Genomic DNA, 922,746 nt, shown 5'->3' on the forward strand with positions numbered 1-922,746 from the left:
TTCACGGGCGCGGGACGAGATGTTCAAGCACACCGATACCGATCGGGCGCCGTGGATGGTGGCCGACTCCAATGACAAACGTCGCGCACGGCTGAACATCATTACCGATCTGCTCAGTCGCATCCCTTATGAAGAGGTGGAGCGTGACAAGGTCGAATTGCCGAAACGGCAGAAGCCGGGCAAGTACCGGGAGCCGGATTATCCGTATAAGCGGGTGGCTGAGCGGTTTTGACATTTGCCGGTTTTTTTGGGGGGGGCTTGGCGGCCTTTGGGCCGACCATGCGCTGGGGTTTTGGGGGGATATCCGTTTTTTTTGGTGCTGCGGCTGGCGGTTTCGCCCTTACGGCGAGTCACCTTTTCCAGACGCCGAAAAGGTAACCGAAAAGGCTTGCTCCTGCGTTCGGCCCTCGCAGGCTCGGGTTCCTTCGCTACGGGATCGATCTTGGCGCAGCGGCTCCGGCTTGCTTCGCTGCACCTACACTCGCTGTGTCCGACTGCGTCGTACGGTCGCTTCGCTCCCACGCCCGGATCAATCCCTCCGCTCAGCCTTCCGACGTCGCCCGTAGATCAAAGGCACTCGAGCTTGCGCTCATTGTTGAGTGGTGCGGCTTCGCCGCGGGCAGCTGCGCTGCTTTGCTTTTCTGTGGGAGCGAGGCTGCTCGCGATGGCGGCCTGACAGCCGACCTGCTTTTGGAGGGAGTACGCGATCCAACCGTAGGAGCTGCCGAAGGCTGCGATCTTTTGATCTTGATCTTGATCTTGATCTTGATCTTGATCTTGATCTTGATCTTGATCTTGATTTTGCTTTTCTGTCGGAGTGAGCCTGCTCGCGATGACGGAGGCACATTCACATTCAATCTGGCAGATCTACCGCTATCGCGAGCAGGCTCATTCCTACAAGGTTTTGTGCATTAACTTCCATCCGTCGTCTGCCCTGAACCTCCTTCTCGCTGTTTTTTCTACCGGGTAAGTCCCTCAGGAGATACCCGTATGTTCGATCAGCAGAAAAAGGCATCACTGGCGGCCTGGCGCAAGATGGCGGAGCAGGCAGAAGCCGCTCTGGATCCGGAGCAGCAATATGACGAGTTGCTCAAGGCCGCCGACGAGATGGAGGAGCAAGGCCTGATTACCAGCGCCGAATGGCGCCAATTGGTGCGCGATGCCGGTAACGTGTTTACCCATAACCAGGAAGAAACGCACGGCTGAAAACTGCCATCGGAGGACTTCCCATGCTCAGTTATCTGTTTATCGGCGCCAACGATGTCGAGCGTTCGGCGGCTTTTTACAAGGCGATCCTGACGCCGCTTGGCTACCGGCATGATCGCGAAGAGCATTACTGTTTCTACCTGCATGATTGCGTCGACAAGTCCAACGGCCCCGGCAGCGTACACATTTCAAAACCTTTCAATGGCGAGCGAGCAACGCCGGGCAACGGCATGATGCCGGCGTTTCGCGCCGACTCCCGGCAAAAGGTCGATCAGGTGCACAGGGTGGGGGTGGACAGCGGCGGCACCGACGAAGGCCCACCGGGCACTCGCGAGGCCTACACGCCGGACTTTTATGTGGCCTATTTGCGCGACCCCGAAGGCAACAAGCTTGCTGTGTTCTACAGCGGCTGATGAATGGAGCCTGTCGATTCGGCCCTGATGGCGGCCCGCGCCCAGTTCGCGATCACGATCAGTTTCCATATCGTGCTGGCGGCGTTCAGCATCGGTCTGGCGAATTTCCTCATGGTGCTGGAAGCGTTGTGGTTAAGGACCGGGCGCCAGGCTTATCTGGATGTTTATCGCTATTGGCTCAAGGTGTTTGCGCTCAACGTAGCGGTGGGCACGGCGTCAGGATTGATTCTGGAATATCAGTTCGGCCTCAATTGGTCTCGGCTGTCAGTGCAGGCTGGCGATGTCCTTGGCCCGCTGATGTTCTACGAGGTGATGGCGGCGTTTTTCATTGAAGCGGGATTTCTCGGCATCATGTTGTTCGGCCTGAAGAAGGTCGGTCCGCGTCTGCACTTTTTCGCCACCTGCGCGGTGGCGCTGGGCTCGCTGATCAGCGCGTTCTGGATCCTTTCTGCCAATTCCTGGATGCACACCCCCGCCGGCTATGCGATGGGCGCCGACGGGCGTTTCCTCGCCGAGGATTGGTGGGCGATCATTTTCAATCCGTCGTTTCCGTATCGTCTGGTGCACATGCTGCTCGCGGTGTTCATCGGCAGTGCAACGCTGATTGCCGGCATCAGCGGCTGGCAGTTGCGCAAAGCATCAGAGAATCCGCGCGCTCGGCTGCAATTCTCCATGGCGCTGTGGGTGATTGCCGTGCTGATGCCGGTGCAGCTTGTCGTCGGTGATCTGCACGGTCGGCACAGTCTCCACGCTCAGCCGCAGAAAGTGGCGGCCATCGAAGGCTCGTGGACGCGGCCGGCGCCGGGGGCAGGGGAGCCGCTGCGGCTGTTCGCCTGGCCGGATATGGACGAGCGGCGTAATCATTGGGAAGTCGCCATTCCACGCATCGGCTCCCTGTATTTGCATCACGATTTGACTAGCACTATCGCCGCGCTTGATGAATTCCCGGCTGAGGACATCCCGCCCGTCGCGCCAGTGTTTTTTGCGTTTCGGCTGATGGTCGGCCTGGGGCTGCTGATGCTCGGTCAGGGCATGGTCAGCCTGATCCTGCGTCGGCGCAATCGCCTGTACACCGCGCGCGGCTGGCTGGGTGCTTGCGTGCTATTGGCGCCGGCCGGGTTTCTGGCGATGCTCAGTGGCTGGGTGGTTACTGAAGTGGGGCGACAGCCGTTTACGGTCTATGGGCTGATGCGTACGGCTGACAGTCTGTCGTCAGTGTCCAGGGCGCAAGTCGTCGGCTCGACCTGGTTGATTCTGCTGTTTTATCTGCTGGTCTTCGGTATCGGCCTGTGGGTGTTGCTGCGCCTGTTGCGTGAGCCGCCGCAGCCGGATCAACCGGGGCCGCAGCCAACCCTTGCCGACGAAACCGGGCACTGAGGAGGCGCACACATGGACACGGACTGGCTGACACTGTTGTGCGCCGCCGCGCTGGCATTTTCGGTAATGAACTACGTATTGCTCGACGGCACCGATCTGGGCGTCGGCATGCTGATGGGCCTCACAAGTTGCAGCCAGCAGCGGCGGGCCATGGCGGTGACGATTCTGCCGGTATGGGACGCCAACGAGACCTGGCTGGTGCTCGGCGGCGGTGGGCTGCTGGCGTTGTTTCCGCTGGCGTACGCGATTTTGCTGCCGGCGCTGTATGTGCCTTTTATCGTGATGTTTCTCGCCTTGATTGCACGCGCCATGGCGTTGGAGTTCCGCGACTACGCAGCGAACGAACAGCGCAAAAGAATCGTCGACGGCGTACTGGCGCTGGCTTCGTTGCTGACCGGATTTGTTCAGGGCATGGTGCTTGGCACCCTCGTGCAGGGCGTTGCGCATCAGGGCGGTCAGTACATCGGCGATGGCCGCGACTGGCTGAACCCGTTCCCGGTGTTTTGCGGTCTGGTGCTGGTGCTGGGTTATCTCTGCCTGGGGACATGCTGGTTGTACTGGCGCACCGAGGACGAATTGCAACGACGCTCGGCGCGTCAGGCCCGCGTCCTGGGGCTGGTCGTCGTGGCGTTACTGATGGTGCTGATCGGTTGGACGGCAACGTTACAGCCGCAATACGCCCGGCGGCTTGCCAGTATCTGGCTGTGGCTGCCAGCGGGGATGGTCATCAGCGCTTTAGCGATGGTGTTCATCAATGGTTTGCGCAGCCGCTTCGATTGCGTGCCGCTGTTCGCCGCACTGGGCGTCTTCATCCTGGCCTTCGCAGTGATGCTGGTCGCGCTGTATCCCTTCATCGTTCCGCCGAATCTGACCTTGAGCGAAGCGGCTTCCAGCCCGACCAGCCAGATCTTCATGCTGGTCGGTTTCGCCGTGCTGATCCCGATCACTCTGGCCTACAACACCTTCGGGTTTCGCGTATTCAGCGGCAAGGTTCGAGTTGCCGAGCACAGTTGAGACTCAGGTCACCCGGCCTTTTTTGCTGACTGGCGACAATCTCGAAGCGCGTAACAGATCAGCAAACGCCGCTTTGTCGATCGGCCGACTCATGAAATAACCCTGCACCTCGTTGCATTGATCCTTGCCGAGAATCGCCAGTTGCTCCTCGGTCTCGACGCCTTCGGCAGTCACCGTCAAACCCATGGCCTTGCCCAGGCCAATGATCGCCTGCACCACGGCGCGATCATTGGTGCCGCTGCTGATCGAGGCGATGAAACGTTTGTCGATCTTGATCCCGTCGAATGGATAGGCGCGCAGGTAACCGAGGGACGAATAGCCAGTGCCGAAGTCGTCCATGTTCAGGCGTACACCGAGTTCTTTGAGCTGGTTCATGGTGGTAAGCGCGCCATCGGTGTCGTTGAGCATAACGTTCTCGGTGATCTCCAGCTCCAGGCGACTGGCGGGGAAGCGCGTGTCGACCAACACTTCGCGAACGTCCTCGACCACATCGCTAAGGGCAAATTGCGCAGGCGAAAGGTTGACCGAAAGGAGAATGTCATGGGGCCAGTCCAGCGCGGTTTCGCAGGCTTCGCGCAGGACCCAGCGGCCCAGCGGCACGATCAGGTCGGTCTGCTCGGCCAGCGGAATGAACACGTCCGGCCCGAGCAAACCTTGGGTCGGATGCTGCCAGCGCACCAGCGCTTCGACCGAAACAATCTGTTTGCCATCGACTTTGTAACGCGGCTGATAGTGCAGGACGAACTCGTTGTGCTTGAGCGCATGGCGCAGGTCATCTTCCATTTGCCGGCGCGTCTGGATCTGGTCGCTCATGTGCGCTTCGAAATAGCACCAAGTGTTCTTGCCGTCGGACTTGGCCTGATACAGCGCAATGTCGGCATAGCGAATCAGGTCGCTGGCGACGAAGCCGTGACGACGGCTCAGAGCGATGCCGATACTGGCGCCGATATGCAGCGGATGCTGCTCGTAATTGATCGGCTGATGCAGGCTGCCGATCAGCCGTGTGCAGAACTTGTCGATCTCGTGATGGCTGTCCATGCCGTTGAGCACCACGACAAATTCGTCGCCGCCGAGGCGCGCGACGATGTCGTTTTCGCGAGTGCATTCGCGCAGACGCGTGGCGACTTCCTGCAATACCGCATCACCGGCCGGATGGCCGAGGGAGTCGTTGATCGGCTTGAAGTTGTCCAGATCGATCATCAGCAGCGACAGGGCTGGCGCGTGTTCTTTCAATATCAGCACTTCATCCAGATACCGCGCCAGTTTGTTGCGGTTGGGCAGACCGGTGAGGGCGTCGTGCATCGACAGGTGCTGGATCTGCGCGTGGGCGGCGACCTCGTCGGTGATGTCGCTGGCGGTACCGCGATAGCCGACGACGCTGTCCTTGTCGAAAATCGGCCGAGCGGAGAGCCGGCAGTGACGCGGTTGCCCGGAGTGGTCGCGGTAGGTGCAGCGCAAATCCCCCGCGCTGTTTTCTTCGCTGAGTTTGCGCAGCCACAGTTCCAGCGGCGTGGTATCGCACGTCAGCAACTCACCAATGTCTTGCCCCAGCCAGAAGGCCTGTGGGTAGCCGGTCACCTCGCTGAACCGCGCCGACAGGTACGTCAGCGCCAGTTGACCATCGACTTCCCAGATCCAGTCCGAGGCCGCTTCGGCAACCGCACGAAAGCGTTCCTCACTGGCTTCGAGCGCATGATTGGCCGTCTCCAGTGCCTGATTCGACGCCTGCATGGCATGAATGCTGTTGTCGACGTATTGCGATGAGCGCAAGGCATGGCGGAAGAAATAGGCGGTGAGCAGCATCAACACCAGAAACGTCGCGCCGAGCGGTGGCACCAGCGACCACAACAATTGCTGGCCGGGTCGTTGCAGGTCGGCGACCAGGCTGTAGCCGGTGCTGTCGAGTGGCACACGCGGCTGACCGGATTCAATCGTTTCGTCCGGGGCAAGGGTCAGATTGGTCAGGCCATAACCGCTGCCGATCTTGCGCAGTTTGGTTGGGGTCAGCTTGTCGACGAACACCAGTACCGAGGTATTTCTCAGTTCATCCAGCGGGCGTTCATCGTTGGGGATGATTGCGGCAGCGGTGATCAGCGCCGGCCAGCCTTCGAACAGCGAATAGCTGCTGACCGGTTTGGTCAGGTCGGGCTGCCCCAGCACTTGCTCGACCAGCGCCGGGGCGGAGGCTTGCAGCACCGTGGACACGTCGGTCTCGACCATCTGCCCTCGAATCACTGCGTACTTGGTGCGCTTGCGATCAAGGACGAACACGCCGTCATAGCCATCGGTGGTGAACAGGGTCTTGCCCATGTTCTGTTCGGTGTACGCCCATTCGGTGTCGACCGGCCCGCTCAACGCCTCAAAGGCGCGGGTCCAGTAGGCGTAGCTGGTGATGTAGTTTTTCGACGCGGTGATGCGGTTTTCCACCGCGCGCACGGAATAGAACTGATTCTGTTCCAGGTCCTTGCCATCGAGGGTTTTGGCGATGCCCAGCAAGGTGCTGATGGCGGCTATGACACCGGCAACGAACAGCGCGCCGACGGCGATGGCCAGGCGTCGGGTCACGGCGCGTTGCGGGGTGGGGATTGGCTGCGCAGCGAGAGTTACGGCCATGTGCTCGTCCTTGATCCGGTATCTTGGGAATCTAGAACAATGGCGCGGGCACAATGTTCAGATTGTTGTTCTATGACATCGCCTGATTTGTTCAAAGTGTAGCGAATCCCACGGGATTTCCAGCATCGCCGGCCAGCGGCGAATCCCGAAAGGGCGAGACTTCCCGCACAAAAACCGGATAATGGCCGCCATTCGTTTAGCCGTATTCTGGTAATCCCGCATGGAAATCAAGGTCAACTTTCTCGACAACCTTCGACTTGAAGCCAAGTTCGACGACTTCACGGTGATCGCCGATCAGCCCATCCGCTACAAGGGCGATGGCTCGGCACCGGGGCCGTTCGACTACTTCCTGGCGTCGTCGGCCTTGTGCGCGGCTTACTTCGTCAAGCTGTACTGCGACACGCGCAACATCCCGACAGAGAACATTCGCCTGTCGCAGAACAACATCGTCGACCCGGAAAACCGCTACAACCAGATCTTCAAGATTCAGGTGGAATTGCCCGCAGACATCTCCGACAAGGATCGCCAGGGCATCCTTCGTTCCATCGACCGCTGCACCGTAAAGAAAGTGGTGCAGACCGGCCCCGAGTTCATCATCGAAGAAGTCGACAACCTCGACGCCGATGCCCAGGCCTTGTTGATGCCGCAGTCCGATTCCCAAGCGGGCACCTACATTGCCGGCAAGGACCTGCCGCTGGAACAGACCATCGCCAACATGTCGAAGATCCTTGCCGACCTCGGCATGAAGATCGAAATTGCCTCTTGGCGCAACATCGTGCCGAACGTCTGGTCGCTGCATATTCGCGACGCACATTCGCCGATGTGCTTCACCAACGGCAAGGGCGCGACCAAGGAAGGCGCACTGGCTTCGGCGCTGGGCGAGTTCATCGAGCGCCTGAACTGCAACTTCTTCTACAACGACCAGTTCTGGGGCGAAGACATCGCCAATGCCGAGTTTGTGCATTACCCGGACGAGAAATGGTTCAAGCCCGGCCCGAAAGACGAGCTGCCCAGCGAGATTCTCGACGACTACACCCTCGGCATTTACAACCGCGACGGTGAGTTGCGCGGGTCGCACCTGTACGACACCAACTCCGGCAACACCCAGCGTGGCATCTGCTCGCTGCCGTTCGTGCGCCAGTCGGACGGCGAAGTGGTGTACTTCCCGTCCAACCTGATTGAAAACCTCTACCTGAGCAACGGCATGAGCGCCGGCAACACCCTGGCCGAGGCGCAGGTGCAGTGCCTGTCGGAGATCTTCGAGCGCGCGGTCAAGCGCGAAATCCTCGAAGGCGAAATGGCCCTGCCGGATGTGCCGCAGGAAGTGCTGGAGAAATACCCGAGCATCCTCGCCGGCATCAAAGGCCTGGAAGAGCAGGGCTTCCCGGTGCTGGTCAAGGACGCCTCGCTGGGCGGTGAATTCCCGGTGATGTGCGTGACCCTGATGAACCCGCGCACCGGCGGTGTTTTCGCCTCATTCGGCGCGCACCCGAGCCTGGAAGTCGCGCTGGAACGCAGCCTGACCGAACTGTTGCAGGGCCGCAGTTTCGAAGGCCTCAACGACTTGCCGCAGCCGACATTCTCCGGGCAGGCGGTCACCGAGCCGAACAACTTCGTCGAGCACTTCATCGACTCAAGCGGTGTGGTGTCGTGGCGCTTCTTCAGTGCCAAACCAGACTTCGAATTCGTCGAGTGGGACTTCTCCGGCCAGGGCGAAAACTCCAACGCCGAAGAAGCCGCGACCCTGTTCGGCATCCTCGAAGACATGGGCAAGGAAGTCTACATGGCGGTCTACGAGCACATCGGCGCCAAGGCCTGCCGCATCCTCGTGCCGGATTATTCGGAGATCTACCCGATCGAAGACCTGATCTGGGACAACACCAACAAAGCCCTGCAATTCCGCGCCGACATCCTCAATTTGCACAACCTCAGCAAGGTCGGCCTGCGTAATCTGGTCCAGGGCCTGGAACGCAGCGAGCAGGACGACTACACCGATATCACTACGCTGATCGGCATCGAGTTCGACGACAACACGCCGTGGGGCAAGCTGACGATCCTGGAACTGCGCTTGCTGATCTACCTCGCGTTGCAAAAGTTTGACGAGGCCAAGGATCTGGTGGAGGCGTTCCTGCAGTACAACGACAACACCGTTGAGCGCGGCTTGTTCTATCAGGCGGTCAACGTGGTGCTGGAGATGGAGCTGGATGAAGATCTGGCGCTGGAAGATTACGAGGCCAATTTCCGCCGGATGTTCGGTGACGAGCGCATGGATGCGGCGATTGGATCGGTGAATGGCAGCGTGCGCTTTTACGGTTTGACGGCGACGAGCATGAAGCTGGAAGGGCTGGATCGGCATTTGCGCTTGATCGAGAGCTATAAAAAGCTGCATGCGGCGCGGGCGGGTGTGGCGGCTTTGTCGCGTTGAAGAGCTGGCTCAGAACATTTCGCTTTCGGCTTGAGTATGGCTGCGTGGCTTGAACCGCAGCCCCTCACCCCAGCCCTCTCCCGAGGGAGAGGGAGCCGATTTTCAAGCTTTTCAGAATTTGAGTTCGACTCGGTTTCCCAGGTCGGCGTATTTCCACAAGACACCTCGGTCAGTTCCCTCTCCCTTTGGGAGAGGGCTAGGGTGAGGGGCTTTGGCTTTAGCGGCCATGCGCCGCATCCGCCAACTGCCCCGTATCCACCCGCACAAACACTGAATCGCCCACCGCCGTCAGCACTTCCCCTGCATACACCTCGCAAATCACCCGGGTCTTGCGCCCGACCTCACCTTCGACCCGCGCGCGCAAGAGCAGCGGTACGCCCATCGGTGTGGGCTTGATGAACTTGATCCCGAGGTTGCCCGTGACGCAGTCGATGCGCGGCAGGCTGCCGGCTTCGCGGTTTTCCGCGCGGTAGTGCCAGGCCATCGCGGTCCAGTTCGAGTGACAGTCGACCAGCATGGCGATCAGTCCGCCGTAAACCAGATCCGGCCAGCCGCAGTATTGGGCTTCAGGCAGGTGTTCGGCGATCACATGGCGGCCGTCCTTGTCCCAGCGGCTTTTGACGTGCAGGCCGTGCGGGTTGCGGCCGCCGCAGCCGTAGCAAACGCCTTCGGGGGCGGCGAGGTCTTGCAGTGGGGTGTGGTGGCTGGACATGGCGGGGATCATCCTGGGGTGGCAAGGCCGGACAGGCGCAAGCGATTGCGGCCACCGCGTTTGGACTCGTAGAGCGCGGCATCGCCAAGTTCGATCAGCGCATCCAGACTGGCCGGTGGTCTGTCGAACAGGGTAGCGCCGATGCTCAGGGTCACCGCAGCAGACGTGGGATAGGTGTGCGACGCCAAGGCCAGAAACTGTTCGCGCAAGGCATTGCCCAGTTCAAGAATAGCTTCGGCTGAAGCGTTGTTGAGCAGCATCAGGAATTCATCGCCGCCCAGGCGCGCGGTCAGCGCATGGGCCGGCAGCCGGGCGCGGATCATTTCGCTCAAGGCGATCAGCAAGCGGTCGCCGGCGATGTGCCCGTACTGATCGTTGACCAGTTTGAAGTTGTCGATATCGATCAACAACAGCGCACCCGGGCGTTGCGCGCAAACCCCGGCCAGCAGGCGTGGCGTGCGTTTTTCCAGGGCGCGGCGGTTGTAGAGGGCGGTGAGCGGATCGCGCTCGGCGAGGCGGGCGATCTGCTTTTCCCGGCGATAACGTTCGGTGCCGGTCATCGACAGGGCGATCAGCATGATCGCCATGGCGCCTTCGACCAGCGAGATCTGAATGATCTCGCCGCGAAACGCCGCCAGATCGATCAGCGTGCCGGGGATCGCTACGGTCAGGGCCTTGGCGACATAAAAGATGCCGTGGCCGAGCAGCACATAACGCAGTTGCACCGCGCCGACGCTCAATGATTTGCCATGCGGACGCAGCAGCGAACTGGCCTTGAGTGTGGGAATCGCCACCAGCAGCGAGTTGGCCACCAGCATGGCTTTGGACCACAGCGGTCCGTCCGGCAATAACAGCATGATCAGCCACGTCGCGAAAATCAGGTACCACGCCGGCGACAGTCGGGCCTGGGTGAAGCGTGCCACGCCAAGCAGGAAAAAGAAGTGTGCGGTCACCAGCAGGCCATTGGCGAACCAGATGCCCAGCAGCAGAAAACCACTGCTGCGCAGCAGGGCGAGGGTGGAACCGATAGTGATGGTGGCGAAACCGGCGCTCCAGAACAGTAGCGAAGGCTCACGGATACTGCGCCACTCGACCGCCAGGTACAGCGCGGCAGCGGCTGCGAGGGCGATCGTGATGGTCAGCATCGTTGGCGGGTCGAGCGGCATTTCCGGGCAGGCCTGTCTGTATGGCAATAGGCCTGCGATTGTAAGCGTTTGGTCAGGTTTTTCGCAGGGGAAGCTTTGCCGGGCAGACCACTGGCGCTCCAGCATTCACTCTTGCGGGCGTAGCCAGGTGTCGACAACACGGCGATCGAGCTCTTCCCAGTAGGCCATGCCCAGCACCCGCGTGGTATTGAGCCCGCGCAGGTAACCGCGCAGTTGGTGAGCGGTGTCGCGGATCAATTGCGCATCGTCGGTATTTTTGTCCAGCAGCACGGTTTCGTACTGGACCAGGTATTCCGCCACCCGCTCGCGATATTCGGGCAGCACGGCGTCACGGATCAGATCAAACGTTCTCAAGGCGAGACCCTCATCATTTTTTTGGTAGGTCCAGTGTGCATCAGTCTGCGTGGCACGCAACTATTGCTGGAAGTAATAGTGACCATCAAGAAACGCAAGTTCTGCTTTGCCCGCGATCGGCGGAAAATCGCCTCCATCGAAGACGCAGCTCAAGGAAATTGCGCGATGAACGTTCTGACTCGACTGGCAATGATCGCCCTGCTGATGGGCGGGTTGGTGACCGCACCGGCTTACGCAGACGACGCCCGGTCGTGTCACCTGCAACCCATCGCCGCCAGCACCTCGGCGTTGCAGCACACGCAGACCGTGGGTGTATTGCTCAGCGAAAACACGCTGCAGAACCTGCAATACCTGGAGCGCTACCACGACATGGCGCTGAACGGCGCGAAAGACGCGCTGGACTCGCGAATCCGCGACGCCTTTGTCGGCAGCTCCGATCCGGAACTGGCGCTCGACTGGCTGGTGAGTTCGCTGCAACAGCAGTTCGTCTCGGTGACTGTTTACGACAATCTCGATGCGCTGGTGCAGGCCCATCCGGATGTGGTGGTCAAGCTCGACACCTTCAATCGCTTGCTGACCCAGCGCAACAGTCTGGTCGAGGCGCGCTTTTCCGCGCGGTTCTACGACGCTGATCTGCAATACATCGGCAAGGCCGAAGGCTCGATCGAGCGAGAGCTGCCTTCGGTCTGGGTGCACAACCAGGCGGCGCCGCAAGTCGCTGCACAGATCAATCAGCAGCGTGACCTGCAACTCGACGCGCTGAAGCAATTCGATGTATCGCTCAAGGCCCTGGTGGCGTCGAGCTGATTCTCAAAAAAAATTGAATGGCAGCGGCGATGCCGTGAAGTCGAACCGTTGCCGGTTGAACCGAACCTTTATTTTCAGGATTACCCCCGATGCGTGCTTTATTCGTGCCTGCCATGGCTTTGGCTTCCCTGTTGCTCGCTGGTTGTGCTTCGGCGCCGAACGATCCGACCCTGACGTTGCAGACCAGCAAGACGCCTGCGCAATACGCTGAGTGTGTGGTGCCGAAGTTGCAGGGCAGTGCGTTGAATCCGACGGTTTCGCAGAGTCAGCGCAGTTATCGGATTGTGGTGCCGAGCAAGGTGTCGGCGGATAACGTGCTGGAGGCCTACAAGGCCGGGAAGGGTGGCAAGGTGTTCATTTATGAGCGGCATTTGCTGGCGTCGAATTTGTTGCCGTCGAGTTTTGAGCGGGCGGCTCAGGATTGCATTTGATCTGAGCGCTTGGGTGGTTTTTTACAGAGCTCCTTTGGTTGGCCGCAACCAACCAATTTTTTGGCCCCACACTGGTTTTCCGGTTGTGGGGTTTTTTTTGGGGGCTTGGCGGCCTTTGGGCCGACCATGCTTTGGGGGGGTTGGGTGTATATCCGTTTTTTTGGGTTTTGCTTCTGGCGGTTCCGCTCTTACAGCGGGTCACTTTGGCAGACGCCCCAAAGTAACCAAAGGTCTGTGCCCTGACGTTCGGCCCGCTCGCTTAGGCTCGGGGTTCCTTCGCTGCGGGATCGATCCTGGCGCAGCGGCTCCGGTTTGCTTCGCTGCACCTACACTCGCTGTGTCCGACTGCGTCGTACGGTCGCTTCGCTCCCACGCCCGGATCAATCCCTCCGCTCAGCCTGCCGACGGGCTCCAGGATCAAAAGCGGAACTCGAGCTTGCGCTCATTGTTTGTAGGAGCTGCCGAAGGCTGCGATCTTTTGATTTTCTGTAGGAGTGAGCCTGCTCGCGAAGGCGGCCTGGTAGCCGACCTGTTTTTGAGTGGAGCGCGATCCAATTGTAGGAGCTGCCGAAGGCTGCGATCTTTTGATCTGGCCTTTGCTTTTGCTTTTCTGTGGAGAGCAAGCCTGCATTGGACGTTGGGTGTTGGCCGCTTCCTGTCCACGCCACAAAAACCTGTGGGAGCTGGCTTTCCAGCGAAGGCGGCCTGACAGACGCCCCATTTCTCACTGAATGTGCGCAATCAAACCTGTGGGAGCGAGCCTGCTCGCGAAGGCGGTGTGTGCCGCGATCACGAACAGCGCTCCGGAACCCGTTCACCCAGTCACACACCCAGCCGGCACTTTTCCCGCAAACGTATCTACCAGACTCGCCACCACCATTTCCCCCATCCGCGTACGCGTCTGCAATGTTGCACTCGCCCTATGCGGTTGCAGCACCACCTGTTCTTTGCCAAACAAAACTTCTGGCACATTCGGCTCATCGACGAACACATCCAGCCCAGCCCCGGCAATCTCGCCAGCCGCAAGGGCGGCAACCAGATCCGTTTCGTTCACCAGTTTGCCCCGGGCGACGTTGACCAGGTAACCGTCCTTGCCCAGCGCTTGCAGCACTTGCGCGTCGATAATCGCTTCGCCCTTGTCCGCCGCGGCGGCGAGGATCAGGGCGTCGCTGTCGCGGGCCAGTTGTTTGAGGTCGGCGACGAAGGTGTGGGGGACGTCGCTCATGGGGTGCAGATCGGTGTAGCTGATCGGGCAGCCGAAGGCGGCGGCGCGGGTGGCGATGGCGCGGCCGACGCGGCCCATGCCGACGATGCCGATGCGCATGCCGGAGACTTGTCGGGCCAGGGGCAGGGGCGCGAGGGGGGTTGGGCTTTGCGGCCATTGGCCGGAGCGCACGTAGCGGTCGCTGGTGCACAGGCCGCGGCAGACCGAGATGAGCAGGCCGATGGCGAGGTCGGCGACGTCTTCGGTGAGGGCGCCGATGGTGGCGGTGACGCGGATGCCGCGGTCGCGGGCGTAGGCAAGGTCGACGGCGTCGGTGCCAACGCCGTTGACCGCGACCACTTCCAGGTTTGGCAGTTGCGCCATCAGCGCCTGGCTGATGCCGGTGTGGCCGCCGGTGATGACGCCGCGGATGTTGGCGCCGTGTTCCTCTATATAAGCGGGCTTGTCTGTCTGCTGGAAGTAGCGGCGTACGGTGAACAGTTCTTCCAGGCGCGCGTTGATTTGCGGGATCAGGATCGGGCTCAGTTGCAGGATTTCTGGCTTCATGGCTACCTCGTTACGCAATAAAAAGGCCGGCTCAACCGCGGCCGGCAAACGGCATGGCGCTGGCCATGACGGTCATGTTCAGGACGTTGGCCGACAGCGGCAGGCCGGCGATGTAGCGCACCGCGTCGGCGACGTGTTTGACGTCGACCATCGGCTCGACGGCGATGCTGCCGTTGGCCTGGCGCACGCCTTTGGTCATGCGCACCGACATTTCCGTCAGGGCATTGCCGATGTCGATCTGGCTGCAGGCGATGTTGAATTCGCGGCCGTCCAGTGCCAGGGATTTGGTCAGGCCGAGCACGGCGTGTTTGCTCGCGGTGTAGGCGCTGCTGAACGGGCGCGGTGTGTGTGCGGAAATCGAACCGTTGTTGATGATCCGACCGCCCTGCGGCTGTTGTTTGCGCATCAGCCCGAACGCGCCGCGGGCGCAGAGGAAGACGCCGTTGAGGTTGGTGTCGATCACGTTACGCCATTGCTCGAACGTCAGTTCATCCAGCGGCACGGCGGGGGCATTGACCCCGGCGTTGTTGAAGACCACGTCGAGGCGGCCGTAGACCTCGGCAATCGTCGCGAACAGCACGTCGACACTGGCCGCATCACGCACGTCAGTGGGTACCGCGAGTGCTTGATGACCTTGGCTCTGCGCCAATTCGACCAGTGCTTGCAACGGCTCGGGTCGGCGACCGGCGAGCACGAGAGTGAATCCATCGGCCATCAGGCCCAGCGCCACTGCGCGGCCGATGCCACTGCCGGCGCCGGTGACCAGTGCGACTTTCAAAGGGGTGGTCATATTGTTGTTCTCCTTGTCTCAGAATTCGCCGGATCAGGGCCGTGGGCCGACGCGCATTTGCAATTGACCGATGCCGTCGATGCCAGCGCTGATCACGTCGCCCGGTTGCAGGCTGTCGACGCCGGAGGGGCTGCCGGTCATGATCAGGTCGCCGGCGCGCAGGGCCACGGATTGCGAGATGCGGCTGATCATTTCGCTGACCGACCAGATCTGGCTGTCGAGGTTGTCGCGCTGGCGTTCTTCGCCGTTGACGTTCAGCCACAACTCGCCCTCGGGATGGCCGGAGCGGCTCACCGGGACGACGGCGGTCATCGGCGCGGCGCCGTCGAACACCTTGGCGCCTTCCCACGGCAAGCCGTTGCTCTTGGCCGCGCGTTGCAAGTCGCGGCGAGTCAGGTCGAGGCCGGCGGCGTAGCCCCAGACGTAGGCCAGAGCCTGATCTTCAGGAATGTTGGCGCCCCCTTCACCGATAGCGACGACCAGTTCGATTTCGTGAACAAAGTCCTCGCACACCGAGGGGAAGGCCACGTCGCCGACGGCATCAACCACGCAACTTGCCGGTTTCATGAAGAACACCGGTGGCTGGCGCGACTGGCCTTGAGTGTCCGGCCACGGGTAGTTGCGGCCGACACAGAACACCCGGCCAACCGGGAAGCGTTGCTCGCTGCCGAGTACCGGCAGGGTTACGGGCAGATCCGGGGTAAAGACGTATTCGGTCATGTTCATCCTGCGGGTCATCCTGTTTGAAAGGGCAGCGTACGGCGGCTGGCGTCGGCGAAGTTGGACGAAAGCCGCCTGCGTTTGGACAAATCCGGGTTTTTCCGCTCAGCGCACCTTCAGTTCGATGCGATACAGGCGTCCGAGCAACAACGAGTAGGAGAGCGTGCCGATCAGCGCCACGCCGCCGATGAACCAGAAGGCATAGGCGAAGGTGCCGGTGGCGTGGACGATGGCGCCGATCACGATCGGCGTGACGATGCCGCCGATGTTCGCCGCCAGGCTGGTGATGCCGCCGGTGAGGCCGATCAGCTCTTTCGGCGCCACTTCCGAGACCGCCGCCCAGGACGATGACGCGATGCCTTGGGCGAAGAAAGCGATGGTCAGCACGGCGATGCAGATCAGGTTGGAGTCGGTGAAATTCACCAGCACGATCGACATGCCCAGCATCGAACCGACCACCAGCGGCAGCTTGCGCGCAAACGACATCGAGTAGCCGCGACGGATCAGCAGGTCGGAAACGATGCCGGCCAGCAGAATCCCCACCGTCGCACCGACGAAGGGCAGTACGGCGAAGATCCCGGCCTTGATCATGGTCAATTTGCGTTCTTCGATCAGGTAGGTCGGGAACCAGGTGAGGAAGAAATACAGCGCCGAGGTGCTGGCGAATTTGCCGATGCAGATCGCCCAGATCTGCCGATAACTGAACAGCTCGGCAATCTGCCGCCAGTTGAAACGGGTGCGTTCCTGACTGCTCTTGACCAGACCGCCGCCGGTTTCGATGTACTTCAACTCCTCCTGGCTGACTTTCTTGCAGTTCAGCGGATCGCGATACAGGTACAGCCACAGCACACCGAAGACAATGCCGAGTGCGCCGGTGCTGTAGAACACGTGGCGCCAGTCGAAGGTGGTCGCCAGCCACAGCAGCGCGCCGGTGAACAGCGCCGTGCCGAGGTACTGGCCGCACACGTAGATGCTGCTGGCCAGCCCGCGTTCTCGCGCCGGAAACCACACCGTTACGGCACGGCTGTTGGCCGGGAAGGCCGGGGCTTCCATGGCGCCGACCGCCAGACGCAGGCCGAACAGCGAAGCGAAACCGCTGGCGAAGCCTTGGCAAACGGTGACGGTCGACCAACTGATCAGCGACACGCCGTAGGTGAAGCGCGAGCCAAACCGGTCGGCGATGAACCCGGCCGGCACCAGTGCCAAGGCATAGGTCCAGGCGAAGGCGGAAAAGATCAGGCCCATTTCGATCTTGTCCAGGCCCAGGTCCTTGGCCATGAACGGCGCGGCAATCGAGATGTTCACCCGGTCGATGTAATTGATGATCGTCGCAATCAGCAGCAGCGAAAGCATGAACCAGCGCCGCCGGGTGGGCAGGCGCTGCGACGAGACGGCATCGCGTGCGCCGGCAATCACCGGCGGCACCGTGGCACTGGAAGAATGGGAGTTGGACATGCGGAGACCTCGTTATTGTTAGAAGAGTCGAGATTTTTCGAGCAGCCGACGCCGTTGCCCGCAACGTGTGGGGCAAGGCGATCGAACGGCTTGCAGCGCGGGTTTCAGATGTTCAGGAACGTCTTTGTGAGATTGACTTGAAGGGAAGGTCGGGCGGGGCGGCGAGGGGGAATAGCAGGATCATGACGTGCGCACCTTTGATTGTTTTTGAAAGAGGTTGGGCTGCGTTGTCATTACAGTGGTCGTACAACGGTTCTAAATCAACCGGCGGGTTAGAACGTTTTTTCTACAAAAATGGGGATTGGGCGAACCTGTCCAAAAAGATAAATACGATTTGTCTTGATAAAAAGGATCACATATCTATCTTAAGCGACTGACTAATAACGGTTATGAGAATTTCGATAGCAATTCAGTTTTTGGACAGGCGCGTCGCGAGGCTTCTCTCAAAAAAGTCATTGTCATCGTATGACTCATTGCCGCACACCGCTCAACCCTGCAAGATGACAGGCGCCACCTCACTGCCCGGAGGACCTCACGCCCATGTCTTCACCCAACCGTATTCCGACCTACGTCATGCAGCAGCGCAGCGAATTGACCGATTTCTACATTCGCGACAAAAAGGGTCGGCGCGCCGAAACCGCGCCTCACCGGCATGAGTATTTTCAGATCCAGATCAACCTCGGTGGCGACACCGTGCAGCACATCGGCAGCGTGCAGCGGCCGTTCCCGCGCAACACCCTGGCGTTCATCCTGCCCCATCGCGTGCATGTGATTCCGCATCCCGAGGACAGCAATTTCATCGTCATCAACTTTTCCCAGACGTTCCTCTTGCCGCATCTGCAATGCGACCCGATGGATCTGGAAGAAGTGTCGATCCTGCTGGCGCCGGAGCTGTCGCCGTTCCGCTTTCAGGAGCATCTGGATTTCATTCTGGGCGATGAGGATTTCGCTCAGGTCTGCGGCTTGATCGAGCAGATGCGTGCACTCGATGAGAACCGTCAGTTCGGCACGCGGGAAATGCTCAAGGGGCTGTTGCTGCAGATGATTGGCAGCGTGTGTTTTCTCTATGCCGAACCGCTCAAGCGTCTGGCGGAAGAAAATGCCGCCGAGAACAGCCGTCGCGACGCCCTGAGCCGGATGTTCGAATACTTGCGGAAGAACATCGCCGATCCTGATCTCAACCTGATTAAAGTCGCCGCTGCGACCTATCTGTCACCGACCTACCTGACGCACTGGCTGCGCAAGGAGATCGGCAAGACGTTCACCGAGCTGGTGCTGGAGCGGCGCATGCACGCGGCGCGCAATTTTTTGCTCAACAGCACGCGCTCGGTGGGCGAGGTGGCGCGGTTGTGCGGGTTTGCTGATGAGGCCTATTTCTCCCGACGTTTTCGCCAGATTCATGGCCAGCCGCCGGGGCAGTTCCGTCGGCGCCAGCTCAACCCGGACACGCCGCAGACGCCGTTGAACACCTGAGCGGCGCTCAGACCCACTTGAAGCGCGCAGGGAAGCGCGCGACGAAACAGGTGCCTGCTTTGCTGTCGGAGGTGACGCTCAAAGTGCCGTTGTGCGCATTGGCAATTTGCCCGGCAATGTACAAGCCCAGCCCCAGCCCTTCGTTGCGCTGACCCGCTTCGGAACGCGAGAACGGTTCGAACAGCAGCGGCATCAGCGCCGGCGGAATCGGCGCGCCCTGGTTGGTCAGGGAAATGACCATCTCGTCGCCCTCGGCAAACGCCTTGAGCACAATCGGCTCGGCCGTCGAGCCATGGGTCACGGCGTTGCCCAGCAGGTTCGACAACAGCTGGCTGATGCGCAGCGGGTCGCAATAGACCCCGGTCGGCACTTCAAGCGAATCAATGAACTGCGCCTGCGGGTACGCCACCTGGATCTCGTTCAGGGTCTGGCGCAGCGTTTGCTGCAAGTCATCGACCAGTTTGCGCTGCACCGGAATTCCGCTGCCGAGCCGGCCCCGAGCGAAGTCGAGAATGTTTTCGATCAACACGCCCATGCGTACCGAGCTGGTGCGGATCGCCGACAGCAGCGTGCGCGAGCGCTTGTCCTCGGCCTTGCTTTCGAGCAGGTCGGCACTCATGCGAATGGCGCTCAGCGGCGTACGCAAGTCGTGGCCCAGCACCGCAATGAATTGCTCGCGCAGACGGCCCATTTCGTTGGCATCGGCCAGGGCGGTTCTGGTTGCGTGCAGATGACCTTGGGTATCCAGGCTCATGGCGATCAGTTGGGCGAAGAGGGTGAGAGTCTTTTCGATGGCCGGGTCGTCGAGGTTCGCCGGAACCGAATCAATGGCGCACAGCGTGCCAAAAAACTCGCCATTGGCCTTGATGATCGGAATCGAAATGTAGCTTTCCAGACCATAGGTTTTCGGCGTGTGGTGCGTGGAGAAAACCGGGTGCTGGCTGGCATGGCCGAAGATCACCGGCTGATGGTGCTGACGGATCTCATGACAAATCGTCGATTCCAGTACCAGTTCGCCGCCGGGCAACAGGCCGAAGTCTATCGAGTCATCCACGGCGCAAGCGATCCACTTGCTCTCGGTGACCCGCGCTACAGCGGCGAAGCGCATGCCGGTCGTATGCTTGACCATGCTCAGGATCACCGGCACAGCGTCAATGCTGCCGATGGCTTGGAGGTCGGAGGAGAAATCTGTCTGGGGCATGGCCGGCGCTTCGCGAAAGTGTCGCCAGAGACTATCGGTTATTGCCGGCCATGCCTAATGAACGTGCAAAAAAAGGGCGCCGGGAAAACTCCCGGCGCCTGTCGGCTGCGTGCTGAGCCTGTCGACTCAGAACTTGTACTTGGCCGTCATCATGTAGCTGCGCGGCGTGCCGTAGTTGTCGGTCGAGCCCCACGTCACGTCAGTACCGATGGACGAGTAGTACTTGCGATCGAAGATGTTGTTGGCGTTGACCTGCAGGTCGAGGTGTTTGTTGACCTCGTAGCCGGCCATCAGATCGGTGACCGCGTAGCCACCCTGTTCCAGGCGATAGCTGCTGCCGTTGGCCAGGGCGATGTCGTTGTACATGCGGCTCTGCCAGTAGACGTTGCCGCCCACCCGCAGTTTTTCCAGCGGGCCTTTGAAGCGGTACACGGTGGAGACCTTGAACAGGTGCTCGGGCATGTCGGTGTCGAACTTCTGGTTGTTGTTCGCCGGGTTTTCGTCCTTGATGTAGTGGGCGCGGGTATAGGTGTAGCCGGCGCCGACTTGCCATTGCTCGGTCAGCGCACCTTGCAGTTCCATGTCCACGCCCTGGGCGCGAACCTTGCCGGAGGTTTCGTAGCAGGTCAGTTCCGGGCAGCCGAGCTGGGTCGCCGCCTGGGTGGCGCGGTTGGTCTGGTCCATCTGGAACACCGCCACGCTGCCGTTCAGGGCACCGTCGAAATATTCGCCCTTGATGCCGACTTCGTAGTTTTCACCGACGATCGGCTCAAGCACTTTGCCGCCGAGGTCTTTCTGGGTTTGCGGGGTGAAGATGTCGGTGTAGCTGGCGTAGACCGAGTGATGGTCGTCGAGCTTGTAGATCAGGCCCGCATAACGGGTCAGGTTGCGGGTGACCTTGAAGTCGCCATCGGCAGTGCGATCGTCGTAGTCATACCAGTCCAGACGACTGCCGAGGATCAGCGTCAGCGGATCGGCCAGGCTCAAGCGTGTGGTCAGGTAAACCGCGTCCTGGGTGGTGACGTTGCGCGACTTGCCGCTGCGCACGAAGTCAGGCTTGGGCGCGCCGATCGGCAGGCCTGTGTCGTAGGGCGAGTATTCCTTGGTGGTCGCGTCGTATACGCGATTGCTCGCGCCGACCACTAACTCATGTGTACGGCCGAACGCTTCGAACGGGCCGCTGGCAAAACCGTCGAACGCGCGTTGCTTGTCGGTGTGGTGCGATTGGTAGGCGGTGGTTTCCAGCGGGCCGTCGTAGCGCGACAGGTATGTGCCGGAGAATTCTCCCTCGAGCGTTGAAGTCGAACCGCCGAGGTGCAGTTTCCAGTCGTTGTCGAACCGGTGCTCGACTTCACCGAACACGGTGTCGACCTGCAGCTTGCGGTTTTCCCAATCGGTGCCCGGGTAAGTGGAGCGGGGCAAGTCGAGGTGATGACCGTTTTCACCGATCGGCAGGCCACCCCAGAAATAGTTGGTCTGGTCGTTCTGCCGCGAGAAGCCGAGGGTCGCGGTGGTGCTGTCGCTCAGGTCCGCTTCACCGATGGCATAGAACAGGCCGTGATCGTTTTCTTCCTTGTCGCGGAAGCTGTCGGCGCCCTGATACGACGTCACCACACGGCCACGCAGCGTGCCGCTTTCGTTCAGCGGGCTGGAGGCATCGACTTCGCCACGGTAGTCATCCCAGCTGCCTGCGGCACCAGTGAGGGTCACGCGCTGATCGGCGGTTGGACGCTTGCGCACCATGTTGATCGCCGCCGACGGGTTGCCGGCACCGGTGACCAGACCGGTTGCGCCACGGACGATTTCCACCCGGTCGAACATCGCCAGGTTCGGCTGCACCGCCAGGGTGAACGGCGAATACGAGCTGGGCAGGCCGTCGTACATGATGTTGTCGATGTCGAAACCGCGCGCCTTGTAAGTCTGCCGACCCGGGCCGCTGGCCTCGCTGAGGAACAGCCCCGGCGTGCCCCGCACCACGTCGTTGACGCTGGTCATGTTCTGGTCGTCCATGCGCTGTCGCGTGATCACCGTCACCGCCTGCGGCGTTTCGCGCATGGTCAGCGACAGCTTGGTCGCGGTCTGCATCGGGCCGGTGGTGTAGGACTGCGTGTCTTCGGTGGTGCTGCTCATCTGCGTAGCGCCGATTTCGGTCGCTTGCAGTTCCAGCGGGCCATTGGCTGGCGCGGTGGGGGCGGTTTCTTCGGCGAGGGCAGGTGCGATGCTGACCATGCCCATGGCGATTGCGAGGAGGTTAGGTGAAAGGTTCGAACGGCGGTGGATGGTGTGAAACGACATCTATCTGCTTCCCCAAGATGACCCAAACGAAACTGATGCGAGTGCATGTAAGAATTATTCGCATTAGTATGTAGGAAGTTTCCTGAGGAATAAACCCGTACGGTTCAGTTAGTTAATGATTTTTTCACAATTGGATTTGATCGCTTCCGCAAACAAATGTGGGAGCGAGCCTGCTCGCGAAGGCGGTGTATCAATCAACAGATGCGTTGTCTGACACTCCGCTTTCGCGAGCAGGCTCGCTCCCACAGGGTTATGCAGTTTTTCGGAATCAGTCCAGATCCTGCGCACCGTGCCGCTCCGGCACCTGACTGTCTTCATCACCCCAGGTGCGGTTCACCCGTTGTCCACGTACGACCGCCGGGCGCTTGGCGATGTCTTCCGCCCAGCGCTGTACATGGGTGTACTCATGGGCCGCGAGGAACTCCGCCGCCGAGTAGACGTTGTTGCGCACCAGTTGCCCGTACCACGGCCATACGGCGATGTCGGCGATGGTGTAGTCGTCACCGGCCAGATAGGCGTTGTCGGCGAGACGGCGGTTGAGCACATCCAGCTGCCGTTTGGCTTCCATGGTGAAGCGATTGATCGGGTATTCGAGCTTCTCTGGCGCGTAAGCGTAGAAATGCCCAAAGCCACCGCCCAGATACGGCGCCGAGCCCATTTGCCAGAACAGCCAGTTGAGGGTTTCGGTACGACCGGCCGGATCCTTGGGCAGGAAGGCGCCGAACTTTTCCGCGAGATACAGCAGGATCGAGCCGGACTCGAACACCCGGATCGGCGGCTCGACACTGCGATCCAGCAGCGCCGGAATCTTCGAGTTCGGGTTGATTTCGACAAAACCGCTGGAGAACTGATCGCCTTCGCCAATGCGGATCAGCCACGCGTCGTACTCGGCCTCGCTGTGCCCGAGCGCCAGCAACTCTTCGAGCAGGATGGTGACCTTGACACCGTTGGGCGTGGCCAGCGAATACAGCTGCAAAGGATGCTTGCCGACAGGCAGCTCTTTGTCATGAGTCGGCCCGGCGATCGGGCGGTTGATGCTGGCGAAGTGGCCGCCGGAAGGCGCTTCTTGTTTCCAGACCTTGGGCGGAACGTAAGACGCATTGCTCATGAAACGGACCTCGTCGATGCTGGGAGAGAACAGGTAGACACCGTAGGGAAAATTTCCGGCGGGTGCCAGCCCCCACAGATTTATCTGCCAACCCAAATCCCCTGTAGGAGTGAGCCTGCTCGCGATAGCGGTGTATCAGGTAGAGAAGTAATGACTGACACACCGCATCGCGAGCAGGCTCACTCCTACAGGGTTATGTGGTGAATCATCAAATCCAATACTGTCCAACCGCACCCCCGACCCCCTGCACCGGATCTGTCTCAGGAAACGCCAGCCCCTCGATCCGCGCCAACTGCGCATCACTCGGCGCGGCCCGGCAAATATCCGCCTGCTGCCCCGGCGGATACGCGCCCACCACCAGAAAATCCTCACTCGAACCCAGATTGCAGTGGCCAGTCCCGGCCGGCAGCAACAACACATCCCCGGCGCTGACGTCGACGACCTGCCCATTCGGCCCGCCCAGCATCAACCGCGCCTGACCGGCCGCCACGCCAAGCACTTCGTGGCCTTCGGTGTGGTAGTGGTGATAGTCATAAATCCCGTAGCGCCACTGCGCTGGCCAGCCGTTGGCGCCGAACATCTGCTCGAAACGCGCTGCGGGATCGTTGCCCTCGATGGCGATCGCGTGGCGATAGATCAGCACCGGCAGACGCGGATTGTTCGGCACCCAGTCATTGCGTTCGAGCAGCAGGGTTTGTACTTCAGTCATGGCGAATCCTCCTTCGATCATTTTTCAATCGACCGCAGGGCAGGGTGCTCGCCTCAAAAAATCGTTGCTACGTAAACACGGGGCCAAAGTCCATGCCCGGACAATCCAGCGAAACTTCACCGCGAAGCGGGCTGTCCAGACCCTTACATGTCCATGCAGCAGCAAATGGCGAGGGTCAAGATGACGATGACAGTAGGTGATTTTCTGGTGGAACGGCTCAGCGAATGGGGCGTGACGCGAATTTTTGGCTATCCGGGCGATGGCATCAACGGCGTGTTCGGCGCCATGAGCCGGGCCAAAGGCAAGATCGAATTCGTCCAGGCACGGCACGAGGAAATGGCTGCGTTCATGGCCTCGGCCCATGCCAAGTTCACCGGCGAGCTGGGCGTGTGTATCGCCACGTCCGGCCCCGGCGCTTCGCACCTGATCACCGGCCTCTACGATGCGCGCATGGACCACATGCCAGTGCTGGCCATCGTCGGGCAGCAGGCGCGCACGGCGCTGGGCAGTCATTACCAGCAGGAACTGGACCTGGTGTCGATGTTCAAGGATGTCGCCGGCGCATTCGTGCAGCAGGCCTCGGCGCCGTCGCAGGTGCGCCATCTGCTCGATCGTGCGGTGCGAACTGCCGTCGGCGAGCGCCGCGTCACCGCGCTGATCCTGCCCAATGACTTGCAGGATCTGCCTTACGAACAACCGGCGCGCGCCCATGGCACAGCGCATTCCGGCGTCGGTTACAGCAAGCCGAAAGTCGTGCCTTATGAAAGCGATCTGCAACGCGCCGCCGAAGTGCTCAACAGTGGCGAGAAAGTTGCGATTCTGGTCGGTGCCGGCGCGCTGGAGGCGGCTGATCAAGTGATCGCCGTGGCGGAAAAACTCGGCGCCGGTGTGGCCAAAGCGCTGCTGGGCAAAGCGGCGTTGCCCGACGAATTGCAGTGGGTGACCGGCAGCATCGGCCTGCTCGGCACCGAGCCCAGCTACAAGCTGATGAGTGAGTGCGACACCTTGTTGATGATCGGTTCGGGTTTCCCGTATTCCGAATTTCTGCCCAAGGAAGGCCAGGCGCGCGGCGTGCAGATCGATTTGCAACCGGACATGCTCAGCCTGCGTTATCCGATGGAGGTCAATCTGGTCGGTGATTCAGCGGAAACCCTCGCTGCGTTGCTGCCGCTGCTGGAACAGAAAACCTCGAACAAATGGCGCAAGAAGATCGAAGGCTGGCGCGGCAGTTGGGAGAAAACCCTGGAGAGACGCGCCATGGCCAAGGCCGATCCGGTCAACCCGCAACGGGTGGTCTACGAGCTGTCACCGCGCTTGCCTGAGCAGGCAATCATCACCAGCGATTCCGGCTCCTGCGCCAACTGGTACGCCCGCGACCTGAAAATCCGCCGGGGCATGAAATGCTCGTTGTCCGGTGGCCTGGCCTCGATGGGGGCTGCGGTGCCGTATGCGATCGCGGCGAAATTCGCTTTTCCCGAGCGCCCGGTGATTGCCCTGGTCGGCGACGGCGCGATGCAGATGAACAACATGGCCGAGCTGATCACCGTCGCCAAATACTGGCGGCAGTGGCAGAGCCCGAAATGGATCTGCGCGGTGTTCAACAACGAAGACCTCAATCAGGTCACTTGGGAGCAGCGAGTGATGGAGGGCGATCCCAAGTTCGAAGCGTCGCAGAGCATTCCCGACGTGCCGTATCACTTGTTCGCGATTTCCATTGGCCTCAAGGGCATCTTCGTTGATCGCGAAGAAGACGTGGCGGCTGCGTGGGAGCAGGCGCTCGCCTCGGAAGTGCCGGTGCTGATCGAGTTCAAGACGGACCCGAACGTGCCGCCGCTGCCACCGCACATCAAGCTTGAGCAAGCGAAGAAATTCGCCACGACCCTGCTCAAGGGTGATCCGGACGAGGCCGGGGTGATCATTCAAACCGCCAAGCAGGTGCTTGGTTCCGTGTTGCCCGGCAAAAAATGACGGTGGGCGCTTGAACGAGCCTTTAATGTTCATCGGTTGTGCCGGCTGGAGCCTCGGTCGCGAGCACTGGCCGGCATTTCCTGCCGAGGGCACGCACTTGCAACGCTACGCCGCGCGCTTCAAGTGTGTGGAGATCAACAGCTCGTTCTACCGCCCGCATCGACGCCAGACCTACGAGCGCTGGGCCGACTCGGTGCCACCGGACTTTCGCTTCGCCGTCAAAGTGCCGAAGCTCATCACCCATGAGCAACGGCTGGCGGACACCGCGGGGCCGCTCGATGAGTTTCTCGGCCAGTGCGAAGGCTTGGGTGATCGCCTTGGCTGCCTGCTGGTGCAACTGCCACCGAAACTGGCGTTCGATGCGCCGGTAGCCAAGGCTTTCTTCGGCGCCTTGCGCGAGCGTTTTCAAGGCAGCGTGGTGCTGGAACCGCGACACGAATCGTGGACTGACGCTGGGGCACTGCTGGTGGAGCTGCAGATTGCCCAGGCAGCGGTCGACCCCTCGCGTATCAGCACCGATACTGCGCCGGGCGGCTGGCAGGGCCTGCAGTATTGGCGCTTGCATGGCTCGCCGCGGATTTATCACAGCGCTTATGACGCGGCTTGTCTGCGGCAGCTTGCTCAGACCCTGCAGAGCGCGAAAGCCGAAGGCAGGGACATCTGGTGCATCTTCGACAACACCGCCAGCGGCGCGGCCACGGCAGATGCGCTGGCTTTGAAGGCGTTGATCGAAGGCCGTTCACGCTGAAACAGCCACGCTTTCGCCACCCACACAAACCATCCGGCTACAGGTAAACTCCGCGCACTTTTTCAAGGAGTTCACATGAGTTACTACCAGCCGGGCATTCTCGCCACCCCTGTTCCTGCGCAAGCACGTCATCTGTTTTTCGCTCTGGCGTCGGTGGAAGCCTTGCCGCAAGCGATCGACAACCTGCTGATGCTGGTGGATGGCAAGTCGGCAGTGGTGGGCTTTGGTGAGTCGTTGACCAAGGCGCTGAACGTTGAGATCGCTGGCCTGCGCAGCTTCCCGGCCCTGACCGGCGTCGGCGTGGACAACCCGTCGACCCAGCATGCGTTGTGGGTCTGGTTGCACGGTGTCGACCGGGGTGAATTGCTCAATCGCAGCAATGCCATCGAAGCCGCGCTGGCCCCGGCCTTGCGCCTGGTGCAGATGCAGGAAGCCTTCCGCCACATGGAGGGCCACGACCTCACCGGTTACGAAGACGGCACGGAAAACCCCCATGACGACGCCGCTGTCGCCGCCGCGTTGCTGAGCACCGGCGCTGATGGGCTGGTCGGAGGCAGTTTCGCCGCGATCCAGCAGTGGCAGCACGATCTCAAGGGCTTTCATCGCCTCACTGCTGGCGCCAAGGACGACATCATGGGGCGTCGCCTGAGCGATAACGAAGAAATCGACGACGCGCCGATCTCGGCCCACGTCAAACGCACCGCCCAGGAAAGCTTCGCCCCGGAAGCTTTCCTGGTGCGCCGCTCGATGCCATGGATCGAAGGCGACCGCGCTGGTTTGATGTTCCTCGCTTTCGGCTTTTCCCTCGATGCCTTCGAAGCACAACTGCGGCGCATGAGCGGTCTGGAAGACGGTATCGCCGATGGTCTGTACCAGATCAGCCGACCGATCACCGGCGGCTACTACTGGTGCCCGCCGCTCGTGGACGGACGCCTTGATCTGCGTGCGCTGCGCATCGGCTGAGGATTGAGCAAAAGGGTAACGTCAAAAGATCGCAGCCTTCGGCAGTTCCTACAGGGCAATCGCATTCAATCTGTAGGCGCTGCCGAAGGCTGCGATCTTTTGCATCTCAAGGGCGAATCTAAGGTTATGCCCAAACAATATTTCTCAAGCTTGTCATAACGTCTCTAAGATCACGTCATAACTCGTTATGACAAGTGATTCCGTGATGACCGACAACGTTCTCTCCCTCAGTAGCGTTCCGCTGCACACCCAGTTGCGCGATGTCCTGCGTGCGCGAATTCTCGATGGCGAATACCCGCAAGACAGTCAGATGCCTTCTGAAAGCGAGCTCGGTGCACTGTTCAAAGTCAGCCGCATCACCGTGCGCCAGGCCCTGGGCGATCTGCAAAAGGAAGGGCTGATCTTCAAGATCCATGGCAAGGGCACCTTCGTCGCCAAGCCGAAAACCTTTCAAAACGTCAGCAGCCTGCAAGGCCTTGCCGAGTCGATGACCGGGCGCGGCTACGAGGTGATCAACCGCCTGCGCAGCTTCAAATTCATCGCCGCTGACAAACGAGTCGCCGAGCGTCTGCAGGTGGCCGAAGGCGAGATCGTCGCGCAGATCAAGCGCGTACGGCTGATCAACCGCGAGCCGATCTCGCTGGAAATCACCTACCTGCCCAAAGCACTCGGCGAGCGCCTGGAGAAGGCGGATCTGGTCACTCGCGACATCTTTCTGATCCTGGAAAACGACTGTGGCATCGCCCTCGGCCACGCCGATCTGGCTATCGACGCGGTGCTGGCCGATAGCGACCTGACCCAGGCACTCAACGTTGAAGCCGGCTCGCCGATCATGCGCATCGAGCGTTTGACCCACGACGCCCAGGGCCAGCCGCTGGACTTCGAACACCTTTATTACCGTGGCGATGCGTTCCAGTACCGCCTGCGGATCGACCGGCAGAAAGGGGAGCAGGCATGACCCGCAACGTTCTAGAACAGGAATACGACATCGTCGTGATTGGCGGTGGTACGGCCGGGCCGATGGCGGCGATCAAGGCCAAAGAGAAGAACCGCGATTTGCGCGTGTTGCTGGTCGACAAGGCCAACGTCAAACGCAGCGGCGCGATCAGCATGGGCATGGACGGCCTGAACAACGCGATCATCCCGGGGCATTCGACGCCCGAGCAGTACACCAAGGAAATCACCATCGCCAATGACGGCATCGTCAATCAGGCGGCGGTTCACGCCTACGCCACCCACAGTTTCGAAACCATCGAGCAGCTCGACCGGTGGGGGGTGAAGTTCGAGAAGGACGAAACCGGTGATTACGCGGTGAAAAAGGTCCACCACATGGGCGCCTATGTGTTGCCGATGCCGGAAGGGCACGACATCAAAAAAGTTCTATATCGGCAGTTGAAACGCGCACGGGTGAGCATCACCAATCGCCTGGTCTGTACGCGTTTGCTGACTGACGAGGAGGGCGCGGTCAACGGTGTCATGGGCTTCGACTGCCGCACCGCCGATTTCCATGTGATCAAGGCCAAAGCGGTGATTCTTGCCTGCGGCGCGGCCGGACGCCTCGGTCTGCCTTCGTCGGGCTACCTGATGGGCACTTACGAAAACCCGACCAATGCGGGTGACGGCTACGCGATGGCCTATCACGCCGGCGCCGAACTGGCGAACCTCGAGTGCTTCCAGATCAACCCGCTGATCAAGGATTACAACGGCCCGGCCTGCGCCTACGTCACCGGCCCGCTGGGTGGCTACACCGCCAACAACAAGGGCGAACGCTTCATCGAGTGCGACTACTGGAGCGGGCAGATGATGTGGGAATTCCATCAGGAACTGGAAAGCGGCAACGGCCCGGTGTTCCTCAAGCTCGATCACCTGGCCGAGGAAACCATCCAGAACATCGAGGAAATCCTGCACAGCAACGAGCGCCCGAGCCGTGGCCAGTTCCACGCCAATCGCGGCACCGATTACCGCACGCAGATGGTCGAAATGCACATTTCGGAGATCGGTTTCTGCAGCGGTCACTCGGCGTCCGGCGTGTGGGTCAACGAGCGTGCCGAGACGTCGGTGAAGGGCTTGTACTCGGCCGGCGACATGGCTGCGGTGCCGCACAACTACATGCTTGGCGCGTTCACTTACGGCTGGTTCGCCGGGCACAACGCCGCGGAGTTTGTCGCCGACCGCGAGTTTTCCGCACTGGACGCCGAGCAGATCGCCAGGGAAAAAGCCCGGGTCTACGCGCCGCTCGATCGCGCAGAAGGCCTGCCGCCGGCGCAGGTCGAGTACAAGCTGCGGCGCTTCGTCAACGACTACCTGCAACCGCCGAAAGTGACCAGGAAGATGCAGATTGGTCTGCAACGTTTCAGCGACATCGAACGCGATCTCGAGCAGATGAAAGCCAACAACGCTCATGAATTGATGCGCGCGATGGAAACCAGCGTGATCCGCGACTGCGCCGAAATGGCCGCCCGCGCGTCGTTGTTCCGCGCCGAAAGCCGCTGGGGCCTGTACCACTATCGCGTCGACCATCCGCAACGCAACGATGCCGAATGGTTCTGCCATTGCCATCTGAAGAAGGGCGAGGACGGCCGCATGCGCAGTTTCAAGAAAGCTGTCGAGCCTTACATCATCCCGCTCGACGCCGAGGAAATGCAGGCCTATGACCGCCTGCGGGTCGGCGCTTTCGCCGCTTGAAGCATCATTTTTCAGAGAGTCCGAACCATGGCTTATCAAGCTCAGGAAATCTTTTTCCGCTCCAACGCCCCGGTCACCGTGGACGAGGACAAATGCATCGCCGAAAAGGGCTGCACCGTGTGTGTCGACGTCTGCCCGATGGACCTGCTGGCGATCAACCCGGCCACGCAAAAGGCCTACATGGCCTTCGATGAATGCTGGTACTGCATGCCGTGCGAGAAGGATTGCCCGACGGGGGCCGTCAAAGTCGAAATCCCCTATCTCCTGCGTTGAAACGCTTTCCCCTGTAGGAGTGAGCCTGCTCGCGATAGCGGTGGGTCAGATGTAGATGTGTTAGCTGACACACCGCTATCGCGAGCAGGCTCACTCCTACATTTGGAAATGTGACAAACCAAAGCCATCCGGAAACCCCGGACGCTCGATTCACCGAAAACCCCTCGTTTCCCACCGCGCCCTGATCGCGGCGGAGACGAATTTCAAACCAATGATTCGAGGGGAAACACTCATGTTGCGTGCAGCACTTGCCGGTCTGGTACTGGCTTCGTTGACCTTGTCGGCCTCGGCCGAAACCATCCGCATCGCCATCGGCACTCAGGACACCACCATCAACTGCGCCGCCGGCGGGCTGTTGATCCGTGAACTCGGTCTGCTGGAAAAATACCTGCCCCACGACGGCGCCTACAAAGACGCGAAGTACGACGTGCAATGGAAGAATTTCACCAGTGGCGCGCCGCTGACCAACGAGATGGTCGCGGGCAAACTCGACTTCGGCGCCATGGCTGATTTCCCCGGTGCGTTCAATGGTGTGGCGTTCGAAACGGCGGGCAAGCACAGCCTGTTCATCAGCGTGCTGTCGGGCAGCATCAAGGGCAGCGGCAACGGCATCGTCGTACCGAGCGCCTCGGCCGTGCAGAGCTTGAGTGAACTCAAGGGCAAGACCATTTCGGTGCCATTCGCCTCGACGGCCCACGGCATGTTGCTGCGCGCCGTGGCAGAGCAGGGCTGGGACCCGCTCAAGGATGTCAACATCATCGCCCAGCCGCCGGAAGTCGCCGGCTCCGCCCTGCAAGCCGGGAAGATCGATGCCCACGCCGATTTCGTGCCGTTCGCCGAACTGTTCCCGAGCCGTGGTTTCGCCCGCAAGATCTACGACGGCGCCCAGGCCAACGCGCCGACCTTCCACGGCGCGCTGGTGGATCAGGCCTATGCGAAGAAGTACCCGGAAATTGTCGTCGCCTACCTGCGCGCCAGCATCGAAGCCAACCAACTGCTCGCCGCCGAGCCGGAGAAGTACAGCGAGCTGATCGCCAAAGTCACCGGCGTCGATGCCGAGGTCAACTACCTGTTCCACGGCCCGCTGGGCGTGCAGACCCGCGACCTGAGCTGGAAACCTGAATATCGTCAGGCCGTCGGCACCGCCATCGATACGTTGAAATTGCTGAAGAAAGCCGATCGCGGGCTTGATCTGAATACTTTCATCGACGACCAGTACATCCGCGCCGCTTTCAAGGCCTCGAACCTCGATTACACCGCGCAACTGGCCAACTACGCACAGACGCCATTGCCGGGTGTGGATGCAGCGACGGGCAAGGCCATCGCCGACGTTAGCCATGTCGCTGAGATCTGGGTGCGCGGTGAGGAAAAAGTCCGCCGTTATGGCTCGGCTGAATCGGCGTTCACCGCCCTGGCTGCGCTCAAGCAGGAGGGCAAGAACATTCGTGCGGTGTATGCGCAGGCCAGTGACAGCGGGATCAAGTTGCTCGCTGAACAAGCCTGGTTTGCCAGCGATGCCAAGGGCCGCCTCAGCGCATTTCTGCTCAAGGGCCAGGCCCAGCAATACGCCACGGCGCAGGGCGGCAAGGTGTTCGATTTCAGCGATGCCACTGCGCAAGCCGTTGCCGCGCGCTGAAGCTCAAAAGCCCCTCACCCTGGCCCTCTCCCGGAGGGAGAGGGGACTGACCGAGTTGTTTGTGGAAGATATGCCGACGTGAAATATCGGGTCGAACTCAGGTTTTGAAAAGCACGCAGGTCGGCTCCCTTTCCCCCTCGCCCCCTTGGGGGCGGTCCGACGTTTCGGGAGGGCTGGGGTGAGGGGGTAGATCTCAGCCATCACACAGAACACGAACTGGAAACCCGCTCCATGAAAACACCGTTGCGCTGGACATCGAGAGCTGCCTCCCTGCTGCTCTGCCTGCTCTTCTGGCAACTCGCCGCCAGCCATCACTGGAACCTCGGCCTGGTGACCTTTGCCAACGTGCCGACGCCACTGGCGGTGATCGAAGCCGCGCTGGGACTGGGCGACTCCGGCAAACTCTGGCAGCACTTGAGCAGCAGTCTCGGTCGGGTCTTTGCCGGCTACCTCGCCGCATTGCTGATCGGCATCGCTCTGGGTCTGGCCATCGGCCGTTCGAAATGGGCCGAAGACATCCTGCTGCCACCACTGGAAGTCATCCGCCCGATCCCCGCCGTGGCCTGGATTCCGCTGGCGATCCTGATGTTTCCGTCCTCGGAGTTGTCGATGGTCTTCATCACTTTCACCGGCGCGCTGTTCCCGATCCTGCTCAACACCGTGCACGGCGTAGAAGGCGTCGATCCACGTCTGATTGCTTCGGCGAAGAGCCTAGGAGCAGGGCGCGGGGCGATTCTGCTGGAAGTGATCCTGCCGGGCGCTGCGCCGAGCATCATCACTGGCCTGGCGATCGGCATGGGCACTTCGTGGTTCTGTCTGGTGACGGCGGAAATGATCTCCGGGCAGTTCGGTATCGGTTATTACACCTGGGAGTCCTACACCATTCAGAACTACGCCGACATTGTCGTCGGCATGCTCCTGATCGGCGTGTTGGGCATGGGCAGCAGTTGGCTGATCAAACGCCTGGGCGGCTTGTTCACGCCCTGGCATCGACCGCGAGGCAAAGCCTGATGAGCGTGATGCAAACCCCGGAAGGGCGGATCGACATCCGCCAGTTGTCCATCGTCCTCGGCCAGGGCCGCGAAGCCTTCGAAGCAGTGCAGGGCCTCGATTGCCAGATCGAACCCGGTCAGTTCGTCTGCATCCTCGGCCCGTCCGGTTGCGGCAAGTCGACCTTGCTCGGCGCCCTGGCGGGCCACTTGAATGCCAGGGCCGGCAGGCTGAAAGTCGACGGGAGTGAAGTGGCCGGCCCGTCACCGCAGCGCGGCATGGTGTTCCAGCATCACACGCTGTTCCCGTGGCGCACGGTGCGCGACAACGTCGCCTTCGGCCTGAAGATGGGCGGCGTCGGCAAGGCTGAGCGGCATCGCGCCGCTGACGACATGCTCAAGCTGGTTGGGCTCGAAGACTTTGCCGAACGCTGGCCGGATCAGCTCTCTGGTGGCATGCAGCAACGGGTCGAGATCGCCCGGGTGCTGGTCAATCGCCCGCGTCTGTTGCTGATGGACGAGCCGTTCGGTGCGCTGGATGCGCTGACCCGCTTGAACATGCAGGAATTGCTGCTGGACATCTGGACGCGCATCCGCACCACCGTGGTCTTCGTTACCCACGACATCGACGAGGCGCTGTTTCTTGCCGATCGCTTGCTGGTGATGAGCGCGCGACCGGGGCGGATCATCGAAGACTTGCGTCTGGACTTTGCACGCCCGCGCACCAGTGAACTGGTGACCAGTCCCGAGTTCGCCCGCCTCAAACGCCACTGCCTCGACTTGCTGCGCCACGACAACGACCGACCGCTGCCGCGCCTCAATCCGCTCGGTCTGCCTCCTGAAAACCCTTTGCCGCGATTTGCCCTATGACCTCTATTTTTGCTGTGACCGATAACGAAGACATCCTCGCCCTGCAACCGCGCCTGACGGCGGAAGACGCCGGCGTGCGGCGCATTGCCCTGATTGATCTGGCCGATCTCGAAGAACCGGATGGCTTGCTCTGGCTGGTCGATCGACTACGCCAGGATCCCGCTGAGGATGTTCGGGCTGAAGCTGCGCGATTGCTTGAAGCGTGGGAAGACGAAGCGGTCGTGCAAGCCTTGTGCGAAGCGCTGACGGATCCGTCGCCCGCCGTACAGTCGGCGGCCGCGCAGAGTCTGAGCCTGCTCAAGACTGCAGCGGCAGGGCGGGTGATTCTGCCGTGGAGCGCCCATGCCGACGTCCGTGTGCGTATCGCTGCATTTCGAGCGTTGCGAGAATTGCGTTTCGCCGAGGCCGCGCCGGCTGCCCTCGCAGCGTTGGGTGATGCCGATGCCAATGTCCGTCGCGAAGCGGTCGGCGTACTCGGCTGGCTCAAACAGCTCGACGCACTGCCAGCCTTGGCCCGCCTGGCCAGCGCCGATCCGGACACCGAAGTGCGCCGCGCCGCCACCGGTGCGCTCGGTCTGGCCAGCGGCGCCGAAGTGCTGCCGGCGCTGCGCCAGGCCTTGCACGATCATGCCTGGCAAGTGCGCGAAGAAGCCGCGACCACGTTGGGCAAGGTCGGCCACAGCGACGCCGGCCCGGCTTTGGTCGAAGCGCTGAGCGATGACTATTGGCAAGTGCGGCTGCGCGCCACCCGCAGCCTCGGTCGACTGCGCTTCGTCCCGGCGCTGGATGCGCTGATTGATACTCTCGGCCACCGCATCAGCAACCTGCGCAAAGAGGCCGCGCTGGCTCTTGGAGAGTTAAACGATCGCGGCGCCGTGGCCGCGTTGCAGGCAGCGCAGGACGACGGCGACCCGGAAGTGCGCAAAGCCGTGCGCATCGCATTGAGTCAGTTGCAATGAACCCGTTGTCGGTGGGCAACTCGCAGAGTGCGCGCACGTTGCGGCTGAGTTGGCCGGACGGGCGTGAATCGCTGCTCAAGCACGCCGATCTGCGCCGGCAATGCCCGTGCTCGCAATGCCGCGCGTTTCGCCTGCGCGGCGTCACGCCGCTGGTTGATGATCGCGTACGCCTGATCGAACTCAACCCGCAGGGGTATGGCGTGCAACTGGTGTTCAGCGATGGGCATCAACGCGGGATCTATCCGTGGGAGTATCTGGCGCAGCTTGATTCTTCGCCTCCCCGCATTCTTACAGAGACATGAGGATTCTGTAGGAGCTGACGAGTGAAACGAGGCTGCGATCTTTTGACTTTGACTTTGACTTTTAAAAGCAAGATCAAAAGATCGCAGCCTTCGGCAGCGCCTACGCCGACTGGCGGTTCTTGTCATAAAATTCCCGGAGGAGTACAAATGTACTCCATGACAAACCTGACTCCCCGCCGTACCGCCATTCTGACCTTTATCCGCGATCGCATCGCCGAGCACGGTCAGCCCCCAAGCCTCGCTGAAATCAGCGAGGCGTTTGGTTTTGCCTCGCGCAGCGTGGCGCGCAAGCATGTGCTGGCGCTATCCGAAGCCGGTTTCATCGAGGTCAATCCGCATCAGGCCCGCGGCATTCGCCTGCTGGGGCAACCGCCGCGTCCGGAGCTGCTGGAGATCCCCGTGCTCGGTCGCGTGGCCGCCGGTGCGCCGATTGGCGCCGATGCCGACATCCATAACCGTTTGCTGCTCGACCCGGCACTGTTCTCCCGGACCCCGGATTACATGCTGCGGGTGCAGGGCGACTCGATGATCGAAGACGGCATCCTCGACGGTGATCTGGTCGGGGTGCGGCGCAATCCCGAAGCGCTCAACGGCCAGATCGTCGTTGCGCGTCTGGACGGTGAAGTCACCATCAAACGCTTCGAACGGGTCGGTGATGAAGTGCGCCTGTTGCCGCGCAACCCGGCCTATCAGCCGATCGTTGTGCGTGATGATCAGGATCTGGCCATCGAAGGCGTGTTCTGTGGCCTGGTGAGGCAAGGCTGATGGGCGCCGTCGTTGCACTGGATACGCTGTTCAATGGCGGCCAGGTCTGGCGCGGCCGGCCTGCGCCACCGGCGGCGAGCCCGCAGCCGACCGGGCATGCTGCTCTGGACGCGGCCCTGCCCAGCGGCGGCTGGCCGGAAGCGGCGCTGAGCGAAATCCTCCTCGCCGGCCCCGGTGTCGGTGAACTGCAACTGGTCTGGCCGACCCTGGCGCGATTGTCGGCGGCGGGTGAACGCATCGTGCTGGTGGCACCGCCATTTGTGCCGTACCCGCAGGCCTGGGCCAATGCCGGGGTTGATCTGCGCCAGTTGTCGGTGATTCAGGCCAGCGAACGCGATGCCTTGTGGGCGGCGGAGCAGTGCTTGCGCTCGGGCAGTTGCGGTGCAGTGCTGTGCTGGCCGAACAAGGCCGATGACCGTGCGCTGCGGCGTTTGCAGGTGGCGGCGGAAACCGGCCAGACCCTGGCCTTTGCCTGGCGCCCGTTGAGCGAAGCGGTCAACCCCTCACCGGCAGCGTTACGGATTGCCATCGATGCCAGACCGGCCCAGCTACGGGTGCTCAAGTGCCGTGGCGGGCTGGCGCGTGCGGCGCCGATTGCCTTTGCCGTGGGGCACTGATCGTCATGCGCTGGGTATGTATTCTGTTTCCGCAATTGGCCCTCGACGCCGTGCTGCGTCAGCGGCCCGATCCTGATGAGCCGTTGGTGCTGCTCAGCGGCCCGGCCCAGCGCAGGGTGCTGCAAGCAGTGAATCCGGCGGCGCGTAAACTCGGCCTGCGCCCCGGCATGTCGATGACTGCCGCGCAAGCCATGAGCAAAGGCTTTGCCACCGCTGATTACGAGGTGGCCGAGGTCGAACACTGGCAGCAGTTTCTTGCTGCGTGGGCCTATCGCTTCAGCGCGCAGGTCAGCGTGCATTACCCTCGCACCGTGGTGTTCGAGATTGAATCGAGCCTGGGCCTGTTCGGCACCTGGCCGCAATTCGAAGCTCGCCTGCGCCAAGAGTTGCAAGACCTCGGCTTTCGGCACCGTATCGTCGCGGCGCCGAACCCGGTGGCCGCGCGGGTGCTGGCCAATGCTTACGATGGCCTGGTGGTGCCGGACGGCGAAGCCTTGCAGCATCACCTCGGGCAATTGCCTGTCGACCGTGTCGGCCTGGAACCCAATGTCGCTACGGCGTTGTCGCGCATGGGCCTGCGCAATCTCAGTCAGGTACAAAGCCTGCCACGTCAGGCACTGGCCCGACGTTTCGAGGCGCAGATGCTCAAACACCTCGACACGCTGTTCGGCGCACGCCCTCTGGCGCTGGCGTTCTATCTGCCGCCAGACCGTTTCGATATTCGCATCGAACTGAATTTCGACGTGCAATCCCATCAGGCCTTGCTGTTTCCGTTACGACGCCTGACCGGCGATCTGTCGGCATTCCTTTGCGGGCGCGACAGTGGCGTGCAGCGTTTCGATTTGCATCTGGAACACGCAGGGCTGCCGGACACGGTGATCAAGGTCGGTCTGCTCAGTGCCGAACGTGATGCGGCAATGCTCTTCGAGTTGGCCCGTGGGCGACTCGAACACGTGCAGGTCGAGGCGCCGGTACGGGGTTTTCGCTTGCGCGCCGAAGACCTGCCGAGTTTCGTGCCGCAGTATCAGCAGCTGTTCGACGACCGCCCGCAGCAGACTTTGCCCTGGGAACAATTGCGCGAACGCCTGCGCGCACGGCTGGGTGATGATGCCGTGCAGGGGTTGCGCTTTCAGGCCGATCATCGCCCCGAGTGCGCATGGCAGAACGCCGTCGATAAACAGCCTTGCACAGGTTTGCCCAGCGTCCAGCGTCCCGGCTGGCTGCTCAATGAACTGCAAAGCGTGCCGGAAGGTTCGGCGCGGATTCTCATGGGGCCGGAACGCATCGAATCCGGTTGGTGGGACGGTGGCGACGTGCGGCGTGATTATTACCTGATCCAGAACCGCGCCGGTCAACAAGGCTGGGCCTGGCGCGCCGTGGGTGAGGGCGGTCCGCTGTGGCTGCAGGGCTGGTTCGCATGAACACCGGATATGCCGAACTGCATTGCCTGTCGAACTTCAGTTTCCAGCGTGGTGCCTCGAGTGCACTGGAGCTGTTTCAACGGGCGAAAAAGCAGGGTTATCAGGCGCTGGCGATCACCGATGAATGCACCCTGGCCGGGATCGTCCGCGCATGGCAAGCGGCAAAGTCCGTCGAATTGCCGCTGATTATCGGCAGCGAGATGCGCATCGACAACGGACCGAAACTGGTGCTGTTGGTGGAGAACCTTGCCGGTTATCAGGCCCTCTGCGGTTTGATCACCCGCGCCCGGCGACGTACGCAGAAAGGCCAGTATCAGGTACTGCGTGAAGACTTCGACCAAGCGCTGCCGGGGTTGCTGGTGGTGTGGGTGCCGGATTCGGCGGATGACCGGGAAGAGGGCCGCTGGCTGAAACAGACTTTCGGCGACCGCCTGTGGCTCACGGTGCAACTGCATCGCGGGCAGAATGATCAGCAGCGCTTGGCGGCATTGTTGGCTCTGGCGACTGAACTGCAGATTCCAGCGCTGGCCAGCGGCGATGTGCACATGCACGCCCGGGGCCGCCGTGCCTTGCAGGACACCATGACCGCGATTCGTCATCACGTCCCGGTGGCCGAGGCGGGTCTGCGTCTGCACCCCAATGGCGAGCGGCATCTGCGCTGTCTCGATGTGCTGCGCGAGTTGTATCCGCCGGCCTTGCTCGAGGAATCGGTGAATCTGGCCCGACGCTGCACCTTCGATCTGAGCGAACTGCGCTATCAATATCCGAAAGAGCTGGTGCCCGAGGGCCACTGTGCCAGTTCCTGGTTGCGGCAACTGACCGAGGAAGGCATCGCCTGGCGCTGGCCGGAAGGGCCTCAGGCCACGGTACTCAAGCAGATTGACGACGAACTGCAACTGATCGCCGAACTCGGCTACGAAAGCTACTTCCTCACCGTGCACGACGTAGTGCGCTTTGCCCGCACGCAGAAAATCCTCTGCCAGGGCCGCGGTTCGGCAGCCAATTCGGCGGTGTGTTTTGCCCTGGGCATCACCGAGATCGATCCGGATCGCACCACGCTGCTGTTCGAGCGCTTCATGTCCAGGGAGCGCAACGAGCCGCCGGATATCGACGTCGATTTCGAGCACGAGCGCCGCGAAGAAGTCCTGCAATACGTGTTCAACCGTTACGGTCGGCGGCGCGCTGCGCTGACGGCGGTGGTCAGCACCTACCATGCCACCGGCGCCGTGCGCGATGTGGCCAAAGCTCTGGGGCTGCCGCCGGATCAGATCAATGCGCTGGCTGATTGCTGCGGCCGCTGGAGTGATGAAACGCCGCCGCTGGAGCGCTTGCGCGAGGGTGGCTTCGACCCGGACAGTCCGGTGCTGCGCCGGGTGTTGAGCCTGACCGGGCAACTGATCGGCTTCCCCCGGCACCTGTCGCAGCACCCTGGCGGTTTCGTGATTTCCGAGCAGCCGCTGGACACCCTGGTGCCGGTCGAAAACGCAGCCATGGCCGATCGCACCATCATTCAATGGGACAAGGACGACCTCGATGCGGTCGGCCTGCTCAAGGTGGATATCCTCGCCTTGGGCATGCTCAGTGCGATCCGTCGTTGTTTCGACCTGCTGCGCCGGCATCGCGAACTGGATCTGACGCTCGCGACGATCCCGCCCGAAGACAAACCGACCTACGCAATGATCAGCCGCGCCGATACCGTCGGCGTGTTCCAGATCGAGTCGCGCGCGCAGATGTCGATGCTGCCGCGCCTGAAACCGCAGACGTTCTACGATCTGGTGATCGAAGTGGCGATCGTCCGGCCGGGGCCGATTCAGGGCGGCATGGTGCATCCGTATCTGCGCCGGCGTAATAACGAAGAGGCGGAAACCTATCCGTCGCCGGCGCTCGAAGTCGTGCTGAAAAGAACCCTGGGCGTGCCGCTGTTTCAGGAGCAGGTCATGCAGATCGCCATCGTCGCTGCCGACTACAGCCCCGGCGAGGCTGATGAGCTGCGTCGTTCCATGGCTGCGTGGAAGCGCCATGGCGGACTGGAACCGCACAAGGAACGTCTGGCCGCCGGCATGCAAAAAAACGGCTACACCCCGGAATTCGCCGCGCAGATCTTCGAGCAGATCAAAGGCTTCGGCAGTTACGGCTTCCCCGAATCCCACGCCGCCAGTTTCGCCTTGCTGACCTATGCCAGTTGCTGGCTCAAATGCCACGAGCCGGCGGCGTTTGCCTGTGCGTTGATCAACAGTTGGCCGATGGGCTTTTACAGCCCTGATCAGATTCTGCAGGACGCGCGCCGACACCAATTGCAGATCCGCCCGGTGGATGTGCGGGCCAGCGATTGGGATTGCAGCCTCGAGCCGCTGAGTGCCGGGCAACCGGCGATTCGTATGGGCCTGCGCATGATCAAAGGCTTTCGCGAAGAGGACGCCCGGCGCATTGAAAGCGCGCGCCGCCACGGAGCCTTTGCCGATGTCGCGGATCTGGGCGAACGCGCCGCCCTCGACAGTCGCGCGCAGGCCTTGCTGGCGGACTCCGGCGCCTTGCGCGGTCTGGCCGGGCACCGCCATCGTGCGCGCTGGGAGGTGGCCGGGGTGCAGAAGCAACTCGGCCTGTTCGCCGGACTGCCCAACGAAGAAGAAGACAAAATCGTCCTGCCCAAACCCAGCGTTGGCGAAGACCTGCATGCCGATTACGCCACGGTGGGCACCACACTGGGGCCGCATCCGCTGGCGTTATTGCGTGGCGAGTTGCAGGCGCGGCGCTGCCGCAGCTCGCGGGAATTGCTGGATATAGAACATGGCCGGCCGGTGAGCGTGGCCGGGCTGGTCACCGGCCGGCAGCGCCCCGGCACGGCCAGCGGTGTGACGTTCGTAACCCTGGAAGACGAGTTCGGCAACGTCAATGTGGTGGTCTGGCGTGATCTGGCCGAGCGTCAGCGACAGGTGCTGGTCGGTTCGCAATTGCTCAAGGTCGATGGCCGCTGGGAACGCGAAGGCGATGTGCGCCACTTGATCGCCGGGCGCATGAGCGACCTCAGCCCACTGCTCAACGGCATTCACGTGCAGAGCCGGGATTTTCACTGATTCCAGGCACCCAAGCCAAACCTCAACCCCCTGCAGGCTCGCTCCCACAGTGGAACTGCATACGGCCGGTCCAGCCATTTCATTGGCGCCAAAAAAAACCTGTTCTCAATGATGGCACTTTGTCATAATTCCGCGCCTTTTCAGCTCCCGAGCGCATTGCCGTGCCGGGACTTCTGCGTTTTTCGAAGGAATATTCAATGAGAATGATCTCCCGGATGCTGGTTTCAAGCGTCGCCATCGCGGTGCTGGGCACCCTCGCCACGACATTGGCCGGCTGCGCCACGGAAAGCTCCCGCGCGCTGCCGGTGGCGAAGGTTGAAAGTGCATCCCAAGTCTGGACCGGGGTTCGCGTGCCAATGGCCGTGGGCAAGTTCGACAACCGCTCCAGCTATATGCGCGGGATCTTCTCCGATGGTGTCGATCGTCTCGGCGGTCAAGCCAAGACCATTCTGATCACCCACTTGCAGCAGACCAACCGCTTCTCTGTGCTGGATCGCGACAACATGGGCGAAATCCAGCAGGAAGCAACCATCAAGGGTCAGGCCCAGCGTCTCAAAGGCGCCGATTACGTGGTAACCGGTGATGTCACCGAGTTTGGCCGCAAAGAGACCGGCGATCATCAGTTGTTCGGCATTCTCGGCCGTGGCAAGACCCAGGTCGCCTACGCGAAGGTCAACCTCAACATCGTCAACATCAGCACCTCGGAAGTGGTCTATTCGACCCAGGGCGCCGGTGAGTACGCCTTGTCCAATCGCGAAATCATCGGTTTCGGCGGCACCGCTGCCTACGACTCGACACTCAACGGCAAAGTCCTTGATCTGGCCATGCGCGAGGCGATCAATCGTCTGGTCGATGGCATGAATGCTGGCGCCTGGAAACCGGGCAACTGATCATCGCCCACTGCAAGGAGCACTACCCATGAACCCGTTTTTTTCGCGCGCGCTGATGGCGCTGACTCTGGCTGCCAGCACTGTGCTGGCCGGTTGTGCGGCCCCGAAAACCCTCTATCAATGGGAGGGCTACGAGCCTCAGGTCTACGAATATTTCAAAGGCGAAGAGCCTAAGGAAGCCCAGGCCGAAGCACTCGAACGTGATCTGCAGAAGATTCGTTCCACCGGCAAGGCCGTGCCGCCGGGTTACCACGCGCACCTTGGTCTGCTCTATCTGAGCATGGGCAAGGACGACCAGATGGTGCAGCAGTTCAACACCGAGAAAACGCTGTTTCCCGAGTCCGGCACCTATATGGATTTTCTGCTTAAAAACGCCAAGGCCGGAGCCGTGCAATGATCTCGCGTACCTTGAAACTGTTCGCCGGCGTACTGGCCCTGACCGTGCTGGGCGGCTGTGTCGCGCCCAAGACCGTTGATTACGCTGCCTACAAACAGGCGCGGCCCAAGACCATCCTGGTGCTGCCACCGCTGAACACTTCGCCGGATGTGAAGGCGTCGTACAGCCTGTTGTCGCAGGTGACTTTTCCACTCGCCGAAGCCGGTTACTACGTATTGCCGATCACGCTGGTCGACGAAACGTTCCGCCAGAACGGCCTGACCACCCCGGATGACATTCACCAGGCGCCGCCTGCCAAGCTCAAGGAAATCTTCGGCGCGGACGCGGCCTTGTACATCACCGTGACCGAGTACGGTACGCGTTACATGGTGATCAGCAGCGAAACCGCAGTAACGGCGACGGCGAAACTGGTCGACCTGAAAAGTGGTACCACGCTCTGGACCGGAGCGGCGCGGGCATCGAGTGAAGAGGGTGGCAACAACGGTGGCGGTGGGTTGATCGGCATGCTCATCACTGCTGCGGTGAAGCAGATCATCAATAGCTCCACCGATGCCGGTTACCCGATTGCCGGTGTGGCGAGCAATCGTCTGCTGTCGGCCGGACACCCGGCGGGTCTGCTGTATGGACCGCGTTCGCCGAAGTACGGCACCGACTGAGATAACTCCATAAATCCCTGTGGGAGCGAGCAAGCTCGCTCCCACAAGGTAATGGGTTGTCTGTCGGTTTATTTGGCGCAAAGCCAAATCCGTTCGCTACTGCCCACGCTCGCAACGAGTGGTCGGCAGATAATCCATCACCTCGCCAAAACGACCTCCCGCGATTGGCCGATGTTCAGCACCCTCATCCGCCGCTGTGCAATATATGAATGCAATTTAGCCATGCGCGGATTAATCTGCGTCTGCCGCTCTTTTTCCATGGCCAGCCATCGCCAAGGGCTGGCTGTCCGATGCCAAAGGAGTGTTCGAATGACCGAAAAGAAACTGGAAACCACGGTCGACCGCGTCTACCAAGGGGTTTACGCGGCGATCAGCAAGCGTTCGTTGCGCCCCGGCATGAAGCTGGGCGAGGCCTCACTGGCCGAACTGTTCAATGTCAGTCGCACCTCGGTGCGCGCTGCGCTCAAACAACTGGAAGCCGACGGCCTGGTCACCACCGAGCCCAACAAAGGCGCGTCGGTGTCGTTGCCCAGTGACGAGGAGATCCGTTCGCTGTTCGAAACCCGGCGGCTGATCGAAATCGGCATCGTCACTGAACTGTGCCGGCGCAAGGACGCCGTGGCGATGCAGGATCTGCGTGCGCACCTGTTGCTGGAAGATGCCGCGCACGCCGCCGGCGACCACGAACGGCTGATTCACCTGCTGGGCGAGTTCCACATCAAACTGGCGCGCAGTCTGAACAACCCGGTGTTGCTCGACTGGTTCCAGAAGCTGATCTCGCGCGCCTCGCTGTACGCCGCCGCGCTCGACGACGACAGCCATCAGGCATGCCGCGACGATGAACATCTGCGTTTGCTCGAGTACATCGAGGCCGGCAATCAGAGCGCTGCGATCGAGCTGACCTGCACCCACCTCAACGGAATCGAGAAGGCGATTCTCGACGTTGCGGCGAAAATGAAAACCGGCTATCACCCACTCAAACACTTGATTGGCGTCTGAATGGCTCGGCGTCGCAAATCGGCTATACCTGCAATGAAACCAATGCGCTTTCAAAGCCTCGAAACACACGGGCGTCGCGTCGTTGAAGCGTTGCGATAGATCGGAAAACCGCAAAAAAGGACACTGAGTCAGGCGATGCAGTTTTTATCCGAAAGCCACGGCTGTGAGGGCTGGAAAGGCGAAATGGCCGGACGCATACGTGCGTTCGACTGGAGCCATACCGAACTGGGTCCGCTCGCCGACTGGCCGGCCAGCCTGTGCAACACCGTGCAACTGATGCTGGCCTCGCCGCTGCCGATGGTGATGCTTTGGGGCCACGCCGGCTACATGATCTATAACGACGCCTATTCCGAATTCGCCGGCGGCCGCCATCCCTACCTGCTCGGCGTGCCAGTCGAACTGGGCTGGCCGGAGGTTGCCGAATTCAATCGTCACGTCGTCGACACCTGCCTGGCCGGCGGCACCTTGTCCTATCGCAACAAAGAACTGGTATTGCTGCGCGACGGCGTCCCGGAAGACGTCTGGATGGATTTGTATTACAGCCCGGTCGCCAACGACGAAGGCGTGCCTGGCGGCGTCATGGCGATGGTGGTCGAGACCACCGAGCTGGTGCATTCCGAGCGCCTGCGCCAGGCAGCGGAAGATGCCTACCGGGCCGACAATGAGCGCGTGCGCCTGGCCTTGAATGCCGGCGCACTGCTGGGCTCGTTTGTCTGGGACATCAAGAACAATCGCTTGTCCGCCGATGAACGTTTCGCCCGCACCTTCTCCTATCCCGCTGACCAGGACCTGAGCGATCTGCAACAAGACATCGCCGAATCGCGCATCCATCCTGACGACCATCCCTGGGTGCAGGACCGCGTTGCCCATTGCGTACGCACTGGCGAGCCGTACAACGCCGAATACCGTGTGCAGCGCGCCGATGGTCAGTACCTGTGGGTGTTGGCCAGCGGCGCCTGTGAGTTCGATGAGCAGGGCAGGCCGTTTCGTTTCCCCGGCGTGCTGATCGATATTCATGAGCGCAAGAACGCCGAAGAATCACTGCTCAAATTCACCCGCAACCTCGAACAGCGCGTGGCCGCCGAAGTCGATGCGCGACTGGCCGCGGAAGAACAACTGCGGCAGTCGCAGAAACTCGAAGCCATCGGCGGCCTCACCGGTGGTGTCGCCCACGACTTCAACAACCTGCTGCAAGTGATCGCCGGCAATCTGCATTTGCTCGCGCGGCATGAGCCGAACAATGCCAACGTACAACGCCGGGTCGGGGCTTCGCTGGCAGCGGTCGAACGCGGTGCCAAATTGTCTTCGCAACTGCTGGCGTTTGCCCGGCGCCAACCGCTTTCGCCCGCCGTGTGCAATCCACAACAGATTTTCGAAGGCGTCGGCGAATTGCTGCAACGCGCATTGGGCGAAACCATTCAGATCGACGTGCAGCTGCCGCCGCAGCCATGGCACATCAACGTCGACCGCAACCAGTTGGAAAACGCCATTCTCAATCTGGCGATCAACGCCCGCGACGCGATGAAGGGCGAGGGGGTTATCGGCCTCAGCGCTGCCAATGTGCGTCTCGACAACGAGTTCTGTGCCGGCAAAGGCATTTCGGCTGGCGAGTATGTGCGCGTGGCGGTCAGGGACAATGGTGTGGGTATTGCCCCACAGATGCTCGAGCAGGTCTTCGAACCGTTCTTCACCACCAAGGCCGACGGACAGGGCACCGGGCTGGGTTTGAGCATGGTGTTCGGCTTCGTCAAACAGAGCGGCGGCCACGTCGAGATCGACAGCCAGCTCGGCGAAGGTACGCGAGTGCAGCTGTATTTCCCCCGCAGTCTGCGTCCGGTTCGCGAAGAGACAGCCAGCGTCGGCGAACGCAAGGGCGGTGGTCACGAGACGATTCTGGTGGTGGAAGACAACGACGCGGTACGCGCTTCGGCCGTGGAGTTGCTGCGGGAAGAAGGCTATCGGGTGATGACGGCGGGCAATGGCGACGTCGCCATGCAGATGTTGCTGGAAGGCATCGAAATCGATCTGATCTTCACCGATGTGGTCATGCCCGGCCTGATCAAGAGCTCCGATCTTGCAGCGTGGGCCAAGGTGCAGATGCCACCCGTACCGGTGCTGTTCACCTCCGGCCACACCCGCGACATCATTTCCCGCGACCACCAGCTCAGTCCCGATACGCATCTGCTCGGCAAACCTTACAGCCCGCAAGCTTTACTGCAGATGATTTGCGAGGTGCTCGGCACCTGAGGCCGAGCGCTGCCCCGGTTTTCAACACAAGGCACGCCGATGATTTCCAAGCGCAACTCCAAAGCACCCGCCGGCATGGTTCGCGTGCGCGGCGCCCGCGAACACAATCTGAAGAACGTGGATGTCGATATTCCCCGCGATGCGCTGGTGGTGTTCACCGGCGTCTCGGGTTCGGGCAAGTCGTCGCTGGCGTTTTCCACGCTGTATGCCGAGGCCCAGCGGCGTTATTTCGAGTCGGTGGCGCCGTATGCGCGGCGGTTGATTGATCAGGTCGGCGTGCCGGATGTCGATTCCATCGAAGGTCTGCCGCCCGCCGTGGCTCTGCAACAGCAGCGCGGCACGCCGAGCGCGCGTTCCTCGGTGGGCAGCGTGACGACATTGTCGAGCCTGATCCGCATGCTTTATTCCCGCGCCGGCAGCTATCCGCCGGGGCAGCCGATGTTGTATGCCGAAGATTTTTCGCCGAACACGCCGCAGGGTGCCTGCCCGGAGTGTCACGGGCTTGGCCGCGTCTACGAAGTGACCGAAGCGCTGATGGTGCCGGACCCGAACCTGACCATCCGCCAGCGCGCCGTGGCGTCCTGGCCTTTGGCCTGGCAGGGCCAGAACCTACGCGACATCCTCGTGACCATGGGCATCGACGTCGACATTCCCTGGAAAAAACTGCCGAAAAAGCAGCGCGACTGGATTCTCTTCACCGAAGAAACGCCGACCGTGCCGGTGTACGCCGGGCTGACCCCGGAAGAAACCCGCGTCGCCCTCAAGCGCAAGATGGAACCGAGTTATCAGGGCACCTTCACCGGCGCCCGGCGCTATGTCCTGCACACTTTTACCCACTCGCAAAGTGCGCTGATGAAGAAGCGCGTTTCGCAGTTCATGCGCGGCAGCCCGTGCCCGTTGTGCGAGGGCAAGCGGCTCAAGCGCGAGGCGTTGTCGGTGACTTTTGCGGGTTACGACATCGGCGAACTGTCGCAAATGCCGTTGCTGCAAGTGGCCGAAGTGCTGCGGCCGGTGGCAGCGACCAGTTACCTGGAACAGGCGGAGGAGAGCGGCGACACCCTCAGCCATGTGCAGACGCGCGAGGCTCGCAAACAGCGGGTCGCCCATGGCGCCAGTGGTCACGCCAGCGCGCCGGACGTGCGCCACACGCCGAATCTGTCGCTGGAGAAACGCCTTGCGGCGCAGCGCATTGCTGAAGATCTGCTGGAGCGCGTCAGCACCTTGACCGATCTCGGCCTGGGTTATCTGGCGCTGGAACGCAGTACGCCGACCTTGTCGTCGGGCGAGCTGCAGCGTTTGCGCCTGGCCACGCAGTTGGGTTCGCAGCTGTTCGGGGTGATTTATGTGCTGGACGAGCCATCGGCCGGTCTGCATCCGGCTGATGGCGAGGCGCTGTTCGAGGCGTTGCAACGGCTGAAGGCTGACGGCAACACATTGTTCGTGGTCGAGCATGATGTCGAAACCATGCGCCGTGCCGACTGGCTGATCGACGTCGGTCCGGCAGCGGGCGAGAAGGGTGGGCGGGTGTTGTACAGCGGTCCGCCCGATGGATTGTCGACCGTCGAGGATTCTCAGACCCGGGCTTATCTGTTCGCCGAAAATCAGCGCCCCGAGCGCACCGCGCGCAAACCGAGCGGGTGGCTGAAGCTGGAGGGTGTCACGCGCAACAACCTGAATAATCTCAGCGCTGAATTTCCCTTGGGCTGTTTCACCTCGGTGACAGGGGTGTCTGGCTCCGGTAAATCCAGTCTGGTCAGTCAGGCATTGCTGGAACTGGTCGGCGCGCAATTGGGCCGGCCGATAGCCGAGGTCGAGTCGGAAGAACCGAGCCTGGAAGACGACACGCCAACCCCCAGCACTGGTCAGATCACCACCGGCCTGGAGTCGATCAAGCGACTGGTACAGGTTGATCAGAAACCGATCGGACGCACACCGCGTTCCAATCTGGCGACCTACACCGGGTTGTTCGACAACGTGCGCAAACTGTTCGCCGCGACGCCCGAGGCGCAAGCGGCAGGCTATGACGCCGGGCAGTTTTCCTTCAACGTCGCCAAGGGCCGTTGCGCCACCTGCGAGGGTGAGGGTTTCGTCAGCGTCGAATTGCTGTTCATGCCCAGCGTGTATGCACCGTGCCCGACCTGCCATGGCGCGCGGTACAACCCTGAGACACTGGCGATTCTCTGGCAGGGCTTGAGCATCGCCCAGGTGCTGCAATTGACCGTCGATGAAGCGGTGGCAGTGTTTGCCGAGCAGGCGGGGATCCGGCGTTCGCTGGAGGTGCTGCGCGATATCGGCCTGGGTTATCTGCGCCTGGGGCAACCGGCCACGGAATTGTCCGGCGGCGAGGCGCAGCGGATCAAACTGGCAACCGAGTTGCAGCGCAGTCAGCGTGGCGCGACCCTGTATGTGCTGGATGAGCCGACCACGGGATTGCACCCCAGAGATGTCGATCGGTTGCTGGAGCAACTCGACACGCTGGTAACGGCGGGGCACACGGTCATCGTGGTCGAGCACGAAATGCGTGTGGTCGCGCAGAGCGACTGGGTGATCGACATCGGCCCCGGCGCCGGCGATCAGGGCGGCAGGATCGTCGCCGCCGGCACACCGCAGAAAGTCGCCGCCAGCAAGAAGAGCAAGACCGCGCCGTTTCTTGCCCGTGCTTTAAGCCGCTGATTGTGGCGCCCTGCCGGACGCCTTCGCGAGCAAGCTCGCTCCCACAGGTTTGCAAGGTGTACCCAGAAAGTTGGTCACACCCGGATCCCTTGTAGGAGTGAGCCTGCTCGCGAAAGCGGAGTGTCAGTAACATGTGAGTTCACTGACCGGGCGCTATCGCGAGCAGGCTCACTCCTACAGGTTTGCGAGGTGTACCCAGAAAGGTGATCACACCCCGGATCCCTTGTAGGAGTGAGCCTGCTCGCGAAAGCGGAGTATCGGCAACAGATGAGGTCACTGGACGGACGCCTTCGCGAGCAGGCTCGCTCCCACAGTCTTGCAAGGTGTACCCAGAAAGGTGGTCACACCCCGGATCCCTTGTAGGAGTGAGCCTGCTCGCGATAGCGGAATGTCAGTAACAGATGAGTTGACTGAACGGGCGCTATCGCGAGCAGGCTCACTCCTACAGTTTTGCAATGTATACCCAGAAAGGTGATCACACCCCGGATCCCTTGTAGGAGCGAGCCTGCTCGCGAAAGCGGAGTGTCAGTAACAGATGAGTTGACTGAACGGGCGCTATCGCGAGCAGGCTCACTCCTACAGTTTTGCAAAGTCTACCCAGAAAGGTGGTCACACCCCGGATCCCTTGTAGGAGTGAGCCTGCTCGCGAAAGCGGAGTATCGGCAACAGATGAGGTCACTGGACGGACGCCTTCGCGAGCAGGCTCGCTCCCACAGGTTTGATTGGGTTAACAGATAAGTGGTAACACAGCAGATCCTTGTAGGAGCGAGCCTGCTCGCGAAAGCGGAGTGTCAGTAACAAATGAGTTGACTGACCGGACGCTATCGCGAGCAGGCTCGCTCCCACAGTTTTTGCGAGGTGTACCCAGAAAGTTGGTCACACCCGGATCCCTTGTAGGTGTGAGCCTGCTCGCTAAAGCGGAGTGTCAGTCGCAGACGAATTGACTGGTCGGACGCCTTCGCGAGCAGGCTCGCTCCCACAGGTTTGATTGGGTTAACCAGATAAGTGGTAACACAGCAGATCCTTGTGGGAGCGAGCCTGCTCGCGAAAGCGGAGTGTCAGTAACAGATGAGTTCACTTACCGGACGCTATCGCGAGCAGGCTCACTCCTACAGTTTTGCGAGGTGTACCCAGAAAGTTGGTCACGCCCCGGATCCCTTGTAGGAGTGAGCCTGCTCGCGAAAGCGGAATGTCAGTAACAGATGAGTTGACTGAACGGGCGCTATCGCGAGCAGGCTCACTCCTACAGTTTTGCAAGGTGTACCCAGAAAGTTGGTCACGCCCCGGATCCCTTGTAGGAGTGAGCCTGCTCGCGATAGCGGAGTATCGGCAACAGATGAGGTCACTGGCCGGACGCCTTCGCGAGCAGGCTCGCTCCTACAGTTTTGCGAGGTGTACCCAGAAAGTTGGTCACGCCCGGATCCCTTGTAGGAGTGAGCCTGCTCGCGAAAGCGGAGTGTCAGTAACATGTGAGTTCACTGACCGGGCGCTATCGCGAGCAGGCTCACTCCTACAGGTTTGCGAGGTGTACCCAGAAAGGTGATCACACCCCGGATCCCTTGTAGGAGTGAGCCTGCTCGCGAAAGCGGAATGTCAGTAACAGATGAGTTCACTGACCGGGCCCCTTCGCGAGCAGGCTCGCTCCTACAGGGGGATGTGCTTTGATTCAGGCGCCATCGAGCGTGCGGCGGACCTTGTCGAGCAGTTCGCTGATCTGGAACGGTTTGACCAGCATTTCCATCCCTGTGCCGAGGAAGACCTGGCGGTTGATCGCGGTTTCGGCGTAGCCGGTCATGAACAGGATCGGCAGCCCTGCGTTCCAGCCGCGGGCGACATCCGCCAGTTCGCGGCCGCTCATGCGCGGCAGGCCGACGTCGGTCAGCAGCAGGTCGATTGACGGGTCATTCTGCAAGCGCTCCAGCGCCGACTCGATATCCGCCGCCTGCGTGCAGCGATAGCCGGCATCTTCCAGCACTTCGTTGACGAACAAGCGAACAGTGGCCATGTCTTCGACGATCAGCACATGTTCGCCACTGCCTTTGGCATCAGGCACCGGCACAGGCACGTCGGCGCCGGTCGGGTCGTTGGTGCCGGGCAGCATGATCGTCACTTCGGTGCCACGCCGGGCAACACTGCGGATGTGCGCGTCGCCGCCAGACTGACGGGCAAAACCGTAAATCGTCGACAGGCCGAGCCCGGTGCCCTGGCCCAACGGTTTGGTGGTGAAGAACGGTTCGAACACCTTGTCGATCACGTTGTGTTCAATGCCGGTGCCGTCGTCGCGTACCGACAGCGCCACGTAAGCGCCATCGGCCAGATTCGGATCGCCGTGGGAATAAGCGGCGTAGGTGTTGACCCAGATATTGCCGCCGGAGGGCAGGGCATCGCGGGCGTTGATCACCAGGTTGAGCACCGCGCTTTCCAGCTGCACCGGATCCACCAGCGCAATCGCCGATTTGTTGGTCAGTTCCAGCTTCAGGGTGATGCGCTCACCGATGGTGCGCACCAGCAATTCTTCCAGCGAGCGAACGTGCTCGTTGATATCCACCGGCCGGGTGTCGAGCGGCTGCTGACGGGCGAACGCGAGCAGACGATGGGTCAGCGAGGCCGCGCTCATCGCCGAGTTCAGCGCTGCTTCGGTATAGAACTGCACCTTGTCCAGGCGCTCATCGGCCACGCGTTTCTGAATCAGTTCCAGACTGGTGATGATCCCGGTCAGCAGGTTGTTGAAGTCGTGGGCGATACCGCCGGTGAGCTTGCCCAGTGCATCCATTTTCTGCACTTGCAGCAATTGCGCTTCGGCGTGCACCCGTTCGGCAACTTCCTTAGCCAATTGTGTGGTGGTGTCATCCAGCCGCGCCAGATGCGAGCGCTCGCGGTGGCGGTGTTCGGTGACGTCTTCGACGAATACCAAGCTCAATTCCGGGGTGCGGTACGGCGAAATCTGCCACTGCGTTTCGCGAATCTCGCCTTGCACGCTCATGTTCAGCGTGCCTTTCCAGCGCTCGCCGTCGACCAGACGCAGACGCAGTTCATCGAGGATCGAGCATTGATCTTCGGCGAAACATTCACGCAGCGCCTGCGGGTCGCGGTTGTCGACGATCAACTGGGCAAAGGCATGGTTGCATTCATGCACTTTCAGATTGGCATCGAGCACCGCAATCGGCGCCGAGACGTTGGCGAAAATCTCGCGAAAACGTGCCTCGCTTTCGCGCAGGGCGTTTTCCGTGTCGCGCACCCGCAGCAAGGTGCGCAGCGTTGCCAGCAGTACGTCGGGGTCGACCGGGTGAATCAGGTAGGCATCGGCGCCGGCGTTCAGACCGGTGATGATGTCGCCGGTCTGGATCGAGGCTGCTGACACATGGATCACCGGCAGCAGCGCGGTGCGCGGGTCGGCGCGCAGCAGGCGGACGATATCGAAACCGCTCATGTCCGGCAGGTTGACGTCGAGGATCAACGCATCGAGGGCTTCGCTCTCGATCAGGGCCAGACCGTCACTGCCGGTGCCGGCTTCGAGCACCGCGTAGCCGTGGCGCTCCAGACGCCGGCGCAAGGCGTAACGGGTGGCGACGTTGTCATCGACAATCAGCAGGCGGATGTCACGATTCATCGACGTTCTCCAGAGCGATTGCCAGCGGGATGATGACAAAGAACGTCGAGCCGACGCCCGGGGTACTTTCAACCCCGACTTCACCGCCCAGCAGCGCGGCGAAACGCTTGCACAGTGACAGACCCAGACCGGTGCCGCGCAAGCGTTTCTGCAACGGCGAATCGACCTGGGAGAAGTCCTCGAACAGCGTGTCATGCAGTTCTGGCGCAATGCCGATGCCGGTATCGCTGACGGCGAAGCGCACTTTGTCTTCGCCTTCCATGCGCGTCGAGACGCGCACTTCGCCACGGGTGGTGAACTTCAGCGAGTTGGAAATGAAGTTGCGCAGGATCTGCCCGAGCTTCTTGTCGTCGGTATACAGGCGCGGCAGGCCGAGCGGCTCTTCGAAGATCAGATCCACCGCTGTCGCATCGACGATCGGCCGAAACATGCCGCGCAAGGCGGAAAACAGATCGAACATGTCGAACCAGGCCGGAGAAATGCTGATGCGCCCGGCTTCGATCTTCGCCAGATCGAGCAGGTCATCGACCATGTCGCTGAGTTCCCGGGCAGCAGTGCTGACGAACGCTACCTGCTTGTGTTGCTCGGGACTGAGCGGGCCGTCGAGTTCGTCGGCGAGAAGGCTGTTGATGCTCAGGATCGAGCCCAGTGGCGTGCGGAATTCATGGCTCATGTACGACAGGAACCGGCTCTTCAGATCCGAGGCCTGACGCAGTTCCTCGGCCTGATTGTCGAGCTCGGCGTACAGCGCAAGCACGCCCTGATTGGTTTCATCGAGCTCTTCGCGCAGGGCAGTGGTTTCACGCTGCAACTGGGCGATGAGCGCCGCCTGCTCGGCAGGGCTCAGGGTTGTCGATTCAGCCATGGGCGGCCTCCAGAGCAACGACCAGTACCGTCACGTCATCGCGGCCGCGACAGAAGTCGCGGTGCAGGACGCTGGCTATCACGGCGGGATGGCGATGCACCAGGCCGGGGTAGTCTGCAAGGTTCCAACGGGACTGTAAGCCGTCGCTGTACATGATCAATAAATGTCCGTTCACGTGAGCATAGTCAAAGGGTTTGGCTTTACGGTACTGGCCGCCAACGATACCGGGGTGCGAGGCCAGACCGCGGGATTTGCCAGGCTCCAGCAGACTGGCGCCGATGTTACCGACACCGGCGAACGTCAGGCCGTCGCGCTGGCTGTCGAACTGGGCGAACGCCACGGCGCCGCCGCGGGTGCCGAGCATTTCCTGATGCAGGTCTTCCATCAATACCACAGGATCGGCGAACGGTGCCCGGGCGAATGCTTGGGCCCCGGCCAGGCCTGCGCGCTCGGCGTCTTCGCCATGGCCGAGGCCATCGACCACCAGTGCGCTGATCCGCGAACCTTCATACTTCAGGTGCCAGACATCGCCGCAGGCTGGATCGGCATGCAACGAATGCTGGCTGACCCCGAAGCGGATATCGGCCTGCCGATCGCTGCGGGCAAAGATCCGCGCCAGCAGCACGGCGCCGCGGTGGTCGGCGTAAACATCGAACACGTCAGTCTGACGCGACACCGCGCCGAGACCGATGCCCTGCGTACCGCCGGTGGAAAAGCCATCCGCCAGACACGCATCCAGGTCAAAGCCCTGCGCGCGATCCACGGTCTGCATCTCGATGGCGAAACCGTTGCCCGGTCGTGGCAGTACGCGCAGGTGAAATTCGCCGCGTCGGGCATGCTTGAGCACGTTACTGGCCAGTTCGGTTGCCACCAGCGCCACGCGCCCGGCGTCGTTTTCATCGAAGCCATGCTGCTCGGCGAGTTTCTGCGCAGTGCGCCGTGCGTGACCGATCTGGCTGCTGTCCTCGATCGGCAGGACCTGGGTCAACGACCCGGTGATATTCATGTCCATCGTGTGATCGTAATGCGCGTGCCTTTACCGGGCTCAGTGTCGAGTTCGAATTCATTGACCAGGCGTTTGGCGCCGGTCAGGCCCAGGCCCAGACCGCTGCCGGAGGTCCAGCCGTCGGTCATCGCCAGTTTGATGTCAGGGATGCCCGGGCCTTCGTCGCGAAAGGTCAGACGCAGACCGACCCGGCCGTTTTCCTCGAGGACCTGCCAGTCCATGTCGCCACCACCGCCATAGACCATGGTGTTACGCGCCAGCTCGCTGACAGCGGTCACCAGTTTGGTCAGGTCGATCAGGCGCATGCCGCACTCGGTGGCGAGCTTGCGCGTGGTCTGGCGGGCCAGCACCACGTCCTGTTCAATGAGAATGGGTTGAGTACCGCTGCTGCGCACGGTCATTGTGCAAGTACTCGTTCCCGCAGCAGTTTCATCCCGCGTTCGACGTTCAGTGCGGTACTGACACCCGGCAATGTCATGCCCAGCTCAACCAGGGTGATCGCCACCGCCGGCTGCATGCCGACCAGCACGGTTTCGGCGTCCATGATTTTCGACAGCCCGGAAATCGTGCCGATCATGCGCCCGATGAACGAATCGACCATGTCCAGCGCCGAAATGTCGATCAACACACCGCGCGCCGAGGTCCGGCTGATGCGCTCGGACAGATCGTCCTGCAGGGTCATCGCGAGTTGGTCGTGCATGTCGACCTGAATGGTCACCAGCAGGAATTCGCCCATTTGAAGAATCGGAATACGTTCCATGGTCAAGCCGTCTTGACGAGGCTGACACCCAAGCGGGTCAGGGCCAGTTTCAATGCGTCGGCCAGGTTGGCCTTGGTCACTACGCCTTGCAGATCCAGACCGAGGTGGACGATGGTTTGAGCAATCTGCGGACGCACGCCGCTGATGATGCAATCGGCGCCCATCAGGCGGATCGCGGTCACGGTTTTCAGCAGGTGCTGGGCAACCAGTGTGTCGACGGTCGGCACGCCGGTGATGTCGATGATGGCGATTTCCGAACCGGTGTCGACGATGCGTTGCAGCAGCGATTCCATCACCACTTGGGTGCGCTGCGAATCAAGGGTGCCGATCATTGGCAGGGCGAGGACGCCGTCCCACAGCTTGACGACCGGGGTCGACAGTTCCAGCAATTCTTCCTGCTGGCGCTTGATCACCGCCTCGCGGGATTTCTGGAAGGTGCCGATGGTGTGCATGCCGACGGTGTCGAGCAGTTCGGACACTTCCAGCAATTGCTCGGCGAGCAGTGCCGGCTGGTCCTGATAATGGTTTTGCAGCAGGGCGAACAACGGACCCTTCAGAGCGAAGATGAAGTTGGCAGTTTGCTGGGAATCCTGGCCGAGCAGGGCGCGGCTTTGCGACAGCTTTTCAAGGAACTGGCGGGTATCTTCCCAGCCTGCGGCGGCAATCTTGCTGCCATTGCCGTTTTCCAGGCCGGTCAGCAGCAGGCTCAGCAAATCGCGGGTCTGTTGCGCGAGGTCATGTTCCTTGAGGTTGCGCGTGGCGCCGCTGGCTTCGAGGCGTTTGGTCCATTCGCTCAGCAGTTGCGTCTGGTTGTTCTTGATTGCTTCGACTGTGCTGTTCTGCATTGCTGCCATGTGCGTGTCGCTCCGATACGTATTGGGGGCCGGCGCAGCGAAATGGCCGGCGCGAATTGACTGACATTTGCCGCTTGAAATAGTTGTTCATCCAGCGCTGAATTTTTCTGCCTGCCGCGTCGAACACCCCGGTAACTCTAGTCGGCGTGGCAGCAGGCAACGATCTTTTGAACGAATCTACGGCGTCAGGCTTCGAATCTGCATGCCCGACGTTTTCCAGTCGTGCTGGAAGAGGGAGGCAGGACTATGAATGAGGTGGATATGAACGAGCAAGCGCCGCAACAGCAAAATCAGTCCTCTGAGTCGATTAACCGCAACGATCCGGCGATCGACCCGCAAACACCGGGGCAAACCAAGCCTGCACCGGCCGAAAAAGGGCAGGCCGACAGTGCGGCCAGCGAAGTTGATCAGAAACAGCATCACGACGACAACAACAACGAATTCAGCCCCGGCTTCAAGCCTGACCCGGACCGCCCCGCACCGGGCGAAAGCACCGACGCCGACATCGACACCGATGGCGGTTGATCGGTAGAACGCAAAAAGGCCGCATCGATGGATGCGGCCTTTTTTATTGCCCGGGCGTTTATTTGCTCGGGTGTTTGGCTTGCAGCTCTTTGGCGTGGGCCAGATGTTTTTCCAGCGCCGGCAGCATTTTCTGCGCGAACGCTTTCAGTTCAGTAGCGCCTTTGGCCTTGTCATCGGTCACGGTATTCGCCTGCTTCTTGAACAGCTCGATCGTCTCTTCGTGAGCCTTGACCTGGTTATTGGCGTAGGCCGCATCGAAGGATTCATCGCGCATGTCGAGAATCTTTTCCTTGGCCTGCTTGACCAGGGTGGTGGTGTCCGGGACTTCGATGTCGTTGGCTTTGGCAATCGCCGCCAGTTCATCGTTGGCCTTGCTGTGATCAGTGATCATCTGGTTGGCAAAGGCTTTGATGTCGGCGGACTGGCTTTTTTCCAGGGCCAGGCGGCTGGTTTCGATTTCAGCGATGCCACCAGCAGCGGCGTTATCGACAAAGTCGTTGTCAGTCGCGGCAAAGGCGCTGCCCATGCCGGCAGACAGTGCAACAGCCAGGGCGAGATGACGCAGGTTGAATCCGTCCATTGGGTATCTCCACGCAGGTTTTTGTGAGCGTTATCCAATGGAGCGGGAGGACACGGCAAAGGTTTTATCGCATTTACGACAGGGCGACGAACGGCAACCGCTGGTCTGACAGGGAGTCGACAGAAGCCATTGCCCAAGGCCATGCTGATAATGAGTCAGCGCATCGGTCGCGCTGGTCGTCGATCAAATTGATGGAGGTGTTTCATGCCGGTTTCACATGATCTGTATCAGGACCTGGGCTGCAAGAAGGAAGAGATCGAGCAAAAACGCTCCGAGGATCCGAAGCTGGATTCGTTGCTTAACAAGTATTTTGATGTCGATAAAGCGGTCGTCGAGGCCGAGAACGCCAAGTCAGACGCCCCCACTGACGATGACCTGAAAAAGCTCAAAGAGAAGCGTGTAATCGTCAAGGAGCAGATCGTCGCCCAACTGGCGGGGCAGCCGCTGACGGGCCAGTAATCGCCCGACCCGTGGTCATTTTCCCAAGGGAACGGCTACGGCATACGGCACCTCCAATGTGCAGAGTCTGCAAACCATCGACTCGTTGCGAGGTGCCACATGAACGACCCCAGATTCCCCAGTGAAGAGCAGGGCGGTTTCGACCCGATTCCCACCCGTCCCGAACCGAACAGCCCGGCGCATACCACTGCGCATCCTGAAGAACCGGTCGAGGACCTTCCCGAAGACGACGATCCTGACAAGTTCGATAGATCCAGCAACTGACAGACCGCTATCGCGAGCAGGCTCACTCCTACAATTTGAAATGCGTACCCCTGTAGGAGTGAGCCTGCTCGCGATAGCGCAATTCAATTGCGCGCAAATCCCGCTGACTCACTTCAGCGCCGAATCCAACCCTATCCGCCCCATATGCCCCGCCTTCAACGAGCCGAAATACAACCACTGCCCATACTCGCGCACCGTGGTAATCGGCGAATAATTGCCATCGCTCGCATCCTGCAGATTGGCGATCACCTTGCCGTCCAGATCCAGACCGAGGACAAACCCACGCTTCTCCACAGGCTTGGGCAAGACCGTCAACGCCCGCACGATCATCTTGCGCAAAAACGGATGTTCAGCCGTACCGTCGAGCAAGGCATTGCGCGGCGCATACAGGGCTACCCAGAAACGATCGCTGCCATTGAACGAGAGGTTGTCGGGCAGCCCTGGCAAGTTGTCGATAAACACGTCGTGGGTGCCAGCCTTCGGCCCGCTCAGCCAATAGCGGCTGATGCGGTAGGCGCCGGTTTCGTTGACCAGCACATAGGCCTCGTCCGGGCCAAGAGTCACGCCGTTGGCGAATTGCAGTTTGTCGAGCAGCACGCTGGTCTTGCCGGTCTGAAAGTCGTAGCGCAGCAAGCGTCCGTCGGCGCCGTGCTCGATGATGGCTTCGCCGTCCTGGCCGTAGCCCCAACGGCTGGAGGCATCACTGAAGTAGGCGTAGTGGCCTGACTTGTCGACCGCTACATCATCAGTGAATCCAAATGGCACACCGTTGGCCTCGGTGGTCAAGGGAATCATTTGTCCCTGCGCATCCAGCGACAGCAAACCCTTGACCGCATCGGCAATCACCAGCATGCCGTTCGGATGCCGGGCCAGGCCCAACGGGCGGCCACCGGTGTCGGCCAGTACCTTGCGCTGCGTGCCGTCGAGGCTGCTGCGAATCAGCCTGCCGTCATGTAATCCGGTGATGAGGAAATCGTCCTCCAGCAACAAGGCTTCGGGGCCTTCGATGTCGCTCGGCCCGACCTTCGCCACACCTTTGAGGCGCTTGTTGTCCGCGTAGATACCGTCTTTCAGCGAGGGCGCCGGTGGCGGTGTCCAGGCCACCGGTTCGACTTTGGTTGGCAGCAAAAGCAAGAAGGCGATGACGAGAACGATCAGCAGGCCCGGCAGATGACGTAATTTCACGCGCTGGCCCTCGCCGCGCCGATGAACTGTGCGGCCGTGTCGCGCAGGGCGAGCATGGACGCCGCAGACTCGCGTTCGATGCGCCGCTTGAGCAACAGGCGATTGGCGAGGCGCATGAGCAAGCCGTCAAAGCGATATTCCAGCGTACGCACGAAGCGCGTGCCGCCAGCCTCCGCCGAGCACTCGTAAGTCAGCCGCAAGGACAAGCCCTGATCGCTTTGCGCGCGGGCGCACCAGCGCCGTCCCGGCAGATATTCCGTCACTTCCCAGCGCAAATGGCCGGCACGTCCGCCGGCATGAATGTCCTCTTCGAAGCGCGCACCGGCATGCAGCGGACCTTGCGGACCGTCAATCTTCAATGAGGAGGGATGCCAGTCCGGCCAGTGACTGACGCTGGCGGCATAGGCCAGCACGGCGACCGGTTCGCCGGCGATGTCGATCTCGTGCTGCATGCGCGTCATGGGCATTTTCGAATATCTCAAAGGGGCGGGTTCCGGCTCGCGATACAGCGTGCCGAACAGGTAGTCCATCAAGGGCAGAACGATGTTGAAATTGCGTTCCTGCATGCGCTCGCGGCGATGATGCAATTCATGCAGACGGCGCATCTGGCGGATCCACGGCAAACGGCTCAACGGATTTTGCGGCGGCAGATGTTCGCAGGCATGGAACACTTCGTAGAGCAGATATCCAAGCACCATGCACCCGGCGAACAGCCCGGCGACATTGGCGTTGACCTGCGCGAGCAGCCACCACAGGGGCAGGGTGATCAGCAGCGTATGAATAACGATCAGCCAGGCCGGAAACAGAATCACCCGCCAGTCTCGCGCACTGTCGTAGGTCATATGGCCGGGGGTGAAAAAGCTGTGATGGTCGCCGGCATGCCGGGCGTAGAACATCTTTGCGAACGCTTTTTTCTGATGACCGAGATGGCGATGGACCATGTACACGCCGAAATTGAACAGCAGCAGGGTCAACGGCACGGTCAGCCATTCCAGCCAGCTCACCGAATGCACCGTGCGCCAGAACGCAGTGATCGCGAGAGTGCCGAACAGCAGCACGAACATGCCGTGCAGCCATGGGTTGTACAAAGGGTGAATGGCCGCACGGTAGCGGCTGCGAAATGTCTCGGTGGTCTGCCTCAACGCTTTCACCTGCGGGTATTGTCGTTATACCCGGCAGAGTAGCCGATCCGCTGATGTCTGCAGGGCCAACCTTGAGGTCACAAGCGCCATGCTCCGGACTGCGCCTGCGGTGTCAGCTCAGAGGGTTCCAGCGCTGCGACCAGTCGTCATCGGTGCGGATCACTTCGCGGAGCAGATCGAAGGCCTGCTGCAGCACGGCCGAGTCGCGATCGCGCGAATACACCAGGTAGGTCGGGTAGCCGAATTCCGGCGCTTTGGTGACGGCTTCCAGCGCACCGGTTTCCAGATACGTGCGCACGACCCGGGTGCGGAAATAGCCGCTGCCGCCATGTTCGAGGATGTATTGCAGGGCCAGCGGGCCGAGGTTGAAGCTCAGCGCCGCTTTGGCTTTTTCCGGCAGCGCGGCGTCATGTTGACGGCGGAAGTCAGGGCCCCAGTCGATGTAGACGTAAGGATCAGGGCGCTCGGGCGCGCGCACCAGAATCAGCTTTTCTTCCAGCACTTGTTCGACCTGTAGCCCGGGCCAGTATTCCGGCTGATAAACCAGCGCGGCATCGAGCACGCCGAGTTCGAGTTGACGCAGCAGGTTTTCGCCATCGCGGATTTCCATGCGCAACGCATGTCCGGGGATTTTTTCGCGCAGTTCCGCCGCCCAGCTGAGCATCAGCGGATTGCACAGGCTGACCTCGCCACCAATGTGCAGAACGTTGTGATAACCCTCGGGCAGCGGCAAGTCGCGGCGCGCGGCTTCCCAGGTCTGCACCAGTTGATTGGCGTAGATCACGAACGCTTCGCCATTGGCCGTCAACTTCGCCCCGGCGCGATTGCGCACGAACAGCGTACTGCCCAACTGGCTTTCGAGTTTCTGCACCCGTGCGGTAATCGCGGTTTGCGTGACGAACAGCTTCTGCGCGGCGGCGGCGAGACTGCCGTGACGAACGATTTCGAGGAAAGTGCGGGCGAGGTCGATGTCCATGGGGCGGGCCGGTGTCTGGGGTGGGGCGCATTGTAAGTCAAAAGCCCCTCACCCTGGCCCTCACCCTGGGGGAGGGCCAGGGTGAGGGGAAAGCAGACACCACAAGATCAACTGGCCAACTCGGTGCGCTCAAGCAAGCCCACTCGCGCCCAATCCTCTATGAGGCGCGCCGGCGTGCCACACACCCTGCGCTTGTAGACGAAGTGGCTGCACTTTTCGGCAAAGCGATTGCGGTCATGCAGCATGTCCTCCTGCATTTGCTCCAGCTCCGCGTCTCGGCATCGACGGATCAGTGCCTGATCGATCCGCAACTTGCGTTCGCGCACCGCCGCATAAGCGGGATCACTCAATACGCTATTCGCTCGTTGCAGCAGCCACAGGGAAAACTCGTCCGGACAGCGCGGGCCGATCTCCTGAACCATGCCCAGTTGCCAGGCTTGCACCGCACTGATCGGCAGGCAGGCCTGGGTCAATTGCTCGGCGATCGTCGGGCCGACGGCGCGGGGCAGGCTGTAGGTCCAGTATTCCGAGCCATACAGACCCATGCTTTTGTAGTGCGGATTGAGCACGATATCGGCGCGGGCAAACACGATGTTCGCCGCCAGCGCCAGCATCACGCCGCCCGCGCCGGCGTTGCCGGTCACGCCGCTGACCACCAGTTGCCGCGCGCTGAGCAGTTCGGCGCAGACATCGTCGATTGCCTGAATGTTGGCCCAGGCTTCGGCGCCGGGATCCTGCGCGCCTTGAATCACGTTCAGGTGCACGCCGTTGGAAAAACTGCCCCGGCCGCCCCTGATCAGCAGCACTTGCGTATCCCGGGCCTTGGCCCAACGCAGTGCCGCGACCAGGCGCTGGCATTGCTCGGTGCTCATCGCGCCGTTGTAGAACTCGAACGTCAGTTCCCCGACATGCCCGGACTCACGGTAACGAATCGGCTGATACGCTTCGTCGCTGAACGGCTGTGTGGCGATCGACCAGCCCAGCACTGGCACATGGTTGAGTTGTCCGGCCAGCACATGCCGGGCCGGTTGCTTGAAGGTTTCCTCGCTGGGTTGAGGTTTGCGTCGCAGCGCGCCGATCCACAGGCTCTGGTCGCCGGCAGCGATCAACACCGCGTCGTCATGTACCGCAAGAATCTCGCCGGGCGTGCCTCTTCGCGAGTCAAGGTGAGCGTCATACAGGTAATACTGCCCGCCAGCCAGACTTGCCAGCACGCCCGGTTGCCCGTCTGCTGCGTCGATACAGCGCTTGATGAAGCGCGCGCAATCGTGCCAGCTGAAGCTGCGATCAGCCTGTTTCATGTTCGGTTGCAGGCGCCCGCGCACGCTGGGATCGGCGTAATCCAGTTCGACCGGCCGCAACCCTTCGACGAATTTTTCCACCACCTCGCGGATGCACACCAGCGCCGCATCGCTGACGCGGCCGTTGTACAACTCGGATTTGCGCATGCCCGCAGGCAGGTTGAATTCGCAGGTGGCCCACACCGGCCCGGCGTCCATTTCTTCGACCGCCTGCAGCGCGGTGACACCCCAGGTCGGCAGTTCGTTGCTGATCGCCCAATCCAGTGCGCTGGCGCCGCGGTCGCCAACGATGCCGGGATGAATGATCACCACCGGACGCCGGGCATCGGCCCAAAGTGCCTGTGGCACACGGTCCTTGAGAAACGGGCAGATCACCAGGTCGGCGCCGCTGTGCTCGACCTGTTCACACACCGAAGCCGGGTCGGTAAACAGCACCACGCTGGGCAAGTGCCCAGCGTGACGCAGTTCCAGCCAGGCCCGTTGCGTCAGGCCGTTGAACGCTGACGCCAGCAGAATGATCTTGAGCGATTGCATGGGATTCTTCCTTGAGTGAGTCGGCCGCAGGCTCCCGGTGAGCCTTCCCTGGCTTTCGATGGAGCGGGAAGCGTACGCAGTGCTTGCACGTCCACAGGTGACCGAGGTCAACGTTGTGTCAGGCAAGGCGAGAATTCACGCGCTGAAATTTCCGTTCAGGTCCTACGGAAACAGGAGTGTTTCGATCAGATACGTGGATATTTCTGACGACTTTTTCAGGTTGGTCGTCGGACGCTGGGGCTATAGCATCAGTCCTGACATTGAAGTCATCGAGCGCACAGATCGCTCCGGACCCGGACAAAGGATGGAACATGCGAATCCCACTGATTGAAAGCCATACGCCTGCTTATTCCCCTCGCCATTACTGGCGCGACGATCGCGCCAGATGCCCCTCGGAGGACGTCGCCATGCCGACTGCCAAAGCGCCCCGGCTCACCGGCTTGAAGAAGCTCGAGGGCAAGCCTCTGGAGTTGCTGCTGCGTGGACAGGACACCGGCGACGACCCGATGCTCGTCCTGCGCTGCACAAGCGAAGGATTCGAGCTGCTCGATGTGGTCAACATGATTGCCTCCTCCGAGCTGTACCAGCAGGGCGAGATGGTCAAACGCATCACCGGCAGATCCGTGAGAACTGTGCGACGTCTGCTCAAGGAAGGCGCGCCGGTGCGTCTGGACACGCCGCAGAGCATCCTCGCTTATCAATATGCCGCGGCACTGGAACTGGCCACCGAAGTGTTCGGGCGTCAGGCCAAGGCTGAATCCTGGCTGAAGCAACGCGCAACCTACTTCTACGGCTATGTGCCACTCGATCTGGTGGGACACGCGTTGGGGTTCAGGATGGTGGAGGAGTATCTGAACCAGATCAAATACGGGGTTTATCAATGAATCCCTTGCCCTGGGATGATCGCTGGTACGCCTGGCGGCTGGATCGCGCGGTGTACAGCGAAACCTGGGACAGCGGTCTGGGTTCGAAACGGGACGGCGGCCGCTGGAATACGCCTGGACGGCGAGTCGTGTACGCGTCAGTCGATCCATCCACAGCGATTCTTGAGGTGGCCGCCCATGGCAGTTTCGACGCGCTTGATCAGGAACCCTATGTGTTGACCTGTTTTGAAATCGTTCACCAAGCCAGCGTGAGAATCGTGCAGCCGGAGGATGTGCCCAATCCGCACTGGCTCACCCCGATGAAAACCTCGCCCAACCAGCGAAAGTTTGCCGATGCACTGTTGGCTGAACACCCTTTTGTATTGGTGCCTTCGGTGGCAACGAGGCACTCGTGGAATTTGCTGGTGAGTTGCGATCTGGCGGAGGGTCAGTTCAGGATGGTTTCGCAAGAGCGGTTCGGGCTGGATACGCGGTTGTTGCAGGAGGTTTGATCGTATCTCCGCGAGCGGAGGACGAAGCCGAGCCCTGCGCTGATTCCCCTTGCATGAACGACAAATCCCGCCACAAGGGCGGGATTTGTTTGAACCCAGCAGCTTCTTACGAAGGGAACAGCTCGGACAGTTTCATCGACAGCATCATGTCGCCTTCAACGCGCAGCTTGCCGCCCATGAACGCCTGCATGCCGTCGGTTTCGCCGCTGACGATACCTTTCAGGGTTTCGCTGTCCAGCACCAGCGTGCAGTTGGCGTCCGGGTTTTCACCTTCCTGGATGTCGCAGGTGCCGTCTTTGACGATCAGTGCGTATTGCTTGTCTTCGTCGGTGATGTTGAAACCGAAGACCAGGTCCAGACCGGCAGCGGCTGCTGGGTTGAACTTGGCTTGCATTGCTTTTACGGCATCAGCTACGGAGGTCATGGTTCGATCCTTTCTTGGTCATGGGAGCTGGGTGGTTACAGCCAGGGTCACAGTAAGCCGGACTCAGCGAAAAGTGATGAGTTCCGGGGCCTTCAGCAGTTGCAGGTGTGCGTGACTGTTGAAGGAAGCCAGAGCCACCTCGCGACCGCGAAACTTCAGTTGGTTGAGCGAGGTGTTGACGATTTGCCAGTTCAGTTCAAAGGCCTGTCTGGCAGGCATTTGCGTAATCAGGTGGAGCAGGGCGGTGATGGTGCCGCCGGAAGTGAACACGGCGATTTTCTGGTTTTTTTCCGCCACATCGAGAATACGGTGCAGACCGGCCTGAACGCGCTCGACGAAACCCAGCCAGCTTTCCAGCCCCGGGGTGTCATAAGTGCCCGCGAGCCAGCGTTCGACGATCAAAGCAAAGATGCGCTGGAACTCACCGCGGTTCTGCGCGGCATTGCGCAGGATGTCGAGAGCTTCCGGCTCTTCCGGCAGCATCGCCGGGAGCAGGGCGCGGATGACCGCATCGGCATCGAATTCGTTGAAGGCGGAATCGGTTTCAAGAACGGGAACCGGCAGGCCTCTGGCACTGAATTGTTCCAGTGCACTGGTGGCGGTGTGCTGTTGACGACGCAGGTCACCGGCAAGGCAACGATCGAAGTTGATGCCCAGATCGGCAAGGTGCTGGCCGAGGATTTCTGCCTGACGAACGCCGGTTGGTGACAGAACGTCATAATCGTCTGCACCAAAGGAGGCCTGGCCATGTCGTATCAAGTAGATGCTGCCCACGTCCGCGTCATCCCGGTACGTTGAAGGTCAGGCGAGGTTATGAGGATGACGTAGAGCTGTCAATGAAAAAACATACGCTTGTTTGAAATGCCCGTTACAGGCGTGTTGCCAGAGGTTTCACGGCTGGCCGACGAGCCGGCGCATGGGTATGCTGGAGCCATTCCGCGTGTGTTACATGTTCACGCATTGCTTTGAGGAGTCTCTGTGGATTTTTTCACCGAATACGCCAGCTTCCTGGCCAAGACTGTCACCCTGGTGGTCGCCATTCTGGTGGTGCTCGCCAGTTTCGCCGCGTTGCGCAGCAAGGGACGGCGCAAATCGGCGGGCCAGTTGCAAGTCAGCAAGCTCAACGATTTCTACAAAGGCCTGCGTGAGCGCCTGGAGCAGACCCTGCTCGACAAGGATCAGCTCAAGGCATTGCGCAAGGGCCAAGCGAAAACCGAAAAAAGCGCGAAGAAGCAGAAGACCCAGCCAGAGCCGAAGTCCCGGGTATTCGTGCTCGACTTCGACGGCGATATCAAGGCTTCGGCCACCGAGAGCCTGCGTCACGAGATCACCGCGCTGTTGACCCTGGCCACGCCGAAGGACGAAGTGGTTCTGCGCCTGGAAAGCGGCGGCGGCATGGTGCACAGCTACGGTCTGGCGTCGTCACAACTGGCCCGAATCCGCGATGCGGGCGTGCCATTGACCGTTTGCATCGACAAGGTCGCGGCCAGCGGCGGCTACATGATGGCGTGCATCGGCGACAAGATCATCAGCGCTCCATTCGCGATACTCGGTTCCATCGGTGTGGTCGCGCAGTTGCCTAACGTCAACCGCCTGCTGAAGAAGCATGACATCGATTTTGAAGTGCTGACTGCCGGTGAATACAAGCGCACCCTGACGGTGTTTGGCGAAAACACCGAAAAGGGCCGTGAGAAATTTCAGGAAGACCTCGACATTACCCATCAGCTGTTCAAGAACTTCGTCGCCCGTTATCGCCCGCAACTGGCAATCGATGAAGTGGCCACCGGCGAAATCTGGCTGGGGATCGCTGCCCTGGAAAACCAGCTGGTGGACGAACTGAAGACCAGCGATGAATATCTGGCGCAGAAAGCCAGACAGGCCGAGGTTTACCATCTGCACTACGCCGAGCGCAAAAGCCTGCAGGAACGCATCGGCATGGCTGCCAGCGGTTCGGTGGATCGTGTGCTGTTGAGCTGGTGGAGCCGCCTCACCCAGCAACGCTTCTGGTAAACAAGCAGGCATAAAAAAACGCCGGTCAATGACCGGCGTTTTTGTGTCCGCAGTAAACCCGCAGGCTTAGCGCCGACGAAACAACGGCAGCGGCTCGTCGCTGGCGGCCTGGTAGGTCACCGAGAAATCCTTGAGACCTTCCAGTGCTTCGTACGGGTCTTTATCGGCGCGGATGGCGAAGGCGTCGAAACCGCAGCGATGCATGTAGAACAATTGGTCCCGCAGAACATCGCCAATCGCCCGTAGCTCGCCTTTGAAACCGTAACGGTCGCGCAGCAGACGGGCATTGGAGTAACTGCGGCCATCGGTGAACGCCGGGAAGTTCAGCGCGATCACTTGAAACTCACTGACGTCTTCACCGATTTCTTCGGCTTCCTCGTCGGCATCCAGCCACACGCCCAGACCGCCATCACGGGCCTTGAGCATGCGGCTGTGCTCGCGCCACAACTGCAGAGGAACAATCAGATCGTCGCAGTTGCTGATCTCGTCGATGTTGAAATCCTTGGGCAGCAAGTGCCAGGTTTCGTCGACGACTTCGTTGTTCTTAATGATTCGCTGCATAGACGCGTTCCTTGAAGAGGTCGATGCCAATACGCTGGTAGGTGTCGATGAAGCGCTCGTCTTCGGTGCGTTGCTCAACGTACACGTCGATCAGCTTCGAGATCACGTCCGGCATGGCTTCCTGAGCGAAGGACGGGCCGAGGATCTTGCCCAGGCTCGCATCCCGGCTGGCGCTGCCGCCGAGGGAGACCTGATAGAACTCTTCGCCTTTCTTGTCCACGCCGAGGATGCCGATGTGGCCCACGTGGTGGTGACCGCAGGCGTTCATGCAGCCGGAGATGTTCAGGTCCAGCTCACCGATATCGAAAAGGTAGTCCAGATCGTCGAAGCGACGCTGGATCGATTCGGCAATCGGGATCGACTTGGCGTTGGCCAGCGAGCAGAAGTCGCCGCCCGGGCAGCAGATGATGTCGGTCAGCAGGCCGATGTTCGGTGTGGCGAAACCGCCTTCACGCAACTCGCCCCACAGGGTGAACAACTGACTCTGCTCGACGTCGGCAAGAATGATGTTCTGCTCATGAGAGGTGCGCAGCTGACCGAAGCTGTAGCGGTCGGCCAGATCGGCGACGGCGTCGAGCTGTTTGTCGGTGATGTCGCCGGGGGCAACACCGGTCGGCTTCAGCGACAGCGTCACAGCGACATAGCCAGGCTTCTTGTGCGCCAGGGTGTTGCGGCTGCGCCAGCGGGCGAAACCCGGATGCTCTTTGTCCAGATCGGCCAATCGCACGGTCTGGTTTTCGAGGGTCTTGTAGTCCGGATCGACGAAGTGCTTCGCAACGCGATGCAGTTCGGCTTCGGTCAGCGTGGTCTGGCCACCGCGCAGGTGCTCCATTTCCGCATCGACTTTCTGCGCGAACACTTCCGGAGTCAGCGCTTTGACGAGGATTTTGATCCGCGCCTTGTATTTGTTGTCACGACGGCCATAGCGGTTGTACACACGCAGAATGGCGTCGAGGTAGCTCAACAGGTCCTGCCATGGCAGGAATTCGTTGATGAATGCGCCTACCACCGGCGTACGACCGAGGCCACCGCCAACCAGCACGCGGAAGCCCAACTCGCCAGCAGCGTTATGGACAGGTTCCAGACCGATGTCGTGGACTTCGATGGCGGCACGGTCACTGGTCGAACCGTTGACGGCGATCTTGAACTTGCGCGGCAGGTAGGCGAATTCCGGGTGGAACGTGGTCCACTGACGGACGATCTCGCACCATGGGCGTGGATCGATCACTTCATCGGCGGCGACGCCGGCAAACTGATCGGTGGTGACGTTGCGCAGGCAGTTGCCGCTGGTCTGAATAGCGTGCATCTGCACGGTCGCGAGTTCGGCGAGAATGTCCGGGATGTCTTCCACGGCCGGCCAGTTGAACTGCACGTTCTGCCGCGTACTGATGTGGGCGTAGCCCTTGTCGTAGTCGCGGGCAATCCTGGCCATCATGCGCACCTGGCGCGAAGTCAGTTGGCCGTAAGGCACCGCCACCCTCAACATCGGAGCGAAGCGCTGGATGTACAGGCCATTCTGCAGGCGCAGGGGGCGGAATTCTTCTTCGCTCAGCTCACCTGCCAGATAGCGTCGGGTCTGATCACGGAACTGCTTGACGCGGTCCTCGATGATCCGCTGATCGTACTCGTCGTATACGTACATATAAGTCCTGTTCTCAGGCTTGGGCTACTCGGAAAACGCTGCGTTTTCGCTTGCTGGAGTCCGATGATGCCTCTGCAATTCTGCGCGCACGGCCGCGCACTCCTGACGGAGCCGGGGCAATATACCCGTTTGCAGTTATGCGCAAAAGTGATGTTTGAGTATATGGAAAGAACCAAATCGCCTAACACGCATCACTGTCAACTAATCCACATTTGTAGTGCGGACAATCATCGTCTTAACTGTGATCGAGTCTTTGTGCAATCACCGATAAAACCGACAAGAGGCGATGCAATGAGCAACCCGACCAAAGCCAGAAAAAGCGACAGCAGTGTCGACGCATGGGCCATTCTGTTCCTGATCATTCTCGTAGTAGGGACAGCGGTCTTCTGGGTCAGCCACCAGTAAGCCAGGTTCCGGGCCTTTTCCTGGGCCCGGCCCCCTGCGCATCCGCATGAAGCCATGTAGCCAACACCTCAGCGTGCCGGTTCACACCCCGGCCAGATGCAGCACCAGTTTGACGATGGCAAACAGCGTCAACCCGAACAGCGCCGTGAACAGAATGCCCAACATCACGAAATGACTGGGTTTGCCATGGGTAAAGTCTCGTTCCCTGTTTTTGCCGCTTTGTACGCCGAACGCCGCTGCCATGACGCTTTGCAACATTTGCCAAAGGGTCGGCGGTTTCTTGTCGACTGGATCGTCCATAAATCCCTCCGCTGAAAGTTGTGCCTCTCAAGCATAGTCAAATAGCGCTCGGCTGTTCGCAGACACGTCGTTACAACTGCCGCCTCTGCCTATAACCCTGTACCGCTGAAGCCACCCATACAAGTGATGTGCTGTCGCTCCATTTACAGGAGCGATGTATGTCCCCCGATTTCCTTATTCCTCAAGCCACGGACAAGCCTGCACCACCGCCTGCTACCGAGAGCCTGCACGGGCCTTTTCTGGAGGCTGCGGTGCCGCGATGGCTGATCGATGCTTCTGCTCTGAGAAAGGCCGAGTTCAAACAGGCCAGGGCCGTCCTGCCGAACTGGTACAGCACCGTGGCACCGGCACACCGTCGTGTTTTGCATGAAAGCTACGGCCACAGTTTCAGCACGCAGACGCGCTTGGACCAGACCATGGCAGCGTTCAAGGACATTGATGCGTTCGCCCGGCCCATCCTGATGCAGGCGCTGAAAAGCCGTTTTCAGGTCGAGGTTGATGTCGACAAAACCCTGTTATGCCTCCGGCGCCCCATACGCGCCGGTCTCCTCGGCGAGGAAATCGGAACTTACGAATCCTTGACGCTCCCTTTGCTGCAGGCGGCGCTGCACAACTTCGAAAGTGACGAATGTCGGTACGGGGCGTTTCACCGCAGCTCCGGGTTCGCAATCCAGAACCCTGCCACGGAGGTCTACACGGCTGTGCCAGTAAATGTGTCGGTCAGAAACTTTCTCGGCCTGTGCCGTGAACTGGATATCGGTGCGAAGTATCAGGCCTATCTCGATTCGTTTTTCCATCCTGAAAACCCCAAGGCCGAGACGAGGTTGCGCCGGCGGTTCATTGCCAGCCAGAAAACAGCCATGCGCGCGGCGGCTGATCGGGCTTTGTTGACCAAGGACATTCTGCCGGAAGACCACGCGATGATCATTTCGGTCATCAGAGGCGAGCGACATCCCAGGCTCGGTCGCAATCAGGTCTGGTTTCAGGACCTGAGCCTGATGAGGCACAGGTTGGTGGGCTGTGTTGCGTTCAAGATCGCCGAAAGGAATCGCCCCACCGAGGCAGTGATTCTTTATGTGCCGAATGATCCGGTACATCCGCTGAAGCGCTATACCGGCACGCAAATGCAGAGCACCTTCAAGCGGCTGCTTACCGCTCGTGTTCCAGGGCAGTCGGCAGACATCGAACCGACGCCTTACCAGCGGTTTCTGAGCCAGTTCTTGCCCTACGAAAAACGTCCTTACTATTTCAACCAGTTCGTGAAGGTTGCCGACTCTGCGTCCGACTGGCTGACGTCGCCCTGGCGCAAAATACTGGAAGCCACACTGACCGCAATCGAGATATGGAAAACCTCGCCCAAATACGCGAAGAGAGTGCCGGAGCCCGATCCCTACATTGCCGCCGCGTTGATGCCCCACGTGCAGGCTTTTCCCTGGGCTGCCAATTCCGACCTCTGGGCTTACCTCTATGAAAAGCACCGCGAGAAGGTCTTCGCTGATGCCCGCTGCCACGCGGTTCCGACTGCCGACGTGGACGCCAGTGCACGAAACGCCAAGCTGTCAGGCCTGCTGCAATTCGGCCTGCTGGCGCTGAATGTGGCGTCGATGTTTGTGCCGGTGCTGGGCGAGATCATGCTGGTGGTGATGGCCGGCCAGTTGTTGTTCGAAACCATCGAGGGCGTGGTCGAATGGAGCGAGGGTGACAGGCACGCCGCCAAGGCGCACTTCGTGGATGTGGCGGAGAACCTCGCGCAGATTGCAGTCATGGCGGCAGTCGGCGCGGGTTTCAAACGGCTGACGGCGGTAAAGCCGGAGCCGCTGATCGAGCAACTGCATCCCGTGACTCTGCCCACTGGCGAAACCCGTCTGTGGAAGTCCGACTTCAGTGGCTATGAACAGCACCTCACGTTGAGTGAATCAGTGCGGCCGAATGCACAGGGGCAGTACCGGATCGACGGCAAAATCTGTTTCCGCCATGGCGGCAGGTTTTACGAACAGACACTCGATGAGTCAACCGCTCAATGGCGTCTCAAACATCCCAGCGATGCCGACGCTTATCAGCCAGTCCTGAGTCATAACGGTCAGGGCGCCTGGCGGCTGGCGCTGGAGCAGCCGATGGACTGGGAGCGACTGACCCTGCTGCGGCGCATGGGGCACATCACCGACGACTTCAGCGATGAATCCCTGTTGATGCTCGCCGATATCAGCGCCGTCAGTGACAACGCCTTGCGCAAAATGCACATGGATCATCTACCGCCACCTCCTGAATTGCACGACGCGATGCGCCTGTTTCGCGCCGATAGGGGAGCCAGGCAAATGATCGAGCAACTACGCGGAGCGAGGCCCATTGATGAGGGGTATCTGTACGCACTGCCTCTGGTCACCGAAATGCCGCACTGGCCGGCTGATCGGATACTGAAGTTTTTCCTCGGTGCCGAGGGCGAAGGATCATCGATTCGGTACGGTGCGCAGACGTCACTGCCCGGGTTTGATCGCAAACCGGTCATCCGTATCAGCCGTGCGCAGGTATTGAACGGAGAAATGCCTGCACGAATTCTGGCAGCGCTGCAGGAAAACGAAGTACGCCAGCTCCTGGGCCCGGCCGACGCGCAGTTTCGTCCAGCGAGGCCAGACGCATTCAGTCGCCGGCTCGCCGATTATGCCCATACACGACAGTCGGCCATTTTCGACAGCCTTTACCGAGGCAGCGAACCGCTGGGCATACGTGGGCGCATGCTGCAGCGTGAATGTCCCGGACTCAGCGATGCGGCCGCAGAGGATGTGCTCGATCATGCAACAGCGGCGGAACTGGCTCGAATGGACGCTGCCGGACGCTCCCCGTTGAAAATGCTTGAAGAGGCTCGCTGGCATGCTCGCCAGGGACGCCAGGTTCGTGCATTCGCCGGTTTGCACAGCGAGAACCTGGCTTCGGCAGACAGCCGAAGGCTGGCACTGTTTGCGCTGGAACAGTTGCCAGGATGGCCGCAGACATTGCGCCTGGAAATTCGCGAGGGCAGCACAACCGGTGCGCTTCTCGACAGCATCGGTGAGCCCGCGGCGCCGATGAAACGCTATCTGGTCAAGAACGGGCCTGCTTACCAGGCCTTCGGTGATCACGCAGAAGCGCTCAACAAGTTATCGAATGCAGAGGGCAGCTTCTATCATTCGCTCCTGCACGCGCTGCCCGATGACATACGCTTGGCCATTGACTTGCCGGAAGGAAGCCCTGGCAGCGAACTGCAACATAAAATCATCGGCTCGGCCCATGCGCATCGACGCCAAGCTGCGCACGTTCTGGCGCCGCAAGCCAAAGCGTTCAAACCACCGGTGCGGGTGAGCGCGAGGCTCAAGGGCTATTACGCCAGTGGCCGTGGACCAAACATTGCGCCATCCCTGGAGTCACGGGTGGCGCATCTCTATCCGCAGGCGCGGCAGGCCGAGGCGTTCCTCACCCAGCAACGCGGCAGAAGTAATGCGCAGATCTTCAGCGAACTGGAATCCCGGCGGGAAGACTGGGAAAGACTCGATACCACCCTGGAGCAATGGCAGGCAGGCCCGACCGGGAGCCAGGCCGCGCTGCACCGGGCGCAAGTTGCTCAGGCACTCAGGAATGCCTGGCGCAATGGCCCGCTGGCCGGGCAAGAGGCCGAAGCCGGGCGCCTGTCGTTGGTGTGCGATACGCCGTTGCCTGCGCTCTCCACACGCTTTGCTCATATCAATGAACTGTCAGTGACGGGGCAGGGCATAACGGATGCCAACGCGGACAGTTTTCTGGCGGCCTTCCCGAATGTCACGGATTTGTCGATCGGCGAACTGGGGCAACAGGCCGTTGGCCCCATGTCTGGGACCGGCGCGCTGACGACGCTGCCGGAGGCGGTCGGCCGAATGCCCGGACTCAACCGTCTGCGTTTTTCCACCGATGCCCCGTTACTGGCGCCGAGCTTTTCTCAACGGCTCAGCTCGCTTGCCAGGCTGGAAACGCTGCGTATCGATTACTCAGGAGTCGACTCAACCACTCTGCATGAACTTGACATGACGCCATTGACCCGCCTGCGCAGCCTGCGCATTGACGCGCCCCGTGCCTTGTGGCGATGGCCCGCGTACGTTGAGCGCCTTGCGCATCTTGAGCGTCTGGATCTGACGCATACGTTGATAGAGACGCTGCCCGAATCGCTGTATCACGATCAAGAGCAGCTTTGGGCCGGGCTGGCGCTCGACTGGTCGAGGGTGACCCCGGCGACCTTCCGGCGCGCTTACGAATACGTCAGCCAATATTCCGGCCCACTGGGCCACCTGCTCGATCTGCATCAGATGGTCGGCGAGTTCTGCCGCGCCGAGCTCGACACCATGGCGCCAATGCCGAATTTCACTGACCCGTTATCCGCAGCGTTCAACGCGGCCTGGGGGACACCGCAGGCCAGAGTTACCGCCATCGAACAGCTTCGGGCGGAGCATGAAGCCATTTTCGCGGCGTTCTACACACCCTCCCTGCGGCATGGAACACGCTATGCGACCCTCCGGCGCCAGTGGTCCATGGGGCCTAACGCCGACGTCGTCAGCGCGCTCAAAACCAACTGGTATGGCACGGTTCGCCAACGGTACGGCCTGACCGCCAACGTGGCGACATTTGACCTGCCGGTGACCCGATCAGGCCACGCCATATCGCCGGCTACAGACTTGATCACCGAGTTGCCGCCACTGCCGGCAGGCAGTTTTTCCCACGTGCGTACAGTGCGCCTGGGAAGGCTGGACGTCCCCATTGAACAGGCTCGGCACTTTCTCCGCGCGTTCAGTCATGTCGAATCACTTGAATTCAGCGGTAATACCTTCACCGAGCTGCCCTTTGCGCCGGATGAGCTGTCAGCGCTGACGCATCTGGATGCAGCGGGCAACAGGATCGAGGTTACGCCTGTCGTGCAGCGGCAGATCGACGGGTTGCAGCGTCTCAGAAGGTTGAATTTGAGTAACAACCCGCTGGGCAACATCGATGTCAGCCTGTTGAGCCGATTGCGTGCCCTGAGCCTGAGATCGACGCAGTTGCGAACCTGGCCCGCCAGTGCCGAAAACCTGCCTCGGTTGACCTGGCTCGACCTGCGAGACAACCGGGTCTCGTCACTGCCACCGTCGGTGTTGACCCATCCCGACGCGCTGATGAGAGCCAACCTGACCGGTAACGTATTCAGTCCTGAGGGTGAAGCAAGCCTGCACGCGGCGCTACGGCGTATCGAGCAGGGACGGTGGCTGGGGCAGGGCACGCTGGCGCGATTCGCTGCAGAACCGGTGCCGGAGGCTTTCCCTCCTGCGGAAACAGGCTGGTCGTTTATCGAGCTGATGCTCTCGCTTCCGGAAGCCGCGACGGTGCTTCAAGGGCAAACGGGGCCGTCGACGCAGTTGCAACGACTGACTCGCCTCATGCCGGTCGAGCAAGCGCGGCTTCACTTGCAGAATCTGTGGGCGTCGGGGGCGAGCGATGCGCAGATCGAAGCACGGATCACCGAATGGCAGCACCTTGGCGAGGCATTGGTCCGTCGGGCGAATGACTGGCTCTATACCCGCGAAGTGCGCACGGACACCTACAGGACCAATGCGCGAGACCGATCGGTCGCGGCGAGGCGCCTCTTCGAAGCCTGGCTCGACGGGCTCACAGAGCCTGTCGACAGGGCCCGGCTGGATCTGGATTTTCAAGGCCTGCAAACCGGTGATTTGCCGGAACTGGCAGTGCCGATTCCTGCAGTCAGAACGCTGGATCTGAGCCGCGTGGGCATGACCACGCGGGGTTCGGACGGGTTTCTCGGGGCTTTTCCCCACGTCGAAACCTTGTACATCAGTGGCAATCCCTTGGGGTCGGTGCCTGCGCCGATACTGCGAATGCAGCATCTGCAACATCTGGAGATGCAGTATTGCGATCTCGCGGACGCGACGGACCTTTACCCGTTGCTGGCCCGTGCGCGCCTTCGCAGGCTGGATGTCGGCTACAACGAACTTCGTGTCTTCAACCCGCCCGACTTTGGCGCTGTCCAGACCCTGGACCTGCGTTACAACCACCTGACTGCATGGCCTGGCCGTGTATTCGAAGCGCCGCAGTTGCACAGCTTGAACCTGAGCGGCAACGAGCTCACACGCATTCCCGGGGAATTGTTCAGCGGCGAGCACGAGCGTCTGATCCGGGGGACTGACCTCTCCGAGAATCGACGCTTGTCCCTTTCTGCTTTGCAGGACATGCGCCGCTATGCGCGTGAGCAGTCGGCGTCGCACGTGCTGGGAATGTCACGCCGAAACATTGAAACGATGATCGACACACACCTTTTCGGCGATCTGTTCGGTGGCGCAGAACCGGCCGGCATTCCCGAAGACGACGTCGGCAATGTGGACCTGGACGATCCTGAGGCCGCTGTGCTGCCTGTCGAAGAGATCCTGGATCCGCTCAACGATGTGGCTCCGAGATCAAGAGATCCGTGGCTCCAGCGCAGCGACGTGACGCTCGCGGCTCGCAGAGCGGAGATCTGGGCGCAACTGGCGCAAGAGCCCGATCACCAGCGTTTTTTTCAGTTGCTGCGTTTGTTGCGCGACACGGACGACTTCCGGCTGGTACCGGCCGACCTGACGCGCAGAATGTGGGATGTCATGCAAGCAGCCACCGAGAGCAGCGAACTGCGCCAGTTGCTGTTTCTCGGCGCTGAAAGCCATGGCACGTGCCCGGACGGGCGGATTCTGACATTCAGCGACATGGAAGTGCGGGTGTCGGTGTATCGGGCACTGCACGACATCCCGGTGCATCGGATGGCGCTAAAGGGCCGGGCGTTATTGCGTCTGTCCCGACAATTGTTTCGTCTGGACAGGATCGAGACGCTGGCTGACGCCGCAGGGCGGGGCAGGGATCGTGCCGAGGTGCGCCTGAAATATCGTATCGGTCTGACCGGTGGCTGGGGCGATGGGGTGGATCTGCCCGGGCAGCCGGCCTACATGCTCTATGACGAACCCCTCAGCGGTGAACTGCTGACTCAGACCCGGGCCTCGATCCTCGAGGCGGAGCGGACCGATGCACTGCCATTGAGCATGATCGCCCGCGATTACTGGATCACCTATCTGGAGGAGCGCCTTCCTCTGGAGATGCAGGCGATTGACTCCGCAGTTGATCAGCAACGCCAGGAACGCTGGAGTGCGTTGGATGATCGGCTCTCCCGGGGTGAAATCGATGCGCGAGAGTACGATCGGGAACTGGTCGAGCTAGCCAAGGCCATGGAACGGCTGCTCACCCAGAAACGTCTCGAGCTGACACGTCGGGAGATTGTCGATCTGCAGAGCTTTGCCGATGAGGCCGAAGAGGGTGATCGAGTCACGCCGACACCGGGACCTTCGAGCCGCCCTTGACGGGCGCGGGCTGGCGTTGAAGATTGCGCCGTGAGTGATACATATCAGGTTACTCACGGCCGCACCGGCAATACCCGGATACCGCAGATCCGCTGACGGGACATGGTCTGCTGATCGCTCCATCAAACCAGGAGTGATCATGGTCACTATCCCATCCAACCCAGAGACGCCGCACGCTGCGCCGCTCGCACGAGTTGTCGCTGTCAGCCAGCCGACAAAGCTCAATACAACGCAAAGCCTGCACCGGGATTTTCTCGAAAAGTCCATCCCGCCGTGGCTGTCCAGCGCTTCGTCGCAACGGCGCGAAGCGCTCAAGAACCTTCCGACTGCGCTGCCAGCGTGGTACCTCGACGCGACGCCGGAACAACGCAAGACGCTGGCCGACAGCATGAAGGCCAGTGTTGTCGCCCAGAACGATCTAGATAGAACCATGGCGACCCTTCAGGACGTCGAGACATTTGCCAGGCCATTGCTGCTCAAAGCGCTCAAGGATCGGCATCAATTACAAACCGATGTCGACAAGACGTTCCTGTGCCTGCGGCGTCCCGTCGAACTGGGCATTGAAAAGATCGAGCTGGCGTCCTTCGAGGTCCTCAAACTGTCGATGCTGGAAGCCGCGCTGCACAACTTCGAAGCTGACGAATGCAAGCAGGGCGCTTATCACCCGACATCGGGTTTCGTGGTAGCCACCTCCACCCCAGATACATTCGAGCACGTGAGCATCGGCCTGACGGTGACGCAGTTCCTGACGCTTTGCCGAGAGCTGGATGTCGGCAAGCAGTATCAGAGCTATTTGACGACATTCTTCCACCCGGCCGATGCGGTGGCAGAGGCGGTGCTCAGCGAGCGCTTCATTGCCAGCCAGAAGGCGACGATGCGCGCCGCAGCCGATCAGGCGCTGTTGCAAAAAGACATTGAGCCGGCGGATCACGCAATGATTGTGTCGGTAATCAACGGCAACATGCACCCGTGGATGGGCGATAAACAGGTCTGGTTCAGTGACCTGGGCGTGATGAAAAAAAGGCTCACCGGGTGCGTGGTGTTTGTCATTTGCCAGAAGTACCGCTACAGCGACGAGTTGATCCTTTACATCCCTCACGATCCGGACCACCCGCTCAAGCGCTACACCGTCCAGCAGATGCGCGACGAATTCAAGCGCTTGCTTACCGCCCGCGATCCCGTCCAAGAGCCCGGCGCAGAACCGACCGCGTACCAGCGCTTTCTCAGCGAGTTTCTGCCGTATGACCAGCGTGCCTATTATTTCAGCCAGTTCAGACAAAAGGCGGCCGGTTCCCCGAGCGATGCCTGGGCAATATGGCGCTCGCCATGGCTGGCTGTGGCGCAGGTACTGGCGGGCGGTTCGGTGTTCACCCGGATCCGTGAGCTGCCACCCGAGCGTGAGATCAGGTGGGATCCTGTGCCGGATCCCTACATTGCGCCATCGACGTTCGGTCGCAGCGGACGGGGCATTTGGGCGCCCAATGAGGATCTCTGGCAATACCTTTACACCCAGAGCCGCGCCAAGGTATTGGCCGACGCACGCAGCCATGCCGTGCCATCGGCGGATGTCGATGCGAAGGCCCGGGACGCCAAGCTCGCTCATCTGCTGCAGATCGGCATGCTCGGCCTGAACCTGGTCTCGATGTTCGTGCCGGTGCTGGGCGAGGTCATGATGGTGGTGATGGCCGGGCAATTGCTGAATGAAACCCTGGAAGGCGCGATTGAATGGAGTGAGGGCGATCGTCGGGCGGCGAAGGATCACCTGATCGATGTCGCGGAGAATCTGGCGCAGATTGCGTTGATGGCGGGGGTGGGCGCCGGGGTGCAGAAAATCTCCAGTGCCAGAGCCGTGCCGGTCATCGAGCGGCTGCAGCCGGTAACACTGCCCGACGGCGAAGCTCGCCTGTGGAGAGCCGACCTTAGAGCCTACGAGTCCGCTGTCACGCTGCCAGACAGCCCCGGCCCGAATCCTGCCGGCCAGCATGTGCTGGAAGGTCAGACTTTCATCCGCCAGAGCGGTAAGGTCTACGAGCAGTTTTACGATGAGTCGATCAGCAAATGGCGCATCAAGCACCCGACCGATGCCCGCGCCTGGCAGCCAGTGCTCGAGAGCAACGGACGCGGTGCCTGGCGGCATACGCTGGAGCGGCCGCGGGACTGGGATCGTCTGACCCTGCTGCGGCGCATCGGCCACGAAACCGAAGCCTTCACCGACGCGCAGTTGATCAAGGCTGCCGATATCAGCGGTGTCAGCGACGCCGCTCTGCGCAAGATGCACGTCGACTCTGCGCTGCCACCACCGGAGCTGACCCAGGCCATGCGCGTGATGCAGGCGGATAGCAACGCGGCACTGGTAGTCGAACAGTTACGCGGGACAAAACCGATCGACGAACTGTATCTCTATGCGTTGCCGCTGATCACCGAAATGCCGCGCTGGCCGGCGAACCGGGTGCTGGAAGTATTCGACGGCGAGCAACTGTCCGGCATGTCGGTCAGGTACGGTTTCGCACGGCGCTTTCGCGACGTCGGCGTCAAGGCACCGATTCAGATATCGCGGGCCGATATTCTCAGCGGTGGCCTGCCAGCACATATCCTCGCGGCGCTGGACGAGTCGGAAGTCACCCGGCTCCTGGGCGAGCAAGGCGCACGCGTGCGCGATGCCCGGCCGGCAGAGTTCGGTAAGCAGATCGCCGGCTACGCCGACACTCGTCAGCCGGCGATCTACGACAGCCTCTACAAGGGAACCGACCCCATCGATTCGCGGATTGCGCGTTTGCAGAAGGCCTGCCCTGGACTCAGCGAACCCGCGGCACAAACGGTGCTGGCCCATGGACGCCCCGATGATCTCGAGCGACTGGACTCAGGCCATCGAGTGCCGCTACGCCTGCTGGAAGAGGCACGCTGGTACGCCCGTCAAAGCCGACAAGTAGCGGCCTATGCCGGCCTGCGCAGTGAAAACGTCGCTTCGGCGGACAGCCGGCGCTTGGCGTTGCACACCCTGGAGCAGTTGCCGGGTTGGACCGACAGCGTTCGCATTGAAGTTCGCGAGGGCAATGACGCCGGCCTGCTGCTCGACAGCATCGGCAGTGAAACAGCCAGCGAGAAGAAATACCTGATCAAGAAAGGCGCTCAGTTTCAGGCGTTCGACGAACTCGGTCTTGCACTCAACAGCCTGCCGCGCAACGGCGACAACTTTTACTCATCGATCATGCACGCCCTGCCTGATGACGTACGCCGCAGCCTCGGTGTGCCCGAGGTGGGGCAGTCGGCCCGGTTACAGCAAAAGATCATCGATCATGCCGATCGGCATCAGGCAGATGCGCCTGCGCTGCTCGCGCCACAGGTCAGATGGATCAAGCCGCCCGTGCGTGTGAACACTACGTTGATCGGTTACCCCGCAAGCGGACGCGGCGCCGGGTTGCAAATGAACCTGACCGATCATGTGTGCGATGTCTATCCGCAGCTTACCTACGAACAGGCTAACGGTTTCATTCTCGAGCAGTACCGGACGGGTAAAGACGACAATGCGATTTTCCAGCTGTTGCAATCACGCCGCGAAGAATGGCAGCAGTTGAACAGGACGCTGGATGAATGGGCAGGCACATCCACGGCGGCGCCTTGGGAACGTTCCGCAACGGATCACAAGTTTCGCGCCGCGCAAGCGTTGAAAACCTGCTGGCGCAACGCCTTGTCCACCGGAGTTTCAGGTGCCGATGAACTTTCGATACTCACTTATGACCCGCTGCCAGAGCTGACGGCAGACTTCGCCCATGTGCGTAAACTTTCGATTGGCGGCAATGGCATCACCGACGCCAATGCGGACGCCTTTCTGGCGCGATTTGCCAACGTGCAAAAGCTGTCGCTGGGGGAGCGTGGCAGTCTGTTTGGCGCCTACATGGCGCATGAGCAGGCACTGACAACCTTGCCTCTGACTGTGACCCGGATGTCTGCACTGAGGAAACTCAAATTCAGAACGGCAGCCACGGTGATGGCCTCCGACCTGTCGAGCAGACTGAGTACGCTGACGGCCCTTGAGGAGCTTCATCTTGCTTTTCTCGACGGTGGGAGCCATGCCGCTGGCCTGGATCTGACGCCCCTCAAACGGCTGAAGAAACTCCGGATCGAAGCGTCGGGCCTGACGCAATGGCCGGCCTATGTGCAGCAACTGCCTGAACTGGAACGACTGGACCTGACGCAGACCGCCATCGCTTCCATTCCCCAATCGCTCTATGTCGGACACGAAAGACTCTGGGCAGGTTTGTCGCTGGACTGGTCCATGTTCTCCCATGAAGCGTTCAAACCCGCTTACGACTATGTGAAAAACTACATGGGGCAGTGGCGACATCTGGTCGATCTGGACTTGATGGTTCGTCGCTATTGCGCCGGAGAACTGCAGTTCCTCACGGGCGAAGCCGGCCGCCTCAACCCGTTGCCTCAGCGCATCATGACCCTCTGGAATACCCCGGAAACCCGGCTCAAGGCTGTGGAGATTCTGCGTGTAGAGCACACCGCGATTTTCCGCCAGTTCTACGAAGCCAGCGCGTCTGATGGATTGCGCACTGCAATTCCCGCCGCCCGCTGGCAAGCGCAGCCCAATGCACGGGTGGTACTTGCTCTGGAAAAGAACTGGCGTGCAGCCATCCGCCGGCGCTATCGCTTGAACGACGACGTTCGCCCTTTCAATGGGACGAACTGGGCAGCCAGTATCGATCTCGACGATGCCGGTGTGTTTGAACTGGTGGACACTGCATGGGTACAGGGCGAGGAGTCGGTCAGTGAGCTGCCGCGATTGCCAACCGGTGCGTTTGCTCACGTGCAGAGCGTTCGGCTGGACCGGTTGAATGTGCCGATCGACCAGATTCGCGATTTTCTCCAGGCATTCAGTGGCACCACCAGCCTGGAAGTCACCGCCTGCGGATTGACGGAACTGCCGGTCCGGCCCGCCGATGCAAGCCACCTGACGCAACTGGACGTGTCTCTCAACCTTATCGGCGTTACCCCTGAGGTGCAGAGCCAGTTCAATACCCTGAACAAACTGGAGCATCTCAATGCGCGGCTCAATCGCCTGGACACACTGGACGTTTCTCGCCTGACCGGGCTCAAGACGTTGAACCTCAGCTCCAATGGCTTCAATCAATGGCCGACCGGGGCGGAAAGCCTGCCGCACTTGCGGACATTGGATTTACGACATAACACCATTGGGTCGCTCCCCGATCAGGTGCTTGCCAACGACGCTGTGCTGCTGAAGACCCGTCTGCAGAACAACCGCTTCAGTACTCAAGGCGAGGCGGACATGCGGGCGGCGCAGCGCCGGATTGAAATGTCCGTTGGTTTGCCGGAAGGCGCCTTGCAACGGTTCGACGCGCAAACGGCGTCATTGCCGGCCAATCCAAGCGCGACCCCGCCGGAAAGTGCGCTGGAGCGCGCCGGCCAGCTGTTAGCGCTTCCGCCCGTTGCTGCAACTGGCGCCAGTTCCGACATGAGTGCCCGTGTGCTGGAGATATTTCCCTCGCTGACCCTTGAACAAGCGCAAGCCAGCGTTGCCCGATTGCGCGTTGAAGGCCTGTCCCCGGAGCAAATGGCGGACAGGCTGACCCAGTGGCGAGCGAGTGACGAGACGCTGACGCGTGAGTTGAACGGCTGGATTTTCGGCGCGGCGCCAGGACCTGGTGAAAGCGTGTCATCGTCCACTAGGTTCTTCAACGCGACGAGGATCCGCAATTGCTGGCGGGACGGTCTGACAGGGCTTTCCGAGTCTGCCGGACCAACGCTGAGCCTTTCAGCGGGGGTCATGAGCGATCTGCCCGCGCTGTCAAACGTGTTTGCCCATGTGCGGACACTGGATCTGACCGGGGTCAAGTTTTCAGTCGATAGCTTCAACCTCTTTTGCCCGGCGTTCCCTGAGTTGACCACCCTGAAACTCAACGGCAATGCACTGGAGCGGCTGCCCGAAGCTGTCGGTCGTCTGACCCGCCTGGAACGTCTGGAGTTGAGCGGTAATCGGCTGGCCGTGGCACAAACCGTGTATCAGCACGCGGGTGGGTCGCAGTTGCGCTGGCTCGACCTCAGCCACAATCAGCTGGAGGAGTTCAGCGCCACCAACTTCCCCCGTCTGGAAACCCTCGATCTCAGCCAGAACGGCCTGGGATTCTGGCCTGATGACGTGCTCGATCTGGCGCATTTGCAACGGCTGGACCTGTCGGGCAACAACATCATGGTCTTTCCGGATCGGCTGTTGGATGGCAACCATGAAGCGCTGGTGGACGGCACCGACCTGTCCGAAAACTCGCTGTCGCTCAATGGCCTGCAGCAACTGCGCGAATACAGTGCGGCCAACGCAGACCGTGATGTCATGGGTTATTCCCAGACTTTTCTACAGGGTGAAATTGCCGAACGCGAATTGGAGACCGATAGCGATTCGGATACTGGCTCCGGTCAGGGATCGGATTCGGACTCCGACTCCGACAGCGATGGCCCAAGTGGGGGTGGCGGTGCCAGGCCCGTTGATACCCGCGCCGTCGTGCAGGCAGCGGAGTTCATTGCCTATCCGGCGCGAGATACGGCAGCGCCAGCGATGGCCGCCTGGATGACGTACACCCATGTAGATGCGCAAGCCGCGCGGCAGGCGTTATGGCTGCAATTGGCTGATCAGGACAACCATGAGCCGTTCTTTCATTTGCTCTCGACCCTGCCCGATACCCTCGAATTCAGTTTGTCAGGTGCCGATCTGACCCATCGGGTCTGGCAAGTCATCGAGGCGGCCACGGAAAATGCCCAACTGCGCAACCTGTTGTTTCTCAACGCCGAAACCCACGGCACCTGCCCTGATGGGCGAATCCTGTCGTTCAGCGAGCTGGAAACCCGCGTCTATGAATACATCGCCCTGCGCGATATTCCACGACACCGCCCGGAGCAGCGCGGCAGGGCCTTGCTTGATCTGAGTCGACGTCTGTTCCGCCTGGAAAGGGTTGACCGACTGGCCGAAGCTGCCGCCAGGTACAAGGACCGCGCGGAAGTCCGCCTGCAATACCGCATCGGCATGACTCGCGGCTGGCCGGACGGCCTGGAATTGCCGGCGCAACCAGAGCACATGCTGTACGCCACACCGATTCGCGGGCAGCGGTTGATTGATGCGCGTGCAGCCGTTCTCGCCGATGAAGCGTCGGACAGGTTTCTGGAGGATCTGATCGGTCGCGATTACTGGATCCGCTATTTGCGCGAGCGCAACCCCGAGGTATTCGAGACACTCGAAAGCAACGCGAGCCGGCGTCAGGAGGAGGTCGAGGACCTCTACCCGGACAAAGACGATAGCGAGGCGACTCGTAACCGCTACCTGGAGGCGATGGCCGCACTGGAGATCGAACTGGCGGAAGCGCGCATTGAAAAGTTGAAAGAACTGTCTCGCGTGCAAATGCAGAGTCTGGCACTGGCGGGCGAAGGCACGGCACAACCTGATCCTTCTTCACCGCAGCCCGGCCCATCATGGCGCCCGTGAGCGGATGAATGATGAGGCCCGGGAGCAAGGTGCTGTCGGGCCTCATGCATCTCAGCTGTCGTAACCCAGATTCGGCGCCAGCCAGCGCTCGGTCACGCTCAGGTCCTGGCCTTTGCGCGCGGTATAGCTCTGCACCTGGTCCTTGTCGATCTTGCCCACGGCAAAGTACTGCGCCTGCGGATGGGCGAAGTACCAGCCACTGACTGCAGCAGCGGGAAACATCGCGTAGTGCTCGGTGAGGAACACGCCGCTGCGCCCAGCACGCATTTCGGCCGCTTCCGGGTCCAGCAGGGTGAACAGCGCGGCTTTCTCGGTGTGATCCGGGCAGGCCGGGTAGCCGGGAGCGGGGCGGATGCCACGGTATTGCTCTTTGATCAGCGCATCGTTATCGAGGGTTTCGTCCTTGGCATAACCCCAGTGCTCTTTGCGCACTTGCTGGTGCAGCCATTCCGCGCAGGCCTCGGCCAAGCGGTCGGCGAGGGCCTTGACCATGATCGAGTTGTAGTCATCGCCAGCGTCCTGATAGGCCTTGGCCACTTCTTCGGCGCCGATACCAGCGGTGGTGATGAAACCGCCGACGTAATCGGTGACTTCGCTGTCCTTCGGCGCAACGAAGTCGGCGAGGCAGAAGTTCGGTTTGCCGTCGGTCTTGATGATCTGCTGACGCAGGTGATGCAGCCTGGCCAACGGCTTGCCGTTATCGTCGTACAGCTCGATATCGTCTTCGTTGACCTGATTGGCCGGCCAGAAACCGAATACCGCGCGGGCGCTGACCAGCTTTTCGTCGATCAGCTTGGTGAGCATTTCCCGGGCGTCCTTGTACAGCGCGGTGGCGGCTTCACCGACCACTTCGTCCTCGAGGATGCGCGGGAATTTGCCGGCCAGGTCCCAGGAGATGAAAAACGGCGTCCAGTCGATGTATTCAGCCAGCACCTTCAAATCGATATTGTCGAGCACCTTGCTGCCGGTGAAGGTCGGTTTCACTGGCTGATAACCGGCCCAGTCAAATTGTGGCTTCTTGGCGATCGCGGCGGCATAGCTCAGGCGTTCGGTGCGGGCGCTGCGATTGGACGTGCGCTCGCGCACGTCGATGTATTCCAGACGGGTTTTCTCGACGAAACCGGCTTTCAATTCCTTGGACAGCAACTGCGTCGCCACACCCACGGCGCGTGAGGCGTCGGTCACATAGACCACGGCATCGTTGCTGTACTTCGGCTCGATCTTCACCGCCGTGTGCGCCTTGGAGGTGGTCGCGCCACCGATCATCAGCGGCAGATGGAAATCCTGGCGCTGCATTTCGCGGGCAACGTGAACCATTTCATCCAGCGACGGGGTGATCAGGCCGGAGAGGCCGATGATGTCGCATTTCTGTTCCTTGGCGACCTGCAGGATCTTCTCGGCCGGGACCATCACGCCGAGGTCGACGATGTCATAGCCGTTGCAGCCGAGCACCACGCCAACGATGTTCTTGCCGATGTCGTGCACATCGCCTTTCACCGTGGCCATGAGGATCTTGCCCTTGGCTTCCGGCTTGTCGCCTTTTTCCAGTTCGATGAACGGGATCAAGTGCGCCACGGCCTGCTTCATGACGCGGGCGGATTTGACCACTTGCGGGAGGAACATTTTGCCGGCGCCGAACAGGTCGCCGACGATGTTCATGCCGGACATCAGCGGGCCTTCGATCACTTCGATCGGCCGCGCAAACGACTGTCGGGACTCTTCGGTGTCTTCGACGATGTGCGTGGTGATGCCCTTGACCAGCGCGTGTTCCAGACGCTTGTTGACGTCCCAGTTGCGCCACTCTTCGGTCTCGGCTTCCTTGACGCTGCCGTCGCCCTTGTACTTGTCGGCGATGGCGAGGAGGGCGTCGGTGCCGTCCGGGGTGCGGTTGAGGATCACATCTTCAACGGCGTCGCGCAGCTCCACCGGGATCTGATCGTAGATCTCCAGCTGACCGGCGTTGACGATGCCCATGGTCAGGCCGGCGCGGATTGCGTAGAGCAGGAACACCGAGTGAATCGCCTCACGCACCGGGTTGTTGCCACGGAACGAGAACGACACGTTGGACACACCGCCGGAGCTCAGCGCATACGGCAGCTCGTCGCGGATGTAGGCGCAGGCATTGATGAAGTCGACGGCGTAGTTGTTGTGCTCTTCGATGCCGGTGGCGACGGCGAAGATGTTCGGGTCGAAGATGATGTCTTCCGGCGGGAAGCCGACTTCATTGACCAGAATGTCGTAGGAGCGTTTGCAGATCTCTTTCTTGCGCGCTTCGGTGTCGGCCTGACCGGCTTCGTCGAACGCCATCACCACCACTGCAGCACCGTAGCGCTTGCACAGTCGGGCGTGATGGATGAACTGCTCGACGCCTTCTTTCATGCTGATCGAGTTGACGATGCCCTTGCCCTGAATGCACTTGAGGCCGGCTTCGATGACTTCCCATTTCGACGAGTCGATCATGATCGGCACGCGCGAGATGTCCGGTTCGCCGGCGATCAGATTGAGGAAGGTGACCATGGCCTTCTTCGAATCGAGCATGCCCTCGTCCATGTTGATGTCGATGATCTGCGCGCCGGCCTCGACCTGCTGCAGAGCGACTTCGAGGGCTTCGGTGTAGTTGTCTTCACGAATCAGCCGGGCGAACTTTGCCGAACCGGTAATGTTGGTGCGCTCGCCGACGTTGACGAACAGCGAGCTGCGATCGATGGTGAACGGCTCGAGGCCCGAGAGGCGGCAGGCTTTGGGAATGTCCGGAATCTGTCGCGGTGCATAACCGGCCACGGCGTTCGCGATGGCTTCGATGTGCCCCGGCGTGGTGCCGCAGCAGCCGCCGACGATGTTGAGGAAACCGCTCTGGGCGAACTCTTCGATGACTTTCGCGGTTTGCGATGGCAGTTCGTCGTACTCGCCGAATTCATTCGGCAGGCCGGCGTTCGGGTGCGCGGAAACGTGGGTGCTGGCCTTGTTCGACAGCTCTTCCAGGTACGGGCGCAGTTCGCTGGCACCAAGGGCGCAGTTCAGGCCCACGGAAATCGGCTTGGCGTGGGCCACCGAGTTCCAGAACGCTTCGGTGGTCTGGCCGGACAGGGTTCGGCCGGAGGCGTCGGTGATGGTCCCGGAAATCATGATCGGCAATTCGAGGTGCAGCTCTTCGAAAACACCTTGCACGGCAAAGATCGCCGCTTTGGCGTTGAGGGTGTCGAAAATGGTTTCGATCAGAATCAGATCGGCGCCGCCCTCGATCAGGCCTTTGGTGGCTTCGGTGTAGTTTTCCACCAGCTCATCGAAGGTCACGTTGCGGTAGCCGGGGTTGTTGACGTCGGGCGACAGCGAGCAGGTGCGGCTGGTCGGGCCGAGCACACCGGCGACGAAGCGCGGCTTGGCCGGGTTTTCGGCGGTCTTGGCGTCGGCAATCTTGCGCGCCAGACGTGCGCCTTCTACGTTTAACTCGTACGCCAGCTCTTCCATGCCGTAATCGGCCATGGAAATGCGCGTGGCGTTGAAGGTGTTGGTTTCGAGAATGTCGGCGCCGGCGTCCAGATAGGCTTTTTCGATGCCGCCGATCACGTCCGGACGAGTGATCACCAGCAAGTCGTTGTTGCCCTTGACGTCACTCGGCCAGTCGGCGAAGCGCTTGCCGCGATAATCCTGCTCTTCGAGCTTGTAGCTCTGGATCATCGTGCCCATCCCGCCGTCGAGAATCAGGATGCGCTCTTTGAGGGCTTGCTTGAGAGCTTGAAGGCGGACGCTGCGATCGGACATGTGGACTACTCGAAAAGACCATTACGAAGGAGCGGGATCATAGCAAACCTGTGCGCTTTTAGAGCACGTGCGGCTTTTGCATGAATATCGCTCATGTTGGTACGAGCGTCATAACGGTAGAATCGCAGCCTTTTTTTACCATCGGGATCAGCAGCATGCCGTACCGCGTCATCAGTTTATTGTTGCTGGTCCTGAGCGGGAGCGTCGCGGCGCAAGATCCCGCGATGCCGCCTTCGATTTCCTACAGCAGGGACATCCAACCGATCTTCACCGAGAAGTGCGTGGCCTGCCATGCCTGTTACGACTCGGCGTGCCAGCTCAATCTGGGCAGTGGCGAAGGCGCCGCCCGCGGCGCGAGCAAGATGCCGGTGTACGACGGCGAACGCACCCAGGCCGCACCGACAACGCGACTGTTCTATGACGCCTTCGGCAAGCGCGCCTGGCAGCAGAAAGACTTCTATTCGGTGCTCGACGCCCAGGGCAGCCAGGCCGCGCTGATGGCGCGCATGCTCGAACTCGGCCACAAGACGCCACTGACGCCGAACGCCAGGCTGCCCGAGGACATCGTCCTGGGGCTCAACCGCAACAATCTCTGCGCGATGCCTGGCGAATTTGACGCTTATGCCGGGGCGCACCCGAAAGAGGGCATGCCGCTGGCCGTCACCGGCCTGACCGATCAGCAGTACCAGACCTTGCAGCGCTGGCTGGCGTCTGGCGCACCGATCGACGAGCAGAGTCTGGCGCCGAGCGCGAAAGAAGCGATGCAGATCGCCCAATGGGAAAACCTGCTTAACGCCCCCGGTGCCCGGCAAAGTCTGGTCGGGCGCTGGCTGTTCGAGCACTGGTACCTGGCGCACATTTATTTCAAGGACGGCGAGCCGGGGCATTATTTCCAGTGGGTGCGTTCGCGCACGCCGAGTGGGCAGCCGATCGACCTGATCGCCACTCGCCGCCCCAACGACGACCCGGGCACGCGGGTGTATTACCGCTTGTGGCCGGTGCAGGGGGTGATCGTGCACAAGACGCACATCACGTATCCGCTGAGCGCGGCGAAAATGGCCCGCATCAAAAGCCTGTTCTACAACGGTAACTGGCAGGTCAACGCGCTGCCGGGCTACGGGCCACAGAGCCGCGCCAATCCGTTCGCCACGTTCGAAGCGATTCCAGCCCAGGCGCGCTATCAGTTCATGCTCGATAACGCCGAGTACTTCGTCCGTACTTTCATTCGCGGGCCGGTGTGCCGCGGGCAGATCGCGACCGATGTGATCCGCGACAACTTCTGGGCGCTGTTCCAGGCGCCGGAACATGACCTCTATATCACCGACCCGAACTACCGTGGCCAGGCCACGCCGCTGCTGGCGATGCCGGGGCAGAACGACGACGTCGGCAGCGTGCTGAGCCTGTGGCGCGACTACCGCGACAAGCGCAACGAATACGAAGCCCTGCGCCGCGACAGCTACGCCGATCTGCCGGCGCCGAGCTGGTCGACGCTGTGGGCCGGCAACGACAATGCCCTGTTGAGCATCTTCCGCCACTTTGACAGCGCCTCGGTAACCAAGGGTTTGATCGGCGAGGTGCCGCAGACGATGTGGCTGTTCGACTATCCGCTGCTGGAGCGCACCTATTACCAGCTCGCGGTCAATTTCGACGTGTTCGGCAACGTCTCCCATCAAGCGCAGACCCGCCTGTATTTCGACCTGATCCGCAACGGTGCCGAGCAGAATTTTCTGCGCCTGATGCCCGCCGACTCTCGCGAGGACTTTCTCAATGATTGGTACCAGGATGGCGGCCAGTTCAAGATGTGGCTCGATTATGAGGCGATCGACGACGACAAACCGACTGCGCTGAAACTCGACGAAAAAGATCCGAAACGTGATTTCGCCTTGCAGTTGCTGACGCGCTACGGCGATCTGAATGCGCGGCCGGATCCGATCAACCGCTGCGACGGTGCTTATTGCTCACGGCCAAATATCGATCCGGCGTTGCAGAACGCAGAGCAGGCCTTGAGCCGTCTGGCCTCGCGCCCGGCAGCCGGGCTGAAAGTCATCGATCAGTTGCCCGAAGCGACCATGCTGCGTGTTGAGACGGCCAGCGGCAAGCGCGAGGTCTACAGCCTGCTGCGCAACCGGGCGCACAGCAACGTGGCGTTTTTGCTCGGTGAGTCGCGGCGCTATCAGCCAGGGCTCGACACCCTGACGATCTATCCCGGCGTACTCACCAGTTACCCGAACTTCATGTTCAATGTGCCGGCCGCGCAGGTTCCGGCGTTTGTCGATGCCATGGAAAACGCCAGGGACGCGAACCGGTTCGAGAAAATCGTCGAGCGCTGGGGCATTCGCCGCAGTCATCCGCAGTTCTGGGAGTATTTCCACGATTTGAGCCAGTACATCCACGAAACCGACCCGGTGGAAGAGGGTGTACTGGACATGAACCGCTACGAAAATCTTTGATCGGCCGTGGGCAGGTGCCGTGTGAGCAGCGTTCATCTGTCTTCTGTCGGTGGTGCACGTATTCCTCTGTGCACCACCGAAGCGGCTGAAAACCCGATAAGGCGGGGCGGTCAAGGTTTCAGATGTTTCCAGTAACTGGCGCCGTAATCGAGAAACAGCTCGCCACCCGCCGGGATTTTTTCCCACGCGACAAAGAACACCATGTACTTGCCGACGCAGATCGAACCGACGTTCTCCACGCCGATATTGGTCTGGCCGGGTACGTTGATGGCGTTGATCAGGCTCAGCACGTTGCTGTTGCCGTGCCCGCTCAGGGTGGCGTTCTTCGTTGCCGTTTCGTACAGATAGGTACTGACTTTCTCTGTGGATTTTTCAAGTATCTCCGCGCGCAGGGATTTGCCGGTGCGGTGCAGTTTGCCGATGTAAGGGCCAAGCACTTCATAAGGTTCGATATCGACCCTGGCGAACACCGATAAACCGCGCTCGGGACCTTCGGTCGGCCTCCTGATCTCGAAAAGTTGAGTCAGCCTCGCATGGTGCCGACCTTCGTCGGCGATCCACTCGTGGATATCCTCGGTGATGCGCCGGGTCATCTCCTTGAGTCTGGCACCCTGGAAGTGCGCAAAGAGCCGGTTGGCCTCAGTGATCGCGATATGTTCGATATCGCCTTCCAGCTTGCGCGTCAGGCTTGTTCGCACATCCGTCGGATCCTGCAGAATGGGCGCGTTGTTGTTGATCTGGTGCCCGAGCGAAGGTGTCAGGTCCTGTGGCAGGGTGGCGGCAACGTCCAGTCGAGGACGCTTGGAAGGGCCTGCCGTGGGTGGCGAGGATGGCCCGTCGCTGTGCGCAGTCGAGGGTTCGGGTGAATGCCTGACAGCCGATTTTTTCGCGGTGCCCGGGGGCAGTGATTTACGCGCGAGCAAGACCTCCGAATCCGTCGCTGCGAGCCTTTGCAAGGTTTCCGCTACGGCACTTCTCAGTTGCCCGGCGTCGTTGACGAAGGTTGCCCAGAGCACGGGGTTCAAATTGTTCTCAGCGACAAACGCGTTCATCGTGCTGGCCGACCGTGTCACGTCGTAGCGCGCCCGCCATTGCTGAAGATGCTCTGGGGTCAGCGGGGTGAAGGCCTGATGGTTTGCATAGGTTGCCAACACGGTGCCCGGCGCCCTGAAGCTGCCATCCATGTTGACATGGGCGAGGAAATCCTGCGGGTCCAGGTTGTGCTCGGCAGCGAATCCTTCGCGGGTCAGGCGGTTGCGACTGTCCTGCGACAGCGTCCGCCATTGCTCAAGATTGTCGAAGGAAATGGCCGTGCGAGCCGTGCCGGCCTGGTCCAGCAGTTGTTGGCCAAGGGGTTTCAACTGGCCCTGGGTGTGGACGAACTGCTGAAACGCCGCCCGATCCAGACCGTGCTTCTTCGCAAAAGCTTTTATGGCGATGTCCAGCATCACTTCGCTGAACTGCGACCACTTTTCCAGGTGCAAGGCTGTTACCGCGTTCGGCTGATCGGGCGCGCCACCAGCCACCCTGATTTCCTTTGTGTACCAATGCCCGGGTTTCACCGACGACAGGTTGATCGACAGGTCGCGGTTGGTTTTCGGGTTGACCAACACCACAGAAAAGCTGTTTTCCCCGGTCTGCGCTGTTTCTGCGATAAACCCGTAGGAGTTGTCCCTGACCTGGTAGACGGCAATGGTGCCGCGCTCGTCGATGTTGCAGATGAACTTCTGGTTATAGTCCGCACGAAAGAATATGCCGCGCGAGTCCGCTTTCAGCCCTTGAATCCAGTGCGGTTCTACCGCGTATCGACGTATCAGGGGGTTGCTGTTGCTGATCACCGTGACGGGTGGCCGGTAGCGCGGGCCGAACGCTTGATGGGAGACAAGGTCGATCAGGCGAAAGTCGGGCGCTGCGGCGGTGCCGACATTGCGCATGGGAATATCGGCGATGCCTTCCACGGTGCACAATTGGTCGCCGGCTCGATGGGGCACCCAGGTCGCAGGATCGACCGGACTGAGATGGCGCGCAGCAATGGTGCCGTCGCGCAGGTGTGCGATGCCCATCCGCACGTGTCGCAAGGTCGCGCTACTCAGTTTGCCGAGAGCAAAGCGACCCAGTCTGAGCAGGGCAATAACGCTCTCCAGAGGATTGAGCTCCCGCAGCGTAGAAACAAGCAACGTTCGTGTCAGGGTGGAGAGCCTTGGCAACGCGAGGCGCAGACCGATTCTGCCAGCGCCGCTCAACAGACGGGTACAGCCCGCAATGTACTTGCCGACGGGCAAGCCGAAAGACACCACATCGGTAAACAGGCCCAGGCCACCGGACTCGATGCGTCGAGGATCACCCGATGTCAGGTCGTCGATGGCCCCCCAGAACGGCACGAACATTTTTCCCCAGAAGGTCATGTCCTCGATAAAGTCCCGACCGATGTCCATGCTGCGCGTCGCTTTACGGGTCTGTTCCAGTAACGCTGACTCATCCTTGAAGAACAGTTCTCTGGCGATCATCGCGGCCAGTTTTTCAGCTCGCGCCGACGTCAGGTTGTTCGCGGCAAAGGGCAGCGTCCGCGCCGCAACGTCCGGGGTTCGCTGTTCGATTGCAACAGCCTCGAACGTCTCGCCGAACTGTTCCACGATCAATACCGCTTGCTGGTTTTCCCTGGGTTTCGAGCCATCGCGGTAGGCTTCCCAGTCGAAGGGCAATTCAGTGCCTTTTCTGAAGGCGCCTCGGCTGGTCCGGCTGCTTGACCCGACCTTCTCGACGACAATCTCACCGCCCACTTGCAGCGACTTCATCTCTTTGCGCAGGCGCACAACGCCTGCGAACGGGAAAACTTCAATGTAACGTGGGTCGGTCGGGTAGGCAGGGTTGAGCGTGCGCAAAATAAACCCCGAGCGCGCACGAACGGCGTCGGTGTTCGTCCGGTTCTCATGCTCCACCTGGGTGTCATGCAGTGGCAGCCTTAACGAGTAAACGACCACTTCGTCGCGCTCAAGATCGGTGCCGCACGCCGGCAGGTACTGGCTCAGCAATGCTCTGATGAGCGTCGCGTAGGCGGCTCGCGGAGTATCCAGCCAGTTGCGGAAGGCCTCGTCGAATGCCGCGTCGGTGTCGTAACGAAAGCGGCTCGGGGGCCTGGACGCGAGATTTTGCATTGCACTGACCATGTCGCGTTCGTGCTGCTCGAGTGTCTGCACTGCCAGCTCGACTTCACTCAGCGAGTACGGCGCATGACGAATTCCCAGCAGTCCCGTTTCCACTGCCCAATCCAGCGCAGAACGCGCTTTGGCTGCCGTTACCAGCCGCTGCTGCTCAACATCGTCGGCATGCGCCTGATGATGCTCGGCTGGCAGGTTGAGCAGTTGTTCGAACGTCATATGCCGGGATGACCCGGGGGCGATGGTTTCGGCCAGAATAAAGCCGCTCTTGAAATTGGCCCAGGTGCTGGAAGTGCCGTAGGGAAGCTCCTCGGGAATGTCCTCGACCCAGGCTTCGCTGGCGATATTGCTTTTGAAAATCGCGACTGCCAGTAAGGCGGTGGTTTGGTTGACGCCAAGCGTTCGTTGGAAATGCTCGACCAGCGATTGCCGTATGCAAGCGTAGCGGCTGCCGGTTTCGATAAAGATCTGCAACTCGTTTCGATGATTACTGTGGGCGTCGGGTTTTACCGTTAACCAGAGCGCTCGCCACAACAGTTTTTTCAACACGCCAGGGGGGCACTGCTGGTTGTCGCCTGCACCGTACCAGTCCAGTTCGTTGGCAATGCGTTGAGCCAGTTGCAGGTTCTTTGCAGAACCCAGAGCGGTTTCCAGGAGAGCGACGGGGGTGGTGTTGGCCAACTTCTCCAGTTTGTCATTGAGTTTTTCCGGCAGCAGGTTTGCCAACAGCGAGCGGGATTTTTCCACTTCAATCTGGCGAACAATGCGCATGATCGCTTGATCACCCGCAGCGCCCAACAGGTGCTCAATGTCACTGACGTGCCCGTCATGTCCAAGCAGCCACAGTGCGCGATGGTCAACCAGATTGTGCAGAAGGCGCTGCCAGTCGGCGCTGGTGGCGGGCCGCTGCGGTTGCAGCGAGTAGTAGGCAAGCACCAGATCGAGCCTGACCGAGCCGTCGCTTTTGACGCCGTTGCCGACTTTACGGTGAATATCCAGCAAGACATCGACGTCGATAGACCAGTAGACCGGGACCTCTCTGAGAATCACTGAGTGACCGGCTATGCTGAAAACTTCCGGGGGGGAGGGCGCTGGCGTCTTGGCTGAGCTCAAGTGGAACGATACAAGGTCGTATAGGAAGTCATTGCCTAGAGGCGATTTATCGACGCCGACCGGCGTTGAAATATGCCTGATAAAGTCTTCATCCTCTTCCAGCTTGTTCAAAACCCGAAATGCTTCCCGGCATTCGCGCCCCAGCGCAGAACTGGCAGGAGGGTGATAGTAAAGGTCGCGTGGGTCACTGTTGAAATGCTCACCAACGAGGGTGTGCAGGTAGCTGATCAGGTGGTTGAGATCCTGCAGTCTGCGCGGCGGCGTTCGGCTATAGAACCCTGATAACGATGTATTCATTGAGCGCCTTTGAAATAAGTGCAATGGAACTTGCAAGTAAACGAAGGCGGTGAATATATAGGCCGAAAAAATCCCCGAGGCATACATATATATGCCTTGTGCCTGTTTCAGTATCCATTTGTTTACGTGGCCGCCCGCGCGCGCAAGCGGGCCTGACGATGCCACGAGGCGCTGGGCGGAGTCGCGAATCCGGCGTTTTCCGACAAAAATACTAGGACTTTGTCAGCCGCGTCATTTGGCGTAAACTGCGCCCAAGCCTGCGAGGAGTTTTTATGACCGCTATTACCATTACCGACGCCGCCCATGATTATCTGGCCGATCTGCTCTCCAAGCAGAACATCCCGGGCATCGGCATCCGCGTTTTCATCACCCAGCCTGGCACTCAGTACGCCGAAACCTGCATTGCCTACTGCAAGCCGGGCGAAGAGAAGCCTGAAGATACGGCGCTGGGGCTGAAAAGCTTCACCGCGTACATCGATTCCTTCAGCGAAGCGTTTCTTGACGACGCGGTCGTCGATTACGCGACCGACCGCATGGGCGGCCAGCTGACCATCAAGGCGCCGAACGCCAAGGTACCGATGGTCAACGCCGACAGCCCGGTCAACGAGCGCATCAACTATTACCTGCAAACCGAGATCAACCCGGGGCTGGCCAGCCACGGCGGTCAGGTCAGCCTGATCGATGTGGTCGAGGACGGCATCGCCGTGTTGCAGTTCGGTGGCGGCTGCCAGGGCTGCGGCCAGGCTGACGTAACCCTGAAGGAAGGCATCGAGCGCACTTTGCTCGAGCGCATCCCGGAACTCAAAGGTGTACGTGACGTGACCGACCATACGCAGAAAGAAAACGCCTACTATTAAGGCGTTCGCTGTGTACTGAAACGGCACTGAGGCGAGGGAGCTTGCTCCCGCTTGACTGCGTAGCAGTCACAACTCAGGCGACGCATTTACCCGTGATGAATGGGGCGTCTGAGGCTGGGATCGCTCCGCGATCCAGCGGGAGCAAGCGCCCTCGCCACACTTGTTTTCAGGGTCTGTACAGATGCGCATGCCCGGCGCGATACAACGAAGACTCGCTGAACACCTCACTGCCCAACACTCGCCCGACCAGAATAAGCGCCGTACGCCGAAACCCCTTGGCCTCGACCTTCCCGGCAATGTCCGCCAGCGTGCCAACCACCCAGTCCTGATCCGGCCACGTCGCCCGATGAATCACTGCAATCGGACAATCCGTGCCGTAATGCGGCAGCAGTTCGACCAGTATCTTCTCCAGATGATTGACCCCCAAATGAATCGCCATGGTCGCACCATGCTGCGCCAGGCTCGCCAGTTCTTCGCCGGCCGGCATCGCCGTCTTGTCGGCATAGCGAGTGAGGATCACGCTTTGCGAGATGTCCGGCAGGGTCAACTCGGCGCCCAGCAGCGCTGCGCAGGCCGCTGTGGCCGTCACGCCGGGAATGATCTCGAAAGGAATGCCCAGCTCACGCAAATAGCGAATCTGCTCGCCAATCGCCCCATACAGACTCGGATCTCCCGAATGCACACGCGCGACATCCTGACCTTTGGCATGGGCGGCCCTGATCAAATCGATGATCTGTTCCAGATGCAGTTCTGCGCTGTTGACCACGGTTTCGGCCTGGTGGCCTTCCAGCACTGCCGTGGGCACCAGTGAACCGGCGTAGATGATCACCGGGCAGTTGCGAATCAGGCGCTGGCCTTTGACGGTGATGAGTTCCGGGTCGCCGGGGCCGGCGCCGATGAAGTAGACGGTCATCGTTGAATCCTTGAGGAGAAGCGCAGCCGCACTTCAAATGAAGTGTGCTCATGATCGATGGCGGGAATTATCCGGATTTTACCCCGCACCGGCCAATGCCAGCGTGGCCTGGGCATATTTCTGCCGGGAGATCAGCAGTTTTGCCGGCGCCTGAATCAGCTGCTCGGCCAGGGCCAGCGCAGCGCTTTCGGCGACGCCGTAGCAACCGGTGCGCTCGAAAGCGATCTGCGAATGATGGCTGAGACGCGGCTGGTAAACGGCCAGCTCGGCACTGCTGAAATACTGCAATGGCAGATTCAACTGGGTGGCCAGCTCCAGCAGACCCGGTTCGTCGCGCTTCAGATCGATACTGGCCAACGCCCTGATGGCTCGCAGTTCAATGCGATGCGCCTGCAACGCCTGATCGAGCAGCGCGCGCATCGTACTGGCCGGGCAGCCGCGCTGGCAGCCAAAACCGACAACCAGCGGCTGCGCGGCGCGGTCATCGGTCATCGGTCATGCCTGATAATGGCCTGCGCTTTTGCGGCGGAACAACCACGCACTGATCAGGCCCAGAGCCAGCCAGAACGCTATGTTGGTCAGCTGCGAAGCGATTTTGAACTGGGTTTCCAGTGCTTCGGGCGCGAGCATGGCATGCACCTGCGGTTGCGGCGCGCCGATCACATGGGGTACGGCAAGGATCGCCACACCGAGGATCTTCATCAGCCAATGGCGGCTGAAGGCGAGCAGAGCCAGACCGACCGCGGTCGAACCGGCAGTGCCGATCCACCAGATCTGCCGCGACGCCAGATCGGCAGCTGCGGTACCCGGCAACTCCGGTGGCAGGCCCAGGGTCGGTGCGAGAACGAACGTGGCGTAACCGGCCAGACCCCAGAGCAGACCTTGCGAAGTCCTGGTCGGCGCGCGCAGGGTGTACAGGCCGGCGAGCATCAGGGCGAAACCCACCGCCACCACCAGATTACCGCCAGTGGTCGAGACCACGCGTTGCCAGCCGTTTTCCGGTTCCCAGGCTTCGGCATCATGGCTGTGGGCAGCGGTGCCGGCGGCGTGCTCGTGGACTTCGGCGACCGGTTCGGATTTCTCGAAGGTTTCGGCCTGAAGAATCAATGGCGATACCCAGAAACTCTGCAGCAGGGTCAGCAGCAGGGCGGCCAGCAAGCCGGTGAAGCCTGCGGTTTGCGCGATACGCTTGATCATCTCGGCAGGCCTCAGTGGCACGGGAACGCGGCGCTGTGGCGGGTATCGTGAGCGGCGTTGTGCACCGCTTCGATGTGCGAGAAACCGGCGAACCAGACCAGGCTGGCACCGAGGATCGAGGCGAAGAGGGCGGCAGCCACGCGTTGGCCCAAAGTGGCTGTGCTAGAGATGTGGTCAGTGTGGCTGACGGTATTGCTGATGATCGACATAGCGCTTCCCTCTGAAATGTCAGCGGGTGAATCGAGCGCATGAAAATCCCTGCAAGCCGGGCACGCGGGGATTTCGAACAGCGCCCGCCCACCGCGGGTTTGTTTGTGGTCAGCGGCACGGGTGCGCGCTGGGTGTTGCGGGCCGGTCTCCGGGCTCACGAGGGGTTGGCACCAGGCCGACCTGCAAGCATCACCTTCCCATGCCGGGGCACAGTGGATCTGACGCTTCGCTCGCTTACCGTTGCGGGGGCAGCACCGGACTGACATGGGCTTTGAGTAAAGCACATGATTCACCGGTTTCCCGTTTCACCCTGTGAAGGGCACCCGTAACAAGGTGTGTAGGAGAGCATGGGCGGCGATGGCCGTCAATCGACCGCTAGCGCATTGCGAGCAGCACGTATAACGCCAAAGCGATCAGAAACGCATAGTAGGACTTGATTCGCGTCAGGCTCAGCAACCAGGCCAGCGCCACTGGCGCCACCCACGGCATGTTCTCCGCGTGCTGTCTGACCAGGGGATCAAGCGATCCGGCCAGCAGACTCACCAGCATCGCCACCGAAGTGTATTTGCCCAATCGATCGATAAAGGTGCGGGCGCCGCCCGACAGTCGTTCGACATTGACTGCCAGGGGCAGCAAGCGGCAGATCGCCGACACCAGTGCGCAGATCGCCACGTACAGCCAGAACGTACTAGGGTCGGTCATAGGCATAACTCGTCAGGACCGTCACCGCGAGCACCAGCAACAGGCTGATCTCGCCCAGCCACAACAGGCTCGCGGCGCTGGCCAGTCCGGCAATCCATTGCCCATGGAAGCTCTGACGGTCGCGGGCCATCTTGCCCAGCGAAGCACTGAGGAAGATCGCGATCACCACGCTGGCGTGATCCATCAAGGCATTGTCGGCCAGGCTGGCGAAGCAATAGCCGGCCACGGTGCCAAGCAGAGCGGCGGCATACAGTAAAAAACACACGGTGTTGGCGTAGCGGCGGCTGAGCGGTTGCTGCTCCTTGCGAATCGACATCAGCGTAAAGGCTGCATTGGCCATCACCGCCAGCGCCGGGATGAACGCTTTGACCGGGCCATCAAGGCTGGATTTCAAGCTCAAGGTGAATACCAGAAAACGCAAATTGATACTCAGCGCCGAGACCAGCACGCCAAAGGCATTGAGCAGATGCGCGGGCGTCTCCAGCAGCGTCAGTTGCAACGGCGAGGCCATCACCGTGCCGCTGAACACCACCATGGCCGGCAACTCCAGGCCATGACGACGCCCGAGCATGCCGATCAGGGTGAAGGTCAGCAAGAGCGAGAACACGAAAGGCAGCGCGTCGCGGATGCCGGTCGCTATCTCGCTGTGTACCGCAGGCTTCGCCAGACTCGATTCAGCCGGCATGGGTGTTCTGTCGCGCGTCGGCAAGTAGGGTCTCTACGCCCTGTTTGTAGGCCAGGGCCTTCTCCAGGTAATACTCGGTGGAAAAGCGCGGGATGAATTCCTCCACCACCGCCACGCCCCGATAACCATTGACCGCGAAACGATTGAGCACGTCGCTCAGACGCAGATCGCCTTCGCCGATCGGCAGGTGCTGATGATGCGTGCCATTGAGGTCAGCGATGTGCAGGTGGCGGGTAACCGGCGCCAGTGCGGCGATGGCTGCGAACAAATCGTCGCCGTAGGGCATCAGCGAACAGAGGTGTGTTACGTCGATGGTCACGAAGCAACCCGTTTCGCGATGGAACCGCAGGTGTTCCTCGACCGTGAATACCGGGAACTTCGGACGCTGGCCACCCATGTTTTCCAGGCACAGAGCGATGCCGGTGGTATTGCAACGGGCCTTGACCTGATTGATCGCGGCGATCAGGTTGTCCAGCAGTTCACCATTGTCCAGTTGGTCCTTGTAGCCAGGATGGAACGTCACGCTGGTAGCGCCGGCGGTACGGGAGAACTCCACGGCCGCGCTGAGACAATCCACGGCCTGTGCACGCTCAGCCTGATCCGCAGAACACAGGTTGTACTGACGCCCCCACCACCCGGCATGCACCGTAAGCGTGATGCCGTGTCGATGGGTAAAGTCGCGGATCTGGCCTGCCAGCTCGGCACGTTGACCGGTGTCCAGCGACCAGAACACCTGTTCGGCATCCTCGCCGATTTCGAACTCCACCGCATTGAAGTACCGGGCCAGATCGGTGATCGAACCAAGAATGTCGGCCGGGTTGTCGTATACGTTGGTGGAAAACGAGATCAGCGGAAAGTCGCGGCTGATCGGTCCATCGATGTAGTACAGCGTCTGGTCTTTGGTCATTGCACCTGTCCTTGGATAGTGAAGGGAGGGTTGGAAATCGCGGCATTGAAAAGCGCCGGGTCATCCGCGTCACTGCAGGCCAGCAACACGTAACCGTGGCGATCGGCGGAGCGGCGGATCGGACGGCCGAACCTGTCCTGATTGAGACTCGCGCGCAGTGCGAACGGCTGTTGCAGGAGACGGGCCTTGAGTGGCTGCGGATCGGTTGCAGGGTCTGCTTCGATGTAGCGGATGGCCATTTTCACGAACTGTTTTGCAGGCGCCGGCAGCGCAATACCGGTCATGCCGGCGATAGTGCTGGCGGCGAGGTGCACGCCTGTGGTTTTCCAGACCATTTCCCAGATCTGGTCACCGCCGAAGCGAGTCTGCGTTTCGATGAAATGCAGGCGTGAACCGTCGAGTTTGATCTCGGTATGCGCCGGCCCCCAACGATTGCCCATGCGTTCGAGCAGCCACAGCACTGCGTCTTCGATCCGGGCGCGACTGGCGCTGTCGAGTGCGGCGGGAAAATCATGCCCGGTTTCGACGTAACCCGGCGCGCCACTGGTGTGTTTGCGGGTGATGCCGAGAATCTGATGGCGTCCGTCCAGGCTCAGGGACTCGACGCTGTATTCGTCACCCCGGGCGAACGCTTCGATCAGATTACGACCTGCGAGCGCCAGGCCTTCGGCATCTTCCGCCGTGTCGATGGCGTAGACGCCCAGGCTGCCTGAGCCATCGACGGGTTTGACAATGGCCGGGCCGTGGCGAAGCACGAAGGCGCGAACGTCCTCGACACTGTTGACCGCGCCAGCCGGCAACTCGTAGCGGCTGCCCTGGAGCAACTGGCGGAAGCGCAACTTGTCGCGGCTGACTTCGACGCTGCGCAGGCTGTTGTGGCTGATACCCAGTTGTTCACCCAGTTGCGAGGCGGGCAACAAACCCAGTTCCGAGAACGATACGACGGCGTCGAAGGGGCGTTGCTGGTGCAGCCGCTCGATCGTTTCGCGGTAGGCCGACAGGTCGGCGATATCCGCCGTCAGCACCAGCGTTGCCTGCTGACGCTGGTAATCCGTGACATCAGCTGGCTGTTGCACGAGGGTAAAGCGCAGCTGTCGCGCCATGTCCCAATCCAGTCCCGAATCGCGCCCGCCGATCACCAGAACATGTCTGGTATCCGCTGCCCTGGCGTTTTCGCCATAGACATCGATGTCCGCGACCGCCAGCAGTGACTGGCGCAGGCTTGCGGTGTCGGGCTGCCTGAATTCGAGGTAAAGATAGTTTTGAAACCCGTTGCTGACCGGGCCGATGGCCTCTCCCGGATTCACGTAGGCGTACCAGCGCTGAAAACCCGGCACCGCGCTAATGCGTTCGGCGTGGTGCAGGCCGTCAAAGAGACGGTCGGAACGGGCAAAGGGTGTGGCGATGCCGAACGGTGTTGGCGTCTGACTGGCCGAAGGCAGCGGTTGTGCGCTGAGCGCCCGGTGGTAGCAGACATCCAGTGCCAGGTCCCAGGCTTGGCGGATGACGTGAATCCGGCTGCCGCCCGGGCGTGCGCCGACTTCGAGGATTCGCGGGCCGTTGGCGGTGAGAATGAATTCGACATGGGCAAAGGTGCCCTTGAGCTCAAGGGCTTTGACCGCATCGTGGGCCAGGCGCTGGCAGCGCTCGTGCAGATGCGCATCGGCTGCAAGTGTCGAAGGCGTGTAACGGGCGAAGTGGTGGAAGTCACCGCGACCGATATCGATACCGGCGATGACATCGACAATGGCAAAACTGTGGATCGTGCCGTCCGGTTCAATCGCGCAATCAATGGAGTGGTTGGACCCCTGAAGGAATTCCTCCAGCAGCAACTGATCGCTCTCGCGGGTTTTGCCGGCGACATACCGCTGCAGCATTGGCCATTCATGGGTCGCGTAATCGAGCAGCTCCTGCCGGTCATGGATGCAGCGCACGAACAGACTGCTGTAGAGGCTGGCCGGTTTGAGAATGAACGGGTAGGGCAGTTCAGCCGGGCGTGCCAGCAGATCGTCGATGCGCACTTCACGTGACACCACGTGCAGATCAGGGTTGTCCGATCGCAGGAAACGTTGCCGCTGCAGCACCTTGTCGAGGGTGTTTTCGACGTTGCGGTGCAGATGAGCCAGTGCCGGAATTGCCGCGCACAGCTGCGCCGAGATGGCGACGTAGCTCTCACGGAAGTTCAGCACGCTGGTGAAACGGTGCTGGTTGAGCAACTGTTGCGTCAGTTCGATCAGTTCGGCCGTCAGTCCTTTGGAAAAGTCGTACAGCGCGACCGGCGAAATCCGCTTCGCGTCGGCGATCTTGCTGGTTTTGCGGCTGTCGGCAATCAGCAGGGGCGTGATGCCCTCGGCCAGCAGGCCCTCGTATTCGCCATCGCGGACGTTGCCAAGAATCAGGCAGGCTGACGCGCTCATTGGCATGTCTCCTGATCGAAGCTGTAGTGAACCTGGTTCAGGCGCTGGCAAATATGCGCCAAACGGATCCGGTCGACGCCGTTTGCACCGCCATTGAGGACGTTACGGATAATCTGCGCCAACGCCTCTAGATCCTCTGTGGTGATGCCCAGGCGGGTGATTTCCTGAAGTCCGAAGCGCAGGCAATCCCGACCGTTCACTTGTTTGTTGTTGACCCGGATGCCCAGCTCGTTGAGCTGCTGCGCCGCGCGCCTCGCCTGTTCGCCTTCCAGCAGCAGCAAGTGCGTGTCGGTGGGGTGCAGTTTCCAGCCTGGAATGTCGACCAGCGCGTCGTGCAGTTGCTGGCTATTGGCGCACATGCGTCGAGCGTAGGCCTGGCCGAAACACTCGGTTTCCATGAGGGTGACGAACAGTTGCAGCAAACCGGGCAGATTGGGCGACGACACCAGGCCGCCGCTGAGCGTCTGCTCGATCGACCGGGCCAGGTCGGCGCGGCGGGTGACGATCAGCGCCCGGTGCGGACCGGCCATGGATTTGTGGGTGTTGCCTTGCAGGATGTCGGCACCGTCGTCGAGCGGATTCGGGAATGCCTGACCTGCGATCAGTCCCAAAGTGTGCGAGGCGTCATAGAGAATCAGGGTTCGCTCGAGGCCGCAGTGGTCGAGCAATGCGCGCAACGGTCTGATGGCGATGGCGCGGATGGTCAGGCCATGATCGATCAGCACCGCCGAGGGGGGCGCAGCGAGTGACTGAACGACCTGCTGGAAATGCTCGAGATCGATTTGTCCGTCTGTTGTCAGCCTGCAATAAACGCTGTGTCTGCCGATTCGTCGTACCAGTGGTCCAGTGGCAAAATGGCCGCCGCTCTCGGGCGCCAGCGACACAATGGTATTCCCCGGTTCGGTCAGGGCGGCCAATACGCTCAGGGTGCAATGGACGCCGGAGAGTACGCGATATTCAACAAATGGCGCGTTGAACATCGCCTGCACAGCTTGCGTCGCCAATGCCTTCAATGTCTCGACTTCAGGAAAGTGTTCGATCTGCATACCGTTGAATTCGGCGGCGTAGCGCTGCCCGTCAATGGCCTTGGCGTTGAACAGATAGCGCTCGTAGTGCCGGTTTTGCCCGAGCGTGCGCGCAGTGTCTGACAGGATGTTTTCATTGGCCGTCAACGACAGTGTGGAAGTTCGCCGCGAACAGGCTTGCTGGAACTGCTTCAGAATAAAATCATGGGTGCCAGGCAGGGCGATGGGAAGTGCATGATTTGAATGATTCATTAGTAGTCCGCCAGGTCGAAGTCAATGATCAACATGTCGCGGCTGCCGCGATCGGAATTAATGCCTGATGTTTGCAATGGAGAAACATCGTGCATAAGTATCCGGTCATTCAACACGATAGTTTCCAGATAATCCGTAAGCGTTGCGCTGAACACACAGCCGCTATCGTCATGGAATATCCGGCTCTCGCCGCCAATGACATGCTGGCGATTGATCAGGTGTTGAAAAACAAAATCATGCCCATCACGATGCCGGCCCTCGGGCGTGGCGTGCCCGCTATGGCCTGGATCGCACAGGATGCGGAACTGATGGCAGGTCACTAGCCAGTCACGCCGGCCGACCGTCAACTCCATCAGCGCCAGGTCGGCGGCCAGCAACGAGCGCAATACTGCGGACTCGATAAACGTCGCTTCGCTGCGCTGATAAGTGCGCTGGACGCCGCCCAGCAGCGGATTGTGCGCTTCGGTCTGAAAAAAGTGGCAGTCGGGCAACGGCGTCCACTGGCCTTCGCGGTGGCGATATTCGAACTTGCAGATGCGCCGCTCGCGGCTACCGTTCTCCGAGCTTAAGTACGCATCGGCGCACAAACGCTCCCAGGTCGCATTGAAGTCGCGGAACGCGTCCTGACCGAGCGATGCAAGTTCTGCCAATGGATAATCGTAACTGTGCGCGTAGTGGCAATTACCCAGTAATTCGGAAAGTTGTTTTAATACGGCTTGGCCTGATTGCCGTAATGCATTGCCAGCGCTCACGTTGCTGACTCGCTTACAGTCTGGTTATGAAAAAACAGGATTGAACGCTGACGAAAATCAGGCATGCAGAAAATCCTTTTAGGTGTGATTCATAGTCCGTATGAATATTTATAGTTCATATCCTGTTTCAAATTATCAATTTGGTTTTTGTAAAGAAATGTAATGCGGTTGTTTAATGGCTCTAATTCACGCTCTAGCGCGAGTTGGGTTTTAATGCGTGCATCCATATATGTAGGAAATAACTTACAGACAAATTTTTAAATGAGAACTGATCGCGGCTTATATATGAAAGATTCATGTTCATATAGCGGCGACGTTGCAGCTGTTGACCCGCCTCCCGGGCATGCGTAGCCTTGCGCTTTCGAGGTTCTTCGGCACTTGCCGAAGCTAAGAAGGGAACGCGGTCGAAGCCGCGGCTGCCCCCGCAACTGTGAACGGTGATGTTCGTTGCCACGCCACTGCAGGCTCAAGCCAGCGGGAAGGCGCAACGAATGCCAGGCCCGGCGCCTGAACACCGTCAGCCAGGAGACCTGCCTCGTCACAGATTCTCACTACAACCGGGCGGGGTGATCCGGTGGCGAATGCTTCCGACGCGCACGCGCGCTGCCGGTTCTCGTCCCGTATGCCCGCCGCTTGCCAAAGGGCATACCGATGAAAACACTGGCCAAACTTCCCGTCACCATCGTCACCGGTTTCCTCGGTTCGGGCAAAACCACGCTGCTGCGCCATATGCTCGACAACGCTCAGGGCCGGCGCATCGCGGTGATCGTCAATGAGTTTGGCGAGCTGGGCATCGACGGGGAAATCCTCAAGCAATGCACCATCGGCTGCACCGAAGAAGAGGCCAGCGGCCGGGTGTACGAATTGGCCAATGGCTGCCTGTGCTGCACGGTGCAGGAAGAGTTCTTCCCGGTAATGCGTGAACTGGTTGCCCGCCGAGGTGACCTCGATCACATCCTCATCGAAACCTCCGGCCTGGCCCTGCCCAAGCCGTTGGTGCAAGCCTTCCAGTGGCCGGAAATCCGCAGCGCCTGCACCGTCGACGCGGTGATCACCGTGGTCGACAGCCCGGCCGTGGCCGCTGGCACCTTTGCCGCGTTCCCGGATCAGGTCGACGCCCAGCGCAAGCTCGATCCGAATCTCGACCATGAATCGCCGCTGCACGAGCTGTTCGCCGATCAACTGGCCAGCGCCGATCTGGTCATCCTCAACAAGGTCGATCAGACCAGCCCGGAAGATCTGGCTCGGGTACGCGCTGAAGTCGCCGAAGAACTGCCGCCAGCAGTAAAAATCATCGAAGCCAGCAACGGTCGCCTGCCACTCGACGTGCTGATCGGCCTCGGTGCCGGTTCCGAGGAGCACATCGACAGCCGCCATAGCCACCACGATCACCACCACGACGGTGATGACGACGACCACGATCATGACGCCTTCGATTCGATCTCCATCGAACTGCCGCAAGCTGATGAGAGCCTGCTGCTCGATGCGTTGACGCAACTGGTGGTGCAACACGGCATCCTGCGCGTGAAAGGTTTCGCGGCAATTCCGAACAAGCCGATGCGCCTGTTGATCCAGGGCGTAGGCACGCGTTTCGACAAGCATTTCGACCGCCAGTGGGGCGCCGAAGAAGCCCGCGTCACGCGCCTGGTGCTGATCGGTCAGGAACTCGATGCTGCGCAGCTCGAAGCGCAATTGCGCGCTGCGCTCAGCGTTTAACTCATGCACCTGCTCAGGACCCAGCCCGGCGGATTCGTCTCGGATGACAACATTGCCGACCTCGGACAAACCCCGGCCGAGCTGGTAATCCTGTGCAGCGGCGATTCCAGCCTGGCGCTGCTCGCCGAAGCTGCGCAGCAATTGCCGGAGGATTATCCGAGCCTGCGTCTGGCCAACCCGATGCAGGTGCAGAATCACGCGTCGGTCGATCTGTACGTGGACGAAGTGCTGCGCCACGCCAAGGTCATTCTGATCTCGCTGCACGGCGGCATCGCCTATTGGCGCTATGGTGTCGAGCGGCTGATCGAACTGTCCGAGCGCGGCGTGCAACTGATTCTGGTGCCCGGCGACGACCGCCCGGACCCCGAGCTCAGCGACTTGAGCACGGTCAGCGCCGAAGCACGGGATCGCCTCTGGCAATTCCTGCGTCAGGGCGGCCTGGGCAATGCGCTGGATTTCTTCCGGTGCCTGGGCAATCAATGGTTCGCCCGCGATTACCCGTGGAGCGAACCGCAGACCCTGCCGCGAACGGCGATTTATCACCCACAGAAAAACAACGCTGCCCTGAGCGACTGGCAAGCCGAGTGGCTGCCTGCTCAACCAGTGGCGGCGCTGTTGTTTTATCGCTCGCACTTGCAAGCGGCGAACACCGCGTTCATCGATGTGTTCTGTCAGCGTTTGCAGGCGGCCGGGCTCAATCCGCTGCCGATCGCGGTGGCCAGTCTGAAAGAACCGGGCTGCCTGTCGGTGGTCGAGGAGTGGCTGGATGAGGTCGAGGCCGGGGTGATTCTCAACACCACCGGTTTTGCCCAATCCAGCCCCGAAGCGCCGCATCTGCGCCCGTTTCGCCGCAACATTCCGGTGATCCAGGCAATCTGCGCCCAGGACAACGAGCCCGGCTGGCGCGACAGCGAACAGGGCCTCGGGCCGCGCGATCTGGCGATGCACATTGCCTTGCCGGAGCTCGACGGGCGCATCATCAGTCGGCCGATCAGCTTCAAGGATCTGGCCTGGCGCAGCGAGCGCAGTCAGTCCGATGTGGTCTGCTACCGCGCCCAGCCCGAGCGCATGGATTTCGTCGCCGAACTGGCGCGGCGCTGGATCGATCTGGCGCGCGTGCCCAACGGCGAGAAACGCATCGCGCTGATCCTCGCCAACTACCCGACCCGCGACGGCCGCATCGGCAACGGTGTCGGCCTCGATACGCCGGCAGCGGCGCTGAACATCCTGCGCGCACTGCGCGAACACGGTTATCCGGTCACTGCCGAGTTGCCCGACAGCGGCACCGAGCTGATTCAGCAACTGCTCGGCGGGGTCAGCAATGACCTCGACAGCCTTGACCTGCGCCCATGCCAGCAAAGCCTGGCGATGGACGATTACCTGGCGATGTTCAACGCGCTGCCGGAAGCGAATCGCGCTGCGGTGCTCGAGCGGTGGGGATCGCCACACAACGATCCGATGTGCCGCGACGGGCGCCTGATGATCGCCGGCCTGCGGTTCGCTCTGACCTTCGTCGGCATTCAACCGGCGCGCGGGTATCAGGTCGATCCGAGCGCGGTGTATCACGACCCGGACCTGGTGCCGCCGCACGGCTATCTGGCGTTCTATTTCTGGTTGCGCAACACCTACGGCGCTCACGGCGTAATCCATGTCGGCAAGCACGGCAACCTTGAATGGCTGCCGGGCAAAGGCGTCGGTCTATCAGAGAATTGCTGGCCGGACGCACTGCTCGGGCCGTTGCCGAATATCTATCCGTTTATCGTCAACGACCCGGGCGAGGGCGCCCAGGCCAAACGGCGCACGCAAGCGGTGATCATCGACCATTTGATGCCGCCGCTGACCCGCGCCGAAACCTATGGGCCGCTGCGCAATCTGGAGTTGCTCGCCGACGAATATTACGAGGCGCAACTGCTCGATCCGCGCCGCGCCCGTGAGCTTCAGCGCGACATTCTGCAACTGGTGCGTGACACGCAAATCGACCGCGAATTGCAGCTGGATGCTGCGCTCGACAGCGATGCCGATGCGGCGATCTGGCTGCCACGTCTGGACACTTATCTGTGCGATTTGAAGGAATCGCAGATTCGCGATGGCTTGCACATCTTCGGTGAGTCGCCGAGCGGTCGCTTGCGCATTGACACGTTACTGGCGTTGCTGCGGATTCCGCGCGGTGACGGCAAGGGCGCGCAGTCGAGCCTGTTGCGGGCCTTGGCCAAGGCGTTTGAATTGGGCCTCGATCCGCTGGATTGCACATTGGCCGATCCGTGGAACGGCCCGCGACCGAGCGAGTTGCAGGCCGTCAGCGATGAACTGTGGCGCACCGCCGGCGACACCCGCGAACGCCTCGAACTGTTTGCCACCGACCTGATCTCCCAGACACTGCAATCCCCCTGTAGGAGTGAGCCTGCTCGCGATGGCGGCGGATCAGGCAATTCAGTGTTGAATGACACACCGCTATCGCGAGCAGGCTCGCTCCTACAGGGATCGGGGTGGTCTGATGTAAATGCAATCATCCAGTCCCTGCGCGAAGTCGTCGCCCCGCGCCTCGACGCTTGCGGCCCGGCGGAAATGCGCGGTCTGCTCGACGCCCTCAGCGGTCGTTTCGTCCCGGCCGGCCCCAGCGGTGCACCCAGCCGTGGCCGCCTCGACGTGCTGCCCACCGGGCGCAACTTCTACTCGGTGGACGTGCGAAATCTGCCGACGACCACCGCGTGGCGCATCGGCTTCCAATCCGCCACGCTGATTCTCGAACGGCATCTGCAGGATCACGGCGATCATTTGCGCCAGCTCGGCCTGTCCGTCTGGGGCACCGCGACCATGCGCACCGGCGGCGATGACATTGCTCAGGCCATGGCGCTGATGGGCGTGCGTCCGGTCTGGGCCACGGGCAGCCAGCGCGTGGATGATTTCGAGATTCTGCCGCTGAGTCTGCTTGATCGTCCGCGAGTCGACGTGACGCTGCGGGTCTCGGGCTTTTTCCGTGATGCGTTCGCCAATCTGATCCGCCTGTTCGACGCCGCCGTGCAAGCGGTGGCCGCGCTAGACGAACCGGACGACTTGAATCCACTGGCCGCCAAAGTGCGTGCCGAGCGCCAGGTTCTGTTGGAATCGGGCGTCGATGAAGACACCGCGCGGCGTCAGGCCGGCTGGCGGATCTTCGGCGCCAAGCCGGGGGCTTATGGCGCCGGTGTGCAAGGCGCGATCGACGGGCGGCTGTGGCAGACCCGCGAAGACCTCGCCGAGGTTTACCTGAACTGGGGCGCCTATGCTTACGGCGGCGCGGACGAGGGCACGGCCGCACGTGCGCAATTCAGTCAGCGCCTGAGCCAGGTGCAGGCAGTCCTGCAAAACCAGGACAACCGCGAGCATGACCTGCTCGATTCCAACGATTATTACCAGTTTCAGGGCGGCATGCTCGCTGCCGTGGAAAGCCTGCGCGGCGAGGCGGCGGCCAGCTATCACGGCGATCACAGTCAGCCGGATCTGCCGAAGATCCGTACCTTGAAGGAAGAGCTGAACCGCGTAGTGCGCTCGCGGGCAGCGAATCCGAAGTGGATCGACGGGGTCAAGCGTCACGGCTATAAAGGCGCGTTCGAACTCGCTGCGACCGTTGATAATCTGTTCGCCTTCGATGCGACCACGCAGTTGATTGATGATCATCAATACGCGTTGCTGGCGGATGCGTATTTGCTCGATCCGGCGACGCGGGATTTTGTCCGTGAGCATAATCCCCACGCGCTGCGCGACATGACCGAGCGCATGCTCGAGGCGCAGCAGCGGGGGATGTGGCAGGAGCCGGGGGCTTATAAAGAAGCGTTAGAGAATTTGCTCTTGGATATAGAGGAAGACATGTAACCGCTCAGAGCTACCCTCACCCCAGCCCTCTCCCGCAGGGAGAGGGAGCCGATATTTAGCGCTGTCGAAATGTGTGTCGCACCGATGCATCAGGTCGACGGAACTCGAAAGACCAACACGGCCTTTCGAGTTCCCTCTCCCTCTGGGAGAGGGCTAGGGTGAGGGCAACAACTGCCACACCTCAATTTCAAGACCACTCACGACCACGAAAGAGAAAACCTGATGACCGACACCCCGCATTTCCCGCTCTCCGCCGTGGTCGGCGCCGATGACCTGAAACTCGCCCTGTGCCTGACGGCCATCGACCCGAAAATCGGTGGCGTGCTGATCGAAGGTCCGCGTGGCATGGCCAAGTCGACACTGGCCCGGGGCTTGGCGGATCTGCTCGCCAGCGGCCAATTCGTCACCTTGCCGCTGGGTGCTACCGAAGAGCGTCTGGTCGGCACGCTTGATCTTGACGCCGCCCTGAGCGACGGTCGCGCGCAGTTTTCCCCGGGGGTGCTGGCCAAGGCCGACGGTGGCGTGCTGTACGTCGATGAAGTCAATCTGCTGCCCGATCACCTGGTGGACCTGCTGCTCGATGTCGCCGCCAGTGGCACCAACCTGATCGAGCGCGACGGCATTTCCCATCGACATTCGGCGAAATTCGTCCTGATCGGCACCATGAACCCGGAAGAGGGCGAGTTGCGCCCGCAATTGCTCGATCGGTTCGGCTTGAATGTCGCCCTCAGCGGCCATACCGCGCCGACCGAGCGCGGGCAGATCATTCGCCGACGGCTGGATTTCGACAGCGATCCGCAGGCGTTCTGCGCGCAGTGGGAAACCGAGCAACACGCCTTGCGTTCGCGCTGTGAAAGCGCCCGGAAGCTGTTGGTGGAAATCCCTCTGGACGATGCAGCATTGGCGCTGATTACCGAGCGTTCTTTCGCTGCAGGCGTCGATGGCTTGCGCGCCGATCTGGTGTGGTTGCGCGCGGCCCGCGCCCATGCCGCGTGGCGTGGCGCGGATGCGATTGCCGAGCAGGACATCGATGCCGTGGCCGAATTTGCCTTGCGCCATCGCCGTCGCGAACAACCTTCGGCCAACGCTGAGTCGCCTGCGGCACCGCCGTCAGGTGCAGAGAGCAAACCCGGCGAAGGGCAGGGCCAATGGGGCGAAATGCCGGCCACCGCGCAACTTGCCGGCGCCCGTCGCGAAGTCCCGAGCTGGCCGCCGCAGGCAAAAAAGCCCTAGGCATTCGCCCCCGATCCGACGCGGGGGCGAATGCCAGACCCCGCGCCGGACGACTTGCCAATGGTCGCCAGGGCCAACGGCAGAGCGCCAGCAGCGGTTCGGTGAACTGGCCGGGCACGCTGCTCAATGGCCGCCCTCGGAACCGCGCTGATCTGCTGTTTCAGCAGCGTACCCGTTCACCCCACGAAGTCTGGTTGGTGATCGTCGATGCGTCGGCCTCGACGCGTCGCCATCAGGCCTTGAGCGACGCCAAAGGCCTGCTCGCGCAATTGTTCGACGATGCCTACCGCCAGCGGGCGCGGCTGGCCTTGCTGACGGCCAGTGGTGCCGCGCCGAAGTGGCAGGTGCAAGGTTTGAAGGCATCCAGTGGCCTGCGTCTCTGGCTCGACGGTTTGGGCGCTGGTGGCGGCACGCCGCTGCTTGCGGCACTGGAGCAGGCGCAGCAATGGCTGACGGTGCGGCGCAAGCGCTTTCCCACTGAAATGCAGCGCTGTCTGATCCTGACCGATGGTCGGGTGAAAGACCTGTCGGCGCTGCCAGCGTTGGCGTGTCCGGCACTGCTGATCGACATCGAGCGCGGGCCGATTCGACTGGGCCGGGCGAAGGAACTGGCGACAGCGCTGCAAGCGCAGTATCGGCATATCGATGAGCCGGTTTCCCTCTGAAACTTTCCGTGTTTGCTCGGGCCTCATCGCGAGCAGGCTCACTCCTACATTTGGAATGCGTTCCCCTGTAGGCGTGAGCCGGCTCGCGATGGGGCCAACACAGTCAACCCATCTCTCCAGGCTGTACAGATTTTGAAATGATTTGCCGCTGTGGAGCGGACCCTTCGACCCTGTACGCTCCAAGGCCATTTTTCATTCAGGATTTACATGAACACCCTCTCGGAGCCTCCCAGTCAGCACTCTCCAGCACGCCTTCGTGCGGTCTTGATCCATTCGCAGCATCCCGTCTTCCGACTCCCGACTATGGTTGTTAACGCGGCTCTTGAGCCTTCGCGTTGCACTTCGCCGTGTCCGGCAGCCTGAATTCACTGAAGAGAGATCGAGACGTTTTATGGAATGGTTAGCGGATCCCACGGCCTGGTTAGGCCTGTTGACTCTGATCGTGCTGGAACTGGTGCTGGGTATCGACAACCTGGTGTTCATCGCAATCCTGGCCGACAAACTGCCGCCGCATCAGCGTGATCGCGCGCGCATCATCGGCCTGTCGCTGGCGCTGATCATGCGCCTGGGCCTGTTGGCGAGTATTTCCTGGCTGGTCACGCTGACGCAGCCGTTGTTCGAGGTGTTCGACAAGAGCTTCTCCGGGCGTGACCTGATCATGCTGTTCGGTGGTGTGTTCCTGTTGTTCAAGGCCACCATGGAGTTGCACGAACGCCTCGAAGGCCACGTCGGCGAGCGCTCGACCAACACCGCCTATGCGCTGTTCTGGCCGATCGTGGCGCAAATCGTGGTGCTCGACGCGGTGTTCTCGCTCGACGCGGTGATTACCGCCGTGGGCATGGTCGATGAACTGGCGGTGATGATGATCGCGGTGATCATCTCCATCGGCCTGATGATCGTCGCCAGCAAACCGCTGACCCGTTTCGTCAACGCGCACCCGACCGTGATCATGCTGTGTCTGGGCTTCCTGATGATGATCGGTTTTGCACTGACTGCAGAAGGTCTGGGTTTCCACATCCCGAAAGGTTATCTGTATGCGGCGATCGGGTTCTCGATCCTCATCGAAGTGTTCAACCAGATCGCCCGGGCACGCCGCAAACGCTCAATGCAGGGCTTGCGTCCGCTGCGCGAGCGCACTGCGCATGCGGTAATGCGCTTGCTCGGCGGGCGCAAACTCGCAGTGGAGGAGGTCGGTGAGGAGATTTCCGATTTGCTCGACAACGGTGAAGCGCCGGTTGCCGAGCTGTTCGACCGCCGTGAGCGGGTGATGATCAGCGGCGTACTGCAACTGGCGGAACGGCCGATTCGCCAGCTGATGACGGTGCGCGCCGATGTCGACCTGATCGACCTGGCCGATGATGCCGAGACCATTCGTACGAAGTTGATGCATTCGTCCTACTCGCGCTTGCCGTTGATTCGCGATGGCGCCGTGGATGAGCCGTTGGGCTTCGTACACAAGAAGGAACTGCTCAAGGAGTATCTGGCCGGCAACGAGCCGAACCTTGAGCATCTGGCCCGCAAGACCCTCAATCTGCTCGAAAGTTATTCGATCCTCAATGCGCTGGAGCAAATGCGCGCGGCCTCGACGCACATTGCTTTCGTGGTCAACGAGTTCGGTGATTTTGTCGGCGTGCTGACCATGACCGATATCCTCGAGTCGATCGCCGGCGAGTTACCCGATGCCAGCGAAATCGAAGGCCCGGACGTGGTCGAAGAGCGTGGTGGATTCCTCGTCAGTGGTGCGCTGCCCTTGGCACGAGTGCGCCAGCGCACCGGCTTCGGCGCTGAGCCCACCGAGGACTATCAGACCATGGCGGGGTTGGTCATGAGTCTTCTGGATCGCTTGCCGATGATGGGCGACCGACTGGAATACGAAGGCTGGCAACTGACCGTCAAAGCGGTTGAGGAACGGCGGGTGACGCGGGTGTTGCTGGAGAGAGCTGCCGCGTAATACTCGCGCTTTTTTTACCAGCTGTGCCGGCCTTTTCGCGAGCAGGCTCGCTCCCACATTGCAACGCGGTTCGATGTGGGAGCGAGCCTGCTCGCGAAGGCGATTTGGCATGCACTTCACATCTCTGGTGAGGCTCGTTCAGAACATCCGGCGCAGGCGAGCAAGTGGGACTGTACGCAAAGTACGGAGTGTTCGGCGTAACCAAGCCAGATCATGCGTTCGTTTGCGCGCGGCAACGGGCGCTTTGGTCTTGCCGATATGCACGGCAAAATCCCGCGCGAGAGTTTCTTCCGTCCCAATGCCTTTGAGCTTTTTGAGCAACCTGCCGTTTTTGTAGAACAGCACTGTAGGCGTGCCGGTCACGTTCGGATGGCGAGGCGATTGGCTGGTGTTGAGCATATAGATGTTGGCGCGCAGCCGGTAAGGCTCGGCAATCTGCCGAAAGATCGGCCCTGCCCATTCGCAGGCGGGGCAGTGTTCATTGGCGAAATAAAGAATGACCGGGCGCCAGGTTTTCAGGGCTTCGCGGTACGTATCTGGCAGGACTGCCATCGGTGCTCTGGAACTCATCGAATGATCCTTTTTTCGAGTGAAACGGTTACGTGCTCGTGGAAAAAACGAGTTGCCCCTGATGACTGGCAACTCTTTTTTACAACTATGCGTCAGAGCAGCTTGGAAAGAGTTACGTCACCGAAGTAGGAACCATATTCACCGTTAGTCCCGTCATTGGATTCCAGTTTGACAGTGAACTTCAAAGTCGAAATCTGCGTCGTGAATTTTTCGGATTTGACTGTCCAGTCCTGACCACCTGCGACGTTGAGGTAAACCGGCTCGCCAGTCGGAACAGGCTGCACGGTAATGCGACCCGCAAATCCGGCCAGCGTTTTCATCCTTGCCGATAACATAAATGTCCCTCCGCCGCCTTCCCCAGTCAGGACCTCCTGACTAATGGAATGCGGAGTTTCAACGATGCAGTGACCGGTCACGAACTTGACGTCAGATGGATTGGACACCCAATGCGTGCCCTGTTGAGAGAAGTCGCCGTTCTTGATCAGATTAGCCATGTCAATAGTCCTGTTGAGTGAGAGTCATAAGTGCCGCTGCCGCCCTCGTAAGGGCTGATCCAGTAAGCCTGCCGAGTTCATCGCGCACAACTGTCAACTCTGACAGGTAGACAGCTAAATCAGATAAACGGTATCCGCGCAAATTGATCTCAATTGGCGTTTGCGCTCGCCTCATAAACGCTCACAACGTGCTCCCAAATGTGACGTCACTTCCCTCTACTGGGTAGTTATGGGACGCGGGTTTTCGGGGCAGCCCCTTTGCGGGCATGCGCTCTGTCCGTTAACGCACTGAATCATTTCAAGTTTCACGGCTGTCGCATTTTACGCTGAGGCTGTGGCACACTTTCTGCTGTCTATTCCGTAGTAACAAACCGTGTTCCGGTATAGCGGAATAAACACAATTCTGGAGTGCTTGCCATGCATCGCCGTCCTTCGTTATTCAAAGCGTGTGTTTTTGTTCTTGCAGCTTCTTCTTCGCTCGTCGGCCTGGTCCAAGCGGCTGACAGCAAGCTCGACAGTGTTCTTGCCCGTGGCAAGTTGATCGTAGGCACCGGCAGCACCAATGCGCCGTGGCACTTTCAAGGCGCGGACGGCAAGTTGCAGGGTTTTGATATCGACATCGCCAGGATGGTGGCCAAGGGGTTGTTCAATGACCCGAGCAAAGTCGAGTTCGTGGTGCAGTCGTCCGATGCGCGGATTCCCAATCTGCTGACCGACAAGGTCGACATGAGCTGCCAGTTCATCACCGTCACCGCCAGCCGTGCGCAGCAAGTGGCGTTCACCCTGCCGTATTACCGCGAAGGTGTCGGCCTGCTGTTGCCGAACAACAGCAAGTACAAGGAAATCGAAGACCTGCAAGCGGCAGGCGATGACGTCACCGTGGCGGTGCTGCAGAACGTGTACGCCGAAGAATTGGTGCATCAGGCGCTGCCCAAGGCCAAGGTCGATCAGTACGACAGCGTTGACCTGATGTATCAGGCGGTGAACTCCGGCCGTGCCGATGCCGCCGCCACCGATCAGTCTTCGGTCAAATACCTGATGGTGCAGAACCCTGGCCGTTACCGCAGCCCGAGCTATGCCTGGAGCCCGCAGACTTACGCCTGTGCGGTCAAGCGCGGCGATCAGGACTGGCTGAACTTCGTCAACACCGCGCTGCATGAAGCCATGACCGGCGTTGAATTCCCGACCTACGCGGCATCATTCAAGCAATGGTTCGGCGTGGACCTGCCATCTCCAGCCATCGGTTTCCCAGTCGAATTCAAATGATCCCGTGAGAGTGGGGCGGTTACCGTCGCCCCGCTCAAGGTACTGCTGACCATGAACTATCAGTTGAACTTTGCCGCCGTGTGGCGCGATTTCGACACCTTGCTGGCGGGGCTCGGTCTGGGCTTGCAGTTGGCGCTGGTGTCGATCGCCATCGGCTGCGTGATCGGCCTGCTGATGGCGTTTGCCTTGCTGTCGAAGCATCGCGCCTTGCGGGTGCTGGCCTCGGTGTACGTCACGGTGGTGCGTAATACGCCGATCCTGGTGTTGATTCTGTTGATCTACTTTGCACTGCCGAGCCTCGGGATTCGTCTGGACAAGATTCCCTCGTTCATCATCACGCTCTCGTTGTATGCCGGTGCATACCTGACCGAAGTGTTCCGTGGCGGCTTGCTGAGCATCCCCAAAGGGCAGCGCGAAGCTGGCCTGGCGATCGGCCTCGGCGAGTGGCAAGTGAAGGCCTACGTCACCGTTCCGGTGATGCTGCGCAACGTCTTGCCGGCGCTCTCGAACAACTTCATTTCGCTGTTCAAGGACACTTCGCTGGCCGCTGCGATAGCAGTGCCGGAGCTGACCTATTACGCGCGCAAGATCAACGTCGAAAGCTACCGGGTAATCGAAACCTGGCTGGTGACCACGGCGTTGTATGTCGCGGCCTGTTACCTCATTGCCATGCTGCTGCGTTACCTCGAGCAGCGTCTGGCGATCCGTCGATAGGAGGCTGCGATGTACCAATCTCCCAGTTGGTTGCATGAATTGTGGCTCGCCCGCGAGCCGTTGTGGCAGGGCTTTCTGACCAGTGTGCAAGTCTCGGCGCTGGCCATCGTCCTGGGCACTTTGCTCGGTGTGGTTGCCGGTCTGGTGCTGACTTATGGCAAGTTCTGGATGCGCGCACCGTTCCGCGTTTACGTCGATCTGATTCGCGGTACGCCAGTGTTCGTGCTGGTGCTGGCCTGCTTCTATATGGCGCCGGCGCTCGGTGGGCAGATCAGCGCGTTTCAGGCCGGTGCCCTGGGCCTGACGCTGTTCTGCGGCTCCCACGTCGCCGAAATCGTGCGCGGCGCGCTGCAAGCCTTACCGCGCGGGCAGATGGAGGCGGGCAAAGCCATCGGCCTGACGTTCTACCAATCCCTTGGCTACGTATTGTTGCCTCAGGCATTGCGGCAGATCCTGCCGACCTGGGTCAACTCGTCCACCGAAATCGTCAAAGCCTCGACTTTGCTTTCGGTGATCGGCGTCGCCGAACTGCTGCTCAGCACGCAACAGATCATCGCCCGGAATTTCATGACCCTGGAGTTCTACCTGTTCGCCGGTTTTCTGTTCTTCGTCATCAACTACGGCATCGAATTACTCGGCCGGCACATTGAAAAGCGGGTGGCCCTGCCATGACTCAAGCTCAAGTTGCTTCACAGGATCAGGCGCTGCTGGACATTCGCGGCCTGCACAAACAGTACGGCGCGGTGGAAGTGCTCAAGGGTGTCGACCTGAGCATGCAGCGCGGCAACGTCGTCACCCTGATCGGCTCCAGCGGTTCGGGCAAGACCACGCTGCTGCGTTGCGTGAACATGCTCGAGGAATTCCAGGGCGGGCAGATCCTGCTCGACGGCGAGTCCATCGGTTACGACGAGGTCAACGGCAAACGCGTGCGTCATCCTGAAAAAGTCATTGCTCGCCATCGCGCGATGACCGGCATGGCCTTCCAGCAGTTCAACCTGTTTCCGCACCTGACCGCGTTGCAGAACGTCACGTTGGGCCTGCTCAAGGTGAAGAAGATGCACAAGGATGAAGCCGTGGTGCTCGCCGAAAAATGGCTGGAGCGTGTCGGCCTGCTGGAGCGGCGCAATCACTTTCCCGGTCAGTTGTCCGGCGGCCAGCAACAGCGGGTGGCCATCGCCCGGGCGATTGCGATGAACCCGAGCCTGATGCTCTTCGACGAAGTCACTTCGGCCCTCGACCCGGAGCTGGTCGGTGAGGTGCTCAACGTTATCAAGGGGCTGGCCGAAGACGGCATGACCATGTTGCTGGTGACCCACGAAATGCGGTTTGCCTTTGAGGTCTCGGACAAGATCGTTTTCATGAATCAAGGGCGGATCGAGGAGCAGGGACCTCCCAAGGAACTGTTCGAACGCCCGCAATCGCCGCGTCTGGCGGAATTTCTCAAGAGCACGCGGTTTTGAATCTGTACTTTTGCAATCAGGAGAAACACCCATGAGCATTACGCGTTACGGCACCGGCAGCACCGCCGCCGGCGGCCAGCCTCGTCCATTCGCCCGCGCTGTCGAAGCGGATGGCTGGCTGCACGTGTCCGGTCAGGTACCGGCGGTGGATGGCGAGATCATTGTCGGCGGCATCGTCGAGCAGACCCACCAGACCATGAAGAACCTGGTCGCGATTCTCGAAGAGGCCGGTTATGGCCTTGAGGACGTGGTACGTGCCGGTGTGTGGCTGGACGATCCACGGGACTTCAGCAGCTTCAACAAGGTTTTCGCCGAGTATTTCAAACCCGAACACGCCCCGGCGCGCGCCTGTGTGCAGGCGAGCATGATGGTGGATTGCAAGGTTGAGATTGACTGCATTGCCTACAAGAAAAAGGCCTGATACACCGCGGCTCTTGTAGGCGCTGCCGAAGGCTGCGATCTTTTGGCATTTTTGGATGCGCCAGAAAGGCAAGATCAAAAGATCGCAGCCTGCGGCAGCTCCTACAGGGAATATCGAGTGAGTAATGACATGACCGAAGACACCATCAAGCGCCGGGCACGCGGTCTGGACCGGGCGTTCGATATCCTCGATTTTCTCAAGGAAGTCGGCCAGCCTCTGCGCCCCAACGACATCGCCAACGGCATCGGCAGCCCGAAATCCACGGTTTACGAACTGGTCGCCTCCTTGCTGGAACGGCGCATTCTGGAGCCGGTGGGCAAGGACGGCCACGTCTATCTAGGCCGCCAGTTGTACTTCCTCGGTCAGGCCCATCTGCGTCATTTCGATCTCAGCCGCGAGGCCGATCAGGCCTTGCAGGAGATCGTCAGCCAGACCCGCGAAACCGCGCAGATGTGCCTGCTCAACGGGCGCAAATATACGGTCGCGTTGATGAAGGAGGGTGAGCGGCATTTCCGCATCTCCTCCGACATCGGTGAAAACGCGCCGATCCCGTGGACCGCCTCCGGGCGCCTGCTGCTCGCGCACTTGAGCGATCAGCAGATCATCGACCTGATCGACGAGGACGACTACATCCTGCCCGACGGCGAGCGCCTGCCACTGGAACGCTTTCTGGCGGAGATTCGTCAGGCCGGCATCGATGGCTTTTTCTCCTTCGACAGCGTCGCCGACACCTTCACCCATTGCTTCGCCGCGCCGGTCAAAGACCCGCAGGGCGTGGCGATTTGTACCCTGTGCATCGTCGCTCCGCGCGCCGATGCGAAAAACAACTACAACGACTATCGCCGGGTGCTGATTGAAAGCGCCAACAGCCTCGCCCGGCGTATCAACGAATAACCGCGGCTGCCTGCGGCCGCGACTGCGAGGATTGGACCATGACCACTGCCATCAACTCTGCCGTAGACAAAGGTGACGCCGCGATTGGCGCGCAACTGACCCGCGACGTCAGCCTGCCCGCGCTGGTGCTGCACCGCGAGGCGCTGGAGCACAACATCCGCTGGATGCAGAAATTTGTCAGCGACAGCGGCGCCGAACTCGCGCCCCACGGCAAAACCAGCATGACCCCGGCGCTGTTCAAGCGGCAGCTCGACGCGGGTGCCTGGGGCATCACTCTCGCCAGCGCCACCCAGACCCGCGCCGCTTACGCCCATGGCGTGCGCCGGGTGTTGATGGCCAATCAACTGGTCGGCACGCCGAACATGGCGTTGATTGCCGATCTGCTCGCTGATCCGACGTTCGATTTCCATTGCATGGTCGATCACCCGGACAACGTCGCCGACCTCGGGGCTTACTTCGCGTCCCGTGGGGTCAGGCTCAACGTGATGATCGAATACGGCGTGGTCGGCGGGCGCTGCGGTTGCCGCAGCGAGCAGGAAGTCATCGAGCTGGCCAAGGCCATCGATGCGCAACCGGCGCTGGCCCTGACCGGTATCGAAGGTTATGAGGGCGTGATCCACGGCGATCACGCGGTCAGCGGCATTCGCGAATTTGCCGCGTCGCTGGTACGCCTGGCCGTGCAGTTGCAGGACAGCGGCGCTTTCGCAATCGCCAAACCGATCATCACCGCATCGGGTTCGGCCTGGTATGACCTGATTGCCGAATCCTTCGAAACGCAGAACGCCGCTGGCCGTTTCCTCAGCGTGTTGCGCCCGGGCAGTTACGTGGCGCACGACCATGGCATCTACAAAGAAGCGCAGTGCTGCGTGCTCGAGCGTCGCAGCGATCTGCACGAAGGCCTGCGCCCGGCGCTGGAAGTCTGGGCTCATGTGCAATCGTTGCCGGAACCGGGTTTTGCGGTGATCGCCCTGGGCAAGCGTGACGTCGCATTCGATGCCGGTCTGCCGGTGCCGCAGTTGCGCTACAAGGCCGGCGTGGTGCCGGCGGTGGGGGATGATGTCGGTGCGTGCAAGGTCACGGCGGTGATGGATCAGCATGCATTCATGACCGTGGCACCGGGTGTAGAACTGCGGGTCGGCGACATCATTTCCTTTGGTACTTCGCATCCGTGCCTGACGTTCGACAAATGGCGTGTTGGGTTGCTGGTGGATGATCAGTTGGCGGTCATCGAGACCATGGAAACTTGCTTCTAAGGCTTGAGATTGCGTTGCGGCGGCTGATCGCGAGCAGGCTCACTCCTACATTTGGAACGCATTTCAATTGTAGGAGTGAGCCTGCTCGCGATAGCACCAGAACAGCCACCACCGAACCCCCAGAGATCCCACCCGATGAAAATCCCCCGCAACACCCCGCGCATCGCCCTGATCGGCGAATGCATGATCGAACTGCAACAACGTGCCGACGGGAGTCTGCAGCAAAGTTTTGGTGGCGATACCCTCAATACCGCGGTGTACCTGTCCCGGGCCATGGGCGACGAGGCGCAGGTCGATTACGTCACTGCGCTGGGCGATGACAGTTTCAGCGACGCCATGTGCCAGATCTGGCGCAGCGAGGGCATCGGCCTGGACAGGGTGCAGCGCTTGCCGGGCCGTTTGCCCGGTTTGTACTGCATCCAGACCGATGCCAACGGCGAGCGGCGATTTCTGTACTGGCGCAACGAAGCGGCGGTACGCGATTGCTTTACCACGCCCGCGGCCGAGCCGATCCTCGCGGCCCTGCCGGACTACGACGTGCTGTATTTCAGCGGCATCACCCTCGCCGTACTCGGCATGCAAGGCCGCGCCCGACTGATCAGGACGTTGAGCGAAGCGCGGCAGCGCGATGCGCGCATCGTGTTCGACAACAACTATCGCCCACGCCTGTGGGCTTCGGTGGAGGAGGCGCGGGCGGCGTATCGCAGCGTCCTGCCTTATGTCGATCTGGCGTTGCTGACCGTGGATGATGAACAGGCGTTGTTCGGGTTTGCCGATGCGCAAGAGGTGTTCGCCGCCTACGCGCAGTTCGGCACACCGGAGGTGGTACTCAAGCGTGGCGCCGAGGCGTGTCTGATTCGTTGCGCGGGGGAGACGTTTGAAGTGCCGGCGCACAAGGTCGACAAGGTGGTCGACACCACGGCGGCGGGGGATTCGTTCAGCGCGGCGTACCTGGCCAGGCGCTTGCTCGGCGGCAGTCCGGCAGAGGCGGCGCAGGCGGGGCATGAATTGGCCAGCCGGGTGATACAGGTGCCCGGAGCGCTGATCCCCCGAACTTGAAATGCAATTCCTGTAGGCGCTGCCGAAGGCTGCGATCTTTTGATCTGGATCCGCAAAAGCAAGATCAAAAGATCGCAGCCTCGTTGCACTCGTCAGCTCCTACAGCGAGCAGCGATCAATCCCGATAAAACACCTGCACCAGGTGATAGCCAAACTTGCTCTTGATCGGCCCATGCACGGTGCGCAGCGGTTTCTTGAAGATCACCGCGTCAATCGCGCCGACCATCTGTCCCGGGCGCACTTCACCCAGATCGCCGCCGCGTTTGCCGGACGGGCAGGTCGAGAATTTCTTCGCCAGGACATCGAACGCTTCGCCCTTGGCGATGCGCTGTTTGAGTTGTTCGGCCTCTTCGGCGGTTTTCACCAGAATGTGGCGGGCTTGGGCTTTCATCGTGCAATACCTGATAACGGGGTGACAGCGGGGCGCGCGATTATGCCCCAACTCACGGCCTCGGGTTGCTCAACTTGCGGATCTTGCTTGCCAGCACTTCAAGGACGAAGGGTTTGGCGACCATGTCCATGCCTTCTTCGAGAAAGCCGTGACGCTCGGCAGCAATCTGCGCATAGCCGGTCATGAACAACACTTTCAGACTCGGACGATGCTGGCGAGCGATCTCGGCCAACTGGCGGCCGTTCATGCCGGGCAGCCCGACATCGGTGACCAGCAGATCGACGCGTTGTGCGGATTCGAGCAAGGGCAGGGCGGTCTGGGCGTTCTCCGCTTCGACGGTTTTGTAGCCCAGTTCCTTGAGCAGATCGAGCACCAGCATGCGCACTGCCGGGTCATCCTCGACCACGATCGCGGTCTCGCCGGAGGATGAAGCGGCGATCGGCTCGGCGGTTTCGACCGAGGTGGTTTCGGCTGTCGGCTCCAGCAAACGCGGCAAGTACAGGCGCACGCAAGTGCCTTGCCCCGGCACACTGTCGAGGCTTACATGTCCGCCGGACTGCTGGGCGAATCCGTAAATCATCGACAACCCCAGGCCGGTGCCCTGGCCGATCGGTTTGGTGGTGAAAAACGGATCGAACGCCTTGGCCCGAATCGACGGGGTCATGCCGGTGCCATTGTCACTGACCGCGAGCATCACGTATTCCCCTGCCTTCACCGGCTCGAGAATGGTGATGTCGCTGCTGTCGAGATACACGTTCGCGGTCTGGATAAGTAACGTGCCGCCTTCCGGCATCGCATCGCGGGCGTTGATCACCAGATTGAGCAGAGCATTTTCCAACTGACTGACGTCGGTGCTGACCGGCCACACATCGTCGGGCAGGCGCAGTTGCAGATCGATCGGATCGCCCTTGGTGCGGCGGATCAGGTCTTCCAGCGAATGCACCAGCTCGTTGACGTTCAGTTGCTTGCGATCCAGCGACTGGCGCCGCGAGAACGCCAGCAAACGATGGGTCAGCGCCGCCGCGCGATTGGCCGATGAGACCGCCGCTTCGGTGAAACGGCCGATCTCGTCGGCGCGACCATTGGCGATGTAGCGCTGCATCAGGTCGAGACTGCCGATGATGCCGGTGAGCATGTTATTGAAGTCGTGGGCGATGCCGCCGGTGAGCTGGCCGACAGCCTCCATTTTTTGCGCGTGACGCAAGGCATCTTCCGCGCGCTCGCGTTCGAACATCTCGTTCTGCAGACGCTGATTGGCCTGAGCCAGTTGTTCGGTGCGCGCGCTGACCCGCTCTTCAAGCGTTTCATTGAGATTGCGCAAGGCTTCTTCGGTTTTCTTGCGCTCGGTTTCGTCGATCACAAAGATGTAGAAGCCGTTCACCGCACCGTCCGCGCCATGACGTGGCAGATAGTTCATCAAGGCATGACGGATGCTGCCATCGCGGTGTGGGGTGTAGAAACTGAAAGAACAGGAGCGTCCGGCCAGCGCTTCGGCAATGTACGGTGCGCGCAGGAAGTAGGCTTCTTCGCCAACCACTTCGCGGATCGTGCGCCCGTACAATTCCTGCGGCGTCAGGCCGTACCAATCGAGGTACGCCGCGTTGTTCAGGCGAAAACGCTCTTCGGCGTCGACATAGCTGATCAGGATCGGCATGGCGTTGATGATCAGCTGCAGCTCGGTCTGGCTCTGACGCAGCGCCTGTTCGGTGTGTTTGCGTTCGGTCAGGTCCAGCGCCGCGCCGAGAAAGCGCATGGGTCGACCGTGATGATCCTTGTAGCAGCGCCCGCGCGCGAAGACCCAGCGCAGCGCGCCGTCCGCTTGCAGCAGGCGGTACTCCTCGGCGTACTCGGTGCCGTGGGTGATGCAGTGCTTGATGCCGCGCGCGACCATGGCGCGGTCTTCCGGGTGCACGCCGTGCAGGTAGTCGCTGATCGGCAGCTGTGCGGCGGCGGCTGGATCGACACCGTGCAGTTCGGCAAAGTGCGCGTCGGCAATGAAACGGTCTTCGCCAATGTCCCAGTCCCACGTGCCGACGGCATCAGCCGCGGCCAGGGCCAGTTGCAGGCGTTCTTCGGACTGACGCTGGGCCTTGAGGCTTTCCTCGGAGCGGCGCTGCAATTCCAGGGCGATGCGTCGGCGTTCGTTGGTTTCGATGGCCGTGATCAGAATTCCCGCCACTTGTACGCTTTCATCACGAATCGGACTGTAGGTCAGATCCAGCCAGAAATCGGTTTTTTTGCCGTCGCGCTGCACCGTGAAACGCTGCTCACTGAAGCTGCGAACCTGTCCCTGCAACACCGCCTGATAAATCGGCTCGGAAAAATCCCGCACTTCCGGCCAGACCTCATGCGTCGGCTGTCCGAACGCTTGCGGATGTTTGCTGCCGGCGAGCAGGGCGAAACCATTGTTGTAGATCTGCGTCAGCTCAGGGCCCCATAACAGCAGCATCGGCATCGGTGAATGAATCACGATATCCACTGCCGTGCGCAGGCTCTGCGGCCAGGTGCCGGCAGCGCCCAGCGGGCTGCGGCTCCAGTCGGTGCGGGCAATCAGGGCCTGAGCGTCATCGGTGGTGGGTACAGCATTCATGTTTCAATCCTGAGCGTGGTTCGGTGAGACGAGGTCTATCATTGTTGCAGGAGCCGCGCCAAGCGTAGGCCAAATCTGCTCATCCAATGCTTCGCGGGTGCTTTCAGCCATGGAAATCGATGCACTGTTATCAACATTGTCGCAAAAAAACGGTTCGGATCTGTTCCTCTCCACCGGCGCACCGCCCAGCGCGCGCGTTGACGGTGTGTTGACGGCATTGAACGATCAGCCATTCAAACCCGGCGAAACCGCGGCAATCGCCACCTCCCTGATGGACGCTGAGCAGCGCCGGGAGTTCGACCGGGATCTGGAAATGAACCTGGCGATCTCCCGAACGGGCGTCGGGCGGTTCCGGGTGAACATTTTCAAGCAGCGCAACGACGTCTCGATCGTCATCCGCAACGTCAAACTCGACATTCCGCAATTCGAAGACTTGAAGCTGCCGCCAGTGTTGCTCGAGACGGTGATGCTCAAACGAGGCCTGATTCTCTTCGTCGGCGCCACCAGTTCAGGCAAGTCGACCTCGCTGGCCGCCCTGATCGACCACCGCAACCGCCACAGTGCCGGGCACATCGTGACCATCGAGGACCCGATCGAATATATCCATCGGCACAAGCGTTCGATCATCAACCAGCGTGAAGTCGGCGTCGACACGCGCAGCTTTCATGCCGCGCTGAAGAACACCCTGCGCCAGGCCCCGGACGTCGTATTGATCGGCGAAATCCGTGATCGCGAAACCATGGAACATGCATTGTCATTCGCCGATACCGGGCATCTGGTGCTGTCGACGTTGCACGCGACCAATGCCAATCAGGCACTCGATCGAATCATCAATATGTTTCCCGAGGAGCGGCGCGAGCAGCTTTTGCAAACCCTGGGCAACAACCTGAAGGCTTGTGTATCGCAAAGACTTGTACGCACGGTTGACGGGCAGAGAAGAGCAGCGGTGGAAGTCATGCTGGGGAATCCGACTATTGAAGATCACATTCGGAGAAATGAGTTGGGTGAGTTGAAAGGCATAATGGAAAAATCCATCGATTTGGGTATGCAGACCTTTGATGGTGCTCTTTACAACCTGGTTCTGGAGGGGGCGATCACTATGGAAGAAGCATTCAAGAATGCAGACTCCATAAATAACATCAGGCTGCGATTAAAACTTTCCGGCGAATCAATTGATGCGCAGGGGCGCCATTCTGGCGGCTGGAGTTTGTTGGAGTAAAAAATCGTGTAGTTGCAGTTGTTGTTTTAAGTGTTGAGAAATATCGGTTAATAAACCTTCGCTTGAAGGTTTAATGCGTTTGTTTAAGGTTGCGTTCGTTGTTTAATTGTTGAATAAAAGGACGCAATATGAGAGTAAGAAGTGTTTTTGAACAAAGCGCTGTGTTGACCGCAGAAGATAATAATTTCTGTTCGGAGGCTGATCAGTTTGAACGGGGAGAGATTGTAAGTCGAATTTCCGGTAGTTATCAGGCCGGTTCGTCTTTACCGGATTTTGAGATGTTAAGTCTGGATTTACAGCCAGGTTCATCCATGCATTATGTGCAAAAACCTTTTAGCGATCTGCTCGCGAAGTGTGTAAATCGTTACGAACCGGGCGCGATTGCAATACTCAAGGGCGATGGGTTGTTAATGGCTGATGGGCTTGAGCAGGTGGCGGCTAGAATCAAGTCCGCGCCCGAAGCTCATGACGATTTTGAAGTGCTCAAAGACGGCCTCAATCTGACCGGAGGTCAAATCTGGTCGAATGGAAAGGCGAGTTACGCACAGTGGTTGCGCTTTCATGGTTTGCATGTCCCTACAGACATTGATCAACTGACGAAGTTGGTGGAATTTTTGACCTTGAGGTGGTCAGCAGCGGATCAGCTTCCCGATTACTGGGAGTGTATCAATGGCGGCGTGATCACATTGACCGCTGAAGAATGTAAAGAAATTCGTGATTTGACGACGGAGTTTTTTTCAGGCTCTTTGCTGGACATCTTGTATGAGCAGATCAAGCCGAAGTTGGCGGATCGCATTTCTTGGGAAAGTGCAGGTGATGTTGTTGCCCAGTTGATAGGCCATCAGTATTCACAGGCTCAGGCCAAGCGCTATATCGAAAGGTTGGCGTGGTGGGGGGCAAATAGTGATGAGGCGCTTGACAGTCAAAGACGTTCATCCGTCCTGTACACTGCGATTATTCTTCAGCTTGATCCGTTGATCGGTACCCAGCATAGGAGAAACTGTATTGCTGGTTTCGATATCTATGACCCCGAAACAGCGGCTGATCAATCTTTGAGTGTTGTCCGGGAAAACATTGAGAGTCACCTTGTTGACAGCAAGAAAATTTCTCGCCTGCTTGTGCCACTGGCATCTCACTTACTATTGTCTTCCATCGCCCCGGCGTTGCTGGTTAAAAACATTCCGGCATGGCTTACTGCGGGCTCTATAAGTTGGGTGGTTTTTTCGCAAACGGTTAGCTCTATCGAAATGACTGCCAAAGGCGCATCGCGCCTTATGACATATGACCAGGTTATGAAATTTGCTGATCTGGAATCGATCAGTAAATCAATTAGCGCTCTGCAGGGTCTGGCTTTGATCGATGCCGCTACGGACTGGGGGTTGATCAATGAGGTGATCACGCCCGAGGACATACAGACATCTATTGGACAAGCAACGCAACGGGCAATGAATGCCTATCAAAGCCACGTGGAGACTATTGTCAAAGGCACCAAAGCCTTCACTGCTCCCGTGCCAAATCGCAGGCGAATTGCTTTGGCCGCTCTGGAGCCGGCGCTGCCGAATTGCGATTTTCTGGAAGAGCCGATACTTCGCCCGAATACGTTTTCCGATTTGAGGCACTCTATACTCGAGTTGCAAATAGAGGACGAACTTGCTTCCGGCCAGTGGGACTGGAATAAACAACCCCACATACTTACTCAGTATCCACTGCTGCAATACTGTACTCCCACCCGAGTCGCCTTTTTGGCAGAGACGCGCGAGTATCACAAGAATATTCATGCAGCCATGGAAACAAACATAAAAATGGCGCTGGCGGCTATGCCACGTCAAGACCGGGATGTATTTGAACGGAGCAGGATTACATTCTTTACAGTCCGTCGAACCGCCGGGACATTTATTCATGAGCCGGTAGATCACAGACAGACAAGTGCCGACCGGCAGGAACCGAAAGTTGTAGAGATCCAGGCTGATAAAGATCGTGCCCGAGGTCGATTCGCGCTGATCATGATAGCTTCCCATGGCAATAATGAACTTCTATGCTACGAAATGTTTAGCTTGTTGGGTGAGTGTCGTAGAAATGATGCACTGGGGGCTTTGATAAAAAATACCGGCAAAATGAGCATGCCATCCAGGATGGATTATAAGGGCGGGCTTGACGACAAACATCCTCCAGTCCCAGAAACGCATAACGTCCCGATCGACATAAGCAGCTATATGAACGGTACTCAAGCGAACCCGAATTCAGCAGGTTCGATGATAATCGAGAAGCTCGGCACGATCGCAGCACCAATCATCGAGTCTGGCAGCAAAAAAAGTTATTATCAGTACTTCATCAGTGCACAGGCGCAGAATATTGCGAAGTTCATAGTCGCCAATCGTCCTATTGGCAGCGTAGATGAGCTGCTGGAGACATTTACTGATCTTACGGAGAAAGAGAAAAAAGCGCGGCAATACGATGAGGCGGTAACGTTTGTAATCGATCTGATTGTGCCGTTCAAAAAATGCATCGAGGACCTGGCGTCCGGAGAAAGAAATAAAGTTGTCGATGGTATCTACGGTTGTTCCATGGACGCTATTGGTGTTTTGTTTACGCTTGTAGGTGCTCCGGTCAAGGTGCTTAATATCGCTACAAAGTCGATATCGCAGACTGCCAAACTTGCTAAATTCCTGAAGTATGGTTTGCAATTGGCGGTCTCGACCTTCAATCCGATTGATGGGTTACCCTCGACGGGTTACAAAATTTCAAAAATATTAATCAGAAATGGATTGAGCTTGGCGCCCAAGGGGTTGAGGCTTCTAGATGCTGCTTCCTCGCAACTGAAAAACTTCACGGGGGGCAGACATTCCACTGATTTGATTCAGGCTGCCAGCCTTCCAGCGCTCGGGCAGGGGAAGTGGCGACCTCGCAGCGGGGCTCTTACTGCGCTGAGTGTCAGTGCATTCAAGAAAAGTAATCATTGGTATGCGCTCACCCGGAGCGGTAAGCCTTGGGGAAAAAAGCTGCCGAACTTCGAATTCAAGTGTTCGTTTACTCTCCCAAGTGTACGACCAGAAAGTCTTACGAAACATATCATCGAACACGGCCTGCGCATTTCTAAGCAGAAGTTGGATTCCGCAATTACTGTATTGACGAACTCCCGGATCAATCTGGATACCGACCTGGCGATCGGTCTGTTTTTGGGGACTACGGACAATGGTCGCTCGAAGATCGAGGCACTACTAAAGACTGTAAGACTCGACTTTGCAGGGGTTTCCGCCAGTAATTTCTTTCTTGATCCGCTGAAGACTGATGATCAGGTCGTCAGTGTCGATGTCAATCAATACAACGAGTGGAAAAAAGCAGAGTTGCATGCTCGGAATGAAGTGCAGTTCATGACCGTTAACAATCAGAATCTCAATATGGGTTTTGAATTCAGCAGATTCAATTATGGAGCAGTTGCCGATGATCTGTTACATGAGATGTGTCGAGCACAGGCCGGAACGGTAGATTACGCTTATGCTCCGGCGGCAATACGAAACAAGACTCAGCACTGTGACGTTAGCCGGTTATTGAATTTCGCTGCAGGGCACATACCTTATATTGGCCCGGCTGCTGGCGATGGTAGCGCTTTGCAAAACGCGGACTCGATTGCAATGCTGGTAGCTTTGCTCAGCCAGAAAGAGTCTGATCCATCAGAATTCAATATGAACATGACACGTCTGAAGGCTGCAGTTAAAAGGAGCGCCGGGCGAAAGATTACCGAGGAAGTCTGGTTGAATCTCAACGATTAAACGTCCAGACCATTCCCGGGCTTTTAGCCTTTGGCTCGCGAATGGTCACCTTGACCTTTGCAATATTCACTGCTCAAGCTCCCACCGATCCCGAAACTGCTCCAGCGCTTCGGGATTGGCCAGCGCATCGGTATTTTTTACCGGTCGCCCATGCACCATCTCGCGCACAGCCAGTTCCACGACCTTGCCGCTGATGGTGCGTGGAATGTCTGTCACCTCCACAATTTTCGCCGGTACATGCCTTGGGGTGGTGTTGGCGCGGATCACCTGACGGATGCGCTGCTCCAGTGCTTCATCCAGTTCCAGCCCTTCGCGCAACCTGACAAACAGCACAACCCGCACGTCATCCTGCCACTGCTGACCGATGGCGACGCTGTCCTGTACCTCGGTGATCTTCTCGACCTGACGATAGATTTCCGCTGTACCGATGCGCACGCCACCCGGATTCAGCACCGCGTCCGAGCGGCCATGGATCATCATTGCGCCATGGGGCAATTGTTCGGCGTAGTCACCCTGCGCCCAGAAGCCGGGAAAGAGACTGAAATAGGACTGGCGCAGTTTTGTGCCGTCAGGATCATTCCACAACCCGATCGGCATCGCCGGAAAATGCCGGGTGCAGACCAGTTCACCTTTTTCACCGATCACCGGCTGACCAGCGCCGTTCCACACCTCGACGGCCATGCCCAGGCTCTTGCCCATGATTTCTCCGCGGCGGACCGGTGACAGCGGATTGCCGTTGACGAAGCAGGAAACGATGTCCGTGCCACCGGACATCGACGCTAGGCATACGTCGGTTTTGAAGTCGCGATAAACGAAATCATAGCTTTGCGGCGACAGCGCCGAGCCCGTACACAGCAGTGTTTTCAAGCTGCTCAAGTCATGACTTCCACGGGGTCTGGCGCCGCAGCTTTCCAATGTGGCGAGGAACTTGGGACTGGTGCCAAACACGCTGATGCGCTCGTCGTCGATCAGGTCGAGCAGACGCTGAGGGTCCGGGTGGAACGGCGAGCCGTCGTAGAGCACCACGGCGCTGCCCACCGCGAGTGCCGAGACCAGCCAGTTCCACATCATCCAGCCGCAGGTCGTGTAGTAGAACAAGCGATCACCAGGACCGAGGTCGCAGTGCAAACCATGCTCCTTGACGAGTTGCAGCAGCACGCCGCCGGTGCTGTGGACGATGCATTTCGGCACGCCAGTGGTGCCGCTGGAGTACAGCACGTAGAGCGGATGGTTGAACGGCACCGGGGTGAAATCCGGCTCGCAACCCGGTTCGTAGAAATCTTGCCACAGAGTGACTTCGGCGTCGGTCTGGTAGTCGTCGATGCGGGCTTGCGGACGGGCGTACGGCACGATGATCAACTGCTGCAGCGACGGCAGTTGCGCCAGGATTTCGTTGAGCTTTGCGGTCTGATCGAGGGTTTTTCCGGCGTATTGATAGCCCGCGCAGGTGAGCAGCAGTTTCGGTTCGATCTGGCCAAAGCGATCGATCACGCCGTGGGTACCAAAGTCTGGTGACGAGCACGACCAGATCGCGCCAAGGCTGGTAGTGGCCAGCATCGCCACCAGTGTTTGCCAGGTGTTGGGCATGCACGCGGCGACGCGATCGCCGTATCCAATGCCCACCGCGCGCAGGCTGGCCTGGAAGCCTGCCACATGTTCGGCCAGTTCGGCCCAGGTCAGTTGCTCGCGCTGGCCATTTTCCGCAACGGCGACCACCGCCACGGCATCGTCGCGACGGCGCAGCAGGTGTTCGGCGAAGTTCAGCGTCGCGCCGGGAAACCACTCGGCGCTGGGCATCTGCGCACCTTCGTGGATAACGGCGTCGAGTTGGGTATGGAAGCGGATGTCGAAGAAATCGACGATCGCCTGCCAGAAATCGCCGCGCTGCTCGATGCTCCATTGGTGCAGGGCAGGGTAGTCATCGAGCTGCAGCGAATGCCGCTGATTGATCTCGCGCCGAAACACGTCCATACGCGAACGGGCGATACGCTGCGGGTCGGGTTGCCAGAGGATGTCGGACATGGGTTGCCTCTTCTTATCTGATTCGTACAGGCCACGGAAATCATCTCCTGTGGGAGCGAGCCTGCTCGCGAAAGCGTTGTGTCAGAATCCCGAACTGTGTCTGATTTACCGCTATCGCGAGCAGGCTCACTCCTACAGGAGGCAAGGCGGATTATTGCGCCAACCAGCCGCCATCAATATTCCACGCCGCCCCGCGCACCTGGCTGCCAGCCTCGCTGCACAAAAACAGTACCAGCTCACCCAGATGCTCCGGCGTAACGAACTCCAGCGAAGGCTGTTTCTCGGCGAGCAGGTCATGCTGCGCCTGCTGCGGATCGACGCCCTTGGCCGCACGATCATCGATCTGCTTCTGCACCAGCGGCGTCAACACCCAACCCGGACAGATCGCGTTGCAGGTGACATGGCTGGTCGCGGTTTCCAGCCCGACCACTTTGGTCAGGCCGATCACACCATGTTTGGCCGCGACATACGCGGCTTTGCCGGTAGAGCCGACCTGGCCATGCACCGACGCGATATTGATGATCCGTCCCCAGTTTTTCTCGCGCATGCCCGGCAGGCTCAAGCGAGTGCTGTGAAACACCGATGACAGGTTGATCGCGATGATCGAATCCCAGCGCTCGACTGGAAATTCTTCCACCGCCGCCACGTGTTGAATACCCGCGTTGTTGACCAGAATGTCGACGCCGCCAAACTCACGCTCGGCGTAAGCGATCATGTCGGCAATCTGCGCCGGGTCGCTGACATCGGCGGGATGATGGCCGACCTTGCCGCCGAACCGGGCGACCTCGGCAATCACCTTCGAGGCGTCGCCGAAACCATTGAGAATCAGGTTGGCGCCGGCCTGCGCCAGGCTCAGCGCGATGCCCAGGCCGATGCCGCTGGTGGAGCCGGTTACCAGCGCTGTCTTGCCGGAAAGAGTGGTCATGAATACCTCACACAATGCCAGTGGCGTAGAAAGTGCCGATCACCACGAAAACCGCCAGGGTCTTGATCAGCGTAATACAGAAAATGTCTTTATAGGCTTCACGGTGGGTCAGCCCGGTCACCGCCAGCAGCGTGATCACCGCGCCGTTGTGCGGCAGGGTGTCCATGCCGCCACTGGCCATCGCGGCCACGCGGTGCAGCACTTCCAGCGGAATATTCGCCGCATGCGCCGCACTGATGAACTGTTCGGACATCGCCGCCAGCGCAATGCTCATGCCGCCCGAAGCCGAACCGGTGATGCCGGCGAGCAGCGTCACGGTGATGGCTTCGTTGACCAGTGGATTGGGGATTTGCTTGAGCCAGTCGGCCAACACCAGAAAGCCGGGCAGTGAGGCGATGACCGCACCAAAGCCGTATTCGGACGCGGTGTTCATCGCCGCCAGCAATGCACCGCTGACCGCGCTTTTGCTGCCTTCGGCAAGCTTGCTGCGAATCGCCTGAAAGCCGAATGCCAATACCATGAGAATGCCGACCAGCAACGCAGCCTGCACCGCCCAGATCGCCGTGAGCTTGGCGATCTCGGTCGTGACTGGCGCGGCCATGCCCGGCAGCGCGAGGCTGTGGGTCTTGCCATACCACTGCGGAATCCACTGGGTGAACAGCAGGTTCATGATCCCGACCGCCAGCAATGGCGACAGCGCGATCCACGGGTTCGGCAGCTGGAGGTCTTCAGCGGTTTCCGGTTCGTTGCGCAGTTCGGTGCCATAGCCTTCACCGGCACGCTGCGCCTTGTTGCGCTGGCGCTGCAAAAACAGCATGCCGGCGCAGAACACGAATATCGTGCCGATCACCCCCAGCCACGGCGCCGCCCATGCGGTGGTATTGAAAAACGTACTGGGGATGATGTTCTGGATCTGCGGCGTGCCGGGCAGGGCGTCCATGGTGAACGAGAACGCACCGAGCGCGATGGTCGCCGGGATCAAGCGCTTGGGAATATTGCTTTGGCGAAACATCTCGGCGGCGAACGGGTACACCGCAAACACCACGACAAATAACGACACGCCGCCGTAAGTCAGCAGGGCGCAAACCAGCACGATCACCAGCATCGCTTGCCGGGTGCCGAGCAAGCGAATCGCGGCGGCGACAATCGACCGCGAGAAGCCGGACAGTTCGATCAGCTTGCCAAACACTGCGCCGAGCAGGAAAACGGGAAAGTAGAGCTTGATGAAACCGACCATCTTGTCCATGAACACCCCGGTAAACGCGGGCGCGACGGCGGATGGATCGGTGAGCAGGACCGCGCCTAGCGCGGCGATCGGGGCGAAGAGGATAACGCTGTAGCCACGGTAGGCGGCGAGCATCAGCAGCGTCAGCGCTGCCAGGGCAATGATCACACTCATGGTGTGTCTCTCCAGGATTGTTGTTTTTATGGGTGGAACGGGTGGAGAGGCTGTAGCGATTACTGTGCCAAGTAGCTAACTCGCTGAAATGTATGAATATTTCATGTAGATGGGGACGAGTATTGGAGATTCTGTCTCTATTGTGAGACGGCTAAAAGATCGCAGCCGTCGGCAGCTCCTACGCGGATTGTCGTATTTTCCCCTGTAGGAGCTGCCGAAGGCTGCGATCTTTTGATCTTGAAAAACCTATCTAAAAAAAGAGATTGCTGTCTCTTTAGCGAGACTCAAACGATTCCCAACGCCAGCATTTTCTTGTACAGCGTCGACCGCCCCAGCCCTAACCGAGCCGCAGCCTCCGGCACTTTCCCCGCGCATTGCGCCAGGGCCGACTCAATCAACTGCCGATCAAAACGCGCTCGCGCCTGGGCGAATGTCTCACCTACGGCGGCTTGTACGCCCGGATCGGCCGTGCGCTCAACCGGGGTGAACGACCCAATCGCCCCGCGAATATCCTGCTCGGTCAGGAGTAAGTCATCACTGAGCAGCGCCGCCCGTTCAAGCACATTGCGCAACTCGCGAATGTTGCCCGGCCACGCATGCTGGCCGAGCAGCGCCAGCGCATCGCGGTGCAATTCATGCTGGCTGCGCAGCTCCTCCAGAATCGCCTCGCTCAGCGCGGGCAGGTCATCAAGCCGTTCACGCAGCGGCGGCACCTGGATTGGCAGGACGTTGAGGCGGTAGTACAAATCGGCGCGAAATTCGCCACGCTTGATCGCCGCCTGCAAATCCGTCGAAGTCGCAGCGATCACGCGCACATCGCTCTGAATCACTTCATTGGAGCCGACCGGTTCGAATTCCTTTTCCTGCAAAACCCGCAGCAGTTTGCTTTGCAGCGGCAGCGGCATATCGCCGATCTCGTCGAGAAACAGCGTGCCGCCCTGAGCGATCTGCAATTTGCCGGTACGGCCCTTGCGATCAGCACCGGTAAACGCGCCCGGTGCCGTGCCGAAGAACTCGGCCTCGAGCAAAGCCTCCGGAATGGCCGCGCTGTTGATGCTGACGAAGGCTTTGTGCGCCCGTGGCGAGGCGCTGTGAATGGCTTGCGCAAGCAATTCCTTGCCGGTGCCGGTTTCGCCGAGCAGCAACACCGGCGAATCAGCGCTGGCACTGCGCCGGGCGCGGCGTTTGACTTCGAGGCTGGCAGCACTGGTGCCGATGAAATGGGCGAAATTGTATTTGGTCTGCCGCGCACGGAGCAGCGAGCGGGTCGAGGCCAGTTCTTCCTGCATGCTCAGGTAGCGCTTGAGCATCGGCGACAACGTGCGCAATTCGTCGAACAGGGCAAAACCGATGGCGCCGATCACACTGCCGGCGTCGTCATGGATGGGCAGGCGCATCACCACCAGCGGTTCCTTCGGTGTGTCCTGCATGTCCAGCAGAATGGGGCGACCGGTGCGCACCACTTCGCGCAGCAGGCTGCCGGGGATCACGCTTTCGCAGGGTTTGCCGATGGCGCCTGCCGCAGATTCAAGACCAAAGCGCCGCGCGTAGCGCTCGTTCATCCAGACGATGTTCGCATCGCGATCGACAATCACCGTGCCTTCACTGGACTGCTCGATGATCTCGAACAGCGAACGGATCGCCAGAGTGCGAACCCGTTGATAGTCCTTGAGGCTTTCGGTGGTGTTCATCTGCAAGGTCCTGAAAATATTTCGCCTGTTGAGGCTTCATCGCGAGCAGGCTCACTCCTACAGGGGGAACGCATTCCAATTGTAGGAGTGAGCCTGCTCGCGATAGCCATGACTCGGTTCCGAGTCGGGCTGCGATTATGCCTACCCCGGATGCGCCGCCGCCAACAGCTCTTTGGTGTACGGATGCTGGGGGTTGTCGAATACCTCATGACTGGCGCCACGCTCGACCACTTTGCCGTCCTTGATCACGATCATGTCGTGGGCCAGCGCGCGCACTACCGCAAGATCGTGGCTGATGAACAGATAAGTCAAACCGTGTTTTTCCTGCAGGTCACGGAGCAGGGCGACCACTTGTTTCTGCACCGTGCGATCGAGTGCCGAAGTCGGCTCATCGAGCAGGATCAGCGCCGGTTTCAGCACCAGCGCCCGCGCGATGGCGATGCGCTGACGCTGGCCGCCGGAGAATTCATGCGGGTAGCGATGGCGGCTTTCCGGGTCGAGGCCGACTTCCCTGAGCACGCGAATCACTTGCTCGTCGCATTCGTTAGCCGTCGATTCGCAATGCACTTCCAGACCTTCGCTGATGATCTGCGCCACCGACATGCGCGGGCTGAGGCTGCCAAACGGGTCCTGAAACACCATCTGCATTTGCCGCCGCCACGGTCGCAGTTGCTTTTGATTGAGGCCGTCGAGCGCTGCGCCCTGAAAGCGAATGCTGCCCTCGGAGTCGAGCAAACGCAGGATCGCCTGACCCAGCGTCGACTTGCCCGAACCAGATTCGCCAACGATGCCCAGGGTCTTGCCGCGCTGAATGTTCAAACTGATGCCGTCAACTGCGCGCAAATATTGCTTGCGCTGGAACAGTCCGCCAGCGACCTGAAAATCGACGCGCAGGTCTGCCACTTCCAGCACGTTTTCACGCTCGTCACGGGGCAGGGCTTCACCTTCGGGCTCCGCGTTCAACAGCACGCAGCTGTAAGGGTGTTTCGGCTCGGTGAACAGGGTTTCGCAGGGCGCCTGCTCGACAATCTCGCCGGCCTTCATCACACAGACGCGCTGAGCAATGCTGCGTACCAGATTGAGATCGTGGCTGATCAGCAGCAGCGACATGCCCAAGCGCTGTTGCAGGGATTTGAGCAGCAAGAGAATCTTGCGCTGCACGGTGACGTCCAGTGCCGTGGTCGGCTCGTCAGCAATCAACAACTCCGGTTCGCAGGCTAGCGCCATGGCGATCATCACCCTCTGCCGTTGCCCGCCAGAGAGTTGGTGCGGATAGGCCTTCAGCCGTTCCCGGGGCTTCTGGATGCCGACCAGTCCGAGCAGTTCGAGAATGCGCTGCTGCGCTTGCTTGCCGCCCAGGCCACGGTGCAGCAGCAGGGTTTCGCCGATCTGCTTTTCGATGGTGTGCAAGGGATTGAGCGAGGTCATCGGCTCCTGAAAGATCATGGCGATGCGATTGCCGCGCAGTTCTCGCAAGACTTTCGGATCGGCGCCCAGCAGCTCCTGCCCTCGATAGCGGATGCTGCCACGGGATTGCGCCTCAGTGTCGGGCAGCAGTTGCAGGATCGAATGCGCCGTCACCGATTTCCCCGAACCCGATTCGCCGACGAGTGCCAGGCATTCACCGGGGCGGATATCCAGGCACAGGTCACGCACCACCGTCTGGCCATGGAAGGCGACATTGAGGTTGCGGATTTCAATCAGGTTGTCAGTCATGGTCACGCTTCAGGATCGAGGGTCAAAAGCGTCACGCAACGCTTCGCCGATGAATACCAGTAATGAAAGGATCAGCGCCAGGGTGAAGAACGCGGTCAAGCCAAGCCATGGCGCTTGCAGGTTCTGCTTGCCCTGACCGATCAGCTCGCCCAGCGAAGCACTGCCGGCCGGCATGCCGAAGCCGAGGAAATCCAGCGCGGTCAGCGTCGAGATGGCCCCGGTCAGAATGAACGGCAGGTAGCTCAGCGTCGCGTTCATCGCGTTGGGCAGGATGTGCCGGAAGATCACCTTGCGGTCAGTCAGACCCAGGGCGCGCGCGGCTTTGACGTATTCCAGATTGCGCCCGCGCAGGAACTCGGCGCGCACCACGTCCACCAGGGCCAGCCAGGAAAACAGCGCCATGATCCCCAGCAGCCACCAGAAATTCGGCTCGACGAAACCGGAAAGAATGATCAGCAGATACAGCACCGGCAGTCCCGACCAGACTTCCAGTACGCGCTGCCCGAGCAGATCGACCCAGCCACCGTAATAGCCCTGCAACGCGCCGGCAGCGATGCCGATCAGCGCACTGACGAAGGTCAGCATCAACGCAAACAGGATCGACACCCGAGCGCCAAAAATGACTCGCGCCAGCACATCCCGGGCCTGATCATCGGTGCCCAGCCAGTTGACCGACGTTGGTGGGCTCGGCGCCGGTTTGTTCAAGTCGTAGTTGGGCGTGTCGTCGCTGAACGGAATCGGCGGGAACAATAACCAGCCGCCCTCCTTGCGGATCAGGTTCTGCACGTACTCGCTGCGATAATCAGCCTGGAAGGGCAGTTGCCCGCCGAACTCCTGCTCGGTGTGGCGCTTGAGCACCGGGAAGTACCACTGTCCCTGATAACTGACCATCAACGGCTTGTCGTTGGCGATCAATTCGCCGCCCAGCGTCAGCATGAACAGGCCGATGAACAACCACAGCGACCACCAGCCGCGACGGTTTTTCTTGAAACGTTCGAAACGGCGGCGCCCCAAAGGCGAGAGCGTGAGCATCAGGCGTTCCTCGCGGCGAAGTCGATACGCGGGTCGACCAGGGTGTAGCACAAGTCGCCGAGCAGTTTTATCAGCAGACCGAACAGGGTGAAGATGAACAGCGAGCCGAACACCACCGGATAGTCCCGTGAAACCGCCGCTTCGTAGCTCATGCGCCCAAGGCCGTCGAGGGAGAAGATCACTTCGATCAGCAGGGAGCCGGCGAAGAATACGCTGATGAATGCCTGAGGAATCCCGGACACCACCAGCAGCATGGCGTTGCGGAACACATGTCCGTACAGCACACGGCGTTCGCTCAAACCCTTGGCCCGGGCAGTGACCACGTACTGCCGGGTGATCTCATTGAGGAACGAGTTTTTCGTCAGGATGGTCAGGGTGGCGAACCCGCCGATCACCAGCGCGGTGACCGGCAACACCAGATGCCAGAAGTAATCGGCGATCTTGCCCAGCGTCGACAGCGATTCGAAGTTGTCCGAAACCAGTCCGCGCACCGGAAACCAGTTCAGCGAAGTGCCGCCGGCAAATACCACGATCAGGAACATCGCGAACAGAAACGCCGGCATCGCATAGCCAATGATGATCGCTGTGCTGCTCCAGATATCGAAATGGCTGCCGTGGTGCACGGCCTTGCGGATGCCCAGCGGGATCGACACCAGATAGGTGATCAGCGTCGCCCATAAACCCAATGAGATGGTGACCGGCATTTTTTCCAGAATCAGGTCGGTGACCGTCGCGCCGCGAAAGAAGCTCTTGCCGAAATCCAGCTGCGCATAGTTTTTCAGCATCAGCCACAGGCGTTCGTGGGCAGGCTTGTCGAAGCCGTACTGTTTTTCGATGTCCTTGATCAGTTGCGGATCCAGGCCACGGCTGGCGCGCGAAGCGTTGCTCGATGTCTCGCTGGCTCCGCCGCCGGCACTGGCACCGCCGATGCCTTGCAGATGGGCGATGGCTTGTTCCACCGGTCCGCCGGGCGCGGCCTGAATGATCACGAAATTGACCAGCAGGATGATCACCAGCGTCGGAATGATCAGCAGCAGGCGCCGCAGTATGTAACCCCACATCAGTGCGGCCCTCCGGGTCTGCTGCGACTGATTTTCTCAGCGGTCATTTGTTGATTGGTCAGCGGTCTCCGACTGATTTCCCACCAGCTCTCGATGGCTTCGTCATTGCTGGCCTGCACTGTCGGAATGCCGAAGCGGTTCCACCAGACGGTCGAGGTGCCTGGCGGGTAATAGTTGGGAATCCAGTAGTAATTCCATTGCAGCACCCGGTCCAGTGCATGGGCGTAATGCAGCATGTCCGATTGGGTCGAGGCGCGTATCAGGCCATTGATCAAGGTATCGATCGCCGGGTTTTTCAGCACCATGTAATTGTTCGCGCCCGGATCGTTGGCTGCCGCCGAACCGAAATAGTTGAGTAGCTCGCCGCCGGGGGAGGTGGTGACGGGATAGCCGGTAACGATCATGTCGTAGTCGCGGCTCATCAGGCGGTTGACGTACTGCGAGGCATCGATGCGGCGGATATTGAGTTCGATGCCGATCTGTTTCAGGGTGCGCTTGTAGGGCAGCAGCAGGCGATCCATTCCGTTCTGGCTGACCAGAAAGGTGAAGCTCAACGGCTCGCCGGCGCTGTTCACCAGTTGGTCGCCGTCCGGTTTCCAGCCGGCCTGCTCGAGCAGATCGAGCGCTTGCAGTTGCTTGTCACGGATGATGCCGCTGCCATCGGTCTTCGGTGCTTCGAAGACTTTGCTGAAAACTTCCTCAGGTACCTGGCCGCGCAGCGGTTCAAGGATTTTCAATTCCTGCGCATCGGGCAACTGCCGGGCGGCGAGATCGGTATTGGAAAAGTAGCTCTGCTGGCGGATATAGACGTTGCGCATCATCTGCCGGTTGCTCCATTCGAAATCCCAGAGCATCGCCAGTGCCTGGCGCACACGACGGTCCTGGAACATCGGTTTTTGCAGATTGAACACGAAGCCCTGAGCCGACTGCGGCGCTTCGGTGGCGAGGTGGGCTTTCTGCAAACGGCCATCGCTGAGAGCTGGGCTGTCGTAGCCGATCGAGTAGCCGGTCGCGGAAAATTCGCGGTTGTAGTCATAGGCGCCGCCACGCAGCACCTGACGGGCGACGTCGGTATCGCCGAAGTACTCGATGCTGAAATGGTCGAAGTTGTACAGGCCGCGACTCACCGGCAGGTCCTTGCCCCACCAGTCGCCATTGCGTTCGAAGGTAATGCTGCGCCCGGAATCGACTTTGCCGACCCGGTACGGTCCGCTGCCCAGTGGCGGTTCATAGCCACCGCCGCCAGCGAAATCGCGACTCTTCCACCAATGTTCGGGGAACACCGGCAGGGTCGCGATATCCAGCGGCAGGGTGCGGTTTTCGTTGCTTTTGAAGTCGAAGCGCACGGTCAGCGGCGCTTCGATTTCGACGTCCTTGACGTCGGCGAACTGGGTGCGATAACGCAGGCTGCCCTGGGTCATCAGCAGGTTGTAGGTATAGCGAACGTCTTCGGCGGTGATCGGTTTGCCATCGGCAAAGCGCGCCTTGGGATTGATAAAGAAACGCAGCGACAGCCCGTCGTCCGAACGCTCCATTTTCTCCGCGACCAGACCATAGACGGTGTAAGGCTCATCGAGCGAGCGTTGCGCCAATGGAGAATAAAGGAGCCCGTCGATCTGTGTGACACCGATGCCTTTGTCTATATAAGGCAGCAAATGGTCGAAGTGACCGATTTCGATCGCCGAGCGACGCATCGTCCCGCCTTTCGGCGCTTGCGGATTGGTGTAGTCGAAATGGCTGAAGCCGTCGGGGTATTTGGCCGGTTCACCGTAAACGGTCAACGCGTGTTGCGGCGCAGCGTTGACACCGGCGGCACCCGTGAGCAGGGCGAGGGCGGTGAACAGCAGTGTGGGAAAAACCAGTCGCATCGTCAGCCTTGGAACGGAAAATCGATAAGCGCAAGTTGTACGCGAGCCGCGCGTCACTCGCCAGCCGTATATGTAACTGAAACACAACGGCCCACCAGAAGGCGGGCCGTTATCGCAATCGGACGACGATTCAGTCCTGACGGCTGGTGACTTCCAGCAGGTGGTAACCGAACTGGGTCTTCACCGGGCCTTGCACGACATTGATTGGCGCGCTGAACACCACGGTGTCGAATTCCTTGACCATCTGGCCAGGACCGAAAGAACCCAGATCACCGCCCTGGCGGCTGGACGGGCAGGTGGAGTTGGTCTTGGCGACTTCGGCGAAATCAGCGCCGGCTTCGATCTGAGCCTTGAGTTCGTTGCACTTGTCTTCGCTGGAAACCAGGATGTGGCGGGCAGTGGCTTTAGCCATGGGGAATTCTCCGAACTGTTTCAATAAAAGGTGGAGCCTACCGGAATCAGTGGGCGAATTCTCGGCAAAGTTCCATTCTCGATGGCAGATCCGATTCAGAGATCCGCCGCTCGCAGGCGCCGTGCATGTTCGACATACAGGTCAATCGGATCGGGTGATGGCCCGTTTACGCCAGTGCTACGCCGCAGGCTGGCCAGATGATCCATTGGATAATCAGAGCGGATCACTTGCCCCAGATGGGTACTGAAGCGTCCGACGAAACCGTCGTTCTGCTGGGGTTCGGTGGTGAAGTATTGCGACAGGCGCCGGCATATGTCCTGAACCGGATCCAGCGCTGGCAGCGTCGATTGGGGGACAACCCCGCTCCACGAGTAATAGCGCACGCCATTGACCTGCCCGGGGCCGTGGCCACCCCAGGTTTGCGGCAGTCCCTGCGGAAACCTGTCATTGAATTGACCGACGCCGACCGTGGTCAGTGCGTTGAGCGCGGCCAATGCATTCTGCGGCAGTGCCACATTACCGCTGAGTAGCGACAACAAATCAGCAAACTGTGTCGCCACGTTTTGTGCGACGGCCTCCGGCAGCTTGCCCGGGATCAGCGCATTGCGCAGGAAGTCGGCGAGCTCCGAGCCATGGTTCGGACCACTGACGGAGGTAACTGAAGCGACGACGTTTGGTGCAAGCGCCGCCGCGTAGCGTGCAGCGAGTGCGCCTTGGCTGTGTCCGATCAGGTTGACTTTCTTCGCGCCTGTGCCTCGCAGCACGCAGGCAATCTGTGACAGCAATTGCTCACCCCTCATTTCGTTGTTGTGAGTCGCCGAAAGGTGTGGAACAAACAATCGGCAGCCGGCCGATTTCAGCGCGGACTTGACGTCATGGAACAGCTCGAAATGACCGATACGCTCGAACCCGAACAGACCGTGGACCAACAGGATGGGATAACGAGTTGTAGCATTCCGTTGCATGTTCTTACCTTTTTCGTAGAAGTTCATCGGGAAATCACCGGGCCACTCTAAAACACTCATCTCGTTGAAGAAGTACGAAGAGGCTTCACGTTGCGTTTGAAAATGGAATAGGGGGCGTACGAAATTTCGGATACCTGTGAAATCCGAATCGGAAGTTCATTGGGTCGTTTGTCGGCATAAGAGCCCGAAGCCCCCACTTGCCTACTTTGCGAGTAGCGATTACGCCGGCTTCGCGACGTATGCGGCTGACAGCCAGGACAGTCAAAGAAGTCCTCAATGTAGGTGTCGGTGTCGTCATCCAGGGCGGCACGTTATCCATGGAGTGGAGACGAAATGAATCACCATGAAATCGAGTTTTGCTGGCGCATGCATCAGCCGGTCGCGGCTCAAGTGTCTGCCGAACCGCTGTTCGCGCCGACGATCGACGGTCTGGAGGGCAGCGTCCTCGACCCTTCGCTAACCAGGGTCGTCGTACGGATCGCGCCCTACGCCAACATGACCTGTGGCGATCAGTTGGTGCTGTACTGGGAGGGGCTGGATATCGAAGGTTTTGCCTATCAATACGAGAGGATCCGGTTTATCAGCCAGGCCCAGGTGGGCAAAGACGTCATCTTCGTCATCAAGGGCATGCATGTGGCCGCGCTGGACGGAGGTTCGCTGCAGGTCTACTGGGCACTGCAAAGTCCACGCGTCCCCGGCCCCGTGGAGTCTGCTCGCTTGCAATTGTCTGTGGGGGATGTCCGTCCGCAGCTGTTGGCGCCGCATATAGAGGGCTCGGTCAACGGGGCGCTGGAGCCGTTGCGCGTTGCCGAAGGCACGCTGGTGACGCTGCAGCCTTACGCGCGAATGTCCGTGGGCGACCGGGTGATGTTGTCCTGGCACGGAGATACCTCGCCCGAGATTTTCACCGATGCATTGAAGGTGGAGGCCTATGCGGTTGGCCAAAGTCTTTCATTCTGGGTGCCGTGCAGCTACATCGAAGCCCATCGCGGTGGCGAGGTGGTTGTCGGTTACCGTGTCGAACAACCCTGCGCAACCATTCGAACGTCAGAGCCCGCCACTGTTTTCATCGGGCCTGCGGCGCGTGCGCAACTGGTTGCGCCGGATGTTGTCGGCGCGATTGACGACGTGTTGTCAGTGAAGGATTCGGTAGACGGGGTTGCCATTCTCATTGAGGACGCGCAAGTGCAGGAGGATGAGTTGGTCTATCTCAAGCTTGACGGCGAATTTTTCGGCCACCGGGATGACCTTGAAATCACTCCGGAGATGGCCGGGCAACCGCTGAGTTTCACCGTCCCTCACCGCTTCTGGCGTGAACATCACGGCACAACAGTCGAAATTGGCTACACGGTTGAACGCCTGGATGACGTCAGTCAGCAATCCGCGGTGAGACGGATCAATGTAGTGGCATAGCCTGCGAGCTGCAGCCCTCCACGCTCTGTGTAAGCGGGAGGGCTGTTGCGATCAACGTTGGGTTTGCGCGAGGCGTCGCGCCGCGTCAGTCAACAATTGTTCCGTTGCGTCGAAGCCGAGGCAGCCATCGGTGATCGACACGCCGTAGCGCAGGGAATTGCTCAGCGGCTGGCAGCCTTCGAAGAGGTGCGATTCCAGCATCATGCCGATCAGCGAGCGGTCGCCACGAAGGCGCTGCTCAAGAACGTCGTTGAAGACTGCTGGCTGACGCAGTGGATCCTTGCCGCTATTGGCATGGCTGCAATCGACCATGATCCGGCTCGGGATTTTCAGTCGGCTGAGCTCGGCGCTGATCTTGGCCACGCTGGTCGCGTCGTAGTTTGGCCCTTGATGGCCGCCGCGCAGCACCATGTGGGTGTCAGCGTTGCCAGCGGTCTGCACGATCGCTGGATGCCCTTGGCTATCCACGCCGAAGTGCCGATGCGGATGGGCTGCCGAACGCATGGCGTCGACAGCAACGGCGGCGCCACCGTCGGTGCCGTTCTTGAAACCCACCGGCATGTTCAGGCCGCTGGCCATTTCCCGGTGAATTTGCGATTCGGTGGTGCGGGCACCAATGGCCACCCAGCTGAGCAGGTCATCGAAGTAGTTAGCGGCCATGGGTTGTAGCAGCTCGGTGGCCACCGGTAGACCGAGACGGATCATTTCCAGCATGAGTTCGCGGGACAGCGTCAGGCCCGTAGCCATGTCGTCAGTGCCGTCCAGATGCGGATCGTAGGCCAGGCCTTTCCAGCCGACCGTCGTACGCGGCTTTTCAACGTAGGCGCGCATGACCAGCAGCATTTCCTCGCTGACATCCTGGGCCAGACGAGAGAGTCTGGCAGCGTATTCGATTGCTGATTGCGGGTCATGGATAGAGCAGGGGCCAACGATCACCAGCAGGCGCGGGTCTTCGCCGTTGAGGATGGCGCGCACCGCCTGGCGGTGGGCATTGACCTGCTGATGCAGGGAATGGCTGAGCGGTAATTGCTGTTTGAGTTGCAACGAGCTGGGCAGACGCAGGGTCAGTGCTTCGTTGGCAGAATCGAGTGTGGACAGCGGCAGAGCGGAAACTGAAGAGTTCATGTTCGGTCTTCCTGGGCGGATGGCGGGTATTTCCCGCGCGCTCGGCCCTATTGGGGTGTTCGACAAATGGCCGTACTGGCTAGGGGTGTATGTTTGCCACCTGTGGGTGACCGATCGGAGGCGGCAGGCTGTCCCGAGCGGAGGCTGGTAAATCGCCAGGCGCTAAAGCTGTCGTAACGGTAATAAGTGGCGTAGTTCATGATGTGATCCTCGAATCGTCTGGTGTGGTGCTGGAAAATATTGGGCCTGAAAAAACAAAACCCCCGATCGGGAAGCCGACCGGGGGTTGAGAAATCTCTGGTAGGCGACCCGTTTTTCATGGGCGCCGTTTGGGTATCAGGCGCGCCAGTGGCTAAACCAATACCCAAAATAAAAACTGGCAGGAGCGCACACGTCATTCACCCGGGCAGGCGCAATCGAGCGCGGGGCGCTGGCGATGCGTGACTGTGCGAGGGCGTTGAACATGGTTTTCTCCGTTGAGTGCGCCGAGCTTACTCGACGCTGGTGCGCATCAGCAATCAGAAAATGCTATTACCAGTTGAGCAAAACCGCTATCGCTGGCAAATGATTCGGGTTGAGTAAATTTTTGTGGTTATGGAGGGGCTGAATGAGCTACCGAATTCGGCATGCCACCGATGATGACCTGGCTTTCGCGCGGGGCCTGACCTGTCGCAACATGCTGCGCTATTACATTGACCACGATCTGTTGTGGCAGGACGAAGCGTTCGACGCAGGCTGGCACTATCGTGACAGCTGGTTGATTGTTCGGGAGGAAACCCCGATCGGGTTTTTCAGTCTGAGCCAGGATGCGCGGGCGCTGTACGTCCGAGAATTGCAGATCGATCAGGCTTGGCAAGGGCAGGGCGCCGGTTCCTGGGCCATTGATCAGGTTATCGGCATGGCCCTTCAGGCAAGACGACCGGCGCTGCGGTTGACGGTGTTCGATAACAACCCGGCGCAAAAACTGTACGGGCACAAAGGACTGCGCATCGTCGGCAGGGATGAGTATTTCCTGAGGATGCAGCTCGATTTAAGTACAGCTGTGCTCTGAAACCCACAGCCGGCAAGCCCTCAATGACGAATTGAAACTTTTTAAATGCGGCTTTCCGCTAGGTCTGTCAGGCACTTTTTGCTAAGGTGTCCGGCATCCCAATAAGACCATATCGCGAGGTGTCTGCTTGATTAGGGTGCTAGTGGTCGATGACCATGATCTCGTTCGTACAGGCATTACACGGATGCTGGCCGATATCGATGGCCTGCAGGTGGTGGGTCAGGCCGAATCAGGTGAAGAGTCCCTGATCAAGGCACGGGAGTTGAAGCCTGACGTCGTGCTGATGGACGTCAAGATGCCAGGCATCGGCGGCCTCGAAGCCACGCGAAAGCTGCTGCGCAGCCATCCCGACATCAAGGTGGTTGCTGTCACCGTGTGCGAGGAAGACCCTTTCCCGACGCGTCTGCTGCAGGCTGGCGCCGCCGGTTACCTGACCAAAGGGGCAGGCTTGCCGGAAATGGTCCAGGCCATTCGCCTGGTGTTCGCCGGCCAGCGCTACATCAGTCCGCAGATCGCCCAGCAGTTGGCGATCAAGTCCTTCCAGCCAACCAATGACTCGCCATTCGATGCCCTGTCCGAGCGGGAAATCCAGATCGCATTGATGATTGTCGGTTGCCAGAAGGTGCAGATCATTTCCGACAAACTGTGCCTGTCGCCGAAAACCGTGAACACCTACCGCTACCGCATTTTCGAGAAACTTTCGATCAGCAGCGACGTTGAGTTGACGCTCCTCGCGGTGCGACATGGCATGGTGGATGCCAGCGCCTGACCATGACCGAAATATTTGATTCCAGTGCTTTCCTGTCCACCGTCAGCGGTCGCCCCGGCGTCTATCGCATGTTCGACAGCGAGGCGCGTCTGCTCTATGTGGGTAAAGCGAAAAACCTGAAGAAGCGTCTGGCGAGCTATTTTCGCAAGACCGGGCTGGCGCCGAAGACTGCTGCACTGGTCGGGCGTATCGCTCAGGTCGAAACCACCATCACAGCCAACGAAACCGAAGCGCTGTTGCTGGAACAGACGCTGATCAAGGAGTGGCGCCCGCCCTACAACATTCTGCTGCGTGACGATAAGTCCTATCCCTATGTGTTTTTGTCGGATGGGCAGTTTCCGCGCCTGAGCATTCATCGCGGCGCCAAAAAAGCCAAGGGCAAGTATTTCGGCCCGTACCCGAGTGCCGGTGCCATCCGCGAGAGCCTGAGCATTCTGCAAAAAACCTTCTTTGTCCGTCAGTGCGAAGACAGCTATTACAAGAATCGCACCCGTCCATGCCTGCAATATCAGATCAAACGCTGCAAGGCGCCTTGTGTGGGCCTGGTCGAGCCTGATGTCTACGCCGAAGACGTGCGCCACTCGGTGATGTTCCTTGAAGGCCGCAGTCACGCGTTGACCAATGAGCTGTCCACGGCGATGGAAGAAGCGGCGATCAATCTCGAATTCGAGCGTGCCGCCGAATTGCGCGACCAAATTGCTTTGCTGCGCCGCGTTCAGGATCAGCAAAGCATGGAGGGCGGCACCGGTGATATCGATGTCATCGCGGCCTTCGTCAACCCCGGTGGCGCCTGTGTCCACCTGATCAGCGTGCGCGGCGGGCGAGTGCTGGGCAGCAAGAATTTCTTCCCCCAGGTCGGCATCGAGGAAGAAGTTTCCGAAGTCATGGCGGCCTTCCTCGGCCAGTACTACATCAGTAGCCCCGAACGGGATCTGCCGAGCGAACTGATCGTCAACGTGGTTCACGAGGACTTCCCGGCGCTGATCGAAGGCATCCATACCTTGCGCGGCCGCGAATTGGCGATCAGCCACCGGGTGCGCGGTACGCGAGCGCGCTGGCAACAACTGGCCGTGACCAACGCTGAGCAAGCGTTGGGCGCGCGGCTGGCCAATCGTCAGCACACGGCTGCGCGATTCGACGCGCTGGCCGAGGTGTTGAACCTCGACGAGCCGCCGCAACGCCTGGAATGCTATGACATCAGTCATTCCAGCGGCGAGGCGACGGTGGCCTCGTGCGTGGTCTTCGGGCCGGAAGGGGCAATCAAGTCGGATTACCGTCGCTACAACATCGAAGGCGTCACCGCCGGCGACGATTATGCGGCCATGCACCAGGCGCTGACCCGCCGCTTCAGCAAACTCAAGGACGGCGAGGGCAAGTTGCCAGACATCCTGCTGGTCGACGGTGGCAAGGGCCAGCTGTCGATGGCCCGTGATGTCCTCAACGAACTGGCCGTGCCCGACCTGATCCTTTTGGGCGTCGCAAAAGGTGCCACCCGCAAGGCCGGTTTCGAAACGTTGTATCTGAATGATGCAGCCCACGAGTTCACATTGCGCGGCGATTCGCCTGCCTTGCACCTGATCCAGCAGATCCGCGATGAGGCGCATCGCTTCGCGATTACGGGACACCGCGCCCGCCGCGGCAAGACGCGCCGCACCTCAACGCTGGAAGGCGTGGCAGGGGTAGGGCCGACCCGACGCCGTGACCTGTTGAAACATTTTGGTGGATTGCAGGAGCTGTCTCGTGCAAGCATCGAAGAGATCGCCAAAGCCCCGGGGATCAGTAAAAAGCTCGCTGAGTCGATTTATGCGAACCTGCATAGTGAGTAGAATGCCCCTTCACCTCGTAGCCAGTTGTGCCGATGAATATCCCTAATCTGATTACCGTTCTACGCGTCCTGCTCATCCCGATCTTCATTTTGCTGTTCTATCTGCCTTACGAATGGAGTTACATGGCCTCCGCCTCGGTGTTCGCCTTCGCGGCCGCCACCGACTGGCTCGATGGTTATCTGGCGCGCCGACTGGAGCAGAGCACACCCTTCGGTGCGTTTCTCGATCCGGTCGCCGACAAGCTGATGGTGGCTGTCGCCCTGGTCCTGCTGGTGCAGGAACACGGCAATCTCTGGCTCACGCTGCCCGCAGCGGTCATCATCGGTCGTGAGATCGTGATTTCGGCGCTGCGCGAATGGATGGCCGAACTCGGCGCCCGGGCACAGGTGGCAGTTTCGAATCTGGGCAAATGGAAAACCGCGGCGCAGATGCTCGCGCTGGTGATCCTGCTGGCCCATCCAAAGGCGTTCAGCTTCTGGGTCGTGCTCGGTTATACGCTGCTGATGGTCTCTGCAGGGCTGACCCTGTGGTCGATGGTTCAATACCTTCGCGCCGCCTGGCCGCACCTGAAGACCGATGTCGAAAAGAAATAAAACTTTTTTGAATCAAGGGGTTGACGGGGCTTCTTAATTCTATAGAATGCGCCACACCAAGCGGGAATAGCTCAGTTGGTAGAGCACGACCTTGCCAAGGTCGGGGTCGCGAGTTCGAGTCTCGTTTCCCGCTCCAATTTGTACAGTGTTTGTTGTTGCGCTACTGACAGCGAATACTTTGAGGCCGAGTAGCAAAATGGTTATGCAGTGGATTGCAAATCCACCTACGCCGGTTCGATTCCGACCTCGGCCTCCACTATCAAAAGCCCCGTAGATCAATGATCTACGGGGTTTTTTGTTGTCTGCAAGAAAGTTGGGTAATCCTCGACCAATGAACAGGGCTACTCAGTCAGGCACGCCCCGGTCTTGATATGGGTAACGCCCTCAACAGTCAGATTCGAGAAAAAGATACAGCCGATAAGCCGTGCGAACAGCGTCAATGTTTCTGCCATATCCGGGTTGTCGAATAGCACAGACCTTGAATCCAAAGCACACAGTGCGCCCCACAATCTGCCATCCGGCAGGAAAACAGGCGCGCCTGCGTAGCTCTCGATCGAATACTGCTTCACCACAGGACGTGACGAAAGCCGTCCATCCTGGCTGATTTGTGGAAGGAAGAGGGCTTGAGGGTTTCTGCGAAACTCACTGCAAAGCGTGGTTTCCAAATCCAGCGTATCACCGACGTTTATCCCCAGTTCGATCGGATCGTAGGCGGAACAGACGATCCACTCGGTTTCCGTGAATTTGGCAATGCCGGCAAAGCGCGTACCGGTCAGACGGGTGACAAGCTGCAGGATGTTGGTGGTCGCCTCGATCTCGGCGATCGCGGAGCGCTCCTCGGGGCTCAAAGACGCTTTGAGAACGGTGTCACTCATTTGCATAGGGTCAAATCTCCTGATTGCTGGTACATCCCTGAGCTGGGCTCTGGTGACGTGTTGTGGAAGTCAGCGCCCGTGGGGGCGGGGTCGTGGTGAAAGGTGCAGGCTTGTTTGGTCCAATCGCTGATTCCGGCGTCATCGTTTAGCGTAGACACCTCGGCGAGTTATGGGTTGCTTCTTCATATCGCCAACGCAGAAAAATCTCTGGCCCGGTATGCGAAAGCAGTGGTAACCTTCTGATCTTATTGATGTTTCGCTTTAATTATGTGCCCGGTTGCCTCGATTTACCGGCAGCTTCGGCTCTACTTCAAGCACGCTTCGTAGCTCAATGATTCCAATGACTTTTTGCTAAGCAGTCGCCAGCAAGATTTAGTCTTCAAATCGACCACTGCGAACTTGCTTCACCGGGACGTCATGTATATATTCCCCGCTCGGCTTTTCAAGCAGCCATCCTGTCAGGATCGCAACCGCAAGGCTGAGCAACGCAACACCGCGCTACCGCCCGAATGGCGAAACTGGTAGACGCATGGGACTTAAAATCCCCCGCTCGTAAGGGCGTGCCGGTTCGATTCCGGCTTCGGGCACCATCTTTCAACAAAGGCCTGCGAGCGAAAGCGACGCAGGCCTTTGTGCATTTCCGCTTCCCTGTTTTTGCTCTCTCCGCCTCGGGAGCGATGTTCGAAATCCGGAACTGCCAGCCCTTCGCCGATGCCGAAATAGCAACGACAACGACGAGGGCAGACACATGACTGACGAAAAAACCGAAGCGCCGGAAGATCTCCCCGATGAACCGACCCCTGCGCATTCCACTGAAGAAGAGCGCGAGCGCTTGAAAGACTTCAACAAGGACGGGATCCCGCCGGGGAGTTGCTGATCACAAGGAGTCAGGCGTTTCCCCGACGTCTGACTCTTCAACTCCCAGCGGCACTCGACTCGGCCTGCGTCACCAATTCCCCGCTGATCGCATCGACCATGGCCGGATGCTCCTCTGCTGCCACGCGCAAATCCTCGGTGACCCGCAACTCTGCACCCGTCGGCGAAAAAGTCGCTGCCGCTGCGAAGGGGGCAGGGTTGGCCGGCACCGGGCGTTTGCCGCAGCGCCAGAAGAAAAAGCTGACCATGCACAGATTGACCATTGCGAATACCCAGAACAGGCCGTTGGCGCCGAACGAGTTCATCACCGGCGAGATCATCATCGGGCTGATGGCCGAGCCCAGCGAGTTGATCAGCAGCAAACCCTGAATCATCGGCACCAGCGCTTCGGCGGGGGCGCGGTCGGCGGCGTGGCTGACGGCAACCGGGTACAGCGCGAACACGCCGCCACCGAGCAGAAACAGCATCGCTGCGAGCATGGTCGAGGACAGCGGCATCAGCACGATCACCAGCGATAACGCAGTGCACGCCACCGCCAGCAGGGTCAGCACTTGCAAGCGATCCGTGCGGTCGGACCAGCGGCCGACCGGATACTGCAGAAGCATCGCGCCGAGGATCGTCCAGGCCATCATGCTGCCGACTTCACCGACATCCAGACCGCTGCGTTGCAGATACAGCGGCAGCAAGGTGTAGATCGCCGCGATGGTCACCCCCGAGCCGAAACAGCCGACCAGCCCAGTCGGCGTTACGCCCAGCAGTTGTCGAGGCTTGAGCGGCTCGACCTGATCGAGCAGCGGTGAGACCCGTGGCAGGATCACGATTGGCAGCACCGACAGCGCAGCGAGCATGCCGGCGACCATGAACGGCGCGCTGTCGCTCATGCCGGTGATGGTTCCCAGCGTGGCCTGGCCCAAAACGCCGGCGCCATAGAGAACGATCATGTACAGCGCGAGCAAGCGTCCGCGAATCTTCTCGTCACCCGCCAGCAGCAGCCAGCTTTCGATCACCAGAAACACCCCGACCGTGGCCCAGCCATTGATCAGGCGCAGGACGAGCCAGCCCCAAGTGTCATAGAACAAGCCCTGCATCAGGATCGTCACGGCAATCAGCGAGGCGAAGCTGCCGTACGCGCGAATGTGGCCGATGCGCAGGATCAGCCGGTCATTGAACACCGCGCCCAGGGTCAGGCCCATGAAGTAGGCTGATGAAACAATCCCGATCATTGTCGCCGAGGCACCGGCGGCGTCCAGGCGAAGGGTGGTCAGGGAGGAAAGAAAACCGTTGCCCAGAGCAATAATGAACAGCCCGAGCAGGGGCGCCAGCGCCATGGCCAGCAAACGCGGAGACATAAAAACCTCAAGAAATCGAACAGCGCAACGTGCGCCTCTGCGCGTGCGGTTGCCAGGCTGGAACAGGTGTTGGGCAAGTGTCTGCCGGTCGGGCAGGGTTGTGGTGTCGGACGACATGGCCGGCTCTGCAATTCGCATCTGCGACAAGACAGCCGAATGCAGGAGCGCGCGGGATTCTAAGGCTTGTGCAGGATTTGCCAATAGCTGAAGGCTGCGACGTTAGGACGCAGGCCTCAGAGACTGTCGATCCGCCCCATGGGCGCCGCGTCAAGCCTTGAGAAACCTCGCGGCGCAACTGACGAACAGCAACAGCAACACCACGCCACCCAGCGCGAAGACCAGCGAACTGAAATGGGCGAGCATGCCGATGAACGCCGGCCCCATCAGAATCCCCGCGTAGCCCATGGAAATGATCGCCGGAATGGCCGTGCGCTGCGGCATGCGCTGTTGCCGACCGGCGGCGCTGAATAATACCGGGACGATGTTCGAGCATCCGGCGCCGACCAGCGCGTAGCCCAGCAATGACGCCGGCCAGCCATCGAACACCAGTGAAACCAGCATGCCGACTGCCGCGCAGATGCCGCCCAGTGTCACCACGCGAATGCCGCCCAGTCGGCTGACAATCGCGTCTCCGGTCAGCCGTCCGAGGGTCATTGCCGCGGCGAAACAGGCGTAGCCCAAACCTGCGTAGCTCGCTGGCATATCGCGCTGTGAAGCCAGAAACACCGCGCTCCAATCGAGCATTGCGCCTTCGGTGAGGAACACGATGAAGCAGAGGATCCCCAGTAGCAGGACGATTCCGCGCGGAATCGCGAAGATCGGCCCGTCGCGTTCGGTGCCATAAGGCAACAGGTTCGGCGCAGCCTTGTACAGCGAGGCAACGATGATCGCCACCAGGCACAACACCGCCAACAGCGGATCGAGCCCGAGGCTGAGCATCGCCGTCATCGCGCCAGCACCGGCGATCCCGCCCACGCTGTAGAGCCCGTGGAAACCCGATTGCAGGGTTTCGCCGCTGTTCTTTTCGACGATGATCGACTGGATATTGATCGCGCAATCGAGCATGCCCATGCTCGCGCCGAACAACAGTACGGTGAGCGCCAGCCCGGGCAACCCCGCCAGATGGCTCAGCATCGGCAGCACCGCACACAAGACCAGGGTTGAAGCGATGATCACCGGGCGGCAGCCAAATCGCGCGGTCAGGTAACCGGCGAACGGCATGGCCACGATCGAACCGATGCCAAAACCCAGCAACAACAGGCCCAGACCACCTTCATCCAGCCCGGTGCGCGCTTTCACCAGCGGAACCAGCGGCGCCCACGCCGACATGACGATGCCTGTGATCAGGAAAACGATCCGCGTGGACGCGCGTTCGCCGTGGTTTTCGCGAATTGCCAGAGACGAGGTGCATGCACTCATGGACAGATGCGCCAATCAACCAACCGACTTCAACGAAATCGGCCCTTTCAGCCGATCCATCATCGTCGCGCAGTACCAGTCATCGAACTGACAGACCCCGGTTTCGGCGGTTTCCGAATACGGGCCGGGTTCGTAGGAAGGCGAGGTCACCCCGCGTTGGGTGCCTTCGACCAGCGTGCGGTCCTGATCGTTGGTGGCAATCCACACTTTGGTCAGGCGCTCGATATCGTAGTCAACGCCTTCCACGGCCGTGTTGTGCACCAGCCATTTGGTGGTGACCAGTGTTTCGGTAGCGCTGATCGGCAGCACACGGAAACTCAGCGCATGGTCGCCAAGGAAATGGTTCCAGGTCGACGGGTAGTGGAAGTACAGCAGCGCGCCGATGTCGGCTTCGGAGGTTTTGTCGAGGCGACCATTGACCGCCGGCTTGCCGTCCATGGTGTAGCTGACGGCGCCGGATGAAAGCGGGATGCGCGTCATGCGGAACTGGCCATTGATGTCCATTACCAGACGGCTGGGCAATCCGGCCTTTTCGCACTTGGCCCAGTACGCCGACAGCTCGGGATCATCTTCACCGCTGATGCCACCGACCGACAGGTTATCGACAAACGAATGCAGGAGTTCTGGGTGTGAGCCGTCGCAGTGATAGCACTCGCGATTGTTTTCAAAAACCAGTTTCCAGTTGCCTTTCTCGATGATGTTCGACTCGAACGCGACTTTGCAGTCCGCAAGGTAGTGCGGCGCGACAAAAGGGCTGACGGCCTTGCGGAAACCTTCGAAGTCCGGCGCCTTCGCGGCCACGCAGACATAAATGTAGGTATCGACGATTTCGCAGTGCACGCTTTTCAGGTTGTATTGAGACTTGTCGAAGTCCTGCCCCATGTTGCCAGCGAATAACAGGTTGCCATCCAGCTCGTAAGTCCACTTGTGATACGGGCAAACCATCTTCGCCACTTTGCCATGGTCGGCCTCACAGATTTTCGCGCCACGGTGCCGACAGGCGTTGTGAAAAGCCCGAACCTCACCGTCCTTGCCGCGAACGACGGCCACCGGATAGTCACCAATCTGCAGGGTGAAGTACTGCCCTGGTTTGGTGATTTCGAAGGTATGGCCGGCGAAGATCCAATCCTTGTGCCAGATCTGCTCAAGATCCTGACGGTAAACGTCCTTACTGCGGTAGAGCGCGCCCGGCAGCGAATGCCACGGCTTGCGTTGTGCGATCAGGTCATAAACGCTTTGCTTGTTGTTCATTGTTATCCTCCCAGGACTTCGATCTTGAGCGGTCACCTTTAACCGTGACTTTCTACATAAGCGAACGATAAGCCTCAGCCTATCGGGCGCAGGACAAACGCCACAACCGACATTTGCTGCGGGCAATTAATGATTTGCGGTTATCGATGGACGGTTCACGGTGACGACGGTATCGCTTGAAAAACAGGCTGCAGGGCGGTGATCGCGCAGCGGGCCTGGGCGATGTCCCTGATCGCCGTTTTCACAGCGGTACTGCGCTCATGGCCGAGACCCTGAGCGAACAGATCAAACTTTTGCTGCAGCTCTTCGACGCTCAAAGGCGTGTGCGGATCGCCGCGCGCAGCGGTGATCGGGCTCACCAGTACTTGGCCATTTTTCAAGGTAATGCTCAGCCGCGAGAGGATTTCCTCTGGGAATCGCGCCGAGATATCGGCGGCTTCAACGATTTCGATGCGGGCGCTGAGGGCGAGAATATCCGGCGCAGAAATAGCCGAACCGGTGACTTCCTCAGGGCCGACCTTGCCTCTGACAATCAGCGCTGCCAGCGGAAATGCGAGGGCGTATTGCGCTTGATCGGCGTCCTTCGGCGAATGCCCCTGCAGGCACATCGATTCATAAAACGTTTCCACCCGGATGGTTTCGATCGAATCGGCAGCAAGCAGCGGATGTTGCCGTTGCAGCTCGAGCATCGCCGTCAGCGCTGGTTGCGCCCAGCGGCAGACCGGCCAGGGCTTGAAGTACTGGCTGTCGATTTCCCAACGCTGACCGAGGTCGCGCCAGTGTTCCGCGACCGTAACGTCTTCGACCGTTTCCGCCGGCGCCCCGGTGATGCCTTCCATGGCCATGAACAGCGCGTTGAGACCGGCGAATGCGCCTGCGCCGTGGGCATCACGCAGCATCGTCGGCGCCTGCACCACGCGCATCATCGGGCAACGCGCGCTGAAGTATTCGGCAATGCCCAAAGCGTGGCGAAAGGTGGCCTCATCCAGACCCAACAATCGCGCCCCGGCACAGACCACCCCCAGCGCGGAAAAGCCACCGGAAGCGTGATAGGTGGGCGAGGTCGCCATCAGTGCCGAGCCAGCACGCAGTGCGGTTTCGTAACCAATGCACAGAGCGCTCAGCAGCTCATGCCCAGTGATGGATCGGCCCTGATGATGCAGCGCATCGGCGAGCGCAAGCACGGCGGGTACCACGGTCGCCCCGGCATGGCCCTTGGATTTGAAGTGGCCTTCATGGGCATCGAGGCTGTCAGCGCTGAATCCGCCGGCCCAGGCTGCGCCGAGCACATTGACGCGTTGCCCGGCAAAGATCAGGCGACTGCTGTAGAGACCGGCCGGATAGTGCCGTTCGGCAAACCGGCGCATGGCGACAGTGGTGCCATTGCTCGCCGCGCCGGCCATGACACCGATGATATCCAGCAGACTGTTTTGCACGATGGCGCGGGTTTTCTGCGGAGCGTGGAGAAAATCAAAATCGCGAGAGAATTCGAAGAGTGACATGCAGCAAGCCCTTCCTGTGTGTTGAGCGCGACCGTGCTTGGTCGGCGCCGCTCAACAATGGGTCAGGCGAGGGAGCTGCTCCAGCGACATTTTCGTCGGGCTATTGATAACCAAAACGCCCGACGCTGGCGCAGTGCAGATCACCGGCGGGGAAACTTTGCCAGAATCCATTCGCGAAAGCGCCGCAATTCATCTTCATTGTCGGAATTTTCCCGGCAGCTCAAGTAGTGCCAACTGTTGCGCAACTGCACCTGTTGCTCGATCGGTCGCACCAGCAGGCCCTGCTGCACCAGCGAGGTGACCAGATGATTCCAGCCCAGCGCGATGCCTTGGTGAGTCAGGACCATGCTGATTAGCAGGTTGTAATCGTTGGCGTTGAAGATCTGCGGACTGTTGGTCGGGCGGTCGTCGATATCGATCGCCTGAAACGCCAGCCACACGCCCCAGTCGACGTGTTCGGCGACCTGCGAGCGGCCGTAAGGGCTGAGATTCAGCAACGCCGAATCGCGCACCCCCTCGATGGTGGAGATTTCCGGGTGCTGCTCCAGGTACTGCGGCGTGCACACCGGATAGATCACGTCGTGGCACAGCGGATAGCTTCTATAACCTTCGCGGATCCGCGAAATCTTGGTGATGAAGATGTCCGGCTGCACGCCGGGCTCCATGGTCAGAAAATTCTGCGTGGTGATCAGATTGAGTTCGATGTCCGGGCACTGAGCGAAGAATTCCTGCAAATGATTCGACAGCCACAATGCGGAAAAGGCCGGTGAGCAGCAGACCGTGAGCACCTTCTTGCTCGACTGGCTGCTGCGGATGCGTTCGGCGGCCTGGGCGATGTTGACGAACGACAATTGCGCGGCATCGAAGAACACCGCACCGGCGGCGGTCAGTTCTACCGCACGACCCACCCGGGTAAACAGTTGCGCGCCCAGATAGCTTTCCAGCTCACGGATCTGCCGACTGATCGCCGCTTGCGAAACGCACAACGCCTCGGCGGCGCGGGTGAAGCTTTCGTACTTGGCGGCCGCGACAAATGCCTTCACAGCCCGCAAGGACGGCATTTTCAACAGTATGGTGTCAGGGTCGACATGCTTGGTCATTCGTACACTCTCCTAACGATACAGCTCCCCAACGAAGCGCGAGGAGGGTAACGGAACGCTCTTCGCAGGGCCACGCCAGCGTCGCTTTGGGAATAGACCCGGTCGCTCACGGTGCGAAGCCGAAGGATCAGCCACGGCCGACCCTGCAACCGATAACCCGACGTTATCGAATTGTCCCTGTAAATGTAGTTGGATTAAGCGAGGTGATGCTAATAGATTTGCAACATCCCCTCTTTCCTGGGCACCCAAAAATAATAAAAGGAAACCCGTCGTGAAGACATTTATTGATTACCGCTGCCGTTCAAACATGGTTTCACTCAATTGCTCGTCGTTTAAAGCGATCGAAGTGCGACACGAAGGAGGCATGGTATGACAAGTTCCGACGAGATCATCTGCGTAAAGAATGTTTTCAAAGTCTTCGGCAACCAGCCAGCGCTGGCCATGAAGATGATTGAAGAGGGCGCCTCGAAAGCTGAAGTATTCAAAAAGACCGGTCAGGCAATTGGTGTATTCGACGCCAACTTTTCCGTTCGCCGAGGCGAAATCTTCGTGATCATGGGTTTGTCCGGCTCCGGCAAATCGACCATGGTCCGCCTGTTCAACCGGTTGATCGAACCGACCTCCGGCAAGATCTTCCTTAACGGCAAGGAGATCACCGGTCTGGCCGACAAGGATCTGCTGCAAGTCCGCCGCAAGGACATGGGCATGGTCTTCCAGTCATTCGCCCTGATGCCGCACATGAGCGTGATCGACAACGTCAGTTTCGGTCTGGAAATCAGCGGCGTCAGCGAGAAAGAACGCTACTGCCGGGCCATGGGCGCACTCGAGCAGGTCGGGCTTTCCGGTCAGGAACTCAGCTTCCCCCATCAACTCTCCGGCGGCATGCAGCAGCGCGTCGGCCTGGCCCGCGCCTTGGCCAACGACCCCGCCATTCTGCTGATGGACGAAGCGTTCTCTGCACTCGACCCGATGATTCGCAGCGAGATGCAAGGCGAATTGATCAAGCTTCAGGCCGAGCAGGATCGCACGATCATTTTTATCTCCCACGACATTGAAGAAGCGGTGCGCATCGGCCATCGCATCGCGATCATGGAGGGCGGGCGCGTGGTGCAGATCGGTACGCCGCGCGAACTGCTGTGCAATCCGGTGAATAAATACGTGAGGGACTTCTTCAATGGTTTCGACACCAGTCGAATATTGAAGGCCGGCGATATCGCTCAGCAGGATTCGAATGTTGTTTATTTGCCGGGCAGTCAAGTAACCATCAAGGCCGAAGCCTCATTGCGCGACATCTTTCATATAGTCGCGGCTTCGGCAACGCCAATGCCGGTAGTGGATGAAGTTGGACTTTATAAAGGTTCGATTTCCCAGGGGCATTTACTGAGCTGCCTGAGTAACAGCTGAACTCCGAACAGTCAGAATTGATAAAGCAGTTTCTGCGGGCGAGGTAGCACCATGTCAGATTTCAATATTCTGGATCCTTTCCAGAGCATCAATATTCCCTTCGGTGCGTGGGTCGAAACCGCGCTCAAATACCTGGTCGGTAACTTTCGCGAAGTATTCCGCTCGATTCGCTGGCCGGTCGACCAGGTTCTCGACGGCGTGCAGTGGAGCCTGCTATCGGTGCCGCCCACGGTGTTCATCATCATTGCCGGGCTGATCAGTTGGCAGATCGGCGGCAAACGCATCGCCCTGTTCAGCGTCGCCACGCTCACCGGCCTCGGCCTGATCGGCGTGTGGAATGACGCCATGGTCACTCTGGCTCTGGTGCTGACCTCGCTGTTGTTCTGCGCGGTCATCGGCATCCCGCTGGGCATCCTCTGTGCGCGCAGTGATCGCACGGAAATGATCATCCGCCCGGTACTCGACGCCATGCAGACGCTGCCGGCGTTCGTCTATCTGGTGCCGGTGGTCATGCTCTTCGGCATCGGCAACGTCCCCGGGGTGATCGTCACCATCATCTTCTCGGTCGCGCCACTGGTGCGCCTGACCAACCTCGGCATCCGCCAGGTGCCCGCCGACAAAGTCGAAGCGGCGAGGGCCTTCGGCTGCACGTCTACGCAGATGCTGCTGAAGGTGCAATTGCCACTGGCGGCGCCAACGATGATGGCCGGGCTCAACCAGACGCTGATGTTGTCGCTGTCGATGGTGGTGGTCGCCTCGATGATCTCGGTGGGCGGTCTCGGCTTGATGGTGTTGAGCGGCATCGGTCGCCTCGACATGGGCCTGGCCAGTGTCGGCGGCGCCGGGCTGGTGTTGCTCGCGGTTTTCCTCGATCGATTGACCCAGGCCATGGGTGAACGCAGCAGTGACCTGGCCACCGGTCAGCGCTGGTATGAGAGCGGCCCGGTGGGGCTGCTGATGAAACTGAAGAAAAAGAAGACCGTTGCACGTCCCGTGACCAATTGAGTTTGCCTGCTCACCCATAAACACTTTCAAGCGTGGTGAAACATGAAACTGACAACTCTCAAGAAAAGCCTGATGGCGTCGCTGTTCGCTACATTGCTGTGCTCGGCGGTCCACGCGGCAGATGCCAACAAACCGGGCGCCGGTGTGTCGATCACGCCGATTTTCCCGAGCATCGCCGAAGAGCGTTTCCGCGGTGAGGTGGTGCTCGCCGGACTCAAGGAATTGGGCTACGACGTCAAAGCACCGAAAGAAGTCGATTACCCGGCGATGTTTCTCGCGCTGTCCTACGGCGATGCGGATTTCACCGTGCATGAATGGGAAAACCTGCACCAGGCGTTTTATGAAAAAGCCGGCGGCGACGATGTGATGGTAAAAGTCGGGCAGGTCATGAAAGGTGTGCTGCAGGGCTACATGATCGACAAGAAGACCGCCGACGCCTACCAGATCAAGGACCTCGCCGATCTGAAGAAACCGGAGATCGCCAAACTGTTCGACAGCAACGGCGATGGCAAGGCCGACCTGACCGGCTGCAACCCGGGCTGGGGCTGCGAAATCATGATCGAGCATCACATGAAAGCCTATGGTCTCGGCCCGACCGTGGTGGATAACCGCGGCTCGTATTTCGCCTTGATGGCCGACACCATCGCGCGCTATCAGCAGGGTAAACCGGTGTTGTTCTTCACCTGGGTGCCGCAGTGGATTGCCGGCGTGCTGGTGGAAGGGCGCGATGTGGTCTGGCTGCCAGTGCCGTTCACCTCGCTGCCGGATGGCAAGGAAAGCAAAGACACCTTCCATGACGGCAAGAACCTCGGGTTCCCGGTGGACACGATCAATGCAGTGATGAACAAGGAGTTCGCCGAGAAGAACCCGGTGGCGCGCAAATTCCTCTCCGAGGTCAGCATCCCTCCCAGCGCGGAAAGCGAGCAGAACCTGCGCATGCAGAAGGGTGAAAAATCCCTCGCCGACATCAAGCGCCACGCCGCGGAATGGATCAAGGCCAATCAGCAGGCTTATGACGGTTGGTTGAGCGACGCACGCGCGGCGGCGAAGTAATCGGTTCGACCACAGTGTGCGGCGGTTGAGCCCGTCGCCCACGTTACGGTCGCAGGTGTCAGTGAACGGCGAGTGAGTGAGCGAAGATGGAAACCTTTCAGAGCCCGTTGAAGCAGCAAAACACCGGATTTCGCCAGTCCGCATCCGTCTCCGGACAAGCGCGCGTGGTGCGAGTGGCCTTCGTATTGCTGGACCATTTCTCCCTGACGACGCTTTCCACGGCAATGGATGCATTGGCCACTGGCAACCTGATTTGCGGCGAAACGCAGTACCGGATCTCGACCTGGTCGCTTCAGGGCGGATCGGTCGAAAGCGATGTCGGCGTGCCGGTGTCTTCGCAACGACTGGTTGCAGAAGGCTTCAACCATGACGCGGTGATCGTGATCGGCGGTCAGCGCGTCAGGCTGGCAGCGCATCTGCTGCTGCGCCGTGTGCTGAAGAAAACCGCGGGCAAGGGCATCGTTGCCGGATGCTGGAATGCGGCGTTCCATCTGGCTGATGCAGGGTTGCTCGGCGCCGAGGAGTTCGCCTGTCACAGCGACAGTTGCGGTCTGATCGGCGAGTACTTCCCGCAGTTGAAAGCGTCCAGCCGTGAATTCATCTTCGCTCAGCGCCGAGCCACCTGCGCCAACGCTCACTCGGCTCTGGATATGACCCTGGCGATCATGCAGGAACTGGGTTCGCGTAACGATGCGACGCTGTTAGATGAAATCAGAAGGGTGCATCAGCCGGCACAGGGCAAACCTGCGATGACTGCCGACGGTGTTCGGCCTGCAGCGATTCCCAGGCCGCTGAACATCGCCATCGACCTGATGGAAAACAACATCGAGGAGCCGATGGAAATCGATGCCATCGCCAGCCACGTCGGAGTGTCGCGCCGGCAACTGGAGCGGCGGTTCGCGCGCTATCTTAATGCCGCGCCCAATCGCTATTACCTGGAGTTGCGCCTGACCCGGGCGCGGCAATTGATTGTGCAAAGTAATCGCTCGATGACCGATGTGGCACTGGCGACGGGATTTGTCAGTTATCCGCACTTCTACAAGCGCTTCAAGGATCTGTTCGGCTTACCGCCGATGACGTTCAGGGATTACTACTACGCCGGCGACGCTGCCAGCAGCGGGCGTTATGCCGTAGCCGCCAACTACTGAATAACGCGCGCGAACTGACTGTTTGCGCCAGTAACGGTTTTTATCAGTTCCGGATCAACGCCACTGCGTGCGTTCGCTTTGCCGCGTGCGTTTTGCAACTTCAACGATTAACGGTTCAACACTATGAAAGTCAGTTCATTACCCGCCGACGATGACAGTTGTGGCTGGTTTCATCTGAGCAAACCGCGCAGCCCCGAGCCTGCGCACCGTGGGCAGCGTTCGGCGCGGTGGGTGATCATCGGCGCCGGCTTCACCGGACTCGCCTGCGCGCGGCAACTGGCGTTGAATTTTCCCGACGACGAAGTGGTATTGGTCGAAGCGCAGGAAGTTGGATTGGGCCCCTCGGGACGCAATGCCGGTTTTGCCATTGATCTGCCGCACGATATTGGTGCCGATGATTACATCGGTGATATCGCACTGGCCCGGACCAGTCTGAAACTCAATCTGGCCGGTCAATCGATCCTGCGGGATCTGGTCGATCAATACCGCATCGACTGCCAGATGAAGGCGTGCGGCAAATATCAGGCAGCCGTGGAGAATCGCGGTATCGCCGTGCTTGATGCCTATCGCCGCGGCCTGGAGAAACTCAACCAGCCGTTTCAAATGATCGACGCCGATGAATTGCCGGAACATCTCGGTACGCATTTCTATCGCAAGGCGTTGTTCACGCCGGGTGCGGTGTTGCTGCAGCCATCCGGGCTGGTCAAAGGCCTGGCCGATAATCTGCCGGCCAACGTCACGCTGTATGAGCGCACGCCAATTCTCGAAGTGGAGTACGGCGCGAAGACCGTGCTCAGACATGCCCACGGCAGCATCACGGCCGACAAACTGATTCTGGCGAACAACTCGTTCGGCATGCGTTTCGGTTTCCTGCAGGGACGCATGTTGCCGATCTACACCTACGCCAGCATCACCCGGCAGATGACCGAGGAAGAGCAGGCGCGCCTGGGCGGCAAACCGTTCTGGGGCGCCATTCCGGCAGACCCGTTCGGCACCACGGTACGCCGCACGCCGGACAACCGCTTGCTGATCCGCAACAGTTTCACCTTCAACCCCGACGGCCGCAGCAACCGCAAATACAACGAGCGTTTCGTGCGTCGGCACAAGGCCTCGTTCGACCAGCGTTTTCCGATGCTGCCTGACGTTACGTTCGACTACACCTGGGGCGGCGCGCTGGCCATGTCGCGCAATCACAACGGCTTCTTCGGTGAGCTCGCACCCAACGTCTATGGCGCGCTGGGCTGCAACGGCCTCGGCGTCACCCGCGGCACCGTCACCGGCAAGTTGCTGGCCGACTGGCTGGCCGGCCAGCGCGACGGACTGATCGATTTCCTCTTGCAGACGCCCGGCCCCAACAGCAACCCGCCTGAACCGTTCCTCTCGCTCGGGGTGAACATGAACCTCAAGTGGGGGCAGTACCGCGCCGGCAGAGAAAGCTGAAACACCTGAAGCCCGAATCCTGAATATTGAACCCTGGAGAAAACGCGATGAACTTTGATGGAATCTTTACCCCGGCCATTACCCCGTTGTCCGCCGATGGCCAGATCGACTATGCGGCGTTCTCCGAGGTGATCGAATACCTGATCGAGTCCGGGGTGCACGGCATCGTGATCGGCGGTTCGACCGGTGAGTATTACGCGCATACCGCAGAGGAGCGGGTCGCTGTGGCCCGGCGCGCGAAAGAGGTGATTCGCGGGCGCCTGCCACTGGTGGTCGGTACCGGCGGCATCCGTACCGAGGATTCGGTGTACTTCGCCCAGCAGGCCAAGGCATTGCAAGCAGACGCGATCCTGGTCGGCTCACCGCCCTATGCCTTGCCGACCCAGAAGGAGATCGCCGCCCACGTGCTCGCCGTGGACAAGGCCGCCGGTCTGCCGATCATGCTTTACAACTATCCGTCGCGAATGGGCGTGGCGATGGGCGACGAGTTCTTCGCCGCCATTGCCGACTGCAAGAACATCGCCGCGATCAAGGAAAGCTCGGGCGAGACCAGCCGTCTGCATCGTCTGGCTCACTCGCGCCCCGATATCCAATTGTCCTGCGGCTGGGATGATCAGGCGCTGGAGTTCTTTGCCTGGGGCGCACGCAGCTGGGTCTGCGCCGGCTCAAACTTCATCCCGCGTGAACACATTGCGCTGTACGAAGCCTGTGTTCTGGAGAAGAACTTCGACAAGGGTCGGCGGATCATGTCGGCGATGTTGCCGCTGATGGATGTCCTGGAAAGTGGCAAGTTCGTCCAGTCGATCAAGCATGGCAGCCAACTCAGCGGCCTGCGTGCCGGCGGTGTTCGCGCGCCGCTGCAGGCGCTTGAGCCTGCCGAGAAAGAGCAACTGAAAAGCGTGATTGAAACCCTGCAGAAGAACGTCGCGCGCATCGTCGAGGAGGCTTGAAATGGCAGACCTGCTGAGTAAAGAGCAATACCGTGAACTGGCAGCCAGGCTTGAGTTTCGCCATCAGGCATTCATCAATGGCCGGTTTTGCCCGGCAAAATCCGGCAAGACGTTCACCACGACCAATCCGGCCACCGAGCAGGTGCTGAGCGAGATTGCCGCCTGTGATGCCGAAGATATCGATCAGGCCGTCGCCGCAGCGAAAGCAGCGTTCGATGACGGCCGCTGGCAGTCACTCGCACCCTCAGCGCGCAAGTCGGTGTTGCTGCGCTTTGCCCAGTTGCTGGAGGACAACGCCCATGAACTGGCGGTGCTGGAAAGCCTCGACAGCGGCAAGCCGATCCGCGAATGCCAGACCATCGACGTGCCGGAGACCATCCATACCTTGCGCTGGCACGCCGAGCTGATCGACAAGATTTACGACGCCACGGCGCCGGTCGGTTCTGGCGCGGTGACCATGGTCGTGCGCGAGCCCATCGGCGTGGTCGGGCTGGTGCTGCCGTGGAATTTCCCGCTGCTGATGCTCGCCTGGAAAATCGGCCCGTCGCTGGCCGCAGGCTGTTCGATCGTGGTCAAACCGGCCAAGGAAACCACCCTGAGCACCTTGCGCGTTGCCGAACTGGCGCATCAGGCGGGGATTCCCGCCGGCGTGTTCAACGTCGTCCCCGGCGGCGGTAAAGAGGCCGGCGAGCCGTTGGGTCGGCACCCCGACGTGGCGATGGTCAGCTTCACCGGCTCGACCGACACCGGGCGGCTGTTCCTCAAATATTCCAGCGAATCCAACCTCAAGCGCATCGTGCTGGAGTGCGGAGGCAAGAACCCGGCGGTGGTGATGAATGATGTCGAAGACATCGACGTCGTCGCGCAGCATGTGGTCAATGGCGCGTTCTGGAACATGGGCGAAAACTGCTCGGCCTCGTCGCGGCTGATCGTCCACGCCGAGATCAAGGAGGAACTCTTGCAGCGCATGCAGGCGCACCTCGGCGACTGGAAAATGGGCGACCCCCTTGATCCTGAGAACCGCTTGGGTTCGATGATCAGCAAGGCGCATTTCGACAAGGTGCGTTCGTATCTTGATATTGCCCGCGATGAAAACCTCAACGTGCTGGCGGGCGGCCAGACCCGCAACGATATTTTCGTCGAGCCGACCATCGTCGATGGCGTCAGCCGTGACAGTCGCCTGTTCCAGGAAGAAATCTTCGGCCCGGTGCTGAGCGTCACGACTTTTCAGACCGTCGATGAAGCCATCGCGCTGGCCAATGACACCGCCTATGGATTGGCCGCTTCGGCGTATACCGGCAACCTGCGCCACGCGCTGAAACTGTCGCGCGGCATTCGCGCCGGGATCGTCACGGTCAATTGCTTCGGCGAGGGCGATGCCTCGACGCCGTTCGGCGGCTACAAGGAATCGGGCTTCGGCGGCCGCGACAAGTCGATCTGGGCGCACGACCAATACACTGAACTGAAAACCATCTGGATCGACGCGTCGTAATTGGCGTTTAGATTTACCCGAGGGCCTGCCAGCACACGCTGCGCAGGCCCTTGCGCGTATCAGCCGCCTAGGTATGCGAAATCAACAGATCACTGATGGGCCCTTGGTCGGCGCGGACAGTTGCAGTGAGCCATCCGGCAGCACCGTGACAATACTGGGGAACTGCGCAATGGCCTCGGCGCCGTTGAGTTCAAGTGCAACCGGGTTGGTCGCCGAGACGGGAACCGGAGTGGAGAGGGTGAGATCGCTGATATTTACGGCCATGGTTTCTACTCCTGACGATAAAAATCATTGGCGCTCCAAGCCTTAGGTAACTCCTGAGCCACACATTTGCCTGCGCGGACTTTCACCACCTCTCGGACTCAGCAGCATGGCGACGCACGCGGCCGCCGCAAAAACACACAAGGCAACGATCACGCCAGCAGCCTCCAGCACCGCGCCGAAGATTGGCGTGCCGGCGGTCTGACCGAGTGCCAACAGCAAAAACGGAATGCCCAGCCCCAGATCCGGGCGATCCGGCAACAGGCTGATGCCTTGCAGCAGATAAACCCCTGAAGAAATGATATAGGCCGCGCCAAACAGGCACATCGCTGCAAGGCCCAAGCCGGCCGAGACGCAAACAGCGGCGAGCCCCAGTGTGCCGAAGGCGATGCCGGCCAGCGCCAGATGTTGCATGCGTGCGACACCGAAGCGCCCTGTGAGCACGCCGGTCATGCAGCCACTGATCCCCGCCGCGCCCAACACGATCCACGCCCATGCAATCGACTGATCGCTGAAACCGGCCTGGCTGCGCAGGATATCGGCGCCGAATGTCCAGACCGCGGTGCTTGCCAATCCCATCAGGAAAGCGCTGGCGCACAACGGCAGCACACCGGGCCGACGCAGCATGAGCAGCGAAAAACTCTGCGAGGCCTCATGCTGAACCCGGCGCGGTACGGCAAACCACAGCCAGAGCGTGACGCCGATGCCGATCAAGGCAAACAGCGCATACAGCTCGCGCCATTGCCCGGCGGCCCCGATCGCGGCCAGGCCGGAAAAAACGATACCGACCGCCGTCCCGGCATTGATAAAGCCATTGGCGCGTGGGCGGTCCGCATCAACCAGACGCGCCGCCACCGCATTGGCCAGTGGCGGCGAGGTCAGGCCCGTGCTCAATCCCGCTAGCGCCACGCCGCAGCCCAACGCCAATCCCGACGAAGCGATAACCACCAGGCCCATCCCCAGCGTTGCAGCCGCGCCGGCCATTACCGTCAACCCGCGCGGACTGACCTTGCCGTTGCAGACAAACGTCGCAACGATGCCTACGCAATAAGCGGCAAAAGCGCTGCCGCCGATCCAGCCGGCAGCGGACACGCTCAGCGCCAGATCCTGACGGATCTGCGGCAGCAACAGTCCATAAGCGAAGCGCGCCAGGCCATAGGACAACGCCGTCAGCGCGAACGCGGCCGCGACCAGATTGAGGCTGCGTCGATCAAGACTCACGATGAAAGCGTGTCGTTGGCGCGAGGGTCGTATGAATAGTCAACGCCGCACCCGCAGCTACATCCCGCGCAGGCGCAACGGGAGGGGGAAGGATCAATAGCCATCAGTGTCCTCAAGATTGTCTGTCGCCGAAGTCGTTACCGCTTCTGATAACGGACCTGCCTCTGGGTTTGATGATTTTCCACCGTACCCGATGGATGGTAGAGCAAAGGGCGAGGGCAGCACCCCGTTCAGCGGCGTCAGTGCGCCAGCATGGTGTGGTGGATGCTGCCCATGATCCATAGCGAAAGCCCGACCAGCAGCAGAATGATCACCACCGAGAAAATCAGCGCCCTGAGGTTCCAGCGCTGCTCCTTGGCGGTGTCCAGGTGCAGGAAGTATTTGAGGTGTGCGAAAACCTGCACCACACCCAGCGCGACCACCACCCAGGCGGTGACGCTGCGTGGCAACGTCGGGTACATGACCAGGCCAAAGGGAATCACCGTCAGGATCACCGAAATGATGAAACCGACCATGTACGAACGACTGGTGCCATGGCTGGTGCCGGCACTGCTATGAATCGGGCTCTGGTTATACGGCGACGTGGAAATGTTCATCAGCGTCTACACCGCGACCGGCGAATGCGCCTATGAGCGCATCAGGAAACTGCCCGGCATCGAATGGGCAGTCGAGGATGCGCTCAAGCGCGGTATCGATCAGGCGGAACGCATCGCTGGCGGCGAGTCCGGGCGATTAACGTGTGCCGACGCGCACGGTCACGACAATGAATGACCGTGCGCAACGTTCAATTAGCTTGACGCACGTCGACCTGCCCGAGCTGATTGCACTGCCAGCGCCAGGCATCGGCGAGCATGCACGGCAATGAGCGGCTCGCCTGCCAGCCCAGTTCTTCGAGGGCTTTATGCGGGTCCGCCCAGCACTGCGCGATGTCGCCGGGGCGCCGGGCTTCAATACGCAACGGGATCTTGATACCAATGACCTGTTCGAAAGCGCTGACCACCTCCAGCACCGAATAGCCGCGCCCGGTACCCAGGTTCCAGACGCTCATGCCATGGCGATCGCGCAAGGCGTCGAGCGCGCAGACATGACCGAGCGCAAGGTCGACCACGTGCAGGTAATCGCGAATACCGGTGCCGTCCGGAGTCGGGTAATCGTTGCCGAACACTGACAGCTGCGCGCGTCGACCACTGGCGACTTCCAGCAGATAGGGCACCAGGTTGTTGGGCGTGCTGGTGGGCGCCTCGCCGAGCAGGCCGGAAGGATGCGCACCGATCGGATTGAAATAGCGCAGCAGACCGATCGACCAGCGCGGGTCGGAGCTGGCGACACTCTTCATGATGTTTTCCGACATCAGTTTCGACATGCCGTAGGGATTGGTCGGCTGGCCGGTGGCGCAGTTTTCGTTGATCGGCAGGGTGGCGCAGTCGCCGTAAACAGTGGCCGATGAACTGAACAGCAGATGGAACACTCCAGCCTTGGCCATGGCTTGGCACAAGGTCAGGCTGCCGCCGACATTGGTGTCGAAATAGCGCAGGGGCTCGCGCACGCTTTCACCGACCGCTTTCAACCCGGCGCAATGCACCACGGCATCGATCGGGTAATCGTGCAAAAGGTTATCGAGCAGTCGTCGATTGCGCACATCACCCTGAATGAACTCCGGTCGTTTTCCCGCCAGCGTACTGATGCGCTCGATCGCTGCGCGCTGGCTGTTGCACAAGTTGTCGAGAATCAACACGTCCACGCCCTGGCCCAGCCACTCCAGTGCGACGTGCGCACCAATGTATCCCGCACCACCGGTAATCAAGATCATGCGCCCGCCCTCCCAAGTACTGCCATCGGCCGATGGCTTTGTGCATGGTTTCGAGGCGCCTGTGCGGCGGCAAAAACCATGTTGTCCTGGACGGTAGGGGATGGATTGTTCGGCGAGTTCAACTTCGTTTGCCCGCCGGTATGTGCAGTTCATCGGCTGCGCTCAAGGTTGGGCTGAACGACGTGAGAACGCCGCTATTCCAACCTTCAAGAGCCTTACGGCCTCATCGAGAAATGCCCTGCACTTGCAGTGCCGACAAGTGAGACGGCCCGGTGGCTCGGCACTGTGTCGACTTGTTTTCCCCGATGAGGAATTTTCGCCATGAACCTTGCAGAACAACCCGAGGCGCTCGCACTGGCGAGTGCGCAGAATGCTCTCGAAACATCCCTTCAGGTGCGGCCCACGCTGGTGTGCCTGTCGCATTTGCGCTGGGGCTTTGTCTATCAGCGGCCGCAGCACGTCATGTCGCGATTGGCGAAACACTACGACGTGGTGTTTTTCGAGGAACCGGTATTTATCGCAGACGCCACGCCCAGACTCGAACTTTCGAATCCAGCAGCAGGGATAGAGGTCGCGGTGCCGCAGTTGCCCCTCGGCATGAGTGGCGAGGCGATTGCTCAGGCGCAGCGGCAATTGCTCGATGAACACCTCGCCGGCCGCGTTCAGGGCGATCTGCTGCTGTGGTACCTCACGCCGATGAGCTTGCTGTTTACCGAGCACCTCGACGCTCGCGTCACCGTCTATGACTGCATGGATGAACTGTCGGCGTTCATGGGCGCGCCCGCGCAATTGATCGATATGGAGCAGCAACTGCTGGCCCGCGCCGACGTGGTGTTCACCGGTGGCTACAGCCTGTGGGAGGTCAAGCAACGCCAGCACGGCAATGCCTATCCGGTGCCGAGCAGCGTCGACATCGCGCATTTCGCCGCGGCGCGGCAGGCATTGCCGGAACCGCCGGATCAGGCAGCGATCGCGCGGCCACGCCTGGGCTTTTTCGGCGTGATCGACGAACGCTTTGATATCGAATTAATTGATCGCGTGGCGACGATGCGCCCTGACCGGCAGATCGCGCTGATCGGGCCGGTGGTGAAGATCGACCCGCAAACCCTGCCGCAACGGTCGAACATTCATTATCTGGGTTCGAAGCAATACACCGAACTGCCGGATTACCTGGCGGGTTGGGACGTGGCGCTGATGCCGTTCGCCCTCAATGCGTCCACGCGCTACATCAGCCCGACCAAGACCCCGGAATATCTGGCCGGTGGCTGCCCGGTGGTGTCGACGCCGATTCACGACGTGGTCAGCGGCTACGGCGAGAGCGGCGCGGTGTTCATTGCCGACACCGCCGAGGCTTTTGTCGAGGCGATCGAACAAGCTTTGGCACTCAAAGGCACGCCGGAATTTCTGCAGTGCGCCGATGCCGCCATCGCCGGCATGTCGTGGGACAACACCAGTCGCTTCATGCAGGAGCAGATCGAATGCCTACGATAAGCCTGGAGCGCGCAAAGTCCTGCCCATCCTACGACTACCTGATCGTCGGTGCCGGGTTCGCCGGTAGTGTCATTGCCGAGCGTCTGGCCGAAGGATTGGGCCGTCGGGTATTGCTGATCGACCGGCGCCCGCATATCGCCGGCAATGCCTACGATCACTACGACGCCGCCGGTGTGCTGGTGCATCGTTATGGCCCGCACATCTTTCACACCAATGCCCAACGCATTGTCGACTACCTGTCGCGCTTCACTGAATGGCGACCTTACGAACATCGCGTCCTCGCTCAGGTCGACGGCCAATTGCTGCCGATTCCGATCAATCTGACCACGCTGAACAGGCTCTACGGCTTGTCGATGTCCTCCAAGGAAGCCGAGGTGTTCCTCGCCGAGCGCGCCGAACCGGTGGCGACCATTCGCACTTCTGAAGATGTGGTGGTCAATCAGATCGGCCGTGAACTCTACGAGAAATTCTTCCGTGGCTACACGCGCAAGCAGTGGGGGCTGGATCCGTCGGCGCTGGATAAATCGGTGACCTCGCGCATTCCGACGCGGACCAGCGAAGACGACCGCTATTTCGGCGACACCTTCCAGATCATGCCCACGGCCGGCTACACGCAAATGTTCGAACGCATGCTCGATCACCCGAACATCGATCTGTTGCTCAGTACGGATTTCAAGGCTGTGCGCGACGAGGTGAAGTACGAGCATCTGATCTACTGCGGCCCGATCGACGAATACTTCGATTTCCAGTTGGGCCACTTGCCGTATCGATCCTTGCGTTTCGAGCACCAGACCCTCGAGCAGGAGCACTATCAGCCGGTAGCGGTGGTGAATTATCCGCACCCGGACGTGCCGTACACCCGCATCACTGAATACAAACACCTGACCGGGCAAACGCACCCGTGCACCAGCATTACTTACGAATATCCCTGTGACGACGGCGACCCGTATTACCCGGTGCCCCGGGCGGAAAATGCCGAACTGTACAAACGCTACCGCGCACTCGCCGAGCAGACGCCGAACGTCACGTTCCTTGGGCGGCTGGGCACCTACAAGTACTACAACATGGATCAGGTGGTGGGGCAGGCGCTGGCCCTGTATCGGGATATTCAAGCGGCGCAGGCACCCGCCACTGCCGCAACCGAGACCGATGCTTCATGACCGCGCAGCCGAAAGGCGACGAACCCGAGCCCGGCACAGGCGCTCATTCGATCTTCAGCAGCTTCGTCATGGCCGGTTTCGAATGTTCCAGTCAGCGCCGCCAGGATGGTCGGCGCCTGGACCTGCTGGCCGACACCGGACACGCGCGCTGGGTGGACAAGGATTACCAGCGACTGAGCGGGTTGAACATTCGTTGTGCCCGCGACGGCTTGCGCTGGCACCTGATCGAACGCAGCCCCGGTCGCTATGACTGGAGCAGCTTCGTGCCGATGCTCAAAGCCGCGCAAGCGCAGCAGGTGCAAGTGGTCTGGGACCTGTGCCATTACGGTTATCCGGATGACCTGGATTTCTGGCGCCCGGCATTCGTCGAGCGTTTTGCCCGTTTCGCCGCTGCTGCAGCGACGGTGATGATGGACGAGGGCGTCAGCGTGCCGTTCTACTCGCCGATCAATGAGATTTCGTTCTGGAGTTGGGCGGGGGGCGAGGTCGCGTACTTCAACCCGACCGCACGCGGGCGCGCGCAGGAACTCAAGCATCAACTGGTGCGGGCGAGCATCGCTGCGATCGAAGCGATTCGCGAACGGGCGCCCCATGCTCGGTTCGTCCAGTGCGATCCGTTGATCCATGTGCTCGCCGGCTCCAGGCGCAGCGACGATATCGAAGCGGCCGAAGCCTATCGGTTGTCGCAATTTCAGGCGTGGGATCTGCTCACTGGCCGTGAATGGCCCGGCCTGGGCGGGCAGGAGCATTACCTGGATATCATCGGTGCCAATTTCTATGCGCATAACCAGTGGTATTACCACGGCCGGCGCATCCTTCGCGGCGAGCGCGACTTCCGACCGCTGTCGGGCATGCTCAAGGAACTGCACCAGCGTTATCTGCGGCCAATACTGATCGCCGAAACCGGGGCCGAAGATGAAGAACGCCTGCCGTGGCTGGCTTACATCCTTGAGCAGACGCTGCTGGCCCTCGAACGCGGTGTGCCGCTGCAGGGGATCTGCTGGTACCCGTTTCTCGATTACCCGGGCTGGGATAACGGCCGGTATTGCCCCACCGGCGTGTTCGGCTACCCCGATGGCGAGGGCGAGCGCGCAGCATTTCACCCGCTGCACGTCGAGCTGGCGCAGGTTCCCGAGCGGGTTGCCGCCTGCTTGCGCAGGGTCAATGGCGGGCACATTGAGGGGCGCGGGAGATGAACTTCCAGCAAATGCGCGATGAGCCCTTGCCGGCGTCAGCCGCTGCCTTTTTATGGCGCTACATCAGAATTCGTCCGGCGCACTTCATCGCCATGGTCGCACTGGTGATGGGCGCGGCGTGCTGTGCGGTAGTGGTGCAGTACGGCATGAAACTGCTGGTCGACGCCATGGCCGCCGGGTCGGCGGCGGACCAGGTGTGGCACGCGTTCGGCCTGTTCATGGCGTTGATCGTGATGGAAAACCTGCTGTGGCGCCTCGGCGGCTGGGTCGGCTGTCACACTATCGTCGGCAGTTGCGCCGATCTGCGCGTGGACCTGTTTCATCACCTGACCGGCCACCCGATGCGCTATTTCAAGCGGCACTTCTCCGGCTCGCTGGCCAATCGCGTCTCGGCGATCGGCGCTGCTGCCGACAAGGTCTATGGCGGGTTGACCTGGCGCATCGTGCCGCCGTGCGTGGATTTCATCGGTGCCGTGGCTTTGCTGTTGGCGGTGCACGGGGCCATGGCACTGGCCCTGGTCGGCTGCGTGATCGTGGTCGCCGCGCTGATCACCGTGTTCGGCGTGCGCGGCCGCAGCCGGCACATTGCTTTTGCTTCGCAGTCGGCGCGGGTCGGTGGCGAGATTGTCGATCTGGTGTCCAATGTCTGGACGATCAAGGCGTTCTCCGGGCGTCAACGCGAGCGTCTGCGCCTGGAGCGCGAGATCGGCATCGAAGCCGATTCGCACCGCAGCAGCTGGATGTACATGGAAAAGGCGCGGGTGCTGCACGACATCTGCCTGACCGTGATGGCGGGCGGCATGCTCGGCTGGGCGATCCTGCTCTGGCGATCGGGGCAGGTCACGGCGGGCGATGTGGTGATGGTCAGCGCGTTGACCTTTCGCATCCTGCACGGTTCGCGCGAACTGGCGCTGGCCCTGGTGGAAACCAGCCAGCAGATGGGGGTCATCAGCGAGACGCTGGGCATCGTCGCCCAGCCCCACGAACTCAGCGACACCGCGGAGGAACTGGCGCCGACCCGTGGGCACATTAAGATGCTCGACGTCAGTTACGCCTACCCGGACGGGCGTAAGGTCTTCGAGCATTTTTTCCTGGATATCCCGGCGGGACAAAGCGTCGGCATTGCCGGCACTTCGGGCTCGGGAAAATCGACGTTGCTCGGTTTGCTGCAACGCCTGGATGACGTGCGCAGCGGGTCATCCTGATCGACGACCGCGACATCCGCTCGGTCAGCCAGGACAGTTTACGCCGACAGATCGCCGTGGTGCCGCAAGAGCCGACGCTGTTCAATCGCAGCATTCTGGAAAACATCGGCTACGGCCAGCCCCATGCCACCGAGCAGCAGATCATCGCAGCGGCGCATCAGGCGTTTTGCGACGAATTCGTCCAGGCGCTACCGCAGGGTTATCACACCCCGGTCGGTGAGCGCGGAGTGACCTTGTCCGGTGGCCAGCGCCAGCGTCTGGGGCTCGCGCGGGCGTTTCTGAAGGACGCACCGATCCTGATTCTCGACGAGGCGACCTCGGCACTGGATTCCGATTCGGAAGCGATCATCCAGCGTGCACTGAGCAACCTGATGCGCGGCAGGACAGTCCTCGCGGTGGCGCACCGGCTCTCGACCATCGCCAATTTCGACCGGGTGCTGGTGCTGGAGAACGGTGAGATCGTGCAGGACGGCACGCCGCAGGAGTTGCGCGAAAGTCAGGGACGGTTCCGCACGCTGTGGCAGATGCAGGCGATGGTGCACAACCGTTGAACGCGGGCTTATTGCGCTGAGCGTGTCCAGACCCTGACGTAATCGATGCGAAACACCGACGGCAGGTCAGCATCGTCGACCACCCCGAACCAGTCCCACATCGCTTCGCTGTCGAAAACGATTTGCATGGGGAAGTGCCAATAGGTGTTCTTCGCCTCCCGGACCAGAACGCCGTCGACGTACCAGCGCAACGTCTCGGGTTGCCAGTCGAAACCGTAGACATGAAAGGTACTGGCCAGCCGCCAAGGGGCATTCCAGGTGCTGCCGGAACTCAGGTGTTGATCATTCTGCGGTCTGGCCCAGACATGGGCGTTCATGTTGTACCGGCGGTCAAACGTTTCGTTGCGGGTTTTGCCGCCGATTTCGAAGATGTCGATTTCCGTGGCGTTCTCCGGCAGCCCGGTCCACGCCAGCCAGAACGCACTGGAGCCGGCAGAGTTCATCGGCTTCGCCCGGGCTTCGTAATAGCCGTACATCCCCCGTTCATGGGTGCGCACCATCGCCGAGCTGTAGTCCTTGTAGCCCAAGGCGACGTATTTCTCCGGGAGGGTCTGTTTGCGGAAGGTAATGTTCAGATTACCGCTGCCGACCTTGGCGTTCTCCGGTAAAAACAGCGCCGGTTTGCGCCCGAGGGAATCGGTGCCGGTGGCGTTGTTGACGTGCCAGCGTTCGGCGTCGAGCGTGCTGCCATTGAATTCGTCGGACAGCCGCGTATCGAGCTTCCAGCCGCCGGCATTGGCCTGATCCGACAACGGCAGATCGGGGGTAACGTGCGTCGGGGTCGGGCCTAACGGGCCAACCCGGGTCCAAGCATCGGCCTGCTGCGGAACCACGACTGCCCATTTTTGCGCCAGGTAGTCGAACACACTACGGCGTTCGTCCTGGTTGCTGAATTGACGGTCATACACCAGCACTTCGGCGATGTCGCCGCGCAGGATTTCCGAGGTGCCGACTACGTTGCGCGCCACCGCGAACGGGCCGATCGGCACGTCACTGGTTTCCAGCAACGCCAGCGCCGGCTCGTAGGCGCTGGTCTGCTGCACGCTGATGCCGAAATTCGGCGCGACGTTGTCGTTGTCCGCCAGTTGCGGGCGGGAGCTGAACAGTCGCTGCCAGGCTTTGCCGCCGGCCTGCTCGGGCAGGCGTCGCGAGACGACGAAGACCGTCACCGGGCCTTTGCTTGTGCGAATCGCCTGGCCCATGAACGCTGCCGTGCCGCTGAAACGCACCACACCGTGGCCGTTGAGGGCGTTGTCGACCCGCGTCGGCAAAATCGTCGCCGCGCGGTTGTCGACGGTGACGTCATTGCCCTTGCCGGATTTATCCAGCCAGCGCACGACCTGGTTTTGCCCCTCCAGTGTCATCGCGGCCGGGTCATTGCCGTCCAGCCACAACACCAGGCCTTCAGTGACCGGTCCTGGAATATTGGCCTCGGCGCCAACGCTCAGCAGCAGCAAGACAAACAGCATGCATCGTGATCTGTTCATGAGTCGTCCCTAACGTGAGTTGGCGGCGTTATTACGTGCCCACCGCCAGCAGCGGCGCCGGTTGCGGGCGGTAGCCCCATGGGTTGCTGGTCTGCCAGCGCCAGCTGTCGATGAGCATTTGTGTCAGCTCGCGTTGCGCGCGCCAGCCCAGTTCGCGCCCGGCCTTGCTTGCATCGGCGCGGCATTCGGCGACATCACCGGCGCGGCGCGGGGCGAAGCGGTAGGGGATGCGCAGACCGGTGACGTCTTCGAAGGCGCTGATGATCTGCAACACGCTGTAGCCGGTGCCGCTGCCGAGATTCCATATGTGCAGGCCATGCTCGTCGCCCTGCAAAACCTCCAGCGCTTTGAGATGACCAGCGGCCAGATCCAGCACATGGATGTAATCGCGAATGCAGGTGCCGTCGACGGTCGGATAGTCGTTGCCATAAACGGTCAACGCCGCGCGCTGGCCGCTGGCAACCTCGGTCAGGCACGGCAGCAGATTGTTCGGCCGACCATTGGGTGCCTCGCCGATCAGCCCGCTCTGGTGCGCGCCGATCGGATTGAAGTAGCGCAGCACGGCAATGTTCCAGCGCGCGTCGGCGACGGCGAGGTCGCTGAGCAATTCTTCGATCACCAGCTTCGAGCGTCCGTACGGATTGGCCGGTTTGCCGGTGCCATGCGATTCCACGATCGGCATCACGGTCGGCTCTCCGTAGACAGTGGCCGATGAACTGAACACCAGATTGAACACGTGGGCGCGGGCCATCGCCTGACACAGGTTCAGCGTGCCGACCACGTTGTTGGCGTAGTAATCCATCGGTCGACGCATGCTTTGCGCGACCGCTTTGAGACCGGCGAAATGCAGCACCGCGTCGATCGCGTAAGTGCTGAAAATCTCCTCCAGCAACGCCGCGTCGCGGATATCGCCTTCGATGAAATCGATGTGCGAATGACTCAACAGCTCGAGCCGTGTGATGGCCTCGCGGCTGCTATTGCACAGGTTGTCGAGGATCAGAACCGTGCGTCCGGACTCGATCAACTGCAATGCCGTGTGCGAACCGATGTAGCCGGCACCGCCCGTGATCAACGTGGTTTTGCGCATGACGACGTGCTCCATTGCGAGGAAATCCGGCTCAGCGGGCGGTGAACACCAACTTGAATTCTTGCGGCCAGCGCGGGTGCAGCAGGCTGTAGGCCAAGGCGTAGGTCAGCGTGCCGATGGCGATGTCGCCGGCCAGGTGCGCATAACCGGACAGGCCGGTCTGCCGCGACAGCCACATCACCACCACGACCATCACGACAGAGGCAAGCAGGCTGCGGTAACTGGACTGGAAGAAGCTGCGCCAGTCGTAACCGATGGCGGCGTGCAGGCCGCGCACCTGCAATGGCGTGATCAGCAGCATGCGCAGCAGCAATGCCAGCGCCGCCGCCATGCCGCCGTAGCTCGCCCCGAGCAGATACACCAGCGCCAGCGCGAGCAGGGTGGTGGCGACTTCGGCCTTCAGCGTCAGATGCGTGCGATTGACCGCCACCAGCGCAGTGGTCGCATACAGCGCCAGATTGCCCAGCGCCGCCGTGCCGGCGAGCACTTGCAGCAAGGGAATCGCGTCGGCCCATTTCGCGCCGAAGATCAGCAGGATGATGTCTTCGGCGGTCAGGGCGATGCCGAAAAACAGCGGGGTCAGCACGAAGCCGCTGATTGCCGTGGAATCGCCGATGACGCCGATCAGCCGCGCCGGTTCGGCACTGCGCCGGGCGAACACCGGCAGGGCGTAGCTCATCAAGCCGTTGTAGATCGCCGAGCGCGGCAGGTCGATGATGCGCATCGCCAGGTTGAACATGCCCACCGCGTGCGCCCCGGCAGTCAGGCCGAGAATCAGGTTGACGCCGCGTTGCAGGGTTTGCGAACTCATGACATTGACGCAGACCGGAAGTCCGGCGCGCAGCAGTTCGCCCAGTACCTGGCGGTCGATCAGCAAGGGAATGCGCCGACGCTCGCTGCGCATCAGCACCAGCGTGGAAATGCCGTCCATGATCAGCGCCTGCGCGACCACCGCCCACGGGCCGAAACCCAGCAGCGCAACAGCCACGCCGCCAACCCCGCCAGCCACTTTGCCGAGCAAGGTGCGCGAGGCCAGCAGCTTGAAATTGCCGCTGCGGCGCATCTGTGCCACATACACCCGGGCCATCAGGGTGAAGAGGATTTTCACCGAGGCCACGGCGGTCATCCAGCGCAGTGCGGTGGACGGCGTATACAGCACCACCGCCAACGAGATCAACGCAATCGACAACAGACTGACCAGTACCGCAAACCAGAACACGCTACTGATATGTTTGTCTTCCATCCGCTGCAGGCGCACCAGCGGGTCTTCGAGCATCGACGAGAACAGAATGCCGACCACTTCGACCACGGCGATGATCAGCGTGCCGATGCCCAGCTCGGTCGGCGTCAGCAGATGCGCGTAAACGACAAAGGTAATCATCGACAGGAAAATCAGGCCGAACTTCTCGGTGAAAATCCATACGAGGGTCATCAGGCGGCGGTTGGCCATGGCGCGATCCCCGACATTCAGCGGCTGTTGCCCAGGCTTTTCAAGCAGGCGTAGAGGTAGCGCAGGGTCGGTTTGCCCTGGGAGAAAAACAGCGTCTGCCACGAATGCCCGAGCATCTGCCGGAACACCTCGATGACCCGTGGGTGATCGCCGCGCCGGGAAAACGCATTGAGAAACTCCGCGTGATTGGCGAGGACGAAATAGATCCGCTGCTGCTTGTTCAGCCGGGTGCCGTAGCGTGCCAGGTACAGCTGAATGAAGCGCAGCTTGTGCGGGTAATACTTGTGCGGTTGCGCGGTGATGTTGGCGGCGTTGACCGCGCGCCAGTGCAGGATCTGCGGCACGCTGTGGATCTCGCTGATTTCCGCGATGCGCGTCCACAGCAGACGATCCTCGGCGAAGCGCAGGCTCTGATCGAAGCCGCCAATGGCGACGATGATTTCGCGCAGGGCGAGTACGCCGGAGGTGCCGTTGATGATGTTTTCGCGCATGAAATCGGCAAAGTGGTCGCCGTGTTTGCAGCGGTCCTCCAACTGACGTTTGCCGTCACTGAATTCGCTCATCTGAAAGCAATCGATCAGACCGGCCTTGCGCCCCTGGTGGCTCAGTTCGGCGTGCAGGGTCAGTTGTTTTTGCAGTTTCTCGGGATGCCAGCGGTCATCGGCATCGAGGAAGGCGATGAAGGTTTCCTCGGCACTGAACACGCCGCGATTGCGCGCACTGGCCGGGCCTTGATTGGGCTGCTGCAACAGCACAATGGGAAAGGGCGCGGCGTACTGCTTGACGATCTCTGGCCCGGCATCGCTGGAACCGTCATCGACGACGATGACTTTGTCCGGCAGCCGGGTTTGTGCACTCACCGAATCCAGCGTGCGTTGGATGCTGGCGGCGGCGTTGTACAGCGGAATCACCACGCACACGGTGACGGCCGAGGGATCATTCAGCATGGGCGTTGCTCCCTGAAAGTGGTGCGCATCGGCCGAGCGCTGGCGACTGGCAGCGGCTGCGTACGGATGACGAGGTGGTGGCGGAAGGTCAGGCTGAGCACGCAGAAAATCAGGAACTCGCCCGAGCGATAGTTGGGGATCACATAGGCAACGTAATTGGTGACCACAAACAGGCCGATGATCACCAGCGCACAGGCCTGATAGCGCGCCGATTGATCCGCCGTGATCGCCCGATAACGCTTGCTCAGCGTCTGGGCAAACATCAGCAGCAGGGCAATCAACTGAATCAGGCCGCCGTTGAGCAGGGTTTCGACGTAGCCACTGTGGGCATTGCCGATGTAGCCCCAGCGGGTAATGAACGCATCGGCATCGGCGCTGGCCCAGAACGCGCCGAAGCCGTAGCCCTTGAGAAATTGCGCATCGATCAGCGGCTGCAACAGCTCCCAGATCAACGTGCGGTCAGTGAGTGACGGGTCGCGGCCGACCAGTTCCAGCAGCATGGCGTAGTTGGCGTAAAGCACCCCACACAAGAGGAAGAACACCAGCGTCGCGGCGGTGAAGGCCAGCAGGGAGCGGTTGATGCGCAAGCGGATCAGCGTGATGAAGTAGGCGTAACTGGCGGTGCCGGCGACGATCAGCGCAATCGCCGTGGCCGACTGCGCCAGGCCAATGGCGATCAGCGCGAACAGCCCGTAGAGGATAGCCAGCGGGTTGCGTTGGCGGATCATCGGCAGCAGCAACAGGATCGCAATCGCGTTCAGGCGTGCGCCAGCGTTCTTTTCCGCGAACACGCCGCGAAAGGCACCGTCACGGATGCCGCCGGAAATGAAGGCGATGTCCGGGCGAATCACGGCGAAGATCAACCCGACCAGCGCCGCCGCACCGATCACGCAGCCGAACAGAAAAGCGATCCGCTCGATGCTGTAGCGCCAGGCAATGAAACCGGCGAAGAACACTACGCTGAGCAGCGCGACGAAACGCTTGAAGCTGAGCATCGGCTCGCTCGACCAACTGATCGACGCCGCCACGCAGCCGAGGAACACCAGCAAAAACAGGTTCTGCCGGTAGAAGCTCTTGCTGAGAAAAACCTTGTGGCGGATGAAAAAGAACAGCGGCACCAGCAAGGTCAGCAAGCCGCAGACCTGATTGGCCAGATTGCCTTCCAGATCCTGCTGCGCATCGTCCAGCGTGCTGACATTGCCCAGGCGCAGAAAGAAGCCGATCACTTGCGTATAGAACAGCACGCCAAACAAGGTGAAGGCGTCGGCCAGCGTCGAATAACGCACTTGCAGGCGGTTCATCTCAGCGCCTCCCGAGTAACGCCTTGAGGTAGGTCTGCACCGCGCGAGCGCTGACAAAACGCGCGGCAGCATCGATGCGACGCTGGCGATGCAGGGCGCGCGGCGCGGACATTTGTGCGCTGATCGCGGCGGCGAGAGCGTCCGGGTCGTCGACCTCGACCAAGGGCGCGACGGCGCCGTCGGCGAGAATTTCCTGCGGGCCATACGGGCAGCGCGTCGCCACTACCGGCGTGCCGGTGGACAAAGCTTCGACCAAGGCGTTGGGGCTGCCCTCGAAACGCGACGACAAGACAAAGCAATCTGCCCGAGCGATCTCGGCGATTGGATCATTGGCGTAACCCGGCAGATCACAACGCTGTGCAACGCCGAGCGCTGTCGCTTGGGCCAGCAGTTCGCCGCGCAGGGCGCCTTCGCCGAAGATGATCAGCCGCGCATCGCCTTGCGGCAGGCGGGCGAAGGCGTCGATCAGGGTGTCGAAACCTTTTTGCTGCGCCAGCCGACCCACGGCGACGATCACCGGGGTGGTTTTGTCCTTGAGCCAGGGATGGCTGGGCGCGGCGGCAGGTTTGTCGCGAAAATCGTTGTCGAGCACCGGGTTGTCGGCGGTGGTCACGTCGCGCGGACGGGCGATGGTGGTGTCGACCAGATCTTCGGCGACGCCTTGTGATACGCAGATCACCGGGTTGGGAATCAGCCGGTACAGCCACGGCGCCAGCCAGTAGGCGAGCTTCACCGACAGGGCCGGGTTGACGTGCTTGTCCCGCGAGAAGGCATTGCGCTCGCTGACATGCAGCCGCGCCAAAGTCCCGGACAGCACAGCCGCGGCAATCGCCACGACGTTGACGTGGGTGAGGGCGGCCAGTTGCGCGTCGTATTGATTGCTGCGCAAAAAACGCGTCAGCGCCGGCACCGCCGCCGCGCTGCGCGGACTGTCGAGCAGCACTTGCCTGACCCGTGGGTCGAGCGCCGGTTGATTGATGCCGGCACCGGTGAGCATCAGCAACGTGACTTCGTTGCCGGCTTCAACCAAGGCCCCGGCGAGGCGCACCATCATTTTTTCAGCGCCACCGGCGCCGAGGTCCTGGAGGATGATCAGCAGTTTTTTCATCGGTTCCACACCTGGTAATAGGCCTGCGCGGCGTACTGGCTGGTATAGGGCTGGATCGCTTCGCTGACCGAGCGTCGGGCCGGCGCAGCGGATTCGCGGCTGGCTAGACTGTCGAGCAGCGCCTCCGCCAGGGCCGGCACATCGTTAACCTTGACCAGGCGCCCGAGGCGTCCGTCGTCGAGCAACTCCCGCGGCCCGCTGCCGCAATCGCTGGAAATCACCGCCGTGCCCAGTGCCAGCGCCTCGACCAGCACCGTCGGCAAACCTTCGTGCAATGAGCTGAGCACCAACACCTGCGCATGGCGAATCAGCGGATAGGGATTGCGCAGATGCCCGGTGAAATGCACCAGACGTTCGATGCCCAGTCGTTGCGCCTGCGCTTCAAGCGCTGCGCGCAACGGGCCGTCGCCGGCAATCACCAGATAGGGCAGCGTGCGCTGTTGCGCTGCCAGCGCATAGGCTTCGAGCAAAAGATCGAAGCCTTTGGTTTCCACCAGTCGGCCGATCCCCAGCCAGTAATGATGGGGCACGCCACCGGGCAACGGCGCTTGTGCCGCATGCAACAGTTGCTCGCTGATCACCGCGTTCGGGCAATAACGGATGCGCGGCTGGCCCCACGGCATCAACCCGGCAAGCGACTGGCGCAAACCGTGGGACACCGCGACCACCTTGCCGCTGCCGCACAGATACAGCGCGTACAACAGGCGCAGGCTGGCGCGCCCGGTGTTCTGTTCGGCGCAATCCAGTGCGGCGTGGCGGGTGTAGATGACTTGGCACGGACTGCCCAAGGTGGCGAACCAGGTGCAGAGATTGGCCTGCTCCTTGGCGCCGATCAGATGCGTCACGCCTTCGCGAAGAATCAAGCGGCGCAGCAGCACGATCGATTTCAGCCAGCCAACGAGGCCGCCGCCGCCACCGGCAAGGCTTGGCGCGCCGTCGACGTTGGGCGAGTCGCCGTTCATGACGAAAAAACTCACCCGCCGGCCGTCTGCCAGGAACTGCTCGGCGAGGCGTTGCTGCACGCACTCGACGCCGCCGCCAGTCTGGTAATCCTTAAGCGTGAACAGAATATGCATCGGCACAATCCTCATGGGGCGGTGACATTGATCGCCACTTGCTGGCGCAGAATCAGTTCGGTCAGGCGCAGGGCATTGCTCGGGTAGTCGAGCAGGTAACGCTTGATCGTGTGCGGCTCGCGGTACATGCGGTAGAAGGCGCGCAGGTGCAGGCGGTTGATGGCGGCGGGGTAGTAGCGCTCGCTGGCATTCGCCTCCTGACGAATGAAACCGCCGCAGGTGAATGCCACGCCGCTGAAGCCCCCGCGCAGCGCATCGAGGACAAAACGCTCCTGCAGCCCGGCGCCGAGGCCGACCAGCAGCAGGTTGGTCCGCTGCCGACGGATGTCAGCCTGCAGCGCCGCGCCTTGCTCGGCGTCGAAGTAACCGTTGTGCGCGCCAACCAGCTGCAGGCGCGGGTACTGCGTGCCGAGCTTTTCCACGAAACGATCAAGCTCCGCCTGCCGCGCGCCGACTACGTAGACGCGTTTGCCGCGTTGCTCGGACTCGCGCAACACCGGATCGGCAATCGAGGTGAAATCGAAACTGACCCGCTCCACCGCGCGCCCGGTAATGCGCGACATGAACCCGGACATCAGCATGCCGTCGCAGAAATACGCCAGCGACGGCGGCGGTTGGCGGATGAAACTGCCGATCGAGGCGAAGTTGAGAAAGGAGAACGCCCGGTTCGATTCCAGCAGCGCCGGCGAATAACGATCCAGCAATTCCAGGCGGATCATGACGCGAGATCCTGTGCTTCGGCGGCGCAGGTCGGCCGGCCGACGCTGATGTAGGTGAAGCCGCGCGCGCTGAGGCGTTGCGGATCGAACAGGTTGCGGCCATCGAAGATCAGCGGGTTTTTCAGCTGGCGGGCGAGCAGTTCGAAGTCCGGCGCGCGAAACGCTTGCCACTCGGTGACGATCACCAACGCATCGGCATTCTTCAGCGCCGCCTCTTTGGTGCCGGCCAGCGTCAGGTCGTCGCGCGGGCCGTAAAGCTGCTGCGCCTGCTCCATGGCTTTCGGGTCGAACGCCTGCACGCTGGCGCCAGCACGCCACAACGCCTCCATCAACACGCGGCTGGGGGCTTCGCGCATGTCGTCGGTGTTGGGCTTGAAACTCAGGCCCCAGAGGGCAAAGGTTTTGCCTTCAAGGGCACCGTTGAAGTGATCGGCAATCTTGTGGAACAGCGTGCTTTTCTGCTCATTGTTGCGCGACTCAACCGCCCTGAGCAGGCGCGCATCGATATCGACGCCGTGGGCGGCATGGATCAGCGCACGCACATCCTTGGGAAAACACGAACCGCCATAACCGATGCCGGGATAGATGAACTGATAGCCGATGCGTGGATCCGAACCGATGCCGTGGCGAACCATTTCGATGTCGGCGCCGAGTTTTTCGGCAAGCCCGGCCATCTCGTTCATGAAGCTGATCTTGGTCGCCAGCATGCAATTGGCGGCGTACTTGGTCAGCTCGGCGCTGCGCACGTCCATGACGATGATCTTTTCGCGGTTGCGATTGAACGGTTCGTACAGCTCGCGCATCACCGCTTCGGCGCGGGGGCTGTCGGTGCCGATGATGATCCGGTCCGGGCGCATGCAGTCGTCGACCGCGCAGCCTTCCTTGAGGAATTCCGGGTTGGACACCACATCGAAGGTCAGTGCAGCGCGTCCGCTTTCGCCGAGGATGGCGTTGATGCACTCGCGCACCCGATCCGCCGTACCCACCGGGACCGTGGATTTGTCGACGATGATCTGCTCGCCGCGCAGGTGCTCTCCGATGGTACGGGCGACGCTCAGCACATGTTTGAGATCCGCCGAACCGTCCTCGTCCGGTGGGGTACCAACGGCGATCAACAACACGTCGCCGTGCTTTACCGCAGCGGCCAGATCATTGCCGAATTGCAGGCGACCGCTGTGATGGTTTTCCCGCACCAGGCTTTTCAGCCCCGGTTCGTAAATGGGCAGGCTGCCGTCGTTCAAGGCCTGCACCTTGGCCGCGTCGACATCCACACACAGCACGTTGTGGCCGACCTCGGCCAGCGCGGCGCCCTGGACCAGTCCGACATAACCGATACCGAATACACTCACATTCATGGGAAAACCTCATGCGCGGTGGGGTGGGCCAGAGCGCTGGCCGCAGTCAGTAGATGTTTTTCGAGAACAGGGTGAAGGGCGTCTTCAGCAGGATCTTGATGTCCAGCCACAGCGACCATTGATTGATGTAATTGAGGTCCTGGGCGACCCGGCGCTGCATCTTTTCCACGGTCTCGGTTTCGCCGCGGTGCCCGGTGATCTGCGCCAGACCGGTGATGCCAGGCTTGAGCCGATGCCGCGCCATGTAGGCGCGCACCTTGCCGGTGTAATAGATGTTGTGGGTGACTGCGTGCGGGCGCGGCCCGACCAGCGCCATGTGCCCGAACAGCACGTTGAACAGTTGCGGCAGTTCGTCGATGGAGCTGCGCCGCAGAAAGCGTCCCAGCGGCGTGACGCGGTCATCGTCGCGGGTGGCCTGGCGCACTTGTTGATCGTCGTGCACGCGCATCGAGCGAAACTTCCACACGCGGATCACTTCGCCGTCGCAGCCATGGCGGTTCTGCTTGAACAGCACGGGCCCCGGCGACGTCAGCTTGACCGCGATGGCCACGCCGAGCAGCAGCGGGCTGAGCAGCATCAGTGCCATCGCCGCGACGCTGCGTTCGAACAGGTCCTTGCAGAACAGGCTGCCGGGGTGCGAGGTGAGCAGGCTTTCGTTGAGATAGATCGCTGGCATCCGCTCGATCTCGGAGATCGAATGATTGAGCAAGACCATGCTGCCCAGGTCCGGAATCCACACCACGTCGACGTTCATGTCGAGCAGGTTGATGTACAACGCTTCGATGGTCGCCGCCTCGGCCATCGGCAGCACGATGTACACCCGCCGCGCCTGCAAGCGGGTGATGATTTCGCGAATGTCCTCAACCTCGCCGAGCAGCGGCAGAATGCTTGGCGCCGGGCCGCTGTCGGCTTTTGCCGCGACGAAACCGAGCAGCAGCGCGCGATCCGGGTCGAGGAGTTTGCGCGCCAGCTCATGGGCGGTCGGGCAGGTGCCGATGATCACCGCGCGGCGCTCGTTGCAGATCATCTTGGTGTACATGCGCACGAACAGATGCAGCGGCAGAAACGTCGCCGCCTGAGCAAGAAAACCCACCACCGCCCAGACAATCACCACCTGCCGGGAAAACAACGCGCTGGTCTGGGTGACGAAGGCGATGCTCATCAGCAGCCCGAGCAGAATCAGCCAGCCGGCGAGCAAGCGTCCGAGCCCGACCAGCAGGCCATGACGTTTGTGATAGACCTGGACGAGGCTGTAGACCGGCATCGAGCCGAGCACGGTGAGGATGATCAGCAGCCGGTATTCACTGGGCAAGGCGCCGATGCGCCAGTGCACCAGCACCATCAGCAACAGGTTCACCAGGGTCATTGCGCACAACCATTGCCCCCAGAAAGTGAGGCCGCGACGCTGTGCCATTTGCGCGGAATATTGCGAGGTCATCGGCACGATCTCCGATTCATCGAACAGGGAAGGGATGGCTGCTGCCGGGCGGCACGGCCCGGAGGATCAGCGCGGGGCGAAGTCGTAGTCGTAGAAGGAACGGGAATGGCCATGGCCGTACTTGCGCGCCTTGCGCAGATCGACCTGATTGAGCACCACGCCGAATACCGGCGCCTGGCTCTGCTGCAACACGGCAATGCTTTTGCGCACCTGGCCGACCGGCGTGCTCTGCGCCTTGACCACGTAGATCACCGCGTCGGAATGCTGGGCCAGCAACAGCGCGTCGCTGACGATTTCCGCTGGCGGCGAATCGATGATGATGTGCCGGTAGCGCGACTTGAGAATGTGCAACAACCGGCCGAGGCGTGGCGAACTGAGCAAATCCTGCGCGGGGGCCACGGCGTTGCTCGAACTGCTCGAGGCTTTCAGTCGTGGTGCGTCGAACGGATCCAGCATCGACGGTGCCAGGCAGCCGGCCGGAAGCATGTCGAGATTGCCGACGCTGCGAATGCAGTCTTCCAGCCGCGCGGTGCCGGCCATGAGGTTGGCGAGGCCGGGGCTCTCTGGCGGGAAATCGAAGTTCAGCGACAGCGTCGGCTGCCGCATGTCGGCGTCGATCAGCAGCACCCGTTCCAGCGGCGCCAGCGACGAAGCGAGATTGTTGGCGATGGTGCTCTTGCCTTCGCCGGACACCGAGGACGTGACCAGCACCACCTGCGCCGGGCGCTCGTTGTTTTGCAGCATCAGCCAGGTGCGCAGGTTGCGGATGGTTTCGCAGAAGCGCGGGTGATCGTTGTCTTCGAACAGCCGCGCCAACTGCCGACGGCTCTTTTTCATGACCAGCGGCACCACGCTGAGCAGCGGCACATTGAGCAGACTCTCGACGGTGTCGTCGGTCTTGAAGGTGTTGCTCAGCGTATCGAAGAGGAAGGCGAGGGCGACGCCAACCACCGCAGCGACCAGCGCAACGATCGCGAGAATCAGGTTCTTGCGCGGTTTGCTGGCTTCCAGCGGCGCGATCGCCGGGTCGACAATGCGCGCCTTGGCCGAATCCATGTCCGAGGTGGCGGCGGTTTCCTTGAGACGAGTGACGAAGGTTTCATACAGCGCGCGGGTGCTGTCGACTTCCCGCTGGAATTCGCGCAGCTGGAATTCCTTGCGCGAAATGTCCTGAATCTGTGCCTTGTTGCTGTTGAAGGATTTGCGCAACGCGTCTTCGCTGGCCACCGCCAGTTGATATTGGCGTTCGATGCCGGCGACCACTTGCTGCACCTGCAGCCGCAGGCTGTTGGCCGCCGTACGTTGTTCGGAACGGGCGGATATCAGCGCCGGGTGTTTCGGCCCGTAGCGCCCCGACAACTCCTCGACTTTGGCCTGGGCCTTGGCCAGGTCGGCCTGGAACTGCTGAATCAGCGGGTTGCTCAGCACCGCCGGCACGCTGGACAAACGGCTGATGTCGCCGTTGCTCAAGGACTGCGCCTGACGGAACTGGCTCTCCGCTTCGGCGCGATCGCGGCGTGCATCGATCATGCGGTTGCCGGTCATTTGCAGTTCGTTGGCACTGATCGTCGCGACACCGTCGACATCGACCAGACCCTGTTCTTCGCGATACCCCTGCAACTTGTTTTCGGCTACGCGCAGGTTGTCGCGCAACTCGACCAGGCGGGTGTTCATCCAGCTGGTGTTGTTTTGCGAAGACTTGAGGCTGGTGTCCTGCTGGCTGTCGATGAAGCCTTGGGCAAGGGCATTGGCCACCGCCGCAGCGAGGGCCGGGTCGGGCAGTTCGACGTCGATTTCCAGCAACTGGCTTTTGCCGACAAACTTGACGCCGGTGTGCAACATCAGGTTCTGCGTGACGTCGTTGAATACCTGTTCTTCGGTCGCTGGCGGCTTCGGTGGCGGCAGCAGATCCAGCCATGGCAGCCATTGGTCGCGGTTGAGATCGGCCAGCCATTGGCGCGGGGTGAACCAGCTCTGCGCCTGCTGGCGCGGATCGGTGATCGGATTCGTAGTTAGGCCGAGTTTGCGCACGGCGCGCTCGGCCAGTTCCCGCGATTGCAGCAGGGCTTGCTGGGTCTGCAGGTAATCGGTGGTGGTGGCGCCTCCGGCTTCAGCGGCTTGCTGAAAACTCATGACGGGCGGCGTCTTGTCCTTGATCAGCAACGTCGCACTGCCGACGTACTGCGGCGTGATGAACGACAGCGCCGCCACGGCCAGCGCGCAACTGAGCAGCACCAGCCAGGCGATGTTCCACTTCGCCGACCAGATCACGCGCCACAGGTGCAGCAGATCAAGGGTGTCCGACTCATCGGCCGCTTGCGTTTGCGAGTGGCTCTGAAGCGGACGTTCGAGGTAGGTGCTTGGGCTGTTGTCCATGATCAGAAAAAGCCTTGTGCAATGGAAATGGTGTCGCCGGGGGCGATGACGGTGGTGCGCGAGATGTTTTCAGTGACCGGCGGGCCGCCGCTGCCGCGCAGGATCGTCACGCGTTTCATTGAGGCGCGTTCGGTCAGGCCGCCACCCAAGGCAATGGCTTTTTCCAGGGTCAGGCCGGGCTGGAAGGGGTAGCTGCCGGGCTTTTGCACTTCGCCATTGATGTAGAACGGGCGGTATTCGATCTGGCTGAGGCTGACTTTCGGATCGACCAGATAGCCTTGCTTGAGGCCGTCGACGATCTTCTGTTCGACCTGATTCGGCGTCAGGCCCTTGGCGACGATTTCGCCGAGAAACGGGTAGGAGAAGGTGCCGGCGTCGTTCAGGCGGATCTTCTTGAAGCTCAGTTCCGGCTCGCCGAACACCGTGATGCGCAATACATCGCCGGCAGCAAGGCGGTAATCGGCGTTGCTGTCCGCCGCCTCGACCGTGGGCACTGTCCAGAGCAGCAACAACAGCAAAATCAGGCGCGAGTGCATGGCCAAACCCTCCTACAGACTGACGTCGAAAGTGATCTGGAAGACGTTGCGGGTGAAGCTTTCGTTGTCGGCATCGGAGTCGTTGTCGCGGTGCCGATAGGCGAGTTCGACGTCCAGCCAGCGGCGCATTTCGTAAATCACGCCGAGTTTGTAATCCTGCAGATCGTCGCTGCGGTCCTGGCCTTCGTAGACGTAATGGCCCATGCCGACTTCGGCAACGCTGGTGATGCGTTCGGTCCAGCCGTGGCGCCAGCCGACCTGGGTGAAGGTGGCTTTCACCGCGTCGGAACCGTCGTCGCCTTCGGCCATGGCCTGGCGGGCGAGGAAGGTAAACGTCGAGTAGGTGCGCGGTTTCCACGCCAGATCCACTTGCCAGGTCGGGTTGCTCAGATCGTCGGAGCCGCTCTGGTCGAAGTTCTTGCGCTCGTAGCCGACGCGCAATTTGCCGGTGGTTTTTGCGGTCATGTCCCATTCGGCCCCGGCCAGCACCGCATCGGAGCGACTGCTGCGCGGGCTGTTCGATTGCAGGTAGTCGAAGCGCGTGTGGTCGTATTCGAGCAGGCCGCGGGTCTTGCTGCCGAGGCGGTGATACCAGGTGGTGGTGAGGTTGCTGGTGTTGCGCTCCTTGTCATCGTTGATACCGTCGGCGTTGTCATAGCGCAGTTGGGCGTAGCTGGCGCCAAGGTCGATCTGGTTCAGCGCGCTGCGCGCGCCGAAGGTGTAGACGCCGCCGACGCGCTTGCTTTCGATCTTGTCGTTGATGCCGTCGACGGCGGTCGAGGTGGTGCGCTCGTATTTGCGCGCCTCGGCTTCGAGTTTCAGCCGATGCCGGTCGGTGAACTCCATGATGCTGTCGGCGCGCAGACGCTGGGCGGTGTTCGAAGCGTCCGAGGCGCTGTGATAGATATAGCGGGTCGGCTCCCAGATCACCCGCGTGGCGCTGTTGCGATCCTCGGCCTTGAGCTCGAAGGCCGGCGCCAGGCGGGTGACCATGGTTGACTCGACGTCATGTTCGACTTCACGAAAGTTGTCGTCGTAGCTTTCCGACAAGGCGAAGGTCGGGGTGAAATCGAAGCCGTAGACATTGATCGCTTGCGGCTCAACGCTCCAGGCAGCTTCGGGTGCGCAGCAGGCAACGACTAAAACCAGGGAACAGCGAGGCTTCAGAGCCATGGATCACGCTCCTGATAGAGGGGGTCGGTGTCAGGGCGAAGCGGATCCGGACTATTGTCGCTGGCGTTCGAGGTAACTCAGCGGGACGCTGACGTGTTGTTGGCGGTTGAGGAAATTGAGCAGGATCATCACGCGCTCATCGCCCTGCATGGACAGGAACACACCCTCGAGCGGTGACAGTGGGCCCTGGACGATCTGCAAAGGTTCGCCAGGCTTGAGCGTCGGCTCGGCGGGAAAACCGATCGACTCCTGGCTGCGTTCACGCAATTGTGCGATCACGTCTTCATCGACCCGGGCCGGCACGTGGTTGAATTCGACGATGCGACTGACGCCGCGGGTCGAGCGAATCGGCGCCCAATTATCGTCTCGGCTCAACTGAATGAACACGTAGCCGGGGAACAGCGATTCCAGGGTTCGTTGGCGTTTGCCACGAATACTGCGCTCGCTCATCAGCTGCGGCCGAAAGGTCGAATAGTTCTGTTGCTGCAGATTGAGTTGTGCCCGTTCATCCTGGCGGGGCTTGCACTGCAATAAATACCAGTTAGAACCGTTGCGGCAAACCGTTAGCATGCTGGAGTACTCCATACATAGCGATCGTTTAAGCAAGGCGGCCGATAACGTGGGACGAGCCGTCATGCTTGCTAGTAGGTAGTAGGCTGATCAAGGCAAAGTGCCGAGCCAGATGCATCAATGTTTATTGGCAGAAGAAGTGTTTCAAAAATGAATCAACTTAGGTGGGTTGTTGTTATATCCGTGGCCGTCTTGGCTATAACGATCCGGCGGCTTTTGTTTAGGCAAAGCTACCGCACGGTTCGCAGTTGCGACCTTCAGGATCCAATTACATAAGTAGCCAGAAAGCGGGAAAGTGCGCATCGGCGCGAGCTCATCGGGCAGGGATTAGTTATCGGCCAGTCTTCGCAAGCTGTCAATTAATAACAGTCAAAAAGACTGCCTTTCATCCGCTGATGATGGCCATGTTTTGTAAGTGATTGGTTCGTAAGGGTGAAATCTATTCGTCGGATTTTTTAAACTTTTCCAAGTTATTGAAGTCGTCTAGGTTAGATGGTGTGCGTGATAGCAAATTAGTTTCAATCTTACATCTTTCGGTTCGTAAGAGGTTTGCCTTTTAATCTCCTTGCGTCGGCTGCTGCTGGCCTCGGCAACTAAGGTCGTCTATGAATAGTTGCCGAGTTTGCGGGCGAAATGTTCGGCGGTGCGTATCCGCTAAAGTCAAACCAGTGAGCCGAGGCGATCATGAGTGTTCTGGTGACGGGCGCAGCAGGCTTTATCGGTTATCACACGGTCGTGCGTTTATGTCGCGAAGGTTTTGAGGTTGTTGGTGTCGACAATCTCAACGCTTACTACGACGTCGAACTTAAACAGGCGCGGTTGCACAGATTGCAAACGCTGACCAATTTCACTTTCCAGCGGCTGGACATCGTCGACCAGGGAGCATTGACCGCGCTGTTCGTGAAGGGCCGATTCAAACAGGTCATCCACCTCGCCGCGCAGGCTGGTGTGCGTTACTCGCTGGACAATCCTGATGCTTATGCGCAATCGAATCTGGTCGGGTTTCTCAACCTGTTGGAAGCTTGCCGTGGTCATCCGCCCGAGCACTTGATTTACGCCTCGAGCAGCTCGGTGTACGGCGCCAATACCAAGATGCCGTTTGCAGAAGATGACCAGGTCGATCAGCCAGTGTCGTTGTACGCCGCGACCAAACGCGCCAACGAACTGCTCGCGCACAGCTACTGCCATCTCTACGGATTACAGGCGACCGGCCTGCGCTTTTTCACCGTGTACGGCCCGTGGGGCCGACCGGACATGGCTCTATTCAAATTCACCGAAGCGATGCTGCAAGGGCGCGCCATCGACCTTTACAACCAGGGCGAAATGGCGCGGGACTTCACCTTTATCGATGACATCGTCGAAGCGATTTTCCGACTGCTCGACAAGCCGCCGGCACGCAGCGACGAGCGCGGCACCAACCGCCTGTTCAATATCGGCCGGGGTAGTCCGGCCGCGCTGATGAGCTTCGTCGAATGTCTGGAGCAGGCATTGGGCATGAAAGCACAGCGCCGTTATTTGCCGATGCAGGAGGGCGATGTAGTGAAGACGTGGGCCGACGTGTCGGCGCTGGCACGCTGCATCGACTTCAGCCCGCAGGTGCCGATCGAGCAGGGCGTGCAGGCGTTTGTGCAGTGGTATCGGGAGTTCTATCAGGTCTGAGTTCAGTGCAGGGTGACGGCCCTGCGACTTTCCCCGATGCGGATCCGGTCAAGGGCGCGATTCAGCGCATCCAGTGCATCGAGCAGCGCCTTGGCCTCGGCTTCACGCCCGTCGCCCCACAGGCGTTCGGCCATTGTGTTCAAGGCCAGAATCGCCCGCTCGATGTCGGCTGCGCTGGCGGTGTCATTACTGGCTGGTGGTTTCTTCGGCATTCAGGGTTCCTCGGCGGACGGCAAACCACCATACCGCCAAGGCGCCGAGCAATATAGTCAGCGGGTGCCCGTGTTGCAGATTCAATCGACAGGCGCAGGTTTATTGGCGCACTACTTCGCGCTCGAAGAGCAGGCCAACCGGTATTGCTCGTAGTTCAAACCTTCAACCTTTTCCGGCAGCTTGTACGGCACGGGGCAGCTTTTGCCCTGCCACTTGATGGTGATGACACCGTGGTCTTTGGTCACCAGCGCCAGGGCTTTGCCCGTCGGATCGGACAATGCCAGTTGTTTGCCGTCGCTATCCAACAGCACGGCGCCGAATGGAATTGCCTGTCCGTTGGCGTCGTACAGCTCGAACTGGACGCGTCTGCCTTTGCTACCTTCGAAGCGTGCGAGAACCACCGAACCGCGTCTTGGCACCAGTTGCTGAGTGGCATTGTCCAGCTCGATCTCACCACCCAGGTTACGCGTGTCCAGCGTCACCCAGTTCACGCGATACGGTTGCGCGTTAGGCAGAACCGCGTAGCCGTTCAGGCCGGTTTTCACGCCTGAATAGCTGCTGACTTCGACGCCCGACATGCCGGGCACTTCCACCAGGCCGAACGTTTCACCGACGGTCTGGCCCATATTGATGCCGCCTGCATGGGCCACCAGCGATCCTGCTGCACTCAGGTTCTGTGATTCATAGCCATTGCCTCGGCTGTAACCCAAGCTCAGGTCGCCCATCGATGTACGGGTACTCAGGCTCAGCGAGCCAGAACGATCGCCCTGGACACTGCGCCCGGTCTGCACCGAGTAGTAGGTGTCGCTGTCCTCGGTCAGATAACCGTTGATCCCGGCTTGGGTGCTGGTCCCTGTATTTTGATGGTTGCTGGAAATGTAGGCACGCGGTGCGCGAGGCGTCGATCCGAGCGGGAAGGAAATCGAAACGCTCAGTTGTGTGTCGTTGTTGGTCTCACCGCGCGCGCCGAATTCCTGGGTTTTGCTCAGGCTGATGTTGTAGTTCAGGTCGCGCCAGTTGTTGTTGTAACCGGCGGAAAAGCTCCGCGAGCCGCCGCGATCCCAATAGCGCTGGTCACTGGCGTTCAAGTAAAGCGAGCCGAACTGACGTGCTTCGCCCAAGGTCTGGTTGACCGTAAGATCGGTGCGGGTTTTGGAATTACCCAGACGTCGGGTTGCGCCGGCGCTGGTGTCCTGCACATGGTCGGTCAGCGTGCGGTAACCCTCGGTCGAATAACGATAGGCGGCGAGGGTGAAGCTGGTATCGGTGCCGGTGAAGGTCTTTGCATAGAGCGCGCGTACGCTGCTGCCCTGGATTGTTTTGCCAAAGGCCTTGCTGGACGATTGCGTGACGTCCAGGGACATCGCGCCAATCGAGGTATTCTTCGCCGCGCCGACCGAGAGCGCCTTGAAACCATTGCTGGCCTGAAGGCCGGCAATGCCTGTCAGGTTGCTGGTCAAGCCGTAGGCGAACGTGCCGCTGAGGAAGGCCGGCTTGTCATAGCCCTCGCTGTTGTTATTGAATTTGCCGCTCGACAGGCTGTACTTCAGCTGTCCCTCACGCACCATCGTCGGCAGGGCGGAGAATGCCTGTCGGGTGACCTTGCGCCGTCCATCCGCTTCAACAATGGTGATCTCCAGATCGCCGTTGGAGCCCGATGGATAGATATCACTGATCTCGAACGGGCCCGGCGGCACGTTGGTGGTGTAGAGAATGTAGTTATCCTGGCGGACCTCGATCGTTGCATTGGTTTCAGCCACGCCACGAATGATCGGCGCATAGCCGCGCTCACTGTCTGCGCGCATGCCCTCATCAGAGGCCACCTTGACGCCTTGATAGCGCACGCTGTCGAACAGATCCGAATCGGAAAAGATTTCACCCGCACTCAGTTGCCCCTTGATCGCCGTGAGGTCGCGCTGGATGAAGGTACGGTTGCTGACGAACCGATTGGGCCGGCCGGTGGCGCTGCTCAGGTTGGACTCGTTGCGCAAACGCCAGGCGCCCAGGTTTATGCCATTGCGCAGCCCGAGGTTATTGGAGATTTGCGTCGAGTAATCGGTTTTGCTGCGGGTGCTGCTCAACTGATAGTTGATGAAGCCGGCGGCCACGCCTTCGTCCCAAAGCTCAGGATCGACATAACCACGCATGCCACGAGCCATCGCCACCTGCGGCACGCTGATACTGAGGCGCAGGCGGTTGGCGTCAAAACTGAGACTGGCTTGCTCGATCATCGCGGGCAGGTCGTAGTGATCGGCAGGGTGTTGCTCGTCAACCAGACCTTGCTCACGCAGTTTGCGCATGTCCACACCCAGCTGCTGTAACAGTTCCAGGGTGATGCGCGGTTCGACTTTGCCGTTGACCGGGTTGGCCGCAAAATCAACGTCGCGTCGACCGACCAGCGTGCCGTTGCTGTAAACGTCAACGCGATATTGGCCCGGCAGTACGCTGTTGGCATTCAACAAAGGTTGCAGATCGACCGCTGATGAACCTTCAAGAAACAACGTATTGAAAGCTTCACCCGCTACCGCGGCCGGCGCTTCGGCACCTACGGCAAATCCACAGATGGCCATGTTGATTGCAAAGCACAATGGATGCAGGCAGCCCAACGCCGTTTTGTTTTTCTGACGCGCAACGTGATGCTTAACACAACTTGGAGATGTGTGGTGTTGGGAGGAAAACATGCAATTTGCCTTATCAGTCCGTGTTGCTTCAACCGGAGTCCGGAACTTGTGAATAGCTTGTAAGTTGGCAGGGTAGGGCGGGGAAGTTACTGCGCGGAGGCATCTTTCACGCGCTCGGCATGACTTTCGGTGGCGCTCAGTGGTGCGTCAAATCGTTGTTGTGCGCCGTAATCGTTAATGGCTGAAAAACTCAAGCGCGAAGAACCGGCGGGCAGCTCTTTCAGATTGAACGAACGGACTTCGCCGGGAACGATCATTGTCGAATCAATTACCAGCTCCGCTTTTTTTCCAGCAGCGATTTTCAGATCTGCCAGCGATACGTGGTAATTGCTCTGGTTTTTTACTTGCAGCATCGACTTGCCAGCCTGTGTAACCAACTGCCATGCAAGTTGCTCCGGCGCCTTTGCGGCGTCACCGGCGAGTCCGTCCGGGCGGAAGAAAACCTTGATGCGCTGACGCACCGCCAGTTGCAGCGTATTGACATCGGCAGCACTGGCCTGGGGGATTTCCTGCACGTTCAGCCACACCACTGACTCTTTGTCCGCAGGCATGCCGCGGCCCTCATAAAGTATCCTCAGCAGTTGCTGTTGATTGGGCTCGAGTTTGGCCAGCGGTGGGGTTACCGCGAAAGGCGGCGCGCTGCCAGCGGCGTCGCCGGCATCCAGCCACGATTGCGCCAGAATGGTTTGCCCGCCATTGCGCACGGTGACGTTCGCTTCTTTGTGCGCGCCATCGAAAATGATCCGGGTGGAACTCAAGGAAATGCTGGCGAATGCCGAGTGCGTCATCAACACTCCGGCAAGTCCCAGGCAAAGCGGAAAATAGCGACTTAACATAGTGTTCACCGATTAATTCAGGCTGGGAAGGACAGGGCACAGCGGCCCCGTCCAGGTATTGCGCGCTGCTTATTCGTATTCGAGAACGAACGGCAGAGTGGCGTTACCGGTACCTGCAGTAGCAGCGGTCTTGTCGCCGGTGGTGACGTAAGCGGCTGCGAACGACAGGGTGCCGTCGCCGCCAGTAGTGCCGTCGCCAGTCAGGCTGGTCTGCACTTTGGCGGTGGCTTCGGAGCTCAGATCGATCAACTGGCCATTGCTGTCCAGCAGCGCGATACCGACGCCTTTGGCCGCATCGGTACCTTGCAGCTTGAGAACCTTCTTGCCATCAACCAGGCCCGAACCGCCGTTTACGGTTGGTTTGAACAGCATCGAAACCTTGGTACCGGCGTTGCAGTTCACTTTCAGGTTGAAATCGTTGGCAGCCACACGACCGGCGCCCGGGGCAGAATCGGTGCCCATGTCTTTGATCGAAACGCTGCCCATGTCCACGGCAATCATCTTGTCGCTGCCCGAAGCACCATCTACCGAGCAGGCGTCGTTGTTGATAACGCCGGTGAAGCTGATTTGACCGCTGCCGCCCTTGACAGCTTTGGCGGCTTCTTCCGCAGCTTGTGCGCCGGTAGAGGCAGCCAGTACGGAAAGAGTGAGTAGTGCGAAAGCGAACTTTTTCATGTTTATATCCGAAGTTATTGTGAAAGTGCTGCATTGAAATGCCAGGCCATCTTAGGTCTGTGTTAGTTGTAGGTCTTTGAGATTTGTCTTAAAGCGCGACAAGTGCGAGCAAGTCAGCACTATCGCAAGTGCGCAGCTATATTTGCGGTCAATGGTGCGGCGAACTAAATGAGACAATTCTCAAAGTCGTGCAGTTTGTGTCTGGTTAGTATTCGCGGGTGCAGAAAATCTCAGTCAATGCAAAGTTTGTGAGCGGGCGTCCTGCTTGAAAGATGATTCAGACTTTCCACTATTAATGGCTGATAGAAAGAGGTTCCGGGTTTGTGAACACGCTTCGTTTATTGGTATTGGAAGATCACGCCTTCCAGCGCACGGCGGCGGTCAGTGCGCTTAATAGCCTGGGTTACAAAAATATCTTTCAGGCGGCTGACGGCAAGGATGCGCTGGCTGTGATTTCCCAGGCAGGGGGCGTGGACGTTGCGTTGTGTGACCTGAGCATGGCCGGGATGGATGGTTTGACGTTTTTGCGCCTGGCGAGAGAGGCCGGATTGATTCGCGCAGTGATCATCTGCAGTTCGCTGCCTGAAGACTTGTTGCGTACGGTTGACCGGATCGTCACGTTGCAGGGCCTGGAATTGCTCGGCAGTGTCGGCAAGCCGTTGATGGTCGATGTGCTGGCGCCGTTGTTGGCTCGCTACCGGCCGCACACTCAGGTCGATGCCAAAGTGGCGGAAAGTCAGCTCGATCAGCCTTCGGAGAGCGAAGTGCTTGAAGCCATTCGCCGGCAGGAATTTCGCGCGTACTTCCAGCCCAAGTTTCATCTGCGCAGTGGTGAGGTGGATGGCGCCGAAGTGCTGGTGCGATGGCAGAGCCCCAGTCGCGGATTGCTTTCGCCGGGTATGTTCTTGCCAACGATCGAGCGTTGCGGGCTGCTCGACGAAATGTTTTTCAGCCTGCTTACGCAAGGGCTGAGTCTGCAGCGTTTCGTGCAGTCCCACGGCAAACCGTTCAAGCTGGCATTCAATCTTGACGTCACGCAGATGGCCAACCCGAACCTTGTAGACCGGATCAAGGCGCTGTTGCGCATCCACGGAGCCTCGCCAGCCGGGCTCATTTTCGAATTGACGGAAACCGGTCTGCTACAGATGCCCGAGATCAGCATGGAAAACATGGTGCGCCTGCGCATGCTGGGTTTCAGCCTGGCGATCGATGATTTCGGTGTCGGCTATTCTTCGCTGGAGCGCCTGTGTCAGATGCCGTTCAACGAAATCAAACTCGATGCCGGTTTCGTGCAGAATTTCCAGCAGGCTCGCTACAGCGCGGTCATCCACGGTGCGCTGGCCCTGGCGCGCGAGCTGGACATGCGGGTGGTGGCAGAAGGCATCGAAACCGCCGATCAGGTTCACCACCTGGCGCGGCTGGGTTGTCAGTGGGGGCAGGGCTTCTTTTATGCTCGACCCATGAACTGGGCCCATCTGGTCGATTGGCGCTTCGAGGGGCAAAAGTCGTCCTGGCGCCGCGCAATAGGCACATCCGATCGTTGATGCAAGCGGCATTCTGACTTTTGGGACAAAGCCCTATTTCGTCACGCCTTCAAAACACTCATCATGTGCCGAGAAATCAATCAGATGCACCTGAATGCTTCGGTGATGCCCGGGATTTGCTGCGGTTGCCAAGTGCTGATGGTCCTCCAACACTCTTCATCATGGAGCTGTTCATGCATTGGTCAGTCGTGAATCCGTTACGCGTTGCCATCCTTGATGATCACTCGCTCATACGTCTGGCGATGAAGTCGCGGCTGACGCGCGAAGCCGAGTTCAGTGTCGTAGGTGTGTATGGCAGCAGCGCGCAGTTGCTCGCCGGATTGCGCGAGGTCGACATCGACCTGCTGATCCTCGACTACAAGCTGCACGACGGAGAGCTGGACGGGCTCAATCTGATCCGCCTGCTGCGCAAGCAATATCCGGACATGCGCATTCTCGTTTCGTCCTCTGAAGAGCGCCCGGCAGTGGTGAACATGGCGATCGGGGCGGGCGTCAGCGGATTCTTCGGCAAGTCGCAGTCGGTCGATGACCTGATCACCGCCATCCGCAGTGCTGCGTCCGGGCAGTTGTACCTGTCGCCGGAAATGGCCTTCGAGCTCGATGTGCTGCCTGCGTCGGTCGATGAACCTGCCGGTGCCAATGACGACGGCGCGGCGCACAGCGACGATTTCCTCAGCAATCCTCTGCTGTCACCGAAAGAGAAAGAAGTCTTGCGCTGCTGCCTGGAGGGAATGGGAGTGACGCAGATCGCTTTGAAGTTCTCGCGCAGTCGCAAAACCATCAGCGGGCAAAAACAGGCCGCTTTCAAAAAGCTTGGCATTCGTGGTGATGCAGAGCTGTTCAAGTTGCAGCACAGCCTGACGGCGGACAACCAGGGATAACTCGCTTATGTTTCATCTGTTGCGCGGTGTTTTGCTAGCCAGTGTGCTTTTCGTGTTCGGTAGCGGGTTGTTGTGGGCAGCAGAGCCGCGCACTCTGCAGGTGTTCGGTCGATCGGACTGCAAGGAGCTGCAGCTCGATCTGGCCAATGAAGACTGGAGTTGGCTGCGGCAGAAGCGCAGTCTGGTGCTGGGCTCGGCGCTTCCGGATTTCCCGCCCTATGTCATGACCGCCAGCGGTACACGTTACGAGGGGATTGCCGCCGACATCGCCTGCATTATCGGCCAGGCCTTGCACGTCGAAGTTACCGTCAAGGCTTATCCCGACCGTCGCGACGCCATGGCGGCGCTCGAGCGTGGCGACATCGACATGTTGGGCAGCTCCAACAGTTTCGAGTTGATCGATGGCCTCGTCACGCTCAGCAAACCTTATGTCGAAGACGTGCCGGCGATGTTCATGCGCGGCGATGATCGGCGACCGATGCCGGCCAATCTGGCCGGTTTGCGTATTGCGGTTGCCGACGATTACCTGCCTTCCAGTCAATTGCACGGGTTGTATCCCAACGCCGAGTTCGTGCTTTTTCCATCGAACGAGCTGGCACTGGCTGCGCTGGCCTTTGGCAAAGTCGATCTGTTCCTGGGCGACACGGTGTCCAGCAATTATCTGATCAACCTCAACTACTTTAACTATGTGCGTCTGCACTCTTTCGTCAAAACCCAAACCAGCGGTTTCAGCTTCGCCTTGCGCCGAGGTAATGATCAGCTGCTGCGTCTGATCGACTCGGTCATCGAGTCGATGGGTGAGGGGAAGATAGGCGAGATCACCAAGCGCTGGTCCGGCGGCGGCGGGGCGCTGACCACCAAACGTATTGACCTGACACCCGGCGAGGCACGCTGGCTTGAGCTGCACCCGGTGGCGCGGTTTGTGATCAATGACGATCAGGCACCGTTTGCGTTCTTTGATGGCGATGGCAATTTTGGCGGGATCGGCGCTGATCTGTTGGAGCTGATTCAGCGCCGCACCGGTTTGCAGATCGATGTAGAACGCACTGACAGTTTTTCCAGCCTGAGCACGCGTCTGCTTGATGGCAGCGCCGATATCTCGCTGCTGACGCCAACCGTCTCGCGTGAAGTCGGCATGCGTTTCACTCATCCGTTTCTCGCCAGTCCCTTCGTGATCGTCACTACCAAGGATGCAGGCGCGCCTTCAAGCCTGCAGGAACTGCGCGGCAAGCGTGTCGCGGTTCCCGAAAGCTCGGCGGAGCGCGAGCTGCTCAAGGATTATCCCGACATCGAGATCGTCGACAACGAAACAGTGCTGGGCGCGCTGGCTGACGTGAAAGACGGGCGGGCAGACGCGATGATTACCACGTTGCACAGTGCGCGTTATTACATCGCTCACATTTATAGCGACAGTTTGCGCATCTCCAACATCGTCGGCATGAACAAAGGGTTCCTCGCCTTTGCCGCCCGGCGCGCCGATACCGAACTGGTCAGCATTCTGAACAAGGCGCTGCTGAGCATTCCGCCAGACGAGCTGGACGTGATCCTCAACCGTTGGCGTCCCATCGCAGCGTTCTCGGGACTGTCGTGGCGCGACTACAAGGCGTTGATCTACCAGATCAGCGCTGGCGCCTTCCTGATTATCCTGGGATCGCTGGCGTGGAATTTCTATATCCGCCGGCAGATCCGCGAACGCAGTCGTGCAGAGCGTTTGCTTGGCGATCAGCTGAAGTTCATGGGGGCGCTGATCAACGGCACGCCGCATCCCATTTACGTTCGTGATCGGGAAGGTCGACTTGTCACCTGCAATAACAACTATCTGCAAACCTTTGGCCTGATAGAAAAGGATGTGATCGGCAAGACCGTGCTCGAAAGCGGCAAGCGCAATCGTCAGGAGGCGTTGCAATTTCACGACGACTACCTGCGCGTCATCGAACAGGATGAACCTTACGAGGTGGATCGCACGCTGCATGTCGGTGATACACGGCTGATCATTTACCACTGGATCCAGCCTTATCACGACACCGCGGGTGAGGTCAGGGGCGTGATCTGCGGCTGGATCGACATCAGCGAACGGCGCGAACTGATCGAGGAATTGCGTGCGGCGAAAGAGCTGGCTGACGAGTCGAGCCGCGCCAAAACCACGTTCCTGGCGACCATGAGCCACGAGATCCGTACGCCAATGAGTGCCGTGATCGGCATGCTCGAACTCACCCTCAAGCGTGCCGAGCAGGGCCACTTCGATCGACCGGCGATTGAAGTGGCGTACGATTCGGCGAAAGGTCTGCTGGAACTGATCGGCGATATCCTCGACGTGGTACGCATCGAGTCCGGCCATGTCAGCCTTTCGCCGAAACGTGCCAACCTGCGCGAATTGGTCGAATCCGTGGCGCGGGTGTTCGACGGCCTCGCCAGGCAGAAGAGCCTGGTGTTGAAGCTCGACATTGACGCGACTGTCGGCTGTGACGTGCTGGTTGATCCGATGCGCTTTCAGCAGGTGCTCTCGAACCTGGTGGGCAACGCGATCAAGTTTACCGACACCGGTCATGTCAGCGTCTCGATTCGTGGTCAACGCCTCGCTGACGAGCGTTTGCAGGTCGACCTCAAAGTCGAGGACACCGGCATCGGCATTTCCAGTGCCGATCTGCAGAACCTGTTCCAGCCGTTTTCGCAAGCCAATCACGGCCCCTCGAACAGGGGCGGCACCGGTCTGGGACTGGCCATCTCACGTTCGTTGTGCGAATTGATGGGCGGGCGGCTGAATATCACCAGTACGTTGGGCAAAGGCACCTGCCTGGAAGTGTCGCTGTTCTTCAACATTCTCAGCCCGCTCGGCGGCAAGGTGCTGCCTGTTTCGGTTATTCAGGACAAACCGGTTCCGACACTCAGGATCCTCGTAGTCGATGACCAGAGCGCCAACCGCTTGCTACTCACGCAGCAGCTGAGTTTCCTTGGCCAGGCGGTGCGTGATGCTGCCGATGGTGCCCAGGCCTTGGCGTTGTGGCGCTCGGAGCCGTTCGACATTGTGATCACCGACTGCAACATGCCGGTCATGAACGGCTATGAGCTGGCCCGCACCATTCGCCAGGATGAGCGCGACAGTGGTGGCGCACCGTGCATTGTGCTGGGCTTTACAGCCAACGCGCAGCCGGAAGAAAAAGTGAAATGCCGAGAGGCGGGCATGGATGATTGTCTGTTCAAACCGATCAGCCTCAGCACCTTGTCGACCATGCTTGCCGGCTGGGAAAAAAATCTTGAACCCGAGCCGGTTGAAAGTCCGCCTGCGGCGACTGTCAAGGAGCTGGGTTCGATCCGCGAGCGTCTTGACGAGCTCACCGGCGGTGACCTCGACATGATGAAAGAACTGCTGCGCGAGGCGCTGTCGAGTTGCGAAAAGGACTTGGAGGAGTTGCATTCGCTGATTCCCGAAAGCGATCCCGGGCTGTTGGCTGACCTGGCGCACAGAATCAAGGGCGCGGCGCGGATTGTGGCCGAACATCAGGTCATCGAGGCGTGTAACGAGCTTGAGGCCGAGTGCGAAGCGCCGGTCATCGATCCATTGGATATCAATCGCAGCGCGCTGAAGCTGGAGCACGCACAGGCTGATCTGATCAAGAAAATCAAACGGGTCGAGCTGTAACCGTATCGAGGCAGGGCCATGCTGACTGGCCTTGCATGGAAGCGGACGTTAAAGATCATTTTGCAACGGGCGATACCTTGGTTAATAACCATGGAGTTTCGCGATGATCATTCGACGTCCTTTATTGATTGCCTGCCTTTGCCTGCTCGGTGTCGACACCGTCAGCGCAGCCCAGTCCGCGCCGGTCAGCGGAGTGATTCGCTTCAGCGGACAGATTGTCGAGACGAGTTGCATGGCGAGTGGCAGCAGCCATTTTTCTGTCGAGCTGCTTGACTGCCCGCAGGCAAGCACCGGGCAGATCTTCACGGTGAAAAGCGTCAGTGCGGCAGGGCGGGGTGAGCCGCGCCAGCAAGTGTTCGTGAAAATGATTGCCGATACCCATGAACAGGAAAAATACTACGACCAGCGTCTGCTACTGACAGACAACAAGGGCCACCAGATAACGACCGGTAATTACGTCGTGACGATGACGCTGCCTTGATGGCTTGGAAAGAATGAATCTGCGCCCCTTGTTTCAAGGTTACTGACAAAAAGGGGCGTCACTAATGAGAATTGTCTGGTTCGTGCAGAACCGTCCCGCGCTTCAGGCTCGCCTCCGCCCTCCCGCGTCACAGAATCCCTCCTTCAACACCACTTGAACCAGGCCGCGCCAACGTTAGCGTGGGCTGTCATCAAGGTGCGGGTTACGTTCAGCGATTCCCCGCCGCCATTTTTGAGACAAGTCTCATATCAGACAGATTGGCCCTTGGTTATTTTCTTGAAAGGAAGAATGGAGCTGCCAAAGGTGTCCGATGTTTCTTGAAAATAACCGAAGTCGATCCTTGCGGATCCTGATCGCCGACAGCGACGTGCGCAGAGGCCAGTCGATCGAACAGCAGTTCAACAAGCTGGGCTGTCTCAGCGTGTTGAACGTGTGTACTTATCGCGACCTGAGAATACTGACGTATTACTGCCCCCAACGGTTGAGCCTGGTCGTCGTCAATGCTGAGCTGCTCAGCGAGATGGCAATGGATCCGCTGGATTTTTTCGGGGAAAACCCGCTGATTCGTCATCTGCTGATTTTCAACCCCAGTGATGATCATCAGTGGTCGAAGACCTTCTTCAACCCGCATCCGCAACGCTGGATGCGCCTGGTCTCGAAAATCAATCTGCCGCGCCTGGCGGATTTTCTGATGCTGGCCGATCCGGCGCTCAAGGAGCTTGCGGAGCCGGCCTCGCCCGACTCCACGCTCTCTTCGTGCGCGAACCGCTAGCTGCTGCACCTTCCCGCGATGATCCATGTTCGCGCTGAGGCGCTATTGCCCAGCGCCTGCTGCGCTGCCCACTCGTTTGCCCCATTGTCTTGAATACACTCTAAGGTAAGGCATCATGCTGCTTCGTAAACTCAATCTCGCGCCGCGTTCGGCGCTGTGTTTCGGCTTGTTCTGTCTCATGATTATCGCGATCGGACTGATCGCCCTGCAGCAAGTCGACTTGCTCAACAAGGCAGAAACGTACGTTGAGACCACGATCGTGCCGAGCATCAAACTGCTCGGCCAACTGGATCGTGAGTTCATCGAAATCAAGGGTAATAACGCCCGCTTGCGCAATCCCATCGAAACCCCCGAGCGCAAGGCGCAGGCGCTGATGGACATTCAGCAGTCCCGTCAACTGATCAAGAAACATCAGCGAGCGCTCATTGATCTGCTGGCCACCGACGCTGGGCGCGAGGCGTTCGAGGAGTTTGCCAAAGCGCAAAAGATCAATGATCTTGCGCAGGACCAGTACCTCGAAACAGTGGCGAGCGGGCAGCTCGAGGCGGCCATCGCGCTGTCCAAGAATCAGATGCGTGTTGCCTCGGACGGCGTACAGGTCGCACTCAAGAAGCTGATCGCGCTGAACGAGATCCAAGCCTATGAGGCGGGCAAGCAGGCCGACAATGTCTACGAACACACGCTGTTGATCGTCAGTGTGTTCATCATCATTGCCATCGGTGCTTCGTTGGCCCTGGCCGTGTTGTATACCCGCAGCCTGACGGTGCCAATTGCAGGCTCGCTGAGGGTGGCGGAATGCATCGCCGCCAATGATCTTAGCGAAACCATTGCGCTCGATGGCTCCGATGAAGCGGCGCAGATGCTGTCGTCGCTGGCGGCGATGCAGGCCAGTCTGCGCGATGCGCTGATCATGATCCGCGACTCGTCCACCCAACTGGCTGAAACCTCGGAGGTCATGCACGGCGTTACGGAAGATATCTCGCGTATCACTCAGCGTCAGAGCCATGAAATCGAAATGGCTGCCACCGCCGTCACTGAAATGAGCGCAGCGGTGGAGCAGGTGGCGGACAACGCCGCATCGACCTCGCAACTGACCTCGGAATCCAGTGCCGCTGCCATTGCCGGTCGAACCCGGGTCAGTGAAACGGTCGCAGCAATCAATCTGATGGTCTCCAGTGTGCACAACACCTCGGCTGAGGTGCAGGCGCTATCGACCATGGCGAGCGATATCAGCAGCGTGCTGGACGTTATCCGCGAGGTTGCCGAACAAACCAATCTGCTTGCCTTGAACGCAGCGATCGAAGCGGCGCGGGCGGGGGAGGCGGGCCGTGGCTTTGCCGTGGTCGCGGACGAGGTCAGAGGGCTGGCCCAGCGTACGCAGAAATCGACCGAGGACATTGAATCGATGGTCAGCTCCATTCAGTCGGGCACCAGCCGTGCGGTGTCTTCAATGAGCCACACGCGTTCGCAGGCTGAAAGAACGCTGGAAATGGCCAATATTGCCGGCGAAGTGCTGACCGACATTACTGGCTCACTGAATCTCATCAATGAGCGAAATCTGCTGATGGCGACCGCAGCCGAAGAGCAGGCTCAGGTTGCGCGTGAAGTGGATCGCAGCCTGATCAGCATTCGCGACCTGTCCAGTGAAACCGCAGAAGGATCGAAACAGACGGCTGTTGCATCGGCGGAGCTTTCGCAACTGGCGGCATCGCTGAATAAGTTGACCAAGGAATTCAAGCTTTAACACGTTAACGGGAAGCCCTGATTGCCAGGGCTTTTTAATCAGTGCTTGATCGGTGAAGTGAGGTCTTGCGCATCCGGTTCGTCATTTTGAGCTGGCGATGCGGTTTGTGCTGTCAGCTGTTCAATACAGGTGGCGAGTTGTCTTTCATAGCTTTCGAGCACCGCTTCGGCTTCAGCCTCGCGCTCATCGCGCAAGCGGAAGAAGTCGTCGCGACTGAGTTGGTCCGCTACGAGTCGGATATTTTGCTCGATGATCGCGCAGAGTGAGTCTTCATCCTCTAACGCCGCGCTGATTTGTGCTGCGCGTTGAGTGTTTTCGAGTTCGGTCTTTGCCGCCTCGGCGGCCTTCGCCTGTTCCTTCGCGGTAAGCAGGTCGGTTTCCAGGGCCTGCTTTTGTTTCGTCAGACGCTTGAGTTCAGCGGTCATTGACTGGATGGTATCGGAGCGTTGTGTGAGCTGGATCTCCTGCTGTTGCACCACGGCCTTCAGTGGAAACAGATTGTTGAGCTCATAACCGGCGACGACAGTCATGGCGATCAGCGCCAGTGCAAGAATCGTCAGGCAGTAGAGGGCGGCGTTGCTGTGGGGTTTTGCGCTATTGAGGGTATCGAGGGCTCTCACGGAATCGGTTCTCCTATCAAGAACAGTCAGTGTAATGGCCGAGTGTCACTGTGCCTTTAAGACGAGTCTTAAATTGGGCTTTAGTTATTTGCGCTGCGAAAGTGTGATACTAAACAGCGTTTCTGTTTGTAGACTTTTCAGGTTTGGCAGGGTGGTTATTAATCTATGAGAATTGTCTTGTTATTGAATAAATAAATTTTTGCTCAAGTGTTCTTTTTTTATTATCTTCTCGTTCCGGTCGTGGTGATATTCCTGCCAATTAAATAGGTGTGGCTACGTCAGCCATTCAGTTGTTTGCACGCTAGGTAGAGTCAGAGAGAGTGTTATGAAGTTATGCCGTGTATTAATTGTCGGGCTCTTGTATATGTTGTCGTCAAACGCAATGGCGGCGATCTGCGAATTTTATCCGGACAATTCCATGGGCAATATGCAGGTTATCCTGCCGGCCACTCTCTCGGTACCACGTGACGCGCCGAATGGCACGGTTATTTATGAAAGCCCTATCGTGACGCTGGGTCCCATTCCCAGTTCTTTCAGGTGCTCCGCAGTGCACAATGAAGGTGTACGCAATAATGTCGGCATTACTCAGCCGGGCGTGGAGATTTTTCCTATCGGGAATACCGGAATCGGCTGGCAATGGGTCCGACCGCCATCGGGGAAAGCGTGGAAGGGCTTTCCAGGAACTACCGACACTGCTGGCGGTTGGGGTTGGAATGGTTCTGAGCACATCTTGCGTTTTGTAAAGACGGGCACTATTTCCGGCAGTGCGACGATACCTTCAGGCCAACTGGGGACATTTGTCGCTGCTGAAATCGAGCCTTTGGCAATGAATACCAGCGGCACACGAATCGTCTCGCAGTCTTGTGAAACACCTGATGTGAAAGTGGATATGGGTAGCTACACCATGAGCGATTTTTTGCAGAACGGTGACTATGCCAAGGAGAAATACTTCTTTCTTGATATGAAAAACTGTCCTCCTGGAATCAATAACTTCAGGTTCTCCTTTTCGCCCACTGCGGGCAGCCCTGCGTGGAGTGCTGATACCGGCGTGGTAAACCTCAACAGTAACTCGACTGCCAAAGGGCTGGCGTTGCAAATGCGCTTCAGTGACAGAAAGATACTCAAACTGAACCAGAATTACATAATGAAAGCGCCAACATCGAGCGGCGGTAATGCATCCGTTTCCTTGCAAGCTCGTTTCGTGCGCATTGAACCTTCCAATGCGCAAATGAGAGCGGGCGATGCCAATGCCGAAATTGCCTTTGTGGTCGAGTATCTATGAGCCCAACAGCTTCTTCACCTCACCCACAATCACCGCAATATCAAAAGGCTTGGGCACCACGACATCAAAAAGATCCGAGCGCTGCATGCCGATATGCGCCTGCGCGCCACTCATCAGGATGATCGGCAGATGTTTGACGGAGGGCTGGGCACGCACGGCTTCGGCGAATTCGAGGCCGTCCATGACCGGCATCATGAAGTCAGTAATAACCAGGGCCGGACGTTCTCTTTCCAGCACCTCGAGAGCTTTTTTGCCATTGCTCGCGGTCACAGTCATGAAGCCCTCATCCTCAAGCGCAAAGCCAAGAATGTCAGCAATCAGATACTCGTCGTCGACTACCAGGATGGTGGTCATGTCATTTCAACCCGCTTGAAGACTTACGAAATCGAACCAGGCAATGACTCAGCTGCGACTGAAGGTTCATTTTTCAAAGCCTTTTCCAGGAACACATCTTGATCACGGATAACCACCTCGAACCGCGACGGGTTGTAGGAGCTATCACGTATCTTGAGAATGGAAAGCGTCCTGTGAAGTTCAGCGTGATTTTCAAAGAACCGCATGAGCATCAGGTTGTCGACAATACTGGACAGGTCAGAGGTCGGTGCGCTGACTTCGGAACCGAACAAATCGCGCATTTCCCAGGAGGCGAACACCGTGACGCCTCTGGATCGCAGCTCGTTCATCAGTGCACTGAAAAAGTCGGTGATGCGTTCCGGGGTGGTAGAAACCCGCGTCATGCCGCTGAGGCTATCGATAAACAGGCGCTTGATGCCTTTTTCATCGACCAGGCTCAGCAGGCGTGCGCCGAGGCCGTCCAGCAAGCCTTCGGTGGTCGGCTGCCAGGCAATGCTCAGCGCACCGCTGTGTTCCATTTGTTCGATATCGATGCCCAGCGAACGGCCTTTGAGGCGCAGCCGCTGCGGGCTTTCATAGAAACCGAAATGCAGGCCCGGCGCTTCCGGCGTCGACTGCGCGATGAACTTCAGACCCAGGGTGGTCTTGCCGATCCCCGAAGGACCCATGACCAGCGTCACGCTGGAGCTGTGCAAGCCGCCTCCGAGGATGTCGTCCAGCGAGGCAATGCCGCTTGGGATGCGCGTCATGTCCGCGCTGTCCGGGGCGGACGGGCGTTTGTACAGCGTTTCCAGGCGAGGGTAGATCACCAGGCCGCTATCGGTGATTTCACATTCGTGGACACCGGTCAACGCGCCGCTGCCGCGGGTCTTGCGCAAATGAATGCGCCGTACCGAGCGGGTACCGAACAGCTCTTCGCCCATTTCGATGACGCCGTCGACCATGGTGTGCTCGGGGCTGCCGTCGTCAAGGCGCGAGCTGGTGAGAAACAGCACGGTGCAACCGGCAAACGCCGCATGGCCTTGCAGTTCGGAGATGAATTTTTTCGTGTCGATCGGCGAATCGGCTTTGGATCGCGCATTGAGCAGGCCGTCAACGACCATGACGGTCGCCTTCTGCCGGGTGATTTCGCGGCGAAGCAGCTTCACCACCTCATCGAGGCCTTCGTTTTCCAGCGTGTCGAATGCGCTGACAAACTGTATTTCGGCGCCAACACGCGAGGCGTCGAAGAAGCTCATGGTCGACAGGAACTGAAACAGCCGGTCGTGGGATTCGGCCAGCAACGTGGCGACCAGAACACGACCGCCGTTACGGGCATGATGAAACCCGAGCTGATTGGCAAGGATGGTCTTGCCGGAACCCGGGCGCCCTTGAATGATGTACGAAGCACCCGCGACAAGGCCTCCCTGAAGCAGCGCGTCGAGTCCTTCGATCCCGCTTTGAAGGCGTTTTAGCTTTTCCACAATGCGACCCTGATCTGAATAAACAGGCTTGTTCAGCCGAATGGTTTAAATGCTAACGCCATTTCCGGTTGAGGGCCATTAAGGTTGAGGGAAAGTAGCGTTTTTACAACGTGAGCCTGACGAGCGATTGCTCGCGATCAGGGAGTAGGGACACCCGCCGCACGGGAAGATTCGATTTTCACATCCCGGAAACGACAAAGCCCCGAATAACCGGGGCTTTGTCGTTCCGCGTGCTCGATCGGGCCAAGCCTAATAGACCTGAGGCACAATGATTTCCGGTGGTGTGGGAACGCGCGAATAGTCCTCCTGCCTGACGCGTTGCGGCAGTTCGATTACCGGCAGTTCCACCTCTTCGTACGGCATCTGCCCGAGCAGATGATGGATGCAGTTGAGCCGGGCTTTCTTTTTATCGTCAGCTTGTACCACCCACCACGGCGCTTCGGCGATGTGCGTGCGTTCAAGCATGATTTCCTTGGCCTTGGTATAGGCTTCCCAACGCCTGCGGGACTCCAGATCCATGGGGCTGAGCTTCCACTGCTTGAGCGGGTCATGGATACGGCTGAGAAAACGCAGGTGCTGTTCCTGGTCGGAAATGGAGAACCAGTATTTGATCAGCTGGATACCGGAGCGGGCGAGCATGCGTTCGAATTCCGGTACCGTACGAAAGAATTCCTCGTACTGGTATTCATTGCAGAACCCCATCACTTGTTCCACACCCGCGCGGTTGTACCAGCTACGGTCGAACAACACGATTTCACCCGCCGCCGGCAGGTGCGAGACGTAGCGCTGGAAGTACCACTGAGTGCGTTCGCGGTCGTTGGGGGCGGGTAGGGCGGCGACCCTGCAGACCCTGGGATTCAGGCGTTGGGTGATGCGTTTGATGACACCGCCTTTACCAGCGGCGTCCCGTCCTTCGAACAGGATCACGACTTTGTGGCCCGTCTTGACCACCCAGCTCTGCAGCTTTACCAGTTCGCCTTGCAGGCGGAACAGTTCGCTGAAGTAAGTCCTTCGCGCATCCTTCTCGGGATCCTCTTGCACATGCTCATCGAACAATGAGTTGAGGTCATGGCCGTCTTCGGATAATTCAAGTTCCAGCTCTTCGTCACTGTGATCAAGCAGCTCACGGTGGATGCGCTGTATTAGCGTGTCGTCTGTGGGGAACATGGCAGGGGCTCGCGGCTGAGGATGGCAAAGTGTTAGGCACATTTTGTTACGAACCCATTACATCCATGTGCGCCGCTGCGGTGAGGGCAGGAGGGTACCGTTTGCCACCTCGCTTTCATGAAAACGTCACAAAACTGCTGCAGAGTTCGGGAGCCCGTAATCACTAGGTGTCATTTAATGAAACGTTCGATGAAGTCTGCTGCACTCGCCATTGCGGTATCTCTTTGTGCCACCTCGGCCTCCTTTGCAGCAGAAAATGTTCGCCTGACGGGGTCAGGAGCTAGTTTCCCGGCACCGATCTACCTGACCTGGTTCAAGGATTTCAGCAAGAAATCCGATGGCGTCACTGTGGATTACCAATCCAAGGGCAGCGGCGCGGGCGTACAGGATTTCTTGAACAAAACCGTAGATTTCGCTGCCAGTGACTCGGCAATGAAAGACGAAGATATCGCCAAGGTCGCCGAAGGCGTGCAGTTGCTGCCGATGACTGCCGGGGAAATCGTGCTGGCCTACAACCTGCCGGGCAATCCCAAGGGTCTGAAGCTGCCACGCGAGGTGTATTCCAACATTTTCCTGGGCAAGATCACGCGCTGGAACGATCCGCAGATCGTCGCTGCCAACCCGGACCTGAAACTGTCCGATACGCCGATCACGGTTGTCGTGCGTGCAGATTCCAGCGGTACGACCGCGGTATTCACCAAGCACCTGGCAACCGTCAACGCCGAGTTCAAGCAGGCGCTGGGTGAGGGCAACACCGTCAACTGGCCGGCCAGTGACAAGTTCATCAAATCGCCGAAAAACGATGGCGTAACGGCTACCGTGCGCCAGACGCCGGGTGCGATTGGTTACATCGAATATGGCTTCGCCAAACTCGCCAAGGTCGACTTTGCCCAGTTGCAGAACAAGGCTGGCAATTACGTAGTGCCAAACGCCGAAAGCGGTGCCGAGGCCCTGGCGGCGGTGAAAATGCCGGAAAACCTGGTGGCCTGGCTGCCTGATCCGGACGGTGCCAAGTCCTATCCGATCACCTCTTATACCTGGATGATTTTCCGCAAGGACAATGGCAACCCGGCCAAGGCCAAGGCTATGCGTGAAATGGTCGAATACAGCCTGACCGAGGGGCAGAAGATTGCCGATTCGATGGGCTACATCCCGTTGCCGCAATCGGTCGTCGAACAGGTTCGCAAAGCGTCCGCCAACATTCAGTAACGCCGTGAGGTCTATCTCGGCGTGTGCGTCTACGCCACGCCGGGAGAGTTTCCCCCCTGTTCCGGACTTAGCCCATGAACAAACCTTTTGTCGTACCGGTTAATCCCGACTCTGCCTGCCAGCCACCCTCGACGAAGGATTTCCTGGTGGATCGCACCTTTCGCGCGCTGGCGCGAATCGGCGTGGTGCTGATTCTTGCGCTGGTATTTGCGCTGGTGTTCGAAGTCGGACGCAAGGCACTTCCCGGTATGGAGAAGCACGGCTTCGATGTGCTGCTGGGCAGCGTGTGGGACGTCAACCAAGGCAAATACGGTATCCTGCCGGCCATCTGGGGCACGCTCTACAGCGCCTTCATCGCTTTGCTGATCGCCGGTTTCTTCGGCGTGAGCATGGCGATTTTCCTGACCCAGGATTTCCTGCCGACCAAGCTTGCTGCGCTGTTTCGGACCATCGTCGAACTGCTGGCAGCCATTCCCAGCGTGGTCTATGGCCTGTGGGGGATCTACGTGGTGATCCCGGCGATTCGGCCGCTGACGACCTGGTTGAACAGCGAACTGGGCTGGATCCCCTTTTTCGGCACATCCCTGAGCGGTCCAGGCCTGCTGCCCGCAGCGCTGGTGCTGGCGATCATGATTCTGCCGACGATTGCCGCCGTGTCGCAGGACGCGCTGACGGCTGTGCCGATGAAAACCAAACAGGCCGCGTACGGCATGGGCACTACCCATTGGGAAGCGATTCTCAAAGTGATGGTGCCTTCGGCGGCCACCGGCATTTTCGGTTCTCTGGTGCTGGGCCTGGGGCGCGCGCTGGGTGAGACGATGGCGCTGGCCATGCTCGTCGGCAACGCCAACAACATTTCCCTCTCGCTGTTTGCCCCCGCCAACACGCTTGCCGCTCTGCTGGCGCTGAATTTCCCTGAAGCCGGGCCGAACGAGATCGAGGTGTTGATGTACGCCGCGCTGGTGCTGATGCTGATTACGCTGATCGTGAACATCTTCGGTTCGATGATCATGATGTACGCCCAACGGGGTAACAAGTGATGACTGACCTGACCGCAGCAACCGACCTGACTGCGCCGACAGGCGCGATGCCCAGCTTGCAACGCAGGTTCGAAGGCCGCGCGCTGCGCAGCCTGATCCTGACCACCCTGGTCTGGGCAGGTGCTCTGCTGGCCAGCGTGCCGCTGATTTCCGTGCTCTACATGCTGATCACCCGCGGTGGCGCGCGCCTGAACCTGGAAGTCTTCACCGAACTGCCACCGACCGGCTTCGAGATGGGCGGCGGTTTTGGCAACGCGATGGCAGGTACCTTTGTAATGGTCGGTATCGCGGCAGCGATCGCGGTGCCGGTCGGGATCATGGCGGCGATCTTCCTGGCTGAGCTGGGGCCGGACAGCAAACTGGGCAACGCCGCGCGTTTCGCCGCGAAGATGCTCACGGGCCTGCCGTCGATCCTGGCAGGGGTGTTCGCCTATGCCCTGGTGGTGATGACAACCGGCACGTATTCGGCACCGGCGGGTGGCGTGGCACTGGCGGTCCTGATGCTGCCGATCGTCGTGCTGACCGCGGAAGAATCGATGCGGATGGTGCCCAAGATCATGAAAGATGCCGCTTATGGCATGGGCTGCACTCGCTCGCAGGTTATCTGGAAAATCATCTTGCCGACCGGCATGCCGGCGATCCTGACTGGCGTGATGCTCGCCGTGGCGCGTGCCGCAGGCGAGACGGCACCGCTGTTGTTTACCGCGCTGTTCAGCAATTACTGGATCTACCACCAAGGCAATCTCGACGTCATGAACCCGACTGCCTCGCTGGCGGTGCTGATCTACAACTTCTCCGGCATGCCTTTCGATAACCAGCTCGAGCTCGCATGGGCGGCCTCGTTGGTGCTGGTGATGATCGTGCTGTTCGTGAACATCATCAGCCGTATTTTCGGCAAGCCCAAGTATTAAGAACGGGAGCAACTGATTTTGAACGTATCCACTGCGCAAATAGCCGCTCCGTTTGTCACCCAGGCGCCTGTAGTCATGGACTGCAAACTGGACAAGATTTTCTACGGGAATTTCATGGCGGTACGTGACAGCCACGTGCCGATCGAGAAAAACAAGATCACAGGATTCATCGGGCCCTCAGGCTGCGGCAAGAGCACCGTGCTGCGTAGCCTCAACCGGATGAACGACTTGGTGAAGGGGTTTCGTTTCGAGGGCCATGTGCATTTCCTCGGGCAGGACGTCTACGGCAAGGGTGTCGATCCGGTGGTCGTGCGCCGCTACATCGGCATGGTGTTTCAACAGCCAAATCCGTTTTCGATGAGCATCTTCGACAACGTTGCGTTTGGTCTGCGCCTCAATCGCTACAAGGGCGATATCGGCGATCGCGTCAAGCATGCGCTGCAAGGCGCCGCGCTGTGGGATGAAGTCAAGGACAAGCTCAAGGTCAGCGGCCTGTCGCTCTCCGGTGGTCAGCAACAACGCCTGTGTATCGCCCGTGCAATCGCCACCGAGCCGGAAGTCCTGCTGCTGGATGAGCCTTGTTCGGCACTCGACCCGATCGCTACCCGACGGGTCGAAGAATTGATGGTCGAGTTGAAGAAGGACTACACCATCGCACTGGTGACCCACAACATGCAGCAAGCCATCCGTGTTGCTGACACCACGGCGTTTTTCTCGGTGGATATTTCCCAGGGCACGCGCACGGGCTATCTGGTCGAGATGGGCCCGACGGCGCAGATCTTCGACAATCCGCGGGAACAGATGACCGGCGATTACATCAGCGGCAAGTTCAGCTAAGTCACAGCACCGGTCACGGCCGCCTACCTGCACAAGCCAAATGGATTTGGCGGGCACCGGCGGACATTCACCAAGAGTTTCCAAGGAGCTCCAATGCCTGCCAAGCACCGTCTTGATTTGCCTGCGATTGAACGCGCACTGCGTGACGTGCAGAGCCGTTTCGCCGAGCTCAGCCGGCACTTCACCGAGCCCCGAGACCCGTTCACTGACGAAGTCCTGAACAATGTGCTTGAAGGTTATGCGTTGGTTGACGAATATGTTGCCCGCGGGGTCGACCTGTTCGATCTGCAGCAACTGAACCTGATGCTGGAGATCAATGCCACGGTGCTGTGTGGCCGGGATCCGGCACGCCGGCTCGAATACGCCCAGCATCTGGCAGCGACTGAGGCGCACTTCTTCAACAATGTTGAGGGAGGCATCAAGGACTTGTACAACTGGTATTGCGCGTACCGCAGTGAATCGGTCTGGAAGCGTGCAGCGGGGGTCTACGTACGGATTCTCAGCAAGCCGCAGCTGTTTATCGAAGGCAATAACCGCAGTGGCTCGCTGATTGTCAGCTACCTGCTGATGCGGGCGGGGCTGCCTCCGTTCGTGCTGACGCTTGAAAACGCCGAGGGCTATTTCAACCCGTCCTCGGTCATCCGCAACTCCGCCAAGCATGGCGTCAAGGCGTTGTACGAATTGCCCAAGATCAAGAAAAAATACGCAGCATTTTTAGAAGAACAGGCGCCTGAACCAATGAAGTTCTTTCTCAAAGACAAGCCCCTGCCTGTCTCCCAGGGTGGCCATTGATGAGCGGGGCTCCAGCATTGGCCAAATGCAGAACCTTCGCCAGCCGGGCAGGGCAGGTCATCCGCTGCGCTCTGCCACAGCTGTTCAGGCGTCAGCGCATACGAATTTCGTTCGATATCGATGACACGCTCGCTTGCCAGCTCCACCACTGCGCAGTCGAGAAAAGCCGACTTCCCGCCTGTATTCATCGTTGGCTGGGTGAGCCGTTGCGCATGGGCACGCGATCGCTGATCCGCGAGCTGCGCCGCCAGGACTGCAGCATCTGGGTCTACACCTCATCCGGGCGCACGCCGTCCTATATCAGGCGCTGGTTGGCGCTGTACGGTATCCGCGTCGACGGCGTGGTCAACAGCGTGCTGCACAACCGTGCCCTGACGGCGCACGGGATGTCGAATGCGCCTTCAAAATATCCACCAGCGTTCGATATCGACTTGCATGTCGATGATTCGGAGGGCGTGCAGCTTGAAGGCAAGGATCATGGCTTCCGGGTGGTCGTGGTGCATCCCGAGGATGATCGCTGGGCGCAGAAAGTGCTGGATTCGGTGGCCAAGGTCCAGGCGCAGCTCGCTTGGCAGCAGATGTTCAGACATAAAAAGCCGGTGCCACAACGGGCGGAGACGTTCTTTGAGCCGCTTGGCTGAGCGAGTACGCGTTGGCTATCTGGACAGCAGCGCTCGTTATCGCTCTACGGCGACGCATTTGATCTCCACGAGAAGGCCAGGTCGAGCCAACTCACTGACACCAATGCAGGTCCATGCACAAGTGCTTCTCGGAAAGACTTTATCCTTTACGCGTCTGAAAATTGGCATGTGACGGTGCATGTTGACGTGGTAAGTTGTCATTTCTACGACATCTTCAAATTTACAGCCACCTGCCTCCAAGACGATCCGGAGATTGTCCCATGCAGCTAAAAACTGCTGCTCAGGTTCTTCAATGACGGATAATTCCGGCGTCCTGCCTACCTGACCCGCGCAGTAGAGAGTTTTTCCTACCTTTACTGCTGGTGCATAACCAGCACGCTCGCAGATCAATCTCATGCCATCTGGAACAATGATCTGACGGTCAGTCATGATTGCGGAGCCCCAAAGTTAGAACGGTTACGAAAGCTAACTCAGGGGCCAGAGCCGCGTCCACTCAGTTCACTTCTCATCTATTAATCAACCCCACAGGTGCTTTTAGCCGCTGCTGAGTCTTTTTGAACTCATTACCTAATGTGGCTACCTCGATCGATGCAAAAGGCGCGAGCCGGTAGCGTTACTGATCAGAAGCATTTCGATGGTTGGTTCGCTGCTAGGCTGGCTCGTCAGTTCGTGTCGTCATCACCTTGAAATATATCTGCGTAAAGTCGCGCGACTGTAGGGGTAAGGTTATGACCGGCAGGAATGAGAAAGTCGGCGTGTGGTGCGAGCCGTTTTACGTAGATGACTTCGTAAACCCTGCGCACGATTCCAGGTGCTGTTTCTTCCCGGTCCAGGCCAGGCATTATCCCTACCGCTTTGTAACCGGCTTGCTCCAGTGCTTGTTGCATATACGGCGTGCGGGTTGTTGCCATGCCATAGATCAGCCCCGCGCCCATGAACGTGCCGATTTTTTCTCCCAGGTCCTGGGCCGCAACGGCCAGTCTGGCTAGTCTGTGCGGTTTGGCTACCGCGCCGACCCGCCCGAAAATAACGTCAGCACCGTCAATTTTTTCCCACGTGGCGATAGCGACAATCTCATCGTTCTGGCGGACGACGGTAGCGAATATGCCTCGATCCGGATCGTCTTCGAGCACCACGTTGTCTGCGTAGAACTGCTGGTCCAGAAACGGGCTTGCCAACCCCACCGAAATGGAGGGAAACCATGTCCGGAAAAAATCTGTCGCGACATTGATCTCCTCACGTTTCAGGTAATCCCAACTGTAGCCATAGGGTAAATCGGTGAAGCTGCGAATTTGCTCGATCGTTGGCCATTTCATGCGGTTCTGCTCGTTTGTCTGATTGCTTCGATAAGTGGCGCCGGGGTCAGCCCCGAGGGGTGGGGTTATTGGGGGTGTCGGGGCATGCCTGGCGGCGATCTGCCTGTGGCGCTCGACCACTTCGCCAATGACCAACTGCATCAGCCTCTGCACGATGGCCGTATCCAGCTCAGCCTCCTGAGCAAGTGCTGCCAGACGCTGGTATTGCTGCTGCTCTCTGGCCTCGTCTACCGCAGGCAACTGATATCGGGCCTTGAGCAATCCGACCTCATCGGTACAGCGAAACCGTTCCGCGAGCAGGTGGATGAGGGCGGCGTCGATATTGTCGATGGTTTTCCTGAATGTTGAGAGTTGACGCGCGATGTCGGAGTTTTCCATGAATGACCTCGTGACAGGTGTTCGAAAGAGCTTCTCAATGATTCGTCTGCTGAACGAAAACCGACCAGTCCTTGTCGCCATCCCCCCTGGCTACCGCCGACTTCATTTTCAATCGAACGGCATCCGCCGCTGGCAACTCCAGCCCTTTGAGACGACCCGCATCGATCGCCAGATTCATATCCTTGAGGCCAAGCGACAGTTTGAATCCCGGTTCAAAATTGCTGCTGACGATGTTGTGCCCATAACGTTGATAACTGGGGCAGGCGAACAGGGTCTGGGTCATGAGCTTGATGAAAATCGAAGGGCTCAGTCCGTGGCGTTGAACGAGTCCGCTGGCTTCGCCCAGAGACTGGATGGCTTGGGTGATCATCATGTTGCCGGCGATTTTCGCGATACAGGCCTGTTCAGGTTGATCGCCCAGATACCAGGTTTTTTTCCCGAGCAGGTCGAGCAGCGGTTGGACGGTCGAGACAGCGGCCTGCGATCCGGCCGCCAGGATATTCAACTCGCCCTTGGCCGCCACGGCGGGCACGCCGAAAACCGGCGCCGCGATCAATGGCATGCCGACGGCTTCATGTTCTCGCTGCAACTCCAACATCAGCGAAGGCGACAAGGTCGACATCACGACATGCACGCAAGCTTCGTCTGCAGTTTCCAGAACAGCGCTGGAGAGCAGCACTTGCCTGACGGCGGCGTCATCGGCCAGAAGAGTGATGACTACCTCTTGCTGGAACGCCGAGGCCGGCGTTTCGATAACGCTGATGCCTTCGAGATCCTTGATCGCCGCGTGACTGCGGTTCCATGCCGAGACGTGATGGCCAGCGCGGACGAGCAGTGGAATGATCGCTCTGCCCATGCTTCCCACTCCGATAAAACCAATCTTCATTTGCAGTCTCCGGTTGGTATTCGACGACGGTGAATGCAGACAAGTATGTCGGGCACGGGATTGCTACGGCACTGCCATTGCTGCACTCTCACTGTTCATTTTTGTAAGGGGGCAGAGCATGGACTGGAGTGATGTGCGGGTCTTTCTCGCGATTGCCCGCAGCGGGTCATTGGGGGCTGCCGCCAAGCTGTTGGGGGTCAGCCATCCGACCGTGGGGCGGCGCTTGCAGGTGCTGGAACAGTTCAGTGGCCAACCCGTTTTCCTGCGTACCAACCAAGGTCTCGTGTTGACCGACAGCGGCGAGAAGCTCCTCAGCCTCGCGCAGGAAATGGAGCAAAGTGCGTTGGCCATCGAAAGGCGCCTCGCGGGGGACAGCGCACAGCCCGAAGGTGTGCTGCGCATTTCCTGCGCTGACTGGTTCGCCTGTTATGTGCTGGCCCCGGTGCTGAGTGAACTGGGCCGGCGTTATCCATTGATCGTGCCCGAGGTCATTGCCGGGCATCGATTGTTTGATCTGGCTCGCCGCGACGCCGACATCGCGTTTCGAATCGTTCCGTTCACCGAACCCGATATCGTGCACCGCAAGCTGATCTCCCTGACTTACGGGTTATACGCAGCCGTTGGATCTGCTGACCCTGAGCCACAGGGCGCCGGGCTGGGTCTGATCACCATGAGTGTTGCCCAGTCCCATTATCCCGATGTGCAGTGGCTGCAGCAGCGTTACCCTCTGGCGCGTACCGTGTTTACCAGTAGCAGTCGCACAGTCCAGGCGCAAATGTGTGCGCAGGGGCAGGGCGTCGCGGTATTGCCCCGCGCTTTGGGCGACCAGTTGACGGCGCTGCGTCTGATCGATTCAGATGAACCGCCACCAGGCCGCGACATTTGGATGGGCTACCATCAGGACATGCGCCAGATGGACAGTCTGCGCGCGCTTGCCGACCTGGCCTCCGTCATGATTGGCACTCAGGCAGGCGGTTGATTCACTCTGCCGGGTGCATGGCCGCCGTTCGCAGCTCTGCGGCAGGTTGGCGCGACAGACTCAGGCTCAGTCCTGCGCCTACGGCCAGACAGGCAGCGATGCACAGTATGGCGACGGTGAAGGCGTGGGTGATGGCCGCCGCGTCCGTGTCCTTGCCCAGAAGCATGTAAAAAATGCCACCGATGATCGCCACGCTCAGTGCCGTGCTGATTTGCAGGGTGGAACTGGTGATGCCCGCAATCATGCCGGAATACGCCGGTGCCACGCGTCCTGTGATGATGCGCATCAATGTCGGAAGGGCCAGTCCTTGTCCGAAGCCGATCAGAAAGAGAATCACGGCAAGGGGCAGCGCAGAGGGCGTGACGGCCGTTGGTGTGTGCGCCACGAGCCAGGCCAATAGCACGAACCCCAGCACTTCGAGTGCCATTCCGAAGGGATTCACATAAGACCCCAGCAAACGCCGGAATAGATGGGTGGCGAGCGGCCCCAGCAAGAAACCAGCGCCGAATGGCAGAAAGACCAGACCTGCACTGAGCGGGCTCGTATGCAGCGCTCCCTGTAAATAGATGGAAAACAGCAGGAAGAACACGCCGATCGCGTAAAAAGTCAGCGCCACCAGCAATGCCCGGCCCAGCCCGGGCGCACGCAGTGCAGCAGGGTTCAGCAACGGCGCGCCTTGCGCTTGATACAAGCGGGCTTCGTAGCGCCAGAACAGCCAGGCCAGCAGTGGCACCGCCGCCAGCGACAGCCAGGCCCACAACGGCCAGCCCGCTTCACGTCCCTCGATCAGCGGAACGATCAGCGCCGCAAGCGTCACCATCGACAACAGCGTTCCACCCAGATCCAGCTTGCTGGTCTGGGGTGCGCGGGTTTCCTTGACCACGGGGATGGCGATCAGAATGACCAGCAACGCAATCGGTAAATTCACCAGAAATATCGTCCGCCAGCCAAGGTTCATCAGGTTGAGCGAGATCAGAATCCCGCCAAGTGCCTGGCCGACTACCGACGCCAAACCAAACACCGCACCGTACAGGCTCAACGCCAAGGGTTTTTCCGACTCAGGGAATATCGCCTGCACTGAAGCGAGTGCCTGCGGCGCCATGACAGCGGCCGTCACGCCTTGCAGCGAGCGTCCGGCGATCAACACCCAGGGTGACTCGGCGACACCGCAGATCAGTGAGGCGACGGCAAAGCCAATCAGGCCAACGAAGAACATTCTCATGCGGCCAAAGATGTCACCAAGCCGTCCGCCGGTGATCAGTGTCACGGCATACAGCGCCGCGTAAGAAGAGATGATCAACTGTTCGGCAGAGGAGGCCGTGCCTAGCGATTGCTGAATCGAAGGCAGCGCTACGTTCACGATGAAGAAATCCAGCGGCGGCAAGAATGCACCGACCAACAGGATGGCGAACATCAGCCAGCGCCGCTGTTCCGGAAGGGCTACTATTTTCTCAGGCATAAGGTCTCCTTTCTGAAACCCTTCGGCTCCAGAATATTTTCGATTGCGGGTCATGCTTTGAATCAGCTGACTTCAATCTAAACGATCAAACCCTGGCTGACGCCTCACATAAATGAACGGCCAATGTTCATTTATGGCAGTGCCGCTACGCCCCTGCCTCCTCGCACAATGGCCGCACTGTGGTTCCAGTCGAGCCACACAACCGAAATCGAGGAGTCAGTTATGTCGGGTAAATTCGCTGATCAGGTCGCAGTCGTCACCGGCGCGTCCACCGGGATCGGATTTGCGATTGCACAGGGTTTGATTGCCGAGGGCGCCAGGCGCGTTTACATCACCGGGCGTTCTGCAGCCACGCTGGAGGCGGCGGTGGCCAAGCTTGGCGACAGGGCGGTCGCGGTCATTTCCGATGTCGCGCGCCAGGTTGATCTGGACGAGCTCAAGGCGACGATTGAGGCGCACGACGATCAACTGGACTCAGTGTTTGCCAATGCGGGTATTTGTGAAAAGAACCCGCTGGGCGAGACCACCGAGGCCGCCTATTTCAACATGTTCGACATCAACGTAAAGGGAGTCTTTTTTACTGTACAGACGTTGATGCCATTGTTGAAAAATGGCGCTTCGATCGTACTGACGGCCTCTATCTGTTCCAGCAATGGCATGGAAGGACTGAGCCTCTACAACGCGTCCAAAGCCGCGGTACGTTCCTTTGCCAGGACGTGGGCCAACGAACTCAAAGGTCGCAAGATCAGAGCGAATGTCCTGAGCCCTGGCTTCACCCGCACACCGCTGATGGATAACGGCTTGAAGATGAGCGAAAGCGACGTCGCCGCGCTGCGTCAGCACGTCGAGCAGATCACGCCATTGGGGTACATGGCCGAGCCTGAGGAAATCGCCTCGTCGGCGCTGTTTCTTGCGTCTGCCGATGCGAAATATGTCAACGGTGTGGAGTTGATGGTCGACGGCGGCCTGTCGCAGATCTGACCACGTGCTCAACCGTAGCGCAGCCCTCGCGCAGGGCTGCCTTCCTCGCTTATGCGCAGCCCCTGCAGGAAACCTCATCATGAACAATGAACAACTGACAGCCCGACTGGACGCCCTGGAAAGTCGCGCCGCCATCGAGTCGCTGATCAGCGCCTACGCCAATGCTTTCGACCGCATCGACGCCTCGCTTCTTAGCTCAATCTGGCACGAAGAGTCGACACTGGATCTACCGGGTTTTGGCCAGGCTGGAAACCGTGACGAAATCCTGGCGATGGCGCAAAACAGCTGGCGCCAGATGCCCCATATGCACCACTGGATGGCCAACCCGCTGATTGAAATCGAGGGTGACAGCGCAGTGGGCACGGTAGCTGCGGATTGCCTGTTTCATGACATTGAAAAAGGCCCGGTGCAAGTCAGCGGTCTTTACCACGACAGGTTTGAACGTCGGGACGGAAAGTGGGCGTTCCTGTCACGTCGTTTTGAAATGCATTTCCTGACGCCGTTAAAAGATTGGGTACCCGCAGCGGGCGAAGAACAGTTTGCACCGTTCGAGCAGCTCAAGGGAACGACAGCGAAAAACGAATAGTCCCGGCCCTTGGCTGTTCGACACCCACGTGGCCGTCATGCAGTTGCATGATGGCCACGACAATGGCGAGGCCAAGCCCGTAGGAGTCGGAATTCTGGTGCCGAGACGCATCGCCACGGTAAAAGCGGTCGAAGAGTTTGCCCAGGGTTTCGTCGCCCAGCACCGGCCCTTGGTTCTCCACCTCAATCCGGGCACCTCCGTGGGTTTCCAATACCCGTATCAGAATCTCGGTGCCCTCGTAAGCGTAGCGAACAGCGTTCGCCACCAGGTTGCTCAACGCTCTGCGCAGCAGCAAGGGGTCAGCGAGCACGATACCATCGCCCGTTATTTGGAAGCTCATTCGCCGCTCTTCAGCCAAACCCTCAAAATACTCAGCGATGCGCTGTGATTCGTCATGCAGCGACAGTTGCTGGCGCTCCACTACGGCTTGCGCTTCATCGGCGCGCGCCAGAAACAGAATGCTTTCGACGATGCGCGAGATCCGTTCGAGTTCTTCAAGGTTCGAAGCGATCAGCGCCTGATATTCGTCCTCGCTACGGCGTTGGCGAAGGGCAACCTGACAATGTCCCATCAACGACCCGACCGGCGTGCGGATTTCATGGGCAAGGTCGGCGGAAAATTGCGTCAGTCGCTGATAACCCTGAGCAAGACGATCAAGCATCGCGTTATAGGCGTCACTCAGCTGTTGCAATTCAACCGGCGTATCGGCGCTGTCCATACGGCTGTGCAGACGCTCAGGCGTTATGGCTGCGGCATGGGCGGCCATTTTGCGCAGCGGACGCAGCCCGCGACGCAATAACAGATAACCCAGCAACGCGGTTGCCAGAAAGGCAAGGGCCACGGCCAGGTAGATGCGCTCGCGATACGCTGCAAGCATCGCCATTTCCTTGCCCATAAGGTGGGCGGCCGTCAATCGGACTACACGGCCACCCGACGTCGTGACTACGGAGGCGGCGCGCAGCCTTGTTCCCGAGTCGGTCACGCCGCTGCGCAGATCACTGACGCTCAGCTTTGTGTCCTGGCCGATCACCGGCAGTTCAGGCAACGTGACGTTGAGTGGATTGACCTGGATGACCGGTGGCTGCCCCGGCTCTTCAATGATGAAGATGTCGTCTTCGCTGTCGAGCATGTTCTTGAAAATCTGCGGGCTGTCGCGCAGCTTTTCGATGGCGAGTTCGTAATGCAGGAGCTTGCGAAAATGCTCCAGACGGCCCATCACCGCGTGATCGCTGTAGACCAATACCGAGGTCTTCATCGTCTGATACAGATAGAAGCCCGCGCCGGCCACGGCCAGCATCGCGACCATGGCAAACGCCACGGTCGATCGCAGCGTCAGCGAGGGTTGGCGTCGGGACCGCATGGCCTCACCTCGCAGACATAGCCGATACCGCGAATGGTATGGATCAGCTTGATCGGGTAGGGCTGGTCGACCTTGTTGCGCAGGCGCTTGACAGCGACGTCCACCACGTTGGTATCGCTGTCGAAATTCATGTCCCAGACTTCCGAAGCGATTTGTGTCCTGGACAACACATCGCCGGCTCGACGGAGAAACAGATGGAGCAGGGCGAACTCCTTGTTGGTCAGCACGATCACCTGTTGTTGGCGGGTCACGCGGCGCCGGACCAGATCCAGTTCGAGATCGGCAAGGTGGAAATGGTCGGCTTCGCGCACGACACCGCGGCGCAGAATAGTGCGGATGCGCAACAGCAGTTCGGTAAACGAAAAAGGTTTGATCAGGTAATCATCGGCGCCCAGTTCCAGACCGCGAATGCGGTCTTGCAACTGGTCGCGCGCGGTAAGGAACAGCACGGGTACGTCTTGTCTGGCGCGCAACAGCTCGATGATCTGAAACCCGTCAATCCCGGGCAACATCACGTCCAGCACGATCAGGTCATAGGTCGTATGCAAGGCCATGTGCAGGCCGTCAGCGCCATGCTGGGTCCAGTCGACGTTGTAACCGGATTCACCGAGCCCCTTTTTCAGGTACTCACCTGTTTTTGTGTCATCTTCGATCAGCAGGATATGCATCGTCAGGCGCGCTCGGGTTTCTTCATGACGGGGTTAAGTCCGCGACATCGGTATCTCGGCTGTGCAGTGTAACGGGATGAGCGGGCGCAGTCGGTTACATTTCTGTCATACATGGTCAGGGTTGGCGAATGACAAAAATGTCATTCGACGGTCATCGTGACGTCCCGGTCTGCGGTCGAGGATGGCGACACATCAACCCATGAGGAATCGTCGCCATGCAACTCAAAAACGCCCTGTCTACCACGTTCGGTTTGGTGATGCTCAGCGCTGCCGTCATTGCCACCGCCGCCGACATGCCGGTCATCAAACCACTGCGCGGTACGGTGGAAAGCGTCAGCAACAACACGCTGACCTTCACTGTCCGCTCTGGCGCCCAGCAGACGATCGGACTGACTGACAAGACCGGTATCAGCCGGGTATCGAAGGCCAATATCGACTCGATCAAATCCGACAGCTTCATCGGCTCGGCGGCCATCCCGCAGGCCAACGGAACCTTGAAGGCGCTTGAGGTCACGGTATTCGACGCCAGGCTCAAGGGCAGCGGCGAAGGTCATTACGGTTGGCAGAACGCAGACGGCAGCACTGGCACCATGACCAACGGCACCGTTGGCAAACTGTCCAAAACCGACGGCCGCACGTTGACCGTCAACTACCAGGGCGGCGAGAAACAAATCGTCGTGCCGGATGACGTGCCTATCGCCTACGTCGAGCCAGGCAAAGCCGATGAGCTGGTCAAAGGAACGAAAATCGTCGTGTTCCCCGCTGCAGATGGCACCGCACGCGGCATTGCAGTCGGCAAGGATGGCTTCCAGCCACCGATGTAATCATCTGAGAAAGCTTGAGCGTTGCCGTCTGGCAACGCTCCGCTACACGGAAGGCTTGCAAGGGGAACCACGTGAGACAGAAGAAACTGCATCCCTGGCCGGTTCGCCTCACCCATTGGCTCAATGCGGCCTGCATGGTCTGCATGTTCATGAGCGGTTGGGCTATCTACAACGCCTCGCCACTGTTCAGTTTCAGGTTTCCGGTGTCATTGACCGTGGGCGGTTGGCTGGGCGGGGCACTTGCCTGGCATTTTGCGTTCATGTGGCTGCTGCTGATCAACGGCGCAATCTATGTGCTGTACGGGTTGGCCAGTGGTCATTTCAAACGTGAGCTGCTGCCCATCGGCATTGCCGCATTGAAGCATGATCTGACCGATGCCTTGCGCTTTCGGCTGGTGCATGAAAAGGGTGTCTATAACGCAGTACAGCGCCTGATGTACTGGATCGTGCTGGCGGCAGGTGTACTGATCGTGATCTCGGGTGTAGCGATCTGGAAACCGGTTCAACTTCAAGAGCTGGTCGCGTTACTGGGCGGCTATGACGTTGCTCGTTACGTACATTTTGCGGCCATGGCGATGATTGCAGCGTTTGTAGTGATTCACCTGGTCTTGGTGATTCTGGTACCAAAAACCCTGGTGCCAATGATCACGGGTGGAGTGCGGACGCCTAATAACGAGAAAAATGGGTCATGACTGAATTTAAAATAACAACGCGTCAGCGCGTCAGGATTGAACCTGCGCAACAGCTTGAACTGGAAAACATTCAGCGCCGGCATTTTCTTCGGGCCGGCCTGACGGTTGGCGCGATGTCGATGCTGACCGGTTGCAACCTGCAGGACGGCGATCAGGTCGACAAAGTGCTTTGGGCCATGTCGCGTTGGAACGACCGGGTCCAGGCGTGGCTGTTCAGTGGACGGAAACTGGCGCCGACCTTCGCCCGCGCGCAGATCACCAAGCCGTTTCCGTTCAACGCTTTCTATGGTCAGGACGATATCCCTGAAGTAGACCTGACCAGTTACTCGCTCGCCGTCTCCGGCCGGATCAGGGACAAGGCGCCGTGGACACTCGAAAGCTTGCGCAAGCTGCCGCAACGCAGCGATATCACTCGGCTGATCTGTGTTGAGGGCTGGAGCGCGATCGGGCAATGGGGAGGTGTACCGCTGAAAACCTTCCTGGAACACATCGGCGCCGACACCACAGCGAAATTTGTCGGTTTCAAATGTGCCGATCGTTACTACTCCAGTCTGGACATGCCGACTGCCTTGCACCCGCAGACGCTGTTGGCACTGGATTACGCTGACGTGGCGCTGCCGCCCGAGTACGGCTATCCGCTGAGGGTTCGGGTCCCCACCAAACTGGGCTTCAAAAACCCCAAGCATGTTGTCGAGATTTTCGTCAGCAACGACAACCCGGGCGGGTATTGGGAAGACCAGGGCTACAACTGGTTCAGCGGGATCTGATGAAGCAAAGAACGGAACTGTCACGCCAGGAACACTGGCGAGATTCATGACACCAAGCGTGATATGAGGCATGCCGATGACCGGTATTTCTGCAGTACCGCCAGTACCATCCGTCTTGCCGACATCAGAACCCAGGATGCGGGCAACGAGTGATGGAGCAGATTTCCAATCTCTCTTGCAGGCTCAGTCCAGGCCACCTTTACAACAGTCGGATAAAGCTCGCACTCGGATGCTCTTTGATAATCTTGCCGCATGTACCTTCAATGGCGAAAAAAGAGCTATCTGCTCTGATGTTATCGGCACAGGGGGACTGAATGCGTTCGCCATTGCAGTGGCTCTCTCGCCGCTAACCGTCACCTGGGTACCGACCGAGATTGTTCGAGCGCCACTGCGTTCGCCTGGAATACGGACTTTTCGCCGTCGCAATCCCTCTTCAGCCGAGAGCTCCTTCCTCAACCGGTCAAGCTCGGAGGATAGGGGTTATGATTAGACGTGTCTCGAGAGCTTGCTCGCCGTAGGCCAGTATTATTAAGGGAGAAGCACATACCGCCAATTCTCACCTGTAGCGTTGAATGGTCTTTCGTTCGCCTAAAATAGAAAGCCCGATGGCTTCTCTATCGTGGGTGGTGTTATGAGGCAGCGTCGACTTACAGCCTATTTTTCTACCCCGCTGTCATCCCCCGTTTATTCTGAGCATCAGAGAGTTATAGCCCTCCATCAGGGCTACTTTTGGCCGAAGGTAGTCGTTCGTGAACGGCTGCTTTCGGCCAAAAGCAGACGCTCGCACTCGACCGTTAACGGCCACTAGCGGGCGATGATTGTGTGTTTACCGTAATGCGACCGAGGCGCCGTTCCCATGCGTCGCCTCCTAGGGTTAAGCCTCCAGGTACGACTTAGCTCCGCTATCCAGCTCATCAAGTCACAGCGCAGGCGATTGATTGTTCTGTTTCCAAGCCCGCGGAGTTACACCTTCGGTTCGCACGAATGTTCGACAGAAGTGTGACTGGTCAGAGAAGCCACATTCCAGTGCAATGTCCGCAATTAGCAATCTCGACGTCTGAAGTAGCTGCTTGCCCCTCAAAATCCGCTGCTCTCGCATCCATTCTTTGGGTGAGACGAGAGTGCTTCTTTTAAACTGACGGGTGAAATGGCTGCGCGATAGCGCACACGCTTGTGAGATAGCTGCCACGGAGATACCTGCGTCCAAGTTATCGAGCATCACCTGCTTGGCGCGCTGGATCTGCCAAGGTTTCAAATGTCCGGTTTGTTTAGTCAAATCCTTAAGTGAGGACGCGCATGTTTCCTTTTTCATCCTGATTCCTTTTTCCCAGTAGCCGGTTGATTAGCTCAATCCAGCGGTCAGTCGATTGGGAAAAATTTAACGGAAGTCGCGTCGAGATGGGGGCGCATTTTTGCGCTGCTGGAGGCGCAAAATTGCGCATTTTCAATAGTGTTTCCAGTGCTAGCCTCTGCTTCCCGACAACTCGAATCGACGTCATTCGATCCGTCATCTGCAAGGAGAAAGCAATGGCTGCTTCACAACCGCACGGCAAAAACACCGCTTACTGGGGAGTCTCATGGGAGGAGGGCTACGGCTACCCCCAGGCCAGAAAAGTTGGAAACGAGATCTATATCTCGGGTCAGTTCAACCACGATGAGGCGGGTAATCTCGTTGCTCCCGCGCCCCTGAATAGCGAGGGCAAACCGAGCGATTTCTCATCGATAGGAGAGCAGATGCGCGTCTCCTACGACAACATCGCCAAGTTGCTCGCGCTCTATGGAGCAACCCTTAATGATGTCGTCGAAGAAACGCTCTACGTCTTGGATATGGACGCGGCATTCGCCGTGGTAGGTGATGTGCGCAAAGCCGCATATCGCACTGAGCGGCCCCAGTGCGCGAGCAATATCATCGGTGTATCCAGGTTGGCTCAACGTTCACAGCTGATTGAAATTGTCTGCAAGGCTGTCATCGGATCTAGCGCCGACTAAGAGACGCTCCCGGTTTCGCCCTGCGCAACCGGGAGATTCAGCTGCCCTTCGATCAAAGGCTTTTGATGCGCTACGGCTGCTGCACAAAAAGTCATGAATGCTTTGACTCTCCATGACTTTCGAATGTCCTGATGCGTAAGCAGCCAGAGCTCGTCCTGTAGCTCGCGCACAACTGGCCCTACGCGTGTTAACCCAGGCGTAATGTCACCCAGCATGCACGGAAGAAACCCATAACCAAGTCCTGCCGCAATGGCGACGCTCGCGGCCGCGACTGAGTCCGTACGATAAGAAATACAGTCGGCGCTGACTCTGTCTTCGACGTAGCTTTTGGCCTTCAGTCCACATAATCCTGCGGAATAGGACACCCACGGTTGGCCTTCTGCGAACGGGGCACTAGTCGCTTGTTTTATGCTGCCATAAGGCGCCCATGCGATCGAAGCGAGCTTGCGCCCGACTAGACTTTCGGCAGGTTTTTTGGTCGCTCTCACCGCTACGTCAGATTCATCGCGAGCCAGACTTAACGTCTCGTTGCCAACCAGAACCTCGATGGCAATTCCTTCATTAAGTGCCTTGAAGTCGGCGATGATCGGCGTGAGAAAATACAGCAGCAGCGAGTCGCTGGTAGTGATCCTAAGCTTTCCAAGCAGCCCTTGACCTGCCCGAGAAACCCGACGTGTAACGCTGACGATATCAAGCTCGACGCGTTCGGCGAGCGCTCTTAATTCAATACCTTCGGGCGTCAGCATGTACCCAGAGCGGCGGTGGTCAAATAAAGCGACCCCAAGTGTCTTTTCCACTTGAGCCACACGACGCGATACGGTGGATACATTAATCCCCAACCTCTTTGCAGTCGTTGCTCTATTACCGCATTCGCTTAGCGTTTTGATGATTCGCAAGTCGTCCCAAGAAAGCTGACTTACAGCATCGCTTAAATTCTGGGTGACGCCGATTGGTACGGGCGGATTGATTGAAGCTTTTTTTGATGTTGGTTTCACGCCAAGCATCCCAAACTAAGGTTGCTCATCATACGAAATGGCTGGAGGCGAACCAAGGAGTCAAGTGCACAAGCGGACTCGACCCGAGCAACCGGCCAGGATGTTCGGGTTAGATAGGGTGGCGTCAGTCGTTCGGGCGAGTATTAAGCCTTTACCATTTCCCCTGACCAACTTAGTCGTGCAGCTTTAATCACTTCATTCTAATCAGTCGAACGTCCGCTTTTGGCCGGAAGCAGACGCTTATGAATGACCGCTTTCGGCCAAAAGCGGACATAAATGAGGCATGCATATAGCAAAGGTGGTCACCGCTGCGGGCTTGCCCATGTGGGTCTTTCGTTCAAGGCGTGCTGGGCGTGTCGGCACCGGCCAGCTGAGGATTCATAGATACAAGGTGGGCAACCATGGGGGGAATGTACGTAATCAAGGGCCCGAGTTGATCGCGTCAATCGAGGTAAAGTTAGCGCAAGAAAAAATAAGAGGCCGAGCGCACGATCCGCACCGAATACATGTCTACACGACCTCTTCGCGTTTCTATGCCCTACCGCAAGGTATACCCACCATCTACCACAATATCTTGGCCGTAAATGCCACGTGCTCGCTCTGATAGAAGGAACAGAATCACATCTGCCACCGCTTCCGGCTCAAGGAACTTACCCTCTAGTAAGCGCTGATTGACCGTTTCCGCGACTGAGGACAACGTCGCATTATCCAACCCTAGTGATCGCCAGATCGGCGTAGCTGTTGGCCCTGGCGATACGACGTTCACTCTAATTCCGGCCTCAGCCTGTTCGACGGCTAAGGTTCGAGCATGCGCTGTCAGTGCTGTTTTCGACGCAATGTAGCCAGCCAAGCCTGGGAAGGCCAAAGCGGAAAGAAAAGTCCCCACAAATACTACCGAAGCGGGTCTCGCCAATTGGGCTCGCAAAGCTGAAAGCGTGTTAAGCGCACCTGCTCCGTTGATGGCCCAATTTCGCTCGAATCCCTTACTCGCCAAGCTGTCTTCAAGTACAGCGACTCCTGCATTCGGTACTAGAAAATCTACAGGCCCGATTCTGGAGACGCAGTGTGCAAGCTTCTCAAGATCCGAACTTACCGTAACATCGCCACTGACAATATGGAGGCGATCACCATGAACGTCTTTGAGTGCAGCCAGGCCGCCCCGGCCACGGGACATCGCCACTACCGTCGCTTCATAGCTTAGTAATCGTTGAACGACTGCCAGTCCGATGCCTGAACTTGCTCCGGTTACCACAGCGACACGATTGTCGAACTCACTTTTCATGTTTCAGCTCCTTGGGTATTAAACCATTTACCCATCACTGACACATTTCATGCCAACCTAAAACGTCATAAAAATCAGGGTGCAGAAGCTATACCGAGTCAATTTGACCATTATTCGTTTTAGTCGAAATGACGACAAATAGGTTTTTTTGACACGCACCAATGGCTGTGTTCTCAAGTGCGTTATAGGACTGAAAATCCGGTCGCATCGAATTTCTTTGAGAGGAAAATACCACTCCACTCTTCGTAAACACGCCCGAGTTGCTCCGCGAACTGCGGATTGACCGCCCACCGCCCCACTCTCTTGCGATCTGTTTCGGCTTTGTCGACCGGCGAGAGGAATCAGTCTTCACAAAGGCGCTGCACCTGTTATCCACCCCAGAACTATCGCGCATCGCAACTCAGTTGCCGCTTACTGTGCCAGTTTATACACCGGCTTTGGGTCGCCTTCCGCCGGGTTCACGGACAACCGGCTTGGCAACATCGGCGAACGGCAAATCGCGAATCAGAACAGCATGGCTTAGTTGAAAGGTCTTTTCTTGGCCCTGTCTGACTAGACCACGCGTGGCTACAGTGGGCTCCAACAACCCTAAACCCGCTGCGAGTGACCGCCATGAACAACCGTATTGATTACTTCAAACAGTCGCCTCAGGCTTCCAATAAGCTGGTGGAGCTGACGATGCAACTGAGTAAGAAGCCGCTACTGGCTGACCTGGCCCACCTCATAATGCTGCGGGCGTCTCAATTGAATGGCTGCGCGTTCTGCGTGGATATGCACGTGAAGGAAGCCAAGATCCATGGCGAGCGCGAATTGCGCCTCCATCACATTGCGGTCTGGCGTGAATCGCAACTGTTCTCGCCAATAGAGCGCGCGGCGCTCGCCTGGACAGAAGCCCTGACCCAACTGCCATCCCATGGTGTACCTGAAAGCCTCTACGCGGATGTGCGTGAGCAGTTTTCCGAACAGGATCTGTCGGATTTGTCGTTCCTGATTGTCGCCATCAACGGTTGGAATCGCCTCAATGTGGCCTTTCAGGCAGTCCCTGGTTCGTCGGATGAGGTGTTCGGCCTGACCAAAGCCAACCTCAACTGAGCGCACGGTTTATCAACGCGCCAAGCTGCTCGCCCTGAGCAGCGCAGGCGCAGTTGGTGAAGCTCAGCAGCAGCCCAGATTGACGCCGCGACGAAACACTCCATCGCGACAAGGGTTGCACGGCGATGCCTTTGGCCAGCAGTTGCTCAGTCAGGGCAGTGTCGACTACTCCCTCCGGCAAACGGAGTACCAAGTGCATCCCCCCTGGCGAGCGCTCCACCAGCAGTCCATTGGGTAAACTCCGCTCCAACGCTTCAATAGTCAAAGCGCGTCGTTCGCTGTAGAGCCTTCGCATGCGCTGAATGTGCCGAGTGAAATGCCCCTCGACAATGAACTCTGCGACCAGCGCTTGAGTAATCGCTGGCGAGCCTGCGGAGAATAACGCCCGACTTACACGCTCAAACGCTGCCACTTGCCCCTGAGGCACCACTAGGTAGGCAAGGCGGATACCGGGGAAAAGCACCTTGCTGAAAGTCCCGGCGTACAGCACGCGCCCGTTGCGATCCAGGCTCGCCAACGCCGGGAAGGGGCGACTGACATAGCGATACTCGCCGTCGTAATCATCCTCGACAACCCAGGCATCGCTCCGGGCCACCCAATCGAGTAACAACTGTCTCCGAGGCAAAGACAGCGCCATACACAGTGGGCTTTGATGCCCCGGCGTCACCATGACGACCTGTGCAGCCTGATGCCTGGCAATGGCCTGCTCCACATCCATACCTTCGGCATCAACTGGCACTGCCTCAAGCTCAATACCGAATTGACGAAGCACTTGGCGCGTGGTTGGGTAGCCAGGATCTTCGACCCAGGCTCGCTCCCCTGCGCGCAGCAAAGTATGTGCGATCAGCGACAGGCTACTGCGCCAGCCGCTGGTGATAAACACCTGATGGGCGCCGCAATCGATACCTCGAGACACCTGCAGATATGAGGCGATGGCGCTGCGTAAGGCAGGCAGGCCGTGCGGCGGCGGATAGTCCAGATCGCCTGAACGCATGCCTCGCAGATAACGGGCACCCAAGCGCGCCCAGATCTTGCGTGGGAACTCATCCATTGCAGGCACTCCCATCTGAAACGGCAAAAGTTGCGGTGGACGCCATAGTGCGTCTGGGGAGTTTTCAATCACCTCGCTGCTGACGGATAAAGCGGGGGCAGACAGTAGCGGCTTCTGCAATTCGGGATTGACCACGGTGCCATTCTGCCCCAGGGCCAAGAGATAGCCCTCGCTCGTGAGCAGCGAATAGGCCAGTTCGATGGTGCCACGAGCAACGCCGAGATCCTTGGCGAGAGCTCGCACCGAAGGCAATCGGTCACCAGGGGAAAGCGTGCCAGCGGCGATGGCGGCGAGTACTCGGTCATATAACTGACGGTACAGAGGCGAACCGGGTTGCCCATCCAAGGAGGCGAAAGGGTGCGAACAGGAAGTCATCATGGCCTAGTTCATATCTCACTTCTTGGTTCAATAAATTGAGGCAATGTTAGTTCAAGATTTGACCATCACAACCCACTAAGGCCTCTCCCATGACGTTCAATCTTCAAGACTACGTGCCCAGCGTGCTCGACTTGGCCGACACTGCCCTGCGTCCTCTAGACAGCCGCCATGACTTGAAAATCGCTTTCCCGGTAATGCAGCAATTGCGCCCCCACCTAACAAGCGAGGCCGATTTTATGAGTCGTATCGAACGAATGCGAGCCGGCGGCTATCGCCTGGTTGGAGCCTTCGAGTCATCGGCTCTCGTGGCGCTTGCAGGTTACCGCCTTCAGGAGAATCTGATTTATGGCCCATTCTTGTATGTCGATGACCTCATCACCGATGAAGCCCAGCGCGGCGGCCAGTGGGGCTCCCGGTTATTGCGAGCTCTGGAACGACTGGCTCGTGCCAGCGGTTGTGCTCGCCTTGTGCTTGACACGGGTTTGGCCAACGCGCGCGCCCAACGCTTCTACTTCCGCGAAGGCCTTTATACCGGCGCGCTGCGTTTTCAAAAACAGTTCGATACCCCATGACCGCATCACCCGTACAGGAGGCAATATCATGAACCCGTCTCAGAAGCCCCTCGCTCCTTTGCGAATCCTTCGCCTGATTGCCAGTCCCAACGGTAATGCATCTGAAAGCTTGAAACTGTCTGAGCGGATTCTGCACGCTCTGACAGTACGCGCTGGCATACGCGGGATTGAACTGACGGATATAGACCTGAACACGTTATCGCCAGTCGATGCGACTTATGCCCATGCCTTGGCCCATCCGAGCGAAGGAGCTACCGGGGATCAGAAAGGTACATTGAGTCGCTCCGACCAAATGATCATCCTGTTGAATGCCTGCGATGTGCTGCTTATCGCTACTCCCATGCACAACTACAGCGTGCCCTCGCCGCTCAAGGCCTGGATTGACCACGTCGTACGCGTCGGAAAAACTTTCCTCAGCACATCAAAAGGTAAGGTTGGAACGTTATTGGATCGCCCCGTCTACGTTGCCGTAGCCACCGGCGGCTACATTAGCGGTGAGAGGGCACGGCAACCCGACTTTCTTCGTCCCTACCTATCCGCAGTGCTGAAAACCATCGGTCTCAATCAGGTGCATTACTTCACCGTTGAAGGCACAGCAAAAGGGACGGACGCGCTAAAAACGGCGCAGAAAATAGGGTACGACGATGTGCATACGTTCTTTCATGAGGAAATCGAAACTAGGACTCATGAAACAGTTGCCTGAAGCCGGTGCCCCAGACGGCCGAAGTACAAAGGTCGGCAGCGATGCCTGAAGCTGAGCCTAGCTTTTTGATTTTCGGGAGAGCTGTTCGCCCGGGTCGGCAGCCATGGGCCGCATGTCCCCCTCTTAATACCGCCTACAGAGAGGAATTGATCATGAGTCGCCTCAGTTGGTTTCAAACTTCACATGGTGCAGCCAAGTCGCTTGAAATTAATGACCCCGCCATGATCTACATACGGGAGATGCTGGAGCATGCCGACCGCCCCTACGACTTGCTTCCACCTCACCTCAAAACACCAGCGTTCTTCTACAGCTACAGGTAACAACCAAGTCTACTTTGGGGGCTATAGCATTTGAGACTGGCGGGATACTGATTGATCGGGGCCTGGCGGGATGGAGCGAGGGACGGGCGTAAGGGCAGCTGCTGGTGGCAGATGACGAAGCAGGTGGATGCTTTTCCATCAACGGCGGCGGCTTGGGTGATGATGTGGGAGCGGTGTACTACTAGGCGCCCGATATTCTGCAGTGGGAGCCATTGGGCATCGATTATACCGCCTTCTTGGAATGAGCTGTGAGCAATCGTACGGCGGCCTACTAAGAGGGCCTACGTTGGTAATCCTGGCGCAACGACATTCAGTGAGTGGGCGGAGATCAATGCGTGTCTTTCTACCCATTCCTATGGACACGAGGGGCTGAGTGGCAATAAGCGCGCAGGTTGTCAGCATGGCTGAATAGTATGATTTGAATTGCACATTAGCCGGCCAGTTGTACGCCCCGCCATCACTCCTAATTAAATTAAGCAGGCCGGCAGCGAGTCAAAGTGCGCTGGTTACGCACAGACATTTCAAAGTTGAAGCATTCACTGGACTCTTACTGAGACACTGACCACCTGCTTACGTCAGACTGACACTCCGGATAGTACGTTTGAACAATACAACACCGAGCCTTCGTTCGAGGTTTCTCTCTACCTAGCTTACAGCAGGGGGAGCCCCCCCCAATGGTGGGATGCCCAAGTGCAGCTGCGCTGCTTTGCTACCTCTAAGAATTTAACCAAGACCATCAAGCTGATCTTGGCGCATAAGTCCTCCGACCTTTTGTAATTTTGTTGGCAGCAATTGTTACGAAATTGCTCTACCTGCCTAGGAACACCGCAACGCAGATCATGGGTTGATTAGTACAAAGATCCACTCGGGAGAGAAGGCGGACAAGCGAGGAAAAGGACCACTGGATTTCGTTTTTATCAATAAAGTCGCGAGCACTGGTCTAACACAGACTGCCCCTCGGATTTTGCTGCAAAATTGAAACAAAAAATTTTGGTTCGCGGGCACGGGAATCGCACTTAGCTCGTTTTGCTGATGACTTCAGCCTGTCATTAGATGCGAAGGTTAAAGAGCGACAAGAAGTGGCGTGCCGCTTTGCACATCGGACATAGCTTGGAGGGGAGAGCTCTCTGAGTCCTAATGCTTCGCTAAGGGAAATACGTGACGTACTCCCCACGCCAATTTGAGCTACATGCACCCGATCCATTTCCGGTCAAATGTAAAGAGATTGAATAAGGCGTATTCAAAGTCTAGTTGCAGCAGAAACACGGTGTTCTGCCGCGTAGCTGCTTTACTTGAAAATTATGCTGCCTGCGAGGGCCTAGGAATGAATCGAAACGACTTGCGTCGCGTGGACATGAATCTTCTGGTTATTTTCGAAACCTTAATGTTCGAAAGGAACTTGACTCGGGCTGGGGAGAAACTGTTCTTAGGCCAACCCGCCGTCAGTGCCGCTTTAGCGCGGTTGCGCGACTTGTTCGACGATCCCTTGCTAGTACGCAACGGTCGTACCTTAGAGCCGACCCAGCGAGCGCTGGCAATTCTTAAAGAGTTGCAACCAGCCATGGACACCATCTCCGGAGCTGTCAGCCGAGCTAAGGATTTTGACCCATCCACCAGCCGGGACGTATTCCGAATCGGCCTTTCCGACGATGCCGAATTCGGCCTATTTCCACCATTGATCAATCAACTTCGCGAAGAGGCGCAAAAGGTTATCGTAGTGGTACGGCGGGTTAACTTTCTGCTGATGTCGACCATGCTTGCCTCCGGAGAGATTTCCGTCGGAGTCAGTTACACCACCGAGTTGCCGGCCAACGCCAAGCGCAAGAAGCTGCGGGATCTGCGCGTCAAGATACTGCGCGGCGATAATCGTCCTGGCCCCCTGACCTTGGATGAGTATTGCGAACGACCTCACGCCCTGGTGTCGTTTTCCGGGGATTTGACCGGTGCCATCGATACCGACCTGGCACGCATCGGCCGCTCGCGGCGAGTGATGCTGGCGGTACCCCAGTTCTCAGGACTGCGTGCCTTATTAGCGGGCACGGAAATGCTAGCCGCAGTGCCGGACTACGCGGCGTGCGCGCTGATCGATGGCAGCAGCCAGTTGCGTGCTGATGACCCGCCCTTTGACATCGTGCCGTCGGAGTTGTCGATGGTCTGGAGCGGGGTCAACGATAACGATCCGGCAGAGCGTTGGTTGCGCTCATTAATTGCCCAACACATGGCGACCCCTCTGCCGGTGTATTGAGCGAATTGAAATTTGGATCGGTCTCGCGCAGGAATATCGGCATGTCTGTCATTGGCGGAATGGCCGGAATGTCGAAATACATCTGGATAACCCACCCACGGTGATAGCTGGCGTGGTTGACCACATGCATCAGCATTGCTCCGGCACTCATGGTGCCGCGTTCCCCAGACACAAACGTGAACTCGACGAGTCTATCCAGCGATGCCTCGCTCTGCCGGGCGCTCCAGTCGCTGTACCAGTGATCGATCTCCTTTTGTGCCAAGCGCAAATCAGCGAGTTCGGGATGCAGCAGATCATGTGAAGTTTCGAAGCCGTGCCCCCGGCCTTCGAGGTGAGCCTGCCAAATGCAGTCCACGACGTAAATGTGATTCAAAGTGCCGATTACGTTTTTGAACACCGACACTCGCTCTTTGCTGACTTCGCCAGGAGGCAGTGCGGCCAGGCTGTCAAAGAGGCGCTGATCGGCCCAGCATTTGTAATCGGCAAGCATGCGGGCTGTGCGTACGTTGATCATGAGATTTCCCCAATTTAAATGGGCGTAATGCCAAGCATAGCCCTCACAACGAGCGGCATCGAAGACGCTGATTATCGGTCGGCAAGCGCCAGGGAGCCAATTGGGCTAGGAGACTCGAAGCCGGAAAGCGTAAAGGCGCTGCCTGCCCCCCTCAGTCTTTGCTGATCAGGGAGCCTACCAGAGTTATACGACGAAGCTGGATCAGTTGTGGGGGGTGAGCGCCAGGTAGCGGCGACGGGATGGGCCTCTGCCGCCTGAAAAACGAGCCGTCTTGAACGGCTGCTTATGGCCGAAAGCGGTCTACTGAGCATTCAATGCTGCCGTCGCGCTGTGCTTAGTTTTGTTGAGCACTTAACGGTGTCAGAAGGGTAGGGTTGCGGAAATGCCCGAAAAGATGCGGAAACGATCCGTAGACAGAGGAGCCAATTTCCTGAATGCCAGAAACGACAAAGCCCTGCATAATCAGGGCTTTGTCGTACATAAGATGGCGGAGGCGATGGGATTCGAACTCATGGACCTGTTACAGTCGACGGTTTTCAAGACCGTTGCCTTAAACCACTCGGCCACACCTCCGTTTGCGTTGCGGGCGCCATAATACCTGAATGAAACACACTGTCAAACTCTCTGCATGGCTTGTTACAGAGCGTCTGTTATGATCTTTGCGACTGAACGTTTCAAACCAACAGGAGTGTCGCCATGCGCGAACAGGATTACGCAGTTAATAACAGCGTGCAGGCTGAGCAGCTAGAGGTTAGCCGCGTCCTGCGCAACACTTATGGTCTCTTGGCTCTGACCCTCGCATTCAGCGGTGTGATGGCCTTCGTAGCCCAGCAGATGCGTGTCGGCTACCCGAACATTTTCGTGGTGCTGATCGGCTTCTACGGGCTGTTCTTCCTCACCAACAAACTCCGTGATTCCGCGTGGGGCCTGGTGTCCGCGTTTGCGTTGACCGGTTTCATGGGGTTCCTGCTCGGCCCGATCCTCAACCGTTACCTGGGCATGCAGGGCGGCGCTGAAGTGGTCAGCTCGGCATTCGCCATGACCGCACTGGTGTTCGGTGGCCTGTCGGCCTACGTGCTGATCTCGCGCAAGGACATGAGCTTCCTGAGCGGTTTCATCACCGCCGGTTTCTTCGTGCTGCTGGGCGCGGTGGTCGCCAGCTTCTTCTTCCAGATCAGCGGCCTGCAACTGGCGATCAGCGCCGGCTTCGTGCTGTTCTCGTCGGTCTGCATTCTGTTTCAGACCAGCGCGATCATCCACGGCGGCGAGCGCAACTACATCATGGCGACCATCAGCCTGTATGTATCGATCTACAACCTGTTCGTCAGCCTGCTGCAACTGTTCGGCATCATGAGCCGCGACGACTGATCTTCACGGCTGTAATAAAAAACCCGCTTCGGCGGGTTTTTTATTGTCTGGAGAAAAGTGTCTGCTCAGTTTATGACGATGCTGCCATCCATTTGCTGACGGTAGATCGTGTAGGGCAGCAGCAGGGTGTCGAGTGCGCCGGACACCACGGCGTCCACCAGCACCACGGGAATTGCCGCGTTGCGGTGATCATCGGGATCGATGCCTGAGGCCAGCGGTGCGTTCAGCGTGCAGAAATCATAGGCGAGGCCGCTGTAGATTCTCGGTACCGCGCCGCAATAACTTTTCTGCTCCTTGAGTCCGTCAACGGCAGCCTGATCGTGGCGCGCCACCGTTTGAATCGTGCCGCAACCGCCGAGCAGCAGGGCCGCCAGCAGCATTGCCTGAGTTTTCATACCGCCATTCCTTAGCTGTGAAAAACCACAATTTACGCCGATCAGATGCAAAAGGCACCTAGGCCATCGGTGGCAGTCGCCGCTTGACCGGGGTCTTCTTGACGATCGCCGTATTGGTTTCCGCCAATGTATTGAGGCGGTCGAGCAGGGTGTCGAGCTGTTCCATTGAGCGCACATGCAGGCGGGCGATAAAGCAGTCCTCACCGGTGACCTTGTCGCACTCGGTGAACTCCGGGATCGACATGATCTGCCGCTCCACTTCCTGCAATTGCCCGGGCAGAGGTCGTACCCGGACGATCGCCTGTAGCTGATAGCCAAAACATTTCGGGTCTACCTCCACCGTATAGCCCTTGAGCACGCCGCGCTCTTCCAGGCGCCGCAGCCGCTCGGCCACGCTCGGCGACGACAGGCCGCTGATCTGCGCCAGCGCTTTAAGCGAACGCCGGGAATCTTCCATCAAGGCACCGATGAGAACCTGGTCGATATCGTCAGTCATGTGCGAAATCCCGTATTAGGCAAAAGGTGCAAAACACCCACGATAAAAAAGGCCAAAAGGGAGTTTAGCCTGCTTTATGCACTGGAGCAGCCTGGCGCTCGCTTGGCATACTTTCGCCATGCTTCACCCTAGCCTCAGGAGAACAATGATGGACAACGCAATCCGCCGCGGCTCGCTGGAAATGACCGCCGCCATGCTGATATCCGGGACGATCGGCTGGTTCGTGCTGGTGTCCGGGCAACCGGTGCTGGACGTGGTGTTCTGGCGCTGCGTGTTCGGCGCCGGGACCTTGCTGTTGATCTGCGCCGCGTTCGGCTTCCTTCGTCCGGGGATCCTCACCCGCACGACCTTTCTGCTGGCGGTGCTCAGCGGAATGGCGATTGTCGGTAATTGGGTGTTGCTGTTCGCGTCCTATTCCCGCGCCTCGATTGCGATCGGCACGGCGGTGTATAACGTACAGCCGTTCATGCTGGTCGGTCTGGCGGCCTTGTTTCTTGGCGAAAAAATCACCTTGCAGAAGCTTTTCTGGCTGGCAGTTTCCTTCATGGGCATGCTGGCAATCGTCAGCGCCCATGGCACTCAAGGGGAGAGCGGTAACGATTATTTGCTGGGGATTGCTCTCGCCTTGGGGGCGGCGTTTCTGTATGCGATTGCCGCACTGATCATCAAGCGCCTGACCGGCACGCCGCCACATCTGATCGCGCTGATTCAAGTCTGCACTGGCGTATTGTTGCTCGCGCCGTTCGCACATTTCGGTGCGCTGCCGCAAGGTGCCGACGCCTGGGCCAGTCTGGTGACATTGGGCATCGTTCACACCGGTCTGATGTATGTGTTGCTCTACGGCGCCATTCAAAAGTTGCCGACAGCGCTGACCGGCGCGCTGTCGTTCATCTATCCGATTGCGGCGATTTTCGTCGACTGGTTCGCCTTCGGCCACCGCCTGGAACTGCTGCAATGGATCGGAGTGGCGGCGATTCTGCTGGCCGCCGCCGGCATGCAACAAGGCTGGGGCTGGAAAGCCCGGCGGCTGGCGGCACAGTAAGGTTCAGATGTTCCAGCGCGGCGCGGTGGCCGCCAGACGTTGGCGCATTTCGCTGATATTGGCTACCAGTTGTCGCGTCAGCATCCGATAGCCGTCCAGCGTATTGGCAACCGGCGCATCCAGGTCCGCTGCCGGCAGTTCCATCGGACGCTCCAGCCGCTGCGACGCGCCGGTTTTCAACGCGCGGGCCATGCCGATCAGTTGCACGCGAATCTGCCGGTGCTCAGCCTTCAACGCCGTTTGCAGATGCGCCGTGGCCGCGGGGTCGCTAGCGTTGGGGCGGATATTGCCGAGGATTTCCAGGGTGCTGATGCACATGCGCAGGTTGCGCTGAATGGCGTCGAGCTCGGTCATGGAGATTTTCACTTCCTTGGACACCGACGGCATCAGCGAGCGTAATTGCACCATTACCGCGCCGACTTTGCTCATCAGCCGCACATGTTCGTCGGCGCTGACCGCTTCACCGTTGATGATGCGCCCGTACACCGTGGCGCAATCGCGCAAGGCATCGGCGAGGTTGTAGCGCCACGAGTAGACCGCGTACAGCGGGAGGGCGAAGGAAAAAGCCAGGGCGAGGGCGATGCCGATCAAGATGTCGACACCGCGCCACAGACCATCGGTGATCGGGTTGTCGCCATGTCCGGCGACGATGAACACGGTGATGGCCGAGAGCAGGGCGGTGTAGCCACCCTTGCCGATCGCGTGATACGAGAAAAAGCCACACACCACGGCCATGGAAAAATAGGTCAGCCACGGCAGGCCCAGCCACGCATGTTGCGCCACCAGCGCCAACCCCACCCCTGCACCGATCAAGGTGCCGATGGCGCGCTCGGCGGCTTTCTTGCCGATATTGCCGTGGTGCTGCAAACCACCGATCACCACCAGCATCGTCACCGATGCCCACTCGCCGTGGGGAAGGTTGATGCCGGTGGTCAACAGAATCGTCGCCAGCAACCCCAGCGCGACCCGAACGGAATGGATCAGTCGGGCGTGGCGGTAGCGCCGATACGGGTCCAGCAGCGGGCGCAGGATTCGGCGCAACAGTGGTGGCAGGCGGTGGGAGCTGTAAGTAGTCAGTGCGAACCTCGTGTCTCGATCAGCCAATCAATGGAAGGGGAAAATGTAATTCATCCAGGCCGACATGCGCAGCAGGATTTTGCGCATCGCGCCGATGTGATGGAAGTGCTGGCTGTACAGCGCCGCTTGTCCGTAAGCGCCGCCAGGCATGAGCGCGCTGTATTCGGCGAAAGCCGGGTCAGTGATTTCAATGATCACCGGCACCCGTCCCGCCGGCGGCGAGCCGGTGTAGCTGATTAGCGTGCCGGAAGGCTGCACCTGCCCCTCGGCGATCACGCCGATGACGCTTTTCACCCGTCCCGCAAACACCTTGCCGGGAATGCCATCGAAGGCCACTTCGGCCTCATCGCCCACGGTCAGGCGGAGCAGGCTGTTCTGACGCATCCACGCGGCAAAATACTGACCTTCCTGGGGAATAAACACCATCGACGGGCGCAACGGCAGCTTGCTCGCCATCATCCCCGGTCGCAGCGAAACATGGGTCACAAAGCCTTTGCTCGGCGCCCGCACCACGGTGTTGTCCAGCTCGAACTGAGCATTGTCCAGTTGCGCCTGCAGATCGTCGGTGCGGGCGATGGCCGCGTCCAGTTCGCGTTGAGTACCGAAGTTGCGGCGAATCAGTTCGGTGATGCGATAGCGATCGCCCTTGGCGGCTACCAGCTGCGCCTTGAGTGATTTGAGCCGGTTGTGAAAAGGCGTGGGGTCGATGCGAAACAGCACGTCGCCTTTTTCGAGGGGCTCGTTGCCCTTGACCGGCACGTCGACGACCTGGCCGCTGACGATCGGAATCACCGGCACCGAGACAAAGTAGGAGCGCGCCACCTCGGAATAGGGATGGTTGTAGTTCATGGTGAAAATCAGCGCGCCGATGATTAGCACGCCGCCCAGAACAGCCGTGGGCACCGTCCACTTGTTCAGCGGAATGCGGAAGATCTTGAAGATGGCGACACAGAGTGCGGCGTAGGTGAGGATGAGCAACAGGTCCATGCTCAGATCCCCCGCGTATCGGTAGCAGGGGCAGCAGGAGACTGCGCTTCGAGTCGCTCGATGCGGCCCTGCAGCTCCAGCACTTGCTGCTCCAGCCGGATGACATGGTTTTGCACGGGTTTGCCATCACCGAAGCCCCAGCCGCGGTCCTCCCGATAGGCCATCGCCCAAATCCACAAAAACGGCCAGAGCGCATGCAGGGTGAACAGGCTGACCCAGCCAGTGGCATGAATGGCATCCTGGTGCGGGTGCTTGCGGTGGACGGCGATCTCGTACGGGATGTCATGCAGCACGATGATCCCGTAAAACAGCACGAGACCGACAAACACCAACAGGCCCAACGCGAAGTAATCGAGCATGGTCAGCCTCCCGGGCATCCAGCAATGCTGGGCTCAGTGTAGACACTGAAACGCCGGGAGGCGGCCGCTATCGAGCAGGATTAATCAACTCTGCCCGATAGCCGACTCAGAAGATGTAATCGGTGGTCAGGAAGCTCGAATCACGCCCGCGAATGATCTCGCTGATCAAATCCTTGTTGCTCTCCTGGAATTTGGTCGCCACCAGCGTGCGGATCGAGAACACCCGCAACGCATCGTGAACCGAGAGCGTGCCTTCGGCGGAGTTCTTGCGGCCGTTGAACGGGTAAGTGTCCGGACCGCGCTGGCACTGGGCGTTGAGGTTGATCCGCCCGACCTGATTGGCGAAGGTGTCGACCAGTCGGCCGACCGCCACCGGGTTGGTGCCGAAGATGCTCAGCTGTTGGCCGAAATCCGACTCCAGCACATAGTCGATCACGGTATCGAGATGACGGTACGGCACAATCGGCACGACCGGGCCGAATTGCTCTTCCTGATACACGCGCATCTGCGGGTTCACCGGGTACAGCACCGCCGGATAGAAGAACGACGCGCGGGATTCGCCGCCATTCGGGTTGACCACTTGCGCACCCTTGCTCTGCGCATCTGCCACCAGGCCGTGCAGATAATCCACCTTGCCGGATTCCGGCAGCGGCGTCAGCGAAACACCGCTTTCCCACGGCATGCCCGGTTTCAGCGTGGCCAGTTTGGCGTTGAATTTCTCGATGAAGCTGTCGACCACGTCTTCATGCACGAAGAGGATTTTCAGCGCGGTGCAGCGCTGGCCGTTGAACGACAGTGAGCCGGTGACTGCTTCACTGACGGCATTGTCGAGATCGACTTCGGGCAAGACGATGCCAGGGTTCTTCGCATCCAGACCGAGAGCGGCGCGCAAACGGTGTGGTTTCGGGTGCAGCTTCTTCAGGTCGCTGGCGGCCTTATTGGTGCCGATGAAAGCGAAAATGTCGATCTTGCCGCTGGCCATCAGCGCGCTGACAGTCTCGCGGCCGCTGCCGTAGATCACGTTGATCACACCGCTCGGGAAGCTGTCGCGGAAGGCTTCGAGCAATGGCCGAATCAAAAGCACGCCGAGCTTGGCCGGTTTGAACACCACGGTGTTGCCCATGATCAGCGCCGGAATCAACGTAGTGAATGTCTCGTTGAGAGGATAGTTGTAAGGCCCCATGCACAGTGCGACGCCGAGTGGCACGCGGCGGATCTGGCCGAGGGTGTCCTGCTCCAGCTCGAAGCGGCTGGAGCGGCGATCAAGTTCTTTCAGGGCGTTGATGGTGTCGACGATGTAATCGCAGGTGCGATCGAATTCTTTTTCCGAGTCCTTGAGGTTTTTGCCGATCTCCCACATCAGTAGCTTGACCACGGCTTCGCGCTGCTCACGCATGCGGCCGAGGAACGCTTCGACATGCTGGATGCGCTCGGCCACGCGCATGGTTGGCCACAGGCCCTGGCCGCGGTCGTAGGCGCGGACGGCGGCATCAAGGGCGGTGAGGGCGGTGTCGGCATCCAGCAGCGGTGTGCTGCCGAGAATGACCTGTTCTTCACCGTTTGCACCTTTCAGGTACACCGGGCTGCGCACCTGCGCGAGTGGGCCGTCCCAGCGGCGCAACTGGCCGTCGACCAGATATTCGCGTTGCTCGACCTGAGCCTCAAGGCGGTATTTTTCCGGGATGTCGCTGACAGAAGGGAACAGATTGCCAAGGATGTTTGCTGTGGTCATGTCGCTACCCCGTGTTGATGTCCGCATGCAGATCAAAAAGTCTCTACAGGTTATACGCCTGAATGCCCGTTGATTTAACCCCGTGAATGTCACGCGAATGTCACGCAACGGTGCTCCCACAGGTTCATGTGCACAACCACAAATCCCCTGTAGGAGTGAGCCTGCTCGCGATTGCGGTGTGTCAGTCACAGAAGAGTTGGCTGACCTGACGCCATCGCGAGCAGGCTCACTCCTACAGGGGGGGGCGGCGCAACCGCTATGGCCACCGGTAATGAAGCTTTTATGACAAAAGTTCGGTAGCCCTTTGCCAGTCCGGTCATGCCTGTGTAACGCGCTTGAGGGGTCTTTAGAGGCGCACTTTGCAAGCCGAGGCGGGACACCGGGAGTGAGGCAATGGGGACTATGGAACGCTATTCGAAAGTGGGCATGCAGGAGCTCGATCAACGTCTGTCGAAGATCGTCGAAGCCGCGCGCAAGAAGCCGGTTTCGGTGTATCGCTACGGCGCGCCGTGGGTCTGGATCGTCTCGCAGGAGGACTGGCAGGGCGCTCTGAAAGAAGTGTCCAGCTACATTCCGCCGGGCCATTCGCTGGTGTTGTTGCGCCCGCAGATCGACGATCTGCTCGACGCTCACCAGGATCTGCTGCGCGACCTGAACGCCGCGCCCGGCATGCTCATTCCCGCGCAAACGGTCATGCACATCCTGCTCCTGCAACTGCTGTATTCGGTGCCCAGCGAACAGCAACTCTATGAACAGCTCAACTACAACCTGCTGTTCCGCTGGTTCGTCGGCCTCGGCCTGAACCAGAAAGTCTGGAGTTTCACCGCCCTCAGTCGCGACATCGCCACGTTGCTCAACGAGCCGCGCGCGGTGCTGCTGATTCAGAAAATCATCGGCGAAGTGTTCTGCGGCGCGTTGCTGCAAATGCCCGAGTTCTCGCCGAACTTCGCGCTGCTGCACACCTGGCTGGGCAAGCACGCGTGCGCCACAACGATCAGCAATTGACGCATCACACCGGGCGCTAACGCCCACAGGTCATCGCGAATTTCAGGGGGTAGTGTGGAACGGATTTTCACGTCACGGCTGGCGCTGTGGGGCTGGCTGCTGGTGACGGCGAGCGCGCAGCCGGCGCTGGCCGAGGAGGGTACAGACGCGCCCGCTGCGCAGCGTCTGGTCGACGTCAACGAATACTTCGTGCGCGGTAATACCGTGCTTGATGCGCGGGCGATCGAAGAAGCGGTCTATCCGTTCCTCGGCCCGCAGAAAGCCTTGAGCGACATCGAAGGTGCCCGCGATGCGTTGCAGAAGGCCTATCAGGAACGCGGCTATCAATCGGTGTTCGTCGAGCTGCCGGAGCAGGCCGTGGCCGATGGCATCGTCTATCTGCAAGTCAGCGAAACCAAGGTCGGCCGGGTGCGTGTGGTCGGCGCCAAACACTATTCGCCGCTGGACATTCGCGACAACGTCCCGGCGCTGAAGGAAGGCGAGGTGCCGGACTTCGCCATGGTCCAGGGCGAACTGGCGCAGCTCAACAAGACCCCGGGCCGTCAGGTCATGCCATTGGTGCGCGAAGGTCAGCGGCCCGGCACCATGGACGTCGATCTGCAGGTCGAAGACCAGAATCCGTGGACGGCCAGCGTCGGCCTCAATAACGATTACAGTGCCGACACCGAGAAGCTGCGCAGCGTCACCAGCCTCGGCTACAACAACCTGTGGCAGCTCGGCCACAGCGTCAACCTGACGTTCTTCACCGCACCCCAGGAAACCGACAACGCCAAGGTCTGGTCCGGTTCCTACACAGCGCCGCTGAGCGAACGCTGGAGCGTGCAATTCTCCGGTTACCAGTCCGACAGCAACGTCGCCACCATCGGCGGCAGCAACGTCCTCGGCAAAGGGCATTCCTACGGTGTCGCGGCGATTTACACGCTGCCCTCGAGCGGCAACTGGTCGAACTCGCTGTCGGTCGGCATCGATTTCAAGGACTTCGACGAGCGCCTGAGCCTGTCCGGCGAAAGCGACAAGGTGCCGCTCAAATACGCGCCGTTCACGTTCGCCTACAACGGTTATCGCTACAGCGAGAAGAGCCAGCTCGGCCTCGGTCTGAGCCTGGTTGCCGCTACCCGTAGCGTATTCGGCTACGGCAGCGACGACGATGATTTCGACTACAAACGCTACCGCGCCAAACCGAGTTTCGCCGTGCTCAAGGGCGACACCAATTACACCTGGACCTTCGACAACGACTGGCAGAGCGCGAGCAAAGCGGCGTTCCAACTGGCCTCGGGGCCGCTGGTTTCCAACGAGCAATTCTCCGCCGGCGGCGCCACCTCGGTGCGCGGCTATCTCGCCGCTGAACGCACGGCAGACGACGGCTACTTGCTCAGCCAGGAATTGCGCACACCGTCGCTGGCGAAATTCGCTGGCACGTGGATGCAGGACTGGCGCTTCTACGCCTTCGCCGAAGGTGCGCAGCTGTACCTGCGCGACGAACTGCCGGACCAGGACGCCAATTACGCCCTGGCCAGCGTCGGCCTCGGCACCCGCGCCAGCCTGAGCAAATGGCTGTCCGGCAGCCTCGACTGGGGCTATCCGCTACTCGAAGGGCCGAACACCTCGAAACAGGAATCGCGCCTGCACTTCAACCTTCAAGCCACTTTCTAACGGAGCACGTCCATGCAACGCCTTCTCCTTTCGTTGTTGATCTGCCTGGGCTTCGTGCTCCCGGCCACGGCCCAGGCCTGGTGGCAGGACGACTGGCATTACCGCAAACAGATTGCCGTCGACACCACCCCGCAAGGCGCGGCGATCAATCAGGCCCTCGGCCGCACCGCGCTGCTGGTGCGTCTGCACACCGGCAACTTCACTTTTGACGGTGTCAAAGAGGACGGCTCCGACCTGCGCTTCGTCGCTGCCGATGACAAAACCGTGCTCAACCACCAGATCGAAAGCTTCGATGCGCTGATGGGCATGGCGCTGATCTGGGTCGATGTGCCGAATATCGAGGGCGGTCAGCGTCAGGATATCTGGATGTATTACGGCAACCAGAAAGCCCCGGCCACCGGCAACGGCCAGTTGACCTTCGATCCGAGTTACACCGCGCTCTATCACTTCGACGGCCCCACCGGCACGCCGGCGAAAGACACCACGGCGTACGGCAACACTGCGCAGAGCGCGACTGGCGCAGCGATTGATGGCGTGGTCGGGCGCGCCTTGCAGTTCAGCGGTCAGCCGTTGTTGCTGCCGGCCAGTCCGTCGCTGCAACATAATCCTGGCAGCGCATTCACCTTCAGCGCCTGGTTGCGTCTGGATCAGGCCAGTGGCGAGCAACTGATTCTCGCTCGGCGCGAAGGCACGCAAAGTCTGCTGATCGGCGTCAGCCAGGGCCTGCCGTTCGTGGAGATCGATGGCCAGCGCGCCGCTGCCACCCAGGCGCTGACACCGGCGCAATGGCAACACGTTGCGCTGACCGCCGAGGGCTCGAAAGTCACCCTGTACATCAACGGTCGCGAGGGTGCTGCGTTGGCTCAGGCGATGCCGGCATTCAACTCGGTCATGGCCATCGGCGCTGATCTGCAGGAAGGTGCGTTCCAGCCATTCGCTGGCGCTATCGACGAACTGCGCCTGTCGAAAGTCGCCCGTCCGGCCGCGCTATTGCTCGCCGATGCGACCTCGCAAGGCGCCGAGTCGAAACTGGTGGCTTACGGCGTCGATGAAGAACAGTCCGGGTTCGGTTTCGGCAGTCTTGGCTTTCTGCTCAACGCAGTGCCTATCGACGCCTGGGTGATCATCGCCGTGCTCGTGCTGATGATGTTCCAGTCGTGGATCATCATGCTGCGCAAGAACCGCAGCCTCAGCCGCGTCAGCGCTGCCAACGAAGACTTCCGCGTGCAGTTCGCCAAGGTCGGCACGCGCCTGGAGATGTTCGCCGACGATGCGCAACTGGCCCAGCGCCTGCAGCACTCGTCGCTGTGGCGCTTGTATCTGGTAGCAGTCAAAGAGATCCGCACCCGCCGCGAGCAGGGCGCGGATACCTCGTCGGTTTCCGCCGCGACCATCGAAGCCATTCGCTGCTCGATGGATGGCGTGCGCACCCGCGAAAACCAGCAGTTGAGTTCGAAACTCTCGACCCTGTCCAACGCCATCGCCGGTGGCCCGTACATCGGCCTGCTCGGCACGGTGTTGGGGATCATGGTGGTGTTCCTCGGCACGGCAATGGCCGGCGACGTCAACATCAACGCCATTGCGCCGGGCATGGCTGCCGCGTTGCTCGCGACCGCTATGGGCCTGTTCGTCGCGATTCCGGCGCTGTTTGGCTACAACCGCCTGATCACCCGCAACAAGGAAGTCAGCGCCGACATGCGCGTGTTCGTCGACGAGTTCATCACTCGTCTGGCGGAGATGCACGGCGAGAGCCAGTTCAGTGAGTCGTCGCATCAGCGCGGCCATCACGCCAATCACTCTGTACCGGCCTGAGGAGCACTGCCATGGCGTCCGTAAATGCCTCCCATGACGATGACGAAGATGCCGCGGTGGACAGCATCAACATCACCCCGCTGGTCGATGTGCTGATGGTGGTGCTGGTGATGTTCATCCTCACCGCCACCGCGCAGGTCTCCGGGATCCAGATCAACCTGCCCAAGGCCAGCGCTTCGGTGTCGCTGTCAGAGGCCAAGACCAAGGCGATCTCGGTCAACGACGGCGGCCAGGTGTTCCTTGATGCCTATCCGGTGACGCTGGCCGAACTGGAAGAGCGCCTGCGCATCGAGAAAGCGCAAAGCCCGGATTTCCCGGTGATCGTGCGCGGCGATGCGACGGTGCAGTACCAGAAAGTCATCGAAGTGCTCGATCTGCTGCGTCGGCTCGAACTGTCCCAGGTCGGTCTCGTCACCGGCAAACCGAGTCAGGGCTGAGTCATGACCGCACAACTCCCGATCGAGCCGCCGCCCGTGAAAAAGTCGCCGTTGCGCTATGTGAAGTGGGGCGCCGGATTGCTGGTCGGCGCGCTCGCCGCGTGGTTCCTCTGGCAGTGGGCCAACGACACGGCCGGCGTGCGCCGTGAAGCGCCGAAGGTGCCGACGATCATTCCGTTGCCGCCACCGCCACCTCCGCCCCCGGAGAAACCACCGGAGCCGGAAACCCCGGTGGAAGAAAAAGTCGTCGAGCCTGAGCCAACGCCGGAGCCGGAAGAGGTCAAGCCTGAGGAAGAGGCGCCGCCATCGCCGGCGGACGATCTGGCCAACCCGATGCAGATGGACGGCGATGCTCAGGCCGGCAGCGATGCTTTCAACATCGGCGCGGGCAAGGGCGGCGGCATGGCCGGCGCGGGTGGCGGGCGGCTGGGCACGGGCACGTACAGCCAGTTTCTGGCGTTCACCTTCCAGCGTCTGCTGCGCGAGAACCCCGACCTGCGCAACCTCGCGTTCTCGCTGCAGGCCGACGTCTGGCTGAGCAGCGTCGGCGAGATCACCCGTGTCGAGCTGATCAAGTCCAGCGGCAACCCGCAAATCGATACCCAGGTGCTGGCCGCTTTACGCGGTGCGCCGGCGCTCAGCGAACGGCCTCCGGCCTCCATCACTTTACCTGTGCGCCTGTCCCTGCAAGGGCGGCGTCCGGGCTAACCCATTTTCAAGCTTCGGCAAAAGGAGTTGTGTGCAGATGATTTCCAACGTGAATCGATTGTCCCTGGCGGTCGGCATGGTCATTGCGACCCTGGTCGGTCAGGCCGTGGCAGCGCCCGCGCCGTCGGAGAACGCCACGATCAATCTGATCCGCTTGCTGGTCGAGCAGGGCATTCTGAAACAGGACAAGGCCGACGCGCTGATCGCCCAGGCGCAGAATGAAGCCGCGCAGGCCAAACAAGCGGCGGCTTCAACTGCGGTAGCGGCCGGGCCGGTCGCCGCGCCGGGGGATGTGCGCGTGCAGTATGTGCCGGCAGCGGTGCGCGACCAGATTCGCGATCAGGTCAAAGCCGAGGTCATGGCCACCGCCAAACAGGAAAACTGGGCAGCGCCGAATACCTTCCCGGACTGGGCCTCGCGCATCAGTTTCGATGGCGACATTCGCCTGCGCGATGAATCGCGTTACTACTCGGGCAACAACAGCAATGAAATCGTCGACTTCGCCAAGCTCAACAACAACGGCCCGTACGACGTGAACCCCAACAGCAGCACCAGCCTGCCGCCGTTGCTCAACACCCGCGAGGACCGCGAAAACCTTTTTCGCCTGCGCGCACGGCTGGGCATGAAAGCGGTGATCTCGGAGGAATGGACCGCCGGCATTCGCATCGGCACCGGTTCGGACAACAACCCGGTTTCGACTACGCAGAACCTCGGCGGCGGCTTCGCCAAAAAAGACATCTGGCTCGATCAGGGCTACCTGAGCTGGAAGCCAATGGACGAACTGACCCTGACCGGCGGGCGCTTCGCCAACCCGTTCATGTCCACCGACATGCTCTATTCCAACGACCTGAATTTCGACGGTGTGGCAGCGATCTTCGACCACAAGCTCAACCGCGATTGGGGCGTGTTCGGCACCGTCGGCGCGTTCCCGGTGGACTACACCAACGACACCTCCAGCAGCAACGGTTTCGACAAGGAAGAGAGCGACAACAAGTGGCTGTACGGCGCGCAACTCGGGGCGAAGTGGGCGATCAACAGCAACAACCGCCTGAAGGGTGCGCTGGCCTACTACCGTTTCGACGACATTCAGGGTCAGCGCTCCAGCCCTTGCGAACCGTGGGCCGGCGCGCCGGGCTGCGACAGCGACGGCACTCGCGCAGCGTTCATGCAGAAGGGCAACAGCGTGTTCCTGCTGCGTGACATCACGCCAAACCCACTCAACCCAAGCACTACGCCGCAGCCGCAATTCGTCGGGCTTGCGTCCGAGTTCAACCTGCTCGATCTCAACGTCGTGTGGGACGCCGACCTGCCGCAGGATTTCAAACTGCGCAGCCAGGGCAATTACATCCACAACCTCAGCTACGACGAAGGCGACATGCGCAAGCGTTCCGCCGGGCAGATCGTCAACAACCTCGACAGCAACGGCGAGATCGAAAGCGGCGCCAACGCATGGATGGTGCAGTTCACTCTCGGCAACGCGCTGGACCTCAAGCGCAAGGGCGACTGGAACCTGTTCGCCGGCTACAAGTACATCCAGCCTGACGCTTTGCCCGATGGCTTCAACGACTCGTCGTTCCACCTCGGCGGCACCAACGCCAAGGGCTATTTCATGGGCGGCAACTACGGCCTGGCGAAGAACGTTTCCGCCACCGGCCGCTGGATGAGCACCGAAGCGGTGTACGGCGCGCCGTTCGACATCGACGTCTTGCAGCTTGAGATCAACACGCGCTTCTAGGGCGCCGGGAGAGCTTTATGAACACGCGTTTTCTGGCGTTGGGCCTGGGTTTGTTGATTGCCAGCGGGGCGAGCGCCGAAGGCATGGAGGAACGCCTGCGCACGCAATTGCGCAGCACCACCCAGCAATTGCAGGCCCTGCAAAGTCAGCAGGCCCAGGCCAGCGCCGCGCAACTGGCGGCGCAGAACGAAGCCAAGGCTGCCCAGGCGCAAATCAAGCAATTGACTGCCGAACTGGCCAAGGCCAAAGGCCTCGCCGAGCAATTGGCCGGGCAGCAACAAAGCCTGAACAGCCAGGCCCAGGCGCAAGTGGCGGCCAGCGCTGAGCAGACCGGTAAGTTCAAGAAGGCCTATGACGATTTGCTGGTTCTTGCCCGCGGCAAAGAAGCCGAACGGGCGAAGCTGCAAGCGCAACTGGCGGAACGTGACACACAAGTGCAGCAATGTTCAGTCAAGAATCAGCAAATGTACGGCGTCGCCAAACAGATCCTGACGGCCTACGAAAACATCGACGTCGCCGAAGTAATGAAGATCCGCCAGCCCTTCGCCGGCAGTGCCCGGGTCAAGTTCGATGAACTGGCCCAGGGCTTTGGCGACGAGCTCTACAAAACCCAATTCGACGCGCCGCAAGCCGCGATCGCGCACTGATTCATAAGACTCACGAGCAAGGAAGAAGCCATGACTCAATTGATCACCCACGTTTCCCCGCAATCGCTGGCCGAGGTATTGCAAGCCGCTGGTTATCGCGTCAACCCGAGCGAACAGAACGGCATCGTCCAGTTGCTCAGCGCCAGCCAGGGCATCGGCTACGCCGTGCGTTTTGGCAATCCGGCGCTGGAGCAGGCCAGCTTTGTCGATTTCACCTTCAGCTGCGCCCTGCGCGTGCAGGGTGACTTGCCCCAGGGCGTCGCGGAGCAGTGGAACGCGACACGGCGGTTTGCGCGGTTGTCGTTGCAGGGCGAGTTTCTGGTCATGGAAATGGACGTGGTCGTGGCCGCAGGCGTGAGCAATGAGCACCTGCGTGGCAACCTGGAATTGTGGGATCGCCTGTTGCAGGAGTTCATCGTTTACCTGCGCGATTTCAGCCAGAGCGCGGGTGCGAAAACTGCAGAAGCCGCCGTCGACGAAACAGAGGAAGTCGCGCTGTGAAAAAGCCAGCCGTGGTGATCGGCGCCGGTGCGGTGGCGTTGTTGGTGTTGGCCGTGGCGCTAGTGCTGCGACCGGGGAGTGATCCGGTTGCCGCTCAGCAGCCGTCGCCGGTAATGACGGTTGCAGCCGGGCCAGCCGTGGCGCGATTGGGCAATCAACAGGTTTCGCCAGAGGAATTGCAGGCGCTGCTCGAGACTGTCCCGGCGCAAACCCGTGAACAACTGCGCGGCAACCGTGAGGCACTGGAGCGCTGGATCCGTTCGCGACTGGCGGAGAAAGCCGTGCTGGAGCAGGCCGATGCGCAGGGTTGGGCACAGCGTCCCGACGTAGCGCGGCAGACCCGGGCGGCGACAGAACAGATCGTGTTTCGTGATTATTTGCGCTCTGTCAGTCAAGTGCCGGCGGAGTATCCAAGTGCGGCTGAGTTGCAGCAGGCGTACGACGCCGGCAAGGCCAATTGGCAGACGCCGGCGCTGTATCGGGTCAGCCAGATTTTCCTGGGTGTCGGCGATGCGGCGAATGTCGAAACGGTGCGCAAACAAGCCGCCGAGTTGAGCAAGAAAGCTCAGGCCGCTCCGGGGGATTTTGCCGCGCTGGCTACGCAATATTCGCAGGATCGCGTCACGGCAGAGCGGGGCGGTGACACCGGGCTGCAACCGTTGCAGCAACTGGTGCCGGAGGTGCGTGGCGCCGTGGCGCGGCTCAAGGTAGGCGCGGTTTCCGATCCCGTGCAGAGCGCTGCCGGATTCCACGTGATCAAGCTTACAGAACAACAACCGGCCCGCACCGCCACCCTCGATGAACTGCGCGATCAACTGACCCAGGCCCTGCGTGCGCAACGCCAGGAACAGATCGCCCAGGCTTATCTGGACGGCATGCTAAACACCGCCACCCTGAGCATCGACGGCGCTGAACTGAACAAAATCCTGGAGGAAAAACGCTAATCCCAGTTCCGCCACTACCCCTGTGGGAGCGAGCCTGCTCGCGAAAGCGGTGTGTCAGTCACCACAAGTGTTGGATGTGCAGACGCTTTCGCGAGCAGGCTCGCTCCCACAGGGGCATTCATGGACATTCATAAATACAAAGATCGACAGGGAGTCATCAATGTCATTCACCGAACCCGCAGGACGCCCGGGCGCCGCTGATTACCACTCGCCTCAATCCAGACCCGAATCCTGGCTCGACCAGGCCGCCACCATCGACAGCGAAGTCGCCCGATACTTCCTGGTCAGCGCCCGCTGCGGCTGCTTCATGCAGGCCGCGCGCAGCCTCAACGTGCGCTCGACCCTGCTGCGCAAACAACTCGCCCAACTCGAACAGCAACTGCAACACAGCCTGTTCAGTTTTCAGGGCAGCAACCTCAGCCTCACCCGCGAAGGCCAGCAACTGCAGGCCCGACTCATCACCCTGGCCCACGAACGCAAACTTCCGATCATCGAGCAACCGCTGATCCGCCTCGCCATCGCCGAATCCATCCTCCACGACATCCTCGGCCGCGACCTCATCGCACTGCTGCGGCGCAACGCCAGCCTGCGCCTGGAAATCATCGCCCTCGACAGTGAGCTGTCGTTACGTGCCGTCAGCGCCGACATAGTCCTCTGGCTCGCGCCCGGTGAAAGCCCAACCCCCGGCCCGACGTTCACCACCATCGAACCGCAACACCTCGCGCGGATCGAGTATCTGCCGCACATTGCCAAGCGCTATTCACGGGTGACGGCGCGCCCGGAAACGCCGGAAGATCTGGCGGATTTCATGCTGGTGCAGTGGCAGCATGATCGACAGGTGGAGAGTTTCAGACCATGGAATGAGCTGGTGGAGCAGAGATTGGCCGGAGTCGTGCAGATGCAGTCCTATGAGTTGATGCTGGAGATGATCCGCTGCAGCGCCTGCATCGGTTTGCTTCCGGCATATATGAGCCGATTTGACCGGGGCCTTACCGCACTGCCCGGATTATTCGCCGAGACCATGCAGCTCCACGCATGGCTCGCGATCAACGCCGACTCGAAAAACGTGCCCGAAACCAAAGTCCTCACCGAGCTCATCCAGCAAACCTTCAACGAACGCCACGAATGGTTCCAGCCTTGACCCGATCCCCTGTAGGAGTGAGCCTGCTCGCGAACGCAATCTGCCAGTCGAAGCTTCAGTGACTGACCAACCGCCTTCGCGAGCAGGCTCGCTCCCACAAATTCGGCGCTGTAACCGCAGCCGTGGGAGCGACACGAATCCCCTGTGGGAGCGGGCCTGCCCGCGAAGGCGTCGGCGGCGACAGCGCGTCATTGATCGTTCCCACGCGCAGCGAAGGAATGCAGCCCGGGACGCTCTGCGTCCCCCTCCAGAGCTGGAACGCGGAGCGTCCCTTGAGGCATTCCTTTGCTGCGCGTGGGAACGATCATCGTGACGCAGCGCTACTGCGGCAACTCCAGATTATCCAGCACCCGATTCACCGCCAGCTCTCCGAGCATGATCAACTGCGCGATCCCCATCAGCGTCCGCCGCTGCGATGGTTTGACCAGCCCGGCGAATTCCTGGGCGATGGTTTTGGCCGAGGCGAGGGTTTCGCAGGCGTTGGCCAGCAGGTCTTCGTTTTTGGTGTCGGCGGTGACGGCGTACATGGCGCGGGGGCTGAAGGGCGGTGGGGTGGAGCCGGGTGGGCAGAGGTAGTGGTCGAGGGCGCGGTCGGCGGCTTGGTGGAGTTTTTTGGAATCGAGGGATTCGTAGGGGGAGGTGGGGTCGGTTTCGGGTGGGTTGGGTGTTGGTTTGATCATGGTAAAGCTCCTTGAGAGATGGAGCCGTCAGCCTTCGCTGCTAAACGAAGAGGGTGGCGGCTTTACGCGGGTTAGCAGACCAGGCTCAAGGATCCCGGCGCACCGAAGTGCCCCACGCAAAGCCGCCATAACGTAATGGCAGTACTCGCGTGCCTTGAAATTTGCCGAGCTGCTAAACCCGATCACTGAACATTCAGCGACCGCACCACAATAGAACCCGCCCCCAAGGCGCACAAGCCCGCGGATTCTGGCTTGGCTGTAGGCAATGGCGCAAGGATTTGTAGCCTGGAAGGCGTGACTGGAGGTGTCTTTTAAACACCTTCGTTTAAATCGAAGAGCTGCGCCGAACCTGATGGCCCCTTCGCGAGCAAGCTCGCTCCTACAGTTGGAATGCGGTCAAACTGTGGGAGCGAGCTTGCTCGCGAAAAGGCCATCCCGGTCAGCAGAAAAATCTCGGTCAAGCCTCGCTGTTTGATGACTGGTTAATAGTGGAGTTTTTATATCGACGCCCGGCAACGCAAAACCGCCTCGGTTGAACGAGGCGGTATTTTCAGCTTGAACTGCGTATTTATAAATATGTAGATGGGTCGTGCCTGTTTGGATTTTGCGTGGGTTTATTTTTTAAGTTTTACCAGGATTTCATGAATGGCCATTGCCGCTCCTGATTGTGGTGTATCAATATTTATCCGCAAAATGCTTTCCTGGTTCGGCGCCACTGTAAATTCACCGCTGAGTTCAATGACGTGTATAGATTCGATTAAGGTTGGAGGAGTGATATCTATGTTGTTAACGTTCAATACCACTGTGCTTGGATTGCCGGCAGCTTCTCGACCTATCTTTATGCTAAAAATATATGTCGCGTTACCTAGAGTGGAATACCTGTATGTTCGGATAAAAGCCGTCCCGCTCGCTGGTGAGAGGCCGGGATCAATGTTGAGTCGGTCATTGTATGTATATATGCCCCACATGGGTTCTGGAGTGCCCGACCGCCAGCCAGGCCAGAGTTCATGTGGAATTTCATTTTCAAACGTGACTCTTTCCTGGAAATCTTGTTCGCTTGTTGCATTCATGATGAACCTCCATGTTTTAGGAAGACGCAGTTCATGAAAACATGCCAAGGCAGAGCGCACACCTGTCAGGTCTGACAGGTGTGCGGGGTTATCGACCGGCGGCTCTAATACAGCCTCGTCCGTTGGAACACCGGCATTCGGCATCCGGGTATCGAATGCTCGACCTCAGCACATGTTGGTCGTTCCCAATCACTTTAGGGCTTCAGCCTGCCTGCACCGGCCCCGCGACTCCAGTGATTCAACATCCGATCCACCACCAGCTCCCCGAGCATGATCAGCAGCGCTACGCCCAACAGCGTCAGGCGCTGCGACGCGGGATGAGAAGGCCGAGATCATTGGCGATGATTAGCGGACATCGGCCAGCAGTTCCTCGTTTTGAAGCCTGCGGGCACGACGTACACACGACCGGTTTTACGGGGCGGTGGGGTGAGGTCGGGTGGGTAGGGTGGCGGCCGTACGCGAGTTAACAGACCAGGCTCAAGGATCCCGGCGTACCGAAATGCCCCCGGACCCAAGGCGCACAAACTGGTGAATTCTGGCGTGGCTGTAGGCAATGGATCAAGGGTGTTTAGCCTGAAAGGCGTGTCTGAAGGTGTCTTTTGAACGCCTGGGTTTAAAAGGCGATTTGCGCCGACCTCACTGGCCCTTCATGAGCAAGCTCGCTACCACATTCGGAATGCTTTCCCTGTGGGAGCCAGCTTGCTAGCGAAAGGGCCGTCCCGGCCAAAAGAAAAAACTCGATCGCGCCCCGCTGTTTAAATCACTGGTTAAATAAATCCGTCTCCTTTGTGTTTTTTTATGCCATTCGCTGACTTGGAGGCTTTTCCATCAGCCGATGCGCGATTTATATCCCATTGGATATGCACTGCGCTCTGCGATCGACTTTTGTTGCGTCCATCCGGGATGGGTTGGGTGAATCGGGATTTGTAAAGCATAGGTAAGGTAGTAATCATTCGGCTGGATGAATGTGGTGGCCCAAATGTAAACATTTCCTTTCGGTTGTTGGATTCCGAATAGTAGCGCTTGGTAAATCTGTTTCTGTAGAGGCGTCCCGTCAACAGTGAAGAGTTGGGCACCCAAGGATGATAGTAAGGCGACAGCTTGATCATATGGAAGACGCCTTTCGTCACTGACTACGAGGTCGTACACGTTTTCGCAAGTAACCTGATAACTGACGGTATTTCCTTTCGTGTCACGCACGCTGATCATTGCGATTCCGTTTCCTTTCGAGATGACGTGGCCGGTTGCCGGATCAACGGAAGCGACAGTGGGTTTGGAAGAGCTGTATTCAAAAGGAGGACTCCCTCCACGGGCTTGTCGGGTTTGATGTGCGCCCGGAGGTATGTATGCCGCTTTCTCAATGGGCTGGAAATACTCTGGTCTGGTTGGGGGGGGTGGAGGGTACAAATGTGCCCCATCCAGTAGCATTGGCGTGGTATCTATTTCCAGTGCGGGGGGTTCGGTAAAGGTGCGAGCTGCCGACACTTCACCGGAACCATACCGCGCCATGGGGTTGTCTTGGGTCAGCACGTCTAGCAGCAATGGATTGCCCGTCAGTTTCTCCAAGTCGATGGTTTCCGCGTCATCACCGGGATAGTCTTCTCTGCGTTTCAGCAGAATGGGCTTGTCCACCCGCTTGCCATCCAGATCCTCATCCACGCTCTGCACCGGCGACCACGGCGCATAGGTGTCCGGGCCGTTGCCGATCTGATCGGTGACGGTGTAGGAAAAATGCAGTTTGTTGTCCTGGCGTTTCGCCTTATCCAGAAAGGCGCGGGTGACGGTGAAGCAAATGGTGATGGGGGTTTCGTCGCCGGGGTTCGGCGGTGGCGGCGCCTGATTCGGACTGACCCTGGGCTTGGGTTCCAGCAGTTCGCCGTTGCACGTGAGGGTGATGACGTCATACGCCCGGCAATACGGGTAGGCCATGCACACTTCGGCGCTGACGAAATCCGCGCCGACGCCGTTCTTGATCACGTCGGGCAGCAGCAGCTTGAGTTCGGAGTGGCCGCCGGGGTCGGTCAGGTGATCCTTCAGGCCCGGGCGGATACGGTTGTAGAGGATTTCCAGCGATGGGGTGGAAGTGCCTCGATTGTCGCTGCCACGCCTGACGGTGTAGTACAGCTTGTTGACCTGGTCCGGATGCAGTCGACCCTTGGGAATGCGCAACATGGTGCGCACGTTTGGATCCTCAATGGTTTTGCTGTCCAGTGCGGCCAGTTCACCCTCAAGCCAGAGCTCCATGACATCGCCGGGGTCCATGGTGCCCGACAACGGTGGATCGGCGTGGACAATGGCGCCGCCGATGAGATCATGGGCCACTAAAGGCACGCCGGTGTGTCCACCTTCCACAGGCTTGGTCTGGCCGTTGATGATGGGCGGGCTGAGGATGAGGACGGTGTTGTCCGGTGGGGTAGAGATGGTCATGAATGAAGCTCCTGCGCGTTGGGAATGGGCAGGGGTTATCAGAGCGCTTAATTGGCGATTGCGCACCTGTCAGATCTGACAGGTGTCGACATGTCTCCGACGAATGGTCGTTGATGGATTAGAAAATCGCCGTACCGGTTGATGCGGAACGGCGATTTTTTCTTGGGAAAAGATTGCCTGTGACGCCGCCTTCGCGGTCAGCAGAAAAATCTCGGTCAAGCCTCGCTGTTTGAATGACTGGTTAATAGTGGAGTTTTTATATCGACACCCGGCAACGCAAAACCGCCTCGGTTGAACGAGGCGGTATTTTCAGCTTGAACTGCGTATTTATAAATATGTAAGTGGGTCGTGCCTGTTTGGATTTTGCGTGGGTTTATTTTTTAAGTTTTACCAGGATTTCATGAATGGCCATTGCCGCTCCTGATTGTGGTGTATCAATATTTATCCGCAAAATGCTTTCCTGGTTCGGCGCCACTGTAAATTCACCGCTGAGTTCAATGACGTGTATAGATTCGATTAAGGTTGGAGGAGTGATATCTATGTTGTTGACGTTCAATACCACCGTGCTTGGATTGCCGGGAGCTTCTCGACCTATCTTTATGCTAAAAATATATGTCGCGTTACCTAGAGTGGAATACCTGTATGTTCGGATAAAAGCCGTCCCGCTCGCTGGTGAGAGGCCGGGATCAATGTTGAGTCGGTCATTGTATGTATATATGCCCCACATGGGTTCTGGAGTGCCCGACCGCCAGCCAGGCCAGAGTTCAAGTGGAATTTCATTTTCAAACGTCACTCTGTCCTGGAAATCTTTGTAGGCCTTGATCCTGTAAGTCCGTAGGGCAAACGTCACGGCCTCTGTCTCGACTTGACTGCCGCCAAAGCCTGCCTTGAACTCCAATTTCAGGTCACTGCCATCTTCCAGGCTTTGCAAGTCGGGGAGTGGAAAGCCGTCGTGGGTGTGAAAACCCTGGTCGATCCACGTCGCATTGGTTTGCGAACCCGGCGGTTGCCAGAAGGTTTTCGAGTAGTTGCCCCCGCCTTTCAATGTCCCTTTCGCTTTCAGCCAGACATATTGTTTCAACGCAATGTGCGGATAACTGTTCGCGCGCAGGGTGCCGTGGGTGGTCAATTGACTGACGTCCAACTCCGGTCCTTCGCCTTGTTCGGAGGCCTGCGTGATCAGCGGCCCGGGCAAATCGCTTTGCGCAATGGGCGACACCGCCAGCGCACGAATCCGCGACTCTTTCGGATCCTGGGTGCCGCGCGTTACCGTGTAATCCAGCGTGATGGACTTGGCGAGGTTGAAGGCGAGCACCGAGACGGCCAGCGGTATTTCCTGCGGGCCGACGGTGGTGACGGGCCATGGCTCGGTGGTGTGCGAACCGGCAGCCGGCGTTCCGGGGGCGCCGGTCAAGCGGACGATAATCCTGTCGCCGACCAGCATGCCGTCATAGTTGATCACTGAGGTCAGGGCGTTCTGGGCCTCCAGTGGGTCGAGGCTGGTGTCGTTCGGGGCTTGCTTGATTTTCGGCTCTTTCAGATCCAGCGCTACGCCGACACTGAACGTCAGCGTATCCGAATAACTCGTTCCACCCGCGGCGCGCTTGATGTCGTAATACGCCTTCACCGTCCGGCCTTCATTGCCCTTGATCAGTTCGGCCTTGATCGGGAACGCCACAGGCTGGCCGGCGGTGAAGGAGCTCAGTTCGACCCGGTCGCTGTTTACGCCGGTAATGGAGCCTTCCCAGGCCCGCGTGACGATGTCGCCCTTCACGGTCTTGAGGTAGTTCACGGTCAGCGTGGTGCCGTTGGTATCGGATGGCAGGACGCCGCTGACCACGCCGTCGACTGCCGGCTCGGGCAATTCCTGGCGTGGTTTGCCGATCTGCAGGATATCGGCGTGGATCGATTCGCGGATCGCGTGGGTCTGGTTGAGTTTGCTCATGGTGCCGAGTACCGAGTCCTCGATCAGCAACTGGTAATACAGCTCCAGCTCTTTGCCAATGATCGGTGTCAGGTGCTCCTTGTCGACGATGATCTGCAGCGGAAGTTGGGCGTCCATATCGCCTTGGGTAATCGGTCGCAGGTTCAGGTTCGGCAGGTAGGGGGTCAGGTCGGGGCGAGTGCCGAGCCAAAACAGCTTGATCGCTTGGCCGACGGCGAAGTAGGGGCCGAAGGCGATTTCGATGGTGACCTGTTTCAGTTCCGGATGCAGCGGATCGATGGCGCCTTGTCTGGCCTCCAGTGCCACGGGAGCGGGGAGCCGGTGAATCTCGCCGATGGCGCTGATGAACTGGGTTTTGGCATCCCGTTGTGCGCTGCCGTCGGCCTTCTCCAGGCGATAAGACAGGGCGATCTGAGCCTGAGCCAGCTGGCGCAGCACGGCGTTGGACACGGTGATCTCAGGAACGCTGGGCACGCTGATCAAGACTTTTCCCGGTAATTCAATGTCGATCGGCGGACCTTCTTTCGGGGTGCCTTTGATTCGGACAAAAATGGTGTCACCTACCTCGAAGTCTATCGGTTGTGGAGGGACTGGAGGGGGCGAAGGTGGGGTAGGGTTTACGGCCATAACTTGAACCGTACCGTCGGCGTCGCCCAGGTTGTCGACGTCCAGTACGTTGTTGATAGCCTCCTTGAGCAAAGGCGCGCCCAGCCGGGTTTTGTCAAGGGTCACGACTACCCGTTGCTCGACGCTCCAGCCGTCGGAGCGATTGTCGACCAGGTCATAAACTTCGAAGGCCACGGCCAGCCCCGCCTCGCCAGAGTCGCCGGCGTCTACGATGGTTTTCTTTGGAATGGTCACGATAACCGGCGTCTCGCCGTCAGCCTGTTCCTGGGTCAGTGCAGGGCCAGAAAAGAACATTCCGCCCCAGCTGAACTGAGGCGTATCGCCAGCGGCGGCGAACAGATAAGGCGGCGAGCCATCAGCTTTTCCGAGAGTGATCGATACGCCAGCATCGACGTTACCCTGGTGGACACCGTCCTTCAAAATATCCTCGGGAATGCTCATCACCAGTCCCGGATGCCCCGGCCCCTCGCTATGGTCAGGACCACCGGGGAGGGTGAGTTTGACCAGCACCTGCATCACTTCCGAGGGTTCGGGCGTACCGCCGAGGCGGGTGACGGTGTAGGAGAGCGTGTGCATTCCTTCGGTAAGGTGTCTGGCCTCCACGAACATTTGCAGCTCGGTGCCGACCGCATCCTCATCAACGATTTCCAGCGCTATCTGCAGATCGGAGTCCCGCAAGATGCGCAACGAGTCGCGGTTACCCATCGTCCCCCAAGGCCCGGCCTGGCAGAGCAGGCCCTGACGAGGGAAGTTGAGCTTCGCCGCGGCGAGATTGATGCCCCACCTCAGGGGCGTCGACGACACTGGACCCGTACGGCCGGGGATTTTGAGTTCCTGTAGCAGCTGCGGAGCGTCGTTGATTGAGTCGTTGTCGGACATGGTGGCCACTCCGTGGACTTGAGCGATGGAGTGATTGAACGGCTAAAAGGGAGATTGCGCACCTGTCAGATCTGACAGGTGCGGGCGGAAATCCGACGGGTGGTGCACTTATCGAGCAGGCTCGCCTGCGAAGGCATGGGCGGTTGCAGCGACTTACTCGGCGCCTGTCCCGAGCAAGGTTGTGTAGCCTGAAAGGCGAGTCGGCAGGTGTCTTTGAACATTGGAGTTTAAGAGGAAAAAATTGGCGGCCGTACGGCAGACGTTTTCTGCCGGGCAAGAGGCGTTAGTGGTGAGGCCGCTATCGCGAGCAGGCTCGCTACCAAAATTTCATCTCGCCAGATTCCGGATCAGCGGTTTAGAGTGACCAGCCATACCTTGATCACGGACCGATCCCATGGCAGACCCGACCCCCACCGTCCACCTCGAACGCTCCAGCGATTTCCACCTCGAAGGCATCACCGCGCTCTACAACGACCCCGCCGTCGCGCGGCAGGTGCTGCAGATGCCGTTTCAGTCGGTTGAGGTCTGGCGCCAGCGATTGCAGGCCGACAACGAAAGCGCACTGAAGCTGGTGGCCCTGCACCAGGGTGTTGTGGTCGGCAATCTTGGCCTGGAGGCCTATTCAAGGATGCGCCGCGCCCACGCCGGCAGCATCGGCATGGCCGTCGCAGTGGCATGGCAGGGCAAGGGTGTCGGTTCGCAGTTGTTGGCGGCGGCGCTGGATGTTGCCGATAACTGGATGAATCTGCACCGCGTCGAACTCGCCGTGTATGCCGACAACGAAGCGGCCATCGGTCTCTACCGCAAATTCGGTTTCGAGACCGAAGGCCTGTTCCGCGACTACGCCGTGCGCGATGGGCAATGGGTAGACACCCTGAGCATGGCCCGTCTGCGCAGTCGTTCGAAAAACTGACTCAGTCGCCCAAGGCGAACGCCACCGCCGACTGTGCATGCAACTCGGTGGTGTCGAGCAAGGGCAGGGCGCTGTGTTCGGGTTTAATCAACAGGCCGATTTCCGTGCAACCGAGAATGATGGCCTGCGCACCGCGCTTGGTGAGGGATTCGATCACCCGCTGATAGATTTGCCGCGACTGTTCATTGATCACGCCAACACAGAGTTCGTCGTAGATGATCCGGTGCACATCCTTGCGCTCGGCTTCGTCCGGCACCAACACGGTCAAACCCTGGGCGATAAGACGCTGCTTGAGAAAGTCCTGCTCCATGGTGAACGCGGTGCCGAGCAGCCCGACCGTGCGCGCATCGATTTCGAGTGCAGCCTGTGCAGCCGGTTCGGCGATGTGCAGGAACGGAATGCTGATCGCCGCCTGGATCTGCTCGGCGACCTTGTGCATGGTGTTGGTACACAGCACCACGCATTCGGCGCCACCGGCTTCAAGCCTGCGCGCGGCATCCACCAGAATCGCCGCCGCATCGTCCCAGCGCCCAGCGTGCTGGGCCTGTTCGACCGGGCCGAAATCGACGCTGTACATCAACAGCTGCGCAGAGCGCAAAGGGCCAAGACGATCACGGACTTGCTGATTGATGAGTCGATAATATTCGGCGCTGGATTCCCAGCTCATGCCGCCGATAAGGCCGATGGTGCGCATGCGGTGCTCCTGTGTTGATGGGGCTTTGCGGTGAGTGTCGTTTGGATCGGGAATTTGATCCATCAAAAATTTACGCCTGCCGTTGCCACGCATCTGCCATGCTCGGTGTCCGCAGCACTCTTCAAGGAACACCGCCATGAACGACGTACAGCAACTGGGCGAAATGCTTCGTCACTATGCCGAGAGCGAAGCGCACAAGAAGCAACTGTTCACTACGCAATCGGCCGCGTGGGCCACACGGATTGGTGCGTTGTTCGACCAGATCGAGCAATGGCTTGAGCCGGTCAAGGCGCCGAATCTGCTGGAGGTGAGCCGCGAGACGTACGTCGCGTCCGGGCCGAGCGTGCCAGTGGAGACCTCAACCTTCATGACAGAGAAGCTGAGCATCGTGATTGCCGGTAAGCCGGTGGAGTTTGTGCCGGATGTGATGGGCAGCGGCGGGCAGATTTCGCTGGCGGTGATGGGGCTGACGGCGGCGCGCTACGGGAGTATTTCGCTGGTCGGGTTGGCGGATGGCGCGTGGCAGTGGCGCAAGACCAATGGGCTCAAGGATCCGGATACCTTTGCTTTCGACGCCAATTTCCTTGCCCAGCAATTGCAGGGGTTGATTCCTCGGGATCGCGGTTAAGATCAAAAGCTTACCCCCTCACCCCAGCCCTCTCCCCCAAGGGGGCGAGGGGGAAAGGGGGCAGACCGAGTGCTGTTCAAAACCAGAGTTCGACGCGATATCCCAAGTCGATGTAACTCGAACAAACACCCGGGTCAGTCCCCTCTCCCTCTGGGAGAGGGCTAGGGTGAGGGCAGTCCAACTGACACACCTCACATATCCGGATTCACCCACCCCGGCTTCACTTCCTCCGGCGCCGCTTTCGCGAGCAGGCTCACTCCTACACGGGTTGACGCGAATACCGGGGAAACCCTTAGGTTCGCTGCTAATGCGGCATTTCCCCTTGGGTCACTGATGGCCTTTTGGTAGAGTCGCCGTCGCCAGCGGGTTTTCGGCTGGACGATGGAACCGAAGAAGGGAGTCTTATCAGTGAGTCCGGGCAAAAAAATCCTCGGTCTCACGGCGTCGCTTTTGCTGCTGACGCTGTGGGCCAGTTACTTTTATGTATTCAAGGAAAACCGCAACGGCCAGCTCGGCAGTGTCGGCGAAAGCACCGCGTGGTGCGGCACACCTCCGACCAGCGAAGCGGCGTTGCTGGGCAAGGATCAACTGACCTTGCGCGTCACCAACAACCTGCGTGGCGAATTCATGGTCGGCGGTTCGGTGGTGGTCTCCGAACGCACCTTCAACCGCTACGACCTGGGCCGCAACGAACTGCGCCTGCGTCTGGAGCCGCTGCAATGGTCCTTCGGCGTCACGCCAATCTTCCTTGAGCAGGTCAAGGTGCAGCCACTGAGCCGCAACCTCTCGTCCACCAACAAAAGCGCATTCGCCGAGCTTGAGCCACGACCGATCGGCGTACAGGCCCAGACCGCCGCCTTCCCGTTCGACACCTATCGCTACGGTTACAAACCGGTGCTGTATTACCTCAAGGGGAGCGAGCGCGTCGACCTGCGCTTCAAGAACATCACCACCCTGATGGAGATGTCCAACACCTTCACGCCGATCCAGAAGTACAACCGCGCCGATTACATCAACGAGAAAAACTCGATGATCCGCGACGAGGATTACAAACCTTACGGGGCGCACGAATGCGCGTTCAGCGTCGAGCGCAAAGGTTCGTTCAAGGTCGTGGTGTTGTTGCTGCTGCTGGTGCTGTGCCTGCCGTTGATGCTGGTGTTCTACCGCGATGAGCCGGGAATCGACTTTCTCGCGACGCTGGTGGGAATTGCGGTGGTGCGCACATTGCTGATCGGGCCGGTGGAGGATTTCCAGCTGTACAACATCGACTTTCTGTTCGGTGCGGCGATTTTGCTGGCAGGGACGGTGTCGCTGGTCAAAGCGATGCGCGCCAACAGCCGGCGGGAGATGGCACTGCGCAGTGGAGAGACATCGTCCTGGTAATACCGGTTGGCGAGGCACACGCGCTGTCGGATGTGAACTTTGTAATTGGCCATCGCATTTGCCGGGGTTTTGGCTATACCTGTATTTCCCCTATGCAAAATGTCTTGGCCTTCTCAAAGGAATTACAGCATGAAGCTAGCCGTCATGATGGGCACGCTGTGCATTGCCACCCTCGGCGTGGTGGGTTGCTCCAGCAAAACCGTCGAGCCTGACCAGTATTCCGGCTTTCTCAAGGATTACAGCCAACTGAAGGAGGCCAAGTCACCTTCAGGTGCCGAGGTGATGCGCTGGATGGACCCGAAACTCGACATCAACAAATTCACCAGCGTTTACGTGGAACCGAGCCAGCTGTATCCAAAGCCGCAAGCCACCGAGAAAATCCCCCAGCAGACGCTCAATGGCATCACGAGTTATTACGATCAGGCGCTCAAGCGCGAACTCGGCAAGTCGCTGCCGTTGGCCGCAGGCCCCGGGCCGGGTGTGATCGTGGTACGGCCGGCGATTACCGCGGTCAGCAGCAAGACCGAAGGCCTGCAAGTCTATGAGGTGATCCCGATTGCACTGGTCGCCGCAGCGGTGAGCACGGCCAGCGGTATCCGCGACCAGGAAACCACCCTGGCGACCGAGGCGGTGTTCATGGATGGCGCGACCAATCAGGTCATCGCGCAGGTGGTGCGCAAGGGCACCGGCAAACCGCTGGAAAACGCTTCCCAGGTGATGAAAGCCGATGACATGAAAGCGGTGATCGATGGCTGGGCGAGCGACCTGCACCAGTCGTATTTGAAACTGAAGTCGGAAGCCAAATGATGCCGCGGGGCTGATGGCCTCTTCGTGAGCAGGCTCACTCCCACAGGGATCGGTGCCGGGGTCGGGACTATCGGTACGACACCGGACAGTGTGGGAGCGAGCCTGCTCGCGAAGGCGGCTTGTCAGGCACCAACCATTTCAGCTTTTTTTCGCTTGCTCGCGAATCCGATCTTCCTGCTCGTGCAAATCCGGCGTCAGTAAGTCGCCAAAATCCTCAGCCGAAATATAAATCCGCTTTTCTGTAGGAGTGAGCCTGCTCGCGATAGCGTCGTGTCAGCCAATGTAGATGGCACTGATAGACCGCTATCGCGAGCAGGCTCACTCCTACAGGGGATCTCTAGCGGGTTGTATACAATCGTCAGGGCCAGCACCCAACAATTTCCAACAGGGCATAGGTCGTCAGCCGATTTCGTGGTTAACTTCCGCTTCTTGCACGCTTTCCAATCACCCAGCAGAAGGACTCAAGTCATGGCTCAAGTCACCCTCAAAGGCAATCCGGTTCAAGTCAACGGCCAGTTGCCACAAGCCGGTTCCAAGGCGCCAGCCTTTTCCCTGGTAGCCGGCAATCTGTCCGACGTCACCCTGCAAGACTTCGCCGGCAAGCGCAAAGTCCTGAACATCTTCCCAAGCGTCGACACCCCGACCTGCGCCACTTCCGTGCGCAAGTTCAACGCCCAGGCCAACGACATCAGCAACACCGTGGTGCTGTGCATCTCCGCTGACCTGCCGTTCGCCCAGGCACGCTTCTGCGGCGCCGAAGGTCTGGAAAACGTACAGAACCTGTCGACCCTGCGTGGCAGCGAGTTCATCGAAAACTACGGCGTCGCCATTGCTGACGGCCCGCTGAAAGGCCTGACCGCTCGCGCGGTTGTGGTGCTGGATGAAAACGACAACGTCCTGCACAGCGAACTGGTCAAGGAAATCGCTGAAGAGCCTAACTACGAAGCGGCACTGTCCGTTCTCAAGTAAGGCTTTTACAATTGTTAACGGCCTGGCCCTGTCCAGGCCGTTTTCATTTGTGTATCAGGGTTTTGCCTCACACCTTGAAACGTAAGTGGAAGGTAAATTGCCGGTAAAGCTGCTTTGCTTAAATCCACTCAGTGCTTATCGTTCAGCCTCCCGTAATAGAAGCCCACGCGCCCAATGGTCAATAACTCCATGCAATCGTCCCCCCGCAAGTCCCGTCGCTGGCTGATCAGCCTGCTTGTCCTGTTGGTGATCGCCGTCCTGTGCTGGAAATTCTGGCCCACCGGCTCTGCTGACAAGGCGGGCGGCGACAAGGCGACTGCCGGGCATACCGGGCGCTCGGGGATGGCGCGCCCAGGCTTCGGCGGGGGTACCGGGCCGATTCCAGTGCGCGTGGCGCCGGCGGTGAAAGGCGACTTCCCGCTGTATTACAAGGCGCTGGGCACGGTCACGGCGCTGAACACCATCAATGTTCGCAGCCGGGTGGGCGGTGAACTGGTCAAGATCCATTTCGAAGAAGGCCAGATGGTCAAGGCGGGCGACTTGCTGGCCGAGATCGATCCGCGTCCTTACCAGAACGCCTTGCTCCAGGCTGAAGGCACGTTGCTGCAGAACCAGGCCCAGCTGAAAAACGCCCAGGTCGACGTCGAGCGCTATCGCGGTCTGTATAAAGAAGACAGCATCGCCAAACAGACCCTCGACACCGCCGAAGCGCTGGTCGGCCAGTATCTGGGCACGGTCAAGACCAATCAGGCAGCGGTCAACGACGCCAAGCTCAATCTCGAATTCACCAAGATCCGCGCGCCGATTGCCGGCCGCGTCGGTCTGCGTCAGGTCGATGTCGGCAACCTCGTCGCGGCCAACGACACCACCTTCCTCGCAGTGATCACCCAGACGCAACCGATCAGCGTTGCCTTCACTTTGCCGGAAAACAGCCTCGACACCGTGCTGGCCCGTTACCGCAGCGGCGCCAGGCTGCCTGCCGAAGCCTGGGACCGTGGCGACACCAAGTTGCAGGCCACCGGCGTGCTGCAAAGCCTCGACAACCAGATCGACGTGGCTACCGGCACGCTCAAATTCAAGGCTCGCTACGATAACCGCGACCAGTCGCTGTTTCCCAACCAGTTCGTCAACGTCCACCTGCTGGCCGACACGCTGAAAGGCGTGGTGCTGGCACCGTCCGCCGCTATTCAGTTCGGCACCAACGGCACCTTTGTCTATGCGCTGGACGGCGACAAGAAAGTCACCATTCGCCAACTGAAAATCGGTGCCAGCGACGGTGACAATACCGTGGTCACCGAAGGTCTCGCCGCTGGCGATCGCGTGGTGCTCGAAGGCACTGATCGTCTGAAGGAGGGCAGCGAAGTCGAAGTGGTCAATGACAGCAGCGAAGTGCCGACCTCGCCGACCGAACACCTGCAAGGCAAGTCCGCCGCCAATCCGGACGCGACCACCGCTGACAAGGCCAAGAAGGGCGCATGAACATCTCGCGGCTGTTCATTCTCCGTCCGGTAGCCACCACCCTGAGCATGCTGGCCATTGTTCTGGCCGGCCTGATCGCTTATCGCCTGCTGCCGGTTTCGGCCTTGCCGCAGGTCGATTACCCAACCATCCGCGTCATGACCCTGTACCCGGGCGCCAGCCCTGACGTCATGACCAGCGCCGTCACCGCGCCGCTTGAACGCCAGTTCGGGCAAATGCCCGGTCTCACGCAAATGGCTTCGACCAGCTCCGGCGGCGCTTCGGTGCTGACCCTGCGTTTCAGCCTCGACATCAACATGGATGTCGCCGAGCAGCAGGTCCAGGCCGCGATCAACGCTGCGACCAATCTGCTGCCGACCGACCTGCCGGCGCCGCCGGTGTACAACAAGGTCAACCCGGCGGACACCCCGGTGCTGACCCTGGCCATCACCTCGAAAACCATGTTGCTGCCCAAGCTCAACGATCTGGTCGATACGCGCATGGCGCAGAAAATCGCCCAGATCAGCGGCGTCGGCATGGTCAGCATTGCCGGCGGTCAGCGTCAGGCCGTGCGGATCAAGGTCAACCCCGAAGCACTGGCGGCCAACAGCCTCAACCTGTCGGACGTGCGCACGCTGATCGGCGCCTCCAACGTCAACCAGCCGAAAGGCAACTTCGATGGCCCGACCCGGGTGTCGATGCTCGATGCCAACGACCAGCTGACCTCGCCAGAGGACTACGCCAACCTGATCCTGACCTACAAAAACGGCGCGCCGTTGCGGCTCAAGGACGTCGCGGAAATCGTCGATGGTGCTGAAAACGAGCGTCTCGCCGCGTGGGCCAACCAGAATCAGGCGGTGCTGCTGAACATCCAGCGTCAGCCCGGCGCCAACGTCATCGAAGTGGTCGACCGCATCAAGGCCTTGCTGCCGAGCATCACCGACAACCTGCCGGCCGGCCTCGATGTCACTGTGCTGACGGATCGCACCCAGACCATCCGCGCCTCGGTCACCGATGTGCAACACGAACTGCTGATCGCCATCGCGCTGGTGGTCATGGTCACGTTCCTGTTTCTGCGCCGCGCCAGTGCGACGATCATCCCGTCAGTGGCCGTGCCGCTGTCGCTGATCGGCACCTTCGGCGTGATGTACCTCGCCGGGTTCTCGGTGAACAACCTGACCCTGATGGCGCTGACCATTGCCACCGGTTTCGTGGTCGACGACGCCATCGTCATGCTTGAGAATATTTCGCGCTTCATCGAGGAGGGCGACAGTCCGATGCAGGCCGCGCTCAAGGGCGCGAAACAGATCGGTTTCACCCTGATTTCCCTGACCCTGTCGCTGATCGCCGTACTGATTCCGCTGCTGTTCATGGCCGACGTCGTAGGGCGGCTGTTCCGTGAATTCGCCATCACCCTGGCCGTGGCGATCCTGATTTCCCTGGTCGTGTCGCTGACCCTGACGCCGATGATGTGCGCGCGCCTGCTCAAGCGTGAACCGCAAGAACACGAGCAGGGCCGGTTCTATCGTGCCAGCGGTGCGTTCATCGACTGGATGATCAACGAATACGGACGGATGCTGCGCTGGGTGCTCAAGCATCAGCCGCTGACCTTGCTGGTCGCGATCGGCACACTGGCGTTGACCGTGTTTCTTTATGTGATCGTGCCGAAGGGCTTTTTTCCGGTGCAGGACACCGGGGTGATTCAGGGCATTTCCGAAGCACCGCAGTCGATATCCTTCGCGGCGATGGGCGAGCGCCAGCAGCAACTGGCGAAGATCATTCTCGAAGATCCCGCGGTGCAGAGCCTGTCGTCCTACATTGGTGTCGACGGCGACAACGCTACGCTCAATAGCGGCCGTTTGCTGATCAACCTCAAGCCCCATAGCGAGCGTGATCTGAGCGCCGGTGAAGTGATCACGCGCCTGCAACCGCAACTGGACAAACTGGTCGGCATTCGGCTGTTCATGCAGCCGGTACAGGACCTGACCATCGAGGATCGGGTCAGCCGCACCCAGTACCAGTTCAGCATGTCGTCGCCGGATTCCGAACTGCTCAGCCAGTGGAGCGGTCGTCTGGTCGAGGCGTTGGCGCAGCGGCCGGAGTTGACCGACGTTGCCAGTGATCTGCAGGACAAAGGCTTGCAGGTCTATCTGGTGATCGACCGCGACGCCGCTTCGCGCCTTGGCGTGTCGGTGGCGAACATCACCGATGCGCTGTACGACGCGTTCGGCCAACGACAGATTTCGACCATTTACACCCAGGCCAGCCAGTACCGCGTGGTGCTGCAAGCCCAGGCGGGGGAGAAGATCGGCCCGCAGGCGCTGGATCAGATTCACGTCAAGACCACCGATGGCGCGCAGGTACGCCTGTCGAGTCTGGCGCACGTCGAAGAGCGTCAGGCGCAATTGGCGATCACCCACATCGGCCAGTTCCCGGCGGTGATGATGTCGTTCAACCTCGCGCCTGGCGTGGCGTTGGGGCATGCCGTGGACATCATCGAGCAGGTCCAGCAGGACATCGGCATGCCGGTCGGCGTGCAGACTCAGTTCCAGGGCGCGGCGCAGGCGTTCCAGGCGTCGCTGTCGAGCACCTTGCTGCTGATTCTGGCGGCGGTGGTGACCATGTACATCGTGCTTGGCGTGCTCTACGAGAGCTACATCCATCCGATCACCATTCTCTCGACCTTGCCGTCCGCCGCGGTGGGTGCCTTGCTGGCGTTGCTGCTCAGCGGCAACGATCTGGGGATGATCGCGATCATCGGCATCATCCTGCTGATCGGTATCGTCAAGAAGAACGCGATCATGATGATCGACTTCGCCCTCGACGCCGAACGTACCCAGGGCATGGCCCCGGCGGAGGCGATCTATCAAGCGGCGCTGCTGCGCTTCCGGCCAATCCTGATGACCACGCTGGCGGCGTTGTTTGGCGCGGTGCCACTGATGCTGGCCACCGGTTCCGGGGCTGAGTTGCGTCAGCCGTTGGGTCTGGTGATGGTTGGCGGTTTGCTGGTGAGCCAGGTGTTGACGCTGTTCACCACGCCCGTGATCTACCTGTACTTCGACCGCCTCGGAAGGCGCTTTGGCAAGGCCAAGGCTGATGGTGAAGAGGTCGCGGTATGACTGGCGGAACGCAAAACTTGTGTAGGAGTGAGCCTGCTCGCGATGAGGCCGGCACCTGCACCATCACGGTAGACAGACACACCGCTATCGCGAGCAGGCTCACTCCTACAGGGGATTCGCGTGAAGTTGGGGATCGCGTTCGATGAATCTTTCCGGCCCTTTCATCAAACGCCCCGTGGCAACCATGCTGCTCTCCCTGGCAATCATGTTGCTCGGCGGTGTCAGTTTCGGTCTCTTGCCGGTATCGCCATTGCCGCAGATGGATTTCCCGGTGATCGTCGTTCAGGCCAGTCTGCCGGGCGCCAGTCCCGAGGTGATGGCTTCGACGGTGGCGACGCCGCTGGAGCGGTCGTTCGGTGCGATTGCCGGCGTCAACACCATGAGCAGCCGCTCCAGTCAGGGTTCGACGCGGGTCATTCTGCAATTTGACCTCGACCGCGACATCAACGGCGCGGCGCGGGAAGTGCAGGCGGCGATCAATGCTTCGCGCAATCTGCTGCCAAGCGGAATGCGCAGCATGCCGACCTATAAAAAGGTCAACCCGTCGCAGGCGCCGATCATGGTGCTGTCGCTGACTTCGGATGTGCTGGAAAAGGGCCAGCTCTACGACCTGGCCTCGACCATTCTTTCGCAAAGCCTGTCACAGGTGCAGGGTGTCGGTGAAGTGCAGATCGGCGGCAGTTCGCTGCCCGCGGTGCGCATCGAACTCGAACCGCAGGCGCTGAACCAGTACGGCGTGGCCCTCGACGATGTGCGCAAGACCATCGCTGACGCCAACGTGCGCCGGCCCAAGGGCTCGGTCGAGGACGGTCAGCGTTTGTGGCAGATCCAGGCCAACGACCAGTTGGAGAAAGCCAAGGATTACGAGTCGCTGATCATTCACTACGCCGACGGCGCTGCGTTGCGGCTCAAGGACGTGGCGAAAGTCAGCGATGGCGTCGAAGACCGTTACAACAGCGGTTTCTTCAACGATGACGCGGCGGTTTTGCTGGTGATCAACCGTCAGGCAGGCGCCAACATCATCGAGACGGTCAACGAGATCAAGGCGCAATTGCCCGCCCTGCAAGCGGTGCTGCCGGCCAGCGTCAAACTCAATCTGGCCATGGATCGCTCGCCGGTGATCAAGGCCACGCTGCACGAAGCCGAAATGACCTTGCTGATCGCCGTCGCCCTGGTGGTGCTGGTGGTGTACCTGTTTCTCGGTAACTTCCGCGCCTCGCTGATCCCGACCCTGGCGGTGCCGGTGTCGCTGGTCGGCACGTTTGCAGTGATGTACCTCTATGGTTTCTCGCTGAACAACCTGTCGCTGATGGCCCTGATCCTGGCCACCGGTCTGGTGGTGGACGACGCCATTGTGGTGCTGGAGAACATTTCCCGGCACATCGACGAAGGCGTGAAACCGATGCAGGCCGCGTATCTCGGCGCCAAGGAAGTTGGCTTCACCCTGTTGTCGATGAACGTGTCGCTGGTGGCGGTGTTTCTGTCGATCCTGTTCATGGGCGGGCTGGTCGAAAGCCTGTTTCGCGAATTCTCCATCACGCTGGCGGCGGCAATTGTGGTGTCGCTGGTGGTTTCCCTCACACTGACTCCGATGCTCTGCGCGCGCTGGCTCAAGCCACACACGCCAGGTCAGGAAAACCGTCTGCAACGCTGGAGTCAGAAGACCAACGACTGGATGGTCGGCAAATACGCCACCAGCCTCGACTGGGTGTTGCGTCATCGGCGTCTGACCTTGCTCAGCCTGCTGCTCACCGTTGGCGTCAACGTTGCGCTTTATATCGTGGTGCCGAAAACCTTTCTGCCGCAGCAGGACACCGGCCAGTTGATCGGATTTGTGCGCGGCGACGACGGTTTGTCGTTCAACGTCATGCAGCCGAAAATGGAAACCTTCCGCCGCGCCGTGCTCAAGGATGAAGCGGTGGAAAGCGTGGCCGGGTTCATTGGCGGCAACAACGGCACCAACAACGCTTTCATGATCGTGCGCCTGAAACCGATCAAGGATCGCCAGTTGTCGGCGCAGAAAGTCATCGAGCGTCTGCGCAAGGAAATGCCCAAGGTGCCCGGGGCGCAGTTGATGCTGATGGCCGACCAGGACCTGCAATTTGGCGGCGGCCGCGAGCAGACCAGTTCGCAATACACCTACATCCTGCAAAGCGGCGACCTCGCCGAGCTGCGCAAGTGGTTTCCGAAAGTGGTCACCGCGTTGCGGGCCTTGCCCGAGCTGACCGCCATCGATGCCCGCGAAGGTGCCGGGGCGCAGCAGGTGACGTTGATTGTTGACCGGGATCAGGCCAAACGCCTCGGGGTCGATATGAACATGGTCACCGCCGTGCTCAACAACGCCTACAGCCAGCGGCAGATTTCGACGATCTACGACAGCCTCAACCAGTATCAGGTGGTGATGGAGGTCAATCCGAAATACGCCCAGGATCCGGTGACACTCAAGCAGGTCGAGGTGATTACCGCTGACGGCGCGCGGGTGCCGCTGTCAACGTTCGCCCATTACGAAAACAGTCTGGAAAACGACCGGGTCAGCCACGAAGGCCAGTTCGCGTCCGAAAGCATTTCCTTTGATATGGCCGAGGGCGTGACCGTGGAGCAGGGCAGTGCTGCCATTGAACGTGCGATCGCCAAAGTCGGCCTGCCGGAAGATGTCATCGCGAAAATGGCCGGTACTGCTGACGCCTTTGCGGCCACACAGAAGAGCCAGCCGTTCATGATCCTCGGTGCATTGCTGGCGGTGTATCTGGTGCTCGGTGTGCTGTATGAAAGTTACATTCACCCGCTGACCATTCTCTCGACCTTGCCCTCGGCCGGCGTCGGCGCGTTGCTGTCTATCTATGCACTCGGTGGCGAGTTCAGCCTGATTTCCCTGCTGGGGATATTCCTGCTGATCGGCGTGGTGAAGAAAAACGCCATTCTGATGATCGACCTCGCGCTGCAACTGGAGCGGCATCAGGGCCTGTCGCCGCTGGAGTCGATTCGCAGCGCCTGCCTGCAACGGCTGCGGCCGATCCTGATGACTACGCTGGCGGCGATTCTCGGTGCCTTGCCGCTGCTGCTCGGCCGCGCCGAAGGGGCGGAAATGCGCCAGCCGCTAGGCCTGACGATCATTGGCGGCCTGGTGTTCAGCCAGGTCCTGACCCTTTACACCACCCCGGTGGTTTACCTCTATCTCGACAAGCTGCGCCATCGTTTCAACAAATGGCGTGGCGTGCGCACTGATGCCGCTCTGGAAACTCCGCTATGACTGACCGTTCGCTTATCCAATTGGCCACCGCACGCGGCTCGCGCCTGTTGAGCCTGTCGTTGTGCGTGGCGCTGCTCAGCGCTTGCGCCGTCGGCCCGGACTACCAGCGTCCGCAAACCGCCGAAATCGCTCAGTTCAAGGAAGCTGAAGGCTGGCGTCAGGCCAACCCGAGCGACTCGCTGGCTCGCGGTGCCTGGTGGGAGTTGTACGGCGATCAGCAGCTCAACGCCTTGATCGAGAAACTCAACAGCGCCAACCAGACCGTCGCCCAGTCCGAAGCGCAGTTCCGTCAGGCGCAGGCTCTGGTGCGCAGTGCGCGCGGGACGTTTTACCCGAGCGTCGACCTGAGTCTGGGCAAGAACCGTTCGAGTCAGGGCACCGGCAGCAGCAGTTCGAGCCTGAGCAGTTCCTCAAGCGGTATTCGTGACACTTATACCGCGCAACTGGGCGTCAGTTGGGAAGCCGACGTGTGGGGCAAGCTGCGCCGTGGGCTGGAGGCCGATGAGGCCAATGCCCAGGCGAGTTTTGCCGATCTGGCGGCGATGCGTCTGAGCCAGCAATCGGAACTGGTGCAGAACTACCTGCAACTGCGGGTCATCGATCAGCAGAAGCGCCTGCTCGAGGCCACCGTTGCCGCGTACGAACGCTCGCTGAAAATGACCCAGAACCAGTACCGCGCCGGGGTTTCCGGGCGCGATGCGGTGGCGCAGGCGCAAACCCAGTTGAAAAGCACCCAGGCCGATCTGGTCGATCTGATCTGGCAGCGCGCACAGTTTGAAAACGCTATCGCGGTGCTCACCGGCGAAGCGCCAGCGAACTTCAGCATCGCCGAAAGCCAGAGCATCCCGAACCTGCCGCAAGTACCGCTGAGCCTGCCTTCGCAGCTGCTGGAACGCCGTCCCGACATCGCTGCGGCCGAGCGCTCGGTGATCGCCGCCAACGCCAACGTCGGCGTGGCGAAAGCTGCGTATTACCCGGACCTGACCCTGAGTCTGAGCGGCGGCTACAGCAGCAGCACGTCGAAAAACCTGATCAGCCTGCCGAACCGTTTCTGGTCGGTCGGCCCGCAGCTGTCGTTGCCGTTGTTCGACGGCGGCATTCGTTCCGCCGAGGTCGACCGCAGCGAAGCAGCCTATGACGAAACGGTCGCCCGCTACCGCCAGACCGTGCTCGACGGCTTCCGAGAAGTGGAAAACTACCTGATCCAGCTCAAGGTGTATGAAGACGAAGCAGCGGTGCGCCAGGAAGCACTGGACGCCGCGCGCGATTCCCTGCGCCTCACCGAAAACCAGTACAAGGCCGGCCTGATCGCCTATATCGACGTGGTGGTGGTGCAGGCCACGGCGCTGAGCAACGAACGCAGTGTGCTGAATATCCTGCAGAACCGACTGATTGCCAGCGTGCAACTGATTGCCGCACTCGGCGGCGGTTGGGACGGCCAACTCGACGTCAGCGACAACCGCTGAACGTGTAGGAGCGAGCCTGCTCGCGAAAGCGGTGGGTCAGTCGAGCGAGATGTTGGCTGTGCCGACGCCTTCGCGAGCAGGCTCACTCCTACAGGGGATCTGTGCCTGGCGCGGGATTACCGGTAGCACAGGCCAATGTAGGAGTGAGCCTGCTCGCGATAGCGGTAAGTCAGCCAGCACATCATCGACTGACCCACCGGCTTCGCGAGCCGGCTCGCTCCCACAGGGGTGAGCTTAAAGCCCACCGCAGAGCCTTGTAGGACGATCGAACAAGCGTTTCATCGGCTTGATGGCAATTTGGTTACTTTGTCAGTGCGTTCTTCTGCGCAATCAGTACAATCGCCGCATTTGCCCGACCGAGAATGGAAGCAGTACGGTTTCGGCTCGTTACGAGAACGTCCATGCTCATCGGCAGTTACTCCTTCACTCTGGTTCTCATCTCGTTGTGCGTGGCCATTCTGGCTTCCTACACGGCGCTTGACCTGACCGGACGCATCGCCACGGCGAAAGGCCGGGCCGTGCATTTCTGGACGGCGGGCGGGGCGTTGGCGATGGGCGTTGGCGTCTGGTCGATGCATTTCATCGGCATGCTCGCCTTCAAATTACCGATCGACCTGGGCTATGACTTCGCCCTGACCGCGTTGTCGTTATTGATTGCGGTGCTTTCTTGCGGCTTTGCCTTATGGCTGGTCAGCCAGCCGAAGCTGCCACTGGCGCAACTGGCATTCGGCGCCTTGATCATGGGGGCGGGCATCAGCGCCATGCATTACACCGGCATGGCCGCGCTGCGCATGACCCCGGGCATCGATTACGACCCGACGTTGTTCAGCGCCTCTTTGCTGATTGCCGTCGGCGCTTCGGCAGCGGCGTTGTGGATTGCCTTTCGGTTGCGCCAGCAGTCGCCCTATGTGCGACTGATTCGCGCCGGCGCAGCGGTGATCATGGGTGTGGCGATTGTCGGCATGCATTACACCGGCATGGCGGCGGCGCAATTTCCCGATGGCAGTTTCTGCGGCGCGACGCTCAATGGTTTGAAGGGCAACGGTCTCGACAGTCTGGTGGTGGTCACTACGCTGGCGGTGCTGTCGATCGCCTTATTGACCTCGATTCTCGACGCCCGTCTCGAGGCGCGCACCGCTGATCTGGCGCACTCCCTGACCGTAGCCAACCGCGAACTCACCCAATTGGCCTTGCACGATCCGCTCACCGGCCTGCCGAACCGCATGCTGCTCGATGACCGGATCAATCAGGCGATCAGAAAAGTCGAGGAACAGGGCGGCTGCTTCGCCTTGATGTTCATCGATCTCGACGGCTTCAAACCGGTCAACGACGCGTTCGGCCATCACATGGGCGACCAGTTGCTGCGCGAAGTCGGCGTGCGCCTGCGTGAAGACTTGCGCAGCCAGGACACTCTGGCGCGGATCGGTGGCGATGAATTTGTCCTGCTCGTGCGGCTGAGCGAGCGCAACGATGCTCTGGGTCTGGCCGCACGCCAGGTGGGCCTGATCGGCCGCACGTTCCGCGTTGCCGAACATGACCTGCAGATTTCCGCCAGTGTCGGCATTGCTTTGTATCCGGGCAACGGTGACAACGCTCAAGAGCTGCTGATGAACGCCGACGCGGCGATGTACCACGCCAAGGGCGGCGGCAAGAACGGCTACAGCTTCTTCGATGCGTCGATGAACACCAACGCGCGCAAACAATTGCAACTGTTGCAGGACCTGCGCGCGGCCATCGAGCACAACCAGTTCTGCCTGCATTACCAGCCTAAATTCGACGCCGCCAACGGTCGCCCGGTCGGTGCCGAAGCGCTGCTGCGCTGGGCGCATCCACTGCATGGCATGTTGATGCCGGACAAGTTCATCGATCTGGCGGAGAAGACCGGGCTGATCATTCCGATGGGCGAATGGGTACTTAATGAAGCCTGCCGGCAGATGCGCGAATGGTACGTGCTCGGTTACACCGACTGGCGCATTGCCGTAAACCTCTCGGCGTTACAGTTCTGCCATGTCGGGTTGGTGCAAAGCGTGGCCAAGGCGCTGGCGACCCACCATCTGCCGGCCAACAGCCTGACCCTGGAGATCACCGAAACCACGGCCATGAGCGACGCCGATGCGAGCATGACCGTGCTGCAAGAGCTGTCGGACATGGGTGTCGACCTGTCGATCGACGACTTCGGCACCGGTTATTCCAGCCTGATGTACCTCAAACGCCTGCCAGCCAATGAGCTGAAGATCGACCGTGGTTTCGTCCGTGATCTGGAGCACGACAGCGATGACGCTGCGATCGTTTCGGCGATCGTCGCGCTGGGGCAGGCCTTGGACTTGCGGATTGTCGCCGAGGGCGTCGAGACCGGCGCGCAGCAGGATTTCCTGACCAAATTGGGCTGTGATTCGCTGCAGGGCTATCTGCTCGGCCACCCGATGCCGGCGGAGCGCTTCATGCAGGACATCGTGCGCGGGCAAAGGCTGGCGGTGGTCTGAGACCACAGACAGATCTGCCGACAAGACTGTTTGTGGCGAGGGAGCTTGCTCCCGCTGGGTGCGTAGCGCCCTCGGAATTTTGTGCGCGCTGCGCACTCAAGCGGGAGCAAGCTCCCTCGCCACAATGTCGCCAACCTGCAGACGGGATCAAGATTCGGGCCATTGACACAGCCCATGCAAAACCCGTCATTCGCAGTTATTCTTGGCCCCGACTGTTACGTGTGCACGTGGGAGAAGGCCAGCATGGATAAAGTCATTGTCATCACCGGTGGCGGGCGCGGAATCGGCGCTGCCACGGCTTTGTTGGCAGCCGCACAGGGCTACCGGATCTGCATCAACTATCAGTCGGATGAACAGGCCGCACACAGCGTGCTCGAGCAGGTTCGAGCCTTGGGTAGCCAGGCCATTGCGGTTCGCGCCGATGTCAGTATCGAAGACGAAGTGATTGCAATGTTTCAGCGCGTCGACAGCGAACTGGGCCGGGTCACCGCGCTGGTCAACAACGCCGGCACCGTGGGCCAGAAGTCGCGGGTCGATGAAATGTCCGAATTCCGCATCCTCAAAATCATGAAAACCAACGTCCTGGCGCCGATCCTCTGCGCCAAACACGCGATCCTGCGCATGTCGCCCAAACATGGCGGGCAGGGCGGAAGTATCGTCAACGTCTCCTCAGTCGCCGCACGCCTCGGTTCGCCGAACGAGTACGTCGATTACGCCGCGTCCAAAGGTGCGCTGGACACGTTCACGGTGGGTCTGTCCAAGGAAGTCGCCGGCGAGGGGATTCGCGTTAATGCCGTGCGTCCGGGCTACATCTATACCGACTTCCATGCCTTGAGCGGCGATCCGGATCGGGTCAGCAAGCTTGAGTCGGCGATTCCCATGGCCCGGGGCGGGCGGCCGGATGAAGTGGCCGAGGCGATTGTCTGGTTGCTGTCGGACAAGGCTTCGTATGCGACCGGGACGTTTGTTGATTTGGGGGGTGGGCGCTAGGGCTTTGGGTTTGTGTTGTCTGGTTTGGCGCCATCGCGAGCAGGCTCACTCCTACAAGGGAATCGCATTTCAAATGTAGGAGTGAGCCTGCTCGCGATAGCAATGGCCCGGCCAACACATAATCATCAAAACGACCGCACAATCCGCCCCAACGTCTCCATGGCCTTCTCCGATTCCTCGGTCCACGGGCTGCCGTAGTTCAAGCGAATACAATTCCTGAAGCGCTGGGTCGGCGAGAAAATCGGCCCCGGCGCGATGCTGATGCCTTGTGCCAGCGCCATTTGAAACAATTTCAGCGAATCCATCTGCTCCGGCAATTCCAGCCACAGAAAATAGCCGCCGGCCGGTTGGCTGACCCGGGTCTGCGCGGGGAAGTAACGGGCGATCGCTGCGAGCATCGCGCGCTGCTGTTCTTCCAGGGCATAACGCAGCTTGCGCAGGTGCCGATCGTAGCCGCCGTGTTGCAGATAGTCGGCGATCGCCGCTTGCGCCGGCATCGACGCGCACAGCGAGGTCATCAACTTCAGCCGTTCGACTTTCTGCGCATAACGCCCGGCGGCGACCCAGCCAACGCGATAGCCGGGGGCGAGGCTCTTGGCGAACGAGCCGCAATGCATGACCAGTCCTTCGGTGTCGAAGGCCTTGGCCGGTTTCGGCGCCTGCTGACCGTAATAGAGTTCGGCGTAGACATCGTCCTCGATCAACGGCACCTGATGCTGACGCAGCAGTTCGACCAGTTCCTGTTTTTTCGCCTCGGGCATGCTCGCGCCCATCGGATTCTGGAAACTGGTCATGCACCAGCAGGCTTTGATCGGATGACGTTCCAGGGTTTGCGCGAGCACGCCAAGGTCGATGCCGTCACGCGGGTGCACGGGGATTTCCACCGCTTTGAGCTTCAGACGCTCGAGCACTTGCAGGCTGGCGTAGAACGCCGGGGCCTCGATGGCCACCAGATCACCGGGTTCGGTCACCGCTTGCAGGCACAGGTTCAGCGCTTCGAGCGCGCCGTTGGTGATGAGCAATTCTTCCATCGGCAGCATCAGCCCGCCGACCATGTAGCGCAGGGCAATCTGCCGGCGCAGTTGCGGGTTGCCCGGCGACATATCGGTGACGACCATGCGCGGATCCATCTCCCGCGCGGCGCTGGCCAAGGAGCGCGACAGACGCTGCAGCGGGAACAGAGTCGGGCTGGGGAATGCCGAGCCGAACGGCACGGTATTCGGGTCCTTGATCGAGTCGAGTACCGAGAACACCAGTTCGCTGACGTCGACTTCGGTGGATTCGTTGACCTGGCTGCTGATGACCGGCTCGGAGAACGTGTTCGGCGTATGGGCGTTGACGAAGTACCCGGAACGCGGCCGGGCGCGGATCAGGCCGCGGCGTTCGAGCAGGTAATAGGCCTGGAACACCGTCGACGGGCTGACCCCGTAAGTCTGGCTGGCATAGCGCACCGACGGTACGCGCTGGCCGGGACCGAGCACGCCAGAGCGAATCAGTTCAGCGATGTCATCGGCGAATTTTTCGTAGCGTTTCATCGGTGGGCCTTGGTGGACTTGATTGTGTGGGGTGTCAGGGAAGGAGCCCTCACCCTAGCCCTCTCCCAGAGGGAGAGGGGACTGATTGGGGGATGCTGATGAAATACGCCGACCTGACAGTGCTTTGCCGAATCCATAATCGACTCGGTCTTTCAGGTCGATGCATAGCGACAGACACCTCGGTCGGCTCCCTCTCCCTCCGGGAGAGGGCTGGGGTGAGGGCAGCAATGCCAGCTCCTCAACGATTCATCGGCGCCACAAAGCGGCTCTTCGCCACGCTGTAAACCTGCGGCTGGTCACTGTCTTCAATCCTGAAACTCAACGTCTGCGAACTACTGGCCGGGCGCTCTGAAGTCATCGCCACCGACACCGGCACATCGACAATCTCTCCCGGCGCCAGGCTCAGTTGCGTTTTGCCCTGCAATTCAAACCCATCGCCATCCACCAGACTCAACCGGTACTCCTGGTGCTGCTGAGTCTTGTTGATCACCTTGAGCGAGTAGATATTCTCGATCTGCCCCTGAGCATTCTCACGAAACAACCCGCGATCCTTGGTCACGTCCAGTGACACCATCGGACGCTCGATCAAGGCCAGTACCAACGCTCCAATCATCACCACCAGCACCGCCGTGTAGCCAATCAGACGCGGACGCAGCAGGTGGGTCTTGCCGCCCTGCAGTTCGCGCTCGGAACTGTAGCGGATCAAGCCGCGCGGGTAATGCATTTTGTCCATGATCGAGTCGCAGGCATCGATGCACGCCGCGCAGCCGATGCATTCCATTTGCAAACCGTCGCGGATGTCGATGCCGGTCGGGCAGACCTGCACGCACAACTGGCAGTCGATGCAGTCGCCCAGGCCTGCTTCGACCGGGCGCACGTCACGCTTGCGCGGGCCACGGTTTTCGCCACGGGCGGCGTCGTAGGCAATGGTCAGCGTGTCCTTGTCGAACATCACACTCTGGAATCGCGCATACGGACACATGTGCATGCACACCGCTTCGCGCAGCCAACCGGCGTTGATGTAGGTGGCGGCAGCGAAAAACAGCACCCAGAACAGGCTGACGCCACCGATTTGCAGGGTCAGCAATTCTTCGGCCAATGGCCGGATAGGAGTGAAGTAACCCACGAAGGTCAGGCCGGTCATCACGCTGATTGCCAGCCACAGCGTGTGCTTGGCCGCGCGGCGCGCCAGTTTGTTGAGACCCCACGGCGCGGCTTGCAGTTTGATCCGCTGGTTGCGCTCGCCTTCGGTGATCTTCTCGCACCACATGAAGATCCAGGTCCACGAACTCTGCGGGCAGGTGTAACCGCACCATACCCGCCCGGCGAACACGGTAATCGCGAACAGACCGAACGCGGCGATGATCAGCAGCGCCGAAAGCAGAATGAAATCCTGCGGCCAGAATGTCGCGCCGAAAATGTGGAATTTGCTTTCCGACAAATCCCACAGCACCGCCTGGCGGCCGCCCCAATTGAGCCAGACAGTGCCGAAGAACAACACAAACAAAAAACCGGCGCCGCTTATACGCAAGTTGCGGAACAGACCGGTGAAACTGCGGGTGTGGATCTGCTTGTCGCTGGATTGGACAATTGCCCTCAGCGGGCGCGCAGGGACGTTTTTTATCGTCGGCGATGCTTCTACGGTTCGGACGGGGATTTGCTCGCTCATGGTCGTTCGCTCATCAGCCTCTATCAGGCTGATGCACTATGAGCGCCGATCTGTTAGCAGAACAGATTCAGGTCTGGCAATAAAAAGCGGATCAGATGAGTTTTGGTACAAGGCCTGCGACAACTTGAAGCATCAGGCCGGGCGCGGCGCAAACGCCTGGCGCAGGCGTTTGCGCAGAGTATTGAGCGAGATCAGTCAAACTACCGAATCAGAGTCATCGGCCTTCAGGTGTTTGCGCCCGTCCCTGGCCCCGGCGACGGTCAAGGCATCAGCCTCGGCTTCAGTGATGTAGGTGCGTTTGCCTTCGATGTCCACGTACGACATGGCTTTTTCGCTATCGGTCATGACTTCGAGGGTGTCGCAGATGCGGATTTCCTCGCCGTGTTCGACGGTGAAAAAACACACTTTCTGCTCAGGGTTGGATTCATCGATTCGCACGGGCATGTCGGCAGTCCTTTTTTGCAGGGAGGTCTGCACATTAGGACGCGCAGCGTGCCGATTGTTCTGCGCAACCGATTAATGGTCGCCGTTGTCCATCGCTTATCGAACCAATAACAAGGGAAGCACGATGGAAGACTGGTGGGATGAAGTGTGGGCAACGATGCAAGCCGAATTTGCCGACATCGGTGATGCCTCGCAATTGACGCGGATCACCGTACGTCTGGTGATGGCGGCATTACTCGGTGGGATTCTCGGATTTGAGCGTGAACATAAAGGCAAGGCCGCCGGGGTGCGCACGCACATGCTGGTGGCCTTGGGGGCAGCGCTGTTTGTTCTGGTGCCGCAGACCTCGGGCGCGGAATCCGATGCGATGAGTCGCGTGTTGCAGGGTGTGATTGCCGGGATCGGCTTCCTCGGCGCCGGCACGATTCTGAAAAATCAGCAGGGCGATGAAGCTCATGTCAAAGGCCTGACCACAGCTGCCGGTTTATGGATGACGGCGGCGATCGGCGTGGCGGCGGGGCTGGGCAAGGAAGCGACGGCATTGCTCAGCACCATCCTGGCGCTGGCGATCTTCAATGTGATGCCGCACGTGGTGAGAGTGTTCGAAAAGGATGTCGACAAGAACGACCACCTCTAGCCAATCGCTCGGTCCCGTGTAGGAGCTGCCGAAGGCTGCGATCTTTTGATTCGCAGCGTGGCAAAAAAAGATCGCAGCCTTCGGCAACTCCTACAGGGATGGCAGAGAGACATGCAGGGGTCAGAGGATCACCGGTGGCATGGTGCTCGGCGGTTCTTCCTTTGGCGGTGGCGTGGTGCCGGGCGGTTCTTGCTCTGGCACCGGTGGCGGCTCGGTCTCGGGCAGGGTGGGTTTGTCGATGTTCGGATCGGGCGTGTGGGCCGGGATCGGGATGCTCATCTGGTGACCTCCTTATGGCACATGGCGTGAGACGTGCTTAAGTGAGTTGACCCGGCCACGGCAAATTCGATCCGCGGCTTTGTCTTGTTAATTTCATCTGAACTTTTCCCCGCGCCGGTTGCTCGGAACCTAAGTGAGTTCATGACAGGGCCGGTGCTTTGTCGCGAATACTGTTCCGGCACAAGAGCGTCCTTGGGGCGTTAAGGAGAGATGCTCAATGACTGCTGAAAGACCTTCAGAGCTGAGTTACAACCCGCACATGCCGCTGTCGCAGGCATTACTGCTGCCACGTATCGTCATCGAAAACACCATGCCGACCCTCGACGGCGGCCAGTTTGCCGTCAAGTCGATTGCCGGGCGCGAAGTGGTGGTGACCAGCAAGGTGTTTGCCGACGGCCATGACAAGCTCGCCGTACGCATCCGCTGGCGCGAGGAAGGCCAGGAAACCTGGCAGACCGAGGTCATGTCCGATCAGGGCAACAACACCTGGCAAGGCCAGTTCCGTCCCGAGGAACAGGGCCGCTATCTATATTGCATAGAAGCGTGGATCGACCATTTCGCCAGCTTCCAGTACGAACTGGAGAAGAAACACAACGCTGCGGTGCCGGTGTCTCTGGAGCTGCAGGAAGGCCGGACGATGGTGCAACAGGCCGCCGAGCGCAGCGAAGGTCAGCTCAGCGAGCAGCTGGCGGCGCTGCACCATGAATTGTCCGGCCTGCTCGAAACCGAGCAGGTCGCGCTGTTTCTGCACTCGCGCAGTGCGGATTTGATGGCTCAGGCCGACCACCGCGCCTATCTGAGCATCAGCGCGGAATTTCCCATGGACGTCGAGCGCGAACTCGCCGAGTTCGCCAGTTGGTACGAGCTGTTTCCGCGCTCGATTACCGACGATCCCAAGCGGCACGGCACGTTCAACGACGTGCATTCGCGCCTGCCGATGATTCAGGACATGGGCTTCGACGTGTTGTACTTCACGCCGATTCATCCCATCGGCCGCGCCCACCGCAAGGGCCGCAACAACTCCCTCACCGCCGGGCCGGACGATCCAGGCAGCCCGTACGCGATCGGCAGCGAGGAGGGCGGTCACGAAGCGATTCACTCGCAGCTCGGCAGCCGTGAAGATTTCCGCCGGTTGGTGGCTGCTGCTGCCGATCATGGGCTGGAAATCGCTCTCGACTTCGCCATCCAGTGTTCCCAGGATCACCCGTGGCTCAAGGAACATCCGGGATGGTTCAACTGGCGCCCGGACGGCACGATCAAATACGCCGAAAACCCGCCGAAGAAATACCAGGACATCGTCAACGTCGACTTCTATGCGCCGGATGCGATTCCGAGCCTGTGGGTCGAGTTGCGCGACATTGTCGTCGGCTGGGTCAAGGAGGGCGTAAAAATCTTCCGCGTCGACAACCCGCACACCAAACCGCTGCCGTTCTGGCAATGGCTGATTGCCGATGTGCGCACGTTGTATCCGGAAGTGATCTTCCTCGCCGAGGCCTTCACCACGCCGGCGATGATGGCGCGTCTGGGCAAGGTCGGTTACTCGCAGAGCTACACCTATTTCACCTGGCGCAACACCAAGGCCGAACTGGCGGAGTATTTCACCGAGCTGAATCAGTCGCCGTGGCGCGAATGCTACCGGCCGAATTTCTTCGTCAATACCCCGGACATCAACCCGGCGTTCCTGCACGAGTCAGGCCGTCCCGGTTTCCTGATCCGCGCGGCCTTGGCAACGATGGGCTCGGGGCTGTGGGGTATGTATTCGGGTTTTGAGCTGTGCGAATCGGCACCGGTCCCGGGCAAAGAGGAATATCTGGATTCGGAGAAGTATGAAATCCGCGTCCGCGATTTCACCGCCCCGGGCAACATTATTGCCGAGATCGCCCAGCTCAACCGTATCCGTCGGCAGAACCCGGCGCTGCACACCCATCTGGGCCTGAAAATCTACAACGCCTGGAACGACAACATTCTGTACTTCGGCAAGCGCAGCGCTGATGGCAGCAACTTCATTCTGGTCGCAGTCAGCCTTGACCCGCATAACGTGCAGGAAGCGAATTTCGAACTGCCGTTGTGGGAAATGGGCCTGCCGGACGACGCCACCACCCACGGCGAAGACCTGATGAACGGCCATCGCTGGGACTGGCACGGCAAGTACCAGTTCATGCGCATCGACCCGGCGTATCAGCCGTTCGGGATTTGGCGGATCAGCGCTACGTAGTAAATGGCGCACCTGTGGCGAGGGAGCTCGCTCCCGCTCGACTGCACAGCAGTCGCAAAGCCCGCAGGCGCCGTAAGTTCGTATCAATGCATTGGGGTTGCTTCGCAACCCAGCGGGAGCAAGCTCCCTCGCCACAGGGTTTCTGCTGTGGCTTTCAGCATTCAACAGGAGTTCCACATGGCGAAGAAACCCAAGGCAGCCGCCTTCATCAAAGACCCGCTCTGGTACAAGGACGCGGTGATCTATCAGGTTCACGTCAAATCGTTTTTCGACTCCAACAATGACGGGATCGGCGACTTTCCCGGGCTTATCGCTAAACTCGATTACATTGCCGACCTCGGCGTCAACACCATCTGGTTGCTGCCGTTCTATCCATCGCCACGCCGCGACGACGGTTATGACATCGCTGAATACCGTGGCGTGCACAGCGACTACGGGACGATGGCCGACGCCAAGCGTTTCATCGCCGAAGCGCACAAGCGCGGGCTGCGGGTGATCACCGAGCTGGTCATCAACCACACTTCCGACCAGCACCCGTGGTTCCAGCGTGCACGCAAAGCCAAGCCCGGTTCAGCGGCGCGGGACTTCTATGTCTGGTCCGATGACGACCAGAAATACGACGGCACGCGGATCATCTTCCTCGACACCGAGAAGTCCAACTGGACCTGGGATCCGGTAGCCGGCCAATATTTCTGGCACCGTTTCTATTCCCACCAGCCGGATCTGAACTTCGACAACCCACAAGTAATGAAAGCCGTGCTGTCGGTGATGCGTTACTGGCTGGACATGGGCATTGACGGTCTGCGCCTCGACGCGATTCCGTACCTGATCGAGCGCGACGGCACCAACAACGAAAACCTGCCCGAGACCCACGACGTCCTCAAGCAGATCCGTGCCGAGATCGACGCCAACTACCCCGATCGCATGCTCTTGGCCGAGGCCAACCAATGGCCGGAAGACACTCAGCTGTATTTCGGTGACACCGATGCTGCTGGGTTGAATGGCGACGAATGCCACATGGCGTTCCACTTCCCGCTGATGCCGCGCATGTACATGGCACTGGCCCAGGAAGACCGTTTCCCGATCACCGACATCCTCCGCCAGACCCCGGAAATCCCAGCGAACTGCCAGTGGGCGATTTTCCTGCGCAACCACGATGAGCTGACCCTGGAAATGGTCACCGATCGCGAGCGCGATTATCTGTGGAATTACTACGCGGCTGACCGTCGCGCGCGGATCAACCTCGGCATTCGCCGTCGTCTCGCGCCGTTGATGGAGCGCGACCGTCGCCGTATTGAGCTGCTCAACAGCCTGCTGCTGTCGATGCCCGGCACGCCGACCCTGTATTACGGCGACGAAATCGGTATGGGCGACAACATCTACCTCGGCGACCGCGACGGTGTGCGGACGCCGATGCAATGGTCGATCGACCGCAACGGCGGTTTCTCCCGCGCTGATCCGGCGAGTCTGGTGCTGCCGCCGATCATGGATCCGCAGTACGGCTATCAGTCGGTCAACGTCGAAACCCAGTCCGGCGATCCTCACTCGCTGTTGAACTGGACGCGGCGCCTGCTGGCGGTGCGCAAGCAATCGAAAGCCTTCGGCCGTGGCACCTTGAAAATGCTCTCGCCGAGCAACCGTCGCGTGCTGGCTTACACCCGCGAATATACCGACGCCGACGGCAAGCACGAGATCATTCTGTGCGTGGCCAACGTCTCGCGCAGTGCGCAAGCGGTCGAACTGGATCTGTCGGCTTACGTCGGCATGGTGCCGGTGGAAATGCTTGGCGGTAACGCGTTCCCTCCGATCGGCCAGTTGAATTTCCTCCTGACCCTGGCGCCATACGGCTTCTATTGGTTCGCCCTGGCAGCGGAAAACCAGATGCCGAGCTGGCACGTCGAGCCGGCGCAGAGCCTGCCGGACTTCACTACGCTGGTGCTGAAAAAACGCATGGAAGAACTGCTCGAAGCGCCGTCGCGTACGACGCTGGAGCAAAGCATCCTGCCGAGCTGGCTGCAGAACCGTCGCTGGTTCGCCGGCAAGGACGCGGCCATCGAAAAGGTCAATCTGGCTTACGGTGTGCGCTTCGGCGATGCCCAGCATCCGGTGCTGCTGAGCGAAATCGAGGTCACCAGTGGCGGCCAGACCAATCGTTATCAACTGCCGTTCGGCTTCATTGCCGAAGACCATGTCGGCCCGCCGTTGCCGCAGCAATTGGCGCTGTCGCGTGTACGCCGTGTGCGTCAGGTTGGCTTGATCACTGATGCATTCAGTCTGGAAACCTTTGTCCGCGCGGTGCTGCAAGGCATGCAGAACAACACGGTATTGGAGTCGATCGAAGGCGAAATCCGCTTTGAACAGACCCCGCATCTGGAAAAACTTGGCCTTGGTGCTGAGTCGGATGTGCGCTACCTGTCCGCCGAGCAATCGAACAGTTCGGTGGTGATCGGCAACAGTCTGGTGCTTAAGCTGATACGCAAAGTCGCTTCTGGCGTACACCCGGAACTGGAGATGAGCGCTTACCTGACCGAGGCCGGGTTTGCCAATATCTCTCCACTGCTCGGTTCGGTGATTCGCCGTGACGCACAGGGCGAAGATAACCTGCTGATGATCGCCCAGGGCTATCTGAGCAATCAGGGCGACGCGTGGGAATGGACGCAAAACAACCTCGAGCGGGCGCTGCGCGACGAACTGGCCGACGCCATGTCCGAGCAGGAGCAGCATTACAACGCCTTGGGCGAGCTGAGAGACTTCGCCGGCATGCTCGGCCAGCGTCTTGGCGAGATGCATCAGGTGCTTGCTGCACCAACCGACAACGCCGACTTTGCTCCGCAGGTGTCGTCGAGCAAGGACATGGCCGCGACAAGCAAGGACGTCACCGCGCAGGTTGAACATGCCTTGAAATTGCTCAAGCAGCATCAAGGCGAGTTGAACGCCGCGGACCAGAAACTGGTCAAGCGTCTGCTCGATGAGAAGAAAACCATCCTTGCCCATGTGCAGGACCTGGCGAAGAAAGCCACCGGTGGTTTGCGCATTCGCGTGCACGGCGACTTGCATTTGGGTCAGGTACTGGTGATCAAGGGCGATGCCTACCTGATCGACTTCGAGGGCGAACCGGCGCGGCCGTTGAGCGAGCGTCGCGGCAAGCACAGCCCGTACAAAGACGTCAGCGGTGTATTGCGTTCGTTCGATTACGCAGCGGCGATGACCATCAACGTGCACAACGTTGATAACAGCACTGAAGCTGAAACAGCGCGCAAACGCGTCGCTGAGCGTTATCTGCGCGAGGCACGCGAGGCATTTGTGCAGGCATATCGCGAGGCGGCAGCTAGTCTTGAGCATGCCTGGCAGGATCCTCAAGGCGCCGACGCCGCGCTGGCGTTGTTCGGCCTGGAAAAAGCCGCTTATGAAGTGGCCTACGAAGCGGAAAACCGCCCAACGTGGCTGCCCGTGCCGTTGCACGGCTTGTATGGATTATTGACTGGGCTTAAACCCTTTTCCGATCTTGGTGGAGAGTAGTCATGAGTTTCTCGAACAAGGAACAGGGTGTGGTAAAGGAAGCATTGTTACCCTCGGCACGCGACATCGATGCCTTGGTACGCGCTGAACATCAGGACCCGTTTTCGATCCTCGGCCCGCACGGCGATGGCGCCGGCGGGCAGTTCATCCGGGCTTATCTGCCGGGCGCGCTGAGTGTCGCGGTGCTGGACAAGGACAGCGGTGAGGAAATCGGTCCTCTGCAGATGACCGAAACGCCGGGGCTGTTTGTCGGCCATTTCGATCAGGCGCGCCGGTACCTGTTGCGCACGCGCTGGGCCGGTGGCGAGCAGGTGGCCGAAGATCCGTACAGCTTTGGCCAGTTGCTCGGCGAGATGGATTTGTATCTGTTCGCCGAAGGCAATCACCGCGACCTCAGCGCGTGCCTCGGTGCGCAGCTGAAAACCGTTGATGGCGTTGACGGTGTGCGTTTTGCCGTGTGGGCGCCGAATGCCCGCCGGGTGTCGGTGGTCGGTGATTTCAACGTCTGGGACGGGCGCCGTCACCCGATGCGCCTGCGCCATCCTTCCGGCGTCTGGGAGTTGTTCATCCCGCGCCTGCAAGCGGGGGAGTTGTACAAGTACGAAATACTCGGTGCCCACGGCATTCTGCCGCTCAAGGCCGACCCGATGGCGCTGGCTACCAGCCTGCCGCCGGACACCGCGTCGAAAGTTGCCGCGCCGCTGCAGATCGACTGGCAGGATCACGACTGGATGAATGCCCGCCAGGATCGCCAGCAGCGCTCCAAGCCTCTATCGATCTACGAGTTGCACGCCGGTTCCTGGCAGTGCGAACTGGATGATCTGGGTGAAGTGGCGCGTCAGTACACCTGGCCGGAGCTGGCTGAGCGGCTGATTCCTTACGTCAAAGAGCTGGGCTTCACTCACATCGAATTGATGCCGATCATGGAGCACCCGTTCGGCGGTTCCTGGGGTTATCAGTTGCTCTCGCAATTTGCCCCGAGCGCGCGCTACGGCACGCCGGATCAGTTCGCCGCTTTCGTCAATGCCTGTCACCAAGCCGACATCGGTGTGATTCTCGACTGGGTGCCGGCGCATTTCCCGACTGATACCCACGGTCTGGCACAGTTCGACGGCACCGCGCTGTACGAATATGGCAACCCGCTGGAAGGCTTCCACCAGGATTGGGACACGCTGATCTACAACCTCGGTCGCACCGAAGTGCACGGCTACATGCTCGCCTCGGCGCTGCACTGGCTGAAGCACTTCCATATCGATGGCCTGCGTGTCGATGCGGTGGCGTCGATGCTGTATCGCGACTATTCGCGCAAGGCTGGCGAATGGGTACCGAACCGTCACGGTGGGCGCGAGAACCTCGAAGCCATCGACTTCCTGCGTCATTTGAATGATGTGGTCGAGCTGGAAGCGCCCGGTGCGCTGGTGATTGCCGAAGAGTCCACCGCATGGCCCGGGGTCAGCCAAAGCACCCAGCAGGGCGGCCTCGGCTTTTCCTACAAATGGAACATGGGCTGGATGCACGATTCCCTGCACTACATTCAGCAGGATCCTGTGTATCGCGCCCATCACCACAACGAGTTGAGCTTTGGTCTGGTCTACGCCTGGTCCGAGCGCTTTATCCTGCCCATTTCCCACGACGAAGTGGTGCACGGCAAGCACTCGCTGATCGACAAGATGCCCGGTGATCGCTGGCAGAAATTTGCCAACCTGCGCGCCTATCTGAGCTTCATGTGGACTCACCCGGGCAAGAAGTTGTTGTTCATGGGCTGTGAGTTTGGCCAATGGCGCGAGTGGAACCACGATCAGCAGCTGGACTGGTACCTGCTGCAGTACTCCGAGCACAAAGGTGTGCAGAAACTTGTCGGCGATCTCAATCGGCTGTATCGCGAAGAGCCGGCGTTGCACGATCAGGACGACGCGCCGCAGGGCTTCCAGTGGTTGATTGGTGATGATGCGATCAACAGCGTCTACGCCTGGCTGCGCTGGAGCAAGGACGGCTCGCCAGTTCTGGTGGTTGCCAACTTCACACCGGTACCGCGCCAGTCGTATCGGGTCGGGGTACCGTTTGCCGGGCGCTGGACCGAGTTGTTCAACAGTGACGCTGATATTTATGCCGGTTCCAACTATGGCAATGGCGGCGGAGCGTTGACCGAAGAAGTGCCTAGCCATGGTCAATCGCTGTCGCTGGAACTGAATCTGCCACCGTTGGCGGTGTTGATCCTCAAGCCTCAGGGCTAGCACCTGTGGGAGCGAGCCTGCTCGCGAAGGCGCCATGTCAGTCAACGATGATGTTGAAGGTGGCAACGCTTCCGCGAGCAGGCTCGCTCCCACAACGTTTTTCAGCGTTCAGCAGATCACCAGCGCATCCGCACCCCAAGGCTGCCGATGATGCCGTTCAGGTCATTGTCATCCACATCGCTGCTGTAATCGGCGCTCATGTACAGGCTTACTGCCGGTGTGACCCGCGCCACCAGCCCCAAGCCCAATTCCACTGTTGATGATTTGCGGCTGCTGCTGATCTTGTCGACCTGATCCAGCGTCACCGTGCTGCCGGTGTACACCGTGTGCCAAAGGTTGGTGCGCACATACGGCTCCACCGGTAAGCCATTCAAGTCATAACTGCCTTTCAACCGCGCACCGACGCGGCCACTCCACGCGGTCAGGTCGGTCGAAGAGGCATTGCCCGCGCCTGCATACGGAGCATCGAGGCTGATGCGTTGGTTGATCAATTGCGCCTGCGGTTCTACCACCCAGTTCTCACTCAAACCAATCGGATAGCCACCCTCGACCGAAAACGTCATCGCACTGCCTTCGGCGGCCTGGCGATTTCCTTGCGCGGTACGACTGAAACCGCTGACCCGACCGCCGCTGGCCGACAGGTCGACGTGCCAACCCTGCGCGCCCACAAGACTGTAATAGGCGCCCAGGCTCTGACCTTGCAGGCTCAGGCTGTCAGTGCTGCGGTCCGCGAGGGCGCGGCGGTTCAATGCACCACCGGCACTCAGTTGAATCTGATCGTCACCGCCGATCAGACCCAAGGTCTGGGTCGCGCCATTGGCGCTTTTCAAGGTGATCACCGCCGGACCTTTGAACTCGCCGCCGGGCATCGCGTAGCCAGAGGCCAGCGCATCGGTCTGCGCGCGGCGAGCGCTTCTGCCGTACAGCTCATCCCACGCGGAGGGCGCGAGATCTTCGGTGATCAGGCGTGAACTCTGCTGACGCAACGGCAGTGGTCCGGGCGTTATCACGGTTACCGGCAACGTCATCACAGGCATATCGGCGCGATACCACGTGGTTTCATCCGCCGCAGATCCCGCATGCGCCTCCATGGATGAGCACAGCAACAGCGAACCTGACACTGTGCAAAAGGTGATTTTCAATTCGTGTGGGGTCAGTGAAGTTTTCATGGGGGTCTACCTTGCAAGCGCATGCGTCATCTCGAGTTTGGCGTCTCTCCTACCCCGAACGAGGGGCGACCGAATAGAGCGGAGCGAACCGCGGCTGCTCGATTTCGCGAGTGCCGGAAGGTCAGCCCCAGTAGTGATTCCGGGGGTAGTAAGGTAGAGATAAGAAGAGTGACGCCTGCGCGTCAAGAAAATGCACGATGAATGGCGTGCATAAATCAGCCTTCGCAAGCGTTTGTTTTTCTGCACATAACTAAGTGATTGTTTGCATGGAAAAACGCTTGCGAAGTGGTCGGCTGACGGTTTTCTGCCGCCGACGAAAGGTCATCCCGACCGGGGATAGCCGGAAGGAACTGTCAGTTTCCTGCTGTCAAAAATGCACCTAAAGATGCACTTCAACCGCCAGAGGAAGGTGATCCGAGAGATGCGTCCATGGTTTGTTGCCGAGAATCCTTGGATCATGGCTGATGGCATTGCGCAGATAAATCCGGTCCAGGCGCAGCAGTGGAAAACGTGCAGGATAGGTTTTCGCCGGACGCCCATGATGACGCTCGAAGGCTTCGTGCAAATAGTCGCGACGGGCGAGGGCAGCGTTGCCCTGCAACTGCCAGTCATTGAAATCGCCGGCAATGATCACCGGCGCGTCGTCCGGCAGTGATTCGAGCAACTGGCAAAGCAGCTGCAACTGCAACTGCCGATGGCTTTCCAGCAAGCTCAAATGCACACAGATCGCATGCACCTCGGCATGCCCGGGCACATCGAGGATGCAGTGCAACAACCCGCGACGTTCCGGGCCGGTAATCGAGACATCGAGATTGCGGTATTCGCGGATCGGGTATTTCGACAGCAGCGCGTTGCCGTGATGACCGTCGGGGTAAACGGCGTTGCGCCCGTAGGCAAAATCGCTCCACATGCTGTCGGCGAGGAATTCGTATTGCGAGGTCTGCGGCCAGTCGTTGTAGCGACTCGAATGACGTTCGTGTTCACCCACCACTTCCTGCAGAAACACCAGGTCCGCCGAGGTGCTGCGCATCGCTTCGCGCAGCTCCGGGAGGACGAACCGCCTATTCAATGCGGTGAAGCCTTTGTGGGTGTTGACCGTGAGTACCCGCAGGCGATGAATGACTGGCGCGTCGACCGCTTGACGCTTGGGATCGCTGGACACGTTCACTCCTCTGAATTGGGCCATGCCTGTTCATGCGACTGGTTTGAGGGGGTGGCAGTTCCGTTTTCTGAGCGACGCCAGGCTATGTAGGAGTGAGCCTGCTCGCGATGGCGCAGTGTCAGTCAACCCTGCATCAACTGACATATTGCTATCGCGAGCAGGCTCACTCCTACAGGGGGGATGTGGTGTCTAGACAAAGACGATTTCATACGGCAAGCGCATCCGCTCCAGCAGCACCGGCGGCAGCAGCGGGGCGATGCCGATGGCCGGTTCGCCCTTGAGCTGGCTGGCATAGGCGTGAGTGGCATGGCTCTTGCGCGCCACGGTCCAGGTGTCGAGGCGCAGCTTGCGCGCACGCTCCCACGGGATCATGCGCTGCTCGCGCTCCGGCCAGTGCCAGGCCCACACCGGCACGTCGTGATAGGTCGCCCCGGCTTTAAGTGCCGCGTCGAAACTGGCCCGGCCAACCACCTCATGATCCGCCGGACCATCCTCGCGCCAGGTGCTGAACACCACGTCGCCCGGCCGCAGGTAGCGGCCGATGAATTCAGTCAGTTGGCTTTGCTGATCACTCAGCGCGTTGTCGGTAAATCCGCCACGCACCCACTTCAGGCTGTGCATCGGCAAACCGAGGCGGCGCAGGGCTTCGACGCTTTCCTGCGGGCGGAAGACGCTCAGGCGTTGTTCCGACCATTGCCGCGAGCCGGGGTGGCTGGCGCTGCCGTCGGTGATGGAGAGCAATTGCAGCGGGTGGCCAAGACTGGAGAGTAACTGCAGCAAACCGCCGCAGGTGACGACTTCATCACCCGGATGCGGGGCGATGACCACGGCGCGGGCACCGGCGGGTACCAGACTGTGGGTATTGATGACGGGAATATTGTCGAGTTGCGGCGCGCTGTTCCAGATCTGTGCTGGCAGCCCGTGTTCGTTGAGCAATGACGGTTTCATGAGTGCGACGTCCTTGTAGTGTCTCGCCCTCAGTCGTGAGCAGCCAATGCTGGTCGCGGCCCGTGAAGGCAAAAGAATAGCAACGGTGCAGTGCTCCAACCCTTGGATTACTGCGAGGCAGAGTATTGCTCAAGACAGCGGATTCGTCGCGTCACAGATCAATCTGAACCGTATTTTTTTATTCCAGCTGTGCCAGATTGCGCAGAAAGTCACCGAATCCGCCCTTGGCCCGACTGTCGAGACGGGCGCTGGTGTGCACCTGTGGGCGGTGACTCCAGGCGATATTGGCACCGCTGCGCTCCAGCGCACGCACCAGTTGCACGTCCTCATCACAGGTCAGCGGTTTGAAACCGCCGGCCAGGCGATAAGCCTCGGCACTGACGCCGAGGTTGGCGCCGTGAATATGCCGATGGCCATCGCGGGCCTGGTAGTGACGGTGATAGCGAATCTGCGCCGCTTCATCGATGGATTCGTGCCAGTGCTCGACAGTCACTGTGCCGCACACGGCGTCTGCTTCCAGGCCCAGTTGCGCCGCCAGCCAGTCATCGGCGACGCGGCTGTCGGCATCGGTGCAGGCGATCCAGCGTGCACCGCGCTCCAGCAACAGGCGGGCACCGGCGGCGCGGGCTTCGCCAACGTTGCGTGCTTCGATCTGCAGGCTCAGCACCGGATAGGCGCTGACGATCCGTGCCGAGTTGTCGCTGCAACTGTCGAGCACCACGAGAATTTCCACTGGCTCGCCGGCCAATTGCGCATGCTCACTGGCACGCAGGGCGGCGCGCAGACATTCATCGAGCAGCGCCTCTTCGTTGTGCGCGGGAATCACAATACCGATCAACGCAAGCCCTCCAGCGCCGCCACCGAGCGTGGCTCGCGGCTCCACAGTTCGAGAATGAAATCCGCTTCCTGATGCAGTACCAGACGCGGCAATGCCAATTGATCGTGGATCTGATCGTGTACCTGACGCGCATTCAGCGGGCAGCCATCAATCGGCGGGCGCCAGTGGCAGGCCAGCAATTGGCCGTCGGCCGTCAGCGATTCACTGATGCGGCGGGTCACTTCTGTCAGATCGTTCTCATCGAGGTAGTAGCCGATTTCGCTAAATACAATCAGGTCGAATTTTTCCTCCGGCCAGTCCCCCGGAAGACGGCCCTGGCGGACTTCGGCATGCTCGAAGACACTCAAGCGAGTACGCGCGAGCTTCACTGCCGCGCTTGCGGTGTCGCAGCACAGCAGGCGGTCGCAACGCGGTGCCAGTTCCGCACTCAGTTCGCCATTGGCGCAACCTGGTTCGAACACCGCCCGGTAGCGCGGACGGGGCAGGGCGGCGAGGGTGATCGCGCGTTTGCGCTGCTCGTACCAGCGCTGGCGGAATGCCCAAGGGTCGTCATTGCCGGCGAACAGTCCATCGAAATAGCGGTCATCGACGCTCACAGGAACACCACTTCAAAAGGTTGCAACAAACGATCGAGCACATAAGGCGCGAGCACTGGCCCGAGTCCGACGTCGCGATCACCTTCCAACTGGCTGGCGAATGCATGCGCTGCGTGGCGTTTACGGGCGATGTGCGTCGGTGACAGCAGAATCTTGCGCGCCCGATCCCAAGGCACCGATGCGTCCTCCGGGGTCGCCCAGTGCCACGTCCAGACCGGCAGTTCATGACAGGCAGCCCCGACGCGGCGCGCCGCTTCGACACTGGCGCGACCGACGGCCTCGTGATCGCTATGGCCATCCTCGCGCCAGGTGGTGAAGACCACGTCACTGGCATGCAGATAACTGGCGATGAAGTCGCTCAACCCGGTTTCCTGAGCCGCCACTTGGGTGTCGGTAAAACCGCCGCGCAGCCATTTCAGACTGTGCATCGGCAAACCGAGGCGACGCAGGGCTTCGGCCGATTCCTGCGGACGCACCACGCTCAAACGCTCGACCGGCCAGCGTTGCGAGCCGGGGTGACTGGCGCTGCCATCGGTGACTGAGATCAACTGCAAAGGACGTCCGGCTGCCGCCAGCAACTGCATGATGCCGCCGCAACCGAGGACTTCGTCATCCGGATGCGGTGCGACGATCACCGCCCGCGATCCCAGCGGTACGAGGTCAAGGATGTCGATGGCGGGCAACTCGGCCAGGCGCCGCGAACCCTGCCATTGCTGCAGCGAAGTGCCCTGGCCGACGATCGGGTTGTCCTTCATAACGCCCAGACCTCGCGGGATTGACCGGCAATCTGCTGGCCCAGCGCAGCAAGGTCGCGTTCGGCGTGACTCTGGCGCAGGAACACCGGCAAGTCCGCACTCAATCGCGCAAAATGCCGATCCTGACAAAACGGCCCGGCACCCAGCGCCCGGCCGACTTCGCGCATCACCTGTTCGGCAGACTGTTCGACCACGGCGCGGGCGCGACGAGCGAGCAATTCAGCGTCGGCCTCGGGTTGCGCATCGATTTGCAGCGCGCTGAAGCGCAACACATCGGCAGCCGCTTGCAGTGCTGTGTCAGTGGCGCCGAGGTGGGCGAGGGCATGGGGTTCATCGCGTTGCGCGCAATGCTGGCGCAGCGCTTCGGCAATCCGTCGCGATGCGCCATACCAGCACGCGGCGATGCCGATGCCGCCTTGCCAGAAACCCGGCCGTTGCAGGTAATCACCGGGATTGCCGATGGCCTGCGCTTCGGCGTTGTCGAACAGCACTTCGACGCTGCCGGTGGCTGCCATGCCCACGGCTTGCCAGCCTTGATCGGTGATGGTCACGCCCGGTTGATCGAGCGCGACTGCAACCAGTTGCTGTTGATCATCAGCGTCCCACGCAGTGAGCAAGGCGTGACTAAGCACCGCCGCACCAGAACACCAGGCCTTGCGCCCGTTCAGCGTGACCATATGCCCGGCCGGCGTGACTCTCACCCGCGCTTGCGGCGGTTCGGCAGCCCACATTCCCCACGTGCTGCCGGGCGTTGGCGTACCGCCCAATTGCTCGATGATCGCCAGCGCGTCGGTATGACCCTCGTAAAGTTTGCACAGCCCCAGATCGTGTCCGCCCACTTCCGACAGACGCTGAAAACGCTCCAGCGTGTGACCGCTGCCGGGTAACGGCAAGCGGTCGAGGCCGGCCTCGACCATCGCCCTCAGGCAACGGCCGAGGGCGTTGGTGTCGGCGTAATCTGGCGGACGGCGGGCCAGATAATGTTGAAAGTCCATATCAATCTTCTTCGTCACGTTGCAGTTCGAACAACAGCAACGAACGCCCGGTTACCGAATATTCATGGCCGAAGTCGAAACGTTCCTGGCCGCGAATCGACGGTTGATTGGTGTCGATCATGCAGGTCCAGAAGCCGCCGTCCGGTACTTCCGGCAGTGTGAAGTTGACGATGTCGTGATGCGCGTTGACCACCAGCAACAGGGTCGCATCAGCGCCCTTGCGACGAATCCCGGTTTCCTGCGCGCGGCCATCGAGGAGCATGCCGAGGCAGCGATTGTGCGCGTCGTGCCAGTGCTCGGTGGTCATCTCGGTGGCGTCCGGTGCCAGCCAGGTGACGTCCTTGACGCCGATGTCTTCGTTGTATTCGCCGACCAGGAAGCGGCCGCGACGCAGGATCGGATAAGTCAGGCGCAGCTTGATCAGGCGCTTGACGAACTTGAGCAGGGCCTTGCCGTCCTCGCTCAGATCCCAGTTGACCCAGCCGATCTCGCTGTCCTGGCAATAGGCGTTGTTGTTGCCGTCCTGGGTACGCGCGAACTCGTCACCGGCAACGATCATCGGCGTGCCCTGAGCGAGCAGCAGGGTGGCGAAGAAGTTGCGCATCTGCCGGTGGCGCAGCGCATTGATTTCCGGGTCGTCGGTCGGGCCTTCGACGCCGTGGTTCCACGACAGGTTGTTGTTGCTGCCGTCCTGATTGTTCTCGTCGTTGGCTTCGTTGTGCTTGTCGTTGTACGAGACCAGATCGTTGAGGGTGAAACCGTCGTGGGCAGTGATGAAGTTCACCGACGAATACGGCCGGCGCCCGCGCTGGTTGAACATCTCGCCCGAGGCCGTCATACGGCTGGCGAAATCAGCGAGCTGAGCGTCGTCACCCTTCCAGAAGGCGCGCACGGTGTCACGGAACTTGTCGTTCCATTCGACCCAGCCCGGCGGGAAGTTGCCCACCTGATAGCCGCCGGGGCCGCAGTCCCACGGCTCGGCGATCATCTTCACCTGACGCAACACCGGGTCCTGACGGCAGGCGACGAGGAAGCTGTGGCGTTCGTCGAAGCCATCGTGGTAACGGCCGAGAATGGTCGCCAAGTCGAAGCGGAAACCGTCGACGTGCATCTCACTGGCCCAATAGCGCAGGGAGTCGGTGACCATTTGCAGTACGCACGGGTGACTCAAGTCCAGGGTGTTACCGGTGCCGGAGTCGTTGATGTAGTAGCGCTTGTCATCCGGCATCAAGCGGTAGTACGAGGCGTTGTCGATACCGCGCATCGACAGGGTCGGGCCTTGCTCGTTGCCTTCGGCCGTGTGGTTGTAGACCACGTCGAGAATGACCTCGAGGTTGGCATCGTGCAGATGCGCGACCATCTCCTTGAATTCGGCGATCTTGCCACTGGCCAGATAGCGTGGGTCCGGAGCGAAGAACGCGATGCTGTTGTAGCCCCAATAGTTCGTCATGCCTTTTTGCAGCAGGTGCTGATCGTTGACGAAGGCATGGATCGGCAGCAGCTCGACGGAGGACACGCCAAGTTTGCGGATGTGCTCGAGCACGTCGTCGACCATCAGGCCGCCGAAAGTGCCGCGCAGGTTTTCCGGTACCGACGGGTGACGCATGCTGATGCCGCGCACGTGGGTTTCATAAATGATGGTCTTGTCCCACGGCACGCTGACCCGGTGGTCGTTGCCCCAGGTGTGCGCCGGGTCGATGACCTTGCACTTGGGCACGAATGGCGCGCTGTCGCGTTCGTCGAAACTGAGGTCGGCGTCGGGGTGGCCGATGGTGTAGCCGAACAGCGCTTCGGACCATTTCAGCTCACCCACCAACTGCTTGGCATACGGGTCGATCAGCAGCTTGTTGTGGTTGAAGCGATGGCCGTTGGCCGGGTCATACGGCCCGTAGACGCGGTAGCCATAGATCAGCCCAGGATGCGCGTCCGGCAGGTAGCCGTGATAGATCTCATCGGTGTATTCCGGCAGCTCGATGCGCTCGAGTTCGACTTCGCCGGCGTCGTCAAAAATGCACAGCTCGACCTTGGTGGCGTTGGCGGAAAACAGAGCAAAGTTCACCCCCAGACCATCCCAGGTCGCACCGAGCGGGAAGGGCAGGCCTTCACGGATTCTCGACGGCTCGGCGTGCGCAACGGGTTCGGCTTTCTTTGGACGGGTCATGATTGCTCCTGCAAAAAAACGGGAATTCTGGTGGGCTACGTTCCCCTGTAGGGGTGAGCCTGCTCGCGATTGCTATTTCGGATTCAACATGGATGTCGACAGACATACCGCAATCGCGAGCAGGCTCACTCCTACAGGGTTATGTGTTGTGTTTCCCCAAAGGGGCTTTTTTCGGGGCGCAAAGACCCCTTATGGCGAGCAAGCTCGCCACACAGTTGTTCAGTTCAATAATCGGGTCTAGGTCAGTTCGCCGGAGGCTTCTTCGCAACTCGCGGCTTTTTCTCCGCAGCCTTTTCGCCCGGCGGGACTACCTTGGGCGTCGCCGCAGGCTTGGCTTTCGCCGCTGGTTTGGCTTTGGCGGTAGCCGGCGTTTTGCCGTCGAGCGCTTTGGCCTCGGTGTTCTTCGCCGCTGGGGTCTTGCCGGCAACCTTGCTGCCAGCCGCTTTCGGTGGCTTCTTCGGTGCAAGCGCCTCGGCCTCGGCCAGTTTGCGCGCCATCTCCCAATGACGTTCTTCCTGGCCTTCAGGCTTACCTTCCGACTCCCAGATCTGATAGGCGAATTCGCGAATGCGTTTATCGTCGGTGCTCATCGCAATGCTCCTGAACTGAACTCATGCTTGTGTTAAGTGTTGGATAAAGAGATTGACCGGGACATCCCCCAGCGCTTCGCTGACATTCAGCTCCCTGTTTTGTGTGACTACGCTGCTGGCAAAAAGTCCCTTCAGGTTTGCATCCGGAGCGGCAGACGGTAAAACCACCCGCGTATCGCCCCAGCGCAGCGCATCGACCTGCGGGATGGCACTGTTTTCCAGCAACGTCGCGCAGCGCACCGGCACCACTACAATGGCCCGCACGCCCTCGTGCTCACGCGCGAACGCCAGCACGTTGTGCGCCTGACTGCCCAGCACTTGCAGTGGCTGGTAGTCGCCACGGCGGAACAGCTCGCTGTGGTCCCTGCGCAGGTTCAGTACTTCGCCGATCAGGGCTTGCTTGACGCGTCCGTCGCGCCACTCTTTCAGCAGTTGCGCATTCGGCACTGATGCCTGCAAAGACTGCTCACGGGCGGCGTAATCCACCGGCCGACGGTTGTCCGGATCGACCAGACTGAAATCCCAGTACTCGTTGCCCTGATACAGATCCGGTACCCCCGGTACGGTCATGCGCAGCAAGGTTTGCGCCAGCCCGTTGAGCGCGCCGGCAGCGGCGATGCTGTTGACCGTCTTGCTCAGCGCCGCGCGCAGCAACTCGCCTTCGTCGCCGGTCAGCAGTTTTTCCGTGAAGGCTTGCGCGGCGTTTTCATAGGCTTCGTTCGGCGCGCTCCAGCTGCTTTGCAACTTGGCTTCGCGCAGAGCCTTTTGTTGCCATTGCCAGATGCGCTTGGCGTACTCGGCAAAACCTGCCTTGTCATCGTCCTGCAGATCCAGCGGCCAGCTGCCGAGCAATGCCTGATAGAGAATCAGTTCGTCGCCCGCGGACGGCGCGTCATCTTCAATACGTACCGGACGGGCGAGGGCGCGCCACAGTTCGACCTGATCGGCGTACCAATGGCTGCGTTCGCTGAGCACGGCGAGCCGCGCGCGAGTGTCTTCGCCGCGCTTGTGGTCGTGAGTGGCGGTGGCCAGCAGGTTGTCGGGAAACTCCGCCATGCGCTGCTGATTCACTTCATGGAACTCGCTGACCGGCGCGCTGAATTGCTCGGTGTTGTAGCCGACGTCATTGCGCGACAGCAGCACCGCCGAGCGATACAGCGCGGTGTCTTCCACGGCCTTGGCCGCTGCCGGCGAGGTCAACTGCTGGAAGCGCACGCAGGCATGCTTGAGGATCTTGCGCGACCGTCCGCGCGGCTTACGCCGCCACGGCGTGCCGCCAAGCCAACTGGCGACTGAATCGAGCACCGGCCAGTCGGCCTCGCTGAGGGTCTGCCGCGCACCCTCCATGGCGTGCTGGAAAATCGCTTCGTCCTGTTCCGAGCGGCCGAGGGCGCTGATGTAGGTGCGGTAAACCGGGAAGTGCACGATCAGTGCGTGTAGCACGCGGCGGATCGCGCCCAGGGTCAGATCGCGAGTCATCAAGTCATCACGGGCGACCTGATGCAGCGCCTGGGCGACACTTTCGAAATCGCTGGCCAGCGAACCGTTGAGGATCTGCTGACGGGCCAGTTGCGCTTCTTCGATGAACGCGGCGGGGCGCTCGGTGCGGCGCTGCCAGAGTTCGCCGAGTACATGTTCGCCGTCAGGGTCATGTTGCAGCAGCGACAGCTGATTCATGAACTCGTAACCGGTGGTGCCGTCAACGCTCCAGTCCCGGCGCAGGGTTTCGCCCTCGCCGAGGATCTTCTCGACATAGATGGGCAGATGACGTCCCGGTGCCAGATGATCAAGGCGCCGACGCAATTTGCGGCAATAGCCGCGCGGGTCGGCGAGGCCGTCGATGTGGTCGATGCGCAAGCCGTCGACCAGACCTTCTTCAACCAATTGGAAGATTTTGCCGTGGGTCGCTTCGAACACCGCCGGACGCTCGACGCGCAGGCCGCCAAGTTCATTGATGTCGAAGAAACGCCGCCAGTTGATGTCGTCTGCCGCCGTGCGCCAACTGGCGAGGCGATAGCTTTGCCGTTCAAGCAGTTCGTGAAGCTTCTGGAAGCCTTCTTCGCGGGTGGAATCGTACTGAGCGAGGTTGCTTTCGATGGTGGCCAGAACACGCGGATCGCTTGCCAGCTCGCGCAGCTCCTGCTTCAGCGGGATCGCCAGTGAGTGGGCATCGGTCTGGTAACTGAGCGTACTGAAGCGATCGGCCAGGGACTTGAGCGTGTCGTCGGATTTGAGCAACTCGCCATAATTGTTTGGGCAGATCGGGAAGTGATGGTCGTAATGCTCGACGTAGAAACTGCCGGCCTGCGGGTTGAATTTGAGCTTGAGCGTGCCGTCCTGTAACGCCACGCCGTAGTCGCTACCGAGGAACGGCAACAGCAACTGGCCCTCCATCAACGGATCCGGCGAGTGCCACTGGATGTCGAAGAATTCGCCGTACGGGCTCAGGCGTCCCCATTCCAGCAAGTCGAGCCACCACGGATTGTCGTTGCCACCCACGGCCATGTGGTTGGAAACGATGTCGAGGATCAGCCCCATGTTGTGCTCACGCAGGGTGCTGACCAACCGGCGCAATGCCGGCTCGCCGCCCAGCTCAGGGTTGACCTGGGTCGGGTCGACCACGTCGTAGCCGTGCATCGAACCGGCTCGCGCCGCCAGCAGCGGCGAAGCGTAGATATGGCTGATGCCGAGTCGGGCGAAGTACGGCACCAGTGGCACCGCTTGTTCGAGGGTAAATCCTTTGTGAAATTGCAGGCGCAAGGTGGCGCGCAGTGGCTGGATTTGCTGTTGATTCATTGGTCACGCTCAGTGGCTTGAAGGCGCGCGCAGGCCAGCAGTTCCAGGCGGCGGGCGGCATCGGGGCCGTCCAGCAACGCTTCGCTGGGACCGGGCAAGCGTCGCGACCAGTTCGGGTGTGAATCGGTAGTGCCGGGCAGATTCGCCTGTTCATCGATCCCCAGGGCATCTTCCAGCGGCAACAGCACCAGTGGCGCGCGGGTGTGGCCGAGAAAACGCACGCTGGCGTCGACCACTTGATCGGCTTCGTGGGACTCTTCGCGGAAATTCTGCGGGTCCTGGCGCAGCGCATCGCGCAGGCCTTCGCGTTCGCGCTCGCGATGCCGGCGCCAGTCGATTTCGCCGTTGGCATCGACCAGTCCGAGGCGCGCATTCCAGTCGATATCGCGACCATGCCACCAGCCGTTGAGCGTCGGCAGGTCATGGGTGCTGGTGGTGGCCAGCGCGTCATCCGGCCAGTCGAGGATCGGTTTGAAGCGAGTGTTGTCCTGTTCGAACAACAGCACGCGCATGCCGAGAATCGAACGTGCGGCGAGTTTTTCCCGCAGGCCTTCCGGCACGGTGCCGAGGTCTTCGCCGAGCACGATGGCCTGATGACGATGCGACTCGAGAGTCAGCAGGCGCAGCATGTCGTCGAACGGGTAATACAGATAGGCACCGTCGGCCGGATGCGCGCCGTTGGGGATCACCCACAGACGTTGCAGTCCCATGACATGGTCGATGCGCAAACCTCCGGCGTGGGCGAAGTTGGCGCGCAGCATGTCGATGAAGGCGCGGAAACCGTTACGGATCAGGCCTTCGGGCGAAAACGCGGAAATGCCCCAACCCTGGCCGCTGCGATTGAGGATGTCCGGCGGCGCCCCCACGGTCAGCGAGGCGAGCAGTTCGTCCTGAAAACTCCAGGCCTGACTGCCAGCGCCGTCAGCACCGACAGCGAGGTCGGCGATCAGGCCGATGCCCATGCCGGCACTGCGCGCGGCGGTTTGCGCGCGCTCCAGACAACGATGGATCAGCCATTGGCAGAACGCGAAATAGCCGATGCGCTCGGCGTACTCCTCGGCGAAAGCTGCCAACGCAGAGCCGCGCGGGTCGTGCCAGTGCTCCGGCCATTCGCGCCAGTCGAGACTTTCGCCACGGGCGGCGCGCATTTCCTGAATCGCTTCGAAGCGGCAATGGTTTTCCAGCGCTTCGCCGCCGGCGTGGCGAAAACTGGCGAAGTCGGCGTGCAGCGGATGCTCACCAGCGACGAAACCGTCATACAAGGCTTGCAGCAGTTTCTGCTTGGCTTCGGCGGCAGCGGGCCAGTCGATCAGCTTGAGATTTTCCAGCTGCTCGAACTGCGCGGCCAGGCCGCTGGCGTCGATCGCGTCACGCAAGGCGCGTTCGCCGAGAATGCTCCCCGGCGCGGCGTACAGTGAATTGAGAAACAAGCGGCTGGAGGGCGAGTAGGGGCTGTAGCGGCCAGTGTCGGCGCTGAACATCGCGTGCATCGGGCTGATCGCCAGGGCATCGGCACCACGTTCGCCGGCCACACGCACCAGTTCTTCCAGTGCCTGCGTGTCGCCGAAACCACCATCGCCGGGACGACGCAAGGCATACAACTGCGCGCTCAGACCCCAGGCGCGGGGGATAGGACTATCGACGGCATCGCCGACGCTGAAGCAACGCTCGGGCGCCACGGCCAGGGTGAAATACTGATCGCCGATGTGCACTTGCTGGTAACCGACCGGAATCAGACCGGGCAGCATCGCTTCGTTATCCAGCTTGAGGTTCATCTGCGAGCCATCTTCAAGATGAATCTCGCAGGGCGTCTCCGGTGAGAAATAGCGACTCAGATTCAAGGCAACGCCAACGTCGCAAGTCAACAGGGGCGGCAAATGACGGTCCTGCTGGACCTCTTGCAGTTCCAGCAGGCTGGCATCGATTTCTTGCGCGGTGCTGGCCGGGTGGCCGAGTCCGATCAGGACGTTGCGCAGCACAGCAGGAGCGACTTTCTGTTGACGCCCGTTGGCGTCGATCCAGTCGACGGCGAGGCCGGCTCGGCTGGCGAGTATTTCCAGTTGCGCATCGCTCATAGGCGCTCTCCGTTCAGGGGGTGCAAAGGGGGTGCGGCCGTGAGGCTGACGAGCGCGGTGTACGCCGGCAGTTGGTTCGGGTCCGACAGTTCGATGGCGGCTGGCTGTTGAAACAGCCACTCGGCATCGGTCTGTGCAGGGTTGACCACTGGCGTATCACTGAGGTTCAGGTCAATTCGCAGCTCACTGCCATCGCCCAGCCGCCAGCGTGCGCTGACCGCGCCGTAGCCGAGCATTTGCGCACCCAGCGCCTGGGTCCCGGAGAGATTTGGAATGATGTACTGGTGACGCAACTTCAGCAGTTGCCGGTAAAGCTCCTGGGTCTGCTGTTGTAACGGTGTGCCGCTGCCGACCAGTCGCGGCTGCGAGGCGTGGAAGGTGTTCTCGGCATTCGGATCGGGGATCTGCTCGCGCCTGTGCGGATCGGTAAACGCGCTGAACGCGGCGAATTCGTTGCGCCGGCCTTCACGCACCAGTTCCGCCAGTTCACCGTGGTGGCTGGTGAAAAACAGAAACGGTTGCTCGGCGGCGAATTCGTCGCCCATGAAGATCAGCGGAATCATTGGCGACAGCAGCAACAACACGGTGGCCGCTTGCACCGCACGCGGGTCGGCGAGCTGATGCAGACGCTCGCCAAAAGCGCGATTGCCGATCTGGTCATGGTTCTGCAAAAACAGCACGAACGCGGTGGAGGGCAGATGTTCGCTCGGCTCGCCGCGCGGTTCGCCATGACGGGTGATGTGGCCCTGGAATACGAAGCCCTGACTCAGGCAGCGAACCAGTTGTTCGGTAGGTTGCGCGGCATAGTCGGCGTAATAGGCATCGGTTTCACCGGTCAGTAGCACGTGCAAGGCGTTATGACCGTCATCGTTCCATTGCGCGTCGTAATCGGTTTCCAACAGGCTCGACTGGTTCAGTTCGTTCTCGACGGTCAGCCAGACGTGGCGGGTCGGGTCGATCTGCTGGCGAATACGCCGGGCCAGATCGCTGAGAAAGTCCGGGTCTTCAATCGCGTGCACCGCGTCCAGACGCAGGCCGTCGAAACGGTATTCGAGCAACCACATCAAGGCGTTTTCAATAAAGAACTCACGCACTTCCGGGCGGCGGAAGTCGATCGCTGCACCCCAGGGCGTGTGCTTGTCCTCGCGGAAAAAGCTCTTGGCGTAGCGATGCAGATAGTTGCCGTCAGGCCCGAAGTGGTTGTAGACGACGTCGAGAATCACCGCCAGGCCATGGCCGTGAGCGGTGTCGATCAGGTGTTTGAGTTGTTCGGGCGTGCCATAGGAGGCTTGAGGCGCATAGGGCAGCACCCCGTCATAGCCCCAGTTGCGATCACCGGGGAATTGCGCCAGCGGCATCAGTTCAATCGCGGTAATACCCAGTGCCACCAGCCGCGCGAGGTGCTGTTCGACTTCGGCAAAACCACCGAGCGCACCGACGTGCAACTCATAGATCACCGCTTCGCTCCACGGCCGACCATTCCAGGTCGTGTGCCGCCATTGATAGGCATGCGGGTCGACCACCACACTGTGGCGGTCAAGGTCACCATCCTGCGCTCTGGAGGCCGGGTCCGGCACCTCCAGCTCGCCATCGATGCAGTACCGGTAGCGGCTGCCCGCCGGGCAGCTGGCCTTGATCACAAACCAACCGTCGCCCTGTGGCAGCATCGGCAACGATTTTCCATCTTCCAGTTCCACACTGACGTAGAACGCGTCAGGCGCCCACAACGCGAATTGCGTGTGCTCGGCATCCAGCATGATCGCGCCGTGGGGCCAGGTTTCTTGGGTCCTTGACGGCATTTTTTGCAACTCCCTGGTTATTTGTGGCTGGCTTTACCCAACGCCTTGGCGACCAGTTGTTCGTAAAGTTCGGCGTAGGGTTCAACTGCTTTGCTCCAGTTGAACGGTGCGGCCATGGCCCGGCAACGCATGGCATTGAGCAGTTCCGGGAAGGCGAAGACCTTGAACGCGCGGCTCAGGGCTTCTTTATAGCTATCAACGGTGGATTCATCGAAAAGGAAGCCAGTGACGCCGTTTTCAATGGTGTCGGCCAGACCGCCGGTGTTGCGCGCGACCGGCAACGAGCCGAAACGCTGGGCGTACATCTGGCTCAGGCCGCACGGCTCGTAACGCGATGGCATCAGAAGGAAATCGCTCCCGGCGAACATGCGCCGGGCATCGGTTTCATTGAAGCCGATGCGCACGCCGATCTGGCCTGGGAAACGCAGGGCCAATTCGCGCATGGCTTGTTCTTCTTCCGGCTCGCCGCGACCGATGATCGCGATCTGGCCACCGTTCTGCACGATGAACTCGGACACCGCTTCGGTGAGGTCGAGGCCTTTCTGATAGACCAGACGCGAGACCACGGCGAACAGTGGACCGGTGGAATCGTGCAGGCCAAACAGCTCACGGACGTGGGCGGCATTGACCGCTTTGCCTTCCCAGTCGCCGATGGCAAACGGGGCGAACAGGTGCGGGTCAGTCGCCGAGTCCCAGCTCTCGTCAATGCCGTTAGGAATGCCGCTGAGCAGACCTTGCTGAGTCTTGGCAGCGAGGAAACCGTCGAGGCCGCAGCCGAAGTCCGGGGTGGTGATTTCCTGGGCATACGTGGCGCTGACGGTGGTGATGTGGCTCGAATAGGCCATGCCGGCCTTGAGGAACGACATCTTGCCGTAGAACTCCATGCCTTCCTGTTGCAGTGCGTGGGCGGGAATCCCAAGCTCCGGGCAGGAACCGAGGCTGGTCACGCCCTGGTAGGCAAGGTTGTGAATAGTGAACAGGGTCGGCGTGCGCTGCCCGCGCCAGTGCATGTAAGCGGGCGCGAGGCCAGCAGGCCAGTCGTGGGCGTGCACCAGATCCGGGCGCCAGTGGATTTGTGCGAGGTTGGCGGCGATGTCGGCAGCGGCCAGACCCAGACGGGCGAAGCGAATATGGTTGTCCGGCCAGTCGCGGCCGTTGTTGGCGCCGTATGGGCCACCTTCACGCTCATAGAGTTCAGGGCAGATCAACACGTAGATCACCAGGCCATCGGGCATGTCCATGCGCCCGATCTTGCAAGGTGGCAGCGCGGCGTGGCCACCCAGTTCGCCGATGATGTGAATCGGGTTTTCGCTGTGCACCACCTGCGGGTAACCGGGAATCAGCACACGCACGTCATGCAGATGAGCCATGGCACGGGGCAGGGCAGCGGAGACGTCACCGAGACCGCCGGTCTTGACCAGATCGGCGATTTCGGACGTGACGAACAATACTTTTTTCTTGTTGGGGTTCTGGCTTGCTACCGGAGCAAGCGCTTTGGTGCCGGGTACGTTGATCTGTCGGCTGCCGGGAACACTGACGGTGCTCGATTCTCCAAGCGACTGGTGAGCACGCTCTCCCTGAATATCCAATGCCGCACTGATCATATGTATCTCCCGTGTGTGATCTGATTCTTGTCTCGAACAAGCTGTTTCGTGGCCAAGTCCTGTGGCCGGGCGCAAAGGCGCCACGCATCGGTGAGCAAATGCTGACCCAACACGCGCAAGCAGAATGGGTGGTGAGGCCGTTGCAAGGATTACACCAGTCGCTTTCGCCCAGTTGTTCTGATGACCTGTGGCGTGAAGCAAAAGTTTCGACTTTTTTTCGTCGGTATGACCGAGTGGTTTAACCACTGAAAAATCAGTCTAGGCCAGATCCTAGAGCGGGTAAGGGCAAATGGGTAAATTGTTCGACAATCGGTTGTGTCGGGATGTAAGTGAGGGTTTAGCGGAGGGAATGCTCCGACGAAGGGCATGTTTTTCGTCTGGAGTGGGCTAAAACGGTGACTGGATGGTCACGATTTTGTGCTAGGGGATGGGGTGCCTGCACTGTTCTGGTGCAGTCAGTTTGATTCTTTGGGCAGTGAGGACGATATCGCGAGCAGGCTCACTCCTACAGGGGAACGCATTTCAAATTGTAGGAGTGAGCCTGCTCGCGATGGCGTCGGCCGAGTCACGGGTGCGCTTGGAGCTGATATCAGTTCAACAGACGGAGCGGCTCTCCCTCCGCCCAACCCTGAATATCCTCGATCATCTGCCGGAAAAACTGCTCATAATTCTGCCGGCTGACATAGCCCACATGCGGCGTGGCGAGGACGTTGTCCAGCGTGCGAAACGGGTGCAGGGCCGGTAGAGGCTCTTGATCGAATACATCCAGCGCCGCCCCGGCAATGCGCCGTTTCTGCAATGCCTTGATCAGCGCGGATTCATCGACGATCGGCCCGCGCGCGGTGTTGACCAGCAGTGCAGTCGGTTTCATCCAGTCCAGCGCCTGGGTATCGACCAGACCGCGACTGCGCTCGCTGAGCACCAGATGCACCGACAGCACGTCGGCCTGTTCGAACAGTTGCTGCTTGCTGATGTAAGTCACGCCGGCCTGTTCAGCGCGTTCGGCGGTGAGGTTTTCGCTCCAGGCAATCACCCGCATGCCGAACACCTGACCGAACTGCGCGACCCGCTGGCCAATGCTGCCCAAGCCGAGAATGCCCAGGGTCTTGCCATGCAGATCACCGCCCAGCCCCTGTTGCCACTGGCCGGCGCGCAGGGCGTTGGCTTCCTTCACCAGATCACGGGTGGCCGCCATGATCAGCGCCCAGGTCAGCTCCGGCGCGGCGTGTTTGTAGCTGTCGGTGCCGCAGACCTTGATGCCCAGCGCTGCTGCGGCAGGCATGTCCAGCGCGGCATTGCGCATGCCGCCGGTGACCAGCAACTTCAATTCAGGCAAGCGTCCAAGCAGATCGGCGTCGAATCGCGTGCGTTCGCGCATCACGCAGATCACTTGATACTTGCCCAAGCGCTCGGCCAGCGTGGCGTTGTCGGCCGGGTAATCGTGCACGAAGGTTACTTCACCGATACCGTCGAGCACTGACCAGTCGACCACATCGCGGGCCACGTCCTGCCAGTCATCGATCACTGCAATCTGCATCGTCATCGCCTTACCTCATCAAGGTACCGAAGGTGTCTTGCCCAGCCAGCCGAGCAGCGCCTGATGGAATTTTTCCGGTTCTTCCATTTGCGGCGCATGACCCATGCCCGGGAATTCAATCAGCGTCGACTGTGGAATCAGCTTGGCGACTTCTTTGCCCAGCACCTCGTAGTGGCCGATTCGGGCTTTCACTTCCGGCGGCGCTAGGTCCTTGCCGATTGCAGTGGTGTCGGACGTGCCGATCAGCAGCAGGGTCGGCATCTTCAGGTCCTTGAACTCGTAGTACACCGGCTGGGTGAAGATCATGTCGTAGATCAGCGCCGAGTTCCATGCGACCTGGGTCTTGCCCGGGCCGTTGCTCAGGCCGGCGAGCATGTCGACCCAACGATCGAATTCGGGCTTCCAGCGGCCATCGTAATAAGTGGTGCGCTCATAGTCGCGAATGCCCTTGGCCGTGACCTGCAACTCGCGCTGGTACCACTGATCGACGGTGCGATACGGAACGCCGAGGGCTTTCCAGTCTTCCAGACCGATCGGGTTGACCATCGCCAGTTGATCGACCTGTTCAGGGAACAGCAGCGCATAACGGGTGGCGAGCATGCCGCCGGTGGAGTGGCCGAGCAGAGTGGCTTTCTGGATGCCCAGCGCTTTGAGCAATTGCTGGGTGTTGGTGGCCAGTTGCTGGAAACTGTATTGATAGTGCTCAGGTTTGCTGGAGGTGCAGAAACCGATCTGGTCCGGGGCGATGACCCGGTAACCGGCATCGCTCAAGGCCTTGATCGAACTGTCCCAGGTCGCCGCGCAGAAATTCTTGCCGTGCATCAGCACCACGGTGCGACCGTTGGCCTTGCCATTGGCGGCGATGTCCATGTAGCCCATTTGCAGTTTCTGGCCCTGGGATTCGAAGGCGAAGTGTTTAAGCGTGTAGGGATACTGGAAACCCTGGAGTTCCGGGCCGTAGGCCGGCCCTTCGGCGGGGGCGGTTTCAGTGGCGGCGTGCGCCATTAGCGGCAACGCAGCGCTGAGAACGAGGCCGGGCAGCCAGCGGGAAAGCGTGACGGACATAAGCACAAACTCCTTGAAAATTGGCCGACTGTGAAAGGCCGGGATTACGCCGACGTTAAACAAAGGCAATCACACGCAGGGTTGGTTCAACCGAGCCAGCCCAGCGTGAGCAAAGCCAGCACGCCATAGCGCGCGCCTTTAGCCAGCGTGACGATCAACAGAAAACGCCCGAGTGGTTCGCGCATGACGCCGGCAATCAAGGTCAGCGGATCGCCGATCACCGGCAGCCAGCTGAGCAGCAGCGACCAGTGCCCGTAGCGTTCGTAATGTTTGCGCGCCTTGGCCATGTGTCGAGGGCTGACCGGAAACCAGCGCCGATCCTGAAAGCGCTCGATGCCACGGCCCAGCCACCAGTTGACCAGCGAACCGAGTACATTGCCCAGCGTCGCCACCCCGAGCAGACCCCACAGCCAATAGCGCTCGCTGACGATCAGCCCGACCAGCAATGCCTCGGACTGCAATGGCAGCAATGTCGCCGCCCCAAACGCCGCAAAGAACAGGCCGAAGTAAGCCGCCCCCATCAACGGGCCGGGTAGTCCGCCACCACCACATCAGCGCCGTCCTTTTTCAGGCCGATGACCTGGTACGCGTCACTCATGCCATCCATTTCCATCCCCGGCGAGCCCATTGGCATGCCCGGCGCGGCAACCCCGAGCAGATCGTCGCGCTTGCTCAACGCGAGCACCTGATCGGCCGGTACATGACCTTCGACGAATTTGCCGTTGATGATTGCCGTGTGACAGGACGCCAGACGCGGTGGTACGCCGTGCTGCTGTTTGAAGCGGCTCATGTCGCTTTCGACGTGACCCTGGACTTTGAAGCCATTGGCTTCGAGATGGCTGATCCACTTTTTGCAGCAGCCGCAATTGGCATCGCGGTGCACTTCGATCGGGATCAGTTCGGCGGCTTGCGCCAGAGAGGAGATGAACAGGGTGCTCAGGGCGAGCAGACGCAGTTGGCTTCGCATGGAAAAGGCTCCCGACTCGGGTGGCGGTCAAAAAGAACCCATTTTGACCGGTTTTTTCGCCCCGGCATCAACTGAGTGTTTCCAGTTGCTACAAGACACGCTAACCAGTGTAGGAGTGAGCCTGCTCGCGATAGCGGTATCCCAGTCGACAAAGTGCTTGGCCGACAAACCGCCATCGCGAGCAGGCTCACTCCTACAGGTATGCGGTTGGCTTAAATAACCTTGAAGCGTCCCATGATCGCACTCACGCGGCTGTTGGCTTCCAGCAATTGCCGGGTATTCAGCTCGCTGGCCTGGCCGCTCTGCACCAGTTCATCGACCATGTGGCGGATCTGCACCATGCTGCGATTGATCTCTTCGGTCACTGCGCTTTGCTGTTCGGCGGCGGTGGCGATCTGGGTGCTGAGGCTGTTGATGTGGCTGACCGAACCGGCCATTTCGTCCAGCCCGGAGTTGACTCGAGCCGTGGCGTCAGCGGCGGACTGACAGCTGGCCTGGGTGTTTTCCATGGCGCTGACCGAAGAGCTCACGCCTTGGGTCAGGCGGGTCAGCATCTCGTTGATTTCCGAGGTGCTAGCCTGAGTACGGGCGGCGAGGGCACGGACTTCATCCGCTACCACCGCAAAGCCACGACCCTGTTCCCCGGCACGCGCCGCTTCAATGGCCGCGTTGAGGGCGAGCAGGTTGGTCTGCCCGGCAATCGCGCCGATCACGCCGAGGATTTCGGTGATGCGCTGGGCGTCCTGCTGCATGTTTTCAACTTTGTGTGTAGCGCTGGCCACTTCGTCGATCAGCGCGACTACGCTGTTGGTCGCTTCACCGACCACGACGCGCGAGCGATCGGCGTTCTCGTTGGCACGTTGAGTGAACGCAGCGGTTTCAGCGGCATTCTGCGCGACGCTTTCGGCGGTCGAGCTCATTTCGGTGATCGCGGTGACAGTCTGGTCGGTTTCCGAGGCGTGACGCAGCAGGATCTGGCTGGTGTGCGCCGAAGTGCGTTGCAGATTTTCGAGGCTCGAAGCCATGGCGCCGGTGGCCTGGGTGACTTCGCCGATCATGTTCTGCAAATAGGCGATGAAGGTGTTGACCGAATGGCCGATGGCACCCAGTTCGTCTTCAGCGCGGATGGTGATGCGGCGGGTCAGGTCGGCGTCGCCGCTGGACAGCGAATCGATGTTGGCCTTCAGTGCCTTCATGCGCTGCACCAGTTTACGAATCGCGTAAACCTGCAACAGCACCAGCAGGATCACCAGCGGAATCTGGATCAGGCTGAGGCTGTGGAGCACGTCGTCGCGCTGGGCAGTGAGCATTTTGGTCGGCAGGGCGGTGGCGAGGAACCACGGTGTGCCCTCGATAGGGCGCATGAAAAATGTAGCGTCTTCACCGTTGTTATCGAACTCGACACGTTGCGCTTTATCCCGATTCTGCAAGCCGGTCTTGATCTGATTGACGAAAGTCGAGCTGGCCGCCAGTTCGCTGATGTTCTTCAACACGATCGGGCCGCTGATGCGCGAGCTGTTGCTGATGATCTTGCCGTCAGCCTCGACGATGAGCATCTCGGCGTTGAGGTCTTTTTCCTTGCGCGCCACCAGATCGTTGAAGAAGCCCAGCGTCACGTCGATGGTCGAAACGCCCCATGCACTGCCGTTCTTGTAGATGGCCATGGCGCAGTTGGTGCGCGGCTCGGCACTGGCGTCGTCTTTATAGGCCGCGGCCCAGGCGCATTGGCCGCGCGGGGTGGCCATGCCGCCCTTGTGCCAGCTCTGGTCGTAGTAGTTCGGTGCGGCGTCGCTGTTCCAGAAGGTGTTGACCTTCAGCTGGCCCGAGGCGTCGCGGTGCCAGAAGGTACTGAATTTGTTGCGCCCGGCTTCACGCTGGCCCGGCAAAGGCCAGATGCCGCCGCCGAAGACTTTCAGCTCGCCGTACTGATCCACCAGGCCCGGCAACACCGTGTCGATGGCGGCGCTGTCGAGCAGCGGGATGGTCTGGGTAATGCTACGTTGCTGCGCCTGTACCTTGTTCAGTTCGCCCTGGATCTGTACGGCGACCTCGGCGATGCGGTTGAGCACGATCTTCTCTTCGGTATCGCGCAGGGTAGGCGCCACCAATTGACTGATGCCGACCACGGTCAGCACTGACAACAACAGGATAAACAGAACCAGAAACAGCGTGTAGCGAGCCTGAATAGTGCGCAGTGCGGGCATGGAACTGATCCTTGAGCGGCGGTGTTGTTGGCTGAGGGGAACAAAACAGGGCGGGGTTCACAGCGTATCGTCGTTTCGGGCGGAAGCTTTAGCTGCTCGCCCGCCGAAACCACCCGGGGCGATGACCGGTTGGTATCAGCTTGGGTACACAACCACGGCGCACGACATTTGTTACATCCCCGTGACCGCTCTAACGCAACGTTTGCTGGTAGTCCGCTTTGTATCGGGAATGTACGAAAGTTGTAAAAAAGCACACAAAAATGTTGGTACTGTCATGTTGCCAGCCGATACTTGCGCGCATTCGAATGGCTGGTACAAGGACATTTCATGCTCATCGCACAAGGAATTCTCGCATGACAATCGGTTATACCGGCGCCTGGGAAAGCAAGGCGGGCGTTATGGTCCGCGACACCGGCGCCAAAAAGCAGGTTTCGCAGAGCGTCAAAGTGCAGCAGATGCTGACGCTGGTCGGTAACGATCCGAACGCGCTGAACGTCGCGGAGATGGACAAACAAGGTCTGCGCAAGCAGATCAAGGGTTTCGACCCGGCCAACGTGTCCGTCAAGCAGTTGGGTAACCTCAGCGAATTCCTGCGCGGGCGTGGACTGATTTCCGAGATCACTTCGATCACCCTGCTCAATGCTGGCGACAAGTTCGATCGTTTCGGTGTGCAGAAAGACCCGGAGGCCAAGTTCAATGCTCTGGAGTATTTCGCCACGCAGCTCGACGCCATCCAGACCAACAGTCTGAACGGCAACTATTACGGCAAGAGCCTGATTCCCGAATTCAAAAAAGCCATTTACGTCCTGCAGAACCTCAAGACGTACGGCGAAGGCAATGCTGCCGTGCCGTCCGACAAGGGCATCAAAGCCAAGGCATAAGCCCGCCCGCAATGAGCAGGCTCATGCCGGTTCACCACCGCACGATCACACCCGCGGTAAATCACGGCCCGTGATTTGCCGTTGCGTCTGATCATGCAGTGCTTGCATGTGCGGGCAATGCAAGTCCAGTTTGCGCGGGCGGTAGCCGCGATGAAACAACGCCAGCCAGCCGCCCTGGTTATCTTGCGCTGGCGCCAGACCGGTGAAGGCAAAACCGATGGCGTTGAGGCTGTGCAGATCCACGGCGAACTGTCGGGACAGTTGCAGACGGATCGAAATCAGCCAGTGCCTGGGCAGCGTTCTCAATTGGTTCAGCAGTTCCGGGTCGAGTTTTTCCAGCAACATTTCATGGCGACTGCCGTGCTGCTCAACCTGAAACGCGCCTCCGCGCCAACGCGCTGCGCTGGCGCCGGCACCGAACACAGCCATCAGATGCTCCATGAATACACGACAACTGGCTGGCCACGCCTGCTCCGGCAGCGGCCGCTGATAGCCGTCGATGGCGCGGACCCCCAGTACGACCGACTCCGGTTTCTTGCTGCCGAAAGGCGAGTGGACAAAGTCAGGCAACAGGCCGGTGTTATGGAATCCCAGATTCAGCGCCATGCGCTGGGTGTACGGGTGATGGGTCACCTGTTTGATGGACACGCTGCGACAGCCCAAAGCCTGCGCATGAGTCAGCAGTTGCTCGCCCAGGCGTGTCGCGATGTTCTGACAGCGAGTGTCAGGATGGACGGCGCTCAACGCCAGTTCAGCGTCGTGTGAGGTTTCGCTTTGCCTGTACAAGGTGGCATGGCCGCGAATCCGCTCACCCTCGACCGCCACCAGCGAGTGCCAGCGTTTTTTGGCATGGTTCTGACTGATCAGGCAGGGCAGATACACATCGCTTTGTACGTAATGATCGCCGTACACCTCGCGAAACAGCTCGCTGACGGCCGTGGCGTCGCTCTCACGGTAATTGCGCAGGATCAACGGTTCCATCACGCACCTCCCTGTCATGTTGGTCATAGCAGCGATGATCGACGATTCGCAGGCTTTTACCTGCGCGAGGATGGCGCACGAGATCCTCGAAGCCGCAGCTGTGGATACGCAGCTCCAGCAGTCGAGCGTTTCGCAGTGGGGTTATCTGCGGGTAAAGTTCGATCAAACGAGCCTCGAGTGTCCCGTCGATGCCGGCGGATCGTTCGTTCGCCACGTATTTCAACGTCAGCACATCCCCGTCGTCGGCCTGTTCAATCACCAATTGCCAATCGTCGCTGCCAGTCGTGCACCTCACGGTGTCGCTGATTTCATCCGTCATCAGCGACAGGATCCCGACCCGCACGCGCTGGCTGCTACAGCTGCGGCCCCTCAGCGCGAATTTGCGTTGCGCCGTGCCCTCCGGTTCGCGCCAGCACGCCAGGTCACCCACGGGATAGCGGATCAGCGGCATCAAACGGCGATGGAGGTTGGTCAATACCAGCACACCGGTTTTGTCGCAGTCCTCGATCCGTGCCCCTGTGTGCGGGTCGATGATCTCCAGCAGGACGTGGCCGTCAGGCGTGCGGTGTTCGCCCTCCATGCAGTCACGGTGGCTGGCACCGATAAATCCACCGTCGACGCTGGCGTAGCCAATGGAGGCAATGCGCGCGTTGGGCAGCACTTGCCGGAGCAGTTGCCGTTGCGAGGCGAACAGGCTCTCCCCGCCGTACAGCACGCTGTCAATCAACGGCAATGCCCGCTTGTGTTGCTTGAGCCAACCGGCAAAGGTCAATAGCTGCGCGGGCGGGCCGGCCAGCACGTTGATCCGGTGTTGCCCGATGGCATCGGCCAGCCTTGCCGGGTCAACGTCACCGGTAAACGGAAACTCGGTGACAGCCGGTGTAACGTGGGCCAGGGAATCGTGGATAAACAGGAAACTGGCATAGAGGTCGCCGGCGAAAAACAGATTGGCTACTCGGTCGCCGGGGGTGAATTGCGCGCTGAGACTGCGGCCGAAGTCCTCGGCCGTGCGTTGCCATTCAGCGCGCGTATAGACCGACAGTCGGCCGCCACCGGTTGACCCGCCGGTCTTGAAGACCAGCGCAGCCCGTACGGGGGCAGTCAAGACTGCCCATTCATCAAGGTTCTCGCTGCCAGTCCAGAATCCTGCAGGATCGAGCACAGGCCATTCGCTCAGTCGGTTGAGCGCCTCTGGAACCTCGGCGAGACAATTCTTGTAGTAGGGCGAATGCTGACGGACAAAGCCCATCAATTCGCCAATCGGGTGGTTTTTTTTCACGATGTCTTCTTCTTGTTTCGAATAAGCCAGCTCACGTTCGAACGTCAGCGGCGAGAGTCAATGACCAACGGCGTCTTGCCGCTGTATTTGTTCTGAATGAAAGCCACGGGCGAGCATTGTTCTATGTGCAGAACCAGTACTCCGGTGTCGACGGCGCTCATCAGGGTCGAATTATTGGCGAGCCGTGCCCTGACCGCGTCGGCTGCAAGTTCGCTGTGCACTTGCAGCCGCTCGATGCCCTCGGCGCTGTGATCCAGACGCAACTGAAACGGAACTTGCAGTCGTGTCGCCAGTTCGCTCAGAGAGATAAAGTAAGTGCCGATACGCAGCAGCGTGCCGTGGCGTTGCAACAGTTCGAAGCGCGGCGACTGCAGTCCGCAGGCGCAAACGCCCGGCAGCCAGCGCCCGGTGTCGCCAAGCTCATACCGCTCAACGCGCTGGCCGCCGTCGCGGGCGAGCGAGGTCACCACCAGCCGGCCGACTTGATCATCGACAATCGTTACATCCTCATCTAACGCGACGATTTCCAGCTGCTGGATATCATTCATCAAATGGAACACCCCGTCCGCTGAAGCCTGGCACGCATGGCCAAGCGGGCCGGCATCGACGCTGCCGTAGATCGCCGAGCGAATGAGCACGACGCCACAACTGCGGAGCAATTCACGGTTCTGCTCGCTGAGGTGCTCGCCACCCATGAAGACCTTTTCGACCCCGCCATAAGCGCGCAGACGCTCCTGCTCGTTGAGGAACAGGCGATGCAGCGTGCCGGGCATGCCGACCAGCACATTGACCCGCTGTTCGATAATCAATTGGGCAATTTCCCGATAGTCTTCGTCGGCCGGGGCGGCCATGGGCAGATGCGGCACCTGCAGGCATTCCAGCGCTTTGTTGAGGCTCAGAAAGCCGGCGTACAGCCCGCCACAGTAGAACAGGTTCATGGCCCGATCCCGCGCCGGATCGAGGCCGGCGGCGAACAGGCCGTCAGCCGTTGCGCGCATCTGACGATCGAAATCGCGATAACTGTAGCCAGCCAGCGCAGGGGTGCCGTTGGTGCCGCCGGAGCGAAAATACAACTGCGCCTGAGCATTGATGGGTTGGGCGATGAAGGCCGCTTTGTCCATGATCGGAGCGCACGACTTCGGCGGTAATGGCGCTACATCGAGACGGGCCTGTCTTGGCAATTGCGTGGCCGCCAGACTCACCGATACCCGACGACTCAGACGTTGCAGCGCATAGACACCGTCATGGGGTTCGCCTTGGTAACCGTCGTGAATGCTGCTGATCGGTGCGATACGCGTAACGCCGGCACCGATCAGCGCATGGGTCAGCCCGGCGATGGATGCCGGCGCACACACCAGCGCACAGCTTTGCAGCACGTTGCGCCAGGGCAACAGCGTCGCGCTCAGCAGAGCCTTCGGCACCGGGTGCAGCAAGACACTGCGAAACAGCGGCGACGGCGCGAGTTGCCGGTCGTGGCGCCAGATCACCCGCCAGCCCGCGCCGGCCCAAACCTGCCCGGTGTGTTCGGCGAAACTCTGGCCGAGGCGGGCCATTTGCAGGTGCGTGGTGATTTGTGAAGCTTCCTGAAGTGTCGGCGCCAGTGCGGGCCAGGCCGCGTGGCGACGCTCGAAGGCTTGCGCCAACTGTTCACCGATGCCGCGCACAATCTGCGGATCATCGCTGTCCACCAGCAGCCATTGCGGGCTCGAGCAGGCCTGCTGATCCAGTCGGCAGACTTCATCGGCCACCGCTTCAAGCATCTGCGGCGTGGCGGTTTCGGGCGTCAGGTACACGAAACTGATGCGATGGCCCCAATCGATCCAGCGGCAACCCGGCGCCAGTTGTTGCCGAATGGCCTGCAGGGCCGCGTCGCCACCCCATGCCGCGACGCCGTTGGCGTGCTTGCACAGTTGGCCGATCTGCCCGGTCTCGGCCGGGATCACCGCGACGTAACCGGCCAGTTGCCCGCCTGCGTCGCAGTTCGCCAAGGCGCAGAGCAGGCGTGCCGTCAGGCCCTGATCGCTGCGGCTGGGGCGCAACCAGTTGACGTTGCCGGCGAGCAGACTTTCAACCACCGCGCAGAACGCCAGCAGCGGCGCATTGGCGGGGGTGATGTGCACCACCAGCCCGAGCGGGCGCCAGGCTTCGAAGCGTGGCTGACGATAATCGATACGGCGCAGGGAATCGGCATCGACGCCGAGTTCGCGCCGGCGTTTGTGCTGCAACGCGTCGGGTTGGCAGAAATCGATCAGGGCTTGCCGCTGTTCGCTGTCGAGGGGCAGGTCCGTGGCGGTGTTACGCAGATGTTCTGCAAACCCGGCGACGGCCTTGATGACGGTGTTGCTGTCGAGTGCCGTCGCCAGGCGTTGCGGCAACTGCCGTTGCAGATCTTCCAGCGCATGCTCGAGGCTGCAGGTGTGATGCAGCTGTCCATTGATCAGATACATATCAGTGACTTCCCAGTAATTCGGCGGCGGCCATTGCGCAGCTTCTGCCCGCCGAGGTGCCGGCGCGGCCGTGCAGTTCGAACCAGTCGCCGGTCAATCCGCAGCCGCAGCTTGCACCCGGGTGCAGCGTGGCGAGGTCACTCATGACCACGGCGTGAGCCGGACTGGAGGTGATATAGGGCGAGACGAAGCCGAGCAGACCTGGTTGGCCGTAGGGCAGCAGGGATAAATCCGCTGGGTTGCGAATCAGCACCCGGGAGTACACCGGCACATGAAACCGGTGACGGGCGCATTCGATATAAGGCACGGCGTGCTCGACAGCGCCGTAACCATCGCGGCAGCGGGCGGGCTCGATGCCCAGTTGTCGATGGATATGGGCGTAGAACTGCTGTTTGGGGATTTCCTGCGCAGCCTGGGTTTTCCAGCCACCGCCAAAAAAGGCCAGCGAACCGGTGGGTAGTTGCAGATCCTGCACACCAGTGTCCTGCATGCGTTGCAGGGTCTGCCACAAAAACGCCGGAAAGCCGAAGACCCGCACCGGCAAACCTTCTTCAGCGAATGATTGCAACGCGGCGATCACCCCGAACACGTCGAACTGGTGGCCGCTACCGGTGTTGCGCAAGGCGTAGAACACCCGGTTGGCCCGGGCGAACCGACACAGAAACTGATCGGTGAACGAAGTGCCGAGGGTAATGCGGCCTGCGGGTTCGTAGCTCAGCAGCAGGTAGTTGCACGGTGTGTCCGGCGTGTCCCAGCGGTAATGACGGAATATGTGCGCGACCATCGATTGCGCCCGCGCCAGGCTGCGCTCGTCATAGCGCATTCGGCTTTTCTGGCCGCTGGTGCCCGACGACGTCAGCCCGAGGGCGTCTGTGCCAGTGCTGCTCAGCAGCAGGTGCTGTTTGAAGAAGCTGGCAAAAATCGGCGGCAGACGTGACCAGTCATCGAGGCTGTTGAGGTTTTGTGGCGACAGCCCATGGGCGTTGAGCCAGTGGCTGTAACCCGGTGTGTAATCGCAGTGAAAACGGCTGATTTCAGTCATCGCCCGATCGAACAGACCGGCCTGGGCTGAATCCGGGCAATAGGGTCGCGGCAACGCGCACAGCGCGTCGGCATAGGGTAGGTGAGTCATCAATGTTCCTTATTGAGGCGAGGCCACATCAGGCGTGGCGGTTTGCAAGAGCCGGTACATCAAAGGCAGGCACATGAGCCCGCCGAATGCGGCCCAGAGAGCGAAATATTCCAGACGACTGCCGCCACCGATGGCGGCAATCAATGAGCCGCCGAGGCCCATCACGGCAATCGAGATCATCCCGGTCAGCGCTGACACCAGACCTTTGCTGTCATCACTGGAAAACAGCGCCAGGCGATAAACCACCGCATTGCTCATGCCCAGCCCGACGGCGTACAACGCCAGGCTCGCCACCACGGGACCCAGTCCCGCGCCGAGCAACGCGCACGCCGCCAGCAGCACCAGGCCCAGACAAAACGGCCAAAGCGCCCATTGAAGCAATTGCGGCAACGAATGTGTGTGCAGCAAGCGGTCGAGAATCAGATTGCCGGCGATGACCGCCGAGAACACCGGGATCTGCCACAGGCCATATTCCAATGGCGGCAGTTGCAGAACCCGCACCAGCAGCAATGGCGCCAGGCCGATCCAGGCAATCAGCGGCAGACTCATCAGGCCGAGCGCCAGGCTCGCGCAAAGAAAACGCGGATTGCCGAGCAGCGCGGCATAGCGTTGCGAAGTGCGTCGCCAGGAGAAGGGCACGCGGGCATTTCGATAACCATCGCGGCGCTCGACGCCCACGGTTTCCGGCATCCACAGCAACAGGCCGAGCCAGACCAGCGCCGCTGCGCAGCCGAGGAGCAGAAAGATTTCCCGCCAGCTCAGCCATTCCAGCAAGAGGATTCCCAGTAGCGGCCCGAGCAGGGGCGACAACAAGGCAACATTGCCGAGCAGCGCCATGAGTCTGACGGCGTCGGCTTCGCAGAATACCTCCTGCAATGCCGGGTAACTGACTGCGACGACGAAGCCCAGCCCCATGCCCTGCAACAGGCGCAACAGGTTGAAAGCTTCAATGCTGTCAGTCAAGAAAGCCGCCGCGCACGAGACGCCGAACAGCGCGCTGCCGATCAACAACAGTGGTCGTCGGCCAAATTGATCGGACAACGGGCCGAGTAACCATTGCAGGCAGACTCCACCCAACAGGTAAAGATTGAAGGCATGGGGAACATGCCGCGCGTCCGCCTCGAGTTCGGTTGTGACGTCGAGCATCGCCGGCATGATCACGTCGCTGGCCATGTAAGTGAGCAGTTCGAAAGCGGTCAGCGCCAGACAGAAACCGGCTACCTGTCGGGGGCCGATGTTTATAAGTGTTCTCTGCATGAACGTCCCTGTTTATCGGTTGTAGGAAGTTCGCAGAGCCTAGGCGCAGACGCGCAGCGCACCTAGGCGTTTGCTGCGTCAGCAGATTTCAAAAACTTACGACATGTTTAATGGATCGGCGCGGCACATAACATGTTTACCTGCGGCCACTCGGCATAAACAACAATGCCCGCGACAGTGCGGGCATTGTTTGCAGTCGATCAGCCGGGCGGGCCGTGCTTCGAGGTTGGGCGGTCATGCAGCCAAAAATCTTCAGCGCCTGTAACATGGCATCCCCGTTTGCCCCGACACCTCACGTGATCCGGCAAGCGTATGGCTTGCAAACGCAGACATTCCAACGTTTCAGGAAACCGCAATGACCCAGAAGCAACGCTTGATTTATTCGATTCTGATCGCTCTGTCCGTACTGGCGATCATGCTGGGCCTGTCCTGGCTGCAAAACGCCGGCATGATCACCGAGAAGACCTTCCAGTACGTGGCGATCGGTGTGGCCGTGGTTGTGGTGGTGATCAACGGCGTGATGCGCCGCAAGGTCAAGCCCTGACGGCGAACAGCCAGGGCCTCAATCGTGGTTGAGGACCGCTGCAGCCTGTGGGTGCAGGCTGTAACTCTTGTCGGCGTTGATGGTGATCACGCCTTCGGCGCACAAGCGTTTAAGCACTTCGCGCACGCTCAGAAACGACAACGGCACGTCCAGATCCAGCAACTGGCTATGCACACCGCGCACGCCCAGACGCCGATCGCTCTGTGCCGCCACCAGCAGGGCGTCGATGACTTTCAGGCGAATCAGGCTGGTGCGCAGGCCGAAACTCTTCAGCAGAACGCGAATACGCTCATTGCCCGGACGCTCGCCGCGCTGGGTGAAATTGCCAGTGTGCGAACTCATGGAAACGCCCTGTGGCGTCTGGCTACCGTCCGATGGTAGTTGCGAGTTGTACATGCGATTACTCCTTTTCAGAGCCAGATCGGGAAAGGTTTTGTTGCGCTCTCTAAACAAGACGTTTCAGCACGACAAATCATGAAAGAAAAGATGTAGAAATTTCGTCGCTAATTCGTCTTGGCCTTGTGATGCCGGCCTTGCCCCGATGGATTGCCCGCTAAATTTTTTTCCTCAGCTTCGTTTCTTCGACAGGCTCATTGCGCGTGGACGCAGGGGCAATCGACCTTTCGAGCAGGAGCGAGCGTGATTATTTCCAGGCAACTCACCGGGCTGGCCCTCGCCGGCACCTTATTCGGACTTAGCCTGTCGGCCCATGCACTGAGTCCGGCTGCAGACACCCGCGCGGACATTCGCCGCACCAGTTTTGGCGTGCCGCACATTCGCGCCGAAAACGAACGCGGTCTGGGGTTCGGCATCGGCTATGCCTATGCCCAGGACAATCTGTGTCTGCTGGCCAACGAGATCGTGACCGTCAATGGTCAGCGTTCCCGTTATTTCGGCCCGGAGCAGTTCACCGTCGAGCAACGGCAAAACCGCGTCAGCGACGTGTTTTTTACCTGGCTGAACAGCCCTGAATCCGTCCATTCGTTCTGGCAGGCGCAACCGGCCGAGGTGCGCGATCTGGTCGAGGGTTATGCCGCCGGGTACAACCGCTCTCTGGCTGAACGCCGTCAGCAAGGGTTGCCGCAGCAATGCCAAGGGGAATGGGTACGCGACATCAGTACCGACGATCTGGTCAAGCTGACGCGGCGCTTGCTGGTGGAAGGGGGAGTGGGCCAGTTCGCCGAAGCCCTTGCTGGCGCGACGCCGCCGCAAGCTACCGCGCAGGTGAAGCACGACACCCAGACATTTCAGCTGGCCGACGCACGTCAGCAGCGTTTCGCTCTCGATCGTGGCAGTAACGCCGTGGCGGTCGGCAGCGAGCGCTCGTTCAACGGCCGTGGCATGTTGCTGGCCAATCCGCATTTTCCGTGGGTCGGCGGCATGCGTTTCTACCAGATGCACCTGACCATCCCCGGCAAACTCGATGTCATGGGCGCCGCTTTGCCGGGTCTGCCGATGATCAATATCGGCTTCAACCAGCATCTGGCCTGGACCCACACGGTCGATTCGTCGAAACACTTCACGCTCTATCGTCTGCAACTCGATCCGAAGGATTCGACACGTTACCTTCTGGACGGCAAGTCGCTGCCACTGAGCAAACAAACGGTCACCGTGCAGGTCAAGCAGGCTGACGGTCAGGTCGCACCGGTGGCGCGCGACATCTACAGCTCGCAGTTCGGGCCGATCGTGCAGTGGCCGGGCAAGCTCGATTGGGACAAGCAATACGCCTACAGCTTGCGCGATGCGAACCTTGATAACGATCGCGTGCTTAAACAGTGGTATGCGATGAACCAGGCCAGCAACATCAAGGATCTGCAAGACGCAGTGCACAAGATCCAGGGCATTCCCTGGGTCAACACTCTGGCGGTCGATGACAAGGGCCAGACGCTGTACATGAACCTGTCGGTGGTGCCGAATGTCAGCGCGGAAAAACTCGCCAAGTGCAGCGACCCGCGCCTCGGCCTGCGCATGATTGTTCTGGACGGCTCCCATAGCGGCTGTGCCTGGGATGTCGATCCGCAAGCGGCGCAGAAGGGCATATTCGCTTCCAGCCAGTTACCGCAACTGCTGCGCAAGGATTTCGTTCAGCACTCCAACGATTCCGCATGGCTGGCCAACCCGGCGCAACCGCTCACCGGCTATTCGCCGCTGATCAGCCAGGACGCACAACCACTGGGCCTGCGCTCGCGATTCGCACTTGATCGTTTGGCTGAGCTGAGCAAAAAAGGCCCGTTGGCGATCAAGGATCTGCAGCACATGGTCATGGACGATCAGGTCTATCTGGCCGCGCAGGTCATGCCCGACCTGCTGAAGTTCTGCGCAACCGATCTCGGTAGCGACGCCGCGACACTGAAATCTGCGTGCGCCAGCCTCAAGGCTTGGGATGGTCGCGCCAATCTGGATTCCGGCCTCGGTCTGGTGCACTTCCAGAACATCATGCAGGCGCTGCTTGAATCGCCGGACATCTGGCGCGTGGCGTTCAACCCCGCAGATGCGCAAAACACCCCGCGTGGTCTGGCGGTCGAGCAGCCTGCAGTTGCCAAAGCGCTACGCGAAGCGATGCTGGCGTCGGTCCAGCTGACCGGCAAGATGGGTCTGAAAGCAGACGCACGCTGGGGCGACATTCAGGTGGTCAGCAGCGGCGGGCAGCAAACGCCCATCCATGGCGGGCCGGGTACGCTGGGTATCTACAACGCGATGCAAAGCGTGCCCCGGGAGGACGGAAAACTTGAGGTGGTCAGCGGCACCAGCTACCTGCAAGTGGTGAGCTTCGATGAAAAAGGCCCGCATGCCCAAGGGCTGCTGGCATTTTCACTCTCCAGTGATCCGGCGTCGAAGTATTCGCGCGATCAAACCGAAGCGTTTTCGAAGAAACAATGGAGTGTCCTGCCCTTCACCGAACAGCAGATCCAGGCAGATCCGCAATATCAGGTGCAGACGATTCAGGAGGCACAGGATCAGGCAGGGAAGGTGGCGGCGCACTAAAGCAGTGATCGCCCGCAACAAACGAAGGCCGCCTCCCGCAAGGGACGCGGCCTTCAGCTTTTCGGCGGGCGTTGCGGCATCGAGTTGATCACCGGGTTGCCTTCCTTGTTGCGGGTCAGGTAGACCGGCAGCACTTTCGGCAGGCTGTTCGCCAGGTTGTTCATCTCATTGATGTTGTAGACGCCGCCCACGCGAATCGCGCCGGTGCTGGTGTCGGCGAGCATCAAGGGCTTGTCGAGGTAACGATTGATCAACGGCAGGGCGTCGTGAAGGGCAAGGTTATCGAGCACCAGTCGGCCGCTGCGCCACGCTAGCGAAGTGTCGCCAGGGTAGGTCTGGCTGATTTGCGGCGCGTAATCACCATGTCGGTAGCGTGCCTGCATCGATGGCGCCAGGCGCAGGCCGTCTCCCGGTAGATCGCGGTTGCTGCTGACCAGTACCGAACCTTCGACCAGGTTTACCCGAACCTGATCTTCATACATCCACACGTTGAATCGGGTACCGGTCACGCGAATCCTGCCTTCGCCGGCACGCACCACGAACGGATGCGCGGTGTCGTGACTGACGTTAAAAAACGCCTCGCCCTTGTTCAGGGTCACGCGGCGTTCATGTTTGTAATTGCTGAAGGTCAGTTCGGTGTTGAGGTTGAGTTCCAGCTGGCTGCCATCACTCAAGGTGACCTGACGGACGCGGTCGGTGGCGGCGTAATGCTGATAACTGTCGGGCAGCCAGCCCAGACTCCAGCCGCTGTAAGCCGCGAGCGGCAGGGCGACGGCACAGGCGCCGACAATGACCGCAAACTTGCGCCACGAACGCGAAGGCTTGCGTTGCGCAGCGAGTGCCTCAGGCTCGGTTCGAGGCAGGTCCCCGGCCACTTCCCAGATTTCCTGCATGGCTTCGTATTCGAAGGCATGCAGGGGATGCGCATCGTGCCAGGCTTCAAACGCGCGACGCTCCTCGTCCGTGCAGTCAGCGGCGTGCAGGCGCATGCACCAATGCGCGGCGGCATCGGTGATCGCATCGTATTCGGCTTCCGAGAGAGTGTCTTGGGTCATTGACTCGTCCTGATTTAGCGCATTCTAACCTCGCCGGCGGGTTGCCGAGAACATCCGTCATGGCATTTACCCATCAACGTGGAACTTATTTTTCCCTGTGACGCCCAAAAAAACAGGAAGCAACTGCCTACTATCCATAAATGGAGTGAAAAAATGATCAAAAAGACTTTCGCAGCCCTGATTGCCACTGCCGGTTTGCTCAGCGCCGGTGCCGCTCTGGCGGACAAGCCAGGCGCAGGCTGGATCACCATCGAAAAAGCCATCGACACCGCCAAGACCAAGGCTGGTTATGTCGAAATCTATGAGATCAGCGCCGACAACGACGGTTACTGGGAAGGTGAAGGGCGCAAGGCCGACGGCGTTGTTTATGAATTCCGCATCGATGGCGCCTCTGGCAATATCCTGCGTGATCAGAAGGACTAAGCCTTCACTGTTGGCTGATACAGAAGTGCGCTGGTGTCGAGCCAGCGCATTTTTTTTGTTCACCTCTCGGGTTGCGCGGTTTTGGATACGGTTGCGGTCGGCGCAGGCAACGGGATGGGAGCCGGAAGCGGATCGAGTTTCTGGCCCAATTCGCTGATGAGCAACGCGATCGAGTCAGCGTTGGCGAGTATCACGTCAACGCGTGCTTCGTCAGACACCGGATTGCGGAACGCTTTACGCGCGTCTGCAAGATTCCTGGTTTTGGTCAGGCTGAGAATTTTTTCGTAGTCATCGGCTTGCGACGTTATCTTATCCATGCCCACCCAGGCGCCCGTCTCGTCTTTACTCGCGAACAATTGTGCAGAAGGCGTAGCGCGCGAGAGCGATTGACGGCGGCTATCCAGATCATCCTTGAGCAGCTGTCCGTCCGCAGTGGTGGTATCGATGAGGCCCGGAAAGGGGGCCATCGCGTCAAGGGAGACCAGATCCTCGCTATCGCAGACCAGATGCGAAAGTTCATGGATCAGGGTGACCGCACGTGCGTGTGAGTCCACATTGAATCTTGGAGGCAGGAAGGCCGTGTAGACATCCAGCGCCGGATTGAAGAAATGTTCGGTGAAGTGGACGATCTTCTTGCGGTCCTGTTTGAAAACGAAGGCAACCGTATCGTCGCCGTAGCGCTGGTTCAGGCCGGCAAAGAAGCGCTCTGTGTAAAGCAGATCATCCTCGGGATCCGTCAGCTCACGGCACAGCGGGATGATCACCTTTTCGAATTTCCTCTGCAGCGCGGGCGTGATGTGAGGCACATCGAGAATGCTCCTGAGCACCTTCTCCACCCGTGTGCCCCCCAGGTTGTCGCGATGGATGACAAAGTTATGCAGACAATTGAGCGCATAGGTTCTTGCCCGGGTGACCGCTTGCTGTATCACAAAGGCCCTGGCAGGTGAGCGACGGTTGATCTGCGCCATCCCTTTGGCCTGGATGTACATGGTGATCGAGCGGCTATCCTCGACTTGCTTTTGCAGTTCGGCCGGCCCCTTCCTGCGACAGCGCTGCACGGTCTGGCCGGCCTGTGCAATCACCAGCCTTGAATTCTTCTCTGCCAGTGCCGGCCCTTGGCTGCGATCTTCTTTGCGCAGGAACCATGTTTTCTCGGCCTGAACGACTGGATAGACCTTGCCGGCAATCGCCACGTATTGGTCAGTTGTGGCGGAGTCCCGATAAACCAGCCGATTGCTCTCAAGCTTGAGGTCTTTCAGCGCCTTGCTGGTTTCAAAGGGCTGCAAGTCAACGCGGGAGGGCGAGGCGGGCGGTGGTTTTGCCCAACGCGAGGCAACCTTTACGGTGCTATCTGTCTGCGCCTCAGCGGCAAATTCGCTGGTGGCTGTCTGCGCCTCGGTCTCCCATGACAAGCGTCCCAGACTGAACAGCGAAATGGCACCCTCGATGAAGTTTTTCAGGCCGTTGGCCCAATGGTGGTCCTGGAGGTCTTCGGCGGACTCCTTGAAGTCCTGATAGCTTTTCCAGAGGAACAGCAAAGAGGCCAGTTTCCCCGGCAACAAGTGCGGCACCAGCCGGACGCCCTGACTGAAGAGAAACCTGGCTGCTTCCCAATCCGCTTGGGCATTGATCTGTGGCTGGCTGCTGAGCAGTTGTGGCAGAAGGTTGAGGGTGTCCTTGTGCAACCGATCAAGCACATTGCCGTTGATGGGCGTGCTTTGAAGGGTGATCTCGCTGGGTTTGCCGATCGTCGTTTTCAGCAGATTCCTGAAGATGGCCTGCTGCCCGTCCGGCAGACGCCGGATGATCAGGTCCTGGAAATGCCCGGGCGTATTCACTGCTTCGATCAGTTGCGCTTCGTTCTCGAACTCGCGAAATACGCATCTGGAGTAAGGCGCATAGAGCACCCGCGGGCCTGTCTGCCCCGCGCCCGGTCCGAAGACGTACAGGCCGAGCGTGTCGACGCCATCAGCGCCCGCGGTCTTGATCAACGACAGCGGGCAGGCGATCGCGTGAGCATCCACGACCATGGCCCGCGCTATCCCGTCCGGCATGTCGAGTACCTGACAAATGAAGTCGTAGCCGATGTCCGACAGTTGTTGCTGCAACTTCATCGAGTGGGCGTGCTGCATCAATTGCCAAGGCAACTGGCGTAAAAACCGCTTCTTGCTGATGCGTGCAGCCGTGCTGTCGCCGGACAGCGCCTGGGTCACTTTTGCCGTGTAGGTTGTGGCGATGTCGAGCGATTGCAGTAATTGCCGTACGGCGGTCTGGGCGAAATCTTTCGGTAATGCGGTGGCTATGTTCGAGGTCACTTTGAAACCGCTGTCCTGCACAACGTTGTAGTGATGCAGGGCGAACTCCAGAAGGTCGCAGGCCGGGCCAGCCAGCGTCAGGTTCGGAGTGATCTGGATATCCTTTGGCTTGAGCCCGTTGCCCGGGAATCTGGCGTCGAGCAGGCTTTTCAGGGTTTGCTCGATATAACTGGCCAGGGTCGGGACCTCATCGAGAAAATCCTTGCCCTCGATAAAGGCGCGCCGCAGTTCATCCAGCAGGGCGAGTTGTGTGCGCTGCTCCGTCGCCGAGGCCATGCGCAACCAGTCGGGATAGTCCAGATGACGGGAAAGCGTACGTGCAAGATCGACGGCGCGGCGCAGATCGGTATCGATGACAGCGTTCTTCATCCGGTCAAGGAAGGCCGCCAATGTGTCCGGGTCCTTGATACAGACGCGTAGCATTTCGCATTCAGCGAGGAAGTCTTCGATGCCCGACTGCATGCGGTCGTTGGACACACGGCCCTCAATCAATTGGAAGCTGCCGAGTGTGTATTGCTGGTCCAGCCTACGTTGCGCTATTGGCAGATTCTCCAGCAGCGTATGACTCTGATTGTTATCGTCCAAGCGTTGTTGCAACTGTTTTTGCGCAACCCCCATATCGGCGAACAATTCCAGGCCCATGGCCGGTGTCCACAGGATCGCGCGCCCCGAGTGCTCGACGTCCATGCCGCCGCGTTCGGTCAGCAGCACGCAGTAAGCGAGCGGCAGCTCAGCGGTGGACTCGGCAAAATCAAGCGTGAGCGACCAGGCATCCGGGCGAAAACCGTTGAGTGACTGGCGATCGCTGCGTGTCGGATGCCGGGCATCGAACACCGTATCGACGATTTTTCGTTCCGCCTCCCGCCATGATCCGCTGACACTTCGCACGAACGCCTCACCGCGCAAGCCATCTTCGAACGCCTGCGCGAGCTTCCAGAGAATGCCTTCGAGAAAAGTGCGCTGTTCGGCGCCGTTCGCGGTCGGCTGGTCTTTGAAGTGGCTGGTCAGACTATCCAGCGTTCGGCCCAGACTTGTCGCCAATTGTGCCGCCTTGTCGGCCTGCACAAGTGAGGATGGCGGCGCGCTGGTAAACAACGGCCGGGTACTCCAGCGCTCATTGACGTCGAGATCGAGCAACCGCTCATGGATCATCGAGCGGATATCCAGCGCCTTGTCGAAGAGTGCATGAACGTCTGTGGTGCGTTCGCTCTGGCGATAGCGCTGCAGGACGAACTCAATGTTCTGACGTTGTTTGGTAAGAATTGCCTCGAACAGCGTCGGCATGATCTCACCGCTGATGTTTTCCCCGGACACCTGGACGTTAGCGAAACCCAGGTAGCGATTGCGCTCTTCCAGACTCATCAGTCCGTACAGTTCGTCTTCGTGCCCGGCAGCCTGCAGTTTCGCGGTGAGCGTCTGTTTGAGGTCGGCGTAGTTCGTGAGTACCTGCAGGCCCTGGCTGGGTGTATAGAGATAGGCCTTGTCATGATTGATCATCAACGAGCCGGCCAGTTCGACAGACGCTGTCTGTTCGCTCAGGCACACGGTTTCGAACGTTGGCCGGCGTACCACCACGGACGGCTCACGTACCAGACTGTGCAGCGCGTCGAACTCGCCGGCGGAGAGGATTTGTGTTTCGCGCTTGATCATCAGATCGGCGCGCGCCTGGTCCTGTAGCGTCTGGCTGAAGAAGGTGCGCCTGGGCGAGCCCTCGAATGACGCGGCATTCCAGTAGCCCTCGAGCTGACGGAACAACAGCATGATCAGTTTGCTCGAAGCCGAGGTGATAGCGGTTGCCCACGCGAATTGATCATCAGTGCCTGGCAGGCGGGCGGGGTGGGAAAACTCGACGGTCTGACCGTGGGGCCATTGCTGACGGCGAAAATGCAGCAGCAGCGCTTCAATCAGCGAGCGCGAATCGACCCAGTGCCTGCCAGCATCGGTGGAGGAGGGTTTTGTAGCGGCGTAAAAAGCCACGCGGGTGCTCGACTGGGGCAAATCGCCGAAGTGCGGCTGGAGCAGTTCACCGAGGATTTTTTCCAGCAGGGCATTAAGCGCAGGCAGGCGTTTCAGTTCGTCGAGCAAGTCGCGTGCGCAGGCTTGTTGCGAATGGGTGATCGCTGTTTGCTGATCCTCGAAGACATCACCGTCGATGGTTTGTCGGGTGACGGTAATGCCGCGTTTCTCCACCAGCTCCTTGCGCAGCGAAACACTGAGAAAAGCCAACAGATCATCTTGCTCGTCTGCACTGTTCAGTCGTGCCTGCAACGCCTGCGTAAGCGCTTGGTCATCGCTGTATTTTTTCAATCCGTCGTAGGGCGTGTACAGAAACATGCCGTTGTCGTCAGGACCGGCGCCGAGCACGAAACTGCCGGCCAATGGCACGGGCACTTGCTTGTCGGCGTTGAGCAAAATCCGTTCGGCCAGCATGGGCGGGGTTTGTGCGCTACGCAGGGCGTGGCTCGCCAGTTGTACGTGTGCGAGCCAGTCGAAATCCTTGCTGTTGAGGCCGTGGCGTGCAGCCAGGTCGGCCTGCAGGCCGGCGGACTTCAGAATCTCGGGAAACAGCAGTGGAGCAGTAGAACTGGACATCATCGGTGCTCTGAACGCGGCGCCATCGGGCAGGGACTCAACAGTAGGTCTGTGAGCCGGAGCAGGTGCGGTAGATAGTTACCGCACACGCCGGATCAAAAGATGCAGTCGGCTCAGCCAGTGATCGCCGAGCGATCAAAGGGTTGACAGCCGACGGCTCCGGCGGGGTTAATCGGTGGGCAAATCGACCGTACGCTGTTGTTCCCTCCAATAATCATTCTGGAGCTTCAGATGTCTGCGCTACACGATCAGGGCTCGCCCACGTTATCCCTCGAAGCACTCACGCAACTGCTTGAAGCGATTTTCCTGCGCCACGGCACCTCCAGCGAAGTCGCCCGGGTGCTGGCGGCCAACTGTGCCGGCGCCGAGCGCGATGGCGCCCATAGTCATGGTGTATTCCGCATGCCCGGCTACGTCTCGACCCTGAAAAGCGGCTGGGTCAATGGTCAGGCAGTGCCGCAGGTCGAAGACGTCGCGCCCGGTTTTGTCCGGGTCGACGCCGGCAATGGTTTTGCCCAGCCCGCGCTGGCCGCTGCGCGAGCATTGCTGGTGGAAAAGGCGCGTCACGCCGGGATTGCAGTGTTGGCGATTCGTAACTCGCATCACTTCGCCGCGTTGTGGCCGGATGTCGAGCCGTTCGCCGACGAAGGTCTGGTGGCGCTGAGCGTGGTCAACAGCATGACCTGCGTTGTCCCGCATGGTGCCGACCGGCCTCTGTTCGGCACCAATCCGATCGCCTTTGCCGCGCCACGAGCCAATGCCGCCCCGATCGTTTTCGACCTGGCCACCAGTGCCATCGCCCATGGCGACGTGCAGATCGCTGCGCGCAAAGGCGAAAAACTCCCGGCCGGGATGGGCGTCGACAGCTTGGGTCAGCCCACCCAGGATCCCCGGGCGATTCTCGAAGGCGGCGCATTGCTGCCGTTTGGCGGGCACAAAGGTTCGGCGCTGTCGATGATGGTCGAGTTACTGGCAGCGGCGTTGACCGGTGGCAATTTTTCCTTCGAGTTCGACTGGTCCAACCATCCCGGCGCAAAGACTCCGTGGACGGGGCAGTTATTGATTGTGATTGATCCGAGCAAAGCCGCGGGGCAGAGTTTTGCCCAGCGCAGCGAGGAACTGGTGCGACAGATGCACGGGGTCGGGCTCAAGCGGTTGCCGGGGGATCGGCGGCATTGGCAGCGCAGTCGGTCGATGCTGGAAGGGATTGCCCTGGATGAGCAGACATTGGCGCAGTTGCGGGAATTGGCGGGGGAGTGAATTTACCCGCAGACATAAAAAAAGCGAACCGTAAGGTTCGCTTTTTTGTGGCGCTTGTACTCAGCGACGACCGAGCAGCAGGCCCACCACCAGGCCGAAACCGGCGGAGATCGCCACGGTCTGCCATGGGTGGCCGCCGATGTAGTTTTCGGTAGCTTCAACGGCGGGTTTGGTGCGGTCGCGCACGCTGGATACCGAGTCCAGCGCCTGCTGCAGTTTCTGGGCGATCTGGGCACGCAGCGTTTCCGCTTCTTCGCCGACCAGTGAAGCGCTGCTCTTGAGCAGTTTGTCCGATTCTTCGATCAGAGCCTGAAGCTCGCTGAAAGCTTGATCCTTGATTTGCTCTTCGGCAGCTTGCGAGGCGGTTTTACGGGCCATTGGGTGACTCCTTGCAGTTGAATGGACAGTGACCAATGGAGTGTAGCGGTCGACGAAAAGTTGCATGTCATTCGTACCGAAGGGAAAAACCTGCACCGGAGGTTTCCGCCGAGCGTGTAAGATGTCGCCATTTTACGCAGCAGGATAAATCCCCATGAGTTTCAATCTGGCCGACAAATCCCTCGCAGAGCGCGCAGCGCTGGAAGATGAGAAATCCCGTCTGTTCGAACTCTGGCAGAACAATCTGGGCAAAGCCAAGGGCGAAGCCGCGCGTCTGTTTGGCGAGCGCTCCAAGCGCAAGGGCAAATGGGCCGAGTGGGTTCGCGCCGAACTGGACGGCATGTCGCCGCCGGAGTTTGCCAACATGGTGCGCAGCGAAGTCAATCGGCTGATGGCGGCCAACAAGTAAACCGCGTCACGCCTGGCCGAACGTCGCGGCAATCGCCTCGCGAACCTTCACCAGCACCGGATCGATCTGCGTGCTGGTGCGCCAGCCCAGTTCGATCGGATAGCGCGGCAAGGCCAAGGGGCAGGGCAGCAATGCCAGCCCGCTCAGTGCCGCGATGCTCGCCGCGGCGTGGGCCGGAATGGTCGCCACCGCCTGACTGCCCTTGAGCAGAAAGGGCAGCGCGGCAAAATGCGTGGTCGAGGCGCAGACCCGGCGGCTCAATCCCACGGCCGCCAAGCCTTCATCGGTGATGCCGATAAAGCCACCCGATGACACCAGAATGTGCTCGCGGGCGACGAACTCCTGCAACTCGATCTGCTGCTGGCCCGGCGCGAGACTGTCGGGATCGACCAGGCAAGCGTAGCCACCTTCCGCCAATACCTGACGACTGAGCAGACGCTCGGCAAACCCGCCGGCGGTGATTGCCAGGTCAATGCTGCGTTCCATCAACGCACGGGCGACGATCTGGCTGTGGGTCTGGCGAAAGATCAGCCGCAGTTTCGGCGCGCGACGAGCGATTTCCTCGATCAAGCGGCGCCCGTAGGCAATTTCAAAATCATCTGACAGACCGATCGCCACCGAGCGCCCGTCATAGTGATTGGCCGCCGGATCGAGCATGGCCAGGCTCTGTCGGCATTTGTTCAGCGCATCGCTGATCACCGGTTTCAGCTGGTTGGCCTGCAGGGTTGGCGCCAGACCGCGCCCGGTGCGCACGAACAACTGATCGCCATAGACCTCGCGCAAGCGGCGCAACGCGGCACTTACCGCCGATTGCGTGACGCCAAGGCGCAGGGCGGCGCGGCTGGCGCTGGACTCTTCGTGCAGCGCTTCAAAGACTTTCAGCAGGTTGAGGTCGACGTCGGCGATATTCATTTGGCTCATATCATTCAGCAGCGGACAGGGCTTTATTCATGATCGCGTGACGCTGGAGAATCGGCAACACCTGAACCTGATGGAGTAAACAGCATGCCCAAATCGATTGTTGCCGCGCTGCAGATCGGCGCCTTGCCCGGTGGCAAAGGCGAAACCCTCGAACAAATCCTTGGCTGGGAGAGCGCGATCATCGAATCCGGCGCGGCGCTGGTGGTGATGCCCGAAGCCTTGCTCGGGGGCTATCCGAAAGGCGAGGGTTTCGGCACGCAGCTGGGCTATCGCTTACCTGAAGGGCGTGAGGCCTTCGCACGTTATTTTGCCAACGCCATCGATGTGCCCGGTGCCGAAACCGAGGCGCTGGCCGGATTGTCGGCGCGCACCGGGGCCAATCTGGTGATCGGTGTCATCGAGCGCGCCAGCAGCACTCTATATTGCACGGTGCTGTATTTCGACCCGCAGGCAGGGTTGATCGGCAAGCACCGCAAACTCATGCCCACCGGCACCGAGCGGCTGATCTGGGGCAAGGGTGATGGCTCGACCTTGCCGGTGTTCGACACACAGGTCGGCAACCTCGGCGCGGTGGTGTGCTGGGAAAACATGATGCCGCTGCTGCGCACGGCGATGTATGCCAAAGGCGTCGAAGTCTGGTGCGCACCTACCGTGGACGAGCGCGAGATGTGGCAGGTCAGCATGCGCCACATCGCCCACGAAGGCCGTTGCTTTGTGGTCAGCGCTTGTCAGGTGCAGGCCTCGCCGAATGAGTTGGGCGTCGAGATTGCCAACTGGCCGAATGATCGGCCGTTGATTGCCGGCGGCAGCGTGATCGTCGGGCCGATGGGCGATGTGCTGGCAGGGCCGTTGCGTGGCGAGGCAGGATTGCTCACGGCTGAAATCGATACCGATGAACTGATCCGTGCGCGGTATGACTACGATGTGGTCGGCCACTATGCGCGGCCGGATGTGTTCGAGTTGACCGTCGATGAACGCGCGAAGCCGGGGGTGCGGTTCAACACATAACCCCGGACTGGCAAAAATCCCTTGTAGGAGTGAGCCTGCTCGCGATAGCGGTGTTTCAGGCAATGCATGTTTATCTGACAGACCGCTATCGCGAGCAGGCTCACTCCTACAAAGGGGCTGTGTAGCGGCTGACTACCAGGTCGCAGCACTTGCCTTGGGCAGACTCAACTTGCCGCTGTCGGTAAAGCGCATCGTGCCAAACACCCCGCCGGCCAGTTTGCCGCGCAGCACGTAGGGCAGGTTATCGAGGCTTTGCGTCTGGCTCAGGCCGAGGGTCTGGCGCAGGAACGAGAACGCCGAGACGCTGACCGGCACCGTGACAATCGCTTCAGAGAAACGCGGGATCGAACCGCTCTGATCGCTCACACCGGAAGCCAGCGAATGACCATTGACCTCCAGATCCAGGGCGATGCCGTTGTAGTCGATCGCCGTCTCATTGGGATTTTGCACCCGCAGCTTGATGGCAAAGCGCACTTCCAGTTCCTGGCTCGGCAACGGTTCGAGGCCGACCACGTTGATGTTCACCGGATCGCGGTTGGGAAACAGCGCGCAGGCACTGAGCGACAGCAGCAGGAGCGACAGGATGACGGCGTGGACGCGGCGCATAAAAATCTCTCGACAAAAAAGGGCTGAACCGTTGCCGGTGCAGCCCTTTTTTTCAAGGCTCGACGTCAGCGGTTCAATTGTGCGACAGCCGCCGGTTGACCGGGTTCAGCTTTGGCGGTGACGTCGGGGTTTTCCATGAGCTGCAGAATCGATGCTTCCGGGTCGAAATCATCTTCTTCCAGCTCAATGAATTCTTCCGGCAGAAAGATGTTCAGCACGATAGCGCACAAGGCGCCGACGGTGATCGGCGATTCGAAGATGTTGCGCAGCGCTTGCGGCAGCTCGCGCAGCACTTCCGGTACGGCGGCGATGCCGAGGCCCATGCCCAGCGATATCGCCACGATCAACATGTTGCGTCGATGCAGGCCGGCCTCGGCGAGGATCTTGATCCCGGCCACGGCGACGGTGCCGAACATCACCAGCTCAGCGCCGCCGAGCACCGGTTTCGGCATCAGTTGCAGCACCGCGCCGATCATCGGGAACAAGCCGAGCAACACCAGCAGGCCGGCGATGAAAAACGCCACATAACGGCTGGCCACGCCGGTCAACTGGATCACGCCGTTGTTCTGCGCGAAGGTCACCATCGGCATGCTGTTGAACACCGCCGCCATGGCCGAGTTGAGGCCGTCAGCGAGCAGGCCGGATTTGATCCGGCGGATGTACAACGGGCCTTTGACCGGTTGCCGCGAGATCATCGAGTTGGCGGTCAGGTCGCCGGCCGCCTCCAGCGGAGATACCAGGAAAATCACCGCCACCGGCACGAACGCTACCCAATCGAAGTTGAAACCGTACTTGAACGGCACCGGCACGCTGACCAGCGGCACTTCGGGCATCGCAGCGAAATCCACCGTGCCCATCAGCCAGGCCACGACGTAGCCGAGGGTCAGGCCGATGACGATCGCGCCCAGGCGCAGAAAGGGCACGTCGACCCGGTTCAGGACGACGATCGTGCCGATCACCAACGCTGCGAGAAAGATATGGCTGGCCGCGCCCAGATCCGGCGCGCCGAAACCGCCGGCGATATCAGTCATTGCCACTTTGATCAGCGACAGGCCCATCAGGGTGATGATCGTGCCGGTCACCACCGGAGTGATCAGCATGCGCAGCTTGCCGATGAACTGGCTGAGTACCACTTCGATGAACGCGGCGAAAAAGCACACACCGAAGATCGTCGACAGGATTTCATCAGTGCCGCCGCCGCGCGCCTTGACCATGAACCCGGCGCTGAGAATCACACTGATAAAGGAAAAACTGGTGCCTTGCAGACACAGCAGACCCGAACCGACCGGGCCGAAACGCTTGGCCTGGACGAATGTGCCGAGCCCGGAAACGAACAGCGCCATGCTGATCAGGTAAGGGATTTCACTGTGCAGACCGAGGGCGCCGCCCATGATCAGGGTCGGGGTGATGATGCCGACGAAGCTCGCCAGTACGTGTTGCAACGCGGCGAACACGGTGGCGGTCAGGTGCGGACGGTCGTTGAGGCCGTAAATCAGGTCGTTGTTGCGCGGGGCTTTATCGGAGGCGGTCATGGTCAGGTGCGCGCCGCGAGGCGGGGCCGGGTCAGAAAATGGGTGCGCAGAATGCCGCAAGCGGACGGCGAGGGCAACGAGCAATAACTGCCTGAAAGGTCAGGTTTTACTGCTCTGTGGGAGCGAGCCTGCTCGCGAAAGCGGTGTATCAGTGAATATTTGTATCGGCTGACACGACGCCTTCGCGAGCAGGCTCGCTCCCACACGCGGATCATTCGCGTGCCTCGACCAGCAATGGAAAACCGCCCATGGCATACTCCCGCGCATGACTTTCGACTCCCCCCTCAGTGCCTGGCAATACGCCGTTGACCACAAGGGTTTCATCCAGGATGAAGCCCAGGAACACGCAGTCTGGGCCTTGCAAAAATGCCACGAAGCCTTGCACGCCGGTGCCCGTTCGGTCAGTGGCGTGTACCTGTGGGGGCCGGTCGGGCGCGGCAAGACCTGGCTGATGGATCAGTTCTATCAGACCCTGCGGGTGCCGGCCCGGCGTCAGCACTTTCATCACTTCATGGGCTGGGTGCATCAGCGTTCTTTTCAACTGAGCGGCATCGCCGATCCGCTGCGTGCCCTGGCCAAAGAACTGGCTGGCGAAGTGCGCGTGCTGTGTTTCGATGAACTGTTCGTCAATGACATCGGCGACGCGATCATTCTCGGGCGACTTTTTCAGGTGATGTTCGACGAAGGCGTGGTGATCGTTTGCACGTCCAATCTGCCGCCGGATGATCTGTACGCCGACGGCTTCAACCGCGATCGCTTCACCCCGGCGATTACGGCGATCAAAGCGCATATGCAGGTGGTGGCGGTGAATGGCGCCGAGGATCATCGCCTGCATCCGGGGGCGATCGAACAGCGCTATTTTGTCAGCGCAACCGATTCGCCGAGTGCGCTGGATGGCGTGTTCAAATCACTGGTTTCCAGTGAAATCTGCACTGACGAGCCTGTCGCCGTGGGTCATCGCATGCTGAACGTGGTGCAGGCCAGCGAATCCGTGCTGTGGTGCCGTTACCGTGATCTGTGCGAACAACCTTTCGCCGCCATGGACTTCATCGCGCTGTGTGATCGCTACCGGGCTATTCTGTTGAGCGAAGTGCCGAATCTGAGCGCACAGAAACGTGAGGGGCGCATCGCGCGCGGCACCGAAGATGGCGCGCAACGTGTGGTGGCCGGCGACCGCGAGCTGCCACAGTTGTCGGTGCATGACGACGGCGTACGCCGTTTTATCGCGCTGGTCGACGAATGCTACGACCGCAAAGTGCCGCTGTACGTCGAGGCCAGCGTGCCGATGGACGCGCTGTACACCGAGGGCTATCTGGAATTCCCGTTCCGCCGCACGCTCAGCCGTTTGCAGGAGATGCAGTTGCAGCGTTTCGCCGAAGCTTGAACGAAGAGGGCGCCGACATGAGCCAACCGCTGTCCCATCATTTGCTGACCATGGCCTACCAGAATGCCTGGGCCAATCATCGACTTGCCAAAGCCTGGAGCCAGCTCGACGCGGCCGAACTGGCCGCGCCAAGAGTGAGCTTCTTCCCCGGCATCCGCCTGACCCTCAACCACATCCTCACTTGCGACTGGTTCTACGTCGACGCGCTGGAGCGCGAATTGCGTGGTGACGAGCCGCACCCGGATTGCTACGTGTTCTTCAACGAAGACGAGCCGCTTACCGACGCCACCGCGCTGCGTGAAGAACAGGCTCGCGTCGACCGTCGGCTGATCGCTTATTGCGAACAACTGCGCGATGCCGATCTGCCGCGAATCGTCACCATCGCCCGCGAAACACCGCAACACGACAGCCGCTTGCGCATGCTTTCGCACCTGTTCGAACACCAGATCCACCATCGCGGGCAGGTGCATGCGATGCTCAGCGGCACGACGGTCAAGCCACCGCAGCTGGATGAGTTTTTCTGTGTCGGCGAGCGTGCACTGCGTGCCGAAGATTTTGCCGAATTGGGCTGGACTGAAGAGTTGATCTGGGGGCACTGACCGCAAAAGATCGCAGCCTCGTTGCACTCGTCAGCTTCTACACGTATCGGATCGTAGGAGCTGACGAGTGCAACGAGGCTGCGATCTCTTGATCTTGATCTTCAAACTTCCGATTGTCCGCCCAAGTATCGAGCCGAACCCGATCATGAAAACCACGCAGATCCGCTCCCTCTCCCTCGGGAGAGGGCTGGGGTGAGGGGCGAATTCACCGCAACTTCAACGTCGAACATCGAACCGCATACCCAAAAAAAAGGCGCCCCAGGCAGGGCGCCTCAACTGTCATCTCCCGGGCCAGAGCGGAGCCACGGAAGGTCCATCGGTTGCTCGGTAAAACTCAGTCGCGATAAGCCTCGGTCACCTGCGCCGTCTGGTCAGCGGGCACGCGAATTTCTTTCGCATTGGCGTCGCTCTTCTGCTCGCTCTGGGCGTGCTGGACCGGGAAATTGTCGTAGTAATAACGCATGCGCTCAGCGCCGCCTTCGGCGAAAACGCTGGCAGAACCCAGGGCAAACAGCCCGGCAAGCATTGCGGTAGTGATTTTCATGGTGCCTCCTACTGAACAAGTGGAGCCGTTCATCCATGAGCAGATCTCGGAAGAGAGTCTGGGAGTCCGGAATTAACGCGGGGTTAACGCTCGTTCGGTGAAGGTTTTGCAGCGTGTTGCGGGGAGATAGCTGACAGACTCCGGGCCCTTGAACAAAAAAAGCCCTGCATCTTTCGACACAGAGCTTTTCAAGGGATCAGGCCGGGAGCTGTTCAATGACTCTCATACCTGCAAATCCCGACGCGATGTTACCGCTCCACCGCGTCCGCGATAGTCGTTTCGGGTTTCTTCGGCTTCATCAAACTGAAGTCAATCAACGCGCGTTTCGCCGTCTGGTACGGATCGCCAATCAACAGCTTGCGCGGCACGAAGCTGTCGCTGACCAGGCTCTTGCTGCGATCCAGTTCATCTGAGCTTAACCCGGCCAGATCGGCCCAGGTGTGGATGAACTGCGAGCTGCTGTACGGGCGGCTGAGGTCGCCGGCGAAGTTCCAGTCGTGGTTTTCCTTCCACTTTGGCGACGCCCAGGCCATGAACGGGATGGTGTACATCGGCGCGGTCGGTTTGTTTTCGTTGCGGCCCAGGGTGCTGTGGCCAGCCGAGTCGAAGACGTCTTCGCCGTGGTCGGACAGGTACAGCAAGAAGCCGTTCGGATCGGATTTGGCGTAATCCTTGATCAGGCTCGACACCACGAAGTCGTTGTACAGCACGGCGTTGTCGTAGCTGTTGTAGGTCGGCAGTTGATCGTCACGCACGCCGGCGGGTACGCCCTGGCGATCGTGAAACTTGTCGAAGGTTGGCGGATAACGGTACTGGTAGCTCATGTGCGTACCGAGCAGGTGCACGACGATCAGCTTGCGGGGCGCCGCATCGGCCAGCGCCTTGTTGAACGGCTCGATGACGTCGCCGTCGTACTGCGCAGCGTTCTGGTTGCGGTTGTTGTTCAGGTACACCTGTTCGTCGGCCTGTTCGGAGAAGGTCGTGAGCATGGTGTTGCGCTTGGTCATGGTCTGCTGGTTGGTGATCCAGAAGGTCTTGTAACCCGCCTGTTTCATCACGCTGACCAGCGATGGCGTCGACAGGTACAGATCCGGATTCTGCTCATCGGCGAAGGTCAGCACCTGCTGCAACGCTTCGATGGTGTAGGGGCGCGGGGTGATGACGTTGTCGAAGATCGCCAGTTGATCCTTGAGCTTGTCCAGTTCCGGCGTGGTGCTGCGCGGATAACCGTAGAGACTCATGCGCTGACGGTTGGTCGATTCACCGATGACCAGCACCAGGGTCGCCGGCTGCCCGGCCGAGGCGTCCTTGAGGTTTTTCAGCGGCGGGATCTGGCTCGCGCTGTCGAGCATGCCCTGCATGTCGGCGAGGGTTTCCTGATAGCGGTGATACGCCACGGCCATCTGCCATGGCACCGCTGGCTCGATGCGGGTTTCGAATTTCTCGAAGCCTTGGGCGAAGGTGCCCATGCGCAGGGTTTGCTTGACCAGCGGATAGCCGACCACGGCGATGACGATTGCCGTCGCCGCTACCAGGGCGCGACCACGTGGCATGTACACCGGGCGCAGGCGCGTCCATAAAAAGTAAGCGAATGCGGTATGGGCGAGGAACGCCGGGATCATCCACCAGGCGAAATACTGCGTCATGTACTCGCCGGCTTCCGACACGTTCGACTCGAACATGATGAAGATGACGCTCTGCGAGAATTCCTGCTGATAGATGAAGAAGTAACCAAGGCTGGCCATCGAGCAGGCCCACAGCACCACGCCGATGATCGCCGCGAGCAGGCGAGTCTGTCTGGGGAACAGCAACATCGGCGCCAGCCACAGCGCGCTCATCACGAAGGCCTGACGGAATCCGGTGAAGCCGGATGTGCCGGTCAGTTGGATCAGCAGTTGGGTGATACCCGAGAAGTACCAGAAGAAAACGAACAGCCAGATGAATCCGGCCCAGTCGAAACCGGTCGCAGTCGTTTTGCTGCGTTTGAACAATGCCATTCAGCGCTCCAGCTCAATCATCAAACCCACGCCGGAAAGCTTCCATGACACCGACGAACAGAGGCCGTACACGCAGGTACGGCCAGAATGGGGCGGAGTATCCCCAAGGCAATGTGAAAGATTTGTTAAGCGCCGCTTTTATCTGGCATCAAGCGGTCAGAGGTGCAGTGTGTCGGGAACGACGGGTGCCGTTCCCGAAGCAGGCGGGGGTCAGGCGTGGCGCGCGCGCTGCACAACCGGGCGTGGTTGCGGCTGCGAGCCCTGGGTCAGTGCGCGCAATTGCGCCAATTCGTGCTTCAACAGGTCGCGCTCGTCTTTCAACTCGCGCAATTCGTCGCGACGGATCGTAACGTAGAGGGTTTGTGGCGGCATTGCTGTGTGTACTGTGCCCATTGCTCACCTCGCAAATGGCGTGCATCAACTGTAAGTCACTCCTCGTTCCGAGGCGCTTGACTTACTATCGGCGCCAATTTTGATTTCTTTTGCCCAAGAAGGGAACTTTTTTATTTTTCATGGTCGGTGTGTCTTCGGCAGGATTCGGGGCGTTATCACTCTGGATCGGGCACAATGCCCGGAAACTTCATCGCAACGCTCTGGACTAACCTCCATCAGTCGCGTTGGGCTATAACCAATGACACACATTTATTTGTAGTAAGGAGCATCAGCACATGCAACTCGGGATTATTGGACTGGGCCGCATGGGCGGCAATATTGCGCGACGTCTGATGCTCAACGGGCACACCACCGTTGTTTACGACCGCAATACCGCTTTCATCGATAACCTGATCGCCGAGGGCTCCACCGGCGTCGCCGACTTGCCGGCCCTGGTTGCCGGCCTCGACAAGCCACGCGCTGTCTGGGTCATGTTGCCGGCCGGCGCGCCGACCGAAGACACCATCAACACCCTGAGCGAACTGCTCGAACCCGGCGATACCATCATCGACGGCGGCAACACCAACTACAAGGATGACATTCGTCGGGCCAAGACTCTCAACGAGAAAGGCCTGCACTACATCGACGTCGGTACCTCCGGCGGCGTCTGGGGCCTGGAACGCGGCTATTGCATGATGATCGGCGGCGACGCCGAAACCGTGCAGCGCCTCGACCCGCTGTTTGCCGCACTGGCGCCGGGCATGGGCGACATCCCGCGCACCAAGGATCGCAAGTCCGATGACCACCGCGCCGAGCACGGCTACATCCATGCCGGTCCTGCCGGTGCCGGGCACTTCGTCAAGATGATTCACAACGGCATCGAGTACGGCATGATGGCCGCGTTCGCCGAAGGCTTCGACATTCTCAAGACCAAATCCAGCGAACGTTTGCCGGAAGATCAGCGTTTCGACCTGAACGTGGCCGACATCGCGGAAGTCTGGCGTCGTGGCAGCGTGGTGTCTTCGTGGCTGCTCGACCTGACCGCCGATGCGCTGGCCAGCGATCCGAAGCTCGACGGCTTCTCCGGCTCGGTAGCCGACAGCGGCGAAGGCCAATGGACCATCGAGGCGGCCATGGAGCAAGCGGTGCCGGTGCCGGTGCTGTCCAACTCGCTGTTCTCCCGTTACCGCTCGCGCGGGCAGGGCACCTTCGGTGACAAGATCCTGTCGGCACAACGCTTCGGCTTCGGCGGCCACGTGGAGACAGCGAAAAAATGACCCGTACGATCCGCAGAAAATCCAAGGCAGAACCCGCACCACCGACCACGCTGTTTCTGTTCGGTGCCCACGGCGACCTGGTCAAGCGCTTGCTGATGCCGGCGCTGTACAACCTCAGTCGCGACGGCCTGCTCGACGACAATCTGCGGATCGTCGGCGTTGACCACAACGCCATTACTGATGAAGCCTTCGCGCAGAAGCTCGAAGACTTCATCCGTACCGAAGTCGCGGCGAAGGTCGGCAACGGCGATCAGATGCTTGATCCGGCCTTGTGGGCCAAGCTCGCCAAAGGTATCAGCTACGTCCAGGGCGACTTCCTGGACGACAGCACTTATTCAGCCCTGGCGGCGAAAATCGCCGACAGCGGCACCGGCAATGCGGTGTTCTACCTGGCCACCGCGCCTCGTTTCTTCAGTGAAGTGGTGCGCCGGCTCGGCAGCGCCGGTTTGCTTGAAGAAACTCCCGAAGCGTTCAGAAGGGTGGTGATCGAAAAGCCGTTCGGCTCCGATCTGCAGACCGCCGAAGCCTTGAACGCGTGCCTGCTCAAGGTCATGAGCGAGAAGCAGATCTACCGGATCGACCATTACCTGGGCAAGGAAACCGTGCAGAACATTCTTGTCAGCCGGTTCTCCAACAGCCTGTTCGAAGCGTTCTGGAACAACCATTACATCGACCACGTGCAGATCACGGCGGCGGAAACCGTCGGCGTCGAAACCCGTGGCAGTTTTTACGAACACACCGGCGCGTTGCGCGACATGGTGCCCAATCATCTGTTCCAGCTGCTCGCCATGGTGGCCATGGAACCGCCAGCTGCGTTTGGCGCCGATGCGGTGCGGGGTGAGAAGGCCAAGGTAGTGGGGGCGATTCGTCCCTGGACCACCGACGAAGCGCGTGCCAACTCGGTACGTGGCCAATACACGGCGGGCGAGCGCGACGGCAAGCCGTTGAACGGTTATCGCCAGGAAGCCAACGTCTCGCCCGACAGCAGCACCGAAACCTACGTGGCGCTGAAGGTGATGATCGACAACTGGCGTTGGGTGGGCGTGCCGTTCTACCTGCGCACCGGCAAGCGCATGAGCGTGCGCGACACCGAGATTGTCATCTGCTTCAAACCGGCGCCGTATGCGCAGTTCCGCGACACAGAGGTCGACGAGCTGCAGCCGACCTACCTGCGCATCCAGATCCAGCCGAATGAAGGCATGTGGTTCGACCTGCTGGCCAAGCGGCCGGGGCCGGCGTTGAACATGGCCAATATCGAGCTGGGTTTTGCCTACAAGGATTTCTTCGAGATGCAGCCTTCGACCGGTTATGAAACCTTGATCTACGACTGCCTGACCGGCGATCAGACGCTGTTCCAGCGCGCCGACAACATCGAGAACGGTTGGAGAGCCGTGCAGCCATTCCTTGATGCCTGGCAGCAGGACGCCAGCGTCGAGTTGTATGCGGCCGGCGACGATGGCCCGCAAGCAGCCGAAGATCTCCTGACTCGCGATGGCCGCGTCTGGCATGGTCTGGGATGAGTGACTTGACGAAACAACCCATCAGTTTTCTGCTCAGCGACATGGACGGCACCTTGTTGCTGCCGGATCACACGCTGAGCCAACGCACCATTGCCGCCGTGCGCTCATTGCGCGAGGCCGGCGTGCTGTTCAGCCTCGCCAGCGGGCGTCCACCCAAAGCCATGCTGCAGCAGATCGAGGCGCTGGGCGTTGATCTGCCGACAGCGGCATTCAATGGCGGCACCATCGTCAAACCGGACGGCACGCTGTTGGCCGCGCATTATTTGCCGGTAACCACGGCGCTGATCGCACTGGCACTGTTTGCCGATCAGCCGGACGTGGAAGTCTGGGTGTTCAGCGGCGGCGACTGGCTGCTCAAGGACCCGCACGGGCCGATGGTCCCACGTGAACAGAGTGGCCTCGGCTATCCGCCGGTGGTGGTGGAGAGTTTCGAACCGTATCTGCAGCGGATCGACAAGATCGTCGCCACCAGCAATAACACTCAGTTGTTGATCGAACTGGAGGCGCAGCTGTTGCCGAAGGTCAACGGCATGGCCCAGGTGTCGCGCTCGCAACCGGTGTATCTCGACGTCACCGCGCTGGAGGCCAACAAGGGCACCGCGCTGACGGCGATTGCCGAATACCTCGGCGTGCCGCTGGAGCAAACGGCGGTCATCGGCGACGGCGGCAACGACCCGGCGATGTTCAAATGCGCCGGGTTGTCGATTGCCATGGGGCAGGCCGAAGAAGCGGTCAAGCGCCAGGCCGACGTCGTCACCGCGCCGAACACCGAAGACGGCGTGGCTTTGGCGATCGAAAAGTACATTCTCCCGCGCTGATTCACACAGAAAAAACTGTAGGAGTGAGCCTGCTCGCGATGGCGGCGTATCAGCAAACGAAATGGTGGCTGACACACCGCTATCGCGAGCAGGCTCACTCCTACATGGGGTTTGCAGTGTCAGTTACAGCCAGTAGCTCACCGCATACCAGCCCAGCAAGCCCATCACCACGGTGTAGGGCAGGGCCATCCACACCATGCGCCCGTAGGACAAACGCACCAGCGGGGCGATCGCCGAGGTCAGCAGGAACAAAAACGCGGCCTGACCGTTCGGCGTCGCCACACTCGGCAGATTGGTCCCGGTGTTGATCGCAATCGCCAATGTCTCGAAATGCTCGCGACTCATGTGTCCGGCAAGAAATGCCTGTTTCACTTCGGTGATGTAAATGGTCGCGACAAATACGTTGTCGCTGATCGCCGAGAGCAGACCGTTGGCGATGAACAACATCCCCGGCTGTTGATCCACCGGTAACGCCAGCACCCACTGGATCAGCGGGGCGAACAGTTGCTGATCATGAATCACCGCTACCACGGCAAAAAACACCACCAGCAGTGCGGTAAACGGCATCGCATCCTTGAACGCGCTGCCCAAGCGATGTTCGTCAGTGATCCCGCTGAACGCAGTAATCAAGACAATCACCATCAAACCGATGAGCCCGACTTCGGCGAGATGGAACGCCAGGCATCCAATCAGAATCAGCGCCGCCGCCCCCTGCACCAATAGCGCTGCGGTCTGCCGGGGCGTACGTTCGGCATCGTCCTGGGCAGCATAGTTGGCCAGCACGGCGCGCACGTTATCCGGCAGCAGCGTGCCATATCCGAACCAGCGCAGTTTCTCCAGCAACACACAGGTCACAAGACCGGCCGCCAGCACCGGCAGCGATACCGGGGCGATCTTCTGGAAGAACTCGCCAAAATGCCAGCCCATCTCATGGCCGATCAGCAGGTTCTGCGGCTCGCCAACCAACGTGCAGACGCCACCGAGCGCAGTGCCGACTGCGCCGTGCATCAACAGACTGCGCAGGAAAGCGCGAAATTGATTGAGGTCTTCGTGGTGCAGCGTCGGCAGGTGGCCGTCGTCACTGAACTCGCTGTCCTGACGCGGATCATTGCCCGAGGCGACCCGGTGATAGACCGAATAAAAACCCACCGCCGCACTGATGATCACCGCCGTCACGGTCAACGCATCAAGAAACGCCGAGAGGAATGCCGATAAAAAGCAGAACATCAACGCCAGGATGGCTTTCGAGCGCACGCCCAGCAGCAGCCGCGAAAACAGAAACAGCAGCAGATCCTTCATGAAGTAAATACCGGCCACCATGAACATCAGCAGCAGGATCACGGGGAAGTTGTGCAGCAACTCGTCGTACAGCGCTTGCGGCGTGGTCATCTTCAGCAACAGCGCTTCAATCAACAACAGGCCGCCCGGCATCAACGGATAGCACTTGAGCGCCATGGCCAGGGTGAAGATGAACTCGATTACCAACAGCCAGCCCGCCGCGACCGGGCCGACGGTGAACAGCACCACGGCATTGAGAATGAGGAAACCGACAATGGTCGCCTTGTACCAGCGTGGCGACTGCCCTAAGAAGTTGTGCGCGAACGCCTGGGCCATTGAACCGGACATCGGCTGCTCCTTTTATTAAGAAGCGCGAAAGTTGCCGGATGTTTCAGGGAAGATCAAGGTCTCGGGATGCGATTGCTTGAGAACGATCGTGCGTTGCCAATCCGTGGCGATCACCCTGAAACAGATCCACGGCGCCGTGGCGTCGTGGATCTCTGATTACCTCAGCGCTGATGCAGTGAACGACGCTTAGAGCTTCGACGAAACGACTCTGATCGCCCAAGGTGCAGACAGTCGCCCCGTCGCGGATTTACAGCGCAAAGTATGCACATGATTAACGGCCAGATCCGTGATGGTCGCGCTGTAGACACCGTGTTCATCGACTGCGAAGGGGACAAGATTGTTGTTGTAGTCAACAATCCACCCCGTCTCGCGAGGGATACCCGTACCGACAACAGTGACAGCTCTATCAGTCGTGATGCCTTGATTCTCGATCTCCTGAAACTGCTCCTGACCGATGACGAACTTGATTGCCAGCACACTCGGTTTGGTTACCACAACCCGCCATGACGGCGATTCGAGCCCAGTGAGGTCCCTTGCGACAAAGACTTGCGTGCCTGGTTTAAGGTCTTCGAGTCTGGCGCTCCAGTGCCCGTTTGGGTCGATGTTCAGAAGCTTGATCACCTTGCCGTTGTTCAACAGATCCACTCTTCGACCAGGCACGCCCGAGCCGATGAAGTTCAGTTCGTTGTGAAATGTTCTTTCACCATCGTTGACGGGCTCTCCGTCAGGTCCGTATACCGATTCAATTACCGGCGCGGTCACTCCCTCGACGATGACTGTCCATGGCGGCGAAATGTCCCCGCCAACATTGGTCGCTGTGTACGAATGCGGCCCGGGCAGCTGTGCGGGCAGTTTGGCGATGAAGAGGCCTTGCAGATCAGCATAAGCCGAGGTAACGGGTTGCCCCCAATCCCATATCTCAACATATTCTCTCGGAGAGGCCGAGCCGCTGATTGTCAGATTGCTGTCGTAGCTGATGCCGCCGTCCTGTATGAAATCACCTCTACCGTTGGTGACCTCGCGTATCTGGAGACCACTGCCTGTCGCAGGATTGGCCGGGGCATCGGCAGGCGTTAGCGGTGCCGATAATTTCTCTTGATCAGTCATCTCGAAATTCCTTTTTTCGGTCGTACACGCAGCCATTTGCGTGCCCGGTCATCTGATCCCTGATCGAGGTGCCCGTCTACTGTCAGAAATTACAGGTAGGGCTATCTAGCCGACGGACGGCAACGTCCCGGTGCAAGTGTTGATTCAGTGATTCAGATAACGCGCGACCATCGCCCGGTAGTTGCCATCCAGCGAAGACCCGCCGACGACAATGGCGCCGTCAGTTTGTACGGTCAGCGAATTGGCTGTATCGAGACTTCGGCCCAGCCGCGTGCGCAGCCAGCCATGGCCCTGGCCGAATTCCGGATCGAGGCTGCCATCGCGTCGATACCGGGCGACCATGAAGTCGGCTTCAACCCCACCGATGGTCGCGCCTACCGCAACAAGGCGGCCGTCAGGCATGCGCTGAGCGGCATTCCATTGGCAACCGCTGGCGCCGATGTCCAACACCAGAGGCAGGCCATGGTGGCAGTGCAAGTCCGGTCGACCGTTTGCGTGCAGGACAAACGTCAGGCAGCGGATCGGATCGCGGCTGCTGCCGAAACAAAAAAGCCTGTCGTCGGACTCGATGATCTGACTGACCTGAGCGCTTTTGTCATGGGCCTTGAAAGCCATGAAGCCGTCGACGGCAAAGCGCTCGTCCAGGCTTCCATCAGGCCGATAAACTGCCAGCAGGCCTTGCTGCGGAAAGTCGATGGACCCTGCAACGACGATGCGCCCGTCCTGCTTCAACAGCAGCGTGCTCAGCCAGGTATTGAGCAACAGGTGGCGGACCATCACAAATCCGCGCCCGTTGAAGGATTCGTCCAGACAGCCATCGGGTTGCAGACGAATCAGCATTCCGGCGTGATCGGCGAGGCTGAAATGATGGTTGGCGATCAGCAGAATGCGGCCGTCTTCCTGCACCGCAAAATCGCAGGCTTCGACACCCGGCACGCCCGGCGGCAGCCAAGTGTCGCGAGTGCCCATGGACAGCTCGCCGGGCAGCCGCACGACTTGGAAGCCGTCATCGCCGAAGGATCGGTCTGGCTGACCGTTGGCATGAAACAGGGCGAGGGCGGGCAGGGTGCGATGGTTGTTTTCATAATGCAGGCCGGCCAGCAGGATTCTCCCGTCAGGTAACACCTGAACCTTGCCGGCCCTGGCTTCGAAACCCTCGATGAAGCTGCCGATTACGCTGCCCTGACTTCCAAAGGACAGATCCGCCGAACCATCGGCCAGCAGCCGCGCCAGGCCAAGACGACTTCCTGTCGGCGTGCCGACCTTCGCGGCAACCAGAATCCGGCCCCGGGCATCCAGCGCGACATGCTGGGTCTGGCTGGACAGACTACCGGCGAAATACACCTGGGCAACACCGCCGATGGCGAATGTCGCGTCAAGCGAACCGGGGTTGTTCCATGCAGTGGGCAGCGCATAAGTGTTGAGGGTGGACATGCACGCGTCTCCTTGCGAGTGAACCCATACCCAATGAGTGGGCGGCTGACTGCACGAGCGAAACATTCAATCCCTGAACCGCGAGAAGTACAACTGGAAGAACTAACAGAACGACGGTCGCACTGTGCCAGAACAGTGTCTTGTTGAACCAGTCGCAAGCGAGCCAAGCATCCTGGCAGGATCTGACCCGGGAAGTTACGGTTTTCCCAAATGAAAAGGGCGGATGACTCTATGTCATCCGCCCTTGTTCGATTATCAGTGTGGCATCGACCACGATTGCAGTTTGTGGCCATCTTCGCTCAGCTCGGCGCGGGCCTGCTGCAGCAGTTGTTCGAGTTGCGCCGGGTCAGAATAGGCGCTGCTCGGGATCTGTTTGCGACCAATGTGGGAATTGGTGCGGTCAACCACGGTCAGGCTCAGTTCGCCATTGCCGTCTTGTGGCGCCCAGGCCACGCACTGGAAAGGCTTGAAGGCGTGGTTGGCAATCAAAAGAGCTTCGTTGATACGCAGCGGGGCAGTCATGGGGTCTTCTCTCTATTGGCGCCCAATCAAGTGAGGTGCCGTCGGTTGGGCTTACCGTGCGGCCGGTTACTTGTACTGATGCACGCAACCGGGGGGTGGGTCACAACTGAAACAAAGAAATTTCAAGTTCTTTACATAAGCCCGGTTAGTTTCGGTAATCCTGCACATGTCCGAACACCGCGCCGAATTCACCCCTCACCCCAGCCCTCTCCCCGAGGAGAGGGAGCCGATCTGTGGGCTCTTCATACCCGCGTTCGACTCGGTATTGCACGTCGGCGTACCTTGCACAAACACCTCGGTCAGTTCCCTCTACCTCTGGGAGAGGGTTAGGGTGAGGGCTGCTGTTTGACACACTACGAATAGTCGATAGCTAACTAACAACCAACTTTCTTATAACGCTTTTAATAAGCCTCCTATAAGCAATCGATACAAGCCTCCGTCAAAATCTTGCTAGTGTTACAACCGGGACAGCCAAATGACTGTTTTTACAATCATTTATTATATTTGGCGCCAAGGAACAGTCATGAGCGAAGCGCCTGCGTCGAGACGTTTACTGGTGGTCGATCCCTGCGACGACTGTTACCGGCTTTTGCCCGGTTTGCGCGCGGTGGGCTGGGATGTCGACAGTTGTACCTTGGAAAATGCCGCCGATCGCGCCTGTGACGTCGGCCTGCTGCGCCTGCAGCCATTTCATCTGGAACGCCCTGAAGCCGTCAAAGAACTGATCAGCCGCAGCGGGACCGAATGGATCGCCGTGCTCAACCAGGAAGTGTTGCGCTTACAAAACGTTGGCGATTTCGTCTGTGAATGGTTTTTCGATTTCCACACCTTGCCTTTCGATGTCTCCCGCGTACAGGTCACCCTGGGCCGCGCCTTCGGCATGGCGCGTCTGCGTGGTCAGGGCACGATTCATGTCGACCAGCCGGAACACGAACTGCTCGGCGACAGCAAACCGATCCGCGAACTGCGCAAGCTGCTGAGCAAACTTGCGCCGACCGAATCGCCGGTGTTGATTCGTGGCGAAAGCGGCACCGGCAAGGAACTGGTGGCGCGCACCCTGCATCGCCAGTCCCAGCGTCACAGCAAACCATTTGTAGCGATCAACTGCGGGGCCATTCCCGAACATTTGATCCAGTCCGAGTTGTTCGGTCATGAGAAAGGCGCTTTTACCGGCGCCCATCAGCGCAAGGTGGGGCGCATTGAAGCAGCCAATGGCGGTACGTTGTTTCTCGATGAAATCGGCGATTTGCCGCTGGAGCTGCAGGCCAATCTGCTGCGTTTTCTGCAGGAAAAACACATCGAGCGGGTCGGCGGCAGTCAGCCCATCCCGGTGGATGTGCGAGTGCTGGCGGCGACCCACGTTGACCTGGAAGCGGCGATCGAGAAGAAGCGCTTTCGCGAAGACCTGTATTACCGGCTGAACGTGCTGCAAGTGGTGACCGCACCGCTGCGTGAGCGCCATGGCGACCTGTCGATGCTGGCCAACCACTTTTCGCATTTCTACAGCCATGAAACCGGGCGCCGGCCTCGCAGCTTCAGCGAAGATGCCTTGATTGCCATGGGCAAACATGACTGGCCGGGGAACGTACGGGAACTGGCTAACCGGGTCCGGCGCGGTCTGGTGCTGGCGGAGGGTCGGCAGATCGAGGCGCGGGATCTGGGTTTGATCAGTCAGCACTCGGTCGCTACGCCGATGGGCACGCTGGAGGATTACAAGACCCGGGCGGAACGGCAGGCGTTGTGTGATGTGTTGAATCGGCACAGTGATAATTTAAGTGTGGCCGCGAAAGTCCTCGGAGTTTCCCGGCCTACTTTTTATCGGTTGTTGCATAAGCATCAGATTCGTTAACTGCCTGAAGATCAAAGGATCGCAGCCTTCGGCAGCTCCTTGTATCTCGACTAGCGCTCCGCCAGGAGCGATAGTTCTCGACTGATCATCGAGGGAGGGACTTGGAAGCCGCGCAGCTCCTTAGGCTTTTTGCCTGTGACGTAGATCGTGCTCCAGCCCTCCACACTCACTCGTACAGTTCGCACGGTATCTTGGGCCCGCCTCCGGCGAGAGCCCGCATTCGCAAGGTTGGACAGAGTGAAGTGATGATCGCAACAGGGAACAAGTGGAGAAACGATCATGTCTGGTTTCGTTGGCGTCGACATCGCAAAGAACACCTTTGATATCGCTACACACCTGCCCAACGGCAAGCACAAAACCAAGGCCAAGCTGGCCAACGACCCAAAGGGCTTTAAAGAGTTTGAGGCGTGGCTAGAAAAAAACGCCGAGCGTTCGGCCCTGATCGTGATGGAAGCCACGAGCGTCTACCACTTGGAGCTCGCGGAGTTCGTTTACAACAAAGGCTTCCGGGTCTGCGTCGTGAACCCGGCTACGACCAAAGCGTACGCTGACAGCGAACTGCGCCGCATAAAGACTGATAAAAGTGATGCCAAACTGATCGCCGACTTTGCCCGGGAAAAGGATCAAAAACTTCACCCATGGGCGCCTGAGCCGCTGAAATACCGCCAGTTGAAAGCAATGGTGCGCCGCCTGGATGACCTTCAGGAAATGGAACAAATGGAGCTTAATCGTCTGGACGTTTCCGACGAAAAGGTCAAAGACTCGATCAACTCTGTTCTGCGCCATATCGAAAAAGAGATCGTGGAAACGCATAAGGCGATCAAAAAACACATCGATGACGACCCGGATATGCGTCAGATGCGGAATCTGATCGTAACCATCGACGGCATCGGACAAAAAACGCTTGAACGATTGCTGGCCGAACTGGGTGACTTGCGCAAATACAGTGACCCTCGCCAACTGGTCGCTGCTGCGGGGCTCAATCCAAAGCTGCAGGAATCAGGAAAGCTCAAAGGTCATACCCTGATCTCAAGAGTAGGGTCAGCACGGCTGCGTGCAGGCCTCTACATGCCTGGCATGGTGGCGCTGAAACACAATAAGGCGATCAAGGCGATGAAAGAACGCTTGGAAGCCAACGGCAAGGCTCCCAAGCAGATCATCTGCGCAGCAATGCGCAAGCTGCTGCACTTCGTTTACGGAGTGCTCAAGTCAGGACTGCCATATGACCCGAAACTTGCGCTTGCCCGGTAAGGCTCAAGACGGTATCTACAGGGATTACGTAATCCCTGTAGGAGCTGCCGAAGGCTGCGATCTTTTGCTTTGCTTTAGAAGTAATACGGGAATTTCAGACTGAACGAGAAGTCCGGCGCATCGTCAGTCATGCCGATCGACAAGTTCGGCACGATCGTCAGGTTGTCGGTGGCCGCAATGGTCATGCCGACGTTGAAGTAACCGGCGTTGGCGTCACTCGACACCACCGATTCCCAATCGCCGCCGTCCTGTTTCAGCTTGCTCTTGCGTTGCACCAGGTCGGAAACGGAGAACGACATACTCATCTTCTCGTTGAGCGCGAAGGCGATGCCGGCGCCGATCTGGAAGCTGTCGCCGATGCGCACTTTGCCTGGGGTTTTCTGGTTGACCGTGGAACTGATGTCGTCGAACGACTCCTCGAGGTTATGGGTGTAGGAAAGGCTGCCGAACAGCACCGCCGGGTCAAACGTCTTGACCAGCGAGATGCCCGGGGTGATCGACCAGACGCCGTTGCCGGTGGGCAGGGTGTCGGGGACGAACAGGTTGGAGTTGGCGTCGGTCTGGCGCAGCTTGATGCCGAACGGGTCTTTGCCGGTCGGCGCCTTGACGCGCAGGGTGACGACGGCGTCCGGGGTGTTGACCGACTCGTCGAGGAACTTGTAGGCGATACCGAAGTTGACGTCGCCGATGGTTGGATCCTTGGTCACGGTTTCCTCGGTGGTGACACCGGCCGCGCCCTGGTTGCCGCCGCCGGACTGATACGTCGACTCGCGATACACCACCGGCACGTTCAGGTCGAACTGCCAGCGGTTGTCGAAGTTGTAGCGGCCGGTGAGGTCGAGGGTCCAGGTGTCAGCCTTGATCCGGTCGAGGTTGATGTTGCCGAGGAAGATCGAATCCAGCGCAAGGAAGCCGTTGAGGATCAACTGGCGGGTGTCGTAGCGCGAATAGGTCAGGCCGGTTTCGACGCTAAACTTGCCGCCGCCGAAGAAACCGCTGGCTTCGTCATACAGGTTGGAAACGCTCTGCGCCGGTTGCGAATCATCGGCCAACGACTGACCGTAAGAAGCGCCGCTGCCCCCGGCGGCGCCTCCCGATGCGGCGGCCGCACCGGTGCCTGTGGGGGCTCCGGTAGCGACGCGATTGCCTTTCATGTCGGACGGCGATTTGGCCAGCCGTTTTGGCGGTGGGGCGGCGGGTTGTTCTTCTACCTGGCGAACCCGTTGTTCAAGTACCGCGAGCGCTTGTTGTTGTACTTCGTATCGTTGTTTCAGTTCCAGAAGTTCCCGTTTCAGGGCTTCTACATCGGCGTCGGGTGCTGCTTGCAGCATCGCCGCCGGGAGAAGGGTACTCAAACACACTGCAGCACGCAGTGATACTGATCGATACATGAATAAGCCGTCCCTTTAAGCCCAATGATCGAGACTCAGCGTAGTTCAATATCCGATATTGCGTAGGGCCCCGAGTTGGGTCAGGTTGCAGTCCAGTGCACCGGCGCTTCTGCCGTTATTGTTCAGTACGACGTTGAGTTGCGTGAGGTTGTTGACCACGTTGGCACTGCCCAGCAATCGGGTGTTCTGCAGCAGCCCGCCCTGGGCCACCTGTTGCAATGCTGTGCCTTGATTGCCGCTGGCCTGAATGGCCATTTGCACGCCACCGCCGTTGGCCGAAACCGCGACACTGCCGGCGCCGTTGCTGCCGCTGATGGTCTGCCCGGCAACAAGGGCCTGGCCTTGCGACGGCACCAGAGCGGGCGCCTGACTGGCTTCGCTGACGTTGATCGCGACGTTGTTGTTGGCGGTGTTGCCATCGCCGGCGGCGCGCACGCTTTGCGTCACGCCCTGGCTGCTGTTGAGGCCGGCGCCACCGATGATAGTGCCGGTGCCCAAGGTGGGAGTACTGCCGTTGCCCGACTCCTTGATGGTCGAGACATAGAATTGCGGTTTGACCGTTGCGGCCTGGATCTGCATCGAAGTCGCGGCCCCGATCAGGTCGCCGCTGGCGTTGCGCCAGGTGCTGCTCATGACAATGCCGAAGCTGATGATCCGCCCCGGCATGACGTAACGACCGCGCAGCTCGGCGAGCTCCTGGTCCTTGATTTCGATGGGTTTGAATCCGGCATGGGCTAAACCTGACGCACTCGCTGCCAGGCAGGCGGCGGCCAGCCAGTATGAGCTTTTCATCTGCTGCTCCCGGGACATCCAGTCCCATTCTCTAACTCGGCGATTAAAAGAAGTCGCTCTGAATGAACCCGAAATCCATCAATTCCGCATCTTTGACCGGGTTGAAACCGTCCAGCGTATTTTTCGCCGTCAGCGGCACGGGAGGGCTGCGCAAGGCGTTGGCCTTGTCGTAACCGGGGCCGACGATGGCAAAGACAATGCCGTTCCAACCTTTGACAAAGTCGTCGTGCTTGTAGCGTTTGTGGCCGAGTACCGGGTCACCGATGTAGACCCAATCCTTGTCCGAACGCTGCAGGACGACGAAGTGCTTGTAGCCGCGAATGTCCATCAGGACCACCACCGGAATGGTCACCGCTTCGAGTTTCTCGGGCGGGATCCGGTAGCCACGGGCGCGCATGCCGATGCTTTCTACGTAGCGCTTCATGTCGAGCATGGAGAAACCCTGGGTTCGCACCAGGTCCTGGTCAGCGTTGACCAGCATGCCTTTGATGATGTGCTCCTCATCGACGTCGAGCCAATAGGCCTGGCGCAGAACCGTTGCCAGTGCAGCAGCGCCGCAGCTGAAATCGGTTTTCTGTTCGACGATGTCGGCAAACTTGCGCTCACGAATGCTTTGCACGTCCTTGTAGACCAGCACGCCACCCGGCAGGGCAGCCACGGGCATCTGGGCTGCCTGAGTCAGGCCGCACAGACAAAGCAGAGCGAAGAGGGCAGGAGTCCGCATGATCGAATACGCCTTGTGGAACCGAGGAAAAAGCCCCGTTACCGGGGCTTTCGTTTCGATCGCGATTACATGCAGGCTTTGCAACCTGCGGCGATGGACAGCGAGTTGCTTTGTTGGTTGCCCACACCGGCCGAGACGTTGGCTCCACCGTTGCCGGAGAAGTTGTTCATCGAGTTGGTCATGTTGGCGTTGTTGACGACTGGGGTTTTCCAGCCATCTTTGGTCAGCACTTGTTGGGTGGTGACGCCAGCGAGGCCAAAGCTGCCCACGGCTTCGAACTTGGCTTTCTGATCATCGTTGCCGCCGTGGCCGCCGCCACGGTTACCCCAACCGCCATGGTTGTCGTCTTCGATGGTCGCGGTGCCTTTGGCTTTGAACACGCCAGCGGCTGCATAGGTACCGGTGAGGGTGTCGGTTTTGTAAGCCTGCACGCCTTTGTTTTCCACGACCAGGCCAGTCGAGGACTGGTTGGCAGAGGCAGCAGCCTGCGCTACGCGACCGCCGGAAACAGCGATGGCGAGGTTGTTTTTCTGTTGGTTGAAGTTGCCGGAGCTCACGTTGATGCCGATGTTACCGGAACCGTTGTTGCCGGCATTGCTGAGCGTGGCGTTGTTGAAGGTGGACGAGTTTTTCACGTAGTTGTTGTTGTTCACCTGAGTCGCGCTCGAGGCTGCAACAGCGTTGCCGAAGATGAAGCTTTCGTCAGCGGTGGCCAGCGCCGCAGCGTTGTCCTGCTGGTTGCCGTCGCCGGCAGCGACGTTGGCGCCCATATTGCCGTTGGAGCCATTGAGCGAGTCGCTGGCATTGGCGTTGTTCAGGGTGCCCTGGTTCTTCACCACGTTGCCGTCGCTGTTTTGCGCGTCGAGTACAGCGGCGCCGGCGCCTGCGGTGATCTGCAGCAGTTGTTCAAGATTTGGACCTTGTGGCTGGCCGTGACCATTGCCGTGCCCGTTACCATGACCGTTGTTGTCACCACGGCCGCCAGCCTGTGCTGCCATTGCCATCACTGCTGCGAGTGCGAAAACCAGTGGTTTGAGAGCCATTGTAGGTTTCATGGTTGTTTCTCCGTCGTGCTTATTAGTTGGGTTAAGTGTTGTTACTTTTCCAATTGCACTGTGTTTGGGTCAGTCAGCGACCCGGATGCTCAGGGTGTTAGCCATGCGGTTCCCCACCCCGGCACTCTGGTTCACCTGGATTACCCCGCGGCTGCCGGTGAAGGCCTGATCACTTGTCGTGACCTGGCGACTGCCGGGTGAGGTACCAGTTGCTCCTGAGCTCGGTAAAAACGCCACGTTCTGTTGCGAAAGGGCGCTGTCGTCAATGCTCTGCGGGCCGGCACTGATGCTGACGCGCGTCACGTTGGCCATTTGATTGTTGGCACCGGCACCCTGGTTCACACCGAGGATGCCGTTGCCATTGCTGAAAGAGTTGCCGCCGATGTTGGCGCTGGCGTCGATGGCGCGGCTGGCGGGCGTGTCGATGTTCTGCCTGACGCTGGTGGTGGCGTGGGACTCGGTGCCGATGGCGATCGCTTTGGTGTTGGCTTGCTGCATCTGGTCACCGGCGGCCTGGTTGACGTTGAAGTTGCCGCGATACTGGGCACCGGAATTCTGGATATTCGCCTGGTTGACTGAAGCCGGATCGGCCATGGCGCTGGTGCAGCCGAGCAGGGCGAGAAGCAGCAGGGTGCGATTCATGTCATTGGCCTCCGGCCATGCGAGTCAGAGGCGCCAGCCCGGTGCTCATCGCCCGGTTGACGGTGTTGGAGATCGACGCGCCAGAACCGCCGCCGCTACCGGTACGCATGCCGGGCAGTCCGTTCTGATTGGTCAGGGTGTTCATGCCGGGCAGGTTGGAGGTGGGCGTGGTCATGTTGCCGCGAATCGACGAACCGCTGGCGACGCTGGCGAAATCGCCGTCGCTGAGTTCGGTGCTGCTGAGGGTCTGGTTGATCCGCGCCGAAGGGTTGGCGTTGACCGTGGTCGGATAGGGGTCTTTGCCACCATTGCGGCCGATCGGGATGGGCTGAACGTCGCGGTTGAGAACGATCACGCCATTGCCTTCGGCTTGCACGCTGACGCTGATCAATGCGCTGGCGGCTGATCCGATCAGCAGGAGGCAGGTCAGGCTTTTATTGAAATTCCCCACGGCTGCAATTCCTTCTTCAGTGGGCTGGGTGATTCAGCGTTGTGAAGGAGAGAGCGAAAGCTGTGCCGGATTTGGATTGTCTTGTTTTTTCAATGGTTTGGCGGATATGAGCGGATGGCTCTGGTCGCTACTGTTTCACCGGTGATACACGCCGAGGATCGCTTGAGTGCCAATTGGCGTTGCAAAGCTCTGGATCAAGGGTTTGCGCCGATGTGTTTCAGCGGCGTAACAGGTGAGGTGACGCGGTGATGAACAGCGTTTGGACGGCGGCTTTGCGCGCTCGCGAGTGTTTCAAAAACGGACAGAATGCGCGAATTGCCCGCTTGCTGGCTTAGTCGGCCAGCAAACGCTCGACCGCCGCAAAGGCTTGCGCCTGGCGTTCGGCCCAATTGCCTTCGATCACTTGCATCGGCTGTTGATGCTGGACCAGCCACGTGCGAGTGGCTTCGTAGAACGCCATGCGATCTTCAAGAGCCGGTTGGCAGCGCTGGCCGTCTTCGGCCCAGTCGACCTGTTGCGGCGACAGCAGCAGGTGCAGATCGTAATGGCGGGCGAGCAACTCGGTTTCCAGCCAGTCCGGGCAGTCACCAAACAGAGTCTGGCTCCAGAGGATGTTGCTCAGAAGATTTGTGTCGAGGATCAGCAGCGCGGGTTGTCTGGCCCGCGCCTGATCTTCCCGGTGCAACTGACCCCGAGCGATGGCGGGGATGTCGGCCAGGCAGGTGTCCCGGGGGTTTTCTTCAATAAACCGGCGCACATATTCGTCAACGCGCACGCCGCCGAAACGCTGCTCCAATCCTGCCGCCAGCCAGCTCTTGCCGGTGGATTCCGGGCCGGTGAGTACCACGACTTTCATGTGCGCAACGCCGGATCGGCGCGCCATTCCCGCCAGCCTTGCACGGCGAGCAGGGTAAACAGCGCATAGAGCGCGGCAGTCAGGTACAGGCCTTTATAGATGAACAGGCCAACAAAGATGACATCGAGGACAAACCACAGCGCCCAGCATTGCAGGCGTTTTTGCGCCATCCATAGTTGCGCGACCAGACTGAAACCGGTGAGCGCGGCATCGAGCCACGGTTGTGCAGCGTCGGTCCAGTGCGCCATCGCCGCGCCCAGCAACAGGCTGCCGATTGTGCCGATACCGAGACCGAGCAGAATCGAGCGAGTGTCGAGGCGGCTGACTTCGCGTCCGTCGTGCATCGTCCAGGCGCGGGTCCATTGCCACCAGCCGTAGACTTGCAACGCGGCGTAGATCACTTGCAGCAACATGTCCGAATACAGCTTCACCTCAAAGAAGATCCAGCTGTAGAGCAACACCATGACCAGCCCGATCGGCCAGCACCACGGATTCTGTTTGACCGTCAGCCACACGGCGATGACACCGAGGGCAGCGGCGAACAGTTCAAGCCCGGACATGAGTGATCCTTGGGGGAGTCGAGAAGGGGGCGGATTGTACTGCATTAGTCAGATCAAAAGCCCCTCACCCTAGCCCTCTCCCGGAGGGAGAGGGGACTGATTGGGGGATGCTTTTGAGCTGCGCCGGTTTGAACGATCTTCGTTGAATCCATAATCGACTCGATTGTTCACGTCGATGTATGACGCCAGACACCTCGGTCGGCTCCCTCTCCTCGGGGAGAGGGCTGGGGTGAGGGGTGGGCTCACCTCGGTGATCGGTCAGACCCGGAACTGGCGCAGCAACCCGTTGAGCTGTTCGCTCAGTTGCCCAAGGCGCAGGCTGGCCGCGCTCGACTGCTCAGCCGCTAACGCGGTGCTATGCGAAAGCCCGGCCGCCTGGGTGACGTTCTGGTTGATGTCCTCAACCACATGGGCCTGTTGCAACGTGGCGCTGGCGATTGAGGCATTCAGTCCGTTCAGATTGCGCAACGCCTGGCCAATTGCATTGAGGCTGGCCCCGGCCAGTCCCGCCTGTTCAATGGTCAGTTGCGATGCCTTGCTGCTGTCGCCGATCACCTTCACCGCAGCCTCCGAGTGGTTCTGCAGGCGCTCGATCATCGACTGAATCTCCGCCGTCGACTTCTGCGTACGCTGGGCCAGCAAGCGCACCTCATCGGCCACCACGGCAAACCCGCGACCTTGCTCACCCGCACGCGCCGCTTCAATTGCCGCGTTGAGTGCCAAGAGGTTGGTCTGCTCGGCAATCGAGCGAATCACTTCCAGGACGCTGCCAATCTGTGTGCTCTCGGCCGCCAGCGTGCGGATCACTTCCACCGCCTGATCGATCGTGCCCGAGAGCTTGTCGATCTGTTGCAGGCTGCCATCAATGTTGATCTGGCCCTGTTGTGCCTGCGCTTCGGCATCGCGCATTTCTGCGGCGGCGTGTTCGGCGTTTTTCGCCACGTCCTGCACGCCGTAGGTGACTTCGTTGATCGCCGTCGCCACCAGCTCCATCTGCTGCGATTGCTGCTGACTGCGCTGCTGTGCCTGCGAGGCATCGTTGCCCAGTTCACTGGAAGACTGGCCCAGAGCGCTGGCCGACACCTGCAAGTCACCAATCACCCGGCGCAACTTGGCCGTGAAGGCATTGAAGTGATGGGCCAGCTCGGTGACCTCATCCTTGCCATGGGTATCGAGGCTGCGCGTCAGGTCGCTTTCGCCACTGGCAATGTTGGCCATGGCGTTCACGGTTTCCTGCAACGGACGGACAATGCTGCGGGCAATCAGTATCACCAGCAGCGCCATGATCAGCGCAATCGCCAGACCGATCACCGAAGCCTTGATCATCTGCTCCTGGAATTCGGCCTGGACATCGTCGACGTACACACCGGAACCGATCACCCAGCCCCAGGGTTCGAACAGCTTCACGTACGAAGTCTTCGCCACCGGATCAGTCGCGCCCGGCTTCGGCCAGCGGTAATTGACCATGCCCGCGCCTTTGGCCTTGGCGATGGCAACCATTTCGTTGAACACCGCAAAGCCGTCCGGGTCGCGGATCGCCGAGAGGTTCTGGCCTTCGAGTTTGGGGTTGGTCGGGTGCATGACCATCACAGGCGTGAGGTCGTTGATCCAGAAGTAATCGTTCTGGTCATAGCGCAAACCACGGATCGCGGTCAGCGCCTGCTTTTGCGCCGCGTCCCTGGTCAGGGTGCCGGCGGTCTCCAGCCCTTGGTAATACGTGAGCAGGCCGCTGGCTGTCTGCACCACATGCTGGGTTTTCTGCGCCTTGGCGTGGTAGAGGTCGTCGTGGATCTGCTTGAGCATCAGCACGCCCAAGGTCAGCAACATGACCACCGCCACAATCAAGATGAGCCACAAGCGTCGGCTGATCGACACACTGCGCAAGCTGTTCATAACGCTGTCACTCCGGATTCTTGTTCTTGTAATAAACGATCGCCAGCATCCAGCCACAGCTGAGTGCTCGGGACTGCGCCAGGCAAGACAGCCAACGCGCAGAGCGCTATTGAGGCTTGTCTGTTAGGATTTCGGCCCCGCGCGCGAAAACCTGAATCCGGTTTTGAAATTTCACGGAATTTTTACCGTTTCGTGTGGATCCTGTGCGCGCGGAATCGGTACAGCTTTTACCGGCTACGCTGAACGCAGTGAACGCTAAAAATACTATCGGGGCATGCCGGCGCGCATCGCTCTCTGGGGGATTGATGGATCTTTGGACTGCCTTGCAGGCACTGATACTAGGAGTTGTAGAAGGGCTGACGGAGTTTTTGCCCATTTCGAGTACCGGACACCAGATCATCGTCGCCGACTTGCTGAACTTCGGCGGCGAGCGGGCCATGGCGTTCAACATCATTATTCAGCTCGGCGCGATCCTCGCGGTGGTCTGGGAGTTTCGCCGCAAGATTCTCGACGTGGTGATCGGCCTGCCAACCCAGCCGAGCGCACGGCGTTTTACCGTCAACCTGCTGATCGCGTTTTTGCCGGCGGTGGTGTTGGGGGTGATCTTTGCCGACCTGATCCACGAATACCTGTTCAACCCGATTACCGTGGCTGCTGCGCTGGTGATCGGCGGGATCGTCATGCTGTGGGCCGAACAGCGCCAGCATGAAGTGCACGCTGAAACCGTCGACGAGATCCGCTGGACCGATGCCCTGAAAATCGGTTTCGCACAGTGCCTGGCAATGATTCCCGGCACCTCGCGCTCCGGCTCGACAATCATTGGTGGCTTGCTGTTCGGCCTGTCGCGCAAGACCGCCACGGAATTTTCGTTCTTCCTCGCCATGCCCACCATGGTCGGTGCGGCGGTGTACTCGGGCTATAAATACCTCGACCTGTTTGTGCCGGCGGATTTCCCGGTGTTCGCGATTGGTTTCGTCACGGCATTTATCTTCGCCATGATCGCCGTGCGCGGTTTGCTCAAGTTCATCGGCAGCCACAGCTATGCGGCGTTCGCCTGGTACCGGATTGCGTTCGGCCTGTTCATTCTGGCGACCTGGCAGTTCGGCTGGGTGGACTGGTCGGCGGCCAAGCCATGAACGATTCGCGCGCGCACCGCCCGCAAGGACGGCCTTCGGGCGGGCGCCTTCAGCAGGTGAAGTTGAAGCTGGTGGTGCTGCTGATCGTCTGCGCGCTGCCGCTGTTCGGCTCGCTGTCGATGTGGCTCAGCGGCATCTCGCGGCTGCCGTTGGCGGCTTACGGGATTGTCAGTGTGCTCGCGTTCTTTCTGTACTGGGCCGACAAGCGCAAGGCCCGCGCCGATGCCTGGCGCACGCCGGAAAACATCCTGCATGCGGTGGAACTGGCCGGCGGCTGGCCGGGTGCATTGATCGCGCAGCAGGTATTCCGGCACAAGACGCGCAAGGTGTCGTTCCAGATTCTGTTCTGGGTGATCGTGCTGCTGCACCAGGTGTTCTGGATTGACCAGATTTTCCTCGGTTCCAACCTGTTGTCTTTGATCTAAAGAACACACTTACCCCTGTAGGAGTGAGCCTGCTCGCGATAGCGTCTTTTCAATCAACAAGGATGTCGACTGATACACCGCTATCGCGAGCAGGCTCACTCCTACATGAGACCGGGATTACAGCAGCAGGCCGATTTGAGTCTTTTTGGGCAACTTGCTCACCACCAGTTGATGCGATCGCTGCAACAGCCCCTGCAATTCCTCCGCACCCAGCGGGTAGGGCGGATGCATGATGATCCACTGCGCCCGCGCCAGATACGGCGCCGGATGAATCCCCGGCCGATCGCAATGGCCGAGAAACAGATCCTTGTCGACCTTGAACGCCAGCGAATCGCCGCGTAATCCCTGTAAAGCGAACATCTTGTTGCCGGCAATCGAAAACACCCGCACGCTGCCCCATTTGTAGTCTTCGCGAGCACCGGGCAGCGCCAGACAAAATCCGGCAACCTCGGCTTCGCTCATTTTTCCCTGTTTCATAGCAACCGCTCCCCGCAGGCATTGAACGACTCGACCAGATGATCGATCCATGCGCGCACCGCTGGCATCACCCCGCGCCGATGCGGATACACCGCTTGCAGCCAGCCGCCAGGCAGTGACCATTCCGGCAGCACCTGCACCAGCGTGCCGTTACGCAATTCGGTCTCGCAGAACATCATCGGCAACACGGTAAAACCCTGACCGGCGAGGACGCAGGCCTTGCGCACTACGAAGTCATCGATACCCAGCCGCGCTTCCATGCTCAGATCGACACTTTTACCTTGCTGATCGAGCAGGCGCACATGAACCATGCGGTCGGCTTCCAGCGCGCCGAGCACCGGCAGGTTCTTCAAATCCTGGGGATGATTGATGGTCTTGCCCTGCATGAACGCCGGGCTGGCTATGACCACCGCCTGGGCCTGACGCAAGCGTCGGGTGACCAGCAACGGATCTTCATCGCCGTGATCGCGCACCCGCAAAGCGACATCGATGCCTTCAGTGACCAGATCCACACGGCGGTTGAGCAGCACGACTTCCAACTGCACCTGCGGAAACTTGCCGAGAAAATCGCTGATCACCGTCGGCAGCATTTCATGGGCAAGCCCGGTCGGGCACGACACCCGCAGCCGACCGCGTGGCTCGCTGGACATACTCGCCACGGCCTCGTCAGCCATCTCCGCTTCAAGCAACATCGCTTGGCAGTGGCGCAAATAGCGTTCGCCAACAGCGGTGAGATTCAATTGTCGCGTAGTCCGCTGCAGCAGACGCGCGCCGAGGCGTTCTTCCAGTTCGGCAATTCTTCTGGAGAGCCGTGACTTGGGAATACCGAGCAGTCGCCCGGCGGCGGCGAATCCGCCAGCCTCGACCACTTTGGCGAAATAGTAAAGATCGTTGAGGTCCTGCATGCGCGTTTCCAGTCGTTCTATCAATGGGACGAACTATCGCATTGTCGGCGACTAATCAGCTATTGGTTTGTTGCGTAGGATTGTCTCCATTCCGTCGCCGCCGGCGATTCTTTCAGGAGAACCCACATGAAACTGTTGCACATCGATTCGAGCATTCTCGGCGACAACTCGGCTTCCCGTCAGTTGAGCCGTCAAGTCGTCGACGCCTGGCAAGCCGCCGAGCCGAGCGCCGTGGTCACCTATCGCGACCTGGCTGCCGACGCGATCAGCCACTTCTCGTCGACCACGCTGGTCGCCGCCGGTACTACCGCAGAGCTGCGCGACGCTGTGCAACAGCACGAAGCCGAGTTGAGCGCTTCGACCCTGGCCGAGTTCATCGCTGCCGACGCCGTGGTGATTGCCGCGCCGATGTACAACTTCACCATCCCGACCCAGCTCAAGGCGTGGATCGACCGCGTTGCCGTCGCCGGCCAGACTTTCCGCTACACCGAAGCCGGCCCGGAAGGCCTGTGCGGTGGCAAGAAAGTTCTGATCGTGTCGACCTCCGGCGGCATCCATGCCGGTCAGGCCAGCGGCATCGCTCACGAAGAATATCTGAAGCTGGTACTGGGTTTCCTCGGCATCACCGATATCGAAATCGTCCGCGCTGAAGGCCTGGCCTATGGCGAAGAAGTGCGCAACAACGCCATTAGCGCTGCGCAAGCGAAGATCAGCGAGCAACTGTTTGCCGCCGCGTAAGGCTTGCATAAAGAACAGCTGATGTTCAGGTAATACCCAAAAAACTCTGTATTCTGGTTCCGCAAGGGCCGAGTACGGGGTTTTTTGTTTCTGGCTGTTACATAATCTGGCCCGGGTTATGCAGTTTCAGCACATCCGACGATGGAGTCCGACAGGGTGGGGGCATTCATGAAGCATCTTTGTGCAATGTTGCTGATTTGCCTGCTGGGCAGCCTGAATTCAGTGCAGGCCGCGCCGGGGCGGCATCCTGTCTGGAGTGTCGGCTATCACGAGATGACCTTTCTCGACCCGCTCGATCTGCAACCGATGCGCGCCATCGCTTTTTACCCGTCCAGTGACCGCGAGCACCTGAGTTTGCTCGAGGGCTACCCGGTGGAAGCCGGGGAAGACACCAAAGTCGCCATCGGCCGCTTTCCCATGTTGATGCTCTCCCACGGCAACACCGGCACGCCGCTGGCCTTGCATGATCTGGCGACGTCGCTGGCGCGCAAAGGCTTTGTGGTGGTGGCGGTGATTCACCCCGGCGACAACTGGCGCGACCATAGCCGTCTTGGCACGTTGAGCAACCTTTATGGCCGTCCGATTCAAATCTCCCAGGCGATCACCGCAACCCTTGGCGACCGCATGCTGGCGCCGTTCGTCAATGCTGATCAGGTCGGCGTCATCGGTTATTCGGCGGGTGGCGAGACCGCGTTGATTCTGTCCGGGGCGCAACCGGATCTCGATCGCCTGCGCCGCTATTGCCAGGAACGTCCGGACGATCACGATGCCTGCAACACTCAGGGCGAGTTGATTGTCGATCGCGATGACTTGCAACCGGTGGCCGATCCACGGGTTCACGCCTTGTTGCTGATGGCGCCGCTGAGCCTGAAATTCGGCCGCCATACCCTCGCCGACGTGCACGTGCCAGTGCTGCTCTACAGCGGCGACGGCGACAAACTGGTGGCCTTCGATAAAAACGCCGCCGCCCTGGCGCGCAAACTGCCCACCGCGCCGGACTTCAAGCTGCTGGCCGGGGCAGGGCACTTCGTGTTCATGGCGCCGTGCACCGAAGAGCAGATCCGCGCCATGCCGGCGTTGTGTACCGACGCTGACGGAGTCGATCGCGAGGATATTCACCGCAACCTGATCTCGGAGGCCGGACGGTTTTTTGCCCATGCGCTGGCGAAAACAACCCGAGCGGGGATGCAGACGGCGGATCAATAACTTCATCACCGCCACCAATTCCTGTAGGAGCTGACGAGTGCAACGAGGCTGCGATCTCTTGATCTTCAAAGCAAAATCAAAAGATCGCAGCCTCGTTGCACTCGTCAGCTCCTACAAGGGGTTCGGTGTTTCATGAGGTCGTGCGGCGCTTGAGGAGCAGGGTCAGGCCCAACCCGGTCACCGACAACAGCGCCGCGCTGAAGAAAATCCACGAATAGCCCAGATTCAATGCCACCGCGCCCATCAGTGGCCCGGCGATCGCCAGGGCCAGATCGAAAAACACCGCATAAGCTCCGAGTCCCGACCCACGACTGGAACTCGGCACCTGCTTGATCGCTTCAACCCCCAGCGCCGGGTACACCAACGACAGCCCGAACCCCGCCAGCCCGGCACCGATCAGTGCGTAGGCAGTGGAGGGCGCCAGCCACAACATCACCAGCCCGACGGTTTCCACTGTCATGCAGACGATGGCCGAGGCGAACCCGCCAAACCGGGCGATCGCGGAGATGAACAACAGTCGCGACAAAATGAAACACACGCCGAACACCGTCAGGCAGTACGCCGCGCCAGTCCAGCCGCGGTTGAGGTAATACAACGTGATGAAGGTGGTCAGCGTGCCGTAGCCGATCGACGCGAGGGTCAGGCTGGTGCCGTACGGCGCAATCTTGCCGAACACGGCCCAGAACGACAGACGCTCACCACGAATCACCGGCACCGAAGGCTTGTTGCGGATCAACCATAACGCACCCGCGGCCAACGCCGACAGCGCGATACCCAGGCTGACAAAGCCATATTCAGCAACCATCACCACGCCCAGCGGCGCGCCGATGGCAATCGCGCCATAGGAAGCGATGCCGTTCCAGCCGATGGATTTGGCTGTGTGCTCGACACCGACCTGGCCCATGCACCAACTGATGGTGCCGACACCGATCAAGCCTTGAGCGATACCCAGCAGCAGGCGCCCGGCGATCAGGATCAACAGGCTGGTCAGCGGAAAACTCTGCAGCAAGGTCGACAGCAACGTCAGCGCGCCGCTGAGGACAATCCCCCACAAGCCATAAGTGATCGCCCGCTTGGTGCCGAGGGTGTCCGACATGCGCCCGGCCATCGGCCGGCTGAGCAGGGTGGCCAGGTACTGCGAGCCGATCACCAGGCCGGCAATGATCGCGCTGAAACCCAGTTGCTCGTGGACATAACCTGGCAGTACCGCAATCGGCAAGCCGATGCAGAGAAAGGCAATGAAGGTGTAGAAAACGATGGAGACGATCTGCAGGGTGATCGCCAGGGAGCTTTGCGGTGGCAGTGGCTGCGCAGACATGAGCACTCGTTCGCGGGCGGCGGTGGGAGAGTTGCCGACATCATGGCGCGGGGCTGGGATAAAAGAAAGCAGGCTAACGATCAAAACATCGCAGCCTTCGGCAGCTCCTGCAGGGATTGATGGCGCGGCTGATTACCTCATCGCGAGCAGGCTCACTCCTACAGGGGAATGCATTCCAAATGTAGGAGTGAGCCTGCTCGCGATGGAGTCAGCACCGGCGAAAATATTTTGATCACATAAAAAAAGCCCTGTCACATGGACAGGGCTTTTACTTGCAGCTTGCCGCTTGAAACTCGCAGCTGCCGTTAAAACACAACACCCTGGCTACGCAGGTAATCGTCATAGGTGCCGCTGAAGTCGGTCACGCCGTTCGGGCTCAGCTCGATGATGCGGGTGGCCAGGGACGATACGAACTCACGGTCGTGGCTGACGAAAATCAGCGTGCCCGGGTAGTTTTCCAGCGCCAGGTTCAGCGCTTCGATCGATTCCATGTCCAGGTGGTTGGTCGGTTCGTCCATGATCAGCACGTTCGGCTTTTGCAGGATCAGCTTGCCGAACAGCATGCGACCCTGCTCACCACCGGAGATGACCTTGACCGACTTGAGGATCTCGTCGTTGGAGAACAGCATGCGGCCCAGGGTGCCACGAATCATCTGCTCGCCCTGAGTCCACTGACCCATCCAGTCGAACAGCGTGACGTCGTCTTCGAAGTCGTGAGCGTGATCCTGAGCGTAGTAGCCCAGCTCAGCGGCGTCGGTCCATTTCACGCTACCGGCATCCGGGGTCAGTTCGTTGACCAGGGTGCGCAGCAGGGTGGTCTTGCCGATACCGTTCGGGCCGATGATCGCAACACGCTCGCCGGCTTCAACCTGGAAGCTGAAGTCCTTGAACAGTGGCTTGCCATCGAAACCCTTGGCCATTTTCTCGACCATGACCGCCTGACGGTGCAGCTTCTTGTTCTGTTCGAAACGAATGAACGGGCTGACGCGGCTGGAAGGCTTGACCTCGGCCAGCTGGATCTTGTCGATCGCCTTGGCGCGGGAGGTGGCCTGCTTGGCTTTCGAGGCGTTGGCCGAGAAGCGGCTGACGAACGATTGCAGTTCGGAAATCTGCGCTTTCTTCTTGGCGTTGTCCGACAGCAACTGCTCGCGGGACTGGGTCGCCACGGTCATGTACTCGTCGTAGTTGCCCGGGAACAGGCGCAGCTCGCCGTAATCCAGGTCAGCCATGTGCGTGCACACGCTGTTCAGGAAGTGACGGTCGTGGGAGATGATGATCATCAGGCTGTTGCGCTGGGTCAGGATGTTTTCCAGCCAGCGAATGGTGTTGATGTCCAGGTGGTTGGTCGGTTCGTCGAGCAACAGCACTTCCGGATCGGAGAACAGCGCCTGCGCCAGCAATACGCGCAGTTTCCAGCCTGGGGAGACTTCGCTCATCGGGCCGAAATGCTGTTCCAGCGGAATGCCCAGACCCAGCAACAGTTCGCCGGCGCGGGATTCGGCGGTGTAGCCGTCCATTTCGGCGAATTCGGTTTCCAGCTCGGCAACGGCCATGCCGTCTTCTTCGGACATTTCCGCCAGCGAGTAGATGCGATCGCGCTCGGCCTTGACCTTCCACAGCTCTTCGTGACCCATGATCACGGTGTCGATCACGGTGAATTCTTCGTAGGCGAACTGATCCTGGCGCAGCTTACCCAGACGCACGTTCGGCTCGAGCATGACCTGACCACCGGACGGATCGAGATCGCCGCCGAGGATTTTCATGAAGGTCGACTTGCCGCAACCGTTGGCACCGATCAGGCCGTAGCGATTGCCTGCGCCGAATTTGACCGAAACGTTTTCGAACAGCGGCTTGGCGCCAAACTGCATCGTGATGTTAGCTGTGGAGATCAATTACCTTACCTATCAATGGGTTAGAGCTGGTCTGTGGTGCCTGGTACAAAATTGAGTACCAATCTGGAGCTTTTCCAGCTCCCCCCAGTCTGTGCTTGAGTTGAGCCAACGCGCATAAGCCGTCCGCAACTGGGGCCTTTGAAGGCAAGCTGCTGAGCGACGAGTACGGGGTTCTTGTTGGACATTGGCGCGCATTGTCGCATAACTCAGACGGCAGTTATATGGCAGGCAAACCGGCATCTGTGTCGGCTCTTCAGGCGGACGCGGAATATCCGCTGATCAAAATCTCGAAAACCCGAATGAACTCACTCGACCATTTTCACTTCGGAAAGTGGAGCAGCAGCCATTTCGTTCAATCGAGTGAGGACCAAGCCATGCGAGCAATGACCTATCACGGCGCTCATGATGTGCGCGTCGAAACCGTACCGGACCCGAAACTTGAAGCCGCCGACGACATCATTCTGCGCGTCACCGCGACCGCCATCTGCGGGTCGGACCTGCACCTGTACCGAGGCAAGATACCCACCGTCGAACATGGCGATATCTTCGGCCATGAGTTCATGGGCATCGTCGAAGAAACTGGTTCTGCCGTGACCGCAGTGCAGCGCGGCGACCGTGTCGTGATTCCTTTCGTGATCGCCTGTGGCGATTGTTTCTTCTGCCAGCAAGAGCTTTACGCCGCTTGCGAGACAACCAATGAAGGCCCCGGCGCGGCGCTGAACAAGAAAATGATTCCGCCACCGGCCGCGCTGTTCGGCTACAGCCGCTTGTATGGCGGGATCCCCGGCGGTCAGGCGGAACTGGTGCGCGTACCGAAAGCCAACACCGGCCCGTTCAAGGTCCCGGGCACGCTGTCGGACGAAAAAGTGCTGTTTCTCTCCGACATCCTGCCGACCGCCTGGCAAGCGGTGATCAACGCCGGCGTCGTCCAGGGTTCGAGCCTGGCGATCTACGGTGCCGGGCCGGTCGGTTTGCTGACCGCAGCCTGCGCCAGAATGCTCGGTGCGGAACAGATCTTCATGGTCGATCACCACCAGTACCGCCTCGATTATGCCCAGCGCACCTACGGCGTGATTCCGATCAACTTCGATGAGGACGACGACCCGGCCGACACCATCATCAGCCAGACTGCGGGCCATCGCGGTGTCGATGCGGTGGTCGATGCCGTCGGCCTTGAGGCCAAAGGCAGCACCACCGAAACCGTGATGGCTACACTCAAGCTCGAAGGCAGCAGCGGCAAGGCCTTGCGCCAGTGCATTGCAGCCGTGCGGCGTGGCGGTGTGGTCAGCGTTCCGGGGGTATATGCCGGGTTCATCCACGGCTTCATGTTCGGCGACGCCTTCGACAAGGGCCTGACCTTCAAAATGGGCCAGACTCACGTACAGCGCTTTCTGCCGGAGCTGCTCGGCTACATCGAAACCGGCAAGTTGCAGCCCGAAGCGATCATCACCCACAGGCTGTCGCTGGAACAGGCGGCCGAGGGTTACAAGATCTTCAATAAAAAGCAGGAAGAATGCCGCAAGGTGATTCTGACCCCGGGTGGCAGCGATGTTCCTTTGGCGCAGCTGGATGAAACCACGCCGTTCGTACCGGCTACTTGAAACTGAGGAGTTTTCATGGCGCTACCGTCATCTTCGTTCGCAGCTCCCGTGCGAGCATGGTTCGTGAACCTGTCGCGCACGGGCTGGGGAGGGCGCATTTTCTGGCTGACCCTGGTCGGGGTAACCGTGCTGCTGCTGATCAGCGGCTACACCGGTCTGGTCAGCACAGGCCGCGACACCTTGCGCCTCGCGAGCCTTGGCGGGCTGTCGGGTTTCGCCGCTACGGCAGTCGGTGCATTGCTGGCGCTGGCGTTGCGCGCGATTACTTCGCGAACCCAAGACACCATGCTCGGTTTCGCGGCAGGGATGATGTTGGCTGCCAGTTCCTTTTCACTGATTTTGCCGGGGATCGCGGCGGCGAAGGAGGCGGTAAGCAGTCCCATGCTCGCCGCCGCCGTCGTGGTAGCCGGCATGGCGTTGGGCGTTGCATTGATGGTCGGCCTCGACCGCTTCGTCCCGCACGAACATGAAAAGAGCGGGCGGCGCGGCCCTGAGGCGAAGCGCTTCAATCGGGTCTGGTTGTTTGTTCTGGCGATCACCCTGCACAACTTGCCCGAAGGCATGGCGATCGGTGTCAGCTTCGCCACTGGCGACATGAAAATCGGCCTGCCGCTGACCACTGCCATCGCCATTCAGGATATTCCCGAAGGCCTGGCGGTGGCGTTGGCGCTGCGGGTCACCGGGATTTCGGCCGGACGCGCGGCGTTGATTGCCGCCGCTTCCGGATTGATGGAACCGTTGGGCGCGATTATCGGTTTGGGCATCACCAACAGTTTCGCCTTGGGCTTTCCGGTGGCGATGGGGCTGGCAGCGGGCGCGATGATCTTCGTGGTTTCCCATGAAGTGATCCCGGAAACTCACCGCAACGGCCATGAAACCCCTGCCACGCTCGGGCTGATGCTCGGCTTCGGCGTGATGATGTTTCTCGACACCGCTTTGGGGTAGAGAAGCAGCGCAAACCGCTGAGCGAATCGTCGCGCACAAAAAAGGAATTTTTTTCAGCACCAATCACTCTTTCGTTTATAGGCAATGCCAATAACGCAGGGGAATGAGTCATGTCGCTGATCGAAATCCCGACCAGGAAGTCTTCGGGTAAAACATCCAGGCCGGCGGATACCGAGCGCCGGCTCTACGACCGATTGTTGGCAGAAGACTCCACGGCCGATCGCGCGGCGCTGGACTTTCTGCGTCGACAATTGAGCACGGCGGCTGCACTGCCTGACGACTTGCCGGGCAGCGCTGAAGAGTTGCTGCAATGGTCGGAAACCCGTTGCGCCAAAGTGGCTGGCGAATACGCGGATTACCTCGAACAACGGCAGCAGGGCGCGCCACGCCTCTATTTCCGCAACAAATCTCACGCCTTGTACTTCATTCTGCATGTAGCACCGACCAAAGAGGTCGATGGCGCCTGGCTGGCCGGGCTGCTGCCGCAGTGGCAGGATCCGCGTTTCGACGATTTGCTCGACACCTATCTGGAAGAACTGGGCGAGGGCGTGCCACGGCAGAACCATGTGGTGATCTATCGCAAACTGCTCGCCGAACATGATTGCTCGGATCTGAGTGGCCTTGCCGATGAGTATTTCTTGCAGGGCGCGGTGCAACTGGCGCTGGGGCGCTTCGGCGCGCAGTTCCTGCCGGAAGTCATCGGCTTCAACCTCGGCTACGAACAACTGCCGCTGCATTTGTTGATCACTGCGTATGAGCTGGCAGAGTTGGGCATCGACCCGCATTATTTCCGCCTGCATGTGACCATCGACAACGCCAGCACCGGCCATGCGCGCAAGGCTGTGCAATCGATGCTCGAGCTGATGCCGCTGGGTCAAGAGCGCGACGAGTTCTACCGGCGCATGGCGATCGGTTATCGCCTCAACGATGTCGGCAAGGGCACCACTGCAGTTATCAAGGAATTTGATTTGCAGCACGAAGTCATTGCCATGCTCGAGCGCAAGGCGGTATTCGGCCGGCACATGCACTCTGATTACTGCCGCATCGAAAACCGCACCATCAACCAGTGGCTGGCGACGCCGGGGCAAATGGGCGAATTCCTCGCGGCGCTGGAGCGCAAGAGCTGGATCAAACGTGGCGATGCGGTGGAAGAAAGTCGCTTCTGGCGTTTGATCGACGGCAGCGATGCGGCGATGTTCGGTGTGTTCAACGGCTATGAAAAACAGCTGATGCGCGACTGGATCACTGAGGATTGCCCGGCGTCCCGGCCTCGACCTTACGTGCGCCGCGAGGCCGCCGTGGAAGAAACCTTTGACGACGATGCCGATCTGCTCAACCTCGAGGCCGCGCTGGCCGACAAGCCTTCCACCGAGCAAATGGAGATTTTGCTGCCGTGGCTGCAACCCCAGCGGCATTGGCGTCCGGCCGGACTTTTCGCGACGCGTCGCTTCATGCAACTGCGCGCCCGCTTGCGTTGAAACAAGGAGCTTTCATGTCGGCACAAGAAACATCGGACAGAGCGCTGTTCGAGCTGGGCAAACGCCTGCTCGACAGCGGTTATCACTTCATCACCCCGACGCCGTTGACCCACGAACGTTTTCTGCAGCGTTTCGCCACACCGCTGGCGAAGGATCTGCGCGATGTGTTCGGCTGGTCCATGCCGTTTCCTGCCGAGCTTTTCAAGGCAGACGAACTGGCAAGCCTGGAGCAGTCCGGCGTAGTCGCACGCGATGGCGCCGTATGGCGCAGCCAGGTGCGCTGGTCGACGCTCAATGACCGGTTATTTGCCCACTCGGCGTTTCCGACGACGGCGAGCGATGCAGTGTTCTTCGGCCCGGACACGTATCGCTTCGCCCAGGCCATCGAAGCGCAATTGCAGCAACGGTTTTCGCCGATCAGGCGCGCGGTGGATATCGGCTGCGGGAGTGGCGCCGGGGCGGTGCTCATCGCCAAGGCGCGGCCGGATGCCCAAGTGGTGGCGGTCGATATCAACCCGCAGGCGCTGCGCCTGAGTGCGGTCAACGCCGAGCTGGCCGGAGCCAGCAATGTGTCGGTGTATCACAGTGATCTGCTCGCCAGCGTCGAAGGCCAGTTCGACTTGATCATCGCCAATCCGCCGTACATGAACGACCAGCAACAGCGCGCCTATCGTCACGGCGGCGGGGCGCTGGGTGAGGGTTTGTCGGTGCGCATCGTGCGCGAGGCGTTGCCGCGTCTGGAAGTCGGCGGCACGTTGCTGGTGTATACCGGCGTGGCGATTGTTGCCGGTAAGGATCCGTTCCGCGAGGCGGTTGCGCCGCTGCTCAAGGGCGAGCGTTTCGGCTGGACTTATCGCGAGCTCGATCCGGATGTGTTCAGCGAGGAATTGCTCAAGCCTGAATATGAGTGCGCCGAGCGCATCGCCGTGGTCGCGCTGACGGTAACCCGCGAGCAGTGACCGACAGAGGGGCCACTGCTCGCGCGGTGGCCTTATCGATTTCTGATGCGTGAGAGTGTCAGCAGGCAAACCCCTACCAGCATCGCAGCCCCGGCTACCAGCAGCGGAGAAGGGCGAATTGGCTGCCGCGAAATTCGCTCGACACGCCCGGCGAGGGATGCGCGCACCGGCGCAGCAGCTTCCGCTAGATAGGGTAATTCCTCGATTTCCAGGCGTAAGCCGTCCGGCATTACCAACGTCAGCCCCTCGATCGTGCCGGCAACCCTGTCCGGATAAACCGGCTCACCGGTCGGGTCGAGCTGGTCGTAGAAGAACGTCTGCCCTTCAAGCCAGCCGACGGCGGTCTGCAATTCAGGTCCCAGGTAATACTTTCCATCGAGAAAAAAGCCAGAGAATTGCGGCGCGCGCTCGACGCTCTCAATGCGATAGCGCTGACCTGGTTTCATACCGGTTTCTGGGGCGATCATGGGGGTTCCTCCATTATTGGTAAGCGATAGAGGAGCGCGCGCGAAGCGTGGTTCCATCGAAATGAGCAACGGCCGTTTCGCCCGCTTTTGCAGTCGCGCCGGCATTACCCAAAAGTAGGGCAAGACAGTTTTTCACAGTTGAGGGTTCACTATCGGTTACAAAGTGTGGCTAAAATGCCACCCTTTCACCGAGCGCCCGGAAACGGCGCGGGCCAAGGACGCGCCCTGTGCATCAAGACCGCTGCATAAGACGCTGGGCCCCAAGGCCGCCACGCGCGCAGTTTGTTCACTTTTGACGTGTGACCCTTTTCCGTGAAACTCATCATTGCCGCTGTTTATGTCATCTCCATTGCTTACGTTCACCTGCGTGGACGCGTGCGCCACAAGCTGGGGCGGCAATTGAGTGACCACTCGACGTTTCTCGCGCCGATCAACTGCTTCCTGTACCTCTTTTCGAAAATGCCGAACAAGCCGTATCTGAACCCGGCGGATTTTCCCGATCTGAGCCCGTTGCAGGCCCATTGGCAAGAGATTCGCGAGGAAGGCCAGAACCTGCTGCGTGCCGGCGAGATCAAGCGCTCGAACCAGTATGACGATGTCGGCTTCAACTCCTTCTTCAAGACTGGCTGGAAGCGCTTTTATCTGAAGTGGTACGGCGACAGTCACCCGTCGGCAATGAAGCTGTGCCCGCGCACCACCGAACTGGTGCAAAGCATCGGCTCGATCAAGGCGGCCATGTTTGCCGAGCTGCCGCCGGGCTCGAAGCTGGTGCGCCATCGCGATCCGTATGCGGGTTCCTATCGCTATCACCTGGGGCTGGATACGCCGAACGATCCTGGCTGCTACATCAACGTCGACGGTGAGAACTATCACTGGCGCGATGGTGAAGCGGTGATGTTCGACGAAACGTTTATCCATTACGCAGAAAACACCACGGATCAGAACCGTATCATTCTGTTCTGTGATATCGAGCGGCCGTTGAAATACCGCTGGGCCGCTGCGTTCAATCGCTGGTTCAGCCGCACGGTGATGTCGGCGGCGGGCGCGCCGAATGATGCGGGGGACAAGACCGGTGGCATCAACCGCTTGTTTACCAAAATCTACAAGATCCGCTTGCGCGGCAAAGAGCTGAAGAAGCGCAATCGCACGCGGTATTACCTGGAGAAGTGGGCGATTTTTGCGGCGTTGCTGGCGATCTTTATTCTGATCTGACTTTTGTAGTTGGGCTGATTGGCGCTATCGCGAGCAGGCTCACTCCTACACGGGAACGCATTCCAAACTGTAGGAGTGAGCCTGCTCGCGATTGGCCCTGACATTCAAATCACTTCTTCCTGATTCACCGATTATTCCCCAGACGCCTTCCGAGTCTTCTTCGCCGGCGCCGCCTTGCTGGTTGATTTGGCCTTCGGCTTGGCCGGGGCCTTGCCACCAAGACTGCGTTTAAGCAGCTCGGTCAGGTCGATAACATCGGCCGTCTTGCGCTCTTCTTCGCCAGTGGCGGTCTCGACATCTTCGATCTTGCCTTCGTGGGCTTTCTTCTCGACCAGCGCCATGATCTTGTCCTCGAACTCGTCCTTGTAATCCTCCGGCGTCCACTCCGCGGTCATGTCTTCAACCAGACGTTTGGCCATATCCAGCTCACCCTTGGCCAGTTGCGGTTTGGTCACTTCACTGCCCAGGGCCAGCTCATCGAGGCCGCGTACTTCCTGCGGCCAGCGCAGCTTGACCAGAACCAGCGCCGACTCCAGCGGCATTAGCGCCGCCAGGTATTGGCGGGTGTGCAGGACGACGCGGGCGAGGGCGACCTTGTTGGTTTTGCTCAGGGTTTCGCGCAGCAACGCGTACACCTTGCCGCCGCGTTTGTCCGGCGCCAGGTAGTAGGGTGTGTCGATGTTCTGCAGCGGAATCTGCTCGGCGTCGACGAACGAAAAAATGTCGATGGTCTGCGTCGAAACGGGGTGCGCGGAACGGATCTCTTCCTCGCTGAGCACCACGTACCGGCCCTTTTCGTAAGCCACGCCTTTGACGATGTTTTCCTTGGTGACTTCCTTGCCGGTGACCTTGTTGATGCGTTTATAGCCCACCGGGTCCATGCTGCGGCTGTCGAGCCAGTCGAAGTCCACGCCTTGGGACGACGTCGCTGAAACCAGCGCCACGGGGATGTGTACCAGTCCAAAACTGATTGCGCCTTTCCAGATTGCCCGAGCCATGACCTGTCCTCCGAGTGATGATCAGGTGACCCGTGGCGCGGCGAGAAAGTTTCCAGTGATTGCGCGGGCTGCCAGGGTTACGGTCAAGCCGTGTTACATGTTGTTTAAGGCGCAAGGGTTAACAAATCCGAACCCACGGCGTAGCGTGGGCTCCAAGGCTCTAGTCCACGCACATCGAGAGGCATTTCTCATGAACCGGTTTCTGATTGGCATCGCCGTCCTGGCCCTCAGTGGCGGTCTGGTTCATGCCGACGTCGTGCTGACGCAAAGCCCCACCGGCAATAGCAACAATCCCTATAACAGCCCGATCCGCCGGGCCAATCCCAACAGCATGCAGGGCACCCAGCCCAGCGCTCCACCCCTTCGCGGGCCGAACACCGTTCCGGTACCGCGTCAGCCGACCGTGGAAAATCGCGGCATCGGCAACGGCCAGCCGATACGCTCGGTACCGAGCAATCCGCCGACCTTCATTCCCAACCCGCCCTCACGGGGCACCGGCAGCAACCGTTGACCGGCAGGACTGAGGTTCTGTCAGCCCTTCACACGAACATAAGGAATCGTGCATGTTGCGTAAAACCCTTCTAGCCACCTGCTGCGCCGCCGCGCTGATCAGTGCCCCGGCGTTCGCCGCCGCGCCCAAAGAGCTGAAAAGCGAACAGGGCATCCTTGAAGTCAGCACCATTGCCCAGGGCCTGGAACATCCGTGGGCGCTGGCGTTCCTGCCCGATCAGAAAGGCATGCTGGTCACCGAACGGCCGGGCCGTCTGCGCGTCGTGAGCAAGGACGGCAAATTGTCGGAGCCGATCAGCGGCGTGCCACAAGTCTGGGCCAAAGGGCAGGGCGGTCTGCTCGATGTGGTGCTGTCGCCGGACTTCAAGCAGGACCGCATGGTCTACCTGTCCTACGCAGAGGGCGGTGGCGAGGGCGGCAAGGCCGGCACCGCGGTAGGGCGCGGACGACTTTCCGATGACCTGAAGACCTTGAAAGACTTCAACGTGATCTTTCGTCAGGAACCGAAATTGTCGGTGAGCAACCATTTCGGTTCGCGCCTGGTGTTCGATCGCGACGGGTATCTGTTTATCACTCTGGGTGAAAACAATGATCGCCCGACCGCGCAGGATCTCGACAAGCTGCAGGGCAAGGTCGTACGCATCTTCCCCGACGGCAAGGTGCCGGACGATAACCCGTTCGTTGGCCAATCCGGGGTTCGGCCGGAAATCTGGTCGTACGGGCTGCGCAACCCTCAGGGCGCGGCGCTCAATCCGTGGACCGGTACGTTGTGGGAGAACGAACACGGGCCCCGTGGCGGCGATGAAGTGAACATCATCGAGCGCGGTAAAAACTATGGCTGGCCGTTGGCGACCCACGGTATCAATTACTCGATGCAGCCGATTCCTGAGGCGAAAGGTAAAACTGCCGAAGGCACAGTCGCGCCGCATCACGTCTGGGAGAAGTCGCCCGGTGTTACGGGCATGGCGTTTTACGATGCCGATCGCTTCAAGCCTTGGCAGCACAACGCGTTTATTGGCGCACTGGTGTCCCAGGAACTGATTCGCCTGCAATTCGATGGCGACAAGGTCGTGCATGAGGAGCGTCTACTGGGTGAGTTGAACCAACGCATCCGCGATGTGCGCCAGGGACCCGATGGCTATTTGTATGTGCTGACAGACGACGAGAATGGCTCGTTGTACAGGCTGGGGCTGAAATGATCGCGTACGGTGAATGATCCGACGCCTTCGCGAGCAGGCTCGCTTCCACATTGAAATGGAGTATCCCTGTGGGAGCGAGCCTGCTCGCGAAAGGGCCCGCGCATTTTGCGCCGACGTCGAGCAGTCCCGTATTTGGCCGAACCGCCACCCCATTGCCTTGTTATAGTTCGGGCCTTATTTTCCAGCCCGGTAAAGGATCACTGCCATGACTCAATACTCCGCCTTCAGCGTCGAACTGGCCGATAACATCGCCCATGTGCAGATCAATCGCCCGGAAAAGATCAACGCGATGAACGCGGCGTTCTGGAGCGAGATCGTCGAGATCTTCCAATGGATCGACGACACCGACGAAGTGCGTGTGGTGATGCTGAGTGGCAACGGAAAGCATTTTTCTTCCGGCATCGACCTGATGATGCTGGCTGGCGTGGCCAATGAACTGGGCAAGGACGTGGGCCGCAATGCACGCCTGCTGCGGCGCAAGATCCTCAACCTGCAGGCTTCGTTCAACGCCGTCGATAATTGCCGCAAACCGGTGCTGGCCGCCATTCAGGGCTACTGCCTGGGTGGGGCGATCGATCTGATTGCCGCTTGCGACATGCGTTACGCCGCTGAGGACGCGCAGTTCTCGATCAAGGAAATCGATATCGGCATGGCCGCTGACGTCGGCACGTTGCAACGGTTGCCGCGAATCATCGGAGACGGCATGCTGCGCGAACTGGCTTACACCGGTCGCACCTTTGGCGCCGAGGAAGCGCGCAGCATGGGCCTGGTCAATCGCGTCTACAGCGACAAGGACACGTTGCTCGAAGGCGTGTTCGAGATTGCCCGCGACATCGCTGCCAAGTCGCCGATTGCCGTGACCGGCACCAAGGAAATGATCAGCTACATGCGCGACCATCGCATTGACGACGGTCTCGAATACGTTGCCACCTGGAACGCCGCCATGTTGCAATCCACCGATCTGCGCGTGGCCATGGCGGCGCACATGAGCAAACAGAAACCCGAATTTCTGGATTGAGTTAACCATGATCTCTCGCTGGACCACTGCAGTACTCGACACCGATCAACCCGGCGGCTGGGCCGTGGCGCGCAGCCCGGAAGGCTTTCTGTTCGATGACAACGGCGCGCTGTTCCCGCGCGAATGGCTCAAGCGCCAGGACCTTGCGGTCCTTGCCGAGCACGGCATTGGTCATCTCGACGGCGAACCGGTGTATCTGCTGGAGTTGCGCAGTGTCAGCGATGTACCGGGTTGCGGCTGGAAAGGCCTGCGAGCGTTCATGCTCGAGGGCGATCACACGCTGTACAAAGTCCTCGGTTATGCCGCGCAGATCGGCACTTGGGCGCGCGAGCATCGCTTCTGCGGCAACTGCGGCCAGCCGATGACGCAGGTGCCGCGCGAGCGGGCGATGTATTGCCAGCCGTGCGATCTGCGCAGCTATCCGCGCATTTCACCGAGCATGATCGTGCTGATCACTCGTGGCGACGAAATCCTCTTGGCGCGCTCGCCGCGCTTCGTCACGGGGGTTTACAGCACCTTGGCCGGTTTCGCCGAGCCGGGGGAGTCGGCTGAGGATTGTCTGATTCGTGAAGTGCGCGAAGAAGTGCAGATCGAAGTGAAGAACATCCAGTACATCGGCAGCCAGTGCTGGCCGTTCCCGCATTCGATGATGCTCGGCTTCCATGCCGAATACGCCGGTGGCGAGATTGTCTGTCAGGAAGACGAGATCGAAGACGCCCAGTGGTTCAACGTGCATGAACTGCCGCCGTTGCCGGCGTCACGTTCGATAGCCCGTTACTTGATCGATGTCTACGTGGCGCGGCGCTTAGGCCACGCTGAACCAGTGCTGCCAGGCTAGGCGCACGGTCAGGCCAAGCACCACGGTGATGAATACCGGACGAATGAATTTGGCGCCGCCGCTGATTGCCGTGCGTGCGCCAAAAAAGGCCCCGACCATCACCGACAGGCCCATGCACAAGCCGATGATCCAGTCGACCTGATCGGAGAAAATGAACACCGACAGCGCCGCGATGTTGCTGACAAAGTTCATGCTCCGCGCTACTCCGCTGGCCTTGACCAGATCGATCGGGTACAGCAGCAGACTGCTCACTGTCCAGAACGCGCCCGTGCCGGGACCCGCCACGCCATCATAGAAGCCGAGGCTGAAGCCTTGGGTCGACTGCCATTTCTTTTTGATCGGTGCGTCGCTGTCCAGCGGCGCTTTCGGCGTGCCGCCAAACAACAGATACACGCCACAAGCGAATACGATCACCGGCAGCATCTTGTTCAGCCATTCGGCCGGCAGGTAATGCGCAACCACCGCACCCGTGAGCGCGCCGACCAGAGTGCCGACTATCGCGTGGGTCCACTGTCGCGGATGAAACAGTTTGCGTCTGTAGAAGGTGAAGCTGGCGGTTGCCGAGCCGAAGGTCGAACTCAGCTTGTTGGTGCCCAGCACCAGATGCGGCGGCAGGCCCGCCGTCAGCAGCGCCGGCGTGGTCAACAGACCGCCACCACCCGCGATGGCATCGATGAAACCGGCAAGGAAGGCAACGGCAGCCAGAATGGCCAGGGTGGTGAGGTCAACGCTGAGTTCGAAAGGCATGGAGTCGGCTTATTCGGCAAGGCGCAGAACGTGAGCTGCGGGGAGGGCAGTCATGTTACCTGTATCCAACTGTTGCGGCGAGCCGCAGGGCTTATTCGCGAGCAGGCTCGCTCCCACAGATGCGGTGCCGTACTCAAAATCAATATTCACCGCAAAACCATTGTAGGAGTGAGCCTGCTCGCGATGGCGGTTTGTCAGACGTGAAGACGTCACAGACATACCGCTATCGCGAGCAGGCTCACTCCAACATTGAATCGGGATAGGCTTTAGAGGCCGAGTTCGCTGAGCCCCGGATGATCATCCGGCCGGCGGCCCAGCGGCCAGTGGAATTTGCGTTCGCTTTCCTTGATCGGCATGTCATTGATGCAGGCGTAGCGCTGGAACATCAGGCCATTGTCATCGAACTCCCAGTTTTCGTTGCCGTACGAACGGAACCAGTTGCCGGAATCGTCGTGCCATTCATAGGCATAACGCACGGCGATACGGGTATCGGAGTAGGCCCAGAGTTCTTTGATCAAGCGATAATCCAGCTCCTTCGCCCACTTGCGGGTGAGGAATGCCTTGGCCTCTTCGCGGTTGTTGGCGAACTCGGCGCGATTGCGCCATTTGGTATCGAGGGTGTAGGCGAGCGAAACCTTTTCCGGATCGCGGGTGTTCCAGCCATCTTCGGCAAGGCGCACTTTTTCGATGGCTGAAGCGTGGTTGAACGGGGGTAACGGCGGACGTACCTGGGCTGCAGTCGACATGTTCAATCTCCTGATTCATTTAATGTATGAACAACAAGTCCGGCTTGTTAAGCGTTACAGGCCCAATAACTTTCGCGCCATGCATTGCGCATTATCGGCGGCACTGTGATCACCCATCACAAGCGCTACGGTAATGGCGCCTTCAATCAGAACCAGCAACTGTCTGGCCAGCAGTTGCGGATCTTCGGCGCCATATTCGGTACACAGCTCGCACACGTAGTCGAGCAACTTCTGTTTGTGTTCTTTGGCCACCAGCCGCACCGGGTCCTGTGGATCGCCGGTTTCGCCGCTGGTGTTGATAAACGCGCAGCCGCGAAAGCCATCCGAGTCGAACCAGCCCTTGAGCACGGTAAACAGGTTGAGCAGGCGCTCGGCCGGGGTTGCAGCTTGGTCGACAGCGTTTCTGAACCAGCTCATCCAGCGTATATCGCGACGCTTAAGGGCCGCGACCACCAGCGCGTCCTTGTCGGCAAAGTAACGGTAGATGCTTTTTCTGGAGACGCCGGCGGTTTTCACCAGGAGATCCATGCTGGTGGCAGCGATGCCACTTTTGTAGATCAACTTTTCGGTGACATCCAGAATGATGTCGCGTGTTTCGTTGCTGATTGATTCGTTCATGTGGCGAACAGTAGAACGGATGTTCTCCTTGGTCAAGCGGATATGTGTTGCGTCTGTGAAATGGCTTTCGCGAGCAGGCTCGCTCTCACAGGGGAATGCATTTCAACCGACACTGACAAGACCCGGCGCAGACGATGGTGTAAGCTCTCAAACTCTTCGGAATCGAACCTTGCGAGCCTTATGCCGTTGCTTTTCAAACGTTCTCTGCTGCCCAAACTGCGCAGCTTCGCGCTGACCGCCGAGGCGGTGAGCATTCTGTCCAGTGCTGCCGAATTCCGACGCTGCCTGCTCGAGCAAATCGCCGCAGCGACCCAGCGCATCTACATCGTCGCGCTGTATTTGCAGCAGGACGAAGCCGGCCAGGAAATCCTCGATGCCCTGCACGCTGCCAAACTCAAGCGTCCCGAGCTGGAAATTGCCGTCGTGGTTGACTGGTTGCGCGCCCAGCGCGGTCTGATCGGCGCGGGCAAGCAGCCTGGCAACGCCGCCTGGTATCAGGACATGACCCGCACGCATCAGAGCGAAGTGCCGATCTACGGCGTGCCGGTGCAGACCCGCGAGCTGTTCGGCGTGCTGCACCTCAAAGGCTTCGTCATCGATGACGACGTGGTCTACAGCGGCGCCAGCCTGAACAACGTCTACCTGCACAAACTCGACAAGTACCGCTTCGACCGTTACCACGTGCTGCACAGTCGCGAGCTCGCGGATTCGATGCATCATCTGGTCAAGCATGGCCTGATCGAATCGAAAGCCGTGCATCGCCTCGACCTGCCGAACCTGCCGAGCACGCGCAGCCTGCGCAACGACATCGGCGACCTGCGCAGTCGCCTCAAGTACGCGACCTACGACACCGGCGCCGGCAGCACCAGCAGAGAAGGGCTGTCGGTCACGCCACTGCTCGGCGTCGGCAAGAACAATCCGCTAAACCGGGCGATCCTCGAACTGATCGCCAGCGCACAAAAGCAGCTGACCATCTGCACGCCGTACTTCAACCTGCCGCTGGGTGTGATCCGCGAGATCAACCGTGCGCTGGCCCGCGGCGTGAAGATCGATATCGTGGTCGGCGACAAGACCGCCAATGACTTCTACATCCCGCCAAGCGAGCCGTTCAAGGTAATCGCCGCGCTGCCGTATCTGTACGAGATCAGCCTGCGCCGCTTCACCAAACGCCATCAGCACAGCATCGACAGCGGCCAGCTGAACCTGCACCTCTGGCGCGATGGCGACAACACTTATCACCTCAAGGGCATGTGGATCGATCAGCGCTACACCTTGCTGACCGGCAACAACCTCAATCCGCGGGCGTTCCGTCTGGATCTGGAAAACGCGCTGCTGATCGACGACCCGCAAGGCGAATGGCTGGAGCCCCGGGCGAAAGAGCTGGAGAACATCTTCCGCCATACCACGCGGATCGACAGCTTCCAGACCCTGGAGACACTGCCGGATTACCCGGCGGGGGTGGCGAAGTTTCTCAAGCGGGTGAGTCGGGTGAGGATTGAGCGGTTGCTCTATCGGATTCTCTAGGGTTTGGTATTTGTAGTGTGGCGAAAACCGCTATCGCGAGCAGGCTCACTCCTACAGGGGAATGCATTCCAACTGTAGGAGTGAGCCTGCTCGCGATAGGGCCCTGACAGGCGCTGAAGATTCAGTTCAAACCCAACTTCCCGCGCATCATCGACAAATCCTCCGCCAATGTATTCACCGGCCCGACCAGCGCCTTGCGGTCGTTGTCCTTCACTTTGTCGTAGGTTTCAAAGCCGCCATCCGCGGTCTTGTACTTGGCGAGGATCTTGTCGACCGTGGCGAAGTTCTTGTCGACTTTCGCTACAAATGCCTTGTCCTGCTGTTCGACCTGCGAACGGAACAGATCGACGATCTTCTTCGCGCCGTCGATATTGCCCTGGAAGTCGTACAGGTCAGTGTGGCTGTAGCGATCTTCCTCGCCGGAAATCTTCGTCGCCGCGACTTCTTCCAGTAGCGCAGCAGCGCCGCCGACGACTTTCTCCGGCGGGAAGGTCAGGCCGGCCACACGGGTTTGCAGCTCCTGCACGTCTTTGTTCAAACCGTCGGCCAGTGCATCCAGACCCTGGGTGGATTTCTCCGCGAACAGCGAATATTCGATCCGGTGGAAACCGGTGAAATCTTCAGCCTTCACACCTTTCTCGTGATCATCGACGCGCGAGTCGATGGACGCATCGAGATCGCTGAACAATTCTGCAATCGGCTCTATCGACTCGTAATAAACCCGCGTCGGCGCGTAGAGCTTCTGCGCGGTGGCGAGATCGCCTTTCTTCACCGCGTCGGTGAACTGCTGAGTGTGGCTGGCCAGCTCATCGAGCTTCTCGGTGACGTAAATCTTGTAGTCCGACACCGGCCCCACCAGATCCAGCGGCGCAGTCGTGGCGAACGCCGACAGCGGGGTGTTGAGCAAACCAAGGGTCAGCAATAACGCGAGTGGCGTCTTTTTCATGGGGCGGCTCCAGTGTCGGTTGGGTGTCATGCGGTTTTGTTGTGGGATGTGGCAGCCAGTAACGAGCGACCGATGAAGTCGTCATCGCCGGTAACGCCGGGCAGGGTGAAGAAGTAACCGCCGCCGACCGGTTTGAGGTATTCCTCGAGCGGCTCGCCGTTGAGGCGGGTCTGCACGGTGATAAAGCCTTGTTCCAGGTCGGCCTGGTAGCAGATGAACAGCAGGCCCATGTCGAGCTGACCGTTCTTGTTGACGCCGTTGGAATAGTTGAAAGGTCGGCGCAGGATCAGGTTGGCCTGGGTCGCGGCGGTGCGCGGATTGGCCAGCCGAATGTGCGCGTCGAGTCTGGTCAGCTTGCCGGCGGGATCCTTGCTGTAATCCGGCACTTCGCTTTCCGTGTGGCCACCGATGGGCGCGCCGCTGCTCTTGACCCGGCCGAGAATGCTTTCCTGCTCCTGCAAAGGCGTGCGATCCCAGCGTTCGACAAAGTTGCGGATGATGCGCACCGCTTGATAACTGCCATGGGCAGCCCACGCCGGCTCATCGCTGCCCGGTTGCACCCAGACGATGCGGTCCATGGCTTTGGCGTCGTTGGAATCGGGGTTGGCCGAGCCGTCGCGAAAACCCAGGAAGTTGCGCGCCGACTGCGCCGGTACGCCGGGTTTGGCCGGGGCTTGCGGCGGTACGCTGCCTTCCTGTTTCCAGCGCAGCAGCAGCAGATCGGGGAGGTTCTTGACGATGTCGCGCAGGGCGTGAATGTTGGTGTCGGCGGTGTTGGCGCAGAACTGCAGGCTCAGGTCGCCATGGCAGCAGTCGGCATCCAGCGCATCGTTGGGGAAACCGACCATGCGTTGCAGGCGCTTGGGTTTGGCCGCTGCCAGACCGAAGCGCTCGTCGAACAGCGAATCACCGACGGACACGGTGATGGTCAGGTTGTCCGGGGTGACCACCGGGCCGAGGATGCCGGAATCCGGCGGCGGCAGTTTCGGATCGATCTGCGCCACCGGGCCGCCCTTCATCAAAAACGCGATGCGTTCGTTCAGCGTGCGGAACAGCCGCTCGAGATCTTCGCGATCGGTCGCCAGCACATCGAACGCCACCAGCATGCCCGAGGCCGGGCGCGGGGTGTCGATGCCGGTCTGGTGCACGCCGTGGAAATCGTGGCGGTCTTCGGTCTTGTCGCTGCTCGGCGCTTCGGTGACTTGTGCCGGCGCTGCGGCCATGGCCGGGCAGCTCAGGGCTGATCCGGCGAGGGCGACACCGGCGGCGCCCATGCCCATCAGTACGCGGCGCCGTTGCAGGTTGAGAGGTTCTGAATCGTTCATCGGGTGGTCTTCTGCTTACAGGCCGGAAAGGCCGAGGGCGGGGTCGATGCCATCCAGTGCCGTGGCCAGAGCCTTGGCTTTGGCGGCGATCTGCTGGCGTTGCGCGGAGGTCACGGCGTCGTAACTGACGTAGCCGTCGGCGGATTTCAGTGCGTCGAGCTGGCTGTCAAAGTCGCCCAACGCCTGGTCGACTTTCGCCAACACGTCTGCCGCGGATTTGCTCAGCATCGGCCGCAACAGGTCGACGACTTTGTGCGCGGTTTGCCCGTTGGCGGCGAAACCGTTGAGATCGCTGTGGCTGTAGCGTTCTTCTTCGCCGCTGCCAGCGCGCACGTCGGCGAGGCTGTTGAGGTTGCGCACGACGATACTCACCAGTTGCTCCGGCGGCAGCGACTGCGCGAGCAACTGCTGCTTGAGCGTGGTGACGTCAGCGAGCAGGCGCTGGGCAATCGGCGCAACGTCGTCGAGTGTGCGCTGCTGAAACAGGGCATATTCGAGTCGATGGAAACCGACAAAGCCCGGATCCTGCTCGCGCTTTTCGAAATAATCGGCGCGGGCATTGATGTGATTGTCCAGCTCGGCCAGACGCTGCGCCGCCGGCGCCAGACGCTGATAAGCAGCACGCGCCGGCAGGTACGCGGCTTGCGCCTGAGCAAGATCGCCACTGGCTAGAGCCTGATCCAGTGCTGTCACCGCTTTGATCAAGGCACTGCCCTGAACGGCCAGATACACGCGAAATTCCGACAACGGCCCGACGAAAGCCACCATCGACGGTTTGGCCTTGGCGGCGGCGTCGGAAGCGGCCGTCGGCGTCACGTGCAAGGTGCCGCGCGGGTTGCTGAGCAAGCCGCAGGTGATCGCGTAGTCGCCCGGTTGCAGGTTGGCGTTGATCACCTGGCTCAGCCCTGGCGCGATGTTTTCCCGTTCTTCGACCACCAGCACACCGTCGAGAATTTCCCACTCGACCGCACGCTCGGAGCGGTTGACGATGCGGAAACTGGCGCGGCCGGCCGGCACGGTCAGCGCATTCGGCTCGCAACTGTGCGGGTGGATGTTGACGACGATTTCGTCGTGGTTGTGCTGACGCTTGGCGGCGGCCATGTTCGAGGCGTACCAGAACAGCCCGCCGGCGCCGATCATCAGCACTACCGAGCCGGCCAGCGCCCAACGCAAGGCGCGGGGCGGCGAGGCCTGAGGGATTTGATTGTCAGACATGGGTGGCCTTATTGGCTGGAAACGGAAGTCGTTGACGGCGCTTGGCGCGGCGCGGGCATAAAGAACATCACCAGCGCCAGCAGCAGATAAATCAGGTAAGCGCCGAGGGTGCTGACGGTCGGCGCATCCTGATAACCGAACATGCCGGCCAGCACCGAGCCCAGCGGGCCGTCCATCGGTAGCGTCGCGCTGAAGTCGAACAGCACCGTTTGCAGGTGATTCCACAACCCGGCTTCATGCAGCGCCTGCACCGAGTTGGCGAGGATCCCGGCGGCGACCACGAGGATGAACAAACCGGTCCACTTGAAGAACGCCGACAGATTCAGGCGCATGCTGCCGCTGTAGATGAGGAAACCGACGATCACCGCCAGGATCAGGCCGAGCAGGGCGCCAATCGGCGCGTCCGGGCCCTCGCTCTGCTGGAACACCGCAAGCAGGAAAAACACTGTTTCCAGGCCTTCGCGAGCGACAGCGAAAAAGACCATGGCGATCAGCGCAATCACCTGATGCCGGGAGGCCGTCAGCGCCTGGTCCAGTGAGGCTTGCAGCGAATGCTTGATCGACCGCGCGACCTTGCGCATCCAGAACACCATCGAACTGAGAATGCCCACCGCGACCAGGCCAACCACGCCCTCGAACAGCTCCTGCTGCTTCTGCGGGAATTCGGCACTGACCAGTTCCAGGCCACCACCGACCAGCAGGGCGAGGGCGGCAGCGAGGAAAACGCCAATCCATACGGCGGGCATCCACTGACCGCGGCCGGTCTGTTGCAGGTAACTGGCAATGATGCCGACGATGAGCGCGGCCTCGATGCCTTCGCGCAACATGATCAAAAAGGGAACGAGCATTTGGTAGCCACAGCAATTTAGTTAGGTGGCTAAGTTGTAACATAATGACACTCATTCCCAAATGGCATTCATTGACATTTAGCTGAACCTCAGCTGAACGAAACACGCAACCCTGTAGGAGTGAGCCTGCTCGCGATAGCGGTCTGTCAGCCAAGGAGATGTGACTGATACACCGCTATCGCGAGCAGGCTCACTCCTACAAGGGATTTGTGTTGGGTCAGAGAGGCTGGGTTAAGATGCCCATCACCCAAAAACAACAAGGCTCACCTCGTTCCATGGCGGACAAAGACACCATTGCCATTCCACTGGTGCGCGAAGCACTGCTGCAGAGTTGTGCGCCGGGCGCGGCCACGGATGAGGCGTTGAGCAAGGTCGGCATCGCTCCGGCTCTGTTGGCATCCGACGCGGGCAGGGTGCCGGCCTCGCAATACGCCAAACTCTGGCGCCTGTTGGCCCGGCGCGGTGATGACGAGTTCTTCGGCATGGACCCGCGCAAGCTCAAGTCCGGCAGCCTGGCATTCCTGTGTCGCAGCGCCATGGCGCAACCGACGCTGGCGGCAGCGCTGGACACCGGCCTGAATTTCCTTTCGTTGATGCTCGAACGCCTACCGGCGCAACTGGTGCATCAGCAGAGCCTCGCCGAAATCGTCCTGCTCGAAGACGATGCCGACCCACGTCGTGCGTTCACCTATTTCACTTACTGGATGATCGTGCACGGCGTAGCGTGCTGGCTGGCCGGGCGGCGGATTCCGATTCTGGCGATCGAACTGCGCTGCGCCGAACCGGATTTCACCGACGACTACCGGGTGATGTTTTCGGAGAACCTGCGTTTCGAACGTCCGCGCACGCGAATGATTTTTTCCGCCGACTGCCTCGACCTGCCGGTCAAGCGCAGCGCCGAAGAGCTGAAGCGCTTTCTCGCCCAGGCGCCGGCGAACATTCTGGTCAAGTACCGCGACCCGGACAGCCTGGCGAGCCGGATCAAGCAGGATCTGCGGCAACTGCCCGCCGAGCAGTGGCCGGAAACCGAGGCCTTGGCCCAGCAACTGTGCATGTCCGCCTCGACGTTGCGCCGGCGTCTGGCCGAGGAAGGGCAGACCTATCAGGGGCTCAAGGACAGTGTGCGCAAGGAACTGGCAATCACCTGGCTGGCAGAGCCTTCGATCAGTTTTGTCGAGATCGCCACCCGACTGGGCTTTGCTGATGCCAGCTCGTTCTACAAGGCGTTTCGCAAGTGGTCCGGGTCGAACCCGGGGCATTACCGCACGCTGATCCTGAATGAGGTTGTCTGACCCGACGCCTTCGCGAGCAGGCTCGCTCCCACACTTTGAAATGCGTTCCTCCGTAGGAGCTGCCGAAGGCTGCGATCTTTTGATCTTGATCTTGATCTGGATGGTGAAAATCAAGATCAACAGATCGCAGCCTCGTTGCACTCGTCAGTTCCTACAGGGGATGCGGCGCCAATCCCTTGGCCAAACCAGTCAGCCACTTTGATAATTTTGACCATTGCCCCAAGTCCCGCGCGGCGCGACTATCCCTGTGTTGTTTACGGTTCCCAGCCTAATAAAAACACCGAGGGATTCTGGCAATGCGCGATTACTTGTCTGCCACCGAACAGTTCGATTATCAGCACACCGTCGACGCGTCGCTCAGCGGCTCGCTGGCGTCGCTCAACGCCTGCGTCGAATGCTGCGACCGCCACGCCTTGCCCGGTCGCATTGCCTTGTTCTGGGAAGGTCGCGACGGTTCAAGTGCGACTTACACCTTCACTGACCTGCAAGACAAAGCCGCGCGTTTTGCCAATTTCCTCCTCGCCCAAGGCGTGCAAAAGGGCGATAGAGTCGCCGGACTGCTGCCGCGCAACGTCGAATTACTGATCACCGTTCTTGCCACCTGGCGCATCGGCGCGGTGTATCAGCCGCTGTTCACCGCGTTCGGCCCCAAAGCCCTTGAACATCGCCTGAACAGTTCCGGGGCGAAGGTTGTGGTGACCGATGCGGTCAACCGACCCAAGCTCAATGAGGTCGGCGACTGCCCGACCATCGTCACCGTTGGCGGCGTGAAAGGTCAGGGCATTGTCCGTGGTGATTTCAGTTTCTGGGCCGAGCTGAGCAACTATTCCAATGTCTGCGCACCGGTGCTGCTGACCGGCGAAGACCCTTTCCTGCTGATGTTCACTTCAGGCACTACGGGGCCGGCGAAAGCGCTGTCGGTGCCGCTCAAAGCGATCGTCGCGTTCCAGAGCTACACCCGCGATGCGGTGGACCTGCGTCCTGAAGATGCGTTCTGGAACGTCGCTGATCCGGGCTGGGCCTATGGCATTTATTTCGGTGTGACCGGGCCGTTGGCGCTGGGTCACCCGATCACCTTCTACGATGGCCCGTTCACCCTCGAAAGCACCTGCCGGGTGATCAACAAATACGCCATCAGCAACCTCACCGGCTCGCCCACTGCCTATCGCCTGCTGATTGCCGGGGGAGAGGAGTTCGCCAGATCGATCAAGGGCAAGCTGCGCATCGTCAGCAGCGCCGGTGAACCGCTGAATCCGGAAGTGATCCGCTGGTTCGCCGACAACCTCGACGTGGTCATCCACGACCACTACGGCCAGACCGAACTGGGCATGGTGCTGTGCAACCATCACGGCCTCGAGCACCCCGTCCATGTCGGCGCTGCCGGTTTCGCCTCGCCCGGCCACCGCATCGTCGTGCTCGATGAGCAGTACAACGAGCTGGGCGTCGGCCAGCCCGGCATTCTCGCCATTGACCGCCCGCAGTCGCCGATGTGCTGGTTCGGCGGCTACGAAGGCGCGCCGACCAAGGCCTTCGTCGGCGACTACTACCTGAGCGGCGACACCGTCGAATGGAACCCCGACGGCAGCATCAGCTTCGTCGGCCGCAGCGATGACGTGATCACCACCTCGGGCTACCGCGTCGGCCCGTTCGATGTGGAAAGTGCGCTGATCGAACACCCGGCCGTGGTCGAAGCGGCGGTCGTCGGCAAGCCCGACCCGGAACGCACCGAACTGGTCAAAGCCTTTGTCGTGCTGAGTGCGCAGTACCGCGCCGCGCCGGAGTTGGCCGAAGAGCTGCGCCAACATGTGCGCAAGCGTCTGGCCGCGCATTCGTACCCGCGTGAAATCGAATTTGTCAGCGAATTGCCCAAGACCCCGAGCGGCAAATTGCAGCGCTTTATCTTGCGCAACCAGGAAATCGCCAAGGCTCAAGAGGCCGCGGCGCACAACGTTTCAGCTTGAATCCAAGGAAACACTGTCATGCAGATCGAGAACAAGGTTTTTATCGTCACCGGCGGCGCGTCAGGCCTCGGTGCTGCCAGTGCTGAATTGCTGGTCAGTGCCGGCGCAAAAGTCATGCTGGTCGACATGAACGCCGAAGCCGTCGCCGCTCAGGCCCAGCGCCTCGGTGCGCAGAGCGTCGTCGCCGATATCAGCAACGAAGCCGCCGCCGAAGCTGCTGTGCAGGCGACCATCGCCGCATTCGGCAGCCTCAACGGCCTGATCAACTGCGCCGGCATCGTTCGCGGCGAGAAGATCCTCGGCAAGAACGGCCCGCACGCCCTGAGCAGTTTTGCCCAAGTGATCAACGTCAACCTGATCGGCAGCTTCAACATGCTGCGTCTGGCCGCGGCGGCCATTGCCGAGAGCGAAGCCAATGCTGACGGCGAGCGGGGGGTAATCATCAACACTGCCTCGGTCGCAGCATTCGATGGCCAGATCGGCCAGGCTGCGTACTCGGCGTCGAAAGGTGCGATCGCCAGCCTGACCCTGCCCGCCGCCCGCGAACTGGCGCGCTTCGGCATTCGCGTGATGACCATCGCACCGGGCATCTTCGAAACGCCAATGATGGCCGGCATGACCCCGGAAGTGCGCGACTCATTGGCCGCCGGCGTGCCGTTTCCGCCGCGTCTGGGCAAGCCCGCCGAATACGCCGCGCTGGTACGCCACATCATTGAAAACAGCATGCTCAACGGCGAGGTGATCCGTCTCGACGGCGCCTTGCGTATGGCCGCCAAGTAAAGAGGAATCCGTCATGACTATGTCCAACGATCCGATTGTTATCGTCAGCGCCGTCCGCACACCGATGGGCGGCTTTCAGGGCGAACTGAAAAGCCTCAGCGCACCGCAACTTGGCGCGGCGGCAATCAAGGCGGCGGTCGAACGCGCCGGTGTCGCCAGTGACGCGGTTGATGAAGTGCTGTTCGGCTGCGTACTGCCGGCGGGCCTCGGCCAAGCGCCGGCACGCCAGGCTGCGCTGGGCGCCGGGCTGGATAAATCGACGCGCTGCACCACGGTCAACAAGATGTGCGGCTCGGGCATGCAGACCACCATCATGGCCCACGACTTGCTGCTCGCTGGCAGTGCCGATGTGGTGATTGCCGGTGGCATGGAAAGCATGTCCAACTCGCCATACCTGCTCGATCGTGCCCGCGCCGGTTATCGCATGGGCCATGGCCGCGTGCTCGATTCGATGTTCCTCGACGGCCTCGAAGACGCCTACGACAAGGGCCGGCTGATGGGCACCTTCGCCGAGGATTGCGCCGAGACCAACGGCTTCAGCCGCGAAGCGCAGGACGCTTTCGCCATCGCCTCGACCACCCGCGCCCAACAGGCGATCAAGGACGGCAGCTTCCAGGACGAAATCGTCCCGCTGACCGTCACCGTCGGCAAAGAACAGGTTGTGATCAGTAACGACGAGCAACCGCCAAAAGCCAAACTCGACAAAGTCGCCTCGCTGAAACCGGCGTTCCGCGAAGGCGGCACGGTCACGGCGGCCAACTCCAGCTCGATTTCCGACGGCGCCGCGGCGCTGGTACTGATGCGCCAGTCCCACGCCCGGCAACTGGGCCTCAAACCGCTGGCGGTGATTCACGGCCATTCGGCGTTTGCCGACACCCCGGGCCTGTTTCCCACCGCACCGATTGGCGCGATCAAGAAACTGGTGAAGAAAACCGGCTGGGCACTGGATCAGGTGGATCTGTTTGAAGTCAATGAAGCGTTCGCGGTGGTCGGCATGGCGGCGATGACGCATCTGGAGATTCCCCACGACAAGCTCAACGTGCATGGCGGCGCCTGTGCGCTGGGTCACCCGATCGGCGCCTCGGGCGCGCGGATTCTGGTGACGCTGCTGGCGGCACTGCGGCAGAAACAGCTCAAACGCGGGATTGCAGCCATCTGCATTGGCGGCGGCGAAGCCACGGCCATGGCTGTGGAATGCGTTTACTGAAGGCATCCCCGATCAACTGTGGGAGCGAGCCTGCTCGCGAAAACGTCGTTTCAGCCGGCACATGCGTGACTGACACACCGCTTTCGCGAGCAGGCTCGCTCCCACAGAGTTCTATGTCGTACCCAGATTTGAAGGAATCACCATGATCCCCAACGAAGACCAACATCAGATCCGCGACATGGCCCGGCAGTTTGCCGAGGAGCGGCTCAAACCGTTCGCTGCCGAGTGGGATCGCGAGCACCGTTTCCCCAAGGAAGCCATCGCCGAAATGGCCGGACTGGGCTTCTTCGGCATGCTCGTACCGGAGCAGTGGGGCGGTTGTGACACCGGCTATCTGGCCTACGCCATGGCCCTGGAGGAAATCGCCGCCGGCGACGGTGCCTGCTCGACGATCATGAGCGTGCACAACTCGGTCGGCTGCGTGCCGATTCTCAAGTTCGGCAATGACGACCAGCGCGAGCGCTTCCTCAAACCGCTGGCCAGCGGCGCCATGCTCGGTGCCTTTGCATTGACCGAACCGCAGGCCGGTTCCGATGCCAGCAGCCTGAAGACCCGCGCGCGGCTGGAAGGCGATCACTACGTACTCAACGGCTGCAAACAGTTCATCACCTCCGGGCAGAACGCCGGTGTCGTGATCGTGTTTGCCGTGACCGACCCGAGCGCCGGCAAACGCGGGATCAGCGCGTTTATCGTGCCGACCGACTCGCCTGGCTACAAGGTTGCGCGGGTCGAAGGCAAGCTCGGCCAACACGCCTCCGACACCTGCCAGATCCTCTTCGAAGATGTGAAAGTGCCGGTCGCCAACCGCCTCGGCGAGGAGGGCGAGGGCTACAAAATCGCACTGGCGAATCTCGAAGGCGGCCGCGTCGGCATCGCCTCGCAAGCCGTCGGCATGGCCCGTGCCGCCTTCGAGGCCGCCCGTGATTACGCCCGCGAGCGTGACACCTTCGGCAAGCCGATCATCGAGCATCAGGCCGTGGCTTTTCGCCTGGCGGACATGGCCACGCAAATCGCCGTCGCCCGGCAGATGGTGCATTACGCAGCGGCCTTGCGTGACAGCGGCCAGCCGGCGCTGGTCGAGGCGTCGATGGCCAAGCTGTTCGCCTCGGAAATGGCCGAGAAGGTCTGCTCCATGGCCTTGCAAACCCTCGGCGGTTACGGTTACCTCAACGACTTCCCGCTGGAACGCATCTACCGCGACGTGCGCGTCTGCCAGATCTACGAAGGCACCAGCGACATTCAACGCATGGTTATTTCGCGCAATCTCTGACAAGGAATTTTCTTCATGACTTACGAAACGATTCTGCTGGAAACCCGCGACCGCGTCGGCCTGATCACCCTCAACCGGCCGCAGGCGCTGAACGCGCTGAACGCGCAACTGGTCAGTGAAGTGAACCACGCCCTCGATATGCTGGAAGCCGATGTGCACATCGGCTGCATCGTCCTCACCGGGTCGAAAAAAGCCTTTGCCGCCGGCGCCGACATCAAGGAAATGGCCGAGCTGACCTATCCGCAGATCTACATGGACGATCTGTTCAGCGACAGCGATCGCGTCGCCAACCGGCGCAAGCCAATCATCGCCGCGGTCAACGGTTTTGCCCTCGGCGGTGGCTGCGAACTGGCGCTGATGTGCGACTTCATTCTGGCTGGCGACAATGCCAGATTCGGCCAGCCGGAGATCAACCTCGGCGTGCTGCCAGGCATGGGCGGCACCCAGCGCCTGACCCGCGCGGTGGGCAAGGCCAAGGCCATGGAAATGTGCCTGAGCGGGCGCATGATCGACGCGGTGGAAGCCGAGCGCTGCGGCATCGTTGCGCGAATCGTGCCGAGTGATGAACTGCTTGATGAGGCGCTGAAAGTCGCAGCAGTGATCGCCGGCAAATCGCTGCCGATTGCGATGATGATCAAGGAGAGCGTCAACCGCGCGTTTGAGGTCAACCTGACGGAGGGCGTGCGTTTCGAGCGCCGGGTGTTCCATGCGGCGTTTGCGACGCAGGATCAGAAGGAAGGGATGGCGGCGTTTATTGCCAAGCGTGAGGCTGCATTCCAGGGCAAGTGATGGGCTGTCCGGGCTGGCGCTTTTGCGAGCAGGCTCGCTCCCACATTGGACTATGGAGACTCCTGTGGGAGCGAGCCTGCTCGCGAAGCTTTTAAAGGCCCACTCACTAGCGCTAGTCTGTTGACCTTCTTGCACATCAAGAGCGGAGGTCAACATGCGTATCGGATTTATCGGGCTGGGTTCCATGGGCAAGGGCATGGCTGCCAACCTGCTCAAGGCCGGCCATGAAGTGCGGGTGTGGAACCGCAGCCAGCCTGCCGTCGAACAACTGGTCAGCCAGGGCGCAACCGCCGCAGGCGATCCCGGCGAAGCCTTCGATGCTGAAGTGGTGATCAGCATGCTCGCCGACGACGCGGTGACGCGCTCGGTGCTGATCGACAGCGGCGCATTGGCCTCAAGCAAGCCGGGGCTGATTCACCTGAGCATGGCCACGCTGTCGGTCGAGTTCATCAAGGAGCTGGCAGCGCTGCATGACAGCGTCGGCGCCCAACTGATTGCCGCCCCGGTATTCGGACGCAACGATCTGGCCGAGGCCGGCAAGCTCAACATCGCCGTCGGCGGTCCGGCCACCGCGCTTGCCCGGGTTCAGCCGCTGCTGGATGTGATGGGGCAGAAAACCTGGCCGATGGGTGAAGACCCGGTCAACGCCGCCATCCTCAAGATCGCCACCAACATGATGCTGATCAGCGCCATCGAAGCCACCGGCGACGCAATGGCGTTGACCCAGAGTTATGGCGTGGGCAATAGCGATTTCGTCGAGTTCATTACCAACACGCTGTTCGCGGCACCGGCTTATAAGGTCTACGGGCCGAAAATTGCCGCGCGGGAGACTGAGGGGGCTGGGTTTACCTTGCGTCTGGGTTTGAAGGATGTTGGTTTGGCGCTGAAGGCCGGTGAGCCGAATCATGTGCCGTTGCCGGTGGCCAGCGTGTTGCGCGATAACTTGCTGGATGCGGTGGCGTTGGGCGAGGGGGAAAGTGATCTGGCGGCGTTGGGGGTAAGGGCGATCCGGCGTTCGGGGCAGGAATAATGTGTGAAACCTTCAAAAGCCCCTCACCCTAGCCCTCTCCCGGAGGGAGAGGGGACTGACCGCGCGATATTGGCGAATTACGCCGACCTGAAAGGTTGTCGCTGAATTCGTAACCGACTCGGTCTGCTCTCTCTCCCTGGGGAGAGGGGACTGAACGGGCGATATTGGCGAATTACGCCGACCTGAAAGGTTGTCGCTGAATCCGTAACCGACTGGGTCTGCTCCCTCTCCCTGGGGAGAGGGCTGGGGTGAGGGGAAGGGGGGCTACACCATTACAACTGGTAGTTCTTCAGATCCCGAGCAATCACCATCCGCTGTATCTCGCTCGACCCTTCATAAATCTGGGTAATCCGCGCATCGCGGTAATACTTCTCGACCGGATAATCCTCGAGATAGCCGTAACCGCCATGAATCTGAATCGCCGAAGAACACACTTTCTCAGCCATTTCCGAGGCAAACAGCTTGGCCTGTGATGCCTCGGACAAGCACGGTTTGCCCGCCGTGCGCAGCCGCGCTGCATGCAGGATCAGCAACCGCGCGGCATTGATCTGCATGTGCATGTCAGCGAGCAGATTGGCAATGCTCTGGTGCTCGATGATTGGCTTGTCGAATTGCACGCGATCCTTCGAATAGGCCAGCGCCGCTTCAAACGCCGCCCGGGCAATGCCCAACGCCTGTGCCGCGATACCGATGCGTCCGCCTTCAAGGTTGGACAGGGCAATGGCCAGGCCTTTGCCACGCTCGCCGAGCAGGTTGGCCTCGGGGATGCTGCAGTTGTTCAGCGTCACCGCGCAGGTGTCGGAAGCGCGAATGCCCATTTTGTGTTCGGTGCGATCGACGATGAAACCCGGCGTATCGGTCGGCACCAGAAACGCCGAAAGGCCTTTCTTGCCCAAATCCGGGTCGGTCACCGCAAACACGATCGCCAGTTTCGCCCGTTTGCCATTGCTGACAAATTGCTTGGCGCCATTGATCACCCATTGGCCGTCGCGCAGTTCGGCGCGGGTGCGCAGGTTGTGCGCTTCGGAGCCGGCCTGGGGTTCGGTCAGGCAGAAGCAACCGATGGTTTGCCCGCTGGCCAGATCGGCCAGCCAGGTCTGCTTCTGTTCGTCACTGCCGTAGTTGAGCACCGGGCCGCAGCCGACCGAGTTGTGGATGCTCATGAACGCACCGGTCGCGCCGTCACCGGCGGAGATTTCTTCGACGGCCAGCGCATAGGCGACGTAATCGACGTAAGTGCCGCCCCATTCCTCAGGCACGACCATGCCGAGCAAGCCCAGCTCGCCCATTTTCGCCACCAGGGCGTCGTCGATCCAGCCGGCCTTTTCCCAGGCCTGGGCATGGGGCGCAATCTCGCCGCGGGCAAAATCCCGGGCCATGTCGCGGATCATCACTTGTTCTTCAGTCAGTTCGAGATCGTGCATGGCTCAGCTCCCGCTCTCATCAAAACCATGGAAGAAACTCGCCACCTGCGCAGCGTCCAGTCCGGCGACGGTCGGCGGGTTCCAGCGCGGTGACTTGTCCTTGTCGATCAGCAGGGCGCGCACGCCCTCGATCAGGTCGCCCCGGGCGAACCACTGGCGGTCCAGGTGCAGTTCCAGAGCAAAGCAGTGCTCCAGGCTCAAGTGCCTGCCACGACGGAGCATTTCCAGGGTCACGGCCATGGCCAGCGGCGAGCGGGTTTCCAGCAGATCTGCCGTGGTCAGCGCCCATTCGTGGCTGTCGGCGACGGTGACGGCGCGCAATTGCTCGATCATGCTCGGCACGTCGGGCAGCGCAAAGAAGTGGTCGATGGCCGGGCGCAAGGCTTCGAGCGGCGCATCGGGCAAGGTTTGCACGGCGTGCCTGGCGAGCAGATTCTGCAGCGACTTGAGCGGTGTGTCCTGCCATTCCATCTGGTCGAGCTTTTCATCGAGCAGGGCCAATTTGCTGCTGTCCAGATACCAGTCGGCGAGGCCGCAGTACAGCGCGTCGGCAGCGCGAATCTGCACGCCGCTGACGCCCAGATAAATCCCCAGCTCACCGGGAATGCGCGGCAGGAAGTAACTGCCGCCGACGTCAGGGAAATAACCGATGGCCACTTCCGGCATCGCCAGACGGCTCTTCTCGGTGACTACGCGCAGATCGGCGCCTTGCACCAGGCCCATGCCGCCGCCGAGGACAAAACCGTCCATCAAGGCCAGCACGGGTTTGCGGTAGTGATGAATCGTCAGGTCGAGGGCGTATTCCTCGACGAAGAAATCTTCGTGCAGCGTGTCGCCGCTCTTGTAACTGTCGTACAGCGAACGAATATCACCGCCGGCGCAGAAGGCCTTTTCACCGGCACCGCGCAATACCACGGCGTGCACTTCGGCGTCAGACGCCCAGGCATCGAGCTGCTGTTGCAGCAGACGCACCATGTCGAGGGTGATTGCATTGAGGCCCGCAGGGCGGTTGAGGGTCAGGTGGCCGATGTGGTTGCGCACCTCGGCCAGCACATCGTTTTGCATGGCATCCATGGACGGGGTCCGCCGGGATGAAGCCTGAGCTGTCATCAGTAACTCCCTGCTTTTATTGTCTTTATTCGAAAAGCCCGCGCGCGGGCGTTAGCGGATCGTAACAGTGCAAATTTGCCGTGTACAACGGGGATATGTGCAGGGGGAATTTGCGTTTTTATCTCAGGGCTGCTTTCTGTAGGCGTAGGAGCTGACGAGTGCAACGAGGCTGCGATCGTTTGATCTTGTTCCTTGAAATCAACAGATCGCAGCCTCGTTGCACTCGTCAGCTCCTACGGGCTTATCTGAAGGTTTCGCTGATGCTGCGGCGTTTGGCGTGCATCTCGCTGGCGTGGATCAGGCGTTCGAGGTCTTCGGGGGTGACGTCGATGAAAGCCTCCATGTCCGCCAGCGCCCGTTTCAGGTCTTCGGCGGTGATCGCCTGGCTGTCGACCGGGACCACTGGCGGGGCCGGATCGGCGGGGCGTTTCGGGTAGCGGATGCGGGTCAGGTTGTTGTAGGCCAAGGCGCTGGCGAGCATGCACAGGGCACCGAGCATCACCGGTTCCATGGCTTTCCAGTCCATGGCGATGGTCGCCGGATCGGCCAGCACCAGCGTCAACGCCAAGGCCCCGGCCGGTGGATGCAGACAACGCAGCCAGCACATCAGGATCACCGCCATGCCGGCGGCGAGGCAGGCGCTGCCCAGCGTTCGGCCGAGCACGTGGGCCACCAGCAAGGCGACCACGCCGGCACACAGGTAGCCGCCGAGAATCGACCACGGCTGGGCGAGGGCGCCGGAGGACACCGCGAACAGCAGCACCGCCGAAGCGCCGAGCGGGCCGATCAGATGAAACGCGACGTCATGCCCGAACACCTGCGCGCACATCCACACGCTGACCAGCGTGCCCAGACTCATGCCGATGGCGGCACGGCTCCATTCTGTGGGGCGGGTGTTGATGGCGGCGGGCAACCAGCGAGCAAGCATGTGGAACTGATCCTTTGCAAAATCCGGGACAAAAAAAAGGACTTGTCCGGCATATCCGGAAAGCCCTCGAAGGTTCCAACATTGGGGGAGGAACGCGCGTAGTTTGCCGATCAAACTCGATGCTGACAAATTCATATAAATGCACTTTTAGTGCACTATTTTTGCATTGAAGCAGTGCGACCCGCGCTGATGAAGCATAGATAACCGCCCAGTGCCGCCAATCCGCTCAGCGCATAGAACATGCTCGGCGCGGGTGTGTGCATCAGCAGAAACCCGCAGATGACCGGGCTCGCGCCGCCACCAAGGGCGGCGAGGTTCTGCGCGCCGTAGTAGCTGCCGCGCAGGGCCTCCGGGGCGAGGGTGTCGACGAACAGGAAGTCGGCCGGGTAAATGATCATCTCGCCCAAGGTGAAGATGAACATTGCCACGCACCAGCCGAGCAGGCTGTCCGCCATGCTGAAACCGATCAACCCGGCGATGAACAGCGCGGTGCCACCGGCAATCCAGTGACGCAGGTGTTCGCGGCTGAGCCAGCGACCGACCTGGTACTGCAGCAGGATCACCGTGATTGCGTTGCACGCGAGCAGGGCGGCCATGGTGTCGAGCATCTGTTGCTGGTTATGGGTGACCAGCAGGTATTGCGACAGGTAGAGGGTGAAGCGCCCGTGCACCAATGTGCTGAGCAGACAGCCGAGGGTGAACAACACCATCGTGCGGTCGTTTTTCAGGATCACCAGGGTGTTGAGGAAACTTTGCGGCGCGCTGCCAGCAGTGATCGGACGGGCATCCCTGGCCGCGCCGAGCAGAAGAAAAATACTGCCAATGGCAATTGCGCCGGCAACGATGAAAGGCGCGGACGGCTGCACTCCGGCAATCACCACGCCGAGCATCGGGCCGACGGCGTAGCCGATGTTGGTCAGCGTGTAATTGAGGGAAAACGCCTTGACCCGCTGGCCCACCGGCAGCTGTTCGCTGAGGATCGCCTTGCTACCGATGAGGAACAGCGCCGACGCGGTTTCGCTGATGATCAGCACCACGGTGACCAGATACAGGTTCTGCGCGAAGGTCAGCAGGATCAGGCCGATACCGCTGGAAAGCATGGACAGGATCAGCAATTGGCGTTTGTCCAGCTTGTCGATGATGTAGCCACCGTACAGCGACAGCAGCGTGGCGCTGAACACGGCAATGCCCAGCAGCAGGCCGACATCCTGCGGGTTGAGCCCGAGCTTGTTGCTGAGGAATAGCGTCAGCAGCGGACTGACCAGAGCACGACTGACCACCACGGTCAGCGAGCTGATCATCAGCCGGCGAATGAACGGCGAATAGATGGCCACGGAAGGGCAATGTCCTTATTCGGGAAGCCTGGGGCAAAAAGCTGATCCACTATCGCCCCCTTGTAGGAGTGAGCCTGCTCGCGATGGCGGTGGGTCAGCCTCTGAATGTGTCGAATGGTACACCGCTATCGCGAGCAGGCTCACTCCTACAGGGGGTGTGCACCTCACAATTACCACTGACTCCCACCGGGGCAGCTCAAGCCACATCCGAAGCCGCCGGTCTCTGCCGCAATGTGATCGGCAACCTGCACGATTCGCCGCGCCCCATCGGGAAATATTGAAAGCCATTGCGCGCCAGGCGTTCGGCGTCGTACAGGTTGCGCCCGTCGAAAATCACCGGGCTGTGCAGACGCTGTTTGATCAGCTCGAAATCCGGTGCTTTGAACTGTTGCCATTCGGTGCAGATGATCAACGCATCGGCGCCGGCCAGTACCGATTCCGGCGTGCCCATCAACATCAGTTTTGACTCGTTCGGATAGAGCTTCTGCGTTTCCAGCATGGCCTCGGGATCGAACGCACGCACGCTGGCACCGGCAGCCCATAAGCCTTCGAGCAGCACCCGACTCGGCGCGTCACGCATGTCATCAGTGTTGGGCTTGAACGCCAGGCCCCACAGGGCAAAGATCTTGCCGCGCAAATCGCCCCGGTAGAAGGCATTGATGCGCTCGAACAGCTTGTGCTTCTGGCGCTGGTTGATCGCCTCGACCGCTTGCAGCAGATCACTGGAGCAGTTCGCCTGCTCGGCACTGTGAATCAGCGCGCGCATGTCCTTGGGAAAACACGATCCGCCGTAGCCGCAACCCGGGTAAATGAAGTGATAGCCGATCCGCGTATCGGCACCGATGCCCTGGCGCACCGCTTCAATGTCCGCACCCAGATGCTCGGCGAGTTCGGCGATCTGGTTGATGAAGCTGATCTTGGTCGCCAGCATGCAATTGGCGGCGTATTTGGTCAGCTCGGCGCTGCGCAGATCCATGAACAGAATGCGGTCATGGTTGCGATTGAACGGCGCGTACAGATCGCGCATCACTTCGCGCACCTCAGGGCCTTCGCAGCCGATGACGATACGATCCGGCCGCCGGCAATCGGCGACGGCAGAGCCTTCCTTGAGAAATTCCGGGTTGGAGACGATATCGAACTGCAGCAAGCGGCCGACCTTGATCAGCGCCTTCTCGATGTGGCTGCGCAAGGCATCGCCCGTGCCCACCGGCACCGTGGATTTCTCCACCACGATCAATGGCTGCTCACGATGCCGGGCAATCGCGTCGCCGACCGACAGCACGTAGCGCAGGTCCGCCGAACCGTCCTCGCGTGACGGCGTCCCCACCGCGATAAACGCTACCCGCCCATGCAACACGGCGCGTCGTTCATCGGTGGTGAATTGCAGGCGATTGGCATCCAGCCCTTCACGCACTAGGTTTGCCAGGCCCGGCTCGAAAATACTGACGTGCCCCTCGCGCAGTTGCTCGATCTTCTGCGCGTCGACATCCATGCACACGACCTCGTGCCCCACCTCGGCCAGCACCGCCGCTTGCACCAGACCGACATAACCACTGCCAAACACCGTGATCTTCATGCCGCACTCCTGCCTGCAGTTCCGTGCATTGAAGATAAGAGCGCGATGTTTCAGTTCGCCTACCGTGCGGATGAGCCCGCAAATGGACCGTTCGGGGAATGCCCGATTGACTTTTGCGGCCTCGAACGGCAGGTTGTCGGCCTTTCGCGGCAACCCCTTTCATTGAGTCATGCCGTTTTTTGCGTTTCATTTCATGCATTTATTGTTTTTGTTGAATCGTTTTTCATTTCAAGGCCGTTTCGTTTGAGTGATTTGTCGAGTACCCAACCCGCACCGTCCACCAGCAATCCACTGACCGTTTACCTGGCGCGACTGGCGCCTTCCAGCCAGTTGACCATGCGTTATGTGCTGCAAGACGCCGCCGACCGCCTCGGTTTCGAAGACGTCGATATCGAAGAGATCCCGTGGCACGGTTTGCAACCGGAAGACGTGGTGGCGCTGGTCGCCGCGTTGCGTGCCGATGGTTACGCACCGAACACTTCGTCGCTGTATGTGAACGCCGTGCGCGGGGTGATGAACGAAGCCTGGCGCATGAGCCTGATCAGCCAGGATCACCTGCTGAAAATGCGTTCGGTCAAAGGCATTGCCGGCACGCGGTTGTCCCAGGGCCGCAATCTCAAGCGCACGTTGATTCACGAACTGATGGAAGTCTGCGCTGCCGACCCGCGCCCGCAGGGCCTGCGTGATGCGGCGGTGATTGCGTTGCTGTACGGCACCGGCATGCGCAAGTCGGAATCGGTAGATCTGGATCTGAGTCAGGTCGACTTCCACGAACGCAGCCTGACCGTGACCGGCAAAGGCAACAAACAGCTGATCAAGTACGCGCCAGCCTGGGCGTTTGCCAAGCTCGACGCCTGGCTGGAACTGCGTCGCTCACAGCTCAAGGAAGGCGAGAGCGACGATGCGTTTCTGTTCAACCGCATTCGTCGGGGCAGCCACATCACACGCGAGCGCATCACCAAACACGCGATTTACTACATTGCCCGCCAGCGGGGAACGCAGGTCGGGGTGAAGATCATGCCCCACGATTTCCGGCGCTCGTTCATCACTCGGGTGATCGAGGAGCACGACCTGTCGATCGCGCAGAAACTGGCGCATCACAGCAATATCCAGACGACCGCCAACTACGACGTACGCGATGACAACGAGCGGCGGCGGGCGGTCGATCGCTTCGATTTGTAAGCCGAGTCAGTTTTGCGGCGGGCAGCGCGAGCCGGTGGCCGCCTGCGTGATTTGCCCAGCGAGGCGTTTGACGTTGTTCTGTTGCGCGGTCACCAGTTCTTCGATGCTCGGCCCTGAAGACGTCTGCAAGACCGAGCGACAGGTCAGCAGCGCGGCATCCGTCGCACCGAGCGGGCGCACTCGCCATTTCACGTCAATCAGGGCGTACTGACCAGGAATCGAATCGAAGCGCTGCACGTCGACGCGCACGGAAGCTCGTTGCTGGCCGACGCCACTGCTCAATTGATCGGCCAGTGCACCGCGTAACTCATCGGCGAGGGTGGCGCTCCACCAATCGGTATCCAGGATAGCGACGCCGCTGTTGCCTTGACGGATGACGATCTGCGCGCGATCGACCTGCGGCGGCACGCTGATGCTTTCGATGGCGATGTCGGCGCCGTTGCGACTGACGCCCGGTTGCGCCGGGGTCAGCGTGTGAAAGCTGATCGGGTCGCTGCGGCACGAGGTCAGCAAGACGAACGCAGCGAGCAGGGTGATCTTCAACGGTAAAACCATGGATGCAGCTCCTGTGCTCAATTGCGTGGCGGTCCTTTGAGGTCCAGCGGCGCGGCGTTGTCGGGACGTCCACGAATCAGCGACTCAGGATGGCGGCCAAGGTAATCCGACAGCTCACGCAACGAACGTGACATGCGCCCGAGTTCGTCGAGGGTCTCGGTGAGTTGCTCGCGCTGCGGTGAATCCTCGGCCAGGGTCGAACTGGCGGACTGCAGGGTTTTGCTGACATCGGCGAGGGTGCTCTGCACGCCCGGCAGGGTCTTGGCGTTGAACTGCTTCAGGCTTTTGCGCAGCTCGACCAGATTGCCGTCGAGGTTGCTGGCGATGCGCTCGACCGGCAGCGCGTTGATCTTGTTGACCATCGCTTCGAGTTTTTCCTGCAACTGTTCGAGGCTGCCCGGGACTGTTGGAATGGTCACTGGCCGCGCAGTAGGGTCGAATGCGACTTTGGGTGCCTTGGGGTAGAAATCCAGGGAAATATACAACTGACCGGTGAGCAGGTTGCCGTTGCGGGCCTGGGCGCGCAGACCATTTTCGACGAAAGTGGCGATCAGACGCGCGCCGGTGGCCTCGTCGTTTTCGTCGCCATGGTAGGTCTTGAGAATTTTCGCGTGGGCGCGGCCCAGTCGCTGCGGATAAATGACGATGCCGACATTCACCGGAAAAGTGCGCTTGACCTCGTCGAAGTCGAGATTGACTGCCACCACCCGACCGATTTCGATGCCAAGGAACTCCACTGGCGCATCGACCTTGAGCCCGCGCAAGGCCTGATCAAAGCGCAGCGCCAGATACTGCGCCTTGCCGTCGGGCGGGGCGAGGGCGGCGGCCTGGTTGGCGAACAGTTCGAAATTCTTGTCTTCGCCCGCCGGCGTGTCGTTGGGGCTGTAGTCCGGGGCGCGGAAAGCGATGCCGCCGACCAGCAGGGTCGACAGCGACTCGGTTTTCACCGCAAAACCGTTGGCACCGACATTGATGTCGATGCCGCTGGCGTTCCAGAACCGGGTGTTTTCGGTGACGTAGGCATCGTTGGGCGAATGCACGAAGACTTCGATATTGACGCCTTTGCCGTCCGGGTCCAGTGCGTAGGAAACGACTTGGCCAACAGGAATCTTGCGGTAGTAGACCGGGGAGCCGATGTCCAGCGAGCCAAGGTCAGCGGTGTGCAGGGTGAAGCGCTTGCCCGGTTCGCCGTAGGTTATCGGCGGTGGGTTCTCCAGGCCTTTGAAGGTTTTTGCCCGAGTGTTGGCCTGGCCGATGTCGGCACCGATGTAATCGCCCGACAGCAGCGTATCGATGCCCGAGACACCGCCAGCGCCGATGCGCGGGCGCACCACCCAGAATTGCGAATCCTCGCGGGTGAAGGCTTCGGCCTGCTTGGCCAGTTTGATCGTGGCGTTGACGTTTCTATGATCGTCGGCCAGTTCGACCTCGGAGACGTGGCCGATGACCACGTTGCGGTACCTGACTTCGGTCTTGTTGGCGGTCAGGCCATCGCCGGTCTTGAAGGTGACGGTAATCGTCGGGCCTTCCTGGAGGATGTTGTGGATCACCAGCGAAATGCCCACCAGCACCGCCACGATCGGCACGATCCATACCAGCGAAATGCCGAAACGGCGGGTCTTGATCGGCGCCTGACCGGGTGCTCGCGGCTCGTCGCTGGCTGACGACTTCATCCATGTCCTCCTTAATTGATCGGGCACTGAGCGTCAGGAACGCAAAAGCACTTCATCAATATAGAAGTGCCTTGCGATAGAGCAAATCCCCAGCCGTTTTAACTTCAGGAATATGTAAGCGCCTGTTAACCGAGCATTTCGCGCAGGCGATACCAGAACATGCCCAATGCCAGCAGCGGTGAGCGCAGGGCCGGGCCGCCGGGAAAGGTCATGTGCGGCACGCTGCTGAAGACGTCCATGCCTTGGCTGTGTCCGGCGTGAATGGCTTCGCCCAACAGTTTCGCGCACCAGTGCGTAACGTTGAGGCCATGGCCGGAATAGCCCTGCGCATAGAACACGTTCGGATGCTGTTTGAGCCGGCCAACCTGGGGGAAGCGGTTGGCGGTGATGCCAATCTTGCCGCCCCATTGGTAGTCGATGCGTACGTCGGCCAGTTGCGGGAACACCTTGAGCATTTTCGGTCGCATATACGCGGCGATGTCCGCCGGATCGCGGCCGGAATAATGACAAGCGCCGCCGAACAGCAAACGTCGATCAGCCGAGAGTCGGTAATAATCCAGCCCGACCTTCTGGTCACACAGCGCCAGGTTCTGCGGAATCAACCGCGCGGCGCGGGTTTCGCCCAACGGCTCGGTGGCGATGATGTAACTGCCGGCGGGCAGCACTTTACCGCTGAGTTTCGGTTCCAGTTCATCCAGATGCGCGTTGCAGCCGAGCACCAGGCTGCCGGCGCGCACTGAACCCGTGGCGCAACGCACCTCGACGGTCGGGCCATGGAGAATTTCCAGCACCGGACTCTGTTCGAAAATGCGTACGCCCAGCGATGCGGCGAGACGCGCTTCGCCTTGCACCAGATCCAGCGGATGCAAATGGCCCGAGCCCATGTCGATCAATCCACCGGCGTACACACCAGCATCAACCACTTGCTGACGGATCTGCTCAGGGCCGACCAACCTGGTCTCGTGGGCGTAGCCGAGTTCGTCGAGGCTGGCCTGTTCCTGCTTGAACGCAGCGAATTGCGCAGCAGTGTTGGCCAATTCGCAAAAGCCCCAGCGCAAATCGCAGTCGATGGCGTTTGCAGTGATGCGCTGGCGCACCAACTCCACCGAATCGATGCCGGCGCGCTGCAGATAACGCACGCCGTCCTGGCCTACGTAGCGGGCGAACCCCTCGACTTCATGACCGATGCCGCGAATCAGCTGTCCGCCATTGCGCCCGCTGGCGCCCCAGCCGATCCGCCGCGCCTCGAGCAACACCACCGACAGACCGCGCTGGGCCAGTTCAATCGCCGTGTTGACGCCCGTGAAGCCGCCGCCGATGACGCAGACATCGGCAAGCAGATCACCGTCGAGCGCAGGGTAGGGCGTGCTCGCCCGCGCAGAAGCGGCGTACCAGGAACGGGCGTGTTGTGCATTGTGCTGATTCATTTGTTCGACTTCACTTTGCTCCACGACCGGGTCATCAGGCGCATGATCGCCTGGGGCGGGGTCGAGGAAATGTAGAGTTTATCGAGCACCGATTGCGGCGGATAAACCTCAGGGTTGTTGACCAGTTCCTGATCCATGAAGGGCTTGGCCGCCGGGTTCGGGTTGGCGTAGCCGACGGTGGCGCTGACCTTGGCGATCACTTGCGGATCGAGCAGGTAATTGATGAAGGCGTGGGCCTCTTTGGCGTTGCTCGCATCGGCGGGAATCGCTAGCAGATCGAACCACAGGTTGGCGCCTTCCTTGGGAATGGCGTAGGCGATATTGACGCCGTTCTTGGCTTCCTTGGCGCGGTTGGCGGCCTGGAACACATCGCCGGAATAACCGAAGGCGACGCAGATGTCGCCATTGGCCAGGTCGGAGACGTATTTGGAAGAATGGAAATAGGTGATGTACGGGCGGATGCTCAGCAGCTTGGCTTCGGCCTTCTTATAGTCCTCGGGATTTTCACTGCGCGGGTCCATGCCCATGTAATTAAGCACGGCGGGGAAAACTTCGTCGGCGGAGTCCATCATCGACACGCCGCACTGGCTGAGCTTCTTCAGATTCTCGGGTTCAAACAGCACGGCCCAGGAATCGACGTGGTCAATACCGAGCACTTGCTTGACCTTGTCGACGTTGTAACCGATGCCGTTGGTGCCCCACAGATAGGGAACGGAATGCTCATTGCCCGGATCGTTTTTTTCAAGCAATTCAAGCAGTTTCGGATCCAGGTTGTTCCAGTTTGGCAACTGCGAGCGATCGAGCTTCATGAACGCGCCGGCCTTTACCTGCCGAGCGAGAAAATGATTGGACGGCACTACCACGTCGTATCCGGTATGCCCGGCGAGGAGTTTGCCTTCGAGGGTTTCATTGGAGTCGAAAACGTCGTAGGTCACCTTGATCCCGGTTTTGCTCTGGAAGTCGGCGAGGGTGGTTTCGCCGATGTAGTCGGTCCAGTTGTAGACGCTGACCTGAGGCTCGGCGTGGGCTGTGGCGCTGAACAGCACGCTCAGCGCTACCGGGAATAGGGATTTCAATGGACGCATATCGACACCTTTTCAGTTGTAGGTTTTTTCAGGTGGTTCTCTATTGCCTGGATAACCGCTATCGCGAGCAGGCTCACTCCTACATGGGAACGCGTTTCAAATGTAGGAGTGAGCCTGCTCGCGATGGCGTTAGGACAGACAGCGAGGATTTCAGACGCTCAGCAGCAGGAACTCGCGCTCCCACGAGCTGATCACGCGCTTGAAGTTTTCGTGCTCGGCGCGCTTCACCGCGACGTATCCGCGGACGAATTTGCTGCCCAGGTATTCGGCCACCTTCGGACTCTCTTCCATTTGCGTCAGGGCTTCTTCGATGGTGATCGGCAAACGCAGGTTGCGCCGTTCGTAGGCGCGGCCCTCGACCGCCGCGCTCGGCTCGATCTTTTCGACCATGCCGATGTAGCCGCACAGCAAGCTCGCGGCAATCGCCAGATACGGGTTGGCGTCGGCGCCGGGCAAGCGGTTCTCCACGCGCATCGACTCTGGCCCCGACGTCGGCACGCGCAGGCCCACCGTGCGGTTCTCTTCACCCCATTCGACGTTGACCGGCGCCGAGGTGTCCGGCAGGAAGCGGCGGAACGAATTGACGTTCGGCGCGAACATCGGCAGGACTTTCGGGATGTACTTCTGCAGGCCACCGATGTGATGACGGAACAGCTCGCTCACGTTGCCCTCGGCATCGGCAAAGATCGGCTTGCCGGTGGCGATCTCGACCACGCTCTGGTGCAGGTGCATGGCGCTGCCGGGCTCGTCGCCGATCGGTTTGGCCATGAACGTCGCGGTGACGTTGTGCTTGAGCGCCGCTTCACGCAGGGTGCGTTTGAACACGGTGATCTGGTCAGCCAGATCCAGCGCATCGCCATGGCGGAAGTTGATTTCCATCTGCGCCGGGCCGTCCTCATGGATCAACGTGTCGAGGTCCAGGCCTTGCAGTTCGCACCAGTCGTAGACGTCTTCGAACAGCGGATCGAATTCGTTGGCGGCGTCGATGGAGAACGACTGCCGGCCACTTTCAGCACGGCCCGAGCGGCCCAACGGTGCCTTGAGCGGCAAGTCCGGATCTTCGCAGCGCTGGGTCAGGTAGAACTCCATTTCTGGCGCCACGATTGGCTTCCAGCCCTTGTCGGTGTAGAGCTGCAGGACTTTCTTCAGCACGTTGCGCGGCGACAGTTCGATCGGGTTGCCGAACTTGTCGAAGGTGTCGTGGATGACGATAGCGGTTGGCTCGATCGCCCATGGAATCACGTAGACCGCGTCAGCCACGGGTTTGCAGACCATGTCGATATCAGCCGGATCGAGCAGGTCGTAGTAGATGTCGTCGTCGACAAAATCCCCGGTTACCGTTTGCAGCAGCACGCTTTCCGGCAGGCGCATGCCGCGCTCATGCAGGAACTTGTTGGTCGGTGCAATCTTGCCGCGGGCGATGCCGGTCAGGTCGCTGACCACGCATTCGACTTCGGTAATCTTGTGATCTTTCAGCCAGGTGAACAGCTGATCGAAAGGGGCGTTCATAAAGACCTCGTTATTGGTTTTGTAGACGCCGGGGAGGGCGGGTTTCATCTTCCGCCCCTTCCCCTGTGGCGCGTTGACGACTATCTTGGGCGCGGCTTGCGATTCCATCTATCCACTTTCAGCAGCACCAAAGCGCACCAAAAGAGTGCGCAAGGTCACCCCATGACAACGTGCAATCCGCTCCAGGTACAAGCGTTCAACACCGCCGACGTGGCCGAACAAATCCGCGCCACACCGGGCTGGGTCCAGCATTACCAGCAGATGTCGCCGGGACATTTCGCCGGGCAGATTCGCTATCTGGATCTGCAAGGCGTCGAGGTCTACGAAGAGCAGATGAACACCCGGGTCGAGCAGAATTTCAGTGCGCCATCCGGTGCCTTGGCGTTCTGTTTCGATCGCAGCGATAACGCGCTTTATTTGCTCAATGAAGAGAGCCGTAACATCTGGATCACCCCCGAGAACTACCGGGAAATTGCCGTGGTATTTGGACCGGATTTCGTTCAAGAGCACGGTTTGCAGGTGGCAAAACTCGAAGGATTGTTCATGGCGCCGCTTAACAGCGGACAGAACGCTCTGTTCAGCAGCTGGTTAAGCTCGATTCTCACGAAGTTGGCGCAAACCGCTGATCCACTTGATAAAGATCGCCTGACTGAACAGCTTCTAGAAGACTGCCTGTTCATCCTCGACAACGCTCAAACCAGCCTCGATCGTGGCGGATTGCAGCGGCGCAATGAGGAACGCAAGATCATGCAGCGCGTAGGGGAGTGGGCGGCTGACTCGCCGGAGGACACGGTCAATCTGCTTGAACTTTCCCAGGTTGCCGGCGTACCGCTGCGCCAGTTGCAACAGGCGTTCAAGGCCTACACCGGCATGACCCCGAGTCACTGGTTGTGCCTGCGGCGGTTGAACAGCGCGCACCGGGAACTGCTCAAGCGTCGGCCCGCGGAAACCACGGTTGCCGAAGTGGCAATGCGCTGGTCGTTCTGGCATCTGGGGCGGTTTTCCAGTAGTTACCGCGCGCTGTTCAAAGAGCTGCCGAGCGAGACGCTCAAACGCTGAGCAGAAAAAGGCTTTGTGTCCTTGGCGAAGTTAAATAGAATCAGTCTCATTTGAATCTACCTTCGCGCAGGGTCTCTTGAGATGATTGAAGCCACGTCACCGGCGGAGCAGAGCCTGCAGCAGTTGTACCGTGAACATCGCGGCTGGCTGGAGACCTGGCTGCGCCGGCGCATGGGCAATGCGTGGGATGCGGCGGATCTCAGCCAGGACACCTTTGTGCGCGTCTTGTGCAACGCGCCGCCACTGGCCGAATTGCGCGAGCCCCGCGCGTATTTGCTCACCGTCGGCAAACGACTGCTGAGCAATTTCTACACGCGACGCCATCTGGAAAAAGCCTACCTCGACGCCTTGGCGCAATTGCCGGAAGCGTGCGCGCCGTCGCCGGAGCAGCGCTGGTTGCTGCTGGAAACCTTGCAGGCACTGGATGAACTGCTCGACGGCTTGCCGCGTGCGGTGCGTCGGGCTTTTTTGTGGAGCCAGCTCGAGGGGCTCGGCTACCGCGAGATTGCCGAGCGCTTGCAGGTCTCTGAACGTACGGTGAAACGTTACATGGCCCAGGCTTATGAGCATTGCTTGCTGGTGGAACTGTGACGCGCGTTGCCCCCAGCGATGAAACGCGCGAAGTGGCGCGGGCGGCGGCGCAGTGGTTGGCATTGCTCGAATCCGGCGGAGCCAGCGATGAAGATCACGCCCGGTTGCAGCATTGGCGCAGCAGCGACAGTCGCCACGAATACGCGTGGCAGAAAATTCAACAATTGCGTCAGCGCTTCGCAAGCTTACCGCCGGCGCTGGCCATGGCCACGCTGGATCGGCCGGATCCGGCGCGGCGCGCGGCGCTCAAGCGTGCCTTGGGCGTGGCGGCGCTGGTGCCGGCGGCGTGGTTGATCGGCCGCGAGCTGCCGCTGGAGGTCTGGCGCGCCGATCTGCACACCAGCACCGGTGAGCGGCGCACAGTACAGTTGGCGCAGGATTCGTCATTGCAGCTCAACACCGACAGTGCGGTGAACGTCGATTTGCCTGCCCGTCAGTTGACGCTGATGCGTGGCGAGATGGCGCTCAACGTAGCGGGGGATTCAGCCTTTATCGTCAACGCGCCTTACGGCCGGATGATCGTCAGTCACGGCGACATCTCGGTGCGCCTGAATGCACGCAACTGCCAGGTCTGCGTGCTGCGTGGCTCGATGCAATTGCAGCCGTTGCACGGCCCGACGATGGTATTGAAGCAGGGCCAACAAGTCAGCCTGCAAGCGTCTGGTGCCGGCGCGGTGACGGCATTCGATACGTTGATGCCCGGGTGGCGCGACGGCGTGATGATGGCGCAAAACCAGCCGCTGGGTGATTTCCTGCGCGAGTTGAGCCGCTACCGCCCGGGCGTACTGCGCTGGGATCCGGCGCTGGAATCGCTGCGCATCACCGGCAGTTTCCGCCTCGATGACACTGATCAAGTGCTGTCACTGCTGGCGGCAAGTTTGCCCGTCGACGTGCACACGCGAACGCGATTCTGGGTGTCGCTAGTGCCGCGTGCAGAAAAAACTGGCTGAAGCCTGTCCCTTTTTTTCGCCTCGCTGGTCATTCCAGGCAAGTGAACAAAATCGAGAGCTTCTTCCAATGCCCGCAGTATTCCCAGGTCGTTTGCGTCCGTTGTTGCAGTTGAGTCTTTTGCTGAGCCTGAGTGCCAGCCCCGTGTTGATCCAATCGAGCTGGGCCGATGACGGCAGCCGCCGCAGTTATCAGGTCCCGGCCGGTAGTCTGAGTGCGGCGCTGACGCGGTTCGCCGGCCTGGCCGGAGTCAACCTATCGGTGGATCCGGCGCTGGTCAGCGGCCGCAACAGCAATGGTTTGGCCGGTGAACATGGCGTGGAGGAGGGGTTCAGCCGGTTGTTGCTGGGCTCGGGGCTGCAACTGCAACCGGTCGGCGATCAGGCTTATACGCTGGTACCCGCGGCAGAAGGCAGCACCTTGCAGCTTGCGCCTACATCTATTCTCGGCGCGAGCGGGTCAACCGAGGCCTACGTGTTTGCCGGCGGCCAGGTTGCACGGCGAGGCTCGCAAGGGCTGTTGGGCTCCAGGGATTTCATGGAAACCCCGTTCAGCATGACCACCTACACCAGCGAAACGGTGAAGAACCAGCAGGCGCGCACGCTCGGCGACCTGATCGGCAGCGACCCTTCGGTACGCGCGACCAACCCGGCCGGCGGACGCTACGAGCAATTCACCATCCGTGGCTTCAGCCTGTTCAACAGCGACGTTTCCTACAACGGCCTCTACGGAATCTTGCCGACGTACACCATCGACATGGAAATGGCTGATCGCGTCGACATCCTCAAGGGCCCGAGCCAATTGATCAACGGGATTTCGCCACGGGGCAGTGTAGGAGGGGGGATCAACGTCGTGCCGAAACGCGCCACCGACAAGCCGATAACCTCGCTGACGGCCAACTACGCCTCGAACAACCAGGTCGGTGGCGCGGTGGATGTCGGGCGGCGCTTTGGCGAAGACAATCAGTTCGGCGTGCGCTTCAACGGCGTCAAACAGTCCGGCGATACGGAATGGGATCACCAGAGTGTCGATCGCGACATGGCGGTATTCGGCCTGGATTTCCGTGGCGAACGCTTGCGGCTTTCCACCGATATCGGCCACACCGAACGCGACACCGACGCACCGCAGGAACGCGTGCAAGTCGCCGCCAATGCCAAGGTGCCGAACGCCAATGATGTGCGCGACAACTATGCGCAACCCTGGAGCAAGGCGCGCACCAAAGACACCTTCGGTACGGTGAACGGGGAGTTCGATGTCAGTGATTCGGTCATGCTGTATGGCGGCGTCGGCGCGCGCAAAAGCAATCACGACTTCTTGCGCCATGCCGTTTCGGTGACTAACTACGCCGGTGATTTCAGCGTCCAGCCGCGAGATTTCACTCGCGACGAAAATGTCCGCACGGCTACCGCTGGCGTTCGTAACTGGTTCCAGACCGGGCCGGTCAGCCATGAAGTGAATCTGGCGGCCAACTACTTTTATATGGACTTCGAAAACGGCGGCGCCCGTTACGCGGCCGGGCGCAGCAACCTCTACGATCCGGTGGAAATCGCCAGACCCGGCACGCCCACCCGCAATGACGCCAAGGTCTACACCGAGAACCGCTTCAGCGGCGTGGCGTTGTCCGACACCCTCGGTTTCCTCGACGATCGCCTGTTGCTGACCCTGGGGGCGCGTTGGCAGCGGGTCAAAGTCGATGACTGGAGCGACGGCATCAAGGGCGACACGGCCTACGATGAAGAAAAGGTCTCGCCATCGGGCGGCATTCTGTTCAAGGCAACCGACAAACTCTCGCTGTACGCCAACTACATGGAAGGGCTCAGCCAGGGCAAGATCGCACCATCGACATCGATCAACGAGGACGAAATCTTCCCGCCATTCATCAGCCGCCAGATCGAAGTCGGCGCCAAATACGACGCGGGCTCATATGCGCTGACGGCAGCAGTATTCCGCATCAAACAACCCGCCTACGAAACCAACGCCACTACGCGTGTCTTCGGCCCGAACGGCAAGCGCGAGAACAATGGCGTGGAACTCAGCGTATTCGGCGAACCGCTCAAAGGCTTCAGATTGCTCGGTGGAGTGATGTACATCGATAGCGAATTGACTCACACCACCAACGGAACATTCGACGGCAACCGCGCACCGGCGACACCGAAATACAACGTCAACCTTGGCGCGGAGTGGGATGTGCCAACGGTGCAGGGCTTGACGTTGACCAGTCGCGGAATCTATTCGAGTTCGCAGTACCTGGACCAATCCAACGACAAGGAAATCGACTCGTGGGAACGGTTCGACGTAGGCACACGCTATGCTTTCAAGCTCGACGAGAAGACCGTTACCTTGCGCGCCAATGTCGAAAACGTGCTGGATAAACGCTACTGGAGCTCGGCGGGAGCCTCGGATGACAGTGAGCCGGGGTTGACGCTGTCGACGCCGAGGACGTATCTGCTGTCGGCGACCGTGGATTTCTAGTGGAGCAGGGAAATGCACCGAACTTCGCCGATAATACGTTAACTACACTAAATGACCGTTTAGTTGAGCTATCAAAAAAGCCTCCCGATAACGGAGGAGATAATGAACCCAGCGCAACCAGTCGCACATCATCAGGTCCTCAAACGGACCTAAAAAACTGTTATTTCTTACAGTTTTAAAATTGCTCTGAGGGGCAAAGGATAGTCGCTGCGTAATGAGCACATTCCACCAAGGAGAAAACGCCATGACAACGTTCAGCGATGACCAACTCTTGAACCTGACTCCAGAGCAGTTGAAACAATTGACACCCGCGCAAGTGGCCCGACGAAATGATTTGATCAACAAACCAGCGGATCAGCGTGTTATCGCGAAACATACAATTATTGAGAAAACGATCAAGCCTACGAAGTCGACAAGTGGTGAGTAAATTCTCCAGAAGTCGAATCGGGGCATTTCAAACCAGATCAGAAATCCCGTTACGTCCAGTAGCGGGATTTTTTCAGTCGAATGATCGGATGGGGAATCTACGGCAATATCGGAGGTAGAGATTTAGCGGCTGTTAACGTGGCGGTGGATTTCAATTCCCCGTGGCAACCACGACAACCTCGTAACATCTTGTTACGTGTAATGTATATTATGTTAAATCATGGATGCGAATAGCCTCAGGCTTCAGATATCACATTCACCACTCCCAACCTCTCAGTCTAAGCAACGCCATTCGTTTGCAGCTTCAACAACCAATGTCTCTCGGTAGTCCATCCGATAAAAACCTGAGCACCTTCGCTTGCTTGGCGAGCCTCGGTCAACGGTGTGCCAGAAGCTGCTACTTGCAATCCTCTAATCGCCGGCAGGAACCTTTCACGAAATGCACTAGGCTGAGTCGCGAAATGGGCTTCGATACGTTCAATCGCGAATTGCATTTCTGCCTCATCGAGCATCGCTAGATAAAACACCATCTGCCGCCACGCGTACGCTGTATTTTTGATCATCACCAGGCTGGAGTGATAAAACCTCAACTTCATCTGCTGGCGTATGCATATCCATCTGAAGCATTCCTCGGCCATCGAAGCCAGGCGATCCTGCAATAGCGCTTTCAACCCAAGCTCACCAAATAAGAGCGAGAGGTTTTGTGTCGTCAGGATCTGTTGTTGCTCAATGATTTTCCCGTTAGTCGCCGGTCGCCATGCCCCCAGGCCCTCATCAGCGCGCTGGGAGCACAATCTGGCCAATGCGTCCCTGTTACTAGCGTCAGGCCTGGAGAACCTTTTGCGCCTGGATTTCGGTTGATCAGGAAGCATCACCCATTGGCTTGCATCAATGTCGTAGTAATTGGCGTATAGCGTGCCACCTGTCAAAGATGCCGCCTGCCTGGCAGCTCTTATGTACTTGTTCGAGAAAGCGCCCATGAAAATGTCCGAGGCGACTTCTTCCACAAAAGGCAGATCCAGCTTGGCCATCGCCGCAAGCGCGGCAAATTCCTGAATCAGTTTGTTGGGCAGGATCGCTTGAGGAAAAGCGCAAAGAGTCATTGCTGCGGATTGGATCAGGAACTGTTTCGCTGCCTCAGCGACCACCGCGTCCGTTTCTCGCTGGTCTTCAACAGCCGCCACCCACGGCAATTCCTTCATTTTGACCTGGGTTTGCAGATCCAACAGCAACAATGATCGGCGTTGTCGAAAGGCGCGATAGGTTGCGACAGACAGCATACGCAGCGACGTATCGCGAAATCCTGCGCTGCAGATCTCAGCCGTTATCGCTGGCAGCAGACGCGCCACGGTATCGCCAGATGTAATTAATCCCTTCTCGATCAATTCAGCAATTGTGCCCTTTCGACACCGCTCGACGCGTCGACGAATATCAGGAGGAATGCCGATACCTGTTAACAGCGAATATGCGGTCGCTTCTTCGCAGGTAACGGGTTGCAACAGAGATGAAAAGTCGGAAACTCCGTCCGAACCGGGATACCTGCTCAGACGTGCGGCAACCGCTTTAGCAAATAAATGGTGCCCGGGTGAGGACACGTGACTGCGTTGAGACTCTCTGTGCTTTTGATGAGATTCGGATTCGGGATGACCATGCTTGCGTACGAAATCGTCGACGATCCTGCGAATTCGTCCGACTTGCCGTCCCGTAAGCGACGTCGCATCGCTAGCGCAACGCCCCAGCAGTGCAAACAACTCCCCTACCCGATCCCTTGAGCTTTCAGCTTCACCTGAAGCGCTGGGGCAAGAAGCATCGAACTGCCGCTTCAGAATATTCGCCTGCTCGAACCAGCCCTCGGGGTACCGGCGACAAGGCCAATCATCCTGATACGTTACAAGGAACAGCGACACCGCCGAATCGTAAAGCGGTAAACAAGTTTCCACGACATGCTTCTGCACCGCCACGCGCGCCTGTGCCGGGCGATTTGAAAGCACGGCTCTGACATCCCCAACAGTAAAAACCTGCACTTGAGCGGTTGAAAGCGGCAAACCGTCAGAAGCCATCGGAAAGAATCGCAGCTGTTCAAAGAAAGGCGCTATCGCTTCAACCAGGTCCCATGCGTTCTCTGTACGTTGCTGCCCCAGCAACCAGGCCACCGTCAGCAGTGCAGCTTCTTCGGGCACCTCGATTCGATAATCCCCGCTCGCCAGCTTCGTTTGCAGTACCTCGATCCCCTCCTCCGTAAGGTGCCAAGTGTTGAGATCGAGTCGCTCGAAGCCAGGACGGATACCAGGAATCGAAGCAGCCAACTGTCGCTCGTACTCGGTCAGTGCACCGCCGGCCAAGAACTGCCCAGTGGCGAAACCTCCAGTGACGACTTCCAGCGTGACCCACTCAGGCACATCCGCGAATGGAGTTCGTGAGCCATACGACGCCGATCCCTGCAATATGTGCTCGATTACATTGCGCCAGCGCGCGATGCGCTTGCTCGTCTGTCCGTCATTGTCGAGGCCCGGAGCAGTGAGTGCTCGAGACAGTTGAAAGGCTGCATAGCCGGCACCTATGCCGGCGTTCGCATTCGATTCCCTATCGTCCCTGAGCATGAGTCCTTCCGAGCCTGCGATGTTGTGGGTCCGGGGGCTGGATTCGAACCAGCGCCCACCCGGTTAAGAGCCGAGTGTTCTACCGCTGAACTACCCCGGAACAGAGCGCGGATTGTCTACGAGCGTTGAACGATTGTGAAGATCGAAAACATTGCCGCTTGTGAACCTGAACGGTCGCACCGGCGTCGCGAACCAATACGCCGGGAGCCGAAGACTTTATTTCGGGTTGTGGGATTGTCAGCGAGTTTAGCGCTACTGTGCGAAATCGATTACTTCGCCGTTCCAGTAGCAATTGTACGCGCCGGAGCGTCCGCGATTGAGACTGCACTCAAAATACGTTTGAGCTCGATCCCCAGCGCCTCCCCTTCTGATTCAGCCCCGATTTGCCAAGCTCCGACCCCATAGTCCGCATGATAGGTCGGGCTGACAAGCGACATAACTTTGTCTGCCCGTGGTATCAGCAGCAATGAGACGTCAGGGTTGATGCCCTTCCACTGGAGACTGTCGTGATAAATGTGCGCTGACTCCATTGCATCCAGGACGCTGGCGCGGGCGCTGCGATACTTCGCGTCGAACACCAAGAAGCGCTTCGCCGAAGGCGAGTCCAACGTCACGACGATGTCCGGATATCGCTCTCGCGATAAGCTTTGAAAACCGCGATGCGCAGGTTGATCAATCGCTGGGCATCGGACTTGATAACACGCCTCAACGGTCACATCAGCCGCTATTCCCCGCCACACGATTTCTTTTAGACCCACCGATCGATATTCACGACTCCAGACGAGTTCAGGAAACTGACGTCGCAGCTGTGAGACTACAGTTACAAAGCACCACCGCTCATAAATCTCCCATGTTGGGCTGATCCACAGCGTCTCATCAGGATCCTTTCCAAACCAGCCTGAACGCAACGCGTACCAACCAAACCGATAAGCTCGCGCATATGCGGGGTGAGCAGAGATCGCATTCAATCCAGCAGCCGATAGACGCCTGGCAGTCACGATGCAGAAAGGTCTCGCGCGTTGAAGCCGTTGAAGCTTGCTAGCAAGCGACTCGGTGAACGCGATTCGACGTACGAGCCTTGGCGTTAATGCTGATCGGGTATCGCAGACCACTTCAGTGGCAGCTGCATGCTGAAGCCCCCTCACCACCTGCCGACACCGCCTAAGGAGATCGAAGAGAACGAGTCCAATGGCCTGATTGGCCGGATTGTCCTCTTCCTCGTAAGATTTGCTGACCTCGAAGCGAACAGTATTCAAGGCCGGACGCTGAGTGCTGGCAGGATGCAAGAGTGCCTGTCCCGTTGGCCCTCTGAGTGCCTTATGCACGGATGCGGAGTCCAACCGCTTGACCGTGTGCGCACTCACCGACGTGCGAACACTCTTCAAGGTTGTTAACGGCCGCTGAGATATCTGTTTGAGCGCGCGGTGAAACCGATCTCCATAGCGCCTCAGCCTCGCATACTGCAGATGCGCGTTGGTTAGCGCTCCATCATGGCCAACTCCAAACTGAGCCTCTTCTGTGCCCATAACGAGAGCCGGGTCGAAATCCAGTATCGCCTCAACCATGGCAGCGAATGCCTGACCTCCGAGCTTATTATCAGCTGCCGAAACGTCCAGCCGGTAAATGGCGGCAGTTCTCCCTCGGTCATCCAGAAGCTCTGCCACGACCTCTCCAGCATAAAAGCCTGGCGACCATAACCAAGCACACGCCTCGTTTTCGTCGACCGTCTTGATCAAGACGTCATCAATGTAGAAAGAGAAGCCTTCAAGCGCGGTAAAACGATAAACCTTCTTCTCCATAAAACCTGGGTTCAACTGACCTGGGTGCACGTCAAATCGAGCGTCCCCCTGCTCTACCTGCAAGATGATCGACATGGTCTACCGCCAGAATCTGGTCGAGCCGGAGTGAGCCAGATCGTCAGCCATTTCTTTGACTTTGCGCATCGACATTCCCAACCCCGCATTTTTGAGCGTGGTATGGAGCAATGTGAACACCTCCTGAAGTCGAGGGCTGTCTTCACCGCGCAATTTGGGGAGTATCTTCGAATAAATGGCATGGTCGAGTGCTCGTGAGAACTCGATGACACCACCCGCCTGCGTTTGCTGCAGATAGCCAATCACATCGTTGAGCGTGCGCCACCCGAAATGCAGTCGAGCTGGGCGAAGCACATCCATGAGTGAGGACATGAGATTTCTGACGATTGAAATCTGTTCATCCTCAAGCGAGCTCTTCTGCCAGCCAGGAAATGCTTTGATCTCAATGTCCCAAAACTCGATCACAGACGCTCGATCAAGCACCTTGTCGCTCAACCCATGAGTGGTCTCATCCATGTTCACGGTGCCGATGATCACGAGGTTGCTCGGATACGGAATGCCTGGAGGAACACCATCGATCTCGTCAACTTGACCGTGAAAGACGATCGTTTCGCCGGTTTCCATCGCTGAAAGCAGAGGCGCCAGATATTGTTCCGGATGAGAGAGGTTCATTTCATCAAGAACCAGTGTGTAGGGCTTCGTCGGGTTGGCGCTTGCCTGCAGGAGGAAATCCAGAACGCCGGTACGCACATATGCGTCAGACTCCAGCGGATTAACGTAACCCAGCAGACTCGTGTAGTCGTGCCAGCCTGGCTGGACAGGAACGATCAGCAACCCTTCACTTGGCTCGGGATCGTCCTGCCACAGACTCAGCGCATAATTACGGGCAAGTTGCGTTTTTCCCGCACCGCTTAAGCCTGTGAGTACCGCGAAATGGCGCCTCGGATGCCCCCACAATCCAGCATCAAGTTGTCCAATCAGCTCTTCTGGAAAGCGAAATTCTTGATCAAATCGCGCAATCAAGGCGCCTAGCTTAGGCCTCTCGATATCGATATCGAGCTGTACCGGAGGTATTTGAGCCAAGGAAGGGCTGATGTCTGGAATGCTCGCAAGACCCTTTGGTTCCCAGTGAATGCGGTTAACCCACTGTCTGCCCCTTTCAGTGAGGCTGAGCACTTTCTCGTAGATCGTGGCTAGATCAAGGTACCTGAACCAACTAATAATTGCTGAGGGGGCGAAATCAGACTTCCATCCAGGATTTGCCTTTCTGAGAGTGAGGATGGCCTCACGGTTGGATAACGGTGAGTCACGCAATGCCACTAGCAAATAGTCAAACCCCAAGATGCGGGTGATCATCCAGTCAATGATCTCATCTGGGTCACCCGACTCCAGAAATGCCTCGCCGCGGGGTGTTAATTGCAGGTTATTTCCGTTGGCACGCAGCACGCCCCATTCGGCGATCAGAGCGTTCAGCTGAGTGTTGCAAGTCGACGTTTTTGATTGAGGGCTGATCGATTGCAAGTGTTGGATGAAGTCTTCACGAGTGCATCCATCTGTTGCAAAGTCGATCATGCTTTGAATGGTGGCTGTGCCTCCGCCAATCGCCAGCAGACCGCGCCTCCTCCTTTCAGGAGGCAAGGGCTTGAGTACTTCGTCACCTGTCTCTAAGTCGGATATTTCGGTGGCTTCGCCTTCTGGGTTCTGAACATAGTTGACGAACATTAGCCAAGGCAACGTCAATCGTGAGACGCCCTCCCTGGAATAAACGTCAGCCACTTCACCCAGCACTTCATTTAACCGGTTCAACACGAGTCGGTGCAGATGACGTCTCTGACCGCTCAGTGGAAGCCCCAAGGCATGCGCCAGCTCTCGCAGTTTCCGATGATGCGCTATCGACGTGAAAGCACCTGGACAAAGCAACGCGAAGACGCGGTACATTTTGAGTCGAGGGTTTCTTTTGGTCAGCGCACCAACCGCGGACGCAATTTGCGACCAAGCTTCAGCGATGAGCATCTCATTCTCAGTAGGATCCCGGGTCTGCGCGTACTTTTGCTTCAGTTGCCAGAGGCTTTCTGCGATTTCCGAATTTTCGGCGACCGCAGATATGTTGATGCGCCCCATGCCTGTTGCCGAAACAGCCTCGGTATCCCAGAGCGCGAGTTGGAAGTCCTTGCTTATGAACTCCTCATGGGACACATCCCTGACACGCACCAACCATTTCTTGAATTCGGTGATCCAGCTTTGATTACCCGCCAAGGACATCACCTGCTCCTGGAGGCTAATACACGCAGTCCTCAGTTGTTCGTCGTCCTTAAGATCCAGCAAGTCCATTCTCCCCAAGCGATATTTATAGATGGCGAGATAATGTCACTGCTGCGGGCTGGAAGCCAGATCCGACCTTTGACGTAGCAGGAGGTAAGCGAGAGCATTTCACTATCTCTCACCCTGCATGACCTAGTCGTAGGCTGACGCACCGGCTTGATGGGTTAGCCATTATCCTGGAGCTTAATCGTTTTGAGCGGGCCAAAGCGGATTACAGGGATACGCTGGGATTTTTCCGCAGGGAGGACCTATGCAGCATTTTTTCAGTTGGGATACCCGTCGCGGCAACCATGATTGCACTGCCGACATTCAGCTCGGGTGACCCATATGAGCCTTGGCGGATTTGCACCGGACTTCTGATAGGCGCCGTCTCATCGCTGGCTTCCAGAGATATGGGCCGCAAGCCTAAAACCATCGCATCCTAACTGGTGGGCAGTGAAAAAATTTCGAGATACTCAGGCCATACGCTTCATCGCAAGTTTGAGGAGTTCATAAACGACTAGCAGGCATAACTGGAGCCCTAACGGGTTCCATGTTCAAATCTGACGTCCTTACACGGTCGATTCGCGCTCAGATGTCCGATGCGCGTCACATCCGCTCCGCATTACGTAAGAAGTAGGCTGGCCTGATACATGAACGCCTGAACTGATGGCGTTGCACCTTTCAGGATCACGGCTGTGGAGAACGCAACCGCGGCGAAAATGGAAAAACCAGCGATGCTCCGACGGCAACTTTTGCTGTGATAGGGATTTTCATGTTGATCTCATGGGATATTCAGGATTTACGAATTATCACATGTGCTGCCAATACCTTTGAGAGCTGCTTTATTAACGGTGTCAAGGGCAGCGCGGTGATGTCGCTGAGAATACGCTCACGAAATCCGCTGCATCATTGATCTTTCGCGCCACACCCAGTAAAAAACTGTCTTCCCTTTCCGCCCTTGCAAGGAGCTGCGGATGCTTGAGCTCACCACGCAACGCCTGGACCTGCGCACGATGGTCGAATCCGACTGGCCGCTGTTCCTCAGGCTGCATTCCGAGCCGCAAACCATGCAGTATGTGTTCGGTGAAATCGCCGAGGACCAGGTGCGCAAAGGCTTCGAGCATCGGCTTCCGGCCTGGGGGCCGCAGTCGGATCACTGGTTGTGTCTGGTGGTGATCGACAGGGCCAGCGGGCAGGAACTGGGTGTGACCGGATTCCGCATCCTGTCGCCGGGGCATGCCGAGGTGGGTTGCCTGCTGTTGCCCGAGCATCAGGGCAAAGGCTTTGGCACCGAGTCGCGGCAGGCGATCATCGACTATGCCGCGGCCATCGGCCTGGACTCGTTGGAGTCGACCGTGACCGACGGTAATATCGCGTCTTGCAAGGTTTTGGAGAAATGCGGTTTTGTATTCGAGCGCCGCGTGCCCCAGGCCTATCAGATTGGAGATCGGTGGTTTGACGACCTGATCTACCGCTATCAAATCAGCTGACCGGTTTTATCAGCGACCGCCAAGGAGGCCCTCCTCGTGAACCCTTATCAGTGCCTGCCACCCCGCGCTTTCTGGCGCACCGCCGTGGCTGACAAGCCCGCGCTGAACATCGATCAACTGTGGACGCCACAATTCGAGATCGGCAACAAGGACGCCATCGTCACCGCCGGCTCGTGTTTCGCCCAGCACATCGGCCGGGCGTTGGGCGAACGCGGCATGAACTGGCTGGATGCCGAACCGGCCCCGCCCGGACTGCCCGAAACCGACTGGAAGGCCCATAATTATGGGGTTTTCTCGTTTCGCACCGGCAATCTGTACACTCCGGCGATGCTGTGCCAATGGCTGGAATGGGCGCTCGGCGTGAGCCTGCCACCCGACGAAACCTGGGCCCATGACGGGCGTTTCTTCGACCCGTTCCGCCCCGCCGTGGAACCCGACGGTTTTGCCAGCGAGGACGCACTGTTCGCCTCGCGCGAAGCCACCCTCGATGCCATCCGCACCGCCCTGCGCCGCGCCAAAGTGTTCGTGTTCACCCTGGGCCTGACCGAAGCCTGGCAGAACCGCCAGACCGGTCTGGTGTATCCCGTGTGCCCCGGCACCGTGCGCGGCACCTTTGATCCGCTGCTGCACTGCTTCTGCAACTTCGGCTTCATGGACACCTATGGCGACATGGTCAGGGCGCTTGAGTTGATGCGTTCGATCAACCCGCAACTGCGTCTGCTGCTCACCGTGTCACCGGTGCCGCTGACGGCAACCGCCACGGGCGAGCATGTGTTGAGCGCCACCACCTATTCCAAATCAGTCCTGCGCGCCGTTGCCGGGCAGCTGTGCGAAGACCTGCACGACGTCGACTATTTCCCCTCCTACGAAATCATCACCGGCACACCTTTCAAGGGCGCGTTCTACCAACCCAACCAGCGGGAGGTCACGCCTGAAGGCGTGGCATTTGTCATGCGGCAGTTTTTCGCCGGGCTCGATGCGGTTCAACCGCTGCAGGCGCCGACCAGCGTTGCCTCTACCTGCGTGTCCAGTGAGGAGCTTGTCTGTGAAGACGCCGTGCTCGATTACTACGCCTAGGTTTCTGCTGCTGGGCGATTCCCATGCCGGGGTCATCGGCAAGGCGGCGCAGGCCCGCGAGTTGCCTTTCAGTGGCGGCCCGCTGGGCACCGGCCGGGATTTCGCGGTGGATTTTTTCAGCCTGACCCGTCATGACGTAGTGTTTCGGGACGTCGAGATAGAGCGCCTGTATCGCCAGGCCCTTGAGCCATTCGAAGTACCGCAACTGGCGAAGGTCGGGGTGCCGCTGGTGAGTACCATCGGCCTGAGCCTGCACTATCTCGCCACCGTGCCGAACTGGACCTGCTACCAGACGCCGGACGGCGAATTCGACGAAGGTTTTCTCACCGGGCCGCTGTTCGAGTCTATCATCGACACCTTGTCCCGGCCTGCGCTGGCGTTCTATGAACAGGCCCGGGCGCTGAACCTCAAGGTGTTCGCCGTGCTGCCGCCGCAGCGGGTGCCGGAGCTGTCCGACCCCCGCGTGTTCATGGCCGCGCAGGCGCTGCTGATCGAGCGTCTGAAAGGACTCGGCATCGAGCTGATTGACGTGCGCGCGGCGGCGAATGATGAGCTGGGTTTTCAGCTTCCGGCGTACTGCGAGGTGGATGACCCGTTGCACGGGAATCTTGCGTTCGGCGAGTTGATCGTCGAGCAACTGCTCAAACAAGGCCTGTGAATGAGCGGTGGGAGCGGCGCCCTCTCCCACCGGTTTTTTAGACTCAAGCCTTGGGCTGCGTCCCCAGAATCGTCACCCGCTCGCCATACCGCGAGTGCGGAAAATAATCCCAGACCGCATGGTGCTGTGTGCAGCGGTTGTCCCAGAACACCAGGCTGTTCGGCGCCCAGCGCACGCGGCAGCTGACGACCGGTTCGCGGGCGACCAGGTCAAACAGCATGTTCAACAGTACCTGACTTTCACCGTCAGACAACTGGACGATGTGCGAGGTGAACCCGGAATTGACGAACAGCGACTTGCGCCCGGTTTCCGGGTGGCGAACCACCACCGGGTGCTCGGTTTTCGGCAGATTGGCCGGCGCCTCGTAGCCCTTCCACGGAATCGCACCGTCATGGATCGCGGTCAATCCGCCGAGAAACTGCTGCATCGTCGGCGACAGCATTTCCAGCGCCAGGTGCATGTTGGCGAACAGCGTGTCGCCGCCGGTGCCGATGGCCGGGGTTTCCTTGACGTACAGCATCGAGCCCATGGACGGCGCCAGATCGGCGGTGCCGTCGGTGTGCCAGGTTTCGCCGGCCACGTAGCGCGATTGCGCATTGGCGCGGATCACCACCAGCTCCGGGTCATCGCCGTCGATGTCTTCCACCGGCAGAGCCCGCAGCTCACCGAACAGCCGGCCAAACGCCTTGTGTTCGTCCACCGTCAGGTGCTGATCGCGGAACACCACCACGTGGTTCTCCAGAAAGGCCCGGCGGATTTCCGTGAGCTGCTCGTCGCTCAGCGGCTGCGAAAGATCGACGCCGCCGATCTCGGCGCCGATGATCGGCGTGATCCGCTCGACCGTGATGTGCTGATACGGCGCGCGTCGTTCGGCGGCGATGCGCTCGATTGCCTTGAGTGCCAACTGATCCATGTTCCCTCACCTTTTTTATTGGAACGACACCGATGATTGCTCGTGCAGCGAACGCGGGCGCATGTCAATCCAGTGTTCGTTGATGTAATCCAGGCAGACCTGGCGTTCGCCACGCATCCCCGCCTCGTTCCAGCCGCTGGCCATCGGCTTGCCCGCCGGCCACAGGGAATACTGACCCTGGGCGTTGATCACCACATCGAATTGCAGGTGTGCGTCATTCATGTCGTTCTCCTTGTTGAACGGGATTGCAGCGTGGCCAGACTCCGGTCGAGCCCGGCGGCGAGATGGTTGAATACGGCATGTCGCTGTTCGTCGCTCCAAGCGCAGGCCCCGACGTAAACCCGCACGGACGCCCCGCAGACCTGAGCGCAGGTGTCTGCATCGTCGTCCGCAAAGGCCCGGGCCGACACCTCGGCGTTGGCGCTGGCATGAGCCTGGGCAAACGCGGCGGCAGCAGCCTCGGTATTGAGTTGTGCGTAATACTCGGCGAACGCCTCGGCATCGCCGAAGTGCTCGGAAATCGTGGCGCTGTTGGCCGGTGCGAGGCCGTAGGTCATCGCACTGGCGTGGGCCTTGGCGTACGCCGCGTCGTAGGGGTAGGCCTTGCGGTACAGCGCCAGCAACACCGGTTTGAGCGTGGCCCGCCACTCGCCCTGACGCCCGATCACGCCGAGCGCCGCCCGCTGATGCAGGCTTTGCAACGCGAGCAGCGCCTGCTGATGTTCCGGCAAGGCTTCGCAGAGCATCGGCATGACCACGTCGGCCTGCCAGAGATGAAACAGCTGAAACGGCACCTGACCCCGCAATTGCCTCAAGCGCAAGGCCGCGTTCGAATCGGCTTCGCACAACACCTTAGTCAAGGCCAGCCACCATCGCGGCATCGAGATCGGATCATTCATGGCGCAGGCTCATCCGTACCGATCACCTCGGCCAGCAACCGCGCCCAGCGGCCCGCCACGATGCCGTAGTGATCGGTGTCGAGGGTTTGCCAGCTGCGCAACTGCGGCAGCAAGGCCTGCCAATTGCGTTGCAGGTCGTCCGGGTTCCAGGCATTGCCCAGCCCGTAAGGATTGGCCTGCCCGGCGATGAACAGCCGCACCGCTGTGGTCGCCAGCGCCGGCGGCTGGAAGTCGAGCATGCTGCTCATGTTGTTGCGACAGCACACCGTCAGCCGTTGCAGATACGCCTGACGTTCCTCGGCCATGCCCTGCCCTTCAACCTCCGGCCAGCGCTGGGCGAACTCGCGTTGGAACACCTGCTCGATCGTCTGTTCGTCGATGCCGGCCAGTTCCGCACCGGCATCCGGCGCGGGCGGGTCGATCAGGTATAACAACGGTTGCCTGAATCCGTCAGCCTGGGCCTGATGACACAGAGCCTGCGCCACCCATGCACCAAATGACCAGCCTGCCAGGCGCCAAGTGCTGCCGTGCGGAAGGTGGGCCTTGATCGCCGCCTGATACCGGCGTGCACGTTCGTCCACGCTGATGTTCGGCAACTGCGGGAGACGCAGCGCCGGGTCGGCGATCACGCACACGCCCACCTCCGCCGGCAATGCCGACACCAGTTCCCGATAGGCCTGCACATCGCCACCCACCGGGTGGATCAGGTACAGCCAATCACGGCCGGCACCGGCATGCCATTGATCAATCCGCACCGCGTCGTGCCAGTCGTGCGGTGCAGCCAGGGGCGCCTCTTCAACCGTGGCGGTCGACACCAGCCCAAGCACTTCGCTCAGGCTGACCTTGTGGCTGAATTGCGACAGCTGGAATACCTCACCAGTGGCCGCTTGCAGTTCGTCGATCAGGTCGAGCAGCGTCAGCGAATCCGCGCCCAGGTCGTACAGTGAATCGTCGTCCTCCAGCTCGGCCACCCCGAGCCACTTGCACAAACACTCACGCAGGCGCGTCGACAGATCCACGCCCTTCGGTGCCTCGACCACTGCGGCCACGGCACCATGGCGAACCGGATAGAACCGCCGCGCCGTGTCGATGCCGGTGGTGGAGATCAGTAGCTGCGGCAACTGCGTCGCCATCGCCAGATCGAACACCCGACAGCCCTCTTCGGCGGACAGGCCAACCGTCAGATGCTCCAGGTGCGCGGTGTCTGCGCTGTTGCTGGTGGTGGCCATGCCGATGTCGCGCCAGATGTCCCAGTTGATCTCCAGGCGCAGGCAAGCATCGGTCGCGTTCGGGCGATAGTGGGTGAAGCCGTCGAGCACCCCGCTGGCCGCTGCGTAGTCCAGATGCCCCGCGCCGCCAAACAGCGCTGACATCGACGAGCAGTACAGGACAAAATCCGGCGTCAGGTGCTCGATCAAGGCCTCGACCGCCAGCATGCCGCGGGTCTTGGCGGCCATGGCCTGGGCCATTTGCCGAGCATCGCGGTGACGAATCAGGCTGCCTGCACCGACGCCCGCCGCATGAATCACCCCGCTCACACGACCGTAACGAACGGCCAGTTGATCGAGTATCTGCGGCCAGCGCGGCAGGTCGGCGATGTCCGCTTTGATGCAGTCGATCCGCAAAGCGTAAGCCGCCAGAGACGCCGGCAATTGCCCCTGACGCGAGAGCAGCACCACCCGGCGTGCAGGTGCCTGCAGCAGGTGTTCGCACAAGGTCCGGCCGATACCGCCGCTGCCGCCCAGTACCAGGAACGTACCGTCTTCCGGCAGAAGCCCTGATGTCGTTGCCGGGCCGGTCAATGGCTGAGGCATTAAACGTGGCTGCCAGAGATAACCATCGCGCACCGCCATTCGCCGAGGCAATGAGACCGGATCGGCCAACAGCGCTGCGAACTCGCCCGCGTGCGCTCCGAGGCGTGACGACGGCCAGTCCAGCCAGTGGCAACGCACCGGGTATTCCTGCGGCACCACTTCAGTGACGCCGGCCAGCGCTGCCAGTTCGGGCCGTTTAACCTCGCCGTCCACCGGGCATGCCTGCCACGACATCAACCACAACCGCAGACGGGTCGTGCGCGGGGTTTGCCCCCAGGCCTGCATCAGCGCACTGACCGTGTCCAGACAGGCCCACTGCGCCAGATCCAGCGATTGCTCGTTGACTGCACCAGCCACCGCCAGTGGCAAGGCATGCAGCCAGTCGAGCTCGCCGAGTGCAGGTTCTGCGACCTCAGCGAGCAAACGGCTCAGGGCCTCAGCGTCCAGCGGATCAAGCTCGAAACGGTCCGTGCTCAGGCGTTTGAAACCGTTGCCGGTGCGCACTTGAATCACGCGTCGATACACGGCGTTCAGGCTCGCCAGCAATGTCGATTCGGGCGCGTCATGGCTGCACAGAATCAACACCTCACGGGATCCGGCCGTCGCTGTCGCGCTCAGGCGCCGGGTGCGCACCCACTGTCGCTGGTGGAACCAGTCCGCCAGCGGTTGTCGCTCAAGGGTTGGCGCATCAGGTTGAACAGCTACAGGTGGCTGGAAACGATACGGCTGAAGATCGAACGACGACGGCGGCAAATCCCAGGGCGGCGGTGCCGAGCGTTGTGGCCACTGGATATTCGCGCCTTCGTACCAAGCTTCCAGCAGCTCCTGCGGCGATTGATCACGGGCGATCAACGGCGCGCCCGAGGCCGTGATTTCCTTGATCGCTGTCGGCTGCAATGGAATGTCGTCACCCGGCCGGCAGACCATCGCGAAGCGCCAGCGCAACTGCCGGCGACCTGACTGCAAGTGCCGTAGCAACGCAGTCTGCTGTTCCGGGTTCGCGTGCAGGTATTCGCGAATCGCCGCGATATCGCGCAGCAACTCCGCCCGGCTATGCGCTGAAATCATCAGCAGCGGCAACGTTTCCTCAACAGTTTGCTGCGCCGTAGGTGCAGCACCAACGATGACATGCGCGTTGGTCCCGCCGATCCCGAAACTGCTGACACCGGCCAGTCGCCGCCGCCCTTGCGGCCATGGCCGGGACGTGGTCGGCACATAGAACGGCGAATGCTCCAGGTCGATCTGCGGGTTGATCCGGCCAAAACCCAGGTTAGGCGGCAGTACGCCATGGAACACCGCGAGGCTGGCGCGAATCAACCCGACCACGCCCGCCGCCGCACCCAGATGACCGATCTGGCTTTTCACCGAGGCCAGCGCGCATCGGCCGGCCGGCGCATCGCCGAACGCCTTGGTCAACGCCGCGACCTCGATCGGATCGCCGAGCAAGGTGCCGGTGCCGTGGGCCTCTACGTAGCCGATGTCAGCGCCGGTTAACCCGGCACGGCTCAAGGCATCGCGGATGACCGCGCTCTGCCCGGCCACCGACGGCGCGGTGTAACTCATCTTGGCCCGGCCATCGTTGTTCAACGCCGATCCCTCGACCAGCGCGTAAATCCGGTCGCCATCGGCCCGCGCCTTGGCCAGCGGTTTGAGCACCACTACGCCGTAGCCGCTGGCGCCAAGGGTGCCGCTGGCGTCGTCGCTGAACGGACGACACAAACCGTCGGCGGAGAAAATGTGCTGCGAGCGGTGCCGGTAGCCCTCGGTCAGCGTCGGGTCGATCAGCACCCCGGCCGCGAGCATCACGTCGCTGTCGCCCTGACGCAGCATCGAACTGGCCAGGTGCACGGCGATCAGCGAGCTGCCGCAAGCAGCCTGCACGCTCAGGGCCGGGCCGTTCAGGTCCAGGTGATACGCGGCTTTGGTCGCCAGAAAATCCTTGTCGTGATGCAGCGCCAGCTGGAAGCCGTCGGGCAAATCGTCGTCTGCGGTTTCACGCAGCATTTGCTGGAAGTAAGTGGTTTCGCCGCAACTGGCGATCAGGCCGATGCGCGGGCCATTCGCCGACGGGACGATGGCCGCGTGTTGCAGGGCCTGAACGCACGCCATCAGCAGATGCCGCTGTTGCGGGTCCATCAGGCGCGCTTCCTGGCGGCTGATGCCGAAGTACTCAGCATCGAAATCGAGCATGCCCGCCAGTTGACTGCGGGCGCCGACCAGCCCCTCGTCAGCGGCAAAGTGCTCAATGCCCAGCCGATTGCCTTGCACCAGCGCCCAGAACTCGGACAGGTTCTGCGCCCCGGCCACATTGACCGACATGCCGATGATCGCCATCGGCTGATGGCCTGCATCGGTCTGCCGCCCACGCTCGGCCACGTCCACCGGCGCGGTCGACAGATGCGCCGCCAGACGTCGCACCGTGACGTATTCAAACAGGTCGGCCATTGTCACCTTGTGCGGCAGCTCTTCGGCGTAACGGCCATGCAAACGCATCAAGCCGAGGCTGGTGGCGCCGGCCTCGAAGAAGCTCTGCTGCGGTTCGATGTCCCGTCCGATCACGGCTTGGAACAGCTCGCTGAGTTGCCGTTCCAGCGCGGTCAATTGAACAACCGGTGTTGGCGTACTGCGCCGCTCCAGGGCCTCGCCAACATTCGGCAAGGCCTTGCGGTCGATCTTGCCGCTGGGCGTGCGTGGCCAGAGGTCGATCCGCCGGTATTCATCGATTCGCACATGGGCCGGCAGCAGTTGCGCGACCTGACGATCCAGCTCACCGGATGTCGCAGGTTCGCCCTCGAGCTGCAACCAGGCAATCAGCCGTGGCGGATCGGCCTGCACCGCCACCACCGCGTTGACCACTTCCGGCACCTGCATCAGCGCCGACTCGATCTGACCCAGTTCCAAGCGATGGCCGCTGAGTTTGATCTGCTGATCGTCACGTCCCAGATAATGCAGGCAGCCCTGGGCATCGGCCCACGCCAGATCGCCGGTGCGGTAGTACAAACGGCCGTCTGCCAGCTCGACAAACCGCGCAGCGTTCAACACTGGATCAGCCAGGTAGCACCGGGCAACCATTGGCCCGGCCACCAGCAGGTAGCCACGGCAGCCGTTGGGCACCGGGCGGTCATGCTCATCGACCAGCAACAGCCGCGCATTGCCAACGGCATGGCCGATCGGCGCGCGCAACGACCAGTTCCGCGCCACGGACGGCAGGCGCAAGGCGCTGACCACGTGGGTTTCGGTCGGGCCGTAATGGTTGAACAGCGAGGCGTGCGGCATGCCGCCGAACCAGTTGCGCAGCGCATCGGTGCAAAGCAGTTGCTCGCCGGCCGTGATCACCTCGCGCAATGCCGAAGGGTAAATGCCCCGGGCCACGGCGGTTTGCGCCAGGTGCTGCAAGGCCACGTACGGTAGAAACAGGCGCTCGATCCGCGCCTCCAACATGTACTCCAGCAACGCCTCGGCGTCCTGACGCCAGCGCGGCGTGATCAGGTGATAGCACCCGCCGCCGCACAGGGTGCTGAAAATCTCCTGAAACGACACATCGAACGACAGCATCGAGAACTGCAGGGTTACCGCTTTCGCCGACAACTGCCCTTCGGTGCGCTGCCATTGCAGCAGGTTGCACAGGGTGCGCTCCGACACTTGCACCCCTTTGGGCGTGCCGGTCGATCCGGAGGTGAACAGCGTGTACAGCGGCCGTTCGCCGGCGTGGCGTCGACGTTCGAACGTTGTGGCATTGGCGCTCAGATCGACCCGATGGGTGGCGAATCGTCCGGGGTTCAGGTCATCCAGCGCTGACTTCGTCATATCGCTGAACAGCACGCAATGCGGTTGCGCCTGTTCCAGCACCTGGCGCTGGATCGCCACCGGATAGGCAGGATCCAGCGGCACGGCCGTCAGATTGAGTTTGGCCAGGGCCAGCAAGGCGACGATGTGTTCCACCGAGGCATCGAGGAACAGCACGACATGCAATGGCGCGTTCCCGACGGGCAACGGATGGCACTCGATCAGGTTTGCCGTCAGAGCATCGGCCAGCGCATTCAGTTCGCTGTAGGTAAGGCGCCGCTGGCCTTGAACCAGCGCAACCGCATCCGGCGTGCAATGCACTTGATGCTCGAACCCGTCCGCCAGTGTGTTGAACGGCAGCGCAGTCCGAGGGCCCTCACTGGCCGGGGGCAAACCACGTCGATACGGACCGAGCAAATCGTTGAGGTTGGCCGCCGGGGTTTCCAGCAACAGGTCCAGGCCTCGGCGAAACAGCGCATTCACTGCGCGCATCTGTTCGCCATCGAAGTAGCTGCACTGATATTCCCACCAGCATTCCAGTTGCGACCCGCTGCCCACCATCAACAGCGTCAGCGGGCACTTGGCGTGCAAGTGCTCGTTGAATTGCAGCGTCGCGTGCAGGTTCGAATCGGCCAGCGCTGCGTAATCGGTGTTCTCCAGCACGAACATGAAATCGAACAGTAACGGGCTCGACGACAGCCGCAGGTCTTCCACCAGATCCGCCAGCGCCACGTCCTGCAACGCCAACACCTCGCGCACCGTGGCGGTCTGCTTGCGCAACTGTTCGTCCAGGGTCGATGCCTGCTCGACGGCGGTCGGGATCAGCACAGTGTTGGCAAACATGCCGACCGTGTCTTCGAACTCCGCCAGTGGCCGGTTGGACACCGGACTGGCGATCCGTGGCCGTTCGCACCCGGTCAGGGCGTACAGGCTCCAGGCGAAGACGCTGAACAGCACTTCGAAACGGGTCAGCCGTTGTTGGGTGCAAAAGCGTTCGAGGGCCGCGCTGCGCAGGGTGCCCAAAGGTTCCCGGTGCAACCGGGCGTCCGGGCTGATTTCGCGCATTGGCATCAATGCAGGCGGCGGTTCTTCCTGACGGCGATGCAACTCGGCGAGGGCGCGGCGCTGGTCACGATAATGCGGATCGACGCTCCACTGGCGCTGCCACTGGCCAAACTCCAGCGTCGTCAAGCGGGCCGCGGGTTGCAGGCTGTCGCGGCCTTGCAGGACATCGCTGTAAAGCTGCGCCAGGTCGTCGAACAGCAGGTTCACAGACCAACCATCGACGATGATGTGATGCAGGTTCAGCAACAGCCGGCAACTGCCATCGGCGAACGGCAACAGCCAAGCCTGAAACAGCTTCGGGGTGGTCAGGTCGAACGGCGCGGCGAACACCAGGTCGGCGAAGGCCTGCCAGTTGTCCTCGGTGAAATGCCCGACCGCAAAGATGCGACAGGTCGAGCCCTGCTCGGCGATTACCTGATCCAGTCCATCGGCACCCGCCACGAATGCCGTGCGCAACCCCGGATGACGCTGCACCAGACGCCCCAACGCCTCGGCGAGTGCCGCGACTTCGACCCCTGCCGCCAGATTCAGAATCAGCGGCACGCTGTAGGCGGTCGAGGTCGGCGAGCGTTGTTGCAACAGCCACAGGCGGCGCTGTTCGGCGGTGGCTGGTAGGCGTTTTGCGCGACTGATCGCGGGCGCGGGTGGGTAGATCGACGCGCCGTTCGTTTCACCGCTCAGTTGTACGGCCAATGACGAGAAAGGCTCGTTGAGCAACGTATCGATCGCGATCTCGCGCTGCCAGCGGACACGGATCGCCGAACGCAGGCGCATCGCCTTGAGCGAGTCGCCGCCACAGCCCAGCCAATCGTCCTGCGCACTCAGAGCGGGTTGGCTGAGCAGCGAACGGGCCTGACTCAGCAACCAATCCAGCGCCGGTGATGCGTTTTCGTTATCCGTAGCCGTCAGGACTGGGTGCCACGGACTCAAACCTTGGGCCAGCAAGCTATCACGATCGATCTTGCCATTGGCCGTCAGCGGCAGGCGCTCCAGCAGGAACAGCTGATTAGGCCGCATGTAAGGCGGCAGTTGTGCCCGCAGATGGTTTTCGAATGCGTGATAGTCCAGAGCCCGGCGAGAGACGATGAACGCCAGCAACTGATGATCTTCCGCCGCCTGCCGCCGGGTGCAGACATACACCTGCGCCACACCCGGATGCTCCAGGATCCGTTGCTCCACCTCCCCCGGCTCGATCCGGAAACCCCGGATCTTCACCTGCCGGTCGACCCGCCCCAGGTACTCGATCAAGCCTTCGGCATTGCACCGCACCAGATCGCCGGTGCGGTAATGCACCTGCGCGCCACCGTCGAGGTCGGGCAAACGGACGAACTGGCGGGCGGTTTCTTCGGGCCGGTTGCGGTAGCCACGGGCGACACCACTGCCACTCAAATACAGCTCGCCGACCTCGCCTGCCGACACCGGGCGTTGCTGCTCATCCAACACCTGTACGCCGGTATCCGGCAACGGCCGGCCAATGGGCGCCGAGTCACCGGCAAAATCGCGGCTGATCGGCCAGCACAGGGCAAACGTGGTGCATTCGGTGGGGCCGTAGACGTTGAAGATCCGGCAGCGGCTCTCAGGATTGGCCCGATACCATCCACGCACGGCGGCAGCGCTGATCTGCTCACCGCCGATCAGCACCTGACGCATGCTGGAAAAGCACGACGGCCACTCGGCAATCATCGTGTTGAACAGCGACACCGTCATGAACAGGTTGTCGACCTGCGTGCGCTCCAGCACCTCGGCCAGTCGACGCGCATCCAGCACGTCCTCTTCAGCGATCAGGACGCAGCAACCGCCGTTGAGCAGCGGCGCCCACAGTTCGAAACTGCACGCATCGAATGCCGGGTTGGACAGGCAGGCAAACCGGTCCGTCGGGCGAATCTCGATATAGCTGTCGGTGGACGCCAGCCGCAGCAAGCCGCGCTCGCCAACCTCAACCGCTTTCGGCGTGCCGGTGGTGCCCGAGGTGTAGAACAGGAACATCACCTCGGCGAAGTCTTCGGCCAGTGTTTGCGGCGCAGCGTCCGGCTGATCGAGCAAGGCCTCGACGCTGGTTTGCCACAGTGAAGGCGACCACAACGATTCGTCATTCAGGGTAATCAGGCCGACACACGCCGCATCCGCCAGCATCAGTTCCCGACGTTGGCGCGGGCTGGCCCGGTCCAGCGGCACCACTACCGCGCCAACTTTCAACGCGCCGATAATCGCCGCCAACCACTGCCAGCATCGCGGCATGCACAGCGCCAGCGACTGGCCGGGCTCGACGCCGCGCGCCAGCAACCCTCGGGCGATGCGTTCGCTGGCGCTGGCCAGTTGGGCGTAAGTCAGCCTGACCGATTGATCGATCACCGCCGGGGCTTGCGGATTGCGCGCCACTTGCTCGGCAAAACGCGCGAGCAACGGCCTGTCATTGGACGCACTCATTATTTCGCCTCCTGCGCGTCGAAGCGTTGCAGCTCCCGACGGATGATTTGCGAGACCCGGTGGATTTCCGCGCTTTCGAGCATGTCCCAGTGCCCGCCGCTGACCAGTTTCGCCAGATAGCCGCTGCCCGCGCGGCGACGCCAGAAGCCGCGCAGTTCATGCAACTGATGGCGGCTGAAATCTTCCCGCGCCTGGATCAGCACCACACGACCGGCGCGCGGCGAGCACTCATAAGCGGCCATGGCCAGCCGGTTGTGGTTGTAGATGTTGAAATAGCGCTCGACCTGGGCGTCTTCGATGCCGGGGTACATGCCGTTGAAGCGCACCAGTTTGTCGCGAAACTCGGCCATGTCCACGGTGCCGATCTGCTCGCGGAAACCGGGGTCGTCGCTACCCTGGGTGTCAAGCAGCACCACCGTCACCTGACGATGCCCCGCCGCCGTCAACCGTCGCGCCATTTCATAGGCTACGAGGCCGCCGAACGACAACCCGGTGAGGATCAGCGGTTGCTGTGTCAGCGGCTCAATCTGGCGCAAGTAGGCCTCGGCCATCGCTTCGACCGTCGGCTCGGTGCTCTCCCCCGGATTCAGCCCCGGCGATTGCACGCCGTAGACGCCGGTTGTATCCGGCAGCACCTTGGCCAGCGATAGGTAGCAGAACGCCGTGCCGCCCGCCGGGTGAATGCACACCACGTTGTGCTGGCCGCTGCCGCGTCGGAATTCGATCAGGTTGCTCTGGGCCAGCGCCGGGTTGGCCCCGACCCGCAGCCAGCCGCCCAGCGCTTCGATGGTCGGGTAGCTGAGCACCACGCGCACCGGCACTTCGACCGCGAACTGCTGGCTGATTTCATGGGCCATTTTGATTGCAGCGATGGAGGTGCCGCCGACATTGAAAAAGTTGTCGCGAATGCCGATCTGCGGCGCCAGCAACAGGCTTTTCCAGATCTGGTACAACGCCAGTTCGATGTGATCGCGCGGGCTGCTCAGGTTGACCTGGCGGTTAGTCATCTCTTCATCCGCCAACGCTGTCAGCGCGGTTCGGTCGACCTTGCCGTTGGCGGTAAGTGGCAGCGCGTCGAGCCACAGGTAGCTGCCGGGGATCACCGCTCTGGGCAGTGTCGTCGCCAGATGGGCGTGCACCGCTGCTTCGTCCACGGTCTCGGCCACCACGCAACAGGCCACCAGCCGCTGATCCTGCGCTGCTTCGCCGACCATCAGCACCACGGCGCTGCGAATGCCGGGAAACGCTTCGAGCCGGGCCTCGATCTCGCCCAGTTCCAGACGCACGCCGCGCAACTTGACCTGAAAGTCGTTGCGACCGAGAAATTCCAGTTGACCGTCCGGGCGATAACGCGCCAGATCGCCGCTGCGATAGAGCCGATCGCCTGTCACAAACGGATTGTCGATAAAGCGCTCGGCACTGAGCTGCTCCAGTCCCAGATAGCCACGGGCCACGCCCACGCCGCCAATGTGCAGATGCCCGGTCACGCCTACCGGCACCGGCTGGTCGCGGTCATCAAGCACGTAAAAACGGTTATTGGAAATCGGCCGGCCGATCGGCAGCTGCCGGGCCGGAACCTCGGCGCCAGGCTCCAGGGTCCAGATGCTGTTGATCACCGTGGTTTCGGTCGGGCCGTAGACGTTGTGCAGCCGCGCATGGGGCAGGCGCTCCTGAAAGCGCCGGGCCAGAGCCGGTGGCAGTTCACCGCCGCCGCTGAACACGTCAGTCAGCGACGCACACTGGCTGACCTCGTCGACCTCCAGAAACAGCTGTAGCATCGCCGGCACGAACACCAGCGCCGTGACCTTCCGTTCGCGCACCTCGCGCGCCAGATACGCTGGTTCGTAATGCCCGCCGGGCCGCGCGATCACCAGCCGCCCGCCAGTTGCCAGCGGCCAGAACGTCTCCCACGCCGAGGCATCGAAACCGAACGGAATCTTGTGCAGCATCGCCCCCGCTTCGCCGCAGACCTGCAAACACCACAGCAGCAGGTTGCTCAGGCCACGGTGGGCGACCATCGCACCCTTGGGCAAACCGGTGGTGCCCGAGGTGTAGATCACGTAGGCGAGGTGGTCAGGGGTGACGCCGACATGGCGCGGATCAAGATTGTCCGCCGGCAATGACGCCCAGCTCGCGGCATCTTTTTCGAGGTCGAGAATCGGCGCTTCCCAGGTCGAGCCTTGCACGGCTTGCCGCAGGAAAGCGTGCGCCGAGCCGAGGGTCAGCAGCACCGCCGGCGTGCTGTCACCGAGCATATGGCTCAGGCGCCCCAGCGGATAATCCGGATCCAGCGGCACGTAGGCGCCGCCGGCCTTGAGCACTGCCAGCAACGCGACCGGCAACTCCAGCGAGCGCTCGATGCACACCGCCACGCGCACATCCGGGCCGACGCCCAAGTTGCGCAAGTGCCGCGCCAGGCGGTTGGCCCGGGCATTGAGTTCGGCGTAGTCAAGCGACTCACCCTCGAAAACAACTGCGCAGGCCTGAGGGTTGCTCGCCGCCTGCGATTCGACCAGTTGATGCACGCAGGGCGCCGCTTGCGTCAGTGGCGCGGCGCGGTTGAACTCCACCAGCATCTGCTGACGCTCCGCCTTGTTCATCAACGGCAAGGCATTGATCGGTTGCTTGGCGTCGGCGGCGATCTGCTCGAGCAGGTGGCGGTAGTGCCCGCTCAGGCGTTCGATGGTCGCAACGTCGTAAAGGTCGGTGTTGTATTCCACCAGCAAGTCCAGGCGCCCTGCCCGCTCGACCCATTCGAATGCCAGATCGAACTTGGCCGTTGCACTGCTGGTGCCGTACGGCGCCAGTTCCAGAGCGGGCATGTGCACCGCGTTGCCCGGGGTGTTCTGCAGCACCAGCATCACCTGGAACAACGGTGAGTGACCGGGATCGCGCGGCGGGTTGACGGCCTCGACCACGCGGTCGAACGGCACGTCCTGATGGGCGTGGACGTCGAACATCTGCCCCCGCACCTCACGCAGCAGTTCAGCGAAGGTCTGCTGCGGATTCAGGCGCTGACGCAGCACCAGCGTATTGACGAAATGACCGATCAGCGGCTCGATTTCCGGACGATTGCGATTGGCGAACGGCGTGCCGATGCACAGATCCTGCTGACCGCTGTGGCGCCACAGCAGCACCGCCAATGCGCCCAGCAACACGTTGAACAGCGTGCCCTGGGTCTGCCGGGCCAGCGCGGTGAGTTCACGCAAGGTGCCGCCATCGACGGACGAACTGAACGTGGCCCCGACAAAGCGCTGCACCAGCGGTCGCGGCCGGTCGGCGGGCAAGGTCGATAACAGCGGCGCGTCGTCCAGGGTGCGGCGCCAGTAATCGAGCTGCGCGTCCAGCGCCGCACCACCCACCCGCTGTTGCTGCCAGCACGCGTAGTCGGCGTATTGCACCGACAACGGCGCAAGAGTCGAGGTTTCGCCACGCAGATAATCGCCGTACAGCGTGGCGATTTCATGCAGGATCACTCCCATCGACCAGCCGTCGGCGATGATGTGATGCACGCTGTACAGCCACAGGTATTCATCGTCGGCCACGTGCAGTAACGACGCCCGCAGCAGTGGGCCGGCGGCCAGATCGAACGGCGCCCGGGCATCCTGTTCGACGGCGATTCGCACTTGCTGCTCACGCTCGTCGGCAGGCACTTGGCGCAGATCCGTCACCGACAACGACAGCGGCATCGACGAATGCACCACCTGACGCGGTTCACCGTCCACGCTGCAAAACGTCGTGCGCAGGACTTCGTGGCGGGCCACCAGTTGGTTGAGCGCCTGCTCCAGTTGCGCGACGTCCAACTGCCCTTTCAGCGTTACCGCCGTCGGCACGTTGTAGAACGGGTTGCCGGGTTCCAGTTGATCAAGAAACCACAGTTGCCGTTGCGAAAACGACAATGGCCAGGCCCCGTTCGCACCTGCACGACGGGGAATTACCGCGTCATCTTGCCCGCCGAGCAAGGCGATCAGTTCCTGTTTGTGACGCTTGAGCGCCTGGGTCAGCTGTTCGGTGAGAAACCCGCGCGGCGCCTTGCAGCGCAGCCTGTCACCGTCAACCTCGAGCACCACGCCATGGCGAGCGAACAACGCCAGCAATTGATCGGCAGTCATACTTCGAATTCCTCCATGTCTTCATCGTCCAGGCTGGCGGTCACAGGCTCGATGGCAAACGCCTCGACTGGCGCGCGGTGTCGTTCATCGGCCGTGCGCAGGCCGCCGATCATCGAGTAGATCAATTCATGGCTCGGCCCGAGGTCGAACAGCGTGGTCAGTTGCTGTTCTTCGACCGAGCCGATACCGCACAGGCCCAGGCCCTGCTCGACGGCGGTCATGCTCAGCAACTGGGCCATGGCGCCGCTTTCGATGTGGCAGAAGTCGCGGCTGCGCTCGCCGTACAACGGACGAATCGCCGCCATGTCGGCGATGAAGAACAGCGAGAACGCGGCGTTCTCGTACACCGGACGGTTGACGAAATAGTCATAGGTGTCCGGGTCGAGCGCTCCGCTCTGGAGCGCCAGCAGACGATGCTGGCGGGGATCGTAGTAATACGCGCCGCCGGGCACGCCGAGCACGCGATCCGGCTTGACGTAGAGGTACGCCTGAATCGGGTACAGCCCGCCCGCCGACGGGAACTGGTATTTCACCTCGCCATCGAGTTGCCCTTGGGCCAACGCCGCCAGTACGTGCGCGAAGGCCCGGGTGGCGATCGGTTGCTGATCGTATTGACGCACCGAGCGGTAATTGCTCAAACGTCGGGCGAAGGCCGGGTCTTGCGGCAGGTCCAGCGCCAGCGCCGGCAGGGTCTGAGCGAAGTCGCGGCGTCCGCGCTGTTCGGCCTTGAACTGCGCCCGCTGCTGGGGATCTTCGATGATGTCCTGTACGGGATCCGGGGCTTGCTGCACGTTGCCGAGCACATCCTGCCGCGCCCGGTTCTGGCGGTACATGCCAAGCAGATGCAGCAACGTTGGTTGGGCCAGCAGTTGCGCCACGTGCGGGCGGAACTGCAAGGCGCCGGACAAGGCGTTGCTGATCCTGACGATATCGATCGACGTTGCGCCGAGGTTCAGCAGATTGGCGTTGGCAGCAATGGAATCGCGCTTGAGCACGTCCTGCACGATTGCCACCAGCCGTTGCTCCTGCGGGCCATCGACTTCGATCGCCGGCCCTTGCTCCTCGATCTGCTCCGGTTCCGGCAGGCGTTTCTTGTCGACTTTGCCGTTGGACGACAACGGCCACGCTTCAACAAAGGTGAACGACGGCGGAATCATGTAGGCCGGCAGTTTGTCGCTCAGGTACGCGCTGAAATCGTTGGCCTGCAACGCCGGATCGGCCTTGAGCACATAACCCGCCAGACGCTTCTCGCCCAGCGCGCTGCCCAAAATCCGCACCACCGCGCTCTGCACGCCGGGATGGCGATTGAGCGCCGCTTCGATTTCGCCCAGCTCGATGCGATAACCCTGAACCTTGACCTGATTGTCTTCGCGGCCGAGGAATTCGATGTTGCCGTCCGGCAGCAGGCGCCCCAGGTCGCCGGTGCGATACAGGCGCTCACCGGTCAGTGGATGATCAAAGAAACTGCCGGCGCTGAGCTTGTCATCGCGCCAGTAACCTTTCGCCAGACCGATACCGCCGATGTACAGCTGCCCCGCGACCCAGGTCGGGCGCACCTGCAGCGTTTCATCCAGCACGTAGAAGCGCTGATGATCGAGGGCCTTGCCGTAGGGAATGCTGCGCCACGCCGGGTCGACATGCTGCACCGGGTAGCAGATCGACCAGATCGACGCTTCGGTGGCACCGCCCAGGCTGATCAACTGCAAATCCGCCTGCAAGGCCCAGGCCCGCTCGGGCAGAGTCAATGGAATCCAGTCACCGGACAGCATCGCCACCCGCAGGCTGGCGGGCAACGCGCCGCCCTCGCCCTCTACGTACTCGACCAGCATGCCGAGCAGCGCCGGGACCGAGTTCCACACGCTGACCTGGTGACGTTCGATCAACACCAGCCAGTGCGCCGGATCAAGTGACAGTTGCGGTTCGAGGATGACCACCGCCGCGCCCACGGCGAGGGTGCCGAAGAAGTCATAGACCGACAGGTCGAAGCTCAGCGACGAGATCGCCAATACGCGGTCGTTCGGGCCGACGGCAAAGCGTCGGTTGATGTCGAGCAAGGTATTGACCGCACCGCGATGATCGATCACCACGCCTTTGGGCTGGCCGGTGGAACCCGAGGTATAGATCACGTAAGCCAGGTCGCTTTCGTTCACCTGCACCGGTTGCAGTGGCAGTACATCGGTTGAGCCTTCATCGCTCACCGCGATGGCCGTGACTTGCGCCGGCCATTCGATTTTGTCGAGCAGCGCTGGTTGGGTCAGGGCCAGACTCGCCTCGGCCCGCTCCAGAATATGCCGCAGCCGTTCCGCCGGCTGAGTCGGCTCAATGGGCAGATAAGCGCCGCCGGCATACAGAATCGCCAGGGTCGCGACCACTTGCTCCCAACCGCGCTCCATCACCACCGCGACCAAGCGGTTCGGCAGCACGCCTTGCGCTTGCAGACGGGCGCCGAGTTGCCGCGCCTCGTTGCGTAGCTGGGCGTACGTCAGCTGTCGCGCACCGATTACCGCCAGCGCATCCGGTGTCGCGAGGGCCTGACGTTCGAACAAGTCGTGCATCAACGGCAGCGTGTGCTGGTTGTCGACCGGTGCCGGCAAGCGCGCCTGCGGCAACAATTGCGGCGTGTTTGCGCCCCAGGCTGCCGGCTCGCACAGGCTGTCGAGCAGCGTGTTATAGGCGACGAACATCTGCTCGATCATCCCTTGCGGGAACAGTTCGTCGATGCTGTCCCAGTTAAACAGCAGGCGTCCTTCCAGCTCCAGCAACGTATGGTCGAGCCACACCTGCGGGGTCTGGGTGATGCTGTGCATGTGCCTGGCATTCAACGCGTCGGCGAGATTGAATTCGGCCAGTTCCGGCGCCGCTTCCGACAGTGTGCTGTTGAACACGATCGGCATCGCCGTCTGCTGCACGCCCCGGGCCTGGGACAATTCGCGCAGTACTCGCACACCGCTGACCACCGAATGGTCGATATCGCGCCACAGTTGCGCCTGCACCGCGCGCGCCTTGTCGGTGAAACTCTGCGAACCGTCGATGCCGACTTCCAGCAGCACCAGCGAGGTGAAGTCGCCGATGATTTCGTCTACATCGGGATGCAGCGGCATGCGGTTGAACAGCGGCAGGCTCAGGGTGAAACGCGGCGTGCGGCTCCACAGCGCCAGCACTTCGCTGAACGCGGTCAGCAGCATCACCGACGGCGTCACAGCAAACTGTTTAGCCACGGCTTTGAGCTGCGTCCACTGCGCCGCCGACATGTCGCGGTCGCGGCGGGTGAAGTGCGGGTTGGCGATGCTTTCCGGCTGGCGCACCAACGGCAGGTCCGGCGCCGGGGCCAGAGTGGTCACCCGCTCACGCCAGTAGCCCAGCGCCTGCTCGTAGCGGCGGCCATCGCGCAGCTGTTGTTCGGCCAGCACATAGTCGCGGAAAGTCAGGCCCGGTTCCGCCAGTTCCAGCGTCGGATCGACGTAGAACGCCATCAGTTCGCGGGCGAGAATCTGCGTGCTCGCCGCGTCGACGATCAGCGCGTCGAGGCTGATGTGCAAATGGGTGATGCCGTCGTCGAGCAACGACAGGCTGAACTCGAACAGCGGCCAGCGACTGGCGTCCAGCACCTGGTGGGACTGGCGTTCGCGGGTCGCCTCAAGGGTGCGTTGCGCTTCATCAGCGGGCAACCCGCGCAGGTCGCTGCGCGGCATATGGTAGGTCGGCACCTGCCCCAGTACCTGTTGCGTGCCGTTGCTGAGGAACACCACGCGCAGCATGTCGTGGCGCTGGATCATGCGGTTCAGCGCACGCTCGAAACGCTCGGCGTCGAATTCGCGAATGCGCAGTTCTTCGTAGCCGTGGGCACTGACGCCGCCCAGACTGACCGTGGCCTCGCGACCGAACCAGTAGGCTTGCTGAATATCGGTAAGAGGGAACGGTTCATGTCGATTGCCGCGATCCGGCTCGAGCTGGATGAATGCCGGTTCAACGCTTTGCTCTTCACGCGACACCTGCGCCGCCAGATCCAGCAACACCGGGGTCTGGAACAGGCTGCTCAGGGACAGTTGCGCGCCCATGCGCTGGTTGATCGCGTAGATCATCCGCGTCGCCAGCAGCGAGTGGCCGCCGAGGTCGAAGAAGTTGTCGTGGATGCCGACCCTTTCGCACTTGAGCACTTCGGCCCAGATCCCGGCCATCTGACGTTCAATGTCATTGCGCGGCGCCTCGTAAGTCGCCCCGGCACTGCGTTCCGGCGCTGGCAGCGCCTGGCGGTCGAGCTTGCCGTTGCGGGTCAGCGGCAATTGCGACAGGCGAACCCAGGCACTCGGGATCATGTGTTCGGGCAACTGGCGTTGCAGTTCGGCGCGCAGGCATTCAGGGGTCGCGGTGCCGACCACATAGGCCACCAGACGTTTGTCCCCGGCCACGTCCTCACGCAGCAATACGGCGGCTTCCTGTACGCCGGGTTGTTGATGCAACAGGCTGTCGATCTCGCCGAGCTCGATGCGGAAACCGCGCAATTTCACCTGTTGGTCGATGCGTCCCAGGTATTGCACGTTGCCGTCGGCCTGGAACTTCGCGAGGTCGCCGCTGCGGTACATCCGCCCGCCCGGCTCGGCACTGAACGGGTCCGGCAGGAAGCGTTCGGCGGTCAGGTCCGGGCGGTTCAGATAGCCACGGGCCAGGCAAGCGCCAGCGATGTACAACTCGCCTGCCACGCCGATCGGCACGGGATTCAGAAATTCGTCCAGCACGTACAGCCGCGCATTGGCGATGGGGCGGCCAATGGGCGGCGCGTCCGGCCAGGACTCAGCCGCGTTGCAATCGAGGCTGAATTGGCTGACCACATGGGTTTCGGTCGGCCCGTACTGGTTGTGCAACTGCGCGCCGCCGAGCCCGCGGACAAAGCCACGCAGCTCGTCATTGATTTGCAGGGCTTCACCGGCGGTGATGATCTCGCAGCCGCCGGCCGGCATCGGTGCATCGGCCTCGGTCAGGCCGGCGAGTTGCTGCAACACGGCGAACGGCAGGAACGCCCGCTGTACACCTTCGGCCACCAGGGTCGGGCGTAGCGCGGCGAGGTCCTTGCGACTGTCCTCGGTCATCAGCAACAGGCTGCCGCCCTGGCACAGCGTGCTGCAGATTTCCTGGAACGAGACGTCGAAATTCAGCGAGGCGAATTGCAGCACCCGCTGCGGTGCCCTGGCCTGATCGAGTTGCCAGGTGATCAGGTTGTCCAGCGCACGACGGCTGTGGGCCACGCCCTTGGGTCGTCCGGTGGAGCCGGAGGTGTAGAGCACGTAGCCGAGGTGTTCCGGTGTCACCGTGACCTGCGGATCATCCGTCGGGTGTTGCGCCCATTGCGATGCGTCAGTGTCCAGGCAGCAGATTTTCGCCTCGTTAGCCGGTAGCCCGGCCATCAGGCTCGATTGCGTCAGCAGCAAGGTAGGCGCCGCATCACTGAACATGAACGCCAGGCGTTCGCTCGGGTAAGCCGGATCGAATGGCACATACGCCGCACCGGCCTTGAGGACCGCCAGCAGGCCGATGACCATTTGCGGCGAACGCTCCAGGCACAGGCCGACGCGATGCTCGGGGCCTACGCCTTGTTCGATCAGGTAACGCGCCAGGCGGTTGGCGGCGCGATTCAGTTCGCCGTAGCTCAGTTGCTCACGGTCGGCGAGCAACGCCACGGCGTCGGGTGTTTGCCGGGCGAGGCTTTCGAAACGCGCCACGCAACCGGGTAGCGACGCGGTTTCCCGGGCGGTGCGGTTCCAGTCATGAACGATCTGCTGGTGTTGCTCGGCGCTCAGCAGCTTGATCCCCGCCAGCGACTGCTCGCTATTCTCGAACATCTGCGTCAGTACCCGACGCAGGTACTCGCCGAACTGCTCGACGGTGCCGCGCTCGAACAGGCCCGAAGCATATTCCAGACCGCCGACGATCCGCCCGTCACGCTCACTGAGGGCCAGTTGCAGGTCGAACTTGGCCACGTGATGGCTGCTCTCGGCCGGGGTCACCTCAAGCCCGGTCAGCAGCAGATCGGAATCCTGATCCTGTTCCCAGGCAAACAGCACCTGGAACAGCGGACTGTGGGCCAGACTGCGCGGCGGGTTGAGCAATTCCACCACTTGCTCGAACGGCAGGTCCTGATGCTCCTGAGCCTCCAGCGCCACTCTCCGCGCCTGTTGCAGCCATTGCGCCACCGACGGCGTACCCGATTGAGTCATCCGCAGAGCCAACGTATTGACGAAGAAACCGATCAGCCCTTCCAGTTCCTGTTGCGGGCGGTTGGCCGACGGCACGCCGATCACCACGTCGCTTTGCCCCGACAGGCGCGACAACAAAAGCGAAAAACCGGCCAGCAGAGTCATGAACAGCGTCGTGCCTTGCTGCATGCCCAGGGCTTTCAATCGCGCGGTCAGAGCTTCGTCGAAGACCAATGGAACAAAGCCGCCGAGGTAATCCTGCACGGGCGGGCGCTTGTGATCGGTCGGCAGCTCCAGCAGCACCGGTGCGCCGCTGAGGGTTTCACGCCAATAACGGCTTTGCTGCTCCAGAACGTCACCGGACAGCCACTGTTTTTGCCACACGGCGTAATCCACGTACTGCACCGGCAATGGCGGCAGCGGATCGTCGCGATCCTGTAACGCCGCTGCGTACAGCTGGCCGAGCTCGCGGGTGAGCACGCCCATCGACCAGCCGTCTGAGATGATGTGGTGCTGGGTCAGCAACAGCACATGGTCATCCGCCGCCAGCCGCACCAGGCTGACCCTCATCAGCGGGCCGCGGCTCAGATCGAACGGTTCGGCGCCCTCCTCGTCGATCAAGCGGCTCAGGCGTTTTTGCGCATCGTTCCCCTGCACGTCAATCACCGTCAGCCGGATACCGTGCGCAGGCGGCGAAACCAATTGCCGCCCTTCCCCTTCAACGGCAATGAACGTCGTGCGTAGCGCCGCATGGCGCGCCACCAGTTGATTGAAGCTGCGTTCGAGTGCTGCCACGTCCAGCGAACCGCGCAAACGCAGGTTCAACGGCATGTGATAGGCGGCGTTGCCACCCTCCATTTGCGCCAAAAACCACAGGCGCTGCTGAGCAGACGACAACGTTTGCGCGCCCGAGCGTTCAAGGGTTGTGATGGCTGGACGAGCCGCCGCCTGACTGGCGTGCAGCCGTTCGGCGAACTCAGCCAGGACCGGCGCGGCAAACAGCGTCGAGGGTGCCACTTCCAGCCCCAGCGCATGGCGAACCTGCGCCAGCACGCGCATCACCAGCAGCGAGTGACCGCCGAGGGCGAAGAACTGATCCTGACGCCCGACCTGCTCGACGCCGAGCACGTCGGCCCAGATTGCGGCGAGCGCTGTTTCCAGCGGGCCTTGTGGTGCCTGATACTCCTGCTGCTCGAACGCCTCGATGTCCGGCGCCGGCAGGTTTGGCCGATCGACCTTGCCGTTGGCGGTCAGCGGCAACGCATCGAGACGCACGAAGGCGGTTGGCACCATGTAGTCCGGCAGACTGGTTTGCAGCTGTTCACGCAGCGCGCGCGGGCTCAGCGTTGAGTCTGGTTTTTCGCAGTAGTAGGCCACCAGACGCGGTTCACCGGGACTGTCCTGACGCAGCAACACCACGCTTTCCCGCACGCCCGGTATGTCCGCGAGCCGGGTTTCGATTTCCCCCAGCTCCAGACGCAGCCCGCGCAATTTGGCCTGGGAATCGTTGCGGCCGAGGAATTCCAATTGGCCGTCGGCCCGGTAACGCGCCAGATCGCCGGTGCGATACAGACGCTCGCCCGCCACGAACGGGCTGTCGATGAAACGCTCAGCGGTCAGTTGCGGCAGGTTCAGATAACCGCGCGCCACGCCGACGCCACCGATGTACAGTTCACCGGCTCCCCCCTCGGCAACCGCTGTACCGTCAGCGTCGAGCAGGTAAATCCGGGTATTGGGCAGTGCCCGGCCGACGGGCAACACCGCGTCGATCCGGCTGCCTTCGGTGAATTCAAAACAGGTGCTGTCGATGCTCGCCTCGGTGACGCCATAGGCCTGGACGATCTGCACCTGCTCACCGCACAGCCTGCGTAATTGCCGGGCGCTGTGGGCGGTCCAGATGTCGGAGCCACAGACCACGGTGCGCAGGAACGACAGGTCGTGGCCGGTCTCTTCTACCCACGCCAACAGTGGATTGAGCAGCGCCGGCACGAAGTCGGCAAAGCCGATGCGCGCGTCACGTATCAAGCGATACAGGGCCGGCGGGTCCATCAGGGTGTCCCGTGGACACAGCACCAGCGTGCCGCCAAAACCCAGCGCACGGATCAGGTCCGCGCTGAACACGTCGAAGGAAAAACCGGCCATTTGCAGGTGGTTGATCGGCTCGCCCAACTCATAGAGCTGCGCCCAGTCAGCACTCACCGCAACCAGCCCGCGATGCTCGACCATCACGCCTTTCGGGGTGCCGGTGGAGCCGGAGGTGTAGATCACGTAAGCCAGGTGACGGGGTGTCAGGCCGATCGCGTGAGGATCAAGGTTGTCAGCCGCAAGCGCAGCCCAATCGCGGGCGTCGGCCAGATCCAGCAGAGTGGGGGTGGTCGCCGACTGTTCGAGCGCCGCCCGCAAAACAACGCGCGCCTGTCCATGGGTCAGCACCACCGGCGGTGCGCTGTCGGCCAGCATGTGCGCCAGCCGCGCCTGCGGATAAGACGGGTCCAGCGGCACATAGGCGCCGCCGGCCTTGAGCACCGCGAGTACGCCGACCAGCATTTCCAACGAACGCTCCAGGCACAGTCCGACTCGCACGTCCGGCCCGACCCCGAGCTTGCGAAGGTGATGGGCCAACCGGTTGGCGCGGGTGTTCAGTTCACGATAACTGAGCGCCTCCTGCTGCCAGCGTGCGGCGATGGCATCAGGGTTGCGCAGCACCTGCGCCTCAAACAGACCGTGCACGCACAGGTCTGCATCGAACGGTTTCAAGGAGCAAACGTCGGGCTGCGTTGGATTCGTCCCACGCAAGGAAGTGTTATCGAGCATCGGAGACTACCGTCCATGACTACTTTATTGTTGTGATCCGGCCGGGACAGAACATGCCCCGCCAGTCAGGCCCCGGCATCAGATGCCGGCACGGTCATTCGAATTCAGGAGGATGGTACGGCGCGCGCGTGCAGACTCGCGTTGAACGCGGGCACACGCAGAAATTCGGGGGGAGACAGGCTGGAGAAGAACGCCGCCGCGCGGTCGGCGCAGGCAACTGGAAGGTGGGTCGAATCATTGGCGACAGACGTCGCCCCATTCACTACATCGACGATTGCAAACCGCGTGACCAATTGAAACCTCGCCTTCCATTTTGAGGGTCAACGACGAGGAACAACCTGCGCGGGGATGACAGCGCCAGGGTGGTCCCGATCGGCTGCGACTGCCGGGTCTGTGGACACACGGCAATCTTCTGGCGCCGGGTTTGTGACCCGAAGCGCCGGCAGATAATAACCACGTTTTTTGCTGGTGAGGCAAACAAAATGTAGGAATTCTGCGAAATAAATATCAGCCGTTTCCCACATGATCGTGACGATGGCAAAGACACAGGGATGTCAAAAATGTTCGTACATCGTACCGCCGTTTCGTGCAGGCCACGGGCATCGAAAACCGCTGCAGAGTCTTGAGTGGTCAGCGAAAAAGTCTCCACGCGACATACTTCGGTAGCCGGGCGCTAATAAGCACTAACAACGCATAACTGACAGTCACTCGGCTGTGAAGGCAGGCTTGGATCTCACCGCTGAACGCCAGGCCACCTGCAAATCTTTTCGGTCGCCGCGCTCAGTCAAACGATGGTTTTGCGAGGGATTCGCCCACGCTGAACTACCTCGGAACAGAGCGCGGATTGTCCACGAGCACTGAGCGATCATGAAGATCAAAAATATTGCCGCTTGTGAACCGTCACGATAGCGACAGAAAAAAGACCACCACTCGAAATCCTAACGAGCGCCATTATCATGGATCGGCTCTACATCAATTTCACTCGATTCACCCAGCGCACGATACCGATCCCGAAGTTTTCTCAGCTCGCGCGCCTCCATCTTCTCCAGACCCAGCGTGGCGTTCTGCGCTTCGTTGGTGGCGCGTATCAGCTCATCAATCTTCAAATGCAAAATGTCGTTGTCGCGGTTCTGGGTGTTTTGAATGAGGAACACCATCAGGAACGTAATGATCGTGGTCGACGTGTTGATGATGAGTTGCCAGGTGTCGTTGTAGTGAAAATATGGCCCTGTTCCCGCCCAGGCGACGATCAGGAGGATCGCTGTCAAAAAGGTCTTCGGGCTACCCGCCCAGTTGGAAAGTGCCTGGCAAAAACGTGCAAATCTCATCTTGAAACCTCTGAATAAACCTGACTACTTGACCTCGCTGAGCGGTGAAATACTTTGTAATATTTGCACCGCTCGTCGGCGGCGCAGATTCGCGCGCGTGCTCACGCATCAGACCAAGGGAATATTCCGGCGGCTCATCACCTGATTGATCTCCACGACCACCCGCCTCGTCGCCTCCTCGATCGTTCCCTCATTCCGGCACAAAAACCAACCCTGATCGGCAGCGGCTTGCTCGAACGCCTGAGTGCAAGCGGCATGCTCCTCAAGCCCCCGAAGCACAGTGCTGCTCAGGCCGCGCCGTCGTGCCCCTGCCCTCGCCCACGAAATCTCCGGAGCTGTGACCACCCCGACAAGCAGGTCGGGCACTTGGACATTGCGATCAATATTGAGCTGCAGGATTTCTGCAAACGGGACTGTCCGGCGAAAGGCGGCCTCGGACGGGTACCAGCGATCGATCAGGATGATGCTCTCGGTGGGTTGTCTGGGCAGCACGTGCCGGGAGATCCAGCGGCGGCTATCAGCCAGGCGTTGGCAGACTTCGAGTTCCAGATCCCGGTCAGGATGTCGGGCGAGCCGGTTCACCAGATGCATTGTCTCGCCCCTGAACGGGTCGCTTTTTTTCTCGCACAGTCGGATGACTTTCTGGTTGCCTGCCCTCAGGGCTTCAGTGATCGCCTCCAACAGCGAGGTTTTGCCGACGCCTTTGGGGCCATCCAGAGAAACAAACAGCGGACGAGTCATTGTTCACAGACTTCTACAGGGAGTAGCGAACACTCTAACGGATTTTCCGGTTGAACCTCTGCTGCCCACACGGACTCCCAAACTCAAATCCAGGAGAAACCTATGACCCAGACAGCTTTAGTCGTGGGCGCCAGCGGCATTGTCGGCAGCGCCATCACCCAGTTACTCATCGACAACAAATGGCAGGTCGCCGCCCTTTCGAGGCATCCATCGCAAGCGCAAGGCGTGATCCCTGTCGCGGCAGATCTTCAGGACCCGGCGTCGCTGGAACAGGCGCTGAGGGATTTGAAACCCACTCACGTGTTCATTACCACATGGTCACGGCAAGCCACAGAAGCCGAGAACATTCGGGTTAACGCCGCCATGGTACGCAACGTGCTCGCTGCGGTTCGCCCAGCCAAGAGCGTCGAACACGTAGCACTGGTCACTGGCCTGAAGCACTACCTCGGCCCGTTCGAAGCCTATGGTAAAGGCAGCCTTCCGCAGACACCGTTTCGCGAGGAACAAGGTCGTCTGGACGTCGAGAATTTCTATTACGCCCAGGAAGACGAACTCTTCGCCGCTGCTGAACAGGACGGCTTCACCTGGAGCGTCCATCGCCCGCACACCGTCACCGGGGTGGCCGTGGGCAATGCGATGAACATGGCAACCACCCTCGCCGTCTATGCCTCGGTGTGCAAACACACCAATCGCCCCTTTGTGTTTCCCGGATCGAGGGTGCAGTGGGACAGCCTCACCGATATGACGGACGCGCGGCAGTTGGCGAAACAACAACTGTGGGCGGCCACCACTCCGGCTGCGGCTAACCAGGCGTTCAATGTCACCAATGGCGACGTATTTCGCTGGAAATGGATGTGGGGCCGAATTGCCGAATACTTCGACTTGCCTGCTGCTGATTATCCTGCGTCACCCTCTCCTCTGGAGAAGCAGATGGCAGACGACCAAGCCGTATGGACGCAGATAGTTGCCGAACACGATTTGCAAGAATCCGATATCAGTCGCCTGATTTCCCCATGGCATACCGATGCAGATCTTGGTCGCCCGATCGAAGTGGTCACGGACATGTCGAAAAGCCGCATGATGGGTTTCACTGCCTACCAGGCGAGCGATCAGGCGTTTTTTGACGTGTTCGACAAACTGCGGGAGATGCGTTTGATCCCCTAGGCTGTTCAGCACAGATAGGAAACGGTACGGCGCGTGATTTCAGGCGCAATCCCGCTACAGCTTTGAAGCGTCTTCGACTGCTTCAACCTGCGTCAGCGGGATGGTCTCAATCGCCCAGGCACGCGCCTGCCGACGTCCGGGGCTCGGCACCGCGCACGCCTTTCGCCCCGTAAATTCTCGTCCAAGTCGGTCTTCATCGATACGCCAGCCGTTCTGCTCCAACTCTTTCACACGACGCCTGAAGAAAATCTGCAACGCATCCGACTTCAACGACACTTCCTGCTGCCAGGAATCCGGTACACGTTCTGGCCGGACGTTTTTCAGCACTTCATGATCCTGCTCGAAGATCCGAATATTGCTGGCAACAAAACGTCGGTCAAACAGGGGGGATCGGAGGAATGTACGGCCCATCATCCACCAGGTTCGCGTGCGGTTGGCATCAATGGGGACATGCGCCGAGACAATGTGGATTCGCCACCCATTCGGCAATTCAAGTTCCAGCGTCGTGCACGGGCCAGACAGATGAAAGCCTGGAATCGTCTCCACGCTCACCCGCTCAGTCGCAGATTTACGTCGAAATAACCCGGTGCGTTTTGGGCGCCGCATGATCATCTTCGCGCGCCCACTCCATGCATCGCCATCCACTTCAAATGCATCGATCTCAGGATGATCAGGGTCGCCGAACGTGCTGCCGTGAACGAATGGCGCGTGCGCAAAGTCGAGCCCGTTCTCAATGACCCGATCCCAACTTGCCTCCCAGTCGAAATACCCGGGAACCACACGAATGTTCGCGTCATCTATCCAGTCGAGCACGGGTAGCGGCGGCCTTTCGTGCTCGGGCAGATCGCCGAGAAATGCCCAGACCCAGCCGTAGCGTTCAAGTGTGGGATAGGCATCGACTCGAGCCTTGGCGGGGATGCGCAAATCCGGCTGTGCCGGGATATGGGTGCAGATGCCATCCGCTCCGAACCGCCACCCGTGGTAGGGACACTGCACGCTCTCCCCGACTTTGGCGCCGGCCGAAAGCGAGCCACCACGATGGACACAGACATCGGATAGAAGATGCGCCGTCCCTTTGTCATCACGAAAGGCAACGAATGGCTGACCAAGCAAGCGTACTGCCGCAAGTTCGTCGGTCAATTGCGTGGATGGCAGGACGACATACCAAAGGTTTGTGAGCATCAGGAAGTTGAACTCATTGGCTGGGAACGAGAGTGGCTTAGCCTTCTTCGACGCATTTGGAACAACGGTGTTCAGTTGGACGTGACATCTCGAATGAATCAAACCTTGCCACAACCATTGTCGGGTATTGGTCTGTATCCAAGTGTGTATAGAGGCGGACGCGTTACACAACATTGAGCTTCCAGCAGCGCAAGACACAAGCGAGATACACCAACCCGATGAACTACGGTCACGGCCAGCGCAGTGGGTACCGTGCCTGGCACCTCTCATTGGGAGCACCTGAAATGCTTCCACTTTCTTGACGACAAGTCGGAGGTTTAAATCAATGCAAACAAACACGTCATCGGTCTTGAATCGGCTGCACCTTAACCTCGATCGCGTCGGAGACTGGATCGCGCCTTTAAGCCTGCGCGTTTTTCTGGCGTGGGAGTTTTTTGAGGCCGGGTGGGAAAAGTGGAACGGTGAGAACTGGTTCCCAAGCATTCAAGGTGCCTTTCCTTTTCCCTTCAATCAGCTGCCCGCTACGTTCAATTGGCAGTTATCAATGTGGGCAGAACTGCTCTGTTCCATTGCTTTGCTTGTAGGTCTGGGAACACGTCTTTCAGCACTGATCCTCATCGTGGTCACCGTCGTGGCAACTGCCGCAGTTCACTGGCCAGCAGACTGGTCGACGTTGAGCGAACTCGCAAGAGGCTACTCCATCAGCAACCAAGGCTACGGCAATTACAAGCTGCCCTTGATCTACCTCGTAGCACTTGTGCCGCTGCTGTTCACAGGCGCCGGCAAGCTGAGCCTGGATGCATTTATCCATCGGTGTATCCAGCGTTTGAATGCACGCTGAATCGACATTGCTTTCGTCAGTTACATCGAGTCGGAGAATCAAGCGAATGCAAACGAACATTTCATCATCAATATCGTTAGCTCCACAGCCCCCTCGTGAGGCGACCGTTGGACTCGGATTGCGCCGCGCACTACTCAAAACACTTCGTGACGCCCCCGTTGGGGATTTCGATTTTCTAGAGGTTGCTCCAGAGAACTGGATCGGCATCGGCGGCGCTCATGGGGATGCTCTGCAGTCGCTAGCTGAACGCTACCCGTTGTCATGCCATGGCCTGTCACTGTCGCTAGGTGGCAGTGCGCCTCTGGACGAGTCTTTTCTTGAGCAAGTACGAGGATTTCTCGATCGCTACCACGTGCCGTTTTATAGCGAACACCTGAGTTACTGCAGTGACGATGGCCATCTATACGACCTGCTGCCGTTGCCATTTACTGAGGAGGCGGTTCATCACGTGGCTGCGCGCATCCGTCGTGCACAGGACATCCTCGGCCGCCGTCTTGCCGTAGAGAACGTCTCTTATTACGCCGCTGCTCATCAGGATATGGACGAACTTACGTTCACCAATGCAGTACTTCGCGAGGCCGATTGCGACCTGTTGCTCGACGTTAATAATGTGTACGTCAACTCAGTGAACCATCGGTTTGATCCAACGGTTTTCCTGGCCGGCGTGGAACCAGAACGCGTAGTCGCCATGCACGTGGCTGGGCATTACGACGAAGCCGATGACCTGATAATCGACACCCATGGTGCTTCGGTCAAACCGGTAGTCTGGTCATTGCTGGAACAGGCTTATGGCCTCTTTGGTGTAAAGCCAACGCTGCTGGAGCGCGATTTCAACTTTCCGTCTTACGACGAACTTGTGGCTGAGCTGAATACCATCAGGCGGTTGCAGCGCGACGCGGACGCTTTGGTGCGGGTGACCGTCGATGGCTGACTCCACTGCAAGTTTGCACAGTCAGCAGCTCGCGCTGACCCGTTACCTGCGTGACCCGGACAGTTACGCGCCGCCTGCGCAGATGAATCCCGCAAGAGCACAGGTCTATCTCAACCTGGTGTTCAATAATCTCCTGAGTTTGCTGGGCGGAACGTTTCCGGTACTGGTTGCCGTGTTGGGCGATGCTGGCTGGCGTGCGCTGGTCCGACGTTTTTTGCGTGACTACCGCGCGCAAACGCCACGTTTCGGAGAAATTGCTCGTGAGTTTGTAGACTTCGTAGCGAGCCTGGAGGACGCGCCTGGCTTTGAGCATCCCTGGTACCCGTTCTTGCCTGAATTGGCCCATTACGAGTGGGTGGAGATGGCGCTGCAACAGTTGGACGCTGCGCCGTTAAAAGCCAGTGATGCGGAACAGTTACTCGCCCGCCCCCTCAGGCTTTCCCCGCTCGTCTGGCCGTTGGCTTACACCTGGGCCGTACATCGTCTTGGGCCAGGTTATCTGCCTTCTGAACCGCCAGAACAACCGACGTTGCTGCTGATCAGCCGTGTGCCGAGTGGCCAGGTGCAATTCTCCCAGGTCAGCCCTCTCGCGTTCCGTTTGTTGCAGCGGATCGAGCACTTCCCTGACATGGATGGACGGGCGCAGTTGCACGCTTTGGCTGCGGAGGCTGGTGCATCAGACGTGACCGGCTTCGTTGCCGACGCGCTGGTTCTGCTGCGCAAGCTTCATCAGCAAGCTGCCGTCGGCGTAGCAGCGACACCGGTTTCAAGGCCGTAGTCCTGACGAGTGATCAAAGGCCGAGGTCAGCTTTTGTATCTCTATGTACCTGCACGCGAAGTCTTGGGATTGGCTTACAAATGCATCTCTCGCTTGATACATCATGGATACATGACTCCGGCTAAATAAGCCTTACCCGAATAAGGTCGCCCTGTCGAAGTGGAAGCCGCTTGCGCGCATAAGCCCTGTAATTCAAGGCTTTTCCCACTTCGCCTAGAGCTTCCTTGCGGGTTTATTCGCCCTGTGGCGTGAACCGCGGCCCGGCCGCGCAAAGTATCTGGAGAATCACCATGTACCGTAAATCTTTCTCGAACAAAAAAAGTCTTGGCCTGGCCGCTATCGCTTTAGCCGGTGGCATGAGCCTGGCATCGTCTGCGGCTTTTGCTGTTGAGCCGTTGTCCCAAGGCTATCAACTGGCATCGGCGGACAAGGCCGGCGAAGGCAAGTGTGGCGAAGGCAAATGCGGTGCCAGCCAAGCCAGCGACAAGTCCGTGACAGCCGAAGGCAAGTGCGGTGAAGGCAAGTGTGGTGACGACTCTTTCGCTCGCACAGATACCGACCATGATGGTCGCGTCTCTCTCAAAGAACTCCTGGCTGTGGCACCTCAGGGCGGTGAAGAATTTCAAGCGATGGACACCAACCACGATGGTTTTCTTTCTGAAGGCGAGGTCTACAAGTTCAGAAGCAACCAATACCTTTCCAACGGCAAGAAAGTGCCCACCGAGCTTTTCACCCACATGAGCAAAGCGCAGAACTGATTCATTCCTCCTGCCGTAGCATTCGCCCTCCCCTGCGGCCGCCGCCAGGGAGGGCGATTTACCTTCTGCAGATGTATTGATTACACAGCGTCACAAGTGATGTTCTCCGCCCCTGATTTATCCACTGAAAGCGACACTTTAAAGTCCATCCCACTGCTCACCTCATCATGTCGATGGGGCGCCAACAGGAGACTTCCCCATGCCTTTCATCAGCGTTCGTATCACCCGCGATGGCGTCACCAAGGAACAGAAATCCCAAGTCATCGCCGAAATAACCAGAACCATGCAAACAGTGCTCAACAAGGATCCGCACCTCACGCATATCGTCATTGAAGAGGTCGATACCGATAACTGGGGCTATGCCGGAATCACCACCACTGAGTACCGCCAACAGCTGACGGAGTCGAAAAAATGACTTTTCCTGTCAGGATCGACTTTGTGTCGGATGTGGTGTGCCCCTGGTGCGCACTCGGCGCCACAGCGCTGGAACAAGCCATCGCAAATGTTGCCAGCGAAGTTGCTGTGGAGTTGACCTTCAAGCCTTTCGAACTGAACCCGGACATGCCGGCCGAGGGCGAGCACGCCATCAAGCACATGATGCGCAAATACGGTCGCAGCGCCGAAGAAGTTGCCTCGCGCAATGAAATGATCATCGCGCGTGGCAAAGCCATCGGTTTTCAGTTCGACCTGGAAAAGCGCAGCCATTTCTACAACACCTTCGATGCCCATCGCCTTCTGCTCTGGGCCGTGCAGGAAGGCCGCCAGGTTGCGCTGAAGAAAATCCTGCTCGAGGCATATTTCACCCACGGCCAGAACCCCAGCGATCACGAAACATTGGTGCGCCTGGCCGGTGAAGCAGGACTTTCAACCACCCGCGCCCGCGAGATTTTGACTAGCGAGGCGTTCGCTAGCGAGGTCCGTGAACTTGAAGGTTTCTACCTTGAACGCGGAATTAACTCGGTCCCGGCCATGGGGCTGAACGGTCGTGAGTTGGTGTCCGGATCGCATTCAGTGAAGGAATACGAACACATCCTCAGGCAGGTGGCACGAGAGTCCACCACAGCCTGACAAAGCGACTACCAACACGATGCCCCGGGCGAGCCCACGGCACCGGTCACTCAACTTGTTTGGAGTACATCGTCATGTCTAACACCCTCTATCCGCCGAACCGCACCGCTTATCTGCTGGTCGATCCGTACAACGATTTCCTCTCGGAAAACGGCAAGGTCTTCCCCTTGATCAAGCCGATTGCCGACCAGGTCGGGCTGCTCGACAACCTGCGGGCCCTCGATCGCGCCGTACGAGCGCAGAACATTCCGGTGGTTATTGTGCCGCACCACCGCTGGGAACACGGCGACTACGAAGGCTGGGACCATCCAACGCCGACCCAATGCAAAATCATGCACATGCACCACTTCGCACGCGGTGAATGGGGCGGTGAATGGCATCCCGATTTCGCGCCGAAGGACGGCGACATCGTCGTACAGGAACATTGGGGCGCCAGCGGCTTTGCCAATACCGACCTCGATTTTCGCCTGAAGCAGAAAGGCATCACCCACGTCATCATCGTCGGCCTGCTCGCCAATACCTGCATCGAAGCGACCGCCCGCTACGCCTCGGAATTGGGCTACCACGTCACCTTAGTGCGTGACGCGACCGCCGCTTTCCGTCCGGAAATGATGCACGCCGCCCACGACCTGAACGGGCCGACTTTCGCTCACTCAATCGTGACCACCCACGAATTGATTGCTGCGCTGGCAGCGCAGGAGTAATGGCCCGTGAACTTCACTTGGTCAGCCAAGACTCTACGGTCGCGGCGCCGTGCTTTGTCTTCCACTCCTTGAGCGTCTTGTGATTGCCGCCCTTCGTCTCTACCACTTCGCCGGAGTGCGGGTTTTTATAGACCTTCAACTGGCGAGGCTTGCGGCTACCCGCTTTGGACTCGACAGCTGGAGCGCGGCGACCTGCCTGTGGATCGAGCACATTGATCACGTCCTTCAAGCTGTAACCGTACTTTGCGAGCAAATCACGCAGTTTGGTTTCGAACTCGATTTCTTTCTTGAGGCCTGCGTCACCCTTGAGGGCTTCGAGAGCCTGAAGCTGTTCGGCGAGGTGTTTTTCGAGCTGGCGGAATTCTGCGAGTTTGGACATGAAATCTCTCTTCTGCTATTGATCGGGGCTTCCCGCTAAACAATATCCTAAATTTACAAAGTCGGAACTACCGCGCCGGTACTCCCTCGATCAAGTAGACGTCCGTCTTGGCTGAACGCTGGCGGACTTTCCTCAGTTCTGTGTACTGCGCGGAGTTGTACCAAGCCTGGGCTTTTTCGACGCTCGCGAACTCGATGACCACACGGTGACGCTTTGGTGCTTCACCTTCAAGCGAAATGGTTTTTCCGCCTCGCACGATGAAATGTCCGCCATAGGGTTTGAAAGTTGATTCGACCTGCGCACTGTAAGGCTTCATCCCCTCGGGATCGGTAACTTCAAACTCGGCGACATAGTAGGCCGGTGGTGCGGCAGACTCTGCGTCCGATGCCATCACCCGACAACTGCCCGCCGCAAAATACGCCAGTCCCGCCAGGGCAATCGCCATCACCTTGAAATTTTTCATTCACTTTGCTCCATTGAGAAATCAACTTGACCAGCGCGCAGCCGGTTATCGGCCAGACCGTGAACCAAGCTCGACCGGGGTGGTTTCAATCAGGCGCTTCGACAGAATCATCGATTTCGTAGTAACAGCGTACTTTTTGAAGTGCGGCGATTCGATATGGCTTCGATATGCCGAGTCGCTGGCGTAGATTTCGAAAAAATGAAACCAGTTTGGACGGTCGACTTCGGCCACGGCGTAGATGGATATGACGCCGGGCTCTACTCGAGTCGACTCAGAGATCTCTTCTTTGACTGCGGCTTGATAGGCAGCAACCTGTGCAGGGTCGATTTCAAGTTGCGCGATGCGTACCACCAGGCCATTGTCTTCGGCGGCCAGCGCTTGTCCTGCCAGTAATCCTGTCAATGCGATCACTCTTGATAAACGTTTACCCATCAGTTTTCCCCTTCCTTCACTGCGGCAGCGCATATGCCACCACGTAATCACCCTTCTGCGTCGTCGCCGAATTACCGCCAGCGCTGACGACCAGATATTGTCGGCCACTCTTTGGAGAAACATACGTCATCGGGGTTGCCTCGGCACCGACAGGCAACCGCCCTTTCCACAGTTCTTCGCCGCTATGCTCGGCGGTTTTCCTCCTCATTGCCCGATGTTGCTGCAGCTGAGCCAGCCACGTCGATTTTTCCACCGCTGGTTTATCAATCGTCGACATCCGAGGCCAAGGAGAGCGGCTGAATGAGCTGCGGGCCTTGGTTACGCACGTTCCCCACATCCTTGCCAACCTTGTACCAATGGAAATCCGTTGCCGGCCTGCAGTGCTCCATGGCTAATTCGCGAGCGCGTTCAGGTGAGGTATTGGGGTCGATCCATTCACGCGCATGCTCAGGCGCCAAGACCAGGGGCTTGCGGTCGTGGATATCGACCATGCCTTCATCGCTCGCCGCGGTGATGATGACGAAGCCGTCCCGTTCGTCCGGTTCCAGAGCTTCGTGCACCTCGGCCAACCCTGCGAAGAACATCGGAATCTGCTCTTTCAGGGTGATGAAATACGGCTGCTTTTTCTTCGGATCCTCTTCGTCCTTGACCCACTCGAACCAGCCGTTCGCCGGCGCGACTACGCGGCCGTTTGGCCAGAGCTGATTGAAAAACCTGCCGGTGATGACGGTCTCGACTCTTGCGTTGATCGGGTCAGGACGCTTTCCCTTCGCCCAGAAAGGCGCCCATCCCCATCTGACCTTGTCAATGCTCAAGCCCTCCCTAACCGGCCGGATGATTTCCACCCGCGTCGACGGTGCGACGTTGTATCGCTCAACGGGCCAGAGGTCATAGCCATTGATCACCAACTGCCTTGACGCGAGCTCCTTGAGGTAGTGATCCATCGATTCGTAGATCGAGTAGCGTCCGCACATGCTGTCACCCGTCGAATTGTGGTGCCTATGAGATTGACCGCAAGCGAACCAAATCGTTAACTGTATGTACGTACAGTTAACCTCCTAAGGCTTGCATCATGAGCATCATCCTTCTCGGCCCCCTCGCTACTGGCGGTAAAAAGCTGCCCCTTTATTCCTCCAGGGTATCGGCGGGCTTTCCCTCCCCTGCGGCGGACCACATCGAAAAGCACATTTCCCTGGATGAGCTGTTCGATATCCGGGCGCCGCACGTGTATCTGGTGAGGATCGATGGCGACAGCATGCAAGGCGCGGGCATCTATTCCGGGGATATGGTGATCGTCGATCGGAGCATCGAGGCGGTCAGTGGCGATATCGTCATTGCTGCGTTGAACTCGGAGCCATTCTGCAAGCGCCTGCTTTTGCGCGAGAACGCGGTGATGCTTTTGTCGGAGAATCCGAAATACCCGGCGAGACATGTCATGGAAGGTGATGAGCTGGTGATCTGGGGTGTCGTGAAATACAGCGTCCGTGATCATGACCATGCGTGAACCGGTTTTTGCACTCATCGACTGCAACTCGTTTTACGCGAGCTGCGAGCGCGTCTTCAGGCCAGACCTGGCAAAGACCCCTATCGTGGTGCTGTCCAACAACGACGGCTGTGTGATCGCGCGTAGTTACGATGCCAAGCCTTTCGTGAAAATGGGTCAGCCGTACTTTCAGATCAAAGACCGTCTACGCCGGCATGGAATCGTGGCCTTCAGCAGTAATTACGCGCTGTACGGCGACATGAGCGAGCGCGTCATGACCATCATCGAATCGATGGTGCCGGCACTTGAGGTCTACAGCATCGATGAGGCATTTGCCGATTTGACTGGCATGCCCGGAGATCTGTCCGCGCTTGGCAGGCACATGCGCTCAACACTTCTCAAGCGCGCCGGCATTCCAGTCGGAGTGGGTATTGCACGGACGAAGACTCTGGCCAAACTCGCCAACCACACAGCCAAACGGCTGCTGGACATCACTGGCGGCGTGGTGGATCTGTGCGATCCGTTCAAACGGGACTGGACGCTGCGCAACACCGACGTCGGCGAGGTCTGGGGCGTCGGCCGGCGCATGAAGGCGCACCTGGAAACAATGGGCATCAAGACGGCGATGGACCTGGCGAAAGCCGACCCGTGGATGCTTCGGCAGAAATTCAGCGTGGTGATCGAGAAAACCGCTCGCGAACTCGCCGGCACCTCATGCCTGGAACTGGGTGAAGCTGACCCGCCCAAGCAGGAGATCTGCTGCAGCAGGATGTTCGGCAACCGGCTCACGCAGATCGAGCCGATCAAAGAGGCCGTCGCCACCTACACCCAGCGCGCAGCGGAAAAGCTCCGAGCGCAAAACTCGCTGTGCAAGAAGATCCGCGTGAGCATTCGCACCGGCATGTTCAATCCTGAGGAAGCGAAATATGCCAATGGCGCCTTGGTGGAGTTACCGTACCCGACCAACGACGTGCGGCTGATGACGAAGGCTGCGACCGAAGCGGTCAATCGTCTCTTCCGTCCCGGCTACAAGTACAGCAAGGCGGAAGTGCTGCTGATGGATCTGCGCCAGCCTGGCGAATTCACCGATGACCTGTTCGCGCAATCCCAGCCGGCGATGGCAGACAAGGTGATGGGTGTGCTGGATGAGATCAATGGTCGCTGGGGAAAGGGAGTGCTGCGTGTAGCCAGCGTGCCTACAGCACCTGGATGGGCGATGCGTCGGGAGCTTATGAGCCAGAGTTATACGACGAAGCTGGATCAGTTGTGGACGGTGAGCGCCAAGTAGCGGCGACGGGATGGGCCTCTGCCGCCTGAAAAACGAGCGGCCTTGAACGGTTGCTTATGGCCAGAAGCGGACAACGGTCAGGAATGAAAATCGCCGTCTGGCATGTCGGCCATTTGCCCCGAGAATTCGCCACCGTCTGTTAAATTCTCAGTTCACTGAAGGAACAGGAGTGCGATTCGTGAGCAAGTACAGTGCAAGCGGCGACAGTGTTGCCAAGGGCATATTGCTAATAAGCGCTGCTGTCTTTCTCCTTTCGCTGGCCGATGCAGCAGTAAAATATTTCAGCGCCAGACTTCCACTCTGGCAGTTGTTCCTCATCGTCTCCTGCCTGTCGGTGCCCACCCTTGTAGCCTGGCTCGCAAGGGACGTCAGATCGGGTCGATACTCAACTGCCTCGATGTTTTGGGTGGCAATCAGGAGCATTCTGCTGTTGTTAATGTGGGTAACGTACTACTCGGCGTTACCGTTGATCCCGTTATCAGTGGCTGCCGTGGCGATCTACACAACTCCCCTTTTCATAGCGCTTTTCTCCACCCTTTACGGAAGTGAGCCGTTATCACTGCGAGGTTGGGTTGCGATAGGAATAGGTTTCGCGGGTGTCGCCACAGTGTTACGCCCGGGATCAGATGTTTTCGTCCTTGCAACTCTGCTACATATGATTGCGGCTGTTTTCTACGCGGTCGCGATGGTTGTGACACGTCGACATTGTCGCAATGAACATCCACTGGTATTGGCGTTGGGCTTGAATATCGCTTTTCTTTTCGCCGCCGTAATCGGAGGCGGCGCATCGCTGATGGTCAGTGAGTCCACAGTCGCTGGTGCTGCATTTCTACTCTCTCCCTGGCAGACGCCCGGTTGGCAGGAGATGCTTTTTATCTTCTGTTACGCCTGCGCCCTGATTTTCATAAATACGGCTACCGCCAAGGCCTACCAGGTTGCGCCTCCAGCACTTATCGGGACTTTCGATTATGCGTACCTGGTTTTCGCCTGCCTTTGGGGTTATGTACTGTTCCAGGAAACGCCGGACACCTTTACATGGGCTGGAATTGTTTTGATTGTCATTGCCGGCTTCCTGATTCTGCGCGCCCAAAAATGTAATCAATAGGCGCCTCTTGGCCCAGAGATATCGCCCGTGAGCGGCAGGTGTCGGCCAAAAACGGCCATTCAACCCGACTCGATAATCCCCACCCGACCATGCATCATCAGGCTCGCCACGATCCTGTTGTGGCATCGAAGCGAAAAGTGCAGAACCTGCTCGCCTGCAATAATTAGCCTTTTGAAATGGAAGTCATCTCATGTTCGAACGTAACAAACTGGTTCCGGAGTTAATGGTCACCAACCTAGATAGCAGTCTGGCTTTTTGGGTTTCTTGCTTGGGGTTCAAAATAGCTTATCAACGCCCGGAAGATGGATTTGCATACCTTGATTTGAATTGTGCTCAAGTGATGCTTGAGCAGGTTGATTCGGACGCGGGTCAATGGCTGACTGCGCCGTTGACTAAGCCGTTTGGAAGAGGCATCAACCTACAAATTGATGTTGAGGCTGTCGCACCCATCATCCAAAAACTTGCTCAGACTGGATTTCCACTCTATCAAGAATGCAAAGACACTTGGTATCGGGCTGAAAATGTAGAAGTAGGCCAGCGAGAATTCATCGTCCAGGATCCCGACGGTTATCTCGTAAGGTTGGTAGAGAGGTTGGGTGAGAGACCGGCTTGCTCAATCTGAAACGGAGCCAAGCCGACCGTCAGCTTCCGACCATTAGCTGACGCTTTCAAGCGGCCGGTGACGGCTAGAAGCGGTCGGTATGCCTGATAAGTTAACCGGCCCCATTCCTATAATGCACCCTCTCATAGGACTTAGTTTTTTGCATCAGAACGCCGATCGACTCGACTTAACAGCTGCGCGGCGGGATGATTTGCAGCACCCACTGCGCAAGCCGAAGCTTGGTACTGATGGAGCAGATGACTGGCGAGTGATGGTCAAGTTTGATCTACAGTCAGACGCTAGCGTCCCAATGGCGGCTATCTGAGCTTGTTTGAGTTATGACTGCTTACAACGAATTCTTAGAGGAAATAATGGTGAGAGAACATCCATCAAGATCAGAGATATCGAAGATTTTAGGAGAACCAGTGGGATTCGATATTTCAGAAACAGCCTCCAAATTGCGACGTAATCTTTTGTTGGTTTCTCTGGTAGTAATTGTACTAATCGTTGGTGAAATCCAGCCCGGCGCAGATATTTCGTTATTTGGAGTCAAGCTTACGGGAGTTACACCGCTCAAGCTTATGATAGGGTTAACAGTATTGTTGTTCTATAATTTTGTACACTATCTGTGGTACTGCTATGAGCTATATTCAGAATGGACAATTCGCATAACCGGAACAAGATTGGCTTTTGTGACAGGTGGAAGATATGGAGCTGTAGGCGCTGACTATCCTGATAATCCAAAACAGTCAACGCTTTATACTTGGTGGCTGCAAGAGTCGCGTTCGATGGTTGCATACGAGAAACTGGTTTCAAAAGTTGACGAGAGCGTTTCTGCAATAGAACGTCATATAGACGGGTTGCAGAGGGCTGATATGACGGTCGCCGGCTCGATAAGTATATCAATACAAAGTCTAGCTAAAAACATCCTGCAGGTACGCCAAGCGTTAGAGGCAACTGAGAGCGTAATTACCAATAATCGAGTGCCTGAATCGCTTGGGCGTTTTGATAATCGTTTTAGACTGCTCTTGAAATCTCAAAATCTCAGGGTTCTACTGATTGAAGTTGGAATACCTGTTTTATTGTCTTTCGTTGCGGCCGCTTATCTAGCTCGCTTTTTTATCCAAAGTTGATGGGGATTTAACTGACTGCCCACTAGGTATATCTCTGAAAAAAAAGGGCGGACTTATTATCTAAAAATAAATCCGTCCCCTCTTGTTCTCCTGGCGCTAAATATATGATCGCCGGTCTGAGTGAATTCGCCTCCGTAGACTATGCTACTAATCTATTCCACTTTCGCTTATACCATCTGTCTTCTGCATCGAAGCAGGACCGTTTTTTGTGGGGTAACCATCGACTGGTCGTAGCTTTTGGTGTACCACTCGCGCGACTGTCGCAGCGGCTTCCCAGTTTATTTCCTTAAGGAACTCATCACCGTCAAATCGACTCTCGAGCTTTGCCAAGAACGAATCAAGCCACGCGTGGTAGTCCCAGCCTGACCGCGACAGAAGTGCCCGAGGTCTAAACTCTACATTTGTTGATAACTTGATCTCATACGCACGAACATCTGAGAAATTTACTCCTCCCAAATACAAATTGGTGAAATCGTACGGAAGGCTTGCTGAAAACCCCCTAAAATCAATAGTCATCTTGAGTTTGAATTTGGGAGTTTCGATTGAAATAGAACTAGGAGAGAGTCGCTTTACTTGAGCTCCCACCGGCAATGTTAGGTCAAATCGTGAATAGCGAATACCGTTTGGGCCGTAAGACAAAATCGCTCGCGAGAGCATGGAGTCATTTTTTGAGTCATTTACAAATGCTGCTCGCTCTCGCATAGGCCGAGAAAACGTATCAAGGAATCGGTTCTTGAATAAGATGTCGGGAACATCCTCGCGAGATAATTCCTGTAACTGTTCCGATGCAAGTTCAGATTGGTTGAAGTAATCCGACAAATGCGTCGAAAGCAGTTCCAGTACATAGTACTCTGTAGCTTCGACTATTAATTGCCCGGCTTCGGTTTGCCTCATTCCTCCCTTACCTGTCTTGACATCAATGTTAAACGCCTTATCTACGAAATCTGAATTCCACAATCCCTTGGGCGCAGAATTTTCAGCGAACAGGCCCTCAAGAAACGACTTAAATTTCTGACTATAGTCGTATCGGGGGACCTCTATTAGCTCTTTTGTTTCAGTACGAAAAATTAGAAATCCAGACATGTCGCGATTAACGTGCCGCGATGGAATTGTTTGCTTTGCCAACAAAATCGCGCTTACCCCTAAGAGTAGGAATGAGAGTCCCCACAGAGCTGACTTACTCGAAAGCGAATCTTCAATCGCCGATGAAAGCAGATTTACACCGATCGCCAAGATAACGGCGGCGACCAGTATCTGTAAGAGCGCGCCGCGATTCTGAAGGAGCGTGGCAAGTGGAGTTGATTTTGACATGTTCTACCGCCTACCTTTGGGTAGACACCAAATGGTCTGTCTAAGCGCCCCATAAGGTGGATGAGATTGCTTGTCGGCGGCCGCGAAGGCTCCGGCGTTCAAACTGGTCACTGACGCTGGAAACATGACGAGCCGACAAGTCCTTTTGCCAGCATGCTGGCGCTTATGCAGATTAACTTGCAGGCTTGATGGTAGGCAATGATTCGGTATCTGCCTCGTAACCACCAGGACGGGCCAGAACCAGGCATCTGTCCCCTGCTTTCTATTAAATTTTCATCGTCTGGTTTGGCCATTGTCGCCGATCATGAATGGCTGCTAATGGCCGAAAGCAGACGCTTATGAATGACCGCTTTCGGCCAGAAGCAGTCATTTAAACAGGTTGAATTGGCCTCTCTCTAAAGCATATATTGGAGGCCGCAGTATGAGCTGCGACACCACCTACCAAAGGTAGACTTAACCATGAACCGCCCTAAACCCAACACCACAGCCATAGAGGAGAGTGCTCATGCTTCTCCGGCTGAGTCCTGGGGTGAAAAGGAGGTAGCTCGCGAGATTGCGCTGCTCGAAGCGCATATTCTTGAAGACAGGATCAGTCGACTGATCGACGAAGCGCATGTTGCAGTAGAGGCCGACAACCCAGTAGGACTCAAAGACCTCCACTACGAAATCCTCCCAGTCAATATCGAGGACGAGCTTAAGCAAAGCTACCTGGATTACGCGATGTCCGTAATCGTAGGTAGAGCGCTGCCTGACGACAAAGCATTGAAGACTCTACGTGGGTTATCGCATAGAGGGATATCGCTTTTCACAAATTTTGCGCATCGCCTTTCAGCAGCCATTGCCATCAATCGCCTACAAATAGCTGCCCTCGCCTTCATGAGTCTCAGTAAAGCTGCTGAGATCGCTTGCAACCGAATACCACTCTTCGCCTACGGTCCAGAGCTCAGTGAGTTCCGACATAGGCTCCGGTAACACCCGCCGCTTCAAAAAGACATCCGACATCTTTTTTTAGAGGAAGGGTCAATCATGACTACCCGCATTACTTCGGCTGAGTACGAATCAGCCGACACCATACGCTGTGCCCACTCTTGGGATCATTACGCTACACACATTGAGGTTTCGCATACGCATGATCACGATCCGATCGAGCATATCGTCGTCTGCGCCGAATGCGCTCGCCTTGCGGGACTTGTGCTGTGCTGCGCCTGCGTCGATGAGGCGCTGCTAGTACATGCAGGCGCTGCATCTTGTGAAATGACTCCGGTTTACGCCCCTAATGAGCTGGTCGATGGCCGCTGCGCCAAACATATCGCGCTGCGTCTTCAACCTGCGCTGACCAGCGATTTGTCTTCGCCGCAGGCTCGTGCTGGCTGACGCCGATTAAAACCAAAGGAAAGGGTCGCCTACTGAGGCGACCTTCGTTGATGCGCCCACTCTCAATCAACAATGTTCAATCTAGGTGTCTGAATTGCCACCGATTGAACTGCACCGCCTTATCTAGATACTTGATGACCGCTATTGGCCGATAGCTGCCATTCCCCCCCCGTGAGCTATCGATCCAAAACAGCCATCTGCCAGCCCGTATCAAGCCACTGACTGAACCTTGCCTTGAGTTTGTCCTGTCTGAAATTTCAAGCCTGCACAAAAAAACCACCGATTCGTTGTCAGGTGATCTTTTTCAGCCTATCTTCAATGAAACCTATACAGATACCTTGTATACGTACAATTTTTTCCCCCGACATTAGCCCTCACGCAGCACTCGCCCCGAGTAACCCGAATGAGCCCAGAGTTAGCCAGCCATTACCGTGAGATCCTCGTTGGCGTCGGCGAGAACCCTGAGCGCGAAGGTCTGCGGGACACGCCCGAGCGGGCCGCCAAGGCCATGCGATACCTTTGCGACGGCTACGGGTTGAGCCTGGAAGACGTGACCAACGGTGCTCTGTTCGAATCGCAAAGTGATGAGATGGTGATCGTCAACGACATCGAGCTTTATTCGCTGTGCGAGCATCACATGCTTCCATTTATCGGCAAGGCGCATGTGGCGTACATCCCCACTGGCCGGGTGTTGGGGCTATCGAAGGTGGCGCGGGTGGTCGACATGTTCGCGCGGCGGCTGCAGATTCAGGAAAACCTCACTCAGCAGATTGCTCAAGCCATCCAGCAGATCACCGATGCCGCCGGTGTCGCGGTGGTCATTGAAGCCAGGCACATGTGCATGATGATGCGCGGTGTCGCGAAACAAAATTCGGTCATGACGTCCTCCGTCATGCTCGGTGCCTTCCGTGATAGTTCGACGACGCGGCAGGAATTTCTCCAGCTCATCGGACGGCGCTAGGCCTATACGGCGCTCGTTAACTGTACAAGCTCAAGGAGTAGGAAGATGACCCGATTTCTGCTGCTATTAGTAGTGTCGCTCAGCATTGCAAGCTGCGGCAGTGTCGATGTTGCTCGGTACGCAGACCAGCAGCCTGCATTGAGTCTGGAGCAGTTTTTCAGCCAGCCCGTCAAAGCCTGGGGGATGTTTCAGAAGCGCAACGGCGAAGTGACCAAGCGTTTCGAGGTCGACCTCGTCAGTCGTCGCGAAGGCAACAACCTGATTCTCGACGAGCGCTTTGTGTATAGCGACGGTACCCATCAACGCCGAATCTGGACCCTCACTCCGGAGGAGAATGGCCGCTGGAGCGGTCGCGCGGGCGACGTGGTCGGTGTCGCAAAGGGACAGATTGCAGGAAATGCTTTCCACTGGCGGTATCGCCTGAACCTGCCCGTCGACGATTCGACCTACGAGGTGAGCATGGACGACTGGATGTACCTGATCGACGAAGACACGTTGATCAACCGCACCAGTATGTCCAAGTGGGGTGTTGAGGTCGGCCAGGTGACAGTGCTCTTCCGTCGCCAGAGTGCTGGAGCGAATCCTTGATCCGTTGAATGGCAGGCCGTTAAGGGCGCACGTCACTCAAGGGTGACCTGACCCACAACCTTAATCGAACCCCTGCCCCGTCCACGGGTCTGCTTCACATCGATTCCCTGGAAGCAAACTCATGTCCACTCAACACACCCTTGTCCTGCTCGCCCGAGGCGGATACGCCGCGCGCGGTGTTCTATACCTGATCATCGGCATTTTCGCCCTGCTCGCCGCCCATGACTCCACCAAACCAAAAGACAGCCATAAAAGCCTCGAAGCATTGCTCAGCCAGCCATTCGGCTATGTGCTGATCGGCGTTGTGGTCGCCGGTCTGCTGGCCTTCGCCGCTTGGCGGGCGCTGCAAGCGATTCGTGACATCGACCACCACGGCAACGAGTTCAAGGGTCTGGTCATTCGTGCAGGCTTGCTTGCTGGCGGTATGGTCAACGCGGCGCTGGCCTTCTTTGCCTTGGGCCTTTTGGTGAGTGGCCTCAGGAGTTCGGGCGGTTCCGGCGACGGCAAGACCAAGGATCTGCTCGCGCATCTGCTGTCGTTCGAGCATTCGAATCTATTGATTTACCTGATCGCGCTGATTCCGCTCGGTGTCGGTATCGCCCACATCATCAAAGGCTGGAAAGCCTCGTTCGAGAAGTACTTCGAAGCGGATGACGAGGTGATGCGCTACGTACGCCCGGTGTCGCGCTTTGGCTTGATTGCCCGAGGTGTGGTGTTTATCGAGATTGCGCTGTTGATGGCGGTCAGCGGCTCGGTTTACCAGGCAACGAATCCACCCGGCATGAAGGAAGCGCTGGATGCTTTGCAGAATCTGCCGGCTGGCGGCGTGCTGTTGATGCTGATGGCGTTGGGGCTGATCGCATTCTCGGTGTACAGTTTTTCCGAGGCCGCCTGGCGCAGGATCGAGATGGATGTGCCGTTGTAAGCGGCGATTCGAGGGGGCGTGTGCCCCCTCGATTTCTGGTCATCAGGTGAACAGATCAACGCCCAGTTGAAAGGCCACCCACAGCGCCAGCCCAGTGGCAAACAACAGCGCGATGTTTTCGAACAGGTTGTTGCGGTATTGCTTGTCCAGCAGCGATTTCTGGTTGGACATGATCAGCAAGCCCAGGGAAATCACCGGCAAACCAATGATGTTCAACGCGCTGACACCAATGGTCAGGGTGACGAAATCCGGCATGCCCGGCATCGACCAGATCAGCGGCGTGACCAGGATGAACAGCATGAACCACTTGTGCATCGGGTCGTGATGGAACTCTTTGCCGTACTTCTCGCGCCGCTCAGGGCGAACGTGCTGGAAGGCATCGGTGATCAGCATCGGAAACGCCGTGGTCTTGCCGGAAATGCTGGCAAACAACGTCGCGAACACGCCGATGAAAAACACATACCAGCCAATCGGACCGAAGTAGATTTCCAGTGCCTTGCCCAGATCGCCTAAGGTTTTCACCTCGATACCGTTCGGTCGCAGGATTTCCGCACCGACGATCCAGATCGCCAGGTTGATGATGATCCCGACGAACACCGCAAACAGCAGATCGTTGCGCTGAATGCGCTTGTGCTGCGGCCCGATCCAGCCTTTCTGGCGCATGACGTAGGGGTGAACGAAGTTGGCGATCGAACCGGCGACCGCCCCGATCACCGATACCGCCACCAGCAACGCGCCGTGCACGCCCTCGTCAGGCGGAATGCTGAAACCAATGGTGCCTTTGATGATGCCTGTCACATCCGGGCCGGACATCACTGCCAGGGCAATGAACGCGAGAGTCATGATCGCCAGCAGCAGTTTCATTACGCCTTCGATCATCGTGTAGATGTTGCGCCCGACCAGCATCCAGACCGCCAGCACCACCGCCACCGAACACAGCAATGGCTGATCGATCTTGAACAGCATCGCCAGCGACTCGCCTGCCCCCTTGATCATGTAGGCGTTCATCAAGTGCCCCATCAACAAGGCGTAAACCAGCATGAACCAGGCAAACACCGGATTGAGCTGGGCATAGCCCTGAAGGATGGTCATGCCCTGGTTATTGCATAGCTGAAAGCGGGCAATGATGTTGACGATCAAGTACCGAAGCAACAACGAGACCGCCAGCACCCACATCATGGCGTAGCCGTAATTCGCGCCGGCCACCGAGGACGTGATCAGGTCGCCCGCGCCAAGCCACGACAGCACGGCGATGATGCCGGGGCCGAGCAGTTTCAGCGTTCGCAGGAACAGGTTTTGCGGTCTCGCAGCGGCCTGATGATCGAGTGGAGCCATGCTCGTCATAGGGGTATCTCCGTTATTGTTTTTGTGAGAACGAATGCAGTCCGGCACATTAGTAGGATGTCGTACAACAACGCTAATGGGAGAGTATGTAGAAATGTTTCATGTCTGCCGAGGCACTGCCCTCCTCGATCATTTTCACCGATCCATCCCAGCTGAATCGGCGCTGTGACAGAGGTACGATCAGAGCACATATCGGCCAAATAGACATTGCTGCCCCCGCCAATCACTCATAGGATGACTGATCACAAAAACAATAAGGCTGGAAATGATGAAAAGAACCCTCTTGATCGCTGCGCTTGCCTCAACCTTTAGCGTGACTGCCAATGCCGCGACCTACGCCTACGTCTCAAGTCCCGGTGACGGTCTGATCTCGCAATATCGCCTCGATCCGGACAACGGCGCGGTCACCCTGGTCGAACAGATCCAGGCCGGTGACCAGGTCAATCCAATGGCCCTCACCCCGGATGGCAAGGTGCTGTTTGCAGCCTTGCGGGTCAAACCTTTCCAGGTTCTGGGCTACCGCATCGATCCCCACAGCGGTCATTTGACAAAGTTTACCCAGGCGCCTCTGGCAGAGAGCATGGCCTACCTGTCGACCGACCGAAAAGGTCGCTACCTGCTCGCGGCGTCTTACGGCGCCGACACCCTCAGCGTTCAGAAGATCGGCGAGGATCAACAACCTTCCGCCAGCATCCTGCGCTACTCGACCGGCCTGCATGCGCATTCGATTCGCACCGAGCCGAGCAATCGCTTTGCCTATGCCGGCAACCTGGGCACCGATAAGGTTCTGCAATATCGCCTGAATGCCCAGACGGGTGAGCTGAGCCCGATTGGCAGTGGTTCGGTCAGCGTCCCGGAGAAAACCGGGCCTCGGCATCTGGCATTCTCGCCGGACGGCAAATTCCTTTACGTCGTGGGCGAAATGAGTGGCACCGTGACCGCGTTCTCAATCGACCAAAGCAGCGGCGCGCTGACCCGAATCGCTGCAGCCAATGGCATTCCCGAGCGTTTGAAACTGGCCCACGGCGAAATCCGTGATGCGCGCAACAACGATCTGAAAGACGACCCGACCCCGCGCATCTGGGCCGCTGACCTGCGCATGTCGCCGGACGGAAAGCTGCTGCTGATGAGTGAACGTACCAGTAGCAGCGTCTCGGCGTTTTCCGTGGATCCGGCAACAGGCCGACTGGCCTTCCTCGACAACTACCCGGTGCAGGAACAGCAACCGCGCAACATCGCCTTCTCGCCCGATGGCCGCTGGCTGCTGGTCACGGGCGAGAAAAGCGCCAAGGTCGGTACTTACGCGGTGAGCAAGGATGGCGCCCTGAAGCGTGTCGGCGAAGCGGCATCGGGCAAAGGTGCATTGTGGATCGAGGTACTGCAAACGCCTGACGCATGAATATCTGCGGAGCAGCAACTGCTCCGCTGTCCTGCAACTAATCTCCTGCCGCTTCGGTCATTAGCTTTGCCGAGGTCGATTCACTGACGCAGACCTCCCGTTGAAGAGACTGCCCACCGTGATCAATCACCTCGATCGCCGCAACAACCGCTCGCTGGACAGTCTGAATTTCTTCCTCGCCGATGTTCGCGACGGCCTCGGGCCGTACCTCGCCATTTACTTGCTCGCCGTGCACCACTGGGACCCGGCCAGCATCGGTGTGGTCATGACCCTCGCCGGTATCGCTGCACTGATCACGCAAACACCCGCCGGAGCACTGGTTGACAGCAGCCCCGCGAAACGTGCGTTGATCATCATCGCCGCGCTGCTGGTGACCGCGAGTTGTCTGGTCCTGCCGTTCATTTCTTCATTCACTCTGGTGGCGTTGACCCAAGCCTTGAGTGCAGCGGCAGCGTCGATTTTCGCCCCGGCGATTTCCGCGATCACGCTGGGCATTACCGGCCCCCGGGCATTTACCCGGCGCACTGGCCGCAACGAGACGTTCAACCACGCCGGCAACGCGTGTGCGGCGTTGTTGGCCGGTTTATTCGCTTACCTGTTCGGTCCGGTGGCGGTGTTTTATTTGATGGCGGTCATGGCGCTGGCCAGCGTGGTTGCCGTGCTGTTCGTCTCGGCCGAGGCCATCGATCATGATGTGGCGCGGGGGCTGCAGCCTGGCGATCAAAGCCATCAGCCGTCCGGGTTCAAGGTGCTGCTGAGCAATCGACCGCTGCTGATGTTTGCCCTGTGCTGCGCGCTGTTCCACCTGGCCAACGCGGCGATGCTGCCGCTGGTGAGCCAGAAACTCGCGCAAGCCAACTTGCACATGGCCACGCCGCTGACGTCGGCATGCATCGTCGCCGCGCAACTGGTCATGGTGCCGATGGCGCTACTGGCCGGTGCGAAAGCCGATGTCTGGGGGCGCAAACCGTTGTTGCTGGCGGGTTTCCTGATCCTGCCGCTGCGCGGGTTGCTCTACACCTTCTCGGATGATCCCTACTGGCTGGTCGCCGTGCAGTTGCTCGACGGTATTGGCGCCGGGCTTTTCGGGGCGCTGTTCCCGGTGATGGTCAAGGATCTCACCCTCGGTTCCGGGCATTTCAATGTCAGCCTCGGCGCACTGACGACCGCGTTTGGTCTGGGGGCGGCGTTGAGCAATGGACTGGCCGGGTTCGTCGTCGAGGCTGCCGGTTACAGCGCGGCATTCCTCACCCTCGCCGGGGTTGCAGCGGCGGCGTTCCTGCTGCTGTTGATCGGTGTTCCGGAAACGCTGCAGCGGACTGCCAAAATCGAGTCCGCTACAGTGCTGGGGCAAACCTGAGCTAATCGCCACCGCAGCCATTGCCCAGCACGGTGTACGTGGCGACATGCCGCTGACCGTGACTGTCTTCATAGACGACCTCCACCGGGACGATTCCGCAGGCGGCGCTGGTGTCGGTGATGCTGATGGTTTTGGCGATATCCAGTGGCACGCCGGTTTGTGCAGGTTCGGTGGCGGCGAACACGTTGCCGGCGACGATGGCCAGGGTCAAAGCGAAAAGCGTTTTCATGGAGTTGTCTCTCTATAAAGGATGGGGGAATTCAGGCCTGACGTTCAGTCAGCAATTGGCGTGCGGAATCGGCCATTACCGGCAGCGCTCCGGCGAGCATCAGGACGTCTTTGAGCACCAGGCGCCCGGCGCCGGACAGAAAGGGAAAGCCATGCTCACCATCGCCCAGCGCAGCGACCCAGGCTTCAGGTGTGGTGACCAGAAAGCTCAGGGTCACCAGCGGCGTAGCGAATGCCAGAGCGCCGCCGAGCAGGCCGGTACGGCGGGAAAGCGGATTGGACAGGACCAGCAGACCGATGAGGATTTCCACCACGCCGAGCCCGGTGGAAAAACCGTAGGTGTTGTTCGCGGCCTGCCAGGCGCGCTTGTCGGCGTTCAGTTCGCCCTCGTGGCTCAGGTGCGCCTTGTAGTCCTGAGGGTGTTCGTAGAAGAACGACATCACCGGGCTGTTGGCGACGAAGGGCGTGATGCTGTCGGCTTCGTACGGCACGAACTTCAACGCACCGATCCACAGGAACACGATGGCGATGGCCACGCGCATCAGCGGAATGCCGAGGCGATCGAGTTTGCCGAGCTGTTGTAGTCCGGCGTTGATTGAGGTGAACATGCGACTTCTCCAGATCAATGAAAGTGGAGTCAGTCTGCGGTGCTATCGAATCGCGCTTTTGTCGGTCATGCTCAACGTCTTGCTCAATCGTCTCAACTTTGCGGACTCCATCGTGATGCGTGCCAATGAACTCGCTCGATAAGCTCATCAGCCTGGCCAACGTGCGCGGCGGCCTGGATCTGCGTTGCCAGTTTCAGGGCGACTGGGCACGTGATCACCAACAGGAAGCCTTGGGCAAGGCGCCCTATCACATCGTCCTCAAAGGTGAATGCCGGGTTGAGCTGGCCAGCGGACAACGCCTGGCGATGCGCGCCGGCGATATTCTTTTGCTGCCACGGGGCACGCCACATGTGCTGCACAGCACCGGTAAAAACGTAGCGCCGATGGCGCCAACGCTGATTCCCGGCGGGGTGTTGCCAATCTATCGGCTGGGTGGCGCGAGCGCCGATCTGGACATGCTCTGCGGTGGCTTTCATTACAACCGAGCGTCGATGCTGTTCGCTGCCCTCCCCGACTACCTGTTGATTGCCAACGATGGCTTGCCGGTGGATGCGCCGCTGACAGCCCTGGTCGCGCTGTTGCGCAGCGAAGCTGACAGCGAGCAACCGGGCGCACGATTTCTTCTCGACTCGCTGTCCCAGGCCTTGTTCACCTTGATCCTGCGTGCGCATCTGGCCCGGGCCGATCACGACAAAAGTACCCTGGCGCTGCTTGGCGACCAGCGCCTTGGTCGGACCTGTCAGGCGATATTGGCCGACCCGGCGCACGAATGGACCATCGAGGCCATGGCCGACACCGCTAACATGTCCCGCGCAACCTTCATGCGTACATTTGCCCGGGTCGCTGGCGTGTCGCCGTGGGTGATGCTGACCCAGTTGCGCATGGAACTGGCATTCAGTCTGCTCAGCCATTCGCATCTGGGCCTTAACGACATTGCCGTGCAGGTCGGCTATCAGTCGCAAGCGGCGTTCAGCAAGAAATTCAAGGAAATCTACGGCGAGGCCCCGGGCAAGATCCGCCGCGCGATCTGAAGGATCGACCGGTTTGTATCAGCATGTAGCTTTCGCCAACCCGGATACACACGCATGCGAAGTTCGACCATGCGCACACAGAACTGACACATTTAGCGCGCTAAATACCACTGTCGCTTCCATTCCTACCCTAATCAAACGACAGGACATCACCATGAACAAAGTCTTCGCAACCCTCGCCCTCACCGCCGCCATGTTCGGCGCCACCGCTGCGTTCGCCGCGCCGGTCAAACCTACCGTGGTGCTGGTGCACGGTGCCTTCGCCGATTCGAGCAGCTGGAACGGCGTGGTCAAGATTCTCGAGAAGGATGGCTACCCGGTGATCGCCGCCGCCAACCCGCTGCGTTCGGTCAAGGGTGATGCGCAATCGGTGGCTGATGTGCTGGCCAGCGTGAAAACTCCGGTGGTGCTGGTCGGCCACTCCTACGGTGGCCCGGTGATCAGCGAAGCCGCTTATGGCAATGCCAATGTCAAAGCGCTGGTGTACGTCGCTGCGTTCGCGCCGGAAAAGGGTGAAACCGCAGCCGAGTTGTCCGGGCGTTTCCCCGGCAGCACCCTTGGCCCGACCCTGTCGGCCCCTGTTGAGCTGGCCGATGGTGGCAAGGATTTGTATATCCAGCAGGATAAATTCCACGATCAGTTCGCAGCCGATGTGTCCCAGGCCGATGCGAAGTTGATGGCCGCCACACAGCGCCCGGTCACCGTCGCCGCGCTGAACGAAGCTGCCACCGAGCCTGCGTGGAAAACCGTGCCGTCGTACTTCGTCTACGGTGACCAGGACAAGAACATCCCGGCGCAGGCCCTGGCGTTCATGGCCGAGCGGGCACACGCCAAGCAGACCGTCGTGGTCAAAGGCGCGTCGCACGTGGTGATGGTGTCCAACCCGAAAGCCGTCGCCAGCCTGATCGAAACCGCCGCTACGGCGAAGCGATCGAACCTTGCAGCGTCAGCCGTGAACCCTGTTCACGGCTTTCAGCGCCGGGTGATGCTGAAGGCGTTCGCTGAGAAAATCGACAAACGTGCGTACCTTCGCCGGTACGCGCGGATGTTTCAGATAGACCAGTTGCACAGGTAACGCCGGCGGCTCAAAGCCCTCCAGCACCAACTCCAGTTCACCGGCCGCGACCTGGCTGGCAACTTGATAAGACAGCACCCGGGTAATGCCCCAGCCGGAACTGGCAATGTTGATCGCCGCCTGATTCGCGGTGACCACCAGACGCGGTTCGAAGCGAAAACTCAACGGGCCATCGGCATGGGCGAATTGCCAATCGCTGAGCAAATGACTGGCAGACGACATGACGATATTGGCGCGGCTCAACTCGTTCGGATGTTGCGGCCGACCATAACGGGCGAAGTAATCGGGCGTGCCGCAGATCACCTGGCGGACCTCGCCGACCTTGATCGCATGCTGATTGTTTTCGTGCAGATGACCGATGCGCACGGCGACATCGATGCCCTCCTCGGCCATGTTCACCACCCGATCAACCAGCAAGGCCTTCAGATGTACGGAAGGAAACGCATCGACGTATTGCGCCAGCAACGGCGCGATGAACAACTCGCCAAACAACACCGACGCAGTCACGCTCAAATGCCCGCACGGCACCCGATAACTGCCTGCGGCCGCCTCTTCGGCTTCGTCGATATCGCAAAGAATCCGTCGGCAATCATCCAGATAACGATGCCCGGCTTCGGTCAGGTGCAGGCTGCGCGTGGTGCGCGACAACAGGCGCGTGCCGATGCGTTGTTCCAGCGCAGCAATCGCACGGGTGACGCTGGGTGGCGAGGTATTCAAACGCCGGGCCGCAGCCGCGAAGCCACCCTCCTCGGCCACGGCCAGGAACATGCGCATTTCCTGAAAACGATCCATAGGCGGGAACCTGTAGAAAACCTCGAAAACACAGTGAAATCATGTGGGAGCGAGCCTGCTCGCGAAAGCGGTGTGTCATTCAACTCTGATGTTGACTGACAGCAAGCCTTCGCGAGCAGGCTCGCTCCCACAGGGGTTGGAGTACACAGTTAAATTTGGGCAATGCTTCAACTCCCGCCAGTACGCCCGCACATTCGGATATTCCTTCAGCGAGACATTGTCTTCCAATACATGGATGGCACAGCTGACGCAAAACCTGTGGGAGCGAGCCTGCTCGCGAAGGCGCCCGCGCAGTCAACCTCAATACTGAATGACACACCGCTTTCGCGAGCAGGCTCGCTCCCACAGGGGTTTGGTGTGTGCTGATATCAAGCGCTTTGCAGGCCTACCGCAGTGCGCTGCATGCCGACGAATTTCGGCAGCGCCTCAACCCGTTCCAGCCAGGCCCGCACATTCGGATAATCCTCGAGCGAGACATTGCCTTCCGGTGCGTGGGCGACGTAAGTGTAGGCGGCGACATCGGCAACGGTTGCCTTGTCGCCGGCGAGGAATGCGCTATTGGCCAGTTCGTCTTCCATCACTTGCAACAAAGCATGGGAACGTTTGATCGCATCAGCCGCGTCGTAACCGGCACCGAACACAGTGATCAAGCGCGCCGTGGCCGGGCCGGAGCTGATCTGGCCGGCAGCTACCGATAACCAGCGCTGTACTTTGGCTTGCTCGACCGGGTCGCTCGGCAGCCATTGGCCGTTGCCATATTTGCCGGCGAGGTAGACGAGAATGCCGTTGGAATCAGCGAGCACCGTGCCGTTGTCGTCAATCACCGGAACCTGGCCGAAACGGTTGAGGGCAAGAAATTCAGGCGTTTTGTGCGCGCCCTTCATCAGGTCGACGAACACCAGTTCGGTCGGAACGTCCAGCAGGGACAGCATCAACTCGACGCGATGCGAATGGCCGGACAACGGATGGCGGTACAGTTTGACGGCTGACTGAGACATGACGTGCTCCTGAATTATTCGAGGTCGACCCGCTGATCGTGTCGATGGGCTCATCCTGCTCCCCTGCCGTAAATCGCGGAATCCTCACTCAATACAATCGAGCATTTCAGCCAGTGAAATAATCCCCCTCGTCCTTAGACGCACGTAGGGATCATTTCACCGACTGAAACAGTGGATTGCAGTTTCTGGCCATTCCCTCGCAACCGGCCGAGAGCGAACATGAACCCACTTGAGCTTCAGCCCCTGGCGGCTCACCGGCCCGTCTGCACTGAGGAGAATCGAAATGGACACAGCGTCGAAACCGCAGCCCTCGCCCTGGCATGAAGGTGAGCTGACCCTGCAACGTGCCGTCGGCGCGGTGGAGATGATGGTCGGTGTCGGCCAGCGACAACTGGCCCGCGACTGGATGCCGGACCAGCACCGCGAGTTCTATGCGCAACTGCCCTTCGTCGTGCTCGGCGCCGTCGACAGCCAGGGCGATCCGTGGGCAACGCTGCGCACCGGTCAACCGGGGTTCATGGATTCGCCTTCGCCGCAGGTGTTGAAGATCAAACTCGACGCCCAGCGCAATGACCCGGCCAATCAGGGTCTGCAGCCCGGCGATGCGATCGGCATGCTCGGCATCGAGTTGCACACTCGCCGGCGCAATCGCATGAACGGCAACATCAGCCGCCGCGATGACAACAGCCTCGAGATCGGCGTGACCCAGGCTTACGGCAATTGCCCGCGCTACATCAACCTGCGCCATTACGCCTTCGTCGACGAAACCACCGACACCGCGCTCGACTTGCCGGTCAGCGAACCGCTGGTGCGCGACATGATCACCGCCGCCGATTCGTTCTATGTAGCTACTTATGTGGTGCGCGACGGTGAGCGTCAGGTCGATGTGTCCCATCGCGGCGGCAAATCCGGTTTCGTGCATATGGACGAGGACGGCACCCTGACCATCCCGGATTTCTCCGGCAATCTGTTCTTCAACACCTTGGGCAACATTCTGCTCAATCCGCGAGCCGGACTGACCTTCATCGATTTCGAAAGCGGCGATCTGTTGCAGATGACCGGCAGCGCTGAAGTGCTGCTCGACGATCCGCAGATCGCCGCGTTCCAGGGTGCCGAGCGTCTGTGGCGTTTCAAGCCGCAGCGCATCGTTTACCGTCAGGCCGCGTTGCCGCTGCGCTGGGCCGAGCAGCCGGAAGGCGATTCGCCCAATTCGCAGATGACCGGCAGCTGGGAACAGACCCGCGAGCGTTTGCAGGCTGAGGCGCTGCGCAATCAGTGGCGTGCGCTGCACGTCACGAAGGTGGTCGATGAGAGTCCGCAGATCCGCTCCTTTTACCTGCAAGCCAACGACGGCTTCGGCCTGCCGCGCTTCGAACCAGGCCAGCACTTGCCGATCAAGGTCTTGCTCGACGGCCAGGACGCCGCGTCGATCCGCACTTACAGCGTATCCAGCGCGCCGTCGGACGAGTTCTTGCGCATCAGCGTCAAGCGCGATGGCTCGGTTTCTTCACACTTGCACGACCGGGTTCAAGCACTGGATTTGATCGAAGCCCGCGCCCCGCAAGGCGACTTCACCGTCGACGCCACCGAACGCCGCCCGCTGGTGCTGCTCGCCGCCGGGGTCGGGGTGACGCCATTGCTGTCGATGCTGCGCGAAGTGGTCTATCAGGGCAAACGCATCAGCCGCATGCGCCCGACCTGGGTGGTGCAAAGCAGTCGCACCGTCGAGGATCTGGCCTTTCGCGAAGAAATCGATGCTTTGGCTGCGCGTGCCGGCGACAAGGTCAAAGTGCTGCGGGTGGTCAGCCAGCCGCCGCTGCAGGCTACAGCGCAGGGTTACGACCATGCCGGGCGCATCGACATCGCCTTGCTGAAAAGCCTGCTGCCGCTGGATGACTACGATTTCTATCTGTGTGGCCCGGGCAGCTTCACCCAGGCGCTGTACGACGGCCTGCGCAAGATGCGCATTCCCGATGATCGCATCCACGCCGAAACCTTCGGCCCGTCGACGCTGATCCGCGATGTCGAAATCAGCACCCCGGCGCCGCCGCAAGTGCCGGTCGCTGAAGAGCCGGTCAAGGTGTTGTTCGCCACGTCCGGCAAGGAAGCGCGCTGGGAACCGGGCAGCGGCACCTTGCTGGAACTGGCCGAGGCACGTGGCCTGAATCCGGAATTCAGCTGCCGCGGCGGTTCGTGCGGCACCTGCAAAACCCGCCTGAGCAGCGGCCAGGTGCATTACCTCACCCCGCCGGCCATGCGCCTGGCGGACGACGAAGTGCTGATCTGCTGCGCCGCCCCGGCGCAGGGCAGCGACACCCTGGTGCTGGACGTTTGAATTTTGAGGAGGTGTGCCATGAATTCGTTTGCCGAAACCACCGTTGTTTGGCCGCAGGAGAAAACCGGACTGTCAGCCAGCGAGTGCGAGCGCAGCTTCTTGCTGCCGCAATTGATGGGCTCGCTCGCTGGTGAAGCCTGCGCGATGACTGGCTCATTCAATCAACGCGAGGATCTGCCCTCGAGCCCGAACGGCTGGTTTTCCCGCGGGCTCAAGGCGCTGTTTGCTTAAGCTTTGCTCGCAGCCGCCACTCTGCCCGCCGGCCGGTGCTGGCGGCTGGTGGCCAATCCGATGAACGAGATCAGTAGCGCCAGGCCAATCGTCGAGCTCACTTCCATGCGATGTTCAGGGGTGATCATCATCACTGCCAAAGCCGCGCAGATGAAAGCGATGACCAGCCAGGTGAGCCACGGAAACAGCCACATGCGCAAGGTCATTTCGACCTTTTCCCGTTCCAGTCGGCGGCGCATGCGCAACTGCGAAATGGCGATCACCAGATACACCAGCAAGGCAATCGCGCCGGAGCTGGCAAGCAGGAACTGGAACAACCCGGCCGGCATGAAGTAGCTGAGCAACGTCACGCCCGCGCCGATCACGGTGCTGGCGATGACCGCCGCGCGTGGCACACCGGCGGCCGAGGTCACTTTCAATGCCGGCGGTGCATCGCCGCGTCGGCCCAGCGAATAGAGCATGCGCGAAGAGATGTAGATCGACGAGTTCATGCAACTGGCGACCGCGATCAGCACGACCACGTCGACGAGGAATTTGGCGTTGGGGATGTTCATCAGCTCCAGTGCGCGCTGGTAGGAACCGACCGAGGCGAGTTGCGGGTCGTTCCACGGCACCACGGAAATCACCACGAAGATCGACAGCAGATAGAAGATGCCGATGCGCCAGATTACCGAACGGGTCGCCTTGGCGATGTTCTGCGCCGGGTTGTTCGACTCCGCAGCGGCGATGGTCACCGCTTCGGTGCCAATGAAACTGAACATGATGGTGATGAAAGCGCCGACCACCGCTGACATGCCGTTCGGCGCGAAGCCGCCGTGCTCGGCCATCAGCGTGCTCAAGCCGCTGGCTTCGCGCTCGGGAATCCAGCCCATCAGCACCGCAAAGCCCAGGCCGATGAAACCGATGATCGCGATGACCTTGGCCATGGCGAACCAGAATTCGAACTCGCCGTATTTCGACACGCTGAACAAGTTGGTGATCACCAGCAGCACGATCGACAGCAAGGCGAACAACCACGCGTCGACCTGGGGAAACCATTGATTGAGTACGTGCCCCGCGGCCAGCGCTTCGATGGGAATCACCAGCACCCAGAACCACCAGTAGAGCCAGCCGATGGTGAACCCGGCCCAGCGGCCGATGGCCTGATCGGCGTAGGTGGAAAACGAGCCGGTGTCGGGATGCGCCACGGCCATTTCGCCGAGCATGCGCATCACCAGCACGACCAATAGGCCGGAGAACAGATAAGCGAGCAGCACCGCAGGTCCTGCGGCGGCGATGGCGTGGCCTGAGCCAACGAAAAGTCCTGCGCCGATGATGCCGGCAATCGAAAGCATGGTGACGTGACGCGGTTTGAAACCTTGCGCCAACTGACCGTTGGAGTCCTTGGGGTTCAGGCTGTTCATGGGTTCTTATTGTTCTCATGATCGACGTTTGGGCCACTGACTGAGCGTCAGGCGATCATCATTTCCTTGAGCCGACTCAGGCGAAAGCAGCGACGCAGACGCTTTGCCGACGAAATGATGCTTCACCTTACGTGGCCCGACCGCCGCCCAACTAGCCTGAGTGCGGCATGCCGATGCCTGATCTCGACATGCCACTCTCAGGCCACCATGGGTCGGAGGCCACCGCTGCGGCGGTTTACAGCGAGTAGGAAATCCCCACCTGCACGGTTCTCGGCGCGCCCGGATAGGCGTAGACGTTGCCGAAGGCGCCTTCTTCGTAGTCGCGATCAAAGATGTTTTTCACATCGAGATTGAGCCGCACCTTGTCGTTGACTTTGTAGAAGCTCAGCAGGTCGACCACGGTGTAACTGCCCATGGAGAACGCAGTGTTGGCGGTCTGCCCGGCACGCTCGTCGACGTATTTCAGGCCGGTGCCCAGGCCGAGACCTTTGAGCGTGCCGTCCTGGAACTCGTACATATTGAGCAGGCTGAAGCTGTTCGTCGGAATGTTCAGCAGGCGCGTGCCGGAGCGCAGCGTGTTGTCCTTGGTAACCTCGGCGTCGACGTAAGCGTAACCGCCGACCACTCGCCACTCGGGGGTGAGATTGCCGGTGACGTTGACGTCGAAACCACGGCTGCGCACTTCACCGGCGGCAACGCTGAAAGTGGAATCCACCGGGTCGGTGGTCAGCACGTTGCGTTTTTCGATCTGGTAGATCGCTGCGTCGACGCTCAACTGCTGATCCAGCGCTTCCCATTTCACGCCCATCTCATAGGACTTGCCCTTCTCCGGGGCGAAGCCGCCACCCTCACGACTGGCACCCGTGTTGGGCTTGAACGAGCGCGCGGTGTTGGCGTACACCGCCAGGGTTTCGCTCAGGTCGTAGGTCACGCCGATACGCGGGGTGACGGCGTTGTCGCTGGCCTGCCAGCTCTTGCCGCCCGGCACGTAGGTTTCGTAATCGTGCTCGAAGCGCTCGAAACGCGCGCCGGCCAGCACTTTCAGTTTGTCGGTCAGCGCCACCTGATCCTGCACGAATGCGGCATAGGTCTTGAGGTTTTCTTTGTCGTGGGTCGGCGTGCGGGTCAGCGCCGGGCGCGGCTGACCGTAAACCGGATTGAAGATGTCGATCGGGTAGGCACTGACGGCGCCGCTGGAGCGCTGGATGATCGACTTGTAGTCGTAATCTTCGTACTCGATGCCAGTGAGCAAGGTATGCTGCAGACCGCCGGTGTCGAAGTGGCCGGTGAGGTTGAGCTGGGTGTCCTTGTCGGTCCATTCCAGCTTGCGGTAGTTGAAATTGCGTCCCAGCGTACGGCCGTCGGCGGCAATGCCGTTGGCTTCGATCGCGTCGCCCTTGAGCGAGCCGTCAAGCCATTGGAAACCACCGCCCAGGGTCCAGTCGTCGTTGAGCATGTGCTCGAAACGCAGCTGCGCCATGTTGTTGTCGTTGTGCAGTTTGCCGACGTCTTTCTCGCCGAAGAACGTATCGCGCGAGGCGGTACCGATCTGCGCCGGATAGCGCGTCACGCCACGATCGAGTGGCGCGTTATTGCGCATGAAGTCGCCTTCGAAGATCAGCTTGGTCGCGTCGGTCGCCTGCCAGCTCAGCACTGGCGTGATGCCGTAGCGCTCGGTCTCGACATGATCGCGGAAGGTGTCGCCGCCCTCTCCCACCACATTCAAGCGATAGGCCAGGCGGCCTTCTTCATCGAGCGGCCCGGAAGCATCGAGGGTGCCGCGCTTCATGCCCTGGTCATTCAACTGGCTGCCGAGGGTGACCGTGCGTTCGGGCAACGGCTGTTTCGATACCACGTTGAAGGTACCGCCGGGATCACCACGGCCATACAGCATGGTCGCTGGACCGCGCAGCACTTCCAGCCGCTCGATGGTGTTGGCGTCGGGCATGTTCGGGTAGCCACGGTTGATCGGGAAACCGTTGCGGTAGAACTCACCGGTAGTAAAGCCGCGCACGGTGAATGTGGTCAGGCCCTGGCCGCCAAAATTATTCGCCCGCCCAACCCCGCCGGCGTAATCCAGCGCGTCCTGCAAACGGGTAGCACTTATGTCTTCGACGGCGTCTTTGGTCACTACGCTGATCGACTGCGGGGTTTCATGAATCGAGGTGTCGGTGCGCGTGGCGCTGGCCGAACGAGTGGCGCGATAGCCTTGGACCGGGCCGTCTGCCCTTTCGTAATCCGCTGTGCCGACCACATCGGTGGCTTCCAGCTCGAGCGTGGAAGAAGTCGGTTCGGCTGGCTCAGCCCACGAGGAAGAAGACAACGCCTGCAGCACACAAATGGAAAGCAGAGTTCGACGCATGAGGTGAAAACCTTTACGAATAGGCCAGAACGAAGGGCAAAACCGCCAATGAAAACGCCGCGCATGGTATACCGTCGTATTGGTAATTGAAACTTATTCTTATTTGTCATGTTGGTCAGGATTGGTGAGCAGGATTCATCACTTCATCCTGAAACCACGCATTATCAGTTGCGCGTCGATGGCCTAGGCTCGTTGAGATCCGACGTCAACCGATGGCTGCGCGGCGCTGTGAATTTGCCGCCAGCCCGACTGAAAGGAATTCGCCTATGAAATTCGACACCCCGGCCGGTACCAATCCCATCGACCAATTGAAGGTGATCGGCCAACCTGCCGACCGTATCGACGGCAAGCTGAAAACCACCGGCACCGCCACTTACGCCTACGAGCAGCACGCAGCGGTGCCGGACGCCGCTTACGGCTATATCGTCGGCGCCGGTATCGGCAAGGGGCGCATCGCCTCGATTGATTCAGCCCGAGCGAGCGAGGCGTCCGGGGTGATCGCCATCGTCACTTATGAGAACGCCGGACCGTTGGCCAAAGGCGAGTTTTACGTGGCCCGGGCCTTGGCCGGGCCGCAGGTCGATCACTATCACCAGGCCGTGGCAATTGTCGTCGCGAACACCTTCGAAGAGGCGCGCGCTGCGGCTGGGTTGCTCGATATTCGCTATGTGGCCGAACCGGGCTCGTTCGATCTGGCGGCGGCGAAAGACTCAGCACCCCCAGCGCCTCCGGCCGGTTTCGGCCCGCCGCCGCAGACCAGCGTCGGTGACTTCGAAGGCGCCTTCAACGCCGCGCCCCTGCAGGTTGACCAGCACTACAGCACACCCGATCAGGCCCACGCGATGATGGAACCGCACGCGACCATCGCCCGCTGGAACGGCAAGCAGTTGACCTTGTGGACTTCGATTCAGCAGATCAACTGGGGCGTGCGCGACCTGGCGAAAACCCTCGGGATCGCCAAGGAAGATGTGCGGCTGGTCTCGCCGTATATCGGCGGCGGTTTCGGCGGTAAGGGCACGATTCTCTGCGACGCGGTACTGGCGTCGCTGGCGGCCCGACATGCCGGCCGTGCGGTGAAGGTCGCCTTACCGCGTCCGCTGATGTTCAACAACCTGACTCACCGCCCGGCGACGATTCAGCGCATACGCATCGGTGCCAACCGTGACGGCATGATCACGGCGATCGGCCACGAGAGCTGGTCGGGCAACCTGCGCGGCGGACGCACCGAAGCGGCTACCGCGTCAACGCGATTGCTTTACGCCGGGGCCAATCGCATGACTCGTTTGAACCTGGCCATGCTCGATCTCGCCGAGGGTTCGGCGATGCGCGCGCCGGGTGAGGCGCCGGGGATGATGGCACTGGAAATCGCCATGGATGAACTGGCAGAAAAGCTGCAGATGGATCCGCTGGAGCTGCGCGTCCTCAACGACACGCAGGTCGATCCGGAGCAGCCGTCGCGGCCGTTTTCCAAACGGCAACTCGTGGAGTGTCTGAACACTGGCGCCGAGCGCTTTGGCTGGCAGCAGCGCAACCTTCAACCCGGTCAGCGATGCGAGGGCGGCTGGCTGATCGGCATCGGCCTGGCCTCGGCAATTCGCGGCGCACCGACCACCGCATCGGCGGCGCGCGTGCGCCTTGATCGCCAAGGCATCATCACCGTGGAAACCGACATGACCGACATCGGCACCGGCAGTTACACCATCATTGCCCAGACCGCCGCGGAAATGATGGGCGTACCGCTGGAGCGTGTCGTGGTGCATCTGGGCGATTCGCGGTTTCCGGAATCGTCAGGCTCCGGCGGTCAGTGGGGCGCGGCCTCCTCCACTGCCGGCGTGTATGCCGCGTGCCTGAAATTGCGCGAAGTCGCTGCTCGCGCCGTCGGGATCGATCCTCAGCAAGCGGAGTTTGTGGAGGGGCAGATTCGCGCAGGCTCGCAGCACGTTGCCCTGTCGCAAGCTGCCGCGAAGGGCGAGCTGACTGGCGAGGACCGCATGGAATACGGCGACCTTGCCCAGCGCTTCGCCCAGCAGACCTTCGGCGCGCATTTCGCCGAGGTCGCGGTCTATGCGGCGACTGGCGAAATTCGCCTGCGTCGGCAACTGGCGGTGTGCGCCGCCGGGCGCATCCTCAACCCGAAAACCGCGCGCAGCCAGATCATCGGCGGCATGACCATGGGTGCAGGCGCGGCATTGATGGAAGAGCTGGCGGTGGATCATCGCATGGGCTTTTTCGTCAATCACGATCTGGCCGGCTATGAGGTGCCGGTGCACGCCGACATTCCCCACCAGGAGGTGATCTTTCTCGATGAAGTCGATCCGTATGCCACCCCATTGAAAGCCAAAGGCGTCGGCGAGTTGGGTATCAGCGGCGCGGCGGCGGCCATCGCCAACGCGATCTATAACGCTTGCGGAGTACGGGTGCGCGATTATCCGATTACGCTGGATAAACTCATTGGCGAGTTGTCTTACCCGGTCTGAAAACGGATCACCCGAGGCCATCGCCTATGCACCCCACCACCCCCGACGGTCGCTATTTTGTGGTCAAGCAGCAACTGTGGCGCTGCAGCAATCCAGCACTGGCACCTGCCGAACGCGAGACGCTGGTCGCAGATCTCATGGCGGCGCGGCGTGCGGTCAAAGAAGCGAAGCGTGCGGACGATGAACAAGCGTTGAAGTCAGCCAGAGCGCGCGTGAATCAGGCAAAAGTCGCCCTGGGTGAGCGCGGTCCGGTGTGGTGGGATGACGGCAGCCCGGATTACAACCGTTTCAAGGTGACCAATACACCGTATGCGCAGTGGTTTGAACAATTGCGTGACAAGGACAGCAGACCTGAGTGAGTGTTGAATGGCGTGCAGATCCCCAATCCACAGGGATTGGGGATTGAATGAAGATCGATGGTTCAGCACAAAACAATGTAGGAGTGAGCCTGCTCGCGATTGCGGTGGGTCAGTTGAATGATTCGCTGACTGATACGACGCCATCGCGAGCAGGCTCACTCCTACAGGGATTGGGGATTGAATGAAGATCGATGGTTCAGCACAAAACAATGTAGGAGTGAGCCTGCTCGCGATTGCGGTGGGTCAGTTGAATAATTCGCTGACTGATACGACGCCATCGCGAGCAGGCTCGCTCCTACAGGGATTGGGGGTTGGATGAAGATCGATGGTTCAGCACAAAACAGTGTAGGAGCGAGCCTGCTCGCGATTGCGGTGGGTCAGTTGAATAATTCGCTGACTGATACGACGCCATCGCGAGCAGGCTCGCTCCCACAGGGATTGGGGATTGAATGAAGATCGATGGTTCAGCACAAAACAGTGTAGGAGTGAGCCTGCTCGCGATTGCGGTGGGTCAGTTGAATAATTCGCTGACTGGTACGCCGCAATCGCGAGCAGGCTCACTCCTACATTGGGTTTTGTGTGTTGCCGGGTTTTGCATTCGCCGCGAAAACCTGTGGGAGCGAGCCTGCTCGCGAATGCATTCGGTCAGGCGATGAAGATGTTGAATGTGCCGCCATCTTCGCGAGCAGGCTCGCTCCCACAGGGATTGGGGGTTGGATGAAGATCGATGGTTCAGCACAAAACAGTGTAGGAGTGAGCCTGCTCGCGAATGCATTCGGTCAGGCGATGAAGATGTTGAATGTGCCGCCATCTCGCGAGCAGGCTCGCTCCCACAGGGATTGGGGGTTGGATGAAGATCGATGGTTCGGCACACAACTGTGTGGGAGCGAGCCTGCGGTGAGGCTCAGACTCGCAGCAACTGCCGGGTCATCGCCATTGAGGTCTCCAGCGACTGGCCGGTGCGCTGCAGTTTGTTCAGCAAACTGGCGCCGAGCCAGAGCTGATACAGGGTCTCCGCCAACTTCCTCGCATCGCCTTCGGGCAGGCTTTGGTCGGTCTGGCCCTGTTCGATGCATTCGGTGATGCGCGCGACGATACGTTCGGCGCCGTCGCGCAAGGTCAGGCGCATCGATTCGGACAGGTCGGCGACTTCGGCGCTGAGTTTGACCACCAGGCATTCATCACCGTGGCCTTCGACGGTGCAGCGGTTTTGCCAGCCCTGCCAGTAATCCATCAGCCGCTCGAAGGCAGTCAGCCCCGGCAATGTCAGACGTCGCTCCATGTCCGCTAGGTAGTCGACGAAGTAATCCTCAAGCAGCGCCTGGCCGTACAACTCCTTGGATTTGAAGTAGTGATAGAACGAGCCCTTGGGCACGCCGGCGGTCTGCAGGATCTCGTTGAGGCCGACGCTGGTGAAGCCCTTCTCGGCCATCATCCGGTGGCCGGTGTCGAGCAAGTGTTGGCGGGTGTCGTCAAAGGTCGGCTTCATGGTGCGCAAGTTTCCAGACAATAGACCAGTCGTATAGATTTCAGGACCGAGAGTTTGCCATATCCAACAGGCAAAAACATTTTCTGAAAAAATTACTAGACGACTGGTCTAATTGGAAACTATGCTGCGCCCCGACACACCAATTCATGCGGTGCCGACGCTGAGCGAATTCCTCGCCTTGTGCCGATGCCTGACCAAACCAAGGGTGCTCTATGAAAATCTTGATGGTTCTGACTTCCCACGATCAACTCGGCAACACCGGCAAGAAAACCGGCTTCTGGCTGGAAGAATTTGCCGCACCGTATTACGCCTTCAAGGACGCCGGCGCCGACGTCACCCTGGTATCCCCAGCCGGCGGCCAGCCGCCGCTCGATCCGAAAAGCGACGAGCCCGGCGCGCAGACTGCCGAGACCGATCGCTTCCGCGCCGATCCGGCCGCGCAAAAAGCATTGGCCAGCACTGGCCGTTTGGCTGATGTCCGCGCCGAAAATTTCGATGCAGTGTTCTATCCAGGCGGCCACGGCCCACTGTGGGATCTGGCCGAAGACAAGGCTTCGATCGCGCTGATCGAAGCCTTCGACCGCGCCAACAAGCCTCATGGTTTCGTCTGCCACGCACCGGGCGTGTTGCTGCATGTCGTGCGCGCTGATGGCCAGCCGATCGTCAAAGATCGCGACGTCACCGGTTTTACCAATGCCGAAGAAGCGGCAGTCGGTCTGACTGACGTGGTGCCATTCCTCATCGAAGACGAATTCCAACGTCTCGGTGGCCGCTACTCGAAAGTCGCCGACTGGCAGGTGCATGTGGTAACTGACGGGCAACTGGTCACCGGCCAGAATCCGGCCAGTTCTGCCGCCGTTGCGGAAAAGCTGTTGAAGCTGCTCGGCTGACCTTCTCGCTCCAACCCGATCAACGCCGCGCGCGTACAGCCCGGCGTTGTTTTTTTGCCCAGTTACTAGTCGACTGGTCTAATCAGATTCAAAGGCTGACTCCATGAACAACGCTTTTTTCACGCCTGCTAAATTGGGCGCACATACCCTGAAAAACCGCATCGTCCTGCCACCCCTCACCCGCCAGCGCAGCACGCAGCCGGGCAATGTCGCCAACGAATTGATGGCTGAGTATTACCAACAGCGCGCGGGTGCCGGTTTGCTGGTCACCGAAGGCACGCAGATCGAACCGCGCGGGCAAGGTTATGCGTGGACGCCGGGCATTCACACGCCTGAACAGATCGCCGGTTGGCGCACAGTCACCGAGGCGGTGCACGCGGTGGATGGCGTGATCTTCGCCCAGCTCTGGCATGTTGGCCGGGTCTCGCACACCGCATTGCAACCCAATGGCGACGCGCCCGTGTCGGCATCTGCTGTCGCCACCGACCGCGTCAGCGTGTTCATCGAGACCGCGCCCGGTGCCGGTGAACTGGTGCCGCCGTCGGCTCCGCGCGCGCTGAGCACGGATGAGGTGCAGGAGTTGATTCAGCTGTACATCCAGGCCGCGCGCAACGCGATGGAAGCCGGTTTCGATGGCATCGAACTGCACTGCGCCAATGGCTATCTCGTCAATCAGTTCATCTCGGCGCACAGCAATCTGCGCACCGATCAGTACGGTGGCTCGCTGGACAATCGCTTGCGCTTTTTGCGCGAAGTGGTGGCTGGCGTCGCGGAATGCATCGGCAAGGACAAGGTCGGTGTGCGCTTTGCGCCGCTGTTCAGCACCACCGATGAAGCGCGGACTTATCTGGGTCTGGTCGAGGAAGATCCGCACACCACCTACATCGGCGCAATCAAGATTCTCGAAGACGTGGGCATCGCCTACCTGTCGATCGCCGAAGCTGACTGGGACAACGCGCCAGCGATGCCGCAGACCTTTCGCCAGGCCGTGCGCGACACGTTCAGCGGCGCGATCATTTACGCCGGGCGCTACACCGCCGAAACCGGCGCGCAATTGCTTGAGTCAGGGCTGGCGGATTTGGTCGCGTTTGGCCGGCCATTCATGGCCAACCCGGACCTGCCGGCGCGGATTGCCCAGGGCTGGCCGTTGAATCAATTGAATCCTGCCACGGTGTATGGCGGTGGTGCCGAGGGGTATACCGATTACCCGACCTACTCCGCCTAAGCACCCAACACACCTCCCCTGTAGGAGCGAGCCTGCTCGCGAAGACGTCGGGCCAGTCGATGAATGTGCAAGCTGACCCACCGCTATCGCGAGCAGGCTCACTCCTACAGGTTTTCGGGCGTGTCAGGCCAGACCGTTGCGCCCCGCCGCTTTTGCGCGATACAGCGCCTGATCGGCGGCCTCGATCAACTCCGGCAGCGAATCCAGCTGCGCGCCCGCGCCCACCGCCATACCGATACTCACCGTGACCCGACCGAACGGGCTGCCCGGATGGGCAATGTTCGCCTGCTGCAAGCGCTCGAGCACCAGTTGCGCCACCACCGTGGCGCCGGCGCTGTCGGTGGCCGGCATGATCACCGCCATTTCCTCGCCACCGTAGCGGGCGACCAGATCCGAGGGGCGTCGCACGCAGCTCTCGAGCACCTTGCTGACCGCTTGCAAACAGGCATCGCCGGCGACGTGGCCCAAGGCATCGTTGAACAATTTGAAGTGGTCAATATCGATCATCAGCAAGGCCAGCGAGGTTCCATCACGCTGCGCCCGCCGCGCTTCCACGGCCAGTGTTTCATCGAAACAGCGGCGGTTGGCCAGGCCGGTCAGCGCATCCTTCAGCGCCAGCAATTCGAGCTGTCGATTGGACGCGAGCAACTGCTGCTGGGCGTCGAGCAACGCCTCTTCGGCTTCGGTCCGTCGGCGAATGTCGAGGATCAGGAACCAGCCGATCAGCCCGGTCAGCCCGAGCAGTCCGGTCACCACCACCGCCGACAACGCCGCTTCGATACGCCACGCTGCCAGCGCTTCGTCCTTGCCCAGGGCCACGGTGGTGATCAGTGGCAGGCTTTCGCTTTTGCGGAACGCGTACAGCCGCTCGACACCGTCGAGGCTGGAGGTGTACGACGCCGTGCCGACCGAGCGGTCGACGAGGTATTTGGCGTAGATGGGCGATGACGAGAAATTGCGGCCCATGTCCTGCTCGCGGAACGGGTAGCGCACCAGCAGCGTGCCATCGGTGTACGACAGGCCGATTGCACCGTCCTGGCCAACGTCGAGTTTGCCGAACACGCGAAGAAAGTTTTCCACCCCCAGCGTCACCGCCACTACACCGGCGAACTGTCCATCGTCGTCATTGAAGCGGCGGCTGATGGTCACCACCCATTCGTGATTGGAACGACTCTGGATCGGCGGGCCAATGAACGGCTCGCGGCTCGGACTGTCACGGTGATGAATGAAATAGGCGCGATCGCTGCTGTTGGCACCCTCGGGAATCGGCCGGTTGGAGGACATCAACCAGTACCCGTGGCGGTCATAGACGGTAATGCCGCTGAGTTGTGGCATCAGCGGCTGCTGGTGGTCGATCAGGGTCTTGATGCGCTGGATCTGCGTCGGCCCGCTGCCCTCGGTTTCGAGGCGTTCGACCAGCCCGAGCAAGAGCAGCGAGCTTTGCCGGACGATGCCTTCGGTGTAGGTATTGAGCGCTTGGGTCAGGTTCAGGCCATGCACGTCAACCTCGGCCAGCGCGCGTTCACGCGAAGACCAGACTTTCCAAATCGTCAGCGAAGTCAGGGAACAGCCAATCACCAGCAGCAGGAGCATTACAAGGCGAGTATCACGCTTCACGTCTGTACCTTAAGGAAGTCCGGGATCCATTCCAGCCATCATTCGAACGTCGGCACTCACGGCGGCCACGTGTTCCGGGGCGCAAGCATACAAGCAGTGTGCAGCGGCTGCAGCAACAGAGTGTGCAGCGCTAGGGGGCGGGTGCAGCGGGTTTGAGAATTTCCACGAGAAAATCGATGAACACGTTGATCCGGCTCGAGCCTCGGTGATTGGGCAAGTACAGCGCGTTGATGCAACTGCTGGCGCTGCCGGGATTGACCTCGTAGTGCTCAAGCAAGCGCGTCAGGCGCCCGGCGGCGACGTCGTCGCGCACCAGCCAGTCGGCCAGCAGCGTCACCCCGCCACCGCCGATCGCGGCTTCGCGCAGAATATCGGCGTTGTTGCTTTGCAGGCGTCCCTGAACGTTCAGTTGAATCGGCTCTTCGTCACCCTCGAAGGTCCAGTGGTGATGGCTGCCGCCGTAATCGAAACGCAAGCACTGGTGCTCGAGCAGATCCCGTGGATGCTCGAGCACCGCGCTGCGCGCCAGGTAATCGGGGCTGGCGACGACCCAGCGCTGGAACTGCCCGACGCGTTTGCTGACGATGTCTTCGCTGACCACCGTCGAGCCGAGCCGCACCGAAACGTCGATCTGCTCGCTGAGCAAATCGCTGACCTGATCACTCAGCGAGAGGCTGATCTCCAGCCCCGGATGGCGTTCGAGCAAGCGGCTCAGGTGCGGCGCGATCAATCGGCGGCCAAACTCCACCGGCACGCTGATGCGCAAGCGGCCTTGCGCTTCGCTGCCACGATCGGCGACCACCGCATCGGCTTCGTCGATGGCATCGAGAATCGCCACGGCTTTTTCGAAATAGGTCTGGCCGGCAACGGTGACGCTGGTGTTGCGCGTGGTGCGATTGAGCAGGCTTGCGCCCAACTCGTTCTCCAGCCCCGCCACTTGCCGTGTCACCGAAGACGTCGAGATCCCAAGCTTGCGCGCCGCCGAGGAATAGCCCCCGCAGCGCACGGTTTCAACAAACATCTTCAATGCCAGCAACTTGTCCATAAGCGGGGTCCGGTGGTGAGGAAACGCCGCTGATTGTGCATCAGCGCTCGCCGGACGTCTTGTACCGTCGTGCTTGAGGGTGCTCTCTGCAGAAGGCACGTTCATCGGTTCCTGAAAAAATCCGGAAATCACCGCCCCCTGTAGGAGCGAGCCTGCTCGCGATAGCGGCCTCTCAGTGCCATCTGTATTGACTGACACTCCGCTATCGCGAGCAGGCTCACTCCTACACGGGTTTTGTAGTGGGTCAGGGATCAGGCGGTGTACCGAAAACCCTGTGGGAGCGAGCTTGCTCGCGATAGCGGCCTCTCACTGCCATGTGTATTGGCTGACACTCCGCTATCGCGAGCAGGCTCACTCCTACATGGGTTTTGTGTTGTTTTGAAATTCAGTTGCGGTCAGCTTTCTGACCCAGGAACAACGCCAGCGCCAGTGCCGGCAGCACCGCCACGGCCATGGCCGAGAGGTTCCAGCCGAAGTGTTCGTACAGCGGGCTGGCGACCAGTGACCCGAGGGCGCCGCCGACGAAGATGCTGGTCATGTACACCGCATTGAGACGGGCGCGGCTGTGCGGGTCGAGGGCGTAGACCTCGCGCTGGCCGAGCACCATGTTCAGTTGTACGGCAAAGTCCAGCAGCACCGCACACACCACCAGCCACACATAACCACTGCCCGGCAGCGCGGCGATCAACAGAGACAACGGTGCCAGCAGCAACGCCACCAGGGTACCGCGACGACCGTGCCCGGCATCGGCCAGACGTCCGGCAATCGGCGCGGCAATCGCACCCACCGCTCCGACCAGCGCAAAGATCGCCACTTGTGCCTGACTGAAACCGTGATGACGCATCAGCTCGATCGGCGCGAGGGTCCAGAACAGGCTGAAACTGGCGAACAGCAAGCCTTGATACAGCGAACGCTGACGCAACACCGGAAAGCGCCGAGCCAGGGCAAACACCGAACCAATCAACGCGACGTAAGTGGCTTTGTGCGTCGGCACCCGACGCGGCAATGCCACAGCGGTAATCAACGCGATCACCGCCATCAGTGCCGCCGCGCTGTAAAACACCCCGCGCCAGCCGAACACTTCGACCAACAGACTCGAGAGCGGACGCGACAGCAAAATCCCCAGCAGCAAGCCGCTCATGATATTGCCGACCACGCGCCCACGACTGGCTTCCGGGGCCAGATGCGCGGCCAGCGGCACAAGAATCTGCACGGCGACTGAGGTCAGGCCGATCAGCAAGGACAAGATCAGAAACAGCGACGGCGAATGGGTCAGGCCAGCGCACAGCAGCGTTACGCTGGCAGCGAGGGTGAAACCGACCACCAGACGGCGGTTCTCCATCAGGTCGGCCAGCGGCACCAGCAGCAACAAACCCAGCGCATAACCGAACTGGGTCAGCGAGACGATCAGGCTGGCATTGGCGCTGGACAGGCCGATCTGCGGCGCGATCAGTTCGACGATGGGCTGCGCGTAATACAGGTTGGCGACGACCGCGCCGCAGCAGAAGGCCAGAAACGCGACCATCAGGCCGGAGAGTGAAGCAGGCTGTTCGGCCGGGGCCGCAACGGCAGGGTTGCCCGTAAGCATGGTGACACCTCGTTGAGTTCGGGAAAGTGGTGCCAAGGCTACGGTCACCCGGCGGCGGCGAGAATCCGTGGCAGGGGCAATGCACTGATGCGTCGAGCGCAACGTTGCTTCTGGCGCAACGCGCTGTTGCGCGGGCCGGTGATTCTCTGCTGCAAGCGTCTTCTCTACGCTTTGGCCCTGGCGCAGACGTCCGCATCGGCGCCCTTCCCCGGCTGCTACAAGGAGCGTTTCCATGACCCGCACTTCACTCGTCCTGCCACCGCCCGCCGCGTTTTTCTGCCAACCATGAACAGCCAACTACTCAAATCCAGAACCCTGTGGATCAGCGTGGCTGTGCTCGCGGTGATCGGCCTGAGCGTCGCCGTCGCACTGATGTGGCGCCCGGCGATCGCACCGATCAAACGCCCCACGTCATTCGATACCGCGCAGTTGCAGCGCGGCGCACGGGTGGTCGAGGCCGGCGACTGCGCGGTCTGCCATACCCGCCCCGGCGGCGAATACCTGGCCGGCGGGCTGCCGCTGGTGACGCCGTTCGGCACCCTGTACAGCACCAACATCACCCCGGATGCGCAGACCGGCATCGGCCAGTGGTCTTTGCCGGCATTTGAACGGGCGATGCGCGAAGGCATTGCCCGCGACGGCCACTTTCTCTACCCGGCCTTTCCCTATGTGCACTACCGGCGCATGAGCGCAGCGGACATCGCCGATGCCTACGCCTACCTGATGAGCGGCCCCGCCGTACACGCCCCCGCCAGGCAGAACAAGATGAACTTCCCGATGAACATCCGCCCGCTGGTGTCGTTCTGGAACCTGCTGTTTCTGCATGGCGAGCCTTTGACGCCACTGGCCGAACACAGCGCGGCATGGAATCGCGGACGCTACCTGGTCGACGGCCCGGGCCACTGCGCCGGCTGCCATTCGCCGCTGAACCTGATCGGCGCGGAGAAATCCTCGGAATATCTGCAGGGCGGCAGCGTCGATGGCTGGGAGGCCCCGGCGCTGGCCGGCCTCGGCCAACGCGCCAATCCATGGAATCGCGAGCAATTGGTCGGCTATCTGCGCGCCGACGTTGTCGATGGCCACGGCACACCCGCCGGGCCGATGCGTCCGGTCAGCCTGAGTCTGGCGCGCTTGCCGGCCAGTGAAGCCGAGGCGATCGCCGACTACCTGCTGAGCCTGCAGAGCCCGCACGCAGTGACCGAAACCACGCCGAAAAAGCCAAGCAATCCAACGGATCACAGCAGCGGCGCCCTGCTCTTCAGCAGCGCCTGCGCCGGATGTCACGCACCCGCCGCGCCGATGCGTGAAATCGACGGACGCCCCGGTCTGCAAAACACCTCGGCCCTGCAAGCGGCCAGTTCGCGCAACTTTCTCAAGACCGTGCTTGAAGGCGTGCCCGCCATTCCCGGCGCGCCCGGTCCGGTGATGCCGCCGTTCGCCGCCAGCCTCGACAACGCCCAGCTCGGCGCACTCGCCGCGTACCTGCGCGAACAAGCCAGACCCGACCAACCCTGGGCCGACCTCTCTTCCACTATTGAAGCGTTACGTCAGGAGACGAAATGAGCCAGATCACTCTCACCGTCAATGGAGCCGCCCAAGCGCTGGAGCTGGAACCGGACATGCCGCTGCTGTACGCATTGCGCAATCACTTGAACCTCAACGGCGCCAAGTACGGTTGCGGACTGGGCCAGTGTGGCGCGTGTACGGTGATCGTCGACGATAAGCCGGTGTTCGCCTGCCTGACGCCATGCGCCGGCCTTGAAGGGAAAAAGATCCGCACAGTGGAAAGCCTCGGCAGTGCCGAGAAACCCGGCCCGCTGCAAACCGCGTTCATCGACAAGCAGGCGGCGCAATGCGGTTACTGCATCGCCGGCATGCTGATGCGCGCGCAGTCGTTGCTTGAACGCGATCCGCACCCGGACGAGCAAACCATTCGTGAGCACATGGCCGGCAATCTGTGCCGCTGCGGCACGCACTTGCGCATCATCGAGGCGATCAAACAGGTGGCCCGACACGACGGGAGCCTGACATGAGCGAAGCAAATGGCTTGAACCCCAGCCGCCGGGCGTTCCTGCGCGGCGGCGCGCTGCTGATGGCCTTCACCCTGATGCCGGTAGCGCGGCGGGCCTTGGCCGACACCGAAGTCGACACCCTCGGCACCGTGGTGCTGGCCCCCGATCTGCCCGGCAGTCTGCGCACCAACCCTTACCTCGACGCGTGGATTCGCATCGGCGCCGACGGCATCACCGTGTACACCGGCAAAGTCGAACTGGGCACCGGGGTGAAAACCGCATTGCTGCAAATCGCCGCCGAGCGTTTGCAGGTACCGGCCAGCGCCGTCAATTTGCTCACCGCCGACACCGCACTGACGCCCAACGAAGGCTACACCGCCGGCAGTCACAGCATTTTCGACAGCGGCACCGCGCTGTACAACGCCGCCGCGCAGGTGCGCGAAATGCTCGTCGATGCCGCCGCGCGCAGTTGGCAAGTCAACGCTACGCAACTGAGCACTCGCGACGGCATTATCGAAGGCCCGAGCGGGCAACGCATGGCTTACGCCGACGTGGTCAGGCATGTCGATGTGCACCAATACGCCAAGGCGCAATCACCGGCGATGGCGGCGGCCGACTTCAAGTTGATCGGGCACAACCTGCCGCGCCTGGACATTCCGGCCAAGGTCAGCGGCGGCGCGGCGTTCGTGCAGGACATGCGCCTGCCGGGCATGCTGCATGCGCGAGTGATCCGCCCACCGCGCCCCGGCTGCACGCTGCAGGCATTCGATACGGCATCGATTGAAGCGCTCAGCGGCGTGGTCAAAGTGATCCGCGACGGCAACTATCTGGCCGTGGTCGCCCGTGATGAATGGCAAGCGATCAAGGCCATGCGCAGCGGCATGGACAGCGCCAAGTGGAGCGGCGGCGAGGCGATTCCCGAAGCCGCCGATATTCATGATTTGCTCAAGCAATTGCCCTCCAAGCGCTACCCGATCAGCAACAACGGCAATCCCGGCGGCGCAAGCGAGACACGCTTCAAGGCGCGGGTGACCAAGCAGTATCTGATGCATGGCTCGATCGGCCCGTCCTGCGCGGTGGCCTGGTTCAACGATGGCCTGCTCACGGTCTGGACTCACACCCAGGGCGTCTATCCGCTGCGCGCCGGCATCGCCGAAATGCTTCGTTTGCCGCCGGAGCGTGTGCGCTGCATTCATACCGAGGGCTCGGGCTGCTATGGCCATAACGGCGCCGATGATGCCGCCGCCGATGCGGCATTGATCGCCATGCGTTTGCCGGGCACGCCGGTGCGCGTGCAATGGATGCGCGAGCAGGAAAATCTCTGGGAGCCGTACAGTTCGGCGATGGTCACCGAGGTCGACGCTGGCCTCAGTCAGGGCCGTTTGCAGGACTGGAACTACGAGCTGTGGACCACGCCGCACAACGAACGCATCGTCAATGCCGGGCGCCTGCTGCCGGCACGCTTGCTGGCCAAACCCTTCGCCTCGGCGCCCTCGGTGCCGATCGCCCAGCCCGAAGGCGACGGCGATCGCAACGCGGTGCCGCTGTATGAACTGGGCGCGACGCGGATCAACATGAACTTCGTCACGACGATGCCCTTCCGCACCTCGGCCATGCGTTCGCTCGGCGCGCACATCAATATCTTCGCCATCGAGGCGGGTATCGATGAGTTGGCGATCCAGAGCGGGCTCGACCCGGTGGCGTTGCGCCTGACGCATCTGAGCGACCCGCGCGCCCGTGCCGTCATCGAGCGCGTGCGTGACGAAATCGGTTGGCCACACAAGGGCAGCGAACCCGGCGCGGGGATCGGTTTTGCCTTCGCCCGCTACAAGAACATCATGGGTTACTGCGCCCTCGCGGTGAAACTGCGGGTGCATCCGCAGACCGGCGAGATCCGCGTCGATCATGTGGTGACGGCGGTCGACGTCGGCCAGATTGTCAGCCCTGATGGCCTGCGCAATCAGGTCGAGGGCGGCATCGTCCAGTCGGCGAGCTGGACGCTCTACGAAAAAGTCGCCTACGACGCCGGCGGTATTCGCAGCTACGACTGGAGCGGTTATCCGATCCTGCGTTTTACGCAATTGCCGAAAAAAGTCGATGTGCACCTGCTCGATCAACCGGGCGAACCCTTCCTCGGGGCCGCCGAAATCGTCCAAGGGCCAATGGCTGCCGCCCTCGGCAACGCGGTCAGCAATGCCACGGGCCGGCGCTGGCTGAACCTGCCGCTGACCCGCTCGACCCCACCCGCCTGAATCACGCCCGCGCTCATCATGGATGAGCGCGGGTGCCGTTGCGCTGCGCGCAAAACTGCGTAGCGCCGGCCACGGATTATCAGCCCCGCCACCCCCGGTTAAGTTAGCTGCACAGCGCGCGGCACCTGGCTGCCGCGCTTGAACCCTACTCATCGAAATCCGGAGCTACCCATGACCCGTCGCCTGTTCCAACCGATCGCCCTTGGCCCTTACACCCTTGCCCACCGCGTAGCGATGGCGCCCCTGACGCGCTCCCGCGCCGGTCAACCGGGTGATGTTCCGACCGCGATGAACGCCGAGTACTACCGCCAACGTGCCAGTGCCGCGCTGATCATCACCGAGGCCACGCAGATTTCCCAACAGGGCCAGGGCTATGCGTGGACGCCGGGGATCTACACCGATGCACAAGTGCAGGCGTGGCGGGAAGTCAGCACGGCGGTGCACGCCGCCCATGGCCTGATCTTCATGCAGCTGTGGCATGTCGGCCGGGTCTCGCATCCGAGCTTCCAGCCTGACGCCGGTTTGCCGGTGGCACCGAGCGCACTGCCTGTGCCGGGCAAGACCTTTATCGTCGATGAACAAGGCAATGGCGTGTGGGGTGATGTGCCGGTACCGCGCGCCCTCGAAACAGCGGAAATCGCCGCCATCGTCGAAGACTATCGCCGCGCCGCGCGCAACGCCTTGAACGCTGGCATGGACGGCGTGGAAATCCATGCCGGCAACGGTTACCTCCTCGATCAATTCCTGAACAGCAACAGCAATCAGCGCAACGACGCCTATGGCGGCAGCGTGGAAAACCGTGCGCGCTTTCTGCTGGAAGTGGTCGCCGCCGTCGCTGACGAAGTCGGTGCCGAACGCGTCGGCGTGCGCCTGACGCCAATGGGCCGCTTCATGGGCATGGGCGATGACACGCCTGAAGCGACCTTCGGTTATCTGGTTGAAGCACTCAATCAGTGGAATCTGGCGTATCTGCACCTGGTCGAGCCGGCCATGGTCGGCACGGTCAAGGACGAGAACTTCGACCCGCGCTGGGACGCGATCATCGCCCAGTTGCGTCAGACCTGGAACGGCGTGCTGATCCTCGCTGGCGGTTACGACGCCGACTCCGCCGAACAGGCCTTGAGCGCTGATCGCGCCGACATCATTGCCTTTGGCCGGCCATTCCTGGCGAACCCGGACCTGCCACGTCGGTTGCACGATGGCCTTGAGCTGAACACACCGGATCCGAGCAGTTTCTTCGGCGGCGATCAGCGCGGCTACGTCGATTACCCGTTCCACGCCTGAGGTCTGCGCTTCATAACTTTTAAGGTTTGTTTAAGGACTTTAAATGTCGCTGGCGGCGAGACTTTGCCCATCGATCAGGAGAGCCGCCATGAACCCGCAATCGGTGAAGTCAGACCACCCCTGCCACCTCGCGCGCCCCTTGGGCGCGCTGTCCGGCTGGCAGGAACGCCGCGCCAAGGCCTACATGCTGCGCGACCTGAGCCGCAGCCTGCGGGTCAGCGAAATTGCCGAGCACTGCAACCTGTCGCGCAGTCATTTTTCCCGGGCGTTCAAGATCGTGACTGGCTGCTCGCCGCAGGAATGGATGCTGAAGATGAAGATCGACAAGGCCAAGGGCTTGCTGCTGACCTCGATGGCGATTACCGACATTGTTTACGAATGCGGTTTTTCCGATCACTCGCACTTCACGCGCACGTTTGGACGCATGGTGGGAATGCCACCGAAGGTCTGGCGACAGGCGATGTGCCGGGCGCGGGTGGCGGTGGTTGAGGCGGATGTCTGGCGGCTTAGCGATGGGCTGCTGAACTCGACGATAGGCGCGCGGTTGACGGAACTGCGGCCTTGAGTCGGATTCCAAAGAGTTTTGTTCACTCCTCCCTTTTGGCCGCGATTTTCGCGGCTTTTTTTTGTGATAGAGCGCTGGCGGTCGACGTTGGTCCCGCGGTGAATCCACCCCTCACCCCAGCCCTCTCCCCAGGGAGAGGGAGCCGATTTGTGGGCTTTCCAACACCGGGGTTCGGCTAGATATCCCAGGTCGGCATACCTCGACCAAACACCACGGTCATCCCCTCTCCCTCCGGGAGAGGGTTAGGGTGAGTGATCTGGCTTAATGATTCTGGACACCCCTAAAGGGCGGTAATCTACGCCCATAGACGAGGTGTGATTTGACCAGACGATATTTTTCGACAGATTTCAAACGGGATGCGGCTTGCCTGGTTTTGGATAAAGACTATTCGGTGAGTGAAGCCTGCGAAGCAATGGGCGTGGGCCCTACAGCTCTGCGTCGCTGGGTTGAGCAACTGCGTGCGGAGCGCAGCGGCAAGACGCCTGAGAAGTCCAAGGCCATGACCGTTGACCAACAACGCATCCAAGAACTGGAAGCAACAATTCGACGGATTGAGCGCGAGAAGGAAATTTTAAAAAAGGCTACAGCTCTCTTGATGTCGGATTCCCTCGATCGGTAAGGCTGGTCGAGGAGTTAAGCGAGCAATATTCAAGATCCGAGTTGTGCGTTGTATTTGGAATCAACCGCAGCAGTTATTACGAGCGTCTGAAACAGCGGGCGAAAGTAGATGACGGGCGCAATCGCCTAAAGATCAAAGCTGCTGAATTACATGAGCAAAGTCGCGGCTCAATGGGCGCGCGCAGCCTGTCAAAGGCGCTATGTAACGAAAAAGAGTCGGTGGGTCGTTACATGGCTCGTAGCCTGATGCGCGAGCTCGGGTTGAAGAGTCAGCAACGGCGCAGGCATCGTTACAAACCCAGCGGTGCGGAGGCGCAATACGCCCCCAATCATTTGGAGCGTAAATTCAATGTCGAGGTCCCCAATCGAGTGTGGTGTGGCGACGTGACTTACATTTGGGCCGGTACTTACTGGGTTTATCTGGCTGCTGTACTTGATCTGCATGCCCGGCGCATCGTCGGCTGGGCGATGTCCAGAAGTCCGGATTCAGCTCTGACCTGTCGAGCGTTAAAGATGGCTTTCGAGTCGCGAGGACGCCCTGAAAACCTAATGTTCCATTCGGATCAGGGCTGTCATTACAGCAGTAAAGTATTTCGTGAAATGCTGGCGGACATGCGCATAAAACAAAGCATGAGTCGACGAGGAAACTGCTGGGATAACGCCCCGATGGAGCGTTTCTTTGGCAGTTTGAAATCTGAATGGATACCCAAGGCTGGCTACCGAAACGAAGATGAGGCTAGTACCGATGTGTTGCGCTACCTGACCCATTATTACAATCGGATCAGGCTGCACAGTCACAACGGATATCGGACTCCGGTAGCAATGGAAGCCTTGGCAGCATGAGAAATGACCTAAACCCTATAACCGTGTCCAGTATCGTTTGACCAGAACAGAGGGGCTTTTGTTTTTGCCGAACCTGAATTCAACTCGGTATTGCACCTCGGCGTACCTCGACCAAACACCTCAGTCAGTCCCCTCTCCCTCCGGGAGAGGGCTAGGGTGAGGGGCTTTTGATCCTGGCGTCCGGCGCCAGCGGCAGTCTGAAACAGATTCGCGCGCCCTCTTCGCTGTCCTCCACGCGCAACGTCCCGCCATGGGCGCCGATCACCGTTCGGCAAATCGCCAGGCCCATGCCCATGCCACTGCCTTTGGTGGTGAAAAATGCGTCGAAAATCTCCTCACGCTGATGCTCGGCAATCCCCGGCCCATTGTCCTGCACAGACACACAGACCTGCCCATCGGCCACCGTCGACTCGATAACCACCCGCCCATCCACAACACCCTGCCCGGCCATCGCCTCCAGTGCGTTGGTGATCAGGTTGTAGATTACCTGCTGGATCTGCACGCGATCCGCCAACACCGGGCCAGCAGCATTGAGCCGGGTGTGCAAGCTCACCCTGCGACTGTGCACATCACTGGCCGTCAGTTGCACTACCTCGCCAATCAACCCGTCAATCGATAGCGGCAGCCGTTGCAGCGGCGCCTGTTTGGCCAAGGCGCGCAAGGCCTGGACAATCTCGGTGGCCCGGGCGCTGTCGGCGCGGATGTCCTCCAGCCCCTGAATCGCTTCGTCGAGATCCGGTGTGTCGCGCTTGAGCCAGCGCAGACTGGCCGAGGCGTTCGATGAGATTCCCAGCAATGGCTGGCTGATTTCGTGGGCGATCGAGGCCGACAGCTCGCCCATCATTTTCAGGTGCGAGTTACGCGCCAGTTCCGCCCGCGAGCTGCGCAAGTCAGCCTCCATCTGCGCCCGCAGTCGGTTGTCTTCGACCAGTTGCGCGTACAACCGCGCGGTCTGCAACGACACCGCCGCCTGCGAGGCAAGGATTTCCAGCATCGTCAGGCGTTCGGCGCTGAACAGCTTCGGAACCAGGCTGTTTTCCAGATAAACCAGACCAATCAACGCGCCTTGTTTGAGCAACGGCAGGCACATCATCGAGCGCGCCTGCCGTTGCTGCAGATCAGCGCTGTAGGCTTGCGGGCAGTCGGCGCGGGCATCGTCGAGCACCATCGGCGTGCGCGTACGCATGGTCGAATTGAGCACTGAAACCGGGGCGATCTGCTCAAACGGGCGCTGGTTGTCCTGGCTGACCCGCACGTTACCCGCCTCGACGTGCGCGGCAGCGGCCAGTTGCAACTCACCGTCAGCGACCAACAACAGCGCACCCCGATCGGCTCCGGCCTGAATCATCAAGTGATTCATCAAGGTTTCCACCAGCCGATCGAGCAGCACTTCTTGCGAGACCGCGCGCGCCGCTTCGATGCCGACTTCCAGATCAAGGCGCACCCGCGTCACCGGCGCTACGGTTTCCAGCGAATACTCGCGAGCCAGAAACGGATGCGTGGCTTCGAGCTGACGCGCCTTGGCCTGCGCGCCCCACTGGACATAACAATCGCGGGCGACGCGCAGGTGATGATGCGTTCCCGAGACCAGACCGTTTGCCAGGCAAACTTCAGCCAATTGCTCATGGGCCAGCGCTTGTTCATGGATGAACCCGGCCGCGGCCGCGGCGATTTGCGCCTGGTCGAAGCAGCGAATGGCGACCAGCCCTTCCCCGCGCACACGGGCCATTGCGCCTTCGACCAGCAGCAGTTTGTTGCTGAAGGTCGAAGGATTGAGCTCCACCCAAGACAGGAAACGCTGACGTTGCTGCTGCAGTTTCTGCAATTTTTCCGCGGCAGAGCCCGGCGCATCGGGACTGGCCAGCGCCAGGCTGTAGAACAGGTAGTAATGGGCCAGATCGATGTGCGCCGGCAGCGACCAGGTCAACGCCTCGGCGTCTTCGAAACGGCGCAGCGCGTAGCGCACTTCACCGAAATAGAACGCCGACATGCCCGAGTACAACCCTTTCCAGAACAGTGTCGGCTGCGAAACGCGACCGCGATCCAGCGGGCCGAAGCGGTCATGCTCCAACGCATCAAGCTCTGCGATCGAACGAGGCTCAGGCCCATTGCGCAGGTCACTGGCAAACGCCTGTTGCGCCAGCAGAATGCGTTCGATGTCGATGTAGTGAAACTGCCGCACCCAGCTCAGGCCGACGTCCAGTTCGTTCAACACGTTTTGCAGCGGTTCGCCCATGAACAGCAAATCCGAGCCGATATGGTTGCAGGCGTAACACGACATGCCGAGATCGCCGCCCGCCTGACCGCATTCGAACGCGGCGAAAGCCTTCTGCCGGGCGTGGGCCATCGGTTTGGTCCACGGGCTGACCTGATCCAGCGCCACCAAGGTGCCGGTGCGTCCCGCTTCGTAGCCATGCAGATCAGTGAGTTCAAGCGCCAGTTCGGCGAAAGCGGCACCGTCCAGATATTCGCCATAGCGGTCGGCGATCATCACGCCGTACCAGGCAAAACCGTAGCCGCTGCTCGGCGTCGTACCATGCAGCAACGTCAGCTCGACCATCTTCGCCAAGTGCAGAAAGGCAATATCGTCCTGCACGAAGAATGAGGCGATCAGCGTGCTCAGCAGCTCCATCGCCACTTCGATTCGCGGCTCGTTGGCCTTGGGCAATGCGGTCAGATCAGCGATCCGTCGCGCGCCGACCAATTGCCGAACCCGCTCGAACGCTTCGCCCAGTTGCGCTTTCGAGGGTTGTCGCTGCAGGTCGATATCGAGCAACGCGAGACCGCTCAACGCTTCGCTGATCGCCCCGTGATAATCGGAGTGCAAAGTGCGCAGACTGGCGCGCAGGCGATAGGTTTTCGCTCGGTCCAGTGTGGTCTCGGCGTGGTTGAGGCATTCATCGAGGCGCTGTTGCGCGCCGGGGAGATCCGCCAGCAACATCGCGCAATCGGCCGCCAGCCAGCGCGCCGCGAAGGCTTGCGGGTAGAGCTGCGTCCAGCCGCTGTCGCCGAGCAAAAATTCGGCGCTGCGCAGATATTCCACGGCCTGCTCAACCGCGGCGCTAGCGCGGGCGCGCTCGGCGGCTTCGACCAACAGCTGGATGAAATCGGCGCGCCGAGGTGGTTGCAGCGCGTTGACGTCGCTGCGCTGAATCTGACTGGCAATGTCGAAGACCCGCGCCTGCCGCTGCTCGCCGCAGTGATCGAGCATGGCGGCGGCTATGCGCGCATGTTCGACGGCGCGCCCGGCTGGCGCCGTCAAGGCAGCGGCCGCCTCGAGTACGCGGTCGTGGGGAAACACCAGTTGGCCCGGTTCGCGCAGGAGAAACCCGGCGCTGACCAGGTAATTCACATCACGCAGCAATTGCGCTGGATCATCCGGCAGCAGTCGCTGCAACAGCGCTTCTTCACAGCGCCCACCGACGTAACCCGCCGTACGCAGCACTTCGCGTGCACTGACCGGCAGACGCTGCAAGCGGTGCACCATCAATTCGGCCACATTGTCGGCGTAGCGATAGCCGCTCACCTCGGCCTGATCCCACACCCAGCGCCGCGTCGTTGCATCGAAACGCAGCAGACGCTCATCCACCAGAGCCCGTGCCACCTGGCTGACGAACAACGGATTGCCGGCGGTCTTGAAATGCACGACGCGCGCCAGCGCCTCGAGGTTATCGACGTCGGCATCGAGTTCGATCGCCATCAATTGCGCGACGGCCTGCGCCGACAGCGGCCGTAATGCAAGATCGCTGACTGGCAATGTCGGGGCGGCGCGCAGGTCATCGCGCCAACTGCCCGGACCTTGAGGTAGCTTGCCCTCGCGATAGGCCAGAATCAGCAACAAATGCCGCGTCGGCCGGGCGATGAAAGCTTTGAGAAACGCTTGGGTCGAGTCGTCCGCCCACTGCACGTCATCGATGAACAACAGCAGCGGATGCCCCGGTTGCGCAAAGACCTCGAGGACATCGAGCAGCGCCCGATTGGCTCGGTCGAGGGCATGGCGGGCCGGCATGTCCGGTAATTCGGCGGTGGTACCGATCAGCAATTCGGCGTCCGGCGCCATGTCCACCAGCAAGCGGCCACGGCCTTTGAGGGTATCGCTCAGCTGCGCGCCGAGGGCCTGCAAGGCCAGCGTGGGCTTGGTCAACACTTGGCTGATCAGCGATTGAAAAATCTGCGCCAGTGGCGCGAAGGGTCGGTCGTTTTGCAGCAGTTCAACCTTGCCGCTGGCCCAGTAACCGGGTGCTTGTGTGCGCAGCACTTGCTGAATCAGCGTCGACTTGCCCGCCCCCGGCGCGCCGGCGACCAGCAGCACGCGGGCGATGCCATCGCTGCGCACGCGCTGGATCTGTTCGAGCAGTTGCTTGCGCTCGTCATCACGGCCGAACAGCACATCGTCGCGCGTAGCCGTCGCCCGTGCATCGAAGGCACCGAGGCGGAACGCTTCGATCTGGCCTTTTTTCTGCCATTGGCGCAGGCACCAGGTCAGATCGGCGGCCAGCGATTCGATGCTCTGGTAACGCGCCTCCGGCTCCTTGGCCAGGCCTTTTAGCAGCACATGACAAATGCCTTGCGGCAGGTCGGGGATGTATTGCGCCGGCGACAATGGCTCGACGGCGGCATGCACATGCAACCATTGCGAGGCGTCGCGGGCGGTCAGCGGCGGGCGCCCGGCCAGGGCCTCGTAGATGATTGCCGACAGCGCATACACCTCGCTGCGTTCATCGAACCCGGCGCCATCGCGCTGCAGCTGCTCCGGCGCCAGATAGGGCCAGTGTTCGAGGCTCGGCAGTTCGCTGTCCGGGGTTTCCTGGGCCTGGGTGTGAAAGCCCATCAGCCTGACACTGTCGTCAGCGCCGACCAGCAGATGCCAAGGCAATAAAGCACTCTGTGGGAGCGAGCCTGCTCGCGAAAGCGGTGGGTCAGTCAAGGGCGATGTCGGCTGAATTGACGCTTTCGCGAGCAGGCTCGCTCCCACAGGGTTTTGCGCTGTCTCGGGTTGCCAAGAGTGGGCCAGCGCATTCGCGGCGGCGACGGCGATGTTCAGCACGCGCCCGAGCGGCAGGCCGGCGGCGTCGAGCAATCCCGCCAGCGGCGCGCCCCACTGTGGGTAGACCAGCACCGGGCCGTCCGCCGAACGAATCAGCGCGAGCGGGTTGATCGCCCATTGCGATGGCAGCTGCACATGGAAGTCGCGCTCCAGCCGCTGGCACAGCGCCGGACGCTGGATCGGCGCGCGTACGGCAAACCATGTCTGGCCCGAGCGGCTGTCTTCGAGGGTGAACCACGTCAGTTCATGGTCGCGACGCAGCAGGCTGAACCGGCAGTTGTCCAGCCATGCTTCATCGAGCATCGGCGCATCGGTCGCGCGGGAAATTGCAGATGAGGATGGCTGGCCGGGCATACACATTCACCGCTGGAAATGGGATTCAGGCTGGTGGCGAAGTATACGCAGCGTTTTTTTGCCAGAGGGCCAGCCGCTGCGCTGATGTCCGTCTGCGGCCTCAAGATGGCCGTCCAGAGCCTCGCACCGTGGTTTTTGAGGCTATAAAAGCGCGCGACTTATCCCTCGGGATAATTGCTTTATGCCAGGCCGTCACCTAGCGTACGCCTGATAACCCGGCGCCCGCGCCCTGTCCTTCTCACCTGCAACGCAGAGGCCTGCATGATCCGACTCGGCCAAGCCACGATTTCTCTGGAACGGCGCGAAGCCTTTCTCGATGGCCGGCCCTTGCGCGTGGGCGGGCGGGCGTTCGAAATACTCTCGGTGCTGATGCAGGCCGACGGGCGCATCGTCAGCAAGGACGAACTGATCAATCAGGTGTGGCCGGACATCGTCGTCGAAGAGAACAATCTGCAAGTGCAGATTTCCTCGCTGCGCAAACTGCTCGGGGAAAAAGAAATCATCCAGACGGTTCCCCGTCGAGGTTACCGATTATTGAAAGACCGCGAACCCAATCTGCCGCTGTTCAACCCACTGGCCTCGGCGCCGATCGTGGCGCAGCCGCCGCCGGTCGATGCGCAATCGGTGCCGGTGTTCATTGTCGACGATGAGGCCTGCGTGCGTACCGCGTTGAGCCGCTTGTTGCGCGCCGAAGGCATCGAACACCGGATTTTCCAGTCCGCCGAGGAATTGCTCGACGCCGATATCGCCAATGGCCCGGCGTGCCTGCTGCTCGACGTCAGCCTGCCGGAAGCCACGGGTTTGCAGTTGCAGGCGGCACTGAACCAGCGCGGCTTGCCGTGGCCGGTGATCTTCATGACCGGCCACGGCACCATTCCGATGTCGGTGCAGGCCATGAAGGCCGGCGCGGTGGAGTTTCTGACCAAGCCCTTCAATGACGATGAACTGCTCGGCATTCTGCGCAACACTCGTCAGCACGCGGCGACGGCGTACGATCAATGGCAACGGGTTCAGCACGTGCGGCAATTGGCAGCGCAACTGACGCCGCGTGAGCGCGAGGTGCTGCCGCTTATAGTTGGCGGTCTGTCGAACAAGCAGATCGCCAACCAGTTGGGCACCAGTGAGGTGACCGCCAAGGTTCACCGTAAACACATCATGGCGAAGATGCAGACCCGCTCGCTGGTCAACCTCGTCGAACTCTACGGACTGATCAGCGCTGCGCCTTCGCCTGGCCCATCGAGCCTGTCGTGAGCGGCCTGGCGGGTTGCCCGACGGCAGCCGACGGCACCCGACCTACCATCGTCTGCATCGTTGATGACGACGCATCCGTGCGCAAAAGCCTGTCGAATCTGCTGCGTTCCGTCGGTTATCGCGCGCAGGTGTATGCCAGCGGCGAAGCGTTTCTCGCCGACGCCGACTTCGCCGAGATCGCCTGTCTGCTGCTGGACCTGCGCATGCCCGGCCTGTCCGGCATCGACGTCATGCGCGCGCTGCCGCGACAGATTCCGGTGATCTGCATGTCTGCTCACTGGGACGAGGCGGCGCTGGCCGAAACCGGGCATTACCAGGCGTTCGAGTGCCTGTGCAAACCCTTCGAGGAAGAGGTGTTACTGGCGGCACTCGACAAGGCCCTGCACCGCTAAATCTGCTCACTTCAACTGTCCTGCATGGTTTCTTCCTGAGTCTCGATTACGGGCAACGACTCAGTCATCGAAGCGTGACACACCGCCAGGATTTCATCGGCCAGCGCCGAGTCATCCGGGCAGGCCCGCGACAGCATGATCGCGCCGACCGCATGGGCCAGCAGGTCGATCATTTTGCTTCTGCCCTCACCTTGCGGCGCGGTCGGGTATTTCTCGCCCAGGATCTGCAATAAGCGCTCGATGCCCTCGGCGAAAGCTGTCTTCACATCCCCCGACTGCCGCGCCGCATCGCCGCACAGCGCCGCCATGGTGCAACCGGTGGAACGACCATCGCGATGGTCGCGTGAAACGTACACATCGATGAAGTCCTGCACGCTCATCGCCTCGGCGCTGGCCAGTGACTGCGCCAGGCTGTTGGCCGACGCTTCGGCCATCAGATCGGCCTTGGAGCCGAAGTGTTTGTAAAAACCGCCGTGGGTGAAACCGGCCCCCGCCATCAGGTCAGCCACACCAACCCCGTCATAACCGCGTTCGCGGAACATCACTGAAGCCGTTTCGACAATGTGCTCGCGATTGGCCTGAGCCTGAGCTTTGGATACGCGCATCTTGGATACCTCCAGCGCTGAAAAATCATGGCTCGATGATACATAGATGTTGGCCATAATCAAAACCGTTGACAGTTTAGATTTCGATCATCATCCTAAAAGCCCGCAATCACTCTTCTACTGAAAAAGAGCCGACACCATGACTACTCGCCCTACTGTTCTGATCACTGGCGCCTCCACCGGCATCGGCGCGGTCTACGCCGCACGTTTCGCCCAACGCGGGCACGATCTGGTGCTGGTCGCCCGTGACCAGTCGCGTCTGGACGCCCTCGCCACCAATCTGCGTGCCGAATACAACGTCAATGTCGAAGTGCTGCAAGCCGATCTGACCCGACTCAGCGATCTGCAGACTGTCGAAGCGCGCCTGCGCGACGACGCGCGCATCGGCATCCTCGTCAACAATGCCGGCGCCGCGCAGTCCGGCACGTTCATCGAACAAAGCACTGACAGCGTGGCGCAACTGGTCGCCCTCAACACCACCGCGCTGGTGCGGCTGGCCAGCGCCATCGCCCCGCGTCTGGCCAAGGCTGGGGACGGCGCGATCATCAACATCGGTTCGGTGGTGGGCCTGGCGCCGGAGTTCGGCATGTCGGTGTATGGCGCGACCAAGGCGTTCGTGCTGTTTCTCTCCCAGGGCCTGAGCCTGGAGCTGTCGCCGAAAGGCGTGTACGTGCAAGCCGTACTGCCCGCCGCCACCCGTACGGAAATCTGGGACCGCGCCGGTATCGACATCAACACGCTGACCGACATCATGGAAGTCGGCGACATGGTTGACGCTGCGCTGGTCGGTTTTGATCGTCGCGAAGTCGTCACCATCCCGCCGCTGCATGAAGGCGAACGCTGGGATGCCCTGCAAACCGCGCGGCAGGGCCTGCTGGGGCAGATTCGCCAGTCGGCCGTGGCGCCACGTTATCTGCCTCAAGCCTGACTGCAACCGGACCCGCCGCCAGTGCGGCGGGTTCCTACCGACAAGAGCATCCGTAATGAAAGCATTTTTCATCGAGCGCTACGGCAAGCAGAACGGCCGGATTGGCGACGTCCCCGAACCGCTGATCGGGGAAAACGACGTGCTGATCGAAGTGCACGGCAGCAGCATCAACCCGCTCGATCTGAAGATTCGCAGCGGCGAATTCAAGATGATCCTGCCCTATCAGATGCCTTTGATCTTGGGCAACGATGTCGCCGGTGTGGTGCTCGGCACTGGTGCGGCGGTCAAGCGGTTCAAGCCGGGCGATGAGGTTTATGCCCGTGCGCCTGAAAACAGGATCGGCACATTCGCCGAACGCATCGCCGTTGACGAAACAGCCGTCGCCCTCAAACCTGCCAATCTCGACATGACCGACGCGGCGTGCATACCGCTGGTGGCGTTGACCGCGTGGCAGGCATTCGTTGAAGTCGCCAGGTTGCAAAAGGGTCAGAAAGTGTTGATCCACGCCGGCTCCGGTGGCGTCGGCACAGTCGCCATTCAGCTGGCCAGACACCTCGGCGCTTTCGTCGCGACGACTACCAGCACGGCGAATGTCGAGTGGGTCAAAGCGCTGGGCGCTGACGTGGTGATTGATTACACGCAACAGGATTTCGCCAGCGAACTGCACGATTACGATGTAGTGCTCAACAGCCTCGGTGGCGATGTGCTGGAGAAATCGCTAAAGGTGCTGAAACCGGGTGGGCAGCTGATTTCCCTGTCCGGACCGCCGACCGCGCAGTTCGCACAGGAGCAGGGTTTGTCGTGGCTGCTTTGGTTGGTCATGCGTGTGCTCAGCAGCGGTATCCGGCGAAAGGCGCGCAAGCGTGGGGTGCGTTATGCGTTTCTGTTTATGCGCGCCGATGGCATTCAGCTGCAGAAGATCAGCGCATTGATCGAGGCTGGGGTTATCAAACCGGTGATCGACCGGATCTTTGCCTTCGATCAGATAGCTGACGCCTTGCACTACGTCGAACAAGGCCGGGCCAAGGGCAAGGTCGCCATCGCGGTCGATCCTGAAAGCCCCTCACCCTAGCCCTCTCCCAAGGGAGAGGGAACTGACCGAGTTGAATGTGCGAGTTACACCGACCTGAGATATCGAGGGGATCACAAGCTCGGAATGCCCACGATGATCAGCTCCCTCTCCCAAAGGGAGAGGGAACTGACCGAGTTGAATGTGCGAGTTATACCGACCTGAGATATCGAGGCGAACACAGGTCTCAAAGAGCCCACAAATCAGCTCCCTCTCCTCGGGGAGAGGGCTGGGGTGAGGGGTGAATTCACTGCGGTGTTTGGGCATGCGCGTTGCACCTGCAAGCCCGACTCGCCCTTCCTGCTGAAACTTCGAGAAACCCCTCTCGACTTGCGTTTTCCTCAACCTGCACCACGCTTGATTCACAGAAGTGCCGGGTTTCATGGCAAAACTGCGGTTAACTGAATGGTTAGTTACCGCTATAATCCCGCGCTTCATTCAAACGGGACTTTCAATGTGAACCACAGTCAACGCGTCTCAGGCGTTTCAACGTTCATTCTCGTCGGCCTTGGCGTGATCATCGCCCTGCTCGGTCTGGCGCTCGCGGCCGGCGGTGTGAAGCTGGTGAGCCTGGGCGGTTCCTGGTACTTCCTGGTCGGCGGTCTGGCGATGACCGTTTCCGGTGTGATGATCGCACTGAAGAAGACTGCAGGCGCCTGGCTGTTCGCCGCGTTTCTCGTCGCGACTGCGATCTGGGCGGTGGCTGACGCCGGGCTGGTGTTCTGGCCGGTGTTCTCGCGGCTGTTCATGTTCAGCGCGATCGGTATGGTCGTCGCGCTGGTCTACCCGCTGCTGGCGCGTGCCAATGGCCGCGTTGCCGGTCGCGGCGCGTATGCCGTGGCCGCTGTGCTCGCCGTGGGTGTGGTGGTTGCTGCAGGCAACATGTTCGTCGCGCATCCAACGGTTGCCGCCACTGGCACCGGTCCGGGTCTGACCCCGGTGGAGCCGGCCAAGGCGCAGAAAGACTGGGCGCACTACGGTAACACCGAAGGTGGCAGCCGTTTCGCCGCGCTCGATCAGATCAACCGCAACAACGTCGACCAATTGAAAGTCGCGTGGACTTACCACACCGGTGACGTCGCCGAGAGCGATGGCAACGGCGCCGAAGACCAGCTCACCCCGCTGCAGGTCGGCAACAAGGTGTTCATCTGCACTCCGCACAACAACCTGATAGCCCTCGATGCCGATACCGGTAAAGAGCTGTGGAAGAACGCGATCAACGCGCAATCGAAAGTCTGGCAGCGCTGCCGTGGCATGGCTTATTTCGACGCCACCACCACCCTCGCTCAGCCGAGCAATTCTTCGATCATCGAAGCCAAACCGGCGCCGGCCGCCAACTGCCAGCGCCGTCTGCTGACCAACACCATCGATGCCCGCCTGATCGCGGTCGACGCTGACACCGGCGAGTTCTGCCAGGGCTTCGGCAACAACGGTCAGGTCGATCTGAAGGCCGGTCTGGGGGATGTTCCGGACAGCTACTATCAGTTGTCGTCCGCGCCATTGATGGCCGGCACCACCGTGGTGGTAGGCGGTCGCGTCGCCGACAACGTGCAGAGCGACATGCCCGGTGGCGTGATTCGCGGGTTTGACGTGATCACCGGCGCCATGCGCTGGGCGTTCGACCCGGGCAACCCGCAGGATCGCAACGCACCGGCCGGTGGCAGCACCTACGTGCGCAGCACGCCAAACAGCTGGGCACCGATGTCCTATGACGCGGCGACCAACACGGTGTTCCTGCCCATGGGCAGCTCGTCCACCGACATCTATGGTGTCGAGCGCAGCGAACTGGACCACAAGTACGGCGCCTCGATCCTCGCGCTGGATGCCAGCACGGGTGAAGAACGCTGGGTGTTCCAGACCGTGCACAACGATCTGTGGGACTTCGACCTGCCGATGCAGCCGAGCCTGATCGACTTCGACAAGGACGGCCAAAGCGTTCCGGCGCTGGTCATCGGCACCAAGGCCGGACAGATCTATGTGCTCGATCGCGCCACCGGCAAGCCGCTGACTGAAGTCAAGGAAGTACCGGTGAAAGCCGCGAACATCCCCAACGAGCCGTACTCGCCGACCCAGCCGAAATCCGTGGGCATGCCGCAGATCGGCGCGCAGCACCTGACCGAGTCGGACATGTGGGGCGCCACGCCGTATGACCAGTTGCTCTGCCGCATCGACTTCAAGAGCATGCGCTACGAGGGTCTGTACACCGCCCCGGGTACTGACAAATCGCTGAGCTTCCCGGGTTCGCTGGGTGGCATGAATTGGGGCAGCATCTCCACTGACCCGGTGCACGGTTTCATCTTCGTCAACGACATGCGCCTGGGTCTGTGGATTCAGATGATTCCATCGCAGAACAAGGGCCAGGCCGCAGGCGGTGGCGAAGCACTGAACACCGGCATGGGCGCTGTGCCGCTCAAAGGCACGCCGTACGCAGTGAACAAGAACCGCTTCCTCTCGGTGGCCGGCATTCCGTGCCAGGCGCCGCCGTTCGGCACGTTGACCGCGATCGACATGAAGACCCAGAAAGTCGCGTGGCAGGTTCCGGTCGGCACCGTTGAAGACACCGGTCCTCTGGGCATTCGCATGCACTTGCCGATCAAGATCGGTCTGCCAACCCTCGGCGGCACCCTGTCGACCCAGGGTGGCCTGATCTTCATTGCCGGCACCCAGGACTTCTACCTGCGCGCCTTCAACAGCGGCAACGGCGAAGAAGTCTGGAAAGCGCGTCTGCCAGTCGGCAGCCAGGGCGGCCCGATGACCTACGTTTCGCCGAAGACCGGCAAGCAGTACATCGTCGTCACCGCTGGCGGCGCACGTCAGTCGACTGATCGCGGCGATTACGTGATGGCCTACGCCCTGCCGTAATCCGCTGCTGCACATCCACCCACTCCCCAGCGCGCGGTGCCTCACAGCACCGCGTCGCCGTTTTATTGCGTTGAAGATTTCAGCAGGAAGGATTCACATGTCATCGGCTGTTCGCTTTTCTCGTACCAAACTTTCCACTGGCCTGCTGCTGGGCCTGAGCTGCACCACCGCCCTGCCCGCGCTGGCCGCCAGCGATTCCGGTCTGCTGACCCGCAGCACCCTCACCGGTGACTGGGGCGGCCTGCGTCATCAACTGGATGAAGACGGAGTCAAGTTCAGCGGCGATTACAGCGGCGAAACCGCTTACAACGCCGACGGCGGCCTGCACCGTTCGGCGCGTTATTCGCAGAACATCAAGCTCGGCGTGCAGTTTGATCTGGGCAAACTGTATGGCGTCGACAATGCCGGCAAGGTGCAACTGACCATCAACGACCGTCGCGGCAACAGCGCTTCGGAAGATCTGGTGGGCAACCGCTTGCCGATTCAGGAAAACTACGGCGGCCTGTACACGCGCCTGACCGAACTCAGTTACGAGCGCAGCCTGTTCACTCCGGCGCTGAACGTGAAGCTCGGCTACATGGCCATGGGCAACGACCTCGGCGGCCTCGACAGCGGCATTCTGTGCAACTTCATGAACGCTGGTTTCTGCGGCCATCCGCTGAACATGTCCGGCGGCAGCGGCTGGACCAACTACCCCAACGCGCGTCTGGGCGTGCGGGTCAAATACGACCTGTCGCCGTCCTGGCAACTGCGTGTGGCGGCGTTCAACGTCGACCCCGAGAGCAATGGCAATTCCAGCCGCGCCTGGCACTTGGGGCCGAAACACACCACCGGCACCGTCGTACCGATCGAGCTGGTGTACAAGCACGCCGGCGAGCTGCCGGGTGAATACAAGCTCGGCTATTACTACGACAGTTCCGACGTCAAACGCATTGGCAGCGCCGACGAGGTGTCCGGTCGTGGCGGTCATTACCTGCTGATCGATCAGGCGGTCTGGCGTTCGCCGACCTCCGAGGGGCGCAGCCTGCATGCGTTTGGTCAGTATTCGGCGGCCAGTGAAGCGGCCTCACCGTTCAGCAAGTGGTACGGCACCGGCGTAGTCCTGTACAAACCGTTCGAAGGCCGCCCGCGTGACACTCTGGCGCTGGGCTATGGCCGCGCCGTGCCGAACCCGCGCAGCCGTGATGTTCAGCAGGATGCCGCCATGGCCAATGGCGCTGCATTCCCGCATCTCGACAGCGCTGAGCAACTGATCGAATTGGGCTACGGCTACCAGGCCACCCCATGGCTGACCCTGCGCCCGAACCTGCAATACATCATCGAACCGGGCGCGTTCTCCGGGCAGGACATCGACAATGCGCTGGTGGTGGGGTTGCAGGTGAAGGCTGCGCTTTAAGCCTTGTGGTGGATGCACCACCGCTATCGCGAGCAGGCTCACTCCTACAGGGTTTGCGTCGGGCACAAAATCCCGGCAATACACAAAACCCCTATAGGAGTGAGCCTGCTCGCGATGGCATTGGTTCAGGCAACCACAATTTTGAATGCTCAACCACGCCCTTCAAGATACCGACCACTCGGCCCACCTGTCGAAATTAATTCCAGCCATCGGTGAATTATTTCGTGTCCGCATGTATCTGAGGCAGAAGAGCCGGCGCCATCATGGAGATGGCATCGCAGCGGTAATCTGGATCAGCGAGCGGGAACATCGCAATGAAATCACGCAAGAACACCGTCAAACCGATCGGTTTGAAAGACATCACCATTGTCGACGACGCCAAGATGCGCAAGGCAATCACCGCCGCCGCACTGGGCAACGCCATGGAATGGTTCGACTTTGGCGTCTACGGCTTTGTCGCCTATGTGCTCGGCAAGGTCTTCTTCCCCGGCGCCGATCCCGGCGTGCAAATGATCGCCGCGCTGGCGACCTTCTCCGTGCCTTTCCTGATTCGTCCGCTGGGCGGGCTGTTCTTCGGTGCGCTCGGCGACAAATACGGCCGGCAGAAAGTCCTCGCCGCGACCATCGTCATCATGTCCCTGAGCACCTTTGCCATCGGCCTGATTCCGTCCTATGCCTCGATCGGCATCTGGGCGCCGATCCTGCTGTTGCTGGCGAAGATGGCCCAGGGTTTCTCCGTGGGTGGCGAGTACACCGGCGCCTCGATCTTCGTCGCTGAATACGCACCGGACCGCAAACGCGGCTTCCTCGGCAGCTGGCTGGATTTCGGCTCGATCGCCGGTTTCGTCTTTGGCGCCGGCGTGGTGGTGCTGATTTCGACGATTCTCGGTGAACAGCGCTTCGAAGAATGGGGCTGGCGGATTCCGTTCTTCCTTGCCCTGCCGCTGGGCATGATCGGCCTGTATCTTCGCCACGCTCTGGAAGAAACCCCGGCGTTCCAGCAGCACGTGGAAAAGCTCGAACAAGGTGACCGCGAAGGCCTCGCCGGTGGCCCGAAAGTGTCGTTCAAGGAAGTCGCGACCAAGCACTGGCGCAGCCTGATGACCTGCATCGGCGTAGTAGCGGCGACCAACGTCACCTACTACATGCTGCTCACCTACATGCCGAGTTACCTGACCCACAACCTGCATTACAGCGAAAACCACGGCGTGCTGATCATCATCGCGATCATGGTCGGCATGCTCTTCGTGCAGCCGCTGATCGGCTTCGTCAGCGACAAGATCGGCCGCAAGCCTTTCATCGTCGTGGGCAGCATCGGCCTGTTCATCTTTGCCATTCCGGCGTTCATGCTGATCAACAGCGGCAGCATCGGCCTGATCTTCTCCGGCTTGCTGATTCTGGCGGTGTTGCTCAACTTCTTCATTGGCGTCATGGCCTCGACCCTGCCGGCGATGTTCCCCACCCATATCCGCTACAGCGCTTTGGCCAGTGCCTTCAACGTCTCTGTGCTGATCGCCGGTCTGACCCCGACTGCCGTGGCCTGGCTGGTGGAAAGCACCAACGATCTGTACATGCCTGCGTATTACCTGATGGTGATCGCCGTGGTCGGCCTGATCACCGGCGTGACCATGAAGGAAACCGCCAACAAACCCCTGCGCGGCGCGGCCCCGGCGGCCTCCGACCTCGAAGAGGCCAAGGAGCTGCTGCAGGAACACCACGACAACATCGAACAGAAAATCGAAGACATCGATGCCGAGATCGCCGAGCTGGAGGCCAAGCGCAAGGTGCTGGTTCAGCAGCACCCGCGCATCAACGAGTGATCCGCTAGACCCAGAAAAAATCGGCGGGGCTGTCACCCCGTCGATTACTCGGAGCGCGGCTTGGTGTTAAATAGGCGCCAGTCTTGACCTTGTCGCTTAAAGCCGTGCAACGAGAACCGCTATGAATACCCCTGCCCAGAACATCTTCGCTCAACAGGTGACCCGATGATCGAAGTCACCGAAGTCTCCATCGCCCAACTGCGCGCCGCCCTCGAATCCGGCCAGACCACTGCCGTGGAACTGGTACAAGCCTATCTGGCGCGCATCGATGCCTACGACGGCGCCGACACCCCGACGGCACTCAACGCCGTAGTCGTGCGCAATCCTGAAGCGCTGGACGAAGCCCGCGCCTCCGATGCCCGCCGCGCCAAAGGCGCAACCTTGGGGCCGCTCGATGGCATCCCCTACACCGCCAAGGACAGCTACTTGGTCAAAGGCCTGACCGCCGCCTCCGGCAGCCCGGCTTTCGCCGAGCTGGTTGCCCATCGCGATGCTTTCACCATCGAGCGCCTGCGCGCTGCCGGGGCGATCTGCCTGGGCAAGACCAACATGCCGCCGATGGCCAATGGCGGCATGCAGCGTGGCGTTTATGGCCGCGCTGAAAGTCCGTACAACGCCGCCTACCTCACCGCCCCTTTCGCCTCCGGCTCGTCCAATGGCGCCGGTACCGCCACCGCAGCGAGTTTTGCTGCATTCGGTCTGGCGGAGGAAACCTGGTCGAGCGGTCGCGGCCCGGCGTCGAACAATGGGCTGTGCGCCTACACCCCGTCGCGCGGGGTGATTTCGGTGCGCGGCAATTGGCCGTTGACCCCGACCATGGACGTCGTCGTGCCGTTCGCGCGGACCATGGCCGACCTGCTCGAAGTGCTCGACGTGGTCGTCGCCGAAGACCCCGACACCCGTGGCGACTTGTGGCGCCTGCAACCGTGGGTGCCAATCCCCCGCGTCAGCGAAGTGCGCCCGGCGGCGTACAGTGAACTGGCCGCCGACGCCAAAGCCCTGGCCGGCAAACGCTTCGCCATCCCGCGCATGTACATCAACGCCGACGATGACGCCGGCACCAGCGAAGCCCCTGGCATCGGCGGCCCGACCGGTCAGCGCATCAACACCCGCGCTTCGGTGATCGACTTGTGGCAGCAGGCGCGTCAGGCCCTGGAAGCCGCCGGTGCTGAAGTCATCGAAACCGATTTCCCGCTGGTCTCCAACTGCGAAGGCGACCGCCCCGGCGCGCCAACCGTGTTCACCCGTGGCCTGGTCTCGAAGGAATTCCTCCACCACGAACTGTGGGATCTGACTGCCTGGGCGTTTGACGACTTCCTGCAGGCCAACGGCGACCCGAAACTCAATCGTCTGGTCGACGTCGACGGGCCGAAAATCTTCCCGCACGACCCCGGCACCCTGCCCAACCGCGAAGGCGATCTGGCCGCCGGCATGGACGAATACGTGCGCATGGCCGAACGCGGTATCACGCCGTGGAAAGAAATCACTACCGTGCCTGATGGCTTGCGCGGTCTGGAGCAAACCCGGCGCATCGACCTCGAAGACTGGATGGATAGGCTCGGCCTCGATGCGGTGCTGTTTCCGACCGTCGCTGACGTGGGCCCGGCGGACGCCGATGTCAATCCTGCCTCGGCCGATATCGCCTGGAGCAACGGCGTCTGGGTAGCCAACGGCAACCTCGCGATCCGCCACCTCGGCGTGCCCACCGTGACCGTGCCGATGGGCGTGATGGCCGACATCGGCATGCCCGTCGGCCTGACTTTCGCCGGCCGCGCCTACGACGATTCGAACCTGTTGCGCTTCGCCGCTGCGTTTGAATCGACCGGCAGCAAACGCCAGATCCCACCGCGGACACCGCCGCTGGTGTAACCCTTACTGACACACCGCTATCAACTGTAGGAGTGAGCCTGCTCGCGATAGCGGTGTGCAGCCGACGAAGATGCTGCCTGATACACCGCTATCGCGAGCAGGCTCACTCCTACAAGGGTTGTGTGTAGGCTGCCAACTCAGCACACCGGCCCAATCCTTTTCAACCCAATCCCCCGATCATCAGCGCCATCCAAATCGCCACCGGCCCTGACCATGATCAACCGCGCCCCTTTCCGTTTCACCCTGCTTGCCATGCTCTGCGGTCTGACCGGCACCGCCCACGCCAGCGGCTTTTTCGACGACGCCAAAAGCGACGTGCTGCTGCGCAACTTCTATCTCAGCAACGACTACCGCTCGCCTGCACCCTCCGAAAAAAACTACAAACAGGAATGGGCTCAGGGCTTTATCGGTAACTTCTCATCCGGTTTCACCGAGGGCACAGTCGGGTTCGGCATCGATGCCCACGCCTTCGCCGGACTGAAACTCGACGGTGGCAAAGGACATTCGGGCACGGGTCTGCTTCCGGTCGACAGCGATGGTCGCAGCGAACACGACTACTCCAGCGCCGGCGGTGCGCTCAAATTGAAAGTCTCCCGTACCACCCTCGCCTTCGGTGAAATGACCGTCGAAACCCCGGTGTTCGACACCTCCGACAAACGTCTGCAACCGGAATACGCCACCGGTTTTCTGCTCAACAGCGCCGAGTTTGACAACGTCAATCTGGTCGCCGGACATTTCACCGCGTTCAAGAACCAGGACAGCTCATCGGGCAAAGGTGATTTTTACGGCTATGGCGCCAACACCGAGGCCGGCGGGATCAGTTTTATCGGCGCCGACCTGTTCGGCGCAAGCCCCATCGGCGGCGCACTTTACGCCTCCGAGCTAAGCGACATCTGGCACCAGTACTACGGCAACCTGCACTTCAAACAGTCCGGCGTGCTGCTCGACGCCAACCTCTACCACACCCGCGACACCGGCCGCGCATTGGCCGGCGAGATCGATAACACCGCGTTCAGCCTCTCCGGCAAATACAGCTTCGGCCCCCACGCGGTGATGCTCGGCTGGCAGCGCATCAACGGCGACACGCCGTTCGACTTCGTTGGCGGCGACTCGATCTACCTCGCCAACTCGATCAAATACGCCGACTTCAACGGCGCCAACGAACGTTCCTGGCAAGCCCGCTACGACCTCGACTTCGGCGTCTTCGGCATCCCCGGCCTGAACTTCATGACCCGCTACGTCCGCGGCAGCCACATCGACGGCACCCACGCCCCGAAGGGCGGCGCGTACAACCCGTTCGACGCCGACAGCGGCGACTATCAACCGCAACAGGGTGATGGCGGCAAGCACTGGGAACGCGACATCGACCTGAAATACATCGTCCAGTCCGGTGCCGCGAAGGATTTGTCGGTACAGCTTTCCCACGTCTCCCACCGCGCCAACGAAGCGCAGGCTGGCGATGACATTGACCGGATTTACGTGGTCGTCCAGTACCCACTTGGTTTCTAACCCACCGCCCATCCCGATTTGAAACGCTATCCCCTGTAGGAGTGAGCCTGCTCGCGATAGCGTCTTTTCAGCAACATTCATGTTGACTGATACACCGCTATCGCGAGCAGGCTCACTCCCACGGGTTTGAGTTTCGGCCAGACATCCGTATACGCAATACACCTTTTACGGCTAGCCAAATGCCATCACCTCCCTTATCCTGCGCACCCGCAAAAAAGCCAAGCCAGGAAGGCATTGATGGACCTTCCTGTTTGTAGTCAATCAACACACCCGGATTCAGGGATGAACATGTTCCAGTTATTCAAACTCGGCATGGCCGTTGTGCTCGCCGCGACGCTCAGCGGCTGCATTACCGAAAGCGCCTCATGGGTCAGCGAACCCTTGCAACCCAAGGCCAGCGAGCCAGTCAGTTACCTCGTGGGCTCAATCGGGCCGCAATCTCTCAAGCAGTCCGCTGCTGACAACCAGCGAATCTTCTTCCGCAAACGCGGTTCGGAGTACGGGGCCGCCGGTGTCTGGAAAATGGCCGGCGCTTACTCAACGCCGCAGGATATTCAGGACGGAGTCGGCGCTGCGAGCGTATTCGTGCTGCCGCTCAAGCCGGGCGATTACGAGTTCTATGATTTCCAGTTCTTTTCCGCACGCTACCAACCAGGGCTCGGCACCGTTTTCACCTCAGCCGAGGCCCGCGAGAAATTCAACCTGCCGATGCGCCTTGAAGCCGGCAAGGCCTATTACATCGGTGAGTTCCGTTCGTTTTGCCTGACCGCAGGATTCTGCGCGTTCCGCTGGAATGATCAAAACGCCCGCGATGCCGCCGTCGCTCAGCGCATGACCCCAGGGCTGCCAACCCTGCAACCGCTGAAGCTCGACCTGAAAAACGCTGAGCCCTACATCTTTACCGGCCCTACTCCAGGTGCGGCCGTGGACGCCAAACCATGAGAACAGTCATCGCCCTCACCGCCGCCGCTCTGTTGACCGGTTGCGCGGCCACCAACACCTTGCCAGAGCGCACGCTCGCAGACGGTCAAGATTATCTGCAGCCGATTCACGTTATGGTCGATGATCCGGAAAATGGCTCCAGCCTGCGCAACCACCTGCGTCAGACCGGCGTGTTCCGCACCATCGAAACCGGCAGCGGCAAAGCTGACGAGTACAACGTGCAGGTCAAGCTCAATGTGGAGCGTCACCTGCCGCCATTTCCGGTCATCCTGCTGAGCAGCGCGACGTTGTTCCTGCTGCCGCTGTCGAACGAATTCGACACGCAAAGCGAATTCACCGTGTTCCAGGGTGACAAGCGCCTGAAGCAATACACCTATCGCAACACCACTGAAAAATACATCTGGCTGTTGGATCAGGGCGGTGAGATGCGCGAACAGAACCTCAGCCGCATCGCTCGCGCCTTCGCGCAGGATGTGCAGCAAGACCGGCTGATCCCGGCAGTCGCGCAATGAACCTCGCCATGATGAAAGTCGCCGGCCTGCTCTGCGCCTCACTGATGCTGGGCGGCTGCGCCAACACGTTGCAACCGCTCGACTACCATGCCGACCAAGCCTATGTGCCGGTCACGCTCGGCATGGGGCCGGCGTATACGCGCATCGACGAGCAGCATCAGCGCGAAACCATCAGCGTCCTGAAAAAAACCGGCGCGTTCTCGATGCTCGATGGCGGTTACACCCGCAACGGCTACAGCCTGTTGATCACCGAACCCAGTGACGGCAAGGTCAACTGGCTGGCGCTGGTCAACGTCTTCACACTGTTCACCTTCCCGATGCCCTACCACTACCAGGACAACCTGCGCGGCTCGGTCTTCAAGGATGGTCAACTGCTCAAAACCTACAACTACTCGCGCGAGGGCTGGAGCGTAATGGCATGGTACGTGCCGATTCCAGCGTTTGAAAACAAACGGCAGATGCTCGATCAGTTATTGCGCGAGATGGATCGGGACCGACTGATTCCTTACAGCCACTAGCGTTTTTTCAAGGCCAGGAGGCCGTTCTGCCCCATGAAGATAAAGCACATCTGGCTGTCGGCCATACGCACGCTCAACACGCCAAGCCAAACGGTTAACGCCAATGACCTCATGTCGCACTGGCAAGCACTGCAGCAGAGCGGCGCGATCACCCTTGGCGATATCAATGTTTTCATTGGCGAGAATGGCTCGGGTAAATCAACCGTCATCGACATGGTCAGGGCGTTGAAACACCCGGAAATACTGGCCTCGCTCCCACGGGAAAATCCGCCGCGACAGATTCTGCCCGGCTACAGCATCAGCTTTGATAATGACGACAATTGGTCGTACTTCTTTTCCGGAAATACGTTCGACCCGGATCTGGACTGCATTGAAAACGTCGCGTGCAGTCAGCTCCTGTTCATACCCAGCCAACGAAAACACTATGTGCGTTCCAGCGACCTGCACAAGCACGCCCTGTTTTCACCCGTACCGCGTTTTTACGAATACGCCAATATTCATTACCGCAACGGCATGACGCTCGAAGATCAATTCAGCGAAGACGCTGTCGCGGAACTGAACAAAAGCAAGCCGTTTCTGTGCAGCCTGGCGACTGATCGGCAAGGGAGTTTCGGTGCCACGCTGATTGACGACGGCACTTTCCAGCTCGGCGAGGACGGTCGTTTGTCGGTGTGGATCAAGGACGACCCCAAGATGCCCAACCAACTACCCGTGAGCTGGCTTCCCACAGGCTGGAAGTCTTATGCGCTGATGGCCGCCTGGCTGCGAAATTGCCCGAAGCACGCCATCTGCCTGCTGGAGGAACCGGAAAGTCACCTGCATCCGAAAATGCTCAGGTTTGTGATGGATTCCCTGATCGAAATTGCTACCGAACGCCATCAACAACTGCTGATCAGCACGCATTCTGCGACCGTCATCAATATCGCGGCGAAGGACAAACTAACGTTGTTCGAGATGTGCGGAAGCCATATCAAGAGCCAGCCCGATCGGCGCGACATTCTTGATCGATTGGGCTATCTGGCGTCGGATATCCTGCAGGCCAACTGCATCGTCTGGGTTGAAGGGCCCTCAGACCGTACGTATCTCAACTACTGGCTGGCAGGCCGTGCCCCCGAGCTAGTTGAAGGCATTCACTATTCGGTCATGTATTACGGCGGCAGGCTGCTGAGCCACCTCGGCGTAGCGGAAGAAAACGAAGACGACAGTGAAGATAACAGTGCCGACTTCATCAACCTGCAGTCGCTGAACAGAAACTCGGCGATTCTGATCGACAGCGATAAATCCAGCGCCAAGGGAAAACTGCGCAAGACCAAAGAGCGCGTGATTAAAGAGATCCAGGCTAACGGCGGCGTCGCTTGGGTCACCAAGGGTCGGGAAATCGAGAACTACATCGCCCCCCAATATATGGAAGTGGCGATCAAACAAGTTCACCGTACTGCCAAACGCATCGTTTCCCAGTCGATCTGGGCCAATGCCCTGGAATACAAGAAGCTTCACGCACGCAAGAAAACCGTGGCCAACAAGGTCAAGGTCGCGGCGAAGATCAGCAGTGAGTACAAGCCAGATTATTCGGTTCTGGACCTCGGCGAGCGCATTGATGAGCTATGCACATTCATTCGCAAATGTAACTGAACTGTCTGGGCACTGAAGCTCCGGCAACGAGCGCCTGATCAGGCAGGCTCACTCGCGCAGGGCCATGGATTTCTCATGGCGACAAGGACCCATCCTGCCTTGACGAGATCGCACCCTCGATCATTACCTCTGCCCGCCCGGCTCCACGCAACCACCGTTAAGCGACGTCGTCACCGCCGTAAGGCGCTTGCAACCGACGAAGCTTTCCCGGGCGCAGCGTCCGGAAAGGCGACCGCTCGTCGGATATCACTGCACACCTGTCAAGTCTGACAGGTGTGCATTCACGCCAAGTCGCGTTAACTCGTTCCGTCACTTCCCGTCGGAGCCGTTTCCATGTCCAGCCCCCAAAAACCCCTGCTACTCGCAGAACTCGGCATTCCTGGTCGCAGCAAGGACCCGGTGTCGAAGGATCCCGATGTCTGGGGTATCAACATCGCCGCCGCGCTGGACAACTTTCCGTGTCACGGCCTGCGGTGCGAGGCGGGGCCATGGGGAAATATGGCGAGTGGCGACAGGCTGACGATATTTTGGGGCACCGGGCACAACGTGCTGAGCAGGACCGTCCTCAAGGACGAGGTCGATACGCAACTGCGCATGTTCGTGCCTTCGCGGCACATGGTCGACGGCGAGTTTGCGGTGTCCTATTCCGTCAAGCCGCTGGGCGGCACAGATCAACCGTCCGAAGTCATGCAGGTGCTGGTCAAGCTGACGCGCCCGGGTGGCCACGATAACAACGGTGACGACGGCCATTCCAAGCTGATCATGATCATTGCGCAGGAGATTCTTGACGGCGGCATCCACGAGGGCAACGTGGCCGCTGGCGTGGACATCAGCATTGGCAAGGCCGACGGCACACCCCCCTATCCCAACGCCGCAGCCGGCGATATTTGCCGCGTGAGTTGGGGTGGATTCTTCGTGCCCAGTGCTCCACTGACCCAGGACCAGGCCGAAGGCACGGCGCCGATCATCGTGAAAATCAAAGAAGATATCATCAGAGACGCCGGTGATGCGCCCGGCGTGGCCGTGGTGTTTGAGGTGTACGACTGCGTCTTCAACCGCTCCGAGGACTGGAGCCCCGAGCAGCGCGTAAAAGTGGCGGTGGATGCGACCCGGCTGGGCGCACCGTTGCTCAGGGAAGCGCTGAACAACGTGCTGGATGTCGACGAGCTGGGCGACGCCGATGGCACCGTGCAAGTTGTTGCCACGGATACGAGCAAGTTCGAAGTCGGAGACGAGGTATTCATCAGAATCAAGGGCACCCCCGTCGAAGGACCGCCGATTAATTGGGAACCTTCAGCAGGCGTGGAGTTGAAAAGTGTGCCGAGCATTATGGAAACCACGGCTCCCAACGCCGTGCTGCGCCAGTTGGCCAAGTCCCAGATCACCTTGTCTTACCGACTGGAAAAAGCCGACGGCTCCGACGATCTGGAATCCAAAAGCCAATTCATCCGCGCCATCGGCGAAGTCCAGCGCCTGGCCGAACCGATCATGCTGGACGAGGATTCCGGTGCCCTGAACCCACCGCTGGACGTGGTACTCATGGACATTCCATTCGATACCTCCTTCGTCGAAGGCCTTGTCCTGCAGCCGATCATGCTCGGCACCACCTCCGGCCTGAAGCCGTACCTGCCTGCTCTGCCAACGCGCCCCATCACCCACAACGACATCGTCGCAGCCAAACCGCTGTCGTACAGCATTGACAGCAACCACCTGACCCCGGTCAACGGCGGCACGGCGGAGTTCTACTACCAACTCCTGATCCCGAGCGCGGCGTTCGCCAAGCTGGACGCGTACCTGGCCTCCCGCGCCATTCGCGAGTCGATCCACACCGACATCCTGCGAGTCGGCAAACCACGCCGGGAACTGCCCGAACCGGTGGTGGCCGGCGTGGTGGGCGGCGTCCTCCCACCTGACACCCCCGGCACCACCGCGACGGTCATCTACACGGAAACGGTCAAAGGCGATGAAGTGTTCATGTTCTGGGTCGGCTCGATCACCGGTGAGTATCCCGACTCGATCAAGCTGAACGAATTTACCGCCGGTCAGGAAGTACCGTTCCCCATCCCGGCCGCGTTGATCAAGGGCAACGAAGGCGGGACGGTGGTGGCCAAGTACGAAATCAAGCGTGCGGATGGGAGGACCAGTTATGCCGAGCCGTTGAAGTTCGATGTCGGCGTGGCGCTGGATCTGAAAGAGCCGAAAATCAAGCAAGCCCCGAACGACACCAGCCTTGACCCGCTGGAGGCCCAGAACGCCCTGACCTCAGTGATCAACTATGACGGCATGCTGGTCGGCGACAGGATTATCGTCCGCTTGACCGGCGCCCCCGGAACGCCGGCTGCCGGTTCGCACACCACCGAGCCATGGCCCGTCACCACCGTCGGCCCGCAGGAAATACCGCTGGCCGTCTCGGTGATCGCCTTCAACCTCACCAAGTCCATCACGCTGGATTACACGGTAACGCGCGGCACCCAGGATCCGAAAGAGTCGCGGATTCGTGCGCTGGCGGTGTTGCAACTGCGTGTGGATCTTTCGCACTCGCCGAAAATCATTCAAGCGGCCGACGGTGGTGACGGGACTGACCTGGATGTGTCCACGCTCACTGCTGCGGCAACTCTTCGTGGCGGTTTCTGGCCGCACATTGCCAGCGGCCAGCGTGTCTGGATGCGAGTGGAAGGCACAAAAAAAGACGATAAACCATATACGCGCACCGTATGGACTGGCCCGAGCAATGCGGTGAACGCGCTCTGGATATCGCAAGGTTATCTCGATGCATCCCTGCCCTTGGCTGATCTGCAGTGGTTGAAGGATCAAAGCGAACTGGCGGTGACGTTCATGTCCACCCCGGATCACAGCACGGATGAAAACCTGGCGCTGAGTTTTCCGGTACGTACTTATACCGTGAAGGCCGTTGAGGATGCGGTGCTAGTGAAGTTCACCAATGCGCCCTACGTGATCGCACCGAGAGGTCGGCTTAAGGATATCGAAGTTCAACTCAGCAATTTGGACGGAACACCCCTGCAGGGAACCGTCACATTGGACCTCCCCGCTGATTTCAGCTTTAGCGATGGAGGAAGCGGCTCACGGGATTTCCCCAGCGACATAGAGGGCAAAGTCAGTGTCCGCGGTGTAACAGGCGCTCAGACAAGTGGAAGTTACAATCTGGTGGCCAGTAAAGGTGCGTCAGTTGGCGAGGCATCGGCCACAGTGACGGCCCAGGGGCAACTGAAGAACATCCCTATTGGTGGTGGGAGCTGGGACGTGAAAATCAGTGCGGATGGCACGCGTATATACGTTTCCAGTTGGCAAAAAAAGAATCTTTCCATTATCGATACAGCAACCCATGAGATTATTACAACAATTGAGAACATCACCGGTGCTCATGGTGTTGCTATAAGTCCGGATGAGAGATTCTGTTATGTGAGCAACAGATCTGTCGGTAAGATCTCGGTAATTGACTTGCATGCCAAGGAGGTCATTCAAACTGTCGATACTGGTGGAGATCCTACAGGCCTGATTCTTAGTCTGGATGGTCGCTGGCTATTCTCTTGCAATTACAGTTCAGGCACTATCACAAGATGCAATACTGATACTTTTGCAGCCGAAACCATCCCCGCCGGGCGAAATCCACGCCAAGGATTCGCTGGCTCTGATGGCAAATCTATTTACATATGCAATCAGACAAGCTCTGAACTTTCCATCATCGATATCGCGACATTTACCCGTCGCGCAATCGTGCTCCCTGCGCCAGCACTGGGTATCACCATCAACCACGCTGGAGATTCAGCCTATATTGCTACAGCGACCGGCATTTCAGTCATTGATATTAAACAGGAAGTAGCAATCCGACACATTGAAAGTATTGGAGGACATGCATTGATCACCAGCAAGACTGACGATTACTTATACATTACGAATATAAGTGAAGACTTGTTGCACACCATAAATCTAAGTACTGGCGCTGCTGGGCCAGCCTATCCAATTGGAAGCGGGCCTCGTCACCTCGTAAGCAGTATGGACGGAGGTTCAATGTATGTATGTAATTATGGGAGTACTTATTTGTCATGGGTTGAATTGTGATTTTCTTCCAACCCTTTAACCGACATGTGAGGGCTGGATCAGGCCAATCGTTAAATCGACATCTTTATGGCAGCCTTCGACGTATTAGCGGAGCGCCTTCTAAACGCACCGGTTTGTGACGCAATCGGCCGGTTATCCGCATGAAAGCGCAGCGCAATTTTTACAGGTTTTATCAGCGGCGACTCGACCTCTCCAACATTACCACCCGTCGGATTTCCGCCCGCACCTGTCAGATCTGACAGGTGCGCAATCTCCCTTTTAGCCGTTCAATCACTCCATCGCTCAAGCCCACGGAGTGGCCACCATGTCCGACAACGACCCAATCAACGACGCTCCGCAGCTGCTACAGGAACTCAAAATCCCCGGCCGTACGGGTCCAGTGTCGTCGACGCCCCTGAGGTGGGGCATCAATCTCGCCGCGGCGAAGCTCAACTTCCCTCGTCAGGGCCTGCTCTGCCAGGCCGGGCCTTGGGGGACGATGGGTAACCGCGACTCGTTGCGCATCTTGCGGGACTCCGATCTGCAGATAGCGCTGGAAATCGTTGATGAGGATGCGGTCGGCACCGAGCTGCAAATGTTCGTGGAGGCCAGGCACCTTACCGAAGGAATGCACACACTCTCCTACACCGTCACCCGCCTCGGCGGTACGCCCGAACCCTCGGAAGTGATGCAGGTGCTGGTCAAACTCACCCTCCCCGGTGGCCCTGACCATAGCGAGGGGCCGGGGCATCCGGGACTGGTGATGAGCATTCCCGAGGATATTTTGAAGGACGGTGTCCACCAGGGTAACGTCGATGCTGGCGTATCGATCACTCTCGGAAAAGCTGATGGCTCGCCGCCTTATCCGTTCGCCGCCGCTGGCGATACGCCTCAGTTCAGCTGGGGCGGAATGTTCTTTTCTGGCCCTGCACTGACCCAGGAACAGGCTGACGGCGAGACGCCGGTTATCGTGACCATTCCAAAGAAAACCATCGTAGACGCCGGCGACTCTGGCGAGGCAGGGCTGGCCGTGGCCTTCGAAGTTTATGACCTGGTCGACAATCGCTCCGACGGCTGGTGCGTCGAGCAACGGGTAGTCGTGACGCTTGACAAAACCCGGCTGGGCGCGCCTTTGCTCAAGGAGGCTATCAACAACGTACTGGACGTCGACAACCTGGGCGACGCCGACGGTACGGTTCAAGTTATGGCCGTAAACCCTACCCCACCTTCGCCCCCTCCAGTCCCTCCACAACCGATAGACTTCGAGGTAGGTGACACCATTTTTGTCCGAATCAAAGGCACCCCGAAAGAAGGTCCGCCGATCGACATTGAATTACCGGGAAAAGTCTTGATCAGCGTGCCCAGCATTCCTGAGATCATCGTGTCCAACGCCGTGCTGCGCCAGCTGGCTCAGGCTCAGATCGCCCTGTCTTATCGCTTGAAAAAGGCCGATGGCAGCGCACAACGGGATGCCAAAACCCAGTTCATCAGCGCCATCGGCGAGATTCACCGGCTCCCCGCTCCCGTGGCACTGGAGGCCAGACAAGGCGCCATCGATCCGCTGCATCCGGACCTGAAACAGGTCACCATCGAAATCGCCTTCGGCCCCTACTTCGCCGTCGGCCAAGCGATCAAGCTGTTTTGGCTCGGCACTCGCCCCGACCTGACCCCCTACCTGCCGAACCTGAACCTGCGACCGATTACCCAAGGCGATATGGACGCCCAACTTCCGCTGCAGATCATCGTCGACAAGCAGCACCTGACACCGATCATTGGCAAAGAGCTGGAGCTGTATTACCAGTTGCTGATCGAGGACTCGGTACTCGGCACCATGAGCAAACTCAACCAGACCCACGCGATCCGCGAATCGATCCACGCCGATATCCTGCAGATCGGCAAACCACGCCAGGAATTGCCCGAGCCGCCAGTCGACGGCGTGGTCAGCGGCGTCCTGCCATCCGATACCAACGGCACCACACTGACCGTGAACTACCTCAAGACCGTAAAGGGCGACATCGTCACGCGGGCCTGGGAAGGCTCCATTACCGGCGTAAACAGCGACCGGGTCGAACTGAGCTCCTTCACCGCCGGCCAGCCTGTGGCGTTCCCGATCAAGGCCGAACTGATCAAGGGCAACGAAGGCGGGACGGTGAAGGCGTATTACGACATCAAGCGCGCGGCGGGTGGAACGAGTTATTCGGATACGCTGGCGTTCAGTGTCGGCGTGGCGCTGGATCTGAAAGAGCCGAAAATCAAGCAAGCCCCGAACGACACCAGCCTTGACCCGCTGGAGGCCCAGAACGCCCTGACCTCGGTGATCAACTATGACGGCATGCTCGTCGGCGACAAAATTATCGTCCGCTGGACCGGCGCCCCCGGAACGCCGGCTGCCGGTTCGCACACTACCGAGCCATGGCCCGTCACCACCGTCGGCCCGCAGGAAATACCGCTGGCCGTCTCGGTGCTCGCCTTCAACCTCGCCAAGTCCATCACGCTGGATTACACGGTAACGCGCGGCACCCAGGATCCGAAAGAGTCGCGGATTCGTGCGCTGGCGGTGTCGCCCATTGCGCAAAGCGATTTGCCCGGGCCGCTGATCGTGCAGGCCTCCGAACAAGGCGAAGGGCCGGAATTGGACGTCAGTCAATTGACCACCAACGCCACCCTTCGCGCGAACAGTTACCCGCATATTGCGTTGAGACAATATGTCTGGCTGAAAGCGAAAGGGACATTAAAAGGCGGGGGCGACTACTCGAAAACCTTCTGGCAACCGCCGGGTTCGCAAACCAATGCGACGTGGATCGACCAGGGTTTTTACACCCACACATTTCCGCTGCCGGACTTGCAAAGCCTGGAAGATGGCAGAGACCTGGAACTGGAGTTCAAGGCAGGCTTTGGCGGCAGTCAAGTCGAGACAGAGGCCGTGACGTTTGCCCTACGGACTTACAGGATCAAGGCCTACGAAAACGTTGTGCCGACCCTGGACTCGGTAAAAGGCTCACCCAGCGGGGATGAAATCCCTCACAGCAACCCTACCGTAGAAACAGCCGTCACGCTGAGTGGGACGGGCACGCCCAACAGCAAAATCGATCTGGTCAATTACGACGCACTAATGCCAAACACGGAGATTCAGGTCAATCCACAGGGGGAATGGACATTTCAACTGGCGGGGCTGGTGGCCGGAACTACCTACAACTTGCGCGCCAAACGCAAGGACGGGCCTGTTTCCAATGCGCGCGATGTAGTTGTGGTCGCACTGGTAGTGCCGACGCTGGACAATGTATTGGATGAAAAAGGGGGGGAAGTGCCGGAAGGTACAATCACGGTCAGCACCGATCTGATACTCAAAGGCACCGCGAGCAAGGGCCAGAGACTCGAAATTTTTGAAGGAAACGGCCCGAACCACACCTCCAAGGGGGTGGCCACCGCCTCGACAGCAACAGGCATGTGGGAGTTGCCTATTACTGTTGCAGTGGGTGCCCGGAGGTTATACGCAGGATCGCTGTATACATCATCCCCGCAATGGTCAAATGTGCGCACACTGACTGTGACGGCGGCTACCGCGCCAACGTTGACATCGGTCAAAGGCTCTCCCAGCGATGACGAAATTCCCCAGAACGGCACCACGGTAGAAACCGCCGTCACGCTGTCTGGCGTCGCTGCCAAAGGTCAGCAGATCGAAGTATTCGACGTTGCAACGTCAGTAGGCAAAGCGACTGCCGATCCCGCAACGGGCATATGGGAACTGCCGGTTACAGGCCTGAGCGTGGCTACGTACAACTTCAAGGCCAGAGCGTTGTATGCCCCAGGCGCAGAATCGACGCCTCCCCGGACGCTAACCGTCATCTCATTTGAAGGTTTTGAATCTCTCCAAGAGCAAGAGATATTTACTACTCTCATAACACCTGTCGGCACATTTACTAAAAACGCCCCGGGATTCGCCTCCATAAGTACTTATAAGCCCGGTGGAGGCGAACCCGTCTACCCTTCACACACTCTCCATGGGCGACATCTCATAATTAGACAATCAGGTGTAGACTTCCAAATTAACTTTGTTTGTTCCAGTGTCAGCTTTTGGCATTCAAGAGTAGACCCAGGATACGAGCCCAGAGTATCCATTTATGACGACAGCGACAGGTTACTAGATCGCCGATTACTAAGCGTGTCTCGCTCAGATGTACACGAACACAAATTCATTGGAGCTCGCATCAATAAAATAATATTTGAAGCCTCAACGGATGGCTATTATATCGACAGTTTCACATTTACCAGATAATAGATGTCAAAGATCGCCAATAAAGCCAAACTGAGAAACGGGGATATGAGACAGTGAAAAAGGAGAAAAGGGGACGCATTTATTAACCACCCTCCCTGAAAGCCGCACTCTTAGCAAAAGGGAGTGCGGTTTTTTCATTTAATCCAATTCGTAGCAATCGTTGGGCAGTATTTAAGACTATAACCGCAAGGGTTATCGGGGCAGGCCACGTTTTACCCAGACAATCGCCCGACTTTTCGCCTGTTAAACTGAAGTGTTTAAAAGACACCTCCAGATACGCCTTTCAGGCTACAAATTCTTGCGCCATTGCCTACAGCTACGCCAGAATCCGCCGGCTTGTGCACCTTGGGGGCGGGTTCTATTGTGGTGCGGTCGCTGAATGTTCAGTGATCGGGTTTAGCAGCCCGGGTTATCTCTAGACGCACAAGGTGTTGCCATTATGGCGGCTTTGCGTGGGGCACTTCGGTGCGCCGGGTTCTAGAGTCCTGGTCTGCTAACCCGCGTACAGCCGCCACCTCCTTCGTTAGCAGCGAACGGTGGCAGTTTCACCACTCTAGAGGCTTCACCCATGATCAAACCAACACCCAACCCACCCGAAACCGACCCCACCTCTCCCTACGAATCCCTCGATTCCAAAAAACTCCACCAAGCCGCCGACCGCGCCCTCGACCACTACCTCTGCCCACCCGGCTCCACCCCACCGCCCTTCAGCCCCCGGGCCATGTACGCCGTCACCGCCGACACCAAAAACGAAGACCTGCTGGCCAACGCCTGTGAAACCCTCGCCTCGGCCAAAACCATCGCCCAGGAATTCGCCGGACTCGTCAAACCATCGCAGCGCCGGACGCTGATGGGCATCGCGCAGCTGATCATGCTCGGAGAACTGGCGGTGAATCGGGTGCTGGATAATCTGGAGTTGCCGAATTAGTTCGGGTACAGATCGTTCCCACGCTCTGCGGGGGAACGATCAACACCGGCAAGATCAAAAGATCGCAGCCTTCGGCAGCTCCTACGACTCGGTGTAGGAGCTGCCGAAGGCTGCGATCTTTTGCTTTGGAAAACTGGCGGAAGGCAGCCGGAGTCGAACCTGCCCGGGAACGGATGCCGTCCCCAACCGGGTTTGAAGCCCGGCCGCGCCACCGGGCGCGATTGCCTTCCTTGAACTCATTGCGCGTCGGCGTGGGCCAGCGCGTTGTCGCGGCGGATCTGGCGGGATTCGCCGAGGCGACGGGTCAGGCCGAGTCGGTCGAAATACTCCAGATACTGAATGCAGCGTTTGCGTCCCAAGCCTAGCGCATCGCGGAAGGTTGTCACCTGGATCGACGGATTTTCTTCAGCGAGTTTCAGCAACAACGCCGCCATTTGCCGCACGGCGATGTCGCTGATGAACAGGTCGCGCACCACCTGGTGCATCAGCCCCAGCCGTGCCAGTTTGCGCAGCAGCGGGCGGACGCTGGCGTCTTCTTCGCCGAGCATTTTCGCCGCGTCGCGCACCCACGGTGGGTCGAAACCGGCCTGTTCGAACAACGGCTGTAATTGCTGCCAGAGGATTTCATCGTCGGCATTCAGGCGCACCTGATGATCGGGCAGATGCAACCACGGACCACTGGCGAGGATCGAGCCGGCGCTGAGCAATTCATCCAGCAAACTGACAAACGTCGAGCGTTCCAGTGCCAGGGCGCTGAAGCGTCGCAGGCGATCGCGGTCAGGGCCCATTTGGTCGGGTTCTTGTTCGTGAAACCGCGCCAATTGTTCGAGCAAATTGAATTTCAACTGGCCCCAGCGCTGGACGTTGAACAGCAGCGGCCCTTGGCGGGTGTCGATCAGGCGGATGTTTTCCGCCAGCGTCCACTGCGCGCGCGGGCGATTGAACTGGCGTTCGAGGCGTTGCGGGTCGAGGCCGCCGGGGCTGTGGTTGAGCAGCGCTGGCAAGGCTTGTTCGAGACCGACGCTGAGGGCGAGGGTTTGCAGATGCGCCAGACGTTCGGGGCTGCGGCGTTGGCGGGCCGGGGCGAACGGGTCGAGGACGACGCCGCCGCCCACGGTGCGCTGGGCGCTGGCGTCGCGCAGGATCAATCGATCGCCCTTCACCGCGTGTACCGGCGCGTTAATCAGCAGTTGCGCGAACATGCGCTCGCCGGAACTCAGGCGCGGGCCTTGCAGCAAGGCGACGCGGGCGATGACGTCCTGGGTGCCGAGGTGCAGATGCACCGGGTGGAAGTGTTCGAAGGTGCGCTCGCCGGGCAACAGCTGAAATTCGATGTCGATGCGCTGGGTCGGGGCGTGCAGCCAGTCTGCCAGCAGCCATTGGCCACGGTGGATCTGCGCCAGTTCCAGACGATCGCCGCTGAGGTTCAACGCCACGCGTTGGCCGGCGAAGGCCCGTTCAGCAGTTTGGTTTTGCGCGTGCAGTCCGCGGATGCGCACCGATTTGCCGGCAGGCGCCAGAACCAGTCTGTCGCCTACCGCGACAGTCCCCGACAGCGCCGTGCCCGTGACCACAATCCCCGCGCCAGCCACGCTGAACGCGCGATCAATCGCCAAACGAAACCCGCCCTCACAACTGCGCGCCAGCACGTCTTTTTGCGCCCGCAACAAAGCCGCGCGCAGTTCGTCGACACCCTGCCCGCTCACACTCGACACGGTAAAGATCGGCGCATCAGCAAAAGGCCCGGGCGCGAGCAGGTCGAGTACCTGACGCTGCACCTCTTCCACCCTGCCCGTCCCGGCCCGGTCGCATTTTGTGATCGCCACCAACGCGCGGGGAATGCCGAGCAGTTCGACGATCGCCAGATGCTCGCGGGTCTGCGGCATCACGCCGTCGTCCGCCGCGACCACCAGCAATACCAGATCAATGCCCTGCGCGCCGGCGAGCATGTTGTGGGTGAATTTCTCGTGGCCGGGGACGTCGATGAACCCGGTGAGCCCCGCGCCAGGTTCAAGTTCGGCATAGAGATAACCCAGGTCGATGGTCATGCCGCGTTCGCGCTCCTGCGGGCGGCGGTCGCCGGTCTGGCCGGTCAGCGCCTGCAACAGCGAGGTCTTGCCGTGGTCGATGTGCCCCGCCGTGCCGACGATCACCGGTCGACCTGCAATTGCGGCAACTGCGCCAGCCACGCCGGTTCATCGTCGAGCTGACGCAGATCGAGCCACAGCGCATCGTCGTCGATACGCCCGAGCACCGGAATCGGCAACGCGCGCAATGCCGCTTCCAGATTCAACAGATAGCGCCCGCGCCAGCGCTTGGACACCTGCGGGCGGCAACACAGTGCCGCACTCGGCAGGCGCGCCACCGGTTGGCTGCCGCTGCCGATCATGCCCAGGGCCTCGACCGCGCTGACCTGCCAGACCGAGCCCAGGATTTCAGCCAGTAAGGGCTGCAAACGTGACGCCTGAGCGCAGATGTCGGCCTGCGGACGGGTCAACAGGCGCAGACTCGGCAGGCGTTCAGCGAGACGATCCGGATCGCGATACAAACCCAGCACCGCTTCCAGCGCGGCCAAGGTCAACTTGTCGACGCGCAGCGCACGCTTCAATGGGTTCTTCTTGATCTTCGCGATCAGCTCTTTGCGCCCGACGATCAACCCGGCCTGCGGGCCGCCAAGCAATTTGTCGCCGCTGAAGGTGACGATATCCGCACCGTCCAGCAGCGCCTGGCGTACCGTCGGTTCTGCCGGCAAGCCCCAGCGGGTCAGGTCGAGCAGGCTGCCGCTACCCAGGTCCTCCAGCAATGGCAAGCCATGGGCGTGCGCCAACACGGCCAGTTCAGCGGTGGGAACCCGCGCGGTGAAACCTTCGATGCTGTAATTGCTGGCATGCACGCGCATGATCAAACCGCTGCGCGGGCCAATGGCGGCCTCGTAGTCACGGGCGTGGGTGCGATTGGTGGTGCCGACTTCGTGCAGGCGCACGCCGGCGCGGGCCATGATGTCGGGGATACGGAACGCGCCGCCGATCTCGATCAGTTCACCGCGGGAGATGATGCCTTCCTTGCGCGCGCCGAGGCTGTTGAGGGTCAGCAGCACCGCGGCGGCATTGTTGTTGACCACGGTAACGGCCTCGGCACCGGTCAGTTCGCGGATCAGTTCTTCGATCAGATCATCGCGATCACCGCGTTTGCCGCTGGCCAGATCGAACTCCAGATTGAGCGGATAACGTGCGGCCATTTGCACCGCGTCGATGGCCTCTTCGGGCAGCAAGGCGCGGCCGAGGTTGGTGTGCAGCACCGTGCCGGTGAGATTGAATACCCGGCGAACCTGACTGCGCTGCTGTTGCGCCAAGCGTTCGCCGACGCGACCGGCGAGGACTTCGGCGCCGATTTCAACGGCGGACAATTGCCCGCTCAACACGCCGGGACGCAGCTCATCGAGCAACTGACGCAGCCCCGTCAGCAACGAATCCCGGCCGTAACGCTCGGCCAACGGCGCGCACGCCGGGTGACGCAACAAGCCATCAATGGACGGCAACCGCAGGGCAACGCTGGAAGACATCAGCCACTCCTGATTCGACTGAAACAGCCCCTTGGGGAACAAGCTCCCTCCCACAAGGGTTTCAGAAGTGTAGACGCACTGTGGGAGTGAGCCTGCTCGCGAATGCGGTGTGTCAGTCAGTGTGGATGTGGCTGACCTGACGCCATCGCGAGCAGGCTCGCTCCCACGTTGTTTTGTGGAGGCCGGCAGAATGAGTGCACGCAGCCAATCCCTGTGGGAGCGAGCCTGCTCGCGAATGCGGTGTGTCAGTTAGTGTGGAGGTGGCTGACCTGACGCCATCGCGAGCAGGCTCGCTCCCACAGGGGATTTGTGGCTGACCGGAATTTGTGGTCCGGCGCAACATCTGTGGGAGCTGGCAAGCCAGCTCCCACAGAGATTCGGGGTGGAATGAGGATAGTTGGTCTCCGTCAATCCCTGTAGGAGTGAGCCTGCTCGCGAAATCGGTGTGTCAGCTAGGGTGGATGTGGCTGACCTGACGCATTCGCGAGCAGGCTCACTCCTACAGGGGATTTGTGGCTGACCGGGCTTTGTGGTCCGGCACGACATCTGTGGGAGCAGGCCTGAACTCCCACAGTTTTGCTCTCGTCATTCGTCTCCCGGCGCCAGCAGCAGATTGGGTGCCAGACGCTGATAACCGTCCTGGGCCAGACGCATGTCCAGCAGCAAACTGCCGAGATCCGCCGACAACGCCTCGGCTTCGGCGTCGTTCTCCAGGTAGAGCAATTTCAGGTAGCTGTTGCAGCTCGGGCAGACTTCGGCGCGCAATGGCGCCTGCTCGGCGCTGTGCCGATCGTCTTCCTGGCTCAGGTACTCGAGGCCCTTGCTCTGCTCGCAATACACGCACTTGACCCGCACCACGTGCCATTCGCAGGCACACAGCGAACACACCAGATAACGCAAGCCGTTGTGCTTGCCGCGATGGCGAATCACCCCGGCCATGGCCGGCGATCCGCAGGCCGGGCATTGGCTGAGGCTGTCGCCGGGTTTGAGTTGCAGATTCGGCACTCTGAGCAACCAGTGGCTCCACGCGGTTTGCAGGGCCGCGCCGAGAAACGGCACCAGCGCCGCCGGCACCAGCGAATACTGGCCGCTGACCAGCGCCACCGCCCACGCGCGCAACTGGCCGGGACTGGCGGCGCGCAGGCTGTCCAGCGCGTCGATGACCGCAGGCTGATCCGCGGGCGCGTAGCGCTCCAGCAAGGCGTCGAGCCACGGCTGCCAGGCCTCTTCGCGCACCAAGGTATCTGCCGCGAATGGTGGCAGACCGTGTCGCTGACAGGCTTCGAAACGCTGCGCATCAAACGGCGCGGTGAGCGGCGGATCGTCGAAGACCTGCTGCTGTGCCCGGCATAATCCGGCCATCAACCGCAGATAATCCGCCAACCCGTTGCCCTCGGCCAGACGCTCAAGGCGCTCAGCGCGCAGGGCAAACAGGTTACGCGGTGGCAGGTAAAGAAACGGCGGCGAACTGACCGCCGCCTCGATTTCCCCAGGTTCAAGAATGCTTGGCAAAAGTCAGCCCTTTTTCGTCAGCGGTCGCTCGGGCAGGTCCCGAGGCTGTTCGTCGCGGGTCACCTCGCGGTACCACAGTTCATGGTGTTTTTTCGCCCACGGCCGGCTGACCCAGCCATGCAGCATGGCGTCGACCGAACCCTTGATCCACAAACCGGCGTAGATGTGCACGATGATGCTCAGCACCAGCACGAACCCGGCCAGTGCATGCAACAGCATGGCCCAGCGGATCGTGGTGATGCCGAAGTACGCGCTGAACCACGCGCGCCAGATCACCAGCCCGGTGAACAGCAACGCGAGCATGCACAACAGTAAAGTCCAGAACAACAGCTTCTGCCCGGCGTTGTACTTGCCCACCGGCGGCACGCTTTCTTCGTCGTTGACCATCACCCGATTGATCCGCCGCAACCACCGCCGGTCGTTGGCGATGAAGAAATTGCTGCGCCAGAAGCTGAACACCAGGCCGAGGAACAGCACGAACATGGCGATGCCCATGTACGGGTGCAGGATCCGCGTCCAGGTGCCGCCGCCGAACAGATTACTCAGCCAGAACAGCGACGGATGAAACAACGCCAGCCCCGACAACCCGGCCAGGAAGAACAGGATCGCCACCAGCCAGTGATTCGTGCGCTGGTTGGCGCTGTAACGCAGGATCGTCTTGTTGCTCATGGCCGCTCCTCCCCGCGTGGATCGAAGGTGTGCACCGCCGGGTCGACCACGTGCACCGAGGTGTCAGGCGCTGGCGGCTGTTCATCTTCCTCGACACGATTCGGGCCGATGCGCACGTAGTGGAAGAACCCGGCCAGCACCGCCGCCCCCATCGCCAACAGACCGAGGGGTTTGCTGATGCCTTTCCACAAATCCACCAGCGGACTGATCGCCGGGTGATCCGGCAGGCCGGCATAGATTTTCGGCGTGTCGGCGTGGTGCAGCACGTACATCACGTGGGTGCCGCCAACCCCGGCCGGGTCGTACAGACCGGCGTTTTCGAAGCCGCGGCTTTTCAGGTCGACGATGCGTTCAGCGGCGTGTTCCTTCATGTCTTCCTTGGTGCCGAAAACGATGGCGCCGGTCGGGCAGGTTTTCACGCAGGCCGGCTCCAGCCCCACCGCCACCCGGTCGGAACACAGCGTGCATTTGTAGGCCTTGTGATCTTTCTGCGAAATGCGCGGAATGTTGAACGGGCAACCGGTGATGCAATAGCCGCAACCGATGCAGTGATCCTGATCGAAATCGACGATGCCGTTGGCATGCTGGATGATCGCGCCGGGGCTCGGGCACGCGGCCAGACAACCGGGCTCGGCGCAGTGCATGCAGCCGTCCTTGCGGATCAGCCATTCAAGGTTGCCGGCGTCGGTTTCGTGCTCGGTGAAGCGCATCAGCGTCCATGAGTCCGCCGTCAGGTCCTGCGGATTGTCGTAGGTGCCGTGGTTGTGACCGACCTCGTCGCGCAGCTCGTTCCATTCCGAGCAGGCGACCTGGCAAGCCTTGCAGCCGATGCATTTGGTGGTGTCGATCAGCTTGGCAACGCCCTGCTGGGTTCTCACCGACGGCGGCACCGTGGTAGTGGCCGAGCGGGCAATGATGTCTTGGCTGGCCATTTACAGTTTCTCCACGTTGACCAGGAATGACTTGGATTCCGGGGTCTGAGTGTTGCCATCGCCGAGGAACGGCACCAGGGTGTTGGTCAGGTAACCGTGGCGCGTCAGGCCGGTGAATCCCCAGTGCAGCGGGATGCCGATCTGATGCACGACCTGGCCGTTGACCTGCAGCGGCCGGATGCGTTTGGTCACCACCGCGACCGCTTCGATAAAGCCGCGTTTGCAACTGACCCGCACACGATCACCGGCCGCAATGCCCTTCTCGTTCGCCAGCACTTCGCCGATTTCCACGAACTGCTCGGGCTGGGCAATCGCGTTCAACTTGCAGTGCTTGCTCCAGAAGTGGAAATGCTCGGTGAGCCGGTAGCTGGTGCCGGCGTACGGGTAGTCCTTGGCCTCACCGAGGGTTTCCCAGACCGAATCGAAGATCCGCGCCGCCGGGTTGCTGGTGGCGTTCTTGTTCTGCGGGTGCAGCGGGTTAATGCCGATCGGCGTCTCGAACGGCTCGTAGTGCTCGGGGAAAGGCCCTTCGTTCATCTTGTCGACGGCGAAGAACCGCGCCACGCCTTCGGGGTTCATGATGAACGGATTCATCCCGGCTTCCGGCGGCACGTCGGCCTTGTAGTCCGGCACGTCGGTGCCGGTCCAGGTCTTGCCGTTCCACCACACCAGACGCTTTTTCGGGTCCCACGGCTTGCCCGCCGGGTCCGACGAAGCGCGGTTGTAGAGAATCCGCCGATTGGCCGGCCACGCCCAGGCCCAGCCCTGATGCTGGTGCATGCCGAACGGGTCGGCATTGTCGCGGCGGGCCATCTGGTTGCCAGCCTCGGTCCAACTGCCGGCGAAGATCCAGCAACCGGACGCGGTGCTGCCGTCGTCCTTGAGCAATCCGAAGCCGGCCAGTTGCGTGCCGGCCTTGACCGTGACGCCGCTGGCATCGGTGAAATCGCTGACGGCGGTGCCGTTGATTTCCCGCGCCAGTTCTTCCGGCGAAGGCTCGTCGGGAATCTTGTATGGCCACGACAGCTTGAGCAGCGGATCGGGAAACTTGCCGCCCTCGGTCTGATAGCGCTGGCGCAGACGCAGGAACAGTTCGCTCATGATGCGGATGTCGGTCTGCGCTTCGCCAGGGCCGTCGGCGCCTTTCCAGTGCCATTGCAGCCAGCGACTGCTGTTGACCAGCGAGCCATCCTCTTCGGCAAAGCAGGTGGTTGGCAGGCGAATCACTTCGGTCTGGATTTCCTCGGTTTTCACGTCGTTGTACGGCCCGACGTTTTGCCAGAACTCTGAGGTTTCCGTGGCCAGCGGGTCCATCACCACCAGCCACTTGAGCTTGGCCAGTGCGCCCATCACCCGGTTCTTGTCCGGCAACGCGGCGATCGGGTTGAAGCCCTGGCAGAAGTAGCCGTTGACCTTGCCCTGGCTCATCAGGTCGAACATTTTCAGCACGTCGTAGTTGGGGATGTCGAGCTTCGGCAAATGGTCGAACAGCCAGTTGTTCTCGGCGGTGGCGTTGGCGCCGTACCAGGACTTCATCAGGCTGACGTGGAATTTGCTGTAGTTCTGCCAGTAAGAGAGCTGCCCCGGTCTCAGCGGCACCTGCGTGCGTTTGAAGATGAACTGGCCGTAGTCCTGCTCGCTGTCGCTGGCCAGAGTGAGGTAGCCGGGCAATGCGTTGGACAGCAGGCCGAGGTCGGTCAGGCCCTGAATGTTCGAATGCCCGCGCAAGGCATTGACCCCGCCGCCTGGCATGCCGACGTTGCCCAACAGCAGTTGCACCATCGCCGCGCTGCGGATGATCTGCGCGCCGATCGAGTGCTGCGTCCAGCCGAGCGCATAGAGAATCGTCATGGTCTTGCCCGGTGTCGAGCAGGTGGCGATTTCTTCCCAGATTTTCTGCATGGCGTCGACGGGCATGCCGCAGATCTGGCTCGCCAGATCGATGTTGTAGCGGCTGTAATGCTGCTTCATCAACTGATAGACGCAGCGCGGGTCTTGCAGGGTCGGGTCGACGCGGACGAAACCGTCTTCGGCGAACTCGTAGCCCCAGCCGGACTTGTCGGTATAGCTGCGCTTCTTCGCGTCATAACCGCTGAACAGGCCGTCTTCGAAGCCATAGCCGGCTTTGACGATGAACGACACGTCGGTGTAGTTGCGCACGTATTCGTGCTGGATCTTGTCCTCGGTCAGCAGGTAATTGATCAACCCGCCCATGAAGGCAATGTCGGTCCCGGTGCGGATCGGCGCGTAATAGTCGGCCACCGAAGCAGTCCGGGTAAAACGCGGATCAACGACGATCAGCCGCGCGGCGTTATGCGCCTTGGCCTCGGTCACCCATTTGAAGCCGCACGGATGCGCTTCTGCTGCGTTGCCGCCCATTACCAGGATCAGATTCGCGTTGGCGATATCGGTCCAGGTATTGGTCATGGCACCACGGCCGTACGTCGGGGCAAGACTTGCCACCGTCGGGCCGTGTCAGACACGCGCCTGGTTATCGAACCCCAGCAGGCCGAGGCTGCGAATCACCTTTTGGGTGATATAGCCGGCTTCATTGGACGCCGCCGACGCCGCGAGGAAACCGGTGGTCAGCCAGCGATTCACCGTTTGCCCGTCGGCATTTTTCTCGATGAAATTCGCATCGCGGTCGGCCTTCATCAGGTCGGCGATGCGATCGAGCGCTTCGTCCCAGCCGATGCGCGTCCATTCATTGCTGCCGGGCTTGCGCACCTGCGGGTACTGCAAGCGGCCGGGGCTGTGAATGAAGTCGAGCAGGCCCGCGCCTTTCGGGCACAGGGTGCCGCGATTGACCGGGTGGTCGGAATCGCCTTCGATGTGAATGATGTTTTGCGCCACGTTCTTGCCGGCATCGCCCTGGCTGTACATGATCAAGCCGCAACCGACCGAGCAATACGGGCAGGTGTTGCGGGTTTCACGGGTGTGGGCGAGCTTGAAGTGACGCACCTGCTCGGCGAAGGCCGCCGTCGGGGCCATGCCCAACGCGCCCAGGCTTGAGCCTGCAAGGCCGATACCGGCGACCTTGAAGAACTGACGACGGCTGAGATCCATCGTGCACTCCTGATCAGGTGGAACCCGGTACTTGCGCCGGGCTTTATCTGGACAATCACGGTTGCGACGCCTTGGCGCCGACATTTTCACTGTAGACAAAGCCCTTGCCGATTGTGTGAAAACCGACCGTCGGGAGTCTGGCCCGGATTTCCAGCCAGTACACAACCCCTGTGGGAGCGAGCCTGCTCGCGAAAGCGGTGGGTCGTTCAACTCGATGCTGCCTGACCCGACGTATTCGCGAGCAGGCTCGCTCCCACACAGATGGCGTTGCGCATAGAATGTCCGCCAGGACCAATCCCGCCTTGACGAGACCGCGCATGACTTTCGATTTTGATCAGCTGTTCGACCGCCACCACACCGGCAGCACCAAGTGGAGCCGCTACCCGGCCGATGTGTTGCCGATGTGGGTCGCTGATATGGATTTCGCCGCGCCACCGGTCATCATCGAAGCCTTGCAGCAGCGCCTGCTGCACCCGCTGCTCGGATACAGCGTGGCGCAGGACAACCTGCGTGAAGCCATCGTCGCCGACCTCTGGAACAAGTACGCATGGCGGGTCAAACCGCAGGAACTGATTTTCCTGCCGGGCGTGGAGTCGGGCTTCAACATGGCGCTCAAGGCGCTGGTGCAGGCGCAGCAGAATGTCGTCGTGCAAACGCCGAACTATCCACCGCTGCGCCATGCGCCGGGGCATTGGGGTCTGAACAGGGTCGAGCTGGAATTCGACGCCCAAGCCGATGGCACTTACGCCACGCCGCTGGAATCTTTGCGTGAGGCGCTCCAGGGCGGTGGCGCCCTGCTGCTGAGCAACCCGCACAACCCGATCGGCAAGGTCTTCGACCGCGCAGAGTTGCAGGCAGTGGCGGACATTTGTGCAGCGCAGAACGCGTGGATCATCTCCGACGAAATCCACGCCGAACTGTGCTTCGACGGCCGCGTACACATTCCCACCGCGTCGCTGAGTCCGGAAATTTCCAAACGCACGATCACCCTGATGTCGGCGAGCAAGGCGTACAACATCGCCGGTCTCAAGACCTCGTTCATGATCATCCAGGACGCCACCCTGCGCGAACGCGTTAACCACGCGCGCTGCGGCATGGTCGACAGCGTCAATCCGCTGGGCATGGAAGCCACCCGTGTCGCCTACAGCGAAGCCGGGCCGTGGCTCGCTGAAATGAAAACCTACCTGCAGGCCAACCGCGACTGGCTGGTGGACGCCGTGCGCACGCGCCTGCCGGGCGTGACCATCAATGTGCCGCAGGGCACCTATCTGGCGTGGCTCGATTGCACGGCGCTGGACCTGCCGGATCCGCAGCGGTTCTTCCTTGAACAGGGCAAGGTCGGGTTGAGTGCCGGACTGGATTTTGGCGACGCTCATCAGCAGTTCGTACGCTTGAATTTCGGCTGCCCGCGGGCGTTGCTCGAAGAAGGGATTGCGCGGATGGAGCGGGCGCTGACCAACCGCAATCTCTGAACTCAAACAGATCCCCTGTAGGAGTGAGCCTGCTCGCGATAGCGGTCTGTCAGTCACCTAATCCTGGCTGACAGACCGCTATCGCGAGCAGGCTCACTCCTACAAGGGGACCGGTGTTCAGCAGAAATCCAGCGCAAATCCGATCGAACTCAAGGCAAACCCGCCGGGTCAACCCGGAACACTGGCCTTGAAATCAGGAGACCCTGCGATGACTGACTATCCAAAACCACCCTTCCCGAAACAAGCCCAACCGGTACCCGGCTCGCAACGCAAAATGGAACCGTATCCAGACTGCGGTGAGCAAAGCTACGTCGGTTCCGGCCGCCTCGCCGGCAAGATCGCGCTGATCACTGGTGCCGACAGCGGCATTGGTCGCGCGGTGGCGATTGCTTTTGCCCGTGAAGGTGCCGACGTCGCCGTGGCGTACTTGAATGAACACGAGGACGCCAAGGAAACCGCACGCTGGGTCGAACAGGCCGGGCGTCAGTGCATCCTGCTGCCGGGCGACATTGCCGAGAAGGCTCAATGCCAGGCGCTGGTCGACCAGACCGTCGAGCGCTTCGGCCGCATCGACATACTGGTCAACAACGCCGCATTCCAGATGACCCACGAGAACTTCGAAGAAATCCCCGATGACGAATGGGTGATGACCTTCGACGTCAACATCACTGCCATGTTCAGGATCTGCCAGGCGGCGATCAAACACATGCGCCCCGGCTCGTCGATCATCAACACCAGCTCGGTCAACTCAGACATGCCCAAGCCGACCCTGCTGGCCTACGCCACCACCAAAGGCGCTATCGCCAACTTCACCGGTGGCCTGGCGCAGATGCTCGGGCCGAAGGAAATTCGCGTCAACAGCGTCGCGCCCGGCCCGATCTGGACTCCGCTGATCGTCTCGACCATGCCCGATGAAGAAGTACAGAACTTCGGCGGCAGCACCCCGCTCGGCCGTCCGGGCCAACCAGTGGAAGTCGCACCGATTTACGTGCTGCTGGCCTCTGACGAAGCCAGCTACATCACCGGCCAGCGCTATGGCGTGACCGGCGGCAAACCGATGCTGTAACCGTGCAGCAGAAAAACTGAACCCGAGCGGCATGACATCCCTCCATACCTGTAAGCGCCTACGGGCCATCAGGAACAGGAGGTTGTCATGTCCGCCCCCCTCGTCAGACTCTTCACCCAACCCAACTTCGCCTGGACCGATATCCGCCGCGAAGAAGAAACCCATCCCCGCCATTACCTCGCCCATTTGCTGTTGCTCGCGTTGATTCCCGCCGTGTGCCTGTTCATCGGCACGACCTATGTCGGCTGGAGCCTCGCAGTGGGTGAAAACGTGCGCCTGAGCACGGCCAGCGCCCTGCAATTGAGCGTGCTGCTGTACGTGACGATTGTTGCCGGCGTGGCGATCATGGGCGGCTTCATTCGCTGGATGTCGCGGTCATTCGATGCGCGCCCGACGCTGAATCAATGCATCGGTTTTGCCGCCTACACAGTGACGCCGTTTTTCATCGCCGGGATCGCCGGGCTGTATCCGAGTCGCTGGCTGGCGATTCTGGTACTCGGCGCGGCGTCGATCTATTCGACATTCCTGCTGTTAGTCGGCCTGCCGACGTTCATGCATGAGCGCAAGGAACAGGGCCTGTTGTATTCCGCGTGCGTGTGGGGCGTTGGCCTGCTGGTGCTGGTGACCATGCTGGTGTCGATGATCCTGCTGTGGTTCAACGTGCTCATCCCCGAGTACCTACGCACGACCGTGAGCTGACCCGGTGCGCCTGTCCTTGAACACTCATTGCAGTGAGCGGTCATGAGTTTCGGCGTATGGGTTGCGGTGCTCGGCGCCGTGCTGCTGATGCTGGCCCTGACGTCGTCGTGGTTGCGCTGGATGCCGGTCACCACCTCAGCGGTGTGCCTGTTGCTGGGCATCGCCATCGGTCCGAGCGGTCTCGACCTGCTGAAACTGTCGCTGGAAGAATCGTCGTTGTGGATGGAGCACCTGACGGAAGTCGCGGTGCTCTTTTCCTTGTTCGTCTGCGGGCTGAAGCTGCGTTTGCCACTGACCAACAAAACCTGGCGCATTGCGTTCGGCCTGGCGGGGCCGGTGATGATCCTGACGATCATCGGCGTCTGCCTGTTGCTGCACTGGGGCCTGCAATTGGCATGGGGACCTTCGCTGCTGATCGGCGCGATGCTGGCGCCGACCGACCCGGTGCTCGCGGCGCTGGTGCAGGTCAACGATGCGCAGGACGTCGACAGCGTGCGTTTCGGCCTGTCCGGTGAGGCTGGTCTCAACGATGGCGTGGCCTTCCCTTTCGTGATTCTCGGCTTGCTGTTGCTGCATAGTGACGGCAGCGCCGGCGAGTGGCAGCACTGGGTGATCCGCAGTCTGTTGTGGGCGGTGCCGGCGGGTCTGCTCACCGGTTACTGGATGGGCCGCGGCATCGGCCGCATCGCGCTGTCACTGCGCATCCACAACGAGGACAGCACCCTCGGCCCCAACGATTACCTGACCCTCGCGCTGATCGCGCTGTCCTACGTGGTCGCCGATGCGATTGGCGGCTACGGCTTCCTTGCAGTGTTCGCCGCCGGCCTCGGCTTGCGTCAGGAAGAAGTGAAATCCACTGGCATTACCGAAGTACCGGCCGAACATCTGGTGCAGCCGGTGGTCGGCCATCAGAACGTCGAACCGGAGAACGCTGTGCATGGCGACACCGAACAGCTGGAAGACAGCCAGGTTGCGGCGGGGATCATGATGGGCGACATGCTCGCTTTTGGCAGTCTGGTCGAGCGGGCGATGGAGGTGTTTCTGGTGACCTTGCTCGGCGTCGTGCTGATAGCGCATTGGGACTGGCGTGCGCTGTGGATCGGCGCCGTGCTGTTTTGCCTGATCCGTCCGTTGAGCGTGGCACTGATGCCGTGGGGCAAGCTGCTCAGCGGGCCGCAGCGTTTGTTGATCGGCTGGTTCGGCATACGTGGCATCGGCAGCCTGTTTTATCTGTTCTTCGCGCTGAACCATGGCCTGGATTCCGACGTGGCCAAGGTCTGCACCGACCTCACCCTGTCGGTGGTGGCCTTGAGCATCCTGCTGCATGGCATCAGTACACAGCCGATGCTGGCGCGGTATGAAAGCTTGAAGCAACGAAAAAGCTGATTCTTCCGGCGCTGCGTTTTGCCGGAAATCATCGAAGATTTTTCTGCAAAAAAATGGATCGCCGAGCGCGCCCCAAGGGTCACAACTTTAACCGCGCCAATCATCCAGCGCGGCCCGGCAGGTTCGGTTCCCCTGCGGTGCATAGCCTGTCAACGGAACCCCGACACAAACAAGGTTACAGTCATGAACGAATGCTCGACTCCTGCGCAAATCAAGGCTTGCAGAGCACTGGCTCTGGAACGCAATCGTCAACTGTTCGAAGAAGCCCACGAACTGAACCGAGCGGCGAATGCGCTGCTGGAACAGACACCGACCGACTTCGAACGCTTTGAGCAATACCGGGCACTGCGCAAGAAAGCCGACGCGAAATTTGAAGATGCGATTGATCATCTGTGTGTGCTGAACGAGGATTTCCCGCCGATTCCGGCGGCGTTGCAGAATGCTGTTACTGCGCGGCGTGAGCTGGAAACGGCGTGATAAAAGTCAAAAGCCCCTCACCCTAGCCCTCTCCCGGAGGGAGAGGGGACTGACCGGGGTGTTCTTTCGTTATTCATCGACCTGAAAAATCGCGTCGACTACAAGTTTTGAAAAGCGTGAAAATCGGCTCCCTTTCCCCCTCGCCCCTCTGGGGGAGAGGGCTGGGGTGGGTAAGATCTCACAGACACCACAAAATCCAGCACCTGTCCCCTGCCCCCGACCAACCCACCTCAAGGATTGGTCACCTGAATAAACACCGCATACACCCCCAACATCACCCAGAACGTTGCAAAGATCCAAGGCGTGCGCACCGAGAACAGCAGCGACTTGCGATAGCCCTTGTGGCTCGATTCCATTTCACTGAACAGCGGCGATTCGTCATACGCCGCGCCCATCACCGGCTCGCTGTGCAGCAACTGGCTCTGCTTGAAGTGCCAGTGATCGATGATGTCGTACGCCGCGCGAATCCCCGGCCAGGCATTCAGTGAACTGAGCACGCCAAGCAGTGCCAGAAACGGCGGCACGACGAGGGTGAACATCTTGCCCCACTCCGGATTGAGGTTGGCCATGCACGAGGCGAAGGCGATCACCAGAAACGACTGCGCTGCCAGGTAGGCGTCGGTGCGGTTGGCGAGGATGCTGGTTTCGTACTGGATTTCCCGGCGATAGAAATCCAGCCGCTCCTTGGGTGAGCCAAACATCTTGGCGTCGTGTTCGGCCAAGGCTTCTTCAACAGCGCTTGGCTGGGTCAATATGCGAGGCAAGAGACGTGCCCTCCAAAAGTGAACAAGACCTTTTGGAAAGGCACGCGTCCAGACTAGTTCAGCCGGATCGACCAGCGCGTCACTTCATCGACTGGGCGATGATCTGCACCAGATTCAACTGGGTGAACGGTTTCGGCAGGCGCGGCAGTTCGGCGGCGAAACCTTCGAGGCGTTCGGCGTAACCGGTGGCGAGAATGATCGGCAGATCCGGCTTGAGCAGGCGCAGGGCATGAGCCAGTTGCGCGCCGCTCATGTGCGGCATGGCCATGTCGGTGATCACCAGATCGATCACCTCGCCTTGATCGAACATCGCCAACGCCTTGGCGCCGGAGGTCGCGCCGATGACGCGATGGCCGAGGTCTTCGAGGAGCAGGCTGGTGCTGGTCAGCACCAGTGAGTCGTCGTCGACCACCAGCACACTGAGCCTTGGCACCGCAATGGGCGCCGCGTTGCTATAGACCGGTCGGCTGACCGGACGCTCAAGCGCCACCGGAATCCACAGCTCGGCGGAGGTGCCCCGGCCCTTCTCGCTCTTGAGAATAAAGCGCCCGCCCAACTGCTCGATAAAGCCATGCACCATCGACAAGCCCAGGCCGGTGCCCTTACCCAAACCCTTGGTGGTGAAGAACGGGTCGCGGGCGCAGGCCAGCGTGGCTTCGTCCATGCCTTCGCCGCTGTCGATGAGGCTCAGGCAGACGTAACGGCCTGCCGCTAAAGTCGAATGAGTTTGCTCAAGCACCACTTCCGCCTGCGCCTGGATGACCACCGTGCCGCCATCGGGCATGGCGTCGCGGGCATTGGTCGCCAGATTGAGAATCGCCAGTTCCAGCTGATTGCTGTCGGCCAGCACGGGCTGAAGATCTGCGGGGAAGCGCGTTTCGATGCGAATCCCCGGCCCCAGCGAGCTGCGCAGCAGCCCGGTGATGCCTTGCACCAAGTGCGGGATATCCACCGATTCGGTCTGCAGTTCCTGGCGGCGGGCAAAGGCCAGCATGCGCTGGGTCAGCGAGACTCCGCGCAAGGCGCCTTGAGTGGCATTCTCCAGCAGTCGAGCGATTTTCGGCGCGTCGCCGATGCGCTTCTGCACGATCTCGAGGTTGCCGAGAATCACCGTCAGCAGGTTGTTGAAATCATGGGCGATACCGCCGCTGAGTTGGCCGATCGCCTGCATCTTCTGCGCCTGGAACAACGCCTCGCGGGTCTTTTCCAGGGCCTGCTGCGCTTCGTGCGCCTCGGTCACATCGCGGGTGATCTTGGCAAAGCCGAGCAGCGTGCCGGTGTCGCCGCGAATCGCATCGACCACCACGTGGGCCAGAAAGCGCGTGCCATCCTTGCGCATCCGCCAGCTGCGGTTCTCGAACCGGCCCTCGCGGGTGGCAATTGCCAATGAACGCTGGGGCTCGCCGAGTTCGCGGTCTTCGGGGGTGTAGAAAATCGAAAAATGCTGGCCGATGATTTCTTCCGGCAGGTAACCCTTGATGCGTTGCGCGCCCTGGTTCCAGTTACTGACGCAACCTTCGGGGCTGAGCATGTAGATCGCGTAGTCGGTGACGCCCTGCACCAGCAGGCGGAACTGCTGTTCGCTTTGCTTGAGGGTTTCCTCGGCCATTTTGCGGTCGGTGAGGTCGCGGGTGATCTTGGCGAACCCCAGCAGCTTGCCGTTGGGGTCGATGATCGGGTCGATCACCACGTGCGACCAGAAGTGCGTGCCGTCCTTGCGCACGCGCCAGCCCTCGCCTTCGAAGCGACCTTCACGGATCGCAGTGTCCAGCGCCCGTTGCGGCATGCCGTTGGCACGGTCTTCAGGGGTATAGAAGCGCGAAAAGTGTTCGCCGATGATTTCCGCTTCTTCGTAACCCTTGAAACGCTTGGCGCCGGAGTTCCAACTGGTGATGGTACCGTCGGGATCGATCATGTAGATCGCGTAGTCGACAACCGCGTCGATCAGCAGCCGGAAACGGCTGTCGTCGATCGCTGCGGTTCTGTTGTTCTCACTCATCACACTCACCAGCCACTGTCATGGGCTGAAGTATGCGTGAATCCGCCGATTTGAAAAGTGCCGGCTCGCTTTTGATCGCCCACCAGCGCGGCAACAACTGCTTGATGCGGCTTTCGGCAAAGCGATCGTCGATGAGCATCACCGTGCCGCGATCCTCGCGGGTGCGGATCACCCGTCCGGCGGCCTGTACGACTTTCTGCATCCCCGGGTACAGATAGGTGTAGTCGTAACCGGCGCCAAAAATGGCGGCCATGCGCCGCTTCATCTGCTCGTTGACCGGGTTGAGCTGCGCCAGTCCCAGCGTGGCGATGAACGCACCGATCAGCCGCGCGCCGGGCAGATCGATGCCCTCGCCGAACGCCCCGCCCAGCACCGCAAACCCGACGCCCTGGCTGTCGGCGCTGAACTGGTCGAGAAACGCCTGCCGCGCGCCCTCGGCCATGCCCCTCGACTGCAGCCACTGAGTGATCTGCGGGTGGCGCTCAGCCAATAATGTCGCCACCTGTTGCAGGTAATCGAAACTGCTGAAGAACGCCAGATAGTTGCCCGGGCGCTCGCTGAACTGGCGCGCGATCAGCTCGACGATAGGCTCCAGCGAGGCCTGGCGATGGTTAAAACGGGTGGAGATCTGGCTGACGATGTGCACCTGCAACTGCTCGGCGCTGAACGGCGATTCGACGTCGATGCACACCGTGTCGGCGGGCGTGCCGAGCAGGTCAGCGTAATAGTTGCGCGGGCTCAGCGTGGCCGAGAACAGCACGCTGCTGCGCGCCGCGGTCAGGCGCGGGCCGATGAACGCCGCCGGCACTACGTTGCGCAGGCACAGTTGCGACAGCGGACGCTTGCGGTCGAGGTCGCGTTTGCTGATATCGAACAGGTAATGCTCGTCGTACAGCTCGGCGACCCGGGCGAATTGCAGCAGATCGAAATAGAAGTTCTGCAAACCGCTGTCGAGGCCTTGCGGATGCTCGTTGAGGTAATCGCCGATGGCCGCGCAGCACAGGGAAATGGCTTGCAGGAGTTTGTCCGGGGCTTTGTCGTAGGCCTGATAAGCCGCCAATTGCGGCGCATGCAGCGCGTTCCATTCGCGGTTGACCCGTTGCAGGGAATTCTTCAGCGCTGCCGGCGCGGTTTTGCGCACGCTGGCGAGGGTGAACTGGTCGAGACTGGCGCTGTACATCTGCCGGCCGCGCTCGACGAGGTTGTGGGCCTCGTCGGCGAGCACCGCGACTTTCCACTGATTGAGCTGGGCGAGACCGAACAGCAGCGCACTGAAATCGAAGTAATAGTTGTAGTCGGCAACCACGACGTCCGCCCAGCGGGCCATTTCCTGGCTCAGATAATAAGGACACACGCTGTGCTGCCCGGCGACTTCACGCATCGCTGCCTGATCCAGCAGGTTGATCTGGCTGGCGGCTTCGCGGGCGGCCGGCAAGCGATCATAAAAACCTTGGGCCAACGGACAGGATTCGCCATGACAGGCTTTGTCCGGGTGTTCGCAGGCCTTGTCGCGGGCGACCATTTCCATCACCCGCAATGGCAAATCAGGTGTTTGTCTGAACAACACCTGACTGGCATCCAGCGCCAGTTTGCGCCCCGGGGTCTTGGCGGTGAGAAAGAACACCTTGTCCAACTGCTGCGGCGCCAGCGCCTTGAGCATCGGAAACAGCGTGCCGAGGGTTTTGCCAATGCCCGTCGGCGCCTGGGCCATCAGGCAGCGCCCGGTGCTGACAGCTTTGAACACCGATTCGGCCAGATGCCGCTGGCCAGGACGAAAATCCGCGTGCGGGAACGCCAGTTGCTGCGCGGCCAGATTGCGCGCCTCGCGGTGGGCCATTTCCTGCTCGGCCCATTGCAAAAACAAAGCGCACTGCTGCGCGAAAAACCTCTTCAGCGCTTCGGCGCTGTGGGCTTCGACCAGGCAGGTTTCCTTTTCGCTGACGATGTCGAAATACACCAGCGCCAGATTGATCTGCTCCAGTTGCAGTTTCTCGCACATCAACCAGCCGTAGATCTTCGCCTGCGCCCAGTGCAGCTGGCGATGATTGGCCGGTTGCCTGCTCAGGTCGCCGCGGTAGGTTTTGACTTCCTCCAGGCAGTTTTGCGCCGGGTCGTAGCCGTCCGCCCTGCCCTTGACCCGCAATTCGCCGAACTCGCCCTGCAGCGCTACTTCGCTCTGGTACTGCTCGCTGCGCCGCGAAGCCACGGTGCGATGGCCGACGATGCCTTCCAGCGCCGTCGGCGAGGGGGTGAAGCGCAGGTCGAGGTCGCCGGTCTTGGCGGTGAACTCACACAGTGCGCGGACGGCAACGCTGTAACTCAAGCGCTCTGCTCCGCCCATTGCACGTAACACACGGCCACCGGCATCTGGTGCTCGTGGCAGAACTCCAACCAGCGCAGTTGATTGTCCTGCAAGCGGTCGCCGGGGCCTTTGACTTCGATCATCCGGTAGGTCTTGTGCTGCGGCCAGAACTGGATCAGGTCCGGCATGCCGGCGCGGTTGGCCTTGATGTCGAGCAGCAGGCGCTTGAACCAGTGCTTGAGGTGGTCAGCGGGAAGGCAGGCCAGCGCCTGTTCAAGCAATGCTTCATTGAGCGCGCCCCAGAACACGAACGGCGACTGAATCCCCCATTTATCGACAAAGCGCTGGCGGATCGTCTCGGCGTAGCGGCCGTCGTCGAGCTCGCCCAGACACGCCTGAAACAGCTCGGCGCGGCGCTCGAGGAAATCTTCGCTGAGCAGATCGACCGGGCCGCGCTGGAACGGGTGGAAGAACGCTCCCGGCAACGGCGCGAAGATCGCCGGCCAGCACAACAGGCCGAACAGCGAGTTGATCAGGCTGTTCTCGACGTAATGCACCGGGCCGTCATCGGCATGCAAGTGCGCTTGCACATGGAATTCCACCGACCGCGCCGGATCGACGCGTGGCAAGTGCAAGTCGAGGCGCTCGACCTCTCTGGTCTTGGCTCGCTTGAGCGGCGGGCCACCGAGTTTGCGCCGCAGACGCGGGACGATGCGTTGCAAGCCCTGCTGCTCGGCGGCACTTTGCGGCGCCTGTTCGGCCAGCGTGCCGAGCTCCAGCGCCAGCGCATATTCGCCGCAGCGTTCGAGCACGCGGATCATCCGCAGTCTTGCGCCCGGATAGGCGCAGTCGCGGTAAACGCTCAGGGCCAGGGCGAAATCGCCGATGCGCTCGCCATACTGGCCGATCTGGAACAACGCCTTGGCTTGCCGGCGGCGCAGCCACGGGTTGTCGAAGTGCACGGCGTTGATCTGTTCGACGATCTCCTCCAGCGGCTCACCCGCCTCGAAACGCAGTTGGCACTGATGCAGGAACAGGCAGGCGTCGACGTCTTCGCGACTGCGCAGGCCTCGGGAATCAGCGCAGAACTCGACTTTTTCATAGGTGAAGATGCCAAGGTCGGCCAGCACGAACTCCGACCAGTCCTGATACAGATTGCCGAAGAACATCAGCCGCAGGCGATCGCAAAGGTCCATCAGGGTCAGGCTGAACAGCCGATCCGCCAGTTGCGGCGCCCAGGCGTGCAGGGTTTGCGCTTCGGTGAACTGGTCAGCCAGCAAGGGCAGCCATTCATCCTTGCGCCCTTTCGGCTGGCCTATGAAGGCGCCGAATGCCTGCAGCAGCTCGGCCTTGAGCAAAACATCGAACAGTTCTGCGAGGGTCAGCGCCGCGCGGTCGTCGAGCCAGCCGTGGTCGAGCAATGGCTGCGCCGCCTCAGCGATATCGCCGATTTCCAGATAATTGAGTTTGCTCGCGCGAAAATGAATGCCCTTGCGCATGACCATGCGCACCAGCAATCCCTGCGAGGCTTGCGGCAGCGTGTTGAAGTCGCGGATGAAGCCGTGTTCGCGTGCGCTCATCACATCGGCGTAGCGAAGTCCAAGCCAATCAAGCACTTGCCGGAAGTTGTTGAGGTAATAGAACGGATCGTCGAGAGGGTTGGAGGTCACGGGAATTCAAAGCCACGGCAAGCGAACACTGGTTATGCGTACAGATACCAGCTCAGCCCTCTCCGGCGCAAACGGAAAAAGATCAATGGTGTTTTTTTTCGCGCCGTGATCGAACTTTTCCGCCGATGCTGGCACCAACCGCGTTAGAGGGCCGACAATGCCCGCAATCACATTCAAGCAAGGAGTAAGAGGTGGGTATGAAAATCAAGATGCTGGGCATTCCTGTAGCGGTCGCAGCCCTGTTGGCGCTGGGCGGCTGTTCGACCCAGACCGTGGTGACGCTGCAGAACGGCACCCAATACCTGACCGAGGACATGCCCAAGACCAAGACCGAAGACGGCTTCTACGAATTCGAGGATATTTCCGGAGCCAAGGTCAAGGTTCGCGCTGATGAAGTAGCGACCGTTCGCAAGGAAGACTGACTTGGCTTGAATGATCGTTCCCCCGCAGAGCGTGGGAACGATCACATACCCATTGTGGCGAGGGAGCTTGCTCCCGCTGGGGCGCGCAGCGCCCCAGCGGGAGCAAGCTCCCTCGCCACAGGGTTGTGCGTCAGGCGATCACGATGCCATCGCTGCCGAGGCTACCAAGCGCCACGCCGACCAACGTCACCGAATCCCCACCAAACGTCAGCAGCGTGTCCTGCCCAACCGCTGTGGCATGCGCGCGCAAATCTTCCCCCGGCAACACACCCTGCACGCCAAGAAACACCAGCTTGTCGTTGGCTGTATAGCCCACCACACGATCCTGGCCGAACGCGCCGTGGAACAGAAACGTATCCGCCCCGCCGCCCGATTCCAGCAGATCATTGCCAGCTCCGCCGACAAACACATCGTTGCCCGCGCCGCCGAGCAAATGATCATTGCCCTCCAGCCCGAACAGCCAGTCGCCGCCAGCGTGCGCCTTTAGCGTGTCAGCGCCGGCCGAGCCTTTTACGCTCGATTCATAAGCGGTGAAGTTACTGCCGACTTTCAACCCCGTGGCAGTGACACTGTGCACCACGTCATCCTTGAAAACGCCCCAGAGAAAGCCCGGCTCCTTGGTCACGATGCTGCCAATGTCGCGGGTGATGCTGACTGCGCCGTTGGCATCGCGGATGTACAGGTTGCCGGCGCCGTCATTGGCGAAATCAAAGTTCTTCACCGTCTGCTGCAAGTCGAGCGTGTTGCTGCCCTGCCCGCCCAGAATGATGTTGTAGCCACCGCTGTCGCGGAAGCTGTCATTGCCGGCGCGTCCTTCAAGGTAGTCATTGCCATTGCCGCCCTGGATCAGGTCGTTGCCGTCACTGCCGATGATGAAGGTGCTGCCCTTGTGGGTTTCGGCGTTGCGGTTGAGGTCTTGCACCCACGTGTTGGCCCGGGCCGGGTCGGACAGGTTGGCGACGATGATCGTCGAGTCGCGGCTGGTCAGGTCGTAGAACTTCGATTCCAGCACGCGGGTCATGCCGTCGCCATAACCGGTCGGGAGGTGCGAAATCCACGTCGGAATGTTCAGGATCGAATACGGCAGCACGTTCCACGCGCTCGAGGCGTAGTGGTCGTTGAAGCTGACGATGTTGTCGGTGGTCGATACGTGCGGCGCGTCGTGCACGCCCAGCGAAGCACTGCTGAAGGTCGAACCGTCGAGGGCGCGAAACACCGGGTCGTTTTCGTAGCCGATATTCAGCACTTTGTCGCCGCTGCTCTGGGTCGGCGAGGCGTAGGCGATGTAGTTGGAATCGGCGAAAAAACCGCCCCACTTGCCGCCACTCAAGTCGGCCATGCTGTTAACTGCCAGGCCGCCGAGGCTATGGCCGCTGACTAGCACGTCCTTGCCGCTGAGGCCGTTGGCCCGGGCGAATGCGACGACATCGTTGAGTAGGTTGCCGAAAGCTTCGCCGACGTAGTTTTTCGCGTAATCGGCCGGGCCGAACGCTGCGAGCAGATCGCTGATCACGTCGCCAATCGAATCGCCAATGAGGATCTCCCGCGGGCCGCTGGTGCCACGAAAGGCAATGCCCAGTTCGGTGAGATGCCCCTGGGCGTCGTATTTGCCGAGGATTTCCACCTGCGCGCTGGTATAGCCGGCCTTCTCGCCGAAGAACGTTCCGCGTGCATCGGTCTTGCCGTCGTAGCCCAACTGCGCGGCGCTGATTGGCGTCCAGCCGGCCTTTTGCACGGCCTCGAGGGCGAGTTTTTCCGAGTCCGGATTCCACGGGATACCGGGGATCACCCCTTGCGAATCGGTGCCGCCAATCAGCGCGCTGACCAGCGTCGCCGGCAGGCCGAGGCCGAAGCCGTTGTGCTGGTAGCCGGCGGCGAAACCATTATCGAGGTTGTGATAGGAATACAGCGTGATCGCCATGGCATCGCTGAACAGCGCCTTGGAATCGGCCGTACCGAAGTTCTTGTAGTCGTATACACCCATTGCCATTGCCTCTCTTGTTGTTGGAATTGTCAGAGATAGCTCACAGCCAGAGCGCAGGGCTCCGGAGCATTCATTACATTTCGCACATTTCCCTTTGTAGGAGTGAGCCTGCTCGCGATAGCGGTGTGTCAGTTGAGAAATTTTTATCTGAAACACCGCTATCGCGAGCAGGCTCACTCCTACAGTTGAAAGCGTTTCGTCAGGAGTAACGCCGTCACATTCTGGATCTCCTGCACATCTGGAATCAGGCGAAGACGAAGCTCGAATCAGACAGGTTAGCCACGCCCACGCCAATCAGCGTCACGGCAAAATCGCCAATCTTCAGCACGGTGTCGGCGCCGGACTGCGCGGCATGCTGCTTGTAGTCATAGCCCTGCCCCGCGCCCTCGACGCCCATGAACAGCAATTTGTCGCTGCCCTGATAACCATTGATCGCATCAAAACCGAACGCGCCGCTGAACAGGAAGGTGTTGTTGCCACCCATCGCCGTCATCACGTCGTTGCCGGCGCCGCCAACGAAGGTCACCTGCGCCTTGTCGCTGATCAGTTGATCATCGCCACCGAGGCCGAACAGCCAGTCGCCGTCCGCCGTGGCGTGCAGCGCATTGCCGTAGCCATCACCGCTGAGCGAATGGTTGTACCGGGTCAGTTCGCTGCCGTTGCTCAAGCCCTTGGCGGTGACGCCCCAAGTGAGCTCCTTGCTGCCCCACCATGAACCGGCCTCCTTGCTGACCAGCGCGCCGATGTCGCGGGTCAGGCTGATGCCGCCATAGGCGTCGCGCACGTACAGCGTGCCGTCGCCGTCGTTGGCGAAGCTGAAGTTCTGCAGCGGTTTCTGCAGATCGAAAGTGTTGTGGCCTTGCCCGCCCAAAATCACGTTGTAGCCGCCGTCATCGCGGAAACGGTCATCGCCGCCCAACCCTTCCAGAAAATCGTTGCCCGCCCCGCCCTTGAGCCAGTCGCCGCTCTGCGAGCCGATGATGAAAGTGCTGCCGGTGTGCGGCTCGCCGCTGCGGCCCAGGTCCTCGACCCAGGTCTTGCCCCGCGACGCTTCTTCAAGATTGGCGACGATGATCGTCGAGTCTCGCTCCGTCAGGTTGTAGAACGCCGAATCGATCACTCGATTCAAGCCATCGGCATAGCCCAGCGAACTGTGCGCCGACCAGTTCAGCGGGTTGACGATGCTGAACGGCACCAGGTTCTGCGCCGTGGAGGCGTAGTTGTCGGTGAAGTTGACGAGGTTATCGGTGGTCGATTCGTGCGGCTTGTCGTGCTTGCCCATCGACGCCGTGCTGAACGTGGTGCCGTCGAGCACGCGGAACACCGGATCGTTCTCGAAACCGATATTGAGCACCTGGCTGCCGACGCTGCTCTGGGTCGGCGAGGCGAACGCAATGTAATTGGCGTCCTGGTAGAAGCCACCCCAGTTGTCCGCGCTCAACTCGGCGACGCTGTTGACCCCGAGCCCACCGAGGCTGTGGCCGCTGATCAGCACGTCCCTGGCAGCAATGCCGTTGCCAATCGCGAAAGCGGCGACGCCCTCAAGCAGTTTGTCGAAGGCGTTTTTCGCGTAGTTGCTCGCATAATCCGATGGCCCGACCGCTGCCAGCAGATTGTTTTTCAGATCGCCGAAGGTGTCGCTGTAACCGAGCCCGCCGGTGCCGCGAAAGGCAATGCCGAGGCCGATCAGTTTGCCAGCGGCGTCGTATTTGCCGAGCACTTCGGCTTCGGCGCTGGTGAAGCCGTCCTTTTCACCGAAAAACGTACCTTGCGCGCCGACCTTGCCCTGATAGCCCAGCGCCGTCGCAGTGACCGGCGCCCACGCGGTGGCGGGCAACGGTTCGCCGGTGGGCGTGTAGGCATACAGCGTCAGTGCGATGGCGTCGCTGTACAAGCCTTTGCCGTCGGCATTTTTGTAATCGAACAGTCCCATGTGCAGCGCTCCCTTTTCGTGAAAAACCGGCAGCCCGTGAAGCGCTGCCGGTTACGCCTCAGAACTGCCAGTCGAGGGTCAGACCGACGCCGTGATCCTTCTCGTTGGAACCGATCAGGCCGTTGTAATCGAGGTTGACCCGCACGTCGTGATTGAGCGCCAGACCGGCACGTACACCGACTACGGCGGCATCGCGATCCATCGACACGCTCTGCACGGTGAACGCGCTGTTACCGTTGGCGAAGGCCAAGTGGCTGTCGGCATCGACGCTGCTCAGGTTGTGCTGCCAGCCGAGGCTCGCGCCCAGCTCCAGTTGATGCTGGTCCGACAGGGCAAAGCTGCGCTTGGCACGCACGCCGAGGGTCGACAGCACCACGTCGCGGTTGTCTTCACCACCCTTGAGCGCGGCGGCGTCACCCTTCTCGGTGAAACTGTCGGTGTTGAGGTGGACGTAGGACAGATTGGCGAACGGCTCGAGGTTCATCGGTTGCAGGCCCAGATCGTAGGCGGCCTCGGTGAACAGTTGCGCGGTGGTCGCGTCACGCTTGGTTTTCTGTTTGCCGCTGACGTCGCCGAACTGCAGATCACGTTTCACATCGATGCGATGCCAGCTGTAGGCGCCGCCGACGGTCAGGCGCAACGCGTCGATTTCATGGCCCAGATACGCCCCCAAGTGGTAGCTGTCGACCGACGCCGAGGAATGCGTGCCGCTGCCCATGCTCAACGAACTGTCGCTGTAACCGGTGACGAAACCGAGACGGGTATCCTCTGCAATCAGACCGTCGACACCGGCCAGCAGCCCACCGATGGAGCTGTTGGAGTCGGCATTCTCATGTCCGCCATCACTCTCGCCCCACGATCCGAGGACCTTGACCCAGACGTTACTGCGATCATCCATCGGCGCATCGGCATTGAACAGATCACGCTCACGCAGACGCTCGCCGACCGCTTCGCGCAGGTAACGGCTGTCGTTGATCAGCAGCGTGCCAATGGCCGGGTGGATTTCACCCGACAACTGTTGAAAAGCCTGCTGCGCCGACGCCGCGTTTGGCGACAGCAACAGGGTTTCGAACAGCGCATTGCCTGCGCCCAGACGCTCGGCGGCGGCACCGACGGCGCGCTGGTTGGGCGTCAGACCGACGCTGGCAAACGATGCCTCATTCCGCCCGACGGCCAGTTGAATGCCGCCCGCCGAGTAATCGAGGGTGCCGCCGAGGAAGGCGTAATTCGGCAAGACCTGACCGAAGCGCCCTTCAATGCCACCCGCTGCTTGCAGGATGTTGTAACGGGTGCCGAGCAGGCTTTGCACTTCGCCGGTGCTGAGCAAGGTCGGGCTGTTTTCCAGTGACAGGCTCACCGTGGCGCCTTCGACGACCGCTTTGCCGCTCGCAACGATCTGGTCGCTGCTGGTTGGCGACAGCTCTACGGCGTAGGTCGAACCCGGCGCGAAGGTCACGTCACCGGCCACATTCAGAGTGCCGATGGAATTGCCCGGTGCCACCGTACCGCCGCTATTTACCGCCAGTGCGCCGATGCGGCCGTTGCCGCCGAGAACACCACCATCATTCACCGTGACCGCCGATTGCAGCGAGCCATTGATTGCCAGTCGCCCCTGATTGACCAGGGTCGGGCCGCTGTAAGTGTTGTTGCCGGTCAGCACCAGGGTGCCGATGCCTTGCTTGGTCAGACCGCCGTGGCCACCGATGTCGTTGCGCCAGGTGTCGAGGCCGCAAGTGATGTCGCTGCACACGCGCTCGGTCGGTTTGCCCTGATCGATGATCGCGCCGATGCCCGGCAAGTCAGCAACAAACTGGCCGGAGCCGTAAGCGCCCTGCACGCGGAATTCCTCGGCAATATCCTGCTCGGTCACGAACATCGCCGGGCCGTCGATGGCTTTGCGCAGATTGATCATGCCCCAACCGTACAAGGCGTCGATGCCCGGCGCGCCGAGGTCGGTCGCCGTAGTGCGCAACACGCTGGCGACCTGATCGCCGCTCATGTACGGAAAGCGCTCCATCAGCACCGCGATGGAACCGGCGACGTGCGGTGCCGCCATCGACGTGCCGTTGTAGTTGGCGTAGCTGGTGGTCAGGTTGCCGGCGTTGGTGCCTTCGATGATCGAGCTGTAGATCTTCGTGCCCGGCGCCGAGACGCAGTAACTCGCCGTGTAGCCGCAACGCGAGGAGAACGTGCTGATCACGTAGGGGTTGGCGCTGGCAGTGTCCGGGTTCTGCTGCAACGCGGCGACGGTGATCCAGTTCGGCGCGATGTCCGGGACGAAATAACCCAGGCCGGCGATGGCATCCGGGTTGTTGAGGTTGTAGTCGTTGCCGGCGGCGAAAATGGTGACGATGCCGCTGCGTGCGGCGGCAATCGCACCGTCGTAGGCGCCGCCCGGTTTGGTGCCGAGCAAGGTGCGGATTTCGTTGAATTGCAATTGCGCGTCGTTGACGGTGAAGTGCGGGTACGCCGGATCGCGGCCGCCGAGGTCGAAGCGGTCGGTGATGCCGATGCCCCAGCTGTTGTTGATGATCCGCGCCCCGCTGGCGATCAGCGCATCCCAACCGGCCTTGTACACCGCACCATCGTTGCCGCGAACGATGCCGTCCTCCGGCCCCGGGTCCCCGTTGTCGGCGCTGATGATCTGCGCGCCGAACGCGACGCCATGCATCACCCCGCCGTCGCGACTGCCCGCCGCGATGCCGCCAACGTGAGTGCCGTGGGCGCCGAGTTTGCCGTTGGAGCCGACCGAGGGTGAACCGTCATACAGGAACGCATCGCCGGCCTTCACCGGAATGTACGGGTCGGTGTATTCGCGGATACCGCTGGTGACCAGGGTCACCACTTTGTTGCTACCGGAGAACTCCGGATGCGCGGCGTACACCGGCTGATCGAAGATCCCCAGTTTCACGCCTTTGCCGGTGTAGCCGGCGGCGTAAGCGTAATCCGCGCCGATCGCGCCCAGGCCCCAGTCTGCCTTGAATTCATTGCTGCGCCAACTCGACGGATCGCCGCTGCGGCCGTTTTCCACGTAAGGCGCTGCCTGCGCCATCGCACTGGCACAGAGCATTGCGACTGTCAGGGTTTTCAGGGCAAAGCGGCCACCCGATTGCGCGGGGGTATTGTTGTTATCCATCCACGACCTTCCTTAGTGATGTTGCGAAAAATCCTGTTGTCTGTGCTGCCGTGCACGCTATTTGTGGCGAGGGAGCTTGCTCCCGCTCGGCTGCGCAGCAGCCGTAAAATCAGTCAACGCGGTCTGCCTGACGCAAGGCGGGGGCCGCTTCGCGCCCCAGCGGGAGCAAGCTCCCTCGCCACAGGAAAGCGCTCGGTCAGAACTGCCAGTTCAGACTCAGCCCAACGCCATGCAGCTTCTCGCGGCTGGCCAGTTGGCCGTTGTAATCGAGGTTGACCCGCACGTCCTTGCTCAACGCCAGACTGGCCTGCACGCCGACCAGCGCCGCATCGCGTACCAGCGCCGAGCTCTCCACCGCGTACGGCGTGCCGCCATTGGCAAAGCGCACATGTTGCTCGGAATCGATATCGCTGAGGCTGTGCTGCCAGCCGAGACGAGCGCTGACGTCCAGCGCTTGCTGATTCGAAAGGTTGAAGGTTTTGCTCGCCCGTACGCCCAGGGTGCTCAGCACCACATCGCGCTGATCGCCCGAGCTTTTCAGCGCAGCGGCATCGCCCTTTTCGGTGAAGCCTTCGGTGTCCAGATGCAGGTAAGTCAGGTTGGCGAACGGTTCCAGCGCCAACGGTTGCAGCTGCAAGCGATACGCTGCCTCGCCGAAGACCTGGGTGGTGGTCGCGTCAAGCTTGGCTTTCTGCTTGGCGCTGACTTCGTCGTATTGCAGATCGCGCTTCACATCGCCGCGATGCCAGCTATACGCCGCGCCGGTGCTCAAGCGCCACGGGCCGAGGTCGTGGCCGGCGTAAGCGCCGAGGTGATAGCTGTCGACTTTCGCCGAGGAATGCGTGCCCGAACCGATGCTCAGCGAACTGTCGCTGTAGCCGGTGACCAGACCGATTCGGGTCTGCTCGTCGAGCGCGCCGTCGACACCGGCCAGCAGGCCGCCGATCGAGGTGCTGTAGCCTGCGGTGTCGTGGCCCGAATCGGTGCTGCCCCACGCGCCAAGGGCTTTGATCCAGCCGTTGCCGCGGGTCGCGGACTCATCGTGCAGGCGCTCGCCGACTGCATCACGCAACTGGCGGCTGTCATTGATCAGCATCGTGCCGAGCGCCGGATAAATCTCGCCGCTCAGCTGTTGAAAGGCTTGCTGCGCCGAGGCTTGGGTGGGTGCACGCAACACACTTTCGTAGACGGAATTACCGGCGCCCAAAGCTTCGACGGCCGCCGCCACCGAACGCTGGTTGGGCGTTTGCCCGACGCTGGCGAAGCTGGTCGCGTTGCGTTCGATGTTCAACTGAATGCCGCTGGCGGCGTAATCGAGGGCGCCGCCGATGAACAGGTAGTTCGGTACTACCGCAGCGAACTGCCCCTGAACGCCGCCGGCCGCTTGCAGGATGTTGTACTGACGGCCGAGCAGGCTTTGCGCTTCGGCGCTGCTGAGCAGGGTCGGGCTATCTTCCAGCGCGAGACTGACGCTGGCGCCGCTGACGGTTGCCGTGCCGCCAGCAACGATACGGTCGCTGCTGCCTGGCGATAGCTCTACGGCGTAAGTCGAGCCCGGTGCGAATGTCACATCACCGGCGACGTTCAAGGTGCCAATGGAATTGCCCGGCGCGACCCGGCCGCCGCGGTTGGCGGTCAACCCGGCAATGCGTCCGGAGCCGCCGAGGGTCCCGCTGTCGTTGACGGTGACCGCTGAGGTCAGCGAACCGTTCACGGTGAGCAGCCCGCCGTTTACGGTGGTCGGGCCACGGTAGGTGTTTGCGCCGCTGAGCAGCAATTGACCGGCGCCGGACTTGATCAGGCTGCCCTGATACACCCGGTTCGCCGCTCCTGCATCGCGGAGCATGCCGACCGCGTAATCGGTCTGATCCTGCTGGCTGGCGCCGGCCGCAACGCCGTTCTCCCAGCCTTTATCCTGCAGGGTTTGCTGCCAGGCGCTGTGCTCGGCGAGGTCTTCGCTCTGACGCTGGATCAGCGCCTTGTCGGAGATGTCATTGCTCCAGACATCGCGCTGCCCTGCCTCCAGATTGGCATCGAACGCGCCGAGCAATTGCCCCGGCCCGCGCATGGCCCGGTTGAGGTTGGCGACGCCCCAGCCGACGCGCTCGTTCGGTGCGTCAGTGACCGAGCCATCGAGCTGGGTGGCGGTGGTCAGCAGCACTTCCAGCGCCTGCTGGTTGTTCATGTACGGATAGCGTTCCATCACCAGCGCCAGGGCACCGGTCGCGTGCGGTGCGGCCATCGAGGTGCCGGACTTGATCCCGTAACCGCCACCAGGAATGGTGCTGTCAATCTTCGCCCCCGGTGTGGTGATGCACCAGTATTTGGCGATGCCGCACTGGTTGTACTTCTGCTGATTGCTCTGATCGAGCCCGGACACCGCCAGCCAGTGGCCTTCCAGATCGGGCTGAAAGTACGGCAGCGCTGAGCGTACGCTGGCATTCGGGTAGCCGCTGTTTCCAGCGCTGAACACATTGATCACGCCGCGCCGCGACACATCGGCAGCGGCGTCGAGCCATGTGCCCTTGTTCCAGTGTTGCGCGTAGGCGGCGTGCAGATCCGCCAGCGTGCGGTAGCTGACATCCGGCGGCTGACTGCCCCAGCTGTTGTTGATCGCCCGCACGCCGGCCTCGGCCAGGCTGTCGTAGACCGCTTTGAAATAGCGCGGATCGGGGCCGGGGCCGAAGAGGAAACTGTCGTTCTTGTTGGTATTGCCGACGTAGATTTGCGCGTTATACGCCACGCCATGCATGCCGCTGCCGTCACGCGACGCGCCCATGGTGCCGACCACGTGGGTGCCGTGGGAATCGTTGTTCGGGTTGAGCATGCCGTCGACGTTGAACACTGAGCCATCGACGTAGCTGCCGCTGGCGGTTACCGGGTGATAACGGTCGGCGGCGAATTCGGGGTGGGCGGCATCGAAACCGGAATCGAGCGCGCCGATTTTTACGCCCTTGCCGGTGATGCCGGCGGCGTAGGCTTGATCGGCCTGCATGCGCTCCAGACCCCAGTCACGCAGAAACTCGGCGCTGCGCCAACTGGCCGGATCGCCGGGCTGGCCGGATTCCAGGTATTGGGCCTGAACCTGGTTTGCAGAAATCACAAGCAACAGCGTGCCGACCGAGATCGGCTTGATGCGTACGTCCATGTTGATCACTCTCGTTTTTTGTTTTTTTGTACAAGGCTGACTGCGGTGTCGCCTGTTTCCCCTCACCCCAGCCCTCTCCCCAGGGAGAGGGAGCCGATTTGTGTCGATGTCAAAACCTGAGTTCGACGCGGTCGTTCATGTCGATGCAGCTATCGCAGGCAACTCGGTCGCTCCCCTCACCCCAGCCCTCTCCCCGAGGAGAGGGAGCCGATTTGTGTTGTCTTGAGTCATCCTCGACCTGAAAAAATAGCCGACTATGGATTCAGTGCCGCTCGTTCAAGTCGGTATATCTCTTCAATCTCCCCGGATCGGTCCCCTCTCCCTCTGGGAGAGGGTTAGGGTGAGGGCTGTTGCGCAACCACAAAAGCCTCGTCCACCCGGGCCAGATCCTGCTCGTTCAGGGTGCCGGCGTAGTAATGCAATTTGGTCCAGGCCATCAGGTAGTCGTAACGCGCCTGGGCCAGATCCCGGCGGGTGGTGAACAGTTGCTGCTCGGCGTTCAATGCGTCGAGATTGGTCCGTTCGCCACCCAGAATGCTTTGTCTGGTCGACACCACCAGCGCTTCCGCCGACTTCAAGGCCTTCTGATAGGCGCGCAATTTGTTCACGCCCGACAGACAGGCGCTGAACTGTCGGCGCAGTTCGATCAAGGTCTCGCGGGTCTTGCCATCCAGTTCGTATTCGGCCTGTTCCATGGTGCGGCTGGCTTGACGGGTCGAAGCCGATACCCCGCCCCCGGCGTACAGCGGCACGCTGACTTCCAGGCCGATGGTGTTGGTTTCGTAGCGCTGGTTGTAGGTATTGCCGCTCTCCGACTCGTTGTCGCGCATCGAGGCGTAGGCGCTCACCTTCGGCAGGTGCCCGGCGCGGTTGCGCTCGACTTCATAGCGCGCGACCTCGACAGCCTGGCGTTGCGAAGCCAGGTTCGGGTTGTTGCTGATCGCCAGTTCATGCCAGGTGTCGAAGTTGGCCGGTTGCAGCGTGAAAGTCTGAAACTGCTGACCGAGCGGGGCCAGGTCGCCGATGTCCACCGCTGGCACGCCCACCAGCGCCCCCAGTTCGCGCAAGGCAGCATCCTGCTCGTTGCGCGCTTCGATCTCCTCGGCAGTCGCCAATTCATAACGCGACTCGGCTTCGAGAATATCGGTGCGGGTGCCCTCGCCCTGCTTGAACATGTGTTCGTTCTGCTGGAACTGTTGCTCGTAGGCCTTCTTCTTCGCCTGGGCGATGTCGATCTGATCCTGGGCAAACAGGGCTTTGGTGTAGTTATCCAGCACTCGCACCAACAGCTCCTGACTCTTGCCGCGAAACGCTTCGTCGGCGAACAGCGACTGGGCGACACCCTTGCGATACGCCGCGTAAGCCTCGTAATCGAGCAGCGGTTGTTGCACGGTCAGCGCCGAACCGTAACTGCTGTAGTTGCGCTCGTCGGTGCGGTTGCGCGCACGATCATCAAGGGACGTAGCCTTCGAAGAGTTGCGCCCCTTGTTGTAGGTGTAACCGATCCGAGGCAGCAGCCCGGCGCGGCCGATGGCGCGGTTTTCCAGGCCGGCATCACGCTCCTTGATCGCGCCAAGGAACACCGGGTCGTTACGCAACGCCTGTTCGTAGATCTCGAACGGCCCCATGGCCGCGACTGCCGAGTGACTGGCCAGCAACATGACTGCTGCCAGCATTGAAAGCTTATTCATACAGCCGAACATCCTTATTCCTCGGTCAACGCGGAACCGGCGCGATCGAGCAGCGGTTTGAACAGGTAGTTGAGGAGTGAACGCTCACCGGTGCGCACGAACATTTCCGCTGGCATGCCCGGTTTGATCACCAGGCCGTTGAGTTTTTCCATCGCCTGATCGCTGACGCTGCTGCGCAGCACGTAATAGGGCACGCCGGTTTTCTCATCGACCATCTGGTCGGCGGAGATCAGGCTGACTTCGCCGGGCACGCGCGGGGTTTTGCTCTGGTTGAAGGCGGTAAACAGAATGTCCACCGGCAGATGCGTGCCGACCTTGTCGATCAGGTTGATTGGCAAATGCCCTTCCACTTCCAGGGTGGTGCCTTGCGGAACGATCTCCAGCAGCGTTTCGCCCTGACGCACCACGGCGCCTTCGGTGTGCACGCCGAGATTGACCGCTACGCCATCGGCAGTCGCCAGGATCTCGCTGTGCTGCAAATCGAAACCGGCGGAGGTCAGTTGCTCGGACAGGGTCACGCTCTTCAACTGCGCGTCGGCCAGTTGCGTGCGGACCTCCTTCTGGTATTCCTCACCGTGCTGTTGCAATTTCAGGCGCGACTCAAGGATGCCCTGCTCGACACGACCGCTTTCGCCGGTGTTTTCCGCCAGTTGCTGCTGCACTTGCGACAGTTGCCGCTGGTAGTCCATCAAACGGTTGCGCGGAATGTAGCCGTTGTCGGCCAGCGGTTGCAGGTTGCTCAGTTGTTGCTGCAAAGAGCTGGCCTGGGCATTGAGGTCGCTGCGCGCGCGGCGCATCCCGGCCAGTTGCGCAGTGGCGCCTTCGATATTGGCGCGCAATGCCGCTTGCTCACGCGAGAACGCTTCGCGGCGGCTGCTGAACAGTTGCCGCTGGCCTTCCAGCACCAGCGCCAGACGCGGATCCGGGTCGTCGCTCAGTTCGGGCGGAAAGGTCACTTGTTTGAGGTTGTCGCGCTCGGCCTGCCAGCGCGCAAGGCTGGCCCAGGCCATGCGGTATTGCGCCTGCAGCGATTGCACATCGGCCGCCACTTGCGTCTGGTCGAGGCGGAACAGCGGCTGGCCCTGCTTCACGATTTCGCCTTCGCGCACCAGAATCCGGCTGACCACGCCGCTGCTCATCGATTGCACGGCCTTGCGCTTGCCCGAAACCACCACCGTGCCCTGCACCGGAATGCCCTGATCCAGCGGCGCCAGTGCCGCCCAGGTGAAGAAACTGCCAGCGCCGACGATGGCCAGAATCCAGCCCATGCGCGCGAAAAATTTCGCATCGCGTTCCGGACGCTCAGTGAGATAGGCGTGTTCCATGTTCGCTTCGTTTTCAGTGTTCATGCTGGCGCTGCTCATACACCCGAATTCCTGGTCGTGGGCTGATACTGCCGACTCATGCTGAGCCCGCCCGGTGCTTGTGCAGCTTTTTCGCGTTGCTGTTCCTGTTGCCCGGACAGTGCCTTGAGCACATCCTGACTCGGGCCGAACGCCTGCAGACGACCGTCGTTGAGTACCAACAGCTTGTCAGCCTGGGCCAGTACCGAAGAGCGGTGCGTAACCAGAATCACGGTGGTGCCCTGCGCCTTGAGTTGTGCGATGGCACTGGCCAGTGCAGCCTCGCCGACCGTATCGAGATTGGAGTTGGGCTCATCCAGCACCACCAGACTCGGCGTGCCATACAGCGCACGGGCCAGTGCCACGCGTTGCTTCTGGCCACCGGACAAGCCACTGCCGTCCTCGCCCAGCTTCGTGTCGTAGCCCTGCGGCAGGCGCAGGATCATCTCGTGGACGCCGGCCTGTTGCGCGGCGGTGACGACTTTTTGCGAGTCGGTTTCGCTGAATCGCGCAATGTTTTCCGCGATGGTGCCGCTGAACAGCTCGATGTCCTGCGGCAGGTAACCGATGTAAGGGCCAAGCTGATCGCGATTCCAGCGGTGGATATCGGCGCCATCCAGACGCACGGTGCCGCCCAGTACTGGCCACACGCCGACCAGCACCCGGGCCAGCGTCGATTTGCCGGAGCCGGAAGCGCCGAGCACACCGAGTACTTCACCGGCACCGAGGTTGAAATTGACCATGTGCAACGTCGCGGAACGTTGTCCCGGTGGGCCGGCGCTGACCTGTTCGAAGGCAATCTGGCCCTTCGGCGCTGGCAGCGCCATGGCCTCGTCGCTTGGCGGGAACGCCTGCAACAGCGCATCCAGACGGCGGTAAGCCAGCTTCGCCCCGCTCCACTGCTTCCATACGGCGATCAACTGGTCGATCGGGCTGAGCACGCGGCCCATGAGGATCGAACCGGCGATCATCATCCCGGCGGTCATGTCGCCTTTGATCACCAGCAAAGCGCCCAGGCCCAGCACCAAGGATTGCAGGCACAGACGCAGGGTCTTGCTCAACGAACTGATCACCGCGCCGGTGTCGCTGGCCTGGTTCTGCAAGCCGAGAAAGCGCGAATGCACCCCGAACCAGCGTTTGCGCAGCGACCCGAGCATGCCCATGGCCTGAATGGTTTCGGCGTTGTGCAAATGGCTGGTAGCCAACTGACTGGACTGCTGGGAAAACCCGGCGGCCTCGCCCAGCGGCTTCTTGGTCATGTATTCGTTGAGGCACGCCAGTGCAATCAGCAGCAACGCACCCGCCGTGGCCAGCACGCCGAGCCAGACGTTGAACAGGTAGATGACAAACAGATAGACCGGAAACCACGGCGCATCGAAGAAGGCGAACAATGCAGGACCGGTGACGAACTGACGGATGTGGGTCAGGTCGCCCAGCGACTGCCCGGCATTGCCCTCGCCCTTGAACAGGTTGCGCTCGAACGCAGCCTGATAGACCCGCAGGTTGAAACGGCGCTCCAACTGGCTGCCGATGCGGATGACGATAAAGCTGCGGATGACTTCCAGCAGCCCGATAAAGGCGAAGAAACCGACGACCATCAGCGACAGCATCGCCAGGGTGGTTTCGTTCTGCGACGACAGCACCCGATCGTAGACTTGCAGCATGTAGATGGACGGCACCAGCATCAGCACGTTGATCAGCGCGGTAAAACAACCGACGCTGATCAAGATGCTCTTATAGTCACCCAATGCCTTGATTAACGGAGCGGTGGCTGGGGCCTTCGCCATCTTCATTGATTATTCCTGAACATTATTCATCGCCCCTGCGAGGCGACACTTCAATTAATTAAGCGAGCCATCCGCGGATACACTTGCGCGGCGGCCACTTACACTTTCATAACAACTAACGCCGAATATTGCGGCGCAGTTGCCTTTATTGACCTTGCTTATAACCGTGTGACCAATCGCTATAGCTGTATTGGTTTGTAAAAAGGCCGATCAGTTATCGGGCGCCGTACGTTCCAGCGTGACGATCAGCCCGGACTTCAAAGTCGCCAGATACAACCCATCACGTTGTCGGCTGAAAAACTGGATTCTTGAGCCTTCGTTACCGGTGATCGACAAGCCGTCAGGATCAGGAAACCAGCCGATCGGAGCTTGCTCGAGCCACGCACCCAGACAGTCTGCGCCCTGGCCAAGGGTCTTGTTGGCGAGCAGTTCGACGCTACAGGTATTGGAGGGTTTGTCCTGCAGCTTTTGCGTCCGCAGGTCCTCGACTGTGCTGGACAGTGTTGCCTGCCACTTTCCGGCAAACACGGAGGGTTCTTCGAGTCTGAGGCTGCTTGCCATCGCTGTTGCTCCTGAAATCGTAACGAGCGCCACTGAAAGCCACGCCGATGCCTTGTAGGTAAAAGCTCTGTAGATCATGGGAAATTTCGCTCCAGCCCTAAGCGTTGCGTACAGCGCCTACCGATGCAAGTGAAGAAAGCGACGCCTTGGGCGCCGCTTTCCCTTCACATCACGCCACGATGTCGCTGGTCGCTGCCTGGCCAACGGTGCTGACGATGAAGTCCGCCACGCCGTGCCCGGAGAAATCCACCGACAACAGGCTGTTGCCGCCCGACGAGGTCAGCACTGCATCGCCAGCGGAACCGGTGAAGCTGCTGACGAAGTGCAGGCCCGCCCCGTTGGTGATGCCGGTCAGGTCGATTTTGTCCAGACCGCTGACGAAATCGAGGATCTGATCGATCGCACCCGGCTTGGAGTCCGAGCTGGCAGCGAACACGAAAGTGTCCGAACCGGCGCCGCCCCATAGTTTGTCGGCACCGCCCGCGCCGTAGAGGATGTCGTTGCCGGCACCGCCCTTCAGCTCGTTGGCCACACTGTTACCGATCAGCAGATCGCTGCCCGAACCGCCAATGGCGTTTTCGATGATCGCGCCCTTGGCAATCGACACGTTACCGACCAGCCCGCCCACGTCGGAGAACGAAGCGTCATTGAGGTTGATCTTCTGGTTCTGGGTGAAGCCAGAGAAATCCAGAGTGTCCTTGCCGCCGGCGTCCCACACCGAGAACACCACTTTGTCACTCGACGACGAAGCGCTGAGGAAATCGCGGCCGGCGTTGGAATTGAAGCCGTAGGTGGTGTCGCCGGTGCGGGTGCTGGTGTTGGCACCGTAGAGTTTCTGGATGGCGGCGATATCGTCCATCAGCGGGCCGGACGAATAGGCTTCGACGCCGCCCTTGCTGAAGTTCTGGTTGGTGTTGCTCTCGCTCCAGTAACTCATGACGCTGTAGCCGCGGGTGTCCTGGCCGTAAGTCGCGTCGTTGTAGGTCGGGTTGCCATTGCCGGCGTTGTAGTCGCCAGGGTGAGCCAGGCCCAGGGTGTGGCCGATTTCGTGGGTCAGGGTCTGACGACCGTAGTTGTTCAGATCCGGGTTCTTGTTCTGCGTGTAACCGCTGTTGATCAAGTACCACGAAGTACCGTCATAACCGGCGCCGGTACCTGGCAGGTAGGCGAACGCCGCCGCGCCATCCTGGCCGCCACTGTAGTTACCGAACGTCATGTGGCCGTCGCCGCCCGAAGCTTTCTCGGTGAACGTGACATTGGCCACGTCGGCCCAGGATTGCATGGCGAGCTTGGCCTGCGCCTGCTGCTGCGCGCTGAACTGACTGAACCCGCTGATCCCGTGCTTGTTCATCGTGCTGTTCGATGCTGACGTCAGGAACGTATAGGTGAGTTCGATCTTGCCGCTGCCGTCCTTGTCCTGGTAGGCAGCGCCATCACGCAGCAATTGCGTAGCCGCCTGATCGACGGTGTACGAGGGTTTGCCATTGACCGTGAGGTTGCCGCCACGATCGTATTGATGGCTGAAGCTGTTGATCTGGTTGTACGCCGAGCTGAAGGCGGCCAATTGGAAAGCCTGTTCGGCGGAATCAACAGCGTTGGTTTTAACTTTTGACATAAACACACTTCCTTGTTTAGCAATGGAACAGTTTTTGTCCGACAGGACGATCTTTGGCGAGATCGTCCTATCACTCGCCCAATGAAGGCGTAACGAACCTGACACAATTTGAAATCTGTCGTAAAGGATTTTTTTGCGATCCAATTTCGATACATCAGGAAACTGCCGTAAACAAAGCGCGCGGGGAGGAAAGATTGTTGTTAGTTGCTGGGGACAGGGCAAATCGTCTGACGATTTTCTATTTAAATATTAAATATCGGTAAGTTTGGATTTGTTGGGCGAGTCACACTTTCAGACAGCGGTGCCAGTGCTTTGATATCAACTACTGGCTTCACGCAATATCATTGTGGGAGCGAGCCTGCTCGCGAAGGCGCCTGCCCAGTCAACATAATTGTTGAATGACAGACCGCTTTCGCGAGCAGGCTCGCTCCCACAGGGGGCTTGTGTGTTCGTCCTGGAAAACTCAGCTACCGGTGCGGATCTTGTTCCAGACCCGCGTACGAATCCGGTCGATATTCAGCGGCATCGCCTCCAGCGCGAACAGCTTGCCCATCATTTCCGGGCTCGGGTACACCTTGGTGTCGTTCTTGATCGCCGGATCGATCAGGCCGTCCGCCTGTTCGTTGCCATTGGCGTAATGCACGTAGTTGGTAATCCCGGCCACGACGTCGGGGCGAAGGAGGTAGTTCATGAAGGCGTAGCCGGCCTTCTCGTCCGGGGCGTCGGCGGGCATGGCGACCATGTCGAACCAGATTGCCGCGCCTTCCCTGGGAATCGCATAACCGATCTCGACGCCGTTTTTCGCTTCCCTGGCGCGGTTCTCGGCTTGCAGGATGTCCCCGGAAAACCCGACCGCTACGCAAATATCACCGTTGGCCAGGTCGCTGGTGTATTTCGATGAATGAAAGTAGCTGACATAGGGCCGGACTTTCATCAGCAGCGCTTCGGCTTTCTTGTAGTCCTCGGGGTTCTTGCTGTGGTGCGGCAGACCGAGATAGTTGAGCGCCGCCGGGAGCAATTCCGGGCCGTTGTCGAGAATCGCCACCCCGCACTTCTGCAGCTTTTCCATGTATTCGGGCTTGAAAATCAGGTCCCAGGAATCCACCGGCGCATTGTCACCGAGCACCGCTTTGATCTTGGCGATGTTGTAGCCGATGCCGGTGCTGCCCCACAGGTATGGAAAGCCGTGCTCGTTGTTCGGGTCGTTGGTCTGCAAAGCCTTGAGCAACGCCGGATTGAGATTCTTCCAGTTCGGTAGCTGACTTTTGTCGAGCTTTTTCAGTGCCCCGCCCTGAATCTGCCGTGCCATGAAGTGGTTCGACGGGAAGACCACGTCGTATCCGGATTTGCCGGTCATCAACTTGCCGTCGAGGGTTTCGTTGCTGTCGTAGACGTCATAGGTGACGCCGATGCCGGTGTCTTTCTGGAAATTCTTCGTGGTGTCCGGGGCGATGTAGTCGGACCAGTTGTAGACCTTGACCGTCTCGGCCGCGTGACTGACGGAAACGGCCAGCAGCAGCGGCGCCAATGCGAGGGTTTTCTGGATCATGGGGCGATTCCTGTATGGGCTTTTTTTGTTGGCAGGCAATCAAACGATCGAACAATCAGAAAATCAGCACGTAGCTCTTGCGCACGGTTTCCTGGATATCCCAGATCCCGAGCGTGTTGGCTGGCAACATCAGTGCGTCGCCGCCTTGTATGTGCAGGGTTTCGCCGCCACCGTCGGGGGTGAACGTGCAGCGCCCGGAAATGAAATGGCAGAACTCCTGCGCAGTAATCTGCCGCCGCCAGCGCCCTGGGGTGCACTCCCAGACGCCGGTTTCAACCCCGTCGTCGCGCTCGACACTGGTGGTCGAGGCGATTGCGACGGGCTCGCCGAGGGGCACGGCGACCGGGCTGGATTCTTCGAGCGCCAGCGTGGCGGTGTTCTTGAATTGGGTGATGCTCATGGCGTGACCTGTTTATTGAGGGAAACGGCGTTTAGTGCATGAAACCTTCCATGAAGCCGGCGACCCGGCTGGCCAGCTTGCGCCGCCAGGGTGCGGTGGCCGGGTTGGCCAAGGTCTGGTCTTCGTGCACGAAGCTTTTGATGATCGCGTTGTAGCCCAGCCAGCGGCACGGCTCCGGCTCCCAGGCGCGCAGCGCATGAATGCCGCCATCGGGCAGTACCCACGGCTGCCGGGTCAGTTCGCTGTCGCGTTCGAGAATCAGATCGGCCAGGGTGCGTCCGCCGAGATTGCTGGCACCGACACCTTCCCCGCCGTAACCGCCGGACAACGCGACGCCATTGGCGCGGTCGCAGAGCATGTGCGGCTTGAAGTGTCGCGACATGCCGAGGTTGCCGCCCCAGGCGTGGGTGATCTGCACGTTTTTCAGTTGCGGAAACAGTTCGCCGAACAGATAGCGGCGCAGTTCGACCTCGTCGCCGGTCAGGTTGAAGTCATGACGCAGCTTGCCGGCGAACTGATAACCACCACGGGCGCCGAAAATCAGGCGGTTGTCGGCACTGCGCTGGCCGTAGGTGACCTGACGGCTGAATTCACTGAAGGCCTGGCCGCGATTCAGGCCGATTTCATCCCAGGTCGCAGCCGACAGCGGCTCGGTGGCGACGATCAGGCTTTGCACCGGCAACTGATAGCGGCCCAGCGGCGGCAACGTCACCGAATAACCTTCCACGGCCGGGACAATCCAGCGACCGCGCACGCTGGCTTTGGCGGTGCGCAAACTGCCTGACTGCCAGTGGGTCACCGGGCTGTTTTCATAGATCTTCACGCCCATGTTCTGCACGGTCTGCGCCAGACCGCGCACCAGTTTCGCCGGGTGCATGGTCGCAACGTGAGGGGCGAAGATGCCGCCGTAGGGTTTCGCCACGCGGAGCTGCTGAGCCAGTTGCTCGGGGCTGAGCCAGCGGTAATCGTCGTCCGTCAGCCCTTGAGCGTGCAGCTTGCTCAGGTAATCGCGCAGCACAGTTTCCTGTTCGGGATAGCGCGCAGCACAATAAAGCACCCCACCCTTGCGGTAATCGCAGTCGATGCCTTCACGTTCGATGACGATTTCCACTTCATCAGGAATGCTGTGCAGCAGATCGTAAGAAGCCCGGCGTTGTTCTGGCGACAACCCTGCCAGCAGACGATCCTCGCCGAGCAGGTTGCCCATCAGCCAGCCGCCATTGCGGCCGGAAGCACCGAATCCGGCGGTTTGCGCCTCGATGATGGCGATATCCAGGCCGGGCGCGTGTTTCTTCAGGTAGTACGCCGTCCACAGTCCGGTGTAGCCGGCGCCGATGATTGCCACGTCGACGTCCAGATCCCGCTCCAGCGCAGGCCGGGCCACCAGCGGCTCTTCGAGCTGATCCATCCACAAACTGATCGTGCGCCACGCCGACATGCCAGACTCCGCCACTGAAAACCTTGATGGCGTCGATCCTAGTGGTTGTCTTCAGTGGCTGTCTTGCGCGCGTGCCCGCAGAGAAATTTGTCTGGCGTAGGCCTTGGGTGACTGACCGGTGTGCTCGCGGAAGCATTTGTAGAACGCTGACAGCGAATTGAAGCCGGCGGCGAACGCCAGCTCATCGATACGCAACGGCGGCGTGGCGCTGTCCAGGGCGCGCAGCAAATGCTGCAGGCGCGCCTGATTGACGTAGCGATAGAAGCTTTGCCCAAGCACTTGGTTGAGCAGATAGGAGATCTGATTGCGGCTGTACCCGCACTCCTTCGCCACCCGTTGCAGGTCGAGCTCAGGATCCAGATAAGGTTGCTGTTTTTCGAAATACTGCTGCAGGTCTTCGGCCATGAAACTCAATTGCCGCGGTGACAGCCCGAGACGACTGACCGCCGGGCGCTGGCTGGGTGCCGAACTGCCGTCGGCTTGCGTACGCACCAGCGAGGCGTACTCGTTGACGCGCCAGATCAAACCGTCCTTGACCGTGATCGCTTCGCTGGAACGGAACGACACCAGGCCATCGCCACCGCGCAAAGTCACCTCGTACTGAATGAACGCCGTGTTGCCGTCCACCCGGATGCGGTCGCAATGTTCGAGCAGTTCGTCGGATTCTCGCGGCATGCTGACGCGCACGTATTCGCGCAACTCGTCCAGAGCAAGCACGCGATTCTGAAAGAAATCGTTGTACTGGATATCAGCGTGATAAAGCGCCATGACGCTGTCCAGATCCCGGTGCTTCCAGCTCAGGTGATAGCGCATGACCGTGGCGGCCGTGGCCTGGGTCTGTTCTGGGCCGTCGTCATCGGCGTGCATAAGCGGCTCGGCGAAAAAGAACCGAGCTTGCCCAACTTCCTCTGCCGCTTCAATGAAAAATCCATGGTGGCGTTTTGGCGATAATCGATGAGCCAGTGACTTACATCAAAAAATGCGAATCAATCGCTAAACGGACTGAAAAAACTCACAGTTTTTTCACACACGGATGCTACTTTTAAAGCTCAAGCACTGGTTGAGCCAATGAAGGCTCTTCCCACCTAACATGAGCAAAAGGAAGCGCTCGATGAAGCAGGCGGGCAACACCATGAATAAAGGGTCCAGCAAAGTAACTTTTCCCAACGCTTGCCAGCTGATGCGCTGGCATTTTCATCCCATGGGATTCGAAGCGACGATGGATGCGCCGGGCAGCCTGATCGCCCGTCTGTTCGATCGTGCCAGCGGCGAAACCATGATCGCCATCGCTGGCATTCCCTGTGCGACGGTGATGAACGCGGCGGATGTCGAGCGAATCATCGAAGCCATCGAGGATGAACTGGAAGCCTTCACTCCTCCGGAATCTCTGAAGAACTACGCATAACCGACTGATTCAAAAAGAAAAGCCCGCAGCAATGCGGGCTTTTTTATGCTTAGGCGGTCGTCTTCTCCGCGCGATGATCGACGAAGAATGGCTTGCCCCTGGCGACTCGATCCGAAGCTCTCGGCATATTCACCGCTTGGGGTTCTTGCGGTTCGACGTACCAGTAGCAATGGCTGACAGCCCGGGTAATGCCCACGTAGGCCAGACGCAGGATCTCGTCTTTTTGCGCACTGTCGTACGGCTCGCTGTCGCCGGTTTTGCCCAGTCCGGCCATGCGGTAGACCTGATTCTTGTACGGCGAACTGGTCAGGTGCTGGCAGTCGCCAAGCAGAAACACTGCATCAGCCTGCAAACCCTTGGCACTGTGATAGGTCAGCTGTTTCAGCCGTCGCGCTTCGTAAGGCAAGCTCGAATCTACATTAAGTACTGGCTGAATATGCTGCTCTATCAATAACTTATCGCTGCTTTTTCGATAGAGCATCAAGATAGAATCGCCCCGGCGGTAATGTTCCGCCAGTCGTTGACCCAGCGCCTCGTCATTCCGCTCGAGCACGTTGACCGGCTGCAATGGTTTGGGCTCACCACTGGCCTTGGCCTTCTTGCCCGCGATGGCCGGCGCTGCGCGGACAATGTGCTCGGCGGCATCGATGATGTGTTGATGACTGCGGTAGTTGTCACTGAGCATCACCCGCGTGGTGCTCGGCGAAGGAAACTCCTTGTTGAACTCCATGAAGTAGCTCGGCGAACTGCCGCGCCAGCCGTAAATGGATTGCCAGTCATCGCCGACGCACAACAGCGACGAACGCTGCGCACCGCGCCCGACGTGCATGGCCGGGCCACGGCTGCGGATTTCGTTAAGGCTGGCGCGAATCCACGAAACGATCTGCGGCGAAACGTCCTGAAACTCGTCGATCATCAAATGCGACATCGGTCGCAGCAGCTCATCGCTGAGCAACTTGAGGTTTTCCGGCGAGTGCTCGCTGAACAGGGCGAACATGCGGTTGTAGGTCATCACTGGCGGTTTCTGGTCCAGCAAGTGATCTTCAAACGCGCGCCAGAACAGGCTCAGGGCTTCGAAGAAATACCGATCGGGATCGTCCTTGGCAAAGCTCATGCGACTGACCGCGTCGGGTACATCCAGGCCGAGGTTTTCGATAAAACCTGCCGCGCCGACAAAACAATCGAGCAGCGGTGCCGATGCCAACTCGCCTTTAACCTTGTAGTCGAAGCCGGGGCCGGCGCTGGCATCGCCGGCCAAGGTGGCCAGAACACGCCTTGACGACTCGTAACTATCCAACCATATCAATGGCTTACGACAGAAAGCTTGAAACAGTGTGCGCTTGACCGCCCATTCTGCGCGGACGCTCAGTTTGGCGTTTGGCCGACATAGCTGGGCGTTTTCTTTGGAGTCAAACCCGAGCACCACCCAGGCATCGAGGCTCGGGATATAGCCGTGACAGTGGAACGTCGAGCCGTTGATCTCGAACGTTTGCCGACTGGGTTCGATCCCCTTGATGGGCCACGCACCCGCGCGAAACCACAGATCCTCGATGACGTCGCACAGCTCTTCATCGCGCTTGGCCGCAAGCTCGGTGACCGCCATGCGCTTCTGCACATCGGGGTGATCGCGTTCCAGCTCCTTCAACTGCAGCCCGGCGCGGGACAGCGGCTGGATCAGCTGGCGGAAACGCTCATCTTCGTTGAACAAGCGGTGATAGCAGGCATTGAGTTGCTGTCGCTGCGCGTCATTGATGCGCAGGTCGAACGGATTGCTGTCGACCTCTTCCGCGCTGCTCTGCGGACGATCACTGAGATTCTCGAAGGCCTGCAGGCGCTCGAACCCCGGCAGACTGCGGACCATTGGCAAGATGCGCGAGTGGAAGGTTCGCACCAGCTCACGGGCCTGTTTGGGGTTCAGCGGCTGGCCCCACAGCGTGAAGATTTCAATCAGTTTGTTGATGAAATCCTTGCGCGATTCGCGGGTGAAGGTCACCACAGTCATCGAATCCAGCTCAAAACCCAGGTAGTGGCTGAGCAAGAGAATGCGCAGCACCAGCGTAGTCGACTTGCCCGCGCCAGCACCGGCCACCACCGAGGTGGACGGCGTGTCGCTGAAAATCATCTTCCACTGCGCGGCGCTGGGCTGGGCGTGGGCCGGGAGTAATCGGGCCACATCGGCCTTGATGCGCCTCTTCAGCTCCGCCGTGAGCGGCAGGCGCCAGTCATCGAACAGATTGTTATCGACGCCGGGCGGACGATGCTCGGTGTTGCGGCTGTCGCGAATCAGCAGGACCTGCCGGCCCTCTTCCAGCCCCTCGAGCTTGCCTTCCCTGAAGCCGTATTCAACGCCAGCAGTGTGCCCGCTGCGAAACCCGTCGGCTTGCCCGTGCAGCCACGAGGCGCGGTGCTGGGCGCGCAGTTTTGTCAGGCCGTGGCCGAAGAAACGCGCGGCCAGACGCTTGAACCAGGGCATCTCGGCCAGTGGACGAAGTTCAGGAGGAAGATCGGGAATGTGTTGCACCACGCTGACGGACTCCAGGGTGTGAGGCTGTGGCGGCTATGGTGTCTGGATTTACTCTTCAGTTCTAGCGAAATGCTTACAGGTCATCGGTTTAGGCGACGAATTGAAAGTCGGATGAAACGATTTCGAGGCTGAATTCCATCTAATAACCTGATCATGATGCGGCAGTTTTTGCGCTTTTTATCGATGAATGCCTGATAGATGATCGTCGTCATCAACCACGGGGCCCGCCCCCTGACGAACCTTATTGAGGAGACGATCATGCTTGAACTCAGACCCTTCAGCTCGCTGGGCGGCGCCCATCATGGCTGGCTGGACGCGCATCACCACTTTTCGTTTGCCGAGTACTACGACCCGCAGCGGATGAGCTGGGGCAATCTACGCGTGTGGAACGACGACATCATCGCTGCAGGCACAGGTTTTCCGCAGCATCCGCACCGCGACATGGAAATCATCACCTACGTACGTGAAGGCGCGATCACTCACCAGGACAATCTTGGCAACAAGGGCCGTACGGAAGCCGGCGACGTCCAAGTGATGAGCGCCGGCACCGGCATCGCCCACAGCGAGTACAACCTGGAAGACAAGGAAACCAAGATCTTCCAGATCTGGATTCTGCCGACCGAAACCGGTGCCCCTCCATCCTGGGGAGCCAAGCCGTTTCCCAAAGGCGAGCGCGAAGGTTTTGTCACTTTGGCCAGCGGTAAGGCTGGCGACGATGAAAGCCTGCGCATCCGCGCCAACGCACGTCTGGTGGCGGCGAACATCAAGGCTGGTGAAACTGCCGAATACCGTTTGGACGAGGGACGTCGCGCTTATCTGGTCCCCGCCACTGGCGTGATCGAGGTCAATGGCTTGCGTGCGCAAGCGCGTGACGGTGTCGCAGTGGCACACGAGCAAGTGCTGACGGTCACGGCGATCGAAGACAGCGAGATCGTACTGGTCGACCTGGCCTGATCCGCAGGCAATAAAAAAGGGCAACCCTGACGGTTGCCCTTTTTCATGTGCCCATCATTTAGTGGAAATAGCGCCATCCACCAAAGTTTGCGCTTCGGCCACCAATTGCTTGAGGTGGTCGTCGCCGAGGAAGCTTTCGGCGTAGATCTTGTAGATGTCTTCGGTGCCGGACGGACGCGCCGCGAACCAGCCGTTTTCGGTCATGACTTTCAGGCCGCCAATGGCCTGATCGTTGCCCGGTGCGTGGCTGAGAATGCTCTGGATTTTCTCGCCCGCCAGCTCGGTCGAAGTGACCTGCTCCGGCGACAGCTTGCTCAACAGAGCCTTCTGCTCAGGATTGGCCTTGGCGTCAACGCGCACCGAGAACGGTTCGCCCAGCTCATCGGTCAATGCGCGGTAGGCCTGGCTTGGATCGCGCCCGGTGCGCGCGGTCATTTCAGCGGCGAGCAACGCAGGAATCAGACCGTCCTTGTCGGTGCTCCAAACGCCGCCATCCTTGCGCAGGAACGAGGCGCCGGCGCTCTCTTCACCGCCAAACCCCAACGAACCGTCGAACAGACCATCAGCGAACCACTTGAAGCCGACCGGCACTTCGTACAGGCGACGACCCAGGCGCCTGGCCACACGATCGATCAGACCACTGCTGACCACGGTTTTGCCCACGGCGGCATCGGCGCGCCATTGCTGACGGTTCTGGAACAGGTAGTCGATCGCCACCGCCAGATAATTGTTCGGTGCGAGCAAACCACCGGACGGCGTGACGATACCGTGGCGGTCGTGATCCGGATCACAGGCGAATGCCACGTCAAAACGTTCTTTCAGACCGATCAGGCCTTGCATCGCGTGGCTGGACGATGGGTCCATGCGGATCTGGCCATCCCAATCGACGGTCATGAAACGGAAAGTCGAATCGACCTGTTTATTCACCACTTCCAGGTCGAGACGGTAATGCTCGGCAATAGCCGACCAGTAGCGCACCCCTGCTCCGCCCAGCGGATCGACACCCAAGCGCAGCTTGGCGTCGCGGATGGCACCGAAGTCGATGACGTTGATCAGGTCGGCGACATAGGTGTTGAGGAAATCGTGACGATGGGTCGTGCTGGCCTTGAGCGCTTGCTCGTAGCTGATGCGTTTGACCCCGGCCAGCTTGTTCGCCAGCAGTTCGTTGGCCTTGGCTTCGATCCACTTGGTGATGTGGGTGTCGGCCGGGCCACCGTTGGTAGGGTTGTATTTGTAGCCACCGCTCTGTGGCGGGTTGTGCGACGGGGTGATGACGATCCCGTCTGCCAGGCCAGAGGTACGGCCGCGGTTGTAGCAGAGAATGGCATGGGAAATCGCCGGCGTCGGCGTGTACTCATCACCTTCGGCGATCATCACCGTCACGCCATTGGCGGCGAGGACTTCCAGTGCGCTGGCGCCGGCCGGGGTCGACAAGGCATGGGTGTCGATGCCGACAAACAGCGGGCCGGTGATGCCTTGGGCTTCGCGATACAGGCAGATCGCCTGGCTGATGGCCAGAACGTGCCATTCGTTGAAACTCAAATCGAAGGAGCTGCCGCGGTGGCCGGAGGTGCCGAACGCCACTCGCTGGGTAGAAATCGATGCATCAGGCTGGCCGGTGTAATAGGCCGTAACCAGTCGCGGGATATCGACCAACAGTTCCGCCGGTGCCGGTTTGCCCGCAAAAGGACTGAGTGTCATGCAAAAACCTCTGAAATCGGAGTGGTTCAGGAAATGCTGCGCAGTTTACTGGCAGTTTGACCACTGTGCGACGGGATGTATCCAAACCTCGCCCGATGTTTTTTAACGTTATTTGCCCGGCGACAAACGCAGTGCATCGCCGAGAAGTCCGATCACGCCTGGCAAATCCCGATCGCCCTGGTTCAGCGCGCTCAAACGCAGTGAGTCCGCATGCAGGCCTTGCAGGCTGAACAGCTCCCCCGGCGCCACGATGACCTGTTGCTTGAGCAATCGATGAAACACATTCGGCATGTCGACGGGGCGTAACGAGCGCACCCACACCGTCGCGCCGCCCCGAGGCTCGACAATCTGCAGCGTATCGCCCAAACGCTCGCGCAACACCTGTATCAACAGCGTACGGCGCTCACTGAGCATTCGCCGTAACACGCATAAGTGCTGATCAAGCCGTCCGCCGCTCAACAGCCTGGCAATCGCCTTCTGACGTATGGGCGAGAGGCGAAACGCGCGTAACAGGAAATGACGTTGCAACTCGTCACGCCAATGCCGCGACAGCACAAAGCCGAAAGGCGCTTCGGCACCGATGAACTTCTCAAAGGTGGAAAACACCAGCAAGCGCTGAGGGTCGAGCCAGTTCCGCAGTCGCTGTGAATCACTGCACTCGTCAAGCTCGCTGTAGCAGTCATTCTCCAGCACCCAGACCCCATGTCGCTCCAGCATCCTGGCGATGGCCTGCTGCTGCTCATCACTGAAGCCACGGCCCAGAGGCATGCTCAACACCGATGACAACAGGATCAAACGTACCGGCTCGTTCTTCAAAAGCGATTCCAGTGCCGGCAGATCGAGCGCGCCCTCAGCCTGCGAGGCCCACTCGATCACCCGCACGCCGGACGATTCGAGCAGGCGCAGGATCACCCAGTCACAGGGCGATTCGACAACGACAGCGGCGTGACGCAATTCCAGTACCGAAATCAGAATCTCCAGTATTCCCCGCAAATCAGCACCGATATAGACATCATCGGCATGCCAGTAATGCTCCGTCGAACAGGTATAACGCGCCGCCAGAGCGACCCGCAGCTCCAGCTCACCGCAAGGTTGCGCCAATGTCTGGGGCTGACGCGGGTATTGACGCAACAGCTCCCGCTCCAGCGTCAATAACGGGCTGTCCAGCGGTTGCAACGACGCCGGCTCGTCAGCGCTCAAAACACACATCCCGGGACGTCTCGCATTGACGTAAACGGTTTCCAGCAGATCACTACCATTGCCGAGCGAGTCCACGCTGAACAGCGCGTTCGCGTAATACCCTGATTTGGCTATGGAATAGACCCGACCTTCTTTTTCCAGGAGCGAATACGCGTATTGCACCGTCGAAATGGACACGTTCAACCGGTCAGCCAGTTGGCGCAACGAGGGCATGCGTACCGCCGTGCTCCCGGTGGCATCATCAATCAGCGTCGTCAGATATCGATAAACTGCCTGATAAACAAAATCATTGTCCCGCGCGCCCTTCACAACCTCGTTTCCGTAGACATTGGTTCACAACCCAACCCTTGGTTCACCGTCAGCGTTCCGTAGACCGCTCGACTCGCGAAACTGGCTCTGTCTCTCCCGGATCTGCATTTTCGCAGGCAAATTCTTCGGGCGCACAAAGCTGCACAGGTCCCATCGCATAGAGACGGATAACCAGTCTGACTGGCAACCCACTGACCTCCATGATCCATTTCAGCACTTGCTCAGGGGCATGCAGGCCTTGCAGGGCGCGGTGCAGGTCCGGCATCGCAACCAGCATGCCGGGGTGACAGTTGCGCAGGAACCGCTCGAGGCCTCTACCGCTGTCGATGAACGGTGCAAACAACAGGCACACCAACTGCGTTTCGTTCAGTCCGAAACCGTGCAAAAGGTAATCCTCCGCATGCATTCGCAGATGCTCGGGCTGCCGAACGTTGTCAAAGCACGACAGCAAATGCTCGCAGACGGACTCCGCCACCTGCTGTCGGCGCATGTCGGCCAGGGTGTTACGCAGGTAATCGTCGATTCCCGCCTCATAGGTGCGCCCCTCGATGAACCGTGCGTACAGACCCTGCACATGCGCCGAAATCAGCGGGTCGGCAAACACCGCTTCGCCTTGATACAGCGCCCGGTCATCCGGTTCAAAGCCGAGGAATTCGCCCAACAGGGGCCAGCGGTCCTCCAGCTTGCCTACCATCATGTCGTTGATGTCGATAAAACTGGTGCGCCGGCAGGCTTCGAACTCACCTTCAGGTCGCCAGGCAGTCCGGTCATCTTCAGCCCGCAGTTCGCGGTAGAAATCGTCGCCCAGCCCGTCCAGCAGCGGAAACAGCGCCTCGAATCCGCTGTGGACCAGTCCGGGACCTGCGATCGCCACTCGCTGCATCGCACGGTTGAGGCCTTCGAGGAAATGCTGCTGACTGCTCTTGGTTTCGGTACTGATCATGGCGTCGACACCATTGTTCCAGCGGGCGATCTGGCTGTAGTACTCGGCGGTGGCGAGATAGGCGTCATCCCACAATTGGGGTGCTTCGATCCAGGTCCGACAATGCCCGACCAGCAGCAGATTGATGCGACTGGCTTCACGACCGTCGTCGCTGACAGGCGTGCGGTGATCGAAGGCCAGCACCTCGCGGTTATCGACCATCAGCAACTCGACCCGAGGATCGTCATATAGAAACAGTGCACTGTAGCTGCGATGCAGGTTGTGCAGGGCAACGGGACTGTCGCCATTCCAGCGCAAGGCGGCGACGCGCAACTGGAACGTCGCAGGCGCACGGCTGGCAATCGTCAGTTGCGCTGCACGGAGCAAAGCCAGGGTGTAGCAGCTGTCACGCGAGCCGGACTGATGCACCAGCACCTTGAACTGCCCGATGTTGTCCATTCCGCCAGCAGCCACGACCAGGCGCTGAATCAGTAACTGCAACGCCGTGCGCTCGGCTCGGGAAAAGAAACTCAGCAAACGCTGCAATACTTGCTGATAGACATAGTTCATTGCCTGATCATGGATCGTGCTCATCGGTATTTACCCGGTATCAAAAGATTCATGCCACGCAAACATCACAGTGAGCGCAACAATTGGATCAATAAGTAATAGACGCTGAAATGCTAACACTTACAAAGTTGTAGTTATTTGAAACACTTCACCTGAAAAAACTGTCATGAAGGCCCGCCGGCGCGCTCAACCGCCCGTATTTGCTGGCCTTTCTCGAATCGAAAATAATCTGAGGAAACTTCCCACAGCGTCCCACGACAATTCATTACAAGAAATAGAGAAGCAACTTCCGAATCGCCCTACAGCAATTAAACAGAAATTGACGAAGCCAGCCGAGCTAGCCGTTTGATATTGCCCCGGACAAATTGAATGCACAGCCATAGCTCATTCCTTGAGATGAAAGTAATCATTCAATTATCAGCGCTTAGAGTGTGATTAGAAGATACAGATGAACAGCAAAAACCAGTTCAGTTGCTGAAATGGTCGGAGGTGCGGGATGGGGAAAGGTCTGCTGACAGGGGGAAACATAAACAAAAAAAGAGTCCGTGAGGCCACGGACTCTGATCTCCGGATCTACGCCGGCTCGACTTGCAGTGCCACCCGTTCGCGGCACGGGCATTCGTCCATGTAGCGGTGTGCTTCGACGAACTCGTTGAACGGGAATACACGGGTCTTGAGCGGAAGCAACACACGGTCAGCGGTCAACTGGTTGATGTCGCGCAAGGCACGTTGCAACGCGACGTGGTCCTGGACAATGCCCAGCTCGGGTTTGCCGGTGAAGTTGCCGATGCAGTGGACGAAGAACTGGATGTTCTTCTGAAACGCTGCGCAAGCCGGGAACGGGGTCTGATTACCGCCCTGCAGGCCATACAGGACCAGACTGCCGCGTGGCGCCAGGACATCACCAAGCAACGACATCTGCGGGCCGCCCAGGCCATCGAAAACCACATCGACGCCACGGTTGTCGGTGATCTTGTTGATGCGCATCAACAGATCTTCCTCTTCGGTGACGATGACTTTTTCCGCACCGAGGGACAGCAGGTACTCGCGTTCCTCCGCCGATTTGGTCGCCGCGATCACTCGCACACCCAGCGCTTTACCGAGCTGGACAAACGAGGGGCCGGCGCAGTGGCTGGCATCCGTCACCAGGGCAAATTGCCCGGGTTTGACCCGCGCCAGATCGGCATAGGCAAAGTAGGCAATCAGCAGCGGCGTGTAATGCACGCTGGCTTCGATCGGGCTGAGCACATCCGGATAACGGGTCAGCGCCGTACGCGGCAGGACGATGGACTCGCCGTACACCGGATAGTCGTTCGGGCTTTCCGCCGGAAAACTGGCCACTTTGTCACCGACGGACAGGTCGTCTACATCAGCGCCCACGGCAGTGACCACACCGGCCATTTCGTGACCGAGGCCCGATGGCAGACGTGCCTGGGACGACGCCAGATTCTGACGCCACAGGGTGTCGTACCAACTGATGCCGATCGCCTCGACACGCACCTGCACTTCGCCAGGACCTGGCTGAGCGGCCGCATGCTCTTCGCATTTGAGCACCTCGGCCGGACCAAACTTGTGAAAACGGATCGTGCGTGACATCGCAAACCTCGTCAAAGTAACCTCTAATGCCATGAACTCTATCTGGGCTTTTGACCCAAGACCATCAGTGGCTATTAATAGTCGACATGCCTGTCATTGATTCCGCAGCAGGAGCGGCATTGGCAAAATCCATGAAAAAAGGCCTGCCACCGTCGCAGTAAAGCTGAATTTTCCGGTGCAGAGTACCAGCCTTTCCCCGTAAGATTCATGCCGGCCATTGTTCTCATATGGCCGCCCTCGTCAAGTTTGATGACTCTGCCAGGACTCCAGATGAATCGTAATGACCTGCGTCGTGTCGACCTGAACCTGCTGATCGTGTTCGAAACATTGATGCACGAACGCAGTGTGACTCGGGCCGCGGAAAAATTGTTCCTCGGCCAACCCGCCATCAGCGCGGCGTTATCGCGCCTGCGCAGCCTGTTTGACGATCCATTGTTTGTCCGCACCGGCCGCAGCATGGAACCGTCCGCGCGCGCCGTGGAAATCTTCGCCCTGCTCTCTCCTGCACTTGATTCGATCTCGACCGCCGTCAGTCGTGCCGCCGAATTTGACCCGGCGACCAGCACGTCAGTGTTTCGCATCGGCTTGTCCGACGATGTTGAGTTCGCGCTGCTGCCGATGCTGCTCAAGCGCCTGCGCGCCGAAGCACCGGGCATCGTCCTCGTGGTGCGGCGCGTCAACTACATATTGATGCCGGGCCTACTGGCCTCCGGCGAGATTTCGATCGGCGTCAGCTACACCACCGACCTGCCGGCCAACGCCAAGCGCAAGGTCCTGCGCCGCAGCGCACCGAAGCTGCTGCGTGCCGACACCGTTCCGGGGCCGCTGAGCCTCGACGACTACTGCGCCCGACCGCACGCACTGGTGTCGTTCGCTGGCGACCTCAGTGGTTTTGTCGACGAAGAACTGGAAAAGCTGGGGCGCAAACGCCATGTGGTGCTGGCGGTGCCACAGTTCAACGGATTGGGCACGCTGCTGGCGGGAACCGATATTGTCGCGACCGTCCCCGATTACACCGCTGAGGCACTGACGGCAGCCGGCGGTCTGCGTGCTGAGGATCCGCCACTGCCGACGCGTACGTTTGAATTGCATATGGCCTGGCGCGGGTCGCAGGATAACGACCCGGGAGAGCGGTGGTTAAGGTCGCGGATTCAGATGTTTTTTGGCGACCCGGATAGCCTGTAGCCGGACCTACTTGCCCCCCGTCACATCCAGAAATGTCCCGGTGACAAACGAGGCCTCTGCGCTGGCCAGCCACAAGATGGCCCGCGCTACCTCTTCCGGCTGTCCGCCCCGACCCATCGGGATCGAATCCTTGACGCGATCAACCCGACCCGGTTCGCCGCCGCTGGCGTGCATGTCGGTATAGATGTGCCCCGGGCGAATGCAGTTGACCCGAATTCCTTCCCGCGCGACTTCCTTGGCAAAGCCGATGGTGAAGGTTTCCAGCGCGCCTTTCGATGCTGCGTAGTCGACGTATTCATTCGGACTGCCCAGCCGGGCCGAGGCAGACGAAATGTTGATCACCACGCCGCCCGCTCCGCCGTGGCGCTGAGACATGCGCTTCACCGCCTGCTGCGCGCACAGGATCGGTCCCAGAGCATTGACCGCGAAAATGCGCTGCATGCGTTCGAAGCTCAGGTCTTCCATGCGTGACTGTTTCGCCAGCACACCAGCGTTATTCACCAGAACGTCGATGCGCCCGAATGATCGATCGATGGCCGCGAACAGTTCAGCGACCTGCTGCGGGTCAGCACTGTCAGCACGCACGGCCAGCGCCTTGCGCCCCAATGCTTCAACATCGGCCGCCACTGCCAGCGCGGCGGACTCGTTGGCAACGTAGCTGATGGCAACGTCGTAGCCTTGTGCTGCGGCGAGTCGGGCGGTGGCGGCGCCCACTCCGCGACTGCCGCCGGTGATCAGAATCAGCTGTGCTTGCGAGGCCTTATCCATGTGACGTTCTCCTGAACAGTTGGGCTGTGTCAGCCGATGATGATGGCGCCGCAGGCGATGACCACGCACGCCAGCATTCGGCGGACGGTGAGCTTTTCGCCGAGGAACAAATAGCCGAGCAACGCAGCGAACAGCACGCTGGTTTCGCGCAGGGCCGATACCGCGCCCAGTGGCGCTTCGTTCATGGCGTAGATGACGATTGCGTAGGCCAGCAGCGAGACCAGCCCGCCGACCACCGCGGTTAGCATTCCGGGCCGCACGGAAAACAGGCTACGGGCGTCGCGCAGGGCGATATAGACCACCGGCATCAACACGCCCCACAGGGCACTCATCCACACCGTGTACGCGAGTGGCGCTCCGGAAAGCCTGGCGCCAATGCCATCGACGACGCTATAGGCGGCAATGAAGCACCCGGTGCCCAGCGCATAAGGCAAGCTCGGCACCGACAGGCTGCGTCCCCGAAACGCCAGCGAAATAATCCCCCCGGACACCAGGCCAATGCCGAGCAGCTCAGCGGGAGTGATGGTTTCGCCGGCAAATAGTGCGGCGCCGAGGGTAATCAGCGCCGGCGACGAACCGCGGGAAATCGGGTAGATTTGCCCTAGATCGCCAACCCGATAGCTGCGCACCAGAAACAGGTTGTAGCCGACATGCAGCAATGCCGAGAGCAGCGCATAACCCCAGCTCTCAGGTGCAGGCGGGGCCATGAAAACGGCGGCGACGGCGCAGACGATGGCGATGGCGACGCACATCATCGTCATCGACCAGAGCCGATCGGCGCCGCCGCGCAGCAGCGCGTTCCAGCTGGCATGCAGGAGCGCGGCGAACAGGACGAGGAGTACGAGATGAATAGGCATGGCGCATTCTAGGCATCCCCGGCGCCGGTGTTACAGAGAAGTCTGCTCATTACACCATGAGCAAAAGCTCATACTTCACAGTTGTGCGCTCTGCACCTTCAACGCTTCCCCAAGCAACCATTGGCGAAATCTGAGGATGTGCGGCTGGGCTTCGATGCCTTTGGGGCAGACGAAATAGTAGGCAAGCGGCGATGGGAAAGGCACGTCGAACAGCCTCACCAGGCGACCGTCGCCGATTTCATTCTCGACATGGCCGCTGCGCACCAGCGCCACGCCCTGGCCGAGCAACGCGGCTTCCACCGTCATGTTGGTGTCGCCGAACCTGACGCTCTCGCGCAGCGGCGAAAACCCGAGACCGATGGATTGAAACCACACCTCCCATTTTGGCACCAGCTCGGCGCCGTCGCGGGTCAGCAAGGGCATTTGCAGCAACTCTGCGGGACTGCCCGGCATGCCGACGCGCTGCAGCAGTTCGGGACTTGCCACGGGAAACACCTGCTCGCCAAACAGGAACTCCGTGTACAGACCGGGATAATTGCCTTTGCCCAAGCGGATCGCGACGTCGGCTTCGCCGTTGGCGAAATGGATGATCTTGTCCGTGGTGTCCAGTGACACCAGCAATTCCGGATGCTGGCGTGACAGGCTCGGCAAGCGTGGCAGCAACCACTTCAAGGCAAAGGAGTAGGTGGTGCTGACGCGCAGCCGCACCCTGCCCTTCTGTTCGCGCAAATCGTCCAGCGTCGCCTCCAGACTGATGAAAAACTCGCGCACGATCGGCGCCAGCGTAGCCCCCGCTGCTGTGAGGCGTAACGCCTTGCCGCGCTCGAACAACTGCAGCCCCCACAAATCCTCCAGATGTCGCAGCTGATGACTGACTGCGCTCTGGGTTACGTGCAATTCCTGCGCGGCCGCGGTGAACGTCGGGTGTCGGGTGGCGACTTCAAAAGCGCGCAGCGTCGCGGTCGGGGGCAGGTCTCGCATACAGAAGGGTTCCGGAGATGGGCGAAGGATCGGAGCATGAGTCTCCACTCATGTTAGAGCGAAATGCCACTCTTTTCAGGGAGACGTGGCTGGTCACACTGCCATAACGCGATGATGGCAAAGAGCCGTGACAAATCGCGCGATAGAGATTAAATTACCGCCGCCCCGCCGATGGAGGGTCGGGCATTCGCATTCAGTTAAGGAAAACGATGGCAATGGTCTATTGTCGTGCTTGCACCAAGGAGCTCCATGAGACGGCGCTCACCTGCCCCCAATGCGGGGCGAGCCAACAGGCCTTTGTGCCATCTTCGCAAGCCGGGATTCCCTGGCTGGCCATCGTTTCGCTGATCTTCGGAATTATCTGCGCTATCACTCTGTTTGATGATTCCGATTGGGACTTCGAAACGATCCTCGGCGTCGGACTGTTCAGCGTCGCAGGTCTGGCTTGCGGCATCATCTGCATCAACGAAAAACACCCCGGAAGAAACCTCGCGATTGCCGGCATCATATTGTCAGGCCTGACCGCGCTGGTTCTCTTCTGTCTATCGATCCAATAATTTTAGGGAAAAAATATGAGCATGGTTTACTGCCGCGGTTGCGCCAAGGAAATCAGTACGCTGGCGCTGGCGTGCCCTCAGTGCGGCGCGCCTCAGGCAGCTCCGCAGGCCTACCCAAGCGGCCCTGCCATCACGACAGGCAACCCTTACCTTGAGGCGTTGAAGAATTACGCCGTGTTCAACGGTCGCGCCACGCGCCGTGAATACTGGTTGTTCTTCCTGATCAACATGGGCGTCGCGTTCGTGGTGGGCTTCATTGACGGCTTTGCCAACACTGGTGGCGTGCTGCAAGGCCTTTATAATCTGGCGCTGCTGATCCCGAGCATTGCTGTCGGCGTGCGCCGTATGCACGACACGGATCGCAGTGGCTGGTGGTTGCTGCTGCCGATCGTCAACATCGTTTTCCTGGCGCAGGACAGCCAGCCTGGGCCGAACCGTTTCGGTGCCAATCGCAAAGGCATCAACTGACACAACGGCAACACGCTGACCGGAACGGCCTTCATGGCCGTTTCTTCATTTATGGCCAAGGATTTTCAATTGCGGTGAATCATTGCGAATCGCGCAACACAGAATTGCCTTGAGGCCGATTGATAGGCACCTAACGAAAGGTGCATGCTAGAGGGCTGTCTCGGCGCTTATATCATTCCGAATGATAGTTACCTTCGCTTCATTCGATTCGTGCCATCACACCCCCGCCGAGCATCATCCGCCCATCTTCAATACTTCGGCGGATTGCATCCATGGAACAATCACTCAAACATTTGCGCTTCCCGTTGGCCATGCTGGCCGTACTGGTGATGAGCGCCTGCGGCAAAACTCCGGAGACTGCCGGCGCCCCGCCCGCTGCCAAAGTCAGCGTAGCCAAGGTGCTGGAACAACCGGTCAACGAGTGGGATGAATTTACCGGGCGTCTCGAAGCGCCGGAAACCGTAGAGATCCGGCCACGGGTTTCGGGCCAGATCGATCAGGTCGCCTTCACCGAAGGCGCACTGGTCAAGAAAGGTGACCTGCTGTTCCAGATCGACCCGCGTCCGTTCCAGGCCGAGGTACGCCGCCTCGAAGCCTTGGTCGCCCAAGCCCGCGCCACCGCCACTCGCAGCGAAAACGAAGCAGCTCGCGGTGAACGCCTGCGCACCAGCAACGCCATTTCCGCTGAACTGGCCGACTCGCGCACCAGCGCCGCCCAAGAGGCCCGCGCCGCCGTCGGTGCTCTGCAAGCACAACTGGACCTGGCCAAACTGAACCTGAGCTTCACCCGCGTTACCGCACCGATCAGTGGCCGCGTCAGCCGCGCCGAAATCACTGCCGGCAACCTGGTGACCGCCGACACCACTGCGCTGACCAGCGTCGTCTCCACCGACAAGGTCTACGCCTACTTCGACGCCGACGAACGCGTGTTCCTCAAATACACCCAACTGGCCCGTAACGGCCAGCGCGGCGCAACCACGCCGGTGTACATGGGCCTGTCCAACGAGGACGGCAACCCGCACCTGGGCCAGATGAACTTCGTCGACAACCAGGTCAATCCGAAAACCGGCACCATCCGTGGTCGCGCCGTGTTCGACAACGCTGACGGCACCTACACCCCGGGCCTCTATGCACGACTGAAACTGGTCGGCAGCGGCACCTATAACGCCATGTTGATCAACGACGAAGCCGTTGGCACTGACCTGGGCAAGAAGTTCGTGCTGGTGATGGATGGCGACAACAAGACCGCCTACCGCGCCGTCGAGCTCGGTCCGAAGATCGAAGGCCTGCGCATCGTTCGCAACGGTCTGAACAAGGACGACACCATCATCGTCAAGGGGCTGCAGCGGGTTCGTCCCGGCTCTCCGGTTACCCCTGAAGTGATTCCGATGGCCAGCGAGCAGACCCTCGCCGCCCTTGCTCAACAACGTCAAGCGCTGGAAGCCAGCAACCTGCCCAAAGTTGCCCCTGCCAAGGGCGCATCGGGTTCGGCTGCGAAGCTGGCTGCTACGACCCCACGCGGTTAAGGGACGACAACTCCGATGAATTTTTCCCAATTCTTCATTTCCCGGCCGATCTTCGCAGCGGTGCTCTCGCTGTTGATCCTGATCGCCGGTGCGATCTCGCTGTTCCAGTTGCCGATCAGTGAATACCCGGAAGTCGTGCCGCCGACCGTGGTCGTGCGCGCCAACTTCCCGGGCGCCAACCCAAAGGTCATCGGTGAAACCGTGGCTGCTCCGCTGGAGCAGGCGATCACGGGTGTCGAGAACATGCTGTACATGTCCTCGCAATCGACCGCTGACGGCAAGATCACCCTGACCATCACCTTCGCTCTGGGCACTGACCTGGACAACGCGCAGGTGCAGGTGCAGAACCGGGTGACCCGAACCGAGCCGAAGCTTCCCGAGGAAGTGACGCGCATCGGTATCACCGTCGACAAGGCTTCGCCCGACCTGACCATGGTTGTGCACTTGACCTCGCCGGACAAGCGCTACGACATGCTTTATCTGTCCAACTACGCGATCCTCAACATCAAGGACGAGCTCGCTCGCCTGGGTGGTGTCGGTGACGTGCAACTGTTCGGTATGGGTGACTACTCGCTGCGAGTCTGGCTCGACCCGAACAAGACCGCTTCGCGCAATCTGACCGCGACCGATGTGGTCACCGCCATTCGCGAGCAAAACCGTCAGGTCGCCGCCGGTCAACTGGGCGCGCCCCCTGCTCCGACCGCGCAAAGCTTTCAGCTGTCGGTCAACACTCAGGGCCGTCTGGTCTCCGAGGAAGAGTTCGAGAACATCGTCATTCGCTCTGGCGACGACGGGGAGATCACCCGCCTCAAAGACATCGCTCGCGTCGAACTCGGCTCCAGTCAATACGCCCTGCGTTCGTTGCTGAACAACCAGCCAGCCGTAGCGATCCCGATCTTCCAGCGTCCGGGCTCCAATGCCATCGACATTTCCAACGAAGTGCGCGGCAAGATGGAAGAGCTGAAGAAAGGCTTCCCGCAGGGCATGGACTACAGCATCGTTTATGACCCGACGATCTTCGTCCGCGGTTCGATCGAGGCAGTGGTTCACACTCTGTTCGAAGCGCTGATCCTCGTAGTACTGGTGGTGATTCTGTTCCTGCAGACCTGGCGCGCTTCGATCATTCCGTTGGTCGCGGTGCCGGTATCGTTGATCGGTACGTTTGCGGTCATGCACCTGTTCGGATTTTCGCTCAACGCCCTATCGCTGTTTGGCCTGGTACTGGCCATCGGTATCGTGGTCGACGACGCCATCGTGGTGGTGGAGAACGTCGAACGGAACATCGAACTCGGACTGACGCCGGTCGAAGCCACCAAACGTGCCATGCGCGAAGTGACCGGGCCGATCATCGCAACGGCACTGGTGTTATGTGCGGTGTTTGTTCCGGCGGCGTTCATTTCCGGCCTCACCGGGCAGTTCTACAAACAGTTCGCACTGACCATCGCCATCTCGACCGTGATCTCGGCGTTCAACTCGCTGACCCTGTCGCCCGCGCTGGCCGCTGTGTTGCTGAAAAGCCACGACGCGCCGAAAGACCGCTTCTCGAAAGTGCTCGACAAGATCTTCGGGGGCTGGCTGTTCCGTCCGTTCAACCGCTTCTTCGACCGCGCCAGCCATGGCTACGTCGGCACCGTGCGCCGGGTCATCCGCGGCAGCGGCATCGCTCTGCTGCTGTACGCAGGCCTGATGGTGCTGACCTTCTTCGGTTTCTCCAGCACGCCGACCGGTTTCGTACCGGGCCAGGACAAGCAATACCTGGTGGCCTTCGCGCAATTGCCGGACGCCGCGAGCCTGGATCGCACCGAAGACGTGATCAAGCGCATGTCCGACCTCGCGCTGAAACAGCCAGGCGTGGAAAGCGCCGTAGCGTTCCCGGGCCTGTCGATCAACGGCTTCACCAACAGCCCGAACGCCGGCATCGTCTTCGTGACCCTGAAACCGTTCGACGAGCGTAAAGACCCGAGCATGTCCGCCGGCGCGATTGCCGGTGCCTTGAACGGTCAGTACGCGAACATTCAGGAAGCGTACATGGCGATCTTCCCGCCACCGCCGGTACAGGGCCTGGGCACCATTGGTGGTTTCCGCCTGCAAATCGAAGACCGGGGCAACCTGGGCTACGACGAGCTGTACAAAGAAACCATGAACATCATCAACAAGAGCCACAACGTGCCGGAACTGGCCGGTCTGTTCACCAGCTACACGGTGAACGTGCCGCAGGTCGATGCCGCCATCGACCGGGAGAAAGCCAAGACCCACGGCGTGGCCGTCAGCGACATCTTCGACACCCTGCAGATCTACCTGGGTTCGCTGTATGCCAACGACTTCAACCGCTTCGGGCGTACCTATCAGGTCAACGTTCAGGCCGAACAACAGTTCCGTCTTGAATCCGATCAGATCGGTCAGTTGAAAGTACGCAACAACAAAGGCGAAATGATCCCGCTGGCGACCTTCATCAAGGTCAGCGACACCTCCGGCCCGGATCGGGTAATGCACTACAACGGCTTCATCACCGCGGAAATCAACGGTGCCGCAGCCCCCGGCTACAGCTCGGGCCAGGCGGAAAAAGCCATCGAGAAACTGCTCAAGGAAGAACTTCCGAACGGCATGACCTACGAATGGACCGACCTGACCTACCAGCAGATTCTGTCCGGCAACACCGCGCTGTTCGTGTTCCCGCTCTGCGTACTGCTGGCGTTCCTGGTACTCGCCGCGCAATACGAAAGCTGGAGCCTGCCACTGGCAGTGATCCTGATCGTACCGATGACCCTGCTGTCGGCCATCACCGGTGTGATCATTTCCGGCGGTGACAACAACATCTTCACCCAGATCGGCTTGATCGTACTGGTGGGACTTGCCTGCAAGAACGCGATTCTGATCGTCGAGTTCGCCAAGGACAAACAGGAAGAAGGCCTCGACCCGCTCGCCGCGGTTCTGGAAGCCTGCCGCCTGCGTCTGCGGCCGATCCTGATGACCTCCTTCGCGTTCATCATGGGGGTGGTGCCACTGGTGTTCTCCAGCGGTGCCGGTGCCGAGATGCGTCACGCCATGGGTGTGGCGGTGTTCTCCGGGATGCTTGGGGTGACCTTCTTCGGTCTGCTGCTGACGCCGGTGTTCTACGTGCTGATCCGTAACTTCGTTGAACGCAGTGAGCAGCGCAAAGCGGCCAAGGCACACACTCTTCAAAAGCCACTGGAGGCGCACCAATGAGTCTGAAAGTCTTCCTGCCGAGTCTGCTGGTGCTGGCCCTCAGCGCCTGCGCCGTCGGCCCCGACTACAAGACCCCAGCCACGGAGGCGGCCAACATCACGACCGCCACCGACGGCGCCGCCGGGCAAAAGAACTTCGACCGTTCGAAATTCGAAGGCATCTGGTGGCAGCAATTCGACGACCCGACCCTCAACCAGTTGGTAAGTCAGTCGTTGCAAGGCAACCGTGAACTGCGCGTGGCGTTCGCCCGCTGGAAAGCCGCCCGGGCGATCCGCGACGACGCCAGCAACGATGCGATGCCGACCATCACCAGCCGCGCCAGCAGTGACTTGGGCAAAGGCCAGATTCCCGGCCAGACCACCGACCGGGTCAATAGCGAACGCTATGACCTGGGTCTGGACATGGCCTGGGAGCTCGACCTGTTCGGGCGCATCCAGCGCAATCTGGAAGCCAGCGACGCCGACCAACAGGCTGCCGAAGCCGATCTGTACCAGTTGCAAGTCACCATGATTGCCGAACTGGTCGACGCCTACGGTCAACTGCGCGGCGCCCAGCTGCGGGAAAAAATCGCCGTGGCCAACCTCAACAACCAGGAGGAGTCGCGCAAGATCACCATCAGCCTGCGTGATGCCGGTGTCGGTGATCAGCTCGATGTCGAGCGCGCCGATGCGCGTCTGGCCAACGTCGAAGCCACCGTGCCGCAGTTGCAGGCGGAACAGGTCCGGCAGAAAAACCGTATTGCCACCCTGCTCGGTGAACGCCCGGACAAACTGACCGTGGATCTGAGTCCGAAAGACTTGCCGGCGATTGCCAAAGCGCTGCCGATCGGTGATCCGGGTGAACTGCTGCAACGTCGTCCCGACATCCTCAGCGCCGAGCGGCAACTGGCTTCGGCCACTGCGCGCATCGGCGTGGCCAAAGCCGACCTGTTTCCCCGGGTCAGCCTCAGCGGCTTCCTCGGCTGGACGGCGGGGCGCGGCTCGCAGATCGGTTCCTCGGCGGCCAACGCCTGGGCGCTCGGCCCGAGTATTACCTGGGCTGCGTTTGACCTCGGCAGCGTCCGCGCTCGTCTGCGTGGCGCTGACGCCGATGCCGAAGGCGCACTGGCCAACTACGAGCAGCAAGTGCTGCTGGCCCTGGAAGAATCGGAAAACGCTTTCAGTGATTACGGCAAACGTCAGCAACGCTTGATTTCGCTCATTCGTCAGAGCGAATCCAGCCGCAAGGCTGCCGATCTGGCGGAAATCCGCTATCGCGAAGGCACCACCGACTTCCTCGTCCTGCTCGACGCCCAGCGTGAACGTCTGAACGCCGAAGACAGTCAGGCCCAGGCCGAAGTTGAGCTGTATCGCGGCATTGTCGCGATCTACAAGGCCCTTGGCGGTGGCTGGCAACCGGAGACGGTCGCCAGCCAGTAAAGATTGTTAAAGAGCTCCTTTGGTTGGCCGCAACCAACCAATTTTTTTGCCCCGCGTATCATTCGGTCGCGGGGTTTTTTTATGCCCTTGAGCAGCGCTTGAATTCCTTGTCGGAGCGAGCCTGCTCGCTCCCACAGTGGTTCATGGGCGGTCTTGAAATTTGTGATCCTCCAGGACCGTCACTGTGGCCGTCGTGCCCGCGCGCAGGCGGTTCTTGCCGGCAAAATCACCATCAATGCCAATGCGCACCGGCACCCGCTGCGCCAGTTTCACCCAGGTGTAGCTCGGGTTGATGTTCGCCAGCAGTCGACTGCCCGGCGCGTTCTCGCGGTCGGCAATGGCGAAGGCGATGCTTTCTACCGTGCCACCGAAGCTCTCGCCGCTCATCAACTGAATGCGCACCCGGTCGCCCTCCTCGATTCGCGGCAGCTTGGTTTCTTCGAAATAACCGCTGACGTAGAACGAATCACTGTCGACCAGCGCCAGCAGTGCTCCGCCTGCCTGCGCGTAGTCACCCTGGCGGGTCAGCAGGTTGGTCACGTAACCGCTGACCGGCGATTCGACACGCGTGCGCTGCAGATCCAGTTCGGCTTGAGTCAGCGCGGCAATCGCCAGTTGCACATTGGCCTCAGCCAGCCCGAGGTTGGCCTGATTGCGCAACAGATCCGCCTGGGCAACCGCCACGTCGGTGCTGGATTTCTCCCACTCCTCACCGGAAATCGCGAAGCCTTGCTTCAGCGTGCGTCGCCGACGTTCTTCGCTCTGGCGTTGTTTGAGCAGGGCTTCACTGGCGACGATCGCCGCTTGCGATTGCCCCAGCGAAGCCTTGGACACTTCCACCGAACGCCGGGCATGCTCGACCGCCAATTGATAGCGCGCCGGATCGATCTCCAGCAGCAATTGGCCCTTGTCGACATGCTGGTTGTCCTGCACCGCCAGTTTGACGATACGCCCCGAAACATCTGCCGACAGCGTCACCACATCCGCCCTCACCCGGGCATCCCGCGTCCACGGCGCGCGGGTGTAATACTCCCAGGCGAACCAGCCAAGGACGATCGCCAGGATCACCACGGCCAGGGTCATCATTCGTGCAACTAGCGCTTTCAAGACATCAGGCTCCCATCAACAGAATCAGCGTGGCACAGACACAGGCGTACAGCGCGCCCTCGAACAGCGCTTCATGCCAGACCAGGCGCAGTACGCCCAGGCGCCGCAGGCACCAGTCCAGCAACATGAAAATTGGAATCGCCAGTAACAGCGCTTGGGCAATCGGCGGCAGATAGACGCCGCCAATCTCGAAATCAATGGGCAAGTTGCGGTTCTCCTTGCAGAACTTGAGGTTGCAGATGCTCGCCGTGGCGCTCGAGGAACGACACCACAATCAGCAGCGCCACGCGCATACGGAACACCGACCATAAATGTTCGTGACTGTCGGCGTGCAGCTCGTCCAGCTCCTCTCCGAGTTGGTGCAGCGTGGCAAGCAGTGCGGCGAGTTGCACATCACCGCGTCCGGCAACCAGGCGACCGGTTTTGCGTAACGCCGACGCCAGGCGCTGGCCGAACGCGTCGGTGAGCAATCCATTGTTCAAAGCCTGCTGCCGCAGTTGATGCATGGCGACGCCCACGGCCACGCAAGCCAGACTGATTTCGTACAGGCGCTGCATGGCGCGGTCGTTCGCCGCTGGGAGCAGGCCGAGCATGCTGGTCAGGCGATCGGTCATCCGACTCTCGAAGGCGAATTGTTGTTCATCGGTCGCCGGCATTTTGCTGAGCTGGTACACCTGCTCCCGCGCTTCGCCGTACAAACGGCGAATGCGCAAGTCCGGGCGGAAGGGAAAGATCAGTGCATAGACGATCAGGGCCAGCATCGCTGCACTGACATAAGCGCCGGCAAATTCGAACCATTGGATCGCCGTGTTCTGCCCGGTGCCGGTATTTTGCGGTCCGAGCATGAGAAAGCTCGACAGGCCGAGGCCCATGCCTATCCCGGCGGTGGCCGGACTGGAAATGCCCACGGCAATGGCATACAGCAGCGGCGCGAGCAGCAAGGCGAGCATCTCGAAATCACTGATCGCCGGCACCAGCATGAACTGATAGAACGCCGACACCACCAGCGCCAGGCCCAGGCCCCGCGCATAGCTTTGCGCAGCCATCAGCGGACGCGGGAAGGTCGCCATCAGCGAGCAGAGAATCCCCACCAGAATCATCCCGCCCCGGGCGCCATCCCACGCGGTTTCGATCCAGATCAGCCCGCTGACCAGAAGCGCGGTAAAAGCGCGAATTGCGTTCATCGAGGCCAGGGTGAAATCCAGGTGCAACGGACTGCTCTGGCCGCGATACAGACAACTGGCCGGGCGCCCTTCCTGTATGGCGTCGCTCAGTTCGAGAATCTGGTCGAGTTGCTGCAGCAGCCGCGCCTGCTCCCAACGCAACGCCCAAGCTAGTGAACGGAGGGTCGCGCTCATGTTCTCGGTCTGCTGCTCGGCCTTGTAGGCCAAGGCTTCGAACTGTTGCTGCAACGTGACGAAGCGCTGCCGATCGGCGCCAGACAGCGCGCGACCCTGTTGCGCCAATTGCTCCAGCAATGCCAGTTCCTCGGCCCGCAGTTGCTGAACCTCCAGCGGCAGATCGCCCTCCCAGCGCTCGATGAGCAATTCGCGTTGATGCCGCAGCGCGGTCAGTCGCGACGTCAGCAACATCAGCTGATTGCCGAGCAGCAATACCAGGTTGTCGGCACTGCGCAGACGCGGCGCATCGAAATACAAATGGCGCCGCAACCCTTCCAGTGCGCTGATTTCACCGAGCAGTTGCATCTGCCGACGCTGGAACTCGGCTTCGCCTTCTTCCGTGCGAAGCACCTCGGCGGCGTGACTGGCCGCCAGTTTGATCACCTGATCGATTTTGGCGAAATAGCCCTTGGCGACCGCTTCAGGCCGGGCCGTCAGCAAGCTGACCACGCACACGCAGGCCACCGCCAGCAGGGTTTCGGTGACTCGGGTGACGGCGAGCAAAAAGGTGCCGTCCTGATCCGGAATCGCCAGCAACGCCACAACCACTGCGGTGTAGCCACTGAGCACGAACGCCTGGGAGCTGGTGTAGCGCAACAACGTGCCGCCGGCCGTGCACAGCGCCAGCCACAACGCCAATGTGGTAATGAACGGCAGCGGCGCCTGAGGAAATATCGCCATGATCAGCACTGCCACCGCCGCACCCACGGTGGTGCCGATCACCTGACCGAAACTGCGCGCCAGCGCCATCCCCGCCAGTGGCTGGCTGACAATCACCACCGCCATGATCGACCATTTCGGCTGTTCGAGATCGAAAATGAACGCCAGATAAAGGGTCAACAGCCCGGCGGCGATGGTCCGCAGGGCAAACAGCAAAACAGCCTGACCAGGATGGATCAAAGCCTTGAAATAGGTGAACAGCGCTGACATGGGCACACTCTTTAAAACGACTTCTGCAAGCGTAGACACTGCCACAAAAGCCTGACGGATTTCACAGTCGACACGTGTCGTAGGACGTTTCGCTGGCAAGGGTTTGACTCACGCGCCAAGCTGACCGAAGCTTGCCGCTCTGCTCAAGTTCGAAGCTTTCGGAAACCCGCATGACTCAGTCCCGCCGCAACCTGCTGATCGGCCTAGGCCTCGTACTGATCCTCGGCGTCATCTGGCTGTCCTTGCGCAGCAGCACACCGACCATTCCCGATGCTATCAAACATGGCTACAGCGAAGCGCTCAACGCCGCCCGTACCGGTGAGCCCGGAGCGGCGCGCCAGTTGTACCAGCAATTGGGCCGCCCGGACATCTCGGTCAAGCGCCGGGTCTGGCTGCATGGCGAGCTGCCCAATTATCCGAGTCCGCAGGCACTGAAACTCGCTGATATCGATTTGCACCACGAAGCGCCACAAGTGCGCGTCGCGGCGATCAAAAGCATCGTCGGCCTCGTACCCGGCGGGCAGCGCAGTCTGTTGCTCGGGCCGTTGCTCGACGATGAAGAACAAACGGTCCGTTTCGCCGCAATCAATGCCCTGCTCGGCCTGACGCCTGACGAGCTGGGCCTGTATTTCGCGCCGCTGCAGCAGGCCATCGATGGCTGGCAGCAGAATCTCGAAAGCCAGCCGGAAAGCGCCGCCCATTATGCGCAATTGGCCCGCCTGTATATTCACAACGCCGAGTACAAACAGGCTCAAGAGGCCTTGGACAATACCTTGCGCCTGGAGCCCGGCAACCTGCCGGCGCTGGTCATGCAGATCGATGTACTCGATCGCCAGGGGCAAAGCGATGCCGCTCGCCAGTTGCTCGCCCGCCAGCTCAAGGCGCAGCCTGATTCGGCCTATCTGCAGCACGCCCTCGGTCTGTGGCTGCTGCATCACGGCCAGCGCGAATACGCCCTGCTTGGCCTGTCCAAAGCCGTCGAGCTGGAGCCCGACAACAAGGATTATCGCTACGACCTTGCCACCACTCTGCACAGCGCAGAAGAGCTGGAAGCGGCGCAGAAACAATTGCAGGAAATCGTCCAGCGCCACCCCGCCGACCGCAAGGCGCGGGTGCTGCTGATCAATTACTGGAAGGAAAGCGGCCAGTTGCAGAATGTACAGATTCTGCTGGCGCAACTCGAACAACTGAATCCAGACGACCCGGCCCTGCAACAAGGTCTTTAATCAAGCTATAGCGGGTGCAATCGGCCACCTGTCCAAAGAAAAAGCGGAACCGTGAACACGCCCTGAGGTCAAGTTACTCAGGCGGCTCACCTAAGCCAGCCGCCGATTACCCTAGTCATAAGAGGGCATTTTTTGACTACATCAAACGAGTTGATCAGTGCGAAAGCTGCCGTTGGCATCGCAGGTCTGGATGACATCCTCGCCGGTGGCCTGTCTCGCGGCCATGTGTTTTTGCTCGAGGGTGAACCCGGGACCGGCAAAACCACGGTAGCTCTGCATTTCCTCCGCGCCGGAGCGCTGGAGGGGGAACGCTGCCTGTACATCACTCTCTCGGAAACCGAGAAAGAACTGCGTCAAGGTGCACTCTCCCATGGCTGGGAGCTGAACGAGAACATCCAGATCTTCGAACTGACGCCGCCGGAAAGCCTGCTGAACGCCGAGCACCAGCAAAGTCTGCTGTACTCCTCGGACCTTGAGCTGGGTGAGGCGACCAAACAGATTTTCGAAGTGGTCGAGCGCTTCAAACCGACCCGCGTGGTGCTCGACAGCCTCTCGGAAATCCGTCTGCTGGCGCAAAGCTCCTTGCGCTATCGTCGGCAGATCCTGGCGATCAAGCACTACTTTGTGCGCTACGACGCCACCGTCCTGTTGCTCGATGACCTGACCACTGAGTCCCTCGACAAAACCGTGCACAGTGTCGCCCACGGCGTCATCCGCCTTGAAGAGCTGACACCGAGCTACGGCGCCGAGCGTCGTCGAGTACGAGTGGTCAAGTATCGCGGACAGAAATACCGTGGCGGTTTCCATGACTTCACCATCATGGGCGACGGCGTCCACGTTTTTCCACGCTTGGTGGCGGCCGAACATCGCGGCGATTACGCACGTCTGCAGTTGTCCAGCGGTATCCCGCAAATGGACGCCCTGCTCGGTGGCGGTATCGAAACCGGCTCAAGCACGCTGATTCTCGGCCCGGCCGGTACCGGCAAATCACTGATTTCGATGATCTTCGCTGCCGCTGCGGTGGCTCGCGGCGAGAAAGCCGCGCTGTTCATTTTCGATGAAGAGCTTGGCTTGCTGTTCGAGCGTATGCGCCATATCGGCATCGACCTTAAAGCCTTGCAAGCGACTGGCAATCTGCTGATCGAGCAAGTGGACGCCGCTGAGCTGTCGCCCGGTGAGTTGTCGCATCGCGTGCGCCGTTGCGTTGACGAGCGCGACATCAAAACCGTCGTTATCGACAGCATCAACGGTTATCAAGCGGCGATGCCGGAAGAAAACGCGCTGGTGCTGCACATGCATGAGCTGCTGCTGTACCTCAACCGTAAAGGCGCGGCGACCTTCATGACTGTTGCCCAGCACGGTCTGGTCGGCGACATGCAGGCGCCGGTGGATATCACCTACCTGGCCGACACGGTGATTCTGTTGCGTTACTTCGAAGCCCTGGGCAAGGTCCGTCGGGCCATTTCGATTATCAAAAAACGCACCGGCAGCCACGAATCGACCATTCGCGAATACCGGATTTCCTCGCGCGGCATGACCATCGGTCAACCGCTGGAATCCTTCCAGGGCGTGCTGCGTGGCGTGCCGACCTACATGGGAGCGGGTAATCCGCTGCTCGAGGATGAAAGCTTGTGACGGTCAATACCCCGTTGGCCGAACGGGTGCTGATTCTGGCGCCCATGGGTCGCGACAGTCAGATTGCGCTGATGATCCTCAATGAGGCCGGTTACGGTGGCCTGAGTGCGCCGGATCTTGGCGCCCTGCGGACCGAGCTGGAACTCGGCGCAGGGCTGCTGCTGATTGCCGCCGAAGCGCTGCGCGGGCCGGAACTCGGTGATCTGATCGAATACCTCGATCAGCAACCCGCATGGTCGGATCTGCCAATCGTCCTGCTGACTCATCACGGCGGCGAGGAACAGGGGCCGCCGTCGCGACTGAGCGCACTGCTGGGCAACGTGACGTTTCTCGAACGACCTTTCCATCCCGCGACGCTGGTCAGTCTGGTCTCCGCCGCCCTGCGCGGGCGGCGACGACAATACGAAGCGCGCGATCGTCTGATCGACCTGAGTGAAAGCGAACGACGCCTGCAATCGACCCTGGAAACCCTCGAGCAGCAGGTCGAAGAACGCACCGCACAACTTCGCCACAACGAAGAAGCGCTGCGCCAATCGCAGAAGATGGAAGCGGTCGGCCAACTCACCGGCGGCATCGCCCATGACTTCAACAACATGCTCACCGGCATTATCGGTAGCCTCGAACTGCTGCGCCGACGTCTGGCCAGAGGGCGTACCGAGGATCTCGACAGCCTGATCGATCTCGGCGTGACGTCCGCCAACCGCGCCGCCGGCTTGACCCATCGCCTGCTGGCGTTCTCGCGCCGTCAGTCACTCGACCCGAAAGCCGTGCAAATGAACACGCTGGTGCTGTCGATGGGCGAGCTGCTGCAACGCAGCCTCAATGAAAGCATTCATCTGGAAATGCGCCTGGACGACAACCTCTGGGTGGCCGAAGCCGATCCCAATCAACTCGAAAGCGCCCTGCTCAACCTAGTAATCAACGCCCGTGATGCGATGCCCGAGGGCGGCAAACTGGTGGTGGAGACCAGCAATCAGGTTCTGCATCGCGACTTCACGGCGGCCTACAGCAATCTGGAACCGGGCGATTACGTGATGCTCAGCGTCACTGACAACGGCAGCGGCATGCCGCAGAGCGTGGTCAGCCGTGCGTTCGATCCGTTCTTCACCACCAAGCCGATCGGCCAGGGCACCGGGTTGGGCCTGTCGATGATCTATGGCTTCAGCAAGCAATCACGCGGGCATGTGTCGATCGACAGTGAAGTCGATCAAGGCACCACTGTCAGACTGTATCTGCCGCGTTTTCGCGGTGAGGAAGCCGAGCAACCGGTCTCGGATTCACAACAGGCGCCCTACGCGATGGACGGCGAAACCGTGTTGATCGTCGAAGACGACCCGGCAGTGCGGGTGTTGGTCAGCGCCGTGCTCAGTGAGTTGGGTTACGCGTTCGTAGAGGCCAGTGACGCCGATGGCGCGGTACCGATCCTCAACTCGACGCAGCGTATCGATCTGCTGATCAGCGACGTCGGTCTGCCGGGCATGAATGGTCGGCAACTGGCGGAGGTCGGTCGGCAATATCGACCGGGTCTGAAAGTCTTGTTCATTACCGGTTATGCCGAGCACGCGGCGGTGCGTGGTGGCTTCCTCGACTCGGGGATGCAGATGATCACCAAGCCCTTCACCTTTGATCTGCTCACCGCCAAGGTGCGCGAGATGATCAATAGCTAAAACAACGGGCGCCGTGATGACGGATTACGGCGCCCGTCGTTTTAATCAGGCCAGCAATTCCTGAATCTTTTCCTGCAACACATCCAGATCGAAGGGTTTTTCGAGAATCGGTGCCTTGTTGGTGATCGGACTGCCAGTCTCGCGGATTTCCTGCGGGTAGCCGCTGATAAAGATCACCTTGAGGTCCGGTCGCAATTTGACGGCCGGCTCGGCGATCTGCACGCCGGAGATTCCCCCCGGCAGGCGAAAATCGGTAATCAGCATGTCCAGGTGAGGTTTGCTGGCGAGGATCTCGAAAGCCTGCTCGCCATTTTCCGCTTGCAACACGCGATAGCCCTGCCCTGACAGGTAATCCGTCAGGACCATCAAGATAACCGGTTCGTCTTCGACGACGAGTACTACATCTTGCGCATCTACGCTCATGGGAAGCCTATGTTCGGTCAATAGCTGCTGATACGACCGTGTGGTCACTCAGAGGTTGCGTCGGATATGCCGTTTTCCTGGATCGGCAGACAAACGCGAAACAGGGCGCCCTCGTTGATTTCACTCTCGACGACGATGGAGCCGCCATGGGCGGCGACGATCTGCTCGGAAATGAACAGACCCAGCCCGAGCCCGGCCACCACCGTCTTGGCGGACACCCGTTCGAACTGCTGAAAAATACGCTTCTGATTCTCGGCGCTGATACCGATGCCGTGGTCCTGAACTTCGACCCGTGCCTCTTCACCTTCGCGATAAACGCGCACCTGAATCGGGCTCCGCCCGCCATAACGCAAGGCATTGGTCAGCAGATTGGACACCACTTGCTCGATGCGGAACTCGTCCCAGCAACCTTCGACCGGCGCCGCCGCTTCGAAGGACACACTGGTTTCCGCCGCTTCCATTTGCGGGGCAAAGTTCTGTAGCAGATTGCTGACCAGTTGCACCAGATCGAAACGACTCGGGCGGATCGACAGTTTGCCGGTGCGGATTCGCGAAACATCGAGCATGTCTTCGATCAGGCGGATCAGGCTTTTGATCTGTCGCTCATCGCGGTCAACCATCGCCTGCATCTTGTCGAGGGTGAACGCCGAGGCGTTGTCCCGGGCCAGGTGCATCTTGCGCAGCTGGGTTTCGAGAATCAGGCCATTGAGCGGTGTGCGAACTTCGTGGGCAACGATGGACATGAAGTCATCGCGCATGCGCACCGCTTGCTCGAGCTCAAGCTGAGTGCTTTGCAGCTGTTGCAAAAGCGCTTCCTGCTCGCGTCGGGCCTGCTCCAGCGCCTCGACCTGCTGCTTCATGGCCTTGCTCTGGCGATACAGATCGACGAAAACGTTGACTTTGCTCTTCACCGCGTGGATATCCAGCGGCTTGTGCAGGAAGTCCACCGCACCGCTTTCGTAGCCTTTGAACGCGTAGTTGAGTTCACGGCCGGCGGCGCTGACGAAGATGATCGGGATGTTCTTGGTCTTCTCGGTGCCACGCATCAACTCGGCCAGTTCGAAGCCATTCATGCCGGGCATCTGCACGTCGAGAATGGCCATGGCGAATTCGTGTTGCAGCAGCAGCGACAGTGCTTCGTCCGCCGACAGAGCCTTGTAGACCGTGCGATCCTCGCGCTTGATCAGCGCTTCCAGCGCCAACAGGTTTTCTGGCAGATCGTCGACGATCAACAGTTTGGCTTGGATATTACTCAGCATGCGATTCGTTCCAGCTCGACTAGCAGACGGCCGATGCCGTGAATGGGTAGGACATGATCCGGCTGCAGAACGTTCAGTGCAGCCTGGGGCATGGTGGCGACTTGTGCATCCTTGGGATCTTGAACAATGCTCAGGCCGCCGCAGCGCTTGACGCAGGCCAACCCGCAAGCGCCATCCTGATTGGCGCCGGTCAGCAGTATGGCGGCGAGTGTCGGGCCGTAGACGTCGGCGGCGGACTCGAACAGGTAATCGATTGAAGGCCGCGAGTGGTGCACGCGATCCTCGAGACTCAGCGACAGGCTGCGATCCGCTTCGATCGACAAGTGGTAACCGGGCGTGGCGAAGTACACCGTGCCGGCTTCGATATCCTGCTTGTCTTCGGCTTCTCTGACCGGCATCGCCAGGCGCCGGGAAAACACTTCAGCCAGATGACTGCGGCGCTCTTCCGGCAGATGCAGGACGATGATGATCGGCAGCACATAGCCTTTGCGCAGCGGCCCGAGCAGGGTCAGCAAGGCTTCGACACCGCCTGCGGAGGCGCCGATCACGACAGCCTCGATGCGAGGCAGGCTCGGGGTGTCGTTCATAGTTTGCGGTAGATCCGTTCTTGTTTGACCAACGCCTCGAACTGGTTCGAGTAGTTGGAAAAATCCAGGGTTTCCTTGCTGCCCAGCACCAGAAAGCCGCGATGCGACAGCGATTCATGAAACAGCCCGAACGCCCGGTCCTGCAGCTTCTTGTTGAAGTAGATCAGCACATTGCGGCAAGAGATCAACTGGGTTTCGGAAAACACGCTGTCGGTCGCCAGGCTGTGGTCGGCGAACGTCACGTTCTCGCACAGGCTCTTGTCGAAAATCGCGTAGCCATAGGCTGCGGTGTAGTAATCGGCAAATGAACGCTGGCCGCCCGCCTGCTGGTAATTGGCGGTGTAGGCGCGGACATTTTCCATGGAGAAAATCCCTTGCTTGGCCTTTTCCAGCGAGCGCGGATTGATGTCGGTGGCGTAGATGATCGTGCGGTCGAGCAGGCCTTCTTCGCGCAGCAGAATCGCCATCGAGTAGACCTCCTCGCCCGTGCTGCAGCCGGCGATCCAGATCTTCAGCGACGGATAGGTACGCAGCAGCGGCACCACTTCGTTGCGGATCGCCAGAAAGTGCGACGGATCGCGAAACATCTCGCTGACCGGGATCGTCAGCAGTTGCAGCAGTTGCATGAACGCCGTCGGGTCGTGCAGGACTTTCTCCTGCAGCGCCGAGATGGTCGCGCATTCGAACTGACTCAGCGCGTGCTGCACCCGGCGCTTGATCGAAGCGCCGGAGTAGTCGCGAAAGTCATAGCTGTATTTCAGGTAAATCGCCTCGATCAACAAGCGTAATTCGATTTCGCTGTTGCGCTCGGCTGAACTGCTGCGTTCCACTAGATGCGTTCCATTTTCGGTAACCACACACGTATCAGCGAGAACAGACGATCCAGGTCGATGGGCTTGGCCAGATAATCGTTGGCGCCCGCCTGCAGGCAGCGCTCCTGATCGTCCTTCATGGCCTTGGCCGTCACCGCGATGATCGGCAGCTTGCGCCAGCGCGGATCCTTGCGGATTTCCATGGTGGCTTCGAAGCCATCCATTTCCGGCATCATCACGTCCATCAGCACCAGGTCGATGTCCTCGACTTCGTGAAGTTTCTCGATCGCTTCGCGGCCATTACGGCCGATCACCACGACCGCGCCCTTGTGTTCCAGTGCGCTGGTCAGGGCGAAGATGTTGCGCACATCGTCGTCTACCAGCAGCACTTTGCGACCTTCGAAGACCTTGTCGCGGCTGCGCGCGGTCTTGAGCATCTTCTGCCGTTCATGGGACAGCTGCGATTCGACTTTGTGCAGAAAGAGTGTGACCTCGTCCAGCAGCCGCTCCGGCGAGCGCGCGCCCTTGATGATGATCGAACGCGAATACTTGCGCAGCTCGGCCTCTTCATCGCGGGTCAGGTTGCGTCCGGTGTAGACAATGACCGGCGGGAACGAGCAGATGTCCTCGGTGGACATGCGCTTGAGCAGATCGTTGCCGAGCATGTCCGGCAGCTTCAGGTCGATGACCATGCAGTCGTAGATGGTCGTGCGCAGCAGCTCCAGCGCGTCCTGTGCCAGACCGACCGCGGTGATTTCGATGTCTTCATCGCCGATCAGCCGCGCGATGCTTTCGCGTTGCAGATCGTCATCCTCGACCAACAGCACGCGCTTGACCTTCTGCGTCAGCTTGGCTTCGAGACGGGCGAACACGTCCTTGAGCTCTTCGCGGGTGGTCGGTTTCACCGCGTAGCCGATGGCGCCCATGTGCATGGCGGCCTCGACGCGGTCTTCGACGGAAATCACGTGCACCGGAATGTGCCGGGTTTCAGCGCGTTCCTTCAGGCGTTGCAGCACGGTGAGGCCAGAGTGATCCGGCAGGCGCATGTCGAGCAGGATCGCATCCGGCACGAACTCGCGGGCCAGGTCGTAGCCTTCGTCGGCGCCGTGTGCAACCAGGCACATGTAGCCCAACTCATGGGCCAGGTCATAGAGGATACGGGCGAAATTCGGCTCGTCTTCCACCACCAGAATGCAGCGGGTGGCGAACGGCGCCTTGTTGCGGTCATCGGCGAAGCGCGGGATGACCGCCGGAATTGCCGATGCCACCGGCGCCGCGACGGCAAGCGGTGTCGGCGTCGCAGGTGCCGGGTGGAAGGTCAGCGGCGCCGCCGGCGAGTCACCGAATTCGTGGTACTGACGCGGCAACACCAGGGTGAATGTACTGCCCTGCCCCGGTACGCTGTCGACGCTGATCGAACCGCCCAGCAGTGTCGCCAGATCTCGAGAGATCGACAGGCCCAGACCGGTGCCGCCGTACTTGCGGTTGGTGGTGCCATCCGCCTGACGGAACGCCTCGAAGATACTTTCCTGCTGATCGGCGGCGATGCCGATCCCGGAATCCTTGACGCTGAAGGCAATGTGGTCGTTCGGCTGCGCGGTGATGGTCAGACTGACTGCGCCGTGCTCGGTGAACTTGATCGCGTTGGACAGCAGGTTCTTGATGACCTGTTCCAGGCGCTGGCGGTCGGTGAACAGCAAGGCTGGCGCGTCCGGCTGAACCTCGACGCTGAAGGCCAGTTTCTTATCGGCGGCCAACGGCTCGAACATCGAGCGCAAGCCGTCGACCAGACGATCGACGCGGGTGTTTTCGGCCAGCACTTCGAGCTTGCCGGCCTCGACCTTGGAAATATCCAGAATGTCGTTGATCAGGTTGAGCAGATCGTTGCCCGCCGAGTAGATCGATTCGGCAAACTTGACCTGTTCCGCCGACAGATTCTGCTGCGGGTTTTCCGCCAGCAGCTTGGCCAGAATCAGCGAACTGTTCAGCGGCGTGCGCAGTTCGTGGGACATGTTGGCGAGGAACTCGGACTTGTACTTGCTCGAACGTTGCAGCTCTTCGGCACGCTCTTCGAGCTGGATCTGCGCCTGATTCAGTTCGGTATTTTTCTTGTCCATCGCATCGCGCTGTTCGGCGAGCTGCTCGTTGGTCTGCTCCAGCTCCACCTGCTGGGTTTCCAGATGCGCCTGGGATTCCTTGAGAATCCGCGACTGCTCTTCCAGCTCTTCGTTGGCAGTCTTCAGCTCTTCCTGCTGCACTTGCAGCTCTTCATTGAGCTGCTGGGTTTCGGCCAACACTTCCTGCAAACGTTGACGGTAGCGTGCTGCTTCGATCGAAGTGCCGATGTTGCCGGCAATCAGCTCCAGCAGCTCGATGTCGCGTTCGCTCAGCGGACGCAGGAAACCCAGTTCGATCACACCGTTGACCCGGTCGTCATCGCTGGTCGGCACCACCAGCACACTGTGCGGCAGGCCGGCGCCGAGGCCGGAGCTGACTTTGAAATAGTCGGCCGGGACCGAATCGAGACGGATCAAGCGTGCTTGTTCTGCGACCTGACCGACGATGCCCTCGCCACTGTAAATCGTTTGATTCAGCTCTTCCTGCTCGCGGGAGAAGCCGTAAGTAGCGACGCGCTTGAGGCCGCCATGCTCTTCGCGCACATAGAGAGCGGCGACGGCGGTGCCGAGGTATTGCGCGCAGAATTGCAGGATGTTGCGCCCCAGCAGATTGAGCGTCAGTTGCCCCAGCACCTGCTCGGCCAATTGTGTCTGGCCGTTGCGCAACCACGCCTGTTTCTCCAGACGCTCGGCGCTGGCCTGTTGCGCGGCGAGGTTGGCGCTGTAATCGGTCGAGAGATTGACCAGGTCCCGTCGACCGATGTAAGCCAGCAACCCGCTGATACCAACGATGAAGATCAGGTAAAGCGTGATGCTCCAGATGGTGGTGCGGCGCACGTCTTCGTTGCGCGTGGCACGCAGCACCTGCTCGGTCTCGATGACGTCTTCGAACTGCTTGCGAATTTCATCGGTCAGGCGCTTGCCCCGCCCGGCCTTGACCGCACCGCGATAATCGCCGCTGCTGCGCTGCAGATCGATCATCGACTGCGCGTAATTGGCCCACTCCACCTGCAACGCCTGCAAACGCCGCAGACGATCGGTCTGCACCGGATTGTCGGCGGTCAGCTCCAGCAACGTATGGAGGGCGACATCGATACGCGGTTTGGCGATTTCATACGGGTCGAGGAAGTGCTCGTCACCGCTGAGCAGATAACCGCGCATGCCGGTTTCCAGATCGACGGTGAGTTTCACCGCCTCATTGGCGTTATTGATCACCCGGTCGGTGTGCTCGACCCATTGGATGACGGACAGCAAATAAGTGATCAGCGAGACGAAAAACACCGCACTGAGCACGCCGACGCCCAGCGGCAGGCTGACGTTGCGACTCAGGAGTTTGCGGAACCGTTGTTCATCAACCGAGGACGGAGAGGACATGGGGCAGCCTTGTCGAACTGTTGAAAACCCGAGAGTTTGCCCCAAAACCCTGGCATGGATCCATTTTTCTCACACATTTGATGGCATTTTCCTACGCACGCCTGCGCATTGGACGACGCCAACGGTTATCCTTGCCGCACCGCACGTACGTGTTCTTTTTTGTATCAGCCTGGGAACTTGTGGCTATGCGCCACTTACTCATGCAAGAGTCCGGCAATTTCGATCACCCGGTATCCCCCGATTTCATTTTTTGAGAGTCCCGCCATGTCTGCCAATGCCCCCACCATCCTTGTCGTAGAAGATGACAACATCGTGCGCATGCTCATCGTGGATGTGCTTGAGGAGCTGGGATTCACTGTGCTGGAGGCTGAAGACGGTAACGCGGCACTCAAGATTCTCGCGAAGGCTGGCAAGCAGATCGATTTGATGATGACCGACCATGGCCTGCCTGGCATGGATGGCCGCGAACTCGCTGACAGGGCGCGGGAACTGCGCCCTGCTCTGCCCATCCTGTTTGCCAGCGGTTATGCCGAAAATATTCCGGTGCCCGCCGACATGCATGCCATCGGCAAACCGTTTTCCATCGATCAATTGCGCGACAAAGTCAAAAGCATCCTGAAAAAATCCTGATAGTTGTTTCACTGGAAGCAACTTGTCATATCCGATAACACCCGGTAATCAACTATCACCGCCATTATCCGAGATGCATCTCTATCCTGAATGAACTTTGGCCGCGTTAATACTTAACGAATATCCAGCCAGGGAACTTTCGATATTCAATCAGGATAGAGCCCATGAAGTTCATCTCGTCAGACGTGCCTGCCGCCGTCGATCGCTCCGCATTCAACAAACAGGAACGCGCCCTTATTGCCGGGGCGCTTGCAAAAGCTCTTGAAGCGAGCGAATTCAGTGTCTCTGCCGGTGATTACTCGGCAAGCGCCTCACTGCCTTCCAGCAGCGTATTCAATGTGCAGGATCGTTTCATACCCAGGGTTATCGGCAGCAGTTTTGATGAACGCTGTGAGCCGGCACGCAATGCCTTTGAAACAATGATCGAGGCCCCCGAGTTTGCTCAGCTATTACGCAAACACTCGTACGCCGCTGATATCCAGCTAGGGGTTGACGCCAACGCCAGCATTTTCATTGTTTATGCTTCGGAGTTCGAATCCCATCGGTTCAGCGTTTCATTCGATAGCGCGCAAACGTCAATCTTTTCCGAAGAAGTCAACATGCTTGCCGATCTGGCAAAAAGCATTGGCGGGGTGGTTTATTCCGGCCAAGTGATCGGCATAGTGCAGTGGTTGAGTTTCCACGGTTATAACGTGCCGACCACTATTGGCGAGACCAGGTCATTGATCGAATGGCTGGCCTTCGAACTGCCTGAGCCACCCATCCTGGGCGATTACCAAGAAATGCTCCACGCCGATCAATCCTCGCCGTTTCATTTATCGATCACAGACCGCCACGTCATCACCCATACCGTGCATGAGTTGACCCGAGGTGCGACTAGCCTGTTGCAGGCACTGGCGTTCGCCAACTTCAACCTGATCCCGGCGCCGGACATACGCGAGCACGCAGACAAGTTTCTGCAAAACTTCCTGCGTGGCAAGACCGCGCGCGCACTCGGAGCCACGTTGCATGAGCGGCTCGGCTGGCATCTGGAAGCCGATGACCCGGACGTCCGCGATCGCCAGCTCGACGAGTTGGTGCTGGCGGCGCTGATCATCGACATGCAATTGCGCTCCGATCAACCCCTTGTCGCGGGTTATGACTTCTATCAGCCAGCGAATGCCGGACGAAGCGCCGCGCAAGTACGCGTCTTGTTCGAACAGCATCTGGTTGACCAAGGCCTGAGCGAAGCGCACAACGCCCCACTGGCAGCGCATCTGTTACTGGCGGGCGGAGCTCCGGAGCTGCTGATCGGACAGATCCCGCCCGGGCTGACGCTGGACAAGCCTGGCTGGGTAACTGTTCGCCAGACCGTCGCGGTCATCGAACACGCCGCCCCTGGCAGCACGCGCGCCATGACATTTGCGCAACTCAAGACGTTTTCCGAACTGACTCCGGCCTCCCCCGAGCTCGACAAGCTGTACGAAACGGCGGCGATCGCGGCGGTAGTGGACTGGGCGGTACTGACCGGGGTTATCCCCTACCGCAGTGCCAAGGACTACGACAAGGCAGCGGTGATCAACGCCAGCACGTATTTTTCGCGCTACATGGGAGCCCTTGCCCAATCCGAGAGCGGGTTGTCCAGCGCGCCCCCCGACCGGCGCAAAATCGCCTTGCGGGCACTGGAGGAAGTGATGCCCGCCGACCCCTATCTCGAACAGCAGGCCTTCGAAATAAAGTACCTGGACAGTTTCGGCGAACGTAGCTGGCTGGAAGGTCTCAAGGCTGCGCATCCAGCGGGAATCCTCAGCGAGTTCTGGGACTTCCTCGCCAGTGCCACTGACAACAACGAATACGCAATCAATGGTCTGCTGCGCATGCGCCTGTCGATTCTCGATCTGTATCTTTCCGGGGATCTGGTTGAGGACGGACAGCTGTCGGACAAATTCAAGACCCGCGATAACTTCCACCCCCCAGCCGATGCTTTCGCCCGCCTGGCCGAACTGCAATCGCCGTTGCCACTGTTTGAACAGGCGTTTGCTCGTTACTACCAGAATGTGCGCGAGAGCTTGTCGTCGCTGATCAAAATGGCGATCACGCAAATGCCGGAGCGCGATCGTCTCGCCTTGACCCGCGGAAAAATGACTCTTTACACCGTCAGGAAAGAAGTCAATCCACTCAATCCGAATCAGGAAACACAAATCCAGCGGGATGAAGCCAACGGGCGTTACGGGATCATTCTGTGCTGCACCCACGGCGATCAGATCCGCGCGTACGAACTGTTCACGCTGCGCGGCCTCTGCTGCGAGCGTCCCGATCTGGCGGTCCGGTTGCAAGACAGCGGCCTGCTCAACCAGCGTCCGACCCTCTCGTATACCGGCAGCAAATACGATTTCCAGGACAAAAACAAAGCCAGCGAGTGGCCCCTGGATTACGCCGCCTACCGCGAGGGCAGCGAACCACGTCAGGGCGTGACATCCAGAGTGGTGGTTGAAAAGCTCTGGCAGTTGCAACTTGAAGCGACCGATGTGCGCGCGGTTCCGCTGTTCTTCTCAGCGCAACTGGATGAGATCGCCGAGTGCGTGCTGGACAACCATCCGGTTGCCCGCCGCGAAGAGCTGTATGCCGCTCTGGATGTACGCAACGGCCTGGAAGAATGGCGCGATACCAGGGAAACCGTCGAGAACCTGGCAGTCAATGTCATCGTGCCGTTCAAACAGTGCATTGAAGACATTCGTTCCGGACGCACCGATCGTGTGGCCGAAGGCATCGGTGGCTGCGTTCTGGACGGCCTGTCGGTCATCGGTCTGCTGGTCGGTCTTGGCGCGTCGGCAGCGAGCATCATCGCCAAGACCGGGTCGACCACCCTCAAACTGCTGAAGGTCGCCAAAGCCGTGGCCCGCGCGGCCGTGTCGTTGATCAACCCGCTCGACGGCGTGCCCACCCTTGCCCGCAAGGGCTTGCGTCTGGTCAAGCGCGGAGTCGTATTTGCCGGGGAAAACGCGCTCGACGCCGCGCACAGCGCCAGCGTGCAATTGAGACGATTGATGCATGGCACTGAGGGTCGTGACTGGCTCAAGCTTTCCCACACCCGCGATGTGCGTCAGGCGACCTGGCGAGGGGCCGACGCGCTTGGCGAGGCGATCGACATCGCAGTGCTCGAGCGCAACCACGATTGGCACGCGCTGAACATCCGCACCGGCGGCGCCTGGGGGCCGCGCCTGAAAATACTCGACCTCGGGAATTTCTCCCCGCTGCGGCGCCTGTTCGGCCGCTTCAAGCCGTTCAGTTACACCCGGGGCTATCTGAAAAAAGCCATTCCCCGTGCCCGGACCAAACTGGACAACGCCATCAGCGCGCTGTCGCAGCGGTCATCCAACGACGACATCAGCGCAGTGCTCAAGCATGTATTCGGCAACGATTCCGATGAAGTGGTCCAACATCTGTCAAAACACTTCAGCACCATGCGCAAGGATCTCGAATCGATCAGCTTCAGTAACGTAACGTTCCGCCCCCATCAGCCGGACGTGATCGCCTCGCTGTCGCCTGCGGCGTATAAGCGCTGGAAGACGGCGCTGCGCACCGGCGAGAAAATCGACGAATCGGCCGTCAGGTTTCTGTCGATCTATCCGGACAATCTGAACGAGTTCTACAAGTCGTCACGCTACGACGTCGGTTGCGTCGCCGACGTTTTGATTCATGAGATGTCCCACGGTGGCCCGGACACCCTCGATCTGTATTACGGCAAGGTCTACCCCGAGTTGTATCACGCAGAATTCGATGCCGTCGGATTGCTCGAGCTGGCCCGTGATGCGCGCAAGGCACATCCGGACAACCTGATCAATCCACATCATGCAAGTGCGCACCGGGAGGGATTCGTCGAGTACGACCGGGTGAAGGCCAGTCTGCCGAAACTGGTGCAGAAACATCCTGCGCTGGCCAACGCCGAGTCCTACATGCTCGCGGTGTCCCTGCTCGATCAAGCGCAAACCCGCCCGGCCATCTTGAGCTTCAATATGAAGACCATCGATGAGGCCGTGCGGAACACCGCTGCTGGCAAGTTCCTGCAGGGGCCGCTGCTGCTCAATCTCGCCAAACCGGTCAGCTGAGCACTGAAACGGCCTGGCGGCGAACAGGGTGCAATCCGATCACCTCGCTGTGATTTAATTGCGCCCTTTTCCATGGGTCAGAGGATCAGTCGTGAGCCATTCGCATAACACCAAAGTTCTGGTCATCGGCTACGTCTGGCCCGAGCCCCGATCCTCCGCGGCCAGCGGGCATGTCATGCAGATCCTCGAGACGTTCCTGGAGCAAGGATGGAAAGTCACCTTCAGCAGCCCGGCCGGCCCGGGTGAGCACAAGGCTGACCTGACAGCGATGGGCATTGAGGAAGTGCCGATTCAGCTCAACAACAGCAGTTTCGACGCGTTCATCAGCGCGCTGGCGCCGGATATCGTGCTGTTCGATCAGTTCATGATGGAAGAACAGTTTGGCTGGCGCGTGGAGAAACACTGTCCGGACGCCCTGCGTATCCTGGAAACTTCTGATCTGCAAAGCCTGCGTCATGCGCGTCATCAGCGCCTCAAGGACCGACTGAAAAGCAACGACGAGCAGACTGATTTCACCGGGCTGTTTGCACCGGCATTGCACGAAGAATTCCAGTTGATGGCCGGCACCGATCTGGCCAAACGGGAAATCGCTGCGCTGTATCGGTGTGACTTGAATCTGATGATTTCCGAAGTCGAAATCGACTTGCTCGCAGGGCAATTCGGCCTGCCACGGCAAATCCTGCACTGGTGTCCGCTGATGATCGATCTTCCGGACACCGCCCTGCCAGGCTTCGCCGAACGCGCGCATTTCCTCAGCATTGGCAACTTCCGCCACGCGCCGAACTGGGACGCTGTGCTCTGGATGAAAACCACCCTGTGGCCGCTGATCCGCGCGCGGCTGCCTCGCGCGCAACTGCATGTCTATGGTGCCTATACGCCGCCCAAGGCCACAGCGCTGCACAATCCCGCGCAGGGCTTTCACATCATGGACTGGGCCGAAGATGCCCTCGAGGTGATGTCTGCAGCCCGAGTCTGCCTGGCACCGTTGCGCTTTGGCGCCGGCATCAAGGGCAAACTGCTTGATGCCATGCTGTGCGGCACGCCCAGTGTCACCACGCCGATTGGCGCCGAAGCCATGCATGGCGACACGCCGTGGCCAGGAGCCGTTGCCCTCGACGCGAACAGCTTTGCCGAACAGGCCGTGCAACTGTACGAAAATCCGCTGCGCTGGCAGCAAGCGCAGATTGAGGCGTCGACACTTTTGCAGCAGCGTTATCAGCGCAGCGTGCACGCCCCTCGTCTGATCGACAGGATCAACGATTGCCGACAAAACCTGGCACAACTTAGAAACAATAACTTTACTGGTGCCATGTTACGACACCACACACTGAAAAGTACCCAGTACATGGCTCAATGGATTGAGGCCAAGAACCAATTACATCCAGCGGATTGATAATTGCTCCAACTACATCACTTGCATTAAAAGCACACTTTCTCGACCCGTTGAATATGCTTATAAACATCCTGCGCGCAACTTTTTATCAACTTCATTCGCAGGATATGCAACATGGAAAACTTCGACAACATTCAAACCTATCAGTGGATGGCTGACGCTCCAGACATTGACAATCTTTCACTCTTCGAAATGACTTTGCCCGGTGCGCATAACGCCGGTTGTGACTGGGATGCCTCTTACGCGCTGATTCCCGGAAAAAACTGGCTTGCCTGTCAGGACGTTTCCTTTTATTCGCAGTTGAATCGCGGCGCTCGCGCACTCGACGTGCGCCTCGTTTACGACAACAAAGCAAACCAACTGGCCAAATTCCGTTTCCACCACAATGGATATACCTCTTCACGAACTCTGGAAGACCTTATACGGGACGTGAAGGGATTTTATGAAAGAAGTCCGGATGAGTTCATCATCCTCGACTTTCATGAACTTTCCGGCGCTAAAGATCCATTCAATCACGCGGAATTCAAAGCGGCGTTAGTGGAAAACCTTGGTGAGCGACTGATTCCCACCGACAATCTGCATCTGACGCTGGGCCAACTAAAAGCCATCAATCCGTTGCAACGCATCATGGTGGCCGCGCCGATGACCTGGGACACGCGGGACTATCGTTTCTACAGCCAGATCAATCACAAATGGATCGGTCAATCGCACGTCAGTACCTCGGATCTGCATGGCTATATCACCAACGTATTGAGCACAGCCGTCAGTACGCTTCGCCCGTGGTCGCTGTCGGCAACCAGTTACACCCTCGGCGGCCCGCAGCGAATCCTCGACAGTCTCGACAGTTGGTTCGACCCGGCTCAGTCGGATTGGGCGCGCAAGTGCAACATCATCAATTTCGACTTCATCAAAAACTCGCACATCGTGCGTTTCTGCCAGATGGCCAACCTGCAAAAGGCTCGCGCCAAGCTCAACCAAGCGGCGTAAACGGGCGACCGTGCAGAAGTGGCACAAATGTCGAAAAACGAGGCATGATCGCGCAGCGATAATAAAAAAGTGCCCGTCATGACCCGAACCGCTCGCGTGACCGATCCTTCCTACGAGTTGATGGACGACCATAACGGTTTGTCCATCATCTACCGCCAGCACGGCTTCCCCTGCCCGCTGGTGCGCTGGCATTTTCACAAGGAATACGAACTGCACCTGATCGTCGCCAGTTCCGGCAAGGTGTTCATCGGCGACTACATCGGCAACTTCTATCCGGAAACCCTGTTTCTCACCGGGCCCAACCTGCCGCACAACTGGATCAGCCAGGTCGCCGAAGATGAAGTGGTCGAGAAACGCGACATGCTCGTCAACTTCACCGACGAATTATTCGAAAGCGGGCATCAGGTTTTCGCTGAACTGAAAAGTCTCGCGCCGCTGCTTGAGCGTGCGCAGTACGGCATCGAGTTCCGCTGCAAACGCACGATCCGCCAGGCGATGACGCTGATGCAACGCATCGCCGACAGCAGCGGCATCACCCGCCTCGGGCACTTTTTCATCCTGATGGAACTGCTCGCGGCCAGTGACGATTTCCAGTTGCTGTCCGGCGCCACCACGCCGCAATTGGCCGACGAACACAACATCGACCGCACCAACCGTGCGGTCGATTACATCTTCAGTCACTACGCCCGAGATATTTCATTGGAAGAGGTGGCCGAACACTTGGGCATGACGCCGACCTATTTCAGTCGAGTGTTCAAACAGGCCACCGGGCGCAACTTCATCGAGTTCGTCAATCGCCTGCGCATCAGCAAATCCTGTGAACTGCTGGCCGACGGCGACAAACCGGTGACTGAGGTGTGCTTCGAGTCGGGCTTCAACAATATTTCCAACTTCAATCGGCGCTTTCAGCAGCTCAAGGGCATGACGCCTTCGCACTATCGACGGCTGGCGGTGCAGCGCCTGACAGAACAAAACCACGGCTGATAAACAAAGCCCCTGTAGGAGTGAGCCTGCTCGCGATGGCGGTGAGTCAGCCAACACATTTGCAATGTGAAACACCGCTATCGCGAGCAGGCTCACTCCTACAGGGGCTGTGTTGGCATCAGAAATCTGTACGCATTCGCTAACGCTCCATCGCGCAAAACCCCTTCCCTGCGTTCCCCCAAGCAAACCCCAGTGCAAAAAAGTATCAACAAAAGTGCTAGGGATGATTTGTCAGTCCTGCCATTGAAGGCTGTAATCAGCGCAGATTCTTCCTGCATTCGGAAGACACAAAAACAATAACTGTCCTTCTGCCCCGACGGGTGTCAGAAAAGGAGTGCACGATGCAACCCACTGCAAAAGCTCTGCTCGCTCTCACCTGCATGACCCTCAGCAGCGTCAGCCTTGGCGCCCAGACCCTGACCATCGCCACCGTCAACAACAGCGACATGATCCGCATGCAAAAACTCTCGAAGACCTTCGAGAGCGAGCACCCGGACATCAAGCTCAATTGGGTGGTGCTGGAAGAAAACGTCCTGCGTCAGCGTCTGACCACTGACATCGCCACCCAGGGCGGACAGTTCGACGTGTTGACCATCGGCATGTACGAAGCGGCACTCTGGGGCGGCAAGGGCTGGCTCGAGCCGATGAAGGATCTGCCGGCCAGTTACGCTCTGGACGACGTGTTCCCCTCGGTGCGCGAAGGCCTGTCGGTGAAAGGTTCGCTGTATGCGCTGCCGTTCTACGCAGAGAGTTCGATCACCTACTACCGCACCGACCTGTTCAAGGACGCCGGGCTGACCATGCCGGAGCGTCCGACCTGGGAAGAGATCGCCGGTTTCGCGGAAAAACTCACCCAGAAAGACAAAGAGCAATACGGCATCTGCCTGCGTGGCAAGGCCGGCTGGGGCGAAAACATGGCGTTGGTCACCACGGTCGCCAACGCCTACGGCGCGCGCTGGTTCGATGAGCAGTGGAAACCGGAATTCAGCGGGCCGGAATGGAAAAATGCGCTGAATTTCTACGTCAACACCATGAAGAAATCCGGCCCGCCGGGCGCATCCAGCAACGGTTTCAACGAAAACCTCGCCCTGTTCAACAGTGGCAAATGCGCGATCTGGGTCGATGCCAGCGTCGCCGGCTCGTTCGTCACCGACAAGACCCAGAGCAAGGTCGCCGATCACGTCGGCTTCACCTTCGCCCCGCATCAGGTCACCGACAAAGGCTCGGCGTGGCTGTATTCGTGGGCGCTGGCGATTCCGACCAGCTCCAAGGCCAAGGACGCGGCGAAAACCTTCAGCGCGTGGGCCACTTCCAAAGAGTACGGCGAACTGGTTGCCAAGACCGATGGCATCGCCAACGTGCCACCGGGCACCCGCGCTTCGACCTACAGCGACGCGTACATGAGCGCCGCGCCGTTTGCCAAGGTGACGCTGGAGTCGCTGAAGGCCGCCGACCCGAGCAAGCCGACGCTCAAACCAGTGCCGTACATTGGCATTCAGCTGGTGACCATTCCTGAATTCCAGGCCGTGGGCACCCAGGTCGGCAAGCTGTTCTCGGCCGCGCTGATCGGCCAGACCACGGTGGATCAGGCGCTGGCAGCGGCGCAGCAGACCACGGAACGTGAGATGAAGCGCGCGGGTTATCCGAAGTAATCCGCAAAGCTTGCTCCTGCTTTTGTAGGAGTGAGCCTGCTCGCGATGAGGCCGTGTCAGTCGACATCAACGTTGAATGATATTGCGCTATCGCGAGCAGGCTCACTCCTACAGGGGATCTTCATTCGCCTGTCGAATCGGTTACTGCCATGAATACTTCAACTGCCAAAGCCCACATCGACCTGTCGCCACCCCAGCGCAAGCTGCGGGTGCGCAACCCAGGCTGGTTTCTGGTCAGTCCTTCGGTGGCACTCTTGCTGCTGTGGATGATCGTGCCGCTGGGCATGACCCTGTACTTTTCGATGATCCGCTACAACCTGCTCTACCCCGGTGAAAACGAATTTGTCGGGCTGGAGAACTTCACCTATTTCCTCACTGATTCGGGTTTCATGCCCGGCGCGACCAATACGTTGTTGCTGGTTGGCAGCGTGTTGCTGATCAGCGTGGTCTTCGGCGTGCTGATCAGCGCGTTGCTGGAGGCCAGCGAATTTCTGGGTCGCGGTCTGGTGCGAGTGATGCTGATTTCGCCGTTCTTCATCATGCCCACCGTCGGTGCGCTGATCTGGAAGAACCTGATCTTCCACCCGGTTTCGGGGATCCTCGCCTACATCTGGAAGTTGTTCGGCGCGCAACCGGTCGACTGGCTGGCGCACTACCCGCTGCTGTCGATCATCATCATCGTTTCGTGGCAATGGCTGCCCTTCGCGATCCTGATTCTGATGACGGCGATGCAGTCGCTGGATCAGGAACAGAAGGAAGCCGCACGCCTGGACGGGGCCGGCCCGATTGCGATTTTCTGGCATCTGACGCTGCCGCATCTGGCACGGCCAATCGCCGTGGTGGTGATGATCGAAACGATCTTCCTGCTCTCGGTATTCGCGGAAATCTTCACCACCACCAATGGCGGCCCCGGCTACGCCTCGACCAACCTCGCCTACCTGATCTACAACCAGGCGCTGGTGCAGTTCGACGTCGGCATGGCTTCGGCGGGCGGTTTGATTGCCGTGGTCATCGCCAACATCGCCGCGATCATTCTGGTGCGGATGATCGGCAAAAACCTGACTGACAAAGCGTGAGGCCTGCCATGACGCTCCAACAATCCCGCCGCCTGCAAAGCCTGCTGCTCGGTACGCTGGCCTGGGCCATCGCGATCGTGATTTTCTTCCCGATCTTCTGGATGGTGATGACCAGCTTCAAGAGCGAAATCGACGCCTTCGCTACGCCGCCGCAGTTCATCTTCACACCGACGCTGGAGAACTACCTGCACATCAACGAGCGCAGCGACTATTTCAGTTTCGCCTGGAATTCGGTGGTGATCTCCTTCAGCGCCACCGCCCTGTGTCTGTTGATCGCGGTGCCGGCGGCCTACTCGATGGCGTTCTACGAAACCCAGCGCACCAAAGGCACGCTGCTGTGGATGCTCTCGACCAAGATGCTGCCGCCGGTGGGCGTGCTGATGCCGATCTACCTGTTGGCCAAGAGCTTTGGCCTGCTCGACACGCGCATTGCACTGATCGTGATCTACACGCTGATCAACCTGCCGATCGTGGTCTGGATGGTTTACACCTACTTCAAGGACATCCCCAAAGACATCCTCGAAGCCGCCCGGCTTGATGGCGCGACGCTGTGGCAGGAAATGGTGCGCGTGCTGCTGCCGATCGCCAAGGGCGGCCTCGCCTCGACCGTGCTGCTGTCGCTGATCCTGTGCTGGAACGAGGCGTTCTGGTCGCTGAACCTGACCTCGTCGAATGCCGCGCCACTGACTGCGTTGATCGCCTCGTACTCAAGCCCCGAAGGTCTGTTCTGGGCCAAGTTGTCGGCAGTCTCGACCCTCGCCTGCGCGCCGATTCTGATCTTCGGCTGGATCAGCCAGAAACAACTGGTGCGCGGGCTGTCGTTTGGTGCCGTGAAATGAATACCCCTGAGCGAACACATTCCCCTGTAGGAGTGAGCCTGCTCGCGATTCGGCCGTGTCAGTCGACATCAATGTTGAAGGACATTCCGCTATCGCGAGCAGGCTCACTCCTACAGAAAAGCGCGTCCGGCTTAACAGAATGAAAACCACGGAGGCCCATCTCATGGCCAACCTGAAAATCAAGAATCTGCAAAAAGGCTTCGAAGGCTTTTCCATCATCAAGGGCATCGACCTGGAAGTGAACGACAAGGAGTTCGTGGTCTTCGTCGGCCCGTCGGGCTGCGGCAAGTCCACCCTGCTGCGGCTGATCGCCGGCCTGGAAGAAGTCAGCGGCGGCACCATCGAACTCGACGGCCGCGACATCACCGAAGTCAGCCCGGCCAAGCGTGATCTGGCGATGGTGTTCCAGACCTACGCGCTGTATCCGCACATGACCGTGAAGAAGAACATGTCCTTCGCCCTCGATCTGGCCGGCGTGCCGAAAGCCGAGGTCGAGCGCAAGGTCGGCGAAGCGGCGCGCATTCTCGAACTCGGGCCGATGCTCGAGCGCAAACCCAAGCAGCTGTCCGGCGGCCAGCGCCAGCGCGTGGCGATCGGCCGTGCCATCGTGCGCAACCCGAAGATTTTCCTTTTCGATGAACCGCTGTCCAACCTCGACGCGGCGTTGCGCGTGCAGATGCGTCTGGAGCTGCTGCGCCTGCACAAAGACCTGCAAGCAACGATGATCTACGTGACCCACGATCAGGTCGAAGCGATGACCATGGCCGACAAGGTCGTGGTGCTCAACGGCGGCAGGATCGAACAGGTCGGCTCGCCGCTTGACCTCTATCACCACCCGGCCAACCTGTTCGTCGCCGGCTTTCTCGGCACGCCGAAAATGGGTTTCCTCAAAGGCAAGATCGCGCGCATCGACGGCGCCAGCTGCGAAGTTGCGCTGGACGCCGGCACGCGCATCACCCTGCCGTTCAATGCCGCCAACCTCAGCGTCGGCAGCGCGGTGACGCTGGGCATTCGCCCGGAACACCTGGAGCTGGCGCAACCCGGCGACTGCACGTTGCAGGTGACTGCCGACGTCAGCGAACGCCTCGGCAGCGACACCTTCTGCCACGTTACCACCAGCGCCGGCGAAGCCCTGACCATGCGCGTGCGCGGCGATCTGGCCAGCCGTTATGGCGAGCAATTGAGCCTGCGCCTGGACCCGACTCACTGCCATCTGTTCGACGCCGAGGGTGTGGCGCTGACCCGCCCACTGCGCGCTGCCGCCTGATTTCGAGACTATCCGATGAAACTCAACCAACAGAACCTCAATCGCCTCGCCGCCGAAGTGCAACTCCCCGGCTACGACCTCGGCGACACACGCCAGGGCATCGCCCATATTGGCGTCGGTGGCTTCCACCGCGCGCATCAGGCCTATTACACCGATGCCTTGATGAACACTGGCGAAGCGCTCGACTGGGCCATATGTGGCGTCGGCCTGCGCCCGGAAGATCGCCGCGCTCGCGATGATCTGCGCGAGCAGGATTATCTGTTCACTCTGTTCGAACTGGGCGACAGCGACGACACCGAAGTGCGCGTCATAGGCGCCATCCGCGACATGCTGCTCGCCGAAGATGGCGCACAGGCGCTAATCGACAAACTGGCCGAACCGCAGATCCGCATCGTCTCCCTGACCATCACCGAGGGCGGTTACTGTATCGACGACAGCAACGGCGAGTTCATGGCGCATCTGCCGCAGATTCAACACGACCTGGCCCATCCCGAAGCGCCGGGCACCGTGTTCGGTTTCCTCTGCGCCGCACTGGCCAAACGCCGAGCGGCGGGCGTTCCGGCGTTCACGGTGATGTCCTGCGATAACCTGCCGCACAACGGCGCGGTCGCCCGCAAGGCGCTGCTGGCCTTCGCCGCCCTGCGTGATCCGCAACTGCGCGAGTGGATCGAGCAGAACGTCAGTTTCCCCAACGCCATGGTCGACCGCATTACACCGATGACCAGCACCGCACATCGCCTGCAACTGGCCGACAAACACGCCGTTGACGATGCCTGGCCGGTGGTCTGCGAACCGTTTGTGCAGTGGGTGCTGGAGGACAAATTCGGCAACGGCCGCCCCGCATGGGAAAAGGTCGGGGTGCAGTTCACCGACGATGTGTCGCCGTACGAAGAGATGAAAATCAAACTGCTCAACGGCAGTCATCTGGCGCTGACGTATCTGGGCTTTCTCAAGGGTTATCGCTTCGTCCACGAGACCATGAACGACCCGCTGTTCGTGCGGTACATGCGCGCCTATATGGACCTGGATGTGACGCCGCAACTGGCGCCGGTGCCGGGCATCGATCTGAGCGAGTACAAGGACACGCTGGTGGCGCGGTTTTCCAATCAGGCGATTGCCGATCAGCTTGAGCGGGTGTGTTCGGATGGCTCGTCGAAGTTTCCCAAATTCACCGTGCCGACGATCAATCGGTTGATTGTGGATGGCAAAGAGACCAAACGCGCGGCACTGGTCGTCGCGGCGTGGGCCTCGTATTTGAAGGGCGTGGACGAGAACGGCGATACGTATTCGATTCCGGATCCGCGAGCGGCTTTCTGTCAGGGACTGGTGGCGGACGATGAGTTGATCAGCGAACGCCTGCTGGGCGTGGAAGAGATTTTCGGCACGGCGATCGCTAAATCGGCGGAGTTTGTTGCGGCGTTCGAATGGTGCTGCCAGAGTCTGCGCGAGGTTGGGGTTTCGCGGACTCTGGAACGGGTGCTCGGCTGAAAAGCCCCTCACCCTAGCCCTCTCCCGGGGGAGAGGGAACCGACCGCGGGGTTCTTCCGTTGTTCATCGACCTGAAATTCCGAGTCGAATACAAAGCTTGAAAAGCATGAAAATCTGCTCCCTTTCCCCCTCGCCCCCCTGGGGGAGAGGGCTGGGGTGAGGGGGTAGCTCTTGATCTTCAGCGCAATCTGACAGGCCCATACATGACAACAACAAAGCTCTTCCTGGGTATCGACTGCGGCACCCAAGGCACCAAAGCGATCATCCTCGATGCCGACAGCGGTCAGGTGCTCGGTCTGGGCGCGGCGCCCCATACGATGATCAGCGGCGCCAATGGCCGCCGCGAACAAGACGTCCAGCAGTGGCTCGACGCTTTCGTCAGTGCCACTCGCCAGGCCTTGCAGGCGGCCAATGTCGACGGTCAGGCGATTCTCGGCGTCGGCGTCTCCGGGCAGCAACACGGTCTGGTCCTGCTCGACGAGCAAGGCGCAGTGCTGCGCCCGGCCAAGCTCTGGTGCGATACCGAAACCACGCCGGAAAACGACCGCTTGCTCGCGCAACTGGGCGGCGAGCAAGGTTCGCTGGAACGCCTCGGCGTGGTCATTGCACCGGGTTACACGGTGTCGAAACTGCTCTGGACCAAAGAGCAGCATCCGGAAGTTTTCTCACGTATCGCGCGCATTCTGTTGCCCCACGACTACCTCAACTACTGGCTTACCGGCCGCGCCTGCAGCGAATACGGCGACGCTTCCGGCACCGGTTATTTCAACGTACGCACGCGTCAGTGGGATTTGCAGATCCTGCGCGACATCGACGCCAGCGGCCGTTTGCAAACCGCGCTGCCGGAGCTGATCGACGCGCACGCCGCCGTGGGCACCCTCCTGCCAGCGATTGCCGAGCAACTCGGCATCAACCCCAACGCCGTGGTCTCGAGCGGCGGTGGCGACAACATGATGGGCGCCATCGGCACCGGCAATATCCAGCCCGGCGCGATCACCATGAGCCTCGGTTCGTCCGGCACGGTCTACGCCTTCTCCGACGCGCCGAAGGTCAGCGCCGATGCCTCGGTGGCCACGTTCTGCTCGTCCAGTGGTGGCTGGCTGCCGCTGATCTGCACCATGAATCTGACCAACGCCACCGGCGCGATTCGTGAATTGTTCAAGCTCGATCTGCAGACCTTCAATGAATTGGTCGCGCAGTCGCCGATCGGCGCCGAAGGCGTGAGCATGCTGCCGTTTCTCAACGGCGAACGCGTCCCCGCCCTGCCCCACGCGACCGGCAGCCTGCACGGGCTGACCATGGACAATCTGACCCAGGCCAATCTGTGCCGCGCCGCCGTCGAAGGCACCACCTTCGGTTTGCGCTACGGGCTGGATTTGCTCCGTCAGAATGGTTTACAAAGCCTGCGCATCTGCCTGATCGGCGGCGGCTCGAAGAGCGCAGTGTGGCGGCAGATCGTCGCCGACATCATGAACGCCCCGGTGATCTGCACCGAACAAAGCGAAGCCGCCGCACTGGGCGCAGCGATTCAGGCAGCGTGGTGCGCGTTGCGTTTGAACGGTGACGATGTCTCCCTGGCCGCTCTGTGCGAACGCTGCGTGAAACTCGACGCGCGCAGTGAAACCCTGCCGATTGCCGCCAATGTCGCGGCGTTCCAGCAGGCCTACGAACGCTATCAACAGCATGTCGCAACCCTATAACGAGCAAACAACTATGTACCTGGTGTGTGGCGAAGCCCTGTTTGATTTCTTCAGCGAAAACGATGCCAGCGGTCTGGCCTCCAAAGTCAATTTCAAAGCGATTGCCGGCGGCTCGCCGTTCAACGTTGCCGTCGGTTTGCGGCGTTTGGGCGTGGACTCGGCGTTGTTCGGCGGCCTGTCCACTGACTACCTCGGCCGCCGACTGCAGCAAGTGCTGCAGGACGAAGGCGTGCGCCCGGACTATCTGGTGGATTTCGCCGCGCCGACCACGCTGGCAATGGTCGCCGTGGGCGCCAACGGTTCGCCGCATTACAGCTTCCGTGGCGAGGGTTGTGCCGACCGGCAGTTGAGCGAGGCGCATCTGCCGACACTCAGCGACGAGGTTTGCGGCCTGCACATTGGCTCGTTTTCGCTGGTGGTGCAGCCGATTGGCGACACGCTGCTGAGACTGGTTCAGCGCGAAAGCGGCAATCGCCTGATCAGCCTCGATCCCAATGTGCGCCTCAATCCCGAGCCGAACATCGATCTATGGCGCGAGCGCATCGCCACGCTGGTGCGGCTGGCCGATCTGATCAAAGTCAGCGACGAAGACCTGAGCCTGCTTTATCCCGAGCAGGATCCGCAGCAGGTGATTGAAGGCTGGCTCGAACATCGCTGCCAGATCGTCTTCCTGACGCGCGGCGGCGACGGCGCGACCGTGTTCAGTCGCGCCCACGGCTCATGGTCGGTGCCGGCCAACCCGGTAACGATTGCCGATACCGTCGGCGCCGGTGATACCTTCCAGGCAGCGCTGATCACTTGGCTGACCGAGCACTCGCTGGACTCGGTCGCAGGCGTGCAGCAGCTCAGTCGCGAGCAAATTGACGGCATGCTCAGGTTCGCCGTGCAAGCCGCCGCGCTGACGTGTAGCAAAACCGGTCCGGATCTGCCCTATCGTCATCAATTGAGCTGAGCGCGTAGACTGTCGGCCTTTTTGCGCACGACGGAAAACAGCTTTTGAATCGCAGGCACATCTTCGCCCTCCTGACCCTGGCCACCCTGCTGAGCGGTTGCGGCACCTCGCCGCCCCGCTCGCCGGAAGACATCTGCGCAATCTTCCGCGAGAAAAGCGACTGGTACGACGCCGCGCAAGTCACCCAGAAACGCTGGGGCGTGCCGATCCAGGTGCCCTTCGCGATCATGTACCAAGAGTCCGGCTATCGCTACGACGCCAAGACGCCTCGCAAATACCTGCTCTGGGTGATTCCTTGGGGCCGCGTCTCGACCGCGTCCGGCTACGCGCAAGCCAAGGACGAAGTCTGGGCCGACTACCAGAAAAGCACCGGTCGCAACTGGGCCGATCGCGAAGATTTCGACGACGCCATCGACTTCGTCGGCTGGTACATGGACAAGACCACCTCGATCAACGGTGTGTACAAATACGACGCCTACAACCAGTACCTGAACTACCACGAAGGCTGGGGCGGCTTTCGCAACAAGACCTACGCGAGTAAAGCGTGGCTACTGCCGACCGCACGCAAGGTGCAGAACCGCTCGGATCTGTACGCGCAGCAATATGCCGGGTGCAAGGAAGACCTCAATCGCGGGTTCTGGAGCCGGTTCTGGCATTGGTTGTAGGATGATCCGAACGCCTCATCGCGAGCAGGCTCACTCCTACAAGAGATCTTCGGTGGACGCGGTAATCATGCCCGCCACCCATCCAATGCAGGAGTGAGCCTGCTCGCGATGGCGCCCGATCAGACACTAAAAATCCATTCACTGCCCGGCTTCACTGGCCGAAACCGCCCTCCTAAGGGTTTTCCCTATGGCACTGAGGCCTCACGCCTACGCCATTTGCGCCTTGAATGAGGCCGTCTAATCCTGCAACATCCATCACCTGCTTATTCAACGGACGGAATTCAAGGCATGCTGGACGCCAACGCAACCCACATCACCCTCTCGATCGAAGACGCCAACGCCGACCTGCAAGTCCTCAGCTTCACCGGTCGCGAAGCCCTCAACGAACCGTTCCGTTTCGACCTCGAACTGGTCAGCGCCCGCCCCGATCTGAAGCTCGAAGAGCTGCTGCACAAGCGCGCCTGCCTGACGTTCGGCGCCACTGGCGAAGGCAAGATTCACGGCCAGGTCTATCGCATCGAGCAGGGCGACTCCGGCAAGACCCTGACCCGCTACAGCATCAGCCTGATGCCACAATTGGCCTATCTGCAGCACAACCATGATCAGCAGATCTTCCAGCAGCTGACGGTGCCGAAAATCATCGCTCAGGTGCTGGAAGATCGCGGCATTCTCTCTGACGCCTACAGCTTCCAGCTCGGCGCCGAGTATCCGGAACGCGAGTATTGCGTGCAATACGACGAGTCCGACCTGCATTTCATCCAGCGTCTGTGCGAAGAGGAAGGCATTCACTTCCACTTCCAGCACAGCAGCAGCGGCCACAAACTGGTGTTCGGCGACGACCAGACCGTATTCCGCAAACTGAAACCGGTCAGCTACCAGCAGGACTCCGGCATGGCGGCCGAGAAACCGGTGATCAAGCGCTTCAACCTGCGCCTGGAAACTCGCACTACCCGCGTCAGCCGCCGCGACTACGATTTCGAAAAACCCAAGTTGCTGCCGGAAGGCGCGGTCAAATCCGAATTCGCCCCGGATCTGGAAGACTACGATTACCCCGGCCGCTTCACGACTCGCGAGCGCGGCAAGTTCCTCTCGACCCGCGCCCTGGAGCGCCATCGCAGCGACTACAAACTCGCCGAAGGCAAAGGTGACGAACCGACCCTCACCAGCGGCCATTTCCTCACGCTCGCCGAACACCCGCGCGCCGAGTGGAACGACCTGTGGCTGCTGCTGGAAGTCTTCCACGAAGGCAAACAACCGCAAGTGCTCGGCGAAAACGTCACCAGCGACGTCACCGACAACAAAAGCGATTTCCACCAGGGCTACCGCAACAGCTTCCTCGCCACCCCGTGGGACGCACACTACCGCCCTGCCCTCGAACACCCGAAACCGAAAGTCCTCGGCAGCCAGACCGCCGTCGTCACCGGCCCGCCCGGTGAAGAAATCCACTGCGACCAGTACGGCCGCATCAAAGTGCAATTCCACTGGGACCGCGACGGCCAGTCCGACGACAAAACCACCTGCTGGATGCGCGTCGCCAGCGGCTGGGCAGGCAGCGCCTACGGCGGCCTCGCCATCCCGCGCATCGGCATGGAAGTGCTCGTCACCTTCCTCGAAGGCGACCCCGACCAGCCCCTCGTCACCGGCTGCCTGTACCACAAGGAAAACGTCGTCCCCTACGACCTGCCCGCCAACAAGACCCGCAGCACCTTCAAAACCCTGAGTTCACCGGGCGGCAAGGGCTACAACGAATTCCGCATCGAAGACAAGAAAGGCGCCGAACAGATCTACATCCACGCCCAGCGCGACTGGGACGAAAACATCGAACACGACCAGAAAATCCGCGTCGGCAACGAACGGCATGACACCGTTGAAGCTAATGTGTTGAGCGAATTCAAGGTTGAAGAGCACCGGATTACCCATCTGGACCGGATTAGCGAAATGCGCGCGGATGATCACCTGACGGTCGGTGTGACGCAGCATGTGCAGGTTGGGACTGGGCAGTTTGTGGAGGCCGGCAACGAAATCCATTACTACGCCGGCCAGCGAGTCGTGGTCGAAGGCGCCATGGAACTCACCGCCAAGGCAGGTGGCAGCTTCGTCAAGGTTGATGCGGGTGGGGTGACGATCAGCGGCGCTGAGGTGAAGGTTAATACCGGGGGTTCGCCTGGGGTGGGCACGCCTGCGGCGCCGTTGTTGCCGGGGCCGATGAAGGTTGTGGATGCGGATAAGGCGGGGAAAGCACCGCTCCCTGCCCGTCTTAATGAGTCAGGCATCACCCCGTTGTGCGGAAAACAGAGTAACGGCGCTTGTAGCCGTAAGGATTGCACATGCATGTAAAAGCGCTGAGCGCCCTCCTCGCCGAGCCTCGCTTTAATTTTTCAGACTTGCCCGCTACCAGCGAATCGATGTGTTTCATCATCGACCAAGGACTTCAGCCAGACGCTTTGGGTCGTCTTTATCAATTAGGCGAACCCGTTGTCGCCCAAGGTCTGTTTGTCGGGACAGACCTCGCCGAGATTCCTGACGAACCATTGTGGCTGGTGGCCCCAAAGGGCGGCAAAGTGGCAAAGGTCGCTGTCGACCTTTGTGAGGAACGCTTTTCGGGAATTGCAATCTCAAGCCGGGATCCTGAAAAAGCTCTGGCTCATGCACGCTGGCTGCTTAGAGCGAATGACGGCTCGGGTGGCCAAAGTCTGCTGAGCTTCCACAAGCCGAGTTTGTGGGCTGCGCTGGCCTACACCGCCGATAAAGCATTCGACCAGTTACTGGGCTGCTGGAATGCGGTCTACAGCCCGGCGCCGATTCATTTCGGTCAAGAGCGTGGGCGATGGCTGACCTGGAAGACCAGCGGCGAATCGACATGGTCAGGTGATGGAGCGGCGTTCAATCTGCCTGAGGCGGCCGCGAAAGTACAAGCGCGCCTGGGCTGGGTGTACTGGATTGATGAGGAATACGCAGCATTCAATAAGCCAGACGATGACCGCTTGAATGACATGGCGGACAACCTCGACATGCTGCTCCAGAACAACATTTATGACGGCGATCACCTGCTCAAGCTTGGCCATGTCGTGAACGGTCCGCTGTTCGAGACCCAGCCTGGGATCATGGCGATCCTGCAATCAAAGGACGAGTCGTTTATCAAAGTAGATCGGCTCCTGGAATCAGCCGCCGTCGCCCAAAATTAAGGCGACGCGACAACAGAACGGAATCACCATGGAAATTACAAATCACGCTGTGATGCCCGGCGAAACTCTGGGCAAGATCGCTACGCGCTACAACACTACTGTGGCGCAACTTCGCCAGATGAACCCCTTCATCACCAATCCGGACAATGTCAAAGTTGGGTGGAACCTAAGCGTTCCGAAAGCCGCACAATCGCCCAGTGCGCCTGCCTCTCAGGCACCCGCCGCAGTTCAACCGCCTGCGCAGGCGGCCCCTGAGGCCGCTACTCAGTGCTCTGCGGAGGATGTGGTTGAACTGGAGCCTGTCAAAGACACTCCAGATCAGAGCTCAAAAACATTCAAACCCCACGCGCCTCCCTGCTCGAAAAAGTTTGCCAGCGCGATATATGCTACCGAAGAACAAGAGTTCTGGCTGCTTCCTGAGCGCGCCGTGTCTTCCATCAAAGAATCGATGTTCGCATTGGAGAAGATGATCGCGCCGAACAAGCCTCGTGATGAACGCTTGAATGGGCTGCAGGAGTCTGGATTGCTTGAGTCCTTCCTTGAGCCAAAGTTGAGCAACTTCCTCACAGGCGTGCAGCGTACGCGTATGGAGGAGCTTGAAGCGTTAGGGGATGAAATCGATATTGACCCCGCTACGGCTAAGCAAAGACAAGATGAAGCCGGTCTGAAAAGCGTGGCGCCTGCTCCGGCCTCCTTTCCACAGGAGGACACTGCTCGATCCCGTATGGACCAGATGACAGCCGACAATGACGCTCGCGAGAGCGTTCGACAGCAGTATGTCGATTTTCACAACCGTCGGGCTGAGTTCAAGGCCCTTAAAAAAGACGCTATAGCGGCTGCAAAACTGGAGGGCTATACCTACGAAAGTGGGTCGTTGTATTCCAAGGAAGCAATCGAGGCCCGCATGCGTGTTCAGGCGTACCTTGAGGCACGCACCAAATTTCTGAACAGCAAAGACTTCAAGCCGGTATCGGCTGAAGAGGTAGCCAAGGCTTTGGCCGAGCAGAAAAAAAGTTATGACAATCTGTGCAGCGGAATGAATGATTGTACAGCCGACCTTGTTGGATACGCTTACACGCTTCACAAAAACGCCGACGCGCTTGATTACCATGCATACACAGAATCCATAATGAAAGCGTCAGATTATGGAATCGCGCTTCCTGAATTCGCCCTGATAAACGACGGACTTGCATCAGGCATCGAGCAATTCAAACTGTACCTCGATACAGAGAAAAAACAGTCAGAAGTTACCACGCGGCTTCAGGAGAAGTACAAACGCTGGATCGAGGCGACCGGCCAGAATGCGCAGGCACCCGCAGGCTTGGTGGATGCGGAGCGTGCAGAATGGGATCGGCTGCAGAAAATCAAGGATGACCTCCAGAGAACTGCCCAGAACAATGTCAACGCAGCAAAACCTGGCCGTTATTTGATTTGGGAACCGGAAGCATTCCAGCCCAAGCCAGTAGATCGTATGGTTAAACCGGGCTTTCCTCTGCGCGAAGTCAGTCTTTCGGATGCCAAGGGCACTCCCTTGGGGTGGTTCAGTATGTCGAACCTCAAAGACGCCAAAAATATAATGGCGGAGGACTTCAAAAAAGTCCCTGGTTCTGTAACAAAGGCATTTAAGAGTCCCCCCGCAAATGCCACTGAAGGATCTGATAAAAACAGTGAACTCAGTTCATTCCGCCAATGGCTGTTGGCTCAGGGCGCGGTTAAATTTAGCGATCAGGTCGGCGACTGCTTCGATAAAAAAGGCTGGTTTATCGCTAAGGATTTCTACGCCTATATCAAAAAACAGGGCTATGAAGTCGAGGATTTGGAGGATGATGCCGCGCTAACCAATTGGGGCGAGCATCTCCAGCAACTTGTTTTCAAAAACAGCGTTCGCGGCAAGGTCAGGCTTTTCGACAATAGTCCACAAGCCCAATTCGTCCGCTGCCTGACACCTCCTCAACCAAGCATTCACGGGGATGTCAAACTCGAAGGCCCGAAAATCTCCGCTGCCGAAGGCTGGCAGGTTTCGGCGGCAGTGGGGTTAAGTCTGGACTTGGCCAGGGGCGAAGTGCAGTTGATGAAAGTGGATATGCCCTCCCAGGCAAGCGCACCAGAAATCACGCTCGACTACTTGTTGGACGGTAACCCCCAAAAAATGAATTTTGGGCGATTCTCCTTCCACTTTGGCGTGAAGGCGTGGGGCTATGCTGGAGCCTCGCTGCTACTTGCTGGCAGCGTCGAACTGAGCCCCATCTTCGGTAACGTCAAATACGGTGCCTCACTTAGCCCTGTCAAACGCGCGCAGCGTGAAGATGCCTCGGCCAAGCAAGAACGCTCCGATCATGACGCAGCCAATAAAGCGAAAGCCGACACCGGCGACGATAGCCCTACTCCCGATCTTCAACTTCAATCAAAGGCTCCCACCGCTGCGGGTACCCTGAGCACTGGCCAAATGTCGACCGGTCGCCTCGCCAATGTTCAAATCGAAAATGGCGCCAAGGCAAGCTTCAACGTCTTCGGTGGTTTGCAAGCTGCTATTGAGCTCACTGGGGCACTGAACTGGGCGCCGCCGAAAGAACTCGTCGCATTACGCACGGCCCCATCAATGGGAATGGACAGCGCAAAAGATGCAAAAACCGCTAACCCATGGCTGACACTCGCGAAATTGAGCGGGTCCGTAGGCGTTGCATTAGGCGCCGGATTCCAAGGGAACGCTCAGGTCTCCCTGGATAAAGGGCGGTTCATTCTTAATCTGAAGGCAACGGTAGTGCTTGGCCCGGGCGCTAACGGTAGTTTTAAATTTGAAGTAGGTTATGAGGCGGTGGTTGACCTGATTAACCTGTATCGCAAAGAGCTGCATAAAACCAAAGGCCGTAAAGTTGAGTGGATGGATCCTGAAGCGAGTGAGTATGCTTCAGCGCTTAACGCTTTGGGCGCTGCTGGATTGAATGTGGCAATGGCGTACATGATGCGTTGGGATGTTGTGATGGGTCTTTATGAGGCTTTGACTCGTAGCGGTAAAGGCGGTCCTATAGCTCATGCGATTGTGGAATACGGTAACCAGAATGAACTAGAGGATTGGTTTGTAAACGCAATCCCTAGCGCACTAGGTCCTCTGCTTAGGACGCTAATCAGTCCCCCTGAACTCTTCTCTATCAACAGTGAAGGTGCTAAACGGACATATTCACAATCGGAGGCTCATGCACTCCAGCAGAAGGCGATTGAACAGATTCTAGGTTGGATCGTAAAAAACGCACAAAAAAACAACAGTATTGACAAAGCACAAAACCAATTTGAACTGGCGTGTATGTCGATGAATGAGTTCGGTATCAAATCTACCAACTCTGAACAGGATTACTGTAAGAATAGATTTGCTCTAGATAGCTTTATGGCAGAAGGCGCTCAGAACTTGCTGGACAAACAAAGCAACAGCGCGCGGAGCCGCTACAAAAACCATGTAAAACTGCTTGGCGCAAACCTTTCAGATTATTGCCAAAAAAACTTTATCCCCCTCCCAAATTACTCCAGCAGCGGCGCAACACCGCTTTTAAAAAATTACTAATGGTACAGCAAAAAAATGACTATCCTCCAGGCATTTCGCGCCCTGCTTATCCTGACCTTCATTTGCTCTCCGACTTTGGTTGCGGAAACGCATGCCTCCATGTTGCAAAATCAGGTAGGCACAAAACAAACTCGTGGAATTGTTCTTTACAACCAACTAAAAATCGACCATGCCATTCCGCAATTAAAGAAAGAAGCCGAAGCCGGAGATGTAGATTCACAATATTACTTAGGTGAAGCTCTTCGAAAGCGCAATCGATATATGACGCCCGAAGCGCACTTCTGGTATGAAACAGCCGCTAACAATGGATCCATATACGCAATGATTCAATTAGGTCGTCAAAATGATGATCTTTGTAAAAAAATGGATAATTGCCCCGCCAGCAAGAGATCAAGCTCCGAATGGTTGAATCAAGCAAAACATCAAGCGATGAAGGACGTAGGGACGGGCAACCCTGAGTCCCTATACTTAATGTATGAAATAACTTTTGATCGTACTTGGTTAGAAAAATCTGCAGACGCAGGTTATGCGCTCGCTCAATATTGGATGGCCGTCGGTGATCGACAAGGTGAGGGTTTTTTTCTAGTACCTGGAAAACGTGATGAGGCCATTAGTAACTGGTTGAAAGCTGCCTCTGAAGGAGGCAATCCCAAAGCAATGATGGACTACATTGAGATTCTCTATAAAAAGGGCGATCTTGAGGGTGTCCGCCATTGGCTTCAGGCAGCAGCTGAAACGGGGGATCAAAAGGCAATTAGCAGTTATGGCTCTTTTATCGCACATGCGCCTGACCAAGTTGGCTACCCACTGGACCTTGTTAAAGGTTATGCACTGATTAGCCTGCTGAAAGAGCTGGATGGTGGGGGCGCTATTCAAGACTTCGTCCACGACACACTTGAAGAAATTGCAAGCAAAATGACAGTTGAACAAATAGAAAGCTCAAGAGCGGTCGCTGAACAATGGAAAACCAATCACCCACCGCTGTCTTTCTTCCCCGACAAGCTGAGTAATTGAGTATATTTTTAGGTGGTCCGCACCCGAAATTTCATCGCGATGAATTATCGCCCTTGCCCACGATGAGAGACTCCCCATGACTAGGCAAAGACTTCAATGAAGCTGCTGGCCACTGCGTTAACATTTTTAAGCCTAGTATCAGCCCAGTCAAATGCGCTTACGAACGAACAATCTCAGGCAAAGATCAAGGGCATTGAACTATACAATCAACACAAAGCCATCTCCGCAATTGAACCATTACAAATAGCAGCCGAAGGCTGTGATGATGAAGCACTTTATTATCTCGGTGAAGCGCTAAGAAAAAACAACCGTCACATGACTCCGGAGGCTAAAAAAGCATACGAAAGCTCCGCAAAAAAGGGGAACATCTACGCCATGATTCGCCTTGGAAGGATTGGAGAAGATTTGTGTACGACCATGAATAACTGTCCTCCAGGTGAAAACTCTGCCAGTAGCTGGGTAGTTAAAGCTAAGAGCCTTGCAGTTGAGCGAGCAAAGCAGGGAGATAGCGAGTCGATGTACCTGCTGTATGAAATGACGGGCAACGAGGAATGGCTGGAGAAATCCGCAGAGAACGGCTTCGCATTTGCTCAGTTCCGTCTGGCGACGACGTACCAAGAAGGGAATGGTTCATTCTTACTACCCTCAAGGCGCAACCAAGCTATCGAACGATGGATGAAGGCGTCTGCTGAAAATGGTTACCCACTCGCAATGATGGGGTTAGCCGCAATCATGATCGAAAAAAATGATTTAGCCTCGTTCAGATTCTGGAACGAAAAAGCAGCTGACTCAAGCTATGTAGAAGGCGTATTTGGATATGCTTCTTACATAGGTGAAGAAAACTCCAAGTACGGTTTCGGATTCGACCCAATAAAGTCATATGCTTTACTTTCAAATCTGCTGGAGCTTAATGGCGGAGGCAACGTAATACGAGATGTCAACGACATATTGCCTGACATAGAAAAAAGCCTGTCAAAAGAGCAACTAGAAAAAGCAAAAGAACTCACAAAAACGTGGAAGGCCACCCACCCGCCGCTCTCGTTTTTCCCTGATAAATTAGGTTATTAAGGGTAATGCATTTTTTACAGCGACTTTAGCGACGCTGATAAACAATTTGATCTAGGCGTCCTTTTTCACCTAACTTATCGGCGTGCCTTATGAAGCATCAAAAGTGTAATTTCCAGCTTGTATTTGCGAAAAATCCAGCATTGCTCCTGGCGCTTTCCTTAATTGGCGGATGCAACAATCTAAATAGTGCGACAGGCTATTATGGAGCCGACTCTTTCACCCTGATAGCGACTATACCCGCCAACTTTTGGCTCACATCAAAATCACAATACTCGCCACAAACTGGACAGGACTGCAGAACATACTCAGCGGGCTTGGGTGGATATGTAACAAGACAGCATCAAAAAACAGATGAAATCGGTGTAAAAAATGTAGAGCAAACCGCCCGGTTCGATATCCCGCTCAGCTATCGCATATCCGGATGCAAAATGGAGTTGACGCGAGTAGACGTTGCCATTGACGGGCGCTATGGGGCATCTTCACTGGACATCGGAGGGGATGTCGGAGGAATATCTGTGGCCGGAGACTCCTCTCATGTTAACTCGGCGCAACCTTGGAGTGAAAACCCTGAGTTTAGAGGCCTATGCACTTGGTTTTTTCAACTTAGCATCGCAAGGATTGAAAAAGACGGAATATCCAAAACTCTCTCTTGCAGCGCAGCGAATACAAATTGGAGCGTACCCAATGACTACTTTGAGCGCAGCAAACCGGGAGGCGCTCTGCAACGATCAAGCCTTAACGGTAAAAGCGTAAGATTCACTTTCCATCTATCAGAAGACGAGGAACCCGCTATGCTCAACCGTTGGATCAAAACTAACGGAGGGTGGAGGCCTTGCCACGGCAGCACATCATCAAATCGATGCCAGACACCTCCAACCTTTAGGACATTCAAGATGAACGGCCGCGAGTGCACGGTATATCCTAACTGCAAAGAATAAGAACGTTCTTCCCTGCTTATGTGATATCTGCGAAAAACGAGACATTGATCAGGGCCTCCGCTGACAATGCCTATCCTCACGCTGCGATGGAGGTTGCAACTATGATGATAAGCAATAGTAAATTGCCAGCTTTAAAGCTGGTATGAAAAGCAGGCGTCTTAAATCAGGAAGAACGAGTAGTTACAATGGTGAATAACTCAGCCCACATTCACCTCGGTTAACTCAGCCTTAACACTTACGTCAGAAACTCCATATCACCGCACACCCTCAGCCCTCCCCCGCTGACGCCCAGTGCGGCAGGCTCGTCCAGCTTCGTGCCGGGCGCCTATCCGTTACGCTGGAGTCCTCTCATGAACATGCGTCCCTTCCTGCTCACCGCCACCCTCGCCTGTGCCGCTTTCTCCGGGCTGGCCCAAGCAACTGGCATTTCTGCCACCTCCGACGCCTTGCCCTACCAATACGGCATGCCACTCCACGTGGCGAAGGTGCTTACGTTGACCGAGGCGCCGACCCTCAAGTGCAAAATCATCACCGCCGACATGAAATACATCGACAGCACCGGCAAGCCCGCACAAATCAGTTACAGGAAATTATCTGACGCGTGCAGTCAGCAGAACTGACAGACGATTCTGATTTTCCGCTTGGCCATAGGCGTGCGGTGGTTTCGGCGGGTATGCTCGAGGCCTCCCTACTGCCGCAAGGACTGGCCATGCAGTTGTCGTTTCGCACGCTGTCGAGCTTCACTTCCATCCTGTGTTTTCTGCTGGCGCTGGTCTGGGGGTTTTTTCCGGAGGTGTTGCTGGCGATCTGGAGCATCGGATATTCGGAGGGCACCGGCGTAGTCGCTCGGCGCAGCGCGGTGCTGTTTGCGGCGTTGGGGGTGATGTTTTATTTGCTGCGTAATGCTCCGCCGTCAGCGGCACGCAGTGCACTGAGCAATGGTTTTATCGTCGGCTGTTTCGGTTTGTCGGCGCTGGGTTTTGGCGAATGGCTCAACGGCCATGCCGGCCCCGGGATTTTGCTCGCGGTGCTGGTCGAGTTCGCGCTGGGCCTTGGTTTTGTGCAGGCCCGGCGCGTGACGGTCGAACTGGGTGAAACGGTGGGTTAAACGGCTCGAGAACGAGCGCTGGTTTGATGTGTCGCGGTTTGCTGTGCGAGATCGGAACGCAGGCCTGCAACCAGGTTGTTGATTTCACGGCAGCTGTTCAGGCGGCTGGCGTCGATTCCGCTGACGTAGAGATCGGCTTGGTCAGTCCGATGGTCGCCAAATACTTTGACGGACATCGACAAATCGGGTGACAGCGTGCACTGGCAGCGTTTCGGCAGGAAGCTGCTTTCAATGATATTGCGTAATTCCAAGGCAGATAAAAACATGGCGAACCCTCTCCTTTCTGTGCGATTGCCAATCAAGTATTCACGCTGACCCTTTGCTGCGCCTTCACGGGTGTGCCCCCGCTGTTTCCATGGTGCGGCAAGTGGTGGTACTGCGAAATGCCCATTGGAGTGTAGGCGCCCAAATCCGGTGCGCCGCACTTGAATAACGCATAAAACGTGCCTTTGGTCGGCTCGTTTTCCCTCTAGCGAAATCAAGCACTTGGAAGCGTCGCCAGCATTTTGCTATTTGCAAAATGCATGAATCGACCACCCATCCCCTGCAATATGCAATCCCGAGTGAATTTGCTTTCGAAGACCATGGCGGCAAGAATGTCTTCCGTTCCAATTCAACCCGCACGGAGGCTTCCATGAATTCCTTACGCATTTGCGCGACCGCTGGTTTGCTCATAGCCAGCCTGTCCACGCTTGCCCATGCCGCCAAGCTCGAAGACGTCGCGCCTTATCCCAAAGCCGAAGCCGGGTTCACCCGACAGGTCATCCATCTGCCCAAGCAAGAGCAGGAAGAGAATTTTCAGGTTGAAATTCTCGCCGGCAAAACCCTCGAAGTGGACTGCAACCGCCAGCGTCTGGGCGGTGTGCTCGATGAAAAGAATCTGCAAGGCTGGGGCTATCCGTTCTACCGTCTGGAAAAAGTCATTGGCCCGATGAGCACGCTGATGGCCTGCCCGCCCGGCAGCCAGAAAAAGCGCGCTTTCGTTCCGGTGGTCGGTGACGGCTTCATGTTGCGCTACAACAGCAAGTTGCCAGTCGTGGTGTACGCGCCTTCGGACGTCGAAGTGCGTTATCGCATCTGGTCCGCGTCGGACAAAGTCGGCACCGCTCTGCAGGAATAACCGCTGGGCACTATCACGCCGGCACGCTGCAAGCAGCGGCGCGCTCGGCGACATGGCGCAGGCTGTCGAAGTTGATATTGGCCCCTGAATCGATGGCGACGAAGGTCTGGCCACTGGCGCCACTGCGCGCCACGTACTGCTTGATCCCCGCAACAGCCAGGGCGCCGGATGGCTCGGTGATCGAGCGAGTGTCGTCGTAAATGTTCTTGATCGCCGCGCAGAGCTCGTCATTGCTGACCGTGATTACCTCATCTACACAAAAACGGCAGATCTCGAAGCCATATGCACCGATCTGCGCCACCGCCACGCCATCGGCGAAGGTGCCGACGCTCGACAGAACCACCCGCTCGTCCGCGCTCATAGCCGCTTGCAGGCACGCCGAATGTTCTGATTCGACGCCGATGATCCGCACTTCCGGGCGCAGGTATTTGACGTACGCCGCGATGCCGGCGACCAAGCCTCCGCCGCCGACCGGGACAAAAATCGCATCCAGCGCGCCTTGATGCTGACGGAGGATTTCCATTGCCACGGTGCCCTGTCCGGCGATCACATCTGGGTCATCGAAGGGTGAAACAAAGGTGCATCCGGTCTGTTCGGCCAATTGCAGCGCATGAGCCAATGCAAAGGGGAAACTCTCGCCGCGCAGCAATGCGTCGGCACCGCGACTGCGCACGCCGAGTACTTTGAGCTCAGGAGTGGTAGACGGCATGACGATCGTCGCAGCGATGCCCAACTCCCGCGCCGCCAGCGCTACACCTTGCGCATGATTGCCCGCCGATGCAGTGATCACACCTCGCGCTTTCTGCTCATCGCTCAGTTGCACGAGTTTGTTGTACGCACCACGGATCTTGAAAGAAAACGTCGGTTGCAGATCTTCGCGCTTGAGCAGGACCCGATTGCCCAGCGCTTCCGACAACGCCGGAGCTGGCTGCAACGGCGTGCGCACCGCAATGTCGTACACCGGCGCGGCGAGGATCTTTTTCACGTAGTGCTCAAGCAGGGCTTGCTGGTCGGTGCTGTGTGGCATGGTCGTCTCCTGACATTTTGCAGAACCCCGGAGACAGAAAGTAAAAACCCGCCTCTAGGGCGGGTTGGGTGCTGCAGTCGTGAGCTAGCCCGCCAAATGAGGAATGGCGGTAATAATCATTGGCTGGCAGCGCGATACGGTGAAAGTCATGGGCTGGAAATTAGCCTGCGCGGTGCTGGCAAGTCAATGGCCAATTCCTGGCGGCGGCGTTAGTCTGGCGACTCTCTCATCACACCAAGGAAGGATTGCATGATGTCTATCGCCCTGCCCCTCACGGCTTTGCTCGCTTTTACCGGTTACACCGTTTCAGTGATGCTCAAGGCCGAACAGTCGTTGATCGACTTCGGCATCAGCCTGATGTCGCGGCCCGATACCGCGCAGGTGGTGATTGATCTGTACCTGCTGGCGACACTGGCGGGCATCTGGATGGTCAAGGACGCGCGGTCGCGTGGGCAGTCGGTTTGGTCGGTACTGCCGTATTTGTTGCTGACCGCGGTTTTCGTGTCGATCGGGCCGTTGTTGTATCTGGTGGTGCGTGGGGTTCGCGAGCGGCGCAAGGCAGTGGAAAAGTGCAGCCAGATACTATGAACACCTGAAAACCCTGTAGGAGTGAGCCTGCTCGCGATGGCGGAGTGTCAGCCAAAGATGAGGTGACTGACGCTCCGTTATCGCGAACAGGCTCACTCCTACAATGGAATGTCATGGGATTCAGCCTTTTTTACGGCGACGAACGCGGCGGTTTCATAAGGCACTGTCACCGTGTCCCTGCCGCGCAATTCTGGCTATGCGGCAATCAACGCGCGAATCTGCTCTTCGACCTGCGCCCGCTGCGCCTCCGGCAGCGCGGCGATGAAACTGGTGGAACGCACGCGGTTGAAGATCACGTCTTCCGGCGAGCCGGTATGACCATGGTGAAACCGCTCAACCTGCAGAGCTTCGAACGCCGGGTGCGGAAACGCTGTGCGCCAGGCGCCGGTGTAATAGCGCGGCGTGTCACCTTCCAACGCGTTGACGATGGCGTCCAGTTTCGGCACCCAACTGACTTGGCTGTCGCGCAGGTTCCAGATCAGCCCCAACTTGCCACCGGGCTTGAGCACCCGGGCGATTTCGCTCAGCGCCTCGGCGCTGGCAAACCAGTGAAACGCTTGCGCACAGATCACCACATCCACTGAGGCGTCGGGCAACGGCAGGTCGGTTGCGGTGCCGCTCACCGCCAAGACCTGGGGCCATGCGTCAGACAGTTTTTCCAGCATCTGTGCCACCGGTTCGACGGCGATGACTTGCGCGCCGGTCGCCAGCAGCCGGCCAGTGAACTTGCCGGTTCCGGCACCCAGATCAATCACGGTTTTATGCCCATCCAGGCCCAGCGTCGCGGTCAACCATTGACTGACCTGCGGCGGATAGTCCGGCCGCCCTTTGACGTAGGTGTCGGCAGCGCTTTTGTAGCCGGCAGCGGCTGAGTGATGGACCTGATCGTTCATGACAATGCTCCTTCAGGCAAAACATCGGATCAACGGCAGACGCTTCCGAGCATAGCGCTTGAATTTACGCTGAACTTGAACAGTCACTGATAAAGCAATGAATAAAAATTCACCCTGTGGGTGTTCAAAGTGAAATACAACCTTCTGTGGAGCCTTGCCCATGACTATCCGTCCCGTTATGTTCGCCGCCCCGTTGCTGCTGGTCGCGGCGATGTCCAGCCAATTGGTCGTGGCCAGTGGTGGCGAAAAAGACCCCGTCCAGAAACCCGAATGCCCGAAAGGCCAGGTCTGGGACAGCAAAACGCAGAAATGCGTGCTGCAAACCAGCAGCCTGCTGCCGGACGCCGACCGTACTATTTATGCCTATCGCCTAGCAGATGGTAACGCTGTTGAAATCGCGGTTCATCGGTTAGTGCCCTGAGGGAATCAGGCATCCACTTTGAAAGTATCGAGGGAAAACCAGTCCGGCGTCGGCATGTGGAACTCCAGGCGTGCGATCCCCGGTGCATCAAAGGCAACATTGACCGGTTTGCCGTACGACATGCCTAACGTCCGACGTCCCAGGAGCGTCCCGTTGCTGGCGAAGTAAGCCACGGTGCTGTCCTCATAGTTCACGCTTAAATGAAAGAAGCTGATTCGCGAGCAGGTATTTTTCAGCTCTATTTCTACGACTTGCGCAGCCTGGCCAAACGCGTCGCGACCGATGCTCAGTACCTGACCTTCGATTTGGCCGGGAAAGGATTCGCCGATGTCGGAACGTGGCATGATCGCGCATTCGCCGTCACCGGATTTGAACGTGATCTGCATAGTGGGCGTTTCCATGATTGCGCCCTGTCGTGCCGTCTGATTCGGTACCCCGGTGAAATCTTCCATTAGTGTCGCTGGAGAATTCAGCACGGTAAATGTCGGCGCGTTGAACACCACTGCCGTGGTTTCATCATCGAGCCCGTCATAGGCAACTTTCAATTCCATGCGCAGGGGCGTACCTGGCTTGAGCTTCAGAAGTTCGCTGCGAGGCAGCGCATTATCCAGCCCGCTGTCTTTCTCCGGCGCTGTCACTGGAGCAGCCTTGGCGATGACAATCGGGTGATCGTTACCGTTGATACCGGTGCCGTACAAGCGGAACCAACGCAACTGCCCCACCGCCATCGATGGCCACACCGCACATTGCGCCTGCGCACCACCGCTAAAATCAGCCAGATCAAGTATCCCGTTGCGGGCCTGAGGAATATCGGGTGTCGGCAGCCGTCGATCCCGATCCTCGATCCGCTTGAGCACCACGTCACGGTGCATGGAGGGTTGAGGAGCCGCACCACGCAGCAGCTCCCATGACAGCTGGATTGTCTTGCCATGACTGGCCGCCAGCACTGGAGACTCGATCAGAAAGTTGGCCCGGTGATTCTTGTTGAATGCGGTTGGAGCAAAGACCGGCGAGACGGGCCCGGCTGCGCCCTGGATCAACAATTGCGCTTCGTCACCCGGTTGATCCTCCAGATACTCGACTCGGGCTGTCACGCCGTTGGGCACATCCAGAGGGTCGATCAGGTAACCGGAGCCGACCAATGCAGGTGGCGGAAGTGTCACAGCGGGTTCGCCAGTGATGCTGGCTTTCAGGGCGTAGGACCGATCGAGTTCGGCCCCTTGGCTGACGCGCCTATAGGCAAACACTGCATGGCCCTTCGCGGCGGCGGCAAACGCAGCGTAAGGTATAGGGATCGAGTAGGAAAACGGCGCATTCTTCACTTTTTCGCTCAGCGTCAAATGGTCCAGTAACACTCCGTCCTCAGCGTAGAAGCGCCCCGTCAAACGGATTTCATCGTCTCTGAGCCAACTGCGCGATACATAGACTTGTGCAATCGCTGGTCCACCAGCCAGCCTGTTCAGGTCGATGATACTGACGTCATCATCAGGATCATCGGGCTTCTCGCTGAGGATCGGCGGGTCATACCAATTGCCCTTCCGATTGACATAGAGGTACTGGCTGGCCGAGGCAGGACTGTTGACATCCGGACTGTTGCCCACGCGATCAAGTACCGTGAAACGCACTTCGAAGCGCGGACTGTCACCCGCCTCGTCGAAGGTTGCCTCATCGATGATCATCTGGATGGGCTGCTGTCGATCCGCCTCTTCCTCACTGACCGGGTGGCGCAAGGTTTTACCATTGCAATACAACACGATGGTGTCGAACGCTCTCATCAGCGGGTACGCCACCCTGGCGCTTACACCTACAAGCGCGCGCTCAGCGTCGATACCTTCATCCACTGCATCCTGATCCACTTCAAGCACCAATTCGGAATGGCCTGCCTCCTCAGGAAAACGGTCCACGTTACCCGGACGCTTGTCGTGATAAATGACCGTCAAAGGCGCCGAAGTTTCGAGCTCCATGCCTCCTCGCTCCAACCCGTACTCGAGAACGTTCAGCGGACTCTTCCATTTATCCGCAGCCACATAAACGATTACCTGTTGAGTCGTCTCGCCGATGGCGATGGTTTTGTCAGCAACCCTCTCTCCGTTCAAACGCACGACATAGGTGTCATCGTCCTGCGCGGTAGTGGCGGGTTCGATGAACACCTTCACCCCCTCGGGATACAGATAAGTGAGTGCCAGAGGCAGTCCGGCGTCTGCATTCTCCGGTCCGAGGACTGGCTGACTCATGCCAGGGATTCGTGGTTTTTCGAGGGTTTTGACGTTCATGGTGGTCATCCTTTTCCAATCGGGATCCGATGCGATGGGTGGCGAAGAGGCATGTCCTGCGCATGAGACACCCATCGGCTGCGGTTGCCTACTGTCAAACCTGACAGGTACCCCCCATGAAACCGGTGCAAAACGTTTCCATTGGTCGGAAAACACAATCCCACTGTGAAGCGAGCCTGCTCGCGATGACGGTATATCAGCTGAATATGCGCTGACTGACCCAACGCCTTCGCGAGCAAGCCAGTTCCCCCGGGTCACTACTCAGAGACATGAATCTCAGGCGTTAGTGGGCAACCACAACCGGAACCGTGCGCCGCCCAACGGCGAGGGCTCCACGGTCAACACGCCCCCCTGCGCTTCCAGTGCCCGGCGGCTGATCGCCAGGCCCAGACCAAACCCACCGGTGGCGCGATCACGGCTGCGGTCGAGTCGATAGAACGGCTCGAATATCCGCTCTCGCTCGTCGTCGGGAATCCCGATGCCGTCGTCATCGACCCAGATCTCGCAGCCCTCGGCATTCACCTGCACGCCAATCTGGATGCGCTTCCCGCAATAGCGCATGGCGTTGCGCAGCAGGTTCTGGATCGCCCGCGCGGTCAGGCGTGGGTCCAGCGCGAAGCGTTCGAGCTGACCGTGCAGCAGAACATCGATAACGATTTCCGGTGATTCCAGCTCCTCGTCGACGCTGCCGAGAATGCTGTCGATGAACTCGTCCAGCGACACCTCGATACGCTCGGGCGATTGCGCGGGGTTCTGCAAGCGGCTGTAGGAAAGCAATTCCAGCACCAGTTCATCCAGCTCACGAATATGCGCAACCAGGCTCTGCAAGCGCTCGCGGCTGGCGGCCGGCAAGTCTTCGGAGAGCGCCAGCGCCAGGCCGAAATCCAGACGCGTCAGCGGCGTACGCAGTTCGTGGGAAACAGCGTTGAGCAGGTCGCGTTGCTGGTTGAGCAGGTTTTCGATATCACCGGCCATGGTGTCGAACACGTTGGCGAGACTGCCGATGTTCGAACTGGGCGCGATTTTGGTCCGTTCGCTCAAATGGCCTTTGCCGAAGCGCTCAGCGGTGCCTTTCAAGCGTTCCAGATCGCGCCAGTGCGGGCGCAGCCAAAGCAGCAGGCAGCCGAGCAACATCGCGCCGATCAGCACGTTGATGCTCCAGTACAACAGGTCAACGTCGACCGGATCCGGCGGCACGACCATGCGCACGGCCATGTCCGCATTCAGCGGAGTGACCGCCAGCGTCCGCCAGCCCCAGTCGCCGATACGCACAACGTTTTCACCACGGTGTAATCGTTCCTGCTCAATGGGCGTGAATACCGGGTCGTCGATTGGCGTCAGGACGATGTGCAAAGGCTGGAATTCCTTGTCCATCGACGCAGCAATCGCCGGCCACTGTTCTTGCGGCGCGGCATGAAACTGACGGGTGATCAGCGATTGCAGGCCTCGGGAGAACTCCAGGTTGTAGGTGACGAAGCGATCCCGAAAGACCATCACCACCAGATCCGGCACCAGATAGATCGCCGCGCTATAGGAGACGATCGTCACCAGATACAGGCGAAACAGGATGCGAAACATCAGTTCAGCATTCCCATTCCGAGCGGCTGAACAGATAGCCCTTGCCCCACACGGTCTTGATCTTGCGCGCCTCGCCGGCGTGATCATCGAATTTGCGCCGCAGCTTGGAAATTGCCACGTCCACCGAGCGGTCGGTGCCGTTGAATTCGATACCGCGCAGTCGCTGCAGAATCTGATCGCGACTCAGCACTTCGCCGGCGTGCCGCGCCAGCACCACCAGCAAATTGTATTCGCCGCTGGACAGTTCGACCGCTTGATCGCGCCAGGTCACGGTGCGTTCGGACAGGTCAATGCACAGATTGCCCATGACGATCCGGTCATTGACCGCCAGCGGTTCGCCGAGGCTGCTGCGTCGCAACAACGTGCGCACCCGCGCCAGCAGCACCCGGGGCTCGCAGGGTTTGGTCACGTAGTCGTCAGCGCCCATTTCCAGGCCCAGCACCTGATCATGACTGTCGTCGCGGGCCGTGAGCATGAGGATTGGCAGCGTCGCCGAATCGGCGCGCAGCAAACGGCAGACTTGCAGACCGTCGAGGCCCGGCAGCATGAGGTCGAGGATCACCAGATCCGGCGGACTGATCCGCGCCCGCTCGCGCACATGGTCGCCACGGCCAATGACGCTGACGGAATAACCGTTGCGTTCCAGGTAGCTGGAAATCAGTTCGGCGAGGGCGGTGTCGTCTTCGACCAGGAGGATGTTGGGCATGGGTGTTCCAGAAAATGCTGTGGCGACAGTTCGGGCCTCATCGCGAGCAGGCTCACTCCTACAGTTGAAATGCGATCTCCTGTGGGAGCGAACCTGCTCGCGAAAGCGATCGAACTGTCGCAATAAATTTCAAGGCCTGCAGGATATACGCCCTCACCCGCCACTGAGCAAAACCCTTACACAATTTCACACAGCAACTACAAAGCTTCACCGCTAACCTCCCCGTCTGGCCGTAGGATGCGGCCTTCAATATTGGGGGTTGTACATGTCTGGAAAACTGCTGGCCGGGCTCGGCCTGATCGCATTGGCGCTGACGCTGAGCGCTTGTGATTCGTCCTCGAATGCCGAAGAGCAAGCGCCACCAGCCACGGTACGCATCGAGACCATCAAAACCCAGCCACTATCGATCAGCAGCGAATTGAGCGGGCGCATCGCCGCGCCACGGATTGCCGAAGTGCGTGCGCGAGTGGCCGGCGTGGTGTTGCAGCGCACTTATCGCGAAGGCAGCGACGTGAAAAAGGGTGATGTGCTGTTCCGCATCGACCCGGCGCCGTTCAAGGCCGATCTCGACAGTGCCGAAGCCGCACTGCGCAAAGCCGAGGCCAATGCCTTTCAGGCCAGACTGCAAGAACAACGCTACGCGCAATTGATCGAAGACAAGGCCATCAGCGGTCAGGACTACGACAACGCCCGCGCCGCTGCCCGGCAAACGGCAGCTGATGTTGCGGCCAGCAAGGCAGCGCTTGAACGGGCGAAACTGAACCTCGGCTACGCCACCGTCACTGCGCCGATCTCCGGCCGCATCGGCCGCGCGCTGGTCACCGAAGGTGCGCTGGTCGGGCAGAACGAAACCACGCCGCTGGCGCTGATTCAGCAACTCAACCCGATCCACGCCGACCTGACCCAGTCGACCCGCGAGCTCAACGAACTGCGTCGCGCATTCCGTTCCGGGCAGTTGCAGGAAGTCGGTCAGGATCAGGTCAAGGCTACGCTGATTCAGGATGACGGCAGCCTGTACCCGCTGCCCGGGAAACTGTTATTCAGCGACATCACAGTCGATCCGGGTACTGGTCAGATCATCCTGCGCAGCGAATTCCCCAACCCCGATCTCGACTTGCTGCCGGGCAGCTTCATCCGCGTACGCCTTGAACAGGCGACCATCCAGAACGGCATCACCGTGCCGCAACGCGCGGTGCAGCGTGACAGTGCCGGCATTGCCCAAGTGCTGACCGTCGACGAACAGATGCGTGTTGCCGAGCAACCGGTGCAACTGGGTGCGGTGCAGAACAATCGCTGGATCGTCACCGGCGGCCTGAAGCCCGGCGACCGCATTGTCATCGAAGGCCTGCAACACGCCCGTCCCGGCGAAAAGGTGCAGATCGACGAAACCCCTCTTCCACTTGCCCAGACCTCTGGTCAGTAAGCAGGACGCTTTTCTATGCCGCAGTTCTTTATCGACCGCCCGGTATTCGCCTGGGTGGTCGCGTTGTTCATCCTGTTGGCCGGTGCGCTGGCCATCCCACAGTTGCCGGTGGCGCAATACCCCGACGTCGCGCCGCCGCAGATCGAAATCTACGCCGTCTACCCAGGCGCCTCGGCGCAAACCGTCGATGAAAGCGTGGTCAGCCTGATCGAGGAAGAGCTTAACGGTGCCGATCACCTGCTCTATTTCGAATCGCAGAGCAGCCTTGGCAGTGCGACGATCAAGGCAACCTTTCAGCCGGGCACCAACCCCGAGCTGGCGCAGGTCGACGTGCAAAACCGCCTGAAGGTTGTCGAGTCGCGTCTACCGCAAGCGGTCAACCAGCAAGGTCTGCAGGTGGAGAAGGTTTCTTCCGGTTTTCTGTTGCTGATCACCCTGACCTCCAGCGACGGTAAGCTCGATGACGTCGCGCTCAGCGATTACCTGGCGCGCAACGTGATGAATGAGATCAAGCGACTGGACGGTGTCGGCAAGGCGCAGCTATACGGTGCCGAACGGGCCATGCGCATCTGGATCGATCCGCAGAAGCTGATCGCGTTCAATCTGACACCGGCAGACGTCAACGCAGCCATCGTGGCGCAGAATGCCCAGGTGTCGGCCGGCAGCATCGGTGATTTGCCGTCACCTTCAACGCAGGAAATCACCGCGACGATTCTGGTCAAAGGGCAATTGTCGACACCCCAGGAATTCGCCGACATCGTGCTCAAGGCCAATCGCGATGGCTCCACGGTGCGTATCGGTGATGTCGCGCGGGTGGAGATCGGCAGTCAGGAATACCAGTTCGGCACACGCCTGAACGGTAAACCGTCCACCGCCGTCGGCGTGCAACTGTCACCAGGTGCCAACGCGCTGAACACCGCGACGCTGGTGCGGGCGAAGATGGACGAGCTGGCGCGCTACTTCCCGGTCGGCGTGGAATACAAGATTCCTTACGACACTTCGCCCTTCGTCAAGGTCTCGATCACCAAAGTGATCTATACCCTCGGCGAAGCAATGCTGCTGGTGTTTGCGGTGATGTTCCTGTTCCTGCAGAACGTGCGCTACACGCTGATCCCGACGCTGGTGGTGCCGGTGGCGCTGATGGGCACGTTCGCGACCATGCTGGCGCTGGGGTTCTCGATCAACGTGCTGACCATGTTCGGTATGGTGCTGGCCATCGGCATTCTGGTCGACGATGCCATCGTCGTGGTGGAAAACGTCGAACGGATCATGGCCACCGAGGGCTTGTCACCCAAGGAAGCCACGCGCAAGGCCATGACGCAGATCACCGGGGCGATCATCGGCATTACTCTGGTGTTGGTCGCAGTGTTTATTCCGATGGCGTTCATGCAAGGGTCGGTCGGGGTGATCTACCAGCAGTTCTCATTGTCGATGGCTACCTCGATTCTGTTCTCGGCGTTCCTCGCCCTGACGCTGACGCCGGCCTTGTGCGCGACCTTGCTCAAGCCTGTTGCCAAGGGCGAACATCACGAGAAATCGGGCTTCTTTGGCTGGTTCAATCGTCGTTTCGAGCAATTGACCGATCGCTATCAGGGCTGGGTCGGCTATGCGCTGAAGCGCACCGGTCGCTACCTGTTGATCTACGTCGTCCTGCTGATCGGGCTCGGGATATGTTTTGCGCGCCTGCCCTCCTCTTTCCTGCCGACCGAGGACCAGGGCTACACCATTACCGATATCCAACTGCCACCGGGGGCGACGAAGAACCGCACGGTGCAAGTGGCCGAACAGCTCGAAGCGCACAACGCGGGTGAGCCGGGGATCAGTGACAGTGTGGTGATTCTCGGTTTCAGCTTCTCCGGTAGCGGACAGAACGCAGCGCTGGCGTTTTCGACCCTCAAGGATTGGTCGGAACGCGGCAGTGACGATGCCGCCAGTTCGATCGCTGACCGCGCGAACGCTGCCCTCAGCCAGATCAAGGACGCCATGGCGTTCTCAGTACTGCCGCCGCCGGTGGATGGGCTCGGCACGTCCAGCGGTTTCGAGTTCCGCTTGCAGGATCGTGGTGGGCTCGGGCATGCGACGTTGATGCAGGCGCGTACGGAACTGCTCGCCGCGGCCGAGAAAAGTCCGTTATTGATGAACGTCCGGGAAAGCGCACTGGCGGAAGCGCCGCAAGTGCAGCTGATCGTCGACCGTAAACAGGCGAATGCCCTGGGCGTTTCGTTTGCCGACATTGGTAACGTGTTATCCACCGCAGTGGGGTCCAGCTACATCAACGATTTTCCCAATCAGGGCCGCATGCAGCGGGTGGTGGTGCAAGCTGAAGGTGATCAGCGCAGTCAGGTGGATGATTTGCTGAAAATGCACGTGCGCAACAACGCCGGGAGCATGGTGCCGCTGTCGGCGTTCGTCCAGGCCAACTGGATTCAAGGCCCGGCGCAGCTGACCCGCTACAACGGTTACCCGGCGATCGCTATTTCCGGCGAACCGTCAGCGGGGCACAGTACCGGTGAGGCCATGGCGGAAATCGAACGGCTGGTGGCGCAAGGGCCGAAAGGTCTGGGCCAGGAATGGACCGGCCTGTCGTTGCAGGAACGCTTGTCCGGCAATCAGGCGCCGATCCTGCTCGGTTTGTCGTTGCTGGTGGTGTTCCTGTGTCTGGCGGCGCTGTATGAGAGCTGGTCGATTCCAACCTCGGTGTTGCTGGTCGTGCCGCTGGGTGTTCTCGGTGCGGTGTTGGCGGTAACGTTGCGTGGGATGCCTAATGATGTGTTCTTCAAAGTTGGTTTGATCACGATCATCGGTCTGTCGGCGAAGAACGCGATCCTGATCATCGAGTTCGCCAAGAGCCTGTATGACGAAGGTCATGACCTGATCGATGCGACGTTGCAGGCAGCGCGTCTGCGTCTGCGACCGATCGTGATGACGTCGCTGGCGTTCATTCTTGGCGTGGTGCCGTTGGCGATTGCCACGGGTGCCAGTTCGGCCAGCCAGCAGGCGATCGGCACTGGCGTGATCGGCGGGATGATTACTGCGACGCTGGCGGTGATCTTCGTACCCGTATTCTTCGTCGTAGTGATGAAACTCGTACAACGATTCACCAAACCCCACTGATCCAAATGTAGGAGCTGTCGAGTGCAACGAGGCTGCGATCTTTTGATCTTGAAAAGCTAAAACCAAAAGATCGTCCGATCGCGGCCCGAGCCATCGGCAGCTCCTACAAAAGCAGTGTTGCGTACGCTATGGTGCAGAGACCATTCTCCAACGTGAGTCTCCATGCGCTTCCTCGCCCGCACCCACCCTCGCCTCTCCGCCGCCGCTCTGCTCGGACTCGCCACCGGCCTGCTGTTCCCCGCCGATTCGATCGTCAGCAAAATCCTCATCGGCTGGAACGCCGGTGTCTGGACTTACCTGATCCTGATGTTCTGGCTGACCGTGCGCGCCAAGGCCCCGGACGTCAAACGCATCGCTGAAGTCGAAGACGAAAACGCCGGCCTGGTGTTGTTCGTGGTGTGCATTGCCGCGCTGGCGAGTCTGGCCACCATCACCTTCGAACTGGCCGGCAGCAAGGATCTGGATAGCACCCACAAACTGCTCCATTACGCGTTCACAGCACTCACGGTAATTGGTTCATGGCTGCTGATCGGGGTGATTTTCTGTGTGCACTACGCCAGGCTGTTTTACACCTGGGACGGTAAGGAGCCCGCCCTGCGTTTCGCCGAGGGTCTGACCACCCCCAATTATTGGGATTTTCTGTACTTCTCGTTCACTGTCGGCGTCGCGGTCCAAACGTCGGATGTGGGCGTAGCGACGCGGGGCATCCGCAAAATCGTACTGGCGCAGTCCCTGATCGGCTTTGTGTTCAACACTGCGATTCTGGGTTTTTCGATCAACATCGCCGCCGGATTATTCGGGTAGGCAGCGCCCGCCCATCGGTATCAGCGGGCAATCTCACGATCATTCACTTGACGCCCTATTTGTTTCTGGTGTTTCCTGAAACCGGTTTCAGGGCATCTTTCCGCCTTGGGCCTATAAATCCAATAACAAGGTTTAAGACCGTGCACGACTTTTCCGCCGCCCAGCGCAGCCGCGTCACCATGCTTGATGTCGCCGAACGCGCGGGCGTGTCCAAGGCCAGCGTATCGCGCTTCATCGGTGATGACCGCGCCCTGCTCTCCGAAGCAATCGCCCTGCGCATCGAGCAGGCCATCAGCGAACTTGGCTACCGCCCGAACCAGATGGCCCGTGGGCTCAAGCGCGGGCGCACTCGCCTGATCGGCATGCTCGTCGCCGATATCCGTAACCCTTATTCAATTGCCGTGATGCACGGGGTGGAAACCGCCTGCCGTGCGCACGGTTACAGCCTGGTGGTGTGCAACACCGACCGCGATGACGAGCAGGAACGCCAGCATCTGGCGCTGTTGCGCTCGTACAACATAGAAGGGCTGATCGTGAACACGCTTGGCCACCACCGTGACGAATTGCACGAACTGCGCCGCGAGATGCCGCTGGTGCTGGTGGATCGCAAGGTGGACGGCCTCGACAGCGACATGGTCGGGCTGAATAACCCGCAAGCGGTGGAGATGGCGCTCGCGCACCTCGGGCAGCGAGGGTATCGCGATGTTTTATTAATCACCGAACCGTTTGATGGCACCAGTTCGCGGATCGAACGGGTCAGCAGTTTCCAGGCACAGATCGCGCAGCGCTCGGGATTAACCGGGGCAGTTGTTGAAACCGGTGAGGGTCTGGCGAGCCAACTTCAGCAGTTCATGAACACGACCAATGCAGGGCCGAAAGCACTGTTTTGCGCCAATGGTGTGGCAGCGTTAGCCGCGACGACGGCGTTGCGCCAAATCGGTTGCCGGTTGTTCGAGGATGTGGGGCTTATCGCCCTGGATGATCTGGATTGGTATCCGTTGGTGGGCAGCGGGATTACTGCGCTGGCGCAGCCGACGCAAGAGATTGGTGCGTGGGCGTTTGAGTGTCTGCTCAGGCGCCTGCGCGGGGATAACGAGGTGGCGCGGGTGATGGATTTTGCCCCGGTGCTGATTGAGCGGGGGTCTACTCTTGGGATTTGTGGTGTTTGAGCTGCTCGCGATAGCACCCGAGAGAACAACGCAGAAACACCCGATATTTTTTTGAACAAAAATGAAACCGGTTTCAGAGGTCAATAACAATGAATCAACCAGCCGTTTCCATCAGTCTGTCCAGCTACGGTGCCGATCTTGTGCGCCAGCGTGGCCAGGATTCATTCATCGATATTCTCGCGGCGGCCGGGGCCAATCGCATCGAGTGGCGTGAAGAGCTGTTGACCCGTGAGGATCCGGCGCAACTGGCCCAGGCCACACAAGCGCAAGGCCTGCAAAGCATTTATTCCTCGCCCACCGAACTGTGGCTCGCAGGGCAAGCGCAGCCGAATCCCGAATTGATTACTGCGCTGCATCAGGCCCAGGCGTTCGGGTCGAAATGGCTGAAAGTGTCGCTCGGCTACTTCACCGACAACTCTGATTTGCAGGCACTGGCCGAGCGACTCCAGCAAAGCCCGGTGCAATTGCTGGTAGAGAACGACCAGACCTTGCATGGCGGGCGCATCGAGCCGTTTCAGCGTTTCTTCGCCGCCGTCGAACAGCACCACCTGCCGATCAAAATGACCTTCGACATTGGCAACTGGCATTGGCAGGACCAGTCCGCCGCCAGTGCCGCCCGCGCGCTGGGGCGACATGTCGGTTATGTGCATTGCAAGGCCGTTGCGCGCCGAGCCGACGGCAAACTGGTCGCCGTACCGCCAGCCATCAGCGACCTGCATCTGTGGGAACAACTGCTGCGTCACATGGACCAAGGCGTTATGCGCGCCGCCGAATACCCGTTGCAAGGCGATGATCTGGTGCAACTGACCCGCGAACACGTCGCCGCCCTCGCCCGCCTGGGTCAATCGCGCCTGGAGCCAGCTCATGTCTGAGATCGATATTCTTTCTTTCGGTGAAACCATGGCCATGCTGGTTGCCGAGCAGACCGGTGATCTGGCGAAGGTCGAGCAGTTTCATAAACGTATTGCCGGGGCCGACAGCAATGTCGCGATCGGCTTGTCGCGGCTGGGTTTCAATGTCGCGTGGCTGAGCCGCGTCGGTAATGATTCGCTCGGGCGCTTTGTGGTCGAGACGCTGATCAAGGAAGGTCTGGATTGCAGCCACGTTGAAGTCGATAAAACCCATCCGACCGGGTTCCAGTTCAAATCGCGCAATGACGATGGCAGCGACCCGCAAGTCGAATACTTCCGCCGTGGCTCCGCGGCCAGCCATCTGTCGCCGCGCTCCGTCACCGACAACCTGCTCAGCGCCCGCCATTTGCACGCCACCGGCATTCCGCCGGCGCTGTCGGCTTCGGCGCGGGACATGTCCTTTGAACTGATGACCCGCATGCGCAACGCCGGACGCAGTGTGTCGTTCGATCCGAACCTGCGCCCGAGCCTCTGGGCCAGCGAGGGCGAGATGATCCGCGAGATCAACCGCCTCGCCGCCCTTGCCCATTGGGTGCTGCCGGGTTTGAGCGAAGGTCGTTTGCTCACCGGTTTTGACGACCCGGCGGACATCGCTGCGTTTTATCTTGATCAAGGTGCGGAAGCGGTGGCGATCAAGCTGGGGCCTGAAGGCGCTTACTACCGCACGCAGCTGGATCAGGGTTTTGTCGCTGGCGTGCCGGTGACCAACGTGGTCGATACGGTGGGTGCCGGAGATGGCTTTGCGGTGGGGATGATCAGCGCCCTTCTCGAGCATCAAAGTTTTGCCGAGGCGGTGCAGCGGGCGAACTGGATTGGCAGTCGCGCGGTGCAGAGTCGCGGGGATATGGAGGGCCTTCCAACCCGTCAGGAGTTATCGATTGAATTTGAATCCGCCTTCGCGAGCAAGCTCGCTCCCACAGGGGAACGCGTATCAAATGTGGGAGCGAGCCTGCTCGCGAAGAGGCCTGCCTAGGCAACGCAAATTTTTGAACCTGCTGCGACAAAAACAACAAGCTCAGGAGTCACACCGATGAAAACCGCAACCCTCGCCACCCGCCGCTGGTGGTACATCATGCCGATCGTGTTCATCACATACAGCCTGGCCTATCTCGATCGCGCCAACTACGGCTTCGCCGCTGCGTCGGGCATGGCCGAAGACCTGATGATCACACCGGGCCTGTCCTCGCTGCTCGGTGCGTTGTTCTTTCTCGGTTACTTTTTCTTCCAGGTACCGGGCGCGATCTACGCGCAAAAGCACAGTGTGAAGAAGCTGATCTTCGTCAGCCTGATCCTCTGGGGCGGTCTCGCCACGTTGACCGGCGTGGTCTCCAACGCCTATTGGCTGATCGTCATCCGCTTCATGCTCGGCGTGGTCGAAGCGGCGGTGATGCCGGCGATGCTGGTCTATCTCTGCCACTGGTTCACCCGCGCCGAGCGCTCGCGCGCCAATACCTTTCTGATCCTCGGCAACCCGGTGACCATGCTGTGGATGTCAGTGGTCTCGGGTTATCTGGTGCAGCATTTCAGCTGGCGCTGGATGTTCATCATTGAAGGTCTGCCGGCGGTGCTTTGGGCCTTTATCTGGTGGCGACTGGCTGATGATCGTCCGGCCCAGGCCAAGTGGCTCAACGATCAGGAAAAACACGATCTGGAAAGCGCCCTCGCCGCCGAGCAGGTCGGTATCAAAGCGGTGAAGAATTACGCTGAGGCATTCCGTTCGCCGAAGGTGATCATCCTGGCGCTGCAGTTCTTCTGCTGGAGCATCGGCGTTTACGGCTTCGTTTTGTGGCTGCCGTCGATCCTCAAGGCAGGCGCGCAGATGGACATGATCGAGGCTGGCTGGCTGTCGGCGCTGCCGTATCTGGCTGCGGTGATCGGCATGCTCGCGGTGTCGTGGGGCTCGGACAAATTGCAGAAGCGCAAACGCTTCGTCTGGCCGCCGCTGCTGATCGCCTCGATTGCGTTCTACGGCTCCTATGCCTTGGGCGCCGAACATTTCTGGTGGTCGTACACACTGCTGGTGATCGCCGGCGCCTGCATGTACGCGCCGTACGGGCCGTTCTTCGCCATTGTTCCGGAAATCCTGCCGGCCAACGTCGCGGGCGGTGCCATGGCGCTGATCAACAGCATGGGCGCGCTCGGCTCGTTCGGCGGTTCATATCTGGTCGGTTATCTGAACAGCTCCACCGGTTCGCCCGGCGCTTCCTATCTGTTGATGAGCGGCGCGTTGCTGCTGTCGGTGGTGCTGACGATTTTCCTCAAGCCCGGCGCCAGTGATCGCGTCGTCGCCAAAGCCGTCGCCACACCGCGTGTGCCGGCGCATTCCTGAAAGGATTTTTGCCATGAAAAAACAGGTCGTGCTGTACAAGAAACTCTCGCCCGCGCTGATGGCGAGCCTGCAAGCGCAGTTTGACGTGACGCAGATCGAAAGCCTCGACGCCGATGGCCTCATGCAGTTGCGCGATGCCCTGCCCCGCGCCCACGGTTTGCTCGGCGCCAGTCTCAAACTCGATGCGGCGCTGCTGGATCTGGCGCCGCACCTGGAGGCGATCGCCAGCGTTTCCGTCGGTGTCGATAACTACGATATTGATTATCTGAGCCGGCGCGGGATTCTGCTGACCAACACGCCGGATGTGCTCACCGAAACCACTGCCGACACCGGCTTCGCCCTGATCCTCGCCGCCGCTCGGCGTGTGGTCGAACTGGCGAACATGGTCCGTGGCGGCCAATGGAGCCGCAACATCGGTCCGGCGCATTTCGGCACCGATGTGCACGGCAAGACGCTGGGCATCATCGGCATGGGCCGCATCGGCGAGGCCCTGGCCCAGCGTGGGCATTTCGGCTTTGGCATGCCGGTGATCTATCACAGCCAGTCGCGCAAGCCGGCGGTCGAGGCGCGTTTTGATGCGCAGTATCGAAGCCTCGAAGAATTGTTACAGCAGGCTGATTTCATTTGCCTGACCTTGCCGCTGACGGCGCAGACCGAACGCTTGATCGGCGCCGAACAGTTTGCGCTGATGCGCCCGGAGAGCATTTTCATCAATATCTCTCGCGGCAAAGTGGTCGATGAAGCAGCGATGGTCGAGGCATTGCGCAACAAGCGTATTCGCGCGGCGGGGCTGGATGTGTTCGAGCGCGAGCCGTTGAATCATGATTCGCCGTTGCTGCAGTTGAGCAATGTGGTGGCGACGCCGCACATGGGCTCGGCGACCCATGAGACGCGCGAGGCGATGGCGCGGTGTGCGGTGGAGAATCTGTTGGCGGCGCTGGGTGGGCAGCGGCCGGCGAATCTGGTGAATGCCTCTACTTGGCAAAACTGAGATCTTTATTGCCTACACAATCGCAATCGCGAGCAGGCTCACTCCTACATTTGAAATGCGTCCCCTTGTAGGAGTGAGCCTGCTCGCGATGAGGCCGGAACAGGCAACCCAAAACATCAGGCACTGCGCGCCTGCAACAGCTGCACCGCACACAACGCAATCCGCGCGCAGGCATCCGCCAGTTTCACCCGATCCACCACCAGCCCGATGCGGATATGCCCCGCCGCGCTCGGCCCGAACGCCTCGCCGGCCAACACCGACACCCCGTAACCTTCCAGCAACCGCTCGGCAAACGCCTGGGCGCCGAGGCCAGTCTGGCGCACGTCGACCATCACGAACATGCCGCCATCCGGGCGGATCGGCTGCAAACCGAGGCAACCCTGCAACCGTTCGCACACCAGATCCCGGCGCAAACGGTACTCCTCGCGCATCTGCGTGACTTCCGGCAGATCGATTTGCAGCGCCACTTGCGCGGCCTTCTGGACGAAATCCGGCAGACCGAAGAGCATGCTCAGTGACAGGTTCACCAAATGTTCCGCCAAGGGTTTCGGGCCGATCATCCAGCCGATGCGCCAACCGGTCATCGCGTGGGATTTCGACAGACTGTTGATCGTCGCGGTGCGCTCGGCCATGCCCGGCAGGCTCGCCGGACTGATGTGCTCGCCTTCATATAACAGCTCGCTGTACACCTCGTCGCTGATCAGCCACAGGTCATGCCGAATGCACAGCGCCGCCAGTTCCTGCCAGATCAGCAGGGACAAGCTGGCGCCGCTGGGATTGTTCGGGCTGTTGAGCAGCATGGCGCGGGTTCGCCGGGTGATGCGCGCGGCGACATCGGCCGGGTCGACTCGAAAACCGTTTTCCGAGCGCACCGGCACCGCGATCACTGTGGCACCACACGCGCCAAACACTCCTTCGTAGGTGACGTACATCGGCTCAGCAACGATCACTTCATCGCCCGGATCGAGCAGACACTGCGCCACCGAATAAACTGCGCATTGCGCGCCGGGCAGGACGATCACCTGATCAGGATCAACCCGTTGACCACTGCGCTGGCGATGACGCTCGGCAATCAGCCTGCGCAACTCGAATCGACCACGCACGTCGGCATAGTGCGTATCGCCGGCCAGCAGGCTGTCGATCGCGCCATGGACGATCGGCAACGGCGTATCGAAATCCGGATCACCGACACTCAACAGCAGAACATCAACGCCCTCGGCGCGCAATTCCAGCGCTCGGTCGTGAATCTGCCAGGCAGCGGCACCCTCCCCGGCGATTCGTTGGGTCAAGGCTGAATAGCGCATGTACGTCTCCTGTTAGCGCGGTTTCCAGCCTTCACCGTATCTCAAATCACAAAACGCGCCAGCCGTTTTGTCCCCAGGATGAATCTGAGGAGAAACTTCGCAGGATGCTCGATCACTGGTCCGGTGCCTACCTGTCAGAGTTGACAGTAGACCGATTGCAAGAATATTCCTCTAATGAACCCGCGGCAAAATGTTCAACCGTTTCTCATCAAAACAACGGAGTGTTAAAACGATGACAATTAATGAAAATATTCTCGATCTGGACCCACCGCGGATTCCTGATGCGTTACCAAATTTTCCTGACAGTCAAGTTAACTTGTTGCCATTGACTGCGCTGGAGTCGCCCTTGCTGGTGTTAATCCCAGAATGGTCGGATTTACCCACAACTCCAGGCATGCAAGTCGTGGTAAGGCTGTTGTTGAATGAGCAGTATGTGGCGCAGTACCAGTACACGACGCCTATTAACCCAGCGCTTTTCCCACTGAACGTGCATATCCCTAAGCATCATTTAGTAGAGGGCGCACACAAGGTTTCATACATCATGACAGTTTTCGGAAACCCTATGCCGTCAGCGAGCACGCCGATCACCGTCGATACAAGCGCTCCAAACCGCGGCAACCCGGGACACGCTCCGAACTTTCCACTAGATGTCATCCGTGATGGGATTACCCAGAGCTATCTAGACGAGAACGGTGATGAAGTTCTGGTAACTATTCCCCGGTATCTGCAGCAACTAGCCTGCGACAGCATCGAGCTTCACTATGGTTCACTAACAGATAAACCTGTCATCGTTGAAACGGTGCATGACTCGATCTCCCCTACCAAAATCAAACTGAGTGGCGAGATTATCCGTAGATACGGCTCCGGCAAGATGCTCGCCTTCTACAGACTGGGCGATCGCGCAGGAAACCGGGGAAGTTTTTCTGATTTCGTGCAGATCAACGTGAATCTTTCTTGAACGGTGATTGCCTGACGTGGGCCGGATAAAAACTGTTTCAGCCCACTTCAGGCAATTCCGTATTTCTCAAATCACAAAACGCGCCACCATCGCATTCAAATCCACCGCCAGTCGTGACAGTTCGTGGGTCGCGGCGCTGGTCTGATTGGCGCCGGCGGCCGATTGTGTGGCCAGATCGCGGATGTTGACCAGGTTGCGATCGACTTCCCGCGAGACCTGCGCCTGCTCTTCTGACGCACTGGCGATGACCAGGTTACGTTCGTTGATCTGATGAATCGATTGAGTGATCTGCTCCAGCGCCACACCGGCGGCGCGGGCCATTTCCAGGGTGGTCTGGGTGCGCTGATTGCTTTGCTGCATCGACGAGACCGCTTCACCCGTGCCGTTCTGGATGCCGGCGACCATTTTTTCGATTTCCTGAGTCGACTGCGCGGTGCGATGGGCCAGTGCCCGTACCTCGTCCGCCACCACGGCGAAGCCACGCCCGGCTTCCCCGGCACGGGCCGCTTCGATGGCCGCATTGAGCGCCAACAGGTTGGTCTGCTCGGCGATGGCGCGAATCACGTCCAGCACTTTGCCAATGTCGCGACCTTGCGCGGCGAGACCTTCGATCATCTGCGCGGTGTTCTGCACGTCGTGGGTCATGGTCTGGATCGCGTCGACGGTTTTCACCACTTGATCGCGCCCTTCGCGGGCGGCGTGGGTCGACTGGTTGGAGGCCTCGGAAGTCGACACGGCGTTGCGCGCGACTTCTTCCACCGCAGCGGTCATCTCGTTGACGGCAGTGGCGGCTTGTTCGATTTCATTATTCTGCTGCTGCAAGCCACGGGAAGCTTCTTCGGTAACGGCACTGAGCTCCTCGGCAGCGGCGCCCAGTTGCGTGGCGGAGCCGGCAATCTGTTCGATGGTTTTGCGCAGGTTGGTCTGCATCGCGGCCAAGGCTTCGAGCAGACGCGCCGGTTCATCCTTGCCGTCCACTTCGATGGCTTTGCTCAGGTCGCCGCCGGCAATTGTCTGCGCGGCGAGCACTGCGCGGTTGAGTGGCGTGACGATGCTGCGGGTCAGCAACCAGGCGAGCAGCACGGTGGCCAGCGCGGCGATCACGGCAACGATGATGATCCCGGTGATGGCGCTGTCATAGTTTTCACCGGCCTGGATGGCCGCCGCTCTGGCCCCGGCCGTATTCATGCCGATCAATTTGTTGAGCTGCTCGCCCATTTGATCGGTGCCTTCCTTGATGCGCGTGTTGATCAATGCACGCATCGCTTCCAGGTCGCCCTGGCGCGACAGCTCAAGCATCCGGTTCTGCGCTTGCAGGTAGTTATCGAGGGTGGTCGAAAACGTCTGGAAAACCGCGCGCTCGTCAGCGCCTGCCGGCAGCGCGGCGTAGCTGGCCTGGGCTTTGCGCACCTTGTCGACCAGCACAGCGATGCGGGTTTCTGCTTCTTGCAAGCTGGCCGGTTCGCGATTGACCAGCACACGGAACGAGAGAATGCGCATGCGCAGGACGTTTTCCGTGACCACGCTGAGGTGGGTCACGCTGGGCAATTGGTTGGTGTCCATATCGATCGACGCCTGACGAATGACCGTCATGCGGCTGACGGCGAACACGCCGAGGACGATCACCAGCAAGGCGATAAAGGCAAAACCGAGGAACGCACGGGGCGCGATATTGAGGTTACGCAGGGACATGGTCGGACTCTCGATAGAAAGAAACTGCGAGCGTCCATGCCGTGAGCACTGGCCCTTGGCGGGCGGCAGTCCGGCGTCACTGGGTTATGGTTTTGTGCGCGCCTGACCGTTGTATCGGCCAGGCTTGAGGAAGGTTTCGGGTCCGCAGCAAATATTTTTCCGGACGTTACAACAATCAAACACTGCTCCGCTGCCTTTGGTAGGAGCTGTCGAGTGCAACGAGGCTGCGATCTTTTGATCCTGCTTTTAAAAGTGAAAAGATCGCAGCCTCGTTGCACTCGACAGCTCCTACATAGGCAAGCCGATCAGCGTTGGGTGGCGAGTTGCCAGACCCGAGCAATATCGGTGGCACGCTCACTCAGCAGCCGTGGGGCTTCGGCGCAGGCCTGTTCCAGAGTCATCGGTCCGCTGGTCACGGCGAACGCGGCGTCGATGCCGTGTTGATAGAGTTCCTGATAGCCCTCGCCCAAGGTCCCGGCAATCACAATCACCGGCACGGCATGCTGTCTGGCTATCCGCGCAACACCGAACGGCGTCTTGCCGCGCAGGGTTTGCGCATCGAACCGACCTTCTCCGGTGATCACCAGATCGGCGCCATTGACCGCCTCAGCGAGCCCGACCAATTCCGCCACCACCTCGACGCCCGCCTGAAACTGCGCGCCGAGAAAAGCCTTGGCCGCAAACCCCAGGCCACCGGCCGCGCCGCTGCCCGGCTCATCGCGCACATCCTTGACCAACGCCTGCGCGCAGAGTTCGGCGAAGTGCCCCAGCGCCTGATCCAGTTGCTCGACCTGCGCAGGCGACGCGCCCTTCTGCGGGCCGAAAATGGCCGAGGCACCCTGCGGGCCGCAGAGCGGATTGTTGACATCAGCGGCGATGTCGAAACGCACATCGGCCAGACGTGGATCAAGTTCACTCAAATCCAATCGCGCCAAATTCGCCAAGGCCAGCCCACCGGGCGCCAGCGGCTGATCCTGCGCATCCAGCCACTTCACGCCCAAGGCCTGCAGCGCCCCGGCGCCGCCGTCGTTGGTCGCGCTGCCGCCAATCGCCAGAATCACCCGTTGCGCCCCCGCATCCAGCGCAGCACGAATCAATTCGCCGGTGCCGAAGGTGCTGCTGATGCAGGCATCGCGCTGTCCCGGCGACACCAATTGCAGGCCGCTGGCCTCGGCCATTTCGATGATTGCCGTGTGACTGTGCGGCAACCAGCCCCACGCCGCGTCGACCGGCGTACCCAACGGGCCGCGCACGCGGGTGCGGCGCAGTTCGCCTTCGCAGGCCGCGAGAATCGACTCGACCGTCCCTTCGCCGCCATCCGCCATCGGGCACTTGATCAGTGTCGCCTGCGGCCAGACCTGGGCCAATCCGCGGGCGATGGCTTCGGCAACGCCTTGGGCACTCAGGCTGTCCTTGAACGAATCGGGGGCGATGACGATCTTCATGGGAATTCTCCGGTTGCATTGGCGTTCATGCTGCCAGTCGCCATGGGCGTTGACGCCGGTCGGGTGCACAAGGGCTGGAGGTGATTGTTGTTCATTTTCACAAAAGGCTCTGCGGTGAATGTACCGCCGCCATCGCGAGCAGGCTCACTCCTACAGGGGAATGCATTCTGCTCGCGATGGCGTCTTTGAAGACGCCCAATTAACCCGGATCTGTCTGCGGCAGTAGCTGCACCCCAAGATACAACGCCAGCATCCCGTCCAGCTTCAACGGATCAACCCCGCTCAACTCGGCAATCCGCTCCATCCGATAACGCAAACTGTTGCGATGAATCCCCAGGGCATCGGCACACGCCTGACTCTGACCATCGTGCTCGCACCAACTGCGCAAGGTCGCGAGCAACTGGCCGTTGTTGTCCTTGGCAATGACCTTGCGCAGCGGCTTGAGCAACTCGTCCAGCGCATCATCGTTGCGATGGCGCCACAGCATGACCGGCAAGCGGTAACGATTGAGCGTCAGCAGCCTCGAATTCGGCAGCACATCACGTCCATAAGCGAGCAAATCGCCGACCCGTCGATAGCAGCGACGCAACCCGGCCAGGCCATCCGCCTGCCCGCCGACGGCGATACGCAGAATCTTCCAGCCAAGGCCGTCGAGTTTTTCCAGCAGGCGATCATGCTCGACGTGCTGGCTCGCCGGGCGACACCAGAGCAGCGACGACTTCGCCGAACTCACGCACCAGCTGTCGGGATAACGCGATATCAGCCATGCACTCAACGCCTCGACGGTTTGCCCGGGGCCGTGCTCAATGCCCAGCTCGAACAGATAGGGCACCCGCGTCAATTGCGGTTTCAGCCCGAGCTGCTGCGCCTCGTCGACCAGACGCGGCGAATCCCCCGCCTCGCTCAACAACAGCGCCAGCAGATCATCACAACGCTGGCGCCGCCACTGCTGCTCGGCCTGCTGATTGCGCTGGCCGACGAGCATTTCGGCGGTCATGCGCACCAGTTCGGCGTAGGTGCGCAATTGTTCCGGCTCGCCGGTGATGCCGAGCACGCCGATAAGGCGCTGGTCGAGCAGCAGCGGCAGATTGATCCCCGGCTGCACGCCTTTGAGATGCACCGCCGTCTGCGCATCGATTTCCACTACACGGCCGTTGGCCAGCACCAGTTGCGCGCCTTCATGACGGGTGTTGATCCGCTCCGGTTCGCCGCTGCCGAGGATCAGGCCCTGACTGTCCATGACGTTGACGTTGTACGGCAAAATGGCCATGGCCCGGTCGACGATGTCCTGGGCAAGGTCGTGATCGAGTTCGAACATAGCGGCGACAATCCTTCATTTCAGGCACAAGCGGTTGTTCAGCCGCACAGGGTCTGGCGACAAACCCTGTGCTCAGGCACAAAGACAATCCGGCCAAAGGTGGCCGAGACTCTCAGGGCGATCAACGTTACCCTTTGCATCGCAAAAAATCATAATAAAGAGAGAGCCGCTATGTCGCAGAGCGCCGCAGCTACCCAGACCATCGACGACGGTAAAAACGCCGTCTACAAACGCATCACCCTGCGTTTGATTCCCTTCATTTTCATCTGCTACCTGTTCAACTACCTCGACCGGGTCAACGTTGGTTTCGCCAAGTTGCAGATGCTCGATGCGCTGAAGTTCAGCGAAACCGTGTACGGCCTCGGCGCCGGGATTTTCTTCATCGGTTACGTGCTGTGCGGCGTGCCGAGCAACCTGGCACTGACCCGCTTTGGCCCACGGCGCTGGATTGCGCTGATGATGATCACCTGGGGCACGCTGTCGACTTGCCTGTTGTTCGTCACCACACCCACCGGGTTCTATACCCTGCGCTTCTTCACCGGTGCGGCTGAAGCCGGTTTCTTCCCGGGCGTCGTGCTGTATCTCTCGCAGTGGTTCCCGACCTTCCGCCGTGGGCGGATCATGGCGCTGTTCATGTCGGCAATTCCGGTCTCAGGTTTGCTCGGAAGCCCGTTTTCCGGGTGGATCCTCAACCATTTCGCCGCTGGCCAGGGTGGCTTGGCCGGCTGGCAATGGATGTTTCTGCTGCAAGGCATTCCGACCGTGATCCTCGGCGCGCTGGCGTATTTCCTGTTGAGCGACAGTTTCGCCAACGCCAAATGGCTGACCGCCCACGAACGTTCGGTGCTCGAAGCTGACCACGCCGAAGACCTCGCCAACAAACCGAAGACCGCCACCGACTCGCTGCTCGCGGTGTTCAAGAACCCGGCGATCTGGGCGTTCGGCCTGATCTACTTCTGCATCCAGAGCGGCGTCTACGCGATTAACTTCTGGCTGCCTTCGATCATCAAGAACCTCGGCTTCAGCGATAACCTGGTGATCGGCTGGCTGAGTGCGATTCCGTATCTGCTGGCGGCAGTGTGCATGTTGGTGGTCGGGCGTTCGGCAGACTTGCGCAAGGAGCGTCGCTGGCACTTGGTGGTACCGATGCTGATGGGGGCTGTCGGGCTGGTGATTGCAGTGAATTTCGCGGCGAATCCGGCGATTGCGATTCTCGGCCTGACCATTGCGACGATGGGAGCGCTGACCGGCCTGCCGATGTTCTGGCCAGTACCAACGGCCATGTTGAGCGCGGGTGCGGCGGCCGGTGGCCTGGCGTTGATCAACTCGATGGGGCAGATGGCGGGGTTCCTCAGTCCGTACCTGGTCGGTTGGGTCAAGGACAGCACCGGTTCGACGGATGCGGCGTTGTATGTGCTGGCGGCGGTGATTGTCGGCGGGAGTCTGCTGGCGTTGCGGATGACGCGGGCGTTGCGGGCCTAATCAGACGCGCAGATCAAAAGATCGCAGCCATCGGCAGCTCCTTCTCTGGAATGCGTTCCCTGTAGGAGCTGCCGAAGGCTGCGATCTTTTGCGTTTAACCGGTGCAATAATTCACTTTGCGGGCTCTGACGCTTCTGGTATTTGATTAACCCCTTCCCACCGACAAAAGGATTTCGGCATGAGCTTCCGCACACTGGGCCACTCGGGCTTGCAGGTCTCTACCCTCACCCTCGGCACGATGATGTTCGGCGAACAGACCAGCACGGAAGATTCGCTGCGCATCATCGACAAGGCATGGGATCAGGGGATCAATTTCATCGACACCGCCGACGTCTACACCAACGGCCGTTCCGAAGAGATCGTCGGTGAGGCGATTGCCCGGCATCGGCATGAATGGGTACTGGCCACCAAGGTCGGTTTCGGCCCAGTGGACGGTGTGCCGAACCGCAGCGGTCTGAGCCGCAAACACATCTTCAACGGGCTCGAAGCCAGCCTCACGCGTCTGGGAACTGACTACGTCGACATCTATTACCTGCACCGCGAAGACCACAACACCCCGCTTGAAGTCAGCGTGTCGGCGATTGGCGACCTGATTCGCCAGGGCAAGATTCGTTATTGGGGCTTGTCGAATTACCGAGGCTGGCGGATTGCCGAGGTGATTCGCATTGCCGACAAACTGGGCGTGGATCGGCCGGTAATCAGCCAGCCGCTGTACAACATCGTCAACCGCCAGGCCGAGACCGAGCAGATCACCGCTGCGCAAGCCTACGGCCTCGGTGTGGTGCCTTACAGCCCGCTGGCCCGTGGCGTGCTCAGCGGCAAGTACGCACCCGATGTGACCCCAGACGCCAACAGCCGCGCCGGGCGTCAGGACAAGCGCATTCTGGAAACCGAGTGGCGCGTGGAGTCGCTGCGCATTGCCCAGCAGATTCAGCAATACACCGAGCAACGCGGCGTCGGTATGGTCGAGTTCGCGATTGCCTGGGTGTTGAACAACCGCGCGGTGACCTCGGCGATCGTCGGTCCACGCACTGAACAGCAGTGGGACGCCTACACGCTGGCGCAGGCGGTGCAGATCACCGCCGAAGACGAGGCTTTTATTGACTCTCTGGTGACTCCAGGGCATGCCTCGACACCGGGTTTCAACGATGTGAGCCATTTTGTTTCAGGGCGCAAACCGATTCAGTCCTGACTTTTGCCCCAGCCCTCTCCCGAAAGAGAGGGCTGGCCGGTGGAAACGAAACAAGGCCTTTGTAACAAAACCTATATACTCGGCCGCTTTATGGAACCGAGCTTCAGCAGCCACGACCTACGGTTGCTCGCTCGAAAAGTCAGCCAGGATAGTCAATGTTCAATCGGCCTCTCGAGTTTGCCTGCAAGCCTCTGCGCGCGATGTTCAAAGCGTTCGATAACAAAAAGGCATACGACACCTCCCCTTCTGCGCCGCCAACCAGCGCCAACCCGCGGATTGCCGCCCTTGAATACCGTGCGGACATCGACGGGCTGCGGGCAATCGCAGTTCTGCTCGTTCTCGTCTTCCACGGCGGCCTGACCCTGTTTCCGTCGGGCTTTATCGGCGTGGACATCTTCTTCGTGGTTTCGGGATATCTGACCACCTCGATCATCATGAAAGCGCTAGAGAACCGCACGTTCAGCTTCACCGGGTTCTACACCCGGCGAATCTGGCGCCTGCAACCGGCAGTCATCGCATTGCTGGTGGCGACGTTAATCGTCACCACGCTGCTGTACTTGCCCGATGACTACATCGATTTTCTGAAAAGCGGGAAATACACCTCGCTGCTCATCTCCAATCAGTACTTTTCCAAAGTGACTACGGGTTATGCGACGCCCGACGCGGCGAGTCTGCCGCTGTTGCACACCTGGTCGCTGGCCATTGAATGGCAGTGGTACCTGCTACTGCCATTGGGCATCTGGCTGCTTGATCGCTATGTGCCGGGAAAAGCGTTCAAAGCTGTCGTGCTAGGTTTGACTGTGGCCGCCACGGCGCTCGCGCTGTACCTGTCGCGGGCCTATCCCGACCTGAACTACTACTTCTTCACCGCGCGAATCTTTGAATTGATGATCGGCTCGTGTGCGGTCATTTTCAGCTCGGACAGATTTCGCCTGGGCCGTTTGAGCGCTTCTCTGGTTTGCGCGCTTGCACTGGCAACAATTTTCTACTGTGCGATTCAGGATGACATCCTCGGTGGCTTCCCCGGTCCCCATGCTGTCGCGGTGTGCATTGCCACCGCGGTGCTGCTGTTTCGCGGTATCGGTGACGTCAGCATCACCTCGAATGCCCTGGCATTTAAACCGTTGGTATTTATCGGCACCCTCTCCTACTCGCTGTATCTGTGGCACTGGCCGATTCTCGCGGTGCTCGCTTATCTGGGCATCGCGCTGACGACAAGCGTGACGGTCGTGTACTTCATCGCCACGCTCGTGATCGGTTACCTGTCGTTTGTGCTTGTTGAAAACCGCTTTCGCAAGGCGCGAGCCGGTTTCGCCAAAACCCTGCTGTTGATGATGGTACTGCCCGCGATCTGCCTGTCGCTGCTGCACGCGGCGGGTAGAAACCATGAGGGCTGGCCTAACCGGTTTGGTGAAGACTCGGTCGCCATGTTCAGTACGTTGAAAGCCTACGTACCGCTCAACCGTGAGGATTGCCTGGGCGCCAGTGATGGCACCAATCCGGGCTGCATCATGGGCGCGACGCAGGCGAAACCGCAGGTGATGCTGATCGGCGATTCTTACTCGAACCACTATTGGGGCTTTGTCGAAACACTCGCCAAGGATGCTGGGCTGTCGGTGCTGGCGCAGGGATATCCCGCCTGCCTCGCACTGCCCCGGATTTATCTCTACAACTGGTACAAAGCCAAAAATGCGCTGTATGAGAAATGTCACGCCGCGGCGCACCGCTACTACGACCTCATCGCCAGCAATCGTTTTCAGTACGTGATCATCGGCCAGTTCTGGGAGGCTTACCTCACCGATTCCATCGTCACGAAACTCGATGACCCGCGCAGCCTGGCGTTGTCCCAGCAACGACTGGGGATGGCGCTTCGAGAGGCGCTGGACATCATCGTCAAATCCGGTGCGCGGCCGATCCTGCTGATGAATACCCTGCCCATGCCCGCGAGAATCAACGAGTGCCTGCTCAGACAGGTCAAGCTGCGCGGGATGATGGGCAGCGCTGAACAGAGCCGTCTGTGTGCTGCCGTGCCATGGTCAGGCCTGGAGGATCCGTTCATGGCGAAGCTGTTCAGCGAACTGCAGACGGACTATCCACAATTGATGGTGCTTGATCCAAAAACGGTGCAATGCAAAGACGGCACCTGCATGACCACGGTCGATGACGTGCCGGTGTACCGCGACATCGGTCATGTGTCCGATTACGCCTCGTACAAGTTTGGGGAGCTGTACCTCAAACGCTTCGGCAATCCGTTGAAGGCTGATTGATAACGGGCGCTAACCAACCAGAGCTCGCCAAGGCAGATTCGCCAACTATGCTGAATCTGCCAACAGGTCCGGCGCCCGCGCGCCTGCTTTGCGTTTGAAATAATGAGCACTTGCTCAATATTCGCCACGAAAAACCCGTATCCTGCGCACCCGTTCAACCCTCAACACGCGAGGACAGTTTGTCTAAAGGTATCGCTTTATCAGTGTCAGCCTCGGTGCTGTTTGCCGTCATGTATTACTACACGTCGCTGCTTACGCCTCTGAGCGGTGTGGAAATTTTCGGCTGGCGGATGCTCCTGACCGTGCCGTGCATGACCTTGTTCATGCTGGTATCCGGGGAATGGCGTCGGGTAGTGGAGCTGAGCCGGTTGATGGCGGCCAGGCCGAAACTGATCGCCGGGCTGCTTGTTTCGTCGGCGCTGCTTGGCGTGCAGCTATGGCTGTTCATGTGGGCGCCGCTCAATGGCTACAGCCTCGATGTATCGCTGGGTTATTTCCTGCTGCCACTGGCAATGGTGCTGACCGGGCGGATTACCTACGGCGAAAGCCTGTCTTACCTGCAAAAAATCGCAGTGTTCTTTGCCTGCCTTGGCGTGGTGAACGAGCTGTATCAGGTCGGTGGATTTTCCTGGGCGACGCTGGTCGTCGTGGTCGGCTATCCGCTGTACTTCGTCCTGCGCAAATACCTGAAGACCGACCATCTTGGCGGCCTGTGGGTCGACATGACCTTGATGCTGCCGATTGCTTACTGGTTTGTGCAGGGCGGCGAACAAGGTCTGGGAGTATTCGATCAGTATCCGGGCCTGATGTGGCTGATTCCGCTGCTCGGCCTGATCAGTGCTTCCGCGCTGGTGGTGTACATCATTGCCAGCCGCCTCCTGCCTTTCAGTCTGTTTGGCTTGTTGAGTTATGTTGAGCCGGTGTTGTTGCTTGCAGTGGCGTTGTTGCTTGGGGAAAGCATCAAGCCGGGCGAGTGGCTGACTTATATCCCGATCTGGCTGGCGGTGGTGGTGCTGGTTTTCGAGGGCTTCAAGCATTTGACGCGCCACCGCCGCTCCTGAAAGCAAAAGATCGCCGCCTTCGGCAGCTCCTGCATTTGGAATGCGTTTTTCCTCTAGGAGCTGCCGAAGGCTGCGATCTTTTGAACCTGAAAAAAAAATCCCGGCCCTGCATCTCTGCAGGCCGGGATTTTTCATTTCAGGGGCGGATTACTCAGTGGTCAGCACACCACGACGCACCTGGTCACGCTCGATCGATTCGAACAATGCCTTGAAGTTGCCTTCGCCGAAACCATCGTCACCTTTACGCTGGATGAACTCGAAGAACACCGGGCCCATCAGGGTCTCCGAGAAGATCTGCAACAGCAGACGCTTGTCGCCCTGCTCCGACGCACCGTCGAGCAGAATGCCGCGCGATTGCAGCTGATCGACCGGCTCGCCGTGATTCGGCAGACGTCCTTCAAGCATTTCGTAGTAAGTGTCCGGCGGCGCAGTCATGAAGCGCATGCCAATCTTCTTCAACTGATCCCAGGTCTTGATCAGGTCGTCGGTGAGGAAGGCAACGTGCTGGATGCCCTCGCCGTTGAACTGCATCAGGAACTCTTCGATCTGCCCGGCGCCTTTGGACGACTCTTCGTTCAACGGGATGCGGATCATGCCGTCCGGTGCGGTCATGGCTTTCGAGGTCAGGCCGGTGTACTCGCCCTTGATGTCGAAGTAACGGATCTCGCGGAAGTTGAACAGCTTCTCGTAGAAGTTCGCCCAGTAGGCCATACGCCCGCGATAAACGTTGTGGGTCAGGTGGTCGATGATCTTCAGGCCGGCGCCGACCGGGTTGCGATCAACGCCTTCGATAAACACGAAGTCGATGTCGTAGATCGAGCTGCCTTCGCCGAAACGGTCGATCAGGTACAGCGGCGCGCCGCCGATGCCTTTGATCGCTGGCAGATTGAGCTCCATCGGACCGGTTTCGATATGGATCGGCTGAGCGCCGAGTTCCAGTGCACGGCTGTAGGCTTTCTGCGAATCCTTGACGCGGAACGCCATGCCGCAAACGGACGGGCCGTGTTCGGCAGCGAAGTACGAGGCGACGCTGTTGGGTTCGTTGTTGAGGATCAGGTTGATCGCGCCCTGACGATACAGGTGCACGTTCTTGGAACGGTGGGTCGCGACTTTGGTGAAGCCCATGATCTCGAAGATCGGCTCAAGCGTGCCAGGAGTCGGTGCTGCAAACTCGATGAACTCGAAGCCCATCAGGCCCATTGGGTTTTCGTATAAATCTGCCATGGTGACGCCTCATCATTTCTTATCAATTAACCAGGGTTATTTGTCAGGAACGTGAGGCAGAGGGAGGCGCACAGGAGATGCCACGCACGCTGCGGGCGAGGAAGTCTCCGTAGATCAGTTGAAACCCGAATATCTTCATTGTCGACCCAAGGCTCTTGTGGGCGAGGCTTCTGCTGCCAGAAGACGATTATTATTGTATGCGTAACCCGATTCTACACAGCGTAACCTGGCTTGTCTGCCCTCCCTTTAGAATCCGCTTTTTTGCCTACTGTACAAGAGCCATCTGCCATCTATTCTCCCCTCTGGCTCAATTGTTTACCGGGCCCGACTTCCATGCCACAGGATGTGCCCATGCCGTTGACCCGCAGACCCCGCCGCAAACGCAGCACCCGCATCGCAGTAACGCTGCTCAGCGGTTTGCTGCCCATCGCGCTGGGCAGTGTGATCCTCTATATGCAGGCAGAACGCACGCTGCAGCAAAGCGCCGGGGAAACTGCCGAACAAGCGTTGCGCCAGTTCGACCTGATGCTCGATAACACCGCAGAAGCCGCCCGGGCTTTGCTCCCGCTTGCCGGAAAGAACTGCGAAGAGGTGAAGCTGGCCCTGCGCGAACAAGTGACCCGCCGGCCATTCGTGCGCTCGACCAATCTGGTCTGGGATAACAATCTTTACTGCAGCTCGCTGTTCGGTCAGTTCGAGGAAGCCGTGAATGCCGGGGATTATCATCAGGGCCGGCTGTGGTTGATGAATGGTAACCCTGTGACACCCGATACGGCGCTGCTGGTCTATCGCCTCAGCGACGGTCGCGGCGGCGCGCTGACCACGCTCGATGGTTATCACCTGAGCAATATTCTGCGCCTGATCGGTCGCCAGACATTGCTGATGCTGCAAGTGGGCGATAACTGGTTGTCCGCCGACGGCAAAGTGCATCAGGGGTCGCTGCCGACCTTGCCGGTCGCGCAGAGCATGCTGGAGTCCCGGCAATATGGTTTCAGAGTTACGGCGGGTTTCCCTCAAGGCGAAACCTGGCGGTACATGGCGGCTGAGTATCCGCCACTGTTCAGCCTGCTGATCTTTTTCGGCGTGGTCTCCGGCGCGATCGGACACTTCGTACAAAAACGCTCGAGCTCCCCCAGTCACGAAATGCTCCGTGCGCTGGAAGCCGGTGAATTCATTCCATACTTCCAGCCCGTGGTTAACGGCGACAGCCAGCAATGGTCAGGCGCCGAAGTATTGATGCGCTGGAACCACCCGAAAGAAGGACTGGTGCGTCCGGATCTGTTCATCCCGTTTGCCGAACACTCGGGCCTGATCGTGCCGATGACCCGCGCCCTGATGCAGCAGATAGCCCTGCTGCTAGGGCCTCACGCGGCGTCCTTCGCCAAGCCGTTTCACCTGGGGATCAACATCACCGCCAGCCATTGCCGGGACCTGGAACTGGTGGAAGATTGTCGCGAGCTCCTTTCTGCATTCGCGCCGGGTAGCGTGCAACTCATACTGGAACTGACGGAGCGCGAGCTGATCGAGCCGACCGATATCACATTGCAGCTGTTTGAGCAGTTGCGTGCGTTGGGCGTAAAGATCGCGATCGACGACTTCGGCACCGGCCACTCCAGTCTCGGTTACCTGCGTACTTTCAATGTCGACTTTCTCAAGATCGACCAGAGTTTCGTGGCTATGGTCGGCATCGATGCCTTATCGCGGCACATACTCGATTCCATCATTGAGCTTGCGGCCAAGCTGGAGCTGGGTATTGTTGCCGAAGGTGTCGAAACCCAGGCTCAGGCCGATTACCTGACCGAACATCACGTTAACTTTCTGCAGGGTTATTTTTACGCTAAACCAATGCCAGCCGCAGATTTCATCGACGCATTAACTCATCATTAACTCCCCCGACCATCCCGCTGAACAGGCGCACCAATTTGATACAAAAAATCATTGTTGTTACATGACGACAACATCAGGATTTACTCTTGTCGCATTAACTACTACAATTTTTTCAACCTCAGCCGGATTGGCAGGTGAGCCATTTATCACCGAGTCGCTTCAAGGCTCTTGGCTTATAGCTTTGTTTGCGGTTGGTATCAGCCAAACACACTATTGGAGTAAAGATATTGTCCAGACTCGCTGAATTTCGTGCAGCTGAAAAGGCCCTTCAGGAACAGCTCAAACAGCTGGAATCGCTGAAGAACGATGCCGGGCTCAAGAAAGAAATCGAATTCGAAGAGAAGCTCCAGGGACTGATGAAAAGCTACGGCAAAGGCCTGAAAGACATCATCGCCATTCTCGATCCGAACCCGGCAAAGTCCGGCCTGCAAGCGCCTGCAGCGCCCAAGACCCGCCGCGCTCGCGTGGTCAAGGTTTACCAGAACCCACACACTGGCGAACTGATCGAAACCAAGGGTGGCAATCATCGCGGCCTGAAAGCCTGGAAAGAACAGTACGGTGCATCCACCGTTGATTCCTGGTTGCGCGGTTAATCTGACGCCAGCAAAAAGCCCTGCTAGATGCAGGGCTTTTTTATTGACAATATCTAACAAATGAAATGATTTTCATCAAATAAGTTAGAATTTTGTGTAACGTTAGTGAGTCAGTCGCTTAAACATTCTGCTGCGCGATGTTGCCGTGAGTACCTGATAAAACTTTGTGCTTAATCCTTTCCGGTATTCAAATTTCAGCGACTTAGTACGAACGTCTATAGTTTCAGGCTGTTGCGAGCAGCCACTATTTCGTCCTCGCTCGCCTTATAAACCTCTGCCTGGCCGGCGTATGAAAGTACATAAGCCTTGTCCGATTGCACAGCTGCCACCAACGTTTGTGATAATACGTGCCGGCCATTTTCGGTTACCGTGCAGGTCGTCTCCAGCCCGGTCAATGAACCCAGTGCTGCGGGATGAATCCTGTTGCATACGCTTTGATAACCACTGCGGAAAAAATCCTTCTGAATGGATTTGCGCATCTCCAGCAGCACACCCTGCAAATTGACCTGATGCCCCGCCTCCACCTGGCTCATGGTCAACTCCATCACCATCACCTGGTTACCATCGGCATCGTGCTTCACCGCCCTTTGTCGCGAGACCGGCGCTGCGGTGTCCGGCAAGGCTTCAACCTCCCAGCCTGCCGGCCAAGTGATAGCTGGTTCGGCCACCGCCGGAAGAACCACGGTCGACGACAAGACAAAAAAAACAAACACGGATTTGAACAGTCGGATCATTGCCGGACGCACTCGCAGGTAGAAGACAAAGTCTGAGCCCCGCCTTCGCGCAGGGCAAGCCCACCTTGCATTTGGCGATGCCGGCCGGCATGCGTATCATTGCGCCCATACACTTGCCCATTGTTATTGGAGGGCCCATGAGCCTCAACGAACTGAACACTTTTCCCGGCGTGACTGCCACGCCAGACAGCGCAACCCGCAACTTCGTGTTCAACCACACCATGCTGCGCGTCAAGGACATCACCAAGTCGCTGGATTTCTACACCCGCGTGCTGGGTTTTTCGCTGGTCGAGAAACGTGATTTCCCGGAGGCCGAGTTCAGCCTGTACTTCCTCGCGCTGGTCGACAAAGCGCAGATCCCGGCTGACGCCGCTGCACGCACCGAGTGGATGAAATCGATCCCGGGCATTCTCGAACTGACCCACAACCACGGCACCGAAAACGATGCCGACTTCGCCTATCACAACGGCAACACCGACCCGCGCGGCTTCGGCCACATCTGCATTTCGGTGCCGGATATCGTCGCGGCATGTGCACGTTTTGAAGAACTGGGTTGCGATTTCCAGAAGCGCTTGACCGATGGCCGCATGAAGAGCCTGGCGTTCATCAAGGATCCGGATGGTTACTGGGTTGAAATCATTCAGCCTGCGCCGCTGTAAAAGCTGAAAGCCCCTCACCCTAGCCCTCTCCCAGAGGGAGAGGGGACAGATTGCGGGATGCTGGAGAATTACGCCGACTTGAATGATTGGCGGTGAATCCATAATCGACCGGCGCTCTCAGGTCGATGGATGAGTTCAGACACCTCGGTCGGCTCCCTCTCCCTCGGGAGAGGGCTGGGGTGAGGGGTGGCTTTCCACGCGCAATAAAAAACCCATGATCACTCATGGGTTTTTTCGTTTTCGACGTGGCAATTACGCCGGTGCCGAAGTCCGGATCAAGTGATCGAACGCACTCAGCGAAGCCTTGGCGCCCTCGCCTACCGCAATCACGATCTGCTTGTAAGGCACAGTCGTCACATCACCTGCTGCAAAGATTCCCGGGATTGAAGTCTCGCCACGGTTATCGACAATAATCTCGCCACGCGGCGACAGCTCGATGGTGCCCTTCAGCCAATCGGTGTTGGGCAGCAGACCGATCTGCACGAAGATGCCTTCCAGTTCGACCGTGCGCAGCTCATCAGTGCTGCGATCCTTGTAGCGCAGGCCGTTGACCTTCTCGCCGTTGCCGGTGACTTCAGTGGTTTGCGCACTGGTGATCACGGTGACGTTCGGCAGGCTGTGCAGTTTGCGTTGCAATACGGCGTCGGCGCGCAGTTGCACGTCGAACTCCAGCAGCGTGACGTGCGAGACGATACCGGCCAGATCGATGGCTGCTTCAACGCCGGAGTTACCGCCGCCGATCACCGCCACACGCTTGCCCTTGAATAGCGGGCCGTCGCAGTGCGGGCAGTACGCCACACCCTTGTTGCGGTATTCCTGCTCGCCCGGGACGTTCATTTCGCGCCAACGTGCGCCGGTCGCGAGGATTACGCTCTTGGCTTTGAGGGTTGCACCGCTGGCGAAGCGGACTTCGTGCAGCTCGCCATTCTTGCCCGGGATCAGCTTGTCGGCACGTTGCAGGTTCATGATGTCGACGTCGTATTGCTTGACGTGTTCTTCCAGCGCCGTGGCCAGTTTCGGGCCTTCGGTTTCCTGTACGGAAATGAAGTTTTCGATGGCCATGGTGTCCAGCACCTGACCGCCGAAGCGCTCGGCGGCGACGCCGGTGCGGATGCCTTTGCGTGCGGCATAGATCGCGGCCGAAGCGCCGGCCGGGCCACCGCCGACGACCAGTACATCAAAGGCTTCCTTGGCGCTGATCTTCTCGGCCTGACGCACGATGGCGCCGGTGTCGAGTTTGGCGAGGATTTCTTCCAGACCCATGCGGCCCTGGCCGAAGTTTTCGCCGTTCAGGTAGATGCTCGGCACAGCCATGATCTTGCGATCGTTGACTTCGTCCTGGAACAACGCGCCGTCGATGGCGACGTGGCGGATGTTCGGGTTGAGCACGGCCATCAGGTTCAACGCCTGGACGACGTCCGGGCAGTTCTGGCAAGACAGCGAGAAATACGTCTCGAAGCTGAACTCGCCTTTGAGCGAGCGGATCTGCTCGATCACTTCAACGCTGGCCTTCGACGGGTGGCCGCCAACTTGCAGCAGGGCCAACACCAGGGAAGTGAATTCGTGGCCCATCGGGATACCGGCAAAACGCAGGCTGATGTCGGCTCCGGGGCGGTTGATCGAGAACGATGGCTTGCGCGCGTCGTCACCGCTGTCGATCAAGGTAATCTGGCTCGAAAGACTGGCAACGTCTTTCAGCAGGTCAAGCATTTCACGGGATTTCGCACCGTCGTCGAGGGATGCAACGATCTCGATCGGTTGGGTGACCCGTTCCAGGTACGATTTCAACTGGGCTTTAAGATTGGCGTCCAACATACGGGCGATTTCCTTTGTTTGAGGCGAAAAAAAGCCCGAGCGAATCTCGCCCGGGCATTTTTATTGGGCGGTGCAGCTAACTTAAGAAGGTGCGGCGTACCGCCCTGCGTTGCATGTCACAGACTCAGATCTTGCCAACCAGGTCCAGGGACGGAGCCAGAGTGGCCTCGCCTTCTTTCCACTTGGCCGGGCAAACTTCGCCTGGGTGTGCAGCGACGTACTGAGCAGCCTTGATCTTGCGCAGCAGCTCGGAAGCGTCACGGCCAACGCCGCCATCGTTCAGTTCAACGATTTTGATCTGGCCTTCAGGGTTGATCACGAAGGTGCCACGGTCAGCCAGGCCAGCTTCTTCGATCAGCACGTCGAAGTTGCGGGAGATGACGTGGGTCGGGTCGCCGATCATGGTGTATTCGATTTTGCCGATGGCTGGCGAAGTGTTGTGCCAGGCAGCGTGAGCAAAGTGGGTGTCGGTCGAAACGCTGTAGATTTCCACGCCCAGCTTCTTGAACTCAGCGTAGTTGTCGGCCAGGTCTTCCAGCTCGGTCGGGCACACGAAGGTGAAGTCGGCTGGGTAGAAGAACACTACGGACCACTTGCCTTTCAAGTCAGCATCCGAGACTTGAACGAAGTCGCCGTTTTTGAACGCGGTAGCTTTGAACGGTTTTACTTGGCTGTTGATGATAGGCATCGATGACTCTCCGTCAGGGGTTATGAAGTTGATGGGTGAATCCTACCCACTCACTCGACGGAAGGCTCATTGGCAAACCTGATACTGCTGATTTGTTTTCGCTATTAGCTGACTGTATTAATAGAAGAAAACGATCTCTACGGTTGATCCGGCTTATCCATAATCCGAGCCATTCCCTGGAATGGGCTGACCTCAACATAGCGCATGGCGGATTTCATGTCCTTCCAGCCAACGTAACTCATCAGCGATTTCAGATCCCAACCGCTTTGATGCGCCCAAGTTGCAAAGCCGCGTCGCAACGAATGACTGGTATAACCGGCGGCGGCAATCCCGGCGCGCTGCAAGGCCTGACGCAGCAGAGGAATGATGCTGTTGGCGTGCAGGCCCTCTTCGCTCAGATTGCCCCAGCGATCAATGCTGCGGAAAACCGCGCCGCGCACCAGCGCTGCCTCTGTGATCCAGTCGATATAGGCCTGCACCGGGCACAGCTTCAACAAGGCCGGGGCTTGATAGGTCTGTCCGAGATTTTCCCGATCACCCTTGCTGCGCGGCAGATACAACGTGATTCCCTTGCCGGCACTCGCCTGCACATGCTCGACCTGCAAGCGGCACAACTCGTCGCTGCGGAAGCCCCGCCAGAAACCCAGCAGAATCAGCGCACGATCACGATGGGCCTTGAGCAATGTCGGGCGGTCCTGCTCTTGCCGGGCGGTCTGCGCTTCGTGCTCCAGCCAATCGATCACTCGCTGCAGATCCTGTAGTTGTAACGGCTCGGCCTGTTTTTCCTGCGCTGGATGCAAGGCGCGAATCCCCTTGAACACCTTGCGCACCACTGGCGCCTTGGTCGGGTCGGCAAACCCTTGGCTGTTGTGCCACTGCGCCAGCGCCGACAGACGCAGTTTCAGCGTATTGATCGACAACACGCCGGCGTGCTCCACCAGATAACGCGCAACGCTGTCGGCGGTGGCCGGCAGGAAACCGCCCCACGACACCTCGAAATGCTCGATGGCCATGCGATAGCTGCGGCGGGTGTTGTCACGGGTGGCGGCTTGCAGATAGCGATCAATGTCACTCATGGGCAGTTTTCTCGCTGGCGTACTGGCTCAGGCATGCAGATGCGCATTTTGCCGTCTGACATTGGGTAATACCAGTATATCCCGCCTGTTTTATTTCAATGATTTACCTACATTTTTAGCGTGGTACACTGCGTACTTTAGTGGCATGTACCACAGTACGTAACCGTAGGAGTTCACATGGCCCGTGGCGGCATTACCAAAGCACTGGTGCAAATCGCTCGCACAGCGATCCTGGCTCGCGGCGAACACCCGAGCATCGATGCAGTACGCATCGAAATGGGCAACACCGGCTCGAAAACCACGATCCATCGCTATCTGAAAGAATTGGACGATGGTGCCCAGCCCACAGAAGCCTCGGCAGAACCGATAGATGATGAGTTGACCGCCCTCGTCTCGCGCCTTGCCCAACGCCTGAAAGAACAGGCGCAGGAGCCCATCGAGCAAGCCCGCGAGCAGTTCGAAGAGCAACGCGAAGCACTGGAAGCCGAGCTGAAACAGGCTCGCCAGGCGCTGGAAAAACTCGAACACGACCACGATATTCAGGGCGCCGCGCTGCAACGCGAATCCGAAGCGCTGAGCAACACCCGCTCGATGCTGCAAACCGAACAGACGCGCAACGCCGGCCTGAATCAGGCATTGGCCGACTTTGAATTGCGCTTGCAGGACAAGGACGAGCAGATTCGCTCACTGGAAGAAAAGCACCTGCACGCCCGCGATGCGCTGGAGCATTACCGCAATGCGACCAAGGAACAGCGCGAGCAGGAACAGGCCCGCCATGAAGGGCAAATCCAGCAGATCCAGGCCGAACTGCGCCAGGCTCAGCAGAGCGCGCTGGTGCGTCAGGATGAGATCACTCAGCTGCACCGCGATAACGAACGCCTGCTCACCGAGAACCGTGGCACCCAGCGTGAGCTGAACCTGCTGCAGGACCAGCTCAAGCAGAGCAATCAGCGTCAGGATCAATTGCTCGAGCAGGCCACGCGCATGGACAGCGAGCGCACCCTGCTCCAGGAACGTCTACGCGTGGCGACACTGGAAAGCCAGGCGCTCAAACAGAGCGTCGACGAGCAGACGCAGCTCAATCAGTCACTGGAAAAGGAATTGCTCAAGGCTCAGGCAAGCCTGGAAGACAGCCAGCGTCTGGCGGCTGCCGTTGCAGCAGCGCCAGATTCGGCCAAAGCGAAGGATGTTTAAGCGCTAACCGGTGTGCGCATGGTGACGAACTCTTCGGCGGCCGTCGGGTGCACCCCGATGGTGTCGTCGAAGTCGCGCTTGGTCGCGCCGGCCTTCAAGGCAATCGCCAGGCCCTGCACGATCTCGCCAGCGTCCGGGCCGACCATATGGCAGCCAAGCACCTTGTCAGTCCTGGCGTCGACCACCAGTTTCATCAGGGTTTTCTCCTGACAGTCAGTCAGGGTCAGCTTCATCGGCCGGAAGCGGCTTTCGAAAATCACCACCTCATGGCCGCATTCGCGCGCTTCCTCTTCGCTCAGACCGACCGTGCCGATGTTCGGCAGGCTGAACACCGCCGTCGGGATCATCTTGTAATCCACCGGGCGATATTGCTCTGGCTTGAACAAGCGTCGAGCCACGGCCATGCCTTCAGCCAGTGCGACCGGGGTCAATTGCACGCGACCGATGACATCGCCCAGCGCGAGAATTGACGGCTCGGTGGTTTGATACTCGTCGTCGACTTTGATGAAGCCCTTGTCGTCGAGCTGCACATCGGTGCTTTCCAGGCCAAGGTTGTCCAGCATCGGACGTCGGCCGGTGGCGTAGAACACGCAATCGGCTTCGAGTACACGACCATCCTTGAGCGTTGCTTTCAAGCTACCGTCGGCCTGCTTGTCAATGCGTGCGATGTCGGCATTGAATTGCAGATCGAGACCGCGCTTGGTCAACTCTTCCTGCAGATGCTTGCGTACCGAGCCGTCGAAACCACGCAGGAACAGATCGCCGCGATACAGCAGCGTCGTGTTGGCACCGAGGCCGTGGAAGATTCCGGCGAACTCGACGGCGATATAACCGCCACCCACCACCAGCACACGCTTGGGCAGCTCTTTGAGGAAGAACGCCTCGTTCGAACCGATCGCGTGTTCATGCCCCGGGATCTCAGGGATCTGCGGCCAGCCGCCGGTGGCGATCAGAATGTTCTTCGCGGTGAAGCGCTCACCATTGACCTCGACCTCGTGCGGCCCGACGATTTTGGCGTGCGCTTCGTGCAGGGTCACGCCACTGTTGACCAGAAGATTGCGGTAAATGCCGTTGAGGCGATTGATCTCGCGATCCTTGTTGGCGATCAGCGTGGCCCAGTCGAAGTTCGCTTCGCCCAGGTTCCAGCCAAAACCGGACGCCTGCTCGAAGTCCTCGGCAAAGCGCGCGCCGTAGACCAGGAGTTTTTTCGGCACGCAGCCGACGTTGACACAGGTCCCGCCCAGATAACGACTCTCGGCCACCGCCACTTTCGCCCCGAAACCGGCGGCAAACCGCGCAGCCCGCACACCGCCGGAACCGGCACCAATCACATAAAGGTCAAAATCGTAGGCCATTTCTATCTCCTCGGCAGGCCATCAGCATACCCGCAGTCATCCATTGGGCAAGCACTGCCGTTTATATAAGGACGGAAAATGAAAAAGCCACCCGAAGGTGGCTTTATCTTGCAGACGAGGCAAATGCTTTTAGTAAGCCTTGCCAGTCTTGTAGAAGTTTTCGAAGCAGAAGTTGGTCGCGTCGATGTAGCCTTCAGCGCCACCGCAGTCGAAACGCTTGCCCTTGAACTTGTAGGCCATTACGCAGCCATTCTGGGCCTGTTTCATCAGGGCGTCGGTGATCTGGATTTCACCGCCCTTGCCTGGCTCGGTCTGTTCGATCAGGTCAAAGATGTCCGGGGTCAGGATGTAACGACCGATGATCGCCAGGTTCGACGGCGCGTCTTCCGGCTTCGGCTTCTCGACCATGCTGTGCACGCGATAGATGTCGTCGCGGATCATTTCGCCAGCAATCACACCGTACTTGTTGGTTTCCTGCGGATCGACTTCCTGGATGGCGACGATCGAGCAGCGGAACTGTTTGTACAGCTTGACCATCTGGGTCAGCACGCCGTCGCCGTCGATGTTGACGCACAGATCGTCCGCCAGTACCACGGCGAACGGTTCGTCACCGATCAGCGGGCGGCCAGTCAGGATCGCGTGGCCCAGACCCTTCATTTCGGTCTGACGGGTGTAGGAGAACGAGCACTCGTCCAGCAGCTTGCGGATGCCGACCAGGTATTTTTCCTTGTCGGTGCCCTTGATCTGGTTTTCCAGCTCGTAGCTGATGTCGAAGTGGTCTTCCAGAGCACGCTTGCCACGACCGGTAACGATGGAGATTTCAGTCAGGCCCGCGTCCAGTGCTTCTTCAACGCCGTACTGGATCAGTGGCTTGTTTACCACCGGCAGCATTTCTTTAGGCATGGCTTTGGTCGCTGGGAGGAAGCGAGTGCCGTAACCGGCTGCTGGAAACAAGCATTTCTTGATCATATAAGTCCTTGAAAAGGCTGTGTGTACGAGTTTCGAGGCAGTCTAATCAGGCGGCGTGCGCCTTACAATGCCCCGCGCTGGCTAACCGATGCCAACATAGAGAAATATTCGCGCGGATAGTTCCGTCGAGGTTTTTCAGCGGCGAATTCAGCGTAGCCCAGGATCGTGAGCATCGGGGTCACCATACGCTTATCAGCTCCCAATGCGAGCATTTGCCGCTATCATGGCGCCTTTGAACCAGCGAATGAGACAGACTAGATGGCCGCGGTAAAAATCATCAACGGGTATGTGATCGACAAGAAAGACGGCAAGTGGACGCTGACCACCACCAATGGCGAACACATCGCCGGGCCTTTCGACAGTGAACAGATGGCGACGGATGTGGCCTCGGTATTCACCGATACGCCTGCATCATCCAAGCGTCGTGGCAAAGATCAGGACTGATCCCGTTGCCGCACGTCCCAGGCCCTGCCAGCACGCAGGGCTTTTTTGTGCCTTGTTGGCAAACAAGTGGCCAATCGCTATAACCTTTTCATCGCGGCGCTGTCAGAGCCTCCAGTCCCCCACTTGAAGACCACGCAACCATGAACCTGAACAAACTGCAGCCGCTCTTCGCGGCATTGGTACTGAGCGGCTGTGCCACCTCGCAGCCGACCTATCTGAACAATGGCGAACAGGGCCTGAGCATCGATTGCTCCGGCGAAGCCAACTCCTGGGCAATGTGCTACGAGAAAGCCGACGCTTCTTGCGCAGGCACCGGCTATCGCATCGTCGGCACCGACGGCACACCGGCGCCAAAGGAAGATGATAAAACCCTCGGCGTCGACGTCGGCAATTACAAGACCCGCAACGTCGTGGTCGTGTGCAAATAGTCGCTACATGTGGATTTCGGCGAACTTGATCCCGAGGCCACGGACGACCTCGATCAACTCGTCGAGCCGACTGAAAGACTCGACTTCATCATTGTCGTCCACCAGGAAGTAGCTGCGCCCTGCACTCTTCTTGAAAAACACGATCCATTCACCGGGATTCGCCGGGTTCTGGATGATATGGGTGGCAGAGACAAGGCCCTCTGCATGGCGCTCGCGCACGTGCTCTCGCTTCATCGCAACTCCAAAAATGACAATGCCGTCACAGCAGGACTGTGACGGCATCGGATGCTGATGTTCAGTAGTCTATCAGCCGGAAATACAGGCGTTCGCGGCTTTCTGCACATCGTGGGGGCGAACCGGCACATTCGACATTCGCTCATGCAGTTTGATGCTGCTGCCGCCAGCACGATCTTCGATATCAAACACCGCTGCCGGGCCTGAAGACAGTTTGCCCGGGACGATCACCCGAACCCCATCCTTCTGCGGCTGGACCTGCAGCGCACCACGGCTGTCAGCAAGCTTGTCGGTCAGGCACTGCGCGTACTCCTGAGGCTTTTTGCCGGAGATCACGCTCATGGTTGGCAGCGTTTCATTGATTTCGGAAACATTTGCACAACCGGCCATCGCCAGAATCAACGGCACACACGCCACACCCCACTTCATATAAATCCTCCGTTAAAGACCGTCCGACAGCATGAAAGCCGCTTTTCTCCGGGGCCTTGCGCATTTAACCCGCATGCCATTGCGAATATCTGTTCAAAATTTGTCAAAGCATCGCCCGACGGCCAGATAATAACCCGTGCGGGCTGATAAACTGCGTCCATCGACAAGCTATCGTTTTGATTTAGTAGAAAAAGCCCTTCTGGAGGCGCCCATGAAATTCATTCACCAGCGCGAGCACCTCAACGAAGACGACATCGTCGTCATTCAATGCTCGCAGATGTGCAACATCCGTTTGATGAACGACGCCAACTTCCGCAGCTTCAAAAACGGCGGCCGTCATACCTATCACGGCGGCGCGTTCGACACCTTCCCGGCGCGCATAACCGCGCCGAGCACCGGCTTCTGGAACATCACTATCGACACCGTCAATCGCCGCGCAATCAGCGTGACGCGCAAGCCGACGCTGACCCATTCGATCAAGATCATCCGTCGCTCCAGCACCAAACTGAGCTGAGACGCGCAGCCTATTCTGAAAGGAAACCACCACCGTGGCGCAAACAACCAAATATGTGATCAAGTACAAACTGGACGGCGAGCAGCGTTTCGACTTCGCAGAACTCGAAAACGGCACTGACGAGGAAGCGAAAGCGGCGCTGAAAAAAATGCACACTGATGAAGAGCTCAGTGACATCAAGGTCAGCAAGGCGCTGTAACAAACACCATGCAACCGACCACCTTTGACCTGTTCGCCGACAACGAACCCGTACAGGAACCCCGCGCCGAGCAGATCGGCGAGCAATCGTGGGTGCTGCGCGGGTTCGCCTTGCCTCGGGTCGAGCAACTGCTGACGGCGCTCAAGGCCATTCTTGCTGCCGCCCCGCTCCGCCACATGGTGACGCCGGGTGGGTTCAGCATGTCGGTCGGCACCAGCAGTTGCGGGCAACTGGGCTGGATCACCGATCGCAGCGGTTACCGCTATTCCAGCGTCGATCCACTCAGCGGCTTGCCCTGGCCGTCGATGCCGGCGGTGTTTGCCAATCTGGCGCACGAGGCGGCAGCGCAAGCCGGCTTCAAGGATTTCCATGCCGACTCCTGCCTGATCAACCAGTATGTGCCCGGCGCCAAGATGTCATTGCATCAGGACAAAGACGAAAAGGGCTTTGCTGCGCCCATCGTTTCATTGTCGCTGGGTCTGCCGGCGATGTTTCTGTTTGGCGGCTTCGAGCGCAGCGATAAAAGCCAGCGTATCCCGCTGTTGCATGGCGACATGGTGGTCTGGGGCGGCGCGGATCGCCTGCGCTATCACGGGGTGCTGCCGGTCAAACCCGGCCATCACCCACGCTTGGGCGAACGACGTATCAACATCACCTTCCGCGTCGCCGGGGATCAGTAAAAGTTTGACCGCAAGGCGCGGAGTGTTGCGAGCTACGATGCTGGTTAACCTGAGCCAAACAGGTCAACGGATTACTCGTCATGGAAACGCTTTCGAACACCATCAACATTGAAGACGATCCACGCTGGGCCGCCGTGGTTGCCCGCGACCCGAGTGCTGACGGGCAATTTGTCTACGCGGTAAAGACCACCGGCGTCTATTGCCGTCCGAGCAGCCTTGCGCGCTTGCCCAAACCGCAGAACGTCGAGTTTTTCGATACCCCTGAACTGGCCGAAGCTGCCGGTTATCGGCCAAGCAAACGCGCCAGCAAGGTCCAGAATGACGCGCAGCAAGCAGCGATCATTGCTGCGGCCTGTCGGCAGATCGAGGCGTCCGAGACGTTGCCGGCGCTCGACAGCCTCGCGGCCAGCGCCGGGCTCAGCCCTTTTCATTTCCATCGAGTATTCAAAGCTGCGACAGGCCTGACGCCTAAGGCTTACGCCACGGCGCAACGCTCGCGCAAGCTGCGTGCACGACTGGCGGACGGCGGTTCGGTGACCGATGCGCTGTATGACGCGGGCTTCAATTCCAACAGCCGTTTCTACGCAGCAGCCGATCAACTGCTGGGCATGAAGCCGACTGACTACCGCGCCGCCGGACAGAACAACGACATTCGCTTTGCCGTCGGCCAATGTTCGCTTGGGGCGATTCTGGTGGCGCAGAGTGAACGGGGGATTTGCGCGATTCTGCTGGGCGACGATCCACATAAGTTGGTCTGCGACCTGCAGGATCAATTTCGCAACGCCAACCTGATCGGTGCCGACCGTGATTTCGAACAGTTGATCGCCAGCGTCGTCGGCTTTGTCGAAGCACCGGCGACGGGCCTGACCTTGCCGCTGGATATACGCGGAACCGCGTTTCAGGAGCGCGTCTGGCAGGCACTGCGCGAGATCCCCGCAGGCAGCACCGCCAGTTACGCCCAGATCGCGCAACGCATCGGCGCACCGACGTCGATGCGCGCCGTGGCCCAGGCTTGCGGGGCCAACCGCTTGGCGGTGGCGATTCCCTGCCACCGCGTGGTGCGCAGCGACGGCAATCTTTCCGGCTACCGCTGGGGCGTCGAGCGCAAGCGTCAGTTGCTGGCGCGCGAACTCAACGATTGACGTCGACCACCACCCTGCCCCGCAGTTGCCCGGCAAGCAGTCTGGGCGCGGCCTCAAGTGCCTCGCGCAAACTGATTTCGTGACTGATCAGCTTTAGCAAGGAGAAATCCAGATCCCTGGCCAGTCGGTCCCAGGCCTCGATACGGCGCGCCTTGGGCTGAGTCACGCTGTTGATCCCGGCCAGCGTCACACCGCGCAGAATGAACGGCGCTACCGAGGCCGGAAAATCCATGCCCTGAGCCAGTCCGCACGCCGCGACCACACCTTCCGAGCGTGTGCTGGCGCAAGCATTCGCCAGCGTGTGACTACCGACCGAATCGACCACCGCCGCCCAGCGCTCCTTGGCCAACGGCTTGCCCGGCTCGGACAAGGTGGCCCGATCGATGATTTCTGCAGCGCCCAGTTGCTGCAGATATTCATGCTCGGACAGCCGGCCCGTTGAGGCCACCACTCGGTATCCCAACGTGCTGAGCAAGGCGATCGCAAAGCTGCCGACCCCGCCATTGGCGCCGGTGACCAGCACTTCGCCTTGATCCGGTTTTACCCCATGACGCTCCAGCGCCAGAATGCACAGCATCGCCGTATAACCTGCCGTGCCAACGGCCATCGCTTGCGCCGGCGTAAAGGCCTTGGGCAGCGGAATAAGCCAGTCGCCATTGAGGCGGGCTTTCTGCGCCAGCCCGCCCCAGTGGTTTTCACCGACGCCCCAACCGTTGAGCAGCACCTGATCGCCCGCCTTGAAATCCGAGTGCGAACTGGACTCGACCGTTCCCGCCAGATCGATCCCCGGCACCATGGGAAACTTGCGCACCACCGGACTGCTGCCGGTGATCGCCAGCCCATCCTTGAAATTCAGGGTGCTGTACGCCACGTTCACGCTGACGTTGCCTTCGGGTAACTGTTGCTCATCGATTTGCTGCAGGTTGGCGCGATAACCGTTGTCGTCTTTGTCGATCAGAATGGCGTTGAACATGACGGCCTCTCGAAGATGATTTGAAAGAAAGCATGCCTTGAAATAGCACATCGCAACACATTGCCACACTCGACTTTGCGCTAACCGCTCAATCAGCCGGGTGAATCCATGGCGGGCGGCTATGCTTTTTCGACGGTTGTGTTTTTCCGGTTTCGCCTTGCAAACCGGCCTGTCGATGGAGCTGACGATGCTTTTCCTGCGCGCTTTACCCACGTTGCTGATGTTGTGTCTGCTGACGCTTGGCAATGCCTGGGCAGCCGCCCCGGCAGCAAAGCCGGATGCGGCGCCAAGCGAGCCGACCTGGCCGCAAGTGATCAGCAGCGCCAAGAGCAAGCTGACGGTGTATCAGCCGCAGCTCGACAACTGGGACGGCTACACGCTCAATGCCCGCGCGGCCGTCGAAGCCACGGCCGCCGACGGCAAATCCACCTATGGCATCGTCGAGTTCAGCGCTCACACGCTCGTTGACAAGGCCACTCGCTGGGTCGCGCTCGATCAGTACCAGATCCTCAAAGCCGAGTTTCCCGCGGATGCCAAACAGGCCGACACCTGGCTCGCCATCCTGAAAAAAGATGCCGAGAGCCGCAAGAAAACCATCTCCCTCGATCAACTGGAAGCGGCAGTCGGCGTGCTGAACGCCGAACGGAAAGCCGACGGCGCACCACTGGAAAACACTCCGCCGACCATCGTCAGCTCCGACAGCCCGGCAATCCTCGTGTACATCGACGGTGACGCGGCTTATCGGCCAGTGGAAGGTACCGAGCTGCAACGGGTGATCAACACGCGCCCATTGCTGCTCAAGGATGCACAAGGCAAACACTACCTGCATGTATTCGACGGCTGGATGGTTGCAGATAAATTGAACGGCGATTACACGCGCCTTGCTGCGCCGCCGGCCAATCTGGAAAAAGCCAGACAGGCGGCGATCAACAGTCGCCAGGTGGACATGCTCACCGGGCAAGGCGATCCGAAGGACAAGGTCCCCAGCCTTGCCAAGCCGCCACATCCGAAAATCTTCATCGCCACTACGCCAACGGAACTGCTGGTCACCGACGGCGCCGCGCAATGGCAACCGATTCAGGGCACCAGCCTGTTGTACGTGAGCAACACCACCGGGCACATCTTCAAGGAAATCGGCGATCAGAACAGTTACGTGCTGATTTCCGGGCGCTGGTTTCGCGCCAGCGACATGAACGGACCATGGACCTTTGTCCCGGCAGACAAACTGCCGGCCGACTTTGCCAATATTCCTGACGACAGCGCGAAAGAGAACGTCAAGGCTTCGGTCGCCGGTACGCCACAGGCTCAGGAGGCTGCGATTGCCGCCACCATCCCGCAGACCTCGGCGATCAGGAAAAGCGCGGTGAAGATGACCACACCGCAATTTGACGGCGAGCCGCCGCTCAAAGCGATCAGCAATACGCCACTGCAATACGTGATCAACAGCGCCACGCCGATCATTCGTGTCGACAACGACAGTTGGTGGGCCGTGGAGAATGGCATCTGGTTCAGCGCCACCTCGGTGAACGGCCCCTGGAGCGTGGCCACTTCAGTCCCAGCGGTGATTTATTCGATCCCGCCCGGTTCACCGATGCATTATCTCAACTACGTGAAGGTTTACGAGTCCAGTGGCGATACCGTGGTGGTCGGCTACACCCCAGGTTATCAAGGCTCGACGCTGGACCCGGCGACCGGCGTCGTGGTGTATGGCACGGGTTATCCGTACACGCCGTGGGTCGGCAGTGTCTGGTACGGGCCGCCGGTGACCTACGGTTTCGGCGTCGCGATTCGCTACACGCCGTGGACCGGCTGGACCTTCGGCTTCGGTTTCGGCTGGAGCTGGGGCGGCAGCACGAACGCGATGGGCTGGGGTTGGGGCGCGTATCCGTGGTGGGGAAATTACGGCTGGGGTTACGCTTGGGGTCCGCGTCTGTACCCGGCGCCGCTGGCCTGGGGCGGCGCGGCCTACGGTTATCGCGGCGGTGCCGTGGCATGGGGCCCGGGTGGCTGGGCCGGGACCACCGGCAATCTTTATCATCAGTGGGGCGACCGCGCGACCGTCAGCCGTCACGGCGCCGGCTACAACGCCTGGACCGGCAATCGCTGGGCCGGTGAGGTCGGTGCCTCGTACAACTCGCGCACCGGTATTGCCGCCGCTGGCCAGCGTGGCGCGGTGCACAACGCCTATACCGGGAATTACGCCGGCGGACGCAGCGGCGTAGCGGCCGGACCGAACGGCGGCGCGATCGTTGGCGAACGGGTGACGGCCGGCAACGTACGCACCGGAACTAAAGTCAGCGTCAATCGCGGCGCGGTCTACAACCCCAATACTGGCAACACCACGCAATACGGCGGCATTCACGGCCGCAACGGCGGCGCTGCCCGGGTCGGCGACAACGTTTATGCCGGGCGCGACGGCAACGTTTACAAGAAAACCGACAATGGCTGGCAGTCCGTGGCCGGCGGCGGCGGTGCCAACCGAACCCAACCCGCGAACAACAATGCGCAGCTACAAAATCTCAATCGCGAATCCGCCGCGCGCAATCTCGGCAACCAGCGCACGCACAACTACAACCGGTCTTCGCAAATGATGAACCGCTCGTTTGGCGGCGGTGGAGGTGGCGGACTGCATCGACGCTGAAAAACTGCATGTGATGTTCAGAATTTCAGACTGGCCCCGCAGCCGGTTTTGCTGCTAAAACCGGTTGCCGTCCCTGCCCGTTTCATCGTTCGGAGAATTGCTATATGAGTCAGTGGCCAGACACCCGCATCCTTGATCTTCTCGGTATCGAACTGCCGATCATCCAGGGCCCGATGGCCGGCGCGACCAACTCTTCGATGGTGATTGCCGTGTGCAACGCTGGCGGCCTCGGTTCAATGCCGGCAGCGATGCTGAGCATCGAGCAACTGCGCGAAGAACTGAAAACCATCCGCCAGCACACCAGCAAGCCGTTCAACGTCAATTTCTTCTGCCATCAACCACCGACGCCCGATGACCAGCGAGCCCGTGACTGGAAAAACCTCCTCGAACCCTACTACCGCGAACTGGGCGCCGATTTCGAGGCCCCGACGCCGGTGTCCAACCGTGCACCTTTCGATGAAGCCGCGTGCGCTGTGCTCGAAGAATTCCGGCCCGAGGTGGTGAGTTTTCATTTCGGTCTGCCGGAGAAAAACCTGCTCGATCGGGTCAAGGCCACCGGGGCGAAAATCCTCTCGTCTGCCACCACGGTCGAAGAAGCAATCTGGCTGGAGCAGCACGGCTGCGACGCGATCATCGCCATGGGTTATGAGGCGGGTGGGCATCGGGGGATGTTCCTCAGCGAGGATCTGAGCACGCAGGTCGGCACTTTCGCGCTGGTGCCGCAGGTGGTCGACGCGGTGAAAGTGCCGGTGATAGCGGCTGGCGCAATCAGCGATGCCCGGGGCGTTGCAGCAGCGTTCATGCTCGGCGCCTCGGCAGTGCAAGTCGGCACGGCGTACCTGTTTACCCCGGAAGCGAAAGTCAGCGCCTCGCATCACAAGGCTCTGCGGACTGCAAAAGACAGCGAGACCGCCATCACCAATATTTTCACCGGGCGTCCGGCACGGGGCATTGTCAATCGGGCGATGCGCGAACTCGGCCCGATGTCCGCGCAGGCGCCAGCCTTTCCGTTGGCCGGCGGTGCACTCATGCCACTGCGAGCCAAGGATGACGCGGACTTCGCCAATCTTTGGGCCGGTCAGGCGCTCACGCTGGGCAAGGACATCGGCAGCGCTGAATTGACCCGGCAACTCGCCGAAGGCGCATTGGCGAAACTCAACCGTCAATGAATTCATGCGGCGAGAGGATTTAATCCCTCGCCACCTGGCGGCGTCTCGCTATATATTTCTTTATATAGCGATAGCGCCCGTGTATCGGCGCCATCACAAACAGAGCACTAACCGCCGATCACGGAGCTTTCTACATGACCCTGGCTACCACACGCGTTGCCACTGCCTGCCTCGCTTCACTCCTCGCACTCTTCAGCATCGGCGCCGTGCAGGCTGACGAAGTGCAAGTGGCAGTTGCCGCCAATTTCACCGCGCCCATCCAGGCCATTGCTGCCGACTTCGAAAAAGACACTGGCCACAAACTGGTTGCTGCTTATGGCGCGACCGGGCAGTTCTACACCCAGATCAAGAACGGCGCGCCCTTCCAGGTGTTCCTCGCCGCTGACGACACGACTCCGGCAAAACTTGAACAGGAAGGCGAAACCGTCAAAGGTTCACGCTTCACCTACGCCATCGGCACGCTGGCGCTGTGGTCGGCGAAGGAAGGTTATGTGGACTCGAAAGGCGAGGTGCTGAAAACCAGCCAATACCAGCACCTGTCCATCGCCAATCCGAAAGCCGCGCCTTACGGCCTGGCCGCCACACAGGTGCTGGAGAAACTCAAACTGACCGACGCTACCAAAGCAAAAATCGTCGAAGGTCAGAACATCACTCAGGCTTATCAGTTCGTCTCCACCGGCAACGCCGAACTGGGCTTTGTCGCCCTGTCGCAAATCTACAAGGATGGCAAAGTCAGCAGCGGTTCGGCGTGGATAGTCCCGGCCGCCCTGCATGATCCGATCAAACAGGATGCGGTGATCTTGAACAAAGGCAAGGACAGCGTCGCCGCCAAGGCCCTGGTGGATTATCTCAAGGGCCCGAAAGCCGCTGCGGTGATCAAGTCCTACGGATATCAACTGTAAATGTCATTGACCAGTGCCGATTTCGCCGCCATCTGGCTGACCCTGAAACTGGCGTCGCTGACCACCGTGATCCTGCTGGTGATCGGCACGCCAATCGCCTTATGGCTGTCGCGCACGTCGTCCTGGTTGCGCGGCCCGATTGGCGCCATCGTCGCCCTGCCGCTGGTGCTGCCGCCGACGGTGATCGGCTTTTATCTGTTGCTGGCGCTGGGGCCACACGGTTTTCTCGGTCAATTGACCCAATGGCTGGGGCTGGGCACGCTGACGTTCAGTTTCACCGGGCTGGTGATCGGCTCGGTGATCTACTCCCTGCCGTTCGTGGTGCAGCCGTTGCAGAATGCCTTTTCGGCGATCGGCACTCGCCCGCTGGAAGTGGCCGCAACGTTGCGCGCCAATCCTTGGGACACGTTCTTCAGCGTGATCCTGCCACTGGCGCGTCCCGGCTTCATCACCGCAGCGATTCTCGGCTTCGCCCACACCGTCGGTGAATTCGGTGTGGTGCTGATGATCGGCGGCAACATTCCCGACAAGACCCGCGTGGTCTCGGTGCAGATCTACGACCACGTTGAAGCGCTGGAATATGCTCAGGCGCACTGGCTGTCCGGGGCGATGCTGGTGTTCTCGTTCCTGGTGTTGCTGGCGCTGTATTCCAGCCGCAAGACCCGCGCAGGCTGGAGCTGATCGATGATTGACGTACGTCTGAAACGCGCTTATTCCGGGTTCGAGCTGGATGTCGATCTGCAGGTGCCGGGCCGCGGCGTCACCGCGCTGTTTGGTGATTCCGGCTCCGGCAAAACCACCTGCCTGCGCTGCATTGCCGGGCTGGAACGCGCAGAACAGGGCTTCGTGCAGATCAACGGCGAGGTCTGGCAGGACAGCGCCAAGGGCATTTTCGTAGCGCCGCATAAACGGGCGCTCGGCTACGTGTTTCAGGAAGCCAGCCTGTTTCCGCACCTGTCGGTACTGGCCAATCTGGAGTTTGGCCGCAAACGCATCGCCAGGTCGCAACGCCGAGTCGACATGAACCAGGCCACCGAACTGCTCGGCATCGGCCATTTGCTCGAGCGTCATCCGCAGCATCTGTCCGGTGGCGAGCGGCAACGCGTCGGCATCGCCCGCGCTCTGCTGACCAGCCCGAAACTGCTGTTGATGGACGAACCACTGGCGGCTCTCGACAGCCGGCGCAAAAGCGAAATCCTGCCGTACCTGCAACGCCTGCATGACGAACTGGATATTCCGCTGCTGTACGTCAGCCATGCGCAGGATGAAGTCGCGCGGCTGGCCGATCATCTGGTGTTGCTCAGCGAAGGCAAAGCCCTCGCCAGCGGCCCGATCGGCGAAACCCTCGCGCGTCTGGACCTGCCCTTGGCGATGGGCGATGACGCCGGGGTCATCATAGAAGGCCAGGTCAGCGCCTACGATGCCACCTATCAATTGCTCAGCCTGCAATTGCCGACCACGGAAATGAACATTCGCGTCACCCATGCGCCGATGGCCGTGGGCCAGGCCTTGCGCTGCAAGGTGCACGCCCGCGACATCAGTCTGGCGCTGCACAACGATGCCGCCAGCAGCATTCTTAATCGTCTGCCGGTGACGGTGGTCAGTGAACAGGCGGCTGACAACAGTGCCCATGTGCTGATCCGACTGGACGCTGGAGGCACGCCGTTGCTGGCGCGGATCACGCGGTTTTCCAAGGATCAATTGAACGTACATGCGGGCCAGCGGCTATGGGCGCAGATCAAGGCGGTGGCGGTGCTCGCGTAAATCATTCGGCACGACGGCCAGCGCCTGCGGTCAATCCTGTTACAGACTGCCGTATGACCGAAGGAAACCGCCATGCCCGATACCGTGCTGACAGATGCCCTGCCCGCCGATCTGCATTACGTCGATGACACTCAGCCTGGTATCACCCGGAAAAAACTGCGCGGCAAGTTCGTCTATTTCGAACCGTCGGGGCAGCGCATCACCGACCCGGTCGAAATCAAACGTATCAACGCCCTCGCGGTGCCGCCGGCGTATACCGATGTGTGGATCTGCGCCGATCCCTGCGGGCATTTGCAAGCCACCGGCCGCGATGCGCGCGGGCGCAAGCAGTACCGTTACCACGCACGCTGGCGCGAAGTGCGCGACGCCGACAAATACTCGCGTCTGCGCGACTTCGGCCTGGCCCTGCCCAAACTGCGGCGCCAGCTTGAGGCGCTGCTCGATGCGCCGGGCTTCAGCCGTGACAAGGTCATGGCAACAGTGATCACCTTGCTTGACGCCACGCTGATCCGCGTCGGCAATACCCAATATGCGCGGGACAATCGCTCCTATGGCCTGACCACGTTGCGCAGCCGCCACGTCGAGGTCAACGGCAGCGCGATCCTGTTCCAGTTCCGAGGCAAGAGCGGCATCGAGCACCAGATCACGGTCAAGGATCGCCGCCTGGCGCGAATCATCAAGCGCTGTCTGGAAATTCCCGGGCAGAACCTTTTTCAGTACCTCGATGAACACGGGGAACGGCATACCGTTACCTCGTCCGACGTCAACGCCTATCTGCAGAAACTGACCGGCGCTGCGTTCACCGCCAAGGATTACCGCACCTGGGCGGGCAGCGCCCTGGCCTTGTCGGTGTTGCGCGAGTTGCAGCATGAGTCGGAAACCGAAGCCAAGCGCCATGTGGTTGAAGCCGTGAAGAACGTCGCCAAACAGTTGGGCAACACCCCCGCGGTGTGCCGCAAGTGCTACATCCACCCCGCCGTGGTCGAGCATTTCATGCTCGGCGCCCTTGCCGAACTGCCCCGCCCACGGGTACGCAAAGGCTTGCGCGCCGAGGAAGTGGCTTTGGCGATGTTTCTCGAACGCATGTGCGAAGTAACCGAGGCGTCCTGAGTCGCACGTACCCCCTGTAGGAGTGAGCCTGCTCGCGATAGCGGTCTGTCAGTTGATGAAGATGTCGACTGAAACACCGCTATCGCGAGCAGGCTCACTCCTACAATGAGTTTCGCCGTCGAGCTGAGCCGGGTATTTTTTGCACGATCGCGCAGGTCTTCTATAGTTGATCTGAAGGTTTGCGACAAGCGGGCTTTGTGTTGCAACTCAGCCGTTTCAGCGAACGGAGGTGTTCCATGTCCGAGAAAGAGTCCATCACCACCCTCCTCACCCTGCTCGACGCCCGCCAGGCGCGCCTCGCAGCCGCCTGCAAAGAGATTGCCGACTGGGTTGATCATCAAGGCGGGCATCCGACGGCCCTGCGCATCCGCGATCGACTGCACGATATTGAAAAGGATGCGCCGCTGATCCGCGACACGCTGTCGACACTGAAGCCAATCGACCGGCCGTTGCCGCGGTTCAGGTAGTTTCGGTTCAAGCAACTTCAACCAACTGCTTAACCAACTGCGCGGCATCGGTGTAATTACAATTCTTTATTATTCGTTGCGATTGAACGTAGCTGCTTTAGTTATATCGCGATAAGTGACTAGATCAAGTTCACGCAGCGAAATGCCGCTCATCGGATCAGTTAAAAATAAACAAAACACCGTGAACCGATACGTAATCGAAGTAAGTGTCCATCGCGACAACGGACATCACTAGCGAAACGTTAAGAGATATCGGAGAGCTATCATGACCACCGGAAATAAAAATACAGGCAAGGCCGGCAACGATCGTGACAAGACGCAAGAGTCCGGGAAAAAAGGCGGACAGTCTGGCGGTAACTTCGCCAACGATCGTGAAAAAGCATCCGAGGCTGGTCGCAAAGGCGGACAATCCAGCCACAGCGGAGGTCGCAAGTCGTAAATGAGCGGTACAAGGGCAGCTTTGCTGCCCTTTGTAATATTCGTTGGAGCGCAATGATGACGACCGCCACTGATATTGTTCCAGGCGAGTTACACCGACACGAAGGCGCTGAAGGCGTTCCAGAGGCAACGCGCAGTTCCTCCGAGAAACTACCGGACCCGTCGGTGTCACAGTGCATTGAAAGAAAACCTGGCCACCCGCAGCACGGCGATCGTGCCCAACATGCGTGTTACGAGCGCAGGCAGTTGATCGTCAACGCTGAAAACTCTCGAGAAACGGAAACGGCGCCAACCTATGAACGCTGCTCCTGACTGAGCTTACCAGTCCTGCGCAAGGAGCCCGTTCGCAGCGCAGTCGGCCCGTCGAGGAAATCGCCATGCCTGTCCACGTCATCAACTTTACCGGTCCGATCAATGCATCAACCTGTGGTCAACTGATTGATAAAGCCTCGTTGGCGGTAAAGGAAGATGCTCCCAGATTGATTCTGAACATCGCCACCATGGGTGGCGAATGCAGTTACGGCTTCACGATGTACAACTTTCTGATAGCGCTGCCCGTCCCGGTACACACCCATAACCTGGGCACGGTCGAGTCGATGGGCAATATCGTTTTCCTTGCTGGCCAACGCCGAACCGCCTGTACTCATAGCAAGTTTCTGTTTCACCCTTTTCATTGGCACCTGCAGGGAGCGGTCGATCATTCACGCATGTCGGAATATGCCATGAGCCTGGATTATGACTTGCACCTGTACGCGCAAATTGTCGCCGAGCGCACAAGTAACGGAAAAAACGCGCTGGAGACGGAGAAGTATCTGACGGCAGCGCCGCGCATCATCAATCCTGAAGAAGCCTTGCATGCAGGTCTGATCACGGCGGTTGAAGACACCGAGGTTCATGCGGACTTCGTCTGTTCATGTATTTATTCATAAGTTTGCAACTTACTGACGCGCCGTGGCAGTCGCTTTTGCCTTGCCCTGCAAGACGAATTTGTACTCCGCACACTCGCCATACAAACTCCAATGCCAACTAACAACCGATCGTCCCGGCAGCGTGCATTTTCTCTGAATTATTCATTTCCTCAGATATCCCTGTTCATAAGCATGGGGAGGAAATGTATGAGCGGAGCAGATCTGTACGTGATCGATTACCTGCTGCACGGGAAGCCCAGGTCATTCGTCATTCGCACAAAAAACATGAACAATGCCGAAGCCTGGCAGTGGGCAAGTTGTGACGCGGGTATCGCGCCCATTCCCCGCCCCGGTCGGCCTCCGTTGAAACGTTTTTCCAAACCGATGGCGGAACGCTTTGGCGTGACCGAAGTGCAATGGCGAGAATCGGTGCCTCTGGTCTGGGAGGAGGATCACGTTAAATGACAGAACACACTTTGAAATTCGATTTCGGCCGCTTCTGGGACGACGAGATGGCCGACAATGCCGCGATGTTCCGTGAGGCCGATCTGCTGGAAGAAGCGGCGTACAGAATCATCGAGCATGACACCGATAGCCCTGAGGCCTGGGCTCGCTTCAGCGAAGCAAAGGCCTTGGCCGACGCCAAGCGAACGGCGGCCTATCAGGACTGGATGCGCATCAAGCGCGCGATGAGTAAGCCGCGCTCGAAATAGCGGACTTGCTCATCATGGTTTGAGGATCAGCAAAGGTTCGCCTTTCGGGACGACGTAAGTGGCCAGTTCTACGCCTTTCTCATTGCCAATATTCTTCGCTACATGCGCGACACCTGCCGGAATGAACAACGAATCGCCTGCCTTGAGAGTCACCGGCGCCTGTCCTTCGAGCTGATATTCAAAGGTGCCACTGATGACGTAGGCGACCTCGACCCCGGGGTGCGCATGCCGAGGCGCGCTGACGCCGGCATCGAAATCGATTCGCGCCTGAATCACTTCGCGATTGTCAGCGCCGAGATCCTGGCGAACCAGATCGGTGCGGCTCAAACCTTTCTGCCAGCTCGTCGCCGGCGCATCCGCCGCATGAGCGAAACCGGTAAGGGAGGCGAAGACAACGGCAGAAGCCAGAAACAGTGGACGGTACATGGTGGTGCCCTCTCAAACGTAGTGTTGGTGTGAGGGCTACTTTGGGCTCGGCATGTAAGGCGGATGTGTCTCGAAAGCCCGGTTTGGTGTTGTCGTGTGTATCCGCTGAGGGTTGATACACGCTTATACAAACGTGTCGCGGGCTACAGCCACAAGCCACTGTCTGAACGCGCTGATCTTTGTCGAGTCAGCGGTTTCATGGGGTGTGACCAGATAGAAGCCGAGATCATCCTGCAGGCGCAGGTCGAACGGTGCGACCAGTCGCCCCGCACGCAGATCGTCGTTCACGTAAGTCGAACGCCCGATGCACACGCCCTGCCCGTCAATTGCCGCCTGCACCGCCATCATCGCCAGATCGAAGGTCAGCTTCGCGCCATCGGCCAACTGCGCAGGCTGGCCTGCGGCGCTGAGCCAGGCGCGCCAGTCATCGGCGGTGAGGCCACTGACTTGTACAAGGGTGTGATTGGCAAGATTCGCCGGCGTGTTCAATGCCTTTGCCATCGTCGGACTGCACACGGGGAAAATCTCATCGGCCATGAGAAAGTCCGCACGCAGGCCTTTCCAGTCGCCACGCCCATAGCGAATCGCCGCGTCTATGCCTCCTCGGCGAAAATCCACCAGATCGGTTGTAGCACTGATGCGCACATCGATGTCCGGGAACGCCTGCTGGAATGCCGGCAGGCGCGGCAATAGCCATTTCGACGCAACCGAGACCAGCGTGCTGATGGTCAGCACGCTGGACCCGCGCGATTCGAGCAACTGTTGCGTCGAATGACGCAGCGCATGAAACGCCGAACGCACGCCCGGCAGGTAGGCCTGGCCGTCTTCGCTGAGCGCCAGGCCATCCTTGAGACGCAGGAACAATGCGACGCCCAACTCAGCTTCGAGGCGTCTGATCTGGTGACTGATTGCTGTCTGCGTGACATTCAACTCAGTGGCGGCCAAGGTAAAACTCATATGCCGCGCGGCCGCTTCGAATGCACGCAAACCATTGAGGGAAGGAAGTCTGGAGGTCATAAGATCAGAAGTGCGCATGAGAATTTGTCATACGCTAGCACCGCAAATGACCTTTGCGGAAGTTTCGCCCGCAGAGGATCGTGGCGCCTCAAACTTCCGGGGACACGCCATGAAACTCTACTTTGCACCAATGACCTGCTCGCTCTCACCGCACATCGTTCTGCGCGAACTCGGCTTGCCGTTCGAGCTGATCCGCGTCAACAACCAGACCAAGCGCACGGCTGACGGCCGTGACTTTCGCGATATCAACCCGAAAGGCTACGTGGCCGCGCTGCAACTGGATAACAGCGAAGTGCTGACCGAAGGCCCGGCGATCCTGCAATTTCTCGCCGACGAGGTCCCGGGAAACACCTTGGCGCCCGCGGTCGGTACGTGGGAGCGCATACGACTGCAGGAGCATCTGAATTTCATCGGCTCGGAGATCCACGGCGCCAGCGCACCATTGTTCAGCGCCGAAATCCCGGAAGCGGTCAAAGCGATTTTTCGGCAAAAACTGTTCAAGCGGCTGGATTACCTTGAGCGCATTCTGGCGGATCGGAACTATCTGATGGCTAGCTTTGGCGTTGCCGATGCCTACCTGTTCACGGTGCTGACCTGGTTGCCGACGTTTGATATCGACATCGCAGAGTGGCCCGCTCTGGCCACATATATGCAGCGTATTGGCGCGCGACCCAGCGTGCATGCGGCCATCGCGGCGGAAGCGGCAACGCAGCCAGTCTGAACACGCGCGGGCCATCGCCGGAGGGAATCTGTAAACTGGCGCGACTTTCATTCACTCGAACAAGAGATGCCCATGGCCAATCAAGACATCATCTTCACGCCCGATCCGGACACCGATTCGATTTCGTCCGACGTCGCCACCTTCGGCGGGATCATGGTCTCGACGCAGATCCCCACCCGCGCCGATGGCAGTCTGGAACTGGGCGGCATCACCGAGCAAAGCGAGTGCACGCTGCAAGCGCTGAAAGTCGCACTGGAACGTGCCGGCAGTTCGATGGACCGCGTACTGCACCTGACCATCTACCTCACCGACATGGCTGATCGCGCGGCGTTCAACGAAGTCTATAAACGCTTTTTCGCCAAGCCATGGCCAGTGCGGGCAGCGGTTGGCGTTGCGTCGCTGGCGGTTGAAGGGATGCGTGTGGAAGTGACGGCGATGGCGGCCAAGGGCTGATTGAAATTGCACAGCGTCATTTCAATTACTCTGCAATGACACAACCCTCTGTAGGAGTGAGCCTGCTCGCGATAGCGGTGTGTCAGTCGACACCTTCATTAACTGACCCACCGCTATCGCGAGCAGGCTCACTCCTACAATGGTTTGGGTGTAGTCATGATTTCGAGTACACCGCGAAACCCTGTGGGAGCGGGCTTGCCCGCGAAGAGCCCGGAACATTCAACACAATAGTCAACCGAACTGACCCGATCGCCAGCCACCATCGGGCAGCACACACGTGCCCGCCGCGCGTTTCACGGGTAGAATGCGCCCCTTGCCCGTGACCGCCTGACTAAAAAAACTATGTCCTTGCCCAAGCATCACCTGGAATTGCTCAGCCCTGCTCGCGATGTCGCCATTGCCCGCGAGGCCATCCTGCATGGCGCCGACGCCGTGTACATCGGCGGCCCGAGCTTCGGTGCGCGCCACAACGCCTGCAACGAAGTCAGCGAAATCGCCGAACTGGTCGAATTCGCCCGCCGTTACCACGCGCGCATTTTCACCACCATCAATACCATCCTGCACGACAACGAACTGGAGCCAGCGCGCAAGCTGATCCATCAGTTGTACGACGCCGGTGTCGATGCGCTGATCGTCCAGGACCTGGGCGTGATGGAGCTGGATATTCCGCCGATCGAGCTGCACGCCTCGACCCAGACCGATATCCGCACGCTTGAGCGAGCGAAGTTCCTCGATCAGGCCGGTTTCTCGCAATTGGTGCTGGCCCGCGAGCTGAACCTGCAAGAAATCCGCGCCATCGCCAATGAAACCGATGCGGCCATCGAGTTCTTCATCCACGGCGCGTTGTGCGTAGCCTTCTCCGGCCAGTGCAATATTTCCCACGCGCAAACCGGCCGCAGCGCCAACCGTGGCGACTGCTCCCAGGCGTGCCGCTTGCCCTACACCCTCAAAGATGAAAAGGGTGGCGTGATCGCCTACGAAAAACACCTGCTGTCGATGAAAGACAACAACCAGAGCGCCAACATCCGCGCGCTGGTCGAGGCCGGCGTGCGTTCGTTCAAGATCGAAGGTCGCTACAAGGACATGGGCTATGTGAAGAACATCACTGCCTATTACCGCCAGCGTCTGGACGATGTGCTGGAAGACCGTCCGGACCTGGCCCGCGCTTCCAGCGGCCGCACCGTGCATTTCTTCCTGCCCGATCCGGAAAAGACCTTCCACCGTGGCAGCACCGATTATTTCGTCACCGATCGCAAGATCGACATCGGCGCCTTCGATTCGCCGACCTTCACCGGTCTGCCGGTCGGTACCGTGGAAAAAGTCGGCAAGCGTGACATGCAGGTTGTCACTCACGAGCCGCTGTCCAACGGCGACGGCCTGAACGTGCTGGTCAAACGCGAAGTGGTCGGTTTCCGCGCCAACATCGCCGAAGCAAAAGGTGAATTCGAAGAAGACGGCGAGAAGCGCTATCGCTACCGCGTCGAGCCGAACGAAATGCCTGAAGGTCTGTTCAAGCTGCGGCCAAGCCACCCGTTGAATCGCAACCTCGATCACAACTGGCAGCAGGCGTTGCAGAAAACTTCTTCGGAGCGTCGCGTGGCCCTGAGCTGGTTCGCCCGTCTGCGCGAAGAACAGCTGGAAGTGACCGCGACCAGTGAGGAAGGCATCAGCGCCAGTGTCACGCTTAACGGTCCGTTCGGTGTGGCCAACAAGCCGGAACAGGCGCTGGAGCAATTGCGCGACCTGCTCGGCCAGCTCGGCACCACCCAGTACCACGCCACCGACGTCAAACTGGATGCGCCACAGGCGTTCTTCATCCCGAATTCGCAGCTCAAGTCGCTGCGCCGCGAAGTCATCGAAGCCCTTACTGCGGCGCGTGTCGCTGCGCATCCGCGTGGCGGCCGTAAAGCCGAAACCACGCCACCGCCGGTGTACCCGGATTCGCACCTGACCTTCCTCGCCAACGTCTATAACCAGAAGGCCCGCGACTTCTACCACCGTCACGGCGTCAAGCTGATCGACGCGGCGTACGAAGCCCACGAAGAGCCGGGCGAAGTGCCGGTGATGATCACCAAGCACTGCCTGCGTTTCTCCTTCAACCTGTGCCCGAAACAGGCCAAAGGCGTGACCGGCGTGCGCACCAAGGTCGCGCCGATGCAATTGATTCACGGCGATGAAGTGCTGACGCTGAAGTTCGATTGCAAGCCTTGCGAGATGCACATCATCGGCAAGATGAAGGGCCATATCCTCAACCTGCCGCAGCCGGGCAGCGTGGTCGGTCACATCAGCCCTGAAGACCTGATGAAAACCATCCCGCGCGCTCCACACTGAGTGGGCAGCGTGCGCGGTGCTCCGGCATCGCGCACGCCTGCTTGGCTGGCTCTAGCTCGGCAAATCGCAGGCATAAAAAAACGCCAACTTCTTGCGAAGTTGGCGTTTTTTCGTAGATGGCAGGGGCGGCTGGATTCGAACCAACGCATGGCAGGATCAAAACCTGCTGCCTTACCGCTTGGCGACGCCCCTGTAGCTCTGGTCAGCGGCTCCGTGAGGATCGCTGTGAGAACGGGGCGCAATTTATCAACATTCGTTTCGTTTGGGAAGCCCGAGACGAAATATTTTTTGTTTTAAAACAGCCACTTATTATTTTCCCGCGAAAACACTCGGTTTCGTTGCCGTGTATCACAGTGTGTACGCGTCCCGCTGCCATACACGCCCTTGCAAAAACCTCCTTTGCCGACACAGAGCGGATACCTCGACACGCTCCAATGCACCCAAGGTTTCAAGGGTTCATCCAGCCCCTTGGCCACAGGCTCGCAAAGGAGACGTCAGCATGAAACAGGCTCTGCACACCTCTAAAATCACCCACGCGCTCGGCTTGTCAGTCCTGGCGCTGTCACTGTTCGGCGCCGTCGGCAGCGCTCAGGCGCAAACCACAGAACCCGCCGCCGTCAGCTATTCAGCGCCCTCGCCTTTCGGCGCGCTGAAGCACATCAAGGCTGGCGTACTCGACGTGGCTTACGCCGAAACTGGTCCTGCCGATGGTCCGGTGGTGATTCTGCTGCACGGTTGGCCTTACGACATTCACAGCTATGACGAAGTCGCGCCCCTGCTCGCGGCCAAGGGTTATCGCGTGCTGATGCCGTACGCAAGGGGTTATGGCGATACGCAGTTCCTGTCCAAAGACACCCTGCGCAATGGGCAACCGGCGGCGCTGGCCAGCGACGTGATCGACTTCATGGACGCGTTGAAAATCAAACAGGCGGTGCTGGGTGGTTATGACTGGGGCGCGCGCTCGGCGGACATCGTCGCGGCATTGTGGCCTGAGCGCGTAAAGGCACTGGTGGCCGTCAGCGGCTATCTGATCGGCAACCAGGCCGCCGGCCAGAATCCATTGCCGCCCAAAGCCGAATTGCAGTGGTGGTACCAGTTCTACTTCGCCACCGAGCGCGGCCGCGCCGGCTATGCCAAGAACACCCACGACTTCGCCAAACTGATCTGGCAACTCGCCTCACCGCAGTGGAAGTTTGATGACGCGACTTTTGATCGCAGTGCCAAGGCGTTGCAGAATCCCGATCACGTCGAGATCACTGTGTTCAACTACCGCTGGCGTCTGGGCCTGGTGCAGGGCGAGGCGAAATACGCAGCGCTGGAGCAGAAGCTTGCCACCGCGCCGTCCATCAGCGTGCCGACGATTACGCTGGAAGGCGATGCCAATGGTGCTCCGCACCCGGCGCCGGAGGATTATGCCAAACGCTTTACCGGGAAATATCAGTTCCGGTTGATCGAGGGTGGGGTTGGGCACAATTTGCCGCAAGAGGCGCCGCAAGCGTTTGCGCAGGCTGTGATGGATGCGGATCGTCTCTGACAGCCCCCCTCAAAAGCCCCTCACCCTAGCCCTCTCCCGGAGGGAGAGGGAACTGATTGGGGAATGCTCAAGATTTACGCCGACCTGAAAGCGCTGTATTGAATCCATAATCGACATCCATCTTTCAGTTCGATGTACAGCGCAAGATGACAGCCCCGCCCTCAAAAGCCCCTCACCCTAACCCTCTCCCGGAGGGAGAGGGAACTGATTGGGGGATGCTCAAGATTTACGCCGACCTGAAAGCGCTGTATTGAATCCATAATCGACATCCATCTTTCAGGTCGATGTACAGCGCAAGATGACAGCCCCGCCCTCAAAAGCCCCTCACGCTAGCCCTCTCCCGGAGGGAGAGGGAACTGATTGGGGGATGCTCAAGATTTACGGCGACCTGAAAGCGCTGTATTGAATCCATATCGACATCCATCTTTCAGGTCGATGTACAGCGCAAGATAACAGCCCCGCCCTCAAAAGCCCCTCACCCTAGCCCTCTCCCGGAGGGAGAGGGAACTGATTGGGGGATGCTCAAGATTTACGGCGACCTGAAAGCGCTGTATTGAATCCATAATCGACATCCATCTTTCAGGTCGATGTACAGCGCAAGATACCTCGGTCGGCTCCCTCTCCCTCTGGGAGAGGGCTGGGGTGAGGTTTTTTGGGGATTTGCACCGGTCGATCTATTTAACCAGCCGCTTCTCCTTCGAAGGCCGATAACCGAAGTACGAGCTGTAGCACTTGCTGAAATGGCTCGGTGAGACAAAACCGCAAGCCACCAGCACTTCCACCTGCGACAGTTCGGTGTGTTGCAGCAGGCGTCGTGCTTCGGTGATGCGCAGTTCCAGGTAATAGCGCTGCGGCGTGGTGCCCAGTTGCTCTTTGAACAAGCGCTCGAGCTGGCGCCGCGAGCGGCCGGCGTAGACCGCCAGTTGCTCCAGTTCCAACGGTTCTTCGAGGTTGGCGTCCATCAGTTTGATCACTTCACGCAGCGGCGCGCTGACGCAGATGTTTTCATCGGGTTTGATGCGCCGGTAGCGCGACTCTTCGAAGGCGAGGATATCTTCAATGCCTTCGACCAACGCCTTGCCGTGCAAGCCCTTGATCCAGTCCAGCGCCATGTGGAAGGCCCCGGACGGGCTCGACGCGGTGAGCCGATCACGATCGATCACGTAAGGCTCGCTGCTGACATGGGTGCTCTTGGCGATCTCGGTGAGTGCCGGGCGATGTTCCGGGTGAATCGCGCAGCGATAGCCATCGAGCAAACCGGCGCGGCCGAGAAACCACGAGCCATTCCACAATCCGGCCAGGCTCACGCCCCGCTCCGCCGCAGCCTTGAGCAAGCCGATGAATTCCTCGCTGGCGCGCAATTCAGTGCGATAGCCACCGCATATCACCAGCAGATCCAGCTCCTGAAGCGCAGCAGAATCCAGGCGCGCATCGGGGCGGATGACCAGGCCCAGATCGCTGATCACCTCGCCATCGCCAAGGCCGAAAGTGCGCGACGAGAAAAGCCCCGGGCGCAACAGGTTGGTGGTAACTACCGTGTCCAGCGCCTGGGTAAAGGCCGGAAGGGAAAAGTGTTCGAGCAACAGGAAACCGGTGCGGGTCACGCCGGTGTTATCGGGGTTCTGCTCATTCAGATAGCGAAGGTTCTTGCCCTTCATGCCACCGCTGAATTGACGTCGTTCAATCAAGGTCGGGTCCATCGGTCGTTGTTATGCGAGCGATAGTTGGCTTGATCAGACAAAGAGTCAACTACGCCTGCGCAGCGCGTGGTTGACTGCCACCCCAATGCCGCTTCAGATCACCGAAAACGCACCGGCACCGAGTCGTCCTTCCAGACGCCCACACAGCAGGTAGTGCTGGTAGCCACTGCTGAAAGCACCTTGGGACACCGCCACCCTTACATCGTCATTGAGTCGAAGATACTGGGCTTCATCGAAATTCTCGGCGCTGACTTCGCCGGCGCGCCCCAGTTGCTGGCTGTCCACCGCAAGCCCCTCGCTGGCAAGTCGTTCGAAGTCGAGGATGCGGTTTACCGCGTGCCGCTCTAGAACCCCCTGATTGGGGTATGTCGAGTAGATGTGCAGCCCTTTCGATGCGCAGCGGTCGCACATGTCGACGCAGTTTTTCTGCGTGGATTTGCGCCGTGTCAGTTCCTCGATCGGCATGTCGAGATATTTGCCAACCTGATATTCGGTCTGGTTGAAAATCGTGCAGCACAAGACTGTATTGCCGTTGCAGTCGATCACCAGCCAGTCATCTTTGAGTGTGCAAGCCTGCTTGGGGTAATGCTGCAGGACATTGATCAGATCATCGTAAGGCGGGAGCGCCAGACGTGTGAGCGTTTCGTGGTCAGTGGCTGAAACAGACGGATCGCGCTCGACGATCGCCAGCGCTTTCTCCAGCGGCATCATCACCGAATAACCGGTGGTGAACACAAAGCCGAGACGCTCACTGAACTCGCGCATCAGCGCCTCTTCTTCAATGTTGTCCAGGTAGCGGTGGTAATAAACATCCACTCGCGTCTTCAAGCCGAGGCGTTGCTTGATTTCATGCAGCGCAATCATGTTCTGCTTTACGACTTCGATATCACCGCCGACGTGGCCCTTTTGGTAAGTTTCCTGATGAAAGCCTGATAACGAAATCCGGAAATAACCTGGCTCGGCCAACAGCGCCTTTTCCATATTCTTCGCCAGGTTGAGGTTGGTGCTGATACCGCTCATCATGCCGGCGGCGTCGATGATCTCGATAAACTCGCCGATCTTCGGATGCACCAGAGGCTCGGTCCAGTTGTAGAGGAAGATCGTACGAACGCCCTCGGTTTTAGCCTTTTCAACGATCTGCCTGAACATGTCCAGCTGCATGGATTTCTTGAAATTGAGATTTTCCGAATTGCCCATCGGGCACGAAGGGCAGCTCAGATTGCAGGCGCCAACAATATCGATATACATGTTCATTGCAGGTGGAGCTCCTTGAAGGGAACGCCATGCATCTCATCATTGCATGGGTTTCGGTCGCCGCTTGTGTTGGTATTTTGACGGCTGTGCGACACCCGCAAGCAATAACTGCACCATCGGCACGCTACGCCATCAACTGCACCACCCAGTCGATAAAGACGCGCAATTTCAGGCTGACATGCCGGTTCGGTGGATAGGCCAGATAAAGCGGCATCGACTCAAGCTGCCAGCCCGCAAACAACTGCACCAACTCGCCCCGTACCACATGCGCATCAGACATATACGTCGGCAGCCATAGCACACCCGTGCCGGCCAGCCCCGCCGCCAGATAGGCATTGCCATCATCCACCGCAAGCACATGCCGGCCCTTGATCTGCAGGCGCTCGGTGCCGTTGTGCAAGGTGTACGGAAGAGGTTTACCGGTGCGAGCCCAAAGAAACGCGACCACCCGATGATGGGAGTCTTCCAGTTCGCGCGGATGGTCGGGCGTACCTTCGCGGGCCAGATAAGCCGGTGCGGCAAACACGCCCAATGGCAGATCGGCGATCTTGCGCGCCATCAATGATTGATCGAGCAACTCACCACCGCGCACTACGCAGTCGACGTTCTCATCGATGATGTCGACGATGCGGTCGCTGACGCCCATGTCGATCTGGATGTCCGGGTAGCGCGCGTGAAATTCCGGCAAGGCCGGCACCAGGATCAGCCGTGCGAACGGGCTCGGCACGTCGATGCGCAAGCGCCCGCGTGGCCGTGCGGCGGCGCCGGGCAGGCTGGTTTCGGCGTCGTCCATGTCGGCGAGCAGCTTGATCACCCGTTCGTAATACGCCGCGCCATCAGCGGTGACGTTGACCTTGCGCGTGGTGCGGTTGAGCAGCTTGACCCGTAGCCGCGCCTCCAGTTGCTGCACCAGTTGCGTCACCGTGGTCTTGCTCATGTGCAAGGTTTCGGCAGCTTTGGTGAAACTGCCTGCCTCGACCACCCGGGCAAAGGCCTGCATCGCATCGAACCGGTCCATCCGCGCCTCTCGATTGTTTGGAATTTGCAAACAGTGAACGCCAAGCTTGCGCGTTTATCGCGGCTCTGCAAATACCTAAAGTCAGCCCATCAACCACTGATGGAGTCAGCACCATGTCCAAGCGCGATGTAGTTTTCCCACCCGCCCGCCACGCCCTGTACGAGCGTCACCGTTACTCGCCGGCGATTCGCTCCAACGGTTTCCTGTTTGTCTCAGGACAAGTCGGCAGTCGCGAGGACGGTTCGCCCGAAGCGGATCTGCGCGATCAGGTGCGCACGGCCTTCAACAACCTCAACGCGATCCTCGCTGCGGCCGGTTGCAGCTTCGATGATGCGGTGGATGTCACCGTGTTCATGGTCGACCCGCACTCGACGTTCGAAACCATCTGGAGCGTGGTGCCGGAGTTCTGGGGCGAAGCGCCGTTTCCGACGGTGACGGCTGTCGGCGTGACCTGGCTGGCGGGTTTCGATTTCGAGATGAAGGTGATTGCCAAACTGCCGGAAGCGGCTTGACCGGTACAGCACACAAACAGACACAACGCGCCGGCAGGGAGGCTGGCCAATCTCCTCGCGAATGCGTATAACCTCGCCGTTTCGTCTACCCTGACGTGGCGCGCCGCTCTGTAGCGGCAGCCCTTCGAATGTTGACGCTTACGAAACGGAGAATTCTATGTTCAAGCGTACCCTCGCCCTCACCGCCGGCCTGGCCCTGTCCTTTTCTGCCCTGATGACGCAAGCCGCTGATGTCCTGCGCGTCAGCGCGATTCCCGACGAAGCGCCGACCGAACTGCTGCGCAAGTTCGAACCGCTGGGCGCCTATCTTGAACAGCAGTTGGGCATGAAGGTGCAGTTCGTCCCGGTCGCCGATTACCCGGCGGTGGTTGAAGCCCTGGCCACCGATCGCCTCGACATGGCCTGGCTCGGCGGTTTCACGTTCGTGCAGGCCCGCTTGAAGACCGACGCCACCACCCCAGTGATCCCGCTGGTGCAGCGCGAGCAGGATGCGCAGTTCACCAGCAAATTCATCACCGCCGACCCGAACGTAAAAAGCCTCGCCGACCTCAAGGGCAAGACCTTCGCCTTCGGTTCGGTGTCGTCCACCTCGGGCAGTCTGATGCCGCGTTACTTCATGCTGAAGAACGACGGCATCAAGCCTGAAGGCTATTTCAGCCGTGTCGCCTACTCCGGCGCGCATGACGCCACCGTTGCCTGGGTGCAGGCTGGCAAGGTCGATGCCGGTGTATTGAACGCCAGCGTCTGGCAGAAACTGGTCGATGCCGGCAAGGTCGACACCACCAAGGTCAAGGTCTTCGCCACCACCCCGACCTATTTCGATTACAACTGGACCGTGCGCGGCACCCTCGACAAGGCGCTGGCAGCGAAGATCAAGAAAGCCTTCCTCGATCTGGACCCGGCCAATCCTGAGCAGAAGAAGATCCTTGATCTGCAAGCCGCCAGTCGCTTCATCGACACCAAGCCCGAGAACTACAAGGGCATCGAGGAAGCCGCCCGCGCCGCCGAACTGCTGAAATGACCCTACGCCTCACCCAGGGCAGCCTGCGCCATGCCAATGGCGTCGATGCCCTTCGCAACATCGACGTGCAGATTGGTGTCGGCGAACAGGTCGCGATCATCGGCCCGTCCGGCGCCGGCAAATCGAGCCTGCTCAACCTGCTGGCAACCGCGCTCAAGCCCAGCAGTGGCGACATCGAAGTGCTGGGCGAACGCGCCTGGCAGTTGTCGGCGCGCCAGCGTCAGCGCCTGCGTGCGCGCATCGGCCTGGTGCATCAGGCGCCGCCGATTCCACCACGTCAGCGGGTGATCACGGCGGTGCTGGCCGGCAAGCTTGGCCAGTGGAGTCTGGGTAAAAGTCTGTTGAATCTGCTGCATCCGCTGGATGTGGCAGGCGCCCGCGCGGCGTTGGCGCGGCTGGATCTGGGCGACAAACTGTTCGCCCATTGCCAGCAGTTGTCCGGCGGACAGTTGCAGCGCGTCGGCATTGCGCGAGTGCTCTATCAGGCGCCAGAAATATTGCTTGCCGACGAGCCGGTGTCAGCGATGGACCCGGTGCTCGCCGGCCACACGTTGTCGATCCTGTCGCGCCACGCCCGTGATCACAACGTCACGCTGGTGGCGAGCCTGCACGCGGTGGATCTGGCATTGGCGCACTTTCCACGGATCATCGGCTTGCGCGACGGGCAGATTCTGTTCGATTGCCCCTCCGAGCAAGTCAGCCGCGACAAGCTCGATGCGCTATACGCCAATGAACAACTGCAATCGCCAGCACCGGCGGTTGCGCCTTTGATTGTGCAGATTCCGCGATGCTGAAAGCTGATTCACGGGACCCGGCGGCGTGGCCGCGATTGTTGCTGACGCTGCTGGCGCTGGCCCTGTTGTGGCCGGGCATTCAGCTCAGTGAGCTGGACCTGGGCGTGTTGTTTCAGGCCGATAGTCAGAACGAAATGGGCCGTTTCGTTTCGGCGTTCTGGCCGCCGGCGCACGATGAAGGGTTCCTGCAATTACTTTTCAAAGCGACCCTGCAAACCCTGGCAATTGCCACGGCGGGCATGGCCCTGGCCCTGCTGCTGGCGGTGCCGGCGAGCCTGATCGCCAGCCGCGCGCTGTCCCTCTCGGCGGCGTCACGGGGCGGCGTGCCGAGCCTGCCCGGGCGCTTGCTGCGCTGGCCGGTTCGCGGCTTGCTGATTTTTCTGCGCAGCGTGCCGGAAATCGTCTGGGCGCTGTTGTTTGTTCGTGCCGTCGGCCTCGGCCCGGCGGCGGGCGTGCTGGCCATCGCCATCACTTACAGCGGCATGCTCGGCAAGGTCTACGCGGAGATTTTCGAATCCACCGACCAGCGCCCGGCGCACGCGTTGTTGCAGGCCGGCAGCGGTCGATTGGCGGCGTTTGCCTACGGCACGCTGCCGAATGTCGCCGCCGAACTGCTCTCGTACACGGTGTATCGCTGGGAGTGCGCGATCCGTGCCTCGGTGGTGATGGGCTTTGTCGGTGCCGGTGGGCTGGGGCAACAGATCGACCTGTCGATCCGCATGTTTGCCGGCGGTGAAGTCGCCAGCATGTTGCTGACGTTCCTGCTGCTGGTGCTGTGCGCCGACCAACTCAGCCGCTTGCTGCGCTGGAGGCTGACATGAGGCGCGTGATCAATCTGCTGCTGCTCGCCGCCATCGCGCTCTCGGTAGTCGCATCTTTCGCTTATCTGGAACTGGACCTCGCCGAACTGGGCAGCGCCAACAGCCTCAAACAGATGGGCAGTTATGTGCAGCGCTTTCTCAGCCCTGACTTAAGCGCCGGCTATCTGAAAGCCATCGCCCACGGCTCATTGGAAACCCTGGCCATGTCCGCGCTGGGCACCTTGCTCGCGGCATTGTTCGGCATCGTCCTCGCGCTGCCCGCCGCGGGGCGTTTCGGCTGGCCGCTGCAAAGTACGGCGCGTCTGCTGCTCAACGGCTTGCGGGCGATTCCGGAGCTGGTCTGGGCGGCGCTGATGGTGCTCGCGGCCGGGCTCGGCCCCAACGCCGGCACCCTCGCCCTCGCCCTGCACACCACCGGCGTGCTCGGTCGGCTGTTCGCCGAAGCGCTGGAAAACACTCCGCCACAACCGGCAGAGGCGATTCGCTTGCAGGGCGGCAATCCGATTCTGGCGTTCTGCTACGGCACCTTGCCGAACCTCGCCCCGCAACTGCTCGCCTACTGCCTGTATCGCTGGGAAAACAACATCCGCATGGCCAGCGTGCTGGGTTTCGTCGGCGCTGGCGGCCTGGGGCAGATGCTGTATGTCAGCCTGAGTCTGTTCCAGGAAGCGCAGGCCAGCACGGTGATTCTGGCGATGCTGTTGCTGGTGTTTCTGGTCGACTGGCTGAGTGCCTGGAGCCGGCAGCGTTGGGTCAAAGCGTAGGCCCAGTGGATATTCGCCAAAAGCTGATTATGCTTCAGGAAACCTTGCAGCCCTGCGAGGCGGTCAGACTGTGCAAGCTTCACGCTAGAGCAACGGCGGCAGATGCCAACGGGCCAGAGTGCGACAGGCAGTAACGGGGGACTCCGGCCTACAACAATAAGCACGACGGAGAACACCCATGGCCACAATCGACACAGCATCCACCGGCACGCCGCCCCGCAGCGGCGGCATCACCAGGGAGGAGCGCAAGGTCATCTTCGCTTCCTCGCTGGGCACGGTTTTCGAGTGGTACGACTTTTACCTCTACGGCTCACTGGCGGCAATCATCGCCAAGCACTTCTTCGCCGGTGTCAACGAAACCACTGCATTCATCTTTGCCCTGCTGGCGTTCGCCGCCGGGTTTGCAGTGCGGCCGTTCGGCGCCATCGTCTTCGGGCGACTCGGCGACATGATCGGGCGCAAGCACACGTTCTTGATCACCATCGTGATCATGGGGGTGTCGACGGCGATCGTCGGTCTGCTGCCCGGCTATGCGACCATCGGCGTTGCCGCACCGGTCATCCTGATCACCCTGCGTCTGCTGCAAGGTCTGGCGCTGGGCGGGGAATACGGCGGGGCCGCGACCTACGTGGCCGAGCATGCACCACGCAACCGGCGCGGCTTTTTCACTTCGTGGATTCAAACCACCGCCACCCTCGGTCTGTTCATGTCGCTGCTGGTGATTCTCGCCTGCCGCACGGCGCTGGGCACCGAAGCGTTCGAGGCGTGGGGCTGGCGGATTCCGTTTCTGCTGTCGATCATTCTGCTGGCCGTGTCGGTGTACATCCGCCTGCAACTGAGCGAGTCACCGGTGTTCCAGAAAATGAAGGACGAAGGCAAGGCCTCGAAGGCGCCGCTGACCGAATCCTTTGCGCGTTGGGACAACCTCAAAGTGGTGATCATGTCGCTGCTTGGCGGTACCGCCGGGCAAGCGGTGGTCTGGTACACCGGGCAGTTCTATGCGCTGTTCTTCCTGTTGCAAACCCTGAAGATCGACGCGCAGACCGCCAACCTGCTGATCGCCGGTTCGCTGTTGATCGGCACACCGTTCTTCGTGATCTTCGGCAGCCTGTCCGATCGCATCGGGCGCAAGCCGATCATCATGGCCGGATGCCTACTGGCGGCACTGACCTACTTCCCGATCTTTCATGCGCTGACCCAGTACGGCAACCCGGACGTGTTCGTCGCCCAGGAGAAAAATCCGGTCAAGGTGATCGCCAACCCTGATCAGTGTTCGTTTCAGTTCGATCCGGTGGGCAAGGCCAAATTCACCAGTTCCTGCGACCTGGCGAAAACCCTGCTGGCGAAACGCGCGATCCCGTACGAGAACGTCGCCGCCGAACCGAACACGGTCGCGCAGGTGCGCATCGGTGACCGCGTCGTCGAGAGCTTCGAAGGCAGCGCCCTCCCCGCCGCCGACTTCAAGACCCGCAACGACGCCTTCACCGCCAACCTCGCCGCGGCGCTGAAAGACGCCGGTTACCCGGAAAAAGCCGACCCGGCGAAAATCAACTACCCGATGATGCTGCTCCTGCTGACCGTGCTGGTGATCTACGTGACCATGGTGTATGGCCCGATCGCCGCGTGGCTGGTCGAACTGTTCCCGACGCGCATCCGCTACACCTCGATGTCGCTGCCCTACCACATCGGCAACGGCTGGTTCGGTGGCTTCCTGCCGACCGTGGCCTTCGCCATGGTCGCGGCCACCGGCGATATCTACTACGGGTTGTGGTACCCGATCGTGATTGCAGTCGCGACGGCGATACTCGGCACGTTCTTCCTGCCGGAAACCAAGGACCGCGACATTCTCAAGGACTGAAAATCGCTGCTGTGCCCTCTCCTGCTGGAGAGGGCCGTGGCCCTGAAAAAATTCGAACGTCTGGCGCCGCGCTGTCTCCAATGTGAACACCCACAGGAGGCCAGCGCCATGAACCCCAACGACGACAAAACCCCCAACGCCCCGCCCACCGATGCCAGCGGCAAACCGGTGAACGTGGTCGAACGCGACCTGCAGGACCGCGACGGCAAAACCGAAGGCGTGGACAAGGTCATCACGCCTTCCTCCACTCGGGTCAAAGAACAGGAGGCCGAAGAATTGCAGCGTAAGGTCGACGAGATCGAGCGCAAGGTGGCAGACGGTAATTGACTGCGGCGTGGCTGTGGCCGCTGCTTTGAGCGGCGGCTGTCAGCCCAATGACAGAAAGCTGATTTCCTACAGAATCGAACTACACCCCTGATCGACTTCACGTGCATCACAAGCGAAGCGTCTGACAGATTTGAATCGTCTGTTTGGAGATGATGAGTCCCTCGTCCTGCCAGTGACGACAACGAGCCCACATCCCCCTTAGACTGCTTCACATTGATCATGGAGGTCATGATGAGCGCTGAACTTTCACTTATCGTTTCAGACTTCGAAACCGAAGAAGAGGCTGCGGATTACGACCTTTGGTTTCGTGCGCAGGTCCAGGAAGCACTTGATGATCCGCATCCGGGCGTTCCCCATGCGGAAGCCATGGTGATGCTCGACCAGATGATTGAAAAAAACCGCAGGAAGCGCCGCGCTGCAGGTTAAATGGAGCTACAAGGCTATTCGTCAACTGGCTGAAATCTTTGAGTACATCGACCAATACAATTCCGGTGCATCGGTTTCATTGCGACGCAAAGCCGGAGCCGCAGCGCAAAAACTTTCTTCCATCCCCTACGGCTACCGATCCGGTCGGGTGCCTGGCACTCGCGAAATGGTGATCCATCCTAACTATCTTCTGGTTTATCGGGTGAACGGGGGTATCCAAATTCTGAGGGTACTTCACGCTCGAAAAAAATATCCCCGAACCCATTCACTCTAAAAAAGGCGGCTAACTGGCCGCCCTCGGGGTAGGAGCCGAGAATCGAGCCGCCGAAGACAACATGAGGACATGGGTTGGCGCCGAGCCATATTTGGAAGCTGTCAGCCCGATCGCCAAAAACTGATTTCCTACAGAATCGAACTACACCCCTGATCGACTTCACGTGCATCACAAGCGAAGCGTCTGACAGATTTGAATCGTCTGTTTGGAGATGATGAGTCCCTCGTCCTGCCAGTGACGACAACGAGCCACATCCCCCTTAGACTGCTTCACATTGATCATGGAGGTCATGATGAGCGCTGAACTTTCACCTATCGTTTCAGACTTCGAAACCGAAGAAGAGGCTGCGAGCTATGACCGTTGGTATCGGGCCAAGGTACAAGCCGCACTTGATGAACCACGCCCGCCTGTTCCCCACGACGAGGCAATGGTGCTGCTAGGCCAGATGCTGGAAGAGAGGCGCAAGAATCGACGCGCTGCCGGTTAACTGGAGCAAACCGGCTCTTGGAGATCCGGCTGACATCATCGAATACGTTGAACAACGCAACACTGTCGCTTCACTTGCACTGCACCAAAAGCTCAGCGCGGCAGCGCGAAGGCTTTCCTGGATACCGCATGGTTTCCGCTCCGGCCGAATACCGGGCACTCGCGAAATGGTCATTAACTCGAATTATTTACTGGTCTATCGGGTGACAGACCAGATCAATATTCTGACCGTATTGCACGCCCTTAAAAAATATCCATACCACTCATAAAAAAAGGCGGCCAACCGGCCGCCCAAACGTACTACACGAGAGTCCTTTTACAACGTCAACTGACCACGCTCCTCCTCGGTCAGCTGCTGCTTCGCCTGTTCATCCAGCGCCCCGGCGCCCAGTACCTGCACCGGGCTGTCCGGGTTGTAGCCCGTCGTCGGCGCTCGGCTGGCACCATCGCGCGTTGGTGCCAGTTGCTCATTGCCGAAGCTGAGCACCTGCACAGTGAACACCGAGGCCTGGTTCTGCCGCGCCGCTGCCTGTTGCTGACGGGCGACGTCTTCCGCAGCTTGGGTCGCCGAGGTAGCCGCCGAACTGGCCGAGGTAATTGCGCCGGTGTTGACCGCCGACACCACTGGCACGCCGGTCGCTTTGCCTTGCACGGAAATGTTCGCGGCGTTGACCACCGTCAGCGCGGCAATGTTGACGTTACCGGAGACGCGAATCCCCGCCTCGCCGGCATCGATGGTACCCAGTGGCGCGATCAGGTCGATGTTGCCCGGTGCCACCTCGGCGATCGGGTTGAGCGTGGCGATACCGGCGCCAGTGCTCGGCACCGACGGCGACAGCGTGACGTTGCCCCAGGTGTCGTACACACGTTTTGGCGGTGTGTAGACCACGGTGGTTTTCGAGCCGCGACCGGCGTTGATGTCGCCCTCGGCGGACCAGCCGAGAATCGAGCCGCCGAAGGTGGTCATGATCCGGCTCTGGCCGAGCAGAATGCTGCCCTGCGAGTACAACTGAATGTCGCCCGAGCCCTGGGTGATGATCCCCGCTGTCGACGGCGGCGCCGCGCCTTCGATGCCAAACACCTGGCCACCGCCCGGCGTGAGCATCTGGATATCGCCGCCAAACAGCGTCTTGACCCCGGCGCCGCCGTACAGGGTGATATCGCCGTCGTAGCGAATCGGATTGCCGGCCACATCGGTGGTCGGGAACAGCGCCGCAATGGCGTTGCGACCGCGCAGGTAACTGCCGGTGCGCGGGCCATCGGCATCGGTGTATTCCAGGCCGCCGGCGCGCAGTTCGGCGAAGTACACCTGGCGGGCGAAGATCGCCTGCTCGGTACTCGGCAGTGTGGCGTAGAAGGCTTGCGCCTGTTCGTCGCTACCCTTGAAGCCATAACCCAGGCTCAGCCAGCTCTGCAGTTCTTCGACGTAGGTCTTGACCACTTTGCCCGGTTGCGCGCTGAGGGCCACAGCGGAGTCCGCGACGTTTTGCGGATTCAGGTACCGCGCGATGAAGCGTGAATACTCCGGCCCCTGCACGCCCGCGCCTGCTTGCAGCACAACACTGGCGCCCGGTCGGTTATCGCCTGCGGCAATCGGCCCGAGGCTGGTCACACTGGCGCGGTCCTCCATGAGAATGTTGCGCCCGGCATTGATGTCCAGCAGGCCGGGACCGGCGATGTCAAAGCTGCTGTAAAGAATGTCCCGGCCCGCTGAGACCCGTGACACATCCCGGGGATCGTTATGGATGAACAGATTACCGGTAGACGTCGCCGCATTGGCGCCGCTGCCAATGTCATCGGCCACGGTCGATGGCTGGCCGAGGAAAGTGCCGGAGGCGACAATGTCGCGCCCTGCCAGCATCCACACCGGGCCGGCGGCTTCGTACCAGGTCTGGTTCGACGGTGAAAAGCTCAGCGTCTCGCCACTGCGAACACCCACCAGATCACCACTCAACGCATAGAAACGCGCCGGCGCCTGCACTGCGCTGGCGGAGGAATACGTGTCTGCACCGAAGGCAAACAGCGAGTAACGCAGATTTTTATTGGCCTGCGTGCCATCGCTGCTGTAGTTGCTCACAAGTGGCCTGCCGGAGGTACTGCTGGCAAAACCGTTGAAGGCTGGAGCAAACGGTGTAGCAATGGCCGACAAGTTCGCCCCGGACTGATTGATGGCATAGCCGCCGGCATAGATCGAGTCACCGGCCAGCAGCTCCAGCTGCCCTCGGTTGGACGGCGCCAACAGCAGCGAATATGCGAGCAATGGATAGGCGCTCGCCTGATTGTAGGCGGCGGACGGGCCGGCATAGATCGAACCCTGTGCCGCGACCGCGCGCAGGATCGACGGATAGACAAAGCGGCCATCCGTCGGCGCCGTGTTGCTGCCGGTGACCAATTGGCCGTTGTAGAACTCGGCCATCTGGGTGCTCGGCGCGAGATTGCCGCCAGCGGAAAACAGCTCGATGGCGGTGTGATCGGTCCACAGCGAAAAACTGCTCAAGCCGCCGCCGGCATGCTCGACGCCGTCACGATCGGTGAACGGCGTCGAGTTCTGCAAGCGCACCCGACCTGGATCCGCCGCGCCGCCCAGCACCAGATCGCCGCGTGTGCTCAAACGCATCCCCGAGTCGCCAGGGATCAGCGCCAGGCCTCCGCCGGCATTGCCAACCGTTGCCGTGAACGGATCGTAGGCACGTACTTCGCGCGGGTCCTGCAGGGCGGCTGACGCGCCGTACTGCAAGTTGATGCCGCCCAGCGCGGCACTGCTCATCTCGGCCGCACCACGCAGGTTGATCAATGCGCCTTGCAGGTCATGGCGCGGTACCGAAATGCCGTTCTGCCCTGCCCGAGCCTGCAACGATGGGTTGAGCGTACCGCCGATGCGAATGTCCATGTCGCCGCCGCCGGTCAGTTGCAGGCTGCCGTCGCTGGCGACTCGCCCGGTACTGCCCACCGCCACGATCAAGCCCTGACTGCGCGGATTGAACTGCGTGTCGCCGAGCGTCTTGAGCATGCCGGCATCGCCACCGGCGCGCAGGCTGATATTGCCGCCACCCAGCGTGCCAAATCCGGTGAAGCCCACCAGATAAGGCCCGGTATCGACACTTTGATCCGGCAGGGGTTGGGTCGCATAGCTGCCGAAATTGATCCACCACGCGGTGGGCACGTCAGCGTTGCCACTGCCCTGGCGCCACAGCCAGTTGCCCACCGAAACACTGGCGACCTGTTCGCGAAGGTCGGCTTGCGAGTTGACGGCGCGACGGCCAACCGTATCGCCGGAAAGCGACCCGCCGGCATGGACAGTGAGATTGCCGCCAAGCGTCGGATACCAGGCCTGGTAGAGACTGTCGGCACCGCCATCTACCCACTTTTCATAGTCGGCGCCGCCGCTGCCCAATACGCTGCCGTTGTCGGTCAGGCGGCCGCGCGGCTGATTGAAACGCGGATCGACATCGCTGGCCTGGGTGCCGGCGGTGTACACACCGAACGGCGAGTCCATGCTCAGATTGCCGGCCGCCAGCAGGTCGAGATCGCCAGTGCCGGTGCGCAGCACGCTGAACATCTGCGTGTGCGGAGAAACCGTGATGCCGCCCTTGTTTGGCGTGCAGGACGCAGGATCGGCGTCGCACCAGAACATCTCGTCATCGGTGACCGGCGTACCCGCCGGCATGCCGGCGATGTTGTCCGGGGCCCAGAGGAACTTCGCCGGTGCGATGCAGGCGCCCGGCAGGATATCGCACAGGTACAGGTCGTCGGCGCTGACCACATCGCCCGCCGGGTAACCCATAGGGTTGCCCTCAGCCCAGACGGTATCGAGTTGTTTCTCGACCACTTTCAAACCGTAATGGGTGTCGGCCAGACGCAGATCACCGTCGCTGGTCAACGGTTTCACCGCGCGGGTATCGGCCGCCGCCAGATCGGCGCCGGCCACCACGCGCATCGACCACGAGGCACTGCCCGATGGCAACAGACTCGCCACCGCCCAGTTGCTGCCCTGCTGGGTGGCGTTACTGTAACCACGCAGCTCGATAAACGCAGTGCCGTCGGCCAGGACCACGTCGGTCATCGACGGAATCAGCGACCCGCGCAACAGCGCCAGTGCGCCGCTCAACCTGACGCCGACGGTGGTGTTGTCGGCACCCAGCGCGCCGGGCAGTGGCACACCCTTGGGCCAGAGCATCGCTTGCAGCGCCGTGGCGTTGCTCAAGCGAGTGCCGGCGCCCAGGCGGCTGCCGGCAGGCAGACTGACGCTGTCGCGCAGCAAGGTGCCGGCGGCGTACAACAAATTGCCCGACGCATCGTGGATCGCACCCGCCAGCACGGTTCCGGCGCTGATTGTGTAAGCCTCGGCCAGCGTCCCGTCAGTGGGCAGCACTGTGCCGCTGGCTAACGTGCTGGCCTGAATCGGCAGGTCGTAGTTCAGTGTCGTGCCCGAGGGAAATTGCGTACCTTCGGCCAGGGTCACGCCGCTGCCGGGCACGATCAGGTCGCCGCCAAACGGCTGTACCCCCGGCAGCAGCTTCCAGCCGGCGTCATCGACCGTTTCCGGCGGCGGCGCGAAACCGTCGTTGAGACTGCCGTGGATATCGAGATTGCCACCGGCGCGCATGACCAGACTGCCGGATTCGCCGGAGCCGTAAGCCGCGGTCTTCTGCGTGTGCGGATTGAGGCTCGCATAGCGATAACGTGACAGGTCGATATCACCCTCAACCAGCAGGTCGCCATCGCTGCGGTTGCTGACGATCTCGACCCCCGGACGCAGATGGAACGCATCGGCATACGTGGCATTGTTCAGGCCGGCGAGTTTGCGTTGCAGCAGATCGGTGTTGGCCAGCGCGGCATCAATGAAGTAGGTGCTGTCGACATCGATGCGATCGAACAGCGCCTGATCGATCACTTGATACGGCCGGCCACTGGCGGCCGGATCAACGCCGTCGCGGGCATCGCTGTAGCGGCGCACACCGTTGAGACCGATGGAGCGTGCGCCTTGCACGGTCAGCGTACCGCTGGCGTCGATGGCGATGTCGTTGCTGCCCAGACGCGGCGCATTGAGCTCAAGCGTGCCGCGCGGCAGACCATCGTTCTGTCCTGGCAGATTGCCGACCGGCGCATCGGTGCCGTGGCGCAGATCGATACGGGCACCGGAAGCGAGAGTCAGCGAGCCGTCCCCGGCGTTGAGTTCGACCATGGCGCGGTTCGGTGCGTCGATGATCTTGCCGTAGCTGTCGACCCGCAGCACCCGGCCGTGAGCATCGAGCAGCGCATTGCCGGCCACTGTCAGACCGTTTTTCGCCGACAGCCGAATGTTGCCGACCCGCTCGCCACTGGCGTCAATCACGCCGGCCACGGTGAGGCTGCCATTGTCCACCGAGACATTGACCTCACCGGCCCTGAGTCCATCGCCAATCAGCAGATCACCTTGCTTGAGCTGGAAGCTGCGGCTGCCGAACACTTTGCCGGCGTTCAAGCGCTGGTTGAGCGCGGCGAATTGCTCGCTCAGCTCGCCGCCCAGGCTTTGCGCCCGGATATCCACGCCGCCGGCCTTGTACGGCACCAGCGTGCCGCCGGCGTCGTAATAACCGCCGCTGGCGCCAAGGATCTCGCCTTGCAGGTCGACTACCCCGGCGTCGGTCGCCAGCGCCACTGCGCTGAGGCTGCCCGCCTGATGGTTCTGCGCCGACAGATCGATTCGCGAGCCAGCGGCCTGGCGGATATTGCCGTTGTGGCTGAACAACGCCACATCACCGCCCCAGCTGTATTTGTTGACATCGTTGAAGACCAACGTGCGACCGGCCAGATCTAGCCGTGCGTTGCTGGTCAGCGTCAGGTCGTCCTCAGCCTTGACTGTCAATTTGCCGCTGGCCAAAGCGATGCGCCCATCGATCACGACATTGCGCGCCGCGAGCGTCAGCTCGGCGCCCAGCGCATCGGCCGATGCCTGGCCGCCGCTACCGGTCAGGAGCAAATCGTTGCCGGCCCTGAAGGCGTTGACCGAAGCCGCTTCGCCCGTGAGCAAAGGCGTGCGCAGGGTCAGATTGCCGCCGCTGTAGGCGTAGCCGTTGACCGGGTCGTACGCGCCCTGTTGCTGATATACCGCGAGGCTGCCCTTATGGTTGGCGGTGATGCGCTCGCTGGCGCTCAGGTTGACGTTGGCAAACCCCAGCGCAAGGCGATCGTTCTGATCCAGGCCGCTGGCTTGCGGGTTCGGGCCGTAACCGAATTCGATGCGCTGCGCCTGAATGTCCAGTGTGCCTGCCCCGGTGCCAGCCCCCAGGCTGACGACACTGCCGGGACGCTGCGGGGCGCCGTTCCAGGTGAGCCGGGCAGTACGGAGGGTGGCCACGTCAGTAGCCTCGCCCTGACCGTAAATGGCCGGCGTGGTCAGAATCAGATTCTGCAATCGGCTCTGGCCGGTCTGCCGGTCCAGCGTATCGAGGGACAGACTGCCGAAGAAATTGAAAGCGTCGCGGGCGGTCAGGCTCAGGGTTTCCAGAGCGGGAGCGCCGTACTGCGTGTCGCCCTGCAGCAGCCGGTCGAGCACGTTCTGACTGAGGGTCAGCCCCGCCGGCACGCGCTCGCCCGCTGCGGCCAGCGCCTGGGCACTGCCGGCATTCACATTGCCCACGGCCAGGGTCAGGTGGCGGGTGCCGAAGCGTACCGACTCGCCGAGTTCGAACTGTTTGTCAGTGGCGGCGGTGATGCTCCCGGCCGAATACAGCAGCGCCGGCGCCTTGCACACCTGCGCCAGGCAAGTGCCGATGCGAATGGTCCCGGCCGCCGTGCTGTCGTTCACTTCCGGCGCAAGGACATTGGTCCAGCCGTTGGACGCGAGCAACAGGCTCGCCGCGCCCGGCTGATAGATATAGCCGGCCGAAGAATCGTACGACACCTCACCACGGCCGAGCGTGTTGATCCCGGCGCCGGCTTCGACCGTAATGCCACCGCGCGCTGTGTTGGTCCGCAAGACCACCTCGGGGGCCGACAGAATCGCCCCTTCGCGCAAGGTGATCGCCGACATGGCGCCCTCGAACGAGATGATATTGCCAGCCGTGGCGTACTGCACGGTTGGCTGTGCACCGAGGGTCAAGCGCCCGGCATTGAGTCTGTTAAGGGTCTCGGCATACAACGACACGCCGCTGAAATCGGCGCTGCGCTGGTGTCCGGCACCGAGCACTTCAATCTCGTCTGCGCCGCCGCGAACCACCGCGCCACCGGTCATGCCGCCTGCGGTCGGCTTGAACAGGACCTGGCCATTGAAATCCACGGCACTGTCGCGCTCGCCGCCCTGAAGCAATAGCAGGTTGAGGGTTTTGCCGTCCATCGGCGCCAGCGCTCGCGGCACGCCACGCCGCGCGGCGTCACTGCGCACGAAATCGGTGAAGCTGGTTTCGTTGTACTGCGAATAACGGCGCAGCACGTCGGCCGAAGTGATGATGAGCTGGCTGGCGATACTGTCGCGCACGCCGGTGTTGGCGATCGACATCTGCCCGGCACTGCTCCATGAGCCGTTGCGCATTTGCTGCGCGGCGCCTGTGAGACTTTGCGCAACCTGACCATTGACCTCGACCCGAAACGCGCCGGGCAGCAAGGCAAAGGTCGAAGGCAGCAGCGTGTAGGTGCCAGCCGCCAGGCCCGGCACGCCGACGCCAATCGTCACCTGCTGGCCAATACGCGGATCGACCGCACCCGCCTCCCCCAGCATCGGCGCGTAGGCGCTCTGGTTGCCCGGCACGATCGCATAGACCGGGTTGCTGGCCAGCCCCGGCAGACTGAAAGTGCCGTCGGCGGCATTGCGCACCAGCGGGTTGAAACGGGCATCGGTGGAACCGCCGCGTCCCGAGACAAACCCGGCGCCGCGCAGATCACCGCCACCGGACAGATCGATAACCGCGCCGTTCTGCACATCGACATATTGCGATTTCAGCGTGACGCCTGCGGGCCCACCGGCGATGCCCTGCAACACCACCGACGCGCCGTCATAGCGATAGTCGATGCCATCGGTGGTGCCGCCATAAGGCATGAGCAGACCGGCGCCGCTGACCGATGTGACACTGCCCGGCAGCAGGTTCAGCTCGCGGGTCTTGGTGAAAATATCATCGCCCAGGCTGATCGCGCCAAGTGGTGCGCGCAGCGTGCCGCCCTGCTCGATGTGGCCGGCGATCAGCGACAGGCTGCCAAACACCGAGTAAGGCAGCGCGACCGGTGCCGGCCCGTTCTGAGCGACGCGCAGGGTATGCACCGGGTCGTCAGTGCCGTCCTGATAGCCGACGCGCACTTCGGCGGTAACGCCGCTGGCGGGATAGATCTGCGCTGCCGTGAGATTCAAGTCGCCCGCCGTCCACAACTGCGTTTTGCTTTTGTCAGCCGGCGCGAGGAAGCGCAGGTCGCCACGGCTGCCCAGCGTCACCTGTTCGAAGCCGCGTCGGCTGACCTCGCTGGCCGACGCATTCAATTGCGCGATCGAGCCCTTGGCGCCGAAAGACAGGCTGTTGGCCACATCGAGCAAATCCGCCGACGCCGTGAACTGCGCGGACGACAACGCCGGGGTCGGGCTGTTGAGCACTTGCGGACGAATCGAACCGGGGATGGAAAAATACGTGCCGATGCCGGACAGGCGAATGTACGGCGCCGTCAGATTGATACGTGAGGCGTCCGGCGAATTTTCTGCCAGCGACAACGCACCGGCGTACACATCCAGGCTCTGCTTCATGTGCAGATCGACATCGCCATCGAATGACAACAGGCCGTTGCTGAACAGACTCAGATTGTCGAAACCGCCGGACATCAAGCGGTCGGCGCTCAGACGTGCCTGGCCATAGTGCAAGCCGTCATCGGCAGCGCCTGGCTGCAAATCATTCGGCAGCAACGCGGCCTGCGCTTGCTGACCGATGACGATTTCACGCGGACGGCGCACCGTGTTCTGCGCTGCCGACAGCAGGTACAGCGGCGTATCCAGCGCAATCTCCAACTGCCCGCCTGCAGCCGTTGCACCACCCGCCGCAGCCTGAAGCTGCCCATCGATGTACAGACCGTTGTAGGAACTCAGACTGATCCGGCCACCGTCGCTGGCGACTCGGGTCTGACCTTGCCCCACGACATCGATCACCGCCTCGGTGCCGCTCGCCTCCAGCCGCGCGCCCTCGCGCACGATGATGTAGGCATCCGCCGCCGTCGCCGTGGCCTGTTGCGCATTGATCTCGCCGCCAATGACGATGCTGCCGCCCTTGTCGACCTTGCCGTAGGTACGCCCCAGCACATCGCTGGCCGTAGCCGATCGACCGGCGACATCGAGCACTGCCTGTTCACCGATCCAGATCGAGCGATCATGAGCCTGCGCGCCAAGGTTGTCGCCGAAGGTTGCCGGGTTGATCGCGGCAAACTGCTGCTGGCGAATGTCGATGGAACCGCCCCAGGCATTCAGTTCGCCGTTGACGGTGATTTGCCCGCCGCCGCGCAGGTCGATGCGCTGGCCGGGGTCGACAGTGATCCGCGAGCGCTGGCCCAGCGTCAGGGTGCTGGTAGTCGGGTCGATCAACCCGATCCGGCTGGCGCCGGCCTGCAACGCAAGACTGGCGCCCGCGCGTTGGGTCAGCACGCCCTTGAGCGGATCCTGCTGGTACAAGTCCGGGGTCCACAATTGCAGTGCCGAGCGCGGATCGGCACCGCTGGCCTGGCTGGCAGCCGCCTCGGCAAAGCGGTACACCGGCATCGTTACATCGAGCGCCGCACCGTCGGCAAGGTCCAGCCCCTTCAGGCCGATGACGCTGTAAGCGGCGAAACCTTTATTGAACAGATTCGAATTCAATTGCAGCGTGTCATCGGCCAGCGCCTGGTCGGTCTGGCCGATCAGCACTTTGCCGGCCTGAATCGTCAAGGTGCCACCGCCCGTCACGCCATAACCACGAATGTCGCCGTCGAGACGCAGATGCGTGGCGCCCGGCGCGGTGATGGCGTTGGACTCCAGCGTCACATCCCCGCCCTTGCCGCCGCGGGTCTTGCCGTTGACCAACACCGCACCGCCGGAAGACGCGTCGAGCAGGCTGCCACTGCCGATCTCGATATCACCACTGCTGCGAATCGCGACGCGGCCAGCGTTCACATAGGCCAGGCTGGCGCTGTCATCCGGGTTGGTGCGCAGGTTGCTCCACAGCCCGCGGGTGTCGAGGCGCACGCCGTCGCCGAGCGAAACTTGCGTCGGCTTGCCCGCTTGCGCGGTGATCAGCGTGTCGGTGCGGGTGGTGGACAGCAGTTGATTGAGCACGTTGCCCAGTTGCAGGCTGCCGCCGCGTGCGGTCAGGTCGGCGTTGACCTGCACATCCGGCGCGTACAGGGTGATGTCGCCACCGGCATCCACGCTGAGTGCATCGTTGACCTCGATGCGGTCTCTCGCAGCAATCTTCACTGCCCCCGGACGCCAGCTATCGAGCTGCGCGGTGTCGAGATACAACTTGCCCTGGCGCGCCTCGGCAACTGCCCCGGCAAGTCCGGTATCACCGGCATCGACCGGGCGCTCGCCGCCGAGCTGCACCTGATCGAGCAACGGGTTGAGGCTGTACAACAAGCCCCCGGCCGACGCGATATACGCCGGGTCATAACTGCCGACGATCAATTGCCCACGCCGGGCCAGCGCGGTCTGGCTCTGCGCGTAGCCATCGATGACCGCACGCGGTGCCTGGGTCTGGCGCTCGCCCTGATAGACCTCACCGAGCATCTGCCCCTCAAGCACGGCATTACCGGTGGCAATCACCAACTGACCGGCATCGCGGCCCACGGTGTAGCCGGATTCCCGACGACTGCCCGGCGCGATCAACGGGCTGTAGTAATAGTGGCTTTGGCCCCAGCGTGCGCTGCTGTCCTCGTAGCCTTTGTACAACCCGGTGTAGAGCAGGTCTCCCGGTGCGCGGGACACCTCGTACAACTTGCCGTCCGCGCCGCGCAACCAGCTCTGGCGAATCTCGCCGCTTTGCACATCGAGCGTGCCGCCCGACAGATTGATCAGCGAACCTTTCTCGGTGACCACATCATTGCCAGCGAAGCTCAGCGTGCCGCCCTGCGCCATCCACTCGCCGATGCCGTGACCCTGGGTGCCAAGGTAGCCGCCCACTTCGAGCAATCCGCCCGCCGTGTACCAGCGATCCGTCGCATAACCATTGGTGCCGGCCGGCACATGCACCAGTTCACGCACGTCGACCCAGATATCGTTGCTGTTGAGCGCACCTTTTTCCCGATTGACCGACGCATCACGCTGCTCGTTGCCTTGCACGTTGATCTTGATGCTGTTGGTTTCCATCGCGACTTTCACGCCAATGGCCCCCGACACATCGATCATCGCGCCGTCGCGCACCACGCTGCGACGCCCCGCTGTCACCGCGACCTGACCACTGGTCGCGAGGGTGATCGAACCCTGCTGGAACTCGACGCTGCCGCCACTCTGAATGTCGATGCGCGACTGATCGCTGCGGATTCTGTTGTTGGCGTTGACCCCGGTAAGCGCCGCCTGATGCTGGCTGTCGAGCGCCGTCAGGTCACTGCTGTCGAGCAGAATGGCCGTGGCACTGCCCTGCCCCAGCGTGACACTGCCGGTGCTGTCACTTGCCGGGTTGAGCAAATGCACGGTGCCGCGCGTGGCCACCGAAGTGCTGGCCAGCGCCACGCCGTTTTGCTGCACGTCATGCCCGGTCAGGGTGATGTCGCCGGTTGCTGCCTGAATCAAGCCCTGGTTACTGACTTTGCCGGCGGCGGAATCGGCGTTGAAGCCAGGAACCACCTCGTTACCGAACGTCGTGGAAAAACCGTTGCCCTCGGTACCCGAGCCTTTGCGGATATAAAAACGATCGCCCGCGCCAAGCACGGTCTGGCCTTTGGCGGTGCTGATGCTGCCGTCGTTTTGCACTTCGTTGCCGAGCAGCAAGGCATAGCCGCCGGCATCGGTGGACTTGCCGGGCTTGTGGGTTGCAATCGTGGCGCCGCGCTCCACCAGTACCTTGCCAGCGGCGTCGGTGAAGGTCGGTTGACTGGCGCTGCTGTCGACATACAGCCCACGCTCGCTAAATTGAATGTCGGTGATATTGGCAGCGGCGGCGACCAGATTGCGTACGTTGACCTGGCTGCTGCCGCTGAAAACGATACCGTTGCGGTTGATCAGCATCACCGTGCCGTCACCCTTGATCTGACCCTGAATCTGACTCGGCCGCGCCGTCGGATCGTTGACCCGGTTCAGAACCGCCCAATTCGCCTGCTGGGCAAATTCGACGGTGGTGTTACGGCCGACGTTGAAGGTTTCCCAATTGAGAATCGCCTTGTCCGCCGTCTGCTCGATACGCACCTGGGTCTTGCCATCAGCCTGGGTCTGCTGCGGGCCTTTGGCGTTCTGCCAACCCTGCGTCAGGCTGTTGTCGACCTTCAGACCACCCTCGCCGAGACCGTCCGGGACGAACTGCACCGAACCCAACGCGGTCGCCCGACCGGCCGCCTGCGCAGCCTGTTGCGCGGCGATCGCGGCCACCGTGTTGTTCAACGTCTGAATCGAGCGTTGCAACTGCTGAGTGGCTTTCTGCTGCTGTGCCAGCGGCGGCGCCATGCCCGGCAACCCGCCCGCATTCGGTCGCGCCGCTGCGATTTGCTGGGCGGCACCCTTGGCGGCAAACCAGCCCGAGCTGAATGCCGTTTGTGCGTGCGCGCTGCCAGCCACCAGACACAACGCCACAGCCTGCGCCAGCGGCTTGAGCAGCCACAGCGCCGGGTCAGCGGTTTCTCGTTGGGACGAGGGGGCGTTGTTACGACGACGGGACGGGCGAGCAAGCATCACGACAAGATCCTTTTCTGATAAGCCGCAGATCGGCAACAACCTGCTGTCAGGACGTAGGCGGTTGTCGCCGGCCACGACCGAACAGATGTCACACAAACTTCATGAATGAGGAGTAACGGCGCCCCACGGCAAAAAAAATGGCAGCCCGAAAACGGGCTGCCATTCGTGTTGCCGGGTGAAACTGCAGGCTTATGGGCGGCCGATGGCGTTGCACACGCTAGCGTTGTTGATGTCCAGCTTGTTGCCCGAAGTGTTGCTGACGAAGTTGGCGGTAATCGCGTTCTTCCAGTTGGTTGGCACGATGCTGAAGCCGTGCGCGAGGGTTGCGGCGGCGTTGCCCGGCACGCTGTAGTGGGTAGTCAGGAACGCTTTGACGTCAGCGGCCACAGTCGCATCCTTGTAGCACTGGCCCAGGATCAGGTTGGTGTAGGCGGAGATCGGGTAACCGCTGGCCGGGTTGGCGACCACCGGAGCCCACTGCTCTGGTTTGGTCGGATCAGTCGGCAGAGCGGCGGTCGACAGCGCCGCCGTTACGTTGGCCTGAGTTGGCTGTACGCCGTTGACGCGGGCAACCACCGCGTTGTTGGCGGCAGCAACACCGTCCGGACCGACATAACCGAGCGAACCGTCAACCAGGTTTACGGTTGGCGCTACGTTGGCGGTATCGGCAACGCCTACCCAGTTCGAAGGCAATGCAGAACCGGCTGGCAGGCGCGCATTGGTGAACGTCGAGTTGGTGGCGAACTTGGTTGGGCAGATCGACGCCAGGTGACGGCTGAAGATTTCCGTGGTGCCGCTGGAAGTGCTGCGGTAAACGATGCGGATCGGCGTGGTGTCAGCGGTGCCGAGCAATTGACCCCAAGTGGTCTTGGTGCCGGAGAACGCGTCGCACAGTTGCGCGCTGGTCAGGTTCAAAGCGGTCTGACCGGACTTTTTGTAGGGCACGGCAACCGAAGTGGCTACCGATGGCAGCTGGATCAGCGGGCCGTACGCAGTGCCGAAGTTGGTGGTGTAAGTGGTCAGCTCAGCGGTGCTCAGTACCGAATCGCTACCGGCGAAGTGCACGGTGCCGGTGGTGTTGAACAGTGCCGAGTTGTTGGTCAGGAAAGCGCTCTTGCCAGTGCCGCTACCGGTGCCCAGGTAGCTGAAGTTGGCTGGCAGGATGCTGTTGGCAGAACCTTTGTACAGCGCGGCAGGCAGCGTCGCGCCACCACCGGTAACGTTGGCGGCCATGGCCTGGGCGGAAGCCAGAGCGGCGACGGTCAGTGAGGCGGCGATCAGAGTGCGCTTGAACATGAAGAATCTCCTTTTCAACTTGGTTTGGAACACAGGTTTCGGAAGGCTTGCATGACACCGGGAGGGTCCACCGTGGTGGAGCCGCAGGGAGAAATTCGCAGCTTCCGGTGACAGATAAAGGAAAAAACCTCGGGAGCTGCGCGGGGATTTTTGTGCGGATTTCTCGGGTGTTTGCGGGGTATCGCGGGGCGTCTGGATCGCGGGTTTGGCTGAATCGGGCTGGAGCCGTTGGCGGGTGGTTGCAGATGACAGAATGGAGAACCCGAGGATGGTCGGATTGGCGCTCGGGTGGTGCTGAGGCTGGTGAAAAATATTTGAGTTTTTTCGTGTCGCTACTGGCGCTTTCGCCAGCAGGCTCGCTCCCACAGTTCAAATGCATTTCTCCTGTGGGAGCGAGCCTGCTCGCGAAGAGGCCGGCCCGGCCAACATCAAACCCGGCTACTGCACCAACTGGTTGATCTCAATAATCGGCAACAACACCGCCATCACAATCACCAGCACCACCCCGCCCATCACCACAATCATCAGCGGCTCGAGCAACGCGGTCATGCCCATCGCCCGTCGTTCGATATCCCGCGATAGGGTCTGCGCCGCGCGCTCGAGCATCGGCGGCAGCGAGCCGGTTTTCTCGCCGCTGGCGATCAGGTGAATCAGCACCGGCGGGAACACATTCTCCACCCGCAACGCGGCGGCGAGGTTGACGCCTTCGCGCACTTTCGCCGTGGCCTCGCTGACGCTCAGGCTCAAGCGGTCGTTGGACAGGGTCTGCCGCGCCGCTTCCAGTGCGCGCAACAGCGGCACCCCCGCGCCGCCGAGAATTGCCAGCGTAGATGCGAATCGCGCGGTGTTCAGGCCGAGAATGAAACGCCCGAACAGCGGCAATTTCAGCACCCGGTGATGCCAGCTCAACCGCGCTGCCGGATTGCGCAAGTACAAACGCCAACTCCAGAACGCCCCGGCCATGATCGCTGCGCACAACCAGCCCCAGGCGCGAATGAAATCACTCGCTGTGAGCATCGCCAGCGTCAAACCGGGTAAATCCTGCCGCGCCTGGGAAAAAGCGCTGACCACCTGCGGCACCACGTAGCTGAGGAGGAAAATCACAATGCCGATCGACACCAGCCCGACCACACCGGGATAGATGAACGCAGTAAGAATCTTGCCGCGCAGGTTGTTGCGTTCCTCGATGTAATCGGCCAGGCGTTCCATCACCTGGGCCAGATCGCCGGACTCTTCGCCGGCGGCAATCAGCGCGCGGTAGATCTCGGGGAAATCCCGTGGCCGCGACGCCAGCGATTCAGCCAGACGCATGCCGCTGCGCACATCGGCACGCACGGCGCTGAGGGTCTGGGCGATGTGTTTCTTCTCGGCCTGTTCGACCGTGGCACTCAGCGCGGCTTCCAGCGGCAGACTGGCACCGAGCAGGCTCGCCAGTTGCCGCGTGGCCCAGGCGAGGTCGTTGTCGGAGAGTTTGGCGCTGAACAAACCACCGCCACCGTGTCGGGCGACGTTGCTTTCCTCGTGCACCGACAGCGCCGTCAAACCGCGCCCGCGCAAGGCACTGAACGCAGCACTCTGGCTGTCCGCCTCAAGGTGCCCGGACTCGATTTTTCCCGTGGCATCCGCCGCTTCAAAACGATAGCGATTCATCAGGCGTCCCGTGTCACACGAAGGATTTCTTCCGGCGCGGTGGCACCGCTGCGAATCCAGCGTTCACCATCCTCACGCAAGCTGAACATCCCCGCTTTCGACGCCGCCGCGCGCAAGGCCTGCTCCCCTGCCCCTTGGTGAATCAGCGTGCGGATGTCGTCGTCGATGCAGAACAATTCATGGATGCCGGTGCGACCGCTGTAACCGGTGTGGTTGCACGCCGGGCAACCGACCGGACGCCAGGTGCCAGGGGTGGCCGGGTCTTCCTGTTTGCACTGATTGCACAGGCGCCGCACCAAACGTTGCGCAAGGACGCCAAGCATTGACGACGCCAGCAAGAACGGCTCAACGCCCATGTCGATCAGACGATTGACCGCCGACACCGCATCGTTGGTGTGCAGCGTCGCCAGCACCAGATGCCCGGTGAGCGAGGCCTGCACGGCGATTTGTGCGGTTTCCAGATCGCGGATCTCGCCGATCATGATGATGTCCGGGTCCTGGCGCAGAATCGCCCGCAGCGCGAGGGCAAAGGTCATGTCGATCTTGGCGTTGACCTGAATCTGGCTGATCCCCGGCAGGTCGTATTCCACCGGATCTTCTACGGTGAGGATGTTGCTGGTGCTCGCATCCAGACGCGCCAGCGCCGCGTAGAGGCTGGTGGTCTTGCCGCTGCCGGTCGGCCCGGTGACCAGCACGATGCCGTGGGGCTGGCGGATCAGGTGGTCGAGTTTGGCCAGCACCTGCGCATCCATGCCGAGGGTTTCCAGCTGCAGGCGCCCGGCCTGTTTGTCGAGCAGGCGCATCACCACACGTTCGCCGTGGCCGGTCGGCACTGTCGAGACGCGGATATCGATCGGCCGCCCCGCTACGCGCAACGCGATCCGCCCGTCCTGCGGCAGGCGTTTTTCGGCGATGTCGAGCTGGGCCATGATCTTGATCCGCGACACCAGCGCACCGTGCAAGGCCTTGCGCGGCGAGACCACGTCACGCAGGGTGCCGTCGACGCGGTAGCGCACCACCGAATGGGTTTCGAACGGCTCGATATGAATGTCGCTGGCCTCGTCGCGCGCGGCCTGGGTGAGCAAAGCGTTGATCATGCGAATTACCGGCGCGCCGTCCTGAGTGTCGAGCAGGTCGGTGATTTCCGGCATGTCCTGCATCAGCCGATCGAGATCGACCTCGTTCTCGGCCGCGCCGACCACCGCCGCCGCACTGCCGGTGTCGGCGTAAGCGCTGGCGAGCAAACCGTCGAGCTCATCATCGCGCACCCGCTCGACCTGCGTCGCACCGAACTGCCGGCGCACTTCACTGATCGACCAACCGGGCGTCGACGGGCACACCGTCAGCACATCGTCACGCAGCAGAATCCGCTGCGCCTTGGCCCAGGCATAAGGCAATCTACTCACGAAACACTTCTCCCAAGGACCCACGGCTGCACCTCATCCGTGTGGCAAGGGAGCCCGAGCACTGAACAGCGAAGACCGAAGCAGAGCCCACCACTCCCAAAAGCGCACATCCCCCCTGTGGCGAGGGAGCTTGCTCCCGCTGGGCTGCGCAGCAGACCCAAACCCGGCAAACCGGTTTTTTCAGGTACACCGAGTGCAGCAAACTTGCGGCGGCTACGCCCCCGAGCGGGAGCAAGCTCCCTCGCCACAGTCATCATTGGGCTCAGAGGCATGGGCACTGTTGAACAGCGAAGACCGAAGCAGAGACCACCCCTCCCAAACGCCCACACATCCCCTGTGGCGAGGGAGCTTGCTCCCGCTGGGCTGCGCAGCAGACCCAAACCCGGCAAACCGGTTTTTTCAGACACACCGAGTGCAGTGGACTTGCGGCGGCTACGCCCCCGAGCGGGAGCAAGCTCCCTCGCCACAGTCATCATTCGGCTCAGAGGCATGGGCACACTTGAACAGCGGAGATCGAAGCGGAGACCATCCCTCCCAAACTCCAACACACCCCCTGTGGCGAGGGAGCTTGCTCCCGCTGGGCTGCGCAGCAGACCCCAACCCGGCAAACCAGTTTTTTCAGACACACCGAGTGCCGCGGACTTGCGGCGGCTTCGCCCCCGAGCGGGAGCAAGCTCCCTCGCCACAGTCATCATTTGGCTCAGAGGCGTGGGCACTCTTGGACAGCGAAGACCGAAGCAGAACCCACCCCTCCCAAACGCCCACACATCCCCTGTGGCGAGGGAGCTTGCTCCCGCTGGGCTGCGCAGCAGACCCAAACCCGGCAAACCGGTTTTTTCAGGTACACCGAGTGCAGCGAATTCGCGGCGGCTCCGCCCCCGAGCGGGAGCAAGCTCCCTCGCCACAGTCATCATTCGGTTCAGAGGCATGGGCACCCTTGGACAGCGGAGATCGAAACATAGACCATCCCTGCCACCCCCCCACACACCCCCTGTGGCGAGGGAGCTTGCTCCCGCTGGGCTGCGCAGCAGACCCAAACCCGGCAAACCGGTTTTTTCAGATACACCGAGCACAGTGGACTTGCGGCGGCTTCGCCCCCGAGCGGGAGCAAGCTCCCTCGCCACAGTCTTCATTGGGCTCAGGGGCCCGAGCACTGAATTGCTAAGACCGAAGCACAGCCCACCCCTCCCAAACGCCCACACACCCCCTGTGGCGAGGGAGCTTGCTCCCGCTGGGCTGCGCAGCAGACCCAAACCCGGCAACCCGGTTTTTTCAGACACACCGAGCACAGCGAATTCGCGGCGGCTGCGCCCCCGAGCGGGAGCAAGCTCCCTCGCCACAGTCAGCATTCGGCTCAGAGGTCCGAGCACTGAATTGCTAAGACTGAAACAGAGCCCACCCCTCCCAAACGCCAACACCCCCCCTGTGGCGAGGGAGCTTGCTCCCGCTGGGCTGCGCAGCAGACTTAAACCCGGCAAACCGGTTTTTTCAGATACACCGAGTGCAGCGAATTTGCGGCGGCTGCGCCCCCGAGCGGGAGCAAGCTCCCTCGCCAGTCGGCTCAGAGGCGTGGGCACTGTTGAACAGCGAAGACCGAAGCAGAGACCACCCGTCCCAAACCCCCACACACCCACTGTGGCGAGGGAGCTTGCTCCCGCTGGGCTGCGCAGCAGACCCAAACCCGGCAAACCGGTTTTTTCAGGTACACCGAGCACAGCGAATTCGCGGCGGCTGCGCCCCCGAGCGGGAGCAAGCTCCCTCGCCACAGTCATCATTGGGCTCATAGTCGTGGGCCTGCTTCGATCGGAACCGCTTTAATCGTGGCGCGAGGACCTGAAGGTGGGACGCCCTCGGCCGCCGCTGGCAATTGCGGCGCTTGCATGTCCGGCATCGCCCAGCTGCGTTCCGGTTGCAAGCCACCCTGGGCGCGGCGCATGAAGTCGTAGCGATTGAGGGTGATGCTGCGCCCCGCTTCGCTGTCGCGGATGATGTACGGGCGCAGGAATACCATCAGGTTGGTCTTGGTGATGGCCCGGCGTTCGTTGCGAAACAGCGCGCCGAGTCCCGGAATCGTCGACAGCCACGGCACTGCGTCATTGCTCTGGCTGTAGCCGTCCTGCAGCAACCCGCCGAGAACCATGATCTGCCCATCGTCGAGCAGAATGCTGGTGTCGATCGCACGTTTGTTGGTGACGATGCCCGCCGAGGTCACGCTGTTGGACGCGCGCTCATCAATGCTGCTGACCTCTTGATAGATATCAAGCTTCACCGTGCCGCCCTCGGAAATCTGCGGGCGTACGTTGAGCTTGAGGCCGACCTCTTCGCGGGTCACGGTCTGGAACGGGTTGTTGCTGGTGCCCCCGCCGCCGGTGACGTAGCTGCCGCTGACAAACGGGATGGTCTGGCCAACAAAAATGCTCGCTGCTTCGTTGTCCAGCGTCAGCAGGTTCGGCGTCGACAGCACATTGGTGCCGCCCTTGCTCTTCAACGCCCGGGCCAGCACTTTCAGGTCGAGAATCTTGCCGATGCCGGGAATGTCGACGGTGCCGTTGACGTAGCCGAGGTTCAAACCCTGCGGCAGTACGTCGATGCTGTTCTTGGCACCCGTGTTGAGCCCCGCGCCACCGAGATTGGCGCCACCGATCACGCCTTTGCCGCCAAGATTGCCGGTCTGCCATTGCACACCGAATTCGCTGGCATCATCCTCGCCGACCTCGACGATCAGGCTCTCGATCACCACCTGCGCACGGCGCTGGTCGAGCAGATCGATAACCTCACGCAAGTTGCGATACAGCGGCTCCGGTGCGGAAATCAGCAGCGTGTTGGTGGTGGCATCCGCCTGAATCGTCACGCCACCAGCGCTGAAAGCCACGTTCTGTTCGCTACTCTGCGTACCGCCATTGCTCGCCGCACCGCCACTGCCCTGCGCATAGCTGCCGCCAGTTCCGCCGCTGCCAGTCGACGTTGTCGTGCCCGTGCTCGGCGTGCTGCTCTGGCCGTTCTGCCCGGCATTGCCGCCGGTGCTGCTGCCCATCGCGCTGAGCACCGAACGCGCCGCGTCGCTGCTGCCGCTGTCGCTCTCGCCGGTGAGCAAACCGCGCAACGCCTGCGCCAGTTTCGCCGCTTGCGCGTTGCGCAGATAAACCACATGCAGATTGCTCGGATTGCTCTGGGCGTTGTCGAGTTTGTAGATCAGGTTACGCGCCAGCTCGGTGCGCTCGGGGCTGCCGGCGCGGATGATGATGGTGTTCGAGCGCGGGTCGCCAATCACCGCGATTTTCTGCGTCGGATCATTGCCCGGCGCATCGAGCAAGTCAGCCACCATCGGCGCGATGTCGGCGGCAATGCCGTTCTGGATCTGCACCACATCGGTGTCGATCGCGCTCGGCGTGTCGATGCTCTCGATCAGTTGCGCGACGCGGGTAAGGTTCTCGGCGTAGTCGGTGATCACCACGGTGTTGTTGCCCGGATAGGCATTGATCGGATTGTTCGGCGAAACGATCGGGCGCAGCACCGGGATCAGGTTTACCGCGTTCTCGTATTGCAGACGAAACGTGCGCGTGAGCATGCCGTTGCCCGCTGGTTTGTCGGCGCTATAGATCGGCCCGCCGAGCAGTTTCGCATCGGCCTCGGGAACCACCTGCGCAACGCCGCCGACATCGACCACGCTGAACCCTTGCATACGCAACGCCGCGAGCAGCATGTCGTAAGCCTGCCGCGCCGGCACCTGACCTTCCGAGACCAGGGTCAGATTACCCTTGACCCGAGGATCAACGAGAAACTGCTGCCCGGTGGCACGCGACAGCGCACGCACCACCGCCTGAATATCCGCCTCGACGAAATTCAGCGTCACCGGTTGCTCGCCCAACGGATTACGCGCGACCGAGTTGCTCGACGCGCCACCGCTACTGCGCCCGCGCTGACTGATGTTGTGCAATTGCTTCGGCACCGGCCGCGCCTGAGCCTGCGCCCGCTCGCGATCGGCCACCGCATCGCCGCTGCGCTGGGTGTTGGCCAGCGGCCTGCCGAGTTCACTGTCGACCAATAACGGCGGCTGATTCTGCGGTGCCGTGGTGCTATTGCACGCGCTCAATGCCATCAGCAACAACGGCAGCGCCAGACGTGCCGGTTTGCAGCGTGACTCCTTCATGAAGCTTCCTTAGCGCCCTGCGCCTGATCCATGCGAACGGTGCCTGACAATGTGCCGGCGGTGACATCGGTCGAGGTTTCGTTTGCGCGTTGCAACTGCGCCTCGACCACCTGCAGAGAAAGTTGTGACGGCTGGCTGAGCAGCCAGTCGAGCAGCACATCGGCCGGCGCGGCGTCGACACTCAACTGCCACGCCCCGCCGTCTGCCGCTTGTAATTGGTAATGCCCGGCCAGCCCCGCCGCTTGCAGACTTTGCTCCAGCGACTGGCCAACGCTTTGCCCTTGCGGACGCACATTGACGCTGCGCAACAGCACTTCCAGTGCTTCGGTCTGCGCGCGCAACTTGGGCGTTTCGCTCTGCCAAAAAGTGATCCTGGCCAACGGCGGCTTGACCAGCGTCAGCCAGATCAACACACCGATCAGCATCACGGCCGTGCCGCCGACCATGCGTTTTTCACGCAGCGCCAACGGCTGCCAACGCGCCTGCAACTGGCTGCTGAAGCGCTGCCAGCGCGCACGGTAAATCGCCAGCGTCGCTCTACTCATCGTCTGCTCCGCTGTCGTCGTCTTCGTTGGTGTTGGCGGTGGATTCATCGGTCGGGCGCAAGGTCCAGCCTTGGTCATCGGCAGTGACGCTGATGCCGGCCTGGGCCAAGGTGCTTTGCCAGTCCTTGTCGTTGCCGCCACGGTTTGCATCGCTGAGCAACGCCAACTGCAAGACGCCGTCGCGATAGGTCAGGCGCTCGACACTGCCGGCCATGAACGGCATGCCCGTGCCGGCCTGCAACACCAGCCGATTGAAGTTCTGCGCCGGGTCATCGACCGCGCCTTTTTGCCGCTGCTCCAGTTGCTGACGCGCCTGTTGCAGCGGGTTGAGAATCACCGGTAATTCGGGAAACGCCTGTTTCACCCGCTGACTCATCTGCGCCTTCAACTGCTGCCCCTGACGCGCTTCGCGGGCGGCGTACAGATTCAGCCCGACCACCCAAACGACCACGGCCAAAGCCACACACCCGACTGCACGCCCCCAGCCGCGCTGCTCGCCGCCGGTTTGCTGCAGACCACCGTGCAAACCCCAACCGGGCAAGGGACCGATCCAGCGCTGTGCTGATCCGGCTTCGAACGATGCCTCATCAACTTCGTCACCGAGCAACGGCTCAACCTGCGCACTGTTCAAACTCTCGCGCCGGAGCAAATGCCCGTCCGCCACACAAGCGACAACCCCCGGCAGCACCGGCAGGCTATACGGCGCCGGATACAAACCGCGCAGACTCAACCCCGCCTGCTTGAGCAGCGCAGCCAGACGCTGCAAGTGCTGCCGCGAGACCCAGGCAATCTGCACCTGCCCGCCCGCATCGCGAGGGCTGTGGCCGATATGCATCTGGCTGCTGTCGCCGAGCATCAACGCCTGCGCCGCGCACTGCACAGCCGCCGCGGTTTTGTTCGCAGGCAGCGGCGGTAGATCAATGCTGGCGAGCAGGCTGTCGGCCGGATGCAGAAAACACAGCAGCGGCGGTTGCTTTGGCCGTTGCCCCAACTCGATCAGACTCAGCCGCTCTTCATGAGTGACCTGCCCCTGACGATCCAGCCAGGCGCAGCTCACTTCGCTGTGCAACTCCAGCTCCGCCAGCGGCGGCAAAGCGACGCGCAACTGGCTCATGCGCCCACCCGCGACCAGATCACCTGCGGCAGGCGATCTTCACTACGGTGCAGCAAAGCGTCGAGGCTGACACGGCGCTGATCACGCCGCGCCTCACCGCGCAAACGAAACCAGTCACTGGTGATGCCGACTTTGACGCTGCTCATTTCCAGTTGCGGCATGCGCAAGCGGTTCACAAAATCGCCGCGATTGATAAACCAGCGCCCCGCGTCACGCTCGGCAATCAACGCCGTCGCCCGCTGCAGCGAAAGCCTCGGCACATACGCCGCCAGCACCTGCGCCGTAGCGGTATTGCCGTTGATCCATGTCGTCGCCGGAATCACCGTCACGTACGGCGCCAGTTGACCGATCAGTGCATCGGTGACCCCTTCGACGCTGCGCAGATCATCAAGTGTGCGCAGCATCGGCACCTTCGGCGGTTGCGGTTTATGCGCGGCATCCGGCGAAGTCGCGCGGCCACTGTCGAAACCGGCTTTGCCAGTCGCGCCAATCTGCGCATTCAGCAGATGCGGATAGCCGGCAATCACTCGCTGGCGGATGCGCTGCCCGACAACGGCGCTCACACCAATCAGCTCGCACAAACGCTCAAACGCCTGCACCTGCGCCTCATCGATTCGCTCGTTGGCCACCAGATTGCGTAGGTTGAACTTGCCCTGCTCATCCTCCAGCCGCCCGGCAAAACCCGCCGCCAGCAACGGCTGCGCCCAAGGCTGATCACGCCGGGTCAACGGATCACGCAGGCGCGCATCCCACAGCAACTGCCGGCTGACTTCCAGGCCACCCTGCGCCACCCAACGCCCCTGCACCCGCTGCTGATCGGCCTCCAGCGCCCGGGTCGCCACGCTCTGACGCGTCAGCATCCCCGCCGCAATCACCGCCACCACGGCGGCAATCAACAACGCGCTGATAATCGCCATGCCCCGTTGCTTCGCCCCGTTGAGCGAACCTGTGTTCACGGCCGGCCTTACAGCTGCCAGGAACCGATATCGGCATTCACGCCATCGCCGTCAGGCTGGCCATCGGCGCCGAGGGAAAAGATATCGACCTCACCATTCGCGCCCGGGTTGAGGTACTGATAAGGCCGGCCCCACGGGTCGTTCGGCAAACGCTCCAGATACGAACGCCAGTTGCTGTTCTTCGCATCCGCCGGCCGCTCGACCAGCACCTTCAGCCCCTGATTCATGCTCGGATAGGTGCCGTGATCGAGGCGATACAACTTCAACGCCTGCATCAACCCACCAATATCCTGCTTCGCCGCCGTCGCCCGCGCCTGATCCGGCCGGTCGAGCACCTTGGGCACCACCATCGCCGCCAGAATCCCCAGAATCACCACCACCACCATGATCTCGATCAAGGTAAAACCCTGCTGCCCACGTGGCATGCGCGGCGACTGACTGAGCGTTTTCAAAGGTGCGATATCCATCTCGACATTCCCTGGCTTGACCTGATTTCGACGCGCAGTGTTGCAAGAAGATATGTCAGGGATGTTGAAAATCCTCGGGTGTTTCCGTCGTCAAGCCGTCAAGGACGGGGGTTAGCGTCGAGGGCTGGGTTTTGCTTTTGGGCCATGTATGCGCGCGCGAACGCGAGAGGAAGGATTCACCCTGATTGAAGTGCTGGTGGCACTGGCAATCATCGCCGTCGCCATGTCTGCCGCCGTGCGCGTGGCCGGGTTGATGACGCAGAGTAATGGGCTGTTGCGGGATCGATCGATCGCGTTGATTGCCGCGCAGAGCCGGATGGCTGAGCTACGGCTGGAAGGTCGATTGCCGAATGGGATGAAGGCTTTTGAATGTGATCAAGGAAGACTTATGTTGCGCTGCGAACAGGTGATCGCCAGCGCAGAGAATGGGCGGTTGCTCAAGATTGGCATTCAAGTATTCGACCGAAACCAGGATGCGCCGCCGTTGGCCAGACTGGAGACCTTATTGTCACGGCCGGGAAGCCCCTCACCCTAGCCCTCTCCCGGGGGAGAGGGAACCGATTCGGGGAAATTCGTGAGATACGCCGACCTGAACGTATCGCTCTGAATCCAGCATCGCTGAAGCCCAGCAAAGCCATAGTCGCTAAGGTCTTCCAGGTCGATGTACAACACAAGACACCTCGGTCGGCCCCCTCCCAGAAGAAACATTTCCAGATACTGAGACAGGCCAGAAGCCATCATTGCCCTGACAATGCTATCGTCCCCTCCTTTTTCAAATTTCTGACAGATTATGAATAGCACCAAATCCTCAATCCGGGCGGCTGCATCCGCGCCAGGCATCCCTGAATCAATGGATACCTGACATGCCCAAGACATCGCAGAACGCGAGATTAAAAAAGTTGCTGGCTGTGAGCGAGGCCAGTGTTGAAAGCGCCGAATCCAAGACCGACCTATTGAACGTGATCCAAGACTTCGCCTCGTACAGTGGCCCGCTCGAATTCGATCGAACACGCTCATGGTGGTTTTTCGGCACTGGCCTTTTATTGATCGCAAGCACTCTGGCCCTCTACTGGTTTCAGAACACCTACAGCGTCGTTTATTTTTTTTACCGGCTGCAACTTGATCCCGACTTTTTCGCCATGGCGCCTAGTTTGCTCGGCCTGGTGATTGTCGTTTGGAGTCTGGCATGGATGAAATCCAAATCTGGTCGCTTGCCGTCGCTCAGCAGCAGAATTGCTCAACTGTCGTCCTTCTTTCACAACGGTTTGATCTGCCTGGAAGAAGATTCGGACCGAACCCTCAACAGGCTGGATGCGCAATTTGGTGATTACAGCCGGGGCAACTACAGCCGCAGTCTGGTTGAATCGATTCAGGGCGTATTCACCGGCACGCTGCGCAAAATCCCGTACACGTACCGCCAGTTGCACTACGTCAACAGACGCAAGGTGCACACCACGGTGACCGACAAAGATGGAAATAAAAGAACGGAGACGCGCGTGGTGTACGACCACTACGACCGATACAGCCTGGTCATCGACTTTCCATGGGTGACCGGTATATCCGTCAGATCTGATGATCAGTCAGAGAACGACTATGCGTGGCCCATGGACACGGCTTCTCTGGATTTCAACAAAGCATTCCGGTTGACGGGCCAGAGCGAGATGCTTTGTGCAAAATTCATCAAGCCATCCACAGTGCTGCACTTGCTGAAGCTATTCGACATTCTCCATCGTCCCAACCTGGAGTTCTCCGACAACGGAAAACTCTGCCTCAGCTTTGCAAACAACGACCTGTTCACGTTCAGTACGGAGTACTCGCTGACTTCACCCAACGAGTTTTACGCAGAAATTGACGCCGGTATCGAACTGCCGCGCTTGATGTCTGTGCTCCAATGGAGCCATGAACTCAGTGAGCTGCACGATGACAACTTCAGCTCCCTTCCCCCTGTAAACCGCCAAGAGAAATAAGCATGGACATTGCACTCATCCTCGTCGCTGTTATCGCTGTCGTCATCGTCATAGTGGGCTTCAGCATCTACAACGGCATCATCGGGGGCCACAACCGAGTACAACGCGCCTGGTCGGACGTTCTCGTTTACGAACGCCAGAAGACCAAAGTGCTCGACCAGCTTCAAAAGGTACTTGGAGACTTTATGGTTTATGAAGCCAGTCTCCTGGAAAAAATCACCGGCCTGCGCAGCGCGATCAACGCCCTCCCCGCCGGCGCAAACGGCAATGCCCTCGCGACCGTTGAAACCGCCTCGCGGGAGCTGATGGGTGGATTGCGCATCGCGTTCGAGGCCTACCCGGACCTCAAAGCATCAGAAGCGGCGAACAACATGATGCGTGAAATTGCCGAACAACAAGAGAACGTCGGCGCAGCCATCACCATCTACAACCGCAACGTCGAGCTGTTCAACAACTCCATCGAAATGTTCCCAGGCTCGGTGGTCAATGGCCTGTTCAACAAGAAAACTCGCGTAACGCCGTTCTCCGATACCGAAGCTTCGCAAGGTTTCTCTTACACCCCGAATATCTAAACCCGCGTCATGCGTCGAACCCATCACCCATCAGGGTGATGGTCGATCACCTCGCTTTTTGTTAGACCGCCCCTAACTTTGCCAAGCGCAATGCCGAAAGCAGAGAAAGGTGGGGATCTCGGCCTAGTCCACGACTCTGTAATCAGCACAAATCCCTGTGGGAGCGAGCCTGCTCGCGAAAGCGCCAGCCCAAACAACCAATCAACCCGCTGCCGCCCCCGCACATCACAACTCGAGAATTTTGCCCGCAAGAGCAAGTCGCGTAGGCTGCTGCTTTTGCGCAAACAATATGTACTCGCAAGGACGCACAGTGCGAGAACTGTGCAGGCAACCGTCCCCCCAAGCATTAGCCGTGTTGATCGAACGTCTGAACGATTGGGTCCCTCAGGTTCGCGACTTGGCAGCGCAAGGCCTGAAGCACTACCTGTCACCAGATCACACCCAGGCATGGTTATCAGCACTGGAACCCTTGATGGCATTGGCAGCGCAACGCCGGGTCGACCACGCCCAGACACTGTCGGCGGTCCGAGCGATGCTGCAATCGGTGGACTGCTGGGATGAGGTCTACGCCGACTTCTTGAATCGCCAGGGCAAAGCCGCGCGCTACCTGTTTACGCTTTTGCTTGAAGCCCCCGAGTCTCCCGAAACGCTCATACGAAGTGCGTTGGCTCATCGCGAGTTGACCGTACGGTTGATGGCGGTGTCGGCGAGCCTGACACTGCCGGCGACGCAGAGTCTGCCGTTGCTCCTTGAAGCCATGTCTCACCCCGGCGCCAAAATCCGCGTACGCGTGCTTTATGCGCTGCTGCCGCTGCTCGCCGATCCGAAACCTGTACTGCGCGAAACTTTGTTGGATGTTTCACCGGCGGTCCGCAATCTCGCGCTTTGGGCTGCAGCTCGTAACGAAGTTGATGCGCGCGCAGTCCTCACCCAGCGCTTAAGCCAGCCTCTACCCACGGTAAAACAACATTGGCTGGGCGTGATTGGCCTCGCCGCAGAACTGGCTGTGGAGTTGCCAGAGCGATGGCATACACCTGCGCTGCGATCGACCTATGTGACCGTGCGACAAGCCGCGACACGCCTGCTTCGCGATGATCAACTGTCTGAGCTGTTCGAGGCGCTTGATGATCCTTCGGAGAAAGTGTTTGGGTTGGTGATTGCGAAACTGGACAAAATACCGTGGTTCGTATTGAACATCAGATTGATGGCCAAACTTGATCAAGACTGGCATGAACTTACGTCGAAACGGCGCAGCACCATTTTCCGACTTGTTCCGACGTGGCAACAACTCGGCTACTTGCTGAAACGCCTCGACACGGGGCACGCCGGCCAAACCTATTGGCTCGGCCAAATCGATGCGTGGTGTGACAGGCAGTATCTCGCTTTCGATCCGATAACTCCCAAGACCGATCGCGCCGCATGGCAAGAAAAGCTTCGTGAATTAAAGGCAACCGGGCAGATCCGCTTGGGTGCGCGGTAGTCATGACTGGTTTTGTCGAGCTACAAGTCAGCTGAAGGAACTGTGAAATCGAAGCTTCGATCCTTGTACTTGCCGCACTTTACTGCATGGGTATCAGCGCAGCGTTTGCCGATGACTCACAGGCGCCAAACGACAAGCGCGGTCCAGCAGGCATCGTCGTCGGTGAGCGTTTGGCTGCGGCCAAGTCCAAACTGGTCAAACAAGGATGGAAGCCAACGTGGATGCACACCACCGACGGTTATGAATAAAGTGGCCTGGAGAGGGAGCTGGCTACACGAAACTACTTCGAACTGGACACCTGCTCGTTTGATAGCTCGCGCTGCAGCTTGTACTACTCGAAGAAAGGCGCTTGCCTGCGCGTCGATACGATAGGCGAGCAGTTCAATGACATGACAGTCACGCGATGGACCCGTGAATGTCCTGATGCGCCTCAATAATCACGTAAAACTAAACCGACCCGCTCCCACAGGTTTCAGCGACGAACACAATATCCGTTACCAACGCAGAACCCTGTGGGAGCCAGCCCGCTGGCGATAGCGGATCATCAGGCAGCAGAAACAGCGCATCTGCCATCGCTGCCAGCCCTACTCCACATCAACCCGGCAACTCCAAATTATCTAGCGCCCGATTCACCGCCAGCTCCCCCAGCATGATCAGTTGAGCAACCCCCAACAACGCCCGCCGCTGCGGCGCTGGCAACAAACTGGAAATGTCCTGAGCAATCGTCTTCGCCGAAGCAAGCGTTTCACTCGCATCCGCCAGCAGTTCTTCATTCTTGGTATCCGCCGTCACCGCATACATCCCACGCGCCTTACGTGGCGGCGGCAGGAGATTGTTTGGAGACAGGTAATGATTGAGCGCGCGGTCAGCGGCTTCGTGGAGTTTGTTTGAATCGAGGGATTCGTAGGGAGACGTGGGGTCGGTTTCGGGTGGGTTGGGTGTTGGTTTGATCATGGTGCAACTCCTTGATTATTGGAGCCGCCACGTTTCGCTGCGAAACGAAGAGAGGTGGCAGCTGTACGCAGGTTCGCAGACCGGGAATCAAGGAACCCGGCATACCCGAAGGTATCCCGCGCACAGCCGCCATAAAGCACCATTGCCGAAACGGCAACGACTTGGAGCGCTGTGCGCCTTGATTGATCCGGGCTGCGAAACCCGATCGCTGATTCGTCAGCGACCGCACCACAATAGAACCCGCCCCCAAGGCGCACAAGCCGGCGGATTCTGGCGCAGCTGTAGGCAAAGGCGCAAGGATGTGTAGCCCAAAAGCGTGGCGGGAGGTTTCTTTTTAAACATTGGTGTTTATTGGAACCTTCATTCCGTCTCGGATCTCTCCACAGATCCGTCCCCTTGTGCCGGTACCCCTATCGCCCCTCGCATGTTGGAAGCATCTTTTTAAACGGCCGGGTAGGACGTGCCTCACGCATGCCCTATGTATCCCATCACATCCCCTCGGTTGCCTTTAAACCGAATTCGATTACACCTACCCAAAGACAAAATGGCAGACGTCCCGTTCCTCGCCTATGCTCATCTCCGCCAACAGAGATGGCGCAAAGCCACTTAGCATTCTGGAGTTTCTTCATGATCACGGAATTGAATATAGAAGGCGTGACCAGCTACAAATCTAAATCCACCCTTTCCCCAACAAATAAAACGTCACTTATATACGGACTGAACGGTGCAGGAAAGAGTACTATCTCCGAGTTTTTGTACAACCAAAACGCACCACAGTTTGTAAAATGCAGCTTAAAAACAAACCAAACTTGCGAAATCCTTGTATACAATCAGAGCTTTTTAAAAGATTATTTCTATGAAGAGGACAGTTTGAAAGGGATCTTCACTCTTTCTAAAGAAAACAAAGAGGCTCTCCAGCAAATCGAAGCCGAAACAGAACTTCTTAAGAAACACTTAACCTCTCAGCAAAAAATACAAATCTAGCTACCGAGACAGCCACACAGCTCGAAGAAGAAAAGAAAAAAACAAGTAGTAAGGTTTGGGAAATTAAAACAACCTTCTCAGGCGGTGATCGAGTACTAGAGTTCTGCCTAGAAAACTTGAAAAGGACCGAGCTCCTTTTTCAGCATATTGTCAGCTTACCGCTACCTGAACAAGCGCCTAGCTATACCGTTGAAGACTTGAAAGCTGAAGCATCATCAATTGAGGGAGAAGGTGCAGCTTCATCCACAACCTATCCTATTCTTTCTGCTGGGTGGCTGAGTATTGAGAACGATCCATTATGGTCGAAGGTCATCGTAGGTAGTCAAGAGGGATCGGTTGCTGAATTCATTGCTAAGACCAAGAATTCTGACTGGGTGAAGCAAGGGCTTCAGTACATTTCAGGTGAAGAAAATCCTCAGACCTGCCCTTTTTGCCAGCAAGAAACAATCACGAAAAACATCATCGATTCTATACGACATGTTTTCGACGAGGCCTACGAGCAAGATATCAATCAACTTGAATTAATCAAAGCTCAATATGAAACACTAACCTCCAACCTAAACATTCAAGATATTTCAAATTCTCCCCTTGCAAAAAAGGAGCTTACAGATGCTTGGCTTCTGGCCTGTGAAGCCTTGCGGGCATCAATACGTGAAAATATTCTGCACATTGGTAATAAAATCAAAAATCCGAGCACACCGATTATTCTTACCGATACAAGCTCTACCGTCGATCTGATCAACCAATTGATCAAAAGTTTGAACGATCTTATTGACGCACACAATGAGAAACTGGCAAATAAGAAAAAAACCAAAGACTACATAAGATCTCGTTTCTGGACGCTGATGCGCTGGAATTACGACCAGACGATTTCTGCGTATTCTCAGACGGCATCAGCGCTGAAAGAAGATATGACTAAAATAGGCCAAACTGCAACTGATATCGGCGCAGACGTCAGAGTATCTAGCGGTAAAATCGCGAACCTTAGAAAACAGACAGTGAATATCGAAGAGTCAATTGAGAACATCAATTCCGGACTAGTAGAAATTGGTATCGATAGCTTTTCTGTAGTGCCATATGGTGATGATTTTTTATCGCATATCTAGAACTACCGATCAAGAAAATGCTTTTCATTCACTGAGCGAGGGTGAAAAGACTGTTATCAGCTTTCTCTACTTCATGGAGCTTTGCAAAGGACAAAAAACAGCTACTGCTGTTCCACAAGCCAAAGTCATTGTAATTGATGACCCCATTTCGAGCCTCTCTCATCTATACATTTTCAATATCGGACAATTGATCAAAAAATATTTCATAAACGATGACATCTACAAGCAGGTTATCGTACTGACTCATAGCTTGTATTTTTTCTATGAACTTACTCATACAAACCATCAAACGCGTGCGGACACTCAGCATCTATTCAGAGTTTTTAAGAATACGAACGGGAGCTCTATAATTCCGATGAAGTATGAGGAAATTCAGAATGACTATCAATCATACTGGTCACTCATAAAAGACCAGGCGTCGCCACCTGCACTAATTGCAAACTGCATGCGAAATATAGTTGAATATTTTTTCAATTTTGTTCAAAAAAAGGACTTCAATAACGTTTTTCAAACACCAGCTCTACAGGCTGATAAATTCACGACCTTCTACAGATACATGAATCGAGAATCACATTCCTTGGGCCAGAACATTTTTGACATAAAGGAGTTTAACCACGAGGTTTTCAAAGACGGTCTTAGGTTGATTTTTGAAGAGTGCGGATACTCTGAACACTATAAAGCCATGAGCAAATAGCTACACATTGAAAGCTCTTACCTAAAGCGGCCTGCGGATTTAGTTAGCGGGCATAGCGGCCTGCGTAAAAAAATGTGGGGAAAAGGGGATGCATCGATTCGGAAGAATGGATCCGTCCCCTTGAGCTTCATCCAAATAACGCCAGCTATTTTATGTACGACTCCCACTCCACACCCCGCATGACTAAACGCCCAGTTATTTTTGATAATAGTGTAAGCAGACGCGCAAGGCCAACGGCGGGGTCTTCGAACATAAGATAGGGGCTTGAACCGTTAAGGTTAAACAACACCCCCTCATTTTTCACTAACATCCCTTTTGCCAAATCAAAATAAACGTCTGGCCGGCGGGGCTCCGGGAGGGTCATCATGGTTTGCTCAATATTCTCCAAACTAGATCCTCCATACGTGATAACGGCATTCAATATTCTATTACAAGGCCAATCTAGGTCACCAAACTCAACAGCAGCAAGCGTACTTGGAGTAAGTTTTTTAACGCTTTCAATATTCAGAGAAATGGACTCAAGAACAGATGACGTTATTTCTGTTTTGATCTCAAAAGTCGCTACGGCTCCCTCTTGAAATATGAGATCGTGACCGCTAGCAAATGGAAGCCTAGGCATAGACTTCAACATCAAAACAATGTCTTGCTGCTTAGAGCGCCTGCCCTCCGAGTCAATGATCACCCCACTAACGATACTGGTCATCTCTGGAAGATGTGCAAGAAGAAAATCTTGAATGAGCCGTTCTCGCGCTGAACCTGCAGTGACAGAGTGCCCTAGCACCCTAGTCATTTCATATTGAGCATTTAAGGATCTGACAGCACCATGACAATATTCAACTAAGGGTTTCATTGGCTTGTGCTCCGCAAAAAAGAATGCGTGAAATACTCCATCAATTGCCGGATAGCTGCAAACAATCGGATTACGGTTTACTCTCAGGCAGCGCTGTGCAGGAAATGTGCGTTCATCCCGCGAATCAAGGTCTCCTGAGACTAGGCATCTCCACCCCCTCCCCCAACCTCTCCACCCCCAACCTCACCCTCTCCCCACCCCGCTCAATCACCACCCCATCCCCCTCAACCCCCACCAACTTCACCCCAACCCCAACCTTCTCCCCCACCAAAAAACTCCTCGGCGCGCCATCATTCAAACTCAATATCGCCACCGTCCCACTCCCGCCCGCGATCACCCCGCTCACCTTGATATCCACCGGCGCGGTCTCATTGGAAAACCACTGCAACGCCGGGCTATCACTCCTGGCCGCGAACACTTGCGGGGCTGCCGCTGGCGTGTGCGATTCCGCCGTGGTCAGCAGCAGCGACGACCACGTGGCGACGCCCACCAGGGCGGTGAGCAGTGCCAGGGCCTGGACGGTTTGCGCCGGGGTAATCTGTGCGGTGAATTTCATGGGTTGTCGCTCCTTGTTGTCCCTGTTGCCAGCCTACGCGGCAATTCTCTCCGTTTTATTTCACATGCCTTACATGTTCGCCGGGCACGATGGGGTGGGACGCCAAGGAGCGCGTGGGTGATGAGCAGGCAGCAGGGTTTTACGTTGATCGAGTTGATGGTGGTGCTGGTGATCATCGGGATTGCCAGTGCGGCGATCAGTTTGAGTATCAAGCCCGATCCGTTGCAGTTGTTGCGCAAGGATGCCGAGCGGGTTGCGCAGTTGTTGCAGGTGGCGCAGGCGGAGGCTCGCGCCGATGGGCGGCCGATTGTGTGGGTGGCGGATGCCAAGGGGTTTCGGTTTGGCCGGCGTGGGGATGATGGCGTGGGGTTTGAGTCGTTCAAGGAGGACGCGCAGTTGCGCCCGCGTGCGTGGCAAAGCCCGAAGGTGGGGGTGCGGGTGGAGCCGCGGCAGACGGTGGTGTTGAATGCCGAGTGGATCAATCCGCCGTTGCGGCTGATTTTGTCGGATGGGGCCAATCGGCTGAGTGTGCTGCGCGATGGCAGTGGGCGGATCAGTATTCAATGAAGACTCAGCAAGGGTTCACTCTGATTGAGGTGATGGTCGCGATTCTGCTGATGGCGGTGGTGAGTCTGATTGCCTGGCGCGGGCTCGACAGCGTGACGCGGGCGGACAGTCATTTGCAGGCCCGCAGTGAGCAGAGCGATGGGTTGTTGCGGGTGTTGAACCAGTTGCAGCGGGATGTGGACATGCGTGCGGGGGTGGAGTTGAGTGAGCCGCGCAAGGTCGGGGCTGAGGATGAGGCGCCGACCGCGCCGCCAGCGGTGACGGTGCGCAGCAGTGACAGCAAGGGGTTTCGGCTGGACATTATTCGTGGCGCGGCGGATCAGCCGGGAGCGTTGCAGCGGGTTCGGTGGTGGGTCAAGGGGGATACGTTGTATCGGGCGGTGGCTGAGGCGCGCAGTCGCTATCCGTTGCCGGCGCCTGTTAATGGGGTCGCTGTGTTGAGTGAGGTGAGTGATGTGCAGGTGCGGGTTTGGGAGGTGGACAAAGGCTGGCGGCAGTTGAGCGGGAATCGGCGGGAGGATCCGTTGGGGTTGGAGATTAGTTTGAGTCGGCAGACGGCGCAGGGGGTTGAGCGGTATCGGCAGGTGATTGGGTTGTTGCAATAGCCGGGATCACCGCGGCTTTTTTGTAGGAGTGAGCCTGCTCGCGATTGCGGTGGGTCAGTCAATGTTGTTGCCACTGGTAGACCGCTTTCGCGAGCAGGCTCGCTCCCACAATTGAATTGGGGGCAGTCAGCTTTAGCTTGGTTGGCTGTTAGGCCGTTATCGCTGGCAAGCCAGCTCCCACAGAAAGCAAAAGCAAGATCAGAAGATCGCGGCCTTCGGCAGCTCCTACATTTGGATTGGGTGTAGGCAGTTGGGGATTGGGTGGCTGTGAGGCCGTCATCGCTGGCAAGCCAGCTCCCACAGAAGGCAGGATCAAGATCAGAAGATCGCAGCCTTCGGCAGCTCCTACAGTTGGATTGCGCTGGGCTTTGGTTAGCTGAGGACGACCACGCCGCCCGGCAGTTCGGTGCATTTGATGCCGTAGGCGTCGCGGATAAGCAATGCGACACCCGCGAGTTGGTCGAGGTTGAAGCGGGCCTGGACGCGGCGTTGGCCGAGTTCGCGGTTGAGCAGCAGGAGCATGCCGGGGCGGTAGCGGTTGATTTCGTCGATCATTTGGCTGAGGGTCGCGCCGTTGAATACCAGCACTTGTTGGCGCCAGTTCATCACGGCGGCGGTGTCGACGGTTTGTACGTTGCCCACCTGACCTTTGTCGTAGGTGATTTGCTGGCCCGGTTGGAGGCGCAGGCTAAGGCCTGCAACGTCCACTTCGACCGCGCCGTCGAGGCAGGTCACGCAGACTTGCTGGTCGGTGTTGCGCAGGTTGAAGCGGGCCTGGCTGGCGCGCAACCACCCTGCTCCGGCCTGCATCGCCAGCGGCAGGCGTGCGGTTTGCACTTCGACTTCGCCGCTGACCAGTTCAAAACCCTGCACGCCGTTTTCGACGCTGCGCTGGTTGATGCGGGTCTGGGTGTTCAGTTCGAGGCTGACGCCTTGTGCCGGTTCGACCCGGCGTTGCTGGCCGACTTCGGTGATGTAGTCGGCGCCCAAGCCTTCGAAGCCGCCGGGAATCGTGCCGCGCACCAGCAGGAATGCGGCTGAGGCGGCAATTGCGCCGCCGAGAAATGCCCGTCGGCCGAAGCTGCGCCGGCCCTGCAAGGCTTCGGCGGCCGGTTGCAGGCGATGCCACAGGCGCTTGGTTTCTTCGAACGCCTGGGCGTGTTCGCCGCTCTGCGCGCACCATTCGCGCAGGGCGCGGGCGTCGGCGACGGTGGCGCGGCCCGAGGTCAGCAGGATCAGCCAGTCGCGGGCTTCGCTGTGCAGGGACTCGTCGGCCGAAGGCTCGGCGGGTTTCAGTCGAAAGATGTTCAAACGCGCAAATTCTCAACGGATTAATCGGGTCACTATTCGCTAGACGGTTTTCCGGCCCCGCGACCGAACCGCTGAAACACTTTTCTTTCCAGTTTCGCCGCGCAGAAGCTCAACGCGGCTTTGATTTCCTTCTCGACCATGCGCGTGGAAATGCCGAACCGCTGGGAAATTTCCAGGTGCGGCGCCTCCTCCAGCCGCGCGGCGATGAAGATCCGCCGACGCCGTGCGGGCAGTTCGTACAAGGCGCTAAGCAGGGCCTGCATTTCCTTTTGCCCGCCGACGACCCGCGCCGGATCGAGGGCTTCGTCGCCCAGTTGCAGCAGTTCCTCGACTTCGGTGCCGGTGAGCAAACGCGCATCGGCCTGACGGCGGTCGGCGGCAATGTTGAGGGCCATGCGATACAGGTAGGCGTTGGGCTTGAGCAGGTTCGGTGGAGTCTCCATGCGATCGACGCGCAGCCAGGTTTCGTGCAGCACGTCGTTGGCCAGGTCCTCGGAGCCGAGGCGGCGGCGCAGGCGCACGCGAAAATCCTCGTAGGAGCTGAGGAACAGCTGGCCCATCAAGCTTTGTCCGGCGTCTTTCATCCCCCGGAAACTCCTTCCCATCTCGTGCATTCCATGCGTTTCCCTGACGACTCCGGTAACAACAGCAACGTGACCGGCTGGCGCAAGGCGCTGGGCGTCGGCCGATCGATTGTGAGGTTGCGAAAACTTTCCACCAGCGCGTTATCGCGCCGTACATCGCCGGTCGAAGTGACCAACCGGTTGTGCTGCACCACGCCGTCGCGTCCGACCCACACCTGCAACACCGCGCGATAACTGCCCGGGCGGGTCAGCGGCGAGCGGCACAGCTTGCGCTCGATCGCTGCTTGCACCGCCGTCGCGTAACTGCGATTGACCGCGACAGCGGCCGGCGTAGGTTTGTCCGTCGGCGCTGGCAGATCCTCCACCTGCGCCGCTTGCAAGGTGAACGCGTCGGCGCGGGCGTAGCGTGCCATCAACCCGGTGCCGCCGAGCAAATGGCGCAAGGCGTCAGCGGCGGTGAATTCGCCATCCACGGCAAGGGAACGACGGCCCCGGCTCAACTGGCTGTCGACCAACACCGCGACGCCGGTGGCACGGCTGTACTGATCCAGCGCCCGAGTCAGTTCCTGCGCGGGGATGTGCAAGGTCATGCGCATATCCGCCGGTGCAGCATCGGCATTCACTGCGCTGGCCAGCAGACCGAGCAGCCACCCCAGACCCGCGCGGCGCACAAGCGTCGCCGAGCGCTGAAGACTGATCCGCGAACTGCCTCGCTGCACGACTGGCGCACCCCTGAAAATCGCTATCCTGCGGGGCATTTATGACTCTGGTATGACGGGCGGTGCAAAAAAACCATCACGGGTTTTGCGCTGCGCTTGCACTAGACTCAAACCCCAGAGCTGCCCAATCGGGCGGGCCAGGAGGCGGACATGAAAACACGGTGGATGTGGGTCTTGCTGATGACGGTGGGCACGGCGCAGGCGGAGGAGCCGCTGGGCTGTGTCGAGGTCACGGTCGGCGGTTACAAGTCGCCGAATTACGATTGCCTGAGCCAGCAGATGGGCAACAATCCGGACGGCGCGGCGGCGGCGCAGAAGAACATGGAAGCGTTGAATGTGCCGGTGCACAAGCGACCGCCGAATCAGGTCGGGCTGGCGACGCCGGCGGCGACGAGTACGCGGATGGGGAATACGTTTGGCACCTCGGTGAAGCCGCAGCGGCCGCCGCAGTGACGCGGTTTCTGTGTGGGCTGAGATTGCCATTTTGTGGCGAGGGAGCTTGCTCCCGCTGGGGTGCGTAGCGCCCCCAAAACTGCCGAACCGGTTTTGCCTGACCCACCGCATGCTCAGGCTTCGCGACTGCTGCGCAGCCGAGCGGGAGCAAGCTCCCTCGCCACAGGGTTGTGTGGTGATCAATTTCTGTGTGGGCTGAGATTGCCTTTTGTGGCGAGGGAGCTTGCTCCCGCTGGGTGCGTAGCGTCCCCAAAACTGCCGAACCGGTTTTGCCTGACACACCGCATGCTCAGGCTTTGCGACTGCTGCGCAGCCGAGCGGGAGCAAGCTCCCTCGCCACAGGGTTGTGTGGTGATCAATCTCTGTGTGGGCTGAGATTGCCATTTTGTGGCGAGGGAGCTTGCTCCCGCTGGAGTGCGTAGCGCCCCCAAAACTGCCGAACCGGTTTTGCCTGACCCACCGCATGCTCAGGCTTCGCGACTGCTGCGCAGCCGAGCGGGAGCAAGCTCCCTCGCCACAGGGTTGTGTGGTGAACAGTCTCTGTGTGGGCTGAGATTGCCATTTTGTGGCGAGGGAGCTTGCTCCCGCTGGGGTGCGTAGCGCCCCCAAAACTGCCGAACCGGTTTTGCCTGACCCACCGCATGCTCAGGCTTTGCGACTGCTGCGCAGCCGAGCGGGAGCAAGCTCCCTCGCCACAGGGTTGTGTGGTGATCAATTTCTGTGTGGGCTGAGATTGCCGGTGTGGTGATCAGTCACTCGGGGTCTGGCGGAAGCTGACGGCGAGGCGATTCCAGCTGTTGATGGTGCTGACGGCAACCGTCAGGTCCACCAGTTGACCTTCATCGAACTGCTCGCGCGCCTGCTGGTAGACGTCATCGGGCACGTGGCTTTCGGACAACAGCGTCACCGCCTCGGCCCAGGCCAGCGCGGCCCGTTCACGGGGGTTGAAGAAGTTGCTGTCGCGCCACACGGCGATCGCATACAGGCGCCGGTCGCTCTCCCCGGCTCGCCGCGCGTCCACCGAGTGCATGTCGGTGCAGAACGCACAGCCGTTGAGTTGCGAGGCGCGGATTCGGATCAGTTGCAGCAGCGGTGCTTCGATACTCAGGTTGCTGGTCAGCGCCTCCATGGCAATCATCGCTTTCATCGCCTTGGGCGACGCGTTGTAGTAATCCAGACGCAGGGACATGGCGCGGCTCTCGGCAGGCGGAATGATGAGTTCACGGTAAGGGCTGGGATGACCGCATGACAGACCCAATTTGACGATTAATGAGGACACCACCGAACCACGGCCACACACATTTCCCTGTAGGAGTGAGCCTGCTCGCGATAGCGATTTGTCATTCAACATTGATGGTGGCTGATCCACCGCCATCGCGAGCAGGCTCACTCCTACAAGGGACATGCGCCAATTTGCGGTTTTTACTCCACGCAACTACTGCCAAAAGCCCAACAACGCTAATCTGACCGACACTTCATTCACCTCCGGGAGCCTCGTCGGTATGGAACTTCATGTCGTGATCAACGGCCGCAAGGATCTTGCCGGTCAGTTGTATCAGCAGTTGCGCGCGGCGATTGAATCCGGGCGCTTGGCGGCAGGTACGCAGTTGCCGCCCAGCCGCCTGCTGGCCGAGCAGTTGGGCATCTCGCGCAAGACCATTTCCGACACCTATGCGCAGCTGACCTACGAAAACTTCCTCACCGGGGTGATCGGCAAAGGCACCTACGTCAACGCCCGCCCCGCCCAAGTGCAGCGCAAGCAGAGCCACACCGAGCTGGCCAGTGCCGAGGTGATCGAGAGCTGGCGCAATCTGCCGGTGTTCCTGCGTCATCCGACGCTGGAAGGTTCGCTGCGCTACGACTTCATCGGTGGCGCCACCAGTAAGGGCCAGTTCCCGCAGGATGACTGGCGCCGCTGCGTCGCCCATGCGATGCGGCAGATGGCGCAGTCGAAAGGTTTCTACAGCGTCGCCGAAGGCTTGCCCGCGCTGCGCAATGCGATCGCCCGGCACATTGCGTTTTCCCGTGGCATCAATTGTCAGGACGAGGACATCGTCGTATGCAACGGCGCACAACAGGCGCTGGACCTGATTGCGCGCGTACTGACCCGTCCCGGCAGTCTGGTGGCGATGGAGGATCCCGGTTATCCGCCCGCGCGCTTGCTGTTCGGCACGCACGGCGCCGAGGTGGTCGGGGTGCCGGTGGATGCCGAGGGCATTCAGGTCGAGGAGATTCCCGACGGCACAAGGCTGATTTATGTAACGCCGTCGCACCAGTTTCCGCTGGGCATGGCGATGAGTCAGGCGCGCCGCGAGGCCCTGCTCGCCCGCGCTCATGAACTGGGCGCGATCATCATCGAGGACGACTACGACAGTGAATTCCGCTACGAAGGCCGGCCCACCGATTCGCTGTATAACCTCGATCAGCGCGGCATCGTCGCCTACGTCGGCACCTTCTCGAAAACCCTGCTGCCGGAGTTGCGCCTCGGCTACGCGATCCTGCCGCCGTCGATCATCGAGGCGGTGATTCGTGCCAAACAGTTGACCGATCTGCATGCCTCGACCCTGCCGCAATGGGCGCTGGCCAAGTTCATCGCCGAGGGCTGCCTGCTCAAGCACATCCGCCGTTGCCACACGATCTACGCGCAACGGCGCGAACGGATTCTCGAGCGCATGGCAACCGATCTCGCGCCATGGCTGCAAGCCGTGCCGGCCACTGCCGGGTTTCACATGGCGGTGTTCTGCAAGGTGCCGATTGATTTACCGCTGGTCATCGAGCTGGCGAAAAAGGTCGAAGTCGGCCTGTATGCGATCAGTGGCTTCTACTACCAACAGCCGGCGAAGGAAGGCTTGTACTTCGGCTTCGGCGCCATCGAAACCCTTGATATCGACACAGCCCTCGATCGCCTGCGTGACATCCTCGAACAGCTGTCATGAGCCCTTGGTATAAGGCTTTTACTGCCGATTGGTTATTGGTGATTCACGGTTGCAGGCCTATTCTGCACAGGCGTTATCCCTCAATGAGCAGGATTCGTCCGGCCTGATTCAGGAGTGTGAGCAATGTCCAGCGAAGTGATCAACACGGTTCAGGTAAAGGCTGCTGCGGGCCGCTCGGAAGAGCTCGGCAAGCAATTGCAAAAGATCGTCGACACCCTGCGCGAAACCCCGGGCTGCGATTCCTACTTGGTCGACCGCTGCCCCGAGGACAGCCACCGCTGGACGGTCAGTGCGCGCTGGCAGTCGGAAGCGGCGATGCAGGCGCATTTCAACCGGCCCGAGGCGCAGGGGTTTATCGACCTGATCGATAGCCGCCTGGCCAATAGCGTCGATTTCAACAGCTTCCCAATCATTTAAAAGCAAGATCAAAAGATCGCAGCCTTCGGCAGCTCCTACTCTGGAATGCGTTCCCCTGTAGGAGCCGCCGAAGGCTGCGATCTTTGCTTTTGACAAAGATTGGTCACCTGATCTTCCCGCATTGGCCGTTTGACCCGGCCTGCAGGGGCAACAGCTTTCCCATCGTCTAGCACGCACCTGTGGGAGGGAGCTTGCTCCCGCTCGGCTGCGCAGCAGTCGTCAAACCGGCCGGAGTGATTCTCCTGAAGGAATCGGATCGCAGGTTTTGGGGGCGCTGCGCACCCCAGCGGGAGCAAGCTCCCTCGCCACGGTTACTCGCCTTGCCTGAATGGGTCACCTGATCTTCCCGCATTGGTCGTTTGCACCGACCCCGCAGGAGCAACAGCTTTCCCATCGTCTAGCACGCACCTGTGGGAGGGAGCTTGCTCCCTCGCCACGGTTTCTCGCCTTCCCTGGATTGGTCACCTGATCTTCCCGAATATTGGCCGTTTGAACCGGCGCCTTTGCGGCCTACTGTGATCACACCTCAACCCTCACAGGTAATCCGCCATGAAAGCCCTGCCCTTCTTCGCCGCGGCCCTCGCCTTCACCCTGTCCGCATCGGCGATGGCCCACGATCCGTCCGAGAAAATCACCGTCCTGCAGGAACAACTGCTGAAAAACGCCCCCGGCAAGAAAGCCATGATGATCGAAGTCGACTACAAACCCGGCCAGTCCTCGATCGCCCATAAACACGAAGGCACCGCGATGGCTTACGTGCTGGACGGCGAAATAATTTCCCAAGTGAAGGGCGAACAGGCGATCACCTACAAGAAGGGCCAGTTCTGGTACGAGCCGGCCGGCTCCGAGCATCTGGTGTCGAAAAACGCCAGCTCGACCAAGCCTGCCAAGTTGCTGGTGTTCATGGTGCTGGCGCCGGATGAGCAGGTGCTTATCCCGTTGGATAACTGATGGCCGGGTGATCAGCCATACATCAGCAGGAGGATGTACAGGTGGCGGCGTTGCAGGAGTGAGCCTGCTTTCGCCTTCCGCTGCGCCGATGCGTTCTGAATGACGGACAAGAAAAAGCCCCGCCTCTTTCGAGAGCGGGGCTTTTTCATTCAGCCACTACTTACGCCAGTTCAAGCTCGGCATTCGCGGTGGCAGCAGGCACGATCGCTTGCCCGCTCAACGCCAGATCCAGCAGTTCACGGTTGGCCACTGCGTACATGGCGTAGTCCGTGCCGCTAGCCGCGCGGATTTCCACCAGCATGGCGCGCCAGCGCTCGATCATGCTTTCGTGCTGGGCCATCCACAGTGCCAGGCGTGCTTCCACGTCCTGGGAGCCGTCGCCCTGTTGCAGGACGGAGATGGTGATCGCCCGTTGCTGCCAGTCGACGTCATCACGGAACGCTTCACGGGCCAGGGCCTGCCAGTTGTTTTCCACCGGCAGCGCGCTGATCTGTTGCAGGTACCAGGTGATGTCCAGCGCAGAGCCGACGGCGAAGTAGGCCTTGGCCACTTCGGCCGGGTTCTGCCCGGTGACGTCGGCCGCCTCGATGATCGGCAGCAGCGTGTACAGGTGCGAAGTGCCCGCCACCATACGCGCCAGCAGTTCCGGCACACCGGCTTCGACGTAGGCCTGATAGCGCGACTGCCAGTTCTCGCGGATTTCGCCGCTGAGCAGTTCGTCGAGTTTCAGGCCCAGTTCTTTCAGGTGCGGACCGAAATGCGCGACGTCACGGGCAGCGTTCTGCTCGTTGCGACGGGCACGCAGGAACCAGCGGGTGGCACGGCGCCCCAGACGCATCAACTCGTCCATCAGCTCCAGCTGCACGTCAGCGGAAACCTGGTAGTCCAGCGCTTCGATCTGACGGAACCAGTGCGGGAGGTGGAAGATGTCGCGCACGATCACGTAAGCACCCGCCACGTTCGCCGGGCTCATGCCGGTCGACTCTTTGAGTCGTTGCACGAAGGTGATGCCCATGTGGTTGACCAGATCGTTGGCGATCTGGGTGCTGACGATCTCGCGCTTCAGACGGTGACGACGCATGGCTTCGGAGAACTTGCTGACCAGGGTCGGCGGGAACGCCGTTTCCATATCGCGGGTCAGGTAGTCGTCGTCCGGCACCAGCGAGCCCAACAGCTGCTCTTTCAAGTCGATCTTGCTGTAGGAAATCAGCACCGACAGCTCAGGACGAGTCAGGCCGTGGCCCTCCGCGACGCGCTCGGTCAGTTGCTCTTCGGTCGGCAGGAACTCGATGGCGCGATCCAGCTTGCCACGGCCCTCGAGATCGCTCATCAGACGCTTGTACTCAGCGATGCGCGCGTAGGCACGGCGCGCCGCCAAGGACAGGGCCTGAGTCTGCTTGTAGTTGTTGCCCAGCACCAGATTGCCGACTTCGTCGGTCATGCTCGCCAGCAACTGATTGCGTTGCTTGTCGGTCATGTCACCGGCCTGAACCACTTCGTTCAGCAGGATCTTGATGTTCACTTCGTGGTCGGAGCAGTCCACGCCACCGGCGTTGTCGATGAAGTCGGTGTTGGAACCGCCGCCATTGAGACCGAATTCCACACGACCCAGTTGGGTCATGCCGAGGTTACCGCCCTCGCCCACGACTTTGCAGCGCAGCTCGTTGCCGTTCACGCGCAGCGCGTCGTTAGCCTTGTCGCCGACATCGGCGTGGCTTTCGGTGCTGGCCTTGACGTAGGTGCCGATACCGCCGTTCCACAACAGATCCACCGGTGCCTTGAGCAAGGCATTGAGCAGTTCGGTCGGGGTCAGCTTGTCAGCCTGGATGTCGAAGCGTTCTTTCATCTGCGGCGAGATCGCGATGCTCTTCGCGCTGCGCGAGAAGATACCGCCACCCTCGGACATGATGCTGGTGTCGTAGTCGGTCCAGGCCGAACGCGGCAGGTCGAACAGACGCTGACGCTCGACGAAGCTGGTCGCCGGGTTCGGGTTCGGGTCGATGAAGATGTGCATGTGGTTGAACGCGGCCACCAGTTGCAGCTTGTCGGACATCAACAGGCCGTTACCGAACACGTCGCCGGCCATGTCGCCGACGCCCACCACGGTGATGCTGTCTTCCTGAACATTGATGCCGCGCTCGCGGAAGTGGCGCTGTACGCCGACCCACGCGCCCTTGGCGGTGATGCCCATTTTCTTGTGGTCGTAACCGGCTGAACCACCGGACGCAAACGCGTCACCCAGCCAGAAGCCGTAGTCGATGGCGATGCCGTTGGCGATATCGGAGAAGGTTGCAGTGCCCTTGTCCGCCGCGACCACCAGGTACGGGTCATCGTCGTCATGACGCACGACATTGACCGGCGGCACCAGTGCGCCGTCCTTGAGGTTGTCGGTGATGTCCAGCAGGCCGGAAATGAAGATGCGGTAGCAGGCGATGCCCTCGGCCGCGATCTCGTCACGGCTGCCGCCCAGTGGCAGGCGACGCGGCAGGAAGCCGCCCTTCGCGCCCACTGGCACGATGACCGAGTTCTTCACTTGCTGGGCTTTTACCAGGCCGAGCACTTCGGTACGGAAGTCTTCTTCACGATCGGACCAGCGCAGACCGCCGCGAGCGACGTTGCCGAAGCGCAGGTGCACGCCTTCGACGCGTGGCGAGTAGACGAAGATTTCGAACTTCGGCACTGGCTTCGGCAGTTCCGGGATCGCATGCGGGTTGAACTTGAAGCTGAAGTACGACTTGTTCTGGCCGTTGGCATCCGTCTGGTAGAAGTTGGTGCGCAGGGTGGCTTTGATCAGGTCGAGGTAACGACGCAGGATGCGGTCTTCGTTGAGCACCTGAACATCGTCCAGTGCGGTCAGAATCGCTTGTTCCAGACGCAGCTGCTTGTCTTCCAGATCATCGCTGCCGAGTTTGCGCGCCAGGTAGAAACGGGTCTTGAACAACCGGGTCAGTTCGCGGGCGATGTCAGTGTGGTTGTTCAACGTGCTGGCGATGTAACCCAGGTCGAAGCCCAGACGAATCTGCTTCAGGTAACGGGCGTAGGCACGCAGCAGCGCAACGTCGCGCCATGGCAGACCGGCGGTCAGCACCAGACGGTTGAACGCATCGTTCTCGGCATCGCCACGCACGATGTGCACGAACGCGTCCTGCAGGGTGTCGTTGAGCTGCTGGATGTCGAGGTCCAGACCTTCGGCGGCGGTGAAGGCGAAATCGTGAATCCAGAATTCGCGGCCGTTGGTGTGGCGCAGGCGATACGGGAATTCACCCAGTACGCGCAGGCCGAGGTTTTCCAGAATCGGCAGGACGTCGGACAGCGCCAGCGGCGTGTCGGCGTGATACAGCTTGCAATGCAGCTCGCGCTGGCCGGAAACCTGGCCCAGCGGCTGGTAGAAGCTCATCACCAGCGGATTTTTTTCGTTGAGGCTCAGCAGGTGCTGCATGTCGACCACGGCCGAATGCGCGGCAAAACGCTCGCGGTAACCGGCCGGGAAGCCTTTCGGGAAGTCGGCCAGCACGTTGGTGCCGTGGGCTTCGCCGAAGCTTTCGACGGTCAGTGCGGCGTAGTCGTCCTGCCAGCTGCGGCAGGCCTGGACCACTTCTTTTTCCAGCAGCACCGGGTCGATGTCGAGGCGGTTCTTCGGATCGACGCGCAGAATCAGCTGCACGCGGGCCAGAACCGACTCGGAGAAGAACGTCCAGAATTCGCAGTCAGAGGCTTTCAAGCGCTCCATCAGCACTTGCTGGATCTTCTGGCGGACTTCGGTGGAATAGATGTCGCGCGGCACATAGGCCAGGCAGTAGCAGAAGCGACCGTACGGGTCTTTGCGCAGGAACACGCGGATCTTGTTGCGTTCCTGAATCTGCACGATCGACATCACGGTGGTGAACAGTTCGTCGACCGGGGTCTGGAACAGGTCGTCACGCGGCAGCACTTCGAGCACCTGCGCCAGTTCCTTGCCCAGGTGAGCCTTGGACTGGAAGCCCGAGCGGCGCTCGATTTCTTCGACCTTGCGGCGGATGAACGGGATGACCCGCACGCTCTCGCCATACACCGAAGAGGTGTACAGGCCCATGAAGCGGTGTTCCTTGATGACTTTGCCGTCGGCGTCGATTTCACGGATCGACACGTAGTCCGGGTAGGCTGGACGGTGTACACGGCTCGGGTGCGCAGCCTTGGCGAACGACAGCAGGGTCGGTTCGCGCAGGTAGGCGACGGCGTAGTCTTCGATGCGCAGGTCTTCGTAGGTCAGGCCGGTGCGCAGCAGTTTGGTCAGGCCGAGGAAGGAGTTCTGGTCGTACTCGATGTGGCCGCCATCGGCCTGATCGGTGACCACGAACTCTTCGTAGCCGAGGAAGGTGAAGTGGTTGCCCACCAGCCATTCCAGGAAGCTTTTGACTTCGTTCTTCTCGTCGGCATCAACCGGATAAGCGCTGTTGTCGAGACGGGTGAGGATGTCCTGCACCTTGGCTTTCATCGGCTCGAAGTCAGCAACGGCGACGCGCACTTCACCGAGCACCTGCTCAAGCTCTTTGCTCAGCACATTGAGCTCGGCCGCGTTGGCGCAACGGTCGATTTCCAGGTACATCAGCGATTCGTGCAGCACGCCTTCGCCGGTGCTGCCTTTTGGCAGGATTTCCAGCAATTCGCCCTTGCTGCCACGACGCACGCTGAGCACGGTGGTCTGCAGGGTGTGAATGCTGTAGCCGCGACGGTTCAGCTCGGTGCGCACCGAGTCGACCAGAAATGGCAGGTCGTGGTGCAGCACTTCGACCGCGGTGTGGGTCGACTGCCAGCCGTGGCGTTCGTAATCAGGGTTGTAGACACGCACTTGCGGTTGCGCGTGATCGAAGCGCTCAAGCAGGCGCCACGCAGAGAGAGTACAGCCAGCGAGGTCGGAGAGGCGACGTTGAGTCAGCTCGTCCAGGGAAATGATGCCGAAGAATTGTTCAGCGAACAGCGCCACTTGTGGCAGTGCCTGTTCACTGATGTGCTGCGCCAGTGCCGCTTGCAGTTGGTGCTGGAAGTCGGCTTTGCTGGCTGCGGTGAAGAACGCCATCTGTGGTACTCCGCTTAAGCTTGTTATTGATGGAAAGCGTCGCGTGCAACAGCCCTTTCGGGCCTCGTGTCGCCCTGTTCCTGATTCTCGGGCAGAGGAAACAGGGAGACAGGTGGGTGAAGCTGGACGGGACACTCAGGTCACATTCACCTTCCATGAATGAGCATCTGCAAAAGCGACTGCCAGCGCCGCCAGCAATGCCTTTACGGGTGCTCATCCGTTGCGCAGCTTAATGGGTGCGACAATGTGTCTGCTTGCGGTGCTGCGACATATTCGGTCATTGGCACGTAAATGCAGGGTTTCGCCTGCTTCAACACTAGCAGGCGTGGACTGAAACGCAGGTTCGAAACCCCGGTTTCACGGGACTTTCGTGACAGTACGGTCGCCCGGAACGTTACATATCCGGAAACGAAAACGCCCAAGGCCCCTTTATCGACCCTGAGCGTGGCATCCGGTTCAGCGCCAGCGGTTGACACGGATCAGTCCGGCAGCTCCTCAAAGGCTCTGAATTTGCTCACCGTGGCGCAGTCGTAGCACATCGTTCGCAGGATCTGCTTGTCCATGCTGGCGTCGATGTTGCTCGAATCACATTCGCGACAGAACAGGCGCAGATGGCTGAGCAAGTCGCTGTCGAACGCTACGGCGCTGAAGAATTGCGGGACCAGTTCGTCGCGCCAGTACATGCCCGGCGATTTGGAAAACCCGGCGCCACTGTCCTTGAGCACGACGTCGTAAAGCAACCGCTGCAAGGCCGTTTGCGGCACCCGCGCATCGCGATGGGCATTCTTGCGCCAGTTGCGCGCCAGCGCGTCCTGCGCCGTGCCCAGCATGTTGCGTGGAATGGTGTTGGAGGCGTGACTGCGCCCTTTGGAATTGCCGGTGGCATAGAAATGCGCGGCGTTTCTCACTGCCAGCCGGGCGAAGTAATAGAGCTGGCTGACCGAAAAGTCTTGCAGCAACTGCCCGACCACCTCCTCGGCGCGGGCTTCGGCCGTGAAGGCGAAGTCCACTTCATGGGCCAACACACGGATGTATTGAATGGACTCTTCGCGGGCCAGACTGAAAACCAGCGAATAGATTTCGCTTTTCCAGGCAGCTTGTACGCTGCCTGACAACTCCTGATACAGCATCAGGTACAGGTTCTCTCGGGTACTGCGCGCGGCGCCGTCGAGCGTGACGTTGGGCAGCCAACGCACCGCGCTGTACTCGCGAATGCTGCAGCCCTCACTGCGATCGAACGCGTTGATGTCGGAATCGGTGGAAACCGCCAGCACCCCGGCTTCATGCAGGCTTTTGAGCAACTCTTCTCGGGCCTCATAAGTCTGGGTGAGCAGTTCCTCTCTGGATGGCGCATTCAGCGGCGCAATCCATTCAACGTTGGCGCCGTAGCCGTCATCCAGCAAGGCGAGCAACGTCAACTTCTGCACAAACCCCAGATTGGCGTAAGGCACTGCAGGTTTTCGCGCGGCATATCGCGCCTCCAGCTCCAAACGGTTCCGCGCGGCCCGGGCCGCCAGTTGCTGCTGGCGCAACTTGAAGCATTCCTTGCAGTTGCATGTGGTGTGGCGGCTATTGGCGGCGGTCACGCTGTGCTGGTGTTCACAGCGTACGCATTTGAAGGTACTGCGCAGCGAAAGCGGCGTGCCTCTGGCGTGTCGGCGCACCCACATCGGCAATTCGCAATAGGGGCAGGTGAGGTCTGCACTGACAATCGGTGGCAGAACCCTGAGCAGACTGCGCACCGTAGAAGGAATCTGGAACTCCTCCATCAGTTGTGCAGTTTTCTCGCCTTCCAGATAGCGCTTGTAGATCTCCTCGATCTGCTCATCGGACAGATGGCGGATTTCTTCGGCGCGTTCAAAATATTGGGTCATGGCAAAGGTCCTTTTTGGGGTTTGGGTAACGCACTCCATTGCGCAAGAGCGGCGAAACTACCGATAAAAAGGTGGCTATCACAAGCGAAAAATCGCAATTACGGCCGGATTTTGCGCACCCGGTAATTGCCTTACGCTGACGTCGGATTTCCCCTTCTCGCTACTCGGAAGTGGGCGACGGAAATGTCCTGCTTTGCCACTTTTTGCCGATGCAGGCAGCGCGAATGAGCAGAGACTGGCAAAATCGCGCCTTCGAACAGGTTTAACGCCGCCACTGCCCAGGATTTTCCCCATGCAAATGACCACCGCCCTACTGATCGTCAACCCGTGCGACGACGAAGAAGACAACATGGCCATGCTGTGCTGCCACAGCGACAAGGGGGAGATGTTCCTGATGAGCCGCTATCCGGATGAGGATGAGCTGGAGATCACCCTGGACGGAGAGCCTTCGACGCTGGACGGGGTCAAGGTCACGCTGACTTCGAAACTGCTGAAGATCGAGATCGCTGCGGCGGATGCCGATGCGTTGAATGGGGATGATGTGCTGGAGATCGCGTTCAACCCGGATATGGTGGATATGGATGAGGTTGTCGAGACTTTGACGAATATTCTCGATGGGACCGGGACTTTTGTAATTAATCTGGAATAACCAGCTCGGCTCACATGGCAAGATAAATGACGACGGCATTTGATCGCCCCTTATGCCATCGTCATTAATTACACGCTGATCGATACCTCTACAAGCTCTAAACACCTGCAAACCATAATTCGCGCTAATTTCCTGCATAGAACGCCGCTGTGTTTAACAGCACGAAGTTCGATCCTACTACTCCTCAAGAAGCGTCCTACGCAATCATCGGAAGCCGTCTGATTGCGGGCCCAACCCTCCCTTGTTATTACTCGTTGCGCTTGCAAAAAAACATGCAAGCTCGGCGCACAAAAAAGTGCCGACAACGTGATATTCAATGGAGTCATATGTAATGGGTAGAAAACGTTCTGAAATAAACACCTTCGATGATTTGCCTTATGGCTCGGGCCACTTTGAAGGTTTCCTGGCGACGGAACTGGACTTCTTCGCCTCCCTGACCCGCTGACTCGGCCTCCCGATCAGCCAATCCTGAAAATGCCGAAAGTCGATCTTTCGGCATTCAAGCCCACGAGGCTCACCATGTCAGAGCGTGAGATTTCATCCAGCGAAGCGTTTGTCCGAATAAACAATGTTATCCAGACACTGGGTTTGAGAGCGCGAGTGCGCTATGTCGATGACGGTAATCTGGTCGCTACTGCCGAACTTTATAACGAATACAACACGCTGATTGAATCAGGCGCAGGCAAAGGTCCCGACGCGCTTGTAGGTGCACTTGCTGAAAGCCTTGAGCACTACGCGATGTTTCACGCCGAGCCGCCATTTTGCAGAACGCTTGGTTGCAGTGACATCGCTTCGCAGAACGGGGTCGAGTCGGACGGCATTTTCACAAGTCTGCAAAAAAACATCGAGCCTCTACAGTGTCTGCAGCTTGCAGCACTCGACGGCTGCGCCGGGCTTTTTGTGCCATGCGCCCTGCTGTATCCGGTCAAAGATGAACGTAAAACAACGAGTCAACCGACGCGCTTTTTAAATCGCTACGCCTCTAACTCAGGAACTGCTTTCGGCTGCACGAAATCAGAAGCACTGCTGCACGGTACCCTGGAACTGATTGAGCGACACCTGTTGTCCCGGTTTTTCATGGCCGTCTGCAGACTGATACCTCCGATCGATCTCTACTCACCATCGGCGCCCCTGCTTGCGCAAGCCCTGTTCAACAACTCATACGCGCTACGGGCTGCCGAAGCTTTGCAGATCATCATTATCAAAGACGAGTCAGAAGTTTATCTGGCAGTTGCATTCCCACGAACCGGCCCCGGCGACCGACATATATCCGCAATCGGCTCCGGCTGTTCTTTGGACATATTTATCGCCATCCAAAGAGCGGTAACGGAGCAGTTCCAATCAAACGCCTTATACGACGCCAACGATGAAATCGCGGACCGAAAGGTACTTGATGTGCTTTGTCAATCCGAGAAACTGAAACAGCTGATAGACTTCGCACCTGTTAAAAACTTGAAACTCAATACCCTGGCACCCTCAAAAAACCTACCTGCACTCTCTGTTCCTGAACAACTTGCCTTGCTCCGAAAAAACCTGAGCGGCATGAACAAAGTCCTATTTTTCAGAACAGTCATGGAGTATCCCGGGACCAACGTAGTTATCCAGACTTATATCCCGGGTCTCGAACGATTCAACATAATCAGAAATGGCCAACCCGTAGCTCCTCAGCACATTTTGCTCGGCACCAGGAGTTCGCCAACGGCGTGATTCAAAACGACCACAGGCACACTCATGCATACATTTATAAGAACAGCCTGCGAGAAACATCGACTCCTGCTGGTGATGACAATAGGCGCAACCATCACCCTGAAAATCCTGGCCCTGGCCCCTCCTTTGTTGTTGGGCAAGATCGTCGATTCACTAAACGATGCCGATCACACAACGCTGCGTACGCTGCTTTTTTTCACCGCAGCTTTTACGCTGGCCGGTTGCATTCAGTCGATGACCACCCCCCTGCAAACGCTGCTGCTCTCAAAGCTCGTCCAGCGAATTGTCATGGATGCTTCCATCAATTGGATGGCGCGGTTGATGGGCAAGGACTTTTCCCAGTTCGGCACGTGGCGAATAGGACAGTTCATCAAGTCGGTCGAGCGCGGAATCACTGCCCACGAACAGTTGCTGATGTTCTTCGTCACTACGGGTTTTCCCCTGTGTCTGGAATTTCTTATTGTGGCCGGCGCATTCTGGTATATGGGCGGAGCCTGGGTTTTCTGCGCGCTAGCAGGCCTCGGTGGCTGTTATCTCTATGCAACTCACCGGATCATTCGATGGCGCAGAAAACACATCGATGCTGTTAATGACCAGGAGGATGAGCTGAGTGCAACCTTGGTCAATACTTTGAGGGCTGGTAAATCGATAAAACTGGAACGCGCCGAACGCACGGCCCTGCAACCCTTGAACCGAGCGTTTGAGCGCTACGCCAATGCTGCGGTGACCGTAGCAGGCTCGGGCGGACTGTTGAGCGCGGCGAAGATTTTGTTTATCAGCCTGTCCACCGGCGGTTTGTTGGCTTGGGGAGTCATGGATCAGACGTCCGGACAAGCAAGTATAAGCGTCGGTCAGTTGGTGGCCATTTTCTCTATTGCTGGTACGTTCCTGTTGAATGTATCGGCGCTGACCGAAGGCTATCGGGTGCTGGATCAATTCTCGGCTGATCAACGGCGACTCAAAGAATTACTTGCAACTGGTGACTTCGATAACGATCGCCGCAATTACTCTGATGCGTTGCATAACCTATCAACATTACGGCTCGAGCCCTGCGAGATCACCCATAACGGCGTTGCGCGGCTATCAATTGCCCGCCAGATCAGCTTCCGACAGGGCCAATCCGTCGCGATCATCGGGCCCAGCGGCGCTGGCAAATCCACGTTACTCGAAGCGCTGGCAGGACTGGATTTTTCGGTGCGGCCTCGGCTGTTCATCGACGAGCTATGCATAGATCGCTTAAATGCTCGCGCTCATCTGGAAACGGTGCGTTACAGCCCCCAGTCTCCGCAGTTCCTGGAAGGAAGTTTTGAACAGTCCGTACTTTTCGGTGTTGAGCGGTCGAAGACATTGAACGAGGCAATTCAATGCCTCCAGCTTGATGAAATCATTGGCCGAGGTCACATCGCTGAAAACGCCACCAATATCTCCGGAGGTGAAGCGAAGCGGCTTTCGTTGCTGCGACTCCTGAATCGACCGGGCAAATTCAATCTGTTTGATGAGCCGAGTGCTTCGATTGAACCGAAACTCGCCACACCAGTGTGGGATTTGCTATTCAAGACATTCGCTGGACAGGGCTTTATATGTGTCACCCATGATGTTGAACATCTCCATCGTTTTGACCGCGTGCTCGTCATGCAGCAAGGCGCCATCGTTGATGAAGGCAAATGGTTCGAACTGCTTGAGCGCCCCGCCATCAAGGTCATATTGCACAGCTTGCACACGCAGACCTGAATCGCAAAAACGTCCAGAAACGGCCCCACACAGTGCAAACGAGGGCCGATACTGACAAATCGCGCAAATGCCGTTAGTCGCCGCCCCCCGCGATGGATTAAAGTAACGCCCCCAGCCCCGGCGTTATCCGAACGCCCCGGCCACTCCTTTTCCAGGAACAGTCACCGATGGAACATCGTGAAGCGCTGCTGGCGCTGCGAACCTTTCTTTCAACGCAGATTCTCGGCCAGGAAAAACTCATCGAGCGCTTGCTCATCGCCCTGCTCGCCGACGGCCACATGCTGGTCGAGGGTGCTCCCGGTCTGGCCAAGACCAAAGCGATCAAAGAACTCGCCGAGGGCATCGAAGCCCAGTTCCATCGTATTCAGTTCACCCCCGACCTGCTGCCGGCCGACATCACCGGCACCGAGATCTATCGCCCGGAAACCGGCAGCTTCGTGTTCCAGCAAGGGCCGATCTTCCACAACCTCGTGCTGGCGGACGAAATCAACCGCGCGCCGGCCAAGGTGCAATCGGCCCTGCTCGAAGCGATGGCCGAGCGTCAGGTCAGCGTCGGGCGCAGCACTTATGAACTGTCGCCGCTGTTCCTGGTGATGGCGACGCAGAACCCGATCGAACAGGAAGGTACCTACCCGCTGCCGGAAGCCCAGCTCGATCGTTTCCTCATGCACGTCAAGATCGGCTTCCCCGACGCCGCCGTCGAACGCCGAATCCTCCAGCAGGCCCGTGGCGAGGCGTTGAACGGTGAGACCAAGCCCGAGCGTCGGGTCAGCCAGCAGGCGATCTTCGCCGCGCGCAAGGAAATCCTCGGTTTGTACATGGCCGACGCCGTGGAGGAATACCTGGTGCAACTGGTCATGGCCACGCGCAACCCGGCCAAGTTCGACCCGGAAATGGCCGAGTGGATCGCCTATGGCGCCAGCCCGCGCGGTTCGATCGCGCTGGATCGCTGCGCCCGCGCCCACGCCTGGCTGGCCGGTCGCGACTTCGTAAGCCCGGAAGACATTCAGGCCGTGCTGTTCGACGTGTTGCGTCACCGCATCATTCTGTCGTTCGAAGCCGAAGCCGCTGGCATCGATCAGGACCGCGTGGTGCAGCGGATTCTCGACGTCGTCGCCGTCGCTTGACCCCCATGAACGCTGCCCTGCCCCCCGAACCCGGTATCCGCATCAGCCTCGCCGAGCTGATCGAGATGCGTCACCGCGTGCGCGAGGTGCAACTGTTTTCCACGCCGAGTCAGCGCAGCCCGTTGATCGGCCTGCATCACTCGAAATTTCGTGGCCGTGGCGTCGACTTCGATCAGGTGCGGGTGTATCAGGCCGGCGACGATGTGCGCACCATCGACTGGCGCGTCACCGCGCGCACCCAGGAGCCGCACACCAAGCTGTTCCATGAGGAGCGCGAGCGGCCGATTTTCATCATGGTGGAACAGAGCACGCGGCTGTTTTTCGGTTCGGGGCTGATGTTCAAGTCGGTGCTGGCGGCACAAGTCGCGGCGTTGATTGGCTGGGCCGCGCTGGGGCACAACGATCGCGTCGGCGGGCTGGTGTTCGGCGACAACGAGCACTACGAAATCAAGCCGCGGCGCAGCAAGCAGAGCCTGCTGCAATTGCTCAATCGTCTGGTCAAGGTCAATCAATCGCTGCACAGCGAACGCGAGCCGGACCGCGATGCCTTCGGCGTGGCCCTGCGCCGCGCGCGGGAAGTGCTGCGGCCGGGCAGTCTGGCCATCGTCATTTGTGATGAGCGCGCGTTGTCCGATAGCGCCGAGCAGCAACTGAGCCTGCTGGCGCGGCATTGCGATCTGCTGATGTTGCCGCTCTCCGATCCACTCGATCACGCCTTGCCCGCCGCCGGCCTGCTGCGCTTCGCCGAACGTGGGGCGCAGTTGGAGATCGACACGCTGAACTTTGACCTGCGCCAGACCTACCGCGCCCAGGCCGAAGCGCGCATCGCTCGCTGGGAATTGCTCGCGCAAAAGCTGCGGGTGTTGCTGATGCCGTTGAGCACGCAGAGCGAAATGGTCGAGCAGATGCGCGAGTTCTTGAACCCGCAGCGTCCGGGGAAAGGTCGATGAACGGCCTCGAGCAACTGCAACCGCTGATCTCACCGCCGCCGATTGCCTTCTGGCCGCCGGCGCCGGGCTGGTGGCTGCTGCTTCTGCTGTTGCCGCTGCTGGGTTTCGCCGTGTGGAAGCTGCGCCGTTTCATTCCGATGAAGAAACGCCCGGTGGTGCGCGCCGAGCAACCGCTGGACCCAGTGCGCATCGCCGCCCTCGCGGAATTGGCGCAAATGCCCAAGCCTTACGACGGCGCCCCGGCCGGCGCCTGGCTGCAACAACTCAACGGCCTGCTCAAACGCCTGTGCCGCAACCACTATCCGTACAGCCAGAGCCACACCCTCAACGGGCGCAAATGGCTGGCCTTCCTCGACAACCGCTGCCCCGCTGCCGGCCTGACGCGCTGGATGGTGCTGGTCGAAGGCGCGTACAAACCGGAATGCAAACTCGACGACAAAGCCATCGCCGGCCTGACCCAGGCCGTCGACACGTGGATTCGCAAACATGTTTGAGTTCGCCTGGCCGTGGATCTTTGCGCTGCTGCCGCTACCGTGGTTGATGCGTCTGGCCCTGCCGGTGGCCGACAGCGGCGAGCCGGCGCTGAAAGTCAGTTTCCTCGCCGACCTCGAAGGCCTCGCCCGCCGCCGTGCCCGCGCCAACTTGCCGGCGTGGCGGCAGCAGGCGCCGTTTATCTTGCTGTGGCTGATCCTGCTGATCGCCGCCGCCCGCCCGCAATGGCTCGGCGAACCGCTGCCGATTGCCGCCAGTGGCCGTGATCTGCTGGTGGCAGTGGACGTCTCCGGCTCGATGGATTTCCCCGACATGCAGTGGCAGGACGAAGAAGTCAGTCGCCTGTCGCTGGTGCAGCATTTGCTCGGCGATTTCCTTGAAAGCCGCGATGGCGACCGCGTCGGATTGATCCTGTTTGGCAGTCAGGCCTACCTGCAAGCGCCGCTGACCTTTGACCGACGCACCGTGCGAGTGTGGCTCGACGAGGCGCGGATCGGTATCGCCGGCAAGAACACCGCGATCGGCGATGCCATCGGCCTGGCCTTGAAACGCCTGCGTCTGCGTCCGGCGCAAAGTCGCGTGCTGATTCTGGTCACCGACGGCGCCAACAATGGCGGCGAAATCAATCCCCTGACCGCTGCGAAACTGGCAGCCAGCGAAGGCGTCAGAATCTATCCGATCGGCATCGGCGCCGATCCCGAGGACAGCGGCTCGACGGGGCTGCTCGGGGTCAATCCGAGCCTTGACCTGGATGAACCGGCGCTCAAGGCCATCGCCGAAGTCACCGGCGGCCAGTACTTCCGCGCCCACGACGGCAAAGAGCTGCAGGCGATCAAGGACACCCTCGACCAGCTCGAGCCGGTGACCCAGCAACCGACTCAGGCACGCCCGGCGCAGGCCTTGTATCACTGGCCGCTGGCGTTGGCGCTGTGGTTGAGCCTGTTGCTGGTGGTTCGCGAATTGTGGCCGGACAACCCGCTGCAACGCCTGTTCAGCAAGCAACTGTATTTGCAAAGTCCGTTGCCGGACTGGCGTGAGCGCCTGCAACGTTTGCGTCTGCGGAGGCGCCGATGATCGCGCTCTGGCCGCACTGGTTCCGCCCCTGGTGGCTGTTGCTGTTGCCGTTGCTCGGCTGGCTGCTCTGGCAACTCTGGCACCGGCAGAAGCGCGCCGGTCGCTGGCAGATGATTCTGCCACCAGCGTTTCACGGGGTCCTGCTCAGTGGTGGCAGCGGGCGCCAGAGCAAATTGCCGTGGATCGCTCTCGGCGTGGCGTGGTTGCTGACCATTCTGGCCTTGCTCGGGCCGAGCTGGGAGCGCGTCGAACAGACCAGCCAGAAACCCGCCGATCCGCTGGTGGTGGTGCTCGAACTGACGCCAGAGATGCTCGCCACCGACTCGCCACCAACACGTCTGGAGCAGGCGCGGCGCAAGCTGTTCGACCTGTTGCAGGCGCGCAGCGATGCGCAGACTGCCATCGTGGTTTATGCCGGCAGCGCGCACACGCTGGTGCCGCTGTCGGATGATCTGGCGACCAGCCGTAATCTGCTCGATGCACTCAAGCCTTCGCTGATGCCGCAGAGCGGTCATCGCGCCGATCTGGCGGTGGGCAAGGCACTGGCCTTGCTCAAGCAAGGTGCGCTGGGTGAGGGACGGATTCTGTTGATCGGTTCGTCGCTCAATGAGGAGGAACGGCGCGGTATTCGCCGTGCGCTCAATGGCGAGTCGACGCAACTGCTGATGCTCGGGATCGGCACCGCCGAAGGCGCGCCGATTGCCCAGGAGGACGGCAGTTTCCTCAAGGACGAACAAGGCGCGATCCGCGTGCCGCAACTCGACAGCCCGGGCCTGGCGACTTTCCTCAACAGCGTGGGCGGCGAGTATCACCCGGCGCGACTCGACGAGGCTGATCTCGGCGCCCTTGGCCTGCTCAACGGCCCGCGCAGCCTGCGTGACGATGGCCAGACCGTGCGCCTCGACACCTGGGCCGATCAGGGTTACTGGCTGCTGTTGCCGCTGCTGTTGCTGGCGGCCTGTGCCGGGCGTCGCGGCTGGCTGTTCTGCCTGCCGCTGCTGTGGTGCCTGCCGCAACCGAGCTACGCTTTCGACTTCGAAGACTTGTGGCTGCGCCCTGACCAGCAGGGTTTGCACCTGCTCAAGCAGAAACGCCCGGCCGAGGCCGCGCAGCATTTCGATGATCATCAGTGGCAAGGGGTGGCGTTGTACGAGGCCGGCGACTACAGTGGCGCCGCTCAGCGCTTTGCCGAGGGCAGCGATGCCCGCGCCCACTACAATCGTGGCAACGCCCTGGCAAAAAGCGGTGAGCTGGAAGCAGCAATCGACGCCTACGAACAGGCGCTGGAGCTGCAAGCGGATCTGCGTCCGGCGCAGACCAACAAGGCGTTGGTGGAAAACCTGCTGAAGCAGAAAAACGCCCCGCCGCCGACCGAACCGGATAACCAGCCGAACCAACAAAGTCTGCCCGGCGATGAGCCCTCGCCGACCACCGCGCCCCCTCCGGCGGTGACCAGCGAAACCCAGAGCGAGGCGCAACCGGCCGAGTCCGCCAGCGAACCACCTCCGACCGCCCCGCCGCTGCCAGGCCCCAACGAAATACCCGGCAGCAACGAGGAAGAGGAAACCGACACGGTGCCGACCCTGCGCCCGAGCGAGAACAATCTCGAAGGCGAACAGCGTCAGGCGCTCGAGCAATGGCTGGGCAAGATCCCGGACGACCCGGGCGAACTGCTCAGGCGCAAATTCTGGTACGAACAGCAACAACATCAGGATCAGGAAAACATTCGATGACCCGCTTCACCGCTCTCTTGCTGCCCCTGCTGATCAGCACGTTTACCGCTCAGGCGGCCGAGCTGACCGCCAGCGTGGATCGCAGTCGCCTGAACTCCGGCGAGACGGTCGAGCTCACCCTCGAAACTGATGACGTCACCCAGTTCGGCAAGCCGGACCTGTCGGCGCTGGAAGCGCTGTTCGAAGTGCGCGGCACGCGTCAGGTCAACCAGCTCAACACGCTCAACGGCGACACCCGTGCGACCACGCGCTGGATCATCACCCTGCTGCCGAAAGAGAACGGCAGCGTAACTATTCCGCCGCTGCAACTGGGCGAAGCGCAAAGCCAGCCAATCACCGTGCAGGTGTTTGCCAGCGATCACCGCGAAGACAAGAACAGCCTCGATCCGGTGTTCATCGAAGCCAGCCTCGATCAGACCAGCGTCTATGTACAGGCCCAGGCCATCCTGACCCTGCGCATCTATCATTCAGTCTCGCTGTACGACGACAGCAGCCTGAGCCCGCTGCAAATCGCCGATGCGCGCATCGAACAGCTCGGCGACACCCGCACCTACGAGAAAGACATCAACGGCCTGCGCCACGGCGTGATCGAGATGCGCTACGCGATCTACCCGCAACACAGCGGCCTGCTGACAATCGCCCCGCAGACCTTCAGCGCCACATTGGTCGATACCGCGCCATCAGCAGACGCCTCGGGGCCGAAGCCCGGCAAATTGATGCGCGTCAGCTCTGCGTCGATCCCGTTGACGGTCAAACCGAAACCGCTGACCTACCCGGTCGACGCACCATGGTTGCCGGCACGCAGTCTCAGCCTCAGCGAAAGCTGGAGCCCGGAACCGGATCACACCCAGGTTGGCGATTCCCTGACCCGCAGCCTGACCCTGAAAGTCGAAGGCCTCGCCAGCTCGCAGCTGCCCGCCCTGCCCGCCACCGACGTCAACGGCCTGCGCCGTTACCCCGATCAACCGGTGCTGAGCAACCAGAGCAGCGACCGCGGCATCATCGGCAGCCGCGAAGAGCGCGAAGCCCTGGTGCCAAGCCGCAGCGGCGCGATCGACCTGCCAACCGTCGACGTGGTCTGGTGGAACACCTTCGAAGACCACCTCGAACACAGCAGCCTGCCCGCGCGCACCCTGCAAGTGGCGAACAACCCCAGCCTGCAAATCGACACCCCGGCCGGCACCCTGCAACCGAGCACGCCCGACAACGACACCCTGTGGTGGTGGAAACTCAGCACCCTGATCCTCGCCTGCACCACCCTGCTCGGCTTCGGCCTCTGGTGGCGCGCCCGCTGGCAACCGGCAGTCCACCGCGCCGCGCAGGCCGGCCCGAGCCCGCGCACCCTGCTCGACGACATCAAACGCGCCAGCCAGGCCAACGACCCCCACGCCACCCGCCAGGCACTGGATGCCTGGGCGCGGCAACAACCGGAGACACTGGCAGACATGGCCGCGCGGTTCGTGCCGTTGTCGGATGCGTTGGACGGGTTGAACGGCGCGCTGTACAGCGAGACCGGACAGCATTGGCAGGGCGAGGATTTGTGGCGGGCGATTCGCACTATTCCAGCGGCGGAGCGAGTGCAGGATCCGGTGAGTGAGAGTGGCTTGCCGCCGCTTTATCCGAAGTAACACGCCAAAGATCGCAGCCTTCGGCAGCTCCTACGGATTCTGTGCAGGAGCTGCCGAAGGCTGCGATCTTTTGATCTTGCCAGTAAACTCACCTTTCTCAAGCCGCCCCGTTCTTTTGCGGCCATCACCTCATTTAACGTTGCGGAGTCCACCTTGCGTCTGTTCCACACCTCCGACTGGCACCTTGGGCAAAACCTGCACGGCCAGGAGCGCGATTTCGAGCACGCGTGTTTTCTCGAATGGCTGCTGCGTCAGTTGCAACTGGCGCAGCCGGATGTGCTGCTGATCGCCGGGGACATCTTCGATACGGTCAATCCGCCGGTCAAAGCACAGGAACGCCTCTACGATTTCATCGTCAGCGCTCACGAACAGCAGCCGCTCCTGACCATCGTGATGATCGCCGGCAACCATGATTCCGGCTCGCGGATCGAATTGCCCGCGCCTCTGATGCGGCGTTTGCGCACCCACGCGTTGGGCCGGGTGCTGTGGCTGGATGACGGCCAGCTCGATGCCGAGCGCCTGTTGCTGCCGCTGCCGAATGCCCAGGGCGAAATCGCCGCGTGGTGTCTGGCGCTACCGTTTCTGCGTCCGGCGGAAGTCACTGGTGCGCATCTGGGCGACAACTATTTGCGCGGCATCGGTCAGGTGCATGAGTGGCTGATTGCGGCGGCGAATGCCAAGCGTCAGCCCGGGCAGGCGTTGATCGCTATCAGCCACGCGCACATGGCCGGCGGTGCGGTATCGGAGGATTCCGAGCGCAGCCTGATCATCGGCAATGCCGAAGCGCTGCCCGCCAGCCTGTTCGGCGAAAGCATCAGTTATGTCGCCCTCGGCCATTTGCACAAGCCGCAGAAGGTCAACGGCGAGGAGCGCATCCGCTACAGCGGCTCGCCGATTCCGCTGTCGTTCTCGGAGATCGGTTATCAGCATCAGATTCTCGATGTCGTCCTCGACGGTGAAACTCTGGTCAGCGTCGAGCCGAAACTGATCCCGCGCTCGGTCAATCTGCAGCGCATCGGCCCGGTGCCTCTGGCCGAGATTCTGCTGCAACTGGCCGACCTGCCGAACGTCGATCTGCTCGCCGAAACCCAGCGCCAGCCATGGCTCGAAGTCCGTGTACGCCTGGATGAGCCGCAGCCGGATCTGCGCCATCAAGTGGAGACCGCACTGCAAGGCAAAGCCGTACGTCTGGTGCGCATCGCCGCTGAATACGCCGGCAATCGTGGCGCCGATGGCAGCGATGACGGCAGCACGCTGATCGAACTCGACCAGCTCACCCCGCAGGAATTGTTCAGCCGCGCCTGGCTCGACAACTACGGCAGCGAGGTCGATGAGCAGACGCTCAAGGACTTCGCCGAGTTGCTGCAAGACGTGCAACTGGAGGGCGAGCAGCCATGAAGATTCTCGCCATTCGCTTGAAGAACCTCGCCTCGCTGGCCGGGCCGTTCGAGATCGACTTCACTGCCGAACCGCTGGCAAGCGCCGGTCTGTTCGCGATCACCGGCCCGACCGGCGCCGGCAAAAGTACCCTGCTCGACGCTTTGTGCCTGGCCCTGTTCGGCGCTGTGCCGCGCCTAAACAACACTGGCCGCGATGCCAAAGTCCCGGATGCCGACGGCGAGATCGCCACTGGCGACCCGCGCACCTTGCTGCGTCGTGGCACGGGCGAAGGCTATGCCGAAGTGGATTTTGTCGGCGTCGATGGCCGCCGCTATCGCGCACGTTGGGAAGCCAACCGCGCTCGCGAGAAGGCTGGCGGCAAGTTGCAAGCGAGCCGGCAGAGCCTGCGCGATATCGATCAGGATCAGTTGCTCGCCAGCCAGAAAGGCGAATACAAAACCCAACTGGAGGCCGCGCTGGGCCTGAACTTCGAACAGTTCACCCGCGCTGTGTTGCTGGCGCAGAGCGAATTCAGCGCGTTCCTCAAGGCCGACGACAACGACCGCAGTGAGCTGCTGGAAAAACTCACCGACACCGCGCTCTACACTCGCCTGGGCCGTCGCGCTTTCGACAAGACCAAAGAAGCCCGCGAAGCGCACAAGCTGCTGCAGGATCAGGCCACCGGGGTCACGCCACTGGCACCTGAAGCGCGCGCCGAACTCGACGGGCGTTTCAACACCGCGCAGCAACAAATGAAAGCGCAACAGGCGCAGCTCAAACAGCTTGAGCAACAACACGGTTGGCTGAAGGATTTGCGTCTGTTGCAGGAAGCGCAGCAAGCGGCCAACGAACAACTGCAAACCGCGCAGCAGCAATGGCAGGCGCTGGCTGGCGAGCGGGTGAAACTGACGCGTCTGGAGCAGCTTGGCCCGCAGCGTCATCAATTTGCGCGCAAGGCCGAGCTCGATGCGCTGCTGACACCACTGGCGGCGCAGATTGCCGCGCACACGCAAGAACATGCGGCCCTCGGGGAACGCCAGACGCAACTGGCGCAAAACCTCGACGCAGCAAAAGTCGCCCTGAGCGAAGCGCAACAACGCCAGAGCAAAAACGCGCCGCTGCTGCGTCAGGCATTCGAAGAACAAAGCACCCTCGCCCGCCTGATCAAGGACACTGCCAGCAGCGCCGAAGCCCGGCAAGCGGCCGAGCAAGCGTTCAAGGATGGCCAGAGCGCGATTCAGGCCTTGCAGGAAAAACAGGCTGAGGTCGCCGAGCGTCTGCAACGCATCGCCAGCGAGCTTGAGCAGAGTGCGCATCTGGCGCCGTTGAGCGATGCCTGGAGCGCTTATCGCGATCGCCTGCAACAACTGATGCTGATCGGCAACCGTTTGAACAAGGGCCAGACCGAACTGGCGTCCCTTGAACAGAACGCCGCGCACAGCGCTGAACAACTGGCTGCGCATAAACAGCAACTGGAAGTCCTGTTCAAGGAGGCCGGTGCTGAACCGGATGCGGTCGCCGAACAGATCGGCCTGCTCGGCACTTTGCTGCAGGACAACCGCAAACAGCTGCGCGCGATCGAAGACCTGTCGCGGCTGTGGGCGTCTCAACAGGATCTCGACAAGCGCAGCGCCGAGTTGCAACAGCGTCAGCTCGACGCGCAGCAGCAACGTGAACGTCTGACCCAGGACGGTGTGAAAACCAAGGCCGAACTGACCGTCGCCGAGCAGACCCTCAATGTCACTCGCGAACTGCTCGAGCGTCAGCGGCTGGCGCGCAGTGCCAGTGTCGAAGAGTTGCGCGCGCAGTTGCAGGACGATCAGCCCTGCCCGGTCTGCGGTAGCAACGAGCATCCCTATCATCAGCCCGAAGCGCTGCTGCAAAGCCTTGGCCGTCACGATGAAAGCGAACAGGCCAACGCCCAGCAAGTGGTCGATCAACTCAAGGAAAAACTGATCGAGCTGCGCGGCGAAGTCGGTGGCGTGATCGCGCAACAGAAAGAGTTGTTACAGCAACAGGAACAGCTCGCGGCGCAGCAACAGGCCTTGGCCCCGAGCCTGGAAGCGCATCCGCTGGCGGCGCAACTGCTCAATCAGGACGCCGACAAACGCGACGCCTGGCTCAGCCGCCAGAACGAGCAGTTGAACCAAAGCATCACGCAAGACGAACAACGCCAGAGCGCCCTGCTCACCTTGCAGCAGGACGCCGCGCGCCTGTCGCAGCAATTGCGTCAGGCCGAGGTCGCCCATCAGCAAGCGGCGCAACAGCTGAGCCATCAGCAACATGAGCTCAACAGCGACCGTCAGCGCCTTGAGGAGGAACTCAACGCGTTCGGCCCGCTGCTGCCGGCTGACACCCTCGAAGCACTGCGCCTTGAGCCGGCCGCGACGTTCCTGCAACTGGATCGGCAGATCGCCGAGCGTCTGGCCCAGCTCGAGCAGCAAAAGGAAGAACTGAGCGAACAGCAGCAACGCCAGCAAATCCTCGAGAAAGAACAGGATCGCCAGCAGTTGCGCACTCAGCAACTGCAAAGCGTCGAGCAGCAATTCACGGCGTTGACCGAGCAGCAGCAAAGCTGTCAGGAAAAACTCGCGCTACTGATTGGCGAGCACAGCAGCGCCGAGCATTGGCAGCAGCAGTTGGAACACGCGGTGGAACAGGCGCGTATTGCCGAGACCAGCACGGCTGAGGAACTGCAGACCGTACGCACGCAGCTGGTGCAAATCGCCGCTGAGCTCAAGGCGCAGCAGGATCGCCTGCAAGCACTGCAAGCTGAAGATTCGGCACTCGCCGCCAAGATCGCTGATTGGCGCGCCAGCCATCCGGAACTGGATGACGGCGGCCTCGAAGACTTGCTGCGCTTCGATGACGCGCAGGTCGCCGAATTGCGCCAGACTCTTCAGCACAACGAAAAAGCCATCGAACAGGCCCAGGTCTTGTTGCAGGAGCGCGATCAGCGCCTGCTCGATCATCAGGCCCGGCAAGACGACAATCTTGACGCCGAACAGCTCGATAGCGCCCTCGCTGAATTGCAAAAACAGTTCGCCGTCAGTGAGCAGCAGTGCGCCGAGTTGCGCGCCGAACAGGTTGAAGACCAGCGCCGGCAGAACGCCAATCAGGCGCTGGCCCGGCAGATCGCCGAGGCTTATGCCGAGTATCAGCGCTGGGCGCGGCTCAGTGCGTTGATCGGCTCGGCCACCGGCGACACCTTCCGCAAGATCGCCCAGGCCTACAACCTTGACCTGCTGGTGCATCACGCCAACGCCCAACTGCGCCAACTGGTCAAACGCTATCGGCTCAAACGCGGCGGCAGCATGCTCGGCCTGCTGGTGATGGACACGGAAATGGGCGACGAACTGCGCTCAGTGCATTCGTTGTCCGGCGGCGAGACGTTCCTCGTCTCACTGGCGTTGGCGCTCGGTCTGGCGTCGATGGCGTCGAGCACGCTGAAAATCGAATCGCTGTTTATTGACGAAGGTTTCGGCAGCCTCGATCCGGAATCGCTGCAACTGGCCATGGATGCACTGGATGGACTGCAGGCGCAAGGGCGCAAGGTGGCAGTGATTTCCCATGTGCAGGAAATGCACGAACGCATCCCGGTGCAGATTCAAGTGCGGCGCCAAGGCAATGGTTTGAGCACGCTGGAGGTGAAATGAACACGCTGTATTCGTTCCGCCGCTGCCCTTACGCAATGCGGGCGCGGATGGCGCTGCGTTATGCGGACGTACCGGTGGAGATTGTTGAGGTCAGCCTCAAGGACAAGCCGGCGCAGATGCTCGCGCTCTCGCCCAAGGGCACGGTGCCGGTGCTGGACGCCGATGGCGTGGTGATTGATGAGAGCCTGCAGATCATGCGCTGGGCGTTGGCGCAGAATGATCCGGATGATTGGTTGCTGGCCGGAGATTCATTCGCGGCGCTGTGGATGGAAAAGCTGATTGAGGGCAATGATCAGATTTTCAAAACAGCTCTGAACCGCTACAAGTACGCCGAGCGTTACCCTGAGCAGCCGATGGAAGCTTATCGGGCTGAAGGTGGATTGTTTCTGCAAAAGCTGGATGAGCTGCTCGAAGGCCGCGAATATTTGCTGGCCGATCATCAAAGCCTCGCCGACATCGCCCTGCTGCCCTTCGTCCGGCAGTTCGCTCATGTTGATCGGGAGTGGTTTGCGCAGACCCCGTACGTTCGTTTGCAAGCCTGGTTGCAGCGTTTCCTCGAATCCGAACTGTTTACCTCGATCATGAAGAAGTCGAGCTGAATCTCAGCCTCACACACACCTGTGGCCAGGGAGCTTGCTCCCGCTCGGCTGCGCAGCAGTCGCGGTCTATTCAGCGCATCAAAAATACTGTGTCTGCAGGATTTGGGGTTGCTTCGCAATCCAGCGGGAGCAAGCTCCCTCGCCACAATGGTCCGCGTTTCCTACGCCAGGGCGTTGCACATGCCCAGTGCCATGCAATCCACTTCAAACGGTCCGAGAAAATCCACTGCGACCTTGACCGGTGGATTGCCGGCCATCAGCCCCAGCGTGTTGGCGCGTTCGATGTTGTGCGCGATGTTGTGGTTGGCCTCTATGGCCCGGGCCAATCCGCCCACCGAGCCCTGGCCGAACCCCAGCAATGAAGCACCGTTGGTCATCAATGCCAGACTGGCGATGACCCAGAGTCTGTAGCCTTTCATGCGCCGCCGACTCCTGCGAGTTCGGCCCTGTCGACCATCGCGCTTTGCGAGCGCAGTTCGAACTGGATGCCAGGGTGGGCGACGTCGATCGGGGCTTCGAAGCTGTGTTCCATCTGCGCGCCGATGCTGACGAACAGCACCACGGCCAGGTACAGACCGATGGCCAGATAGGCGCCGCGTTTGGCGGAAGTGAGGATTGCGCTGGCCATGGTGTTCTCCGTGGGCAAAGGTTTCGATGGCCACAGAATCAATCAAAAAAGCCGAGGCAACCACTCAGGGTTTGCCATAGTAAACATCAGCTTCGTTGATTATTTAGCCGCTCTATTTGCCGGCGAGAGAAAACCTATGAGTGGAGAACGCGTACGCGCGTAGGAGCTGCCGAAGGCTGCGATCTTTTGATTTTGCTTTTGAAAAACAAGATCAAGAGATCGCAGCCTTCGGCAGCTCCTACAGGGAGACGGGAATTTCAGGCTTGGGTTTTGTGATCCAGCGCGGCGTAGAAGTTGGCGCTTTGCTGCAGGTATTTCTGGGTGTAGCTCTGGGTGTGGGATTTTTTGCTGGCGATTTCGACGTTGGCACCGGCTGGCAATACCACGGTGGCGGAAATGGCGGAGGCGGCGATAACGGAGAAGAGATTGAAGTTCATGGCGGTAACCCTCGTGTTCGTTTGCTTGGTTTGCCCGGTCGGGCTGTGAAACAAACGTAACGCTCGAGGGTTGCCTCCTTGAAATCTTTTGTAGCATTAGCCGTTATCAGTGCAATTAATACAACGATGCAGGCCCCGCAGACCGGGGCCTGTGGCTTATTGTCGCACTAGAAATTTCAGATCGCTTGGCGCGTCGATCGGCAGTTTTTGCACGGTTTTGCCGAGCAGACCGGTCTTGGCATCGCGTTCGACGACGACAATCTGGTTGCTCTTCTGGTTGGCGATCAAGACGAATTTACCGCTTGGATCAAGGGCAAACTCGCGCGGGTGATCACCCTCGACCGAGCGTTTTTGCAGCTCTTTGAGCTGGCCGCTCGCCGGGTCGATGCTGAACACCACCAGTTGATTGGTCGTGCCACGGTTGCTCACGTAGAGAAACTTGCCATCAGCTGAAGCATGCAGCGCCGCGCCCGCCTTGTCCGAGGTTGGCTGGCCCGCGGCGAGATCGACGAGTTGCGTCTGGGTCAGCACGCCATCGTTGTAATCGAACACCGCAACCTGCGCGCTCATCTCCATGGTCAGCCAGGCGTGTTTGCCGTCGGCGCTGAACAGCAGATGACGCGGGCCACTGCCGGCCGGCAAGGCTACCGAAGCGGTTTTCGCCGGAGTCAGCGGCAGGTGCGGGTTGGCCTTCGGATCATATTGATAGATGAAAACCTTGTCCGCGCCCAAGTCATTGGAGAACACGTAGCGACCGTCCGGCGAAGACACGGTCGAGTGCACGTGGTTGGAAGCCTGGCGCTCAGGGTTGACCCGACTGGCCGGGTGGCCGCTCATCTGCACCACCGGTTTCAGTTGACCGTCGCCATCGACCGGCAACACCGCCAGGGTGCCGCCCGGATCTTCCATCACCGAGTAGTTGCTGACGAACAGATGCTTGGCATCAGCACTGAGGCTGGAATGGGTCGGCTCGTTGCCCAGGCTCTGCACTTGATTGATCAGGCTCAGCGCATGGGTTTTCGGGTCGATGGCATAGCTGCTGACACGACCGACCGGATCGGTCTGGCCGGGGCCGTTTTCGTTGACCACGAACAGGCGTTTCTGGTCTTTCGAGAGTGTCAGCCACGATGGGTTTTCAGTCTTGACCACTTGCAGCGGCTTGGCATCGATCTGGCCGGTGGCGCTGTCGAACTGCATGCGGTAGATGCCCTGGCTGGAACCGGCGGTGTAGGAGCCGACCAGCAACTGCAAGGTCTCGGCGCTGGCGCTGGACAGGCCCATCGCGCCGACGCTGCCGGCCATCAGCAGGGGCCAGAAGTTACGCATTTTCATTATCGTCATCCTCGTCGTCGCTGCTGCTGACTACGTCGCCGAGACACACCAGGCGATGCTCGCCCGTGGTCTTGGTGTCGCTGGCGAATCCGACGATCAGCCAGCTCTGCAGCGTCTCATCGAACGTCGCCGCTGCGACCTGCACCGGGGTGAATTCCCAGTGCCTGGCTTCGCGACCGATCATGCATTCGATATGCAGGTTTTCGTCCTCGTCGAGGGCGAATTCGAAGGCGTGCAGGCCATCGATTTCGACCATACCGCAATGTTCGAGGGCGTTGAGAAGGGTTTGGGCAGTCATGGCAAACAGTCTTTCTAGGGGGGAAAGGGCCAATGATAGCTCATTGTCGAAACAGTCCCCTTGTAGGAGTGAGCCTGCTCGCGATAGCGGTGGGTCTCCAGCAGAGATGCTGAATTTAAGACCGCAATCGCGAGCAGGCTCACTCCTACAGGGGTTGTGGTTGGCTTTAGATCGCCTCACGCGATGGCTTGCCATCCACCAGGCGCTGGATACGCAGCGGGTTGGCGTTTTTCAGTGGCTCGGGCAGCAAGCTGTCCGGGTAGTTCTGGAAACACACTGGACGCAGGAAGCGATCAATCGCCAGCGTGCCAACCGACGTGCCGCGCGCATCCGACGTCGCCGGGTATGGCCCGCCGTGCACCATCGAATCGCACACTTCCACACCGGTCGGATAACCGTTGAGCAGGATGCGCCCGACCTTCTGCTCCAGCAGCGGCGTCAGTTCGGCGAATTGCTCGAAGTCGGACTGTTCGCCGATGATCGTCGCGGTCAGTTGACCGTGCAGGCCATGCAGCGCCGCGCTGAGTTGGGCCTGATCGGCCACTTCAACGATGACCGTGGTCGGACCGAACACTTCTTCCTGCAGCACTTCGTCACCGTTGATCAACAGGCTGACATCGGCTTTGAACAATTGCGGCTGCGCCTGATTGCCCTGCTGCGGATTACCGGCCAGATGCTCGATGCCGCTGTGCGCCAGGAGTTTTTCCAGGCCTTTGCCATAGCTGCCGAGGGTGCCGGCATTGAGCATGGTTTGCGCCGGTTGATCGCCGATCGCAGCAGCGACCTGTTGGACAAACGCGCTGAACTGCGGCGAGCGAATACCGATGACCAGACCCGGATTGGTACAGAATTGACCACAGCCCTGCACCACCGAAGCGGTGAGTTCACGCGCAACGGTTTCCGAACGCGTGGCCAGTGCCTGTGGCAGCACGATCACCGGGTTGATGCTCGACATCTCGGCAAACACCGGGATCGGTTGCGGACGTGCAGCGGCCATGTCGCACAAGGCGCGACCGCCCTTCAGCGAACCGGTGAAGCCAACCGCTTGAATCGCCGGATGCTTGACCAGCCATTCGCCGACGCCGCCACCGTAGATCATGTTGAACACGCCGGCGGGCATGCCGGTTTTTTCCGCTGCACGAATGATCGCGTCGGCGACCAGTTCAGCGGTGGCCATGTGGCCGCTGTGGGCCTTGAACACCACCGGGCAACCGGCGGCCAGTGCCGCTGCGGTGTCGCCGCCAGCGGTGGAGAACGCCAGCGGGAAGTTGCTCGCGCCGAACACCGCGACCGGGCCGAGGCCGATGCGGTATTGGCGCAGATCCGGACGTGGCAGCGGCTGACGATCGGGCAATGCCAGATCGATGCGCGCGCCGTAGAAGTCACCGCGACGCAGGACTTTGGCGAACAAACGCATCTGGCCGCTGGTGCGACCGCGCTCGCCCTGAATGCGTCCGGCTGGCAGCGCGGTTTCGCGGCAGACCACGGCGACGAAATCATCGCCAAGAGCATCCAGTTCATCGGCGACGGCGTCGAGGAACTGCGCGCGGCGTTCGGCGCTGAGGCTGCGATACGTCGGGTAAGCCGCAGCGGCGGCTTTGGCGGCGGCGTCGACCTCTTCCGCCGTGGCCTGAATGAAATCGTGCGGCAGGGCCTCGCCAGTGCTGGCGTCGACCGAGTGCAGTTTGACGCTGCCGGCGGCGCTGCGCTGACCGCCAATGTAGTTGTGACCGAGAATCTGAGTCATGGGATCTCCTTAAAGGGTGCCGATGCTGTCCGGTTCAAAAGCCGCTTTGACCGGTGCGATACCGTTGACCAGCGGAGCGCCGAATTCGGCCTGGCTGATCTCGAACGTGTCGCCCGGCTGGGTGCGGATGCCGTCGGCAAAGGACAAAGTCGCGGTGCCGAAAAAGTGAATGTGCACGTCGCCCGGACGCAGGAACTGACTGTATTTGAAGTGGTGGTATTCGAGGTTCGCCAGGCTGTGGCACATGTTGGCCTCGCCGCTGAGGAACTCGTTTTGCCAGAGCACTTCGCCGTCACGCAGGATTCGGCTGGTGCCGGCAAGGTGTTGAGGCAATTCACCGGTGCGAAGTTCCGGGCCATAACTGCAACTGCGCAATTTCGAGTGTGCGAGGTAGAGGTAATTCTTGCGTTCCATGACGTGGTCGGAGAACTCGTTGCCCACCGCGAAACCGAGGCGATACGGCTTGCCGTCGTTGCCGATGATGTACAGGCCGGCCATCTCCGGCTCTTCACCGGCGTCTTCGGCAAACGGCGGCAGCGGGAACGGCTGCCCCGGACGCACGACGATGCTGCCGTCGCCCTTGTAGAACCACTCCGGTTGCACACCGGCCTGCCCCGCCGCCGGTTTGCCGCCCTCCACGCCCCATTTGAAAATGCGCATGGTGTCGGTCATCGCCGCTTCATCGCCGGCCTGCTGGTGCATCTTGTCGCGGGCCGAAGCGCTGCCCAGGTGAGTCAGGCCGGTACCGCTCACCAGCATGTGCGCCGGGTCCGGGTGATCCAGTGGCGGCAGGATGCGCAGTTCTTTGAGCAACTGCGCGTAGTCGTGACTGGCGCCAAGGCCGAGGGTCTGCACTTGCTGTTCAAGGGAGCCACCGGCCTCGATCGCGGCCAGGGCCAGATCACGGACACTGCGCGCGTCCTGGACTTCGCGGACCTGACCGTTGTCGACCACGCCGACCCGACGCTCGCCGTTGGATAATTCGAATTGAACCAGATGCATGATTTTCTCCTGTGTTATTCGAAACACCGCAGCCCCCTTGTAGGAGTGAGCCTGCTCGCGATAGCGGTGTGTCAGTTGGCAAATTTTTTCGCTGATACACCGCCATCGCGAGCAGGCTCACTCCTACAGGGGAAGGTGCCAGCCCGTCAGGTGCGGGTCGCACCACGGGCACTCGCGGCGAACTGGTCGACGGGCAGCACATGCTTGCGTTCCAGAACGCGATAGACGATGCCCGTCAGAATCAGCCCGAACACCATCACGCCCGAGAGGAAATACAGCCCCGAAGCCAGATTGCCGGTGTATTCCTTCAATGCGCCGATCACGAACGGCCCGATGTAACCGCCGAGGTTGCCGACCGAGTTGATCAGGGCAATCCCCGCCGCGGCACTGGCACCGGCGAAGAAGCGCCCGGGCAGAGTCCAGAAAACGGCTGTGCACGAGAACAACGCGAACGCCACCAGACACAGCGCCGCCAGTTGCGCGACCGGCATCGACAGCCAGGCACTGAGGAACAGGCCCAGTGCACCGAGTACATAGAGCACCGCCAGGTGGCCGTAGCGATCATTCAAGCGGTCGGAGCTGCGCGGAATGATCAGCAGGCCAATGATCCCGAAAATGTACGGCACCGAAGAAACGAAACCGGTGACCAGATCGCTGCCGCCAAACTGTTTGATCAGCGTCGGCAGCCACAGGCCGAGGCCATAAATGCTCAGGGTCACTGGCAGATAGAACAGCGCCAGCAGCAACACGCGTTTGTCTTTCAGCGCGTGCAGCGGATTGCCGTGACGGGTCTGGCCGTACTCCTGCAGATCCTTTTTAAGTTCGCCGGTCAGCCAGTCTTTTTCCGCCTGATCCATCCATTTCACTTGCTGCGGACCGTCCGGCAGCCAGCGCAGCACCGGCCAGGTCAGCAGGATCGCCGGGGTACCGATGACGATGAACAGCCACTGCCAGCCGTGCAGACCGAGGATGCCATCCATGCCCAGCAAACCACCGGACACGGGACCGGTAATCATCATGGCGATCGGTTGCGAGAGGATGAACAGGCCGAGGATCTTGCCGCGATGGCGCACCGGGAACCACTGGGTGATGTAGTACAGCACGCCGGGGAAGAAGCCCGCTTCGGCCGCGCCGAGCAGAAAGCGCATCACGTAGAAGCTGTGCGGCCCTTGCACGAAGGCCATGCCGATGGTGATCGCGCCCCAGGTGATCATGATCCGCGCAAACCAGCGCCGCGCGCCGAAGCGTTCGAGCATCAGGTTGCTGGGAATCTCGAGAAGGAAGTAACCAATGAAGAACAGCCCGGCGCCCAGGCCATAGGCCGCATCGCCGATGCCGATGTCGGCGCCCATGTGCAGCTTGGCGAAGCCGACGGCGGAGCGATCCACATAGGCGATCAGGTACAGCAGGATCAGGAAGGGAATCAGTTTCAGTGTGATGCGCCGGACAAGCCGCAGTTCCTGGCTCATGAGATCGGTCTCCGATTGTTGTTTTTATAGAACCTCGGGGGACGCCTCTCGCCAAAACAGCCAGGGCCTTCCCTCCGTCGAAAACGACTATATAGTAATACTAATTACCCAACAACACTTCCAAAGCGCCGATTTTGCGCTTAGATTAAGCGTCAGCTCGCAAACAATAGTCTTACAATAAGAGAAACGATCATGTCTGATAAGAAACCCACCCTGCGCTCCGCCCAATGGTTTGGCACGGCCGACAAGAACGGCTTCATGTACCGCAGCTGGATGAAGAATCAGGGCATCGCCGACCATCAGTTCCACGGCAAGCCGATCATCGGCATCTGCAACACCTGGTCGGAACTGACTCCGTGCAACGCGCACTTCCGCCAGATCGCGGAGCACGTCAAACGCGGGGTGATCGAGGCCGGTGGTTTTCCGGTGGAATTCCCGGTGTTCTCCAACGGCGAATCGAACCTGCGCCCGACCGCCATGCTTACCCGCAACCTGGCGAGCATGGACGTTGAAGAAGCGATTCGCGGCAACCCGATCGACGGCGTCGTGCTGCTCACCGGTTGCGACAAAACCACCCCGGCACTGTTGATGGGCGCCGCCAGTTGCGACGTACCGGCCATCGTCGTCACCGGCGGGCCGATGCTCAACGGTAAGCACAAGGGCAAGGACATCGGCTCCGGCACTGTCGTGTGGCAGCTCAGCGAACAGGTCAAGGCCGGCACCATCACCATCGACGATTTCCTCGCAGCTGAAGGCGGCATGTCGCGTTCGGCGGGCACCTGCAACACCATGGGCACCGCGTCGACCATGGCCTGCATGGCTGAAGCACTGGGCACTTCCCTTCCGCACAACGCCGCGATTCCGGCGGTGGATGCGCGGCGTTATGTATTGGCCCACATGTCTGGCATGCGCGCGGTGGAGATGGTGCGTGAAGACCTGAAACTGTCGAAGATCCTGACCAAGGAAGCCTTCGAAAACGCCATTCGCGTCAACGCTGCCATCGGCGGTTCGACCAACGCCGTGATCCACTTGAAAGCCATCGCCGGGCGCATCGGCGTCGAGCTGGATCTGGACGACTGGACCCGCATCGGGCGCGGCATGCCGACTATCGTCGACCTGCAACCCTCCGGGCGTTTCCTGATGGAAGAGTTCTACTACGCCGGTGGTTTGCCAGCGGTGCTGCGTCGCCTGGGTGAAGCCAATCTGATCCCTAACCCGAATGCCTTGACGGTCAACGGCAAATCCATCGGCGAGAACACCAGGGACGCGCCGATCTATGGCGAGGACGAGGTGATCCGCACCCTCGACAATCCGATTCGCGCTGACGGTGGCATCTGCGTGTTGCGCGGCAATCTGGCGCCGCTGGGTGCGGTGCTCAAGCCGTCCGCCGCTAGCGCTGAACTGATGCAGCATCGCGGGCGCGCCGTGGTGTTCGAGAACTTCGACATGTACAAGGCGCGGATCAACGATCCAGAGCTGGACGTCGATAAGGATTCGATTCTGGTGATGAAGAACTGCGGACCGAAGGGTTATCCGGGCATGGCCGAAGTCGGCAACATGGGCTTGCCGGCCAAGCTGTTGGCGCAAGGCGTGACCGACATGGTGCGGATTTCTGATGCCCGCATGAGCGGCACGGCGTACGGCACGGTGGTTTTGCACGTTGCACCTGAAGCCGCAGCGGGCGGGCCTTTGGCGGCGGTGCAGGAAGGCGACTGGATCGAACTCGATTGCGCCAGCGGCCGTTTGCACCTGGACATTCCCGACGCTGAACTGGCGGCGCGCATGGCAGATCTGCAAGCGCCGCAGCAATTGCTGGTGGGTGGCTATCGTCAGCTGTACATCGACCACGTGCTGCAGGCGGATCAGGGTTGCGACTTTGACTTCCTGGTGGGTTGCCGAGGGGCCGAGGTACCGCGCCACTCCCATTAACACAGCCACTCCCTGTAGGAGTGAGCCTGCTCGCGATGGCAATCTGTCAGTTGACAACTCTGGTGACTGACACACCGCAATCGCGAGCAGGCTCACTCCTACATTTGCTATGCATCAGCCTCAAGAATGCCGCACGCCTGCTATGATGCGCGGCATCTCCATCGCTCAGGATCGCGCCACTCCCCATGGATTACCGCAAACCTTCCGACCGTAAAAGCATGCACTCGCGCATCGTCCAGGAACTGGGCATGCAGATCGTCTCCGGACGCTTTTTGCCCGACGACAAACTGCCCGCCGAAGCCCTGCTCTGCGAGGAGTACGCGGTCAGTCGGCCGGTGTTGCGCGAGGCCACCCGAGTGCTGGTGGCCAAGGGGCTGGTGTATTCCAAACCGCGCGTCGGCACGGTGGTCAAGGCCCGTCGCGAGTGGCACATGCTCGACCCGGACGTGCTGCACTGGTTGATGCAAAGCAGCCCGCAGAATGAATTCTTCAACGTGCTGACCAGCGTGCGCAGCATCATCGAACCGGCCGCCGCCGCCCTCGCCGCCCAGCATGCGACGGATGCCGACATCGCCGCGATCAACGAAGCCTACCAACGCATGGAAGCCGCCCCGACCCCGGAAGCGCTTTTGCAGCCGGATCTGGACTTCCACAGCCGCATCGCCGATGCGACGCACAATGACCTGCTGGCAAACCTGTGCAACATGTTGGCAGTGGCGATTGCCGAGGCGTTGAAGCATTCCAATCAGCGGCCGAATCTGCATGAATTGGCGTTGCCGAGGCACAAGGCGATTCTGACCGCCATCGAGAACCGCGATGCGCTCGGGGCCCGGCATGCAACGCTGGTGCAGCTGGATGATGCGCGCAGTGCGTTGAGTGTGGTGCTTGGCGCTGAACTCTCTTAGAGCAAAGTCAAAAGATCGCAGCCTTCGGCAGCTCCTACCTTGGAATGCGTTCCCTGTAGGAGCTGCCGAAGGCTGCGATCTTTTGATCTTGATCCACAAAAAAGCCGCAACCCTCAAGGTTGCGGCTTTGTCGTTTCAGGCTTTCAGATCAATGGGCAAACAGCGAATTGCCCTTCTGCCCCGCCAGTTTTTCCGGCTTGATCAGGAACTTCGCCAACGCTGGCAGCAGCCACAGTGCGCCGAACATGTTCCACAGCAGCATGAAGGTCAGCATCAGGCCCATGTCGGCCTGGAACTTGATCGCCGAGAAGATCCAGGTGCACACGCCGATCGCCAGGCACAAACCGGTGAACAGAACGGCTTTACCGGTAGATTTCAGCGTCTGGTAATAGGCTTCCTGCAATGGCAACCCGGCACGCAGGAAACTTTCCAGGCGGCTGTAGATGTAGATGCCGTAGTCCACGCCGATCCCCACGCCCAGCGCGACCACTGGCAACGTCGCGACTTTCACGCCAATGCCCATGAACGCCATCAGCGCGTTGCCGAGCACTGAAGTCAGCACCAGCGGCAGGACGATGCACAAGGTCGCCGCCCACGAGCGGAAGGTGATCATGCACATCACCGCGACGCAGATGTACACCAGAATCAGGATGGTCAGCTCAGCCTGCTTGATGACTTCGTTGGTGGCGGCTTCGATCCCGGCGTTACCGGCGGCGAGGATGAATTCCAGGCCATCCTTGTTGTTTTCCTTGGCGAACTCCTGCACCGCTTGCACCGCGCGGTCGAGGGTTTCGGCCTTGTGGTCGTTGAGGAACACCAGCACCGGTGCCAGCGAGCAACTGTTGTTGTACAGGCCGTCGGCGCGGGCGATCGAGTTGTTCAGCACGTCCGGGTTGCGCGACAGGGTTTCCCATTTCAGGTTGCCCTCGTTCATGCCCTTGATCATCTGCTTGGACACGGTCACCAGCGAGATCGCCGACTGCACGCCCTCGGTGTTCTGCATCTTCCACATCAACTGATCGATCGGCGCCATGGCTTCGTAGCGCGAGCAGCCTTCGGCCTTGGTCTTGACCATCACAACCAGTACGTCAGAGCTGGTGGAGTAATTGCTGATGATGAAGTTGTTGTCCTTGTTGTAGCGCGAGTCCGGACGCAGTTCCGGCGCACCCTGGTCGAGGTCGCCGATTTTCAGGTTCTGGCTGTACCAGAGGCCGCCACCGAAGGCGATCAGCGCCAGGGCAACCGAGATCGGCGCGACTTTGGGGCTGGCGAAGTTCGACAGCAGGCGCCAGAACGGATGTTCGCGGTTGGCGTCCTTCTTGCTCTTGGCAATCGCACGCTTGCTGATGCCGACATAGGAAATCGCCACCGGCAGCAGGATCAGGTTGGTGAACACGATCACCGCAACGCCGATGGACGCGCCGATGGCCAGTTCACGGATCACGCCGATGTCGATGATCAGCAGGGTGATGAAGCCCACCGCATCGGCGAGAATTGCGATCATCCCCGGCAGGAACAACTGCCGGAAGGTGCGCCGCGCAGCGGTCAGGGCGTTATCGGCCTCGCTGGACTGCAGGGCGATACCGTTGATTTTCTGCACGCCGTGGGAAATGCCGATGGCGAAAATCAGGAACGGCACCAGCATCGAATACGGGTCGAGCCCGAAGCCGAAGAAGTGCATGAGTCCCAGTTGCCAGACCACCGCCACCAGCGTCGTACTCAACACGGCGATGGTGCTGCGCAGGCAGTTGGTGAACCACAACAGCAAAATCAGGGTGATGACGAAGGCGACACCGAAGAACAGCACCACCATCACCAGACCGTCGATCAGGTCGCCGACCTTCTTGGCGAAACCGACGATATGGATCTTGATGTTGGGGTTCTGCGCTTCGAACTTGTTGCGGATCTTGTCTTCGAGCTCATGGGAGAACTGGCGATAGTCCAGCGCCAGCAGCTTGCCCTGATCCTGCGGGTCCGGGTAGGCCTCCAGCAGCGGGATGTCGACGATGCTCGACTTGAAATCGTTGGCCACCAGACGCCCGACCTGACCGGACTTGAGCACGTTGTTACGCAGCAGGTCGAGGCTGTCCTGGGAGCCGTTGTAGCTCTGCGGAATCACTTCACCGCCGGCGAAACCCTCTTCGGTCACTTCGGTCCAGCGCACGCTCGGGCTCCACAGCGACTTCAGCCCGGAACGGTCGACGCCGGGAATGTAGAACACTTCGTCGTTGATCTGGCGGAGGGTCTCCATGTACTCCTTGGAGAAGATGTCGCCGTCGGTGGCCTCCACTGAAATACGCACCGTGTTACCGAGGTTCGCCAGATCGTTGCGGTGCTCCATCATCTTCTCGATGAAGGGATGCTGCAGCGGGATCATTTTTTCGAAACTGGTCGACGGCCGGATCAGCGTGGCCTGCCAGAACAGGAAAATGCTCACCACCAGGCAGATCAGGATCACGGCCGGGCGGTTGTTGAAGATCAGGCGCTCGAGAACCGTCGCCTTTTCCTGCTGAGGAGTGATCAAGGAAGTCATAGCCCCGCCTTCTTGTTATTGGTCTCGGCACCGTTTGGCTGGGTGATGTGCAAACCACCCTGCCCGGTCAGAATCAGGTTGCCGTTGCCGGCGGCGGTGACCGACGACAGCGAAATGCGATCCGGGCGGTTGAACACGCTGAAGGTTTCGCCATTGTCGCTGCTGCTGATCACCGAACCGCCGTTGCCGACAATGACGATCGAGCCGTCTTCGAGCAGCGTGCCGCCGGACAGTCCGAACTCCAGCGCACCGCGGGCGGCTTTCAGTTCGACCTGCTCCCAGTTGCTGCCGAAATCGGTGGAACGGTAGAGGTTGCCGCGCAAGCCGTAAGCCAGCAGGGTCTGGGCTTGCGCCGTGCCGATCACGCCGAACAGCGAGCCTTCGTACGGGCCTTCGAGTTTTTCCCAGGTCTGGCCGTCATCGGCGGAGCGGAACATGCTGCCGGACTCACCAACGATGAACAGCCCGGCGTCTTTCACAGAGGCGATGGCGTTGAGGTGGAACTGGTCTTCGTTGTCGAGGCGATCACTGACGTCTTCCCAGTGTTGGCCGCCATCGGTGGTTTCAAGCAGCGTGCCATAGGCGCCCACAGCAAAGCCGCTGCTGGCGTCCTTGAACCAGACGTCGAGCAGCGGCGATTCGCGTGCAAGGTCTTCGAATTGCTTGGTCCAGGTCAGACCGCCGTCTGCGCTGGCGAGAATTTGTGCGTCGTGGCCGACCGCCCAGCCGTTTTTGTCGTCGACGAAATACACGGCGGTAAGCAACTGGCGGGTCGGCACCTTGGCCTGGGTCCAGGTCTTGCCCTGGTCATCGGAATAGACGATGTGCCCGCGATCACCGACCGCGACCAGGCGCGCGCCGGCGTGGACGACATCGAGAATCAGGCTTTTCGCGGCCTTGGCCGATTCGGTGGCATAGACCACGTCGGCCGGGGCCTCGGCGGCAATCACAGGCGCCGATAACGTGGCAAAGCCCAGCAGCGAGAGAGCTGTGACCAGCAACGCGGTGTTGCGTAACGCCGGCGGGCGGCAACGACTCATAGACCTTCCCCTATTTATTATTGTTGGGCCATCGGGCCTTCAAGGGCGCCGCAAGGGTGCTCGACTACTGGCAGTTCAGAAGCATCCTCCTGAAACCCGCAATCCAGAGCCCCTTCGGAAGCTGGCTCATCCTATCGGGCTTTGCAAATGTCTGACAATCGGCGCCACGTTATCTTTTGTTAACCGCATTGCCGCTGATTTCCCGTGTAGGAGTGAGCCTGCTCGCGATGGCGGTGTTTCAGTCAGCAAATCATTGGCTGACAGCTCCCTATCGCGAGCAGGCTCACTCCTACAAGGGATCGTGGGGGCTGGGAATTTGAATACATGACCATTCGCCGGGGTGATAAGGCAAATCTCGTCAGGGGGACTTGCAGTATCGGTATTATGGTATACCATCAGACGCACAGACACTCTCAATCCCCCAACGGAGCAGCTCATGAGTTTCGAAATTCGCAAGATCGTCAGCTATGTCGAAGAAACCTTCATCGAAGGCGGCAAGGCGACTGACAAGCCAGTGACCATGGTCGGCCTTGCCGTGGTGATGAAGAACCCTTGGGTGGGCAACGGTTTTGTCGAAGACCTCAAGCCACAGATCCGCGCCAACTGCTCCGACCTCGGCGCCATGATGGTCGAGCGTCTGGTCGGCATTATCGGCGGTGCCGAGAAGATCGAGGCCTACGGCAAAGCGGCGGTGGTCGGCGCTGACGGCGAGATCGAGCACGCGTCGGCGGTGATCCACACCCTGCGCTTCGGCAACCACTACCGCGAAGCAGTGAAAGCCAAGAGCTACCTGAGCTTTACCAACAAGCGCGGCGGTCCGGGCACGTCGATTCAGATCCCGATGATGCACAAGGACGACGAAGGCCTGCGTTCGCACTACATCACCCTGGAAATGCAGATCGAAGACGCGCCGCGTGCCGACGAAATCGTCGTGGTACTGGGTTGCGCCGACGGTGGCCGCCTGCACCCGCGCATCGGCAACCGCTACATCGATCTGGAAGAACTGGCCGCCGAAAAAGCCCAGTAATCACAACAAGAAAGGCATTGCAGGAGCGCTCCATGATTCGGCTCACCGCTGAACTCACCCCGGCTGGCACCAGTTACCTGGCGACCGGCCAAGGCCAGCCCGTGGTCTTGATCCACGGCGTGGGCCTGAACAAAGAAATGTGGGGCGGGCAGATTGTCGGCCTCGCCAGCCAGTATCAGGTGATCGCCTACGACATGCTCGGCCACGGCGCCAGCCCGCGCCCGGCCAGCGGCACCGACCTGCTCGGTTACGCTGATCAACTGCTCGAGCTGCTTGAACACCTGAATCTGCCCCAGGCCGCGGTGATCGGTTTCTCCATGGGCGGTCTGGTCGCGCGGGCCTTTGCCCTGCATTACCCGGAGCGCCTGCAAAGCCTGGTGGTGTTGAACAGCGTGTTCAACCGCAGCGAAGAACAGCGTGCCGGCGTTATTGCCCGCACGGCGCAGGCCGCCGAGCATGGCCCGGACGCCAATGCCGAAGCCGCGCTGTCACGCTGGTTCAGCCGTGAATATCAGGCAGCCAACCCGGCGCAGATCGCCGCGTTGCGTCAGACACTGGCCAACAACGATCCGCAGGGTTACCTGACCACCTACGAATTGTTCGCCACCCAGGACATGTACCGCGCCGACGACCTGAGCAGCATTCAGGCGCCGACGCTGATCGCCACAGGCGAACTCGACCCCGGCTCGACCCCGGAAATGGCCGAGCAACTGGCCCGACGCATCCCCGGCGCGAAGGTTGCCGTGCTGCCCGAGCAACGGCATATGATGCCGGTAGAGTCGCCGCGTCTGGTCAACCAGATGCTGCTGGAATTCCTTCAATTCGCACACTCCCGACAAAACCATATAAAGGGGATCGTTGCATGACACTCGCACGCTTCCAGATGTGCATCGGCGGAGACTGGGTCGACGCCCTCTCCGGCAAGACCTTCGAAAGCCTCAACCCGGCCTCCGCGCAGGCCTGGGCGGAACTGCCCGACGCCGATGAAGCGGACGTCGAACGCGCCGTGCAAGCGGCGCAGAGCGCTTTCGACAGCCCGGCGTGGCGTGGCCTCACTGCCACCGCGCGGGGCAAGTTGCTGCGTCGCCTCGGCGACCTGATCGCAGAAAACAAGGAACACCTGGCGCAGCTGGAAAGCCGCGACAACGGCAAGCTGATCCGCGAAACCCGTGGCCAGGTCAGCTACCTGCCGGAGTTCTTCCACTACACCGCAGGCCTGGCCGACAAGCTTGAGGGCGGCACCCTGCCGCTGGACAAGCCCGACCTGTTTGCCTACACCGTGCACGAAGCCATGGGTGTGGTCGCCGCGATCATTCCGTGGAACAGCCCGCTGTACCTGACCGCGATCAAACTCGCTCCGGCCCTCGCCGCCGGCAACACCATTGTGATCAAGCCGTCCGAACACGCCTCGGCAACCATTCTCGAGCTGGCGCGTCTGGCCCTCGAAGCCGGGATTCCGCCGGGCGTGGTCAACGTCGTCACCGGTTACGGCCCGAGCACCGGCGCCGCCCTCACCCGCCATCCGCTGATCCGCAAGATTGCCTTCACGGGCGGCGCGGCCACGGCACGGCATGTGGTGCGCAGCAGCGCCGAAAACTTCGCCAAGCTGTCGCTGGAACTGGGCGGCAAGTCGCCGAATATCATTTTTGCCGACGCCGATCTCGACAGTGCGATCAACGGCGCGATTGCCGGGATCTACGCGGCGTCCGGGCAGAGCTGCGTGTCCGGTTCGCGTTTGCTGGTGCAGGACGAAATCTACGACGAATTCGTCAATCGTCTGGTCGAACGCGCCCAGCGCATCCGCATCGGCAACCCGCAGGAAGACCATAGCGAGATGGGCCCGATGGCCACCGCGCAGCAACTGGCGGTGGTCGAAGGGCTGGTCGCCGATGCGATTGCCGAAGGCGCGCGTTTGCGCACCGGCGGCAAGCGTCCGGCGGATCTCGGCGAAGGCTGGTTCTACGAGCCGACGCTGTTCGAATGCGACCGTAATTCGATGAAGATCATGCAGGAAGAAGTGTTCGGCCCGGTGGCGTCGGTGATACGTTTCAAAGACGAAGCCGAAGCGCTGGCGATCGCCAACGACTCGCAGTTCGGCCTCGCCGCCGGCATCTGGACCCGTGACCTGGGCCGCGCCCACCGGCTGGCGCGCGATGTGCGCTCAGGAATTATCTGGGTCAACACTTACCGCGCAGTGTCGGCGATGGCGCCAATCGGCGGTTTCAAGAACAGTGGCTATGGACGCGAAAGCGGCATCGACTCGGTGCTGGCCTACACCGAACTGAAAACGGTGTGGATCAACCTCTCCCAGGCGCCAATGCCTGATCCGTTTGTGATGCGCTAGGAGTCCTGCGAAATGATCGAACCCGGCATTTACAAAGACGTCATGAGCTCGTTTCCGTCCGGCGTCACGGTGGTCACCACCCTCGACCCGGATGGCGGTATCGTCGGCATTACCGCCAGCGCGTTCAGCGCGCTGTCGATCGACCCGGCGCTGGTGCTGTTCTGCCCCAACTACGCCTCCGACACTTACCCGGTGCTGCGCGACAGCAAGAAATTCGCTATCCACTTGCTCTCCGCCGAGCAGACCGCCGAAGCCTACGCGTTCGCCGGCAAGGGCAAGGAAAAGGCCAAGGGTATCGAGTGGCATTTGAGCGATTTGGGTAACCCGATCCTCGCCAAGGCGACGGCGATCATCGAGTGCGAGTTGTGGCGTGAGTACGACGGTGGTGATCACGCAATCATCGTCGGCGCGGTGAAGAACCTGATCCTGCCCGAGCAACCGGTGACACCGATGATTTACCACAAGGGCAAGCTGGGTGCGTTGCCCACCCTGACCTGAAGGATTCACACAAATCCCTGTAGGAGTGAGCCTGCTCGCGATAGCGGACTGACATTCAACATTGATGTCGACTGATCCACCGCTATCGCGAGCAGGCTCACTCCTACAGGGGATCTGTGGTGATTGGAGGAATAATGAGTAACGAAAAGTACGAAAAAGGCCTGCAGATCCGTACGCAGGTATTGGGCGAAGCTTACGTGCAACGTTCGATAGAGAACGCCGACGATTTCACCCGTCCGCTGCAGGAAATGGTCACCGAATACTGCTGGGGCCATGTCTGGGGTCGCGAAGGTCTGTCGCTCAAGGAGCGCAGCATGATCAACCTGGCGATGATCTCGGCGCTCAACCGCCCGCACGAACTCAAGCTGCATGTGCGTGGTGCCTTGCGTAACGGCCTGAGTCGTGAGCAAATACGCGAAATTCTGCTTCAGGTCGGCATTTATTGCGGCGTTCCGGCGGCCGTGGACAGTTTCCGGCTGGCCCGTGAAGCCTTTGCCGAAGCCGACGCCGAGGCCTCCAGTTAACCCTCGGCTGTTTTGATGCCCGTCTGGCATGGACAGCCAAGCTAAAGAGCGGACCCCATGAAACGCCAGCCACTTGACGACAGCTTCAAGGTCAATCGCAACCCCGTTACCCTGCGCGAAATCGTGCTGGACAAACTGCGTAGCGCGATCATGAATTTCCAGCTCATGCCAGGGGATCGCCTGGTCGAACGCGACCTCTGTGATCGCCTCGGTGTCAGCCGCACTTCGGTGCGCGAAGCCCTGCGTCACCTTGAATCCGAAGGCCTGGTGGAATTCGCCGACGCCAAAGGCCCGCGTGTGGCGATCATCACCCTCGCCGATGCCGTCGATATCTACGAATTGCGTTGCGTGCTCGAAGGTCTGATCGTGCAGTTGTTCACCCTGCGCGCCAAAGCCAAGGACATCAAGGCCCTGGAAAAGGCCCTCGATGACAACCGCAAGGCGTTGAAGGACGGCGAGCTGCAGCAGGTCATCGACTCGGTGCAGGGCTTCTACGACGTGCTGCTGGAAGGCTCGGGCAACCATGTCGCTGCCACCCAGTTGCGCCAGTTGCAGGCGCGCATCAGCTACCTGCGCGCGACCTCGGTGTCCCAGGAAAACCGCCGCGGCGCGAGTAACCACGAGATGGAAAAAATGGTCGAGGCGATCAAGAGCGGTGATCCGCTGGCGGCGCATCAGGCCTGTGTCGATCACGTCCGCGCGGCCGCTGCCGTGGCCCTCGATTACCTCAAGCGCAAGCAGGAAGAAACCGGCGTCGCCGTCAAGGGCACCCCGGCCATCACCCTGCCGATCGCGCTGAAAGAACCGCGCATAGGTCAATGACATGTTCAGCCCGAGCTTTTGCCCGAAATGCGGTGGCCCTGACCTCGGTCAGCAGACGCCGCCGGGCGATACGCACGAGCGCCTGATGTGCCGCGGCTGCGGCTATATCCACTACGTCAATCCGAAGATCATTGCCGGCTGCATCATCGAGCAGGACGGCAAATACCTCTTGTGCCAACGGGCGATCCCGCCGCGCCCGGGCACCTGGACCCTGCCCGCCGGTTTCATGGAAAGCTTTGAGACCACCGAGCAGGCGGCGCTGCGTGAAGTCTGGGAAGAAAGCGGCGTGCGCGCGGAAATCGTCTCGCCGTACTCGATTTTCAGCGTGCCGAAGATCAGCGAGGTGTACATCATCTTCCGCGCCATTGCCCTGGAGATCACCGGGCAGTACGGGCCGGAAACCCTGGATTACAAGTTTTTCGCCCCTGAAGACATTCCGTGGGAGCAGATCTACTACCCGGCAATCCGGCAGATTCTCGAGCGCTATATCGAAGAGCGCCAGGCCGGGGTGTACGGGATTTACATGGGCAATGATGACAGCGGCAAGATTCATTTCATGCGCTGAAAACGCTTCGCTTTCTGTAGGAGTGAGCCTGCTCGCGATAGCGGTGTATCAGCTAGAGAACTGCTGACTGACACACCGCTATCGCGAGCAGGCTCACTCCTACAGGGGGTTTGTTGTTGCTTAAATCGGGACGACGCCTTCGACGATGATGATCTCCGCCCTCGCCCATTCCTCGCGGTAACTTTTCGCTTCCTGATACGCCGCCGAGCGGTAGCACGCCACGGCCTGCTCGTAGCTCTCGAACTCGATGATCACCGTGCGCTGCGGCGTCTGCCGGCCTTCCAGCGCTTCGCTGCGCCCGCCTCTGGCGACAAACTTCCCGCCGAATGCGGCAATCGCCTGGGGGGTGCGCTGGGTGTATTGGCTGTAGTGCTCGGCATCGGCTATATCCACGTGTGCAATCCAGTACGCCTTCATAGTGACCTCTTTGTTGATTTTGTATTATGGTATACCAATATATTTCCAACGAACCCTGAGAGTCCAGCATGGCCTTCAACAGCATCGAAGAAATCATCGAAGATTATCGCCTCGGCAAAATGGTCCTGCTGGTCGATGACGAAGACCGCGAGAACGAAGGCGACCTGCTGCTGGCCGCCGATCGCTGCACGCCGGAGGCAATCAGTTTCATGGCTCGCGAAGCGCGCGGGCTGATCTGCCTGACCCTCACCGACGAACATTGCCAGCGTCTGGGCCTGGAGCAAATGGTACCCGCCAACGGCAGCGTGTTCAGCACGGCGTTTACCGTGTCGATCGAAGCGGCGGTTGGCGTGACCACCGGCATCTCCGCGGCGGATCGTGCCTGCACCGTTGCCGCCGCCGTCGCGCCGAATGCCCGCGCCGAAGACCTGGTGCAGCCCGGTCACATCTTCCCGTTGCGCGCCAAGGAAGGTGGCGTGCTGACCCGCGCCGGGCATACCGAGGCCGGTTGCGATCTGGCGCGCCTCGCCGGTTTCACCCCGGCCTCGGTGATCGTCGAAGTGATGAACGACGACGGCACCATGGCCCGCCGCCCGGATCTGGAGCAGTTCGCACGCAAGCACGGGATCAAGATCGGCACCATCGCCGACCTGATCCACTACCGCCTGAGCACCGAGCACACCATCGAACGCATCGGCGAACGTGAGCTGCCAACGGTGCATGGCACGTTCCGTTTGATCACCTTCGAAGACCGCATTGAAGGCGGCGTGCACATGGCGATGGTCATGGGCGACTTGCGTCGCGAAGAGCCGACGCTGGTGCGCGTGCACGTGATCGATCCGCTGCGCGATCTGGTCGGTGCCGAGTACAGCGGGCCGACGAACTGGACGCTGTGGGCGGCGTTGCAACGGGTCGCGGCGGAGGGTCATGGGGTTGTGGTGGTGCTGGCCAACCACGAATCGTCGCAGGCGTTGCTGGAGCGCGTGCCGCAACTGACCCAGCCGCCGAGGCAGTTCAGCCGCTCGCAGTCGCGGATCTATTCCGAAGTCGGGACCGGGGCGCAGATTCTGCAGAATCTGGGGGTTGGCAAGCTGCGGCACCTCGGCCCGCCGCTGAAGTATGCAGGGTTGACCGGGTATGACCTCGAGGTGGTTGAGAGTATCCCTTTCACCGAATAACTTTCGTCGAGCACGAATCCAAATGTAGGAGTGAGCCTGCTCGCGATAGCGGTGTGACACTCAGCAATGATGTTGACTGACACACCGCTATCGCGAGCAGGCTCACTCCTACAAGGGGTTTGCATTTCAGATCCATTTCTTCGAACCACAAAAAAGGACAGCTGCCAGATAACCGGTAAGGCAAAATGCTTGCACAAAGTTTGGAATACCATAATATGATATTCCATAGACCGGGCGACCTGAAAAACCGTCCAGCTACTGCTCCCGACAGGCGGGCAACAACGCAAGGCCCGCTCAAAAACACAACAATGAGGGCGTGAACATGGTGTTGAACAAAGCTGCAACCGCGATCTTTTTCGCGGGACTGCTCAGCGTTACCGGCCAGGCTGCAATGGCCGCCGAAAGCGTGAATTTTGTCAGTTGGGGCGGTAGCACCCAGGATGCGCAGAAACAGGCCTGGGCCGATCCGTTCAGCAAGGCCAGCGGCATCACCGTCGTGCAGGACGGGCCGACCGACTACGGCAAACTCAAGGCCATGGTCGAAAGCGGCAACGTGCAGTGGGACGTGGTCGATGTCGAAGCCGATTTCGCCCTGCGCGCCGCTGCCGAAGGCCTGCTCGAACCCCTCGATTTCAAAGTGATCCAGCGCGACAGGATCGACCCGCGCTTCGTCAGCGATCACGGCGTCGGTTCGTTCTTCTTCTCCTTCGTCCTCGGCTACAACGAGGGCAAGCTCGGCGCCAACAAGCCGCAGGACTGGAGCGCGCTGTTCGACACCAAGACCTACCCCGGCAAACGCGCCCTCTATAAATGGCCAAGCCCCGGCGTGCTCGAACTGGCGTTGCTGGCCGATGGCGTCGCGGCTGACAAGCTCTACCCGCTGGACCTGAATCGCGCTTTCAAGAAACTCGACACCATCAAGAAAGACATCGTCTGGTGGGGCGGCGGCGCGCAGTCGCAGCAGCTGCTGGCGTCCGGTGAAGCGAGCATGGGCCAGTTCTGGAATGGTCGCGTGCACGCTCTGCAGGAAGACGGCGCGCCGGTCGGCGTGAGCTGGAAACAGAACCTGGTCATGGCCGACATTCTGGTCATCCCCAAAGGCTCGAAGAACAAGGACGCGGCGATGAAATTCCTCGCCAACGCCAGCAGCGCCAAGGGCCAGGCCGATTTCTCCAACCTGACCGCCTACGCCCCGGTCAACCTCGACAGTGTGGAGCGTCTGGATTCGACGCTGGCGCCCAACCTGCCGACGGCTTACGCCAAGGATCAGATCACCCTTGATTTCGCATACTGGGCCAAGAACGGTCCGGCTATCGCAACACGGTGGAACGAATGGCTGGTCAAATGAAAATCGCGGCCACTGCGCCCCGTCCCTCCACTGCCACCGGGAGCGCCGCGGGCGCTACCGGCTCGGCCTTCAAACAACGCTGGCGCGGCGCCGGCAACCTCGTCCCGGCGCTGTTGTTTCTCGGCCTGTTCTTCCTCGCGCCGCTGATTGGCCTGCTGCTGCGCGGCGTGCTGGAACCGGTGCCTGGCCTTGGCAACTACGAACAACTGTTCGCCAACTCGGCCTATGCGCGAGTGCTGCTCAACACTTTTTCGGTGGCCGGGCTGGTGACGCTGTTCAGCCTGCTCCTGGGCTTTCCGCTGGCCTGGGCAATCACCCTGGTGCCGCGCGGCTGGGGGCGCTGGATCCTCAACATCGTGCTGCTGTCGATGTGGACCAGCCTGCTCGCCCGCACCTATTCGTGGCTGGTGCTGTTGCAAGCCTCGGGGGTGATCAACAAAGCGCTGATGGCCATGGGCATCATCGATCAGCCGTTGGAAATGGTGCACAACTTGACCGGCGTGGTGATCGGCATGAGCTACATCATGATTCCGTTCATCGTGCTGCCGTTGCAGGCGACCATGCAGGCCATCGACCCGATGATTCTGCAGGCCGGCTCGATCTGCGGCGCGAGTCCGTGGACCAACTTCTTCCGGGTGTTCCTGCCGCTGTGTCGGCCGGGTCTGGCCTCGGGCGGTCTGATGGTGTTCGTGATGTCGCTCGGTTACTACGTCACCCCGGCGCTGCTTGGCGGGGCGCAGAACATGATGCTGCCGGAGTTCATCATTCAGCAGGTGCAATCGTTCCTCAACTGGGGCCTGGCCAGTGCCGGCGCTGCGTTGCTGATCGCAATCACCCTGGTGCTGTTCTACTTCTACCTGAAGCTTCAGCCGGAATCTCCGGTTGGCGCCAGTAACGCGAGGTAAGCCGACATGCTCCTGACTCCCAATGCCATGAGCCGGCGCATGCGCTTCGGCTTGTATGCAACCACCGGGCTGATCGGTCTGTTCCTGCTGTTGCCGATCGTGTTCATCGTGCTGCTGTCGTTCGGCTCCTCGCAGTGGCTGGTGTTCCCGCCGCCGGGCTGGACGCTGAAATGGTACGGCCAGTTCTTCTCCAATCCCGACTGGATGAACGCCGCTGCCGCCAGTCTCAAGGTTGCCGTGCTGACCACCATTTGTGCCGTGGCCCTCGGTTTGCCGACGGCGTTTGCGCTGGTGCGTGGACGCTTTCCCGGACGCGAGATGTTGTATGGCCTGTTCACCCTGCCGATGATCGTGCCGCTGGTGATCATTGCCGTGGCGGTGTACGCGCTGTTTCTCAAGCTCGGCTACACCGGGACGATGTTCGCTTTCGTCGTCAGCCATGTGATCGTTGCGCTGCCGTTCACCATCATCTCGATCATCAACTCGCTGAAGCTGTTCGATCAGTCGATTGAAGACGCCGCCGTGATCTGCGGTGCCTCGCGCTTGCAGGCGGTATTCAAGGTGACATTCCCGGCGATCCGTCCGGGCATGGTCGCCGGCGCCCTCTTCGCCTTTCTCGTTTCGTGGGACGAAGTGGTGCTCAGCGTGATGATGGCCAGCCCGACCCTGCAAACCCTTCCCGTGAAAATGTGGACCACCCTGCGCCAGGACCTGACCCCGGTAATCGCCGTCGCTTCGACGCTGCTGATCGGCTTGTCTGTTTTGGTCATGGTGATCGCCGCCGCCCTGCGCCGGCGCAACGAAATCAGCGCCTGAGCGCCCAGGAGTACGACATGAGTGCCGTGATCAAAGACGCATCCCAGCAGAACGACAAACCCCTGGTCAGCCTGCGCAACCTGAACAAGCACTACGGCGATTTTGCGGCCGTCGACAATATCTCGCTGGACATCAAGGACGGTGAATTCCTCACCTTCCTCGGCTCCAGCGGCTCGGGAAAAAGCACGACGCTGTCGATGCTCGCCGGCTTTGAAACACCGAGCAGCGGCGAGATCCTCGTCAATGGCCAGTCGCTGGTCAACGTGCCCCCGCACAAACGCGACATCGGCATGGTCTTCCAGCGCTATTCGCTGTTCCCGCATCTGTCGGTGCGCGACAACATCGCCTTCCCATTAGCGATTCGCAAACTGGCAGCCGCCGAGCGCGAAAAACGCGTCGATGCAATGTTGAAACTGGTGCAGCTCGAACAGTTCGCCCATCGCCGCCCTTCGCAACTGTCCGGCGGTCAGCAGCAACGTGTCGCCATCGCCCGGGCGCTGGTTTACGAGCCGCGCATTCTGCTGATGGACGAACCACTGGGCGCGCTGGACAAGAAGCTGCGCGAGGACTTGCAGGATGAACTGCGCCAGCTGCACCGCCGCCTGGGCATCACCATCGTCTACGTGACCCACGACCAGGAAGAAGCCATGCGTCTGTCGCAACGCATTGCGATTTTCAGCCACGGCAAGATCGTCGGTCTGGGCAGTGGTTATGACCTCTATCAGAATCCGCCGAATGCGTTTGTCGCGTCGTTTCTGGGTAACTCGAACTTCCTCAAGCTCAAGGCGCAAGGCAATGCGGCGGCAAGTTTCGAGGGGCAGTCGTTGTCGATTCGGCTGACGGCGGGCTTGCACACCGATCAGGATGTGCTGCTGATGGTGCGGCCGGAAAAGGCCTTGGCGCTGAGCACGCAGCAAGCGCTGGATGAGCCGCTGGCGGCGGGTTGGAATGAGGTTTCGGCGAACGTGGTGGAGGTGCTGTTTCTCGGTGAGAGCCAGACGTGCAGCGTGGTGACTGCAGGCGGGACGTCGATGACGGTAAAAGCCCTGTCGGCGGCGGGCATGCCGCTCAAGGCTGGCGACCCGGTGCGAGTGCGCTGGGCGACGGCGGATGCGTGCGTTTATACCGAATGGACCGAGAGCGATTTGAACAAGGCCGCAGGTGCCCACTGATTGCGCTGAGTCAGTTGGATCTAACCCCTCACCCCAGCCCTCTCCTCCAGGGGGGCGAGGGGGAAAGGGAGCCGATCTTCATGCTGTTCAAATGTAAGATCGACTCGGTATCGCACCTCGGCGTATCTCGCAACAACACCTCGGTCAGTCCCCTCTCCCTCTGGGAGAGGGCTAGGGTGAGGGCAAGCAGGCGACGCGGTCTCAGCCAATGGCCCGGTACCCTTCAATCTCATCCGGCCACGCCGTCAGCACTTCGAATCCGGTCTCTGTCACCGCGACCATATGCTCCCACTGCGCCGACAACGAGCCGTCCTTGGTCAGCACGGTCCAGCCGTCCGGCATGTTCTTCACATGGCGCTTGCCGGCATTGAGCATCGGTTCCACGGTGAAGATCATCCCGGCCTTGAGCTTCAGACCCTGACCGGGAAAACCGTAATGCAGGATCTGCGGCTCATCGTGATAGATCTTGCCGATGCCGTGACCGCAATACTCGCGGACCACGCTGAAGCCCTCCGCCTCCGCCAGGCGCTGGATCGCATGGCCGATATCGCCCAGCGTCGCGCCCGGTTTGACTGCGCGAATGCCTGCGCACATGGCCTCGTAGGTGGTCTTGATCAGGTGCTGCGCTTCGGCGGTCGCCTCACCCACCACGTACATGCGGCTGGTATCACCGAACCAGCCGTCCTTGATCACGGCGATGTCGAGGTTGACGATGTCGCCGTCCTTCAACGGCGTGCCCGACGGAATCCCGTGACACACCACATCGTTGACCGATGCACAGACGGTTTTCGGGAAACCGTGATAACCGACATTGGCCGGCACGGCTTTCTGCACATTGACGATGTAGTCGTTGCACAACCGGTCGAGCTCATCGGTGGTCACGCCGGCCTTCACATGCGGCACCAGCATCGCCAGCACCTCGGCAGCCAGTTTGCCGGCGGCGCGGGATTTTTCGATGTCGGCGGGTGTGTTGATCCTGATCTGGTTTCTCATGCGCTGACGGCTTCCTGTGTCAGTTGGTGCAGATCCAGTCCGCCGTTCTGTTCGGCGCGGATCAGCAGGCGGCAAATGGCGCTGTGGTCGAGGTTGGGGTGCAGCTCGGCGAGCATGCCGATGCGCATCCAGTGCTCGGCCTGCGCGTTGATCGAGCGGCTGAGTGCGTTGCTGGAGATGCGCAGATTTTCGTGCATGTCCTCTGAAATCTTTACGATGCCCATATATGAATCCACTACGATATGTATATGTTTCGTATACTAGCCAAACATTGCCACGGATTGCAAACGCTCCGGCATGGAAACACAGCAGATTCGGCTCCCCTTCACCGGCCTGATCGACTACCATGCCCGCGCCGGTTTCCACACGGAATTAATAGGGAATCCGAAATGCTTGCACAGCATCAATCGGAACTGCCCCCGCAACTGTAGGTGCCGAGCCTGCTCCTCGACTGCCACTGGGTAATCCCCGGGAAGGCCGGAGCATGGCGATGACGCATCAGTCAGGAGACCTGCCGGCACAGTGACTGACTAACCGGCGGGGTGTCCGGGAAGGACATCGTGCCGTGCGCTTTTTCACCATGCCGGCCTAGCGCAGTTTCCACGACCGCGCCCGAGGTGTGTTTCCAGACCGTACCCGCCCGCTCCCGTACGGTTCCCCCTGGAGACTGCCCCATGCTGCTGCCCCGCGTTGCCACCCTGCTCACCTCTCTGAGCCTCTGCGCCCTGGCGCAAGCGGCGCCGACTGCCTATCCGCTGACCGTGGAAAACTGCGGCAGCAGCCTTACTTTCCAGCACGCGCCCGCACGCACGGTGACCATCGGCCAGGCCGGCACCGAAATGCTCTATGCCTTGGGCCTGGGCGACAAGGTTGTCGGCACTTCGCTGTGGTTCAACGACGTGCTGGGCACATACAAAGCGCAGAACGACAGGATCGAGCGCCTCGCCGATAACGAGCCGAGTTTCGAAGCGGTGATCGGCAAACGCCCGGAACTGGTCGCCGTCGAGCTGGAATGGATGGTCGGCCCGCAAGGCGCGGTCGGCACCCGCGAGCAGTTTCACGAGCTGAAGATTCCGACCTACCTGCTGCCCTCCGATTGCGAAGCCAAGGACAACCTCGTCGGTGCGGACGGCACGCGGCTGGCGCCGTTTCGCATCGACAGCGTCTACAAAGGCGTGAGCCAACTGGCGGCGATTTTCGACGTGCAGGCGCGTGGCGAACAGCTCAATGAGCAGCTCAAAGCCAGCCTCGCACAATCGATCGCCACCGCGAAAAACCAGCAGGGCAAAGACGTCAGCGCCCTGGTGTGGTTCTCCAGCGCCGAGATGGACATCGAGCCGTTCGTGGCCGGGCACAAAGGTGTGCCCGATTTCATGCTCAGCACCCTCGGCGTGCGCAACATCGTCGAGTCGGATGAAGAATGGCCGACCGTCGGCTGGGAAACCATCGCCAAGGCCAATCCGACGTTTCTGGTCATCGCGCGCATGGATCGCCGGCGTTTCCCGGCTGACGACTACCAGAAGAAGCTCGCCTTCCTGCGCAGTGATCCGGTGACGCGCAACATGGACGCGGTCAAGCACAACCGCATCATCGTCCTCGACGCCATGGCCATGCAGGCCAGCCTGCGCACCTTCGATGGCCTCGCACAACTGGCCACCGCCATCAACGGCTACGACCTGTCGCAATGAGCAGTCGCGTGATCCGTGCCCTGCTGGTTCTGTTGACGCTGTCGGTCGCGCTGATCGGCGGTGTGGCCATTGGTGAGACCTCCATCGAGCCGAGCGTGGTGCTGCAAGTGCTGGCGAACAAGCTGTGGGGCGCCGGTTATGTGCTCGACCCGATCGACGAAGGCATCGTCTGGAACTATCGCCTGACCCGCGCGCTGGTCGCGGCGGCCTGCGGTGCCGGCCTGGCGACATGCGGGGTGATCCTGCAATCGCTGCTGCGCAATCCGTTGGCCGATCCGTATCTACTGGGGATTTCCGCAGGTGCCTCGACCGGCGCGGTGATGGTCGCCCTGCTCGGCGTCGGCGCCGGAGCGATCTCGCTGTCGGCCGGTGCCTTCGCCGGTGCGGTGACCGCGTTCGTGCTGGTGATTCTGTTGGCACGGGTCAGCGGCTCGGCCAGCGGCACCGGACAGATCATTCTTGCCGGGATTGCCGGCTCGCAGCTGTTCAACGCCCTCACGGCTTTTCTGATCACCCGCTCGGCCAGCTCCGAACAGGCGCGCGGGATCATGTTCTGGCTGCTCGGCAATCTCGGCGGCGTGCGCTGGCCGTCGGTGTGGCTGGCAGTGCCGGTGGCTGTGTTGGGGTTGGTTGTTTGTCTGTGGCATCGCCGGGCGCTGGATGCGTTCACCTTTGGCGCGGATTCGGCGGCGTCTCTCGGCATTCCAGTACGACGTGTGCAGATTCTATTGATTGGCTGCGCCGCGCTGGTAACGGCGGTGATGGTGTCGATTGTCGGCTCGATCGGCTTTGTCGGTCTGGTGATTCCCCATGCCGCGCGGTTGTTGCTCGGCACCGGTCATGCGCGTCTGCTGCCGGCCAGTGCGCTGGGCGGTGCGGTGTTTCTGATTGCCGCCGATGTGCTGTCACGCACCCTGATCAAGGGTCAGGTGATTCCGGTCGGCGTGATCACCGCGCTGGTGGGCGCACCGGTGTTCGCGCTGATTCTGGTGGGTCGGAGATCGGCGCGATGAACCCGGTTCTGAGTTGTGCGAGTGTGGGCTTCAAGGTGCGTGGTGCCGAGTTGCTCCACGGTGTCAGTCTCGATGTTCAGCGTGGTGAAACCCTCGGTATCGTTGGCCCGAACGGCTCCGGCAAATCCACATTGCTGAAACTGCTCGCCGGCCTGCGTGAACCGAGCACAGGCCAAGTGCGGCTCGACGGCCAGGCGCTTTGCAAGTTGTCCCGGCGCAGCATCGCGCAAACGCTCGCCGTGGTTGAACAGCAGGCCGATACCGACGATGGCATTCGCGTGTTCGACGCCGTCGCGCTGGGGCGCACGCCATGGTTGTCGGCGCTGCAACCGTGGTCGCCGGCCGATGCCGCCATCGTCGAGCAAGCGCTGGTCGACGTTGACGCCGTGCACCTGCGCAACCGCCTCTGGCGCAGCCTCTCCGGCGGTGAACGCCAGCGCGTGCACATCGCTCGCGCCTTGGCGCAGCGCCCGCAGATTCTGCTGCTCGACGAGCCGGCCAACCACCTCGACATCCAGCATCAATTGAGCATTCTGCAAGTGGTGCGCACTCTGCCGGTGACTACGCTGATCGCCCTGCACGATCTCAATCAGGCGCTTAAATGCGATCGCCTGGCGGTGCTGGAACGCGGGCGGCTGGTGGCGCTCGGCGAACCGCTGCACGTGCTGACGCCGGAGCGCTTACAGACGACCTTCGGGGTCAGGGCGCACTACCTGACGGATCCGTTCGATGGCGCGCAGATATTGCGTTTTCATTCATGAACGATTGCATGTGCGTGGTCTGCCAGACCGGGTCCTTGTCGACCTGAGCAATGGCAAAACCCTTGCGCTGCCAGAACTCGATGGCGCCCGGCAGAAACGGATGGGTGTGCAGGTAGATCAGCTCCACGCCGTTGGCTAGCGCGTGTTCCTTCAACGCCCGATACAGCGCACCAGCGAGTCCTGATCGGCGCTGCGAAGGCAGGACGAACAGGCGCACGACTTCCACCACTTTCAGGCCGGGGTACACCAGTTGCGGGAAGCGTCGGTCATACGGCAGATAGCCGATCGAGGCGACGATCTGCCCTGCATGACGAGCGATCAGAAAGCAGCCTGCGCCATGCAGATAAACCTCGGCGAAACGCGCCAGATCGTCAGGCGTGCCGGAGGCGCTGAGTTTGGGAAACAGCTCGGCGCGGGCCTTGAGGGTGAAATCGAGGATGGCCGGGATGTCGGCTTCAGAGGCGGCTTGAATGACTGGCTGGGGGTCCATGGGTGCGGGAGGTACCTGGGTTGCGGTGGGTCACGGTAACAATTGCGAGCCTGCCGTGCCATCCGGAATCACACCCCCTGTAGGAGTGAGCCTGCTCGCGATAGCGGTGGGTCAGTCGCTTATGTGTTGAATGACACTCCGCTATCGCGAGCAGGCTCACTCCTACAGGGGACTGCGTTGGCTACTATGCCCACTCTCTGCGCAGTTGCCGCGCGGCGCTGACCATGTGCACCAACGCCGCTTCGGTTTCTGGCCAGGCACGGGTTTTCAAGCCGCAATCCGGGTTGACCCACAGGCGCTCAGCCGGAATGCGCCGGGCAGCTTTGCGCAGCAGCCCGACCATCTCCGCCACTTCGGGAATGCGTGGCGAGTGAATGTCGTAGACGCCCGGGCCGATGTCGTTCGGGTAGGCGAACGCTTCAAACGCTTCGAGCAGTTCCATGTCCGAACGCGAGGTTTCGATGGTGATGACATCGGCGTCCATCGCCGCGATCGACTCGATCACATCGTTGAACTCGCTGTAGCACATGTGCGTATGAATCTGCGTCTCGTCGCGCACCCCGGAGGCGCACAGGCGGAACGCTTCGCTCGCCCAGTGCAGATACGCCGGCCACTGCGCCCGGCGTAACGGCAAGCCTTCACGGAACGCCGCTTCGTCGATCTGGACGATTTTGATTCCCGCCGCTTCCAGATCATTCACCTCGTCACGGATCGCCAGCGCCAGTTGTCGTGCCTGGACCTCACGGCTGACATCTTCGCGCGGGAACGACCACATGAGCATGGTCACCGGACCGGTCAGCATGCCTTTCATGACTTTGTCGGTCAGACTCTGGGCGTAGCGGATCCACTCGACCGTCATTGCTCGCGGGCGGCTCAGGTCGCCGAAAATCACCGCCGGTTTCACGCAACGCGAACCGTAGCTCTGCACCCAGCCGAAGCGAGTGTAAGCGTAGCCATCGAGTTGTTCGGCGAAATACTCGACCATATCGTTACGCTCGGCTTCACCGTGCACCAGCACATCCAGCCCGAGGCGCTCCTGAATCTCCACCGCGTGGCGAATTTCGCTGTGCATGGCGTCGGTGTAATCCGCCGCGCTGAGCTTGCCCTGCTTGTAGGCCTGACGCGCCAGACGAATCGCCGCCGTTTGCGGAAACGAGCCAATGGTGGTGGTCGGGAACAGCGGCAGATCAAGCTTGCGCCGCTGTTTGGCAATGCGCTGGGCAAACGGCGATTGACGTTGCGCATCGCCGGCTGTGATCGCCGCTACCCGTGCCTGCACCGCCGGTTTGTGAATGCGCGGCGAGGCGGCGCGACTGGTCTGCACCGCACGGCTCTGCGCCAACGCGCGCAGCACCTGCGGCGCTTCCGGCTCGCTGACAGCCTGGGCGAGCGCGGCGACCTCTTCGCACTTCTGCACGGCAAACGCCAGCCAGCTTTTCAGTTCGGCATCGAGCTGGTCTTCACGACTCAGGTCCACCGGGCTGTGCAGCAACGAGCAGGACGGCGCCACCCACAAACGATCACCCAGACGCTCATGGGCATGCCGCAGCGTCGCCAGCGCGTTGTGCAGATCGCAGCGCCAGACGTTCCGACCGTTGACCACACCCAGCGACAGCACTTTATAGGCCGGCAGACGATCCAGAATCGTCGGGTACTGATCCGGCGCGCGCACCAGATCAATGTGCAGGCCATCGACCGGCAGGTTCGCCGCCAGACCGAGGTTTTCTTCCAGACCACCGAAGTAGGTGGCGAGCAGTTTTTTCAGCGGATCGCGCTGGATCTGGTTGTAGGCGCGTTCGAAGGCATTTTTCCAGTCCTGGGGCAGATCGAGCACTAGAATCGGCTCATCGATCTGCACCCATTCCACGCCCAGTGCCGCCAGCCGCGCAAAGATCTGGCCGTACAGCGGCAGCAGGCGATCAAGCAAATCGAGCTTGTCGAAATCAGTGCCTTTGGTTTTGCCCAGCCACAGATAGGTCAACGGGCCGATGATCACCGGTTTGACGTTGTGCCCCAGCGCGCGCGCCTCTTCAGCTTCTTCAAACAACTGCTCCCAACCCAGCTGAAATTGTTGATCGACGCTGAATTCCGGTACGAGGTAGTGATAGTTGGTGTCGAACCACTTGGTCATCTCTTGGGCATGAGCGCCGCCGCAGCAAGCGTTGCTGACACCGCGAGCCATGCTGAACAGGGTTTGCAGGGTGGCTTTGCCATCGTGCGGGCGGAAGCGCTCGGGGATCACGCCGAACATCAGCGAGTGGGTCAGCACCTGGTCGTACCAGGCGAAATCGCCGACTGGCAGCAAGTCGATGCCGGCGTTTTTCTGCAGGTCCCAATGAGCCTTGCGCAGCTCACGCCCAACGTCACGCAGGCCCGCCTCGTTCAGTTCTCCTTTCCAGAACGCCTCTTGCGCTTTCTTCAGTTCGCGGTCGCGACCGATGCGCGGAAATCCAAGGGAATGGGCCAGTGCCATGAGAACAACTCCAGGTGCTTATTCGATGGCGGCCATTGTCGGGAACGAGGCTTGATGAAACAAACTCAATTTATTCTAGATCATCACAAGTTCTACTCATGCACAGGCACTCCTGTAGGAGCTGCCGAAGGCTGCGATCTTTGGACCGTTGGACGCAGAGCGTCCCCGGCTGCATTCCCACGCAGAGCGTGGGAACGATCATAACTGCGACGCCCAGATCAAGCTTTTGTCGCGGCGAAGACGCCCTTTGAATACTCGATGACGCCTCACTGTAAACACGTTCGAACTGTTCCGGCAGCTTGGCAAATTCGTTCTATCGTTAGATCCAAATGGCTGGATTTCTCAAGGATTAAAGGTTGCGAGTGAAGATGTCTGCGCCTAAGTTGCACGCGAGTCTTTTCCCCGCGATCGGAACGCGATCAACACCATAAAGAGGTGAAGAAATGTCGAAGGAATCACGCCCTGCCGTGCTTGGGCTGATAGGCAATACTCCGCTGGTTCAGGTCACCCGTTTTGATACCGGACCGTGCACGCTGTTTCTCAAACTCGAATCGCAGAATCCCGGCGGCTCGATCAAGGACCGCATCGGTCTGGCGATGATTGACGCCGCTGAACGTGACGGCCGCCTGCAACCGGGCGGCACGATTGTCGAGGCCACCGCCGGCAACACCGGTCTCGGTCTGGCGCTGGTCGGCCGTGCCAAAGGCTATCGTGTGGTGCTGGTGGTGCCGGACAAGATGTCCACCGAGAAAGTCCTGCACTTGAAGGCCATGGGCGCCGAAGTGCACATCACCCGCTCCGACGTCGGCAAGGGTCATCCCGAGTATTACCAGGACGTCGCCGCGCGTTTGGCCAAGGATATTCCCGGGGCGTTTTTTGCCGACCAGTTCAATAATCCCGCCAACCCGCTGGCCCATGAATGCAGCACCGCGCCGGAGATCTGGGCGCAGACCGAACATGATCTGGACGCCATCGTCGTCGGCGTCGGTTCGGCCGGGACGCTGACCGGGTTGAGTCGTTTCTTCAAACGTGTGCAGCCGAATCTGGAAATGGTGTTGGCGGATCCGGTCGGTTCGGTCATGGCCCAATACAGCCGCGACGGCAGCCTGCCGACCCCCGGCTCGTGGGCGGTCGAGGGCATCGGCGAAGACTTCATTCCATCGATCACCGACCTGTCCAGCGTGCGCCACGCCTACTCGATCAGCGACGAAGAAAGCTTCGATCACGCCCGCCAGTTGCTCAAGGCCGAAGGCATTCTCGGTGGCTCTTCGACCGGCACCCTGTTCGCCGCCGCGCTGCGTTATTGCCGCGAACAGACCGAGCCGAAACGCGTGGTCAGTTTCGTCTGCGACACCGGCACGCGTTACCTGTCGAAGGTCTACAACGACCAGTGGATGACCGATCAGGGCTTGTTGCAACGCAAGGGCTACGGCGATTTGCGCGACTTGATCGCCCGGCGTTTCGAGGACGGCCGGGTTATCAGCGTCGGCCCTGACGACACCCTGCTCACCGCGTTCCAGCGCATGCGTCTGGCGGATGTTTCGCAACTGCCGGTGCTGGTCGAAGGCAAGCAGCTGGTGGGCGTGATCGATGAGTCCGACATCCTTCTCGGCGTGCACGAAGACGCCGCGCGCTTCAGCCAGTCGGTGTCCAGCGTGATGACCGACAAACTGCAAACCCTTGCGCCGGCCGCGACCCTGGCCGAGCTGGAAGCGGTGCTCAGCCGTGGCCTCGTTGCGATCATCGCCGACGCCTCCGGCTTCCATGGCCTGATCACCCGCACCGACATGCTCAACCAATTACGGAGATCCCTTGCATGAGTCAGCACGACGATAAATCCCAAGGCTTCGCCACCCGGGTGATCCACGCCGGGCAGGAGCCGGACCCGACCACCGGCGCGCTGATGCCGCCGATCTATGCCAACTCCACTTACCTGCAAGACAGCCCCGGCGTGCACAAGGGTTTCGATTACGGCCGCTCGCACAACCCGACGCGCTTCGCCCTGGAACGCTGTGTCGCCGACCTCGAAGGCGGCACCCGCGCATTCGCCTTCGCCTCAGGGCTGGCGGCGATTTCCACGGTGCTGGAATTGCTCGATGCCGGCTCGCACATCGTTTCTGGCAATGATCTTTACGGTGGCACGTTCCGCCTGTTCGACAAGGTTCGCCAGCGCAGCGCCGGGCATCGTTTCAGCTTCGTCGATCTGGCCGACCTGTCGGCGTTCGAAGCCTCGCTGCAGGACGACACACGCATGGTCATGGTCGAAACCCCGACCAACCCGCTGCTAAGCCTGTCGGACCTGGCCGCAATCGCGCGCATCTGCCGCGCTCGCGGGATCATCTGCGTCGCCGACAACACCTTTGCCAGCCCGTACATCCAGCGTCCGCTGGAGTTGGGTTTCGACATCGTCCTGCACTCGACCACCAAATACCTCAACGGCCACTCCGACGTGATCGGCGGCATTGCCGTGGTCGGGCAGAACGCCGAGCTGGCGGAAAAACTCGGTTTTCTGCAGAACGCCGTCGGCGCGATTTCCGGGCCGTTCGATGCGTTCCTGACCTTGCGCGGGGTGAAAACCCTGGCGCTGCGCATGGAGCGCCATTGCAGCAACGCCCTGGATCTGGCGCAGTGGCTCGAGCAGCAACCGCAGGTCAAGCGCGTCTACTATCCGGGCCTGACGTCGCATCCGCAGCATGAACTGGCCAAGCGGCAGATGCGCGGTTTTGGCGGAATGATTTCCGTCGACCTGAACATCGACCTGGCCGGTGCACGGCGGTTTTTGGAAAACGTGAAGATCTTTGCGTTGGCCGAAAGCCTCGGTGGCGTGGAAAGCCTGATCGAGCATCCGGCGATCATGACCCACGCGACGATTCCACCGGAGACCCGCGCGAAGCTGGGTATTGGCGATGGACTGGTGCGGTTGTCGGTCGGGGTTGAAGACGTCGAAGACCTGCGCGCCGACCTGGCCCAGGCACTGGCGAGCATATAAGAAGCCACGCACAACGAAGCCCGCGCAATGCGGGCTTCGTCTTTTTTGTCCGTCGATCTCCTCGCCGTGGCAGTTCCCGAGGCCGATCCTATACTCAATCGGTTCGATCAGAATTATGTCGACACCCGCACGCCGCTCGGTGTGCCCGTGCCTTTCGCCAACCAGGTAAACCCAAGCCAATGAGTCACAGCGCCGGTCATACGCAACGGACGACATCTCATCGCTTTCTGGCTGCTGGGTCGTGGAGAAAACCATGAAATACAAGTTGTTGTCAGGCGTGCTTCTTGCGGTAGCGGCCGGTGTCGCAGTGCCGAGTGTGTGGGCGGCGCAACCGCAGGCGTTGGCTTCGGATGGGGCTGATCATGTTGGTGCCGGGGCGGTAGCTGCCGATGGCGCCGATAAGGTCGGTGCAGGTGCGGTGGCGTCCGACGGTGCTGATCGTGTGGGTGCAGGCGCGGTGGCCTCCGACGGCGCTGATAAGGTCGGTGCCGGAGCAGTGGCTTCCGATGGCGCCGATAAGGTCGGTGCAGGTGCGGTAGCTTCTGACGGTGCCGACCGTGTCGGCGCCGGCGCGGTGGCCTCCGACGGCGCTGATAAGGTCGGGGCCGGGGCAGTAGCTTCCGATGGCGCCGATAAGGTCGGGGCCGGCGCAGTGGCTTCCGATGGCGCTGACAAGGTCGGTGCCGGGGCGGTAGCTGCCGATGGCGCCGATAAGGTCGGGGCCGGCACGCTGGCAGCGGATGGCGCAGATCGCACCGGCGTCAACCGTGTGGCCTATTCTCGGGTCGGAGTCGGCTCTGATCGCGTGGCATCGGCGCTGATGACCGGCAGCTATTCCGACCAGTTCAACAGTCCGCAATAAACGCCCCGAAGAAACGGGCGGGCTCCCGAGCCGCCCGTTTACATCAGCCTCTACAGCGTCTTTTCGACCGCTTCGCCTTGTCGATCACGCAGGGCGCGTAATGTCGCGCGCAACTCGGCCGGGCGCACCGGTTTCGACAGAATGGCGATCTGCCGATCGTGCAAGGCTGCCTGAATTTTTTCGATGTCGTGCCCGGTGATGATCATCGCTGGCACTGCCCAGCCGCGTTGCCGGCGCACCTCATCGATGCACTCGATGCCAGTGGCGTGGGTGCCGAGGTCATAGTCGGCGACGATGATGTCGCAGTCGGTGACCAGATCCTCAGCCGACCACTCGGCCTGCACCACGCAGCCCCAGCGCTCGAGCAACGCCGAGGTCGCGAGCAATACGTTGCGGTCATCCTCGACCAGACACACCTTTAGCCCCGTCAACAAACCCACCTGCCGCGCTTCATCGCGCATGACCGGTGACGGTGGCGCCGCTGCGAACGATAAACCGGCGAGGGTTACTGCTGTGCCGCGCCCTACCCGCGAACGCAGCGCAACCTGCACATCGATCAACTCACCCAGACGCTTGACGATCGCCAGACCCAGTCCGACCCCCTCGACGTCTTTATCGCGCACTTGTCGCACTCGATAGAACTCTTCGAAAACCTTCGGCAGATGCTCTTCGGCAATGCCGTTGCCGCGGTCATGGATGACGATGGCCAGCCCTGCCCCGCGCTTACGCACACCGATCAGCACCGGCCGTTGCGCGCCGTATTTGAAACAGTTGGAGAGCACGTTCTGCACCATGGTCGCCAGCAGCGCCGGGTCGGTTCTGACCCAGTGGTGGCAGGGTCGCAAACGCAGCTCGACACCCGCCCAACGCGCCGCTTCCTGATGTTGGCGGACGATGTCCGCGAGCCATTCGCCGAGGTTCAGCGTTTGCCATTTCGCCTCGACCCGGCCGTTATCCAGCGTATAAAGATCGAGAATCGAACGGAATAACTGCGAGACGTTAAGCAGCGAGCGGTCGATGTTATCGACCAGCCGTCGCTCGTCGTCGCCCAAATGCGACTCGCGAAGACAGGCAGTGAACAAGCCAATGGAATGAATCGGCTGACGCAAATCGTGACTGGCCTGCGCGAGGAAGCGCGATTTCTCCAGATTCGCCGCGACCGCTTCTTCCGACGCCTTGCGCGTACGCTCCAACAGCAAGTGCGCGTAAAACGGAATCACCGTGCTGGTGATCAACAGCATCAACACCATGAACGGTTGCGCCTGCCAGTACGGCGTCAAGCGATAGACCACCAGCAGCGCTACGAGCGCCAGGCCGGTGGCAATCGCCAGGTAACGCGAGCCGTAGCGCATGCCGTTGCCGAGGTTGACCCAGACCATCACCGCGTACAGTGGCAGCGCCGCTTCGCCGCCGATCACCAGACCAAAACAGGTGCCGGTGTAATCGTGGACCATGGCGAAAATCCGTCGCGCCGGATAATGCCCCGGCCAGCGCGCAATGGCTTGGCGGAACACAATCGAGGCGAGCAGAAACAGGACAATGTAAGTGATGACCGGCAGGTAGGTATCGAAGCGCTGGCCCGGCAGAAAACCCAGCACAACCATGTAAACCACCGCGATGGCGGCGATGATGATGCGCAGGTTGGCCTGGTCGAGTTCGGTATTTTTCTCGAACTTCATGGTAAACGTCCTTGTGCAGCAATCGTCAGTTTCGGAAGCAGCCTACAGGCAACCTTCGCGTCCAGTGCTAAGGTGCAGGCCTTGAATCACGCCTGACCCAGGGAGGGTCACGTCATGACATGCCGGATCATCATAGCCGACGATCATCCACTGTTTCGCGAGGCGATGCTGCGCACCGTACAGCGCGTGCTGCCCGCAGCGAATATCTGCGAGGCCGGCGACTTCGACGCTGTGCTCGAGCTGCTGCCACAGGGCGACGAGCCGGACACGCTGATGCTCGATCTGCGTTTTCCCGGGTTGACCTGCATCACCCAGCTCGCCGACTTGCGAAGACGATTGCCGCGCACCACGCTGATCGTAGTTTCGATGGTCGACGACCAGGCGTTGATCAGTGAAGTCATGGCGGCGGGCATTGACGGCTTTATCGGCAAGAACATCGCGCCGGATGAAATCGGCCAGGCGATTCTGGCGATCCGTGATGGCGAGGTGCTGGTGAAGTCGGCGCCGTCCGGCTTGCTGCCGCTGGAAACCGCGACGACGCTGACGCCGCGTCAGCAGGACGTGCTGCGGTTGATCGCGCAAGGCAAGACCAACAAGGAAATCGCCCGTGAACTGGATATTTCGCCGTTCACGGTGCGCATCCATGTGTCGTCGTTGTTGCGCACGCTGGATGTGCCGACGCGGGCCGCAGCGGCGGTCAAGTACTCGGGGCTGTGAAGGGTTTTTACGGGTCGACCTGCGCCATCAGATCAGGCACCGACTCCGGCCGCTTGGCATAGCGCTGGGCCAGAACCGCGCAGACCATCAGTTGAATCTGGTGGAACAGCATCAGCGGCAGAATCAGCACGCCGATGGTGCTGCCGGCGAACAACACCTGCGCCATCGGCACGCCGGTGGCCAGGCTCTTTTTCGAGCCGCAGAACAGAATGGTGATGCGGTCTTCCTGATTGAAGCCGAAGGCTTTGCCAAGCAGGGTCGAGGCCAATAGCACCAGGGCCAGCAGGATGCAGCAGACCACCACCAGGCCGAGCAGCTCGAAAAATGGAATCTGCTGCCAGATGCCTTCGTTGACCGCTTCGCTGAACGCGCCGTAGACCACCAGCAGAATCGAACCCTGGTCAACGAATTTCAGCCAGTTCTTGTTGCGCCCTACCCACGCGCCGATCCAGCGGCGGGCGATCTGCCCGGCGATAAATGGCAGCAGCAACTGCACGCTGATTTTCACGATCGCATCGAGGGTCGAGCCGCCGTCGCCGTGGACGTTGAGCAGCAAAGTCACCAGCAGCGGCGTAAGAAAAATCCCGAACAGGCTGGACGCCGCCGCGCTGCAGATCGCTGCCGGAATATTGCCTCGCGCCAGCGAAGTGAACGCGATGGCCGACTGCACCGTGGCTGGCAACGCGCAAAGGTAGAGCATGCCCATGTACAGCTGATCGCCGATCAGCGGTGACAACAGCGGTTTGAGCGCCAGGCCGAGAATCGGGAACAGCACGAAAGTCAGGCCAAACACCAGCAGATGCAAACGCCAGTGGCCGGCGCCGGCAATGATCGATTCGCGCGACAGCTTGGCGCCGTGCAGGAAAAACAGCAGGGCAATAGCGATGTTGGTCAGCCAGCCAAAGCCGACCGCGACCTGGCCGCTGGCGGGCAGGAAGCTGGCCAGCAGGACAACGCCGATCAGAGTCAGGGTGAAGTTATCGGGCAGAAAACGTGGGCGCGTCATGAGATTCATCCGGGGGTTGCCAGTGCGTGCCGACGACTCTAACGTGACTGGCAATTACCGACTAACGCCGAAGAGCCGCAAGATGCCGCCCAAAGGACATGCCAAGAGCGTTCGCCGCAGTGTTCCCGGGTTGCCCAGCCTGCCGCGTCCTGTGTATGGACGCACCGAATCACTGCCCAACCGCGCCCTCACCCGCCGTCATAGCCATCCGTGGGTGCAGTTGTCCTATGCGATTCAGGGCGTGCTCGAAGTGCAGACCAGCGCCGGCCGCTTCGTCGCGCCGCCGGAGCGTGCGGTGTGGATACCGGCGGGCGTACCGCACCGGGTGTTCAGCGCCCCGCACACGGAAATGCGCAGCCTGTATATCGACAGCAGCGTCACCGGTTGGGCGGCCGGACATTGCCATGTGCTGGGCGTCAGCGATCTGCTCAGGGAGTTGATCCGCGCCTTCAGTCAGGTTCCGGTGGAGTATGACGAGAGCGGCCCTGACGGACGCCTCGCCCAAGTCATCCTCGATCAGCTGGCCGATGCGCCAACCATCGACCTGATGCTGCCGCTGCCACAAGACCCGCGCTTGAAGCAGATCTACCAGAGCCTGGAGCAACATCCGGAACAGCAGACCACGCTGAGCCACTGGAGCGGCAAATTCGGCGTCACCGAAAAGACCCTGACGCGGCTGTTCCTGCGCGACACCGGCCTGACCTTCCGCGCCTGGCGCCAGCGTCTGCGCCTGCTCGGGGCGCTGACCCCGCTGGAGAAAGGTGAGCGTGTGACCGATGTCGCGCTGGCCTGCGGATACGACTCGACATCGGCGTTCATTGCCGCATTTCGTCAGCAATTTGGTGAGACGCCGGGGGAGTTCTTTCGCTGATACTTCGTTTTTGCCGAACTGTCAGTCAGAAATAAACGATTTTTCTTTGGCATAAATCCGTCGCTAGCATGGCCCCGTCTGACTTTGATCGAAAAGTGAAGATGATCCCTGTGGGAGCGAGCCTGCTCGCGAACGCGGTGTGTCAGGCAACCTCAACTTCACTGTTCCATCGCATTCGCGAGCAAACGCGCTCCCACAGGAGAGGTGTTTGCAGCAAGTAAAAAGACAGGGAGCGTGCCATGCCTGCCACGAACATCAATATCGGCGAACCCTGGATGTGGGGCGCCTTCATCGTCTTCGTTCTGGCCATGCTGGCCCTGGACTTGTTTGTCTTTGGCGGGCGCAAGGCGCACCGGGTCTCGGTACGTGAAGCGTCGGCCTGGGTGGTTGCCTGGTGCCTGCTGGCGCTGAGCTTCGCCGGTTTGCTCTGGTGGTACCTGCACGGCGAATTTGGCGGTGAAATCGCCCGGCAGAAAACCCTGGAGTTCCTCACCGGTTATTTGATCGAGCAGTCGCTGTCGATCGACAACATGTTCGTCTTCGTGATGATCTTCAGCTACTTCGCCGTGCCGCCGGAATTGCAGCGGCGCGTGCTGCTATATGGCGTGCTCGGCGCGATTGTCATGCGCGCGATAATGATCTTTGCCGGCGTATGGCTGGTGTCGCAGTTCGAATGGCTGTTGTATGCGTTCGGTGTGTTCCTGATCATCACCGGGATCAAGATGCTGGTGTTCGCCGACCAGCAACCGGATCTCGACAACAACCCGCTGTTGCGCTGGGTGCGCGGGCATATGCGTATCACCAGCGGTTTCCGCGGCGAGCGGTTTTTCATCCTGCAAAACGGCGTGCGCTGGGCTACACCGATGTTCCTTGTGCTGGTGCTGATCGAGGCCAGCGACCTGATGTTCGCGGTCGACAGCATCCCGGCGATCTTCGCCGTCACCACCGACCCGTTCATCGTCTTCACCTCGAACATCTTCGCGATCATGGGCCTGCGCGCGCTGTACTTCCTGCTGGCGGACATGGCTGACCGTTTTCACCTGCTCAAATACGGGCTGGCGATCGTGCTGGTGTTCATCGGCGGCAAGATGGTGCTGATGCCGTGGTTTCACATGCCGGTGGAGTGGTCGCTGGCGGTAGTGGGCTCGGTGATTCTGGGCTCGGTGCTGTTGAGTCTGGTGACCACCCGCGAGGGCGAAAGCAGCACCGAATGACCCACACAAAACCCTTGTAGGAGTGAGCCTGCTCGCGATCGCGGTGTATCAGCCAACATCTACGTCAACTGACACACCGCGATCGCGAGCAGGCTCACTCCTACAGGGAATGGTCTTATTTATCGGACTTGATACTGGTCCACACCCGCGTGCGCACCCGCTCCATTTTCTGCGGCAACGGCTGGACCACATACAGGGTTTTCAGCGCTTCGCGGGTCGGGGTCAGGTTGGGGTTGTCGGTGATGTCCTTGTTGACCAGCGGCATCGAGTCCTTGTTGGCATTCGGGTAGCCGAGGAAATCGCTGATCGGTGCGATCACTTTCGGATCGAGCAAGTGGTTGAGGAATTCGTGAGCCTCGGCGACGTTCTTCGCGCTCTTCGGAATGGCGAACGTGTCGAACCAGATCGGCGCGCCCTCCTTCGGCAAGCGCCAGTCGACCACCACGCCGTTGCCCGCCTCTTTGGCGCGATTGCCGAACTGGTAGAAGCTGCCGGAATAACCGATCGCCACGCAGATGTCGCCGTTGGCGATGTCGGTCATGTACTTGGCCGAGTTGAAGTAGGTCACGTAGGGGCGAATCTTCATCATCAAGGCCTTGGCCTTTTCATAGTCCGCCGGGTTCTGGCTGTTCGGATCGAGGCCGAGGTAATGCAGGGCCAGCGGCAGGATTTCCGACGGCGAATCGAGCATCGCCACGCCGCAGGCCTTGAGCTTTTCCATGTTCTCGGGCTTGAACACCAGATCCCAACTGTCCACCGGCGCATTCTCGCCAAGGGCAGCCTTGACCTTGGCCGGGTTGAAGCCGATCAGCACGGTGCCGTACATGTAGGGCACCCCGTACTGGTTGCCGGGGTCGTTGGCCTCGAGCAACTTGAGCAGGGCCGGATCCTGATGCTGCCAGTTCGGCAGTTTCGACTTGTCGAGTTTCTGGAACACGCCGGCCTTGATCTGGGTTTCGATGAACTGATTGGACGGCACTACCAGGTCGTAGCCGGAGTTGCCGGTGAGGAGTTTGGCTTCCAGTGATTCGTTGGTGTCGAAGGTGTCCCAGGTCACTTTGATCTTGCTTTGCTCGGCGAAGTCCTTGGGCACTGACGGCAGGATGTAATCCGCCCAGTTGTACACCCGCAGTTCGCGCTGCTCGGCCTGGACGGCGCTGGCCAGCAGCGTCAGGCCACACACGGTGGCGCCCAGAATGCGTTTGATCGTGACCATGGTTGTTTCCCCGAATGCGGCGTGAGATCGATGGTTTTTATGTTCTGTACACGGCAGAGGCTGTAACGAAAGCCAAGGGCAAAAAAGGTCGAGCCTGTTGTTATGGTTTCGATTCTTGCTGACAGCGTAGCGCGATGACAGTAGGCGGCAGGCCAAAAGGGGATCGATATGGCCAATTTGCGTGACCGCTGAAATACTCGGGACGGCCGAAAACCAGTTGTGGCGAGGGAGCTTGCTCCCTCGCCACAGAATTGCTTACGAGCGATAGCTCAGTTTTGCCGCCCTGCTCTGCTGCGCCTGACCACGGGTCGCGAGGCAGTAATACAGCGGCACGGTCACCACCAGGCCAACCAGCCACGACAGATCCGCACCTTCGACCAGATTGGCGTACGGCCCGACGTACAGCGAGGTGTTGGCGAACGGCAGCTGCACGATGATGCCGATGAAGTAGGCAATGATCGCGTGCAGGTTGAAACGCCCGTAGATCCCGCCGTCGGCGCGGAAGATCGAGGGGATGTCGTAGTTGCCGCGCTTGATCAGGTAGAAATCGATCAGGTTGATCGACGCCCACGGCACCAGCACCAGCAACAGCGCCAGAATCAGCCCGATGAACTGGGAAATGAAATCCGCCGAAGCGCCGAGGGCGACCACGCAGCATCCGCCGAGGATCACGCTCGACAGCACCACGCGCACCTTGATGCTCGGCGTCCACTGGCTGGCGAAGGTCTGGATCGAGGTGATGATCGACAGCACCGCGCCATACAAGTTGAGCGCGTTGTGGCTGATGATATTGAGCAGAAACAGCACCATCAGAATCGGCCCCAGCCAGCCGGTGGACTGCTTGACCGCCGCCATCGCCTCAGTGCCTTCCGGCGTCGCCAGCACCGCAACCGCGCCAAAACTGAACGAAAGAATCGTGCCCAGCGTCGCGCCCAGATACGTCGCCCAAAATGGCTTGGCAATGCCGATGTCCGCCGGCAGATAACGCGAGTAGTCGGAGACGTACGGCGAGAAACTGATCTGCCAGATGATCCCCAGCGACACCGTCGCCAGCCAGCCCGAGAGGTTGAAACTGCCGCGCGTCAGGAAGTCCGCCGGCAAGTCATGGGCGAAGATGTAGATAAACCCGGCGAGCAACGCGCCGCCCATCACCCAAGTGCCAATGCGATTGAGCGTGTGGATGAAGTTGTAGCCGATCACACCGATCGCAGTAGCGGCCAGCGCGCCGATCAGAATGCTCAGCGGTGCCGGCACCGACGGCGCAATGCCGACGATGGATTTGCCGGCCAGCACGATGTTGGAAATGAAGAAACCGATATAGATGAGAGCCGCAAAGAACACGATCAGCAGTGCGCCATATCGGCCGAACTGGCCGCGACTCTGGACCATTTGCGGAATGCCCATGCGAGGGCCCTGGGCCGACGCCAGCGCAATCACCACGCCGCCGATCATGTGCCCCAGCGCAATCGCCAGCAGCCCCCACCACAGATTGAGATGGAACACCTGAACCACCATGGCGCCGGTGACGATGGGCAGTGGCGCGATGTTGGTGCTGAACCACAGAGTGAACAGGTCGCGGGCCTTCCCGTGGCGTTCCGCGAGTGGGACGTAATCGACCGTATGATTCTCGATCAACGGATCTTGCCGGGACATCTGGGACATATGCATGAACTCGAGTTTGTCTGTTTTTATCTTTGTATGAAGCCAAACCGGGAGGACTCTTGGGTCGCCCCTCAGATGCAGACCATATTATGGTATTCCAATCTTTGCACAAGCCTGATCCGCTGATTCTGTCGTTCTCTGATCCGTTATCCTCGCTGATCCTGCCCCTCATCGGCTAGCTGAAAGCCCCGTAAACATGGACTTTCCGACGAAATCCGCACGTTTATCGGTTCACCAGAAAAGCCCTTGCAAGATATGTATTACGGTATACCATCAGACCTACAAATCATAAAAACCGTGTCACATACCCGAGGACCACCCAATGATCGATGCTGCCATTTACAAACAAGTCATGGGCTCGTTCCCGTCCGGCGTCACCGTCATCACTACCCTGGACGACGACGGCCAGATCGTCGGCCTGACCGCCAGCGCCTTCAGCTCGCTGTCGATGGACCCGGCGCTGGTGCTGTTCTGCCCCAACTACAGTTCCGACTCCTATCCCGTGCTGATCAAGAACAAACGCTTTGCGATTCACCTGTTGTCCAGCGTGCAGCAAAGCGAGGCCTATGCCTTCGCCCGCAAAGGCAAGGACAAGGCGCAGGGCATCGAGTGGACATTGAGCGCACTGGGCAACCCGATCCTCGCCAATGCGACGGCGGTGATCGAGTGCGAGTTATGGCGTGAGTACGAAGGTGGCGACCACGCGATCATGGTCGGCGCGGTGAAGAACCTGATCGTCCCTGAGCAAGTCGCCGGGCCGCTGGTGTACTGCCACGGCAAGATGGGTGCGTTGCCGGTTGTGGCGTGATCCCGAACTGCAGAACGCACCAATCCCTTGTAGGAGTGAGCTGCTCGCGATCGCAGTGTGTCAGTCGATGCAGATGTTGGCTGATATTCCGCTATCGCGAGCAGGCTCACTCCTACAGGGGTTTCGGTGTAGCTGATTACGTCCGGAACCGGCTCACCAACTGATTCAACGTCTGCGACAACGCCGTCAGGTTCTGCGCATCCTGGCGAGTCGAGTCCGCCAGGCTTGCCACTAACTGCGCATCGCCATGAATCTGGCTGATGTGGCGATTGATGTCTTCGGCCACTTGATGCTGTTCCTCCGCCGCCGTGGCGATCTGCGTGTTCATGTCGCGAATCACATCCACCGACTCGCGAATCAATTCAAAACTCGCCCGCGCCTCGTTGATCGACACCACGGTTTCCTGTGACACCTCCAGGCTGGCGTGCATCTGCTTGCCCATCTGATGAGTGCGCCGCGCCAGATTGCCGAGCAGTGCGTCAATCTCACCGGTGGAATCCGAGGTGCGTTTGGCCAGCGCGCGAACTTCATCGGCGACCACGGCGAAGCCCCTGCCCTGCTCTCCGGCGCGCGCGGCTTCGATAGCGGCGTTGAGCGCGAGCAGATTGGTCTGCTCGGCAATCGAGCGGATGGTGCCGAGGATCGACTGGATATCGTTGCTGTCCTGCTCCAGTTGCTGCATCGCCTCGGCACTGTGACCGATCTCCTGACTCAAACGGCCGACGTTGCTCACCGCCGCGTCGATCTGCTGCTGCCCGGTATGTGCCTGACGCTGACCGTTGTCTGCCGAGTCGGCGGCCTGACTGCACGAGCGCGCGACCTCGTTGGACGTAGCGACCATTTCGTGAAACGCGGTCGACACCATATCCACCGCCTCGCGCTGACGTGCAGCCACGTCGGCCATTTCCGCCGAGACTTCGGTGGCGCTGCCGGAGCTGCTGTGAATCTGGCCCGCTGCCTGGCCGATGCGCTGGATCAGCGTGCGGATCGCTTCGAGAAACTGGTTGAACCATCCAGCCAATTGCGCGGTTTCGTCCTGCCCGCGCACTTCCAGTCGCGCCGTCAGATCGCCCTCGCCTTGAGCAATGCCTTCGAGACCGCTGGCGACACCACGAATCGGCTTGACCATCAGCCCGGCGAACCACGCGCCGACCATCGCAAACAGCAACGCGCAGATCACTGCGATAGCGCCGATCAGCCAGGTCAAACGAGTCGCCCCTGCCATCACTTCGCTCGCCTTGACCAAGCCGACAAACCGCCAGCCCAACGCCTGCGAGGGCCAGACCAGCGCCATGTAATCCTCGCCGGCCAATTGCACCTCGACCAGGCCTTTGCCCGCCTCGGCCAGTTGCTGATAACCGTCGCCGAGATCGCTGAGTTTCTTGAAGTTGTGCGTCGGATCGCTCGGGTCGACCAGCACGGTGTTGTTGGCTTCCATCAACATCAGATAACCGCTTTCACCGAGGCGGATCTGCTTGACCAGATCGGTCAATTGCTTGAGCGACACGTCGATGTTGACTACGCCGGCATTGCTGCCCAACTGGTTGTTGAAACTGCGCACGGTGCTCACCAGCACCACATCATCCGCCGCCCAGTAATAGGCCTCGGTGCGCAGCGTTTTGCCGGGATTTGCCATCGCCGTTTTGTACCAGGGACGGGTGCGCGGATCGTAGTTCGCCAGTTGCGCATCGCCCGGCCAGAACAGATAACCGCCCTGCTCGGTGCCGAGTGACAGGTAGGTGTAAGCCGGATGCGCCTTGGCCAGACCATCAAACAGCTTGAACAGCTGTTGATCCTGCGGCCCCATTGGCACTTGCGCGGCGTCACTGCTCAGGTAGCGTTTGAGGCTGGCGTCGATGCTCTGCAGTTGCGGATGCTCGGCCAGGTAGGCAACGTTCTGGCTGATGCCCTCGAAAAACAGCTGCATGGCGTTTTCCACCTGACGCACTTCGCGCCCGGTGCTGTCGGTAAAGGTGTCGCGCGCGCCCTCGCGGACATTGAGGATGATCAGCGCTGCCACCAGTAACACCGGCAGGCTGGCGATTACCGCAAACGCCAAAGTCAGTTTTTGTTTTATGTTCATTGCTTGCGCCTTCCTTGTTCGAAGTGTCGGTCAGAAATATTTTGCGGATATTCCGTATTATGGTATACCAATATTCAATCAACCGAACAGCCGTCCTTGCAGGCGTGCTTGAATGGTGAGAAGACTAGCGAGCGCACAGCGTTCACGTCAGTTCGACAGGCCCGCACACGACCGGCCAATTACAAAAGACTCGAGGTAGCGTCATGAAATTTTCCCTGTTCGTACACATGGAACGCTGGGACGAAAGCGTCAGCCACCGCCAACTGTTCGAAGACCTGACCGAACTGACCCTGATGGCCGAGGCCGGCGGTTTCAGCACCGTGTGGATCGGCGAACACCACGCCATGGAATACACCATCTCCCCAAGCCCGATGCCGCTGCTGGCCTACCTCGCAGCGAAAACCACGACCATCCACCTCGGCGCCGGCACCATCATCGCGCCGTTCTGGCACCCACTGCGCGTCGCCGGTGAATGCGCCCTGCTCGACGTGATCAGCAACGGCCGCATGGAAGTCGGCCTCGCACGCGGCGCCTATCAAGTCGAATTCGACCGCATGGTCGGCGGCATGCCCGCCTCCAGCGGTGGCCAGGCCCTGCGCGAAATGGTCCCGGTGGTCCGCGCCCTGTGGCAAGGCGACTACGCCCACGACGGCGACATCTGGAAATTCCCCACCTCCACCAGCGTGCCGAAGCCGATCCAGAAACCAAATCCGCCAATGTGGATCGCCGCCCGCGACCCCGACTCGCACAACTTCGCCGTGGCCAACGGCTGCAACGTCATGGTCACGCCTTTGATGAAAGGCGACGAAGAAGTCCTCGACCTGAAGAACAAATTCCAGACCGCGCTGGACAACAACCCTGACGTGCCGCGCCCACAACTGATGGTGCTGCGCCATACCCACGTGCACACCGCCGACGAACCGGACGGCTGGAAAGTCGGCGCAAAAGCCATCTCACGTTTCTACCGCACCTTCGACGCGTGGTTCGGCAACAAGCAAACCCCGGTCAACGGCTTCCTCGCCCCGAGCCCCGAGGAGAAATTTGCCGGGCGTCCGGAGTTTGAACTGGAAAGCCTGCACAAGACCGCGATGATCGGCACCCCGGAAGAGATCATTCCGCGGATCAAGTACTACCAGGAACTGGGCGTGGATGAGTTCAGTTTCTGGTGTGACAACAGCTTGCCGCATGCGGAGAAGAAGAAGTCGCTGGAGCTGTTCATCAAGCATGTGGTGCCGGCGTTTCGCTGACAGCACGGTAGGCTGACACTCAATAAAAAAGGGGCGAATTCATCGACATGAATTCGCCCCTTTTTTTGCTTGGAGAAAACGGGGACAGACCACGTTTTCCACTAAATCGTCGGCTTTTTGGGCCGTCCCGGGCTCCCTCGCTGCACACGACGACCGATCATTGCCTCGACATCAACAGCAAACTTTGAACCGCCAAAAACATTATTTCCATTGGTCGCGTCACGAATCTGGTCAACCAATTCCGACTCTAAGTCATTTTTGAACAGTTCGCGGTAAGCTTCTGCCGGTTGCCCGCCCAGCCCTCCAAGCGCCAAATACTGAGCATGAGGGGTAACAATGTGTGATCGCTCTGATTGTGCGTTAACACGGTAACTTGACCAGCGATATTCTGCCGGATGATTTACTATTTTAGCTCTGACGGGATTCAATTCGATGTATCGATAACAACACAACAAATATCGTTCATTCTCAACAAGGCATGAACGATACCGGCCTTCCCACAAACACCCGCTGCGACTATACGTACGATTTATATATTGAGCGTATCTCTGACCGACACCTTTCATCAGCAGGCTTGCGCTGTTGGCATTATGAGGACTGACTAACAAATGAATGTGATTGGTCATTAAGCACCACGCATGAATATCACAGTCATTTTTAGAAGCCTGCTCGACCAAAAGCTCCAAATAAAAAAGGTAATCTTCCTCGGTAAAAAAACAGACAGATCTATTGTTTCCTCGCTGAATCAAGTGGAGTGGCACGCCTGGTATCAAAACTCGGGTTCTACGCGGCATCAATGAATCCTTTCAATTGGTCGAACTGAAAGCTTAGCGGGCCGAAAGGTAAACATGATGGCAAATTTTTACGTATTGTTGCAGTCAATTACATTAAACGTGGTCTGTCCCCATTTATCCAATAAAGCTCTGACAAAATCAGCATCAAACTCCATTATCAAACCAATGGCATCCTTGACTTTCCATCGGTGCAGTTCGGGATGTTCAACCATTGCGATCAAATGCTGCTTCAGCAGCGGGAGGTACTCTGAATACTTTTCACGATGCACGAAAGAATATATTTCCGATATTTCAAAAGGCCTCTCGTTGGCCAGAGCGATTATTTTTGAAAGCACATCATATACCTGACGCCTCGCTAATTCCTTTCCACTGACCTCAGCGGCATTCGCGAAATACATCGTCACTGCCATCAATATATGCCGATATGTATCATCGTACCCATGGAGTCTATGGGTATAAATACCCTCAATAATCTCTGGGCGCCGCATATATTCTTCCAGCACTATCAAGCCGTCATGGACGCCCCAACTGGTGAGAAGTTTAGAAGCCTGAAAACGCTCCATTTCATTCTCACAGTTGAGCAGCTGTCTCACTGCCGCCATTCTTTCTTGTGAAATGTCTTCTCGGTCAAGGTCACCCGCCTCCACAGCGTAATCGGCGTGTTCCGGAATACCATTGAGCAGTTCGTATGTTTTGGGATCCATCGCCTTCACCTACTTTCTAAACGTGGTCTGTCCCCATTTATCCATTTATCAACTTGCATTATCGAGTCATGAAGAAGCATCCGGATCGGCTTCCGTGCAAGCGCATCAAATTACACAAATGGCAGTAATCAGCTGCTGAGGTTCTTCTTCCAGCGGTACTCCCCAGCCTGAAACCTCAATCAAACCAAACTTTTCATCTGTTATAAACCAGCCTTCGCCCTTATCAAAGTCCAATGACGTGATTTTTTTCAACTCAGCAACATTGCTCCCCAATCTTATATTCGAAGTTAGCGATCCCTGGTAGACAAAAGCACTAGCCGCCTCACCGGGAAAACTAAAATCATAAACTTTAAGCGCGAAAACTTTGTTGCACTTCAGCATTATACTTAAAGCAGGAATACCAAACTTATTGGAATTGATAACACTATTATCATATAAATAAAATACATAACCACCTTCGCCCTTTCGATTATCGCACTTTGTCAACCTTAGGATTGGACCTTCTTCAAATTTATATAAGGTTTTTGCTTCGTCGATAGCATACATTGCCAGCCATGTTTCGAGATCAGGCGCCGCTAGCCCTAGCGGCACTCCAGCAAGTGATCTTCCAGGCAATATGGTTGCGACCCAAGATATAGAAACATTACTCATTTTGGTACCCACTTGTTGGTAGCCGGGTTAAATAGCACTTCTTGCCCCTGAGGGTTCATGAAAAGCGTATCTTTGTCATAAATCGGCTCGTTCGGCCCTTTAAACTGAGGTCGATACGTATCAGGATCAACCACTTTATCTGAAGTATTATCACTATACGTGATTCTATAGTACTCACCTATGTGCGTTGATTTATTGACGCTATCAACGGTAGACGGACTATATTGGATTTCCTTAATACCTGTTGCACTCCCACTGATCTCGTAAACTTGAGCATTACCTGACGTTTTGCTCTTAGTCGACAAAGTAGCGGTTGCTCCGTCCATTGTAAGTGACTGTTTAATATCGTCAATCGATCGTCCCCAAACGCTGGATGGATTACCAATCATATCCCGCGGAATGCCCGCCTGTCCTGCGAGATCCTCTTTCAAACCTACGCGGGAAATGGCAGACGTGGCAGGAGGTATATCTTCACTCGGCCCTTTCGTGGACGGTGAATTTGGGAGGGAAGACTCGGTGTTATCAGCAATGCCAGTCTTAGTCGTTCCTTTGCTACCGCCCGGTTTACCACCGCCCGCGACATCTGCGGCTACGCCTGCAGCATCTGCCCAAAACGCGGCGCTTTCACCATCACGCTGAACCACAATCTCTCTGATGATCGTGTTTTGCGCAGTTTGGTTATTCTCCGTAATGATCCAGCCTACGTTTGCAGCTGCACCTATATCCCCACTGAGCCTGAGCTGCTCTGCCAGTTCGCGAATTTTTGGCTGATCGGCTAGGAGCTGATCCGAAAGCTGCTTGCAGGCACTTAAGTTTTTCTGACAGAGGCTACCCAACTCCGCATTTCGCTGCTCATCCAGATTGGCATAACGCTCTCGCACTTCTGCTTTGCACGTCTCGGATGCGCATTTTGCCTGCTCATCCAACATTTCCACGATTTCGTGGTGCATAAGGTAGTTGTAATTAGTAGCGTCCTTCGCAATAGTCGCGCCCTCTTGAAGGTTACCGTCGCTTACGGCTGCCGCAGCGATACCCACCAGTTGGGAGGACATCGACAACAGGTTGCTGTCGTTCTTGACCAGCGTGGCCAACTGGGTAACCAGAGCCTCATTTGCACCCGCCGCCAATGCACCCGTTTTGAAATCGCCACCCGCAGCTTCAGTCAGCAACCCTCCAACAACCGCGTGCAATGCGATTTTTTCGAGACTGCCGTCTTTCCAGCCCTGTTTAGCAGCAAAATCGCCTACAGCATTGAATGCCGCCGCGTTCAGAGTACTCAACAGAGCGCCCGTCAACGCATTACCGAAATTCGCGTGCTGACCGAAAGTCGCGCCCAAAACAGTGGAAGTCGTGTTCTGCAGCAGCTGGTTACCGGCGAAACGGCCGATGCCTTCCAGACTGCTCAAGTCAGTCATGACTTGGCCGGTTATCGGATTTGTTGTGGTCTTGAGAATGCTGTCGAAGTAGCCCGCCGTCAGGCCAGCAGTTACTCCTGAAATAACATAGCCAGCCAGCGCATCAGAAGACGTTACATCTTTGAATACAGCGCCAAGGTTGCCACCGTTATTGATAAAACTGGTGGCGGCATTTGTCGCTGCTCCGGTGGCTACAGCAGCATAAGATGCCGCCCAGAACGTGCCCATCCCACTCATCGCCGTCAAAGCTGCCGGTCCAACAACCGCAGCCATAACGATCGCAATAATCATCTGCGAAGCCGGACCAAGCCCCGAGTTGTTGTACTTGAACGACTCGTGAATCTCTTTAACCAGACGCCAGTCGACGTCCCCACGGGCCTCGGCCTCTTTCAACCACGCCAACTGCGGGTCAGCCTTGACCATGCTGTCGATGGTCTGACTGACGGACTGCTGGTTCACATCCTTGATATCGATCTTCAAGCCATCGACGGCTTTGATGACGATGTTGCCCTTGGCAATCATTTGGGTCTGACGCAGGGTTTCGTCGGTGTTGCCCTTGCCCTTGGAGGACACCCACGCGGCGTTGTTGTCAGTCTTGGTATGGCTTTCGTTATGAAGGTCTTTTACCGCTTCAAACGTGATCGCCCCACCGCTATCGAGTGTGATGTTGTTGCCACTTTCGAGCTGGGCGACCTGATAAAGCTGATCGCCTCCGCTCTTGAGCGTCAGATCGCCGCCAGCCTTGATTTCCGAGCCGACATACTTGTTGTCGGTGACCTCGTCATGCTGCATTTTCAGCTTGCCGAAGCCGCCCTTCTTCTTCATGTCGTAAAGCGAGTAATCGGTGTCTTGCAGCGCCAGGATCTGCAGGTTGTCACCAGCCACCAAATACGCCTCATCCCCCGCCGTCACCCGACTGGAAATCACACTCAGGTCTTTGCCCGCATCCAGCCTGACATCGCCGCCTGCGGTGATGCCTGACATGACCTGAGTGACATGGTCCTCCTGGCGTTTCTCGTTCTTGTTTTTCGAGTTCGAATGTTCCTCGTCCGCCGCCGAGGTAATCACCAGATTCTCGGTCGCCTTCATCGATACATCGCGCTTGGCATCGATTTCGCTGGCGATGATGTTGATATCGCGTTTGGCGTCTGCCTTGAAATCACGCCCGGCATCGATATCAGCACCCAGTTGGGTAACATCGCTGGCACTTGCCCTCGACCCGAGTGACACGCTGTCGTTGACCTGTACTGAGGCGACATTGACGTCGCGCCCGGCATTCAACGTCATGTCCTGGCCGCTTTTCAGAACACCGCCAATAACGTTGATGTCCTTCGCCGCTTTGACGGTCAGGTCGTTGACGGCTTCGATGCGTGCGGCGTTATCGGCGTAATCCTTACGCTGGGTGACTGACCCGTACTGGTCGTCCCTTGAGGTGATGGTCCGTTCGTTGATCACATCGCCGGTGCGAGTGGTCAGGCTGACGTCCTTGCCGGTAATGATGCCGCCCGCCTTGTTGACGATGTTGTTGGTCGCCAGCAAATCCAGACGATTACCCGCCTCGATTGAGCCGCTGTTGACCAAGCCCTTGCCTGCTGTGGCCGACAGGTTGTTGGTCGCTTTCAGCGTGCCGACGTTGTCAAGGTTTTCGCCGGCAATCAGCGTCACGTCGTTACCGGCAATCAGCGCCCCGGTCGGGCCGAGGCGGCCTTGGGCCTGAGCCAGATACACCACCGGCACCAGCACTTTTTCGCCATTCACTTCATGCTCTTCGAGCCAGACGATGTCATGGGTCAGCGCCGCGACTTGCTGCGATGTAAGGCCGACGCCGACCGACAGGTTGAGTGCGTCCTTGCTGGCGATGGCGTTGTTCATCAGGTACTTGAACATGCCCTCGTTGGAGGTCTGGCCATCGAGGAAAGCCTGGCCGGTGCGAGCGGTGACGGCTTGCTGGATCAGGCGTTGTTCGTAGAGGCCGTCGCCCAGACGCTTGGCGCTCTGGTCGGGGTCGAAGCCAAGTTTGTCGAGCAGGTAATCGGAGCTCATGAACGACTTGATGTCGGTGAGTGCCGGGTTGGTTTCGATCAGGTATTTGTGCGGATTGGACGGTGCTTTGGTGTCAGGTAGTCCAGTAACACGGGTAACCGGACGGGTGTCGATCGACTCTTTCATGTCGTTGCCGCGACTTGCCATGCCCGAGCCGGTGGCGCCCTCTGGTACCTTGACATCGACCGTACTGGCAACCGCCTGAACCATGCTTGGGGTGCGGTGGAAAGTGTCAACGGCGCGCGTGCTGTCAGACACCGCTGCCGGGGCATCGATGAACAGATTGCGCGGCCCGCCACTGGTCGCTGCGACCAGATGGTCCTGGGCATTTACCGCAACATTACCGACTGTCCAGGTCAGAGCCGGTGCGGTGTTGCTGGCTGCAAAGGAAACGGGGACAGAGCACGTTTTGGAGTGCCTTCTAAACGTGGTTTGTCCCCATTTACCCGATTTAATTTCAAATGCCTCAGCCTCCGATAAGGCGACGTTGACCCGGCTGGGTGACATCGTAAACATGCTGCTCGCAACCCTGCCCGGCAAACTGAAACTCCACCAGGTAGACCGTGCTTCGCTCCGGCGTAAAAGTGCTGTTCAGCGGCCCGCAGCTATAAGTATTGCCGGTGCCCATGCTGTTGGAACGCCCCGACACCTCGAAGGGTTCGTCGGCATTGGCTTGCGTTTCCAACTGAGGGAAGTGCTTGAACGTGGCGCTATTGGCCGCTTCGCTGAGTTTGGCGATCCAGCCGAATACCTTGCCCCGCCCGGAATCCACCACGGTACCCAGCACTTCCATTCGTTGATCGGGATCTGAAGCCCGGCGAACCGAGAACTCGACAGGGTATGTGTAACCTGTGGCTTTCATGATTACTTTGGCGTGTTGCGTATCTGGCGTGACAGTTCTTTGTTGTAGTTGCAAGCCGTTTTTCAGGAGGCTGGGGGAAGAATCTCTGACGTTGGAATGGCAGCCGGTTAACGTGAGAATAAAAGACAGCAGCAGTCGAGACAGTTTCATGTATGAAGGCCCTCCGAGGGATGTCTAGTAACAAAAGCCAAACGCCAGGACGCCGACCATTTACGCGTCATTAAGCTTAGGGTATGAAAATGGTGAATCAGCTAGCGAGTTCAAATGCCACACCAATCCGCCAGATTCGCGGCTTATACGATGCGAACACCATCCGTGTTTACCAAGCTTATTCTGATGTCATTGCCGATGCCGCGCTAAGTCACGGCACCTTTGTTTCCCCGCCTTTCAAAATGGAACGGATGACATGGATAAAGCCATCCTTCCTGTGGATGATGCATCGGTCGGGATGGGGCTTGAAGGACACAAGACAGTCTCGAATTCTGGCCATCGATATTTCACGAGATGGGTTTGAATGGGCACGGAAGATTCCATGAGTGAGGAAGAATGGCTAAAACTGAAAAAGCAGACACCTGTCCGAATTCAGTGGGACCCAGATCGAGACGAACATCTCAAAGCTCAGATAAGCCGTGCCATTCAGATAGGCCTGAGCGCAAAAGCCGTCGAGCTCTATGTCAACGACATGGATCCAGAACATAAGCGATGTCACTCCACTTGCTCATGACATTCACGAGTTGCTGCTAAAGGGCGAGATTGAAAAAGCCAAAGAGCTCATCCCAATCGAATAATCCTATAATGCAGCAACTAGTGACTTCTAACCTACACCTTACTTTCTCATGGAATTTAGCAATCGCACTGCAAGTTCTGACATTTCAGGAACGTCAACCTCCATCAACAACTGCAGTTTTTCCCGTGCATCGTCCGCCCCTATTTCATATAGCGCGTAAATGCACTTAACTCCAAGCGCGTAATCGGAAGCGATGTACTGATGGTGAATTAGTGCTGCTTTAAATAAATAATCAACCGCGCCAGGGTATTTAAACACCTTCAATTCCCTGGCGATATTTTCATGACTGGTGTGCCAATCCTGAATTAACAGACGGCACAAAATATCGGCACAATCCTGTGCAATTCCAAAAACAGAACCGAATATCAGCAGGCATTCAACATTATCAGAATCTTTAATTTCGAGCGCAACTTCCAACTCACGACGGAGATATCCATCAGGAATTTCGCCCCCAAAAAATATCTCAACCAATCTTTCCTTGGAAGTTTTTTTTGACACCAAATCGATAATCAGATCCTGCTGCTCATGATTCATCGTTTAGCCTCCAATCGGAAAAGTCTGGCGAAAGCTCTGCGTGATGAGATACATCATCAAGCGCAGAGCCTGGAGTGGATTTGTGAGCATCCCTCAGGGTCTGTCCACATTTATCCCATCCCCTATCTATCCCCTCTCAAGAAGCCCACTGGGTTTTCTCGGGAAACTCGCCTTTTACAAAGAGCCGAGCGAGCTTCATACCGGCTCTCTCCGACCATTTTCCGCTTACATCCAACGGGCACTCCTTTATGACGCTTATAGTTTCCTTTATTTTATCTAGCCGTATCAGACCTACATCGCCGCCCCGACCAAACGTATATTCAACATAATCTTCAGTCTCTATAACCTTGCCCATCTCTATATAAATAGCCACGTACACCTCTCAATCTAGCGGGCTTGGATAACGTATCTGTGTTTTATCATGAGAAACGCCATAATCCTGTCTAAATATACCCTCGAATCTGGACTCGAAATACTCATGCTTGAACAGCTGGATATCTTCCTGCTTAAAAGTACCACTTTGAAATCTCGACTAGGTTTCTGCGATGCCAGCATCAGGATCAAAACGACCTACACTTCCATCACGCATAGTATGTTCGTTGAAGAAAAGGACTTTAAGCAGCTCGTTGAGCTGCGGCACGCCGAGGCATTCGCCGATATAGGGTTCGAGCAGACGCGCCTTTTCGCGCTCCGACAGGCTGTCGGCGCCTTTGAGCTCAATGTCCTTGATGGTGAAACAGCGACTACCGGCGGGGGTCGTCGGTTGCGCTGGTCTGGCGTCTTTGCCGGGCAGGTCCTTGAGTTCTTCGAGACGCCGTTGCTGCTCTTCGAGCAAACGGTTCTGACGTTCGCGGATCAGGTCGGTTTCGCCGGGGGTGGGCGCAGCCCAAGCGGATTCAAGCGGAGAAAGGCAGAGCAAAGCCAAGCACAACCGCGCCGTGAAGGCGGGTGAAAACATCTTCGATCCCTCGACACAAAAAGTGACATCAAAATAGTGGCGCGATATTAGATGGCCATCATTTTGACGTCAAACTTATGTTTGCACCGTTCATCGGGGTTCGTCGCGTTTTCATACGTGTGAAACCAGCACCTGCGTACAAGTGACTTTCGCATTTTGCGCGGATAGTGGCCGTTGCCCATTCGGCATCTATTCTTGCCACACACGATCACAAGGAGTTTGCATGAGCACCTTCAAGACCCAAGACGGCACCGAGATCTATTACAAGGACTGGGGCAGCGGCAAGCCCGTGCTGTTCAGCCACGGCTGGCCGCTGGATGCCGACATGTGGGAATACCAGATGGAATACCTGAGCAGTCGCGGCTACCGCACTATCGCGTTCGACCGCCGTGGTTTCGGTCGCTCGGATCAGCCTTGGACCGGCTACGACTACGACACCTTCGCTGATGACATCGCCGGCCTGATCAACCATCTGGATCTGCGCGACGTGACCCTGGTCGGCTTTTCCATGGGTGGCGGCGACGTCAGCCGTTACATCGCCCGGCATGGCAGCGAGCGCGTTGCCGGTCTGGTATTGCTGGGTGCGGTCACGCCGCTGTTCGGCAAGAAAGCCGACTTCGCCGATGGCGTCGACAAATCGGTATTCGACGGCATCAAGGCCGGCCTGCTGAAGGATCGCGCGCAGTTCATCGCTGACTTCAACACGCCGTTCTACGGCATCAATCAGGGCCAGAAAGTCTCTGACGGCGTGCTCACGCAAACCCTGAACATCGCGCTGCTGGCTTCGCTCAAGGGCACCGTCGACTGCGTAACCGCGTTCTCCGAAACCGACTTCCGCCCGGACATGGCCAAGATCGACGTGCCGACTCTGGTAATCCATGGCGATGGCGACCAGATCGTGCCGTTCGAAACCACTGGCAAGCAGGCCGCCGCGCAAATCAAGGGCGCTGAGTTGAAGGTCTACGCAGGTGCGCCGCACGGGTTTGCCGTGACCCATGCGCAGGCGTTGAATGAGGATCTGCTGGCGTTCCTGAACCGCTAACCCGGAAAAGTCCAGCCCGCGTGTGGCGAGGGAGCTTGCTCCCGCTGGACTGCGCAGCAGGCCCGTCTTTTCAAATCAAAAGAGGGCCGCTGCGTGACCCAGCGGGAGCAAGCTCTCTCGCCACAAAAACTCTTCAACCACTGACCTTGTGCGTCCTGGAAAGCCCTGCATTCAAAGGCTTCGGCCTGCCTGCATCAGTTTTTTATCTTCACATCCCAGCTTAATAATATTTTACCGATACCCCCCCTCTCCCTAGTCTGACCTCAAGCCAAACGGACAAGCCAACAGCGGCCCGAATCCAACTGCCTTGTTAGGAAGGATGTAGAGATGACCCCAGAAATAATAACAACAGACACGCTGATCGTCGGTGCCGGCCAAGCGGGTGTGGCGATGAGCGAGCACCTGAGCAAACTCGGTGTCCCGCATCTGGTGCTGGAGCGCAACCGCATCGCCGAACGCTGGCGCACCGGACGCTGGGATTCGCTGGTGGCGAACGGCCCGGCGTGGCATGACCGCTTTCCCGGCCTGGAATTCGATGACGTCGATCCCGACGGTTTCGCCGCGAAAGAACGCGTGGCCGATTACTTCGAAGCCTATGCGAAAAAATTCAATGCGCCGATCCGCACCGGAGTGGAGGTCCAAAGCGTGGTGCGCAATGTCGGTCGTCCGGGTTTCACCGTCGAGACTTCCGATGGCGTGATCGAAGCCAGCCGAGTCGTAGCGGCAACCGGGCCGTTTCAGAAACCGGTGATCCCGGCGATTGCCCCGCAAGACGAACGCCTGCTGCAGATCCACTCCGCTGACTATCGCAATCCGCAGCAACTGCCGGCAGGCGCGGTGCTGGTGGTCGGTGCCGGTTCTTCCGGCGTGCAAATCGCCGATGAACTGCAACGTTCCGGCAAGCAGGTTTACCTGTCGGTCGGCGCCCATGACCGCCCGCCTCGCGCTTATCGCAACCGCGATTTCTGCTGGTGGCTGGGGGTACTCGGCGAGTGGGATCAGGCGGCAATGAAACCCGGCCGCGAACATGTGACCATCGCCGTCAGCGGTGCTCATGGCGGGCGCACCATCGACTTTCGGGGTCTGGCCCATCGCGGCATGACCCTGGTCGGAGTTACCGAGTCGTTCGCCAACGGCGTGGTGACCTTCAAGCAGGACCTGGTCGCCAACCTCAAGCGCGGCGACGAGAACTATCTGGCGCTGCTCGATGCCGCCGACGCCTACATCGAACGCAACGGCCTCGACCTGCCGCAAGAGCCTGAGGCGCGGGAAATGTTTGCCGACCCCGAGTGCGTGAAAAACCCGCTGCGCGACCTGGATCTGCGCAAGGCTGGCGTGACCTCGATCATCTGGGCGACCGGGTTCGCCGTGGATTATTCCTGGCTGAAAGTCGCGGCGCTGGATGCGCAAGGCAAGCCTGTGCATCAGCGCGGCGTGTCGAGCGAGCCGGGGATTTATTTCCTCGGTCTGCCGTGGCAATCGCGGCGAGGTTCGTCGTTTATCTGGGGCGTGTGGCACGACGCCAAACATGTCGCTGATCACATCGCCACCCAACGCAAATACCTCGAATACCGCGATGCCGAGCAGCGTGAAGCGCAGCCGCATCCTTCCACGCCGAGACACTTCGTCGACGCTTGATTCCCTCTTGCGCCCGGTGCCGCTAGCACCGGGCCAAACCCTCTCTACAGGAGCCGCCCATGAGCCAGCCAACCCATACACGCATCCGCATGTTCAACACCAAAGACACCTACCCCAACCAGACCCTCGACAACGACTTGTGCCAGGCTGTGCGCGCCGGCAACACGGTGTATGTGCGTGGTCAGGTCGGCACCGATTTCGACGGCAATCTGGTCGGTCTCGGTGACCCGCGCGCCCAGGCCGAGCAAGCCATGCGCAACGTCAAGCAGTTGCTCGAAGAAGCTGGCAGCGACATGAGCCACATTGTCAAGACCACCACCTACCTGATCGACCCGCGTTATCGCGAGGCGGTGTATCAGGAGGTCGGCAAATGGCTCAAGGGGGTGTTCCCGATTTCCACCGGGCTGGTGGTCGCGGCGCTGGGCCAGCCGCAGTGGCTGATGGAGATCGATGTGATTGCGGTGATTCCCGAGTAAGTCAGGAAAACCGAGTCGCGACCTTCGCGAGCAGGCTCACTCCCACAGGGGCATGTATTTCAAAGTGGGAGCGAGCCTGCTCACGAAGGCGTCAGCCCAGACAATCAAGGAGTCTGCCCATGACCTTTTCCATCACCGCCCGCTGCGCCGACACCGGTCAGTTCGGCGTCGCCATCAGTTCTTCCAGCATCGCCGTCGGTGCCCGCTGCCCGTGGCTGTTGCCCGGCGTCGGCGCGGTGTCGAGCCAGAACATCACTTTGCCGTCGCTCGGCCCGGAAGTCCTCGCCCTGCTGGAACAGGGCGTGGCCCCTGAAGCCGCGCTGGACCAGGTGCTCACGCGCAACGGCTACAGCCAGTACCGCCAGATCACCGCGATCAACCACCTCGGCCAGACTGCGCATTTCAGCGGCGCGCAAACTCTCGGCGTACACAACGCCGCCACGGGTGAGCAATGCGTAGCCGCCGGCAACATGCTCGCCGGGCGCGAAGTCATCGAGGCGATGGTCAGCGCTTTCGAGCACGGCGAAGGGCAACTTGCCGAGCGCCTGCTCAAGGCCCTGCACGCCGCACAAGCGCACGGTGGCGAAGCCGGGCCGGTGCATTCGGCAGCGCTGCTGGTGGTCGGCGAACAGACCTGGCCCATCGTCAATTTGCGTGTGGATTGGGCCGATGAAAACCCGATCGGCCAGTTGCAGGCACTTTGGGATGCCTATCTGCCGCAGTTGCAGGCCTACATCGATCGCGCCCTCGATCCGGCCAAGGCACCGGGTTATGGGGTTGCCGGAGACGATCGATGAACAGCGTCGCGCTGCTCAAGACGCTGGTGGGCTTCGACACCACCAGCCGCGAATCGAATCTGCAGTTGATCGAATTCGTCCGCGATTACCTCGCCAGTCACGACGTGCCGTGCGCGCTGATTTACAACGACGAACGCAGCAAAGCCAATCTGTTCGCTACCATCGGCCCGGTCGATCAACCGGGCATCGTGCTGTCCGGGCACACCGATGTGGTGCCGGTCGATGGTCAGCCGTGGACGTTGCCACCGTTCGAACTCAGCGAGCGCGACGGCAAGCTGTTCGGCCGTGGCACGGCTGACATGAAAGGCTATATCGCCTGCGTGCTGGCGCTGGTGCCGAGGCTGGTTGCGACGCCTCTGCGCCAGCCGGTACATATCGCTCTGTCTTATGACGAGGAAGTCGGCTGCCTCGGCGTGCGCTCGTTACTTGAGGTGTTGCAGCAGCGGCCGGTGAAACCGTTGCTGTGCATCATCGGTGAACCGACCGAACTGAAACCGGTGCTTGGTCACAAAGGCAAACTGGCGATGCGCTGCGATGTGCATGGCCACCCGTGCCATTCGGCCTATGCGCCGCTCGGGGTCAACGCTATCGAATACGCCGCCGAACTGATCGCCGAACTGGGACGGCTTGGCCAGCAGCTCAAGGCGCCCGAACACCACGATGCGCGTTTCGATCCGCCCTACAGCACCGTGCAAACCGGGTTGATCAGTGGCGGCAAGGCGCTGAATATCGTGCCCGCCGACTGCCGCTTCGATTTCGAGATCCGCGCCCTGCCATCGCAGGATCCGGCTCTGGTTGCTGAGGCGCTCAAGGTTTACGCCGAACGCGAAGTGCTGCCACGCATGCGCGCTGTCAGTGCACACAGCGATATTCGTTTCAGCGCGCTGTCGGCGTATCCGGGCCTGGTCACCGAGGCCCACAGCCAGGCCGCCGAGCTGATCGCGGCGTTCTGCGGTTCGAGGGATTTCGGCACCGTAGCGTTCGGTACTGAAGGCGGTCTGTTCGACGCGGTGGGCATTCCCACCGTGGTGTGCGGCCCCGGCAGCATGGATCAGGGCCACAAACCCGATGAGTTCATCAGCCTTGAGCAATTGCACGCCTGCGATGAAATGCTGCAACGCCTGCTCGATTTCATCCGCCTGTAAGCGTCGGCCCGGCCCGGTGTTCAGGCGTACAGCCGGGCCAGTTCCTCGCGACAATGATCGACGAACAACTGCACCGGTTTGGTCAGTTGTACCCGTCGCAGCCACGCTGCCGACAAGCCCGAGCCGGTGACGGTTTCGGCCAGCGGCACGCAGACGACTTTCTGCCCATCGTAGGTGTAGTCGCTGAACGGCTTGGTTATCAGAATCGAAAAGCCGAAGCCATTGGCGACCATGCCGCGCACCATCTCGATCGAGGGTGAGCTGAAGACGATATTCGGCGTCAGACCGCGCTCCTCAAAAATGCTAACGAAGTACGTCCGGCTCGGCACCACGTCGAGCAGGATCATCGGTTCCAGCACCAGATCATGCAGCGAGACCTTTGCCTGTTGCGCGAAGCGATGATCAGCCGGCAGCAAGGCGTACGGCTGCTGCGGCGGCATCAGCGATGAGGTTTCGATGGTGCTGTCGAGGTCGTGTTCGAACAGCATCGCCACATCGATGCTGCCCGCCGTCAGCGCTTGCACCAGTTCCTGCTGCTCGCCGTCGCGGATGCGGATTTCCACGCCCGGCCAGCGCTGTTTGAAGCCGGCGATCAGGCGCGGCAGGTACAGCGGCGCCACGGTTTCGAAACAGCCGATATCGATCTGCCCGGCGACCACATCGTTGTCCGCCAGAGCGTTCTGCTCGAACTCATGGGCCACCCGCAACAGCTCCAGCGCCTTGCGATAGAAGCGCGAACCGCTGGGTGTCAGGGACACGCCTTGGGCGTGATGGCGGATGAACAACTGCACACCGAAGTTTTCTTCCAGATGCTTGATCGCCGTGGACACCGAAGGCTGGGCGATGTAGAGCTTGCGCGACGCTTCGGCGACGCTGCCGCAGTCGGCGGTGGTGACGAAATATTTGAGCTGGCGCAGGTTGTAGGCAGCCATGAAACCTCCGGCGAAATCAACAGTGCTTCTGTGGCGAGGAGTGCAGACAGCTGAGTGTGAACATACCGGAGGCCCGCCGCAGCCGGAGCATATTTTTTTTAAGGTCTGAAGCAACAAACTTACTAATTTATCTATCCCGGGGCTTTGCACATGATCACTTCAACAAGAAATGCGCCACCCGTGCCGGCGCTTACCGAAGTACGTCCACGTACTCATCCTTGCCTTGGAGTTCGACATGGCTACCCCCGCACCCACTTCCGCTCCGCTGATTGAAAAACACACGATAGGCTACGTGCCGCCCGAAGATCGCCACGGAAAGGTTCGCGATCTGTTCACCCTCTGGTTCGGCGGCAACATCGCGCCGCTGCCCATCGTCACCGGGGCGCTGGGTGTGCAGTTGTTTCATCTGAACCTGGTCTGGGGCATCGTCGCGATTCTGGTCGGCCATCTGGTCGGCGGCGTGTTGATGGCGCTGCACTCGGCGCAAGGCCCGCAGATGGGCATCCCGCAAATGATCCAGAGCCGCGCGCAATTCGGTTCGCTCGGTGCGTTGCTGGTGGTGCTGATTGCCGGGGTGATGTACATCGGCTTCTTCGCCTCCAACATCGTCCTCGCCGGCAAATCGCTGCACGGCGTGGTCGACAGCGTTCCGGTGCCGGTGGGTATCGTCATCGGCGCGCTCGGGTCCGGGATCATCGGCATCATCGGCTACCGCTTCATTCATGTGCTCAATCGCATCGGCACCTGGGTGCTGGGTATCGGCATCGTCGTCGGTTTCGGCTACATCCTCACCCATATCCAGACCGATGATTTCCTTACCCGGGGCAGCTTCAATCTGTCCGGCTGGTTGGCCACGGTGTCGCTGGCGGCGTTGTGGCAGATCGCATTCGCGCCGTACGTTTCCGACTACTCACGCTATTTGCCGGCGGATGTGAAAGTGTCGTCGACGTTCTGGACGACTTACCTCGGTTCGGCGCTGGGTTCGAGTCTGTCGTTCGTTTTCGGCGCGGTGGCAGTGCTGGCCACGCCCGTCGGCATGGACACCATGGACGCGGTCAAACTGGCCACCGGCGCCATCGGCCCGCTGATGCTGGTGCTGTTTCTGCTCAGTGTGATCAGCCACAACGCCCTTAACCTCTACGGTGCAGTACTGTCGCTGATCACTCTGGTGCAGACCTTCGCCTATCGCTGGATCCCGACGGCGAAAAGCCGCGCAGTGATTTCCATCATCGTCTTGCTGGCCTGCTGCTTCGCTGCGGTCGGTGCCTCGGCTGACTTCATCGGCCACTTCGTCGACATGGTGCTGGTGCTGCTGGTGGTGTTGGTGCCGTGGACCGCGATCAACCTGATCGACTTCTATGCGATCCACAAGGGCAAGTACGACATTCAGTCGATCTTCCAGGTCGACGGCGGCATCTACGGCCGTTACAACCCACAGGCATTGCTGGCTTATGCGATCGGCATCGCCGTGCAGATTCCGTTCATGAACACGCCGCTGTACGTCGGCCCTGTCTCGGCGCACATCAACGGCGCGGATCTGTCCTGGCTGGTCGGTTTGCTGGTGACCTCGCCGCTGTATTTCTGGCTCGCCAACCGCGACACGTCTTACCGTCGGCGGATGATGGCCGGCAAACTGGCGGGCAGCATCTGATCACTGAAACATGATTGAAGCAAGGCCCGCGCAATGCGGGCCCTGTGTTTTGCGCTATGGTATTTTTCTGCGTCCGACACCAGGAGAAGGAAATCCCATGCTGCGAATTCTCGGCAAAGCCTCATCGATCAATGTGCGCAAAGTCCTGTGGACCTGCGCCGAACTGGACATCCCGTTCGAGCGTGAAGACTGGGGGTCGGGTTTCAAGTCGCCGAACACTCCGGAGTTTCTCGCGCTCAACCCCTGCGCCATGGTGCCGGTGATTCAGGACGGCGATTTCACCCTGTGGGAATCCAACACGATCATTCGGTATCTGGCGACGCGCTATGGCGGCGCGAATTTGTATCCCGCCGAGCCGATCGCCCGGGCGCGGGTCGATCAGTGGATCGACTGGCAGGCCTCGGAGCTGAATCGCTCATGGTCGTACCCGCTGATGGCGCTGGTGCGCAAGTCGACGGATTATCAGGACCGCGACGCCCTGGCCGCTGGCTGCCGGGACTGGACGCGGAACATGCAAATCCTCGATCGCCAACTGCACAAGACCGGTGCTTACGTCAGTGGCGAGCAGTTTTCCCTGGCGGATATCCCGATCGGGCTGTCGGTCAATCGCTGGTTCGAAACGCCGCTCGATCACGGGGACCTGGCTGCGGTGCGCGCCTACTACGATCGCTTGAATCAGCACGACGGTTATCGTTTGTACGGGCGCAACGGCACGCCGTAACCACGCCTGCGCTCAGCCCTGTTCACTCACCACGCCACGCTCCTCAAGCAACCGCACGAACATGCTCAGACTGCGCGACACCGTGCCCCGACGCCACACCAGCCAGGTAGTCAGATAGCGAAAATCCGCCGTCAGCGGCCAGACGCTGACCGTCGCGCTGCCGGGCATGCTCTGCAGCATTTTACGTGGCATCAACGCCAGGCCAGCACCGGCACTGACGCAGGCGAGCATGCCGTGGTAGGACTCCATTTCGAAAATCTTGCCGGGCACGGCGGCGTCAGTGCTGAACCATTTTTCGAAATGGTGACGGTAGGAACAGTTGGAACGAAAAGCGTAGATATTTTCGCCATTCACGTCCGCCGCACGCTCGACCGGTGAATGATTGAGCGGCGCGATGATGACCATTTCCTCCTCGAACGCCGGCACGCCTTCCAGGGCCGGATGCAGTACCGGGCCGTCGACAAATGCAGCGGCAAGACGCCCGGACAGCACGCCGTCGATCATCGTCCCCGATGGCCCGGTCGAGAGGTCGAGGTCGACCTTCGGATGCTGCTGGTTGTACGCCGCCAGCAGTTCAGGAATGCGCACTGCAGCAGTACTTTCCAGCGAGCCCAAAGGAAATGCGCCTTGGGGCTCCTCCCCCGCCACCGTGGCCCGGGCTTCCTGCACCAGATCGAGAATGCGCCGCGTGTATTCGAGAAAACTCCACCCGGCCGGCGACAAACGCAGACGGCTTTTCTCGCGGATGAACAGATCGACACCGAGATCCTGCTCCAGCTGTTTGATCCGCGTGGTCAGGTTCGACGGCACGCGGTGAATCTGCGTGGCGGCGGCGCTGATGCTGCCGTGCTCGGCCACGGCCTTGAAGATTTCCAGTTGCACCAGATCCACGGTCATTCTCCAAACGTGAAGGAAACGATCTTTATTATTCAGTTTCCAGAAAACAAACACCACCCTACTCTTGGCCCATCCGACGAACATGAAGGACAACGCCATGAGCCAGATTTCCAGCCAGACCCACGCCATCTCGATCAACCCCGCCACCGGCGAGCAGATCGGTCACTACGCGTTTGAATCCGCCGCTGCCCTCGATGCAGCACTGACCCGCGCCGCTTACGGCTTCGGCAAGTGGAAGCGCAAGCCGCTGCAGGATCGCTCAAGCCTGCTGACCGCTCTGGCCGGCGCGCTGCGTGAAACCTCAGAAGCGATGGCGACGATGATCACCCAGGAAATGGGCAAGCCGATCACTCAGGCCCGTGGCGAAATCGAGAAATGCGCCAAGCTCTGCGAGTGGTACGCCGAACACGGCCCGGCCATGCTCGATGCTGAGGCCACACAAGTTGAAGGCGGCAAGGCGCGCATCGAGTATCGCCCGCTGGGGCCCATTCTGGCGGTGATGCCGTGGAACTTCCCGATCTGGCAGGTGCTGCGCGGCGCGGTGCCGACGCTGCTTGCCGGCAACACCTACGTGCTCAAGCATGCGCCGAACGTGATGGGCAGCGCTTATCTGCTGCGCGATGCGTTCGTCCGCGCCGGTTTCCCCGACGGCGTGTTCGAAGTGCTCAACGTCACCCCGGAAGGCGTTTCCACCGCCATCGCCGATCCGCGCATCGCCGCCGTGACGCTGACCGGCAGCGTCCGCGCCGGCATGGCCATCGGTGCTCAGGCCGGTGCAGCGTTGAAGAAGTGCGTGCTGGAGCTCGGCGGTTCCGATCCATTCATTGTGCTTAATGACGCCGATCTGGATGAAGCCGTGCATGCGGCGGTAGTCGGTCGTTATCAGAACTCCGGGCAGGTCTGCGCGGCTGCCAAGCGCCTGATCATCGAACAAGGAGTGGTCGAGGAATTCACGCGTAAGTTCGTTGAAGCTACACGCCAGTTGAAAATGGGCGATCCGCTGAACGCCGACACTTACATCGGGCCGATGGCGCGTTTCGATCTGCGTGACGAACTCGATCAGCAAGTGCGCGACACCCTTGAAGAAGGCGCGACGCTGTTGCTCGGTGGCAGAAAGGCCGAAGGCGCCGGCAACTACTATGAGCCGACGGTTCTGGCCGATGTCACTGACCGCATGACTTCGTTCAAACAGGAACTGTTCGGCCCGGTCGCCTCGATCATCACCGCCCGCGATTGCGCGCACGCCGTGGCTCTGGCCAACGACAGCGATTTTGGCCTGACCGCGACGATCTACACCGCCAACGTGGCGCTGGCCCAGCAACTGACCAGCGAACTGGAAACCGGCGGCGTGTTCATCAACGGCTACTCCGCCAGCGACCCGCGCGTGACCTTCGGCGGCGTGAAGAAGAGCGGCTTCGGTCGTGAGCTCTCGCACTTTGGCGTACGGGAATTCTGCAACGCGCAGACCGTGTGGCTGGATCGCAAATAAGCCAATCACGGTAGCAATTGTGGGAGCGAGCCTGCTCGCGAAAGCATTCTGTCAGTCGCCGAAAGTATTGACTGGCACGCCCTCTTCGCGAGCAGGCTCACTCCCACAGGGGCACGGCGGCGTATGTGAGTCGGGGCGCAACACCCTTCCACTGTGGGAGCGAGCCTGCTCGCGAAAGCAGTCTGTCAGTCGCCGAAAGTATTGACTGGCACACCCTCTTCGCGAGCAGGCTCACTCCCACAGGGGCACGGCGGCGTATGTGAGTCGGGGCGCAACACCTTCCATTGTGCGAGCGAGCTTGCTCGCGAAAGCATTCTGTCAGTCGCCGAGAAAGTATTGACTGGCACGCCCTCTTCGCGAGCAGGCTCACTCCCACAGGGGGACGGCGGTGTAGGTGATGTGGGGCGCAACACCCTTCCATTGTGGGAGCGAGCCTGCTCGCGAAAGCATTCTGTCAGTCACCGAATGTATTGACTGACACCACCTCTTCGCGAGCAGGCTCGCTCCCACAAGTCCGCCCAAGTTACAGATATTTCAACCAGCTGATGTCCCGGCGCCGCGCTTTCAGTTGCGAAAACCAGCGCACTGCCGGGTACAACACCACGGCAAGGACCACCGCTGCCAGCCACACTGCCGCCACCGTCGAAAAGCCGAAATAGCTGCCCTGATTCAGGCCGAACAGCGCCACGCCAATCAGATACAACACTTTCAACACGTACAGATGCAGCAGATAGAAAAACATCGGCGCCGAGCCGAATACGGTCAGCCAGCCAATCCAGCGGCGACTCTGCACGCGCTCGAAGGCGAGCAGCAGCAACAGGCCGGAGCTAACGGTCAATGCGATGAACAGCAGTGACGGCGGGTACTTGGTGATGTTGAAAAAGCTCATCAGCGTCTGCACCAGCGAATCGCTGACCGCCCACGGTTTCTCGCCGTAGCCGTTGATCAAGCGCAGTGCCGCAAACCCCAGCAACCCACCGACTCCGGCAAGCAGCAAACGACGCTGACGCACCGCCGCATCCATACTTCGGGCAAACCACGGGCCCAGCGCGTACCCCAAGCCGATCACACCGATCCACGGCAGCAGCGGGTACGAGGTACGCAAGCGCAGGGTGTCGCTGATCTCGATCCAGCCTCGATCATGCAGAATCGCCCAAGGCACATGCAGCGCCGAATCCACTGGGAAGTGCAGCGTATCAAGCAAGTTGTGCCCGGCGATGATCGCCAGGCTCAGCGTCAGCAGCACCGCGCGCGGCAACCAGACCAGCAGGGCCAGCGCGATCATGCTCAGGCCGATCGCCCAGATCACTTGCAGGTAGATCACGCTGGGCGGTAACTGGAACGTCCAGGCGAAGTTGACGAGAGTGAATTCCAGCGCCACCAGAAATAATCCGCGCTTGAACAGAAACGCGCTGACATCGGCTTTGCCGGCGTATTTTTCACCGTACAGCCAGGCCGACAATCCGGTCAGCAAGACAAACACCGGCGCACACAAATGCGCCAGCGTGCGGCTGAAAAACAGCGCCGGCTCGGTGCTGGCGATGTCCATCGGGTCAGACACCTGGCGGTGCAGCAGGAAGGTTTCGCGGACGTGATCGAGCAGCATGAACAGGATCACCAAGCCTCGGAGCGCATCAATGGAGAGCAGCCGGCCAGTCGTCAATGGGGCAGAACGGGGAAGCACAGGGGTCATGGATCTTTCGCAATCGAGAGGGATAACACCGGACGGCCGCACCGCCGCCCACAAATTCGCGTTACCTTATAACATCAAAAAAGCAAAACCCAAACAAGTCAGGATCAAGGTTGCCCATCGGCCCCGGCCTTCTATAGTGAACAGGTCTGCCCTGCCGTCGCGGCCCTCCTCGAGCGTTGTCCATGGTCAACACCGAACACCTGATCATCTGCGAGCACTGTGATTGCGTGTACGAAAAAGTCGTGCTCGCCAAGCACCAGAAAACCCTGTGCGTGCGCTGCGGTGGCGTGCTGCAGCGCTTCAACGGCCTGACCATCGAGCAGCGTCTGGCGCTGACGTTCACGGCGGCGATGCTGTGGCTGTTCGCCAATTTCTACCCGGTGATGAGCATCAGCCTCAAAGGCATGAAAAACAGCGCGACGCTGTGGGATTCGGTGCTGGCGCTGAGCCAGGGACCGATCACGTTTATCGCCATGGTCGCGGCGATTGCGATCATCATCGCTCCGGCCTTTCAGCTGGTGCTGCTGGTCTGGGTGCTGGGTTTTGCCCTCGGCCTGCGTCGGGCACCGGGGTTCAATCTGTGCATGCGCTGGCTGGAAACCCTGCGCCCGTGGAGCATGCTTGAGGTGTGTCTGCTGGGGGCGATGGTCGCAGTGTTCAAACTCGCCGGTCTGCTCGATGTGCTGCCCGGGATCGGCCTGTTCGCCCTGGCGGTGCTGAGCCTGATGATGATCCGCATTGCCGGCCGGGACATCCGCGAACTGTGGGACATTTTATGAAGCGTCCGCCGACCGCCAGCGAACTCAACCTGTGCCTGTGCCACAGCTGTGGCCTGGCCTGCGATATGACCGACGAGCCACACGAGTGCCCACGCTGCGATGCGCCGTTGCATCGGCGCAAAACCAATTCGCTGGCGCGCACCTGGGCGTACATGCTCGCCGCGCTGGCCTTTTATGTTCCCGCCAATCTGCTGCCGGTGATGAACACGGTGATGCTCGGCAACGGTGCCGACAGCACGATCATGAGCGGCGTGCTGGAGTTCTGGGAAGCCGGGGCGTGGGACATTGCCTTGATCATTTTCATCGCCAGCATCGCGGTGCCGGGGATCAAATTCGTCGCCCTGACCCTGCTACTGATCACCGTCCAGCGAAACAGCGATTGGGCGCGCAGGGAACGTTCGAAGTTATATCGCTTCGTCGAGCTGATCGGTTACTGGTCGATGCTCGACGTGCTGGTGGTCGCGCTGGTCGCGGCACTGGTGAAATTCCAGGCGCTGGGCGATATCGAGCCACGACCGGGTATCCTGTTCTTCGGCCTGGTCGTGGTGTTCACCATGCTCGCGGCGATGAGTTTCGACCCGCGCCTGATCTGGGACCAGGACACCAGCGACACGATCAGCGACGCAGAGCCTCCAGCAACACCTGCAACGGATGGCGCAGCGCCCGATCCGACTGGCGCTTGACCTGGCTGCGGCAGGAATAGCCGGTCGCCAACGCCTCGCCCTGCTCCGCCGGCGCCTGCACCTGACGCGCCCACGACTGCTCGTAAATCAACGCCGACGTCTGGCGATTGCGTGCCTCGTGGCCATAGGTGCCGGACATCCCGCAGCAACCGGTGGCTTGCGTCGCCAGCTGCAAACCGGCACGTTCGAAAACCTGTTCCCACTGCCGGGTCGCGGCCGGCGCGTTGGTCTTCTCCGTGCAATGGGCGAGCAGGCGGAACGCTTTGGCCTGAGTCTTAGGCGTCTGCTCCGGCATGACTTCGAGCAACCATTCCTGCACCAGCGCCACTTGCGGACAGGCCTGCAGGCCCGGGACGTTCAAGTACTCCTGACGGTAGACCAGGGTCATCGCCGGATCGAGCCCCAGCAGCGGCACGCCAGTCTGCGCCAGCGCCTGCAATTGCTCAGCGTTGCGCAACGCCGCCCGATTGAACGCCGAAAGAAAGCCCTGCACATGCAGCGGTTTGCCGTTGGCGCTGAACGGTGCCAGATACACCTGATAACCCAGGCGCGAAATCAGCTCGACCAGATCCGCCAACAACGGCGCTTCGAAGTAGCGTGTGAAGGCGTCCTGCACGATGACCACGCTGCGTTCGCGTTGCTGCGACGTGAGCGTCGACAGTGTCGCAACCGTCGCTGGCTGCACCTGCCAACGACGCATCGCCGCGTGGAAATCGAAACGGCTGAGCAACGGCACATCGACCATGCCGCCGATACGCGCCAGTGCGCCACGCACCCGGCCAGCGCCCATCAAACCGTTATACAGCGCCGGAATTCGCGCCATGTACGGGATCGTATATTCCAGCGAAGCAATCAGATAATCCCGCGCCGGACGCAGGTAACGGCTGTGATACAGCTCAAGAAAGCGCGAGCGGAATTCCGGCACGTTGACCTTGACCGGGCATTGCCCCGCGCAGGATTTACAGGCCAGGCAACCGGCCATGGCGTCATACACCTCATGGGAAAAGTCCGCCGACGGATCGCGACTGTTACGCCAACGCTGCCACAGCGTGCGGAAGAACGCCGGTTGGCGAATCGCATCCGAAAGCACGTCAACACCCGCCTCTCCCTGCAACCGCAACCATTCGCGAATCAGCGAAGCACGGCCCTTGGGTGACTGCGCGCGCTCGCGGGTGGCTTTCCACGACGGGCACATGGCGTCATCGGGATCGAAGTTGTAGCAGGCGCCGTTGCCGTTGCAATGCATGGCGGCACCGTAGCTCTGCCAGACCTTCTCGTCGATCTGCCGATCCAGTTCGCCACGCAGGGTCACTTCATCGATCTTCAGGAGCGCCGCGCCGCCGTTGGCAGGCGTGGCGATCTTGCCCGGGTTGAACTGGTTGAACGGGTCGAACGCTGCTTTCAAGGCTTGCAGCGCCGGATACAGTTCGCCAAAGAATGCCGGCGCGTACTCCGAACGCAGGCCCTTGCCATGTTCGCCCCAGAGCAGGCCGCCGTAGCGCTGGGTCAATGACGCGACACCATCGGACACCGGGCGCACCAGCGCCGCTTGCTGCGGGTCTTTCATGTCGAGGATCGGCCGCACGTGCAACACACCGGCGTCGACATGGCCGAACATGCCGTACTGCAAACCATGGCTATCGAGCAGGTCGCGCAGTTCGGCGATGTATTCGGCCAAGTGCTGCGGCGGCACGGCGGTGTCCTCGACGAAGGGCTGCGGGCGGGCTTCACCGGCGACGTTGCCGAGCAGGCCCACCGCACGTTTGCGCATGCCGTAGACCTTGTTCACCGCTGCCTGACCGACCGCCAGCGTGTGGCCCAAGCGCTCCACGGTGCGATCATTTTTCAGGTGTTCGACGAACACTTCGACTCGACGCTGCAAATCTTCGGGGTCGTCGCCGCAGAACTCGACAAGGTTGATGCCCAGAGTCGGGCGCTCAGCGTTTTCGGGAAAATATTCGGCAACGCCGTGCCAGACGATGTCCTGCATCGCCAGCAACAAGACCTTGGAATCGACGGTTTCAATCGACAACGGCTTGAGCGCCATCAACGCCCGCGCATCGCGCAGTGCATCCATGAACCCGGCGTAGCGGATATTGACCAGCATCGTATGTTTGGGGATCGGCAGCACGTTGAGACGCGCTTCGACAACGAAGCCCAGCGAGCCTTCCGCGCCACAGAGTACGCTGTTGAGATTGAAGCGCCCGTCGGCCTCGCGCAGGTGCGCCAGGTCATAACCGGTCAGGCAACGGTTGAGATCGGGGAAGCGTGCCTTGATCAGCTCGCCCTGCTCATCAATGATCTGCCGTGCACAACGATGGACTTCGCCGACCCGATCATTGCGAGCGCACTGCCTTTCAAGCTCATCCTCCGTCAGTGCCAGACCGTGCAAACGCTCGCCGCCGCGCAGGATCATCTCAAGTTCCAGCACATGGTCGCGGGTCTTGCCGTAGGTGCAACTGCCCTGGCCACTGGCGTCGGTATTGATCATGCCGCCGACCGTGGCGCGGTTCGAGGTCGACAATTCCGGGGCGAAAAACAACCCGGCGGATTTCAACGCGGCGTTGAGCTGATCCTTGACCACCCCGGCCTGCACCCGCACCCAGCGCTGTTCGACGTTGATTTCCAGGATGCGGTTCATGTGCCGCGACAGGTCGACGACGATGCCGTCCGTCAGCGACTGGCCGTTGGTGCCGGTGCCGCCGCCACGCGGGGTGATTACCACTTTCTCGTACGCAGGCTCGGCGATCAGCCGTGCCACCCGCGCCACATCGTCCGCATCCAGCGGAAACACCGCCGCTTGCGGCAGGCGCTGGTAGATCGAGTTATCGGTAGCGAGCACCACGCGGCTGGCGTAATCGGCGCTGATTTCACCGCGAAAGCCACTGTCTTTCAGGGCCGCGAGGAATTGTTGGTAATCGCCGGTCAGGGCTTTGGCGGGCGACAGTTGGGCAATCATCGGTCAGGTCATCTCGGTCAAATCGGGCTGCGTGGCGGTGAACAGTTGTGCGCAACGAATGATTGCGTCAGGCTCCGCCATCTGATTGCGCCCATGTTCATTGCTGGCAAACCTTGGAACAAGCGTAAATTCGGCCCGCTATCAATGAGTTTTACGAATGAATCCGCGCACCCTCACGCCGTCCATGTCGCTGCTGCTGGCTTTCGAGGCCGCCGCCCGGCACGAAAGCTACACCCGCGCCGCCCATGAACTGTCACTGACGCAGAGCGCGGTCAGCCGGCAGGTACAGATTCTCGAGAAGATGCTCGGCATGCGCCTGTTCACTCGCGAAGGCCGGCAGGTGGTACTGACCGATGTCGGGCGCATGTATCAGCGCGAGCTCGCCGAAGCCCTTGGGCAGATTCGCAGCGCGACGTTGCAGGCGATGGCGTTTGGTTCGGGCATTCACAGCCTGCGCCTGGCGACGTTGCCGACCTTCGGGTCGAAATGGCTGCTGCCACGGCTGAAGGATTTCTACACGGCGCACCCGGGCATGACCGTGCACCTGCACTCGCGGATCGAGACCATCGACTTCGACACCAGCGAAATCGACGCCGCCATCTGCGTTGGCGGGGGTGAGTGGCCAGGCCTGACTGCCCTGCCCTTGCACACCGAAGAACTGGTGGTGATTGCCAGCGCGCAGCTGCCGGAAACTGAACGCGGCGAGGCCGAGGGGAACATCGCCGGGCAGTTGCTGCTCAACGTCAGCAGCAATGCCCAGGCGTGGGCGGAATGGTTCAGCCATCATCAACTGCCGCACCGCAGCATGAGGATCGGGCCGAGCTTTGAGATGACCTCTCACTTGATTCAGGCGGTACGCGCCAATATCGGCGTGGGCCTGGTGCCGCGAATTCTGGTCGAGGAAGAATTGCTCAAGGGCGAATTGCTGCAACTGGGCGAGCCAATTACCAGTCGGCGCAGCTATTACCTGGTGTATCCGCCGCGCAATGAGAATCTGCCTTCGTTGAAGGCGTTCAGGGATTGGCTGCTGGAGACGCTTTGACAGCACCGGCGCCATCGCGAGCAGGCTCACTCCTACAGGGGAGCGCATTTCAAACTGTAGGAGTGAGCCTGCTCGCGATAGCGCCAAATCAGACACCTCAGAATCGGGGCTTGACCGCCCGCCAATCCGCCTTGTACCGCTGCATCTGCCGCACATCATCCCTCTGGCGAATCCCGCAGGTCAGGTACTGATCATGCAGCTTGCCCAGTTGCTCATGATCCAGTTCCAGCCCCAGCCCGGGCGCCCTGGTGATCTTCACGCAGCCATCGACAATCGGCAGCTTGCCGCCCTTGATCACTTCCTCGTCCGGCTCCTGCCACGGGTAGTGAGTGTCACAGGCGTAATCCAGATTCGGCACCGCCGCCGCGACGTGCGCCATGGCCATCAGGCTGATGCCCAAGTGCGAGTTGGAATGCATCGACACGCCGAGGCCGAATACCTCGCACATCTTTGCCAGCGTCTGCGTATCACGCAGACCACCCCAGTAATGGTGGTCGGCAAGGACGATCTGCACACTGTTCTGCGCAACGCTGCGGCGGAACTCGTCGAAATCGGTGACCACCATATTGGTCGCCAGGGGCAGACCGGTGCGCTTGTGCAATTGGGCCATGCCATCAAGGCCGGGGGTCGGGTCTTCGTAATACTGCAGATCATCGCCGAGCAGTTCGGCCATGCGAATCGCCGTCTCCAGCGACCAGTTGCCGTTTGGGTCGATGCGCAGCGGAAATCCCGGAAAGGCTTTTTTCAGCGCCTTGATGCACGCCACTTCATGCTCCGGCGGCAAGGTGCCAGCCTTGAGCTTGATGCTCTTGAATCCGTACGCCTCGATCATCCGCGCGGCCTGCGCGACGATCTGCTGCTCGTTCAGCGCCTCGCCCCAGTTGTCCGGCTTGTAGGGCGTGTCGATATGTTCGGCGTATTTGAAAAACAGGTAGGCGCTGAACGGCACTTCCTCGCGGATCGCCCCGCCGAGCAGGTCCACCAGCGGCACATTGAGGTAGCGCGCCTGCAAATCGAGAAACGCCACTTCGAATGCCGAGTAGGCATTACTCACCGCTTTACTGGCGTGAGAACCGGGCGCCAGTTCGGCGCCAGCGATGCTTGCGGGTTTATTCGCCGCTACGGTGGCTTGCACGATCGCGCGCAATTGATTGAGATTGAACGGATCAAGTCCGATCAACTGACTCTGCAATTGTTGCTGGATCGCCAGCGCCGGGGCATCGCCGTAGCTTTCGCCGAGGCCGATGTAGCCGTTGTCACTCTCGATCTCGATGATCGAGCGCAGGGCAAAAGGTTCGTGGATGCCACTGGCGTTGAGCAGTGGCGGATCGCGGAAGGCAATCGGGGTGACGCTGACACGGGTGATTTTCAAGATGACGCTCCTGACAGATCAACAATCGATTCAGTGGCTCGCAGCCGGACGAACCGGCGCCACAACGGCGGCTTCGTCACTTGGCTTTGCCGGGTTTTGGCGTTTGGCGCCGGGCGCTGTGCGGGCGAAGAAGATCACCACGGCGGCGACCAGCGATGTCGCTGCCAGGCCATACAGGCCGCCTTCGATGGAGCCGGTGGTTTGTTCGAGAATGCCGAACGCGGTCGGCGCGACGAAGCCGCCAAGGTTGCCAATGGAGTTGATCAGCGCGATCACCGCCGCAGCGATGCGTGCATCCAGATAGCTTTGCGGGATCGGCCAGAACAGCGCCGACGCCGCTTTGAAGCCGATGGCCGCGAAACAGATGGCGACGAAAGCAAACACCGGCCCGCCCGTGGTCGACATGAACATGCCGATGGCCGCGATCACCAGGGTCAGCGCGACCCAGGCTTGTTGGAATTTCCACTTGCCGGCCATCGCTGCAAAGCCGTACATGGCGACAATCGAAATAATCCAGGGAATCGAATTAAGCAGCCCGACCTGGAAATCACCGAGGTTGCCCATCTTCTTGATCATGCTTGGCAGCCAGAACGTCGCGCCATAAATGGTCAGGGCAATGGAGAAATAGATGAAGCAGAACAGCGCGATCTGCCGGTCGGCCAGCAGCTTGAACATCGACGGCTTGGCGACTTGTACCGCTTCGCGGGCGCGCTGTTCCTCGGCAATCGCCGCGACCAGCGCGTCTCGCTCTTCCTCGCTGAGCCATTTCGCTTGCCGCGGATGCGATTGCAGCCAGAACCAGACGAATGCGCACAACACCACCGAGGCCGCGCCTTCGATCAGAAACATCCACTGCCAGCCGTGCATGCCCAAGCCGCTGATATGCAGCAGCGCACCGGAGACCGGGCCGGAAATCACCGAGGCAATTGCCGAGCCGCTGAGAAACACCGCCATGGTTTTGCCGCGCTCGGACGCCGGCAGCCACTGGGTGAAGTAGTAAATGATGCCCGGGAAGAACCCGGCCTCCGCCGCGCCAAGGATAAAGCGCAGTACATAGAAACTGGTTTCACCCTGGACAAATGCCATGGCCATGGCCGCAGCGCCCCAGGTGAACATGATCCGGGTCAGCCAGACCCGCGCGCCGTAGCGCTGCAACAACATGTTCGATGGCACTTCGAACAATGCGTAACCGATAAAAAACAGACCGGCACCCAATCCATAAGCCGCCGCGCCGATGCCCAGATCGGTCTCCAGATGGCTGCGCACGAAACCGATGTTGACCCGGTCGATGTAATTGACGATGAACATCACTACGAACAGCGGCAGCACATGGCGCTTGACCTTGGCGGCGGCGCGGGCAAGAACCGTGATGTCCGGCGGATTCTGGAGGGTTTTCAAGGGGCGACTCCCGATCTTGTTTTTTTAGGGATGGGCTTGAAGCGATGAGCCGATCATGGACGCCGCGCATTGATCCCGTCTAATCTAAACTGGCATTCGATTGATACCCGGATTAGATCAATGTTCGAACTCACCCAACTGCGCTGTTTCACCACGGTCGCCACGGAACTCAACTTCCGCCGCGCCGCCGAACGCCTGAACATGACCCAGCCGCCGCTGAGTCGGCAGATTCAATTGCTCGAACATCACCTTGGCGTCGAGCTATTCACCCGCAGCACCCGCAGCGTTGCGCTGACGGCGGCGGGCCGGGCTTTTTTCGTTGAAGCGCAGAATCTGCTGGAGCGCGCACAGCAAGCGGCGGTCACCGCACGCCGGTTTGCCGAGGGCGATATCGGTACGGTGAACATCGCGTTCGTCGGCAGCGCGGTGTATGAGTTTCTACCCAAGGTGATCGCCGAAGCGCGACTCAAGCAGCCCCAGGTAAAAATCGATCTGGCAGAGATGAACACCTATCAGCAACACGAGGCGTTGAGGGCTCGCCGTATCGACTTGGGCATCGCCCGGGCGCCATTGCAGGAACCGGGCTATGCCACCGAATGCCTGGTGCGCGAGCCGTTCGTGCTCGCGGTACCGAGCGGGCATCGGCTGGCAAACGCGGCTGAAGTGTCAGTCGCTGATCTGGATAAACAACCGTTCCTGATGTACTCCCATGAAGCTTATCCGCCGTTCAACGAACTGTTGACCGGTACGCTGCGTTCAGCGCGGGTGGCACCGGATTACGTGCAATGGCTGGGGTCTTCGCTGACGATTCTGGCGCTGGTCAACGCCGGCATGGGTCTGGCACTGGTACCGCGTTGCGCGACCAGCGTGGTGTTCAGGAATGTGGTGTTTCGCGAGATCGATCTCGGCGAAGGGGTGCAGAGCGAGCTGCATCTGATCTGGCGGGAGAACAATGACAACCCGGCGTTCGCGATGTTGCTGGAGGCGATTCGCCGGGCGGTGGTGGAGGGTTGGGGCTGAGGAAGCTTATCGTGTAGGCCGGGGTTTCAGAGGCGGCGGCGCACTGGGCCCCTTGATCAAGGGCACTTCAAGCATTTTCCCGTCCGGCCCGACAAAGAGTCGCTCTAAATGCTTTGGCATGGGTTGTGGTGCTCTGGCAGTTGGCATGCTGATCCCTCTGATGTTGGGCTGAACTCAACCCATTTGACTTTCGCGGAATCTATCAATAAAAACTCGGCGCCAATAGGTGCCGGTTGGCCATCATCGCTGAGCCAACGCGGGTATTTCATCACGAACTGACCATTGGATGATTCGCGTGGCCACTCGACGGGCCAGCCTAATACGCGCCTTTCGTCATTTAAATGCAGGGTTATGAAGCGCTCATATTGGGAAAAAGCGCAGAACCATTCACTCGGATAAGAAGATTGTTTCGTGACATTTCGCCGGCGTAACCAGCCATGCAATTTGTCATTCGTAGCCAGGTAACAGGCAAACAATCCCAGCATCAGCGAAAACACAAATGCCCAGAGCGTTTGCGCCCGATCATCCCAGCGCTCTAATGAAAACCCCTTCGAGCCGATCCACAGACAGAGATTGCCCACCGCCAACACCGCGCCCTGAATCAAATCTCCATCCAGGAAAAAAGGCAGACACCGGGGATTCCGTGTCTGCCTTTGCTGTGAATCAGATGCGTGGCTACAGGCAGTCACGCACCGATTGGCGCAGCGACCCGGACTTGGCCCATGGCGGCCCTTGGTAAAGGGACACTTTGCTGCCGTCCTTGTACTTGACGATATCGAGAATCTCATCCGCCGTGATAATGCTCGGCGCGGTAATTCGATAGCCGTTGGAAATCGACGTCTGCGCAGTCTTGGCGACGTCGTTCTGCCACAACGGTAACAAACATGCCGCATATTCTCTGGGAGGCTTGTCACTGGTCTTGCTGAGGTTTGGCTCGCCCGGCACCAACGATGCTGGTAACGAGCAACCCGTCAACAGGGCCAATGCCAAAGTGCCGATCCATACGCGCATGCTGTTTACCTGATCTGAAAAAAAGCGAATGTACCGTTTAACCGCGTGCACATCCATCGTGGCACCCCGCCGTTATCGGCGATCGGACAATTTTTTACATCGGTTCAGCCGAGCGTCAGATGACCCGGTTGCATCTGGAAAAATGCGACTACTCTTTTCTACCGAGAATGTTCTGGAGGTGATCATGCGGCTCAATGAATACGAACACGAACTTCAACGGGATCTGCAAAGCGTGGCGTCCGACCTGAGATGGTCGGCAGTCGACCTCAAGCGCATCGCTGAACAGCTGCGCAAATCGGGTAACGAGGCAGACGCCCAGACCGTTTTGCGCTCTTGCGAAATCCTGCAAAGCGACGAGGAAAGATTGCAAGGTTATGCCAAGGAGGTAAAAGCCCGGACCATCAGCCGATCCAAAATCCACTGACGCCGATGCGCCTGCTTCAACAAAAAAGCCCCGGTCGCAACCGGGGCTTCATGACTACATGTCAACCGACTTTGTGACTCTGCACCGGCCTGGAGCGTTTTTTATAGCCGGGAAGCGCCGCCGCATAGGCCATCGCCTCCTCCCTGCTGGTGAATGACGCCAATCGGTCGCCCTGCGTGCAGACCCGCCAGGGGCCGTTGTTCACGCTGAGCACGTCATAACCGTTCATGTGCAGCTTGTTCAGCATTGGAATGCTCATGAGCACCTCCTTTTTGCCAACGGTGTTTTCGGTGTACGTGTTCACCTTACACCGGGTCCCCGCTGCGGTGTAAGCCGGATGTCGCGTCCCTCACTGTCAATAGGCCGGCACTTTCCCCCATGCAGAAGGCTCCCAATTAAACGGGAACCTTTAAACCCGCGCACGGCTCGAATATTGCAGTTCAATTACAGTTTTATGACATCAACCAGCAAGGCATCCATGAAAGTACGCGCTACCGTCATCTGCGAGCAGGACCGTCACATCCTCCTCGTGCGCAAACCCCGTCATCCGTGGTCATTGCCCGGCGGCAAGGTCGAGCGCGGGGAAACCCGCGCGGCCGCTGCCGTACGCGAGTTGCAGGAAGAAACCGGGCTGAATGCCGACGAAGTGCTGTACTTGATGGACCTGCAGTCCGGTAGCACGCGGCATCACGTTTACGAGGCCTCAGTGGTCAACATCGACGATGTCCGCCCACAGAATGAAATCGTCGATTGCATCTGGTTTCCGCTCGATGCCGTGCACAATCTCGAAACCAACGACGCCACGCGGCGCATCGTGCAGGCCTTTCAACGGCGTTTATAAAGTCAGCCGGCGAAAGCCCGGCGTCCCGCGTTCATTTCAGTGCGCAACTCACCGATGAAATTGGAAATGTCCCGGATGGTCACCAGATGTTCGGGAGAAACGCCATCCAGCAACAGTTCAACACGCCCGCTGCCCGGCTCATACACCTCGATGCGCAACAACCCCTGCGCCGTTGGCGCGCAATCACATTTGTAGTTAGGGAAGCCTGACTCGACGATGCGACAAATATCGGCAATGGCAAGCATGGACGGACGCCTCGCAGGCGGAATCGATCCAACGAGCATAGATGCAGGAAGTGTTCATTGCCCGGCCCGAAAATGCCAAGCCGATCACAGATTACTTACGCCACTCAATGTGCGTCGTGATCCCAGATCCAGTTCCACATTCCGGGCAGATTCACCGGTTCAGCGCTTTGCTGGACAGTGCGCGCCAGCGCAGCTTTTTCCAGCGCGGCCTGATCGTCGTAGAACGGCTTGTCCGCCAGTCTGACGCCGGTTGCCGCCGCGCTATCGAGCAGAATCTGCAGATATTCTCGGGTGTGGCGCGCCGTGTAGCGATTGAGATCATGGAACGTCACCACCACCGGAATCACACCGTCCACCGTCGGCAATTGACCAACGGCGATGCGTTCGCGCACTTCGGACAACTGCCGCAGCATATTCGCGCGACGCCGGGGACTGGCATTGAAGCCCCAGACCTTGCCGTCATTGGCGCTGAGATCCGTGAGCAAAACGTGCAAGCCGTGCTTCTGGTAGGCCGCGAATGTGCGTGTGTCATAGTTCCAGAATGGCGGGCGCAACAGCTTGGGCGGCGCTCCAGTAATAGCTGCGATGTCGGCGCTGCCTTCGGTCAGCGACTGCTCCAGTTCTTGCGGATCAAGCGAGCGATGGTTGGTGTGCCAGTGAGTCGCGGTGTGAAAGGCCAGAATATGCCCCTCGGCGTGTTCACGACGCATCAAGCTGCGACCGATCTCGCTGTCACCTGCCCGAGGCGCCCGGGTCTGCACGAAAAACACGGCTTTGATGTTTGCCTGCACAGCGTTGCTTTTGAGGCTGTCGAGCACCGTGGCCGTGGGATTCCACAAACCTGAAGCGCTGGGGCCATCATCGAACGTCAGGAGAAAACGTACGGGTGCCCGGGACTGCAGGCGGGTTTCGGTTTGCGCGGTCATTTCGACCGGCGCGGCGATGCAGCCGGCCAGACCGAACGCGACGAGCGCAGCACAGAGAAGTTTGCATCCGGAAGTCATGTTTCGCCCTGAGTCCGGCGATAGCCGTCGTGTTGTCCAATGGCAAAACTCCCTCGCCCTTGTCCTTTCCTGCGCTGCTGCCAGCGAGCGCAGGTTGGATAAGGTACACAGGGTTTGGTTCCGATGCTGGTTTTCAGTGAGTCAAGGCTTGTTGAAACGAAGTGTCGATGATGCCTGCCGTCGCCAGCGGTGCGGGCAGTGCTTTGACTTTGAACAGGAAGTCCGCCGTGCTCTGCAGATCCGCTGCCGCCTGCTGATCCACCGGTCCGACGCTCATGTGCGCCTGGCGCAACCAATGCCGCGAGACCTGCTGATCGAGGTTGGCCTTTTTTGCCCAGAGGTCAGCGTACTCGTCGGTATGGTGATCAACCCAGGCTCGCGCTTGTTTCAATCGTCCGAGAAAATCGGCAATCGCCGCACGCTTGCTGTCGATCGAGGGAGTCGAAGCCGCGATGGCGCTCAGCCCTGGCATCAGGTTTTTCGCCGTCAGGATCGGCCGAGCGCCAGAGAACACGATCTGTTGCGAGATATACGGTTCCCACACCGGAAAGGCGTCGATGCTGCCCTGCGGCAAAGCGGCGGCCGCGTCGATCGGCATCAGCTTGACGAAGTCGACGTAGTTTTCCGGCAGCCCCCCCTGCTCCAGAGCGCGCAAGGTCAGTTGCTGGCTCCAGGCTCCGGGCCAGTAAGCGACTTTTTTTCCCTTGAGGTCGGCGATGGTTTTCACCGGCGAATCCTTGGGCACCAGTAAGGCAATGGTGTCGGGGTTCTGCCGCGATACGCCAATCAGTTTCACTGGTGCCTGTTTGGCAGCAAGGAAAAGGAAACCGGAATCGCCGAGAAAACCCAGATCCAGCGAGCCGGTCTGCAACGCTTCGGCGAGAGGCGCGGCAGCCTGGAAGTGTTTCCAGTCGACTGTGTAAGGCGCGTCTTTCAACACACCTGAGGCTTCGACCGAAGCACGGATGTTGTAGTAGTTCTGATCGCCGACGTGCAGGACTAAAGGCTCCGCGGCGTAGGCCAATGGCGAGATCAACAACGCAATGGTCAGCGCGCGGCGTAGGAAACGAGACAGCTTCATGGCGAGTCCTGCAAATGAGATTTGCATAGACCATAACGCTCTTGAATTTAATTTTTAAATTCTAATTTTGCATAACGTAATCACGGTATTGCGCACCGTCGTTGCAGACCGGCGGGCGAGCAGTTGAACAAATGATTGACTAAATATCTGCCGATTCGGCGCGTTATCCGAACATGCCTTGCATTGATTCCTCAGCGTTACAAAAAGTGTTTCAACCGCGAAACAGCCTCGATAAAACAGCCGTTTGAGCGAATCAACCGCCTGTCTGACATTTCGACTGTCATACATACATTTTCTCGCGCTGCGGATAGCATGCGCGCCGCCTTTCCGATTGGTATACCAGTTGACCAAAGAGTCAAAGAGATCAGGAATCCATCAACAACTTTCAAGCCTTGCAGAGAAATAAGTGAGCGACGATTTTGCAATCAAACAGGTCAGCGGCCTGAAGTGTGTCCATCTGTCCAAGACAGAACGCCTGGAACTCGACTGTTTTATCGGCCATTACATCAAGACCCGAAACCTGCACAGCGTGCCCGACATCGAACGCACCCTGCGCAGCACCCTCGAGGGTTACCCCGGCCATCCGCCGGTGATGGTCAATGAGCTCAATGCGTGGATCGATCGAACGTTGGGGTATCGAGCGACATACCCGGACTTCACGCAGCTGGAAGACCTCTGAAACGCGAAGAGCCCCGCTGATGCGGGGCTCTTCGTATGCGTCGTTCAAGGCTTCAGAGGACGCTCCTGATCGCGCTCCGACAGCTCGCGGCTGTCATCATGCTTCCAGGTTTTCTCCTCCCTTCTCTTCTGCCGCTCGATCTCGGCCTCTGTCGGCTCATCTTCATCGGGACGCGTTTGCTCGTTCACCATGTGCATCTCACCTCTGAACAAGTTGATCATTGTTAAAGGGTAGAACACTTTTCCTGATCCGAATTCATCAAGGAATTTTGTCTCGCGCGGCGTACCATAGCGCCATTCATCTTCACGTCAGGAAGACGCCATGCTGTACCGAATCGCCGCCGACGGGCTGGTGCTGTTTCACTTGAGTTTCATCCTCTTCGTCCTGCTCGGCGGGCTGCTGGTGCTGCGCTGGCCACGGCTGATGTGGCTGCACCTGCCAGCGGCAGCCTGGGGCGTGGCGGTCGAGGTGTTGCATCTGACCTGCCCGCTGACCTACTGGGAAAACCTGATGCGCCACGCGGCCGGGCAGACCGAATACGCCGGCGGCTTCATCGAGCATTACATCTGGCCGATCATCTACCCGGCAGGTCTGACCCCGCAGATCCAACTGGCGCTCGGCAGCGTGGTACTGGCGATCAACCTGATCGTCTACGCGCGACTGCTGCGCTCGTGGAAACTGCGCCGCGCCCGGCGCATTCCGTTTTAAGGCGAGGCCGGTTTCAATGTCTCCAGCCATTGCGGATCGAAGCGTGGCTGGTGTGGATCAAGGCTCTGCGCCTGCATCCGCGCCTTATGCTGTTCGACTTCGTCACGCAATTGGCCGTGATCGCTGGAGTTGCCGTCCAGCTCGTGCATCTGCAGCAATCCCAAATGGTAGAAACGCAACACCTTCATCGCCGTCGGATCATCGCTTTGCACCGCCGCTGTCACCTGATGCATCACATTGGTGATGCTCATCAAGTTGCGCTTGAGGCGCCAGCCGTATACCGCCGGCGCCATCCAGGTCTGATGCCAGAACCGCCCGCGCAACAGCGCTGCCGTCAGCAGAAACGCCACGAATACGCCGCCAACATTGAATCGCAGATTATCCCCGTCGGGCTCACCGAACACTGCCACCGCGACCGACGAAAACAGCATCGCCAGCAGCAGGAACAGCACCGCGATGATGACTGTGCTGCGGCGGGTCTGCTGGCGAAAGGTAGCGGGGTCCATCGGCTGAATCTCGAACATCGAAAATGACTTCCCTGAGTGACAAGAGGCGCAACGGAAAAAACTCGCCGGCGCATTATCGCATCGCAGCGGGTTTTAGCTATGCTGGGGCTCCTTTTCATCTTTTCAGCGTCCAACGGGGACATGGCGGTACAGCGCAGATCGTGCCATCTTCATTCATGGATACACACTATTCGGATGCCCGCCGCTGCGTTACGGATGGCATCGTTTTAAGGATCACTGCATGACCCAACGACACGTAATCAATGCCTCGGTCAGCCCGAAAGGCAGTCTGGAAACCCTTTCTCAACGTGAAGTCCAACAACTGAGCGAAGCCGGATCCGGCAGCACCTACACCCTCTTCCGCCAGTGCGCCCTGGCCATCCTCAACACCGGCGCGCATGTCGACAATGCCAAGACCATCCTCGAAGCCTACAAAGACTTCGAAATCCGTATTCACCAACAGGATCGCGGCGTGCGCCTGGAGCTGCTGAACGCTCCGGCCGACGCGTTCGTCGACGGCGAGATGATCGCCAGTACCCGCGAGATGCTCTTCAGCGCCCTGCGCGACATCGTCTACACCGAGAACGAACTTGACAGCCAGCGCATCGATCTGAGCAATTCCCAGGGCATCAGTGACTATGTATTCCACCTGCTGCGCAACGCGCGCACCCTGCGCCCGGGCGTCGAGCCGAAAATCGTGGTGTGCTGGGGTGGCCACTCGATCAACACCGAAGAGTACAAATACACCAAGAAAGTCGGCCACGAACTGGGCCTGCGCAGCCTCGACATCTGCACCGGTTGCGGCCCGGGCGTAATGAAAGGCCCGATGAAGGGCGCAACCATCGCCCATGCCAAACAGCGCATTCACGGCGGTCGCTACCTCGGCCTGACCGAGCCGGGCATCATCGCTGCCGAAGCGCCAAACCCGATCGTCAATGAGCTGGTGATCCTGCCGGACATCGAAAAGCGTCTGGAAGCCTTTGTCCGTGTTGGCCACGGCATCATCATTTTCCCGGGGGGCGCCGGTACTGCCGAGGAGTTCCTCTACCTGCTCGGTATCCTGATGCACCCGGGCAACGAAGGTCTGCCATTCCCGGTGATCCTCACCGGGCCGAAGCATGCCGCGCCGTATCTTGAGCAACTGGATGCGTTCGTCGTCGCAACACTCGGCGAAGCGGCGAAGCAGCATTACGAGATCATCATCGATGACCCGGCCGAAGTGGCGCGGCAGATGACCCAGGGACTGAAAGCGGTGAAGCAATTCCGCCGCGAGCGGAACGATGCGTTTCATTTCAACTGGCTGTTGAAGATCGACGAGGGCTTCCAGCGTCCGTTCGATCCGACTCACGAAAACATGGCCAATCTCAAACTGCACCGCGACCAGCCACCGCATGAACTGGCGGCCAATTTGCGTCGAGCGTTTTCCGGCATCGTCGCCGGCAACGTCAAGGACAAGGGCATCCGCCTGATCGAAGAACACGGGCCGTATCAGATCCGTGGTGATGCGGCGATCATGCAGCCGCTTGATGCGCTACTGAAAGCCTTCGTCGCCCAGCACCGGATGAAGTTGCCGGGTGGCGCGGCGTATGTGCCGTGCTATCGGGTGGTTGCGTAATACCTTCAGGCACCACGCAACGAATGTAGGAGTGAGCCTGCTCGCGATCGCGGTCTATCAGTCAGCTTTTATTGACTGAACCACCGCTATCGCGAGCAGGCTCACTCCTACAGGATCTGCGATGTGCCGCAAATTGTATTCACAACCTCAATCTCCCTGTGGGAGCGAGCCTGCTCGCGAAGAAGTCCGAAAGAACGCATCAATCTCTCAGGCTATCCACCAACCGCTGAGCCAACGCTTTAGCCTGCGCCGCGACATCCGTCACCGCCGTACTCTCCCACCACATCCCGCGCAACGGCGGGCCCATGGCAAACAGCTGAGCACTCACGCGCCCTTCGGCATCCATCACTGCGCCGTCCATAGCGGCGATCCCCAGCGCCAACGGCCCCGCCTGCACCAGTCCCCGCGCCAGCAACTGCTGCGGCAACGGCCGAGCAACCCGCCGCCAGTCGTATTCGATGCCGCTGGAGTTGATCAGCGCCGCACCACTCACGACGCGTGTTTCAGTCTCACCGCGAGGACGGATGCGAATGGCCACAGCATCGCCACTACCCGGCTCAAGCCCCTTGAACGAAGCGGCATGAATGCGCAAGCGCCCTGCCTTACTCAGCCGCTCGATCAACTCGGCACTCAGCGGCGGCGAGCGATGGTGATGGCTCTCCCACCACGGCCGTACATGCCGTACGAATTGTCGACGCTGCACGTCAGTCGCCTGACTCCACAGCCGTCCAATATGCGCGCGAACCGTATCCAGTGGTGCCTGCCAATCGATGCCTTGGGCGATGGCATCGCGACAGTGCCGACGCAGTTCGCGCAGCAACTGGCGCGGCGTACGGATGCTGTGATCCTGCGCCAGAAAATCCACCCAGGCTGGCGGTTGCCGACGAACATGGGGCAGCAACCCATGCCGTGAAAACACCTCGATCGGCCCGCGATGCCCGGCCTGCTCCAGCGACACCACGGCATCGACCATGGTCAGACCGGAGCCGATGATCAGTACGGTGGATTGCGGATCGAGATCGCGCATGGCCGCCACATCCCAAGGATCGAAGGCGGCGGCATTGAGTCCAGTGGATTGCGTCTGCGGCGTGCGCGCGGCGGGGAACATGCCGGTGGCCAGGACGGCGCGGGAACCCTGCAAAAGCTGACCATCGCTCAAGGTGAGCTTCACTGAAGCGGGATCAACTTGCAGGTCGACGGCCTCGGCAAAGATGTGTTCGACAGTCGAACCTTGCAGCGCACCCACTTCCCTGGCTTCTGCAAGCCGGTGCTGTACGTAGACACCGAACAGCCCACGAGGTGGAAACAGGTCACTGACCGGCACATCCTGCTCAGCCGACTCCGGCCAGCCGCCAGCAGCAATATGCGCGCTCAACCACTGCGTCAGATCATCAGGATTATCCGGGTCGACGCTCATCCGCGCAGCGTTGCCGTTAAGCGTATGCCCCAACTCGACAGCGCTGTAGGCCTCCCCCCGCCCCAGTTCAGTACGCGACTCGACGATCAAAATTCTTCGTTGTCCAGGCAGACGTAACAATTGCACCGCCAGCATCGTGCCGCTGAGCCCGCCGCCGATGATCAGGATGTCCGCAGGCTGCTCCATTCAGATCACCACATTACGCACGAACCACGCTGCGACTTCGCCATCGTTGCGATAAGAATGCGGCTGATTGCTGGCGAACATGAAAAACTCTCCTTTATTGATGTGCTGCGGCTGATCGCCGAGCATCAGCGTCAAACAGCCTTCGAATACGTAGATTTGCTCGCTCCAGCCATCGGCGTCTGGTTGCGACGGGTAGACCTCGCCCGGTTGCAGACACCACTCCCATTGCTCGACTTCGCGGGTCGCGGTGGCCTTGGACAGTAGCACGGCCCTGCTGCCGGTAATCGCGCCCGCCCAGGCAACCTCGTTGATCCGGCTCGGGTCGCGCGCATCGGGGGCTTGAATCAGATCGCTGAAGGCCACGTCCAGCGCTTCGGCGACGCGATCAAGCGTGGTCAGGCTGACATTCTTCTCGCCGGCCTCGATCGCCACCAACATACGTCGGCTCACCCCGGATTTTTCCGCCAGCGCGGCCTGGCTCATGTCCGCAGCATGGCGCAGACGTCGGACATTCTGGCTGACGTGTTGCAGGACGGAGGCTCGCTGAGTCGAATCTTTGTGCACTATATTGCTCACTCGGTGGGGTTGGGCAGTATACTGCGCAACGTTGGCGGCATTGTGCGGCCTCTCTTTTACAGTGCGCAAGGTCATGATGTCGCCGAACAATTCTTCTTCCCGCATCCGCTTCTCCCGCTTCAGCAAAGCCGAGTGCGTGCTGGTGCTGATTACCATGATCTGGGGCGGCACGTTTCTGCTTGTGCAGCATGCCATGACGGTCAGTGGCCCGATGTTTTTCGTCGGCCTGCGCTTTGCCGCAGCGGCGGCAATCGTCGCAATGTTTTCCTGGCGTCACTTGCGGGAGTTGACCGTGTTCGAGGTCAAGGCGGGGTCGTTCATCGGCGTGGCGATCATGCTCGGCTACGGCTTGCAGACAGTCGGGTTGCAAACGATTCCAAGCAGCCAGTCGGCGTTCATTACCGCACTGTATGTGCCTTTTGTGCCCTTGCTGCAATGGCTGGTGTTGGGACGGCGACCGGGGCTGATGCCAAGTATCGGGATCATGTTGGCGTTTACCGGGCTGATGCTGTTGTCGGGCCCTTCGGGGGCGGCGTTGAACTTCAGTCCCGGAGAAATTGCGACATTGATCAGCGCCGTGGCGATTGCTGCCGAAATCATTTTGATCAGCACCTTCGCCGGGCAGGTTGATGTGCGTCGGGTGACGGTGGTGCAACTGGCGGTCACGGCGATGCTGTCGTTCCTGCTGGTAGTCCCGACCGGTGAAGTGATTCCGGAGTTTTCCTGGTTGTTGCTGGTAACCGCTTTGGGTCTGGGCGCGGCGAGTGCGGCGATCCAGGTGGCAATGAACTGGGCGCAGAAGAGCGTTTCACCGACTCGGGCAACGTTGATCTACGCAGGTGAACCGGTGTGGGCCGGGATCGTCGGACGAATTGCCGGAGAGCGTTTGCCGGCGATTGCGCTGGTTGGGGCCGGGTTGATTGTTGCAGCGGTGATTGTCAGTGAGTTGAAGACCAAGGGTAAGGTTGTTCAAACGCAGGATGAACTGGAGCAGGAAACGCTTGGTTGAGATCGGGAATCTGCCTTGCACGATAAATGGCTATCGCGAGCAGGCGCACTCCTACAAGTGAACGCGTTGCAAATTGTAGGAGTGAGCTGCTCGCGGTGAGGACTTTTGCGGCATCAAATCCGTCTCTGAAACAACGCTAAACACAAAATTCCAGACTACTTTGTAGGATTCTGAGACATCCTCGCGTTTGGTGATCGGGGAGCTGGCACGTATGATGCTTCACAAACTTCCGCAGATTAGAAGCCTATGTCCCTGATAGTTCTACTGCTTCTGCCATTCATTGGCAGCTGTCTGGCAGCTGTGCTGCCGCACAATGCGCGTAATGCCGAATCGCTGCTGGCGGGCCTGGTTGCCTTGATCGGCACCGTTCAGGTCGCGATGCTGTACCCGCAAATCGCCCACGGCGGCGTGATCCGCGAAGAATTCATGTGGTTGCCCAGCCTGGGGCTGAACTTCATTTTGCGCATGGACGGCTTCGCCTGGCTGTTTTCGATGCTGGTGCTGGGCATCGGTACACTCGTCTCTTTGTATGCTCGTTATTACATGTCGCCGGACGATCCGGTGCCGCGTTTCTTCGCGTTTTTTCTGGCATTCATGGGCGCCATGCTCGGTCTGGTGATCTCTGGCAACCTGATTCAGATCGTGTTTTTCTGGGAGCTGACCAGCCTCTTCTCGTTCTTGCTGATCGGCTACTGGCACCACCGCGCCGACGCGCGGCGCGGTGCCTATATGGCACTGATGGTCACCGGCGCCGGCGGGTTATGCCTGCTGGCGGGGGTCATGATTCTCGGCCATGTCGTCGGCAGCTACGACCTCGACAAGGTCCTGGCCGCCGGCGATCTGATTCGCGCACATGCCCTCTACCCCGTTCTTTTGCCACTCATTCTGATCGGCGCGCTAAGCAAAAGCGCGCAATTTCCGTTTCATTTCTGGCTGCCCCACGCGATGGCGGCACCGACTCCCGTCTCGGCATATCTGCACTCGGCGACCATGGTCAAGGCCGGGGTTTTTCTCCTTGCACGTTTGTGGCCGTCGCTGTCGGGCAGTGAAGAATGGTTCTACATCGTCAGCGGTGCCGGCGCCTGTACGCTGTTGCTCGGCGCGTACTGCGCGATGTTCCAGAACGATCTCAAAGGTTTGCTGGCCTATTCGACCATCAGCCATCTGGGCCTGATCACTTTGCTCTTGGGCCTGAACAGTTCACTGGCCGCGGTCGCCGCGGTTTTCCACATCCTCAATCACGCCACGTTCAAAGCCTCTCTGTTCATGGCCGCCGGCATCATCGACCACGAAAGCGGCACCCGTGACATCCGCAAACTCAGTGGTCTGATCAGACTGATTCCCTATACGGCGACGCTGGCCATGGTCGCCAGTGCCTCGATGGCCGGCGTGCCGTTGCTCAACGGTTTCCTGTCGAAAGAAATGTTCTTCGCCGAAACCGTGTTCATCAACGCCACCGCTTGGGTCGAAACCAGCCTGCCGATCGTCGCGACCATCGCCGGCATGTTCAGCGTCGCCTATTCGCTGCGGTTCACCGTCGACGTGTTCTTCGGCCCCACCGCTACCGACCTGCCGCACACCCCGCACGAACCGCCGCGCTGGATGCGCGCGCCGGTGGAGCTGCTGGTCTTCACCTGCCTGCTGGTGGGGATTTTCCCGGCGCAGATTGTCGGGCCATTGCTTGCCGCTGCGGCACTGCCGGTTGTTGGTGGTGAGTTGCCGGAATACAGCCTCGCCATCTGGCACGGCTTGAACGCACCGATGATCATGAGCCTGATCGCCATGTCCGGTGGCATCGTCCTGTATCTGCTGCTGCGCAAGCAGTTCAAGCTCGGCCGCTTCAAGTACCCACCGCTGGTGGGCCGCTTCAACGGCAAGCGGCTGTTCGAGCGCAGTCTGGTCGTAATGATGCGCATTGCCCGCCGTGTCGAGCGTCGACTCGGCACCAAGCGTTTGCAGATGCAGCTCTTTCTGATGGTATTGGCCGCCGTCTTCGCCGGGCTGATCCCGATGCTGCACAGCAGCCTGAGCTGGGGCGACCGGCCGAAAATCCCCGGTTCGATTGTCTTCGTGACCCTGTGGCTGCTGGCGATTGCCTGTGCGCTTGGCGCCGCGTGGCAAGCCAAGTATCACCGTCTCGCCGCCCTGACCATGGTCAGCGTCTGTGGCCTGATGACCTGCGTGACCTTCGTCTGGTTCTCGGCGCCGGATCTGGCGCTGACGCAACTGGCGGTCGAAGTGGTGACCACGGTGTTGATCCTCCTCGGCCTGCGCTGGTTGCCGCGCCGCATCGAAGAAGTCTCGCCACTGCCGAGCAGCCTGCGCAAGGCGCGCATTCGCCGTCTGCGCGACTTGCTGCTCTCGGTTGCCGTCGGCGCCGGCATGGCCCTGCTGTCCTACGCCATGCTCACCCGACAGACGCCTAACCACATTTCCTCGTTCTACCTCAGTCGCGCCCTGCCCGAGGGCGGCGGCAGCAACGTGGTCAACGTGATGCTGGTGGACTTCCGTGGCTTCGACACCCTCGGCGAAATCACCGTCCTGGTCGCCGTGGCGCTCACCGTATTCGCCCTGCTACGCCGCTTCCGCCCGCCCAAGGAAAGCCTGCAGTTGCCGGCCCAGCAGCGCCTGCTGGCACCGGACGTGGTTACCGATCTGGTCAACCCGCGTTCGGCCAGCGACACGGCACTTGGCTTCATGATGGTCCCGGCGGTGCTGGTCCGCCTGCTGCTGCCTGTCGCGCTGGTGGTGTCGTTCTACCTGTTCATGCGTGGGCACAATCAACCGGGCGGCGGTTTTGTCGCCGGGCTGGTGATGTCGGTCGCGTTCATTCTGCAATACATGGTTGCCGGTACCCAGTGGGTCGAGGCGCAGATGAGCCTGCGCCCACTGCGCTGGATGGGCACCGGGCTGCTGTTCGCGACCGCCACCGGTCTCGGTGCGATGCTGGTGGGCTATCCGTTCCTGACCACCCACACCTGGCACATCAGCGTGCCGTTGCTCGGCGATATCCATATCGCCAGCGCGCTGTTCTTCGACATCGGCGTGTACGCCGTGGTGGTCGGGTCGACGCTGCTGATCCTCACCGCCCTCGCCCACCAATCGGTGCGTGGTCACAAGACAGCATCGCTGCCCAAGTCCGTCGCCAGCAAAGGAGCCGTCTGATGGAAGAAGTCATCGCAATCGCCATCGGCATTCTCGCCGCGTCCGGGGTCTGGCTGATCCTGCGGCCGCGTACCTTTCAGGTGGTCATGGGCCTGTGCCTGCTGTCGTACGCGGTCAACCTGTTCATTTTCAGCATGGGCAGCCTGTTCATCGGCAAAGAGCCGGTGATCAAGGACGGCGTGACCCAGGACCTGCTGCACTACACCGACCCGCTGCCCCAGGCGCTGGTACTGACGGCGATCGTCATCAGCTTCGCCATGACCGCGCTGTTTCTTGTCGTATTGCTCGCTTCGCGCGGCTTGACCGGCACCGACCATGTCGACGGCCGGGAGCCTAAAGAATGATGGCAATGACTCACCTGATCGCCGCACCGATCCTGCTGCCGCTGCTGACCGCCGCGATCATGCTGATGCTGGGCGAGAAGCACCGGCCGCTGAAGGCGAAAATCAACCTGTTCTCCAGCCTCGTCGGCCTGTTCATTTCGGTAATGCTGCTGCAATGGACCCAGACCACTGGCGTGCCCGGCTCCATCGGCGTGTACCTGCCGGGCAACTGGCAGGCCCCGTTCGGCATCGTTCTTGTGGTTGATCGCCTGTCGGCACTGATGCTGGTGCTGACCGGGATCATCGGCGTCAGTGCCCTGCTCTTCGCCATGGCCCGCTGGGACGGCGCCGGCTCGAGTTTCCACGCACTGTTTCAGATTCAGCTGATGGGCCTGTATGGCGCCTTCCTGACGGCGGACCTGTTCAACCTGTTCGTGTTCTTCGAAGTGTTGCTCGCCGCCTCCTACGGCCTGTTGCTGCATGGATCCGGCCGCGCGCGGGTGTCATCAGGATTGCATTACATCTCGATCAACCTGCTGGCCTCGTCGCTGTTTCTCATCGGCGCGGCGTTGATCTATGGGGTGACCGGCACGCTGAACATGGCCGATCTGGCGATGAAGATCCCGCTGGTGCCGGAAGCCGATCGTGGTTTGCTGCATGCGGGGGCGGGGATTCTTGCGGTAGCGTTTCTGGCCAAGGCTGGCATGTGGCCGCTGAATTTCTGGCTGGTGCCGGCCTACTCCTCGGCCAGCGCACCTGTGGCAGCGATGTTCGCGATCATGACCAAGGTCGGCGTCTACACCCTCCTGCGCCTGTGGACCCTGCTGTTTTCCGGTCAGGCCGGCGCCTCGGCTTTCTTCGGCGGCGACTGGCTGATCTACGGCGGCATGGCGACCATGGCTTGCGCAGGGTTGGCGATCCTCGCCGCACAGCGTCTGGAGCGCATGGCCAGCCTGAGCATTCTGGTGTCGGCGGGCATTTTGCTCTCGGCAATCGGCTTCGCGCAGCCGAACCTGATCGGCGCTGCGCTGTTCTATCTGGTCAGCTCGACCCTGGCGCTGAGCGCACTGTTCCTGCTGGCTGAACTGATCGAACGCTCGCGCTCGGCCAACGAAATCCCACTGGAAGACGAAAGCGAACTGCTGCCGCGTCCGCAGGAATCGCTGCAACCGCCCAAGGGCATCAACCTCGACGACGAGCAGAAAGCCGTGGTCGGCCAAGTCATCCCGTGGACCATGGCGTTTCTCGGTTTGAGCTTCATTGCCTGCGCACTGTTGATCATCGGCATGCCACCGCTGTCCGGATTCATCGGCAAGCTCGGCCTGCTCGGCGCATTGCTCAACCCGCTGGGGCTTGGCACCGAGGCGCCGCTGTCTCCCGGCGCGTGGGGATTGCTGGCCCTGCTGATCCTGACCGGCCTGGCCTCCCTGATGGCCTTTTCGCGCCTCGGTATCCAGCGCTTCTGGACGCCGGAAGAACGGCCATCGCCATTGCTGCGCAAACTTGAATGCGCGCCGATTTTCCTGCTACTGGGGCTGAGCATCGCTTTGACTTTCAAGGCTGAACCGCTGCTGCGCTACACCCAGGCCACGGCCGATGCGCTGAACAATCCGCAGCAATATGTGCTGGCCGTCCTTGGCACGCGCGCGGTGCCGAGCCCGCAGGCCAGAGCTGACATGCTCGAGGTGCAGCCATGAACCGACTGTTTCCGGCTCCCTGGTTATCGCTGGCCCTGTGGATTCTGTGGCTGACCCTGAACCTGTCGGTCAGCCCGGGCAACCTGCTGCTCGGCGCCGCTCTGGGGTTCGCTGCGCCGCTGATGATGCGCAAGCTGCGTCCTAAACGCGCGCGCATCCGTAACCCCATGGCCATCCTGCGCCTGTTCTTCCTGGTCGGCCGTGACGTGATCATGTCTAACCTGATCGTCGCGTGGGGCGTACTCAACGCCGGACGCCGCCCACCGCGATCATGCTTCATCAAAGTGCCACTGGACCTGCGCGATGCCCACGGTCTGGCGGCACTGGCGATGATCTGCACGGTGGTGCCCGGCACTGTATGGTCGGAACTGGCGCTGGATCGCAGCGTTCTCTTGTTGCACGTCTGGGATCTGGACGATGAAGTGCAATTCATCGAGCACTTCAAGAGCACTTACGAGCGACCGTTGATGGAGATTTTCGAATGAGCCCATTACTGTCGAATGCGATCCTGCTGACATTGTTTCTGTACTGTATGGCGATGGCTTTGACCCTGGTTCGGTTGTTCAAAGGCCCGTCAGCTCAGGATCGGGTCCTGGCGCTGGATTATCTGTACATCGTCGCCATGTTGATGATGCTGACCCTAGGTATCCGTTACGCCAGTGATACCTACTTCGAAGCGGCGCTGCTGATCGCACTGTTCGGCTTTGTCGGCTCGTTTGCCCTGGCGAAATTCCTGTTGCGTGGCGAGGTGATCGAATGAATGCCGAATTGTCTCTATGGGTCGAGATCCCGGTGGCGGTCCTGCTGGTGCTGAGCGGCGTTTTTACCCTGCTGGGCGCGACCGGGTTGCTGCGCATGAAGGACTACTTCCAGCGCATGCACCCGCCAGCACTAGCCTCGACAATCGGGGCATGGTGTGTGGCACTGGCGTCGATCATCTGCTTTTCAGCACTGAAATCCGGGCCGGTAGTGCATGCCTGGCTGATTCCGGTTTTGCTGGCGATCACCGTGCCGGTGACGACGTTGCTGCTGGCGCGGGCAGCGCTGTTTCGCAAACGTATGGCTGGGGATGATGTGCCAGCTGAGGTCAGTAGCCGCCAGACCGAGAGCGGAAGCTGAGATTTTGGCGGTGGCTATGACGCCGCCATCGCGAGCAGGCTCACTCCTACATTTTTGAGATGCGTTGCCATGTGTGAGCAAGCCTGCTCGCGAAGAGGCCTGTCGAGTCGTTGCAAATCCCGGATCAGCTCAGACCCAGGCCACCGCCAACAACCCCGCCCCCAGCAGCGCACACAACGGCGAATACACCCAGGTATCCAGCCGTGCGAATCGCGAATCCTTCACTTCCTTGAAAAAACCGACCAGATTCGAATCACCGATCGCTCGGGCAAACATCAGTAACGCAATCGCGCTGATGACCCACTGCAGTGACTTGTGCTGCACCGCAGGCACTCCCCAACCGACCCGCATGCAAACCAGCGCCGCGATCACCAACAGCGCAGCGGCAACTAACAGAGTCAGCCAGCCTGAAGGCTTGAACGCTGGGCGCACAGTGGCGACGAAGCCAGACACCGGCACCTGCGGCACCACCACCGCAGCCGCCCATTGCCCACCCAACGCCCAATACACGTGCATCAGGCCGATTGCCGCGAAGACCGTCACCAGCCATTGAGCCAACACAAAGGTCATGGTTGAAATCCTTCAAAGGGATTTGAACAAACCATCGTAGTCGGATTTTTTGCCGGTGCACGACCGGTCGGCGGTGCGGTACTTTGTTCGCGTTATTTCAGATCAGCCGTCACCTTGTCGGCCACATCCTTGGGCAGCCACGCTTGCCACACATCTGGATGCGCTTTCATGAACGCCACCGCCGCCTCACGAGGCGCGGTGTGTTTATCGCTCATATCCGCCAGCGCTTTGTTCAACGGCTCGATCGGGAAATCAACCTTGCTGAAGAACTCGGCAATTTGCGGATTCTGTTTCTGGAATGGCGTCGATACGCCGATCGACAGCTTCGATGCCAGCGAGCGGGTCGGTTTCGGATTGGGATTATCAGCGTCGGTCAGCGTCTTCCACGCTTCGGCATCGAACGGTGGCTCTTGCAGTTGCACCAGTTTGAATTTGCCAAGCAGTGGCGTCGGCGACCAGTAATAGAACAACACCGGTTTACCGCGACGAATCGAAGAGCTGATTTCGGCATCCAGCGCGGCACCCGAGCCGCTGCGGAAGTTGGTGAAATCGTCCTGCAAGCCATACGCCGTGAGCTTCTGCTTGTTGACCACTTCCGAGGTCCAGCCGATCGGGCTGTTGAGGAAACGACCCTTGCCCGGGCTTTCCGGGTCCTTGAACACATCCTTGTACTTCTTCAGATCCGTGACACTGCGCAGATCCGGCGCCAGCGGCTTGATGCCTTTGGCCGGGTCGCCCTTGATCACGTATTCAGGCACCCACCAGCCTTCAGTGGCGCCTTTCACGGTATCGCCAAGGCCGACGACCTTGCCTTCTGCCTCAGCCTTGACCCAGACCGGACTGCGCCCCGCCCACTCTTCGCCGATCACCTGAATGTCGTTGTTGGCCAGCGCGGTCTCAAGGGTAATGGTCGTGCCCGGCAAGGTATCGGTCGGCAAGCCGTAGCCTTTCTCGACGATGACCCGCAACACCTCGGTGATCAGGCTGCCGCTTTCCCAGTTCAGGTCGGCAAAGTGGATCGGCCCTTGTGCAGCCTGCAGCGATTGCGCTGACGTCAGCAAACCAAAGGTGGCCACGCTGGCAGCCAGTAACCGTCGAAATCCGTTCATGCATCGCACCTCGTGCTGTTCACAGCAATGGCAGTTGGCCTGACAGAAACGCAAGCCTCTGAATGACTCAGTCAACTGACTTTAGCCGAGGTTCCTGCTTTTTCCGGGGTCTGCTGCGCGCGAGATTACATTTCAGACTTTTCCTGCAGGCTTTGCAGCTCACGTCTGACCATGCTGGCGTAAGCCGCCGGTTGCAATGCGTAGATCTGCGACGCCACCCAACTCAGCCAGGCACCTTGCAGTTCGGCTTTTCGGGCGAGCAGGCGCTGCGCTTCTGCACGTGCATTGTCGAGGTTTTGCGAATGGAATTGCGCGCGGCTCACTCGCTGGCCTTGAACGTGACCAGCTCGCCCTTGCGCCATTTGGCAGCTTTGGCGGTGACAGCTTTCAGGGTTTTGGTCAGGCCTTCCTGCAATTGTTCATTGGCGGCAAACACGGTGACGACGCTATGGCCTTCCTTGAACAGGATCGCGTGACCGTCGGCCGTGCTGACAAACGCGTAATCGCCCAGGCCGTAGACCGTCAGTTTGATGTCGCGAAAACGAATGTCCATCTTGCCGCCTTCACGGCTGGGCAGAACCGATGCAATGAAATGGTCGCCGACCTTGAGTTTGAGCCCTGGTTTGTCATCGACTACCAACGCACTTTCGGTATCGATTTCGGCGATGTAAATGCCTTCGGCGTTTTGCTCGGTGATGTAAACAAAACGTGATTGGAATTGCTTGACCAGCTTTGCACGCAAATCACCCAGCACGAACAAAGCATGCATATCGAGGTTACTGACTGCCAAAGAAACATCCCCACATTTGAAAAACCGCGCAGCGAAAAACGCCCACGGCAAAGAAACGGCCAGGCCGATGAAAACTGCAAAGACACTCAAAAACCCGACGCGAGCAAAGCGCTCTTGAATCGCGAGGTTCGTAGACTACTGGATTGTCATTAGTGAAACCCGCTCTGAAATCGCCAAACCTTGAAGGAAAAAGCCTCAAGTGCGACTAGAGCAAATCTGACTACGAACTTTAGGGAAATTTCTCACGAAAAAAAGCACTTTTCCGACATATCGCTGGCGAAAAATTGCTTTAGATAAGCCCGGTCGTCAGCAGGTTCTGGCGATTCTAGAGCAGCGATGCTCATTACGACTACCCGCAACGGCCGTTAAATTCAGGCCGACTGATGAAAAGGACTTCATATGTGCACTTTGACTCATTTCGCCACGTCGGCTGACGCAGGAATCAGCACACCTCTGACGGTGCAGGTTGCCGACCTCGATCAGCTTCCGACATCTTCTAACAATCATCAAACCCCACACTTTCAAGTGGTGCCAGCGGGCATCGCCTTCTTTCATATCAAGGAAATATCCACGGGACGTGTCAGAGGTTTCCGCGGCAATCACAACGAAGCGTGCGCCCTCGCCCGCTCGCTCGAATCAAAAATCGAACTCCGCGCCAGCGCATGCCTCTGATAAGGAAGTGAGCGAACAAGCCCTATCGGCACCGACCCAGGAGTAGATGATGGAACTGCCAACCGAGCTTAACCTGACCACCCTTTTCGAGCAGTTGGGCCTACCGTCCGATGAAGCGTCGATCAATGACTTTGTCGAAGCCCATCCGCTGGACTCGGATACCAAACTGATCGATGCCGGTTTCTGGACGCCCCAACAGGCGCAATTACTCAAAGAGTGGCTGCGTGCCGACGGTGAAGAAGCGGTCATTGTCGATGAGCTGAACGTACGTTTGCATCGCGGCAAATAAGGGCGATCAGTGCAGGCTGTCGCCGGGCTCGATGCTCAATTGTTCGAGCCAGGCAGCCTTGCACTCCTCCGCCTCATCGCGACTGGCGAAGGCTGTGCCGCGTCGCTCACCGTTGAGCAGAACCACCCAACACACACTGCGCCCCAGCGCACGTAATCCGGCCGGCACGCCGCTGCCGATCATCACTGCCACATCCACCCTGCACTGCATGTGCTCTCCGAATAATTAGCTACCTAACTAAGTCGGCAGGGTAATGCTTTCCTTCGCGCGGAAACAGCAAGGGCCGTGCACAGATTCATTGCGCCAACGGTAACAATCTCAGCGCGGATTTTCCGGTTTATAACCCAGACGCAACCCACCCCAATGACGGCCCCTGATCATGATCGGCACCGACAAGTCATGCATCAGTTCGCCCGTGTCGCGCGTGTAAGTCTGCAACAGCACCGGTTGTTGATGGCTGCCGCAACGGATACCCGTGCGGTCACTGAATTTGCGCTTGGTGCGGTTATTCACCGTGTCGACCTGCACATCACCTGTCAACGGCTGGCTGAATGCCTGATTATGCGTCGGTACATAGCCCTGCTGCGTGCAGGCGATCGCGAACACCAAGCCTTCATGACGCGCTAACAGCGGTTCCTGAATCGCCGGCAAGACCTGATCGGTGTAACGATCGAACCGGGTCTGGAATTTGGCCGGTTCGGTGCCCGGAATCGGTTGGTAACTGCGGTCGAACAAATCATCCAGGCTGATCCGCCCCTGCTCGACATCCGCCTCGAAGCGCGCTGCGATCTGACTCGCACCTTCGCGCGCCAGGTCATAAATGCGCTGGTGATAGTCGTCCAGGCCCACCTCGGCCAAGCGTTCGCTGATGGTTTCCGCCTGCCCTTCCATCTGCACCGCTGCTTCTGCGAGGCGGCGGGTCTGTTGGTCGCTGATCGCCAGATCACTGCGCATTTGCTCGATTGCGCTGAACAGCGCATCAAGCTGTTGGCGATTGGTTTGCGCGCCGCGGGCGATTTCGCTGACCTGGGTTTCGACGCCGGCTGCCAGTCGTGCGATGTTCTCCAAATGCTGGCCGGTGTGTTCGACCTGTTCCACACCAATGTGCAGATCGCTCGACAACTCGCGAATCTGCGCCACCACCTGCGCGGTGCGTTGCTGAATGTCAGCAACCATTTCGCCGACTTCGCCCGTGGCCGCTGCGGTACGCGCCGCCAACCCGCGCACTTCATCGGCGACCACAGCAAAACCGCGCCCATGTTCACCGGCCCGGGCCGCTTCAATCGCTGCGTTCAAGGCCAGTAGGTTGGTCTGGCTGGCAATCGACTGGATCACCAGCGTCACGCGCTGAATGTCGTCACTGCGCACACTCAAGGCTTCGATCAATTCGCGGCTGGCATTGGCGCGTTGACTGAGTTGCTGCATGCGCACAATCGAGTCGAGCAATTCGCTACGTCCCGCCGCGCTGCTCTGATGCGCTTCGCTGGCGGCGTCGAGCGCCTCGCGGCTGAGCTGCGAGGTGGCCTGCTCGGTGGCGATCATCACTTCGGCGTTGCTGACGATCTGCGCCGCCGCGTCGAGTTGCGATTCAAGTTTGCTCGCCAGCGCCTTGACCGAGAACGCCACGCCGGCGGCTGACAGTGCGTTGTGACTGGTGGTGTAGGAAAGATCCCGGGTCAGTGCAGACAATGCGCTCGCATTATCGACCGCAACAGTGGCAGGAACGTTGCGTGAACGCAGGCGCGGCAGCCAGACAATCAGCACCGCCAGCGGCATGCCGAGGTACAGCGACCAGTCGGTCAGGGCCACGCCGGCGAGCAACAGCATCAGGGCAATGCTTTGCAGGGCCGGTGCGATCCAGCGTTCTTTCGGCAAAAGCACTGGTGCAGGCAGCGCCGCAACCAGAGATCCGTCTCTCGTCATCTCTAACACCCCACGTTTGTTCTCTTTGTTGTACCTGCATTAAACGCCACTACAACGCCATTATCCATGGTCCGTTAGTCGTGGGTCTGTGGCAGGTCAATGGAACGGTTCGGGAAGAGTGCAGACGAGCAAAAGCAAAGATCGCAGCCTTCAGCAACGCCCGTGTAGGAGCTGCCGGAGGCTGCGATCTTTTCAAGGCGCCCTGTTGAAAGGGTCACCCCACAGAATCAGGCCTGACGCTGGTGCTTGTCGATCTGCTCGTGACGCTCCTGAGCTTCGATGCAGTACTTGGTGGTCGGGCTGATCAGCAGGCGCTTGAGACCGATGGCCTCGCCGCTGTCGTCGCACCAGCCAAAGCTGTCGTCCTTGATGCGCTCAAGGGCTTGTTCCAGTTGCGGCAGCATGCGCTGGTCGCGATCGATCGCATTGACCAGCCAGGTCCGCTCTTCTTCAACCGAAGCCGCGTCCGCCGGGTCAGCCGGGGTGTCCAGGCTTTCGATGGCGATACGATTTTGCTCAATGCGCTCGTGGGTTTCGACTTTCATGTTCTGCAACAGCTCGGTGAAGAAAGCGTGTTGCTCTGCATTCATGTAGTCATCTGCCGGCATGGCCAGCAACTTGTCCTTTGTCATTGATATCTCTATAAAAAAACGTGCATTAAGGCGAATAAGGGAGCGTTTCGGCGAACCGTGGGGGCCGTCGAAAAGGCATCGTTTTATTGCAAACGCCACCCGGCACTCAATTTACGAGGGGCGGCAGTCTAAGGCCCGATCAAGACCTCAGCAACAGTAAATACAGGGAATTTGTCCGACAGGACCAGGAAACTGCTCTGACACAGGCTTCACATGGCCATCGGAGTGCGTTTATAGCAAGAAATTCAGTCGAGCGGCTGTATATAGAAGACAAACGGCTAACCCCACAGCGTTCGTATGCAATTTTTTACTATGAACTGCATCGTTTCAGCAAAGCAGAACTGCAAAAGCCCCCCTAATATCAGCCGCAACCCAGCAACATTGCGGCGAGAGAGCTTGCTTGCGTTAGGGCGAAGAGGCCCAGTGTTTTACATCCGGGGCCTGCTACGCAGTCCAGCGGGAGCAAGCGCCCTCGCCACAAGGTGATCGATCAGCCCGAAGGAAGATTTATGCCCCGCCCCGCTATGCCGGCTACCGACGAGCATTCACTCGCCAGCCCCCCGATCATCGCCGAGCGCCTGCTGCAAACGATTACCGACGAATACGACGCGCTGCCGCGCCAGACTGACAATTGCCTCAGGCTCGGCTAGGTTATGCGTTCCCACCGGTTCGACTTGAAGGAACGCGTCATGAAACTGATCGGCATGCTCGACTCCCCTTACGTGCGCCGCGTAGCGATCTCCACCAAATGCCTGGGAATCGACCTCGAACATGAGTCGGTCTCGGTGTTCCGCCATTTCGAGCAGTTCCAGCAGATCAACCCGGTGGTCAAGGCGCCGACGCTGATCCTCGACGACGGCATGGTTCTGATGGACTCGACACTCATCCTCGACTATCTCGAAAGCGCATCCGGTAAAAGCCTGCTGCCGAAAGAATTGCCTCAGCGCGCCCAAGCCCTGCGCCTGATCGGCCTGAGCCTTGCCGCCTGCGAAAAAGCCGTGCAGCTGTATTACGAACGCAACCTGCGCCCGGCCGACATTCAATATCAACCTTGGGTTGAACGCGTTGAAGGCCAACTCGCCGCCGCGTTTACCGCGCTGGAAAAAGAACTCGAGCATCGTCGATTACCCATCGACGGCTCGCTCGCCCAGGATGGCATCAGCCTGGCGGTTGCCTGGAGCTTCACCGACCTTGTGGTGCCCGATCAGATCGACGCCGCACGCTATCCGCGAATTGCCGAATACACCGCCTACGCCGAAGGCACCGACGCCTTCCTCAGCACACCGATGAACTGACCATGAGCACCACCGACACCGCCGCTCCGGCGCTAAAGGAAATCTTCAACGCCGAGCGTCTGCAGCACATTGCTGATGAAATGAGCGCGGTGTACCCGGCATTCAAAGCCCAAGCGTTTCTTGAACATGCCAGCCGCGGGCTGGCCGAATTGTCGGTGATGCAACGCATGGCCCGCGTCGCCGAAAGCCTGCATGCAGTGCTGCCGCTGGACTACGAAGATTCCCTCGATGTATTACGCGAACTCGCGCCACGCCTGAACAGCGGATTCGTCAGCATATGCCTGCCGCATTATGTCGCGAGCTACGGTGCTGGCGCGTTCGATACTTCTATGGAAGCCCTGAAGTACTTCACCACCTTCGGCTCATCCGAGTTCGCCATTCGCTATTTTCTGCGCGCCGACCTTGAACGCTCGCTGGAACGGATGCATGACTGGACTCGCGACGAAAACCACCACGTCAGAAGATTAGCCAGCGAAGGCAGCCGCCCTCGCCTGCCCTGGTCGTTTCGGTTGGAGGCGGTACAGGCGGATCCGCAGTTGGCCGCCGGGATACTGGATCGGTTGAAGGCGGATGAGAGTCTGTACGTGCGCAAGTCCGTGGCGAATCATTTGAATGATGTGACGAAAGTGCATCCGCAGTGGGTGTTGGACACGATTGAAGGTTGGTCGTTGGAGAACAAGCACACGGCCTGGATTGCCAAGCATGCGTTGCGGAGTTTGATCAAACAGGGGGATTTGCGGGCGCTGACGGTGATTGGCGCGGGGGCGAAGGCTGAGGTTGAGTTGCTGGATGTGAAGGTTGAGCCTGCGGTGGTGAGGTTGGGTGAGGCTATTACTTTGTCGTTTACGGTGAAGTCCACGGTGGCGCATGAGCAGCGGCTGGTGATTGATTACGCGATTGACTATGTGAAATCGAATGGCGGGGGTTCGAAGAAGGTTTTCAAGTTGAAAAACGGTGGAATTGCCGGGGTTTGGGGTCGAGCCAGTGCGGCGCAGACAGGTCATCAAGGATTTTACGACGCGCAAGCATTTTGCCGGACGGCATGGGGTTCAGGTGATGCTTAATGGAGAGGTGTTGGGTAGTGCGGCGTTTGAGGTTTTGATTTGAGCAGTGTTTATTGACCCGAAGGGTCGATAGCGGATCATTGCACTGGCGGCCGTGCTTCGAAATTGAGCGCGGCGGCACAATGGACGACTCACGGCTTCAGCGGTTACCAACTGCCGTATGGGATGCCGAATTTCTCGATGTACCGTTTGGACTTTTCGCTTACGGGATATGCGTAGCGCCCTTGGTTCTTGCCTTGGCTAGGCCCTAGCGGTTCGATCTCCGCCTGTGCTCTCGCAACTTTGACCGGATGGTGGCATGAATCCCTTACCCAGACTTGTACGACACCACCGGGCGCCAGCCCCAAGTAAATAGACGCGGTATAACGGCCTTTTTGGTCGGGTGTTTTTACGCAGCGCTGGTTTACAGACTCAAGCATGAGTTGCCTGGCTTCTTCCGGAATATCCACCCAGACCTTATACGTTTGCGGTTCAACAATGGACTGCCACCGGACATAGATCCGTTTGGGAAGATCAGCGCCAACAACCGACTTACCAGTGCTTCCCACTCCGTGCCAACCGCGGGCAGAGTCTGTGCCGTCTTCGGGTTGGCCCCCTGAAGCGGATCCACCGCCGGTGCGTAAGAACGTGTCGCCCTTGACGTCCTCTACGGCGGTATCTTCTACCCAAACCTTCATGTAGTCAGGTTCGGTGAACGCCAGCTCCCACCATGGAGATCTAGGATCATTTTTTGTAGAAAGTGGATCGGCGTGACAGCCAGTCATGAAGATCGCGCAGAGCAGACTTGGAAGTAGTCTCATCAAAAAAGTGTCCAATCGGGTACGTGTGGATGTTGCACGCGTATGCCGTCAGGTGTGGGTGCGTTGATGAACACCGCCTTCACACCGCCTCCATCTTTCCTGCCTAGCGGATGGTTCCAGTTAGCAGAAACGTGAATGTATTTGAGTTTGAGCATGTGCTCCTCTTCTGGCGTAGTGCTGTAGTCACCGGCAACAAATCGATCACACAAAGCCTGAAGCTCTGCCGGAATTGCCAGATCAGGCGTGTCTGAAATGTCATTAAAACGAACGCCTTTATCTTTTGCCATTTTATGCATCACACGCAGATAGATTCGGGACAACATGCCGCTAACCGGGCGTTTGAGCTGTACAGCGGCATACACATGTTTGACACGTGGGCTCATCCGGTCTTGCGGGCTTCTCGGCATCACCAGTGCAGGAGGCGTTACGATTTCGAGCATCTCAGCAGGCCAACCGTTTGCTAGCCATTGATTTCTTACTAATACCGCATCGCGGTAAATAGACGTGGTGAGAACATCAGTATGCAGTGAGACTTCCAGTGCTTGCATAGGACTGACAAGCACACATTCCTGAGCCTCGTCGAGGTAACTTCCGCCTATATCGGAATGCACGCCCGGCAGAGTAATCTCTGGATGAGCTGGCTTGACGCGGTTTAGGGCAAAATTGCCTCGGCACTCATCACGAGCAACCAAATGGACGACGTCGGTAAAAAAACGACGATCCAGATAGAGTTTGATGCCCGTTGCAATTGGACTTTTCACATTGCCGAGATTGGACCAACCAGCGATTGACGGAACTGTATCGAATAACCCGATAAACCCCATTCTGATGTCGCCATCGTATTGATCGCTGAAAGTCCTGCTGAACGCTTCAGAATGATTCCGTAGCACTTCACCCAAGGGGCCTTGTTTGCCACGCACTACCTGATTGGCAAAGTGGCGAGCGGCGGCTGCACCTCGGCTGAATCCAAAGCTGTCAAAGGTCAGCGAAGTCACTTCGCTACCCGGGTTACCCTCCAAGAGCTCTTTGATACGTAATCCAATCGATTCAAACGAAGACTGGACCCGACTTGCAACTCCGGTATCACCTCGTCCGGTGCCACCTCCGAAGGAACTATCTTTCTCCCCCGCGCGAGTGCCAATACCCTCCACGTAAATCATACGGGCAGCTTGCTTTCGGAGGCCCTCACCTTCGGCCCTATCCGGGGCATCATAGAGCTCACTCAGTTTTCTAATATTCGTCGGGCCCGCGCCATAACTACTGTCCGGGTCACTCATGTAAGGCTGGCAGCTGGCGGGAATATCCTCAGGCGCAATCGGATGCTGAGCGCCACACAACAACCCCGCAGCAGAGTTGTTCGCATTATTCCCAGTACCATCAAAGAAAACCCCAATCCTCAACGCGATGCCGATTTTTTCAGGTTCGCGCGCAGGTTCTTTCCCGTACTTCTCATATTCCGCCCAACGCTCGGCATGAATATCGACGGGTTTGGCTTTTTCGTAACGATAATTTTTCGGGGGGTTGGGTACGTAGCCACTCATCCGTGATTCCTGGTTCTGATCCTTGAGAACGGCCCGAAGGGTGACAGCCGAGACTGGGAGACGCAAGCTGTGGCCGTGTGCCAGCCAGGGTGTGCCTCCTCGTCGGGGTGGGGGTTAGCTGGCGATTTCGCCGAGCACCTTCGCCACCAACGAAGGTGGTGGCCATACGCGGGTGGGTAGACCTGTAACTAGGACCCGCCTCCCCCCGAAGGTGTACTGCGCATGAGGGGTGACAGGGCGGACGCTTTCGCGAGCAAGCTCGCTCCCACAGCTCTTTTGTCTGGTTTAGATAGAGGGTGATTGGGCTGGCGTCATCGCGAGCAGGCTCACTCCTACAGGTTTTGCGTCTGGCTTTGGATCAGGCGTCTTGTCGTTGGATACGGAATACCAGGCTCGGGGCTTTGCCCGGGACGTCGTCGAGATCGCCGAAGCGGTGCATGCCGATCTTTTCCAGTACGCGAATTGAGGCGACATGGTCGGGCCTGACCAGTCCGAATACTTCAGGTAAACCGAGGTAGTGGAACGCGTGGGTCAGCGCGGTTTGGGCGGCTTCTGTTGCGTAACCGTGACCCCAGGCTTCGACGGCGAAGCGGTAGCCGAGGTTGATAACCGGTTTGCCCAAATAGTCATGGGCAGCGATGCCGGCGAATCCGAGGATGTTGTCGGGGGCCTGGGTGCTGCTGATTGCCCACCATCCGTAGCCGTGGGTTGCCCAGTGTTGCAGCCAGCGACTCGTTAGGGCTTGGGCTTGGGCGATGTCGGTCATTGGACCGGCGGGATTGAACTGGTTGGTTTTGGGGTCGCCGAAAATCGCGAAAACGTTGGGCAGGTCTGCTGGTTGTGGGCGTCTGTAGATCAGGCGTGGTGGCATGTCTGACATGATCAGAACCTTTGAAAGGTGGCAAAACCGGGCTGGAGCACGAATCAGCAATCAAAAATAATACAAGAACAGCTTTCGTTCGCCTTGAAGAAAGCTGCCGATCGTTTTGCCATCGTCGGCAGCCGGCCCGGCTCGTCCGGTTTGCGCAGGGAGAAGGCTTACTTTTTTCTGCTCTCGTTGAGCCTCTGCATTGGGCTCTTGCCGTCTGTCCTGACGACCGGGATCGCCTGATAGCTCTTCTGGCCCGGGGGCATGATCGGGTCGCCGGGGAAGCGATAGTCGCTAAAGGCTTGCATGACTCTCTGATCAAGGGCGGAATCGCCTGAGCTTTGTAGTATCGAAAGCACCGGTGCCAACGCGCCGGGGGTGTACTCCAGCTGCACTTGCACCGGTTTGCTCGCAGGCGTCGAACTGCCGTTGCTCTCCAGAGACTTCTCTATGACTTCAACGCGTTTTCTGAGGCCGCTCTGCACACTGGCGACAAAAATTTTGTTGTAGCGCTGTTGCTGCTCGATCGTCAGAGTCAAGCCTTTACCGCGCAGGCGTTCGATGCCTTGCCACGAGGCATCGCCGAGGTACCGCGTTGCATTGAAGTAGTGCGTCAGCGCGCCTTGCAGATCCTGCGGGCCGCCTCGCCCTTCCTCCATGTATTTGGCCAGTTTAGCTTCACTGCGATGCTGTTCGGGTTTGCTCACAGCACGCTGATAAAACTGCCGTGCATCAAAGTCATTGACCGGCCCGCCGATGCCTTCTTCGGCCATCCGCCCAAGTTGGCCGTAGGCGCCGGGGTCTTTATCGGCTACGGACTGATAGAGGGCTTTGGCTTTGGAAATGTCCTGAGGCACACCGCGCCCTTTCTCGTACAGGTCGCCCAGCATGATCGTGCACGGCAGGTTACCGCTCTTGCTCATATCGCGGATGTAGCTGACTTCCAGCGAGCTAATGGATTTATCGTCCCAGTAAGCGAAGCAGCGCAGATTGGAGAGATCTGCGGTCTGGGTATCGGAACTGCTGCTTTTGCAGCCAGCAACGAGTGCAGTAAGCACCAGTACAGCAACAACCTTGTTCATGGATGGCATCCGTTGAAATCGTGCAGATTTCATCGGCAGGCAGGTGCGAAACCTGAAGTGTCGGTTATTCGAAAACACCAGAAAAACTCGTCGACACCATCGCCACGCAGCATTCGTCAGCTGCAGGCGAAATAAGCCTGTTGGCAACTTGAACGCAGCCGTTACTCGCCGCGGGACGAGGTCAGATCGATCGCTGATTCACCCGCGCCATCAACTGTTCAGCACTCTCCTTGCGCTCGGAATAGCGATCCACCAGATGCGCCTGCTGGCCGCGCAGCAGCACGGTGAATTTCACCAATTCCTCCATCACATCCACCACGCGATCGTAGAACGGCGAGGGTTTCATCCGCCCCGCTTCGTCGAATTCCATATAGGCCTTGGGTACGGAGGACTGGTTGGGGATGGTGAACATGCGCATCCAGCGGCCGAGGACGCGTAGTTGGTTGACCACGTTGAACGACTGCGAGCCGCCGCAGACTTGCATCACCGCGAGGGTTTTGCCTTGGGTCGGGCGGAGGGCGCCGAGTTCGAGGGGGATCCAGTCGATCTGAGCTTTGAACACCGCGGACATGGCGCCGTGGCGTTCTGGCGAGCACCAGACCTGGCCTTCCGACCACAGCACCAGATCGCGCAGCTCCTGAACCTTCGGGTGGTCGACCGGGACGTCGTCGGGCAGTGGCAGGCCGGACGGATTGAACACGCGGGTTTCGGCGCCGAAATGTTCAAGCAGGCGTGCGGCCTCCTCGACCAGCAAGCGACTGAAAGAACGTTCACGGGTCGAGCCGTAGAGCAAAAGGATACGCGGTTTGTGTTCGCCCATTAACGATGGTTTGTCTGCGTCGAACAAGGTTGCGTCGAGGTTGGGCAGATGATCTGACATGAGGCCTCCTTACAGCGCGCCGATGCGGTCGAGTTCAGCCTTCAGTTGTTCGCGAGTGAGCGAGTGAAACGGCAGATCGAGGAAGGCCTGACAGCGTTCGCCGATGCGCATGAGGGTGGCCTGGAATGCCGCGTCGATTGCAGCTTCGTCGCCCTGCACTTCGGACGGATCTTCCAGCCCCCAATGCGCTTTCAATGCCGGGCCGAAATACACCGGGCAGGTTTCCCCGGCGGCTTTGTCGCAGACGGTGATGACAATATCCGGTGGATCATTTTCGAAAGCGTCGTTGCCTTTGCTGTGCAACCCGTCGGTGGCGATACCGTACTTTTGCAACGTCGTCAGGCTGCGGGGCAGCACCTGGCCTTTGGGAAAACTGCCGGCACTCACCGCTGTGAAGCTGCCGGTCGCCAAGTGATTGAACATACCTTCAGAAAGAATGCTGCGGCAGCTGTTGGCCGTGCACATGAACAGGACTCGCATCGATGCGCTCCGTAAAAGTTGATGATTCAGCAGCAGGCGCGTTCGCGCACGGGACGGCCATCCATGTACTGCAGGCGCGCGGCGTTGTCCTTGAGCCACTCGACATTGGCTTTCGCGGTCACCTGGAGGATTTCGCCGATCCATGCCGGCAGCTCCGGGTTCAGCCGGTAATACACCCACTGGCCCTGACGGCGGTCGAGCAGCAAACCATTGCTGCGCAGTTGCGCGAGGTGGCGGCTGATTTTCGGCTGGCTGTCGTCCAGCGCACACATCAGCTCGCAAACGCAGAGTTCACCTTGCTCGGCGATGAGCAGAATGGCGCGAACGCGGGTCTCGTCAGCGAGGCTTTTGAAGACTTCGGTGGGGGTGATCATGGTGATCGGCTCGCCATATGCGGGAAACCGAATATACGGATATCCATATATTTATCAACCCGAAATGCGATTCCTTGTAGGAGTGAGCCTGCTCGCGATAGCGGTGTATGAGTCAAAGCTAGCTTCACAGACACACCGCTATCGCGAGCAGGCTCACTCCTACAGGAGATTTGTGTGATGCAGGACTAACCGCGCAATAGACCCTGCTCTGCTTCGCACAATCCCACTACATAATCCCAGACCACCCGCAGCCGCACCGATTTGTGCAACTCCCGCCGCGTGCTGATCCAGTAGCTGCGCTCGATGCTTTCATCCGGCAGCAGCGCCACCAGATCCGGGTCGGACGCGGCCATGTAACACGGCAGTACGGCGATGCCCAATCCCGAGCGCGCCGCTTCCTGCTGGGCGATGACGCTGGTGCTGTGAAACACCACGCGCGGGCTGCGGCAGAAGCTGTTGAGGAACATCAGTTCCTGGCTGAACAACAGATCGTCGACGTAGCCGATCCACGCGTGTCGACCCAGATCTTCGCGGCTGTGCAGCGGCGGTGCCTTGTCGAGGTAGCTTTGGCTGGCGTAAAGCGCCAACCGATAATCAGTGAGTTTGCGCGTGACCAGCATGTCAGCGGACGGTCGTTCGAGGTGGATGCTGATTTCCGCTTCACGGTTGAGGATGCTGACGAAGCGCGGCACCGCGACCAGTTCCACCTCAAGGCCGGGGTAGCGCTCGAACAGACCGATCATGCGACTGGCAAGAAATTTGATGCCGAGGCCTTCGGTGACGCCGACGCGGATCTTGCCCAGCGGCGCCGTGGACTGGGTAATTTCCTCCTGCGCCAGCAGCGCGACATTTTCCATCGCTTCGGCGTGCTTGAGCAGCGCCTCCCCCGCCGGGGTCATTTCATAGCCTTGGGCATGCTGAACGAACAGCGCAGTGCCGAGGCTTTTCTCGATCGATTCGATATGCCGTGCCACGGTGGCGTGGGTGGTGTTGAGCCGGCGCGCGGCGGTGAGCAAGCGGCCGCTGCGTTGCAATTCGAGAAAAAAACGCAGGTCGTTCCAGTCGAACATGGCGGGTCCTTGTCGGCTATCGTCGCTGAACGCTGTTTGAAAACGCACAGCGGCTGCGCAAAAACTAACATTCTTTTAACGAAAGCTAACAACTAGAGTGTCCGACAATAAAAACAAAAAGCGAGGTCAGGGCATGTACACGTCCCTCGATGAATTCGACTACATCGTGGTCGGCGCCGGCCCCGCCGGGTGCCTGCTGGCCAACCGGCTATCCGCAGACCCTCAGCAGCGGGTATTGCTGCTCGAAGCCGGCGGGCGCGACAACTACGCCTGGATTCACATTCCTGTGGGTTACCTGTTCTGCATCGGTAATCCGCGCACCGACTGGTGCTTCAAAACCGAAGAGCAACCGGGTCTCAATGGCCGTGCGCTGAGTTATCCGCGCGGCAAGGTGCTGGGCGGCTGTTCATCGATCAACGGCATGATCTACATGCGCGGCCAGGCCAGCGACTATGACGGTTGGGCGGCGGCCGGCAATCCGGGCTGGGCGTGGAAGGATGTGCTGCCGCTGTTCAAGCAGAGCGAAAACCACTTTGCCGGCGGCGCTGAATTTCACGGCGCTCAGGGTGAATGGCGGGTCGAGCAACAGCGCCTGTCGTGGCCGATTCTGGATGCCTTTCGCAGCGCTGCCGAGCAAAGCGGCATCGCCAGCATCAATGACTTCAACCAGGGCGACAACGAAGGCTGCGGCTACTTTCAGGTCAACCAGAGAGCCGGGGTGCGCTGGAATGCGGCCAAGGCCTTTTTGAAACCGCTGCGAGGCCGGGCGAACCTGACTGTGCTGACCGGCGTAGAAGTTGATCGTGTCTTGCTGGAGGATGGCCGCGCGACGAAAGTCAGCGCGCGGCATGAAGGCCAGATCAAACAATTCAAGGCGCGCAAGGAGATTGTCCTGTGCGCGGGCTCGATCGGCTCACCGAGTATTCTGCAGCGCTCCGGGATCGGTCCGCGGCCGCTGCTCGAGCGTTTGGGTATCGGGGTGATTCATGAGCTGCCGGGGGTCGGCGGCAATCTGCAGGATCACCTGCAACTGCGCCTGATCTACAAGCTGGAAAACGCCAGAACCCTGAACCAGATCGCCGGCAGCATGTGGGGCAAGATGGGCATGGGTCTGCGTTATCTGTACGACCGCAGCGGCCCGCTGTCGATGGCGCCGAGTCAGTTGGGCGCGTTTGCGCGATCCGGTCCCGAGCAGACTTCGGCGAACCTGCAATATCACGTGCAACCGCTGTCGCTGGAGCGCTTTGGCGAACCGTTGCACAATTTCCCGGCGTTCACCGCTTCGGTGTGCGACCTGCGCCCGCAGAGCCGTGGGCGCGTCGAGATTCGCTCGGCCGATGCACAAGCGGCGCCGCTGATTCAGCCCAATTACCTCAGCCATCCGCAAGACCTGCGTGTCGCCGCCGATGCGATTCGCCTGACCCGACGCATCGTCAGCGCCCCTGCCCTGCAGGCCTTCAAACCGGTGGAATACCTGCCCGGCGCCAACCTGCAAAGCGAAGAACAATTGCACGAAGCGGCAGCGAAAATCGGCACGACGATTTTCCATCCGGTCGGCACGTGCCGCATGGGCAACGACGGCGATGCGGTAGTCGATGCGCAACTGCGCGTGCACGGCGTGCCGGGGTTGCGCGTTGCCGACGCCTCGATCATGCCAAGAATTACCTCGGGCAATACGTGTTCGCCTACGCTGATGATTGCCGAGAAGGCGGCACAACTCATGCTCAAACCCAACACCAGGAGCAACACCCCAAAACTGGAATTGGCTCAGACCCGGTAGGAGCTGCCGAAGGCTGCGATCTTTTGACTTTGTTTTTTTCAGATCTAAAACAAAATCAAAAGATCGCAGCCTTCGGCAGCTCCTACTGGAGACCGCGTTAGATTCAAGGCATCGCGCTTCACCCGGACACGCAACACCAGTGGAACAACAAAAACAATCACTGTGAGGGATACCGATATGTCAGACCACGCTCAGCCGCTGGACGCTGCGGGCAGCGCCGAGACCAGCAACGCAACGCAGAAAGTCATCTTCGCCTCATCACTCGGGACAGTGTTCGAGTGGTATGACTTCTTCCTCTACGGCGCCCTCGCGGCGGTGATCAGCAAGCAGTTTTTTGCCGGGGTCAACGACACCACGGCGTTCATCTTCGCGCTGATGGCGTTCGCCGCCGGTTTCATTGTGCGGCCGTTCGGCGCGTTGGTGTTCGGCCGATTGGGCGACATGATCGGGCGCAAATACACCTTTCTCGCAACGATCATTCTGATGGGCGTGGCGACGTTCTGCGTGGGCCTGCTGCCGACTTACGCCAGCATCGGCATCGCCGCACCGATCATTCTGGTGGTGCTGCGCATGCTCCAGGGCTTGGCGCTCGGTGGGGAGTATGGCGGTGCGGCAACTTACGTGGCCGAGCACGCGCCGATCGGCAAACGCGGTTTCCACACCAGTTGGATTCAATCCACCGCCACCCTTGGCCTGTTGCTGTCGCTGCTGGTGGTGCTCGGTTGCCGCTATTTTACCGGCGATCAGTTTGAGGTGTGGGGGTGGCGCATTCCGTTCCTGCTGTCGATCGTGCTGCTGGGCATCTCCACCTGGATTCGCCTGAGCCTGCACGAGTCACCGGCCTACCTGAAAATGAAGGAAGAAGGCAAAACCTCAAAGGCGCCGATCCGCGAATCGTTCGGCAAGTGGGAAAACCTCAAAGTCGTGCTGATCGCTCTGTTCAGCATCAACGCCGGGCAAGCGGTGACGTTCTACGCCGCGCAGTTCTACGTGCTGTTCTTCCTCACCCAGTTCCTGAAAATGGACCCGGCGGTGGCCAACAGTCTGTTGATCATCAGCGTGGTGATCGGCGCGCCGTTCTTCATCTTTTTCGGCTGGCTGTCGGACAAGGTCGGGCGCAAACCGGTGCTGATGCTCGGCCTGCTGCTGGCGACGGCGCTGTACTTTCCGATCTTCAAATCCCTGGCCCACTACGCCAACCCCGCGATCGATCTGGCCAGCCGCCAGGCACCGATTACCGTCCTCGCCGATCCGGCCACTTGCACCTTCCAGTTCGATCCAGTGGGCAAGGCCAAATTCGACAGCCCGTGCGACAAGGTCAAAACCTTCCTGGTCAAACAAGGCCTGCCCTACACCAGCGTCGCTGCGCCTGCGGGTAGCGCCGTGCAAGTGAGTGTCGGCGACGTGAAACTGGACGGTTTCGATGAGGCGGCACTGCGCGGCGCAATCACCCTCGCCGGTTATCCGCAACAGGCCGATATGCAGCAGATCAACAAACCGATGATCGTCGCCCTGATCGTTGCGCTGATCATCATCTCGGCCATGTGCTACGGCCCGCTGGCGGCGCTGATGGTCGAACTGTTCCCGACGCGCATTCGCTACACCTCCATGTCGCTGCCGTATCACATCGGCAACGGCTGGTTTGGTGGATTCCTGCCGACCGTGTCGTTTGCGCTGGTGGTGTATACCGGGGACATTTTCTATGGGCTGTGGTATCCGGTGCTGATCACCGGAGTGAGTCTGGTGGTGGGAATGATCTGCTTGCGTGAGACGAAGAATATCGATCTCGACAAAAACTGAACCCTGGACAACGCTGTTTCTGTGGCGAGTGAGCTTGCTCCCTCGCCACAGTTATATTCAGACATCTCCTTTGATCACTTCGAATTTCACCTGGTCCGGATAAAACGCCACGTAGTCGCGGATCGGTGCAACGGAGACCTTTGGATTTTCGTACGTCCATACCGCGTTCGCGCCCTCATGTCCGGGCACCTGAAGGCTGAAGTAATTGGCGTCGCCCTTGTATGGGCAATAGCTGGTGTGGTCGGTACGGGCGAAATATTTCTCGTCGATGTCTTCGCGGGGAATGTAGTAGACCGGCGGGTAGTTGGCCTCCTGGAGGATCAGCGCGTGGGAGGACGCGGCGACCTGGATGCCGTGGAATTTCACCAGCAGGCAGCCCGGCAGTTGTTCGAGGCTGATTACGGGACTGGGGCTTTTCATGAGGTTCTCCTGAACACAGCGAAGAGACCGGTTCAGGTATAGCTGATGGGCCCGGACCCGGCTGGCCGTGCAGCCGAACGGTACAAACCTTCAGCAACGCTTTATCTGTATATCCATACAGATAAAAGTTGCCGCGGCCGCAAACTCCGGCCATCCTGTGCCCACTCCACACACCAACCAGCGATGGCAGATATGCGGCTGTACCTCTGTGAAAAACCTTCCCAGGCCAAAGACATTGCGACCGTGCTCGGCGCCAGGCGTCGTGGCGACGGCTGCTGGCTGGGGACAGACGTCACAGTGACCTGGTGCATCGGCCACTTGCTCGAAACCGCGCCGCCGGACGCCTACGACGCGCGCTACAAACGCTGGGTACTGGCGGATCTGCCGATCATTCCCGAAAAATGGAAAATGACCGTCAAGCCGCGCACCGCCAGCCAGTACAAAGCGGTGAAGCGCCTGCTCGGCGAAGCCAGCGAACTGATCATTGCCACCGACGCTGACCGTGAGGGCGAGATGATCGCCCGGGAACTGGTCGAACACTGCCGCTATCGCGGGCCGATCCGCCGCTTGTGGCTGTCGGCGCTGGACGAGGCGTCGATTCGCAAGGCGCTGGCAGCGCTGAAGCCGGGAGCCGAAACGTTCAGCCTGTATCACTCGGCGCTGGGACGTTCGCGGGCGGACTGGCTGATCGGCATGAACATGAGTCGACTGTTCACCCTGCTCGGGCGTCAATCCGGTTATCAGGGCGTGTTGCCGGTAGGTAGAGTACAGACGCCGACCCTGCGACTGGTAGTCGACCGCGACCGCAGCATCGCCGACTTCGTGCCGGTGCCGTTCTGGGCGATCGACGTGGAACTGCTGCACGACGGCACAGCGTTTACCGCGCAATGGCGCGCCCCGGCGGACGTTTGTGATGATCAGGATCGCTGCCTGAATCAGGCGTTGGCGCAACAAGCAGCAGCGGCGCTCAGCAGTGCCGCCAGCGCTCGAGTGATCAAGCTGAAAACCGAGCGCATGCGCGAAGTGGCGCCCCTGCCCTTCGACCTCGGCACCTTGCAGGAAGTCTGCTCGAAGAAGCTCGGCCTCGGCGCCCAGGAAACCCTCGATATTGCCCAAGCGCTCTACGAAACCTACAAAGTCATCACCTACCCACGCAGTGATTGTGGCTTCCTGCCCTTGAGCCAGCACAGCGAGGCACCGGCGATTCTCGCAGCGTTGCGTCAAGCCGATCCGAGCCTTGAAGCCTTGCAGGGTTTTCTCGAACCACAGCGGCGCTCGCGGGCGTGGAATGATGCCAAAGTCAGCGCTCACCACGGCATCATCCCCACCATCGCCGCGAAGAACCTCGAACGCCTGACCGGCAAGCATCGCGCGGTGTACACGCTGATTCGCGCGCGCTACCTGGCGCAGTTCCTGCCCAATCACGAATACGATCGCACCCAGGCTGATTTCGATTGCAACGGGCAGGCGCTACGCGCAGTGGGCAAGCAGATCATCGAACCGGGCTGGAAGCGCGCACTGCCCGAGGCATTGGCGCCAGCGAAAGGCCGCGAAGCGCCCGCGCCGCAAACCTTGCCGGCCCTGAGCCAGGGCGTCGAATGCGCGGTGTCGCGGGTAAATCTCAAGGATCTGTGGACGCAACCACCCAAACCCTACACCGAAGGCGATCTGATCAAGGCCATGAAGAACGTCGCCAAACTGGTCGAGGATCCGCTGCTCAAACAGAAACTCAAGGACACCACCGGCATCGGCACCGAAGCCACCCGCGCGTCGATCATCCAAGGCTTGCTTGATCGCGGTTATCTGGTCAAGAACGGCAAGGCACTGGCGGCGACGCCTGCCGCGTTCAGCCTGATCGACGCGGTGCCACGCGCAATCGCCGATCCTGGCACCACAGCGATCTGGGAGCAGGCGCTCGACATGGTGCAAAGCGGCGAGATGAGTCTGGAAGAGTTCGTCACCAAACAGGCCGCGTGGATGAGCAAGCAAGTCACCCGCTGCTCTGCCCTAAGGCTGACCATCAGCGGCCCGCCTCCCGCCGGCAAAGCCGCAGCGCCGTGGAAGAAAAAACGCAAATCCACTGCCAGCAAAACCACTGGCACGCGTAAACGCACGGCGCGGCCGGCGACCCGCTAAATCTCTCGCGGTTCCTGTCTCTACGTTGCTTGAACGGTTGTTTTCTCATTCCAAAATGGCTTTGTCCGACAATATGTAGTGCTTGAAAATAATCACTACAAAGCCGTTGACGGCATCGTTTTGCTTTTGCATGATGAAGACGTTCCCCGATCGGGAGCGCTGGTAACACGCTTGAGCAAACTCGTCTGACCGCCGAGTTGTTTTTTCCCGGATACACGCTGCCCACAAGGCAGATTGAAGAAGCTGACCTGGCCTGAACGTCCAGTACAAGGACGAGAAGCGCTGGCGAAAATTCTCAAGACGCTTGTGGCCGACACTGGATATGTCGTCAAGGAGCCTCCCGGTTTTCGCTGCTTCTCCTCGTTGTGACGCTATTGCGTAGCAGTTATTCAACACGACTACATGCAACAGATGCACGACCCCGTACTCCACACGGGCGAGCGCTGACGTCCTGGTTTCGGTGCCAGGGATCAACTAACCGATGGGCTACCTGTATTAGCGAATCAACTTTGAAAGATCACCAGACTGGTCAAGGGGCATAACAATGAATTTGAACAATCAACCCACCATCGAAGAACTGGCTCGTATGTTCGCGGCGCAGAAAGACAGCCACGACAGCCATATTCTCTGGATCAGCAAATCGGGCCAGGTGCACATCGACTGCCTGTCGCCCCACGCTGGCGAAGAAGAATTCGACCGCAACCACCAGAACCTGCTGGCCCGCCTGAAGATGTACCGCCGCGGCCATGGTTATGTCGGCAAGAAGGCTGCGGCCGACAAGGACTTCATTGGCAATGTACTGCAGACGCTGAAACAGGCGTGGGACTCGATGCAGAACAACAATGAAGTTCGGGTGATTGATCGGTTTTATTGAGTTGTAGATTATTTGACTGAAGGGCCTGCTTCCGATTTGGAGCAGGCCCTTTTTTACATCCCGAATTCAGCGCATAGCCCTGTAGGAGTGAGCCTGCTCGCGATAGCGGTTTTTCAGACACGCCTATCTAACTGACACACCGCTATCGCGAGCAGGCTCACTCCTACAGGGATAGCGTTGTCTTGTGCCCCTACAGTTCCAGCACCAATTCCACAAACGCCAGCGCCGCCGCACTGTGGTAATTATTCCTGCGCCGCAACAACGCCGCGCCCCGCTGTGGCGCCTCCCCTTCGACACGCAACCGGCGCAGTGCGCGGTCTTCGCTGGCAATCGCTTCCGGCAACATCGTGGCCAGCGGGGAATGCCGCACCACTTCCAGCAAAGTACTCACCGAATTCACCTCGATCCGCACCTGCGGCGTAATCCCGTGCTGATGGAAATACTCATCCACCGATAACCGCGTGATGAAGCCCGGGGCCAGCAAGGCGAAATCCAGTGAAGCGACGTCCGTCGGCGTCAACGCCGAAGGGCTGTCGTACAGCGGATGCCCAGGCCCGACCATGATCCCCAGCGCCTCGGTAAATGCCGGCAGGCATTCAATCTCGGCATTGCGCACCGGCGTAAACGCGATCGCGACATCCAACGAGTCATCGGCGAGGCCGGCCTCGATGTCATCCATCGACAGTTCGAAGATTTCCAGATGAATTCCGGGAAACCGTGCCCGGTAATCACGCACCAACGGCCCGACCAGATACGCCATGAACGTCGGCGTCATCGCCAGGCGCAGGGTGCCCCGGGACAAATCCTTCACATCGTGCAACGCGCGCTGCCCAGCCTCCAGCTCCACCATCACGCGCCGCGCGCATTCGATGTAGGCCGCACCGGCATCCGTCGGCTTCACTGTGCGCGAGGTGCGATCGAACAGACTCACCCCGAGGGTCTCTTCCAACTGGCGTATCTGCTGCGACAGCGTCGGCTGCGAGACATGCAGCGCTTCGGCGGCGCGGGTGAAACCACCGTGATCGGCTACTGCCAGCAGATAACGCAAATGTCGCAACAGCATGGGCACACCATCTATAGGCAGGGCTTATGCGCAGCATTGTATATGGGTCTTGGACGCTATGGATGGGCCGGCGCAAGATTGCTCCCACACAGCAAGCCAACCCCTTGAAAGGAGTGACACCATGCAACAGTCCCACGCCTACAACGACCACAGCCTGGCCCTGACTACTCGCGTTCTCGACGCCAAGGCGAAAAAAGATCTGTCGTGGCAGGATCTCGCCGACGACACCGGCCTCAGCCTGGCCTACGTCACCGCGGCCCTCCTCGGTCAGCATCCGCTGCCGCAAAGCGCTGCCCAAGTGGTGGGTGACAAGCTCGAACTGACCGCTGATGACATTGCCGCTCTGCAGATCATTCCTCTGCGTGGCAGCCTCAGCGGCGTGCCCACCGACCCGACCATCTACCGTTTTTACGAGATGATCCAGATCTACGGCACCACGCTCAAGGCGCTGGTGCATGAGCAATTCGGCGACGGCATCATCAGCGCGATCAACTTCAAACTGGACATCAAGAAAGTCGAAGACCCGGAAGGCGGCTCCCGCGCCGTGGTCACCCTCGACGGCAAGTTCCTGCCGCTGCGTCCGTTCTGACGCGCCCGGCCCGCACCTCGCGTGCGGGCCATCCGATTTCTGCCAAGAGGACACGCCATGAAAGCCCTGATCGACGGCTTCCTGAAATTCCAGAACGAAGCTTTCCCGCAACGCAGCGAACTGTTCAAACACCTGGCGACCACGCAACAACCCGGCACGCTGTTCATCACCTGTTCCGACAGCCGTGTGGTGCCGGAGCTGCTGACCCAGCAAGAGCCCGGCGAGCTGTTCGTGATCCGCAACGCCGGCAACATCGTGCCCTCCTACAGCCCGCATCAAGGCGGCGTCTCGGCGACGGTGGAGTATGCGGTGGCGGTGCTGGGTGTGAGCGATATCGTGATTTGCGGCCACTCCGATTGCGGCGCAATGACGGCGATTGCTCAGTGCAAATGCATGGATCACCTGCCCGCCGTCAGCGGTTGGCTGCAACATGCGGAATCGGCGAAGGTGATGAACGAAGCGCGCACGCATGGCAGCGATGCAGCGAAGTTGAGTTCGATGGTGCGCGAGAACGTCATCGCGCAACTGGCGAACATCCAGACCCATCCGAGCGTGCGCCTGGCGCAGGAGCAAGGTCGGCTGAATCTGCATGGCTGGGTGTATGACATCGAGACCGGTTCGATCGACGCGCTCTCTTCCGATCGTCGCACCTTTGTGCCGCTGGCCGAGCAACCCACGACTTGCGCGATCAGCGCGCAAGCCAGCCACGCTGCCTGACCCGCCCCTGTAGGAGCTGCCGAAGGCTGCGATCCTTTGATCTTGATTTCTACCCAAAATCAAAAGATCGCAACCTTCGGCAGCTCCTACACGGCGCGGTCCGGATTTCGAGTCAGCGCTTCACCGTGAGATCAACCTGAGTCATCCGGCTGCGCACGGTAAACACGCCATCACCGGAAAGAATCGCACTGCGCGCAAACAGCCTGCCGCTCTCCCAATTCGAAAGGCCCAGTTCCGGCTTGTTCAGTGCGTACTGGCCATCGACCCAACGAGTGATGCCGTTGCCCACAAACGGCGCGTTCACTGCGTTGTAGAAGCGTTCCTGAACCGCCGCATCCTCGCTGATCAAGGACACGGTGAATTGCGGGCTGTAGCGGTTGAACAGCGTAATGGCCTGATTCAGATCTTCGACGATCATCAGGCTGACTTCCGGAGTTTCTTCCCATTCCCACTCACGGCCCAGGTCCGATTCAGGCAAGGATTCGGCCAGCGCTTCGGTCCGGTAACCCTCAGCGCGATACACCTCGACCGTCGCGTTTTGCCATTCGCCTGGCAGGCAGCTTTCACTGCCCTCAACGATGTGCAATTTGCAGCCTTGGCCGCGCGCAGTGCCGGCGTCTTTCAAGGCATCGAGGAACAGCGGCACCAGTTCGGCGGCACGTTCACGCTGGATCAGGCAGACGTTCAAGGTGTTGCAGACCTTGCGGTCCAGCGAGTTGCGCACCACTGCCGCGAAGCGCGTGGCGTCGGCATCACGGTCGGCAATCAGCCATGCACCGCCGGTGCCGTGCAGGCTGACGGCGGTGCCGGCCTGCTGGGCAATGCTGCCCAACTGACTGACCGCCCGGCCCGAGCCGCGCGCCACCGCCAACGACAGACGCCGATCAGCGAACATCGCCCAACCGGCGGCATGATTGACGCTTTCCACCAATGACACCGCGCCAACCGGCAAGCCGGCTTCGGCCAGTGCTGGATTCAGCGCGTGAGTGACGATGGCTTGTGCAGTGCCCAATGCATCGCTGCCGATGCGCAGTACTGCGGTGTTGCCGGTGCGCAGCACCCCGGCGGCGTCGGCAAATACGTTGGGCCGGCCTTCGAAGACAAACGCGACGATGCCCAGCGGCGAGACCACCTGTTCGACCTTCCAGCCGTCATGTTCGACGCTGCTGATCACCTTGCCGCGCGTCGGTGGCGCATCACGCCACGCACGCAGGCCGGCGATCATGTCGCGGCGCATGCGTTCATCGGCGAGCAAGCGTGTGGTCGAGCGACCGCGCGTCTTGGCCCGCTCGATGTCGGCACGGTTGGCGACTTCGATCTGCGTCCAGCACTCAGGATTTTCCAGGCGCTGGGCAAACAGGTCGAAAAACTGGCTGATGGCTTCATCGGACACCGCCGACAACGCGCTGAATGCCGCTGCCGCACGCTCGATTGCCACAGAAGCGGCCTGTTGATCGGCCACGGGGATCAGCAACAACTCGCCACTCACCTGCTCGACCAGCAAATGGTCACCGGGCTGAAACCGCGTAGCCAGTTCGGGGCTGACCATGGTGACGCGGTTACCAGCGAAAGGGATCGGCGTGCCAGCGACTAGACGTTCGAGCGCAAGAGACATGAAGCGGATTCACCATGCAGAGGGCGGCCGGAAAATGTAGCGGATTACTGGCTGAAATACACCTCTTCAATCCACCGAAAAAACCTTGTAGGAGTGAGCCTGCTCGCGATAGCGGTAGACAAGTCGACATTATTTTGTCTGGCATACCGCTATCGCGAGCAGGCTCACTCCTACAAGGGGACTGTGTGAGTTTCAGAAGACGGACCAGCCAATCCTTGAGCTCAGCAACTCCAGCGCCGCCATCCCCGCCAGCGAATTACCTGCCGCGTTCAACTCCGGTGACCAGACACAGACTGTGAATTGCCCCGGCACCACCGCGACGATCCCGCCGCCCACTCCGCTCTTGCCCGGCAGACCGACGCGATAGGCGAAGTTGCCCGCTTCGTCATACAAACCGCTGGTAGCCATGATCGAGTTGACCTGCTGGGTCTGGCGGCGCGTGAGGATCTGCTCGCCGCTGTGTTTGCAGAAACCGTCATTGGCCAGAAAGCAGAACGCCCGGGCCAGATCGATGCAATTCATCCGCAGCGCGCAGTGGCTGAAATAGCTGCGCAACACTGCTTCGACATCGTTGTGAAAATTGCCGAACGACTGCATCAGATAGGCCATCGCCGCATTGCGCGCGCGGTGCTGGTATTCGGAGTCGGCGACCTTGCCGTCGATCATGATTTGCGGATTGCCGGACAGACGCCGGACGAAATCACGCATCGACAACGTCGGCGCGGCGAAGCGCGACTGATTGATGTCGCAGATCACCAGCGCCCCGGCATTGATGAACGGATTGCGCGGGCGGCCGCGCTCGAATTCCAGTTGCACCAGCGAGTTGAACGGCTGGCCGGAAGGCTCATGACCAAGCCGTTCCCAGATCGCCTCGCCGGAATGATCGATGGCCTGCACCAGGCTGAAGACCTTGGAAATACTCTGCACCGAGAACGGCGTTTCAGCGTCCCCAGCAAAGTACATTTCGCCGTCATTGCCGTACACGGCGATGCCCAATTGGTTGGCCGGCACCGTGCCGAGGGCGGGAATATAGTCAGCGACCTTGCCCTGCCCGATCAGGGGCCGGACGGCGTCAAGGATCTCGTTCAACAGCGCTTGCATGCCGGGTTCCGAAAGTCTCGCCCCATGGGATCGCGGGGACACTGGGGCTAGACGCTGCGCCCGCCGGTCGCATCACACCGGCAAGCGCTGCGCAAAGTGTTCTAGGCTGAACCGGACCATTCAGACACGGGAGAGCACCATGCACCTCGAAGGCTCCTGCCATTGCGGCGAAGTCACGTTCAGCCTCGACAGCGTCCACCCCTACCCATATCAACGCTGCTACTGCTCGATCTGCCGCAAGACCCAGGGCGGCGGCGGTTATGCGATCAACCTCGGCGGCGACGCGACCAGCCTCAAGGTTCGCGGGCGCAAAAACATCAGCATCTATCACGCGAAGATGAAAGCCGAAGGCGACAACCGCGCCCATCGCAGCAGCGCCGAGCGCCACTTCTGTTCGCTGTGCGGCAGCGGTTTGTGGCTGTTCAGTCCGGAATGGCCAGAGTTGATTCATCCATTCGCCTCGGCGATCGATACGCCGCTGCCGGTGCCGCCGGAACACACGCACCTGATGCTTGGTTCGAAAGCGCCATGGGTTGAGGTCGAGGCCAAGGCTAAGGATCAGCAGTTCGATGAGTATCCCGAAGAGTCCATTGCCCAGTGGCATGAGCGGCTCGGCCTGACTAGCTGAACACCGCCCCTTGTAGGAGTGAGCCTGCTCGCGATAGCGTTGTGTCAGTCGACTCATCATTGAATGACCTAGCGCTATCGCGAGCAGGCTCACTCCTACAAGGGGCCAGCTCAGGCACATCACTCAATCCGGATGCGCCCAGGTCATCCTGAACAACGCCCCACCCCACGCCGAGTCACCCACCTCAACCTGCCCGCCATGGGACTGCGACACCCGCCGCACCAAGGCCAGGCCCAAGCCAAATCCACCCGTACGTCGATCCCGGCTGGCATCCAGACGCGAAAACGGTTCGAAGATTTTATCCCGCCCTTGCAACGGCACGCCCGGCCCGTCATCGCTGACCCGAACTTCATAGTCATCGCCGTTGCACAGCAGGGACACCTCTACGCGCTGCTCGGCGTAGCGGATGGCGTTGCGCAGCAGATTGATCACGGCCCGCGCCATGAAACGCGGTTCGATGCTCACGGTGTCGACCCGGCAATCGCCGATCGACAACTGCACCCCCGCCGCTTCGGCCTCCAGCGCCACACTGCCGACAACGCTGTCGAGCCAGTCGGCCGCGTGAACATTCTCCCGTTTGATCACCGTCGCGCCGTGTTCCAGGCTGGCGTAGGTCAGCAGCTCCGAGACCATTTCCTCCAGTTCACCGAGGTCGGCATACATGTCGGCGATCAGTTCGCGATTCTGGCTCGCGCCCGGTTGCTGTTTGAGCTGATCGAGTTCGAACGACAGCCGCGCGATCGGTGTGCGCAATTCGTGGGAAACGGCATTGGTCAGTTCGCGCTGATTGGCGATCAGCCCCTCGATGCGCGCCGCCATCAAATTGAAGTGCTCGGCCAGATCACGGATATTCGAGCGCCGCGATAACTGGATGCGCACCGACAGGTCGTTGTCGCCGAAACGCTCGGCGGCCAGCCGCAGTTTTTCCAGATCGCGCCAGTGCGGCCGCACCCAGAAAAACAGCACGATCCCGATCAACACCGCCAGCATCATATATGCCGCCGTGATATAGAACGGCATCAGGCTTGGCTCGGGCGGCAACTTGATGCTGAGCAACTGCGAGCCGCCATCGATGTTGCTGATGAACTGCGTGTAATCGTCGCGGATCACCAACAGATTCCGCGCCAGTTCGGCTTTTTCCTGCGGCGTCAGGGCCAGTTGATCGGCCTCGACCAGACTCAGCGAGAGACCGTAATGGGCGCGCAATGAATCGAGTTTCTGCTCACGCTCGGCACCCTGGCGGCCTTGCAGATGATCCACCAGCGACCACGCCTGACCGCGCACGGCTTCACGGTTGTAGTCCTGCATCTGGCTGTCGAGCAACGCGTTGAAGGTGTGTTCGACGGTCTGCAAAGCCAGTACCAGCCCCACCGTCATCACCAAAAACAGTCCGAGGAACAAGCGCAGCATCTACAACTCCCACGCGAACGGATTGAACAGATAGCCTTTGCCCCACACGGTCTTGATGCACACGGGCTCGCGGGGATTGTCCTTGAGTTTGTTGCGCAATTTGCTGATGTAGACGTCGACGCTGCGGTTGAGGCCGTCGAAAGCGATGCCGCGCATACGGTTGAGAATGTCATCGCGCGAGAGAATCTTGCCCGCCGCGCTGGCGAGCAACCAGAGCAATTCGAACTCCATGGTGGTCAGCTCGATCAGCTCACCGGCCAGGCGCACTTCACGGCAACTGCGGTCAATGCCCAATTGCCCGAACTCAAGAAAACTGACCACGCTGGTGTCCGGCATCTGCCGCCGTTGCAACGCACGCAGCCGGGCGAGCAATACCGGCGGTTTGATCGGTTTGATCAGGTAATCATCGGCACCGGACTCCAGCCCGAGGATATGATCAAGGTCGTCTTCCTTGGCGGTGAGCATCACGATAGGCGTCTCCGACACACTGCGAATTTCGCGGCACACCTGCAAACCGCTCTGCCCCGGCAACATCAGGTCGAGCACCACTACCTTCGGCTTGAATTCGAGGAACGCGGCCACGGCCAGATCGCCGCGATGCACCGTGCGCACCTCGTAGCCGTGTTGTTCAAGAAAGTGCGCGATCAGTGCGGCCAGACGCTCATCGTCTTCGACCAGCAGGACTTTGCCAAAACCCAGGTTATCCATAACGACCGTTGCCAAGCCAAACGTGGAAGGGCCGATATTAT

The 922,746-nt window shown here is 60.0% G+C and carries 748 protein-coding genes, 7 tRNA genes, 15 pseudogenes and 3 riboswitches (1 of these 773 only partly in view); of the genes and pseudogenes, 402 read left to right on the forward strand and 368 right to left on the reverse strand.

The window, feature by feature from the left end:
* From ppk2 (LIS66_RS11860) to cydB, 5 genes are all read left to right on the forward strand, one after another.
* Positions 1 to 232, forward strand: the final stretch of a protein-coding gene (ppk2, locus tag LIS66_RS11860) for a polyphosphate kinase 2 (RefSeq protein WP_227974348.1). Its footprint begins 584 nt before the window's first position; only the last 232 of its 816 coding nucleotides appear in the window; its start codon lies off the left edge, out of view; the stop codon is at positions 230 to 232.
* A gap of 758 nt (positions 233 to 990) precedes the next feature.
* The gene (locus LIS66_RS11865; RefSeq protein ID WP_042610282.1) at positions 991 to 1,206 is read left to right on the forward strand and encodes a hypothetical protein; all 216 of its coding nucleotides are present in this window, start codon (positions 991 to 993) and stop codon (positions 1,204 to 1,206) included.
* Between the two features lie 23 nt (positions 1,207 to 1,229).
* A complete protein-coding gene (locus LIS66_RS11870; RefSeq protein WP_227974349.1) occupies positions 1,230 to 1,619 on the forward strand; it encodes a VOC family protein in 390 nt (129 codons plus the stop codon).
* A 3-nt stretch (positions 1,620 to 1,622) separates the two neighbouring features.
* A complete protein-coding gene (locus LIS66_RS11875; RefSeq protein ID WP_042610284.1) occupies positions 1,623 to 2,996 on the forward strand; it encodes a cytochrome ubiquinol oxidase subunit I in 1,374 nt (457 codons plus the stop codon).
* A 12-nt stretch (positions 2,997 to 3,008) separates the two neighbouring features.
* On the forward strand, positions 3,009 to 4,010 hold the full coding sequence (gene cydB / locus LIS66_RS11880; RefSeq protein WP_042610285.1) for a cytochrome d ubiquinol oxidase subunit II: 1,002 nt from the start codon (positions 3,009 to 3,011) through the stop codon (positions 4,008 to 4,010).
* Between the two features lie 3 nt (positions 4,011 to 4,013).
* Here the strand turns inward: cydB and LIS66_RS11885 are convergent, their stop codons facing one another.
* Entirely contained in the window at positions 4,014 to 6,623 is a 2,610-nt protein-coding gene (locus LIS66_RS11885) for an EAL domain-containing protein (RefSeq protein ID WP_042610286.1), read from the reverse strand.
* Positions 6,624 to 6,843: 220 nt separating this feature from the next.
* On the opposite strand from LIS66_RS11885, the gene LIS66_RS11890 reads away from it, so the two are divergent.
* The gene (locus LIS66_RS11890; protein WP_227974350.1) at positions 6,844 to 9,048 is read left to right on the forward strand and encodes an OsmC domain/YcaO domain-containing protein; all 2,205 of its coding nucleotides are present in this window, start codon (positions 6,844 to 6,846) and stop codon (positions 9,046 to 9,048) included.
* 217 nt (positions 9,049 to 9,265) lie between these two features.
* Here the strand turns inward: LIS66_RS11890 and LIS66_RS11895 are convergent, their stop codons facing one another.
* The 3 genes from LIS66_RS11895 to LIS66_RS11905 all read right to left on the reverse strand — a co-directional run bounded on the left by LIS66_RS11895 (position 9,266) and on the right by LIS66_RS11905 (position 11,280).
* Positions 9,266 to 9,760, reverse strand: coding sequence for a PaaI family thioesterase (locus tag LIS66_RS11895; RefSeq protein ID WP_227974351.1), 495 nt, complete (start codon positions 9,758 to 9,760; stop codon positions 9,266 to 9,268).
* An 8-nt stretch (positions 9,761 to 9,768) separates the two neighbouring features.
* A complete protein-coding gene (locus tag LIS66_RS11900) occupies positions 9,769 to 10,926 on the reverse strand; it encodes a GGDEF domain-containing protein (protein ID WP_227974352.1) in 1,158 nt (385 codons plus the stop codon).
* Positions 10,927 to 11,031: 105 nt separating this feature from the next.
* Positions 11,032 to 11,280: a hypothetical protein gene (locus LIS66_RS11905; RefSeq protein ID WP_042610412.1), complete on the reverse strand. Its 249-nt coding sequence runs from the start codon at positions 11,278 to 11,280 to the stop codon at positions 11,032 to 11,034.
* Between the two features lie 165 nt (positions 11,281 to 11,445).
* Here LIS66_RS11905 and LIS66_RS11910 point away from each other — a divergent pair, with 165 nt between their 5' ends.
* Positions 11,446 to 12,087: a class II glutamine amidotransferase gene (locus LIS66_RS11910; protein WP_042610290.1), complete on the forward strand. Its 642-nt coding sequence runs from the start codon at positions 11,446 to 11,448 to the stop codon at positions 12,085 to 12,087.
* An 89-nt stretch (positions 12,088 to 12,176) separates the two neighbouring features.
* Entirely contained in the window at positions 12,177 to 12,518 is a 342-nt protein-coding gene (locus tag LIS66_RS11915; protein ID WP_042610291.1) for a hypothetical protein, read from the forward strand.
* 814 nt (positions 12,519 to 13,332) lie between these two features.
* Here the strand turns inward: LIS66_RS11915 and LIS66_RS11920 are convergent.
* The 4 genes from LIS66_RS11920 to LIS66_RS11935 all read right to left on the reverse strand — a co-directional run bounded on the left by LIS66_RS11920 (position 13,333) and on the right by LIS66_RS11935 (position 17,254).
* Positions 13,333 to 14,289 (reverse strand): 2-hydroxyacid dehydrogenase, encoded by a 957-nt coding sequence (locus tag LIS66_RS11920; RefSeq protein ID WP_227974353.1) that lies wholly within the window; start codon positions 14,287 to 14,289, stop codon positions 13,333 to 13,335.
* 31 nt (positions 14,290 to 14,320) lie between these two features.
* Positions 14,321 to 15,079 carry an SDR family oxidoreductase gene (locus LIS66_RS11925; protein ID WP_042610293.1) on the reverse strand — a complete coding sequence of 253 codons (759 nt, stop codon included), beginning with the start codon at positions 15,077 to 15,079 and terminating at the stop codon, positions 14,321 to 14,323.
* A gap of 33 nt (positions 15,080 to 15,112) precedes the next feature.
* The gene (locus LIS66_RS11930) at positions 15,113 to 15,805 is read right to left on the reverse strand and encodes a fumarylacetoacetate hydrolase family protein (protein ID WP_227974355.1); all 693 of its coding nucleotides are present in this window, start codon (positions 15,803 to 15,805) and stop codon (positions 15,113 to 15,115) included.
* 99 nt (positions 15,806 to 15,904) lie between these two features.
* On the reverse strand, positions 15,905 to 17,254 hold the full coding sequence (locus LIS66_RS11935) for an MFS transporter (protein ID WP_042610295.1): 1,350 nt from the start codon (positions 17,252 to 17,254) through the stop codon (positions 15,905 to 15,907).
* Positions 17,255 to 17,794: 540 nt separating this feature from the next.
* Here LIS66_RS11935 and LIS66_RS11940 point away from each other — a divergent pair.
* A complete protein-coding gene (locus LIS66_RS11940; protein WP_042610296.1) occupies positions 17,795 to 18,727 on the forward strand; it encodes a helix-turn-helix transcriptional regulator in 933 nt (310 codons plus the stop codon).
* A 7-nt stretch (positions 18,728 to 18,734) separates the two neighbouring features.
* Here the strand turns inward: LIS66_RS11940 and LIS66_RS11945 are convergent, their stop codons facing one another.
* From LIS66_RS11945 to LIS66_RS11960, 4 genes are all read right to left on the reverse strand, one after another.
* Positions 18,735 to 19,928: a GAF domain-containing sensor histidine kinase gene (locus tag LIS66_RS11945; protein ID WP_227974356.1), complete on the reverse strand. Its 1,194-nt coding sequence runs from the start codon at positions 19,926 to 19,928 to the stop codon at positions 18,735 to 18,737.
* Positions 19,929 to 20,054: 126 nt separating this feature from the next.
* Positions 20,055 to 22,223, reverse strand: a complete 2,169-nt coding sequence (locus LIS66_RS11950; RefSeq protein ID WP_227974357.1) for a TonB-dependent siderophore receptor — start codon at positions 22,221 to 22,223, stop codon at positions 20,055 to 20,057.
* A 268-nt stretch (positions 22,224 to 22,491) separates the two neighbouring features.
* Positions 22,492 to 23,331, reverse strand: a complete 840-nt coding sequence (gene yghU / locus LIS66_RS11955) for a glutathione-dependent disulfide-bond oxidoreductase (protein WP_042610299.1) — start codon at positions 23,329 to 23,331, stop codon at positions 22,492 to 22,494.
* A 208-nt stretch (positions 23,332 to 23,539) separates the two neighbouring features.
* Complete coding sequence (locus tag LIS66_RS11960) at positions 23,540 to 24,040, reverse strand: cupin (RefSeq protein ID WP_227974358.1); 501 nt, start codon at positions 24,038 to 24,040, stop codon at positions 23,540 to 23,542.
* A 180-nt stretch (positions 24,041 to 24,220) separates the two neighbouring features.
* Between LIS66_RS11960 and LIS66_RS11965 the strand changes: the two genes are divergently transcribed.
* The 21 genes from LIS66_RS11965 to LIS66_RS12065 all read left to right on the forward strand — a co-directional run bounded on the left by LIS66_RS11965 (position 24,221) and on the right by LIS66_RS12065 (position 49,172).
* Complete coding sequence (locus LIS66_RS11965) at positions 24,221 to 26,008, forward strand: thiamine pyrophosphate-requiring protein (protein ID WP_227974359.1); 1,788 nt, start codon at positions 24,221 to 24,223, stop codon at positions 26,006 to 26,008.
* A 25-nt stretch (positions 26,009 to 26,033) separates the two neighbouring features.
* Positions 26,034 to 26,756, forward strand: coding sequence for a DUF72 domain-containing protein (locus LIS66_RS11970; protein WP_227974508.1), 723 nt, complete (start codon positions 26,034 to 26,036; stop codon positions 26,754 to 26,756).
* 75 nt (positions 26,757 to 26,831) lie between these two features.
* Entirely contained in the window at positions 26,832 to 27,719 is an 888-nt protein-coding gene (locus LIS66_RS11975; RefSeq protein ID WP_227974360.1) for a Dyp-type peroxidase, read from the forward strand.
* Positions 27,720 to 27,924: 205 nt separating this feature from the next.
* Positions 27,925 to 28,677: a GntR family transcriptional regulator gene (locus tag LIS66_RS11980; RefSeq protein WP_064361813.1), complete on the forward strand. Its 753-nt coding sequence runs from the start codon at positions 27,925 to 27,927 to the stop codon at positions 28,675 to 28,677.
* Entirely contained in the window at positions 28,674 to 30,404 is a 1,731-nt protein-coding gene (locus tag LIS66_RS11985; RefSeq protein ID WP_227974361.1) for a fumarate reductase/succinate dehydrogenase flavoprotein subunit, read from the forward strand. Before LIS66_RS11980 ends, LIS66_RS11985 begins: the two co-directional genes overlap by 4 nt.
* A gap of 27 nt (positions 30,405 to 30,431) precedes the next feature.
* Positions 30,432 to 30,677 carry a 4Fe-4S dicluster domain-containing protein gene (locus tag LIS66_RS11990; RefSeq protein ID WP_007959413.1) on the forward strand — a complete coding sequence of 82 codons (246 nt, stop codon included), beginning with the start codon at positions 30,432 to 30,434 and terminating at the stop codon, positions 30,675 to 30,677.
* Positions 30,678 to 30,888: 211 nt separating this feature from the next.
* Entirely contained in the window at positions 30,889 to 32,313 is a 1,425-nt protein-coding gene (locus LIS66_RS11995) for an ABC transporter substrate-binding protein (protein ID WP_177330586.1), read from the forward strand.
* 231 nt (positions 32,314 to 32,544) lie between these two features.
* Complete coding sequence (locus LIS66_RS12000) at positions 32,545 to 33,324, forward strand: ABC transporter permease (protein ID WP_227974362.1); 780 nt, start codon at positions 32,545 to 32,547, stop codon at positions 33,322 to 33,324.
* Positions 33,324 to 34,172 (forward strand): ABC transporter ATP-binding protein, encoded by an 849-nt coding sequence (locus LIS66_RS12005; RefSeq protein ID WP_227974363.1) that lies wholly within the window; start codon positions 33,324 to 33,326, stop codon positions 34,170 to 34,172. Before LIS66_RS12000 ends, LIS66_RS12005 begins: the two co-directional genes overlap by 1 nt.
* Entirely contained in the window at positions 34,169 to 35,131 is a 963-nt protein-coding gene (locus LIS66_RS12010) for a HEAT repeat domain-containing protein (protein ID WP_227974364.1), read from the forward strand. Before LIS66_RS12005 ends, LIS66_RS12010 begins: the two co-directional genes overlap by 4 nt.
* A complete protein-coding gene (locus tag LIS66_RS12015) occupies positions 35,128 to 35,433 on the forward strand; it encodes a DUF971 domain-containing protein (protein ID WP_227974365.1) in 306 nt (101 codons plus the stop codon). Before LIS66_RS12010 ends, LIS66_RS12015 begins: the two co-directional genes overlap by 4 nt.
* Before the next feature lie 147 nt (positions 35,434 to 35,580).
* Positions 35,581 to 36,198, forward strand: a complete 618-nt coding sequence (gene lexA / locus LIS66_RS12020) for a transcriptional repressor LexA (protein WP_227974366.1) — start codon at positions 35,581 to 35,583, stop codon at positions 36,196 to 36,198.
* Positions 36,198 to 36,815: a translesion DNA synthesis-associated protein ImuA gene (gene imuA / locus LIS66_RS12025; protein ID WP_042610311.1), complete on the forward strand. Its 618-nt coding sequence runs from the start codon at positions 36,198 to 36,200 to the stop codon at positions 36,813 to 36,815. Before lexA ends, imuA begins: the two co-directional genes overlap by 1 nt.
* A 5-nt stretch (positions 36,816 to 36,820) precedes the next feature.
* On the forward strand, positions 36,821 to 38,236 hold the full coding sequence (locus tag LIS66_RS12030; protein WP_123418390.1) for a Y-family DNA polymerase: 1,416 nt from the start codon (positions 36,821 to 36,823) through the stop codon (positions 38,234 to 38,236).
* Positions 38,233 to 41,310 (forward strand): error-prone DNA polymerase, encoded by a 3,078-nt coding sequence (locus LIS66_RS12035; protein WP_227974367.1) that lies wholly within the window; start codon positions 38,233 to 38,235, stop codon positions 41,308 to 41,310. Before LIS66_RS12030 ends, LIS66_RS12035 begins: the two co-directional genes overlap by 4 nt.
* A gap of 215 nt (positions 41,311 to 41,525) precedes the next feature.
* Entirely contained in the window at positions 41,526 to 42,200 is a 675-nt protein-coding gene (locus tag LIS66_RS12040) for a CsgG/HfaB family protein (protein WP_161806066.1), read from the forward strand.
* A 28-nt stretch (positions 42,201 to 42,228) separates the two neighbouring features.
* Positions 42,229 to 42,597, forward strand: a complete 369-nt coding sequence (locus LIS66_RS12045) for a DUF4810 domain-containing protein (protein ID WP_083352940.1) — start codon at positions 42,229 to 42,231, stop codon at positions 42,595 to 42,597.
* Positions 42,594 to 43,253 carry a DUF799 domain-containing protein gene (locus LIS66_RS12050; protein WP_064361803.1) on the forward strand — a complete coding sequence of 220 codons (660 nt, stop codon included), beginning with the start codon at positions 42,594 to 42,596 and terminating at the stop codon, positions 43,251 to 43,253. Before LIS66_RS12045 ends, LIS66_RS12050 begins: the two co-directional genes overlap by 4 nt.
* Before the next feature lie 309 nt (positions 43,254 to 43,562).
* Entirely contained in the window at positions 43,563 to 44,252 is a 690-nt protein-coding gene (locus LIS66_RS12055; protein WP_042610317.1) for a GntR family transcriptional regulator, read from the forward strand.
* A 135-nt stretch (positions 44,253 to 44,387) separates the two neighbouring features.
* Positions 44,388 to 46,499 carry a PAS domain-containing hybrid sensor histidine kinase/response regulator gene (locus tag LIS66_RS12060; protein ID WP_227974368.1) on the forward strand — a complete coding sequence of 704 codons (2,112 nt, stop codon included), beginning with the start codon at positions 44,388 to 44,390 and terminating at the stop codon, positions 46,497 to 46,499.
* 39 nt (positions 46,500 to 46,538) lie between these two features.
* Positions 46,539 to 49,172 (forward strand): excinuclease ABC subunit UvrA, encoded by a 2,634-nt coding sequence (locus tag LIS66_RS12065; protein WP_227974369.1) that lies wholly within the window; start codon positions 46,539 to 46,541, stop codon positions 49,170 to 49,172.
* Positions 49,173 to 50,838: 1,666 nt separating this feature from the next.
* On the opposite strand, the gene LIS66_RS12070 is transcribed toward LIS66_RS12065, so the two are convergent.
* Genes LIS66_RS12070 through LIS66_RS12095 form a run of 6 tightly spaced genes read right to left on the reverse strand, consistent with a single transcriptional unit; the run spans position 50,839 to position 56,267 of the window.
* Positions 50,839 to 52,782 carry a response regulator gene (locus LIS66_RS12070; RefSeq protein ID WP_227974370.1) on the reverse strand — a complete coding sequence of 648 codons (1,944 nt, stop codon included), beginning with the start codon at positions 52,780 to 52,782 and terminating at the stop codon, positions 50,839 to 50,841.
* The gene (locus LIS66_RS12075) at positions 52,772 to 53,647 is read right to left on the reverse strand and encodes a sensor histidine kinase (RefSeq protein WP_042610321.1); all 876 of its coding nucleotides are present in this window, start codon (positions 53,645 to 53,647) and stop codon (positions 52,772 to 52,774) included. The genes LIS66_RS12070 and LIS66_RS12075 overlap by 11 nt, the downstream gene beginning before the upstream one ends.
* Entirely contained in the window at positions 53,640 to 54,653 is a 1,014-nt protein-coding gene (locus tag LIS66_RS12080) for an ATP-binding protein (RefSeq protein ID WP_064362040.1), read from the reverse strand. Before LIS66_RS12080 ends, LIS66_RS12075 begins: the two co-directional genes overlap by 8 nt.
* Positions 54,650 to 55,054, reverse strand: coding sequence for an anti-sigma regulatory factor (locus LIS66_RS12085; RefSeq protein ID WP_042610322.1), 405 nt, complete (start codon positions 55,052 to 55,054; stop codon positions 54,650 to 54,652). Before LIS66_RS12085 ends, LIS66_RS12080 begins: the two co-directional genes overlap by 4 nt.
* Positions 55,051 to 55,413 (reverse strand): STAS domain-containing protein, encoded by a 363-nt coding sequence (locus LIS66_RS12090; RefSeq protein WP_042610323.1) that lies wholly within the window; start codon positions 55,411 to 55,413, stop codon positions 55,051 to 55,053. The genes LIS66_RS12085 and LIS66_RS12090 overlap by 4 nt, the downstream gene beginning before the upstream one ends.
* A 2-nt stretch (positions 55,414 to 55,415) precedes the next feature.
* Complete coding sequence (locus LIS66_RS12095) at positions 55,416 to 56,267, reverse strand: STAS domain-containing protein (protein ID WP_227974371.1); 852 nt, start codon at positions 56,265 to 56,267, stop codon at positions 55,416 to 55,418.
* Positions 56,268 to 56,528: 261 nt separating this feature from the next.
* On the opposite strand from LIS66_RS12095, the gene LIS66_RS12100 reads away from it, so the two are divergent.
* Positions 56,529 to 56,792 carry a hypothetical protein gene (locus tag LIS66_RS12100; protein WP_042610415.1) on the forward strand — a complete coding sequence of 88 codons (264 nt, stop codon included), beginning with the start codon at positions 56,529 to 56,531 and terminating at the stop codon, positions 56,790 to 56,792.
* Positions 56,793 to 56,850: 58 nt separating this feature from the next.
* On the opposite strand, the gene LIS66_RS12105 is transcribed toward LIS66_RS12100, so the two are convergent.
* Positions 56,851 to 57,372, reverse strand: coding sequence for a DUF4142 domain-containing protein (locus LIS66_RS12105; protein ID WP_016774469.1), 522 nt, complete (start codon positions 57,370 to 57,372; stop codon positions 56,851 to 56,853).
* 204 nt (positions 57,373 to 57,576) lie between these two features.
* On the opposite strand from LIS66_RS12105, the gene LIS66_RS12110 reads away from it, so the two are divergent.
* On the forward strand, positions 57,577 to 57,831 hold the full coding sequence (locus LIS66_RS12110; RefSeq protein ID WP_064361798.1) for a hypothetical protein: 255 nt from the start codon (positions 57,577 to 57,579) through the stop codon (positions 57,829 to 57,831).
* A 99-nt stretch (positions 57,832 to 57,930) separates the two neighbouring features.
* The gene (locus LIS66_RS12115; RefSeq protein ID WP_227974372.1) at positions 57,931 to 58,095 is read left to right on the forward strand and encodes a hypothetical protein; all 165 of its coding nucleotides are present in this window, start codon (positions 57,931 to 57,933) and stop codon (positions 58,093 to 58,095) included.
* A 108-nt stretch (positions 58,096 to 58,203) separates the two neighbouring features.
* Here the strand turns inward: LIS66_RS12115 and LIS66_RS12120 are convergent, their stop codons facing one another.
* The 4 genes from LIS66_RS12120 to LIS66_RS12135 all read right to left on the reverse strand — a co-directional run bounded on the left by LIS66_RS12120 (position 58,204) and on the right by LIS66_RS12135 (position 63,233).
* The gene (locus LIS66_RS12120) at positions 58,204 to 59,280 is read right to left on the reverse strand and encodes an SMP-30/gluconolactonase/LRE family protein (RefSeq protein ID WP_227974373.1); all 1,077 of its coding nucleotides are present in this window, start codon (positions 59,278 to 59,280) and stop codon (positions 58,204 to 58,206) included.
* Entirely contained in the window at positions 59,277 to 60,422 is a 1,146-nt protein-coding gene (locus LIS66_RS12125; protein ID WP_065617185.1) for a sterol desaturase/SRPBCC family protein, read from the reverse strand. The genes LIS66_RS12120 and LIS66_RS12125 overlap by 4 nt, the downstream gene beginning before the upstream one ends.
* A gap of 112 nt (positions 60,423 to 60,534) precedes the next feature.
* Positions 60,535 to 61,398 (reverse strand): LysR family transcriptional regulator, encoded by an 864-nt coding sequence (locus LIS66_RS12130; RefSeq protein WP_042610327.1) that lies wholly within the window; start codon positions 61,396 to 61,398, stop codon positions 60,535 to 60,537.
* Positions 61,399 to 61,505: 107 nt separating this feature from the next.
* Positions 61,506 to 63,233: a hydrogenase maturation protein gene (locus tag LIS66_RS12135; protein WP_227974374.1), complete on the reverse strand. Its 1,728-nt coding sequence runs from the start codon at positions 63,231 to 63,233 to the stop codon at positions 61,506 to 61,508.
* A 407-nt stretch (positions 63,234 to 63,640) separates the two neighbouring features.
* Between LIS66_RS12135 and LIS66_RS12140 the strand changes: the two genes are divergently transcribed.
* A complete protein-coding gene (locus LIS66_RS12140; protein WP_042610329.1) occupies positions 63,641 to 64,117 on the forward strand; it encodes an MbcA/ParS/Xre antitoxin family protein in 477 nt (158 codons plus the stop codon).
* Positions 64,114 to 64,608 (forward strand): RES family NAD+ phosphorylase, encoded by a 495-nt coding sequence (locus tag LIS66_RS12145; protein ID WP_064361792.1) that lies wholly within the window; start codon positions 64,114 to 64,116, stop codon positions 64,606 to 64,608. The genes LIS66_RS12140 and LIS66_RS12145 overlap by 4 nt, the downstream gene beginning before the upstream one ends.
* A gap of 106 nt (positions 64,609 to 64,714) precedes the next feature.
* On the opposite strand, the gene LIS66_RS12150 is transcribed toward LIS66_RS12145, so the two are convergent.
* Positions 64,715 to 65,032 (reverse strand): SCP2 sterol-binding domain-containing protein, encoded by a 318-nt coding sequence (locus tag LIS66_RS12150; protein ID WP_042610331.1) that lies wholly within the window; start codon positions 65,030 to 65,032, stop codon positions 64,715 to 64,717.
* Between the two features lie 63 nt (positions 65,033 to 65,095).
* Entirely contained in the window at positions 65,096 to 65,806 is a 711-nt protein-coding gene (locus tag LIS66_RS12155) for a histidine phosphatase family protein (RefSeq protein ID WP_042610332.1), read from the reverse strand.
* Between the two features lie 204 nt (positions 65,807 to 66,010).
* Between LIS66_RS12155 and sohB the strand changes: the two genes are divergently transcribed.
* Complete coding sequence (gene sohB, locus LIS66_RS12160) at positions 66,011 to 67,042, forward strand: protease SohB (RefSeq protein ID WP_227974375.1); 1,032 nt, start codon at positions 66,011 to 66,013, stop codon at positions 67,040 to 67,042.
* A 66-nt stretch (positions 67,043 to 67,108) separates the two neighbouring features.
* Here the strand turns inward: sohB and LIS66_RS12165 are convergent, their stop codons facing one another.
* From LIS66_RS12165 to LIS66_RS12175, 3 genes are all read right to left on the reverse strand, one after another.
* Positions 67,109 to 67,603 (reverse strand): DUF934 domain-containing protein, encoded by a 495-nt coding sequence (locus LIS66_RS12165; protein ID WP_039758643.1) that lies wholly within the window; start codon positions 67,601 to 67,603, stop codon positions 67,109 to 67,111.
* The gene (locus LIS66_RS12170; protein ID WP_227974376.1) at positions 67,587 to 69,245 is read right to left on the reverse strand and encodes a nitrite/sulfite reductase; all 1,659 of its coding nucleotides are present in this window, start codon (positions 69,243 to 69,245) and stop codon (positions 67,587 to 67,589) included. Before LIS66_RS12170 ends, LIS66_RS12165 begins: the two co-directional genes overlap by 17 nt.
* 486 nt (positions 69,246 to 69,731) lie before the next feature.
* Entirely contained in the window at positions 69,732 to 69,950 is a 219-nt protein-coding gene (locus LIS66_RS12175; protein WP_227974377.1) for a DUF2970 domain-containing protein, read from the reverse strand.
* Positions 69,951 to 70,108: 158 nt separating this feature from the next.
* Here LIS66_RS12175 and LIS66_RS12180 point away from each other — a divergent pair, with 158 nt between their 5' ends.
* Positions 70,109 to 77,320, forward strand: coding sequence for a dermonecrotic toxin domain-containing protein (locus LIS66_RS12180; protein ID WP_227974378.1), 7,212 nt, complete (start codon positions 70,109 to 70,111; stop codon positions 77,318 to 77,320).
* Between the two features lie 139 nt (positions 77,321 to 77,459).
* Positions 77,460 to 84,815 carry a dermonecrotic toxin domain-containing protein gene (locus tag LIS66_RS12185; protein ID WP_227974379.1) on the forward strand — a complete coding sequence of 2,452 codons (7,356 nt, stop codon included), beginning with the start codon at positions 77,460 to 77,462 and terminating at the stop codon, positions 84,813 to 84,815.
* A 51-nt stretch (positions 84,816 to 84,866) separates the two neighbouring features.
* Here the strand turns inward: LIS66_RS12185 and metH are convergent, their stop codons facing one another.
* Positions 84,867 to 88,577: a methionine synthase gene (metH, locus tag LIS66_RS12190; RefSeq protein ID WP_227974380.1), complete on the reverse strand. Its 3,711-nt coding sequence runs from the start codon at positions 88,575 to 88,577 to the stop codon at positions 84,867 to 84,869.
* Positions 88,578 to 88,732: 155 nt separating this feature from the next.
* Here metH and LIS66_RS12195 point away from each other — a divergent pair, with 155 nt between their 5' ends.
* Positions 88,733 to 91,027: a fatty acid cis/trans isomerase gene (locus tag LIS66_RS12195; protein ID WP_227974381.1), complete on the forward strand. Its 2,295-nt coding sequence runs from the start codon at positions 88,733 to 88,735 to the stop codon at positions 91,025 to 91,027.
* 110 nt (positions 91,028 to 91,137) lie between these two features.
* Here LIS66_RS12195 and LIS66_RS12200 read toward each other — a convergent pair whose 3' ends face one another.
* Positions 91,138 to 95,595, reverse strand: a complete 4,458-nt coding sequence (locus tag LIS66_RS12200) for an SET domain-containing protein (RefSeq protein ID WP_227974382.1) — start codon at positions 95,593 to 95,595, stop codon at positions 91,138 to 91,140.
* Positions 95,596 to 95,867: 272 nt separating this feature from the next.
* On the opposite strand from LIS66_RS12200, the gene nfuA reads away from it, so the two are divergent.
* Entirely contained in the window at positions 95,868 to 96,452 is a 585-nt protein-coding gene (gene nfuA, locus LIS66_RS12205) for a Fe-S biogenesis protein NfuA (protein ID WP_227974383.1), read from the forward strand.
* A gap of 166 nt (positions 96,453 to 96,618) precedes the next feature.
* Here the strand turns inward: nfuA and cobM are convergent, their stop codons facing one another.
* The 10 genes from cobM to LIS66_RS12255 form a co-directional block, all read right to left on the reverse strand.
* Entirely contained in the window at positions 96,619 to 97,365 is a 747-nt protein-coding gene (gene cobM / locus LIS66_RS12210; protein ID WP_227974384.1) for a precorrin-4 C(11)-methyltransferase, read from the reverse strand.
* 78 nt (positions 97,366 to 97,443) lie between these two features.
* Complete coding sequence (locus LIS66_RS12215; RefSeq protein ID WP_227974385.1) at positions 97,444 to 97,857, reverse strand: cobalamin biosynthesis protein; 414 nt, start codon at positions 97,855 to 97,857, stop codon at positions 97,444 to 97,446.
* A gap of 3 nt (positions 97,858 to 97,860) precedes the next feature.
* A complete protein-coding gene (locus tag LIS66_RS12220; RefSeq protein WP_227974386.1) occupies positions 97,861 to 98,562 on the reverse strand; it encodes a CbtA family protein in 702 nt (233 codons plus the stop codon).
* Between the two features lie 11 nt (positions 98,563 to 98,573).
* Entirely contained in the window at positions 98,574 to 98,771 is a 198-nt protein-coding gene (locus tag LIS66_RS12225; RefSeq protein WP_064361781.1) for a CbtB domain-containing protein, read from the reverse strand.
* 122 nt (positions 98,772 to 98,893) lie between these two features.
* Positions 98,894 to 99,114, reverse strand: a riboswitch (cobalamin riboswitch).
* 33 nt (positions 99,115 to 99,147) lie between these two features.
* Complete coding sequence (locus LIS66_RS12230; protein ID WP_227974387.1) at positions 99,148 to 99,474, reverse strand: hypothetical protein; 327 nt, start codon at positions 99,472 to 99,474, stop codon at positions 99,148 to 99,150.
* A complete protein-coding gene (locus tag LIS66_RS12235; RefSeq protein ID WP_042610344.1) occupies positions 99,461 to 100,159 on the reverse strand; it encodes an AzlC family ABC transporter permease in 699 nt (232 codons plus the stop codon). Before LIS66_RS12235 ends, LIS66_RS12230 begins: the two co-directional genes overlap by 14 nt.
* Positions 100,149 to 101,066, reverse strand: a complete 918-nt coding sequence (locus tag LIS66_RS12240; RefSeq protein ID WP_227974388.1) for a sugar phosphate isomerase/epimerase family protein — start codon at positions 101,064 to 101,066, stop codon at positions 100,149 to 100,151. Before LIS66_RS12240 ends, LIS66_RS12235 begins: the two co-directional genes overlap by 11 nt.
* Entirely contained in the window at positions 101,063 to 103,483 is a 2,421-nt protein-coding gene (locus tag LIS66_RS12245; RefSeq protein ID WP_227974389.1) for an ATP-grasp domain-containing protein, read from the reverse strand. The genes LIS66_RS12240 and LIS66_RS12245 overlap by 4 nt, the downstream gene beginning before the upstream one ends.
* On the reverse strand, positions 103,480 to 104,760 hold the full coding sequence (locus LIS66_RS12250) for a hypothetical protein (protein WP_227974390.1): 1,281 nt from the start codon (positions 104,758 to 104,760) through the stop codon (positions 103,480 to 103,482). The genes LIS66_RS12245 and LIS66_RS12250 overlap by 4 nt, the downstream gene beginning before the upstream one ends.
* Positions 104,760 to 105,512 (reverse strand): 2OG-Fe dioxygenase family protein, encoded by a 753-nt coding sequence (locus LIS66_RS12255; RefSeq protein WP_227974391.1) that lies wholly within the window; start codon positions 105,510 to 105,512, stop codon positions 104,760 to 104,762. The genes LIS66_RS12250 and LIS66_RS12255 overlap by 1 nt, the downstream gene beginning before the upstream one ends.
* Positions 105,513 to 105,859: 347 nt before the next feature.
* Positions 105,860 to 106,065, forward strand: a riboswitch (cobalamin riboswitch).
* Positions 106,066 to 106,163: 98 nt separating this feature from the next.
* Here LIS66_RS12255 and cobW point away from each other — a divergent pair.
* The 5 genes from cobW (at position 106,164) to LIS66_RS12280 (ending at position 114,929) form a co-directional block, all read left to right on the forward strand.
* Positions 106,164 to 107,228 (forward strand): cobalamin biosynthesis protein CobW, encoded by a 1,065-nt coding sequence (gene cobW / locus LIS66_RS12260; RefSeq protein WP_227974392.1) that lies wholly within the window; start codon positions 106,164 to 106,166, stop codon positions 107,226 to 107,228.
* A gap of 3 nt (positions 107,229 to 107,231) precedes the next feature.
* Positions 107,232 to 111,080 carry a cobaltochelatase subunit CobN gene (gene cobN / locus LIS66_RS12265; protein ID WP_227974393.1) on the forward strand — a complete coding sequence of 1,283 codons (3,849 nt, stop codon included), beginning with the start codon at positions 107,232 to 107,234 and terminating at the stop codon, positions 111,078 to 111,080.
* A gap of 222 nt (positions 111,081 to 111,302) precedes the next feature.
* On the forward strand, positions 111,303 to 112,313 hold the full coding sequence (locus LIS66_RS12270; protein WP_227974394.1) for an ATP-binding protein: 1,011 nt from the start codon (positions 111,303 to 111,305) through the stop codon (positions 112,311 to 112,313).
* Positions 112,229 to 112,978 carry a vWA domain-containing protein gene (locus LIS66_RS12275; RefSeq protein WP_227974395.1) on the forward strand — a complete coding sequence of 250 codons (750 nt, stop codon included), beginning with the start codon at positions 112,229 to 112,231 and terminating at the stop codon, positions 112,976 to 112,978. Before LIS66_RS12270 ends, LIS66_RS12275 begins: the two co-directional genes overlap by 85 nt.
* 391 nt (positions 112,979 to 113,369) lie before the next feature.
* A complete protein-coding gene (locus LIS66_RS12280; protein ID WP_064361773.1) occupies positions 113,370 to 114,929 on the forward strand; it encodes a TerC family protein in 1,560 nt (519 codons plus the stop codon).
* Positions 114,930 to 115,067: 138 nt separating this feature from the next.
* Here the strand turns inward: LIS66_RS12280 and LIS66_RS12285 are convergent, their stop codons facing one another.
* Positions 115,068 to 115,499 carry a thioredoxin family protein gene (locus LIS66_RS12285; protein WP_227974396.1) on the reverse strand — a complete coding sequence of 144 codons (432 nt, stop codon included), beginning with the start codon at positions 115,497 to 115,499 and terminating at the stop codon, positions 115,068 to 115,070.
* Positions 115,500 to 115,591: 92 nt separating this feature from the next.
* Positions 115,592 to 115,993, reverse strand: coding sequence for a hypothetical protein (locus tag LIS66_RS12290; protein WP_227974397.1), 402 nt, complete (start codon positions 115,991 to 115,993; stop codon positions 115,592 to 115,594).
* Between the two features lie 417 nt (positions 115,994 to 116,410).
* Between LIS66_RS12290 and LIS66_RS12295 the strand changes: the two genes are divergently transcribed.
* The 8 genes from LIS66_RS12295 (at position 116,411) to LIS66_RS12330 (ending at position 123,060) form a co-directional block, all read left to right on the forward strand.
* Positions 116,411 to 117,259 (forward strand): transporter substrate-binding domain-containing protein, encoded by an 849-nt coding sequence (locus LIS66_RS12295; RefSeq protein ID WP_064361771.1) that lies wholly within the window; start codon positions 116,411 to 116,413, stop codon positions 117,257 to 117,259.
* A gap of 51 nt (positions 117,260 to 117,310) precedes the next feature.
* Positions 117,311 to 117,973, forward strand: coding sequence for an amino acid ABC transporter permease (locus LIS66_RS12300; protein ID WP_024012746.1), 663 nt, complete (start codon positions 117,311 to 117,313; stop codon positions 117,971 to 117,973).
* Between the two features lie 9 nt (positions 117,974 to 117,982).
* Positions 117,983 to 118,645, forward strand: coding sequence for an amino acid ABC transporter permease (locus LIS66_RS12305; protein ID WP_227974398.1), 663 nt, complete (start codon positions 117,983 to 117,985; stop codon positions 118,643 to 118,645).
* On the forward strand, positions 118,642 to 119,433 hold the full coding sequence (locus LIS66_RS12310; protein ID WP_227974399.1) for an amino acid ABC transporter ATP-binding protein: 792 nt from the start codon (positions 118,642 to 118,644) through the stop codon (positions 119,431 to 119,433). The genes LIS66_RS12305 and LIS66_RS12310 overlap by 4 nt, the downstream gene beginning before the upstream one ends.
* Positions 119,434 to 119,464: 31 nt before the next feature.
* Positions 119,465 to 119,854, forward strand: coding sequence for a RidA family protein (locus LIS66_RS12315; protein ID WP_042610358.1), 390 nt, complete (start codon positions 119,465 to 119,467; stop codon positions 119,852 to 119,854).
* Between the two features lie 129 nt (positions 119,855 to 119,983).
* The gene (locus LIS66_RS12320) at positions 119,984 to 120,748 is read left to right on the forward strand and encodes an IclR family transcriptional regulator (RefSeq protein WP_065617205.1); all 765 of its coding nucleotides are present in this window, start codon (positions 119,984 to 119,986) and stop codon (positions 120,746 to 120,748) included.
* A gap of 38 nt (positions 120,749 to 120,786) precedes the next feature.
* Positions 120,787 to 122,001: an amino acid deaminase gene (locus tag LIS66_RS12325; RefSeq protein ID WP_227974400.1), complete on the forward strand. Its 1,215-nt coding sequence runs from the start codon at positions 120,787 to 120,789 to the stop codon at positions 121,999 to 122,001.
* A gap of 135 nt (positions 122,002 to 122,136) precedes the next feature.
* Positions 122,137 to 123,060, forward strand: a complete 924-nt coding sequence (locus LIS66_RS12330) for a sugar kinase (RefSeq protein ID WP_064361768.1) — start codon at positions 122,137 to 122,139, stop codon at positions 123,058 to 123,060.
* A 115-nt stretch (positions 123,061 to 123,175) separates the two neighbouring features.
* Here the strand turns inward: LIS66_RS12330 and LIS66_RS12335 are convergent, their stop codons facing one another.
* Positions 123,176 to 123,451: a peptidylprolyl isomerase gene (locus tag LIS66_RS12335; RefSeq protein ID WP_007912322.1), complete on the reverse strand. Its 276-nt coding sequence runs from the start codon at positions 123,449 to 123,451 to the stop codon at positions 123,176 to 123,178.
* A 52-nt stretch (positions 123,452 to 123,503) separates the two neighbouring features.
* Positions 123,504 to 126,041 (reverse strand): PAS domain-containing protein, encoded by a 2,538-nt coding sequence (locus LIS66_RS12340; RefSeq protein ID WP_227974401.1) that lies wholly within the window; start codon positions 126,039 to 126,041, stop codon positions 123,504 to 123,506.
* 109 nt (positions 126,042 to 126,150) lie between these two features.
* Here LIS66_RS12340 and LIS66_RS12345 point away from each other — a divergent pair, with 109 nt between their 5' ends.
* Complete coding sequence (locus LIS66_RS12345; protein WP_083352915.1) at positions 126,151 to 127,260, forward strand: PilT/PilU family type 4a pilus ATPase; 1,110 nt, start codon at positions 126,151 to 126,153, stop codon at positions 127,258 to 127,260.
* 128 nt (positions 127,261 to 127,388) lie between these two features.
* Entirely contained in the window at positions 127,389 to 131,030 is a 3,642-nt protein-coding gene (locus LIS66_RS12350; RefSeq protein ID WP_227974402.1) for a hypothetical protein, read from the forward strand.
* A gap of 66 nt (positions 131,031 to 131,096) precedes the next feature.
* On the opposite strand, the gene LIS66_RS12355 is transcribed toward LIS66_RS12350, so the two are convergent.
* The 10 genes from LIS66_RS12355 to LIS66_RS12400 form a co-directional block, all read right to left on the reverse strand.
* Entirely contained in the window at positions 131,097 to 133,052 is a 1,956-nt protein-coding gene (locus LIS66_RS12355) for an acetoacetate--CoA ligase (protein WP_227974403.1), read from the reverse strand.
* Between the two features lie 151 nt (positions 133,053 to 133,203).
* Positions 133,204 to 133,977: a 3-hydroxybutyrate dehydrogenase gene (gene hbdH, locus LIS66_RS12360; protein WP_064361762.1), complete on the reverse strand. Its 774-nt coding sequence runs from the start codon at positions 133,975 to 133,977 to the stop codon at positions 133,204 to 133,206.
* 7 nt (positions 133,978 to 133,984) lie between these two features.
* On the reverse strand, positions 133,985 to 135,376 hold the full coding sequence (locus LIS66_RS12365; protein ID WP_065617212.1) for a GntP family permease: 1,392 nt from the start codon (positions 135,374 to 135,376) through the stop codon (positions 133,985 to 133,987).
* 284 nt (positions 135,377 to 135,660) lie between these two features.
* The gene (locus LIS66_RS12370; protein WP_042610368.1) at positions 135,661 to 137,067 is read right to left on the reverse strand and encodes a sigma-54 interaction domain-containing protein; all 1,407 of its coding nucleotides are present in this window, start codon (positions 137,065 to 137,067) and stop codon (positions 135,661 to 135,663) included.
* A 141-nt stretch (positions 137,068 to 137,208) separates the two neighbouring features.
* Positions 137,209 to 138,783, reverse strand: a complete 1,575-nt coding sequence (locus tag LIS66_RS12375) for an ABC transporter ATP-binding protein (RefSeq protein WP_227974404.1) — start codon at positions 138,781 to 138,783, stop codon at positions 137,209 to 137,211.
* 9 nt (positions 138,784 to 138,792) lie between these two features.
* Positions 138,793 to 139,815: an ABC transporter permease gene (locus LIS66_RS12380; RefSeq protein WP_042610370.1), complete on the reverse strand. Its 1,023-nt coding sequence runs from the start codon at positions 139,813 to 139,815 to the stop codon at positions 138,793 to 138,795.
* Positions 139,815 to 140,876 (reverse strand): microcin C ABC transporter permease YejB, encoded by a 1,062-nt coding sequence (locus tag LIS66_RS12385; RefSeq protein ID WP_083352911.1) that lies wholly within the window; start codon positions 140,874 to 140,876, stop codon positions 139,815 to 139,817. Before LIS66_RS12385 ends, LIS66_RS12380 begins: the two co-directional genes overlap by 1 nt.
* A complete protein-coding gene (locus LIS66_RS12390) occupies positions 140,876 to 142,744 on the reverse strand; it encodes an extracellular solute-binding protein (protein ID WP_227974405.1) in 1,869 nt (622 codons plus the stop codon). The genes LIS66_RS12385 and LIS66_RS12390 overlap by 1 nt, the downstream gene beginning before the upstream one ends.
* 130 nt (positions 142,745 to 142,874) lie before the next feature.
* Positions 142,875 to 143,156 carry a peptidylprolyl isomerase gene (locus LIS66_RS12395; RefSeq protein ID WP_042610373.1) on the reverse strand — a complete coding sequence of 94 codons (282 nt, stop codon included), beginning with the start codon at positions 143,154 to 143,156 and terminating at the stop codon, positions 142,875 to 142,877.
* A 95-nt stretch (positions 143,157 to 143,251) separates the two neighbouring features.
* Positions 143,252 to 144,121 (reverse strand): esterase/lipase family protein, encoded by an 870-nt coding sequence (locus LIS66_RS12400; RefSeq protein ID WP_042610421.1) that lies wholly within the window; start codon positions 144,119 to 144,121, stop codon positions 143,252 to 143,254.
* 333 nt (positions 144,122 to 144,454) lie between these two features.
* On the opposite strand from LIS66_RS12400, the gene LIS66_RS12405 reads away from it, so the two are divergent.
* Complete coding sequence (locus tag LIS66_RS12405; protein WP_227974406.1) at positions 144,455 to 145,534, forward strand: hypothetical protein; 1,080 nt, start codon at positions 144,455 to 144,457, stop codon at positions 145,532 to 145,534.
* A 51-nt stretch (positions 145,535 to 145,585) separates the two neighbouring features.
* On the opposite strand, the gene LIS66_RS12410 is transcribed toward LIS66_RS12405, so the two are convergent.
* Both LIS66_RS12410 and LIS66_RS27735 read right to left on the reverse strand, forming a co-directional pair.
* Positions 145,586 to 146,659, reverse strand: a complete 1,074-nt coding sequence (locus LIS66_RS12410) for a 3-deoxy-7-phosphoheptulonate synthase (RefSeq protein WP_042610375.1) — start codon at positions 146,657 to 146,659, stop codon at positions 145,586 to 145,588.
* Between the two features lie 336 nt (positions 146,660 to 146,995).
* Entirely contained in the window at positions 146,996 to 147,124 is a 129-nt protein-coding gene (locus tag LIS66_RS27735) for a hypothetical protein (protein ID WP_265583234.1), read from the reverse strand.
* A gap of 142 nt (positions 147,125 to 147,266) precedes the next feature.
* Here LIS66_RS27735 and LIS66_RS12415 point away from each other — a divergent pair, with 142 nt between their 5' ends.
* From LIS66_RS12415 to LIS66_RS12440, 6 genes are all read left to right on the forward strand, one after another.
* A complete protein-coding gene (locus tag LIS66_RS12415; protein ID WP_042610376.1) occupies positions 147,267 to 147,710 on the forward strand; it encodes a GNAT family N-acetyltransferase in 444 nt (147 codons plus the stop codon).
* A gap of 127 nt (positions 147,711 to 147,837) precedes the next feature.
* Positions 147,838 to 148,479 (forward strand): UvrY/SirA/GacA family response regulator transcription factor, encoded by a 642-nt coding sequence (gene uvrY, locus LIS66_RS12420; protein ID WP_024012761.1) that lies wholly within the window; start codon positions 147,838 to 147,840, stop codon positions 148,477 to 148,479.
* A 2-nt stretch (positions 148,480 to 148,481) separates the two neighbouring features.
* Positions 148,482 to 150,305, forward strand: a complete 1,824-nt coding sequence (gene uvrC, locus LIS66_RS12425; protein ID WP_042610377.1) for an excinuclease ABC subunit UvrC — start codon at positions 148,482 to 148,484, stop codon at positions 150,303 to 150,305.
* 32 nt (positions 150,306 to 150,337) lie between these two features.
* Positions 150,338 to 150,898, forward strand: coding sequence for a CDP-diacylglycerol--glycerol-3-phosphate 3-phosphatidyltransferase (gene pgsA / locus LIS66_RS12430; protein WP_042610378.1), 561 nt, complete (start codon positions 150,338 to 150,340; stop codon positions 150,896 to 150,898).
* A 60-nt stretch (positions 150,899 to 150,958) separates the two neighbouring features.
* Positions 150,959 to 151,034: transfer RNA gene (locus tag LIS66_RS12435), tRNA-Gly, on the forward strand.
* A gap of 46 nt (positions 151,035 to 151,080) precedes the next feature.
* Positions 151,081 to 151,154 (forward strand) — tRNA-Cys (locus LIS66_RS12440).
* Positions 151,155 to 151,239: 85 nt separating this feature from the next.
* Here LIS66_RS12440 and LIS66_RS12445 read toward each other — a convergent pair.
* On the reverse strand, positions 151,240 to 151,773 hold the full coding sequence (locus tag LIS66_RS12445; protein ID WP_371919855.1) for a GAF domain-containing protein: 534 nt from the start codon (positions 151,771 to 151,773) through the stop codon (positions 151,240 to 151,242).
* Between the two features lie 503 nt (positions 151,774 to 152,276).
* On the opposite strand from LIS66_RS12445, the gene LIS66_RS12450 reads away from it, so the two are divergent.
* Both LIS66_RS12450 and LIS66_RS27740 read left to right on the forward strand, forming a co-directional pair.
* Positions 152,277 to 152,363, forward strand: a tRNA-Leu gene (locus LIS66_RS12450).
* Between the two features lie 158 nt (positions 152,364 to 152,521).
* A complete protein-coding gene (locus LIS66_RS27740; RefSeq protein WP_256590071.1) occupies positions 152,522 to 152,650 on the forward strand; it encodes a hypothetical protein in 129 nt (42 codons plus the stop codon).
* Positions 152,651 to 152,687: 37 nt separating this feature from the next.
* On the opposite strand, the gene LIS66_RS12455 is transcribed toward LIS66_RS27740, so the two are convergent.
* The 5 genes from LIS66_RS12455 to LIS66_RS12475 form a co-directional block, all read right to left on the reverse strand.
* The gene (locus tag LIS66_RS12455; RefSeq protein ID WP_416220753.1) at positions 152,688 to 154,136 is read right to left on the reverse strand and encodes an MFS transporter; all 1,449 of its coding nucleotides are present in this window, start codon (positions 154,134 to 154,136) and stop codon (positions 152,688 to 152,690) included.
* Between the two features lie 129 nt (positions 154,137 to 154,265).
* Positions 154,266 to 155,417: an MFS transporter gene (locus LIS66_RS12460; RefSeq protein WP_227974408.1), complete on the reverse strand. Its 1,152-nt coding sequence runs from the start codon at positions 155,415 to 155,417 to the stop codon at positions 154,266 to 154,268.
* Positions 155,418 to 155,432: 15 nt separating this feature from the next.
* Positions 155,433 to 156,668 (reverse strand): aromatic ring-hydroxylating oxygenase subunit alpha, encoded by a 1,236-nt coding sequence (locus LIS66_RS12465; RefSeq protein WP_227974409.1) that lies wholly within the window; start codon positions 156,666 to 156,668, stop codon positions 155,433 to 155,435.
* A gap of 155 nt (positions 156,669 to 156,823) precedes the next feature.
* Complete coding sequence (locus LIS66_RS12470; RefSeq protein WP_227974410.1) at positions 156,824 to 158,170, reverse strand: MmgE/PrpD family protein; 1,347 nt, start codon at positions 158,168 to 158,170, stop codon at positions 156,824 to 156,826.
* Positions 158,171 to 158,310: 140 nt separating this feature from the next.
* On the reverse strand, positions 158,311 to 159,270 hold the full coding sequence (locus tag LIS66_RS12475) for a LysR family transcriptional regulator (protein ID WP_042610383.1): 960 nt from the start codon (positions 159,268 to 159,270) through the stop codon (positions 158,311 to 158,313).
* Positions 159,271 to 159,639: 369 nt separating this feature from the next.
* Here LIS66_RS12475 and LIS66_RS12480 point away from each other — a divergent pair, with 369 nt between their 5' ends.
* From LIS66_RS12480 to LIS66_RS12510, 7 genes are all read left to right on the forward strand, one after another.
* The gene (locus tag LIS66_RS12480; protein ID WP_064361750.1) at positions 159,640 to 160,674 is read left to right on the forward strand and encodes a quaternary amine ABC transporter ATP-binding protein; all 1,035 of its coding nucleotides are present in this window, start codon (positions 159,640 to 159,642) and stop codon (positions 160,672 to 160,674) included.
* 51 nt (positions 160,675 to 160,725) lie between these two features.
* Positions 160,726 to 161,679, forward strand: a complete 954-nt coding sequence (proW, locus tag LIS66_RS12485; RefSeq protein WP_227974411.1) for a glycine betaine/L-proline ABC transporter permease ProW — start codon at positions 160,726 to 160,728, stop codon at positions 161,677 to 161,679.
* A 42-nt stretch (positions 161,680 to 161,721) separates the two neighbouring features.
* Complete coding sequence (gene proX, locus LIS66_RS12490; protein ID WP_042610386.1) at positions 161,722 to 162,732, forward strand: glycine betaine/L-proline ABC transporter substrate-binding protein ProX; 1,011 nt, start codon at positions 161,722 to 161,724, stop codon at positions 162,730 to 162,732.
* 86 nt (positions 162,733 to 162,818) lie between these two features.
* Entirely contained in the window at positions 162,819 to 163,880 is a 1,062-nt protein-coding gene (locus LIS66_RS12495) for a GlxA family transcriptional regulator (protein ID WP_227974412.1), read from the forward strand.
* A 123-nt stretch (positions 163,881 to 164,003) separates the two neighbouring features.
* Positions 164,004 to 165,320, forward strand: a complete 1,317-nt coding sequence (locus tag LIS66_RS12500) for an NAD(P)/FAD-dependent oxidoreductase (protein WP_227974413.1) — start codon at positions 164,004 to 164,006, stop codon at positions 165,318 to 165,320.
* A gap of 47 nt (positions 165,321 to 165,367) precedes the next feature.
* Positions 165,368 to 166,270 carry a dihydrodipicolinate synthase family protein gene (locus LIS66_RS12505; protein ID WP_227974414.1) on the forward strand — a complete coding sequence of 301 codons (903 nt, stop codon included), beginning with the start codon at positions 165,368 to 165,370 and terminating at the stop codon, positions 166,268 to 166,270.
* Position 166,271: 1 nt separating this feature from the next.
* Positions 166,272 to 167,762 carry an aldehyde dehydrogenase gene (locus LIS66_RS12510; RefSeq protein ID WP_042610390.1) on the forward strand — a complete coding sequence of 497 codons (1,491 nt, stop codon included), beginning with the start codon at positions 166,272 to 166,274 and terminating at the stop codon, positions 167,760 to 167,762.
* 93 nt (positions 167,763 to 167,855) lie between these two features.
* Here LIS66_RS12510 and LIS66_RS12515 read toward each other — a convergent pair.
* From LIS66_RS12515 to cyoD, 3 genes and pseudogenes are all read right to left on the reverse strand, one after another.
* Positions 167,856 to 168,026, reverse strand: a pseudogene (locus LIS66_RS12515) (polysaccharide lyase family 7 protein); the annotation flags it as partial.
* A gap of 42 nt (positions 168,027 to 168,068) precedes the next feature.
* Positions 168,069 to 169,244: an MFS transporter gene (locus LIS66_RS12520; protein WP_227974415.1), complete on the reverse strand. Its 1,176-nt coding sequence runs from the start codon at positions 169,242 to 169,244 to the stop codon at positions 168,069 to 168,071.
* Between the two features lie 239 nt (positions 169,245 to 169,483).
* Positions 169,484 to 169,840 (reverse strand): cytochrome o ubiquinol oxidase subunit IV, encoded by a 357-nt coding sequence (cyoD, locus tag LIS66_RS12525; protein WP_227974416.1) that lies wholly within the window; start codon positions 169,838 to 169,840, stop codon positions 169,484 to 169,486.
* Between cyoD and LIS66_RS12530 the strand changes: the two genes are divergently transcribed.
* Entirely contained in the window at positions 169,833 to 170,015 is a 183-nt protein-coding gene (locus LIS66_RS12530) for a hypothetical protein (protein ID WP_223259148.1), read from the forward strand. The two genes, cyoD and LIS66_RS12530, sit on opposite strands and share 8 nt — an antisense overlap.
* Positions 170,016 to 170,028: 13 nt before the next feature.
* Here LIS66_RS12530 and galE (LIS66_RS12535) read toward each other — a convergent pair whose 3' ends face one another.
* Positions 170,029 to 171,054 carry a UDP-glucose 4-epimerase GalE gene (gene galE / locus LIS66_RS12535; protein ID WP_227974417.1) on the reverse strand — a complete coding sequence of 342 codons (1,026 nt, stop codon included), beginning with the start codon at positions 171,052 to 171,054 and terminating at the stop codon, positions 170,029 to 170,031.
* 321 nt (positions 171,055 to 171,375) lie between these two features.
* Between galE (LIS66_RS12535) and LIS66_RS12540 the strand changes: the two genes are divergently transcribed.
* The 4 genes and pseudogenes from LIS66_RS12540 (at position 171,376) to LIS66_RS12555 (ending at position 176,657) form a co-directional block, all read left to right on the forward strand.
* On the forward strand, positions 171,376 to 172,545 hold the full coding sequence (locus LIS66_RS12540; RefSeq protein ID WP_227974418.1) for a glycosyltransferase family 1 protein: 1,170 nt from the start codon (positions 171,376 to 171,378) through the stop codon (positions 172,543 to 172,545).
* A complete protein-coding gene (glf, locus tag LIS66_RS12545; protein WP_227974419.1) occupies positions 172,533 to 173,705 on the forward strand; it encodes a UDP-galactopyranose mutase in 1,173 nt (390 codons plus the stop codon). The genes LIS66_RS12540 and glf overlap by 13 nt, the downstream gene beginning before the upstream one ends.
* Positions 173,702 to 174,901: a beta-glucosidase gene (locus LIS66_RS12550; protein WP_227974420.1), complete on the forward strand. Its 1,200-nt coding sequence runs from the start codon at positions 173,702 to 173,704 to the stop codon at positions 174,899 to 174,901. The genes glf and LIS66_RS12550 overlap by 4 nt, the downstream gene beginning before the upstream one ends.
* Positions 174,898 to 176,657: pseudogene (locus tag LIS66_RS12555) on the forward strand (ABC transporter ATP-binding protein). Before LIS66_RS12550 ends, LIS66_RS12555 begins: the two are co-directional and overlap by 4 nt.
* Positions 176,658 to 176,665: 8 nt before the next feature.
* Here the strand turns inward: LIS66_RS12555 and LIS66_RS12560 are convergent.
* From LIS66_RS12560 to rfaH, 14 genes are all read right to left on the reverse strand, one after another.
* Positions 176,666 to 178,144, reverse strand: a complete 1,479-nt coding sequence (locus LIS66_RS12560) for a family 16 glycosylhydrolase (RefSeq protein WP_227974421.1) — start codon at positions 178,142 to 178,144, stop codon at positions 176,666 to 176,668.
* A 31-nt stretch (positions 178,145 to 178,175) separates the two neighbouring features.
* Positions 178,176 to 179,231: a UDP-glucose 4-epimerase GalE gene (gene galE, locus LIS66_RS12565; protein ID WP_227974509.1), complete on the reverse strand. Its 1,056-nt coding sequence runs from the start codon at positions 179,229 to 179,231 to the stop codon at positions 178,176 to 178,178.
* A 31-nt stretch (positions 179,232 to 179,262) separates the two neighbouring features.
* Positions 179,263 to 180,681, reverse strand: a complete 1,419-nt coding sequence (locus LIS66_RS12570; RefSeq protein WP_064361734.1) for an oligosaccharide flippase family protein — start codon at positions 180,679 to 180,681, stop codon at positions 179,263 to 179,265.
* A 17-nt stretch (positions 180,682 to 180,698) separates the two neighbouring features.
* The gene (locus LIS66_RS12575; RefSeq protein ID WP_227974422.1) at positions 180,699 to 181,628 is read right to left on the reverse strand and encodes a glycosyltransferase family 2 protein; all 930 of its coding nucleotides are present in this window, start codon (positions 181,626 to 181,628) and stop codon (positions 180,699 to 180,701) included.
* The gene (locus LIS66_RS12580; protein ID WP_123418322.1) at positions 181,622 to 182,929 is read right to left on the reverse strand and encodes an O-antigen ligase family protein; all 1,308 of its coding nucleotides are present in this window, start codon (positions 182,927 to 182,929) and stop codon (positions 181,622 to 181,624) included. Before LIS66_RS12580 ends, LIS66_RS12575 begins: the two co-directional genes overlap by 7 nt.
* Position 182,930: 1 nt before the next feature.
* Positions 182,931 to 184,037 carry a glycosyltransferase gene (locus LIS66_RS12585; RefSeq protein ID WP_227974423.1) on the reverse strand — a complete coding sequence of 369 codons (1,107 nt, stop codon included), beginning with the start codon at positions 184,035 to 184,037 and terminating at the stop codon, positions 182,931 to 182,933.
* Positions 184,034 to 185,113, reverse strand: a complete 1,080-nt coding sequence (locus tag LIS66_RS12590) for a glycosyltransferase (RefSeq protein WP_227974424.1) — start codon at positions 185,111 to 185,113, stop codon at positions 184,034 to 184,036. Before LIS66_RS12590 ends, LIS66_RS12585 begins: the two co-directional genes overlap by 4 nt.
* Positions 185,114 to 185,124: 11 nt before the next feature.
* Positions 185,125 to 185,832, reverse strand: coding sequence for a WecB/TagA/CpsF family glycosyltransferase (locus tag LIS66_RS12595; RefSeq protein WP_227974425.1), 708 nt, complete (start codon positions 185,830 to 185,832; stop codon positions 185,125 to 185,127).
* Complete coding sequence (locus tag LIS66_RS12600) at positions 185,829 to 187,187, reverse strand: UDP-glucose dehydrogenase family protein (protein WP_227974426.1); 1,359 nt, start codon at positions 187,185 to 187,187, stop codon at positions 185,829 to 185,831. The genes LIS66_RS12595 and LIS66_RS12600 overlap by 4 nt, the downstream gene beginning before the upstream one ends.
* A gap of 46 nt (positions 187,188 to 187,233) precedes the next feature.
* Positions 187,234 to 188,625 carry an undecaprenyl-phosphate glucose phosphotransferase gene (locus tag LIS66_RS12605; protein WP_064361728.1) on the reverse strand — a complete coding sequence of 464 codons (1,392 nt, stop codon included), beginning with the start codon at positions 188,623 to 188,625 and terminating at the stop codon, positions 187,234 to 187,236.
* Between the two features lie 66 nt (positions 188,626 to 188,691).
* Complete coding sequence (locus LIS66_RS12610; protein ID WP_227974427.1) at positions 188,692 to 191,001, reverse strand: GumC family protein; 2,310 nt, start codon at positions 190,999 to 191,001, stop codon at positions 188,692 to 188,694.
* A gap of 2 nt (positions 191,002 to 191,003) precedes the next feature.
* The gene (locus LIS66_RS12615; RefSeq protein WP_042609790.1) at positions 191,004 to 191,537 is read right to left on the reverse strand and encodes a polysaccharide biosynthesis/export family protein; all 534 of its coding nucleotides are present in this window, start codon (positions 191,535 to 191,537) and stop codon (positions 191,004 to 191,006) included.
* A gap of 12 nt (positions 191,538 to 191,549) precedes the next feature.
* The gene (locus LIS66_RS12620; RefSeq protein WP_042609791.1) at positions 191,550 to 192,710 is read right to left on the reverse strand and encodes an outer membrane beta-barrel protein; all 1,161 of its coding nucleotides are present in this window, start codon (positions 192,708 to 192,710) and stop codon (positions 191,550 to 191,552) included.
* 51 nt (positions 192,711 to 192,761) lie between these two features.
* Positions 192,762 to 193,280, reverse strand: a complete 519-nt coding sequence (gene rfaH, locus LIS66_RS12625) for a transcription/translation regulatory transformer protein RfaH (RefSeq protein ID WP_056785643.1) — start codon at positions 193,278 to 193,280, stop codon at positions 192,762 to 192,764.
* A gap of 684 nt (positions 193,281 to 193,964) precedes the next feature.
* Between rfaH and LIS66_RS12630 the strand changes: the two genes are divergently transcribed.
* A complete protein-coding gene (locus LIS66_RS12630; protein ID WP_227974428.1) occupies positions 193,965 to 194,939 on the forward strand; it encodes an NAD-dependent epimerase/dehydratase family protein in 975 nt (324 codons plus the stop codon).
* A 2-nt stretch (positions 194,940 to 194,941) separates the two neighbouring features.
* On the opposite strand, the gene LIS66_RS12635 is transcribed toward LIS66_RS12630, so the two are convergent.
* The 4 genes from LIS66_RS12635 to LIS66_RS12650 form a co-directional block, all read right to left on the reverse strand.
* A complete protein-coding gene (locus tag LIS66_RS12635) occupies positions 194,942 to 195,151 on the reverse strand; it encodes a hypothetical protein (RefSeq protein ID WP_227974429.1) in 210 nt (69 codons plus the stop codon).
* A 111-nt stretch (positions 195,152 to 195,262) separates the two neighbouring features.
* Positions 195,263 to 197,722, reverse strand: a complete 2,460-nt coding sequence (locus LIS66_RS12640; protein ID WP_227974430.1) for a fimbria/pilus outer membrane usher protein — start codon at positions 197,720 to 197,722, stop codon at positions 195,263 to 195,265.
* Between the two features lie 197 nt (positions 197,723 to 197,919).
* Positions 197,920 to 198,669 carry a molecular chaperone gene (locus LIS66_RS12645; RefSeq protein WP_064361721.1) on the reverse strand — a complete coding sequence of 250 codons (750 nt, stop codon included), beginning with the start codon at positions 198,667 to 198,669 and terminating at the stop codon, positions 197,920 to 197,922.
* A 69-nt stretch (positions 198,670 to 198,738) separates the two neighbouring features.
* Positions 198,739 to 199,344 carry a fimbrial protein gene (locus LIS66_RS12650; protein WP_042609796.1) on the reverse strand — a complete coding sequence of 202 codons (606 nt, stop codon included), beginning with the start codon at positions 199,342 to 199,344 and terminating at the stop codon, positions 198,739 to 198,741.
* Positions 199,345 to 199,667: 323 nt separating this feature from the next.
* Here LIS66_RS12650 and LIS66_RS12655 point away from each other — a divergent pair, with 323 nt between their 5' ends.
* From LIS66_RS12655 to LIS66_RS12680, 6 genes are all read left to right on the forward strand, one after another.
* The gene (locus tag LIS66_RS12655) at positions 199,668 to 200,888 is read left to right on the forward strand and encodes an EAL domain-containing protein (protein ID WP_042609797.1); all 1,221 of its coding nucleotides are present in this window, start codon (positions 199,668 to 199,670) and stop codon (positions 200,886 to 200,888) included.
* 173 nt (positions 200,889 to 201,061) lie between these two features.
* The gene (locus LIS66_RS12660; protein WP_227974431.1) at positions 201,062 to 201,769 is read left to right on the forward strand and encodes a response regulator transcription factor; all 708 of its coding nucleotides are present in this window, start codon (positions 201,062 to 201,064) and stop codon (positions 201,767 to 201,769) included.
* Positions 201,770 to 201,776: 7 nt separating this feature from the next.
* Entirely contained in the window at positions 201,777 to 205,409 is a 3,633-nt protein-coding gene (locus LIS66_RS12665) for a transporter substrate-binding domain-containing protein (protein ID WP_227974432.1), read from the forward strand.
* Between the two features lie 103 nt (positions 205,410 to 205,512).
* Positions 205,513 to 205,890, forward strand: coding sequence for a type 1 fimbrial protein (locus LIS66_RS12670; protein ID WP_227974433.1), 378 nt, complete (start codon positions 205,513 to 205,515; stop codon positions 205,888 to 205,890).
* Positions 205,891 to 206,230: 340 nt separating this feature from the next.
* Entirely contained in the window at positions 206,231 to 206,662 is a 432-nt protein-coding gene (locus LIS66_RS12675) for a hypothetical protein (RefSeq protein ID WP_052512493.1), read from the forward strand.
* Positions 206,663 to 206,777: 115 nt separating this feature from the next.
* Entirely contained in the window at positions 206,778 to 208,406 is a 1,629-nt protein-coding gene (locus tag LIS66_RS12680; protein WP_227974434.1) for a methyl-accepting chemotaxis protein, read from the forward strand.
* 38 nt (positions 208,407 to 208,444) lie between these two features.
* Here LIS66_RS12680 and LIS66_RS12685 read toward each other — a convergent pair whose 3' ends face one another.
* On the reverse strand, positions 208,445 to 209,026 hold the full coding sequence (locus LIS66_RS12685; RefSeq protein ID WP_227974435.1) for a hypothetical protein: 582 nt from the start codon (positions 209,024 to 209,026) through the stop codon (positions 208,445 to 208,447).
* Positions 209,027 to 209,351: 325 nt separating this feature from the next.
* Between LIS66_RS12685 and LIS66_RS12690 the strand changes: the two genes are divergently transcribed.
* Entirely contained in the window at positions 209,352 to 210,308 is a 957-nt protein-coding gene (locus LIS66_RS12690) for a fimbrial protein (RefSeq protein ID WP_227974436.1), read from the forward strand.
* Here LIS66_RS12690 and LIS66_RS12695 read toward each other — a convergent pair.
* The 3 genes from LIS66_RS12695 to ppk2 (LIS66_RS12705) all read right to left on the reverse strand — a co-directional run bounded on the left by LIS66_RS12695 (position 210,303) and on the right by ppk2 (LIS66_RS12705) (position 213,292).
* Complete coding sequence (locus LIS66_RS12695; RefSeq protein WP_042609803.1) at positions 210,303 to 210,662, reverse strand: response regulator; 360 nt, start codon at positions 210,660 to 210,662, stop codon at positions 210,303 to 210,305. The two genes, LIS66_RS12690 and LIS66_RS12695, sit on opposite strands and share 6 nt — an antisense overlap.
* A 23-nt stretch (positions 210,663 to 210,685) precedes the next feature.
* Positions 210,686 to 212,125, reverse strand: a complete 1,440-nt coding sequence (locus LIS66_RS12700; RefSeq protein WP_227974437.1) for an ATPase domain-containing protein — start codon at positions 212,123 to 212,125, stop codon at positions 210,686 to 210,688.
* A 249-nt stretch (positions 212,126 to 212,374) separates the two neighbouring features.
* Entirely contained in the window at positions 212,375 to 213,292 is a 918-nt protein-coding gene (ppk2, locus tag LIS66_RS12705; protein ID WP_227974438.1) for a polyphosphate kinase 2, read from the reverse strand.
* Between the two features lie 177 nt (positions 213,293 to 213,469).
* On the opposite strand from ppk2 (LIS66_RS12705), the gene pstS reads away from it, so the two are divergent.
* The 6 genes from pstS (at position 213,470) to LIS66_RS12735 (ending at position 218,722) form a co-directional block, all read left to right on the forward strand.
* The gene (pstS, locus tag LIS66_RS12710) at positions 213,470 to 214,501 is read left to right on the forward strand and encodes a phosphate ABC transporter substrate-binding protein PstS (protein ID WP_064361713.1); all 1,032 of its coding nucleotides are present in this window, start codon (positions 213,470 to 213,472) and stop codon (positions 214,499 to 214,501) included.
* A gap of 74 nt (positions 214,502 to 214,575) precedes the next feature.
* On the forward strand, positions 214,576 to 215,541 hold the full coding sequence (gene pstC / locus LIS66_RS12715) for a phosphate ABC transporter permease subunit PstC (RefSeq protein WP_042609807.1): 966 nt from the start codon (positions 214,576 to 214,578) through the stop codon (positions 215,539 to 215,541).
* Entirely contained in the window at positions 215,541 to 216,452 is a 912-nt protein-coding gene (pstA, locus tag LIS66_RS12720; protein ID WP_016774590.1) for a phosphate ABC transporter permease PstA, read from the forward strand. Before pstC ends, pstA begins: the two co-directional genes overlap by 1 nt.
* 75 nt (positions 216,453 to 216,527) lie before the next feature.
* Positions 216,528 to 217,289: a phosphate ABC transporter ATP-binding protein PstB gene (gene pstB, locus LIS66_RS12725; RefSeq protein WP_016774591.1), complete on the forward strand. Its 762-nt coding sequence runs from the start codon at positions 216,528 to 216,530 to the stop codon at positions 217,287 to 217,289.
* A gap of 93 nt (positions 217,290 to 217,382) precedes the next feature.
* Positions 217,383 to 218,081, forward strand: a complete 699-nt coding sequence (locus LIS66_RS12730; protein ID WP_042609808.1) for a hypothetical protein — start codon at positions 217,383 to 217,385, stop codon at positions 218,079 to 218,081.
* Positions 218,081 to 218,722, forward strand: a complete 642-nt coding sequence (locus LIS66_RS12735) for a hypothetical protein (protein ID WP_172667924.1) — start codon at positions 218,081 to 218,083, stop codon at positions 218,720 to 218,722. Before LIS66_RS12730 ends, LIS66_RS12735 begins: the two co-directional genes overlap by 1 nt.
* 36 nt (positions 218,723 to 218,758) lie before the next feature.
* Here LIS66_RS12735 and LIS66_RS12740 read toward each other — a convergent pair whose 3' ends face one another.
* From LIS66_RS12740 to LIS66_RS12750, 3 genes are all read right to left on the reverse strand, one after another.
* Positions 218,759 to 219,151, reverse strand: coding sequence for a RidA family protein (locus LIS66_RS12740; protein ID WP_227974439.1), 393 nt, complete (start codon positions 219,149 to 219,151; stop codon positions 218,759 to 218,761).
* 233 nt (positions 219,152 to 219,384) lie between these two features.
* Positions 219,385 to 220,416, reverse strand: coding sequence for a chorismate mutase (locus LIS66_RS12745; protein WP_227974440.1), 1,032 nt, complete (start codon positions 220,414 to 220,416; stop codon positions 219,385 to 219,387).
* 34 nt (positions 220,417 to 220,450) lie between these two features.
* Entirely contained in the window at positions 220,451 to 221,272 is an 822-nt protein-coding gene (locus LIS66_RS12750; protein ID WP_265583236.1) for an NAD(P)-dependent oxidoreductase, read from the reverse strand.
* Positions 221,273 to 221,420: 148 nt separating this feature from the next.
* Between LIS66_RS12750 and LIS66_RS12755 the strand changes: the two genes are divergently transcribed.
* Positions 221,421 to 222,281 (forward strand): LysR family transcriptional regulator, encoded by an 861-nt coding sequence (locus tag LIS66_RS12755; protein ID WP_122704478.1) that lies wholly within the window; start codon positions 221,421 to 221,423, stop codon positions 222,279 to 222,281.
* A gap of 1 nt (position 222,282) precedes the next feature.
* On the opposite strand, the gene LIS66_RS12760 is transcribed toward LIS66_RS12755, so the two are convergent.
* Positions 222,283 to 223,794: an MFS transporter gene (locus LIS66_RS12760; RefSeq protein ID WP_322746238.1), complete on the reverse strand. Its 1,512-nt coding sequence runs from the start codon at positions 223,792 to 223,794 to the stop codon at positions 222,283 to 222,285.
* A gap of 168 nt (positions 223,795 to 223,962) precedes the next feature.
* Between LIS66_RS12760 and LIS66_RS12765 the strand changes: the two genes are divergently transcribed.
* Positions 223,963 to 224,721 carry an SDR family oxidoreductase gene (locus LIS66_RS12765; protein WP_064361704.1) on the forward strand — a complete coding sequence of 253 codons (759 nt, stop codon included), beginning with the start codon at positions 223,963 to 223,965 and terminating at the stop codon, positions 224,719 to 224,721.
* A gap of 79 nt (positions 224,722 to 224,800) precedes the next feature.
* On the forward strand, positions 224,801 to 225,307 hold the full coding sequence (locus tag LIS66_RS12770) for a nuclear transport factor 2 family protein (RefSeq protein ID WP_042609814.1): 507 nt from the start codon (positions 224,801 to 224,803) through the stop codon (positions 225,305 to 225,307).
* On the opposite strand, the gene LIS66_RS12775 is transcribed toward LIS66_RS12770, so the two are convergent.
* Entirely contained in the window at positions 225,279 to 226,667 is a 1,389-nt protein-coding gene (locus tag LIS66_RS12775) for a heavy metal sensor histidine kinase (RefSeq protein WP_227974442.1), read from the reverse strand. The genes LIS66_RS12770 and LIS66_RS12775 overlap by 29 nt on opposite strands.
* Complete coding sequence (locus tag LIS66_RS12780; RefSeq protein WP_039760267.1) at positions 226,640 to 227,335, reverse strand: heavy metal response regulator transcription factor; 696 nt, start codon at positions 227,333 to 227,335, stop codon at positions 226,640 to 226,642. The genes LIS66_RS12775 and LIS66_RS12780 overlap by 28 nt, the downstream gene beginning before the upstream one ends.
* A gap of 215 nt (positions 227,336 to 227,550) precedes the next feature.
* Here LIS66_RS12780 and LIS66_RS12785 point away from each other — a divergent pair, with 215 nt between their 5' ends.
* The 3 genes from LIS66_RS12785 to LIS66_RS12795 all read left to right on the forward strand — a co-directional run bounded on the left by LIS66_RS12785 (position 227,551) and on the right by LIS66_RS12795 (position 229,618).
* Entirely contained in the window at positions 227,551 to 228,159 is a 609-nt protein-coding gene (locus LIS66_RS12785; protein WP_042609816.1) for a hypothetical protein, read from the forward strand.
* Between the two features lie 134 nt (positions 228,160 to 228,293).
* Positions 228,294 to 228,851 (forward strand): cytochrome b/b6 domain-containing protein, encoded by a 558-nt coding sequence (locus tag LIS66_RS12790; RefSeq protein ID WP_416220758.1) that lies wholly within the window; start codon positions 228,294 to 228,296, stop codon positions 228,849 to 228,851.
* On the forward strand, positions 228,848 to 229,618 hold the full coding sequence (locus LIS66_RS12795) for a molybdopterin-dependent oxidoreductase (protein WP_039760272.1): 771 nt from the start codon (positions 228,848 to 228,850) through the stop codon (positions 229,616 to 229,618). The genes LIS66_RS12790 and LIS66_RS12795 overlap by 4 nt, the downstream gene beginning before the upstream one ends.
* Positions 229,619 to 230,537: 919 nt before the next feature.
* Here LIS66_RS12795 and LIS66_RS12800 read toward each other — a convergent pair.
* Positions 230,538 to 230,930: a helix-turn-helix domain-containing protein gene (locus LIS66_RS12800; protein ID WP_042609818.1), complete on the reverse strand. Its 393-nt coding sequence runs from the start codon at positions 230,928 to 230,930 to the stop codon at positions 230,538 to 230,540.
* Positions 230,931 to 231,145: 215 nt separating this feature from the next.
* Between LIS66_RS12800 and LIS66_RS12805 the strand changes: the two genes are divergently transcribed.
* Complete coding sequence (locus LIS66_RS12805; RefSeq protein WP_042609819.1) at positions 231,146 to 231,607, forward strand: Rid family hydrolase; 462 nt, start codon at positions 231,146 to 231,148, stop codon at positions 231,605 to 231,607.
* Here the strand turns inward: LIS66_RS12805 and LIS66_RS12810 are convergent.
* Both LIS66_RS12810 and LIS66_RS12815 read right to left on the reverse strand, forming a co-directional pair.
* The gene (locus LIS66_RS12810; protein ID WP_080902523.1) at positions 231,604 to 232,611 is read right to left on the reverse strand and encodes a LysR family transcriptional regulator; all 1,008 of its coding nucleotides are present in this window, start codon (positions 232,609 to 232,611) and stop codon (positions 231,604 to 231,606) included. The genes LIS66_RS12805 and LIS66_RS12810 overlap by 4 nt on opposite strands.
* Before the next feature lie 529 nt (positions 232,612 to 233,140).
* On the reverse strand, positions 233,141 to 233,884 hold the full coding sequence (locus tag LIS66_RS12815) for an SDR family NAD(P)-dependent oxidoreductase (protein ID WP_064361698.1): 744 nt from the start codon (positions 233,882 to 233,884) through the stop codon (positions 233,141 to 233,143).
* Positions 233,885 to 234,496: 612 nt separating this feature from the next.
* Between LIS66_RS12815 and LIS66_RS12820 the strand changes: the two genes are divergently transcribed.
* Positions 234,497 to 234,976 carry a carboxymuconolactone decarboxylase family protein gene (locus LIS66_RS12820; protein WP_064361697.1) on the forward strand — a complete coding sequence of 160 codons (480 nt, stop codon included), beginning with the start codon at positions 234,497 to 234,499 and terminating at the stop codon, positions 234,974 to 234,976.
* Here LIS66_RS12820 and LIS66_RS12825 read toward each other — a convergent pair.
* Complete coding sequence (locus tag LIS66_RS12825; RefSeq protein WP_042609822.1) at positions 234,969 to 236,405, reverse strand: PLP-dependent aminotransferase family protein; 1,437 nt, start codon at positions 236,403 to 236,405, stop codon at positions 234,969 to 234,971. The genes LIS66_RS12820 and LIS66_RS12825 overlap by 8 nt on opposite strands.
* An 89-nt stretch (positions 236,406 to 236,494) precedes the next feature.
* Here LIS66_RS12825 and LIS66_RS12830 point away from each other — a divergent pair, with 89 nt between their 5' ends.
* The 5 genes and pseudogenes from LIS66_RS12830 to LIS66_RS12850 all read left to right on the forward strand — a co-directional run bounded on the left by LIS66_RS12830 (position 236,495) and on the right by LIS66_RS12850 (position 240,245).
* Positions 236,495 to 236,977 carry a GNAT family N-acetyltransferase gene (locus tag LIS66_RS12830; protein WP_042609823.1) on the forward strand — a complete coding sequence of 161 codons (483 nt, stop codon included), beginning with the start codon at positions 236,495 to 236,497 and terminating at the stop codon, positions 236,975 to 236,977.
* 28 nt (positions 236,978 to 237,005) lie between these two features.
* A complete protein-coding gene (locus tag LIS66_RS12835; protein WP_227974443.1) occupies positions 237,006 to 237,680 on the forward strand; it encodes an FMN-dependent NADH-azoreductase in 675 nt (224 codons plus the stop codon).
* A gap of 152 nt (positions 237,681 to 237,832) precedes the next feature.
* Positions 237,833 to 238,000 (forward strand): hypothetical protein, encoded by a 168-nt coding sequence (locus tag LIS66_RS12840; protein WP_155400930.1) that lies wholly within the window; start codon positions 237,833 to 237,835, stop codon positions 237,998 to 238,000.
* Positions 238,001 to 238,011: 11 nt separating this feature from the next.
* Positions 238,012 to 238,185: pseudogene (locus LIS66_RS12845) on the forward strand (DUF2625 family protein); the annotation flags it as partial.
* Between the two features lie 1,139 nt (positions 238,186 to 239,324).
* Entirely contained in the window at positions 239,325 to 240,245 is a 921-nt protein-coding gene (locus LIS66_RS12850) for a LysR substrate-binding domain-containing protein (RefSeq protein ID WP_042609825.1), read from the forward strand.
* On the opposite strand, the gene LIS66_RS12855 is transcribed toward LIS66_RS12850, so the two are convergent.
* Complete coding sequence (locus LIS66_RS12855) at positions 240,166 to 240,759, reverse strand: DinB family protein (protein ID WP_064361695.1); 594 nt, start codon at positions 240,757 to 240,759, stop codon at positions 240,166 to 240,168. The two genes, LIS66_RS12850 and LIS66_RS12855, sit on opposite strands and share 80 nt — an antisense overlap.
* 485 nt (positions 240,760 to 241,244) lie before the next feature.
* Positions 241,245 to 241,332 (reverse strand) — tRNA-Ser (locus LIS66_RS12860).
* A 123-nt stretch (positions 241,333 to 241,455) separates the two neighbouring features.
* Here LIS66_RS12860 and LIS66_RS12865 point away from each other — a divergent pair.
* Complete coding sequence (locus tag LIS66_RS12865; RefSeq protein ID WP_042609827.1) at positions 241,456 to 242,127, forward strand: Bax inhibitor-1/YccA family protein; 672 nt, start codon at positions 241,456 to 241,458, stop codon at positions 242,125 to 242,127.
* A 65-nt stretch (positions 242,128 to 242,192) separates the two neighbouring features.
* Here the strand turns inward: LIS66_RS12865 and LIS66_RS12870 are convergent, their stop codons facing one another.
* Both LIS66_RS12870 and LIS66_RS12875 read right to left on the reverse strand, forming a co-directional pair.
* Entirely contained in the window at positions 242,193 to 242,522 is a 330-nt protein-coding gene (locus LIS66_RS12870; protein ID WP_042609828.1) for a YceK/YidQ family lipoprotein, read from the reverse strand.
* 58 nt (positions 242,523 to 242,580) lie between these two features.
* Positions 242,581 to 243,018, reverse strand: coding sequence for an Lrp/AsnC family transcriptional regulator (locus LIS66_RS12875; RefSeq protein ID WP_042609829.1), 438 nt, complete (start codon positions 243,016 to 243,018; stop codon positions 242,581 to 242,583).
* 148 nt (positions 243,019 to 243,166) lie between these two features.
* On the opposite strand from LIS66_RS12875, the gene LIS66_RS12880 reads away from it, so the two are divergent.
* Positions 243,167 to 244,060, forward strand: a complete 894-nt coding sequence (locus tag LIS66_RS12880) for a DMT family transporter (RefSeq protein WP_227974444.1) — start codon at positions 243,167 to 243,169, stop codon at positions 244,058 to 244,060.
* Positions 244,061 to 244,063: 3 nt separating this feature from the next.
* On the opposite strand, the gene LIS66_RS12885 is transcribed toward LIS66_RS12880, so the two are convergent.
* From LIS66_RS12885 to LIS66_RS12900, 4 genes are all read right to left on the reverse strand, one after another.
* A complete protein-coding gene (locus tag LIS66_RS12885) occupies positions 244,064 to 245,104 on the reverse strand; it encodes an FUSC family protein (protein WP_227974511.1) in 1,041 nt (346 codons plus the stop codon).
* A 60-nt stretch (positions 245,105 to 245,164) separates the two neighbouring features.
* Positions 245,165 to 246,124: an HlyD family secretion protein gene (locus tag LIS66_RS12890; RefSeq protein WP_227974445.1), complete on the reverse strand. Its 960-nt coding sequence runs from the start codon at positions 246,122 to 246,124 to the stop codon at positions 245,165 to 245,167.
* 2 nt (positions 246,125 to 246,126) lie between these two features.
* Positions 246,127 to 246,483, reverse strand: coding sequence for a DUF3302 domain-containing protein (locus tag LIS66_RS12895; RefSeq protein ID WP_123418299.1), 357 nt, complete (start codon positions 246,481 to 246,483; stop codon positions 246,127 to 246,129).
* 106 nt (positions 246,484 to 246,589) lie between these two features.
* A complete protein-coding gene (locus LIS66_RS12900) occupies positions 246,590 to 248,215 on the reverse strand; it encodes an NADP-dependent glyceraldehyde-3-phosphate dehydrogenase (protein WP_065617262.1) in 1,626 nt (541 codons plus the stop codon).
* Positions 248,216 to 248,608: 393 nt separating this feature from the next.
* On the opposite strand from LIS66_RS12900, the gene LIS66_RS27950 reads away from it, so the two are divergent.
* The 10 genes from LIS66_RS27950 to LIS66_RS12950 all read left to right on the forward strand — a co-directional run bounded on the left by LIS66_RS27950 (position 248,609) and on the right by LIS66_RS12950 (position 258,798).
* Positions 248,609 to 249,220: a transposase gene (locus LIS66_RS27950; protein WP_416220754.1), complete on the forward strand. Its 612-nt coding sequence runs from the start codon at positions 248,609 to 248,611 to the stop codon at positions 249,218 to 249,220.
* A gap of 54 nt (positions 249,221 to 249,274) precedes the next feature.
* On the forward strand, positions 249,275 to 250,873 hold the full coding sequence (locus tag LIS66_RS12910) for a ShlB/FhaC/HecB family hemolysin secretion/activation protein (protein ID WP_227974446.1): 1,599 nt from the start codon (positions 249,275 to 249,277) through the stop codon (positions 250,871 to 250,873).
* Between the two features lie 12 nt (positions 250,874 to 250,885).
* Positions 250,886 to 252,685 carry a DUF2341 domain-containing protein gene (locus LIS66_RS12915; RefSeq protein ID WP_227974447.1) on the forward strand — a complete coding sequence of 600 codons (1,800 nt, stop codon included), beginning with the start codon at positions 250,886 to 250,888 and terminating at the stop codon, positions 252,683 to 252,685.
* A gap of 11 nt (positions 252,686 to 252,696) precedes the next feature.
* Complete coding sequence (locus tag LIS66_RS12920; RefSeq protein ID WP_007915482.1) at positions 252,697 to 253,122, forward strand: ExbD/TolR family protein; 426 nt, start codon at positions 252,697 to 252,699, stop codon at positions 253,120 to 253,122.
* 3 nt (positions 253,123 to 253,125) lie between these two features.
* Positions 253,126 to 253,830 (forward strand): energy transducer TonB family protein, encoded by a 705-nt coding sequence (locus LIS66_RS12925; RefSeq protein WP_227974448.1) that lies wholly within the window; start codon positions 253,126 to 253,128, stop codon positions 253,828 to 253,830.
* Between the two features lie 37 nt (positions 253,831 to 253,867).
* Positions 253,868 to 255,565: a putative porin gene (locus LIS66_RS12930; protein ID WP_227974449.1), complete on the forward strand. Its 1,698-nt coding sequence runs from the start codon at positions 253,868 to 253,870 to the stop codon at positions 255,563 to 255,565.
* 17 nt (positions 255,566 to 255,582) lie between these two features.
* Positions 255,583 to 256,212, forward strand: a complete 630-nt coding sequence (locus LIS66_RS12935) for a DNA repair protein (protein WP_227974450.1) — start codon at positions 255,583 to 255,585, stop codon at positions 256,210 to 256,212.
* A 30-nt stretch (positions 256,213 to 256,242) separates the two neighbouring features.
* Positions 256,243 to 256,713: a YbjN domain-containing protein gene (locus tag LIS66_RS12940; protein WP_227974451.1), complete on the forward strand. Its 471-nt coding sequence runs from the start codon at positions 256,243 to 256,245 to the stop codon at positions 256,711 to 256,713.
* Positions 256,710 to 257,657, forward strand: coding sequence for a peptidylprolyl isomerase (locus LIS66_RS12945; protein ID WP_227974452.1), 948 nt, complete (start codon positions 256,710 to 256,712; stop codon positions 257,655 to 257,657). Before LIS66_RS12940 ends, LIS66_RS12945 begins: the two co-directional genes overlap by 4 nt.
* Positions 257,658 to 257,817: 160 nt before the next feature.
* Positions 257,818 to 258,798: a LysR family transcriptional regulator gene (locus LIS66_RS12950; protein ID WP_227974453.1), complete on the forward strand. Its 981-nt coding sequence runs from the start codon at positions 257,818 to 257,820 to the stop codon at positions 258,796 to 258,798.
* 320 nt (positions 258,799 to 259,118) lie between these two features.
* Here LIS66_RS12950 and LIS66_RS12955 read toward each other — a convergent pair whose 3' ends face one another.
* From LIS66_RS12955 to LIS66_RS12970, 4 genes are all read right to left on the reverse strand, one after another.
* The gene (locus LIS66_RS12955; protein WP_042610027.1) at positions 259,119 to 259,478 is read right to left on the reverse strand and encodes a DUF6124 family protein; all 360 of its coding nucleotides are present in this window, start codon (positions 259,476 to 259,478) and stop codon (positions 259,119 to 259,121) included.
* Positions 259,479 to 260,092: 614 nt separating this feature from the next.
* Complete coding sequence (locus LIS66_RS12960; RefSeq protein WP_064365358.1) at positions 260,093 to 260,548, reverse strand: hypothetical protein; 456 nt, start codon at positions 260,546 to 260,548, stop codon at positions 260,093 to 260,095.
* An 828-nt stretch (positions 260,549 to 261,376) separates the two neighbouring features.
* Positions 261,377 to 262,975, reverse strand: coding sequence for a hypothetical protein (locus LIS66_RS12965; protein WP_227974454.1), 1,599 nt, complete (start codon positions 262,973 to 262,975; stop codon positions 261,377 to 261,379).
* 373 nt (positions 262,976 to 263,348) lie between these two features.
* Positions 263,349 to 266,426: a hypothetical protein gene (locus tag LIS66_RS12970; protein ID WP_227974455.1), complete on the reverse strand. Its 3,078-nt coding sequence runs from the start codon at positions 266,424 to 266,426 to the stop codon at positions 263,349 to 263,351.
* A gap of 394 nt (positions 266,427 to 266,820) precedes the next feature.
* Here LIS66_RS12970 and LIS66_RS12975 point away from each other — a divergent pair, with 394 nt between their 5' ends.
* A complete protein-coding gene (locus LIS66_RS12975; RefSeq protein ID WP_227974456.1) occupies positions 266,821 to 267,339 on the forward strand; it encodes a GNAT family N-acetyltransferase in 519 nt (172 codons plus the stop codon).
* Between the two features lies 1 nt (position 267,340).
* Here LIS66_RS12975 and LIS66_RS12980 read toward each other — a convergent pair whose 3' ends face one another.
* Positions 267,341 to 268,033, reverse strand: coding sequence for an aspartate/glutamate racemase family protein (locus LIS66_RS12980; protein ID WP_227974457.1), 693 nt, complete (start codon positions 268,031 to 268,033; stop codon positions 267,341 to 267,343).
* 136 nt (positions 268,034 to 268,169) lie between these two features.
* Between LIS66_RS12980 and LIS66_RS12985 the strand changes: the two genes are divergently transcribed.
* The 10 genes from LIS66_RS12985 (at position 268,170) to LIS66_RS13030 (ending at position 284,586) form a co-directional block, all read left to right on the forward strand.
* Positions 268,170 to 268,661: a hypothetical protein gene (locus LIS66_RS12985; protein ID WP_042609846.1), complete on the forward strand. Its 492-nt coding sequence runs from the start codon at positions 268,170 to 268,172 to the stop codon at positions 268,659 to 268,661.
* A 408-nt stretch (positions 268,662 to 269,069) separates the two neighbouring features.
* Positions 269,070 to 270,044: a hypothetical protein gene (locus LIS66_RS12990; protein WP_064362161.1), complete on the forward strand. Its 975-nt coding sequence runs from the start codon at positions 269,070 to 269,072 to the stop codon at positions 270,042 to 270,044.
* A 129-nt stretch (positions 270,045 to 270,173) separates the two neighbouring features.
* Positions 270,174 to 270,851, forward strand: a complete 678-nt coding sequence (locus tag LIS66_RS12995; RefSeq protein ID WP_123420181.1) for a DUF3313 domain-containing protein — start codon at positions 270,174 to 270,176, stop codon at positions 270,849 to 270,851.
* Between the two features lie 468 nt (positions 270,852 to 271,319).
* Positions 271,320 to 271,820, forward strand: a complete 501-nt coding sequence (tpx, locus tag LIS66_RS13000; protein WP_039760445.1) for a thiol peroxidase — start codon at positions 271,320 to 271,322, stop codon at positions 271,818 to 271,820.
* Between the two features lie 174 nt (positions 271,821 to 271,994).
* On the forward strand, positions 271,995 to 273,299 hold the full coding sequence (locus LIS66_RS13005; RefSeq protein ID WP_227974458.1) for an MdtA/MuxA family multidrug efflux RND transporter periplasmic adaptor subunit: 1,305 nt from the start codon (positions 271,995 to 271,997) through the stop codon (positions 273,297 to 273,299).
* A complete protein-coding gene (locus tag LIS66_RS13010) occupies positions 273,296 to 276,397 on the forward strand; it encodes an MdtB/MuxB family multidrug efflux RND transporter permease subunit (protein WP_042609850.1) in 3,102 nt (1,033 codons plus the stop codon). The genes LIS66_RS13005 and LIS66_RS13010 overlap by 4 nt, the downstream gene beginning before the upstream one ends.
* 142 nt (positions 276,398 to 276,539) lie before the next feature.
* Positions 276,540 to 279,647 carry an efflux RND transporter permease subunit gene (locus LIS66_RS13015; RefSeq protein ID WP_123420185.1) on the forward strand — a complete coding sequence of 1,036 codons (3,108 nt, stop codon included), beginning with the start codon at positions 276,540 to 276,542 and terminating at the stop codon, positions 279,645 to 279,647.
* Positions 279,644 to 281,113, forward strand: coding sequence for an efflux transporter outer membrane subunit (locus LIS66_RS13020; protein WP_227974459.1), 1,470 nt, complete (start codon positions 279,644 to 279,646; stop codon positions 281,111 to 281,113). Before LIS66_RS13015 ends, LIS66_RS13020 begins: the two co-directional genes overlap by 4 nt.
* A 401-nt stretch (positions 281,114 to 281,514) precedes the next feature.
* Positions 281,515 to 283,596 carry a putative bifunctional diguanylate cyclase/phosphodiesterase gene (locus LIS66_RS13025; RefSeq protein WP_227974460.1) on the forward strand — a complete coding sequence of 694 codons (2,082 nt, stop codon included), beginning with the start codon at positions 281,515 to 281,517 and terminating at the stop codon, positions 283,594 to 283,596.
* A gap of 243 nt (positions 283,597 to 283,839) precedes the next feature.
* The gene (locus LIS66_RS13030) at positions 283,840 to 284,586 is read left to right on the forward strand and encodes an SDR family oxidoreductase (RefSeq protein WP_227974461.1); all 747 of its coding nucleotides are present in this window, start codon (positions 283,840 to 283,842) and stop codon (positions 284,584 to 284,586) included.
* A 125-nt stretch (positions 284,587 to 284,711) separates the two neighbouring features.
* Here the strand turns inward: LIS66_RS13030 and mapR are convergent, their stop codons facing one another.
* The 3 genes from mapR to LIS66_RS13045 all read right to left on the reverse strand — a co-directional run bounded on the left by mapR (position 284,712) and on the right by LIS66_RS13045 (position 288,234).
* On the reverse strand, positions 284,712 to 286,121 hold the full coding sequence (gene mapR, locus LIS66_RS13035; protein WP_042609855.1) for a GntR family transcriptional regulator MpaR: 1,410 nt from the start codon (positions 286,119 to 286,121) through the stop codon (positions 284,712 to 284,714).
* A 238-nt stretch (positions 286,122 to 286,359) separates the two neighbouring features.
* Entirely contained in the window at positions 286,360 to 287,790 is a 1,431-nt protein-coding gene (gene ccoG / locus LIS66_RS13040) for a cytochrome c oxidase accessory protein CcoG (RefSeq protein ID WP_227974462.1), read from the reverse strand.
* A gap of 195 nt (positions 287,791 to 287,985) precedes the next feature.
* The gene (locus LIS66_RS13045; RefSeq protein WP_116657976.1) at positions 287,986 to 288,234 is read right to left on the reverse strand and encodes a DUF3203 family protein; all 249 of its coding nucleotides are present in this window, start codon (positions 288,232 to 288,234) and stop codon (positions 287,986 to 287,988) included.
* A gap of 124 nt (positions 288,235 to 288,358) precedes the next feature.
* Between LIS66_RS13045 and LIS66_RS13050 the strand changes: the two genes are divergently transcribed.
* The gene (locus LIS66_RS13050) at positions 288,359 to 288,871 is read left to right on the forward strand and encodes an MgtC/SapB family protein (RefSeq protein ID WP_042609858.1); all 513 of its coding nucleotides are present in this window, start codon (positions 288,359 to 288,361) and stop codon (positions 288,869 to 288,871) included.
* A 120-nt stretch (positions 288,872 to 288,991) separates the two neighbouring features.
* On the opposite strand, the gene LIS66_RS13055 is transcribed toward LIS66_RS13050, so the two are convergent.
* Positions 288,992 to 289,150, reverse strand: coding sequence for a hypothetical protein (locus LIS66_RS13055; RefSeq protein WP_165839195.1), 159 nt, complete (start codon positions 289,148 to 289,150; stop codon positions 288,992 to 288,994).
* Between the two features lie 217 nt (positions 289,151 to 289,367).
* On the opposite strand from LIS66_RS13055, the gene LIS66_RS13060 reads away from it, so the two are divergent.
* The 3 genes from LIS66_RS13060 to glgB all read left to right on the forward strand — a co-directional run bounded on the left by LIS66_RS13060 (position 289,368) and on the right by glgB (position 297,118).
* Positions 289,368 to 291,365: an alpha-1,4-glucan--maltose-1-phosphate maltosyltransferase gene (locus LIS66_RS13060; protein WP_227974463.1), complete on the forward strand. Its 1,998-nt coding sequence runs from the start codon at positions 289,368 to 289,370 to the stop codon at positions 291,363 to 291,365.
* Between the two features lie 177 nt (positions 291,366 to 291,542).
* Positions 291,543 to 294,884 (forward strand): maltose alpha-D-glucosyltransferase, encoded by a 3,342-nt coding sequence (gene treS / locus LIS66_RS13065; protein ID WP_227974464.1) that lies wholly within the window; start codon positions 291,543 to 291,545, stop codon positions 294,882 to 294,884.
* Between the two features lie 2 nt (positions 294,885 to 294,886).
* Positions 294,887 to 297,118 carry a 1,4-alpha-glucan branching protein GlgB gene (gene glgB, locus LIS66_RS13070; RefSeq protein ID WP_042609861.1) on the forward strand — a complete coding sequence of 744 codons (2,232 nt, stop codon included), beginning with the start codon at positions 294,887 to 294,889 and terminating at the stop codon, positions 297,116 to 297,118.
* Positions 297,119 to 297,234: 116 nt separating this feature from the next.
* Here the strand turns inward: glgB and LIS66_RS13075 are convergent, their stop codons facing one another.
* From LIS66_RS13075 to LIS66_RS27960, 19 genes and pseudogenes are all read right to left on the reverse strand, one after another.
* Positions 297,235 to 298,287, reverse strand: coding sequence for an autotransporter outer membrane beta-barrel domain-containing protein (locus tag LIS66_RS13075; RefSeq protein ID WP_042609862.1), 1,053 nt, complete (start codon positions 298,285 to 298,287; stop codon positions 297,235 to 297,237).
* 379 nt (positions 298,288 to 298,666) lie between these two features.
* Positions 298,667 to 299,449 carry an endonuclease/exonuclease/phosphatase family protein gene (locus LIS66_RS13080; protein ID WP_042609863.1) on the reverse strand — a complete coding sequence of 261 codons (783 nt, stop codon included), beginning with the start codon at positions 299,447 to 299,449 and terminating at the stop codon, positions 298,667 to 298,669.
* Between the two features lie 189 nt (positions 299,450 to 299,638).
* Positions 299,639 to 300,397: a PIG-L deacetylase family protein gene (locus LIS66_RS13085; protein WP_042609864.1), complete on the reverse strand. Its 759-nt coding sequence runs from the start codon at positions 300,395 to 300,397 to the stop codon at positions 299,639 to 299,641.
* A 178-nt stretch (positions 300,398 to 300,575) separates the two neighbouring features.
* Positions 300,576 to 301,235 carry a glycosyltransferase gene (locus LIS66_RS13090; protein ID WP_227974465.1) on the reverse strand — a complete coding sequence of 220 codons (660 nt, stop codon included), beginning with the start codon at positions 301,233 to 301,235 and terminating at the stop codon, positions 300,576 to 300,578.
* Positions 301,232 to 301,831 carry an SAM-dependent methyltransferase gene (locus LIS66_RS13095; RefSeq protein ID WP_227974466.1) on the reverse strand — a complete coding sequence of 200 codons (600 nt, stop codon included), beginning with the start codon at positions 301,829 to 301,831 and terminating at the stop codon, positions 301,232 to 301,234. The genes LIS66_RS13090 and LIS66_RS13095 overlap by 4 nt, the downstream gene beginning before the upstream one ends.
* Complete coding sequence (locus LIS66_RS13100; protein ID WP_042609867.1) at positions 301,828 to 302,586, reverse strand: PIG-L deacetylase family protein; 759 nt, start codon at positions 302,584 to 302,586, stop codon at positions 301,828 to 301,830. The genes LIS66_RS13095 and LIS66_RS13100 overlap by 4 nt, the downstream gene beginning before the upstream one ends.
* Positions 302,583 to 303,581, reverse strand: coding sequence for an acyl-CoA dehydrogenase family protein (locus LIS66_RS13105; protein ID WP_042609868.1), 999 nt, complete (start codon positions 303,579 to 303,581; stop codon positions 302,583 to 302,585). The genes LIS66_RS13100 and LIS66_RS13105 overlap by 4 nt, the downstream gene beginning before the upstream one ends.
* Position 303,582: 1 nt before the next feature.
* Complete coding sequence (glgX, locus tag LIS66_RS13110) at positions 303,583 to 305,742, reverse strand: glycogen debranching protein GlgX (RefSeq protein ID WP_042609869.1); 2,160 nt, start codon at positions 305,740 to 305,742, stop codon at positions 303,583 to 303,585.
* A gap of 242 nt (positions 305,743 to 305,984) precedes the next feature.
* A complete protein-coding gene (locus tag LIS66_RS13115; protein ID WP_227974467.1) occupies positions 305,985 to 306,332 on the reverse strand; it encodes a DUF2934 domain-containing protein in 348 nt (115 codons plus the stop codon).
* 21 nt (positions 306,333 to 306,353) lie between these two features.
* Positions 306,354 to 309,128: a malto-oligosyltrehalose synthase gene (locus tag LIS66_RS13120; RefSeq protein WP_227974468.1), complete on the reverse strand. Its 2,775-nt coding sequence runs from the start codon at positions 309,126 to 309,128 to the stop codon at positions 306,354 to 306,356.
* Positions 309,125 to 311,203 (reverse strand): 4-alpha-glucanotransferase, encoded by a 2,079-nt coding sequence (gene malQ, locus LIS66_RS13125; protein WP_042609872.1) that lies wholly within the window; start codon positions 311,201 to 311,203, stop codon positions 309,125 to 309,127. Before malQ ends, LIS66_RS13120 begins: the two co-directional genes overlap by 4 nt.
* Positions 311,200 to 313,002 (reverse strand): malto-oligosyltrehalose trehalohydrolase, encoded by a 1,803-nt coding sequence (treZ, locus tag LIS66_RS13130; RefSeq protein WP_227974469.1) that lies wholly within the window; start codon positions 313,000 to 313,002, stop codon positions 311,200 to 311,202. The genes malQ and treZ overlap by 4 nt, the downstream gene beginning before the upstream one ends.
* 17 nt (positions 313,003 to 313,019) lie before the next feature.
* Positions 313,020 to 314,606, reverse strand: a complete 1,587-nt coding sequence (gene glgA / locus LIS66_RS13135; RefSeq protein ID WP_042609874.1) for a glycogen synthase GlgA — start codon at positions 314,604 to 314,606, stop codon at positions 313,020 to 313,022.
* A 589-nt stretch (positions 314,607 to 315,195) separates the two neighbouring features.
* Positions 315,196 to 316,149, reverse strand: a complete 954-nt coding sequence (locus LIS66_RS13140) for a D-2-hydroxyacid dehydrogenase family protein (protein WP_227974470.1) — start codon at positions 316,147 to 316,149, stop codon at positions 315,196 to 315,198.
* A 12-nt stretch (positions 316,150 to 316,161) separates the two neighbouring features.
* Positions 316,162 to 317,208, reverse strand: coding sequence for an alpha/beta fold hydrolase (locus tag LIS66_RS13145; protein ID WP_227974471.1), 1,047 nt, complete (start codon positions 317,206 to 317,208; stop codon positions 316,162 to 316,164).
* Between the two features lie 86 nt (positions 317,209 to 317,294).
* Positions 317,295 to 317,729: a YqaA family protein gene (locus LIS66_RS13150; RefSeq protein ID WP_083352740.1), complete on the reverse strand. Its 435-nt coding sequence runs from the start codon at positions 317,727 to 317,729 to the stop codon at positions 317,295 to 317,297.
* Positions 317,729 to 318,175, reverse strand: a complete 447-nt coding sequence (locus tag LIS66_RS13155; protein WP_227974472.1) for a DUF411 domain-containing protein — start codon at positions 318,173 to 318,175, stop codon at positions 317,729 to 317,731. Before LIS66_RS13155 ends, LIS66_RS13150 begins: the two co-directional genes overlap by 1 nt.
* Positions 318,176 to 318,387: 212 nt before the next feature.
* Positions 318,388 to 318,915, reverse strand: a pseudogene (locus LIS66_RS27955) (methyl-accepting chemotaxis protein); the annotation flags it as partial.
* Between the two features lie 381 nt (positions 318,916 to 319,296).
* A pseudogene (locus LIS66_RS27960) lies at positions 319,297 to 320,379 on the reverse strand (cache domain-containing protein); the annotation flags it as partial.
* Positions 320,380 to 320,732: 353 nt separating this feature from the next.
* Between LIS66_RS27960 and LIS66_RS13165 the strand changes: the two are divergent.
* On the forward strand, positions 320,733 to 321,260 hold the full coding sequence (locus tag LIS66_RS13165) for a hypothetical protein (RefSeq protein WP_042609880.1): 528 nt from the start codon (positions 320,733 to 320,735) through the stop codon (positions 321,258 to 321,260).
* Between the two features lie 45 nt (positions 321,261 to 321,305).
* Here LIS66_RS13165 and LIS66_RS13170 read toward each other — a convergent pair whose 3' ends face one another.
* From LIS66_RS13170 to LIS66_RS13190, 5 genes are read right to left on the reverse strand one after another with little or no spacing between them, the layout of a single operon-like run.
* Entirely contained in the window at positions 321,306 to 322,241 is a 936-nt protein-coding gene (locus LIS66_RS13170; protein WP_227974474.1) for a GNAT family N-acetyltransferase, read from the reverse strand.
* A complete protein-coding gene (locus LIS66_RS13175) occupies positions 322,210 to 323,520 on the reverse strand; it encodes a phenylacetate--CoA ligase family protein (RefSeq protein WP_227974475.1) in 1,311 nt (436 codons plus the stop codon). Before LIS66_RS13175 ends, LIS66_RS13170 begins: the two co-directional genes overlap by 32 nt.
* Before the next feature lie 44 nt (positions 323,521 to 323,564).
* Positions 323,565 to 325,967 (reverse strand): aldehyde dehydrogenase family protein, encoded by a 2,403-nt coding sequence (locus tag LIS66_RS13180; RefSeq protein ID WP_227974476.1) that lies wholly within the window; start codon positions 325,965 to 325,967, stop codon positions 323,565 to 323,567.
* A gap of 1 nt (position 325,968) precedes the next feature.
* Positions 325,969 to 327,099, reverse strand: a complete 1,131-nt coding sequence (locus LIS66_RS13185) for an acyl-protein synthase (RefSeq protein WP_227974477.1) — start codon at positions 327,097 to 327,099, stop codon at positions 325,969 to 325,971.
* A 9-nt stretch (positions 327,100 to 327,108) separates the two neighbouring features.
* The gene (locus LIS66_RS13190; RefSeq protein WP_227974478.1) at positions 327,109 to 328,356 is read right to left on the reverse strand and encodes an MFS transporter; all 1,248 of its coding nucleotides are present in this window, start codon (positions 328,354 to 328,356) and stop codon (positions 327,109 to 327,111) included.
* Between the two features lie 355 nt (positions 328,357 to 328,711).
* Between LIS66_RS13190 and LIS66_RS13195 the strand changes: the two genes are divergently transcribed.
* Positions 328,712 to 328,900, forward strand: a complete 189-nt coding sequence (locus LIS66_RS13195; RefSeq protein ID WP_016770563.1) for a hypothetical protein — start codon at positions 328,712 to 328,714, stop codon at positions 328,898 to 328,900.
* A gap of 18 nt (positions 328,901 to 328,918) precedes the next feature.
* On the opposite strand, the gene LIS66_RS13200 is transcribed toward LIS66_RS13195, so the two are convergent.
* Positions 328,919 to 329,296: a fe2+ zn2+ uptake regulation protein gene (locus tag LIS66_RS13200; protein WP_064362215.1), complete on the reverse strand. Its 378-nt coding sequence runs from the start codon at positions 329,294 to 329,296 to the stop codon at positions 328,919 to 328,921.
* 243 nt (positions 329,297 to 329,539) lie between these two features.
* Between LIS66_RS13200 and LIS66_RS13205 the strand changes: the two genes are divergently transcribed.
* Complete coding sequence (locus tag LIS66_RS13205) at positions 329,540 to 331,885, forward strand: acylase (RefSeq protein WP_227974479.1); 2,346 nt, start codon at positions 329,540 to 329,542, stop codon at positions 331,883 to 331,885.
* A gap of 53 nt (positions 331,886 to 331,938) precedes the next feature.
* On the opposite strand, the gene LIS66_RS13210 is transcribed toward LIS66_RS13205, so the two are convergent.
* Positions 331,939 to 332,940, reverse strand: coding sequence for a FecR family protein (locus LIS66_RS13210; RefSeq protein WP_083352747.1), 1,002 nt, complete (start codon positions 332,938 to 332,940; stop codon positions 331,939 to 331,941).
* A 153-nt stretch (positions 332,941 to 333,093) separates the two neighbouring features.
* On the opposite strand from LIS66_RS13210, the gene LIS66_RS13215 reads away from it, so the two are divergent.
* On the forward strand, positions 333,094 to 333,363 hold the full coding sequence (locus LIS66_RS13215) for a PepSY domain-containing protein (RefSeq protein ID WP_042609887.1): 270 nt from the start codon (positions 333,094 to 333,096) through the stop codon (positions 333,361 to 333,363).
* A 59-nt stretch (positions 333,364 to 333,422) separates the two neighbouring features.
* Here the strand turns inward: LIS66_RS13215 and LIS66_RS13220 are convergent, their stop codons facing one another.
* On the reverse strand, positions 333,423 to 338,270 hold the full coding sequence (locus LIS66_RS13220; protein WP_227974480.1) for a dermonecrotic toxin domain-containing protein: 4,848 nt from the start codon (positions 338,268 to 338,270) through the stop codon (positions 333,423 to 333,425).
* Between the two features lie 231 nt (positions 338,271 to 338,501).
* Here LIS66_RS13220 and LIS66_RS13225 point away from each other — a divergent pair, with 231 nt between their 5' ends.
* On the forward strand, positions 338,502 to 339,530 hold the full coding sequence (locus tag LIS66_RS13225) for an Ldh family oxidoreductase (RefSeq protein ID WP_123420209.1): 1,029 nt from the start codon (positions 338,502 to 338,504) through the stop codon (positions 339,528 to 339,530).
* 60 nt (positions 339,531 to 339,590) lie between these two features.
* Here LIS66_RS13225 and LIS66_RS13230 read toward each other — a convergent pair whose 3' ends face one another.
* Positions 339,591 to 339,908: a DUF883 family protein gene (locus LIS66_RS13230; RefSeq protein ID WP_042609889.1), complete on the reverse strand. Its 318-nt coding sequence runs from the start codon at positions 339,906 to 339,908 to the stop codon at positions 339,591 to 339,593.
* A 154-nt stretch (positions 339,909 to 340,062) separates the two neighbouring features.
* Here LIS66_RS13230 and LIS66_RS13235 point away from each other — a divergent pair, with 154 nt between their 5' ends.
* On the forward strand, positions 340,063 to 340,317 hold the full coding sequence (locus tag LIS66_RS13235) for a hypothetical protein (RefSeq protein WP_003224595.1): 255 nt from the start codon (positions 340,063 to 340,065) through the stop codon (positions 340,315 to 340,317).
* Positions 340,318 to 340,323: 6 nt separating this feature from the next.
* Here the strand turns inward: LIS66_RS13235 and LIS66_RS13240 are convergent, their stop codons facing one another.
* On the reverse strand, positions 340,324 to 341,238 hold the full coding sequence (locus LIS66_RS13240; protein WP_227974481.1) for a LysR family transcriptional regulator: 915 nt from the start codon (positions 341,236 to 341,238) through the stop codon (positions 340,324 to 340,326).
* 84 nt (positions 341,239 to 341,322) lie between these two features.
* Between LIS66_RS13240 and LIS66_RS13245 the strand changes: the two genes are divergently transcribed.
* The gene (locus LIS66_RS13245; RefSeq protein ID WP_227972291.1) at positions 341,323 to 342,246 is read left to right on the forward strand and encodes a carbon-nitrogen hydrolase family protein; all 924 of its coding nucleotides are present in this window, start codon (positions 341,323 to 341,325) and stop codon (positions 342,244 to 342,246) included.
* A 132-nt stretch (positions 342,247 to 342,378) separates the two neighbouring features.
* Here LIS66_RS13245 and LIS66_RS13250 read toward each other — a convergent pair whose 3' ends face one another.
* Both LIS66_RS13250 and LIS66_RS13255 read right to left on the reverse strand, forming a co-directional pair.
* A complete protein-coding gene (locus LIS66_RS13250; RefSeq protein WP_116658237.1) occupies positions 342,379 to 342,852 on the reverse strand; it encodes an LEA type 2 family protein in 474 nt (157 codons plus the stop codon).
* Between the two features lie 65 nt (positions 342,853 to 342,917).
* Positions 342,918 to 344,384 (reverse strand): nucleobase:cation symporter-2 family protein, encoded by a 1,467-nt coding sequence (locus LIS66_RS13255; protein ID WP_227972292.1) that lies wholly within the window; start codon positions 344,382 to 344,384, stop codon positions 342,918 to 342,920.
* Between the two features lie 265 nt (positions 344,385 to 344,649).
* Here LIS66_RS13255 and zapE point away from each other — a divergent pair, with 265 nt between their 5' ends.
* Both zapE and LIS66_RS13265 read left to right on the forward strand, forming a co-directional pair.
* Positions 344,650 to 345,768: a cell division protein ZapE gene (gene zapE, locus LIS66_RS13260; RefSeq protein WP_227972293.1), complete on the forward strand. Its 1,119-nt coding sequence runs from the start codon at positions 344,650 to 344,652 to the stop codon at positions 345,766 to 345,768.
* Positions 345,769 to 345,785: 17 nt separating this feature from the next.
* The gene (locus LIS66_RS13265) at positions 345,786 to 346,367 is read left to right on the forward strand and encodes a DinB family protein (RefSeq protein WP_042609895.1); all 582 of its coding nucleotides are present in this window, start codon (positions 345,786 to 345,788) and stop codon (positions 346,365 to 346,367) included.
* 334 nt (positions 346,368 to 346,701) lie between these two features.
* On the opposite strand, the gene LIS66_RS13270 is transcribed toward LIS66_RS13265, so the two are convergent.
* The 3 genes from LIS66_RS13270 to LIS66_RS13280 form a co-directional block, all read right to left on the reverse strand.
* Complete coding sequence (locus LIS66_RS13270) at positions 346,702 to 346,911, reverse strand: hypothetical protein (protein ID WP_064362234.1); 210 nt, start codon at positions 346,909 to 346,911, stop codon at positions 346,702 to 346,704.
* A 248-nt stretch (positions 346,912 to 347,159) separates the two neighbouring features.
* Entirely contained in the window at positions 347,160 to 348,908 is a 1,749-nt protein-coding gene (locus LIS66_RS13275) for a phosphoethanolamine transferase CptA (RefSeq protein WP_083352753.1), read from the reverse strand.
* Positions 348,909 to 349,118: 210 nt separating this feature from the next.
* Positions 349,119 to 349,301, reverse strand: a complete 183-nt coding sequence (locus tag LIS66_RS13280; protein ID WP_042609898.1) for a DUF6026 family protein — start codon at positions 349,299 to 349,301, stop codon at positions 349,119 to 349,121.
* Between the two features lie 275 nt (positions 349,302 to 349,576).
* Here LIS66_RS13280 and gnd point away from each other — a divergent pair, with 275 nt between their 5' ends.
* Genes gnd through LIS66_RS13295 form a run of 3 tightly spaced genes read left to right on the forward strand, consistent with a single transcriptional unit; the run spans position 349,577 to position 352,895 of the window.
* Positions 349,577 to 350,557 carry a phosphogluconate dehydrogenase (NAD(+)-dependent, decarboxylating) gene (gene gnd, locus LIS66_RS13285; protein WP_227972294.1) on the forward strand — a complete coding sequence of 327 codons (981 nt, stop codon included), beginning with the start codon at positions 349,577 to 349,579 and terminating at the stop codon, positions 350,555 to 350,557.
* Positions 350,554 to 352,077: a glucose-6-phosphate dehydrogenase gene (zwf, locus tag LIS66_RS13290; RefSeq protein ID WP_064362244.1), complete on the forward strand. Its 1,524-nt coding sequence runs from the start codon at positions 350,554 to 350,556 to the stop codon at positions 352,075 to 352,077. Before gnd ends, zwf begins: the two co-directional genes overlap by 4 nt.
* Entirely contained in the window at positions 352,074 to 352,895 is an 822-nt protein-coding gene (locus tag LIS66_RS13295; RefSeq protein WP_227972295.1) for an HAD family hydrolase, read from the forward strand. Before zwf ends, LIS66_RS13295 begins: the two co-directional genes overlap by 4 nt.
* Before the next feature lie 123 nt (positions 352,896 to 353,018).
* Here LIS66_RS13295 and nhaB read toward each other — a convergent pair whose 3' ends face one another.
* The 4 genes from nhaB to LIS66_RS13315 form a co-directional block, all read right to left on the reverse strand.
* Positions 353,019 to 354,521, reverse strand: a complete 1,503-nt coding sequence (nhaB, locus tag LIS66_RS13300) for a sodium/proton antiporter NhaB (protein WP_227972296.1) — start codon at positions 354,519 to 354,521, stop codon at positions 353,019 to 353,021.
* Positions 354,522 to 354,707: 186 nt separating this feature from the next.
* Complete coding sequence (locus LIS66_RS13305) at positions 354,708 to 355,628, reverse strand: hypothetical protein (RefSeq protein ID WP_227972297.1); 921 nt, start codon at positions 355,626 to 355,628, stop codon at positions 354,708 to 354,710.
* A gap of 144 nt (positions 355,629 to 355,772) precedes the next feature.
* Positions 355,773 to 357,062, reverse strand: coding sequence for a hypothetical protein (locus tag LIS66_RS13310; RefSeq protein WP_227972298.1), 1,290 nt, complete (start codon positions 357,060 to 357,062; stop codon positions 355,773 to 355,775).
* A gap of 255 nt (positions 357,063 to 357,317) precedes the next feature.
* Positions 357,318 to 357,584 (reverse strand): hypothetical protein, encoded by a 267-nt coding sequence (locus LIS66_RS13315; RefSeq protein WP_016774677.1) that lies wholly within the window; start codon positions 357,582 to 357,584, stop codon positions 357,318 to 357,320.
* A gap of 523 nt (positions 357,585 to 358,107) precedes the next feature.
* Between LIS66_RS13315 and LIS66_RS13320 the strand changes: the two genes are divergently transcribed.
* The gene (locus LIS66_RS13320; protein WP_042609905.1) at positions 358,108 to 359,433 is read left to right on the forward strand and encodes a sigma-54 dependent transcriptional regulator; all 1,326 of its coding nucleotides are present in this window, start codon (positions 358,108 to 358,110) and stop codon (positions 359,431 to 359,433) included.
* A 279-nt stretch (positions 359,434 to 359,712) separates the two neighbouring features.
* Positions 359,713 to 360,684, forward strand: coding sequence for an IS110 family transposase (locus LIS66_RS13325; protein WP_083353292.1), 972 nt, complete (start codon positions 359,713 to 359,715; stop codon positions 360,682 to 360,684).
* A gap of 74 nt (positions 360,685 to 360,758) precedes the next feature.
* On the opposite strand, the gene LIS66_RS13330 is transcribed toward LIS66_RS13325, so the two are convergent.
* The 9 genes from LIS66_RS13330 to LIS66_RS13370 form a co-directional block, all read right to left on the reverse strand.
* Positions 360,759 to 362,075, reverse strand: coding sequence for a hypothetical protein (locus LIS66_RS13330; RefSeq protein WP_227972299.1), 1,317 nt, complete (start codon positions 362,073 to 362,075; stop codon positions 360,759 to 360,761).
* Between the two features lie 45 nt (positions 362,076 to 362,120).
* Positions 362,121 to 362,867 carry a hypothetical protein gene (locus LIS66_RS13335; protein WP_227972300.1) on the reverse strand — a complete coding sequence of 249 codons (747 nt, stop codon included), beginning with the start codon at positions 362,865 to 362,867 and terminating at the stop codon, positions 362,121 to 362,123.
* 43 nt (positions 362,868 to 362,910) lie between these two features.
* Positions 362,911 to 363,591: a C39 family peptidase gene (locus tag LIS66_RS13340; protein WP_042609908.1), complete on the reverse strand. Its 681-nt coding sequence runs from the start codon at positions 363,589 to 363,591 to the stop codon at positions 362,911 to 362,913.
* 65 nt (positions 363,592 to 363,656) lie between these two features.
* Entirely contained in the window at positions 363,657 to 364,646 is a 990-nt protein-coding gene (locus tag LIS66_RS13345) for a heme utilization protein (RefSeq protein WP_227972301.1), read from the reverse strand.
* 69 nt (positions 364,647 to 364,715) lie between these two features.
* Positions 364,716 to 365,288 carry a hypothetical protein gene (locus tag LIS66_RS13350; RefSeq protein ID WP_042609910.1) on the reverse strand — a complete coding sequence of 191 codons (573 nt, stop codon included), beginning with the start codon at positions 365,286 to 365,288 and terminating at the stop codon, positions 364,716 to 364,718.
* 1 nt (position 365,289) lies between these two features.
* A complete protein-coding gene (locus LIS66_RS13355; RefSeq protein WP_064362255.1) occupies positions 365,290 to 365,739 on the reverse strand; it encodes a hypothetical protein in 450 nt (149 codons plus the stop codon).
* A 331-nt stretch (positions 365,740 to 366,070) separates the two neighbouring features.
* The gene (locus tag LIS66_RS13360) at positions 366,071 to 366,595 is read right to left on the reverse strand and encodes an AAA family ATPase (protein ID WP_227974512.1); all 525 of its coding nucleotides are present in this window, start codon (positions 366,593 to 366,595) and stop codon (positions 366,071 to 366,073) included.
* The gene (gene pnuC, locus LIS66_RS13365) at positions 366,592 to 367,155 is read right to left on the reverse strand and encodes a nicotinamide riboside transporter PnuC (protein ID WP_227972302.1); all 564 of its coding nucleotides are present in this window, start codon (positions 367,153 to 367,155) and stop codon (positions 366,592 to 366,594) included. The genes LIS66_RS13360 and pnuC overlap by 4 nt, the downstream gene beginning before the upstream one ends.
* Before the next feature lie 258 nt (positions 367,156 to 367,413).
* Positions 367,414 to 369,048, reverse strand: a complete 1,635-nt coding sequence (locus LIS66_RS13370; RefSeq protein ID WP_064362263.1) for a methyl-accepting chemotaxis protein — start codon at positions 369,046 to 369,048, stop codon at positions 367,414 to 367,416.
* Positions 369,049 to 369,353: 305 nt separating this feature from the next.
* Here LIS66_RS13370 and LIS66_RS13375 point away from each other — a divergent pair, with 305 nt between their 5' ends.
* Both LIS66_RS13375 and LIS66_RS13380 read left to right on the forward strand, forming a co-directional pair.
* Complete coding sequence (locus LIS66_RS13375; protein ID WP_227972303.1) at positions 369,354 to 370,184, forward strand: undecaprenyl-diphosphate phosphatase; 831 nt, start codon at positions 369,354 to 369,356, stop codon at positions 370,182 to 370,184.
* Positions 370,181 to 370,609 carry a DUF1294 domain-containing protein gene (locus tag LIS66_RS13380; protein WP_116658250.1) on the forward strand — a complete coding sequence of 143 codons (429 nt, stop codon included), beginning with the start codon at positions 370,181 to 370,183 and terminating at the stop codon, positions 370,607 to 370,609. Before LIS66_RS13375 ends, LIS66_RS13380 begins: the two co-directional genes overlap by 4 nt.
* Positions 370,610 to 370,726: 117 nt before the next feature.
* Here the strand turns inward: LIS66_RS13380 and LIS66_RS13385 are convergent, their stop codons facing one another.
* The gene (locus LIS66_RS13385; RefSeq protein ID WP_227972304.1) at positions 370,727 to 371,086 is read right to left on the reverse strand and encodes an MmcQ/YjbR family DNA-binding protein; all 360 of its coding nucleotides are present in this window, start codon (positions 371,084 to 371,086) and stop codon (positions 370,727 to 370,729) included.
* Complete coding sequence (locus LIS66_RS13390) at positions 371,083 to 371,991, reverse strand: LysR substrate-binding domain-containing protein (protein WP_227972305.1); 909 nt, start codon at positions 371,989 to 371,991, stop codon at positions 371,083 to 371,085. Before LIS66_RS13390 ends, LIS66_RS13385 begins: the two co-directional genes overlap by 4 nt.
* Positions 371,992 to 372,117: 126 nt before the next feature.
* Between LIS66_RS13390 and LIS66_RS13395 the strand changes: the two genes are divergently transcribed.
* Positions 372,118 to 372,729 carry an FMN-dependent NADH-azoreductase gene (locus LIS66_RS13395; protein WP_227972306.1) on the forward strand — a complete coding sequence of 204 codons (612 nt, stop codon included), beginning with the start codon at positions 372,118 to 372,120 and terminating at the stop codon, positions 372,727 to 372,729.
* A gap of 168 nt (positions 372,730 to 372,897) precedes the next feature.
* Positions 372,898 to 373,935, forward strand: coding sequence for an alpha/beta hydrolase family protein (locus tag LIS66_RS13400; protein WP_116659248.1), 1,038 nt, complete (start codon positions 372,898 to 372,900; stop codon positions 373,933 to 373,935).
* 130 nt (positions 373,936 to 374,065) lie between these two features.
* Here LIS66_RS13400 and LIS66_RS13405 read toward each other — a convergent pair whose 3' ends face one another.
* Together LIS66_RS13405 and LIS66_RS13410 are read right to left on the reverse strand one after the other, a co-directional pair.
* Positions 374,066 to 375,253: an MFS transporter gene (locus LIS66_RS13405; protein ID WP_227972307.1), complete on the reverse strand. Its 1,188-nt coding sequence runs from the start codon at positions 375,251 to 375,253 to the stop codon at positions 374,066 to 374,068.
* 305 nt (positions 375,254 to 375,558) lie between these two features.
* A complete protein-coding gene (locus LIS66_RS13410) occupies positions 375,559 to 377,145 on the reverse strand; it encodes an ABC-F family ATPase (RefSeq protein WP_016774693.1) in 1,587 nt (528 codons plus the stop codon).
* A gap of 374 nt (positions 377,146 to 377,519) precedes the next feature.
* On the opposite strand from LIS66_RS13410, the gene LIS66_RS13415 reads away from it, so the two are divergent.
* The 4 genes from LIS66_RS13415 to LIS66_RS13430 all read left to right on the forward strand — a co-directional run bounded on the left by LIS66_RS13415 (position 377,520) and on the right by LIS66_RS13430 (position 382,128).
* Positions 377,520 to 378,746, forward strand: coding sequence for a zinc-dependent alcohol dehydrogenase (locus tag LIS66_RS13415; RefSeq protein ID WP_064362466.1), 1,227 nt, complete (start codon positions 377,520 to 377,522; stop codon positions 378,744 to 378,746).
* A 15-nt stretch (positions 378,747 to 378,761) separates the two neighbouring features.
* Positions 378,762 to 379,691 carry a ZIP family metal transporter gene (locus LIS66_RS13420; RefSeq protein ID WP_042609922.1) on the forward strand — a complete coding sequence of 310 codons (930 nt, stop codon included), beginning with the start codon at positions 378,762 to 378,764 and terminating at the stop codon, positions 379,689 to 379,691.
* A 110-nt stretch (positions 379,692 to 379,801) separates the two neighbouring features.
* Entirely contained in the window at positions 379,802 to 381,169 is a 1,368-nt protein-coding gene (locus tag LIS66_RS13425; RefSeq protein WP_227972308.1) for an iron-containing redox enzyme family protein, read from the forward strand.
* A 14-nt stretch (positions 381,170 to 381,183) separates the two neighbouring features.
* On the forward strand, positions 381,184 to 382,128 hold the full coding sequence (locus LIS66_RS13430) for a methyltransferase (protein ID WP_042609923.1): 945 nt from the start codon (positions 381,184 to 381,186) through the stop codon (positions 382,126 to 382,128).
* A 32-nt stretch (positions 382,129 to 382,160) separates the two neighbouring features.
* On the opposite strand, the gene LIS66_RS13435 is transcribed toward LIS66_RS13430, so the two are convergent.
* Complete coding sequence (locus LIS66_RS13435; RefSeq protein WP_042609924.1) at positions 382,161 to 382,595, reverse strand: hypothetical protein; 435 nt, start codon at positions 382,593 to 382,595, stop codon at positions 382,161 to 382,163.
* Positions 382,596 to 382,907: 312 nt separating this feature from the next.
* Between LIS66_RS13435 and lpxO the strand changes: the two genes are divergently transcribed.
* Positions 382,908 to 383,807, forward strand: coding sequence for a lipid A hydroxylase LpxO (gene lpxO / locus LIS66_RS13440; RefSeq protein WP_065617311.1), 900 nt, complete (start codon positions 382,908 to 382,910; stop codon positions 383,805 to 383,807).
* 131 nt (positions 383,808 to 383,938) lie between these two features.
* On the opposite strand, the gene LIS66_RS13445 is transcribed toward lpxO, so the two are convergent.
* Positions 383,939 to 384,805: a Ku protein gene (locus LIS66_RS13445; RefSeq protein WP_064362283.1), complete on the reverse strand. Its 867-nt coding sequence runs from the start codon at positions 384,803 to 384,805 to the stop codon at positions 383,939 to 383,941.
* A 190-nt stretch (positions 384,806 to 384,995) separates the two neighbouring features.
* Between LIS66_RS13445 and LIS66_RS13450 the strand changes: the two genes are divergently transcribed.
* The 4 genes from LIS66_RS13450 (at position 384,996) to nudC (ending at position 388,370) form a co-directional block, all read left to right on the forward strand.
* The gene (locus LIS66_RS13450; protein ID WP_227972309.1) at positions 384,996 to 385,316 is read left to right on the forward strand and encodes a hypothetical protein; all 321 of its coding nucleotides are present in this window, start codon (positions 384,996 to 384,998) and stop codon (positions 385,314 to 385,316) included.
* A gap of 52 nt (positions 385,317 to 385,368) precedes the next feature.
* Positions 385,369 to 386,514 (forward strand): PQQ-dependent sugar dehydrogenase, encoded by a 1,146-nt coding sequence (locus LIS66_RS13455; RefSeq protein WP_123420228.1) that lies wholly within the window; start codon positions 385,369 to 385,371, stop codon positions 386,512 to 386,514.
* A 205-nt stretch (positions 386,515 to 386,719) separates the two neighbouring features.
* Positions 386,720 to 387,532 carry a crotonase/enoyl-CoA hydratase family protein gene (locus LIS66_RS13460; protein ID WP_227972310.1) on the forward strand — a complete coding sequence of 271 codons (813 nt, stop codon included), beginning with the start codon at positions 386,720 to 386,722 and terminating at the stop codon, positions 387,530 to 387,532.
* Between the two features lie 7 nt (positions 387,533 to 387,539).
* Positions 387,540 to 388,370, forward strand: coding sequence for an NAD(+) diphosphatase (nudC, locus tag LIS66_RS13465; RefSeq protein ID WP_064362285.1), 831 nt, complete (start codon positions 387,540 to 387,542; stop codon positions 388,368 to 388,370).
* Here the strand turns inward: nudC and LIS66_RS13470 are convergent.
* The 4 genes from LIS66_RS13470 to LIS66_RS13485 are packed head-to-tail and all read right to left on the reverse strand — an operon-like array spanning position 388,338 to position 390,481.
* Positions 388,338 to 389,117 carry a TSUP family transporter gene (locus tag LIS66_RS13470; protein ID WP_227972311.1) on the reverse strand — a complete coding sequence of 260 codons (780 nt, stop codon included), beginning with the start codon at positions 389,115 to 389,117 and terminating at the stop codon, positions 388,338 to 388,340. The genes nudC and LIS66_RS13470 overlap by 33 nt on opposite strands.
* 9 nt (positions 389,118 to 389,126) lie before the next feature.
* A complete protein-coding gene (locus LIS66_RS13475; RefSeq protein ID WP_227972312.1) occupies positions 389,127 to 389,336 on the reverse strand; it encodes a hypothetical protein in 210 nt (69 codons plus the stop codon).
* A 47-nt stretch (positions 389,337 to 389,383) separates the two neighbouring features.
* Entirely contained in the window at positions 389,384 to 389,863 is a 480-nt protein-coding gene (locus LIS66_RS13480) for a DUF1348 family protein (protein ID WP_041480390.1), read from the reverse strand.
* Positions 389,864 to 389,917: 54 nt separating this feature from the next.
* On the reverse strand, positions 389,918 to 390,481 hold the full coding sequence (locus tag LIS66_RS13485) for a TetR/AcrR family transcriptional regulator (protein WP_227972313.1): 564 nt from the start codon (positions 390,479 to 390,481) through the stop codon (positions 389,918 to 389,920).
* Between the two features lie 180 nt (positions 390,482 to 390,661).
* Here LIS66_RS13485 and pssA point away from each other — a divergent pair, with 180 nt between their 5' ends.
* Positions 390,662 to 392,005 carry a CDP-diacylglycerol--serine O-phosphatidyltransferase gene (gene pssA / locus LIS66_RS13490; RefSeq protein ID WP_227972314.1) on the forward strand — a complete coding sequence of 448 codons (1,344 nt, stop codon included), beginning with the start codon at positions 390,662 to 390,664 and terminating at the stop codon, positions 392,003 to 392,005.
* Between the two features lie 121 nt (positions 392,006 to 392,126).
* Here the strand turns inward: pssA and efeO (LIS66_RS13495) are convergent, their stop codons facing one another.
* From efeO (LIS66_RS13495) to efeU, 4 genes are read right to left on the reverse strand one after another with little or no spacing between them, the layout of a single operon-like run.
* The gene (efeO, locus tag LIS66_RS13495) at positions 392,127 to 392,951 is read right to left on the reverse strand and encodes an iron uptake system protein EfeO (protein WP_227972315.1); all 825 of its coding nucleotides are present in this window, start codon (positions 392,949 to 392,951) and stop codon (positions 392,127 to 392,129) included.
* Between the two features lie 26 nt (positions 392,952 to 392,977).
* Entirely contained in the window at positions 392,978 to 394,276 is a 1,299-nt protein-coding gene (efeB, locus tag LIS66_RS13500) for an iron uptake transporter deferrochelatase/peroxidase subunit (RefSeq protein ID WP_227972316.1), read from the reverse strand.
* 15 nt (positions 394,277 to 394,291) lie between these two features.
* Positions 394,292 to 395,491: an iron uptake system protein EfeO gene (efeO, locus tag LIS66_RS13505; RefSeq protein ID WP_227972317.1), complete on the reverse strand. Its 1,200-nt coding sequence runs from the start codon at positions 395,489 to 395,491 to the stop codon at positions 394,292 to 394,294.
* Positions 395,492 to 395,499: 8 nt separating this feature from the next.
* Entirely contained in the window at positions 395,500 to 396,339 is an 840-nt protein-coding gene (gene efeU / locus LIS66_RS13510; RefSeq protein WP_227972318.1) for an iron uptake transporter permease EfeU, read from the reverse strand.
* A gap of 275 nt (positions 396,340 to 396,614) precedes the next feature.
* Between efeU and LIS66_RS13515 the strand changes: the two genes are divergently transcribed.
* From LIS66_RS13515 to LIS66_RS13545, 7 genes are all read left to right on the forward strand, one after another.
* Positions 396,615 to 397,631 (forward strand): AraC family transcriptional regulator, encoded by a 1,017-nt coding sequence (locus LIS66_RS13515; RefSeq protein WP_116657344.1) that lies wholly within the window; start codon positions 396,615 to 396,617, stop codon positions 397,629 to 397,631.
* Positions 397,632 to 397,927: 296 nt separating this feature from the next.
* Positions 397,928 to 399,592: an AMP-binding protein gene (locus LIS66_RS13520; RefSeq protein ID WP_227972319.1), complete on the forward strand. Its 1,665-nt coding sequence runs from the start codon at positions 397,928 to 397,930 to the stop codon at positions 399,590 to 399,592.
* Positions 399,593 to 399,610: 18 nt separating this feature from the next.
* The gene (locus LIS66_RS13525) at positions 399,611 to 400,372 is read left to right on the forward strand and encodes an SDR family NAD(P)-dependent oxidoreductase (RefSeq protein WP_039762936.1); all 762 of its coding nucleotides are present in this window, start codon (positions 399,611 to 399,613) and stop codon (positions 400,370 to 400,372) included.
* Positions 400,373 to 400,385: 13 nt separating this feature from the next.
* On the forward strand, positions 400,386 to 401,579 hold the full coding sequence (locus LIS66_RS13530; protein WP_227972320.1) for an acetyl-CoA C-acyltransferase: 1,194 nt from the start codon (positions 400,386 to 400,388) through the stop codon (positions 401,577 to 401,579).
* A 142-nt stretch (positions 401,580 to 401,721) separates the two neighbouring features.
* Positions 401,722 to 402,849, forward strand: coding sequence for an acyl-CoA dehydrogenase (locus tag LIS66_RS13535; protein ID WP_227972321.1), 1,128 nt, complete (start codon positions 401,722 to 401,724; stop codon positions 402,847 to 402,849).
* A 15-nt stretch (positions 402,850 to 402,864) separates the two neighbouring features.
* Positions 402,865 to 403,638, forward strand: a complete 774-nt coding sequence (locus LIS66_RS13540; RefSeq protein ID WP_227972322.1) for an enoyl-CoA hydratase — start codon at positions 402,865 to 402,867, stop codon at positions 403,636 to 403,638.
* Positions 403,639 to 403,792: 154 nt separating this feature from the next.
* Positions 403,793 to 404,668 carry an NAD(P)-dependent oxidoreductase gene (locus LIS66_RS13545; protein ID WP_227972323.1) on the forward strand — a complete coding sequence of 292 codons (876 nt, stop codon included), beginning with the start codon at positions 403,793 to 403,795 and terminating at the stop codon, positions 404,666 to 404,668.
* Between the two features lie 272 nt (positions 404,669 to 404,940).
* Here the strand turns inward: LIS66_RS13545 and LIS66_RS13550 are convergent, their stop codons facing one another.
* From LIS66_RS13550 to LIS66_RS13570, 5 genes are all read right to left on the reverse strand, one after another.
* On the reverse strand, positions 404,941 to 406,092 hold the full coding sequence (locus tag LIS66_RS13550) for an acyl-CoA dehydrogenase family protein (protein WP_041480377.1): 1,152 nt from the start codon (positions 406,090 to 406,092) through the stop codon (positions 404,941 to 404,943).
* A 3-nt stretch (positions 406,093 to 406,095) separates the two neighbouring features.
* The gene (locus tag LIS66_RS13555; protein ID WP_042609945.1) at positions 406,096 to 407,202 is read right to left on the reverse strand and encodes an enoyl-CoA hydratase/isomerase family protein; all 1,107 of its coding nucleotides are present in this window, start codon (positions 407,200 to 407,202) and stop codon (positions 406,096 to 406,098) included.
* Positions 407,203 to 407,443: 241 nt separating this feature from the next.
* Positions 407,444 to 408,130, reverse strand: a complete 687-nt coding sequence (locus LIS66_RS13560) for an HPP family protein (protein WP_227972324.1) — start codon at positions 408,128 to 408,130, stop codon at positions 407,444 to 407,446.
* Positions 408,131 to 408,285: 155 nt separating this feature from the next.
* The gene (locus LIS66_RS13565; RefSeq protein WP_227972325.1) at positions 408,286 to 409,464 is read right to left on the reverse strand and encodes an MFS transporter; all 1,179 of its coding nucleotides are present in this window, start codon (positions 409,462 to 409,464) and stop codon (positions 408,286 to 408,288) included.
* 196 nt (positions 409,465 to 409,660) lie between these two features.
* Positions 409,661 to 411,040 carry a UDP-glucose dehydrogenase family protein gene (locus tag LIS66_RS13570; RefSeq protein WP_227972326.1) on the reverse strand — a complete coding sequence of 460 codons (1,380 nt, stop codon included), beginning with the start codon at positions 411,038 to 411,040 and terminating at the stop codon, positions 409,661 to 409,663.
* A 336-nt stretch (positions 411,041 to 411,376) separates the two neighbouring features.
* Between LIS66_RS13570 and LIS66_RS13575 the strand changes: the two genes are divergently transcribed.
* Positions 411,377 to 412,222 (forward strand): site-specific integrase, encoded by an 846-nt coding sequence (locus LIS66_RS13575; RefSeq protein WP_223259162.1) that lies wholly within the window; start codon positions 411,377 to 411,379, stop codon positions 412,220 to 412,222.
* A gap of 6 nt (positions 412,223 to 412,228) precedes the next feature.
* On the opposite strand, the gene LIS66_RS13580 is transcribed toward LIS66_RS13575, so the two are convergent.
* The 5 genes from LIS66_RS13580 to LIS66_RS13600 form a co-directional block, all read right to left on the reverse strand.
* A complete protein-coding gene (locus LIS66_RS13580) occupies positions 412,229 to 412,777 on the reverse strand; it encodes a PqiC family protein (RefSeq protein ID WP_227972327.1) in 549 nt (182 codons plus the stop codon).
* Positions 412,778 to 412,794: 17 nt separating this feature from the next.
* Positions 412,795 to 414,450, reverse strand: coding sequence for an intermembrane transport protein PqiB (locus LIS66_RS13585; RefSeq protein ID WP_227972328.1), 1,656 nt, complete (start codon positions 414,448 to 414,450; stop codon positions 412,795 to 412,797).
* A gap of 125 nt (positions 414,451 to 414,575) precedes the next feature.
* A complete protein-coding gene (locus LIS66_RS13590; protein ID WP_227972329.1) occupies positions 414,576 to 415,877 on the reverse strand; it encodes an NAD(P)/FAD-dependent oxidoreductase in 1,302 nt (433 codons plus the stop codon).
* Positions 415,874 to 416,962 (reverse strand): polyamine ABC transporter substrate-binding protein, encoded by a 1,089-nt coding sequence (locus LIS66_RS13595; RefSeq protein ID WP_227972330.1) that lies wholly within the window; start codon positions 416,960 to 416,962, stop codon positions 415,874 to 415,876. Before LIS66_RS13595 ends, LIS66_RS13590 begins: the two co-directional genes overlap by 4 nt.
* A 150-nt stretch (positions 416,963 to 417,112) precedes the next feature.
* A complete protein-coding gene (locus LIS66_RS13600; RefSeq protein ID WP_227972331.1) occupies positions 417,113 to 418,471 on the reverse strand; it encodes a glutamine synthetase family protein in 1,359 nt (452 codons plus the stop codon).
* Positions 418,472 to 418,633: 162 nt separating this feature from the next.
* Between LIS66_RS13600 and LIS66_RS13605 the strand changes: the two genes are divergently transcribed.
* From LIS66_RS13605 to LIS66_RS13625, 5 genes are all read left to right on the forward strand, one after another.
* Entirely contained in the window at positions 418,634 to 419,530 is an 897-nt protein-coding gene (locus tag LIS66_RS13605; protein WP_227972332.1) for a helix-turn-helix domain-containing protein, read from the forward strand.
* An 81-nt stretch (positions 419,531 to 419,611) separates the two neighbouring features.
* Positions 419,612 to 420,121, forward strand: coding sequence for a sigma-70 family RNA polymerase sigma factor (locus LIS66_RS13610; protein WP_042609954.1), 510 nt, complete (start codon positions 419,612 to 419,614; stop codon positions 420,119 to 420,121).
* Positions 420,118 to 421,071 carry a FecR domain-containing protein gene (locus tag LIS66_RS13615; RefSeq protein WP_227972333.1) on the forward strand — a complete coding sequence of 318 codons (954 nt, stop codon included), beginning with the start codon at positions 420,118 to 420,120 and terminating at the stop codon, positions 421,069 to 421,071. The genes LIS66_RS13610 and LIS66_RS13615 overlap by 4 nt, the downstream gene beginning before the upstream one ends.
* A gap of 67 nt (positions 421,072 to 421,138) precedes the next feature.
* Entirely contained in the window at positions 421,139 to 423,541 is a 2,403-nt protein-coding gene (locus tag LIS66_RS13620) for a TonB-dependent receptor (RefSeq protein ID WP_227972334.1), read from the forward strand.
* Between the two features lie 244 nt (positions 423,542 to 423,785).
* Positions 423,786 to 423,968 (forward strand): hypothetical protein, encoded by a 183-nt coding sequence (locus LIS66_RS13625; RefSeq protein WP_123419655.1) that lies wholly within the window; start codon positions 423,786 to 423,788, stop codon positions 423,966 to 423,968.
* A 277-nt stretch (positions 423,969 to 424,245) separates the two neighbouring features.
* On the opposite strand, the gene LIS66_RS13630 is transcribed toward LIS66_RS13625, so the two are convergent.
* From LIS66_RS13630 to LIS66_RS13645, 4 genes are all read right to left on the reverse strand, one after another.
* Positions 424,246 to 426,567, reverse strand: a complete 2,322-nt coding sequence (locus LIS66_RS13630; RefSeq protein ID WP_227972335.1) for a hypothetical protein — start codon at positions 426,565 to 426,567, stop codon at positions 424,246 to 424,248.
* 25 nt (positions 426,568 to 426,592) lie between these two features.
* Positions 426,593 to 426,667, reverse strand: a tRNA-Lys gene (locus tag LIS66_RS13635).
* A gap of 169 nt (positions 426,668 to 426,836) precedes the next feature.
* A complete protein-coding gene (locus LIS66_RS13640; protein WP_227972336.1) occupies positions 426,837 to 428,441 on the reverse strand; it encodes a nuclease domain-containing protein in 1,605 nt (534 codons plus the stop codon).
* A 3-nt stretch (positions 428,442 to 428,444) separates the two neighbouring features.
* Positions 428,445 to 430,706 (reverse strand): McrB family protein, encoded by a 2,262-nt coding sequence (locus LIS66_RS13645; protein ID WP_227972337.1) that lies wholly within the window; start codon positions 430,704 to 430,706, stop codon positions 428,445 to 428,447.
* Positions 430,707 to 431,659: 953 nt separating this feature from the next.
* Between LIS66_RS13645 and LIS66_RS13650 the strand changes: the two genes are divergently transcribed.
* From LIS66_RS13650 to LIS66_RS13660, 3 genes are read left to right on the forward strand one after another with little or no spacing between them, the layout of a single operon-like run.
* Positions 431,660 to 432,175 carry a GNAT family N-acetyltransferase gene (locus LIS66_RS13650; protein WP_042609959.1) on the forward strand — a complete coding sequence of 172 codons (516 nt, stop codon included), beginning with the start codon at positions 431,660 to 431,662 and terminating at the stop codon, positions 432,173 to 432,175.
* Positions 432,176 to 432,211: 36 nt separating this feature from the next.
* Positions 432,212 to 433,252 (forward strand): GSCFA domain-containing protein, encoded by a 1,041-nt coding sequence (locus LIS66_RS13655; RefSeq protein ID WP_227972338.1) that lies wholly within the window; start codon positions 432,212 to 432,214, stop codon positions 433,250 to 433,252.
* A complete protein-coding gene (locus LIS66_RS13660) occupies positions 433,221 to 433,910 on the forward strand; it encodes a hypothetical protein (RefSeq protein WP_227972339.1) in 690 nt (229 codons plus the stop codon). The genes LIS66_RS13655 and LIS66_RS13660 overlap by 32 nt, the downstream gene beginning before the upstream one ends.
* A 43-nt stretch (positions 433,911 to 433,953) precedes the next feature.
* On the opposite strand, the gene LIS66_RS13665 is transcribed toward LIS66_RS13660, so the two are convergent.
* The 8 genes from LIS66_RS13665 to LIS66_RS13700 all read right to left on the reverse strand — a co-directional run bounded on the left by LIS66_RS13665 (position 433,954) and on the right by LIS66_RS13700 (position 460,000).
* Positions 433,954 to 434,823 (reverse strand): TauD/TfdA dioxygenase family protein, encoded by an 870-nt coding sequence (locus tag LIS66_RS13665; protein WP_083352789.1) that lies wholly within the window; start codon positions 434,821 to 434,823, stop codon positions 433,954 to 433,956.
* Between the two features lie 15 nt (positions 434,824 to 434,838).
* The gene (locus tag LIS66_RS13670; RefSeq protein ID WP_039762895.1) at positions 434,839 to 435,045 is read right to left on the reverse strand and encodes an MbtH family protein; all 207 of its coding nucleotides are present in this window, start codon (positions 435,043 to 435,045) and stop codon (positions 434,839 to 434,841) included.
* Positions 435,042 to 435,722, reverse strand: coding sequence for a hypothetical protein (locus LIS66_RS13675; protein ID WP_227972340.1), 681 nt, complete (start codon positions 435,720 to 435,722; stop codon positions 435,042 to 435,044). The genes LIS66_RS13670 and LIS66_RS13675 overlap by 4 nt, the downstream gene beginning before the upstream one ends.
* Entirely contained in the window at positions 435,719 to 444,814 is a 9,096-nt protein-coding gene (locus LIS66_RS13680; RefSeq protein WP_227972341.1) for a non-ribosomal peptide synthetase, read from the reverse strand. The genes LIS66_RS13675 and LIS66_RS13680 overlap by 4 nt, the downstream gene beginning before the upstream one ends.
* Entirely contained in the window at positions 444,814 to 448,926 is a 4,113-nt protein-coding gene (locus tag LIS66_RS13685) for a non-ribosomal peptide synthetase (protein WP_227972342.1), read from the reverse strand. Before LIS66_RS13685 ends, LIS66_RS13680 begins: the two co-directional genes overlap by 1 nt.
* Positions 448,923 to 457,931, reverse strand: a complete 9,009-nt coding sequence (locus LIS66_RS13690; protein WP_227972343.1) for a non-ribosomal peptide synthetase — start codon at positions 457,929 to 457,931, stop codon at positions 448,923 to 448,925. Before LIS66_RS13690 ends, LIS66_RS13685 begins: the two co-directional genes overlap by 4 nt.
* 938 nt (positions 457,932 to 458,869) lie before the next feature.
* The gene (locus LIS66_RS13695) at positions 458,870 to 459,259 is read right to left on the reverse strand and encodes a low affinity iron permease family protein (RefSeq protein ID WP_042609968.1); all 390 of its coding nucleotides are present in this window, start codon (positions 459,257 to 459,259) and stop codon (positions 458,870 to 458,872) included.
* A 108-nt stretch (positions 459,260 to 459,367) separates the two neighbouring features.
* Positions 459,368 to 460,000 (reverse strand): dTMP kinase, encoded by a 633-nt coding sequence (locus tag LIS66_RS13700; RefSeq protein ID WP_227972344.1) that lies wholly within the window; start codon positions 459,998 to 460,000, stop codon positions 459,368 to 459,370.
* 102 nt (positions 460,001 to 460,102) lie between these two features.
* On the opposite strand from LIS66_RS13700, the gene LIS66_RS13705 reads away from it, so the two are divergent.
* Entirely contained in the window at positions 460,103 to 461,164 is a 1,062-nt protein-coding gene (locus LIS66_RS13705; RefSeq protein ID WP_227972345.1) for an SDR family oxidoreductase, read from the forward strand.
* 54 nt (positions 461,165 to 461,218) lie between these two features.
* Here the strand turns inward: LIS66_RS13705 and LIS66_RS13710 are convergent, their stop codons facing one another.
* Complete coding sequence (locus LIS66_RS13710) at positions 461,219 to 462,520, reverse strand: aromatic ring-hydroxylating oxygenase subunit alpha (RefSeq protein ID WP_227972346.1); 1,302 nt, start codon at positions 462,518 to 462,520, stop codon at positions 461,219 to 461,221.
* A 151-nt stretch (positions 462,521 to 462,671) separates the two neighbouring features.
* Here LIS66_RS13710 and LIS66_RS13715 point away from each other — a divergent pair, with 151 nt between their 5' ends.
* The 7 genes from LIS66_RS13715 (at position 462,672) to LIS66_RS13745 (ending at position 467,426) form a co-directional block, all read left to right on the forward strand.
* Positions 462,672 to 463,187, forward strand: coding sequence for a DoxX family protein (locus LIS66_RS13715; RefSeq protein WP_042609971.1), 516 nt, complete (start codon positions 462,672 to 462,674; stop codon positions 463,185 to 463,187).
* A gap of 46 nt (positions 463,188 to 463,233) precedes the next feature.
* On the forward strand, positions 463,234 to 464,118 hold the full coding sequence (locus LIS66_RS13720; RefSeq protein ID WP_227972347.1) for a DUF692 domain-containing protein: 885 nt from the start codon (positions 463,234 to 463,236) through the stop codon (positions 464,116 to 464,118).
* Positions 464,111 to 464,896, forward strand: a complete 786-nt coding sequence (locus tag LIS66_RS13725) for a DNA-binding domain-containing protein (protein WP_042609973.1) — start codon at positions 464,111 to 464,113, stop codon at positions 464,894 to 464,896. The genes LIS66_RS13720 and LIS66_RS13725 overlap by 8 nt, the downstream gene beginning before the upstream one ends.
* Positions 464,897 to 465,186: 290 nt before the next feature.
* Positions 465,187 to 465,654 carry a hypothetical protein gene (locus LIS66_RS13730; RefSeq protein ID WP_042609974.1) on the forward strand — a complete coding sequence of 156 codons (468 nt, stop codon included), beginning with the start codon at positions 465,187 to 465,189 and terminating at the stop codon, positions 465,652 to 465,654.
* 199 nt (positions 465,655 to 465,853) lie between these two features.
* Complete coding sequence (locus LIS66_RS13735) at positions 465,854 to 466,069, forward strand: tautomerase family protein (RefSeq protein ID WP_042609975.1); 216 nt, start codon at positions 465,854 to 465,856, stop codon at positions 466,067 to 466,069.
* Positions 466,066 to 466,722 carry a DsbA family oxidoreductase gene (locus tag LIS66_RS13740; RefSeq protein WP_227972348.1) on the forward strand — a complete coding sequence of 219 codons (657 nt, stop codon included), beginning with the start codon at positions 466,066 to 466,068 and terminating at the stop codon, positions 466,720 to 466,722. The genes LIS66_RS13735 and LIS66_RS13740 overlap by 4 nt, the downstream gene beginning before the upstream one ends.
* 74 nt (positions 466,723 to 466,796) lie before the next feature.
* Positions 466,797 to 467,426, forward strand: coding sequence for an isochorismatase family cysteine hydrolase (locus LIS66_RS13745; RefSeq protein WP_227972349.1), 630 nt, complete (start codon positions 466,797 to 466,799; stop codon positions 467,424 to 467,426).
* Positions 467,427 to 467,439: 13 nt separating this feature from the next.
* Here the strand turns inward: LIS66_RS13745 and LIS66_RS13750 are convergent, their stop codons facing one another.
* The 5 genes from LIS66_RS13750 to LIS66_RS13770 all read right to left on the reverse strand — a co-directional run bounded on the left by LIS66_RS13750 (position 467,440) and on the right by LIS66_RS13770 (position 469,674).
* Positions 467,440 to 467,805: a histone-like nucleoid-structuring protein, MvaT/MvaU family gene (locus LIS66_RS13750; RefSeq protein ID WP_042609978.1), complete on the reverse strand. Its 366-nt coding sequence runs from the start codon at positions 467,803 to 467,805 to the stop codon at positions 467,440 to 467,442.
* Positions 467,806 to 467,872: 67 nt separating this feature from the next.
* Positions 467,873 to 468,268 carry a DUF1330 domain-containing protein gene (locus LIS66_RS13755; protein WP_227972350.1) on the reverse strand — a complete coding sequence of 132 codons (396 nt, stop codon included), beginning with the start codon at positions 468,266 to 468,268 and terminating at the stop codon, positions 467,873 to 467,875.
* A 45-nt stretch (positions 468,269 to 468,313) separates the two neighbouring features.
* Complete coding sequence (locus LIS66_RS13760) at positions 468,314 to 468,700, reverse strand: putative quinol monooxygenase (RefSeq protein ID WP_227972351.1); 387 nt, start codon at positions 468,698 to 468,700, stop codon at positions 468,314 to 468,316.
* Positions 468,701 to 468,716: 16 nt separating this feature from the next.
* Positions 468,717 to 468,977, reverse strand: coding sequence for a hypothetical protein (locus tag LIS66_RS13765; RefSeq protein WP_227972352.1), 261 nt, complete (start codon positions 468,975 to 468,977; stop codon positions 468,717 to 468,719).
* Positions 468,964 to 469,674 (reverse strand): SOS response-associated peptidase, encoded by a 711-nt coding sequence (locus tag LIS66_RS13770; protein ID WP_227972353.1) that lies wholly within the window; start codon positions 469,672 to 469,674, stop codon positions 468,964 to 468,966. The genes LIS66_RS13765 and LIS66_RS13770 overlap by 14 nt, the downstream gene beginning before the upstream one ends.
* Positions 469,675 to 469,772: 98 nt before the next feature.
* On the opposite strand from LIS66_RS13770, the gene LIS66_RS13775 reads away from it, so the two are divergent.
* From LIS66_RS13775 to LIS66_RS13795, 5 genes are all read left to right on the forward strand, one after another.
* Complete coding sequence (locus LIS66_RS13775; protein ID WP_227972354.1) at positions 469,773 to 470,204, forward strand: LexA family protein; 432 nt, start codon at positions 469,773 to 469,775, stop codon at positions 470,202 to 470,204.
* A complete protein-coding gene (umuC, locus tag LIS66_RS13780; RefSeq protein ID WP_227972355.1) occupies positions 470,191 to 471,471 on the forward strand; it encodes a translesion error-prone DNA polymerase V subunit UmuC in 1,281 nt (426 codons plus the stop codon). Before LIS66_RS13775 ends, umuC begins: the two co-directional genes overlap by 14 nt.
* 178 nt (positions 471,472 to 471,649) lie before the next feature.
* Complete coding sequence (locus LIS66_RS13785) at positions 471,650 to 472,576, forward strand: DMT family transporter (protein ID WP_227972356.1); 927 nt, start codon at positions 471,650 to 471,652, stop codon at positions 472,574 to 472,576.
* A gap of 190 nt (positions 472,577 to 472,766) precedes the next feature.
* Complete coding sequence (locus LIS66_RS13790; RefSeq protein WP_227972357.1) at positions 472,767 to 473,198, forward strand: bleomycin resistance protein; 432 nt, start codon at positions 472,767 to 472,769, stop codon at positions 473,196 to 473,198.
* A 317-nt stretch (positions 473,199 to 473,515) separates the two neighbouring features.
* Positions 473,516 to 474,310 carry a hypothetical protein gene (locus LIS66_RS13795; protein WP_227972358.1) on the forward strand — a complete coding sequence of 265 codons (795 nt, stop codon included), beginning with the start codon at positions 473,516 to 473,518 and terminating at the stop codon, positions 474,308 to 474,310.
* 147 nt (positions 474,311 to 474,457) lie between these two features.
* On the opposite strand, the gene LIS66_RS13800 is transcribed toward LIS66_RS13795, so the two are convergent.
* Entirely contained in the window at positions 474,458 to 475,621 is a 1,164-nt protein-coding gene (locus tag LIS66_RS13800; protein ID WP_227972359.1) for a hypothetical protein, read from the reverse strand.
* A gap of 600 nt (positions 475,622 to 476,221) precedes the next feature.
* Between LIS66_RS13800 and LIS66_RS27965 the strand changes: the two are divergent.
* From LIS66_RS27965 to LIS66_RS13825, 5 genes and pseudogenes are all read left to right on the forward strand, one after another.
* Positions 476,222 to 476,374 (forward strand): annotated as a pseudogene (locus tag LIS66_RS27965) (hypothetical protein); the annotation flags it as partial.
* 273 nt (positions 476,375 to 476,647) lie between these two features.
* A complete protein-coding gene (locus LIS66_RS13810) occupies positions 476,648 to 476,995 on the forward strand; it encodes a hypothetical protein (RefSeq protein WP_227972361.1) in 348 nt (115 codons plus the stop codon).
* Positions 476,996 to 477,398: 403 nt separating this feature from the next.
* On the forward strand, positions 477,399 to 477,956 hold the full coding sequence (gene folE, locus LIS66_RS13815) for a GTP cyclohydrolase I FolE (RefSeq protein WP_064362399.1): 558 nt from the start codon (positions 477,399 to 477,401) through the stop codon (positions 477,954 to 477,956).
* Between the two features lie 45 nt (positions 477,957 to 478,001).
* On the forward strand, positions 478,002 to 478,544 hold the full coding sequence (locus tag LIS66_RS13820) for a DUF3833 domain-containing protein (RefSeq protein WP_227972362.1): 543 nt from the start codon (positions 478,002 to 478,004) through the stop codon (positions 478,542 to 478,544).
* A 121-nt stretch (positions 478,545 to 478,665) separates the two neighbouring features.
* Entirely contained in the window at positions 478,666 to 479,469 is an 804-nt protein-coding gene (locus LIS66_RS13825) for a DUF1206 domain-containing protein (protein WP_227972363.1), read from the forward strand.
* A 42-nt stretch (positions 479,470 to 479,511) separates the two neighbouring features.
* Here the strand turns inward: LIS66_RS13825 and LIS66_RS13830 are convergent, their stop codons facing one another.
* Entirely contained in the window at positions 479,512 to 480,804 is a 1,293-nt protein-coding gene (locus LIS66_RS13830) for an Nramp family divalent metal transporter (RefSeq protein WP_416220759.1), read from the reverse strand.
* A 274-nt stretch (positions 480,805 to 481,078) separates the two neighbouring features.
* Here LIS66_RS13830 and LIS66_RS13835 point away from each other — a divergent pair, with 274 nt between their 5' ends.
* Both LIS66_RS13835 and LIS66_RS13840 read left to right on the forward strand, forming a co-directional pair.
* Entirely contained in the window at positions 481,079 to 482,212 is a 1,134-nt protein-coding gene (locus LIS66_RS13835; RefSeq protein ID WP_227972364.1) for a lactonase family protein, read from the forward strand.
* Between the two features lie 118 nt (positions 482,213 to 482,330).
* Positions 482,331 to 483,572 carry an MFS transporter gene (locus LIS66_RS13840; protein WP_227974513.1) on the forward strand — a complete coding sequence of 414 codons (1,242 nt, stop codon included), beginning with the start codon at positions 482,331 to 482,333 and terminating at the stop codon, positions 483,570 to 483,572.
* Position 483,573: 1 nt separating this feature from the next.
* Here the strand turns inward: LIS66_RS13840 and LIS66_RS13845 are convergent, their stop codons facing one another.
* Together LIS66_RS13845 and rclC are read right to left on the reverse strand one after the other, a co-directional pair.
* Positions 483,574 to 483,801 carry a DUF2790 domain-containing protein gene (locus tag LIS66_RS13845; RefSeq protein WP_042609992.1) on the reverse strand — a complete coding sequence of 76 codons (228 nt, stop codon included), beginning with the start codon at positions 483,799 to 483,801 and terminating at the stop codon, positions 483,574 to 483,576.
* Between the two features lie 31 nt (positions 483,802 to 483,832).
* Entirely contained in the window at positions 483,833 to 484,408 is a 576-nt protein-coding gene (rclC, locus tag LIS66_RS13850; protein WP_227972365.1) for a reactive chlorine resistance membrane protein RclC, read from the reverse strand.
* Positions 484,409 to 484,533: 125 nt separating this feature from the next.
* Between rclC and LIS66_RS13855 the strand changes: the two genes are divergently transcribed.
* On the forward strand, positions 484,534 to 485,439 hold the full coding sequence (locus LIS66_RS13855) for an AraC family transcriptional regulator (RefSeq protein ID WP_042609994.1): 906 nt from the start codon (positions 484,534 to 484,536) through the stop codon (positions 485,437 to 485,439).
* Positions 485,440 to 485,593: 154 nt separating this feature from the next.
* Positions 485,594 to 486,367: pseudogene (locus LIS66_RS13860) on the forward strand (alpha/beta fold hydrolase); the annotation flags it as partial.
* 18 nt (positions 486,368 to 486,385) lie between these two features.
* Here LIS66_RS13860 and LIS66_RS13865 read toward each other — a convergent pair.
* Complete coding sequence (locus LIS66_RS13865; RefSeq protein WP_042609996.1) at positions 486,386 to 487,306, reverse strand: LysR family transcriptional regulator; 921 nt, start codon at positions 487,304 to 487,306, stop codon at positions 486,386 to 486,388.
* Positions 487,307 to 487,674: 368 nt separating this feature from the next.
* Positions 487,675 to 488,304, reverse strand: a complete 630-nt coding sequence (locus LIS66_RS13880; RefSeq protein WP_042609997.1) for a glutathione S-transferase family protein — start codon at positions 488,302 to 488,304, stop codon at positions 487,675 to 487,677.
* A 283-nt stretch (positions 488,305 to 488,587) separates the two neighbouring features.
* Between LIS66_RS13880 and LIS66_RS13885 the strand changes: the two genes are divergently transcribed.
* Both LIS66_RS13885 and LIS66_RS13890 read left to right on the forward strand, forming a co-directional pair.
* On the forward strand, positions 488,588 to 490,639 hold the full coding sequence (locus LIS66_RS13885; RefSeq protein WP_227972366.1) for a pyridoxamine 5'-phosphate oxidase family protein: 2,052 nt from the start codon (positions 488,588 to 488,590) through the stop codon (positions 490,637 to 490,639).
* An 18-nt stretch (positions 490,640 to 490,657) separates the two neighbouring features.
* Complete coding sequence (locus tag LIS66_RS13890) at positions 490,658 to 490,870, forward strand: hypothetical protein (RefSeq protein ID WP_227972367.1); 213 nt, start codon at positions 490,658 to 490,660, stop codon at positions 490,868 to 490,870.
* Here the strand turns inward: LIS66_RS13890 and gabP are convergent.
* Together gabP and LIS66_RS13900 are read right to left on the reverse strand one after the other, a co-directional pair.
* Positions 490,867 to 492,273 carry a GABA permease gene (gabP, locus tag LIS66_RS13895; protein ID WP_065617368.1) on the reverse strand — a complete coding sequence of 469 codons (1,407 nt, stop codon included), beginning with the start codon at positions 492,271 to 492,273 and terminating at the stop codon, positions 490,867 to 490,869. The genes LIS66_RS13890 and gabP overlap by 4 nt on opposite strands.
* Before the next feature lie 235 nt (positions 492,274 to 492,508).
* Entirely contained in the window at positions 492,509 to 494,635 is a 2,127-nt protein-coding gene (locus tag LIS66_RS13900; protein WP_227972368.1) for a TonB-dependent siderophore receptor, read from the reverse strand.
* A 266-nt stretch (positions 494,636 to 494,901) separates the two neighbouring features.
* Here LIS66_RS13900 and paoC point away from each other — a divergent pair, with 266 nt between their 5' ends.
* Both paoC and LIS66_RS13910 read left to right on the forward strand, forming a co-directional pair.
* Complete coding sequence (paoC, locus tag LIS66_RS13905) at positions 494,902 to 497,112, forward strand: aldehyde oxidoreductase molybdenum-binding subunit PaoC (RefSeq protein WP_227972369.1); 2,211 nt, start codon at positions 494,902 to 494,904, stop codon at positions 497,110 to 497,112.
* 26 nt (positions 497,113 to 497,138) lie between these two features.
* Positions 497,139 to 497,471, forward strand: coding sequence for a hypothetical protein (locus tag LIS66_RS13910; RefSeq protein WP_042610003.1), 333 nt, complete (start codon positions 497,139 to 497,141; stop codon positions 497,469 to 497,471).
* Between the two features lie 904 nt (positions 497,472 to 498,375).
* Here LIS66_RS13910 and LIS66_RS13915 read toward each other — a convergent pair.
* The gene (locus LIS66_RS13915) at positions 498,376 to 498,960 is read right to left on the reverse strand and encodes a TetR/AcrR family transcriptional regulator (RefSeq protein WP_042610004.1); all 585 of its coding nucleotides are present in this window, start codon (positions 498,958 to 498,960) and stop codon (positions 498,376 to 498,378) included.
* A gap of 212 nt (positions 498,961 to 499,172) precedes the next feature.
* Between LIS66_RS13915 and LIS66_RS13920 the strand changes: the two genes are divergently transcribed.
* Positions 499,173 to 499,850, forward strand: a complete 678-nt coding sequence (locus LIS66_RS13920) for a type 1 glutamine amidotransferase domain-containing protein (RefSeq protein ID WP_227972370.1) — start codon at positions 499,173 to 499,175, stop codon at positions 499,848 to 499,850.
* A gap of 103 nt (positions 499,851 to 499,953) precedes the next feature.
* Entirely contained in the window at positions 499,954 to 501,075 is a 1,122-nt protein-coding gene (locus LIS66_RS13925) for an alkene reductase (RefSeq protein WP_116657293.1), read from the forward strand.
* Between the two features lie 123 nt (positions 501,076 to 501,198).
* On the opposite strand, the gene LIS66_RS13930 is transcribed toward LIS66_RS13925, so the two are convergent.
* The 3 genes from LIS66_RS13930 to LIS66_RS13940 form a co-directional block, all read right to left on the reverse strand.
* The gene (locus LIS66_RS13930; protein WP_042610007.1) at positions 501,199 to 502,692 is read right to left on the reverse strand and encodes a sensor domain-containing diguanylate cyclase; all 1,494 of its coding nucleotides are present in this window, start codon (positions 502,690 to 502,692) and stop codon (positions 501,199 to 501,201) included.
* A gap of 130 nt (positions 502,693 to 502,822) precedes the next feature.
* Complete coding sequence (locus LIS66_RS13935; protein ID WP_042610008.1) at positions 502,823 to 503,737, reverse strand: LysR family transcriptional regulator; 915 nt, start codon at positions 503,735 to 503,737, stop codon at positions 502,823 to 502,825.
* A gap of 385 nt (positions 503,738 to 504,122) precedes the next feature.
* Positions 504,123 to 505,325, reverse strand: coding sequence for an MFS transporter (locus tag LIS66_RS13940; RefSeq protein ID WP_227972371.1), 1,203 nt, complete (start codon positions 505,323 to 505,325; stop codon positions 504,123 to 504,125).
* 87 nt (positions 505,326 to 505,412) lie between these two features.
* On the opposite strand from LIS66_RS13940, the gene LIS66_RS13945 reads away from it, so the two are divergent.
* From LIS66_RS13945 to LIS66_RS13970, 6 genes are all read left to right on the forward strand, one after another.
* Positions 505,413 to 506,888, forward strand: coding sequence for a c-type cytochrome (locus tag LIS66_RS13945; RefSeq protein WP_416220733.1), 1,476 nt, complete (start codon positions 505,413 to 505,415; stop codon positions 506,886 to 506,888).
* A complete protein-coding gene (locus tag LIS66_RS13950; RefSeq protein WP_227972372.1) occupies positions 506,885 to 507,358 on the forward strand; it encodes a (2Fe-2S)-binding protein in 474 nt (157 codons plus the stop codon). The genes LIS66_RS13945 and LIS66_RS13950 overlap by 4 nt, the downstream gene beginning before the upstream one ends.
* Positions 507,355 to 509,589, forward strand: coding sequence for a xanthine dehydrogenase family protein molybdopterin-binding subunit (locus LIS66_RS13955; RefSeq protein WP_227972373.1), 2,235 nt, complete (start codon positions 507,355 to 507,357; stop codon positions 509,587 to 509,589). The genes LIS66_RS13950 and LIS66_RS13955 overlap by 4 nt, the downstream gene beginning before the upstream one ends.
* A gap of 171 nt (positions 509,590 to 509,760) precedes the next feature.
* The gene (locus LIS66_RS13960; protein WP_123419545.1) at positions 509,761 to 510,873 is read left to right on the forward strand and encodes an alkene reductase; all 1,113 of its coding nucleotides are present in this window, start codon (positions 509,761 to 509,763) and stop codon (positions 510,871 to 510,873) included.
* An 88-nt stretch (positions 510,874 to 510,961) separates the two neighbouring features.
* A complete protein-coding gene (locus LIS66_RS13965) occupies positions 510,962 to 511,438 on the forward strand; it encodes a helix-turn-helix domain-containing protein (protein WP_083352829.1) in 477 nt (158 codons plus the stop codon).
* Positions 511,439 to 511,757: 319 nt separating this feature from the next.
* Positions 511,758 to 512,899, forward strand: a protein-coding gene (locus tag LIS66_RS13970; RefSeq protein WP_371919907.1) for an IS3 family transposase whose coding sequence is annotated in 2 segments (ribosomal slippage) — positions 511,758 to 512,019 and positions 512,019 to 512,899 — 1,143 coding nt in all. Because the reading frame shifts where the segments join, the coding sequence is not laid out codon by codon here.
* 151 nt (positions 512,900 to 513,050) lie between these two features.
* On the opposite strand, the gene LIS66_RS13975 is transcribed toward LIS66_RS13970, so the two are convergent.
* The gene (locus LIS66_RS13975) at positions 513,051 to 518,210 is read right to left on the reverse strand and encodes an AAA family ATPase (RefSeq protein ID WP_416220760.1); all 5,160 of its coding nucleotides are present in this window, start codon (positions 518,208 to 518,210) and stop codon (positions 513,051 to 513,053) included.
* 351 nt (positions 518,211 to 518,561) lie between these two features.
* Between LIS66_RS13975 and LIS66_RS13980 the strand changes: the two genes are divergently transcribed.
* Together LIS66_RS13980 and LIS66_RS13985 are read left to right on the forward strand one after the other, a co-directional pair.
* Positions 518,562 to 519,551, forward strand: a complete 990-nt coding sequence (locus tag LIS66_RS13980) for a response regulator (RefSeq protein WP_064362447.1) — start codon at positions 518,562 to 518,564, stop codon at positions 519,549 to 519,551.
* Positions 519,548 to 519,943, forward strand: a complete 396-nt coding sequence (locus tag LIS66_RS13985) for a response regulator transcription factor (protein ID WP_223259153.1) — start codon at positions 519,548 to 519,550, stop codon at positions 519,941 to 519,943. Before LIS66_RS13980 ends, LIS66_RS13985 begins: the two co-directional genes overlap by 4 nt.
* Positions 519,944 to 519,954: 11 nt before the next feature.
* Here LIS66_RS13985 and LIS66_RS13990 read toward each other — a convergent pair whose 3' ends face one another.
* On the reverse strand, positions 519,955 to 520,548 hold the full coding sequence (locus LIS66_RS13990; protein WP_227972376.1) for a TetR/AcrR family transcriptional regulator: 594 nt from the start codon (positions 520,546 to 520,548) through the stop codon (positions 519,955 to 519,957).
* A gap of 139 nt (positions 520,549 to 520,687) precedes the next feature.
* Here LIS66_RS13990 and LIS66_RS13995 point away from each other — a divergent pair, with 139 nt between their 5' ends.
* The 14 genes from LIS66_RS13995 (at position 520,688) to LIS66_RS14060 (ending at position 544,868) form a co-directional block, all read left to right on the forward strand.
* Complete coding sequence (locus LIS66_RS13995) at positions 520,688 to 521,476, forward strand: SDR family NAD(P)-dependent oxidoreductase (protein WP_116658785.1); 789 nt, start codon at positions 520,688 to 520,690, stop codon at positions 521,474 to 521,476.
* Between the two features lie 55 nt (positions 521,477 to 521,531).
* Positions 521,532 to 522,548, forward strand: a complete 1,017-nt coding sequence (locus LIS66_RS14000; protein ID WP_227972377.1) for an NADP-dependent oxidoreductase — start codon at positions 521,532 to 521,534, stop codon at positions 522,546 to 522,548.
* A 453-nt stretch (positions 522,549 to 523,001) separates the two neighbouring features.
* Positions 523,002 to 525,407: a glucose/quinate/shikimate family membrane-bound PQQ-dependent dehydrogenase gene (locus LIS66_RS14005; protein WP_227972379.1), complete on the forward strand. Its 2,406-nt coding sequence runs from the start codon at positions 523,002 to 523,004 to the stop codon at positions 525,405 to 525,407.
* 97 nt (positions 525,408 to 525,504) lie between these two features.
* A complete protein-coding gene (locus LIS66_RS14010) occupies positions 525,505 to 526,803 on the forward strand; it encodes a carbohydrate porin (protein ID WP_227972380.1) in 1,299 nt (432 codons plus the stop codon).
* A gap of 314 nt (positions 526,804 to 527,117) precedes the next feature.
* Positions 527,118 to 528,623, forward strand: a complete 1,506-nt coding sequence (gene proP, locus LIS66_RS14015; RefSeq protein WP_042610020.1) for a glycine betaine/L-proline transporter ProP — start codon at positions 527,118 to 527,120, stop codon at positions 528,621 to 528,623.
* Positions 528,624 to 528,788: 165 nt separating this feature from the next.
* Positions 528,789 to 530,492 (forward strand): amidase, encoded by a 1,704-nt coding sequence (locus LIS66_RS14020; protein ID WP_227972381.1) that lies wholly within the window; start codon positions 528,789 to 528,791, stop codon positions 530,490 to 530,492.
* Between the two features lie 213 nt (positions 530,493 to 530,705).
* Complete coding sequence (locus tag LIS66_RS14025) at positions 530,706 to 532,001, forward strand: OprD family porin (RefSeq protein ID WP_227972382.1); 1,296 nt, start codon at positions 530,706 to 530,708, stop codon at positions 531,999 to 532,001.
* Between the two features lie 237 nt (positions 532,002 to 532,238).
* Complete coding sequence (locus LIS66_RS14030; protein ID WP_227972383.1) at positions 532,239 to 532,943, forward strand: hypothetical protein; 705 nt, start codon at positions 532,239 to 532,241, stop codon at positions 532,941 to 532,943.
* Positions 532,940 to 533,455, forward strand: a complete 516-nt coding sequence (locus LIS66_RS14035; RefSeq protein ID WP_083352837.1) for a hypothetical protein — start codon at positions 532,940 to 532,942, stop codon at positions 533,453 to 533,455. The genes LIS66_RS14030 and LIS66_RS14035 overlap by 4 nt, the downstream gene beginning before the upstream one ends.
* An 8-nt stretch (positions 533,456 to 533,463) precedes the next feature.
* Positions 533,464 to 533,973 (forward strand): hypothetical protein, encoded by a 510-nt coding sequence (locus tag LIS66_RS14040; RefSeq protein ID WP_227972384.1) that lies wholly within the window; start codon positions 533,464 to 533,466, stop codon positions 533,971 to 533,973.
* A gap of 33 nt (positions 533,974 to 534,006) precedes the next feature.
* Complete coding sequence (locus LIS66_RS14045; RefSeq protein ID WP_227972386.1) at positions 534,007 to 535,605, forward strand: ATP-dependent nuclease; 1,599 nt, start codon at positions 534,007 to 534,009, stop codon at positions 535,603 to 535,605.
* A 333-nt stretch (positions 535,606 to 535,938) separates the two neighbouring features.
* The gene (locus LIS66_RS14050; RefSeq protein WP_227972390.1) at positions 535,939 to 539,685 is read left to right on the forward strand and encodes a YncE family protein; all 3,747 of its coding nucleotides are present in this window, start codon (positions 535,939 to 535,941) and stop codon (positions 539,683 to 539,685) included.
* 304 nt (positions 539,686 to 539,989) lie between these two features.
* Positions 539,990 to 543,940: a hypothetical protein gene (locus LIS66_RS14055; protein WP_227972391.1), complete on the forward strand. Its 3,951-nt coding sequence runs from the start codon at positions 539,990 to 539,992 to the stop codon at positions 543,938 to 543,940.
* Between the two features lie 568 nt (positions 543,941 to 544,508).
* The gene (locus LIS66_RS14060; protein WP_065616318.1) at positions 544,509 to 544,868 is read left to right on the forward strand and encodes a DUF6124 family protein; all 360 of its coding nucleotides are present in this window, start codon (positions 544,509 to 544,511) and stop codon (positions 544,866 to 544,868) included.
* 134 nt (positions 544,869 to 545,002) lie between these two features.
* On the opposite strand, the gene LIS66_RS14065 is transcribed toward LIS66_RS14060, so the two are convergent.
* The 7 genes from LIS66_RS14065 to fdnG all read right to left on the reverse strand — a co-directional run bounded on the left by LIS66_RS14065 (position 545,003) and on the right by fdnG (position 554,609).
* Positions 545,003 to 545,098 (reverse strand) — tRNA-Sec (locus LIS66_RS14065).
* Positions 545,099 to 545,104: 6 nt separating this feature from the next.
* Positions 545,105 to 547,021, reverse strand: a complete 1,917-nt coding sequence (gene selB / locus LIS66_RS14070; RefSeq protein WP_227974515.1) for a selenocysteine-specific translation elongation factor — start codon at positions 547,019 to 547,021, stop codon at positions 545,105 to 545,107.
* On the reverse strand, positions 547,018 to 548,430 hold the full coding sequence (gene selA, locus LIS66_RS14075; RefSeq protein WP_227972392.1) for an L-seryl-tRNA(Sec) selenium transferase: 1,413 nt from the start codon (positions 548,428 to 548,430) through the stop codon (positions 547,018 to 547,020). The genes selB and selA overlap by 4 nt, the downstream gene beginning before the upstream one ends.
* Positions 548,431 to 549,015: 585 nt before the next feature.
* Positions 549,016 to 549,942, reverse strand: coding sequence for a formate dehydrogenase accessory protein FdhE (gene fdhE, locus LIS66_RS14080; RefSeq protein WP_227972393.1), 927 nt, complete (start codon positions 549,940 to 549,942; stop codon positions 549,016 to 549,018).
* Between the two features lie 3 nt (positions 549,943 to 549,945).
* The gene (locus LIS66_RS14085) at positions 549,946 to 550,611 is read right to left on the reverse strand and encodes a formate dehydrogenase subunit gamma (protein ID WP_083352723.1); all 666 of its coding nucleotides are present in this window, start codon (positions 550,609 to 550,611) and stop codon (positions 549,946 to 549,948) included.
* Complete coding sequence (gene fdxH, locus LIS66_RS14090) at positions 550,608 to 551,543, reverse strand: formate dehydrogenase subunit beta (RefSeq protein ID WP_064364792.1); 936 nt, start codon at positions 551,541 to 551,543, stop codon at positions 550,608 to 550,610. The genes LIS66_RS14085 and fdxH overlap by 4 nt, the downstream gene beginning before the upstream one ends.
* A complete protein-coding gene (fdnG, locus tag LIS66_RS14095) occupies positions 551,544 to 554,609 on the reverse strand; it encodes a formate dehydrogenase-N subunit alpha (RefSeq protein WP_227972394.1) in 3,066 nt (1,021 codons plus the stop codon).
* A 317-nt stretch (positions 554,610 to 554,926) separates the two neighbouring features.
* Here fdnG and LIS66_RS14100 point away from each other — a divergent pair, with 317 nt between their 5' ends.
* The 5 genes from LIS66_RS14100 to LIS66_RS14120 all read left to right on the forward strand — a co-directional run bounded on the left by LIS66_RS14100 (position 554,927) and on the right by LIS66_RS14120 (position 559,709).
* Positions 554,927 to 556,081 (forward strand): MalY/PatB family protein, encoded by a 1,155-nt coding sequence (locus tag LIS66_RS14100; RefSeq protein WP_227972395.1) that lies wholly within the window; start codon positions 554,927 to 554,929, stop codon positions 556,079 to 556,081.
* Between the two features lie 208 nt (positions 556,082 to 556,289).
* Positions 556,290 to 557,147, forward strand: a complete 858-nt coding sequence (locus LIS66_RS14105) for a glucose 1-dehydrogenase (RefSeq protein WP_042610034.1) — start codon at positions 556,290 to 556,292, stop codon at positions 557,145 to 557,147.
* Positions 557,148 to 557,234: 87 nt separating this feature from the next.
* Positions 557,235 to 557,846, forward strand: coding sequence for a Yip1 family protein (locus LIS66_RS14110; RefSeq protein WP_227972396.1), 612 nt, complete (start codon positions 557,235 to 557,237; stop codon positions 557,844 to 557,846).
* A 42-nt stretch (positions 557,847 to 557,888) separates the two neighbouring features.
* Complete coding sequence (locus tag LIS66_RS14115; protein ID WP_042610036.1) at positions 557,889 to 559,232, forward strand: cation:proton antiporter; 1,344 nt, start codon at positions 557,889 to 557,891, stop codon at positions 559,230 to 559,232.
* An 18-nt stretch (positions 559,233 to 559,250) separates the two neighbouring features.
* Positions 559,251 to 559,709 (forward strand): hypothetical protein, encoded by a 459-nt coding sequence (locus LIS66_RS14120; protein WP_227972397.1) that lies wholly within the window; start codon positions 559,251 to 559,253, stop codon positions 559,707 to 559,709.
* Positions 559,710 to 559,939: 230 nt separating this feature from the next.
* Here LIS66_RS14120 and LIS66_RS14125 read toward each other — a convergent pair whose 3' ends face one another.
* The 4 genes from LIS66_RS14125 to LIS66_RS14140 form a co-directional block, all read right to left on the reverse strand.
* Positions 559,940 to 560,473 carry a hypothetical protein gene (locus LIS66_RS14125; protein WP_042610038.1) on the reverse strand — a complete coding sequence of 178 codons (534 nt, stop codon included), beginning with the start codon at positions 560,471 to 560,473 and terminating at the stop codon, positions 559,940 to 559,942.
* Positions 560,474 to 560,552: 79 nt separating this feature from the next.
* Complete coding sequence (locus LIS66_RS14130) at positions 560,553 to 562,472, reverse strand: hybrid sensor histidine kinase/response regulator (RefSeq protein ID WP_227972398.1); 1,920 nt, start codon at positions 562,470 to 562,472, stop codon at positions 560,553 to 560,555.
* On the reverse strand, positions 562,465 to 564,795 hold the full coding sequence (locus tag LIS66_RS14135; RefSeq protein WP_227972399.1) for an ATP-dependent DNA helicase: 2,331 nt from the start codon (positions 564,793 to 564,795) through the stop codon (positions 562,465 to 562,467). Before LIS66_RS14135 ends, LIS66_RS14130 begins: the two co-directional genes overlap by 8 nt.
* Positions 564,792 to 566,444, reverse strand: a complete 1,653-nt coding sequence (locus LIS66_RS14140; protein ID WP_227972400.1) for a VRR-NUC domain-containing protein — start codon at positions 566,442 to 566,444, stop codon at positions 564,792 to 564,794. Before LIS66_RS14140 ends, LIS66_RS14135 begins: the two co-directional genes overlap by 4 nt.
* 197 nt (positions 566,445 to 566,641) lie before the next feature.
* Between LIS66_RS14140 and LIS66_RS14145 the strand changes: the two genes are divergently transcribed.
* Positions 566,642 to 566,866 carry a YgdI/YgdR family lipoprotein gene (locus tag LIS66_RS14145; protein WP_042610041.1) on the forward strand — a complete coding sequence of 75 codons (225 nt, stop codon included), beginning with the start codon at positions 566,642 to 566,644 and terminating at the stop codon, positions 566,864 to 566,866.
* A gap of 130 nt (positions 566,867 to 566,996) precedes the next feature.
* Here LIS66_RS14145 and LIS66_RS14150 read toward each other — a convergent pair whose 3' ends face one another.
* From LIS66_RS14150 to LIS66_RS14210, 13 genes are all read right to left on the reverse strand, one after another.
* The gene (locus LIS66_RS14150; RefSeq protein WP_227974516.1) at positions 566,997 to 568,850 is read right to left on the reverse strand and encodes a polyurethanase; all 1,854 of its coding nucleotides are present in this window, start codon (positions 568,848 to 568,850) and stop codon (positions 566,997 to 566,999) included.
* A 244-nt stretch (positions 568,851 to 569,094) separates the two neighbouring features.
* Positions 569,095 to 570,783: a polyurethanase gene (locus LIS66_RS14155; protein ID WP_227972401.1), complete on the reverse strand. Its 1,689-nt coding sequence runs from the start codon at positions 570,781 to 570,783 to the stop codon at positions 569,095 to 569,097.
* Positions 570,784 to 570,841: 58 nt separating this feature from the next.
* Positions 570,842 to 573,919, reverse strand: coding sequence for an autotransporter serine protease (locus LIS66_RS14160; protein WP_227972402.1), 3,078 nt, complete (start codon positions 573,917 to 573,919; stop codon positions 570,842 to 570,844).
* Positions 573,920 to 574,115: 196 nt separating this feature from the next.
* Positions 574,116 to 577,067, reverse strand: coding sequence for an autotransporter serine protease (locus LIS66_RS14165; protein WP_227972403.1), 2,952 nt, complete (start codon positions 577,065 to 577,067; stop codon positions 574,116 to 574,118).
* A gap of 335 nt (positions 577,068 to 577,402) precedes the next feature.
* Positions 577,403 to 578,770: a TolC family outer membrane protein gene (locus tag LIS66_RS14170; RefSeq protein ID WP_042610046.1), complete on the reverse strand. Its 1,368-nt coding sequence runs from the start codon at positions 578,768 to 578,770 to the stop codon at positions 577,403 to 577,405.
* 2 nt (positions 578,771 to 578,772) lie between these two features.
* Positions 578,773 to 580,122, reverse strand: a complete 1,350-nt coding sequence (locus tag LIS66_RS14175) for an HlyD family type I secretion periplasmic adaptor subunit (RefSeq protein ID WP_042610047.1) — start codon at positions 580,120 to 580,122, stop codon at positions 578,773 to 578,775.
* Positions 580,119 to 581,894, reverse strand: a complete 1,776-nt coding sequence (locus LIS66_RS14180; RefSeq protein WP_065616306.1) for a type I secretion system permease/ATPase — start codon at positions 581,892 to 581,894, stop codon at positions 580,119 to 580,121. The genes LIS66_RS14175 and LIS66_RS14180 overlap by 4 nt, the downstream gene beginning before the upstream one ends.
* A gap of 204 nt (positions 581,895 to 582,098) precedes the next feature.
* Positions 582,099 to 582,527 carry an AprI/Inh family metalloprotease inhibitor gene (locus LIS66_RS14185; RefSeq protein ID WP_227972404.1) on the reverse strand — a complete coding sequence of 143 codons (429 nt, stop codon included), beginning with the start codon at positions 582,525 to 582,527 and terminating at the stop codon, positions 582,099 to 582,101.
* 91 nt (positions 582,528 to 582,618) lie between these two features.
* On the reverse strand, positions 582,619 to 584,064 hold the full coding sequence (locus LIS66_RS14190; protein ID WP_042610050.1) for a serralysin family metalloprotease: 1,446 nt from the start codon (positions 584,062 to 584,064) through the stop codon (positions 582,619 to 582,621).
* A gap of 463 nt (positions 584,065 to 584,527) precedes the next feature.
* A complete protein-coding gene (locus tag LIS66_RS14195; protein ID WP_227972405.1) occupies positions 584,528 to 585,613 on the reverse strand; it encodes a polyamine ABC transporter substrate-binding protein in 1,086 nt (361 codons plus the stop codon).
* A 55-nt stretch (positions 585,614 to 585,668) separates the two neighbouring features.
* On the reverse strand, positions 585,669 to 586,013 hold the full coding sequence (locus LIS66_RS14200) for a cupin domain-containing protein (RefSeq protein ID WP_042610052.1): 345 nt from the start codon (positions 586,011 to 586,013) through the stop codon (positions 585,669 to 585,671).
* 31 nt (positions 586,014 to 586,044) lie between these two features.
* Entirely contained in the window at positions 586,045 to 587,451 is a 1,407-nt protein-coding gene (locus tag LIS66_RS14205; RefSeq protein ID WP_227972406.1) for an NAD(P)/FAD-dependent oxidoreductase, read from the reverse strand.
* Between the two features lie 51 nt (positions 587,452 to 587,502).
* Positions 587,503 to 588,318: a helix-turn-helix domain-containing protein gene (locus tag LIS66_RS14210; protein ID WP_116657497.1), complete on the reverse strand. Its 816-nt coding sequence runs from the start codon at positions 588,316 to 588,318 to the stop codon at positions 587,503 to 587,505.
* 265 nt (positions 588,319 to 588,583) lie between these two features.
* Between LIS66_RS14210 and LIS66_RS14215 the strand changes: the two genes are divergently transcribed.
* Positions 588,584 to 588,856, forward strand: a complete 273-nt coding sequence (locus tag LIS66_RS14215) for a DUF1652 domain-containing protein (protein ID WP_042610106.1) — start codon at positions 588,584 to 588,586, stop codon at positions 588,854 to 588,856.
* Positions 588,857 to 588,905: 49 nt separating this feature from the next.
* Here the strand turns inward: LIS66_RS14215 and LIS66_RS14220 are convergent, their stop codons facing one another.
* Positions 588,906 to 591,380: a UvrD-helicase domain-containing protein gene (locus LIS66_RS14220; RefSeq protein ID WP_227972407.1), complete on the reverse strand. Its 2,475-nt coding sequence runs from the start codon at positions 591,378 to 591,380 to the stop codon at positions 588,906 to 588,908.
* Positions 591,381 to 591,638: 258 nt separating this feature from the next.
* Here LIS66_RS14220 and LIS66_RS14225 point away from each other — a divergent pair, with 258 nt between their 5' ends.
* Positions 591,639 to 592,334: a pirin family protein gene (locus LIS66_RS14225; RefSeq protein ID WP_042610056.1), complete on the forward strand. Its 696-nt coding sequence runs from the start codon at positions 591,639 to 591,641 to the stop codon at positions 592,332 to 592,334.
* Between the two features lie 54 nt (positions 592,335 to 592,388).
* Here the strand turns inward: LIS66_RS14225 and pgm are convergent, their stop codons facing one another.
* From pgm to LIS66_RS14245, 4 genes are all read right to left on the reverse strand, one after another.
* Positions 592,389 to 594,035 carry a phosphoglucomutase (alpha-D-glucose-1,6-bisphosphate-dependent) gene (gene pgm / locus LIS66_RS14230; RefSeq protein WP_227972408.1) on the reverse strand — a complete coding sequence of 549 codons (1,647 nt, stop codon included), beginning with the start codon at positions 594,033 to 594,035 and terminating at the stop codon, positions 592,389 to 592,391.
* Positions 594,036 to 594,143: 108 nt separating this feature from the next.
* On the reverse strand, positions 594,144 to 595,544 hold the full coding sequence (locus LIS66_RS14235; RefSeq protein WP_227972409.1) for a PLP-dependent aminotransferase family protein: 1,401 nt from the start codon (positions 595,542 to 595,544) through the stop codon (positions 594,144 to 594,146).
* 49 nt (positions 595,545 to 595,593) lie between these two features.
* Positions 595,594 to 597,060 (reverse strand): hypothetical protein, encoded by a 1,467-nt coding sequence (locus LIS66_RS14240; protein WP_042610059.1) that lies wholly within the window; start codon positions 597,058 to 597,060, stop codon positions 595,594 to 595,596.
* Positions 597,061 to 597,609: 549 nt separating this feature from the next.
* The gene (locus LIS66_RS14245) at positions 597,610 to 598,632 is read right to left on the reverse strand and encodes a zinc-dependent alcohol dehydrogenase family protein (RefSeq protein ID WP_064362651.1); all 1,023 of its coding nucleotides are present in this window, start codon (positions 598,630 to 598,632) and stop codon (positions 597,610 to 597,612) included.
* 270 nt (positions 598,633 to 598,902) lie between these two features.
* Here LIS66_RS14245 and LIS66_RS14250 point away from each other — a divergent pair, with 270 nt between their 5' ends.
* Complete coding sequence (locus LIS66_RS14250) at positions 598,903 to 599,817, forward strand: LysR family transcriptional regulator (protein WP_042610061.1); 915 nt, start codon at positions 598,903 to 598,905, stop codon at positions 599,815 to 599,817.
* A 6-nt stretch (positions 599,818 to 599,823) separates the two neighbouring features.
* Here the strand turns inward: LIS66_RS14250 and LIS66_RS14255 are convergent, their stop codons facing one another.
* The 3 genes from LIS66_RS14255 to gcvA form a co-directional block, all read right to left on the reverse strand.
* Positions 599,824 to 600,585 (reverse strand): glucose 1-dehydrogenase, encoded by a 762-nt coding sequence (locus LIS66_RS14255; protein ID WP_227972410.1) that lies wholly within the window; start codon positions 600,583 to 600,585, stop codon positions 599,824 to 599,826.
* A 29-nt stretch (positions 600,586 to 600,614) separates the two neighbouring features.
* On the reverse strand, positions 600,615 to 601,442 hold the full coding sequence (locus LIS66_RS14260; RefSeq protein WP_065616296.1) for a DMT family transporter: 828 nt from the start codon (positions 601,440 to 601,442) through the stop codon (positions 600,615 to 600,617).
* Between the two features lie 75 nt (positions 601,443 to 601,517).
* Entirely contained in the window at positions 601,518 to 602,423 is a 906-nt protein-coding gene (gene gcvA, locus LIS66_RS14265; RefSeq protein ID WP_042610064.1) for a transcriptional regulator GcvA, read from the reverse strand.
* A gap of 209 nt (positions 602,424 to 602,632) precedes the next feature.
* Between gcvA and LIS66_RS14270 the strand changes: the two genes are divergently transcribed.
* From LIS66_RS14270 to LIS66_RS14290, 5 genes are all read left to right on the forward strand, one after another.
* Positions 602,633 to 602,980 carry a DUF4190 domain-containing protein gene (locus LIS66_RS14270; RefSeq protein ID WP_227972411.1) on the forward strand — a complete coding sequence of 116 codons (348 nt, stop codon included), beginning with the start codon at positions 602,633 to 602,635 and terminating at the stop codon, positions 602,978 to 602,980.
* 15 nt (positions 602,981 to 602,995) lie between these two features.
* Entirely contained in the window at positions 602,996 to 603,448 is a 453-nt protein-coding gene (locus LIS66_RS14275; RefSeq protein WP_039761551.1) for a DUF805 domain-containing protein, read from the forward strand.
* Between the two features lie 272 nt (positions 603,449 to 603,720).
* Positions 603,721 to 604,974: a multidrug efflux RND transporter periplasmic adaptor subunit MexE gene (gene mexE, locus LIS66_RS14280; protein WP_039761553.1), complete on the forward strand. Its 1,254-nt coding sequence runs from the start codon at positions 603,721 to 603,723 to the stop codon at positions 604,972 to 604,974.
* 15 nt (positions 604,975 to 604,989) lie between these two features.
* Positions 604,990 to 608,181 carry an efflux RND transporter permease subunit gene (locus LIS66_RS14285; RefSeq protein WP_042610067.1) on the forward strand — a complete coding sequence of 1,064 codons (3,192 nt, stop codon included), beginning with the start codon at positions 604,990 to 604,992 and terminating at the stop codon, positions 608,179 to 608,181.
* Positions 608,178 to 609,599 carry an efflux transporter outer membrane subunit gene (locus tag LIS66_RS14290; protein WP_042610068.1) on the forward strand — a complete coding sequence of 474 codons (1,422 nt, stop codon included), beginning with the start codon at positions 608,178 to 608,180 and terminating at the stop codon, positions 609,597 to 609,599. Before LIS66_RS14285 ends, LIS66_RS14290 begins: the two co-directional genes overlap by 4 nt.
* Positions 609,600 to 609,740: 141 nt before the next feature.
* Here the strand turns inward: LIS66_RS14290 and LIS66_RS14295 are convergent, their stop codons facing one another.
* From LIS66_RS14295 to LIS66_RS14305, 3 genes are read right to left on the reverse strand one after another with little or no spacing between them, the layout of a single operon-like run.
* A complete protein-coding gene (locus tag LIS66_RS14295; protein ID WP_416220761.1) occupies positions 609,741 to 610,685 on the reverse strand; it encodes a biotin/lipoyl-binding protein in 945 nt (314 codons plus the stop codon).
* Between the two features lie 25 nt (positions 610,686 to 610,710).
* Complete coding sequence (locus LIS66_RS14300; RefSeq protein ID WP_016774855.1) at positions 610,711 to 610,911, reverse strand: DUF1656 domain-containing protein; 201 nt, start codon at positions 610,909 to 610,911, stop codon at positions 610,711 to 610,713.
* Positions 610,901 to 613,036, reverse strand: coding sequence for an FUSC family protein (locus LIS66_RS14305; protein ID WP_227972413.1), 2,136 nt, complete (start codon positions 613,034 to 613,036; stop codon positions 610,901 to 610,903). The genes LIS66_RS14300 and LIS66_RS14305 overlap by 11 nt, the downstream gene beginning before the upstream one ends.
* Before the next feature lie 170 nt (positions 613,037 to 613,206).
* Between LIS66_RS14305 and LIS66_RS14310 the strand changes: the two genes are divergently transcribed.
* The 3 genes from LIS66_RS14310 (at position 613,207) to LIS66_RS14320 (ending at position 617,564) form a co-directional block, all read left to right on the forward strand.
* Positions 613,207 to 614,262, forward strand: coding sequence for a tetratricopeptide repeat protein (locus LIS66_RS14310; RefSeq protein WP_123419506.1), 1,056 nt, complete (start codon positions 613,207 to 613,209; stop codon positions 614,260 to 614,262).
* 132 nt (positions 614,263 to 614,394) lie between these two features.
* The gene (locus tag LIS66_RS14315; RefSeq protein ID WP_042610073.1) at positions 614,395 to 615,897 is read left to right on the forward strand and encodes an ATPase domain-containing protein; all 1,503 of its coding nucleotides are present in this window, start codon (positions 614,395 to 614,397) and stop codon (positions 615,895 to 615,897) included.
* The gene (locus LIS66_RS14320; protein ID WP_042610074.1) at positions 615,894 to 617,564 is read left to right on the forward strand and encodes an ATP-binding protein; all 1,671 of its coding nucleotides are present in this window, start codon (positions 615,894 to 615,896) and stop codon (positions 617,562 to 617,564) included. The genes LIS66_RS14315 and LIS66_RS14320 overlap by 4 nt, the downstream gene beginning before the upstream one ends.
* A gap of 45 nt (positions 617,565 to 617,609) precedes the next feature.
* Here LIS66_RS14320 and LIS66_RS14325 read toward each other — a convergent pair whose 3' ends face one another.
* From LIS66_RS14325 to LIS66_RS14345, 5 genes are read right to left on the reverse strand one after another with little or no spacing between them, the layout of a single operon-like run.
* Positions 617,610 to 617,987, reverse strand: a complete 378-nt coding sequence (locus tag LIS66_RS14325; RefSeq protein ID WP_039761562.1) for a response regulator — start codon at positions 617,985 to 617,987, stop codon at positions 617,610 to 617,612.
* Positions 617,988 to 618,031: 44 nt separating this feature from the next.
* Positions 618,032 to 619,246, reverse strand: coding sequence for a hybrid sensor histidine kinase/response regulator (locus LIS66_RS14330; protein WP_065616290.1), 1,215 nt, complete (start codon positions 619,244 to 619,246; stop codon positions 618,032 to 618,034).
* Entirely contained in the window at positions 619,240 to 619,833 is a 594-nt protein-coding gene (locus LIS66_RS14335) for a chemotaxis protein CheB (RefSeq protein ID WP_227972414.1), read from the reverse strand. The genes LIS66_RS14330 and LIS66_RS14335 overlap by 7 nt, the downstream gene beginning before the upstream one ends.
* Positions 619,830 to 620,663: a CheR family methyltransferase gene (locus tag LIS66_RS14340; protein ID WP_064362669.1), complete on the reverse strand. Its 834-nt coding sequence runs from the start codon at positions 620,661 to 620,663 to the stop codon at positions 619,830 to 619,832. The genes LIS66_RS14335 and LIS66_RS14340 overlap by 4 nt, the downstream gene beginning before the upstream one ends.
* Entirely contained in the window at positions 620,663 to 624,136 is a 3,474-nt protein-coding gene (locus tag LIS66_RS14345; protein ID WP_042610079.1) for a response regulator, read from the reverse strand. The genes LIS66_RS14340 and LIS66_RS14345 overlap by 1 nt, the downstream gene beginning before the upstream one ends.
* A 264-nt stretch (positions 624,137 to 624,400) precedes the next feature.
* On the opposite strand from LIS66_RS14345, the gene LIS66_RS14350 reads away from it, so the two are divergent.
* The 20 genes from LIS66_RS14350 (at position 624,401) to LIS66_RS14445 (ending at position 652,726) form a co-directional block, all read left to right on the forward strand.
* Positions 624,401 to 624,766, forward strand: a complete 366-nt coding sequence (locus LIS66_RS14350) for a response regulator (protein WP_042610080.1) — start codon at positions 624,401 to 624,403, stop codon at positions 624,764 to 624,766.
* 164 nt (positions 624,767 to 624,930) lie between these two features.
* Positions 624,931 to 628,854, forward strand: coding sequence for a hypothetical protein (locus LIS66_RS14355; protein ID WP_227972415.1), 3,924 nt, complete (start codon positions 624,931 to 624,933; stop codon positions 628,852 to 628,854).
* Positions 628,855 to 628,945: 91 nt separating this feature from the next.
* Positions 628,946 to 630,247 carry a glycosyltransferase gene (locus tag LIS66_RS14360; RefSeq protein ID WP_227972416.1) on the forward strand — a complete coding sequence of 434 codons (1,302 nt, stop codon included), beginning with the start codon at positions 628,946 to 628,948 and terminating at the stop codon, positions 630,245 to 630,247.
* Positions 630,248 to 630,361: 114 nt separating this feature from the next.
* A complete protein-coding gene (locus LIS66_RS14365; protein ID WP_116657486.1) occupies positions 630,362 to 631,234 on the forward strand; it encodes a phospholipase in 873 nt (290 codons plus the stop codon).
* Positions 631,235 to 631,312: 78 nt separating this feature from the next.
* Positions 631,313 to 632,218 (forward strand): AraC family transcriptional regulator, encoded by a 906-nt coding sequence (locus tag LIS66_RS14370; RefSeq protein WP_042610084.1) that lies wholly within the window; start codon positions 631,313 to 631,315, stop codon positions 632,216 to 632,218.
* A 341-nt stretch (positions 632,219 to 632,559) separates the two neighbouring features.
* Positions 632,560 to 633,870, forward strand: coding sequence for an ABC transporter substrate-binding protein (locus LIS66_RS14375; protein WP_042610085.1), 1,311 nt, complete (start codon positions 632,560 to 632,562; stop codon positions 633,868 to 633,870).
* 149 nt (positions 633,871 to 634,019) lie between these two features.
* Positions 634,020 to 634,946: a carbohydrate ABC transporter permease gene (locus LIS66_RS14380; protein ID WP_041480415.1), complete on the forward strand. Its 927-nt coding sequence runs from the start codon at positions 634,020 to 634,022 to the stop codon at positions 634,944 to 634,946.
* Positions 634,947 to 634,954: 8 nt separating this feature from the next.
* Positions 634,955 to 635,785 carry a carbohydrate ABC transporter permease gene (locus LIS66_RS14385; RefSeq protein WP_016774872.1) on the forward strand — a complete coding sequence of 277 codons (831 nt, stop codon included), beginning with the start codon at positions 634,955 to 634,957 and terminating at the stop codon, positions 635,783 to 635,785.
* 163 nt (positions 635,786 to 635,948) lie between these two features.
* Positions 635,949 to 637,052 carry an ABC transporter ATP-binding protein gene (locus tag LIS66_RS14390; RefSeq protein WP_227972417.1) on the forward strand — a complete coding sequence of 368 codons (1,104 nt, stop codon included), beginning with the start codon at positions 635,949 to 635,951 and terminating at the stop codon, positions 637,050 to 637,052.
* Positions 637,053 to 637,067: 15 nt separating this feature from the next.
* The gene (locus LIS66_RS14395) at positions 637,068 to 638,540 is read left to right on the forward strand and encodes a mannitol dehydrogenase family protein (RefSeq protein WP_227972418.1); all 1,473 of its coding nucleotides are present in this window, start codon (positions 637,068 to 637,070) and stop codon (positions 638,538 to 638,540) included.
* 203 nt (positions 638,541 to 638,743) lie between these two features.
* Positions 638,744 to 640,240 (forward strand): xylulokinase, encoded by a 1,497-nt coding sequence (xylB, locus tag LIS66_RS14400; protein WP_227972419.1) that lies wholly within the window; start codon positions 638,744 to 638,746, stop codon positions 640,238 to 640,240.
* A 13-nt stretch (positions 640,241 to 640,253) separates the two neighbouring features.
* The gene (locus LIS66_RS14405) at positions 640,254 to 641,192 is read left to right on the forward strand and encodes a carbohydrate kinase family protein (RefSeq protein ID WP_227972420.1); all 939 of its coding nucleotides are present in this window, start codon (positions 640,254 to 640,256) and stop codon (positions 641,190 to 641,192) included.
* 44 nt (positions 641,193 to 641,236) lie between these two features.
* Entirely contained in the window at positions 641,237 to 641,857 is a 621-nt protein-coding gene (locus LIS66_RS14410; protein ID WP_042606888.1) for a lipoprotein, read from the forward strand.
* Between the two features lie 288 nt (positions 641,858 to 642,145).
* Entirely contained in the window at positions 642,146 to 644,194 is a 2,049-nt protein-coding gene (locus tag LIS66_RS14415; RefSeq protein ID WP_227972421.1) for a type VI secretion system tip protein VgrG, read from the forward strand.
* A complete protein-coding gene (locus LIS66_RS14420) occupies positions 644,185 to 645,042 on the forward strand; it encodes a DUF4123 domain-containing protein (protein ID WP_227972422.1) in 858 nt (285 codons plus the stop codon). The genes LIS66_RS14415 and LIS66_RS14420 overlap by 10 nt, the downstream gene beginning before the upstream one ends.
* A gap of 28 nt (positions 645,043 to 645,070) precedes the next feature.
* Positions 645,071 to 648,598 (forward strand): LysM peptidoglycan-binding domain-containing protein, encoded by a 3,528-nt coding sequence (locus tag LIS66_RS14425; protein ID WP_227972423.1) that lies wholly within the window; start codon positions 645,071 to 645,073, stop codon positions 648,596 to 648,598.
* 15 nt (positions 648,599 to 648,613) lie between these two features.
* On the forward strand, positions 648,614 to 649,612 hold the full coding sequence (locus tag LIS66_RS14430) for a tetratricopeptide repeat protein (protein ID WP_227972424.1): 999 nt from the start codon (positions 648,614 to 648,616) through the stop codon (positions 649,610 to 649,612).
* A 96-nt stretch (positions 649,613 to 649,708) separates the two neighbouring features.
* Positions 649,709 to 650,680 (forward strand): tetratricopeptide repeat protein, encoded by a 972-nt coding sequence (locus tag LIS66_RS14435; protein ID WP_227972425.1) that lies wholly within the window; start codon positions 649,709 to 649,711, stop codon positions 650,678 to 650,680.
* Positions 650,681 to 651,968: 1,288 nt separating this feature from the next.
* Positions 651,969 to 652,238 (forward strand): DUF2790 domain-containing protein, encoded by a 270-nt coding sequence (locus LIS66_RS14440; RefSeq protein WP_065616275.1) that lies wholly within the window; start codon positions 651,969 to 651,971, stop codon positions 652,236 to 652,238.
* 89 nt (positions 652,239 to 652,327) lie between these two features.
* Entirely contained in the window at positions 652,328 to 652,726 is a 399-nt protein-coding gene (locus tag LIS66_RS14445; RefSeq protein WP_123419490.1) for a hypothetical protein, read from the forward strand.
* Here the strand turns inward: LIS66_RS14445 and LIS66_RS14450 are convergent.
* Positions 652,723 to 652,992: a DUF1652 domain-containing protein gene (locus tag LIS66_RS14450; RefSeq protein ID WP_042606881.1), complete on the reverse strand. Its 270-nt coding sequence runs from the start codon at positions 652,990 to 652,992 to the stop codon at positions 652,723 to 652,725. The genes LIS66_RS14445 and LIS66_RS14450 overlap by 4 nt on opposite strands.
* Positions 652,993 to 653,360: 368 nt before the next feature.
* Between LIS66_RS14450 and eco the strand changes: the two genes are divergently transcribed.
* Positions 653,361 to 653,846 (forward strand): serine protease inhibitor ecotin, encoded by a 486-nt coding sequence (gene eco, locus LIS66_RS14455; protein WP_227972426.1) that lies wholly within the window; start codon positions 653,361 to 653,363, stop codon positions 653,844 to 653,846.
* Positions 653,847 to 653,883: 37 nt separating this feature from the next.
* On the opposite strand, the pseudogene ilvA reads toward eco, so the two are convergent.
* Positions 653,884 to 654,873, reverse strand: a pseudogene (gene ilvA / locus LIS66_RS14460) (threonine ammonia-lyase, biosynthetic); the annotation flags it as partial.
* Between the two features lie 249 nt (positions 654,874 to 655,122).
* Here ilvA and LIS66_RS14465 point away from each other — a divergent pair.
* Positions 655,123 to 655,461: a DUF2834 domain-containing protein gene (locus LIS66_RS14465; protein ID WP_042606879.1), complete on the forward strand. Its 339-nt coding sequence runs from the start codon at positions 655,123 to 655,125 to the stop codon at positions 655,459 to 655,461.
* A gap of 98 nt (positions 655,462 to 655,559) precedes the next feature.
* On the opposite strand, the pseudogene LIS66_RS14470 reads toward LIS66_RS14465, so the two are convergent.
* A pseudogene (locus LIS66_RS14470) lies at positions 655,560 to 656,354 on the reverse strand (class I SAM-dependent methyltransferase).
* Between the two features lie 160 nt (positions 656,355 to 656,514).
* Here LIS66_RS14470 and LIS66_RS14475 point away from each other — a divergent pair.
* Complete coding sequence (locus LIS66_RS14475) at positions 656,515 to 656,775, forward strand: hypothetical protein (RefSeq protein WP_148050745.1); 261 nt, start codon at positions 656,515 to 656,517, stop codon at positions 656,773 to 656,775.
* A 5-nt stretch (positions 656,776 to 656,780) separates the two neighbouring features.
* On the opposite strand, the gene LIS66_RS14480 is transcribed toward LIS66_RS14475, so the two are convergent.
* From LIS66_RS14480 to LIS66_RS14490, 3 genes are all read right to left on the reverse strand, one after another.
* On the reverse strand, positions 656,781 to 659,048 hold the full coding sequence (locus LIS66_RS14480) for a hypothetical protein (RefSeq protein WP_227972427.1): 2,268 nt from the start codon (positions 659,046 to 659,048) through the stop codon (positions 656,781 to 656,783).
* A 276-nt stretch (positions 659,049 to 659,324) separates the two neighbouring features.
* On the reverse strand, positions 659,325 to 660,626 hold the full coding sequence (locus LIS66_RS14485) for an ATP-binding protein (protein ID WP_042606876.1): 1,302 nt from the start codon (positions 660,624 to 660,626) through the stop codon (positions 659,325 to 659,327).
* Positions 660,627 to 660,630: 4 nt separating this feature from the next.
* Positions 660,631 to 661,332 carry a response regulator transcription factor gene (locus tag LIS66_RS14490; RefSeq protein WP_016774890.1) on the reverse strand — a complete coding sequence of 234 codons (702 nt, stop codon included), beginning with the start codon at positions 661,330 to 661,332 and terminating at the stop codon, positions 660,631 to 660,633.
* A 265-nt stretch (positions 661,333 to 661,597) separates the two neighbouring features.
* On the opposite strand from LIS66_RS14490, the gene LIS66_RS14495 reads away from it, so the two are divergent.
* The 8 genes from LIS66_RS14495 to LIS66_RS14530 all read left to right on the forward strand — a co-directional run bounded on the left by LIS66_RS14495 (position 661,598) and on the right by LIS66_RS14530 (position 672,073).
* Complete coding sequence (locus LIS66_RS14495) at positions 661,598 to 662,755, forward strand: efflux RND transporter periplasmic adaptor subunit (RefSeq protein ID WP_042606875.1); 1,158 nt, start codon at positions 661,598 to 661,600, stop codon at positions 662,753 to 662,755.
* 15 nt (positions 662,756 to 662,770) lie between these two features.
* On the forward strand, positions 662,771 to 665,869 hold the full coding sequence (locus tag LIS66_RS14500) for an efflux RND transporter permease subunit (RefSeq protein ID WP_042606874.1): 3,099 nt from the start codon (positions 662,771 to 662,773) through the stop codon (positions 665,867 to 665,869).
* Between the two features lie 162 nt (positions 665,870 to 666,031).
* A complete protein-coding gene (locus LIS66_RS14505; protein WP_227972428.1) occupies positions 666,032 to 666,673 on the forward strand; it encodes a DUF1345 domain-containing protein in 642 nt (213 codons plus the stop codon).
* A 140-nt stretch (positions 666,674 to 666,813) separates the two neighbouring features.
* Positions 666,814 to 667,842 (forward strand): LacI family DNA-binding transcriptional regulator, encoded by a 1,029-nt coding sequence (locus tag LIS66_RS14510; protein WP_322746244.1) that lies wholly within the window; start codon positions 666,814 to 666,816, stop codon positions 667,840 to 667,842.
* 89 nt (positions 667,843 to 667,931) lie between these two features.
* Complete coding sequence (locus LIS66_RS14515; RefSeq protein ID WP_042606871.1) at positions 667,932 to 668,714, forward strand: sugar phosphate isomerase/epimerase family protein; 783 nt, start codon at positions 667,932 to 667,934, stop codon at positions 668,712 to 668,714.
* On the forward strand, positions 668,707 to 669,726 hold the full coding sequence (locus tag LIS66_RS14520; protein ID WP_227972429.1) for a sugar kinase: 1,020 nt from the start codon (positions 668,707 to 668,709) through the stop codon (positions 669,724 to 669,726). Before LIS66_RS14515 ends, LIS66_RS14520 begins: the two co-directional genes overlap by 8 nt.
* Before the next feature lie 57 nt (positions 669,727 to 669,783).
* Positions 669,784 to 671,082 carry an MFS transporter gene (locus LIS66_RS14525; RefSeq protein ID WP_042606869.1) on the forward strand — a complete coding sequence of 433 codons (1,299 nt, stop codon included), beginning with the start codon at positions 669,784 to 669,786 and terminating at the stop codon, positions 671,080 to 671,082.
* Positions 671,083 to 671,095: 13 nt separating this feature from the next.
* A complete protein-coding gene (locus LIS66_RS14530; RefSeq protein WP_042606868.1) occupies positions 671,096 to 672,073 on the forward strand; it encodes a 2-hydroxyacid dehydrogenase in 978 nt (325 codons plus the stop codon).
* 116 nt (positions 672,074 to 672,189) lie between these two features.
* On the opposite strand, the gene LIS66_RS14535 is transcribed toward LIS66_RS14530, so the two are convergent.
* Entirely contained in the window at positions 672,190 to 673,377 is a 1,188-nt protein-coding gene (locus LIS66_RS14535) for a pyridoxal phosphate-dependent aminotransferase (RefSeq protein WP_227972430.1), read from the reverse strand.
* Positions 673,378 to 673,567: 190 nt separating this feature from the next.
* On the opposite strand from LIS66_RS14535, the gene LIS66_RS14540 reads away from it, so the two are divergent.
* Positions 673,568 to 674,335: a hypothetical protein gene (locus LIS66_RS14540; RefSeq protein WP_155400870.1), complete on the forward strand. Its 768-nt coding sequence runs from the start codon at positions 673,568 to 673,570 to the stop codon at positions 674,333 to 674,335.
* Positions 674,336 to 674,401: 66 nt separating this feature from the next.
* Here the strand turns inward: LIS66_RS14540 and LIS66_RS14545 are convergent, their stop codons facing one another.
* The 3 genes from LIS66_RS14545 to LIS66_RS14555 form a co-directional block, all read right to left on the reverse strand.
* Positions 674,402 to 676,027, reverse strand: a complete 1,626-nt coding sequence (locus LIS66_RS14545; RefSeq protein WP_227972431.1) for a methyl-accepting chemotaxis protein — start codon at positions 676,025 to 676,027, stop codon at positions 674,402 to 674,404.
* Between the two features lie 305 nt (positions 676,028 to 676,332).
* Positions 676,333 to 677,472: a glycerate kinase gene (locus LIS66_RS14550; RefSeq protein ID WP_227972432.1), complete on the reverse strand. Its 1,140-nt coding sequence runs from the start codon at positions 677,470 to 677,472 to the stop codon at positions 676,333 to 676,335.
* Between the two features lie 199 nt (positions 677,473 to 677,671).
* Complete coding sequence (locus tag LIS66_RS14555; RefSeq protein ID WP_227972433.1) at positions 677,672 to 678,790, reverse strand: sugar diacid recognition domain-containing protein; 1,119 nt, start codon at positions 678,788 to 678,790, stop codon at positions 677,672 to 677,674.
* 171 nt (positions 678,791 to 678,961) lie between these two features.
* Between LIS66_RS14555 and LIS66_RS14560 the strand changes: the two genes are divergently transcribed.
* The 4 genes from LIS66_RS14560 to rarD all read left to right on the forward strand — a co-directional run bounded on the left by LIS66_RS14560 (position 678,962) and on the right by rarD (position 684,792).
* Positions 678,962 to 680,272 carry an MFS transporter gene (locus LIS66_RS14560; protein WP_227972434.1) on the forward strand — a complete coding sequence of 437 codons (1,311 nt, stop codon included), beginning with the start codon at positions 678,962 to 678,964 and terminating at the stop codon, positions 680,270 to 680,272.
* A gap of 178 nt (positions 680,273 to 680,450) precedes the next feature.
* Entirely contained in the window at positions 680,451 to 681,464 is a 1,014-nt protein-coding gene (locus LIS66_RS14565; RefSeq protein ID WP_227972435.1) for an aldo/keto reductase, read from the forward strand.
* Between the two features lie 155 nt (positions 681,465 to 681,619).
* The gene (locus LIS66_RS14570) at positions 681,620 to 683,731 is read left to right on the forward strand and encodes an acyltransferase family protein (protein ID WP_227972436.1); all 2,112 of its coding nucleotides are present in this window, start codon (positions 681,620 to 681,622) and stop codon (positions 683,729 to 683,731) included.
* Between the two features lie 179 nt (positions 683,732 to 683,910).
* Positions 683,911 to 684,792, forward strand: coding sequence for an EamA family transporter RarD (gene rarD, locus LIS66_RS14575; RefSeq protein WP_227972437.1), 882 nt, complete (start codon positions 683,911 to 683,913; stop codon positions 684,790 to 684,792).
* Between the two features lie 147 nt (positions 684,793 to 684,939).
* Here rarD and hppD read toward each other — a convergent pair whose 3' ends face one another.
* Positions 684,940 to 686,016 carry a 4-hydroxyphenylpyruvate dioxygenase gene (gene hppD, locus LIS66_RS14580; RefSeq protein ID WP_016774910.1) on the reverse strand — a complete coding sequence of 359 codons (1,077 nt, stop codon included), beginning with the start codon at positions 686,014 to 686,016 and terminating at the stop codon, positions 684,940 to 684,942.
* Positions 686,017 to 686,367: 351 nt separating this feature from the next.
* Between hppD and LIS66_RS14585 the strand changes: the two genes are divergently transcribed.
* Positions 686,368 to 687,903, forward strand: coding sequence for an EAL domain-containing protein (locus LIS66_RS14585; protein WP_042606859.1), 1,536 nt, complete (start codon positions 686,368 to 686,370; stop codon positions 687,901 to 687,903).
* A gap of 227 nt (positions 687,904 to 688,130) precedes the next feature.
* The gene (locus LIS66_RS14590; RefSeq protein ID WP_042606858.1) at positions 688,131 to 688,496 is read left to right on the forward strand and encodes a histone-like nucleoid-structuring protein, MvaT/MvaU family; all 366 of its coding nucleotides are present in this window, start codon (positions 688,131 to 688,133) and stop codon (positions 688,494 to 688,496) included.
* 215 nt (positions 688,497 to 688,711) lie between these two features.
* On the opposite strand, the gene LIS66_RS14595 is transcribed toward LIS66_RS14590, so the two are convergent.
* Complete coding sequence (locus tag LIS66_RS14595; RefSeq protein WP_042606857.1) at positions 688,712 to 689,230, reverse strand: DUF4946 domain-containing protein; 519 nt, start codon at positions 689,228 to 689,230, stop codon at positions 688,712 to 688,714.
* A gap of 137 nt (positions 689,231 to 689,367) precedes the next feature.
* Between LIS66_RS14595 and gloA the strand changes: the two genes are divergently transcribed.
* Positions 689,368 to 689,889, forward strand: a complete 522-nt coding sequence (gene gloA / locus LIS66_RS14600; protein ID WP_039762746.1) for a lactoylglutathione lyase — start codon at positions 689,368 to 689,370, stop codon at positions 689,887 to 689,889.
* A gap of 252 nt (positions 689,890 to 690,141) precedes the next feature.
* On the opposite strand, the gene ahpF is transcribed toward gloA, so the two are convergent.
* The 3 genes from ahpF to LIS66_RS14615 form a co-directional block, all read right to left on the reverse strand.
* The gene (ahpF, locus tag LIS66_RS14605; RefSeq protein WP_116658052.1) at positions 690,142 to 691,704 is read right to left on the reverse strand and encodes an alkyl hydroperoxide reductase subunit F; all 1,563 of its coding nucleotides are present in this window, start codon (positions 691,702 to 691,704) and stop codon (positions 690,142 to 690,144) included.
* A gap of 124 nt (positions 691,705 to 691,828) precedes the next feature.
* Entirely contained in the window at positions 691,829 to 692,392 is a 564-nt protein-coding gene (gene ahpC / locus LIS66_RS14610) for an alkyl hydroperoxide reductase subunit C (RefSeq protein WP_016774916.1), read from the reverse strand.
* A 137-nt stretch (positions 692,393 to 692,529) separates the two neighbouring features.
* Positions 692,530 to 693,468 (reverse strand): site-specific integrase, encoded by a 939-nt coding sequence (locus LIS66_RS14615; protein ID WP_083352667.1) that lies wholly within the window; start codon positions 693,466 to 693,468, stop codon positions 692,530 to 692,532.
* 177 nt (positions 693,469 to 693,645) lie between these two features.
* On the opposite strand from LIS66_RS14615, the gene LIS66_RS14620 reads away from it, so the two are divergent.
* Complete coding sequence (locus LIS66_RS14620) at positions 693,646 to 694,662, forward strand: DNA-binding protein (protein WP_123419466.1); 1,017 nt, start codon at positions 693,646 to 693,648, stop codon at positions 694,660 to 694,662.
* Here the strand turns inward: LIS66_RS14620 and gorA are convergent.
* Both gorA and galU read right to left on the reverse strand, forming a co-directional pair.
* A complete protein-coding gene (gorA, locus tag LIS66_RS14625) occupies positions 694,659 to 696,017 on the reverse strand; it encodes a glutathione-disulfide reductase (protein ID WP_227972438.1) in 1,359 nt (452 codons plus the stop codon). The two genes, LIS66_RS14620 and gorA, sit on opposite strands and share 4 nt — an antisense overlap.
* 129 nt (positions 696,018 to 696,146) lie before the next feature.
* On the reverse strand, positions 696,147 to 696,986 hold the full coding sequence (gene galU / locus LIS66_RS14630) for a UTP--glucose-1-phosphate uridylyltransferase GalU (protein ID WP_024013124.1): 840 nt from the start codon (positions 696,984 to 696,986) through the stop codon (positions 696,147 to 696,149).
* Between the two features lie 258 nt (positions 696,987 to 697,244).
* Here galU and LIS66_RS14635 point away from each other — a divergent pair, with 258 nt between their 5' ends.
* Together LIS66_RS14635 and LIS66_RS14640 are read left to right on the forward strand one after the other, a co-directional pair.
* Positions 697,245 to 697,430: a hypothetical protein gene (locus LIS66_RS14635; RefSeq protein ID WP_016774922.1), complete on the forward strand. Its 186-nt coding sequence runs from the start codon at positions 697,245 to 697,247 to the stop codon at positions 697,428 to 697,430.
* A gap of 140 nt (positions 697,431 to 697,570) precedes the next feature.
* Positions 697,571 to 697,858, forward strand: coding sequence for a hypothetical protein (locus LIS66_RS14640; protein ID WP_042606852.1), 288 nt, complete (start codon positions 697,571 to 697,573; stop codon positions 697,856 to 697,858).
* 3 nt (positions 697,859 to 697,861) lie between these two features.
* Here the strand turns inward: LIS66_RS14640 and LIS66_RS14645 are convergent, their stop codons facing one another.
* Together LIS66_RS14645 and LIS66_RS14650 are read right to left on the reverse strand one after the other, a co-directional pair.
* Positions 697,862 to 698,092, reverse strand: a complete 231-nt coding sequence (locus LIS66_RS14645; RefSeq protein WP_042606851.1) for a hypothetical protein — start codon at positions 698,090 to 698,092, stop codon at positions 697,862 to 697,864.
* Positions 698,093 to 698,164: 72 nt separating this feature from the next.
* Entirely contained in the window at positions 698,165 to 698,521 is a 357-nt protein-coding gene (locus tag LIS66_RS14650) for a hypothetical protein (protein ID WP_042606850.1), read from the reverse strand.
* 211 nt (positions 698,522 to 698,732) lie between these two features.
* Here LIS66_RS14650 and LIS66_RS14655 point away from each other — a divergent pair, with 211 nt between their 5' ends.
* The 4 genes from LIS66_RS14655 (at position 698,733) to ada (ending at position 701,056) form a co-directional block, all read left to right on the forward strand.
* Positions 698,733 to 699,035: a DUF1883 domain-containing protein gene (locus LIS66_RS14655; protein WP_007912251.1), complete on the forward strand. Its 303-nt coding sequence runs from the start codon at positions 698,733 to 698,735 to the stop codon at positions 699,033 to 699,035.
* Positions 699,036 to 699,069: 34 nt separating this feature from the next.
* Positions 699,070 to 699,234 carry a hypothetical protein gene (locus tag LIS66_RS14660; protein WP_227972439.1) on the forward strand — a complete coding sequence of 55 codons (165 nt, stop codon included), beginning with the start codon at positions 699,070 to 699,072 and terminating at the stop codon, positions 699,232 to 699,234.
* Between the two features lie 8 nt (positions 699,235 to 699,242).
* Positions 699,243 to 699,914, forward strand: coding sequence for a DNA oxidative demethylase AlkB (gene alkB / locus LIS66_RS14665; RefSeq protein WP_227972440.1), 672 nt, complete (start codon positions 699,243 to 699,245; stop codon positions 699,912 to 699,914).
* Between the two features lie 80 nt (positions 699,915 to 699,994).
* Complete coding sequence (gene ada, locus LIS66_RS14670; protein WP_227972441.1) at positions 699,995 to 701,056, forward strand: bifunctional DNA-binding transcriptional regulator/O6-methylguanine-DNA methyltransferase Ada; 1,062 nt, start codon at positions 699,995 to 699,997, stop codon at positions 701,054 to 701,056.
* Here the strand turns inward: ada and LIS66_RS14675 are convergent.
* Complete coding sequence (locus LIS66_RS14675) at positions 701,046 to 702,029, reverse strand: MDR family oxidoreductase (protein ID WP_227972442.1); 984 nt, start codon at positions 702,027 to 702,029, stop codon at positions 701,046 to 701,048. The two genes, ada and LIS66_RS14675, sit on opposite strands and share 11 nt — an antisense overlap.
* Positions 702,030 to 702,216: 187 nt before the next feature.
* Here LIS66_RS14675 and LIS66_RS14680 point away from each other — a divergent pair, with 187 nt between their 5' ends.
* The 11 genes and pseudogenes from LIS66_RS14680 to LIS66_RS14730 all read left to right on the forward strand — a co-directional run bounded on the left by LIS66_RS14680 (position 702,217) and on the right by LIS66_RS14730 (position 712,141).
* A complete protein-coding gene (locus LIS66_RS14680; RefSeq protein WP_322746245.1) occupies positions 702,217 to 704,670 on the forward strand; it encodes an autotransporter in 2,454 nt (817 codons plus the stop codon).
* Positions 704,671 to 704,774: 104 nt separating this feature from the next.
* Positions 704,775 to 705,839 carry an NAD(P)H-dependent flavin oxidoreductase gene (locus LIS66_RS14685; RefSeq protein ID WP_227972444.1) on the forward strand — a complete coding sequence of 355 codons (1,065 nt, stop codon included), beginning with the start codon at positions 704,775 to 704,777 and terminating at the stop codon, positions 705,837 to 705,839.
* Between the two features lie 134 nt (positions 705,840 to 705,973).
* On the forward strand, positions 705,974 to 706,741 hold the full coding sequence (gene modA, locus LIS66_RS14690) for a molybdate ABC transporter substrate-binding protein (RefSeq protein WP_227972445.1): 768 nt from the start codon (positions 705,974 to 705,976) through the stop codon (positions 706,739 to 706,741).
* Positions 706,742 to 707,422 (forward strand): molybdate ABC transporter permease subunit, encoded by a 681-nt coding sequence (modB, locus tag LIS66_RS14695; protein WP_064362763.1) that lies wholly within the window; start codon positions 706,742 to 706,744, stop codon positions 707,420 to 707,422. It begins immediately after the preceding gene.
* 3 nt (positions 707,423 to 707,425) lie between these two features.
* Entirely contained in the window at positions 707,426 to 708,505 is a 1,080-nt protein-coding gene (gene modC / locus LIS66_RS14700) for a molybdenum ABC transporter ATP-binding protein (RefSeq protein WP_227972446.1), read from the forward strand.
* Positions 708,506 to 708,577: 72 nt separating this feature from the next.
* Entirely contained in the window at positions 708,578 to 709,615 is a 1,038-nt protein-coding gene (locus tag LIS66_RS14705) for a DNA topoisomerase IB (RefSeq protein ID WP_042606842.1), read from the forward strand.
* Between the two features lie 236 nt (positions 709,616 to 709,851).
* Positions 709,852 to 710,082, forward strand: a complete 231-nt coding sequence (locus tag LIS66_RS14710; protein ID WP_016774936.1) for a hypothetical protein — start codon at positions 709,852 to 709,854, stop codon at positions 710,080 to 710,082.
* A 322-nt stretch (positions 710,083 to 710,404) separates the two neighbouring features.
* A pseudogene (locus tag LIS66_RS14715) lies at positions 710,405 to 710,521 on the forward strand (general stress protein); the annotation flags it as partial.
* A 376-nt stretch (positions 710,522 to 710,897) separates the two neighbouring features.
* Positions 710,898 to 711,449, forward strand: a complete 552-nt coding sequence (locus tag LIS66_RS14720) for an ATP-dependent Clp protease proteolytic subunit (protein WP_042606840.1) — start codon at positions 710,898 to 710,900, stop codon at positions 711,447 to 711,449.
* A 186-nt stretch (positions 711,450 to 711,635) separates the two neighbouring features.
* Positions 711,636 to 711,893 (forward strand): DUF6555 family protein, encoded by a 258-nt coding sequence (locus LIS66_RS14725; RefSeq protein WP_042606839.1) that lies wholly within the window; start codon positions 711,636 to 711,638, stop codon positions 711,891 to 711,893.
* Positions 711,890 to 712,141, forward strand: a complete 252-nt coding sequence (locus tag LIS66_RS14730) for a hypothetical protein (RefSeq protein ID WP_042606838.1) — start codon at positions 711,890 to 711,892, stop codon at positions 712,139 to 712,141. Before LIS66_RS14725 ends, LIS66_RS14730 begins: the two co-directional genes overlap by 4 nt.
* Before the next feature lie 12 nt (positions 712,142 to 712,153).
* Here LIS66_RS14730 and LIS66_RS14735 read toward each other — a convergent pair whose 3' ends face one another.
* Both LIS66_RS14735 and LIS66_RS14740 read right to left on the reverse strand, forming a co-directional pair.
* Positions 712,154 to 712,567 (reverse strand): cupin domain-containing protein, encoded by a 414-nt coding sequence (locus LIS66_RS14735; protein WP_042606837.1) that lies wholly within the window; start codon positions 712,565 to 712,567, stop codon positions 712,154 to 712,156.
* Positions 712,568 to 712,690: 123 nt separating this feature from the next.
* Positions 712,691 to 713,584, reverse strand: a complete 894-nt coding sequence (locus LIS66_RS14740; protein WP_227974518.1) for a transcriptional regulator GcvA — start codon at positions 713,582 to 713,584, stop codon at positions 712,691 to 712,693.
* Positions 713,585 to 713,693: 109 nt separating this feature from the next.
* On the opposite strand from LIS66_RS14740, the gene gstA reads away from it, so the two are divergent.
* From gstA to LIS66_RS14755, 3 genes are all read left to right on the forward strand, one after another.
* The gene (gene gstA, locus LIS66_RS14745; protein ID WP_227972447.1) at positions 713,694 to 714,305 is read left to right on the forward strand and encodes a glutathione transferase GstA; all 612 of its coding nucleotides are present in this window, start codon (positions 713,694 to 713,696) and stop codon (positions 714,303 to 714,305) included.
* A gap of 72 nt (positions 714,306 to 714,377) precedes the next feature.
* Entirely contained in the window at positions 714,378 to 714,758 is a 381-nt protein-coding gene (locus tag LIS66_RS14750) for a RidA family protein (RefSeq protein ID WP_041480143.1), read from the forward strand.
* A gap of 342 nt (positions 714,759 to 715,100) precedes the next feature.
* Positions 715,101 to 717,089, forward strand: coding sequence for a peptidase U32 family protein (locus LIS66_RS14755; RefSeq protein WP_042606833.1), 1,989 nt, complete (start codon positions 715,101 to 715,103; stop codon positions 717,087 to 717,089).
* 117 nt (positions 717,090 to 717,206) lie between these two features.
* Here the strand turns inward: LIS66_RS14755 and LIS66_RS14760 are convergent.
* A tRNA-Gln gene (locus LIS66_RS14760) sits at positions 717,207 to 717,281 on the reverse strand.
* Between the two features lie 307 nt (positions 717,282 to 717,588).
* On the opposite strand from LIS66_RS14760, the gene LIS66_RS14765 reads away from it, so the two are divergent.
* On the forward strand, positions 717,589 to 718,623 hold the full coding sequence (locus LIS66_RS14765; protein ID WP_227972448.1) for an alpha/beta fold hydrolase: 1,035 nt from the start codon (positions 717,589 to 717,591) through the stop codon (positions 718,621 to 718,623).
* A gap of 674 nt (positions 718,624 to 719,297) precedes the next feature.
* Here LIS66_RS14765 and LIS66_RS14770 read toward each other — a convergent pair.
* The 3 genes from LIS66_RS14770 to LIS66_RS14780 all read right to left on the reverse strand — a co-directional run bounded on the left by LIS66_RS14770 (position 719,298) and on the right by LIS66_RS14780 (position 722,595).
* The gene (locus LIS66_RS14770; protein ID WP_227972449.1) at positions 719,298 to 720,323 is read right to left on the reverse strand and encodes a GlxA family transcriptional regulator; all 1,026 of its coding nucleotides are present in this window, start codon (positions 720,321 to 720,323) and stop codon (positions 719,298 to 719,300) included.
* 93 nt (positions 720,324 to 720,416) lie between these two features.
* Entirely contained in the window at positions 720,417 to 721,577 is a 1,161-nt protein-coding gene (locus tag LIS66_RS14775; RefSeq protein WP_227972450.1) for a radical SAM/SPASM domain-containing protein, read from the reverse strand.
* Positions 721,578 to 721,701: 124 nt separating this feature from the next.
* Entirely contained in the window at positions 721,702 to 722,595 is an 894-nt protein-coding gene (locus LIS66_RS14780) for a LysR family transcriptional regulator (protein ID WP_227972451.1), read from the reverse strand.
* 113 nt (positions 722,596 to 722,708) lie between these two features.
* On the opposite strand from LIS66_RS14780, the gene LIS66_RS14785 reads away from it, so the two are divergent.
* The 11 genes from LIS66_RS14785 (at position 722,709) to LIS66_RS14835 (ending at position 730,147) form a co-directional block, all read left to right on the forward strand.
* Positions 722,709 to 723,107, forward strand: coding sequence for a RidA family protein (locus LIS66_RS14785; RefSeq protein WP_227972452.1), 399 nt, complete (start codon positions 722,709 to 722,711; stop codon positions 723,105 to 723,107).
* Positions 723,108 to 723,264: 157 nt separating this feature from the next.
* Entirely contained in the window at positions 723,265 to 724,128 is an 864-nt protein-coding gene (locus LIS66_RS14790) for a putative selenate ABC transporter substrate-binding protein (protein ID WP_042606827.1), read from the forward strand.
* On the forward strand, positions 724,125 to 724,922 hold the full coding sequence (locus LIS66_RS14795; protein WP_227972453.1) for a phosphonate ABC transporter ATP-binding protein: 798 nt from the start codon (positions 724,125 to 724,127) through the stop codon (positions 724,920 to 724,922). Before LIS66_RS14790 ends, LIS66_RS14795 begins: the two co-directional genes overlap by 4 nt.
* Positions 724,916 to 725,743 carry a PhnE/PtxC family ABC transporter permease gene (locus tag LIS66_RS14800; RefSeq protein WP_227972454.1) on the forward strand — a complete coding sequence of 276 codons (828 nt, stop codon included), beginning with the start codon at positions 724,916 to 724,918 and terminating at the stop codon, positions 725,741 to 725,743. Before LIS66_RS14795 ends, LIS66_RS14800 begins: the two co-directional genes overlap by 7 nt.
* Entirely contained in the window at positions 725,740 to 726,507 is a 768-nt protein-coding gene (gene phnE / locus LIS66_RS14805) for a phosphonate ABC transporter, permease protein PhnE (RefSeq protein ID WP_227972455.1), read from the forward strand. The genes LIS66_RS14800 and phnE overlap by 4 nt, the downstream gene beginning before the upstream one ends.
* 178 nt (positions 726,508 to 726,685) lie before the next feature.
* Complete coding sequence (locus tag LIS66_RS14810) at positions 726,686 to 728,365, forward strand: MFS transporter (RefSeq protein WP_042606823.1); 1,680 nt, start codon at positions 726,686 to 726,688, stop codon at positions 728,363 to 728,365.
* A 108-nt stretch (positions 728,366 to 728,473) separates the two neighbouring features.
* Complete coding sequence (locus LIS66_RS14815; protein WP_042606898.1) at positions 728,474 to 728,692, forward strand: hypothetical protein; 219 nt, start codon at positions 728,474 to 728,476, stop codon at positions 728,690 to 728,692.
* A gap of 231 nt (positions 728,693 to 728,923) precedes the next feature.
* On the forward strand, positions 728,924 to 729,118 hold the full coding sequence (locus LIS66_RS14820; RefSeq protein WP_116657815.1) for a stability determinant: 195 nt from the start codon (positions 728,924 to 728,926) through the stop codon (positions 729,116 to 729,118).
* A complete protein-coding gene (locus LIS66_RS14825) occupies positions 729,081 to 729,392 on the forward strand; it encodes a type II toxin-antitoxin system RelE/ParE family toxin (protein WP_227972456.1) in 312 nt (103 codons plus the stop codon). Before LIS66_RS14820 ends, LIS66_RS14825 begins: the two co-directional genes overlap by 38 nt.
* 292 nt (positions 729,393 to 729,684) lie before the next feature.
* Positions 729,685 to 729,879 (forward strand): stability determinant, encoded by a 195-nt coding sequence (locus LIS66_RS14830; RefSeq protein ID WP_227972457.1) that lies wholly within the window; start codon positions 729,685 to 729,687, stop codon positions 729,877 to 729,879.
* Positions 729,880 to 729,916: 37 nt separating this feature from the next.
* A complete protein-coding gene (locus LIS66_RS14835; protein WP_252876246.1) occupies positions 729,917 to 730,147 on the forward strand; it encodes a type II toxin-antitoxin system RelE/ParE family toxin in 231 nt (76 codons plus the stop codon).
* 47 nt (positions 730,148 to 730,194) lie between these two features.
* Here LIS66_RS14835 and LIS66_RS14840 read toward each other — a convergent pair whose 3' ends face one another.
* From LIS66_RS14840 to gspG, 9 genes are all read right to left on the reverse strand, one after another.
* The gene (locus tag LIS66_RS14840) at positions 730,195 to 742,680 is read right to left on the reverse strand and encodes a filamentous haemagglutinin family protein (protein WP_227972458.1); all 12,486 of its coding nucleotides are present in this window, start codon (positions 742,678 to 742,680) and stop codon (positions 730,195 to 730,197) included.
* 192 nt (positions 742,681 to 742,872) lie between these two features.
* The gene (locus tag LIS66_RS14845; RefSeq protein ID WP_064362798.1) at positions 742,873 to 743,979 is read right to left on the reverse strand and encodes a substrate-binding domain-containing protein; all 1,107 of its coding nucleotides are present in this window, start codon (positions 743,977 to 743,979) and stop codon (positions 742,873 to 742,875) included.
* 438 nt (positions 743,980 to 744,417) lie between these two features.
* A complete protein-coding gene (gspF, locus tag LIS66_RS14850; RefSeq protein WP_159245407.1) occupies positions 744,418 to 745,629 on the reverse strand; it encodes a type II secretion system inner membrane protein GspF in 1,212 nt (403 codons plus the stop codon).
* Positions 745,629 to 747,035 carry a type II secretion system ATPase GspE gene (gene gspE / locus LIS66_RS14855; RefSeq protein WP_227972459.1) on the reverse strand — a complete coding sequence of 469 codons (1,407 nt, stop codon included), beginning with the start codon at positions 747,033 to 747,035 and terminating at the stop codon, positions 745,629 to 745,631. Before gspE ends, gspF begins: the two co-directional genes overlap by 1 nt.
* A 1,780-nt stretch (positions 747,036 to 748,815) precedes the next feature.
* Positions 748,816 to 751,185: a type II secretion system secretin GspD gene (gspD, locus tag LIS66_RS14860; protein ID WP_227972460.1), complete on the reverse strand. Its 2,370-nt coding sequence runs from the start codon at positions 751,183 to 751,185 to the stop codon at positions 748,816 to 748,818.
* A complete protein-coding gene (gspM, locus tag LIS66_RS14865; RefSeq protein ID WP_227972461.1) occupies positions 751,182 to 751,730 on the reverse strand; it encodes a type II secretion system protein GspM in 549 nt (182 codons plus the stop codon). The genes gspD and gspM overlap by 4 nt, the downstream gene beginning before the upstream one ends.
* Positions 751,723 to 752,844 carry a type II secretion system protein GspL gene (gene gspL / locus LIS66_RS14870; RefSeq protein WP_227972462.1) on the reverse strand — a complete coding sequence of 374 codons (1,122 nt, stop codon included), beginning with the start codon at positions 752,842 to 752,844 and terminating at the stop codon, positions 751,723 to 751,725. The genes gspM and gspL overlap by 8 nt, the downstream gene beginning before the upstream one ends.
* Positions 752,841 to 753,761 carry a type II secretion system minor pseudopilin GspK gene (gene gspK, locus LIS66_RS14875; protein ID WP_227972463.1) on the reverse strand — a complete coding sequence of 307 codons (921 nt, stop codon included), beginning with the start codon at positions 753,759 to 753,761 and terminating at the stop codon, positions 752,841 to 752,843. Before gspK ends, gspL begins: the two co-directional genes overlap by 4 nt.
* 47 nt (positions 753,762 to 753,808) lie before the next feature.
* Positions 753,809 to 754,267, reverse strand: coding sequence for a type II secretion system major pseudopilin GspG (gene gspG / locus LIS66_RS14880; protein ID WP_056789534.1), 459 nt, complete (start codon positions 754,265 to 754,267; stop codon positions 753,809 to 753,811).
* Between the two features lie 148 nt (positions 754,268 to 754,415).
* On the opposite strand from gspG, the gene gspI reads away from it, so the two are divergent.
* From gspI to LIS66_RS14905, 5 genes are all read left to right on the forward strand, one after another.
* Positions 754,416 to 754,802: a type II secretion system minor pseudopilin GspI gene (gene gspI, locus LIS66_RS14885; RefSeq protein WP_227972464.1), complete on the forward strand. Its 387-nt coding sequence runs from the start codon at positions 754,416 to 754,418 to the stop codon at positions 754,800 to 754,802.
* A gap of 328 nt (positions 754,803 to 755,130) precedes the next feature.
* Positions 755,131 to 756,234 (forward strand): hypothetical protein, encoded by a 1,104-nt coding sequence (locus tag LIS66_RS14890; RefSeq protein WP_227972465.1) that lies wholly within the window; start codon positions 755,131 to 755,133, stop codon positions 756,232 to 756,234.
* Between the two features lie 2 nt (positions 756,235 to 756,236).
* Entirely contained in the window at positions 756,237 to 756,806 is a 570-nt protein-coding gene (locus tag LIS66_RS14895) for a LemA family protein (protein WP_159245424.1), read from the forward strand.
* Between the two features lie 352 nt (positions 756,807 to 757,158).
* Positions 757,159 to 758,286, forward strand: coding sequence for a PBS lyase (locus LIS66_RS14900; protein WP_227972466.1), 1,128 nt, complete (start codon positions 757,159 to 757,161; stop codon positions 758,284 to 758,286).
* A gap of 86 nt (positions 758,287 to 758,372) precedes the next feature.
* A complete protein-coding gene (locus tag LIS66_RS14905; protein WP_227972467.1) occupies positions 758,373 to 758,534 on the forward strand; it encodes a hypothetical protein in 162 nt (53 codons plus the stop codon).
* Between the two features lie 346 nt (positions 758,535 to 758,880).
* On the opposite strand, the gene LIS66_RS14910 is transcribed toward LIS66_RS14905, so the two are convergent.
* On the reverse strand, positions 758,881 to 759,240 hold the full coding sequence (locus tag LIS66_RS14910; RefSeq protein WP_042606808.1) for a DUF6124 family protein: 360 nt from the start codon (positions 759,238 to 759,240) through the stop codon (positions 758,881 to 758,883).
* 627 nt (positions 759,241 to 759,867) lie between these two features.
* Here LIS66_RS14910 and LIS66_RS27745 point away from each other — a divergent pair.
* The 3 genes and pseudogenes from LIS66_RS27745 to LIS66_RS27970 all read left to right on the forward strand — a co-directional run bounded on the left by LIS66_RS27745 (position 759,868) and on the right by LIS66_RS27970 (position 762,024).
* A complete protein-coding gene (locus LIS66_RS27745) occupies positions 759,868 to 760,224 on the forward strand; it encodes an AAA family ATPase (RefSeq protein ID WP_265583184.1) in 357 nt (118 codons plus the stop codon).
* A 44-nt stretch (positions 760,225 to 760,268) separates the two neighbouring features.
* A pseudogene (locus LIS66_RS27750) lies at positions 760,269 to 761,330 on the forward strand (AAA family ATPase); the annotation flags it as partial.
* Positions 761,308 to 762,024: an AAA family ATPase gene (locus LIS66_RS27970; RefSeq protein ID WP_416220762.1), complete on the forward strand. Its 717-nt coding sequence runs from the start codon at positions 761,308 to 761,310 to the stop codon at positions 762,022 to 762,024. The pseudogene LIS66_RS27750 and the gene LIS66_RS27970, both read left to right, overlap by 23 nt.
* Positions 762,025 to 762,169: 145 nt before the next feature.
* On the opposite strand, the gene LIS66_RS14920 is transcribed toward LIS66_RS27970, so the two are convergent.
* Entirely contained in the window at positions 762,170 to 762,874 is a 705-nt protein-coding gene (locus LIS66_RS14920) for a DUF6602 domain-containing protein (RefSeq protein ID WP_227972468.1), read from the reverse strand.
* A 124-nt stretch (positions 762,875 to 762,998) separates the two neighbouring features.
* The gene (locus tag LIS66_RS14925) at positions 762,999 to 763,430 is read right to left on the reverse strand and encodes a general secretion pathway protein GspC (RefSeq protein WP_227972469.1); all 432 of its coding nucleotides are present in this window, start codon (positions 763,428 to 763,430) and stop codon (positions 762,999 to 763,001) included.
* Between the two features lie 120 nt (positions 763,431 to 763,550).
* On the opposite strand from LIS66_RS14925, the gene LIS66_RS14930 reads away from it, so the two are divergent.
* Both LIS66_RS14930 and LIS66_RS14935 read left to right on the forward strand, forming a co-directional pair.
* Complete coding sequence (locus LIS66_RS14930; RefSeq protein ID WP_227972470.1) at positions 763,551 to 763,997, forward strand: GspH/FimT family pseudopilin; 447 nt, start codon at positions 763,551 to 763,553, stop codon at positions 763,995 to 763,997.
* Positions 763,994 to 764,602 (forward strand): prepilin-type N-terminal cleavage/methylation domain-containing protein, encoded by a 609-nt coding sequence (locus LIS66_RS14935; protein ID WP_227972471.1) that lies wholly within the window; start codon positions 763,994 to 763,996, stop codon positions 764,600 to 764,602. The genes LIS66_RS14930 and LIS66_RS14935 overlap by 4 nt, the downstream gene beginning before the upstream one ends.
* A gap of 372 nt (positions 764,603 to 764,974) precedes the next feature.
* Here the strand turns inward: LIS66_RS14935 and LIS66_RS14940 are convergent, their stop codons facing one another.
* From LIS66_RS14940 to LIS66_RS14950, 3 genes are read right to left on the reverse strand one after another with little or no spacing between them, the layout of a single operon-like run.
* Complete coding sequence (locus LIS66_RS14940; RefSeq protein WP_116659106.1) at positions 764,975 to 765,913, reverse strand: FecR family protein; 939 nt, start codon at positions 765,911 to 765,913, stop codon at positions 764,975 to 764,977.
* A gap of 32 nt (positions 765,914 to 765,945) precedes the next feature.
* The gene (locus LIS66_RS14945; RefSeq protein WP_042606800.1) at positions 765,946 to 766,497 is read right to left on the reverse strand and encodes an RNA polymerase sigma factor; all 552 of its coding nucleotides are present in this window, start codon (positions 766,495 to 766,497) and stop codon (positions 765,946 to 765,948) included.
* Positions 766,494 to 767,216 carry a secretin and TonB N-terminal domain-containing protein gene (locus LIS66_RS14950; RefSeq protein ID WP_042606799.1) on the reverse strand — a complete coding sequence of 241 codons (723 nt, stop codon included), beginning with the start codon at positions 767,214 to 767,216 and terminating at the stop codon, positions 766,494 to 766,496. Before LIS66_RS14950 ends, LIS66_RS14945 begins: the two co-directional genes overlap by 4 nt.
* A gap of 165 nt (positions 767,217 to 767,381) precedes the next feature.
* Between LIS66_RS14950 and LIS66_RS14955 the strand changes: the two genes are divergently transcribed.
* On the forward strand, positions 767,382 to 767,669 hold the full coding sequence (locus LIS66_RS14955) for a hypothetical protein (RefSeq protein WP_227974520.1): 288 nt from the start codon (positions 767,382 to 767,384) through the stop codon (positions 767,667 to 767,669).
* Between the two features lie 748 nt (positions 767,670 to 768,417).
* Here LIS66_RS14955 and LIS66_RS14960 read toward each other — a convergent pair.
* Positions 768,418 to 768,858 carry a carboxymuconolactone decarboxylase family protein gene (locus tag LIS66_RS14960; RefSeq protein WP_042606797.1) on the reverse strand — a complete coding sequence of 147 codons (441 nt, stop codon included), beginning with the start codon at positions 768,856 to 768,858 and terminating at the stop codon, positions 768,418 to 768,420.
* A 313-nt stretch (positions 768,859 to 769,171) separates the two neighbouring features.
* Here LIS66_RS14960 and LIS66_RS14965 point away from each other — a divergent pair, with 313 nt between their 5' ends.
* The 3 genes from LIS66_RS14965 (at position 769,172) to LIS66_RS14975 (ending at position 771,973) form a co-directional block, all read left to right on the forward strand.
* Positions 769,172 to 770,605: a PLP-dependent aminotransferase family protein gene (locus tag LIS66_RS14965; protein ID WP_227972472.1), complete on the forward strand. Its 1,434-nt coding sequence runs from the start codon at positions 769,172 to 769,174 to the stop codon at positions 770,603 to 770,605.
* A 123-nt stretch (positions 770,606 to 770,728) separates the two neighbouring features.
* On the forward strand, positions 770,729 to 771,022 hold the full coding sequence (locus LIS66_RS14970) for a putative quinol monooxygenase (protein WP_227972473.1): 294 nt from the start codon (positions 770,729 to 770,731) through the stop codon (positions 771,020 to 771,022).
* Between the two features lie 549 nt (positions 771,023 to 771,571).
* On the forward strand, positions 771,572 to 771,973 hold the full coding sequence (locus tag LIS66_RS14975) for a cupin domain-containing protein (RefSeq protein WP_227972474.1): 402 nt from the start codon (positions 771,572 to 771,574) through the stop codon (positions 771,971 to 771,973).
* A 160-nt stretch (positions 771,974 to 772,133) separates the two neighbouring features.
* On the opposite strand, the gene LIS66_RS14980 is transcribed toward LIS66_RS14975, so the two are convergent.
* Positions 772,134 to 777,029, reverse strand: coding sequence for an NAD-glutamate dehydrogenase (locus LIS66_RS14980; protein ID WP_042606793.1), 4,896 nt, complete (start codon positions 777,027 to 777,029; stop codon positions 772,134 to 772,136).
* A 479-nt stretch (positions 777,030 to 777,508) separates the two neighbouring features.
* A complete protein-coding gene (locus tag LIS66_RS14985; RefSeq protein ID WP_227972475.1) occupies positions 777,509 to 778,903 on the reverse strand; it encodes a hypothetical protein in 1,395 nt (464 codons plus the stop codon).
* 292 nt (positions 778,904 to 779,195) lie between these two features.
* Between LIS66_RS14985 and LIS66_RS14990 the strand changes: the two genes are divergently transcribed.
* The 12 genes from LIS66_RS14990 (at position 779,196) to LIS66_RS15045 (ending at position 795,629) form a co-directional block, all read left to right on the forward strand.
* A complete protein-coding gene (locus LIS66_RS14990) occupies positions 779,196 to 779,552 on the forward strand; it encodes a hypothetical protein (protein ID WP_227972476.1) in 357 nt (118 codons plus the stop codon).
* A 519-nt stretch (positions 779,553 to 780,071) separates the two neighbouring features.
* Entirely contained in the window at positions 780,072 to 781,259 is a 1,188-nt protein-coding gene (locus LIS66_RS14995) for a YcaO-like family protein (RefSeq protein ID WP_227972477.1), read from the forward strand.
* A gap of 24 nt (positions 781,260 to 781,283) precedes the next feature.
* Positions 781,284 to 782,990: an ATP-binding cassette domain-containing protein gene (locus LIS66_RS15000; protein WP_064363428.1), complete on the forward strand. Its 1,707-nt coding sequence runs from the start codon at positions 781,284 to 781,286 to the stop codon at positions 782,988 to 782,990.
* A 167-nt stretch (positions 782,991 to 783,157) separates the two neighbouring features.
* Positions 783,158 to 784,117 carry an AAA family ATPase gene (locus LIS66_RS15005; protein WP_007913915.1) on the forward strand — a complete coding sequence of 320 codons (960 nt, stop codon included), beginning with the start codon at positions 783,158 to 783,160 and terminating at the stop codon, positions 784,115 to 784,117.
* A 5-nt stretch (positions 784,118 to 784,122) separates the two neighbouring features.
* A complete protein-coding gene (locus tag LIS66_RS15010) occupies positions 784,123 to 785,067 on the forward strand; it encodes a DUF58 domain-containing protein (RefSeq protein ID WP_065616205.1) in 945 nt (314 codons plus the stop codon).
* Positions 785,064 to 785,561 carry a DUF4381 domain-containing protein gene (locus LIS66_RS15015; protein ID WP_042606790.1) on the forward strand — a complete coding sequence of 166 codons (498 nt, stop codon included), beginning with the start codon at positions 785,064 to 785,066 and terminating at the stop codon, positions 785,559 to 785,561. The genes LIS66_RS15010 and LIS66_RS15015 overlap by 4 nt, the downstream gene beginning before the upstream one ends.
* Positions 785,554 to 786,633: a vWA domain-containing protein gene (locus LIS66_RS15020; protein WP_227972478.1), complete on the forward strand. Its 1,080-nt coding sequence runs from the start codon at positions 785,554 to 785,556 to the stop codon at positions 786,631 to 786,633. Before LIS66_RS15015 ends, LIS66_RS15020 begins: the two co-directional genes overlap by 8 nt.
* Positions 786,630 to 788,366 carry a tetratricopeptide repeat protein gene (locus tag LIS66_RS15025; protein ID WP_227972479.1) on the forward strand — a complete coding sequence of 579 codons (1,737 nt, stop codon included), beginning with the start codon at positions 786,630 to 786,632 and terminating at the stop codon, positions 788,364 to 788,366. Before LIS66_RS15020 ends, LIS66_RS15025 begins: the two co-directional genes overlap by 4 nt.
* Complete coding sequence (locus tag LIS66_RS15030; RefSeq protein WP_227972480.1) at positions 788,363 to 789,994, forward strand: BatD family protein; 1,632 nt, start codon at positions 788,363 to 788,365, stop codon at positions 789,992 to 789,994. Before LIS66_RS15025 ends, LIS66_RS15030 begins: the two co-directional genes overlap by 4 nt.
* 153 nt (positions 789,995 to 790,147) lie before the next feature.
* Positions 790,148 to 791,392, forward strand: coding sequence for an exonuclease SbcCD subunit D C-terminal domain-containing protein (locus LIS66_RS15035; protein ID WP_227972481.1), 1,245 nt, complete (start codon positions 790,148 to 790,150; stop codon positions 791,390 to 791,392).
* The gene (locus LIS66_RS15040) at positions 791,389 to 795,030 is read left to right on the forward strand and encodes an AAA family ATPase (RefSeq protein ID WP_227972482.1); all 3,642 of its coding nucleotides are present in this window, start codon (positions 791,389 to 791,391) and stop codon (positions 795,028 to 795,030) included. Before LIS66_RS15035 ends, LIS66_RS15040 begins: the two co-directional genes overlap by 4 nt.
* Positions 795,027 to 795,629, forward strand: coding sequence for a glutathione S-transferase (locus LIS66_RS15045; RefSeq protein WP_042606784.1), 603 nt, complete (start codon positions 795,027 to 795,029; stop codon positions 795,627 to 795,629). The genes LIS66_RS15040 and LIS66_RS15045 overlap by 4 nt, the downstream gene beginning before the upstream one ends.
* Positions 795,630 to 795,790: 161 nt before the next feature.
* On the opposite strand, the gene LIS66_RS15050 is transcribed toward LIS66_RS15045, so the two are convergent.
* From LIS66_RS15050 to LIS66_RS15085, 8 genes are all read right to left on the reverse strand, one after another.
* A complete protein-coding gene (locus LIS66_RS15050; RefSeq protein ID WP_039763921.1) occupies positions 795,791 to 796,048 on the reverse strand; it encodes a hypothetical protein in 258 nt (85 codons plus the stop codon).
* Positions 796,045 to 796,257, reverse strand: coding sequence for a hypothetical protein (locus LIS66_RS15055; protein WP_042606783.1), 213 nt, complete (start codon positions 796,255 to 796,257; stop codon positions 796,045 to 796,047). Before LIS66_RS15055 ends, LIS66_RS15050 begins: the two co-directional genes overlap by 4 nt.
* Before the next feature lie 257 nt (positions 796,258 to 796,514).
* Complete coding sequence (locus tag LIS66_RS15060) at positions 796,515 to 796,694, reverse strand: hypothetical protein (protein WP_016775003.1); 180 nt, start codon at positions 796,692 to 796,694, stop codon at positions 796,515 to 796,517.
* A 156-nt stretch (positions 796,695 to 796,850) separates the two neighbouring features.
* Entirely contained in the window at positions 796,851 to 798,026 is a 1,176-nt protein-coding gene (locus LIS66_RS15065; RefSeq protein ID WP_227972483.1) for a lactonase family protein, read from the reverse strand.
* Positions 798,013 to 798,324, reverse strand: a complete 312-nt coding sequence (locus LIS66_RS15070) for a DUF5629 family protein (RefSeq protein WP_227972484.1) — start codon at positions 798,322 to 798,324, stop codon at positions 798,013 to 798,015. Before LIS66_RS15070 ends, LIS66_RS15065 begins: the two co-directional genes overlap by 14 nt.
* Positions 798,325 to 798,490: 166 nt before the next feature.
* Positions 798,491 to 800,071, reverse strand: coding sequence for an aldehyde dehydrogenase (NADP(+)) (locus LIS66_RS15075; protein ID WP_064363438.1), 1,581 nt, complete (start codon positions 800,069 to 800,071; stop codon positions 798,491 to 798,493).
* A gap of 9 nt (positions 800,072 to 800,080) precedes the next feature.
* Complete coding sequence (araD1, locus tag LIS66_RS15080) at positions 800,081 to 801,073, reverse strand: AraD1 family protein (RefSeq protein WP_227972485.1); 993 nt, start codon at positions 801,071 to 801,073, stop codon at positions 800,081 to 800,083.
* Between the two features lie 146 nt (positions 801,074 to 801,219).
* Positions 801,220 to 802,542 (reverse strand): MFS transporter, encoded by a 1,323-nt coding sequence (locus LIS66_RS15085; protein WP_042606778.1) that lies wholly within the window; start codon positions 802,540 to 802,542, stop codon positions 801,220 to 801,222.
* 192 nt (positions 802,543 to 802,734) lie between these two features.
* Between LIS66_RS15085 and LIS66_RS15090 the strand changes: the two genes are divergently transcribed.
* Together LIS66_RS15090 and LIS66_RS15095 are read left to right on the forward strand one after the other, a co-directional pair.
* Positions 802,735 to 804,471, forward strand: coding sequence for an IlvD/Edd family dehydratase (locus LIS66_RS15090; protein WP_042606777.1), 1,737 nt, complete (start codon positions 802,735 to 802,737; stop codon positions 804,469 to 804,471).
* A 185-nt stretch (positions 804,472 to 804,656) separates the two neighbouring features.
* Complete coding sequence (locus LIS66_RS15095) at positions 804,657 to 805,376, forward strand: FadR/GntR family transcriptional regulator (protein ID WP_024013185.1); 720 nt, start codon at positions 804,657 to 804,659, stop codon at positions 805,374 to 805,376.
* 148 nt (positions 805,377 to 805,524) lie between these two features.
* On the opposite strand, the gene LIS66_RS15100 is transcribed toward LIS66_RS15095, so the two are convergent.
* The gene (locus tag LIS66_RS15100; protein ID WP_227972486.1) at positions 805,525 to 807,909 is read right to left on the reverse strand and encodes an efflux RND transporter permease subunit; all 2,385 of its coding nucleotides are present in this window, start codon (positions 807,907 to 807,909) and stop codon (positions 805,525 to 805,527) included.
* Positions 807,906 to 808,949 carry a WD40/YVTN/BNR-like repeat-containing protein gene (locus LIS66_RS15105; RefSeq protein WP_227972487.1) on the reverse strand — a complete coding sequence of 348 codons (1,044 nt, stop codon included), beginning with the start codon at positions 808,947 to 808,949 and terminating at the stop codon, positions 807,906 to 807,908. The genes LIS66_RS15100 and LIS66_RS15105 overlap by 4 nt, the downstream gene beginning before the upstream one ends.
* Positions 808,950 to 809,385: 436 nt before the next feature.
* Here LIS66_RS15105 and LIS66_RS15110 point away from each other — a divergent pair, with 436 nt between their 5' ends.
* The 7 genes from LIS66_RS15110 (at position 809,386) to LIS66_RS15140 (ending at position 814,729) form a co-directional block, all read left to right on the forward strand.
* Positions 809,386 to 809,976, forward strand: coding sequence for an amino acid synthesis family protein (locus tag LIS66_RS15110; RefSeq protein WP_007968626.1), 591 nt, complete (start codon positions 809,386 to 809,388; stop codon positions 809,974 to 809,976).
* A gap of 32 nt (positions 809,977 to 810,008) precedes the next feature.
* Positions 810,009 to 810,842 carry an alpha/beta fold hydrolase gene (locus LIS66_RS15115; RefSeq protein WP_064363441.1) on the forward strand — a complete coding sequence of 278 codons (834 nt, stop codon included), beginning with the start codon at positions 810,009 to 810,011 and terminating at the stop codon, positions 810,840 to 810,842.
* Positions 810,839 to 812,320 carry an aldehyde dehydrogenase gene (locus LIS66_RS15120; RefSeq protein ID WP_123419388.1) on the forward strand — a complete coding sequence of 494 codons (1,482 nt, stop codon included), beginning with the start codon at positions 810,839 to 810,841 and terminating at the stop codon, positions 812,318 to 812,320. The genes LIS66_RS15115 and LIS66_RS15120 overlap by 4 nt, the downstream gene beginning before the upstream one ends.
* 12 nt (positions 812,321 to 812,332) lie before the next feature.
* Positions 812,333 to 812,818: a flavin reductase family protein gene (locus LIS66_RS15125; protein WP_042606771.1), complete on the forward strand. Its 486-nt coding sequence runs from the start codon at positions 812,333 to 812,335 to the stop codon at positions 812,816 to 812,818.
* Between the two features lie 134 nt (positions 812,819 to 812,952).
* Positions 812,953 to 813,342: a carboxymuconolactone decarboxylase family protein gene (locus tag LIS66_RS15130; RefSeq protein WP_024013190.1), complete on the forward strand. Its 390-nt coding sequence runs from the start codon at positions 812,953 to 812,955 to the stop codon at positions 813,340 to 813,342.
* A gap of 57 nt (positions 813,343 to 813,399) precedes the next feature.
* A complete protein-coding gene (locus tag LIS66_RS15135) occupies positions 813,400 to 814,164 on the forward strand; it encodes a GntR family transcriptional regulator (protein ID WP_042606770.1) in 765 nt (254 codons plus the stop codon).
* A gap of 1 nt (position 814,165) precedes the next feature.
* Entirely contained in the window at positions 814,166 to 814,729 is a 564-nt protein-coding gene (locus LIS66_RS15140; protein ID WP_065616190.1) for an NUDIX hydrolase, read from the forward strand.
* Between the two features lie 120 nt (positions 814,730 to 814,849).
* Here LIS66_RS15140 and LIS66_RS15145 read toward each other — a convergent pair whose 3' ends face one another.
* The gene (locus LIS66_RS15145; RefSeq protein ID WP_227972488.1) at positions 814,850 to 815,146 is read right to left on the reverse strand and encodes a DUF1330 domain-containing protein; all 297 of its coding nucleotides are present in this window, start codon (positions 815,144 to 815,146) and stop codon (positions 814,850 to 814,852) included.
* 68 nt (positions 815,147 to 815,214) lie between these two features.
* On the opposite strand from LIS66_RS15145, the gene ribBA reads away from it, so the two are divergent.
* From ribBA to LIS66_RS15170, 5 genes are all read left to right on the forward strand, one after another.
* Complete coding sequence (ribBA, locus tag LIS66_RS15150) at positions 815,215 to 816,324, forward strand: bifunctional 3,4-dihydroxy-2-butanone-4-phosphate synthase/GTP cyclohydrolase II (RefSeq protein ID WP_016775017.1); 1,110 nt, start codon at positions 815,215 to 815,217, stop codon at positions 816,322 to 816,324.
* Between the two features lie 322 nt (positions 816,325 to 816,646).
* On the forward strand, positions 816,647 to 817,672 hold the full coding sequence (locus LIS66_RS15155) for an ABC transporter substrate-binding protein (RefSeq protein ID WP_227972489.1): 1,026 nt from the start codon (positions 816,647 to 816,649) through the stop codon (positions 817,670 to 817,672).
* A complete protein-coding gene (locus LIS66_RS15160) occupies positions 817,669 to 818,577 on the forward strand; it encodes an ABC transporter permease (protein WP_064363445.1) in 909 nt (302 codons plus the stop codon). The genes LIS66_RS15155 and LIS66_RS15160 overlap by 4 nt, the downstream gene beginning before the upstream one ends.
* A gap of 6 nt (positions 818,578 to 818,583) precedes the next feature.
* Entirely contained in the window at positions 818,584 to 819,393 is an 810-nt protein-coding gene (locus LIS66_RS15165) for an ABC transporter permease (RefSeq protein WP_007918021.1), read from the forward strand.
* A gap of 17 nt (positions 819,394 to 819,410) precedes the next feature.
* The gene (locus tag LIS66_RS15170) at positions 819,411 to 820,565 is read left to right on the forward strand and encodes an ABC transporter ATP-binding protein (protein ID WP_064363446.1); all 1,155 of its coding nucleotides are present in this window, start codon (positions 819,411 to 819,413) and stop codon (positions 820,563 to 820,565) included.
* Positions 820,566 to 820,766: 201 nt separating this feature from the next.
* On the opposite strand, the gene map is transcribed toward LIS66_RS15170, so the two are convergent.
* Both map and LIS66_RS15180 read right to left on the reverse strand, forming a co-directional pair.
* Positions 820,767 to 821,558, reverse strand: a complete 792-nt coding sequence (gene map, locus LIS66_RS15175) for a type I methionyl aminopeptidase (protein WP_123419385.1) — start codon at positions 821,556 to 821,558, stop codon at positions 820,767 to 820,769.
* Positions 821,555 to 821,782 (reverse strand): ParD-like family protein, encoded by a 228-nt coding sequence (locus LIS66_RS15180; RefSeq protein WP_003225727.1) that lies wholly within the window; start codon positions 821,780 to 821,782, stop codon positions 821,555 to 821,557. Before LIS66_RS15180 ends, map begins: the two co-directional genes overlap by 4 nt.
* 115 nt (positions 821,783 to 821,897) lie before the next feature.
* A riboswitch (cobalamin riboswitch) is annotated at positions 821,898 to 822,092 on the forward strand.
* A gap of 140 nt (positions 822,093 to 822,232) precedes the next feature.
* Between LIS66_RS15180 and LIS66_RS15185 the strand changes: the two genes are divergently transcribed.
* From LIS66_RS15185 to LIS66_RS15195, 3 genes are read left to right on the forward strand one after another with little or no spacing between them, the layout of a single operon-like run.
* Positions 822,233 to 823,246: an ABC transporter substrate-binding protein gene (locus LIS66_RS15185; RefSeq protein WP_227972490.1), complete on the forward strand. Its 1,014-nt coding sequence runs from the start codon at positions 822,233 to 822,235 to the stop codon at positions 823,244 to 823,246.
* Complete coding sequence (locus tag LIS66_RS15190; RefSeq protein WP_227972491.1) at positions 823,243 to 824,259, forward strand: FecCD family ABC transporter permease; 1,017 nt, start codon at positions 823,243 to 823,245, stop codon at positions 824,257 to 824,259. Before LIS66_RS15185 ends, LIS66_RS15190 begins: the two co-directional genes overlap by 4 nt.
* The gene (locus tag LIS66_RS15195; RefSeq protein ID WP_227972492.1) at positions 824,256 to 825,020 is read left to right on the forward strand and encodes an ABC transporter ATP-binding protein; all 765 of its coding nucleotides are present in this window, start codon (positions 824,256 to 824,258) and stop codon (positions 825,018 to 825,020) included. The genes LIS66_RS15190 and LIS66_RS15195 overlap by 4 nt, the downstream gene beginning before the upstream one ends.
* On the opposite strand, the gene LIS66_RS15200 is transcribed toward LIS66_RS15195, so the two are convergent.
* Both LIS66_RS15200 and metE read right to left on the reverse strand, forming a co-directional pair.
* Positions 824,959 to 825,510 carry a GNAT family N-acetyltransferase gene (locus tag LIS66_RS15200; RefSeq protein ID WP_227972493.1) on the reverse strand — a complete coding sequence of 184 codons (552 nt, stop codon included), beginning with the start codon at positions 825,508 to 825,510 and terminating at the stop codon, positions 824,959 to 824,961. The genes LIS66_RS15195 and LIS66_RS15200 overlap by 62 nt on opposite strands.
* 184 nt (positions 825,511 to 825,694) lie before the next feature.
* Positions 825,695 to 827,983, reverse strand: a complete 2,289-nt coding sequence (gene metE, locus LIS66_RS15205) for a 5-methyltetrahydropteroyltriglutamate--homocysteine S-methyltransferase (protein ID WP_227972494.1) — start codon at positions 827,981 to 827,983, stop codon at positions 825,695 to 825,697.
* Between the two features lie 443 nt (positions 827,984 to 828,426).
* On the opposite strand from metE, the gene LIS66_RS15210 reads away from it, so the two are divergent.
* The 3 genes from LIS66_RS15210 (at position 828,427) to LIS66_RS27755 (ending at position 831,834) form a co-directional block, all read left to right on the forward strand.
* Positions 828,427 to 829,803, forward strand: a complete 1,377-nt coding sequence (locus tag LIS66_RS15210) for a pyridoxal-phosphate dependent enzyme (protein WP_065616180.1) — start codon at positions 828,427 to 828,429, stop codon at positions 829,801 to 829,803.
* The gene (locus LIS66_RS15215; RefSeq protein WP_227972495.1) at positions 829,800 to 830,972 is read left to right on the forward strand and encodes a cystathionine gamma-synthase; all 1,173 of its coding nucleotides are present in this window, start codon (positions 829,800 to 829,802) and stop codon (positions 830,970 to 830,972) included. Before LIS66_RS15210 ends, LIS66_RS15215 begins: the two co-directional genes overlap by 4 nt.
* 253 nt (positions 830,973 to 831,225) lie before the next feature.
* Entirely contained in the window at positions 831,226 to 831,834 is a 609-nt protein-coding gene (locus LIS66_RS27755) for a phage infection protein (RefSeq protein WP_265583186.1), read from the forward strand.
* 50 nt (positions 831,835 to 831,884) lie between these two features.
* Here LIS66_RS27755 and LIS66_RS15225 read toward each other — a convergent pair whose 3' ends face one another.
* A complete protein-coding gene (locus LIS66_RS15225) occupies positions 831,885 to 833,513 on the reverse strand; it encodes a hybrid sensor histidine kinase/response regulator (protein ID WP_227972496.1) in 1,629 nt (542 codons plus the stop codon).
* Positions 833,514 to 833,627: 114 nt separating this feature from the next.
* Here LIS66_RS15225 and LIS66_RS15230 point away from each other — a divergent pair, with 114 nt between their 5' ends.
* A complete protein-coding gene (locus tag LIS66_RS15230; RefSeq protein ID WP_065616177.1) occupies positions 833,628 to 834,230 on the forward strand; it encodes a LuxR C-terminal-related transcriptional regulator in 603 nt (200 codons plus the stop codon).
* Between the two features lie 7 nt (positions 834,231 to 834,237).
* Here LIS66_RS15230 and LIS66_RS15235 read toward each other — a convergent pair whose 3' ends face one another.
* Positions 834,238 to 835,236: a bile acid:sodium symporter family protein gene (locus LIS66_RS15235; protein WP_227972497.1), complete on the reverse strand. Its 999-nt coding sequence runs from the start codon at positions 835,234 to 835,236 to the stop codon at positions 834,238 to 834,240.
* A gap of 82 nt (positions 835,237 to 835,318) precedes the next feature.
* On the opposite strand from LIS66_RS15235, the gene LIS66_RS15240 reads away from it, so the two are divergent.
* A complete protein-coding gene (locus tag LIS66_RS15240; RefSeq protein ID WP_042606752.1) occupies positions 835,319 to 836,107 on the forward strand; it encodes an AraC family transcriptional regulator in 789 nt (262 codons plus the stop codon).
* Positions 836,108 to 836,346: 239 nt separating this feature from the next.
* Complete coding sequence (locus tag LIS66_RS15245) at positions 836,347 to 837,321, forward strand: TerC family protein (protein ID WP_042606750.1); 975 nt, start codon at positions 836,347 to 836,349, stop codon at positions 837,319 to 837,321.
* Between the two features lie 115 nt (positions 837,322 to 837,436).
* Here LIS66_RS15245 and LIS66_RS15250 read toward each other — a convergent pair whose 3' ends face one another.
* Both LIS66_RS15250 and LIS66_RS15255 read right to left on the reverse strand, forming a co-directional pair.
* Positions 837,437 to 838,537, reverse strand: a complete 1,101-nt coding sequence (locus LIS66_RS15250) for a polyamine ABC transporter substrate-binding protein (protein WP_042606749.1) — start codon at positions 838,535 to 838,537, stop codon at positions 837,437 to 837,439.
* Positions 838,538 to 838,792: 255 nt separating this feature from the next.
* Complete coding sequence (locus tag LIS66_RS15255; protein WP_227972498.1) at positions 838,793 to 840,199, reverse strand: purine-cytosine permease family protein; 1,407 nt, start codon at positions 840,197 to 840,199, stop codon at positions 838,793 to 838,795.
* Positions 840,200 to 840,521: 322 nt separating this feature from the next.
* On the opposite strand from LIS66_RS15255, the gene LIS66_RS15260 reads away from it, so the two are divergent.
* Positions 840,522 to 841,007, forward strand: a complete 486-nt coding sequence (locus LIS66_RS15260) for a flavin reductase family protein (protein WP_042606747.1) — start codon at positions 840,522 to 840,524, stop codon at positions 841,005 to 841,007.
* A 136-nt stretch (positions 841,008 to 841,143) separates the two neighbouring features.
* Here the strand turns inward: LIS66_RS15260 and LIS66_RS27975 are convergent, their stop codons facing one another.
* Positions 841,144 to 841,911, reverse strand: a complete 768-nt coding sequence (locus tag LIS66_RS27975) for a methyl-accepting chemotaxis protein (protein ID WP_408980801.1) — start codon at positions 841,909 to 841,911, stop codon at positions 841,144 to 841,146.
* Positions 841,912 to 842,049: 138 nt separating this feature from the next.
* Positions 842,050 to 843,090 (reverse strand): annotated as a pseudogene (locus LIS66_RS27980) (cache domain-containing protein); the annotation flags it as partial.
* A 203-nt stretch (positions 843,091 to 843,293) separates the two neighbouring features.
* Here LIS66_RS27980 and LIS66_RS15270 point away from each other — a divergent pair.
* Entirely contained in the window at positions 843,294 to 844,337 is a 1,044-nt protein-coding gene (locus LIS66_RS15270) for an LLM class flavin-dependent oxidoreductase (RefSeq protein WP_083352566.1), read from the forward strand.
* A gap of 101 nt (positions 844,338 to 844,438) precedes the next feature.
* Here LIS66_RS15270 and LIS66_RS15275 read toward each other — a convergent pair whose 3' ends face one another.
* The 5 genes from LIS66_RS15275 to LIS66_RS15295 form a co-directional block, all read right to left on the reverse strand.
* Positions 844,439 to 845,131, reverse strand: coding sequence for a transposase (locus LIS66_RS15275; protein WP_227972499.1), 693 nt, complete (start codon positions 845,129 to 845,131; stop codon positions 844,439 to 844,441).
* A 68-nt stretch (positions 845,132 to 845,199) separates the two neighbouring features.
* Positions 845,200 to 845,835 carry a hypothetical protein gene (locus LIS66_RS15280; protein ID WP_042606744.1) on the reverse strand — a complete coding sequence of 212 codons (636 nt, stop codon included), beginning with the start codon at positions 845,833 to 845,835 and terminating at the stop codon, positions 845,200 to 845,202.
* Positions 845,836 to 845,940: 105 nt separating this feature from the next.
* Entirely contained in the window at positions 845,941 to 846,486 is a 546-nt protein-coding gene (locus LIS66_RS15285) for a hypothetical protein (protein WP_042606743.1), read from the reverse strand.
* A complete protein-coding gene (locus tag LIS66_RS15290; protein WP_416220734.1) occupies positions 846,483 to 850,460 on the reverse strand; it encodes a DUF637 domain-containing protein in 3,978 nt (1,325 codons plus the stop codon). The genes LIS66_RS15285 and LIS66_RS15290 overlap by 4 nt, the downstream gene beginning before the upstream one ends.
* Positions 850,411 to 850,956, reverse strand: coding sequence for a hypothetical protein (locus LIS66_RS15295; RefSeq protein WP_227972500.1), 546 nt, complete (start codon positions 850,954 to 850,956; stop codon positions 850,411 to 850,413). The genes LIS66_RS15290 and LIS66_RS15295 overlap by 50 nt, the downstream gene beginning before the upstream one ends.
* 83 nt (positions 850,957 to 851,039) lie before the next feature.
* On the opposite strand from LIS66_RS15295, the gene LIS66_RS27760 reads away from it, so the two are divergent.
* Together LIS66_RS27760 and LIS66_RS27765 are read left to right on the forward strand one after the other, a co-directional pair.
* Positions 851,040 to 851,342, forward strand: a complete 303-nt coding sequence (locus tag LIS66_RS27760; protein ID WP_252874698.1) for a DUF4291 family protein — start codon at positions 851,040 to 851,042, stop codon at positions 851,340 to 851,342.
* A complete protein-coding gene (locus LIS66_RS27765; RefSeq protein WP_252874699.1) occupies positions 851,339 to 851,530 on the forward strand; it encodes a DUF4291 family protein in 192 nt (63 codons plus the stop codon). The genes LIS66_RS27760 and LIS66_RS27765 overlap by 4 nt, the downstream gene beginning before the upstream one ends.
* A gap of 102 nt (positions 851,531 to 851,632) precedes the next feature.
* Here LIS66_RS27765 and LIS66_RS15305 read toward each other — a convergent pair whose 3' ends face one another.
* Positions 851,633 to 852,127, reverse strand: a complete 495-nt coding sequence (locus LIS66_RS15305; protein ID WP_227972501.1) for a hypothetical protein — start codon at positions 852,125 to 852,127, stop codon at positions 851,633 to 851,635.
* A 607-nt stretch (positions 852,128 to 852,734) separates the two neighbouring features.
* Positions 852,735 to 853,085: pseudogene (locus tag LIS66_RS15310) on the reverse strand (POTRA domain-containing protein); the annotation flags it as partial.
* Positions 853,086 to 853,308: 223 nt separating this feature from the next.
* On the opposite strand from LIS66_RS15310, the gene LIS66_RS15315 reads away from it, so the two are divergent.
* The 5 genes from LIS66_RS15315 to argE all read left to right on the forward strand — a co-directional run bounded on the left by LIS66_RS15315 (position 853,309) and on the right by argE (position 858,183).
* The gene (locus LIS66_RS15315) at positions 853,309 to 854,127 is read left to right on the forward strand and encodes an alpha/beta fold hydrolase (RefSeq protein ID WP_123419367.1); all 819 of its coding nucleotides are present in this window, start codon (positions 853,309 to 853,311) and stop codon (positions 854,125 to 854,127) included.
* Positions 854,128 to 854,454: 327 nt separating this feature from the next.
* Positions 854,455 to 855,765 carry a flavin-containing monooxygenase gene (locus tag LIS66_RS15320; RefSeq protein WP_227972502.1) on the forward strand — a complete coding sequence of 437 codons (1,311 nt, stop codon included), beginning with the start codon at positions 854,455 to 854,457 and terminating at the stop codon, positions 855,763 to 855,765.
* Positions 855,766 to 855,824: 59 nt separating this feature from the next.
* Positions 855,825 to 856,241, forward strand: coding sequence for a RidA family protein (locus LIS66_RS15325; protein ID WP_116658946.1), 417 nt, complete (start codon positions 855,825 to 855,827; stop codon positions 856,239 to 856,241).
* A gap of 119 nt (positions 856,242 to 856,360) precedes the next feature.
* Positions 856,361 to 857,038, forward strand: a complete 678-nt coding sequence (locus tag LIS66_RS15330) for a DUF1028 domain-containing protein (RefSeq protein WP_116658945.1) — start codon at positions 856,361 to 856,363, stop codon at positions 857,036 to 857,038.
* Entirely contained in the window at positions 857,035 to 858,183 is a 1,149-nt protein-coding gene (argE, locus tag LIS66_RS15335) for an acetylornithine deacetylase (RefSeq protein WP_227972503.1), read from the forward strand. The genes LIS66_RS15330 and argE overlap by 4 nt, the downstream gene beginning before the upstream one ends.
* 20 nt (positions 858,184 to 858,203) lie before the next feature.
* On the opposite strand, the gene LIS66_RS15340 is transcribed toward argE, so the two are convergent.
* A complete protein-coding gene (locus tag LIS66_RS15340) occupies positions 858,204 to 859,115 on the reverse strand; it encodes a LysR family transcriptional regulator (RefSeq protein ID WP_227972504.1) in 912 nt (303 codons plus the stop codon).
* Positions 859,116 to 859,350: 235 nt separating this feature from the next.
* On the opposite strand from LIS66_RS15340, the gene LIS66_RS15345 reads away from it, so the two are divergent.
* On the forward strand, positions 859,351 to 860,766 hold the full coding sequence (locus LIS66_RS15345; protein ID WP_116658942.1) for a purine-cytosine permease family protein: 1,416 nt from the start codon (positions 859,351 to 859,353) through the stop codon (positions 860,764 to 860,766).
* Between the two features lie 97 nt (positions 860,767 to 860,863).
* On the forward strand, positions 860,864 to 861,487 hold the full coding sequence (locus LIS66_RS15350) for a glutathione S-transferase family protein (protein ID WP_064363469.1): 624 nt from the start codon (positions 860,864 to 860,866) through the stop codon (positions 861,485 to 861,487).
* A 12-nt stretch (positions 861,488 to 861,499) separates the two neighbouring features.
* Here LIS66_RS15350 and ptrR read toward each other — a convergent pair whose 3' ends face one another.
* On the reverse strand, positions 861,500 to 862,378 hold the full coding sequence (gene ptrR / locus LIS66_RS15355) for a putrescine utilization regulator PtrR (protein ID WP_064363692.1): 879 nt from the start codon (positions 862,376 to 862,378) through the stop codon (positions 861,500 to 861,502).
* Between the two features lie 103 nt (positions 862,379 to 862,481).
* Here ptrR and LIS66_RS15360 point away from each other — a divergent pair, with 103 nt between their 5' ends.
* Positions 862,482 to 863,873: an aldehyde dehydrogenase family protein gene (locus tag LIS66_RS15360; RefSeq protein ID WP_064363470.1), complete on the forward strand. Its 1,392-nt coding sequence runs from the start codon at positions 862,482 to 862,484 to the stop codon at positions 863,871 to 863,873.
* A 523-nt stretch (positions 863,874 to 864,396) separates the two neighbouring features.
* Here LIS66_RS15360 and LIS66_RS15365 read toward each other — a convergent pair.
* Entirely contained in the window at positions 864,397 to 865,566 is a 1,170-nt protein-coding gene (locus LIS66_RS15365) for a DUF1624 domain-containing protein (RefSeq protein ID WP_227972505.1), read from the reverse strand.
* Positions 865,567 to 865,748: 182 nt separating this feature from the next.
* Between LIS66_RS15365 and LIS66_RS15370 the strand changes: the two genes are divergently transcribed.
* Entirely contained in the window at positions 865,749 to 866,345 is a 597-nt protein-coding gene (locus tag LIS66_RS15370) for a paraquat-inducible protein A (protein WP_042606737.1), read from the forward strand.
* The gene (locus LIS66_RS15375; protein WP_083352561.1) at positions 866,342 to 867,028 is read left to right on the forward strand and encodes a paraquat-inducible protein A; all 687 of its coding nucleotides are present in this window, start codon (positions 866,342 to 866,344) and stop codon (positions 867,026 to 867,028) included. Before LIS66_RS15370 ends, LIS66_RS15375 begins: the two co-directional genes overlap by 4 nt.
* Here LIS66_RS15375 and LIS66_RS15380 read toward each other — a convergent pair.
* Complete coding sequence (locus tag LIS66_RS15380) at positions 866,961 to 869,987, reverse strand: FAD-binding and (Fe-S)-binding domain-containing protein (protein ID WP_227972506.1); 3,027 nt, start codon at positions 869,985 to 869,987, stop codon at positions 866,961 to 866,963. The two genes, LIS66_RS15375 and LIS66_RS15380, sit on opposite strands and share 68 nt — an antisense overlap.
* Positions 869,988 to 870,144: 157 nt before the next feature.
* Between LIS66_RS15380 and LIS66_RS15385 the strand changes: the two genes are divergently transcribed.
* The gene (locus LIS66_RS15385; protein ID WP_227972507.1) at positions 870,145 to 871,029 is read left to right on the forward strand and encodes a LysR substrate-binding domain-containing protein; all 885 of its coding nucleotides are present in this window, start codon (positions 870,145 to 870,147) and stop codon (positions 871,027 to 871,029) included.
* Between the two features lie 97 nt (positions 871,030 to 871,126).
* Here LIS66_RS15385 and LIS66_RS15390 read toward each other — a convergent pair whose 3' ends face one another.
* Together LIS66_RS15390 and LIS66_RS15395 are read right to left on the reverse strand one after the other, a co-directional pair.
* On the reverse strand, positions 871,127 to 872,401 hold the full coding sequence (locus LIS66_RS15390; protein ID WP_227972508.1) for a glucarate dehydratase family protein: 1,275 nt from the start codon (positions 872,399 to 872,401) through the stop codon (positions 871,127 to 871,129).
* A 30-nt stretch (positions 872,402 to 872,431) separates the two neighbouring features.
* Positions 872,432 to 873,799: an MFS transporter gene (locus LIS66_RS15395; RefSeq protein ID WP_227972509.1), complete on the reverse strand. Its 1,368-nt coding sequence runs from the start codon at positions 873,797 to 873,799 to the stop codon at positions 872,432 to 872,434.
* A 120-nt stretch (positions 873,800 to 873,919) separates the two neighbouring features.
* On the opposite strand from LIS66_RS15395, the gene LIS66_RS15400 reads away from it, so the two are divergent.
* Positions 873,920 to 874,819 carry a LysR family transcriptional regulator gene (locus LIS66_RS15400; RefSeq protein WP_064363475.1) on the forward strand — a complete coding sequence of 300 codons (900 nt, stop codon included), beginning with the start codon at positions 873,920 to 873,922 and terminating at the stop codon, positions 874,817 to 874,819.
* A 104-nt stretch (positions 874,820 to 874,923) separates the two neighbouring features.
* Here LIS66_RS15400 and LIS66_RS15405 read toward each other — a convergent pair whose 3' ends face one another.
* Together LIS66_RS15405 and LIS66_RS15410 are read right to left on the reverse strand one after the other, a co-directional pair.
* Entirely contained in the window at positions 874,924 to 875,424 is a 501-nt protein-coding gene (locus LIS66_RS15405) for a DUF6338 family protein (RefSeq protein ID WP_322746231.1), read from the reverse strand.
* A gap of 70 nt (positions 875,425 to 875,494) precedes the next feature.
* A complete protein-coding gene (locus LIS66_RS15410) occupies positions 875,495 to 875,830 on the reverse strand; it encodes a hypothetical protein (RefSeq protein ID WP_123419353.1) in 336 nt (111 codons plus the stop codon).
* A 184-nt stretch (positions 875,831 to 876,014) separates the two neighbouring features.
* On the opposite strand from LIS66_RS15410, the gene LIS66_RS15415 reads away from it, so the two are divergent.
* Positions 876,015 to 876,254 carry a hypothetical protein gene (locus LIS66_RS15415; protein WP_042606728.1) on the forward strand — a complete coding sequence of 80 codons (240 nt, stop codon included), beginning with the start codon at positions 876,015 to 876,017 and terminating at the stop codon, positions 876,252 to 876,254.
* Between the two features lie 61 nt (positions 876,255 to 876,315).
* On the opposite strand, the gene LIS66_RS15420 is transcribed toward LIS66_RS15415, so the two are convergent.
* Positions 876,316 to 876,513: a DUF2188 domain-containing protein gene (locus tag LIS66_RS15420; RefSeq protein ID WP_065616154.1), complete on the reverse strand. Its 198-nt coding sequence runs from the start codon at positions 876,511 to 876,513 to the stop codon at positions 876,316 to 876,318.
* A 219-nt stretch (positions 876,514 to 876,732) separates the two neighbouring features.
* Between LIS66_RS15420 and LIS66_RS15425 the strand changes: the two genes are divergently transcribed.
* Positions 876,733 to 877,095: an NUDIX hydrolase gene (locus LIS66_RS15425; protein ID WP_064363477.1), complete on the forward strand. Its 363-nt coding sequence runs from the start codon at positions 876,733 to 876,735 to the stop codon at positions 877,093 to 877,095.
* A 2-nt stretch (positions 877,096 to 877,097) separates the two neighbouring features.
* Here LIS66_RS15425 and LIS66_RS15430 read toward each other — a convergent pair whose 3' ends face one another.
* From LIS66_RS15430 to LIS66_RS15440, 3 genes are all read right to left on the reverse strand, one after another.
* On the reverse strand, positions 877,098 to 877,340 hold the full coding sequence (locus LIS66_RS15430; protein ID WP_042606725.1) for a DUF1652 domain-containing protein: 243 nt from the start codon (positions 877,338 to 877,340) through the stop codon (positions 877,098 to 877,100).
* 104 nt (positions 877,341 to 877,444) lie between these two features.
* Positions 877,445 to 878,344 carry a polysaccharide deacetylase family protein gene (locus LIS66_RS15435; protein WP_227972510.1) on the reverse strand — a complete coding sequence of 300 codons (900 nt, stop codon included), beginning with the start codon at positions 878,342 to 878,344 and terminating at the stop codon, positions 877,445 to 877,447.
* 133 nt (positions 878,345 to 878,477) lie between these two features.
* Positions 878,478 to 879,425: an ABC transporter substrate-binding protein gene (locus LIS66_RS15440; RefSeq protein ID WP_227972511.1), complete on the reverse strand. Its 948-nt coding sequence runs from the start codon at positions 879,423 to 879,425 to the stop codon at positions 878,478 to 878,480.
* Between the two features lie 406 nt (positions 879,426 to 879,831).
* On the opposite strand from LIS66_RS15440, the gene LIS66_RS15445 reads away from it, so the two are divergent.
* A complete protein-coding gene (locus tag LIS66_RS15445) occupies positions 879,832 to 880,104 on the forward strand; it encodes a hypothetical protein (protein ID WP_042606722.1) in 273 nt (90 codons plus the stop codon).
* A 44-nt stretch (positions 880,105 to 880,148) separates the two neighbouring features.
* Here LIS66_RS15445 and LIS66_RS15450 read toward each other — a convergent pair whose 3' ends face one another.
* Entirely contained in the window at positions 880,149 to 880,295 is a 147-nt protein-coding gene (locus LIS66_RS15450; protein WP_227972512.1) for a hypothetical protein, read from the reverse strand.
* A gap of 130 nt (positions 880,296 to 880,425) precedes the next feature.
* Here LIS66_RS15450 and LIS66_RS15455 point away from each other — a divergent pair, with 130 nt between their 5' ends.
* The gene (locus LIS66_RS15455; RefSeq protein WP_042606721.1) at positions 880,426 to 880,812 is read left to right on the forward strand and encodes a DUF2784 domain-containing protein; all 387 of its coding nucleotides are present in this window, start codon (positions 880,426 to 880,428) and stop codon (positions 880,810 to 880,812) included.
* Here LIS66_RS15455 and LIS66_RS15460 read toward each other — a convergent pair.
* Positions 880,809 to 881,336 (reverse strand): DUF3087 domain-containing protein, encoded by a 528-nt coding sequence (locus LIS66_RS15460; RefSeq protein WP_227972513.1) that lies wholly within the window; start codon positions 881,334 to 881,336, stop codon positions 880,809 to 880,811. The two genes, LIS66_RS15455 and LIS66_RS15460, sit on opposite strands and share 4 nt — an antisense overlap.
* Before the next feature lie 223 nt (positions 881,337 to 881,559).
* Between LIS66_RS15460 and ppnN the strand changes: the two genes are divergently transcribed.
* Positions 881,560 to 882,933 (forward strand): nucleotide 5'-monophosphate nucleosidase PpnN, encoded by a 1,374-nt coding sequence (gene ppnN, locus LIS66_RS15465; protein ID WP_042606719.1) that lies wholly within the window; start codon positions 881,560 to 881,562, stop codon positions 882,931 to 882,933.
* A 199-nt stretch (positions 882,934 to 883,132) separates the two neighbouring features.
* Here ppnN and LIS66_RS15470 read toward each other — a convergent pair whose 3' ends face one another.
* Entirely contained in the window at positions 883,133 to 884,536 is a 1,404-nt protein-coding gene (locus LIS66_RS15470) for an FAD/NAD(P)-binding protein (protein WP_227972514.1), read from the reverse strand.
* Positions 884,537 to 885,100, reverse strand: a complete 564-nt coding sequence (locus LIS66_RS15475) for a helix-turn-helix domain-containing protein (protein WP_065616148.1) — start codon at positions 885,098 to 885,100, stop codon at positions 884,537 to 884,539. It lies immediately after the preceding gene.
* A gap of 85 nt (positions 885,101 to 885,185) precedes the next feature.
* Here LIS66_RS15475 and LIS66_RS15480 point away from each other — a divergent pair, with 85 nt between their 5' ends.
* From LIS66_RS15480 to LIS66_RS15510, 7 genes are all read left to right on the forward strand, one after another.
* Complete coding sequence (locus LIS66_RS15480; protein WP_042606716.1) at positions 885,186 to 886,121, forward strand: DMT family transporter; 936 nt, start codon at positions 885,186 to 885,188, stop codon at positions 886,119 to 886,121.
* A gap of 246 nt (positions 886,122 to 886,367) precedes the next feature.
* Positions 886,368 to 889,286, forward strand: coding sequence for a monovalent cation/H+ antiporter subunit A (locus tag LIS66_RS15485; protein ID WP_227972515.1), 2,919 nt, complete (start codon positions 886,368 to 886,370; stop codon positions 889,284 to 889,286).
* Positions 889,286 to 889,630, forward strand: coding sequence for a Na+/H+ antiporter subunit C (locus tag LIS66_RS15490; RefSeq protein WP_016775082.1), 345 nt, complete (start codon positions 889,286 to 889,288; stop codon positions 889,628 to 889,630). Before LIS66_RS15485 ends, LIS66_RS15490 begins: the two co-directional genes overlap by 1 nt.
* Positions 889,627 to 891,306: a monovalent cation/H+ antiporter subunit D gene (locus LIS66_RS15495; protein ID WP_227972516.1), complete on the forward strand. Its 1,680-nt coding sequence runs from the start codon at positions 889,627 to 889,629 to the stop codon at positions 891,304 to 891,306. The genes LIS66_RS15490 and LIS66_RS15495 overlap by 4 nt, the downstream gene beginning before the upstream one ends.
* On the forward strand, positions 891,303 to 891,791 hold the full coding sequence (locus tag LIS66_RS15500) for a Na+/H+ antiporter subunit E (RefSeq protein ID WP_042606713.1): 489 nt from the start codon (positions 891,303 to 891,305) through the stop codon (positions 891,789 to 891,791). Before LIS66_RS15495 ends, LIS66_RS15500 begins: the two co-directional genes overlap by 4 nt.
* Positions 891,788 to 892,066, forward strand: a complete 279-nt coding sequence (locus LIS66_RS15505) for a K+/H+ antiporter subunit F (protein WP_042606712.1) — start codon at positions 891,788 to 891,790, stop codon at positions 892,064 to 892,066. The genes LIS66_RS15500 and LIS66_RS15505 overlap by 4 nt, the downstream gene beginning before the upstream one ends.
* On the forward strand, positions 892,063 to 892,425 hold the full coding sequence (locus LIS66_RS15510) for a Na+/H+ antiporter subunit G (RefSeq protein ID WP_064363487.1): 363 nt from the start codon (positions 892,063 to 892,065) through the stop codon (positions 892,423 to 892,425). Before LIS66_RS15505 ends, LIS66_RS15510 begins: the two co-directional genes overlap by 4 nt.
* Positions 892,426 to 892,554: 129 nt before the next feature.
* On the opposite strand, the gene LIS66_RS15515 is transcribed toward LIS66_RS15510, so the two are convergent.
* From LIS66_RS15515 to LIS66_RS15530, 4 genes are all read right to left on the reverse strand, one after another.
* On the reverse strand, positions 892,555 to 892,995 hold the full coding sequence (locus LIS66_RS15515; protein WP_227972517.1) for a DUF3995 domain-containing protein: 441 nt from the start codon (positions 892,993 to 892,995) through the stop codon (positions 892,555 to 892,557).
* A gap of 92 nt (positions 892,996 to 893,087) precedes the next feature.
* Positions 893,088 to 894,104 carry an ABC transporter substrate-binding protein gene (locus LIS66_RS15520; RefSeq protein ID WP_064363489.1) on the reverse strand — a complete coding sequence of 339 codons (1,017 nt, stop codon included), beginning with the start codon at positions 894,102 to 894,104 and terminating at the stop codon, positions 893,088 to 893,090.
* Between the two features lie 125 nt (positions 894,105 to 894,229).
* Complete coding sequence (locus tag LIS66_RS15525; RefSeq protein ID WP_083352548.1) at positions 894,230 to 894,427, reverse strand: hypothetical protein; 198 nt, start codon at positions 894,425 to 894,427, stop codon at positions 894,230 to 894,232.
* Positions 894,424 to 894,894 (reverse strand): hypothetical protein, encoded by a 471-nt coding sequence (locus tag LIS66_RS15530; RefSeq protein ID WP_039763128.1) that lies wholly within the window; start codon positions 894,892 to 894,894, stop codon positions 894,424 to 894,426. The genes LIS66_RS15525 and LIS66_RS15530 overlap by 4 nt, the downstream gene beginning before the upstream one ends.
* Before the next feature lie 399 nt (positions 894,895 to 895,293).
* Here LIS66_RS15530 and LIS66_RS15535 point away from each other — a divergent pair, with 399 nt between their 5' ends.
* The gene (locus LIS66_RS15535) at positions 895,294 to 895,566 is read left to right on the forward strand and encodes a hypothetical protein (protein ID WP_042606707.1); all 273 of its coding nucleotides are present in this window, start codon (positions 895,294 to 895,296) and stop codon (positions 895,564 to 895,566) included.
* 49 nt (positions 895,567 to 895,615) lie between these two features.
* Complete coding sequence (locus LIS66_RS15540; RefSeq protein WP_227972518.1) at positions 895,616 to 895,855, forward strand: DUF2789 family protein; 240 nt, start codon at positions 895,616 to 895,618, stop codon at positions 895,853 to 895,855.
* Between the two features lie 6 nt (positions 895,856 to 895,861).
* Here LIS66_RS15540 and LIS66_RS15545 read toward each other — a convergent pair whose 3' ends face one another.
* From LIS66_RS15545 to LIS66_RS15555, 3 genes are all read right to left on the reverse strand, one after another.
* The gene (locus tag LIS66_RS15545; protein ID WP_042606705.1) at positions 895,862 to 896,065 is read right to left on the reverse strand and encodes a hypothetical protein; all 204 of its coding nucleotides are present in this window, start codon (positions 896,063 to 896,065) and stop codon (positions 895,862 to 895,864) included.
* 108 nt (positions 896,066 to 896,173) lie between these two features.
* Positions 896,174 to 897,778, reverse strand: a complete 1,605-nt coding sequence (locus LIS66_RS15550) for a methyl-accepting chemotaxis protein (protein ID WP_227972519.1) — start codon at positions 897,776 to 897,778, stop codon at positions 896,174 to 896,176.
* Between the two features lie 227 nt (positions 897,779 to 898,005).
* Complete coding sequence (locus LIS66_RS15555) at positions 898,006 to 898,410, reverse strand: TraR/DksA family transcriptional regulator (protein WP_016775095.1); 405 nt, start codon at positions 898,408 to 898,410, stop codon at positions 898,006 to 898,008.
* Between the two features lie 509 nt (positions 898,411 to 898,919).
* Here LIS66_RS15555 and LIS66_RS15560 point away from each other — a divergent pair.
* The 3 genes and pseudogenes from LIS66_RS15560 to LIS66_RS15570 all read left to right on the forward strand — a co-directional run.
* Positions 898,920 to 899,033 (forward strand): annotated as a pseudogene (locus tag LIS66_RS15560) (MurR/RpiR family transcriptional regulator); the annotation flags it as partial.
* A 66-nt stretch (positions 899,034 to 899,099) separates the two neighbouring features.
* On the forward strand, positions 899,100 to 899,705 hold the full coding sequence (locus LIS66_RS15565; RefSeq protein WP_227972520.1) for a glutathione S-transferase: 606 nt from the start codon (positions 899,100 to 899,102) through the stop codon (positions 899,703 to 899,705).
* 2 nt (positions 899,706 to 899,707) lie between these two features.
* Positions 899,708 to 900,812 (forward strand): annotated as a pseudogene (locus tag LIS66_RS15570) (DNA alkylation repair protein).
* A gap of 103 nt (positions 900,813 to 900,915) precedes the next feature.
* Here the strand turns inward: LIS66_RS15570 and LIS66_RS15575 are convergent.
* The 8 genes from LIS66_RS15575 to LIS66_RS15610 all read right to left on the reverse strand — a co-directional run bounded on the left by LIS66_RS15575 (position 900,916) and on the right by LIS66_RS15610 (position 907,864).
* A complete protein-coding gene (locus LIS66_RS15575) occupies positions 900,916 to 901,569 on the reverse strand; it encodes a DUF2931 family protein (protein WP_227974522.1) in 654 nt (217 codons plus the stop codon).
* On the reverse strand, positions 901,569 to 903,110 hold the full coding sequence (locus tag LIS66_RS15580; RefSeq protein WP_227972521.1) for a T6SS phospholipase effector Tle1-like catalytic domain-containing protein: 1,542 nt from the start codon (positions 903,108 to 903,110) through the stop codon (positions 901,569 to 901,571). Before LIS66_RS15580 ends, LIS66_RS15575 begins: the two co-directional genes overlap by 1 nt.
* 358 nt (positions 903,111 to 903,468) lie before the next feature.
* Positions 903,469 to 903,990, reverse strand: coding sequence for a GNAT family N-acetyltransferase (locus tag LIS66_RS15585; protein ID WP_227972522.1), 522 nt, complete (start codon positions 903,988 to 903,990; stop codon positions 903,469 to 903,471).
* Positions 903,991 to 904,148: 158 nt separating this feature from the next.
* Complete coding sequence (locus LIS66_RS15590) at positions 904,149 to 905,060, reverse strand: sel1 repeat family protein (protein WP_227972523.1); 912 nt, start codon at positions 905,058 to 905,060, stop codon at positions 904,149 to 904,151.
* Positions 905,061 to 905,241: 181 nt separating this feature from the next.
* Positions 905,242 to 905,940, reverse strand: coding sequence for an arsenical resistance protein ArsH (arsH, locus tag LIS66_RS15595; RefSeq protein WP_227972524.1), 699 nt, complete (start codon positions 905,938 to 905,940; stop codon positions 905,242 to 905,244).
* Positions 905,941 to 905,949: 9 nt separating this feature from the next.
* Positions 905,950 to 906,420: an arsenate reductase ArsC gene (locus LIS66_RS15600; RefSeq protein WP_064363500.1), complete on the reverse strand. Its 471-nt coding sequence runs from the start codon at positions 906,418 to 906,420 to the stop codon at positions 905,950 to 905,952.
* Between the two features lie 26 nt (positions 906,421 to 906,446).
* Positions 906,447 to 906,794 (reverse strand): metalloregulator ArsR/SmtB family transcription factor, encoded by a 348-nt coding sequence (locus tag LIS66_RS15605; protein ID WP_042606695.1) that lies wholly within the window; start codon positions 906,792 to 906,794, stop codon positions 906,447 to 906,449.
* A 185-nt stretch (positions 906,795 to 906,979) separates the two neighbouring features.
* Positions 906,980 to 907,864 (reverse strand): LysR family transcriptional regulator, encoded by an 885-nt coding sequence (locus LIS66_RS15610; protein ID WP_064363502.1) that lies wholly within the window; start codon positions 907,862 to 907,864, stop codon positions 906,980 to 906,982.
* 133 nt (positions 907,865 to 907,997) lie between these two features.
* On the opposite strand from LIS66_RS15610, the gene LIS66_RS15615 reads away from it, so the two are divergent.
* Together LIS66_RS15615 and LIS66_RS15620 are read left to right on the forward strand one after the other, a co-directional pair.
* Entirely contained in the window at positions 907,998 to 909,644 is a 1,647-nt protein-coding gene (locus LIS66_RS15615) for a GMC family oxidoreductase (protein WP_227972525.1), read from the forward strand.
* A gap of 177 nt (positions 909,645 to 909,821) precedes the next feature.
* Positions 909,822 to 911,444 (forward strand): MFS transporter, encoded by a 1,623-nt coding sequence (locus tag LIS66_RS15620; protein WP_042609387.1) that lies wholly within the window; start codon positions 909,822 to 909,824, stop codon positions 911,442 to 911,444.
* Positions 911,445 to 911,501: 57 nt separating this feature from the next.
* On the opposite strand, the gene LIS66_RS15625 is transcribed toward LIS66_RS15620, so the two are convergent.
* The gene (locus LIS66_RS15625) at positions 911,502 to 911,864 is read right to left on the reverse strand and encodes a DUF427 domain-containing protein (RefSeq protein WP_042609386.1); all 363 of its coding nucleotides are present in this window, start codon (positions 911,862 to 911,864) and stop codon (positions 911,502 to 911,504) included.
* A gap of 192 nt (positions 911,865 to 912,056) precedes the next feature.
* On the opposite strand from LIS66_RS15625, the gene LIS66_RS15630 reads away from it, so the two are divergent.
* Positions 912,057 to 914,000: a DNA topoisomerase III gene (locus LIS66_RS15630; RefSeq protein ID WP_227972526.1), complete on the forward strand. Its 1,944-nt coding sequence runs from the start codon at positions 912,057 to 912,059 to the stop codon at positions 913,998 to 914,000.
* Positions 914,001 to 914,045: 45 nt separating this feature from the next.
* Here the strand turns inward: LIS66_RS15630 and LIS66_RS15635 are convergent, their stop codons facing one another.
* Positions 914,046 to 914,417 carry a hypothetical protein gene (locus LIS66_RS15635; protein ID WP_155400915.1) on the reverse strand — a complete coding sequence of 124 codons (372 nt, stop codon included), beginning with the start codon at positions 914,415 to 914,417 and terminating at the stop codon, positions 914,046 to 914,048.
* Between the two features lie 127 nt (positions 914,418 to 914,544).
* On the opposite strand from LIS66_RS15635, the gene LIS66_RS15640 reads away from it, so the two are divergent.
* A complete protein-coding gene (locus LIS66_RS15640; protein WP_042609383.1) occupies positions 914,545 to 914,874 on the forward strand; it encodes a hypothetical protein in 330 nt (109 codons plus the stop codon).
* A 190-nt stretch (positions 914,875 to 915,064) separates the two neighbouring features.
* Here LIS66_RS15640 and cynR read toward each other — a convergent pair whose 3' ends face one another.
* Positions 915,065 to 915,937 (reverse strand): transcriptional regulator CynR, encoded by an 873-nt coding sequence (gene cynR / locus LIS66_RS15645; RefSeq protein ID WP_042609382.1) that lies wholly within the window; start codon positions 915,935 to 915,937, stop codon positions 915,065 to 915,067.
* Between the two features lie 121 nt (positions 915,938 to 916,058).
* Here cynR and cynS point away from each other — a divergent pair, with 121 nt between their 5' ends.
* Both cynS and LIS66_RS15655 read left to right on the forward strand, forming a co-directional pair.
* Positions 916,059 to 916,526: a cyanase gene (cynS, locus tag LIS66_RS15650; RefSeq protein ID WP_042609381.1), complete on the forward strand. Its 468-nt coding sequence runs from the start codon at positions 916,059 to 916,061 to the stop codon at positions 916,524 to 916,526.
* A 57-nt stretch (positions 916,527 to 916,583) separates the two neighbouring features.
* Entirely contained in the window at positions 916,584 to 917,243 is a 660-nt protein-coding gene (locus LIS66_RS15655) for a carbonic anhydrase (RefSeq protein ID WP_042609380.1), read from the forward strand.
* 112 nt (positions 917,244 to 917,355) lie between these two features.
* Here the strand turns inward: LIS66_RS15655 and LIS66_RS15660 are convergent, their stop codons facing one another.
* Both LIS66_RS15660 and glsB read right to left on the reverse strand, forming a co-directional pair.
* Complete coding sequence (locus LIS66_RS15660; RefSeq protein WP_042609379.1) at positions 917,356 to 918,858, reverse strand: aldehyde dehydrogenase family protein; 1,503 nt, start codon at positions 918,856 to 918,858, stop codon at positions 917,356 to 917,358.
* 192 nt (positions 918,859 to 919,050) lie between these two features.
* The gene (gene glsB, locus LIS66_RS15665) at positions 919,051 to 919,959 is read right to left on the reverse strand and encodes a glutaminase B (protein ID WP_042609378.1); all 909 of its coding nucleotides are present in this window, start codon (positions 919,957 to 919,959) and stop codon (positions 919,051 to 919,053) included.
* A 139-nt stretch (positions 919,960 to 920,098) separates the two neighbouring features.
* Between glsB and LIS66_RS15670 the strand changes: the two genes are divergently transcribed.
* Entirely contained in the window at positions 920,099 to 920,587 is a 489-nt protein-coding gene (locus tag LIS66_RS15670) for a GFA family protein (RefSeq protein WP_065616126.1), read from the forward strand.
* Between the two features lie 123 nt (positions 920,588 to 920,710).
* On the opposite strand, the gene LIS66_RS15675 is transcribed toward LIS66_RS15670, so the two are convergent.
* Positions 920,711 to 921,997, reverse strand: coding sequence for an ATP-binding protein (locus LIS66_RS15675; RefSeq protein WP_227972527.1), 1,287 nt, complete (start codon positions 921,995 to 921,997; stop codon positions 920,711 to 920,713).
* Positions 921,998 to 922,705 carry a response regulator gene (locus LIS66_RS15680; RefSeq protein WP_065616125.1) on the reverse strand — a complete coding sequence of 236 codons (708 nt, stop codon included), beginning with the start codon at positions 922,703 to 922,705 and terminating at the stop codon, positions 921,998 to 922,000.
* Positions 922,706 to 922,746 lie beyond the last annotated feature (41 nt).

The organism is Pseudomonas sp. HN2 (assembly GCF_020736465.1).
Taxonomy (GTDB): Bacteria; Pseudomonadota; Gammaproteobacteria; order Pseudomonadales; family Pseudomonadaceae; genus Aquipseudomonas; species Aquipseudomonas moraviensis_A.

Bases quoted from the DNA above. Each gene is read 5' to 3' on its own strand.
- LIS66_RS15680 (WP_065616125.1), bottom strand. From the start codon at position 922,705: ATGGATAACCTGGGTTTTGGCAAAGTCCTGCTGGTCGAAGACGATGAG.
- LIS66_RS12240 (WP_227974388.1), bottom strand. From the start codon at position 101,066: ATGACCAAAGACCAGACGCTGTACTACATCGATGGACCGATCAGCCGC.
- LIS66_RS14755 (WP_042606833.1), top strand. From the start codon at position 715,101: ATGTCCTTGCCCAAGCATCACCTGGAATTGCTCAGCCCTGCTCGCGAT.
- ccoG (WP_227974462.1), bottom strand. From the start codon at position 287,790: ATGAGCGAGCAAATCCCCGTCCGAACCGTAGAAGCATCGCCGACGATA.
- LIS66_RS14820 (WP_116657815.1), top strand. From the start codon at position 728,924: ATGAGCGCTGAACTTTCACTTATCGTTTCAGACTTCGAAACCGAAGAA.
- ribBA (WP_016775017.1), top strand. From the start codon at position 815,215: ATGGCCTTCAACAGCATCGAAGAAATCATCGAAGATTATCGCCTCGGC.
- LIS66_RS12040 (WP_161806066.1), top strand. From the start codon at position 41,526: ATGCTGGTTTCAAGCGTCGCCATCGCGGTGCTGGGCACCCTCGCCACG.
- modA (WP_227972445.1), top strand. From the start codon at position 705,974: ATGACCCTGGCTACCACACGCGTTGCCACTGCCTGCCTCGCTTCACTC.
- LIS66_RS15660 (WP_042609379.1), bottom strand. From the start codon at position 918,858: ATGTCTCTTGCGCTCGAACGTCTAGTCGCTGGCACGCCGATCCCTTTC.
- LIS66_RS13740 (WP_227972348.1), top strand. From the start codon at position 466,066: ATGACTTTTCCTGTCAGGATCGACTTTGTGTCGGATGTGGTGTGCCCC.
- LIS66_RS14785 (WP_227972452.1), top strand. From the start codon at position 722,709: ATGTCCAAGCGCGATGTAGTTTTCCCACCCGCCCGCCACGCCCTGTAC.
- LIS66_RS12620 (WP_042609791.1), bottom strand. From the start codon at position 192,710: ATGGCTCTGAAGCCTCGCTGTTCCCTGGTTTTAGTCGTTGCCTGCTGC.
- pnuC (WP_227972302.1), bottom strand. From the start codon at position 367,155: ATGTCCGGGCTTGAACTGTTCGCCGCTGCCCTCGGTGTCATCGCCGTG.
- LIS66_RS14085 (WP_083352723.1), bottom strand. From the start codon at position 550,611: ATGAGCAACAAGACGATCCTGCGTTACAGCGCCAACCAGCGCACGAAT.
- LIS66_RS11930 (WP_227974355.1), bottom strand. From the start codon at position 15,805: ATGAACATGACCGAATACGTCTTTACCCCGGATCTGCCCGTAACCCTG.
- LIS66_RS14535 (WP_227972430.1), bottom strand. From the start codon at position 673,377: ATGCGCTATTCAGCCTTGACCCAACGAATCGCCGGGGAGGGTGCCGCT.
- LIS66_RS15185 (WP_227972490.1), top strand. From the start codon at position 822,233: ATGCTGCTGCCCCGCGTTGCCACCCTGCTCACCTCTCTGAGCCTCTGC.
- LIS66_RS13100 (WP_042609867.1), bottom strand. From the start codon at position 302,586: ATGAAGGACAACCCGATCGTCGGCCAGGGCACTTCGCTGCAGCAATGG.
- LIS66_RS15225 (WP_227972496.1), bottom strand. From the start codon at position 833,513: ATGAAGTTCGAGAAAAATACCGAACTCGACCAGGCCAACCTGCGCATC.
- LIS66_RS12785 (WP_042609816.1), top strand. From the start codon at position 227,551: ATGCAACTCAAAAACGCCCTGTCTACCACGTTCGGTTTGGTGATGCTC.
- LIS66_RS14475 (WP_148050745.1), top strand. From the start codon at position 656,515: ATGACTATCCGTCCCGTTATGTTCGCCGCCCCGTTGCTGCTGGTCGCG.
- LIS66_RS15540 (WP_227972518.1), top strand. From the start codon at position 895,616: ATGGAACTGCCAACCGAGCTTAACCTGACCACCCTTTTCGAGCAGTTG.
- LIS66_RS13390 (WP_227972305.1), bottom strand. From the start codon at position 371,991: ATGCAGGACCTCAACGATCTTTACTATTTCGCCAAAGTGGTCGAGGCT.
- LIS66_RS13360 (WP_227974512.1), bottom strand. From the start codon at position 366,595: ATGAAAGTCGTGGTACTCACCGGCCCGGAATCCACCGGCAAGAGCTGG.
- LIS66_RS14200 (WP_042610052.1), bottom strand. From the start codon at position 586,013: ATGAGCATCACCCAATTCAAGAACACCGCCACGCTGGCGCTCGAAGAA.
- LIS66_RS14965 (WP_227972472.1), top strand. From the start codon at position 769,172: ATGGAACTTCATGTCGTGATCAACGGCCGCAAGGATCTTGCCGGTCAG.
- LIS66_RS13940 (WP_227972371.1), bottom strand. From the start codon at position 505,325: ATGCTTACGGGCAACCCTGCCGTTGCGGCCCCGGCCGAACAGCCTGCT.
- LIS66_RS13115 (WP_227974467.1), bottom strand. From the start codon at position 306,332: ATGAGCACCGACGATAAACGCATTCGCGAATTCGCCTATCAGATCTGG.
- LIS66_RS12200 (WP_227974382.1), bottom strand. From the start codon at position 95,595: ATGAATACATCGTTATCAGGGTTCTATAGCCGAACGCCGCCGCGCAGA.
- LIS66_RS11945 (WP_227974356.1), bottom strand. From the start codon at position 19,928: ATGCCCCAGACAGATTTCTCCTCCGACCTCCAAGCCATCGGCAGCATT.
- LIS66_RS13685 (WP_227972342.1), bottom strand. From the start codon at position 448,926: ATGACTGCCGATCAATTGCTGGCGTTGTTCGCTCGCCATGGCGTGGTG.
- treZ (WP_227974469.1), bottom strand. From the start codon at position 313,002: ATGCCGTCAAGGACCCAAGAAACCTGGCCCCACGGCGCGATCATGCTG.
- LIS66_RS13280 (WP_042609898.1), bottom strand. From the start codon at position 349,301: ATGGGCACAGTACACACAGCAATGCCGCCACAAACCCTCTACGTTACG.
- LIS66_RS13460 (WP_227972310.1), top strand. From the start codon at position 386,720: ATGACTCAATACTCCGCCTTCAGCGTCGAACTGGCCGATAACATCGCC.
- LIS66_RS12220 (WP_227974386.1), bottom strand. From the start codon at position 98,562: ATGATCAAGCGTATCGCGCAAACCGCAGGCTTCACCGGCTTGCTGGCC.
- LIS66_RS14060 (WP_065616318.1), top strand. From the start codon at position 544,509: ATGATCAAACCAACACCCAACCCACCCGAAACCGACCCCACCTCTCCC.
- LIS66_RS15375 (WP_083352561.1), top strand. From the start codon at position 866,342: ATGAAGCGTCCGCCGACCGCCAGCGAACTCAACCTGTGCCTGTGCCAC.
- LIS66_RS12180 (WP_227974378.1), top strand. From the start codon at position 70,109: ATGTCCCCCGATTTCCTTATTCCTCAAGCCACGGACAAGCCTGCACCA.
- LIS66_RS14180 (WP_065616306.1), bottom strand. From the start codon at position 581,894: ATGAAGATGGCGAAGGCCCCAGCCACCGCTCCGTTAATCAAGGCATTG.
- LIS66_RS14215 (WP_042610106.1), top strand. From the start codon at position 588,584: ATGAATAAAGGGTCCAGCAAAGTAACTTTTCCCAACGCTTGCCAGCTG.
- LIS66_RS13150 (WP_083352740.1), bottom strand. From the start codon at position 317,729: ATGGGGGCGGCTTACTTCGGCCTGTTCTTTGCGGCGTTTGGGGCGGCG.
- umuC (WP_227972355.1), top strand. From the start codon at position 470,191: ATGACCATGCGTGAACCGGTTTTTGCACTCATCGACTGCAACTCGTTT.
- alkB (WP_227972440.1), top strand. From the start codon at position 699,243: ATGCAACCGACCACCTTTGACCTGTTCGCCGACAACGAACCCGTACAG.
- LIS66_RS13395 (WP_227972306.1), top strand. From the start codon at position 372,118: ATGAAACTGTTGCACATCGATTCGAGCATTCTCGGCGACAACTCGGCT.
- LIS66_RS15535 (WP_042606707.1), top strand. From the start codon at position 895,294: ATGTGCACTTTGACTCATTTCGCCACGTCGGCTGACGCAGGAATCAGC.
- LIS66_RS14490 (WP_016774890.1), bottom strand. From the start codon at position 661,332: ATGCCCAACATCCTCCTGGTCGAAGACGACACCGCCCTCGCCGAACTG.
- LIS66_RS13760 (WP_227972351.1), bottom strand. From the start codon at position 468,700: ATGGGTAAACGTTTATCAAGAGTGATCGCATTGACAGGATTACTGGCA.
- tpx (WP_039760445.1), top strand. From the start codon at position 271,320: ATGGCTCAAGTCACCCTCAAAGGCAATCCGGTTCAAGTCAACGGCCAG.
- LIS66_RS12130 (WP_042610327.1), bottom strand. From the start codon at position 61,398: ATGGACATCGACCTCGCCCGCACTTTCCTCGAAATCGTTCGTCACGGC.
- ahpF (WP_116658052.1), bottom strand. From the start codon at position 691,704: ATGTTGGACGCCAATCTTAAAGCCCAGTTGAAATCGTACCTGGAACGG.
- LIS66_RS12925 (WP_227974448.1), top strand. From the start codon at position 253,126: ATGACCGCACAACTCCCGATCGAGCCGCCGCCCGTGAAAAAGTCGCCG.
- LIS66_RS12035 (WP_227974367.1), top strand. From the start codon at position 38,233: ATGAACACCGGATATGCCGAACTGCATTGCCTGTCGAACTTCAGTTTC.
- LIS66_RS12965 (WP_227974454.1), bottom strand. From the start codon at position 262,975: ATGACCATCTCTACCCCACCGGACAACACCGTCCTCATCCTCAGCCCG.
- LIS66_RS12290 (WP_227974397.1), bottom strand. From the start codon at position 115,993: ATGGCTAATCTGATCAAGAACGGCGACTTCTCTCAACAGGGCACGCAT.
- LIS66_RS14650 (WP_042606850.1), bottom strand. From the start codon at position 698,521: ATGAAGTGGGGTGTGGCGTGTGTGCCGTTGATTCTGGCGATGGCCGGT.
- LIS66_RS15510 (WP_064363487.1), top strand. From the start codon at position 892,063: ATGAATGCCGAATTGTCTCTATGGGTCGAGATCCCGGTGGCGGTCCTG.
- LIS66_RS13145 (WP_227974471.1), bottom strand. From the start codon at position 317,208: ATGTCCGTCACGCTTTCCCGCTGGCTGCCCGGCCTCGTTCTCAGCGCT.
- LIS66_RS14640 (WP_042606852.1), top strand. From the start codon at position 697,571: ATGAACCTGAACAAACTGCAGCCGCTCTTCGCGGCATTGGTACTGAGC.
- LIS66_RS27760 (WP_252874698.1), top strand. From the start codon at position 851,040: ATGAAAATGGTGAATCAGCTAGCGAGTTCAAATGCCACACCAATCCGC.
- LIS66_RS11865 (WP_042610282.1), top strand. From the start codon at position 991: ATGTTCGATCAGCAGAAAAAGGCATCACTGGCGGCCTGGCGCAAGATG.
- LIS66_RS13075 (WP_042609862.1), bottom strand. From the start codon at position 298,287: ATGAAAACTTCACTGACCCCACACGAATTGAAAATCACCTTTTGCACA.
- LIS66_RS13235 (WP_003224595.1), top strand. From the start codon at position 340,063: ATGAGTTTCAATCTGGCCGACAAATCCCTCGCAGAGCGCGCAGCGCTG.
- LIS66_RS14040 (WP_227972384.1), top strand. From the start codon at position 533,464: ATGATGAAAGTCGCCGGCCTGCTCTGCGCCTCACTGATGCTGGGCGGC.
- LIS66_RS14645 (WP_042606851.1), bottom strand. From the start codon at position 698,092: ATGAAGCGAGAGCACGTGCGCGAGCGCCATGCAGAGGGCCTTGTCTCT.
- LIS66_RS12825 (WP_042609822.1), bottom strand. From the start codon at position 236,405: ATGATGACTTCCTGTTCGCACCCTTTCGCCTCCTTGGATGGGCAACCC.
- LIS66_RS12300 (WP_024012746.1), top strand. From the start codon at position 117,311: ATGAACTATCAGTTGAACTTTGCCGCCGTGTGGCGCGATTTCGACACC.
- LIS66_RS13350 (WP_042609910.1), bottom strand. From the start codon at position 365,288: ATGAATCGCACCCTGCTGCTTCTCGCCCTGCTCGGCTGCACCAGCGCC.
- LIS66_RS14285 (WP_042610067.1), top strand. From the start codon at position 604,990: ATGAATTTTTCCCAATTCTTCATTTCCCGGCCGATCTTCGCAGCGGTG.
- folE (WP_064362399.1), top strand. From the start codon at position 477,399: ATGAGCCCAGAGTTAGCCAGCCATTACCGTGAGATCCTCGTTGGCGTC.
- LIS66_RS15435 (WP_227972510.1), bottom strand. From the start codon at position 878,344: ATGACTTCCGGATGCAAACTTCTCTGTGCTGCGCTCGTCGCGTTCGGT.
- LIS66_RS13990 (WP_227972376.1), bottom strand. From the start codon at position 520,548: ATGCGCGTATCCAAAGCTCAGGCTCAGGCCAATCGCGAGCACATTGTC.
- LIS66_RS13230 (WP_042609889.1), bottom strand. From the start codon at position 339,908: ATGGCCCGTAAAACCGCCTCGCAAGCTGCCGAAGAGCAAATCAAGGAT.
- LIS66_RS13560 (WP_227972324.1), bottom strand. From the start codon at position 408,130: ATGCTTGCTCGCTGGTTGCCCGCCGCCATCAACACCCGCCCCACAGAA.
- LIS66_RS27740 (WP_256590071.1), top strand. From the start codon at position 152,522: ATGACTGACGAAAAAACCGAAGCGCCGGAAGATCTCCCCGATGAACCG.
- nhaB (WP_227972296.1), bottom strand. From the start codon at position 354,521: ATGTCCGGTTCAATGGCCCAGGCGTTCGCGCACAACTTCTTAGGGCAG.
- LIS66_RS14550 (WP_227972432.1), bottom strand. From the start codon at position 677,472: ATGAAGATCGTCATCGCCCCCGATTCGTTCAAGGACAGCCTGAGTGCC.
- LIS66_RS14655 (WP_007912251.1), top strand. From the start codon at position 698,733: ATGAAATTCATTCACCAGCGCGAGCACCTCAACGAAGACGACATCGTC.
- LIS66_RS14305 (WP_227972413.1), bottom strand. From the start codon at position 613,036: ATGTCAGCGCTGTTCACCTATTTCAAGGCTTTGATCCATCCTGGTCAG.
- LIS66_RS15110 (WP_007968626.1), top strand. From the start codon at position 809,386: ATGAGTTTCGAAATTCGCAAGATCGTCAGCTATGTCGAAGAAACCTTC.
- LIS66_RS14955 (WP_227974520.1), top strand. From the start codon at position 767,382: ATGTGGGTCTTGCTGATGACGGTGGGCACGGCGCAGGCGGAGGAGCCG.
- paoC (WP_227972369.1), top strand. From the start codon at position 494,902: ATGAAATTCGACACCCCGGCCGGTACCAATCCCATCGACCAATTGAAG.
- LIS66_RS15050 (WP_039763921.1), bottom strand. From the start codon at position 796,048: ATGAAAGGCTACAGACTCTGGGTCATCGCCAGTCTGGCATTGATGACC.
- LIS66_RS12880 (WP_227974444.1), top strand. From the start codon at position 243,167: ATGGACAACGCAATCCGCCGCGGCTCGCTGGAAATGACCGCCGCCATG.
- LIS66_RS14675 (WP_227972442.1), bottom strand. From the start codon at position 702,029: ATGTTCAACGCCATTCTGATCGACAAAGACGACAACGGTTATCGCGCC.
- LIS66_RS12570 (WP_064361734.1), bottom strand. From the start codon at position 180,681: ATGGCCAACCGCCGCCTGATGACCCTCGTATGGATTTTCACCGAGAAG.
- LIS66_RS12455 (WP_416220753.1), bottom strand. From the start codon at position 154,136: ATGCGAATTGCAGAGCCGGCCATGTCGTCCGACACCACAACCCTGCCC.
- LIS66_RS12275 (WP_227974395.1), top strand. From the start codon at position 112,229: ATGGGGCGAAATGCCGGCCACCGCGCAACTTGCCGGCGCCCGTCGCGA.
- LIS66_RS13700 (WP_227972344.1), bottom strand. From the start codon at position 460,000: ATGACTCGTCCGCTGTTTGTTTCTCTGGATGGCCCCAAAGGCGTCGGC.
- araD1 (WP_227972485.1), bottom strand. From the start codon at position 801,073: ATGCATCTGGTTCAATTCGAATTATCCAACGGCGAGCGTCGGGTCGGC.
- LIS66_RS15215 (WP_227972495.1), top strand. From the start codon at position 829,800: ATGAGTCAGCACGACGATAAATCCCAAGGCTTCGCCACCCGGGTGATC.
- LIS66_RS15090 (WP_042606777.1), top strand. From the start codon at position 802,735: ATGTCTGATAAGAAACCCACCCTGCGCTCCGCCCAATGGTTTGGCACG.
- pstA (WP_016774590.1), top strand. From the start codon at position 215,541: ATGACTGACCTGACCGCAGCAACCGACCTGACTGCGCCGACAGGCGCG.
- LIS66_RS12185 (WP_227974379.1), top strand. From the start codon at position 77,460: ATGGTCACTATCCCATCCAACCCAGAGACGCCGCACGCTGCGCCGCTC.
- LIS66_RS12050 (WP_064361803.1), top strand. From the start codon at position 42,594: ATGATCTCGCGTACCTTGAAACTGTTCGCCGGCGTACTGGCCCTGACC.
- LIS66_RS15500 (WP_042606713.1), top strand. From the start codon at position 891,303: ATGAACCGACTGTTTCCGGCTCCCTGGTTATCGCTGGCCCTGTGGATT.
- LIS66_RS12480 (WP_064361750.1), top strand. From the start codon at position 159,640: ATGACAAGTTCCGACGAGATCATCTGCGTAAAGAATGTTTTCAAAGTC.
- LIS66_RS15020 (WP_227972478.1), top strand. From the start codon at position 785,554: ATGTTTGAGTTCGCCTGGCCGTGGATCTTTGCGCTGCTGCCGCTACCG.
- efeB (WP_227972316.1), bottom strand. From the start codon at position 394,276: ATGAACGATTCAGAACCTCTCAACCTGCAACGGCGCCGCGTACTGATG.
- ppk2 (WP_227974438.1), bottom strand. From the start codon at position 213,292: ATGTTCCCCACAGACGACACGCTAATACAGCGCATCCACCGTGAGCTG.
- LIS66_RS12235 (WP_042610344.1), bottom strand. From the start codon at position 100,159: ATGCCGGCTGAATCGAGTCTGGCGAAGCCTGCGGTACACAGCGAGATA.
- LIS66_RS12320 (WP_065617205.1), top strand. From the start codon at position 119,984: ATGACCGAAGACACCATCAAGCGCCGGGCACGCGGTCTGGACCGGGCG.
- LIS66_RS12230 (WP_227974387.1), bottom strand. From the start codon at position 99,474: ATGACCGACCCTAGTACGTTCTGGCTGTACGTGGCGATCTGCGCACTG.
- LIS66_RS13925 (WP_116657293.1), top strand. From the start codon at position 499,954: ATGAACAACGCTTTTTTCACGCCTGCTAAATTGGGCGCACATACCCTG.
- LIS66_RS13915 (WP_042610004.1), bottom strand. From the start codon at position 498,960: ATGAAGCCGACCTTTGACGACACCCGCCAACACTTGCTCGACACCGGC.
- LIS66_RS13340 (WP_042609908.1), bottom strand. From the start codon at position 363,591: ATGCGGACTCCTGCCCTCTTCGCTCTGCTTTGTCTGTGCGGCCTGACT.
- LIS66_RS14000 (WP_227972377.1), top strand. From the start codon at position 521,532: ATGAAAGCATTTTTCATCGAGCGCTACGGCAAGCAGAACGGCCGGATT.
- LIS66_RS13185 (WP_227974477.1), bottom strand. From the start codon at position 327,099: ATGACTCACCTACCCTATGCCGACGCGCTGTGCGCGTTGCCGCGACCC.
- LIS66_RS13195 (WP_016770563.1), top strand. From the start codon at position 328,712: ATGACCCAGAAGCAACGCTTGATTTATTCGATTCTGATCGCTCTGTCC.
- LIS66_RS12995 (WP_123420181.1), top strand. From the start codon at position 270,174: ATGAAGCTAGCCGTCATGATGGGCACGCTGTGCATTGCCACCCTCGGC.
- LIS66_RS12390 (WP_227974405.1), bottom strand. From the start codon at position 142,744: ATGCGACTGGTTTTTCCCACACTGCTGTTCACCGCCCTCGCCCTGCTC.
- LIS66_RS12085 (WP_042610322.1), bottom strand. From the start codon at position 55,054: ATGACCGTGCGCAGCAGCGGTACTCAACCCATTCTCATTGAACAGGAC.
- LIS66_RS11975 (WP_227974360.1), top strand. From the start codon at position 26,832: ATGAGTTACTACCAGCCGGGCATTCTCGCCACCCCTGTTCCTGCGCAA.
- ahpC (WP_016774916.1), bottom strand. From the start codon at position 692,392: ATGCCTATCATCAACAGCCAAGTAAAACCGTTCAAAGCTACCGCGTTC.
- LIS66_RS14505 (WP_227972428.1), top strand. From the start codon at position 666,032: ATGCGCTTCCTCGCCCGCACCCACCCTCGCCTCTCCGCCGCCGCTCTG.
- LIS66_RS12875 (WP_042609829.1), bottom strand. From the start codon at position 243,018: ATGACTGACGATATCGACCAGGTTCTCATCGGTGCCTTGATGGAAGAT.
- LIS66_RS15125 (WP_042606771.1), top strand. From the start codon at position 812,333: ATGATCGAACCCGGCATTTACAAAGACGTCATGAGCTCGTTTCCGTCC.
- LIS66_RS12400 (WP_042610421.1), bottom strand. From the start codon at position 144,121: ATGCAACGGAATGCTACAACTCGTTATCCCATCCTGTTGGTCCACGGT.
- imuA (WP_042610311.1), top strand. From the start codon at position 36,198: ATGGGCGCCGTCGTTGCACTGGATACGCTGTTCAATGGCGGCCAGGTC.
- LIS66_RS12815 (WP_064361698.1), bottom strand. From the start codon at position 233,884: ATGAAAAGTGAGTTCGACAATCGTGTCGCTGTGGTAACCGGAGCAAGT.
- LIS66_RS14415 (WP_227972421.1), top strand. From the start codon at position 642,146: ATGCTGGACGCCAACGCAACCCACATCACCCTCTCGATCGAAGACGCC.
- LIS66_RS12770 (WP_042609814.1), top strand. From the start codon at position 224,801: ATGAACAATGAACAACTGACAGCCCGACTGGACGCCCTGGAAAGTCGC.
- LIS66_RS14105 (WP_042610034.1), top strand. From the start codon at position 556,290: ATGACTGACTATCCAAAACCACCCTTCCCGAAACAAGCCCAACCGGTA.
- eco (WP_227972426.1), top strand. From the start codon at position 653,361: ATGAATTCCTTACGCATTTGCGCGACCGCTGGTTTGCTCATAGCCAGC.
- pstS (WP_064361713.1), top strand. From the start codon at position 213,470: ATGAAACGTTCGATGAAGTCTGCTGCACTCGCCATTGCGGTATCTCTT.
- LIS66_RS13060 (WP_227974463.1), top strand. From the start codon at position 289,368: ATGACTGCTGAAAGACCTTCAGAGCTGAGTTACAACCCGCACATGCCG.
- LIS66_RS14260 (WP_065616296.1), bottom strand. From the start codon at position 601,442: ATGCCTATTCATCTCGTACTCCTCGTCCTGTTCGCCGCGCTCCTGCAT.
- LIS66_RS15285 (WP_042606743.1), bottom strand. From the start codon at position 846,486: ATGAGTAATGTTTCTATATCTTGGGTCGCAACCATATTGCCTGGAAGA.
- LIS66_RS12600 (WP_227974426.1), bottom strand. From the start codon at position 187,187: ATGAATGTGAGTGTATTCGGTATCGGTTATGTCGGACTGGTCCAGGGC.
- LIS66_RS13320 (WP_042609905.1), top strand. From the start codon at position 358,108: ATGAGCGAAGCGCCTGCGTCGAGACGTTTACTGGTGGTCGATCCCTGC.
- LIS66_RS15115 (WP_064363441.1), top strand. From the start codon at position 810,009: ATGATTCGGCTCACCGCTGAACTCACCCCGGCTGGCACCAGTTACCTG.
- LIS66_RS12395 (WP_042610373.1), bottom strand. From the start codon at position 143,156: ATGGCTAAAGCCACTGCCCGCCACATCCTGGTTTCCAGCGAAGACAAG.
- LIS66_RS13050 (WP_042609858.1), top strand. From the start codon at position 288,359: ATGGAAGACTGGTGGGATGAAGTGTGGGCAACGATGCAAGCCGAATTT.
- LIS66_RS12000 (WP_227974362.1), top strand. From the start codon at position 32,545: ATGAAAACACCGTTGCGCTGGACATCGAGAGCTGCCTCCCTGCTGCTC.
- LIS66_RS13750 (WP_042609978.1), bottom strand. From the start codon at position 467,805: ATGTCCAAACTCGCAGAATTCCGCCAGCTCGAAAAACACCTCGCCGAA.
- fdxH (WP_064364792.1), bottom strand. From the start codon at position 551,543: ATGGCCAGCCAAGACATCATTGCCCGCTCGGCCACTACCACGGTGCCG.
- LIS66_RS13790 (WP_227972357.1), top strand. From the start codon at position 472,767: ATGTTCGAACGTAACAAACTGGTTCCGGAGTTAATGGTCACCAACCTA.
- LIS66_RS14100 (WP_227972395.1), top strand. From the start codon at position 554,927: ATGACTTTCGATTTTGATCAGCTGTTCGACCGCCACCACACCGGCAGC.
- LIS66_RS13920 (WP_227972370.1), top strand. From the start codon at position 499,173: ATGAAAATCTTGATGGTTCTGACTTCCCACGATCAACTCGGCAACACC.
- LIS66_RS14935 (WP_227972471.1), top strand. From the start codon at position 763,994: ATGAAGACTCAGCAAGGGTTCACTCTGATTGAGGTGATGGTCGCGATT.
- LIS66_RS12630 (WP_227974428.1), top strand. From the start codon at position 193,965: ATGAGTGTTCTGGTGACGGGCGCAGCAGGCTTTATCGGTTATCACACG.
- LIS66_RS13715 (WP_042609971.1), top strand. From the start codon at position 462,672: ATGCAAACAAACACGTCATCGGTCTTGAATCGGCTGCACCTTAACCTC.
- LIS66_RS15015 (WP_042606790.1), top strand. From the start codon at position 785,064: ATGAACGGCCTCGAGCAACTGCAACCGCTGATCTCACCGCCGCCGATT.
- LIS66_RS13020 (WP_227974459.1), top strand. From the start codon at position 279,644: ATGACTGACCGTTCGCTTATCCAATTGGCCACCGCACGCGGCTCGCGC.
- LIS66_RS12295 (WP_064361771.1), top strand. From the start codon at position 116,411: ATGCATCGCCGTCCTTCGTTATTCAAAGCGTGTGTTTTTGTTCTTGCA.
- LIS66_RS12095 (WP_227974371.1), bottom strand. From the start codon at position 56,267: ATGGCAGCAATGCAGAACAGCACAGTCGAAGCAATCAAGAACAACCAG.
- LIS66_RS14920 (WP_227972468.1), bottom strand. From the start codon at position 762,874: ATGAAACCCTTAGTTGAATATTGTCATGGTGCTGTCAGATCCTTAAAT.
- LIS66_RS13155 (WP_227974472.1), bottom strand. From the start codon at position 318,175: ATGCGAAGCCAACTGCGTCTGCTCGCCCTGAGCACCCTGTTCATCTCC.
- gspG (WP_056789534.1), bottom strand. From the start codon at position 754,267: ATGGATATCGCACCTTTGAAAACGCTCAGTCAGTCGCCGCGCATGCCA.
- LIS66_RS14365 (WP_116657486.1), top strand. From the start codon at position 630,362: ATGGAAAACTTCGACAACATTCAAACCTATCAGTGGATGGCTGACGCT.
- LIS66_RS14725 (WP_042606839.1), top strand. From the start codon at position 711,636: ATGAGCGGAGCAGATCTGTACGTGATCGATTACCTGCTGCACGGGAAG.
- LIS66_RS13335 (WP_227972300.1), bottom strand. From the start codon at position 362,867: ATGAAAAGCTCATACTGGCTGGCCGCCGCCTGCCTGGCAGCGAGTGCG.
- LIS66_RS15575 (WP_227974522.1), bottom strand. From the start codon at position 901,569: ATGAGACTACTTCCAAGTCTGCTCTGCGCGATCTTCATGACTGGCTGT.
- LIS66_RS13045 (WP_116657976.1), bottom strand. From the start codon at position 288,234: ATGCCCGTGCGAATCGATGAATCCAACCCTGAGCAGAAAGTGTGTTTT.
- LIS66_RS15515 (WP_227972517.1), bottom strand. From the start codon at position 892,995: ATGACCTTTGTGTTGGCTCAATGGCTGGTGACGGTCTTCGCGGCAATC.
- LIS66_RS12585 (WP_227974423.1), bottom strand. From the start codon at position 184,037: ATGAAAAAACTGCTGATCATCCTCCAGGACCTCGGCGCCGGTGGCGCT.
- uvrC (WP_042610377.1), top strand. From the start codon at position 148,482: ATGACCGAAATATTTGATTCCAGTGCTTTCCTGTCCACCGTCAGCGGT.
- LIS66_RS15245 (WP_042606750.1), top strand. From the start codon at position 836,347: ATGCCTGCCACGAACATCAATATCGGCGAACCCTGGATGTGGGGCGCC.
- LIS66_RS15045 (WP_042606784.1), top strand. From the start codon at position 795,027: ATGAACACGCTGTATTCGTTCCGCCGCTGCCCTTACGCAATGCGGGCG.
- LIS66_RS14960 (WP_042606797.1), bottom strand. From the start codon at position 768,858: ATGTCCCTGCGTCTGGATTACTACAACGCGTCGCCCAAGGCGATGAAA.
- LIS66_RS12270 (WP_227974394.1), top strand. From the start codon at position 111,303: ATGACCGACACCCCGCATTTCCCGCTCTCCGCCGTGGTCGGCGCCGAT.
- LIS66_RS13425 (WP_227972308.1), top strand. From the start codon at position 379,802: ATGTCGCTGATCGAAATCCCGACCAGGAAGTCTTCGGGTAAAACATCC.
- LIS66_RS13630 (WP_227972335.1), bottom strand. From the start codon at position 426,567: ATGCTCAGGGACGATAGGGAATCGAATGCGAACGCCGGCATAGGTGCC.
- LIS66_RS12950 (WP_227974453.1), top strand. From the start codon at position 257,818: ATGTCATTCACCGAACCCGCAGGACGCCCGGGCGCCGCTGATTACCAC.
- LIS66_RS12810 (WP_080902523.1), bottom strand. From the start codon at position 232,611: ATGCTTGGCGTGAAACCAACATCAAAAAAAGCTTCAATCAATCCGCCC.
- LIS66_RS12610 (WP_227974427.1), bottom strand. From the start codon at position 191,001: ATGGACAACAGCCCAAGCACCTACCTCGAACGTCCGCTTCAGAGCCAC.
- LIS66_RS12165 (WP_039758643.1), bottom strand. From the start codon at position 67,603: ATGCAGCGAATCATTAAGAACAACGAAGTCGTCGACGAAACCTGGCAC.
- LIS66_RS14030 (WP_227972383.1), top strand. From the start codon at position 532,239: ATGGACCTTCCTGTTTGTAGTCAATCAACACACCCGGATTCAGGGATG.
- LIS66_RS13405 (WP_227972307.1), bottom strand. From the start codon at position 375,253: ATGTCTGCGCAGCCACTGCCACCGCAAAGCTCCCTGGCGATCACCCTG.
- LIS66_RS13245 (WP_227972291.1), top strand. From the start codon at position 341,323: ATGCCCAAATCGATTGTTGCCGCGCTGCAGATCGGCGCCTTGCCCGGT.
- LIS66_RS13445 (WP_064362283.1), bottom strand. From the start codon at position 384,805: ATGGCTCGGGCAATCTGGAAAGGCGCAATCAGTTTTGGACTGGTACAC.
- LIS66_RS13105 (WP_042609868.1), bottom strand. From the start codon at position 303,581: ATGGACTTTCAACATTATCTGGCCCGCCGTCCGCCAGATTACGCCGAC.
- LIS66_RS12375 (WP_227974404.1), bottom strand. From the start codon at position 138,783: ATGACTGACAACCTGATTGAAATCCGCAACCTCAATGTCGCCTTCCAT.
- LIS66_RS12110 (WP_064361798.1), top strand. From the start codon at position 57,577: ATGCCGGTTTCACATGATCTGTATCAGGACCTGGGCTGCAAGAAGGAA.
- LIS66_RS14145 (WP_042610041.1), top strand. From the start codon at position 566,642: ATGAAAATCAAGATGCTGGGCATTCCTGTAGCGGTCGCAGCCCTGTTG.
- LIS66_RS12445 (WP_371919855.1), bottom strand. From the start codon at position 151,773: ATGAGTGACACCGTTCTCAAAGCGTCTTTGAGCCCCGAGGAGCGCTCC.
- LIS66_RS12010 (WP_227974364.1), top strand. From the start codon at position 34,169: ATGACCTCTATTTTTGCTGTGACCGATAACGAAGACATCCTCGCCCTG.
- LIS66_RS13640 (WP_227972336.1), bottom strand. From the start codon at position 428,441: ATGTCGATCATCTTGCAGGTAGAGCAGGGGGACGCTCGATTTGACGTG.
- LIS66_RS14050 (WP_227972390.1), top strand. From the start codon at position 535,939: ATGTCCAGCCCCCAAAAACCCCTGCTACTCGCAGAACTCGGCATTCCT.
- gcvA (WP_042610064.1), bottom strand. From the start codon at position 602,423: ATGCGAGACCTGCCCCCGACCGCGACGCTGCGCGCTTTTGAAGTCGCC.
- LIS66_RS12175 (WP_227974377.1), bottom strand. From the start codon at position 69,950: ATGGACGATCCAGTCGACAAGAAACCGCCGACCCTTTGGCAAATGTTG.
- LIS66_RS13450 (WP_227972309.1), top strand. From the start codon at position 384,996: ATGAACCGGTTTCTGATTGGCATCGCCGTCCTGGCCCTCAGTGGCGGT.
- LIS66_RS12890 (WP_227974445.1), bottom strand. From the start codon at position 246,124: ATGGACCTGTTGCTCATCCTCACCTACGCCGCACTCTGTGTCGCCATC.
- LIS66_RS14500 (WP_042606874.1), top strand. From the start codon at position 662,771: ATGCCGCAGTTCTTTATCGACCGCCCGGTATTCGCCTGGGTGGTCGCG.
- LIS66_RS14370 (WP_042610084.1), top strand. From the start codon at position 631,313: ATGACCCGAACCGCTCGCGTGACCGATCCTTCCTACGAGTTGATGGAC.
- LIS66_RS13475 (WP_227972312.1), bottom strand. From the start codon at position 389,336: ATGTCTGTGACGTCTTCACGTCTGACAAACCGCCATCGCGAGCAGGCT.
- LIS66_RS13730 (WP_042609974.1), top strand. From the start codon at position 465,187: ATGTACCGTAAATCTTTCTCGAACAAAAAAAGTCTTGGCCTGGCCGCT.
- LIS66_RS13880 (WP_042609997.1), bottom strand. From the start codon at position 488,304: ATGTCTCAGTCAGCCGTCAAACTGTACCGCCATCCGTTGTCCGGCCAT.
- LIS66_RS15625 (WP_042609386.1), bottom strand. From the start codon at position 911,864: ATGAAAAGCCCCAGTCCCGTAATCAGCCTCGAACAACTGCCGGGCTGC.
- LIS66_RS14225 (WP_042610056.1), top strand. From the start codon at position 591,639: ATGCTTGAACTCAGACCCTTCAGCTCGCTGGGCGGCGCCCATCATGGC.
- gspD (WP_227972460.1), bottom strand. From the start codon at position 751,185: ATGAAGGAGTCACGCTGCAAACCGGCACGTCTGGCGCTGCCGTTGTTG.
- LIS66_RS15010 (WP_065616205.1), top strand. From the start codon at position 784,123: ATGAACGCTGCCCTGCCCCCCGAACCCGGTATCCGCATCAGCCTCGCC.
- LIS66_RS12105 (WP_016774469.1), bottom strand. From the start codon at position 57,372: ATGGACGGATTCAACCTGCGTCATCTCGCCCTGGCTGTTGCACTGTCT.
- LIS66_RS14910 (WP_042606808.1), bottom strand. From the start codon at position 759,240: ATGATCAAACCAACACCCAACCCACCCGAAACCGACCCCACGTCTCCC.
- LIS66_RS13795 (WP_227972358.1), top strand. From the start codon at position 473,516: ATGACTGCTTACAACGAATTCTTAGAGGAAATAATGGTGAGAGAACAT.
- LIS66_RS13530 (WP_227972320.1), top strand. From the start codon at position 400,386: ATGACTATGTCCAACGATCCGATTGTTATCGTCAGCGCCGTCCGCACA.
- gspM (WP_227972461.1), bottom strand. From the start codon at position 751,730: ATGAGTAGAGCGACGCTGGCGATTTACCGTGCGCGCTGGCAGCGCTTC.
- LIS66_RS12055 (WP_042610317.1), top strand. From the start codon at position 43,563: ATGACCGAAAAGAAACTGGAAACCACGGTCGACCGCGTCTACCAAGGG.
- LIS66_RS15350 (WP_064363469.1), top strand. From the start codon at position 860,864: ATGCTGCGAATTCTCGGCAAAGCCTCATCGATCAATGTGCGCAAAGTC.
- LIS66_RS14010 (WP_227972380.1), top strand. From the start codon at position 525,505: ATGTCATCGGCTGTTCGCTTTTCTCGTACCAAACTTTCCACTGGCCTG.
- LIS66_RS15130 (WP_024013190.1), top strand. From the start codon at position 812,953: ATGAGTAACGAAAAGTACGAAAAAGGCCTGCAGATCCGTACGCAGGTA.
- LIS66_RS12940 (WP_227974451.1), top strand. From the start codon at position 256,243: ATGACTCAATTGATCACCCACGTTTCCCCGCAATCGCTGGCCGAGGTA.
- LIS66_RS13735 (WP_042609975.1), top strand. From the start codon at position 465,854: ATGCCTTTCATCAGCGTTCGTATCACCCGCGATGGCGTCACCAAGGAA.
- LIS66_RS13005 (WP_227974458.1), top strand. From the start codon at position 271,995: ATGGTCAATAACTCCATGCAATCGTCCCCCCGCAAGTCCCGTCGCTGG.
- LIS66_RS13315 (WP_016774677.1), bottom strand. From the start codon at position 357,584: ATGACTGCCCCGCTGCGTATCAACGAAGCTCTTTTGATTGCCAACCAC.
- metE (WP_227972494.1), bottom strand. From the start codon at position 827,983: ATGGCACTGGCCCATTCCCTTGGATTTCCGCGCATCGGTCGCGACCGC.
- LIS66_RS11920 (WP_227974353.1), bottom strand. From the start codon at position 14,289: ATGAAGCCAGAAATCCTGCAACTGAGCCCGATCCTGATCCCGCAAATC.
- LIS66_RS14035 (WP_083352837.1), top strand. From the start codon at position 532,940: ATGAGAACAGTCATCGCCCTCACCGCCGCCGCTCTGTTGACCGGTTGC.
- LIS66_RS15315 (WP_123419367.1), top strand. From the start codon at position 853,309: ATGAGCACCTTCAAGACCCAAGACGGCACCGAGATCTATTACAAGGAC.
- modC (WP_227972446.1), top strand. From the start codon at position 707,426: ATGATTGACGTACGTCTGAAACGCGCTTATTCCGGGTTCGAGCTGGAT.
- LIS66_RS14480 (WP_227972427.1), bottom strand. From the start codon at position 659,048: ATGAACGTCAAAACCCTCGAAAAACCACGAATCCCTGGCATGAGTCAG.
- LIS66_RS15200 (WP_227972493.1), bottom strand. From the start codon at position 825,510: ATGGACCCCCAGCCAGTCATTCAAGCCGCCTCTGAAGCCGACATCCCG.
- LIS66_RS13345 (WP_227972301.1), bottom strand. From the start codon at position 364,646: ATGAAACCTACAATGGCTCTCAAACCACTGGTTTTCGCACTCGCAGCA.
- LIS66_RS13545 (WP_227972323.1), top strand. From the start codon at position 403,793: ATGCGTATCGGATTTATCGGGCTGGGTTCCATGGGCAAGGGCATGGCT.
- LIS66_RS14210 (WP_116657497.1), bottom strand. From the start codon at position 588,318: ATGCACGCCGATGACGACGGCCCAGAACAGACCCAGGCCACGGCCGCC.
- LIS66_RS13865 (WP_042609996.1), bottom strand. From the start codon at position 487,306: ATGGATCGTTTTCAGGAAATGCGCATGTTCCTGGCCGTGGCCGAGGAG.
- LIS66_RS12930 (WP_227974449.1), top strand. From the start codon at position 253,868: ATGATTTCCAACGTGAATCGATTGTCCCTGGCGGTCGGCATGGTCATT.
- LIS66_RS13415 (WP_064362466.1), top strand. From the start codon at position 377,520: ATGCGAGCAATGACCTATCACGGCGCTCATGATGTGCGCGTCGAAACC.
- LIS66_RS13695 (WP_042609968.1), bottom strand. From the start codon at position 459,259: ATGAGATTTGCACGTTTTTGCCAGGCACTTTCCAACTGGGCGGGTAGC.
- LIS66_RS15000 (WP_064363428.1), top strand. From the start codon at position 781,284: ATGCATACATTTATAAGAACAGCCTGCGAGAAACATCGACTCCTGCTG.
- LIS66_RS12615 (WP_042609790.1), bottom strand. From the start codon at position 191,537: ATGCACTCGCGCCTGATTTTGCTGTTGTTGCTGCTCTGGACAGTGCCC.
- LIS66_RS13960 (WP_123419545.1), top strand. From the start codon at position 509,761: ATGACCCGTCGCCTGTTCCAACCGATCGCCCTTGGCCCTTACACCCTT.
- LIS66_RS12365 (WP_065617212.1), bottom strand. From the start codon at position 135,376: ATGAGTGTGATCATTGCCCTGGCAGCGCTGACGCTGCTGATGCTCGCC.
- LIS66_RS15235 (WP_227972497.1), bottom strand. From the start codon at position 835,236: ATGACGCGCCCACGTTTTCTGCCCGATAACTTCACCCTGACTCTGATC.
- LIS66_RS27735 (WP_265583234.1), bottom strand. From the start codon at position 147,124: ATGTTCAACGCCCTCGCACAGTCACGCATCGCCAGCGCCCCGCGCTCG.
- glgX (WP_042609869.1), bottom strand. From the start codon at position 305,742: ATGACCCGTCCAAAGAAAGCCGAACCCGTTGCGCACGCCGAGCCGTCG.
- LIS66_RS12090 (WP_042610323.1), bottom strand. From the start codon at position 55,413: ATGGAACGTATTCCGATTCTTCAAATGGGCGAATTCCTGCTGGTGACC.
- LIS66_RS14250 (WP_042610061.1), top strand. From the start codon at position 598,903: ATGAATCGTAATGACCTGCGTCGTGTCGACCTGAACCTGCTGATCGTG.
- LIS66_RS13015 (WP_123420185.1), top strand. From the start codon at position 276,540: ATGAATCTTTCCGGCCCTTTCATCAAACGCCCCGTGGCAACCATGCTG.
- LIS66_RS13225 (WP_123420209.1), top strand. From the start codon at position 338,502: ATGTCTGCGCTACACGATCAGGGCTCGCCCACGTTATCCCTCGAAGCA.
- LIS66_RS14530 (WP_042606868.1), top strand. From the start codon at position 671,096: ATGAAAAAACAGGTCGTGCTGTACAAGAAACTCTCGCCCGCGCTGATG.
- LIS66_RS14735 (WP_042606837.1), bottom strand. From the start codon at position 712,567: ATGTACCGTCCACTGTTTCTGGCTTCTGCCGTTGTCTTCGCCTCCCTT.
- LIS66_RS14330 (WP_065616290.1), bottom strand. From the start codon at position 619,246: ATGCTGAGTAATATCCAAGCCAAACTGTTGATCGTCGACGATCTGCCA.
- LIS66_RS14985 (WP_227972475.1), bottom strand. From the start codon at position 778,903: ATGACCCAATATTTTGAACGCGCCGAAGAAATCCGCCATCTGTCCGAT.
- LIS66_RS12100 (WP_042610415.1), top strand. From the start codon at position 56,529: ATGAACGAGCAAGCGCCGCAACAGCAAAATCAGTCCTCTGAGTCGATT.
- LIS66_RS14620 (WP_123419466.1), top strand. From the start codon at position 693,646: ATGGCCCGTGGCGGCATTACCAAAGCACTGGTGCAAATCGCTCGCACA.
- LIS66_RS15425 (WP_064363477.1), top strand. From the start codon at position 876,733: ATGAAAGTACGCGCTACCGTCATCTGCGAGCAGGACCGTCACATCCTC.
- LIS66_RS15420 (WP_065616154.1), bottom strand. From the start codon at position 876,513: ATGAGCATTCCAATGCTGAACAAGCTGCACATGAACGGTTATGACGTG.
- LIS66_RS13480 (WP_041480390.1), bottom strand. From the start codon at position 389,863: ATGTCGACTGCAGCCCAGGTACGTCCGCCGTTACCCCCGTTCAACCAC.
- LIS66_RS14635 (WP_016774922.1), top strand. From the start codon at position 697,245: ATGGCCGCGGTAAAAATCATCAACGGGTATGTGATCGACAAGAAAGAC.
- LIS66_RS14750 (WP_041480143.1), top strand. From the start codon at position 714,378: ATGGCCAATCAAGACATCATCTTCACGCCCGATCCGGACACCGATTCG.
- LIS66_RS13625 (WP_123419655.1), top strand. From the start codon at position 423,786: ATGACAACGTTCAGCGATGACCAACTCTTGAACCTGACTCCAGAGCAG.
- LIS66_RS13675 (WP_227972340.1), bottom strand. From the start codon at position 435,722: ATGAATGATCCGATCTCGATGCCGCGATGGTGGCTGGCCTTGACTAAG.
- LIS66_RS14385 (WP_016774872.1), top strand. From the start codon at position 634,955: ATGACGCTCCAACAATCCCGCCGCCTGCAAAGCCTGCTGCTCGGTACG.
- phnE (WP_227972455.1), top strand. From the start codon at position 725,740: ATGAGGCGCGTGATCAATCTGCTGCTGCTCGCCGCCATCGCGCTCTCG.
- LIS66_RS13140 (WP_227974470.1), bottom strand. From the start codon at position 316,149: ATGACGATGCAGATTGCAGTGATCGATGACTGGCAGGACGTGGCCCGC.
- LIS66_RS15230 (WP_065616177.1), top strand. From the start codon at position 833,628: ATGACATGCCGGATCATCATAGCCGACGATCATCCACTGTTTCGCGAG.
- LIS66_RS15040 (WP_227972482.1), top strand. From the start codon at position 791,389: ATGAAGATTCTCGCCATTCGCTTGAAGAACCTCGCCTCGCTGGCCGGG.
- LIS66_RS12030 (WP_123418390.1), top strand. From the start codon at position 36,821: ATGCGCTGGGTATGTATTCTGTTTCCGCAATTGGCCCTCGACGCCGTG.
- LIS66_RS14685 (WP_227972444.1), top strand. From the start codon at position 704,775: ATGAGTCAGTGGCCAGACACCCGCATCCTTGATCTTCTCGGTATCGAA.
- LIS66_RS12115 (WP_227974372.1), top strand. From the start codon at position 57,931: ATGAACGACCCCAGATTCCCCAGTGAAGAGCAGGGCGGTTTCGACCCG.
- LIS66_RS12595 (WP_227974425.1), bottom strand. From the start codon at position 185,832: ATGATCCGCCTGGAATTGCTGGATCGTTATTCGCCGGCGCTGCTGGAA.
- LIS66_RS15580 (WP_227972521.1), bottom strand. From the start codon at position 903,110: ATGAGTGGCTACGTACCCAACCCCCCGAAAAATTATCGTTACGAAAAA.
- galU (WP_024013124.1), bottom strand. From the start codon at position 696,986: ATGATCAAGAAATGCTTGTTTCCAGCAGCCGGTTACGGCACTCGCTTC.
- LIS66_RS14830 (WP_227972457.1), top strand. From the start codon at position 729,685: ATGAGCGCTGAACTTTCACCTATCGTTTCAGACTTCGAAACCGAAGAA.
- LIS66_RS14115 (WP_042610036.1), top strand. From the start codon at position 557,889: ATGAGTTTCGGCGTATGGGTTGCGGTGCTCGGCGCCGTGCTGCTGATG.
- LIS66_RS14270 (WP_227972411.1), top strand. From the start codon at position 602,633: ATGGCAATGGTCTATTGTCGTGCTTGCACCAAGGAGCTCCATGAGACG.
- LIS66_RS15340 (WP_227972504.1), bottom strand. From the start codon at position 859,115: ATGGCTGCCTACAACCTGCGCCAGCTCAAATATTTCGTCACCACCGCC.
- LIS66_RS13375 (WP_227972303.1), top strand. From the start codon at position 369,354: ATGGATCTTTGGACTGCCTTGCAGGCACTGATACTAGGAGTTGTAGAA.
- LIS66_RS14525 (WP_042606869.1), top strand. From the start codon at position 669,784: ATGAAAACCGCAACCCTCGCCACCCGCCGCTGGTGGTACATCATGCCG.
- efeO (WP_227972315.1), bottom strand. From the start codon at position 392,951: ATGAAAAAGACGCCACTCGCGTTATTGCTGACCCTTGGTTTGCTCAAC.
- LIS66_RS13775 (WP_227972354.1), top strand. From the start codon at position 469,773: ATGAGCATCATCCTTCTCGGCCCCCTCGCTACTGGCGGTAAAAAGCTG.
- LIS66_RS12310 (WP_227974399.1), top strand. From the start codon at position 118,642: ATGACTCAAGCTCAAGTTGCTTCACAGGATCAGGCGCTGCTGGACATT.
- LIS66_RS12665 (WP_227974432.1), top strand. From the start codon at position 201,777: ATGTTTCATCTGTTGCGCGGTGTTTTGCTAGCCAGTGTGCTTTTCGTG.
- LIS66_RS12510 (WP_042610390.1), top strand. From the start codon at position 166,272: ATGGCAGACCTGCTGAGTAAAGAGCAATACCGTGAACTGGCAGCCAGG.
- LIS66_RS12670 (WP_227974433.1), top strand. From the start codon at position 205,513: ATGATCATTCGACGTCCTTTATTGATTGCCTGCCTTTGCCTGCTCGGT.
- LIS66_RS13605 (WP_227972332.1), top strand. From the start codon at position 418,634: ATGACAACGTGCAATCCGCTCCAGGTACAAGCGTTCAACACCGCCGAC.
- LIS66_RS12405 (WP_227974406.1), top strand. From the start codon at position 144,455: ATGAATCACCATGAAATCGAGTTTTGCTGGCGCATGCATCAGCCGGTC.
- LIS66_RS12250 (WP_227974390.1), bottom strand. From the start codon at position 104,760: ATGAATCATTCAAATCATGCACTTCCCATCGCCCTGCCTGGCACCCAT.
- LIS66_RS12795 (WP_039760272.1), top strand. From the start codon at position 228,848: ATGACTGAATTTAAAATAACAACGCGTCAGCGCGTCAGGATTGAACCT.
- efeO (WP_227972317.1), bottom strand. From the start codon at position 395,491: ATGTCTGACAATCAAATCCCTCAGGCCTCGCCGCCCCGCGCCTTGCGT.
- LIS66_RS27745 (WP_265583184.1), top strand. From the start codon at position 759,868: ATGATCACGGAATTGAATATAGAAGGCGTGACCAGCTACAAATCTAAA.
- LIS66_RS14555 (WP_227972433.1), bottom strand. From the start codon at position 678,790: ATGTTCGAACTCGATCACGACCTTGCCCAGGACATCGTCGACCGGGCC.
- LIS66_RS15255 (WP_227972498.1), bottom strand. From the start codon at position 840,199: ATGTCCCAGATGTCCCGGCAAGATCCGTTGATCGAGAATCATACGGTC.
- LIS66_RS15370 (WP_042606737.1), top strand. From the start codon at position 865,749: ATGGTCAACACCGAACACCTGATCATCTGCGAGCACTGTGATTGCGTG.
- LIS66_RS14970 (WP_227972473.1), top strand. From the start codon at position 770,729: ATGTCCAGCGAAGTGATCAACACGGTTCAGGTAAAGGCTGCTGCGGGC.
- LIS66_RS14205 (WP_227972406.1), bottom strand. From the start codon at position 587,451: ATGTCGGCGTGGCGCACGATCAGTTTGTGGATGGATCAGCTCGAAGAG.
- LIS66_RS14055 (WP_227972391.1), top strand. From the start codon at position 539,990: ATGTCCGACAACGACCCAATCAACGACGCTCCGCAGCTGCTACAGGAA.
- LIS66_RS14435 (WP_227972425.1), top strand. From the start codon at position 649,709: ATGAAGCTGCTGGCCACTGCGTTAACATTTTTAAGCCTAGTATCAGCC.
- LIS66_RS14570 (WP_227972436.1), top strand. From the start codon at position 681,620: ATGTTCAATCGGCCTCTCGAGTTTGCCTGCAAGCCTCTGCGCGCGATG.
- zapE (WP_227972293.1), top strand. From the start codon at position 344,650: ATGACTTTCGACTCCCCCCTCAGTGCCTGGCAATACGCCGTTGACCAC.
- rfaH (WP_056785643.1), bottom strand. From the start codon at position 193,280: ATGCTAACGGTTTGCCGCAACGGTTCTAACTGGTATTTATTGCAGTGC.
- LIS66_RS12415 (WP_042610376.1), top strand. From the start codon at position 147,267: ATGAGCTACCGAATTCGGCATGCCACCGATGATGACCTGGCTTTCGCG.
- LIS66_RS12505 (WP_227974414.1), top strand. From the start codon at position 165,368: ATGAACTTTGATGGAATCTTTACCCCGGCCATTACCCCGTTGTCCGCC.
- LIS66_RS15275 (WP_227972499.1), bottom strand. From the start codon at position 845,131: ATGCCGCGTAGAACCCGAGTTTTGATACCAGGCGTGCCACTCCACTTG.
- cynS (WP_042609381.1), top strand. From the start codon at position 916,059: ATGCAACAGTCCCACGCCTACAACGACCACAGCCTGGCCCTGACTACT.
- LIS66_RS14155 (WP_227972401.1), bottom strand. From the start codon at position 570,783: ATGGGACTGTTCGATTACAAAAATGCCGACGGCAAAGGCTTGTACAGC.
- LIS66_RS15095 (WP_024013185.1), top strand. From the start codon at position 804,657: ATGGATTACCGCAAACCTTCCGACCGTAAAAGCATGCACTCGCGCATC.
- LIS66_RS12870 (WP_042609828.1), bottom strand. From the start codon at position 242,522: ATGAAAACTCAGGCAATGCTGCTGGCGGCCCTGCTGCTCGGCGGTTGC.
- LIS66_RS12985 (WP_042609846.1), top strand. From the start codon at position 268,170: ATGAACGACGTACAGCAACTGGGCGAAATGCTTCGTCACTATGCCGAG.
- LIS66_RS14565 (WP_227972435.1), top strand. From the start codon at position 680,451: ATGAGCTTCCGCACACTGGGCCACTCGGGCTTGCAGGTCTCTACCCTC.
- LIS66_RS14495 (WP_042606875.1), top strand. From the start codon at position 661,598: ATGTCTGGAAAACTGCTGGCCGGGCTCGGCCTGATCGCATTGGCGCTG.
- gspL (WP_227972462.1), bottom strand. From the start codon at position 752,844: ATGAGCCAGTTGCGCGTCGCTTTGCCGCCGCTGGCGGAGCTGGAGTTG.
- ppnN (WP_042606719.1), top strand. From the start codon at position 881,560: ATGACCCAACGACACGTAATCAATGCCTCGGTCAGCCCGAAAGGCAGT.
- LIS66_RS14310 (WP_123419506.1), top strand. From the start codon at position 613,207: ATGACTCAGTCCCGCCGCAACCTGCTGATCGGCCTAGGCCTCGTACTG.
- LIS66_RS12500 (WP_227974413.1), top strand. From the start codon at position 164,004: ATGAAAGTCAGTTCATTACCCGCCGACGATGACAGTTGTGGCTGGTTT.
- LIS66_RS13420 (WP_042609922.1), top strand. From the start codon at position 378,762: ATGGCGCTACCGTCATCTTCGTTCGCAGCTCCCGTGCGAGCATGGTTC.
- LIS66_RS15190 (WP_227972491.1), top strand. From the start codon at position 823,243: ATGAGCAGTCGCGTGATCCGTGCCCTGCTGGTTCTGTTGACGCTGTCG.
- LIS66_RS14945 (WP_042606800.1), bottom strand. From the start codon at position 766,497: ATGAAAGACGCCGGACAAAGCTTGATGGGCCAGCTGTTCCTCAGCTCC.
- LIS66_RS12915 (WP_227974447.1), top strand. From the start codon at position 250,886: ATGCAACGCCTTCTCCTTTCGTTGTTGATCTGCCTGGGCTTCGTGCTC.
- LIS66_RS15005 (WP_007913915.1), top strand. From the start codon at position 783,158: ATGGAACATCGTGAAGCGCTGCTGGCGCTGCGAACCTTTCTTTCAACG.
- LIS66_RS12015 (WP_227974365.1), top strand. From the start codon at position 35,128: ATGAACCCGTTGTCGGTGGGCAACTCGCAGAGTGCGCGCACGTTGCGG.
- LIS66_RS12850 (WP_042609825.1), top strand. From the start codon at position 239,325: ATGAATCGAAACGACTTGCGTCGCGTGGACATGAATCTTCTGGTTATT.
- LIS66_RS15400 (WP_064363475.1), top strand. From the start codon at position 873,920: ATGTTCGAACTCACCCAACTGCGCTGTTTCACCACGGTCGCCACGGAA.
- LIS66_RS13935 (WP_042610008.1), bottom strand. From the start codon at position 503,737: ATGGACAAGTTGCTGGCATTGAAGATGTTTGTTGAAACCGTGCGCTGC.
- LIS66_RS12790 (WP_416220758.1), top strand. From the start codon at position 228,294: ATGGTCTGCATGTTCATGAGCGGTTGGGCTATCTACAACGCCTCGCCA.
- LIS66_RS12955 (WP_042610027.1), bottom strand. From the start codon at position 259,478: ATGATCAAACCAACACCCAACCCACCCGAAACCGACCCCACCTCCCCC.
- LIS66_RS14170 (WP_042610046.1), bottom strand. From the start codon at position 578,770: ATGTTCGGCTGTATGAATAAGCTTTCAATGCTGGCAGCAGTCATGTTG.
- LIS66_RS12750 (WP_265583236.1), bottom strand. From the start codon at position 221,272: ATGGGCAGAGCGATCATTCCACTGCTCGTCCGCGCTGGCCATCACGTC.
- LIS66_RS13120 (WP_227974468.1), bottom strand. From the start codon at position 309,128: ATGAATCAACAGCAAATCCAGCCACTGCGCGCCACCTTGCGCCTGCAA.
- LIS66_RS15320 (WP_227972502.1), top strand. From the start codon at position 854,455: ATGACCCCAGAAATAATAACAACAGACACGCTGATCGTCGGTGCCGGC.
- LIS66_RS11980 (WP_064361813.1), top strand. From the start codon at position 27,925: ATGACCGACAACGTTCTCTCCCTCAGTAGCGTTCCGCTGCACACCCAG.
- LIS66_RS13240 (WP_227974481.1), bottom strand. From the start codon at position 341,238: ATGAGCCAAATGAATATCGCCGACGTCGACCTCAACCTGCTGAAAGTC.
- LIS66_RS11890 (WP_227974350.1), top strand. From the start codon at position 6,844: ATGGAAATCAAGGTCAACTTTCTCGACAACCTTCGACTTGAAGCCAAG.
- LIS66_RS14245 (WP_064362651.1), bottom strand. From the start codon at position 598,632: ATGTCACGCACGATCCGTTTTCACAAGTTTGGTCCGGCCGAGGTGCTC.
- LIS66_RS12895 (WP_123418299.1), bottom strand. From the start codon at position 246,483: ATGCTCGATTACTTCGCGTTGGGCCTGTTGGTGTTTGTCGGTCTCGTG.
- LIS66_RS12245 (WP_227974389.1), bottom strand. From the start codon at position 103,483: ATGAGCGCGTCAGCCTGCCTGATTCTTGGCAACGTCCGCGATGGCGAA.
- LIS66_RS14775 (WP_227972450.1), bottom strand. From the start codon at position 721,577: ATGAACATGTATATCGATATTGTTGGCGCCTGCAATCTGAGCTGCCCT.
- LIS66_RS15160 (WP_064363445.1), top strand. From the start codon at position 817,669: ATGAAAATCGCGGCCACTGCGCCCCGTCCCTCCACTGCCACCGGGAGC.
- LIS66_RS15280 (WP_042606744.1), bottom strand. From the start codon at position 845,835: ATGGATCCCAAAACATACGAACTGCTCAATGGTATTCCGGAACACGCC.
- cobN (WP_227974393.1), top strand. From the start codon at position 107,232: ATGCACCTGCTCAGGACCCAGCCCGGCGGATTCGTCTCGGATGACAAC.
- LIS66_RS14890 (WP_227972465.1), top strand. From the start codon at position 755,131: ATGCCCAAGACATCGCAGAACGCGAGATTAAAAAAGTTGCTGGCTGTG.
- LIS66_RS14545 (WP_227972431.1), bottom strand. From the start codon at position 676,027: ATGTCCCTGCGTAACCTCAATATCGCGCCCCGTGCGTTCCTCGGTTTT.
- LIS66_RS14975 (WP_227972474.1), top strand. From the start codon at position 771,572: ATGAAAGCCCTGCCCTTCTTCGCCGCGGCCCTCGCCTTCACCCTGTCC.
- LIS66_RS13995 (WP_116658785.1), top strand. From the start codon at position 520,688: ATGACTACTCGCCCTACTGTTCTGATCACTGGCGCCTCCACCGGCATC.
- LIS66_RS13725 (WP_042609973.1), top strand. From the start codon at position 464,111: ATGGCTGACTCCACTGCAAGTTTGCACAGTCAGCAGCTCGCGCTGACC.
- LIS66_RS14345 (WP_042610079.1), bottom strand. From the start codon at position 624,136: ATGTCCTCTCCGTCCTCGGTTGATGAACAACGGTTCCGCAAACTCCTG.
- LIS66_RS15030 (WP_227972480.1), top strand. From the start codon at position 788,363: ATGACCCGCTTCACCGCTCTCTTGCTGCCCCTGCTGATCAGCACGTTT.
- LIS66_RS15430 (WP_042606725.1), bottom strand. From the start codon at position 877,340: ATGCTTGCCATTGCCGATATTTGTCGCATCGTCGAGTCAGGCTTCCCT.
- LIS66_RS14450 (WP_042606881.1), bottom strand. From the start codon at position 652,992: ATGTTTTTATCTGCCTTGGAATTACGCAATATCATTGAAAGCAGCTTC.
- LIS66_RS11875 (WP_042610284.1), top strand. From the start codon at position 1,623: ATGGAGCCTGTCGATTCGGCCCTGATGGCGGCCCGCGCCCAGTTCGCG.
- LIS66_RS15075 (WP_064363438.1), bottom strand. From the start codon at position 800,071: ATGACTCAGATTCTCGGTCACAACTACATTGGCGGTCAGCGCAGCGCC.
- LIS66_RS14045 (WP_227972386.1), top strand. From the start codon at position 534,007: ATGAAGATAAAGCACATCTGGCTGTCGGCCATACGCACGCTCAACACG.
- LIS66_RS13890 (WP_227972367.1), top strand. From the start codon at position 490,658: ATGAATTCGTTTGCCGAAACCACCGTTGTTTGGCCGCAGGAGAAAACC.
- LIS66_RS13610 (WP_042609954.1), top strand. From the start codon at position 419,612: ATGATTGAAGCCACGTCACCGGCGGAGCAGAGCCTGCAGCAGTTGTAC.
- LIS66_RS14800 (WP_227972454.1), top strand. From the start codon at position 724,916: ATGCTGAAAGCTGATTCACGGGACCCGGCGGCGTGGCCGCGATTGTTG.
- LIS66_RS13305 (WP_227972297.1), bottom strand. From the start codon at position 355,628: ATGACTGATCAAGAGAAATTATCGGCACCGCTAACGCCTGCCGATGCC.
- LIS66_RS14025 (WP_227972382.1), top strand. From the start codon at position 530,706: ATGATCAACCGCGCCCCTTTCCGTTTCACCCTGCTTGCCATGCTCTGC.
- LIS66_RS15480 (WP_042606716.1), top strand. From the start codon at position 885,186: ATGATGTCGCCGAACAATTCTTCTTCCCGCATCCGCTTCTCCCGCTTC.
- LIS66_RS15630 (WP_227972526.1), top strand. From the start codon at position 912,057: ATGCGGCTGTACCTCTGTGAAAAACCTTCCCAGGCCAAAGACATTGCG.
- LIS66_RS14710 (WP_016774936.1), top strand. From the start codon at position 709,852: ATGTCCGAGAAAGAGTCCATCACCACCCTCCTCACCCTGCTCGACGCC.
- LIS66_RS13710 (WP_227972346.1), bottom strand. From the start codon at position 462,520: ATGTTGTGTAACGCGTCCGCCTCTATACACACTTGGATACAGACCAAT.
- LIS66_RS15450 (WP_227972512.1), bottom strand. From the start codon at position 880,295: ATGGTGAACGAGCAAACGCGTCCCGATGAAGATGAGCCGACAGAGGCC.
- LIS66_RS13325 (WP_083353292.1), top strand. From the start codon at position 359,713: ATGTCTGGTTTCGTTGGCGTCGACATCGCAAAGAACACCTTTGATATC.
- LIS66_RS12335 (WP_007912322.1), bottom strand. From the start codon at position 123,451: ATGAAAGCCCAAGCCCGCCACATTCTGGTGAAAACCGCCGAAGAGGCC.
- LIS66_RS12640 (WP_227974430.1), bottom strand. From the start codon at position 197,722: ATGGCCATCTGTGGATTTGCCGTAGGTGCCGAAGCGCCGGCCGCGGTA.
- LIS66_RS11940 (WP_042610296.1), top strand. From the start codon at position 17,795: ATGTCTTCACCCAACCGTATTCCGACCTACGTCATGCAGCAGCGCAGC.
- LIS66_RS13650 (WP_042609959.1), top strand. From the start codon at position 431,660: ATGCTTGAGCTCACCACGCAACGCCTGGACCTGCGCACGATGGTCGAA.
- LIS66_RS13910 (WP_042610003.1), top strand. From the start codon at position 497,139: ATGCACCCCACCACCCCCGACGGTCGCTATTTTGTGGTCAAGCAGCAA.
- LIS66_RS12385 (WP_083352911.1), bottom strand. From the start codon at position 140,876: ATGTGGGGTTACATACTGCGGCGCCTGCTGCTGATCATTCCGACGCTG.
- LIS66_RS13025 (WP_227974460.1), top strand. From the start codon at position 281,515: ATGCTCATCGGCAGTTACTCCTTCACTCTGGTTCTCATCTCGTTGTGC.
- LIS66_RS14240 (WP_042610059.1), bottom strand. From the start codon at position 597,060: ATGAGCACGATCCATGATCAGGCAATGAACTATGTCTATCAGCAAGTA.
- LIS66_RS15415 (WP_042606728.1), top strand. From the start codon at position 876,015: ATGCGGCTCAATGAATACGAACACGAACTTCAACGGGATCTGCAAAGC.
- LIS66_RS13215 (WP_042609887.1), top strand. From the start codon at position 333,094: ATGATCAAAAAGACTTTCGCAGCCCTGATTGCCACTGCCGGTTTGCTC.
- argE (WP_227972503.1), top strand. From the start codon at position 857,035: ATGAACAGCGTCGCGCTGCTCAAGACGCTGGTGGGCTTCGACACCACC.
- LIS66_RS13190 (WP_227974478.1), bottom strand. From the start codon at position 328,356: ATGCAGAGAACACTTATAAACATCGGCCCCCGACAGGTAGCCGGTTTC.
- LIS66_RS13555 (WP_042609945.1), bottom strand. From the start codon at position 407,202: ATGACAGCTCAGGCTTCATCCCGGCGGACCCCGTCCATGGATGCCATG.
- modB (WP_064362763.1), top strand. From the start codon at position 706,742: ATGTCATTGACCAGTGCCGATTTCGCCGCCATCTGGCTGACCCTGAAA.
- LIS66_RS12330 (WP_064361768.1), top strand. From the start codon at position 122,137: ATGAAAATCCCCCGCAACACCCCGCGCATCGCCCTGATCGGCGAATGC.
- LIS66_RS12775 (WP_227974442.1), bottom strand. From the start codon at position 226,667: ATGCGGTCCCGACGCCAACCCTCGCTGACGCTGCGATCGACCGTGGCG.
- glsB (WP_042609378.1), bottom strand. From the start codon at position 919,959: ATGCAAGCGCTGTTGAACGAGATCCTTGACGCCGTCCGGCCCCTGATC.
- LIS66_RS13550 (WP_041480377.1), bottom strand. From the start codon at position 406,092: ATGCACGATCTCGAACTGACTGAAGAACAAGTGATGATCCGCGACATG.
- LIS66_RS15140 (WP_065616190.1), top strand. From the start codon at position 814,166: ATGTTCAGCCCGAGCTTTTGCCCGAAATGCGGTGGCCCTGACCTCGGT.
- LIS66_RS15120 (WP_123419388.1), top strand. From the start codon at position 810,839: ATGACACTCGCACGCTTCCAGATGTGCATCGGCGGAGACTGGGTCGAC.
- LIS66_RS12590 (WP_227974424.1), bottom strand. From the start codon at position 185,113: ATGCATATTCTGTTCACGCTTAAGGATTACCAGACTGGCGGCGGCGTC.
- LIS66_RS13950 (WP_227972372.1), top strand. From the start codon at position 506,885: ATGAGCCAGATCACTCTCACCGTCAATGGAGCCGCCCAAGCGCTGGAG.
- LIS66_RS14295 (WP_416220761.1), bottom strand. From the start codon at position 610,685: ATGATGACCCTGGCCGTGGTGATCCTGGCGATCGTCCTTGGCTGGTTC.
- LIS66_RS12690 (WP_227974436.1), top strand. From the start codon at position 209,352: ATGAAGTTATGCCGTGTATTAATTGTCGGGCTCTTGTATATGTTGTCG.
- LIS66_RS14795 (WP_227972453.1), top strand. From the start codon at position 724,125: ATGACCCTACGCCTCACCCAGGGCAGCCTGCGCCATGCCAATGGCGTC.
- LIS66_RS15065 (WP_227972483.1), bottom strand. From the start codon at position 798,026: ATGAAAATGCGTAACTTCTGGCCCCTGCTGATGGCCGGCAGCGTCGGC.
- LIS66_RS12135 (WP_227974374.1), bottom strand. From the start codon at position 63,233: ATGCAATCGCTCAAGATCATTCTGCTGGCGTCAGCGTTCAACGGCCTG.
- malQ (WP_042609872.1), bottom strand. From the start codon at position 311,203: ATGAGCGATGCGCAACTGGAAATACTCGCCAGCCGAGCCGGCCTCGCC.
- LIS66_RS12070 (WP_227974370.1), bottom strand. From the start codon at position 52,782: ATGAATCGTGACATCCGCCTGCTGATTGTCGATGACAACGTCGCCACC.
- LIS66_RS14395 (WP_227972418.1), top strand. From the start codon at position 637,068: ATGAAACTCAACCAACAGAACCTCAATCGCCTCGCCGCCGAAGTGCAA.
- LIS66_RS13825 (WP_227972363.1), top strand. From the start codon at position 478,666: ATGTCCACTCAACACACCCTTGTCCTGCTCGCCCGAGGCGGATACGCC.
- LIS66_RS12695 (WP_042609803.1), bottom strand. From the start codon at position 210,662: ATGACCACCATCCTGGTAGTCGACGACGAGTATCTGATTGCTGACATT.
- mapR (WP_042609855.1), bottom strand. From the start codon at position 286,121: ATGAAACGCTACGAAAAATTCGCCGATGACATCGCTGAACTGATTCGC.
- LIS66_RS14355 (WP_227972415.1), top strand. From the start codon at position 624,931: ATGAAGTTCATCTCGTCAGACGTGCCTGCCGCCGTCGATCGCTCCGCA.
- gloA (WP_039762746.1), top strand. From the start codon at position 689,368: ATGAGCCTCAACGAACTGAACACTTTTCCCGGCGTGACTGCCACGCCA.
- gstA (WP_227972447.1), top strand. From the start codon at position 713,694: ATGAAACTCTACTTTGCACCAATGACCTGCTCGCTCTCACCGCACATC.
- LIS66_RS15505 (WP_042606712.1), top strand. From the start codon at position 891,788: ATGAGCCCATTACTGTCGAATGCGATCCTGCTGACATTGTTTCTGTAC.
- LIS66_RS15345 (WP_116658942.1), top strand. From the start codon at position 859,351: ATGGCTACCCCCGCACCCACTTCCGCTCCGCTGATTGAAAAACACACG.
- gorA (WP_227972438.1), bottom strand. From the start codon at position 696,017: ATGGCCTACGATTTTGACCTTTATGTGATTGGTGCCGGTTCCGGCGGT.
- hbdH (WP_064361762.1), bottom strand. From the start codon at position 133,977: ATGACCACTCTTTCCGGCAAGACAGCGCTGGTAACCGGCTCCACCAGC.
- treS (WP_227974464.1), top strand. From the start codon at position 291,543: ATGGCGAAGAAACCCAAGGCAGCCGCCTTCATCAAAGACCCGCTCTGG.
- LIS66_RS12140 (WP_042610329.1), top strand. From the start codon at position 63,641: ATGCCGACTGCCAAAGCGCCCCGGCTCACCGGCTTGAAGAAGCTCGAG.
- LIS66_RS12740 (WP_227974439.1), bottom strand. From the start codon at position 219,151: ATGACTGACCGTCAGATCATTGTTCCAGATGGCATGAGATTGATCTGC.
- LIS66_RS13765 (WP_227972352.1), bottom strand. From the start codon at position 468,977: ATGTCGACGATTGATAAACCAGCGGTGGAAAAATCGACGTGGCTGGCT.
- LIS66_RS12835 (WP_227974443.1), top strand. From the start codon at position 237,006: ATGAACCCGTCTCAGAAGCCCCTCGCTCCTTTGCGAATCCTTCGCCTG.
- LIS66_RS12475 (WP_042610383.1), bottom strand. From the start codon at position 159,270: ATGACCAAGCATGTCGACCCTGACACCATACTGTTGAAAATGCCGTCC.
- LIS66_RS12005 (WP_227974363.1), top strand. From the start codon at position 33,324: ATGAGCGTGATGCAAACCCCGGAAGGGCGGATCGACATCCGCCAGTTG.
- LIS66_RS15585 (WP_227972522.1), bottom strand. From the start codon at position 903,990: ATGTCAGACATGCCACCACGCCTGATCTACAGACGCCCACAACCAGCA.
- LIS66_RS14925 (WP_227972469.1), bottom strand. From the start codon at position 763,430: ATGAAATTCACCGCACAGATTACCCCGGCGCAAACCGTCCAGGCCCTG.
- rclC (WP_227972365.1), bottom strand. From the start codon at position 484,408: ATGTTCACCTCAATCAACGCCGGACTACAACAGCTCGGCAAACTCGAT.
- LIS66_RS12550 (WP_227974420.1), top strand. From the start codon at position 173,702: ATGACCGCGCAGCCGAAAGGCGACGAACCCGAGCCCGGCACAGGCGCT.
- LIS66_RS14585 (WP_042606859.1), top strand. From the start codon at position 686,368: ATGCCGTTGACCCGCAGACCCCGCCGCAAACGCAGCACCCGCATCGCA.
- LIS66_RS15470 (WP_227972514.1), bottom strand. From the start codon at position 884,536: ATGGAGCAGCCTGCGGACATCCTGATCATCGGCGGCGGGCTCAGCGGC.
- pstB (WP_016774591.1), top strand. From the start codon at position 216,528: ATGGACTGCAAACTGGACAAGATTTTCTACGGGAATTTCATGGCGGTA.
- LIS66_RS15060 (WP_016775003.1), bottom strand. From the start codon at position 796,694: ATGAACTTCAATCTCTTCTCCGTTATCGCCGCCTCCGCCATTTCCGCC.
- LIS66_RS13400 (WP_116659248.1), top strand. From the start codon at position 372,898: ATGAAGCATCTTTGTGCAATGTTGCTGATTTGCCTGCTGGGCAGCCTG.
- pssA (WP_227972314.1), top strand. From the start codon at position 390,662: ATGCCGTTGCTTTTCAAACGTTCTCTGCTGCCCAAACTGCGCAGCTTC.
- LIS66_RS13745 (WP_227972349.1), top strand. From the start codon at position 466,797: ATGTCTAACACCCTCTATCCGCCGAACCGCACCGCTTATCTGCTGGTC.
- LIS66_RS15100 (WP_227972486.1), bottom strand. From the start codon at position 807,909: ATGACTTCCTTGATCACTCCTCAGCAGGAAAAGGCGACGGTTCTCGAG.
- LIS66_RS13435 (WP_042609924.1), bottom strand. From the start codon at position 382,595: ATGATCGCCCCAGAAACCGGTATGAAACCAGGTCAGCGCTATCGCATT.
- LIS66_RS14190 (WP_042610050.1), bottom strand. From the start codon at position 584,064: ATGTCAAAAGTTAAAACCAACGCTGTTGATTCCGCCGAACAGGCTTTC.
- LIS66_RS13945 (WP_416220733.1), top strand. From the start codon at position 505,413: ATGCGTCGAGCGCAACGTTGCTTCTGGCGCAACGCGCTGTTGCGCGGG.
- LIS66_RS12660 (WP_227974431.1), top strand. From the start codon at position 201,062: ATGCATTGGTCAGTCGTGAATCCGTTACGCGTTGCCATCCTTGATGAT.
- LIS66_RS12305 (WP_227974398.1), top strand. From the start codon at position 117,983: ATGTACCAATCTCCCAGTTGGTTGCATGAATTGTGGCTCGCCCGCGAG.
- LIS66_RS12730 (WP_042609808.1), top strand. From the start codon at position 217,383: ATGCCTGCCAAGCACCGTCTTGATTTGCCTGCGATTGAACGCGCACTG.
- LIS66_RS15380 (WP_227972506.1), bottom strand. From the start codon at position 869,987: ATGATTGCCCAACTGTCGCCCGCCAAAGCCCTGACCGGCGATTACCAA.
- LIS66_RS12755 (WP_122704478.1), top strand. From the start codon at position 221,421: ATGGACTGGAGTGATGTGCGGGTCTTTCTCGCGATTGCCCGCAGCGGG.
- galE (WP_227974509.1), bottom strand. From the start codon at position 179,231: ATGCGCAAAACCACGTTGATCACGGGCGGTGCCGGCTACATCGGTTCG.
- LIS66_RS13055 (WP_165839195.1), bottom strand. From the start codon at position 289,150: ATGAGCATCCCGATCCCGGCCCACACGCCCGATCCGAACATCGACAAA.
- LIS66_RS14930 (WP_227972470.1), top strand. From the start codon at position 763,551: ATGAGCAGGCAGCAGGGTTTTACGTTGATCGAGTTGATGGTGGTGCTG.
- LIS66_RS14810 (WP_042606823.1), top strand. From the start codon at position 726,686: ATGGCCACAATCGACACAGCATCCACCGGCACGCCGCCCCGCAGCGGC.
- LIS66_RS13535 (WP_227972321.1), top strand. From the start codon at position 401,722: ATGATCCCCAACGAAGACCAACATCAGATCCGCGACATGGCCCGGCAG.
- LIS66_RS15455 (WP_042606721.1), top strand. From the start codon at position 880,426: ATGCTGTACCGAATCGCCGCCGACGGGCTGGTGCTGTTTCACTTGAGT.
- LIS66_RS14130 (WP_227972398.1), bottom strand. From the start codon at position 562,472: ATGAGTGAGAACAACAGAACCGCAGCGATCGACGACAGCCGTTTCCGG.
- LIS66_RS13310 (WP_227972298.1), bottom strand. From the start codon at position 357,062: ATGTCCACCCTCAACACTTATGCGCTGCCCACTGCATGGAACAACCCC.
- LIS66_RS13385 (WP_227972304.1), bottom strand. From the start codon at position 371,086: ATGAAACAGGGAAAAATGAGCGAAGCCGAGGTTGCCGGATTTTGTCTG.
- LIS66_RS12855 (WP_064361695.1), bottom strand. From the start codon at position 240,759: ATGATCAACGTACGCACAGCCCGCATGCTTGCCGATTACAAATGCTGG.
- LIS66_RS14405 (WP_227972420.1), top strand. From the start codon at position 640,254: ATGTACCTGGTGTGTGGCGAAGCCCTGTTTGATTTCTTCAGCGAAAAC.
- LIS66_RS15640 (WP_042609383.1), top strand. From the start codon at position 914,545: ATGAATTTGAACAATCAACCCACCATCGAAGAACTGGCTCGTATGTTC.
- LIS66_RS11910 (WP_042610290.1), top strand. From the start codon at position 11,446: ATGAACGTTCTGACTCGACTGGCAATGATCGCCCTGCTGATGGGCGGG.
- LIS66_RS15270 (WP_083352566.1), top strand. From the start codon at position 843,294: ATGAAATTTTCCCTGTTCGTACACATGGAACGCTGGGACGAAAGCGTC.
- LIS66_RS13575 (WP_223259162.1), top strand. From the start codon at position 411,377: ATGCGTTATGTGCTGCAAGACGCCGCCGACCGCCTCGGTTTCGAAGAC.
- LIS66_RS12780 (WP_039760267.1), bottom strand. From the start codon at position 227,335: ATGCATATCCTGCTGATCGAAGATGACACAAAAACAGGTGAGTACCTG.
- LIS66_RS12900 (WP_065617262.1), bottom strand. From the start codon at position 248,215: ATGACCACAGCAAACATCCTTGGCAATCTGTTCCCTTCTGTCAGCGAC.
- LIS66_RS14840 (WP_227972458.1), bottom strand. From the start codon at position 742,680: ATGCTTGCTCGCCCGTCCCGTCGTCGTAACAACGCCCCCTCGTCCCAA.
- LIS66_RS14895 (WP_159245424.1), top strand. From the start codon at position 756,237: ATGGACATTGCACTCATCCTCGTCGCTGTTATCGCTGTCGTCATCGTC.
- LIS66_RS12225 (WP_064361781.1), bottom strand. From the start codon at position 98,771: ATGTCGATCATCAGCAATACCGTCAGCCACACTGACCACATCTCTAGC.
- LIS66_RS14995 (WP_227972477.1), top strand. From the start codon at position 780,072: ATGTCAGAGCGTGAGATTTCATCCAGCGAAGCGTTTGTCCGAATAAAC.
- LIS66_RS12215 (WP_227974385.1), bottom strand. From the start codon at position 97,857: ATGACCGATGACCGCGCCGCGCAGCCGCTGGTTGTCGGTTTTGGCTGC.
- LIS66_RS14165 (WP_227972403.1), bottom strand. From the start codon at position 577,067: ATGGACGTACGCATCAAGCCGATCTCGGTCGGCACGCTGTTGCTTGTG.
- LIS66_RS12645 (WP_064361721.1), bottom strand. From the start codon at position 198,669: ATGTTAAGTCGCTATTTTCCGCTTTGCCTGGGACTTGCCGGAGTGTTG.
- LIS66_RS14110 (WP_227972396.1), top strand. From the start codon at position 557,235: ATGTCCGCCCCCCTCGTCAGACTCTTCACCCAACCCAACTTCGCCTGG.
- LIS66_RS14390 (WP_227972417.1), top strand. From the start codon at position 635,949: ATGGCCAACCTGAAAATCAAGAATCTGCAAAAAGGCTTCGAAGGCTTT.
- LIS66_RS12540 (WP_227974418.1), top strand. From the start codon at position 171,376: ATGAACCTTGCAGAACAACCCGAGGCGCTCGCACTGGCGAGTGCGCAG.
- LIS66_RS14195 (WP_227972405.1), bottom strand. From the start codon at position 585,613: ATGATCCAGAAAACCCTCGCATTGGCGCCGCTGCTGCTGGCCGTTTCC.
- LIS66_RS13250 (WP_116658237.1), bottom strand. From the start codon at position 342,852: ATGCGCCGCGTCCACGCCGTCATCCTGTCGCTCCTGCTGCTGTCGCTC.
- gspI (WP_227972464.1), top strand. From the start codon at position 754,416: ATGCGCGCGCGAACGCGAGAGGAAGGATTCACCCTGATTGAAGTGCTG.
- LIS66_RS14465 (WP_042606879.1), top strand. From the start codon at position 655,123: ATGATGTCTATCGCCCTGCCCCTCACGGCTTTGCTCGCTTTTACCGGT.
- LIS66_RS14680 (WP_322746245.1), top strand. From the start codon at position 702,217: ATGCTTTTCCTGCGCGCTTTACCCACGTTGCTGATGTTGTGTCTGCTG.
- LIS66_RS12975 (WP_227974456.1), top strand. From the start codon at position 266,821: ATGGCAGACCCGACCCCCACCGTCCACCTCGAACGCTCCAGCGATTTC.
- LIS66_RS15105 (WP_227972487.1), bottom strand. From the start codon at position 808,949: ATGAGTCGTTGCCGCCCGCCGGCGTTACGCAACACCGCGTTGCTGGTC.
- arsH (WP_227972524.1), bottom strand. From the start codon at position 905,940: ATGTCAGATCATCTGCCCAACCTCGACGCAACCTTGTTCGACGCAGAC.
- LIS66_RS15330 (WP_116658945.1), top strand. From the start codon at position 856,361: ATGACCTTTTCCATCACCGCCCGCTGCGCCGACACCGGTCAGTTCGGC.
- LIS66_RS12325 (WP_227974400.1), top strand. From the start codon at position 120,787: ATGACCACTGCCATCAACTCTGCCGTAGACAAAGGTGACGCCGCGATT.
- LIS66_RS13220 (WP_227974480.1), bottom strand. From the start codon at position 338,270: ATGTCCAGTTCTACTGCTCCACTGCTGTTTCCCGAGATTCTGAAGTCC.
- cynR (WP_042609382.1), bottom strand. From the start codon at position 915,937: ATGCTGTTGCGACATTTGCGTTATCTGCTGGCAGTAGCCGATCACGGT.
- LIS66_RS12145 (WP_064361792.1), top strand. From the start codon at position 64,114: ATGAATCCCTTGCCCTGGGATGATCGCTGGTACGCCTGGCGGCTGGAT.
- LIS66_RS12935 (WP_227974450.1), top strand. From the start codon at position 255,583: ATGAACACGCGTTTTCTGGCGTTGGGCCTGGGTTTGTTGATTGCCAGC.
- LIS66_RS13515 (WP_116657344.1), top strand. From the start codon at position 396,615: ATGGCGGACAAAGACACCATTGCCATTCCACTGGTGCGCGAAGCACTG.
- LIS66_RS13830 (WP_416220759.1), bottom strand. From the start codon at position 480,804: ATGGCTCCACTCGATCATCAGGCCGCTGCGAGACCGCAAAACCTGTTC.
- LIS66_RS12280 (WP_064361773.1), top strand. From the start codon at position 113,370: ATGGAATGGTTAGCGGATCCCACGGCCTGGTTAGGCCTGTTGACTCTG.
- LIS66_RS14420 (WP_227972422.1), top strand. From the start codon at position 644,185: ATGCATGTAAAAGCGCTGAGCGCCCTCCTCGCCGAGCCTCGCTTTAAT.
- LIS66_RS14375 (WP_042610085.1), top strand. From the start codon at position 632,560: ATGCAACCCACTGCAAAAGCTCTGCTCGCTCTCACCTGCATGACCCTC.
- LIS66_RS13030 (WP_227974461.1), top strand. From the start codon at position 283,840: ATGGATAAAGTCATTGTCATCACCGGTGGCGGGCGCGGAATCGGCGCT.
- LIS66_RS11870 (WP_227974349.1), top strand. From the start codon at position 1,230: ATGCTCAGTTATCTGTTTATCGGCGCCAACGATGTCGAGCGTTCGGCG.
- LIS66_RS12800 (WP_042609818.1), bottom strand. From the start codon at position 230,930: ATGAAAAAGGAAACATGCGCGTCCTCACTTAAGGATTTGACTAAACAA.
- LIS66_RS15135 (WP_042606770.1), top strand. From the start codon at position 813,400: ATGAAACGCCAGCCACTTGACGACAGCTTCAAGGTCAATCGCAACCCC.
- gspF (WP_159245407.1), bottom strand. From the start codon at position 745,629: ATGAATCGCTATCGTTTTGAAGCGGCGGATGCCACGGGAAAAATCGAG.
- LIS66_RS13590 (WP_227972329.1), bottom strand. From the start codon at position 415,877: ATGAATCAGCACAATGCACAACACGCCCGTTCCTGGTACGCCGCTTCT.
- LIS66_RS11885 (WP_042610286.1), bottom strand. From the start codon at position 6,623: ATGGCCGTAACTCTCGCTGCGCAGCCAATCCCCACCCCGCAACGCGCC.
- LIS66_RS12350 (WP_227974402.1), top strand. From the start codon at position 127,389: ATGAGAGTAAGAAGTGTTTTTGAACAAAGCGCTGTGTTGACCGCAGAA.
- LIS66_RS14175 (WP_042610047.1), bottom strand. From the start codon at position 580,122: ATGAGCAGCGCCAGCATGAACACTGAAAACGAAGCGAACATGGAACAC.
- LIS66_RS15290 (WP_416220734.1), bottom strand. From the start codon at position 850,460: ATGTTTACGATGTCACCCAGCCGGGTCAACGTCGCCTTATCGGAGGCT.
- LIS66_RS12760 (WP_322746238.1), bottom strand. From the start codon at position 223,794: ATGACCCGCAATCGAAAATATTCTGGAGCCGAAGGGTTTCAGAAAGGA.
- LIS66_RS14150 (WP_227974516.1), bottom strand. From the start codon at position 568,850: ATGGGTGTATACGACTACAAGAACTTCGGTACGGCCGATTCCAAGGCG.
- LIS66_RS15555 (WP_016775095.1), bottom strand. From the start codon at position 898,410: ATGACAAAGGACAAGTTGCTGGCCATGCCGGCAGATGACTACATGAAT.
- LIS66_RS12530 (WP_223259148.1), top strand. From the start codon at position 169,833: ATGTTCATCAGCGTCTACACCGCGACCGGCGAATGCGCCTATGAGCGC.
- LIS66_RS11995 (WP_177330586.1), top strand. From the start codon at position 30,889: ATGATTCGAGGGGAAACACTCATGTTGCGTGCAGCACTTGCCGGTCTG.
- nfuA (WP_227974383.1), top strand. From the start codon at position 95,868: ATGACCGCTATTACCATTACCGACGCCGCCCATGATTATCTGGCCGAT.
- LIS66_RS12820 (WP_064361697.1), top strand. From the start codon at position 234,497: ATGAACAACCGTATTGATTACTTCAAACAGTCGCCTCAGGCTTCCAAT.
- LIS66_RS12560 (WP_227974421.1), bottom strand. From the start codon at position 178,144: ATGAACAGATCACGATGCATGCTGTTTGTCTTGCTGCTGCTGAGCGTT.
- LIS66_RS15025 (WP_227972479.1), top strand. From the start codon at position 786,630: ATGATCGCGCTCTGGCCGCACTGGTTCCGCCCCTGGTGGCTGTTGCTG.
- LIS66_RS12580 (WP_123418322.1), bottom strand. From the start codon at position 182,929: ATGAACCGCCTGCAAGTGCGTTATTCGACGCTGGCCGACGCCTTCACC.
- LIS66_RS12315 (WP_042610358.1), top strand. From the start codon at position 119,465: ATGAGCATTACGCGTTACGGCACCGGCAGCACCGCCGCCGGCGGCCAG.
- LIS66_RS13370 (WP_064362263.1), bottom strand. From the start codon at position 369,048: ATGAACAGCTTGCGCAGTGTGTCGATCAGCCGACGCTTGTGGCTCATC.
- LIS66_RS13010 (WP_042609850.1), top strand. From the start codon at position 273,296: ATGAACATCTCGCGGCTGTTCATTCTCCGTCCGGTAGCCACCACCCTG.
- LIS66_RS13900 (WP_227972368.1), bottom strand. From the start codon at position 494,635: ATGCGTCGAACTCTGCTTTCCATTTGTGTGCTGCAGGCGTTGTCTTCT.
- LIS66_RS11970 (WP_227974508.1), top strand. From the start codon at position 26,034: ATGTTCATCGGTTGTGCCGGCTGGAGCCTCGGTCGCGAGCACTGGCCG.
- glgB (WP_042609861.1), top strand. From the start codon at position 294,887: ATGAGTTTCTCGAACAAGGAACAGGGTGTGGTAAAGGAAGCATTGTTA.
- pgm (WP_227972408.1), bottom strand. From the start codon at position 594,035: ATGACACTCAGTCCTTTTGCGGGCAAACCGGCACCGGCGGAACTGTTG.
- LIS66_RS12735 (WP_172667924.1), top strand. From the start codon at position 218,081: ATGAGCGGGGCTCCAGCATTGGCCAAATGCAGAACCTTCGCCAGCCGG.
- LIS66_RS15180 (WP_003225727.1), bottom strand. From the start codon at position 821,782: ATGGGCATCGTAAAGATTTCAGAGGACATGCACGAAAATCTGCGCATC.
- gabP (WP_065617368.1), bottom strand. From the start codon at position 492,273: ATGAACAGCCTGAACCCCAAGGACTCCAACGGTCAGTTGGCGCAAGGT.
- LIS66_RS13540 (WP_227972322.1), top strand. From the start codon at position 402,865: ATGACTTACGAAACGATTCTGCTGGAAACCCGCGACCGCGTCGGCCTG.
- glf (WP_227974419.1), top strand. From the start codon at position 172,533: ATGCCTACGATAAGCCTGGAGCGCGCAAAGTCCTGCCCATCCTACGAC.
- LIS66_RS13255 (WP_227972292.1), bottom strand. From the start codon at position 344,384: ATGACCGCCTCCGATAAAGCCCCGCGCAACAACGACCTGATTTACGGC.
- LIS66_RS13330 (WP_227972299.1), bottom strand. From the start codon at position 362,075: ATGTATCGATCAGTATCACTGCGTGCTGCAGTGTGTTTGAGTACCCTT.
- LIS66_RS11990 (WP_007959413.1), top strand. From the start codon at position 30,432: ATGGCTTATCAAGCTCAGGAAATCTTTTTCCGCTCCAACGCCCCGGTC.
- hppD (WP_016774910.1), bottom strand. From the start codon at position 686,016: ATGGCAGATTTATACGAAAACCCAATGGGCCTGATGGGCTTCGAGTTC.
- LIS66_RS13705 (WP_227972345.1), top strand. From the start codon at position 460,103: ATGACCCAGACAGCTTTAGTCGTGGGCGCCAGCGGCATTGTCGGCAGC.
- LIS66_RS13210 (WP_083352747.1), bottom strand. From the start codon at position 332,940: ATGACCCAAGACACTCTCTCGGAAGCCGAATACGATGCGATCACCGAT.
- LIS66_RS14425 (WP_227972423.1), top strand. From the start codon at position 645,071: ATGGAAATTACAAATCACGCTGTGATGCCCGGCGAAACTCTGGGCAAG.
- LIS66_RS11950 (WP_227974357.1), bottom strand. From the start codon at position 22,223: ATGTCGTTTCACACCATCCACCGCCGTTCGAACCTTTCACCTAACCTC.
- LIS66_RS15145 (WP_227972488.1), bottom strand. From the start codon at position 815,146: ATGAAGGCGTACTGGATTGCACACGTGGATATAGCCGATGCCGAGCAC.
- LIS66_RS15360 (WP_064363470.1), top strand. From the start codon at position 862,482: ATGAGCCAGATTTCCAGCCAGACCCACGCCATCTCGATCAACCCCGCC.
- LIS66_RS15055 (WP_042606783.1), bottom strand. From the start codon at position 796,257: ATGGCCAGCGCAATCCTCACTTCCGCCAAACGCGGCGCCTATCTGGCC.
- map (WP_123419385.1), bottom strand. From the start codon at position 821,558: ATGAGAAACCAGATCAGGATCAACACACCCGCCGACATCGAAAAATCC.
- LIS66_RS14185 (WP_227972404.1), bottom strand. From the start codon at position 582,527: ATGATCTACAGAGCTTTTACCTACAAGGCATCGGCGTGGCTTTCAGTG.
- LIS66_RS14595 (WP_042606857.1), bottom strand. From the start codon at position 689,230: ATGATCCGACTGTTCAAATCCGTGTTTGTTTTTTTTGTCTTGTCGTCG.
- LIS66_RS13270 (WP_064362234.1), bottom strand. From the start codon at position 346,911: ATGAAAATCACTACCGCAATGCTTGCCGGGCTGTTTGCCCTGGGTTCT.
- LIS66_RS13085 (WP_042609864.1), bottom strand. From the start codon at position 300,397: ATGAAACCGTCATTGCTCAACGAACACGGGCTGCCAGCACAGATCTGG.
- LIS66_RS13580 (WP_227972327.1), bottom strand. From the start codon at position 412,777: ATGGTTTTACCGTTGAAGATCACCCTGCTCGCTGCGTTCGTCTTGCTG.
- LIS66_RS13200 (WP_064362215.1), bottom strand. From the start codon at position 329,296: ATGTACAACTCGCAACTACCATCGGACGGTAGCCAGACGCCACAGGGC.
- LIS66_RS14255 (WP_227972410.1), bottom strand. From the start codon at position 600,585: ATGGATAAGGCCTCGCAAGCACAGCTGATTCTGATCACCGGCGGCAGT.
- pgsA (WP_042610378.1), top strand. From the start codon at position 150,338: ATGAATATCCCTAATCTGATTACCGTTCTACGCGTCCTGCTCATCCCG.
- LIS66_RS15165 (WP_007918021.1), top strand. From the start codon at position 818,584: ATGCTCCTGACTCCCAATGCCATGAGCCGGCGCATGCGCTTCGGCTTG.
- LIS66_RS15305 (WP_227972501.1), bottom strand. From the start codon at position 852,127: ATGAATCATGAGCAGCAGGATCTGATTATCGATTTGGTGTCAAAAAAA.
- LIS66_RS15600 (WP_064363500.1), bottom strand. From the start codon at position 906,420: ATGCGAGTCCTGTTCATGTGCACGGCCAACAGCTGCCGCAGCATTCTT.
- yghU (WP_042610299.1), bottom strand. From the start codon at position 23,331: ATGAGCAATGCGTCTTACGTTCCGCCCAAGGTCTGGAAACAAGAAGCG.
- LIS66_RS15520 (WP_064363489.1), bottom strand. From the start codon at position 894,104: ATGAACGGATTTCGACGGTTACTGGCTGCCAGCGTGGCCACCTTTGGT.
- LIS66_RS15670 (WP_065616126.1), top strand. From the start codon at position 920,099: ATGCACCTCGAAGGCTCCTGCCATTGCGGCGAAGTCACGTTCAGCCTC.
- LIS66_RS11965 (WP_227974359.1), top strand. From the start codon at position 24,221: ATGACGATGACAGTAGGTGATTTTCTGGTGGAACGGCTCAGCGAATGG.
- LIS66_RS13585 (WP_227972328.1), bottom strand. From the start codon at position 414,450: ATGAAGTCGTCAGCCAGCGACGAGCCGCGAGCACCCGGTCAGGCGCCG.
- LIS66_RS12340 (WP_227974401.1), bottom strand. From the start codon at position 126,041: ATGAATGCTGTACCCACCACCGATGACGCTCAGGCCCTGATTGCCCGC.
- LIS66_RS13520 (WP_227972319.1), top strand. From the start codon at position 397,928: ATGCGCGATTACTTGTCTGCCACCGAACAGTTCGATTATCAGCACACC.
- LIS66_RS15605 (WP_042606695.1), bottom strand. From the start codon at position 906,794: ATGATCACCCCCACCGAAGTCTTCAAAAGCCTCGCTGACGAGACCCGC.
- LIS66_RS13170 (WP_227974474.1), bottom strand. From the start codon at position 322,241: ATGGAACCGTTGATCCTGCGCAATTACCGTGAGAGCGACGCCACGGCC.
- LIS66_RS12355 (WP_227974403.1), bottom strand. From the start codon at position 133,052: ATGTCCGACATCCTCTGGCAACCCGACCCGCAGCGTATCGCCCGTTCG.
- cydB (WP_042610285.1), top strand. From the start codon at position 3,009: ATGGACACGGACTGGCTGACACTGTTGTGCGCCGCCGCGCTGGCATTT.
- mexE (WP_039761553.1), top strand. From the start codon at position 603,721: ATGGAACAATCACTCAAACATTTGCGCTTCCCGTTGGCCATGCTGGCC.
- LIS66_RS12495 (WP_227974412.1), top strand. From the start codon at position 162,819: ATGGAAACCTTTCAGAGCCCGTTGAAGCAGCAAAACACCGGATTTCGC.
- LIS66_RS11985 (WP_227974361.1), top strand. From the start codon at position 28,674: ATGACCCGCAACGTTCTAGAACAGGAATACGACATCGTCGTGATTGGC.
- LIS66_RS15495 (WP_227972516.1), top strand. From the start codon at position 889,627: ATGATGGCAATGACTCACCTGATCGCCGCACCGATCCTGCTGCCGCTG.
- LIS66_RS14705 (WP_042606842.1), top strand. From the start codon at position 708,578: ATGCCCGATACCGTGCTGACAGATGCCCTGCCCGCCGATCTGCATTAC.
- LIS66_RS14815 (WP_042606898.1), top strand. From the start codon at position 728,474: ATGAACCCCAACGACGACAAAACCCCCAACGCCCCGCCCACCGATGCC.
- LIS66_RS13600 (WP_227972331.1), bottom strand. From the start codon at position 418,471: ATGAACGCCCCTTTCGATCAGCTGTTCACCTGGCTGAAAGATCACAAG.
- LIS66_RS13455 (WP_123420228.1), top strand. From the start codon at position 385,369: ATGTTGCGTAAAACCCTTCTAGCCACCTGCTGCGCCGCCGCGCTGATC.
- metH (WP_227974380.1), bottom strand. From the start codon at position 88,577: ATGTCCGATCGCAGCGTCCGCCTTCAAGCTCTCAAGCAAGCCCTCAAA.
- LIS66_RS12150 (WP_042610331.1), bottom strand. From the start codon at position 65,032: ATGACCTCCGTAGCTGATGCCGTAAAAGCAATGCAAGCCAAGTTCAAC.
- LIS66_RS12765 (WP_064361704.1), top strand. From the start codon at position 223,963: ATGTCGGGTAAATTCGCTGATCAGGTCGCAGTCGTCACCGGCGCGTCC.
- efeU (WP_227972318.1), bottom strand. From the start codon at position 396,339: ATGCTCGTTCCCTTTTTGATCATGTTGCGCGAAGGCATCGAGGCCGCG.
- LIS66_RS15260 (WP_042606747.1), top strand. From the start codon at position 840,522: ATGATCGATGCTGCCATTTACAAACAAGTCATGGGCTCGTTCCCGTCC.
- LIS66_RS13620 (WP_227972334.1), top strand. From the start codon at position 421,139: ATGCCCGCAGTATTCCCAGGTCGTTTGCGTCCGTTGTTGCAGTTGAGT.
- LIS66_RS15615 (WP_227972525.1), top strand. From the start codon at position 907,998: ATGTACACGTCCCTCGATGAATTCGACTACATCGTGGTCGGCGCCGGC.
- LIS66_RS12345 (WP_083352915.1), top strand. From the start codon at position 126,151: ATGGAAATCGATGCACTGTTATCAACATTGTCGCAAAAAAACGGTTCG.
- LIS66_RS12460 (WP_227974408.1), bottom strand. From the start codon at position 155,417: ATGAGTGCATGCACCTCGTCTCTGGCAATTCGCGAAAACCACGGCGAA.
- LIS66_RS14730 (WP_042606838.1), top strand. From the start codon at position 711,890: ATGACAGAACACACTTTGAAATTCGATTTCGGCCGCTTCTGGGACGAC.
- LIS66_RS13720 (WP_227972347.1), top strand. From the start codon at position 463,234: ATGCAAACGAACATTTCATCATCAATATCGTTAGCTCCACAGCCCCCT.
- LIS66_RS14485 (WP_042606876.1), bottom strand. From the start codon at position 660,626: ATGTTTCGCATCCTGTTTCGCCTGTATCTGGTGACGATCGTCTCCTAT.
- LIS66_RS12805 (WP_042609819.1), top strand. From the start codon at position 231,146: ATGGCTGCTTCACAACCGCACGGCAAAAACACCGCTTACTGGGGAGTC.
- LIS66_RS12060 (WP_227974368.1), top strand. From the start codon at position 44,388: ATGCAGTTTTTATCCGAAAGCCACGGCTGTGAGGGCTGGAAAGGCGAA.
- LIS66_RS15250 (WP_042606749.1), bottom strand. From the start codon at position 838,537: ATGGTCACGATCAAACGCATTCTGGGCGCCACCGTGTGTGGCCTGACG.
- LIS66_RS11935 (WP_042610295.1), bottom strand. From the start codon at position 17,254: ATGTCCAACTCCCATTCTTCCAGTGCCACGGTGCCGCCGGTGATTGCC.
- LIS66_RS13770 (WP_227972353.1), bottom strand. From the start codon at position 469,674: ATGTGCGGACGCTACTCGATCTACGAATCGATGGATCACTACCTCAAG.
- LIS66_RS14615 (WP_083352667.1), bottom strand. From the start codon at position 693,468: ATGAGTGACATTGATCGCTATCTGCAAGCCGCCACCCGTGACAACACC.
- LIS66_RS12575 (WP_227974422.1), bottom strand. From the start codon at position 181,628: ATGCTGAATGATCCCTCGGCCGTCACCGTGTGCGTGGTGATTCCGCTG.
- LIS66_RS13570 (WP_227972326.1), bottom strand. From the start codon at position 411,040: ATGAAGATCACGGTGTTTGGCAGTGGTTATGTCGGTCTGGTGCAAGCG.
- cobM (WP_227974384.1), bottom strand. From the start codon at position 97,365: ATGACCGTCTACTTCATCGGCGCCGGCCCCGGCGACCCGGAACTCATC.
- LIS66_RS11895 (WP_227974351.1), bottom strand. From the start codon at position 9,760: ATGTCCAGCCACCACACCCCACTGCAAGACCTCGCCGCCCCCGAAGGC.
- gnd (WP_227972294.1), top strand. From the start codon at position 349,577: ATGCAACTCGGGATTATTGGACTGGGCCGCATGGGCGGCAATATTGCG.
- LIS66_RS14275 (WP_039761551.1), top strand. From the start codon at position 602,996: ATGAGCATGGTTTACTGCCGCGGTTGCGCCAAGGAAATCAGTACGCTG.
- LIS66_RS14905 (WP_227972467.1), top strand. From the start codon at position 758,373: ATGGGTATCAGCGCAGCGTTTGCCGATGACTCACAGGCGCCAAACGAC.
- LIS66_RS14430 (WP_227972424.1), top strand. From the start codon at position 648,614: ATGACTATCCTCCAGGCATTTCGCGCCCTGCTTATCCTGACCTTCATT.
- LIS66_RS15210 (WP_065616180.1), top strand. From the start codon at position 828,427: ATGTCGAAGGAATCACGCCCTGCCGTGCTTGGGCTGATAGGCAATACT.
- LIS66_RS13885 (WP_227972366.1), top strand. From the start codon at position 488,588: ATGGACACAGCGTCGAAACCGCAGCCCTCGCCCTGGCATGAAGGTGAG.
- LIS66_RS12195 (WP_227974381.1), top strand. From the start codon at position 88,733: ATGCCGTACCGCGTCATCAGTTTATTGTTGCTGGTCCTGAGCGGGAGC.
- LIS66_RS15620 (WP_042609387.1), top strand. From the start codon at position 909,822: ATGTCAGACCACGCTCAGCCGCTGGACGCTGCGGGCAGCGCCGAGACC.
- ada (WP_227972441.1), top strand. From the start codon at position 699,995: ATGGAAACGCTTTCGAACACCATCAACATTGAAGACGATCCACGCTGG.
- LIS66_RS14520 (WP_227972429.1), top strand. From the start codon at position 668,707: ATGTCTGAGATCGATATTCTTTCTTTCGGTGAAACCATGGCCATGCTG.
- LIS66_RS12410 (WP_042610375.1), bottom strand. From the start codon at position 146,659: ATGAACTCTTCAGTTTCCGCTCTGCCGCTGTCCACACTCGATTCTGCC.
- LIS66_RS15325 (WP_116658946.1), top strand. From the start codon at position 855,825: ATGAGCCAGCCAACCCATACACGCATCCGCATGTTCAACACCAAAGAC.
- zwf (WP_064362244.1), top strand. From the start codon at position 350,554: ATGACCCGTACGATCCGCAGAAAATCCAAGGCAGAACCCGCACCACCG.
- LIS66_RS13680 (WP_227972341.1), bottom strand. From the start codon at position 444,814: ATGAGTGCGTCCAATGACAGGCCGTTGCTCGCGCGTTTTGCCGAGCAA.
- LIS66_RS15610 (WP_064363502.1), bottom strand. From the start codon at position 907,864: ATGTTCGACTGGAACGACCTGCGTTTTTTTCTCGAATTGCAACGCAGC.
- selA (WP_227972392.1), bottom strand. From the start codon at position 548,430: ATGTCTTCCAGCGTTGCCCTGCGGTTGCCGTCCATTGATGGCTTGTTG.
- LIS66_RS14990 (WP_227972476.1), top strand. From the start codon at position 779,196: ATGCAAATGACCACCGCCCTACTGATCGTCAACCCGTGCGACGACGAA.
- LIS66_RS13525 (WP_039762936.1), top strand. From the start codon at position 399,611: ATGCAGATCGAGAACAAGGTTTTTATCGTCACCGGCGGCGCGTCAGGC.
- LIS66_RS15295 (WP_227972500.1), bottom strand. From the start codon at position 850,956: ATGAAACTGTCTCGACTGCTGCTGTCTTTTATTCTCACGTTAACCGGC.
- LIS66_RS13855 (WP_042609994.1), top strand. From the start codon at position 484,534: ATGAACTCGCTCGATAAGCTCATCAGCCTGGCCAACGTGCGCGGCGGC.
- LIS66_RS13265 (WP_042609895.1), top strand. From the start codon at position 345,786: ATGAGCCAACCGCTGTCCCATCATTTGCTGACCATGGCCTACCAGAAT.
- LIS66_RS12865 (WP_042609827.1), top strand. From the start codon at position 241,456: ATGCGCGAACAGGATTACGCAGTTAATAACAGCGTGCAGGCTGAGCAG.
- LIS66_RS11925 (WP_042610293.1), bottom strand. From the start codon at position 15,079: ATGACCACCCCTTTGAAAGTCGCACTGGTCACCGGCGCCGGCAGTGGC.
- LIS66_RS15460 (WP_227972513.1), bottom strand. From the start codon at position 881,336: ATGTTCGAGATTCAGCCGATGGACCCCGCTACCTTTCGCCAGCAGACC.
- proX (WP_042610386.1), top strand. From the start codon at position 161,722: ATGAAACTGACAACTCTCAAGAAAAGCCTGATGGCGTCGCTGTTCGCT.
- LIS66_RS12075 (WP_042610321.1), bottom strand. From the start codon at position 53,647: ATGGCTGAATCGACAACCCTGAGCCCTGCCGAGCAGGCGGCGCTCATC.
- LIS66_RS15490 (WP_016775082.1), top strand. From the start codon at position 889,286: ATGGAAGAAGTCATCGCAATCGCCATCGGCATTCTCGCCGCGTCCGGG.
- LIS66_RS13980 (WP_064362447.1), top strand. From the start codon at position 518,562: ATGATCCGACTCGGCCAAGCCACGATTTCTCTGGAACGGCGCGAAGCC.
- LIS66_RS15550 (WP_227972519.1), bottom strand. From the start codon at position 897,778: ATGACGAGAGACGGATCTCTGGTTGCGGCGCTGCCTGCACCAGTGCTT.
- LIS66_RS15240 (WP_042606752.1), top strand. From the start codon at position 835,319: ATGCCGCCCAAAGGACATGCCAAGAGCGTTCGCCGCAGTGTTCCCGGG.
- gspK (WP_227972463.1), bottom strand. From the start codon at position 753,761: ATGGCGATTATCAGCGCGTTGTTGATTGCCGCCGTGGTGGCGGTGATT.
- LIS66_RS15155 (WP_227972489.1), top strand. From the start codon at position 816,647: ATGGTGTTGAACAAAGCTGCAACCGCGATCTTTTTCGCGGGACTGCTC.
- LIS66_RS13755 (WP_227972350.1), bottom strand. From the start codon at position 468,268: ATGAAAAATTTCAAGGTGATGGCGATTGCCCTGGCGGGACTGGCGTAT.
- LIS66_RS14790 (WP_042606827.1), top strand. From the start codon at position 723,265: ATGTTCAAGCGTACCCTCGCCCTCACCGCCGGCCTGGCCCTGTCCTTT.
- LIS66_RS15070 (WP_227972484.1), bottom strand. From the start codon at position 798,324: ATGACTGCCCAAACCCTTCTCAACGCCCTCGAACATTGCGGTATGGTC.
- xylB (WP_227972419.1), top strand. From the start codon at position 638,744: ATGACAACAACAAAGCTCTTCCTGGGTATCGACTGCGGCACCCAAGGC.
- LIS66_RS14020 (WP_227972381.1), top strand. From the start codon at position 528,789: ATGATCGAAGTCACCGAAGTCTCCATCGCCCAACTGCGCGCCGCCCTC.
- LIS66_RS13690 (WP_227972343.1), bottom strand. From the start codon at position 457,931: ATGCTCGATAACACTTCCTTGCGTGGGACGAATCCAACGCAGCCCGAC.
- LIS66_RS12465 (WP_227974409.1), bottom strand. From the start codon at position 156,668: ATGAACAACAAGCAAAGCGTTTATGACCTGATCGCACAACGCAAGCCG.
- LIS66_RS12970 (WP_227974455.1), bottom strand. From the start codon at position 266,426: ATGTCCGACAACGACTCAATCAACGACGCTCCGCAGCTGCTACAGGAA.
- LIS66_RS27975 (WP_408980801.1), bottom strand. From the start codon at position 841,911: ATGGCCGACGTGGCTGCACGTCAGCGCGAGGCGGTGGATATGGTGTCG.
- LIS66_RS14380 (WP_041480415.1), top strand. From the start codon at position 634,020: ATGAATACTTCAACTGCCAAAGCCCACATCGACCTGTCGCCACCCCAG.
- LIS66_RS12470 (WP_227974410.1), bottom strand. From the start codon at position 158,170: ATGTCACTCTTCGAATTCTCTCGCGATTTTGATTTTCTCCACGCTCCG.
- glgA (WP_042609874.1), bottom strand. From the start codon at position 314,606: ATGATCAGTGCGGCATTGGATATTCAGGGAGAGCGTGCTCACCAGTCG.
- LIS66_RS12960 (WP_064365358.1), bottom strand. From the start codon at position 260,548: ATGAATGCAACAAGCGAACAAGATTTCCAGGAAAGAGTCACGTTTGAA.
- LIS66_RS12380 (WP_042610370.1), bottom strand. From the start codon at position 139,815: ATGCTCACGCTCTCGCCTTTGGGGCGCCGCCGTTTCGAACGTTTCAAG.
- LIS66_RS15440 (WP_227972511.1), bottom strand. From the start codon at position 879,425: ATGAAGCTGTCTCGTTTCCTACGCCGCGCGCTGACCATTGCGTTGTTG.
- LIS66_RS13665 (WP_083352789.1), bottom strand. From the start codon at position 434,823: ATGGATCAGTTGGCACTCAAGGCAATCGAGCGCATCGCCGCCGAACGA.
- LIS66_RS14445 (WP_123419490.1), top strand. From the start codon at position 652,328: ATGCAGTTGTCGTTTCGCACGCTGTCGAGCTTCACTTCCATCCTGTGT.
- LIS66_RS13470 (WP_227972311.1), bottom strand. From the start codon at position 389,117: ATGCCTTTCGAACTCAGCGTTGACCTCACCACCCTGGCCATTCTGGCT.
- LIS66_RS12830 (WP_042609823.1), top strand. From the start codon at position 236,495: ATGACGTTCAATCTTCAAGACTACGTGCCCAGCGTGCTCGACTTGGCC.
- LIS66_RS13955 (WP_227972373.1), top strand. From the start codon at position 507,355: ATGAGCGAAGCAAATGGCTTGAACCCCAGCCGCCGGGCGTTCCTGCGC.
- LIS66_RS12840 (WP_155400930.1), top strand. From the start codon at position 237,833: ATGAGTCGCCTCAGTTGGTTTCAAACTTCACATGGTGCAGCCAAGTCG.
- LIS66_RS15485 (WP_227972515.1), top strand. From the start codon at position 886,368: ATGTCCCTGATAGTTCTACTGCTTCTGCCATTCATTGGCAGCTGTCTG.
- LIS66_RS13380 (WP_116658250.1), top strand. From the start codon at position 370,181: ATGAACGATTCGCGCGCGCACCGCCCGCAAGGACGGCCTTCGGGCGGG.
- LIS66_RS27765 (WP_252874699.1), top strand. From the start codon at position 851,339: ATGAGTGAGGAAGAATGGCTAAAACTGAAAAAGCAGACACCTGTCCGA.
- LIS66_RS14515 (WP_042606871.1), top strand. From the start codon at position 667,932: ATGAATCAACCAGCCGTTTCCATCAGTCTGTCCAGCTACGGTGCCGAT.
- LIS66_RS13965 (WP_083352829.1), top strand. From the start codon at position 510,962: ATGAACCCGCAATCGGTGAAGTCAGACCACCCCTGCCACCTCGCGCGC.
- LIS66_RS14770 (WP_227972449.1), bottom strand. From the start codon at position 720,323: ATGGACCCGACCTTGATTGAACGACGTCAATTCAGCGGTGGCATGAAG.
- LIS66_RS11915 (WP_042610291.1), top strand. From the start codon at position 12,177: ATGCGTGCTTTATTCGTGCCTGCCATGGCTTTGGCTTCCCTGTTGCTC.
- LIS66_RS13485 (WP_227972313.1), bottom strand. From the start codon at position 390,481: ATGAACGAATCAATCAGCAACGAAACACGCGACATCATTCTGGATGTC.
- LIS66_RS12920 (WP_007915482.1), top strand. From the start codon at position 252,697: ATGGCGTCCGTAAATGCCTCCCATGACGATGACGAAGATGCCGCGGTG.
- LIS66_RS27950 (WP_416220754.1), top strand. From the start codon at position 248,609: ATGGGGACTATGGAACGCTATTCGAAAGTGGGCATGCAGGAGCTCGAT.
- galE (WP_227974417.1), bottom strand. From the start codon at position 171,054: ATGATCTTGATTACCGGTGGTGCGGGATACATTGGTGCGCACGTCGCA.
- LIS66_RS13595 (WP_227972330.1), bottom strand. From the start codon at position 416,962: ATGCGTCCATTGAAATCCCTATTCCCGGTAGCGCTGAGCGTGCTGTTC.
- nudC (WP_064362285.1), top strand. From the start codon at position 387,540: ATGATCTCTCGCTGGACCACTGCAGTACTCGACACCGATCAACCCGGC.
- LIS66_RS12980 (WP_227974457.1), bottom strand. From the start codon at position 268,033: ATGCGCACCATCGGCCTTATCGGCGGCATGAGCTGGGAATCCAGCGCC.
- LIS66_RS13165 (WP_042609880.1), top strand. From the start codon at position 320,733: ATGACAATCGGTTATACCGGCGCCTGGGAAAGCAAGGCGGGCGTTATG.
- cyoD (WP_227974416.1), bottom strand. From the start codon at position 169,840: ATGAACATTTCCACGTCGCCGTATAACCAGAGCCCGATTCATAGCAGT.
- LIS66_RS15545 (WP_042606705.1), bottom strand. From the start codon at position 896,065: ATGCAGTGCAGGGTGGATGTGGCAGTGATGATCGGCAGCGGCGTGCCG.
- LIS66_RS15590 (WP_227972523.1), bottom strand. From the start codon at position 905,060: ATGAACAAGGTTGTTGCTGTACTGGTGCTTACTGCACTCGTTGCTGGC.
- LIS66_RS12080 (WP_064362040.1), bottom strand. From the start codon at position 54,653: ATGAATATCACCGGGTCGTTGACCCAGGTCCTGCCGATCGAGGACAGC.
- LIS66_RS14160 (WP_227972402.1), bottom strand. From the start codon at position 573,919: ATGGATAACAACAATACCCCCGCGCAATCGGGTGGCCGCTTTGCCCTG.
- LIS66_RS13275 (WP_083352753.1), bottom strand. From the start codon at position 348,908: ATGGCATTGTTCAAACGCAGCAAAACGACTGCGACCGGTTTCGACTGG.
- LIS66_RS15385 (WP_227972507.1), top strand. From the start codon at position 870,145: ATGAATCCGCGCACCCTCACGCCGTCCATGTCGCTGCTGCTGGCTTTC.
- LIS66_RS12045 (WP_083352940.1), top strand. From the start codon at position 42,229: ATGAACCCGTTTTTTTCGCGCGCGCTGATGGCGCTGACTCTGGCTGCC.
- LIS66_RS14740 (WP_227974518.1), bottom strand. From the start codon at position 713,584: ATGACCTCCAGACTTCCTTCCCTCAATGGTTTGCGTGCATTCGAAGCG.
- proW (WP_227974411.1), top strand. From the start codon at position 160,726: ATGTCAGATTTCAATATTCTGGATCCTTTCCAGAGCATCAATATTCCC.
- LIS66_RS13430 (WP_042609923.1), top strand. From the start codon at position 381,184: ATGTCGGCACAAGAAACATCGGACAGAGCGCTGTTCGAGCTGGGCAAA.
- LIS66_RS12065 (WP_227974369.1), top strand. From the start codon at position 46,539: ATGATTTCCAAGCGCAACTCCAAAGCACCCGCCGGCATGGTTCGCGTG.
- LIS66_RS14335 (WP_227972414.1), bottom strand. From the start codon at position 619,833: ATGAACGACACCCCGAGCCTGCCTCGCATCGAGGCTGTCGTGATCGGC.
- LIS66_RS15675 (WP_227972527.1), bottom strand. From the start codon at position 921,997: ATGCTGCGCTTGTTCCTCGGACTGTTTTTGGTGATGACGGTGGGGCTG.
- LIS66_RS12745 (WP_227974440.1), bottom strand. From the start codon at position 220,416: ATGGAAAACTCCGACATCGCGCGTCAACTCTCAACATTCAGGAAAACC.
- LIS66_RS14980 (WP_042606793.1), bottom strand. From the start codon at position 777,029: ATGGCGTTCTTCACCGCAGCCAGCAAAGCCGACTTCCAGCACCAACTG.
- pstC (WP_042609807.1), top strand. From the start codon at position 214,576: ATGAACAAACCTTTTGTCGTACCGGTTAATCCCGACTCTGCCTGCCAG.
- LIS66_RS12635 (WP_227974429.1), bottom strand. From the start codon at position 195,151: ATGCCGAAGAAACCACCAGCCAGTAATGACACCGCCAGCGCAGCCGAC.
- LIS66_RS14560 (WP_227972434.1), top strand. From the start codon at position 678,962: ATGTCGCAGAGCGCCGCAGCTACCCAGACCATCGACGACGGTAAAAAC.
- cobW (WP_227974392.1), top strand. From the start codon at position 106,164: ATGAAAACACTGGCCAAACTTCCCGTCACCATCGTCACCGGTTTCCTC.
- LIS66_RS15565 (WP_227972520.1), top strand. From the start codon at position 899,100: ATGAAACTGATCGGCATGCTCGACTCCCCTTACGTGCGCCGCGTAGCG.
- LIS66_RS13180 (WP_227974476.1), bottom strand. From the start codon at position 325,967: ATGTATCTGATCAATGGACAGCTGCATCACACCTGCAGCCTCGAGCAT.
- LIS66_RS14845 (WP_064362798.1), bottom strand. From the start codon at position 743,979: ATGTTCAAGCGCACTCTGATCGCCGCCTCACTGACCGTCGCCGCTCTG.
- lexA (WP_227974366.1), top strand. From the start codon at position 35,581: ATGTACTCCATGACAAACCTGACTCCCCGCCGTACCGCCATTCTGACC.
- LIS66_RS14350 (WP_042610080.1), top strand. From the start codon at position 624,401: ATGTCTGCCAATGCCCCCACCATCCTTGTCGTAGAAGATGACAACATC.
- LIS66_RS14765 (WP_227972448.1), top strand. From the start codon at position 717,589: ATGAAACAGGCTCTGCACACCTCTAAAATCACCCACGCGCTCGGCTTG.
- LIS66_RS11900 (WP_227974352.1), bottom strand. From the start codon at position 10,926: ATGCCGCTCGACCCGCCAACGATGCTGACCATCACGATCGCCCTCGCA.
- LIS66_RS14720 (WP_042606840.1), top strand. From the start codon at position 710,898: ATGCCTGTCCACGTCATCAACTTTACCGGTCCGATCAATGCATCAACC.
- proP (WP_042610020.1), top strand. From the start codon at position 527,118: ATGAAATCACGCAAGAACACCGTCAAACCGATCGGTTTGAAAGACATC.
- LIS66_RS13835 (WP_227972364.1), top strand. From the start codon at position 481,079: ATGATGAAAAGAACCCTCTTGATCGCTGCGCTTGCCTCAACCTTTAGC.
- LIS66_RS27755 (WP_265583186.1), top strand. From the start codon at position 831,226: ATGAAATACAAGTTGTTGTCAGGCGTGCTTCTTGCGGTAGCGGCCGGT.
- LIS66_RS15410 (WP_123419353.1), bottom strand. From the start codon at position 875,830: ATGCGCGTATGGATCGGCACTTTGGCATTGGCCCTGTTGACGGGTTGC.
- LIS66_RS27970 (WP_416220762.1), top strand. From the start codon at position 761,308: ATGATTTTTTATCGCATATCTAGAACTACCGATCAAGAAAATGCTTTT.
- LIS66_RS12170 (WP_227974376.1), bottom strand. From the start codon at position 69,245: ATGTACGTATACGACGAGTACGATCAGCGGATCATCGAGGACCGCGTC.
- LIS66_RS14325 (WP_039761562.1), bottom strand. From the start codon at position 617,987: ATGAGCGTAGATGCGCAAGATGTAGTACTCGTCGTCGAAGACGAACCG.
- LIS66_RS12605 (WP_064361728.1), bottom strand. From the start codon at position 188,625: ATGACCTCGCAATATTCCGCGCAAATGGCACAGCGTCGCGGCCTCACT.
- LIS66_RS12680 (WP_227974434.1), top strand. From the start codon at position 206,778: ATGCTGCTTCGTAAACTCAATCTCGCGCCGCGTTCGGCGCTGTGTTTC.
- LIS66_RS12370 (WP_042610368.1), bottom strand. From the start codon at position 137,067: ATGAACACCACCGAAAGCCTCAAGGACTATCAACGGGTTCGCACTCTG.
- LIS66_RS13295 (WP_227972295.1), top strand. From the start codon at position 352,074: ATGAGTGACTTGACGAAACAACCCATCAGTTTTCTGCTCAGCGACATG.
- LIS66_RS13810 (WP_227972361.1), top strand. From the start codon at position 476,648: ATGACTACCCGCATTACTTCGGCTGAGTACGAATCAGCCGACACCATA.
- LIS66_RS15365 (WP_227972505.1), bottom strand. From the start codon at position 865,566: ATGACCCCTGTGCTTCCCCGTTCTGCCCCATTGACGACTGGCCGGCTG.
- LIS66_RS15170 (WP_064363446.1), top strand. From the start codon at position 819,411: ATGAGTGCCGTGATCAAAGACGCATCCCAGCAGAACGACAAACCCCTG.
- LIS66_RS13800 (WP_227972359.1), bottom strand. From the start codon at position 475,621: ATGTCAAAATCAACTCCACTTGCCACGCTCCTTCAGAATCGCGGCGCG.
- LIS66_RS14540 (WP_155400870.1), top strand. From the start codon at position 673,568: ATGTTCAACCGTTTCTCATCAAAACAACGGAGTGTTAAAACGATGACA.
- LIS66_RS13670 (WP_039762895.1), bottom strand. From the start codon at position 435,045: ATGAATGACGCACACCTGCAATTCGATGTGGTGATCAACGCCCAGGGT.
- LIS66_RS12285 (WP_227974396.1), bottom strand. From the start codon at position 115,499: ATGAGTTCCAGAGCACCGATGGCAGTCCTGCCAGATACGTACCGCGAA.
- LIS66_RS14440 (WP_065616275.1), top strand. From the start codon at position 651,969: ATGAACATGCGTCCCTTCCTGCTCACCGCCACCCTCGCCTGTGCCGCT.
- LIS66_RS15195 (WP_227972492.1), top strand. From the start codon at position 824,256: ATGAACCCGGTTCTGAGTTGTGCGAGTGTGGGCTTCAAGGTGCGTGGT.
- LIS66_RS12650 (WP_042609796.1), bottom strand. From the start codon at position 199,344: ATGAAAAAGTTCGCTTTCGCACTACTCACTCTTTCCGTACTGGCTGCC.
- LIS66_RS11960 (WP_227974358.1), bottom strand. From the start codon at position 24,040: ATGACTGAAGTACAAACCCTGCTGCTCGAACGCAATGACTGGGTGCCG.
- LIS66_RS13845 (WP_042609992.1), bottom strand. From the start codon at position 483,801: ATGAAAACGCTTTTCGCTTTGACCCTGGCCATCGTCGCCGGCAACGTG.
- LIS66_RS14290 (WP_042610068.1), top strand. From the start codon at position 608,178: ATGAGTCTGAAAGTCTTCCTGCCGAGTCTGCTGGTGCTGGCCCTCAGC.
- LIS66_RS14780 (WP_227972451.1), bottom strand. From the start codon at position 722,595: ATGGACCGGTTCGATGCGATGCAGGCCTTTGCCCGGGTGGTCGAGGCA.
- LIS66_RS15085 (WP_042606778.1), bottom strand. From the start codon at position 802,542: ATGAGCCAGGAACTGCGGCTTGTCCGGCGCATCACACTGAAACTGATT.
- LIS66_RS15655 (WP_042609380.1), top strand. From the start codon at position 916,584: ATGAAAGCCCTGATCGACGGCTTCCTGAAATTCCAGAACGAAGCTTTC.
- LIS66_RS13820 (WP_227972362.1), top strand. From the start codon at position 478,002: ATGACCCGATTTCTGCTGCTATTAGTAGTGTCGCTCAGCATTGCAAGC.